The following is a 922,746-nucleotide window of genomic DNA, read 5'->3' as shown; positions in this document are numbered from 1 at the left end:
GAGAAGGGGACGCCCGGTGTTCACAAGCGTTTTGATGATCGAGAAGGCCCTGACGTCCGCCGACGTGGAGTTCGTCACCACTTTGCACGGCGACGAGGCGGTCGCGTTCCATGTGCTGCTCCAGCCGCGGGGGGACCAGGCCGACCGGCTGCTGCGGGCCATCGACGACGTGGCGCTGGGCGAGCTGGACGAGGCCGTACGGGAGCGGGAGACGCCCGAGGGCGAGGACGCGAAGGGGGTGGGGGAGCGGGCCCTGGAGGTCTCCCTCCAGGCGCTCAGGGCCTCCGGGAGCCAGGCGGAGGGGCGGCTCATCGAGGACCACCCCCTGGACGCGCTGAAGGCCCTGGTCGGCGAGATCGGCGCGGACGAGGTGATCGTGCTGACCGACCCCCACTACGTGGAGGAGTTCTTCCACCGCGACTGGGCGTCCCGGGCCCGTCACAAGGTGGGCGTACCGGTGCTGAAGCTGTTCTCGCACAGCAAGGCATAGGCTGAACCCCGCATCCGTACCGCACCACCTTGGGGAGACACACGCATGGCACCCGGCCTTCCTACCGCCATGGACCGACCGCACTTCATCGGGATCGGTGGGGCCGGGATGTCGGGGATCGCGAAGATCCTCGCGCAGCGCGGCGCGAAGGTGGCCGGCAGTGACGCCAAGGAGTCCGCGACCGCGGAGGCCCTTCGCGCGCTCGGCGCGACCGTGCACATCGGGCACGCGGCCGAACACCTGGCGGCCGACGCCACCTGTGTGGTCGTGTCGTCGGCGATCCGGGCCGACAACCCCGAGCTGGCCCGGGCGGCCGAGCTCGGCATCCCGGTCGTGCACCGCTCCGACGCCCTCGCCTCACTGATGGACGGCCTCAGGCCGATCGCGGTCGCGGGCACGCACGGCAAGACGACCACGACCTCGATGCTGGCGGTCTCCCTGTCCGAGCTGGGCCTGAAGCCGTCGTACGCCATCGGCGGCGACCTGGACGCCCCCGGCTCGAACGCGCTGCACGGCGAGGGCGAGATCTTCGTCGCCGAGGCGGACGAATCGGACCGCAGCTTCCACAAGTACGCCCCCGAGGTCGCCATCGTCCTCAACGTCGAGCTCGACCACCACGCCAACTACGCGTCGATGGACGAGATCTACGAGTCCTTCGAGACGTTCGTCGGCCGGACCGCCAAGGGCGGCACGCTGGTGATCAACGCCGACCACGAGGGCGCGCGGGAGCTGACCCGGCGCGTCACGGCGAGCGGGGTGCGCGTGGTGACGTACGGCGCCGCCGCGGACGCCGACGTGCGGGTGCTGTCCGTCGTGGCGCAGGGCCTCAAGAGCGAGGTCACCGTGCTCCTCGACGGCGCGGAGCTCACCTTCGCGGTCTCCGTCCCCGGCCGCCACTACGCGCACAACGCGGTGGCCGCGCTGGCCGCGGGCGTGGCCCTCGGGATCCCCGCCGCCGAGCTGGCACCGGCCCTGGCCGCGTACACCGGTGTCAAGCGGCGCCTCCAGCTCAAGGGCGAGGCGGCCGGCGTGCAGGTCATCGACTCCTACGCCCACCACCCCACCGAGATGACGGCGGACCTGGAGGCCATGCGGGCCGCCGCCGGTGACGCCCGCATCCTCGTGGTCTTCCAGCCCCATCTGTTCTCGCGGACGCAGGAGCTCGGCAAGGAGATGGGCGAGGCCCTCGCGCTCGCGGACGGCTCGCTGGTCCTGGACATCTACCCGGCCCGCGAGGACCCGGTCCCCGGGGTGACGAGCGAGCTGATCATCGACGCGGCGCGGGCCGCGGGCGCGGACGTGACGCCGGTCCACGACAAGGCCGACGTGCCGGAGGCGGTCGCGGGAATGGCGAAGGCCGGTGATCTCGTTCTCACCATGGGCGCGGGTGACGTGACGGACCTCGGCCCGCTGATCCTGGACCGTCTCGCACAGTAAGGGGCTGAGCTTCATGTCGTACGACGTCGATAAGCCGGACGAGCAGTGGCGTGCGGAGCTGACCCCGGCCGAGTACGCCGTGCTCCGCCAGGCCGGGACGGAACCCGCCTTCACCGGTGAGTACACCGACACCAAGGCCACCGGCGTGTACTCCTGTCGCGCCTGCGGTGCCGAACTCTTCACCTCCACCACGAAGTTCGAATCCCACTGCGGCTGGCCGTCCTTCTACGACCCGAAGGACACCGACGCGGTCGAACTGATCCAGGACCGCTCGCACGGGATGGTGCGCACGGAGGTGCGCTGCGCCCGCTGCGGCTCACACCTCGGGCATGTGTTCGAGGGTGAGGGGTATCCGACGCCCACCGATCAGCGGTACTGCATCAACAGCATCTCGCTGCGGTTGACGGCTGACGAGGGCTGACCCCGGGTCCCGTTCATCGAGTCAGCCGGCCGGTTCCGCCAACTCCGCCCGTCCTGCGTCCACTTGCGATGCGGTGGCGGGCGCCCGGGCGGGATACGGTGCGGACTCGGTGATCCAGAGGGAGGCCCGATGCGCGTCGGGGCAGAGTCCGCGGTCCGGCCCGTGGCGGAGTTGCTGGTCGAGAACGCCTCGCGGTACGGCGCGAAGCTCGCGTTCGCCGATGACCGGCGGGCGGTGAACTGGGCCGAACTGGAGCTTCGGACACGGCGGTTGGCGGGCGCGCTCGGGGTGACCCGCGGGGCCAGGGTGGCGTTCTGCCTCGACAACAGCGTCGAGCTGGTGGAGGGACTGCTCGCCACGGTGCGGGCCGCCGCCGTCGGGGTCCCGTTGAGCCCGCGCGGCACTCATGCCGAGCTCGCGGCGCTGCTCGCCGACTGTGATCCCGACGTCCTGGTCGTCGACCGGCGGCAGTTGGCGCGGATCGCCAGCGTGGTGGGGCAGCGGTCACCGCGACTGGTGGTGACCGGCGAGGGGCCGGTGCCCGAGGGGGTCGTGCACTTCGACGACCTCGTGGCGGACGGCCGTTCACCCGGGCCCCGCGACGACCTCGCCCTGGACGAGCCCGCCTGGCTGCTGTACACCTCCGGCACCTCGGGCACCCCCAGGGCCGCCGTCTCCAGTCAGCGGTCCGCGCTGTGGTCCCCGGTCGCCTGCTATGTGCCCCGGCTGGGGCTCTCGGCGGACGACCGGCTGCTGTGGCCGTTGCCGCTCGCGCACACCTACGCCCACTCGCTCTGCGTCCTCGGCACGACCGTGGCGGGCGGCAGCGCGCGGATCACCGCGATGCGGGAACCGGCCGCGCTGGTACGGCTGACCGAGGAGTTTGCGCCGACCGTACTGGGCGGAGTGCCGCTCACCTACCAGCAGTTGCTGGACGCCGGACTGGGTGAGGTGCCCTCGCTGCGGGTCTGCGTCACCGCCGGGGCACCGAGCGATCCGGAGTTGCGGGAGCGCGTCGAGGCGCGGCTCGGGGCGCCGCTGCTCGACGGGTACGGCTCCACCGAGACCTGCGGCAAGATCGCGATGGAGTCGCCTGCGGGGCCGCGGGTGCGGGGCAGCAGCGGGGCCGTGCTGCCCGGCATGGAAGTGCGGTTCGTCGAGCCCGGGACCGGTGCGGAGGTCGTGGGCGCCGAGGGGGAGATCTGGGTGCGCGGGCCCGGCGTCATGCTCGGCTACCGCGACGGGGCGGGGGTGGACGGCGACGGCTGGTACCGCACCGGTGACCTGGGGCGACTGGGTGAGCATGGACACCTGACCGTCACCGGGCGCGCGAACGACCGAATCGTCCGGGGCGGGGAGAACGTCGACCCCGTAGAGGTCGAGCAGGTGCTGCGCGGACTGCCCGGGGTGCTGGACGCGGCGGTGGTGGCGCGGCCGCATCCGCTGCTCGGCGAGGTCCCGGTCGCGTACGTCGTACCGGAGGAACGGGCCCTCGACACGGGCGCACTGCTGCGGGCCTGCGCCGAAGTGCTCTCCGCGCACAAGGTCCCCGAGGACGTCCTGTTCACCCCGGCCATCCCCCGCACCGCGGCCGGCAAGCCGCGCCGGGCCGTCCTCAGGGAGGGCCTCGCCGCCCGCCCGGCCGAGGAGGCCCTCGCGGGACTCGCCGACCGGACCCCGGCGGAGCGCCGGGTGGTGCTGACCGAGCTGGTGTGCGCGGAGACGGCCGCGATCGGCGGCGCGTCGGTGGTCAACGGGGGTGTGGGTGGCCGTGGAGGTGTGACGGTCGCGGAAGTGGCCGTGGGCGGAGGGCTCGCGGCTGCCGACAGGCCCGCGGCCATGCGTGAGCCGGCAAGGGGTGGTGAAGGGTCCGGCGGTCAGGATGCTGCGGTCCGCGGCGAGTTCGTGGGTGGTGAAGGGTCCGGCGGTCAGGATGCTGCGGTCCGCGGCGAGTTCGTGGGTGGTGAAGGGTCCGGCGGTCAGGATGCTGCGGTCCGCGCCGAGTTCGTGGGCCGTGAGCGGTCCGGCGGTCAGGACGCTGCCGTCCGCGCCGAGTACATGGGCCGTGAACGGTCCGTCGGTCACGAGGCTGCCGACCGTGACGAGGCACCCGTCACCGATGCCGCGGCGATCGACCCGCACACCGCCTTCGCCGACCTCGGTCTCACCTCCATGGGCGCGATGACCCTGTGGCACCGGCTCGGCCTCCGTACCGGACTGCGGCTGCCCGCCACCCTGGTCTGGGACCACCCGACACCCGCCGCGGTCGCCGCCCACCTGGACGAACGGCTGCACGGCGGTGGATCCGCGACCGGGGTTCCGCGCCGCGGCCCCGCCGCCGAGCCGATCGCGATCGTGGCCGCCGGCTGCCGTTACCCGGGCGGGGTGCGCTCGCCCGAGGACCTCTGGCGGCTGGTGTCCGACGGCGTGGACGCCACCGGGGAGTTCCCGGCCGACCGGGGCTGGGACGTCGACGCCCTGTACCACCCCGACCCCGACCGGCTCGGGACGACGTACACCCGACGCGGCGGCTTCCTCACCGACGCGGCCGACTTCGACCCGCTGTTCTTCGGCATCTCGCCACGCGAGGCCACCGCCACGGACCCGCAGCACCGGCTGCTGCTCGAAGTCGCCTGGGAGACGCTGGAGCGCGCCGGCATCCCCGCGCCCTCGCTGCGCGGCAGCGCCACCGGCGTCTATGTCGGCCTGATGCACGGCGGATACGGCGCCGGGGCGTCGGCACACGCGCTGGAGTCGCACATCGGCGTCGGGTCGGCGGGCAGCGTGGCCTCCGGGCGGATCTCCTATGTACTGGGCCTGCGCGGTCCCGCCCTGACCGTCGACACGGCCTGCTCGTCCTCGCTCGTCGCCATGGACCTGGCCGCCGCGGCGCTGCGCGCGGGCGAGTGCACCCTCGCGCTGGCTGGGGGCGTGACCGTACTGGCCAGTCCGAAGCCGTTCGTGGTGTTCAGCAGGCAGCGCGGGCTGTCGGCGGACGGCCGTTGCCGGTCCTTCGCGGACGGCGCCGACGGCACCGCGTGGGCCGAGGGTGTCGGCCTGGTGCTGCTGGAGAAGCTGTCGGACGCCCGGCGCAACGGCCATCCGGTCCTGGCCGTGCTGCGCGGCTCCGCCGTGAACCAGGACGGCGCGTCCAACGGTCTCACCGCCCCCAACGGGCAGGCCCAACGCGAGCTGATCCGGCTGGCGTTGGCCGACGCCGGGCTGAACACGGCCGATGTCGACGTCGTCGAGGGCCACGGCACCGGAACCGCGCTCGGCGACCCGGTCGAGGCGGGCGCCCTGCTGGCCACCTACGGCCGGGGCCGCGACGCCGACGACCCGGTGTGGCTCGGCTCGGTGAAGTCGAACGTCGGGCACACCCAGGCCGCGGCCGGGGTGGCCGGTGTCATCAAGGTGATCGAGGCGATGCGCCACGGCGAACTGCCCAGGTCGCTCTACGCGGAGCGGCCGTCGCCGCACGTCGACTGGTCCGACGGGGCGGTACGGCTGCTGGACCGGGCCCGGCCCTGGCCGGAGCGCGAGCGGCCGCGCCGGGCGGCGGTCTCGTCGTTCGGGATCGGCGGGACCAACGCGCACCTGATCATCGAGGAGCCGGGGGAAGCCGAGGGGGCGGCGCCGGAGCCGCAGCGCGTCCGCTCCGGCCCGGGCACCGTCACCTCCTGGCTCGTCGGCGGCAGCGACGAGGCCGGACTGCGCGCCCACGCCCGGGAGTTGGCGACCGCGCTGGCCGACGTCGACGGGGAGGCCGACGCCCTGGACATCGCCTACTCGCTCGCGACCACCCGCGCTCCCCTCCAGCGTCGTGCCGCCGTGCTGGCCACCGGGACCGAAGGACTCCTCGCCGGATTATGCGAGTTGGCCGACGGCGCCGACAGCCCCGCACTGCGCAAGGGCACCGCGCGCGGCACCGCCAAGGTGGCGCTGCTCTGCACGGGCCAGGGCGCCCAGCGGACCGGCATGGGCCGTGAACTCGCGGCCCGCTTCCCCGCGTTCGCCACCACCTTCGGCGAACTGTGCGACTCCTTCACCCCGTTGCTCGACCGGCCCCTGCGCGAGGTGATCGACGACCCCGACAGCGACCTCCTGCACCGCACCGACTACGCCCAACCCGCCCTGTTCGCCTACGAGGTCGCGCTGCACGCCCTCCTCGCCGACTGCGGTGTCCGCCCGGACTACCTGGTCGGCCACTCGATCGGCGAACTGACCGCCGCGCACATCGCGGGCGTGTTCTCGCGGGCCGACGCGGTACGGCTGGTGGCCGCGCGGGGCCGGCTGATGGCCGAACTGCCTTCGGGCGGAGCCATGTTCGCGGTACGGGCGCCCCTGGCGGAGGTGGTGAAACGGCTCGACGAGGAACCCGGCGCCCGGGTCGCCGTAGCGGCCGTCAACGGACCCGAGTCCGTGGCGCTGTCCGGCGACGAGGAGGCGGTGTCCGCGGTGGCCGCTCGACTCGGGCGCACGGCAACCCGGTTGAAGGTCAGCCACGCCTTCCACTCGCCGCTGCTCGACCCGATGCTGGACGCGTTCCGGGAGGTCGCGGAGTCGGTCACCTACCACCGGCCGTCCGTCCCGGTGGTGTCGACGCTGACCGGCCGCCCGGAGCCGGACGCGATCCGGACCGCCGCGTACTGGGTACGCCAGGCACGGGAGACCGTGCTGTTCGCCGACGCGGTGCACTGGCTGGCGCGGGCGGGGGTGACGGCGTACGTGGAGGCCGGGCCGTCGGCGGCCCTGATCACGGCGGCCGAGGAGTGCGTCGAGCCGGACTCCGGAGTTCTGTTCACGTCCGGTGCCGAGACGGCCGCGGCCCTGGCGGAGCTGCACGTGCACGGTGTGCCGGTCGACTGGCGGTCCGTGTACGCGGGGACCGGCGCCCGGCGGCGGGCGTTGCCGACGTACCCCTTCCAGCGGAAGCGCTACTGGCTCGACGTCCGTGACCAGGGCGGCGTTGCCGACGGGAAGCTGGTCGGCGAGGCGCAGCCGGACGCCGACGGGCCCGGGACCCGGTACAGCGGTGCGCTGTCCACCGTGCGGCAGCCCTGGCTCGCGGACCATGTGATCGGCGACCGGGTGCTGGTGCCCGCGACGGTCTTCGCCGAGCTGGCCTTACGGGCGGCGGGGGCGGACGCGGCAAAGGGCCCGCTGCGGCTGGCAGAGCTGGTCTTCCACGAGCCGCTGGTGCTGCCCGCCTCGGACCCGGTGCGGATCCAGGTGGTCGCGGACGCCCGGGATGAGGCGGGGAACCGTCCGGTCACCGTGTGGGCGCGGACGGGCACGACCTGGACGCGCCACGCCGAAGCGTCGGTCGCCCCGGTCGGCACGGCTCCCGCAGCCGCCCAGGACACCGCATGGCCACCCGCCGGCGCCGAGGAGGTCGCCGTCGACTACCAGCGGCTCGCCGCGTACGGGCACCATTACGGTCCGGCCTTCCGCGCGGTCACCGGACTCTGGCGGCGCGGTCCCGAGACCTTCGCCGAGGTGGCGCTGCGGTCTCAAGAGGCGGCGGAGGCCGGCTCGTACACCCTGCACCCCGCGCTGTTCGACGCCGCCCTGCACGCCGTACTGCTGGCCGAGGGGCCCGGCGAGGCGCGTGTCCCGCTCGCCTGCACCGGTGTGACCGTGCACGAGACCGGCGCCTTGGCCGCCCGGGTCCGTCTGGAGCGACTCGGGGCCGACGAGACACGGGTGACGCTGACCGGCGTGGACGGGCGGCCGCTGGCCACCGTCGAATCCCTCGTCACCCGGGTGACGAAGGTGCGGCCGACAGAGCTGTACCAGGTGGCCTGGCGGCCCGCCGCGGAAGCCGGGCACGCCGACACCGAGCACGAACTCCTCGACACGGCAGTCCTGTTGAACCAGCCCGGTGAAGACATGCCCGGCCGGACCCGGGACCTGGTCACCGCCGTCCTCGCCCGAGTACGCGACCGGGTCGCCGGCACCCGCCCGGGCCGTCTGCTGGTGCTCACTCACAAAGCCACCGGGGACGACCCGGACCCGGCGCAGGCCGCGGTGGCCGGGTTCGTGCGGAGCGCCCAGTCCGAGCACCCCGGCCGGATCGTGCAGGTCGACCTCCGCGGCGGCACCCTCACGCCCGCGGCACGGGAAGCCGCCCTGCGCACCGGCGAACCCCAACTCGCTCTGCACGACGGCACGGTCCTGGTGCCCAGGCTGGTCACCACGGGTCCCGCGAGCACCGCGCCGCCCGCCCTCGACCCCGACGGCACCGTGCTGATCACCGGCGGCACCGGGGCGCTCGGCGCGAGCCTCGCCCGGTACCTGGTGGCCGAACACGGAGTCCGGCACCTGCTGTTGGCGAGCCGCAGCGGCCGTACGCCCCACTGGGCGGCCGAACTGGACGCGGACGTACGGGTGGTGGCCTGTGACGTGAGCGACCGGTCCGCCGTGGACGCCCTGGTCGGGTCCTGCCGACCGCCCCTGACCGGCGTGTTCCATCTCGCCGGAGTGGTGGCCGACGGGGTGGTGGACGGCATGACGCCGGAGCGGGTGGCCGAAGTGCTGGCGCCCAAGGCGGACGCCGCCTGGCATCTGCACGAGGCGACCGCGGGCCTGGGCCTGGCCGCGTTCGTGCTCTACTCCTCGGCCGCCGGAGTGCTGGGCAGGCCGGGACAGTCCAACTACGCGGCCGCCAACGGCTTCCTCGACGCGCTCGCCGCGTACCGGACCGCCCGCGGCCTGCCCGCGCGGTCGCTCGCCTGGGGACCCTGGACCACCGCGCAGCACGACGGCATGGCGGGCCGGGTCGTGCCGAACCCGCCGGCCGAGGACGAGGTGCCCGCGATCACCGAGCGGGCGGGCGTCGAACTGCTGGACTCCGCGCTGCGCACGGCGGTACCGGTGCTGGTGCCCGTCCCGTTCGCCCGCGCCACGTGGGGCGGCTCGCCCCTGCCGTTGCTCGCGGACCTGCGGCCGGCGCGCCCGACCCCGGCCGCCGTGGCACCGGCGACCGACCATGCCCCCGGTGCCTGGCGCAAGAGGCTCGCCGCCGCTCCCGAGGCCGACCGCGCGGGTGTGCTGGCCGGTCTGCTCCGCGCCGAGCTCGCTGCCGTGCTCGGCTTCCCGGACGCGGACGCCTTCCCCGCCGACCGCGAGTTCGGACAGCTAGGCTTCGACTCGCTGACGGCCCTTCAGTTCCGCAACCGGCTCAGCGCGTTCACCCGGGTGCGGCTGGCGCCGACCGTCGTCCTCGAACACCCGACGCTGGAGGGGCTGTCGGCGCACCTCCTCGCCGCGCTGGGTGAGGCTGGTGCGTTGCCCGAGCCGGCGGACACCCCGGGGCCGGGGACGACGAACACCACGGCGCAGGGGACGGCGGAGACCCCGGCGACGGAGCCGATGGAGACCCCGGCGACGGAGCCGCCGACCCAAGTGCCGTCGGCCGCCTACCGGTTCACCACCCTCTACCACCGCGTCCTGCGCGAGCAGGGCCCGCTGGAGGCGATGACCCTGCGGTACGTCTCCTCGTACGCCCTGCCGTCCTTCACCGCGGCCGACCGGGCCCGGCACACCGTCCGACCCGTCCGGCTCGCCCGAAGGGCCACCGGCGGAAGGGCCGCGGCCCTCGCCTACCTCCCCGACTACCTGGCACCGTTCCGCCGTGTCCCCACCGGCCTGGCCGAACGGTTCGACGGGGAACGGGACGTGTACCTCCTGGAGCACCCCGGATTCGGTGCCCGCAGGGCGGTTCCGGACTCGATGGAGACCCTGGCGCGGGCGCACGCCGACACGGTCCGCGAACTCGCCCGGGGCGGGCCCGTCGTCCTGGTCGGCTACTGCGCGGGCGGTGTGATCGCCCACGAGGTGGCACGCCGTCTGGCGATCGCGGGAGAGCCGCCGGCCGGTGTCGTCCTGGTCGACTCCCACGCGGGCCTGCTCCGGCGCGGGGACGCACGCGCACTCGCCCTGATGGCCGCCGGTGCCGCCCTGCCGGAGGACGTGGTCGCGGAGTTCGACGACTCGTTGCTCATCGCGGGCGGTGGCTATGCGCGCGTTCTGGAGGGGTGGCAGCCCGAGCAGGACCCGGGGCTCCCGCCCGTGCCGACGCTGCTGCTGCGGGGCCGGCCGACCGCAGAGATGCGGCGCGGCGACCCCGAAGGGGACTGGCTGCCGCACTGGCCGCTGCCCCACGACACCGCGGACGTCCCCGGCGACCACTACTCCGTCGTGCACCAGGACGCCGACTCCACGGCCGCGGCGATCCGGGCCTGGCTGACCGAGTGACCCGATCGAGAACAGGAGCTTCGATGAACCCCGAGTACGACCTGATCGTCGTCGGCGGCGGTCCGGCCGGATCGACCGCGGCGGCCGCCGTCGCGCTGCGCGGACACCGGGTGCTGCTGCTGGAGCGGGAGACCTTCCCGAGGTACCAGATCGGCGAGTCGCTGCTGCCCGCGACGGTGCACGGCCTGTGCGGCCTCCTCGGTGTCGCCGACGAGGTCGCCGAGGCCGGGTTCACCCTCAAGCGGGGCGGCACCCTGCGCTGGGGCCGCGACCCGAAGCCGTGGCAGTTCTCCTTCGCCATGACGCCCCGGCTGCCCGAACCCACCGCGACGGCCTTCCAGGTGGAGCGCTCCCGGTTCGACGAGATCCTGCTGCGCAACGCGGCCCGGGTCGGCGCCGACGTCCGCGAGGGCAGCCCGGTGCGCCGGATCGTCGCCGACGACGAGCGGGTGCGCGGGGTCGAGTACACCGACAGGGACGGCAACTCCCGTACGGCATACGGCCGGCACGTGATCGACGCGTCCGGCAACACCAGCCGGGTCCACTCCGGGGTGGGCGGGACGCGTGTGTACTCCGACTTCTTCCGCAACCTCGCCGTGTTCGGGTACTTCGCGGGCGGACGCCGGCTCCCCGAACCGAACCGGGGCAACATCTTCTGCGCCGCCTTCGACGCCGGCTGGCTCTGGTACATCCCGCTGCGCGACGACCTGACCAGCGTCGGCGCCGTGATCTCGCCCGAGCACCACCCGGCCGTACAGCGGGACCCGCGTGCCGCCTGGCAGGACATGGTCCGGGCCTGCCCCGAGGTCGCCGAGCTGCTCGACGGAGTGCCGGCCGCGACCGAGCCGCCGTACGACCGGGTACGGGTGCGCAAGGACTGGTCGTACTGGAAGACGTCCTTCTGGACGCCCGGCATGGCGCTCGTCGGCGACGCCGCCTGCTTCGTGGACCCGGTGCTCTCCTCCGGGGTCCATCTGGCCACCTACGGCGCCCTGCTGGCGGCCCGCGCGGTCAACTCCGCGCTCGACGGCAGCGTGCCCGAGGAGCGCGGCTTCGCCGAGTTCGAGACCCGCTACCGGCGCGAGTACCGGGTGTTCTACGACTTCCTCATCGCCTTCTACGACATGGAGCGCAACGACCAGTCGTACTTCTGGTCCGCGAAGAAGGTCACGAAGGTCGACAGCACCGAGGTGGCGGCCTTCGCCGAGCTGGCGGGCGGACTGGTCTCGGGTGACACGGCGGTGCTGGGCCCGGAGCGGTTCGGGGACCGGTGGAGTGCCGCGGCGGCCGAACTGGACGGCGCGGTGGGCCGGTTGGCCATGTCGGACGACCGGACCAACCCGCTGCTGTCGACGCGGGTCGTGGGCGAGACCTTCCGGACCGGCAACGACCTCCAGGAGCAGGCGCTCTACGGCGGCCCGCTGGACGAGACCGCGCCCGCCGCGCCGGGCCACCTCGTCGCCTCCCCCGACGGGCTGGGCTGGGAGAGGCAGCGGTAGAGGCAGCAGGAGAGGCAGCGGGAGAGCCCGTGATGAATGGCAGAACCACTGGTATGTTGACTTTCGGCTGAGCGAGCCAGAGGATTCCAGGGGTGACCCACTCCGAGCGCCCGTCTGCCCGCACCGCCCTCCCCGTCGACCTCGACGAGGCCGCCCACCGCTGTCTCGTCGCCGGGTTCGAAGGCACCACGGCCGTCCCCGACACCCTGAAGCGGCTCATCGACCGCGGTCTCGGCGGGGTCATCCTGTTCACCCGCAACGTGCGCGACGCGGAACAGGTGCGCCGGCTCACCGACACCCTGCGGGCCCTGCGCCCCGATCTGCTGGTCGCCATCGACAACGAGGGCGGCGGCATCGGGCACATGGTCGCCGCCGGCGCCCCGGAGGTCCCCGGCTCCTACGCGCTCGGCGTCGTCGACGACCCGGACCTCACCGCCCGCTGCGCCGACGCCCTCGCCGGGCACCTGGCCACCCTCGGCATCACCGCCTCCTACGCCCCCGTCGCCGACGTCCAGCGCCAGGCCGGCAACCCGATCGTGCGCACCCGGGCCTTCGGCGAGGACACCGCGCTGGTGTCCCGGCACCTCCGTGCCTGGATCACGGCCACCGAGGCACGCGGCATCGCCTCCTGTGCCAAGCACTTCCCGGGGCACGGCGGCACGCTCACCGACAGCCACCACGAGCTCGCCCTCGACCCGCGGCCGTACGAGGAACTCGACCTCGCCCCCTTCCGGGCCGCGATCGCCGCGGGCGTGCCGATGCTGATGAGCGCGCACGTCGTGTTCCCGGCACTGGACGCCAACCGGCCGGCCACGCTCAGCCGGCGCATCCTCGGGGACCTGCTGCGGCACGAGCTCGAGTTCGACGGGGTGCTGGTCAGCGACGCGCTGGAGATGAAGGCGATCTCCGACCTGTACGGGGAGGCGGCCGGGGCGCGCATCGCGCTGGCCGCCGGGGCGGACCAGGTCATCGTCGCCGTGCCGGATCTGAGGGTCACGCTGGAGTGCCGGGACGCGGTGCTGGAGGCGTTGCGGGACGGGGTGCTGGCGCAGGAGCGGGTGGGGGAGGCCGCCCGGCGGGTTCAGCGGCTGGTCGAGCGGTATGCGACGCCGGTGGACGAGATCGCCGTATGGGACGCGGGGGCGGGGCTGGAGGCGGCCCGGCGTGCGGTGGGCTCGCAGCCCCTCCCGGTGCCCGTGCCCGGTGCGCATGTCGTGGACCTGTTCCCGGTGCCGCATCCCGCGCTGAACTGGGGTGGGGAGGATCTGCTGACCGAGGTGCTGGCCGTCGATCCGACGGCTACGGGAGCGGCGGTGGCCGGGGAGCCGGTCGATCCGTCCGCGCTCGTCGACGTGATCCTGGCCAAGGCCGGGAGCGGACCTCTCGTCGTGGCCACGTGTGACGCGGGCCTGCACCCGTGGCAGGCCCGCGTGCGGGACGAGCTGCTGGGCCGGCGGCCGGGGGCGGTGCGGGTCGCCACGGGGCTGCCGGAGGACGGTGCCCTGTGTTCCTACGGGCGCGGGAAGGTCAATCTGCGGGCGGTCGCCGAGGTGCTGAGCGCCGCGCGTTAGCTGCGGGCCGGTAGGGGGCCGGTCGCGTTCCCCGCGCCCGTGAGGACGCTCACCTGCGGGCTCAGCTGCTACGGAACTCGAACGAGCTCCTTGATTCCCCTGGCCGCCAAGTAGCTCTCGTCCTCCGCCCGCTCCGCCAGGACCACCGCCGGACGCACGCCCTGCTGACGCAAGCGCATCCACTCCTCGAAGTACGCCCCGCCCGGCCCCGACACCGAGCGCGTGGACGGTGTGCAGTCCAGGACCAGGGCCGTGTCGCGCGGCTCGACCGACGACGGTCCCGCCCGCAGTTCGGCGATCGTCGCCGCCACCGCCTCCGCGATCGGCTTGGGCCTGCCCGCCGCGTCGAACAACCCGAGCGTGTACTCCAGTTCCGGGAAGTCCGCCAGTGACCGGTCCACGTCGTGGGAGCACCACCACGTCACGCCCCACAGGTCCGCGCACCCGGAGGCGTTCAGGATCGTCTCGCGGGCGAAGTGCGGGGCGTCGGCGGCCGGGATGTGAGGTTCCGGGGCGCCCGTCTCCTGGATCCAGACCGGGCGGGACGGGTCCTCGGCGTAGGCCTTGGCGAGTTCCGTGCCGTACTCGGCGAGGTGCAGGACCTGGGGGGAGCGGGGGCCGTACCGGCTCGCGCAGCCGCCGGAGAAGACCCAGGGGTGGACCGTGGTGACATCGCCCTTGCGGGCCGAGGCCTCCGGGGTGAAGGGGTGGTCGTCGCCGTACCAGGCGGCGTCGTACGCGGAGTGCGTGACCAGGCCGCCGTCGGCGCCGAGGCCGTCCCGGGCGGCCGCCAGCAGCGTGTCCAGGTAGTGGTCGACCTCCGCCGCCGTCGCCGGGTTGTGCTCGATCAGGTTGTTGAGCTCGTTGCCCAGCTGGAGGCCGATGAGGTTCGGGCAGCCGGCGAGGGCGCGGCCGAGGGTGCGGAGCAGGTCCGCCTGGGCGTCGATGGCGTCCGGGTCGGTGAAGACGTTGCGGTGGTGCCAGCTGCGGGTCCACTCCGGGTAGAAGTCGAAGCTCGACAGATGGCCCTGCACGCCGTCCACCAGCACGTCCAGGCCCGCCTCGGCGGCCAGGTCCACCAGCTGCGCCAGCTGGTCCACGGCGGTGGAGCGGATGAGCGTGCGGTTGGGCTGGAGCAGCGGCCACAGGTGGAAGACCCGGACGTGGTCGAGCCCGAGCCCGGCTATCTGGGCCAGATCCTCGCGGGTGCGGGCCGGATCGAAGTCGTGCCAGGCGTGGAACCAGCCGTGGCGGGGCGTGTAGTTGACGCCGAAGCGGAGCGTGGGAATGGGATCCTCCTCGGGTTCGGCCAGGTCCGACCTCGGTCCGGCTCAGGTTCAGCTCTTGTCCTGCGCGAATGTATCAATCACCATAGTCATCGATGGGTAATTATTTGAACCACGACGTGCGCGACCCCGGCGCCCTGGTCATCGGACTCGACGCCGGCGGCACCCGCACCCGCGCGGTCCTCGCCGCCGCCGCCGACGGCCGTGTGCTGGGCGAGAGCACCGGCGGGCCGGGCAACGCCATGACCGTCCCCGTCCCCCAGCTCACCGACCACCTCACCGAGGCGCTCGCCCGGGTCGTGCCGGAGGCGGCGCGTGCCCGCGTCGTGGCCGTGACCGGCGGTTTCGCGGGCGCCACGGCGGCCTCCGAGGACGACCCCGGCACCGGCAGGGCCCGCACCGCCCTCACCGAGGCCCTGCGCCGTCTGGGCGTCCCGACCGGCCGGGTCGGCGTCTGCAGCGACATCGAGGCCGCCTTCGCGGCCGCCCCCGGCACCCCCTCCGAGGGCCTCGCCCTGGTCGCGGGCACCGGCGCGGTCGCCATGCGCATCACCGGCCGGCACGCCACGACCACCGTGGACGGCGACGGCTGGCTCCTCGGCGACGAGGGCAGCGGCTTCTGGATCGGCCGCAGCGCGGTCCGCGCCGCCCTGCGCATGGCCGACGGCCGCGGCCGTCCGACGGTCCTCGCCGGCTGGGTCGGCCGCACCCTCGGCCTGCCGGTGGACGTCCTCCCGAAGGGCGGAATCCCTTCCTACGACCGTGGCGGCGCCGTACCCTCGAGCGGTACCGCCCCCCACCCCACCGGAGTCCCCGGCTGGGAACGCGCCCGGCGTGAGGACTTCCGCCGCCATCTGCTGCCCGCCGTCATGGCCGATCCGCCGATCCGGCTGGCCCGCTTCGCCCCGCTGGTCGCCGAGGCGGCCGCCGAGAAGGACGCCGTGGCCGAGACCATCCTGAGCGCGGCGGCGGACCACCTGCTGGAGGCCGTACGAGCGCTGGAACCGCAGCCCGGGGAGCGGATCGTCGCCACGGGCGGGCTCCTGGGCCCCGAGGGCCCGCTCACCGACCCGCTGGCCGAACGGCTCCGCGCGCACGGCCTGAGCCTGGACTGGGTGGCCGACGGCTGCCCCGGCGCGGTCGCCCTCGCACGCCTGGCGCACCGGTCATGAGCGACGCCGTCTACCGCGACCCCACCGCCCCGGTCGACGCCCGCGTCCCCGACCTCCTCTCCCGGATGACCCTGCGCGAGAAGGTCGGCCAGCTCAACCAGCGGATGTACGGCTGGGACGCCTACCGCCGCACCCCCGACGGCGGCTTCGAGCTCACCGAGGCCCTGTACGCCGAGACCGACCGTTTCGAGGGCCTGGGCGCCCTGTACGGCCTCCAGCGTGCCGACGCCTGGTCCGGCGTGGATCACGGGAACGGGCCCGGCGCGGAGGACGGGGCCGCCCTCGCCGACCTGGTGCAGCGGCACGTCGTGGACCGGAGCCGGCTCGGCATCCCGGCGCTGTTCGTCGAGGAGGTCCCGCACGGCCTCATGGCCCTCGACGGCACGGTCCTCCCGGTCAACCTGGCGATCGGCGCCACCTGGGACCCCGAGCTGTACGAGCGCGCCGCCGCCCACGCCGCCGCCGAACTGCGCGCCCGCGGCGGCCACGTGGCCCTCGTCTCCGCCCTGGACATCGTCCGCGACCCGCGCTGGGGCCGTACCGAGGAGTGCTTCGGCGAGGACCCCCACCTCGCGGGCCGGCTGACGCAGGCGTTGGTCCGGGGAATGCAGGGTGCTTATCCGGACGGCCTCTTCGCCGCCGACAAGGCCCCCGTAGTCCTCAAGCACTTCGCCGGGCAGGGAGCCACCGTCGGCGGCCGCAACTCCGCGGAGTCCGAGCTGGGCTGGCGTGAGCTGCACGAGATCCACCTCCCCGCCGCCCGGGCCGGTGTCCGCGCGGGTGCCGCCGCCGTCATGGCCGCGTACAACGAGGTCGACGGCATGCCCTGCTCCGGCAACCGCGCCCTGCTCACCGGGCTGCTCCGCGAGGAGTGGGGCTTCGACGGGCTCGTCATGGCGGACGGCCTCGCCGTCGACCGGCTGGCCCGGATCACCGGCGACAAGCTCTCCGCGGGTGCGCTCGCGCTCAACTCCGGGGTGGATCTGAGCCTGTGGGACGAGGGCTTCACCCACCTGGAGGAGGCGGTCGAGCGAGGGCTCGTCAAGGAGACCGTCCTCGACGCCGCCGTCGCCCGGGTCCTGCGCCTCAAGTTCCGGCTGGGCCTGTTCGAGCGGCGGCACACGACGGCCTCCCGGCCGGCCGGCGGCGCGGAACTCAGCAAAGAGGTCGCACGGGCCGCCGTCACCCTGCTGCGCAACGACGGTGTGCTCCCCGTCGGCGCGAACGTCTCACGGATCGCGGTGCTCGGACCCCAGGCAGCCACCACCGCCCACCAGTCGGGCGACTACACGGCCCCGCAGCGCCCCGGCACCGGCAGCAGCGTCCTCGACGCCCTGCGCAGGCTCGCCCCGGCCGGCCTCGACATCCGCCACGCCCCGGGCTGTTCCCTCACCGGTGACGACCTCTCCGGCATCCCGGCGGCGATCGCCCAGGCCGCCGCGTCCGACCTCGCCGTGCTGGTGCTGGGCGGCAGCAGCGCCCGTACTGCCGACACCGAGTTCGACGCCAACGGGGCCGCGCTCAAGGCGGTCTCCGAGATGACCTGCGGCGAGGGCGTCGACCTCGCCGGGCTGCGGCTGGGCGGCGCCCAGTACGCGCTGCTGGACGCCGTGGTGGCCACGGGCACGCCGACCGCGGTCGTGCTGGTCCAGGGGCGCCCGCACCTCGTGCCGGACACCGCGCCCGCCCTGCTCTCCGCCTGGTATCCCGGCCCCTGGGGCGGCGAGGCGATCGCCGAGGTGCTGCTCGGGCTCACGGAACCGGTGGGCCGCCTGCCCGTCTCCGTGCCCCGCTCGGCGGCCCAACTCCCCGTCTACTACAACCACAAGGACACCGAGTACGGCGGCTACGTCGACGAGAGCGCCGAGCCGCGGTACTCCTTCGGGCACGGACTGTCGTACACGAGCTTCGCGTACGGCGAGCCACGACCGACGGGGCTCATGGTCGAGGTCGACGTCACCAACACCGGTCGCCGGTACGGGCGTTCGGTCGTCCAGGTGTATCTGCGCCGGCTGATCACGCGGACCTGGCCGCGCACCCTCGAACTGTGCGCGTTCGAGGGTGTCGGCCTGGCGCCGGGCGAGCGCCGTACGGTGACCCTGCCCCTGGACGGCGTCAGCGGCACCGTCGAGATCAGGGTCGCCGCGTCGGCCCGGGAGGCGCTCACCGCGAAGGGTCACAGCTTGACGGCCCCCGACGACACGCCCTTGTAGAACCACCGCTGGGTGATCACGAACAGCACCAGCACCGGGACCACCGAGATCACCGAACCGGCCATGACCATCCGCTGGTCGTAGCCGAACGACGAGCTCTGCAGGCGGGAGAGCCCCAGTGTCAGCGTCATGTGGCTCTCGGAGCGCAGCACGATCAGCGGCCACAGGAAGTCGTCCCAGGCGCTGATGAACGTGTTGATGACGACCACCATGATCGCGCCCCACGCGGACGGCAGATACAGGTACCGGAAGCGCTGCCACTCGTTCGCGCCGTCGAGCATGGCCGAGTCCTCGATCTCGCGCGGGACCGCGAGGAACGCGCCGCGCATGAGGAGGACGTTGATGGCGCCGACGAACCCGGGCAGCCACACTCCCGCCAGGCTGTCGACCAGGCCCAGGTCGCGGATGCTGATGAACAGCGAGACCATGATCGACTCGAAGGGGAACATCATCGAGGCGACCAGCACCACCCAGACCGCCTTGCGGCCCTTCCAGGCGGGCTTGGAGAGCATGTAGCCGGCTGTCGTGGAGAAGACCAGCTGGCTGGTGACCGACAGGGCGACCACGATCAGGCTGTTCCTGATGTACGACCACACCGGCACCTGGTCGAAGACCGTCCGGTAGGCGCGCAGTGTCGGGTGGTGCGGCAGCAGGGTGGCGCCCGCGCCGAAGACGTCCTCGCTCGTGCCCTTCAGGGAGGCCAGCAGCTGCCACAACAGCGGGCCCACGGTGAGACCGAGCACCAGGAGGAGGAGCAGATAGCGCACGACCAGCTCGCGCGGACGGCCGTAGTCCCGCCAACGCGGCATCGGGCGACGGCCCTTGGTCTCGACGACACTCGTCGTCATGACTCGTCCTCCTTGGTCAGACGCTGCGCCAGCAGGGTCAGCCCCAGCGTCAGCGCGAACAGGGCCACGCTGACGGCCGAGCCGTATCCCGCGTTGCCGGTGATCGGGTCCAGGCCGACGTCCCGGATGTAGAACGGCAGGGTGCGGTCGGCGCCGCCGGGACCGCCGGTGGAGCTGCCGAGCATGTAGATCTCGGTGAACACCCTGAGCGAGCCGATGCCGGTGAGGGTGCCGACGAGCATCATGGCCGTCCGTACGCCGGGGACCGTGATGTGCCAGAACCGGCGCACGGCACCGGCGCCGTCCATCTGCGCGGCCTCGTGCAGTTCCCTGGGCACGTTCCCGAGGGCGGCCAGGTAGAAGACCATGTACCAGCCGAGGCCCTTCCACAGGGTCAGGCCCATCGCGGAGAGCAGGATCAGCCACGAGTCCGACAGGAACGGGATCGCCGACCTGATCAGGTGGGCCTTCTGCAGCCAGGTGTTGACCAGTCCGTCGTCCGCGAGCAGCCACTGCCAGCTCAGACCCACGACCACACTGGAGGCGAGGACCGGTGTGTAGAAGGCGGAGCGGAAGAAGCCGATGCCGGGCAGGTTCCGCTCCACCAGGACGGCCAGCATCAGCGGCAGCAGCACCATCAGCGGCACGACGATCACCGCGTACAGGACGCTGTTGCGGGTGGCGAGCCAGAAGTCGTCGTCCTGGAGCATCCGCGTGTAGTTGTCGAGTCCGACGAAACCCGCGGTGCCGCCCAGCGGCTTGGCGTTGGTGAACGACAGCAGGAGCGTGTTGAGGAACGGGAACACCCCGAAGACCACCGCGCACCCGATCGCCGGGGCGGTCCACAGCCAGGGCAGCCACCAACGGCGGTACATGGCCGCTCCGTTGGCCCCGGGGGCGGGACCCGGCAGCACGGCCCTGGCGAAACGGCGGAGGCGGGACGGGGACGGGGCCGGGCCCGGCGCGGAGCTCGGGGACTCCGTGCCGGACACCGGCTGCGTGATCTGTGCCGTCACCGTCAGCTGCCCTGCTTCAGCAGCTCGTTCGCCTTCTCCTGGGCGTCCTTGACGGCGTCCGCCGCGCTCTTCTTGCCCTGCATGGCCAGCTGCACCTGGGACACGATGGCGTTCTGCACGGCCGGGGAGAGGTTGGTCTGGTTGGTGGAGGCCGTCTTGAGCTGGTCGGCGACGAGCTTGCGGGCCTGGGAGAACGGGTCGCTGCCGGTGACGTTCTGGAAGAACGGGTCGCTCAGCGACTCGGTGGTGGTCGGGAAGATCACCACGGCCGGGTCCTTGCACCAGGCCGTCTGGTTCTCGGCGTTGGTGAGGAACTCCGCGAACGACAGCGCCACCGGGGCGTGCTTGCTGGTCGCGGCGACCGAGATGTACTGCGGGGCGCCGGCGGAGGCGACGCCGAGGGCGTCGTAGGGCTGCTGGCCGACGGCCGTCTTGGCGTAGACCGACGGGCTGTTCTGCTTCACGAACCGCACGAAGCTCGGGTTGGTCGAGCCGTAGGCGACCTTGCCCTGGCTGTAGAGGGTGGAGGGGTCGTTGCTGGAGGACAGCGAGTCCTTCGGCATCGCGCCCTCCTTGTACAGCTTCGCCATCCACGCGACCCACTGGGTGGTGCGCGGGTCGTCGCCGAACACGGCGGACTTGCCGTCGGCGGACAGGACCTTGATGCCCATCTGGTCGAAGTCGGCGGGGATGCGCCAGATCGGGTTGGCCATCGTCGCGAAGTACTTGCCGTCGGCGGCCTTGGCGACCTTCTCGTAGTCGGCGAAGAGCCCGAAGATACTCGTCGGCGGCTTCGCCGGGTCGACACCGGCCTTCTCCAGCAGGTCCTTGTTGTACGTCAGCAGGACACCGCCGGTGTACCAGGGCAGCGTGGTGTGGATCGCCGTGCCCGAGGCGTTCGCGAAGGTGGCGGTCTTCCAGAACGACGGGACGAAGGGCCCCGCGGCGTCCGGGTCCTTGGTGCCGATGTCGAGCAGGTAGCCGGCCTTGGTGAGGGCGGTCGCCGTGGGCGCGTTGACGTTGATGACGTCGGCCATCGTGCAGGCCTGGGCGTCGGCGACGGTCCGGCTCGTGAAGGTGTTGTCGCCGGGGTCGTCGATCCACTTGACCTTGGTGCCGGGGTGGGCCTTCTGGAAGTCCGCGATCACTCCGTTGAAGAAGTCGCCGAAGTCCTTCTTCAGATTGGTGGTCTGGAAGGTGATCGTGCCCTTGACGTCCCCGGTCAGCTTCCCCGACCCGACGTTGCCCTTGTCGACCTTGCAGCCGCCGGCGGTGGCGTCACCGCTGTCGGAGCCGCCGCCGAGGCCGCAGCCGGTGGCCGCGAGCGACAGAACGGCGATACAGGTCAGGGTGCGGGTCAGTCTCTTTGCGTGCATGTGATGCCCTCCACGGCTGGTTCAATGAACCAACTCCGACTCCGATTGATGAAAAGGTGGACCAGAATTCATCGGAGGTCAATGGTTTCCCGTGTTGCGTTTAGGTTCCGTACGAGATCAGTGACGGTGTTCGTGGTCCGGGTGGGACGGGTCGCCGGGATGTTCGTGCCCGTGGGAGTAGGTCACGCCGCCGCGTGCCTGGTCCAGCCAACCGAAAAATGCCTGGCGGCCGGCCGCCCTGCGGAGCTCGCGTGCGATGTCCTCGCGAACGGCGTCGTACGGCAGGAGGTCTTCCGGTGCCGCCGTCTCTCCGAAGGGGTCCGCCCCACGCCTCAGGGCGTCCGCGGTGAGGAAGCGGTCCTGGTTGCGGTCGTAGTAGTCCCGTACGGCCGTCTCGGGGACCGTCTGTTCGGCTTCCAGGGCGGCGAGGAGGGTGCGGACGGCGGGGGAGTGGGCCAACGCCGCCGCGACGATGCTGCCCAGGTCTGCTACGTCGGATTCGGCCAGGGTGAGGACCTTGGCCGGGGAGACTTCGGGCGGGGGGTTCAGGCCCCGGTCGGCACAGGCTCGCCGGGCGAGTTCGTCGGTGACGATCACTTGCGTGGCCCAGCGGCGGCGTTGTCTCGCGACAGAGGGTGCTTCCTGGGGCCGTCTGGCGGGTGCGGGTTCGTCGTGGCTGGTCGCGCAGTTCCCCGCGCCCCCAGGGGGCGTTTCCAAGAAGGCGTTCACCCGATCTGTCGGCAGCGGTTCGCCGTTGATCAGTGCCGCGTGTTCCGTGGTCACGGAGTCACCTCCAGAGGAATCGCTCTCGTGTACGCCACCTGGCCGTTCCACGCCGCCTTCGCCAGCAGCCAGTACGTGCCCGGGGGGATCAGCGAGCCGTCCACCTCGATCACCGACTCACGCTGCTCCCCGCCGGGGACGGTGAAGCCCTGGAGGCCGGGCGCCACGCCCTGCCAGGTGCCCCAGGACGACACCGCCCACAGCTGACCGCCGACCGGGCCCCGGGTGGAGTTGCGCAGGCTCACCGGAACCTGAGCCCGCTCACCCCTGCGCACGGTGACCCGGTCGGCGGCCAGGTCGCACACCAGGCCCTGCCCCGGGGGCGGTCCGCCTGGTACGTCGAGGCCCACGACGTCCTCGTACGTCTGGCCGCCGTACGACAGCCTGGCCGTGAGCCAGTGCCGGCCGGGCTCGGCGCCCGGTGGCGGTGTCACCGTCACCTCGGCCAGCGAGAAGCCGCCGGGCCCGAGCGCGTACGGCAGTTCGGGGGGCTCGGCGGTCCAGCCGGGCGGCACGTCGAGGACCACCGTGCCGTTCGCCGACGTGTCCGTGAGCTCGGAGCCGATCCGCACGGTCGCGGTGACGGGGCCGGTCGCGGTGAGCGCGGTCGGGGAGAGGTAGACGGACACCGGCATGTTGCCGCGCGGGGCGGGCCCGGAGTTGTGCAGCCAGTAGCGGGTGTGGACGGGCTGGGCGGGCTCGTGGGCCGCGATCCCGGGGTCGGTCCCCGGTTCCGGCGCCTGCGGGGGCGTGGCCACGACGGTGGCCACCTCGAAACCGGTGAGCCGGGCCTCCAGCGCCCCCTCGCCGTCCGGGAGCAGGGACTCCCCGGGCCTTTCCAGTACGTCCGCCCGGGCGCCCTCGGTCCAGGCGACCGGCCCGCGCACCCGCGCCCGCACCGGCCGACCGTTGACCTCGTGCACGCGGACGACGACTCCGCGCCCCGGATCCACGGGTGCCGCGCTGCCCCTGGCCAGCGGGGAGCCCAGCGGCTTGAGGGCGTCGAGGAGCACCTCGCGGGCCGGTTCCACCTCCAGCAGGGAGGTGCTGCGGGGCAGGAGCGCGGACTTGCCCTCGCCGCGCACGCGGGCCGTGAGGGGATGGTTGAACTCGTGGCCCCGCGCGGGCAGTCGGAGGTCCCGCCAGTCGCCCTCGCCCGCGACGACCGCGTACTCGAAGGTGTGCGACCAGCGCTGGAGCTGGAAGCCCGAGCCGTCGGGGGTCGTACGGCGGGGCGGGTCGACCCAGATGCCGGACGGCCAGCCGGTGCAGGAACGCATCAGGGACATGTAGAGGTCGCCGGAGGTGGTGACCACACAGCCGGGCGTGCCCCGGTTCAGGACGGCGAAGCCGCGCCCGTCCCAGGCGTCACCGGGCGGGAGCGCCTCGCCACCGCCCGCAGCCGTGGCGGTGACGGTGAAGTCCTCCAGGTCCGCGATCAGCGCGTCGACGGCCTTGGCGTCCCCCGAGGGGTCGGCGCCGGCGATCACCAGCAACGGCAGCCGCTCCAGGTCGCGCAGGTCGGCGCCGGGCACCCACTCCTCGCGCAAGGAGGCGCGCGGAGCGACCCAGACGGCCGCCACGCCCTGGTGGGCGATCTGGCGGCGCAGTTCGCGGCCGGCGGCCGGGTCCATGGCGAGCGCCTCGGCGACCAGGGAGTTGTGCTTGGGGCCGCCGACGGCGATCCGGATGTCGGGAAGGTTGGAGTCGACTTCGAGGTCGCCGTAGCGGGGGCCGCCCGCGACGGTCGAGGTCGCGGTGACGCCCGCGCGGACCAGGGCGGCCGCGAGCGGGGCGCCCAGCTCACCCGCCTCGTCCCAGTCGGTGTACACCAACTCGGCCACGCCGAAGGCCCGTTGGCCCAGCAGCGCGCCGGAGTCGTCGCGCAGGGCCACCCGTGCCGTGGACCCCAGCCCGAACCAGGTGTTGGCCGGGTTGTCCAAAGTCCAGGGGAACTCCTCGCTGTTCACCTCCACGAACCCGAACCCCCGCCCGATCACCGCGTCGGCGACCTCGTGCACCGGCAGTCCGCCCCGCACGTCCGAGGGCCAGCGGACCCGGATCAGGCGGTCCTCGCCGTCGTAGCCGTCGATCGTCGTGGAGACGTCGAGCCGGTCGACGCCGCTCCAGAGGGTCAGCTTCTGTGTGTACGTGAAGAGTCCGAGGTCGGCGCGGACGGTGATGCGGGACCCGGCGGGGGAGTGCTCGACGTCGATGTCCGCGGTGACGTCCCGGCTTCGGGCGGCGGTCGTGCCGGTCGGGGTGAGGTGCCAGGGGCCCTCGCCGAAGCGCGGGTGCCGCGGGAACTCCTCCTGGACGACCAGCTCGTTGCCGATGTCACCGGCGGGCAGCAGCTCGCGGCCCTCCCCGGTGACGGACCGCAGGCTGCTCACGGCGCCGCCGCGCGCGGGATCGACCGTCACCTCGTAGAACTCGTTGCGGATGGTCGTGCCCTCGCCGGAGGTCCAGCCGGGGAGCGAACCGGCCGCCAGGGGCAGCGCCTTGAGGCCCATGCCGGGCACCTGCGGGACGACGACCCGGAGCGTGCCGTCCTGCTCGCGCACCGCGGGCAGCGGCTGGAAGTCGTCGCCGACCGGTACCAGACCCGGGTCGTCGAGGCTCAGCACGTCCTGTCGTTCCCAGGGTGACCGGGTTGAAGACCACCAGGTCCGGCCCACTGCCCGGCTCGACCCGGTCGGCCAGTGCCTTCGTCGCGTCGGCCTGCACGGTCTCGGCGAGGTCGGCCAACTCCCGCCAGCCGGTGAGGAGATCGATGTACACCTGGTCCGACTCGGAGCCGGTGATGGCGTCGTGGTGGGCGCCGTAGACGAGCTGCCGCCACGCCTTGTCGAGGGCCGCGTCCGGATAGGGGTGCCCGGTGACGAGGGAGGCGAGGGTCGCCCAGGCCTCCGCGTCGGCGAGCAGGGTCTCGCCGTACCGCTGGGCCTGCTTGGTGTCGATGTAGGAGACGTCCTTGCCGGTGTAGACCGGGTTCATGTCCCGCGTCTGCGGCGAGGCCCTGCGTCCCTCGGCGTCCAGCTCCGCGCGTACGGCGGCGAAGAAGTCCCGGGGGATGCCGGAGACGAAGCGTGGCCAGACGTACCGCTTGTTCCAGTCCCGGTGGATGTCCATCACCCAGCGGCACGGCGGCGCGTAGTCCCCGCCGACCGGGAGCAGCACGTTGCGGGTGAGCGCGACCTGCTTGAGACCCCGGAACAGCTTGAACGCCTCCGCCTCCGCCTCCGGCAGTGTGGGCGCGTTGTCGATCCGCCAGCCGGCGCCGTAGTGGTTGACCATGTACGCGGTGAGGATCCCGCGCCCCGAGGGGGCGATCCAGTCGAACTCGGCCGGGAACTGCATCCGCTGCGGGTCGCGCGGCTCCTCCCCGAAGACGGACAGGGTCGGCCCCCACTGGTGGAACGGCCCGCGCGCCCAGGAGCTCGACGTGACCCCCGCGTCCGCCATCAGCCCAGGGAACTGCGGGTCGTGCCCGAACGCGTCCAGCTGCCAGGCGGTCTCCGGGCAGGCCCCGAGGATCGCCCGCTGGTACCCGTCGCCGTACAGGGCGTTGCGTACGGTCGCCTCGGCGCCGGTGAGGTTGGTGTTCGGCTCGTTGTAGGTGCCGCCCATGATCTCGACGCGGCCGGTGCGGATCAGCTCGCGCAGGAAGCCGCGCTCCTCCGGGAAGGCGTTCCAGTACGGCTTGAGGTAGTCCACCTCCGCCAGCACGAAGGTGTACGCCGGGTCGCGCCGGGCCAGGTCGGAGTGGGCCCGGACCAGGCTCATCCCGGACTGGCCGCGCGAGTCGAAGGTACGGGCGGGCAGACCGGTGCGGGCCGGGTCGTCGGCGACGTCCCAGGTCTCGGTGTAGGCGCCCTGGGTGTTCCACCAGACGGGGTCGTAGTGGAAGTGGCTGACCATGAACATGGTCCAGCCGGGCTCGGCGACCGTGAACTCGCCGGTGGCGCTCGCGGTCTCGTCCCCGTCGGCCGCGGTGACCGTGATCGGTCCGCCGGCGCCGGTCACGGGTATCTCGGCGCGGACGGTGCCGTCCTCGCCGACGGTGACGACGGTCTCCCCGGTGCCGTGCCCCTCGACCCGCACGTGGACCGAGCGGCCCGGGAGGTGCTCGATCCCGGCCGACACCACCTGGAGCGGTTGCTCGGGTGTACCGACGAACAGCTCGGTCGACTCAACAGAGGTGACGCGCATGGGGCTCCTACGAGATGACTCGGGGGAGCCCCATCCTGGCACCGAGAGGATGATTCAAACAACCATCTTTGTGTTATCTCGGTGGTTCATCCATGCAAGATCGGACACGGTCAACGTGCCGCTGGACTAGGTCAACGCGTCCGGCGTGCCTTCACCGCGTGCTGCGGGGTGATGTGGTCGGTGAGGGCGAGGGAGGCGCTGGCCCGCTGGTAGGCGACCTGGCCGACCCGGACGTAGAGACAGTCGACGATCATCAGGACGGAGTGCCGGCCGCCGATGCTGCCGGTGCGGAAACTGGTCTCCGAGGTCGCGGAGATGAGCCGGATGTCGGCGGCCTTGGCCAGCGGGGAGCGCGGGTCGGTGGTGATGGCGATGGTGGTCGCGCCCCGCTCCTTGGCCATCTCGAAGGGTTCGAGGGTCTCGCGGGTGGCGCCCGAGTGGGAGATCCCTATGGCCACGTCGGCCGGGGTGAGCAGGGCCGCGGAGGTGGCCGCGCCGTGCACCTCGGTCCAGCCGCGGACCTGGCAGCCGATGCGGAACAGCCGGGTCTCGGTCTCCTGGGCGACCGCGCCGCTGCCCCCGACGCCGTACACGTCGATGCGGCGGGCCCTGGCCAGCGCCTGGGCCGCGCGCTCCAGGGCGTCGAGGTCGATGCGCTCGATCGTCTGCTGGATCGCCCGCAGGTCCGCGCTGCCGACCACCTGGACGACCCGCTCCAGGCTGTCGTCCGGGGAGATGTCCGGACCGATCTCGGCCGAGCCCCAGTCGGAGACCTCGCCGCGACCGCGCTCCTGGGCCAGCTCGATCAGCAGATGCTGGTAGGACTCCAGCCCGATGGCGCGGCAGAACCGGGTCACCGTGGCCTGCGAGGTTCCGGTGCGGCGGCCCAGTTCGGCGGCCGAGCAGTGGGTGACGGCGGCCGGATCCTCCAGGATCAGCTCGCCGACCTTCCGCAGTGAACCGGCCAGCCGGGGCAGTTCGGTGCGGATCAGGGTGGTGACGTCGGTCGGAGGCATGGCAAGAAGGTATCAGCCACCCTTAGGGCCACTGATTGAATACCAGGACCGCAGTATGGTTTATTGATTCATCGATGGCTGATTGTATGGTGGTTCAATCCATCAGTGGGGAGTGTCGCGTGTCTGTCGAGTCAGTCAGCGCCCAGGGCTTCGCCGAACAGAGCCTGGACGTCCTCCGTCACGTCGTCGAGTCCGCCCGCGAGGACGTGCGCGGCGCCGCCGAGCTGATCGCCGACTGCATCCGCGCCGACGGCGTGATCCAGGCCTTCGGAACCGGCCACTCCCAGGCGATGGTCCTGGAGGTCGCGGGCCGCGCCGGCGGGCTCGTGCCCACGAACCGGCTCCAGATCTCCGACCTCGTCCTCTACGGCGGTGACGACCCGAGCGTCCTCGACGACCCGCTGCTGGAGCGCGAGCCGGGGGTGGCCGTCCGCCTCTACGACCTGGCCGCGCCGCACGCCCGGGATCTGTTCGTCATCATCTCCAACTCCGGCGTCAACAACGTCATCGTGGAGATGGCGCTGCACGCCAAGCAGCAGGGGCACAAGATCCTCGCCATCACCTCCCGCACGCACACGGCGGCGGTTCCCGCGGGGCACGAGAGCGGCAAGAAGCTCGTGGACCTGGCGGACGTGGTGCTGGACAACGCGGCTCCGGTCGGGGACGCGTTGCTGTCGTTGCCGGGGGGTGGGGCGGTGGGGGCGCTGTCCACCCTGACCGGGGTGATGCTGGTGCAGATGGCTGTGGCGGAGGCGTCGGGTCTGCTGCTCGCGTCTGGGGAGAGGCCGCCGGTTTACGTGTCGGCCAATGTGCCTGGTGGGTTCGAAGGCAACCTGGAGTTGGAGAAGCGGTACGCGGGGCGGGTTCGGCGTACTGCTACGTAGGTTCTTGCGAGGGGTTGGCGTATCGCGGGGAACTGGCGGCCGGTGGGGGCTGGTCGCGCAGTTCCCCGCGCCCCTATGTGTGTCGACCTGCCGTCACTCCACCGGTACTGGAGTCAGGGCTACCGCCAGGGGGTAGGCGCCCGTCGTCAGTGGGGACTTGACGGTGTTCGTCGCCGTGTCCACCGGGACCAGGGTGTTGGCGTCCGCCGTGGTGGCGTAGGCCGTGCTGCCGTTCCAGTCCAGGGCCACGTCGAACGCCGACTTTCCGACGGTCACCCGCTTGCCCGGTGCGCCGGTCGCCGTGTCGACGGGGGTGACGCTGTCGCCGTTGCTCGGACTGACCCACAGGGTTCGGCCGTCCGGTGAGAGGGCGAGGCCGTACGCCTGGCCGGAGACCAGGAAGGTCGGTTCGGTCTCGTTCGTCGCCGTGTCGATCGGAGTCACCGTCGAGCCGCCGGAGTCGGAGACGTAGACCGTCTTCCCGTCCGGCGCCGCCACCACGTTGAAGGGACTGGGGCCGACCGGGATCGCCGTGCCCGCCTTGGCGGTGGTGAGGTCGACCGGGCTGACCGTGTTGTCGTGGATGTCGGCCACGTACAGGGTCCTGCCGTCGGGCGTGATCGCCATGTTCTCGGGACCGCCGCCCACCTGGATCGGTGTACCGGCCCGCAGAGTGGCCGTGTCGATCGACTGCACTGTGCCGTCCGTGTAGTTGGCGACCCAGAGGCTGTCGCCGTCCGGCGTGAGGGCCAGGCCCGCGGGGACCTTGCCCACCGCGACGGTGGCGGTGACCTTTCCGCTCGCCACATCGATCACGCTGACCGTGTTCGAGCCCTGGTTGGCCGCGTAAGCGGTACGGCCGTCCGCGCTCACCACCACCTCGCCGGGGTTGTCACCGACGGCGATGTCCCTCGTCGTGCCGGAGGCGAGGTCGATCGAACTCACCGACGCACCACTGAAGTTCGCCGTCAGGGCGCGGGGTGTGCCGGTGCCGTCGGTGACCTGGACCGGGAGTGCCCGTTCGAGGATTCCGGCGCCTTCGGCCACGACCGAGTGCACGCCCTCCGTCCTGCCCGTGAGTGTGACGGTGACGGACGCGGGGGTCGTCGCCGTGCCTTCCGAGGGGGTGGCGGTGACGCCCTCGGGCACGTCGAGTTTCCAACTGACCGTCTTTGCCTGAGCGTCGGACAGCTTCAGGGTGACCGTCGCGGACGCCCCTGGCTTCAACGAGATCGCGCCGGGGGAGAAGGAGGCGTCGACTCCGGGATCGGGCGCGTTCTCCAGCACTGTTGTGTAGAGGAACTGGTCCATCACGCCCGGCGAGACCTGCTGCGGGACGGCGTCCAACTCCTTCCGCTCCTGCTGGAGTCGCGTCCAGTACGTCGAGACCGCGTCCGTGTCACCGGCCTTGTGGGCCAGCAGCAGGTCCACGGCCGTCCCGCCCGCGCGGCCGTAGCTGCCGAGTTTGTCTAGCCAGGCGGAGGTCTCGTCGAGGAACCCGGGGTTGTCGAGCCGGGCCCGCAACTGGGCGGGGGTGGCGGCCATGTCGGCGAAGTAGGCCTTCAACGCGGCAGCCGCCCGGTCGAGTCCGCTGTTGTGCTCGTAGGCCTCGCGGAAGGCGGCGATCAGCCGGGTGAGGGTGGGGGACTCGGTCGCGTTCAGCTGGGAGGAGTAGTTGTTCTCGGCGAAGATCCGCAGCCACTTGGCGGCGCTGGGGCCCGCAAGATCCCGGACCGAGGCGAGGAACGCCCGGCGCGGGTCGTAGGCGTTCGGGTTCCACAGATAGGCGGCCGAGGTGAACAGGGCGATCCGGCTCGCCTCGCCCTGGACCATCGGGTTGGCGGTCACACCGGTGGCCGCACTCGCCACACCGGGTTCGCGGCCCGTGTAGGGGCCGAGGAGAAGGCGGCTGGTGACGTAGTCGTTGACCGGGTAGTTGTCCCAGACCAGGATCGGGTGGCCGTAGACCTCACGGGCCTGCTTCAGCTGGTCGGTGGTGAGGGTGGGCGCGATGACGCCGACACCGGTCCACTCCACGACCACGGACGGGTCGAGCCGCTCCCTGAGGGCCTTCTTGTACGGGGAGTCGGCGAGGTCGGAGTACTCGGTGGGGACCGTCTCCAGCGGCTGGAGCCCCGTGTGCGTGGCGGAGAAGTCCTTCCAGACGGTGTTCAGCAGTCGGGCCTGCGCGGTCCCGGCCGCACTGCCGCCGGTGCCGAACTCCCGCTCGTCCTCGGGGCAGTTCCACTTCGTGTAGCTGATGTCGTCCAGCGGGATCGCGAACGAACGGACACCGATGGCGTACAGCGAGTCGAACTTGGCGGTGAGCGCCTTGACGTCGGCGTGTGAGGAGTAGCAGACCGACAGGCCGGGGGAGAGGGCGTAGGTGAAGCGGACGTGGTCGGCGTCGGCCCGGTCGACCAGTTCCTTCAGCTGGGCCAGCGCCGCCGCCGGGTACTCGTCCCGCCAGCGGGCGCGCAGGTAGTCGTCGTCCTTGGGGGAGTAGACGTAGACGTTCTGCTTCGTGCGGCCGTAGAAGTCGAGCTGGGCGAGCCGCTCGGCGTGCGTCCAGGGGGTGCCGTAGAAGCCCTCGATGACTCCGCGGAGGGCCGCGGTGGGCCAGTCGCGGACCGTGATCACGGGCAAGGCGTGTTTCGTGTCGAGGAGTTGGCGCAGCGTCTGGGCGGCGTAGAAGGTGCCGGTGGCGTCGACGCCGGAGAGGGCCAGGAGGGCCTGGCCGTGGCTGCGGCCGGAGGCCAGGACATAGCCGCCCGAGGCGAGGCCGGACGGGGAGGCGGCGCCCAGGCGGGTGAGGGCCCGGGCGGTGGCGGTGTTCTCGCCGGGGCCGCCGAGGTAGACGGTCAGGCCGGACGGGGGCGGCCGGTCACCGGCGTCGACCCTCGTGATGCGCTCCGCCCCGGCCGCTTTCAGGGCTGCCTCGACGACTCTTCGGGCGGATGGATCGGTGCCGGGTCCGACCACCTCGACGACCCGGTCGGGGACGGGGAGCCGGCCGGGTCCGACGGTCATCTTCTGGGGCGTCGGCCATACCTCCGGCACGGGCTGCCGGGGCTCGGCCGAGGCGGGGGCGACGGGGGCCGAGAGGCCGAGCGCCAGCAGCAGGGCGGCGGCCATGCATCTGATATTGATGAATGAATCCACCTGATGATGCTAGGAGTGTTGAATGAATCATTCAATGGGGTGGCTGTCGCCAGGTGTTCACAGGACCTTCCGGTGGACGAGGGCCGACATGCAGAGCACCCCGGGCAACAGGGGCAGCCACACCGTCAGGACGCGGTAGCCGATCAGGGTCGCGGTGCCGACGCTCAAGGGGACGCCGTAGGCGGCGAGGGTGAAGACCATGGCCGCGTCCACCGGGCCGATGCCACCGGGCGCCGGCACGGAACCGACCGCGCTGCTCGCGGCGAGGTACGCGAACGCGACCTGCGCCCAGGACAGCGTCACCCCGAGCGAGGCGCCGACCGCGTGGATCACGCTCGCCTGGAGCAGTGGCGCGGCGGCCGCGCCGCCCCACAGGGCGAGGATCCGGCTGGGCATGGTGTGCAGACGGCGGGCGTCGGTCAGGGCGGTGCGCACGAACGTGACCGCCGGGCGGCGCAGCGGGCGGACCAGGGTCAACAGCAGGAGCGTGGCGCCGAGTCCGAGTCCCGCGGCCACCAGCGGCAGGAACAGCATGCGCCGGTCCGGGACGAGATCACCGAGCCGCAGCAGATCCGGCAGGGCGACCAGGAAGCCGATCAGGACGAGCGTCTTGGCGATCGGCCTGACCAGCGCGTACAGGGCGAGCGAGGCGGTGGCGCGGGCCAGCGGGATGCCCTGCCCCTGGAGGAAGCGCAGGGTGACGGCGTGGGCGCCGAGGCTCGCCGGCAGCACATGGTTGGCGGCGCCCGCGGCGAACTGCGAGGCCACCAGGAGCCCCGACGGCAGCCGTTCGGGCAGCGCGCCCTGGCGGACGACGGAGGCGGAGACCCAGCCCAGGCAGGTGTAGAAGAGCCCGACGAGCAGCCAGCCGGGGTCGGCCGAGGCCAGCCGCGCGGTGCCGTCGTACAGGGCACGCCAGTCCAGCGCCGCCCATATGCCGATGAGCAGCAGCGGGAGCACGGTGACCAGGCGGCGGGTGAGCCGGGTCAGGGGGCGGCGGGAACCGGCGGGAGCGGGGGCCGGGGTGCTGATCGGGAGCGGGACCGGGGCGGCGGCGGGGAGCGGACCCGGGGGACCTTCGAGCGGAAGCAGGGACACGGCGCACGTCGTCCTTTCGCGTCATGCCCCGTGCGGGACACGGGGCATGACGGAGGCAAGGCGATGCAGAGGGGACGAGGGAAACGTTCCCTCCCGGTGTGACGTTCAAATGTCCGGCAGTCGAAGGAGTGCGGGCGGGTGGGCGACACGAGGTGCGGCGACCGGTCTTCCGGCGCGAGAAGTATCGGAGAGCGCTCTGCGACAAATATCGGAGAGCGCTCATACGAACGCTCCCGACCAGCCGTCCCTCAGATGAGGGGCAGTTGTGGACACCGTCGAAATCCAGTCAACCGCCGTCCGGAGAGGGAGTCGGGAAAACAGCCCCTTCGTACCGGTGTCGGGCCCCGCTGCTGGGCCCGCGCACGGCGGCCGACTGGCCGGATCCGGCCAGGAAGGCGTGGCTCACGTCGTCCTCGGACACCGCCCGTCGATATCGTCGAACACGCATCTGTGGGGCGGGCGGTACGGCGATCGGGGAACGATGCTCCAGGTACGTCTTCTCGGTCCGGTGGAGGTGTGGGAAGGGAACCGACGGGCCCCGCTGGGCGGGGTCAGACCCCTGGCGGTCCTGTCCGCACTCGTCGTCCACCTCGGCGAGGTGCTCTCCACCGAACGGCTCATGGACTGTGTCTGGGACGAGCAGGCGCCCGCCACCGCCAGCGCCCTCGTCGCCACCCATGTCTCCGCGGTACGCCGCGCCCTGGCCCGCGTCGGCGAGGCGGAGGTGATCCGCACCCGGCCCCCGGGATACGTGGCCGATCTCGACGCCTCCCAGGTCGACGCCCGCCGCTTCGAGGAACTGCTCAGCTCCGGCCGGGCCCGGGCCACCGGGGGCCGCGCGGAGGAGGCCGCCGAGCTGCTGTCCGAGGCACTGGGGCTGTGGCGGGGGCAGGAGGCCCTCGAAGGGCTGAACCAGTCGTTCGCCCGGATCGAGGCGGCCCGGCTGGCCGAACTGCGGCTGGTCGCCCAGGAGGAGTCCTTCGGCCTCCAGTTGGAGCTCGGCCGCGCGGACGGCGCCATCGCGCCTCTGCTCGCGCACGTCGCCGCCCACCCCCTCCGGGAACGGCCGCGCGGCCAGCTGATGACCGCCCTGTTCCGCACCGGACGGGTCTCCGACGCCCTGCGCGCCTACCAGGAGGGCCGCGAGGTCCTGCGCGATGAGCTGGGCATCGACGCCGGGCCCGAACTGCGGGCGCTGCACAAGGCCGTCCTCACCAACGACCCCGCACTGCTCGGCCCCGGCTCCCGCCCGCACGATCCCTCGCCGTTCGGCCCGGGCGCACACTCCCACGGCCCGTCACTTCTCGGTTCCGGCGCACGCTCCCACGACCCCTCGCCGCCCGGCCCCGGCTCCGGCCCCCCGTCCCGGGAAACCGCCGCCGCCGCGAAGACCCGGCAGCGGACCACGGACCGCACGGCGGCGGTCGGCGGCGGACCGGGCACGCCGGTCCCGAGACCCGCCCCCTCCCATCTCCCCCCGGACATCGCCGACTTCGTCGGCCGGTCGGAGCAGATCGACTGGGCCGTCGCGCTGCTGGGCCGCGTCGACGAGCCCGGCCGCACCGCCCCGCCGATCGGGGTCGTCTCCGGGCGCTCCGGCACCGGCAAGACCGCGCTCGCCGTCCACGTCGGCCATCGCACCGCGGAACTCTTCCCGGACGGCCGCCTGTTCGTGGACCTGCGGGCCGCCGACACCGCCCCCCTGCAACCGGCCGACGCCCTCGCCCGGCTGCTGCGCGCCATGGGCGCCGAACCGGAGACCCTGCCGAGCTCCGTCGAGGAACTGACGGGGCTGTACCGCACCTGCACGGGGCACCGCCGCATCCTGCTGATCCTCGACAACGCCGCCGGTGAGGCGCACGTACGGCCGCTGCTGCCGCCCGGTCCCGGCTCCGCCGTGCTCGTCACGAGCCGGCGCCGGCTGGTGGCGCTGGAGGGCGCGGCGCACCTCGATCTGACCGTGCCGGACGAGGAGGAGGCCCTGGAACTCCTGCGCCGGGTCGCCGGAGCGGACCGGGTGCGCGCCGAGCCGGAACAGACCGCCGAGATCGTCTCCCTGTGCGGGCGGCTGCCGCTCGCCGTGCGCATCGCCGGGGCACGGCTCGCGGCCCGGCCGCACTGGGTGCCCGGCCGGCTCGCCGCCCGGCTGCGGGACGAGCGGCTCCGGCTCAACGAACTGCGCGCCGGGGACCTGGAGTTGCGCACCAGCCTCGAACTCGGCTACGCCGACCTCGACCCGCAGGAACAGCGCGCCCTGCGCCGGCTGGCCCTGCTCGACCTGCCCGACTTCGCGGCCTGGATCGCCGCACCCCTGCTGGACATCGGCACGGAGGAGGCCGAGGAGGCCGTCGAGCGGCTGGTGGACTGCCACTTCATCGATGTGATCGGCGTGGACGGCACCGGCCGCGGCCGCTATCGCATCCACGACCTGGCCCGGGAACACGCACGCGAGCGCTGTCTGTCGGAGGAGAGCGCCGAGGAGCGGGCGGCGGCGGTGCGGCGCCTCGTGGAGTGCTGGCTGGGGCTGGCCGAGAAGGCCGCCGCGCGCGGCCCCGGCGGCGCGGCACGGTACTTCCCCGAACCGGCCGCCGTACGGCCCCTCGACCCGGCCGATCCGCGGGCCGAGGAGGAGCTGCTCACGCGGCCCGCGGCCTGGTTCGCCGCCGAACAGGCCGGTCTGCTGGCGGCGGTGGAGTACTGCGCCGACCACGGCATGGACCGCGCCGCCCGGGACCTCGCCGGCGCGCTCATCGCGAGCTCGGTCGCGCTGTACAACCAGTTCGACGCATGGTCCCGCTCGCACACCGCGGCCATGGCGGCGGTGCGGCGCAGCGGGGACGGCGAGGGCGAGGCGTGGCTCCTCACCGGCCTCGGCCAACTGCGCTACGAGCAGGACGAGTTCGAGGAGTCGTACGCCTACTACCGGGACGCGCTGCGGCTGTTCGAGGCCCATGACGACGTCCAGGGCGCCGCCCAGGCGCTGCTCGGCATGGCCACCGCCCGGCGTGAACAGGCCAGCTACGGTGAGGCGTTGGAGCTGCTCAACCGGGCCCTTGAGGGGTACGGACGGCTCGACGACCGCGGTGCCCGGGCCCGGGTGCTGTACGGACTCGGCTACGTGTACCGGGAACAGGGCGACGACCCCGCCGCCCGCGAGGCCTTCGCGCAGGCCCTGGAGCTGTACCGGGCGGAGGACGACCGGCACGGCGAGGCGCTGGTCCTGCGCGCGGTGGCGCTGTGCCACCGGGCGGAAGGGGAGTACGCGCAGGCCGAGCGGCTGCTGCGGGACGTGCTGCGGATCTTCGCCGGCCTCCACGACACGTTCGGCGTGATGTACACGGAGCAGTCGCTGGCCAAGGTGGAGCTGCGTCTCGGCCTCCTGGACGCGTCGCGCGAACGCCTCGGGCGGTGCCTGGAGCTGGCTCGCGAGCGGCAGGACCGCTTCGGCGAGGCGCTGGTGCTGCGGACGCTGGGGGAGTGGCGGCTGGCCGCCGGCGACGCCGGGAGCGCCCGGGACCCGCTGGAGCGGGCCCTGTCCCTCTGGGAGGCGCTGCGGCTCCCGCTGTGGCGCGCGCGGACGCTGTGGAACCTGGCCGAGGTGTGGGAGGCCGCCGGCGAGACGGACACGGCCTCCGGCGCCCGCACCGAGGCGATGCGCTTCTTCCGGGAATCGGGGGCACGGGAGGCGCGGGAGCGGGGGTAGGTGGTGCGGGTGTGCCGCGGATCGGGGCGGGTGCGGGCGTAGGTGGTGCGGGGTGCCCTGGTTCGGCGCGGGTGCGGGCGTAGGTGGTGCGGGGTGTCGTGGTGTGGCGGGGGCGGCGGTTTGGGTGTGCCGCGATTCGGCGGGTGCGGGCGTCGGTGGTCCGGGGGTGCCGTGGTGTGGCGCGGGTGTGGGGGTCGGTGGTGCGGGGTGCCCTGGTTCGGTGCGGGAGCTGGCGTAGGCGGGACGGGGTGCGGTGGTGTGATGGGGGCGGCGGTTTGGGTGTGCCGCGATTCGGCGGGTGCGGGCGTAGGTGGTGCGGGGTGCCGTGGTGTGGCGCGGGTGTGGGGGTCGGTGGTGCGGGGTGCCCTGGTTCGGTGCGGGAGCTGGCGTAGGTGGTGCGGGGTGCGGTGGTGTGGCGGGGGCGGCGGTTTGGGTGTGCCGCGATTCGGCGGGTGCGGGCGTAGGTGGTCCGGGGGTGCCGTGGTGTGGCGCGTGAGTCGAGCGTCGGTGGTCCGGGTGTGCCGTGATTCGGCGCGGGAGTCGGCGTAGGCGGGACGGAGTGCCGTGATGTGGCGCGGGAGCCGGCCTCGGCGGTCCGGGGGTGGCGCCAGGGCGCTGCAGACCCCCGGTCCGGCGCTTGCAGGCGATCTGCAGAGCAATTGCAGAGGCCCCCGGGATGCTCTTCCCGTGACCGACATCATCACGCTCGCGGACCCGAGGGTTGCCGCGGTGACGCACGACGAGTGCGGGGAACCGCTCGTCGATCTGCGGGAGGAGGGGCAGCTGCTCCTCGATCCCCGGCAGGCCGACGACGACGGGAGCTACGCCCACCTGAGGGCCGGTGCGCTGCAGCGGCTCGTGCGGGCGCAGCGGATGCTGCCCGCGGGGATCCGGTTGCTGGTGGTGGAGGGGTACCGGCCGCCCGGCCTCCAGCGCCGGTACTTCGAGCAGTACGCGGCGACCATGCGACGGGCCCACCCGGACGCGGCTCCCGAGCGGATCCGTGAGCTGGCGAGCGCGTACATCTCGCCGCCGGAGGTCGCCCCGCACGTCAGCGGCGGCGCGGTCGACCTGACCCTGTGCGACCACGCGGGCCGGGAACTGCCGCTCGGCACGGAGGTCAACGCCACCCCGGAGGAGAGCGCGGGCGCCTGCCGCACCGACGCGCCCGGCATCGGCGCCGAGGCGCGCGAGTACCGGGCCCTGCTGGGCCGGGTGCTCACCGAGACCGGGTTCGTCAACTACCCGACGGAATGGTGGCACTGGTCGTACGGCGACCGGTACTGGGCCCTGCTGCGCCGCGTACCGGCCGCCCGCTACGGCCCCGCCGACCCGCCCCGTCCTCCGGCCTGACCACCGGAGCGGGGCGGCGCACGACGACCGCAGCGAGAGAACACCGCAGGGATCACCGCAAGGGATCACCGCAAGGGGGAAAGAAATGCACAGCCATGCCACCTGTCCGCCACCACCGCGCGAGGCCGACAACCGGATGAGCGCCGGGGACTTCGACGCGTCCTTCACGGCCGACATGCCACGCCTGCGAAGGCGGCTGCTGGCACTGACGGGCAATCCGCACGACGCCGACGACCTGCTCCAGGAGACCTATCTGCGGCTCTCCCGGCGCGCCCGCTCACAGAGCCTGACACGGCAGCAGCACCCGTACGCGTACACCTGCGCCGTCGCCCTCAACCTGCTGCGGGACTCCTGGCAGCACCCTTCCCGTCGCGAGCGCACCACGGACCAGCTGCCGGAAGCCGGCTGGGACGGCGGACTCGACTCCTACGAGGCCTCCGCCACGGCGCTCGCACTGCTGCGCATGCTCTCCGAGAAGGAGGCCGCCGCGGTGATCCTCGTGGACCTGGAGGGACTCACCCACGACACGGCCGGGGAGCGGCTCGGCGCCCATCGCGGCACGGTCCAGCGCAACCGTCTGCGCGGACTCGCCAAGATGCGTGCCGCCCTCCACCCGTAGCCCGGATGGCACACCTCCACGGGGGTGGGGTGTGCCATCCGCTTCTCGCACCGCGTCTCCCGCCGGCGTCGCCGTCATCCCGCCGACGCCACCTCGACGAAGGAAGAGTCCCTTGCAGACCATCAGCACGCGCCGCCGGACCAGCGGCGCGATCCTGGGCGCCTCGGCCCTGGCGCTCACCGCGTTCTTCTCCGCCCCGGCCCACGCCGCCCAGGACGCCGGCTGCGGTGTGCTCGCACCCGGCGCCTCGGCCACCGCGCAGGCCGCCGTCGACGCGGCCTGTTCGCAGATCGGTGTCTGGTACAGCTGGGGTGGCGGCCACGCGGCCACGCCCGGCGCCAGCTACGGCTACTACGACGGCTCCGACCCGGACAGCCTCCACGACGGCGAGCGCAAGGGCTTCGACTGCTCGGGCCTGATGCGGTACGCCTACTACCGGGCGACCGGCAGGGACCTGCTCAACGGCACGGCCGACGACCAGTTCCACACCTCGCAGGCCTCCGCCCGGTTCTCCGCCGGACAGGGCACCGCCCCGCTGCTGCCGGGCGACCTGATGTTCTGGGGCAGCGGCCACATCCACCACGTCGCCATGTACCTGGGCGGCGGCCAGATGGTCGAGGCGTACGAGTCGGGCACCCACATCAGGGTCACGTCCGTGCGCACCGGCGGCGACTACGCGGGCGCGGTCCGCATCAACGGCTCCGGCACCCCCGTCCCGCCGCCCGCGAACGGCGGCACGGTCTTCGAGACCTGGGGCACCGGCGTGCGCACCCACAGGTCGCCGAGCGTGGGCTCCGCCACCGTCGACACCTTCGCCGGACCGACCCAGGTGTCCGTCCAGTGCCAGGAGCACGCGGAGACGGTGACCGCCGAGGGCTACACCAACGACGCCTGGTCCAAGCTCGCCGACGGCTCGTGGGTGACCAACATCTACATCAAGGGCCCGGCCTGGCTGCCCGGCATCCCGGACTGCGGCGGCAGCAGCACCCCGCCGCCGGCCGGCGGCAGCAAGGCGTTCCAGACCTGGGGCACCGGCGTGCGCACCCACAGCGAGCCCAACGTCAACGCGGGCGTGGTCGACTACTTCGCGCAGCCGACCACGGTCAACGTGGTCTGCCAGGCCCACGCCCAGCAGGTCACGGCCGAGGGCTACACCAACGACGCCTGGGCGAAGCTGACCGACGGCTCGTGGATGACCGTCATCTACATCAAGGGCCCCGACTGGCTGCCGGGCGTGGCCACCTGCTGACCCGACCCCTCCCGACCGGACCGGCCGTGCACGGCCGGTCCGGTCCTCTCGGACATCCACGGCACTCGCGGCGCCTCACCACCCCGTCAGCAACAGGTGGTTGAGGAGCAGCGCCAGCACCGCCTGCCCGGCGAGCCATCCGCGCGCCCCGCTGAGAAAGGCGCACGCGGGAAGCAGCCACACCGCGAACGGCAACCAGATCCGCTCGGTCTCCGCCTTGCTCATCCCGGACAGATCCGCGAGAAGGAGCGCGAGAAGAGCACTGAGCATCAGCAGGCAGAGCCGAAGATCGCCGTGGTTCCCGTGCAGCCGTGACCGCAGCCGCGACCACATCCCCGACCGCAGTCCCGGCCGGACGACAGCCCGCCGCACCCCCGCCACGGTCGCCGGCCCCACGATCAGCACCGTGCACGCGAGGTTCGCCCACACCCAGTACCCGTACGGCCGGACCCCGCCCGCCCCCTGGTAGTACCGCGTCACCAGCACCCGGTACCCCTCCCACCACGCGAACCCGGACACGGTGAACAGCACCGGCACGACCACGAACCCGGCCAGCGCGAACAGCAGGGGCCGACGGGAGGAGCCCAGCAGCAGCACCGCCCCCGCGACGACGGCCATGAGAGTCAGGCCGTACGACAGATAGACGGTCAGCCCGAACAACAATCCCGAGCAGAAGCCGTACGGTCCCGGCCGGAACCCCCGCACCGCGAGGGCGAGCAGGGTCACCGCCCACGCGGCCACCGCCGCGAAGTACCCGTCGGCCGACGTGCCCACCCACACCGCGGCCGGGGCCAGGACCAGGAAGGGCGCGGCGCGGCGGGCGAGCGCCTCGTCGGCCAGGGTGCGTACGGCGATCAGGACCGCGACCGCCGCGGTCGTGCCGACCGTGATGCACCAGGTCCCCGCCCAGCCCCCGCCGCCGAGCCCGGCCCGGTCGAGCAGGACGAAGGTGAGGGTCGCGCCCGGGGGATGCCCGGCGACATGAGCGCCCCAGCTGTCCGGCGAGCCGATCAGGATGTGCCCGGTGAAGTCCCGCAGGGCCGCCGGGATGTCGTGGAAGCGATCGACGGCCCGCAGGTACTCGTTCCTGGTGGTGAGCTGCTCGGCGACGCCCCGGTGCCAGCCGTCCACGAGGGCCAGGGACCACGTCCAGGCCATGCCCGCGGCCCAGACGGCGAGCAGCAGCCAACGCCAGGGCAGCCGGACCGCGAGCGAGGGGCCGTAGACCACCACGACGGCGGCGACGAGCACCGCGGCCGGGGTGCCGGGGCCGACATGCGGGTCCCAACTCGCCAGCAGGGGCGGCCAGTCGACACGGAGCGAGCCGTCCCGGTGCTGGATCGCCCGGCCGACCAGCACGGCGGTCAGCACGAGGAGCGCGGCGCACACGGCCGCGTACAGGTCACGAAGGAGGTCCCGGTTCACCCGGACGACGCTAGGCGGCACGACCGCCTCCGTACGGCTGACATGCGACGACGTCAGAGTTTCGTCATGGTTCGCGGGCGGCTTGCGGGGTGGCGCGGGCCTACCGTCGGGACATGGCACGGTCTCCCTTCGCTCCCTCCTTCTGGCGCAGCCCGCTGCGCGGTCCCTGGCTCACCTCGGTCCTCGGGATCGTCCTCCTCGGCGGAATCACCCTGCTGTTCGTGACGGGCCTGCTGTCGTACGCCGCCTACAACCCGGACCTCGCGCCGGTGAACGACAAGACCCCGGACAAGGGGATCCTCGGCTTCTACCTCTTCTCGTGGCCGACCGACCCGCACTGGCTGTACCGGCTGGACCAGGGTGTCCACGTCACCCTGGGCATCACCCTGATCCCGGTCCTGCTGGCCAAGCTGTGGTCGGTGGCGCCGAAGCTGTTCACGCTGCCGCCCGCTCGCTCGCTCGCCCACGCCCTGGAGCGGATCTCGCTGCTGCTGCTGGTCGGCGGCGCCCTGTTCGAGTTCGTGACCGGCGTGCTCAACGTCCAGCTGGACTACCTCTTCCCGGGCTCCTTCTACCCGCTGCACTTCTACGGGGCGTGGGTGTTCTTCACCGCGTTCGTCGTCCATGCCGTGCTGAAGACGCCGCTCGCGCTGCGCAATCTCCGCCGGATTCGGGAACCCCGGGAGGAGCGGAGCGAGTTGGTGTCCCCGGACCCGGCCGAGCCGACCGTGTCGCGGCGCGGGGCGCTCTGGTTCGTCGGGGGCGGTTCGCTGCTGCTGTTCCTCACCACGGCCGGGCAGAACTTCGACGGCGTCCTGCGCCGGACCGCTCTCCTCGCCCCGCACGGCGGCGCCGAGCCGGGGTCCGGACCGGGCGGCTTCCAGATCAACAAGACCGCCGTGTACGCGGGGATCGACCCGGCCGAGACCGGTGAGGAGGCCTGGCGGCTGCTCCTCGCCGGGCGCGACGGCCGCACGGTCCGCCTTGGCCGTGCCGAACTCCTGCGACTGCCCCTGCACAGCTCGGCGTTGCCCATCGCCTGTGTGGAGGGCTGGTCGACCTCCGACCAGTGGTGGCGCGGAGTACGGCTGCGGGACCTCGCGGCGCTCGTCGGGTACGAGGACGATCCGCCGGACCTCTTCGTGGAGTCGCTGCAACGGCACGGTGCCTTCCGGCGGGCCGCCCTGCGCGCCAACCAGGTAGCAGATCCGCGGTCCCTGCTCGCCCTGTCCGTCAACGGCGAGGACCTGACCCCGGACCACGGCCACCCGGCCCGGATCATCGTGCCCGCGGCGCCCGGTGTGCTCAACACCAAGTGGGTGGCGCGGCTGACCTTCGGAGACCTGTGATGCGGATCCCTCTCGGCAGCCCTCTCCAACTCCTCCTGCTCGTCTGCTCGTTCGCCCTCGCGGGATATGCGGGGGTGCGACTGCTGGCAGGCGACTGGTTCGGGGTCGCGCTGTGGTTCGTGGGGGCGGCCCTGCTGCACGACCTGGTGCTGCTGCCGCTGTACGCGGCGGCGGACCGGGCTCTGGTGAGAACGGCGGGGCGGCACGTCCTGTACGTCCGGGTCCCCGCCGCCTTCTCCCTGCTGCTCCTGCTCGTGTGGTTCCCGCTGATCAGCGGGCAGGTCGCGGACCGTTACGCCCGGGTGACCGGCCTGTCCGCGGACGGGTTCCTGGCCCGCTGGCTGCTGGTGACGGCCGCGCTCTTCGGCGGTTCCGCGGTGGTCCTCGTCGTACGGCGGCGCAGGGCGACGAAGGAGCGGCCGCCCGCCGTCCACTGATCCACGGACGCCCAGCCGGAGCGGGCGGCGTGCCGCAGCAGGGCGGGGGTGCCGAGCCGGGCCCACGGGAACGGGCTGCCGACGGCACCCCGGGCGTCGGTGACATGCACCTGGACCCGCTCGTCGAGATCCGGGCCGGTGACCGTCTCGGCGATCAACAGGCCGCCCGTCCTCAGGAGTTGGGCCGTCCGGTCGAGCAGGGCCCGCGGGTCGCCGCCGATGCCGACGTTGCCGTCGATCAACAGCGCGGTGCCCCAACGGCCCTCGCCCGGCAGGGACTCGAAGACGGACCGGCACAGGGCCTGCCCGCCGAGCGCGACGGTCCGCGCGACCGCCGCCTCGCTCACGTCGATGCCGAGCACGCGCCGCCCCCGTGCCCCGAGCGCGGCGACCAGCCGTCCGGGACCGCAGCCGACGTCCAGCACCGCACCCTCGCAGCGCCGCAGCACCTCCAGGTCCGCGGCATCCGCGGCGGCGCACCAGCGCTCCAGTTCGAGCGGGAGCAGCCGGCCGTCGGAGCGGCGCAGGAAGAGGGGCCCGCGGCCGGTGCGCAGGGCCCGGGCGTAGGGGTCGGCGGACCAGGTGCCGTCTTCAGGGGTGCCGTCCGCATGCGACCCCGGGCCGCCGGTCCCCGGCCCACTCACCGGGACACCCGGCCGCCCGTCACGGGAGGGGATGTCGTACGGCCGGAGGCCGACGCCCGGATCTGCCGGCCTGGGGCCTGGGAATGTGCGGGCCGTCGCCGTCCCCGCCATGACCGGCTCCGGCTCCGGCTTCGAGTCCGCGTCCGGCGCGCCGGCCCCGGGCCGTGAGCCGACCCCCGTGGCCGGGCCCGGTGGCCGGGGTGCCCGGCCGGTCTCCCGCCCGCGTCCGACCCCGTCCGGCCGTGGGGGTGGAGTGTCCGCGCCGCGTGGGCGAGCGCCACGCCTCTCGGGCCCGGCTCCCGCCCCGCCGTCCGGCCGTACGGGTTCCGTGTCCGCGGCGGGCCGAGGGGCCGTGCCGACCTGCGCCCCCGTCACCGCGGCACCGCCGCGAGCCGTGCCAGCTCCGCCGCGAACCGTCCGTCCGGTGCCGCCCGCGCGACCAGTTCCGCGTCCTGCGCCGTGTCCACGTCCCGCAGCGCCGGCAGCTCCCGCACCCGCAGTCCGCTGAGCCGGGCGCGCTGGGCGGCGCCGGTGCGGGGCGTCGACATCGGGACCCCGCGCAGCAGGGCCGGGTCGGGTTCCGCCAGGCCCAGGGCCCAGAAGCCGCCGTCCTCGGCCGGCCCGAACCAGGCATCGCAGTCGGCGAAGTCCACCGTGAGCAGCTCGGGAGTCACCTGGGGCGTGTCCATGCCGATGAGCAGGGCCGGGCCTTCGCAGCCCGCGAAGGCGGCGGCCAGCCGTTCGTCAAGGCCGCCCGCGCACTGCTGGACGACCTCGAAACCCGGCGGCAGCCAGGGGCCCGGCGCCCCCTCCAGGACCAGCACCCGGCGCCGGGCCGGGGTACGGGCCACCACGTCGAGGGTGTCCGCGAGGGACGCCTCGGCCAGTGCGGCCGCCGCCTCGGGCGTGAACGGCGGGGTGAGCCGGGTCTTCACCCGCCCCGGCCTCGGCTCCTTGGCGATGACGAGCAGCGTGGTCACGCGCGCACCCCCGTCTCGTTGAGGACGTTGCTCATGTCCCGCACCGCCTGCCAGGTGCCCCGCCAGGTGCCCGTCACCTTCGAGGCCCCGGTGCGCGGGTGGTACGGCACGTCGTGCTCGGTGATCCGCCAGCCCGCGTCGGCCGCCCGCACCACCATCTGCAGGGGATAGCCGCTGCGCCGGTCCGTCAGGCCGAGGGCGAGCAGCGACTCGCGCCGGGCGGCCCGCAGCGGCCCCAGGTCCCGCAGGCGCAGACCGGTGCGGCGGCGCAGCAGCCGGGCGAGCGCCAGGTTGCCCGCGCGGGCGTGCGGCGGCCAGGCGCCACGGGCCTGCGGGCGGCGCCGGCCGAGCACGAGGTCCGCCTCGCCGGCCAGCACCTCGGCCACGAACGGCACCAGGTCGGAGGGGTCCAGCGAGGCGTCGCAGTCGCAGAAGCACACGATGTCGGCCGTGGCCGCGGTCAGCCCCGCGTGGCAGGCGGCGCCGAAACCGCGCCGCTGCTCACGGACGACGGTCGCGCCGAGGGCGTGGGCGATGCGGGCGGAACCGTCCGTGGAGCCGTTGTCGACGACCAGCGCGCGCCACCCGGGCGGAATGCGTTCCAGCACCCACGGCAGGGCCCCGGCCTCGTCCAGACAGGGCAGCACGACGTCCACGGACGCCGCCGGTTCGTTCAGTGAAGGTGTCGTCACGGCTTTCACCCTACGAACGCAAAGCACGCAAACCGGACTCCGGCTCCTTACGAAACAAGGACGTCGGCGGCAGGCTGCGGCACATTCGCGCGCGCGGTGCGAGGCTGGCGGCATGGAGCAGCAGCAGTACGCACAGACCCGGCCGCGGGTCCTCGTCGTCGACGACGACCCCACCGTCGCCGAGGTGGTCTCCGGCTACCTGGACCGGGCCGGATACCTCGTGGACCGGGCCGCCGACGGCCCCGAGGCACTCGCCCGCGCCGCCGAGCACCGCCCGGACCTCGTCGTCCTCGACCTGATGCTGCCCGGTATGGACGGCCTGGAGGTGTGCCGCCGGATGCGGGGACGCGGGCCCGTCCCGGTCATCATGCTCACCGCCCGCGGCGACGAGGACGACCGCATCCTGGGCCTCGAGGTCGGCGCCGACGACTACGTCACCAAGCCCTTCAGTCCCCGCGAACTGGTGCTGCGCGTCGAGTCGGTGCTGCGCCGCTCCCGGCCCGCCCAGCAGTCCGGAGCCCTCCGCGCGGCCGGGCTGAGCCTCGACCCGCAGGCCCGCCGAGCCGTCAAGAACGGCGCCGAACTCGCCCTCACCATCCGCGAGTTCGACCTCCTCGCGTTCTTCCTGCGGCACCCCGGCCGGGTCTTCGGCCGCGAGGACCTGATGCGTGAGGTGTGGGGCTGGGACTTCGGCGACCTGTCCACCGTCACCGTCCACGTCCGCAGGCTGCGCGGAAAGGTCGAGGACGACCCGGCGCGCCCGCGGCTCATCCAGACCGTGTGGGGCGTCGGATACCGCTTCGAAGGCGTCGCGGAACGCGGGGTCCGGCCATGAGCGACATGCTTCTCATCGCCCTCTACGCCTTCCTCGGCGCCGTCGTCGCCGGGCTCCTCGGCGCCTGGGTGCTGATGCTGATCCGCCGCCGCTCGCTCTCCCTGCACCTCACCGTGGTCGCCGCCGTCGGCGTCACCGCGATGCTGGCCGGGACCCTCGCGGTCGCCCAGGCCATGTTCCTGTCCGGGCACGACCTGAGGGTCGTCACGACCGTCGTGCTGATGGCCGCCGTGGTCTCGCTGGCCACCGCCCTGCTGCTCGGCCGCTGGGTCTCCGCCCGCAGCCGGGCCCTCACGCTCGCCGCCCGCTCCTTCGGCGACGGCGGCGACTTCACCTCGCCCGGCGGCCCCACGACCGCCGAACTCACCGACCTCAGCCGGGAGCTGGAGCTCACCAGCGCCAAACTCGCCGAGTCCCGGGAGCGGGAACGCGCCCTGGAGTCCTCCCGGCGCGAACTCGTCGCCTGGATCTCCCACGACCTGCGCACCCCGCTCGCCGGCCTGCGCGCGATGTCCGAGGCCCTGGAGGACGGCGTCGCCGCCGACCCAGCCCGCTATCTGAGGCAGATCCGCACCGAGGTCGAACGCCTCAACGCCATGGTCGGCGACCTCTTCGAGCTCTCCCGCATCCACGCCGGGGCGCTGGCGCTGAGCCCGAGCCGGATCTCCCTGTACGACCTCGTATCGGACGCCCTCGCGGGCGCCGACCCGCTGGCCCGCGAGCACGGCGTACGGCTGGTCGGCGACCGGGTGGCGGCCGTGCCGGTCGAGGTGGACGGCAAGGAGATGAGCCGCGTGCTCGGCAACCTCCTCGTCAACGCCATCCGCCGCACCCCCGCCGACGGCACGGTCGCGGTGGCCGCCGAGCACCGCGCCGAGGGGGTCGTCGTGTCCGTCACGGACGGCTGCGGCGGCATCCCCGAGGAGGACCTGCCCCGCGTCTTCGACACCGGCTGGCGCGGCACCCACGCCCGGACTCCGCCCGCCGGAGCGGGACTTGGCCTCGCGATCGTCCGGGGCATCGTGGAGGCCCACGCGGGCCGGGCCACCGTACGCAATGTGCCGGGCGGCTGCCGCTTCGAGGTGGTGCTGCCGACGGCGGCCTCCTGAAACGGCCGTCTCCCGACCGGCCGCCTCGTGAAAAAGCGGCCCCTTGGTAAAGGGGCCGCTGAAAAAATGGTGGTGCCGCCCGCGGCCGCTTTCTTTCGCGGGCGGCACCACCGGTCCGCCGCGGGCTACGCGTCCCGCATCCCCGCGCCCGCGAACTCCCGCATTCCCTCGCCGAATCCGACCTCCGCCTTCCACCCCAGCTCCGCCCGCAGCCGCGCCGAGTCCGCCGTGATGTGCCGTACGTCCCCGAGACGGTACTCCCCGGTGACCACGGGCTCGGGACCGCCGTACGCCTCGGCCAGCGCGCGGGCCATCTCGCCCACGGTGTGCGGCTCGCCGCTTCCGGTGTTGTACGACGTGAGCGCGCCGTCCCGTGAACTCGCCTCCAGCGCCGCCAGGTTGGCCGCCGCCACGTCCCGTACGTGCACGAAGTCCCGGCGCTGACCGCCGTCCTCGAAGACGCGCGGGGCCGCACCGCGGGCGAGCGCGGAGCGGAAGAAGGAGGCGACCCCGGCGTACGGGGTGTCGCGGGGCATGCCAGGGCCGTACACGTTGTGGTAGCGCAGGGCCACCGCGGAGCCGCCCGTGGCCCGCGCCCAGGACGCCGCCAGATGCTCCTGGGTGAGCTTGGTGGCCGCGTACACGTTGCGCGGGTCGACCGGGGCGTCCTCGTCGACCAGACCGGGGGACAGGGCCGCGCCGCACCGCGGGCACGGCGGCTCGAAGCGCCCCGCGTCCAGGTCGGCGACGGCCCGCGGACCCGGCCGTACGGTCCCGTGCACGGCACAGGCGTACCGGCCCTCGCCGTACACCACCATCGACCCGGCCAGCACCAGCCGCCGCACCCCCGCCTCGGCCATCGCGGCGAGCAGGACCGCCGTACCGAGGTCGTTGTGGGAGACGTACCCCGGGGCGTCGGCGAAGTCCGCACCGAGGCCGACCATGGCCGCCTGGTGGCACACCGCGTCCACTCCGCCTAGGGCGTGCCGGACGGCGTCGGGGTCCCGTACGTCGGACGCCGGGTCGGACCGGACGTCGTACAGGAGGGGCTCGTGGCCGTGTGCCGCGAGCGCCTCGACGATCTGGGACCCGATGAAACCGGCACCGCCGGTGACCAGTACGCGCATGCCCTCACGCTAGGGCCCTGACCGGGCCGGACGGCCGGGCCGCGCGGTCACGTCACGGCTTCGTAAGACTCACGGCCGGGTGAGGTTCAGCGGCAGCGACACGGTGAACACCGTCGAGCCGGGCGCGCTGCCCAGCTCGATCGTGCCGCCGTGCGCCCGCACCAGGGAGCTCGCCACCGCGAGGCCGAGGCCGCTGCCGCCCCGGTCCCGGCTGCGGGCCTTGTCGACACGGTAGAAGCGGTCGAAGACCCGCTCCTGGTCGGCGGCCGGGATGCCCGGCCCGGCGTCGGCGATCCGCACCTGGGCGTGCCCGTCCCGCACCCGCACGCCGACCGACACCGCCGTGCCCGCCGGGGTGTGCACGGCCGCGTTGGTGAGGAGGTTGTCGACGACCTGGCGCACCCGCTGCGGGTCGAGGCGCAGCTTCAGAGCCTGCGGGCCCTCCTCGAAGGACAGCGGATGGTCCGGGTGGCTCGCCCGGAACGCGTCGGCCGCGTGCTCCACCAGCTCCACCAGATCCACCTCGACGGGCCTGAGCGGAGTCTCCACCTCCGCCGCGTCCAGCCGGGCGAGCAGCAGCAGGTCGTCCAGCAGGAAACCCATGCGGGCGGCCTCGGCGCGCAGCCGGGCCAGGTGCTTGTCGCGCTCCTCGGGGGCGTTGGCGGCGGCGTACTGGAAGAGGTCCGCGTAGCCCCGTACCGACATCAAGGGCGTGCGCAGCTCGTGCGAGGCGTCCGCGACGAACCGGCGCAGCCGCTGCTCGGCCGCCGCGCGGACCGCGAGCGAGTCGTCGATGTGCTCCAGCATGGTGTTGAACGCCGTCCGCAGCTCCTCCACCTCCGGCCCGCCGCCCCGCTTGTCGGCACGCAGCGGCAGCCGGGACGCCGTCTCGGTGAGGTCGTGCGAGGCGATGCCGTGCGCGGTGTGGGCCATGTCGCTCAGCGGCTTCAGGCCCCGGCGCAGCATCCGCCGGCCCGCCAGCACCAGCGCCAGCAGGGCGAGCCCGAAGGCGACCACCTGGACCGTGATCAGCCGCCGTACCGTGTCGTCGATGTCGCCCATCGGAGCCCCGCTGACCAGGATCACGCCGGGTGTGACCTCGCAGCTGCGCAGCCGGTACTCGCCCTGGCCCGCGATGTCCTCGGTGCGCAGCACCTCGGTGTGCGCGGAGATCTGCGCCTCGGCCACGGCGGTGAGACCGGCGACGTCCTCGGGCAGGTCGCTCGGCTCCTCGGGCCTGCGGAGCACGGGGGAGCCGTGCGACACGTCGTACACCGCGTAGTACCAGCCCCAGTACTTCTTGCCCGCGAGTGTGCCGTTCTCCGCGATGCTCCTGGACTGGGCGGCCTGGGCCAGCCCCAGCTGGTCGTCGAGCTGGTTCGACAGGTAGTCCCGCATATAGGTCGTCAGGGCCGTGCCGACCACGGCGAACACCACCAGCGCCAGCGCCCCGAGCCCCAGCGCCAGCCGGGTACCGAGCCGCAGCCGCCGGTACGACCTGAGGAGCCGCCGGATCACTCGGCCGCCTGCCGGATGACGTACCCGAAGCCCCGCACGGTGTGGATCAGCGGCTCACCCGTGTCGTCCAGCTTGCGGCGCAGCCGGCTGACGACCAGCTCGACGACGTTGGAGCGGCCGCCGAAGCCGTACTCCCACACATGGTCGAGGATCTGCGCCTTGGTGAGCACGGTCGGCGACTTGCGCATCAGGTACCTGAGGACCTCGTACTCGGTCGGGGTGAGCGTGAGCAGCTTGTCGCCGCGCCGCACCTCGCGGGTGTCCTCGTCCATCGTGAGGTCCGCGACCCGGAGCACCGAGCGCTGGAAGCCGGGCCCGGCGCTGCGCCGCAGGACGGTCCGCAGCCGGGCCATCAGCTCCTCCACCGCGAACGGCTTGACCAGGTAGTCGTCCCCGCCCCGGGTCAGCCCCGCCACCCGGTCGGCGACCGCGTCCCGGGCCGTGAGGAACACCACGGGCACCATGGTGCCCGAGCGGCGCAGCCGGTCCAGGACCCCGAAGCCGTCGATGTCCGGCAGCATCAGATCGAGCACCACGATGTCGGGACGGAACTCGGCGGCGCGGCTGAGGGCCTCCTCGCCGGAGTTGGCGGTGACCGCCTCCCAGCCCTCGTAGCGGGCGACCGTCGCCACGAGATCGGCGATCGGCGGGTCGTCGTCCACGACGAGGAGTCGTACTTTTTCCACCCGCTCATAGTGCTTCACAGCGGCCGGAAAGCCAGAGCGGGGTGGGTCCCGTGCGCAGATCGATAAGCTCTTGAAAGTTGTACGACAGCTGATCGACAGCTCCCGCCGGAGAAGCTCGGTTGTCCACTCGGTTATCCAGAGGCCCCGACCAAGGAGCTACGACCCGTGACGACCGTCCAATCGCCCCCCACGCCCCCCACGGCGATCAAACGCCCCAGGGTGGTGGCCCGCACCGGGCTCTACGCCGTGCTGGCCGCCAACGCGGCCGTCGTCGCCTGGTTCTTCGCCCAGGCCGGCTTCGCCTCCAACGCGCTCATCGTGCTCGGCCGCCTCACCGGCCTGTACGCCGCGCTGATCATGGCCTTCCAACTGGTCCTGGTGGCCCGGCTGCCCTGGCTCGACCGCCGTATCGGCATGGACCGGCTGACCTCCTGGCACCGCTGGACCGGCTTCGGCATCCTGTGGACGCTCCTCGCGCACGTCGTCTTCATCAGCTTCGGCTACGCCGAGGGCACCGACGTGGGGCCGATAGGTGAGATCGTCGACCTCGCCGAGACCACCGAGGGCGTGCTCCGCGCGGTCGTCGCGTTCTTCCTGATCCTCGTGGTCGGCGCGGTCTCCGCCCGCTACGCCCGGCGCCGCCTCGCGTACGAGACCTGGCACTTCATCCACCTGTACACCTACGTCGCCGTGGTGCTCGCCTTCACCCACCAGGTCTCGGTCGGTACCACCTTCACGTCCTCGTCCGCCGCCACGGCCTACTGGTACGGCGTCTGGAGCGTGGCCCTCGGCTCGGTCGTCCTGGGCCGCATGGTGCTCCCGCTGTGGCGGAACTGGCGTCACCAGTTCCGGGTCACGGCCGTCGTCCCCGAGAGCGACCACGTCGTCTCGGTCTACATCAGCGGCAAGGACCTCGACCAACTCCCCGCCCGGGCGGGCCAGTTCTTCCTGTGGCGGTTCCTGACCGCCGACCGCTGGTGGCAGGCCAACCCCTTCTCCCTGTCCGCAGCCCCGGACGGCAGGACCCTGCGCCTGACCGCCAAGGCGGCCGGCGAGGGCAGCGCCGCCCTGAGGCACCTCAAGGTCGGCACCCGCGTCTTCGCCGAGGGCCCCTACGGCGCCTTCACCGCCCTGCACCGCACCCGGCCCGAGTCCGTGCTCATCGCCGGCGGCGTCGGCGTCACCCCCATCCGGGCCCTGCTGGAGGAGGTGCACGGCCACGCCGTCGTCATCTACCGCGTCGGCTCCGACCGGGACGCCGTCCTCTACGACGAGCTGCGCGACCTCGCGCTCGCCAAGGGCGCCGATCTCCACCTGGTCACCGGACCGCCGGTGCCCGACAAGCTGGCGGCCGGCGAGCTGGCGCGGCTCGTGCCCGACATCGCCGACCGGGACGTCTTCCTGTGCGGACCGCCCCCGATGATGAAGGCGGTCCTGGGCAGCCTGCGCGAGCTGGACGTGCCGGGGCCGCAGATCCACTTCGAACGCTTCAGCCTGGCGGGATGAGGAACAGACCGTGAAACGAGCCATACCTGTCGTCGTCCTGAGCATCGCGGGCCTGATCCCCGTGTGGCTGTACCAGCCCTCGGCCGGCTCCTCCACCGTCCAGGCCACCACGCCGGCGCCCTCGTCGACCTCCTCCTCGTCCTCGGGATCCTCCGGTTCGAACGTCGTCACGAGCTCGACGATCACCACCGAGAAGGGGCCCGTACAGCTCCAGGTCACCTTCGACGGTACGAAGATCACCGCCGTGAAGATGCTCCAGCAGCCGGACCACCCGCAGACCACGGCTGCCGTGCCGAAGCTGGTCGCGGAGACGCTTCAGGCGCAGAGCGCGGACATCGACACCGTGTCGGGCGCGACGATCACCAGTGAGGCCTACAAGAAGTCCCTCCAGGCCACGATCGACGACAACGCGAAGACGGCGGCGACGGCCTCGCCGTCCCCCTCCTCCTCGTCCTCCTCCTCGTCTTCGGAGCAGGCGTCCAAGACCGTCGACGGCACCGCGGTCGACACGGAGAAGGGCACCGTCCAGGTCCAGGTGACCTTCTCCGGTACGGAGATCACGGCGGTGAGGATGCTCCAGCAGCCGAACCACCCGCAGACCACGGCGGCCGTGCCGAAGCTGATCGCGGAGACGCTTCAGGCGCAGAGCGCCGACATCGACACCGTCTCCGGTGCGACCATCACCAGCGGGGGCTACAAGGAGTCCCTCCAGGCCGCCATCGACGCGAAGGGCTGAGGAACGGACATGCTGCACCGCGTCGAACACGTCATGGGCTTCCCCGTCTCGCTGCGGGTCGACGACGAGAGCGTCCCCGAGTCCGCGGCGGACACGGTCTTCGCCTGGCTGCGCGAGGTGGACGCCCGGTTCAGCCCGTTCAAGGAGGACAGCGAGGTCTCGCGGTACGACCGCGGCGAGCCGTCGGAGGTGAGCGCGGACCTCGCCGAGATCCTCGACCTGTGCGAGCACTACCGGAGGGCCACCGGCGGTGCCTTCGACGTACGGCTGCCCGGTCGCCGTCTCGACCCCTGCGCGGTGGTCAAGGGCTGGTCGGTGCAGCGGGCGGCCGAGCTGCTCGGGGCGGCCGGCGCGACGCGTTTCGTCCTGAACGCCGGTGGTGACGTGGTCGTCTCCGGCGGCCCCTGGCGGGTGGGCGTACGCCACCCCGAGCACGCCGACCAGCTGTGCACGGTGCTGTCGCTCACCGACGGGGCGGTGGCCACCTCCGCCCGCTACGAGCGCGGCGACCACATCCTCGACGGCCGCACCGGCCGCCCGGCGACGGGCCTGCTCAGCCTGACGGTCGTGGCGCCGACCCTGACGGAGGCCGACTCGGTCGCCACAGGGGCCTTCGCGATGGGTGCGGAGGGCGTCGACTGGGCGGCCTCGCTGGAGGGCTGCGAGGTGTTCGCGGTGGACGCGGAGCGACGGGTGCTGCGTACGCCTGGGTTCCCTGCCGTCAGGGAGGGTGTCACGGCGGCGTGACGCGACACGCACGAGGGCGGGCCGCCGGTGTGTTCACCGGCGGCCCGCCCTCTGCGAGTCCGCGTGTGTGTCAGCCGAGCCGGTACAGGCCGCTGTAGTCGGAGACCGCCGTGCCGTTCTTCTTGACCCAGGTGGAGATCGCGGAGTTCGTGCCCTGGCCGCCCTCGCTGCTGATGACGACGTAGTGCAAGCTGCCGGACTTCACGAGGCTCTTCAGCTTGGCCAGGGTCATCGCGTTGTCGGAGCCGGACCAGCCGCCCATGGAGATCACCGGCTCACCGGACTCCAGGATGATCGAGGAGGCGGCCTGGTCGGTGGCCACCGCGACCAGCCAGGTGGCGCCGTCCTGGTTCTTCTTCAGGTACGAGATCATCGCGGCGGAGACCTGGCTGTCGCCTCCCGTGCCTCCGGCCGCACGGCCGGACGGGGGCCCGCCGGTGCCCTCGGTGCCGCTGCCGCCGCTCGGGCGCTGACCGCCGCCCCCGCCCATGCCACCGGTGCTCGGACCGGCCGTCGGGTTGGTGCCGTTGGTGCCGGAGCCGGCCGCCGACGCCGAGTACGCGGCGGGACCGGCGAGGAGGGCGACGACCGCCGCGAGGGCCGCGATGCCCGTCAGCCGCTGCCGCTTGGTGAACCGGCCGAGCAGCAGCCCGATCACCGCGACCGCACCGGCGACCCCGGCCACGACCTCGGCCACCGTGTACAGCGTCCCGGAGCCGGAGACCCGCTGGAGCAGGACGACCGCCCACACCGTGCTGACCGCGACCGCCGCCGGCAGCACCCAGGCCCACTTCGCCGCCGAACCCTCACGGAAGGCTTTGTGGAGCATCACAGCGCCGATACCGGCCAGCGCCGCGACGCCGGGTGCCATGGCGGTGACGTAGTACGGGTGGAAGGTGCCCTCGGCGAGGGCGAAGGTCAGGTAGTGCAGGACGAACCAGCCGCCCCACAGCAGCAGCGCCGCCCGCTTCGCGTCCGTGCGGGGCGCCCGGCCGCGCAGCACCAGGCCGCCGATCAGCGCGACGAGGGCGAAGGGGATCAGCCAGGAGATCTGGCCGCCCATGATGCTGTTGAACAGCCGGTACAGACCCGCCTCACCCCCGAAACCGGCACCGTTGCCCTGCGAGCCGACCGAGGAACCGGCCCCGAAGATCCGGCCGAAGCCGTTGTACCCGACGACCAGGTCCCACACGGTGTTGTCCGTGGAGCCACCGATGTACGGCCGGGAGGAGGCGGGGACGAGATCGACGACCACCATCCACCAGGCGCTGGAGACGACCAGCGCGACCGTGCCGACGGCGAGGTTGCGGATCCGCCGGCCGAGGCCGGCCCGGGCGGCCCAGAGGTAGACGAGGAAGAAGGCCGGCAGCACGACGTACGCCTGCATCATCTTCGTGTTGAACGCGAAGCCGATGGCGACCGCGGACCACACCAGCGGCATGAGCCGTCCGGTGCGCACGGCCTTCATCAGCGCGGCCGCGCCGAGCAGCATCAGGAAGACCAGGACCGGGTCGGGGTTGGTGTCCCGGGTGAGGGCGACGGTGATGGGAGTGAGGGTGAGCGCGAGCCCCGCGATCGTGGCCGCGACGGCACCGAAGTCCCGCTTGACCATGCGGTACAGCAGGGCCACCGAGCCGGTGCCGACCGCGACCATCGGCAGCAGCAACTGCCAGGTGCCGTACCCGAAGACGCGGGCGGAGAGCCCCATCACCCACAGGGCGAACGGCGGCTTGTCGACCGTGATGAAGCTGCCGGAGTCCAGGGCGCCGAAGAAGAACGCCTTCCAGCTCCTGGTGCCGGACCAGACGGCCGCGTCGTAGAAGGTGTTGCCGGTGACGGACGACAGGTTCCAGGCGTACAGCGCCACGGCCAGCACCAGGATCGCCCAGAGCGCGGGGCGGGCCCACCGGGGGTCCTCAGGGGCACCGGTGAACAACCTGCGCAGCCGGCTGCTCGCGGCGGGCACCGCGGCCCGGTGCCTGCCCTCCGGAACGGACGGCGCGGGCGGTGGGGCAAGGGTCGTCATGGCACGTTCTCCAGGTCTCCGAGCGGTGGTGGTGACGACGCTCGGCCCCGGTCCTGGGCGAACCCTGTGGCTGCACTGAACGAAGGGTGAGAATCACGGGACTCACAGGCCACCCACAGCGGCGCCGGAACCAACCGCCGACGACGTAACGCAACCGGTCTAGACTCTGCCGGACGGCCTGCTGGACCGGCCGAATGCGGACGACCTCTGCCAGACCCGAAGGGTATTCGGCGCCTTGATACGGATAGATTCAGTCACCAAGCGGTACCCGGACGGCACGGTGGCGGTCGACCGGCTCTCCCTGGAGATTCCCGACCGCTCGATCACGGTCCTCGTCGGCCCCTCGGGCTGTGGCAAGACCACGACCCTGCGCATGATCAACCGGATGGTCGAACCCAGCGAGGGGACCATCCTGATCGACGGCAAGGACAGCCGGCAGCAGTCGGTCAACACGCTGCGCCGGTCCATGGGGTACGTCATCCAGAACGCCGGCCTCTTCCAGCACCGCACGATCGTCGACAACATCGCGACCGTCCCCCGGATGCTGGGCTGGGGCAAGGAGAAGGCGCGGGCCCGGGCCCGGGAGCTGATGGAGCGGGTCGGGCTCGACGGTTCGCTCGCCAAGCGGTACCCCTACCAACTGTCCGGCGGCCAGCAGCAGCGCGTCGGTGTGGCGCGGGCCCTCGCCGCCGATCCGCCGGTGCTGCTGATGGACGAGCCGTTCTCCGCCGTCGACCCCATCGTCCGCAAGGGGCTCCAGGACGAACTCCTGCGCATCCAGGACGAGTTGGGCAAGACCATCGTCTTCGTCACCCATGACATCGACGAGGCCGTCAAGATCGGCACGATGGTCGCCGTGATGCGCACCGGCGGCAAGCTCGCCCAGTACGCGCCGCCCGCCGAACTCCTGTCGAACCCGGCCGACGCGTTCGTCGAGGACTTCCTCGGCACCGACCGGGGCATCCGGCGGCTCTCCTTCTTCCCCTCCGCGGGACTGCGGCTGCTCACCGCACCGGTCGTCGCCGTCGACGCCACCGCCGGGCAGATCGCCGCCCGCGGCACGGCCGAGGCCCCCTACCTCCTCGTCACCGACGTGGACGGCAGGCCCCTCGGCTGGATCGAGCCGGCGGACCTGACCGCGGGCGGTGTCGACGCGACGCGACTGGTGTCGTACGGGCGGCCCTTCGTGGCCGGCACCGACTCGCTGCGGGCCGCGCTGGACTGTGCCGTGCTCTCGCCCACCGGGTGGGCCGTCGGTGTCGACGCCGAGGGGCGGGTGGCCGGGGTGGTCTCGCAGCAGGCCATCGGCGAGGCGATCCGCGGGGCCCACGCGGAGGGCCGTGCGGACGCCCAGGTCGCCCGATGAGCGGCTTCTTCGACATCCCGAGCGACCTCCAGCACAGCTGGCTCGGACTGATCGGGCTGCACCTCAGGGAAGCCCTGCTGCCGGTCCTCGCCGGGCTGCTGATCGCCCTGCCGCTGTCCCAGCTGTGCGTGCGTTTCCGGTGGTTGTACCCGCCCGTGCTGTGGGTGACGACCGTGCTGTACGCGATCCCGTCGCTGGCCTTCTTCGTGGTCCTCATCGACTACACCGGCCAGACCGAGCTCACGGTGATGATCCCGCTCACCGTCTACACGCTCGTCATCCTGGTCCCGGCGATCGTCGACGGTGTCCGCTCGGTGCCGCAGGAGACCCTCGCGGCCGCGACGGCGATGGGCTTCGGGCCCGTACGCCGCTACGTCCAGGTCCAGTTGCCGATCGCCGTGCCCGCCATCATCGCGGGGCTTCGGGTGGCGACCGTGTCGAGCATCTCGCTCGTCAGCGTCGGCGCGCTCATCGGCAACCAGGGCGCGCTCGGCAACCTCATCAACGACGCCAACATCTACAACCGGCCCGAACTCGCCGTGAACGCCGTGCTGACCATGGCGGTCCTCGCGATCCTCGCCGACGGGCTGCTGGTCGGTGTGCGACTGCTCATGACGCCGTGGATGCCGAGCGGCGCGCGTGCGCGGCGCGCGCAGCGGCCCGAACCGGAGGTCGCCGCCCGGTGAACATCCTCAACTTCATCAACGCCTTCTTCAGCGACAGCGCGCACTGGCAGGGCTACGACGGCATTCCCACGCGGCTGGGGGAGCACGTCCAGTACACCCTGGAGGCGCTCGCCATCGCCGCGGCGATCGGGCTGCCGGTGGGGCTCGTGACCGGGCACTACGGGCGGGGCGGCAACGCGCTGGCCTTCATCGCCGTCGCCGGGCGGGCCGTGCCCACCTTCGGTCTGCTGGTGCTGATGACCCTGTCGCTCGGGTTCGGGCTGATCAACGTGATGATCCCGCTGGTCGTGCTCGCCGTGCCGCCGATCCTGGTCACCAGCTACGAGGCGATGCGGTCGGTGGACCCCGCCCCGGTGGACGCGGCCCGCGGGATGGGCATGCACGAGGTGGAGGTGCTGTTCCGGGTCGAACTGCCGGTCGCCCTTCCGCTGATCCTCGGCGGGCTGCGCTCGGCGGCCATCCAGATCGTGTCCACGGCCACGATCGCCGCGTACGTCTCTCTGGGCGGGCTCGGCCGGTACATCGTGGACGGGCTGTACCAGCGCAACTACGAGAAGGTCGTGGGCGGGGCCGCGCTGGTCGCGCTGATGGCGCTGGCGACGCTGGCGGTGTTCTGGGGGATCACCCGGCTCACGGTCTCGCGCGGGGTACTCAGGAGCAACTAGAGCAACTAGAGCAACTAGAGCAACCAGAGCAACCAGGCAGAGGGCCGGGGGAGTCCGCCCCCGGCCCTCGTCACGCCTGCGTGCGGGCCAGCGCCTGTTCCAGGACGACCAGCAGCGCGTCCCGCACCGAACCCCGCTCCCTCGCGTCGAAGACGATCACCGGGACGCGGTCGTTGACGTCCAGGGCCCAGCGGACCTCGTCCAGGGTGTGCTCGACCCTGCCGTCGAAGGCGTTGACGGCGACGGCGAACGGGATCTGCTTGTGCTCGAAGTAGTCGACCGCGGCGTAGCAGTCGTCGAGGCGGCGGGTGTCGACGATGACCAGACCGCCGAGCGCGCCCTCGACGATGTCGTCCCACATGAAGCCGAAGCGCTCCTGCCCCGGCGTGCCGAACAGGTACAGCTTCAGGGTCGGGTCGACGGTGATGCAGCCGAAGTCCATCGCGACCGTCGTCGTGGTCTTGCGCGGGGTGTGGCTGAGGTCGTCCACACCCGCGGCGACCTCGGTGATGGCGGCCTCGGTGGTCAGCGGCTCGATCTCGGAGATCGAGCCGACCGCGGTGGTCTTGCCCACCCCGAAGCCGCCCGCGATCACCATTTTGACCGGCAGCGGCGGTCGTACGGCGGCGGAGGGCGCGGCCGAGGGCCGGGTGGCCGGTTCAGTCGGTGTCACGGAGTACCCCTCGGGAGTCGGGGATGGCACGCAGGCCGTCGATGAGCCTGCGCAGGACGGACGCGTCGTGGGTGACGTCGGTGTCGGGCACGTGCACCGTCAGCTGCCCCGCCGTGCGCAGGTCCTCGGCGAGGATCCGCACCACGTTCAGGTGCAGCCGCAGCCGCGCCGCGATCTCCGCGATGGACTGCGGGATGCGGCACGCGGCGACGATGTCGTGCTGTTCGAAGGCGAGCCGGTCGAGCACGGCGAGTCCCTCGGCGGTGGCCACCACCTGGGTCTCGACGGGCATCGTCCGGCCGGACGGATCGGGTGCCACCCGGCCGGCGGTGACGAGGAACGGCCGTACGGCGGGCACCGGACCGCCCGGCTCCGGGTTCGGAGGCGTGCTGCCGTCCGCCATGACTGCGCTTCCTCCTCGATCGGCTCGGTCAGCGCTTCGCCGCGGTGCCGACGCTGTTCTTCAGTTCGAGTACGAGCTGGGGGCTGAGCGCGCTGCCGGCACGGTTCGCGAACAGCGTCATCTCGTACGCGATGTTGCCGAGCTTGGCCTCCTTGTCGGTGACGACGCCGAGCACGGCGCCGCTGCCGATCGCGGAGACCAGGACATGGCCGCCCTCCAGGTCGATGATGACCTTGTTGAGGCTGCCGAGGCCGTAGTTGCCGGAGGCTCCGGCGGCCAGGCTGGTGATGCCGGAGACGATCGCGGCCAGGCGTTCGGAGTCCGCGTGCTCGCGCAGTTCCGACACGGCGATGAGCAGCCCGTCGGAGGACACGGCGATGGCGTCGACGACACCCGCGGTCTCCGTCGCGAAACGGTTCAGCAGCCAGGTGAAGTCGGCTGCGGCGGCCTGCAGGTCGGCGGGCGTGGTGCCTTCCGTAGGCGTGTCACCTGTGGACGTGCTCACTGCTCCGCTCCTTCCGGGGAGTGGTTCTGTTCGTGCGGGGGGTTGGATGCGGTCTGCTGGGTTTCCACGTCGGCCTTGTCGTCGACGGACGCCGGTCTGGTGTGGCTGCCGGTCTCGCTGTCCCGGTGGGCGCGCTCCACGGCCGCCTCGAACTCGTCGAGCGCGTCGCGTACGGCCTCCGCGTCGGCGGGCTTGGGCGGGGCCGTCTTCTGCACGGCGTCGGCGCCGACGGTGGTGCGCAGCGTGGCACCGCGGACCCGGCGACGCAGGGGCCGGGGGCCCTCGCCTCCGTCACCGTCCCCGGGTGCCTCGCCGGCGCGGGCCTTCGGGATGAACGGGGCTGCGGGGGAGGAGGGTTCGGGGTCCGGGTCGCGGTGCGGGACCCGGCGGGGGAGAGGGGCGTGATCGCCGTCGGCGGCGGCCCCCGTGACGCCGGGCTCCGAGGCGGTGGTACCCCGGGCCGTCGGGGCCCCGGTCGCCTCCTGGACGGACTCGGGCCGTGCGGCCGTAGGACCTGTTGCCGGGACCGGCTCCGGGGCCGGGGTCGTGTCCGCGCCGGAGTCCGAGGCCCAGGCCGGTGCCGGGCGCGGTCCCGGGGCGGTGGCCGCCGCCGAGACCGTACGGGAATCCTCCGCCGTGTTTGGCACCGCGCCGGAGTCCGCCGCGGTGGAGGCCACCGCCATCGGGCTCATCGTCAGCAGCAGGGACGAGGGGATCGTCACCTCGGCCGTCACGCCGCCGCCGGGGGTGCGGGAGAGGGCGACGCCCACCTCCCAGCGGCGGGCCAGGGTGCCGACCACGAACAGGCCGAGCACCTTCGTCGGGACGAGGTCGAGGCGTTCGCGGCGGATGAGGCGGGCGTTCTCCTCCTCCAGGCGCTCGGCGCTCATGCCCAGACCGTGGTCGGAGATCACGACCAGCGCGCCCTCGTGGCTGTCCTTGACGATCACCTCGACGGGACTGCCGGCGGGCGAGAACGACACGGCGTTCTCGACGAGTTCGGCCACCATCAGGGTGAGGTCGCCGATGATGTCCGGCTCGACCATGACCTCCGTGCCGGCCTGCAGCGAGACCCGCCGGAACCCCTCGATCTGGCCGAGCGCGGCGCGGACGACGTTGGTGAGCGCCAGGGGCCCGGAGTCGAGGACCGTCTCGCGGATGCCCGCCAGCAACATCAGGCTGTCGGCGTTGCGTCGCAGACGCACGGCGATGTGGTCGATGCTGTAGAGGCGTTCGAGGAGTGCGGGGTCGGTCTCGCCGCGTTCCACCGCGTCGATCAGGGCCAGCTGCCTGGTAGTGAGGTTGCTGACCCTGCGGCCCACGTTGCCGAACATCTCGGCGACGTTGCGGCGGCTGAGCACCTGGCGTTCCAGGAGCGCGACCGCGGTGGTCTGCACCCGGTTGAACACATCGGCGAGATCGCCGATCTCGTCCTTCGCGGTGACCGGCATCTCCTGGAGCAGCGGTGTCCCGGTGTCCTCGGTGTCGTCGTCGGCCACACGGGCCAGCTCACGGCCCGCCACCTCGGCGACCTGCTTGGCGGCACCGGTGAGCGCCTGCACCGGGCGCACCACCGAGCGCCGTACGGCGACCGAGAAGGCGAGCCAGAGCACGAAGCCGAGCAGGGCCGATCCGAGCAGCCAGGCCGCGTTCGTACGCGCGTCCCGGGAGGCGGCGTCGGCGCGGTCGGCGATCTGGTCGATGAGCGAGGTGGTGGTCTTCAGCCGGGTGCGGGCCTGGGCGCGGTAGTCCGGGTAGGAGTCGAGCGCCGTCTGGAAGGCCTGCTTGATCTCGCCCGGGCTCTGCGCCTGCAGCGAGCCGGGGTCGATCTGGAGCTCGGCGTACTGCCGGGCGATCGCCGCCTGGGCCGTGTTGTGCTCGATGTCGCCGAGTTGCTCGGCCTGCTCCGCCGTGGCGAACCGGCCGAAGCGCTCCACCTGGTGGATGTACTCGTCGTAGGAGCCGATCGCGCCGATCAGCTCGATGAGGGCGTTGGAGTCGCCGGTCGTCGCGGAGAAGACGCCGGTCTCGAAGGAACCGTGCGCGGCGTCGGCGCGCAGCAGCGAGTCGAGCAGGTTGCCGGTGAAGGTGGCGGCGAGGGCCGGGTCGCGGTCGAGCCCGAGGCCGTCGATCAGGCCCTTGGCGGCGTCGCTGTAGGCCGGGTCGATGTTGTCGGCGGGCAGGTAGGAGCGCTCGATGGTGCCCCGCAGGTCCGCCAGTCCGTCGACCTCGCGCAGCGCCTGGGCCTCCTCCTGCGGCAGCCGGCCGCCGAAGACCGCTCGGACCTTCTCGACCTGGTTGTCCACGCGGATCTGGGCCTCGCGGTAGGCGGTCCGCGAGGGGGTGGCGCCGTTCCAGCTGGACTGGTGGCGCACGGAGAGCAGGACGGCCTGCTGGTGCTCGGCCTCCAGCTGCCCGACGAGCTTGGCCACCTGGGCGCTGTCCCGCACCAGTTGGGCCGCGTCCGACGCGTCGCCGGACTGGCCGACCTGGTCGGCGAAGAGATAGGCCAGCAGTGCGGCGACCACCGCGAGCGGCACACCCACCAGAATGTTCAGCTTGCGCCGGAACGGCCAGCGCTCGGCGAAGTCCCGCAGGCCCCGGTTGCCGCGTGCACCGTTCCGGTCCGGCGACGGTGCCGACCGGGTGGACGCGTCCACCTCGTTCGTGGACACCAGCCCTCCTTCATGGGTGTCTCGGTCGGCGCGCGAGCGGACCTGACCGAATATGATCGCTACGGGACGGTGCGTAGGGACACCTGAGTGGCTCCTGCACGCCTGTGTGACCGGCGCCAACTGCGGCGAGACTACAGCCTCTTCGGACAGCGCTTGGTGTCGCCCTGAGTCAAGAATCCGTTACAACCCGAGTCGCACCCCGCGTGCCGGTTTCGCTTTTCCTTCACAACCGTCCACAAGGTGTCGCCAATTGTGACCAGGCCGGTCTTGACTGAGTGAGAACAGGCTGGATTGGATCAGTGCAAGGGCTTCCCTTCTCGAACGCCCCGGACCACCTTGCATCCCCTGACTTCCGGAACGGGAATCGTGACTTCTACCGCCGCACACCGCAGGTCCCTCAGGAACAACCCCGGCGTGGCCGCCGTCGCGCTCGCCGCCGCCACGGTCCTGCTGGCGGGATGCGGGTCCTCCGACAACAGCTCCGACCCGCTGAGCGAGGACACCGGAGGCGCCGCCGGTGGTGACACCGTCGTCGTCGGCTCCAACAACTTCGCCGAGAGCATCCTGCTCGCCGACATCTACGGCGAGGCGCTGAAGGCCAAGGGCGTCAAGGTCACCTACAAGCCCAACATCGGCAGCCGCGAGACCACCTACGGCCTGCTGAAGAACGGCTCCATCACCGTCCTGCCCGAGTACAACGGCTCCCTGCTGGCCTACCTCGACAAGGACGCGAAGCAGGAGTCCGCGGAGGGCGTGAACGCGGCAGTCAAGGCCAAGCTCGACTCCAAGCTGACGCTGCTGAACTCGGCGCCCGCCGAGGACAAGGACTCGGTCACCGTCAACGCGGCCACCGCGAAGAAGTACAACCTGACCACCGAGTCCACCCTCGCCGACCTCAAGTCCATCGCCCCGGACCTGGTCATCGGCGGTTCGCCGGAGTTCCAGACCCGGCAGCAGGGCCTGCTCGGCCTCGAGTCCCAGTACGGGCTGAAGTTCGACTCCTTCAAGGCCCTCGACGCGGGCGGCCCGCTGACCCAGGCGGCGCTCAAGAAGAACACCGTGCAGGCCGCGGACATCTTCACGACCGACCCGACCATCACCAAGGAGAAGTTCGTCGTCCTCCAGGACCCGAAGAACCTCTTCGGCTTCGCGAACGTGACCCCGCTGGTCTACAAGTCCGGTCTCACCCAGGAGGGCGTGGCCGCCCTGAACGCGGTCTCGGCCAAGCTGGACACGAAGGCCCTCCTCGCCATGGACTCCCAGGTCCAGCTGGAGAACGGGGACCCGCTGGACGTGGCGAAGGCCTGGCTGAAGTCGAACGGTCTCGGCTGACGCACCCGGTCGCAGGGCACGGGCCGGGCAGCTCACGTTCCCAGTTCCGCCCGTGCCCGGGCCGCCGCTCCCACCGCCACCGCGTCCTCGCCGAGTCGTGAGCGGAGCGCCCGTACCGGACGCCCGCCCGATCGAGGGTTCGAGGAGTGTCCAGGCGCGGCCGTCACCACCGCCGATCACCGCGGTGGTGACGGCCAGGAGTCCCGCCCTGGAGGCCGCGGACGGCGTGACGGACGCGGTGATCCGGATCGGCTACGCGCGGGCGGACGAGCCCCGCAACCGGGCCGCCGTCGTCGCGAGGCTTCAGCCAGCCGTCGGGGAAGGACCGTCACGACGTCGGCTTCGTCGCTTACCGGCACGACGCTCCCCTGTCCGGTCAGCTCCTCGAGGACTTCGCTCTGCCGGGGAAGGACGAAGGCGGCGAGAACTCCCGCGGCCGCGGCCGTCAGAGCCATGGACGTGGTCGGCCCGGCGTCGCCCAGGACGCCCATCGCGGCTCCGGTGGCGATGGCCGAGGACGGGGACCGCGATTCCGATGCCCGCGTAGACGCGGCAGAGGCGGTGCAGCAGCCGTACCGTGCCGACGCCCGCCTCGTGCCTGGACGCGGAGCCGGCCTCCGGGAGGCGCCCGTACTTCATCAGCGGCGCCGGTGACGTCACGTGGGGCTCCGACAGGTGCTGGCCCGGCCGGAGTTCGAGGACCCCAGCCGGTGACCGAGGCCGTGCTGCGAGGGGGAGCGTGTATGTGGTCCTGACCCGGCTGAGGAAGCCGTACCACCGCGAACACGACTTCACCGAGCTTGAGTTGGCGCCGCGCGAGGCGGACCTCGTCCTCGTCGGGACCGGGTGTCCGGAGCCCGAACTGCGGGCCCGGCTGATCCCTTCCTCGGACGAGGAGTTGACCGGTCCCGACGAGTGTCCTAGTCGACCGCGGCGGCGATCAGCAGGTCCAGGAGGGCGATCAGCACGTCCCGGGACGACTCGCGCCGCCGTGCGTCGCACAGCACCACCGGGACGTCCGCCGGGAGGGCCAGGGACTCCCTGATGTCGTCGGCCGGGTACGGGTGCCGGCCGTCGAAACCGTTCACGGCGACGACGAAGGGGATGCGCCGGCGCTCGAAGAAGTCCACGGCGGCGAAGCTCGACTCCGGGCGCCGTACGTCGATCAGGACGACCGCGCCGAGGGCCCCGACGGCGAGGTCGTTCCACATGAACCAGAACCGCTGCTGGCCCGGGGTGCCGAAGAGGTACAGCACGAGCTCGTCGCTGATGGTGATCCGGCCGAAGTCCATGGCCACGGTGGTGGCCCGCTTCTCCTCGATCCCGGCGAGGTCGTCGACACCCAGACCGGCGACGGTGAGGGGTTCCTCCGTGCGCAGCGGGGTGATCTCGCTGACCGACCCGACCATGGTGGTCTTGCCGACCCCGAAGCCCCCGGCGATGAGGATCTTGACGGTGTCGGGTGCGGCGGGAGCGGCTGTCCCGGTGGCGAGCGCGTCAGAGCCGGCCAAGGCCTTCCCTCACTTTCTGCAACAGGTCCAGGTCCGGGGTGCGGGGCGAGACGGGGCGCGGCGGGTGCGCGGTGATCAGGCCCGCCTCCAGGAGGTCGCACAGCATGATCACGACCACGCTGACCGGGAGGTCGAGCAGCGCGGCCAGCTCCGCCACGGCGACCGGGCGGGCGCACCGGCGCAGGATGCGGCTCTGCTCGGCCTGCGGCCGGGGGGACCCCTCCGGCGGCGGGTCCACCGCCGTCACCGTCGTGATGAGGGTGAAGTCGGCGCGGCTGGGCCGGGTCCGTCCGCCGGTCAGGGCGAACGGTCGCACCAGCCGGCCGGCCGCGTCACTGTCGGTCACCTCACCCGCCGGTGGGGCCGATGCCGGCCCGTGGTGCCGCGCTGAGGTGCTCGCCGATCTTCTTCACCAGCATGTTCATCTGGTACGCCACCACACCGACGTCGGCGTTCGGCCCGGTGAGGACGACGAGGTGGGCGCCGGGCCCCGCGGAGGTGAGGATCAGGAAACTGTTGGCCATCTCGATGAGCGCCTGGCGCACCGGGCCGCCCCGGAAGTCCATGCTGACGCCCTTGCTCAGGCTCATCAGACCGGACGCGGTCGCCGCCAGCCGCTCGGCGTCGTCGCGCAGGAACCCGGTGGACTTGCTGACGACCAGCCCGTCCTCCGAGAGCACGACGGCCTGCGTCACGTCGGCGACCCGCTCCACGAGTCCGGTGAGCAGCTGGTCCAGCTGGGTGTGCGTGGCGGGGGTGGGGCGTGTCATGGCGTGTCCTTCATGAGCGATCGGTGTCGGGAGTACGGGCGGCGACGGGCGGGGCCTCCGGAGCGCCGGGCCGGCCGTTCGTGTCGGCGGTGGTCACTTCCCCGGGCGCGAGCGCGTCCTCAGGGGTGTCGAGGAGGTCGTCCTCGTCCCGGGCGCGGAGGGTGCCGCGCTGGAACCCGGCGAGCGAGGAGGCCGCGTGGTCCGCGGTGAACTCGTCGGCGTCCTCCTCCTGGCAAGCGGCCGGGGCCTCCTCGCGCAGTTCGACGGCGAGACTGGTCTGCGGCACCCGCCGGGGGAGCGGGGTGAGCCCGTCGGGGCGGGGGGCGGCGGTGTCGCGCGCCGCCGGGAGCGGCCGGGAGCCCGCCCGACCGGACACCGCTCCGGCCGCCGGCTCCGCGCCCGGCGCACCCGCCGGCTCTGCCGGGTCCCCGGCCTGCGTGGCGCCTGCCGGGTCCTCCGGGCGCGGGGTGTCCGTCCCGGCTGCTGCCGGGCCCGCCCCGCGCTCGGCGCCCGTCGGTGCCGCGGCCGGTTCCGTCTCGTCGGTCGTCGCTCCTGCGGTCACCGTTGCCTTCGCCCCGCCCCGGCTCTCCGGCTCGTCCTCCTCCCGTACGACGATCTCGTGCGGGATCAGCACGATCGCCGTCGTTCCGCCGTACGGCGAGGAGCGCAGGGTCACCTGGATGCCGTGGCGGTTGGCGAGGCGGGCGACGACGAACATGCCGAGGCGGAGGTCGTCGGCGAGGGCGACCACGTCGAACTTGGGGGCCTGGGCCAAGTGGGCGTTGAAGGCGGCGTATTCCTCCTCCGCCATGCCGAGGCCCCGGTCCTCGACCTCGATGGCCAGCCCCTTGGCGACCAGCCCGGCCCGTACCCCGACCGGACTCGGCGCGGGCGAGTACAGCGTGGCGTTCTCGATCAGTTCGGCCAGCAGATGGATCACGTCCGCCACCGCGGGCGGGGCCACGCAGATCTCCTCCTCGGTGCGCACCTCCACCCGCTGGTACTCGGCGACCTCGCCCACCGCACTGCGCAGGATGTCGATCAGTGCGACCGGCTCGGTCCAGCTGCGCCGCGGCTGCCCGCCGCTGATGATGACCAGGTTCTCCTCGTACCGCCGCAACTGGCTGGCCGTGGAGTCGAGTTCGTACAGTCCCGACAGGACGTCCGGGTCCTGGTGCTCGCGTTCCAGGGTGTCCAGCCGGCTGAGCTGGAGGTTGACCAGGTTCTGGCTCTGCCGGGCGATCCCGAGGATCACCTTCTGGAACCCCCGCCGGGTGTCGGCGAGTTCGACGGCGGTCACCACGGCCGTCCGCTGGGCCGTGTTGAACGCCTTGGCCACTTGCCCCAGTTCGTCCGAGCCGTAGTCCAACTCCGGTGCGGCCCGGTCCACATCGACCTTCTCGCCCCGCTCCAGGCGCGCGACCACGTCCGGCAGCCGTTCCTGGGCGAGGCTCAGCGTGGCCTCCCGCAGGCCCCGCAGCCGCCGGGACAGCGAACGGGTGATCCGCCAGGACATGACGAGGCAGATCAGCAGCGCGATCAGTCCGCCCGCGCTCAGGGAGCCCGCCGTCAGCAACTGCTCGTGCGCCTTGTCCGCGCTCCGGGTCAGCAGCCCCGAGGTCTGCTGCCGGATGAGGTCGGTGTAGCGGACGGAGACCCTCGCCATCGCGGCCGACCACCGTTTGCCCGCGTTCGGCAGGGCCACCGGCCCGGTGCCGTCGGCCGGGCGCGCGGCGAGGACCTGGTCCTCGACCGCTGTCAGGGTCCGCCAGTCCGCGCTCGACAGGATCGCCTCGGTCTGCGTCTTCGCGTCGCCGCTCAGGGCGGGCACGATCTGGTCCTCTACCAGCCACCGGCGTGTGTTGACCAGCTGGACGAAGTGCTCCCAGGCCTTCTCGTCGAGATGCCCGGACGGCCAGGCCAGGGTGAGCGCCACATCCTCCTGCGAGGTCAGCTCCGCCGCGTGTTCGAGGGCGACGAGCGGCCCGGCCTGCGAGGTGAGGTCGCCGTCGTCGACCTGCGAGAGCTGCTGGTAGGCGTGGATCTGGTCGTCGATGATCGACGTGTACTGGTCGAGGGCCTGCTCGGCGGTGATGTCGGTGGGGTGGTCCACCTGGTCGCGGTAGTACTCCAGGCTGCCCACCGAGCCGAGAACGGAGTACAGCTGGTCGGCGATGCGCGCGGGCGCCCGCTGGATCTCCTCGGACCGCCGCACGAGCTGGGCGACCGCCGCGTCCGTGGCCGCCCGCTTCTCGTCCAGGGCGGTCCGGGATCCGGGGACCCTGGCCAGCCAGGCGGCGGACACCGCGCGTTCCCCCTGCAGCGCGAGCGTGGTCTCGGTGCCCATCGCGCCGGTCGACCTGCTCAGCTCGGTCTGGGAGCGCAGCCGCAGGCCTTCCGAGAACAACTGCGTGGTCGTCACACCCCACATCGCGGCGAGCGTCACGCTCGGCACCAGCGCCAGCATGATGAGGGAGAGACGTATGGAGCCGAGGCGGCGGCGGGCGCCTTTCCGGTCGGGCATGGTCGTCCTTGGGCGGTCAGGGAGAGCGGAGTGGGCCGGTCGGGGAGATGGTCGGGGCGGATGCGGTTGTCGGGAGGGAGGTCACCGCGTGCCCGCGGCGGCGAACTTCGCGACCGCGGCGACGTTCGTCCGGGTGACGAACGCGGGCCCGGTGAGCACGGGAGCCACACCGCCCCCGCTGATGTTGCCGTTGGTCCGGTACAGCCACAGCGAGTCCACGGCGAGGTAGCCCTGCAGATACGGCTGCTGGTCCACCGCGAACTGCACGTCCCCGGCGCGGACCGCTTTGACCAGGTCGTTGTTGAGGTCGAAGGTGGCGACGTGGGCCTTGCTGCCGGCGGCCTTCACCGAGTCCACGGCGTCCAGGGCGAACTGCGCGCCGAGGGTGACGACCTCGTCGATGCCGGGGTTCTGTCGCAGCCTGGCCGTGAGGACGGTGTCCACGGCCTCGGGGTCGGTGCCCTCCACGTACAGGTTCTCGGTCTCGCCGCCGAAGGTCTTCTTCACTCCGGCGCAGCGCGCCTCCAGGGCGACATTGCCCCGCTCGTGGATGACGCACAGCGCGTGCTTGACCTTCAGGGCGTTCAGCTTGTCGCCGACGGCGGCGCCGGCCACGATCTCGTCCTGGCCGAAGTACTCCAGCAGTCCCTGCGACTTCCAGGCGTCGATACCGGAGTTGAGGCCCACCACCGGAATGCCGGCCGCCCGTGCCGCGGCCACCGGGGCCTTCATCGCGGCCGGTTTGGCCAGGGTCACCGCGATGCCGTCGACCCGGTCGCCGATCGCGTCGCGCACCAGCTGGGCCTGCCCCGCCGGATCGGAGTCGTTGGCGTACGTCAGGTCGACACCGTCCTTCGCGGCTGCGGCCTCGGCCCCCTTCTGCACGCGTTCCCAGTAGGCGTCGCCCTCGCCGCCGTGGGTGATCAGGGCGATCTTCAGCCCTGAGCCGTCCGCGCTCTGCGCCGCGTCCGTGCCGAGGCGGGAGTCACCGCCGGCGCCGGAGCAGCCGGCGAGCAGCAGGAGGGTGACGGAGGTGACGGCGGCCACGCGCAGGGATCTGGAGGAAGTCCGAGGTGGGGGAGGAGTGTTCATGGCGTGCGGCACCTCGCTGTGCGGCCTGGCAGGCGGAACGCGAAAGTGCGGCCGGAACGCGGGTGCGTCGGCCGTGGAACTTTCACTGGCCAGGAGCCAACCGCGTGTGACCGCCGGTAGTCAAGTGATCAGCCCCTTGTAGTGACTTCTCGGTTCCGCATCGTAATGATCTTCACGTGCGTGTGCGGAGGAGACCGCCCGCCATGTCCGCGTTCCGGACCCCTCGGCCGGTGTGCGTTTTCCTCTTCCCGGCCCCCCTGGACGGAAGAAATCCTCGATACGGCGTCGGTGGCCGGCCGCCCGGCGGGACCCCTTCCCAGCCTGGTCCCATGACCACGACCACCCGTCACCTGAACCCCTCCCGATGGCTCGCGCTCGGCGCGCTGCTGCTCGGCGAGGCCATGAACCTGCTGGACGCGAACGTCGTCCAGGTCGCCGCGCCCGCCATCCACGCCGACCTGGGCGGGGCGGTGTCCGACGTGCAGTGGTTCGGCGCCGCCTGCACCCTGCCGTTCGCGGTGCTGCTCGTCACCGGCGGACGGCTCGGCGACATCCTCGGCCGCAGGCGGCTGTTCGTCGCGGGCGTCGCGGCCTTCACGCTCGCCTCCGTCGCCTGCGCCCTGGCCCCCGCCGTAGGGGCCCTGATCGCCTTCCGGGCGGTGCAGGGAGCCGCGGCGACGGTGATCGTCCCCCAGGCCATCGGCCTGATCAAGACGATGTTCGCGGGCCCCGAGATGTCCAGAGCCCTGGGCTGCATCGGCCCGGTGATGGGCCTCGCGGCCGTGTGCGGACCGGTACTCGGCGGGGTGCTGACCCGCGCCGACCTGTTCGGCTCGTCGTGGCGCGCGGTGTTCCTGGTCAACGTCCCGCTCGCACTGGTGGTCCTGCGCTTGGCCCGGGAGCTGCCGGAGGACCGGGCGCCGGTACGGCCCACCCTCGACGTCCCCGGCACGCTGCTGGCGATGACCGGCACGGCGCTCGTGGTCCTCCCCCTGATCGGCTCGGGCCTCTCCCCGCGCTCCTGGGCGACGATCGTGACGGGCGTCGCCGTGCTCATCGCCTTCGTCCTGCACCAACGACACGTCGCGGCCACGGGCCGCACCGCGCTGGTGGAGCCGGGGTTGTTCGCCCACCGGGCCTTCCCGGCCGCGCTGGTGGCCTCCACGGCCTTCTTCGCGGTGACGAACGGTCTTATGACCGTCGTGGTGCTTCAGCTCCAACTGGGCCTGGGCATCGGTGTGTTGCCGTCGGGCCTGACCCTCGCCCCGTGGTCGCTCGGGCTGGCGGCGGCCTCGTGGGCGGCGGGGGCGCACGGCGTACGACGGTGGGGGCGCCGCGTGATGTACGCGGGGCTCGGTGTCCTGCCGGCCGGCCTGTGTGGCGGGTGCACGGCCTCGACCGGATCATGCGCCGGGCCTGGGAGTCCGGCGTGGTGCTCAGTGGGGTCGGCGCGGGCTCCCTGTGCTGGTTCGAGGGCGGCACCACCGACTCGTCAGGCCCCGAACTCAGCCCGCTCACCGATGTGTTGGGCTTTCTGCCGGACGGCAACGGAGGGCACTGCGACAGCGACCCGGGCCGCCGCCCGCTGGTCTACCGCGCCACCGAACTCTTCGAGGCCGTGACCGAGGTGCCCGGCAAGGGCGCCTACCTCGTCACGCGCGACGGCGACAGGACGGGCGAGGAACGCGTCGAACCGCGCAGGCTGCCCGGCGTGTGACGGGCGTGCCTGCGCGGTCCGCGCCCCGGGAGGGGGAAGGCGGATGCGCGAGCCGGCTGCCGGAGCGGTCCGCTCGTCCGGGTTACTGGGCGGCCCTCGGTGTTCCGACGGCCGTCACGGTCTGGGCCGTGGGGGTGTCGGTGCCGTTGTGTCCTGTGTGGGTCGCAGGGCCGTCCTGGGTCGCCGGCCGAGCCGACCCGGGCCGCTCCCGCCGGCTCGCCCGCGGCTCCTGATCGGGCAGCCAGCCGAAGGTCATGACGCTTCCCAGGACCCCCAGCAGGAGGCCGACCATGAAGCCGCCCATGTTCGAGGTGACCCAGGTACCCAGGGAGATCAGGACGCCGGTGATCGAGTAGAACAGGCGCTGGTCGGGGCTGAAGAGGATGAGCAGCCCCAGCAGCACCATCAGGGTCGGCAGGAGGTAGCCCGCCACCCCCTGCATCCCGACGTGCAGGACGACCTTCACCGAGGCCTTCATGGTCAACAGGATCCACGCGCCGCCCAGGGTGAGCCACAGGCCGCCGAAGAAGGGGCGTCCGTACACCCAGCGGGTGAACGCGTCCTGCTGGGCCGCGGGCTGCTGTCCGCCCGACGGCCCGGGCCCGCTCACCGGCTCCTGACCCTCCATCAGCAGGCCTTGCTGCTGAAGGTGAGCTTGAGGCCGGGCAGCTTGAACACGCCTGCCGTGGTGGCGTAGTTGGTCTGGCGCAGGGCGTCGATGTGCACGATGTCGGCCTGCTGGCTGAAGACACCGATGGGGCCCTTCACCCCTGCCTTGGTGAGGGTGCTGGCGTCGTTGCCGATCTCGATGTTGCGGAAGGAGGCATTACCGAACATCTCGGTCGAGTCCGTGGTCAGATCGGTCGCCTGAACCTTGTCCTGCCCGGCGCCCGCCTCGATCTTCAGGTTCGTGCCGCCCAGGTCGACGCTCTGGCACAGCTTGGAGAGGGTCGCGCTCTTGATGGCGGAGGTCACGACCAGCACCTGCCCGCCGGAGTCACCGGCGTTCGGGCTGTTGTCAGCCATGTTGTCGAGGCCGCCGAACTGCTCGAACCCGGTGCCGTCGAGGCTGTCCGCGGTGACCGTGAAGGCCATGCCGGAGATGGCGAACTGGACACCCAGAGCACCCTCGGCGGTCAGGATCGCGAGACCCGCGGTGATCGCGACGGCCGGTACGGCCATGATCGCGGCCCGGCGGCCCCGGACCCGCCCGCGTCTCGCGGAACTGCCGGGGGCTTCGGGTGCGGAACCGCTTTCAGGGGTCTCGGGGGTGGTGCCGACGGACGAGGCCATGTGCTGCTCCCAGGGGCATAGTCAACGCAAGTGGGGCTCACGTGCGGATGTGCGGCTTCAGTGGCTTGTTGTCCTGGCGCGGACAGTGGCTGCGGTGCACGTGTCCTCCCAACCCCCGGCGGCTGCAAGGGCTTTCTCGTACTCCGCAGTAACGCCACGGAAGTTACCGGCGGTTACGCCCGTGGGTCAAGCAAGTTGTGAGTAAAGGGTGTCGATTATGTGGCCCCCGTGATCAACAACCCTTCCGGCGGCGACAAAAAGCGCTGTTTGAAGATCAACTCCCCTTCAACACCTTGACGTTGACGGATGATCAGGTCTACAACTCTCCCTGGCTCGCTCGGATCCGTGGCGCCGGATCCAAGCCGTCGGGCGGCACATGCCCGCGTTCCCGGACCAGCTGTCCCTCACGGGTTCTTCACCGCCCGAGTCCGCCCCTCCACGGCACCCGAACCGGCCGATCCCCCCGGGCCGCACCGGGCTCGCCCTCTCTCACCCGGCCCGGCCGGACCCTCCCCCATGGGGCAGCCGGCCGGTCACCGGTCTGATGCCGTTGCCGGTCCGTCACGTACGGAGAAGGCGTGACGGACCGGCAACGGCGGGACGCCGACGCGCGTCCGCGCCCCCCACCCCCACCCTCACCTCACGAAAGAGGCAACCCCGCATGCGTATGCGTTCTCTGCTCTCCCTCACCGCCGCTGCCGCCGCCTTCGCGCTCCCCGTCGCCGTGGCCGCGTCCGCCCCCGCCGCGGCGGCCGATGTCCCGGTCCTCACCACCGGCTCGGTCGGCGGCGCCCCCGTCGCCGAGGGCACCGCCATCAGCGCCTCCTTGGCCAGTGGTACCACCGCGACCCTCTACTCCAGCTCGACGGGCACCAGCGGGATCACCTGCACGGCCTCCACCTTCACGGCCACGGTCAGCGGCAACCCGACCGCGCCGGGCACCGCCACCGAGTCCCTGACCGGGCAGACCTTCAGTGGCTGCTCCTCGAACGTGGTCGGTGTCCTCGGCGTCACCAGCATCACGGTGAACAACCTGCCGTACACCACGGCCGTGTCCTCCGACGGCTCCGTGGCCGTGACCCCGGCGAGCGGTTCCGCCATCCAGACCACCGTCGTGCTGCGCACCCTGCTGGGCAGCGTCAGCTGTGTCTACCAGGCGGCGTCCGGCCTGGCCGGTACGGCCGACAACACCGACAACAGCATCAAGTTCGCCAACCAGCAGTTCAGCCGGACGTCCGGTTCCTCGCTGTGCCCCGCCAGCGGCTTCTGGACCGCGAAGTACAGCCCGGTGACCGCGGGCGGCGAGCCGGTCTACGTCAACTGAACTCCGTGACCGCGTAGTTCAGCGCCGGCGTAGACGAAGCGCCAGGGCGGCGCCCCCGGTGAGCACCAGCACCGCGGCGGCGCCGCCCGCCATCATGGGCGCGGACGGTCCGGAGGCGGGATCGGCGTCGGCCGCCACCGGAGTGGAGTCGGGCACGGCGGCACCCGCCGAACGTGCCACGGACGGTGTCGGCGACGGTGTAGCGGGGGGAGTGGCCGGCGTCGGGCTCTGCGCGGGTTTCTTCTCCGCCGCCTTCGAACGGGCCGACGACGCGGCGGCGCTCGCCTTGCCCCCGTCCTTGCCGGCCGCCGCCGGGAACACCACGTCCGAGCACGAGTAGTACGTGTCCGCCGTGCTGCTGTTCTGCCAGATCGTGTACAGCACCTGCCGACCCGTGCGGTCCTTCGGCAACGTCATCCGGATCCGGTACGCGCCACCTGTCAGCGCCGGGTCCTTCACCTGGGCGAACGGCTGCTCCGGCAGATCGGACCACTTCAGCGGCTTCGACGGGTCGTAGCCGGGCTCGGTGAGGTACATGCGGAACGTGCCGGTGTGCGGGATCGTCGAGACGTACTTCATGGTCAGGGTCGCGCCGGGGGACAGGCGGGTGGCCGGCCAGTCGGAGCGGGCCAGGTCGAGGCCCTGGTAGGCGGGCAGGCCGCCGCTGCACAGCTTTCCCTCGGGGATCGTCTGCCGGTCCCGGCCGTTCACGTTCGCGACCCGCAGGTTGTCCCAGGCCGTGAAGGGCGAGCCGTTCGCCGCCACGGCGGCCCGGCACGCGGGCGTGCCCGAGGAGTCGCCGTCGGGGGAGCAGGCGAAGACCCGGCTGACCGGATCGGTGGGAGCGCCGTGGGCCTGTGCGGGCGCCGCCGCGAACACGGTCAGCAGCAACGGGGTCAGGGCGGCGGCGGCCGTCGCACTGGTGCGACGGGCGGTGGTCCAGGGCATCCGGAACATCCGGAACGCCTCCTCGGGCGGCGCGGGAACGACGGGCTTCCGTGCAGTACGGGCCGCGGGCCCCGCGCGTTCACCGGCACACCGGCTCGGCCGCCGCGCGCAGACGCGGGCAAAGCGGCCACCCCTGCTCAACCGGCCACCGCAGAGGGGGTGTTTCCGGCCCGATCAAGGGTTTCCCCTGTATCCGCATGACCTGCTCTTTGCCTATCGTTCGACCACAGCTGACCCACAGGTAACCCCGAACGGGTCACGCCCCCACGTATGGCCGGCCGCCGCGCTCCTGGCTTCACCCCCCGCCCGCTTCATCGACGAAGCGATTCGACTGCTGCTCCGCACTGCCCGGAGCACGGCCACGAAAGGCAAGCCCTTGCGTACGTCCCCCTCCCTGCGGCGGAAGCTGATATCCGCCGCCGCCGTCTCCGCGGCCCTCCTCTCCGTCGGTACGGCCTCCGTCGCCGTCGCCCAGGACACCCCCGGCCGGCCGGCCGCCGTTCCGGCCGCGCTCACCGAGGCCGCCCCCGGCGTCCAGGCCGAGCGCCTCATCGTCGGCTACAAGTCCGGCGCCGCCGAGGCCACGTCGAACAAGGCCGCAGAGGCCGACGCCGCCGCCAAGGACGCCGACTTCCAGCGCAGACTCGGCACCGGGGCCGCCCTCGTCGACCTGGGCACCGACCCCAGCAAGACCGAAGTCGCCGACGCGGTCGCCGAGTTCAAGGCCGACCCGCAGGTCGCCTACGTCGTACCGGACCGCCTGAACAAGCCGCAGGCCGACCCGAACGACACCGAGTACGCCAAGCAGTGGGACCTGTTCGAGTCCACGGCCGGCATGAACGTGCCGAGCGCCTGGGCGACTTCGACCGGCAGCGGGGTCACCGTCGCCGTCATCGACACCGGATACGTCACCCACTCCGACCTCGCCGCGAACATCGTCGGCGGCTACGACTTCATCTCCGACACCGCGGTCTCCGTCGACGGCGACGGCCGCGACAGCAACCCGGCCGACCCGGGCGACTACTACGCGGCGGGCGCGTGCGGCGCGGGTATCCCGGCCTCCAGCTCCTCCTGGCACGGCACGCACGTCGCCGGCACCATCGCCGCGGTCACGAACAACGGCAAGGGCGTCGCGGGCATCGCGTACGGCGCGAAGATCTCCCCGGTGCGCGTCCTCGGCAAGTGCGGCGGCTACGACTCCGACATCATCGACGCCATCACCTGGGCGTCCGGCGGCACCGTCTCCGGCGTGCCCGCCAACACCAATGTCGCCAAGGTCATCAACATGAGCCTCGGTGGCGACGGCGCCTGCACCTCGGCGACCCAGACCGCCATCAACAACGCCGTCAGCCGCGGTACGACCGTTGTCGTGGCCGCCGGCAACGACAACGAGAACGTCTCAGGACACTCGCCGGGCAACTGCAACAACATCATCTCGGTCGCCGCGACCAACCGCTCCGGCGCCAAGGCCTCGTACTCCAACTACGGCTCCCTCGTGGACATCTCGGCACCCGGTGGCCAGACCAGCACCGGCACCGCCAACGGCATCCTGTCCACCCTCAACTCCGGTGCCTCGACGCCCTCTTCGGAGTCCTACGCCTACTACCAGGGCACCAGCATGGCCACTCCGCACATCGCGGGCCTGGTCGCGCTGGTGAAGTCGGCGAACCCCGCGCTGACGCCGGCGCAGATCGAGACCGCCATCAAGAACAACGCCCGTCCGCTGCCGGGCGCCTGCTCGGGCGGCTGCGGCGCGGGCCTCGCGGACGCGGCGAAGACCGTGGCGGCCGTGAGCGGCGGCGGTACGACGACGGGGACGACCTTCTCCAGCACCACCGCCGTCGCCATCCCGGACAACGGCTCGGCGATCGAGTCCTCCATCGCCGTCAGCGGCCGCAGCGGCAACGCCCCCTCGACCCTCCAGGTCGGCGTCGACATCACCCACACCTACCGCGGTGACCTGGTGATCGGCCTCGTCGCCCCGGACGGCACGGTGTACAGCCTGAAGGCGGCCAGTTCCTCGGACTCCGCGGACGACGTCAACACCACCTACACCGTGAACGCCTCCTCCGAGACGGCCAACGGCACCTGGAAGCTCCGCGTCCAGGACACGGCGTCGCAGGACACCGGCACGCTCAACGGCTGGAAGCTCACCCTCTGAGCGAACTCCCCTGAACGGATGGGCCGGCCGGTGCGGATGGGGCACCGGCCGGCCCGTCTGCGTGCCGCCCGTGACAGGGCCGTCCCCGATCAGGCCTCGGCGCCCACCAACTCGTCGCTTCCGAGGGATGCCAGCACCCGTGCCCCGCGGTCGGGCCGGCTGTCGAGGCCGACCAGCAGCCCCGGCACCACGATGCTGGGCAGCATATGAGCCCACATGACGGAGATCCGGTGCGCGAGATCCTCCCGCCCGTGCAGCGCCCGTGACATCAACTGCACTCCGGCGAACGCCCCGACCAGCAGATCCGCCGTGTCCCGCGGCTCGACCGTCGGCAGCAACTCCCCCTGGGCCCGCGCCTCTTGCAGCATCGCCACCAGATGCTCGCTCCACTGCCGGAACGGTCCCGTGTGATCGACGCCGGGCGGCGCGCACTGGTCCACCGTCAGCCGCACGCTCCCCTTCAGAAGGGAGTTGGTCCGCAGCCGCTGCCCGAAGGCGAACGTCATGTCGACGATCTCCTGCACCTTGCACGGGTGCGGCGGCACGGCCCCCAGCGACAACTGCTCGTCGAGCACCGCCTGGGCCAGGGACTCCTTGGAGGAGAAGTGGAAGTACAGGGCACCTTTGGTGACGGCGGCCCGTTCCAGCACCATCGCGATGGTGCTCGCGGCGTACCCGTGCTCGTCGAAGACGGCGCCCGCGGCCTCCACGATCGTCCTGCGTGTCCTGATGGCGCGCTCCTGTCTCGCCATAAGAACCCCTCCCATGCGCCGAGTTCGGATCTCGTCCGGTCTCGATCAGGTCACATTGAAAACAGACCGGAATCCCTCGTACTCTATCGCTCACCGGCACGGGCACCTCACCGTCCGTCATCGCTTCGGAGGAACGAGGGGAAACATGCCAGAGTTACGGCAGTTCGTGCAGGCCCGGCCCGGATCCGGGCCCCTGACGGCGACCGTACCCCGGGAGTTCGTCCACCGGGTGGCCGTCGCGGAGATCCTCCTCACCGGCTGGACCAGGACGGACACCGACCGGTTCACCATCACCGCGCAGTGGCCGCGCGCCCATCAGTTACACGTGTCCCCGGACCGCTCGGCCTACGAGCCGCTGTTGGTTGCAGAAACGGTCCGCCAGTGCGGGGCGCTGCTCGCCCACGCGGAGTACGAGGTCCCGCTCGGCCACCAGTTCGTCCTCCGGGAACTGCGGGTCGACACCCGCCCGGAACACCTGGCCGTCGGCACCGTCCCCGCCGAACCCGTCATCGACATCACCGTCGCGGAGGTCCGCCGCCGCGCCGGTCGCCCGGCCGCACTGCGCTACGAGGCCGCCGTACGTCTGGGCGGTGAGCGGGTCGCGACCGGCCGCATAGCCGTGACCTGGACGAACGAGTCCGTCTACCGCCGGCTGCGCGGCGGACGCACCGCCGACGTCGGTGCCCTGCGGCTGCCGCGGCCGCTGCCACCGTCGCTGCCCGCCGACACGGTCGGCCGGGCTCTCGCCGCCGACGTCCTCCTTGCGCCCGCCGCACGCCCCGGCCGCTGGCGGCTGCGCGTGGATACCGCTCATCCTGTTTTCTTCGACCATCCCCTGGACCACATCCCGGGCATGCTCCTGCTGGAGGCCGCCCGCCAGACCGTACGGGCGCACGGCGGGCGGGAGCGCCGGGTGCCGACGTCGTTCCACGCCACGTTTCACCAGTACGCGGAGCTCGACGAACCGGTCTGGACGGAAGTGAGCGAGGAGAACGGCACCCACGTACAAGTCATCGCGTTGCAAGGGGAGTCGGTGGTCTTCGAGTGCCTGGTGGGTGCCGTCGCAGGGTGAGATATCGTGTACAGGGAGTTAGAAACAAACGGCATGACCCGTTCTTTTCCGTACCAGGAGTGTGCAGTCGATGCCGAGGCAGTTACGCGCTGAACAGACCCGAGCGACGATCATCACCGCCGCCGCCGATCTGTTCGACCGCCGTGGCTATGAATCGACCAGTCTCAGCGACATCGTCGCGCACGCCCGAGTCACCAAAGGCGCGCTGTACTTCCACTTCGCGGCGAAGGACGACCTCGCGCACGCGATCATGGAGATCCAGTCGCGGGCGTCGCGGCAGCTGGCGGGGGACGTGGACGCCAGGGGGTACACCTCGCTGGAGGCGCTGGTCCGCGTCACTTTCGGGATAGCGCGCCTGTCGGTCGAGGGGCCCGTGCTCCGGGCCGGGCTTCGGCTCGCCACGGGGGGAGTCGAGGTGCGGCCGCCGCTGCGGCACCCGTTCACCGAGTGGCTGGACCTGGCCACCGGGAAGCTGCTGGGGGCGGTCAAGGAGGCCGACCTCCACCCGGACACCGATGTGGACGCGGTGGCGCACTCGCTGGTGTGCTTCTTCGTCGGGACACGGGTGGTGGGACCGCATCTGGAGCCGGTGGGACGGCAGCCGCGACGGCTCGCGGAGATGTGGCACGTGATGATCCGGGGGCTGGTGCCGGTACCTCGACGGGCCCGGTATCTGGCGCTGGTCAGCCAGTTGGAGCAGGAGTCCCGGACCAGCGGGTGAGCGGGTTCCTGGCTACAGTCGATGCATGTCTATCGGCGCCGCCGTCATCCTCGGCAACGAACCCGGTTCCTTCCCGTACAGCGTGCTCGCCGAGCGGCACCCCGCGATCATCGGGCAGGTGCGGGAGGCGTTCCCCTACGGCCCCGAGCAGCACCGCGCACTCGACGCGCTGCTCGACAGCTGCACGAAGGGCGTGATCGAGCCGCTTCCCGGCGGGGCCTGGGCCGAGTGGGGGATCGGCGGCTACATCGGGCAGTCCTGGTTCGACGTGCCGTGGCTCTGGTCCGAGAGCTACTTCTACCGGCGGCTCCTCGACGCCGTCGGCTGGTTCGGGGACGGCCCCTGGCGCGGCATCGACCCCTTCCGGCCCTCCAAGCTCGCCGAACTCGACTCCCCGGAGACGGACCAGGAGCTGGCGGCCCTGGACGAACTCGCCGCTCTGCCGGTCGAGGAGCAGGGTGCGGCCCTGCTGCACGGATCGTTGTGGGGGAACCGTGCCGACCTCGGCTTCCGGCTCTCCGACGGGGAGGCCGAGGGACGGGACGCGGTGCCGGACCTGGTCGCCGACGACAGCGACCGGCTCTGGGCGCTGCTCGACGGCGTCGGCACCCTGTGTCTGATCGCCGACAACGCCGGACGCGAGCTCATCCCCGATCTGCTGCTCCTTGCGCACCTCCTCGAACACGGCCGTGTCGAGCGGGCCGTGCTGCATGTGAAGCCGTACCCCTACTACGTCTCCGACGCGACCACCGCCGATGTGGTCGACGCGCTGCGCCGGCTCGTGCGGGCACCGGGCGAGGCCGCCGGGTACGGGCGCCGGCTGTGGGACGCCATGGCCGACGGGCGCCTCGGGGTGCGCGCGCACGCGTTCTCCTGCGCTCCGCTGCCGTACGCGGACATGCCGGACGGCCTTCGTGCGGAGCTCGGCGGCGCCGCGCTCACCGTCCTGAAGGGAGACCTCAACTACCGGCGTCTGGTGGGCGACCGGTGGTGGGCGCCGACCACGCCGTTCGCCGACGCGACCGCGTACTTCCCGGGACCGGTCGCCGCTCTGCGCACCCTGAAGTCCGATGTGGTCACCGGTCTCGACGGGCGTACGGTGGCCGCGCTGGACGAGGCGGAGGGGCGGCGCTGGCGGACGGGCGGGACCCACGCGCTCATCCAGGTCCGGCCCTGAGGAGCGTTATGCTGCCGACGTGCACCGGTGGGCTGCCCTGCGTCCCGCCGACGGGGAGCGAAAGAGGACGTCATTGACCCCGCGGTACCTGAGCAATCCTGGGGAGCCCGTCTACGACGTGGACGCACGGCGCTACGTCGACGTCACGGACGCCCGTGACGAGCCCGACCTGCACGACGTGTTCACGGACATCTACCGCACCAACCGCTGGGGCTCCGACGAGACCCGCTCCGGACCGGGCTCCGAGCTCCAGCGCATGAAGCGCGTCATCGGCCGACTCGGCGCGCTCATCAAGGACTTGGGCGTCCGCTCGGTGCTGGACGCGCCCTGCGGGGACCTGAACTGGATGCAGCACGTCGAACTGCACGGGGCCTCCTACCTCGGCGGGGACGTCGTCGCGGAGCTCGTCGCGGCCAACCGCGCCCACCACCCCGGCCCTGGGCGGGAGTTCCAGCTGCTCGACTTCACCGCCCAGCCCGTGCCGCGCGTCGATCTCATCGTGTGCCGGGACGCCCTGGTGCACTTCTCCTACCAGCATGTGGTGGAGGCGCTGACCCGCTTCCGGGAGAGCGGCTCGCGCTATCTGCTCACCACGACCTTCTCCCGGACGCCCGTCAACACCGACATCGTCACGGGCTGGTGGCGGCCGATCAACCTCCGGCTGGCCCCCTTCGGGCTGCCAGAACCGCTGCAGGTCATCGGCGACGACGAGTCCGACGACTTCTACGACGACAAGACGCTCTCCCTGTGGGACCTGGCACAGATCCCGGCGAGCTTCCCGGGCTACGAGCCGGTGGCCGCCGAGTCGGGATCCCTGGGCGCCTGATCCTCGGACCGAAGACGGGCGAGGGCCTCCCGGGCGGCCAGTGTCCGAGGATGCCGTGGCCCCAGCACCTCCTCGCAGGCCTCCCGCACCTCGGTGAACTCCGTCTCGGCTGCCGCGAGTTCACCCTTGAGGCAGAGCAGTCCGGCCAGGTTGTGCCGTACCGACAGGGTGCCCGGGTGCCTCGGCCCCAGCGTCTCCACGCAGTCCGCGAGCACCGTGCGGTACTCGGCCTCCGCCTGCTCGACGTGCCCGCGCAGATGCAGCACGTGCGCGGCGCCGTGCCGTACGGACAGGGTCAGCAGATGCTGCTCGCCCAGTACGGTCCGCCGGGCCTCGTAGATCTCCCTGAACTCCTGTTCCGCGGCGGCGAGTCGGCCCTGGTCCTTGAGCAGGTCGGCGAGATTGTGGCGGACCGCGAGCGTGCCCGGGTGGCGGGGGCCCAGGGTCTCCACACAGTCCGCGAGGACCGTGCGGTACTCGGTCTCGGCCCGGTCGGTACGGCCCCGCAGATGCAGGACGTGCGCGGCCCCGTGCCGTACCGAGAGGGTGAGCAGGTGCTGTTCGCCGAGCACCTCCCGGCGCGCCGCGTACACCTCCCTGAACTCCGTCTCTGCCGCCTCCAGTTGACCCCGCTCCATCAGCAGGTCGGCCAGGTTGTGCCGGACCACCAGGGTGTGCGGGTGCATGTCGCCGAGCAGCCTGCGCCGGACCTCGAAGACCTCCCGGAACTCGGTCTCCGCGTCACCGGGCCAGCCGCGGTCGCGCAGCACGGTGGCCAGGCCGTGCCGGGCGGCCACGGTCTCGGGATGGTCCTCGCCGTAGGCGTCGGCGCGCAGCCTGAGCACCGTGCGGAACTCGTGCTCGGCCTCCACGAGCAGGCCGCGGTCACGCAGGACGTCCGCGAGGTCGTGGCGGACGGCGAGCGTACCCGGGTGGCGTTCGCCCAGTACGTCCGCGCACACCTGGAGCGTCTCCCGCAGCTCCTGCTCGGCCTGGCGGAACATGCCGCGCTCGTGCAGCACCTGGGCGGTGTCGTGCCGGGCGGCCAGGGTGTCGGGGTGGCGGTCGCCGAGCGCGTCGCGGTAGGCGTCGAGCAGCAGGCGGTGCTCCTCCTCGGCCTCCGCGAGCAGTCCGCGCTGCTGTGACATGCGGGCCACGCCCTTGCGGGCGGCCAGGGTCTGCGGGTCACGGTCGCCGAGCAGGGTGCGACGCGTCGCGTACACGGAGCGGTACTCGACCTCGGCCTCCGCGGGCAGGCCCCGGTCGCAGAGCAGCTCCGCGAGGGCGTACCGGGCGTCGGCGGTCTCACCGGAACCGTCGCCGAACAGGGCCCGGGTGGTCCTCCAGTACGGAACGCACCAGCGTCTCGGCGGCGGCGAGCCGGCCCCGCAACTGGAGCAAGTGGGCGGCCGCGGACCGTACTTCGAGCGCGTCGGGGTCCCGTGGACCGCACGCGAGCACCACCGGCTCGCACGCGCCGAGGACCTCCTCGGCCCGGTCCAGCCAGCCCCGCCGGATCAGATGCCGGGCCCCGGCCGCCGCCGCCCGCAGCGCCTTGGAGACCAGGTCGTCCTCCGCCTCGTACGGGTCGCCGATCAGGGCCAGCGGGGCGTCGCAGTGCGGGAGCAGCAGTCGCCAGCGCGGCCAGTCGGACGGGTCGTCCTCGCTGAGTTCGGCGCTGGCGCAGACGACCAGGTCGGCGACGACGGCCGCGTACTCCCGCATGTGCTCGGCGAGGTCCCGCTGGAGCCGGCCGGCGTCCCGGACCAGGGGGTGCATCAGCAGGGTGCGCGTGTGGTCGTCGCCGCCGCGCGGGGTGTGCAGCTCGACCAGACCGAAGTCGGCGAGCGAGGTGAGCGCGGTGTACAGCTCCTGGGGCGTGACCCCGGGCAGCACCGACGACTCCGCCAGCCGGTCGGGGCGCAACAGGCCAAGGAGCGGTACCGGAGCCTCGCCCAGACAGCACAACAGCCGCATCAGCGGCCGGGCCTGGACGATGCCCCGCCGCTCCAGGAGGTCCAGCGACAGCTCCCAGGTACCGGTCACCGGGACGGAGTAGTTGCTGCCCTGCCGCCCGGGCGGACGCTCGTCGAGGAGTTCGGCGAAGCGCTCGTCGAGGGCCACGCGGTAGTCGGCGTACGTCCGCACCGTGGTCGTGCCCGGCCAGGCGGGGAACGCCGAGGCCGCCGCGAGATGCGAGCCCGCGATGCGCAGCGCCAGGGGCAGTCCGCCGAGCCGCCGGGTCAGCAGCCGCGCGTCCTCACGGGAACCGGCCCGCTCCCCGGCGAGGTCCCAGAGCACCTCGGTGGCGTCGTCCTCCTCCAGGGCGTCGACCGAGTGCAGCGTGGCCCACGGCCCCCAGGTCCTCGGGCTGCTGTCCCGGCTGGTGATCAGCACCAGGCCGGGCAGTTCCGCGGCGGGCCGGATCCAGCCCCTCCCCTCCGCCAACCGGCCATAAGGCGCCAGGTGTTCGGGCTCGTCGGCGTTGTCCACCACCAGCAGCCACGGGCTCCCGGTGTCGCACAGCCGCCGCCACAGCAGGTCGGTCGCGCTCGAACGCCCCGACCAGGCACGGTCGATGAGATCCGCGGGCGTGCCCAGAGCCGCCACCACCTCGCGCATCCCGGCGCTCAGCGTGGCGGGGTTCTTCGCCGTCACCCACCACACGTCGACGTTCAGCGCGGCGGCATAGGCGGCGATCTCCAGGGCGACCGTCGTCTTCCCGCTGCCGCCCATGCCGTGCAGCACCCGCACACCCGAAGTCGGCTTGCCCACCAGCTGTTTCAGCGTGTCCAGGAGTGGTTCACGGCCCCGCACCCGGCGGTCGAGCCGGCCCAGGGGAGGCGCGACGGTCAGCGCACCCGGGGCACGGACGGGCTCCAGCGGGGCCGGGGCCTGCTGGACCTGGATGAAGACCGGACGCGCGAGGCCGGAGAACTCCTGGACGAACTCGGCCAGCAGACCGGACAGATCGGGATTGCGGGCCAGCAGACCGCGCAGGGTGGTGTCCCACTCCTGCCGCTGCTCCCGCAGCATGATCTCCTGCCGGGCCGGCGGTGCCGCGTCGAGCTCCGCCCGTGCCCGGTCCAACCGCTCGACGTCCTCCCGCCGCAGGAACCGCGCCATCCGCTGCCGGGCCGCCTGCCAGGCATCCGTGGTCATCAGCCCGACCATCGTGCCCGCGGCGGCTGCGGCGGTCTGGGTGAACAACTCTGCCCCGAACATCGAGGACCCCCTGTCGGCACACACCTGTACGGCTACGTCCGAACCCCTCTCCCGTCCTCAGGTTCTCATGTCACGCGGACCCGAGGGGACTTGATCCCGTCGATCTCGACCATTCGTGGTCCGGCGGATCCGTGAAGAAGGAGGCACGGCAAGGGATGTGCGGCGGGCGTCGCCCCCGCATGCGTCTGGGAGTCGCACCGCACCGTCTGTGGCCCGCTCACGAGGACGAGCTCGACGGCGTCCTCGAAATCGCCTGAACCGCCGAGGAGTTGGGCTTCGACCATCTCATCGCGAGCAGCCATCTGCTGGCGGGGGCGGTGGGCGTGACCCCGGACCCGCTGGTCCTGCTGTCCGCCGTGGCCGGGGCGACGACTCGGATCGGGCTGGTGACCGGCGTCCTGATCCTGCCCCCGTACAACCCGGTCGTCGTCGCCCACCAGACCGCCACGCTCGACCGGCTCTCCGGCGGCCGGTTCACGCTCGGAGTCGGCACCGGCTGGGACACCGCGGAGTTCGAGGCCGCCGGGGTGCCGTTCGCAGGCCGCGGCCGCCGGGCGGGTCCTGGACCTTCCGGTCCGGCTCCCCGGGCGACGGGACCAGATCGCCACCCGGGGACTGCCGGAGTTCGTCGCGCTGCGGACGGAGGTGGGGCGGGCGGTCCGCAACCAGAGCGTCCAGGACAGCGGCGAGGGAGTTCAGGGCGCCTGAACTCCCGCCCCGTCACCCGGAGGCCACAGCTCCCCTCGCGAACTCCCGTGTTCAGTCCGGATTTCACGCGATGGTGTGATCATGTGTGCCGTGACGGATGCCTGCGCCGGGCCCTGGGTAGGGCCCGGCGCATGACGCAGCAGCCCTTCGAACTCCCGCACTTCTACATGCCGTATCCCGCGCGGCTCAACCCACACGTCGACGAGGCCCGCGCCCACTCGACCGGGTGGGCGCGCGAGATGGGCATGCTGGAGGGGTCCGGGATCTGGGAGCAGTCCGACCTCGACGCGCACGACTACGGCCTGCTCTGCGCCTACACGCACCCTGACTGCGACGGCCCCGCCCTCTCGCTCATCACCGACTGGTACGTGTGGGTGTTCTTCTTCGACGACCACTTCCTGGAGACCTTCAAGCGCACGCAGGACCGCGCCGGGGGCAAGGCCTATCTCGACCGGTTGCCCCTGTTCATGCCGATGGACCTGTCGACCCCGATGCCCGAGCCGGAGAACCCGGTCGAGGCGGGCCTCGCCGACCTGTGGACGCGGACCGTACCGTCGATGTCCGCCGACTGGCGCCGCCGCTTCGCCGTGGCCACCGAGCATCTGCTCAACGAGTCCCTGTGGGAGCTGTCGAACATCAACGAGGGGCGCATCGCCAACCCCGTCGAGTACATCGAGATGCGCCGCAAGGTCGGCGGTGCCCCCTGGTCGGCCGGTCTGGTGGAGTACGCGACGGCCGAAGTACCGGCGGCGGTCGCCGGATCACGACCCCTGCGCGTCCTGATGGAGACCTTCTCCGACGCCGTCCACCTGCGCAACGACCTCTTCTCCTACCAGCGCGAGGTCGAGGACGAGGGCGAACTCAGCAACGGCGTGCTCGTCCTGGAGACCTTCTTCGGCTGCACCACCCAGGAGGCCGCCGACACCGTCAACGACGTCCTCACCTCCCGTCTCCACCAGTTCGAGCACACGGCCCTCACCGAGGTCCCCGCGGTCGCCCTGGAGAACGGTCTCTCCCCGGCCGAGGTGACCGCCGTCGCCCGGTACACGCAGGGTCTCCAGGACTGGCAGTCCGGCGGCCACGAATGGCACATGCGCTCCAGCCGCTACATGAACGCCCGGGCCGACACCACTTCCCCCTGGCAGGCCCTGACCGGCCGCGGTGCCTCGGCCGCCGACGTCGGTGCCCTGCTCGCCGCGGCCGGCGCCGAGCGGCTGCGCGCGCACAGGCATGTGCCGTTCCAGAAGGTCGGCCCGTCCCTGCTGCCCGACTTCTACATGCCGTTCCAGGTCGAGCACAGCCCGCACCTGCCCGGCGCCCGCCCCCGCCTCGCCGAGTGGGCGCACCGCATGGGCATGCTCCAGGAGGGCGTCTGGGACGAGGACAGGCTCGCCGCGGCCGACCTCCCGCTGTGCTCCGCGGGCATCGACCCGGACGCGAGTCCCGAGGCCCTGGACCTGAGCTCGCACTGGCTGGCCTGGGGGACCTACGGCGACGACTACTACCCCCTCGTCTACGGCGGCCGCCGCGACCTCGCCGCCGCCCGGCTCACCACGCAGCGCCTTTCGGACTGCATGCCCCTGGACGGCGAGCAGACCCTCATTCCGGTCAACGCGATGGAACGCGGTCTGATCGACCTGTGGGCCCGCACCACGGCCGAGATGACCCCCGACCAGCGGCGCATTCTCAAGGACTCGGTGAACGTGATGACCGAGAGCTGGCTCTGGGAGCTCGCCAACCAGATCCAGCACCGCGTCCCCGACCCGGTCGACTACCTGGAGATGCGGCGCGCCACCTTCGGCTCCGACCTCACCATGAGCATGTGCCGGATGGGCCACGGTCCCGCCGTGCCGCCGGAGGTCTACCGCAGCGGACCCGTGCGCTCCCTGGAGAACGCCGCCGTCGACTACGCGTGCCTGCTCAACGACGTCTTCTCCTACCAGAAGGAGATCGAGTACGAGGGCGAGGTCCACAACTCGATCCTCGTCGTGCAGAACTTCTTCGGCATCGACTACCCGACCGCGCTGCGTGTCGTCCACGACCTGACGACCCAGCGCATGCAGCAGTTCGAGCATGTCGCGGCCCACGAACTGCCCGTTGTCTACGACGACTTCGGGCTCTCGGAAGAGGCGCGCGAGGTCATGCGGGGCTATGTGACCGACCTCCAGCACTGGATGGCGGGCATCCTGCACTGGCACCGCACGGTCGACCGCTACAAGGCCGAGCACCTGGCCCGCCGCACCCACGGCTTCCTCCCGGACCGCCCGCCCGCGCTCCCCATGGCGGGCTGACCCGCCGGCCGCGAAACCGCCGTCAGGCGAGCGGGTGCCCCTCGGCGCGGCCTCGCGGCGGTCCGTCGTCGGCGTCCGCCCGCGACGACGGCCGCCGTGGTCGGTCCGTTCGCGGGCTCGCGGCCACCCGTGCGGCGGTCACGGCGAGGACCACACCGGCTGCTGCTCTCCGCGCGCGGTGCGTCACACCGCCTGACGCGCCCCGCTCCCGGCGCGAGCCGTCCCCGGAGAGCGATCCGGACCTGGCCGTCCGCGTCCGCCACCGGAGTGTTGCCGGGGCATGGAGGCGCCGTACCGGTCTCCCACCCCTGCCCGCTCCTGACCCCCCGTCAGTCTCACTCGTTCGTGGCTCGTCGCGCGCCGCTGTGCCGGGTAGACACCAGCCGGTGGTGATTCAGCCGGAGGCGATCCATGGAACAGACTGCGTTGCGTCCCAAGCCGATGCCCGGTCAGGAGCCGGGCGGGGGCAGAAGGCCCGGACCCGCCCGGCGCCCGCACGCCGCGCGCCGGCGCGGACGCCGGCTCACGACCCTGCTGTTCGGCCTGTTCGGCGCGGCCGTCCTGGTGCTGTCGGGGGTGGGTCTCGGGGCGGTGGGCGCCACCGTGGTCGGCATGAGCAGACTGGCCGAACTGCGCCGGCAGGCACTGCCTCACCTGGGCGGCCCGTCCGCCTCGGCGCACCCGGGCACCGCCTCGTCGTCCGCGGCGCCGACGACCGCCCCCTCGCCCGCTCCTGCCGTCGCGACCCTCGGCCTGGAGGCCGTGGACGCCGAGAAGTCGGGCGCGCTGGTGGTCGGCGTCCACGTCCCCGGCCCGGGCTACACGGCGGGCCTGGTCCGCGGCGACGTACTCCTCGCCTTCGGCCGGACCCGCGTCGACACGGCCGGTGACCTCGCGCGCGCCGTCGCCAGGGCCCGGGCCGGCCGCGAGGTCGTGCTCACGGTCCGGCACCGCAGCGGCGGCTACCAGCAGCTGACGGCCGTACCGGGAGTCGTCACCTGAGCGGTGGGCCACGGGCCCGTGCCCACGTGACCACCCGTAAGTGCGTGGTGAGCCGCCGTCCCTCGTCGTCCAGCACAGCAGTGGAATTCAGGTCCGAGCAAGACGCTCTCGTCGGCCGGGGCGGAAAACCACTGGTCCGGGTCCGGCCGGCGGCACCACGATGAGCGCATGCCGACCACGCTCATCGCCTTCCTGGGGGCCTGCACCCTCATCGCCGCGTCCCCCGGGCCGAGCACCGTGCTGATCATCAAGCAGTCGCTGCACAGCAGACGCTCCGGCTTCCTGACCGTGCTCGGCAACGAGACCGGCGTGTTCGTCTGGGGCGTCGTCGCCGCACTCGGCCTGACCGCCCTGCTGACGGCCTCCGAGATCGCCTACGACGTGATGCGGATCGGCGGCGCGGTCGTGCTCGTCGCCTTCGGCGTCCAGGCGCTGCGACAGGCGCGCCGCGCCGAGGGGGCCGAGGACGACAGCGGCTGGGAGCGCACCGGCAGGACCGGCTGGGCCGCCTACCGCGCGGGACTGCTGCTCAACCTCGCCAACCCCAAGGCGGCCGTCTTCGCCCTGTCCTTCCTGCCGCAGTTCGTGCCCGAGGGCGCGCCGCACCTGCCCACCATGGTGGGGCTCGCCGCGCTCTGGGCGGTCTACGAGATCGGCTACTACGGCCTCTACGTGTGGTTCGTGGGCCGGTTGCGGGCCGTGCTGTCCCGCGCGGGCGTGCGCCGACGCCTGGAGCAGGTCTCTGGGGGCGTCCTGCTGCTCCTCGGCGTCCGCATGGCCCTGGAGAGCTGACGCACGTCCGGCGCCCCGTCCGGAAGACGTGTCGACCGGCTCGCGCGCCCCTCGCCGTCCGGGCAGGATGCTGCCCAAGACCATCACCGCCCAGGGAGGCCCGGATGACCGGCACCGCAGCGCCCTTCGCCGCCGACGACTACAGAGCCCGTATGGAGCGCGCGGCACGGTCGGCCGCAGAGGCCGGACTCGCCGGACTCCTCGTGGCGCCCGGCCCGGACCTGGTGTGGCTCACCGGCTACGCGCCCACCGCCGTCACCGAACGGCTCACCCTGCTGGTCCTCGCCCCCGGACAGGACCCCGTCCTCGTCGTGCCCACCCTGGAGGCCCCGGACGCCGCCAAGGCCGTCGGCGCGAGCGCCCTGACCCTGCGGGACTGGACCGACGGCAAGGATCCCTACGCAGCCACCGCCGCCCTGCTGGGCACCGACGGCCGGTTCGGCATCAGTGACAACGCCTGGGCCATGCACCTGCTGGGCCTCCAGAAGGCCCTGCCCGGCACCTCGTACGCCTCCCTCACCGAGGCCCTGCCGATGCTCCGCGCCGTCAAGGACACGGCGGAACTGGAGCTGCTGGCGGCCGCGGGAGCCGCCGCCGACGCGACGTTCGAGGAGATCCGGAAGGTTCCCTTCGGCGGCCGCAGGGAGTCGGAGGTGGCCGCCGACCTCGCCGGCCTGCTGCGTCGCTTCGGCCACTCCCAGGTCGACTTCACCATCGTCGCCTCGGGACCGAACGGCGCCAACCCGCACCACGAGGTGGGGGACCGGGTCATCGAGCGCGGCGACATGGTCGTCCTCGACTTCGGCGGCCTCAAGGACGGCTACGGCTCCGACACCTCCCGCACGGTCCACGTCGGCGAACCCACCGAGGAGGAACGCCGGGTGCACGACCTCGTGCGCGCGGCGCAGGAGGCGGGCTTCCGGGCGGTACGGCCCGGCGTGCCCTGCCAGGAGGTCGACCGGGCCGCCCGCGCGGTCATCGCCGACGCCGGGTACGGCGAGTACTTCATCCACCGCACCGGGCACGGCATCGGCGTCACCACGCACGAACCGCCGTACATGATCGAGGGCGAGGAGCAGCCCCTCGTGCCGGGCATGTGCTTCTCCGTGGAGCCCGGCGTCTATCTGCCGGGCCGTTTCGGGGTACGCATCGAGGACATCGTCACGGTCACCGAGGACGGCGGACGCAGGCTCAACGACACCACCCGCGAGATGGTCATAGTGGACTGACCGAGCCCCCAGGAGCCCTCCACCCCTCGAGCGACTACGGCGCGACATGACCCAGGCACCGACACCCACCGCGGACACGGTCCGCCTACTGGTCCGATCCCTGCTCAAGGCCGGCACGCCCGACGTCGGCGGGCCCGAGGTCCGGCCCGTCGCCGAGGGCGGGCACTTCACCTGGTGGATCGGCACCCGCCACGTCCTGCGCCTCGCCGGCGACCGGGAGGCCTCCCTCCGCGGACGCCGTGAACTGCGGCTGCGCGACCTGGTCCGCCCGCACGTGCCGGTCGCGGTGCCGACCAGCGTGGCACAGGGCGAGTGGGCGCCCGGGCTGGCCTACACGCTCGACACCAAGGTGCCCGGCGGCTCGGCCGAGGAGCACGACGTGTCCGCCGTCGGCGAGGCCGACCTGGCCGGCCTGCTCACCGGGCTGCGCGAGGTGCCGGTACGGCAGGCCGAGGCGCTCGGCGTCCCACGCGTCGCCCCGCGCTCCCTGGAGGCGCTGCGCCGGGAGGCCGCCCGGGCCGTCGAACTCCTCCACGCGGCCGACGAGTTCGACCCGGCCCGGCTCCACCAGCTCACCTCCGCGGCCGCGGTCCAGCTCGCCGCGCAGCCCGGCAGCGCGGTCCTGGTGCACCACGCCCTGACCGGCGACCATCTCGTGATCAGCGCCGACGGCCGGGTGCGCGGTGTCCTCGACTGGACCGGCACGGTCGTCGGTGACCCCGCCGAGGACATCGCGGGCCTCGCGCTGGCCGTCGGCTCGCCCGCCGCCGTCCGCGCCGCCACGCTCGCCGGGTACGGCGCCCGCCCCTGCCTGCGCGGACTGTGGCTGGCCCGCTGCGACACCGTGATCCGCCTCGCCGCGGGCCTCGACAGGCGGGCCGCCGAGCCCCTGCCCCTCCTGCGCACCCGGCTGCGGCGGGCCTGGGAGGCGATCCTGCTGGAACGCGTCACCGAGCTGCGGGACGAGGAGACGGACGACGCGGAGTTGTAGGCGGTTCCACCCGGTCTTTTCCACCGTGGTTCCACCCCGGGGTCGAGGCGCGCGACCGTGCCGGAGCCGGACAGTCGAAGCATGACGATCTCCGACCGGCTCATCGACCGGCGCTTGTCCTCATGGCCTTCGGCGAGGTCGTCGTCCGTCTCGCGCTGATCGTCGTGCGCGGCCGCGTCCTGCGGACCCGCGTCGGCAGGCAGCGGCGAAACGCCCTGCCGGCCAGCCCGTGAACCGGAGGAGTCCCGTGAGGTCACGCCTGGAGCAGCACCACGCAGGACTCCCCGGGCACCTGCAGCACCCCGTCCGCGCCCGGCGCCTCCACCGGCTCCCAGGCCGCCAGGACACGGGCCTCGCGGGGACCCAGGGGAATGGCCGCCGTCGACTTCGCCAGGTTCACCGCCACCCGGACGTCCCCGCGGCGGAAGGCGAGCCAGCGCTGGTCCGCGTCGTAGGCGACCTTGGTGTCGGCGAGGTCGGGGTCGGTGAGGTCCGGCTGCTCGTGCCGCAGCGCGAGGAGCCGGCGGTACCAGGCCAGCACCCGCGCGTGGGGCTCGCGTTCGAGCTCGGACCAGTCGAGGCAGGAGCGGTCGCGGGTCGCCGGGTCCTGCGGGTCGGGCACGTCCTCCTCGGCCCAGCCGTGCTCCGCGAACTCCCGCCGCCTGCCCCGGCGTACGGCCTCGGCGAGCTCGGGGGCGGTGTGGTCGGTGAAGAACTGCCAGGGCGTGCCCGCAGCCCACTCCTCACCCATGAACAGCATGGGGGTGAAGGGCGCGGTCAGCACGAGCGCCGCCGCACAGGCCACCAGGCCGGGGGAGAGGGAGGCCGCCAGCCGGTCGCCCTGGGCGCGGTTGCCGACCTGGTCGTGGGTCTGGGAGTAGCCGAGCAGCCGGTGCGCCGCCGCACGCGTGCGGTCCAGCGGACGCCCGTGGCTGCGGCCGCGGAAGCTGGACCAGGTGCCGTCGTGGAAGTAGCCGCCGGTGAGGGTCTTGGCGAGCGAGGCCAGGGGAGCGCGGGCGAAGTCGGCGTAGTAGCCCTGGGACTCGCCGGTCAGCGCGGTGTGCAGGGCGTGATGGAAGTCGTCGTTCCACTGCGCGTGCAGTCCGAGACCGCCCTGGGCGCGGGGCGTGATGAGCCGCGGGTCGTTGAGGTCGGACTCGGCGACGAGGAACAGCGGCCGGTCCACTTCGGTGGCGAGCGCGTCGACAGCCGTCGACAGCTCCTCCAGGAAGTGGCACGCGCGGGTGTCGGCGAGCGCGTGCACGGCGTCCAGGCGCAGCCCGTCGATCCGGTAGTCCCGCAGCCAGGACAGCGCGCTGCCCAGCAGATACGTGCGCACTTCGTCGGAGCCCGGGGCGTCCAGGTTGATCGCGGAACCCCAGGGCGTGTGGTGCGTGTCGGTGAAGTACGGTCCGAAGGCGGGCAGGTAGTTGCCCGAGGGGCCCAGGTGGTTGTGCACCACGTCCAGGACCACCCCGAGGCCCAGTTCGTGCGCCCGGTCGACGAAGCGCTTCAGGGCCTCGGGGCCGCCGTAGGGCTCGTGCACGGCCCACAGGGAGACGCCCTCGTAGCCCCAGCCGTGCCGCCCCGGGAACGGGCACAGCGGCATCAACTCGACGTGGGTGATGCCGAGTTCGACGAGGTGGTCGAGGCGGGCGGCGGCCGCGTCCAGGGTGCCCTCGGGAGTGTAGGTGCCCACGTGCAGCTCGTAGAGGACCGCGCCCGGCAGTGGGCGGCCCGCCCACTGCGTACGCCAGGTGTACCGCTCGTGCTCGACGACGGCGCTGAGTCCGTCCGGACCGTCCGGCTGACGGCGCGAGCGGGGGTCGGGCAGCACGGGGCCGTCGTCGAGCGCGAAGCCGTACCGGGTGCCGTCCCCGGCCTCCGCCTCACCCCACCACCATCCCGAGCGCTCCGGATCGCGCTCCAAAGCGCGTGTGGCGCCCTCGCAATGGAGCGTCACGCGGTCGGCCTGCGGTGCCCACACCTCGAACTGCACGGACGGTTCCCCTTCGTCTGCTCACCGTGATGTAGCCCGTCCATGGTGCTTCAAACGAGATCAATCCGCCTGGGAATCCCTCCCTTTGCGGCAGGTGTCGTCAGGTGGGCGCGGGGAGCGGCCGTTGTCTCGTTTTCTGGACACCCGGGGTTCACTGCCCGACAATCACCAACGTGACGTCGTCCTTCGAGTTCAACACGTACCCCGCGCGGCTGTCCGACGCGGAGCGCGACAAGGTGCTGAAGGTGCTCCGTGACGGCGTCGCCATGGGCCGCCTGTCGCACGACACGTTCGTGCGCCGCATGGAACTGGCCCTGATCGCGCGCCGGTCCGACGAACTCGCCGTGCTCACCGCGGACCTGCCCCAGGAGAGCCGCGTCTCCCGACTGGTGTTCGGTACCGTCGAGGCCGTCTCCGGCTTCACCGTGCGGCTGCGCAGGGCGTGGCAGGTCGAGCGCCTGCCCAAGCTGCTGCTGCCGCACCCGGGCAGCGGCCACGCGCTGCGCATCGGCCGCGACCCGGCGAACGGGCTGCGGCTGACCCACGAGACGGTCTCCCGCGTGCACGCCGAACTCAGCCGTCAGGGCGGTATGTGGGTCCTGCGCGATCTCGGCTCCACCAACGGCACCACGGTCAACGGCCGGCGGGTCATCGGTGCCGCCGTCGTCCGTGAGGGCGATCAGGTCGGGTTCGGCCGGATGGCCTTCCGGCTCGCGGTCAACTGAGCCCAACCTCACCTCTGGCCTGGGCTTTACGGGCGGTCGTGGCCCAATGCCCTTTCCTTCGCACGGTGTTGACGTTCTCCTCAAGTCGTGACTGACTGTGCGTACACCATGCACATCAGGTGAACCGACGGCACCACATTGTGGAGGTGTGCCCTGCCGCCCCTCCTCAGATACCCGACCGCCGACGAGCTCGGCGCACGGGCCGCCGCGCTCGTCGCCCGCCATCCCACGGACGCCCGGCTGCGCCGCGCCGGTACCTCCCGCGCGGGAAACCCCCTCTGGCTGCTCTCCGTCGGCCACGGCAGCCGTCAGGCCCTCGTCGTGGCCGGCCCGCACGCCAACGAGCCCGTGGGCGGGGGCACCGTCCTCAGACTGGCCGAGCGTGCCCTGGCCGACCCCGCGCTCACCGCCGGGGCCGACGCCACCTGGAACCTGCTGCTCTGCCTCGACCCCGACGGCCTGCGCCGCAACGAGGGCTGGCTGCGCGGCCCGTACTCCCTCGGTCGCTACTTCCGGAACTTCTTCCGGCCCGGCTTCGGCGAACAGCCGGAATGGCTCCCCGACGGCGCGGACGCGGCCGCCCTGCCGGAGACCCGCACCCTCCTCGCCCTCCAGGACGAACTGCGGCCCTTCCTCCAGTGCTCCCTGCACGGGGTCGACGTCGGCGGCGGCTTCGTCGAACTCACCCGCGACCTGCCCGGCCTCGCCCTGCGCGTCGCCCACACCGCGGCCCGGCTGCGCATCCCGCGCGAGCTCGGCCCCTACGACACCCTGTACTGGCCGTGTCTGGGCCCCGCCGTCTACCGGATCCCGCCGCCCCGCCGCGGCGACCTGGCCGCCGCCATCACCGAGGCCGCCGTCGAGTCGACCTGGTACCACCCGCACCGGCACGGCACCGTGACCGCGGTCGTCGAGTCGCCCATGTGGGGCGTGGCCGCCGTCGAGGACGGCAGCGCACCCGCCGACGCGGCCGCCGTGCTGCGTAACGTCAGCCACACGCTGCGCCGCGACGCGCGGCTCCTGGAGGGCGTCCTGGCGCGGATCCGCCCGCATGTCTCGGCCGCCCCGGACGCGGAGCGACTGCTCGCCCCGGTCGAGGACTATTTACTGGTCTGCCCCGGACTCGCCGACGCCTGGGACCCCGACGTCACCGACGGCGGCCGCCCGATGCCCGCGCTCAGCACCGGTCACCTGGCCGCGCTGCGCATCGCCGGGCGGCGCCTCGCCCTGCGCACGGCCGGACTCCTGCACCAGCTCGTGATCCGCTCGGGCGCCGACCCGGCCGGCGCGCTGCCGGAACTGGACCGGCTCATCGACCTCTGGTGCGCCGACTACCGCGACGGCTGCGGCGCCCGCTGGATCCCGGTGCCGCGCCAGATCGAGTACCAGTCCCGGGTCGTGCTCGCCGCCTTCGAACTCGCCGTCCGGAACGCGCCCGCGTGCTCCCGTTCGGGTGAGCCGGGCTGGGGATCCGAGCCCGCCGTGCCGATGCATCGGGAATGACGTCCACGAACACAGCGACAACGACAGCGGTACGGCGAGCGGCACACCTGGCCCTGACGGCGGCGACCGCCCTGCTTCTCGCCGCCGCGGCCCCCGCGACCGCCGGGTCCTCCGCCGGCGGCGACCAGCTCTACCTCATGGTGACCACGGGCGACGGCCGCTCCAGCGACACCCGCGGCACCCTCCTGCTGTGCGACCCGCCCCAGGGCCACAGCCGGGCCGCCGAGGCCTGCGCCCAACTGGACTCCGTCGGCGGTGACATCGCCGCCCTTCCGGCCGCGGACGTCTACTGCCCGATGCTCTACGCGCCGGTCACCGTCCAGGCCCGCGGACAGTGGAACGGACGACCGGTCGAGTACCGGCAGACCTTCTCGAACGACTGTGTGATGGGGGCGCGGACCGGGGCGGTCTTCGCACTGGACGGCTGACGCCCACGCGCGTGGGGTGAGGCCGGCTCAGTCCGCCCGCACACGCGCGTGCAGCGCCACCGCCACGATCGTGCGGGCCTGGTGCTCGATCTGGTGTTCCAACGGCACCCAGCGGGCCCCGAACCGCTCCGCGAAGGAATCGCTCCACGCCTCGACGAGCCGTTCGAGACGCGGTGCCGCGCGGTCGTCGGTCTCCCGCAGGACCCGCAGCAGCATGGCCGCGGCCCGCAGCGGCAGCCGGCGGGAGAACGCGTCCACACTGCCGATGTACGCCTTCGTGTCGTCGGCCGGCCGTGTGTGGATCCAGTCCGCGGCCAGCCCCGGCACCAGCCCCAGGCCCCAGGTGGCGGCCCGCAGCAGCGGGCCGCCGACGCCGTCGAGGCGCGGCAGCGCGTCCGCCCGTACCTGGTCCACCGCCCGCGACTGACGCAGCAGCCGGCCCGCCAGCCGCCGCATCGCCGCCGCCGGCGCCGGGTGCGGCGCCGGATCGTCCACCAGGTCGCTCGCCCACATCGGCACCTCGACCACCGCGGTCAGACCGCCGTAGCGGTGCGCGTGGTACCAGGTGCTGAGCCGCGCGTCGTCCGGCATGCTCGGGTACGCCGCCCCGGCGCCCGGCGCCGGCATCACATGCACCCCCGGTCCGGACGCCGGCCAGCCCGCCGCGTCCGAGGCACCGGTCTCCACCGGAATGTGCAGCTCCGCCGCGGACTTGGCGAACGGCTCGGCGATCCCCGGCACGTCCTTCGTCAACTGCACCCAGCTGCCGCCCAGATCGGTGCCGTGCAGGGTCACCTGGACGTAGGGCCGCAGGGTGTCGATCACCCCGGTCAGGGCACGGGTCTCGGGCGGCAGCCGGTCCGGCGGCAGCATCGCGGGCGCCCACTCCGGCTGCTCCGCCCCGGCCGGCCGGAAGAAGCCGAGGTGGTAGTCGAAGAGACTGCGCGGCGCCGGGGTCACATGCAGGCTCGCGCCGTCGGGATCCGCGCACAGCAGGAAGTGCCAGGACGTGTCCGCCCGCAACTCCGGCTCGGCCAGCACCCGCCGGGCCACCGCCAGAGCCGCGGGGCCGCCGGCCGGTTCGTTGGCGTGCGCGCCCGCGACCACCAGGACGGCTCGCCGGGCCCGGCCGACCGACAGCACATGGAGGGGTCTGCCCGCGCGCGAGGCACCCACCTGCCTCAGCCGGCAGTCGCCGGGCCGCTGTGCGGCCAACGCCCGTGCGGACCGGACCAGTTCGGTCACCGTGGGGTAGCGCAGCTCCGGCAGCAGACTCACCCCCGATATGTCCGACCGGCCTCGCAATCCGCAGTACCCCACGGTCTGGTTGAGCTGTCAAGCACGCCATGGGGGAGCCGCCAGGGGGCGCCCAGAAGCATTTACCGGCAGCCGGTAAAGCCGTAGGTGCCAGCGGGGTTGCCCGTGCCCCCGCGCCCGCGGTAGCGGCTCCGGCGTCACTGCTGGTGCAGGCCGCGCCCGGCCAGCGTCAGGAACGCCTCGCCTACCGCCTCGGACAGTGTCGGATGCGGGTGCACATGCCGGGCCACGTCGGCGGGTTCGGCGTCCCAGCCGACGATCAGCTGGCTCTCGGCGACCATCTCGGACACGTGCGGGCCCACCAGATGCACCCCGAGAACCCGGCCGCGCGGCCCCGTGCCCGCGCACCGGCCCGCCACCGTCGTGCCCGTCGGCGAGGAGGAGGTCGTCCTCGCCGTCCCCTTCGACGACCGCCTCGCGGGCCGCACCACGGTCACCCTGCCCGAACTCGCCGACCGCGCCTGGATCCGCTGCGCCATGGAGCCGGTCGTCCACGGCGAACGCTTTCTCGACTGGGCGTGCGGACAGGCCGGCTTCAAGCCCCGCACCGCCGTATGGACCGAACACACGTCGACGGCGGTGCGCATGGCGGCCGCCGGGGTCGGCGTGTGCGCGGCGCCCTCGCACATCGTCCGCTCGGCGGTCGGCGAGGACTGCGTGGTCCTCTCGCACGACCCGGTCTGGAAGCGCCCCATGACCGTCTTCGCGCGCGTGCCGCTCACCGGCGCGGCGGAGGCCTTCGTGGACCTGCTGCGGAAGACCTGGCCGCAGTCGGCCGCACCGGCCTCGCCCACGCGCGCCCAGTCAGGCCGCACCGGCCCCGCCCGCCCGCGCCCAGTCAGTCCGTGACGACCCGCTCCAGCAGCGCCACCGGCGACTCGCCCAGGAGCTCCTCCACACGCACGTGCCCGGAGAACTCCCGCTCCGGTACCAGCACATCGCGCCAGACGCCCGGCGGCAGCGGCAGCACCGTCTCCCCCCAGCCGCCCGCCTCCATCAGCCGCAGCGACAGCCGGGTCACCGCGGTGACCACCTCCCCGGAGCGCGCGAACGCCACGCAATGCGCCGCCGAGGGCCCCTCCGCGGCCAGCGGCGTGTACGTCGCCGCGTCACCGAAGACGTCCGGCCGGCGCCTGCGCAGCCGCAGTGCCGCGGCCGTGAGCGCGCCCTTGTCGCCGGAGTCCTCCGGCGGGAACCGCACGGGCCGCCGGTTGTCCGGGTCCACCAGCGCCAGGTACCTGCCCTCCGTGCCCTGGTACACATCGGGCACCCCGGGCATCGTCAGCTGCACCAGGGCCGCCCCCAGCTCGTTCGCCCGGATGTGCGGATCGAGCCGACCGCGCAAGGCGGCCACCTGCTCGCCCTGCGGCCCGCACGGCCCGGCCGTGACGAACCGCGCCACCGCCTCCTCGTACGCCGGTTCCTGCTCCGTCCAGCTCGTGTACAGCCCCGCCTCGCGCACATGCTTCAGCAGCGCCTCCCGCACCCGCTCCGGGGCGGCGGGACCGAGCCCGAACACCGACTGCCAGGCCGCCCAGGCCAGCTGCGCGTCCGGCACGCCGTCGCCGGTGCGGGTCACCTCGGCCAGCGTGTCCGCCCACCACTCGGGGCACTCGGTGAGCACGGCCAGGGCCGCCCGCACATCGGCACTGCGCTTGGTGTCGTGCGTCGACAGCACGGTTCCCGTCAGCGGCCAGTCGCGCTGCACGCGTGTGCAGTAGGCGTGGAACTCCTCGGGCGAGACGGCAGGGCTCCCGGGATTCCCGCCCACCTCCGTCGCCGACAGCAGCGGCACATAGCGGTAGAACGCCGTGTCCTCCACGGACTTGGCCCGCAGCGCCGATGCCGTCTGCGCGAACCGGGTCCGGAACTCCACGTGGTCCGGCCCGTCCCCGGCGCGCCCCAGCACCAGATCCCGTACGACGTCGACGGCGCCCGCCTCCTCGGGGACCACGAAGGCGAGCCGGGCCTCGGCCGCGGCCTCCTCGGTGACGACACGGGCGGCGTCCGAGGAGCCGTAGGGCCGGTAGACCTCCATCCGCACCAGCAGCTCCTGGAGCGCGGTGCGCAGCGCCCAGGGCGCCCGGTCGCGCAGCGCGGGCTCCGGGGACGTGGCACACACGCGTGCCGCCACCCGGGTCAGGCGGTCCGTCTCGGCGGCCAGCTCGTGCGTGATCACCTTGTACGCCGCCCGCCGTGCCGTCGCGGCCCAGTCACCCCCGCGGTCGGTCTGCGGGGCGGCGAACCGCCGGTACTGGCCGAGGAGTTCCCCGAACCCCGCCGGGTCCGTGAACAGCCCGTCGATCCGCCTCAGGGCGTCGTACCCGGTCGTCCCCGCCACGGGCCAGGCCGCCGGCAGCCGCTCCCCGTCCGCCAGGATCTTCTCCACGACCGTCCAGCGCCCGCCGGTCGCCTCGTGGAGTCGCTGGAGGTACGTGTCGGGGTCCGCGAGGCCGTCGGGGTGGTCGACCCGCAGCCCGTCGAGCACGCCCTCGTGCAGCAGCTGGAGGATCTTGGCGTGGGTGGCCTCGAACACCTCGGGGTCCTCGACCCGCACCCCGATCAGCTCCGAGATGCTGAAGAATCGCCGGTAGTTGAGCTCCGTCCGGGCCAGCCGCCACCACACCGGCCGGTACCACTGCGCGTCCAGGAGCTGCGGCAGAGGCAGTTCCCCGGTGCCCTCGCGGAGCGGGAACACGTGGTCGTAGTAGCGCAGTACCTCGCCGTCCACCGTGAGGTTGCCGAGCTCCTCGCCGACCGGATGCCCCAGTACCGGCAGCAGCACCTGGCCGCCCTGCGCCTCCCAGTCGATGTCGAACCAGCGCGCGTACGGCGACTTCGGGCCCTCCCGCAGCACCTCCCACAGGGCGTGGTTGTGGCGCGGGTCCATCGCCATGTGGTTCGGCACGATGTCCGCCACCAGACCGAGCCCGTGCTCCCGCGCGGTGCGCGACAGCGCCCGCAGCCCGTCCTCGCCACCCAGTTCCTCGCGCACGCGCGCGTGGTCCACGACGTCGTAGCCGTGCGTCGAACCGGGGACGGACTCCAGGACGGGGGACAGGTGCAGATGCGAGACGCCCAACGAGGCCAGGTACGGCACGGCCGCCGCCGCGGCCGCGAACGGGAACTCGGGCTGCAGCTGCAGCCGGTACGTGGCCGTCGGCGCCGACGGGTCGGGTCGCTCAGGTGTCATGCAGACCTACGTACCCGCCCTACGGCCTTTCGTGTCATCCCGTGCTCCATGTGCACGGGACGCGGACGTCGGGACGCTACCGTCCCGACGTCACCGCAAGCGACACGACGCTACCGTCCCGTTCCGACGTCGACGGCGCCATCGGCCCGTACCGCTAGACGGGCCGTCGCAGCACCGCCATGCTGCGGTCCACCAGCGTCAGCCGGTCGCCGGCCTGCACCTTCGCCCCCGTGCCCGGGGGCACCCCGTCCGGGCGGGCGGTGTCGACCACGACCTCCCACTGCCGGCCGTGGTTGACCGGCACCACGAAGTCCAGCGTCTTGGGCGAGGCGTTGAACATCAGCAGGAAGGAGTCGTCGCTGATCCGCTCCCCACGGGGGCCGGGCTCGGAGATCGCGTTGCCGTTGAGGAAGACCGTCAGCGCCGAGGCCTGCGCCCGGTCCCAGTCCCGCTGGGCCATCTCCTTGCCCTCGGGCGTGAACCAGGCGATGTCCGACAGCTCGTCGTGGGTCCCCTCCACGGGCCGCCCGTGGAAGAAGCGGCGGCGCCGGAAGACCGGATGGTCCTTGCGCAGCCACACCATCGCGCGCGTGAAGGCCAGCAACTCGGCGCCGAGCCCCGCCGCCCCGTCCCCGGTGTCCTCCGGCCACCGCACCCAGGCCAGCTCGCTGTCCTGGCAGTAGGCGTTGTTGTTGCCGCACTGGGTGCGCGCGACCTCGTCGCCGTGGCTGATCATCGGCACGCCCTGGGACAGCATCAGCGTGGCGATGAAGTTGCGCATCTGGCGGGCGCGCAGCTCCCGCACCGCGGGATCGTTGGTCTCGCCCTCCGTCCCGCAGTTCCAGGACCGGTTGTGGCTCTCGCCGTCGCGGTTGTCCTCGCCGTTGGCCTCGTTGTGCTTGTCGTTGTACGAGACGAGGTCGTGCAGGGTGAACCCGTCGTGGCAGGTGACGAAGTTGATGGAGGCCAGCGGACGCCGGCCGTCGTCCTGGTAGAGGTCGGAGGAACCGGTCAGCCGGGACGCGAACTCCGCCAGCGCGCGCGGCTCGCCCCGCCACAGGTCCCGCACGGTGTCGCGGTACTTGCCGTTCCACTCGGTCCACAGCGGCGGGAAGTTGCCCACCTGGTAGCCGCCCTCGCCGACGTCCCAGGGCTCGGCGATCAGCTTCACCTGGGAGACCACCGGGTCCTGCTGCACCAGGTCGAAGAACGACGACAGCCGGTCCACCTCGTGGAACTGCCGCGCCAGGGTGGCCGCGAGGTCGAAGCGGAAGCCGTCGACGTGCATCTCGGTCACCCAGTACCTGAGCGAGTCCATGATCAGCTGAAGGACGTGCGGGGACCGCATCAGCAGGGAGTTCCCGGTGCCCGTGGTGTCCATGTAGTACCGCTGGTCGTCGGTCAGGCGGTAGTACTGCGGGTTGTCCAGGCCCTTGAAGGACAGCGTCGGGCCCAGGTGGTTGCCCTCGGCGGTGTGGTTGTAGACGACGTCCAGGATGACCTCGATCCCGGCCTCGTGCAGCGCCCTGACCGCCGACTTGAACTCCAGGACCTGCTGGCCGCGGTCGCCCCAGGAGGCGTACGCGTTGTGCGGGGCGAAGAAACCGATCGTGTTGTAGCCCCAGTAGTTGTTCAGGCCCATGTCGACCAGGCGGTGATCGTTCACGAACTGGTGGACCGGCATCAGCTCCAGGGTGGTGACGCCGAGCTCCACGAGGTGCTCGATGATCGCGGGGTGCGCCAGCGCGGCGTAGGTGCCGCGCAGCTCCTCGGGCAGCCCCGGGTGCCGCATGGTGAGGCCCTTGACGTGCGCCTCGTAGATCACCGTCTCGTGGTATCCGATCCGCGGCCGCCGGTCGTCGCCCCAGTCGAAGTACGGGTTGACCACGACGGACGTCATGGTGTGCGGCGCCGAGTCGAGATCGTTGCGCTTGTCGGGCGAGTCGAAGTGGTAGCCGTACACCTCCTCGCCCCAGCGGATCGAACCGCTGATCGCGCGCGCGTACGGGTCGAGCAGCAGCTTCGAGGAGTTGCAGCGCAGGCCGCGCTCGGGAGCGTACGGGCCGTGCGCACGGAAGCCGTAGCGCTGTCCAGGCATCACGCCGGGCAGATACGCGTGCCGGACGAACGCATCGCTCTCGCGCAGTTCCACCGCCGTTTCCGAGCCGTCGTCGTGCAAAAGACACAGCTCTACTCGGTTCGCGGCTTCGGTGAAGACCGCGAAGTTGGTACCGGCGCCGTCGTACGTGGCACCGAGTGGATACGCCTCTCCAGGCCAGACCTGCATGCAACGACTCTTTCAGCTGTCCCGCGCCGCGTGGGGCCCCATGGCCCCGAGTGTCCCCGAAAGTGATGGAACCACCTATGACTTACGTCCCTCTTACCGACCGACCAGTGCATAGTGCGGTCATAGAACCGCTCTTTGCCGAAATATCGGGGCATACACATACTCCCGGACATCCCGGGGAGTAGGGGGAAGATGTGCGCAAGATAGTGCACCGCCACCTCGGGAAGGTGGTGGCAGGTGCGGCCATCGCGGTGGCCGGGACCGCCGTGATGGTCGGGATCACCCTGCCGGGCACCGCGGGGGCGGACGACACCGGAGGCGGCAAGACGGCCTCCGGACAGTCCGTGGCGCAGGCGGGACAGGGCGCGGACGGGGCCGTCGCGCCCGGAGTCGTCGAGAAGGCGTCGGCCGCCGAGGGTGAGAAGGGCAAGGGCCGCGACCCGCTCACCGACGACGAGATCAAGCGGGTCGAGCAGATCGCCGTGAACCCGCAGCTGCTCAACGCCAGTGAGGACGTCGAGGGCGACCGCGGACCCGAACGGCTCACCGTGGACCTCGCCGACCCCAAGGTCGGCGAACTGGACGACCCGAACGCGCCCCGTCGCGCGAACGTGACCTTCTACGACTACCGGGACGACACCCTCGTCACCAGGACCGTCGACCTCGACAGCGGCAAGATCGTCGCGACCGGCACCCAGCACGGCGTCCAGCCGCCGCTGAGCGGTGCCGAGTACGCGGAGGCCGCGAGCCTTCTGATCGCCGACCCGCTCGGCGCGGACCTGAAGGCCGACTACAAGGACGCCACCGACAAGGAACTCACCGACCCGAACCAGCTGCTGCTCACCGGCGCCGTGTACCGGGCCGTCCCGGGCGGTCAGCCGGCCGTGCTCGACAAGTGCGGCGAGCACCGCTGCGTGCGGCTGTTCCCGAAGGTGAAGAACGGCCCCTGGATCGACGCCAGGGCCTTCGTGATCGATCTGAGCGCCCGCAAGGTCGCCAAGCTCGAGAGCTGATCCGCCTCCCTCCGTCCACTTTTCCCACCTGCTCCTTCCGCAAGGGAGTCATCTCTTCATGCGTGTCAACAGAATCAGCCGCGCGCGCAGGCACGCGGCCCTCGGCGTGTCCGTGGCCGCGCTGGCCGCCGGTGTCACGACCGGTGCGGGACCGGCCGCCGCCCAGCCCGGGGCCGCCGCCGCGCCCGCGGCGGAGTGCAGCACCGCCTACAAGATCGAGCAGACGCTCTCCAGCGGCACGACCTGGCGGATGTGCTGGCGCTACGACAGCAAGGCCGGGCTCGTCCTGGAGGACATCTCCTACCAGCCCAAGGGCGAGACCGCGCCGATCAAGGTCCTCAACAGCGCCAGGCTCGGCCAGATCCACGTCCCCTACGACGACGGCAGCGTCGAGTACGACGACCTGACGGGCTTCGGCTTCGCCCAGGGCCTGATGAACCTGGACCCGGGCGAGTGCCCCGGCGGCACCATCAAGAGCGTCAAGGTCCCGGACTCCTGGGACCCGGACCACGCGAACGTCAACGGCCTGTGCACCACGACCCGTTCACGCGGACACGCCTACCGCATGCAGGGCGACAGCGCGAACAAGGTCTACCAGGCGCAGGGCAAGGACCTGCTCGTCTACTCGGTCAACCAGGTCGGCTGGTACGAGTACATGACCGAGTGGCGCTTCCAGGACGACGGCACCATCACCATGAACCTCGGCGCGACCGGCAGTCTCTCCTACGAGGACTACGACGCCGGCGACGGCCGCGGCTGGCCCATCGGCAAGGGCCCCCGCGCCCAGGCCACCAGCCACAGCCACAACGCCTTCTGGCGCCTGGACTTCGCCCTCGACAGTTCCTCGAAGAACCGGGTCGAGCAGTACGACTCCACGGTCACCGCGGCCGCCCAGGGCCAGCAGACCGCGACCGTCAAGACCACCCGCACCCCGGTCACCAAGGAACTCGCGGGCGACGCCAAGAGCTACCGCTGGTGGCGCATGGTCAGCGCGGTCGGCAAGAACAAGGACTGGCACCCGCGGTCGTACGAGATCGTCCCCGGTCCGAGCACCAAGTACCCGGGGCGCAGCTTCACCAAGCACGACGTGTACTTCACCGAGTACAACCCGTGCGAGCAGTTCGCCAGCAACAACACCGGCAACTGCGGTGCCGGGGCGGGCACGTCCGTCGACAAGTGGGTCAACGGCCAGACCCTCACCCACCCGGTGGTCTGGATGAACGTGGGCTTCCACCACATCGCCCGGGACGAGGACCAGCAGCCCATGCCGGTCCACTGGCAGGGATTCTCCATCGCCCCCAGGGACGTCACGGCTATGAATCCGCTCACTCCGGCCGAGCTCGCCGGGCAGAACGGCCACTGGGAGCCCGGTAGTTGAGATTGACCCTGTCCATCCGGCTGCACCGCCGACCGCTCCCGGAGTACCCTTCCTTGATCGTTGGGTGGGGCCATGCCCCCGGGAGTGCTCGGGGGAGCGGAAGGCGGTGCGCGGGTGGGCTCGGGAGGGCTGGAGTTGCCCCCTGGTGACGAGGGTCACGAGGGGAACTCCCAAGACGCCCCGCCCGGCACGGTGTCCCTGGCACGGCCGATGGACGCGGGAGCGACGATCGGGCCGGAGCTGGACTGGGACGCCGACGCCTGGCGCGAGGTACGGACGCGCGCACAGCGGGCGGGCCGTGCCTACATCTGGCTGAACCTCGTCGAACAGCGGCTGCGGGCTGTCGTGGCCGCTGTTCTGCGTCCCATCTACGAACCCGTCCACGGCCACGACGACTGGGTGGTCGCGGCCGCCGGACCCGCCGGACAGGAGTGGGTCCAGCGCGCGGTCGCGGTCCGCGAGGTCAGCCGCCGCAAGGGCTATCTGCTCGACCCCGCCGACGACAACGTCCTCAGTTTCCTCACCCTGCCCCAGCTGCGTGAGCTGATGGTGCAGCACTGGCCGTGCTTCGAGCCCTACTTCGACGACCGCCGGGACGTCGAACTGGCCCTGGACGAGCTGGAGGTGACGCGCAACGTCGTCTCCCGCAACCGGGCCCTGTCCGAGGCGGTCCTCGGACAGGCCGAGCGAGCGGCCGCCAAGCTGCTGGAGATACTCGGCGCCGGCGGCGACGTGCCGTCCGCCCGCCGGCTGCCCGTCGACGCGGTCGAGGACCTGGTGGGCGACCGGTACGCAGACGTGGTCGCCGTACATTCCGACCGGGTGCGGCTGCTGCGCCAGTTCCCCGCCGAGGACATCTTCGGCGGTGCCCGGCGCCTGGACGCCGTCGGCATCGGCCTCAACCTCCTCGTGCAGAACTTCTCCGGCCGCCGTCTGGTGCGCCTTGCCGAGGGCGGCTGCCGGGTGCGGCTGCTGTTCCTGAACCCGGCCTCCAGCGCGGTCAAGCGGCGCGAGCGGGAGCTGGGCCTGAAGCGTGGTGAGTTGAGCCGGGCCGTCGAGATGAACATCCTGCACATGCGCCGGGTGCGGTCCAGGCTGCGCGACCCGGGCGCCTTCGAGATCCAGGTCTACGACGACACCCCGCGCTTCACGGCCTACCTCGTGGACGGCGACGGCTCGGACGGCATCGCGGTCGTGCAGTCCTATCTGCGCCGCTCGCGGGGCATGGAGGCGCCGGTCCTCGTGCTGCGCAACGGAAACCGGGTCGTCAAGCCGGGCGACGTGGACGACAGCGGTCTCTTCCCCACCTACCGCGAGGAGTTCGAGACGAACTGGGCGGATTCGCGTCCGGTGTCCTGAAGTGTCCCCGCTTTCCGGTGTGTCGGCGATGCCAAGCGGAATGCGGTCCTCTGATTGTCAGTGGCTCATGGGAAGGTGGAGACCACTGGGGGAAAGCACCACCAAGAAGGGGGACCGCCCATGGGCTGGCACCGAGAGCTGCTGATCGGCTTCGACCTGGAGACCACCGGCACCGATCCGCGCGAGGCGCGCATCGTCACGGCTGCCGTGATCGAGCTCAGGGACGGGCAGCCCCTGGGGCGCCGGGAGTGGCTGGCGGACCCGGGCATGGAGATCCCGGCGGACGCCGTGGCGGTCCACGGGATCAGCAACGAGCGGGCGGCCGCCGAGGGCCGCCCCGCCGACCAGGTCGCCGACGCCATCGCGGACGTCCTCACGACCTACTGGAAGACGGGCGTCCCGGTCGTCGCCTACAACGCCGCCTTCGACCTGAGCCTGCTCTCCGCCGAACTGCGCCGGTACGGCCTGCCGTCCCTGCGTGAGCGCCTGGGCGGCCTCGACCCGGCACCGGTCATCGACCCGTACACCATCGACCGCTCGGTGGACCGCTACCGCCGCGGCAAGCGCAACCTCGAAGCGGTCTGCACGGAGTACGGCGTCGCGCTCGACACCGCCCACGACGCCTGCGCCGACGCGCTCGCCGCGGCCCGGCTGGCCTGCGCGATAGCCGTGCGCCACCCGAAGGTCGCGGCCCTCGGCCCGGCGGAGCTGCACCACCGCCAGATCGAGTGGTACGCGGAATGGGCGGCGGACTTCCAGAGCTTCCTGCGCCGCAAGGGCGATGCGACGGCCGTGGTCGACGGCGTCTGGCCGCTGCGCGAGCCGGCCGACGAGACGGTCTGAGAGGGCGTCACCCCGGCAGCGGATCCGAGAGCGGAGGACTCGCGACGGGCTCCACCCGCGGCTTCGCCAACCGCTCGTAGTCGGCCCCCGACACGCACAGCGACCGGTCCAGCCGGGCGGCGTTGAAGTACAGCCGGGGCTGCTTCACGACCTCCGGATCGGCGACGACCTCCAGCTCGGGATCGAAGCTGAACGGCAGGACCGTGCCGGGGATCGCGCGGGCCAGCCGCTCGGCGGTCTCCGCATCGCTGAACCCGACATAGCGCGCGGCGAACAGCGCCCGGACCGCGTCCAGGTCCACGCGCCGGTCCCCGGGGACGACCGCGAGGACATGCCGGGTGGTCCGGCGGTCCACCTTGACCCGCAGCACGATGCACTTCGCGGCCTCGGAGGCGGGGTGCCCGCGCAGCGCGCACACGGCGTCCGTGGTGCCCTCGGGGGCGTGGTCGATCAGCCGGTAGTCGACGGAGGAGGCGTCGAGCAGGGAGATCAGACGGTCGTAGGTGTCGCGGGCGTCGGTGTCGTGGGCGTCGGTGTCGTAGGCGTCGTCGCCGGGCATCGGGTGTCCCCTTCGGTGAGTAGAACTGCGGTGCGGGCCGGGGCGGTTGCGCGATGGGCCCGTTCCACGGACTGCCCCCAGTAGGTACCGGCGAGCATCATGACCGCTCCGAGCCCGGTCAGTGCGGTGAAGTGCTCGCCGCCCAGGGCGACTCCCGCCCCCGCGGCCCAGATCGGCTCGGTGCCCAGCAGCAGACTGGCCCGGCTGGCCGAGGTGCGCTGCACCGCCCAGGTCTGGGCGAGGAAGGCGAACACACTGCAGAACAGGGCGAGATAGAGCAGTTGTGTCCAGGAGGCCGGGTCCGCGTGGGCCAGGGCCGGAAGATCGTGCGCGGCCAGGGGGAGGAACAGGACGGTGCCGACGAGGGTCTGCACGGTCGTGAGATGCAGCGGCCGTATCGCCCGGCCCGCGGTGAGCCGGCCGACGAGGGCGACATGGCCGGCCCGTACGACCGCGGCGCCGAGCATCAGCAGGTCGCCGATGCGGGGCGCGTGGAAGCCGTTGCCCACCATGAGCAGCCCGACGGCCAGGACGCACACACCGGCGGCCGCGTAGAACACGGGCGGCAGACCGCCCCGCCGGCCGGTGCGGTCGAGGAGGGGCGTGAGGACGATGGTCAGGCTGATGATGAGGCCCGCGTTGGCGGCGCTGGTGTGGGCGACGCCGTAGGTCTCGACGGCCAGGACGGCGGCCTGGGTGAGGCCCAGGGACACCCCCGCCCGCAGCTCCTCGCGGGTCCACCGGCGCGGCCCGCGTCCGGGGACGGCGACGACTCCCAGGCAGGCGAGCGCGGACAGGGCGTAACGGACGAGGAGCACCAGCAGGACAGGGAGGGCGGACGTCGCCGTCTGGGCGGAGAGATAGCTCGAACCCCAGACGATCGCGACCAGCAGGAGTACCACGTCGGTACGGCGGGCATCGGACATGCGCCCACCCTGCCCCCATCCGTCTCTGAAGCCCAGAACCAACTTCTTCAACGATCTTTTAGTACTCCTACACTGTTGGGGTGGACGAACGACAGCTGCGGATCCTGCGGGAGCTCGGCGAACTGGGCAGTGTCACCGCGGTGGCCGAGGCGCTGCTGGTGACGCCGTCCGCGATCTCGCAGCAGCTCAGGCTGTTGCAGCGTTCGGTCAGGGTGCCGCTGACCGAACGCGACGGCAGACGGCTGGTGCTCACGGACGCCGGTCAGGCGCTGGCGGGCGCGGCCATCGACGTGGAGACGGCGCTGGCCCGCGCCCGGCACACGGTCGAGGAGTTCGTGGACCGGCCCAGTGGCGAGGTCTCGGTGGCGGCCTTCCACAGCGCGGGCGCGGCCTTCTTCCCCCTGCTGCTGCGCGCCCTCGCCGATCCCGGTGCCCCCGTGCCGAGGCTGGCCGACGAGGACGTGCCGCAGGAGGACTTCCCGCGCCTGACGCGCGCGTACGACATCGTCCTGGCCCACCGCCTCGACCACGCCCCCGCCTGGCCGCCCACGGTGACGGCCACCACGCTCCTGCGGGAACCCCTGGACGTGGCCATGCCCGCCGACCACCCGCTGGCGGCCAGGCGCCGGGTGACCCCGGCGGACGTGGCCGACGAGCCGTGGATCACCGTCCACGACGGCTTCCCGGTCATGGCCACCATCGAGGCCATCGGGGCGGCTGCGGGCCGCCGCCTCCACCTGGCCCACCGCATCAACGAGTTCGCGGTGGCGGCGGAGGCGGTGGCGGCGGGCGGCGGCCTGGCGTTGATGCCCCGCTGGACGACGCACCGGCATCCGGCGCTCGTGCTCAGACCCTTGAGGGGCGTACAGGCGAGGCGCCACATCGACGCCCTTTGCCGCCCCGAGAGGACGGCGAGAAGGGCGGTCCGCACGGTTCTGACGGAGCTGAGGTCGGCGGCCCTGCTGATTCGGGGCGAGTCGACTCCCTAGGGGCGCCACACCGGTCAGAACGAATGCCACCGCACCGTCTCATCGCCGTCCCGCAAGGACGCGACCCGCCTCTCGAACTCGGCGAGAGCCCTCGGATTCGACGGCGCGTGCTGGGCCACCCACGCACAACTGGCCGTCTCCCGGGCTCCCCGAAGCACCGCGCAGCCCTCCCACTCCCGCACGTCCCATCCGTAGGCGGCGGTGAAGGAGTCATAGGCCGCCGCAGGCACCCCGTACCGGTCCCGGGACAGCGCCATGACCACCAGGTCGTGCTCCCGCAGATCCGAGGAGAACGTCTCCAGATCGACGAGAACAGGCCCGTCCGGACCCACATGGACATTGCGGGGAAGCGCGTCCCCGTGGATCGGCCCCGGCTCCAGGTGGGGCGTCAACGCTGCCGCGGCCGCCGCGAAACCGTCCCGCCGCTCACGGAGGTACGCAGCGTCGGCGGGGTCGATCGCATCGCCCGCAAGCCGCAGCCACCGCTCGACACCGCCCAGCAGCTCACGGGGCGGCAGGGCGAAGGGCGGCGCGGGCAGCGCGTGCACCACTCGCAGGAGTTCGGCCAAATCCCGTGCCTCGGCGGGCCGTACGGCCTCGGGAAGCCGGTGCCACACGGTCACCGGGTGTCCCTCGACCGACCGCGCCTTCGGTTCGGCCGCCCGCACCGCGGGCACTCCCGCCTCCGCAAGCCACCCGGCGATGTCCAGTTCCCGGCGCGCCCGGTCGAGGAGCTCCGCGTCACGCCCCACCTTGACGACCAGGTCACCGACGGCGAACACGGCGTTCTCGCCCAGGGCGAGCAGCTGCGCCGTCCCCGCCGGCAGTCCCGCAGCGGCCAGTACGTCCCGCGCCCGTGCCTCGTCCATCGTCCGGCCTCCCGGTCCTGACCTGTCCCGCATGCCTGTGCAGTGCCACCGCGCACGGCGTCGAGTTCACGCCATCGCCCCGGCCAGTCTCGCATTCCCACAGGTGGGCCGGTGTGCGTGCTGCCTTGACGGCGCATATCCCCTTCACGACCATGACGGAGGCCCAGGCCGGGAGGGCCGGATCGTCACGAGCCGCGTGAAGGAGCCGATGACGTGACCTTGGTGACCGCGACGGAGCGGCCGGCACGGGGCGCACCGCGCGCCGAGGGGGACCGGCGCCCTTCCGGTCACGGAGCCTGGTTCCTGGTGCTGCCCGCGCTGATCCCGATCCTGGTCCTGAGCGTGGGGCCCCTGCTGTACGGGATCCTGCTGGCCTTCACCGACGCCCAGTCGGGCCGGACCCGGGCCACCCAGTGGATCGGAGGCCTCAACTTCCAGGACCTGCTGCACGACACCCTGTTCTGGGAGTCGTTCCGGATCGGCCTGGTCTGGGCGGTCGGCGTGACCGTGCCGCAGTTCCTGCTGGCGCTCGGCCTCGCCCTGCTGCTCGACCAGGACCTCAAACTGCGCTGGCTCGCCCGTGCCCTCGCGATCATCCCCTGGGCCATGCCCGAGGTCGTCGTCGGTGTCATGTGGCGGCTCGTCTACAACCCGGACGCCGGTGTCCTCAACGAGACCCTGCGCACCCTCGGTCTCGGCGACGGCCGTGACTGGCTCAGTGGCCTGTCCACCGCCCTGCCCGCCGTGATCGTCGTCGGCGTCTGGGCCGGGATGCCCCAGACGACGGTGACCCTGCTCGCCGGCCTCCAGAACACCCCGCGCGAACTCCACGAGGCGGCCGCGATGGACGGCGCGGGCGCATGGCGCAGATTCCGCACGGTCACCTGGCCCGCCCTCAGACCGGTCGCCCTCGCGATCACCGCGCTCAACTTCATCTGGAACTTCAACTCGTTCGCCCTGGTGTACGTGCTGACCAGCGGAGGGCCCGGCGGCCGCACCCGTCTCCCCATGCTCTTCGCCTACGAAGAGGCCTTCCGCTACGGCCAGTTCGGCTACGCGGCCGCGATGGGTCTGGTGATGGTCGCTGTGGTCTCCCTCCTCCTGGCCCTGTTCCTGGTGGGCCGGCTCAAGGACCGCACGGAAGGTGAGGCGGCATGAGGACCAGCACCTCCGGCCGTGTCGGCCAGTACGCCGCCCTTCTCGCCTATCTCGTCTTCCTCGCCTTCCCCTTCCTTTGGCTGGTCTCCACCGCCTTCAAGTCCCCCCGGGAACTGGGCAGTCTGCACCCCACCTGGATCCCCCGGGATCCCACGCTCGACAACTTCCGTCAGGCCTTCGACGAACAGCCCCTGCTGCGCGCCGCCGGGAACTCCCTGCTCGCCGCGCTCGCCGCCGCCGTGATCGCCGTACTGATCGCGACCCCGCTGGCCTATGTCATGGCCCGCCACCGCACCCGGCTCGCGAAGGCCGCGACGGGCTGGGTGGTGGTCAGCCAGGCGTTCCCGCTCGTGCTGGTGATCATCCCGCTGTTCCTGGTGCTGAAGAACCTGCGGCTGATCAACTCCCTGGTGGGTCTGGTCATGGTGTACGTCGTGTGGGCGCTGCCGTTCGCGTTGTGGATGCTCGTCGGATACGTCCGTGCCGTGCCGACCGAACTGGAGGAGGCGGCGGCCGTCGACGGGGCCGGGCGCCTGCGGACCCTGGTGTCGGTGACGGCGCCGCTCCTCGCGCCCGGCATCGTGGCGACGGCCCTGTTCGCGTTCATCACCGCGTGGAACGAGTTCTTCTTCGCACTGGTGCTGCTGAAGACCGCGGACAAACAGACCCTGCCCGTCGTCCTCACCCACTTCATCGGCGCGGAGGGGGTCGCCGACCTCGGCCCGCTCGCGGCGGCCGCCTTCCTCGCCACCCTGCCCTCGCTGGTCATCTTCGCGATCATCCAACGCCGTATCACGGGAGGCATGTTGACCGGGGCGGTGAAGAGCTGATGCGCGCACGATGGTTCGCCGGTGTCCTCCTCCTTCTCCTGGCCGGGTGCACCGCCACGAACACGTCAGGGGACGGCCGGATCACCCTCCGTTTCCAGTCGCTGGCCTGGCAGGAGGAGTCCGTGGCGGCCAACCAGGAGCTCGTGAAGGAGTGGAACGCGACCCACCCCGGCGTCAAGGTCGAGTACGTGCAGGGGAGTTGGGACAGCGTCCACGACCAGTTGCTCACCTCCTTCGAAGGCGGCGAGGCGCCCGACATCATCCACGACGCCTCCGACGACCTCGCGGACTTCGCCTACGGCGGCTATCTCGCGGATCTCGACAACCTGCTGCCCGAGCGGCTGAAGTCGGACATCCCGCGACGGAGTTGGCAGACCGCCACCTTCGGCGACGGTGTCTACGGCGTGCCCTTCCTCCAGGAGCCGCGGGTCCTCGTGGCCAACGCGAAGTGGCTGAAGGAGTCCGGCGTACGCGTCCCCACCCCCGAACACCCGTGGAGCTGGCCGGAGTTCCGGCGCATCACCCGGCAGCTCAGCGGTGACGGCAAGTACGGCGTGGCCTGGCCGCTCAAGGAACCCGTCTCCGCGACCCTCAACCTGTCGCTGTCGGCGGGCGGACAGCTCTTCCACCGGGGCGCCGACGGAAAGGTCACCATCCGCTTCGAGAAGGCCGACGAGACCGTGCCGCGCACCGTCCACGACCAGGCGAACACCGACCACAGCGCCTCGCCGACCACGCTCGGCAGCGGCGGCTCCGACACCCTGCCCGGCTTCTTCGGCGGCAAGTACGCGATGGTCCCGCTCGGGTTCTCCTACCGTCAGCAGATCGCCCAGCAGGCGCCGAAGGGCTTCGCGTGGCAGGTGCTGCCCGCCCCGGCCGGCGCCGACGGGCTCACCCAGGGCGTCAGCCCGCAGACCCTGTCCGTCGCCGAGGACTGCGCGCACAAGAAGGAGGCGGCCGCGTTCATCGACTTCCTGCTCCGGCCGAAGAACATGGTCCGGCTGGCGCTGGGGGACTGGATGCTGCCCACCGGGACCGAGGCGCTGAAGGACCCCGCCCTGCACACCGCGAAGGACGGCTGGGCCACCGGTACCGCGCTCGCCTCCCGGCTGAGCCCGGCGCCCGCGCAGTCCGTCCGGGGCTACCCGGAGTGGAAGGACAAGGTCGCCACCCCCGCCTTCCAGGAGTACTACAGCGGCGCCATCGGCCTCGGTGAGCTGCGCGAACGGCTGGAGCGGGACGGGAACCTCGTGCTGGCCCGCTACCAGCGGTGAAAAACCGGTTGTCGCCGCCGCCGGGGCCGCCCTAGCGTTCCGTCCGTGGCAGCGAACAACGCGATTCACTTCTCCGGTCTCGGCCGGGGCTTCACGCACTCCGTACGGATGCGTCGTGGCCCCGGAGCCCTGACCGGCCCGGGGAGCCACATCCGCCGCTGATCACCCGCGGCCAGGTTCGTCCCGTACGCACTTCTCCTGTCTTCCGGTCAGGGCCTTCGTCTGCCCTTTTCCCGCTCCCGGAAGACAAGGACCGCAGGCCATGGCCCGCCCCTCACGCATTTCCCGCGCGCTCTCGCAGAACTTCCTCACTGATCCCAAGGCAGCGGCTCGGCTCGCGAGGCTTGCCGTACCGCACCCGAAGGCGGACCTGGTCCTCGAAGTCGGCGCGGGCAAAGGCGCGTTGACCGAACCGCTCGTCCCGCGCTGCCGTCGGCTGCTCGCCTACGAGATCGACGAACGCCTCGTTCCGGCGCTCGACGCCCGCTTTCGTTCCGTACCCCAAGTCCAGGTCGTCGCAGGGGACTTCCTGGCCGCACGCCCACCCCGGACGCCGTTCTCGGTCGCCGGCAACGTGCCCTTCTCCCGTACGGCCGCGATCGTCGACTGGTGTCTGCGCGCCCCCGCCCTCACCGACGCGACGCTTCTCACGCAGCTGGAGTACGCCCGCAAGCGCACGGGGGACTACGGGAGCTGGACCCTGCTGACCGTCCTGAGCTGGCCCCGGTACGAGTGGCGTCTGGTGGGACGGGTCGGGCGGTACGGCTTCACGCCCGTGCCGCGTGTGGAGGCCGGGATCATCCGGATCGAGCGCCGTTGCGCACCGCTCCTCGCCGCCACCTCGGAGCAGGGCTGGAGGCGCCTGGTGGAGCTCGGGTTCTCCGGGGTCGGCGGGTCGTTGCACGCCTCCCTGTGCCGGGCCCGCCCTCGGCGGCGGGTGGACCTCGCGTTTCGCCGCGCGGGGCTCGACCGGGGAGTGCTGGTGGGGGAGGTCGCGCCGCAGTCGTGGCTGCGGCTGTGCGAGGTGCTGGTGCCGTGAATGAGGCGTCGTTCGTTGTCTGCCGCGCCGTCGTGGCGGGTCGCGCAGTTCCCCGCGCCCCTCTTCGCGCTTCGCGCGATCCAAAAGAAGTTGCACGAGACGTATCGTCTCGCCTAGGGTCGCCGACATGACCAGTCCCTCACACATCGCCATGTTCTCCATCGCCGCCCACGGCCACGTGAACCCCAGCCTCGAGGTGATCCGCGAGCTCGTGGCGCGCGGGCACCGGGTCACGTACGCCGTTCCGCCCCTGTTCGCCGAGAAGGTCGCCGAGACCGGGGCCGAGGTGAAGCCCTGGAACTCGACGCTGCCCGGTCCCGACGACGACCCGGCGGCCTGGGGCAGCGAACTGCTCGACCACGTGGAGCTCTTCCTCGCCGACGCGATGCAGGCGCTGCCGCAGCTGGCCGAGGCGTACGAAGGCGACACACCTGATCTCGTCCTGCACGACATCACCGCCTACCCGGCCCGCGTCCTCGCCCACCGCTGGGGTGTGCCCGCGATCTCGCTCTCGCCGAACCTCGTCGCCTGGCAGGGCTACGAGGAGGAGGTCGCCGAGCCGATGTGGGCCGAGCCGAGGAGCACCGAACGGGGACAGGCCTACTACGCCCGCTTCCAGGGCTGGCTGCGGGAGAACGGGATCGACCTGGACCCCGACTCCTTCGTCGGCCGCCCCGACCGCTCCCTGGTCCTGATCCCCAGGGCGCTCCAGCCGCACGCCGACCGGGTCGACGAGAACGTGTACACCTTCGTCGGCGCCTGCCAGGGGGACCGTGCCTCCCAGGGGGAGTGGCGGCGGCCGGCCGGGGCCGGGAAGGTGGCTCTCGTCTCCCTCGGCTCCTCCTTCACCAAGCGGCCCGACTTCTACCGGGAGTGCCTGAGGGCCTTCGGCGACCTCCCGGGCTGGCACCTCGTGCTCCAGATCGGCAGGCATGTGGACCCGGCCGAGCTGGGCGCGGTACCGGAGAACGTCGAAGTGCGCCCCTGGGTACCGCAGTTGGCGATCCTGAGGCAGGCCGACCTGTTCGTCACGCACGCCGGCGCGGGCGGCAGCCAGGAGGGACTGTCGACCGCCACACCGATGATCGCCGTACCGCAGGCCGTGGACCAGTTCGGCAACGCCGACCTGCTCCAGGGCCTCGGGGTCGCCCGCCGGATCGACACGGAGGAGGCCACCGCCGAGGCGCTGCGAGAGGCCGCCCTCGCGCTCGTCGACGACCCCGAGGTCGCGCGCAGGCTCAAGGAGGTCCAAGCGGAGATGGCTCGGGAGGGCGGCACGCGCAGGGCCGCCGACCTCGTCGAGGCGCAACTGCGCGCATGAGAGAGGGCCCGTTGGCACCCCGGTCGCCAACGGGCCCTCAGCACAAGGGGATTCAGCCGCGCCCCGGAGGGCTCAGACCCTCAGCGGCTCACCCTCGTCGTCCCGCGCCGCGGGCGCGGCCACCGCGTCCGCGGCCTCGTCGTGGGTGAGGTCCGGCAGCCGGTTCAGCCACTTCGGCAGGTACCAGTTGCGCTCGCCGAGCAGCGCCATGACCGCCGGGAGCAGCACGCCCCGGATGATCGTCGCGTCGATGAGCACCGCGGCCGCGAGGCCCACGCCCATCTGCTTCATGGACTGCATGGACAGCGTCCCGAAGATCGCGAACACCGCGACCATGATGACGGCGGCGCTGGTGACCACACCGGCCGTGGTGACCACGCCGTGCTGGATCGCGTCCTTGGTGCTGCGGCCCCGCAGATGTGCCTCGCGGATCCGCGAGACCACGAACACGTGGTAGTCCATCGACAGGCCGAACAGGATCACGAACAGGAACAGCGGCAGCCAGGTGATGATGGCGCCGACGCCCTCCGCGCCCACCAGCGACGCGCCCCAGCCGTGCTGGAAGACCGCGACGAGGATGCCGTAGGCGGCGCCCACCGACAGCAGGTTGAGCACGATCGAGGTGATCGCGACCGTCAGCGAGCGGAACGACAGCAGCATCAGCACGAAGGCGAAGACCACGACGAACGCGAACACCGGGACGACCGCTCCCGCCAACTGGTCGTTGAAGTCCTTGGAACCGGCCACCTCTCCGGTGATCGGCGCCTCGACGCCGTCGACCTTGCCGAGCGTGGCAGGCCGCACCTCGTCGCGCAGCTTGTCCAGGCTCGCGCCCGCCTTGTCGAGGTCGGAGCCGCCCACCAGCGGGACGTACACGAAGGCGAGGTTCTGCGCGTCGTGCAGCTTGATCTCGACCGGGCCGCGCGAGGCGCCCGAGGAGATCGCCTTCGCCTTGAAGTCGGCCAGCGCGGAGGTGACTTCGGGGGCGTTGATGTCGGCCGCCCTGACGACCACCTCGGCCGGCTCGGAGCCGCCGGGGAAGGCGTCGTTGACCCGGTTGTACGTCGCCACGATCGGCAGCGAGTCGCCGAACTGCTGGTCCAGGGTGAGGTTCTGGGTCTTCATGCCGAGCGCGGGCGCCGCGACGGCGAGCAGCGCGCCGGCCGCGACCACGACCGAGACGCCCGGCTTCGCGAGGACGCCCTTCAGCACGGCGGTCCAGAACCGGCTCTCCCGGTTGCCGCCCCGCTTGCGGCGCAGCCGGCTCTCCGGGTGCAGGAAGGGGATCTTGCCCTTCTCGACCCGCTCGCCCAGCAGCGAGAGCAGCGCGGGCAGCACGGTGATGGAACCGATCATCGCGACCGCCACGACCATCAGCGAGGCCAGACCCATCGCCTCGAACTCGGCGAGCCCGGTGAACAGCATGCCCGCCATCGCCACGCACACCGTGACACCCGAGACGATGATCGCGCGCCCACTGGTGGCGGCGGCGATCCGCAGGGCGGTCTGCGGGTCCCGCCCGGCCTGCCGTTCCTCGCGCTCACGGCGCAGATAGAACAGGCAGTAGTCGACGCCCACGGCCAGACCGACCAGCAGCATCACGGAGTTGGCGGTGTCGCTCATCGGCATCACATGGCTGACGATGCCCATCAGCCCCATGGTCGCCATGATGGCGCTCACGGCCAGCAGCACCGGCAGCAGGGCCGCGACCAGCGCGCCGAAGGCGATGAGCAGGATGCCGAGGGCCACCGGCACGGCGGAGAGCTCGGCCTTCTCGAAGTCGTCGCCGAACGCGTCGGAGAACGTCTTCGCCATGCTGGCGCCGCCGATCTCCTCGATCCGCAGCGACCCGTGCTCCTTCTGCACCCCCTCGACGGCCTTCAGCACCGGCTCGACCCGGTCGCCTGCGGTGTCCGCCTCGCCGCGCATGTCGAACTGCACGAGCGCGCTGCGCCCGTCCTTCGAGATCGTCCTCGTGTCGTACGGCGAGGTCACGTCGGTGGCCTTGCCGGTGCCCTCGACCGCCTTCACGACCGCGGAGACGGCCGCCCTGAAGTCGGCGTCGGTCGCCTTGCCGCCGGCGTCCCTGGCCTGGATCAGCACCGACTCACTGGCCGGCTCGTCGATCCCGGCGTCCTCGATGATCTTCGCGGCGGTGTGGGTCTCCCCCTTGAGCTGGTCGCTGTCCTTGACGTCGACCCGGCCCGCTGCCGAGCCGAGTCCCATCGCCAGGACGACGAACAGCACCCAGATACCGACGGCAGCCCATCGGTGCCGTGCGCTCCAGCCGCCGGCCCGGGCGGCCAGGCCACGCACCCTTGTGTCTCCGTTCCGCATGACGGGCTTGCCCCCTTGTGAGCGGTGGCAGCCCCCTGCCGCCACCTTTCACATTGAAGGTATGAGCTGGATAAACCCGTCTCGTCGTGCTGTCCGGTGAGGTGAGGGCGCCACCGGCTCCTCCCAGGGGACCGCGCCCCCTCCGCACTGGGGAGGATCGTGACCCTTACATCTAACGGCCCTTGTGCGGGGCGGTGATCGGGGTCCGCGCGAGCACCGTCCTAGGGTGTGCGCATGACCACGACATACGCGGCGCTGCTGCGCGGGATCAACGTCGGCGGCAGCAGGAAGGTCCCCATGGCCGACCTGCGCACGCTGATGGAAGGCCTCGGCCACGACGGCGTACGCAGCTATCTCCAGAGCGGCCAGGCCGTGTTCACCGCCGGCCACGGCGACGAGGAGTCCCTGGCCGCCGAGCTCACGGCCGCGATCGAGAAGCGGTTCGGCTTCCCGGTCGACGTGATCGTCCGCGACCACGCCTACCTGAAGGCGATCGTCGACGACTGCCCCTTCCCGGCCGCCGAACTGGAGGGCAAGCAGCTCCACGTCACCTACTTCTCCGCCCCCGTCGACGCGGACCGCTTCGCGGAGATCGACCGGACCGCCCACCTCCCCGAGGAGTTCCGCCTCGGCGACCGCGCCCTGTACCTGTACGCCCCGAACGGCCTCGGCCGCTCCAAGCTCGCCGAGTACCTGTCCAGGCCGAGGCTGAACAAGGGTGTGATCGCCACCAGCCGCAACTGGAACACCGTCGTCAAGCTGGTGGAGATGACCGGTGAGTGACCGCGACCCCGCCGTGGAGGCCGCCGTCCAGGGCGAGCTGCGGCTCCTCGACCCCGAGGTCCGGGCCTCGCCCGAGCTGGTGGGCGCGCTGCTGCACCCCGAGTTCCACGAGTTCGGCGCGTCCGGGCGGCAGTGGGACCGCGCGTCGATCGTCGCCGCCCTCGCCGGGGTCACGGACCAGGAGGCCGGGCCGGTCACGGCGTCCGGGATGAAGGGGGTCCGGCTCGCGCCGGACCTCGTTCACCTGACCTTCGACACGGAGCGCAACGGCAGCCGGGCGCACCGCAGTTCACTGTGGCGGCGCACGCCGAGCGGGTGGCTGCTGTACTTCCACCAGGCGACGCCGTTCGCCGGATGACGGTGTGCGAGGCTCCTCCCATGCGCTACGTCATCATCGGGGCAGGGGCGGTCGGCGGGGCCGTCGGCGGGCGGCTCGCGGGGGCCGGGCACGAGGTCGTCCTGGTCGCGCGGGGCGCGCACCACGCCGCGCTCAGGGACGGCGGACTGCGGCTGAGAGTGCCGGACGGCGAGTTCACGTACCGGCTCCCGGTGGTGGACGGGCCGGCCGGACTCGGCGCCCTGCGCGCCGACGACGTGCTCGTCCTCGCCGTGAAGACCCAGGACACGGAAGGCGCCCTGAGCGTCTGGGGCCCGGCCCCGGTCGAGGGTGGCGGCACGGCGGCCGAGCGGCTGCCCCTGCTGTGCGCGCAGAACGGCGTGGAGGGGCAGCGCGTGGCCCTGCGCCGCTTCCGGCACGTGTACGGCGTCTGCGTCTGGCTGCCGGCCACCTTCGTCGAACCCGGTACCGTCTCCGCCGCGGGCAGTCCGCTCACCGGCATCCTGCACCTGGGGGTGTATCCGCACGGCACGGACGAGACGGCCCGCCGGATCGCCGCCGACCTGGAGAAGGCGAGGTTCGAGGCACCGGTCGTGCCGGACCTCGCCCGCTGGCAGTACGCCAAACTGCTGTCCAACCTCGCCAACGCCGTCGAGGCGGTCTCCGGGTCCGTCGAGAGCGAGGAAGCCCTGGCGCTCGTCGACCGGGTGCGGGCCGAGGGCATGGCCGTCCTCGACGCCGCCGGGATCGCCTACGCGAGCGTCGGGGAACAGCGCGCGCTGCGCGGCGACAAGGTCACCCTGCTGCCCCTCGGGGACGCCCCGCGCGGTGGCTCCTCCTGGCAGTCCCTCACCCGCGGCACCGGCACCATCGAGGCCGACCACCTCAACGGCGAGATCGCCCTCCTCGGCCGTCTGCACGGCGTCCCGACCCCGCTGAACGAACTCCTCCAGCGGCTCGCCAACACCTTCGCGCGTGAGCGGCGGGAGGCCGGCTCGATGCCCCTGGCAGAGCTGCTGCGGCGGGCCGACGAGGCCGTGGCCGCCGCGGCCGCGTAGGGGCGCTTCAGGCGCTCACCGGCCTGCGGCTGGGCCGCGCAGGCGGGTGGGGGGCGCCTCAGGTACTCATCGGCTTGCGCCGGCCGCGAGGCCGTGACGCCGTGGCCGCACAGGGGTGCCTCAGGCGCTCACCGGCAGCAGCACCCGCGCCGACGAGGCCGCGTCGTACCGCCGCAGCAGCACCCGCGCCACCTCCGGCGCGGGGCCAAGGACGTCGGCGAGTACGTCCGCCTCCGCCGCACCGCGCGCGATGCGGTCGGGGAGGAACCCCGGGGCGAGGACGTACGGCGCCACGGCGACCCGGGCGCAGCCGAGCGCCCGGAGTTCGCGCACCGCGTCCTCGGTGCGGGGCAGGGCCGCGGAGGCGAACGCAGGCCGCACGGCGCACCAACCGGTGTGCCGCCACTCCCGCGCGATATCAGCGATCACTGCGATCGCCTCCGGGTCGGTGGACCCCGCCGAGGCCAGCACGACCCCGGTCGAGGACTTGTCGGCGGGAGTCAACCCCGCCTCGTGCAGCCGCCGTTCGAGCGCCGACACCAGCAGCGGGGACGGACCCAGCACCTCCGCCTGCCGGATGCGCAACTGCGGCGGCGCGTCCCGCAGCACCGCGGGGATGTCCGACTTCGCGTGGAACGCCCGCGTCAGCAACAGCGGCAGCGCTACGACGTCTCGGACGCCCTCCGCCGCCAGGGACTCCAACACTCCCTGAACGGAAGGGATGTTGAACTCCAGGAAGCCCGTCTCCACCCGTACGTCCGGGCGCAGCGAGCGCACCCGGCGGACGAGAGCGTGCACCGTCGCGGCGTGCCGCGGGTCGCGGCTGCCGTGGGCGATGACGAGGAGGACAGGCTTCATGGGACTCAGCCCTTCACCAGCAGACCGCGGCTGCGCAGCACCCACCGCTCCAGCGGGCTGAAGATCAGCAGGTCGATCGCGATGCCGACGAACAGGATGAGCAGGATCGCCTCGAACACCATGGCCATGTCGCTGTTGGTGCGGCCGTTCTCCAGCAACTGGCCGAGACCCACGCCCAGGTCGGGGAACTGGGCGATGATCTCCGCGGCCATCAGCGAGCGCCAGGAGAACGCCCAGCCCTGCTTGAGACCCGCGACATAGCCGGGCAGCGCGGCCGGCAGCGTGACGTGCCAGATCCCCTTGACGCCCGTCGCCCCCATCGTGCGGCCGGCCCGCAGGAACAGCGGCGGCACCTGGTCGACGCCGGACACCAGGCCGTTGGCGATGGAGGGGACCGCGCCGAGCAGGATCACCGCGTACATCATGGAGTTGTTCAGGCCCAGCCAGATCACGGCCGGCGGCACCCACGCCACCGACGGCAGCGACTGGAGGCCGGACAGGATCGGGCCGATGGCCGCGCGGATGAACTTCACCCGGGCCACGATCAGACCCAGCGGGGTGCCGATGAGCAGGGCGAAGAAGAAGCCCAGCAGACCGCGCGAGACGCTGGTCCAGATGTAGCCGAGCAGATCGCCCTGGAGCCAGGCCTCCTTGAACGTGGAGCCGACGGCCGCCGGCGACGGCAGCTTCGACGGGTCGTCGACGACCGGGTAGAGCGCAGCGCCCAGACCACCAGGACCACCGCGAGCGCGATGACCGGCGGCAGAATCTTGTTGACCAGGGTCTGCCGGAAGGTCGGGCGCCCGGTGGTCCGGGTCTCCAGCGCGTCGAGGCCCGCCTCTACGCTCCCGGCGTCCTGGCCCGGTGTCGTGTCAGTGCTGGCCATGACGGCGGATCTCCCCACGCAGTTCTTCGGTGATCTCACGGGCCAGTTCGGCCACGGGCGCGTCCTCGATGCGGCGCGGCTGCGGGATGTCGACCGTCCACTCGCGCGCGATCCGGCCGGGGCGGGAGGACAGCAGGATCACGCGCTGCGCGAGCCGTACCGCCTCACGCACGTTGTGCGTGACGAACAGGACGGACACGCCGGTCTCCGCCCAGATCCGGGTGATCTCGTCGTGCAGCACGTCCCGCGTGATGGCGTCGAGGGCCGCGAACGGCTCGTCCATCAGCAGCAGGTTGCTCTCCTGGGCGAGCGCGCGGGCCAGTGCCACCCGCTGGCGCATACCGCCCGACAGCTCGTGCACGCGCTTGCCGTACGCGCCCTTCAGCCGCACCAGTTCGAGCAGTTCCTCGGCCTTGGTGCGCCGGTCGGGCTTGGGAACTCGCCTGAGTTTCAGGGCGAGTTCGATGTTCTTGCCCGCGGTCAGCCACGGGAAGAGGGCGTGCTCCTGGAACATCAGGGCGGGGCGGCCGTCCGTGATGATGTCGCCCGTGCTGGGCCGGTCAAGACCCGCCACCAGGTTGAGCAGCGTGGACTTGCCGCAGCCCGAGGCCCCCAGGAGGGTGACGAACTCGCCCGGCGCGACATCGATGCTGATGTCGTCCAGGACGAGCTGCTGTCCGCCCGGTCCCGCGAACGACTTCGAGACGTGCTCAAGGCGTGCGGCGTACTCGACGGACTCGTCGGCCTGGGCGAGCGTCGTGGTCGTGGCCATGGTCGTCACCTCCTGGGAACTCTTCGGGGACCGGGGTCAGCTGGTGCCGAGACCGGCGGCGTCGACCGGGGACTCGCCGTCGGCCTTGAGGACCTTGTTGAGGATCGTGAGGTCGTAGATCCCGTTCAGGTCGGGCTTCTTCAGCAGACCGGCCTTGACCGCGTGTTCCGCCTCGGTGTTGAGGGTGGCGGACAGCGGGTCGTTGGTGAACTGGATCGACTTCCAGGCCGGGTCCAGGACCGCGGGCTTGAGTGCCTTGCCGGAGTCCGCCTCAAGCTGCTTGTTCGCCGCCGCCTTCGCCGCGTCCGGGTTGGCGTTGATCCACTTGTTGGCCTCCACCGACGCCTTCAGGACGGCCTCGACCGCCTTCGGGTGCTCCTTGAGGAAGTCCTGCCGCACGATGATGTTCGTGATCACGAACTTCTTGTCCGGCCACAGCGACGACTCGTCGAGCAGCACCTTGCCGCCCTCGGCGACCAGCTTGGACGCGGTCGGCTCCGGCACCCAGGCGCCGTCGATGGAACCCGACTTGTAGGCGTCCGGCGTGATCTTGTTGTCGGTGCGGACGACGGTGACGTCACCCTTGCCGCTCTGCGCGTCGACCTTCCAGCCCTGGTCGGCGATCCAGTTGAGGAACGCCACGTCCTGCGTGTTGCCGAGCTGCGGGGTGGCGATCTTCTTGCCCTTGACGTCCTTCAGGGACTTGATCTTGTCCGGGTTGACGACCAGCTTCACACCACCGGAGGCCGAACCACCGATGATCTTCAGGCTTTTGCCGCCCGACTTGACATAGCCGTTGATCGACGGGGAGGGGCCGATCCAGCCGATGTCGATCGACTTGGAGTTGAGCGCCTCGATCTCGGAAGGACCGGCGTTGAAGGTCGCGTACGAGGCCTTGGTGGCCCCGAGCTCCTTCTGGAAGAAGCCCTTGTTCACCCCGACGAGCGCGGTGCCGTGGGTCAGGTTGCCGAAGTAGCCGATCTTGACGGAGTCGAGCCCGTCGATCTTCTTCGCCCCGGCGGCGACCTTGGCGGTGCCGTCGTCCTTGGCCTGGGAGCCGTAGCCGCAGGCGGCGAGGGTGAGGAGCGGGAGCGCGGCGATGACCGCGAGGGTGCGGCGAAGAGCTGGTGTAGCAGGCACGGGAGGTGTTCCTCTCGGAGGCCCGGCGGTCACGGTCTCTCAGGTCGTGGCCGGGAGGTCGGCAGGTCTGCGTCTACGGCTGTGGGGGGACGGGGCGCGCAAGCGGTGCGCGTACGTCAGCGCACACATCGCGCCACCCCGCCCTGCCCGCTGCCGAGCGCGCCGCTGCCTACGCGGCCGCCCTCCTTCGCGAACGTGGACCAGTAGTCGGTGGAGTTCATGTCAGAAGTCCCACCCGTCGTCCTCGGACTCGTCCTTGACGGGCTCCGGGGACGCGAACGACTCGCCGACCATGCCCGCGGTGAGCGTGGTGCCGTCGTTCGGGTCGATGAGGATGAACGAACCGGTGCGCCGCGAGTCCGAGTAGGAGTCGACGGGCAGCGGCTCCGCGGTACGGATCTTCACGCGGCCGATGTCGTTGGCGACGAGCTGACCCGGGTGCGGGTGCAGGGACAGGTCGGCGAGCGTGAGCCGGGACGGGATGTCCTTGACGATCGCCTTGACCGTGCGGGTGCCGTGCTTGAGCAGCACCCGGTGGCCGACGGTCAGCGGGGCGTCGGCCACGTGGCAGACGGTCGCCTCGATGTCCTGAGTGGTCGGCGGGGCGTCCTTGCTGGGCACCAGCAGGTCGCCGCGCGAGATGTCGATGTCGTCCTCCAGGAGGATCGTCACCGACTGGGTCGTCCAGGCCACGTCGACCGGCTCACCGAGCAGGTCGATGCCGGCGATCTTCGTGGAACGGCCCGAGGGCAGCACGGTGATCTGCTCGCCGACGTGGAAGGAACCGGCGGCGATCTGACCGGCGTAGCCCCGGTAGTCCGGGTGCTCGGCGGTCTGCGGCCGGATCACGTACTGCACGGGAAGCCGGGCGTGGCAGTGGCTCAGGTCGTGGGTGACCGGGACCGTCTCCAGGTGCTCCAGGACGGTCGGGCCGCCGTACCAGTCCATGTTCGCGGACGGTTCCACCACGTTGTCGCCGGCGAGCGCGGAGATCGGGATCGCGGTGACCTCGGGGACGCCCAGCTCAAGGGCGTACGCCGTGAACTCCTCGGCGATCGCGGCGAAGACGGGCTCGGCGTAGTCGACGAGGTCCATCTTGTTGACGGCGAGCACCACGTGCGGGACACGGAGCAGGGCGGCGAGGGCCGCGTGCCGGCGGGTCTGCTCGACGACGCCGTTGCGGGCGTCGATGAGGATCACCGTGAGCTCGGCCGTGGAGGCACCCGTCACCATGTTGCGGGTGTACTGCACATGGCCGGGGGTGTCGGCGAGGATGAACCGGCGCCTGGGCGTGGCGAAGTAGCGGTAGGCCACGTCGATGGTGATGCCCTGCTCGCGCTCGGCGCGCAGACCGTCCGTCAGCAGCGCGAGGTCCGGGCCCTCGGCGCCCCGGCTCGCCGACGCGCGCTCCACGGCCTCCAGCTGATCCGTGAGGATCGACTTGGAGTCGTGCAGCAGCCGGCCGACGAGGGTCGACTTGCCGTCGTCGACCGAACCGGCGGTCGCGAACCGCAGCAGGGTCGTCTCGGTGAGTTCCGTGGTGGTGCTCATGCTTAGAAGTACCCCTCGCGCTTGCGGTCTTCCATCGCGGCCTCGGACATCTTGTCGTCGGCGCGGGTGGCGCCCCGCTCGGTGAGCCGGGAGGCGGCGATCTCGGTGATGACCTTCTCGATGCTGTCGGCGTCGGAGTCGACGGCACCCGTGCAGGACATGTCACCGACGGTCCGGTACCGGACCAGGCGCTTCTCGACGGTCTCGCCGTCCTTGGGGCCGCCCCACTCACCGGCGGTCAGCCACATACCGCTGCGCGAGAAGACCTCACGCTCGTGGGCGAAGTAGATCTCCGGCAGCTCGATCTTCTCGCGGGCGATGTACTGCCACACGTCCAGCTCGGTCCAGTTGGACAGCGGGAAGACACGGACGTGCTCACCGGGGGCGTGCCGGCCGTTGTACAGGTTCCACAGCTCGGGGCGCTGGCGGCGCGGGTCCCACTGGGAGAACTCGTCGCGCAGCGAGAACACCCGCTCCTTGGCGCGGGCCTTCTCCTCGTCCCGGCGGCCACCGCCGAAGACGGCGTCGAACTTCTCCGCCTGGATCTTCTCCGTCAGCGGCAGCGTCTGGAGCGGGTTACGAGTGCCGTCCGGACGCTCCTTGAGCACACCGCGGTCGATGTAGTCCTGGACGGAGGCCACATGGAGGCGCAGCCCATGGGCGGCGACCACACGGTCCCGGTACTCAAGGACCTCGGGGAAGTTGTGTCCGGTGTCCACGTGCAGCAGCGAGAAGGGGATCGCCGCGGGGGCGAAGGCCTTCAGCGCCAGGTGCAGCATGACGATGGAGTCCTTGCCGCCGGAGAAAAGGATCACCGGCCGCTCGAACTCACCCGCCACCTCACGGAAGATGTGCACGGCCTCGGACTCGAGGGCGTCCAGGTGGGACAGGGCGTACGGAGCGTCGGTGTCCCCGTCGCCCCCCGTCACCTTGGCAACGGTCGTCGTCATGCCAGTCCCCTCTCGGTGAGCAGCGCGTGGACCGCGGCCGCGGACTCCTGGACGGTCTGGTTCTGCGACTCGATCCGCAGATCGGGCGACTCGGGCTCCTCGTAGGGGTCGTCGACCCCGGTCAGCCCGGACAGCTCGCCCGCGGCCTGCTTGGCGTACAGGCCCTTCACATCGCGTACGGAGCACACGTCGACCGGAGTCGCCACATGGATCTCCAGGTAGGCGGCACCGCTCTCCTGGTGGCGCTTGCGCACCGCGTCACGGCTGTCGGCGTAGGGCGCGATGACCGGGACCAGCGTCTTGACGCCGTTGCGGGCGAGCAGTTCGGCGAGGAAGCCGATGCGCTGCACGTTGGTGTGCCGGTCCTCGCGGCTGAAGCCGAGACCCGCCGAGATGAACTCGCGGATCTCGTCGCCGTCGAGCACCTCGACGAGGTGGCCCTCCTCGCGCAGCCGGCCGGCCAGCTCGTACGCGATGGTGGTCTTGCCGGCACTCGGCAGACCCGTGAGCCAGACGGTGGCTCCGGTCGTCACGTGCAACTCCTTGGTAGATGTCGTCATCCGTGCAGCCCGCACTCGGTCTTGGAACGCCCGGTCCAGCGGCCGGCGCGCGCGTCCTCGCCCTCCAGGACACGGCGGGTGCAGGGGGCGCAGCCGACGGACGCGTAGCCGTCCATCAGCAGGGGGTTGGTGAGGACGCCGTGCTCCTGGACGTACGCGTCCACGTCGTCCTGGGTCCAGCGGGCGATGGGGGAGATCTTGACCTTCTGCCGCTTCTCGTCCCAGCCGACGACCGGGGTGTTCGCCCGGGTCGGGGACTCGTCGCGGCGCAGGCCGGTCGCCCAGGCGACGTAGCCCTTCAGGCCCCGTTCCAGCGGCTCGACCTTGCGCATCTTGCAGCAGAGATCGGGGTCGCGGTCGTGCAGCCTGGGGCCGAACTCGGCGTCCTGCTCGGCGACGGTCTGACGCGGGGTGAGCGTGATGACGTTGACGTCCATCACGGCCTCGACCGCGTCCCGGGTGCCGATGGTCTCCTCGAAGTGGTAGCCGGTGTCGAGGAAGACGACGTCAACGCCCTTCCTCGCGCGGGAGGCGAGGTGGGCGACCACGGCGTCCTCCATCGACGAGGTCACGCAGAAACGCCTGCCGAAGGTGTCGACCGCCCACTGGAGGATCTCCAGCGCGGAGGCGTCCTCCAGATCACGGCCCGCCTGTTCGGCGAGCGCCTTGAGATCGTCGGTGGTGCGTTCTTCCTGAATCGCGGTCATATCTGATCTCCCCCTGCGTCGGTGTGCCGAAGGCCCCGGGCGAGCAGCCCGAGGAACTTCAACTGGAATGCGCGGTTGCACGCCGCGCATTCCCAGGCGCCGTGGGCGCCTTCCAGGGCTTCGCTCGGACGCAGGTCCTCGTCGCCGCAGTAGGGGCAGTAGAAGGGGGCGGCCCGCTCGCTCACGACAGTGCCTCCTCGGAGGCGCGCGAGGCCCAGGCCGCGAAGCGCTCGCCGTCCTCGCGCTCGGCCTGGAACCGCTTCAGGACCCGCTCGACGTAGTCGGGCAGTTCCTCGGAGGTGACCTTCAGGCCGCGCACCTTGCGGCCGAACCCGGCCTCCAGACCGAGGGCGCCGCCCAGGTGCACCTGGTAACCCTCGACCTGCTCGCCCTTGTCGTTGAGGACCAGCTGGCCCTTGAGACCGATGTCCGCCACCTGGATACGGGCGCAGGCGTTCGGGCAGCCGTTGAGGTTGATGGTGAGCGGCTCGTCGAAGTCCGGGATGCGGCGCTCGAGTTCGTCGATCAGCTGGGAGCCGCGCGCCTTGGTCTCCACGATGGCGAGCTTGCAGTACTCGATGCCGGTGCAGGCCATGGTGCCGCGCCGGAAGGGCGAGGGCTTCGCCGTCAGGTCCAGCGCCTCCAGGGCCTCGACCAGCGGCTGGACCTGCGCCTCCTCGACATCGAGGATGATCATCTTCTGCTCTACGGTGGTCCGGACCCGGCCCGAGCCGTGGGCCTCCGCGACCTCGGCGATCTTCGTCAGCGTGGTGCCGTCGACACGGCCGACGCGCGGGGCGAACCCGACGTAGAACAGGCCGTCCTTCTGGCGGTGCACGCCGACGTGGTCGCGCCAGCGGCCCGAGGGCTCGGCGGGCGCGGGGCCGTCGACCAGCTTGCGCCCCAGGTAGTCGTCCTCCAGGACCTGGCGGAACTTCGCCGGGCCCCAGTCGGCGACGAGGAACTTCAGCCGGGCGCGCGTGCGCAGCCGCCGGTAGCCCCAGTCCCGGAAGATGCCGACCACGCCGGCCCACACCTCGGGCACCTCGTCCAGCGGCACCCAGGCGCCGAGCCGGACGCCGAGCTTGGGGTTGGTGGACAGACCGCCGCCGACCCACAGGTCGAAGCCGGGGCCGTGCTCGGGGTGCTCGACACCGACGAACGCGATGTCGTTGATCTCGTGGACCACGTCGAGGAGCGGGGAGCCGGAGATCGCCGTCTTGAACTTGCGGGGCAGGTTGGAGAACTCCTTGCTGCCGATGTACCGCTCGTGGATCTCCTCGATCGCCCAGGAGCCGTCGATGATCTCGTCCTCGGCGATGCCGGCGACCGGCGAGCCGATGATCACGCGCGGGGTGTCACCGCAGGCCTCGGTCGTGGACAGCCCGACCGCCTCCAGGCGGTTCCAGATCTCCGGGACGTCCTCGATGCGGATCCAGTGCAGCTGGATGTTCTGCCGGTCGGTGACGTCCGCGCTGCCGCGCGCGAACTCCTCGGAGATCTCGCCGATCACGCGCAGCTGCTGGGTGGTGAGGCGTCCGCCGTCGATCCGCACCCGCAGCATGAAGTACTTGTCGTCCAGCTCCTCCGGCTCCAGGATCGCGGTCTTGCCGCCGTCGATCCCGGGCTTGCGCTGGGTGTACAGGCCCCACCAGCGCATCCGGCCGCGCAGGTCGTTGGGGTCGATCGAGTCGAAGCCGCGCTTCGAGTAGATCGTCTCAATGCGTGTCCGCACATTGAGACCGTCGTCGTCCTTCTTGAACTGCTCGTTGCCGTTCAGCGGGGTGTGGTGCCCCGCGGCCCACTGACCCTCACCGCGGTGACGGCTCACCTTGCGGCGGGGCGCTGCGGCAGCAGGGTTCTGCGGGGTGGCGGCCATGGTTCTACGTCCTTCGGGACAGGCGGAAAGCGGCTCTTACCTGCGTGTACGGGCGCATGGGAGTGCATGCGCGGCTTTGCGCGGGGAGGAGAACGGGAGGATGTGTCGGGTGACGCTGCGGCTCGTCAGCGCACCGGACAGATGGCGCTGGACATGCGGCCGAGGTCGACGTGCCGCCGACTCACCAAGGCAATTCCAGTTCCAGACATGACGGAAGCGTGTCACGGCGATCTGGACACAGTCCAGCTTTATCCACCATGTGGACACCCTGGTCTCGACAGGCGAGACCAGGGTGTCGTTGGTCACAAAGATCGCGGGACCTCTTGTTCCCGCAGGTCAGGCCGGGTACGCCCCGGGCCAGGGGCCCGGTGCGGGCGCCTCCGCCTCCTCCTCGACCTTGGTGTCGAAGAGCTGGAAGCCACGGCGCTGGTAGTTGGCCATCGCGTGCTCGCCGTCCTTGGAGCAGGTGTGCAGCCAGACCCGCTTGGTGTCCGTCAGCCCCGGCCAGCGGTCCGCGAGGTCCCAGGCGCGGGCGGTGCCGTAGGAGAGCAGGTGACCGCCGATCCGCCTGCCGCGGAAGGCCGGGATCAGGCCGAAGTAGGCGATCTCCACCACACCGTCGTCCTGGGCCTCCAGCTCGACGTATCCGGCGGGCGTGCCGTGGTCGTAGGCCACCCACGTCTCCACGCCCGGCCGCTCCAGGTGCTCCCGCCACCGCGCGTACGTCCAGGAGAGCCGGTCGGTCCAGCGGATGTCGCCGCCCACGGAGGCGTACAGGAAACGGCTGAACTCGGGGGAGGGGACTTCCGCGCGATGGATGCGGACGTCGCTCTCCGGGGGTTCGGCCGGGAGGAGGTCGGTGGGGGCGGTCTGTTCCAGGGACCAGGTGGTCACGGGGATGTTCGGCATGCCGGTCAGGGAATCATCTATCCCAGAGATCTGTCGATCGAGGCCAGCGGCAGCGCGAACAGCATCCGTCCCGACTGGGACCACACGTCGCCCGTCTGTTCCCAGTACGACAGCGACTCCGACTCCCCGCTCCAGCAGCTGCGGGTCTCGTCCGCGCCGCAGCGGGTGGCCTTCGCGGGGTTCGCGGTGTTCTGGCGCCAGAGGGTACCGTGGCCGCCCTCCGTCGCGGCTGCCCGGCCCAGGTACCACTGGGAGTCGTGCGCCAGGACGGGGCCGGAGCCCGAGGCCTTCGTGGCGAAGGCCTCGGCCACGCGCGCGTAGCCGCCGGCGTCGGTGGCCAGGAGGCCGGAGCGGCCGGGGGCGCCGCTGAAGTCGTAGCGCCACAGCCGGGCGGCCGTGTCGCCGTCCCCGGAGAGCCACTCGCTCGCGACCAGGCTGTCCGGTGCGGTGCTGCGGTCCAGGGAGAGGTAGTCGGGGCGGGTGGCGCCCGCCGCGTCGGTCAGACGGTAGGAGCCGACGGCGGGCAGGACCCACTGGGCGCCGTGCGCCGACCAGCCGCCGCGGACCCTGCCGACCGCGCCGCTGTCGACGGTGGCCCGCTGGACGCGGTTCATGTCGTAGACGTACAGCGCGTCGCCGCCGTCTCCGCTCGCCGTGACCAGCAGCTTGTTCTGGTACCAGACCATCCCGGAGACCTCGGAGACGAGGCCGCGGAAGTCGCGTCCGCCGTCGACCGGGACGGCGAGGAGAACCCAGGAGTAGGTGGGATGGTCGAGGTCGTTGGCGTCGACGAAGGCGACCCGGGCCAGGCCCCCGCCCTCCGCCGCGGTGCCGGTGCGGCTCCACGCGGAGAGGATCACGCGGTTGGCGCCCCACAGGCCGTCGTCGTCGGCGTCCCCTGAGGTGGTGACCGCCCCGGCCCGCCAGGAGCGGGTGTCGGCGGCGTCCCAGCAGTAGGCGGCGGTGGCCGTCGGCTCCACGGGCAGCGCCGTGCGCTCACCGGCCGTGCAGTCGATCGCGTCGCGCAGGGGCCGGTCGGCGGAGTTCAGGACGGCGGACACACCGACCGGACGCCCCATCCCGGCGGTGAGCCGGTCGAGGGAACTCTTCGGGGTCCGGGATTCCTTGAGACGCAGCGGGGCGGTCTCGGCGGCCGAGGTGAGCGGCTTCAGCGTCCCCGGATTGGCGGCGACCGTGGCCTGCGAGGCGCTGATCATGGTGGCGGCGGCGGTCAGCGCGAGGGCTGTCCCGGCCAGGAAGGCGCGTAGCGCTTGGCCCCGCTTGCGCCTGCGGTGTCTGCCACGTTGCTTCATACGTCCTCCCGAGGCGGGCCAACTGCGCCTGATGATCCGTACGTTGATCGAGGAGCAGGTGGGGTGGCCCGCAGAGGATGCTACGGCAGTGCGGCACCGCTGGGGATGAAGATGCTGCAATTATGCGGAAGATGCACCATGAGCGAGGGTTTTCACCCGGTCTCGGCGCCGGCGCGGGCCCTGAGCACGGCCGGGGCCGTCGAGTGCGGCAGCAGGTCGCCCGGGCCGGCCGGCAGCAGCACCTCGACCTCGGCGTCATCGCAGAAACGATACGGCCGGTGTTCCAGGAACGCCCCGAGATAGCGCCGTACCCGGGACATCTCCGCGCGCACGGTCACCGTGCGGCCCGGATCGCCGAACATGTCCTGCGCCAGGCCCGCCGCGCTGCGGCCCGAGCGGTGCAGGGCCAGCAGGTAGAGCAATTCGGCGTGCCTGGGGCTGAGTTCGTGAGTCCAGGTGCCCGCGCCGCCCGACACCGTCACCGTCCAGCGGCGCGGATGCGCGAGGTCCAGCACGATCCGGGTGGTGCCCTGCGGCTCCGGTTCGTCGGTGGCGCGGACCAGCCAGCCGCCCGCGAGCGGTTCCAGGGTGCACAGACCGAGCGCGGGCAGCCATCGGCGGCCCGGCGAGGGCGACTTGGGCAGGGCGATCCGGTTCGGGTACGGCATTCCGGTCACCGCCGCCGTCCAGCCGTCCCGGTCCACCACCAGGGCCCGCCCGGTGAGCCGGGCGAGCACGGGCGCCGCCACGGCCCGCAGTTGCTCCAGCGAGGCCAGATGCAGCTCGCGCAGCCGGGACTCGGCGAGCTTGGCCACCGAGTCGACCCAGGCGAGGGTCGCCGGGTGCATCGTGTCCAGCGGCCCGCTCACGTCGACCACACCGATCAGCCGGCCGTCCCGCGGGTCCTTGACGGGGGCGCCGGTGCAGGTCCAGGAGGCCTGGGAGCGCACGAAGTGCTCGGAGGCGAAGACCTGGACGGGGCGGCGCACCACCGCCGGGGTGCCGACGCCGTTCGTGCCGACGACGTTCTCCCGCCAGTCGGCGCCGAGTTCGAAGCCGGTGCCGTCGGCCTTGCGCAGCACGCGGGCGCTGCCCTCCCGCCACAGCACCCGGCCGTCGTCGTCGGCGACCACCATGATGTGGTGGGCGACGTCCGCGACCGACAGCAGCCCCTCCCTGAGCACCGGCAGGACGTGCCTCAGCCGTGTGGTCTCCCGGCGCCGCTGCACCTCCTCGGGGGGCAGCAGACCTGACCGGAAGTCGTGGTCCGGATCGACGCCGCTGCGCAGCATCCGGCTCCAGGACTCCTCGATCACCGGGCGCGGGGCGAGGGGCGTGCGCCGGCCGGACAGGGTGGCGGAGCGGATGTCGTTCAGTACCCGGGCTGCGCCTGCCGTGTCCACGGTGGCTAGGTGGGTCACATGCGTCGGCGAGAGCGGCACTGGTCCTCCCGGTCCCGGATCCATTGACTGTCTGTCTCATAGTGCCGGTCGCGGCTCGGGAAGGGACACAGTCCGCCCACAGTCACCAGGAAGTTGCAACCCCCTGCAACCCTGGTGGTGGGCTCCGGACTGATTGAAACTTGGGCGAACGCCGTCTCGCAGCGGCGTGTTTCGGCCTCTGAGGGCCGTAACGGGGGTGGTGCCGTGTCGGCGCAGCACCACCCCCGTTCACTCCGGCCCGCTGTTGGGGCAGGTCACTCCACGGGCCGGGCCCGATCCACCACCGACGCCAGGTCGAGGGTCGTGGGCAGGGTGCCGAAGGCCGTGCCGCCGTCGCCGCCCAGACGGGACGCGCAGAAGGCGTCGGCGACCTCAGCTGGAGCGTGGCGGACGAGCAGGGAGCCCTGAAGGACGAGTGCGAGCCGTTCCGTCAGATGGCGGGCCCGCCCCTCGATGCCCTCCAGATCGGCCAGTTCGGTGAACAGGCTCTTCGTCGCCGCGTCCAGGCGGTGGTCGGCCCCTCGGGTCCGGCCGATCTCCAGGAGGTAGGCGTTCAGGGCTTGGGGCTCGCGCTGGAGGACCCGCAGGACGTCCAGGGCCTGGATGTTGCACCGCGCCCTCCCAGACGGAGTTCAGGGGTGACTCTCGGACCAGGCGGGGCAGGCCCGACTCCTCCACGTAGCCGTTGCCGCCCAGGCACTCGGCGGCCTCCACCGTCAGCGGGGTGCAGCGCTTGGTGATCCAGTACTTGGCCGTCGGCACCGCGATCCTGAGGAAGGCCCGTTCCTGCTCGTCGTCGTTGTCGTAGGCGGCCGCCAGGCGCAGGGCGAGGGTCGTCGCGGCCTCGGACTCCAGGGCGAGGTCGGCCAGGACGTTGCGCATCAGCGGTTTGTCGACGAGCTTGCCGCCGAAGGCCGCGCGATGGGTGCAGTGGTGGATCGCCTGGGCGACGGCTTGGCGCATCAGGCCGGCCGAGCCGAGGACGCAGTCCAGCCGGGTCGCCGCCACCATCTCGATGATGGTGCGGACCCCGCGCCCCTCGTCGCCGACGCGGCGGGCCCAGGTCAGGTCGAACTCGACCTCGGCGGAGGCGTTGGAGCGGTTGCCGAGCTTGTCCTTCAGACGTTGGAGGAGAAACGTGTTGCGGGTGCCGTCCTCCAGGACACGGGGGACCAGGAAGCAGGTGAGCCCGCCCGGGGCCTGGGCGAGGACCAGGAAGCCGTCCGACATGGGGGCCGAGCAGAACCACTTGTGGCCGGTGAGCTCGTAGGTCTCGCCGTCGGGCAGGGGCCGCGCGGACGTCGTGTTCGCCCGGACGTCGCTGCCGCCCTGCTTCTCCGTCATCCCCATCCCGAACAGCGCCCCGGCCTTGAGGTGGGCGGGCCGCAGCGCGCGGTCGTAGACCATGGACGTCAGACGCGGCTCCCACTCGGCGGCCAGGTCCGGGTCGGCGCGCAGGGCGGGGACCGCGGCGTGGGTCATCGACAGGGGGCAGCAGTTGCCGGCGTCGACCTGCGTCCACAGGACGAAGGCCGCCGCGCGCCGTACGTGTCCGCCGGGGCGGCCCCAGGCGGCGGTCAGGCCCGCCGAGACGCCCTTGCCGAGCACCCGGTGCCAGGCCGGATGGAACTCGACCTCGTCGACACGGTGGCCGTAGCGGTCGTGGGTGCGCAGCCGGGGCGGGTGCTCGTTGGCCTGGCGACCCCACTCCTGCACCTGCGCCGAGCCACAGGCCCGGCCGAGCGCGGCCAGCTCGCCGTGGACGTCGTCGAGCAGGGCCGGGTCGAGGTGCCGCTCGACGGCCTCCTTCAGGGCGCGGTCGGCGCCGTAGACGTCGTAGCCGGTCAGGGGCGGGGGCTGGTTGGTCACGGTGTGCGTGGTGCCTGCCATGCCAGCGAAAGTACCCCGGGGCGGGGGAGGGTCACCTCACGGACACGGGGTGCTGTGTGGCGGGGCCTGGTTGCCGTCGGCGTATGGGCCGGTGCCTCGTCGACGCGCGCCGGTGTCTCGTGGAGGCGATCTCCGCCCGCGCCTCGCCGGCACGGCACCCGCTGCCCGTGGACGGGCGGGGCGGGTGCCGCGGGCAGGGGGTCAGGCCAGGTGGGCCATCGCCTCCGTCGGGTGGTGCAGCGGGTCCGTGTCGTGGGTGCCGTGCGGCCAGCCCGCCCGGTACACGGTGTCGAGGTAGCGTTCGCCGAGGTCCGGGGCGATCGCCACCGCGGTGAGGCCGCGGCCGTGGGCGGACAGCCACTGGTGGGCGCCGCTGACGACCGTGCCGGTGGAGCCGCCGAACAGGAAGCCCCGAGCCGCCAGCCCGCGGCAGACCTGGAGGGTGTCCGGTTCCTCGACGAGGACCACGTCGTCGATGTACGACTTGTCGAGCAGCTGCGGCGGCACGCTCGTGCCGAGACCCGGGATCAGACGGACGCCCGGCGGCCCGCCGAAGGTGACCGAGCCGACGCTGTCGACGGCGACGATCCGCACCGGGCGCCGCCACTGCCAGAACCAGCGGGCGCAGCCCATCAGGGTCCCGGTGGTGCCGGCTCCGACGAACAGCACGTCCAGGTCCGGGAAGCGGCGCGCGATCTCCGGCGCCGTGGTGCGGTAGTGCGCCCGCCAGTTCCCCTGGTTGCTGTACTGGTTGAGCCACACGTACCGCTCGTCCGAGGCGCACAGCGCCCGCACGTACGCGAGCCGGGCGCCCAGGTAGCCATCGTGCAGGTCGGGTTCCCTGACCACGTGCACCCGGGTGCCGAGCGACTCCATCAGCCGGATCGTCACCAGGTTGCACCGGGTGTCGGTCACGCACAGGAACCGGTAGCCCCGGCTCGCCGCGATCATGCTCAGGGCCACCCCCAGGTTCCCCGACGACGACTCGACCAGGACCGACCCGGGCCGCAGGGTGCCGTCGCGCTCGGCGGCGTTCACCATCTCGCGGGCCGCCTTCAGCTTGATGGACCCGGCGAAGTTGAAGCCCTCGCACTTCAGGAACAGCGGAAGCTCCAGCGCGGCCCGCAGGTCGACGTAGAGGTCTGACTCGTTGAACTCCGAAGGATCGGATATGACGGGCATGACGCCCCCCTCCTCATGCGCACGGGTCGTTCAGCCGTACCGGCGCAGCTCGTTGAAGAACCCGTCGACGACGTGCAGTTCGCCGCGCCGGGCCAGTTCGTCGTGGACGTACCGGCCGACGGCGAGGTCGAGCACCCCGAGGCCGAAGGGGGAGAACACCACCGTCCGGTCCGTCGGGACGGTCACCCGTCCGGTCAGCACGTCGTCGAGCGTGCCGTCGATGAAGTCCCTGCTCCCCGTGAGCCGTTCGGCCAGATGCGGGGAGGTCTCGGCCTTGAGGCAGTGCTCGACGTCGTCGACGAAGTTGGCCGACGCGAGCAGGATCTGCGGGGCGAGGTCGCGCAGGGACACATGCAGGACCAGGGGGTGATGACCGAACCACGACGGATCGTGGACGTGCGGCCGGCCGGCGACGGTGGCGAAGACCACCAGGTCGCTGGAGCGGACGAGGGATTCGGCCGAGTCGTGCACGGCCACCTTCCCCGGCGCGCCGGACCGCTCCAGATAGCCGCGGAACCCGGCGGCGCTCTCGGCGGACAGGTCGTGCACGCCCGTCTCCTCGAAGTCCCAGCCGGTGGCGGTGAGATGGGTGTGGATGTAGCGGGCGATCAGCCCGGTGCCGATGAAGCCCACGCGGGTCGGGCGGGTCCGGCCCGCACTGAGCCTGTCCGCCGCCAGCACCGCCGACGACGCCGTGCGCGTGGCGCTGATGACCGAGCTCTCCAGGCAGGCGAACGGATAGCCGGTCTCCGGGTCGTTGAGGATCAGCACCGCGGAGGCCCGCGGCAGCCCGGAACGGATGTTCTCCGGGAAGCTGGAGACCCACTTCAGACCGTCGACCCTGAGCGGTCCGCCCAGCGAGGCGGGCAGCGCGATGATCCGGGACGACGGGCGGTCCGGGAACCTCAGGAAGTACGACGGCGGGTTCACCGAGTCGCCCGCGCCGTGCAGCCGGTACACGGCCTCGACGAGGTCCGCGATCTCCGGTTCCCGTCCGTGCAGGGCCTGTTGGACCTGGGCGCCGGTGACGAGCGCGAAGGACGGGGCGTCGAGGATGCTCATGCGCCGCTCACCTCGCCGTCGGCGCGCAGCACCGGGTCGCCGAGCGCGGCCAGCACCTCGCGCGGCCCCTCGAAGGGCTCACGGCTGTGCGCCGTACGGATGTTGTCGACGAGCAGGAGGTCGCCGTCCTGCCAGGGCTCGCGCACGGTGTGGGCGTCGTACACCTCGTTGATCGTCCGGACGACGTCCGCGTCGATCGGACTCCCGTCCCCGAAGCGGGTGTTGAAGGGCAGCCCGTCGGCGCCGTACAGGTCCACCAGGTATTCGTGCACTTCGGGCTCCATGGTCCACTCGTTGAGGAACGCGATCTGGTTGAACCAGCAGGGCAGTCCGGAGCGCGGGTGCCGCAGCACCGCGTCGCGCCGCTGCCGGGTGTGCAGGGAGCCGTCGCGCTGCCAGGCGAACTCGATGGCGTGCCGGCGGCAGTAGCGTTCGACGGCGTCGCGGTCGTCCGTGCCGAAGGCCTCCTCGACCGACGCGCCGATCTCCTCGTGGTAGGCCCGGGTCAGCAGCCAGCCCTCCCGTTCGAAGCGGGAGACCAGCTCGCGGGGCAGGGCCCGCAGCACCGCCGTAGCGTCGGCGAGCGCCGTCGCGCCCCCGGACCCGGGCGCCTCCAGACAGGCGAACAGCAACAGGCCGGGGAACTCCAGGCCGTAGCTGACCTCGTGGTGCATGCACATCTGCTGGTTCGGCGGCCACTTGGTGGACGAGTACACACCGTCCGCGTAGCGCCGGCGGGGTGCGAAGGGCTCACGGTCGGGCATCAGACCGTCGGTCAGCCGCCTGAAGACCGCCTCGCTCGTCACGGGGTCGGCGAGGCCCAGCCCCCGCACCAGGACACAGCCGTGGTCGCGGACGAGGTCACGCAGCGGGTCGCGGTGCGCGGCGGCCCAGCGCACCGCGTCGCCGTCGGACGTGGCGTGCAGGAGCGGCGGGCTGCCCGGGGCCAGGTCCGGATGGGGAAGGAGACTCGTGGAGGACATCTCGGTGTTCCTTTCAGCTGCGCCGGTCGAGCAGATCCGCCAGGTCCGCGAGGACCGGGTGACGGACGACGTCCTGGAGGGTGATCACCCGGTCCAGGGCGATCGCGAGACGCACGGCGGACAGCGAGCTGCCGCCGCGGTCGAAGAAGTGGTCGAGCCGGCCGATCCGGTCGGCGGAAACGCCGAGCACCTCGGCCCATGCCTCCGCCACCCGCCGCTCGCCGTCCGTCGAGGGCCCGCCCGCGGCACCGGTGTCGAGGTCCTCGGCGAGCGCGGTCAGCCTGCGTCGGTCGGTCTTGCCGTTGGCGGTCAGCGGCAGGTGCTCCCGCCAGTGCACGACGGCGGGGACCATGTACGACGGCAGTGACACGGCCAGCCGTTCCCGTACCGTGTCCGCGGCCACCGGCTCGGGCCCGGCGCAGAACGCGGCGAGCTGAGCGCCCCGCACGACCACGACGGCCCCGTCGCGCACGCCGTCCACCCGCAGCAGCGCGTTCTCGATCTCGCCGATCTCGACACGGAACCCGCGGATCTTGACCTGGGTGTCCCGGCGGCCGAGGAACTCCAGCTTGCCGTCGGCCCGCCAGCGCCCCACGTCACCGCTGCGGTACAGCCGCTCGCCGGGCCGGTACGGGTCCTGAGTGAAGGCGGCCGCGGTGCGCTCGGGGTCGTTGACGTAGCCGCGTCCCACGCACACCCCGGAGAAGACGATCTCGCCCGGCGCGCCCAACGGCACGGGGACCAGGTCCTCGTCGACGACGTACACCCGCACATTGCGCACCGGGCGCCCGAGCGGGACCCGGTCGCCGTCCGGCACCCGGTCCATCACCTCGTGATTGGTGTCGTCCGAGGTCTCGGTCAGGCCATAGGCGTTGGCCAGCCTGATGCCGGGCGCGGTGGCGAACCAGCGCTGCACCAGCTCCCGCTTCACCGCCTCGCCGGTCACCGACACGCAGCGCAGGTCGGCCAGTTCGCGCGGCCGCTGCCCCAACTCGGCGAGCACGGCCTCCAGATAGGACGGCACGATCTGGAGCACGTGGACCCGCGCCCGCACCACCGTGTCCACGAACCGCGGCACGTCCAGGATCGTGTCCTGCCCGACGATCAGCGTCCGCCCGCCGACGACCGGCCCGGCGAGCAGCTGCCACAGGGAGATGTCGAAGCACTGCGGCGCGGTCTGCGCGACGACGTCGTACTCGCCGATCCCCAGGTCCTCGACCTTGGCGAGCACGTGGTTGAGGAAACCGGCGTGCTCGCACATGGCGCCCTTGGGCTCACCGGTGGAGCCGGACGTGAAGTAGATGTAGGCGAGTTGGCCCGCTGAGACCGGGATGCCGAGATCGTCGCCCGCGTGGCCCTCGGCGTACGCGGCGTCCACGAACAGCGTCTCGGCGGACGCAACGGTCTCGGCGGCCGTACCCGTCCCGGCGGACGTACCGGAGAGCGATCCGGTGCTGCCCTCCTCGGTGACGACGAACGCGCAGCCCGCCCGGAACAGCGTCCTCGCGACCCGCTCGGCCGGGAAGTGCGGCTCGACCGGCAGATAGGCCCCGCCCGCCTTGAGCACGCCGAGCACGGCCGCCATCCAGTCCAGGTTCCGTTCCATGACGACGGCGACGACGTCCTCGGCCGCGAGGCCGCGGGCCAGCAGTGCCCGGCCGATCCGGTTGGCGCGGGAGTTGAGCTCGGCGTACGTCCATCGCCGGTCGTCCTGTACGGCGGCCACGGCGTCAGGGTGCTTCTCGACCCGCTCCTCGAACAGCTCGTGCACCCGCCGGTCCGGGAGTTCGCGGACCGGGCCCGCCAACTCCTCCAGCTGGAAGTGGAGTTCGTCCTCGGACAGCAGGCTCCGGCGGTCCGGGTGGGTGAGCGCGGTGAGGTGGTAGCCGGCGATGCGGGCGGCGGCTTCGGCGTCGAGGACACCGGCGCGGTAGCGCAGAAGCAGCGTGCCGTCGGTGACGGTGACGCGCAGGCCGGCGCCGGACGTGCCCTCCGTCCCGTCCGAGAGGGCGGCGAGGACCCTGGTGCGGGCCGCGAGCAGCGCGGCGGGATCGGTCGGTGTGCCCGCGGGCAGCGGGATCGCGTACTCCCCGATGTCCGGCAGTGGACCGGGCGTGCGGTGCGGAGCTGTTTCCATGACGTTCGTCCCCCTGGTTGTTCTTCGTTCAGGCAGTTCAGGCGGTTCGGGTCGGTTCGGGTCGGTTCGGGCGGCTCAGGGCGCTTCAGTCACGTGCCACCGCCGGATTCCCGCCCCAGTGCGCCCCCGACGGCATCTCCTCGCCCTTCATCAGGAAGGCGTCGGCACCGAGTACGGCGCCGTCGCCCATCGCGACGCCGTAGTGGACCAGCGCGCCCGTCCCGACGGTGCAGCCGTCGCCGATGACGATGTGGTCGGACTTGAAGGTGCCGTCCTCCTGGGAGTGGGCCTGCACCTTGGAGTGGTGGCCGAGCGTGCTGTCGCTGCCGATCGCGACCAGCGTCCGCTCGGTGAGGTAGCAGCCGTCGTCGAAGACCCGCCGGCCGATCCGCACTCCCAGCAGCCGCCAGACCAGGCTCTTGAACGGAGTGCCGTTGAACACCACGAGATGCTGGTCGGGCACCTTCCACAGCCGCTCGTGCCACCAGAAGTACGGGTCGTAGATCGAGCACAGCCGCGGCTTCAGCGGCCGGAAGCGGGTGATCAAGCGCTCCACCAGCGCCCAGTAGCCGACGGTCACCGCGAGGCCGGTCATCAGGTAGGCGCCGATCAGCAGTCCACCGAGGGCGCCCCGGCCGCCGTAGAGGTCGACTGCCGCGAAGCCGAGCAGCGTCAGCAGGAACCAGTGCAGCCAGCGCAGGAACAGGAACAGGGCCATCGTGCGGGCGTTGGAGCGGTTCTTGGCCGAGAGGCGGCGGCGCAGCTCGTCGCCCTCGCGGAAGTGGTCGAAGCGGGTGTCGCGCTCCACCGTGCGCGGGATCTCGAACGGCGGCGAGCCCAACAGGCCCACGCCCTCGCGGAGTTCGCCGTCGAGCGGCACCAGCACCTTGGTGGCGAGCAGGCAGTTGTCCCCGGTGCGGCCGCCGACCGGATAGGCGATGTGGTTGCCGAGGAAGTTCTGCCCGCCGATCGTGACCCGTGAGAGCCGGAACGAGGTGCTGGAGTACTCGGCGTTGAGGATCGACAGCCCGTCGGCGACCATCGTGCCGCTGCCGACGGTGGCCAGGTACGGCGTCTCGTGCGCGACCTCGGTTCCGAAGTTCGAGCCGGTCTGCTCGACGCGTGAGAGGTCGTAGCCGATGGACCGCAGGTAGGGGACGATGTACGAGCTGTCGCCGCACAGCCACTTGAAGAACTTGATGTTGGTCATGCGGGCGATCGCGCGCTGCACCGAGTAGTGGAAGCCGTACAGCGGATACACCCGGTCCGCCGTCAGGGTCAGGTTCAGCAGCCGCGGCAGCACCGTCACGATGACGAGACCGAGGATCACCGAACCGGCGAAGAGGACGACGGACAGGGTGAGCGCCTCGGCGTAGAAGGCCGCCGACGCCAGTTCCTTCGCGTTCGGTTCGAGCAGCGGGTCCAGCGCCGGCACGAGGTCCATGACGAGGAAGACACCGCCGATGCCGAGCGGGACGTACACCAGCAGCGTCTGCAGCAGCGCCACGAGGGCGTAACCGGCCCGGCGCGCGGAGGTGCAGCCGGTCGCCGGGACCCGGATGTGGTCGACGTCGGTGGGGCGGGCCGGCGAGCCGTGCCAGCGCTCGCCCGGGGGGATCGAGGCACCGTCGTACAGCGCCGAGGAGTGGCCCAGCTGGCCGCGGTCGCCGATGGACGTGCCGATGTCGAGCACGGTCTTCTCGCCGACGAAGACGTCCCGGCCGAGGGTGACCGGGCCGGTGCGGATCCGTCCCGCGTGCGCCCGGTAGCCGAGCAGCAGGGCGTCCTTGCGGATCACCGTGCCGGCGCCGACGGTCAGCAGGTCGGTGCAGACCGGCATCGAGTGCGACAGGACCGTGACGCCCGGGCCGATCCGGGCGCCGAGGGCCCGCAGGTAGAGGACGTACAGCGGGTTGCCCGTGAACAGGACCATCGGGCTGGCGTGCAGCAGCGCCTTGACCAGCCAGAAGCGGACGTAGGCGAGGCTCCAGACCGGGAACTCCGTCTCCTTCCACCGCCCGACCAGCACCCACTTCGCCACCACGGGCAGCGTGCACAGGGCGAGGAACAGGGCACCGCCGAGGACCAGCGACCGCAGATAGACCGAGACCGGGCCATCGGCGCCGGATATCCAGGAGTACCCCGCGGCGGTGGCGACACCGGCCCCGAAGCAGTACGCGGCGAAGACGAGGAACTGCAGCACCCCGCACAGCACATAGCGGGCGGTGCTGCCCGGCGGCGGGGGCGGCTCGGCCGGCCGGGCGGGGACCGGTCCGGTGGCCGGGACCTCGGCGAGAGCGGTCGCCAGGCCGCGGATCGTCGGGTGGCCGTAGACGTCCCGCATCGACACCTGCGGCAGATCCTCCCGCTTGCGCACCCGGGCGCAGAACTGCGCCATGACCAGGGAGTTGGCACCCAGGTCGTCGAAGAAGTGGCTGTCGAGGGGGACTTGATCCGTCTTCACGACCCCGGCCAGCACCTCGGCGAGGACCTGGGCGGTGCCGTCCACCGGGGCGACTGTCGTGATCTCGCCAGGATTTACCACCACTTGAGCTCCTAGATCATTACTTTTGGGCTTATGGACTATTCGGTGTGCTTGCTAAGTCGGACCGGGTCCGCCACCGGTTCCGGGGGCCGGGGTGGTGTTACGGCCTCGCGACACCGCCGGGCCGCGCCTGCGACGACCGTTTCCAGCGGGCCACGTCCGACGTGCCGCCACGAGAGGGCGAACAGGAGCGCTCCGGTGGTCATGACGGCGTAGAGGAGCTCGGGGGAGCCGGAGAGCGCGCCGGTGGCGAGCAGGAGCACATGGGCGGCGTACAGGGTCAGCGGCATGCTGCCCGCCGCCGCGAGCGGGGTGAGGGCCCGCGTGAGCAGGGCGTTCCTGGTCAGCAGCAGGGCGCCGCCGAGGATCGCCGCCGCCGAGCCCAGGGTGAGGAGCAGGTCGAAGGGCGTGGTCGCGTGCGGCGCGCGGGAGAGCAGCGCCCACCAGGTCACGCCGTCCGGGCTGTCCCACAGGGCCTCGGCGCGGGAGGCGCCGGGGAACTCCGCGCGCCACAGCATCCGCAGCCCGTCGAACCGGAACAGGACCAGGGACGACACCAGCCAGACTCCGGCCACGAGCGCGAGGCCGCCCCCGAGGAGCCGGGGCGCGAGCCTGCGTGAGGTCAGGTCCAGTCGGCCGAGGGCGAGTCCGGCGCACAGATAGGCGGTCCAGGCGAGCACCGGGTAGTCGCCGTGCACGAGCAGGTCCGACACCAGGCCGAGCGGATCGGTGACCACGTCCTGGAGGGTCGGGTCACCGTCGAACGCGGGCTGGGGCAGTGCGCCCCGCAGCGCGTGGACGGCGAACGGCGCCCCCACGGCCAGGGACAGGGAGAGCGCCGTCAAGGTCCCCGGACGGAGGCCCAGCAGCGGGATCGCGATCAGGAACAACAGGGCGTAGAACACCAGGATCACGTCCACGTCCAGGGCCGCCGCGCGCGAGGCGTAGCCGAGCAGCAGCCCGATCAGGGCGATGACACCGGCCCGCGCCGCCACCGCGGCGGTCGCGGGCCGCCCGGTCGCCGGCCGGCGACCGCCGGTCGTGAAGGCCAGACCGATCCCGGCCGTCACGGCGAAGGTCGCCGAGGAACGGCCGCCCGCGAACATCCAGGCGGGGGTGGGCGATCCCGCCTCGTCGAACGCGCCGAACACGTGAACGGAGAACATTCCCAGCAGGGCGAGCCCCCGTGCCACATCGACCCCCACGATGCGCGGCGCGGCTTGCTTCGGTGCGTACGGAGCAGGCATGCGAATTCTCCAGAATGGGATACGGCGGAATATCGCCCGCTGCTCACCGCGCAGCGGAAAATCATGAAGAGGGACCCCCGTGGTTCCGGTGTTCCGGAAGAAAAGGAAGTGCCGTGAGGCACGGAATGGAATATGAGAAGGAGCGGTTCGGTATGCGCCTGGAGTGACCACGCGAGGGGGACCGGGTGGCCTGGCTCGGGCCTTGGTCAGAGCCCTGAGAATGCAATCCGAATTGTTTCGAGGCGCTCATGAACGGGTCAAGCGCATTTCAGTCAATGGCGGTTTCTTGTCGGTCGGCAGTTCGCTGTCGGTATGACTCATTCTTGCCGTTCGGCGGCGCCACCGGGGAACTCACTTCATGGACGGTGCATATGTCGTCGGGCATTCCGGTTTCCGGGACACGAAAACCGGCCAGCGGGTTCATGACAGAAAAGGGGTTCGATTTCCTTCGCGATTTCCCCGGGGTTGCCCGGCGTTTTCCGCGGTATGACGGAACCGAACGCGAGCGGGCGTTCCCCGCACGGGCGTGCCCCGGACCGGGACGGGGGGATGAGTGCACGCTCGCGTGGCGGATACCTTTAGGACGTGCAGGCAGCAAGCGAATCCCCTCAGCCACCCTCCGGCCGACTCCACCGGGCCCGTGCCCTCTACCGGAACGTGTCGAAGCGCAGGACCGCCTGGCTGCTGCTCAAGGACACCGTCAACTCGTGCATCGAGTACCGCATCCTGGGGCTCGCCGCCGAGGCCGCGTTCTTCTCGCTGCTGTCCGTGCCGCCGCTGCTGCTCAGCCTGATCGGCCTGCTGGGCTACGTCGACGACTGGACCGGCACCGACAGCATCAGCAGCCTGGAGGCCAACCTCCTGGACGCCGCGCGCACGGTCCTGTCCGACAAGGGGGTACGGGAGATCGCGCAGCCGATCCTCGACGACGTGATGAAGGGCGGCCGTCCCGACGTCATCTCGGTCGGCTTCCTGTTCGCCCTGTGGTCCGGGTCGCGCGCGGTGAACGTCTTCATCGACACCATCACCGTCATGTACGGCCTCGACGGGGTCCGCGGCATCGTCAAGACCCGGCTCGTGGCGTTCGCGCTGTTCGTCGCGGCGCTGCTGATCGGCTCGGTGGCGCTGCCGCTGATGGTGGCGGGTCCGGACGCGGTGGTGCGGATCGTGCCGTGGTCGACGACGGTCGTCCAGGTCCTGTACTGGCCCGTGGTGATCATCCTGTCCATCGCCTTCCTGACGACCCTGTACCACGTGTCGGTACCGGTGCGCTCACCGTGGATCGAGGACGTCCCGGGCGCACTGGTGGCCCTGGCGATGTGGGTGCTGGGGAGCTTCCTGCTCCGGATCTACCTCCAGAGCACGATCGAGGGCGCGACGATCTACGGCTCGCTCGCCGCCGCGGTGGCGGTGCTGCTGTGGATCGGCGTCTCCGCCTTCGCGGTCCTGGTGGGCGCGGCGATGAACGCCGCTATCGACCGCGTGTGGCCCGCGGCGGCCACGGCGGCGGCGCGCGCGGCGCAGGAGCGGGTGCGGGAGGCGCAGGTCGCGGAGTACGTGGCCCGCGCGGCAGCGGCGGTCAGGGACGCGGGCCCCGACGATCCCGACGACCCCGACATGCCGTCGGAGTTCCCGGAGCGGTGGTCGCGCTTCCTGCCGCCGGAGGACGTGACGTCCCGTCTGAGGACGCATGCGAAGTCGACGCATCCCCCGCGGAAGCCGGAGGGGTCCTGAAGGGGGGGGGCGCTGTCGGGTGCGGGTGGGTGGGGGCTGGTCGCGCCCCGCGGCGGAGCCGCTGATCGACTCAGCCCCGCGCCCCTGAGGTCGGATCACCGACCGGAGTCAGACCTTCCACGTTCCTGCGGCTGCCGCCTCCCTCGCGAAGTCCGTGAAGTCCCGGGGCTCCCGGCCCAGGACCTTCCGGACGCCGTCCGAGAGATGGGCGTTACGGCCGTCCAGGAGTTGAGTGAACGCCTCCACCAGCGCGTCCACCTCCCGCGCCGGCACCCCGAACGCGAGCAGGCGCTCCCCGTACTGCTCCGGTGACACCGCCTGATACGTCAGCGCCCTCCCCGTCGCCTTCGCGATCTCCGCGACCGCCTCGCCGAAGGTGAGCAGCCGGGGCCCCGACACGGCGACCGTCTCGCCGACGTACCGGTCGCCCGCCACCAGCGCGGCCACCACCACGTCCCCGATGTCCCGCACGTCCACGAACGGCTCCCGCACCTCGCCCGCCGGGAACACCAGCTCCCCGCTCAGCCGCAGCTCCTCGACCAGCGGCCCCTCACTGAAGTTCTGCGCGAACCACGCGGCCCGTACGACCGTCCAGTCGGCCCCCGACGCCCGCAGCGCCTCCTCCGCGTCCCGCGCCCGGTCCTGCCCCCGCGACGACAGCAGCACCAGCCGTCGTACGCCGGCCCCCACCGCCTCCCGCGCGAGCGCCCCGACCGCCTCGGCGGCCCCCGGGGCGCCGATGTCCGAGGGGTACACCAGATACGCCGCGTCCGCGCCCCGCAGCACCCGCGCCCAGGTGGACCGGTCCTGCCAGTCGAACCCCTGGGCCCGCGAGGCGGCCCGCACCGTCAGCCCCGCGGCCCGAGCGGACCGCGCCACCCGGCTGCCCGTACGACCCGAGGCACCGGTCACCACCACCGTCGTGTTGCGTGTGTTCTGTGTCATGCCGTCGAGTCAACTCCCGTGCCCGGCAGGGGCCCATCGCTGAACGGCTCATTCCCATGCGTACGCGTCTACGCTGACCGCATGGACGCTCTGGCAGGCCTGCTGGAAGGACCGCGGGCGCGTGGCGCCTTCATGATCCGCGCGTGTTTCGACCCGCCGTGGGCGGTGCGGGTGGAGGACCGGGCACCGCTGACGGTCATGCTGATGGTCCGCGGGGAGGCCGTGGTCCTGCCCGACGCGGGCGAGCCGGTCCGGCTGGGCCCCGGCGACCTCGCCATCGCCCGCGGCCCCGACCCCTACACCTGCGCCGACGACCCCGGTACGGCCCCGCAGGCGCTGATCCTGCCCGGCGCGGAGTGCAGCTACCCCGACGGACGGTCCCTGAACGGCTCCATGGACCTCGGCGTGCGCACGTGGGGCGACCGGCTCGACGGCGGGACGGTGGTCCTCATCGGGACGTATCTGATGGAGGGCGAGATCAGCAACCGGCTCCTGGACGCGCTGCCGCCGCTGCTGTCGCTCACCACCGACGTGTGGGAGTGCCCGCTGACCCCCCTCCTCATGGAGGAGATCGTGCGTGACGAGCCGGGGCAGGAGGTCGTCCTGGACCGGATGCTGGACCTGCTGGTCATCGCGGCGCTCCGGGCCTGGTTCTCCCGGCCCGAGGCGAAGGCGCCCGCGTGGTACGCGGCGCTTGCGGACCCTGTGGTGGGGCGGGTGCTGCGGCTGATGCAGGACGATCCCGCGCATCCGTGGACGGTGGCCTCCCTCGCCGCCAAGGCGGGGGTGTCGCGTGCGGCGCTCGCCCGGCGGTTCAGTGAGCTGGTGGGGGAGCCGGTGATGACGTATCTGACCGGGTGGCGGCTGGCGTTGGCGGCGGACCGGCTGCGGGAGGGGGACGCGACGCTGGACGCGATCGCCCGGCAGGTGGGGTACGGCAGTGCGTTCGCGCTGTCCAGCGCGTTCAAGAGGGGCTACGGGGTCAGCCCGCAGGAGTTCCGGCTGCGGGCCGGCCGGCCGTAGCCTGGGGACGTGTACACGGAACGGCCGTCCCGGCTCGCCGGTGCCGTCGTCTGGGCCGGTGACGGGTCCGGACGCGTCCTGCCCGACGGGTGCATGGATCTGCTCTGGCACGAGGAGCGACTGCTCGTCGCCGGGCCCGACACCCGTGCGTACGTCACCGCGGGCGCCGCCGGCACCTGGACCGGCCTGCGCTTCGCTCCCGGTTCCGCGCCCGCCTTCCTCGGTGTGCCCGCCCATGAACTGCGGGACCGACGGGTGGAGTTGGCCGATCTCTGGCCCGCGTCCGAGGTACGGCGGCTGCGGAGCCGCATCGCCGAGGCCCGCGACCCCGCCACCGCGCTGGAGGACATCGCCCTGGAGCGCGCGGCCCCTCCCGACCCCGCCCTGCACGCCCTCGTCGCCGCTCTCGGCGCGGGCCGTCCCGTCGCCGCGACCGCCGACGAGATCGGCCTCGGGGCACGGCAGTTGCACCGGAAGTCGCTCGTGGCGTTCGGGTACGGGCCGAAGACCCTCGCCCGGATCCTGCGGCTGCGGCGGGCCCTCGCGCTGGCCGGGGCCGGAGTGCCGTTCGCGGAGACGGCGGTACGGTGCGGTTTCGCCGACCAGGCCCATCTCGCCCGGGACGTGAGGGAGTTGGCGGGCGTGCCGCTCGGGCGGCTACTCGCCGCCGGTTAGCGGGGCGTACAGGTCGACGCTGTTGCCGTCGGGGTCGTGCAGGGACGCGTACCGCTGGCCCCAGTCGGCGTTCCACGGCTTGAGCTCCCCGTGGAAACCCTCGCCCACCAGCTCCTCGTACACCGCGTCGACCTCGGCCGGACTGTCGCAGCGCAGCGCGAGCCCGGTGCGGCTGCCGCCGGCCGGCGCCCGCCAACCGGGGTGGAAGGAGCGGACCGTGTCCTCGGTGTCGAGCATCAGCCGCACACCGCCCGGCAGTTCGGCCTCCGCGTGCGGCTGCGTCTCCGCCCCTTCGGGGAACGGGAACCCGAGCCGACGGTAGAAGGCGACGGAGGCGGCGAGGTCGGAGGCCACCAGGCCGATGGCGTCGAATCGTGGAGTCATGACGCCACCGTAGGCAGGGCCGGGGCGCCCGGTCTTGAAGGAATCGGACACCTCAGCCGAAGGTCACCGGTCCCCGCGGGGTGTCCACGGTGAAGGAGAGGCCCACCGGTCCCTCGGCCAGGGGGAGTTCGGTGTCGAGGGCGGCGAGAAGGCGACGGATCCCGTTCGGTGCGGGGGCGGTCGCGGTCAGGGAGAGCAGGGGAGTGGTGGGCAGGCCGGAGGCCGTCGGGTGCGCGGTGGCGCCCCAGTCGATGAGGAAGGGGACCAGTCCGGAGGGGTGCTGGGTGTCGCCGTCCGTGAGGCGCCACTCCAGCAGGGTGCCGTCGGGCCGGCGGCGGCTCATCGGGCGGATCTCGCCGGGGTCGTAACCACGGGCCCGGGCCCTCGCCACCGCCGCGTCCAGGTCGGGCGGGCTGATCGCCCAGGTGACCGTGCGGGCGGCGGCGAGCGCGTCGACGTCGAAGGGACGCGGGCCCCTCGGCTCCGGCTGCTCCGGGTCCGGACCGATGATCTCCAGATAGGCGGTGCCGCCCAGCGACACGAGATGGTTGCGGGTGCCGAGACCGACGTGCACACCGCCGGGGGCGGGGGTCACGCCGGTGCGCCGGGTGAAGTCGCCGACCGTCGCCGCCAGGTCGGGGGTCGCCAGGACGAGATGGTCCAGCCGTGCGGGAATCGCGTTCACCGCGCCGAGGCTACGGCGCCCCGACCGCACGACGGAACACCTGTACGGCGACACACCTCCTAGGCTCGGGCCATGGCTCCCCGACTCCTCGTCCACACCCGCACCACCGCCTACCGCCACGACTCCATCCCCGCCGCCGTCGACGCCGTCCGCGCCCTCGGCGGCTTCGAGGTGGACGCGAGCGAGGACCCCGCGGCCCTGGAGCGGCCCCTCGACCGGTACGCCGCCGTCGTCTTCCTCTCCACCAGCGGTGAGATCCTCACCCCGGCGGGGCGCGAGCGGCTGGCCGCCCACGTGGAGTCGGGCGGCGGGTTCGTCGGGGTGCACGCGGCCGCCTGCACCGAGTACACCTGGCCCCACTACGGCGAACTGCTGGGCGCCCGGTTCGAATAGCACCTCGCGTACCAGCCCGGCAGGATCCACGTCGAGGACCGCGACCACCCGGCCACCCGACACCTGCCCGCCGTATGGGAGTTCACCGACGAGTGGTACGACTTCCGGACCAACCCGCGAGGGTCGGTGCGGGTGTTGGCGTGCGCCGACGAGTCGTCGTACGAGGGCGGTGGCATGGGCGCCGACCACCCGCTGGTGTGGTGCCGGGAGCAGGGTGCGGGCCGCGTCTTCTACACCGCGCTCGGGCACGCCGCCGAGGCCTGGGCGGACCCGGACTTCCGGGCCCATCTGCTCGGCGGGATCACCTGGGCGGCACGGCTGGAGCACCCCGGGTCCTGAGCCCGTCCCATCCCGTCCCAGCAGGTCCCCGTACGGCCCGCGCTCCCGGACCACACCGCCGTACGCGGCACGGACCGTCCCCCTCCGGCCCGGGGACGCCGGCAGGTCTCGCCGTGCGCACCTCAGTCCTGTGAGTCTGTGCCGTGCCAAGCGAAGCGAGCCGCCCCAGGGGGAACCACGGGGGGAACCACGGCGGTTCGGAAAGGGAGACTTCCATGAGCATGCGCAAGCGGGCCGTCGCGATGATGATGGCCGCGTTGCTGGGCGCCGGGACGCTCGGCCTCGCCGTGGCGCCGGCGGCGGACGCGGCCTCGTACCACGGCATCGACGGCAACGGCGTCGTCAGCGACGACTGGCAGGACGAGGAGAACCTGAGCGTCGACGACCACGCCACCAGCAACGCCACGGCCCTGTGGCAGTCCGTCCTGTACGCGGACGGCGCCAAGTGGCAGGACGAGGACGGGGACTGGCACAACTACGCCAAGAGCCAGATCGACGGCTCGTTCGGCCCCGAGACCGAGTCGGCCACCCAGTGGTGGCAGGAGCACTACGGACTCACCGACAACGACGGCGTGGTCACCGACCAGAGCTGGGAGTTCGCCCAGCAGTGGCTCCACGGCCCCGTCTCGGGCGGCGGGGTCCGCTACCAGGGCGACAAGCGGGACGTCGACTTCAAGCGGATCAGCGGCAAGTACCGGGTGAAGCTCAAGGGGACGGGATCCTGGCGGATCGCGTACTACGACCAGGTCGGCTGACCCCGGCCGGCGGGGGAGCGGGCGGCCCCGCGGTCACCCGCTCCCCGACGGCCACGCCCACAGCACCCCTGCCACCAGCAGCACGATGACGGCGAACGCGACCAGCGCCGCCGTACGCCACCGCCGGTACTCGAGACCGTCCGGAACCGGCACCGCCACCTCCTGCGCCACCACGCTCACCACGGTGCCGTACGGCCAGACGGGGGCGGCCAGGTCCCACAGCGCCAGTAGCCGCCCCTGGTCCGCGCCCGCCACCCGGCACAGCGCCTGAACCGCCCCCCGCGGTGGCTGCTTGGCCCCGCTGAGATACCGCTGCCAGGACGACTTGCTGTACGCGGTGCGCCGGGCCAGCTCGGCGAGGCTCAGATCCGTACGGTCCTTGAGGTGCCGCAGCTGTTCGACGAGATGCCGCGCCTCCCTCGGAAGCGAGTCCGGCAGCGGCCGCCAGCGCGTCATGGTCGTCCCCCAAGTGCTCGCCGCCGCCCTGGCAGGGGCAGCGGCCCCCCTCCCCACCGCAACGTTCGACGCCCGCCCGCCCCGGCCAGTTCCCCTCGCCCGCGGATGACCGCAGCTGAACGAATCCGGCGGTGGGTGGCCCCTGCAGCCGATCGACGGTCAGTCGCGCGGCGGGGCCGTGCTCGCCCGCTCCACCAGCCGCGTCGACAGCTCGGTCCGGGTGCTCTCCGGGCGGTCGCCCTCCATCATGCGGACCAGCAGCCGCAGGGCCGTCGCCGCCATCTCCGACAGGGGCTGACGGACCGTGGTGAGCGCCGGGGTGGTCCAGCGGGCCTCGGGGAGGTCGTCGAAACCCACGACGCTGATGTCGTCGGGGACGCGCAGACCCCGCTCGGCCAGCGCCTCGTACACACCGAGGGCCATGTGGTCGGAGCAGACGAAGACCGCGGTGGGCGGTTCGGGCAGATCCAGGAGCTCCAGCGTGCGGCGGAGGGCCGCGCTCTCGTCGAAACCGGCGTACTGGACGTACTCGGGACGCTGCCGTGTCCCCGCCGCCGCGAGCGCGGAACGGTAGCCCGCCACACGGGCGCTGCCGCACATCTTGCGCTGATGGCCGGCGACGACCGCGATGCGCTCGTGGCCCAGCGCCAGCAGGTGCTCGGTCGCCGTCACCCCGCCCTGCCAGTTCGCCGCGCCCACCGAGACCACGCCCGGCGGCGGCTCCAGGACCGGGTCGATCAGGACGTACGGGATGCGGTGCTGGTCCAGCCAGCCGTACTGCGACGACGTCAGCTCGGCCAGGTTGAACAGCACCCCGGAGGAGCCGCGCGCGGTGAGCTTGTCCATCCAGCCGCGGTCCGGGCGCCCCGCACGGTTGCGGGTCGGCCCGGCCGAGACCACCAGCTCCAGGCCCGCGTCGTGGGCGGCCGCCTCCACGCCGTGCAGCACCGCCCCCGACCAGGAGGTCTCCAGCGAGTGCACGACCAGGTCGACGAGGCCCGACGTCTTCGCCGCGTCGAACCTCGGTCTGCGGACGTAGCCGAGCCGGTCCAGCGCCTCGGTGACCCGGCGGCGGGTCTCGGGGGCCACGTCCTCCCGGCCGTTGACCACCTTGGAGGCGGTCGGCACCGACACGCCCGCCTCCCGGGCCACGACCGCCAGCGTGGGACCGGCCGCCACGCTCGCACTCCCCGTGCGGACCATCGGGAACCACCTCTCCGGCCCGCCCGAGGGCCATGAAAGTTTCGACCAGCGCGGAAACAGTAAGCGCTTCCTACCCTAGGTTCGCCCGGTGACGTCGGGAAGAGGTCGGGCTGGGCGGGTCTTCGGGGCCCCCTGACTTTCGAAACCTCGAACGCTGCCCGCAGCTCAGACGGAACCCGGTGAAGTCGGCCGTGAAGGCCCCGTCGACCAGGTCCACGGCATGGATTCCGGCCATCGCGCCCGTGAACCGGAGCCTGGACCCGTGATCGTCGGAGAGGCGGGTGAAGTCCAGTTCCGGACCGACGGACCGCCGCGCGCCGTCGCTGTCGAGGAACCAGAAACAGGCCACCCCGTCCGTCACGGTCACCCCCAGGGTGAAGGCGCTTTCCGTGCCGACGTCGATCACGGCCACCTGGCGGGTGCTTCCCTCGTCCCGCTCGACCAGGCGGAGCACGGTCCGCCCACCGCCCCGCCACTGCTGACCGCGCTGCACCTCGCCCTCGGGCTCCGCCCACGTCAGATCGAGGGCCAGATACGACTCGGTGCCGTACCAGAGCACCAGACCGGCGGCCTGGGTGAACGTGGTCGGCCGCGCCTCCACGGTGACCTCGGCCTCCGCCCGGTGCTCGGTGATCCGCCGGGCCAGCAGACTGTGCGCCCACCACGACTCCGGCCCGTGCCGCCCCCGCAGCCGAATCCAGCCGGGCCGGGCGGCGGTGTCCACCCAGGAGGGGTCGGGGGCGGCACGGAGGGTGCTCCAGGGCCAGCTCACGGGGGTGCCGGGAAGAGCGGGGTGCTCTGGTGACTGCGGGCGGTACGGCGCGAGGGGTTGGGCGGCCGGCGGTGAATGCGGTGGTGCGCTGTCGGCCTCGCCGCCTGACCGCGGGGGTGTGAGCGTGCCGGCCCCGGCGCCTGACCGCGGCGGTGCGCCGTCGGCCTCCGCGCCTGGCCGCGGTGGTGGGGGTGTGCCGGCCTCCGCGCCTGACCGCGGGGGTTTGAGCGTGCCGGCCTCGGCGCTTGACCGCGGTGGTGGGGGTGTGCCGGCCTCGGCGCTTGACCGCGGTGGTGGGGGTGTGCCGGTCCCGGCGCCTGGCCGCGGAGGCGTCGGTGTGCCGGGCTCCGCCCCTGGTTCCGGCTCCGCAGCCATCGGTGCGCCGGGCTCGGGCTCCGGGTGGGTGGGCGAAGGTGCGCCCGTCTCCGTCCCTGCTTCCCGAAGCGTCGGTACCTCGACCTCGACCGCCGGATGCGCACCCCCGTGCCGCAGCCTCGGCCAGCCCTCCGTGTCCCACGTCACCGCCTGGATCGCCGTCTCCCGGCCGAGGGGGCAGCGCGGTCCGGAAGGGGTGTTCAGGGGGCGGGCCGTCAGGTGGCTCAACACCCAGCTTCCGTCCGGAAGTTGGACCAGCTCGCCGTGCCCCGCCTTCTGCAGCGGCAGCGACGGGTCGTCCCGGGATGTCAGCAGCGGGCGGTCGTCCAGCTCGTACGGGCCGGTGATCTGCCGGCTCCGGGCGACCAGGACCCCGTGCTCGAAACCGGTGCCGCCCTCGGCGAGGACAAGGTGGTACCAGCCTTCCCGGCGGACCAACTTCGGTCCCTCGATGAGTCGTTCGTGCTGGAGCAGCAGATGCGTGTCACCTGCGGGTGTCAACGCCTTGCGGTCCAACTCGGTCAGCACGATCCCGGCGAAGCGCCGGCCTCCGGGGCGGTGGTCGTTCTGGAGGTTGAGCAGCCACAACCGGCCCTCGTCGTCGTGGAAGAGCGCGGGGTCGAAGCCATGGCTCGGGATCCGCCGCGGCGGCGACCACGGGCCCGCCGCCTCCGTAGCCGTGGAGACATAGGTGTCCGTGTCGAAGTACGGCGTCCCGACCGAGCGGACGATCGAGTAGACCACCCAGAAGCGCTCGCCGTCCCAGCTCAGGGAGGGCGCCCAGATGCCGCCCGAATCGGGCACGCCCGCCAGCGAGCCGCCCGGGACGGCGCCCTCGACATGGCCCGCGTACGACCAGTGCGCGAGGTCGCGGGAGCGGTGCAGCGGGATCGTCGGGAACCATTCGAAGGAACTGGTCGCCACATAGAACCAGTAGCCGACCCGGACCATCGACGGGTCGGGCGCGAAGCCGCGGATCACCGGGTTGCGCAGCAGGGTCACTTGAGCGCTCCGAGGGTGACTCCGGTACGCCAGTAGCGGCGCATCGCGACCATCATGATCGCCATCGGGACGATGGACAGCAGGGCGCCGGTCAGGACCAGGCTGGTGAGGTCGACGCCGGACTCCAGGCGCTTGCCGGACCAGTTGTAGAGACCGATGTTGAGCGTCCAGTTGTTCTCGCCGCGCAGCACGGTCAGCGGCAGGAAGAAGGCGTTCCAGGTGTTCACGAAGGCCAGCAGGAACACCGTCGCACCCCCGGTGGTCATCATCCGCAGCACGATGCTGAAGAAGATCCTGAGCTCTCCGGCCCCGTCGATACGGGCCCGCCTCCAGCAGCTCGAAGGGGATCGTGGCCTCGGTGTACACCTTGGCGAGGTACACGCTGAACGGGTTGATCAGACAGGGGATGAGCATCGCCCAGGGCGTGTCGACCAGGCCGATCTCCGAGAACAGCAGGTACAGCGGCAGCGTGAGCAGCGCGATCGGGATCAGGAAGGAGCCGACCACGCACGCGAAGACGAGGTTGCGGCCCGGGAAGTCGAAGCGGGCGAGGCCGTACCCGGTGGCGAGCGCCAGCAGCGTGCCTCCCAGCGAGCCGACACCCGCGTACAGGAACGAGTTGGCGGTCCAGCGCAGGAAGATGCCGTGCTCGTAGGTGAACAGCTGATGCAGGTTGTCCCACAGGTGCCAGCCGGAGAACCACAGCCCGTTGGACTGGTAGAGCCCGGTGCGGTCCTTGGTGGCGGCGACTATCAGCCACCACACCGGAAAGAGGCTGTAGACGCTCGCGAGGGACAGTCCGACGAGCAGAAACCGCTGGCCGCCGCGCGAACGGGCGGCTTGATCAGGGGCGTTGAGCCGTCGGACCGGTGAGGTCTTCGTGGGTTCCTCGATGAGGGTCATCAGTCGGTCTCCTTCGAGGTGAACCGGTAGAACAGGAAGGAGGCGACGCCGAGGATCAGGGCGAGCAGCACCGAAAGGGCCGCCGCGTAGTGGTAGTTGCCGGCGTTGAACGCCTGGTTGTAGATGATCATGATCGGGGTGAAGGAGTCGCTGACCGTCTGCGGGGTGACGTTCCGGAACAGCGCGGGCTCGTTGAAGATCTGGAGCATCTGGATGATGGAGAGCATCCCGGTCAGCACCAACGCCCCCCGCACGAACGGGATCTTGATGCTGCGCGCGATCCGCAGCTCGGAGGCCCCGTCGAGCCGCGCGGCCTCGAAGAGGTCGCGGGGCACGCCTTGGAGCGCCGAGTAGATGATGACCATGTTGTAGCCGATGCCGTGCCAGGTCAGCAGGTTGCCGATGGACGGCCACACCATCGAGGGCGCGAAGAAGTTCCAGGAGAACCCGAAAACCTCGCCGAGCGGGGTGAGCGGGCCGACGTCCGGGCTGTAGAGGTTCAGCCACACGATGGCCGCGACCACACCCGGGATCATGTACGGCACCAGCAGCAGGATCCGGAACCGCCCGGCCGTCCTCGACCGGAGGGCGTCCAGGAGCAGCGCCAGCACCAGGCTGACCAGCAGCATGACGGGGATCTGCACACAGGCGAACAGCACCACCCGCAGCACTGAGCCCATGAACGCCGAGTCGGTCAGGCCCTGTTGGTAGTTGTCGAGCCCGGAGAACTCGTCGGTGGTCCCACCCAGGCCCAACCCCGAGGACTGCGACCGGTACAGCGACTGGTAGACGGCGTACCCGATCGGCAGCAGGTACAGGAAGACGAAGCCGAGCTGGAAGGGCACCGTGAAGGCGGCACCCTTCCAGCGCAGTGAGCGAATCATCAGTGGTAGCCCTCAGCCTCTAGCCCTTGACGCTGATGCCGCGGGACTTCAGGTCCTTGACCGTCCACTCCTGCATATGGGCGAGGAGCTCGGTCACCGTCTGCTCCTTGCTGACCACCTTGGCCCAGCCGGCCTGCATCTCCGTGAACATCGCGGTCCAGTCGGGCCCGAAGGTCCAGTCGGTGGTGACTGTCTTCAGGCTGTCCTTCACGATCTGCTGCCCCGCCTGGTAGTTGGAGCCGAGCAGCTTCTCCGAGACCGCCTCGGGCACGTAGGAATCGCTGTCGGCCAGCGCCGGCATCACGCCGTTGCCGGTCTCCGGGCTGGCCATGGTCTTCACGGCGCCGGGGTTCGTGGAGATCCACAGCGCGGCCTCGGCGGCCTGCTCCTGGTGCTTGCACCCCTTGGTCACCAGGGTCACGCTGCCGGTCAGATTGGTGCCGGCCGGGGTCTTGGCGGCCTCACCGGTGAACGTCGGCCAGGGCGAAAGCCCCCAGTCGCCGAAGGACTTGGTGAAGTTCTGCACCATGCCGGCCATCTGCCAGGTGGAGATCTGCCGGGTCGCGGTGCCGCCGTTGTCGTAGTTGCGCTGCACGGCCGCGTAGTCGGCGAAGGACAACTTGCTGTTGAGGTCGTTGTCGATGATCTCCTGGATCACCTTGGCGGCCTTCAGCGTGCCGGCGTCCTGGAAGTCCACCTTCCAGGAGTTGCCGTCGATCGCGTACCAGTGCGCCCCGGCCTGCATGGCGAGAACCTCCAGCGTGCTGGGGTCCTCACCGGCGTAGTTGGTGATCTTGACGCCGTGCTTCTTCAGTACCTTGCCCGCGGCGATGAACTCGTCCCAGGTCGCCGGGGGCTCGATGCCGTACTTCTTGAAGAGGTCGGTGCGATAGATGGTGAAGTTCGGCGACGAACTGGTCGGCACGCCGTACGACTTCCCCTGCACCTGCGCACTCGCCCACGACCCGGTGTTGAACTTGTCCTTCCCGCCCCCGACGTACTTCGTGATGTCGGCGAGCGCGCCCTGCGCGACCCAACTCGTCACGTACTCGGCGGTGTTCTGCACGAGACAGGGCGCGTTGCCCGCCTTCACCGCATTGGTCAGCTGCTTCTGCATGGTCAGCTGGTCGGTGACCTTCGTGTACTTCAGCTGGATGTCCTTGTGCGAGGCGTTGAACGCCTTGACGACGGCGTCCTGGCCGTTCGCCCAGCCCCAGAAGGGGAGGGTGACCGGCCCCGACGACTGCGAGTCGCCGGAATCGTCCGACCCGCCGCACGCGGTGAGCAGACCTGACAGCGCGAGTCCCGCAACGGCGGCGCGGGCGAACCTTCTCCGGGGGCTGCTGAAGTTCATCTGACCGTGTTCCTTCGGAAAGTAGGGCGTCTCGGAGAGGAGAGAGGGGGATCGGCGGCTCGGTGCCGGCCGGAAACGGCGGCCGGAAGTTCATCGGCTCGCGGTTGCGGGGGGTCGGTCCAGCAGAAGCTGTAGTAACCGGTTGCTGGGACGGTAGGCCGACGCTTTGGTGGTTAGCAAGAGGGCGACGGCAATTTGTTACGCCGGTCCGTCCAGGGCGTGAGGTGGAGGCGCCCGCAACACCCCTGCAACACCTGGCGAACTGCCAGCTCACAGGCATGCCGACACGAAAGGCGCACGGCCGTGAGCCCAGGCGCACCATCATCGGACATTGGACAGAAACCGTTTACGAAACGATCTCTTCCTCTGTTGCTAGCGGGGACGCACGGGCGGCCGCACCGAGTTCCGTACGACGACATGGGTGCCCAGCACCAGATGGTCCCCGTCGGCCCCCCGGCGCCGTGCTCCACCGCCCTCACGCCGGTCCGCGACCGCACGCAGGGCCACCCGCCCCATCTCCTCGTACGGCACGTGGACGGTGGTGAGCTGCGGGGTGAGCTGGGAGGCGAGCGGGATGTCGTCGTACCCGACGATGGACACGTCCTCGGGCACCCGCAGCCCCGCCGCACGCAGGGCCTGCATGGCCCCGGCGGCGACGACATCGGTCCCGGCGAGGACGGCGGTGAACTCGAGCCCGTCCCGCAGACCGTGCTCGACGGCCTCGTACCCGTGCTCGTAGTCGTAGGCCCCGTGCCGCACCATGCCGGCCTCGAACGGCACGCCGTACGCCTCGAAGGCACGTCGGGCGCCTCTCAACCGTCCCTGGGCGGTGGTGAGTTCGGAGTGCCCCGGCAGCACGAGAACCCTCCGGTGCCCGGCCGAGAGCAGATGGCTGGCCATGGCGTAGGCGCCGCCCTCGTTGTCGTAGTCGACGGTCGTGGCCGGCACATCACCCTCCAGCGGCGGCCGCCCCACCAGCACCAGATGGGATCCGGCGGCGTCCAGGGACCGCGCGAAACGGGCCATGCGCAGCTGGTACTCGTCGTAGTCGTAGGCGCCGCCGAGCAGCACCACGGCCGCGACCCCCTGCTGGCGCATGAGGTTGACGAGGGCGAGCTCGCGCTCGGGGTCGTCCCCGGTCGTCCCGACCAGCGACAGCCATCCCCGCAGTGTGGCGGCCCCCTCCACCCCCTTGGCCACGTGGGCGAACGCGGCACCGGTGATGTTGTTGATGAGGATGGCGACGGTGGGCGTACCGCCCCCGGCGAGCGACCGGGCGTGCGCGTTGGTGACGTAGTCCAGATCGCGCACGACCTTCATCACCTTGCGGCGCAGGTCCTCGGAGACCGGATAGTTCCCGGACAGCACGCGCGAAACGCTGGCCACGGAGACCCCGGCCCGCTCGGCCACGTCCCGGATGGTGGCCCGTCCGACGTCCCCCGAGGCCTTGCGCTGACTCACCCTTGCGGCTCCTTAGCGATAGTGACCCGGCCCCAGGACCCAGGGTCCGGAAACCGTATCCCATTGTTGCTCCGGCTGGATTCCGACGGCGTGGGCACCAGCGGGCGGCAAGCGCCCCTCAGCCCCTCAAGCCACCCGCCCCATGTCCGCATACCGCACCTCATGCACCAACCCCAGCCCTGCCACCAGCCGTTCCAGCTCCTCCACCACGATCCGTCCCAGCCGCTCCAGCTCGTTCCCCAGCGACCCCGCGATGTGCGGGGTGAGGAACACGTTGGGCAGCCGGTACAGCGGCGACCCCGCAGGCAGCGGCTCGGGCTCCGTGACGTCGAGGACCGCCCGCAGCCGCCCGGAGACCAACTCGTCGGTCAGCGCGCCGGGATCGACCAGCGCCCCTCGGGAGGTGTTGATGAGCACGCCCCCGTCCCGGATCAGCCCCAGCCGCTCCCCGTCCAGCATCCGGTACGTCTCCGGGATGTCGGGCGCGTGCAGCGAGACGATGTCGCTGCGCCGCAGCAGGTCGTCCAGCGACACCAGTTCGGCGCCGAGTGCGCCGGCCTCCGAGGTGCTGACGTAGGGGTCGTGCAACAGCACCGTGAAGTCGAACGGCCGGAGCAGTTCCAGCAGTCGCCGCCCCACCCGGGACGCCCCGATGACTCCTACCCGCCGCCCCACGTTCCCGGTGGCCGCGGTCGCCGTGGGCGGCGGATAGGTGTGGGTGGCCCGGAACCGCTCCCGGTGTTCGAAGGTGTCCTTCCCGCACAGCAGGATCATCGCGAGGGTGTACTCCGCGACCGGCAGGGCGTTGCCGGTGACCGCGCTGGAGACGCAGATGCCGCGTTGCCACACGGCGTCGCCGACGAGGGAGCGGACCGAGCCCGCGGCGTGCAGGACGGTGCGCACCCGGGGTGCCGCGGTGAGGGCGTCGGTGTCGAGGCGGGGGCAGCCCCAGCCGGTGATCAGCACGTCGGCCCGGGTCAGCGCGTCCGCCGCGAGGGGGTCGGTGAAGTCCTGGACGACGAGCGCGGGGTCGAGATCGGCGGCCTCGCTCAACCGGGTCATCAGGGGTGGGGGGAAGAGCAGGGGGAGGTGCACGGGATCCATCGCGAAGACGGCCCTGGGTGGCTGAGGGCTGGGCATGTCACTCCTGACACACTGAGTAGAAACAGTTTCTGAAAACGCCTTCTACGCCAGATCTACCGTAGGTCTGGCGTAGAGGGGTGGTCAATCGCTGAAGAGGACCGGTTGACAACCGGATGACAACCGGTTTCCAGAGTCTGGTCCGTGTCGGCGAGGTTACACAGTCTTTTCGAAAGTTCGTCAAGCCTCTTGACGCCGTTTCCGGCCAGGGCTGAAGCTCTGCCCCATGCAGCAACCGGTTGTCTACCAGTCGCCGCGTTCCCATGAACGGACAGAGCAGGAGGTGGTGCGCCGTGCGCCCACATGCCGGTGCCGCGCTGAGCCGCCGCCGTTTTCTCTCCCTATCCGCAGGCGGTGCCGCGGCGGGGGCGGCCGCACTGAGCGGCTGTGCGATGCAGGTGTCGAGCGCGGTCGGTGGCTCGGGCGAGACCGTCACGGTGATGGCCAAGGCCGACGACCTCTCGCCGGAGCTGATCAGGCAGGCCCAGAAGGACATCGGCGTCAGGATCAACACGGTGCTGTACAGCACCAGCAAGCTGATCGCGATGATGACCAACGGCAACCCGCCGGATCTGGTGCGCGGGGTCGGTGCGGTGGACGCCCCGTACTACGCGGCCCGGGGCGTGATGGAGGACCTGGACCCGTACTTCGCGAGGAGCAGCGTCCTCAGGCCGGACGACCTGGACCCGGTCAACGACCTGTGGCGCTACGACGGCCGCACCCAGGGCAGGGGCCCGCGCTACGGCATGGCGAAGGACTTCTCCCAGGACTCGATGTTCTGGTACAACACCGAACTGTTCGACCGGGCGGGCGTCGACTACCCGCCCGAGCTGGACCCCGTCACCTACGAGGAGTGGCTGGACAAGGCCAAGCGGCTCACCCGCCGCAAGCACGGCCAGACGACCGTGTTCGGCGGCAGCTACAACGGCGTGCTCACCCCCAACCTGCTGGCGAGCCTCACCGTGGCCGCCGGCGGGAACCTCTTCACCGACGACTACTCCCGGGTCGACTTCACCACCCCCGAGGCCCGCAAGGCGCTCGGCTGGTACGTCGAGTACTGCCGGACCAAGGTCGGTCCCAGCATCGTCCAGCCCGACCCCAACACCTGGGACGGGCCCACCTTCCAGGCGAACCGGCTCGCCATGTCGAACTCCGGCTACTGGCTCGGCGGCCTGATCAACGCGGACAAGAAACTCGCGCCGCTGTCACGGCTCGCTCCCGCGCCGTACTTCGAGGGCGGCCGACGGATCAGTCCCTGCCAGGCCGGCACCGGCTTCTGGATCCCGAGCGCTTCGCACCACAAGGACGCCGCGTGGCGGGTCTTCGAGTGGTTCTTCGGCGAGGCACCGGCCAAGGCGCGCGCCTCCGGCGGCTGGGGCATCCCGACCCTGAAGTCGCTGCGGCCGCTGATGCCCGCTCAGGAGGATTACCAGAAGCGGGTGTTGACCGTGCAGCAGGCGGAGCTGAAGCACTACTCGGTGATCGCCTTCACGCCGTACGCCGGCGCGGACTCGCTCCTCGCCCTCTTCAACCAGATCGCCCCGGCCGCCATGACCGGCGGGATGTCCGTCGACACCCTCGCGGGGCGACTGAACTCCGCCATGAACGAGCAGCTCAAGCGCGGTAAGGAGCAGGTCGGATGACGGTCGGTCAGGTCACCTCGGTCGCCGAGCGGCACGGCCCCGCCCCGGCGGCGGGTCCGGCCCTCTCCCGGCCCCGCACCTCCATCGCCACCCGCCGGCACCGGGCGTTCTACCTGTTCGCCGCGCCCTGGATCATCGGGTTCGCGCTGCTGACCATCGCGCCGATGGCGTACGCGTTGTGGCTGAGTTTCACCACCTTCGACGGCATCTCGCCGAACTGGCGCTACGTCGGGTTCGGCAACTACCGCGAGCTGTTCTCCGACACGCAGACCTGGCAGTCGCTGGGCCGCACCGGCCTGTTCGCGATCACCTCGGTGCCGCTGTCGATCATCGCCGGGCTCGGGCTCGCCGTACTGGTGAACCGGCCGCTCAAGGCGCGCGGGCTGTTCCGTACCCTGCTCTATCTGCCGGCGGTGGTGCCGCCGGTGGGCGCGGGCGTCGCGTTCAAGCAGCTCTTCGACCAGAACTCCGGTGCCGCGAACGGGGTGTTGAACCTCTTCGGCATCGACGCCCTCGGCTGGCTCGCCGACCCCTACGCCCGCTACGTACTGATCATGACGGTGCTCTGGACGGCCGGAAACATCATGATCATCTCGCTGGCGGGGCTCCAGGACATCCCCCGTGAACTCCTCGAAGCGGCCCGGATCGACGGCGCGAGCGCCTGGCGGAGCTTCCGCAGCATCACGGTGCCGCTGCTGTCGCCGGTCCTGCTCTTCCAGACCGTGACCGGGGTCATCGCCTCGGTGCAGACCATCATGCCGCTGCTGCTGGCACCCGACCCCACCCCGGCCGGCATCACCGCGCTTCCGCAGTCCAACTACCTCTACATGATGCATGTGTTCGCGGAGTACTTCGCGTTCGGCCGCTACGGCTACGCCTCCGCGCTGCTGTGGGTGCTCTTCGTCCTGATCCTCGTCGCGACCGGAGTGATCTTCAAGGCCACCTCCGGCGTGGTGTTCTACAACGTCGACCCGGAGGCGAAGAAGTGACCGCCACCAGCCCGGCCCCTGTGGGCGCACCTCTCAAGCCCGGCCCCCGGCTACGCGTCAACCGCCTCGTCCCCTACACGGTTCTCGTCGCGATCACCGGCCTGTTCCTGGGCCCCTTCGGCTGGCTGGTCGTCTCCGGCCTCAAGACCCCGGCCGAGCTGGCGGCCTCGCCCGTGCACTGGCTGCCGGAACACGTCCAGTGGCACAACGTCGCCGACGCCTTCAACCTCATCGACTTCCTCGGCTACGCCCGCAACTCCCTGGTCATCGCGCTCATTTACGCCACCCTCGTGACCCTCAGCTCCGCCTGGGTCGGCTTCGGCTTCGCCCGCCTCGAAGCCCCCGGCAGGAAGACCCTGTTCGGCATCCTGCTCGGCTCGATGATGCTCCCGCAGATGATCACCCTGCTGCCGACCTACCTGATCTTCGCCAAACTCGGCATGGTCGACACGTACTGGCCGTGGGTGCTGTGGGGCCTGGCCTCCGCCCCCTATCTGGTGTTCCTCTTCCGCCAGTTCTTCGCGGGCCTGCCCCGCGAGCTGGAGGAGGCGGCGATCGTCGACGGCTGCGGCTACCCGGCCGTCTTCTGGCGGATCTTCCTCCCGCAGTCCTGGCCGGTCCTGTCCGCGAGCTTCGTGATCGCCTTCACCTGGACCTGGGGCGACTACATCGCCCCGCAGCTCCTGCTGTCCACGGACCGCACCACCCTCGCGGTCGCCGTCATGTCCACCTACGTCACCTCGGCCGGCACCCCGGTCACCAACCTCCAGGCCGCGGCCTCGGTGATGTACGTCGTGCCGATCCTGCTGATCTTCCTCGTCGCCCAGCGCGGCTTCGTCGCCGGCATGTCGACGACCGGCCTCAAGTAGCCGTCCTCGTACCCCTGTTCACAAGGAGTTCCGCATGAACACGCCGTTGTCCCGCCGTACGGCCCTCCAGGCGGCCGGTGCCACCGTGCTCGCCGCCGGTCTGACGAACCTCACCGCCACGGCGGCCCGGGCCGACGAGACCGCCGCCGGCACGCCGCGGCTGGTGACCTACCCCCGCCCGTCCGCGATGCCGACCAACACCACCTTCAAGGTGCGGGTCCGCACCGCCCCCGACGGCGACTGGCAGACCCTCGACATCTGGCGGCCCCAGCTGGGCGAGATCAACCCCGCCACCGGCTCCAGCAGGACCTACAACTCCTCGCTGGCGTACTTCGACTTCCAGGGCTCCGTCGAGGTCGAGGTCACCTACCTCAAGGGCGGCACCACCAAGGTCCGGGTGAGACCGGACTCCTACGGCATCAAGCCCGAGGTGCTCGGGGACACCCTGCGCTTCACGCTCGACCAGCCACGCAACCTCGTCGTCCAGATCAACGACGACATCTTCGACTGCCTGCACCTGTTCGCCCGCGCGGTGGAGAAGAAGAAACCCGCGCAGGACGACCCGGACGTCCTCTACTACGGCCCCGGCGTCCACACCACCGCCGACGGCACCCTGCTCGTCCCCTCCGGCAAGACCGTGTACCTCGACGGCGGCGCCGTCCTCAAGGCGACCGTGATCTTCCGCAACGTGGAGCACGCCGGGATCGCCGGCCGGGGCGTGCTCGCCGGGACCGCGGGCGGCGGCGCCCTGGTGGAGAGTTCGCGGAACATCTCCATCGGTGCCGTCACCGTGCTCAACCCCAACGGCTACGCCGTGCAGTTGGGCGAGGCCACCGGTGTCACCATCAAGGGCCTCGGCTCCTTCAGTTCCAAGGGCTGGGGCGACGGCATCGACGTCTTCTGCTCCAGCAACGTCGTCATCGACGGCGTCTTCATGCGCAACTCCGACGACTGCATCGCCATCTACACCCACCGCTGGGACTACTACGGCGACACCACCGACGTCACCGTCCGCAACTCCACCCTCTGGGCGGACGTCGCCCACCCGATCAACGTCGGCACGCACGGCAACACCGACAACCCCGAGGTCCTGAAGAACCTCCGCTTCAAGAACATCGACATCCTCGACCACCGCGAACCGCAGATGAACTACCAGGGCTGCATCGCGCTCAACCCCGGCGACTCCAACCTGATCAAGAACGTCCGCATCGAGGACATCCGGATCGAGGACTTCCGCTGGGGCCAGGTCATCTACATGAAGGTCATGTACAACACGAAGTACAACACCTCGGTCGGCCGCGGCATCGAGAACGTCTACGTCAAGAACCTCAGCTACACGGGCACGAACGCCAAGTCCTCGCTCCTCCTCGGCTATGACGCCAAGCACGCCATCAAGGACGTCACCTTCGAGAACCTGGTGATCAACGGGCTGGTCGTCGCCGACTCGATGAAGAAGCCGAGCTGGTACTACACCACGGACACGATCCAGTGGTTCTCCAACGAGCACGTCACGAACCTGAGGTTCCTCACCACCGCCGAGGCCGAGGCGGCCGCCGCGTCATGAGCACCGGCCTTCCCGGCACCGACCTCGCCCCGAGCCGCCGCGGCTTCCTCGGCGGCACGGCCGCCCTGCTGCTGGTGGCGGGTGCGAGCGGACTGCTCGCACCCGCCACCGCCCGAGCCGCCGACGCCGAGCACACCAGGGCCTTCACCCACCCCGGCCTCCTGCACACCGCCGACGACCTGGCCCGCATGAAGGCCGCGGTCGCAGCGAAGCAATCCCCGGTGTACGACGGCTACCTGGCCTTCGCCGCCCACGCGCGCTCCAGGTCGACGTACACCGTCCAGAACACCGGCCAGATCACCTCGTGGGGCCGTGGCCCCACCAACTTCCAGAACCAGGCGGTCGCCGACTCGGCCGCCGCCTACCAGAACGCCCTCATGTGGGCCGTCACGGGCGACCGCGCGAACGCCGACAAGGCCCGCGACCTCCTCAACGCCTGGTCCGGGTCCCTCACCATGATCACCGGCGCCGACGGCCCGCTGGGCGCCGGACTCCAGGCCTTCAAGTTCGTCAACGCGGCCGAACTGCTGCGCCACACCGGCTACGACGGCTGGGCGGACGCGGACATCGCCCGCTGCGAGCGGTCCTTCCTGGACGTCTGGTATCCGGCCGTCTCCGGCTACATGCTCTACGCCAACGGCAACTGGGACCTGACGGCCCTTCAGACCATCCTGGCCATCGGTGTGTTCTGCGAGGAGCCCGCCCTCTTCGAGGACGCGCTGCGCTTCGCCGCGGCCGGTGCGGGCAACGGCAGCATCGCCCACCGCGTCGTCACGGACGCCGGCCAGGGCCAGGAGGCCGGCCGCGACCAGGGCCACGAACAGCTGGCGGTCGGCCTGACCGGCGACATCGCCCAGGTCGCCTGGAACCAGGGCGTCGACCTGTGGGGCCACGACGACAACCGTATCCTCGCCAACTTCGAGTACGCGGCCCGCTACAACCTCGGCGGCGACGTCCCCTTCACCTCCGACCTCGACCGCACCGGCAAGTACCTCAAGACGACCGTCTCGGCGACCGGCCGCGGCACCCTGCCCCCGATCTACGAGATGGCCTACGCCCACTACGCCGGCGTCCGCGGCCTCGACACCCCGTACACCAGGGCCGCCGTCTTCCGGGGCAGCGGCGGCGCCCGGCTCGTCGAGGGCGGCAACGACGACCTGCCGAGCTGGGGGACCCTCGCCTACGCGGGAGCCACGGCACCCGCCCCCACCGCCCCGACCGCACCGGCGGGGGTCACGGCGGTGGGGGAGCGGGCCGGGATCACACTGAGCTGGCTGCCCTCGACCTGGGCCACGACCTACACCGTCCTGCGCGCCACGCGCCCCCAGGGGCCGTACGCGAAGATCGCCACCGGCGTCGGCAAGCCCACGTACACCGACGACCGGGTGCGCGCGGGGCGGACGTACCACTACACCGTCATCGCCACCAACTCGCTCGGCAACAGCGGAGATTCGGCCCCCGCCCCGGCCACCGCCGGTCTCCCGGAGCCCTGGTCGACGCAGGACATCGGGGACGTGCGGATCCCCGGTTCGGCCGTCTTCGACGGTGAGCGGTTCGTGCTGGAGGCGAGCGGCACCGCCGACACCCACCGGCTCGTCCAGTTGCCGCTGCGCGGCGACGGCACGGTCACCGCGCGGATCGTGTGGCCGCTGAGCTCGCAGTACTCCAAGATCGGCGTCGGCCTCCGGGACTCCCTCGACGCGGACGCGGCCCACGCCGCCATGGTCATCCAGGGGCTGCCGCTGCACACCTGGAGCGGGGTGTGGACCGTACGGCCGTCGAAGGGGGCCGCCGTCTCGGCGACCGGCAGCACACCGGTGCCGCCCTCGCAGCAGACGGCCATCACCACGAACGCGGCCTTCCCGCTCTCCGCCCTCGGCACCCTGCCCGAGTCGGCGACCCCGCTCGAAGCCCCCTATGTCGAGGGAGCCGGTGACGGCTACCGGCTGCGCATGCCCTACTGGGTGCGAGTGACCCGCACGGGCCGCCGCTGCACCGGCGCCCTCTCCCCTGACGGCGTCCGCTGGACCGAAGTCGGCTCCACCGAGGTCGCGCTGGGCCGCACCGCGTACGCGGGCCTGCTGCTCACCTCCTGTCTCGGCGTCGACGCGGACCACGCCGAGACCGGCACCGGCGCCTTCGACAACGTGACCGTGACCTCCGCCTCCACGGGCGAGATCTGGTCCGTGCCCCGGCCCGCCCGCACCGCGGGGGACCTGAGGGCGGCCCCGGGCTCCGACGCCGTCGAGCTGGCCTGGACCGACCCGGACCTCTCCGCCCGCTACAAGGTCCTGCGGGCGACGGACCCCGACGGCCCCTACCGCACCCTCGCCACCGGTGTCGGCCCGGTCGGGACCGGCACCCGTATCCGGTACGCGGACGCCACCGGCACCCCCGGGACGACGTACCACTACGCCGTCGCGAAGACCAACGCGGCCGGGCGCGGCCCCCTCTCGGAACCCGCCGCCGCGGCCATGCCGACCCCGGCCGTGCCCGAACTCACCTCCGCCGAGCAGGCGTTCGCGAACCAGGGGGTCGGCTTCCGGCACGTCCTGCGGGCCTCCCACGCGCCCGTACGGTTCACCGCCACCGGCCTGCCCGACGGACTCCGCGTCGACAGGCGCACCGGACTGATCCATGGAACGCCCCGCGAGACGGGCGAGTTCACCGTCACCACCACCGCAGGGAACGCGGCGGGCGACGGCACCGGGACCCTCGCCCTCACCGTCGGCACACCCCCGCCGGCCCCGTGGACGTACGGCGACCTCGGTGACGTGGTCCTCGACGACCGGGACTTCGGGACGCTCGGGGTGACCGCGATCCTCACCCCCGGCAGCACCGCCCACGAGGACGGGACCTTCGTGGTGCGTGGCGCGGGAGTGGACCTGACCGTCAACAACCAGGGAATGACAGGGCAGTTCGTACGGCGGCCCGCCACCGGAGACTGTCAGGTCACCGCCCGGCTGGTCTCCCGCACCGGGGCCGCCGCCGACCGGGTCGGACTGCTGATGGCCAAGTCGCTGTCGCCGTTCGACCAGGCCGCCGGGGTGATCGTCACCGGCGGCAGCACCGCGCAGCTCATGCTGCGCAGAACGGTCGCCGGGGCCTCCGTCCTGTCCGGCAGCGCCGCCGTCCAACTCCCCACGCTGCTGCGGCTGAAGCGCACCGGGACCGTCTTCACCGCGTCCGTCTCCGGCGACGACGGCGCCACCTGGACCGACCTCGCCTCCGGTGAGATCCCCGGCTTCGGTGACGCCCCCTTCCACGTCGGCCCGGTGGCCTGCTCCCGCAGCCCGCTGGCCCTCGTCACCTCCGAGTTCGACGAGGTGAGCATCACTCCCATCTGATTCCCCCCACGGAACGGAGATGCACCCCATGAGCCGCACGTCCCCCCACCAGCACATCCCGCAACCCGAGGTGAGCCGCCGCGGTCTTCTGAGGACCGCGGGCGGTCTCGGCGCCGCGCTCGCCCTGGGTGGCGGCGCCCTCGCCAGCGGCCTGGCCACCACGGCCGACGCGGCGCCCTCGACCTGGACCCATCCCGGCATGCTGCACAACGCCGGCGACATCAACCGGGCCAAGGTCAGGGTCGCCGCGGGCACCGACCCCTGGCTCTCCGGCTGGAACAAGCTGGTCGCCAACTCCCACTCCCAGTCCACCTGGACCAACCGGGCCACGGCCACGATCATCCGCGGCGGCACCGGGGAGAACTACTCCCTGCTCTTCAACGACATCGCCGCCGCCTACCAGAACGCCCTGCGCTGGCAGGTCGGCGGGACCGAGGCCAACGCCGCGTGCGCCGCGAGGATCCTCAACGCCTGGTCGACGACGCTGACCTCGGTCACCGGCAACGCCGACCGCTTCCTCGCCGCAGGCCTCTACGGCTGGCAGTTCGCCAACGCCTGCGAACTGATGCGCGGCTACAGCGGCTTCGACCTCGCGGCCGCCCAGGAGATGCTGGTCAAGGTCTTCTACCCGCTCAACAACAGCTTCCTGACGAACCACAACGACGCCTGCATCACCAACTACTGGGCCAACTGGGACCTGTGCAACATGGCCTCGATCCTGGCCATCGGCATCCTCGACGAGGACAGCGCCAAGTACGACCAGGCCGTCACCTACTTCAAGTCCGGCGCGGGCAACGGCTCCCTCTCCCACGCGGTGCCGTACCTGTACACCGACTCCGACGGGTATGCGCTGGGCCAGTGGCAGGAGTCCGGCCGCGACCAGGGGCACACCGTCATGGGCATGGGCCAGATGGGTGCCCTCTGCGAGATGGCCTGGAACCAGGGCGACGACCTCTACTCCTACGACAGCCGTCGCTTCATGAAGGCCGCCCAGTACGTGGCGAAGTACAACCTCGGCAGCGACGTCCCCTTCACCACCTACAACTGGGGTACCGGGCAGAACTGCGCCGCCTCGTCCCAGACCGTGATCTCCGCCGCCTCCCGCGGCCAGATCCGGCCCGTCTGGGCGATGCTCCACTTCCACTACAACCGGCGCCTGGGCCTCGACGACAAGTACATCTCGCAGATGTACTACGACCTCGTCGCCCCCGAGGGCGGAGGCGGCGACTACGGCACCACCAGCGGAGGCTTCGACCAGCTGGGCTTCGGCACCCTGATGTACGCCAAGTAGCGGCCGAACCGCGCTCTGCACCGGAATACCGAGCGGAAATGTGGTGCTCTGTTGTTACCGGTGCAGTAGTGCGGTGAGGAGGCTGGTGCATGACAGCAGTCCGGACGAACCCCGTGGTCAGCACGCCGTACGGGGCCGTACGCGGCCGGTACGAGAACGGCGTCGCGGTGTTTCGGGGCATCCCGTACGGGGCCCCGCCCTTCGGCCCCCGCCGCTTCCGCCCACCGGAGCCGCCCGAGCGCTGGGACGGCGTGCGCGACACGGTCGACTTCGGGCCGACGGCACCGAAACCGCCGTACTCCGAGGCCTTCGCGCAGTACCTCTCCGACCCGGTCGTGCCCGGCGACGACTGCCTCAACCTCAACGTGTGGACCCCCGAGCCCGGCCCCGGGGCCCGGCTCCCGGTCCTGGTCTGGCTGCACGGCGGCGCTCTGACCAGGGGATCCTCCGCGGTCCCGGTGTACGACGGGCATGCCTTCGCCCGGGACGGCGTCGTGTTCGTCTCCGTGAACTACCGGCTCGGCGTGGAGGGCTACGGCCTGTTCCCCGACGCCCCCGCCAACCCGGGCCTGCGCGACCAGTTCGCCGCCCTGCAGTGGGTCCACGAGGCGATCGGGGCCTTCGGCGGCGACCCGGGGCGGGTGACTCTGGCCGGACAGTCGGCCGGCGCGATCAGCACCGGCGCCCTGCTCGCCGCCCCGCAGGCCCAGGGGCTGTTCCACAGGGCGGTCCTGCAGAGCGGGCCGCCCGAGGCGAGTGACCGCGACAAGGTACGGCGGATGGTGCGCCGGATGGCCACCCGGCTGAAGGTGCCCGCCACCGCCGCGGCCTTCGCCGAGGTCGACCGTGACCTGCTGCTGCGCACCCAGGCCGAGGTGGGCCGGCTCAGCAGCCCGGTCCTCGGCGGACCCGCGTTCGGGATCGTGGTCGACGGCGACCTCGTGCCGCGCGACCCCCTGGAGGCCCTCACCGAGCCGGGTGCCGGCGTCGCGAAGGACGTCGACCTGATGCTCGGCTGGACCAGCGACGAGTACCGCCTCTGGCTCGTCCCCGGCGGCCTCGTGGAGCGCGTCGACCGGCTCGGCCCGGTCGCCCTCGCCGGAGCCATGGCCCGCTGCCACTGCGGCTCCGAGGTGGTGCGCGGCTACCGCGCCCTGCACCCCGACGCCGGCACCGCCGAGACCGTCGGCCAGATGGTCACCGACCATCTGCTCCGCATCCCCCTGCACCGACTGGCCGGGGCCCGTCCGGGCACGTCGTACGTCTACGAGTTCGCCTGGCCCTCCCACCTGCCGAAACTCGGCGCCTGCCACGCCCTGGAGCTGGGCTTCGTCTTCGACACCGGAAACACCCCCGAGTCGGCCAAGCTCGCGGGCGAGGGCGCCCCGACCGAGCTCGCCGACGCCATGCACGGCGCCTGGGTGCGGTTCGCCGTCGACGGCGACCCCGGCTGGCAGCCCTGGGACGCCACCCACCCGGTCCAGATCTTCGGCAAGGGCGACCCCTACCTCGCGTCCGGCCCTCGGGACCACGATTTCGCGGTGTGGACGGCGGACCCGACCATCGAGGAGACGGCGCCCGTGTCGGAACCGGCGGAGGGGTGGCCCGCACGGACCGCGGAACTGCGGTCGGTCGTACGACGGCTGCGGCGCTCGGGGCTCGCGCGCCGGCACTGAGGGCGGCCCCCGCCGCCCCCGCCGGTCTCAGGTGCCGGTCGCCGCGACCGAGTCCCTGACCACCACATGGGTGCCCAGCAGCAGGTGCTCGGCGGGGTCCTCCGAGGTACGGCCGAGCGCGGTGCGCACGGCGAGGCGGCCCAGTTCCTCGTAGGGGACGTGGACGGTGGTGAGTGCCGGGTGCAGGTCGCGGGCGAACGGGATGTCGTCGTAGCCGGCCAGGGAGACGTCCCCGGGGACGTCGAGTCCGGCCTCGTGGAGGGCGGTCAGGGCGCCGGCCGCGACCATGTCCGTGGCGGCGACCACGGCCGTGAAGTCCAGGCCCTCCTTCAGGACCCGGCGCATCAGGCGGTGACCGGAGTCGCGGGTGAAGTCGCCGTTCAGGGCCAGCGCCGGGTCGGGGTCCAGGCCGCGGGCGCGGTGCGCGGCGAGATATCCGCGCTCACGGCCCTGCGCGGTGGTGTGGTCGGCCTTGCCGCCGAGGAACAGGACCCGCCGGTGGCCCTGGGACAGGACGTGGGCGACCAGCGCGTAGGCGCCGCCCTCGTTGTCGTACTCGATGACTGTGACCGGCGCCCCAGGGCCCAGCGGCGGTCTCCCGCACAGCACCAGCCGCGATCCCGCCGAGGCCAGCGAGTCGGCCATCCGGCGGGTGCGCTCGCGGTACTCGACGGTGTCGGCGGCGCCGCCCACCAGGATCACGGGCGGCGGCGCGCTGGGCCCGCATCATCTCCACGAACTCCAGTTCGTGCTCGACATCGCCCTCCGTGCTGCACACCAGACACAGATGGCCCAGCCGGGTCGCCTCGCGCTCCACCCCGTGCGCCATCAGGGCGAACGAGGGGCCGGTGATGTCCTCCAGCACGAACGCCAACGTGGGGGTGCCGACCCCCGCGATCGCCTTCGCGCGCGCGTCGGCGACGTAGTCCATGTCGCGTACGGCCCGCATCACGCGCGTGCGGGTGGTCGCGCTCACCGGATACACCCCGCCGAGCACCCGCGACACGGTCGACGCGGACACCCCGGCCCGCGCCGCCACGTCCCGGATCGTGCTCCGGCTCGCGTCCTCGCTCTTCCTGGTCATCCCTGCCTCACCCCCTGGGGAACAGCGGCAACACCCATGGAAACCGGTTCCCGAGCGGAGGCTAGCAGGGGGAGAGGGGCGGGGCTAAGTGGCGGGAGCGGAAATTCGGGGGGCGCGAAGAGCACCCCCAGGGGCGCCGGGGAACTGCGCGAGCAACCCCGACGAAAGCCGCAGCCGCAGACCACCAGAACCGCTACGGCGAAGAGGGGCACGGCTCCCGCTAGCGCAGCGCCCCCGCGATGCCGGAGATCGCCCCCGGCCCCACCCGGCAGCACCCCCCGATCAACCGCGCCCCGGCCTCCTGCCAGCCACGCACCTCCTCCGGCGCGAAGGAGGAGTCGCCCTCCCACGCGCGCGTGCCCGCGTTCCAGGTCTCCCCACTGTTGGGATAGACGACCACCGGCTTGCCGGTGACCCGCGCGGCGGTCTCGACCGCGGTGTCCACGTCCTCGGGGACACAGCAGTTGACGCCCACCGCGATGACCTCGTCGACATCGGCGGCCAGGGCGAACGCCTCCTCCAGCGGCTGGCCGGCCCGGGTACGGCCACCCGCGACGGAGTAGGAGAGCCAGGCCGGCACACCGAGACCGCGGACCGCCCGCAGCAGCGCCTGCGCCTCGTCGCTGTCCGGGATCGTCTCCAGGGCCAGGACGTCGGGTCCGGCCGCCGCCAGCACCTCCAGCCGGGGCCGGTGGAACGCCTCCAGCTCGGCCACGCTCAGGCCGTACCGTCCGCGGTACTCCGAGCCGTCCGCGAGCATCGCGCCGTACGGCCCGACCGAAGCCGCCACGTACAGCGGCCGCAGTACGCCCTTCGCCCGCGCCTGCCGCCTCGCCTCCTGAGCCAGCCCGACGCTCAGGGCGAGCAGTTCGGCGGCCCGCTCGCGCGCGATGCCGCGCTTGGCGAAGCCCTCGAAGGTGGCCTGGTAGCTGGACGTGATCGCCACGTCCGCGCCCGCCTCGTAGTACGCGAGATGCGCCTCGGTGATCGCCTCGGGCCGCTCCGCGAGCAGCCGGGCCGACCACAGCTCGTCGCTCAGGTCGTGCCCGGCGGACTCCAGCTGGTTGGACATACCGCCGTCGAGCACGACCGGTCCGGCCGCGAGGGCCTCGGCGAAGGGGCGGGAGAGGGCGTCGGGGACTTCCGGGGTGTCGCTGGTCATGCCTCGACGCTAACCGAAGGACCGCCGGACGGCCGGGGCTGTCCGGTCCGCGAACACCGGGGCCGGCATGCGGACCGGACGGGGGGTGCCGCGGAATCCCGGGTCGTTCAGTGCGCCGCGTGGCGCCCGCCCCCGGCTCGCCTGCTCCGCCTGCTCACCGTGGGCGGGACCACCAGGCCGAGCAGCAGTCCCAGCGCCAGAATGTACGGCCACCAGCCCAGTCCCTCGGCCGCCTCACCCGTGGCGTGGGGTGCCGCGGCCGCTTCCTTCGGCGTCGAGGCGGAGCGGACCTGCGGGGACGCGCTCGCTGATACGGCGGTCAGGACGACGTCGTTGCCGTCGCCGCCGCGGTAGGTGATCCGGTAGGTCGTGTCGGCGAGCTTGAGCCGCGTGCCCTCCGTCAGGCCCTTGAAGGCGCCCACGGTCTTCGCACCGCCCTTGTTGTCCAGCACGGTGATCCTGCGTGCCGGGTCCGCGCCGGCCGCGGCGAGGTCGAGGTCACCGGACAGCCGTACCGGACCCGTCACTCTCAACGGGGTGCTTCCCAGGACCAGTTGGCCCTTGGCGCTCTGGGTGTATCCGCCGGAGACCGTAAGTCCGCCCGCGACCACGCCCTCGTTGGTCACCGCGCCCTTCACCGTGCCCTTGCCGGACAGCGCGGAGACCACCCGGAGGCCGGCTGTGCCGACGTCGAGCCGTGCGGCCGTCGAGGTGAGCCGGATTCCCCTGCTGCGGGCGAGCGTTGCTCCGCCCCGCAGGGCCAGCGTGCCTTTCTTGACCGTCGTCGTGCCGGTGTAGGTGATCGCGCCGCCGGTCAGTGTCGTCGTCGCCCTGCCCGTCTGGGTGAGGGAGCCGCTGCCGCTGATCCGGGGCAGGGTCAGGGACCTGGCCGTGTTGTCGAGCACGAGCGAGCCGTTGTTCACGACCTTGTAGAGGCCGCCCCCGGTGTAGAGCCCTCCGTCGCCCCCCGGCCTGCCGCTGCCCAGGCGCAGTACGGCGCCCTTCTCGACGGTGGTGGAACCGTCGTAGTACTGGACGGCCGCGAAGGTGACGTCGTTGCCCTTGGTCCCCTTGATGACGATGTCACCCGCGCCGGGCGCGGACAGGGTGTCGTGGAAGCGGCCGCCGCCGATCGGGGCGCCGAGGGTGACCGGCCCGTTGTAGTCGAAGGTCAGCAGTGAACGGGAGCGTGCCGCAAGGAGGTTGATGTACACCGTCTTCGCCGTGCCCGGCATGAAGATCCCGCTGGTCGTCCCGTCGCCCCACTGGACGTTCGCGCCCTTGATGTTGGTGCCGCGCTTGTTGACGTTCTTGGCGGCCGGAGTCCAGTTCAGGGCGGGGTCGCTGAGCGAGGGATCGGTGTCGCCGCCCTGGTTCGACCAGCTGTACTGGCCCGTCAGGATCACCTTGCTGCCCGGCCGGGACTGGACGTTGATGTCGCTGCCGTACTCGCGCTGGTAGAAGTCCATCCGCTCGGTGACGGTCTGCCCCAGCGGGGTGTCCACGGTCCAGGTGCCCTGGTTCAGCACCTTGCGCATGTTCGGCAGCGCGGTCGCGTACTCGGGCCGCCCCGCGTTGGTCTGTGTGCCGTTGTCGACGACCCCGGAGAACGGGCCGGACGTCAGGTCCCACGTGCCCCAGAGGAAGCGCGGCTGGGTGATCAGGCCGGAGCCGCTGACGGTGCCCAGGTTGCAGGCGCTCGTCAGGGACAGCCGCAGGGTGCCGTCGACCCGGATGTTGTCCTGGTTCAGCCGGAACGCCGGGGTGTTGTAGGGGAAGTGGCCGATCAGTCCTGTCGTCCCGCCGTCGCCGTACTGCAGGGTCGCCCCGCGCTCGACCGTGATCGCGGGCGGATCCGGGCGGGTCGTGGTGACGTACGGGTGGTTGCCGCCCTGAGTCCGCACGGACTGCCGCTGCCGGGACCTGGGCAACGTGAAGTCGCTGTCCTTGGTGAGGACCAGCGTCCCGGTGCCGCGCACGGTGAGCGTGCCCTCGCCGCGGAACACCCCGTCGTACGTCGTCGTCCCCGCGGGCACGCTGACGAACGTGTCGCCGGTCAGGGTGACGTCCCGGTCCGCGAGGACGTCGGCGGTGACGTCCCGGGGGCCGGCGGCCAGAGCCGGGGGAGCCCAGGCCAGGAGGGCGACGAGGGCGCCCACGACTGCTGCTGTCTTGCGGGTTTGGCTGCTCACATGATCGGAGACGCGCGAAGGCCGGACGGATAACAGAAATCCGGAACGCAGAAAGCGCCTTCTTCTGGTCGCGTCCGACCCGTTGACCTCCTGGTTCCCCAGCCGTACCTTTCGGCTGTTCGCAATCACAACAGATGTTCTCAATATCGAACATCTCTCTCAGGACACCCCCACCCGAGAGGCAGTCCGCATGAGCCGCGCTCCCGACGTCCCCCACCGACGACTGCTGCTGAAAGGCGCCCTGGCCGCGGGCGCCCTGGCCGCGACCCCCACCGTCGCCGAAGCCGCCCCGCGCCCGAGGAAGGCCGCGCCCTTCGTGAACCCGCTGGTCCGCCGGCGCGCCGACCCGTACATCCACCGGCACACCGACGGCTACTACTACTTCACCGCCACCGTCCCCGAGTACGACCGCATCGTCCTGCGCCGCTCCCGCACCCTGGCCGGGCTCGCGACCGCGGACGAGTCCGTCCTGTGGACCAAGCATCCGACCGGTGTCATGGGCGCCCACATCTGGGCGCCTGAGATCCACCGCGTGGGCGGCAAGTGGTACATCTACTTCGCCTCCGCGCCCGCCGAGAGCGTGTGGGACATCCGCATCTGGGTCCTGGAGAACGCCAACCCCAATCCCTTCAAGGGAACTTGGGTCGAGAAGGGCCAGATCAGGACCGCCTGGGAGACCTTCTCGCTGGACGCCACGACCTTCACCCACCGCGGCTCCCGCTACCTCGCCTGGGCGCAGCACGAGCCCGGCCTGGACAACAACACTGGCATCTTCCTGTCCAGGATGGCGAACCCATGGACCCTGACGGGACCTCAGATCCGGCTCTCCACCCCGGAGTACGACTGGGAGTGCGTCGGCTACAAGGTGAACGAGGGGCCGGCGGTCATCGCCCGCAACGGCCGCCTCTTCATGTCCTACTCGGCCAGCGCCACCGACTGGCACTACTGCATGGGCCTGCTCACGGCCGACGCGAACGCCGACCTCATGAACCCGGCGAGCTGGTCCAAGTCGCCGACCCCTGTCTTCACCAGCAACGAGACCACCAGGCAGTACGGCCCGGGCCACAACTGCTTCACGGTGGCCGAGGACGGCCGCAGTGACGTCCTCGTCTACCACGCCCGCCAGTACAAGGAGATCGCCGGCGACCCGCTGAACGACCCCAACCGGCACACCCGCGTCCAGAAGCTCGGCTGGCACGCGGACGGCACCCCGGACTTCGGCATACCGGTGGCGGACACCGCCACGGACACGGAGGTCGCGTCATGAGACGTGCTCACGCGGTACTGCTCGCCCTGTGCCTGGCCCTGGCCGGCGCCCTGGTGACCGCCGGACCGGCCCAGGCCGCCCCGCTGACGATCACCAACGGCGTCCAGTTCACGGACACTTCGGGAGCCGCCCTGCACGCCCACGGCGGCGGGGTCATCAAGGTCGGCTCCTACTACTACTGGTTCGGCGAGGACCGCAACGCCGACAACACCTTCCGGTACGTGGACGCCTACCGCTCCACCGACCTGAAGAACTGGGAGTTCAGGAACCACGTCCTGACCCAGTCGTCGGCCTCCGAGCTCGCCACCGCCTACATCGAGCGGCCCAAGGTCGTCTACAACGCGTCCACCGGCAAGTTCGTGATGTGGATGCACAAGGAGAACGGCACCGACTACAGCGAGGCCCGCGCCGCCGTCGCCGTGTCGTCCACGGTCGACGGGAGCTACACCTACCAGGGAAGTTTCCGCCCGCTGGGCGACAACATGTCCCGCGACATCACGACGTTCGTCGACACCGACGGCACCGGCTACATGGTCTCGGCGGCCAACGAGAACTACGACCTGCACATCTACAAGCTCACCGCGGACTACACGGGCATCGCCAGTCTGGTCGCCAACCCGTGGGTCGGCGGTCACCGTGAGGCCCCGGCCCTGTTCAAGCGGGGCGGCGTCTACTTCATGCTGACCTCGGGCGCGACCGGCTGGAACGCCAACCAGCAGCAGTACGCCACGGCCACCTCCCTCGCAGGACCGTGGACGTCGATGGCGAACGTCGGTGACTCCACGACCTACAACTCGCAGACGGCGTACGTCCTTCCGGTGCAGGGGACTTCGGGCACCTCGTACCTCTATATGGGCGACCGCTGGGGCAACTCCTTCGGCGGGACCGTCAACGACTCGCGGTACGTGTGGCTGCCGTTGACCTTTCCGACCTCGACCACGATGTCCATGTCCTGGTACCCGGAGGTCACGATCGACGTGGCGGCCGGGACGATCAGCGGCACCAGCGCCACGTACAACACGCTGGTCTCCCGCAACAGCGGCAAGTGCGCGGACGTGGCCAACCAGTCGCTGTGGCAGGGCGTTGCGATCAGCCAGTACACCTGCAACAGCGGCGCGAACCAGAAGTGGTGGTTCAAGAACCTCGGCACCGGCTACTACCAGCTGGTGGGCCGCGGCAGCTCGCTGTGCCTCCAGGAGAACGCCACGAACGTCACCCAGGAGAACTGCGGCAGCGCGACCAGCCAGCAGTGGTCGCTGGTCACCTCGGGCTCGTACGTGAACATCAAGGCCAGGGCCTCCGGGGAGTGCCTGGACGTGAACGGCGCGTCCACCGCCAACTCCGCCGCGATCATCACGTACATGTGCAACGGGGCGGCCAACCAGCAGTGGACACGCGGTACCTGACGTCAGGTCAGCAGGTCGATGGCGTCGATCGACGTGCCCGCGCTGAGGAACGACGTCGACCCCGAACCGCTCGCCACGTAGATCTTCAGCGTGTTGTAGGCGCTGGTGTCCGTCAGCCAGGCGGACGCCGGCACGCTGTAGGTGAATGTGTGGTTGTTGCCCCGGTACGAGCCCACGGTCAGCGACCGGGTGCTCGGCTGGGTGGGCGGGGAGGGGACGGCGGAGGTCCAGGTGTCGTTGACGACGACCTGCGGACGGCCGTTGGCGTAGGCCGTCGTCACCCCGATGCGCAGGGTGTGCGCGGCGGCGGCCTGGGCGGCCGTCAGCTTGAAGTAGACGGTGATGCCGCTGTTGACGTCCTTCCACAGATAGCAGGGGAAGGCCGAGGTCTCGGTGCCGCTGCCGATGACGACGTTGCCGGTCCAGGAGGAGGCGCGGACGTCGGACGGATGGGCGTACGTCATCAGGCCGGCGTTCTTGAAACCGCCGGGCGTGCCGTCCCAGTTGTTGATGCGCCAGATCGCGCTCGCGTTGCCCGGATCGTTCGAGGACGGGATCGCGATGGAGTTGAGGGTGGTCGTGCCGCCCGCGCCGACGCTCACCGAGCTTGTGTAGACGGCGAGTTCACCCTTGAAGACGGTCAGTGTGTACGTCCCCGGCAGCACACCCCCGATGGAGAAGTAGCCGTCCGAGGACCGCGCCGAACCCCAGTACTGGGCGGCGGAGTTGGCGAGCCCGACCGTGTAGGCGTACGACGTGTTGCGCCCGGTGATGCCGACGCCCGCGACCTTGCCCCGGCCGCTCGCGGGGACGTAGCCCGAGATGCCGAGCGAGTCCGCCCAAGAGGTGGTCAGGGTCCCGGGGTACAGCGCGGAGGAGGGGGCGGCGCCGTCGGTGAAGGCGATGACGTAGGGGCCCTGGAGGCCGAAGCGCTGGGCCTCCGTCTGGTTCTCGCCGTAGTACAGGATCTCGTACAGGCCGCCGCCGTCCGCGCTCTGGTGGCGCAGCAGAGAGCGGTAGAACGGGCCGCCGGAGGCCTTCTCGTGGTTGGAGCGCACGATGTACAGGCCGACGCTGCCGGTGGTCCAGCCGACGTAGTCGTAGTCGATGACCCGCGCCTTCGCGTAGTGCTTGGAGCGGGTCTGGCCGTCGGACTTCGCGAAGACGTCGGAGGCCTCGATGGTGGTGGGCGCGTAGGTGTACGAGTCGGGCTCGTCGTTGAGGAACTTGCCCGCGTTGACGCGCAGGATGTAGCGGGTCGCCGAGACCGAGTCATCGGCCTTGTTGGTCCACAGGTAGACGTTGTTCTCGCCGCTGCGGGCCGCGTAGTAGTGCTTCAGCGTGCCGTACGCGACCGAGATCAGGATCGTCGTACCGGACTGCTTGATGCTCACGGTGGACGTGCCGAGACCGGACTCGATGTGCGAGTTCTTGCCGCCGTAGCCCTGGTACTGCGTGCCCTTGTAGACCAGCGAGGTCAGGTCGCCGTTGGTCTTGCTGACCTTGAAGACGAGGTTGGCGCCGGTGTCGACGACGTAGTTCGAGCCGTCGTCGGACCAGCCGAAGCCCGCGGCGGACGCGCTGCCGGCGAGCGGCCCGGCCAGGGCGGCGGTGCCCGCGGCGGCCGCGGTGCCGAGGACGAAGGTGCGGCGTCCGACCGGTCTGTTCACGGTGGATTCGGACATGTGGGGGTGCCTCCTCCGGGAGGTGTGGGGGTGGTGCGGGTGCTTTGGAGAGTGACAGTTGAATCGATTTCGCGAAAGGGCTTTCGCTGCCCGGGAGTTGGCAATCTTGTGAAATTCGCCCAGGGGCTAGAAAGCGCTTGCCGATGAGGGTACGGTCCAGCCGCCAGGCCTTGTCGTCCGTCTGAGGAGCCTCGAATGAGACGTTTCAACCTCGCCGTGCTGGCGGCGGTCACGCTGAGCGCGGGCCTGACCGCCGTACCGGCACAGGCGCACTCCGGCCGCCCCCTCGGCATCGAGAACTGCACCACCGCCGGCTGCCACTTCGACGTCCCGCCGGGCACGTACGACGTGAAGGTCCTCCTCGGCGGCGACACCGCGTCGAGCACGGCGATCAGCGGCGAGACCCGGCGTTCGCTGCTGCCGGAGACGGTGGCCGAGGCCGGCCGGCGCGTCGCCCGCAGTTTCACCGTGAACGTCCGCACCCCGGAGGGCGAGCCGACCGGACCCGACGGCACGCCGGGCCTCGACCTGGTGCTGGGCGGCTCCGCCCCCGCGCTCGCCGACATCAAGGTCACCCGCGCCCGGCACGCCCGCCAGATCCTCCTCGTCGGCGACTCCACGGTGTGCGACCAGCCCGGCGACCCGTACTCCGGCTGGGGCCAGCAACTACCCCAGTACCTGCGCAAGGGCGTGTCCGTGGCCAACTACGCCGACTCCGGCGAGAGCACGGTGACCTATCTGTCCGAGCCGCGTCTGTGGGCCACGGTCCAGCCGCTGATCCGGCCCGGCGACCTCGTCCTCGTCCAGCTCGCCCACAACGACAAGACGACCGACGAGGCGACGTACCGGGCGAACCTGGAGACATTGGTGGCGGGTGTGAGGGAGAAAGGCGGGAACCCTGTCCTCGTGACGCCCATCGTGCGACGCTGGTTCAACTCGGACGGCACGCTGAACAACGGGACGGCCCTGCTGGTCAACAGCCTCGGGGTGGACCATCCCGCGGTGATCCGCTCGGTGGCCGCGGCCGAGGACGTCCCGCTGGTCGACCTGACGGCGAAGACGAAGTCGCTCGTGGAGTCCCTGGGAGTGGAGGGCTCCAAGGCGATCTACCTCTACAACGAGAAAAGGGACAACACCCACACCTCCGTACACGGCGCCACCGTGTACGCGGGCCTGGTCCGCGACGAACTCGTCGCCCAGGGACTGGTGCCCGAAGGGGCCGTGAGGGTGGGATAGACGCCTGGGGCGTCCCGACCGGAACCGGGGCGCCCCAGGTCTGTGTCGCGAGTCAACGCGCCAACGCGCCAACGGGCCAACGGGCCAACGGGCCAACGCGCCTGCGAGCCTGCGAGCCGAAGAAAGAGAACCGATGCTGCTGCCCCCCGAGGACCGCACCCTCAGTCCGTACACCGGCTACACGCGCGCCCACTGGGAGGCCGCGGCCGACGCCCTGCTCGCCGCGGTCGAGCCGTACGCCACCGAGGACCGCGCCCTCTACCACCTCCCCGGTGACCGGCAGAGCTGGTCCGGCCGCCTCTCCGACGGCCTTGAGGGCTACGCCCGTACGCTCCTGCTGGCGGCCTTCCGCCAGGACGCCACCGCGCTGGAGCGGTACGCCGACGGTCTCGCCGCCGGAGTCTCGGGAGGCTGGCCCCGCATCGGGGACCGCAGCCAGCCGTTGGTCGAGGCGGCGTCGATCGCGTTCGCGCTGCGCATCACGAAGCCGCTGCTCTGGGACCGCCTGGACGACGCCGTACGGCAGCGCGCCGCGGCCTGGCTCGCAGACGCGCTGACCGCCGAGGCCTGGCCCTGCAACTGGGAGCTCTTCCCGGTCACGGTCGCCGGCTTCCTGTCCTTGCTCGGGTACGAGCCGGACGCCTCCCGCAAGGCGATCGACCGCGGCCTGGAGCGCATCGAGCAGTGGTACGCCGGCGAGGGCTGGTACACGGACGGCGACGGCCGCAAGTTCGACTACTACAACGGCTGGGCCATGCACCTCTACCCGGTGCTGCACGCCTGGCTGGCCCAGGACGACCGGTTGCTCGACCTGTACGGCGGCCGCCTCTCCCGCCATCTCCAGGACTACGCCCGCCTGTTCGGCGCCGACGGTGCCCCGATGCACCAGGGCCGCTCACTGACGTACCGCTTCGCGACCACTGCCCCGCTGTGGCTGGGCGCGCTGACGGGCCACACCCCGCTGCCCCCGGGCGAGACCCGCCGGCTGGCCTCCGGAGCCCTCAAGTACTTCCTGGACCGGGGCGCGGTGGACTCCCGAGACCTGCTCACCCTCGGCTGGCACGGCCCCGACCCCGCCGTCCTGCAAGGCTATTCGGGCCCGGCCTCCCCGTACTGGGCGAGCAAGGGCTTCCTCGGCCTGCTCCTCCCGGCGGACCACGAGGTGTGGACGGCGGTGGAGGAACCGGGCCCCGCCGAACGCGCCGACGCGGTCACCTCGATCGCCGCCCCCAACTGGCTGCTTCAGTCCACCCGTTCCGACGGCCTCGTCCGCCTCCACAACCATGGCAGCGAGGATGTCCGCTACGACCCGTACTACACCCGCCTCGCCTACTCGACGGTGACCGAGCCCTCGGAGTCGTACGACAACAGCCTGATCGTGGACGGGGATCCGAGCCGTACGGAGATCGAGCCGTTGGGGGTGGGGGAGGGGTGGGCCGCCTCGCGGCACACGGCGGCCGGGGGTGCGCGGGTTTCCGGTGCCGTCCTCGCGCGGGGAGCCGTGGAGGTACGCGTCTTCCTCGTGTCCGGGGCCGCGCCCGGGACGCCGGTGAGGGTGACGGGGTGGGCCGCGCGGGACGGTGTCCGGGCCGAACTCCTGCCCGCCGTGGGTCTCGACGACGAGTTGAGCGGGGTCACGGGCGAGGGGGACACGCGGTTCGTCGCGCTGGCCCGGCTCACCGCTGACGCCGATGCCGTGCCGTTGGGGGAGACGGTGACCGTACGGTCGGCAGGGGAGCGGGAGCTGACCGTGGTCTGGAGCGGGGGCTCCGGGACGCGGGTCCGGCTGGACGGTTCCGGAGTGGAGATCACCTCCGGGGACTGAACCGTCTCGGGCAGTGGTCCGACTGCTGCGCCAGGGCGGCGGCTCCGCGGAGACCGCCGCCCGGAACCCGGCGCTGCCCGCCGAGGTCATGCGGCAGATGGTCGAGTTGCTCAGCCCCTCCGCCACCGCAGCCGACTGACCCCGACGAACGTCACCAGAGCCGCCGCGGTGCACAGGGCGTTCACGCAGAACTCGTCCCACAGCGACCCGGACCCGGGCACCGCGGCCTGCGCGAGACGGTTCACGCCCCGGCCGACCGCCAGCGCCGCCACGAAGGCGGGCCAACCGTGCCGTACGCCCAGGGTCGCTTCGTCGAAGATGGCCCACACCGTCCCGACGAGGAGCGTGAGCGACGCCGTCTCCCAGCCGAACGCGGCCGCACACGCCCCCACGGCCAGCAGGAACAACCACACCCGCAGGAGGGGCAGGAGCTCCGAGGGCTGGGGCGGCTCCGTCGGAGGCCGCCGAAAGAACCGTCGGGCACTTCGTACACCGTCGCCCATGCGCTCTCCCCCGTCCGTGTGCGTCGCACTGAGTGGGACACGCGGCCGGGGAAGACGGTTGCGCGGCTGTCCTCAGGGCTTGAGGCGGGCGATCCGCAGAGTCGTCGCGGTCGGGAGGGAACCGTTCCGTGGGGTGGCGTACGACGGTGTAACCGGGGCGTATGCCCCGGTCGGCGTCCCGTCCTTCTGGACGGCAGACCGTCAGGAACCGCCTTCACCTCGACCTCCAGCCGCAGGACCGCACCCGCCCAAAGGATCAGCCGGGAACGTCCGCCCCGAGCAGCGTCCGCGTGAGCTGTTCGGCGTAGGCCACCGGATGCTGGGCGGCGCCGAGATGACCGCCGGGGGTCTCGACGAAGTCGCCGTGCAGGTCCTTGGCGAGCAACTCGGCTGTGCGGTAAAGGAGTTGGTTGCGTGAGTCGGTGCCGGCGGTGAGGGTGAGCCGGGGCCCCGATGGAGCCGTCGTCGGGATGTACGCGGTGAAGGGCCGCAGGACGTGGGCCAGGGAGATCGCCATGGGACTGGCCAACTCCTCCTCCCTGGACAGGGGTTGGCCCTCCGGCAGCTGTCCGGCCGCCCGCTCCTCCAGCAGGGCGGTCATGCGGGCTCCCGCCGCGGCGAGACCCCGGTCGCGGTAGACGTCGCAGACCTCCACGAACCCGGCCCGCTGGCGTGCCCCGTCCGGCAGCACGCTCACACACGGCGGCTCGTGCGCGACCACGTGCAGCAGCCGCGCCGGGTGCCGGGCGAGCAGGTCGAGGGCGGCGACACCGCCCGCGCTGATGCCGTGCACGTACGCCGACTCGCCGTCCGGGAGCGTCGCGTCGAGCACACCCCGCGCCCCGTCGCTCCAGTCCTGGGGCCGCTGGTCCTCGACGGGTGCGCCCAGCCGTCCGTGGGCGAGGCCGAGTGGGTCGTAGGTGACGACGGTGAAGCGCCCGGCGAGTGCCTCCGTCATCGGGCCGAGGCCCATGGGGTGGCCGGCGCCGCCGGGGATCAGCAGCAGGACGGGGCCGATGCCGGTGACGTCGTAGTGAAGATGCGGGTCGGCCATGGTCTCTCCTCAGGGGTCGTGTTCGTCCTGGCAGGCATCGAAGCCGCTCGCCGCCCGCGGTGTGCTCCCGGCCCGGCGAGACGGTCGGCGGGCAGGCCTGTTCCAGGACTCACGGGAGGAGGCTACCCGGGGTGCCTCGGTCGTCGGCCAGCGATTTTCGGAGAGCGGGAACAGGCTCAAGTGCCCCGCGCGGACAGTAGATTCACGCCATGAGTGACGACGAGGAGTACCAGGACAAGAGCCCGGCCGCCGCACGGATGGGGAAGGCTGCCGAGTACCTGGTCGCGGCTTCCGCCATCCTCGCCACGGGCGGCGAGCTGAACGTCTCCACCTCGCTCGTGGACGACGAAGGCGTGGACCTCGTCTTCCACCGGCGCGGCAGCACCGCGACCCTGGCCGTGCAGGTGAAGGCCAGGATGTCCACCGGGGTCCTGGTCCGACGGGGCACGCTGATGGCCTTCGTCCGGTCGCAGACGTTCCAGCCCCGGTCCGACCTCGACATGCTCTTCGTCGCCGTGGACGTGGAGCAGGGGGCGATCATGACGGCATGGCTGGTACCGAGCCCCGCATTCGCCGAGATGGTGCCCGAGCCGAACAGCAGGGGACGCTTCCGGTTCTCCGCCTCCATGAAACCGACCTCCATGGACCGCTGGACCCCGTACCGGCTGGACGCGGCCGAACTGCCCCGGCGCATCCTCGCGCGACTCGCCGAACTGGAAGAGGCACCCGCCTCCCACCAGTAACGGCTGACGAGGTCAGCTCCGCGAGGCGAAGGCCACGAACTCCGACCAGGTGGCGGGGGAGAGGGCGAGTTGGGGACCTGTGGTGTCCTTGGAGTCGCGCACGTGGATGGTGGCGGGAGCGGCGGCGACCTCGACGCAGTCGCCGGAGCTGTCGCCGCTGTAGCTGCTCTTGAACCAGGCCAGTTCAGTCGTGCTCATCATGCTCCTCGCATCCGCTCCAACAGGCCCCGGGAGTCCTCAGGAGTCAGAGCCTGTGAGCGAAGTTTCGCATAGCGCATGTGCAGCATGCTGATCGTTTGCGGCTTGACGATGAACTGGCTGCCTCCTGGCCTTCGAGGTACGCGAACCACTCGTTCTCCGATGTCTCCAGGGGCGCGGGACACGGGCGCCGAAAGTCGTTTCCGTGCCGGTGGCGGCGGCCCTAAGGTTGCCCAGGTTGTCCGAGACCTGGGGAGGGGCATGGCGTGCAAGGCGAGGCGTGACGGAGAGTCCGACGGCCGCACGGCTTCCCCGAAGTCCGACGACGAGCCGCGCCCGCTGTGGCGGCAACGGGACTTCGCCGTCTTCTGGGCCGCCCAGACCCTCTCCGTCCTCGGTGACTCCTTCGCTCTGATCGCCCTGCCCCTGCTGGTGCTGGAGGCCACGGGCTCCCTCGCGCGGATGGGGCTGCTGACGGCGGTGGGCGGGGCGGCCGCGGTCGTGGCGGCGGTGTTCGCCGGGGTCGTGGTCGACCGGGTCGACCGGCGCCGGCTGCTGATCGGCTGTGACCTGGTGCGTCTGGTGCTGTACGGCGTGATCCCGGTGGTGTGGCTGTTCGGGCCGCAGGTCTGGCTGCTGTACGCGGTCCTGCCGCTGTGCGAGGCCGTCGGCACGCTGTTCGCCGTCGGCTACGTCACCGTCGTACGGAGTCTCGTCGGGACCGGGCAACTGACCGAGGCCAACGGTCGGTTGAATGCGACCGCGGCGGCGGCGGGCGTGCTGGGCCCGCTGTGCGCGGGCATGGTGGCCGCCTGGACCGGACCGGCCGCCGCCGTCGGGGTGAACGCCGCGAGCTTCGGGGTGTCGGCGCTGTGCACGGCCTTCGTACGGTTCCGGGCACGCGCCGTCGGAGCTGACGGCGAACGCACCGGTCTGTGGCGGGACTTGCGGACCGGAGTGACCTTCCTGCGCGGCCATCCCGTCCTGCGTACGCTCACCGCGCTGCTGTTCGTCTTCAGCTTCCTCACCTTCGGTCTGAACGACCTGATCATCTACCACCTCAAGCACGACCTGGGCCGCGGCGACGACACGGTCGGCACCGTCATGGCCGTCGGCGCGCTCGGAACGATCACCGGCGCCCTGTTGGTGGCCCGGGCCCGCCGCCGGCTCGGCTTCGGCGTGACCTGGACGGTCGCGGTCGCGGTGTGCGGGCTCGCCTTCGCCGGCATGGGCTGGACGGCGGACGTGCCCGTCGTCGCGGCCCTGAGCGCCGCCTTCCTGGCCTGCGTCGCCGTGGCGGGCACCTGCTCCATGTCCCTACGCCAGGAGGTCACCCCGGAACCCCTCCTGGGCCGGGTCACCGCCGCCTTCTGGACCCTGCACTACTCAGCGGCCCCGATCGGCGCGGCCGTCCTGACCTGGGCGGCGGAGCACCAGGGCACGGCCCCGGTCGGCGTCGCCGCCGGCGCGTGCTGCGTACTGATCGCGATCACGGCTCTGTTCACGCCCGTCCGGCGGGCCTGAGGCCGCGATGCAGCATGTGCCCCAAGTTGCCCTCACCGCGGGCTCCTTGGCAGACCTCACCCGTTCACCCCCGCATAATGCCGCAAACTCCACCGCCACAGCACCCGCGACCCCAGATACGCCACCACGCCCAGCAGCGGCGATATCGCCGCCAGCCAGTACGGGACACCCGTGTCGTGGCCGTGGCCCGTCAGGATCGCCGCCGGGAAGTAGGCGACGAAGGCGAGGGGGAGGCCGTAGGTGAGGAGGCCGCCCACCGCCTTCGGGAGGACGTTGAGGGGGTAGCTGCCGAAGGTGCCGAGGAGTTCCTCCAGCCAGCGGCTCCAGTAGTCCGCGGCCGGGAAGCGCAGGCCCGCGCAGGTGATCGCCGTGAAGAGGGCCGCCTCCAGGAACATGCCGCCGATGACGGCGGCGATCAGGTAGGAGATCCGGCCCGGCGTCCAGTCCAGCTGGCTGCGGCTGAGCGCGCCGACCATCAGGCCCACCGCGACCGTCAGGTCGCCGATCGCGTTGGTGGGGAAGAAGGCCAGCTGGAGCTGGCGGTACACCGGCATCGGGCGGGTCAGGTAGATGTCGATCCTGCCCTCCTGGATCTGGCGGCCCGCGCCGTGCACCCGGCCCAGCAACAGAACGAACAGTCCGTGTGCGAGCATCCGCGTCGCCGGGATCAGCAGGACCTCCGAGCTGTCCCAGCCGCCCATCCCGGTGAACCGGGTCAGCAGCACGGTGGCGAACACGATCACCGACACCTGCCAGATCGCACCGATCGCGATCATCAGCAGGAACTCGGTGCGGTACTCCAGCTGCGCACGGAAGTTGAGACGCGTGACGCGCCACGCGATCCGCATGCCGTTCACAGGCCTCAGCCTCCCTGGGAGATGACGCGACGGGCGGCCCGCCGCCACAGGAAACGGGTGAACAGGAACAGCGCCACGACCCAGAACGCCTGGATCGCCAGCTGCCCGAAGGCGTCGGACAGCGGGATGCGTCCGATGTAGAGGGACAGCGGCACGCTCAACGTGGCCTGGAACGGCAGGAATCCGCTCAGCGTGATGAACCAGTCCGGGAAGAACCACAGCGGCGCGTACACACCGGACAGCAGGTTCTGCGCGAAGATCAGAATCAGCATCGCCGCGTTGTTGCGGACCGTCCAGAAGCACAGCTGGTCCAGCGTGAGCATCACGAAGTACAGGACGCCCTGGCCAAGCAGCAGGCTCAGCGCGAACACCCCTGCCACGGCCGCCGACCTGGGCGGGTCCACCACCCCGGCCGCCAGACAGACCAGATAGCCGCCGAGCGCCCACGCGAAGCCGTACAGCTGCTCGCCCAGCGCCCGCAGGGCGTGGTAGCGCTGGGGCGGCAGCGGGCGCAGATACCAGTAGACGATCGTGCCGAAGTGCATGTGCTGCAGCACGGTGTCCCGGCCCGCGTACTGGTCCAGCTCCCTGAGCCGGGAGGCGAGTACGGCCAGCACGGCATAGGTGACCGCCTGGCCCTCGGCGAGGCCCGCGGTGGTGCCGGTGTGTGCGTACAGACCGTGCCACAGGGAGGCCACCAGGACTACCTGGACGACCAGTCGGACCAGGACGGCCGTCATCCGGGGCGGTGCGTGCAGCTCGCCGAGCGGGGTGACCCGGGCGGCGCGCCAGGCGTGCAGGACGGCCATGTCAGACCGCCTCGGTCGCGGGTTCCGCGTGGACGTAGGCCGCCCGCATCACGTCTTCGAGGTCGGCCTCGTCGATGGCGACGCCCGTCACCTCGTACCGCTCGATGACCGCCTTGAGCGCCTGGTGCACGGTGGGGGAGTCCGGCCCGTCGGGGCTCTCGGGGCCGAAGACGACCTGCGGGCCCTCCTTGCGCAGCACCGCGATCCCCGGCAGCGGCACGACGTCCGTGTGCGCGTCGGCCAGTGTCGCCCGGACCTGCCACGTCGAGCCGAACTTGCGGCGGATCTCGTCCAGGCTGCCGTCGAGGACGAGCCTGCCGTGGTTGATCAGGACGACCCGCTCGGCGAGCCGCTCGACCTCGGTCATGTCGTGGGTGGTCAGCAGGACCGTACGGCCGCGCTCCTCCACCTGGTGGCGCAGGAACTCCCGCACCTGCTCCTTGACCACCACGTCCATGCCGATGGTCGGCTCGTCGAGGAAGACGACCGGCGGGTCGTGCAGCAGCGCGGCCGCCAGGTCGCAGCGCACCCGCTGGCCGAGGGAGAGATGGCGGACCCGGGTGTCCCAGAACGTGGACAGCTCCAGGATGTTGTCGAACTCCGCGAGCCGCGTGGCGTGTTCGGCCTTCGGGACCTCGTAGATGTCCCGGAGGATCGAGAACGACTCGCGCACCGGCAGGTCCCACCACAGCTGGGTGCGCTGCCCGAACACCGCGCCGATGTTACGGGCGTTGCGTTCGCGATCCTCGTACGGCACCACGCCCGCCACCCTGGCTTCTCCGGCGGTGGGCGTGAGGATGCCGGTGAGCATCTTGATGGTGGTGGACTTGCCGGCGCCGTTCGGGCCGAGCAGGGCGAGGAGTTCGCCGGGCGCCACGTCGAAGGTGATGTCCGAGACGGCGTGCTTGGCGACCCGCTCCGGGTTGACCAGGGAGCGCAGGGTGCCCGCGAGGCCGGGGCGGCGGACGGTGGTGTGGAAGGTGCGGGACAGGCCGCGAACCTCGATGCTTCCGGGCACGCTGGGAACTCCCTTGTTGGGAACAAGAGTTGCGGCCGGTCGGCTTGGAAGGCCGACCGGCCGCGGGTACCCCATGACCGTCGCAGAATCCCGATCACACTGGCAATGGATTAATCCACCGGTGAATTGGACTAATGGCTCACCGAGAAGACGAACGAGAACTCCGCCGGCTCGGCCCGCAGGTGGTACTGCGGGAGGGGGCCGGGACCGCAGGACTGCGAGCCGACTCCGTGGTGGCCGTGGTCGAGGTTCACCCACACCGTGTCACCGGCCCGCAGATCCGTCAGATGCGCCGCCGCGTCCAGCTGCTCGGTCGTCCAGCGCCGGGCGGTGAAGGAGAACTCCGGGTCCCCCTCGATCCGCAGCCCGCCGAGCTCCACCCAGCGGACGTCGGCCCGGGCGCCGTTCTCCTGCGGGCGCAGATACGGCGTCTGGAGCTCGTCCACACTGGCCTGCCAGCGCCCGACCATGGACGCCTTCCTGGTGTCCGGGTAGGCCTCGCCGGGCCCGCCGCCGAACCACTTCACCTGGTCGGCCTCGGCCAGTCCGAGCCTGATGCCGAGCCGGGGCAGCGGCTGCGTCCACTCGCCCTCGGGGCCGACGGACACCGTCAGCCGCAGCTTCTCGCCGTCCGAGGTCCAGCGGTAGACGGTCGCGAGGCCCACCTCGCGGGCGGCGGGCGCCACCCGGGTCCGGACGGTCAGCGCGTCCTCGCCGAGCTCGACCGAGTCCAGCCGGTGCCGCATCCGGTGCAGGCCCAGCGTGCGCCACAGCGCGCTGTACTGGATACCGGAGCTCCACTCCGTGCCGTCGTCGTTGTCGGTCGTCGCCCGCCAGACGTCCAGCCGCGGGTTCTCGACGGCCACCCCGCCGATCGCCTTGAGGGCGCCGGTACGTCCGTCGAAGGACGCCGGGCCGAGGGTGATCAGCTTCTCGCCGCGCACCGGCCGGTCGGTGGCCGCGACGGAGGGTCGTACCGGCGAGGAGGCCGGCAGCTGGCCCCACGCGACGACATGGCCCTTCGCCGCCCAGGCCGTGTCGGACGCCAGCAGCGCCCGCACGGTCCACTGCGCCTCCGCATCCTCGTGCGCGGGCGGCTGCGGCAGCTTCAGGTCCGCCGACTCACCGGGCGCCAGCGCGGGCACCGACAGCGTGCCGGCCTCGACCGTCTCGCCGTCCACCTGGTACGACCACTCGAAGGCGAGCGCGGACAGGTCGGCGAAGTCGTACTTGTTGGTGACGCGTACGGTGCCCTCGGCGCCCTCGATGCGGACGGGCTCGATGACCTTCTTGTACTCGATCAGGCCGGGGGAGGGCGTGCGGTCCGGGAAGATCAGACCGTCGCAGACGAAGTTGCCGTCGTGCAGCTCCTCGCCGAAGTCGCCGCCGTAGGCGTAGCCGAGCTCGGCGTGCCGCACGCCGTGGTCGATCCACTCCCAGATGAAGCCGCCCTGGAGCCGGTCGTACTTCTCGAACAGCTCCTGGTAGTCGGCGAGACCGCCGGGGCCGTTGCCCATGGCGTGGGCGTACTCGCACTGGATGAACGGCAGCCCGCGGCGCCCCAGCGTGCCGCCGTCCAGCTCTTTGCCGATCTGCTCGACCTCGGCGTGGGTGGCGTACATGCGCGAGTAGACGTCGGTGTCCCGGCAGTTCCAGTCGCCCTCGTAGTGGACGAGCCGCTCGGGGTCCCGGCCGTGGATCCACTCGGCCATCGCGGTCAGACCACGGCCGGTGCCGGCCTCGTTGCCCAGCGACCAGAAGACGATCGAGGGGTGGTTCTTGTCCCGCTCGACCATGCGGGCCGCGCGGTCCAGGAGGGCCGGGGTCCAGCGGTCGTCGTCGACGGGGTTGTCCCGCCAGCCCTGCTCGGTGAAGCCGTGGGTCTCCAGGTCGCACTCGTCGATGACCCACAGACCGTACTCGTCGCACAGGTCCAGGAAGGCCGGGTGCGGCGGGTAGTGCGAGGTGCGCACGGCGTTGATGTTGTGCCGCTTCATCAGCAGCACGTCCTCGCGCATGGTCGCGAGGTCGAGGGTGCGGCCCTTCTCCGGGTGCCACTCGTGCCGGTTGACGCCCTTGAACAGGATCGCCTTGCCGTTGACCTTGATCAGCCCGTCCTCGAGCGCGACCGTACGGAAACCGATCCGCAGCGGGACCCGCTCGCCCTCGGTGACCAGTTCGCCGTCGTAGAGCCGGGGGCTCTCGGCGCTCCACGGGGCCACCAGGGCCGTCACGGACTCACCGGTGGCGACATCGATGTCGAGCGCGGGGACGAGCACCCGCCCGTCGACGTCGGAGTCGACGCGCAGGGTGCCCTCGCCGCTGAGGTGGTCGTAGGAGGCGTGCACGAAGAAGTCCAGGACGCTGCCCGCCGGGCGGTGCAGCAGAGTGACCTCACGGAAGATGCCCGGCAGCCACCACTGGTCCTGGTCCTCCAGGTAGGAGCCGGCCGACCACTGGTGCACACGGACCGCGAGGACGTTGCCCTTCGGCTTCAGCAGATGGCCGACCGCGAACTCGTGCGCGAGCCGGGAGCCCTTGAACTCACCGATGTCCGTGCCGTTGAGCCAGACCCGGGCGCAGGACTCGACACCGTCGAACCGGATGACGGCGCCTCCCTCGGAGAGAGCGGGCCAGTCCTCCGGCAGGTCGAAGACGCGCAGGTGGTCCCCGGTCGGGTTCTCGGTGGGGACGTGCGGCGGGTTCACCGGGAAGGGGTAGAGGTGGTTGGTGTAGGCGGGCAGCCCGAAGGCGCCGTCACCCTGGAGGACCCAGTGCCCGGGGACCGTGACCTCGGCCCAGCCGGCGGCGTCGTATCCCTCCTCGGCGAAGGAGTCGTCCTCGGCGTCGGCGGTCGCCGACAGCCGGAAGCGCCAGGCGCCGTCGAGGGGCAGGGCCTTCGCGTCGGAGGAGGCGTACCAGGCGCGGGGCGGGAGGGCCCCGCTGCCCGGGGACACGTCCTCGACGTAGTCGAAAGCGCTGCTGGTGGTGCGGAAGGACATCGGTCTCCAGGTCCTGAGAGAAGGTGTCAGCCCTTGATGCCGGTCTGCGCGATTCCCTGGACCAGCCAGCGCTGGAGGAAGAGGAACACGAACAGCAGGGGCAGGATGGAAATGGCGGTGGCCATGAAGATCAGGTGGAAGTTGACGGTCTGGTTGGTCATGAAGGAGGACAGTGCGACCTGGACGGTCCAGGAGCTCGGGTCCTGGCCGATGACCAACGGCCACAGGAAGGCGTTCCAGCCGCTGATGAACGTGATCGTGGCCATCGCCGCGAAGAAGTTCAGCGAGTTGGGTACGACAATGCGCCAGTATGCGCCCCAGTAGCCGAGCCCGTCCACGCGTGCCGCTTCCTCCAGTTCCTTGGGGAACCCGAGGAAGTACTGCCGGAACAGGAAGCAGGTGAAACCACTGAACAGGCCCGGGATGATCAGACCGCGGTAGGTGTCGATCCAGCCGAGCGACGAGACCAGCACGAAGCTCGGGACGAAGGTCACGGCCGTCGGGACCATCAGGGTCGCGAGGACGGCGTAGAAGACCTTGTTGGCGTGCTTGTAGGGGATGCGTGCGAGGCCGTAGCCGGCCAGGGAGCAGATCAGCAGGGTGCCGACGGTCATGGACACCGCGATCACCGTCGAGTTCCACATGGACCTGGCGAAGTCGACCGTCGGGTCGTCGAACAGCTCGCTGATGTTGCCCCACTGGAAGGAGGGGAGCAGCTTCCAGTTCTCGCCCGTGATCTCCGGGTCCGTGGAGAGGGAGTTGCGGAGGATCAGGTAGAAGGGGAGCAGGAAGAGCAGGGCGGCGACGCTGACGGCGATGTACAGGCCCGTGTTGCCGAGGACGGCGCCGCGCTTCTTGCGGCTCTCCTTGCCCACCTGAGGTGCGGTGGTGGTCACTTGGAGTCCTCCCCCCTTCCGAAGCCCATGAACTTGCCCTGGAGGAGCGTGACGGCGCAGATCAGCACCGTGAGGATGACGGCGCCCGCGCTGCCCGCGCCGTAGTCCTGGTTGTCGCCGAGGGCTGTCTTGTACAGGACCATGAGCGGGGTCTGACCCCAGGTCGCCTTGATCGAGATGATGTTGAAGAACTCGTCGAACGCCTGGTAGGCGGCGACGAGCAGGAGCAGGATCACCGCGGTGGAGGTGGCACGCAGCTGGGGCAGCGTGATGTACCGGAAGGTCTGCCAGCCGGGCTTGGCGCCGTCGATCGCGGCCGCCTCGTACAGCTCCGCCGGGATGTTCTGCAGCGCGGCCAGGAACAGGATCATGTAGAAACCGGCCTGCAGCCACAGCCGTACGGTGACGATGACCAGCCAGTACCAGGGCGGGTTCGGGTCGGACAGATAGGCGATGTTCTCGACGCCGAACCAGCCGAGCACCGTGTTCATCAGACCGAAGCGGACCCCGGTGAAGATGGACATCTTCCAGATCAGCGCGGCGGCGACGTAGCTGACCGCGGTCGGCAGGAAGAACACCGACCGGAAGAACGCCCGCATGAAGCGCAGCCGGTGCACCAGCAGGGCCAGGCCCAGGGACAGGGCCCAGGTGAGGGGCACGATGAGCGCGGCGAACACCGTGAACGTCACCAGGGAACCGGTGAAGTTGGAGTTCGTCAGCATGCTCTTGTAGTTGTCGAAGCCGATGAACTTGCTCGGCGTCACGGTGAAGCGTGCGTCGAAGAAGCTGAGCCAGATGCTCCAGACGATCGGCACGAAGACGAAGATCGCCAGGCCGACGAGGAACGGCCCGGTGAAGAGCCAGAAGTTGAAGGTCGGGTTGCCCCGTAGGGCCCGCCGCGGCCGGGCCGGTGAGGCCTGGGCCGGGGCGGGCTGGGCGACCCCGCGCGTGGTGGTGGTCGACATGTCGTGGTTTCTCCGTCGACCTATCCGAAGAGCTTCTTGAGCTCGGCGTTAACCTTCTTCTCCGCGGTGGCGAGCGTGGCGTTCGGGTCGCCGTTCTTGCGGACGCTGTTGGTGAACGCGTCGGTCAGGGCGGTGATCATGGACTGGGTCCAGCCGATGTTGTCGAAGTGCCCGAACTCGTTGAAGAGCTTGACACCCTCGGCCGGCAGGCCCGACTTGAGCTTGGTGGCGGACTGCGCGATGGAGGTGCGCGGCGGGATGTGGAAGCCGTACGAGGTGGCCCAGTCCTCCTGGTACTGCTTCTGGTCAATCCACAGCCACTTGACGTATTCCTTGGCCGCGTCGACGTTCTTGCCCTTGGCGTTGACGAACATCGACCAGCCGCCGTTGTAGACCGACTGCTTGCCGTTGTCCCCGACCTTGGGGAAGGGGAAGACGCCGAGGTCGTCGCCGAGGGCCTTCTGCATGGCGGGCATCGCCCACATGCCGCAGAACTGGATGGCGCACAGGCCCTGGTTGATCGCGGACGGGTCCCAGTAGTCGGCCGGGGCGTCAAGGAGCAGGTTGCCGCTGGTGAACAGCTGGCGCAGCTGCTTCATGCCGGCGACGACCGCGTCCGTGTGGAAGGCGGGCTTGTTGTCGGCCGTGAGGGTGTCGGCGCCTGCCGACCAGAGGAGCGGGTTGATGGCCGGGGTGAGGTCGTTGCCGAGGAAGACGCCCTTGACCTTGCTGGTGGTGAGCTTCTCCGCCGCCTCGAGCAACTCGTCGAGGGTGGTCGGCACGTCGACCTTGGCCTTCTCCAGCATCGACTTGCGGTAGAAGAAGAACTGCGGGTCGTCGATCATGCGGACGCCGTATATCTTGCCGTCCACCGTGTGCGACTTGATGTCGGCCGGGTTGAAGTCGTCCTTGACCGGGTCGATGATGTCGGTCAGGTCGGCGACCTGCCCGCTCTTGACCATCTGGATCTGCGGGTGGAACTCGAAGACGTCGGGCGCCTGCTTGGTGAGCAGCGACGAGAAGAGCTTGGCCTCGAAGGTGTTGCCGGTGATCCAGTTGGTGGTCACGTTGGCCTTCTTGTACGCCTTCGCGTACCGCTTGATCGCCTGCTCCGTGCCCGCTTCGCCGTAGGCGTGGAACATCTGGGTGAGCTGGGTTCCCGACCCTCCGCTCCCGCCTCGGCCGTTGTTGCTGCCGCACGCGGCCAGCCCGCCGGCGGCGGCCAGGCCCATCGCGGCTCGCAGAACGTTTCGACGGTCCCAGTTGCTGTTGCTCAATGCCGACATGCTGACGTCCTTGTCTCGAATACGGCTGCGGCTCTGTGCCAAGGCTCTGCGGCTCAGTGCCAGGTGGCTCAAATGGACCTGCGGTGCGGGACGTTAACCTTCGGCTAAGGCTTCGGCAAGGGGTTGGACGAAGTCTGCTCGAAGCGTTGTGCGGCGTTCGGGATACCGGACGTCTCGGGGTTGCGGGCCGCCGCACCGCGGCCCGCAACCCCCTGCAAGTACTGCCTGTTACTGCCTGGACCAGGCCTGGTTGGTCCCGCCGTTGCAGGACCACAAGCCGACCTTGCTGCCGTCGGCCGTCGCCTGTCCGCCGACGTCCAGGCAGGTGCCGGACGCCTCGCGGACGACTTGGCCGTTGGAGTTCAGCAACCATTGCTGGCTGCCGTCACGGGTCGCCACCGGGCTCGTCGTGAGTCCCGAACTCCCCGCTGTCAGATAGCCGTTCACGCCCTTCAGGCGGCCCTTCGCGTCGTACGACCACACCTGCTCGGACCCGCCCGTGCAGGTCGTGATCACGGCACCCGAGGCGTTCGCGGTCAGGCACTTGCCGGACTGCTCGCCCTTGAGCGCCCCCGTGACCGTCGAAAGCGCGGAGTGGCCCTTCTGGTCGAGGACGTACGTCGTGATGGACCGGGCCGGCAGGGTCGCCGAGGCTGTGCCGCCCTTGACCGACGGCTTCGCGACGTTCGCCCAGCTCTCGGTCGCCGAGGTCCGCACGGCCTTGCTCGCGCGCACCGGCGCCTTGCTGTTGAAGTGCAGCTTCACCGCGGTGTCGGTGGTGTTGTGGTTGTTGACCACCGCCACCCACTTGCCGTGGTCGTCGTACGTCGACACCTCGACGCCGTCCGGTACGCCGGTCACGTTGTGCGCGACCGAGCCCGGCCGGACGAACTTGCTGTACTGGCCGAGCGCGTAGTAGCGCTTGGTGAAGTACAGGGTCTGGTTGCCGTTGCCGGCGTAGTTCGGGTCGTAGTAGATCAGACCGTCGTTCCAGCCCTTGTCGTTCTTCGCGAGGGGGTCGGAGCCGATCTGCTCCGAGAGGGCGACCCACCACTGGAACGCCGAGTCGTGCGCGGTCGCGAAGTCCTTGTAGATGATCTGGGAGAGGTTCAGACCGCCGTCGATCGTGGGGTCGTACTCCTGCGCCCAGCCCGTGCCGCCCTTGCCGAAGCAGCAGATCTCCGTGGACCAGGACTGCTTGCCGACCGACCTGGACGTCTCGTAGATCTTCGCCCGCTGGTCGTCGCCCGGGTTGTTGTACGTGTGGTGGGCGAGCTTGTCGACGTACTGGGCGGTGTCCGGCTGCGAGATCCACTGCGGGACCTCGGTGTTGAAGCTCACCGTGCTGCTGGACTCGTCCGCGATGATGCCGGTCCGCTGCTGCCGGGCCCGCTGCTCGGCGCCCAACGCCCGTACGATGTCGTCGCGTTGGTCGACCGGGACCAGCATGCCTTCCTGGCCGCAGTCGTCGAAGCTGTTGGTCGGCTCGTTGAACGGGCTGATGTAGTCGAACCTCACGCCCTGCTGGGCGAAGTGGGCGGTGACGTCGGCGACGTACTTCGCGTAGTCCTGCGTGTTCTCCGCCTTCAGATAGCCGCCGCAGCTCTTGGCGTTGGTCTTCCACTGCGCCGGCGCGCTGTTGACGAAGGCGATCAGGTCCTTCACGCCGTACTTGGCGGCCGCGTACAGGAACGTGCGGCCCGCCCTGTCCTTGCTCCAGTCGTAGGACCCGTCGTCGTTCACGAAGGTCTCGGGGGCGCGCGGCGCGTAGGTCACGCCGGTGCCGCCCCCGCCGATGTTGTAGCGGTAACTGCTGAGCGCCAGGCCGTCCTTGGAGAACAGCAGCCTGGACACCCGGGCCTGGACCTTCGGGTCGAAGTTCTTCAGGTCGTTGACCCACCAGGCGCCCGAGGCACCGATGTTGTCGATGGTCTGGGCGGCGTGCGGGGAGACTTCGGCCACCGTGGGGGTGGCGGCCGACGCCGGCGGAGCGGATATCAGCGGTCCCGCGACAGCGAACGCGGCTGCGGCTGTCAGCAGGGCCGATCTCTTGCGGTGGGGGTCAGACACGTGCATCCCTTCCGTCGTCATGAAGGTGGTGCGGTACGGCTCCTAGCGGGGGTCGTGCGCCTTCGGGCGTGCGGGGGCGGTGCGTTTCGCGGACCTCTGCCCGACCGACTGGAGCGCCCCTTCGAGCGCGAACGTCGCCGCGCCCAGGCACGCCGGGTCCGTCGGGATCGGGGAGAGGACGATCTCGGTGGCGGCCATCGGCCGGGGCAGCGCGTGCCGGGCGACGGCCTTGCGCACCTCCGCGACCAGGGGCTCGCCGAGGGCGGCCGCGACCCAGCTGCTGAGCACGACCACCTCCGGGTTGAACAGGTTGACCAGGTGCGCGATGGAGGCGCCCAGATAACGGGCGGTGTGCCGGACGACCTCGACCGCCACCGGGTCCCCGGTGCGCATCCCCCGGGCCAGCGCGTCGACCGTCGCCGTCTGGTCGCCCGGGTGCAGCAGCTCGCTGTCGGGGCTCAGCTCCCGCAGGTTCAGCATGATCCCGGGCGCGCCCACATACGTCTCCACACAGCCGTGGTTGCCGCAGCGGCACAGGCGTCCGTCCAGGACGATCGTGTTGTGGCCCCACTCGCCGGCGCTGTTGGACACGCCCCGGTGCAGTGCGCCGCCCAGGACGAGCCCGGCGCCCACGCCGGTCCCGAGGGTGACCACCACGGCGTTCCCGCTCCCGCGCGCGGCCCCGAACCACAGCTCGGCCACGGCGACGGCACGCAGCGGGTTGTCCAGGTAGAGGGGGTAGGCGATGTACTCGGAGAGCAGGTCGACCAGCGGCACGTCGTGCCAGTCCCAGTTGGGCGCGTACTCCGAGATGCCGGTCGCGCGGTCCACCTGCCCCGGCACGCTCACGCCCACCCCGAGCACCCGGGCGCCCTCGATCCCGGCCTGCGTGACCACCGAGCCGACGGCGGCGGCGACATGGCCGACCACCTGCTCGGGGAGGCTCTCGCCGGGGTGGACGTCCTCCTCGGCGCGGGCCAGGACGTTCAGCGCGAGGTCGAACAGTTCGACGTGGACGTACGTCTCCGCGATGTCCACGCCGATCAACGCGCCCCCCGACGCGTTGACCGCCACGAGGCCCCTCGGACGCCCGCCGGCCGACTCCTCGAACCCGACCTCCGTGATCATCCGGAGGTCGAGCAGCTCGCCCACGAGCGTGGCGACCGTGGCCAGGCTCAGTCCGGTGGCAGCCGCCAGCTCCTGCCGGGAGGTGGGCGACTCGGCGATGATCTGGCGCAACACCTCGTAGCGGTTCGCGGTGCGGATGTCGCGTGATGTGCGCTTCACCGGGCCTGCCCCATCCCTTCGCTCATGCCGGGACGACAGTGGCACCGGCGCGGCGCAAGGCTATGGGCAGCGAGGGACTTTGTACAAGGGGTTAGGAAAGGGGCTTTATAAAGTCAGTCGGCGAGTACGGCCCGCACGAAGGCGTTGGCGAATTTTGCCTCGGGGTCCAGCTCACGCGCCAGCTTCCGGAAGTCGCCGAGGCGCGGGTAGCGCTCGCGCAGCACGTTCGTAGGCGTGGTGAAGACCTTCCCCCAGTGCGGCCGAGCGTCGAAGGGATCCAGTGCCTGCTCCAGTTGGCGCACCACCGGGAGGACGGCCGCGGTGTCCTCGATCCAGGTGAAGTGCAGGGCGACGGTGTCCCGGCCGCAGGAGGGGCTCAGCCACTGCTCGTCGGCGGCCACGGTCCGCACCTCGCAGATCTGGAGCACCCCGGCGACCGTCTCCCGGACGGCGTCCACCGCGTGCAGCGCCTCGACGGCGGACGCGCGCGGCAGCAGGTACTCCGACTGGAGTTCGGCCCCGCTGCTCGGCGTGAACTCGGCCCGGAAGTGCGGCAGTCGGTCGTGCCAGGGCCCCGGCACCCCGAACTGCTCGGTGCAGTTGACGGTGGGCATGCCCGGCACCGGATGCATCTTCTCGGTGGCGGGCGCGGCCCACGGGAAGTCGGCGAGGGGCTGGTCCGTCCGCCGCTTGACCCAGACCTGCCGGAAGCCCGGCGCGCCCCAGTCGGTGAACAGGCTGACGCTGTACGCCGTCGACATGACCGTCCCGAAGGCCGCCGAGTCCAGCCCGGCGAGGGGAAGTTCGGTGAAGACGTGCTGCTCCACGTCGAAGGACGGCACGAGGTCCAGGGTGAGCGCGGTGACGACACCGAGCGCCCCCAGGGAGGTGACCGCGCCGCCGAAACGCGGGTCGCCGCGGCCGATGGTCAGCAGGGAGCCGTCCGCGGTGACCAGCTCCACCTCACGCACGGCCGACGCGAGCGGACCGTTGCCGACGCCCGAGCCGTGGGTGCCGGTCGCCACCGAGCCGGCCACCGAGATGTGCGGCAGCGAGGCCATGTTGGGCAGCGCGAGGCCGCGGGCGTGGACCGTGCGGGCCAGTTCGGCGTACCGGACGCCGCCCGAGACCCGGACGGTACGGGCCTCGGTGTCCACGTCGATCACCGGCGGCAGGTCGGCGATCGACAGCAGGACGCCCTCCGGGCCCGGCTCGGCGATCTCGTTGAAGGAGTGCCCGCTGCCGAGCACCCGCACGCGCGCGCTGTCCGCGACCAGGGCGGCGAGCCCGTCGAGCGAGCGGGGCCGGTGCAGTTCCTTGGCGGAGTAGGTGATGTTCCCCGCCCAGTTGGTGATCGTCTCCGACATGTCCGTCGTTCCTCCCGGGAGTGTGTATGCGTTGACCCTCTCATTTGTCGGGGCCTACCGTAGAGAGCGTTTTCTACAACCTTTCCGCAGGTATGGAGGGCCATCACCTTGCCCGAGCGACCTAAGGCGCTGTTCGCCATGACCGCCGAGAACGTGCCGCTCGTCTTCCCGCCCGAGGTGCTGGCGCGACTGCGGGAGTGGGTGGACATCGACCCCGCTCTGGTGGCCGAGGATCTCACCGACCCGGCCTTCGCGGACGTCCTGGCCCGCACCGAGATCCTCGTGACCGGCTGGGGCTGCCCCCGTCTGGGCACGGCAGTCCTTGACGCGGCCCCGAAGCTCCGGGCCGTCCTGCACTCGGCCGGGTCGGTCAAGGGCTTCGCCACCCCCGAGATCTGGCGGCGCGGGATCGCCGTGTCCTCGGCGGCGGAGGCCAACGCGGTGCCCGTCGCCGAGTACACGCTCGCCATGATCCTGCTCGCCGGCAAGGACGTCCTCGTGCGCCGCGAGCGGCTGCGTGCCGAGCGGGCCGCTCCCGGCTGGGGGGTCGTGCCCGGCATCGGCAACCACGGGCGGCGGGTCGGGGTGATCGGGGCGTCCCGGATCGGGCGGAAGGTGATCGAGCTGCTGCGGCCGTTCGACCTTTCGGTGAGCCTGAGCGACCCGTACGTCGACGAGGCGGGGGCCGCGGAGCTGGGCGTCCCCTTGACGTTGCTGGACGACCTGCTGCGCACCTCGGAGATCGTGACCGTGCACGCCCCGGAGACCCCCGAGACCCGGCACCTGATCGGCCGTCGCGAACTGGCCCTGATGCCGGACGGAGGGGTCCTGATCAACACCGCGCGGGGGAGCCTGGTCGACACGGACGCCCTCGTGGACGAACTGCGCACCGGCCGCCTGTCCGCGGTCCTCGATGTCACCGACCCGGAGCCGCTGCCCGCCGACTCCCCCCTCCACGACCTTCCGGGCGCCTTCGTCACCCCGCACCTCGCGGGCTCACAGGGCAACGAGCTGGCGCGGCTGGGGCTGGCGGTCGCCGAAGAGGCGGAGCGGGTGGTGTCCGGGACGGGGCTCGCGTTTCCGGTGGACTACGCCGAGCTGGAGCGGACGGCCTGAGCTACGGATTTCGTTGTTCTTCGGCTAATTCACAGTCCAGACGGGCTGGATACTGGTATCGGAACCGCCGAATCAGTAGCGTCCTGGTTCATGGTTCACGAGCGGCTTCCCGAGACCGACCTCACCCGCCACCGGCGCTTGCGCGAGCAGGGCAGTCTGGACCGGGCCGACCTGGAGGCGATCCTCGACGCGGGGTTCGTCTGCCATCTCGGGGTCGTGGTCGAGGGGCGGCCGCTGGTCGTGCCCACGGTGTACGGGCGGGACGAGCGGCAGCTCTACGTGCACGGCTCGGTCGCCAGTCGCAGCCTCGCCGGCGGTGTGCCGGTCTGTGTCACCGTCACGCACGTCGACGGGCTGGTCCTGGCGCGGTCCGTCTTCGAGCACGGCGTCAACTACCGCAGCGCCGTGATCCACGGCGAGGCCCGCAAGGTGACCGACCCGCAGGAGAAGCTGGCGGGCCTGCGCCTGCTGACCGAACACGCGACGCCCGGACAGTGGTCGTACGCCCGGCAGCCCAGCCGGAAGGAGCTGGCGGCCAGCTCCCTGCTGGCCCTCCGCCTCGACGAGGCCTCCGTCAAGATCCGTACCGGCGCGCCCGACGACGGCGACGGACCCGACGCCGAGCTGGGGCTGTGGGCCGGTGTTCTTCCGCTCACCTCGGCGTGGGGCACGCCGGTTCCGGACCTGACACTGTCTCCGGAAACGCCCATACCGCCCCACATCGCACGCCGTGAGGGGACCCGGCACGGATGATGTCCGAGCGAGGGCATACCGTGAGGAGTCGTACGTCCGATCCGGGAGGAGACACGGGATGGGCAGCCGTACCGCGCTGGTCGAAGATCTGATGGAGCGGTTTCCGCAGGTTCCGCGGGAAGCCGTCTTCAAGGAGGACCTGCTGCGAGGTGGCGTGGCCTTCGACCCGTCAGCCCTCAGCGACAACGAGTCCGGTGAGGTGAAGCCGAAGTCGTACTTCATCTTCTCCTTCGACCACGGCACCCTGCCGGAGCTGGGCGAGGCCGCGCTGCGCCGCCCGCCGGAGGAGATCATCCTCACCGGCGGGCCGTACGACCTCAGGCGGACCGTGGTGTCGGTGCGGGTGAACCCCGCCTCGCCCTACCGCGTGGCAGCCGACGACTCCGGCATGCTCGGGCTCTACCTCGACGGCAAGCGGATCGCCGACGTGGGTGTGCCGCCGATGCCGGAGTACTACCGGCACAAGCTCTCCAGCGGGAAGTCCGTCATGGAGGTCGCCCCGACCATCCAGTGGGGCTACCTGATCTACCTGACCGTCTTCCGGGTCTGCCAGTACTTCGGCGCCAAGGAGGAGTGCCAGTACTGCGACATCAACCACAACTGGCGCCAGCACAAGGCGGCCGGGCGGCCGTACACCGGGGTGAAGGACGTCGACGAGGTCCTTGAAGCCCTGGAGATCATCGACCGCTACGACACGGCGAAGGCGTCGACCGCCTACACCCTGACCGGCGGTGCCATCACCTCCAAGCTCCAGGGCCGTGACGAGGCCGACTTCTACGGCATGTACGCCAAGGCCATCGAGGAGCACTTCCCGAACCGCTGGATCGGCAAGGTCGTCGCCCAGGCGCTGCCGAAGGACGACGTGCAGCGGTTCAAGGACTACGGCGTGCAGATCTACCACCCCAACTACGAGGTGTGGGACGAGTACCTCTTCAAGATGTACTGCCCGGGCAAGGAGCGCTATGTCGGCCGGGACGAGTGGCACAAGCGGATCCTGGACTCGGCGGACGTCTTCGGGCCGCGCAATGTGATCCCCAACTTCGTGGCGGGCGTGGAGATGGCCGAGCCCTTCGGCTTCACGACGGTCGACGAGGCCATCGCCTCCACCACCGAGGGCCTGCGGTTCTTCATGTCGCACGGCATCACCCCCCGCTTCACCACCTGGTGCCCCGAGCCGACGACTCCGCTCGGCAAGGCCAACCCGCAGGGCGCGCCGCTGGAGTACCACATCCGGCTGCTCCAGGCCTACCGCCAGACCATGGACGACTTCGGTCTCTCCTCGCCCCCCGGCTACGGCCCGCCCGGACCCGGCCGTGCCGTGTTCTCGGTGAGCTCCTTCATGGACAGCCTTCCGGCGGCCCCGGAACCGGCCGAGGCGGCCGAGGCGGCCGAGGTCTGACGGCTCCGGAAGCGGCCGAGGCCGAGGTGCGCCCCGCGTGCGAGGGCGGACCTCGGCCTCGACCGGTTCCTGCCGTGGACTGACCGGCGCCGAATCCCGTCGGGCTTCCAGTCGTCCTGATTCCGCGTTACGGCTGGTTCCTGTGTGGCGGGATTGATACGTTCCGGCTTCCGGTCCGTACACAAGGGCGTGACTCCGCGCGGCAATATGCCGTGGGGGAGTGGACCGAACCCTCGGTAACCGATTTCAATAGCCTGCTTGTCAGTTGTGTGGGAGACGTGAAAGGCTCCTGTCCTGCCGCGAGGTTCCCCCCAACTCCTTTGCCAGTATGGCGAGTTGACCTCGCTTTGGATGCAGGAGACCCATGCCCGACCTGCCGACCCCCCAGGACGCCGCCGAGGCCGCGCTGTTCTCCGAGTGCTGGGATGCCGTGCTGTCGTACGCCGATCTGTGCACGGCCGGCTCCACCGCCGCCGGCGAACTGGCCACGGAGGCGTTCGCCCTCGGCATGCGGGAGGCCCGGGAGGCGGAGGCCGCCGTCCGCGGTGCCGGCCGCCGTCCGGCCCGGCTGCCCCGGATACCTCTGCTGCTCACGGCCGTTCGCACCACCGCGGCCGACTGGGAGACGCAGGACCTCGGCCACCGACTCGACCCCGATCTGCGGCTGTGGCTCAACTCCGACAAGGCCGCCCGCTACACCGGCCCGCCGCTGCAGCGCCCCATCGCCCTGCGCGGACTGCGCGATCTGCAGGCGGCGGACGCCGAACTGCTGTGGCTGGCCGAGGTGGAGGCGCTGCCGCTGCCCGTGGTGGCCCGTCGGCTCGGCCTGGACCCCGCCACCGTGGGCGAAGAACTCGCCCAGGTGCGCGGCCTGTTCCGGGACCGCAGCCACCGCAACCACCTCGACATGCCGATGGACGCACAGTGCCGCAGTTACGCACGGCTGCTGGACGCCGTCACCCGCTCCACCTCCGGTGAGGCCCCGGCCGACCTCTCACGCCATCTCGCGCGGTGCCAGCAGTGCGCGGAGGCCGCCGCCTGTCTTCGACTGCACGGCGGCGGGCTGCCCGCGGCCCTCGCGGGCGGGGTGATCGGCTGGGGCGGGCTCGCCTATCTGGAGCGCCGCCGCCGGGCCGCCGAGGTGCGTCTTGGCGCCGGGGGCCCGCTCGCCCTGGAGAGCGGGCCCCCCAACCCCGGCGCCCACAAGGCGAAGGTGGCGCGCAACGGGCTGCTCGTCGCCGCCGTCCTCGTCTCCCTGCTCGCCCTCGCGGTCTCGATGATGCCGGGCGACGACATGAAGCACGGTGCCGCGGGGCCCGGCACCAGCGCCGAGGGCCAGCCGGTGGCCAACCCCACCTACTCCGCCCCCGCCGCCACCTCGCGCGCGCCCGGCTCGGCGCGGCCCTCCGGGACGCCCACGCCCACGGGGAACCCGTCGGAGTCCACGGGGGCGACGAACTCCGACCCGGAACCCCAGGGCACCTCCTCCGCGGGCGCCGAGGAGCCGGAGCCCGGCGAGAGCGCCGCACCGGCCTGCCGCTTCGAGTACTCCCTCGTCAACCAGTGGCCCGACGGCTTCCAGGCCGAGGTCACCCTCACCACCACCGAGGCGCTCGACGACTGGCGGGTCACCTGGTCCTTCAAGGACGGCCAGAAGGTGACGCAGATGTGGGACGCGAACTTCACCCAGAGCGGCTCGAAGGTCACCGCGACCGCCGCCTCCTACAACAAGTCGGTCGCCGCGGACGGTTCGCTCTCTTTCGGATTCCTTGCCTCCTGGCAGAGCAAGAACGCCCCGGCCTACGACTTCTCCCTCAACGGGCAGGAGTGTGCCAAGTCCTGACCGGAAATCAGTTCGTGCCTCCCTGGCCTACTTGGCGGCCCACAACCCCCGGACGTGCCCGATGTGCCGGGTCATGACCTCGTGCACCGCCCTCTCGTCGCGGGCGATCAGCGCGTCGAGGAGTTCGAGGTGCTCCTCGGCTGAGGCCAGCAGGCGGCCGGACTTCACCAGCGGGGTGAGGCCGTAGAGACGTGACCGCTTGCGGAGGTCGCCGACCACCTCGACCAGGTGGGTGTTGCCCGCGAGGGCGAGCAGGCCGAGGTGGAAGCGGGTGTCGGCCTCGACGTACGCGATCAGGTCGCCGGACACCGCCGCCTGGACGATCTCCCGGGCGGCCGGACGCAGCGCCTCCAGGGAGACCGGGTCGGCGGTCGAGGCCAGCTCCACCACGGTGGGGATCTCGATGAGTGAGCGGATGTGGGTGTACTCGTCGAGCTGCTTCTCGGAGACCGCGGTGACCCGGAACCCCTTGTTGGGGACGGTGTCGACCAGGCCCTCCTTGGCGAGGTCGAGCATGGCCTCGCGCACGGGCGTGGCCGACACACCGAAGCGGGCGGCGAGCGCGGGCGCCGAGTACACCTGACCCGGGAGGAGTTCGCCCGCGATCAGCGCGGCCCGCAGGGCATCGGCGACCCGCTCCCGGTAGCTGCTCTTCTTTCCGCCGAGCACGGGAAGAGCGGGGGTGCTGGATCGCTGGGCGGCCATGAGGGGCATCTCCTAGTGGTGCAATGTCACGCGGCACCCGGCATTATCCTCGACGCCCTCAGGGCTCACAGGACGAATCCCGCCGGGAACGGATCGGTCGGGTCGAGCAGGTACTGGGCCGTGCCGGTGATCCACGCGCGCCCGGTGAAGCTGGGCAGCACGGCGGGACGGCCCGCCACCTCGGTCGTGCCGAGGAGCCGGCCCGTGAACCGCGTCCCGATGAAGGACTCGTTCACGAACTCGGTGTGCAGCGGGAGTTCACCGCGCGCGTGCAACTGGGCCATGCGCGCACTGGTGCCGGTGCCGCAGGGGGACCGGTCGAACCAGCCGGGGTGGATGGCCATCGCGTGCCGTGAATGCCGGGCGGTGGCACCGGGCGCGATCAGATGGACGTGGTGACAGCCGCGGATGGACGGATCCTCCGGGTGGACGGGCTCCTCCTCGGCGTTGATCGCCGCCATGAGGGACAGCCCCGCCTTCAGGATGTCGTCCTTCCGGGCCCGGTCGAAGGGCAGCCCGAACTCCTCCAGCGGCAGGATGGCGTAGAAGTTGCCGCCGTACGCCAGGTCGTATGTCACCGTCCGCCCGTCGGCCAGTGCGATCTTGCGGTCCAGGGCGACGGAGAACGAGGGCACGTTCTGGAGCGTGACGTTCTTCGCCCGGCCGTCCTCCACCGCGACCTCGGCGATCACCAGGCCCGCCGGGGTGTCGAGCCGGATCGTGGTGACCGGCTCCACGACCTCGACCATCCCGGTCTCCACCAGCACGGTCGCCACGCCGATCGTGCCGTGCCCGCACATCGGCAGATAGCCCGAGACCTCGATGTAGACGACCCCCCAGTCGCAGTCCGGGCGGGTCGGCGGCTGGAGGATCGCGCCGCTCATCGCCGCGTGCCCGCGCGGTTCGTTCATCAGGAGCTGCTTGATGTCGTCGCGGTGCTCACGGAAGTACAGCCGCCGCTCGTTCATGGTCGCGCCGGGGATCGTGCCGATCCCGCCGGTGATCACGCGGGTGGGCATGCCCTCGGTGTGCGAGTCGACGGCGTGCAGGACGAGTTTGCTGCGCATGACGCTCCTGGTGGTCGGAGGGACGGTTCGAGGCTCACACGAGCCCGGCCGCGAGCGCCCTCTCGGTCGCGGCCCGCACGACGGCCTCCTGCTCGGGCAGCAGCGGGACCCGCGGCGGCCGGCACCTTCCGCCGTGGCGGCCCACGAGGTCCATGGACAATTTGATCGCCTGCACGAACTCGACCCTGGAGTCCCAGCGCAGCAGCGGGTGCAGCTGCTCGTACAGCTTCTTCGCGGTGGCGAGGTCGCCGCCGACGGCGGCCCGGTACAGCTCGACCGACGACCTGGGCAGCGCGTTCGGGTACCCGGCCACCCAGCCCTTCGCCCCGGCGAGCGCCAGCTCCAGCAGGACGTCGTCGGCGCCGATCAGCAGGTCGAGTTCGGGTGCGAGTTCGGCCAGCTGATAGGCGCGCCGGACGTCACCGGAGAACTCCTTGACCGCCCGGATCCACCCCTCGGCGTGCAGCTTGGCCAGCAGCTCGGGCACCAGGTCGACCTTGGTGTCGATGGGGTTGTTGTACGCCACGATCGGCAGGCCCGCCTTCGCGACCTCGGCGTAGTGCGCGAGCACCGACCGCTCGTCGGCGCGGTAGGCGTTGGGCGGCAGCAGCATCACGGACGCACAGCCCGCGTCGCGCGCCTGCTCGGCCCAGCGGCGCGACTCCGCCGAGCCGTACGCGGCGACACCCGGCATCACCCGCTGACCGCCGATCGCGGCCACGGCCGTCTCCACGACCTTGGCCCGCTCCTCGGGCGTGAGCACCTGGTACTCGCCGAGCGAGCCGTTCGGTACGACGCCGTCGCAGCCGTTCTCGACCAGCCAGGCGCAGTGCTCGGCGTACCGGTCGTAGTTCACGGTCAGGTCGTCGTTCAGCGGGAGGGCGGTGGCGACGAGGACACCGCGCCAGGGGCGGAGGTCGGTGGTGGTCATACGGATTCCCTCTCGGTGAAGTGTGACATTTCACTGTTTCCCGTCTCTTCGGCTCACGGTTCCTCGGACTCTCCGGACTCTCCGGACTGCCCGGTCTCTCCGGCGGACTCCCCGTCCTCTCCGGCGCGCGCCAGCACGCCCAGCGGCACCGGCCGCGCGAACGGCCTGCGCACCGCCGTCTGCGCGCACCCCGCGACTCCGGCCACTCCGGGCTCGCACACCCGGCCCTGGCACCAGCCCATCCCGGCCCGCGTGAGCAGCTTCACGGTCCGCAGATCACCGGCCCCCAGCTCCCGCACCGCCTCCCGCACGGCACCGGCCGACACCTCCTCGCAACGGCACACGACCGTCTCGTCGGTGACCTGCTCGGCCCAGTGCACGGGCGGCGCGTACACGGAGTCGACGGCGGCGAAGAAGGCCCGCAGCTTCTCCCGGGTGCGTGCGGTGGCCGCCCACTCACCCCGGTCCGGCACCCGCCCGGCCAGCCGTGCCGCGACCGACCGCCCGGCGATGTGCCCTTCGGCGAGGGACAGGGCGGAGCCGCCGATGCCGGTGGTCTCGCCCGCCGCCCACACACCCGGCACGTCGGTGCGCTGCTCGTCGTCGACGTAGACGTCCGTCCCGTCGACCCGGCAGCCCAGCGCGTCGGCGAGGTCGGTGTGCGGCAGCATGCCGTGGCCCACGGCGAGGGCGTCGCAGCCGAGGCGCCGCCGGGTTCCGGGGCGCACCCGTCCGTCCCGGTCGAGGGCGGCGATCGTGACCGCCTCCAGCCGCTCGGCGCCGTGCGCCTCCACGACGGTGTGGCGCAGGAGCGTACGCACCCGGTGCCGGAGCAACAGGCCCGCGTACCCGGCGCCTTCGGCCACCTTGTCCGGCCGGCCCGCCAGCGCCCGGGACCGCCGTAGGAATGATGTCGGGTCGGCCGAGTCCACCAGCGCGGCGACCTTCGCTCCCGCCGCCGCGAGCCCGGTGGCGACGGGCAGCAGCAGCGGGCCGGTCCCGGCGACGACAGCGGTACGGCCGGGCAGTACGAGCCCGCCCTTGAGCATGGCCTGCGCCCCGCCCGCGGTGACGACACCGGGCAGGGTCCAGCCGGGGAAGGGCAGCACCTTCTCGTAGCCGCCGGTGGCGAGGAGGACCGCGTCGGCGTGCACCTCGCCCGGCTCCTCCTGCTCCGCGCCGGTGAGGGCGTGCACGGTGAGCCCGGCGGCACCTCGGCGCTCGACGAACCAGACGTGATGGTCCGTCAAGTGTCGTACCCGGCCCGCCCGTACGTGTGCGCGCAGTCCGTCCCGCAGTCTCTCCCAGGTCCGCCACTGATGGTGCAGGGCCTGGGGGCGCCGGGCTCCGAGCCCAGGTGCGGGCTGCCGGTAGAACTGCCCGCCCGCCTCCGCAGCCGAATCGATCAGCGTGACGTGGACGCCGCGTGCGGCTGCCGCGAGGGTGGCCGCGAGGCCGGCCGGGCCCGCGCCGATCACCGCCAGTCCCGGTTCACCCATGGCGGCCCGTCCCCTCCTGCGTGCGGACCGTGTCGCCCGGTCGGAGGGGGACCAGGCAAGCCCGTTGGTTCGGGCGGTCGTTGACGGTCACCAGGCAGTCGAAGCAGACGCCGATGCCGCAGAAGATCCCGCGCGGGCGGCCCTCGCCCCGGGTGGTGCGCCAGGAGGTGACCCCCGCGGTCCACAGCGCGGCGGCGACGGTCTGGCCGGGCAGGGCCTCGATCTCCCGCCCGTCGAGGGTGACGGTGAAGGCGGGACCGGGTTCGGCGCGCGCCAGTTCCAGCGGATTCACGAGGCCTCCCCGGAGTCGGACGAGGAACCGGACGACGACTTGGACGAGGAGCTGGACGAGGAGGCGAGTGGGGAGACAGGGAAACGGTCGGGCCGGAACGGTGCCAGATCCAGCGCCGGCGCCTCCCCGGCCAGCACCTGCGCGATCAACTGCCCTGTCCCGGTGGACAGTCCGATGCCCGCGCCTTCGTGTCCGCACGCGTGGAACAGGCCGGGCACACGCGGGTCGGGGCCGATCGCGGGCAGGTGGTCGGGCAGGTACGGCCGGAAGCCGAGGTACGTCCGCATCGCGCGCACGTGCTCCAGGAACGGGAACAGCCGGGTCGCGCCCGCCGCCAGCCCTCGCAGTGCGGGCAGCGACAACGAGCGGTCGAAGCCCACCCGTTCACGGGTCGCGCCGATCAGGACGGGCCCTGCCGCCGTCCCCTCGACGACCGGCGAGGTCTGCAGGGCCGCCGAGTCGCTGGCCACGTCGGCCACGTAGTCGGCGGCGTACACCTTGTGGCGGACCAGGCGGGGGAGGGGCTCGGTGACGAGGACGAAACCGCGCCGGGGGAGCACGGGGAGGTGCACTCCCGCCAGCGCGGCCAGCTCACCGCCCCACGTCCCGGCGGCGTTGACGACATGCGGCGCGTGGATCTCGCCCCGGCCGGTCCGCACCCCGCGTACGGCACCGCCGGCACCGCGCAGCACCTCCGTCACCGCCGCCCCCGTGGCCAGGCGGGCACCCGAGGCGCGTACGAGACGGGCGGCGGCCAGCGTGGGCATGACCTGCGCGTCCTGGGGATACAGCACACCGCCGGCGAGCCCGGGCGCCACCTGGGGCTCCAGCTCCCGCAGCCGATCCGCGTCCACGGGTACCGCCTCGACGCCCGCGGCCCGCTGCCCGGTCGCGAACTTCTCCAGGGCTTCGAGGCCGTCGGGGGTGGCGGCGACGACCACGCCGCCCTTGAGCTCGTACTCGATCGCGTCGCCGACCTCCTCCGCCAGGTCGGCCCACAACCGGCTGGACAGCAGGGCGAGTCCGAGCTCGGGACCCGGCTCCTTGTCGGAGACCAGGAGATTGCCCTCACCGGCGCCGGTCGTGCCGCCGGCCATCGGGCCGCGGTCGACGACGATCACGTCGAGGCCCGCCCGGGCGGCGTACAGAGCGCAGGCCGCGCCCACCATCCCGGCTCCGACGACCACGACATCGCAGGTCAGTCGCTTGCTCACGCCAGTACTATGTCACATGGCTCTCCGGGTGGGAACACCCCGACAGCCGACCGGCGCGTGGTCGCGGCGGGGGCTGGGGACGGTGGCCGCGGGATGAACGGCGCTCACCGGGCCATCAGTCGATCTCGCTCGGGTCGCCGGACGGGGTCCGGCCCGCCTGTACGTCCTTCAGCCGTGCCGTGCCGAGCTTCGCCGCCTGCTCGGTGCTGTCGCCGTCGACTCCGTCGAGGCCGCCGTTGGTGAGGGTGATCGTGTCGGTGCCGACCCGCACCGCCGCGACGTCCAGGGTGAGGGTGGTGGGCGCGCCGCCCGAGGTGCCCTGGACCGTGACCCGCAGCCCCTGCCGGGCGTCGCCCCCCTTGGGCAGGGAGCGCTCGATCACCTGGACCGTGCGCGCAGCGCCGGAGGTGTCCTTCGCCGTGAACTGGTCGCACTTGACCGGCAGACTCTTCAGCCAGGCGAAGGACGTGTCGAGTCCCGCCCTGTCATAGGCGGCCACCTGGTACAGCAGCCGGGAGTCGCCCTGCTGGAAGCCCGTGAGCGCGGACGCGCCGGACGGCTTGCCCAGCAGATCGTCGCTGTAGAGCCGGTCGAGGAGCTTCTGGCAGTCGGCGGCGTCCGCCTTGCCGGTGATGAAGTCGGCGACGTCCACCTTGCCGACCAGCAGGCTGTCGCGCCATTTGGCCGCGTTCTTGACCTGGGTCCAGTCGTCCTCCAGGTCCGCCTCGGTCACCAGCGCGGCCCGCGCCCCGGCCGCGGTGAGCGGGGCCGGGGAGGCCTGCGCGAGAGGCGAGGAGGAGATCCGCGTGGTGTCCGCGCGGTCCGGCCCGCCGTCCTCACCGTCCGAGCACCCGGCGATCGTCATCAGGACTCCGGCGGCCAGTGCGGGGGCGAGGACACGGAGCGGGCGGGGTGGGCGGTGGGTCGTCACGGGGTCTCCTGGAGATGGGGGTCGGCTTCCATGCCACAACCGCTCCTCCCGGACGACCAGCGCACCGGGCTGTTCGAGTGAGGCGGGCGCTCGCGTCGGGGTCCGGAAAACCGGTGGCGCCCCGCACGCCGGCGCCCCTATGGTGAGATCACTTCGCACGGCGGCTCACGGCTGCCGTGCCCCACGAGCAGGAATCAGGGAGGTGTCGACCGATGGCTGTCTTTGCGACGAGCGCTGCCCGCATCCAGATCATCAAGTCCACCTCCGTGGCCGTCGGCTGACACCAACTCCTGGTGCCGGGGCCACCCTTGTGAAGGGTCTCCCTTGACTTCCAGCTCCACTTCTCAGGTTTTCTCCGCTCTCGCTCCCTACGGCTGGGACGAGGACTGGGCGGACGCGTTCGCCCCCTACGAGCCCGAGGGGCTCCTGCCCGGACGCGTGGTCCGGGTCGACCGCGGGCAGTGCGACATCGTCACCGCCGACGGGATGCTGCGGGCCGACACCGCCTTCGTCACCCCGAACGACCCGATGCGGGTGCTGTGCACCGGCGACTGGGCCGTCGTCGAACCCGCGGGCAACCCGCGGTACGTACGGACCTATCTGCCGCGCCGTACCGCCTTCGTGCGCTCCACCTCCTCCAAGCGGTCCGAGGGGCAGATCCTCGCGGCCAACGTCGACCATGCGATCGTCGCCGTGTCGCTGGCCGTCGAACTCGACCTCGGCCGCATCGAACGTTTCCTGGCCCTGGCCTGGGAGTCCGGCGCCCAGCCGGTGGTCGTGCTCACCAAGGCCGACCTCGTGCCGGACGCGGCGACCCTCGCGCATCTCGTGGAGGACGTGGAGACCACGGCGCCGGGGGTCCCGGTGCTGACCGTCAGCGCCCTGGACGGGGAAGGGCTCGACGTTCTCGTCGCGGTCGTCTCCGGCGGTACGTCCGTGCTGCTCGGGCAGTCCGGTGCCGGGAAGTCCACCCTGGCGAACGCGCTCATCGGCGAGGACATGATGACCGTGCAGGCCACGCGGGACGCCGACGGGAAAGGGCGCCACACGACCACGACCCGCAACCTGCTCGCCCTGCCCGGCGGGGGTGTGCTGATCGACACGCCCGGCCTCCGGGGGGTCGGCCTGTGGGACGCCGAGACCGGTGTCGCGCAGGTCTTCTCCGAGATCGAGGAACTGGGCCGGAAGTGCCGCTTCCACGACTGCGCGCACGAGAGCGAGCCGGGCTGCGCGGTGCTGGCCGCGATCGACTCCGGTGAGCTGCCCGAGCGGCGGCTGGAGAGCTACCGGAAGCTGATCCGGGAGAACCAGCGGATCGTGGCGAAGACGGACGCGAGGCTCCGTGCCGAGATCCGCAAGGACTGGAAGAAGCGGGGAGCCCAGGGGAAGGCGGCGATGGAGGCGAAGCGGGGGCGCTGGGCGTAGTCGTTCGGCAGCCGGTGGGTGGGGGCCGGACCCGCAGCCGCCCACCGGCAGACCCCACCCCCATGTCCGTTTTCCGCCAGCCCAACCCGTGCCGACCGGCGAGACTGGATGGCGTGATGGACGAAGACACCAGGTACGAAGCCGTCCGCAGCCGGGACGCCCGGTTCGACGGGGAGTTCTTCTTCGCCGTCGAGACGACCGGGATCTACTGCCGCCCCAGCTGTCCTGCGGTGACCCCGAAGCGTCACAACGTCCGCTTCTACGCGACGGCCGCCGCCGCGCAGGGCTCCGGGTTCCGGGCCTGCCGGCGGTGCCGTCCGGACGCGGTGCCCGGCTCCGCGGACTGGAACGCCCGGGCGGACGTGGTGGGCCGGGCGATGCGCCTGATCGGCGACGGTGTCGTCGACCGGGAGGGCGTCGCCGGGCTCGCCGACCGCCTCGGCTACAGCGCACGCCAGGTCCAGCGCCAGCTCACCGCCGAGCTCGGCGCGGGACCCGTCGCCCTGGCCCGGGCCCAGCGGGCCCACACCGCGCGCGTCCTGCTCCAGACCACCGGCCTGCCGGTCACGGAGATCGCGTTCGCGTCGGGCTTCGCCAGCGTGCGGCAGTTCAACGACACGGTCCGGGAGATCTACGCCGCCACGCCCAGCGCCCTGCGGGCCGCGGCCCGGACCACCCGCCGCGCGGCCACTCCCGCGGCGGGCATTCCGCTACGGCTCGCGCACCGCGGCCCCTACCGGTCCGGCGCCGTCTTCGACCTGCTGGAGAGCGAGGCCGTGCCCGGCGTCGAGGAGGTGAGCGGGGCACCCGGCCGGCGCACCTACCGCCGCACCCTCCGCCTCCCGCACGGCACGGGCATCGTCGCCGTCCAGGAACGCCCCGGCACGACCAGGACCACCTCCGGCGCGCACCCCGGCGGCTGGCTCGACGCCCAGCTGCACCTCACCGACCCTCGCGATCTGACCACCGCCGTCGGACGGCTGCGGCGGCTCCTCGACCTCGACGCCGACCCCTACGCCGTCGACGAGCGGCTCGGCGAGGACACCCGGCTCGCCCCCCTGGTCGCCGCCCGTCCCGGACTCCGGTCGCCCGGCGCCGCCGACCCCGAGGAGTGCGCCGTACGGGCCCTGGTCGGCCGTACGGAAGCCGAACGGCTCGTCCGGCGCCACGGCAAGACCCTGGACGCGCCCTGCGGCAGCCTCACCCACCTCTTCCCCGAGTCCGCGGCCCTGTCCGAGGCGGCCGGCTCTCTCGGCGCGCTCGCCACCGCCCTCGCCGACGGAACCGTACGACTCGATCCGGGCGCCGACCGCGACGAGGCGCAGCACGCGCTGCTCGCCCTGCCCGGTCTGGACGCCCGTACCGTCGCCGTCATCCGCAGCCGCGCCCTCGGCGATCCGGATGTCGCCCCGCCGGGCCTCGACACCCCCGACACCTGGCGCCCCTGGCGCTCCTACGCCTGGCAACACCTGCGCACAGCAGGAGAGTTGGAGTAATCATGGCCATCCGCTGGACCAGTATCGACAGCCCGGTCGGCACTCTGCTGCTCACCGCCGACGAGACCGGCGCACTGACCTCGCTGTCCGTCCCCGGCCAGAAGAACGGCCGTACCGTCCAGGAGGGCTGGGTCCACGACCTCGCCCCCTTCCGGGACGCCGAGGAGCAGCTGGCCGCCTACTTCGCCGGTGAACTCAAGGAGTTCCAGCTGAAGTTGCGCCCGAGCGGCACCGAGTTCCGGACCCGTGTCTGGGACGCCCTCGACGACGTGCCGTACGGCGCGACCACGACGTACGGCGAGATCGCCGCCCGCGTCGGTGCCTCCCACGTCGCCGTCCGGGCCGTGGGCGGCGCGATCGGCGCGAATCCCCTGCTGATCCTCCGCCCGTGCCACCGGGTGATCGGCGCGAACGGCCTGCTCACCGGGTACGCGGGCGGCCTGGAACGCAAGACGGCCCTGCTCACCCTCGAAGGCGCCCTGTGAGACTCAGGACTCCTCCAGCCCCCAGCTGTGGATCCGTCGCGGATGGATGCGGATCAGCTCCTCGCTGAAGTGCGGGCCCAACTCGTGCGGACCCGTGAGGAGTTCCGCCTCCCCGCGGATGTCGATGCCGCGCACGGTCCACGGGTTCAGGCTGACGATGTCGTCGACGACCAGGGCGACCTTCGGGTTCCTCTGGAGGTTGCGCCACTTCTTCGTACGGCCCATCGCGTGGCCGCCGACCAGGATGGTCCCGTCGTCCTGCGGGAAGAAGCCGACCGGGTTCGCCTGCGGCTGTCCCTGCGGGTCGACGGTGGCCAGCCGCCCCAGCCGCTGGGACCTCAGGTACGCGCGCTCGGCCTCGCTGAATTCGGTCATGGCAGCCACCCAAACACGCGCGGGTGGCGCGCACATCGGTATCCCGTACGTCATCCCCACAACATCGCCCCCAGCCACGCGCCCGTGATCAGCAGACAGGTGAAGAGTTCCGCCAGCACGCTGGAGCCGCCCGAGCGCATCGCCGTGCGCAGGGCGGCCTTCGCCTCCCTGTGGCGGCCGAGGCGGAGGCGCTCGCAGAGGTAGATGCCGCCCATGAACCCGGGGATCGCGCCGAGCACGGGGATCAGGAAGAAGCCGAGGAACGCGCCCACCCCGGCGTACACGGCCATGCGCGGGGTGGCCCCGCTCGTCCGCAGCCGGCGCGGCGGCAGCGCCCAGCGCACCACCTGGGAGAGGAACAGGGCGACCGTGGCCCCCACGAGCACGCCCCATGCGACCGGCTGCGGATCCTTCAGCGCCCACCACAGGACCGCGGACCACACGAGCCACGACCCCGGTACGCCGGGCACCAGAACCCCGACCAGGCCGAACAGCATGACCAGGCCGACCAGCAGGAGGTCCCACACTCCCATTCGTCCAGGGTGCAGGAGGACGGCGGGAAGCGCAGATAAGCGATGGTCGTGGAGCCGGCCCGGCCTCTTGGGCAACACGCGTTCGACAGCTCACTCGACACGTCGTTCGACGGGCGCGGCGGCACCTGATTTTCGCGATGCCCCGTTTTCATACGGCCCGCACCGTGGACAATCAGGGGCATGAGCCAGCAGGGGGGAAGGCCCACCGGTCAAGAGGACGACTGGTGGAGGCAGCTGTACGACTCCACCGACGACACGGGCCCCGCACCGGCCCCGGACACCCTCGACGACCGCTTCGCCTCGGCGGCGGGGACGGTACGGGACGGGTCCGGGAGCACGGTGAGTACGGCCGACGAGGCCGAAGGACCCCGGGACGGCGGCGATGGGGGAGGGGCAGGTTCCGGGGTGAGGGGTCCTCGGCCCGGTCCCGGGGTTCCCGCGCCGCGCACCGGCATCCCCGACGAGGCGGCCCCCGCACCCGGCCGGCACCGAGCGCCGTGGGAACCGGAACCGCCCTCTGACGCGCCCGCCTCCTTCCCGCCCGGCCCGAAGCCACCGGGCTTCGTCGAGCGCGCCCCCGAGGACCGGCCGCCCGCGCCACCGGGTGGTCGTGCGTCCACGGAGACCCCTCCGGCCACGTCGGTCCCGGCCTCGCGGATGCCGACCGAGCCCCCGAGGCCCCCGACGGCTCCACCCCCACCCCCCTCCGCCCCACCTCGCCCCGCGGCCCCACCCCCGCCCGGCACCGGTGACTCGGACCGGGGCGGTTTCGGCGGGCAGGTTTCGCGAGGGGAGCCCGCTGGGGGTCCGGCCCAGGACGTCGACGGTGCTGTCCCGTCCGAGCGCGGTGACTCGGGCGGGGGCGGTCTCGGTGGGCCCGTCCCACCCGACCGTGGCGACGCCCCTGGGCCCGGCTTCCGTGAGGGTGTCCCGGGCGGTGCCGGGTCGCATGAGGCTGACTCCGGGGAGGGCTCCGTCTCCGGTGGGGCCGCCCCTGCCGGCGGGGACGAGGACGCGCCGACCCCAGGCCGCCGTCCCGAGAGCCCTCCAGAGCCCTCGGATCGACGCGCGGCCGGCACACCCCGTGGCGAGGGCGACCGGTGGGCTGCTCCACCCGCCCCCGGCTTCGCCCCCGATGCCGACGCCGTCCAGGACGCCACCCCCGCGGTCGCGCCACCACCCCGCACCGGCCCCGGCTCCACCCAACCCAATCCCACGCCCGAGCGCCCCGGGCAGGACCCCGGCCACGGCCAGGTCAGCGCCCCCTACCAGGACGAACCCGCCCCGCAGGCACCCCGCACCGCCACCCGCGTGGACCTGCCCACCCTCCCGCCCGCACTCGTCGGCTTCGTCGGCTCCGGTCCGCCGACCTACGACGCCGAACCCACCGCCCTCCCACCCGCCGACCCCGACGAACTCGACGACCTGGTGGCGGACACCGTGCTGGACGGGGCCAGGTACGGGGCCTGCACGCTGCGGGCGGTGTCCGTGCGCGGGGACTCGGCCAGGTTCCGGGGCGAGCCCCGGCGGGACTCCCTGCTCACCGCCCGTTTCGGCACCGGCGAGCAGGCTCTGATCCTGGTGGCCATGGCCACCGGCGCCCGCGCCACCCCCGGCGCCCACCGCGCCGCAGCCGAGGCATGTCACTGGATCGGGCGCGCCGTGGGGCGCAGTCACGCCCGGCTCGCGCAGGACATCGGCGCCGCCCGCCGAGGTGACCTCAAGTCAGGGCTGCACCGGCTCACCGACCGCAGTCTCGGCAAGCTCCGCGCCAGCGCCGTCGAGCAGGGCATCGACCCGGAGGAGTACGCCGCCACCCTTCGCTGTCTGCTCCTGCCCGCCGACCCCGACTGCCGTGTCCGGGTCTTCTTCGGCGTCGGCGCGGGCGGACTCTTCCGCCTCCGCGACGGCGAGTGGCAGGACATCGAACCCCAGGTCACCGACCTCCCCGGCGAACCCGTCGTCGGCTTCGGCTCGCTGCCCCCCGAGACCCCCGACGGCGACCGGCTCACCATGGACCTGGGCATCCCCACACCCCCGAGCCCCTACGAGCCCGCACCCGAACCGCCCCGCGAGGCCTTCCGCTTCCGCGCCTCCGTCGCCCGCCCGGGTGATGCCCTCCTGATGTGCACCGGCGGCCTCGCCGACCCCCTGCGCGGCGAGCCCGAACTGCGCGAGTACCTCACGGGACGGTGGTCGGACCCCACCCCGCCCGGCCTCGCCGCGTTCCTCGCCGACTCCCAGGTCCGGGTCAAGGGATATGCCGACGACCGTACGGCCGCCGCTGTTTGGGAGGCGTGATCGCGGCCAGTGTGGATTGATGGACCCAAGGAGACCGAAGGGGTGCATGGATCCATGGCCAAACAGAACGTCGCCGAACAGTTCGTGGACATCCTCGTCAAGGCCGGGGTGAAACGCCTCTACGGCGTCGTCGGCGACAGCCTCAACCCGGTCGTGGACGCGGTCCGCCGCACCGCCGGCATCGACTGGGTGCACGTACGGCACGAGGAGACCGCCGCCTTCGCCGCGGGCGCCGAGGCCCAGATCACCGGGAAGCTGGCCGCCTGCGCCGGTTCCTGCGGGCCCGGCAACCTGCACCTCATCAACGGGCTCTTCGACGCCCACCGCTCCATGGCCCCGGTCCTCGCCCTCGCCTCGCACATCCCCTCCAGCGAGATCGGCCTCGGCTTCTTCCAGGAGACCCACCCCGACCAGCTGTTCCGCGAGTGCAGCCACTACAGCGAGCTGATCTCCAACCCGAAGCAGATGCCGAGGCTGCTGCAGACCGCCATCCAGAACGCCGTCGGCCGCTCCGGCGTCAGCGTCGTCTCCCTGCCCGGGGACATCGCCGACCAGCCCGCCCCCGAGAAGGCCGCCGAGACCGCCCTCGTCACCTCCCGGCCCAGCGTCCGCCCCGGCGACGCCGAGGTCGACAAGCTCGTCGAGATGATCGACAAGGCCGACAGGATCACCTTGTTCTGCGGCAGCGGCACCGCGGGCGCGCACGCCGAGGTCATGGAGTTCGCGGAGAAGGTCAAGTCCCCCGTGGGGCACGCCCTCAGGGGCAAGGAGTGGATCCAGTACGACAACCCCTTCGACGTCGGCATGAGCGGCCTGCTCGGCTACGGCGCCGCCTACGAGGCCACCCACGAGTGCGACCTGCTGATCCTGCTCGGCACCGACTTCCCGTACAACGCCTTCCTCCCCGACGACGTCAAGATCGTCCAAGTCGACGTGCGTCCCGAGCACTTGGGCCGCCGCTCCAAGCTCGACCTCGCCGTGTGGGGTGATGTGAAGGAGACTCTGCGCTGTCTGACGCCCCGGGTGAAGGAGAAGACGAACCGGCGCTTCCTGGACAAGATGCTCAAGAAGCACGCCGACGCGCTCGAAGGGGTCGTCAAGGCGTACACCCGCAAGGTCGACAAGCACGTCCCGATCCATCCCGAGTACGTGGCCTCCGTACTGGACGAACTCGCCGACGACGACGCGGTGTTCACCGTCGACACCGGCATGTGCAACGTATGGGCCGCCCGCTACATCTCGCCCAACGGCCGCCGCCGCGTGATCGGTTCGTTCTCGCACGGGTCCATGGCGAACGCGTTGCCCATGGCGATCGGGGCGCAGTTCACCGACCGGAGGCGACAGGTCGTGTCGATGTCCGGGGACGGCGGGTTCTCCATGCTGATGGGCGACTTCCTGACCCTCGTGCAGTACGACCTCCCCGTGAAGGTCGTCCTCTTCAACAATTCCTCGCTCGGCATGGTCGAGTTGGAGATGCTGGTCGCCGGCCTGCCCTCCTACGGCACCACCAACAAGAACCCCGACTTCGCGGCCGTGGCTCAGGCCTGTGGCGCCTACGGCGTGCGCGTCGAGAAGCCCAAGGACCTCGCCGGCGCCCTGAAGTCGGCGTTCAAGCACAAGGGGCCCGCCCTCGTCGACATCGTCACCGACCCCAACGCCCTGTCCATCCCGCCGAAGATCAGCGCTGAGATGGTCACCGGCTTCGCGCTGTCCGCCTCGAAGATCGTCCTGGACGGCGGAGTCGGCCGGATGCTCCAGATGGCCCGCTCCAACCTCCGCAACATGCCACGGCCCTGAGGAGCCAGTGGCTGCCAGACTGGCCGCATGCCGGAAATCGCCTTCACCGATGTCGCGCCCGTCATCCCGGTCCTCAACCTCGACGCGGCCCTTGAGCGGTACCGCCGGCTGGGCTTCACCGCGCGTGCCTACGACGGTCCGCAGCGGTACGGCTTCGTCGAGCGGGGGGCGGTGTCGATCCACCTCAGCGAGTGGTCCGAGCACGACCCGCTGCGCACCGGAGCCGTCGTCTACCTCTACGTGGGCGACGCCGACGCCGTCCATGCCGAGTGGGCGGCCTCCGGCGTCGAGGGCCGCTTCGGCGAGCCGGCCGACACGCCTTACGGGCTACGGGAGTTCACCTACGTGGACGCCGACGGCACGGCTCACCGAGTGGGGTCCGCGCCGGAAAGGCCCTAGGTGCCGGACGGTACCCACGCCCGCTCACCGGCGCTGTTCGTGCCGTACCAGAGACGCGTCAGGCCCTTGATGCTGCTCGTGCGGAACGGGCGGCCGTGGTCGTCGATGCGGACCGTGCCGGTGCGGCCCTGCGAGGACCAGTCGAGTTCGAGGTACCAGCTGCAGTCGTACGTCTGGGTCGTCGCGTTGACCAGCAGCACCTCCGGGTCCGAGGCGGAGACCCGGTAGGGGAACTGCACCGCGGGGACGGTCTGTCCGGTCTCGTTGCCGGCGACCGCGTGGGCGACGGGGCGGTCGATGTCCAGGTTCACGTCGAAGCCGCGCGGGGTGATCCCGCCGCCGCAGCCCTGGTCCATGGCGTAATCGGTACCGGGGGCCGGGGTGCCGCGGCCGGTGATCCGGACGCGGAGCGCCTCCAGGACGACGGCCGTGGACGACCGTCCCTGCACGGTGATCTGCACCTTCGTCTCCCGCCCGTGGATCGCGCCCTGCGTCGCCGCCCAGATGCCGGCGTCCTGCACGAGCGGGGGCGGGGGCACCTGGGAGGGCGGCTTGTCGATGACGTAGTCGTGACCGCAGCTTCCCTCCCAGATCTGGGAGTTCGCGCTCCAGGTCAGGGGAGTGCCGACGGAGGTCCCCCGCTGCCCGGGCCCCGCGCTCTCCTTCGAGGTGCCGCGGCCGTGGGACGCCGACGCGGAGGGCCGCGTTCCGGTGGTCTTGGTCGAGGGGGAGGCGGAGGCGGCGGAGGGACTCGGTGACGGCGATCCGGAACGGCCGGGCAGGCCCGACGCGGTCGTCCGGGACGACGGGTCAGGAGCCTGGGCCACCTTGTCCGAGGCGGGACGGCCGGACGGCAGCGCCGACAGACTGCCCACAGTGGCGAGAGCGGCCACGACGGCGGCCGCGGTGACGAGGAGACGCCGACGCCGGTACCAGGGGCGGGGCGGGGGAGCCGGCCCCGACACCCGCACGGTGTCCGGCTCACCCGCACTCTCGCTGTCGTCCGGTCCCTCTGCCTCGTACGCGCTCTCCGAGTCCGGCCCACCGGCTGTGTCCGCGTGAGGATCTTCCACTGCTCCCGCCGGCACGACGAAAGCCTCAGACGACCCAGACGACCCAGACGACTCCGTCGGCTCCGCAGTCCGAGGCCGCTGTCTCGCCGCCACCGCCGACAGCCACAGCCGGTGCAGGTCCATCCGCTCCTCGGCCGACGCCCCGCACAGGGCGGCGAACCGCTCCACCGGCGCGAAGTCGACCGGCACGGCGTCCCCCGCGCAGTACCGGTGCAGGGTCGAGGTGTTCATGCCCAGGCGCCGGGCCAGCGAGCCATAGCTGCGGTCCGTGCGCTCCTTCAGCCGCCGCAGCAGGGCCGCGAACTCGTGGACATCGTCCTGTGGTTCAGGTGCCGACAACGATTCCCCCTAGATCCCGCATCCCAGGCACTCCCTATACCTGCACGTCAGACGGCCTGGGATGGTTCCATGCCGACGGATCCCGTGTCCCTTGTTGCGTCCGCCCCGTGTGACCGCTGATGCTTCTGGTGTCACACCGACCGGGCCGGACCGACCATCCGGCGTCGTCGTGGCATCCCACATTCCTGTACGTATCTCACGGGGGACACCCATGCCCAAGCACAGTCGAGCAGGCGGGCTCACCGTACTCTCTCTCACCGGCCTCATGCTCGGCGTCACCCTCGCGGTGCAGGCCGGGGCCGCGCCGGCCGCGCCCAAGTTCCTCTCGGCCGCCGACCTCCCCCCGCACCCCTCGTCCACGTGGACGGCGGGCAAGGTCACCGACGGCGTACCGGACGAACTGCTGCTCTGCCTGAAGGACGCGCTGCCGGGCTACGACTCCCGGTACCGCGACTTCCGCACCGACCTGGACACCAGCGCCCGCCAGCTGACGATCGAGGTCGGCACAAAGACCAAGGCCGCGGCCCTCGCCACCCTCATGAACAAGGAGATCCGCACCTGCGCGGACCGCCTCGAACAGGGCGACCCGGAGCTCGACGCGACGTACAAGGACTACGGCAAGGTCGCGGTCGAGGAGGGTGCCCGGGTGCACGGACTGCACACGGAGTACTCGTACGGCGCCACCGACATCCGCCTGCTGTCCGTGGGCCGGGACGACCGGACCGTCACCGTCGTGGAGTGGTCCCAGATGGGCGACTTCGCCGACGCCCCGGTCAAGGCCTTCAAGAAGACGACCGCCACCGCGGTGAACAAGCTCCACTGAAGCCGGGGCCGCCCTCCCGCACGGGGGTCGGGCGGGCGGCCCCGCACGGACCACAGGTCCAGCGGCAGAAACGCATGACCAGCAGCAGGAACCGAAAAGAAAACGGGGAACAGAGATGAACACGACCAAGGCGACCCGCCGCACCACCCTGGCCCTCGGCCTCGCCCTGGCCCTCGGGCTCGGCGTCACGGCCCAGGCCTCCGCCGGAGCACCGCGCAGCGTCAGCGGGAAGCCCTCCGACAACATCACGCGCATCGCCGACTTCTACGGCGCCTACATCGACGCGGTGACCGACGAGGGCAGCGGCGACCTCCGGGACGCCCTCCGCTCCCACTACCTCACGCCCGCCTTCCAGAAGGAGCTGAACGCCTGGGAGGAGAAGGAGCACGCCGACGGCGTGCTGCGCGCCCAGAACGTGCCCCTGGCCTGGAAGGTCACCGACAACGGCTCCACCGCCGCCCGCACCGAGGCCGTCGTCACCCTCACCTGGAGCGCCGGCCAGACCAGCACCCTCGTGGTCGACATGACCCGCGACAGCCACCAGATCCTCCACATCGGCGCCAAGGGAGTCGGCAGCAAGTAGCGGCGGATTCCGGCCAGTTTCCCTGCTGCCCCACCTCTTCGCCGTATACGACGAGGTCGGCAGCGCGGAGTCGGCACATCGGCCCATGCCGGGCGATCCCGGTGTCCCGGAGCCAGGTGGGCCGGGAGCCCCACGGCACCGTGGGACCGGAGGCCGCCCGAGGGGAACTCGTGCACCGGCTCACCCCCCGCCGCCGGACCCCGATCCTCGGGTGCCGGCGGCGGGGGCGCACGTCGTTCAGGGGCGCGCGTGCCGTCGTACGGCAGGCTCCTCACCCGGCGGCCGGGCCGGGCACGGGTGCGTCCGGGGCCGGTCGCCGCCTGCCGGGCCTGGTCAGCCCACTCCTCCCGGGCCTCGGGACTCACCCCGCCGAACAGGTGCTTTCCCGGGGCCTTCCCGCTCGTGAAGGGCTCGCGCGCCACCCGTGGCGTCCGGCAGGCGGACAGCGGAGCGCGGGGCACATGCCATCCGGAGGGGACCAGCGGCACAGGCACCGCGTGGCAGACGCCCCGTACGGACCGCCGCGGGGGGTCCTCTCCTCGGCAACCGCGCCGTCGTACGCGGGGGTTCGCGGGGCGCCGCCGGGGATCCGTCCGCTCCGTCGGCACGGCCGTGGTCGCCCCCGCAAACGTGGCCGAACACCTGGTCGTTGACGATTCGACATGACTGGCGCATGAACTACGGGGCATGGATCCCCGTGAACGTGTTCGAGCAGGAGGGAAACCGACATCGGCACGCGGGCGGGGGTCATGAAGAGGCAGGCACGAGGAGGCGGTCCCACGGCAGTAGGGGCCTTCTCGGCACAGACCATGGAGGAGAACGCCGACAGCGCCCTGGAGCAGGCGCAGTCGCCTCAGCTCCGGCGCAGACTGGAGCGGGCGGACCTGGGGGCCGTACCCGAGACACGCAGGGCCTTGCGCGAGTTGTTACGGCACTGGGGGAGGCCCGGGCGATCCGAGATAGCCGAACTGCTCACCAGCGAGCTCGTCACCAACGCGCTCGTGCACACCGACCACGACGCGGTCGTCACGGCCACGGTCGGGCCGCGGGCCCTGCGGGTGGAGGTGCGGGACTTCGTCGCCCGCATACCCCGGGTGCGGATGGCGAACGCCGACGACCACACGCACGGCAGGGGCCTCGCCCTGGTGCAGTCCCTCGCGGACGCCTGGGGCGTAAGGGCACACGGCGTGGGCAAGTCCGTCTGGTTCGAACTCGACGCGGGAGCGGCGTGAACCACGGGAAGGGGGCGTGACCGCGTCGGTCACGCCCCCTTCCCGTGGTGCTCCGGCCTTTCGGCCGCGCCCTTCAGGCCTCGGCCTTCGCCTCAGCCGAACTGCTGCTCAAGATCCTTGAGTTTGCGCTCCAGCGAGTCGAGACGCGGCAGGGCCATTGTGTCGTCCTCCGCGGTGAGATCGACCGAGCTCGACTCGGAAGCCCCGCGGACGGGCTGGAGAGAAGGACGCTGGCGTACCGGCAGCGGCTCCGGGTTGGATATCGCAGGCTCCGCCGAGGCCCGCTCCAGGGCGGCCTGCGGCTGCTGCTCCAACTGGCGCCCGCCGCCCCGGCCGACGAAGCCGCGGTGGCCCCGGCTGATCGCCTTGAGCTGCGCCCGCTCCACCCGCTCCTTGTCGCGGCGCATGAGGCGGGCCGCCTCCTTCTGACGCTGGTCCTCGCGGACCTCGTCGACCGCCTCGTCGAGGCTGCGCACGTTCTCCAGCAGCATCAGCGACCAGGCCTTGTACGTCTCACGCGGCGCCCTCAGCCAGCGGACGATGCGGATCTGGGGCAGCGGACGCGGCACCAGACCCTGCTCGCGCAGCGCGGCCCGACGGGTCTGCTTCAGCGCGCGGTCGAACAGGACGGCCGCCGAGAGGGACATGCCGGAGAAGAACTGGGGCGCGCCGTCGTGACCGAAACCCCTGGGCGCGTGCACCCAGTTGAACCAGGCCGCGGCACCCGCGAACGTCCACACCAGTATCCGGGAGCCGAGCGCGGCGTCACCGTGGCTGGCCTCGCGCACAGCGAGGACGGAGCAGAACATGGCCGCGCCGTCCAGGCCGAACGGGACCAGGTACTCCCAGCCGTTGGAGAGGCCGAGGTTCTCCTGGCCGAAGCCCACCAGACCGTGGAAGGAGAGGGCGGCGGCAACCGCCGCACAGCAGAACAGGAGGACGTAGGAGGCGGTGCCGTATATGGCTTCCTTGCGCCTGCGGCGCTCCTCGCTGCGCTCCCACGAGTCGTCTTTCGCGTGCTCCCCGCCGGACCGCTTGCTCCGCGCGAGCACCGCCACCGCCGCCAGCATGCCCAGGAGCAGTACGGCGCCCGGAAGCAACCAGTTAAGCGATATGTCGGTCAGTCTCATCTGGGGTCCCTTGCATTGGGATAGGGCGTAACGCCCGCCATAGTGGCCCAATCCCAACGGCCCTCAGGCGTTTTCGGGGCAAGAGGCCGCCAAGGAAGTGCAAGGGGATGCCCAGGGCGGCGTTCTGCTCGAACTGCCGCTTGAGGGGCGGGAGTTGAGTTCGAATAAGACTACCCGTCCGGGGGGTTCCACGGAAAGTTCCTGCGACAAGTGAGGAAGTTGTGAATTGCCTGTAACCGAACGGGCGTCCCAGTCGGCGTTGATCTTACGGGACGCGGAAACGGAGTCCGCACCGGGGGTCCCCTGAGGGTCCCTCAACTCGCCGCGGCCGCAGTGAGCTTGGAGATCCGGTCCGTGTCGCAGGTGCGCGGGCAGGTCGCGCAGGTGTCGTCCGGATCCAGTGTGTAGTACATGCAGCAGCTCACCCGGTCCCGGGTGGGCAGGGACCCGCCGTCCGGACCGGCCAGCACGCGGAAGGCCGGCGAGCCGACGTACGGCTTCGTCGTCCCGGGCAGCAGCAGCTCCAGGGCATGCTCGGCCCGGCGCCTCTCGTGCTCGCCGAGGAGCCCGGCGACGTACCAGATCCCCTCGACGATCTCGTCGGTCACCATGCCCCACAGGGCCCGGCCCCGGCGGCGCATGCGCGGGCCGAAGGCGGCCAGCAGCGGCTCCATGTGCTCGGCGACCGCGTCCCGCAGCTCGGCGCGCAGGGACTCCTCGTCGGGGACCGTGTACGCGCCCGGCAGCGTTGCCGCCGGGTCGTCCGGGAGGCAGGCGAAGCGGCTCGGGTGGACCGCGAGGGCCATCGGGCCCCGGGTGCGGTCGTAGGAGACGTGCGTCACGGGGTAGCGGGGGACCCGGCGATGCAGGAACCACGGTGCCGTGAAGAGGAGACAGGCCGGCCAGGCGTAGCGGTGCAGACCGAAGCCGGCGATCACGTCCGGGCGGCCCTTCCTGGCGTTGTCCCTGAGGACCTGCTCGTCGTCCCAGGCGAGGAAGGCGTCCAGGGTGGTCGCGTTCTCCGCGAGGGCGGCGGCGGTGACCCAGCCGTCGCCGGCCGGGAGTGGGGTGTCCTCGGGCAGCTCCGTGACCGTCAGCACCGGGAGGGCCTCGGTCAGACGCGCGTAGGCGGCGGCGACGGCCGAACGAACGGCAGGGGTCGAACGGGGGGCGGGCAGCGGTGCGAGCATGCGGGTCCACCGATTCGCAGTCGACTGGAGGTAAGCCTAACCTTACCAAGTTGTCCAGGATTTGAACTGGAGCGTTCTGCGCCTAAGGTGCTTGACGGGTGAGTAACAACCTGCCGTTAATGACCCCAAGTACTGACACGTCCGGAGGAGGGCCCGTGAAGCAGGGTGCGCAGCGCTCCGCCGGGACGGGGGGTGCGGAGCGGGTCGTGGACCGGGACGCGGGGTCCGTCCGGGTGCCGCCGCAGCTGCGGGCCTCCGACGTGGCGCGGGCCCGGGCCGAGGAGGGTTCCGGGGTCCGGGGCGAACACACCCACAGTGAGGTGCCGATTCCCCGGCCGGTCGTGCAGCGGGCCTCGGTGCGGGGCCAGATCCTCGACGCCCTGCGAACCGCGCTGCTCGCGGGGGAGTTGCGGCCCGGAGAGGTGTACTCGGCGCCCGCGCTGGGAGAACAGTTCGGGGTGTCGGCGACACCCGTGCGGGAGGCCATGCAGCAACTCGCGCTGGAGGGCGCCGTCGAGGTCGTTCCCAACCGCGGGTTCCGGGTCCTCGAACGGGGGGCTCGCGAGCTGGCCGAACTGGCCGAGGTGCGGGCGCTGATCGAGGTGCCGGTGGTGCTGCGGCTGGCACGGAGTGTGCCGGTGGAGCGCTGGGCGGAGTTGCGGCCGATGGCGGAGGCGACCGTACGGGCCGCGTCCTCGGGGTGCCGGGCCACGTACGCGAAGGCCGACCGGGCCTTTCACCGCGCGGTGCTGCTGCTGTCGGGGAACGAGCAACTGGTGCAGATCTCGGAGGACTTGCACCGACGGTCGCAGTGGCCGCTGGTGGGCGGGTCCGCCGTACGGGGACGGGCGGACCTGATCGCGGACGCGGCGGAGCACGCAGCGCTGCTGGACGCGTTGATCGCGCGGGATCTGGATGTGGTGCGGGGACTGGTGGGCGGGCATTTCGCCGGCGGGTCCTGAGGGACGGACGCCTGCGGCGCACAATCCATCGTGGCGCAGGGTCACTGCGCCGCCCAGGGGCGCGGGGAACTGCGCGACCAGCCCCCGCTCACCCGCAGCCGCCGTACGACATCCCGTGGCAGCCCCTCAGGCACTCGACTCAGGCCGTGGCCGCCGGCGGTGTCAACTGCCGTGCCAGCCACGTGGGTACGCCCCCCAGCAGCTGGTACAGCCGCCGCGCCTCCTCGCGCAGCCGGGACGCCTCCGGCTCCGCCTCCGCGTCCGCCAGCGAGGCGAGCGCCGGTGCCGTGCCCACCAGATAGCCCAACTCCTCGCGGATCCGCAGCGATTCGGCGAAGCCGTGCCGCGCCTCGGCCAACTCGCCCTCCCGCAGGGCCAGTCCGGCGAGGTGGCGCCAGGTGAAGGACAGCAGCAGGGGGTCGGAGTGGGCCGTGGCGCCCGCGTGGGCGCGGCGGTAGGCCGCTCGGGCCGCCTGGGGGGCCTGGGCCAGGTTCTCCGCCAGCAGGCCCCGGCGGAAGTCCAGCAGAGCCCTTCCCCGCGCCCCCGGAGCGATCAGTGCCGCCGCCCGGCCCAGCGCGGCCCTCGCCTCGTCCGCGCGGTCACGGACCCCGTGGAGCGTCGAGGCGTACGCAAGTTGCCCTCGTTCACAAGCTGCCGCCCCCCGTTCGTCGTCGCTGTGGGCCAGCGCCTCGGCGGTGCGCAGCGCGTCCTCCGCCTCCGGCCAGCCCTGCTCCGTGTACAGGCAGCGTTCCACCAGCAGGGCCGCTCTCTGCAGGGCCGCCGGTGCGGTGACCGGTTGGAGCAGGGCGGCCGCGTCGGCCCAGCAGGCCCGGGAGCGCAGCCGCCATACCGCGGTCTGGAGTGGATCGTCACCGGCGGTCGTTCCGTTACCAGACATGGCGGTATGCGCCACGTTGCCCTCCCCGAGCGCGCCGTCGAGCTTTGAGTGGTGGCGGCATCTCAGCACGAAACGACGGGCCCGGCCAAGGGGGTGGGTGAAGGAATTCACAAAGTCGTGGGAGTCCGGGGCCCCGCAGGATTCAGCTCATCCGCAGTGCCAGGAAGAAATCCAGCTTGTCCTCGAGGCGTGACAGGTCGCGGCCCGTCAACTGCTCGATCCGCCCGACGCGGTAGCGCAGCGTGTTGACGTGCAGGTGGAGGCGGGTCGCGCAGCGGGTCCAGGAACCGTCGCAGTCCAGGAAGGCCTCCAGGGTGGGGATCAGCTCGGCCCGGTGGCGGCGGTCGTAGTCCCGGAGCGGGTCGAGCAGCCGGGCCGTGAAGGCGCGGCGTACGTCGTCCGGCACGAAGGGCAGCAGCAGGACGTGGGAGGCCAGCTCCTGGTGGCCTGCCGCGCAGACGCGGCCTGCGCGGGCCGCCGCCACTCTGCGGGCGTGGCGGGCCTCCTCCAGCGCGCCGCGCAGGCCCTCCGCCGAGTGCACCGACGCACTGACGCCCAGGGTGACCCTGCCGTCGTCGTCCAGGCCGGCCGACAGGGGGTCCCGGACCGACTCCAGCAGCGCTTCCGCCAGGATGCCCGGCTCCGAGCCGTCGTGCTCGGTCGAGACCGCGGGGAGGGGGACGAGCGCGATCGCCTCGTCGCCGGTGTGGGCCACCGCTATGCGGTCGGACGGTTCGGGGCCGGTCGCGAGAGGGTCCACCAGGATCTCCTCCAGGAGGGACTGCGCCGTCGGGCCGCCGTCCAGCTCGCCGTCCTGCCATTCGACCCTCGCCACCACGACCTGCCAGTGGGGGGCCGCGCCGAGGCCGGGGAGGAGGACCGGGGCGGCGACCCGCAGGCGGGCGGCGATCTCGGCGGGTGCCGCTCCCGTCTGGACCAGTTCCAGGACCTCCTGGGCCAGGCGGCGACGGACCGTGCGGGCCGCGTCCCTGCGGTCCCGCTCGACCGCGATCAGCTGGGTGACGCCCTGGAGCAGGTCCAGACGCTCCTCCGGCCAGTCGCCGGCGTCCGCCTCCACCGCGAGAAGCCAGTCGGACAGGACGGTCTCGCGCACGTCCCTGGAGGCCTGGGAGGAGCGGCCGCTGCTGCGGACCGGGAAGAGGGAGTACGCCGAGGAGCCGAGCGTGACTCTGTGGGGGCCGCGGCGGCCGGTGCGGGCCGCCGCCAGATGCTCCGCCGCCAGCTTCGCGCAGATGTCCGGGGGCAGGCCGGGGCCCGCCACCTTCGGGCCCGCGATCATGCGTCCGGTCGGGGAGAGCACCCAGGCGCGCAGGTCCAGGTCCGAGCCGAGAAGGTCGAGGACCACGTCCGGGCCGCCGCCCGCCGGGCCCGAGGTCATCATGCGGCGGTGACGGTCCACCACGGCCGCCAGGTCACCCGCGCGCTCGCCCGAGACCTGCCGTACGACATGCTCGGTGATCGTCGCGAAGGCCACCGACTCGTGCACCGCGAACAGGGGCAGGCGATGCCGGGCGCAGGCGACGACCAGGTCCTCCGGGACATCGCCCAGCTCCGCCTCGCCGGCCGCCAGCGCCGCTACTCCGGCCTGCACCAGGAGTCGTACGAAAGGCTCCGAGTCGGCGGCGTCCCGGCGCCAGGCGAGACCCGTCAGGACCAGTTCCCCGCCGGAGAGGTAGCGGCTGGGGTCGCGCAGGTCCGTGGTCATCACACCGCGCACGGTGCGGTCCAGTTCGTCCTCGCCGCCGAGCAGCCGCAGGCCCAGCGCGTCGGTGTCCAGCAGTGCGCGCAGCCGCATTCTCGTCGCCGCCGTTCTGTGTCTCGAAATCTACGATGGAGAAGGGGTCCGGTGGGGTGGGGAGCGGCCGCTGCCGCCTCCATGGCTGTGTCCCAGGTCACGTGGGCTGTATCGGATGTTTCCAAAGGAAAACACGGAGGTTGCTGAGCGCCGCCGTTCATACGAATCTACAAGATGACGGTCCCGACCAGCCAACTCCTTCATGGTTTCCGTGACTGACCCCGTCGGAGTACACCGCTGTGTACTGGCTCCACTCCACGTGAACACCCCATGAACGAGCCGGGCCCGCCGCACCCGATCTGGCTCGATCCGTACGACCCTCAAGACGAAGAAGAGAGCCGGTCATGGACTTCCTTCGCCCCGCCAGCTGGGAGGAGGCGCTCGCCGCCAAGGCCGAGCACCCCACCGCTGTGCCCATCGCGGGCGGCACCGACGTGATGGTCGAGATCAACTTCGACCATCGGCGGCCCGAGTACCTGCTCGACCTGAACCGCATCGACGACCTCACCGAGTGGGAGGTCGGCGAGGACACCGTGCGGCTCGGCGCCTCCGTGCCGTACACCCGGATCATGGAGAGCCTGCGCGGCGAGCTCCCGGGCCTGGCCCTCGCCTCGCACACCGTGGCCTCCCCGCAGATCCGCAACCGCGGCGGTGTCGGCGGCAACCTCGGCACCGCCTCCCCGGCCGGCGACGCCCACCCCGCCCTCCTCGCGGCCGGCGCCGAGGTCGAGGTCGAGTCGGTGCGCGGATCGCGGCTCATCCCGATCGACGCGTTCTACACCGGCGTGAAGCGCAACGCGCTGGCGGCCGACGAGCTGATCCGCGCCGTGCACATCAAGAAGGCCGACGGGCCCCAGCAGTACTCCAAGGTCGGCACGCGCAACGCCATGGTCATCGCCGTGTGCGCCTTCGGGCTCGCGCTGCACCCCGGGACGCGGACCGTGCGGACGGGAATCGGGTCCGCGGCTCCCACGCCCGTTCGGGCCAAGGCCGCCGAGGAATTTCTGAACGCGGCCCTGGAAGAGGGCGGCTTCTGGGACAACGGCAAGATCATCACCCCTTCGGTCGCCAAGCAGTTCGCGGACCTGTGCGCCGCCTCCTGCAACCCGATCGACGACGTCCGGGGCACGGCGAGCTACCGCCGCCACGCGGTCGGCATCATGGCCCGCCGCACGCTGACCTGGGCCTGGGAGTCGTACCGCGGCACCGCCGCCACCACGGAGGGAGCTGCGTAATGCGCGTCAACTTCACTGTCAACGGACGTCCGCAGGAAGCCGACGACGTGTGGGAGGGCGAGTCCCTGCTGTACGTGCTGCGCGAGCGGCTGGGGCTGCCCGGTTCGAAGAACGCCTGCGAGCAGGGTGAGTGCGGGTCCTGCACGGTCCGCCTCGACGGCGTCCCGGTGTGCTCGTGCCTGGTCGCCGCCGGGCAGGCCGAGGGCCGCGAAGTGGTGACCGTCGAGGGGCTCGCCGACTACGCGAAGCAGCGGTCCTGCGGTTCCTCGTGCGGGACCTCGCTCCAGGAGGCCCAGGACTGGGCCGCCAAGGGGCAGGACTCACAGACCGGTGAGGGCACCGAACTCGCGCCGATCCAGCAGGCGTTCATCGACGCCGGTGCCGTCCAGTGCGGCTTCTGCACGCCGGGGCTGCTGGTCGCCGCCGACGAGATGCTGGAGCGCAACCCCAACCCGAGCGACGCGGACATCCGCGAGGCGCTGTCGGGCAACCTGTGCCGCTGCACCGGCTACGAGAAGATCATGGACGCGGTCCGCCTCGCGGCCGCCCGGCAGGGAGAGGCGGTCTGACATGTCGACTCCCAACGGCACCCCCACCAAGATCACCCAGGGTTCGCAGACCAAGGGCGGCATCGGCGAGTCCACGCTCCGCCCGGACGGCACCCTCAAGGTCACCGGCGAGTTCGCGTACTCGTCCGACATGTGGCACGAGGACATGCTCTGGGGGCAGATCCTCCGCTCGACCGTCGCGCACGCCGAGATCGTGTCCATCGACACGAGCGAGGCCCTGGCCCTGCCGGGCGTGTACGCGGTCATGACGTACGACGACCTGCCGACCGAGGTGAAGAACTACGGTCTGGAGATCCAGGACACCCCCGTCCTCGCCCACGGCAAGGTACGTCACCACGGCGAGCCGGTCGCGATCGTCGCCGCCGACCACCCGGAGACAGCCCGCCGCGCCGCCGCCAAGATCAAGGTCGAGTACCGCGAGCTGCCCGTCATCACCGACGAGGCCTCCGCGACCGCCCCCGACGCGATCCTGGTCCACGAGAACCGCGACGACCACCACATCGGGCACGTCCCGCACCCCAACATCGTGCACCGCCAGCCGATCGTCCGCGGTGACGCGCAACAGGCCGCAGAGCGCGCCGACTTCGTCGTCAAGGGCGAGTACACCTTCGGCATGCAGGACCAGGCCTTCCTCGGCCCCGAGTCGGGACTCGCCGTGCCGGACGAGGACGGCGGCGTCCACCTCTACATCGCCACCCAGTGGCTGCACTCCGACCTGCGCCAGATCGCGCCCGTCCTCGGCCTGCCCGAGCGCAAGGTCCGCATGACGCTGTCCGGCGTCGGCGGGGCCTTCGGCGGCCGCGAGGACCTGTCGATGCAGATCCACGCCTGTCTGCTGGCGCTGCGCACCGGCAAGCCCGTCAAGATCGTCTACAACCGCTTCGAGTCCTTCTTCGGGCACGTCCACCGGCACCCCGCCAAGCTGCACTACGAGCACGGGGCCACGCGCGAGGGCAAGTTGACCCATGTGAAGTGCCGGATCGTCCTCGACGGCGGCGCGTACGCCTCCGCCTCACCGGCGGTCGTCGGCAACGCCTCCTCGCTGTCGATCGGTCCGTACGTCGTCGACGACGTGGACATCGAGGCCATCGCCCTCTACACCAACAACCCGCCCTGCGGCGCGATGCGCGGCTTCGGCGCGGTCCAGGCGTGCTTCGCCTACGAGGCGCAGATGGACAAACTGGCCGACGCGGTGGGCATGGACCGGGTGGAGTTCCGGCAGCTGAACGCCATGGAACAGGGCACGATCATGCCGACCGGTCAGCCCGTCGACTCCCCGGCCCCCGTCGCCGAACTCCTGCGCCGCGTCAAGGCGATGCCGCTCCCTCCGGAGCAGCAGTGGCTCGCGGCCGGCGAGCAGGCCGATGTACGGCAGCTGCCGGGCGGTCTGTCCAACACCACCCACGGCGAAGGCGTCGTCCGCGGTATCGGCTACGCGGTCGGCATCAAGAACGTCGGCTTCTCCGAGGGCTTCGACGACTACTCGACCGCGCGCGTGCGCATGGAGGTAGTCGGCGGTGAGCCCGTCGCCACCGTGCACACCGCCATGGCGGAGGTCGGCCAGGGCGGGGTCACCGTCCACGCGCAGATCGCCCGCACCGAGCTCGGTGTCACCCAGGTGACCATCCACCCCGCGGACACGCAGGTGGGCTCGGCGGGTTCGACCTCGGCCTCCCGCCAGACGTACGTCACCGGGGGCGCCGTGAGGAACTCCTGCGAGCTCGTCCGGGAGAAGGTCCTGGAGCTCGGGCGCCGCAAGTTCGGCTCCTACCACCCCGCCTGGGCCACCGCCGAACTGCTCCTGGAGGGCGGCAAGGTCGTCACCGACGGCGGTGAGGTCCTCGCGGACCTGGCCGACGTGCTGGAGGGCGAGTCCGTCGAGGTCGAGGCCGAGTGGCGGCACCGGCCGACCGAGGCCTTCGACCTGCGCACCGGGCAGGGCTTCGGACACGTCCAGTACTCCTTCGCCGCCCACCGCGCGGTCGTGGAGGTCGACACCGAGCTGGGCCTGGTAAAGGTCATCGAACTGGCCTGCGCGCAGGACGTCGGCAAGGCGCTCAACCCGCTCTCCGTCATCGGCCAGATCCAGGGCGGCACCGTCCAGGGCCTGGGGGTGGCGGTGATGGAGGAGATCATCGTCGACCCCGTGACGGCGAAGGTCAGGAACCCCTCCTTCACGGACTACCTGATCCCCACGATCCTCGACACGCCGACCATCCCCGTCGACGTGCTCGAACTCGCCGACGACCACGCGCCGTACGGGCTGCGCGGCATCGGCGAGGCACCCACCCTGTCCTCGACCCCGGCCGTGCTCGCGGCGATCCGCAACGCGACGGGGCTGGAGCTGAACCGCACACCGGTACGGCCGGAACACCTGACCGGCACCTGAACAACCGGTGAGTCACCCCGGGGGACCTCGTCCCCCGGCCCTCAACTGTCCGCCCTGGGCCGTCCCCCGGGTCGTGCACATCCCAAATCCCGTGACCGAACAAGGCGGTTGCACGGGTGTCCCTGTGAACCTTGGGAGACGGCACCATGACCCAGCAGTCCCTGGAACCCAGGACCACGGCCGACGACGCGGGAGAAGGCACCCGCGTCCCGGCAGGCAGGTCCCGGCTCGACCGGTACTTCCACATATCCAAGCGGGGATCCACGGTCGCGCGTGAACTGCGCGGCGGCGTCACCACCTTCATGGCGATGGCGTACATCCTCCTGCTCAACCCCCTGATCCTGTCCGGCAAGGACGCGGCGGGGGACACGCTCGGCCAGAAGGCGCTCATCACCGCGACCGCGTTCGCGGCGGCCCTCACCACGCTGCTGATGGGCTTCCTCGGCAAGGTGCCCCTCGCGCTCGCCGCCGGTCTCTCCGTCTCCGGCGTGCTGTCCTCGCAGGTCGTGCCCGTGATGACCTGGCCGCAGGCCATGGGCATGTGCGTGATGTACGGCGTGGTCATCATGCTGCTGGTCGTCACCGGCCTGCGCGAGATGATCATGAACGCGATCCCGCTGGCCCTCAAGCACGCGATCACCATGGGTATCGGCCTCTTTGTCGCCCTGATCGGCTTCTACAAGGCCGGCTTCGTCCACCAGGGCAAGGCCACCCCGGTGACCCTCGGCCCCACGGGTGAACTCGCGGGCTGGCCCGTCCTGTTGTTCGCCGTCACCCTCCTCGCCATCTTCATGCTCCAGGCGCGCGGCGTCCCCGGCGCGATCCTGATCGGCATCCTCGGCGGGACCGTACTGGCCGTCCTCCTCAACGCTGCCGGGGCCATCGCCCCGAAGCAGTGGGCGAGCGGCGCTCCCGAACTGCACGGCAGCGCGGTCTCCATGCCGGACTTCTCGATCTTCGGGAAGGTGGAGTTCGGCGGCTGGGGCGAGGTCGGCGCGATGACGGTCGGCATGATCGTGTTCACGCTGGTGCTCGCCGGGTTCTTCGACGCGATGGCCACCATCATCGGCGTCGGCACCGAGGCGAAGCTCGCCGACGCGCAGGGCCGGATGCCGGGCCTGTCCAAGGCCCTGTTCATCGACGGCGCGGGCGGCGCGATCGGCGGGGTGGCCGGCGCCTCCGGCCAGACCGTCTTCGTGGAGTCGGCGACGGGAGTGGGCGAGGGCGCCCGCACCGGGCTGTCCTCCGTGGTCACCGGCCTGTTCTTCGCGGCCTGTCTCTTCTTCACCCCGCTCACGGCGATCGTGCCGGGCGAGGTCGCGGCCGCCGCCCTCGTGGTGATCGGTGCCATGATGATGATGAACGCACGCCACGTCGACTGGGCCGACCGCGCCACCGCCATCCCGGTCTTCCTGACCGTCGTGATCATGCCGTTCACCTACTCGATCACCGCCGGCGTCGCGGCGGGCGTCATCTCGTACGTCGCCATCAAGGTCGCCCAGGGCAAGGCGCGGGAGATCGGCGCCTTCATGTGGGGACTGACGGTGATCTTCCTGGTGTACTACGCCCTCAACCCCATCGAGAGCTGGATGGGCGTGCACTAGCACGCTCGAACGCTCCGCCCCCTTGCGCAACCGCTGTACGCAACCGCTGTGAAGGAGACCGAGACATGCTGGACATCGCCGAAGAGCTGCACCGGTGGGTCGAGCAGGGACGTGACTTCGCCGTGGCCACCGTGGTGGCCGTCGGCGGCAGCGCGCCCCGCCGGCCGGGTGCCGCCCTCGCGGTGGACGCCGACGGCACGGCGATCGGCTCGGTCTCCGGCGGCTGCGTGGAGGGGGCGGTCTATGACATGTGCCAACAGGCGCTGGAAAACGGGGAGTCGGTCCTCGAACGCTTCGGCTACAGCGACGAGGACGCCTTCGCCGTCGGCCTGACCTGCGGCGGCGTCATCGACATCCTCGTCACCCCCGGTCCGGGCCGGCGACCCCGTCCGTACGGTGATCGCGGCCGCCGTGGAAGCCGCCGCGAAGGGACGGGCGGCGGCGCTGGCGCGGATCGTCTCCGGCCCGGGCGAGCTCGTCGGCCGCGCACTCGTCGTACGCCCTGAGGACCCCTCCGGTCATGGCGGCGGCTTCGGCGCCCATCCCGAGCTGGACCGCACGGTCGCCGCCGAGGCCGGCGCCTTCCTGGACGCGGGCCGCACCGGCACCCTGGAGATCGGTGAACAGGGCTCGCGCTGCGGCGCCCCGCTCACCGTGCTCGTCGAGTCCTCCGTGCCACCGCCCCGGATGATCGTCTTCGGCGCGATCGACTTCGCGTCGGCGCTGGTGCGGGTCGGCACGTTCCTCGGCTACCGGGTCACCGTGTGCGACGCGCGGCCCGTCTTCGCGACCGAGGCACGCTTCCCGGAGGCCGACGAGATAGTCGTCGAGTGGCCGCACACGTACCTGGAGCGCACCGAGGTCGACGCCCGGACAGTCCTGTGCGTCCTCACCCACGACGCCAAGTTCGACGTCCCCCTGCTGCGCCTGGCCCTCCGGCTCCCGGTCGCCTACGTGGGCGCCATGGGCTCCCGCCGCACCCACCTCGACCGCAACGAACGCCTCCGCGAAGTCGGTGTGACCGAAATGGAGTTGGCGCGGCTGCGGTCACCCATCGGCCTTGACCTCGGTGCCCGTACGCCCGAGGAGACGGCCCTGTCGATCGCCGCGGAGATCGTGGCGGCCCGGCGCGGCGGCAGCGGGGTCTCCCTCACCGGAGCTCACACACCGATCCATCACGACGGGACGTCGGCAGCGGCCCGGCGGATCGGGTCGGTGGCCTGAGCGGACACCTGGGCGTGGTCCGGCCCGGCGAACGCGTACCTCGCATCGCCGCCCCGGCTCAGCCGGACGAAGCACAGCAGTTCACGCACGATGCCCGCGTGCGTCGTCGCCGAAGTGCCGCCATGCCTCCAGGAGCGCGGAGACGATCCCGGCCGTGCCGCTGTGGCCACCAGCTACCGCGGGCCGTCCACCGCGAGCTCCTCGACCTAGTCCACCTGCACGGTCGTACCGTCAACTGCCGTCATGGCGCCCACTGTCGCGCGCCGGTCATGCTGCCCGCAGCAGCCGGTTCAGGGCTCGCCCGAACACCGACCGGGCGGCCACGCGCAGCACGCGTTCGGGGACGAGGGGGAATCGCAGGGTCTCCCGCCAGATCACGCGCGCCCGGCCACCCGGGCCCGGGTGCACCTCCAGTTCGGCCCACCCGCGCACCACCCGGCCGCGCTTCTCCAGACGGCACAGGCCGGAGACGCCCTCCGCCGGCGGGCGCCAGACCGTGACCTCCATGGGGTCGTCGAAGCCGAGCGGGCCGATCCCCGAACGGGCGACGACGAGCGTGCCCTCGGCCGTCGGCCCCGGCGGCACGACGGTGACGCGCGTCAGGGGGACGACCTCGCCGTGGCGGGGCCACGCCGTGAGGCGGCGCCAGGCCTCGTCCGGGGAGAGCGGGGCCGTACGTTCGAGGAGGAAGGTGACCACGAGCTGATCTTAGGGAATCAGTCCTGCTCAGAGTGGATCTCATGGGGCGCGCGACCGTACGGCGGCCGCCCGGACGGGCCCTGGGGGCAGCGAACCGCAGGACAGGCCGCCGCATGGTCCGGCTTCACACGGTTACTCGCCGAGGGGAAGAAGTGCCGTGAGAGCGGGAGGTGGCCGCATGACGCGCGTACGCACGGTGCTGTTCGACCGCGACAGCATCCTTGCCGGAGACTCGCCCGACCCCGACCGGGTGCGCCCCGCGCCGGGTGCCGGCGAGGCGCTCGGAATGCTGCGTCTGCACGGCGTCCGCACCGGGTTCGTGGCCCTGCAACCGGGCATCGGACACGGGCCGCTCAGCGAGGCCGACGTGCGGGCCGTCAACCACCGTGTCGACGAACTGCTCGGCCCCTTCGACATCTGGGGAGTGTGCCCGCACGGGCCCGACGACGGCTGCCACTGCCGTCCGCCCGAACCGGGCCTGATCCTGTGGGCGGCGGGCCGGGTGTGCACCGCGCCGGCCGACTGCGCGGTCGTCGGCACCGCCGCGGACGCCGAGGCCGCGGCCCGGGTGGGCGCCCACGGGATCCTCGTACCGGACAAGCGGACCCGGCCGGAGGAGACGGCACGGGCCGATCATGTGGCGCCGGACGTCCTGACCGCCGTACGCGCGCTGCTCGCCGGGCCGCCGCGGGGGCGGGTCCTGGTCGACGAGCGACCGATCGAGTCGGCCTTCGAGAACGGCGAGGCGTGAGGCTCAGGGACGGGTCCAGCGGCTCAGGAGTCGGAACACCGCGAACAGGGCCAGTGGCCATATGGCCGCGAAGGCCCAGATCACCGCGGGCCGCGAGGTGACGATGCCCGTCACCATGAGTCCGAGCGACATCGCGAGCAGCACGCTCACGGTCAGGACGTGTGGCCGGTAGTGGGTCACCCGGGTGAGGTCCGGCCGTCGGCGCGGCCGGCTTGAACGCATCCGGCGGGACAGACGGCGGTCGCGGCGCAGGGCGCGTTCCATCTCGTCCAGGATGCGCTGTTCGTGATCGGGGAGTCGCCCTGTCGCCACTGTCGCTCCTCGTGAATCCGCAGAGTCCTTTCTCCTAGTGCCCGGAGAAGGACCCGCGAACCGTCCGGTGACGGCCCCGGTGCCCGCGCCGGACGGCGGCGCGGGCACCGGGGCGGCACGCGGACGGGTCAGCTCTTGCCGAGGAGCTTCTTCATCTCGCTGATCTCGGCCTTCTGCGTGGTGACGATGTCGCCGGCCATGGTCGTGGCGGCCTGGTCCTCGCCCTTGGCCTTCTCGGTGCCGGCCATCTCGACGGCGCCCTCGTGGTGCTCGACCATCATGGTCAGGAACATGGAGTCGAAGTCCGTGCCGGACGCCTTCCCCAGCTTCTCCATGTCGGCGCTGCCCATCATCCCGGCCATGCCGGAGTGGTCCATGCCGGGCATCGCCTCGGGGACCTTCTTGCCCCAGGTCCTCAGCCAGCCGCTCATGGTCTCGATCTCCGGCCCCTGGGCCTTCTCGATCCGGGCGGCGAGGTCCTTGACCTCGGGCGAGGAGGCCCGGTCGGCGGCCAGGCCGGCCATCTCCACGGCCTGCTGGTGGTGCGGGATCATGCCCTGGGCGAAGGAGACGTCCTGGGCGTTGTGGGTGCCGGCCGAGGTCTCGGCGGCGGACACCGACGGCGACGAGGCGGCCGAGCCGCTGTCGTCGCTGTCGCCGCCGCAGGCGGTGAGGGTGAGGGCGGCGCTCACGGCGACCGCCGCGAGACAGGCACGGCGGATCACGGTACGGGTACTGCGCATGCTGGAACTCCGTTGCGGTGAAAGGGATCTGGACGTGGCGGAACACGCCGTGTCTAGATCCGCAGGAGCTGGAGTTCCGCGAGGGAGGGCGGGGCGCGGGCACCTTCCTGGGCCGCGGCCGTCTGGGCGCTCAGTTCGACCGTGCCCGGGGTGCTTCCCGACGGATCGGGAACGAGCGCGGGCAGGGCGGGCCCACCGCTCACGGCCCCCGACGTACAGGTCGCGTCGGCGTGGTGGAGATGGCCCGAGCCGCAGCCGTCGTGACAGACGGTGTCGACGGCGACGGCGGCGGCCGTCGCCATGTGCGCGGACCTGACCTCGTGCCCACCCATGCCGCCACCGGGCGCCAGGGCGTGCATGCCCAGCACCCCCACGAGCAGCCCCAGCAGGAGCAGCGCCCGCCACAGGGGCGGACGCGCGCTGGGCTGCTCGGAGCTGGTCATCGGGCTCATCCTAGAGGGGGGCTGTGCCACGGCCGTGCATCGACGCCGTCCATCCTGGGTACGGCCCGGAGCCGCCCTCTGTTCAGTGCAGGCGGGCGCGAGTGCCTCGGGCGTACGTTCTCCGGGAGTCCGTCGAGGGGCGACGGGCCGGGAAGGACCGTGTGGACACCGACAGCCGAGCCAAGGCACAGCGCTTCGTCGACCTGCACCGGGAGGGCTGCTTCCTGCTCCCCAACGCGTGGGACGTGGGCAGCGCCCGGATCCTGGAGGCGGCCGGGTTCCCGGCCGTGGCGACCACGAGCGCGGGCGTCGCGTTCTCGCTCGGACGGCCCGACCACGACTTCTTCGCCGAACAGCCGCCCGAGGACCGCGTCGACCGCGAGACCATGCTGGGCCGGGTCCGCGAGATCGCGGGCGGGCTCGCCGTGCCGCTGAGCGCGGACCTGGAGGACGGATACGGCGAGTCGCCCGAGACCGTCGCGGACACCGTCGCGAAAACCCTCGCCGCCGGAGCCGCGGGCGGCAACATCGAGGACTTCACCGGCGACCGCACCCGTCCGCTGTACGACCACGAGCTCTCCGTCGAGCGGGTCCGGGCCGCCGGCGAGACCCTGGCGGCCGACGGGGAGCCCTTCGTCCTGGTCGGCCGCACCGACGCGCTCCTGGTGGGCGGCACGCTCGACGAGGCGGTGCGGCGGGCCAACGCCTATCTGGAGGCCGGTGCCGACTGCGCGTTCGTGCCCGGTGCCGCCGACGCCGAGACCATCGGCAGGCTGGTCCGCGAGATCGACGGCCCGCTCAACGTGGTCATGGGCCTGACCGGCAACGCGCTCTCCCTCGACGACCTGCGCGCACTCGGCGTCCGCCGGGTCACGGTCGGCGGCAGCATCGCCCGTGCCATGTACCGCCGTCTGCTCGACGCGGCACGGGAGCTGGCCGACCTGGGGACCTTCTCGTACGCCGCCGACCAGCTCTCCCAGACCGAGCTCAACGACCTGTTCCGGCAGGGCTGGAGGCGGGGCTAGCGGCGGGGCTTGCGGCAGCGCCGGCGGACGCCGACGCACAGCTCGGCGCCTCCGGGGCGTCCTCGGCGTGCCGTGTCAGCGCGCAGACCGTACGCAGGGCGACCTTCCAACCGCCCTCCTGGAGTACGGCCGCCCCCGGGCCGCCGGTGTCCAGCCGGCGGCCCTCGCGCGTGAGGTCGTAGGCCACCTCGGCCCGCACGTCCGAGGTGTACGCCACGGAGGTCACCTCGGCGCGCAGCTTGCTGCCGCTCGGGTCGCGGAAGAGGTTGTCGATCATGAGGGCGTTCTCGTCGCCGTCCTCGACGACGTTACTGCGCTGGTCCACGGAGGACTTCGGGTCGAACAGGACCGTCCATGCCTCCCGGATGTCCTGCTCCGCCTGGTCCGGGTCCGAGGGCGCTGTCGCGGTCGGGGTCGGCGAGGCGGAGAGCGAGGGGGAGCCGTCGGCCGTGGTCGGGCCCGGGGAGCCGGTGACGGATGGCCGGCCCGTACGGGAGGCGCCCTCGTCACCGCCGTCGCCGTCGCCGTCGCCGCAGGCTCCGGTCAGGACGAGGGCGGCGACAGCCAGGGCCACCGCCCAGGTCCCGTGCCGTGCAGGGGAGTTCGCGCAGGTCATGGCACTCCATCTCCGGGTACGCCGTGGGGCTGGCCTACCCGGAGGCGCGGGATTCATCCAGGGCGCCGGGGAAAACCCCCCGACGGGGTGCGCCTACCCCTCGGCGCCGCCGCGTCGCCTTACCACGAAGACCACCGCTGCCACCGCCACGACGATCCCCGCGCCGATCCCGGTCCAGGCACCCGCGGACAGACCGCCCTCGTCGTCCTTCCCGGTGTCGGCGGCTTGCGGGGAGGCCGCGGGCGTGGTCTCCACGGCTGTCGGGGTCGGGCTCTCGGCGGTGCTCGGGGAAGGGCTGACCGGCTTCGCGTCCGGTGCCGCCGCCTTCAGCTTCAGGGCCGGCGCCGGGTTCTCCCCGTTCTCGTCCAGCTCGATCCAGCGGTCGACGTGCCCGTCGCCGTAGGTCTGGAGGGTCTTGAATGCCACCTCCTGCGCGTCGGGCAACTGCCGTACGACGACCGAGTACTCGGCGCTCTCGCCGGTCTTCAGTTCCGCACCCTTGACGGTGTAGCCGTCTTCGGTCGCGCTGAACTTCCAGCCCTCGGGGCCCTTGCCGTACCTCACGTCGGCCGGGGTGATGCCCTCGGGCAGGACCACCCGCACCTCCTTGATCCCGGAGGTGTCGGACTCGGCCTCGGCGTGGAAGGAGACGGTGACGTGCTCGGCGAGGGCCTGCGCCTTGTCGGCCTCGACCTCGGTGTGGGCGGCGGCCGGAACGGCCGTCAGGAGTACGGCGGTCGCCGCTGCGGCGGCCGCGACGGACAGACGGGACAGGGGGATTCGGGACATGGAGGTCTCCAGGCGAGCTGGTACGGCGGGGCGGCCGTGCGGCGCGGGCCGGGACGGCGTCCCCGTGGGGTCAGTGGGCGAGAACTGCGCTCGCCGCCGGAGGACCCCGCCGTATCACCGCGTGTGCCAGCAACGGCCGTGCATTGAGCGGCCGTTCGTCATGCGCCGGCACGACCGTCACCGCGGCCGTCCATGCGGGTGACGTGGGCCGGGTGAACAGCGGCCGGGCGGCGGCCAGTCGGTCCCGTACCGCGTCGAGAGCCGCCGTCACCCCGCGGGCCACCGTCCAGCAGGCCGCGTCCGCGCGGTGCAGCAGGACGGCGACGAGCGCGGCGACCAGCGAGTGGGCCGCCGTCATGGCCAGGGAGTCGTGGAGACGCTGGTGCCACGCCGAGCGGCCCTCGTGCATGTGTCCGCCGGAGTGGTGCGCGGCGGCGGTGAGCGTCAGCCACAGATGCAGCCCGGACTGTCCCGCGACACTGCACGCGACGACCGTCGCCAGGCTGCGGGGCCGCTGCACCCCGATGAGACCCACCGCGAAGAGCACGGCCGTCGCGGCGACCCCTCGCCCCCAGGGCACCGGTCCCTCGGCGAGCAGGTGATGGGCACTGACCCCGAGCACCGTGCCGACGACGGCGAACACCGCGGCCCGCAGTACGGGCAGCGGAGCGCGCGTGGTCGGGGCCGGCAGGTGCATGGCCCGCTCATCATGGATCATCGCGGGGCCGGACGGCAGGGAAAACCGTGGACCGCGCACGGACGCCGATGTCTCAGCGGGTGCCGGGCCCCTGCTCCGTGCCCCCGGTGCTTCCGGGCCGGAGGACCTCTCCCTGGACGACCTTGGGTTCCGGACGGCCCTCCCGCGCCGCGCGGGCCTCCGCCTTCAGGATGCGCGCCGACCTGCCCGCCGTGCGGGTCAGTTCCGGGCCCTTCCTGACGGCGAGGACCGCGATGACGACGACGAGGATGATCGCGAGCTCGCTCAGTCCGAACATGGGGTGGGCCTCCGTCAGGGTGACGCCGACGTCGGACGAGATGCCCGCCGGACCGGCAGCGTACCCCGCCCTCCCGGGAACAGGTAGCTTTGCCTGTCCTTTACTATTGGGTAGGACCTGTCCCCGACAAGAAGGAGCCACAGTTCCGCGATGGGTGAGCCTCCCAGTACCGGCCGCGCCGCGTCCCCCGCACACGGACGGGCGGGGGCGGCCCGGTGACCGAGATCCTGCTGCTTGTGTCGGCCCTGCTCCTCACCTTGGCCTGTGCCGTGTTCGTCGCGGCCGAGTTCTCCCTGACCACCGTCGAGCGCGGCGACCTGGAGCGAGCCGCGGAGGCGGGTGAGCGCGGCGCCGAGGGTGCGCTGAAGGCCGTACGCCGGCTCACCCTCGAGCTCTCCGGCGCCCAGCTCGGCATCACCGTCTCCTCGCTGGTGCTCGGCGCGGTCGCCGAACCGGCCATCGCGCACCTGCTGGAGCCCGGCTTCGAGGCGGCCCGCATCCCGGACGGCCTGGTGCACCCGATCGCGTTCGTGATCGCCCTGTCGCTGGCCACCTATCTGCACATGCTGATCGGCGAGATGGTGCCGAAGAACCTCGCCCTCGCGGCCCCCGTGCCGGCCGCGCTGCTGCTCGGCCCGCCGCTCGTGGCCCTCACGCGCGCGCTCAAGCCCTTCGTGTTCGGCATCAACGCCTTCGCGAACGCCCTGCTGAAGCTGCTGCGCGTCGAACCCAAGGACGAGGTCGAGTCGGCGTTCACCGACGACCAGCTCGCCCGCATGGTCGTCGACGCCAGTGAGGCGGGGCTGCTCTCGCCCGCCGACGGCGAGCGGCTGCGGGACGCGCTGGAGCTCGGCACCCGGCCGGTCGGCGAGATCCTGGTCCCGGTGCCGAAGATGCGGACCGTCGACACCTCGGTCACCCCGGCCCGGCTGGAGCGGGTCGCCGCCGACGCGGGCTACTCCCGCTTCCCGGTCACCGGCCCGGACGGCACCCTGCTGGGCTACCTGCACATCAAGGACACCCTGGGCGTCACCGAGCGCGACCGGCCCTTCCCGCGCGCCGCCCTGCACCCGGTCACCCGGGTCCGCATCGACACCCCGCTGGACGACACCCTCACCGCGCTGCGCGCCGACGGGAGCCATCTGGCGGCGGTGACGGGACAGACGGGGGCCGTCCTCGGATTCGTGACCATGGAGGACGTCCTCACCGAGCTGGTCGGGCCGACACCGGCCACCGTATGACCGCCGGGCGGCCCCACCACCCCACCGGTGCATCCGGGGAACGCCGCCCTCGCCCCGGCCGTTCACACAGCGCACATCACTACCGAAGGAGCAAGCCCGTGTCCGCCACACCGACGGACTCCCACCCCGCGCGATCGACCCGCCGTTGAGTACCACGAGTGCCGTCCTCGGCCTGCTGGCCGTGTTCCTGCTGACCGCCGGCACCGGCTATTTCGTCGCCCAGGAGTTCGCGTACGTCTCCGCGGACCGGCTCGCCCTCTCCCGTGCGGCGGAGGCCGGTGACAGGAAGGCTGCCCGCGCGCTGAGCGTGCTGGAGCGGCTGTCCTTCATGCTCTCCGGCGCCCAGCTGGGCATCACCGTCACCGGTCTCGTCGTCGGCTTCATCGCCGAACCGTCCGTCTCCGCCCTGCTCAAGCCCGCCCTCACCGGCCTCGGTGTCCCCGAGGGGGCCGTCGGCGGGATCTCCGTGGTGCTGGCCTTCGTCCTGGCCACCGTCGTCCAGATGGTCCTGGGCGAGCTGGCCCCGAAGAACCTCGCCATCGCCGTCCCGGAGCGGCTGGCGAAGGCCCTCGCGCCCTCCACGCTCGGCTACCTCAAGGTCGTCGGCCCGCTGGTGCACGTCTTCGACGGCGCGGCCAACCGCCTGCTCCGCAGGGTCGGCATCGAACCCGTCGAGGAACTGCACCACGGCGCCACCCTGGAGGAGCTGGGCCACCTCATCGGCGAGTCCCACGAACAGGGCCAACTGCCCCGGGACACCGCCGAACTACTCGACCACGCCCTGGAGTTCTCCGAGCGCACCCTCGACGAGGTGATGGTGCCCCGCGTCGACGCCGTCTTCGTCCGCAAGGACGCCACCGCCGCCGAGGCCGTCGACCTGATCGCCGAGCACGGCCACTCCACCTACCCCGTCCTCGGTGACCACCCCGACGACATCCCGGGCGTCCTGGGCGTACGGGAGTTGACGCGCCTGCAGGCCCATGAGCTGACCCGGGTCACCGCGGGCGCCCTCGCCCGCGCCCCGCTGCTGCTGCCCGACACCCTCCCGCTGCCGGAGGCGGTCGCGCAGATGCGGGAGCGGGACGAGGAGTTCGCGGTCGTCCTGGACGAGCACGGCGGCGTCGCCGGCATCGTCACCTACGAGGACATCGCCGAGGAACTGGTCGGCGACATCGCCGACGAGACCGACACCGTGACCGAACTCGCCGTGCCCGACGGGGACGGCTGGCTGGTCGACGCGGGCCGCCGCCTCGACGAGATCGCCGACGCCACCGGCGTCGAACTGCCCGAGGAGGAGGACTACGACACCGTCGCAGGACTGGTCGTGGACCGCCTCGGCCGCTTCCCGGCGATCGGGGACCGGGTCACCGTCGAGCTGCTCGGCGGCGGCCGTGCGGTGATCGACGTACGGACACTGGACCGGCACGTACCGGAACGCGTCCGCGTGGAGAGGGTGGAGTCGGCATGAGTTTCCCGATGGCGCTCTTCGTCACCGTCCTGCTGCTGATCGGCAGCGGCTTCTTCGTCGCCGCCGAGTTCGCGCTGGTCGCCGCCAAGCGGCACCGCATGGAGAAGGCCGCGGCCGAGGGACGGCGCGGGGCGAAGGCGGCCCTGGCCGGGATGCGCGAACTGTCGCTGATGCTGGCCGGCGCCCAGCTCGGCATCACCGTGTGCACCCTGGGCCTGGGCTCGGTCTCCAAGCCCGCGATCTCCCACGAACTCGACCCGCTGCTGCACCACTTGGGCCTGCCCAGCGCGCTCAGCTACGGCATCGCCTTCGTGGTCGCCATGGTCGTCGTGGTGTTCCTGCACATGGTGCTCGGCGAGATGGCCCCCAAGTCCTGGGCGATCGCCCACCCCGAGCGCTCCGCGATGCTGCTCTCGCCGCCCTTCCGAGGCGTGGTCAAGGCCGTGCGGCCGCTGCTCTCGGTCCTGAACAGGATGAGCAACGCGCTGGTACGGCTGTGCCGGGTCACCCCGCGCGACGAGCTGGCCGCCGTGCACAACCGTGAGCAACTCACCCACCTGGTCGAGGAGTCGGAGCGGCTGGGACTGATCAGCGAGGCCGACTCGGACCTGCTCACCCGCTCGCTCACCGAGCCCGACACCCCGGTCGCCGACCTCCGGATCCCGGCCGCGGAGATCACCTCGGTGGCCGGGGACGCCGACCTCGACACCATCCTGCGCACGGCAGCCGACCACGACCGCACCCGCATGCTGGTCCGCGAGGGCGACCTCGTGCTCGGTTCGCTCCACGCCCGTGACGCCCTGGTCGCCCTCGCCCGGGGCCGCACCGGCACCGCCCGCTCCCTGGCCCGCCCGGTCCCGGAGCTGACGGAGGACACCAAGGTCGCCGACGCGATCGACCTGCTCCGCCGCAACCGGGCGTCCCTGGCGGTCGTCCGGGACGGGACGGGCACGCTGACAGGGATGGTGACGCTGGACGACCTGCTGGCACGCTACCTCCAGCCGTCCTGAGGGCGGTCACCCGCGTCAGGACGCCCATGAGGAAATGCGGAAAGGCAAGGAGATCACCGCTCTCCTTGCCCTCTTCAACGTATAGCTCACGGGGGGCCTTGCGGCAAGATCCCCGGCGTGCCCCACAATCTCCGTCCGAGACACGGAGGGGGATCCGATGATCGACGTGATCGTCGTCGGCGGCGGACCGACCGGACTGATGCTGGCGGCCGAACTGCGGCTGCACGGTGTGCGGGTGGTCGTGCTGGAGAAGGCGGCGGAGCCGACCGAGATCGTCCGCTCGCTCGGTCTGCACGTGCGCAGCATCGAGGTGATGGACCAGCGCGGGCTGCTGGAGCGGTTCCTCGCGCACGGGAAGCAGTCCAAGGCCGGCGGCTTCTTCGCCGCCATCGACAAGCCCTGGCCGGACCGGCTGGACAGCGCGCACGCCTACGTCCTCGGCATTCCGCAGACGGTCACCGACCGACTGCTGGCCGAGCATGCCGTCGAGCTCGGCACCGAGATCCGGCGCGGCTGCGAGCTGGTCGGGCTGAGCCAGGACGACGAGGGGGTGAGCGTGGAACTCGCCGACGGCACGCGGCTGCGCTCGCGCCATCTCGTGGGCTGCGACGGCGGCCGCAGCACCGTGCGCAAGCTGCTCGGGGTCGGCTTCCCCGGCGCACCCGCCAGGGCCGAGACGCTGCTCGGCGCGATGGAGGTGGGTGTGGCGCCGGAGACGGTCACCGCCGTGGTGACCGACGTCCGGCGCACCCAGAAGCTGTTCGGTCTCGGACCCGTCGGGGACGGGCTGTACCGCGTCGTCGTGCCCGCCGAGGGGGTGAGCGGGGACCGTTCGGTCGCGCCGACCCTGGAGGAGTTCAAACGACGGCTCCGGGCGGTCGCCGGCACCGACTTCGGCGTGCACTCACCGCGCTGGCTCTCCCGTTTCGGCGACGCCACCCGGCAGGCCGACCGCTACCGGGTCGGCCGGGTGCTGCTGGCCGGCGACGCGGCCCACGTCCATCCCCCGGTGGGCGGGCAGGGGCTCAACCTCGGCATCCAGGACGCGTTCAACCTGGGCTGGAAACTGGCCGCCGAGGTGGCCGGCTGGGCGCCCGATGACCTGCTGGACAGCTACCACGCCGAACGGCACCCGGTGGCCGCCGAGGTACTGAACAACACCCGCGCGCAGATGGAGCTGCTGTCGACCGAGCCCGGGCCGCAGGCGGTACGTCGGCTGCTGTCCCGGCTGATGGACTTCGACGAGGTGAACCGGTACCTGATCGAGCAGATCACCGCGATCGGCGTCCGCTACGACTTCGGCGAGGGCCACGAGCTGCTCGGCCGCCGCCTGCGGGACCTCACGCTCGGGCGCGGCCGCCTGTACGAGCTGATGCGCGGCGGCCGCGGACTGCTGCTCGACGGCACCGGGCGCCTCTCGGTGGCGGGCTGGGCGGACCGGGTCGACCATGTCGTCGACACCGGCGAGGAACTGGACGCCCCCGCGGTACTGCTGCGCCCGGACGGCCATGTGGCCTGGGCCGGCGAGGACCAGGCCGACCTGCTGGCCCGACTGCCCAGGTGGTTCGGCGCGGCGGCTTGAGCGCGCGATGGATGGGAGCGGCGGCGCCGGCCTGACGGCGCCCGGCCGGCCTGGCGGTGGCGTCGGTCTGACCGTGCCCGGCGTCCTGGGGGTGGTGGATGGTGGGCGGGGATGCATGGGTAGGGACGTCGACTTCCGTGTCCCGGCCGGCCTGGAGGTGGCGTCGGTCTGATCGTGCCCGGTCTCCCGGAGGTGGCGGATGCCGGGGTGGGGCGGCGGCGGATGGTGGGCGGGGATGCGTGGGCGGGGACGTCGACGATTCTGTCTCGGTCCGTCACGCTGAAAGGGGTGGAACGGCCTCGCCTTTGGTGGAGTGGCGGTGGGTGAGCGGCCGTTGTGATCGCCGGAGTGCCGTCCCGCCGAGCCTGCCCAGGCCGACGAACCTGCCGGGGCGCGGGCCGTGACAGGTTCCGTTCGCTGCGGCGTCAGGCCGGGGTGTGCCGCCGGTTGTCGAGGAGCGGGCTGCGGTCCGCCTCGTCCTGGACGAGCAGGGAGAGCAGTGACGCCACCGTCAGGCCCGCCTCGGCGGGATGGCGCAGGACCTTGCCCGGGTCGATGCGGTAGGTGTTCGTGCGCCCCTCCCGCACATGCGAGAGGTACCCGTCCTGCTCCAGATCGGAAATGATCTTCTGAACGGCGCGTTCGGTGAGCCGGCAGTGGGCCGCGATGTCGCGGATCCGGGTGCTGGGGTTGTCGGCGATCGCGGCCAGCACCCTTGCGTGGTTGGTGACAAACGTCCAGCCGGTGTGAGACTCGGGCACTCCATCCATGGCAGCAGTGTAGCGACCGAGCATTCACGTATTCAAAAACCCGAACTTTATTTCGTGTATTGGTTGACGTATGTTGGCGGCCGAAGGGAATCTGAGGCACAGAGGCAGCCGAGCACATGAGGGAGAGGGCCATGCCGGAACCTGCGCACTCGGCGCAGCCCCTCGCCACGCTGGACGCGCGCCCGCCGTGTCTGGCCACGATCGAGGCCGTGCCGGCCGGGGAGCGAACGGTGATCATCTGTCGCGGTGAGTTCGACATCGGGGCCCAGGGACTCGAGCCCGAGCTCTACGCCGTCCTCGACCGCTCGGCCACCGGTGTGGACCTGGATCTCGACGGGGTCCGGTTCTGCGACTGCGGTGGCCTCAACGTCCTGCTGAGCCTGCGCCGGGAGGCCCTCGGCCAGGGCAAGACGGTCACCGTCCGGGCGTACAGCCCGACCGTCGGACGCCTGCTGGAGCTGACCCGGGCCCGAGAGCTGTTCGTGACCGAGCATTCCGCGCGCCCCGAAGGTTTGGGAGCCGTGGAGGAACAGCCGCAGCCCATGGACGTCGATCAGGAACTGCGCCTGGAGGTCGACCAGCTGCGCCGGGCCATGCGGACCAGGCCGGCCATCGACGTGGCCCGCGGGATCGTCATGGCCTCCTTCGGGCTGAGCGCCGAGGACGCCTGGACGGTGCTCGTCACCGCCTCCCAGAACACCAACACCAAACTGCACGAGCTCGCCCAGGAGCTGATGGGCGCCATCCATGGAGCCGCGGTGCCGGAGCAGGTGCAACAGCAGATGGCCGCGGCCGTCGCCAAGGTGCGGGAGCCAGGGCCGGATCAGCAGGGGCCGGATCAGCAGGCCCCGCCGCCACCGGCCGCGTGAGTTCCGGGGGCCCCGGCCCACCGGCTATGTGAACTCCAGCGGCCCCCGTCGGACCGCCTCGCCCGCGTCGCCGGGCCGTCTCCGTCGGACCGCGGGTTCGGCCTCCCGGCCGCTCAGGCTGGTCGCCCGCGCGTGCGGCGAGTTGCTGCCACGCGCGAACTGCACGTCCTGCGCGGCGAGTTTGGCCACCCGGTCCCAGCCGTACTTCCGGACGTACAGCGAGCACAGGTAGAGGACGGCGTCGTCGTCGTGCGGGTACGACGAGGCGATCGCCGAGACGGCGACCCAGGCGCCCTGCGGGTCCCGGAACGGCGTGTGCAGCTTCGAGAACCCTGCGGGCTTGTAGTGCGGAGCCGGCCCTGCCGGCTCCAGCGGACGAAGTCCTGGAGGGTCTGGAGCTGTACGACGTCGGGGACGAGGGTGTTCGTCGCGAACTGGTTGTCGACGCGGACGTCGTGGGTCGCGGTGGCACCGGTCGCTCCGAGACCGATGGCCGCACCTGCCCCGGCGGTGAGGACACGTCGTCTGCTGAGAAAGCTGGACATGCTGCGGAGACCTCTCTGAGGGGGTGACGTTCAGAGCCCGGCGCCATGGGCGAACGCCATTCTGGTGCGGGCTCGCGCGCCTCCGCGTCGTCCGTACGGATCGACGCCCCGGCCCACGGTGGAACCCCCGTTCAACCGAAAGGATGAACGGGCCGCTCGCTCAGGGCCGTCAGCCCCCCGTGCTGCCGCCGAACGCCTCAAGGATCCGCTCGGCGGCCAGTGTGGCCGTCAACCCGCCGTCGCGGACCCGCTGTTCGAGGTCCGGTGCGAGGGACCGGACGGCCGGGTCGGCGTGCAGACGGCCGAGGAGTTCGTCCCGGACCATCGCCCAGGTCCAACCGACCTGCTGGTCCCGGCGCTTGGCGGCGAGCCGCCCGGTGGAGTCGAGGAGTGTCCGGTGCTGTTCGAGGCGTTCCCACACCACGTCCAGGCCGGTCGCCTCGCGGGCGCTGCAACTGAGCACCGGGGGAGTCCAGAAGGCGTCCTTGCCGTGCATGAGCCGCAGGGCGCCCGCCAGTTCACGTGCGGCCGCGCGGGCGTCGCGCTCGTGCGGACCGTCCGCCTTGTTGACCGCGATCACGTCGGCCAGCTCCAGAACACCCTTCTTGATGCCCTGGAGCTGGTCGCCGGTGCGGGCGAGGCTCAGCAGCAGGAAGGAGTCGACCATGTCGGCCACCGCGGTCTCCGACTGCCCGACGCCGACGGTCTCGACCAGGATCACGTCGTAGCCGGCGGCCTCCATCACGACCATCGACTCCCGGGTCGCCTTGGCCACCCCGCCGAGCGTGCCCGCGCTGGGGGAGGGCCGTACGAAGGCGGCCGGGTCGACGGCCAGGCGCTCCATCCGGGTCTTGTCGCCCAGGATCGAGCCGCCCGTCCGGCTGGAGGACGGGTCCACGGCGAGCACGGCCACCCGGTGCCCCAGCGAGGTGAGCATGGTGCCGAACGCGTCGATGAACGTCGACTTGCCCACGCCCGGCACCCCGCTGATCCCGATCCGCCGGGCCCGGCCGCTGTGTGGAAGCAGCTCGGTGAGCAACTCCTGGGCCAGTGACCGGTGTCGGGGGTGAGTGGACTCGACGAGCGTGATGGCGCGGGCCACGATCGCCCGCTTCCCGTCGAGGACACCCTTCACATACGCGTCGAGCTCGATCACTGCCCGTGCCCGAGGTCGGCCGACAGACGCTCCACCAGGTCGTAGGCCGCGTCCGGGATCACCGTCCCCGGCGGGAAGACGGCCGCCGCGCCCATCTCCAGGAGGGTCGGCACGTCCTGCGGCGGGATGACCCCGCCCACCACGATCATGATGTCCTCCCGGCCCTCCTCGGCGAGCGCCTCACGCAGCGCCGGCACGAGGGTGAGGTGACCGGCCGCCAGCGACGAGACGCCGACGATGTGCACGTCCGCCTCGACGGCCTGGCGGGCCACCTCGCCCGGGGTCTGGAACAGCGGGCCGACGTCGACGTCGAAGCCGAGGTCGGCGAAGGCGGTGGCGATCACCTTCTGGCCGCGGTCGTGGCCGTCCTGGCCCATCTTGGCGACCAGGATGCGCGGCCGGCGGCCCTCGGCCTCCTCGAAGCCGTCCACCAGGGCACGGGTGCGGTCCACGTTCTCCGACTCCCCTGCTTCGTTGCGGTACACGCCGGAGATCGTACGGATCTGGCTCGCGTGGCGGCCGTAGACCTTCTCCAGGGCGTCGGAGATCTCGCCGACGGTGGCCTTGGCGCGGGCCGCGACCACGGCCAGCTCCAGCAGGTTGCCCTCGCCGTCGGCGGCCCGGGTCAGCGCGTCGAGCGCGTCCCGGCAGGCGGTCTCGTCCCGCTCCGCGCGCAGCCGCCGCAGCTTCTCGATCTGCTGGGTGCGCACGGAGGAGTTGTCGACCTTGAGGACCTCGATCGCCTCGTCGGTCTCGACGCGGTACTTGTTGACACCGATGACGGGCTGGCGGCCGGAGTCGATACGGGCCTGGGTACGGGCCGCGGCCTCCTCGATGCGCAGCTTGGGGATGCCGGCGTCGATCGCCTTGGCCATGCCGCCCGCCGCCTCCACCTCCTGGATGTGCTGCCAGGCGCGGCGGGCGAGGTCGTACGTCAGTCTCTCGACGTACGCGCTGCCGCCCCACGGGTCGATGACCCGGGTGGTGCCGGACTCCTGCTGGATCAGCAGCTGCGTGTTGCGGGCGATGCGCGCCGAGAAGTCGGTGGGCAACGCCAGTGCCTCGTCGAGGGCGTTGGTGTGCAGCGACTGCGTGTGGCCCTGGGTCGCCGCCATCGCCTCGACACAGGTGCGCGTGACGTTGTTGAACACGTCCTGCGCGGTCAGCGACCAGCCCGAGGTCTGCGAATGGGTACGCAGGGAAAGCGACTTGGGGTTCTGCGGGTCGAACTGCCTGACCAGCTTCGCCCACAGCAGCCGCGCCGCCCGCAACTTGGCGATCTCCATGAAGAAGTTCATGCCGATCGCCCAGAAGAAGGACAGCCGGGGCGCGAACGCGTCCACGTCCAGGCCGACTTCGCGTCCCGCGCGGATGTACTCGACACCGTCCGCGAGGGTGTACGCCAGCTCCAGGTCGGCCGTCGCGCCCGCCTCCTGGATGTGGTAGCCCGAGATGGAGATCGAGTTGTAGCGCGGCATCCGCTGCGAGGTGAACGCGAAGATGTCGGAGATGATCCGCATCGACGGTTTCGGCGGATAGATGTAGGTGTTGCGGACCATGAACTCCTTGAGGATGTCGTTCTGGATGGTCCCGGCCAGCTTCTCGGGCGGTACGCCCTGTTCCTCCGCGGCCACGATGTACAGCGCCAGCACCGGCAGCACGGCGCCGTTCATCGTCATCGACACGGACATCTTGTCCAGCGGGATCCCGTCGAACAGCTGCCGCATGTCGTAGATCGAGTCGATGGCCACGCCCGCCATGCCGACGTCACCGGTCACGCGCGGGTGGTCGCTGTCGTAGCCGCGGTGCGTGGGCAGGTCGAAGGCGACCGACAGGCCCTTCTGGCCGGCCGCGAGGTTGCGGCGGTAGAAGGCGTTGGACTCCTCGGCGGTGGAGAAGCCCGCGTACTGGCGGATCGTCCACGGCTGGTTGACGTACATCGTCGGGTACGGGCCGCGCAGATACGGGGCCACGCCCGGGTACGTCTCCAGGAAGTCCAGGCCCTCCAGGTCGGCGCCGGTGTACAGCGGCTTGACCTCGATGCCCTCCGGCGTCTCCCACACCGGTTCGGCGCCCTGGGTGGCCTGCTTCACGGCCGTACGCCACTCGTCGGCACCGCCGTCGGCGGCCGGGGTCCCCAGCTCGATTCCGGTGAAGTCGGGAACGGAAGGGCCGGCGGGGGCGGTCATCAGGACACTCCCATGCGGTCGAGGGTGGCGGTGAGCACGGCGACGGCGTCGCAGCCCGCGAAGACGTAGGAGTCCACGCCGGGGTACTGCCCGGGCCGCCCGGCGAGGAACACGTGCCGCGCCCCCGCCGACTTGAGGGTTCCCGCGACCTCGTCGGCCCGCTCCTCGTACAGGGCGTCGCTGGAGCACAGGCAGACCTCGGTGGCCCCGCTCTCCTCGAAGGTGCCCTCGGTGACGGGCTCGATGCCGCCGGCCTGGAAGAGGTTGGCGGCGAAGGTCAGGCGCGCGGTATGGGCGGCGGCGGGACCGAGCGCGGCCAGGAAGACCCGCGGCCGGGATCCGGTCGTCGCGAGGTGGGCGTCGGAGCGGGCGCGCAGTTCCTCGTACGCCTCGTCGCGCCGCACGCGGGGCAGGCCGCCGGTGCGGGGCTCGGGCGCCGGGGCGCGCTGTACGGGCTTCTCGCCGAGGTGCGGGAACTCGCTGACGCCGGTGACGGGTTCGCGCCGGGTGGCGAGCTTCTTGGAGCGCTGCGCCCACGTCGTGGCGAGGTCGGTACGCAGCCGGCCGGAGCGCAGGACGGCCGCCTGGCCGCCGTCGCGTTCGATCGTCCGGAAGAACCGCCACGCGGCCTCGGCGAGTTCGTCGGTCAACCGCTCCACGTACCAGGAGCCGCCCGCCGGGTCGATGACCCGGGACAGGTGCGACTCCTCGACCAGGATCGTCGAGGTGTTGCGGGCGATGCGGCGCGCGAACGCGTCCGGCAGGCCGAGCGCGTGGTCGAAGGGCAGCACAGTGACCGCTTCGGCGCCACCGACCCCGGCGGCCAGGGTGGCGATCGTCGCGCGCAGCATGTTCACCCACGGGTCACGGCGGGTCATCATCACGGGCGACACCACGGCGTGCTGTGCCTGCGCACCGGCGCCGGGCGCCCCGCACACCTCGGCGACTCGCGCCCACAGCCGGCGCGCGGCCCGCAGCTTGGCGATCGTCAGGAACTGGTCGGCCGTCGCCGCGTACCGGAACTCCAGCTGGGCGCAGGCCTGTTCGACACTCAGCCCGGCCTCGGTCAGCCCTCGCAGATAGGCGACACCGGTGGCGATCGAGGCGCCCAGCTCCTGCGCGGCCGAACCGCCGGCCTCGTGGTACGGCAGCGCGTCCACGGTGACCGCCCGCAGCCCCGGGTACTCCTCGGCACACCGCCGCGCGAGCGGGACGACGGGGGCGAAGTCCGACACCTCGCCGGTACGGGCCTCGTGGCCGAGCGGGTCGGCGCCGAGGCTGCCGCGCACGGCCTTGCCGTCGATGCCGCGCTCGCCGTAGATCCGCAGCAACTCCTGTGCGGCGGCCGGGAATTGGTCTCCGGCGTCCAGGACGACCGGTGCGAGGTCGAGGTAGACGCCGTCGAGGACCTGGCCCAGCGAGTCGACCGGGATGCCGCCGTCGCCCGCGACGAGCCACAGCGAGGTGACGCCGTTCTCCAGGTCCGTGAGCACCGCGGCGTTGTCGGCGACCGCGTGCCGCTGCCGTACGTCCCAGCCGCCGGTGGTGTTCCCCTCGGCGCGGGCGCCGCGCACGAACGGCGCGAAGCCGGGGAAGCCGGGATCGCGTGCGGCATCGTGCGCGGTGTACAGGGGACGGGTGCGCAACCCGTCCTCGAGCGCGGTGGACAGGGCGTCCTCCGCTGCCGCGCCGGAGACTTCCTTGCCCGACTTGCGCAGGACACCCGCCACCAGGCTGTGCCACTGATCAAGGTTCGCGTCAGGGAACTCGGCGGCCAGCGAGAGCCCGTCGTCAGGCAGGACCGTCATGCTCGGATGCTAGGCCAGATCGTCGAACGAGCAGCAGAGGGCACGGCTGTGACCTTGCCCGCAACGAGACTGTGACCCCGGTCTCCCACGGCCGGAAGCGGGCGTCCGTCACGGCGTGGAGAGCAGGCCGGGTCCCTGCGGCGAGGGGCCGTCCGCGCCTGCGCCGCTGGTGACCCGGAGGAACTCCAGCTTCTCCGCGTCGGCGGAACCCGCGGCCACCGTGTAGACGACGAGGCGGATGTCGCAGCCCGGGACGGTGAGGACGTCGCAGTCGCAGGTCACCTCGCCGACCTGGGGGTGCAGGACGGTCTTGCGGGCCGAGACGTGCGGACCGACCGCGCCCTCGTCCCACAGCCGGGCGAACTCCGCGCTGGTGGACCGCAGTTCCTCGACGAGGCCGATCAGGCCACGGTCACGTGGATAGGTGACGAGAGCCGTGCGCAGATCGGCGACGAGGGCGGTGGACAGGGCGTCGCCGTCCTGCAGCACGGGCCAGGCCGCGAGCCCCGAGGGTCCCGTGGCGAAGACCGCCCGCACCAGGTTGCGCTCGACGGGAGTCCGGGCGCCGGGGTCACCCAGGAGCGCCGCCCAGGAGGGGGTCCAGGACAGCAGGGTCCAGTCGGCGCTGAACACGCCCACGGGATACTCCCCGAGACGAGCCAGCATGCGCTGGACCCCCGCCGGGACATGCGTGGAGATCGTCCCTTCCTGGGGAGGGAGGAGGCCGGCCAGCCGATAGGCGTAGTCGCGCTCCACGGGCTGCAGTTGCAGTGCCCTGGCCAGGCTCGCGACGACCTGTGCCGAAGGACTCGTCGCGCGTCCCTGCTCCAGCCGCACCACGTAGTCGACCGACAGCCCCGCGAGGTCGGCGAGCTCCTCGCGACGCAACCCCGCCGCACGTCGTCCGGGCCGCGAGGGCCGTCCGACGTCGGTGGGAGAAAGCCGGTCGCGCCAGCGGCGCAGTGCCGTGCCAAGGGTCTCGTCCACGCGACCATTGTGGCCGTCGTACGCCCGTTGTGCCTGGTACCGGCAGTCCTACCGTCGCGGGGGGCACTGGCTGGCCCCTCGTCGCGGCCCGAGAGTGAACGCATGACCACAACCTTCATCACCGGAGCCAACAAGTCCCTCGGGTACGAGACCGCCCGCCGCCTGATCGAGGCCGGCCACACCGTCCTCGTCGGCGCCCGCGACGACGAGCGCGGCAAGGCCGCCGCCGACGCGCTCGGTGCCCGTTTCGTCCGGATCGACGTGACCGACGACGCGTCGGTCGCCGCGGCCGCCGCCGACGTCGCGGCTCGCGAGGGCGGCATCGACGTCCTGATCAACAACGCGGGTGTCCTCGGGCCGCACCTCCCCGCCGACCAGCTCACGGCCGCCGACGCGAGCGCGGTGTTCGACGTCAACGTCGTGGGGATCGTCCGGGTGACGCACGCGTTCCTGCCCCTGCTGCGCAAGTCCGCGCATCCGGTCATCGTGAACGTGTCCAGCGGCATGGGGTCGTTCGAGCTGACCCACGACGCCTCACGCGCCGAGGGCCGGGCCCTCGCACCGCTCTACACCGCGTCGAAGGCCGCCGTGACCATGCTGACCACGCAGTACGCGAGGTCCTGGCCGGAGGTGAAGGTGAACGCGGCCGACCCCGGCTACACCGCGACCGACTTCAACGGGCACAGCGGCCCGCAGACCGTGACGGAGGGGACCGACGCGATCGTCGCACTCGCCACCATCGGTCCCGACGGACCGACGGGAACCTTCCGCGACCGCCACGGCGACGTGGCCTGGTGAGACCTGGACTCGATGTACTGCTACGTCAATCCGGTGGGTTCGGGTGCGAGTGGTCCGTGAGGGCGCCGGGAGGGCTTGCGGGGGTCCAGGCCGTTGGGGCGTATCAGTCCAAGGGGTGCCAATGCGCCCGCGTGCCGTACAGGAGGTCGCCCTGGCAGCATCCCGGGCGTGTGCGCCGGCCCGCCGTCGCAGCGATACGGTATGCGGCAGTCGATCGCACGTTCTACGATCGCTGACCAACAAGGGGGTTCCATGAAACACCGCCGTCCGCGGCCCCGTCGTAGAGCCGTCGCCAGAGCGGTCGGTTCGGCGAGTGTGCTGGCCGTCGCGCTGGGTGTGGGGGTGACGCCGGCTATAGCCGCCGGGAAGACGTCAGCCACGCCTACGGCCACCGGGTTCTCGCCTGACGAGTCCGACCCGGACACCAACTGGGCGCCCGAGAACGACGAGGCGCCGCTGACCAAGAAGTCCGTACGCCCTGAGGCGCTCGCCTCCAGCCGCACGGCCGCGTCCCCGCTGCAGCTCAAGATGCCCGCCCCGACCGGGCCGAACAGCGTGGGCATGGTCGGCCTGCACCTCGTCGACTCGTCCCGTACGGATCCGTATGTGGGCGGCAAGCGCGAGGTGATGGTGTCGCTGTGGTATCCGGCCACCGCCACGTCCGGGCACTATCAGGCGCCGTGGATGCCGTCGATCTCCGGGGGCCACTACCTCTCCACGCACGGGATGTCGCCGCAGCAGGTGACCCTGCCGAAGACCGCGGGGCATGTCCTCGCGCCGGTGAAGACCTCGCTCGGCAAGCTGCCCGTCCTGCTGTACTCGACCGGGCTGCACTCGGACCGCGCACAGGGCACCGCGCTCGCCCAGGACCTCGCCAGCCGCGGCTACCTCGTCGTCACCGTCGACCACACCCACGACGCCAACGAGGTGCAGTTCCCCGGCAACCGGCTCGAGCTCAACAGGATGGCGCCGGGCACACACTCCTCGGACACGCTCAAGGTTCGCGCGGCCGACATCAAGTTCGTCATCAACCAGCTCGGCAAGATCAGCACTGGCGGCAACCCGGACGCGGGCCACGCGACGCTGCCCACCGGGCTGAAGCAGTCGGTCGACATGTCCCGTATCGGGATGTTCGGCTGGTCGCTGGGTGGTGGGGCGGTCCCCACCGCCATGCAGCTCGACAAGCGGATCGGCGCCGGTGCCAACCTGGACGGCCAGTTCTTCGGAACCGCGCCGAGCAAGGACCTGGACCGCCCCTTCATGCTCTTCAGCTCCGGCACCCACAACCGCAACAACGACTCGTCGTGGCGCACGATGTGGTCGCACCTGAAGGGGTACCGGGTCGACATCAAGCTCAAGGGTGCGGCGCACCTGTCGTTCTGCGACCAGGAGTGGATGGTGCCCCAGGAGGCGGGCCTGCTCGGGCTCTCCAAGTCTCAGATCGAGCAGCAGTACGGCACGATCGACCCGAGTCGGGCCGTCCAGGTCCAGCGCGTCTATCTCGCCGCCTTCTTCGACCAGACGCTGCGTCACAAGCACAGCACCCTGCTCGACGGGCCCTCCGACAAGTACCCGGAGATCTCTTTCGTCCGCTGACCGGAGAGCGGACCGGGCAGCTGAGCCTGCGCTTCGAAGGGCTGGGCCTGCTTGCAGGTCCGCCCTTCCGCGTGCCGGGGCGGTATGTATCGCCGCCGCCGGCTCGGTGTTCCCGTGAATTCGAATTAACACGTACGTCACATGGGGCGAAAGCGTGATGGTTCTGTGGCGGGCGGGGGCTAGGATGTTCGTTCTATCGAACACATGGGCGCTCGACGCCAGTTGAGGAAGGACCTCCCCTGCCCTCCGCACCACGGGCGCCGCGCCGACACCGCATTCGTCGCCGCGCCGATATGCCGATGCTGGGCGGGGTGCGCCCGCCGACAGCCTCGCTTGTTGTACTCCTGCTGGTGGTCGCCGCCCTGACCGTGATCGGCCTCGGCAGTCTCCACACGGCGGGTCTCCCGCAGGCCGTGCCGAACGAGGAGCAGCAGATCGCCGCGGACACCGCGCAGTCGCTGCGCACCGCGATCGACACCGAGGCGAGCACGGTACGCCGTACCGCGAGCGCGTACCCGGCGACGGGCGCATCGACCCCCGCCACCACGCTCAAGGCGCTGACCTCTGCGGGGAAGGCGGTCCTCGGCGGTGCGCTGCTCGACCGGCGCACCGGCAAACTGCTCGCGGCCGGCGGCGAGACGGTGCCACTGGCCGCGGTGGACGTCGTCAGGACGGTGTCCGGGGCCCGGGCGGTCCCGCCCCGGCTGGTGACGTCGGCCGGCACCCGGCGCCTGCTGTACTTCGCCAGGGTCACGCTGCCCGCGCAGCAGGAGGAACCCGACCAGGACCAGTACCAGGCACCGAACCGGCCCGAGCGGCAGTGGCTGCTGGTGGTCTCCGAGGCGCTCCCGTCCCTGGCCGCGTACGGCGACGGACGCACCGCCGCGGTGCTGGACGCGAGCGGCACCACACTCGCCACCGCGGCCCATGGCAAGGTGTCGCCGGCCGCCGCCGACAGCGGCCTGTCCGCGGCGGCGGCCCGCGCGGTGCAGGGATCCGAGGCCGGCACCGACGCCTCCGGAAGCCTGCTGGGTGCCACCACCGACAGCCGGCGCACCGTGGCCGGCTGGGCCCAGGTTGCCTCGGCGACCGGTCCGGGCGACACCGACGACCTCGGTCTGGTGGTGCTCACCTCCCGTGCGGTGCCCACCACGACCACCACCGCCGACTACTCGCGCTTCGCGCTCGGGGCCGCCGGGGCGCTGGCCGGAGTCGCGCTGCTGCTCGGGCTGGCGCTGTACTTCTCCGTGCAGCGGCCACTGCTGCGGCTGTATCTGTCCGCCGGCCGCCTGGCCCGGGGCGCGACCGGGGACGGGCCGACCGCGCGGGCGGAGCTGTCCCGGCCTGTTCCGGTGCATGGCTTCGGAGAACTGGCCCGGATCGGGCGGGCCCTGGACTCACTGCGCCGGCAACTGCTCGGCGAGAGCGGCCCGCAGGAGTTCCCGGCCCGGCGCGGACCGGGCTACCGGGCGCTGGCCGTGGTCTGCGTGGTCGTGGTGGGCTGCTGGGCGCTGCCGATGATCTTCCTGCTGAATCGGGCCGACGCCGCGACCGCGGTTCCGGCTCCGGTTCTCGCCGACCAGCAGGCGCGCACCGAGATCGTGGCGAACCGGATCCGGCAGTCCCTCGACCAGTCGTACACCGACCTGAGCGCCGCGGCCGCAAGCCTGCCGGGCCGGAGCCGGGCCGCCCAGACCGAGGCTCTGCGACACTCCCTCGACGACCACAGGCAGTACCGCTCGCTGTATCTCCTGGACCGCTCGGGGGGCATCACGCTGAGGGTGGGCGCCACGCCGCTGCGCACCCGGGTCCACGTGCCCGCCGGCGGCGGGATCACCACCGTCAACACCTCGGGCCGGATCCCGGCGATCGCCGCCTACGCCCAGGTCCGGGCCGTCAAGGGCAAGGCCAAGGCGGCCGGGGTGGTCCTGTTCGGCGAGATCGACGTGAAGGCGCTCAACTCCATCCTGCCCAGGCCGAAGCTGGGCAGCGTCTGGGTGACGGACGGCGAGGAGAAGGTGCTGGCGGCAAGCGTGGGCTACCGCGCCTTCCAGTCGCTGCCCGACTCCGGCCTGACCCGTCTCGCCCGCGCCACCCAGAGCGCCCCGGGGACCCCGGGCACCGCGACCTCGGCGGTGCACCTCACCTCCTCCGGCCCCTCGGTCGACGCCGCCGCGCCGCTGGCGCAGAGCGGCCCCACGGCCCGCCTCGGCTGGCACGTGGTGACCGCGGAGCCCGCGGCAGCGCTCCAGATCCCCGCCGTGCAGGCCGAGCAACGCACCATGCTCGCCGGCATCCTGGGGCTCGCCATGGGCGCGGCCTGTCTGGGCTGGCTTCATGTCGTGGTGATCCGGCCGCTGCGCGCGGTCGCCGTACTCGTCGAGCGGCTCGCCGGCGGAGACCGCCGTACCGTGCTGCATCCGGTCAACCACGACGAGATCGGCTCGGTCACCCGCAGCCTGGAGCTGATCCGCCAGGCGCTGGCGGAACGCGACCGGGCGGCCAGATCCCGCCCCGCCCCCGGGCCCTCCCGGCCCCTGCGCGAGAACACCCTCCAGCGGTAGAAGGACGGAATCGGCTTGCTCTTCCTCTATGTCATCGTCCTGCTGTGCTGCGCCGGGCTGTGGATCGCCGGAATCCTGGAGCAGCGGCGGCACTTCGCCTCGCTGGAACAGATACCGACGCGGGTGCTGGTCAACGGCATCCGCGGCAAGAGTTCGATCACCCGGCTGTGCGCGGGCGCGCTGCGTGGCGGCGGCCTGGTCACGGTGGCCAAGACAACCGGCACCGCGGCCCGGTTCATCCATCCGGATGCCACCGAGGAACCGGTGTACCGCAAGTTCGGCATCGCCAACGTCGTCGAGCAGATCGGCATCGTCCGGCGGGCGGCGACCTACCGGCCGGACGCCCTGGTGATCGAGTGCATGGCGGTGATGCCGGCACTGCAGGAGATCAATCAGGAGAAGCTGATCCGTTCCACGATCGGCGTGCTGTGCAATGTCCGCGAGGACCATCTGGAGGAGATGGGGCCCACGCTGGACGACGTCGCCCGCTCGCTCTCCCGCTCGATGCCGGTGGGCGGGGTGTGCGTGACGGCGGAGAAGGACCGGCTGCACATCCTCCAGGAGGAGGCCGACAAGCGGAACTGCCGTCTGATCGCGGTCGATCCGGAGTCGGTGACCGACGCCGAACTGCGCGGTTTCAGCTGGTTCACCTTCAAGGAGAACGTGGCGATCGCACTCGCCGTCGCCGAACTGCTCGGCGTGGAGCGGCAGACCGCGATGCAGGGCATGTGGGACGCGCCGCCCGACCCGGGCGTGCTGTCGGTGGAGCGCTACGTCACCCCCGAGGGCAAGAAGCTGCGGTTCGCCAACGTCTTCGCGGCCAACGACCCCGAGTCGACGCTGATGAACGTGAAGCAGCTGGAGGATCTGGGCGCGATCAGACGGCCGATCAACGCCGTCATCAACTGCCGCCCGGACCGGGTGGAGCGCAACGGCCAGATGGGCGCCATCGTCCCCGACCTCGGTGCCGAGACGGTGTTCCTGATCGGCCACCCGACCAAGAGCGCCCGCGACGCGATTCCGGACGGCTTCACCGGGCGAGTGGTGGATCTCGGCGGCGACCGCCGGGACCCCGAGGAGCTGACCGCGGCGGTGCTCGCGGAACTCGGCCCGGCCTCCTCGCTGGTGGCCATCGGCAACATCCACGGTCAGGGCGAGCGGTTCCTGGAATGCCTCGCCGAACTGCTGCTGGACGACTCCGAGGACCTGTTCGACGCCGTTCCCGACGGCGACGGCCTGGACCAGGAGACCATGCAGATCGCCCTGCCCCGGCCGCGGGTCTCGGTGGCCCGGCCGCCCGAGCCGGAGCCGTACAGCTGGGTGGCACCGCTGGAGACACCGACGTACGCCCTCCGCATCCCCGAACAACGTGACCTCGCCCGTCGGTTCGCCGCCCGCCACGGCCGGTCCGACGACCAGAGTGCCGCGGACGACCCGCACCACCCCCACGACCCGCGCCACCCCCACGACCCGCTCCACTCCTACGATTCGCCCCAGGCCACGAGGAACCCGTGATCCCCGCCCACCTCAATGCACAGACCGCCGCACTCGGGATCGCCCTCGGGCTGATCTTCTCGCTCATTTGCTATCTGACCACCAACCTCTCCCCCGGGGGAATGATCACCCCGGGCTGGATCGCCCTCACACTCGTCACCGAGGTGCGGATGGCCGGTCTGATGGTCGGTGTGGCGGTGGCCACGTATTTCATGACGAAGCTGCTGCAGCGCACCGTGATCCTCTACGGCAAGCGGCTGTTCGCCGCCGTGGTGCTGTGCGCGGTGGTGATCCAGACCACCGTGATGCTCGCCCTCAACCACGAGTTCCCGCTGCTGTACACGTCACAGACCCTTGGCTTCATCGTCCCCGGCCTGGTCTCCTACCAGATGGTCCGGCAGCCCATGGCGGCCACCGTCATCTCGACCACGGCGGTGACGCTGGCCACGTACGTGGTGCTGGTCTCCGGCCTCTTGATGGGCGCACTGCCCACCGGCTGACCTGCCCAACCCCCTCTCACCTCACACTTCCAGGAGGATCGGCCATGCACTCCAACCCCGTCGGCAGACGCAGCAGCCCGACTCGCCGCGCCGTGCTCGGGACCATCGCGGGCGTCGCGGCCGCCGGGGTGGTGGGCGGATACGCCTGGGACCACCTCGGACACGGCAGCGACGACAGCGCCAGTACGGCCGCCGACGGCGCGAGCACCCGGCCCACCGGGCCCCACACCTTCGAGCGCCTGTCCGACCCCGACCGCACCGTGGTCCGCGCCGCCGACGGCGGCACGCTCGCCACGTTCACCGACGGAGCCCGTACGGCCGTACTCACCGGACCCACCCGCACCTTCAGCGAGCCGCGGACCACCGAGGCCAAGGTGAGCACGGACGCCTGGGTGCGGCTGCTGCCGCACGAGTGGCAGCGGGGCATGGAGAAGTCCGCCTCGTTCAAGGCCTGGTTCCGCAAGGCGCTCGGCGACACCAGCCCGGACGTCTTCGCGGTGGCGTTCGAGTACAGCAGCGCCGGGGCGCCCGACAAGCACAACGCCGCAGGCGTGCGCGTCGCGGGCACCGCCCATTTCGGCCCGCGCAACGACGAGGTCAAGAACCCGCTGGACTTCGCCTACTACGACGAGAAGTCCGACTTCTACGACTATCTGGGCATCAAGTGGGACTTCCCGGACGGCACGCGCGTGCAGCCGGAGAACGACCGCTACGGCTGTGTGGACTGCTCCGGCTTCCAGCGTCTGGTGTGGGGCTACCGCATGGGCATGCCCCTGCACAACACCAACACCAAGGGCACTGGTCTGCCACGCCGCGCCTACGCCATCGCCGCCTACGGTCCCGGCCACGTGGTGATCCCGCACACCGGCACGCGGCAGGCCACCGACCTGGACGCCCTGCAACCCGGCGATCTGGTCTTCTTCGCCATCATCAAGGACCGGCCGGACTTCATCGACCACGTCGGCATGTACATGGGCCTCGACGAGCAGGGCCGGCACCGCTTCTACTCCAGCCGCTCCGCCGCCAACGGCCCGACCATGGGCGATCTGTCGGGCCACGCGCTGCTGGACGGCACCGACTTCTACGCCCGCGGCTTCCGGGCGGCCCGCCGCCTGTGATCCCGCCGCCCGCGCACCGCCGCCTCACCTGACCTGCTGATCCGAGGACCACCGCCATGACCGCCACCCCCACCGTCCGGCCCACCGGATCACACCGCGGCCGCCGACAGCCCGGCCCCCGCTCCGGCCTGCCGGAAGACGCCCCGCGCTGGGAGCGTCCGGCGCTCGCCGCGGTGCTGGTCCTCGCCACGGCGCTCTACTCCTGGGGTATCGGACACGCCGCGCTCCACCCCTTCTACGGTGCGGCGATACGGTCGATGGCCGACAGTTGGAGAGCCTTCTTCTTCGGCGGGCTCGACGCGAGCGGTTCGATCAGCATCGACAAGCTGCCCGGCGCCTTCTGGCCCGACGCCGTCTCCGTCTGGCTCTTCGGCCCGCACACCTGGGCAGCGGCGCTTCCACAGGTCGTCGAGGGCGTCCTCACCGTATGGCTGCTGCACCGGATCGTACGGGCCTGGGCCGGTCCGTTCGCCGCGCTGATCGCCGCGCTGACACTCACCCTCACCCCGGTCACCGTGGCGCTCAACCGTGCCACCATCCCGGACACCGCGCTCACCCTGCTCCTGGTGGCGGCCGCCGGAGCGCTGCAGAAGGCGGTGCGCACCGAGCGGCTGCTGCCACTGATCACCTGCGGGATCTGGGTCGGGCTCGCCTTCCAGACGAAGATGCTGCAGGCGTGGCTGGTGCTGCCGGTCTTCGCCGTGGTCTACCAACTCGCCGCGCCCGGAACCCGGCTGAACCGGGCCCTGCGCCTCCTGCTGGCCGGTGCGGTCGCCCTCGCGGTCTCCTGCTCCTGGATTCTGATCGCCTGGGCGACACCGGCCGCGAGCCGCCCGTACCTCGACGGAACGTCCGACAACAATCCGTTCGCTCTGGTCTTCGGCTACAACGGCCTGAGCCGTTTCAGCAGCGATTCCACCGCGTTCGGCGCCGTCGCGGGCACCGCCGCCAGCCGCACCACCGGCAACACCGGCTGGGACATGCTGATCAACCACACCGTCGGCCCGCAGGTCGCCTGGTTCCTGCCGCTCGCCGTGCTCGCCGCCGTCCTGGGCTTCGCCTGGCGCGCCGGGGCAACCGCGAACCGACCTGCCGCGCGCGGGTTTTGTGTTGTGGGGTGGCTGGCTGGCCGTGCACACCCTGGTGTTCAGCGCCTCCAACGGCAACCACGCCTACTACACGGCCGTCATCGCCCCGGCGCTCGCCGCGCTGGCCGGCGGCGGGCTCGCGCTCTTCCGATCGGAGTACGAGGCGAAGTACGAGCCGGAGTCGGGGCGCGAGGCGGGCGGCCGGCGGCACCTGGCGCTCCCGGCGGGGATCGTGCTGACGGCGGTGTGGGCGCTGGTGCTCGACTGGCCCACCCGATTCGTCTCCTGGCTGCTGCCGGTCGTCGTGATGCTCGCGCTGTGCGGCGTGGTGGGCCTGTGGAGCCGCGGGCCGCGCACCTCCCCGCGGATGATCCAGGCCGCCCTCGCCGCCGGAATCGCGGCCACTCTGGTCGTACCGGCCGGCTGGGCCGTCTCCGGCCTCGACCCGCTCTACGCGGGCGCCGCCACCTCGCCGATGGCCGGTCCGGTCGGCAAGTCGTACTACGAGCACCCCCGTCACGCTCCGCGCAGGAGAGGGCTCGGCCGGCCCAACGCACGCGACACCGCCCTGCTCGACTACCTCACCGCGCACCGTCATGGCGAGAAGTACCTGCTCGCCACCCAGGCCGCCTACACCGCCGAGCCCCTGCTGCGCGCGGAGTCCGAGCCCATTCTCGTCATGGGCGGCTTCACCGGCAGCACGCCCTTTCCCACCGCCCAGCAGCTCGGCAGCCTCGTCGCCACCCACCAGTTGCGCTATGCGCTACTCACCACCCAGCGCCCCACCACTCCCGCCACCACCTGGGTGAAGTCGCACTGCACCCACATCCGGCCCACCGCCTACGGCCGCCACACCGACGGCAGCTTCGCCCTCTACGACTGCGGCAATTCCCAGCGGTGAGGAAGACCAAAGGACGCCAGGCTCCTGCTCGACGGCCTTCCAACGGCCTGCTTGCTCAGAGCCAGTCTCTGCGCTTGAAGATGAGGTACAAGCCGGCACATACGATGGCCATCAAGATGATCGCAAAGGGGTACCCGAACCTCCACCCCAACTCCGGCATGTGCGCGAAGTTCATCCCGTAGATCGTCCCCACCAGCGTCGGAGCGAAGAGAATCGCCGCCCAGGCCGAGATCTTCTTGATCTCCTCGTTCTGCTCGAACCCCGACTCCGCCAACGCCCGCATCTCCGCGTTCTGTTGCTGGGTGACCAGGGTCGCGTTGACCGTGAGGATGTCGGTGAGGGCCTGGCGGAAGCCGTCGACTCGTTCGCTGGTGTGGGTGACGTGGTCGGCCACGTCCCGCAGATAGCGCTGCAGTTCCTCGTCCGTGCCGTACTTGGCGAAGCCGGCCATCAGGGCGTGCAGCATGCCGACCAGGGGCCGGGTCGCGCGCTGGAACTCGACCATCTCGCGGGAGAGTTCGTAGATCCGGCGGGAGACCTCCGGGTCGCCGCGGAAGACCTCCGTCTCGATCTCGTCGATGTCGTTCTGGACGCCCGCGACGACCGGCGCGTAGCCGTCGACCACCGCGTCCAGGATGGCGTAGAGGACGGCCTCGGGGCCCAGTCTCAGCAGCTCCGGTGTCTTCTCCATGCGGTGGCGCACCGCCGAGAGATCGGGGGCCGCCCCGTGCCGGACCGTGATCACGAAGTCCGGGCCCACGAACACGTGCAGCTCGCCGAAGTCGACCTCCTCGGGGGCGTCCAGATAACGGGCCGCCCGCAGGACCACGAAGAGCGTGTCGCCGTAGCGCTCCAGCTTCGGGCGCTGGTGAGCCTCCATCGCGTCCTCGACGGCCAGCGGGTGCAGGTCGAACTCCTCGGCCAGGGAGAGGAGTTCGCTCTCGGGAGGGCGGGCCAGGCCGATCCAGGCCATGCCGGACGGCTGTTCGCGCAGTTCACGGAAGGTGTCGGCGAGGGTCGCGGGGGAGGACACGCGTACGCCGTCCCGGTACAGGGCCGCCTGGACGATGCTCGGCGGCTCCGGGTCCGGTGCGGACGGCTCCGCGCGGGCCTCCGGGTGCCGATCGGGCGCCGGTGGCTGGTTCAGGGCACGGCGCCACACGGACTTCCTGGGGCTGTTCCCCGAGTTCTTCCCGGCACGTCGCTCGGACATCGTGGCTGCCTCTCGCTCCAGGATCGGCCGATGTCGGCGTGATCACGGAGCAGGGTATACGGGGCAAATGACATCGTGGGGATGACCCCACGAGGACGCGGTGAGAGTTGCGGACAGAACCTGTCCGCATGCGCGTCTAGCGTGTTCCTCATGACGAAGACGACCACGTCGGCCCCCGTGCTCGGCATCCGCGCCCTGAACCGCGCGACCCTCGGCCGGCAGCTGCTCCTGCGCCGGTCCGGTCTGTCCGCGAAGGCCGCCGTCGGGCATCTGCTCGGCCTTCAGGCCCAGAACGTCAAGCCGCCGTACTACGCGCTCGCCGCCCGCCTCGACGGGTTCACCCCCGAGGCGCTGTCGGAGCTGATGGCCGATCGCGAGGTCGTCCGGATCGTCACCATGCGCTCGACCATCCACACCCACACCGCCGAGGACTGCCTCACCCTGCGGCCTCTCGTGCAGCCCGCCCGCGACCGCGAACTCACCACCTTCCGCAAGGGACTTGAGGGCGTCGACCTCGACCGGCTCGCCGTCCTCGCGCGGGAACTCGTCGAGGCCGAGCCGCGCACCATGAAGCAGCTGCGCGAGGCCCTCCTCGCCGAGTGGCCGGACGCCGATCCGCAGGCCCTCGCCATCGCCGCCCGCTGCAGGCTCCCCCTCGTCCAGGTCACCCCCCGCGGTCTGTGGGGCAGGAGCGGCCAGGTCGCGCTGACCACGGCCGAGCACTGGCTGGGCCGCCCGGCCGAGTCCGGCCCCGCCCCCGACGCCACCGTCCTGCGCTACCTCGCCGCCTTCGGTCCCGCCTCCGTCAAGGACATGCAGGTCTGGGCAGGGCTCACCCGCCTCCGCGACGCCTTCGAGCGGCTCAGGCCCCAACTGCGGATCTTCCGCGACGAGAACGGCGTCGAGCTCTTCGACCTGCCCGACGCCCCCCGCCCCGCCGAGGACACCCCGGCCCCGCCGCGCTTCCTTCCGGAGTTCGACAACCTGCTGCTCTCCCACGCCGACCGCACCCGCGTGGTGCCGAAGGAGTACTGGGGCCGCAGCTGGCAGGGCAACCAGGCCTACTGCACGCTCCTCGTCGACGGCTTCCTCGCGGGCGTCTGGAGGCTCACCGCGGACGCCCTCGTCGTCGAGCCCTTCGACCGGCTCACCAAGGCGCAGCGGGAGGACGTCAGCGCCGAGGGGGAGCGGATGCTCGCCACGCTCCACCCGGGGACGCCGTACGACATCCGGTTCGGGACGGTCGTACCCCACTGACCGTCCCTGCTGACCGCCCCTGTGAGAACCCGCCTCGGTCCCGGCACACATGGATAGGGGGCGCTGCGGGCCGCTCGTGGTGGCCCGCAACGCCCCCGGTCTCTCACCTGAGCGATGCTCAGGAACCTCTGGGGACCTACGAGTTGACCTGCGCGGTCACGAGGCTGGAGAAGGTGGTCAGCCGGGTGTAGACACCCGGGTAACCGGCCTGCGCGCAGCCCTCTCCCCATGAAGTGATCCCTGCCAGGACGCCCCCGATGAGCAGGGGACCGCCGCTGTCGCCCTGGCAGGTGTCTGTGCCGCCGGAGGTGTATCCGGCGCAAACCATGTCGGTCTGGACGAAGTCCGAACCGTAGGAGCTCTTGCAGCTGGAGTCGGACACGATCGGGACGGTCGCGGTCCGCAGCTGGTTGGACGAGCTGCCGCTGGAAGAGGTGGTGCCCCAGCCGAGGATGCGGGCCGTGGTGCCGGCCGCGTACACGCTCGTCTGGGAGGAGGAGACGTACGACGCCGTCGTGTACGGCATCGAGGTCGACAGGGTCAGCACGGCCACGTCGTCGCCGTTGGTGGCGTCCGTGTAGCTCGGGTTGATCCAGATCTTGCTGACCCGGCTGACCGTGCCGTTGGTGCCGTTGAGGTAGGTGCGGCCGCCGACGACTCTCACGCCGCTGGTGGTCTCGCCGACCATGCAGTGGGCCGCGGTGACCACCTTGGTCGCGGAGACCAGGGTGCCGCCGCAGAACTGGTTCTGCGAGGCGTCCGTGATCTGCATCATGAACGGGTACGAGGTCGTGGTCGTCGTCGTACCGCCGACGATGGGCTGGGGGGCGGCGACGGCGGTGGGGGCGCCGAGCAACGCGGTGGCGGCGGCAGCGGCGGTCGCCAGGGCCACGGCGCCGGCCTTCTTCGCACGGGTGAGACCGAACATCGGTGAGTCTCCTCAGGGAGTGCCGGTGGGGGGTCGCGCGGGTGTGGGGGGTGGTACACGGGGGTCGCGGGACCGACCCCCGTATGCCCGGGCGAGCGGCATGTGCATAAGCTAGAACGCGGAAGTTCCCCCTCCCAATGAGGGAACCCCCTAAGGGAGTTGGGCAGGGAAAACCCTCGGTCGGCCGTCGACCGGCCCTGGGAGACGCTGTTCTGACGGATCCTCGGCTACGGTCGGCGGCCCGCCGCCAGCCGGACGATGTCCACCCGGGAGCGGATCCCGAGCTTGCGGTAGACCCGGGTGAGTGTCGCCTCGACCGTCTTCACGCTGATGAACAGCCGCGCGGCTATCTCCCGGTTGGTGGCGCCCTCCATGACGAGCGCGGCCACCTGGCGCTCCATCGAGGCGAGCCCTTCCAGGCTGTCCAGCCCGTCCGGTGCGACGGCGGGCGCGGGCTCCGGCACCACCGGCCGGGCCAGCGCGGCCGCCTCCACCTGACGCAGCCACGGCAGCGCCCGGCAGCGCCTGAAGAGCCGGGCCGCCTCGTCGTACGAGGTCGGACCGGGCCGTCGGGTGCGCAACCGGGCCAGGGCGAAGGCGGCGCGGGCCTCCTCCAGGCCGTGGCCCAGTTTGGCGAGCCGATCCTGCACCGACGTCAACTGGACCACTGCCGCGTCGTGTTCGCCCCGCGCCGCCCGCACCAGGGCCTCGGCCCGGTCCAGTACGGCGAGCACGCTCTCCCGGCCGAGCCGCAGCGCGTTCACCCGCGTGACGTCGATGACGTCCTGCGCCTCGCCGGTCTCCCCGATGCGTACGAGGGCCTCGGCGAGGTCGCCCTGCCAGCGGCCGCGGGCCGGGTCGGTGATGCCGAGGCCGTGCTCCAGCTCGCGCACCCGGCGCAGCGAACGCACCGCCCCCTGCGCGTCCCCGGCGACGAGCTGCGCGTACCCGAGGGCGGTCAGGCCCCGGGACTCGTACATCTGGTCGCCGTTCTCCTCGGCGTGGTCGACCGCCTCCCGGGCCAGTTCGAGCGCCCGCTCGACACTGCCGCCCGAGGCCTCGGCGAGGGAGGCGAGCACGGCCGAGGCCACCTCGCCGATCCCGGTGTCCCGGGCCATCATCAGGCTCTCCCGGGCCAGGTCGAGGGCCCGGCCGCAGTGCCCTGAGCGCAGCTCGGTCTCGGCCACGCCGCGCAGGAAGTGCACCTCGCTCTCGACCGATCCGCGCCGCCGCACCTCGCGCAGCAGCGCGGTGACCGTGGCCCGGGCCTCGGGCAGCTGGTCGCTCATGATCAGCCAGCGGAAGCGGGAGTAACCGGCGCCGTTGTGATGGCAGGCCACCCGCGGGTCCTGGGGCTCCTTCAGAGCCTGCTTGATGGTCGCGGGGGCGTCCGGATGGCCCATCAGGGTCTCCAGCTGGGCCTGGAAGGACAGCGCCATCAGTTCGTTGTAGCGGTCGCCGGCCCGCGCGGCCAGCGCCGCCGAGCGCGCGGCCTCCCCGCGTGCCTCGTCGAAGTCGCCCTCGACGAGCAGCGCCCGCCAGGCCAGCTGGTAGCGGATCAGGGCGAGCAGTTCGGGGTCGTCGCCCGCGTCGGCCAGCGCCTGCGGGAAGACCGCGTCGACCTCCGTCATGGCGTGGCCCGCGGTGTCGATCACGATGATCCAGGCCCGCACCCGGTCCGCGGGCACGGTGGCCCGGGAGAGCACGTCCCGGGCGATGTCCCGGGCGAGATCCAGTTCACCGGCGGTGATCGCGTCCTCGGCCGCCGCGAGCCGCCGTACGTCCGGTGCGGGCACGGTGTCGGCGGGGGTGTGCCGTGCGGAGAGCAGCCCGAGGGAGGCGGCCATGGAGGGCGCGCCCCGGTCCCGGGCCAGGGCCGCGGCCTCGGCGAGCCGGGCGGCCACCTCCGGGTCGGCGCCGGTGGTCGCGAGGGCCAGGTGGCGGGCCCGTTCGATCGGGTCGGAGGCGGCGGTGGACAGCGCCCGGTGCGCGTCCCGCCGTTCCTGCGCGGGCGCCTCCGCGTACAGCGCGGCCGAGATCAGCGGATGCGCGAAGCGTACGGCGGGGCCCTCGGCCTCCGTCGCGAGCAGGCCCAGCGCGGCCGCCTGGGCCATCTCGGCCTCGGCGTCCCCGCGGCCGGCCGCGTGCAGCAGGGCCGGGGTGGGACGGGCGCCCGCGCTCGCCACCAGGAGGGTGCGCCGAGCGTCCTCGGACAGCATCTCCAGACGGCTGAGCACCAGGGCCCGCAGCGAGGTGGGCACCGGCAGCGGCTCGCCGGGGCGGGGCGGGGTCGGGTTCTCGGTGAGAGCGCGGCCCAGTTCCAGGGCGTAGAAGGGGTTGCCGCCGCTGGTGCGGTGGATGTCCCGGACGGTGGAGCGCTGGAGGCCGGTGTAGCCGCGGTGGTCGAGCAGCGCGGCCGTCTGGGCGCGGGTGAGCGGATTGAAGCGGACGGCGAGGCTGTCCGGGGGCAACACGCGTAGATGGCGGTCGTACTCGGGGCCGTCGGTCCGGACCGCGCACAGCATCCGTACCGGGATGTCGCCGAGCCGGCGGGCGGCGAAGCCGAGCAGTTCCAGGCTGGCCGGATCAAGCCACTGCACGTCGTCGGCGACGACCAGCACCGGCCCCTCGGCGGCGAGGGCGCGCAGCGCCGACAGCACCGCCAGGCGCAGGGCGAGGCCGTCGCGCTGGAGGGTGGACTCGCCCCGGCCGGTCAGCGCCGATTCGAGGGCGGTGCGCTGGGCGGCGGGCAGCTTGTCGGAGATGTCGTCGAGGACCAGGCCGAAGAGGTCGGCCAGGGCCAGGAAGGGGAGGTGGGATTCGGACTCGGTGGCCGAGCAGCGCAACACGGTGTGGGCCGCTTCGCCGCATTCCGCGGCCAGGGCCCGCAGGACGGTCGACTTTCCTATTCCGGCGGGGCCGTGCAGGAGCACGCTGCCGCCGCGGGTGAGCTGTTCACGGGCCTGGCCGAACAGCTCGTCCCGGCCGATGACCAGGTCGGGGCGGCCTCTCGCAGGCTCCTGGAAGTCGCGTGGCACGGTCACCGCTCCCCTCCCTGTGTCGTGTCCTGGCCAATATTAGGCAAGGTGCTTTGAAATTCGGCTGGAAGATGTGGTGAGGGAAATAACAACCCGTACCGCATGGACAAATTCAAAGTACCTGCGAATGAATGATAGGCGTACAATTGTTACGGGAGCAGTCCCGCTCGGCGTGCGGCGACCACCGCCTCGCCCCGTGTCCCGGCCCCGAGCTTCCGCATGGCCGAGCGCAGGTACGCCTTGACCGTCTCGGCGCTCACGCCCAGCCGGTCCGCCGCCACGGCGTTCGTCGCACCGGCCGCCACACAGGCCAGGACGTCCAGCTCACGAGGGGCCAGAGCGACCTCCTTCGGGGGCTCGGCGTCCCCGGCCAGGAGCGCGCACGCGTCGAGCAGCTCGGCGCGCAGCGCGGGGTCGCCGATCCGCGGGGCCAGCGCCCTGAGCGCCGTGTGGGCCTCCCGGACCTGCTCCCACGCCGAGGCGTCGCCGTGACCGGGCTCGGCGCGCGCCGCCGCCAGAACCTCCCGTACCTCGTCGCCCACGACCAGCGCCTGCTCCACGTCCCGCGCCGCGTCCACCGCCGCCGACAGCGTGCGGTCGCCCAGCGGCCGGGCGTCGCGCAGGGCGCCGTACAGCACGCCCCGCACCCGGCGCCGTACGACCACGGGCACGGCCAGCACCGAGCGCAGCCCCTCCGCGGCGACGGCGGCGTCGTACTCGTGGCTGATCTGCCGCGACAGGGAGTAGTCCGCCACGGCGCACGGGCGGGCCAGCGCGACCGTCTTGCCGCCGAGGCCGTTGCCCGAGGTCACCGCGAGTGCGAGGAGCGAGGTGGTGGCCGTACCGCTCAGTTCGCTGATCCGAATCCGCGGGCGCCCGGCCTCGACCAGACCACCGAAGGCGACCGGGAGGCCGGTGGTGCGCCGCAGCCGCGCGAGCGCACGCCGGATCTCCACCGCGCCGGCCGCGTCCACTGTCACCTGTTCGTCCCCTCACCGCGGCACACACCCCCGTTCGGGGGTAGTGAGACCTGCATCACGGATTACACGATGGCAGAGAGCCGCCCGGCAATGGTCCGGTACGAGGAGGACGCAACATGACGGCCACGGAGGACTTCCGCGGGGCGCGGGACTTCCTGCTCCAGCACCGCGAGGACTACGCCACGGCGTACGAGGGCTTCGCCTGGCCCCGCCCGCGCCACTTCAACTGGGCGCTCGACTGGTTCGACGTCATCGCGCAGGGCAACGACCGCACCGCCCTGCACATCGTCGAGGAGGACGGCAGCGAGGTCCGGCTGTCGTTCGCCGAGATGGCCGAACGGTCGAACCGGGTCGCCAACCTGCTGCGCGAACGCGGGGTGGAGGCCGAGGACCGCATCCTCGTCATGCTGGGCAACCAGGCCGAGCTGTGGGAGACGGCCCTGGCCGCCATGAAACTGCGGGCCGTCGTCATCCCGGCGACCCCGCTGCTCGGCCCCGCCGACCTGCGCGACCGCGTCGAGCGCGGCCGGGTGCGGCACGTCCTGGTGCGGGCCGAGGACGCCGCCAAGTTCGACGAGGTGCCCGGCGACTACACGCGCATCGCGGTCGGCGGGGTACCGGAGGGCTGGCAGCCGTACGAGGACGCGTACACCTCCTCCGAGGAGTTCCTGTCCGACGGCCCGACCCTGGCCGACGACCCACTGATGCTGTACTTCACCTCCGGGACGACGGCCCGGCCCAAGCTCGTCGAGCACACGCACACCTCGTACCCGATCGGGCACCTGGCGACCATGTACTGGATCGGCCTCAAGCCCGGTGACGTGCACCTCAACATCTCCTCGCCCGGCTGGGCCAAGCACGCCTGGTCCAACCTGTTCGCGCCGTGGAACGCGGAGGCGACCGTCTTCATCCACAACTACACGCGCTTCGACGCGGGCCGGCTGCTGGCGGAGATGGACCGTGCGGGAGTGACGACCTTCTGCGCCCCGCCGACCGTGTGGCGCATGCTCATCCAGGCCGACCTGACCGGGCTGCGCCACAAGCCGCGCGAGGTGGTGGCGGCGGGCGAACCCCTGAACCCCGAGGTCATCGAGCAGGTCCGGCGGGCCTGGGGCATCACCATCCGGGACGGCTTCGGCCAGACCGAGACGGCCGTGCAGGTCTCCAACAGCCCCGGACAGGTGCTGAAGACCGGCTCCATGGGCCGCCCGAGCCCCGGCTACAAGGTGGAGCTCCTCGACCCGGTGTCCGGCGCGCCCGGCGCGGCCGAGGGCGAGATCGCGCTGGACCTGTCGGCCCGGCCCGTCGGCCTGATGACCGGCTACCACGGCGACCCGGACCGCACCGCGGAGGCGATGGCGGGCGGCTACTACCGGACCGGCGACGTGGCGTCCAGGGACGAGGCGGGCTATCTGACCTACATCGGGCGCAGCGACGACGTCTTCAAGGCCTCCGACTACAAGATCAGTCCCTTCGAGCTGGAGAGCGCGCTCCTCGAACACGAGGCGGTGGCCGAGGCGGCCGTCGTGCCCGCGCCGGACGAGCTGCGGCTCGCGGTCCCGAAGGCGTACGTCGTGCTGGCGGAGGGCTGGGAGCCCGGCCCGGACACGGCCAAGGTGCTGTTCGAGCACTCCCGGCAGGCGCTGGCACCGTACAAGCGGATCCGGCGGCTTGAGTTCGCGGAGCTGCCGAAGACGGTGTCGGGAAAGATCCGTCGGATCGAGTTGCGTGAGGCCACGGCGGCGGGGTCGGACGCGGAGTACCGCGAGGAGGACTTCCGGTGAACTCGTACACGCACGGGGTGAGCACGACCGAGCTGCTCGGCGACACCATCGGGGCCAACCTGGACCGGGCCGTGGCTACCTGGCCGGAGCGTGAGGCGCTCGTCGACGTGCCGTCGGGGAGGCGTTGGACCTACGCTCAATTCGGTGCCGACGTCGACGAGTTGGCGTCCGCGCTGCTCGCCTCCGGGATCGCCAAGGGTGACCGGGTGGGCATCTGGGCGGTCAACTGCCCCGAGTGGGTGCTCGTCCAGTACGCCACCGCCCGCATCGGCGCGATCATGGTGAACATCAACCCGGCGTACCGCACCCACGAGGTCGAGTACGTCCTCAACCAGGCCGGGATCTCCCTTCTCTTCGCCTCCCTCAGTCACAGGACCAGCGACTACCGGGCGATGGTCGACGAAGTGCGCGGCAGGTGCCGGGAGTTGCGGGAGGTCGTATACATCGGCGACCCGAGCTGGCAGGCGCTGCTCGGGCGGGCCGTGCCGGACACGGCGCACCCGGAGCTGTCCTGCGACGACCCGATCAACATCCAGTACACCTCGGGCACCACGGGCTTCCCCAAGGGGGCCACCCTCTCCCACCACAACATCCTCAACAACGGTTACTTCGTGGGGGAGTTGATCTCCTACAGCGAGCAGGACCGGATCTGCGTCCCCGTGCCCTTCTACCACTGCTTCGGCATGGTGATGGGCAATCTGGCGGCGACCTCGCACGGCGCCTGCGTGGTGATCCCGGCCCCCTCCTTCGACCCGGCGGCCACCCTGATCGCGGTCCAGCAGGAGCGCTGCACCTCGCTCTACGGCGTCCCGACCATGTTCATCGCGGAGCTGAACCTCCCCGACTTCGCCACGTACGACCTCTCCTCCCTGCGCACCGGCATCATGGCGGGCTCGCCCTGCCCGGTGGAGGTGATGAAGCGGGTGGTCGCGGAGATGCACATGGCGGAGGTGTCCATCTGCTACGGCATGACGGAGACGTCCCCGGTGTCCCTGCAGACCCGCAGGGACGACGACCTGGAGCACCGCACCGGCACGGTCGGCCGCGTCCTGCCGCACATCGAGGTCAAGGTCGTCGACCCGGCGACCGGGGTCACCCAACCCCGGGGCACAGCGGGGGAGTTGTGCACCCGCGGCTACAGCGTGATGCTCGGCTACTGGAACGAGCCCGAGAAGACCGCGGAGGCCGTCGACCCGGGGCGCTGGATGCACACCGGTGACCTGGCGACGATGCGCGAGGACGGGTACGTCGAGATCGTCGGCCGCATCAAGGACATGATCATCCGGGGCGGCGAGAACATCTACCCCCGCGAGATCGAGGAGTTCCTCTACGCCCACCCGAAGATCGCGGACGTCCAGGTGGTCGGCGTCCCCCACGAGCGCTACGGCGAGGAGGTGCTGGCCTGCGTCATCCCGCGGGACCCGGCGGACCCGCCGACCCTCGACGAACTGCGCGGCTTCTGCGAGGGACGGCTCGCGCACTACAAGGTCCCGAGCCGGCTGAAGATCCTCGACGCCTTCCCGATGACGGTCTCCGGGAAGGTGCGGAAGGTGGAGCTGCGGGAGGCCTACGCGGAGGGATAGAGGTGTCCGGCTGATCAGTCCGGTGGTCGAGGAGTCCCGCGCGTCGTCGCCCGCCGGCCTGCGGGCGGTGCCGGGGATCGGGCGACGTCCCGGTCTCCGTCGCTGTCCGGTCGGGGGTTGGGTGGGTGTTGGCTGTCGGGGTGCCCGCCGTCCGGGTGTTGGCGTCGGTGCCGAGTGTTCTTGGCGCGGTCGCTCGCCGGGCGGTGCCGCGGGCCGGGTGGAGTCGAGGCGGCCTCGCCGTGCGGTGACGCGGCTCGGCGTCCCCCGTCCGGCCGGTCACGCACCAGCCCCCGCTCCGGCCGCGTGCCGCTCAAGTCGGCCCGCCGCCGGAGGCCTACCCGCCCTCCAGTTCGTCCGCCAGGCTGTTCACCGGCTGCGGTGTGCCCGTGAGGTCCAGGACGAACAGGGGGACGCCGAGGGAGTCGGCCTGGGCGCGGGCCTCGGGGGTGTAGCCGGCCAGGGAGAAGTACACGCAGTGCGCGGACTCCGTCATCGCCGTCAGCCACAGGCACTCCACGTCCCGCGGTGAGGCCGGCCGCACGGTCGGGTCGACCTGGGCCAGCAGCCCGCGGGCCGCGAGACCGATGCCGGACGGCGGCCGCTGGTCCGCGCGCCGGATGTCCTCGTAGCCGAGCCAGCGCAGATACAGCGCGGCCACGGTGACCGCGTCACGCGCGGTGCGGATCGTGATCGGCTGGAAGGCGCGCCGCGGGGGAGTGGGAGTGTCCACCTCGGCGGACACCTCCGGCTCGGGCCACGAGCAGGTCTCCCCGGACACCGGAATCCGCAGCACCGTTCCGCAGCCACAGCCCAGCTCCGGCTGGGGCCACTCGGCCTTGCGGCCGCAGACCGCGCACTCCACGGAGACCCACGCCTCGTCCCAGACCTGGTGGGTGACGGCTGTGGGCGCGCCGTGCCGGTCCAGCGGCGGGCAGACCGGGGCGCCGCACTCGCACGGGTACGACGGCGCCGCATAGAGGTGCTCGCGCCGGCAGACCGGACAGCGCACCGAGACGCTCTCGGACATGGCCTCATCGTCCTCCAGGAGGCGGCCGTCTGTCCGTCTCTTGACCACCTTCGTCCCTTGACGGCCCCGGCCCCTCCACTTACATTGCTTCCAGATAGTAGAAAACATATTCCGCAATACGGAAGTGCTCGCCGCGGGGCGCGACGGGAGTACGCATCCGACAGCCGAAGCCGTAGAAGCAGTCGAAGCAGGAGTACTCGATGGCTCGAATGACCGCTGCCCGCGCGGCAGTTGAGATCCTCAAGCGCGAAGGTGTCACGGACGCGTTCGGTGTCCCCGGCGCGGCGATCAACCCCTTCTATGCCGCGCTCAAGGCCTCCGGGGGCATCCACCACACCCTCGCCCGCCATGTCGAGGGCGCATCCCACATGGCCGAGGGGTACACGAGGACCCACCCGGGCAACATCGGTGTCTGCATCGGCACCTCAGGACCCGCCGGCACCGACATGATCACCGGCCTGTACTCCGCGACCGGCGACTCGATCCCGATCCTGTGCATCACGGGCCAGGCCCCGACCGCCGTGATCCACAAGGAGGACTTCCAGGCCGTCGACATCGCCTCCATCGCGGGGCCGGTGACCAAGATGGCGGTCACCGTCCTGGAGGCGGCCCAGGTCCCCGGCGTCTTCCAGCAGGCCTTCCACCTCATGCGCTCCGGCCGCCCGGGGCCGGTCCTGATCGACCTGCCGATCGACGTGCAGCTCACCGAGATCGAGTTCGACCCGGACACGTACCAGCCGCTCCCGGTCTACAAGCCGGTCGCGAGCCGCGCGCAGATCGAGAAGGCGCTCGCTCTCCTCAGCGAGTCCGAGCGCCCCCTTATCGTCGCCGGCGGCGGTGTCATCAACGCCGACGCGGCCGAACTCCTCGTCGAGTTCGCCGAGTTGACCGGCATCCCGGTCGTCCCGACGCTCATGGGCTGGGGCGTTCTGCCGGACGACCACGAGCTGAACGCGGGCATGGTGGGCCTGCAGACCTCGCACCGCTACGGCAACGCCACCTTCCTGGAGTCCGACTTCGTCCTCGGCATCGGCAACCGCTGGGCCAACCGCCACACCGGCAAGCTGGACGTCTACACGGCAGGCCGGAAGTTCGTCCACGTCGACGTCGAGCCCACCCAGATCGGCAGGATCTTCGCGCCGGACTACGGCATCGCCTCCGACGCCAGGGCCGCCCTGGAACTCTTCGTCGAGGTGGCAAGGGAGTCGCAGGCGGCGGGCCGGCTCCCCGACCGCTCGGCGTGGGCGGCCTCCGCGCAGGAGAAGAAGGCGACCCTCCAGCGCCGTACGCACTTCGACGACATCCCCATCAAGCCCCAGCGTGTCTACGAGGAGATGAACAAGGCCTTCGGCCCCGAGACCCGCTATGTGTCGACGATCGGCCTGTCGCAGATCGCCGGCGCCCAGATGCTGCACGTCTTCAGGCCGCGCCACTGGATCAACTGCGGTCAGGCGGGCCCTCTCGGCTGGACGATCCCGGCCGCGCTGGGCGTCGCCAAGGCCGACCCCGAGGCGCAGGTCGTCGCGCTCTCCGGGGACTACGACTTCCAGTTCATGCTCGAGGAGCTGGCCGTCGGGGCCCAGCACCGGATCCCGTACATCCACGTCCTCGTGAACAACTCCTACCTGGGCCTGATCCGCCAGGCCCAGCGGGCCTTCGACATCGACTTCCAGGTCAACCTGGAGTTCGAGAACATCAACTCCCCGGAGCTGGGCGTCTACGGCGTCGACCACGTCAAGGTCGCCGAGGGCCTTGGCTGCAAGGCGATCCGGGTGACCGACCCGGCGGAGCTGGGCGCGGCCCTGGAGCAGGCGAAGAAGCTCGCCGCCGAGTTCCAGGTCCCGGTCGTCGTCGAGGCCATCCTGGAGCGGGTCACCAACATCTCGATGTCGACGACCAACGACATAGGCAACGTGGTCGAGTTCGAGGAGATCGCGACGGAGCCGGGCCATGCGCCGACGTCGGTCAGGCCGCTGAAGGTCTGACACCGCGCACAACTGAAGGTCTGACCCCGCGCACAACTGAAGGGCGGTCCCACCGTGAAGGTCGGACCGCCCTTTCCCGTGCCCGGCTCCCCCGAAGCCGTCCCCCGTCGCGATGCCCGCCGCCCCCGTGCCGGCGAACCTCGTGTGATGAGAATGCGCCCGGGAACGCGTCCGGCAGAAGCCCCTGCATCAGGTTCAGAGCTTGATTTGAGGATTCCGTAGCCGGCCTACGACCGCTGCCGTACGCCCGCTCACCGCTCCTCGTGCTCGGACAGTCCCGGCCAGTCGTCGGGACCGCCGCCCTGCCACTCCACGATGTCGTCGTCCTCGACCTCGATCCGGTCCAGGTCGGCGAGCCGGAGCAGTTCCACGACGTCGTCCAGGTGCGAGGCGACGCCGAGGTTCTTGTCGTCCACGGTGACGCGCCGGGACCCGTCCAGGGCCGGAGCGTGCACCACGACATGCGGATGCCGTGTCGGTTGTGCTGCCATGCCTTCAGCGTCCTGCCATCCGCTGCAATCCGCACCCCGACCGTAGCCGCCACATGGAAGAGCGCCGGATACGGGACCGTCCGTATCCGGCGCTCTGGGTTCCTGCCGGTCTTGCCGGGACCGCGGCGGCCGCGACGGAACCGGGAACGCGCTCCTTCCCTCAGGTCGAAGAAGGAGGGCCCGGGACCTTCACCACCGCACTGGCTCGCACGCCGCCGCGGTCCTCCCCCGACCGCACCCGGCACCGGGCGACCACCCCTCATCCGGGTCGCCCGGCGCGTCGGGTGCGGTCAGGGAGGGGTTCCGGTCCGCGGTGGCGCCTGGGCGCGACACGACAGATGTCAGCGCCGCCGCGGACCGGAAGTCGGTGTCAGACCTGGGCGCCCGACAGGCGCTCCACGGCCCGCAGCAGTGCCGAGTGGTCCAGGCCCCCGTCGCCCTGCGCCCGCAGGCTGGCGACCAGCTGGGCGACGACGGCGCCGACGGGCAGGGCCGCGCCGACGTTGCGCGCGGCGTCGGTGACGATGCCCATGTCCTTGTGGTGCAGGTCGATCCGGAAGCCCGGCGCGAAGTCGCGCTGAAGGAAGTTGTCCTTCTTGCGGGTCAGCACGGTCGAGCCGGCGAGGCCGCCGCCCAGCACGTCCAGCGCGGCCTTCAGGTCCACGCCCGACTTCTCCAGGAAGACCACGGCCTCGGCGCACGCCTGGATGTTCACGGCGACGATCAGCTGGTTCGCGGCCTTCACGGTCTGGCCCGAGCCGTGCGGACCGCACAGCACGATGGTCCTGCCGAGCGCCTCGAAGATGGGCTCGGCCTCGTCGAAGTCGGCCTGCTCGCCACCGACCATGATGGACAGCACGGCCTCGATCGCACCGGCCTCACCGCCGGACACGGGTGCGTCCAGCACACGGATGCCCTTGTCCTTCGCCGCCTTCGCCAGATCGACCGAGGTCTGCGGGGTGATCGAGGACATGTCGATCAGCAGCGCGCCGGAGCGGGCGTTCTCCAGGATGCCCTCGGGGCCGTACGCGATGGCCTCGACCTGCGGAGAGGCCGGCACCATCGTGATGATCACTTCGGCGTCGCGCACGGCCTCGGCGATCGAACCGGCGGCCGTGCCACCGGCGGCGGCCAGCCGGTCCAGCTTGTCCTGTTCCAGGGTGAAGCCGGTGACGTCGTAACCCGCCTTGACCAGGTTCTCGGACATGGGGGAGCCCATGATGCCGAGGCCTATCCAGGCAATCGCCGGGCGGGCTGGGTGGGAGGACTGCGCGAGGTTGCTCATGGTGGGGTGCCTCTCAGGAAAGGGGGGTCAGCGGGACAGCCAGTCGAAGGACTCGGCACTCGGGCGGTCGCCCGGCTTGTACTCGAGGCCCACCCAGCCGTCGTAGCCCGCCTTCCTCAGCTGGCCGAGGAGGTCGTCGAGGGGCAGCGAGCCCGTGCCCGGCGCCCCGCGGCCCGGGTTGTCGGCGATCTGCACGTGGCCGGTTTTCGAGGCGAACTCCTCGATCACCGCCGGCAGGTCCTCGCCGTTCATGGACAGGTGGTAGAGGTCCATCAGGAACTTCGCGTTGCCGAGGCCGGTCGCGTTGTTGACCTTGTCCACGATCCCCACCGCCGCGGGCGCGCTCACCAGCGGGTACAGCGGCGACTCGGGCTTGTTGAGGGCCTCGATCAGGAGGATCGCGCCGATCCGGTCGGCCGCGCGGGCCGCGAGGACCAGGTTCTCCAGCGCCAGCGCGTCCTGCTCGGCCGGGTCCACGCCGTCGACGCGGTTGCCGTACAGGGCGTTGAGCGCCGTCGCGCCGAGGGACCCGGCGAAGTCGGCGGCCACGTCGATGTTGGCGCGGAAGCGCTCCGACTCCTCGCCGGGGATCGACAGGGCGCCCCGGTCGGGGCCCGGCAGCCGGCCGGCGTAGAAGTTCAGGCCCGTCAGCTGGACGCCCGCGTCCTCGATCGCCCTCTTCAGGGCGTCGAGCTCGGACCGCTCGGGGGTCGGGGTGTCGATCCAGGGCCACCACAGCTCGACCGCGGTGAAGCCGGCCGCGGCGGCCGCCGCCGGGCGCTCCAGGAGCGGGAGTTCCGTGAAGAGGATCGACAGGTTGACGTTGAAGCGCTGGTCGGCGAATCCCATCGGTCGCGGCGCTCCCTTCCGTGTCGTAGTCCGTCATATTCCATAATGCGGAAGTTAGTTTCTGCCTATTGGAAGATTGCCGTCGGGTCGACGGCGTTGTCAAGAGGGCCCGACGGAAAACGGCACCTCGGGTTAGGTTGTGCGCGTGCGATTGAGAGTGGAGTTCACGACCGAGCCCTTCGACCTCGACGAGGCCCCGGCGCACGCGCTCGTGGCCCGTGAGGTCATCGAGGCGGCCGAGCTGGACGCGGTGGACGTCGGCCCGTTCGGCAACACGGCCGAAGGGGGCGCCGACGAGGTGCTCGGCGCCGTGGACGCCCTGCTGCGCAGGACCCTGGCCTCCGGTGCCACCCGGATCTCCCTTCAGGTCAATGTGCTGGGGGAGGGGGACGCGTGAGCGCCGACGAGCCGTTCATCTCGGCGGTCAAGCCGCTGGTCGACGCCATGGGCGGCGAGATGCTCCCGCCGGACGAGGCCGGTCCCGACGACGTCGTGCTCGCCTGGGAGGGTGCCGACGTGGTCGCCGTGCGCCTGCCGCAGCTCGCGGACTCCCTCGATCACATCCTGGCCGCCATGGAGCGCAAGCGGGGCAAGCCGCTCTCGGACCTGGACCGCAAGGCCAAGCAGGAGGTCGTACGGATATTGGAGGCGCGCGGCGCCTTCTCTGTACGGCACGGCGTGGAGACCGTGGCGAGCGCCCTCGGGGTGAGCCGCTTCACGGTCTACAACTACCTGAACCGGGACAAAACCTAGACGGCGGGGCCCGCCGGGGTTCGTAACCCCGAATTTTCAACAAAGTGTTGACGTGATGTCGCGTGGGGGCGTTAGCTGACTCCCGTGACTTCGACTTCCACGTCCCCCGGCCTGGCCCGGTTCAACGTCCTGGAGGAGCACGCGGCCCACGCGGTCCTCCTTGAGACGTGCGCCTCGACGGCGTGGGCTCGGCGTCTGCTCGCCGCCCGCCCCTATGCGACCGCGGAGGACCTCTACGCCACCAGCGACGCCGCCATGGCCGAGCTGACCCCCGACGACCTCGCCGAGGCCATGGCCGGCCACCCGCCGATCGGCCGTCCCAAGCCCGGCGACCCGGCCTCCTCCCGTGAACAGCGCGGCATGGACGGTGCCTCCGACGAGCTCAAGGCGCAGATGCTGGAACTGAACCTGGCGTACCAGGAGCGGTTCGGCCATGTCTTCCTGATCTGCGCGACCGGCCGCACCGGCGAGCAGATGCGCGACGCGGTCAAGGAGCGGATCGGCAACCCGCCGGAGCGGGAACGCGAGATCGTCCGCACCGAGCTGGGAAAGATCAACCGCATTCGGCTCGCCCGCATCGTCGAAGAGGTCTGAGCGACATGAGCACCACCGCATCCGTGTCCACGCACATCCTGGACACCAGCGTCGGCCGCCCCGCCGAGGGCGTCGCCGTCCAGCTCGCGGCCCGCAGCGGCCGGGAGGCCGAATGGCAGGCGCTCGGCGGCAGCGCGACCGACGCGGACGGGCGGTGCAAGGACCTGCCGGCGCTGCCGGAGGGGATCACCCACGTACGGCTCGACTTCGCCGTGGAGCCGTATTTCTTGAAGAAGCAAGCCGATGCGCAGCAGGACGCCCCCGCGAATCGGGACAGCGGTACCGGTGTGTTCTTCCCGGAGGTGGCGATCACCTTCGCCGTCGTGCCGGGCGAGCACTACCACGTACCGCTGCTGCTCAACCCGTTCGGCTACTCCGTTTACCGAGGGAGCTAGCTATGCCCATCCTGGGACAGAACCAGTACGGCAAGGCCGAGAACCGAGTCGTCAAGATCACGCGGGACGGCGCCACCCACCACATCAAGGACCTGAACGTCTCCGTGGCGCTCTCCGGCGACATGGAAGAGGTCCACTACTCCGGCTCCAACGCCAACGTCCTGCCGACCGACACCACCAAGAACACGGTGTACGCGTTCGCCAAGGAGCACGGCATCGAGTCCGCCGAGCAGTTCGGCATCCACCTCGCCCGGCACTTCGTGACCTCGCAGGAACCGATCAGGACCGCGCGCATCCGCGTCGAGGAGTACTCCTGGGAGCGGATCGGGACGCCGGGGGAGGACGCACACTCTTTCGTCCGCCAGGGCCAGGAGACCCGGCTGACACAGATCACCTACGACGGCTCGTCGTGGGAGGTCGTCTCCGGGCTCAAGGATCTGACCGTCATGAACTCGACCAACTCCGAGTTCTGGGGCTACGTCAAGGACAAGTACACGACCCTGCCCGAGGCGTACGACCGCATCCTGGCGACCGAGGTGTCCAGCCGCTGGCGCTTCAACTGGACCGACGACGCCCAGGAGGCACCGGACTGGGAGGAGTCGTACGCCCAGGTCAAGAAGCACATGCTGGGGGCGTTCGCGGACACGTACTCCCTCTCCCTCCAGCAGACCCTCTACGCCATGGGCTCCCGGATCATCGAGAACCGCGGCGAGATCGACGAGGTCCGCTTCTCGCTGCCCAACAAGCACCACTTCCTGGTCGACCTGGAGCCCTTCGGCCTCAAGAACGACAACGAGGTGTACTTCGCCGCCGACCGGCCCTACGGCCTGATCGAGGCGACCGTCCTGCGGGACGGCGTCGAACCGAGGATCCCGGTGGACCTCACGAACCTCTAGCAACCCCCTCGCGGCACCCGCGGCCGGGCAAGGGCCCGGAAGGGCCCTCCGGCCGCGGCACTCAAACTCCCGGGGTCCTGCCGTGCCCTCTCCACCTCAGCGCAAAGGACGAACCATGGCAGAAGACCGGCGCATCGTCATCGAGAACTGTTCGATCGCGACCGTGGACGCGCACGACACCGAGTACCCGAGCGGGTACGTCGTCCTCGCCGGCAACCGCATCGAGTCGCTCGGCGCGGGCAGGGCCCCCGAGGGCCTGGAGAACGTCGACCGCCGTATCGACGCCACCGGCCACCTGGTCACCCCCGGCCTGGTCAACACCCACCACCACTACTACCAGTGGATCACCCGCGGCCTCGCCACCGACCACAACCTCTTCAACTGGCTCGTCGCGCTCTACCCGACCTGGGCGCGCATCGACGAGCAGATGGTCTACGCGGCCGCCCAGGGCTCACTGGCGATGATGGCCCGCGGTGGCGTCACCACCGCCATGGACCACCACTACGTCTTCCCCGCCGGCTCCGGCGACCTGTCCGGCGCGATCATCCGCGCCGCCCGCGAGACGGGCGTCCGCTTCACCCTCGCCCGCGGCTCCATGGACCGCAGCGAGAAGGACGGCGGCCTGCCCCCGGACTTCGCCGTGGAGACCCTGGAGGGCGCCCTCGCCGCGACCGAGGCGACCGTCAAGGAGCACCACGACTCCTCCTTCGGCGCGATGACCCAGGTCGCCGTCGCGCCCTGCTCGCCCTTCTCCGTCTCCACCGAGCTCCTGCGCCAGGGCGCCGAGTTGGCCCGCCGCCTCGGCGTGCGACTGCACACCCACGGCTCGGAGACCGTCGAGGAGGAGCAGTTCTGCAAGGAACTGTTCGGCATGGGCCCCACCGACTACTTCGAGTCCACCGGCTGGCTCGGCGAGGACGTGTGGATGGCGCACTGCGTCCACATGAACGACTCCGACATCGCCGCCTTCGCCCGTACGAAGACGGGCGTGGCGCACTGTCCGTCCTCCAACGCCCGCCTGGCCGCGGGGATCGCGCGGGTCCCGGACATGCTCGCGGCCGGTGTCCCGGTCGGCCTCGGCGTAGACGGCACGGCCTCCAACGAGTCCGGCGAACTCCACACCGAGCTGCGCAACGCCCTGCTCATCAACCGCCTCGGCGCCCACCGCGAGGCCGCCCTGAACGCCCGCCAGGCCCTGCGCCTGGGCACCTACGGCGGCGCCCAGGTCCTCGGCCGCGCGGCCGAGACCGGCTCCCTGGAGGCGGGCAAGCTCGCCGACCTGGTGCTGTGGAAGCTCGACACCCTCGCCCACGCCTCGATCGCCGACCCGGTGACCGCGCTGGTCTTCGGTGCGGCGGCCCCGGTCACGGCCTCGTTCGTGAACGGCCGTCAGATCGTCGAGAACGGCCGCCTGTCGCACGTGGACGAGGACGCCATCGCGCGCTCCACGCGGGAACAGGCCCAGCGTCTCGCGCGCATCGCCGCGCAGGGCTGACCGCTTCACCCAAGAACTCCGGTCGGGAGGGACGGCTCCCGGCCGGCGGCCGTGGACCCCGGTTGCGGGCTCCATGGCGGCCGTGCCCGGGGCGCGTGTTGGACGCACGCGCCCCGGAACGGTCCCCGTCCAACGGTCCCTCCCCCACTCTCGGCTTCGCTCGAGCGGGAGGTGCCTCCATGCCCGCGCACCACCTCCATGAAACCCACGGCACCGCTTTCCGGCGGCCGTGCAACCGCCCGGAGGCGAGCCGCAGTGTCAGTCCACCCCGTCGACGAAAAGCTCCCCGCTCTCAAGATGGCGACCACCGGCCTCCAGCACGTGGCCGCCATGTACGCCGGAGTCGTCGCCCCGCCCCTGATCGTCGGCGCGGCCATCGGCCTCTCCGCCACCGACCTCACCTTCCTCACCGGCGCCTGCCTGTTCACCGCGGGCCTCGCCACCTTCCTGCAGACGCTCGGCATCTGGAAGATCGGCGCCCGGCTGCCCTTCGTCAACGGCGTCACCTTCGCCGGCGTCGCCCCCATGACCGCGGTCGTCGCCTCCACGGACGACAAGTCCGACGCCCTGCCGGTCATCTTCGGCGCGGTGATCGTCGCCGGACTCCTCGGCTTCCTCGCCGCCCCCTTCTTCAGCAAGGCGATCCGCTTCTTCCCGCCGGTCGTCACCGGGACCGTCATCACCCTGATAGGCGTCTCGCTCCTGCCGGTCGCCTTCGGCTGGGCACAAGGTCCCGATCCCGCGGCGCGGGACTACGGTTCGACGACCAACCTGGGCCTGGCGGCGGCGACCCTCGGGATCGTGCTCCTCCTACGACGGTTCACGCGAGGCTTCGTCAAGCAGGTCGCCGTGCTCATCGGCCTGGTGGCCGGCACGCTCCTCGCGATCCCCTTCGGCGCCACGGACTTCGGACCCGTCACCGACGCGGCCGTCGTCGGCTTCCCGACCCCCTTCCACTTCGGCGCCCCGCAGTTCCAGCTCGCCGCGATCCTCTCGCTGTGCGTGGTGATGGTGGTCTCGATGACCGAGTCGACCGCGGACATGCTGGCGTTGGGCGAGATCGTCGAGCGCCCGGCCGACGAGAGGACCATCGCCGCGGGTCTGCGCGCCGACACCCTCGGCTCGGCGATCAGCCCCCTCTTCAACGGCTTCATGTGCAGCGCCTTCGCCCAGAACATCGGCCTGGTTGCGATGACGAGGATCCGCAGCCGCTACGTCGTCGCCACCGGCGGCGCCTTCCTGGTGCTGATGGGCCTGTGCCCCATGGCCGCCTCGCTCATCGCCGTCGTCCCGCGTCCGGTGCTCGGCGGCGCCGGAGTCGTCCTGTTCGGCTCGGTGGCCGCCGGCGGCATCCAGACCCTCGTCAAGGCGGGCCTGGACAAGGACAACAATGTCCTGATCGTCGCCGTGTCCCTGGCCGTCGGCATCATCCCGATCACCGCGCCGGAGTTCTACCACGCCTTCCCCGAGACCGCGAGGATCGTCCTGGACTCGGGGATCTCCACGGGCTGTGTGGCGGCGGTGGCGCTGAACCTGGTCTTCAACCACCTCGGCCGGGGCGCGGACGCCCAGGACGTCACCCACCCCATGGAGGCCGTCTCCGCTCAGCCGATCTCGTAACTGTCCCCGTACACCTTCCACTTGAGCGGTGTGTCCAGGTCGAGATTGCCCTGCTGCAGAAAGACCCGCTGGGCGGTCTCGACCCGGCTCACGTCATGGTGGGCCGGCTCCTGGCGCATCGCCCACACCCGGGCGTCCAGGAAGGCGTGCAGATAGGCGGTCTGGTCACCGCCGTCCGCCGGGGTGTCCGCACCCTGCCGGGCCCGCCCGCGGATACCGCCGAAGCTCAGCGGGTCGGTGCCGGGGCCGTGCATGACCATCGCGTCGTAGTAGACGAACTGGCCGAGCGTGCCCAGACCGTCCCGCTTGGCGCGCGCGACCGCCGGGTCGAAGTAGCCGCGGTCCCGCTCGTCCCGCTGCGCCTGGCGGAACGCGGAGGTCTTCGCAGCGGTCCGCCAGGCCGCCGGGAAGCCCGGGTCCAGCCCTTCGTGCGAGTCGGTGCCGTCCACCGTGCGCAGGGCGGGCAGATACCGGGCCAGGGGATTGTCGGGGACCCGTGCCGTGCAGAGCTCGACCAGCGCCAGCATGTCGCTCGTACCGGAGCAGAAACCGATGATGCCGGCGGTGTAGCCGCGGCCGTCCCCGATGTCCTCGATGTACGCGTACTGCGCCTGCCAGTCCAGCGAGGAGTTCTCCGCGCTGGACACCAGCCGCATCGCCAGGTCCTTCTTGACCGGATCGTCGAGCCCGGTCCGGTCCGCGGCCTCGGCGGACAGCCACGTCGAGCTCAGCACTCCGGCTCCGAGGGCGGCGAGCAGGGTGCGGCGGGCGGCTGTTCCGGACAGGGGGTCACTGTGAAGTCGGGTCACCGGCTGTCGATCACCTGGCAGGCGCGGGGGGCGGGAAGCCGTCCGGTGAAGTAGGAGCGCGGTGGGACACCCATCAGGGTGCGGAAGTCGGATGTCATGTGGGACTGGTCGTAGTAGCCGGTGACGGCGGCCAGTTCGGCCGAGGCCAGCTCTCCGGCATGGGCGAGCACGGCGCGGACGCGGTCGATGCGGGTGTAGTGCTTGGGCGAGAGCCCGACCCCCTCACTGAACAGCTTGCGCAACTGGCGCTCGCTGACGGCGAGTTCGCGAGCCACCTCGCCGACATGACCGGGTGTGCGACCCGAGCGGACGGACAGCGCGGCGACCGCGGCGCGCAGCAGCTCGGCGCGTGCCCCGTCGGCCGCCGTGGGCAGCCGGTCCGGGAGGACGTCCGCGAGCCGGACGGCCACCTCCTCGGGCTCCAGCCGGGCGAGCTCGAACGCCAGTCGCCGCGCGGCCGGGCCGGGCAGCGCGCCCAGCGGCACGATCCGTCCGACGAGGGCGACCGCGGGGACGCCCAGCAGCGGGCGGGTGGTGCCGGGCGCGAGCCGTACCTCCACGCAGGACACGTCCGTCTTGCCCTCGTGGTACGTAGCTCGGACGCGGGGCCCCGAGACCAGCAGGGTGGGCCGGCCGCGCGCCTCGCTGCGGACGATCACCTTGGTCGTCGGGTCCGGCAGCTGGACGAACGGCTCCCGGGGATCCGCCGCCACGGCCAGGACCCCGGTCCCGGCGATCCACGGACCCGGCGCGTCGGGGGTGCGCGGCGCTCGCTCGGAAACGGAGTTGGTCACGCATCCACCGTAAGCGGGGGAGCGGGGGGTTCGGGCGCGCGAAACGTGCCGGAATTTCCTATCGGCCGGACCGCTGCGGCGCCCACCGTGGTGGTCATGATCCTGGTCACGGGTGCCACGGGCACCATCGGAAGTGATGTCGTACGACGGCTCGTGGCGCGCGGCGAGAAGGTGCGCGCGCTCACGCGGGAACCGGGCAGGACCCAACTGCCGCCGGGGGTCGAGGCGGCTCGGGGACACCATCGCGATCTCGACTCCGTGGCGTCGGCCATGGCGGGCGCCGACGCCGCCTTCCTGGTGGGCGTCTTCGGCCCGGAGGACGCCGGCAGCGACCGGGGGATGGTGGCGGCGGCCCGGGCGGCGGGGGTGCGGCGCGTGGTGAAGCTCTCCGCGATCAGCGCTGGGGACCCCAGGACGGGGCTGGGCGGCATCGCGCACGGACACGGTGAGGAGGCGGTCCGGGAGAGCGGCCTGGAGTGGGTGATCCTGCGACCCTCGGCCTTCGCGTCGAACACGCTGGGGTGGGCGGAGGCCGTTCGGGCGGGCACGCCCGTGCCGAACATGCTGGGGGAGGGGCGGCAAGGTGTGGTCGACCCGCGGGATGTCGCCGAGATCGCGGTCGCGGCGCTGGCCGGTCCGGGCCACCTGGGACGGACGTACACCTTGACGGGCCCGGAGACGCTCAGTCCCCAGGACCAGGCGGCGACTTTGGGCGAGGTGCTCGGCAGGGGTGTGGAGCTTCGTGGACTGACCCCACCGGAGACCCGCGAACTGCTGGTCGCCTCCGGGTGGAGCGAGGAATCGGCGCAGGGGATGCTGCGGAGCGTCCGCTTCGTGGCCGAGGGCGGCAACGCGGTGGTCACCGGGGACGTGGAGGAGGTGCTGGGTCGTCCGCCACGGACGTACCGGGAGTGGGCACGGGACCACAGCGAGGCGTTCGGCGGGGGCTGAGGCTGGGGCCCGACCGCGGGGCAGCCACGACGTGCCCGCGGCCGCCGGACGGCATGGCGTGGCACCTCTGAAGGCGGCTCACTCCCTCGCTCGCGGCCGCAGCACCACCGCGGCCAGCACCAGCGCCGCCACGGCGATCCCCGCCCCCACCCGGAACGCCAGCTGATACCCCTCCGCCGTGGCCGCGCCCAGGCCCGCCCCGCCTGCCAGCAACCCCTCCGTACGACTGGCCGCCAGCACCGACAGCACCGCCAGCCCCAGCGAACCCCCCACCACCTGCGTGGTGTTGAACAACCCGGACGCCAGTCCCGCGTCCTCCTCCCGGGCACCCGACATGGCGAGACCGGTCAACGCGGGCATGGCCGCGGCGAAGCCGACGGACAGCAACAGCAGCGGCGGAAGGACATCCGCGGCGTACGAGCCCTGGTCCGGCGCACGGCTCAACAGGGCCATTCCGGCGACGATGAGGCCAAGCCCGGCCAGCAGCACCCGGTACGGGCCGAACCGCCCGATGGTCCGTGCCGACAGTCCCAGCATCAGCACCCCGATCGCGATCGGCGCGGGCAGGAACGCCGTACCCGTGAGCAACTCGCCGAACCCGAGCACCCGTTGGACGTACAGAGCCCCGAGGAACTGGAAGCCGTACATCGTGGCGATCATCAGGATCTGCACGGCGTTCGCGCCGGAGAGCAGTCGGGAGCCGAACAACCGAAGCCGCAGCAGGGGGCGGGCCGCACGGGCCTGACGCAGGGTGAACGCCGTGAACAGGCCGACGGCGGCCAGGGCCAGGAGAAGCGTGGTGGTCGGCTCGCGGTCGCCGGAGCCGACGATCACGTACACCGTCAGCATCAGCGCACCGGTCACCAGCGCGGCCCCGGGATAGTCCGCGCCCCGGCCCAGACCTTCGCCGTCCTCCGCGTCGAGCACCCGGATCGCCGCCAGCAGGGCGACAATCCCGATCGGCAGGTTGATCAGGAAGATCCAGTGCCAGTTCAGTGCCTGCGTCAGCGCCCCGCCGAGGAACGTGCCCAGTGCCCCGCCCGCCGCACCCACCGCACTGAACACCGCGATCGCGCGGGCCTGTTCACGCGGCTCGGGGAACAGCGCGACCAGCATGCCGAGCACCACCGCCGCGGTCATCGCTCCGCCCACGCCCTGAAGCGCCCGCGCCGCGATCAGCGTGCCCTGGCTCGTGGCCACCCCGCACAGCACGGACGCCGCCGTGAACACGGCAAGCCCCGCCGCGAACATCCGCTTGCGGCCGACCAGGTCGCCGAGCCGGCCCACCAGCAACAGCAGCCCGCCGAACGGGATCAGATAGGCGTTGACCACCCACGCGAGGCCCGGCCCCGAGAAGCCGAGGTCGCTCTGGATGGCCGGCATGGCGACGGTGACGATGTTGCCGTCCAGGATCGTCATGAGCGTTCCCGCGCACAGGACGACCAGAGCCGTCCAGCGGGAGTACGTTCGTCGCAGCGCTCGCGTGGGGGTTTCGACGACGGCTGTCATGGCGGCGTGGCCTCCGCATTCTCCGTGGGTTCCGACAACGGGCCTTGGTGCACGACTTGTAACGGGGACCATCGTCAGTGACCATGAGGAGTGCCGTAAGGAGGCAGTTCGATGTCCCAGAGGAACACCGGTGTAACCGTCCAGGTCGTGAACGCGCACGCGTGCCCGGTGCGGGAAGTTCTTGACAGGGTCTCCGGCAAATGGAGCGTGCAGATTCTCGTCGCGGCCGCCCACGGACCCATCCGCTTCACCGAGTTGGAGCGCAGCATCGAGGGGATCAGCCGCCGCATGCTGACCCTGACCCTGCGCAACCTGGAGCGCGACGGCCTCGTCACCCGCACCGTCCATCCGACGGTGCCGCCCCGGGTGGAGTACGAACTCACCCCCGTCGCCCGTGAGTTGCACGAGACCCTGCAGCGCCTGACCGATTGGGCCGAGCGCAACAGGGTCTACATCGCCGAGGCCCGGGCGAACTACGACGCCGAGCGGGAACCGGAGCCGGCCTGAGCTACAGCAGACTCGGATCCGTGGCCAAGCCCTTGAGCACCTCGCCCGCGTTCGCGACCAGGCGCCGCGCCTTGAGGTCCATCAGACCGCCGACCGCGGTGATCTCGGCGGCGACTGTGCCGTCTTTCTTGCGGATCGTCTGCCGGATGCGGAACGTCTTGCCCTCGCCCCACTCGAATCCGCAGGTCACGTCCACCTCGTCACCCGCCAGCAGCTCCCGCAGATAGCGGATGGTGGTCTCCAGCGCCACCGGGCCCACCCCGCTGCCGATCAGCGCGGCCTGGGTGATCCCGGCGGCATCGAGCAGCGACCAGCGGGCGTGCTCCGCGTAGTTGAGGTACACGCTCTGGTTGAGGTGGCCCTGTACGTCCGTCTCGTACCCGCGGACGGTCACCGGCACGGAAAACGGCTCACTCACGTCAATCCCCTCTCACGCCACGGCAGTTACTGGGCCCGATCCTGGCATGTGCCCCCTACACGCGGCGCGGCGAGGCCAGCAGGTACCGGGCCCTGGTCCGCGGCTGTGTGTACTCGCCGACCTGCCAGCCGGCCTTCTCCAGGGTGATCGCGCAGGCCCGCAGCGTCTCGCCGTCCGGCGCGTGCACGGCCACGGCCTCGGGCTGCGGGGTCGCGCGCACCCGGTAGCCGGGCGAGCCCCCCGCTTCCGGCGCGTGCCCGGCCGCCTCCAGCGCCAGCGCGGCCGCCTGCACCAGATGAGCGCGCTCCCAGCCGCAGGGCCGCTCCGTGGCCCCGTCGGGGTTGGTCATCCGGCGCAGCTCCAGCAGCCCCTGCCAGGCGCTGTGCACCTCACGCGTCCGGGCCGGACCGGTGTCGGCTGCCTCCTGCGTGCCGCCGATGCGCGCGGCGAACACACCGCCGGTGGCCGGGGCGGCGGCCCGCTCGGGCTCCTCCTCGACCGTCTCCCGTAGCCGGTGCCCGGCCGGTGTCAGGAAGTGATCGTGCGGCGGCCTCGGATGCCGGAAGGCCAGCCCGCGCTTCACCAGCGCCTCCAGCTGGGCCTCGGTGCCCTTGATCCGCCCGGTGACGGGATCGGCGGCGTCGATGACACGCCGCTGCGCGGCGGTGGGCGGTCGCGTCACGGCGTGCTCCTTCCTCGGGAGGGGCCGTACGACGGGCCGAACGGATCACCGACCCCCTCCGCTTCGAAGGCTACGACGGGGCTCTGACATTCCACCCGGCGATCACCGGCCGTCCATGTTCCGTCCCCAGCCGACCCAGCGTCCCGGTCGCCAGCTGGAACAGCGCCCCGGCCGACGGCGGCAGCCCGAGCCGACGGGCGGTGAGCACGCGCAGAAAGTGACCGTGCGCCACCAGCACCACGCACCCCTCGGTGTTCGCGTGCGCCGCGTCCACCTTGGCCAGCACCCGGTCGGCCCGCTCGCCGACCTGCTCCGGGCTCTCCCCGGGGTGGTCGGGCGGGCCGGGTGCCACGCCGTCCGAGAACAGGAACCAGTCCGGACGCTCCCGCTGGATCTCCACGGTCGTGACGCCCTCGTAGCCGCCGTAATCCCACTCCCGCAGATCGACGTCGACCCGCGGCTCGTGCAGCCCGATGAGTTCCGCGGTCTCCCGGGCCCGCTGGAGGGGGCTGACGAAGGTGGCGCCGATGCGGTGGGAGCGGATCAGGGGCACGAGGCGGCGCGCCTCCTCCCTGCCGCGCTCGGTCAGCGGCACGTCGGTCCAGCCGGTGTGCCGCCCGGACCGCGACCACTCGGTCTCACCGTGCCGGACCAGAAAGAGATCACCCATGCCGCCGCCCACCCTTCCTGCTCGCCTCCCAGCACGGTGCCACACACCCCCCGACCGTGCAGGCCGGACTGGGCCGATCGACCATGGGTCCCCTTGCCGACCGGCACAGCCTCACTGGGCGCGAGCTCGGACGGGCTGGGGGCTTGGGCCGGCCGGCGTGGTGCGTCTTGGGTCGGCTCGCGCCGTGCGTCCGTGACCGACCAGGCTCAGCGTGTCCGGCTGGACCGGGTCCGGTCCGTCCCGATGGCCCGGCGCCCAGCGTGTTCGGCTCGACCGGGTCCAGTCCCCGACGGGCCTCGCACCCGTTGCGTCCGGCTCGACCGGGGCCCCGCCGGTCCCGATCGACCAGGTCCCGCCGCCCCCGCCCCTCAAACCCCCGGCAACCCCTGCACCGACTGCGCCAGTTGCCCCACCGCGACGACGAGCGGGGTCACCGGCTGTACGAAATCGTTGAGGCGGTCGAGGGCCCGTCGCAGGACTGTCCGCTGGGGTTCGGGTTCGTCGAGTTCCTCGCGGAGGCGGCGCAGCTCCCTGGTGGTGGCGTCGGGATCGGCGAGCGAAGCCCGGTGCTCCTCAAGCAACCGCTCGACGTACGCGAGGAGTTCGGCCGTACGCTCGGCGTCCTGCGGCTGGAAGGAGACCGAGCCGGAGTACGCCTGGGCGCCGTGCCCCACGGCCTGGTTGCCGACGTAGTGGGTGCCGCCGCTGATCATGACGCCGTTGTTGACCGGAGGGTCCTGCCGGCCGTCGTCGTTGCCCGTCATGGGGACCTCCTACTTGCCGGAACCGGAACCGGAACCGGAACCGGAACCGGAACCGGAACCGGAACCGGCGACGGGCGCCGCCGCGCCGGACTGCTGCGGGACCTGCTGGGTCGCGGTCGCGCCCGTGCCGATGGCCTGGTTGCCGATGATGCTCATGCCGCCCTGCTGGATGAGTCCCTGGTTGAGGATGGTCTGCTGCTGGGCGCGGAAGTCGGTGATGTCGTAGCCGTGCGTGTCGAGGAACACGCGGATCGCGGCGAGGGTGTGGCGCTCCACCAGGGACGTGATCCGTGCTGCGTCCACGACCTGGAAGTAGTTCTGGTAGTTGGGGCTCACCGCCAGCTCCCGGATGCTGAGCCGGGCGCCGAAGTCGTAGACCGGGTCCTGCTGCAGAGCCCTCAGCTCGTCCACCATGCGTCTGCTGTGCCGTTCCTCGAAGCGGGCCTGCCGCAGCGCCCGGAACGGGGCGGCGAAGAAGGCCCTGCCGGTGCCGGGGACGGCGTCCAGCAGCAGCCCCCGCCGCGCCTCGGGGGAGAGGGGGCCGCGCAGCCGGTCGACGACGTGGAAGTCGGCTCTCACCGGACCGAGCACATGGTTGCTGCAGTGCAGATGGAGTGTTCTGCCCTCGGTCGAGAAGTGCAGGAACACGGTCGGCACCACATCCCCGCCCCACAGCGGCAGATGAATCGCCAGACAGTGCCGCACCGCACCGGTCGGACGCTCCATGATCCGCTCGACCTGGTCGGCCGACAGCCGGGCGACCGGGGCGAGGCTCGTGGACCTGATGAACCGCTCGTCGTCGCCGACGGCCGTGCCGCTCGCGAAGATCCGGTCCGTCACGACGAGGGACCCGAGCGCCGCCTCGCCGTCCGTCGCCGCGTCGGCCACGCCGGCCACGGCCGTGGCCCGCAACCGCGCGCGTACGTGGTCGACGAGTTCGGTGACGGTGAACGGCTCCGGCCCGGCGGAACGCGAAACCCCACCCACGGGATCGTCGGCGGGCAGCAGCGGAACGGCGATCGACCACTGAGAGGCGGCCGCCGAATAACCGAGGAAGGGCGTGTAGCCGCTGTACACCGTGACGTTCCCCTCCTGCGCCTCCCGGATGGCCGTCAGCCGCGCGGCCATCCACTTGCGCGGCGGCACGGTCGGGCGCGGCTGCCGGGAGAACGCCTCGCGGGTCATGGTCGTGCGCAGCAGCAGGTCGACGGCGAGGTCATGGCGTACGACCGTGACGTACGCGAGCGCCATCGCCGTGACGGACACCAGCGCGGCCGGCACCCCGGCCAGGTAGGAGCCCAGCAGCCAGCTCACGAAGGCGGGGGTGGGCAGCGAGGAGAGGGCGATCCCGAAGGAGAACGCGAAGAGCACCGCGATGCCGGCCGCGACAGCCGTGCCCACCAGCACCCTGCCCGTGGGCTGGTGCCGGCCGCGGGTGGCCAGGCTGGGCCGACCGCCCGCCTGGCGGGTGATCGACAGGAACAGCGAGACGAACAGCAGCCACAGCGGTGCGAACACGGCCACGAGGGCGAACACGCCCGTCAGCCGCTGATCCCGGCGGTGCCGCATGTCCTGGGCCGTCAGACAGTGCCGTACGACTGTCACCAGGTCGACGTCGGGTGAGGACGCCACCGCGCCGGCCTCGTCGGCCAGGATGTCCTCCACGACGCGTTCGGCGAATCCCTCGTCCACGTAGGCCGCGGCGCACAGATACCGGGTGACGTCACCCGGTGCGCTCCCGACCGGCATGTGGACCGGCGCGGTCGTCATGCCGGGCCCTCCCTCTCTCCAGCGACGCAGCGGCGCCCTCACGGCGCCCTTGACGGGGCTCGGCACACCGGTGGCCAGGAGTGCGAGCAGGGTGCCGACCGCGAGGCCGAAGAGGAGGGCGCCGCGCAGCATTTCCTTCACCAGGATGTCGGCCGGTTCGAGCGGCACGTCGTCGACGAAGACCTCGTGCATGCCCCACCAGGCCAGGTTGGCCAGCGCCGAGGCCAGCACGCCCGCGACGAGGCAGCGGAACGGGCGCGACGCCCCGCCGGCCCACAGCCGCCGGGCGAAGAACGCGAGCGCGGTCAGCAGGACCAGGACGGCGAGATCGTTGACGACCAGCGAGGACGTGCCGCCGTACCGGTCGGCGGACACATCCCAGCGGGGCAGGAACGCGGCCTCCACGAGCCAGCGCAGGATCTTGTTGTCGGACAGCTCTATGTAGAACTTCCTGGTGTAGTAGTCCGAGAGCGGTCGCTGCACCCACGGGCTGCCCGCGAGGACCACGAGCAGCATCAGCAGCGTGAGACGGCCGCGTAAAGCCGAGGGCGTGCCGGACGCACGCCGATGTGACAAGAACATCTGGGGTTCCCCCATCCCCCGATCCCCCCGGCCCCCGGGATCAGTGGCCGCACTCTAGGGCATCCCCGCTCTGACCGACCGTGAATCCCATCCACACCACCAGCTACTGCCGGTACCCGCTCAGGAAACGCCCGATCCGCCCGATGGCCGCCTCCAGGTCCTGCGCGTGAGGCAGCGTCAGGATGCGGAAGTGGTCAGGGGAGGGCCAGTTGAAGCCGGTGCCCTGGACGACCTGGATCTTCTCCCGCAGCAGCAGGTCCAGGACGAACTTCTCGTCGTCGTGGATCTTGTGGACCTTGGGGTCGAGTCGCGGGAAGGCGTACAGCGAGCCCTTCGGCTTCACACACGACACGCCGGGGATCTCGTTGAGCTTCTCCCAGGCCACGGTGCGCTGTTCGTGGAGCCGGCCGCCGGGCGCGGTCAGCTCGTGGATGGACTGGCGGCCGCCGAGCGCGGCCTGGATGGCGTACTGCGCGGGCGCGTTGGCGCACAGCCGCATGGAGGCCAGCATGGTCAGGCCTTCCACGTAGTTGCGCGCGTGCTGCTTCGGGCCGGTGATCACCAGCCAGCCCGAGCGGAAGCCCGCCACCCGGTACGTCTTCGACAGGCCGCAGAAGGTCAGCACGACCAGGTCGGGGGCGAGGGCGGCGACGGAGTGGTGCACGGCGTCGTCGTACAGGATCTGGTCGTAGATCTCGTCGGCGAAGACCATCAGGCCGTGCCGGCGGGCGAGGTCGAGGATGCCCTCGATGATCTCCTTCGGGTAGACCGCGCCGGTGGGGTTGTTCGGGTTGATGATGACGACGGCCTTGGTGCGGTCGGTGATCTTCGAGGCCATGTCGTCCAGGTCCGGGTACCAGTCGGCCTGTTCGTCGCAGAGGTAGTGGACGGCCTTGCCGCCGGCGAGCGTGGTGACCGCCGTCCAGAGGGGGAAGTCGGGGGCCGGGATGAGGATTTCGTCGCCGTCCTCGACCAGCGCCTGTACGGCCATCGAGATCAGCTCGGAGATGCCGTTGCCGAGGAAGACGTCGTCCACGCCGACCTCCAGGCCCAGGGTCTGGTAGCGCCCCGCGACGGCCCGGCGGGCGGAGAGGATGCCGCGCGAGTCGGTGTAGCCGTGCGCCTGCGGGAGCATCCGGATCATGTCCTGGAGGATCTCCTCCGGCGCCTCGAAGCCGAACAGCGCGGGGTTGCCGGTGTTGAGGCGCAGCACGCTGTGGCCCGCCTCCTCCAGCGCGTCGGCGTGCTCGATCACCGGGCCCCGGATCTCGTAACAGACCTCGCTGAGCTTGCTCGACTGCCGGAACTCCATGCGCTGCCGCCTCTCCGGTTTCGGGTGATGCTTGGTTTTACCAAGTAGGAGCTTGGAAAGTCCAACAACTTGTCTAGACTGCGTCGCATGTCACCTCGCCGAAGCTACGACCAGTACTGTTCCGCGGCCCGCGCCCTCGATGTCGTGGGCGACCGCTGGACCCTGCTGATCGTCCGGGAACTGCTGTCGGGGCCGCGCCGCTACACGGACCTGCACGCCGACCTGCCCGGCGTGAGCACGGACGTACTCGCCTCCCGGCTGAAGGACATGGAGCGCGACGGCCTGGCCACCCGCCGCCGGCTGCCCCCGCCCGGCGCGGCCTACGTCTACGAACTCACCCCACGAGGACGCGAGTTGCTGCCCGTTCTCCAGGCCCTCGGCACCTGGGGCGGGCCCGAACTCACCGAACGGCGGCCCACCGACGCCGTCCGCGCGCACTGGTTCGCGCTGCCCCTGCTGCGCTCGCTGGAGGGCGAGGGGCTCGTCGAAGTGCGGCTGGAGGAGGGGGACTTCCATGTGTACGTCGGCGCGCAAGAGGGGCCGGCGTACGGCGACGGGCCGGCCCCCGGGGAGCCCGACGCCCGGCTCGTCCTGGACATCGAGACCTGCGGGGCTCTGAGCCGGGGGGAGTTGAGCCTGCGGGACGCGGTGCGGGACGGGCGGGTCGAGGTGACCGGGGACGGAGCGATCGCCAAGGTGCTGCGGGAGGCGTGAGAAAGGCCCGCCGTACCTGAGCACGGCGGGCCCTGGACGGAGCGTCAGGCGCTCGGCGGCACCCGGTGCGGGCGTCCCGACCCGCGCGTCAGCGCATACCCGCCGACCCCCGCCAGCGCGGCGAGCACACCGCCGATCGCGGTCCACACCCACCGGTCGGACCACCACCCGGAGGACCAGCCGTCCTCGGGTTCGATGGCGGACAGTACGGCCGAGTCCTTCGAACCGTCCTTGTCCGCCTCGGACTTCACCGCGATGCCCGGCACCAGCGGCTCGGCCAGCGAGCCGTCCACCGCGGCCGAACCGCCGATGTCCTTGGAGTCGACCCGGACCTCGGTGCCGACCGGGAGACCCAGGTCGGCCGTGGTGAGGCCGACGGCCGTCAGCCGGACGTAGTACGTGCCCGGCAGCGGGTCGTTGGCCCAGGTCTCCGACCAGGCGCGGACCGTGCGCAGGGTGCAGGCCAGCTCCACCGAGGAGGAGTCAGCGGCGGCGGTGCGGGTCTGGGCGCCGTACTGACAGGACTGGCGGCGGCGCAGTCCGTCGTACACGTCGACCTGCCAGGTCTGCGCGGCATGCGTCTCGGGCAGCTTCACCGTCGCCTTCACGGTGGGCCGCTGTCCGGCGTCCGCGGGGAACGACCAGTACAGGTAGTCGCCCGTGGAGCCGCTCGCCGTGGCGGTCTGGCCCTGTTCGACCTCGGTCGCCGTACGGAAGGAGGTGCCCGCCTGGGTGGGCGCGTCACCGTCCGCCGAGGCCGAATCCGTGGGCGTCGGCGAGGAGTCCGCCGCGGCCGGTGCGACGGCCAGCCCGAGCAGCAGCAGGGAAGCGCTCAACGCGCGTGTGATCCGCATCAGTTGGTCCTCCAGACCGCGACCCGCCAGCGTGACAGCCAGCCCCACAGCAGACCGGCGACGAAGCCGGCGAGGATCAGCACCCCGAGCGGCCACCAGCCACGCCCGAGGCCGAAGGAGGCCACGTCGCTCGCGTGGGACGGCGCGTCGACGACGTCGACGGTCAGCTCAAGAGGCAGTCCTGGGGTGGTCTTCACCCCGGCGGCGGCCGAGAAGGAGTTGGTGAGCTGGAGGCAGACGGTCTCGGCCGGGGCGTCCTCGTCGTCGCTGTCCGCCTTCGGGTACCTGAGCCCCGTGGAAATCACATCGGTACGGCCGTTGCCCGCACCCTCTCCGCGCACGATCTCCCGGCCGTGCACGGTCACCGCCCGCAGCAGCACCCCGTACGACGGGTTCACGGCCCGGTCGGCTCCCACGCTCACCGAGGCCCGCAGCTCCTGGCCCGGGTCGACGTCCACCCGGTACCAGCGCTGCTGGGTGAACTCCTCGCGGTCGGTGTACAGCCCGGACTTCAGAGTGGGCGCCGTGGCGCAGCTCCCGGCGCCCTCGGTGGCCACCGGCGTCACCACCGGGTCGGCCGCGCGGTCCACCAACTGGTTGACCTTGTCGGTGAGTTCGTCGGCGTGCTCGACGGAGGTGTAGGTACCGCCGGTCGCCTCCGCGATGCAGCTCAGCTGCTGACGCATCTTGGTGTTGGGGACCAGGCCGAGGGTGTCGATGGTCAGCCCGATGCCCTTGGCGGCGATCTCGCGGGCCACCTCGCACGGGTCGAGAGGGGCGCAGGTGTCCTCGCCGTCGCTGATCAGCACGATCCGCTTGGAGGAGGCGCTGTCGGTGAAGTCGCCGGCCGACTTCAGCAGTGCGGGGCCTATCGGTGTCCAGCCGGTGGGCGAGAGCGTCGCCACCTGCGTCTTGGCCTCGGTGCGGTCCAGGGTGCTGACCGGGTAGAGCTGCGCGGTGTCCTTGCAGCCCGTCTTCTGGTTGTCGCCCGGGTAGTTGGCGCCGAGGGTCCGGATGCCGAGCTGGACCTCCTCGGGCGTCGCGTCCAGCACCTCGTTGAAGGCCCGCTTCGCCGCCGCCATCCGGGAGCCGCCGTCGATGTCCGCCGTCCGCATCGAGCCGCTCACGTCGAGGACGAGGTCGACCTGGGGTGCGGTGCCGCCCGTGGGTTCACCGGCTGCCGCCGCGACCGGGAAGGCGATCCCGGCCGTCAGGGCGGCGAGCAGGGCGCACACTCCTGCCGCCAGCCGTTTTCTTGTGATCATCGCCGGATCCTATTGATCAGGTGCGCCGGGCTCCAAAACGGCCGCTCAGAGAAGGGGGTTGGGAAGCTCCGTCCACTGGTCGCCCGGTGCCCCGGGCGAGAGCCGCATCAGCGTCAACGCCTTCGTGGGCAGCGGCTGTTCGAGCAGCGCGGCCAGATCGGGGGTGCGCGGCAGCTCCCGTACGGCCGTCTCCAGCGCCCCTCGCAACGCCCCCGCCGAACCCGCCGTAGCCGCGAGGGCCCCGGCCACCAGGGAGCCGAACAGCTTGCGCCGCAGGGTCGTCACGTCGTCCGTGACGACCCGCCCGGACAGCGCCGGAACCGGGATGCCGTGCCGGGCCAGCCTGACAGGGCTGACCCGGATGTCGGCGAGGTCCCGGTAGACCAGCCGGAGCGGCGCGCCCGACTCGGAGAGGACCACGAGGAGGTTCTGGCCGTGGGCCTCCAGAGCGACGCCGAGCTCCAGGAGCCGCAGCCCGGCGGTGAGGGTCAGCCGGGCGAACTCGGCCAGCCATACCGGGGATTCGGGCAGCTCGGTGGTGGCGAGGGCCGCCACGGGCAGGACATGGTCGCCGTGCGCCTGAGGGGACTCGCGCAACACGGCCGCCAGATCGGGGGAGTTGGCGGTCACCGCCCCCAGCGTGCGGGTGAAGTGCAGGAGGCCGTCCATGCGTGCGGTCAGTGTCTCCGCGAACTCGGAGAGCGTCGCCGACATGCCGATCGAGTAGACGGAGATGTCCCGCACCGAGGACGTGAGCCGTGCGCTGAGCGCGGTCTTCACATGCGGTCCGCCGCCGGTCAGGGCGAGGGTCCGCAGGGACATCAGCGGGTGCGCCTCGACGCCCTCCGTGACGGGCCGCTTCAGCACATGGTCCGCCTGCCACGGATGCACGGGCAGCAGCAGCCGCTCCCCGTCCCGCAGCTCCGCCGGCCACGCCCCCGTCAGCAGGCACTCGCCGGCCGGCACGGGCACCAGTCCCAGTCGTACCAGTGGCCGGTGCTCGGGCCCGTAGGCCAGCTGCTCGGCCACCGAGAAGCCGGGCCGGGAACGGCAGTTGGGGTGGTACGGATGCCCGTCGACGATTCGCTGCTCCCACTCCCAGTCGTGCGAAGGCCACTCCTTCGAGCCCGGCGGCTGGCCCGCCCTCGACAACGCCATCGACGCGACGCTGTCGGCGAGTTCGGCCGCGAAGTCCGCTCCGTGCGGCACGCCGAGACCGGTCATCAGACGCACCGGATCGTCGTGGACGACCTCGTCCAGCCGTACGGCGGTGACGTGGGCGGCGGTGGCGAACGGGTCCGGGTGCGGGCCGTGCAGCCGGCGGCCGTCCGAGAGGCGCAGGGTGAGCCCCTCGCGGCCGGCCTCCCGCGCCGCGATCCAGGGCAGCGGCTCGTGCGCGAGCCCCCGCCACAGCCGGGACAGCACGGCCGCCCGGGCGCCGGGCAGCTCGGCCGCGTACCGCGCCACGAGGTCGGGGCGCAGGCCGGCCAGCTCTTCGGCGAACCGGGCCTCGGCGGCGGGGGGACGGTGCACGGGGACTCCTCGGATACTGGTGGCACAGCGGGGCCGTGACGGCAGACATACTGATCGTCATCGCCCCGGATGAACCGTAGAGAACGAGTGAACCGCGTGGACCTCCTGCCCCCGGCCGACACCGCCGTCGCACACCGCGCCGACGCGTTCGCGGCGGCGCCCCTGCTGAACTGCCTGCTGCGCGAGGTCGCCGTCCGGCTCCCGGACCCCGGCGAGCGCAGGGTGTACCGGCTGCCCAGCGGGCGGCTGCTCAGGGTGCGGGGCGACCGGCGGCCCGCCGAGCCCGAGGTGCGCACGGCGGCCGGCTGGCGGCGGGTCGGGCACACCGAACTCGTGAAGCTCGCCGCCGAGGAACTGACCCGGCACACCGGAGTGTCCAACCACGAGCTGCCCGCCGAGATCATCGACAGCCGGGACGCGGTGGCGGCCGTGCTCACGGCCAGGGACCGGGCGACGGCGCCCGACGACCCGTACCAGCGCTCCGAGCAGTGCCTCGTCACCGGCCATCCCTACCACCCCGCCCCCAAGGCCCGCGGCGGCGGCCCCGCCGCCGCCTGGCTGCCGTACGCTCCCGAGGCCCACGCCCGTTTCCCGCTGGTTCTGCTCGGCGTGCGCGAGGACGCCGTCGTGGAGGAGGGGGACACCGCGGCCCTCGACACGCTCGGCGAGGCCCCGCCCGGCTACCGGCTGCTGCCCGCCCACCCCTGGCAGCTCGACCTGGTGCACTGCGCGGAGGCCTTCGCGGACGGCCGCCTGGTGCGGCTCGGCACGACAGGCTTCGAGACCTGGCCGACGGCCGCGATCCGCACGGTGTACGCCCCCTCGCGGGACCTGTTCCTCAAGTTCAGCCTCGACGTCCGCATCACCAACGACATCCGGCGGCTCTGGCGCCACGACCTGCTCAAACTCCGCCGTACGGATGAAGCGGTCGTGAACGCCTTCGCCGCGAGCCGCGGTTCCGCCGCCTGGCTGAGCGACCGGGGCTACCGCACCGCCGACTTCGCCTTCGAGGAACTCGCCGTCCTGGTCCGCGACGGTCTGCGCGGCCATGTGCGGCCCGGGGCGACCCCGCTGCTCGCCGCGGCCCTGGTGGAGGGCTTCGAGGGCAACCCGCTCGACGGCACCGGGGACCCGGCGGCCTGGTGGGAGGCGTATCTGGGCGCGGTCGTCCCGCCCGCCCTCGCGGCCTTCGCCGACCACGGCGTCGTACTCGAGGCACACCTTCAGAACACCCTGGTCGCCGTGGACGCCGACGGCACGCCCGTGCAGGCGCTGTTCCGGGACGCCGAGGGCGTGAAGCTGCTGCCGGACGTCCCGCGCGCGGCCGGGTGGGAGCGGCTGGTGTACTGCCTGGTCGTGAACCACTTGTGCGAGGTCGCCGCGGCCCTCGCCGAACGCCGGCCCGGCTTCGACCCCTGGCCCGCCGTCCGCCGCGAACTGTCCCGCCACGACCTCCCCGAAGCCGCCGCCCTCCTCACCGCGCCGACCCTGCCCGGCAAGACCAACCTGCTGCTGAGGTGGACGGGGGCGGACGGGGCGGACGCCCGGTACCTGCCGCTGCCGAACCCGCTGGCCGGGACGTAGTTTCTGATCAGCCCCATGAGGCTGCTGTACCTGGCCGGTGCGTTTCGCGGATGCCGGCCCCTTCGGAACAGGCGTGGGCCAGGCGCTTCCGAGCCTGGCCCACGATCAGGAGAACACCGACGTCAGGCCGATGACCGACTCCCCCGTATCAGCGCGTCCAGCCGCCCATGGGTGTCCCGCAGCTCGGACGCGAGCGAGTCCAGGGGCAGGCCCGGCCTCGCGACGGCACGAGCAGCGGCGTCGCACACGGCCAGTGGCAGGCCACCGCACGCCGCGGCCAGTTCGTTGATCATCACAGGATCGGCCGTCGTCGAGCTGCCTCGTAAGTGCAGGGCCAGCAGTTTGCGCGATTCCGTCTCCGGCAGGACTCCCAACGTCATCAGATGGGCACCTTCCGCGGCCAGGCCGGTGAGCCAGCTCCTGCTGGTCACCAATGCCAGACAGGTCGGTGACCCCGGCAACAACGGACGGACCTGCTCCGCGTTGTGAGCGTCGTCCAGGACGATGAGCATGCGACAGTCCGCGAGCAGGCTGCGGTACAGGGCGGCCCGCCCGTCGATGTCCGGGGGGATCCGCGCAGGCGGCACGCCGAGTGAGATCAGGACGCCCCCCACCGCGTCAGTCGGCGGGACCGGCTTTCCTGGCCCGGAGCCGCGCAGGTTGACGAACAATTGCCCGTCAGGGAACCGAGCGGCCTTCTGATGCGCCCAGTGCACGGCCAGCGCGGTCTTGCCGATCCCGGCCATCCCCGTCAGCGTCGCGATGACCACGCCCTTCGCATGCGTCATGTCCTGTTCTGCCAGGGCGGAGAGCCAGGCGAGTTCGCTGGCGCGTCCGGTGAAGTGTCGCGGCGCGGCGGGCAGCTGCCTCGGCACCGGATGCCCGGAGGCGGCGAGTGCAGGCAGCCGGGCGTGCATCTGCTCCCGGTCCGGCGCGCGAAGGTCCTGCCGCAGCACTCGCATGTAGGCATCGGCCAACTCCTCGCCCGGATACAGTCCCAGCTCGCAGTCGAGGCGCGATCGCACGCCCTCGTAGACCCGGATGGCGTCCGCCTGCTGCCCGGAACCGGCCAGTGCGATCATGAGGTAGGCATGGACTCGTTCGTTGAGCGGCTCGGCGTCGGCCAACGCCTGCAGCCGCACCAGCACCCGATTGTGCTGGCCCAACTCACGGGTCACCTCCGCGTACTGCAGGAGCACTCCCACCAGCTCCTGCCGGAGCGCGGTGATGCCTGGGTGCCCCCGGAGTGCGGCAACGTCGGCGAATGGCTCACCGCGCCACAGGCTCACCGCCCGCTCGTAGTACTCGGCTGCGGTCGCGTCATGCCCGTCGCCCCGCGCCGCGGCGGCACGGGCGGCCAAATCCCTGAAGTGCAGCAGATCAACCTCCATGGCCGAAAGGCTCAGCCGGTAGGCGTCCCCGAACGAATCGATCACCTCGTCATCGTTGTCAAAGCGGCGTCCGCCCTTCAGGGCCCGGCGGATCCTGCTGACATGTGCTTGGACCAGGCTTACCGCAGTGCGAGGCGGCGAATCACCCCACAGCAGGTCGACGATCGCATCGCGGCGCACAGGGACTCCGGGGTCCAGGAGGAGCAGCCCGAGCACCGCGCGCCGCGCGGGCGAACCGAAGCGCAGCGGCTTCCCTTCCGCCCAGGCTTCGAGTGGGCCGAGGACAGACAGCCACAGTCCTTTGTCACGCCCGGACGAGTGCCCGCGCCGCGCGGAATCGGAATCGCCTTGTCGGCGATGCACCGATGACACCTCATCAGGGCGTGGCCGGGGTAGCGCGGCCGCCCTGGCCAGGCCGGCCGCCTGGTCCCTGTCAAGGTCCAGACCGTCGATCAGCGCGGCCAACGAATGTGCCCGCGGCCGCCTTCGGCGGGACTGTTCGAAGTCGCGCAACGCGGCGAGACTGAGCCCTGCCCTTGCTGCGAGTTCCCGTTGGGTCAGCCCCATCTCGCGACGGTACGCACGTACCAACGCCCCGAAATGAGGGTCCTTGTCACTCTCCCCGGTCATCATCTGCCCCCGTATGATCATGATGGAAACACAGGTGCCACAATTTCAATATTGTCGCGTCTACTGCACCTGGACCCACTATGGACGAAGGCAGTCGTGGCAGGCCCCTGTAGGCGGCCACTTACCCTTCAATTTGTGGCCAACGAACGGCGCCTCGTGTCATCGTGTACACGATCGCGTCAACGTAGGGCGCCTTCCGTGACCTCTTCGACAGCCTCCTCGTGAAATCCGAGGTATTGCAGCAGCGGTCCCGTCATGAACGTGGTGACCAGTGCCATGGTGACCATGGCACTGAAAAGACGGGTGTCCAGCATGCCGAGCCCGAGGCCCACGTTCAGGATGACCAGTTCCGTGAGCCCTCGGGCGTTGAGCAGGACGCCGAGTGTCATCGACTCGGCCCCCGAGGCGCCGGAAAGACGGGCGGAAGCGGCGGCCCCGACGAACTTCCCCACGCATGCCACCAGGACTACGGCGACGGTCATGATCACGCCGTGCCCACCGAGCTCGCCGAGGTTCACCGACAGCCCGGTCACGGTGAAGAAGACCGGCAGCAGAAAGAGACTGGTCTGCTCGATGCGTTCGACGACCTGAGGGGCCTGCGCCTCGATGGGGCCGCGGGGTATCGCGGCGCCGAAGGCGAAGGCACCGAAGACGGCGTGCAGACCGATCTCGTTGGTCGCCCAGGCGGACACCAGCAGTCCGGTGACGAGGATCGTGTGGATGAGGGAGCTGCCGACCGGCCGCCGCCGCTCCGGAGCCAGCAGCCAACGCAGCCCCGGGCGTACGGCGTACAGGAGGACGACCAGGAAAAGACCTGACTCAAGGACCATCCGTGCCAGTGGCCACAGACCACTCGCGGTGGCGATGACCACGATGCCGGCCAGCACACACCAGGCGAGGAAGTCCTGGGCAGCGGCACAGGCGAGCGCCAAGGCACCGATGCGGCTGCGCTGCATGCCGCCTTCCGCGATGATCCGGGCCAGAACCGGGAACGCGGTGATCGACATCGCGGCCCCGAGGAAGAGCGCCGGGACGAGTACACCGTCAGTACGGAGCTGCGACCTGTCGTACCAGGGGAACAGGAGGAGGGCGAGCCCGGCGCCCAGCGCGAACGGCAGCGTCATGGAACCGAGCGAGACCAAGGTGACCCTGCGGCCGGTCCCCCGGAGACGGGTGAAGTCCAGTTCGTAGCCGATGCCGAACATGAACAGGGCCAGTCCGAGCTGCGAGAGCGCCTGCAGAACCGGCCGTGCGTCCGCCGGGAACAACGCTTCGACGAGGTCTCCCGGTAAGAGGCCCAGCAGGCTCGGCCCCAGGGCGACACCGGCGATGATCTCCCCCATGACCATGGGTTGCCGCATGCGCCTGGCGAGCCGGGCGAAGACGAATGCCACGGCGAGGATCACCGCAACGCCCGCGAGCACGTCTCCGGTCATGACATCACCGGAGCGGGCGGCGATCAAGGAGTGCTCCAAGGCGATCAGTTCTCTCCCTTCAGGGGTGCCCGAGGGGCACGGACGGCAAGGTGCGAGAGCCGTCCTGGAGCCGCCGCCCTCACGTCCCGCTGCCAGGCCGGTCGAGCCGGAGTGTTCATCAGGCCCGGAGCATCCTCATCCTCCGTATCGGGACAGTTCGTGGAAGAAGTCGTCCACGGCCACGCCCGCCGTGGTCCTGTCGTAGACGTGCCGTGCGACGACGAGATCCAGCACTCCGAGCCCGAAGGGCGAGAACACCACCGTGCGGTCGCCGGGCGGCGTGAACGCCCCGGTCAGCACGTCGTACAGGGTGGCGCGCACATGGTCGCGGTTGTTCACGGCCTGCTCGGCGAGGTGAACCGAGGTCTCAGCCCTGAGGCAGTGCTCGATGTCGTCCACGACGTTGCAACTGTCCAGCACGACATCGGGCGAGAGGTCGCGCAGCGACACGTGCAGCACCAGCGGGTGGTGTGCAAACCAGTCGCGGTCCTCGACGTACGGGGTTCCCGCGGTCGTCGCGAAGAGCAGCAGGTCCGCCGAGCGCACGAGGCTCTCCAGGTCGTCGTGCGCGGTGACCCGGCGGGCGCCGGAGCGCTCCAGGTATCCGGCGAAGCCCCGGGCGTGCTCCGCGCTCTGGTCGAAGAGGCCGATCTCCTCGAACTCGAACCCGGCCGCGACCAGGTAGGTGTGTACGAACCGGGCTATCAGGCCGGCGCCGACAACGCCCAGCCGCGCCGGCTTCGGCCGTCCGGCGCTCAGCTCGACCGCGGCCACCGCGGCGGACGCCGCGGTCCGGACCGCGCTGATGACGGACCCTTCCAGGCACGCCAGCGGATAGCCGGTCTCCTGGTCGTTCAGCACGACGACGGCGGACGCCCTGGGGATGCCCAGGTCCACGTTGGCGGGGAAGCTGGAGATCCATTTGATGCCGCAGACGTCGACGTCACCCCCCACGGAGGCAGGGAGCGCGATGATCCGGTTGGCGGGTTGTGCGGGGAATCGCAGGAAGTACGACGGCGGGTTCACCGTCATGCCGTCGCCGTGCAGCCGATAGCCGTGCTCGACGAGTGCGAGCAGTTCCTTCTCGCGGCCGTGGACGGTGTCGTGCACCGCCTTGCCGGAGATCACCACGAAAGGCCGTGGTGCCGTGGTGTCAGCCATGCTCTGTCTCTCGATTCGTCCGGATGCGGGCTCGCAAGCGCCGAAGCGCTGGGCGACCCACGCGTCATCGGCGCAGTACCCGGCGGCGCTGATCACGCGGTCGTACAGGGGGACGGCGGTCCTTGATCACCTCGCGCGGGCCGATCGAGCAGGCAGGCCGTAGCGAGCCCGGCACACGAGCAGCTGGAGGAGTCGCCCAGTGCTCAGGCGGACCTGGTCGGCGTGCGGGTCGCGAAGGGGTCGACGATGTGCGCACGCCTGGCCAGTTCATGGGCGCAGTCCTGCCACATGCTCGCGTACTGCTGGGCGAGTTGGACGATGATGGCGACACAATGCGGCGGTACGGTATCGGCCGCGTCCGGTAGCTGTTTCGCACCGACCGCGTTCACGTGCAGGAGCCGGAGCATGCTCTTTCCCAGCTCGTTGTTCCGCAGGGACGGGTCGCGCATGAGCTTCTCCACCGCGGCCGCGGGATCCGGCCTCGACATCTCCCCAGTAACCGACCGCGGTTCGATGCGAAGGGGCGGCACTTGGGCAGCGGTGCCGTCGTTCCGGCCGGCACCGACGCCATGGAGGCTCAGCTCGCTGTCGGCGTTCGCGCCGTTGACGGCAGTACTCTCGCACCCCGTGCGCCCGGAAGCCCTGTCGGGAACAGGTGATTCGCCGCATTCAAGGCGTTTGCGTACGTCGAACGCTGTCGCCGGCGATATGCCCGCAGCGCGTGCCACGTCCCGTAAGGACGCGTTCGGCTGGTCGGCCAGCAGCGCCGCGGCTCGCCGTCGGCCCGCCCGGCCGTCCAGCGGGCGGACTCTGCCGTCCCTGCCGACCCGCACGGTCGGCTGCGGTGCGCTCTCACCGGAGAGCTTCCTGATGGCGGCGACGGTCTTCGCCGCCAGCCCGGCGGTCTGGCCGATGGCCCGGTCGGACAGGTGCGGGTGCGATGCGATGATCCGCTCCGCCGCGGCCCGGCGGTCGGCCCGGGACAGCGGCAGGCCGTGCGTGACATTCTCCTGGACCGCCCGCAGGAAGATGTCGGCCTCGTGGCCCTCGAAGAACATCACATCGATGGTCTCCTGGCCTCGCAGCGACGCGGCCATCAGGCGGTGCATCCCGTCGATCACCTGCATGGAGCGCCGGTCCACCAGGATGGGCGGAAGGGGAGTCTCGGCCTCGGCGAGGCGCATGATGTGGGCCTTGTCCTCGCCGTTCAGCCGTGGGGAGTCGGCCGGTCGGAGCGAGAGCAGCGGAACGGACACCACCACGGTGTTCTCACCGCCGGTGTGAGCGGCCAGGTCGTCGACGGATGGATCAGAGGGTGCTGCCTTGCTCACCGGCTGGGACACACGAGCACCTGGATGGACCACGGCTGCGCTCCTTCGCATGGTTCGGTTGAGCATTACTGGTGTGGCACGCTACGCGGCGAAGCTGGCGGCCGACTGGTGGCCGGCTGACACCGAATTGCCGTACCTGCTCTTTAAATCCCCCATACGTTCCCTCTTCAGCAGCGGGCCGCCGTGCGACACGGGCGGCCTGGTTGCCGTAGTACGCGAAAGGTCGCGGTGCGACGGAGGGGGGGAGCAACTCAAGGCGAGCGAAGAAGAGTTGGACGCTGATCGACCACCGGCCCGGCCGCGCCGAAGATCTGGCCCGGCCGGCAGCTGCCGTGGTGTACCGGGTTCAGCCCGCGTCCTCGGGGGTTCCTGGGGTCTGCTCATCGGTGAGGGCCGTGAGCAGTCCGTTGAGCTGCTGAACGAACGCGCTGGGGTCCTCGATCCGGGCGCTGAGGGTGAGCACCGCCTGGTTGAACAGGACCTGTGCCCACTCGCGGAGGTGCGCGCCGCCCTGCGTGCGGTTGAGCCGCTGGATGAGCGGGTGCCTCGGATTGAGTTCGAGTACCGCCTGGCTCGGCAGGCCGGTTCCGCGCAGCCGCCGCATGAGGTTGATATCGATCTCGGGTTCGTTGCTGACGATGCAGGCCGGCGAAGTGGTGAGGCGGGTGGACAAACGCACGTCCCAAGCCTGCCCGGCCAGATGGGCCTTGAGTTTGCCGAGCAGATCGGCGTACTCGGCGTCAGCCTGCTCCTTGGTCTGCCTTTCCTCCTCGTCCGCGAGGGCGCCCAGGTCCCCGGCGCCCTGAGCGACCGACTGCAGTTGCCTGCCGTCGTACTCGCGCAGGCTGGACACGACCCAGTTGTCGACGCCCTCACTGAGAAGGAGCACTTCCACGCCCTTGGTGCGGAACGTCTCCAGGTGCGGACTCGACTTCGCTGCGGCCGACGAGGGAGCCAGCAAGTAGTAGATGTGCTCCTGCCCCTCCTTCATCCGTGCCACATAGGTGTCCAGCGAGGTGTCCGGGACATCGGTGGCGGACTTCGTGGAGGTGAACCGCAGGAGCTTGGCGATCTCGTCCCGGTGGGAGTAGTCGTCGGCGATGCCCTCCTTCAGAGTGGTGCCGAACTCCTTCCAGAACACGGCGTACTTCTCCGGCTCCTTCTCGGCGAGCTCGGCGAGCCGTTTCAGCACCTTCTTCACCGCGCCGTTGCGGATGTTGCCCACCGCGCGGCTGCCCTGCAGGATTTCCCGGGAGACGTTGAGCGGAAGGTCGGCGGAATCGATCACGCCGCGTACGAACCGCAGGTAGTTCGGCAGGATCTGCCCGGTGTCCTCCAGGATGAAGACCCGCTGCACATGAAGCCGCACCCCGCGGCGCGCCTGGGGCACCCACAGGTCATGCGGCGCGCGGGACGGGACGAACAGCAGCAGCGTGTACTCGTAGGTGCCCTCGATCTTGGCGTGCACCCACGCCAGCGGGTCGGTGGGCTCGCCGGCGATGTGCCGGTAGAAGTCGTTGTACTCGGTGTCGGTGAGCTCGTTCTTCGGACGGGCCCACAGCGCCGACGCCCGGTTGACTGTGACGTCCGGTCCGGTCGTTCCCGGTGCTTCCTCCGCCTTGTCCTGGCGTTCGTCGGGCATCAGGATGGGCACGCGGATGTGATCGGAGTACTTCTCGATGATCGACCGCAGCCGCCACCCGTTCAACAGGTCGTCCTCACCGTCCCGAAGGTGCAGCACGATGGTGGTGCCCCGCTCGGGCCGTTCCATGGTTTCCAGCGTGTACTCGCCTTTTCCGTCCGAGGCCCAGCGCACCCCCTCGCTCGGCTCGAGGCCGGCGCGCCGAGTGGTCAGTACAACCCGCTCGGCGACGATGAAGGCGGAGTAGAAGCCCACCCCGAACTGGCCGATCATGGTGGCGTCCTTGCGCTGGTCACCGGTCAGCGAGCGCAGGAACTCCCTGGTCCCGGACTTGGCGATGGTGCCGAGGTTCTGTATGACATCCTCCCGGCTCATGCCGATACCGTTGTCCGCGATCGTGATGGTCCCGGCGTCCTTGTCGTATCCGATCCGGATGCGCAGCTGCCCCTCCGCCTCGGGAAGCTCCGAACGCGCCAGCAGTTCCAGACGCAATCGGTGAATCGCGTCCGAAGCATTCGAGATCAGCTCACGCAGGAAGATCTCCTTGTTGCTGTACAGGGAATGGACCATCAGATCCAGGATCTGTGCCGCCTCCGCCTGGAAGTCGAATACTTCCTGCTCTGCTCGCCCCGTTTGGACCGACATTCGGTGCCTCCATGATCCCCAATAAGTAGGCGCCGAGCGTAACTCGCGTCACGCTGGGCGGCAAGCGTGGTGATGTGCGGCCGGAGAGTATTGTGTCAGGCCGCAGAAATGTCAATTCGCTGATTTACGACGAAGGATGCCCAAGTGGTGTTCAACTGAGGATTTGCGGCAGTCGAACATTGCCGAGCCGGTCTTGACAGGCTTTTACTTGAAGGCGACGCTGATCCCAGTGTGACCGGCTGGATCGACCTGCGACCCACGGCCTGACCGAGGCCATGGAAGAAGGTGCGGCGGCGAGCGGCAGCAAATAGCTCACTTCAATTTGTCGAGGTGGTGGCGGTCCGATGTCGGCGCAGAACATCCCGCATGCCGAGCTGAATATCGGTGATCTGCACGGCAGTCTGTCCGATCCGTTGCTGGACACGATGAACTTTTTGAATGAGGTCACCTTTCGGTATCCGAAAGCGATCTCGTTCGCGCCTGGCAGGCCTTATGACGGATTCTTCGACGTCGATCAGGTCTTCGCCTATCTCCACGAGTACATCGATCATCTGGTGGCGGGCGGGCACGCCGCCGACCGGATCCGTGACGTGATCTTCCAGTACGGCCCGACAGCCGGCCGGATCCAGGAACTGATCGCTGACTCGCTGCGCGCGGACGAGGGCATCGACGTCGGGCCGGAGTCGATCGTGGTCACCGTGGGCTGCCAGGAGGCCATGTTCCTGGTGCTGCGGGCGCTCATCGCCGGTCCCGCGGACGTTCTCCTGGTGTCCAGCCCGTGCTACGTGGGGATGACGGGCGCCGCCCGGCTGCTCGACATCGAGCCGACGGCGGTGGAGGAGCGCGAGGACGGCCTGTGCTGCGCGGACCTGGAGGAGGCCATCCGAAAGGAGCGCGCGCGCGGCCGGCGTCCGCGCGCCTTCTACGTGGTGCCCGACCACTCGAACCCGGCGGGCACCACGATGCCGGTGCCCACACGCCACGAACTTCTCGACCTCGCCTGCCGCGAGGACATCCTGATCCTGGAGGACAGCCCCTACCGCCTGGTCAGCCCGGCGCCCCACCTGCCGACGCTGAAGTCACTGGACCGCGGCCGCAGGGTCGTCCATCTGGGGTCCTACTCCAAGACCGCTTTCCCCGGCGCCCGGGTGGGTTACGCCGTGGCCGACCAGCTGGTCGCCGACGGAGCGGGCGGCACCGGCCCGCTGGCGGCCGAACTCGCCAAGCTCAAGAGCATGGTGACGGTGAACACCTCACCGCTGAGCCAGGCCGTCGTGGCAGGGATGCTCCTCACCTGCCAGGGGCGCGTATCGGAACTCAACGCCGAGACCGCCGACTACTACGCCACCGCGATGCGCCGCACGTTGCGGCAGCTCGAGCGATGTTTTCCGGCGGACCGGCGAGCGGCCCTCGGGGTGCGGTGGAACACCCCCGCCGGGGGCTTCTTCCTGAGCATGCGCGTCCCGTTCCGGGCGGACAATGCGGCCTTGGCGCGTTCGGCCGAGGAATTCGGGGTCATCTGGACGCCGATGTCGTACTTCTACCCGGGTGGCGGAGGGGAACGCGGCATCAGGCTGTCGGTCAGCTACCTGTCCGAAGAGGAGATCACCGACGGAATCCACCGGCTCGCCCGCTTCATAGTGGCCGAGGCCGAAAAGTGACCAGCGACCATGTGCCGCCTACCGGAAAGGACAGGTCAATGATCAAGGCAGAGCCGCCTGTACGGAGTCAACGTCGCAGGTGGGGGTGGACATACCGATGACCATATGCGTGGACCTCGCGAGTTCCGGCGTCCGGAATCCAGGGACGACCGGTATCCCGGCGATCGCCGGTATCGGGACCGCCGTGGCCGGGGAGGCGTATTCCCAGGAAGAAGTGCTGGAGGTATTCGGCATCGACGACACCAAGGTCCGGTCCGTCTTCCTGAACAGCGCCATCAAGCGGCGTTACCTGACGCTGCCGGCACCCAGGGACGATCGTGCCCGTGTCCAGGAGAGCCAGGGAGAGCTGCTCGGCAAACACAAGGCACTGGCGGTCGACATGGGAGCGCGGGCCATAGACGCGTGCCTGAAGGACATGGGGGCCGCGCTGGCCGACGTCAGACACCTGTGCTGCGTCACCTCGACGGGATTCCTCACCCCTGGCCTGAGCGCACTGCTGATCCGTGAGTTGGGCATCGCGCCGTCGTGCAGCAGGGTCGACATCGTGGGCATGGGATGCAACGCCGGACTGAACGCGCTCGGCGTGATGGCCTCATGGTCCGCGGCCCACCCCGGCGAGCCGGCCGTCATGCTGTGTGCCGAGGCTTGCTCCGCGGCCTATGTCTTCGACTCGACGATGCGGACCGCGGTCGTGAACAGCCTGTTCGGGGACGGTGCGGCCGCCATCGCGATAGTCAGCGGCGACCAGGCCGACGGCCACGCCGACGACCCCTCGGGGCCCGCCGCCGGAAGGCCGCGGCTCGTTTCGTTCGCCAGCCATGTCATCACGGACGCGCTCGAGGCCATGCGCTACGACTGGGACGGTGCTCAGGGGAAGTTCAGCTTCTTCCTGGACCCTGGCATCCCCTATGTCGTGGGAGCCCACGCCGAGCTCGTCGTCGACCGGCTCCTGTCGGGGGCCGGGTTGCGCCGCAGCGACATCAGCCACTGGCTGGTCCATTCCGGCGGCAAGAAGGTCATCGACGCGGTTCGCGTCAACCTGGGCCTGACCCGCCATGAGGTACGGCACACCACCGGCGTGCTGCGGGACTACGGAAACGTGTCGAGCGCCTCCTTCCTCTTCTCCTACCAGCGGCTGGTCCGCGAGGACGTCACCAGGCCGGGTGATTACGGCGTGCTGATGACGATGGGGCCGGGGTCGACCATCGAGACGGCGCTGGTCCAATGGTGACGCGGGAGACGGACGACCTGGTCATCCGGGTCGACGGCAGGCGCCCCCTGTCGGCAGAGCTGGTGGCGGCCTTCGAGGACCTGTGCGACCGCGTGGAGGACCGCGCTGACCCCACTACGGTCATCATGCATGCGTCAGGCGCCCCCGAGGTGCCCCCGAACGAGGACATCACCATCGCTCTGGTGAGCAAGTGGGAACGCGCGCTGCGACGCTTCGAGCGCCTCCCGGCCGCCACGGTCGCGGTCGCCTCGGACGAGTGCGGCGGGGTCGCGCTGGAGGCGGTCCTGGCCACGGACTACCGCATCGGGACGGCCTCGCTGCGGCTGCTCATGGGCAGGGGGGAGTCGGCGACCTGGCCCGGTATGGCCTTGTACCGGATCGTGCGGCAGGCGGGCTCCGCGGCGGCCCGCCGGGCGGTGCTTCTCGGCATCCCCATCATGGCCGCCGACGCGCTGGCGATGCGCCTGATCGACGAGCTGACCGTGGACACGCAGACCGCGTTGACGGCCGCGACGGAGCTGGCCGGGGCCATTCCCGGGCCAGAGCTGGCCATCAGGCGGCAGCTGATGCATGACGCCACCGCGGTCAGCTTCGAGGAAGCGCTGGGTGCGCACCTGGCGGCGTGCGATCGCGCGCTGCGGCTCGCCTCTGCCGAGACCGGCCGATGACCGGGCCGGTGGCTGCGTCGGCAGTGCGCGAGGATCCAGCGGCCGTGGACGCGGAAGACCTCTCCTCCGCCCGGCGGGCGCTGGCCGCAGCGGCTCGCCGCAGTGGCGACGTACTCGGGGCCCTGCCCGCGCCCGGCGGGCGGTCGCCGGAGCAGCGGGCCACCGCGGCCGCCGCCAAGGACACCGCTCGTGCGCTGCGCTGCCGGTTCATGGACGTCCATGCCGAGGCGGTCTATGACGAGCTCACCGATGGCCGCACGCGTCACCTCCGCCTGGCGGAACTCGCGGAGGCCGCCGCAGGTGCCTTCCCCGGGCTGGTGCCCACCGCTGACCAGCTCGCCGCCGAGCGGCTCCGGCCGCAGGCCGGCAAGGAGGGGCACGAGATCGACCAGGGCATCTTCTTCAGCCGGGTGCTGCGCGCGCCGGTGGCAGGCCCTCACCTGCTCGCCTCCATGCTGCGTCCGACGCCTCGTGCCCTGCGGCTGCTTCCGGAGTTCCTGCGGACCGGCAGTGCCGATCTGGGATCGGTGCGGCTGCAGCGCACCGGAGGGGTGGCACGGCTGACGATGTGCCGGGACGACTGCCTGAATGCGGAAGACGACCGCCAGGTCGACGACATGGAGACGGCGGTGGATCTCGCGCTGCTCGACCCCGCCGTGCGCGTCGGTCTGCTGCGTGGTGGAGAGATGACCCATCCGCGGTATCGGGGCAGGCGGGTGTTCAGCGCGGGGATCAACCTCAAGGCGCTGCACGTCGGTGGCATCTCGCTGGTGGACTTCCTGCTTCGGCGGGAGCTCGGCTACATCCACAAGCTGCTCCGCGGAGTCCTGGCCGCCGATCACGCGTGCTGGCACTCGCCGGCGATCGAGAAGCCCTGGGTCGCCGTGGTGGACGGCTTCGCCATCGGCGGAGGCGCGCAGCTGCTGCTCGTCTTCGATCAGGTGCTCGCCGCCGCCGACGCCTACCTCAGCCTTCCCGCGGCCGACGAGGGCATCATCCCCGGTGCCGCCAACTTCCGGTTGACCCGGCGGGCCGGCCCGCGGCTGTCCCGGCAGGTCATCCTGACCGGCCGCAGGATCCAGGCGAGTGAGCCGGACGCCCGGCTGCTGGTCGACCAGATCGCGGAATCCGAAGAACTGGACGCGGTCACCGAAAGGTGCCTCGCCCGTTTGCAGAGCCCCGCAGTGGTGGCCAACCGGCGGATGCAGATCTTTGCCGAGGAAACCCCCGAGGAATTTCTCCGGTACATGGCGGAATTCTCGCTGCAGCAGGCGCTGCGGCTCTACAGCGATGACGTGGTGGCCAAAGCAGGTCGCTTTCACGCGAAAAAGCAAGCGGCTCGGAACCCTGACGGCGGCTGACCGGCGGGCACCGCATGGCCGGACTGCCTACGGGAGGAGGCGCGCCTCGTGAAGGGCGAGTCCGGGCCGTTCAACCGAACCAGTTCCGCAGTTGAACGGCACGGCATTGAATAAATACGCCATGAATTGCGATAGTGGAGAAGTCCTGACCCGGGAGCGGGAGGTTGCCATGCGAACCGTGAGTTTTGATTTTGATTCACCGGAAGCGCGATTCAAGGTACTCATCAACCACGAGGAGCAGTACTCACTGTGGCCGGCTGATCTCGAGGTGCCGGGAGGCTGGACGGAGACCGGGGTTTGCGCCTCGAAGGAAGAGTGCGACAAATACCTGGAATCGACGTGGACCGACATGCGACCCAAGAGCCTGCGCATCGCGCTCGACGGCGAGTAGTCCGCACTGTCATGCCGTATGTTTTCACCAACGGTATCCGAATTGCCTATGATCGGTTCGGCCGGGGCGAGCGCGTCCTGATGATCATGGGGTCCGCGGCGGCCGGCCGGGTCTGGACCATGCATCAGACGCCCGCTCTGGGCGAGGCCGGGTACCAGGCGATCACGTTCGACAACCGGGGCATACCGCCCTCGGACGTCCCAGCTGGAAAGTACTCACTGGCCGACATGGTCGCCGATACCAGGGGAGTGATCGAGGCGCTGGCCCTGGCGCCGTGCCGGATCGTCGGGGCCTCGCTGGGCGCGCTGATCGCTCAGGAACTGATGATCAGTTCCCCTCAACTGGTCCGGTGCGCTGTGCTCATCGCGACGAAGGCGCGCTCGGACGCGTTCCGGAACGCCCAGTCCAAGGCGGAGCAGGCCTTGGCGGAAAGCGGCATCACGCTTCCGTCCGACTACCATGCCGCGATGGCGGCCATGCAGGCGCTGTCGCCCGCGACGCTGAACGACGACGGGACCATCCCCCTGTGGCTCGACACGTTCCGGTTCTCGCCGAGCGGCGACGTGGGCGGCGGCCAGGTCTGGATCGACACCAACCAGGACCGCAGGAGCGCGCTCCGGGACGTGGCCGTACCCTGCCGGGTGATCGCCTTCGAGCATGACCTCATCACCCCGCCGCACCTGGCCGCGGAGGTTGCCGACGCCATACCGGACTGCGACTTCGTGGAGATCCCGGCGTGCGGTCACTTCGGGTATCTGGAACATCCGGACGAGGTCAATGCGGCGATCATCGAATTCCTGGACAAGAGCTGACGATGTCCAGCGCAGCCGGTGAACACTCCAGCCCGGCCATGGGGTCGTGGCCCGGGCACGCTGCCGACCGTCCCTTCCAACGGGGATACACCACACCGCCGCAGGAGCGCCGAGCCGTCGCCGACGCTCACTCGACCAAGCTGTGGCTGTCCACCCTGCTGGCGACGGTGGACCAGGCCGTCATCGTCATGATCGTCATAGGCTGTGCCTGGCCGGTCCTCTGGACCGGTTGGCACATCGTGGTCGGGCTGACCGTGGCCGGATTCGGCGTAGTACTGCTGGGGCGGCAGTTCCGGGCTCTGGAGTGCATGGCTCACGAGGCATCCCACTACAACTGGACCCGTGCCAACCGCCGCCTCAATGATCAGCTGGCCACCGTGCTCTCCTGTGTTCCGACCGGGTCGCGGCTTGACGTCTATCGCGCGTCGCACCTTCGGCACCACAGACGCTTCGGGACCCGGGACGACCCTGATCTGGCCAACTACCGGCAGTTCGGACTGGAGGAGCTGGACCGGTCGGGCATCCTGTCGTTCGCGCTGGACTCGCTCAGCCGGATGCCGGCCTACCGACGCCGGTGGAAGGAGACCTCAGGAGGGCTCGGCAGGCTTCCCGCCATGCCGTTCCTCTGGGCCGTCGTGCTGGCGATCGTCCCGGCGGGGATCGTCTGGGGGAGTTGGTCGGCCGCCTTCGCCGCGACGGGTGTCTGGCTCCTCGGTTACGGCGTCCTGCTGCCTGTCGTGCGTTTTCTCGGGGAGTGCAACGAGCACATCTACACCGGCTCGCAGACCGTGTTCGATTCGACGATCTCCAACCTGGGGCTGATGTCACGCCTCTTCATTCACCCGCACGGCGACGGGTACCACACGGTGCACCACCTGTGGCCGGGTGTTCCACACCATCGGATCCGGAACCTGCACCGGAGGCTGGTGGTGAATGATCCGGAGGGTTACACGGCGCGGTTGCGCCACCGGACGCGGTTCCTTTCCTCGCCTGTCCGGGGACTTCGGCCGGAGGGACGCGCGGGCCGCTAGAATCACCGGCTGCAGTCGTGCCCCATCTCGATCCCGGAGGACGGTACAGCAGTGGCGAAGGTGATCCTCGCGCCGGAAGTGTCCGAGGCGTTCCCCGAGACCGAGATCCGGCTCATCTCCGCAAGAGGGCTGGAAAACTCGTCCCCCTGGCCCGAGTCCGTGGACATTCGGACGGAAGCGGCGGAGGCGGTCGCGAATGGCCGTGCCGAAGCCTTCGACGAGGAAAGCGATCACATCGCGTCATGGCATGCGGCCTACCGCGCATTCGGAACGAACCCCCGCCGATTTCGGCCCAGCGTGGACGCCCTGCTGCGAAGGGCCCGCAAGTCAGGTGCCCTCCCCTCGATCAGCCCGGCTGTCGACGCCTACAACGCGGTGTCCGTGCTCTGGGGCCTGCCTGCCGGCGCTTTCGACCTCGATCGGGTCGCGGGCGACATTGTGATTCGCCATGCCCGCGACGCTGAGCTGTTCGAGCCGCTCGGTGCGCCGGGGGAGTGGGAGAACGTGCGCGCCGGTGAGGTGGTGTACGCGGATGAGGAAGCGGTTCTGACGCGGCACTGGAATCACCGTGACTGCCACAGGACGATGCTGCGGCCCGACAGCCGGAACGCGCTGTTCATGCTGGAGCGCGTCAGCGGCAAGGTGCCGCTGGACGAGCTCGACCAGGCGGCGGAACGCCTCGCCGGCCTCGTCGCCGCTCACGCGCAGCACGTCGGGACCCATCTGCTCAACCGGGGCTCCGCCGAGGTGGCGCTGCCCGTGGCATGACCGCGTGTTCCGGGCGTCCCGGAGCTGGACACCGGTCCGCCAAGGACTGCGGTCACATGCGTGGTTCCCGGGCCTGCGGGACGATCAGCCCCGTCTCGTAGGCGATGATGACGGCCTGCGTCCGGTCACGCAGCTGCAGTTTGGCCAGAATCCGGCTCACGTGTGTCTTCACGGTCTCCTCGGTGATGATGAGGCGACCGGCGATCTCCGCGTTGGACAAGCCCCGTGCCAGCAGCCGCAGGACCTCGGTCTCGCGCGCTGTGAGTGTGTCGAGCTCAGGAGCGGGCTTGTCCTGCGCCTGCGGGCGGAGCCGGGTGAATTCCGCGATGAGGCGGCGGGTCACGTTCGGCGCGAGGAGCGCGTCGCCACTCGCGACGACCCGCACGGCTTCGAAGAGGGTCTCGGCGGTGACGTCCTTGAGCAGGAAGCCGCCGGCGCCGGCGCAGAGCGCGTCGTAGACGTAGTGGTCCAAGTCGAACGTCGTCAGGATGAGGACGCGTGTGCCGCCCGGGTGGGCGCCGGTCAGCTGCCGAGTGGCGGTGATGCCGTCCATGCCGGGCATGCGCACGTCCATCAGCACGACGTCGGGGGACAGATCCGAGCACATCCCGAGCGCCTGCGACCCGTCGGACGCGGTACCGACCACCGTGAAGTCGGGCTGAGTGTCCAGCAGCGCGGCGAATCCGGTGCGGACTACGAGATGATCGTCGGCCACGACGATACGGATCTGTGGTGGCGAACCGCTCACCGGATGCTCCCTGTCTCGACGTTCACTGTGTCCACCGCCCTGAGCGGGGACTGTTCCACCGTGGCCGGCAGCGCAGCCTCGATCAGGAAACCGCCGCTCGGTGCGGGCCCGGAGCTCAACCGACCGCCGACCGCGGCGGCGCGCTCGCGCATCCCCAGCAGTCCGTGTCCCGCTCCGGAGGGCGCCGCGGGCGGCCCTGGTCCGTTGTCGCGAATCCGCAGGAGCAGCGCCTCCTGGGCATAGACCAGCTCGACATCGACCGCGGCACCGGGCGCATGCCGCCGCGCGTTGGTCAATGCTTCCTGGACGATGCGGTAGGCGGCCAGTTCGATGCCGGAGTCGAGCGTCACCGGCCGGCCCCGCATGATCAGCCGTGTCCCCGCGCTGTTGGTGTCGCGTACGCCGTCGAGCAGTTCGTTGAGCTGGCTCAGGCTGGGTTGCGGGCGGCGGTCCTCGGTGTCCTCTATCTCGGTGTCCTCGCGGAGCACACCGAGCAGCCGCCGCATCTCGGTCAGCGCGGCCCGCGCGGCATCGCCGATCTCGGACAGGCGCTGCGCCCCGGCGGCCGGCATGCCGGGTGTGGTCAGCCGGGCCGTCTCCGCCTGCACCGCGATCACGGAGACATGGTGCGCGACCACGTCGTGCAGCTCGCGCGCGATGCGTGCCCGCTCGCCGCGGGCCGTGTGCTCCATCAGACGGCCCATGATGGCCTGCCGCGCCGCCCCGTGCCGTTCGGCGTCGACCTGTGCGCGCTGGGTGGAACCTGCCCAGGCCGCGGCCGGCGCGAGCGAGGCCAGCACAACGGTGAGGATCCCGACCCCACGCTCCGGGCGGCTGAGCAGCGCCAAAGAGAGGAAAGAGGCGACCGCGACCGGCGTGAGCATCAGGGCACCACCGTGCCGTGGACCCGTCCGGCCGAGCCGGTGGAAGACGACGAGGGTGGCACAGAGAACCGCCACGGCCAGGTCACGGAAGCCCGCCAGCGACAGGACGGCGACAGCGGAGATGCTCGCCGCGGCCGCGGCTGGGGGCAGGAAGGCCAGTGGCAGTGTGCCGGCGAGCCCGAGGAGGCAGAACACCAGAGCGTTCGACAGGCTCCAGCCGGAGATCGCGGCTCGCCCGACGGACTCGGCGATCGCCGCCCCTCCCAGCAGCACGCCTGGCACGATCGGGGGCTGCGGACCCGCCCCGGTCTGCCGCTCCTTTCCCGCCGTGCCCCCACTCGTCAGGCCCATGCCGACATTGTGCCGGTTCCGGCAGCCGGGCGTGCCCTTTTGACCGAGAGCCGCCCGTCACCGGTCCGCGGCGGCTCCGGACCGGGCGACCGGGGAAGGCGGAGGGGATGGACCGAGTGACGAGGTAGCTCCCTAATCAGTCATGCCCTAGGTTTATTCGCAGGGTTAGAGCCGGTTATTGCGGGTGCTCGTCATTTTCGTCAGGAGGCTGGACCGTGGACCGGACTTCGACGCGTGCTGTCGCCTCCTTTCTCCGGAACAATCTCCGGCCTACACCCACGGTGACCGCAGTCTTTGAATACCGCGAGATGCGCTGCAGGTTTCTGCTCAAGCTCGAAGGTGAAAATATCACCGGCTCGATCAAGGATCGCACGGCAAGCGGCCTGATCCTCATGCTCGAGCGCGAAAGACCACTGACTCCGGGAAGTGTCGTCATCGAATCGACATCGGGCAACCTGGGCATAGCCATGGCGTCACTGCTGCGGCAGATCGACTGCCGGTGCATCGCGGTCATCGACCCGAGGACACCGGCTGCGACCCGCGTGCGGCTGAACCGGTGGGGAGCCGAGACCGTACTCATCGACGAGCCGGACCGGTACGGCGGGTACCTGGTCAGCCGCTTACGCGAGGTGGCCCGCCTGCTTGACCGCAATCCCGACTACCGGTGGCCCGACCAGTATCGGAATCATGCCAATCCCCGGATTCACGAGCTCACGACAGGCCGGGAAATCGCCGAGCAGGGCGGCCTCGCCTGTGACGGTGTCTACATCGCCGTCTCGACCGGAGGCACGCTCGCCGGTGTCTCGGCGTACCTGCGCCGCCATCGCCCCGACATGCACATCGTGGCGGTCGACGCGGTGGGGTCCCAGGCGATCAGCGACAGCGTGGGGCGGCGCCTCGTGCCAGGCATCGGGTCCAGTCTGCGTTCGAGCTTCCTCGACGAGACCTGCTACGACGATTTCGTGTCGACCGGCGCGGCGGAGTCCTTCGCCATGTGCAGGGTCCTGAGGGACGACCTGAAGATCACTGTGGGCGGTTCGAGCGGCAGCGTGATCTACGCGATGGTCACGGGGGCCGGCCGGCGGGAGACCTCGCTTCCGATGTGCCTGTGCCCCGACGACGGCACCAAGTATCTGGACACCTTCTACTCCGATAGCTGGCTGGCGGACATCGGGCTGCTCGACGAAACAACGGCGGTGATCGACCGGCTCCGCTCCGAGGGGCTGCGTTTCGGACTGGAAGGATCCTCGACCTGATTCGTCATCGGTGAGACACGCGTGCGAAGGAGACGACGGAAAACCATGGCCCCATCCTCGGTCGTAGTGCCGAATCTCGTGGACCCGAAGAGTTACCTCGATCATGACATGCCCGAGGTGTGGCGGGTTCTGCGTGCCCAGGACCCTGTTCACCGGCACCCGGAGACGTCCGAGGGACCCGGATTCTGGGTGGTCAGCAGATATGAGGACATCGCGCGCGTGCTTCGGGATGACGGAAATTTCACGTCCGAGAAGGGCAATGTCCTGGCGACCATGCTCAAGGGCGGGGACATGGGCGCCCGCAGCATGCTGGCGGTCAGTGACGGAAATTATCACACGAGCCTGCGTAAGCTCCTGCTCGAGGCGTTCTCCCCGCGCGCCGTCGCGGGGGTCGAACGTCATGTGCGCCGGATCGCGAGGCAACTGATGGTCGAAGCCATCGAGAAGGGGGAATGTGACTTCGCACGCGATATCGCGTCCGCCATACCCCTGGAGACGATATGCGGCCTCCTTGATATTCCCCGAGGAGACCGGCAGGAAGTTGCCAAACTAACCAAGTCCGCGCTGGCGTCGGATTATGAGAATCCCGAAGCCCATGCCGACGTGGCCGCTCGCAGCGCCCTCGTGGTGTATTTCCAGAATCTCGTGGCGGAACGCCGCAAAACCCCGGGAGCCGATCCCATCAGCCTGATGGCGACCGCGCAGGTGGACGGCAGGCGCCTCACAGACCTCGACATCGTCCTCAACTGCTACAGCCTGATCATGGGCGGGGACGAGACCAGCAGACTGGCCATGATCGGTGCCGTTCGGGCCTTCGTCCAGAACCCCGATCAGTGGAGGGCGTTCAAGGCCCGCGATGCGTCGGTCGAGGTGGCGGGAGAGGAGGTACTGCGCTGGACCACGCCGGCAATGCACTTCGGACGCACCGCCACCGCGGATGTGAGCCTGCGGGATCGCACGATCAGAGCGGGCGACCTCGTCACCTTGTGGCTGATCTCCGGCAACCGTGATGAGGCGGTGTTCCAGGATCCCGAACGATTCGACATCACCCGCTCGCCGAACAGGCACCTGGCGCTGGGCCACGGGCGGCACTTCTGCTTGGGCGCCTACCTGGGGAGGATCGAGATCCGCGCCATGCTGGACGGCCTGCGGGCCTTCGTCGGCGGGATCCGGCAGGCCGGGCCGGAACGCTGGATCTACTCGAACTTCCTCACCGGCATGAGCAGCCTCCCGGTGGTTCTGGAAAGGGATCCGGCACCCGCCGTGGGCTGGGAGGAGTAGTCGTGGAGAGCGGACCGTGCGGCGTCGGTGCGAGGGCTAGCCGCGGAACTTGGCCCTCAGGCGCAGGCTGACCACACCGGCTATCTCGTTGGAGGCGAGGTGGACGGGCTCGTCGGCGAGTTCGAAGGACTCGACGGCGGCGCACAGCTCCGCGAAGGAGCTTCGCAGCATCAGCCGGGCCAGATGGCGGCCCAGGCAGGTGTGCGGACCGGCCCCGAACACGATGTGCCGGTTCGGCGTGCGTGCGAAGTCAAGGCCGTACGGCCGCTCGAACGTGGTCTCGTCCCGGTTGGCGGATGCAATCCACGCGGTGACGGCCTCGCCGGCGGCGATCTTCTGGCCGACGATCATGGTGTCGTGGCGAGCGCGCCGCATGAAGTGGGTCACCGGAGAGGCCCAGCGCAACGCCTCCTCGACGGCCGGCTGCGTCGGCATGGCATCCGGCCAGAACCCTTCCCCGCCGTGCTTCTCCGTCAGCGCGATGATCGTCGCGTTGATGACATGGGAGGTGGTGACCACCGCACCCAGGAGCAGGCTGAGGCAGTTGTACAGCAGCTCCTCGTCGGTCAGACGCCGCCCGGCCACCTCGATCGACATCAGGTAGCTGGTGAGGTCATCGGTGGGATTCCTGCGCCGGTCCCCGATGCATCTCGCGAAGTAGCCCATGATCTCGTAGTGGGCCGAACCAGCGGTGGGCTTCGCGGCACCATGCGTGCTGTAGCGGGGATCATGCGGTGCGAGGGAGGCGTACGCCAGCCGGAGCAGCGGGTCGATGTCCTCTTCCGGCAAGCCCATCATCATGGCGCACAGGGCCATCGGCAGCCGGACGAACGACGACGCCACGTCCCACACCTCGCCGTCACGCGCCGGCTCCATGGACTCCTTGACGAACCTCTGCACGAATTCGGTGTACGCGGGCACGGCGCGTGCGGAAAACGGCTTGCCGACCTGCTCACGGTACTTCCGGTGCCGGGGCGGGTCGGTCGACTGCATCATGAGGCCGGCGGCGGGGTCCGGCGCGTCGAGCATTGCGATGGCGGTCCCGCCCTCGGAACTGAACGTCTCGTGATCACTGAGTACTCGGCGGACATCGGCCCGCCGGGTCACGGCCCAGAAACCGTGGCCGTCTCCCCGGTTCTGCCAGAACACCGGGCACTCGGCCCGGAGCGTCTGCCATACGAGGTGGGCGTCACCGTCGGTGTAGAGATCCGTGTCCGTCAGATCGATCTGCTCGAGCGGGACACGCGCATCTGCGGCTGGCCTGGTTATCCTCACGCGAATCCTTCCGGTACCGGTCGCCTCCGCGGGTCAGGCGGAAGGTGACCAGCTCAGGCCGTCGGGAGAGGCGATCAGGCCGCCCTCGAAGAGCGGGCTCTCGGGGCCGATGTCCGACCCGAGCTGCGCCCGGATCTGTTCGTTGGCTCCCTGCTGCATGGCGTCCCTGACCACCTGGGCCCGCATCAGCGGCAGGATGCTCGGTTCCTCGTTGCCGGCGAGCTCGTCCACCGCCGCCGCGAACTCGCTGGACTGGCTCTCGTAGCGCTGTGCCAGCGCCTGGTCCGTCGCCAGGGCGGCCTCGCCCGAGGACACCCCGCCTACCAGGGTGACGAACGATTCCAGCGCGGAACTGGTGCTGTCGGTGACCTTCTTGGCAGACCAGAAGTAGGACGCCTCGTCGACGTGCAGGTTGTAGAAGGACACGAGGAAGTCATGGAACGCGCTGTACTCGCGGCGGTACCGCCTCTCGAACTCACGGAAGGCGGTGTCCTCGTCGACCGTCTGGGCGAGCACGCTGTTGATGGAGCGTGCGGCGAGAAGCGCGCCGTAGGTGGCCAGGTGCACCCCGGACGAGAAGATGGGGTCGATGAAGCACGCCGCGTCGCCGACGAGTGCCATGCCGGGGCGCCAGAACTTCGTGTTCGCGTAGGAGTAGTCCTTGCGGACCCGCAGCTGCCCGTACTGGCCTTCGGTGACCCGCGTGGCGTTCTGGAGGTACTCGGCGATCAATGGGCATTCGGCGATGAGTGAGGTGAGCGCTGCTTCTGGATCGCCCTGGATCTTGTCGGCGAGTTCCCGCTGCACGACGGCGCCGACGCTGGTGAGAGTGGAGCTCAGCGGGATGTACCAGAACCATCCGCCGGTGAAGGCGGCGCAGAGGATGTTCCCCGAGTGGGGCTCGGGCAGGCGCTTGCCGCCTTCGAAGTAGCCGAAGAGCGCGAGGCTTCGGAAGAACTCCGAGTACTCCCGGGCCGCCCCGACCCGCTGATGGATGCGGCTCTTGTTGCCCGAGGCGTCCACCACGTACTTCGCGAGAATCGTTCGCTGGGCGCCTTCGGCGTCGGTGCAGGTCACCCCACCGACCCGGCCGTGGCGGTCGATGACGTCGACGACAGCGTGCTGCTCGCGCACGTCCACGCCCATGTGCCGTGCGTGGTCGAGCAGGATCTGGTCGAATCTGCTCCGCTCGACCTGGTAGGCATGGGAAGTCTCACTGGTTATTCTTGGCGACGCCGAGAAGGAGAAAGTCCACGGTTCGGGGTTCGCGCCCCAGCGCATTGTGCCGCCGTGTTTCTTGGTGAACCCGGCTTTGGCGAGTTCGTCGGTGACGCCGGTGAGGCGACAGATGCCGTGAACGGTGGACGGGAGCAGCGACTCGCCGATCTGCCACCGGGGGAACTTCTCTTTCTCGAGCAGGATGACTCGGTGCCCGCGCATCGCTATCAGCGTCGCCAGCGTGGATCCGCCTGGTCCGCCGCCGACGACCACGACGTGGGCTTCTTCGCTAAGGCCCTCGGTGCTGCTCATCGACTACATCTCGCTTCCGGCAAGAGCGGTCTGGGAGTGGGCCGTGAAACGATCGCAGGCCCTGCGGTATGAGATCACTGAACTATGGCATCCGAGAACATCACTGCCAAGACACGGTGACAGAGTGTTCAACCGGTGAATCGCGCCAGTTGAACAGGTGCGGTTCCGGGATTCACGACCGACACTCTCGATGGGGAAGCGCCGTTCGTCGTAAAGTCCATCTGGCGCCGAATGATCCCTGACGAAGGCAGGAACTTCTGGAGGGTTACTGGTGAAGAAGTACTGCAAAGCCTATTCACTGGGTGAGCTGCGCAAGTTCCCCGGCTGGGCCGCCGGCGCGGCGGCAGAGGAGCACGACATCGCGGACGACCAGCCGGTCTTTCTGTGCGACGAACTCACGGTACTGATCAGCCCGGTCGGCAAGGACAAGGACAAGCGGCTGTTCTCCGACGTCACTCCCGAATGGCGGGAGTTCTGCACGGAGGTCCTGAAGTTCGAGATTCCGGAAGATCTGGCGTTCGCGTACAACGAGTCGGAACAGAGCTGACCGGGCAGTCGGCGAGGAAATCGCCGTCGGAAGGGTAGACCCATGGATGAACTGACCCAGCGCCTGTCCACCGACCAGCCGGTGGTGGTGGGTGGACCGAACTCCTCGCTGGAGGAATTCAGGACCCGGCTGGACGAGATCGGGACGGTGTTCATCAAGTTCACGGAGACACGCGGTGGCACCGATCTCGGAATTCGATTGGACCGCTCGGCATCCGACACCAGTGCGGCCGATTTCGACCAGGGCCGTGGAAGCGTGCACGTCGAGGGAACGCTCATCCTCAACGACGACCCCGTGCGCTGTATCGCCGATATCGACCTCGCCACGCTCAAGGGGACCGGACGCCTGCAGGTCGTAGAAGAAGCCGAAGTACTCGTCGACTGACCAGCACCGGACAGCTGAGGGAGAACCGAAATGGACGAGCCGATATTTCTTCGCTCGAACGCGATCATAGAACCGCTCGTTGACCGGTTCTACGCCTGGATGCACAATGTGGCCCCGGTCCAGTCGGCGATGAACCTGGCCTTCCTTCAGGTGCCGCTGCTCGAGTCGTACCTGCAGTCTCCGCAGGTGCACATCAACGCGAGTGTCAACCCCGAACTGCGGGGCGGATTCTTCGTCAACCTCCCCGAGGAGCGCAGCGGCGAAGTGCGAGAGCTGCTGGCCTCGATCAAGCGCGACCGGGCCGAGCAGCTTCGTTTCGCCGAGGCGATCGCCGAGGCCGACGAACTCGTCGGGCGGGAGGCGACCGGGTTCGACCTGACGCCGCTCTACCCGAAGCTGCCATCCGAGCTGTCCGGGCTGGTGGAGCTCGCCTACGACGTCAGCAACCAGGCGTCGATCCGGTTCCACGAACCGCTGGTGTACGAGAGCAGCTTCTATTCCGAGGACCGGCAGTCGGTGCAGCTGTCGCTCGAGACGGGGATCGAGCGGCCCTTCATCCTCAGCACGCCGCGGCTGCCGTCCCCCGGCGTGCTCGACCTGCCGATACCGTTCCGGCATTCGGGCCTCGTCGACCTGTTCCGAGCCCGGATCGAGCCGACGACACGGGCGCGCCTGCGGGAGGCGCTGGAACTCGGTGACGCCGAAGCCGACCAGCTCAACGGTCTCCTCACGGATGCGCCCGACCTGGCGAGCGACCGGCACATCGAGGGCGGCGGCCGGATCCGCTACTTCGGACACGCCTGTCTGGTCATGCAGACACCGGAGGCCGCGATCATCACGGACCCCTGGGTCAACGCCGACAGCACGGCGTCCGGCCGGTACACCTACCGGGACCTCCCCGACTACATCGACCTGGTGCTGCTCACCCACGGTCACCAGGATCACATCGTGCTGGAGACTCTGCTGCAACTGCGCGGCCGGGTCGGCGGTGTCGTCGTGCCGCGGTCGTCGCGGGGCAACATCTGCGATCCGTCGCTGGCTCTCTACCTGCAGCGCGTCGGCCTGCCCGTGATCGAGGTGGACGACTTCTCCGAGGTGGAGTTCCCCGGCGGCAAGGTGACCGCGACACCGTTCCTGGGAGAGCACGCCGACCTCGACATCCGGGCCAAGTCGACCTACCACCTCGAACTCGGTGGGCGAAGGATCTTCATCGGGGCGGACTCCTCCGGCATCGACCCCGGGCTCTACCGACACATGCGCAACCATCTGGGCCCGGTCGACGTGGCGTTCCTGGGTATGGAGTGCGCCGGCGCTCCGCTCACCTGGCTGTACCAGGCACTGCTCGTCCGGCCGGTGAGCAAGAAGATGAGCGACTCGCGGACGCTCTCGGGCTCCAACGCGGTCCAGGCCAGCGCGATCGTGTCCGAGCTGGGCGCAGGCGAGGCCTACATCTACGCCATGGGCGAGGAGCAGTGGCTCGTCGGCCATGTCATGGCGACCTCGTACAACGAGGACTCCGTCCAGCTCAAGCAGGTCGAGGAGTTCATGACCTGGTGCGCCGCCCAGGGCGTCAAGGCCGACCACCTCTACGGCCAGCACGAATGGCGCTGGTGACTGTGGCCACCCGGACCGGCAGCTGCTTCCGGGGCAGTGCGGGCAGCACGGTCCCGGAGGCGCCGTCCAGGGTGAACAGGAAGCAGGCCGGCGGCATCGACCGCAGTTTCGCCGCCGCCCGCTCCACGGAGCCGCCCCCTCTGGATGGCCACATGTTGCCGCGGTGGCCGGACGGCCGTCGGGTCAGGATCTGCGCGTGGCGCGTCGACGCCCACCGGGTTCGCGAGCAGCGGAGTGCGCTCATGGCGTCGCTGCCCGCCCACCACGTGTTCCTCCGCCGGCTGCATCGTAAGAACTGATCACGGACCCGGCCGACGGCTTCGTCCGGGGGATGCGGCGGCTGGTGAGCGGTGTGTGCGTCGTGACCACCACCACCGCCGACGGCAAACGGTGGGGGCTGACGGCCACGGCGGTCTCGTCGCTGTCGTTGTGCCCGCCTTCCCTGGTCGTCGGCGTGAACCGGCGGAGCCGGCTGGGGGAGGTGATCAAGGACGTACCCGCCTTCGCGGTCAACATCCTCGGCACGCAGCACCGCGAGGTGGCCGAGGTGTTCGCAGGACACGTGGCCGGGGTCCGCGGGACCTCCCGGTTCGACCACGGCGACTGGCGTCCGAATGCGGAAGGCGTCCCGATCCTGGGTGGCGCCCCGGCGAGTTTCCTTTGCAAGGTCGACGACATCGTCGAACGAACCACCCACCTTCTGCTGATCGGCGCCGTGACCGGCGCTCACATATCAGAAGAAGAAAGCAATCTGCTGATTTATTTTTCCCAGAATTTCTCCGCCGTCAGCCCGCAGGGCTAGTGGAGGACGGGTAGGGGACGGAGTCGGTCGCATGGCAGGCAGGACTGTTCCAGCTCCTCCGGGACTGGACGGCGGGGAAGTCGAAGATCGGCCGGGGCCCCGCCAGCGGCTCAGGCCCGGGACGATCCCGCGGATCGTCCCGTACGTGCGCCCGTACCGCTGGCCGCTGCTGTTGCTGACGATCGTCACGTTGCTGGGCGCCGGCTTCGCGGCCGTCACCCCAGTGCTGTTCGGGAAGGTCATCGACGAGGGCGTCCTGCCGCGCCGGATGGGGGTCGTCGTCGGGTTCGCCGTGGCCCTCGCCGGGCTCGCCCTGCTGAAGGCCGGAGCCGACTACGTCCGGGCCCGGCTGTCCGCCGGGATCGGGCAGAGCCTCATCTTCGACCTTCGGGCGCAGGCCTACGCGCACGTGCAGGAGCAGTCACTGGCCTTCTTCACCCGCACCCAGACCGGCGCGCTGGTGAGCCGGCTGAACACCGACGTCATAGGGGCGCAGCAGGCGGTGACGATGCTGTTGTCGCAGACTGCGGAGACCCTGCTGACTCTGGTCCTGGTGCTGGCCGCCATGTTCTACCTGTCCTGGCAGCTGGCCATAGCCGCCCTGCTGACCATCCCGTTCTTCATCTTCCCCGCGAAGATCATCGGAGGCAGGCTGGAACGGCTCACCCGGGAGACCATGCAGCTCAACGCTGAGCTGGGCTCGCTCATGAACGAGCGGTTCAACGTGGCCGGGGCGATGCTGGTCAAGCTGTACGGGCGGCGCGACCAGGAGTCCACCCTGTTCACCCGGCGTGCGCGCCGGGTCCGCGACATCGGTGTGAAGACCGACGTGACCGGTGAAACGCTCGCCCTCGTCATCGGCCTGGCCAGCACGCTCGCCCTCGCGCTGATGCTCGGTGTCGGCGGCGCTCTCGTCGTCAACAACGAGTTCCAGGTCGGCACGCTGGTCGCCATGATCACTCTGCTGACCATGTTGTACGGCCCGGTCAACCAGCTGTCCAACCTGCCGGTCAGCGTCCTGGTCGCGCTGGTGAGCTTCGACCGGGTCTTCGAGGTACTGGACCTCGAGCCGCTGGTCGCGGAGCGGCCCGAAGCCAAGGCGCTGCCCGTCGGCGCCACCGCCGACGGCCGCCGCGCGGTACCTGAGATCGAGTTCCAGGATGTGTCGTTCCGCTACCCGGACGCAGCGCAGGTCTCGCTCGCGTCGCTGGAGTCGATCTCGCTTCCCGTACCCGAGCGGAGCGACAAGGCCATGATCCTCAACGAGGTGGGCTTCCTCGCTCCGGCCGGGCGGCTCACGGCGCTGGTCGGTCCGTCGGGCGCGGGGAAGACCACCATCACCCACCTGGTGCCCAGGTTCTACGACCCTGACTCGGGAACCGTGCGGATCGGCGGGCACGACATCCGCGACCTCACGCTGACGTCGCTGCGCGACTCGATAGGCGTGGTGACGCAGGACGCCCACCTGTTCCACGACACGATCCGGGCCAACCTGCTGTACGCGCGGCCGGACGCCTCCGAACCCGAGCTGGTCGAGGCCTGCGACGCGGCCCGGATCTGGGATCTCATCGCATCTCTGCCCGACGGCCTGGACACGATGGCAGGCGATCAGGGCTACCGGATGTCCGGTGGCGAGAAGCAGCGGATCGCCCTGGCAAGGCTGCTCCTGAAGGCCCCGCCGATCGTCGTCCTGGACGAGGCGACGGCTCACCTGGACTCGGCGTCCGAAGCGGCGATCCAGAGTGCGCTCAAGACCGCGCTGGCCGACCGTACCTCGTTGGTCATCGCGCACCGGCTGTCCACCATCCGCGACGCCGACCAGATCCTGGTCGTCGACCGGGGCCGGATCGTCGAGCGCGGCACCCACGAGGTGCTGCTCGAGGCGGGCGGCCTTTACGCGGATCTGTACGACAAGCAGTTCGTCCGGCAGGCCGGCACCGGTTCCGGTCCCACGATTTCCTGAACACCACGTTCAGGCGGAGGTGTTGGCAGTGCCTTCCGAGCACCCGTCCGACGGGGAAAAGACCGATTTCATCGCAGTGCACGAGCTCGTCGCCGCCCGGGCGGCGACCCACCCGGACGCGGTGGCGGTGGTGTGCGGGCAGCGGTCGCTCACCTACGCCGGGCTGGTGGGGCGGTCGGCCCGGCTGGCCCGGCATCTGCGCGCCCTGGGCGTCGGACCGGAATCCGCGGTGGCGTTGTACCTGCCGCGCTGCGTGGAGATGGTGGTAGCCGTACTGGCGGTGTGGCAGGCCGGGGGCGCGTACCTGCCCTTGGATCCGGACTACCCGGCCGAGCGGCTCGCGTTCATGCTCGCCGACGGCGGCGCCGCCGTCCTGGTCGGGGACCGGACCGCGGGGAGCGGCCCGGGCGGCGCCGTCGCGGAAGCGATGGACGACGGCACGGCGGTGTGGCTGGACGACCCGGCCCTGCGCGCCGATCTGGCCGCGCTGCCCACCGCGCCCCCTGAACCGGTGCCCGTGGACCCGGCCGGGCTGGCCTACACGATCTACACATCGGGGTCGACCGGGACACCGAAGGGCGTCCAGGTGCCCCACGCCGGACTCGCCAACCTGGTGGCCGGTCTGGCACCCGTGCTCGGGGTGGAGCCCGGTGTGCGCATGCTGCAGTTCGCCTCGTTCAGCTTCGACGCCGCGGTGCTCGACATCGCGGCCACGCTGGCGTACGGCGGGACACTGGTCGTGGCGACCGGGCCAGAGCGGGCCGAGCCGTCCCGGCTGTCGGCGCTGCTCCGAGCCGGTGCGGTGCAGGCCGCCAGCGTGGTGCCGTCACTGCTGAGTGTGCTGTCGCCAAAGGACCTCCCCGGCCTCGGCACCGTCCTGGTGGGCGCCGAGCGGCTCACCGAACAGGTGGCGCGGGCGTGGGCGCGGAACCGCCGGCTGGTCAACACCTATGGGCCGACCGAGGCATCGGTGATGGTCACCACCGGGCAGGTCGATCCCGAGATCCGGCAGGCGCCGCCGATCGGCTCCGCCGTGTCCCACATGTCCCTGCACGTCCTGGACGAGGAACTCAGGCCGGTGCCCGCCGAGGTCACCGGGGAGCTGTTCATCGGCGGACCGCAGGTGGCGCGCGGCTACGGCCACCGCCCGGCCCTCACCGCGGAGCGGTTCGTCGCCGACCCGTTCGCGGGGGACGGGACCCGGCTCTACCGGACGGGTGACCGGGTGCGGTGGACCACGGCCGGTGACCTGGAGTTCATCGGCCGGACCGACGACCAGGTCAAGGTGCGAGGATTCCGGGTCGAGCTGGGCGAGGTGGAGGCCGCGCTGGCCGCCCACGCCGGCGTCCGTTCCGCCGTCGTGGCCCTCGCCGGGGACGGTACGCGGTCCCGGTTGGCGGCCTACCTGGTCCCGGCCGCTTCCGGCGCCGGCATCCCGGGACCCGCCGACCTGCGGGAGTACCTGCGGGGCAGGCTGCCGGACTTCATGATTCCGGCCTCGTTCACCGAGTTGGCCGCACTGCCGCTCACTCCGGCCGGCAAGATCGACCGGGCCGCCCTCCCCGACCCCGGTTCGGACCGCCCCGACCTGGACGGCCCCTTCGTCGCCCCAGCGACGCCCACCGAGGATCTGCTGGCCGAGATCCTGGCCGAGGTCCTGGGCGTGCGACCGATCGGAGCACTCGACAACTTCTTCGAACTCGGCGGACACTCCCTGCTCGCCATGCAGGTGATCTCCAGGGTGCGCGAGGCGCTCGGGGTCGAGCTGCCGCTCGCCGTCCTGTTCGACCAGGCCACGGTACGAGGCCTTGCCGCGGCCGTCGAAGGGCCCTTTGTGCGGACCCCGGCGCCGCCGGTGACACCGGTACCGCGCGACCGGACGCTGCCGCTGTCCTTCGCCCAGCAGCGGCTGTGGTTCCTCGATCAGCTCGAACCCGGGACGGCCGAGTACAACGTGCCGATGCGCATGCCGCTGACGGCGGACACCGACGTACGCGCACTGGGCGCCGCGCTGGACGCCGTGGTAGCCCGGCACGAGGCGCTGCGGACCCGGCTGGTGGCCGGCCCCGACGGGACGCCCGGTCAGGTGATCGACCCACCCGGCCCGGTACCGCTGCCGATTGCCGATGTGTCCGCGGCGGCGGAGCCGATGCGGGCGGCCGACCGGCTGGTCGCCCTGGACGCGGTCTCACCGTTCGACCTGGCCACCGGTCCGCTGATCCGGGCCTGCCTGATCCGGCTCGGCCCGGCCGGACACGTGCTGTCGCTGACCATGCACCATGTCGCCTTCGACGAATGGTCGGGCCGGATCCTCCGGCGTGAACTCTCGCTCCTCGACACCGCCTTCCGTGCGGGGAAGCCGGATCCGCTGCCGGCCCTCCCCGTGCAGTACGCCGACTTCGCTCTCTGGCAGCGGGCCTGGCTGACCGGCGACGTGCTGGATCGGCAACTGGCCTACTGGCGGGACCGGCTGGACGGGCTTCCCGTGCTGGAACTGCCCACCGACCACCCGCGTCCGCCGGTCCGTTCGTCCTCGGGAAGGGTCACCCGGTTCGCCATCCCCCATGAGACGGCACAGGGGCTGCGGAGGATCGCCCGCGAGAGCGGCGCGTCAATGTTCATGGTGCTCTTCGCCGCGTACGCCGTGCTGCTGGGGCGGTACTGCGGAACCGACGACGTAGTGGCGGGAACCCCGGTGGCGAACCGGAACCGTGCCGAGACCGAGGATCTGATCGGGTTCTTCGTGAACACGCTGGTGTTGCGTACGGATCTGTCGGGGGATCCGTCGTTCGGTGAGCTGGTGGGGCGGGTGCGGGAGGCGGCGCTGGGTGCCTTCGCCCATCAGGACCTGCCGTTCGAGCAGTTGGTGGATGCCCTGGTCACCGAGCGGGACCGGGCGCGCACCCCGCTGTTCCAGGCGTTCTTCAACTACGACGTCGAGGACCCGGGCGACGTCGGAACGGACGTGGTCGCGAAGTTCGATCTGCGGCTGATCCTGGTGGACGACGGCGTGGACCTGGCCGGGGTGGTGGAGTACAGCACCGCGTTGTTCGACGCGGCGACGATCTCCCGGCTGACCGGTCACCTCGTCACGGTTCTGGGTGCGGTGGCTGTTGATCCTGACCGGCCGTTGTCTGCTGTGTCGATGGTGGGTGCTGTTGAGCGTGTGGAGTTGTTGGAGGGGTGGAGCGGGGCTGGGGTTGGGGCTTTGGGTGGGGGTGGGGTTGCGGAGGCGGTGCTGGCGTGTGGGGGGTCGGTTCCGGATGCGGTGGCGGTGGTGGGTCCTGAGGGTTGTGTGACGTATGGGGGGTTGGTGGGGCGGGCGTCGCGGTTGGCGGCGTATTTGCGTGGTGTGGGGGTGGGTGCGGAGACCGTTGTGGGGTTGTGTCTGCCGGCGGGTGTGGAGATGGTGACGGCGGTGTTGGGGGTGTGGCTGGCGGGGGGTGCGTATCTGCCGTTGGATCCGGCGTTCCCGGTGGGGCGGTTGGCGTTCATGCTGGCTGACAGCCGTGCCGCGGTGGTGGTGGGCACGCGGGAGACGGTGGGGGATCTGCCTGCGGGGCGGTTGCGGGTGGTGTCGTTGGACGATCCGGTGGTGCGTGCGGATCTGGCCGGGTTGTCTTCGGTGCGGGTGGGGTCGGTGGTGAGGCGTCCTGGTCAGTTGGCGTATGTGGTGTATACGTCGGGTTCGTCGGGGCGGCCGAAGGGTGTGCAGGTCACGTTCGGTGGTGTGGCGGGGTATGTGGCGGGGGTGGTGGGTCGTCTGGGTGTGGGCGGTGGTGGGCGGTTCGGTGTGGTGCAGCCGTTGGTGACGGATCTGGGCAACACGATGGTGTTCGCGTCGTTGGTGTGTGGCGGTGTGTTGCATGTGCTGGATGCGGCTGTGGTGGCTGATCCGGGTGCGGTGCGCGGTTTTGTGGTGCGGTGGGGGATCGATTTCTTGAAGGTGGTGCCTTCGCATCTGGCCGCGCTGGCCGGTGCCGGTGCCGGTGCCGGTGCCGGTGCCGGTGCGGGTGCGGGTGCGGGTGGGGTGGTGGGGCTGCTGCCGGGGCGGGTGCTGGTGTTGGGGGGTGAGGCGGTTTCGCCGGGTCTGGCTGCGCGGTTGGTGGAGGTGGCGGGGGATCGGGTGGTGGTTAATCACTATGGTCCGACGGAGACGACGGTGGGTGTGCTCACTGCGCGGGTGGGTGGGGTGGAGGCGGCGGCTGGGGTGGTGCCGGTGGGTTCGCCTTTGCCGGGGACGCGGGTGTATGTGCTGGATCGTCATCTGGGCCCGGTGCCGGTGGGTGTGGCGGGGGAGTTGTATGTGGGCGGGGTGCAGGTGGCGCGTGGTTATGGGGGGCGTCCCGCGCTGACCGCGGAGCGTTTCGTCCCGGACCCGTTCGCGGGGGATGGTGGGCGGTTGTATCGCACGGGGGACCGGGTGCGGTGGCTGGCGGGTGGCCGGGTGGAGTTTTTGGGCCGGGTGGATGGTCAGGTCAAGGTGCGGGGGTTCCGGGTCGAGCCGGGTGAGGTGGAGTCGGTGCTGGCCGCGCATCCGGGGGTCGCGGCGGCTGTGGTGGTGGCGCGGGGGCAGGGTGCGGAGCGCCGGCTGGTGGCTTATGTGGTGCCGGTCGGTGGTGGTGGGGTGCTGGGTGCGGGTGAGTTGCGGGTGTTCCTGGGCGGCCGGTTGCCGGAGTTCATGGTTCCGTCGGTGTTTGTGGGGTTGGGGGCTCTGCCGCTGACGTCCAACGGGAAGGTGGATCGGGCGGCGTTGCCTGATCCGGATGTTTCCCGTTCGGATGTGGGTGTGTTTGTGGCGCCGGTGGGGGCGTCGGAGGAGTTGCTGGCGGGGATCTGGGCGCAGGTGCTGGGGTGTGGTCCGGTGGGTGCGCTGGACAATTTCTTTGAGTTGGGCGGGCATTCGTTGCTGGCTACGCAGGTGGTGTCCCGGATTCGTGAGGTGTTCGGGAGTGAGGTTGCGCTGGCGGCGTTGTTTGATCATCCGACGGTGCGGGCTTTGGCGGGGGTGGTTGAGGGGGCGGTGCCGGGTGTGGTGGTGCCGCCGGTGACGGTGGTGGGCCGGGACGAGTTGTTGCCGTTGTCGTTCGGGCAGCAGCGGTTGTGGTTCCTTGACCGGTTGGAGCCGGGTTCGGTCGAGTACAACGTGCCCTCGCCGGTGTGGTTCGAGGGTGTGGTGGATGTGGCGGCGCTGGGTGGGGCGCTGGATGCGGTGGTGGCGCGGCATGAGGTGTTGCGGACGCGTTTGGTGGCGGGTGCGGACGGAGTGGCGTGTCAGGTGATCGATCCGCCGGGGCCGGTGCCGCTGCCGGTGGTGGATGTGTCGGGTGTCGCTGATCCGTTGGGTGTGGCCCGGGATCTGGTGGAGGGCGATGCGGCGGCGCCGTTCGACCTGGCGGCCGGACCGCTGCTGCGGACGTGTCTGATCCGGTTGGCCGACACCAGGCACCTGCTGGTGTTGTCGATGCACCATGCTGTCTCCGACGAGTGGTCGGGGCGCATCCTGTTCCGAGAGTTGTCGGCTCTTTACCGGGCGTTTGCGGCCGGGCAGCCGGATCCGCTGGCGCCCCTGGCGGTGCAGTACGCCGACTACGCGGTGTGGCAGCGGTCCTGGCTGACCGGCGAGGTCCTGGATGGTCAGCTGGCCTACTGGCGGGAGAAGTTGGCCGGGGCGCCTGTGCTGGAGCTGCCCGTCGACCGGCCCCGGCCGCCGGTGCGCTCCACCGCGGGCACCGCGGCACACTTCACCATCCCGGCCGAGACCGCCGACGCGCTGCGCGAGTTGGCCCGCGCGAACGGCGCGACGATGTTCATGGTGTTGCTGGCGGCGTTCGATGTGCTGTTGGGCCGGTACTGCGGCACCGACGACGTGGCGGTCGGTACGCCGGTGGCGAACCGGAACCGCGCCGAGACGGAGGACCTGATCGGGTTCTTCGTCAACACCCTGGTCCTGCGCACCGACCTGTCCGGCGACCCTACGTTCGCCGAACTCGTGGGCCGGGTGCGGGAAACGGCACTGGGCGCCTACGCCCACCAGGATCTGCCGTTCGAGCAGCTGGTGGACGCCCTGGTCACCGAACGCGACCGCTCCCGCACCCCCCTCTTCCAGGTCTTCTTCAGCTACGCCACCCCCGACCCGGACGAGGGGGCCATTCGGCCCGGCCGGGATGTCGCACCGCGTCCGGTGGACGTGAAGTTCGATCTGGCGCTGGCGCTGGCCGATGGCGGGACGGACGTGACCGGACAGATCGACTACAGCACGGAGCTGTTCGATCCGGACACGATCGACCGGCTGGCAGGGCACATCGTCACGGTGCTGCGGGGCGTGGCAGCCGATCCGGGCCGTCCTCTTTCGCGGATACCGGTGCTGACGGCCGCCGAGCGCCGGCAGGTGACCGGAGGCTGGCACGGCGAGTCCGTGGCGGCCCCGCCCGCGGCCGGGGTGGCCGAGCTGATCGTCGCACGTGCGGCGGCACACCCGGACGCGGTCGCGGTGGTGTGCGGACCGCGGCAGGTTTCCTACGGATGCCTGGTGGACCGGGCAAGGCGGCTGGCGCGCCTGCTGGGCGCGCGAGGAGTCGGGCCGGAGTCGGTGGTGGGCCTGTGCCTGCCGCGCGGGGCGGACATGGTGACCGCGGTACTGGGGGTGTGGCTGGCGGGCGGCTCGTACCTGTCGCTGGACCCGGAGTACCCGGCGGACCGGCTTGAGTTCATGCTGACCGACGCCGACGCGGTCCTGCTGGTCGGGGACCGTTCGGCGGCGGGCGGCCCGGCCGGGGACGGCGTGCCGGCGGTGTGGCTGGACGACTCAGCGGTACGGGCGGAGCTTGCGGCGCCGCCGGGCCGATTCCAGGACGTCCGGGTGGCGCCGGACACGCTGGCGTACGTGGTCTACACATCGGGGTCGACCGGCACCCCGAAGGGCACACGCCTCACCCACGGCGGTGTGGCGAACCTCGTCGTCGCCCTCGGGCCCGCGCTGTGCGTCGCTCCTGGGACCAGGGTGCTGCAGTTCGCCTCGTTCAGCTTCGATGCCGCCGTGCTGGACCTGGCGGCGACGCTGGGACGCGGCGGCACGCTCGTGGTGGCGGCCGGAGCCGAGCGAGCCGATCCGACCCGGCTCGCCGCGATGGTGACGGCGCTGGGAGTGGAGGCGGCCAGCGTGGTGCCGTCGCTGCTGGAGGTCCTGGACCCGGCGTGGGTACCGGGCCTGGGCACGGTGTTGTCCGGGGCCGAGCGGATGACCGCGGTGCTGGCGCGGGCCTGGGCGCGGGGCCGACGGCTCGTCAACACCTACGGGCCGACCGAGGCCACGGTGATGGTGACAGCCGGGCCGGTGAACCCCGAGGCACGGCGCGCGCCGGCGGTGGGCCGCGCGGCGCCGAACACACGGCTGTACGTCCTGGACACGTTTCTGAACCCGGTGCCGGTGGGGGTGCCGGGGGAGCTGTACATCGGCGGGCCGCAGCTGGCCCGCGGCTACGGCGGACGGCCGGCGCTCACGGCGGAGCGGTTCGTCGCCGACCCGTTCGCCGGGGACGGTTCGCGCCTGTACCGGACAGGTGACCGGGTGCGGTGGCTGACGGACGGGCAGGTGGAGTTCCTGGGCCGCGCCGACGACCAGGTGAAGGTGCGCGGGTTCCGGATCGAGCCGGCGGAGGTCGAAGCCGTCCTCGCCGCCCATCCCGCCGTACGGTCGGCGGTGGCCGCCGTGGAGGGGACCGGCGCGGACGCGCGGCTGGTGGCCTACCTGATCCCGGCCGATCACGCCGAGGGCATCCCCACACCCGACGAGCTGCGTGGGTTCGCGGCCCTGCGGCTACCGGAGTTCATGATCCCGGCAGCCTTCACCGAGCTGGCGGCGGTGCCGCTGACCCCGAGCGGCAAACTCGACCGCGCCGCGCTGCCCGCCGCCGACCTCAGTCCCGCGCTCAACGGCCACTACACGCCGCCGTCGACGCGGACCGAAGAGCTGCTGGCCGGAATCTGGGCCGGACTGCTGGGCCTGGACCGGGTCGGCGCCGACGACGACTTCTTCACGCTGGGCGGGCATTCGCTGCTGGCCACGCGGGTCGTGTCCCGGATCCGCGCGGAGTTCGAGGCCGAGGTGCCCGTCGCCGCGCTGTTCGGCCGTCCCACCGTGCGCGGCCTGGCCGCCGTCATCGACGGCACGTCGGCGGCACGAGCGGTGCCGCCGGTGACGGCGGTGCGCCGGGACCGGCCGCTGCCGCTGTCGTTCGGACAGCAGCGCCTGTGGTTCCTCGACCAGCTCGAACCGGGTTCGACCGAGTACAACGTGCCGACGCCGATGTGGCTGGACGGCGACCTGGACATCCGGAGTCTGGGGGCCGCACTCGACACGATCGCCGCACGGCACGAGGTGCTGCGCACCCGGCTGGTGACCGGCCCGGACGGCGTCGGCCGCCAGGTCGTCGACCCTCCCGGCCCGGTTCCCCTGCCGGTGGCGGACGTGTCGGGGCTGCCCGACGCGGTCGCGGGCGCCCGGCTGCTGATCATGGCGGACGCTCTGCTGCCCTTCGACATGGCGGCCGGGCCACTCATCCGCGCCGGCCTGATCCGGCTGGGCCCGGCCGGCCACATCCTCGCCATGTCGGTCCACCACATCGCCTTCGACGAATGGTCGGACGGGATCTTCCGGCGGGAACTGGCGGCGCTTTACGACGCGTTCCGGGCCGGAGAGCCCGATCCGCTGCCGCCTCTGCCGGTGCAGTACGCCGACTTCGCGGTGTGGCAGCGGTCCTGGCTGACCGGCGAGGTGCTGGACCGGCAACTGGCCTACTGGCGGGACCAGCTGGCCGGGGCCCCGGTGCTGGATCTGCCCACCGACAGGCCGCGCCCTCCGGTCCGGTCCAGCGCGGGCGCCGTGGTGCCGTTCGCCGTTCCGGCCGCGACCGCGGACGCGCTGCGGAGCATCGCCCGCGACAACGGCGTCACCCTGTTCATGACGCTGTTCACGGCGTTCGTGGTGCTACTCGGCCGCTACAGCCGCCAGGACGACATCGTGGTGGGCACACCGGTGGCCGGCCGGAACCGGGCCGAGACCGAGGACCTGATCGGATTCTTCGTCAACGATCTGGTGCTGCGCACCGACCTGTCCGGGGACCCGTCCTTCACCGAGCTGCTGGGCCGGGTCCGCGAAACGACGCTCGCCGCGCACGCCCACCAGGACCTGCCGTTCGAGCAGCTCGTCGATGCGCTGGTCAGCGACCGCGACCGGTCCCGCGCCCCGCTCTTCCAGGTGCTGTTCAACTACTTCGTCACCGAGGACGGGCCCACCCGGAACCTGGATCCCAGAATGCTGGAGGGCCTGTGGACGGGTGCCATCTCGCGGTTCGACATACGGATGATCTTCAGCGACGACGGTCGTGAGCTGTCCGGAGTGATCCAGTACCTGGTGGCGCTGTTCGACGCGGCCACCGTCGAGCGGATGGCGGGGCACCTCGGCACGATATTGGACGCGGTCGCCGCGGACCCGGGCCGTCCGGTGTCGGCGCTGCCGATGGTGACCGCCGCGGAGCGCTACCGGCTCACCGTCGAATGGAACGACACCGCGGAGCCCGGGCCGGCGGCCGGGGTACTCGAACTGATCACCGGGCAGGCTGCCGCCCGCCCGGACGCGGTCGCCGTGACATGCGGGAAACGGTCTGTGACATACGCGGATCTGATGTCACGAGTGGGCCGCCTGGCAGGACACCTGCGCGAGGTGGGGGTCGGACCGGAGACCACCGTGGGGCTGTGCCTGCCCAGAGGGGTCGATCTGACCGTCGCGGTGCTGGCGGTGTGGCAGGCCGGGGCGGCCTACCTGCCGCTGGACCCCGCGTACCCGCCCGAACGGCTGGCGTTCATGCTGGCCGACAGCCGTGCGGCGGTCCTGATCGGCACGTCCGCGACGGTGGACGACCTGCCGGTGCGGCGGCTGCGGGTCATCGCGCTGGACGACCCCGCGGTGCGGCACGCCGTGACGGCTGCGGAACCCGCCGCGTCCTTGCCGCCGCAGGCCGGGCAACTGGCGTACGTGATCTACACGTCCGGATCGACGGGGCAGCCGAAGGGCGTGATGGTCGGGCACGACGCGCTGGCCAACTACGTGGGCTGGTTCAACCGCCGGTTCGCTGTCACGGAGCACGACCGGGTGCTGGTGTCCTCGTCGCCGAGCTTCGACGCGTTCGGGATCGAGCTGTACCCGGGGCTGGCCGCGGGCGGCACGCTGGTCGTCATGCCGGTGACCGGACCGGTCGCGGACGTCGACGGGCTGATCGAGGTGACGACGGCTCAGCGGGTGAGCGTCCTGGCGACCGTCCCGGCCATGCTCACGCTCCTCACCGATCGCCCCGCTCTGGCGGGGTGCACGGCGGTGCGTCAGGTGGTGTGCGGCGGGGAACAGCTCACCGGGCTGACCGCGGCCGCGCTCGCCAGGGTCCTGCCGGTGCCGTTGCACAACGTGTACGGCCCGACCGAGGCCACCATCGACGTCACCTCCTACACCCACCCGCCCGAGGAAGACCCGGACGGTCGGTACGGAGTGGACGGAGCACTCCCGATCGGCGCCCCGCTGGCCAACACCCGCCTGTATGTGCTGGACCAGTCGATGGACCTGGTACCGATCGGGGTGCCCGGAGACCTCTTCATCGGCGGTGCGGGCCTGGCCCGAGGCTATCTCGGCGCGCCGGCGTTGACGGCGGAGCGGTTCGTGGCCGATCCGTTCGCCGGGGACGGTTCGCGGCTGTACCGGACAGGTGACCGGGCGCGGTGGCTGCCGGACGGGCAGGTGGAGTTCCTGGGCCGCTCCGACGACCAGGTCAAGGTGCGGGGATACCGGATCGAGCCGGGTGAGGTCGAAGCGGCGCTGGCCGCGCATCCGAAGGTACGGTCCGCGGTGGCCGCCGTGTTCGGGCAGGGGACCTCGGCCCGGTTGTCGGCCTACCTGGTCCCGGCCGATCCCGTCGGCGGCATACCCTCGGTGTCCGATCTGCGCGAGTTCCTGCGGCGGCGGTTGCCCGAGTTCATGATCCCGGCCTCCTTCACCGAGCTGGCCGCCTTGCCGTTGACGCCCAACGGCAAGGTCGACCGGAGTCTGCTGCCGGACCCGGACGTGGCGCGTCCGGACGTGACGGAGTTCGTTGCTCCGCGCACCGAGGTGGAGCGAGTTCTCGCGGAGGCGTTCGCCCGGGCGCTGGGTGTGGACCGGGTGGGCGTCGATGACAACTTCTTCGAGCTGGGCGGGGACTCGATCACCGGGATTCAGGTGGTGGCGCGGGCGCGGGCATCGGGTGTCGGGGTATCGGTGGCGCAGTTGTTCGACTTTCAGACGGCAGGGTCGCTGGCGGCTGTCGCCGAGGCCGGTGCGGCTGCGGTGGCCGATCAGGGGGCCGTGGCGGGCGACACGGCGTTGTCGCCGGTGCAGAAGTGGTTCTTCGGATTGGGTCTGCCGGCGCCTTGGCACTTCAACCAGTCGGTTCTGCTCGAAGCCGCGGGCCGGGTGGACCCGAGTGTGTTACGTGCGTCCGTGGCGGAGCTGTTGGCGCATCATGACGGGTTGCGGGCCCGGTTCGACCTGGTGGACGGGGAATGGCGTGGCCGTGTGGCGGGGGTCGAGGAGACCGGCGCAACGCACGCGGACGTGGTGTGGGAAGCAGGGCCGTGCCCGTCCGGAACCGGCGAGGAGGAATGGCTGACGAGCGTCGCTGACGCGGCGCAGGGCTCCCTGGACCTGTCGGCCGGACCGCTGATCCGGGTCGTGGTCTTCGACCGGGCCGAGCGGCCGCTCGTGTTGGTGGTGGTGCACCACCTGCTGGTGGACACGGTGTCGTGGCCGGTCCTGATCAGTGACTTGGGATCCGCGTACGGGCGGTTGTCGGCGGGAGAGCCCGTAGTGCTGCCGGCGAAGACGACGTCGTTCGCGGCATGGTCGTCACACCTTGCGGAACTGGCCGGCTCCGATGAGGTCACCACCGAGATCCCGTACTGGGAACAGGTGGCGGAACAGGCACGGCCGGTGCCGCGCGACCGGTGGGGGCGCAACGTGATGGCGGCGGGCCGGGAGGTGCGGGTGACTCTCGGCGAGGAGCCGACGTCGCGGTTGCTGCACCGGGTGCCGTCGGAGTCGCGGTTGCACGTGGACGAGGTACTGCTGGCCGGACTGGGTCTGGTGCTGGGCGGCTGGGCCGGCGGGGGACCGGTGGTGGTGGACGTGGAGAGTCACGGCCGCCACGAGGAGGCTCCCGGGATGGATCTGTCCCGGACCGTCGGCTGGTTCACCTGCCTGTATCCGGTCGCGCTGCACGGCGGCACGGAACCGGGCAGGGTGCTGGCGGACACCAAGGAGATGGTGCGGCAGGTGCCCCGCCACGGTCTGGGCTACGGCCTGCTGCGCCACCTGTCGGGCTGGCGGCCCCCCGCGACCGCCGAGATCAGCTTCAACTACCTCGGCCAGGCCCCTACCAGCCACCACGCCGACGAACGGTTCCGGCTCACCGAGGGGCCACGCGGCCGGGCACGGTCGTCCGAAGGCGACCGCCTGTATCTGATCGAGATCCTCGGCCGCGTCGCGGACGGCCGTCTGAGCCTTGTCTGGAGCTACAGCGACGACATCCATGACGAGGCGACGATCTCCGCACTGGCGCACCGCTACATCGAGGTCCTCGGCGAGCTGATCGACCACTGCTGCCGCTCAGGGCCGGAGGCCGACGACGGCTACACGCCGTCGGACTTCCCGCTGGCGGGCCTGGACCACACCGCACTGGACCTCATCGCCCAGCACTTCGGCCCGGTGTCCGGGCCGCGGGAGAGCACCGACTCCGGAGGCGGGTCATGACGGCGTTCGACATGACGGCGCGCCCGCGCGGCGGCGCCATCCAGGACATCTACCCGCTGACCGGGCTGCAGCAGGGCATGCTGTTGCACTCCCGGCTGGCTCCCGAGCAGGGGATGTACTGGATCCAGTACGGGCTGTTGCTGGACGGCCGGATCGACCTCGAGCTCCTGCGTCAGGCCTGGGAACTGGTCTTCGCCCGGCATGAGGCCCTGCGCACCGGGGTGTGGGATCAAGCCGAGGTGCCGGTGGCGGTGGTGTCCCGGTCGGTGCCGCTGCCCTGGCAGGTGATCGACCTGTCCGGACTGGACGAGGACACCCGACAGCGGGCCGTCGCGGACCACGAGGCGGCCGACGTCGCCCAGGGCGCAGATTTCACCGCGCCGTCGCTGGCGCGGGTCGCGGTGATGTGCCTGGGCGAGGACCGGTACCGGGTGTTGTGGAGTTACCACCACCTGCTGCTGGACGGATGGAGCGCCCCGGTGGTGGTCGGCGACGCCTTGCACGCCTACCGGGAACTGGTGGCCAGGCAGCGGCCGAGACTGCTGGACAGGCGGCCGTTCCGTGATTTCGTGGCCTGGTCGGCGAGCCAGGACCAGGAAGCGGCCCGGCGGTACTGGCGGCAGCGGCTCGCCGGCCTCACCGCGCCCACGCCGCTGGGCGTCGGGCACACGACCGGGAAGACCGGGCAGGGCACGGCCTGGGTCCGCCTGCCGACGGACACGTCCGTCAGGATGGCGGAGTTCGCGCGACGGCACCGGCTGACGGTCAACACGGTCGTCCAGGGCGCGTGGGCCATCCTCACCGCCCGCTACGCCGGCACCGACGACGTCGTGTTCGGCGTACTCTCCTCCGGGCGCAGCGGCCGGCTCGACGGCATCGAGTCCATGGTCGGCCTGCTGATCAACACCGTCCCGGCCCGCATCAAGGTCGAATCCGGTCAGACGGTCCCGCGGTGGCTGGCCGGAATACAGGCCGAGCAGGCACGCGGTCGCCGGTTCGAGCACACCCCGCTGACCGACATCCAGGCCTGCAGCGAGATCCCCGCCGGACAGTCCCTGTTCGAGACGCTGTTCGTGTTCGAGAACCACCCCACGCCGACGGCGCCGGACCAGGACCAGCCCACGGGGGGTGACATCCGCGTCCAGCGAATCCTGTTCGAGATGCAGGCGCACGAGCCGCTGGCCGTCATCGTCAACTGGGACGACGAGCTGGTTGTCCGGCTGGTGTACGACCGGGCCGGATTCGACGATGAAACCGTCGGGCGGATGGCGCGCTACCTGGCCGAGCTGCTGCAGGCCGTCGTCGCGGACGAGGGCGGCCTGGTCGCCGACCTGCCGGTGCTCACGCAGCGGGAACGGCGCTGCCTCCTCGACGAATGGAACGACACGGCGGTCCCGACACCCCCGGTCGACGGCGTACACGATCTGATCGCGCGAGCGGCGCCGGACACGATCGCGCTCGAAAGCGGTTCCCTGTCGCTGACGTACGCCGCCCTGCGGGAACGAGCGGCGCGGCTCGCCCACCGGCTGCGCGCGGCCGGTGTCACGTCCGAGACGGTGGTGGCCCTGCATCTGCCGCCGGGACCGGACGCCGTGATCGCCATTCTGGCGGTCTGGCTGGCCGGCGGGGCGTACCTGCCGCTGGACCCCGACCAGGGGGCGCAGCGGACGGCGTTCATGCTGGACGACAGCGGGGCGGCGATCGTCGTCGGTACCTGCCTGCCCACGACCCTGCCCACCGGTCTGCGGACCATCGTTCTGGACGACCCAGCGGTTCAGGCCGCGATCGCGGCGTCACCTCCCACACCGCCCGGCCCGGTAGCGGGAGGTCCGGAGCGGCTCGCCTACGTGATCTACACCTCGGGTTCCACCGGCACGCCCAAGGGCGTGCAGGTCGCTCACCGTGGCGCGATCAACCTGGCGACCGCGTTCCGTGCGGCCGTGGGAGCCGGACCGGGGACACGTGTGCTCCAGTTCGCGCCACTCAGTTTCGACGGCGCGGTCGGCGAGCTGGTGATGGCACTGGCGCTGGCCGGCACATCGGTCGTGGCCAGGCCGGAGCAGCGCGCCGAACCGGACCTGCTCGCCAGGCTGATCCGCGACCGGGCCGTGTGGGTGACGCTCCTGCCGCCGTCGCTGGTGAGGATGCTGGAGCCGGGTGACCTCGGCGGACTCGGCACCCTGATCACCGTGGGGGAGCGTCTGGACCCCGACCTCGCGGCCGCGTGGCAGAACCACCACCGCCTCCTCAACGGCTACGGCCCGACGGAGACCACGGTGGCGACCAGCATCGGCGCCGTCGGTCCGTCCTCCACGGGCGGCCCGGCGATCGGCACTCCGATCGCCAACACCCGGGTCTACGTCCTGGACGCCCGGCTGGACCCGGTACCGGTCGGGGTGGCCGGCGAACTGTTCGTCGGCGGCGCGCAGCTGGCCCGCGGATACGGCCGGCGCCCGGCGCTGACCGCCGAGCGGTTCGTCGCCGACCGGTTCTCCCGCGACGGGTCGCGGCTGTACCGGACGGGCGACCGGGTGCGCCGACGGGCCGACGGGCACTTGGAGTTCCTGGGCCGGATCGACGACCAGATCAAGATCCGGGGCTTCCGCGTCGAGCCGGGCGAGATCGAGGCCGCGCTGAACACCCATCCCGCGATCCGGTCGTCCGCGGTCCTCGCCTGGGGAGACGGTCCCGACCGGCGGTTGGCCGCCTATGTCGTCCCGGCGGACCACGCCGGTGGCATCCCCGCGGTGGACGTGCTGCGCGGCCACCTCCGCCCGAGCCTGCCCGAATTCATGATCCCGGCACTGTTCACCGAGCTGGCCGACCTGCCGCTGACCTCGTCCGGGAAGACCGACCGCAGGGCACTGCCGGCTCCCGACCCGCACCGCCCCGACCTGGACGGCCGGTACACCGCCCCGTCCAGCCCCAGCGAGGAACTGGTGGCCGGCATCTGGGCCCAGGTGCTGGGCGTGGACCGGGTCGGCGCGGGCGACGACTTCTTCCAGCTCGGCGGGCATTCGCTGCTGGCCACGCGGGTGATGTCCCGGGTCCGGTCGGTGTTCGGAGCCGAGGTGCCCCTGGCCGCGTTGTTCGATCATCCGACGGTCCGGGGCCTGGCCGAGGTGATCGAGGGCACCGCGCGCGGCGTGGTGGTGCCGCCGGTGACGCCCGTGCCCCGGGACCGGTCGCTGCCGCTGTCGTTCGCCCAGCAGCGGCTGTGGTTCCTCGACCGGCTCGAGCCGGAATCGGCCGAATACGTCGTGCGCATGCCCATACGATGGGACGGCCCCGTGGACGCGGCCGTCCTGGGTGAGGCCCTGGACGCGGTGGTGGCGCGGCACGAGGTGTTGCGGACCCGGCTGGTTGCGGGCCCGGACGGGGTGGCGTACCAGGTGATCGACCCGCCCGGGCCGGTTCCGCTGCCGGTGGCCGACATGTCGGGTGCGGTCGATCCGACGGCGGCGGCGCGGTTCCTCGTGGCGGTGGACGGGGCCACCCCGTTCGACCTGGCGGCCGAGAGGCTCGTCCGCGCCTGCCTGATCCGCCTGGGTGAGACCGGGCACCTGCTGATCCTGACGATGCACCACGTCGTCTTCGACGAGTGGTCCGAGCGCATTCTGCGGCGCGATCTGCTGGCTTCCTACGACGCGTTGCTGGCGGGGGAGCCGGATCCGCTGCCGCCGCTCGAGGTGCAGTACGCGGACTTCGCGGTGTGGCAGCGGTCCTGGTTGACCGGGGAGGTGCTGGATCGGCAGCTGGACTACTGGCGGGAGCGTCTGGCCGGTGCCCCGGTGCTGGAGCTGCCCACTGACCGGCCCCGGCCTCCGGTGCGGTCGACGGCGAGCGGGGCGGTTCCGTTCGTTGTCCCCGCCGATGTGGCGAACGGCCTGCGGGCGGTCGCCTGGCACGGCGGCGCGACGATGTTCATGGCACTGCTCGCGGGCTTCAGCGTGCTGCTGGGCCGCTACTGCGGTCAGGACGACATCGTGGTGGGCACCCCGGTGGCGGATCGGAGCCGGTCCGAGACCGAGCATCTGATCGGGTTCTTCCTCAACACCCTGGTGATGCGCACCGACTTGTCGGGGGATCCGACGTTCGCCGAGGTGCTGGCCCGGGTGCGGGAGACCGCGCTCGGGGGCTACGCCCACCAGGACCTGCCGTTCGAGCAGCTGGTGGACGCCCTGGTGACCGACCGGGACCGGTCCCGCACCCCGCTCTTCCGGGTCTTCTTCAGCTACGTCCAGGAAGACGGGGACGCCGACCGACAGGAGCCCGAGGTCCCGGACGAGCGCGACGCGGACCAGATGGTCGGCACGCTGACCCTCGCCGATCTCGATCTCACACTCCGCGACCTTGCCGGGGGCGGCCTGGCCGGGACCCTGCGGTACAGCACCGCCCTCTTCGACGAGGAGTCGGTGCGGCGGCTGGCCCGGCATCTGGTCACGGTGTTGCGGGCCTTCATGGATCCTGGTCGCGAGGTGGCCGGCCTGGAGCTGCTGTCCGGGTCCGAGCGTGGTGAGTTGCGGTCGTGGGGGACGGGTGCCGAGCCGGTGGTGAAGGGCTCGGTCCTGGAGTTGATCGGGGAGCAGGCGCGGCTGCGGGCGGATGCGGTCGCGGTGGTGGAGGGAGTGCGGCAGCTCACCTATGGGGAGTTGAACGCACGGTCGAACCGGTTGGCGCGGCATCTGCGGGCGCGGGGCGTCGGCCGTGAGGACGTGGTCGGGGTGTGCCTGCGGCGTGGCACCGGGCTGATGGTGGCCATCCTCGGCGTGCTGAAGGCCGGTGCCGCCTATCTCCCGATGGACGCCGACCACCCCGGTCAGCGCATGCAGTACATGCTCCAAGCCGCCGGGGCCGCGCTGGTGATCACCCAGAGCGAGGTGGCGGACCGGCTCGAATCGGCCACGGTGCCGCGGTTGCTGATCGAGGACGACCGGGCGGTGATCGATACTCGTCCGGCCACTGACCTGCCGCCGCAGGCGGGGCCGGCGAACCTGGCGTACGTCATCTTCACCTCCGGCTCGACCGGCAGGCCCAATGGCGTGTTCATCGAGCACTCCGCCATGAGCGTGCGCCTGGTGGAGCTGGGCCGCCGCTACGGGATCACCCCGGCGGACAGCAGCCTGCAGTTCGCCTCCATCACCTTCGACGCGACGGTGGATCAGCTGTTATCGGTCCTCATGTACGGCGGACGGCTGGTGCTGCGGGGTCCTGAGCTGTGGACTCCGGCGCGAGTGCTGCGAGAGATCCGGGCGCAGCGGGTCACCATGGTGGAGATGACGCCCGCGGTCTGGGAGATGGCCGTCTCCGACCCTTCGGTCTCCGACCGTTCAGGAGGCTACGGACTGGGCCCGGACTTCCGCCTGCTGAACCTCGGCGGCGAGGCCGTGCCGGCGGGAGTGCTGGCCGGCTGGTTCGAACGGACCTCGGTGCCCGTACTCAACACCTACGGGCCGACCGAGACGACGATCACGTCGATGGCGTGGCTGATGCGGGAGGCGGCTTCGCCGGTCCCGATCGGCCTGCCGATAGCCGGGACGACGGTGTACGTGCTGGACGGTCGGCTGCGCCCGGTCCCGGTCGGAGTGGCGGGTGAACTGTTCATCGGCGGCCCCGGGGTGGCTCGCGGGTACGGAGGCCGCCCGGCGTTGACCGCGCGGCGTTTCATCGGGGACCCGTTCGCCGCCGACGGCTCGCGCATGTACCGGACCGGCGACCGGGTGCGGTGGAACGTCTCGGGGCAGATGGAGTTCCTGGGCCGGGCCGATGACCAGGTCAAGGTCCGCGGAGTCCGGATCGAACCCGGGGAGATCGAAGCCGCGCTGGCCGCCCACCCCGGTGTCCAGGTGGCGGTGGTGACCCCGTTCGGCGAGTCGGCCCAGGCGCGCCTGGTGGCCTACGTCGTCCCCGCCGACCCCGCCGAAGGCATCCCTGACTCGGGCGATCTGCGCGGGCATCTGCGTCGGAGCCTTCCGGAGTCCATGATCCCGTCGGTCTTCATCGAGCTGGCCGCGCTGCCCCTGACCTCCAGCAGCAAGATCGACCGCGCCGCGCTGCCGGCGCCCGACATCGGCCGTACCGAGCAGGACGGCTCCTACGTTGCGCCCTCGACCCCCACCGAGGAACTGCTGGCGGGGATCTGGGCGGAGCTGCTCGGGGCGGACCGGGTCGGGGCCGAGGACAACTTCTTCGAACTAGGGGGCCATTCACTGCTGGCCACCCAGGTGATCTCCCGAATCCGCGACGTGTTCGGGACCGAGGTACCCCTGGCGGCCCTGTTCGACCGGCCCACGGTGCGTGAACTCGCCCAGGTGGTCGAAGAACGGATCTTGGACGAGATCGAGCGCATGTCAGATGACGAAGTGCTCCAGGCACTCAGTGGTGACGGACAGGACGCACGGCCCGGCGAGGATGGTATTTCCTGATGGCTGCTTCTCCCGCAGATCTTGTCGAAGACCTCGAAAAGCGGGGTGTGCGCTTCAGCCTCCACGAGGGACGGCTCCGCGTCTTCGCGCCGAAGGACGTGCTGACCGGCGACCTCCGGCAGCGGCTCCAGGACTGGCGCGAGGACATCGTGGAACTGCTGGGAACCCGGCAGGGCGCCCCCCGCGGCTCCGCTCCGTCGATCTCCCGCGCGGACCGGCGGGATCGGCTCCCGCTCTCGTTCGCGCAGCAGCGGCTGTGGTTCCTTGACCAGCTCGAACCGGGGACGGCCGAGTACAACGTGCCGATGCATCTGCGCCTGGGCCGCGACATCGATGTGGTGGCGCTCCACGCGGCGTTGACGGCCGTGGTCGCGCGGCATGAGGTGTTGCGGACCCGGCTGGTGGCGGACCCGGACGGGGTGGCGTACCAGGTGATCGATCCGCCTGGGCCGGTGCCGCTGCCTGTGGTGGATGTGTCGGGTGTCGCTGATCCGTTGGGTGTGGCCCGGGATCTGGTGGAGGGCGATGCGGTGGCGCCGTTCGACCTGGCCGCCGGGCCGGTACTGCGGGCCTGCCTGATCCGGCTGGGTGCGGCCGGGCATGTGTTGGCTGTGTCGGTGCATCACGTGGCCTCGGACGAGTGGTCGGGGCGGATCTTCCACCGCGAGCTGGAGCTCCTGTACAAGGCGTTCCGGGCCGGTGAGCCTGATCCGCTGGCGCCCCTGGCGGTGCAGTACGCCGACTACGCGGTGTGGCAGCGGTCCTGGCTGACCGGCGAGGTCCTGGACGGTCAGCTGGCCTACTGGCGGGAGAAGTTGGCCGGGGCGCCTGTGCTGGAGCTGCCCGTCGACCGGCCCCGCTCAAGGGTCTCGGACGGTCCGGCAGCCTCCGCCGGGTTCGTGATCCCCGCGCCGGTCGCGGACCGGCTGAAGGAGATCGCCCGCCGGAACGGCGCAACCATGTTCATGACGCTACTGGCGGCGTCCGCCGTGCTGCTGGGCCGGTACTGCGGCCAGGACGACGTCGTCGTCGGTGCGCCGGTGGCCAACCGCAGCCGGACCGAAACCGACGACGTCATCGGGTTCTTCGTCAACACCCTGGTCCTGCGCACCGACCTGTCCGGGGACCCGACCTTCGCCGAGCTGCTGGGCCGGGTACGGGACATGGCGCTGGGGGCCTACGAGCACCAGGACCTGCCGTTCGAGCAGTTGGTCGACGCGCTGGCCACCCAACGCGAACGGTCCCGGGCGCCGCTGTTCCAGGTCCTGTTCAACTACGACCCCGCGGCCCCGGCCGACGGCATGTCCGAATCCGCCGACGGCCTCCCCCTCGACACGTCGCCGCCGGCGCGGTTCGACCTCGTGCTGGGGCTGGGAGAGGTCCACGCCAGTGGCGAGCTGGTCGGCAGGATCGACTACCGGACGTCGCTGTTCGACGCCGCCACGGTGGAGCGGATGGCTGCCCACCTCGTCAACTTGCTGACGGTCGTCGCCGAGGACGCGGAGCAGCGGATCGGTGATCTGCCTCTGTTGTCCGTGGCGGAGCGGGCGCGGTTGTTGGTGGGTTGGAACGGGTCGGTGGTGGCTGTTGCGGGTGTGGGTGGGGTGCATGGGCTGGTTGGTGAGTGGGTGGAGCGGTGTCCGGATGCGGTTGCGGTGGTGTGTGGGTCGCGTCAGGTGACGTATGGGGGGTTGTGGGAGCGGGCGGGGCGGGTTGCGGGGTTGTTGCGTGCGGGGGGTGTGGGTGCGGAGTCGGTGGTGGGGCTGTGTCTGGAGCGTGGGCTGGACATGGTGGTCGCGGTGTTGGGTGTGTGGCGTGCGGGGGCGGCGTATGTGCCGTTGGATCCTGGTTATCCGGTGGAGCGGTTGGCGTTGATGCTGGCTGGTAGTGGGGCGCGGGTGCTGGTGGGGCATCGGGGGGTTGCCGGGGGGTTGGTGGATGGTTCCGGGGTGGAGTCGGTGGTGTGGCTGGATGAGGCGGTGTTGCCTTCGGCCTTGCCGGCTCTGGAGCCGGTGGTGGTGGACAGTGGTGGGCTGGCGTATGTGATGTTCACGTCGGGGTCGACGGGTGTTCCGAAGGGTGTGCAGGTCACTCATGGTGGTGCGGTGAACCTGGCGGTGGCGCAGCGGGGGTTGTTCGGGCTGGGTGAAGGTGACCGGGTTCTGGGGTTTGCGTCGTTCAGTTTCGATGCGTCGGTGTGGGAACTGCTGATGGCGTTGTCGGTGGGGGCGTCGTTGGTGGTGGCGTCGGCGCGGGAGCGGGTCGAGCCGGGGCGGGTGGCGGCTTTGGTGCGTTCGTGGGGTGTGGGGGTGGCGACGGTGCCGCCGTCCCTCCTGCAGGCGTTGGAGGGGGGTGACCCGGCCCAGCTCGCGGGCGTGAGGACGCTGGTGACGGCGGGTGAGCGGCTGGACGAGGAGCTGGCCGGGGTGTGGGCGGTGGGGCGGCGGTTGTTCAACGCCTATGGTCCGACGGAGACGACGGTGTGTGCGTCGGCGGGCTTGTATGCGGCGGGGGGTGGGGTGCCGTCGATCGGTGGCCCGGTCGCCAACACGCGGGTGTATGTGCTGGACCGCAGCCTGGGCCTCGTACCGACCGGCGTGGGCCGGGGAGTTGTATGTCGGCGGGACGCAGGTGGCACGCGGTTATGCGGGGCGTCCCGCGCTGACCGCGGAGCGTTTCGTCCCCGACCCGTTTACGGGGGATGGTGCGCGGGTGTATCGGACCGGGGACCGGGTGCGGTGGCTTTCGGATGGCCGGCTGGAGTTTTTGGGCCGGGTGGATGAGCAGGTCAAGGTGCGGGGGTTCCGGATCGAGCCGGGTGAGGTGGAGTCGGTGCTGGCCGCGCATCCGGGGGTGCGGTCTGCGGTGGTCACTGCCTGGGGTGAGGGGGCGGCCGCGCGGCTGGCCGCCTATCTGGTGCCCATCGACCCGGCCGAAGGGTTGCCGGTGGTGGAGGAATTGCGTGCCTTTGCTGCCCGGCGGTTGCCGGAGTACATGGTTCCGGCGGTGTTCACGGAGTTGGCTGCTCTTCCGTTGACGCCGGCGGGGAAGGTCGACCGGGCGGTGTTGCCGGTGCCGGATGTGGCTCGTGCGGGGGTGGGTGTGCCCTACCGGGCTGCTGTGACGGTCACTGAGGAGGTGTTGGCGGGGATCTGGGCTGGGCTGCTTGGGGTCGAGCGGGTTGGTGTGGATGACAACTTCTTTGTGCTGGGTGGTCATTCGTTGCTGGCGACGCGGGTGATGTCGCGGGTGCGGGAGGTGTTGGCGGCTGAGGTTGCGTTGGCGGCGTTGTTCGATCATCCGACGGTGCGGGGTCTGGCTGCTGTGATCGATGGGTCGCGGGCCGGTGTGGTGGCTCCGCCGGTGACGCCGGTGCCGCGGGAGGGGGTGCTGCCGTTGTCGTTCGCCCAGCAGCGGCTGTGGTTCCTCGACCAGCTCGAACCCCACTCCACCGAATACGTCCTGCCCACGGTGATGCACCTGGGGCGGAACCTGGACGTTCCGGCACTGGAAGCGGCACTCACCGCTGTCCTGGCCCGGCACGAGGTGCTGCGTACCCGGCTGGTCACCGGCCCGGACGGGATCGCCTGCCAGGTGATCGATCCGCCCCGCCCGTTCCCCCTGCCGGTGGCGGATGTGTCGTCGGCGCCGGATCCCGCCGCGTTGACCAGGGAACTGCTGGCGGCCGACGCCGCGACGCCGTTCGACCTGGCCGCCGGACCACTCGTCCGGGCCTGCCTGATCCGGCTCGGCGACCTGGGACACGTGCTGGCACTGTGCACGCACCATGTGGTCTTCGACGAGTGGTCGGACCAGGTCTTCCGCCGTGAGCTGCGGGCCTTGTACGAGGCGTTCCGCACAGGAGGACCGGACCCGCTGCCGCCGCTTGAGGTGCAGTACGCCGACTTCGCGGCCTGGCAGCGTTCGTGGTTGAGCGGTGAGGTCCTGGACGGGCAGCTCGCCTACTGGCGGGAGCGGCTCGCCGATGTGCCGGTGCTGGAACTGCCCACGGACCGTCCGCGGCCGCCTGTGCGATCGAACGCCGGTGCGGCGGTCGGGTTCACGATCCCGGAGCCGGTCGCGGACGGGCTGCGCGAGGTGGCGCGCGCGAACGGCGCCACGATGTTCATGACGCTGCTGGCCGGGTTCTCGGTGGTGCTGGGCCGTTGCGCGGACACCCACGACGTGATCGTGGGGACACCGGTCGCGAACCGCAACCATGCTCAGGTCGAGGATCTGATCGGGTTCTTCGTCAACACCCTCGTCCTGCGCACCGACTTGTCCGGTGAGCCGACGTTCGCCGAACTGACGGGCCGGGTACGGCGGACGGCGCTGGAGGCCTACGCCCACCAGGACTTGCCGTTCCAGCAGTTGGTCGACGCCCTCGTCACCGACCGTGACCGCTCCCGCACCCCGCTGTTCCAGGTGCTCTTCAGCTACGGCTTCCAGGAGTCCGACGCCGGTGACGCCGACCCCGCCGAGCCGGCTCCGATGACGGAGGCACTCAGCGGCGGCTTCCAGGTGAAGTACGACCTGGCGCTGACGTTGGGAGACGCGGGCGGGGCCATCGCCGGGCGGATCGACTACAGCACGGCCCTGTTCGACGTGGCCACCGTGAACCGCCTGGTGGGGCACGTTCTGACCGTCCTGGGAACGGCGGCGGCCGACCCGGAGCGGCCGCTGTCGCGGCTCGACGTGCTGACGGTGGCCGAGCGGGACCAGTTGGTGCGGGGCTGGAACGAGACAGCAGGGCCCGTGCCCGCGGCGGACAGCACGGCTGAGCTGGTGCTGGCGCGTGCCTCGGAACACCCGGACGCGGTGGCGGTCGTGTGCGGGCGGGAGTGGCTGACCTACGCCGGGCTGGTGGAGCGCGCGGGCCGGCTGGCCCGGCACCTGCGAGGGCTGGGCGTGGGTCCGGAGTCGGTGGTGGGGATCTGCCTGCCGCGGGATGCCGGCATGGTGCCGGCGGTGCTGGCGGTGTGGCTGGCCGGCGGCGCCTACCTGCCGCTGGACCCGGAGTATCCGGCGGACCGGTTGGAGTACATGCTGGCCGACTCCGGTGCGGCGGCGCTGCTCGCGGACCGGAGGGCCGCGGGAGACCTGATCACATCAGCCGGGAAGGGCCTTCCGGTGGTGTGGCTGGACGACCCGGCGGTGCGCACCCGGCTGGAAGCGTCGGCCCCGTTGCCGCCGGAGCCGACGGATCCGCGCCAACTGGCGTATGTGATCTACACGTCGGGTTCGACGGGCACCCCGAAGGGGGCGCAGGTGCCCCACGCCGGTGTGGTGAACCTGGTGGCGGGAATCGGTCCGGTCCTCGATGTCGCCCCTGGGACGAGGGTGCTGCAGTTCGCTTCGTTCAGCTTCGACGCGGCGGTTCTGGACGTGGCGGTGACGCTGGGCCGCGGCGGGACGCTGGTGGTGGCGGCCGGAGCTGAGCGCGCCGAACCCGCCCGCCTGGCGGGCATGGTGGTGGAGCTCGGGGTGGAGGCGGCCAGCGTGGTGCCGTCGCTGCTGGAAGTGCTGGACCCGCGACGGGTCCCGGGCCTGGGCACCGTGTTGTCGGGCGCGGAGCGGATGACCGGGGCGATGGCACAGGTCTGGGCCGACGGCCGGCGACTCGTGAACACCTATGGGCCGACCGAGGCCACGGTCATGGTGACCACCGGTGTGGTCGAACCCGCGGAGCAGACGGGGCCGCCGATAGGGGCGCCCGTGGTCAACATGCGGTTGTTCGTGCTGGACCGGTGGCTCAACCCGGTGCCGGTGGGTGTGGCCGGCGAACTGTACATCGGCGGGCCGCAGCTGGCCCGCGGCTACACGGGGCGTCCCGCGCTGACGGCGGAGAGGTTCATCGCCGACCCGTTCGCGGCGGACGGGGCACGGCTGTACCGGACCGGGGACCGGGTGCGGAGGCGCGCGGACGGACAGCTGGAGTTCGTGGGCCGGGCCGACGACCAGATCAAGGTGCGCGGGTTCCGGGTGGAACCGGGCGAGGTCGAGGCGGTGCTGACCGCCCATCAGGGGATTCGGGCCGCGGTTGTGACGGCGGACGGCCAAGGCGCGGCCGCGCGGCTGGTCGCCTACCTGGTGCCGACGGCCCCCGCGGTGGGGATCCCGCCGACAGCGACGCTGCGGGCGTTCGTGCGCGGGCACCTGCCGGAGTTCATGGTTCCGCAGGTGTTCACCGAACTGGCCGCCCTGCCGTTGACACCGTCGGGAAAGCTGGACCGGGCGGCTCTGCCGGCCCCCGGGCAGGTGCGTGCCGAGGCCGACGACTGGCTGGCTCCGGTCGGCCCGGTGCAGGAACTGCTGGCCGGGATCTGGGCGCGGGTGCTGGGGACCGACCGGGTCGGGGCGGCCGACGACTTCTTCGAGCTGGGCGGGCACTCGCTGCTCGCGACCCAGGTGATCTCGCGGGTCCGCGAGGCGTTCGGAACCGAGCTCCCGCTGGCCGAGCTGTTCGACCACCCCACGCTGGCGGGCCTGGCCATGGTGATCGAGAACACCGCCGGCGGTCCGGTTGCCCCGCCCGTCACCCCCGTCCCCAGGGACCGGACGCTTCCTCTGTCGTTCGCCCAGCAACGGCTGTGGTTCCTGCACCAGATGGATCCGGAAGAGGTGATGTACAACGTCCCGTCACCGATCTGGCTGGGCCCCGACGTCGACGTGTGGGCGGTCGGAGAGGCGCTGACCGCGGTCGTGGCGCGGCACGAGGTGTTGCGGACCCGGCTGGTGGCGGGCTCCGACGGGGTGCCCCATCAGGTCATCGACCCGCCGCAGCCGGTGCCGGTGATGACGGCTGACCTGTCCGCTCTGGCCGACCCGGTGGCCGCCCTGCACCAGCTGATCGTGCGGGACGCGCTCGCCCCCTTCGACCTGGCGGCCGGGCCCCTGCTCCGCGTGTGCCTGGCCCGGCTGGGTACTGCCGGACATGCGCTGGTGCTGTCGATGCACCACGTCGTCTCCGACGAGTGGTCGGGACGGATCTTCAGCCGTGAGATGGAACTCCTGTACGAGGCGTTCCGGGCCGGTGAGCCTGATCCGCTGCCGCCGCTCGCGGTGCAGTACGCCGACTACGCCGCCTGGCAGCGCTCCTGGCTGACCGGCGACGTCATCGACCGTCAGCTCGCCTACTGGAACCGGCAGCTGGCCGACGTGCCGGTAATGGACCTGCCCACCGACCGGCCGCGGCCGCCGGTCGCGTCCAGCGCGGGCGCCTCGACACTGGTGCACATCCCCGCCGCGGTGGCGGACGCGCTGCGGGAGTTGGCCCGCGCGAACGGCGCGACGATGTTCATGGTGTTGCTGGCGGCGTTCGATGTGGTTCTGGGCCGGTACTGCGGCACCGATGACGTGGCGGTGGGATCACCGGCGGCGGGCCGGACGCGCGCGGAGACCGAGGACCTGATCGGGTTCTTCGTCAACACCCTGGTCCTGCGCACCGACCTGTCCGGGGACCCGACCTTCGCCGAGTTGCTGGGCCGGGTGCGGGAGACCACCCTGGACGGTTACGCCCACCAGGACCTGCCGTTCGAGCAGTTGGTGGACGCCCTCGTCACCGAACGCGACCGCTCCCGCTCCCCCCTCTTCCAGATCTGGTTCTACTACGCCGCCGGAGAGACCGGCCGCCGGGCCGACTCGGACCACGAGCCGGAAGTGGGGCTGCTGGCCGGGGCGCCGCTGATGAAGTTCGACCTGGCGCTCCTGCTGGGCGGCGCCGACGGAGAGGTGACCGGCGAGATTCAGTACAGCACGGCGTTGTTCGATGCGGTGTCGATCGAGCGTATGGCCGGGCATCTGGGGGTTGTTCTGGAGGCGGTCGCGGCCGATGCGGGTCGGCGTGTGGCGGAGCTGCCGGTTCTGTCCGTGGCGGAGCGGGCGCGGTTGTTGGTGGGTTGGAACGGGTCGGTGGTGGCTGTTGCGGGTGTGGGTGGGGTGCATGGGCTGGTTGGTGAGTGGGTGGAGCGGTGTCCGGATGCGGTTGCGGTGGTGTGTGGGTCGCGTCAGGTGACGTATGGGGGGTTGTGGGAGCGGGCGGGGCGGGTTGCGGGGTTGTTGCGTGCGGGGGGTGTGGGTGCGGAGTCGGTGGTGGGGCTGTGTCTGGAGCGTGGGCTGGACATGGTGGTCGCGGTGTTGGGTGTGTGGCGTGCGGGGGCGGCGTATGTGCCGTTGGATCCTGGTTATCCGGTGGAGCGGTTGGCGTTGATGCTGGCTGGTAGTGGGGCGCGGGTGCTGGTGGGGCATCGGGGGGTTGCCGGGGGGTTGGTGGATGGTTCCGGGGTGGAGTCGGTGGTGTGGCTGGATGATCCTGCGCTAGGGGGGCAAGCGGCGACGCAGCCGCCTCGGATCGTGGTGGACGGTGGGCAGCTGGCGTATGTGATGTTCACGTCGGGGTCGACGGGTGTTCCGAAGGGTGTGCAGGTCACTCATGGTGGTGCGGTGAACCTGGCGGTGGCGCAGCGGGGGTTGTTCGGGCTGGGTGAAGGTGACCGGGTGCTGGGGTTTGCGTCGTTCAGTTTCGATGCGTCGGTGTGGGAACTGCTGATGGCGTTGTCGGTGGGGGCGTCGTTGGTGGTGGCGTCGGCGCGGGAGCGGGTCGAGCCGGGGCGGGTGGCGGCTTTGGTGCGTTCGTGGGGTGTGGGGGTGGCGACGGTGCCGCCGTCCCTCCTGCAGGCGTTGGAGGTGGGGGGTCTGGCAGAGGTCGGGACCTTGGTGACGGCGGGTGAGCGGCTGGACGAGGAGCTGGCCGGGGTGTGGGGGGTCGGGCGGCGGTTGTTCAACGCCTATGGTCCGACGGAGACGACGGTGTGTGCGTCGGCGGGCTTGTATGCGGCGGGGGGTGGGGTGCCGTCGATCGGTGGCCCGGTCGCCAACACGCGGGTGTATGTGCTGGATGGGTCGATGGGGCTGGTGCCCGTCGGTGTGGCGGGGGAGTTGTATGTCGGCGGGACGCAGGTGGCGCGCGGTTATGCGGGGCGTCCCGCGCTGACGGCGGAGCGTTTCGTCCCCGACCCGTTTACGGCGGACGGTGCGCGGATGTACCGGACCGGGGACCGGGTGCGGTGGCTTTCGGATGGCCGGCTGGAGTTTTTGGGCCGGGTGGATGAGCAGGTCAAGGTGCGGGGGTTCCGGATCGAGCCGGGTGAGGTGGAGTCGGTGCTGGCCGCGCATCCGGGGGTGCGGTCTGCGGTGGTCACTGCCTGGGGTGAGGGGGCGGCCGCGCGGCTGGCCGCCTATCTGGTGCCCACCGACCCCGCCGAAGGGTTGCCGGTGGTGGAGGAATTGCGTGCCTTTGCTGCCCGGCGGTTGCCGGAGTACATGGTTCCGGCGGTGTTCACGGAGTTGGCTGCTCTTCCGTTGACGCCGGCGGGGAAGGTCGACCGGGCGGTGTTGCCGGCACCGGAGCAGAACCGCGGGGAGCCGGAGCACGATGTCGCCGTTCCGTCCGGGGCGACGGAGGAACTGCTCGCGGGAATATGGGCCGAGCTGCTCCAGATGGACCGCGTCGGCGCCGAGGACAACTTCTTCGCGCTCGGAGGGCACTCCCTGCTGGCCACCCAGATGATGTCCAGGGTGCGGGAGGTGTTCGGCGCCGAGGTGCCCCTGGCCGCGCTGTTCGACCACTGGACGGTGCGGAGCCTCGCCGCAGTGATCGAGGAGACCGCGCGGGGGCTGGTGGCTCCGCCGGTGACGCCGGTGCCGCGGGACCGGCCGCTGCCGTTGTCGTTCGCCCAGCAGCGGCTGTGGTTCCTCGACCAGCTTCAGCCGGGTTCGGTGGAGTACGTCCTCACCTCGCCGGTGCTTCTCGGGCAGGACGTCGACGTGGCCGCGTTGACCGCCGCCCTCAGCGGCCTGCTGGCACGGCACGAGGTGCTCCGGACCCGGCTGGTGGCCGGGCCGGACGGCGTGGCCCACCAGGTGGTCGACCCGCCCGGTCCGCTCACTCTGCCGGTGACCGACCTGTCGGGTGCCGCCGAACCAAGCCGCCTCGCCGAACAATTGGTGATGGCGGACCTCGCCACCCCGTTCGACCTGGCGGCCGGGCCGCTGGTCCGTGCCTGCCTGATCCGCCTGGGCAGGGCCGGGCACGTCCTGGTGCTCACCATGCACCACGTGGTCTTCGACGAGTGGTCCGCCCGGGTGCTCCGCCGGGACCTGCTCGCGTTGTATGAGGCGTTTCGGGCCGGTGAGCGGGATCCGTTGCCGCCGCTGGTGGTGCAGTACGCGGATTTTGCGGCGTGGCAGCGGTCGTGGCTGGCGGGGGATGTGCTGGAGCGGCAGTTGGGTTATTGGCGGGAGCGGTTGGAGGGGTTGCCGGGGTTGGAGCTTCCGTTGGATCGGCCGCGGCCTGCGGTGCGGTCGAATGCGGGGGCGGTGGTGTCGTTCGCGGTGCCCGGGGGTGTTGCGGATGCGTTGCGGGTGGTGGCGCGGGAGAGCAGCGCGACGATGTTCATGGTGTTGCTGGCGGGGTTCTGTGTGGTGTTGGGCCGGTATGCGGGCACCGAGGATGTGGTGGTCGGGTCGCCGGTGGCGAACCGGAACCGTGCCGAGACGGAGGATCTGATCGGGTTCTTCGTGAACACGCTGGTGTTGCGTACGGATCTGTCGGGGGATCCGTCGTTCGGTGAGTTGGTGGGGCGGGTGCGGGAGGCGGCGCTGGGTGCGTACGCGCATCAGGATCTGCCGTTCGAGCAGTTGGTGGATGCGTTGGTGGCGGAGCGGGACCGGTCGCGTACTCCGTTGTTCCAGGTGTTGTTCGACTATTTCGGGCTGGAGGGTCCGGGTGATGGTGGCGCGCCGGGGGAGGCGGGTCTGGGTGGGGTGCTGGCGAAGTTCGATCTGCGGTTGGTGGTGGGGGATCGTGCCGGTGGTGCGTTGACGGGGATGGTCGAGTTCAGTACGGCGTTGTTCGACCGGGGCACGGTGCAGCGGATGGTGGGGCACCTCGTCACGGTTCTGGGTGCGGTGGCTGTTGATCCTGGTCGGCCGTTGTCCGCTGTGCCGATGCTCACCGCCGACGAAGGCGCCAGGTTGGTGGGCGCCGGGAACGGCCCCGCGGTGACCTGGCCCGCGGCGAACGGCCCTGATGAGCTGATCGTCGCACGGGCAGCCGCGTACCCGGACGCCGTGGCGGTGATGTGCGGTGAGCGGTCGTTGACCTATGCGGGTCTGGTGGAGCGGGCGGGCCGCTTGGCGCATCACCTGCGCGGAGTGGGCGTAGGCCCGGAGACCGTCGTCGGGTTGTGCCTGCCGCGCGGCGTGGAGATGGTGACGGCGGTGCTGGCGGTGTGGCTGGCCGGTGGCGCGTATCTTCCCCTGGACCCGGACTACCCGGCCGAACGGCTGGCGTTCATGCTGGCCGACAGCCGGGCCGCGATCCTGGTGGGGACCTCCGAGCTGACCGAGGACCTGCCATTACGGCGCGTGCAGGTGGTCGAGCTCGACGCCCCCGAGGTCGTCGCGGCCGTGGCGGCGTCCCCGGCGGCCCTGCCGGAACCGTCGGGGGCCGGTCCGGACGGGCTTGCGTATGTGATCTACACGTCGGGTTCGACGGGTCGGCCCAAGGGAGTGCAGGTCACCCGGGGCGGGCTCGTCAACTACGTGTCCTGGGCCGCCGAGGCCTACGGCATGTCCGTGGGCGGGGCGGGCGGCATGGGGGCTCCGCTGCACTCTTCGCTGTCCTTCGACCTGACGGTGACGAGCCTGGTGGTGCCGCTGGCGACGGGATCGGCGGTCGTGGTCAGCCCGGGCGGCGATCCCGAGGACCTGGCCGGGGTCGCGCGCACCGCGGGCGGGTTCGGGCTGCTGAAGGCGGTGCCCGGGCACCTGCCGTTGCTGCTGGAGCTGATGTCCACGCGCGATGCGGCCCGGACGGCCAGGCGCGTGGTGGTGGGCGGTGAGGCGCTGAGCGGGACCTATGCGCGGGACTGGCTGGCCGCCGCGCCGGGGTCGGTGCTGGTGAACGAGTACGGCCCGACCGAGACGGTGGTCGGCTGCTGCGTTCATGTGCTCGTCGCCGGCCAGGAGGTGCCGGAGCAGGTCCCGATCGGGCGGCCGATCGCCAACACCCGTCTGTACGTGCTGGACCGTGCGATGGGTCTGGTTCCGGAAGGGGTGGCCGGCGAGCTGTTCATCGGCGGAGCCCAGGTGGCCCGCGGTTATGGCGGCCGGCCGGCGCTCACGGCGGAGCGGTTCGTCGCGGACCCGTTCGCCGCCGACGGCTCGCGGATGTACCGCACAGGTGACCGGGCGCGGTGGGGCGCCGACGGTGTGCTGGACTTCCTGGGCCGGGCCGACGAGCAGGTCAAGGTGCGCGGCTACCGGATCGAGCCGGGCGAGATCGAAGCAACGCTGGCGGCACATCCGGACGTGCGGTCGGCAGTGGTGGCGGTGGCCGCTGGTACAGGCCGGCTGGCAGCCTATCTGGTGCCCGCCGATCACGACGGCGGTCTCCCCCCGACCGACGAACTGCGCGACTTCCTACGGAGCCGACTGCCGGAGTTCATGGTTCCGGTCTCCTTCACCGAACTGGCCGCTCTGCCGCTGACGCCCAACGGCAAGATCGATCGCGCCGCCTTGCCCGACCCGGATGTGGTGCGTACGACGGCGGGAGAATTCGTCGCTCCGCGCAACGATGTGGAACGGATTCTGGCGGAGGCGTTCGGCCAGGCGCTGGGCCTGGACCGGGTGGGGCTCGATGACAACTTCTTCGAGTCGGGCGGAGACTCCATCATCGGGATTCAGGTGGTGGCACGGGCGCGCTCCCTGGGCGTCGGAGTGTCGGTGGCGCAGCTGTTTGATTTCCAGACGGTGAGGTCGCTGGCCGAAGTCGCCGAGGCCGGTGCCGGTGCGCTCGTGGACCAGGGCGCCGTGTCGGGAGACCTTGTGCTGTCCCCGGTGCAACGGTGGTTCTTCGGGTTGGGCTCTCCTGCGCCCTGGCATTTCAACCAGTCGGTCCTGCTGGAAGCCGTCGGCCGGGTGGATGCCGTGGTCTTGAGGGACGCGGTGGCCGCGGTGCTGGCGCACCACGACGGACTACGGTCGCGGTTCGAACGCGTGGACGGAGAATGGCGCGGGCGCGTCGCCGACATCGCGCATGACGCGGCGGATGCAGTGTGGGAGGCGGGGTCGTGCCCGTCCGGAACGCATGAAGAGGAATGGCTGACCGAGACCGCGGACAGGGCGCAGGAATCGCTGGATCTGTCGGCGGGCCCGTTGGTTCGGGTGGTCCTCTTCGACCGGGGCGAGCGCTCGTTGATCCTGGTGGTCGTGCACCACCTGGTGGTGGACACCGTGTCCTGGCCGGTCCTGACGGCCGATCTGGGAACGGCGTACGGTCAACTGTCGGCAGGGGAGCCGGTGGTGCTGCCGGCGAAGACGACGTCGTTCGCCGCGTGGACGTCGTATCTGGCCGAACTGGCGGAGTCCGATGAGATCGCCGCCGAGACGCCGTACTGGGAACGGGTCACCGCCCGGATCCGGCCGGTGCCCCGCGACCGGTCGGGCGGCAACGCGGTGGTGGCCGGACGTGAGGTGCGGGCGGCCCTCGACAGCGAGTCGACGTCGCTGCTGCTGTCCCGGGTGCCGTCGGAGTCGCGCCTGCGCGTGGACGAGGTGCTGCTCGCCGGGCTGGGCATGGTGCTGAGCGGCTGGCTCGGTGACGGCGGGGCGGCGGTCGTCGACGTGGAGAGCCACGGTCGGCACGAGGAGGGCCCCGGGATCGACCTGTCCCGGACCGTGGGCTGGTTCACCTGCCTGCACCCCGTCGCACTGCCCGGCGGAACCGAGCCCGGCGCGGTGCTGGCCGACGCCAAGGAGGTGTTGCGGCAGGTGCCCCGCCACGGTCTGGGCTATGGGCTGTTGCGTCACCTGTCGGATTGGCGCCCGCCCGCGACCGCGGAGATCAGCTTCAACTACCTCGGCCAGGCCGCCCCCGGCAGGCCCACCGGCGACCGGAACGATCACGCCGGAGACGGCGAGGCACCACCACTGCGGCCGGTCGGACGGCTGGGCCGGGAGCAGTCTGCCCAAGGCGACGCGCCCTACCTGATCGGCATCAGCGGCCAGGTCGTCGACGGCCGCCTGATCCTCGGCTGGAACTACAGCGACGCGGTTCACGACGAGGCGACGATCTCGGCGCTGGCTCACCGCTACATCGAGGTCCTCGGCGAGCTGATCGACCACTGCTGCCGCCCGGAGGGCGGCGGCAGCACACCGTCGGACTTCCCCCTGGCCCGCCTCGACCAGTCCTCTCTCGACCACATCAAGCACCGGATCGGCCCGGCGATCGAGGACATCTACCCGCTGACCGGGTTGCAGCAGGGCATGCTGTTCCACTCCCGGCTGGCGCCCGAGATGGGCATGTACTGGGTGCGGATGAGCCTTCCGCTCCAGGGCGAACTGGACCTGGAGGCGCTGCGCGGGGCGTGGGAGTTGGTCTTCGCCCGGCACGAGGTGTTGCGTACCGGGGTGGTGTGGGAGCAGGTTCCGGTGCCGATGGCGGTGGTGTCGCGGTCGGTGCCGCTGCCCTGGCAGGTGGTCGACCTGTCCGGTCTGGACGGGGACGCCCAGCGGCGGGCGATCGAGGACTACGTGGCCGCCGACGAGACGGCGGGCGCCGACTTCGGGGCGCCGACGCTGGTGCGTGTCGCACTGGTGCGTCTGGGGGAGCGCCGCCATCAGCTGCTGTGGAGCTACCACCACCTGGCGCTGGACGGCTGGAGCGCCCCCGTCGTGCTCGGTGAGGTTCTCCAGGCATACGGGGAGTCGATCATGGGACGGCAGCCCGTGCTGCCCGGCCGGCGCCCGTTCCGCGACTTCGTGTCCTGGCTGGCCGAGCAGGGACACGACGAGGCCGAACGGTACTGGCGGGAGCAGCTCGCAGGGTTCACCGCACCCACCTCGCTGGGCCTCGAGCACACGACAGGCCGGACCGGCCGGGACCTGGCCTGGGCCCCGCTGCCTGCGGACACCTCCGCGCGGGTGGCGGAGTTCGCGCGACGGCACCGGCTGACGGTCAACACGGTCGTCCAGGGCGCGTGGGCGGTCCTCACCGCCCGCTACGCCGACACCGACGACGTCGTCTTCGGCGTGTCCTCCTCCGGGCGCAGCGGCCAGCTCGAGGGCATCGAGTCCATGGTCGGCCTGCTGATGAACACCACCCCGGCCCGTATCAGGATCGATCCCGGTGAGACCGTGCCGCGGTGGCTGGCCGGAATACAGGCCGAGCAGGCACGCGGTCGCCGGTTCGAGCACACCCCGCTGACCGACATCCAGGCCTGCAGCCAGGTCCCCGCCGGCCAGTCCCTGTTCGAGACGTTGTTCGTGTTCGAGAACTACCCCCTCCCCGGCGGCGGCGGAGGCGGCGGCCAGGGCGAACCGGAAGCCGACGACCTGCGTTTCGGCGAGATCTCCCACGGCCACCAGCGGCTGAACTACCCCTTGGTCGTCATCGCGGGCACGGCACCGCGCCTGCAGGTCGGCTTCAGCTACGACCTCTCCCGGTTCGACGCCGGCACGATCGATCGGCTGGCGGGCCATCTGGCCGCAGTGCTGGCGGACGTCGTCGCCGACGACGAGGCGACCGTCGGTGACCTGTCGGTGTTCTCGGCGGCGGAACGCGCCGAGCTGCTCGAGTGGGGATCAGGTGCCGCGGTACCGGCGGCGGCGTCCGGTCCGGGCGGAGTGCACGATCTGGTCGCCGAGCAGGTGAGGCGGTCACCGGACGCCGTGGCGGTGGTGTGCGGGTCGCGTCACATGACGTACCGGGAGCTGTGGGAGCAGGCCGGGCGGTTGGCCGGGGCGCTGCGGGCGGCGGGTGCGGGCCCGGAGTCGGTGGTGGGCCTGTGCCTGGAACGCGGAATCGACATGGTGACGGCGGTCCTGGCGACCTGGCGCGCCGGGGCGGCCTTCGTGCCGCTGGATCCGGAGTACCCGGCCGAGCGGTTGGCGTTCATGCTGGCCGATTCGGATGCGCGGGTGGTGGTGGGGCATCGGTCGGTGGCCGCGGGACTGGTGGATTCCGCGGTGGACTCGGTCCTTTGGCTGGACGATCCGACCGCACGGATCCGTCCCCACGCGTCGGGGGATCTGTTGGGGTTGGTGGTGGGTGGGTCTCAGTTGGCGTATGTGATTTATACGTCGGGGACGTCGGGGGTGCCGAAGGGTGTTGGGGTGGGGCATGGGGGGTTGGTGAGTCTGGCGGTGGGTTTGTGGCCGTTGCTGGGCAGGGGGCCGCGGGGGTTGTTGCTGGCGCCGTTCAGTTTTGATGCTGCGGTGTGGGAGTTGGTGATGGTGTTGTCGGGGGGCGGCACGTTGGTGGTGGCGTCGTCCGGGGAGCGGGCTGAGCCGGGTGGGTTGGTGCGGTCTGCGGGGGTGGAGTTGGCGTTTGTGGTGCCGTCGTTGTTGCGGGTGTTGGCGCCGGGTGATCTGGCGGGGTTGAGGACGCTGGTGACGGGTGCGGAGCGGGTGGATGCGGGTCTGGTGTCGGTGTGGGGGGCGGCTGGGTGTCGGTTGGTGAATGCGTATGGGCCGACGGAGGCCACGGTGGTGGCGAGTATTGGTGTGGTGGAGGGGGTGGGTGGGGGTGTTGTGCCGATCGGGGGGCCGGTGCCGGGGGCGCGGTTGTATGTGGTGGATGGGTCGTTGCGTCTGGTGCCGGTGGGTGTGGTGGGTGAGTTGTTGGTGGGTGGTGTGGGGGTGGCGCGTGGTTATGCCGGGCGTGCGGGGTTGACGGCGGAGCGTTTCGTCCCTGATCCGTTCGCGGGGGATGGTGCGCGGGTGTATCGGACCGGGGACCGGGTGCGGTGGCTGGCGGATGGCCGGCTGGAGTTCGTGGGCCGGGTGGATGAGCAGGTCAAGGTGCGGGGGTTCCGGATCGAGCCGGGTGAGGTGGAGGCCGTGCTGGCCGCGCATCCGCGGGTGCGGTCCGCGGTGGTCACTGCCTGGGGTGAGGGGGCGGCCGCGCGGCTGGCCGCCTATCTGGTGCCCACCGACCCGGCCGAAGGGCTGCCGGCGGTGGAGGAACTGCGTGCGTTCCTGCGGTCGCGGTTGCCGGCTTTCATGGTCCCGTCGTCGTTCACCGAGTTGTCCGCGCTGCCGTTGACCCCGGGCGGCAAGACCGACCGGGCCGCCCTGCCCGACCCCGAACCAGACCGCACCCAACCTGACGGATTCGTAGCGCCTTCGACCCCCGCGGAAGAGGTCCTGGCCGGAATCTGGGCGGCACTCCTCGGAGCGGACCGGATCGGCGCCTGCGACGACTTCTTCCAGCTCGGCGGACACTCCCTGCTGGCAACCCAGGTGATGTCCAGGGTACGGACGGTGTTCGGAGCGGAGGTGCCGCTGTCGGCCCTGTTCGAACAGCCGACGGTCAGGGGCCTCGCCGAGGTGATCGAGGGCACCGCGCGCGGCGTAGTGGTGCCGCCGGTGACGCCCGTACCCCGGGACCGGTCGCTGCCGCTGTCGTTCGCCCAGCAGCGGCTGTGGTTCCTCCACCAGCTGGAGCCGGATTCGACCGAATACAACCTGCTGCTGCCGGTGGAACTCGATCGCAACCTGGACGTGGCCGCGCTGGGCGCGGCGCTGGGTGCGCTGGTGGCGCGGCACGAGGTGTTGCGGACCCGGCTGGTGGCGGGCACCGACGGGGTGGCCCACCAGGTGATCGATCCGCCGCGGCCGGTGCCGCTGCCCGTGGTGGACGTGTCGGGCACGGCCGATGCGGAGACCGCCGTACGGGACCTGCTGGAGGCGGAGGCGTCCACCCCCTTCGACCTGGCGGCCGGACCACTGGTCCGCACCTGCCTGATCCGCCTGGGCACGGCTGGACAGGTGCTGGTGCTGTCGCTGCACCACGTGGTCTTCGACGAGTGGTCGGCGCGGGTGTTCCGGCGCGAGCTGTCCGCCCTCTGCACGGCGCTGCGGGCCGGGGACCCGGATCCGCTGGCACCCCTCACGGTGCAGTACGCCGACTTCGCGGCCTGGCAGCGGTCCTGGCTGACCGGCGAGGTCCTCGACCGGCAGCTCGCCTACTGGCGGGACGAACTGGCCGAGGTGCCGGCGCTGGAACTGCCCACTGACCGGCCACGCCCGCCGGTGCTGTCCACCGCAGGGGCGGCGGTGCAGTTCACCGTGGCCGCCGACACGGCCGACCGGCTGCGGGAAGTCGCCCGCGACAACGGCGCGACGATGTTCATGACGCTGCTGGCCGGGTTCAACCTGCTGCTCAGCCGGTACTGCGGCACCGACGACATCGCGGTGGGCACACCCGTCGCGGGCCGGAACCGAGCGGAGACCGAGGACCTGATCGGGTTCTTCGTCAACACCCTGGTCCTGCGTACCGACCTGTCCGCAGACCCCTCCTTCAACGACGTGGTCGGCCGGGTCCGGGAGACGGCGCTGGGCGCCTACGCCCACCAGGACCTGCCGTTCGAGCAGCTGGTGGACGCCCTGGTCACCGACCGGGACCGCTCCCGGACCCTCCTGTTCCAGGTCTTCTTCAACTACGTCGCAGCAGGCGGCGGCGCCCGGCCGGAACCCGGAGCCCCGGACGCACGCCCCGCGGACACCCTCGCCCGCCCCCTCACCCTCGCCGACCTGGACCTCACGCTCATCGACTCCGGCGAGGGCGGCCTGACCGGGATCATCCAGTACAGCACCGCCCTGTTCGACGCGACCACGATCGAGCGTCTGACCGGGCATCTGGGCACCCTGCTGTCCGCGGCCGCCGCCGACGCGGCCCGGCCGCTGTCTGCGCTGCCCGTCCTGACCGCCGACGAGCGTACGACGCTGGTGCACACCTGGAACGACACCGCCGTCACCTGGCCGACCTCGATCGAAGTACCCGAGCTGATCACTTCCCACGCGGTGGCCACCCCGGACGCGATCGCCGTGGTCTGCGGTCGTCGGTCCCTCTCCTACGGCGCGCTGCTGGCGCGTGCCACCCGGCTCGCCCACCATCTGCGCGCCCTCGGGGTCGGCCCGGAGTCCGTCGTCGGGCTGGGCCTGTCACGCGGGATCGACCTCACGATCTCGGTGCTCGCGATCTGGCAGGCGGGTGGCGCCTTCCTGCCGCTGGACCCCGGCTACCCGGCCGAGCGGCTCGCGTTCATGCTCGCCGACAGCGGGGCCACGGTCCTGGTCGGTGACCGGGAGATGACCGCCGCACTCCCGGACGGCGCCGCCGACGGGCGCACGGTGGTGCTGCTCGACGACCCGGACGTCCGGCGGCGGCCGGCCGAGATGCCGACGGAACGCCCCGTCCCCGCGGCGGCCGGCAGGCTGGCGTACGTCATCTACACATCCGGTTCCACGGGTACGCCGAAGGGCGTCATGATCGCGCACGACGCCCTGGCGAACTATGTGCGCGGCTTCAACGACCGGTATTCCCTCACCACCCACGACCGGGTCCTGATGTACTCCTCGCCGAGCACCGACGCCTTCGGGATCGAGCTGTACCCGGGCCTGGCCGCGGGCGGCACCCTGGTGATCGTCCCCGCGTCCGGCCCCGCCACCGACATCGCCGGGCTGGCCGAGACCATGGCCGACCGGCAGGTGACCCTGCTGGGTACCGTCCCGGCCGTGCTGCGCCTGCTCAGCGGGCTTCCCGCCCTCGCACGGTGCACGGCGCTGCGCCAGGTGGTCTGCGGGGGCGAGCAGCTCACCGGCGACATCGCCGCGGCTCTGCACGAGCGGTTGCGGGTGCCGCTGCACAACGTCTACGGGCCGACCGAGGCCACCATCGACGCGACCTCGGCCACCCACTACCCGGCCACCGGTCAGGCCGAAGGAGCTCTCCCCATCGGCGGCCCGATCGCCAACACCCGGGCACACGTGGTGGACCGCCACCTGAATCCGGTGCCGGTCGGAGTGGTCGGAGAGCTGTTCATCAGCGGGGTGCAGCTGGCCCGCGGCTACGGCGGCCGGCCGGCGCTCACGGCGGAGCGGTTCGTCGCCGACCCGTTCGCCGCCGACGGCTCGCGCATGTACCGGACCGGGGACCGGGTGCGGTGGCTGCCGGACGGTCTGCTGGAGTTCCTGAGCCGGACCGACGAACAGGTCAAGGTGCGCGGCTACCGGATCGAGCCGGGGGAGGTGGAGGCGGTCCTGGCTGCCCACCCGGGGATCCAGGCCGCGGCGGTCGTCGTGGCCGGGGACAGTCCGGCCGCCCGGCTGGCCGCGTTCCTGGTGCCCGCTGACGCCGCCGAAGGCATCCCCGCGCCCGGCGTCCTGCGCGGGTACGCCCAGGAGCGGTTGCCGGACTTCATGGTGCCGTCCGTGTTCAGCGAGCTGGCCGCGCTGCCGCTGACCCCGGCCGGAAAGGTCGATCGCGCCGCGCTGCAGGCGTCCGACACCGCACCCCCGGAGCTCGACGGCGTGTTCGTCGCCCCCGCCACCCCGGCCGAGGAGTTGCTGGCGGGCATCTGGGCCGAGCTCCTCGAAGTCGACCGGGTGGGTGCCGACGACGACTTCTTCGAGCTGGGCGGACACTCGTTGCTGGCGACGCAGGTCGTCTCGCGGGTGCGTGAGGTGTTCGGGGCCGAGGTGCCCCTGGCGGCGCTGTTCGACCATCCGACGGTGCGCGGCCTTGCCGAGGCCGTCGAGGGCACCGCGCGCGGGCTCGTGGCACCGCCGATGACACCGGTGCCGCGGGACCGGCCGCTGCCGCTGTCGTTCGCCCAGCAGCGGCTGTGGTTCCTGGACCAGCTCCGGCCCGGGTCGGTGGAGTACGTCGTCCCGTTCCTCGAACACCTGGGACGCGACGTGGACGTGACCGCGCTGACCGCCGCTCTGAGCGCGGTGGTGGCCCGGCACGAGGTGCTCCGGACCCGGCTGGTGGCCGACCCCGAGGGGACGGCCTGGCAGGTGATCGACTCGCCCTCCCCGTTCGATCTGCCGGTGGTCGACGTGTCGTCCCTGGCCGATCCGGTCCTGGCGATGCGGGCCCTGCTGGCGGCGGAGATGACGTCGCCGTTCGACCTGGCGGCCGGGCCGCTGGTCCGCGCCTGCCTGATCCGCCTGGGCACGGAAAGACACCTCCTGGCGCTCACCATGCACCACGTGGTCTCCGACGAGTGGTCGGATCGCGTACTGCGGCGGGATCTGCTGGCCCTGTACGAGGCGTTCCGGAGCGGTGAGCCGGATCCGTTGCCGCCGCTGGTGGTGCAGTACGCGGACTTCGCGGCTTGGCAGCGGTCCTGGCTGACCGGCGAGGCCCTCGACCGGCAGTTCGCCTACTGGCGGGAGACGCTCGCCGATGTGCCGGTACTGGAACTGCCGACCGACCGCCCGCGGCCGCCGGTGCGCTCCAACACCGGTGCGGCGGTCGGGTTCACGATCCCTGAGCCGGTCGCGGACAGGCTGAGGAGGATCGCCCGCCGGAACAACGCGACGATGTTCATGACCCTGCTGGCCGGGTTCTCGGTGATGCTGGGCCGGTACGCGGACACCGACGACATCGTCGTCGGATCGCCGGTCGCGGGCCGGAACCGCGCCGAGACCGAGGACCTGATCGGGTTCTTCGTGAACATGCTGGTGATGCGGACCGACCTGTCCGGCGGACCGTCGTTCACCGACGTGCTGAGCAGGGTGAGGCAAACCGCGCTGGGTGCGTACGCCCATCAGGACCTGCCGTTCGAGCAGTTGGTGGACGCCCTCGTCACCGAACGCGACCGCTCCCGCACCCCGCTCTTCCAGGTGTCGTTCGACTACTTCGGAGACGACGGCCCACAGGGCGACACTCCCGCCGAGAGCGGAGAGCAGGCCGAAGGACTCGCCAAGGTCGACCTCCGCCTGACGGTGGGCGGCACCGGCCCCGGCGGTGGGCTCACAGGCATGATCGCCTATGCGACGGCGTTGTTCGACCGGGGCACGGTGCAGCGGATGGTGGAGCACTTGTGCACGGTGCTGGGTGCGGTGGCTGTTGATCCTGACCGGCCGTTGTCCGCTGTGTCGATGGTGGGTGCTGTTGAGCGTGTGGAGTTGTTGGAGGGGTGGAGCGGGGCTGGGGTTGGGGCTTTGGGTGGGGGTGGGGTTGCGGAGGCGGTGCTGGCGTGTGGGGGGTCGGTTCCGGATGCGGTGGCGGTGGTGGGTCCTGAGGGTTGTGTGACGTATGGGGGGTTGGTGGGGCGGGCGTCGCGGTTGGCGGCGTATTTGCGTGGTGTGGGGGTGGGTGCGGAGACCGTTGTGGGGTTGTGTCTGCCGGCGGGTGTGGAGATGGTGACGGCGGTGTTGGGGGTGTGGCTGGCGGGGGGTGCGTATCTGCCGTTGGATCCGGCGTTCCCGGTGGGGCGGTTGGCGTTCATGCTGGCTGACAGCCGTGCCGCGGTGGTGGTGAGTCATCGGGCGATGGCCGCCGCGCTCGCGGACTCTGCGGTGGAGACGGTGGTGTCGTTGGACGATCCGGTGGTGCGTGCGGATCTGGCCGGGTTGTCTTCGGTGCGGGTGGGGTCGGTGGTGAGGCGTCGTGGTCAGTTGGCGTATGTGGTGTATACGTCGGGTTCGTCGGGGCGGCCGAAGGGTGTGCAGGTCACGTTCGGTGGTGTGGCGGGGTATGTGGCGGGGGTGGTGGGTCGTCTGGGTGTGGGTGGTGGTGGCCGGTTCGGTGTGGTGCAGCCGTTGGTGACGGATCTGGGCAACACGATGGTGTTCGCGTCGTTGGTGTGTGGTGGTGTGTTGCATGTGCTGGATGCGGCTGTGGTGGCTGATCCGGGTGCGGTGCGCGGTTTTGTGGCGCGGTGGGGGATCGATTTCTTGAAGGTGGTGCCTTCGCATCTGGCCGCGCTGGCCGGTGCCGGTGCGGGTGCGGGTGCGGGTGCGGGTGGGGTGGTGGGGCTGCTGCCGGGGCGGGTGCTGGTGTTGGGGGGTGAGGCGGTTTCGCCGGGTCTGGCTGCGCGGTTGGTGGAGGTGGCGGGGGATCGGGTGGTGGTTAATCACTATGGTCCGACGGAGACGACGGTGGGTGTGCTTACTGCGCGGGTGGGTGGGGTGGAGGCGGCGGCTGGGGTGGTGCCGGTGGGTTCGCCTTTGCCGGGGACGCGGGTGTATGTGCTGGATCGTCATCTGGGCCCGGTGCCGGTGGGGGTGGCGGGGGAGTTGTATGTGGGCGGGGTGCAGGTGGCGCGTGGTTATGGGGGGCGTCCCGCGCTGACGGCGGAGCGTTTTGTCCCGGACCCGTTTGCGGGGGATGGTGGGCGGTTGTATCGCACGGGGGACCGGGTGCGGTGGCTGGCGGGTGGCCGGGTGGAGTTTTTGGGCCGGGTGGATGGTCAGGTCAAGGTGCGGGGGTTCCGGGTCGAGCCGGGTGAGGTGGAGGCCGTGCTGGCCGCGCATCCGGGGGTCGCGGCGGCTGTGGTGGTGGCTTCGGGAAGGGAAGCGGCGGCACGGCTGATCGCGTATGCGGTGCCCGCCGGTGCCGACAGCACTCTTCCGCCGGCCGGAGAGCTGCGTGACCATCTGCGGCGCCGGTTGCCGGAGTTCATGGTTCCGTCGGTGTTTGTGGGGTTGGGGGCTGTGCCGCTGACGTCCAACGGGAAGGTGGATCGGGCGGCGTTGCCTGATCCGGATGTTTCCCGTTCGGATGTGGGTGTGTTTGTGGCGCCGGTGGGGGCGTCGGAGGAGTTGCTGGCGGGGATCTGGGCGCAGGTGCTGGGGTGTGGTCCGGTGGGTGCGCTGGACAATTTCTTTGAGTTGGGCGGGCATTCGTTGCTGGCTACGCAGGTGGTGTCCCGGATTCGTGAGGTGTTCGGGAGTGAGGTTGCGCTGGCGGCGTTGTTTGATCATCCGACGGTGCGGGCTTTGGCGGGGGTGGTTGAGGGGGCGGTGCCGGGTGTGGTGGTGCCGCCGGTGACGGTGGTGGGCCGGGACGAGTTGTTGCCGTTGTCGTTCGGGCAGCAGCGGTTGTGGTTCCTTGACCGGTTGGAGCCGGGTTCGGTCGAGTACAACGTGCCGATGCATCTGCGCCTGGGTCGCGACATCGATGTGGTGGCGCTCCACGCGGCGTTGACGGCCGTGGTCGCGCGGCATGAGGTGTTGCGGACCCGGCTGGTGGCGGACCCGGACGGGGTGGCGTACCAGGTGATCGATCCGCCTGGGCCGGTGCCGCTGCCTGTGGTGGATGTGTCGGGTGTCGCTGATCCGTTGGGTGTGGCCCGGGATCTGGTGGAGGGCGATGCGGTGGCGCCGTTCGACCTGGCCGCCGGGCCGGTACTGCGGGCCTGCCTGATCCGGCTGGGTGCGGCCGGGCATGTGTTGGCTGTGTCGGTGCATCACGTGGCCTCGGACGAGTGGTCGGGGCGGATCTTCCACCGCGAGCTGGAGCTCCTGTACGAGGCGTTCCGGGCCGGTGAGCCGGATCCTCTGCCGCCTCTGCCGGTGCAGTACGCCGACTACGCGGTGTGGCAGCGGTCCTGGCTGACCGGCGAGGTCCTGGATGGTCAGCTGGCCTACTGGCGGGAGAAGCTGGCCGGGGCGCCTGTGCTGGAGCTGCCCACCGACCGGCCCCGGCCGCCGGTGCGCTCCACCGCGGGCACCGCGGCACACTTCACCATCCCGGCCGAGACCGCCGACGCGCTGCGCGAGTTGGCCCGCGCGAACGGCGCGACCATGTACATGGTCCTGCTGGCGGCCTACCTGGTGCTGCTGGGCCGGTACTGCGGCACCGACGACGTGGCGGTCGGTACGCCGGCGGCCAACCGCAACCGCGCCGAGACGGAGGACCTGATCGGGTTCTTCGTCAACACCCTGGTCCTGCGCACCGACCTGTCCGGCGACCCCACGTTCGCCGAACTCGTCGGCCGGGTCCGGGAAACGGCACTGGGCGCCTACGCCCACCAGGACCTGCCCTTCGAACAGCTCGTGGACGCCCTCGTCACCGAACGCGACCGCTCCCGCACCCCCCTCTTCCAGGTCTTCTTCAACTATCTGCGGGACGAAGACGACGGTGCGGCGGCCGGAGACCACCACGACGGCGCACAGGCGTCGCCCCGGACCGTGAAGTTCGACCTGACGGTGAACCTGGTCGACGCCGGCACCGGGCTGGCCGGATCGATCGAGTACAGCACGGCGCTGTTCGACCGGGACACGGTTGAACGTATGGTCGGCCACCTGATCACGGCACTGGGCGCGGTGGCGGAGGACCCGGACCGGAGGCTGTCTCGGCTGCCCGTCCTGACCACCGCCGAGCAGAACCTGATGCTGGCGGCCTGGAACGACACCACGAGGTCCGCGCCCGCGGTGGGCGGAGTGCACGAGCTGGTGGCGGACCAGGCGGCCGTACGACCCGACGCGGTGGCGGTGGTGGCCGACGGGACCGTGCTGACCTACGCCGCGCTGGAGGAACGTGCCGCCCGGCTCGCCCACCGGCTTCGTACGCTGGGCGCGGGTGCCGAGTCTGTCGTAGGCCTGTGCCTCGAACGTGGCCTCGACCAGGTCGTCGCGATGCTCGCGGTCTGGAAGGCGGGCGCCGCCTACCTGCCGCTGGACCCCGACCACCCTGTGGAGCGGCTGGCGTTCGTCCTGGCCGACAGCGGAGTCCGTGTCCTGGTCGGCCACCGCGCCGTGGCCGGCGGCCTCTCCGCGGACATCAGGATCTGGCTGGATGCCCCGGCCGAAGCCGTCGGCCCGGCAGGGGCGCCGGAGCCGGAGCCGGCCGCGGACCGCCTCGCCTACGTGATCTACACCTCCGGGTCGACCGGGGCCCCGAAGGGAGTGCAGGTCACACAGCACAACCTGGTGAACTTTCTGGCTGCGATGGCGGAACGTCCCGGCCTCACCTCCGCCGACGTGCTGCTGGCCGTCACCACCCTGGGATTCGACATCGCCGGCCTGGAGCTGCTGCTTCCGCTGACCGTCGGCGCACAGGTCGTCGTGGCGGACCGGGACACGGTCCGCTCCCCCCGGCTGCTGGCGGACGAGATCGGCCGGAGCGGCGCCACCGTCATGCAGGCGACACCGTCGACCTGGCAGATGCTGGTCGTCGACGGCTGGAGGGGGACGGCACGCCTCCGCGCGCTGTGCGGCGGTGAGGCACTTCCCGACGAACTGGCCAGGGCGATCCAGGCACGCACCGCCGGCGTGTGGAACATGTACGGGCCCACGGAGACCACCATCTGGTCCACCTGCCGGCCCCTGACGGAAGACGGGCCGGTCACCCTCGGGGCGCCGGTGGCCAACACCCGCGTCCACGTGCTGGACCGCCAACTGAGGCCGGCGCCCGTCGGGGTGGCCGGTGAGCTGTTCATCGGCGGCGCCGGAGTGGCCCGTGGCTACGCCGGGCGCCCGGCGCTGACGGCGGAGCGGTTCGTGGCCGACCCGTTCGTGGCGGACGGGTCGCGGCTGTACCGGACCGGGGACGTCGTCCGCAGGCGGGCGGGCGGAGAGCTGGAGTTCCTCGGCCGGGCCGACGACCAGGTCAAGGTGCGCGGGTTCCGGGTCGAGCTGGGCGAGGTGACGGCGGCGCTGACGGCGCATTCCCGGATACGGTCGGCCACGGTCACCGCCTGGGGCGAGGCCGGCGACCGGCTGGCCGCCTACCTGGTCCCGGTGGACCAGGGCCGGGGCATCCCCGCGGCGGAGGACCTCCGCGCCTTCCTGCGGAGGAGCCTGCCGGAGTACATGGTCCCCTCGGTGTTCACCGAGCTGGCCGCCCTGCCGCTGACCCCCAACGGGAAGCTGGACCGGGCCGCGCTGCCCGCCCCCGACATCGCCCGCCCCGAGCTGGGCGCCTTCGTGGCGCCGACCGGGGCGACCGAGGAACTCCTGGCCGGGATCTGGGCACAGCTGCTCGGCGCCGACCAGATCGGCGCACTGGACGGCTTCTTCGAGTTGGGCGGGCACTCGCTGCTGGCCACACAAGTGATCTCCCGGATCAGAGAGGTGTTCGGAGCCGAGGTCGCGCTGGCCGCGCTGTTCGAACACCCCACCCTGCGGGCCCTGGCCGCCGTCGTCGACCGGACCATGCCGGGATCGGCCGCCCCGCCGATCACACGGGTGTCCAGGGACCGGGCACTGCCGTTGTCGTTCGCCCAGCAGCGCCTGTGGTTCCTGAACCAGCTCGAGCCCGGGTCGGCCGAGTACAACCTGCCGTCGCTGATCCCGATGGGCGGCCCGGTGGACGTGGCGGCGCTGGGCGCGGCGCTGCGTGCGCTGGTGGCGCGGCACGAGGTGTTGCGGACCCGGCTGGTGGCGGGCCCGGACGGGGTGGCGTACCAGGTGATCGACCCGCCGGGGCCGGTTCCGCTGCCGGTGGCGGACGTGTCAGGCGTCGCCGATCCCCTGGGTGCGGCCAGGCGTCTGGTGGCGGTCGACAGGGCGGAGCCGTTCGATCTGGCGTCCGGACCGCCTCTGAGGGCCGGCCTGATCCGGCTGGCCGGCGACAGGCAGGTGCTGGCGCTGACCCTCCACCATGTGGCGTTCGACGACTGGTCGGACCGGATCCTGCGCCGCGACCTTTCCTCGCTGTACGAGGAGTTCCGGACGGGCCGTCCGGCTCCGCTGCCGCCGCTCGCGGTGCAGTACGCCGACTTCGCGGTGTGGCAGCGGGCCTGGCTGGCCGATGACGTCCAGGACCGGCAACTGGCCTACTGGCGGGAGCGGCTGGCGGCCCTGCCGGTCCTGGAGCTTCCCCTGGACCGGCCGCGTCCGCCGCTGCGCTCGTCGGCGGGAGCGGCGATGCGGTTCAGCGTGCCCGGCGAGGTCGTGCGGGGCCTGCACGAAGCGACCCGCGAGAGCGGCGCGACGATGTACATGACCCTTCTGGCCGCGTTCAGCGTCCTGCTGGGTCGGTACAGCGGTCAGGACGACATCGTGGTGGGCACACCGGTGGCCGGCAGGAACCGGGCGGAGAGCGAGGATCTGATCGGGTTCTTCGTCAACACGCTGGTGATGCGCACCGATCTGTCGGGGGATCCGTCGTTCGCCGAGCTGATGGGCCGGGTGCGGGAGACCGCGCTGGGTGCTTACGCCCATCAGGACCTGCCGTTCGAGCAGTTGGTGGACGCCCTGGTCACCGAACGGGACAGGTCCCGGACCCCGCTGTTCCAGGTGCTGTTCGACTACTACCGGCAGGACACCGCAGAAGGAAGCGGCCCCGCGGAAGGCGTCCAGGCCGACGTGACCGCCAAGTTCGACCTGCGCCTGATCGTGGTCGAAGACGACGACGGCCTCACGGCCACCATCGAGTACGGCGTCGCGTTGTTCGACGCGGCGACGATCGACCGGTTGGCGAGGCATCTGCGGATGCTGCTGGCACGGGTCGCGGAGAACCCGCACCGGCCGATATCCGAGATTTCCCTGGTGCCGGCGGTCGACCACGCCGAGCTGCTGGCGCTGGGGTCGGGTGCCGCGCGCCCGGAGTCCGAGGCGGGCGGACTACCCGGGCTGTTGGTGAGCCATGCCGCAGACCGCCCCGACGCGGTGGCGGTCATGTGCGGGCAGCGGCAGGTGACCTACGGAGGCCTGGTGGAGCGGGCGTCGCGGCTGGCGCGGCACCTGCGCGGGCTGGGTGCGGGGCCGGAGTCCGTGGTGGGCATCTGCATGGACCGGGGCGTGGATCTGGCGGTCGCGGTGGTGGGTGTGTGGCTGGTGGGGGCGGCGTTCGTGCCGCTGGATCCGGAGTATCCGGCCGAGCGGTTGGCGTTCATGCTGGCTGATTCGGGTGCGCGGGTGGTGGTTGCTGACCGGGCCGGGGCGGTTGTGCTGGGTGGTGAGGTGCCGGTGGTGCGTCTGGATGACCCGGTGGTTCGGGCGGGGGTGGATGGGCTGTCGGGGGATCTGTCGGGGGATCTGTTGGGGTTGGTGGTGGGTGGGTCTCAGTTGGCGTATGTGATTTATACGTCGGGGACGTCGGGGGTGCCGAAGGGTGTGGGGGTGGGGCATGGGGGGTTGGTGAGTCTGGCGGTGGGTTTGTGGCCGTTGCTGGGCAGGGGGCCGCGGGGGTTGTTGCTGGCGCCGTTCAGTTTTGATGCTGCGGTGTGGGAGTTGGTGATGGTGTTGTCGGGGGGCGGCACGTTGGTGGTGGCGTCGTCCGGGGAGCGGGCTGAGCCGGGTGGGTTGGTGCGGTCTGCGGGGGTGGAGTTGGCGTTTGTGGTGCCGTCGTTGTTGCGGGTGTTGGCGCCGGGTGATCTGGCGGGGTTGAGGACGCTGGTGACGGGTGCGGAGCGGGTGGATGCGGGTCTGGTGTCGGTGTGGGGGGCGGCTGGGTGTCGGTTGGTGAATGCGTATGGGCCGACGGAGGCCACGGTGGTGGCGAGTATTGGTGTGGTGGAGGGGGTGGGTGGGGGTGTTGTGCCGATCGGGGGGCCGGTGCCGGGGGCGCGGTTGTATGTGGTGGATGGGTTGTTGCGTCTGGTGCCGGTGGGTGTGGTGGGTGAGTTGTTGGTGGGTGGTGTGGGGGTGGCGCGTGGTTATGCGGGGCGCCCCGGGTTGACGGCGGAGCGTTTCGTCCCTGATCCGTTTGCGGGGGATGGTGCGCGGGTGTATCGGACCGGGGACCGGGTGCGGTGGCTTTCGGATGGCCGGCTGGAGTTCGTGGGCCGGGTGGATGAGCAGGTCAAGGTGCGCGGGTTCCGGATCGAGCCGGGTGAGGTGGAGTCGGTGCTGGCCGCCTCGCATCCGGGGGTGCGGTCCGCGGTGGTCACTGCCTGGGGTGAGGGGGCGGTCGCGCGGCTGGCCGCCTATCTGGTGCCCACCGACCCGGCCGAAGGGCTGCCGGTGGTGGAGGAACTGCGTGCGTTCCTGCGGTCGCGGTTGCCCGCTTTCATGGTCCCGTCGTCGTTCACCGAGTTGTCCGCGCTGCCGTTGACCCCGGGCGGCAAGACCGACCGGGCCGCCCTGCCCGACCCCGAACCAGACCGCACCGATCTGACGGACCGGTACGTCGCCCCCCGAACGAGGATCGAGCGGGCGGTGGCCAGGGCATGGGCCGACGCGCTGGGCCTGGACCGGGTGGGCGCGGACGACAACTTCTTCGAACTCGGCGGGCACTCCCTGCTGGTGACGCAGATCGTGGCCCGGATCCGGGCCGCAGGCTACGACACCAGCGTCGGCGACCTGTTCGACCGGCCCACCGTGGCCGGCGTCGCCGCACGGATCGAGGCGCACAGGGCTGAGGCCAGACTCCGCTCGGCCGTCCGTATCAGGAGGGGCGACATCGTCCCCGCCGTGCACGCCGTGCACTCGATCACCGGCGAGGTCGCCGCCTACGCCGGACTTGCCGAGCATCTCGGCGAGGGTCAGCAGCTGATCGCGCTGCAGGAGCGGGGCCTGGTCGGCGACGACCGTCCACTGCGAACGGTCGGGACGATGGCGGCTGCCTACCTCAGGGAGGTGTTCCAACTCCAGCCGGAGGGACCGTACTTGTTCGCCGCACAGTCCGGAGGATGCTACATCGCCCTGGAGATGGCCCAGCGGGCCAGCGCCGCGGGTAAGGAGGTCGGCGGTGTGTTCCTGATGGGGCCGGCCTTCCTGGGCGCCCGCGATCCCGGCTACCGGGCCGCCGCCCAGGAGACCCGCCGGCTCCTGGCCCGTCTGGACGACACGATCCAGGCTCCGCCCGGGACCCGCCTTTCCCCGGCCGACGAGGACCGTCTGCTGCGATTCCGTGAACCCGACGACAAGATCGCCCTCGCCGTCAGGGCAGGTGACAAGCACGGGATGCGAATCATCCGTGCGGTGACCATCAACGGGCTGGCCTACACCGCATACGGGCGGAGTATGCACCGGAGGCCCTATGACGGCAGAGTGGTGCTGTTCATGCCGGGTGAGGACCCGGCCGAGATCCGGCAGCAGGCACTCGACCAGTGGCGGGCGGCGCTCGTCCGGGAGCCGGAGATCGTGGAGGTTCCCGCGGACCATTCGACCGTGCTGCGCGGAGACAGCGCGCGTGTCATCGGCGCATGGCTGAGGACGGAGATCACCCGCCGGCGGCGCTGAGCGGAAAACCAGGTGTTCAACTGATGCCATGCCCTGGTTGAACACCTGGTGCGCCCAGCCGCGTATGACGCACGGTTGAAATTCATGACCGGAAGGCAGAAGAATTGCGGTCATGCTCGATACGTCGCTCGATACGGCCAAAATTGCCGTGAGTCTGTTCTTTGAGATGAGCGAATCCAATGAACGGGTCACGGCTGCCCGCCTTTCTTCGGCGGGCTTCAGAGATATCGCCCTGAGTGACGTGCTCCTCTTGACGGCGCTGCAGATGAGAGGCCACTCCGCCACGGGGGCGAGCCAGAAGCCGAAAATCGGCGGTGGTGTATCACGGGAGATGACCGACAAGCTGTGCGCAGGCGGGTATCTGGAAGACCGAAGTCGGCCCGATGATCCCGACCGTACGGAAATCGTGCTCACCGGTCGGGGCCGCCTGGCCGTCGAAGTGGTCATGGACGGCGTTCTGGCTGATCGCTGGGTTTCCTTCCCGTTCCGTCCGGATGACATCGTCATCAGTGCGCCGGGTAAGTCTGGCACCACGTGGATGCAGATGATCTGCGCGCTCCTGGTCTTCCAGACGCCGGATCTTCCGGCTCCGCTCAATGAACTGTCGCCGTGGCTGGACGACCCGACCGGCATACGCCACGAGGTGCTGGAGCGGTACGCAGCTCAACGCAACCGACGGTTCATCAAGACGCACAGCTCCCTGGCGGACATTCCCGCCGTCCCCCAGGTCACCTACATCGTGGTCGGAAGAAACCCGCTGGATGCCGCCGTCTCGTCGTACCACCAGCGGAAGCGCATTGCCCGGGTATCCGGTGATCGGAGCCTCACGGACTCGGCACGGGAATGGCTGCTCGAATGGATCGCCGAAGAGCCGGCCTCCCCGGCACAGCTGAGCGACCTGGGCGGCATTCTCCGGCGTATCGCCGACGCGTGGGCACGACGCGACGAGCCGAACGTCGTCCTCACGCACTACGAGGACCTGTCCGCCGATCTCGAAGGACAGATGCGCCTCCTTGCGGAGCGGCTGGGGATCACGGTCGCCGAAGCGCTGTGGCCGGGCCTGGTGAAGGCCGCGACATTCGAACGGATGCGCGCCGCCGCGGACCGGATCGAGCCTTTCGGAGGCCTGCTCGAGGACAGCGCGTCCTTCTTCCGGAGGGGTGTGTCGGGAGCGGGGAGCCGAGCTGCTCACGACGGCCGAACTCGCCGACTACCACGCACGGGTGGCTCGGGTCCTCGAACCCGACGTGCTGGCCTGGTTGCACCGGTCGGCGTGAGGCTGGAGACGGGGTGACGCGATGAGTGCCGTTGAGAGACCACTTTTCACGCGGGAAGACCGCTACCGTTCGGTGCTGGCCAACCAGGGCCGCGGCTCCACACTCCAATCCATCTACCGGGACATCTACGGCGCCGACTATCCCGGCGAAGTGGAACCCTTCGGTTTCGTCACGCTGAGCGACCTGCGCCTGCTGACGCAGATCCTGGCGGAGTCGCACACGACACGGCTGCTCGACGTCGGTTGCGGCCGGGGCGGCCCCGGTCTCTGGATCGCGCGAGAGCTCGGTGTGCCCTTGATCGGCGTGGACATCATTGCCGAAGCGGTGGCCGCCGCTTCTGATCGGGCGGCGGGTTTCGGGATGGCGTCCTCGGCCCGTTTCTACGTGGCCAGCGCCACGGACACGGGATTGCCCGCCGGGGGTTTCGACGGAGCGGTCAGCATCGACGCGCTGTGGATGGTGCACGACAAGGCAGCCGCCTTCCGGGAGTTGGCACGGGTGCTTCGCCCCGCCGGCCGACTCGTGTTCACCAGTTGGGAACCGGCTCGCCTGCCCTACGACTCGTTCCTCGAAAGGGCCGGGTTCACCGATATCACCAAGCAGGAGATCGCCGGCTCCCGAGACCGGGAGATCGCCGTGCACAAGGCCATTCTGCGTCATGGGGAGGCGATCTGCCTGGAACTTGGAAAAGAGGCCGCCGAAGTGCTCATGGCGGAGGCGACGCACACCCCGGCCTTGCTGGACGGCACTCCGCGGGTAATCATTTCGGCCCTCCGTGGGCGATGACCGTGCTCAAGTGCCGCTCCGCCGTTGTTGAACACCTTTGAGGCGCAGCTGAGCGTGGATTCACCGCGTGCGATACAGCTGTACCGAATGCCATATTGGGGCGGGTGATCCGGATCCTGATGGCAGCGGATGAATCACGGGTTTTGTTCGGCATTCTCACGGTGGAGGACAAGTGACGCTTTCCCGGGCCAGGCAGGAATTGCTGACGCGACGCCTCAAGGGAGAGCGGTCGCCGCTTCAGGGATGGGGTCGACGCCCCGACGCCCCGATTCCGTTGTCATTCGCGCAGCAGCGGCTGTGGTTTCTCGACCAGCTCGAACCGGGCTCGATCGAATACACCATGCCGATGCGGGTGCCGCTGGGTCATGACCTTGACACCGGCGCGCTGAACAAGGCACTGGACGCGGTGGTGGCGCGGCACGAGGTGTTGCGGACCCGGCTGGTGGCGGGCCCGGACGGAGTTGCCCACCAGGTCATCGATCCGCCCGGTCCGGTCTGGTTGCCGGTCGCCGACGTGTCTGCCGAACCGGACCCGGGGCACGCCCTGGACCGGTTGGGAGCCCAGATGATCATGTCGCCGTTCGATCTGGCGACGGGGCCGCTGGTGCGCTTCTGCCTGGTCCGGCAGGGTGAGGCCGGACATGTGCTGATCCTGACGATGCACCACGTCGTCTTCGACGAGTGGTCCGAGCGTGTGCTGCGGCGGGAACTGCTCGCGTTGTATGCGGCGCTTCGGACGGGGGAGCCGGATCCGCTGCCGCCGCTCGAGGTGCAGTACGCGGACTTCGCGGTGTGGCAGCGGTCCTGGTTGACCGGGGAGGTGCTGGATCGGCAGCTGGACTACTGGCGGGAGCGTCTGGCCGGTGCCCCGGTGCTGGAGCTGCCCACTGACCGGCCCCGGCCTCCGGTGCGGTCGACGGCGAGCGGGGCGGTTCCGTTCGTTGTCCCCGCCGATGTGGCGAACGGCCTGCGGGAGATCACCCGTGAGAGCGGCGCGACGATGTTCATGGCACTGCTCGCGGGCTTCAGCGTGCTGCTGGGCCGCTACTGCGGTCAGGACGACATCGTGGTGGGCACCCCGGTGGCCGGCCGGAACCGGGCGGAGACCGAGGATCTGATCGGGTTCTTCGTCAACACCCTGGTGATGCGCACCGACTTGTCGGGGGATCCGACGTTCGCCGAGGTGCTGGCCCGGGTGCGGGAGACCGCGCTCGGGGGCTACGCCCACCAGGACCTGCCGTTCGAGCAGCTGGTGGACGCCCTGGTGACCGACCGGGACCGGTCCCGCACCCCGCTCTTCCAGGTCTTCCTCAACTACGGTCAGGAGGACACCCCCGGGCGGCCGGCCCGGGAACACCGGGAGGACCGCGACGGCGACGGCATCGCCCGGCAGCTCACAACAGCCGATCTGCAGGTGAACTTCGGCGACTCCGGCGACAGCGGCCTCTCCGGGGAGATCGAGTACAGCACCGCCCTCTTCGACGAGGAGTCGGTGCGGCGGCTGGCCCGGCATCTGGTCACGGTGTTGCGGGCCTTCATGGATCCTGGTCGCGAGGTGGCCGGCCTGGAGCTGCTGTCCGGGTCCGAGCGTGGTGAGTTGCGGTCGTGGGGGACGGGTGCCGAGCCGGTGGTGAAGGGCTCGGTCCTGGAGTTGATCGGGGAGCAGGCGCGGCTGCGGGCGGATGCGGTCGCGGTGGTGGAGGGAGTGCGGCAGCTCACCTATGGGGAGTTGAACGCACGGTCGAACCGGTTGGCGCGGCATCTGCGGGCGCGGGGCGTCGGCCGTGAGGACGTGGTCGGGGTGTGCCTGCGGCGTGGCACCGGGCTGATGGTGGCCATCCTCGGCGTGCTGAAGGCCGGTGCCGCCTATCTCCCGATGGACGCCGACCACCCGGACCAGCGCATGCAGTACATGCTCGAAGCCTCCGGCGCGCCCCTGGTGATCACCCAGACCGCGCTGGCCGACCGGCTGGGCGCCGGAGTGGACCGCCTGGTCGTCGACGCGGACGAGGCGGCCATCGCCACCCACAGCCCCGACGACCTGCCGCCGCAGGCGGGGCCGGGGGACCTGGCGTACGTCATCTTCACCTCCGGCTCGACCGGCAGGCCCAAGGGCGTGCTCATCGAACACCGCTCGATGAGCCTGCGGTTGACCGAGATGGGCCGCCGGTACGAGATCACCCCGGCCGACAGCACCCTGCAGTTCGCCTCCATCACCTTCGACGCGACGGTAGAGCAGCTCTTCCCGGTCCTCATGCGCGGCGGACGGCTGGTGCTGCGGGGCGCCGAACTCTGGACGCCGGCACAGGTGCTGCGGCATATCCGGGCACAACGGGCGACCATCGCGGAGATGACCCCCGCGGTCTGGGAGCTGGCCATCGCCGACCTCACGGCCGGAGACGGACTGGGTCCGGACTTCCGTCTGCTGATCCTGGCCGGGGAAGCGATACCGGCCGCGGTGCTGGTGCGCTGGTTCGAGCGGACCCAGGTCCCGATCTACAACACCTACGGGCCCACAGAGGCGACGATCACGGCAGTCGTCTCGGTGCTGCGCGAGCCGGTTTCACCGGTCCCGATCGGCCTGCCGATAGCCGCGACGACGGTGTACGTGCTGGACGGTCGGCTGCGCCCGGTCCCGGTCGGAGTGGCGGGCGAACTGTTCATCGGCGGCCCCGGGGTGGCTCGCGGGTACGGAGGCCGCCCGGCGCTGACGGCGGAGCGGTTCGTCGCGGACCCGTTCGCCGCCGACGGCTCGCGCATGTACCGGACCGGCGACCGGGTGCGGTGGAACGTCTCGGGGCAGATGGAGTTCCTGGGCCGGGCCGATGACCAGGTCAAGGTCCGCGGAGTCCGGATCGAACCCGGGGAGATCGAAGCCGCGCTGGCCGCCCACCCCGGTGTCCAGGTGGCGGTGGTGACCCCGTTCGGCGAGTCGGCCCAGGCGCGCCTGGTGGCCTACGTCGTCCCCGCCGACCCCGCCGAAGGCATCCCCACCTCCGGCGAACTGCGCGGCCACCTGCGCGAGAGCCTGCCGGAGTTCATGATCCCGTCGGTCTTCATCGAGCTGGCCGCGCTGCCCCTGACCTCCAGCAGCAAGCTCGACCGCGCTGCCTTGCCGGCGCCCGACGCCCACCGCCCCGACCTGGACGGCACGTACGTCGCCCCCGCCACCCCGGTCGAGGAGTCGCTGGCTGGGATCTGGGCGGAGCTGCTCGGGGCGGACCGGGTCGGGGCCGAGGACAACTTCTTCGAACTCGGCGGCCATTCACTGCTGGCCACCCAGGTGATCTCCCGAATCCGCGACGTGTTCGGGACCGAGGTACCCCTGGCGGCCCTGTTCGACCGGCCCACGGTCAGCGAACTGGCCCGGGTGGTCGAACGGTCCGCGCAGGGTGCGACGGTGGCACCGATCACGCCGGCCCCGCGCGACCAGGCGCTGCCGCTGTCGTTCGCGCAGCAGCGGCTGTGGTTCCTCGACCAGCTCGAGCCGGGATCGACCGAGTACAACGTGCCCCTCCGAACCCGGTGGCGCGAGCCGCTGGACATCGAAGCGTTGCGCGCCGCGCTGGGCGCGATCGTGACCCGGCATGAAGTGCTGCGGACCCGCTTGGTGGCCGGCTCCGACGGGACGGCCCGTCAGGTGATCGACCCGCCCAGCCCGTTCGTGCTGCCCGTGGCGGACGTGTCTGGCGCTCCCGATCCGGAGACGGCGGCCCGCGACCTTGCCGAGGCGATCACGGCCACACCGTTCGACCTGGCGGCCGGGCCGCTGGTCCGCGCCTGCCTGATCCGCCTGGGCGCCACCGATCACCTGCTCGTCCTGTCGCTGCACCACGTGGTGTTCGACGAGTGGTCCGGCGCGATCTTCTGGCGTGAGCTGACGGCGTTGTATGAGGCGTTTCGGGCCGGTGAGCGGGATCCGTTGCCGCCGCTGGTGGTGCAGTACGCGGATTTTGCGGCGTGGCAGCGGTCGTGGCTGGCGGGGGATGTGCTGGAGCGGCAGTTGGGTTATTGGCGGGAGCGGTTGGAGGGGTTGCCGGGGTTGGAGCTTCCGTTGGATCGGCCGCGGCCGGCGGTGCGGTCGAATGCGGGGGCGGTGGTGTCGTTCGCGGTGCCCGGGGGTGTTGCGGATGCGTTGCGGGTGGTGGCGCGGGAGAGCAGCGCGACGATGTTCATGGTGTTGCTGGCGGGGTTCTGTGTGGTGTTGGGCCGGTATGCGGGCACCGAGGATGTGGTGGTCGGGTCGCCGGTGGCGAACCGGAACCGTGCCGAGACCGAGGATCTGATCGGGTTCTTCGTGAACACGCTGGTGTTGCGTACGGATCTGTCGGGGGATCCGTCGTTCGGTGAGCTGGTGGGGCGGGTGCGGGGGGCGGCGCTGGGTGCGTACGCGCATCAGGATCTGCCGTTCGAGCAGTTGGTGGATGCGTTGGTGGCGGAGCGGGACCGGTCGCGTACTCCGTTGTTCCAGGTGTTGTTCGACTATTTCGGGCTGGAGGGTCCGGGTGATGGTGGCGCGCCGGGGGAGGCGGGTCTGGGTGGGGTGCTGGCGAAGTTCGATCTGCGGTTGGTGGTGGGGGATCGTGCCGGTGGTGCGTTGACGGGGATGGTCGAGTTCAGTACGGCGTTGTTCGACCGGGGCACGGTGCAGCGGATGGTGGAGCACTTGTGCACGGTTCTGGGTGCGGTGGCTGTTGATCCTGACCGGCCGTTGTCTGCTGTGTCGATGGTGGGTGCTGTTGAGCGTGTGGAGTTGTTGGAGGGGTGGAGCGGGGCTGGGGTTGGGGCTTTGGGTGGGGGTGGGGTTGCGGAGGCGGTGCTGGCGTGTGGGGGGTCGGTTCCGGATGCGGTGGCGGTGGTGGGTCCTGAGGGTTGTGTGACGTATGGGGGGTTGGTGGGGCGGGCGTCGCGGTTGGCGGCGTATTTGCGTGGTGTGGGGGTGGGTGCGGAGACCGTTGTGGGGTTGTGTCTGCCGGCGGGTGTGGAGATGGTGACGGCGGTGTTGGGGGTGTGGCTGGCGGGGGGTGCGTATCTGCCGTTGGATCCGGCGTTCCCGGTGGGGCGGTTGGCGTTCATGCTGGCTGACAGCCGTGCCGCGGTGGTGGTGGGCACGCGGGAGACGGTGGGGGATCTGCCTGCGGGGCGGTTGCGGGTGGTGTCGTTGGACGATCCGGTGGTGCGTGCGGATCTGGCCGGGTTGTCTTCGGTGCGGGTGGGGTCGGTGGTGAGGCGTCCTGGTCAGTTGGCGTATGTGGTGTATACGTCGGGTTCGTCGGGGCGGCCGAAGGGTGTGCAGGTCACGTTCGGTGGTGTGGCGGGGTATGTGGCGGGGGTGGTGGGTCGTCTGGGTGTGGGCGGTGGTGGGCGGTTCGGTGTGGTGCAGCCGTTGGTGACGGATCTGGGCAACACGATGGTGTTCGCGTCGTTGGTGTGTGGTGGTGTGTTGCATGTGCTGGATGCGGCTGTGGTGGCTGATCCGGGTGCGGTGCGCGGTTTTGTGGTGCGGTGGGGGATCGATTTTTTGAAGGTGGTGCCTTCGCATCTGGCCGCGCTGGCCGGTGCGGGTGGGATGTCGGGTGTGCTGCCGGGGCGGGTGCTGGTGTTGGGGGGTGAGGCGGTTTCGCCGGGTTTGGCTGCGCGGTTGGTGGAGGTGGCGGGGGATCGGGTGGTGGTTAATCACTATGGTCCGACGGAGACGACGGTGGGTGTGCTTACTGCGCGGGTGGGTGGGGTGGAGGCGGCGGCTGGGGTGGTGCCGGTGGGTTCGCCTTTGCCGGGGACGCGGGTGTATGTGCTGGATCGTCATCTGGGCCCGGTGCCGGTGGGTGTGGCGGGGGAGTTGTATGTGGCCGGGGTGCAGGTGGCGCGTGGTTATGGGGGGCGTCCCGCGCTGACGGCGGAGCGTTTTGTCCCGGACCCGTTTGCGGGGGATGGTGGGCGGTTGTATCGCACGGGGGACCGGGTGCGGTGGCTGGCGGGTGGCCGGGTGGAGTTTTTGGGCCGGGTGGATGGTCAGGTCAAGGTGCGGGGGTTCCGGGTCGAGCCGGGTGAGGTGGAGGCGGTGCTGGCCGCGCATCCGGGGGTCGCGGCGGCTGTGGTGGTGGCGCGGGGGCAGGGTGCGGAGCGCCGGCTGGTGGCTTATGTGGTGCCGGTCGGTGGTGGTGGGGTGCTGGGTGCGGGTGAGTTGCGGGTGTTCCTGGGCGGCCGGTTGCCGGAGTTCATGGTTCCGTCGGTGTTTGTGGGGTTGGGGGCTGTGCCGCTGACGTCCAACGGGAAGGTGGATCGGGCGGCGTTGCCTGATCCGGATGTTTCCCGTTCGGATGTGGGTGTGTTTGTGGCGCCGGTGGGGGCGTCGGAGGAGTTGCTGGCGGGGATCTGGGCGCAGGTGCTGGGGTGTGGTCCGGTGGGTGCGCTGGACAATTTCTTTGAGTTGGGCGGGCATTCGTTGCTGGCCACGCAGGTGGTGTCCCGGATTCGTGAGGTGTTCGGGAGTGAGGTTGCGCTGGCGGCGTTGTTTGATCATCCGACGGTGCGGGCTTTGGCGGGGGTGGTTGAGGGGGCGGTGCCGGGTGTGGTGGTGCCGCCGGTGACGGTGGTGGGCCGGGACGAGTTGTTGCCGTTGTCGTTCGGGCAGCAGCGGTTGTGGTTCCTTGACCGGTTGGAGCCGGGTTCGGTCGAGTACAACGTGCCTTCGCCGGTGTGGTTCGAGGGTGTGGTGGATGTGGCGGCGCTGGGTGGGGCGCTGGATGCGGTGGTGGCGCGGCATGAGGTGTTGCGGACGCGTTTGGTGGCGGGTGCGGACGGGGTGGCGTGTCAGGTGATCGATCCGCCGGGGCGGGTGCCGTTGCCGGTGGTGGATGTGTCGGGTGTCGCTGATCCGTTGGGTGTGGCCCGGGATCTGGTGGAGGGCGATGCGGTGGCGCCGTTCGATCTGGCGGCCGGACCGCTGCTGCGGACGTGTCTGATCTGGTTGGCCGACACCAGGCACCTGCTGGTGTTGTCGATGCACCATGCTGTCTCCGACGAGTGGTCGGGGCGGATCTTCCGTCGTGATCTGCAGGCCCTGTACAAGGCGTTCCGGGCCGGTGAGCCTGATCCGCTGGCGCCCCTGGCGGTGCAGTACGCCGACTTCGCGGTGTGGCAGCGGTCCTGGCTGACCGGCGAGGTCCTGGATGGTCAGCTGGCCTACTGGCGGGAGAAGTTGGCCGGGGCGCCTGTGCTGGAGCTGCCCACCGACCGGCCCCGGCCGCCGGTGCGCTCCACCGCGGGCACCGCGGCACACTTCACCATCCCGGCCGAGACCGCCGACGCGCTGCGCGAGTTGGCCCGCGCGAACGGCGCGACGATGTTCATGGTGTTGCTGGCGGCGTTCGATGTGCTGCTGGGCCGGTACTGCGGCACCGACGACGTGGCGGTCGGTACGCCGGTGGCGAACCGGAACCGCGCCGAGACGGAGGACCTGATCGGGTTCTTCGTCAACACCCTGGTCCTGCGCACCGACCTGTCCGGCGACCCCACGTTCGCCGAACTCGTCGGCCGGGTGCGGGAAACGGCACTGGGCGCCTACGCCCACCAGGACCTGCCCTTCGAGCAGTTGGTGGACGCCCTGGTCACCGAACGCGACCGCTCCCGCACCCCCCTCTTCCAGATCTGGTTCAGCTACGACCCTGCGGTCGCGGATGACGACGAGAACACCCATCTCGTCAGCAACCGAGCAGACTCCCACCCGGGCGCGGACACCGGGTCCGGACTCGATGCCGGACCGGGCCAGCTGCGAGTGAAGACCGATCTGGGAGTGACACTGATCGATTCCGGCCGCACCCTGACCGGCGAGATTCAGTACAGCACGGCGTTGTTCGATGCGGTGTCGATCGAGCGTATGGCCGGGCATCTGGGGGTTGTTCTGGAGGCGGTCGCGGCCGATGCGGGTCGGCGTGTGGCGGAGCTGCCGGTTCTGTCCGTGGCGGAGCGGGCGCGGTTGTTGGTGGGTTGGAACGGGTCGGTGGTGGCTGTTGCGGGTGTGGGTGGGGTGCATGGGCTGGTTGGTGAGTGGGTGGAGCGGTGTCCGGATGCGGTTGCGGTGGTGTGTGGGTCGCGTCAGGTGACGTATGGGGGGTTGTGGGAGCGGGCGGGGCGGGTTGCGGGGTTGTTGCGTGCGGGGGGTGTGGGTGCGGAGTCGGTGGTGGGGCTGTGTCTGGAGCGTGGGCTGGACATGGTGGTCGCGGTGTTGGGTGTGTGGCGTGCGGGGGCGGCGTATGTGCCGTTGGATCCTGGTTATCCGGTGGAGCGGTTGGCGTTGATGCTGGCTGGTAGTGGGGCGCGGGTGCTGGTGGGGCATCGGGGGGTTGCCGGGGGGTTGGTGGATGGTTCCGGGGTGGAGTCGGTGGTGTGGCTGGATGAGGCGGTGTTGCCTTCGGCCTTGCCGGCTCTGGAGCCGGTGGTGGTGGACAGTGGTGGGCTGGCGTATGTGATGTTCACGTCGGGGTCGACGGGTGTTCCGAAGGGTGTGCAGGTCACTCATGGTGGTGCGGTGAACCTGGCGGTGGCGCAGCGGGGGTTGTTCGGGCTGGGTGAAGGTGACCGGGTTCTGGGGTTTGCGTCGTTCAGTTTCGATGCGTCGGTGTGGGAACTGCTGATGGCGTTGTCGGTGGGGGCGTCGTTGGTGGTGGCGTCGGCGCGGGAGCGGGTCGAGCCGGGGCGGGTGGCGGCTTTGGTGCGTTCGTGGGGTGTGGGGGTGGCGACGGTGCCGCCGTCCCTCCTGCAGGCGTTGGAGGGGGGTGACCCGGCCCAGCTCGCGGGCGTGAGGACGCTGGTGACGGCGGGTGAGCGGCTGGACGAGGAGCTGGCCGGGGTGTGGGCGGTGGGGCGGCGGTTGTTCAACGCCTATGGTCCGACGGAGACGACGGTGTGTGCGTCGGCGGGCTTGTATGCGGCGGGGGGTGGGGTGCCGTCGATCGGTGGCCCGGTCGCCAACACGCGGGTGTATGTGCTGGACCGCAGCCTGGGCCTCGTACCGACCGGCGTGGCCGGGGAGTTGTATGTCGGCGGGACGCAGCTGGCACGCGGTTATGCGGGGCGCCCCGCGCTGACCGCGGAGCGTTTCGTCCCCGACCCGTTTACGGCGGACGGTGCGCGGATGTACCGGACCGGGGACCGGGTGCGGTGGCTTTCGGATGGCCGGCTGGAGTTTTTGGGCCGGGTGGATGAGCAGGTCAAGGTGCGGGGGTTCCGGATCGAGCCGGGTGAGGTGGAGTCGGTGCTGGCCGCGCATCCGGGGGTGCGGTCTGCGGTGGTCACTGCCTGGGGTGAGGGGGCGGCCGCGCGGCTGGCCGCCTATCTGGTGCCCATCGACCCGGCCGAAGGGTTGCCGGTGGTGGAGGAATTGCGTGCCTTTGCTGCCCGGCGGTTGCCGGAGTACATGGTTCCGGCGGTGTTCACGGAGTTGGCTGCTCTTCCGTTGACGCCGGCGGGGAAGGTCGACCGGGCGGTGTTGCCGGTGCCGGATGTGGCTCGTGCGGGGGTGGGTGTGCCCTACCGGGCTGCTGTGACGGTCACTGAGGAGGTGTTGGCGGGGATCTGGGCTGGGCTGCTTGGGGTCGAGCGGGTCGGTGTGGATGACAACTTCTTTGTGCTGGGTGGTCATTCGCTGTTGGCGACGCGGGTGATGTCGCGGGTGCGGGAGGTGTTGGCGGCTGAGGTTGCGTTGGCGGCGTTGTTCGATCATCCGACGGTGCGGGGTCTGGCTGCTGTGATCGATGGGTCGCGGGCCGGTGTGGTGGCTCCGCCGGTGACGCCGGTGCCGCGGGAGGGGGTGCTGCCGTTGTCGTTCGCCCAGCAGCGGCTGTGGTTCCTCGACCAGCTCGAACCCCACTCCACCGAATACAACTTGACGACACATGTGGGCTGGGACGAGACCCCGGACCCCCGAGCCCTGGGACTGGCCCTGACCGCTGTCGTCACCCGGCACGAGGTGCTGCGTACCCGGCTGGTCACCGGCCCGGACGGGATCGCCTGCCAGGTCGTCGATCCGCCGTCGCCGGTCCCGCTGCCGGTGGTCGACCTGTCGGACGACGACAATGCGCCGGACGTCGGACGACGGCTGATCGCCGGGATGGCGGCCCAGCCGTTCGACCTGGCCGCCGGACCACTCGTCCGGGCCTGCCTGATCCGGCTCGGCGACCTGGGACACGTGCTGGCACTGGCCGTCCATCACGTGGTCTTCGACAACTGGTCCGCCCGCATCTTCCGCAGTGAACTCCTGGCCCTGTACGAGGCGTTCCTGGTCGGCGAGCCGGATCCGCTGCCGCCGCTCGCGGTGCAGTACGCCGACTTCGCCGTCTGGCAACGGGCCTGGCTGACCGGCGAAGTCCTCGACCGGCAGCTGGCCTACTGGCGGGACCGGCTCGACGGGGCGCCGGTGCTGGAACTGCCCACCGACCGCCCGCGGCCTCCGACGCGCTCCAGCGCCGGGGCGGTCGCCGAGTTCCGAGTCCCGGCCCGAACCGCGGATGCCCTGCGCGTGACAGCCCAGGACCACGGCGCGACGGTCTTCATGACGCTGCTGGCCGCGCTCAGCGTGGTTCTCGGACGACATGCGGGACTCGACGATGTGGTCGTCGGGACCCCGGTGGCGAACCGGAACCGAGTCGAGACCGAGGATCTGATCGGGTTCTTCGTCAACACCCTCGTCCTGCGCACCGACCTGTCCGGCGACCCTACGTTCGCCGAACTCGTGGGTCGGGTCCGGCAGACGGCACTGGACGCCTACGCCCACCAGGATCTGCCGTTCGAGCAGCTGGTGGACGCCCTGGTCACCGACCGCGACCGCTCCCGGACCCCCCTGTTCCAGGTCTTCTTCACCTACGCCCCCCGCGACCCGCGCCAGGACTCCGCCCAAACCCGCGTCGACGCGGACGTGGCCATGGACGGCGACAGCCCCGGCGGGTCCCAGGTGAAGTTCGACCTGTCCGTGACGATGGGTGACGCCGACGACGGCGGACTGGTAGGCGGCATCGAGTACAGCACGGCGTTGTTCGACGCGGAGACGATCAGCCGGCTGGCGGGCCATCTGACCACTGTGCTCGAAGGGGTCGCGGCCGACGACGAAGCCACGATCGGCGGCCTGCCGATAATGCCGGCGGCGGAGCATGCCGAGTCGCTGAGGTACGGGTCGGGCGCCGCGGGACCGGTCTCCGACGCCGTCGGTGTGCACGAGCTGTTGGTGAGCCATGCCGCAGACCGCCCCGACGCGGTGGCGGTCATGTGCGGGCAGCGGCAGGTGACCTACGGGGGCCTGGTGGAGCGGGCGTCGCGGCTGGCGCGGCACCTGCGCGGGCTGGGTGCGGGGCCGGAGTCCGTGGTGGGCATCTGCATGGACCGGGGCGTGGATCTGGCGGTCGCGGTGGTGGGTGTGTGGCTGGTGGGGGCGGCGTTCGTGCCGCTGGATCCGGAGTATCCGGCCGAGCGGTTGGCGTTCATGCTGGCTGATTCGGGTGCGCGGGTGGTGGTTGCTGACCGGGCCGGGGCGGTTGTGCTGGGTGGTGAGGTGCCGGTGGTGCGTCTGGATGACCCGGTGGTTCGGGCGGGGGTGGATGGGCTGTCGGGGGATCTGTCGGGGGATCTGTTGGGGTTGGTGGTGGGTGGGTCTCAGTTGGCGTATGTGATTTATACGTCGGGGACGTCGGGGGTGCCGAAGGGTGTTGGGGTGGGGCATGGGGGGTTGGTGAGTCTGGCGGTGGGTTTGTGGCCGTTGCTGGGCAGGGGGCCGCGGGGGTTGTTGCTGGCGCCGTTCAGTTTTGATGCTGCGGTGTGGGAGTTGGTGATGGTGTTGTCGGGGGGCGGCACGTTGGTGGTGGCGTCGTCCGGGGAGCGGGCTGAGCCGGGTGGGTTGGTGCGGTCTGCGGGGGTGGAGTTGGCGTTTGTGGTGCCGTCGTTGTTGCGGGTGTTGGCGCCGGGTGATCTGGCGGGGTTGAGGACGCTGGTGACGGGTGCGGAGCGGGTGGATGCGGGTCTGGTGTCGGTGTGGGGGGCGGCTGGGTGTCGGTTGGTGAATGCGTATGGGCCGACGGAGGCCACGGTGGTGGCGAGTATTGGTGTGGTGGAGGGGGTGGGTGGGGGTGTTGTGCCGATCGGGGGGCCGGTGCCGGGGGCGCGGTTGTATGTGGTGGATGGGTCGTTGCGTCTGGTGCCGGTGGGTGTGGTGGGTGAGTTGTTGGTGGGTGGTGTGGGGGTGGCGCGTGGTTATGCCGGGCGTGCGGGGTTGACGGCGGAGCGTTTCGTCCCTGATCCGTTTGCGGGGGATGGTGCGCGGGTGTATCGGACCGGGGACCGGGTGCGGTGGCTTTCGGATGGCCGGCTGGAGTTCGTGGGCCGGGTGGATGAGCAGGTCAAGGTGCGGGGGTTCCGGATCGAGCCGGGTGAGATAGAAGCCGTGCTGGCCGGCCGTCCGGACATCGGTTCCGCGGTGGTCAAGGTCGTCCGGGACCGGGACGGGGATGGGGATGGGGTGCGGCTGGCGGCGTATGTGGTCCCCGCTGATCCGGCCGTAGGTGTTCCGGCTGTGAGTGAGTTGCGTACGTTCCTGCGGTCGCGGTTGCCGGCTTTCATGGTCCCGTCGTCGTTCACCGAGTTGTCCGCGCTGCCGTTGACCCCGGGCCGCAAGACCGACCGGGCCGCCCTGCCCGACCCCGAACCAGACCGCACCGATCTGACGGACCGGTACGTCGCCCCCCGAACCGAGACGGAACGGGTACTCGCCGACATCTGGGCCGAGGTACTGAGCGTGGACCGGGTGGGCGTCGAGGACAACTTCTTCGAGCTGGGCGGAGACTCGATCATCGGGATTCAGGTGGTGGCGCGGGCACGTTCCGCCGGCGTGGGCCTCTCGGTGGCGCAGTTGTTTGATTTCCAGACGGTGGAGTCGCTGGCCAGAGCGGCCGAGCTCGGGACGAGCGTGGTGGGGGACCAGGGCGCGGTCGTCGGCGAGGTGGCGATGTCGCCGACGCAGAAGTGGTTCTTCGGGTTGGGCCTGCCGGTGCCGTGGCATTTCAACCAGTCGGTGGTGCTGGAAGCCGCAGGCGCGGTCGAGGTGGAGGTCCTTCGGGATGCGGTGGCAGAAGTGCTGGCGCACCACGACGGTCTGCGATCCCGCTTCGAGTTGGTGGACGGGGAGTGGCGTGGCCGCGTCGCCGACATCGCGCAGGACGCGGCGGACGTGGTGTGGGAAGCGGGCACGTGCCCGATCGGGACGGATGAAGAGGAATGGCTGACCGCCGTCGCGGACAGGGCACAGCAGTCCTTGCGGCTGTCCGCGGGACCGCTGATGCGCGTGGTGGTCTTCGATCGGGGTGAGAACCCCGGACTGGTCCTGGTGGTGGTGCATCACCTGGTGGTGGACACCGTGTCGTGGCCGGTCCTGACAGCCGATCTGGGAACGGCGTACGGGCACCTGGCGGCAGGGGAGCCGGTGGTGCTGCCGGCGAAGACGACGTCGTTCGCCGCGTGGACGTCGTATCTGGCCGAACTGGCCGGTTCGGACGACGTCGCCGCCGAAACCACGTACTGGGAACAGGTCGCGAGCCAGGCACGGCCTGTGCCGCGGAACCGGGCGGACGGAGGCAATGCGGCGGTGGCGGCCCGGGAAGTGCGGGTGCGTCTGGGTGGTGAACTGACGTCGAGGCTGTTGCACCGGGTGCCCTCGGTGTCCCGACTGCGCGTGGACGAGGTACTGCTGGCCGGACTGGGGACGGTCCTCAGCGGCTGGCTCGGCGAGGGACCGGCGGTGGTGGACGTGGAGAGCCACGGCCGGCACGAGGAAGGCCCGGGAAGGGATCTGTCCCGGACCGTCGGCTGGTTCACGTGTCTGTACCCCGTGGCGCTGCCCGGCGGGACCGAGCCGGATGCGGTGCTGGCGGAGACCAACGAGGTGCTGCGGCGGGTGCCCCGTCATGGCCTGGGCTACGGCCTGTTGCGTCACCTGTCGGGCTGGCGGCCGCCCGCGACCGCGGAGATCAGCTTCAACTACCTCGGCCAGGCCGCCTCCGGCAGGCCGGCCGATGACAGGACCGGTGACGGCCACGCCTGCTTCCAGGTGGCCGAGAGACCACAGGGCCACGCACACTCCCGCGAAGGCGACCGGCCGTACCTGATCGAGATCAACGGCAAGGTGGTCGACGGCCGCCTGAACCTGGTCTGGAGCTACAGCGACGCCATCCATGACGAGGCGACGATCTCGGCGCTGGCTCACCGCTACATCGAGGTCCTCGGCGAGCTGATCGACCACTGCTGCCGTTCCGGGGCCGACGGTTACGCACCGTCGGATTTCCCCCTGGCCGCCCTCGACCAGTCCTCCCTCGACTTCATCACACAACGCTTCGGCTCGGTGTCCCGGCCGGGTGAGAGCACCGATTCCGGAGGTGGGTCATGACAGCGTTCGATCTGACAGCGCAGCCCGGCAGCGGAACCATCGAGGACATCTACCCGCTGACCGGGTTGCAGCAGGGCATGCTGTTCCACTCCCGGGTCGCCCCCGGGACAGGGGCGTACTGGATCTGGATGGGGCTGCCACTGGAGGGCGAACTGGATCTGGAGGCGCTGCGCGGGGCGTGGGAGTTGGTCTTCGCCCGGCACGAGGTGTTGCGTACCGGGGTGGTGTGGGAGCAGGTTCCGGTGCCGATGGCGGTGGTGTCGCGGTCGGTGCCGCTGCCCTGGCAGGTGGTCGACCTGTCCGGTCTGGACGGGGACGCCCAGCGGCGGGCGATCGAGGACTACGTGGCCGCCGACGAGACGGCGGGCGCCGACTTCGGGGCGCCCACGCTGGTGCGTGTCGCACTGGTGCGTCTGGGGGAGGACCGCCATCAGCTGCTGTGGAGCTACCACCACCTGGTGCTGGACGGCTGGAGCAGCCCTGCGATCATCGGAGAGGTTCTGCGGGTCTACCAGGAACTGGTCGCCGGGCGGCAGCCGGTATTGCCGGACCGGCGCCCGTTTCGCGACTTCGTGGCCTGGCTGCTCGGCCAGGACCAGGACGAGGCGAAGCGGTACTGGCGGGAACAGCTGGCAGGGTTCACCGTCCCCACCACCCTCGGTGTCGGGCACGAGACGGGGGAGACCGGGCGCGGCACCGCCTGGGCACGACTGGACGAGCACGCCTCCGCGCGGGTGGCGGAGTTCGCGCGACGGCACCGGCTGACGGTCAACACGGTCGTCCAGGGCGCGTGGGCCATCCTCACCGCCCGCTACGCCGGCACCGACGACGTCGTCTTCGGCATCACCTCCTCCGGGCGCAGCGGCCGACTCGACGGCATCGAGTCCATGGTCGGCCTGCTGATGAACACCACCCCGGCCCGTATCAGGATCGATCCCGGTGAGACCGTGCCGCGGTGGCTGGCCGGAATACAGGCCGAGCAGGCACGCGGTCGCCGGTTCGAGCACACCCCGCTGACCGACATCCAGGCCTGCAGCCAGGTCCCCGCCGGACAGTCCCTGTTCGAGACGTTGTTCGTGTTCGAGAACTACCCCGCCCCGGGCTGGAACGGTCGGCAGGACTCGTCGAGAGCGGACGGCCTACGAGTCGGCACGGTCTTCCACGGCCGCCCGCAGGGCAACTACCCGCTGACGGTCGCTGCGGGAATCGGACCGGGACCGGAGTTGTCCGTCCGCCTCGACTACGAGCGGAACCGGTTCGTTCCGGCTGACATGGAACGGATGGCAGAGCACCTGGCCACCGTGCTGGAGGCGATCGCGGCCGAGACGGATCAGAGGGTGGCGGAGCTGCCCCTCTTGACCGCCGCCGAACGGGTTCAGGTGGTCGAGGAGTGGAATGACACGGTGGCGTTACTGCCCGGCCCGGGCGGGGCGCACGATCTGGTCGCCAAGCACGTGCGGTGGTCCCCGGACGCGGTGGCGGTGGTGTGCGGCTCGCGGCAGGTGACGTACGAAGCGCTGTGGCAGCGGGCCGGGCGGTTCGCGGGCTTCCTGCGTGCGGCGGGCGCGGGTCCGGAGTCGGTGGTGGGCCTGTGCCTGCCACGTGGGATCGACATGCTGGCGGCCGTACTGGGCGCGTGGCGGGCCGGGGCGGCGTACCTGCCGCTCGACTCCGACTACCCGCCGGAGCGGCTGGCCTTCATGCTGGCCGACAGCCGGGCCCCGGTGCTGGTGACCACGACCGGCCTGGCCGACGAACTGCCGGTCGGCCGGATGCGGGTGCTGTGCCTCGACGACCCGGCCGACGCGGCACTGCTGGCGGCCTCGCCGGCCCCGGAGCCGGTGACGGTGGACAGCGGTGGGCTGGCCTACGTGATGTACACATCCGGGTCGACGGGAACGCCGAAGGGCGTGCAGGTCACTCATGGTGGTGCGGTGAACCTGGCGGTGGCCCAGCGGCGGCTGTTCGGGCTGGGTGAACGCGACCGCGTCCTGGGGTTCGCGTCGTTCAGTTTCGACGCGTCGGTGTGGGAACTGCTGATGGCGTTGTCGGTGGGGGCGTCGTTGGTGGTGGCGTCGGCGCGGGAGCGGGCCGAGCCGGGACGGGTGGCGGCTTTGGTGCGTTCGTGGGGTGTGGGGGTGGCGACGGTGCCGCCGTCCCTCCTGCAGGCGCTGGAGGGGGGTGACCCCGGCCCAGCTCGCGGGCGTGACGACGCTGGTGACCGCCGGTGAGCGGCTGGACGAGGAACTGGCCGGGGTGTGGGCGGTCGGGCGGCGGTTGTTCAACGCCTACGGTCCGACGGAGACGACGGTGTGCGCCTCGGCCGGCCTGTGCCGTCCGGGAGGCGGCGCGGCCATCGGCACCCCGATCGCCAACACGCGGGTGTATGTGCTGGACCGCAGCCTGGGCCTCGTACCGACCGGTGTGGCGGGGGAGTTGTATGTCGGCGGGGTGCAGGTGGCGCGCGGTTATGCGGGGCGTCCCGCGCTGACGGCGGAGCGTTTCGTCCCCGACCCGTTTACGGCGGACGGTGCGCGGATGTACCGGACCGGGGACCGGGTGCGGTGGCTTTCGGATGGCCGGCTGGAGTTTTTGGGCCGGGTGGATGAGCAGGTCAAGGTGCGGGGGTTCCGGATCGAGCCGGGTGAGGTGGAGTCGGTGCTGGCCGCGCATCCGCGGGTGCGGTCCGCGGTGGTCACCGCCTGGGGTGAGGGGGCGGCCGCGCGGCTGGCCGCCTACCTGGTCCCCACCGACCCCGCCGAGGGCATCCCGGCGGTGGAGGACCTGCGTGCCTTCGCAGCCCGGCGGCTCCCCGAGTACATGGTTCCCGCGGTCTTCACCGAGGTGGCGGCCCTCCCGCTCACCACCGCCGGCAAGGTCAACCGCGCGGCGCTCCCCGCCCCCGACGAGAATCGTCCGGACCTGGACCACTACGTACCCCCCGCCACGGCGGCCGAAGAGCTCCTGGCCGCCATCTGGGCCGAGGTCCTGCACGTCGAGCGGGTCGGCGCCGAGGACGACTTCTTCGAGCTCGGCGGCCACTCACTGCTGGCTGTTCAGGTCACCTTCCGGGTCCGCGACGTCTTCGGGATCGAGATCCCGTTCTCCGCGCCGTTCGACCACCCCACGCTGCGGGACCTGGCCGCGCTGCTCGAAGGCCCTCGGACGGAACCGGCCGTGCCTGCGGTCACCCCGGTCAGCCGGGACCAGCCCCTTCCGTTGTCCTTCGGTCAGCAGCGGCTCTGGTTCATCGACCAGCTCGAACCCGGTTCCGCCGAGTTCGTCATGCCCACCCGCGTACGCTTCGACTCGGACGTGGACACGGCCGCGCTCGGTGCGGCCCTGAACGCGATCACGGCACGTCACGAGGTCCTGCGGACACGGCTGGTGACCGGTAGCGACGGCGTTCCGCACCAGGTCATCGACCCGCCCGGAACCGTGTCGCTGCCGGTCGTCGACCTGTCCGCCAGGCCGGAACCGGCCCGTACGGTCCAGCAGTTGGTCGACCAGGACACCCGGATGCCGATCGACCTGGCCGCCGGGCCGATGCTCCGCGCCGTGCTGTACCGTCTCGCCCCAGCCGAGCACATGCTCGCCCTCACCATGCACCATGTGACGTTCGACGAGTGGTCCGACCGGGTCTTCCGCCGGGACCTGCTGGCCCTGTACGAGGCGTTCCGGGCGGGCGAGCCCGATCCGCTGCCGCCGTTGCCGGTGCAGTACGCCGACTTCGCGGTGTGGCAGCGGACCTGGCTGAGCGGTGACGCCCTCGACGAGCAGCTGGCGTACTGGCGTGAGCAGCTCGCCGGAGTGCCCGTCCTGGATCTGCCCACGGACCGGCCCCGCCCGCCGGTGCCGTCCCGGGCCGGCGCTGTCGTCGGCTTCCGGGTCCCCGCTTCGGTCACCGAGGGCCTGCGGAAGCTGGCCGGGGAGAACGACGCGTCGATGTTCATGACGCTGCTGGCCGCGTACACGCTCGTGCTGAGCCGCTACAGCGGCCAGGACGACATCGCGGTGGGCACCCCCGTGGCAGCCCGGAACCGGGCCGAGACCGAGGACCTGATCGGGTTCTTCGTCAACAGCCTGGTGCTGCGCACGGACCTGTCCGGTGACCCCACCTTCACCGAACTGCTGGCCCGGGTCCGCGCGCTGTCCCTCGCCGCATACGCCCACCAGGATCTGCCGTTCGAGCAGCTGGTCGACGCCCTGGTCACCGACCGGGAGGAGGCGCGCACCCCGCTGTTCCAGGCGATCTTCAACTACACCCCGGGCGAAGGGCGGCCCACCGCGCAAGCCGCCCCCGGCGGCGGGACCGAGATGGTGCCGGAAGAGCTCGACATCGAGGTCGACACGCGGTTCGACGTACGGCTGGCGATCTCCGACGATCCCGAGGGCGGCCTCTCGGGCGGGATCCACTACAGCGCCGAGCTGTTCGACCCGGCCACGGTGCGACGGATGGCCGGGCATCTGCTCACGGTGCTGGCCACCGTCGCGGCCGACGCGAGCCGTCCGCTGTCGCGCCTGCCGATGCTCACCGCGATCGAGCGGGCCCGCCTGGTGGACGACTGGAACGACACGGCGGTGAGCCGGCCGGACGCCGAAGGGGTGTACGAGCTGATCGCCGCGCGGGCGGCAGCGGCCCCGGACACGATCGCGGTGGTGTCGGGCGGGCGGTGCCTGTCCTACGCCGCGCTCATGGCGCGGGCCGGACGGCTGGCCGCCCACCTCCGTACGACGGGGGTGGGGCCGGACACGGTCGTCGGCCTGTGCCTGCCGCGCGGCGCCGACCTGATCACCGCGGTCCTCGCGGTCTGGCAGGCCGGCGGCGCGTACCTGCCGCTCGACCCGGCCTACCCGTCCGAGCGGCTGGCGTTCATGCTCGCCGACAGCCGTGCCGCGGTGCTGGTCGGCACGACGGACGTGGTCGAGGACCTGCCGTTGCGCCGGGTGCGGATGGTCGCCCTGGACGACCCGGCCGTTCAGCGGGACCTTGCTGCCGCCGCCGCGCCGGCGACGTCCGCCGCCGCACCGGCGGGCCGCCTGGCCTACGTGATCTACACCTCCGGCTCGACCGGAACCTCCAAGGGCGTCATGGTCAGCCACGGATCGCTCGTGAACTACGTGCGCTGGTTCGACGAGCGGTTCGAGATCACCGCGAGCGACCGCGTCCTCGTGTCGTCCTCGCCGTCCTTCGACGCCTTCGGGATCGAGCTGTATCCCGGGCTGGCCGCCGGCGGGGCCCTGGTCGTCGCCCCCGCGTCGGGGGTCGTCGCGGACCCCGACGGACTGATCGAGACGATGACCGCGCAGCGGGTCACCGTCCTTCCGACGGTGCCGGCCATGCTCAGCCTGCTCACCGGGCGTGCCGCGCTGGCCGGGTGCTCCGCGATCAGGCGGGTGGTCTGCGGCGGGGAGCAGCTCACCGGCCAGGCCGCCGCCGCGCTCACCCGGGTACTGCCGGTGCCGCTGCACAACGTGTACGGGCCGACCGAGACCACCATCGACGTCACCGGCCACACCTACGAGCCGGTCGGCGACCAGGTGGAAGGAGTGGTGCCGATCGGCGTCCCGGCCGCCAACACCCGCGTCTACGTGCTGGCCCGCGACCTGTCCTTGGCGCCCGCGGGCGTGCCGGGAGAACTGTTCGTCGGCGGGGCGAACCTGGCCCGCGGCTACACCCGTGCGCCCGCCCTCACCGCGGAACGGTTCGTCGCCGATCCGTTCGCCTCAGACGGCTCCCGCTTGTACCGGACCGGCGACCGGGTCAGATGGAACGAAGCCGGGCAACTGGAGTTCCTGGGTCGGCTCGACGACCAGATCAAGCTGCGCGGCTACCGTATCGAACCGGGCGAGGTCGAAACGGCGCTGACCGCCCACCCGGGCGTGGGATCGGCGGTCGTCACCGTCATCGGGGACGGGGTCATGGCACAGCTGGCCGCCCACCTGACCCCGGCCGCCGTCGGCGAGGCCATCCCGTCCGTGGCCGACCTGCGGGAACACCTCCGGCGCCGGCTCCCGGACTTCATGATCCCCGCGACCTTCACCGAACTGGCCCGACTGCCGCTGACCCCCACGGCCAAGGTCGACCGCACCGCCCTGCCCGGCCCCGACCAGGCCGGCCCCCAGCCCGGCCACCAGTACGTCGCGCCCGCCACCCGCACCGAGGAGCTCCTGGCCGGATTCTGGGCCGACGTCCTGGGCCGGACCCGTATCGGCACCCGCGACAACTTCTTCGAACTCGGCGGCCACTCCCTGCTCGCCACTCAGGTCGTGTCGAGGATCCGGGAGGTGTTCGGCGTGGAACTGCCCCTCACCGCCATGTTCCACGAGCCCACGATCGCCGAGACCGCCGAGACCATCGACAGGGCGACGCTCGCCGCCGTCGGCGGTACGGATGAGTACGAGGAGTTCGAGCTCTAGAAGGTTCCTGCCGCAGGGTGTCCGGATCGCTTGGCGCAGGCGATCTCGGACACCCTGTCCGCGTTCCGGCACCCACCGGCCATCCCCCGCAGGAGGGACATCGCCTGGCTCGTACGGGGAACGCCCGAGGGCAGGCGTCCCTCCTCCCAGGGGCGGCGAAGATGGCACTGCCACGTGATGTCCGCCGCGCCGGACGTCCATAGCCTTGCGGGCATGGAAGCAACCATCGAAGTCTCCGGTCTGCGCAAGCGGTTCGGGCACACTGTGGCCCTGGACGGAATGACGTTCAGTGTCCGGCCCGGTCTGGTCACCGGGTTCGTCGGCCCCAACGGGGCCGGGAAGTCCACGACGATGCGGGTGATCCTCGGACTGGACTCGGCCAACGAGGGCACGGCGTTGATCAGCGGGAAGCCGTACCGCAGTCTTCGGCATCCGCTGAGCCACGTGGGTTCACTCCTGGACGCGGCCGCCTTGCATCCCAGCCGGAGCGCTCGCGGCCATCTGCTCTGGCTGGCGCATTCGCAGGGTATGGCCGCGCGGCGCGTGGACGAGGTGCTCGATCTGGTCGGCCTGACGTCGGCGGCGCGGCGGAAGGCCGGCGGTTACTCGCTGGGCATGCGGCAGCGTCTCGGGATCGCCGCAGCGCTGCTGGGCGACCCGGCGACGGTGATGCTCGACGAGCCGTTCAACGGCATGGACCCGGAAGGCATCGTCTGGATCCGCGGCTTCCTGCGGTTGCTGGCCACTCAGGGCCGCGCCGTCCTGGTGTCCAGCCATCTGATGAGCGAGTTGCAGGACACGGCCGATCAGCTGATCGCGGTCGGGCGCGGCAAGGTCATCGCCGACACCAGCGTGGCCGACCTCATCGAGGCGGCGTCCGGGAGTCGGGTCGCCGTGCGCACCACCGAACCGCGGGACACGATGAGGGCGCTCGCCGGGGCCGGGGCCACCGTGGCGGCCATCGGGCGTGACACCGTCACCGTCTCCGGGCTCGCCTCGGATCGCGTCGTGGCGGTACTGAACGCGAGCGCGGTGCCGTTCTCCGAGGTGTCAGCGCACCGAGCGACTCTCGAAGAGGCCTACATGGAACTCACGCGCAACGCGGTCGAGTTCCGCGCCGCGACGCCCACGGAGGCAGCCCTGTGACCGCCACCCTGACTCCCCGTCCAGTCGGCCAACGGGCCGGACGGGACGGGTTCCCGCAGTTGTTGCACGCCGAGTGGACCAAGTTCCGCACGGTCCGCAGCTGGGTGACCGGCACGGCGGTGGCGGCACTGCTGGTGGTGCTGGTCGCGCTGCTCGCGGGGTTCAGCAGCAATCAGAAGGGCTCGCCGTCCGTTCCCGTCGGACCGGGCGGCGAACCGGTCACCGACAGTTACTACCTCGTGCACCAGCCGCTGGCCGGGAACGGCAGTGTCTCCGTTTCCGTCTCGGCGCTCCAGAGCCGTATCCCCAAGGGCCCCGGGGATCTTCGGCCCGGCACTGTGCCGTGGGCGAAGGCCGGACTCGTCATCAAGGAGAACACCCGCCAGGGATCGTCCTACGCGGCGATCATGGTCACCGGCAGCCATGGTGTGCGGATGCAGGACGACTACGTCAACGACACGGCCGGTCTGCCCGGTCCGGTCTCCGCCGAGTCCCCCCGCTGGCTGCGGCTGGACCGCTCTGGCGACACGATCACCGGCTACGCCTCCACCGACGGCACGAAGTGGACGAAGGCGGGCGCCGCGCGGGTGAGCGGGGTCGGATCGACCGTGCAGGTCGGGCTGGTTCGTCGCGTCGCCGCCTGCCGTGGAGGGCCGGGGTACGGTCGGCAGCGTGTCGACAGCCGCCTTCGGGGACCTTCGTTTCCAAGGGGGCTGGACCGGTGGTGAGTGGACCGGTGAGCAGCTGGGAGCCCACTCACCGACCTTCGCAGGCTACCCGGACGACCTGTCGGGTTCGTTCAGCCAGTCCGGCAGCCGGTTCACGGTGACCGGAGCGGGCGACATTGCGCCCGCCGTCCGCGAGGCCCTGCCGACCGGCGGCACCGTCCGGGACATCCTCACCGGCACGTTCGCCGCGCTGATCGCGGTGATCGTCGTGGGAGCGCTGTTCATCACCACGGAATACCGGCACAACATGATCCACCTCACCCTGGCCGCCAGCCCGAGGCGGAGCCGGGTACTGATGGCCAAGGCGATCGTCCTGGGAGCCGTCACCTTCGTCGCCGGGCTGGTCGGAACGGTCCTCGCGATTCCGCTCGGTGAGCGGCTCGCCAAGGCCAAGGGCGTCTACATCTTCCCGGTCTCGTCCTCGACCGAACTGCGAGTGGCGCTCGGGACCGCGGCGCTGCTCGCGACCGCATCGGTCCTCGCCCTGGCCGTCAGCACTGTCTTCCGGCACAGCTCCGGCGCGGTCACGACCGTCATCGTGGCCATCGTGCTGCCCTACATCTTGACCGCGATCCCGTTCATGCCCGAGAGCGCGGCGAACTGGCTGTCCAGAGTGACACCGGCGGCGGCCTTCGCCGTCCAGCAGACCCTTGTGCGGTACGACCAGGTTGCGAGTCATTACACCCCGTACAACGGCTATTACCCGCTGGCGCCATGGGCCGGCTTCGCCGTCCTGGCCGCCTACGCGGTGGCGAGCCTGGCCGTGGCTGCCGTCCTTCTCAACCGGAGGGACGCATGAGACTGGCCCTGCACGCGGAATGGACGAAGATGCGGACCATCGCCAGTCCGCTGTGGCTGCTGCTCGGCACCGTCGCGGCGACGGTGGTCCTGGGCGCCGGAGCGACGTCGGTGGCGAACTGCACGGCCGGCGACTGCGGTGGCGACATGACCAAGCTCAGCCTCATGGGGGTCTACCTGGGCCAGGCACTGGTCGCCATCCTGGCCGTGTTGATCATCAGCGGGGAGTACAGCTCGGGAATGATCCGCACCACCTTGGCGGCGGTGCCGCGTCGGGCGACACTCTTCACGGCCAAGGCCGTGACCCTCACCGGCCTCGTGGCCGTCGGCGGCACGACAGCCGTCCTCGGCTCGGTGCTCGCCGGGCGGCTCATCCTGCCCGACCTCGGCGACCGGGCCCTGTCCCTGTCCGACGGGCCGACGCTGCGCGCGGTTTTCGGGACGGTCCTCTACCTGATCCTGATCGGCCTTCTCAGCCTCGGTGTCGCGACCGCCGTCAGGGACGCCGCCACCAGCATCGGTGTCGTCCTCAGCGTGCTGTACATCATCCCGATCGTCTCCCAGACCATCAGCGATCCGGACTGGCAGCGCCGGCTCGAGAAGATCACGCCGATGAGCGCCGGGCTCGCCATCCAGGCCACCACCGATCTCGGCAGCCTGCCCATCAGCCCGTGGGCCGGTCTCGGCGTGACCGCCGGCTGGGCCGCAGCTGCGCTGCTGACCGGCGGTCTGCTGCTGCGGGGGCGCGATGCCTAGGGCGTCTCTTCCGGATCTTGTCGGCGTCGCCAAGAAGGCGCCGTCGCTCGGAGCCGACCTGATCCGAAAGAAGGGTCCTGCAGGCGACGACCGACCGTCAACGCGTCGCGACGGGACGAACGACGCCTGCCGCGGCACAAGCCGTGCGCGTGCCCACCCGGTGTCGCGCTCAGCTGCAGTAGTCCTCGAGGTCGCCGTCGCGGACGACGTCGAGCGTGACGCAGTGGAACCCGCCCCCGAGGACCCGCGAGTGCCGCAGTGTGTGGGGGAGCACCGTGATGCCCTTCTTCTCCATCGCGGAGATCAGCTCGGGCTGGTCCTTGTCCACGATCGCCACCTCCGGGCTCACCATCAGCAGGTTCATCCCCAGCCAGGGCGCGCTCAGGGGACGCTTCACGATCGTGGGGACGTCACGGATCGGGGGCGACCACAGGACGTCCCAGCCGCGGAAGCAGGCGGGGATCGTGTCCTCCGTCAGCCGCTCGGGGTTCAGCAGCACCAGTCCGGGCCGCAGCAGAGTGATGGTGGTGTCGATGTGTGTGTAGCCGTACACTCCGCGGACCGGGTGGACGCGGAAGTCGCCGAACAGCCGCAGCGTCGACTCCAGCCAGCGCAGGCCGAGTTCGTTGCCGCTGCGGGAGACCTGGTAGATCACGTCCCGGCCGATACGCAGAACGTTCGCTGCGTCGAAGACCGGTTCGCTCTCCCCCAGCAGCGGCAGGCCGTCCTCGTCGAGGGAGAACAGGTCGTCGGCCAGACGTGGTTTGGGCGCGGAGAGCCAGGTCGCGCCGCGCAGCATGTACTCCTGGAAGAGCTCCCGCATCCCGCCGAGCAGCTCGAAGTACCGGGCCCGCATGGGACTGGGTGTCTCGATGATCGCCGAACCGAGGACCATCGTGATGTCGCGGGGGCAGTAGGACAGGTACCCGTCACTCGTCCAGTCCGGCGAAGCGAACACCTTTGTGTGATCTGGCGCGGCGGGCTGGTGCACCGTGACGCCCAGGTTCCGCAGCGTGGAGATCAGTGTCGCCAGGTCCTCGGTGGTCTCCTCGACGACCTGCTTGGGAAATGCGCCCTCGGAGACCTCCCGCAATTCCTTTTCCGACAGCGTCGGGTAGCAGGCGAGCCATGCCGAGACATCATTCATCCGAGGTAGCCGGGCATTCGCCACGTCGCCGACGATCACTTCTCTGAGTCGCGTGAACTCGTCCCACGACTTCACCGGAGGTGGCGTGGCCTCGTCGGCAGGTGCTGGTTCTTGCAGCACGTTCGTCATCGTCTCTCCCATTTACTCATGGCCCGGATATGACAAAAGCAGAAAATGCTCCTGAGCTGGGCAGTAGTGGCGTCAAATTCTCTACTGTGTCCAGGTCCAGGAGCATTCGCAAAGTGCGCGCAGCAGAATGCGGAGATTTTGCAGGCAAGAACATGTGAGTGTTCGTGACGGGTGATCTCCGGGTGTGATGGTCCGTTCGCGGTGTCGCCGTTCATGCCTGGGCAGCAGCGGCTCGATCATCGCCCCTACCCGGTCTGGTCGGGAACGGGGCCCCGGGGGGCGCCCTCCGCCCGTGTGCCGGAGTGTGCAGTTCAACTGGTTAGCTTCCGCAGTCGAACGATACTCTCGGGGTGTCGCCGTCCGGCGGCAGCACCTGGTACAAAGGCGTCACGGCCGGGACAGTGTCGCCGGCCGTGACTGTTGCCTTTAAACGATGACCACCTGGGCTGTGTGTGAGGGCAGGCGGCCCAAGCTTTTTTTCGGACCCTTCTCGGTGTGACCGCCGAACGCGAGCGCCGCGGCGACAATGATCACGACCAGTATCAGAATCGCGATTAACCAGCGTTTAGTGCTGGGTGAAGTCTTGTCCATGCCCGGAAGTGTACCATTGAGAGGGCGAAAATAGAGGGCTTGCATGCCCTCGGAATTCCCGCGCCCGTGTCTGTTCTGCGCTTCTTGTATTGCAGAAATAATCACCCGTCCCGCCCCCGCGCCTCAGTCCCGGCGGTCGGCGATGAAAGCGGTGACGCATACGCTCGCCACCAGCAGGGACAGCGCGACGGCCGCGCACTCCGCCGTCCGGGGAAGCAGGCTCGGGGCTTCCGGCGTGTTGGCGAGGAGGCGGATCAGCCGGTTGATCGGAGGGAGGCCCTGAGAGAAGCTGAAGATCGAGATGAGCCCCAAGGCCGTGATCAGCGAGTGGCCGGTGCGGCGAATGACCAGGCGGGAGACGGGCATACCGATCGCGACGCCGGTGCTCGCGCACGTCAGCTGCGCCAAGACGCCGCCCAGGATGTCGTCAAGGGTGATCGAGTGGTCGCCCATCACCAGCGGCAGGAAGAGAATCAGGCCGGAGACGAGCATGCTTGTGGCCAGGGCCACCAGCATCGTCGCGACGAGCACAGAACGCGATCGACCGGCGTGGACCACGGCGATGACGCGCCGCACCGGGTCCTCGGCGTTGACCAAGGTGACGGTCAGCCATACCGAGGAGACGAAGAGCACCCCCGAGACGGGTCCGTAGATCGCTGCCACCGGTACCGATTCGGAACTTCCGGTGAAGACGACTGCCACGGCGGCGAAGAGCAGCAGCGGGGGAATGTAGCGCTGCGAATGCAGCATCACCGCCGCGGTGTAGCGGAACAGCGCGATCATGAGGCACCGCCGTGGACAGTGGCGTGTGGGGTGTTCACCTGAGCCTGGCCCGCTTCCACCATCGACCATCCATCGTGCAGCGCGGCCAGGATCAGTGCGTCGGCATGTGCGCTGGTGACATGGACCGTCGCGTACACGCCGTCGGTATGCGCGGTGACCACGCCGACGAAAGCGTGCCAGTCGGCGGTGCGGGGAATCCCGTACGCGTTGACCGGCGCCTTGAACACGAGCCGGGTCTCTGTCGGCCGCGCCGCGCGTGTGGAGCCCTCATCGAGCGTCACCTGTCCGCCGGCCACACGGTAGATCCGGGTCGCGTTCGCCTGGACCACCGACTCACGGTGGTCGGTGAACGCGACGGTGCCGCCCGCTCTGGTCGTCTCGCTCATGATCTCAGCCAGGACGCCGTGGGCCGAACTGTCCAACCCGGACCACGGCTCGTCCAGGACGAGCAGATCCGGCGGGATCATCAGCGCCTGTGCCAGGGCGACCTTCTGCGCGTTTCCCTTGGACAACGTGCGCAGAGCTGTGTCGACGCCGCCGACGAGGGCGAGCCGCTCCAGCAGCTCTTCGGCGCGTCGGCTCGCCGCCGCGTTCCGCAGGCCGTCGACACGTCCCATGTGCGTCAGATAGCCGTGCGCTGACATCCGCTCGTCGGGCGGGAACCGGTCGGGTACGTCGTTCACACCGCCGTGGAACAACGCCGGCACCTCGGCGACGAAGGCCTGGACTCTCCCGTCCAGGTGGTTCCCCGGGATGTCGAGCTGCCGTGGCAGGAACTCGACCTGTCGGGATACCCGGAGAACGACCGCCGGGACAGGCTGGCGGCGATCCTCGCGGACGACCGCGCTCGCCGGTTCCGTCCGTCGTGCCCGCCCTTGCTGCGCTTCACGTTGATCCGGTGGTCGCCGCGCTCGTTCCGACTGGTGTTCACCCACCACCACATCCTGCTGGACGGCTGGTCCGGCCCGTTGCTGATGCGTGAACTGTTCACGCTCCACCGGTCGGGCGGCGACCAAACGGCGTTGCCGTACGCACCTCCGTACCGGCAGTACCTGCAATGGTTGCGGGGGCAGGACCGGGAGGCGGCGCGCGCCGCGTGGCAGGACGCACTGGCCGGGCTCGCCCAACCGACCCGGCTGGCTCCTGAATCCCCGGCACGGGACGCCGTGGCGGAGTCGGCGTCGGCACGTGTCCGGCTCTCGCCGGAGCTGACCGGGACGCTGACCGTGCGGGCCCGAGCATGGGGCATCACCCTGAATACGCTGGTACAGGGTGCCTGGGCGTTGCTGCTGGGACGGGTCACCGGAAGCGGGGACGTGGTGTTCGGCACGACCGTGTCGGTCCGCCCGCCGGAGTTGCCGGGCAGCGCCCACATGATCGGATTGCTGATCAACACGGTCCCGGTGCGTGTCCGTCTGAATCCCGCGGAGTCGGTCGGCGACTTCATGACCCGGCTGCAGCGGGAGCAGGCGGCCCTGGTGCCGTATCAGCACCTGGACCTGACCGAGATTCAGACTCTGAGCGGGATGCCGGAGCTGTTCGACACACTGACCGTGTTCGAGAACTATCCGGTGGACGCCGAGGCCGGTGCTGCCGACGTGGACATCCGGGTGTCGAACGCCGGCGGCCCCGGCGGCGAGTCCCACTATCCGCTCACCCTCGTCACCGTGCCGGGTCAGCAACTCACCTTCAGGTTCGGCCACCGCCCCGATGTCCTCGGCATCGGCGACGTCACGGCGCTCACACGCCGGTTCACCCGCCTGCTGGAAACAGTGGCCGGGGAACCGGAGCGGCGGCTCGGCACGGTCGATCTGCTCAGCGACGACGAGCGACGTCAGCTGGTCGTCGATACCAATGACACAGCTCAGGCCATGCCGACGGCCCCGATCCCGGTGCTGTTCGAAGCGCAGGCCGCGCGGACACCTGGGGCGACCGCGGTCGTGTGCGACGGTGAGACGCTCACCTATGCCGGGCTGAATGCGCGAGCGAATCGGCTGGCGCGGCATCTGATCGCTCGGGGCGCGGGTCCCGAGGGGGTCGTGGCGCTGTTGCTGCCGCGTTCGGTGGAGCTGGTGGTGGCGCTGCTGGCAGTGCTGAAGTGCGGGGCGGCGTACCTGCCGATCGATCCCGGGTATCCGGCCGAGCACATCCGTTTCCTGCTCGCGGACGCGGCGCCAACGTGTCTGGTCACCGTGGATGCGGTTTCGCGGGACGTTTGTGACGTGGCGACGGTCCGCCTGGACGGTGGGGAGACGGTTTGTGCCCTGGATGCGCAGCCTGGGCACGATGTCTGCGATGCGGATCGTCTGGTGCCGCTGCGTGCGGCGAACCCGGCGTATGTCATCTACACCTCGGGGACGACGGGTGTTCCGAAGGGGGTGATGGTTGCGCATGTGGGGGTGGTCAACCGGCTGGTGTGGATGATCGAGCGGTACGGCTTGTGCGGTGGGGACCGTGTTCTGCAGAAGACGCCTTATGGATTCGATGTGTCGGTGTGGGAGTTCTTCGCCACGCTTCTGGCGGGTGCCGTCCTGGTTGTCGCGCCTGCTGGTGAGCACCGGGATGCGCGCCGTATGGCGGAGCTGATCCGGCGTGAGGGGGTCACCGTGACTCATTTCGTGCCGTCGATGTTGCGTTCGCTGCTGGGTGAGGCGGAGCCGGAGCGGTTGGCCGGGCTGCGGGAGGTGATCTGCAGCGGTGAGGCTCTGCCTGCGGAGACGGTGCGGGTGTTTGGCGGGCGGTGTGGTGCGGGGCTGCACAATCTGTACGGTCCGACTGAGGCGTCCATCGATGTGACGGCTTGGCAGTGCCCGCCGGGGTGGGTGGGTGGTGTGTCGGCGCCGCCGATCGGTGTGCCGATCGCGAACATCCGGGTCTATGTGCTTGATGGCCACCTGCGGCCGGTTCCGGTGGGTGTGACGGGTGAGTTGTATGTGGCGGGGGTTGGCCTGGGCAGGGGTTATCTGGGGCGGTTCGGGCTGACGGCCGGCCGGTTCGTGGCGTGTCCGTTCGGGGAGTCCGGTGGGCGCATGTATCGCACCGGGGATCTGGTGCGTCGGTGCGTGGACGGGAACCTGGAGTTCCTCGGGCGTTCCGACGACCAGGTGAAGATCCGCGGCTTCCGCGTCGAGCCGGGCATGGCCGCATCGGTGCTGGCCGGCCAGGAGGACGTGACCGAGGCAGTCGTGATCGCTCGACAGGACCATGCCGGCGAGCAGCAGCTGATCGCCTACGTCGTCCCCAGAGAGGAGGCGCGGCCCAGGGCCGGTGAACTGCCGGGCGTGCTCGTCAGGTTCCTGCGCGAGCGGCTGCCCGATCACCTGGTGCCGGCAGCGGTGGTCCTCCTCGACGCGATTCCCTTGACCCGGAACGGCAAGCTCGACCGGCGGGCCCTGCCCGCGCCCGACTTCGCGGGCGTGGCCGGGACCGGCACGCCGCTCAGCCCACGGGAGGAACTGCTGTGCGGCCTGTTCGCCGAGGTCCTGGGAGTTCCCGGGGTCGGGCTGGAGGAGGACTTCTTCAACCTCGGCGGCCATTCCCTGCTGGCGACACGGCTGGTGTCGCGCGTCCGCGAAACCCTGGGAGTGGACCTGTCGGTCCGGTCGGTGTTCGAGGCACCCACCGTCACCGAACTCGCCCGGCGAACCGGAAGCGAGCACCACGACGACGACTTCGACGTACTGCTCCCGCTTCGTGCCCGGGGCTCGCTGACGCCGTTGTTCTGTGTCCATCCCGTCGTGGGGCTGAGCTGGACCTACGCACGGTTGCTGGCGCACCTGGACCCGGATCGTCCTGTGTACGGACTGCAGGCCCGGGCCATCAGCGACGCCGCGAAGGCGCCGCGGAGCATCGACGAAATGGCCGACGATTACATCGGCAGCATGCGCCGTGTGCAGCCGACCGGACCGTACTCACTGCTCGGCTGGTCGTTCGGCGGAGTCGTCTGTCACGCCATCGCGGCGAAGCTGCAGGATTTGGGCGAACGGGTCGACCTGCTCGTGATGCTCGACTCCCGTGTTCCGGACGGCGACGAGCCTCAGGCGCCCGAGGACGAGGACGCCATGCTCGCCGAGAAGATGAAGCGGGCGGGTGTCGGCGAAAAGACGCTGGCGCAGTACCTGGCCCAGCTGGAACCGGCCATGCGGGAACGAGTCCTGCGGCGTGAACGGGGCATCGCCCGCGCGGCGGTCCACAACAACACGGTTCTGCGGACCTTTGTGCCCGGCCGGGTCGAAGGAGACGTGCTGTTCTTCACCGCCGGAGACGGTTACGCCGCCGCCGAGTCCTGGCAAAAACACGTGGCGGGAAGGGTGCTGAACCACAACATCCCTTGTGAGCACCGGGACATGCTCACCCCGGGACCGGTCGCGCGGCTCGCGGAGATCATCACCCGCCATATCGGAGGAAGCTGACCCCCTTTGGAGGGACGACAACCGATGACAACCATGCGATTCCGCCCCTGGCCGCTCGCCGGCGACCACGTGCCCGCCACATACGGCGATCTGATCAACACCTACTTCGAGGGTGCCTGCCGGCACCTCGGTCTCTCCACGGCGCATCTGCTACCGCAGGCGAAGGCCCTGACGTCGGTGATCGGCGACTGGGCGGCCGCGCCCATATCGGACTTGGAGAATTACTCCTCCTGGGTCGCGAACAACGGGGCACCGCTGGAGTTCTCCGTCGCCCACTCGGCATCCGGGGTGGTAGGCGTCCGTGTGCTGCTGGAGGCATTACGGGAACCGGTGACCCCTCTGTCATGCCAGCAGGAGGGGCACGCGTTCACGTTACGGCTCGCCGAGGAGTTCGGCGTCTATCTGGGCCGCTACCTGGACATCGCGGACCTCTTCCGGTGCGAGGAGCCCCGCGGTCCGTTCTCCCTGATGCACGCAGCAGCGCTGTCGCCCAACGGGGAACCGCCACTGTTCAAGATGTATCTCAACCCGGGTGCCACGGGGGCGTCGCCCGCGGCCGTGGCCGCCGAGGCACTGCGCCGCCTCGGCTTCGCCGAGCAGTGGGCGGCGGTCGTCGACCACTTCCGGGGCGGCGATCTCGACGCTCCCGAGCAGGAAGTCGCCCTGGTCGGGCTCGACCTGACCGAGTCCCAGGACGCGCGGGTGAAGGTCTACCTGCGACACACGGGCGTCGATGCCGAGGGGATCGACCGAGCGGCCGCCGTGGCAGCGGACCACCAGGAAGGCGTGTTCACGAAGGTCATCGCCGCGATCGGCGGTGATGTCCCGGTGACCAGCTGGGAAAAGGCGCCGATGACCTGCCTGGCCTTCCGCTCGCAGCACACGGTCCCGTCGTCGGCGACCCTGTACTGCCCGCTGGACCCGAACATCGTGAACGACGAGGTCTCCGCGGAGCGGGTCAGCCTCCTGATGGCCATGGCGGGCGCGGACCCCGCGCTGTACCGGGCCACCGTGGCCGCGATCTCCGGCTCGAATCCGCGTGGCCTGCGCAGGCTGAGCTGGGTCGCCTACAAGAACCCTGCGGCTCCCGTGTGCACGCTGTACGCCGGACTCAACAGCCCCGGTGGCGAGGCATGAGGGCGAGGAGGCCGGCCGCGGCCGGGTGCCAGGGGCACGGCTCGTCTGCCGCCCGGATGGTCCCCGCCGTCCGCGGCTACCCGTAGTGGCCCTGGCATCGGCGTCGGCTGAGGCTCCAGTGCGCTCGGCCTGTTGCCGGGCGACAGGATCTCGGGCTGCTCATGAACATCCGAGGACTGACCGGCCCCATCGTCCTCGACGCCGCCGCGAGCCCGGGCGTCCTGTCACCGCGGGGAAAGGCCGCCGCTGTCCCGCTGCTCCCGGTCGGCTGTCACGCTCGGTTACTCTGTTCACTTCATGCCAGAGGCCGGACGCGAGGGGCGCACCGCTCTGCTCGGAAGGGAGGAGATCGGCATGCCGACCACGACTCCCGAATTCTCCGGCGGGCTTTTCGAGGCAAAGGCGCCATGGAGCCTGTCGTCATGCTGAGGGAAGTCGCCGCAACCCACTACGTCGCACCTCTGCGCTCCGGCGGCTCCGTACCCGCAGTCGTCGAGGCCGACGACCTGGGGACGTACGTCGTGAAGTTCACCGGCTCCGCCCAGGGCCGCAAGGCGCTGGTCGCCGAGGTGATCGTCGGTGAGCTGGCGCGGGCGCTGGGGCTGCGCTTCCCCGAGCTGGTCCTCGTGCACTTCGACCCGGCGATCGCCGACAGCGAGCCGCACCAGGAGGTCCGGGACCTCCACGCGGCGAGCGCCGGGGTCAACCTCGGCATGGACCACCTGCCGGGTGCGCGCGACTTCACCCCGGAGATCGCCAAGGTCTTCCCCGTGGACCCGCTGGAGGCCGGCCGCATCGTCTGGCTCGACGCGCTCACCGTCAACGTCGACCGCACGGTCCACAGCTCGAACCTGATGGTCTGGCCGACCCTGGGCATCGCGCCCCCGCGGCTGTGGCTGATCGACCACGGCGCCGCCCTCGTCTTCCACCACCGCTGGGAGGGTACGGACCCCTCGAAGTCCTACGACTTCCGCCACCACGCCCTCGGCCACTACGGCCCGGACGTCCGCGCCGCCGACGCGGAACTGGCGCCCAGGGTCACCCTCGACCTCCTGCGCGAGGTCACCGCGGCCGTCCCCGACGCCTGGCTCACCGACTTCGCGACGCCGGCCGAGGCACGCGAGGCCTATGTGACGTACCTCCACGCGCGCGTGCGGGCCTCCGGGGCATGGCTGCCCACCGACTTCCCCTCCCGGGACGAACTCGCCGCCGAGGAGGCCCTGCGGGCGGCGAGAACACAGGAAGGCCGGCCCCAGTGGCTGAAGCGGGTCCCCGACCTGCACGGCAAACCGGCCGCGGAACAGGATTGGTCGGTGCACCTCGGATGACGGAGCCTCGGATGACGGAGCCTTCTTCGCACACCCGGCGGGTCGAGATCGAGTACTGCACCCAGTGCCGCTGGCTGCCGCGCGCGGCCTGGCTGGCGCAGGAGCTGCTCACGACCTTCGAGACCGAGCTCACGGAACTCGCCCTGAAGCCCGGCAAGGGCGGGATCTTCGTCGTGCGCGTCGACGACGAGGTCGTCTGGGACCGGCGGGAGCAGGGCTTTCCGGAGCCCACGGCCGTCAAGCAGGCCGTACGCGACCGAGTGGCCCCGGGGAAGTCCCTGGGCCACTCGGACAAGTGACGGTACGTCAGCCGCGCAGCTGCTCGTACGCCGGCAGCGTCAGGAAGTCCGCGTAGTCGTCGTCGAGGGAGACCTGGAGCAGCAGGTCGTGCGCCTGCTGCCAGTGTCCGGCCGCGAAGGCCTCCTCGCCGATCTCCTGGCGGATGTTCGCGAGCTCCTCGGCGGCGACCTCGCGGGCCAGCTCCGGCGTGGCCTTCACGGTGTTCCCCGCGTGCTCGAACTCGACGCCCGCGTTGATCCACTGCCAGATCTGCGAGCGCGAGATCTCGGCGGTGGCCGCGTCCTCCATCAGGTTGAAGATGGCCACCGCGCCCAGTCCGCGCAGCCAGGCCTCGATGTACCGGATGCCGACCTGGACCGCGTTGACCAGGCCGTTGTACGTCGGCCTGGCCTTCAGCGAGTCGATCGCGATCAGGTCGGCCGCCTCGACGTGGACGTCCTCGCGCAGGCGGTCCTTCTGGTTCGGCTTGTCGCCGAGGACCTTGTCGAAGGACTCCATGGCGATCGGGACCAGGTCCGGGTGGGCGACCCAGGAGCCGTCGAAGCCGTCGCCGGCCTCGCGGTCCTTGTCGGCGCGGACCTTCTCGAAGGCCACCTTGTTGACCTCGGCGTCCCGGCGCGAGGGGATGAAGGCCGCCATGCCGCCGATCGCGTGCGCGCCGCGCTTGTGGCAGGTGCGGACGAGGAGTTCGGTGTACGCGCGCATGAACGGGGCCGTCATGGTGACCGCGTTGCGGTCCGGCAGGACGAACTTGGCGCCGCCGTCACGGAAGTTCTTGACGATGGAGAACAGGTAGTCCCAGCGGCCCGCGTTCAACCCCGAGGCGTGGTCGCGGAGTTCGTAGAGGATCTCCTCCATCTCGTACGCCGCCGTGATCGTCTCGATCAGCACGGTCGCGCGGATGGTGCCCTGCGGGATGCCGGTGTACTCCTGCGCGAAGACGAACACGTCGTTCCACAGCCGCGCTTCGAGGTGCGACTCGGTCTTCGGGAGGTAGAAGTACGGGCCCTTGCCGAGGTCGAGCAGCCGCTGGGCGTTGTGGAAGAAGTACAGGCCGAAGTCGACGAGCGCGCCGGGGACCTGGGTGCCGTCCGCGTCGACCAGGTGCCGTTCGTTCAGGTGCCAGCCGCGCGGGCGCATGACGACGGTGGCGAGTTCCTCGTCGGCCTTGAGGGCGTAGGACTTGCCGGACCTCTCGTCCGTGAAGTCGATGTTCCGGGTGTACGCGTCGGCCAGGTTGACCTGCCCGAGCACGACGTTCTCCCAGGTCGGCGCCGACGCGTCCTCGAAATCCGCGAGCCACACCTTGGCGCCGGAGTTCAGGGCGTTGATGGTCATCTTGCGGTCGGTGGGGCCGGTGATCTCGACCCGGCGGTCGTCCAGGGCCGCGGGGGAGGGGGCCACCTTCCAGGAGTCGTCCGCGCGGATCGCGGCGGTCTCCGGGAGGAAGTCGAGCGTGGAGGTGCGGGCGATCTCGGCGCGGCGCTCGGCGCGGCGGGCGAGGAGCTCGTCACGCCGGGGCGTGAACCGGCGGTGCAGCTCGGCCACGAAGGCGAGGGCCGCCTCGGTGAGGACCTCCTCCTGCCGCGGCAGGGGCTCGGCGTCGACGATGGCCAGCGGGGACGGCGCTGGTGCGGACATGAGCGGTCACTTCCTTCAGCGGTGGCACCGGGTGCCAGTCGAACCGGGTACGCGAGCGGCGCCCTTCGCTGGGGTAGGGCGCTTCTGATTAGTGGATACTAGTTTCCTCATCGTGGAAGTTCAATGGTTTGTTGATGTCGAGATTCTCCGGGTCGAGCAAAGGTGGCTCTGCGTGCCACCGCGTTCACTCAAGGTGCGCCAGATCCTCGGGCGTGTCGATGTCGTACGGCTCGGCCACGTCCCCGCACTCGACGAGCCTGATCGCGCCGTGGTGCTCCTTCAGATAGGCGCGTGCCCCCCGGTCGCCGGTGGCAGTCGCCGCGATCCCGGCCCAGTGCGCGGCGCCGAGGAGGACGGGATGCCCGCGTACGCCGTCATAGGCGGCCGAGGCGAGCGAGTTCTCGTCCTCGTACGCGGCGAGCACCCGGCCCACGGCGGCCGCCCCGATGCCGGGCTGGTCGACGAGCGAGACCAGCGCGGCCCGCGCCCGCGTTCCGGCGAGCGAGTCGAGCCCGGCCCGTAGCGACGACCCCATGCCGTCGGCCCACTCCGGGTTCTCCACCAGCACGCAGTCACCGAGCTCGGCCCGCTCCCGTACGGCCGCCGCGGCCGCTCCCAGGACCACGTGCACGCGGGTGCAGCCGGCCGCGCGCAGGACGCCGACCGCGTGTTCGACCAGTGGGCGCCCCCGGTGTGCGAGCAGTGCCTTGGGCCGCCCGCCGAGCCGCCGTCCGCCGCCCGCGGCCAGAAGCAGTCCGGCGACCTGCCGTTCGTTCTCCGTCATGCGTCCTGCATACCCGACGCGCCGGAGTGCGCCGGGTTTCCACGGGCTGAATTTCGGTCCGCACGGTGGCGCGCGGCGCCCTGCGTGGCGTTTACTGACCCGCGTCCCTCGGGGCTGACCGACACCGAAGGGCCTTCACGACGCCGGGGCGCACGGGTGTGCGAGGGGGAGAGCTGTGTTGCGGAGCGTGGGGCAGAGGCCAGTGACCGGCAGCGACAACGATCCGAGAGTGGCGGAACTGCGGACCGCGGTGTCCCGGCTGCGCCGCGAACTCGCCGCGCACCCGGCCGAGTTCCCCGACCGGGGCATCGCCGAGGACGAACTCGCCGCGCTGGCCGCCATGACGATCGACGGCGCCCCCGAAGTCCCGCGCCTGCGGCGGTCGTTGCTGCTGATCGCCGGGGCGATCGGATCGGTGAGCGCGCTGTCGCGGGGGCTGACCGCGGTGCGTGACGCGGTGGAGCTGTTCGGGGAGCCGGGCCGCTAGGGCCTGTTGGAACCCGGCCGGTGCTGTGAGCCCGTCACGCCGGGTTCTGGCTGGCCAGCGCCTCCGACAGCTCCGATGCCACCTGCTGCAGCACCGGCACGATCTTCTCGGTGGCCGCCTCGGTGACCCGGCCGGCCGGGCCGGAGATCGAAATGGCGGCGGCGGTGGGGGAGTTGGGTACCGACACCGCGAGGCAGCGGACGCCGATCTCCTGTTCGTTGTCGTCGACCGCGTAGCCCTGGCCGCGCACGTCCTTCAGGGCCGCGAGGAAGCCGTCCGGCGTGGTGATCGTCTTCTCCGTCGCGGCCGGCATACCGGTCCGGGAGAGCAGGGCGCGCACCTCGTCCTCGGGGGTGTTGGCGAGCAGGGCCTTGCCGACGCCCGTGGAGTGCGGCAGGACCCGCCGGCCGACCTCGGTGAACATCCGCATCGAGTGCTTGGAGGGCACCTGGGCGACGTAGACGATCTCGTCCCCGTCGAGGAGGGCCATGTTGGCCGTCTCGCCGGTCTCCTCGACCAGACGGGCGAGGTAGGGGCGGGCCCAGGTGCCGAGCAGCCGGGCGGCCGACTCGCCGAGGCGGATCAGGCGCGGGCCGAGGGCGTAGCGCCGGTTGGGCTGCTGGCGGACGTATCCGCAGGACACGAGCGTCCGCATCAGGCGGTGGATGGTGGGCAGCGGCAGCCCGCTGCTCGCGGACAGCTCGCTCAGTCCGACCTCTCCGCCCGCGTCCGCCATCCGCTCCAGCAGATCGAAGGCGCGCTCGAGGGACTGGACCCCGCCACCGGCGGACTTGGCGGAGTCGGTGGTGCTGGCGCTGGACGTCGGCACGGCGCGTTCCTTTCGGGGCTGCCTTTCGGGTCTGGGCAGGAGGCAGAAGCCTACCCGGCAGTCGGTTGACTCCCCGCTGGCGCATAGCTACGTTCTGCTTGCTGGAATCTTAATTCCGCTTTGTGGAAACGTCCAGAGTGTCGACGCAAGGCGCACCCTGGGGAAGTGTGCCCTTGACGGCGCTCGACCGGGAGTGAAGACTCCTTCAACAGAAAGTTGAATTCCGTTACGCGGAAGTTAACGGCGGCAGAGAGGGGTCCGGGTGTCCGACACTGAACTGGTGCTGCGCACGACGCGCGTCATCACGCCCGAGGGGACGCGGCCCGCGTCGGTCGCGGTCGCCGACGGGAAGATCGCGGCCGTACTGCCGTACGACGCCGAAGTACCGTCGGGCGTCCGCCTGGAGGACCTCGGGGACGATGTCCTGCTGCCGGGTCTGGTCGACACCCATGTGCACGTCAACGACCCGGGCCGCACCGAGTGGGAGGGCTTCTGGACCGCCACGCGCGCGGCGGCGGCCGGCGGCATCACCACCCTCGTCGACATGCCGCTCAACTCCCTCCCGCCCACGACGACGGTCGACCACCTGCGCACGAAGCAGGGGGTCGCCGCCGACAAGGCCCACATCGACGTCGGCTTCTGGGGCGGCGCCCTGCCCGACAACGTCAAGGACCTGCGGCCGCTGCACGAGTCGGGTGTCTTCGGCTTCAAGGCGTTCCTGTCGCCGTCCGGGGTGGACGAGTTCCCGCATCTCGACCAGGACGGCCTCGCCCGGTCCCTGGCCGAGATCGCCTCCTTCGGCGGGCTGCTGATCGTGCACGCCGAGGACCCGCACCACCTGGAGGCCGCCCCGCAGCAGGCCGGTCCCAAATACGCCGACTTCCTGGCGTCCCGTCCGCGCGACGCCGAGGACACCGCGATCGCCCAACTCATCGCCCAGGCGAAGCGGTTGGACGCGCGCGTGCACGTGCTGCACCTGTCGTCGAGCGACGCGCTCCCGCTGATCGCCCGGGCCAAGGCGGAGGGGGTGCGCATCACCGTCGAGACCTGCCCGCACTACCTCACCCTCACCGCCGAGGAAGTCCCGGACGGCGCCAGCGAGTTCAAGTGCTGCCCGCCCATCCGGGAGTCCGCCAACCAGGACCTGCTGTGGCAGGCGCTGGCAGACGGCACCATCGACTGCGTGGTCACCGACCACTCCCCGTCCACGGCCGACCTCAAGACGGACGACTTCGCCACGGCGTGGGGCGGTATCTCGGGCCTCCAGCTGAGCCTGGCGGCGGTCTGGACTGAGGCGCGGAAGCGCGGTCACTCGCTGGAGGACGTGGTCCGCTGGATGTCCGCGCGGACAGCCGAACTGGTGGGCCTGGACGCGCGCAAGGGCGCCATCGAGGCCGGCCGTGACGCCGACTTCGCGGTCCTCGCACCCGACGAGACCTTCACCGTGGACCCTGCGGCCCTCCAGCACCGCAACCGCGTGACGGCCTACGCGGGCAAGACCCTGCACGGAGTCGTGAAGTCGACCTGGCTGCGCGGCGAACGCATCGTGGTGAACGGCGGGTTCACCGCTCCGAAGGGCCGACTGCTCACCCGTACGCCCTGATCACCCGCACCGGCAACTCCAGAAAGGCACATGTACGTGACGGCGATTCCCAGTTTCACCGGCGACGCGCACCCGTACGGCGGCGGTGACCCCTACGCGGACTACCGCACCGCCGACTTCCCCTTCACTCAGTACGCCAACCTCGCCGCACGCACGCTCGGTGCCGGAGTCATCGCCGCCAATGACGAGTTCTTCGCCCAGCGGGAGAACCTGCTGATGCCCGAGCGGGCCGAGTTCGACCCCGAGCACTTCGGGCACAAGGGCAAGATCATGGACGGCTGGGAGACGCGGCGACGCCGGGGCGCCTCGGCCGAACACCCCTGGCCGACGGCCGAGGACCACGACTGGGCGCTGGTGCGCCTGGGCGCGCCCGGGGTGATCCGGGGGGTCGTGGTCGACACCGCGCACTTCCGCGGGAACTACCCGCAGGCGGTGTCGGTCGAAGGCACGTCCGTGGCAGGCTCCCCGTCCCCGGAGGAACTGCTGGGCGACGACGTGAAGTGGACGACCCTGGTCCCGCGGACGCCGGTCGGCGGCCACGCGGCGAACGGCTTCTCCGTGTCCCTGGAGCAGCGCTTCACCCACCTGCGGGTCAACCAGCACCCCGACGGCGGCATCGCCCGCCTGCGCGTGTACGGCGAGGTCGTCCCGGACCCCGCATGGCTGGAGGTGCTCGGCACCTTCGACGTGGTCGCCATGGAGAACGGCGGCCGGGCGGAGGACGCGTCGAACCTCTTCTACTCGCCGGCGTCCAACACCATCCAGCCGGGCCGCTCCCGCAAGATGGACGACGGCTGGGAGACCCGCCGCCGCCGTGACCAGGGCAACGACTGGATCCGCTACCGCCTGGTGGCACAGTCCCGGATCCGGGCGATCGAGATCGACACGGCGTATCTGAAGGGGAACAGTGCCGGCTGGGCGTCGGTGTCGGTCCGCGACGGCGAGGACGGCGACTGGCGGGAGATCCTTCCGCGCACCCGTCTCCAGCCCGACACGAACCACCGCTTCGTCCTGCAGGCCCCGGCGGTGGGCACGCACGCGCGGGTGGACATCTTCCCGGACGGCGGGATCTCCCGACTGCGGCTGTTCGGTTCGCTGACGGAGGGCGGCGCGGCGGCACTGACGGTGAGGCACCAGGAACTGGGCGGCTGAAGCGGGGCTTTTCCTCGTACCCGCACGCCGGGGGCTGCCTCCAGCCCGCCCCCGGCGTGCGAGGAGCGGGAGCCGGGGCGCGGTCCTGACGGCAGCCCCGCAAAAAGCCGCTACCTCACGCCGCATGCCCCCCGTCGACCGAGAACTCCGCCCCGGTGACGTACTCCGCGTCCGCCAGATACGCCACCATCGACGCCACTTCCTCCGCCGTCCCGAACCGACCCGCCGCGGTCATCGCGGCCTGCCCCGCCGCGAACGGTCCGTCCCCCGGATTCATGTCCGTGTCGATGGGCCCGGGATGCACGATGTTCGCCGTGATCCCCCGCGCCCCCAGCTCACGCGCGAGGGCCTTCGTCAGCCCGATCAGCGCCGACTTGCTCGTCGCGTACAGGGTCCCGCCGGGGCCGGGCACCCGCTGGGTCATACAGCTGCCGACGGTGATGATCCGCCCTCCGTCCCGCATCCGGGCGGCCGCCGCCTGAGACGCCAGGAACACCCCGCGCACGTTGACGGCCAGCACCCGGTCGACCTGCGCGAGGGACAGCTCGCCCAACGGCCCGAGCACCCCCACGCCCGCGTTGTTCACGAGTACGTCCAGTCCACCGAGCGCCTCAGCCGTACGCAGCACCGCCCCCGCCGCCTCCTCCGGGTCCGCGGAGTCCGCCCGCAGGGCGACTGCCCGCCTCCCCAGCGCCTCGACCCGCAGTACGACGTCCGAGGCCGCCTCCTTGCCGTCCACGTACGTGACAGCCACATCCGCGCCCTCCCGCGCCAGCCGCACCGCCGTGGCCGCGCCGATCCCCCGGCTGCCCCCGGTGACGAGCGCGACCTTGCCGTTCGGAGTTCCGTGAGTCGTTGTCATGCCACCCATCCCACCGGCCCGGCCCCCGAACCGCTGGCGGTGAACGGACAGGGACGTCAGCCGCCCCAGCGGTTCTCGTGAAGACGCCGGGCGGCAGGTTAACTCCCTGAAAACACATCGGACTTGACGGGAAAATCCACGGAGTTGTCATTGACATGCCACGGTCTACGCGCGTCATCATGAAGGCATGAGATTCCCCCCACGGATCACTCGCATCGGCGCCGCTGCCGCCGTCCTGTCCGCCCTCCTCGTGGGCGGTACCGTCACCACCGCCACCCCGGCGGCCGCCGCCGTCGGCAGCATCTGTTACACCAAGCTGCCCTCCCAGGCGTACGACACCCTGGATCTGATCGAGCAGGGCGGCCCCTATCCCTACTCGCAGGACGGCGTCGTCTTCCAGAACCGCGAAGGCGTCCTGCCGAGCCAGTCGACCGGCTACTACCACGAGTACACGGTGATCACGCCGGGCTCCTCCACGCGCGGAGCACGCCGGATCGTCACCGGTGAGAAGACCCGGGAGGACTACTACACGGCGGACCACTACGCCACGTTCAACCTCGTCAACTACGGCTGCTGACAAGGTCGTAGCGGCCGGGAGAACGGCGCGACCAGCTGGAGGCCCACCCCGCGTTCAGCCTGACCTCCGGCTCTCCGCGGCGGCGAACAGTGCGAACGCCAGCACGATCAGGGCGACGCTCGCGTAGATCTCGTAGCCGTCGAGCAAACCGATCCGCTGGACGAGTCCGACGTGCCAGTCGGTGAACTCGTGCAGCAGACCCGCCCCGCCCTGCACCAGGGCGAGGAAACCGAGCAGTTCCAGCAGTTGCTTCATGGGAAGACCCTCGCCCCGCGGCACCCCCACGGACATCGGCCGCGGGGCGAACCCCGTCCCACCGAAGCATCGGCCCCGCGCGGCCTTCCGCGCCGAAAGTCTGCGGTGCCGCGACTTTGGTCGCCGATCCCGGTCACGGGGAGGTGTGCCCGGGCCTCACTGCGTAGATTTGTCGACCGTGAGCGCTGACGAGACGGTTCCCGAACCCCCGGCCTTCCCCGGCCGGCGCTGGCTGCTGCCGTCCGCCGTGATCCACGAGTTCGACCCCGCCGCCGCGCGGCCCGGACGGCGGCCCCGGCGCACCGCGCGCGACTGGCTCGTCGACTTCTCCTGCTTCCTCCTGGCGGTCTTCGTCGGCCTGATCGCGGCGGACGCGGTGGGTGACAACCCGCATGTGTCGCACACCGCGGCCGGTCTCGACCAACTCCTCGGCGCGCTGGCCTGCGCGGCCGTGTGGCTGCGCCGCCGCCGGCCCTTAGGCCTCGCCCTGGCCACGATCCCGCTCGGGGTGCTCTCCGACACCGCCGGCGGCGCCTGCCTGATCGCCGTCTTCACCCTCGCCGTACACCGCCCCTTCCGGTACGTCGCCTGGGTGGCCGGCCTCAACATCGCCGCGGTCCCCCTCACCTTCCGGCTGCGGCCCGACGCGGACCTGCCGTACCTCGTCTCGGTCGTCCTCACCGCGGTCCTGGTCGCCGCGGTCGTCGGCTGGGGTCTGCTCGTACGGGCCAAACGGCAGCTCATGTTCAGCCTGCGCGACCGCGCCCGCCGCGCCGAGACCGAGGCGCGGCTACGGGCCGAGCAGGCGCAGCGGCTCGCCCGCGAGGCCATCGCGCGCGAGATGCACGACGTCCTCGCGCACCGGCTGACCCTGCTCAGCGTCCACGCGGGCGCCCTGGAGTTCCGGCCGGACGCGCCCCAGGAGGAGGTCGCCCGGGCGGCCGGCGTCATCCGGGAGAGCGCGCACGAGGCGCTCCAGGACCTGCGGGAGATCATCGGCGTGCTGCGGGCCGCGGATCACGACGACACGGGCCGCCCCCAGCCGACCCTCGCCGCGCTCGACACCCTGGTCGCCGAGTCCCGTGAGGCCGACATGAAGGTCGTCCTCGACAGCCGGGTCGCCGACCCCGCCGCCGTGCCCGCCTCCGTGGGCCGCACCGCCTACCGCATCGCCCAGGAGAGCCTCACCAACGCCCGCAAGCACGCCCCCGGCACGGAGGTCACGGTCACCGTCACCGGCGGCCCGGGCGAGGGCCTGGCCGTGACCGTCCGGAACCTCCCGCCCGAGGGCGAGGTGCCGCACGTCCCCGGCTCGGGCCAGGGCCTGATCGGCCTCACCGAGCGCGCCACGCTCGCCGGGGGCCGGCTGGAGCACGGGGTGGAGAAGGACGGGGCGTTCGCGGTGCGGGCGTGGCTGCCGTGGGGATGACGGTCCGGGGCGTCGCCGGAGGCGCAACTCGCCCGCCCGCAAGGGTGATTGCGCCCCGCCTCCGCGTGGTTACGTAGGGCCCATGACTGTGATCAGATTGCTCCTCGTCGACGACGACCCCCTGGTGCGGGCCGGTCTGTCCCTGATGATGGGCGGAGCCGAGGACATCGAGATCGTCGGAGAGGCGGCGGACGGCACCGAGGTCGAGGCCGCCGTCGACCGGACCCGCCCGGACGTCGTCCTCATGGACATCAGGATGCCGGCGGTGGACGGCCTCACGGCCACCGAGCGGCTGCGCGGCCGTCCCGACGCCCCGCAGGTCGTCGTCCTGACCACCTTCCACGCCGACGAGCAGGTCCTGCGCGCCCTGCGCGCGGGTGCCGCCGGATTCGTCCTCAAGGACACCCCGCCCGCCGAGATCCTCGCCGCCGTCCGCCGGGTCGCGGCCGGCGATCCCGTCCTGTCGCCCACCGTCACCCGTCAGCTGATGGCCCACGCCGCCGGTACCGCCGCCGACACCCGACGGGCACGCGCGCGTGAGCGCATCGCCGCCCTCAACGACCGTGAACGCGAGGTCGCCGTCGCCGTCGGCCAGGGCCTGTCCAACGCCGAGATCGCCGCCGCCCTCTACATGAGCGTGGCCACCGTCAAGACGCACGTGTCCCGCGTCCTGGCCAAGCTCGACCTCAACAACCGGGTGCAGATCGCGTTGTTGGCCTACGACGCGGGACTGCTGGAGCCCGCCGAGGAACGCGAGTCGAACGGGCACTAGTCGCGGTCGCCGGGCGTTGACGGGGTGAAGGGGGAGTCCATGGCCGAAGCAGTGATCGACCTGGGGGAGTACGGCGACGCGTTCCGAGTCGATCCGCACCCGGTGTACGCCCGGTTGCGCGGTCTCGGCCCCGTGCACCGGGTGCGCCCGCCCGGCTCCGACGCCGACTACTCGACCTGGCTCGTCGTCGGGCACGAGGAGGCGCGCGCGGCCCTCGCCGATCCGAGACTGTCCAAGGACGGCCGCAGGATCGGCATGGTGTTCGACGGCGAGGGACTGATCGGCCGCCATCTGCTCGGCAGCGACCCACCCGAGCACACCCGGCTGCGCGGCCTGGTGTCACGCGCCTTCACCATGCGCCGGGTCGAGCAACTGCGGCCCAGGATCCAGCAGATCACCGACGACCTCCTCGACGCGATGCTGCCGCACGGCCGCGCCGACCTGGTGCAATACCTCGCCTACCCGCTGCCGATCACCGTGATCTGCGAACTCCTCGGCGTACCCGAGATGGACCGCACCGAGTTCCGGAAGCTGTCCACGGAGGTCGTGGCACCCACCAGCCCGGAGAGCTCGTACGACGCCGTCCGGCGGCTCGGCGCGTACCTGACGGAGCTCATCGAGGACAAGCGGTGCGCCGGACCGAGCGACGACCTGCTCGGCGACCTCATCCGCACCACCGCCGAGGACGGCGACCGGCTCTCCCCGTCGGAACTGCGCGGGATGGCCTTCCTGCTGCTGATCGCGGGCCACGAGACCACGGTCAACCTCATCACCAACGGCGTGCACGCCCTGCTCACCCACCCCGGCCAACTCGCCGCCCTGCGCGCCGACATGAGCCTCGTCGACGGCGCGGTCGAGGAGACGCTGCGCTATGAGGGCCCGGTGGAGAACGCGACCTTCCGGTACGCCGCCGAGCCCCTGGAGATAGCGGGGCGGACCATAGCCAAGGGCGACCCGGTGATGATCTGCCTGAGCGCGGCCGACCGCGACGACAACCGTTACCCGGCCCCGGACCGCTTCGACATCCGCCGCGACCCCCGCGGGCACCTCGCGTTCGGCCACGGCATCCACTACTGCCTGGGCGCCCCGCTGGCCCGCCTGGAGGCCCGCACGGCGATCCGGACCCTGCTGGAGCGCGCCCCCGCCCTCGCACTCGACGGGCCCACGGGGGAGTGGCTGCCGGGAATGCTGATCAGGGGAGTGCGGAGCCTGCCGGTCCGGTGGCAGGACTCGACGAGGTGAGGACGGTACGGCGGCACAGGGTGAGGTCAGCAGGGGCGTGCCGGGGCGCGGCCGGGCGGGCCGGGCTCAGAACACGGCTGCGCTCGTGCCGCCCGGGAGCTCCGCCAGCCGTACGGCCCTGCGCTCACGCCGGGACACCTCGCACGCCTCGGCGACCCTTAGCGCCTGCAACGCTTCGCGCCCGTCGCAGGGGTTCGCCCTCTCGCCCCGGACCACCTCGATGAACGCGGCCAGCTCGGCCTCGTACGCCGGCCCGAACCGCTCCAGGAACCCCGTCCACGGCTTGTCCGCCGCCGGCGGCCCCGTCGGCTCGGTGGACGCGATGGGCGTGCGGTCGTCCAGGCCCACCACCACCTGGTCCAGCTCCCCGGCGAGCTCCATGCGCACGTCGTACCCGGCCCCGTTGACCCGTGTCGCCGTGGCCGTCGCGAGGGTCCCGTCGTCGAGGGTGAGCACCGCCGCCGCGGTGTCGACGTCCCCCGCGGCCCGGAACATCGGCGGACCGGCGTCGGATCCGGCCGCGTACACGTCGACGACCTCGTGCCCGGTCACCCAGCGCAGCATGTCGAAGTCGTGGATCAGGGTGTCCCGGTACAGCCCCCCGGACAGCGGCAGCCACTCCGCCGGCGGCGGCGCCTGGTCGGAGGTGAGCGCCCGCACGGTGTGCAGCCGTCCGAGCCGCCCCGAGCGCACGGCCTCCCGCGCGCCGGTGTAGCCCGCGTCGAAGCGGCGCTGGAAACCCATCTGGAGAATCGTCCCGGCGGTCTCCACCTCTGCGATGGCCTGCAGCGTGCCGGGCAGGTCGAGTGCGATGGGCTTCTCGCAGAACACCGGCAGTCCCGAGCGCGCCGCCCGGCCGATCAGCTCGGCGTGGGCCGAGGTCGCGGTGGTGATCACCACGGCGTCCACGCCCCATTTGAAGATCTCGTCGACGCCGGGGGCAGCGGTCTCCCCCAGCCGGTGCGCGAGCTCCTGGGCCCGTGCGCCGTCCGCGTCCGTGAGAATCAGGGAACCGACCTCCCGGTGACGGCTGAGCGTGTTCGCATGAATGGTGCCGATGCGGCCCGTCCCTATGACCCCGATGCGCATGTGAACAAAGTGTGGTCGCGAACCCCGTGCTGTCAATGCGTATGTCCGGACAATCTGACTACACGACTTCCCGTCAACAGCGCGCGGAGCTACGCTCGGGCCCGTGCCGAAACCAGGAGTGGACCCGACCGTGACGCTCGAGCTCAGTGTGGACCGCAGCAGCCCGGTGCCGTTGTACTTCCAGCTGTCCCAGCAGCTGGAGGCCGCGATCGAACACGGCACGCTCACCCCCGGCAGCCTGCTGGGCAACGAGATCGAGCTCGCCGCCCGGCTCGGCCTGTCCCGGCCCACCGTCCGCCAGGCCATCCAGTCGCTCGTCGACAAGGGCCTGCTCGTGCGCCGCCGCGGAGTCGGCACCCAGGTCGTGCACAGCCAGGTCAAGCGCCCGCTGGAGCTGAGCAGCCTCTACGACGACCTGGAGGCGGCCGGCCAGCGCCCCGCGACGAGGGTCCTCGTCAACACGGTCGTCTCCGCCACCGCCGAGATCGCCGCCGCGCTCGGCGTCGCCGAGGGCAGCGACGTGCACCAGGTCGAACGCCTGCGCCTGGCCCACGGCGAGCCGATGGCGTACCTGTGCAACTACCTCCCGCCGGCCCTCCTCGACCTGGACACCGCCCAGCTGGAGGCCAGCGGCCTGTACCGCATGATGCGCGCGGCGGGCATCACCCTGCACAGCGCCCGCCAGTCCATCGGTGCGCGTGCGGCCACGGCGGAGGAGGCGGAACGCCTGGCCGAGCAGGCGGGGGCACCCCTCCTCACCATGCAGCGCGTCACCTTCGACGACACGGGCAGAGCGGTCGAGTACGGCACCCACACCTATCGCCCGACGCGCTACTCGTTCGAATTCCAGCTCCTGGTCCGGCCTTAGGGGCGTGGGGAACCGCGCGCTCAACCCCCACGCACTCGCACACGGCAACGAATCGCGCACTCCCCTTTGCTGCCCCGTGTTCGGCACCTCGTGGGCGCGTGCGGCAGAATCGGGCCTTGATGAGCACCTACGGCAACTTCAGCGCCCCCATAGGCTCCCGCCGCGCCCCCGCCCTGCGGACCGTCGGCACGCGGGAACGCCGCTCACACCTGACCGCACCCCGCGTGCCGACAGTGGGCATCGACATCGGCGGCACCAAGGTCATGGCGGGTGTCGTCGACGCCGACGGCAACATCCTGGAGAAGGTCCGCACGGAGACCCCGGACAAGTCCAAGAGCCCCAAGGTCGTCGAGGACACCATCGTCGAACTGGTCCTCGACCTGTCCGACCGCCACGACGTCCACGCGGTCGGCATCGGCGCGGCCGGCTGGGTCGACGCCGACCGCAACCGCGTGCTGTTCGCCCCCCACCTGTCCTGGCGCAACGAGCCGCTGCGCGACCGCATCGCCGGCCGCCTCGCGGTCCCCGTCCTGGTGGACAACGACGCCAACACCGCCGCCTGGGCCGAGTGGCGCTTCGGCGCGGGGCGTGGCGAGGACCACCTCGTCATGATCACGCTCGGCACCGGTATCGGCGGCGCGATCCTGGAGGACGGCCAGGTCAAGCGCGGCAAGTACGGTGTCGCCGGCGAGTTCGGCCACATGCAGGTCGTCCCCGGCGGCCACCGCTGCCCGTGCGGCAACCGCGGCTGCTGGGAGCAGTACAGCTCCGGCAACGCGCTGGTCAGGGAGGCCAGGGAGCTGGCCGCCGCCGACTCTCCGGTGGCGTACGGGATCATCGAGCACGTCAAGGGCAACATCGCCGACATCACCGGCCCGATGATCACCGAGCTGGCCCGCGAGGGCGACGCGATGTGCATCGAGCTGCTCCAGGACATCGGCCAGTGGCTCGGTGTCGGCATCGCGAACCTCGCGGCCGCCCTCGACCCCTCCTGCTTCGTCATCGGCGGAGGCGTCAGCGCGGCCGACGACCTGCTGATCGGCCCCGCGCGGGACGCGTTCAAGCGCCAGCTCACCGGCCGCGGCTACCGCCCCGAGGCCCGTATCGCCCGCGCCCAGCTCGGCCCCGAGGCCGGCATGGTCGGCGCCGCCGACCTCGCCCGCCTGGTCGCCCGCCGCTTCCGGCGCGCCAACCGGCGCAGGGTGGAGCGGCACGAGCGCTACGAACGGTACGTGGAGGCCCGTCGTACGTCCCGGGACACCGCATGACGGCCTCCCTGCCGCGCCAGGCCTCGGCGCCCCCCGACGAACCGGAGCGTCCCACCGAGGACCGCCGCCACAGGAACCGCCGCCGGGCGATCACGCTGCTCATCATCGGCCTGCTCATCGGCGTCCCGGCGGGCTATCTGGTGATCTCCGCCAACCAGAGCCGCGACAGCGGCAAGGACAAGGAGGCGAAGTACTCGGCGACGGGCCTCACGCCCGACTGGCCGTCCAAGGTCCAGCGCCGCCTCTACCAGGTGCCCGTGCCGCACCCCGCCGACCTGGTCGCCTCCTACGAGACCAACAACTGGAAGACCAGCCGCCTCTACGTCCAGTTCCGGACGACCGACGCGGGCCTCGCCGCCTTCCTCACCGGCATGGGCGTCAGCCGCGCCGACCTCAAGAAGAACGACATCACCATCAGCGAGCGCGACCAGAAGGTCAGCGGCTGGAAGTTCGACGGCCCCCGGTCCTGGTGGGGCCTGACCCACGTGCAGAAGGACCCGGCGCCCACCCAGGACGTCATGGTCAACCTGACCGTCCCGAACGCCCCGAAGGTGTACGTCGTCTCGCGCACGGTTCCCTGACCAGGTCGCTGGAGCCGATTGTCAGACCCCGCCCGTAGAGTCGAAGACGACTGATCCGACATGCGGGCGGGAGGTGACAGGACGTATGAGCGACAGGGTCATGGTGGCCGAGCGCGGGGCTGAGCCCAGGCGCGAGCAGCAGGGGGCGGCCGTCCCCGTCCGGCTCGCCGCCGTCTTCCTGCCCGCGCCTCTTCCTCGCGACGGCCGCATCGCGTTCTGGGACCCCGAGGGCGCCCCCCTCCCGGCCGAGAGCCCCGACGCCGACATCCCGTCCCGCGAGCGCACCGAACTCACCGTCGTACGACCGCACGGAGCCGGAATCCGGCGCCGGACCGTCCCCGCCCTCTCGCTCCCGGTCGACGAGGCGTTGCCGCTGCTCGTCCGGGCCCGGCGCGACCCCGCCGCCCATCCCGCCACCGCCTGCTGGGGCGCCGCCGCCCTGCACGCGCTGCGGCTCACCGCCCGCGGCCGCCTGCTGCCCGGACTCACCGCCACCGGCCACGACGCCTGGCGGGCCGGGCCCCTGGATCCCGACGACATCGCCCACCTGCGCGCGGTCGCCGCCGCTTTGCCCCACGAGGGCCACGCGGTCCCGCTGCCCGGCCCCGGCCCGCTCCGGCTGCCGGAACCGGAAGCACTGATGCGCTCCTTCCTGGACGCGGTCGCCGACACCCTGCCCCGCACCCCCGCGGCCCCCTACGCCTCCGGCAAGCCCTTCGCCGCCCGAGCGCCGCAGCGGCTGCCGCACGCGCAGGACTGGGCCGCCGAGGTCGCCGCCGGCATGGACGCGGGCGTGCGGATCTCACTCCGCCTGGACCTGTCGGCGTACAACCTGTTCAACGCCGACGCGGACGGCGTGCGCAGTGCCGGCGCCGCGATCGTCCAGGTGCACAGCCTCGCCGACCCGACCCTGGTGACCGACGCGGCGACCCTGTGGGCGGGGGACGCCGACGCCGTCTTCGGGCCACGCGCCCGCGTGGACGCGGCTCTCGCCGTGCGACGCGCGGCACGCGTCTGGCCGCCCCTGGACCGGCTCTCCGAGCAGGACGTGCCCGACGTACTGGCCCTGTCCGACGAGGAGTTGGGCGACCTGCTCGGCGTGGCCGCGACCCGGCTCGCGGCGGCCGGGGTGGCCGTGCACTGGCCGCGGGACCTGGCCCAGGACCTCACCGCGGCGGCGGTCGTACGCCCCGCGCCGGGCTCGGCGACCGACGGCACCGGATTCTTCGAGAGCGAGGAACTCCTGCAGTTCCGCTGGCAGTTGGCGATCGGCGGCGACCCGCTCAGCGAGGCCGAGATGGACGCGCTGGCCGAGGCCCACCGCCCCGTCGTCCGCCTCAGGGACCAGTGGGTGCTGGTCGACCCCGCCCTCGTCCGCAAGGCCCGCAAACGCGAACTGGGCCTGCTCGACCCGGTCGACGCGCTCTCCGTGGCGCTGAGCGGCAGTGCGGAGGTCGACGGCGAGACCGTGGAGGCGGTGCCGGTCGGCGCGCTCGCCGCCCTGCGCGACCGCCTGACCACCGGAGTACAGCCCGCCGAGCCACCCGCGGGTCTGCACGCCACCCTCCGCGACTACCAACTCCGGGGCCTGGCCTGGCTGGACCTCATGACTTCCCTCGGCCTCGGCGGCTGCCTCGCCGACGACATGGGCCTCGGCAAGACGATCACCGTCATCGCCCTGCACCTGCGGCGGGCACGCTCCGAACCGACCCTCGTCGTCTGCCCCGCCTCGCTCCTGGGCAACTGGCAGCGGGAGATCACCCGGTTCGCGCCGGGCGTCCCCGTCCGCCGCTTCCACGGCACCGAGCGCAGTCTGGACGACCTCGACGGCGGCTTCGTCCTCACCACGTACGGCACCATGCGGGCGGCGGCGGCAAGGCTGGCCGACCAGCGCTGGGGCATGGTCGTGGCGGACGAGGCGCAGCATGTGAAGAACCCGTACTCGGCGACCGCCAAGGCCCTGCGCACGATCCCGACGCCCGCGCGCGTGGCCCTGACCGGCACCCCGGTGGAGAACAACCTCTCGGAGCTCTGGGCCCTGCTCGACTGGACCACCCCCGGACTCCTCGGCCCGCTCAAGTCCTTCCGTGCCCGGCACGCGCGCGCGGTGGAGAACGGCGAGGACGAGGAGGCGGTGACCAGGCTGGCCCGCCTGGTCCGCCCGTTCCTGCTGCGCCGCAAGAAGTCCGACCCCGGGATCGTCCCCGAGCTGCCGCCCAAGACCGAGACCGACCACCCCGTCCCGCTCACCCGCGAGCAGGCCTCGCTGTACGAGGCGGTGGTGCGCGAGTCGCTGCTGGCAATCGAGACGGCGCAGGGCATCGCGCGCAGGGGCCTGGTGCTGAAGCTGCTGGGCGCGCTGAAGCAGATCTGCGACCATCCCGCGCTGTACCTGAAGGAGGAGGTCCCGCCGACGGCCGGTGAGCGCCTGGTCGCCCGCTCCGGCAAACTGGCCCTGCTGGACGAGCTGTTGGACACCCTGCTGGCGGAGGACGGGTCGGCCCTCGTCTTCACCCAGTACGTGGGGATGGCCCGCCTGATCACCGCCCACCTCGCCGCCCGCGCCGTCCCGGTGGACCTGTTGCACGGCGGGACGCCGGTGCCGGAGCGCGAGCGCATGGTGGACCGCTTCCAGAGCGGCGCGATCCCGGTGCTCGTCCTGTCGTTGAAGGCGGCGGGCACCGGCCTCAACCTCACCCGAGCCGGTCATGTCGTCCACTTCGACCGCTGGTGGAACCCGGCCGTCGAGGAACAGGCCACCGACCGCGCCTACCGCATCGGCCAGACCCAGCCCGTCCAGGTCCACCGGCTCATCACCGAGGGCACCGTGGAGGACCGCATCGCCGAGATGCTCGAATCCAAGCGCGCCCTCGCCGACGCGATCCTCGGCTCCGGCGAGTCCGCCCTCACGGAACTCACCGACCGCGAACTGACCGACCTGGTCTCCCTCCGGAGGCCGTCATGACCCCGGGCCCCGCCGACGAGGCCCGCCGGGCCCTGCGGGCGGCACGGGAGCGGGCGGCCGGGGAGACGAGGGGGGATGGGGGGCCCGTGGTGGGGGCGGCCGACGATTCCGCTGCGTCGGGTGCGGGGCACTTCGCGGCTGAGGAGGGCGGTGGCCCGGCTGTGCGGGAGGTCGGCAACCCCGCGGCGTCCGAAGCCGGGAGCTCGGCGGCTGGGGGGATCGGGGACCGTGCCGTGCAGAGTGCGGGTGGTGCTGTCGCCCAGGGGGCGGAGGGCCGCGAGGCTGAGGAGGTCGGCGACCCGGGCACGAGCGGTACGGGTCTCGATCGCGATCGCGCGCAGGGTTCGGAGAGCCACGTGACCAAGGGCCCCGGGAGCTCTGCGGCGGACCGGATGATGCGGGGTGCCGGGCGCCTTGCCGTCGAGAGGGGCGGCAGCCCCTCGGGGCAGGAAGAGAGCGGCCCTGCAGCGCAGGGTGCAGGGGGCGCGGCCACGGGTGCGGAACGTTCGGCGGCGGAGGGGGCAGTTCTCCGGGGGGACGCAGACGCCAATGGGTCGGGTACCGCCGACGGGCAGGACAGGGAGGGCGCGGTGCCCGAGAGCGCCGTGACCGACCCCGCCCCGGCCGAGCCCCGGCCAGGTGACGCGGTTCGCGCGGCTCTGCGGGAAGCTGCCGCGGCACGGCGTGATGCGCTCGCGGACGGTGCCACGGGCCGGTCCGAGACGGGCGCCGACGGTGATTCCTCCGAACCCGTCAACCCCGCGCAGTCCCACACACCCCGGCAAGAGGCTGTCGCGGCTCGGCACGACTCGAGCGGGGAGCCCGACATGGCCGCCGCCCCCACCGCCTCCGTCGAGTCCACGCCTGAGGAAACGGATCGCGTCGGCGAGGCAGCGTCTCCGGTCGCGGACGCCGGCGAGGACGCATCCGCGGGGCGTTCCGGGGCACGGCCCGCCGATGCGGCACGCGAAGCACTGCGCGCGGCACGCAAGCGGCGCGCGGACGCCGAGGCCGCAGAAGCGGAGGCCGCTCTCGCACGTCGGCCGCGCAGGACCACCCCGAGCGCGTCCCGGGACCGGAGCCGTACGCCGAGTACGGCCGCCGGCGTCCGGGCGCGTGATGTACGGGAGTTGCTGGCCGACGCGTTCCGCATGCCCGACGACATGCCCCAGCCGGGGGAGGGGCACGAGGACGAGGGCGGGGAGAGGGGCCAAGAGAAGGTCAGGGGCAACAGCCTTACACGGCAAGGCAGTTCCCCTCAGGACGTCCCCGGCCCGGCCTCCCCCCGACACCCCCACTCCATGGCCGCCCCCAACCGGGACAACGACCTGCGTCGCACCTTCCCCGCCTTCCCTCCCCACGCTTCCGAGGACGCCCGGTTCGCCGCCACCTGGTGGGGCAACGCCTGGGTCACCGCGCTGGAGGAGGGCGCGCTGGACGCCAAGCGGCTGGCGCGGGGCCGTGGTTATGCCGAGCAGGGAAACGTGGACGCGATCACCGTGACGCCCGGGCTCGTGCTCGCCTATGTGCAGGGCAGCCGCGCCCGGCCGTACCGCGTGCAGGTGCGGTTGCGGACGCTGGGGGACGCCGACTGGGACCGGTTCCTGGACCTCGCCGCCGACCGGACCGGGCACATCGCCGCCCTGCTCGACAGGGAGATGCCCGAGGCGTTGGCCGAGTGCGGAGTGCCGTTGCTTCCCGGCCCCGGCGATCTCGAACCGCAGTGCAGCTGCCCCGACCGCGGTCACCCCTGCAAACACGCCGCCGCCCTCTGCTACCAGACGGCACGTCTGCTCGACGCCGACCCCTTCGTCCTGCTCCTGCTGCGCGGCCGGGGCGAACGCGAGCTGCTCGACGCCCTGTCCCGCCTCAGCGCCGCCCGCGCGGCCCGTGCCGCCCAGGGACAGGAGCCGGCGCCGCTGCCCGGCGTGCGGGCCGGCGAAGCGCTCGCACCCCGCCGACTCCCGCCGCTTCCGGCTCCGTTGCCCGTCCCTCCGCACCCGGAGCAGCCCCCGGCCTATCCCGCGTCCCCCGGCGGCCCCGATCCCTTCGCCCTGGACCAGCTGGCCACCGACGCGGCCGTCCGCGCTCACGCCCTGCTCAGCACCGGCCGCGACCCGGTCGGCGAACTCACCCTGTGGCAGGACGCGGTCCGCCTCGCCGCCGCCCGCCCCGGCTCCGGCCTCACCGCCGGTACCCGATCCCTCTACGCCTCCCTCGCCGCAGCAACCGACCGCACCCCGGCCGACCTGGCCCGCGCGGTCGCCGCCTGGAGGCAGGGCGGGCTCGAAGGACTGGCCGTCCTCGAAGACCCCTGGGACCCGCCGGCCGGCCGCTTCGACCGCGCCCGTCCCCTCCTCCTCGCCGCGGACCTCCCCGTTTTCCGCCCCTGGCGAAACCATCTGACCCACCCCCGCGGCCACATCCAACTCCGCCTCGGCCGCGACGGCCTGTGGTATGCCTACGAGTCCGAACCGGGCCACGACGACTGGTGGCCCCGCGGCACCCCCGACCTGGACCCGGTCGGCGCCCTCACAGGTCTCGGCACCACAGCCGGCCTCTGAACCCCCAGCACCTTCCCCGTACCCGGTGAAGGCCGTGTGAGAGTTCGCCGGTGATGTTCGGGAGCCAGGTGTGAGGAGTGGGGGCTCCCGGTCCGGACCCGAGTAAAAGGCGGTTAGCGTGGGGGCCGTGAGTGAGACGAAGACCCCCGCCCTCCAGTACCGCTTCGACGGCCCGGAAGACGCCCCCGTTCTCATCCTGGGGCCGTCCCTCGGGACTACGTGGCACAGGTCGTAACTACCCTCCAGGGGCGTCCAACTGGTCCAAGTGAGGTGCGTTATGCCAGGTCAGGGCCTCATTTTCCGGGGGAGTCCGCACAGTTGGTGAGAGCTGCGTGAGAGCGCGTGAGACGACGAAGCCCCGCAGGTTTGCTCCTGCGGGGCTTCTGTGAGCAGCGGTCTACGATCGCGTGCAGGGGCCGGCGCGGGCTCCGTTGTACTCCGGCTCTCCGCTTTCAAGCACGCGGAGCAAGAATGCGGTGACGACACGAGTCGTACGGCCGACGCGTAGCACGCGGCACGGGAACTCTCCGCGGCGCACCAGGTCGTATCCCTTGGCTCGCGAGAAGCCCAACGCCCTGGAAGCGTCCGCCACGCTCCCCGTTCCGTCCCAGGTGGCGCGGATACGCGCAGGGCTGTACTTGGAGCCCTGCAGCTCGTTGCTCTGGCTGTGCATTGCGGATTCTTCAGCCCCTTTCAAGGTGGTTGCGCCCCATCGCGCGCCGAGGTCAATGCCGTTGTGCAGGCCGCCCAGGTCGGAATCGCTTCCGGCTTTACCCAGGACGTGACAAGGCTCGGTCACCACGGCATGAGCGAACCAACGGTCCAACTGCGCACGCCGAAAGATCCGCAGTGCGACCGGGGCCGTTCCTCATGAGCTGCGTGGCAGCGTTGCGCGCTGACGATGCGCGGTGAGTTGGATTCGTGATCGTCTTGGCGATGCCTTTCGACGTGCGGGCAAGTAGCGGCGGTGGACCATCAATGGTGCGCGGGATCGCCGGTTTGGCCAACCGGCGATCCCGCGCTATGTTGCTTCGCTTCGAAGCGGTCTCCGCTGTCTGATCGTGGGGCCACCGGCCGACGCTCCGGACCCTCCAGATCACTCGTCGTGGAACGGCGGGATCTGACGCATCGCTAGCACGGTCCCGTCGTGGCTGATCGAGACCACGCCGCCCCACTTGTGGTCCCAGAACGTCCCGTGACGCCCGGCCTTCCACTCATGTACCCGTTGTCGGTAGGCGGCGACATCGGCATGTCGCTCAGGCCGCCCGGGCTCTTTCCTGGTGACGAGGGCATTGAGTATGTCTTTCGCGACGCCGGAGAACGCTTGGACCCTTTCGCCGTTGAGTCGGAAAACATGGTCCGTGCCCTCGAATTCCTCGCCCAGCAGCGTGTAGCGCGCGTCTTGGACACTGCCGGCCGAGGCGTGGGCGAAGCCTTGGAAGAAATCCTTGCCCTGCCGTGTGTTGAGCAGTGCGGCGGTGGATTCGCCGTCGCCGGCGAAGGCTGTGAGTCCGGCGGCGCCGACCCGGGCCAGGGAACGCCCGCAGCGTCCGCAGACGATGAGCATCCTTCGTGGGCCCGCCGCGGGATCGACGCCCAGTCGACCGCCGGCGCGTTTCCCACCACCCCCGGCACCTGCAGGGGGTGAACAGGGTGAACACCCCACGCACGGAAGGGAATCAGGACAATGACTGATCGTCACGTGACTGTCGGAGTGGACGGTTCACTGGTCGCAGTACGGGCCTTGGACTGGGCCGCCGAGGAAGCGGTGCGCCGCGGCACCGCGTTGCGCATCGTCTATGCCGTGGCCGACCGCGACGAGGCGGGGCCCATTCTGGCGTCGGCCGCCGCGCGGGTCCACGAGCGCCACCCCGGGCTGCCGGTGGAGACCCGGGCCGCGGAGGGCGGCGCTGTGCGGGTGGGAGTGGAAGTCGGTGGTGCCGCCCAGCCGCCCAGCTGCTGCGTCGGCACCTGCCCGAACTGGCCGGGGCACCTCCGCCTGTCGGCGGAGGTGCCCCGGCCGCTTGTGCCGCCCCGGCCGGCGTGCGGGTCAGCCGGGGTGAGTCCTGGGAACGGCTGATCAGAAAACCGGGCTCGGCCGGACGAGGCCCAACGGCCCAGCACAGCAGGGACGGACGGCGGGCCCCTGTGCGCCGACAGGCCCTCTCCGCGGGCAGGGCGGGAGACGAGCATCAAAAGTGCAGACGTTCACATGCGGAGTGAGGGAGAGACCGGCGATGACGGTAACGGTGACAGCTGGACCCCGGGCGCGGACCGAGGCATGGCGGGGCTTCGCCGGCACACACTGGCGGAACCACGTCGACGTGCGCGACTTCATCCAGGCCAACTACACACCCTACGAAGGCGATTCCACGTTCCTGACCGGGCCGACCGAGCGCACCCTCGCCGTCTGGCGCAAGGTCGCCGCCCTGTTCCCCGAGGAGCGGCGCCGGGGCATCCTCGATGTCGACCCGGGCAACCCGTCCACCATCACCTCGCACCGGCCGGGCTTCATCGACCGCGACCGCGAACTGATCGTCGGTCTGCAGACCGACGCCCCGCTGCGGCGGGCCATCATGCCCAACGGCGGGTTGCGGATGGTGGAGAACGGGTTGAAGGCGTACGGCTACCAGGCCGACCCCTTCGTCACGCGGGTCTTCGGGACCTACCGCAAGACCCACAACGACGGCGTGTTCGACGCGTACACCCCTGAGATGCGGGCCGCCCGCAAGGCCGGGATCATCACCGGGCTGCCGGACGCCTACGGCCGCGGCCGGATCATCGGCGACTACCGGCGCGTCGCGCTGTACGGCACGACCCGGCTGGTCGAGGCCAAGCGGGCCGAGAAGGCCCTACTGGACGCACAGCCCTCCACCCCGGACGTCATCCGCGACCGTGAAGAACTCGCCGAGCAGATCCGCGCACTGGGGGAGCTGGCACAGATGGCAGCCTCCTACGGCTGCGACGTGACCCGCCCTGCCGCCACCGCGCATGAAGCGGTGCAGTGGCTCTACCTCGGCTTCCTGGCAGCGGTGAAGGAGCAGAACGGCGCCGCGATGTCGCTGGGCCGCACCTCCACCTTCCTGGACGTCTACCTCCAGCGGGACCTGGACGAGGGGATCCTCGACGAGACCCGCGCCCAGGAACTGATCGACGACTTCGTGATCAAGCTGCGGATCGTCCGCTTCCTTCGCACCCCCGAGTACGACGCCCTGTTCTCCGGCGACCCCACCTGGGTGACAGAGTCCATCGGCGGCATCGGCGCCGACGGCCGCACGCTGGTCACCCGCACCTCCTTCCGCTTTCTGCAGACCCTCTACAACCTCGGCCCGGCCCCAGAACCCAACCTGACCGTCCTGTGGTCGCCCCAACTGACGGAGGGCTTCAAGGAGTTCTGCGCGCAGGTGTCCATCGACACCAGTGCCATCCAGTACGAGTCCGACGACCTGATGCGCCCGCGCACCGGCGACGACACCGCGATCGCCTGCTGCGTCTCCGCGATGGCGGTGGGCCGGCAGATGCAGTTCTTCGGTGCCCGGGTCAACCTTGCCAAGGCGCTGCTGTACGCGATCAATGGCGGCCGGGACGAGATGACCGGCGAGCAGATCGCCCCCGAGGCTCCCGCGCTGACCCGCGAGTACCTGGACTACGAGCAGCTTCTCGCGGCCTACGACCACATGCTCGACTGGCTGGCGGCCACCTACGTCAACGCGCTCAACGTCATCCACTACATGCACGACAAGTACGCCTACGAACGCATCGAGATGGCCCTGCACGACCACCCCGTACACCGCTTCATGGCCTGCGGCATCGCGGGGCTGTCGGTCGCCGTCGACAGCCTGTCCGCGGTCAAGCACGCGCGCGTGAAGGTCATCCGGGACGCGAACGGGCTCGCCGTCGACTATGAGATCGAGGGAGAGTTCCCGGCGTACGGCAACAACGACGACCGCGCGGACACCCTCGCCGTCGAACTCGTCGAGTCCTTCATGGCCAAGGTGCGCCGGCACCCGACCTACCGGAACGCCGAGCACACGCAGTCGGTGCTGACCATCACCTCCAACGTGGTGTACGGCAAGCACACCGGCAACACGCCCGACGGCCGCCGTGCGGGGCAGCCCTTCGCCCCCGGCGCCAACCCGATGAACGGCCGAGACCGGCACGGCGTGGCCGCCTCCGCCCTCTCAGTGGCCAAGCTGCCGTACGAGCAGGCCCGGGACGGCATCTCGCTGACCACGACGATCACTCCGGAGGGACTGGGCCACGACCCGGCCGAGCGCGCCGCACACCTGGCCGGGATCCTCGACGCGTACACGGCCTCCGGCGGCTTCCACATGAACGTCAACGTCCTGGACCGGGCCACACTGGAAGACGCCATGGAACACCCCCAGAAGTACCCGGAGCTGACCATCCGGGTCTCCGGATACGCCGTCAACTTCGTCCGCCTGACCCGCGAGCAGCAACTCGACGTGATCAGCCGCACCTTCCACGGATCGCTGTGAGCACCACGGTCGAGCCGGTGACGGGCCGGATCCACTCCTGGGACCTGTCCACGGGAGTGGACGGTCCCGGGACCCGGTTCGTGCTGTTCCTCAGCGGCTGCCCGCTGCGCTGCCTGTACTGCGCCAACCCGGACACCTGGCACATGCGCGACGGGAAGCTCACCACCGTCGACGAGGTGATGGCCGAGATCGAGAAGTACCGGGCCTTCATCACCACCGCCGGCGGAGGAGTGACGCTCACCGGCGGCGAGGCGCTGCTCCAGCCCGCCTTCACAGCCGAGATCTTCCACCGCTGCAAGGAACTCGGCCTGCACACCGCCTTGGACACCTCCGGGTTCCTCGGTGCCCGCGCGAGCGACGAACTGCTCGCCGACACCGACCTGGTGCTGCTGGACATCAAGTCCTTCGACGTCCGCGCCTACCGGAGGCTGACCGGCGGCGACCTCGCCCCCACCCTCAACTTCGCCACCCGCCTGGACCGGCTCGCCGTCCCCGTGTGGATCCGCTACGTCCTGGTGCCCGGCTGGACCGACGACCCGGCGGCCGTCGACGGCCTCGGCGCGTTCCTGGCCGGACTCGGCAACATCGACCGGGTGGACGTCCTGCCCTTCCACAAGCTCGGCACCCACAAATACGACGCCCTGGGCATCCCCTTCCCACTGCGCGACACACCCGCGCCAGATCCGAACCTGACGGAGCGGGTGCGAGAACAGCTCAGGAAGCACGGCCTGCGGGCCCTGTGACCTGCACGCAGCCGCCGGCCGCCGGTAGCGGCACGCCGAGGACCTGCGCACACCAGGCACCGATCTCTCCGCATGGCCTCGGCATACCGCGCCGCCGCCATCGGCTGGTCGGCGAACGAGTCCGTGGCCCACGCTCCGCTCCTGGACTGCGCCCACACGCACGCACCGACCGGCCCGCTGCCGAAGACATGACGCCCGCCCGCGCCCCGAGAGTTGGATTCACGCGCCGTCCGCGGCATGGCCATTCCTCCAGCCTGGCTGACACCGCACCACGGGCTGCCGCCGCGTGGGCCGTTCGGCCCCCGGCAGGGACCTCAGGCCCCTGCCCTCCCACGATCTTGGCCTGGAGACTGACACGGCACCCCTGAAGGAGGTCCGCACATGTCCACCATCACCGTCGGTCTCGACGGCTCACCCGAGAGCCTCGCCGCGGCCGACTGGGCCGCCCGCGAAGCACAGGAACGCGAGGTGCCCCTGCGTCTCCTGCATGGCGGGGAGCAAATGCGCTACCTGTACGCGCCGCTCGCCGGCATCCCGGCGCCAGGCGCGCTCGATGCACAGCGCGAGTGGGCCGCCTACATGCTGCGCGAGACGGAATCCCGGCTCGCCCAGCGCCACCCGAGTCTGCGGATCACCACACAGCAGACCGAGGAGCAGGCCGTCCCCGCCCTGCTGGCCGCCGCCGAGAACACCGACCTGCTGGTCCTCGGCTCTCGGGGCCTCGGCCCACTCGCCGGGTTCCTGGTCGGCTCCGTCGCCCTCGCCGTCGTGGCACGATCCCCGCGGCCCGTCGTCCTCGTACGAGCCGACGAGAGCGCCGCGGACGACCATCGACCGCAGGCCACAGAGACCGCGTCCACCGCGACCCCGTACCGCGACGTGGTACTGGGGCTCGACCTGGAGAACCCGGAAGACGCCGTCATCGGGTTCGCGTTCGAGGCGGCCCAGCGTCGGGCGGCCGACCTGCGAGTGGTCCACGGCTGGTCGCTGCCGGCCGCCTACGGCTACGGCGCCGCCATGGACGCCGGGCTCAACGACGAGCTGGCCGAGCAGGTGCGGCACCGGCTCACTGATGTGCTGCGGCCGTGGAAGGACAAGTACCCGGGCGTCGAGCTGCGTGAGCAGGCCGTCGTCGGCGGCGCGGGCCGCCACCTCGTGCACGCCTCCCGGGACGCGGCCCTGGTCGTCGTCGGCCGCAAGAACCGCCGCTCGCCGGTCGGCGGCCATATCGGCCCGGTAACACACGCTGCGCTCCAGCACGCCTCCGCGCCGGTCGCGGTGGTCCCGCACGACTGAGCGCCCCGCAGGTGCGGACGGGCCCCGGGGAGACGATCCCGGGGCCCGTCCGCACCTGCGTGTCGCTCAGTACACGAAGTCGAACAGGACGCGCGGACAGCGCTCGGTGAACAGGATGGCGAAGAACGCGATCCCGCTCACCACGAGGTGAAGGCGATCCACAGGAAAAGCAGCATTACGTAGTGCGGGATGAGAAGGATCCACTGCACCAGCCGGCAGCGGCACGTCGGGCACCGTGGTCATCCGAACCAGACGATCCGGTGCTCCTGCCGGCCGGCGCGCCGGTTCACCGCCGCTTCGATGATGTCGAGGATCAGCCGGATCGCGTGCAGCGCCAGGTCGTCGGTGTGATCGTTGGCGCCGGCTGCTGTGACCAACGGCCCGCTTCGGCTGCCGGGGGTCAGTGCTCAAGCAGTCGAGGGTGGCTCGTCCTGCCCAAGGCGTGCTGCTCGGGCGGATGAGTGTCGTCGATACGGAACGTCAGACTGTTCACGACGCCGACCACTCCGTCCACTCGCCACGTCAGCTGGAGGGCGAGCGGGATATCGGCGCGGAGCTCAAGCTGCCCTTCCAGAGTGACCATGCCGTCGCGGACCATGACGCTCACGGCGTGGGGCGGTAGGCACATGGCACGAGTTACGACATCGTCGATTACGTTCCGGCGGATTTCCTCGTCCGTCCGCAGGAAGACCCGCAGTAGGTCTCGCCGGGTGGCGATGCCGATCAGCCGGTCTTCCTCGTCCACCACAGGAAGGCGGTCGACATGGTGGCGTTCCATCACGCGGGCGGCGTCCGAGACGCGCTGCTCGGGGTGCACCGTGATGGCGGGCGTCGACATCAGGTCGCCGGCGGTCGTGGCCTGGGCCGCGGTGGCCGAGTGACGGCTGGAGCGGCGCAGCACGGGCTTGCGGAACCATCGCCCGCGGTGGTGTGCGGACTGGGCTGCCTGGCGGCGTATCAGGTCAGTCTCGGAGATCACGCCCAGGACCTTGTCATCGTGGTCCACCACGGGCAGGCCGCTGATGCCGTGCCGGTCCAGTAGCCGTGCCACGTCCTTGAAGGACGTCTCCCGACGTGCTTCGACGACCTCGCTGCTCATCAGCTCACCGACAGTGCGGCTCATTTCCAACTCCCTTCCGCGTCCGCCGTCCGCGAGAGGAGGGCGAATGGATGCTGCTGTCCTGGGACGCCCGTCGGCGTGAGGCCTTGTGGGGCGCGGCGTCTGCGATGGCATCGGGGCCGGAGCGCACGGGCTCTGTCGGCCGAGCGGCCGTTGCTGCCCTTTCGGACCGTCCCGTTGAGCTGGCCCCTGATGCCTCTTCAGGGTCCCGCACGACAGCCCACCGGCGGAGGGCCGACCGTCCTGAGACCAGGGGGTCGAATGTCCTCGGTAGGGCCGCCGGACACGCCAGCCGGCACGGTCGGCAGGGCGCGCAGCGGGATCACGCCCCGGCTGCCGCACCGACCGAGGCCGATCAGCGTCGGCAGACCGGTCCCCGTGGCGATGGGTGCCTGGAACCGTCCGCGTGGGACGTCGGGACGACTGGGCTGTAGGCCCGACCGGCCCTGGCCCTTCGGCCCTGAATCACGCAAGATCTCGGGTAGGCAAGGAACGGTCGCGCCCGGTGGGCGAAGTCCGGGACAGGCACCAGACGGCGCAGGACGAGGAGCATCCGATGGCGGACAGCGAACGACCCGGACCCGACAACCCGATCCGGGTCTTCCTGCTGGACGACCATGAGGTGGTACGACGCGGGGTGCATGACCTGCTGAATGACGAGCCGGACATCACCGTGGTCGGGGAGGCCGGCACGGTCGAGCAGGCCCTCGTCCGGGTTCCGGCGCTGCGCCCGCAGGTGGCGGTGCTCGACGTCCGCCTGCCGGACGGCGACGGAGTGAGCGTGTGCCGCGAGCTCCGCTCGCGCATGCCGGAGCTGGCCTGCCTGATGCTGACCTCGTTCGACGACGAGGAGGCCCTGCTCGACTCGATCATGGCGGGCGCCTCCGGCTACGTGCTGAAGCAGATCAAGGGCTCCGACCTGGTCTCGGCCGTACGCACGGTGGCCGCGGGCCAGTCCTTGCTCGACCCGAGTGCTACCACCCGGCTGATGGCCCGGCTGCGCCAGGACCAGCAACCCGAGGAGAAGACGGACGCCCTCCCCGGGCTCACCGATCGGGAGCGGGAGATCCTGGCATTGATCGGCGAGGGCTTGACCAACCGCCAGATCGGCCAGCGGTTGTACCTGGCTGAGAAGACGGTCAAGAACCACATCTCCCGGCTGCTGGCCAAGCTCGGTGTGGAGCGGCGCATCCAGGCCGCCGTGATCGCCACCCAGGCCCAGGACCGCCTCAAGCAGGAAGGCCGTTAACAACTTGGCGCGCGATTGCCTGCGGCAACGCGTTCGGGCAAGCGGGACTATCGGACGCGCTGGGCAAGGCCGAACAGAGCACCGGTGGGATCGCGCATAACCACGTCTCCGTTGGAGTCCTCGCGAACTTCGGTCGCACCGAGCCGTCGGGCCCGCTGGGCGTCGGCGGCGGGTCTGTTGCTGGCGAAACTGACCAGCCAGAGTGATCGCTGCACCGTTGGTTTCCCTGGCGGCTTGCCGGTGGCGGCGATGGAGTTGTCCGGCAACCGGAACTCGGTGCGCTGGGGGTTGGAGTTCCAGTGCAGTGCTGGCCGGTAGAAGGCGGCGGCCTCCGTGGAGTGGTCAGTGAGAAGGCTGATGCGGGCGAAGGTCCCCGGTTCGTGGTTGAGCTGCATGCCGTCATGGGTTCCGGGCTGCCAGAGTGACAGTGGTGCGCCGACGGGGTCGATCGTGACGGCGGCGTGGCCGAGCGTCCCGACTTGGGTCGGTGCCACGATGATCCGGGCGCCCAGGTTCGAGAAGCGGGTGGCGGTGGCTTGGACGTCCGACACGGTGACGTTGGTCGTCCAGTAGGGTGCGCCTGCGTCCTCGGCCGGCCCCAGAGCGGCGACGAGATGTCCGCGCAGCGTACAGAGCCGGTAGCCGTTGGAGTCCGGTCGGGCGACGGTCCAGCCGAACAGCGCGGTGTAGAACGCCGTCGTCGTCCCCATGTCGGGGGTGCCGAGGTCGATCCAGCTCACGGTGTTCTCGGGGTGCCGCGTGATGTTCATCGAGATGACTTTCCGTTGAGGCCGCCTCGCCCCGGCGGTGGAGCGAGGCGGTGTTCAGAGCCGACTCGGCGGCCTGCGGTGTCAGGTGTAGTAGGGCGAGTTCAGGTCGGTACTGGCGTCCTTGACGATGTCGCCGTCGAACAGTCGGGTCGTTGCCGGGGCTCCGGCCCGGCGGGCTTCTTCGGCGAAGGGGCCCTGAGCGAAGGCCAGGGCGTTCTGGGCGCTGTCGAACTCGTAGAAGCCGCCGACGGTGTGCGTTCCGATGCCGGACAGCCACGTCTTGCGGATCAGGCCCGGTGCGGTCTTCAGCGCCGCATTGATCTCGTGCCAGTCGAACTGGTCGAACGGTACTGCTGCCTGGATCTCGGTGTAGAGAAACGTCTTGCCCATCACGAACCTCCGGTTTCTGGGGCTGTCCATGCTCACCCCACTAGTACGTGCGTCCTAGTGGGGTGAGCATGGACTAGGATGGCCGTACTAGTCAAGGAGGTCGCGATGGCCACGGACACGAAGTCCCGCATGATCAGCGCAGCAATCGGACTGCTGCAGCGCCACGGCCTGGCCGCGATGTCCTTCACCGACGTCCTGGCCGAGAGTGGTGCCGCGCGCGGAGCGATCTATCACCATTTCCCGGGCGGCAAACAGCAACTCGCACTCGAAGCCGCCCGCCGCAACGCAGAAGACGTCCGCAGCCACCTGCAGGAACTGCCGGCCCGCACGCCACGCGAAGTCGTGGAGGCGTTCCTTGGCAGCGTCCGTCCCGTGGTGCAGGCATCCGCAGGGGGCGGCGGCTGCGCAATCGCGGCGGTCACCGTCGACGGCGGTGCGGCCATTGCCGACCAGGGCAGCCTGCGCACTGTCGCGGCCGAAGCATTCACCGGATGGGGCTGCGAGCTCGCCGGAAAGCTCACCCACGCCGGAATGAGCGCGTCCCAGGCCGCTGATCTGGCCACCCTCATGATCGTCACACTCGAAGGCGCCCACATCCTGTGCCGCGCTGAGGGCAGCATCGCCCCCTTCGACAGAGCTGCCGCGGCCCTGCTCTCCGGGCTCCCGAGCTTGGGTTGAACCGGTGACCGCACGGCCTTGTCCCATCGTGTCTTCACGGGACTGAAGCGCCGTCGACTCGGCTCGCTGATCGCAGAGTTGGCCGAGGCATGGACGGCCGACGAGGAGGGCCGACTGCACGAACGCCGAGGCCGCAGCCGGTTGCGGGCGGCCGGCGCGGGACCGAATCACCAGCTGGTGTTCACCGACCGGGTCATCGCCACGCTGGTCGTCCCGCGGTTCCAGCTCCCGCACGCGGCTCTGGCCCTGCTCTACGGGGTGGACCGTTCCGACGATCACCCGGGCCGTCCACGAAGTCCGTCCCCTTCTGGCAGCTTGTGGCTTCGCCGTTCCCGGACATGGCGACCGACGGCTTCGCACTCTCGCGGACGTCTTCGCCTATGCGGCGGCTGAGGATGTCAAGCTGCGGCTGGACGGGGCGGAGGTCCGGGTTCGACGCCCCCGGGCGAACACGCCGGGCCGTCGCGCCTAACGTCTCGGGCAAGATGCGGCAGAACACCAAGAAGGCCACCGTCGTCACTGACGGGCAGGGCCGCACCCTGTGGGCCGGGGCCCGGCCGAATGCACGACCAGACAGCCGTGAAGACCGAGGGAATCTGCGAGCTGTTCGAGCAGTACCCACAGGTCAGGGCCAAGGCCGACGCGGGCTACCGGGGACTTGCCAAGCAGTTCCCCACCAGGTTCAAGCCCCGCCACTCAAACCGAAGAAGGGTGCCCCGCCCGAAGACACGGCCGCCTGGGACGCAGCCCGCCATCGGCAATCCTCGGAGCGCCTCTGCGTCGAGCACGCCAACGCTGAACACAAGCAGCGGCGAACCCTCCAGCGCTACCTCGGACGCGACGAGTACTGCGACGAGACCTACGCGGCAGTCGCCGCCCTGTCTCCAACCGCGCCGCCGAGAGGTGAGCACCCATCAGACAACCCGCCAGGCCAACACGCCCCCATCCTCATTCGTACACGAGGCCGTAAGGCTGGGTGGGGCCGAACGTCCCCCGGCTCACCCCCTTATGACCCAAGCCCGATCCCCTCCCGGGCGAGCAGGCTGGCAGCGCAGCCCGGAGACCACCGGGCGCCGACCGGGAGGACGACGGACATGAGCGTGCGCGTGGGCATCAACGGCTTCGGCCGTATCGGACGCAACTACCTGCGCTGCGTGCTGGAGCGCGCGGAGACCGCGGCCGTCGAGGTCGTCGCGATCAACGACATCACCTCACCTGCCGCGCTGGCCCATCTGCTGGCGTTCGACTCCACGTACGGTCGGCTGCACCGCACCGTCGAGCACGACGACACCTCGATCACCGTCGACGGACACCGCATCGCCGTGACCGCCCAGCGTGATCCGGCCGCCCTGGCCTGGAGCGACCTCGGCGTCGACGTGGTCATCGAGTCCACCGGCCGCTTCCGCACCCGCGAGGACGCCGGGCTGCACCTGAAGGGCGGCGCGCGCAAGGTGCTGCTGTCCGTGCCGGGCAAGGGCGTCGACGCCACCATCGTGATGGGCGTCAACGAAGGCACCTACGACCCGGAGCACGACCACGTCGTCTCCAACGCCTCCTGCACCACCAACTGCGTGGCGCCCCTGGTGAAGGTGCTGGACGAGCACTTCGGCCTGGTCAAGGGGCTGATGACCACCATCCACGGCTACACCAACGACCAGGTCGTCCTGGACGGCCCGCACAAGGACCTCCGGCGGGGCCGCAGCGCCGCCGTCAACATCATCCCCACCAGCACGGGCGCGGCCCGGGCCGTCGGGCTCGTTCTGCCGGAGCTCGCCGGAACCCTGGACGGCATCGCCGTCCGCGTGCCCGTCGAGGACGGTTCACTGACCGACCTGAGTGTCGTCCTGGAGCGTCCCGTGACCGCGGACGAGGTCAACGACGCCTTCCGGGAGGCCGCCGACGGGCCCCTCAAGGGCATCCTGCGGGTCTCCGACGCCCCGATCGTCTCCCGCGACGTCGTGGGCGATACCGCCTCCTGCGTCCTGGACGCCCCGCTGACCCAGGCGCACGGAGAGCTGGTCAAGATCTTCGGCTGGTACGACAACGAGTGGGGCTACACCAACCGGCTGCTCGACCTCACCGAATACGTCGACGCCAGGCTCCCGCAACGCTGACAGGCCAAGACCGACACGCGACGGAGGGTCCGCCAGGCCGGTTCGGATTCCGGTGGCCTTACCGCCGAGTCGTCACGCACGGACACCCGTACGACCTGTACGGGCTGCCGCAGATCGACAACAAGGACATCACCGGGATCCGCCCTGCGCTGCCCGGCCCGGGATCGCCTGTCCGCAGCCGGCGACAGGGTGACCGCGAGCGGCGGGTCCCGGCCGAGCAGGATGGACGGCATGAAGTCGGAGTTCGACGACCACCGCAGCCCTTCGCGTCCGGGACGGAGCGCCCCCCGGCAGCCCGTCGTCCGCCTTCCCCACGAGCGGATCCAGTTCGCCCGGATGCGTAGCTCGCAGGACCAGGTCGCCGACGCGATCACCTCGTTCGCGGGGACGATGCGTTTCGTCTACCTCCACGCCCTCTGGTTCACGATATGGATCGCGCTGAACGAGGGCTTCCTGGGGAAGACAGGGATTTTCGATCCGTATCCCTTCGGGCTGCTCACCATGATCGTCAGCCTGGAGGCGATCTTCCTGTCCACGTTCGTCATGGTCAGCCAGAACCGTCAGGCGGCGCGGGAGAACGTACGGGCCGATCTGGACTTCGAGACCAACCTGCGCTCCGAGGTGTGGTCGGTCCATATCGGCAAGGTGCTCGGCCTGGACCCGCAGGAAATCGAGGAACACGTCCAGGAGATCATCGCGCAGAGCAAAGCGGGCATCGACGGGACGCCGATCAACCCCAAAAACCTCTGAACCCCCGCACCGACGCGATGAGCGGCTTCCTCTCCGACGCACAGAATGGCGGTATGCCCCAGGCCAACGGCTGGTTCCGCATGCGTGTCCGGGGCGATCCCAGGGGGCGTCCGGCGGCCGCGTGGTCAGCCTCCTTCAGTTCCTCCCGAGTCTCGTGGTTGACGTGACCGGTGCGGTCCCCGGCTCAACGCCGCCGCGGAACCGGGACCCCGGCATATCCATACCTCGTGTCACCTCCCCACACGCACAATCGACGCTGGGCTGCCCCGGCTCTCCAGCAAGGCCCGGAGTCTTCCGTCCGCCAGGACTTGGAGTCGCCGGCGGTGGTTTGGCCGGGCGTGGGCCGGGCCACGGCTCGGCGCTGATCGGGACGACTGCGTCGTTGAATGCCAGCCGTTCGAAGACGCACCCGGCACTCCGGCCGGTGTCCGACGCCAGCGATCGCCTGCCGTCGTTGCCCCCCCATGATCATGGGCATCGCGCCTACCTCGGCTGAACCCCCTCTGGCGGGCGGCAGCGTCCGTAGGGCCACCGGAAGGCCCGTGCAGGACGCTCGATCTCGGCCAACGGGCGTCAGGAAGTCGGTGCGTCCTCAGCGTAGGTCAGCACCACGCACCCGCTGAACCCTCTTTCGCCCTTCTCGACAGGCTTCTGCTGGGGGGACAGTGAGCTGTCGATGCCCGCGCCGCTTCCCCCCGTACCGGGTGCCCGCCGTCCACCCGCCGGGCCGGCGGGCAGGATTGCTTGGTGACGCCCCCAGCGGCCGCAAACCCCGCCCGCAGGAGCGGCCCCGGTGTGTGGCGCAGTCCGCAATGCCGTCGACGCCCTTCGGACCCGCCCCACGACTCCGCCCCTACGGTGGAGAGGTGACCGCCCACGGGAGGAGAGCACATGGAGATCATCGCGTACGGCGTTCTCGCGGACGAGGAGCCCCTGCTGCACGACGCATTCGCCCGCGAGCTCGGCGAGAGCCATGAACTGCGCTGTCTGCGGCTGTTCCTCAACCGGGCCACCGCCCCGACCGCGGCCGTCACGAGGTGGTGCTCAGCAGTGTCAACGACACCCTGGACGGGGACGTGCTGCACGCACTGGCCAGGGGCGGCACGAGGATGATCGCCCAGCGGTCCACCGGCTACAACAACATCGACCTGACAGCGGCCGAGGCGCTGGGGCTGACCGTGGCGCGGGTGTCGTTCTACTCGCCGGACTCGGTCGCCGAGTTCGCCTGGGCGCTGGAGCTCGCCGTGGACCGCCGGATCGTGCGGGCCGCGCACCGGACCCTGGAGTTCGACTTCCGGCTCGACGGGCTGATGGGCCGGGACCTGCGGGGCCGGACCGCGGGGGTGGTGGGCACCGGGAAGATCGGGGCCGCGTTCGCGCGGATCGCCCACGGCTTCGGGATGCGGCTGCTGGGCTGGGACGTGGCCGAGAACCCCGACTGCCTGGCCCTGGGCATGAAGTACGTCGAACCCGAGCGGCTGTTCGCCGAGGTGGACCTGGTCAGCCTGCATGTGCCGCTGCTGGAAGACACCCACCACCTCGTGGACGCCCGCATGTTCGCGCTGATGAAGGACGACGCGATCCTGGTCAACTCCAGCCGCGGCGGCCTGGTGGACACCGACGCCCTGTTGGAAACCTTGCGCGCGGGGCGGCTGAGCGGCGTCGGCCTGGACGTGTACGAGGAGGAGGACGGTGTGTTCTTCCTTGACAAGTCGCTCGAGGTGATGACCGACGAACGCCTCGCGAGGCTGATGACCTTCAACAACGTCCTGGTCACTTCCCATCAGGCGTACTTCACCCGGGACGCCGTCGGGCAGATCGCCGAGACGACCGCGGCCAACGTCATGAACTACTTCGCCGGCCGCACCGGCGACGACACCCTCGTCCGGAGCCCGCCGCCTGAAATTCTGAGCACCTGAATGCGGACCCTGCGATTCGGGCCGTGGAGGTTTCGTGCCCGGTGCGCCGGTAACCCGCCCTGAGCTGCGCGCCGGCGCCCACCCCGGCCTCCGGGCGCCGGCGCGCTCATCTGCGCGGTGCGCAGGATCGTGGTGAAGGCGCTGATGTGCCATGCCCTTGGGAGACGGCAGCGCAATCTTGTCTTCCGGGCGGAGAAGGGGCGATCGGACCCGGCTTGGGGACGATGGGGGCCTTGCACGGCATGTTCTGCAGGGATGGGGTGGAACACGGCGCCGTGACAGGCCGCGCTCGGGACTTCGCAGGACCGCAGGCTCCCGTCGGGAGGACACTGGGATCAGCCTGCCCGGTGCAGACCTACCGCCCCTGTGGTGTGCGGCGTCAAGCAGTGCACCCCGCTACTCAGTGGGGTACCTGATGGTGGGAGGCCCGTCACGGCGCGAGCAGGCGAGGAGGCCGGCATGGGTGTGCGACAGCTCGACGAGAAGACGGTGGCCATGCTGGTGGCCGAGGCCACCGCTGCCCCGTCCATGCACAACGCGCAGCCGTGGCGTTTCCGCTTCGTGGCAGACGAGGGTCTCCTGCTGCTGCGCGCCGATCCCGAGCGGGCCATGCCCCGCTCCGATCCCGGCAACCGGGCGCTGCACATCGGCTGCGGGGCGGCGCTGTTCAACCTGCGCGTCGCCGCCGCGCACGCGGACCTCGCCTCGGAGGCAAGACTGCTTCCCGAGCCGCAGGACCCGCTGCTGCTCGCCGCCGTTCATCTCGCCGACCTAGCCGGCAGCTCGCGGGACGACGACCTGGCGCGGCTGTATCCCGCGATCCGGCAGCGGCACACCAGCCGCCACCCCTTCGCCGAGCAGGACATCCCCGAGGCCATGCGGGCCATCTTGCAGGACGCGGCGGCGCGGGAGGAAGCCGCGCTGCTCTTCCCCGGCCCCTGGCATGCCGAGACCCTGCTCGATCTCATCCGCGACGCCGAGAGCCGCGACGTCATGGACCCTGACACAAGCGAGGACCTGGTCCGCTGGACCCGGCTCGGTCCGGAGGCGGACACCGCCGTCGACGGCGTGCCTGAGTACGCGTTCGGACCGCGCAAACGGGACGGCAAAGCCCCCGTGCGGGACTTCGCCGGTCGCCGTGCCGTGGCCGACCGCGGGACCACCACCTTCGAGCACACCCCCCACCTGGCCCTCCTGAGCACCCTCGGCGACGGACCCGCCGACTGGCTGCGCGCCGGGCAGGCACTGGAACGCGTCCTGCTGGAGGCCACCCTGGCCGATCTGGCCACCTCCCTGACCTCCCACGCCCTGGAGAACCGCGAGCTGCGCCTGCTGGCCCGCGACCCGGGATCGGGCACGGGCCAGGTGCAGATGGTGCTGCGAATCGGCTACGGCCCAAGGGGCCCGGCCACACCCCGCCGCCCCGTCAGGGACGTCCTCGAGATCGTGTGAGCGACTGAAGAGCGGCCTGCCGGACGGGACACTCCTGGGCAGAAACGTTCAGTGGCGCATCCGGCCCCTCCGCCACTGGAGAATCGTACGAAACAAGACTGAGACTCTGATGAAGATGGGCCGGCAGAGCCCTTCCGGGTGGGCGCCAGCCGGTGACAAGGCCGACGGCTCCGACTTGCAGAGCGTCCGGCCGGACGTGAACCGAGGGCCGCGAAGCCCGATGGTCGATCCGTGCAACGGCCCGTGGGGGAGCGACGTGAGGAGCCCCCAGACGTGGGTTCCATCCCTGTTGCGCCCCGTCAATGAGGCAGCCGTGCCGCCCGCCCGCGCCAGCCAGTACGGCAGCGTCCGAGTGAAGATGCCCGACGGCATCCACCCGCTGAGCCAGTACAGCCCGTCCGACGCCCCCGCGACCGCTGCGTCGTCCTGCCGTCAAGTCCCCCTCGGGGGCACCCCCGTGACGCGCACATAGAACACGTCTGGATGCTTGCGGCAGTGCGGAGCCCCGACCTCGACGCTCCGCGAGAGCCATCCGCCCGGGCTCCAGCCAGGCACGCCAGGGAAAAGTTCTAGCCAGTGGGGACCTGCACAGATCGTGCCAGTCGGCGGTCTCTGAACCTGGTCCAAGGAACGGCGGCAACACCGTGCGGATCGTCGCTCGACCAGGGGCAGTTGGCTGAGTCATCCGAGGGGGTGAGCGAAGCTGCCTGCGTGTTAACGCATTTCCTGCTTATTTGTGTGACTGTGTCGCCCTCTCTGTCGAATGACGGGGCCGAGTAGTGCCTCGCGGGTCGGGATGAGCGCCCGCCCCTCCGCCGGCCACGTCCAGCCCAGCGGCGAATTCGGTCAGCCCGTATTGGAGTCGGAGCGAGGAATCACGTCTCCCGGGAACCATCCGGAGCCACGGTGAACGCACGCGGCACACGAAGGGCGAGTCGGCGTGTCTGGACGGGACGTCGGGGGAAGGAGTCAGGACTCGCTCGTCGTACCCCGACCATATTGGCCATGCGCCGTCTTGTGCGGCTGTGCGCCGACCGATGCGCAGGCACGGAAAGTTATGGTCACTAGCGCACCGTGGGTACAAACGGGCAAAGAAGAAGGCCCTCAGCGCGATCGGCTTCCCAACCAACAACGCGCTGAAGGCTCAACCCCAGGCAAACCTGGAAGGTGATACGGATGACCGTACAGTGTGGGCATGCCCCCGACGGGGGCTGGGCACACGGCGCGAGCGAGTGGCACAGGGTCGTCATCATCGTGATCATTACGGTGATTGTGACGGCGTGCGCCGGGCTGAGCCCTGAATGGATTACGGCTGCTGCAGCCCTGCTCGCCGTGTCGGCTGCGCCGATCCGACAGTAGGCACTGTGGAGTACCCCGCCCAACTGCGGGGTACTCCGCTGCCGGCCTCAACGGGCGATATGCGCGTGGTGGTTGATCACCTCGTGCCGGCGTCGGACTTATCCACGATCAGTCTGGCGGGCCGACGCGCTGAGCTAAGGCAACGGGGGCGATTCGGGGCGGCGGCCAGTCAAGGACTCGATGTACTGCCGCACCTGGTGAACGTCGATATCGGCGAGGAAGGCGGTCTCTGTGTGTCCGCCGTACTTCATTTGGTCGGTGGTCAGCGCTCGCGGAATTCCCTGGCCGCGCACCCAGGTCTTGATCTGGCGCTCGAGGGCCCACGCGTCGCCGGTCTGCTCGAAGTTCCAGCGCGCGACCAGCTGCCAGCCTTGGGACACGTGCTGGGTGATGCGTTGTTCGACGTTGGCGATGCCCCACTTCAGGGCACGGTGGACGACGAGGTAGAGGTAGCCCGGCCGGGCGGGGTTGATGCCGCGCGCGGCACAGGTCGGGCAACCCCCCTGGGTGCCTCGGATGTTGTGCAGCGTCGGTCCAGGAGTCAGGACCGTCTCGCATGTCAGGCAGCGCGCTTTCCAGGGCAGGTCCGTGCTGCCTGGGTAGGGGACGAGTGGTTCGAGTCCCTTTTCCAGCATGCTGGCGATGGCCACTGTGGCGTCGAGTCGCAGCGCGTCTGCGATCTTTTCCGAGCGGCAGGACCAGCATTGGTGACCGCGGGCGCGGACTTTCGCGTATGTGGGAGTTCCGATGTGACTGCAGCGCATACAGCGACACAACCAAGGTTGCAAGGACCCCGGATATCCGACGAGGGGCTCCAGATCAGCCTCCGCCATCAGCTTGCGTGCGGACTCATCCGTGACATCGCGCCCGGCGCAGCTGGTGCAGCCACCGCGCCCGTTCTGGACATGTGACAGCTTCTTCGGCTTGATAGCCCCGCAGTGGACGCATCGGGCAAGCCACGGCTTGCCCGCCCCGGGATAGCCCTCAAGCGGGTCCCAGCCCCACGTGAGCATCACGGCAGCAGCATGCGCCCCGTCGCGGGTGAGCTTGGCTGCGATCGTGCGGGACCGGCAGGTCTTGTTGCAGACCCCGGTTCCCTTGTTCACGACGTCGTTGTAACGTGGCGCGCTCACTTCATTGCATGTCAGGCAAAGGCATTTCCAGGGAATTTGTGTCCCCGGAAAAGGCTCGATCGGGCGCGCTCCGCGGCTTATCAGGGCCTCGATCGCTGCAGCCTCCGTTATCTTGCGTGGCACGTAGTCCCCCTCGGTGGCGCACAACTCAAATTGAGGGAGATCCTATTCCAATGGAGGTCGTAGAGCGGGAAAACGTTCAAGAATCAGGCGGACTGCTGTGTCTCGTCACCATCCCGCGGTGCCCCGAATCCTCTCCCGCTGATGGCTGGTTGGTATCGCGCTGGTGAAGGCGGGCAACGCTGCCTGGCCGGCGCGTTGGGCTTCGGCCCACCCGACACCGGATGGATACGTGTTCGGGCCCGTTTGCCGGAGGGGCCTTACGCGTGCCGGTGGCCCATGTTGGCGTTGAACTCGGCCCAGGCCCGCTCCCACTGTGTCCCGCGGCGCACATCCAGCCGTACCCGGGCGGCCCACCAGATGCCTACCACCAGCACGCACACGCCTGCCCCGGACGCCGCGCCGAGGGCAGCCCCCTGGGTGTCGGCCTGGCCCGGGGTGGGCGGGGCGGGCTGGAGGCGGCCCGCGTCGTCGAGCCACACCATGGTGGACGAGCCCGCCTTGCCGCCCGCTGCCACGTGGGCCTCACCCGTCCGGGAAGAGCCGTCGATCATCGTCCACCGCACCGTCGCCCGCACATGGTCGTCTGCCATCCCGGAGAACCGTGCCGGCGTCGCGGAGGCGTCCTCGACGAGGCGAGCGGAGCGGTGGTGCAGGCCCTGCGCCTGGCCGAGAGCGGATCGCTCGCCGACGCCGGCCATCACCACGCCCACCGCGGGTGCCATGAGCAGCAGCATCGCCGCCGCGACGGTGATCCAGGCTTCTGCGACGTCGGAGCGCCGCTTGAGCGGGTTGCGCCGCCAGCGCCAGAGCAACACCCTGCCAACCGTTTTCAGCATGCGTGCATCCCTCCGGGCACGACGTACCTGACCATCACACCTACGGTGACGGATCGGTGATTGATGGCGGCAGAGGCCAACGGGGTCGTCTTGGCAGGGCCGACCGGCCCTGTTGCGAAAGCCGGCTGGTCCCGGGCTGCGGAAGCGATCCCGGGCACAATGCCGTTCATGACTGACGCAACGGCTGATGGCGCAGCCGGTCCGCAACTGGGTGAAGCCGTTGTGCTGTTGGCGGACTTCCTGGGTGCCGAGCCGTTGACCGCGGCCATCGCCTCACTTGAGCGGGGCCTGGCAGGCAGGCCCGCGAGGGAGGTCGGCGACATGGCCGCAGAGCGGGGCATCAGTGCCGAACTGATGGTGGCCGCCCTGACCGTTCGGGAGAGCCTCGGCCGGCTGAACGACCTCATTCACGCAGCCGGGATCGTACTGGCGCTGCCGCACATCCTGGAGGACGGCGAGGAGATATCCGTGCGCCCTTCGCTGGCCGCCGGCAACGACCCGCTGCGGCCCTTCGACCTGGAGACGGACCGTCGCGTGGCGGAGTTCAAACTCGCGCGATGGCGCGGCGCGGACGCCACGCGCAAACGGCAGACGTTCAAGGACCTGGTCATGCTGGCCGCCGACCGTACGGGCCGCCGGGCCGAACTGTTCGTCGTCGGGCCCGAGCCCGGCCGTTTCCTGCGCACCTCCAGGGCGACGGCGGCCTGGGCACTGGACCGCACCCCGCACGCGCGCCGCGCGTTCGAGGAGTCCTTCGGCTCCCTGGACGTCTCCGTCGCGCAGTTCACGGCGCGCCACGCCGCCCATGTCCGGGTCACCGACCTGTGCGACGTGCTGCCGCCCGCGGTGGCAGCGGCGCTCGTGCGCTGATCCGGGCAGGGCACCCGGCCGGGTCGTCGGTCATGCCGTGGAAGGCACCCCGGATCCGGAGGGCTCCGGGGCGGGCAGCATGGTCAGCAGCATGACGCTGGGCTCGGCGGCGCGCACGGTGTGCGGCAGCCGTGCGGGCAGGTGGATCCAGCTCCCGGGTGTCGCCTCGGTCTTCTCGTCGCCCAGGACGAGGTCGAGGCGGCCGGAGACGACCTGGATGACCACGGGCAGGGCCGAGGTGTGCTCGGTCAGTTCCTGGCCGGCGGCGAAGGCGAAGCCGACCACGCGCAGGCGGTCGTCGCGGTACAGGACCCGGCTGAGGGTGCCGTCCTCGGGCACGGTCAGTTCGACGGCCAGGTCGGTGATCACGGTGGCGGGCATGGAGTGCCTCCTCAGGCGTGGGTCGGGGTGGGGACGGCGAGCAGGCTGATCGCGCCGAGGTGAGCACTGTGGCGTCGGAAGACGCGACGCAGGTGCAGCATGCGGCGCAGGGCTGCAGGGTTGCGCAGGGCCCGGGCGGCGATGCGCAGGGCGGGGATCAGTCCTTCGTCGGCGATCAGTTGGCGCGGCTCGAGCAGCGCCATCGGTGCGGTCTTCTGCGCGGTGACGGTGAAGCCTTCGAGGGCGAGGAGTTCGCTCCAGCCGCTGGGGGTCAGGGGGCGGGCGCCCACGTGGATGGCGTGCTGCAGGTCTGCGGTGATCCGGTCGGCGAGCGCGGGGTCGAGACAGTCGGGCAGCAGGCACAGTTCGTGGATGGCGTACCGGCCGGTGGAGGTCGCGAGCAGCCTGCGTGCTTCTCGCACGATGCGCCGTTTGGCGGGGTAGGGCTGCATGGTCAGCATCGCCTCCCCGTACACGACGGTGGCGTCGCCGTCCGGCAACCCGGTGTCCGCGGCATCCGATTGCACGGCACGTACCTCGGTCGGGCCGGGGCCGGCCAGGACGCTCAGGGCGGCCACGGCGGCGGCCTCGCGGTCGACGGCGGTGTAGGAGGCCGGGCGGCGGCTGAGGGTGAGCCGGGCGGTGGCTCCGAGCCCGGCGGCCAGCTCCACCACCCGGTCCTCAGGATCCACGCCCAGGGCGTCCAGCATCCACTCGGTCAGCTCCACGCCGCCGGGGCGCAGCACCCGCTTGCCCAGGCGGGCCAGCAGCCAGTGGCCAGGCATACGGGCGGCGTCCAGTCCGTCGCCGGGAAGCGGAGTGTGCTGCTGTGGGGCCTGTTGGTCGGTCGACGCCATGGTCGTGCCTCGCTTTCTCTGCCGCACGGGTACTACTTAGGCGAACCTAACTTGAGGTGGCACTGCTGTGCGGGGGCCGAACGTCCCGATGTGCGGGCCCAGTGGGCCAGGCGGCTTGCAGGCCCGCATTCGGAATGACCTGTTCCGCTGCGGCGACCTGGGTACTCCCGACTGTCTCATTTGGGGGACACCGCACTTCTGTCTCACGATCTTGTCCCTTGAGGTCTGCTCCCTCTGCGTACATCTGGTCCCTGGGCCGACGGGCCGCATCGCCATCAGCGAACCGCCCAGCGTGGTGAGCGCCGCCTGAATCGTTGGCTACGCGCCCGGGGCGACCAGCCGGTAGCCCACGCCGCGTACGGTCTCGATCGTGCTGGCATGCGCAGCTTGGCGCGCAGGGACGCGACGTGCACCTCCAGAGTGCGCCCGGTCCCCTCTCAACTGGTGCGCTACACCTCGCTGATGATCTGCTCTCGGCGGAAGACCACGCCGGGGCGATGGGCGAGCGGGGCGAGGAGGTCGAACTCCTTGCGGGGTCAGTGGGACGACCGCGCCGTCCACGCTGACCTGGCGGGTGGGCAGTTCGATGTGCACCGGGCCGAGGCGCAGCACGGTTTCGCCCGTCTCAGGGGGATGCGGGCGAGCAACTCTCCGGTGTCGTACGGCTTCACCACGTAGTCGTAGGCGCCGGAGTTGAGGCCGTGGATGCGGGAGCGGACGTCGGGGTGCGCGGTGACCATGATCATCTGGGTGCTGGTGCGCTTGCGGATCCTGCCGCAGACCTCGTAGCCGTCCTCGCCGGGCAGGCCCGGCCGGGTGCCCAGGTTGAGTAGGACGACGCCGCAGTCGGCGCCCTGCGGGACGAGCACTTGGAGGGCCTCCTCGCCGTTGCGCGCACGCGACACGTCGAAACCGTGCCGCGCGAGGACTGCGGACAGCGTGGCTGCCACCTGGTCGTCGTCGACGAGCAGCAACCTGGACCCGATCCTCCGATGAACCTTGGGTCGGCAGTTCTTCTCCCGCGAGTCGGGCCTGCAGGCGTGTCAGCCGGTACCGGGTGGCGTCGGATTCGGCCCACAGTCCGTTCACGGCGCGCGCTGCGTCGTGGTCCCTTCCATCTCCGGGAACGGAAGCTTCCCGACGGGCGTCGAGCACCATCCGCAGCGTGGCCCGACGCTCCCGCTCCATCCCTGCGGCCACCCTGCCCCGCGCCAGCTCGTGCAGCACGTCCCAGTGGTTCGAACTCCCGCTGCGGGAACGCAGGAACAGTTCTGCCAAGGTGATCGTCATCGGGACCAGAACGGTCAGCAGGTCACGTTCATCGGTGTACGACTCCGTCCGCTTCATACCGTGGCCCTGCGCCGCGGAACTGCCCACTACAGGGTTCGGGCGGCAAGAAGGTTGAACGGCCGAGGAGATTTGCTGTGGCCGGGCCCGGCAAGCGATCACTCACCCCGAAGGCGCGGGCGACGAATAGCGCAGGCCAGGAACCGGGAACACTGCCATGCCGACCGAGGCCGCCACGCGGTGCTCGGTGCGAAGGCGCGCCGGTGCCCGATCGCTGCTCCGGGGCGCTTTCGCGAGCACACTGGAGGCGGGGGTTCAACCAGCACGCATGGGGGTGTCGGCCGATGGGGAGAGCGCGGCGTATGCCCCCGGCGGTCTGGGGCTGGCGGCGCAGTCCGCTCCGGCGACGCGTGGACATCGTCGAAGCCTGGGTCGTGCTGACCGCCTGGCTCCTTGCGGTGGCGGGCGGCCTGCCCGCGGGACTGGGAGTGGTAGGCGCGGTGGAGCGCAGCCTGGACCTGCAGCGGGCGGAACGCCGTGCCGTCGCGGCCGTGCTCGCCCAGGACGCGGCGGACAGCAAGTCCCCGCAGGCGGTGGACAGCGAGCGGGTGTGGGTGACGGTGCGCTGGAACGCGCCGGACGGCACGGTGCGTACGGGCCAGACCAAGGTGCCGGCCCAGACTCCGGCAGGCACCTTGGTGACGGTGTGGACGGACCGGCGCGGCGGACTGACCTCCAAGCCCGTCACGCACCAGGAGGCACAGATACAGGCCGCCCTGGTGGGTGTGGTCGCCGCGATGGGCGCGGGCGGAACCGTGCTGTGCGGCACCTGGGCCGTACGCAGAGGGCTCGACCGGCGGCGTATGACGCCATGGGACGAGGAATGGGCCCGGATCGATACACGGTGGGGGCGGAAGACTGGCTGAGCCCAAGGGCGGGCATGGTCCGCCGCCATGGTTTCGTCCCAGCGGGGCTGTCCACGGCCGCCCTACCTAACCACCCGAAGCGCTGGGCGCTGTTCCCACTGCCCACCTGGTACGTGGGACACCTCAATGTCGATCCCCCCGGCACCGTGGACGGGCAGCAATCTGCGAGTAAGGGCGCCGGTTACCCTGTCGGCGTGATCGAGAATCCTCCTCCCTGTCCGAAGTGCTCGTGTGAGTACACCTACGAAATGAACGCCCTTCTCGTGTGCCCAGAGTGCGGCCACGAATGGGCACCCGCAGAGAGCGACACTGAGGGCGCGGAAGCTGCCGGGGAGCGCGTCGTCAAGGACTCCGTCGGCAACGTGCTGCGGGACGGCGACAGCGTGGTCGTGGTCAAGGCGCTCAAGGTCAAGGGCAGCCCTTCCGGCATCAAGGCCGGCACCAAGGTGCGCAGCATCCGGCTGGTCGACGGCGTCGACGGGCACGACATCGACTGCAAGGTCGATGGTTTCGGGGCGATGCAGTTGAAGTCCAGCGTGGTCAAGAAAGCCTGATCCCGACGGCCCCCTCCCTGGCGGGAACACCGGTGCAGCAGCCTGATGCTGAATTGCAAAATTTCGCAATTGGTTAGATGCTGTGTTGGCTGTGTCTGCAGGTAGCCGCGGGCACAGCCTTTCGTGTCCGCCCCCCGGGGGGCGTAGGGGAAGCCGAGGGGTCGTGTCCGTTCCGCTGTACCAGGCCAAGGCCGAGTTCTTCCGGATGCTGGGGCATCCAGTACGGATACGGGTGCTGGAGTTGCTCCAGGAAGGATCGATGCCGGTACGGGAGCTGCTCGCGGCCATCGAGGTGGAGCCCTCCAGCCTGTCCCAGCAGCTGGCGGTGCTGCGCCGCTCGGGGATCGTCACCGCGACCCGCGAGGGCTCGACCGTGGTCTATGAGCTGGCCGGCGGGGACGTGGCCGACCTGATGAAGGCCGCGCGGCGGATCTTGACCCAGATGCTGGCCGGGCAAAATGAGCTGCTGGCCGAGCTGCGGGAAGCCGAGGTCACCGCGCGATGACCTCGCAGATCAGCCGGGCCTGGGCCCGGATCACCTCGCTGCTGCCCGCCCGTACCGACCTGACGGAGATGCGCCGCGACCCGCGCCGGGATCTGCTGGCCGGGCTGACCGTGGCCATCGTGGCGCTGCCGCTCGCCCTCGGCTTCGGCGTCTCCTCCGGCCTGGGCGCGGAGGCGGGACTGGCGACCGCGGTCGTCGCCGGTGCGCTCGCCGCAGTGTTCGGCGGGTCGAATCTGCAGGTGTCGGGGCCGACCGGTGCCATGACCGTGGTCCTCGTGCCCATCGTGGGTGAGTACGGGCCGACGGGCGTCCTGACCGTCGGGTTGATGGCCGGCGTGATGCTGGTGGCGCTGGCGGCGCTCAAGGCCGGCCGCTACATGCAGTACATTCCCGCCCCCGTGGTCGAGGGCTTCACCCTCGGCATCGCCTGCGTGATCGGCCTCCAGCAGGTCCCGAACGCGCTCGGTGTGCCCAAGCCCGAGGGCGACCGGGTGCTGGTGGTGACCTGGCGGGCGATCGAGGAGTTCGCGAAGTCCCCGAACTGGACCGCTCTCGGCTTCGCCGTCGCCGTCGCGGCGGTCATGCTGGCCGGGGCGCGGTGGCGGCCGACCGTTCCGTTCTCGATCCTGGCCGTGATCGCCGCGACGGTCGTCGCGCAGGCCGCAGGGCTGGACGCGGCGACACCGATCGGCGACCTTCCGGCCGGGCTGCCCGCACCCTCGCTGTCCTTCCTGGAGGTCGGGTCTCTGGGGACGCTCATGGCTCCGGCCGTGGCGGTCGCGGCCCTGGCCGCCCTGGAGTCGCTGCTGTCCGCCTCGGTCGCCGACGGCATGACAGTCGGGCAGAAGCACGACCCCGACCGGGAACTGTTCGGCCAGGGCCTGGCGAACATCGCCGCCCCGCTGTTCGGCGGGGTACCGGCGACCGGGGCGATCGCGCGCACCGCGGTCAACGTCCGCACCGGCGCGAGTTCCCGGCTGGCCGCCCTCACCCACGCGGCGATCCTCGCCGTGATCGTCTTCGCGGCGGCACCCCTGGTCTCGAAGATCCCCCTCGCCGCACTGGCCGGCGTCCTGCTGGCCACCGCGATCCGGATGGTCGAGGTCGGCTCGCTGAAAGCCATGGCGAAAGCGACCCGCTCCGATGCGCTGATCCTCGTCCTGACCGCCGTCGCGACCCTGGCCCTGGACCTCGTGTACGCCGTCATCATCGGCCTGGCCGTCGCGAGTGCGCTCGCCCTGCGTGCCGTGGCCAAGCAGGCCCGCTTCGACCCGGTGCCGCTCGACCGGGGCGACCACAGTGCCGAGGAACACGCGCTGCTGGCCGAGCACATCGTCGCCTACCGCATCGACGGACCGCTGTTCTTCGCCGCCGCCCACCGCTTCCTGCTGGAGCTGACCGAGGTCGCCGACGTACGGGTCGTCATCCTGCGTATGTCCCGGGTGTCGACGATGGACGCCACCGGGGCCCTGGTCCTGAAGGACGCGGTGGAGAAGCTGCGGCGTCGTGGCATCGCGGTCCTGGCCTCCGGCATACGGTCCGGCCAGCGGCAGGTCCTGGACTCGGTCGGCGCGCTGGACCTGCTGCGCCACGAGGGCCTGGAGTACGCCACCACCCCCGAGGCGATCCGGGCCGCCCGCGGCCACCTGGAGGCGGCCGGAGTCCTGCCCGCCGTTCCCGCACAAACGCCCCGAACCGCCAGCGAGGAAGCCCTGCGATGAGCACTCTCCCCGTCCCCCTTCGTATGGTCGAGGTCTCCGGTGCGGAGGCCCTGTGGCTGGTCGAGGGCAGCAGCAGCGGCCGGCTGGTGTACGTGCAACGGGACCTGCCGACGGTGCGGCCCGCCCGTCATGTGTGGGAGTACGGCCGCTTGGTCGTGCGTACGCCGGCCCCGGCCGCTGCGGTGCCCGCGACGGCGGCGTACCACTTGGACGAGATCCGTGCCGTGCCCGCCACCGGCTGGACGGTCACCGTCTCGGGTCCCGCCGAGGTGATCACGGACCTCGACGAGGCCGCCCACTACCGGCGCACGCTGACCGGCTGGACCCACGGCCCGCACGACACCCTGCTGCGCCTGCACCCCAAGACCGTCACCGGGTTCCGCCTCGCCCGCGCGGAGGCGTGATGGCCACGCAGCTCGAAGCCCTGCCCCACCGGCACGTGCTCACGCTGCCCGCCGAACCGTCCGCCGTGCGGATGGCCCGCGAGACGGCCGAGCAGGCCATGGTCGAGTGGGGGATAGGGCTGCGTCACCCCACGGTGGACCCGGCGCTGCTGATCCTGAGTGAGCTGGTCGCCAACAGCGTCCGGCACGCCGCCGTGCTCTCCCCGCAGGTGACCGTGATCTACGCGTCGGGCCCGGGCTGTCTGGCCTTCGCCGTCCATGACCGCCACCCCTACCAGCCCGCGCTGTATGGGTCGCTCACCGATGCCGGCACCGGCGGTCTGGCCACCGTCATGGAACTCACCCTTGGCCTGGGCGGTACCGCGGTGGTCCGCGCGGATGCCGATGGCCGGGGCAAGAGCATCTGGATCACCCTGCCCCTCTGACCGATCGGCACGCCTCCGGCCGATCACCCGCACCAGGAAGCACACCCTCATGACTATCAACTGGCGCTACACCGTCGAGGAGAATCTCGGCATCCTCTCCGTCGCCGGATACCTCGGCCCGGACGCGGTCCACCGCTTCACCGGCGCGGTCGGCTGGGCCCTGGCCCGCGGCACCGGACCGGTGCTCGTCGACCTGACCGAGCTGCGCAGCTGGTCGGCCGAGGGACAAGTGGCGATCGCCGAAGCCGCGCGCCGTCTGACGGAGGCGGGCCGCAGCTTGGAACTGGCCGCCATCCCCGCCGACGGGTCCCTCGTCCCGACCGGAGACGGCCCGCCGATCCCGGTGCACCTGGACCTGGCCGCCGCGCTGGCCGCGCACGGCGTGGGAATCGGAGGGCGCGTCGAGGGCCGTCAGGAGTGGCGCACCACAGGGTGGTCGGACGAAGGCCCGGCGGACGAGTGATCCCGGCGGCTCACCCCAGGGCGAAGGCGCCGTCGCCATTGCGAACGGGCACGACCGTGCAGGTGTCCTCCGCGGTGGCGATCGCCATGTCCTCGACGAATCCCCTCGCGGCCAGTTGCCGGCCGGAGGCACCGGCGGCGACCGCGTGCGCAAGATCAGCGGTGCCTTCGTGGCTCGCCTTCGCGGCGGCGGCCTCCACCGAGAGCGGGCCCGCGCCCTGGGCGGACAGGTCGGAGACGAGGCTCCGGCGCCGAGCAGGTCCTCCAGGGCCGGGCGCAGGGTGCTGTCCGGCCAGTGCTCACCCGCGGCGACGACGGCGACGGGTTGGTCGGGAGTGCCGTAGCCGTGGGAGGTGAGCCAGGAGCCGACAGCAGTGATGTTGCGCAGGCAGGCGGCGACCAGCCGTACGCCGGGCGGGACCGCGGCTGCGATGGCGGCGCCGTTGGGGGAGGGCAGGACCAGGCGGGTGACGAAAGGTGCCGCTCGCAGATGGTGCGGGAACAGGGACCAGGGGCTGGAGGGCGTGACAGCGGCGCGGTGGACGGCCAGCCGTGCGCCCGACTGACGGGCATAGGCCGCGGCCGCCTTCTCGATGCCGGACTGCTCGGAACAGGAGACGAGTTGCTGGGGCACCAGAAGGGAAGGATCTGGGTGCCCTTCTCGACGGCCACGCTCACCGCCGTGGTGAAGGACAACACGTCGACGACGACCAGACAGGCCGCTGCCGTGACGAGACGGTCGGCTCCGGCGGGCCCCCACTCGAAGCGGACCCCGGCACCGGACTGGGCAGCCCAGTCACCCATCACCGAACCCCTCCCGCAGGCGAAGCGACGGTCAGCCGCGGCCCGCGCCCCCTGTCTTCTGTGCGGACCGGCCGCCGAAGGACAGCTTCAGCATGCGGTCATGGCCGCAGCGCGGGCATCCGCCGCTCGGTCCGAGGGCGGTGGGGCTGCACTTGACGCGGCAGACGGGGCACTTGAGCCAGATGACGCCGGTGCCGCGCAGCGGGGTGATCCTCACGCATTCCTCCTCACGCGACCTCATGAATTGCTAATGTTAGCAATTACTTGAGGTCGCCATTGCTGGATTCGGCGGTCCGGTTCCTCCATGTGGGTTCGGCGTGGCCGGTGCCGCAGGCGAGGATGGGCCGCATGTTGTCGACGAGTGGGTGGATGCGATGCGCCGAGGCCCGGCCGGAGGGGCCGTGCTGTTGGGTCGGGGAGGCGACGGCACGATGAGTACGCCGCTGTACCAACTGAAGGCCGAGTTCTTCAAGACGCTCGGCCACCCGGCCCGCATCCGCGTCCTGGAGCTGCTGAGCGAGCGCGAGCACGCGGTCGCCGAGATGCTGCCCGAGGTGGGCATCGAGCCCGCGCACCTGTCCCAGCAGCTCGCGGTGCTGCGACGCGCGAACCTGGTGGTGACCCGCAAGGAAGGCTCGACCGTCTACTACTCGCTCACCAGCCCGCACGTCGCCGAGCTCCTCCGAGTCGCCCGCACCATCCTGTCCGGCGTGCTGGCCGGCCAGGCCGAGCTGCTCGCCGACCTGCAGGCCGCGCAAGGGGAGGCGAAACCGCCGTCGTAGCGACGGCCCTCGATCGGCGGCCGTCTCCCGAGGAGTTGACACCGCTCTGTGGTGCCGGGGGACGGTCGCCTTCATCAAATTCGCCAAAAGGGCAAAGCATCGGGAAAGTGCCGTAACTCCACTCGCGGGATGGCCCGTTGGCCTCCTACGGACAGTCCTCACCGTTCCAGGGAGGGTTCATGGGCCTGTTGCGCAAGATCCGCGACACCGGGAGGGTGGCCGAGCCCGCGCCGCCGCGCCCCGAGGGCGATGTCCCGGAAAAGGCTCGGGAGCTGGGCGGGTCGGTGCAGGTGCGATGTGTGGACGCGGGGTCCTGCAACGGCTGTGAGATCGAGATCACCGCGGCCTTCAACCCGGTGTACGACGCCGAGCGGTACGGCGCCCGGCTGGTGGCCTCGCCGCGCCATGCGGACGTGGCGCTGGTGACCGGGCCGGTGACGCGGAACATGGCCGAGCCGCTGCGGCGCACGGTGGCCGCGATGGGCGAGCCGCGGCTGGTGGTGGCGGTCGGGGACTGCGCCATCAACTGCGGTGAGTTCGCGGGCGGCTATGGCGTGGAGGGCGCCGTCTCCGATGTCGTACCGGTGGATCTGGCGGTGCCAGGGTGCCCGCCGGAGCCGGAGGCGATCGTGGCGGCCCTGCGGAGGGTGACCGGACGGTGAGCGTGATCCCGGCCGCCCTCGCGACGGCCACCGGGCTGGGCGGCGCGGGTTCGCTGGCCGGTCTCGGACTGCCGTACCGCGTCCGCGTGCCGGTTGTCGGAGTTCTGACGGTGGGCGTGGGGGTGGCGGGTGGCACGGCGGGTGTGGCTGCACTGGGCGGCAGCCGCTGGGCCGCGGTCTTCCCCGGGCTGCTGCCGCTGGCCGGGGCGCATCTGGCGGTGGATGCGCTGGCGGGCCTGTTCACGGCCGTGGCGGGGGCGGTCGTAGTCGCCGTCGCCGTGTACGGCATCGGGTATGTGGCCGGACATGGTCCTCATGGGCTCGGCTCGCGTACGGCGCAGGCGGTGCTGCCGCTGTTCGCGCTCACCCTGGTGCTGGTGCCCGTGGCGGCGTCGGTGTCCACGTTCCTGGTGCTGTGGGAGCTGATGGCGCTCACCTCGCTGCTGCTGGTGCTCGCCGAGCACCGGGAGCGGGCTCCGGTGCGGCAGGCGGGCGTCTGGTACGCGGTGATGACGCATCTCGGCCTGGTCCTGCTGCTGGCCGGATTCGCCGTGTTCGCTGCGCAGGCCGGTGGGGAGACCTTCGCAGCGCTCCGGGCGGGCGCCGACTCCATGTCGCCGACGCTGCGGGGGCTGGTATTCGTGCTGGTCGCGGCGGCTTTCGCGTCGAAGGCGGGTGCGGTGCCGCTGCACGCCTGGCTGCCGCGCGCTCATCCCGAAGCGCCCAGTCCCGTCTCGGCGTTGATGAGCGCGGCCATGGTCAACCTAGGCATTTACGGCCTCGTGCGGACCGGTCTTGGCCTGCTGGGCGGTGGGCCGGCGTGGTGGTGGCTGGGTCTGATGGCGGTGGGCGGGGTCAGTGCGGTGTACGGGATCCTGCAGGCGGCGATGGCCTCCGACCTCAAGCGGCTGCTGGCGTACTCGACGAGCGAGAACATGGGCCTGGTCCTGATCGGGGTGGGGGCCTCTGGGCTGTTCGCCTCCTACGGCGACCGGCCGCTGGCCGCAATGGCGCTGGCGGCGGCCCTGCTGCACGTGGTCAACCACGCGGCGTTCAAGGCTCTGCTGTTCTGCGCGGCCGGCTCGGTGCTGCGGGCCACCGGCCTGCGTGACCTTGACCGGCTGGGCGGGCTGCGGGCGCGCATGCCGGCCACCGCCGGGCTGTTCGCGCTGGCCGGTCTCGGGGCCGTGGCGCTGCCGCCGGGCAACGGGTTCATCAGCGAGTGGCTGCTGCTGCAGTCCCTGATCCACGGACTTCAGGTACCCGGGGTGGCCGTCGCGGTCGTGCTGCCGCTGTCGGTGGCGCTGATCGCGCTGTCGGCGGGTATCGCCGCGGCGGCGTTCGTGAAGGCGCTCGGGGTGGGCTTCTTTGCCCGGCCCCGCAGTGAACCGGCCGCGGAGGCCAAGGAGTCACCGCCCCTGATGCTCGTCGGGATGGGCCTGCTCGCGGCACTGTGCGCGGCTCTGGCCCTGGTGCCCGGCCTGCTGGGCGACGGCCTGGACCGGGCCGTGACCGCGACCGGGATGGCGGGCAGTGGAGCGGTCTCGGGCGGCGGGCTGAAGGTGCGCCTTGCCGACATCTCCGCGTCCCTGTCGCCGCTGTGGATCACATCGGCCCTGACCGCCGCGCTGCTGCTGGCTGTCGGACTGCCGAGGTTGTACCAGCGCAGGAGGCGCCGTGCGAACGCACGCCTGTGGGACTGTGGCGGCGGGGCCCCCACCCCGCGCATGGCCTACACGGCCACCTCGTTCGCCGAACCGCTGCAACGGGTCTTCGACGACGTCCTCGCGCCCGTGCAGGATGTCAACGTCACCCCGGTGCGCGAGTCGTCGTACCTGGTGGAGCGGGTGCGCTTTGAGCGCCGGGTGCCTGACCGGATCGAGCACCGGCTGTACGAACCCGTGCTGCGGGCCCTGGCCGGTACCGGGCGGGCGGCCCGGCGGCTGGCGGGCGGCAGCGTTCACCTCTATCTCGGCTACGGCTTCGCCGGCCTGGTCGTGCTGCTGTTGATCCTGGCGGTGGGCTGGTGAGAGCGAACAGATGAGTGCTGTCGGATACGCGGCCGTGGCCGGGCAGGTAGTGGTCGTCGGCGCCGGGGCGCCGCTGCTGACCGGGTGGATGCGTCTGGTACGCGCCCGCCTGGAGGGCCGGGCCGGGGCAGGGGTGCTCCAGCCCTGGCGGGACGCCCGCAAACTGCTGCGCAAGGAACCCATCAGCCCGGTCGGCACCGGGCCCGCGTTCCGGACCGCCCCCGCACTGCTGGTCGCCACCACCGTGGTCGCGGCCGGGCTCGTCCCCTTGCTGTCGACGGACACACCGGTGAGCGGCCACGCCGACCTCATCGTGGTGGTGGGGCTGATCGCGCTGGGCACCCTGACGCTGGCCCTGGCCGGACTGGACACCGGCACCGCGTTCGGCGGGATGGGCGCCTCCCGCGAGATGACGGTCGCCGCACTGGTGGAACCGACCATCCTGCTGTCGGTGTTCGCCCTGTCGATACCGGCGGGCACGACCAACATCCCGGCCATCGTGAACGGTGCCGTCGATCAGCCGGCCCGTCTCACTTCCCCCGCCGGCCTGCTGGCCACGGCCGCACTCGCGGTGGCGGTGCTGGCGGAGACCGGACGGATCCCGGTGGACAATCCCTCCACCCACCTCGAACTGACCATGATTCACGAGGCGATGGTCCTGGAGTACGCCGGCCCCGACCTGGCGCTGGTCGAACTCGGCGCCCAGATGCGGCTCACCCTGCTGCTCGGGCTGCTGTCCTCGCTGTTCGTACCGTGGGGCATCGCCACCAACGCCTCATGGACCGCGCTCGTCGTGGCCCTCGTCCTGTTCGCGGCGAAGGTCTGCCTGCTGGGCGCCGTGCTGGCGGCGGCCGAGGTCTTCTGGGCCAAGGTCAGGTTGTTCCGGGTGCCCGAACTGCTCGCCGGGTCCTTCCTGCTGGCACTGCTCGCGGTGACCGCCTCCTACTTCCTGAGCGGAACGTCATGAGCGAGGACCTCTTCATCCAACTCCTCGACCTGGCCTGCGGAGCCTTCCTGCTGGCCGCGGTGATCGTGCTGTGGCGGCGCGAACTGGCCACGATCGTGCGGATCTTCGCCCTGCAGGGCGTGGCGCTCGCCGCGATCGCCGTCCTGCTCGGCGCACACGAGGAACGCTGGGACCTGATCGGCGTGGGCATCGGCATCGGGTTGCTCAGGGCAGGCGTCCTGCCGCATCTGATGCGCCGCGCCCTGGCCGCGCTCACCACCGGCCGGGCGCACAGCGACGAGGTACGGGAGACCCAGCCACTGGTCAACGTCGCCGCCTCGCTGCTGACCGCGTCCCTGTTGACGCTGCTGGCCTACGCGGTCGCCCGGCCGCTGACCGCCCTGAACCCCATTCCTGCCACCCGGGCGCTGCCCGTCGGCCTCGCGGTCGTCCTGATCGGCTTCTTCATCCTGGTCACCCGCAGACGGGCGCTCGCTCAAGTGGTCGGGTTCCTGCTGCTGGACAACGGCATCACCGCCACCGCCTTCCTTGCCACCTCCGGCGTGCCGCTGATCGTCGAACTCGGCGTCTCCTTCGACGTACTGCTCGCGGTGCTGGTGCTGCAGATCCTCACCACCCGGGTCCGGGAGGCGTTCGGCACCACCGACATCGACGACCTGCGGGAGCTGCACGACTGATGAACGTCACTGGTTCCGCTGCGCTTCTCACCGCACCTGCCGCCGTCCCGCTCGTGGTGGCCGGCGCGTACGCGCTGACCGGACTGCGTACCCGCTCGACCGCCGCGGCGGTCGCCGCAGAGCTCACCCAGGTCCGGCGTCGGGCATCTGCACAAGGGGACGTTCTGGTCGCCGAGGCGCCCGAGTCCGAGGAATCCCCGCAGCGGCATCCCGCGGACTGGGCCGCTCTCCTCTCGCCCGCCGTGATCCTTACGTGCGGGAGCCTGCTGGCCACAGACGTCGTCAGCCACGGCCCGACGGCGGCGTACTCGGGTCTGCTGCGCGCGGACGCGCTCACCGCCTGGATGCTCCTGGTCGTCGGCGCCGTCGCGCTTGTCGCCTGCGGCTCCGCCCCGGCCTACTTGGCCGGAGAGCGGGTAGCGGGGTGGGCTACCGCGCAGTCGGTGTGGCGCTACCACGTCCTCGTGCAGGCGTTCTTGGCCGCGATGTGCCTGGCCGTGGTGACCGCCAACCTCGGCGTGCTGTGGGTGGCGATCGAGGCCACCACCATCGTCACCGCGTTCCTGGTCGGTCACCGTCGCACCCGCATGTCGGTGGAGGCGGCATGGAAGTACGTCGTGATCTGCTCGGCCGGGATCGCGCTCGCCTTCCTCGGCACCGTCCTCATCTACTACGCGGCCCGGCAGGCCGGCATCGCCGAGGCGTGGGCACTGGACTGGCCCACCCTCGTCGCCCACGCCGACCAGCTCGACCCGGCGGTCACCCGGCTCGGCATCACACTCGTCGTCCTGGGCTTCGGCGCCAAGGCCGGTCTGATCCCGCTGCACGCCTGGCTGCCCGACGCGCACAGCCAGGCCCCCGCACCGGTCTCCGCGCTGATGTCCGGGGTGCTGCTGTCCGTCGCCTTCGCCGCCATCCTGCGCTACCGGGTCATCGCGAACGCCGCCCTCGGGACCGGCTTCACCCGCGTTCTGCTGACCGGTATTGCCCTGCTCACCCTCGCCTTGGCCGCCGGGCTGCTGCTGGCCCAGCGCGACTACAAGCGGATGCTGGCCTACTCATCCATGGAGCATATGAGCCTGATCGCGCTGGCCGCGGCGATCGGCAGCCCGCTCGCCCTCACCGCCGCCCTGCTGCACATCGCCGGACACGGGCTCGCCAAGTCCGTCGCCTTCTGCGCCTCCGGCCGCATCCTGCAGATCACCCGCACCACGCGGATCGGACGGGTCCGCGGACTGCTGGCCCGGGCGCCCGCGCCGGCCGGGGCGTTCGGGCTCGCGGTGGTGGCCCTGATGGCGTTCCCGCCCTTCAGCCTCTTCGCCTCCGAACTCGGCATCGCCCGCGCCGGTTTCGCAGCCGGCGCCGGCCTGGGCTGGGCCACGGCCGCCGCCCTGCTGCTCGTCCTGGTCGCCTTCGCCGCACTGGCCGCCCGCACGGCCCGGATGCTGCTGGGACCGGGAACACCGGCCGAGGACAGCCTGTCCGCCGTATGGCCGCTGCTGCTGGGCCTGGCCGCCTGCGCCGCCCTCGGCATCGCCACCGGCCCGCTCACCAACCTGCTGCACGTCGCCGCCCAGGCGATCGGAGGCCACTGAAACGATGCGCACGACGTACCAGGTCAGCCTCGCCGCACTGCCCCAGCACGCCGAGGAACTGCTCGCTGCGGGCCACCGACTCGCCCTGGTCGCCGCGCACATCGACGAGGCCGGTCCGCGTGTGGTGTACCTGTTCACCTCCGGCCCGCCCGACACCCGCACCGAACTCCACGTCCGCCTCCACCCCGACCACCCCGAGGTGCCCTCCCTCGCCCATCTCTCCTTCCCCGCGGGCCGGTTCGAACGCGAGATGCGCGACCTGTTCGGCATCATCCCCCAGGGCCACCCGCTCCCCCGCCGCCTCGTACGCCACTTCCACTGGCCGCGCGGCTGGTACCCGATGCGCCCCGACGCCGGCCCACCGCCCAACTTCGGCGAGCAGGAAGGCCCGTACCCCTTCCTGGAGGTGGAGGGCGACGGGGTCTATGAGATCCCCGTCGGCCCGGTGCACGCCGGCCTGATCGAGCCCGGCCACTTCCGCTTCTCCGTCGTCGGCGAGACCATCCTCAAGCTCAAGGCCCGCCTCTGGTTCGTCCACAAGGGTGTGGAGAAGCTCTTCCAGGGTCGTACGGTCGCCGCCGGACTTCCGCTCGCCGAGCGCATCAGCGGAGACACGGCGGTCGGCCACGCCCTCGCGTACTGCCTGGCCGTGGAGGAGGCCACTGGCACCGAGGTCCCGCCGGAGGCCCAGCGTGCCCGTGCCCTCCTCCTCGAACTCGAGCGTATCCACAACCACGTGGCCGACCTCGGCATGCTGTGCAACGACGTCGGCCACGGCATCCTCAACGCCCACGCCCAGCGCATCCGCGAACAACTCCTGCGCCTCAACAAGGAAGTCACCGGGCACCGGCTGCTGCGCGGCGGCATCGTCCCTGGCGGCGCAGCATTGCACGCCCTCCCCGACCCCGCTCATCTCAAGGCCATCGGCGAGGACATCCGCGAGATCGCCGACCTGGCCCTGGGCCACTCCACCGTCCACGACCGCTTCACCGGCACCGCCATCCTCCACACCGACGCCGCCCGCACCATCGGCTGCCTCGGCTACATCGCCCGCGCCAGCGGCCTCACCGGCACGGACGCCCGCATCGCGCATCCCTTCACGCCGTACGACGGCACAAGGCTCACCGTGCCCGTCCACGACAGCGGTGACGTGCTGGCCCGTTTCCTGGTCCGCGCCGAGGAGATCGACGCCTCCCTCGCCCTGATCGCGCACTTCACCGACGGTCTGTCGGCCCCCATGGTGTTGCTGACGCCTGCGCCGGCGTCCGGAGCGGGCCCCGGCACCGGGGTGGGTGTCGTGGAGGGCTGGCGCGGCACCATCGCCACCCGCGTCGAACTCGCCCCCGACGGCACCCTGACACGCGTCAAGCCCGTCGACCCGTCCTTCTTCAACTGGCCTGCCCTGCCCGTGGCGTTGACGGACACGATCGTCCCGGACTTCCCGCTGACCAACAAGAGCTTCAACCTGTCCTACGCGGGCAACGACCTGTGACGGCTCCCCGCTGTTGAGCGACGCTGCAGGTGTCCACGGAGGAGTCGACGAGCAGCACGAGGCTGCCGGAGTCTCAGCGCCGCGACATGTAGACGTCGAGGGCCTTGTGGAGGACCTTGTTGAGCGGGTGGTCCCACTCGCCGAGGTATTCGACCCGCCTCGCCGCCGGTGCCGGCCTTGAACTCAGCAGCCCCAGCAGGTGGTTGCTCTCCTCCAGGGTGTCGGTGATGCCGCGGAAGTCGTAGACGCCGGCGCCGAGTTCGTAGGCGTCAGACATCATCCGCCACTGGATGGCATTGTTCGGCTGGACCTCGCGCTTGCGGCTGGTGGAAGCGCCGTAGGAGTACCACACGTGCTCACCGACGGTCAGCATCGTGGCGGCGGCGAGCGTCTTGCCCTCGTGAAGAGCGAGACAGAGGCGCATACGGTGTCGTTCTCGGCCGTCAAAGCGGTCCACATCCGCTGGAAGTAGGGCAACGGGCTGGGGATGAACCGGTCCCGCTCGGCGGTCTCGACGTAGAGGTCGTAGAAGGCCGACAGGTCCTCGTAGCCACCCTGCACGACATTGACGCCAGCCGCTGACGATCTCGGGTCGGATGCGCACCACCTGCCCCATCTCCGCATCGATCCACGGCGGGAGCAGCCCCTGGTAGCGGGCCAGTTCGGCGGCCTCGGTCAAGCGAGTCGCCGTGCCCCTGACCACGACACTCCACCCGGTCCGCGTTACCGGGTCGATCTCGTCGGCCTCGTACGCCACCACCTCGGACCGCAGCGCACGCCCCAGCAGTGCGATCCGCCGTGGGTGCGGACGATGATGTCGCCCTCGGCCACGAGATGATTGACCGGCCTGATCGCGGGCAGCGCCTGATCGGTGAAGGCGACCCGCCCCAACTGCACAGTGCCCAGCAGTCCGAGGGCTTCCTCACGGATCAACGCGACCATGCGCGCAGAGGGGATCGGCTCGGAGAACACACGGGATTCACGACACCTCTTCCTCCATCACCATGCGTCTGGCGTCGGCGGGCCAGAGCACCTCGACGTCGATGCCGCATCCGCGGGCGTAGGCCACCAGGTGGGCCGTCGCGTCCCGACTGTCCGACGGCGAGCCGTCCCACACGGCCAGCAGGCGGCCGCAGGAACGCAGCAGGCTCTCGTCCGCGCCTATACGGGCGTCACGGTCGGCCGCGTCGTACTCCAGCAGCCGCACCTGCTCCGACAGCAACAGCAACTCCCCGGCCGCTCTACGGTCACACACGTCCAGCATCGCGGGCACGCCGTTCTTCGAGGGCAGGACGGTCACCAGCGCCAGCCCAGCAGATCGCGCCGCCCGTCCGAAGGCGACCGGCAACCCCTGACCTGCCCGCACCAGCCCGGCCTTGCCCGCCCGCGCGAAGTCGCCCAGACGCCGACGCAGCTCCTCCTCCAGCATGGCCAGCGTGGGCGCGGTGAGGTCGGGATGTCCCACAACAGCGATCACTTCCGGTGACCCTCTCTTCGTACGACTGCGCCGTGGACGGCCTTGTAAGGGCGAGCATCCTCCCGCCCACGTCACCCTCCGCATGATCTTCCGGGTCCCGCCAGGCTCCCATGGGCCGCACGGGCAGAAGCCAGAGCCGCTCGGCCCTTCCGGAAACGCCTCGCCTATTTGTTGGCGTGCCCGCCCAGATAGAACAGCAGCCACACGAACCCCGCGAACAGGTGGGTGCCGAAGATGTAGAAGAAGGCGCGCAGCGCAACGCCACGCTCCTTCTCGTCCTCCGCGTCCCGGGGCTTGCGCTTCTTGGCATCGCTCACCGCGTCATTTCCCTTCCTTCGCCCTGCCGCGTGTGCCTACAGGGGTATCTCGAACCGGACGAGAACGACCTTGCCGCCGTGCTCGACGGCCGACTCGGCGCTCAGCTCCCCGTCGTAGTCGGCGGCCAGTTCGGCCACCATCCGCAGGCCGGCGCCCATGCCCTCCAGCGTGAGATCCGGAAGACGGGGCTCGCAGTCCGCGACGCTGACGACCAGTTGATCGCCGGCGACCGCTATCCCCACGTCCGCCAACGGCGAGTGCGGGGCGTGCCGCAGCACGTTGGTGACGAGCTCGCTCACCACGAGCAGCACCGCATCCGCGAAGGCGGAGTGTGGGGCGATGCCCATCTCGGCGAAGTGTCCGGCCACCGCTTCCCGCGACTCCCGCACCGCATCGGGCCCCACCCGCACCGAGGCGACGTGCCGCCGCACCGGCGGCCGGACGTGCTCGATGGCCGCTGCGGGTCTGCCCCGGTGCCACGGCATCCGGAACCGGCGGGCACCGCCCGTCACAGGGCCGGCTCCGTGCCGCGCAACTCGGCGAGCAGGTCCTGGCGCCCGGCCAGCAGCACGGACAGGATCCGCCGGGCCGCGGCCAGCAGCTCCGCGACATCGCCGCCGGCCAGCTCATAGACCACCGTCGACCCGTTGCGGGTGGCGGTGACGATTCCGGAGCGGCGCAGCACGGCCAGCTGCTGCGACAGGTTCGACGGCTCGACCTCGATCGCCGCCAGCAGATCGCGTACCGGCTTCGGCCCGTCCTGCAGCAGCTCCAGCACCCGGATCCGTACCGGATGCCCAAGCATCCGGAAGAACTCCGCCTTCGCCTCGTACAGGGGAACAGCCATCCCGATCACTCCCCTTCGGCTTCCGCCTTGAGGGGGCCGACGTCGACCCCGTGCCGTCGCGCCACCCGCACCGCGTCGTCCAGCTCGTCCTGGGCCACAGCCACCGAATACGCGTCCTCGGCCTCCAGTGCCACCCCAAGAGCCGCCCGCGCCTGACGCACCCGCTCCAGCAGCGCCTCGGCGAACACGGACCCGCCCATCCGGGCCTCCTCCCCGACGGCCGCGCTCCACGGCAACTAGTGAATTGAAGAACTCTTCAAGAGTAGTGGACGACGTAGGCCCCAAAGTCCGCAGCCATTGTCCGCTGACATCGAACCCAGCCCGCGGGCGTCCTTGCCATCCCGTGGAAGTGGGCGACGACGAAGTAGCTGTCGGTGACGTGGAAGTCCATGGCCCGGCCCGAAGAGCCTGGCATCAGTGGGCCGAACGGTCCGGATCGCCGCTCGTGGTACGGGACCAACAACCCTGCAACGAAGGGACTGTTCGGCCCGTGTGCCCACAGTCGCGGTCAGCGACGCTTCTTCCCGGAACCGAACGGCAGGAAGCCACGCCACGCCGCTGACAGCTGCAGGCGACCCGTTCTCCATAACCAGAAGCCGCAGTGGGAAGCGGCGTCCTGCCGACTCGGTCGCTGTCCGGCCGCCTGCCACCGTCTCCAGGCGGCCGGACAGCGCTTTTGGCATGCCCGTCGATGCACGCCGGCGAAGACCTTCGCGTGCTGCCCTTCGTCCGACGAGCCTGTTGAGGGCCCTGTGGTCCTGGCCGATGGGGCCGAGGGGCCCTGCCATAGGGCTGCATGCCCGACCTCACCAGCACGGAGGCGAGGTTAGCGTCGCCTTACTCTTTCGTCTGCGTGACCAGCGAACAGGTGGTGCCAAGCGCGGTGGCCGGCTACAGCAGGCTGCTCCAGTACGGCCAGAAGCGGGTGAGGACGAGCAGTGCGATCACCCCGTACCAGGCGCCGAGCAGCATCCAGTGCGTGTCCCGGACGACCGCCAGCACACCCCGGGGCGCGGGGACGATTTCCTGCTCCAGGCAGTGCATGGTCAGGTACCAGAACAGCCCGATGGTGACGACCCAGACGACGGCGCAGTAGGGGCAGAGCTTGTTGAGCTCGTAGAGCGACTGACCGATCAGCCAGTGCACGAAAACGACGCCGCCCAGCGCCCCTGCGTCCAGCGCGAGCCACAGTCGAGGGTGCAGGCGCGCCCCAAAGAGCACGGCGGTGCCCAGGGCGGTCACGGCGGCGAAGGCACCGAGTCCGAGCAGCATGTTGGGGAAGCCGAACAGACTGCCCTGTGAGCTGGACATGACGCTGCCGCAACTCACGATCGGGCTGATGTTGCACGGCGGTTGGTAGGCCGGGTCCTTCAGGAGCCGCCAGTCGTCCACGGTGAGCTGGAAGGAGGCGAGCCATCCGACGATCCCGGTGACGAGCATGACCAGGCCCGTTCGGCGGCTCGCGCCCACGGCGTTCGTGCTCCGGGCGGTCGTGGCGTCCGGCGCGAGCGCGGGTGTGTGGCTCATACCGTTCGCTGGGAGCCGGAGGCCGACCGGGGCCGGCCCCCTGCCGACGGAGCCGATGCCGGCGTGGCCCGCCGCCGGTAGACCAGGTACGGCCGGGCGAGGTATCCGATGGGGGCGCTCCACACGTGGACGAGGCGGGTGAAGGGCCAGGCGGCGAAGAGCAGGCAGGCGGTCAGGGCGTGCAGCTGGAACAGCAGCGGGGCGCCGGCGATGGCTTCCGGTTGCGGCTGGAGGACGAACAGGCCGCGGAACCAGACGGAGACGGTGGAGCGGTAGTCGTAGCCGGGGCCGAAGACGTTGTGGGCGGCGGTGGCGGTGATACCGAGCAGCACGGTGGCGGACAGCAGCGGGAAGAGCAGTTTGTCGCTGCGGTCGGTGCCCAGCCGGATCGATCGGGTCAGCAGCCGGCGGGCACACAGCATGCCGAGTCCGGTGACCATGGCGACGCCCGCCACGGAACCCGCCCAGACGGCCGTGGTGTGGTAGGTGTGCTCGGTGATCCCCACGGCCTCGGTCCACGTGTCGGGGACGGCGAGCCCCACGACGTGCCCGGCGATCACCATGAAGGCGCCCAGGTGGAACAGGGGGCTGCCGAAGCGCAGCCACCGGTGTTCGAGAAGCTGGCTGGTGCGCGAAGTCCAGCCGAACTGGTCCTGCCGGTAGCGCCAGACGTGCCCGACGACGAACACCGCGAGACAGATATAGGGGACGGCAACCCACAGGAGGAGGTCTGCGCCGCTGGTGGACGCGGCGGCCAGGGGAGTGGGTACGGCGCTCATCGGGTGCCTTCCGTACGGCTGGTCGGAGCGGGTGGCACGCAGGTCGACGGGGCTGCGGCCGGCGGCACGAAGGTGCCCGGCGGGGCGAACTCGCCGTCTCCGTAGGTCCCGTAGGGGTCGAGGCCGACCTCCTCGCTCGGCGGGCCCTCGGCGACGAGCTGGGCCACCGCCGCACGGTCCGCGTCGGTGGGCGGCGGCAGCAGGGTGAGGAGCGCGGCCAGGACGTGCCGGTACGACGAGTCGGCGTCGGTCAGCGCCTGGTGGATCAGCTCCAGCCCGCGTCGGTGCTGGCGCAGCGGTGCCTCGCCACCACCCGGGCCCACGAGGGCGGCGAACTCCAGGACGACCGGGAGGTGGTCGGGCAGTTCTCCGCCCTCGGTGTTCCAGCCCGCGGCCTTGTACCGCTGGTTGAGGGTGAGCAAGGCCATGCCTCGGCGGCGGGTGTCGCCGTGCAGGTAGTAGGTGAGGTAGAGGCTGCTCTTGCGGCGCAGGTCGAACATCTCGACGTAGTGGCGCTCCAGCGCCTCGGGATCCTGGGCGGCGAACCAGTCGGTGAACCGGGCCAGGCGTTCCGCCGCGGGCGAGGCCGGAAGGGCTTCGACGACGGTCGTCAATTCCGTCCGGGCTGAGATCAGTTCGGAGTCGGGGTACTGCAGGAGCAGCGACACGAGCCGCAGTATCAGGGCTCGGCCAGCCGTCTCCTCGGGTGTGAGCCGGGACGGGCGGCGGACGGCTGCCCGGACGCGGGTGCGGACGAGGGCGGGAATCGATGGGGGTCCCCCCAGGCGTCCAGCACTGGGGGAGGGCAGCGGGCTCACGGACGGCCTCCGGCGGGAGCTTCGGGTGTACGGCGGCGCAGGGTGGGGATGCCGAGCATCACGCGGCGGCCGTCGGCGGGCTGTGGCTCTTCGGAGGACTCGACCGGGCAGCGGTTCTCCATCGCGCTCAGCGCGGCGGCGTCCTCCTTGTGGGCGGCGGGGACGACATACCGGTCGGCGTACTTGGCGACGGCGAGCAGCCGGTGCAGGTCCTCCGCCTCCCGGGCGGTCAGACCGACGGCCTTGAGCACGGCCTCGTCGCCCTCCTCGCCGAGGGTGCGCTCCCGCATGAAGGAGCGCAGCGCGGTGAGCTTCATCAGCACGCCGGCGACGACGTCGGTGTCACCGGCGGTGAACAGCTCCGCCAGGTACTCCAGCGGGATGCGCAGCCGGGTGACGGCGGCGAAGACGTGGTCGGGGTCGTCCTGGTTGCCACCCGCCGCGTCGACGGCGTCCAGCACCGGGGAGAGCGGTGGCACGTACCAGACCATCGGCATGGTCCGGTACTCCGGGTGCAGCGGCAGCGCCACCTTGTACCGCATGACCAGGTCGTACACCGGGGAGCGGCGGGCGGCCTCCAGCCAGTCCTCCGGGATGCCCGACTCGCGTGCTGCCGCACGCACTTCCGGGTCGTGCGGGTCGAGGAAGACCCCGCGCTGGGCGTCGAGGAGGTCCTTCTCGTCCGGGGTGGCCGCGGCCTCACCGACGCGGTCGGCGTCGTAGAGGAGCAGGCCGAGGTAGCGCAGCCGGCCGACGCAGGTCTCGGAGCAGACGGTGGGCTGGCCGGCCTCGATACGCGGGAAGCAGAAGGTGCACTTCTCGGCCTTGCCGGTGGCGTGGTTGACGTACACCTTCTTGTACGGGCACGCCGTGACGCACATCCGCCAGCCCCGGCAGCGGTCCTGGTCGACGAGAACGATGCCGTCCTCGACCCGCTTGTACATCGCACCCGACGGGCAGGCGGAGACGCAGGCCGGGTTGAGGCAGTGCTCGCACAGGCGGGGCAGGTGGAAGAGGAAGGTCTGCTCGAACTCGAACTTGACCTTCTGCGCCCATTCCCCGCTGAGGTTGGGGTCGCCGCCGGCGTTCTCGGGGGCGCCGCCGAGGCCGTCCTCCCAGTTGGCGCCCCAGGTGATGGCGGTGGGCCTGCCGGTGAGGACGGAGCGGGGGCGGGCGACGGGCATGTCCTTCTGCGCGGGGGCGTTGACGAGGTTGTCGTAGTCGTAGGTGACCGGCTCGTAGTAGTCCTCGATGCTCGGCAGGTCGGGGTTGGAGAAGATCGACAGCAGCCGCTTGATCCGGCCGCCGGAGCGCAGGACGAGGCGTCCGCGCTTGTCGAGCATCCAGCCGCCCTTCCAGTGCTCCTGGTCCTCGTAGCGGCGGGGGTAGCCGACGCCGGGTTTGGTTTCGACGTTGTTGAACCAGGCGTACTCGACTCCGGTGCGGTTGGTCCACGTCTGCTTGCAGGTGACCGAGCAGGTGTGGCAGCCGATGCACTTGTCGAGGTTCATCACCATCGCGATCTGGGCCATGACGCGCATGTCAGTACTCCACTTGCTGGCTGCGGCGGCGGATGACGGTGACTTCGTCGCGCTGGTTGCCGGTCGGGCCGTAGTAATTGAAGGCGTAGGTGAACTGGGCGTAGCCGCCCGCGAGATGGGTGGGCTTGAGCAGCAGCCGGGTCAGGGAGTTGTGGATGCCACCGCGCTTGCCGCTGACCTCGGTCTTGGGCACGTTCACGTTGCGGTCCTGGGCGTGGTACATGTACACGGTGCCCTCGGGCATGCGGTGGGTGACCACGGCACGGGCGGCGACGACACCGTTGCGGTTGTACGCCTCGATCCACTCGTTGTCCTTCACGCCGATCTTCTCGGCGTCGCCGGTGGACATCCAGATCGTGGGTCCGCCGCGGGACAGGTCGAGCATGTACTTGTTGTCCTGGTAGTTCGAGTGGATGGACCACTTCGAGTGCGGGGTCAGATAGCGCACCGTGACCTCCGCCCGGCCGTCCTCGTGCAGCTGCTCGTCGCCGTAGTGCCGGGGCGTGTTCAACGGGGGCCGGTAGACGGGGAGCTGCTCGCCGAGTTCGCTCATCCAGTCGTGCTGGACGAAGAAGTGCTGGCGGCCGGTGAGGGTGTGCCAGGGCTTCTTGTGCTCGGTGTTGATGACGAACGGGGAGTAGCGGCGCCCGCCGGTCTCCGAGCCCGACCACTCGTATGAGGTGATCACGGAGCGGGGCTGGGTGCGGGTGTCGGCGAAGGTGATCCGTTCCGCCTCGCGTTCGGAGGCGAGTTCCACCAGACCCTCACTGCCGGTCTGCCGCTCCAGCTCCTTGAAACCCTCAGTGGCCAGGCGGCCGTTGGTGGTGCCGGACAGGGCGAGGATCGCCTCGCACATGTGGGACGCGGTGGCCAGGGAAGGCCGTCCGGCGGCGACTCCGTCCCGGACGGTGCCGTTGCGGTGCCGAAGGTCTTCGATCTCCTGGTTCGGGTGGACGGTGACGCCCTTGGTGGTGGTGCCCAGGGTGTCCAGCAGCGGGCCCACAGCGCGCATCTTCTGCGCCACCGCCGCGTAATCCCGCTCGATGACCACCAGTTTCGGCATGGTCCGGCCGGGCACCGGCTCGCACTCGCCGGCCTTCCAGTCCCGTACCACCCCGCCAGGCTGGGCGAGTTCGTCGGGCGTGTCGTGCAGCAGCGGCACCGCGAGGACGTCGGTGCGGGTGCCGAGGTGTTCGGCGGCCAGTTCGCTGAACTTGTCGGCGATCGTGAGGAAGCTGTCGTAGTCGGTGCGGGCCTGCCAAGGCGGGGCGATGGCCGGGGTGAAGGCGTGCACGAAGGGGTGCATGTCCGTGCTGGACAGGTCGTCCTTCTCGTACCAGGTCGCGGCCGGCAGGACCACGTCGGAGAGCAGGCTGGTGGAGGTCATCCGGAAGTCCATGGTGACCAGCAGGTCGAGCTTGCCCTCGGGCGCCTCCTCCCGCCACACCACATCCTTCGGCCGGTGCTCGGGCGGGGTCTGTTCGGAGCGGACGGCCGCGTCCGTGCCCAGCAGGTGGCGCAGGAAGTACTCGCTGCCCTTGCCCGAGGAGCCGAGCAGGTTGGCCCGCCACACCGTCAGGACCCGCGGGAAGTTGGCGGGGTCGTCGGGGTCCTCGACCGCGAACCTCAGCCGCCCGGACTTCAGCTCGTCGACGATGTGCTCGGCGACCGGACGGCCCTGGGCGGCGGCCTCGTCCGTCAGGTCGAGCGGGTTGCGGTTGAAGCCTGGGTGACCGGGGGTCCAGCCCAGCCGCACGGCCTGCGCCAGACAGTCGGCGAACCCCTTGCCCTTGAAGCGGCCCTCACCGAGGGGGGAGGCCAGCTCGTCGGGACCGAACGCCTCGTAGCGCCACTGATCGGAGTTGAGGTACCAGTAGGAGGTGCCCGCCATGTGCCGGGTGGGCCGCTGCCAGTCGAAGGCGAACGACAAGTGCTGCTGCCCGGTGACCGGGCGGACCTTCTCCTGGCCGACGTAGTGCGCCCAGCCACCGCCGTTGACACCCTGGCAGCCGGTCATCGTCGTCAGCGCCAGAAATGCCCGGTAGATGGTGTCGGAGTGGAACCAGTGGTTGGTGCCCGCACCCATCGCGATCATCGAACGGCCGTTGGTGTGCTCGGCATTGCGGGCGAACTCCCGGGCGATCCGCGCCGCCTGTTCGGCCGGCACGGACGTGATGGTCTCCTGCCAGGCAGGGGTGTAGGGCTCCGACGCGTCCTCGTACGATGAGGGCCAGCTGCCCGGCAGGCCGGGACGCTGCACGCCGTACTGGGCGAGCATCAGGTCGAAGACGGTGGTGACGAGTCGGCCGCCGACCCGGCGGACCGGAACGCCGCGCAGCATCACCGATCCGCCCTCGGTGGCCCCCTCGTCGAATCGGGGCAGGGCGACCGTCGCGGTGTCCTCGGCCGACTCCAGCAGGCTCAACTCCGGCACGACATCGCCCAGATCGAGATTCCAGCGGCCCTGTTCCTTCTTCGCCCAGCGGAAGCCGAGCGAACCGTTCGGGACGACGGGCTCGCCGCTGACGCCGTCGAGGACGACCGTCCTGGACTCAGCGTGCTCCTCGTCGTGGCCCAGGTCAGCCGCGGTGAGAAACCCGTCCGGGACGAGACCGCGCTCGTGCTCGCGCAGGGTCACCAGGAACGGCGCGTCGGTGAACTTGCGCAGGTAGTCCTGGAAGTAGGGCACTTCGCGGTCGATCAGGAACTCACGCAGGATCACGTGGCCCATGGCCATCGCCAGCGCCCCGTCCGTACCGGGGTGCGGGGCCAGCCACTCGTCGGCGTGCTTGACGTTGTCGGCGTAGTCGGGGCTGACCGCGACGACCTTGGTGCCGTTGTAGCGGGTCTCGGTGAGGAAGTGCGCGTCCGGGGTGCGGGTGACGGGGATGTTGGAGCCCCACATGATCAGATAGCCGGCGTTCCACCAGTCCGCTGCCTCGGGCACGTCGGTCTGGTCGCCGAAGACCTGCGGGGAGGCGATCGGCAGGTCGGCGTACCAGTCGTAGAACGACAACAGGGTCCCGCCGATCAGCGACGTGTAGCGGGCGCCGGCAGCGAAGGACGCCATCGACATCGCCGGGATCGGGGAGAAGCCGGCGACCCGGTCGGGGCCGTACGTCTTGATGGTGTGGACCTGGGCGGCGGCGATCAGCTCGCTCACCTCGTCCCAGTCGGCGCGCACCAGGCCGCCCTTGCCGCGGGCCCGCTTGTACGCCCGCGCCTTCGCCGGGTCGGAGGTGATCTCGGCCCAGGCCGCCACCGGATCGCCGAGGCGGCTGCGGGCCTCGCGCCACAGCTTCAGCAACTCGCCCCGCACGTACGGGTAGCGGACCCGGCTCGGCGAGTAGGTGTACCAGGAGAACGACGCCCCACGGGGGCAGCCGCGCGGCTCGTACTCGGGGCAGTCGGCGCCGATCGAGGGGTAGTCGGTGGCCTGGTGCTCCCAGGTGATGATGCCGTCCTTGACGTACACCATCCACGAACAGGAACCGGTGCAGTTCACGCCGTGCGTGGACCGTACGACCTTGTCGTGCGCCCACCGGTCTCGGTAGAAGCCCTCCCACTTGCCGTCGTTCTCGCCGAACACGGCGCGCCCGTCGGCCGACACCTCGCTGCGCGTGAGCAGCCGACGGGCCGCCAGCGGCCAGCCTTCACCTGCGCTCGACGCCTGACGCCGTGCGTTCTGATCGTTCTCCATGGCCAGGAACGCTAAGCGGCGCGGACCCTGGTGCACCTGGGGCTGGCGGTCCCTGCCAGATGGCCTTCCGGCCCAGTCCGGGGCGTTCTCAATAGGGACCAATGGCCCCGGTGCCGGGTCCGGTCGGCTGGGGAGTCGGGCAGGCCCGTCATGCATGCTGGGCACTGATCGAACCGCAGATGCCCATCTGTCAGGTACGACCGCATCCCGCGCCTGTTCTGGTGGCCGATACCCCGTCCCCGGCTGCCGCTGGCGCAGCGGGTAAGGCGCCTGTCGCCCGGTTCGGTCGTGCGTCCGGCCGCCCGGTGCGGCCGGACGCGGCATCCGCCCCCGGCGCCGGCACTACCGGATGCCGTTCCCCGCCGCATGGGCCGGCTGAGCCGACCCGACCTGCTGGAGACACCGCGATGAGCGAGCTGACCCTTGCCTCGGACCCCGAGGACGCCACGGCCCTGCAATCAGCCGAGGCACACCACGCCCGACTGGCCGGCGAGCTGTCCGGACGGGTGAAAATGCTGCTCACCGCCGTGGACCGTGACCCGAGCGCCGCCAAGAAGATTCACGCCGGTCTCGTGGCCTTCTGCGACCGCTCGCTCCTGCCGCACGCCGCAGCCGAGGAAGCCGCGCTTTACCCCGCCGCCCACCGCATGCCCGAGGCCCGCCTGCTCGTCGAGAGCCTGATCGGTGAACACCGCTGCCTCACCACGCTCGTCGACGCCCTGCGTACCGGACCCGGCCCGGCGGATGCCGCAGCCGACGCCCGGGCCCTGCAGGTGCTCTTCGAGGAACACGTGGCCAAGGAGAACGGCCTCGTGCTGCCGCTGCTCGCCATGACACCCGACGTCCGTCTGGCGGAGCTTCTCGCGGACATGCACCAGCGGCTCGCGAACAATGCGTCCACCCAGGGCGAGGCCCAGGACCAGCACCACGAGGAAGGCCACGACATGGACGAACGGCAGAGCCAGGAGAGCGGCGGCTGCGGCGGAGTGTGCGGCTGCGGCGGCGGGGAGGAGGAGAACGAACCCCAACTGGACGTCCGGGATGTTCCGCACGCCCTACGTCACGCCACGGTCTTCGGCGCCCTCGACGCCGTCCCGGCGGGCACCGCGATGGTGCTGGTCGCCCATCACGACCCGCTGCCGCTGCTCGCGCAGATCGAGCAGCGCCGCCCGGGGGTGTTCTCGGTTCAGTACCTGGAACGCGGCCCCGAAGCCTGGCGGCTGCGGCTCAGCCACCGCTGACCCTGCGCCACTCACCCGGGCGGTGCGTGCATCTGGCTCCAGCCGACGCGCACGCGTCGCGTCACCTCGCATCGCAGCAAAGGAAAGAAGGAACACACGTCATGGACGGATCGCACCGCCGGGCCGGCGCCCTGCTCGGGACGGTCGGCGCAGCGCTCGTGGTCGCCGGACCGGTCATGCTGTGGCGTGGCCGCAGCGGCAGGAAGGAGATCCGCACCGAGCTGGCCGCCCAGAAGATCGCCTTCCCCGAACGCGGGCTGCCCGCCGACCTCGCCGCCTACGCCGGCCGCCGGGTGGAAACCGGCCCCGAGGCGCACGCCTACGCCGAGTTCATCAAGGGCAACCTCGCCAAGGCCACCGGCGGCCGCACCTACGCGGAGATCACGACTGAGTTGCACGCCGCCGGAGGCGACCACGAGAAGCTCTCCCAGCTGCGCCAGACCGCTTTCATGGGCCAGTCCCTGCGCGCCTCGCTGATGTCCGCCTACCAGGCATGGCACCTCACGACCCTGGTCACGGGCCTGGGCGCCGCGCTCACCGGCCTGGGCGCCGCGCTGGTGGCCACCGCGGACGCCTTGACATCCCGCTCCTCGAACCCCACCTGAACCTGCCGCAGCCCTACGGCCCGACCAGCCCTGCCGCACCTCGCGCGAACAGGGACTGTCGGCCCTGCCAGTGAAGACCATCGGCCGCCGCGCCGAGCACCGCCGCCGGTGGATGCTGACGGCGACCGATCCGGAGGTAATCCCCGTGCACGACCACATCGACCGCCCTCAAGGCCGATTCCACCGCTGTCGCTCGCGGTGGGTGCCGCGCACGGTCCGGCCCGGCCACCGTCCGGCCGCCCGCCTCGTCTGCCCTGACTCCAGGGCGGCCGGACACAGCGCGAGGGCGCTGGGAAGGGCCGTGCGATGAGCGCCTCCGCCCACACCATCCGCCGCCAGCGGCACGACGCGGCAGAGCGGCCGTTCATCGTCATCTGGGAGTCCACCCGGGCCTGTCCGCTGGCCTGCCTGCACTGCCGGGCCGAGGCCGTGCCCGACCGTGACCCGCGAGAGCTGGACACCGCCGCCGCCAAGGACCTGCTGCGCCAGGTGGCCGCCTTCGGGAAGCCCGCCCCGCTGTTCGTGATCACCGGCGGCGACCCGTTCCAGCGCCCCGACCTGTGCGAACTCATCGCGCACGGCAGGGAAGTGGGGGTCCGGGTCGCTGTCTCCCCCTCCGGCACGCCGACCCTCACCGAGGAACGGCTGCGGGAACTGCACGCGGCGGGCGCGTCGGGTCTCTCGCTCAGCCTGGACGGCTCCACCGCCGAGATCCACGACGCCTTCCGCGGGGTACCCGGGGTGTTCCGCTGGACCCTGGACGCTTGGGACGCCGCCCGCGCCCTCGGCATGAGAGTGCAGATCAACACCACGGTCGCCCGGCACAACCTGCACGATCTGCCTGACATCGTCCGCCTGGTCGCCGACCGCGGGGCGATGCTGTGGAGCGCCTTCTTCCTGGTACCCACCGGCCGCGGCCGCACCCTCGGAGCACTGACCGCGGCCGAGGTCGAGGACGTCCTCAACTTCGTCTACGACGTCGGCCTGACGGTGCCCGCCAAGACCACCGAAGCCCACCACTTCCGCCGCGTCGCCCTGCAGCGCCAGATCCTCGCGAACAGCGGCGACGACCATATGGCGGTGCTCGGACTCGGGCCGCTGTACCAGGAGTTGACCGACAGGGCCGCCGTCCTGGGCCTGGACGTCGGTACGCGCCGTGTCCGGCGTCCGCCGCTGGACGTCAACGCGGGCCGCGGCTTCGTCTTCGTCTCGCACACCGGCACCGTGCACCCCAGCGGCTTCCTGCCGCTGAGCGCGGGAAGCGTGCGCGAGAGCTCGCTCACGTCGATCTACCGCACCTCACCGCTGTTCACCGGCCTGCGAGCGGACGGCATGCTCGGCGGCCGGTGCGGGCAGTGCGAGTTCCGCCGCGTCTGCGGCGGCTCCCGCTCCCGCGCCTACGGCGTCACCGGCGACCCGTTCGCCGAGGAGCCGTGGTGCGGCTACGTCCCCGGTTCCTTCCCGCACCAGCGGGAACTGGCCGCGCTGCTGTCCGGCGACACGGGCAAGCCCTCGCCGGCCCGTCTCGGTCCGACCGCCGCAGAGGGCGGCAAGGAGCACCGTGTACAGCAAGAACGATGACCCGGCCGGGGGCGGTGGCCGCCCGCCCAGCAAATTCAAGGCGTCCGGCCTGCGCAGCCGCCACCTGGGCGCCCACGTCCTGGTCGCGGCCTGGGTGGTGCTCGCCCTCCTGGCGGCGAGCATCCAGCAGACGCTGCCGGTGGCCCGCTGGCTGGCCATCCACCTGTTCCTGCTCGGCGCCGCCACCACCGCCATCGTGGTGTGGAGCGAGCACTTCGCCGTCGCCATGCTCCACGCCCAACTACCGGACCGGCGGTGGAGCAACGCCCGGCTGGCCGGCGTCAACATCGGCACGCTGGGCGTCCTTACCGGCGTGTGGGCCGACCTGCCCGTCCTGACCGGCGTCGGCTGTGCGCTGCTGATCACCGCCATCGCCGCGCACCTGGTGGTGCTGGTCCGCATGGGCCGGGGCGTGCTGGGCGGACGGCTCGCCCCGATCGCCGACTACTACCGGGCCGCCGCGGTGGCACTGGTCATCGGCGCGGTGCTGGGCTGGCTGCTGGCCACCGGCAAGGCCGGGCCGGAGCACTACAGCGGCCTGAAGCTGGCTCACGTGCACGTCACGCTTCTCGGCTGGATCGGACTGCCCGTGCTGGGCACTCTGTTCATGCTGTGGCCCACCGTGCTGGGCGTGCGCATGGCCGAGCGCACCACCCGGTTGGCGCGCCGGGTGCTGGTGTTGACCGGGGGCGGCCTGCTGACCGCCGTCGCCGGGCTGTCGGCCGGCTGGCGCCCCGCCGCCGCATCCGGTGTCGCCTGCTACGCGGCCGGTGTCGCCGTCGCGGCGCAGCTGTTCGCCCGGACGGTGCGCCGGCGGCCCGCGATCTCCGCGGCTGCCGCATGGATGCTGGCCGCCGCCACGGGATGGCTGTGCGTCGGTGTGACGGCGGACCTGGTGCTCTTGGTCGCACGGCCGCTCGCCGAGGTCCGGGACGACTTCGGCTCTCTTCTTCCTGTGCTGCTCGTCGGCCTCGTCGCGCAGGTCCTCATCGGGGCCCTCACCTACTTGCTGCCCATCGTGCTGTCCAGTGGTCCCAAGGAGCGGGCTTCGCTGCGGGCGGTAGTCGAGTGGGGCTGGGTGGCGCGGCTGAGCGCGCTCAATCTCGGCGTGGCCTTGCTGGCGCTGCCGCTGCCCGGTCCTCTCCGTACGGCGGGCATGCTGCTGGCCGGCGGGGCCGGGGCCGCTTTCCTCGCCCTCGTCGTGCGCGTACTGGTCCGCAGCGGACGGGGTCTCCTCCGGGATGCGGAGCAGGGCGGGGCGTCACGGCGTCCGGTCCTTTTGGGCACTGCGGCGGGGATCGTCCTGATCGTGCTGGCCATCGTCGTGGCGAACAGCGGCGGGGACACCAGCAGTGAGGCGAGCGCCGCCGGGGCGGCGGGTGCGGGAGCCGGAACCACCCGCACCGTCGCCGTCACCCTCGCCGACATGCGCATCCGCCCGGCCCGGATCGAGGTCACCGCAGGCACCAGCTTGAAGCTGAAGGTCACCAACACCGACACCCAGCGCCACGACCTCAGGGTCGAGGACGGCCCCACCACGCCGATGCTCGCCCAGGGCCACACCCGCACACTCGACCTCGGACCGGTCACCAAGAGCCGCGAGGCATGGTGCACTCTGCCGGGCCACCGGGCGGCCGGGATGACGATGGACATCGTCGTCACCGGTGCCGCCGACGGTGCGAGCGCGCACGACGGCCACTCCATGACCGCCATCACCGGCGGCGCTCTCGACCTGTCTGCCGACTTCACCAAGGGTTGGAAGGAGCGCACCGCCGACCTGGCCCCTGCGCCCGGAGGCACGACCCACAAGGTCGAACTGCACGCCGCCCGTAGGACGGTCGAGGTCGCCCCGGGAGTGCAGCAGAAGATGTGGACCTTCGGCGGCACCGCACCGGGCCCCACCCTGCACGGCAAGGTCGGCGACGTCTTCGAGGTCACCCTCGTCAACGACGACCCCACCATGGGCCATGGCATCGACTTCCACGCCGGCTCCCTCGCCCCCGACAAACCCATGCGCACCATCCAGCCCGGCAAACGCCTCGTCTACCGCTTCCGCGCCGAGAGGGCCGGGGCATGGCTGTACCACTGCAGCACCGCACCCATGCTCCAGCACATGGGCAACGGCATGTACGGCGCCGTGATCATCGACCCGCCCGGCATGGCCAAGGTCGACCACGAGTACGTGCTGGTCTCCTCCGAGCTCTACCTCGGCACGCCGGGCAGCACCGCCCAGGTGAAGAAGATGCGCCAGAACGCCCCGGACGCCTGGGTGTTCAACGGCGTCGCCAACCAGTACACCGAGCGGCCCCTGCAGGTGAAGGCCGGGGAGCGGGCCCGCTTCTGGGTCATCGCCGCCGGTCCGTCCGACGGCATCGCCTTCCACATCGTCGGAACCGTCTTCGACACCGTGTACAAGGAGGGCGCCTTTCTGCTCAAGCCCAACCAGGCAGGAGGCTCGCAGGTGCTGGACCTGGCCACGGCGCAGGGCGGCTTCGTCGAGACGACGTTCCCCGAGGCCGGCCACTACGCGTTCGTCGACCACGACATGCGCCACGCCGAAGCCGGCGCGCACGGAATGGTGGAGGTGAGCGGCTGATGGACACCGTCGGCTGGTGGTCCCTGGTGCGGTTCGTGCACGTGGCCGGCGCCGCCCTGTGGGTCGGCGGCCAACTGGCCCTGACCCTGGTGGTCCTGCCGCTGGCCCGCCATCTGCTCGACCCGGAGGCCAAGGACCGCTTCACCGCGGCAGCCGGTCGCCGGTTCGGCATGCTGACGGGGGCGCTGTTCCTGCCGGCGCAGCTGGCCACCGGCTGGGCCATGGCGTGGCACAAGGGAGTCACCTGGGCCTCGCTCGCCGAACCCGGCTACGGCCGCACCCTCGCGGCCAAACTCGCCCTGTTCGTCGTGGTGATGGCCGCCGCGGGCGGGCACGGCATCGCCCACGCCAAGGGCCGCGCCGAACTCGCCCGGATCCTGGCGGTGGTCTCCCTCGTCGGCTCGCTCGGCGTCGTGCTGCTGGCCACAGCCCTGCCCGCCACCTGACCCGCGGCCGCGACGAAGAGAGAAGAGGAGGCATCATGCGTACCCAACCCCGGCTGGACGCCGCCACCGTGGAGTCGCTCCTGGCAGCGGCCGTGGCAGCGCCGTCGATCCACAACACCCAGCCCTGGCGCTTCCGCCTGGACCCCGACCAGCAGGTGCTGGAGGTGCATACGGCGCCGGAGCGCACCCTGGCGCTCACCGACCCGATGCACCGCGCCCAGTACATGTCCGTGGGCGCGGCGGTCTTCAACCTCCGGCTCGCCGCCGTCCACCAGGGCTGGCGGCCGGAGGTGAGACTGCTGCCGGACCCGCGCCGACCAGGGCTGCTGGCCACCGTACGACTGACTGAACCACTCGGCGCGGACGACCAGTTGGCGGACCCCGGTCTCTACGAGGCGATCGCACGGCGGCACACGAGCCGGATGCCGTTCACCGGCCGGCCGGTGCCCGAGCCGATCGTGGCGGAGATGGCGTCGGCCGCGCACGCGGCCGGCGCCCGCCTGCACGTGCCGGACATCGCCGTCACACGGAGGCTGCTGCGCCAGACCGCGGCGGCCGAGGCACGCAACCACACCCACCCGGACCGCACCGCTGAAACCCGCACCTGGCTCACCGCCCCCGGAGTGGACACCCCTTACGGCATACCTGTCACCGCCCTCGGCCCGCCCGACGCGGGCCGACGGATGCCGATGCGGGACTTCACCGCCGCGCTGCCCGCCCTGCGCCTGCCCGCCCTGTGGTTCGAACGCCACGTCCAGGTGGCCCTGCTGTGGACGTCCCACGACCGGCGGGAGGACTGGCTGCGAGCCGGCCAGGGCCTGCAGTACGTCCTGCTCACGGCGACCGCCCGGGGCCTGCGCACCTCACTCCTGCACCAGGCCATGGAATGGCCTGACCTACGGGCCGCGACGGCTCTGCCGGGACACAAGCGGTGCCATCCGCACATGCTGATCCGATTCGGCTACGGCCCGGACGGCGCCCGCACTCCGCGGGCACCTGGACGCTGCGGTGCCCGTCCCGCAGCACCACCCGCAACCGGTACCGAAACGAGCTGAGTCTTCGGCCTGGTGGCGCAGCAGGGCAGCCGCCGCCCGGCGCCTGCCCTGCCTCACGTGATGATGCGGATCCCGCCGCGCGGGCGGCCCAACATGGGGCAGGGGACGTGGAGTTGGGTCGTGTCGGACGGATTGCGGGAGATCGCGAAGCCGTTGATCCCACCGTCGAAGGTGCGGCCGCAGGGCGGCGGAACGCGGGACACACCCGATGAGACGCTGTTCGCAGCGATCATCTACGTGCTGGTCAGCGGCTGTGCCTGGCGGGCTCTGCCACCGAGTTTCGGGATATCGAAGTCGACGCCCCACCGGCGGTTCGTGATCTGGTCGCGGGCCGGGGTCTGGGGCCGACTCCACGAAGCGGTCCAGCACCGGCTCGATGACGCCGGCCTCATCGTCCGTGGCGTGTCGGGTCCTCTCTGCGTCGTCCGGCTCGTCAATCGAGGCCGCATGGCCCGCTGTGAGGGGCCGGTCAACCCTCCCGAGGAGCGGGATGACTGCGGAGGGTTGACGGATACGAGGGGGAGCATGGTGAAGGAGCCGAGATGCAGACCCGGGAAGTCGACGCCACAGCCGTTCAGGCCCTGCTGGCCGCGGCGGTGGCGGCACCGTCGATCCACAACACCCAGCCCTGGCGGTTCCGCCTGGATCCGGACAGCCGGTCGATCGAGGTCCGTGTCGACCAGGAACGAGCGTTGCCGAGGACCGACCCGGAACGGCGTGCCCAGTACCTGTCGGTGGGTGCGGCCGTCTTCAACCTGCGCTTGGCCGCGACGCATCTGGGCTGGAACCCCCTCGTGACGTTGCTCCCGGCCGCGGACGATCTTGACCTGCTGGCCACGGTGCAACTGACGGTCGGGGCCGTGGCCGACGGGCAGCCGGCTCTGGGCGGTCTGTATGAGGCCATCGAGCGGCGCCACACGAGCCGGATGCCCTTCACCGGCCGGCCGGTGCCGGAGCCGATCGTGACGGAGATGATCAGCTCGGCCCGTGCCGAGGGCGCGTACCTGGACGTCCCCGACATCATGGGGACCCGGCGCCTGTTGCGCCTGACCGAGGCGGCGGAGGCGCGCAACGCCGTCCACCCGGCCCGTGCGGCCGAGGCCCGTGCCTCGATCACAGCTCCGGGAACGGACACCTCCTACGGCATTCCCGTAACAGCCCTCGGCCCGCGGGATGCGTCCGGGCGAATGCCGGTACGGGACTTCACCGGAGCGCCGCCTGCCCCGTGGCTGCCCGCCCTGCGTTTCGAACGCCACGCCCAGGTGGCCCTGCTGTGGACCTCCCGCGACCGGCGGGAGGACTGGCTGCGGGCGGGCCAGGCCCTTCAGCGCGTGCTGCTCACGGCGACCGGGCGCGGAGTGCGCACCTCGATGCTGCACCAGGCGATGGAGTGGCCGGACCTGCGGGCGGCGATGGCCGGATCGAGGCAGGGGTGCCGCCCGCAGTTGCTGATCCGCTTCGGATACGGCCCGGACGGCGCCAGGACGCCCCGCGCGTCTGCATACCTTGCGTCTGGTTCCGTCACGGCGGCGGAGCCGGAGGTGCTCATGTGAGGAGCGATGCGAGGTCCGGGCCGACGGACTGCCTCCGCGCCCTCGGCTCGTGCCTTGTCCACGCGGCGGTCGTCACAACAGCGGTCGCTGCGGGGTGCGGCTCACTGCGTGGCAAGCGCGCCGTTGAGCTCGCGGCCGGTGACCATCTCGGACTCGATCCGCACGAACGCCGCGTCCCGCATGGGCATCCAGGAGCTGGGGCCGGCCTGCAACAGGCGTTCGTGCTCGGCGGGGTCGGTCACCACGGTGGCCCGGCCGGTGACGACCACGCTCCAGCCGGACCGGGCAGCCGCGTCGAACTCGTCCGCCTCGAAGGCGACCACAACGCCGTCGATGGCGCGTACGAGGTCGGAGTCCGGCGAGGTGCACAGCAGGACGGAGGCGTCCTCGTCCAGGGAGAAGTTGATGGGCAGGACCGCGGGCAGTGCCTGCCTGGTGTACACCACGCGGCCGACAGGCACCTTGCTCAGCAGGCGCAGGCACTCCTGCCGGTCGAGTGCGCGAAAGGCGTCGTTCTGGGACATCAGCCCAGCGTCCCCGCAGGCGCCGCGAGGGGGTAGGGCCGACCGGCCCTCCTTTTGGAAGATCCCGTTCGGGAGCGCCGGCCGAGGCCGCTGTTTCCCGTGCGCCGGGCTGGCAATCCGGTGCACGGAGCAGTGGGAGCGGGGAGGGACGGCCGGACCCGATCCCAGGGACTGTCTGTCCGCCGATAGGGACCCATGGCCCATGCCGTCGAAGAGTCCGGATGCGGACAGTGGTTACCGGACGCCGCCGGCAGGCAAGGGGCCTGCGGTGCGCGTGCGGACCCGGTGGCGCTGTACCACCAGGCAGAGGAAAGGGACGGACAACATGGTCCAGTCGTTGAAGTCGAAGAGCGGGAGCTCGCCGTCAGGTGCTCCGGTGTCCGGCCGGGCGTGGCTGATGCTGGCTCTGGCCACGGTCGGTTTCGCTGTGAACTTCTGGGCCTGGGCGCTGCTGAGCCCCTTGGGCCCGCGGTTCAAGGACGGCCTCGACCTGTCGTCGTTCCAGCAGTCGCTGCTGGTGGCGGTGCCGGTCGTGGTCGGTTCCCTGGGCCGGATTCCGGTCGGTGCGCTGACCGACCGGTTCGGCGGCCGGATCATGTTCCCGATCGTGTCGGCGGTCACCATCGTGCCGGTCCTCTACCTCGGCCTGGCCGGGCACTCCTCACTCGCCGCGCTGCTGGTCGGCGGGTTCTTCCTCGGCATCGGCGGCACTGCCTTCGCCGTCGGCGTGCCCTTCGTCAACGCCTGGTTCCCGCCCGAGCGGCGCGGCCTTGCCATCGGCGTCTTCGGCGCCGGCATGGGCGGCACCGCCATCAGCGCCCTGACCACCGTGAAGCTGGTCGACGCGAACAGCATGAAGACCCCGTTCCTGATCACCGCCGCGGTCCTGGCCGTGTACGCCGTGGCCGCCGCGCTGCTGCTGCGCGACGCCCCCGGCCGCACCGTGCCCACCGAGCCGCTGGCCCGCCGCCTGGCCGCCACCGCCCGTCTCGGCATCACCTGGCAGGCATCCGCCCTGTACGCCGTCGCGTTCGGCGGCTACGTGGCCTTCTCCGTCTACCTGCCCACCTACCTCAAGACCGGCTACGGCCTCACCCAGGCGGACGCCGCGAACCGCATGGCCGGCTTCGTGCTGCTGGCGGTCGCGATGCGCCCGGTCGGCGGCTGGCTGTCGGACCGCATCAGCCCGGTCCGGGTGCTGGCCGGCTCGCTGGCCGTGGTCGTGGCCGGAGCGGTCGTGCAGTCGTTCACCCCGGCTCTCGCCCCGGTGGGCACCATCGCCTTCCTGGCCATGGCCGGCGCGCTCGGCGCGGGCAGCGGCGCGACCTTCGCCCTGGTGGCCCTGCGGACCCCGGCGAACCAGGTCGGCTCCGTCACCGGCGTGGTCGGCGCCGCGGGCGGTCTGGGCGGCTTCCTGCCGCCGCTGGTGATGGGCTCGCTGTACGGCGAGTACGGCTCCTACGCGGCCGGTCTCGTCCTGCTCGCGATCGTGGCCGCCGCGGCGCTGGCCTTCACCCTCACCGGTGTCCGCGCCGCAACCGAAGGCGGCACGCGGAAGCCGCGCACCGGCGGTCGGCGCGAGCACCGCACCGCCGGCACCACCGCATAAGGGCGAGCAGCCGAGGCCAAGGGGAACGAAGGACAGGGAGAAGACCGGTGTGTGAGTACTGCGGATGCCAGTCTCTGGCGTCGATCGACGAGCTGACCCGTGAGCACGACGAGGTGGTCCGCCTGATCAGCCACCTGCGCCCGGCCCACCAGGAAGGTGGGGTGGCCCGGATGGCGGAGGTCGCCCGCCAGATCGTCGCCGTGCTCGGCCCGCACACCCAGGTGGAGGAGCACGGCCTGTTCCCCGCTCTGGCCGGGGACTTCCCCGACCAGATCGCCGCCCTGGAGGCCGAGCACCGCCGCATCGAGTCGGTGCTCGACCAGGCCGCCGACGGCGCGACACCCTCGGACCCGGCCTGGCCGGAGAGGCTGATGGAGGCGATGGCCCTGCTGCGGGACCACATTCTCAAGGAGCAGGACGGCGTCTTTCCTGCCGCACTGGCGAACCTGAGCACCGAGGAGTGGGAAGCGGTCGAAGCTGTGCGCACCGAGGCGGGCGGCGCCCTGTCCCGGCCGGCCGCCTGACCGGCCACGATCCCGCCCTCGGGAGCACACCCACCAGACCCCGCACCCCCCGCCTCATCCCGAGCCGGGGGGTGCGGGCGGTAGCCGTCGCCATGGCCTCGTGGAGCCCGGGTAACTGCCCCTGCACGCAGACGATCTTTATCAGGCCACAAGTTGTCCGTGGTGTGGCTGTTGACCTTCGGGCGGGCGCCGGTCGTAGAGTCGTGTGCGGCCGGAACCGATCACGATTTCGAACGGGCCCGCGGTGCCCGGGGCGGAGTGGCACGGTGAGCGCGGAGATCAGCCCGGGACGGGCAGGCATGGACAGTGATCTGGCGGAGGCCCTGGTGCGCTCCCGCCGGTTCTTCACCCGGGCGGAGGTCTCCGACGACCTGCGCACGCTGCACCGCAAGGGCGGCCGGCAGGCGGACGAGTTCTATCGGGACCGCTGGTCGCACGACAAGGTGGTGCGCTCCACCCACGGCGTGAACTGCACCGGCTCCTGCTCGTGGAAGGTGTACGTCAAGGACGGCATCATCACCTGGGAGGCCCAGCAAAGTGACTACCCGTCCGTCGGCCCCGACCGCCCCGAGTACGAGCCGCGCGGCTGCCCGCGCGGCGCGGCCTTCTCCTGGTACACCTACTCGCCCACCCGGGTGCGCTACCCGTACGTCCGGGGCGTCCTGCTGCAGATGTACCGCGAGGCCAAGCAACGGCTGGGCGATCCGGTGGCGGCCTGGGCGGACATCGTCTCCGACCCGGAGCGCTCCCGCCGCTACAAGCGGGCGCGCGGCAAGGGTGGCCTGGTGCGGGCGAGCTGGGACGAGGCGACCGAGATGGTTGCCGCCGCGCATGTGCACACCATCAAGGAGTACGGGCCGGACCGGCTGGCCGGCTTCTCGCCGATTCCGGCGATGTCGATGGTCTCCCACGCGACCGGTGCACGGTTCTATTCGCTGCTCGGCGGCGTGATGCTGTCGTTCTACGACTGGTACGCGGACCTGCCGGTGGCCTCGCCGCAGGTGTTCGGCGACCAGACCGATGTACCGGAGTCGGGGGACTGGTGGGACGCCGGTTACCTGATCATGTGGGGTTCGAACCTGCCGGTGACCCGCACGCCGGACGCGCACTGGATGGCGGAAGCCCGCTACCGGGGCCAGAAGGTCGTCGCGGTGGCGCCGGACTACGCGGACAACGTGAAGTTCGCCGACGAGTGGCTGCCCGCCCAGCCGGGCACCGACGGCGCGCTGGCGATGGCCATGGGGCATGTGATCCTCAAGGAGTTCTTCGTCGACCGGACCACCCCGTACTTCACCGGCTACGTCAAGCAGTACACGGATCTGCCGTTCCTGGTCACTCTCGACGAGGCCGAGCACGAGCCGGGCACCTACGTGCCGGGCAAGTTCCTGACCGCCGCCGACCTCGGGGGCGAGGCTGCTGGAGCCGAGCACGCGGAGTTCCGGACCGTGCTGCTGGATGCGGCCACCGGAGAACCGGTGGTGCCGAACGGCACGCTGGGAGACCGCTACGGCGAAGCCGGGGCCGGAAAGTGGAACCTCGACCTCGGCGACACCGACCCGCTGCTGTCCGCCGAGGGCGGCGGCGAGGCACCGGTCGCGGTCGACCTGCCCCGCTTCGACGCCCCCGACGGGGGGTCGGGACGGCTGCGGCGGGGGGTGCCGGTGCGCAGGGTGGCCGGGCGCCTGGTGACCACCGTCTTCGACCTGCTGCTGGCCCAGTACGGGGTGGCCCGCGAAGGTCTGCCCGGCCGGTGGCCGTCTTCGTACGAGGAGGCGGAGGAGCCGTACACCCCGGCCTGGCAGGCCGCCATCACGGGCGTGGACGCGGACCGGGCGGCCCGTATTGCCCGGGAGTTCGCGGCCAACGCGGAGGAGTCAGGCGGCCGCTCCATGATCATCATGGGGGCGGGCACCAACCACTGGTTCCACTCCGACACCATCTACCGGGCCTTCCTCACGCTGACCACGCTCACGGGATGTCAGGGCGTCAACGGGGGCGGCTGGGCGCACTACGTCGGCCAGGAGAAGGTCCGGCCGATCACCGGCTACTCGGCGATCGCGACGGCCGCCGACTGGAACCGGCCGGCCCGCCAGATGATCCAGACGGCGTACTGGTACCTGCATGGGGACCAGTTCCGCTACGACCCGTTCTCCGCCGATACCCTCACGGCGGCCGGTCCGGGCACGGGCGGTCCGTTCGCTGGCAAGAGCACGGCGGACGTCATCGCGCAGTCGGCGCGGATGGGCTGGATGCCGTCGTACCCGACCTTCGACCGCAACCCCCTCGACCTGGCCGACGAAGCCGACACCGCGGGCCGCCCGGTCGCCGAGCACATCGTGGACGAACTGAAGGCCGGGCGGCTGCGGTTCGCCGGCGAGGATCCGGACGCACCCGAGAACTTCCCGCGGGTGCTGACCATCTGGCGGGCCAATCTGCTGGGCTCCTCGGCCAAGGGCAACGAGTACTTCCTCAAGCACCTGCTGGGCACCGACGCCTCGGTGCGCGCCACCGAGGCGCCGCCCGAGGCGCGGCCGAAGGACGTGGTGTGGCGCGAGGAGGCCCCTGAGGGCAAGCTCGACCTGCTGCTCACCCTCGACTTCCGGATGACCAGCACCACGGTCTTCTCCGATGTCGTCCTGCCGGCCGCGACCTGGTACGAGAAGCACGACCTGTCCAGCACGGACATGCACCCCTTCGTGCACGCCTTCAACCCGGCGATCGCCCCACCCTGGCAGACCCGCACCGACTGGGACGCCTTCCACACGATCGCGAAGGAGTTCAGCCGCCAGGCCGCCGGGCATCTCGGCGTGCGCAAGGATGTGGTGGCCGCGCCGCTGCTGCACGACACCCCGGACGAACTGGCCACCCCGCACGGTCGGGTGCGGGACTGGAAGGCGGGCGAGTGCGAGCCGGTTCCCGGCCGCACGATGCCCAAGCTGATCACGGTGGAACGCGACTACGAGGCCGTCGCCGACAAGATGGGCGCCCTCGGCCCCCTGCTGGACACTCTGGGCGCCACCACCAAGGGCGTCACCTTCAAGCTGGAGCGGGAGCTGGAGTACCTGCGGCACAAGAACGGCACCGTGCGCGGCGGGGCGGCCGACGGACGGCCGTCGATCGCCCGCGACGTTCACGCCTGTGAGGCGATCCTGGCGATGTCCGGCACCACCAACGGCCATCTGGCCACCCAGGGCTTCCACACCCTGGAGGCCCGCACCGGAACGCAGTTGGCGGACCTGGCCGCCGAGCACGAGGGCAAGCAGATCACCTTCGCCGACACCCAGGCCGCCCCGGTGCCGGTCATCACCTCACCGGAGTGGTCCGGATCGGAGACCGGAGGGCGCCGCTACTCCCCGTTCACCGTCAACGTCGAGCGTCTCAAGCCCTGGCACACCCTCACCGGCCGCCAGCACTTCTACCTCGACCACGACTGGATGACCGCGCTGGGCGAGCAACTGCCCGTCTACCGGCCACCCTTGAACATGCAGGCACTCTTCGACGAACCCCGAGTGGGGGAGGTCGGCGAACTCGGCGTGACCGTGCGCTATCTGACCCCGCACAACAAGTGGTCCATCCACTCCGAGTACCAGGACAACCTGTTCATGCTCTCCCTGTCCCGGGGCGGGCCGACGATCTGGATGAGCACCCAGGATGCGGCCAAGGTCGGGGTCAAGGACAACGACTGGATCGAGGCGGTCAACCGCAACGGCGTGGTGGCCGCCCGTGCGATCGTCTCGCACCGCATGCCGGAAGGCACCGTCTACATGCACCACGCCCAGGACCGCCTGATCGACGTGCCCCGCACCGAGACGACCGGCCGGCGCGGCGGCATCCACAACTCCCTGACCCGCCTGCTGATCAAACCGTCCCATCTGATCGGCGGCTACGCGCAGCTGTCCTACGCCTTCAACTACCTCGGCCCGACCGGCAACCAGCGCGACGAGGTCACTGTCATCCGCCGCCGCAGCAATCAAGAGGTGACGTACTGATGCGCGTCATGGCCCAGATGGCGATGGTGATGAACCTCGACAAGTGCATCGGCTGCCACACCTGCTCGGTCACCTGCAAACAGGCGTGGACGAATCGCACCGGGGTCGAGTACGTGTGGTTCAACAACGTCGAGACCCGGCCCGGCCAGGGCTACCCGCGCCGCTACGAGGATCAGGAGAAATGGCGCGGCGGCTGGGAGCTGAACAAGAAGGGCCGTCTCGCGCTGAAGGCGGGCGGGCGGTTCAAGAAGCTCATCACGATCTTCTCCAACCCGGTGCTGCCCACGCTCGACGACTACTACCAGCCCTGGACCTACGACTACGAGACCCTGACCAACGCCCCGCTGCAGGAGCACACTCCCGTCGCCCGCCCCAAGTCTCTGATCACCGGCAAGGACATGAAGATCTCCTGGTCGGCGAACTGGGACGACGATCTCGGCGGCTCGGCCGAGCACGGCGAGAAGGACGTGCTGCTGAACCAGGTCTCGGAGAAGATCAAGCTCGAATTCGAGCAGACCTTCATGTTCTACCTGCCGCGCATCTGCGAGCACTGCCTCAACCCGTCCTGCGCGGCCTCCTGCCCCTCCGGCGCCATCTACAAGCGGGAAGAGGACGGCATCGTCCTGGTCGACCAGGACCGATGCCGCGGCTGGCGGATGTGCGTGACCGGCTGCCCCTACAAGAAGGTCTACTTCAACCACCGCACCGGCAAGGCCGAGAAGTGCACCTTCTGCTTCCCCCGTGTCGAGGTCGGCCTGCCCACCGTCTGCTCCGAGACCTGCGTCGGCCGGCTGCGCTACATCGGCCTGGTCCTCTACGACGCCGACAAGGTGCTGGAGGCCGCCTCCACCCCCGACGACACCGACCTGTACGAGGCACAGCGGAAGGTCTTCCTCGACCCGAACGACCCAGACGTCATGCGTGAGGCAGAGAAGGCAGGCATCCCCCGGGACTGGGTCGAGGCCGCCCAGCGCTCCCCGATCCACGCCCTGATCAACTCCTACAAGGTGGCGCTGCCGCTGCACCCGGAGTACCGCACCCTGCCCATGGTCTGGTACATCCCGCCGCTGTCCCCGGTCGTCGACGCCGTCCGCGACATCGGCCGGGACGCCGAGGACCACCGCACCCTGTTCGCCGCCGTCGACGCCCTGCGCATCCCCGTCGACTACCTCGCCCAGCTGTTCACCGCAGGGGATCCGGCCCCGGTGGACGCGGTGCTGCGCCGCCTGGCGGCCATGCGCTCCTACATGCGCGACATCAACCTCGGCCGTGAGCCGGATGCGTCCATCCCGGAGGCGGTCGGGATGGGCGAGGAGCAGATGTACGACATGTACCGGCTGCTGGCGCTCGCCAAGTACGACGAGCGGTACGTCATCCCGCCTGCGCACGCCGAACAGGCCCACAAACTCGAGGAACTGGCCACCGAGTGCAGCCTGGACTACGAGGGCGGCCCCGGCATGGGCGGCTCCGGCCCCTTCGGCGAGACCTCCGGCGGCGCCGCCCCGATCGCGGTGGAGAACTTCCACGCCCTGCGTGACCGGCAGACCTCCGACACTGCGGCCACCCCTACCGACAAGGCCACCCGCGTCAACCTCCTCAACTGGGACGGCAAGGGCTCCCCGCCCGGCCTCTTCCCCGACCAACCACCCGGCGGCAGCGATGCCGGCGCGGACAACGGCGGGGAGGCCGAGCCGAAGCCATGAAAAAGAAGACCACGCGCGCAACCCGCCCCCACTCCTGGCACCCGCTCGCCTGGCAGGCCCAGTCCCTGCTGCTCGCCTACCCCGACGAGCAGTTCGAGCAGCGCCTCGCCCTGGCCCGTCGCGTCGCCGCCACCCTGCCGGACCCGGTCGCCCGCCCACTGCTCCGCTTCACCACACACGCCGAGCAGACCGCCCCCGCCGACCTGGCCACCACCTACGTCGCCACCTTCGACCACCGCAAACGCTGCTGCCTGTACCTGACGTACTACGCGCACGGCGACACCAGGAAGCGCGGCCTCGCCCTCCTGCGGCTGAAACAGACCTACGCCGCAGCCGGATGGCAACTGGGCGACGACGAACTGCCCGACCACCTCGCCGTCGTCCTCGAATTCGCCGCCACCGACCCGGAAACCGGACACGGTCTCCTCACCGGACACCGCGCCGGCCTGGAGCTGCTGCGCCTGGCCCTGAACGACGACGGCTCGCCCTGGGCACCCGTGCTGGATTCCGTCACGGCCACCCTGCCCGCCCTCGCCGGCGACGACCGCGAAGCCGTCCTGCGTCTCGCCGCCCAGGGCCCGCCCGAGGAACAGGTCGGCCTCGACCCGTACGCCTCCCCGGTGTTCCTGCCCGACCCCGTCGTAGGAGGTCCCCGATGACCGCGCCCGCGCAGCCCCTCACCCTGGCGGCCGAGGTCGGCACCGGCGGCATCCTGCTGTGGGTCGCCCTCCCGTACGTCGCCTTGGCCGTCTTCGTCCTCGGCCACGTCTGGCGCTACCGCTACGACAAGTTCGGCTGGACCACCCGCTCCTCCCAGCTCTACGAGAACCGCCTGCTGCGCATCGGCAGCCCGCTCTTCCACTTCGGCATCCTCGTCGTGCTCCTGGGCCACATCGGCGGCCTGGTCATCCCCAAGAGCTGGACCGAGGCGGCCGGCGTCAGCGAACACACGTACCACATCGGCGCGGTCGTCCTCGGCACGATCGCGGGCGTCGCCACCCTCGGCGGACTGGCCATCCTGATCTACCGCCGCCGCACCGTCGGCCCGGTCTTCTCCGCCACCACCCGCAACGACAAGGCCATGTACGTCTCCCTGGCCTTGACCATCGTGCTCGGCCTGTCCGCCACCGTGGCCGCGAACATCGTCGGCGGCGGCTACGACTACCGCGAGACCATCTCCCCGTGGTTCCGCAGCATCTTCTACTTCCAGCCCGACCCGGACCTGATGACCGGCACGCCGATCCTCTTCCAGCTCCACGCCATCAGCGCCCTGCTGCTCTTCGCGGCCTGGCCCTTCACCCGGCTCGTCCACATGCTCACCGCGCCCGTGGGCTACCTGACCCGCCCCTACATCGTCTACCGCAGCCGCGACGTCCAGCTCGGAGCCCGCGCGCCCCGCCGCGGATGGGAGCGCACCCGATGACCTCGACCCCGAACGACTCCGGAGCGGTCGTAGCCTTGCGCAGCCTGGGCCAGGACCTGCTGGCCGAGGCCCGCACCGTCAGCTCCGGGCGGGCCGCACGCACCGTCGTAGCCGCGCCCGGACTGCGAACCACGCTGCTGGCCCTGACGGCAGGACGTGAACTCGCCGAGCACCAGGCCCCCGGTGCCGCAACCCTGATCTGCCTGGCCGGCCGGGCCCGACTGGCCACCGCCGAGCGAGAATGGGATCTGCAGGAGGACGTCCTCGTGGCCATCCCCGATCAACGTCACCGGCTTATCGCCGACAGCGACACGCTCGTCCTCCTCACCGTCCGGCTGGACTGACAAGGCGACCGCGCCGAGCGGCAAAAGCTGCAGGATCAGGTCCAGCACGGCGCCGGTGACGACGGCCAGGACCGCCCGTCCGCCGGACTTGATCCCGTCCGGCTGCGGCAGGACGTACACGATCGGGCCCACCGCGATCGGAATGATCGCGCTCTACGGGGCTCAGGCCACGGAGAGGGGCACTGTCCATTCCACGATGGTGCCGGTGGGATCGTTCGGCTTGAGAATGAAGCTGCCCCCGAGGTCGGCGGCGCGCTGGCGGAGATTGTCGAGGCCACTGCGGCGGTTGACGGCCGGGTCGATGCCGGTTCCGTTGTCGGCGACGCGCAGGCGGACCCGGGTGCCGTCAGTCTCGGCGGTGATCTCGACGGCGGTGGCGTGTGCGTGCCGGGCGGCGTTCGACAGCGTCTCGCGCAACACCGCCAGCAGGTGCTCGGCATGGTCGGCGGGCACGTCGGTGTCCAGCAGGCCGGTCATGCGCAGGGCGGGAGCGAATCCGAGTACGGCGGCGGCCCGGTCGGTCTCGGCCAGCAGCTTCGAGCGCAGCCCGCCGCGCCCGTCGGAGCGGTCGCGCTCACGCAGGGCGTAGATCGTGCCGCGCACGGTCTTGATGGTGTCGTCGAGGTCGTCGACGACCCTCTGGACCCGCTCGGCCACCTCGGGCCGGTCGGACACCCGGCCGAGCACCGAGTTCAGGGTCAGCCCCGAGGCGAACAGCCGCTGGATCGCCAGGTCGTGCAGGTCGCGGGCAATGCGGTCGCGGTCGGTCAGAACCAGCAGGTGGTCGGCCTCGCGCCGGTGCTCGGCGATCTCCAGAGCCAGCGCGGCCTGGTCGGCGAAACTGCTGATCATGGCCATGGTGGTGTCCGAGAACTCCGCGCCGCCGGGCAGGTTGGCGACCTGCAGGACCCCGCGCACGTGCTCGCCACCGCCCAGAGGGAGCAGGAACCCGGGCCCCAGGCCGATCTGCGCCGCGGAGCCGCCCCCGGACTGAGGTTCGTCGGACAGCGCACCGCTGGTGATCCGCTCGTTGGAGAGGTGGACCTTCGCGGCCAGCGTGGTAACCGGCAGTACCAGCCCACGGACCTGCTCGGCACCTTCACCGTCTGCGGCCTCGATCACCAGCTCTTCGCCGCCGTCGAACGGCACCGCCAGCGTCACCAGATCCGCTCCGGACAGAGCCCTGACGGTCGAGGCAACCTTGTACAGCACCTCGTCCGGGTCGGTGCCCGACAGCAGGCTGCGGGTCAGGTCACTGCTCGCCGCCAGCCACTGCTCCCGGCGGCGGGAGTCCTCGTACAGGCGGGCGTTGTCGATCGCCACGCCGGCCGCGGCCGCGAGCGTGCGCAGCACCGCCTCGTCGTCCTCGTCGAACTCGGCCCCGCCGCGCTTGTCGGTCAGGTACAGGTTGCCGAAGACCTGGTCACGCACGCGCACCGGAGCTCCGAGGAACGTCGTCATCGGCGGATGCCCGGCGGGGAAGCCCACCGAGTCGGGGTGGCCGCCCAGATCGGTCAGGCGCAGCGGCTCCGGTTCGCGGATCAGAAGCCCAAGGATGCCCTGGCCCTCGGGATAGTGGCCGATCGTGCGGATGGTGTCCTCGTCCATGCCGACCGTGATGAACTGCCGGATCTTCCCTTCCTCCCCGAGCACGCCCAAGGCCCCGTACTGGGCGTCCACAAGAGTGACCGCGGACTCGGTGATCCGCCGCAGCACCACGTCGAGATCCAGATCGGAGCCAATGGCGAGGACCGCGTCCAGCAGCGTGTGCACCCGGTCTCGCGTCGCGCGAACCTGTGCGACTTGGGCTTGCAAGCCCTCCAGCAGCTCATCCAGCCGCAACTGGGGCCCCGCGGGGCCGCCCTTCCGCCTCTGCGCCGGACTCTCCGCCACTCCCGCTCCTCCCAGAAAAGGTGCCGCTGGCACCCTCCCATCATGCCTGAACGGCCCTGTCGGCACTCGAACGCATGTGTTAAATGCGGTGGTCCCGGCTACGGAGATCCTACGGCCCTGCGCCGTGCGTGACCCAGGCGCTACGTATGGCCAAAACCTGCCCGCCTCAGAACCCGGCCGCCGTCCGCTCGGATACCGGCCTCCCACCAGATCATCAGGGCAAGTGCCCTCGCGCCGGGCGGGGTCCTGGGGTTGTCATGGCAGATAGTCCTTGGGCCCCGCTGACGGCCAGATCCTCGGCCTCGGCCCGTGCGCGCCCTTCATGCTGCACGGCGTGCCGAGCCAGGAGCGGGCCCGCGAGCTCGCCGCTGCCTTTCACGCGGCCCTCTATGTGACCTGGAGCCGCTGATGCGCGCCGTGCCCGATACAGACCGGGATGCGTAGCCGCGCAGAGGGAAGCAGGGGAGTCGACCTGACTGCTGGTGACCCGTGTCTGGCCTTGTATTGCCTGCGCTGCCTGCCGGTCTGGAGACCGTCGGAGCGTCATCCGATGCGGTGTACCGGCCAACTGCGGGGCCAGCCGCCGGTCGCGGCGATAGGCTCAACACTGAACTATGGCGAGACCTAGACGGTGAGGGAAGCTGTGGAGGACACGTCCTCAGTCGTGACGACCCGCTTGGGCCATGGCCCGGGTCGGCGGGGCAACGGGTCACCCCTCCCAGCCCTGGTTCCGTGAGCGGTTCACCCACCCGGTCACCGACGTTGACGGGTTTCTCATCCTGGATCTGTCGGGGGCGTCGTTCTGTGACTCGGTTGGGCTCAGCGTGCCGCAGGCGGCCCATCGTCAGGCCGACGCCGCCGGAGTGGTGCCGGCCTGTGCGCTGCCGCCGCTGCGAGCCCTGCTGGCCATGACCGAAGCGGATCAGATGCTGCGGATCTTTGACACCGTCACCGATGCGGAAAGCGGTGGTCAGCGGCTGAACTGCCTTCCCGTCCTCGTGATCGGCAGGCAGGCCGACGAGGGTGCGGAGCGTGAGGTAGGCGTCCGCCGGATGCCGCAGCGGCGTGTTGTTTCGCGAGTATCCGAGGGGTCTTGAGGGTTGGGCCGTGATCAGAGTCCGCTTCTGAACCCAGAATGCGCAGCACCTCCCCAGTGAAGGCCAGGGAGGCGCGTCGGCGGGGCGTTCGCGGAACGGTCACTGTGACCGCCCCGCGAACACCTCCAACGAGCCGCTACTCCCCGCCGCTTCTCCGCTACCCTCTCGACGGCGTTCTCGCCGACGGCGGTCGCCCCTGCCTTGTCGCTGATCTCGGGGTAGTCCCGGGCCAGCGTCTGCAGGACTCGCGAGTACCACGACGGGTCAGCCGCCGTGTCCATGAACTTGGCAGCGGGATCGCTGCCTGCCGGGCCGCGGGCAGGTTCAGTTCGGGTCTGTGCTGAGGTCAAGTGCCGGGGCGATCATCGCGAAAGCCTCGCAGGCCGCATTGTCGGCGCTGGTGCCGACCGCGCCCATCGACCAGGTACATTCGGCACGCTCAAGGAGGCGAAGGCCGAATATGCGCGCATCACTAACCGCCGCCAGGAAGGGACGCTCGTACCGCCGAATAAGGTCACCGAGAATGAGCTTGATCGGTGGCTGGCTATGAAGGCCCAGGATCTGGAAGAAACCACCATCTACAACTACCAGATCACCCTGGACCGGGTGCGCGGGATGTTGGGTAATATCCGTCTTCAGTAACTCACTGAAGAAGACGTAGAGGAGTGGATGCACTGGTCTCTGAAGCACGGGCGTGTACGCGGCGGTAAGGCCGGCACTCCGCTGGGAGTGACCAGCGTGGACATGAGTCCTGCTCGCCTGAAGGACGCTCTGAACCGAGCGGTGACACGTCGGTTGGTGCCTATGAACGTGGCCCAGCATGTGGCGATTCCGCGTAGGGCACGCAAGGAAGAGCGGAAGAACAAGCAGGAGGTGAAGCCCTGGAATGTCCAGGAGGTTCAGGCATTCGTTCTTGGCATCAGGGGAGGACGGCTCTACGCTCCACTTCTGCTATCTCTCATGGGTCTGCGTCCGGCTGAAGTCTGCGGACTCCGGTGGGAAGACGTCGAACTGGACAACGCCACGATCACCATTGCCAACACGCGCACGATGATGGGCAACCGGTACGTGGTGGAGAAGGACACCAAGTCTTTGGCAGGTGAACGAGAGCTCCCGTTGCCGGCTCCGGTGCTGGCCGCTCTCAAGTCGCTCAAGGCCCTCCAGTCCAAGGAGAAGCTGGCTCTGGGTGAGGCATACGTAGAGTGCCTCACGTACCTGGCCAACAACGGCGTGCCAGATCACATCCTTGCGCGGTGGGCCGGACACACGAATGCGAAGACCACCGAGAAGTGGTACGTGAAGCCGGACGTCGAGGATCTTCGCGGGGCCGCCACAATGTGGGACGGCTTGCACGGGGATGCGATAGAGGGGCAAGCGTGAGCCAGTCGGTCTACCAGCCGAGCGACTTGCCAAGCCGTATGGCCGGCGAGATCGAGGCGGACCCGGAGTCCGGCTGCTGGTTGTGGACCGGTAGCTGTAACCGGGATGGCCCGTCACGCTACGGCACCGTTTCCTACCAGAGGAAGACGCAACTCGTTCACCGCGTGGTGTTCAAGCTGCTGGTTGGGGAGATCCCGAAAGGCTTTCAGGTGAGTCACGCCGAGCCACGGGGGTCCCACCACACTCGATGCTGCAACCCGCATCACCTGGAAGCCGTGACGAGGGAGGAAGCTCTTCGACGCCGAAAGGGCATGCGCCCGCAGAACCCAGTGTCGACACGGTTACGAGTACCCGCCGGAGAACACGTACCTGGACCTCCGAGGGGTTCCGGCAGTGCCAAACCTGCCGTAGCGAGAAGAACATGAGCCGTTAGGTTGGGACCGGCCATGTGAGATCTCGTGAGAGATGAGAGGGTCTGACGGGTGAGCGAGACACCACCGAACACCCTCCAATACCGCTTTGACGGGCCAGAACACGCCCCGGTCCTGATCTTGGCGCCTTCACTGGGTACCACATGGCACATGTGGGACCGCCAGGTCCCCGAACTGGTCAAGCAGTGGCGCGTCTTCCGGTTCGACCTGCCGGGGCACGGCGGCGCGGCCGCCTACCCGGCGGGTTCGGTCGGCGACCTCACCGACCGGCTGCTCGCCACGCTCGACCGGTTCGGGGTGCAGCGCTTCGGCTACGCGGGCTGTGCGCTCGGCGGTGCGGTCGGCATGGAGCTGGCGCTGCGCCACCCGGAGCGGCTCGCCTCGCTCGCGCTGATCGCCGCCTCGCCCCGCTTCGGCACGGCCGACGAGTTCCGCCAGCGCGGGGTGATCGTACGGACGAACGGGCTCGATCCCATCGCCCGTACCTCGCCCGACCGCTGGTTCACCTCGGGGTTCGCCGCCGCCCAGCCCGCGATCACCGAGTGGGCCGTGCAGATGGTGCGCACCACCGACCCCGGCTGCTACATCGCGGCCTGCGAGGCGCTGGCCGCCTTCGACGTACGGGCCGACCTCGCGAGCGTCGGCGTGCCGACCCTGGTCCTCGTCGGCTCCGACGACCAGGTCACCGGTCCCGCAGAGGCCCGCACTCTGGTCGCGGGCATCCCGGACGCCCGCCTCGCCGTGGTGCCCGGTGCCTCCCACCTGGTGCCGGTCGAGCAACCCGCCGCCGTCACCGACCTGCTCGTCAGACACTTCTCCACCGCCTGGCAGCCCGCCTTCGACTCCAGCACCGGCCAGACCGCGATCCCCGGCGCCCCGATCAACCCCGTCAACCCGGCCCTCATGGCCGCGCCCCCGCACGCCGCGCCACCGCACCCGGTGCCCATCGCCGAGATCGCCCCGGCCGCCCCGGCCCCTCAGTCGGCCGGCCGCGCCGATCCGTACGACACCGGCATCAAGGTGCGCCGCGAGGTGCTCGGCGACGCGCACGTCGACCGGGTACTGGCGCAGGCCGACGACTTCTCGGCCGACTTCCAGGAGCTCCTCACCCGCTACGCCTGGGGTGAGATCTGGGACCGGCCTGGGCTCGACCGCCGTTCCCGCAGTGTCGCCACCCTGACCGCGCTGGTCGCGGGCGGACACCTGGACGAGCTCGCCTCGCACACCCGGGCCGCCCTGCGCAACGGCCTCACCCCCTCCGAGATCAAGGAAGTGCTGCTCCAGGCGGCCGTGTACTGCGGAGTCCCGGCGGCCAACAGCGCTTTCAAGGTGGCCCAGCAGGTCATCCGCGAGGAGACCACCCCCACCGAGTGATCGTCTGAGGCGGGTGGCCAGAGCACCTGGCTGTGCTGCCCGTTCGCGCGGGACGGGAGGCAGGATGGACCCATGAAGCTCACCAAGATGTCGCATGCCTGTGTCCGTCTGGAGAAGGACGGACAGACGCTCGTCCTCGACCCCGGGACCTTCAGCGAGGAGGACGCAGCCCTCGGGGCGGACGCGATCCTCGTCACACACGAGCACCTGGACCACTTCAACGAGGAACGGCTGCGGAAGGCCCTGGACGCCAACCCGGCCGCCGAGATCTGGACCCTGAGGTCGGTCGCCGAGAAGATCACGGCCGCCTTCCCGGGGCGTGTGCACACCGTCGGCCACGGCGACACGTTCACGGCCGCCGGGTTCGACGTGCAGGTCCACGGCGAACTGCACGCGGTGATCCACCCGGACATCCCACGCATCACCAACGTCGGCTACCTCGTCGACGGCGGCAAGGTCTTCCACCCCGGCGACGCCCTCACCGTCCCCGACCACGCCGTGGAGACGCTGATGCTCCCGGTCATGGCCCCCTGGAGCAAGATCTCCGAGGTCATCGACTACGTCCGTGAGGTCAAGCCCCAGCGCGCCTACGACATCCACGACGCCCTCCTCACCGACCTCGCCCGCCCGATCTACGACAACCAGATCGGCGCCCTCGGCGGCGCGGAGCACCTGCGGCTGAAGCCGGGGGAGAGCACGGCTCTGTGAGTGTCAGTGCCGCCCGGTAGGTTGTGAGGCATGCGCATCGCGACCTGGAACGTCAACTCGATCACCGCTCGTCTCCCGAGGCTGCTGGCCTGGCTGGAGAGCACCGGCACCGATGTGCTGTGCCTCCAGGAGGCCAAGGTCGCCGAGGAGCAGTTCCCGTTCGACCAGCTGCGCGAGGCGGGCTACGAGGCGGCGGTCCACGCGACAGGGCGGTGGAACGGCGTGGCGGTGATCTCCCGGGTGGGCCTGGAGGACGTGGTCAAGGGCCTGCCCGGCGATCCCGGCTACGACGGCGCCCCGGAGCCCCGTGCCATCTCCGCGACCTGCGGCCCGGTCCGCGTCTGGTCGGTCTATGTGCCGAACGGCCGCGAGGTCGACCACCCGCACTACGCCTACAAGCTCCAGTGGTTCGAGGCCCTCAAGGCCGCCGTCGCCGGTGACGCGGCGGGCAGCCGGCCCTTCGCGGTCCTGGGCGACTACAACGTGGCGCCGACGGACGACGACGTCCACGACGTGGCCGCCTTCGAGGGTCTCACCCACGTCACCCCGGCCGAGCGCGCCGCCCTCGCCTCCCTGCGCGAGGCGGGCCTGTCGGACGTGGTCCCGCGGCCCCTCAAGTACGACCACCCGTTCACGTACTGGGACTACCGCCAGCTGTGCTTCCCCAAGAACCGCGGCATGCGCATCGACCTGGTGTACGGCAACGAGTCCTTCGCGAAGGCCGTCACCGACGCCTACGTCGACCGTGAGGAGCGCAAGGGCAAGGGCGCGTCCGATCACGCGCCGGTGGTCGTGGATCTGGACGTCTAGGTCTCAGGGCACCCTGTGCGAGGCCTTCGGGAAACCACGGCCGCGCGCCTGTGGTGCATGCGGCCGGGTGAGTGACACGCTGGGTGTATGAAGATCCCTTTTCTGGGCGGCTGGAGTGAGAAACCGGGGACCCGCGACCCCGAGGGCATCGCCGAACTCCTCTCCGAGTGCGAGCTCCTGCGCTCCCACGCCTCCCGTTCGGGTGTCCAACTGGACGACACGGCGGCCTCGTTGGAGGCGCTCGACCAGCTGGTGCCGGGCTGGCGGGACGACGAGGAGATCCTGCTCTGGCTCGGTAACGACGCCGGGCTCTATCTGGGCACGGTCATCGTACGGACCGTCCCCGGGGCGGCGTGGGATCTGCGCTCGGACGGCCAGCCCGTGATCCGGCTGCAGTCGGGGCGTGAGTTCGACGTCGTGGCCTCCGGTCACGAGTGGGCCGCGAGCGGGGTGCCCGAGTTGTCCCAGCTCTACGCGGAGGTCGCCGAGGAGTGAACCCATGGCCGTAAGCGCGGCGTAAATACGGCTAATGATCGAAAAGTGCGTGTCGTTCCTCAAGTGCGATCTTGCCTCGATAAGTTGCGGCAACCACGACACAGCTGAGAGTGAGTAGGGCTGGGCATGGCCGTCGTCGATCCGTTGATCGAACTGCGTGACGTCAACAAGTACTACGGGGAGCTGCATGTCCTGCAGGACATCAACCTCACCGTCGGCAAGGGGGAGGTGGTCGTGGTCATCGGCCCTTCGGGGTCGGGCAAGTCCACGCTCTGCAGGACGATCAACCGCCTGGAGACCATCAAGTCCGGTTCCATCACGCTCGACGGGCAGCCGCTGCCCGAGGAGGGCAAGGCCCTCGCGAAGCTCCGTGCCGAGGTCGGCATGGTCTTCCAGTCCTTCAACCTGTTCGCCCACAAGACGGTCCTGCAGAACGTCTCGCTGGCCCAGGTCAAGGTCCGCGGACGCAAGAAGGACCAGGCCGACCAGCGCTCTCGTCAACTCCTCGACCGGGTGGGCCTCGCCGACCAGGCCGACAAGTACCCGGCCCAGCTCTCCGGCGGTCAGCAGCAGCGCGTGGCCATCGCCCGCGCCCTCGCCATGGAGCCCAAGGCCCTGCTGTTCGACGAGCCCACCTCGGCCCTCGACCCGGAGATGATCAACGAGGTCCTGGAGGTCATGCAGCAACTGGCCCGGGAGGGCATGACCATGGTCGTCGTCACCCACGAGATGGGCTTCGCCCGCTCGGCCGCCAACCGCGTGGTGTTCATGGCCGACGGCCGCATCGTCGAGGACCGCGCCCCCGACGACTTCTTCACCCACCCGGACAGCGAGCGCGCCAGGGACTTCCTCTCCAAGATCCTCAAGCACTGAGGGAGGCGACGGCCATGTCTTCGAGCCTCGACTACGATGGTCCGCTCACCCCCATGGTGACGGCGACCGTGCCTCCAGGGACGCTGCTGCCTGGTGGGGGTCCCCCCACGGCCTCTCAGCCGTAGGGGGCAGCAGTCACAGAGCCCTACCCGCCCGGCGCCGGCCGGAGATCACTGCTCGCGCAGCGGAATCGACACGTACGACGGGTCGTTCGCCGGCGAGGAGAAGGTCAGCTGAGCGCCGGACGGGTTGTGCTCGATGTAGAGCGGGTCGACCGTGTCGACCACCAGCGCCAGACGGTGCCCCGCCGGGACGTCGTAGGCCGTGGAGAACAGCTGCAGGTCGACGCCGAACGGCTTCCCGGGCGTCTGCCCGTGGAAGGTGAAGGGCGCGTTGGAGACCAGCTTGCCGAGGCCGAGCGGCCCCACGTCGTACAGGTAGGCGACGAGGGTGCCGCTCTCCTTGGTGGGGGTGACCGTGGTGTGCAACTTCGCGGTGCCGCGCACCTGTTGGGCGGTCCGGTACTTCTCCGACTGCCATACGGCGGCCCAGCGGCGGGGGAGCAGGGGGATCGAGGCGACCGGGGGAGCCTGGGCGATCTGGTCGAGGATGCTGGACAGGAAGACGATCCCGCCGTCCGCGCCCGAGTCCACGTTGGTGTGGATCGTGGTGGTGCCCGAGAGAGCGATCTTCTTGCGGGTCGCGGCGATCGACTTCCAGTCCGGGTACCCCTCGTAGCCGCCCCCGGACCGGGACTTGAGCTGGACCGGCTGCTCACGGTCGATGCCGTTGTCCGCGCCCTTGAGGTAGTGGTCGAACCAGCGCCCGGTGTCCGTCCACACGTCGTTGGGAAGGCCGAACAGTCCGGTCAGCTCGGCCGTGGCGTGGTCGCCGGGGCGCAGCTCCAGTCTCTTCGGGCCGGACAGCTTCTCGTAGAAGTCCGCGTACTGGTTGGGGGAGAAGACCGTGTCGCCCCACGCGTTGGCCATCATGACCGCCGCGCCGTTCTGGTTCAGTTGGTCCACGTATGTGGCGGCCGAACGTTTCTTCCCCCAGTCGATCATCTCCTGTTCCTTCGACAGGTTCGACGCGTAGAAGTTGTCGAAGATCTGCCGGACTTCGGCGCTCTGGCGGCCGGTGACCAGGCTCGCGCCGTCCAGCACGGCGGCGGCCTGGACGTGCTGGGTGCGGCCGGAGTAGATCGAGTCGATCAGGTCGGCCCAGCCGCTGAGGGCGGCCACGGCCTTGACGCGCTTGTCGTGCGCGGCGGCGAGCAGGCTGATGCCGGCGCCGTAGGAGACGCCCGCCAGGCCGATGTGCTGGGCGTCCGCTGGGGTGTTGGCGAGCGCCCAGTCGATGACCTTGGACGCGTCGGCGGTGTCGGGCGGGCCCGCGACTTCTATCTCCCCGCCCGACTGCCAGAAGCCCCGGACGTTGTAACTGACCACGATGTATCCGGAGTTGGCGAGCTTCTGGGCCTGGGCGAGGTACTCGACCTGGGGCAGCCCCCAGCTCGTGGGCAGGACGAGCAGCGGGTAGCGCCGAGAACCGTCGGAGCCGGCGGGTGTGATGACGTTCGCCTTGAGTACGGTGCCACCGTCACCGGTGATGTCCACGAAGCGGACGGCGTCCGCCGCCTGGGCGGTGGGGGCGAGTCCGAGGGCGCTACCGGCGATCAGAGTCGCGGAGACGGCGCCCACGGTGGTCGTACGCAGGGCCTTGCGAGGGTGTCCCACGGGTCACTCCCTACTCGTGTCAATGCAAAGTGACCAGACGGTAACCTCGACGCTTTACCGGAGGTAACCCGTCGGTAAGTTACGTGGGAGTAACGATTGTTGTGGTGTGAATCAATTCAGGAGGCGCGGTGGGAGTTGCGTGGAGCCGCAGGCGTCGGCAGTGGCGTCTGGGCCGCGCGCGTCACGTCCGCGACCAGTTCGGCGACATCGGGGCCGTACGCCTGTGAGTTGACCACCTTCAGCAGGAGGACGAAGGAGTTGTCGCCGTACTTGCGGAACAGCCGCTCGTGGTTGCGGGCCAGGTAGCGGGTCGCGGCCTGGTTGGTGATCGCGGTCTGACCGCAGAACAGGAAGACGGGCCTGGTCAGTCCGGGCTGTCCGGCGGTGAGACGGGCGAGCAGCGTGTACTCGGACACCCCCTTCTCCAGGAGGTAGCGCTCGCTGCCGATCTGGTACGTCATGCGGATCGGGCCGGGTTCCGACGGATCGACTTTCACCAGCACCCCGGGCAGCATGGCGGCAATGTGCGCCATCATGCGCCGGTTCGACGTGGGGCCGCCGACACAGAACTCCGTGCGCTCCCCGAAGCCCTGCCGGGCCGCGTCCTGGGTGATCACCTCAGCGTGTGCGCCGCAGTCCTTGATGAGGGCGGAGAGTTCGAGCAGCGCGAACACGTCGTAGCGGTGCACCGCGAGTTCGGTGCTGCCCGCGTCCCGGTTCACGACCAGCAGTGACTCGGAGTTGTCCGGCAGCCCGAAGAACGCCTGCTTGCGGCGGAGTTTCCGCTTCCACAGGTACGTCCGGGCGAGCCAGCCGAGCGCGGCGCTGATGCCCGCCGCCACCACACCCAGGACGATGTTGCGCACGTCGTCATTCATGTGCGCGCATGCTAGCGGGCCGACACCGCTGGTACGTACCGGTGTTCGAAGTGTGGCATTCGCATGACACCTGACCCGAAGAGGGGTGTCGGGGCCACGGCGATGTGGTTACGCTGCGCGGACGGTCCTGGACTGGAGGTACGGATGCGTCGCCCTGTCGCACGGAAACTGTCGGTGCTGGCGGTCTCGGCCGCCGTGGTGTCGGTGGGGGCGGCAGCACCGCCGCAGGCCACCTCGACACCCGGGAAAGTACCCGTCGCCGTCGGCTACGGCGGCGCCGTCTCCAGCGTCGACGCGGACGCCTCCGCCGCCGGCATCGAGGTGCTGAGGAAAGGCGGCAACGCGGTGGACGCGGCCGTCGCCACCGCCGCCGCGCTGGGCGTCACCGAGCCGTACTCCTCCGGCATCGGCGGGGGCGGCTACTTCGTCTACTACGACGCCAAGTCCCGTACGGTCCACACGATCGACGGCCGGGAGACGGCACCGCTGACCGCCGGCTCCGACCTGTTCCTCGAGAACGGCAAGCCGCTCGCCTTCGCCGACGCCGTCAGCAGCGGGCTGAGCGTCGGCACCCCGGGCACGCCCGCCACCTGGGCCACGGCGCTGGGCCGGTGGGGCAGCAGACCGCTCGGCAGCGTCCTGAAGCCGGCCGAGCGGATCGCCCGGGACGGGTTCACGGTCGACGACACGTTCCGCTCGCAGACCGCGTCCAACGAGACGCGGTTCCGGTACTTCCCGGACACCGCGAAGCTGTTTCTGCCCGGCGGGCAGCTGCCGGTCGTCGGCTCCACCTTCAAGAACCCCGATCTCGCCCGCACCTACCAGGAGTTGGGCCGCAAGGGCGTCGGCACGATCTACCACGGCGACCTCGGCGACGACATCGTCGACACCGTGAACCATCCGCCGGTGAACCCGAGTTCGGGGTGGAACGCCCGTCCCGGGGACCTCTCCGAGAAGGACCTCGCCGCCTACCGGGCCAAGCTCCAGAAGCCCACCAAGACCTCCTACCGCGGGCTCGGCGTCTACTCCATCGCGCCCTCCTCCTCCGGCGGCACGACGGTCGGCGAGGCCCTCAACATCCTTGAGCACACCGACCTTTCGAAGGCCAGTGAGGTCCAGTACCTGCACCACTACATCGAGGCCAGCCGGATCGCGTTCGCGGACCGGGGGCGCTGGGTCGGCGACCCCGCCTTCGAGGACGTACCGACGAAGGGGCTGCTGTCGCAGAAGTTCGCCGACTCGCGGGCCTGCCTGATCAAGGACGACGCGGTGCTCACGAGTCCGGTGGCGCCGGGAGACCCGCGGCACCCCGGGGCCTGCACGGCCCGGGGCACCGCGGCTCCGACGACGTACGAGGGTGAGAACACCACGCATCTGACGGTGGCCGACAAGTGGGGGAACGTCGTCTCGTACACCCTGACCATCGAGCAGACCGGTGGCAGTGCGATCACCGTTCCCGGGCGTGGGTTCATTCTCAACAACGAGCTGACGGACTTCTCCTTCGCTCCCGCCAACCCGGCCGTCCACGACCCGAACCTGCCCGGGCCCGGCAAGCGGCCGCGGTCCTCGATCTCGCCGACGATCGTGCTCGACCGGCACAACCAGCCTGTGGTCGCGCTGGGTTCGCCCGGTGGGGCGACCATCATCACCACCGTGCTCCAGGTGCTGACCGAGTTCGTCGACCGCGGACTGCCGCTCGTGGACGCGATCGCGGCGCCTCGGGCGAGTCAGCGGAATGCTGCGCAGACCGAGCTGGAGCCGGCGTTGTACAGCAGTGGGGAACGGTCCCAGCTGGAGGCCATCGGGCACTCGTTCAAGCTGAATCCGGAGATCGGGGCGGCGACGGGTGTGCAGCGGTTGCCGGGTGGGAAGTGGCTCGCGGCTGCTGAGACCGTTCGGCGGGGTGGGGGATCTGCGCAAGTGGTGTACCCCGCGCCGTAGTCGTCCTCAGGCGCGTGGGGGCTCGTCGCGCCCCGCGGCGGAGCCGCAAATCTATACAGCCCCGCGCCCCTGAGGAGTCCGCGTGAACGTCAGACTGCCTGCCTCCGTGTCCACCGTCACCGTGTCGCCCTCGGCGATCGTGCCGTCCAGCAGGAGGCGGGACAGCTGGTTGTCCACCTCCCGCTGGATGGTGCGGCGCAATGGACGGGCGCCGTACTCCGGCTGGTAGCCGCGTTCGGCCAGCCAGTCTATGGCCGCGTCGGTGAAGTCGACCGTGACGCCCTGGGCGTGGAGCAGGCGGCGGGTGCGTTCCAGCAACAGCTTCGTGATCTCGCGCAGTTGCTCTCCCGTCAGCTGGCGGAAGACCACGATCTCGTCGATGCGGTTCAGGAACTCCGGGCGGAAGTGCTCGCGCAGGGGGCGCAGGATCCGTTCCCGTCGGGCCTCCTCGTCCGCGTCGGTGCCGCCGGGCCCGAAACCGATGCCCGCGCCCCGCCGGGTGATCGCCTCCGAGCCCAGGTTGCTCGTCATCACGATCACCGTGTTGGTGAAGTCGACCGTGCGGCCCTGGGAGTCGGTGAGCCGTCCGTCGTCGAGGACCTGGAGGAGGATGTTGAAGACGTCCGGGTGAGCCTTCTCCACCTCGTCCAGGAGGAGCAGCGAGTACGGGTGCCTGCGGACCACCTCGGTCAGCTGGCCCGCCTCCTCGTGGCCGACGTATCCGGGCGGGGCGCCGACCAGGCGGCTGACGGTGTGCCGCTCCTGGTACTCGCTCATGTCCAGACGGACCATGCGCTCCTCGCTGCCGAACAGGGACTCGGCGAGGGCGCGGGCCAGTTCGGTCTTGCCGACGCCGGTCGGGCCGAGGAAGAGGAAGCTGCCGATCGGCCGGTCAGGGCTCGCGAGGCCGGCCCGGGAGCGCAGGACGGCGTCCGAGACGACCCGTACGGCCTCGTCCTGGCCGACCACCCGCTCGTGCAGGTGCCGCTCCAGGCCGAGCAGCCGGTCCTTCTCCTCCTCGGTGAGACTGCTGACCGGGATGCCCGTCAGCCGGGACACCACCTCGGCGATGGCCTCCACGGTGACCTCCAGGTGCTGGCCCTCGTCGGCCTCGTCGCCCCCGGCGGCCTCGCCGATCCGCTGCTTCAACTCGGCGATGCGGTCACGCAGTTGGGTTGCCTGCTCGTACTGCTCGGCGGTGACCGCCTGATCCTTGTCCAGGGTCAGTTGCTCGACCTCGCGCTCCAGGGCCCGTACGTCCGTGCCCTTGGTCCGCGCGCGAAGGCGTACCCGTGCCCCCGCCTGGTCGATGAGGTCGATCGCCTTGTCCGGCAGACGGCGGTCGGGGAGATAGCGGTCGGACAGCTCCACGGCGGCCACCAGCGCCTCGTCGGTGTAACGGACCTGGTGGTGGGCCTCGTAGCGGTCGCGCAGCCCGCGCAGGATCTCGATCGCGTCCGCCGGGGTGGGCTCCGGGACCAGGATCGGCTGGAAGCGGCGGGCCAGGGCCGCGTCCTTCTCGATCCTGCGGAACTCCTCCAGGGTGGTCGCGCCCACGATGTGCAGCTCGCCGCGGGCCAGGGCGGGCTTGAGGATGTTGCCGGCGTCCAGGGAGCCGCCCTCCCCGCCCCCGCCCGCGCCGACGACCGTGTGCAGTTCGTCGATGAAGACGATCAGCCGGTCGGAGTTGTCGCGGATCTCGCCCACGATGTTCGTCAGGCGCTCCTCGAAGTCGCCCCGGTAGCGGGTGCCCGCGACCACCCCGGTCAGGTCGAGGGCGAAGACCCGACGGCCGATGAGCACGTCGGGCACGTCCCCGTCGACGATCCGCTGGGCCAGTCCCTCCACGATGGCGGTCTTGCCGACGCCCGCGTCTCCGATGAGCACCGGGTTGTTCTTGCCACGCCGGGACAGCACCTCGATGGTCTGCTCGATCTCCTCGTCCCGGCCGATCACCGGGTCGATACGGCCCTGACGGGCCAGGTCGGTGAGATCGCGGCCGTACTTGTCGAGAGTGGGCGTACTTGTGCCGCGCGGTGCCTCACCGCTGTGCTGCCCGCCGTCCGGGGCCGTCTCGGGAGGCAGACCGGTGGGGGCGAACCGGGCCGAGTTGAGGATGTGCCCGGCGGCCGAGTCGGGGTTCGCGGCCAGGGCGCTGAGCACGTGCTCCGGGCCGATGTAGCCGGCGCCCCGGGCCCGGGCCAGCTCGTGCGCGTCGAGCAGGGCGCGCTTGGCGGCCGGGGTGAGGGACAGCGACGTGGGGGGAGGGGCCTCCTCCGGCTGGTGCTGGACCGGGCCGGAGCGTTCGTCGATCTCCGAGGCGAGCGAGTCGGGATCGGCCCCGGCCCGGCTCAGCAGCGTCCGGGTCGGCTCGGCCGCGAGCGCGGCCCGCAGCAGGTGCTGGGTGTCCAGATCCCGGCTGCCGTGTTCGGCCGCGTACTGCGCGGCGCCCCGCACCAGCTCTCTGGCCGGCTGGCTCAGCAGCTGGCCGATGTTGATCTGGCGGGGGCCTGGACGCGGCCCGCCGAAGAAACGGGCGAGGAACTCTCCGAAGGCGTCGTAGCCTTCCGATCCGCTGAATCCGCTGGTCATGGGCGTTCCCATCCGGCATCCCCACGCGGGCCGGGGACAACCTCGCTGATCGACGTGCCGGGGCCGGGTAACCCGGGTGTCAGCCGGTTACACCTTCGCACGGATGGGGGAATGGGGCACATTCGACGGTCGGCCGGGAACGCCGGTTCGCCAGCCCCCGTCGAGGGGGCCGCTCAGCGTGCCGTCAGGACGCGTGGTCCCGCGTCGGTGACGGCCACGGTGTGCTCGGTGTGTGCCGCCCGCGAGCCGTCGTTCGTCTTCAGCGTCCAGCCGTCCGGCGCCGTGTGGTACTCGTCCGAGCCGCCCGCGATGAGCATCGGCTCGATCGCGAGCACCATGCCGTGCCGCAGCGCGAGCCCCCGCCCCGGGCGCCCCTCGTTCGGCACCGGCGGGTCCTCGTGCATACGGCGGCCGATGCCGTGGCCGCCGAAGTCGTCCATGATGCCGTACCCGGCGTCCCGGCACACCGTGCCGATCGCGTGCGCGATGTCGCCGATGCGGTTGCCCACGACCGCGGCCGTGATCCCGGCCGTAAGCGCCCGCTCCGCGGTCTCGATCAGCCGTACGTCGGCGGCGCGCGGCCTGCCCACCGTGAAACTGATCGCCGAGTCACCGGCCCAGCCGCCGAGTTGGGCACCGCAGTCGATCGAGACGAGGTCGCCGTCGCGCAGCCGGTAGCCGTCCGGGATGCCGTGCACGATCGCGTCGTTCACGGACGCGCAGATGACGGCGGGGAAAGGTGTGGAGGCGAACGAGGGGCGATAGCCGAGGAAGGGCGAGGACGCCCCGGCCTCCCGCAGCACCCCACGCGCCACCTCGTCCAGCTCCAGCAGGGAAACACCCACGTCAGCGGCCTCTCGTACGGCGGTCAGGGCGCGCCCGACCACCTGTCCCGCCTCGTACATGGCATCCATCGATGTGTCCGTCTTCAGCTCCACCATGCCAATTACTATACCGGTATTAGAATGGGGGCATGGTGCGCACCCCTCTCACTCCCGAAGAACACGAACGCGGCGAGCGGCTCGGCCGGCTGCTGCGCGAGGCCCGCGGTGGCCGCAGCATGGCGGAGGTCGCGGCGAGTGCCGGGATCTCCCCGGAGACCCTCCGGAAGATCGAGACCGGACGGGCTCCGACCCCGGCGTTCTTCACGGTGGCCGCGCTCGCCCGGGCGCTCGGGCTGTCCATGGACGAGCTGGCCGGGCTGTGCGAGTTGGCGGGCGTGTGACGCGAGTTCGCTCAGCGGCGGTGTGCGCGCCATGAGGCTCCTGCTGCGCCTTTGAAAACTGTCCGTAGCCCGTTCGTAACACTGCTGGTGTTGCCTTACGGACCGGAGTGCTCCGGTCTAACGGGAGTTGAGCGATGGCAGTGGATCAACTCCCGGGTCGGATGCGGGAGTTCGTGGCCTACCTGGACGGTGTGCTCGCGCGCCTGGATCAGGGCGCCGGTTGGTGCGCGGTGTTCTGGCAGCGCGACCCGGACGGTATGCAGGCCTGCCTCGACGGCCGCGAAGTGCCGCCGTGGGACGTGGTCGAGTCGCTTCTGCAGGACCTCGCGGTGGCGTACGGCCCGGAGGCGGCCCACGCCGAGGCGGACCGGGCCCGCCCCCTGCACGCCGCCGCCCAGGCCGCCCACGACGCCCGCCCCGGCGGCCGGGACGCCCTCGGTGACCGCTTCGACGTGATGCTCCGCGAACAGCGCTACGCCGCGGAGCGCCAGGCCGAACTGGGCCGCCGCCTCGCCGGCGCCACCACCCAGGAGGAGGCCGACGCCATCCGCCTGGACCTCGCCTGGGCCCGCGACGACCATGAACGCGCGGTACGCCGTTGCGCCGAACTCCAGTCCCGGATGGCCGAGTTGGACCACCGCACCTTGGACAACCAGGCCCGGGCGATCAGGCGGGGGCAGGTCGCGGACGGCGGGGTGTTCCGGGAAGGGCACGGGGACGGGGCCCGGGGCGACCGCGGTTGGGGGGATGCCGGGGGCGGCGGACACGCAAGAAGGGACGTCGGTCGCGAGGCCGGCCCCGGAAGCACTGAGTTCCCGAACATCCCGCAGCAGCGCGATGCCGCGCCGGCGACTGACGCCGAGGCGCCCCACACCGGACACGCCCCGCAGTGGGCCGGCCCCACCGAGGCCGCCCGCTCGGGACACGCATCCGGACACGCCTGGGCGGACTCCTCCGGAGCTGCGCCACATCGCGCCGATACCGCGGAAGCCGCTCGCTCGGCCCCCGCCCCGCAGCCTTCCGCCTGGGTGGACGCTTCGGGAGACGTGTCTCGGCGAGTTGGTGCCGCGGAAGCCGCTCGCTCGGCGCCCGCTCCTCAGTCTTCCGTCTGGCCGGATTTTTCCGGAGACGTGGCAGGGCGCTCCGGTGCCACGGAAGCCACCCGCTCGGCCCCCGCCCCGCAGCCTTCCGCCTGGGTGGACGCTTCGGGAGACGTGTCTCGGCGACCCGGTGTCGCTGGAACGGCCCGTCCGGGTTACCGCCCGCACCCGATGGCCCCGGTCGATGCGGACACCCCCGACCACGCACCCCAGCGTCCTGGCCCCGCGGAAGCCGCCCACTCCGGACACGCCCCTCACCAGTACCGCCAAGCCGACGGCCCCCACACGGCCCACGGCCCCCACCAGCACCGCCAGGCAGACGCCTCCCCCACGGCCCACGCCCCGTATCAGCAGGCCCCCGACCGCACACCCCCATCCGACATCGACCCCCCGCAACAACCCACCCCCACCGCCCCACCGCCGGAGGCAAAGCGCAAGCGCCGCCGCGGCGGTGCCCGGTTCGCCGGTGCGGTCGAGGAGGACGGCGCCCCCGTCGTCGTACCCCCGGCGGCCGTGCCCGAGCTGCCCACCGCGCCCGTGGCGAAGGGGCGGACCCCGCGCGGGGCCCGTTTCGCCGGGGCCGCGGAGGTGCCGGCGGCGGGTCCGGGGCAGGGGGCCGAGGCGTTGGACGCGGTGGCGCGGCGGGAGACCGCCGATACGGTCGCGACGCTGGTGCGGCTGCGCTCGGAGGGGCGTACCGGCGAGGCGCACGGCGTGCTCGTCGAGCTCGCCCACTGGCCCGCCGACCGTTTCCCGCTGCTCGCCGCGGAGCTTCAGCACGCCGGGCTCGGCGCCGACTGGGCCTCCCTGCTGTGGGAGGCCGCGTCGCTGCCCGCCGACCGGCTGGTGGCCGCCGCCGACGCGCTGGTCGCGGCAGGGCGCGGCGCGGACGGGGAGCAGATCCTCAGGCAGGGCGTCGCCCGGCCCGCCGGCGAGATCGGCACGGCCGTGCTCGGGCTGGTCGCCGAGGGCCGCCGCCGCGAGGTCACCGCGCTCCTCGACGCCTACGTCCGCGTCCGCGCCCCCGAGGAGGCCGCCCGCAGCGCCGAACCCGGCCCGGGGACCCTCGTACCGCTTCTCCTGGCGGCCGCGCGAGGCGTCTCGGACGAACGGCACTGGGATCTGGTGCACGCCCTGCGGGTCGCCGGATTCTCTGCCTGACAGGTCCCCCACAACCGCCCTGACCGGGCACATCACTCCTCCACTGGAGTGTGAAACGTGATCGACTTCGCGGGTTAACGACGATGGTCTTGGCAAGCCTGTCCAGGAGGCTTACGTTCGTCCCTCTACGGCCCCTTCTACGGGCGTAGAGGCTCTGACGTCCCGCCGAAGGAGCAGCTCATGGCCAACGTCGTACGCGCCGCTCTGGTCCAGGCCACCTGGACCGGCGACACCGAGTCCATGGTGGCGAAACACGAGGAGCACGCCCGCGAGGCGGCCCGACAGGGCGCGAAGATCATCGGGTTCCAGGAAGTGTTCAACGCCCCCTACTTCTGCCAGGTCCAGGAACCCGAGCACTACCGCTGGGCCGAGCCGGTGCCGGACGGCCCCACCACGAGTCGTATGCGGGACCTCGCCCGCGAGACCGGCATGGTGATCGTCGTGCCGGTGTTCGAGGTCGAGCAGTCCGGCTTCTACTACAACACCGCGGTCGTGATCGACGCCGACGGCAGCGTCCTCGGCAAGTACCGCAAGCACCACATCCCGCAGGTCAAGGGCTTCTGGGAGAAGTACTACTTCAAGCCCGGCAACCTCGGCTGGCCGGTCTTCGACACGGCCGTCGGCAAGGTCGGCGTCTACATCTGCTACGACCGGCACTTCCCGGAGGGCTGGCGGCAACTGGGCCTGAACGGCGCCCAGATCGTCTACAACCCGTCCGCCACGCACCGGGGGCTCTCCTCCCACCTGTGGCGCCTGGAGCAGCCCGCGGCCGCCGTCGCCAACGAGTACTTCGTCGCCGCCATCAACCGGGTCGGCGTCGAGGAGTACGGCGACAACGACTTCTACGGGACGTCGTACTTCGTCGACCCGCGCGGCCAGTTCGTGGGGGAGACGGCGAGCGACAAGGAGGAGGAACTGGTCGTCCGCGACCTGGACTTCGACCTCATCGAGGAAGTGCGGCAGCAGTGGGCCTTCTACCGCGACCGCCGCCCCGACGCCTACGAAGGGCTGGTGCAGCCGTGACCAAGGACCTGCTGGGACGCCACCGGGCCGTCCTGCCCGACTGGCTCGCCCTGTACTACGAGGAGCCGCTGGAGATCACGCACGGCGAGGGCCGGTACGTGTGGGACGCCGAGGGCAACAGGTACCTCGACTTCTTCGGCGGCATCCTCACGACGATGACCGCGCACGCCCTGCCCGAGATCACCAAGGCGGTGAGCGAACAGGCCGGGCGGATCATCCACTCGTCGACCCTGTACCTGAACCGGCCGATGGTCGAACTCGCCGAGCGTGTCGCCCAGTTGTCCGGCATCCCGGACGCCCGGGTCTTCTTCACCACCTCCGGCACCGAGGCCAACGACACCGCCCTGCTGCTCGCCACCACCTACCGGCGCAGCAACACGATCCTGGCGATGCGCAACAGCTACCACGGCCGCTCCTTCAGCGCGGTCGGCATCACCGGCAACCGCGGCTGGTCGCCCACCTCGCTGTCCCCGCTCCAGACGCTGTACGTCCACGGAGGCGTGCGGACCCGCGGCCCCTACGCCTCCCTCGGCGACGACGACTTCATCGCGGCCTGCGTCGACGACCTCCGGGACCTCCTCGGCCACACCCGGCCGCCCGCCGCCCTGATCGCCGAGCCGATCCAGGGCGTCGGCGGTTTCACCTCCCCGCCCGACGGCCTCTACGCCGCCTTCCGCGAAGTGCTCGACGAGCACGGCATCCTCTGGATCGCCGACGAGGTGCAGACCGGCTGGGGCCGTACCGGCGACCACTTCTGGGGCTGGCAGGCCCATGACCGCAACGGCCCACCGGACATCCTCACCTTCGCCAAGGGCATCGGCAACGGCATGTCCATCGGCGGGGTCGTCGCCCGCGCCGAGATCATGAACTGCCTCGACTCCAACAGCATCTCGACCTTCGGCGGCACCCAGATCACCATGGCGGCCGGCCTCGCGAACCTGACGTACCTCCTGGAACACGACCTCCAGGGCAACGCCCGGCGCGTCGGCGGACTACTGATCGAGCGGCTGCGGACGGTCGCCGCGCAGATTCCCGGCGTACGGGAGGTGCGCGGGCGTGGGCTCATGCTCGGCGTCGAGCTGGTGAAACCCGGCACCGACGAGGCCGACCCGCAGGCCGCGTCGGCCGTCCTGGAGGCGGCCCGCGCCGAGGGACTGCTCCTCGGCAAGGGCGGTGGGCACAACACCAGCGCCCTCAGGATCGCCCCGCCGCTGTCCCTGACCGTCGCGGAGGCCGAAGAGGGCGCCACGATCCTCGAACACGCTCTGAGGAGCACCATCCAGTAGGTCCACAGCAAGGGAACACCGTCATGAGCACCACCTCGGAGCCTCTGGAGTCCTTGGCGCCGACCCTCTCGGTCCGTCAGGTCCTCATGCTGGAACGGGTCCTGGCCGGGGAGCCCGAGGTGGTGGCCGGTGCCGCTCAGCTCGACCGGGCCGTGCGCTGGGTGCACGTGGCGGAGGCGGCCGACGTCGGTGTGATGCTCAGCGGCGGCGAGATGGTCCTCACCACCGGTGTGCTGCTCGCCGGGGACGACGGCAAACAGGCCGAGTACATCCAGTCCCTGCACCGCGCGGAGGCCGCGGCCGTGGTCCTCGGACTCGGCCGCGCCTTCCCGGCCCCGCCGGACGTGATGCGCCGGGCCGCCGAGCGGTGCGGGCTGCCCATGGTCGTCCTGCACCGGCCCTTCCCCTTCGCGGAGTTGACGGAGGAGGTCCAGGCCCGGCTGGTGCGGCGGAAGTTCGCCGCCGTCAGCATGTCCGAGGCGGTCCGTACCGCCCTCACCGGACTCATCACCGCCGGCGCCCCGCTCCAGCACCTGCTGGACGAGATCGCCCACCACAGCGGCTGCCCCGTCGTCGTCACCAACCTCGCCCACCGCGTCCTCGCCACGGCGGGGGAGCGGTCCGCTGTGGACGACGTGCTGCGCGACTGGGAGCGCATCGCCCGTCAGGCATGGGGGCACCTCCCAGGCCGTTCAGGCACTGGGGGAGGCAGCGAGGGCGACGGCTGGATCCGCGCCGAACTGAGCGGGCGCGGGGAGCGCTGGGGCCAGATCATGCTGTGCGGCTACCGCGGCGACACCGCCACCGGACGCCTCCTCGCCGACCGCGCCGCCGAATCCCTTGTCCTGCACCGCATGCTCGGCGGCACCTCCGCCCACACCTGGGAGGAGCAGTCCGCGCAGAGCCTGCTCACCGACCTGGTCAGCGGGGTCGTACCGGCGCGGCAGCTGCTGCCCCGCGCCCGGGCGGCCGGGCTGCCCGTCAACCGGCGCACCTTCGTCCCGCTCGTCGTGCGGGACGGCGATCCGGCCGAACTCGACCGGGTGCTACGGCTGTTGGGGCTGCCCGGAATCGTCGCCGAACTCGCCGACGGGGCCACCGCCGTGCTGCTGAGCCTGGCCCGGGACCAGGACGCCGCCGTGCTCACCGCCAACTTCGCGGCGCGGCTGACCCAGACGGTCGTGGCCGCCGCGGATCCGCGCACCGCCTGGGACGACGTCCCCGCCGGCATGCGTGAGGCCCGGCACGTCGCGGACGCGGTCGCCTCGGGGGCACTCGACCTTCCCGCCGTCGTCCGCCTCAAGGACGTCCATCTGCGCGGACTGATAAGGCTGTTGCGCGACGACCCGCATGTGCAGTCCTTCGCCGAGCGCGAGTTGGACGGGCTGCTGTGCGCGGCGGGAGACGATCTGCTGGCGGTGCTGCGCACCTACCTCGCCACCGGCCGCAACAAGTCCCGCACCGCCCAGCTGCACCACGTCTCCCGGCCCGCGCTCTACCGCCGGCTGGAGGCGATACAGGGCCGGCTGGGCGTCGACCTGGACGATTTCGAGCAGGCCGCCTCGGTGCACATCGCACTCCTCGCACACGACGCGCAACAGGCCTGAAACAAGCCACGACCTGGGAAAACGGCGGTGAAACATGGGCTCACGAGAGAGTGACACCGTGGCACGCCGCACGCCCGCAGACGTGACACCGTGCAACTCAAAGCAGCTTTTCGGACTTCCTAGTCTTCTCGCACACCGAGCGACCGGAGGTCCCGATGAGCAGAGTGATTCGTGCCGCCCTCTTCCAGACCGCGTGGACGGGCGACAAGGAGTCGATGATCCAGGTACACGAGCAGGCGGCCCGGGACGCGGCCGCGCAGGGTGCTCAGGTCCTGTGCTTCCAGGAGCTGTTCTACGGGCCGTACTTCTGCCAGGTCCAGGACAAGGCGTTCTACGAGTACGCCGAGCAGATCCCGGACGGCCCGATCGTCAAGCGGTTCCAGGCGCTGGCCAAGGAGCTGGGGATCGTCCTCGTCCTGCCGATGTACGAGGAGGAGCAGCCCGGCGTCCTCTACAACACCGCCGCGGTGATCGACGCGGACGGCTCGTACCTCGGCAAGTACCGCAAGCACCACATCCCCCAAGTTCCGGGATTCTGGGAGAAGTTCTACTTCCGACCCGGCAACCTCGGCTGGCCGGTCTTCGACACCAAGGTCGGGAGGATCGGCGTGTACATCTGCTACGACCGCCACTTCCCGGAAGGCTGGCGGGCGTTGGGCCTGGCCGGTGCCGAGATCGTCTTCAACCCGTCGGCCACCTCGCGCGGCCTGTCCGCGTACCTGTGGCAGCTGGAGCAGCCCGCGGCGGCCGTCGCCAACGAGTACTTCGTCGGCGCGATCAACCGGGTGGGTGTGGAGGAGCTGGGCGACAACGACTTCTACGGGACGACGTACTTCGTCGACCCGGAGGCCCAGTTCGTCGGCGAGGTCGCCTCGGACAAGGAGACCGAACTCGTCGTCCGCGACCTGGACATGGCCAAGCTGAGGGAGGTCCGCGACCGCTGGCAGTTCTACCGGGACCGCCGTCCGGACGCGTACCCCCCGCTGACCGCACCCTGACCGAACCGTCCACCCTGGCAGGAGAGGGAACATGAGCAGCCGTACCGTCATCAGCGGTGGCCTCGTCATCACCGCGTCCGACGAGATCCACGCCGACGTGCTGATCGAGGACGGCCGCGTCGCCGCCCTCGCCGTGCCCGGTACCCAGAGCTGGACCGCGGACCGCACGATCGACGCCACCGGAAAGTACGTGATCCCCGGTGGCGTCGACGTCCACACCCACATGGAGCTGCCCTTCGGCGGCACCTTCGCCTCCGACACCTTCGAGACCGGCACCCGGGCCGCCGCCTGGGGCGGTACGACGACCATCGTCGACTTCGCGGTGCAGAGCGTCGGCCACTCCCTGCGCGAGGGCCTGGACGCCTGGCACGCCAAGGCCGAGGGCAACTGCGCCATCGACTACGGCTTCCACATGATCGTCTCCGATGTGAACCAGGAGACGCTCAAGGAGATGGACCTGCTGGTGGAGGAGGGGGTCACCTCCTTCAAGCAGTTCATGGCCTACCCCGGCGTCTTCTACTCCGACGACGGCCAGATCCTGCGCGCCATGCAGCGCTCCGCCGACAACGGCGGCCTGATCATGATGCACGCCGAGAACGGCATCGCGATCGACGTCCTGGTCGAGCAGGCGCTGGCCCGCGGCGAGACCGACCCCCGCTATCACGGCGAGGTCCGCAAGGCGCTTCTGGAGGCCGAGGCCACCCACCGCGCCATCAAGCTCGCGCAGGTCGCCGGCGCGCCCCTCTACGTCGTGCACGTCTCCGCCATGGAGGCGGTGGCCGAGCTGGCGCGGGCGCGCGACGAGGGCCTCAACGTCTTCGGCGAGACCTGCCCGCAGTACCTGTTCCTGTCCACGGACAACCTCGCGGAACCGGACTTCGAGGGCTCGAAGTACGTGTGCAGCACGCCGCTTCGTCCCAAGGAGCACCAGGCCAAGCTGTGGCAGGGGCTCAGGACCAACGACCTCCAGGTCGTCTCCACCGACCACTGCCCCTTCTGCTTCGTGGGCCAGAAGGAGCTCGGCCGCGGCGACTTCTCCAAGATCCCCAACGGCCTCCCGGGCGTCGAGAACCGTATGGACCTGCTCCACCAGGCCGTCGTCGACGGGCACATCTCGCGCCGCCGCTGGATCGAGATCGCCTGTGCCACCCCGGCCCGGATGTTCGGCATGTACCCGAAGAAGGGCACCATCGCCCCGGGCGCCGACGCTGACGTCGTCATCTACGACCCGCACGCCGAGCAGATCGTCTCCGCCGAGACCCACCACATGAACGTCGACTACTCGGCCTACGAGGGCAAGCGCCTCACGGGCCGGGTCGAGACGGTCCTCTCGCGGGGCGAACTCGTCATCACCGAGCGGGAGTACACCGGACGCGCCGGACACGGCACGTACACCCCGCGCTCCACCTGTCAGTACCTCAACTAGGAGTGGCGCCCATGGACTTCGGACTCGTCCTGCAGACGGATCCGCCCGCCTCGAAGGTCATCAGCCTGATGAAGCGGGCCGAACGCAACGGCTTCACCTACGGGTGGACCTTCGACTCCGCCGTGCTCTGGCAGGAGCCGTTCGTGATCTACAGTCAGATCCTCGCGAACACCTCGAAGTTGAAGGTCGGCCCGATGGTCACCAACCCGGGCACCCGCACCTGGGAGGTCACCGCCTCCACCTTCGCCACCCTCAACGACATGTTCGGCAACCGCACGGTGTGCGGCATCGGCCGCGGTGACTCCGCGATGCGCGTCGCGGGCCGTACGCCCAACACCCTGGCGCGGATCAGCGAGGCCATGAAGGTCATCCGGGCGCTCGGTTCGGGCCAGGAGGCCGACCTCGGCGGCACGGTGATCAGGTTCCCGTGGATCAAGGAGGACGCCGAACTCCCCGTATGGATGGCGGCGTACGGCCCGAAGGCCCTGAAGATGACCGGTGAGGAGGCCGACGGGTTCATCCTCCAGCTGTCCGACCTGTATCTCACCGAGTACATGGTGAAGGCGGTCAAGGACGCGGCGGTCGCCGCGGGGCGAGACCCGTCCGAGGTGAAGATCTGCGTGGCCGCCCCCGCCTACGTCACCGCGGACGACTCGCCGGAGGCGCTCGCCCACGCGCGTGAGCAGTGCCGCTGGTTCGGCGGGATGGTCGGCAACCATGTCGCCGACCTGGTCTCCAAGTACGGCGAGCACTCGGCCGCCGTCCCCGACGAGCTGACGGACTACATCAAGGCGCGTGAGGGGTACGACTACTCGCACCACGGGCGCGCCGACAACCCGGACACCGCGTTCGTGCCCGACGAGATCGTCGACCGGTTCTGCGTCATCGGACCGGTCGAGAAGCACATCGAGAAGCTGAACGCGCTGCGCGAGCTGGGCGTCGACCAGTTCGCCGTCTACGACATGCACGACGCCCAGGAAGCGACCATCGACGCCTACGGCTCCACGGTCATCCCCGCTCTCAACTCCTGACCCGGACCGCACAGCCGCTCGACCGACCCCCCACTCCTTGTCCCCCCTCCCCGCCGTCCCGGGGAGGGGTGGCGGGGCCGGGAAAGGCCTCCCCGCCCGTCCCGGCCCCGCCCAAGGCCCCCGCACGGCCTATCCCGTCCCGTTCTGATCGATTGGCCTGCCCATGACCGAAACAGTCCCCACGGGGTCGCCGATACCGCAGTCCGCCGGCGGCCGCGTCGAGCTCGCCCCCGAGGCATTCCCCGCCGACAGCCCCTTCGCCAACGAGGACCTGCGTCCCGTACCGGTATCCGAGCGCAAGTGGACGACGTACAACTTCGCGGCCCTGTGGATCTCCATGGCCCACTGCATCCCCAGCTGGACCCTGGCCTCCGGCCTGGTCGCGCTCGGCATGGACTGGAAGCAGGCCGTGTTCACCATCGCGCTGGCCAACATCATCGTGCTCTTCCCGATGCTGGCCACCGGGCACGCGGGGCCCAAGTACGGCATCCCCTTCCCGGTGCTCGCCCGCGCCTCCTTCGGGCTGCGCGGCGCCAACATCCCGGCGCTGATCCGGGCCGCCGTGGCGTGCGGCTGGTTCGGCATCCAGACCTGGATCGGCGGCAGCGGCATCTTCGCCCTGGGCTCCAAGCTCACCGGCGGCCACTGGGAGGACGCGGGCAAGATCGCGGGCAACCCCTGGCCCCTGTGGCTCTGCTTCCTGCTGTTCTGGGCGCTCCAGATCGCGATCATCTACCGCGGCATGGACTTCCTGCGGCACTTCGAGAACTGGGCCGCGCCCTTCGTGATCGCCGGCGCGCTCGTGCTGCTGATCTGGATCGCGGTCAAGGCCGACGGTTTCGGCGCGCTGCTCGACCAGCCCTCGAAGCTGGGCTGGGGCGCCGACTTCTGGCCGGTCTTCTTCCCGTCCCTGATGGGAATGATCGGCTTCTGGGCCACTCTGTCCCTGAACATCCCGGACTTCACCCGCTTCGGCGCCAGCCAGAAGGCGCAGACCTGGGGGCAGGCCCTCGGTCTTCCCACGACGATGACCCTCTTCGCGGTCCTCGCGGTGCTGGTCACCTCGGGGTCCGAGGCCATCTACGGCGAGGCCATCTGGGACCCGGTCGCGCTGGCCGCCAAGACGGACAACGCCTTCGGGCTGCTCTTCGCGCTGGTCATCGTGCTGGTCGCCACCATCTCCGTGAACATCGCGGCCAACGTGGTCTCACCGGCGTACGACCTGTCCAACCTGGCCCCGAAGTTCATCAACTTCCGTACGGGCGCGCTGATCACCGGTGTCGTCGGCATCCTGATCTTCCCGTGGAAGCTGATCTCCACGCCGGAGTTCTACATCTTCACCTGGCTCGGAGTCGTGGGCGGCCTGCTCGGCACGGTCGCGGGCATCCTCATCGCCGACTACTGGATCGTCCGGCGCACGGTCCTGCACCTCGCGGACCTCTACACGCCCGGTGGCCGCTACTGGTACGCCAACGGCTGGAACTGGCGCGCCATCGTCGCCTTCGTGGTGGGCGGTCTGCTCGCGGTCGGCGGCTCGTACTCGGGGGTGGGTGCGGACGGCAAGAAGGCCGGGCCGTTCCCGGCCGACGGTCTGATCCCGTTCCTCAAGCCGCTGGCCGACTACGGCTGGGCGGTGGGCCTGGCCACGTCACTGGTGCTGTATGTCGCGCTGATGCTGCCGAAGGGCAAGGAGCAGGAGGGCATCGCGGCCTGAGGGGCCGCCTCGCGTGTGTGGAGGGCGGCCGGGCCCGGCCCGGATCTGCCGGCTCAGGCCTTCTGGCCGCTCTCCAGCGCCGCCACCGCCTCCTTGGCGGCCTTGATGGCGCCCTTGTTGATCTCGTCCGTGCTGGGCGCCTTCTTCGACTCGAAGTCGCTGCCGTTGTACGTCACGGTCACCAGCGCGTTGGACGCCTGGATCATGACCACGCCCTCACGGGTCTGCTGCTTGTTCTCGGTGGTGAGGTTCACCACCGAGTACCCGGCGTCCCCGACGCCGGGCACGTTTCCGCCGCCGCTCTTCTCGGCGACGTTGTCCTTGTACGACTTGGCGGCCGCCTGGTCGGACTCCGTGATCTCGAAGGACACGTCCAGCCAGCGGTAGTCGTACCCCTTGAGCGCGTTCCAGGAGCAGGTGCGGCGCAGTGCCGTGTCCGTCGAGGGAATCTCCTTGCCGGCCGTCTTGGCGCCCGGCACCAGCGACTTGATCGTCGCCGCGCCGATGCTGCCGCACGGCGCGGGCGCGGCGGCGTACTGCTTCGTGGCGGCCGCCGTGGACGCGCCCGAAGGGGACTCGCCGGCGGACTGCGGAGCCGATGAGGACTCCTTCTGGGTGGCCGGCGTCGTGGCCGGGCCCGACGTCAGCACCCAGCCCGCCGCGGCGAGTACGACGACGGGCGAGATGCGCGCGGTGAGCGCGAGCGGGAGGGAAAGATTTCGCACGGCGCACTTTTCGTGGGGGACGGACGGTGCGGAGGGGTCCGCACTGCGGACGGACGCCAGTTTCACATGTCTCCCTGTGGGGCGGAAGTGTGAACTCGCTCCGTACCTGTGCCGTCACTGTGCCCTGCCGTCGTTGCGTCATGTGTCCGCTTATGTCCGGGCGATGGGCCGGTGGAGGGCCGATTCGATGCGGTCCACGGCCAGGAACGCCCCGTAGGCCACGAGGTGCACCAGACCGTGGTCGGTGTGCTCCGGCCGCCGCCAGGCCGCCACGTCCTCGTCGGTGATCCGGTACGGCGCGAGCGCGGCCAGCAGCACCAGACGCGCACCGGGACGCTCCCGCCGATCCGGAAATCCGCTCAGGTCGAGCGGCGGGTGCGAGCCGTCCCAGTCCAGCAGTACCTCCTCCACGAGATCCTGGTCGTCGGTGCCGAGGAGTCCGGCGCCCGCCATGGCCGCCCGGAGCAGCGCCGCGTACGCGAGTCCGACGGGCGTACCGTCCGCCCACGCGGGGGCCTCGCCGGGGTCGGGCAGGTCGAGCAGCGCGAGGGACGCGCCGGGCCGGGCGGGCCGGCGTACGGTCCGGGCGAGGGTGCGGCCCGCGAGACTGCGCACGGCCCGGAAGCGCTGGGCGTTGCCCGGCAGCAGGTTCTCGGTGAGCAGGGCGGACACGATCCGGTTGATGAAGTGGAAGGCGAGCACGGTGCCGAGATAGCCCGGAGCGTGCTCGCGCGGGAACGGGTAAGGCGCCGCGCCGAGGCCGCCCGGCACGCGCGTGTGCCTGCCCCACTCCAGTACGCGCGCGTGCTCCTCGTTCGCCGGCCGCTCCCCTCGGGCGACGCGTTCGGCGAGCGCGTGGTCGCCGGTGGCGTGCAGCAGCATGGTGTGCGCGTCCACGCAGAACGGGCACCGGTTGGCCAGCGAGACCCCGAGCGCCGCCAGCTCCTTGCCGGTGCGGCTGCCGGGGCCGGCGATCAGCGACTCGCGCATCAGGGCCCACGCGGGGGCGAGGAGCTCCGGCGCGGAGGACAGGACCACGAAGGTGACGGGTTCGTCGATGCCGAAGTCGCGGGACATCTGCCCGTAGACCTCGGCGACCGGGCCGGTGGCGGACTTGGGCGGCAGGGGCCGGGTGTAGCGGAAGGGTGTGGACATGCACAGCAGCCTGCTCCCGCCCTCGGGCGCGGTCGTCGTACGGCCGAAGGGAGTTGGCGCTGCGTCCGCAGGCGCGGGCCGGGCCGGGGACTACTACGGGGGGAGTAGCGGGGGAGTTGTCCACAGGGCTGACGCCGGTGTCGGTGTGCCGGTCTAGCGTGTGGGCATGAGCGGGCACCCGGTCGATTCGGCCATCTCCCAGCGGCTCGCCGACCTGGCCCTCGTGGTCGTGGTCGGCGCCCTCGTCGTGGCCGCGGCGACTCTCGACGCGGACACGACCGCCCTCGACCTCGGGTTCCTCGTGGTGAGCGCGGCCGCGCTCGCGTTCCACCGCACGGCCCCGCTGGTGGCGCTGGCCGTGGCCACGGTGAGCGGGGCGGCCTACGTCCTGCACGCCCACCCGGGCCCCCTCGGCGCGCTGTCCGTCTTCGCCGCAGTGCACCTGGCCTCCCAGGGAGGACACCGGGGCTGGGCCGCGGGGGCGAGCGGAGTCTTCCTCGGGGCGTACGCGGCGACGGGCCCCACGGCCCAGGAGGCGGTCGAGAAGACCGCGCTGCTCGCGGGCTGGTTCGTGTGCGCGGTGGTGACGGGCCTCGCCGGCCGCAACTGGCAGGCCTATCTGCGCCAGACCGAACAGCGTGCCCTGGAGGCCGAGCGGACCCGGGAGGAGGCCGCCCTGCGCCGGGCCGGCGAGGAACGCCTGCGGATAGCCCGGGAGTTGCACGACTCCCTCACCCACAGCATCTCCATCGTCAAGCTTCAGGCGGGCGTGGCCGTACATCTGGCGCGCAAGCGGGGCGAGGAGGTGCCGCCCGCCCTGCTCGCCATCCAGGAGGCGGGAGGCGAGGCCATGCGCGAGCTGCGCGCCACGCTGGAGGTCCTGCGCACCGACGAGCCGACCGGCACCCCGGCGCTGCTCGTGGAGCGGGCGCGGGCCGCGGGTCTCGCCGTCGAACTGTGCGTGACGGGTGAGGAGTGCGCCCTGCCCGCCCCGCTCGACCGGGCCGTGTACCGGATCGTCCAGGAGTCCCTGACCAACGCGGCCCGGCACGCTGGAACGGCGAAGGTACGGGTCGAACTGGCCTACGGCAAGGACGCCTTGGCCGTACGCGTCGAAGACGACGGGGCCGCACATCCGGACTGCCCGCCCCGGCCCGGCCACGGCCTCACCGGCATGTGCGAACGCGTCACGGCACTCGGCGGGACGCTGCACACCGGACCGCGCGAGGAAGGCGGATTCTCGGTGCGAGCAGAACTGCCTCTGGGAGCGGGGGAGTTGGCGTGACAAGGCTGACGGGCGGCTACGTCGCGGGCGTGGAGGCGGTGGCGTGATCAGGGTGGCGCTCGTCGACGACCAGGCGCTGATGCGGGCCGGGTTCCGGGCCCTGCTCGACGCCGAGGACGGCATCGAGGTGGTCGGGGAGGCGGCGGACGGGGAGCGGGGCGTGGAGCTGGTGCGGGCGCAGGTGCCCGACATCGCGCTGATCGACGTACAGATGCCGGTGATGACCGGCATCGAGGCGACCCGGCGGATCGCCGCGGATCCGGAGCTGGCCGGGGTCCGCGTGGTGATCCTCACCAACTACGGCGTCGACGAGTACGTCTTCGAGGCGCTGCGGGCGGGCGCGAGCGGATTCCTGCTGAAGGACACCGAGCCGGCCGACCTCCTCCAGGCCATCGAAGTGGTGGCCCGGGGCGAGGCGCTGCTGTCCCCCGCGGTCACCCGCACCCTGATAGGCGAGTTCGTCTCCCGTCCCCCGGACCGGTCCACCGCCCCCGGTCTGGAGTGCCTCACCCGCCGCGAACGCGAGGTCACGGCCCTGGCCGCCCGCGGCCTGACCAACGAGGAGATCGCCGAGCACATGGTGATCAGCCCCCTCACGGCCAAGACCCACATCAGCCGCGCGATGACCAAGCTGGGCGCCCGGGACCGGGCCCAACTGGTCGTGTTCGCCTACGAGTCGGGGCTGGTGACGGCACGCGGCTCCTGAGGTCCGAGCGCCCGGGAATGAAAGGATCCGTGACCGTGACCGCTTCGGACCGGCCGAGGCGCGCCCCAGCAGTGAGGTGAGAGATGTCGTTCACCACCCGGCCGACCCTCCAGGGAACCTTCGGCATGGTGTCCTCCACCCACTGGCTGGCCTCGCAGTCGGCGATGGCGGTGCTGGAGGACGGCGGCAACGCGTACGACGCGGCGGTGGCCGGTGCCTTTGTGCTGCACGTCGTCGAGCCGCACCTCAACGGACCCGCCGGCGAGGTGCCGATCCTGCTCGCGCCCGCCGGAGGACAGGTGCGGGTGCTGTGCGGGCAGGGCGTCGCGCCGGCCGGGGCGAGCGTCGCCCACTACAAGGGACTGGGCCTGGATCTCGTCCCCGGCACCGGCCCCCTCGCCGCCGCGGTCCCCGGCGCCTTCGACGCCTGGATGCTGCTGCTCCGTGACCACGGCACCAAGTCCCTCGCCGACGTCCTCAGGTACGCCATCGGGTACGCCGAGGACGGGCACGCGCCCGTGGAGAACGTCGGCGCGACCGTCGAGAGCGTACGGGAGCTGTTCGAGACGGAGTGGACCTCGTCGGCGGAGGTGTACCTGCCGGGCGGGAAGGCCCCGCGGCCGGGGGAGCTGTTCCGCAACCCGGCCCTCGCCGCCACCTGGAAGCGGCTGATCGACGAGGCGGCGGGGGCGGGCGACCGGGTCGCGCAGATCGAGGCGGCGCGCGAGGTGTGGCGTACCGGGTTCATCGCCGAGGCGCTCGTACGGCAGGCGCGCCGGCCCACCCTGGACACCAGCGGCGCGCGGCACACCGGCACGCTCACGGCCGCCGATCTCGCCGGGTGGTCCGCGACCTACGAGGCTCCGGCGACGTACGACTGGAACGGCTGGACCCTGTGCAAGGCCGGTCCCTGGAGCCAGGGCCCGGTCCTCCTCCAGCAGCTCGCGCTGCTGCCGCCCGAGCTGCCGCGGTACGGGTCCGCCGAGTACGTCCATCTGCTGGTCGAGGGCTGCAAGCTGGCCATGGCCGACCGGGAGGCCTGGTACGGGGACGCCGCCGAGGTACCGCTCGGTGAGCTGCTGTCGGCCGAGTACAACGCGGGGCGGCGTGAACTCGTCGGCGGCAAGGCCTCGTACGAGCTGCGGCCGGGCAGCCCCGGCGGGCGCGCCCCGCGACTCAGCGCCCACGCGTACGCGGTCGTCACCGAGGAGCCCGGGTTCAGCCCGATGGGGGTGGGGGAGCCCACGGTCGCGAAGAACCCCACGTCCCCCGTACCCGGCGAGCCCGAGACCGGTTCCGACGGCACCACCCGGGGCGACACCTGCCACCTCGACGTCGTCGACCGCTGGGGCAACATGGTCGCCGCCACGCCCAGCGGCGGGTGGCTCCAGTCCAACCCGGTCGTGCCCGAACTGGGCTTCCCGCTCGGCACCCGGCTGCAGATGACCTGGCTGGAGGAGGGCCTGCCGAACTCCCTCACGCCCGGCCGCCGCCCCCGCACCACCCTCACGCCCTCGATCGCCCTGCGCGCCGGCGTGCCCGTTCTGGCCTTCGGCACCCCGGGCGGGGACCAGCAGGACCAGTGGCAGCTGCACTTCTTCCTGGCCGTCGCCCTGCGCTCCCCGGTCCGCGGCGGTCTCGACCTCCAGGGCGCGATCGACGCCCCGAACTGGCACAACGACAGCTTCCCCGGGTCCTTCTATCCGCGGGGGATGCGGCCGGGGAGCCTCACCGTGGAGGCGCGGACGGATCCCCGGGTGGTCGAGGAGCTGCGGCGGCGGGGGCACGACGTCACGGTGGGGGAGCCCTGGTCGGAGGGACGGTTGTGCGCGGTGGCACGGGATCCGGAGACGGGGGTGCTGTCGGCGGCGGCCAATCCGCGGGGGATGCAGGGGTATGCGGTGGGACGGTGACAGATATGCATCATTTGTACTGATTTTAGTGCCCGTTGTCTCCGCATTACCGGTGTTCACGGTGATTGCACCCGCCCTTCACCGGGCGGGTGGGGATTGTCAGACCCTCGTGCTCTCATGGAGTCATGATCGAAGACACGGAAACCATCGACGAGTTTCTCGACCGGCACGCGGGCGACGTGGAAGAGGCGGTGCGCAAGGCCGCCGCGGCCCAGGTCATGCCGCGCTTCCGGCGGCTCGCCGCGCACGAGGTCGACCAGAAGGCGGGCCAGCACGACCTGGTCACGGACGCCGACCGACTGGCCGAGCAGTACCTCACCGAGGTGCTCGGCGGCCTCCTGCCCGGCTCCCTCGTGGTCGGCGAGGAGGCGGTCCACGCCAACCCGGCGTCGTACGAGGCGCTGCAGGGCGACACCCCCGTATGGATAGTCGACCCCGTCGACGGCACCCGGCAGTTCGTGCACGGCGACCCCGGCTTCTGCATGCTGGTCGCGCTCGCGAGGAGCGGCGTCGTGCTCGCCTCCTGGACCTACGCACCGGCCCGGGACCAACTGGCCACGGCGATACGCGGCCGGGGCGCGTTCCTCGACGGCGAGCGGTTGCGCGCGGGCGTCCCCGACCAGGGCCGCGACCTCCAAGTGGCCACCTCCCACCCGGACTACACGACGGACGAGCAGAAGCGCGGCCTGCTGGGGCTGTGGACGGACGGCGTGGCACCGAGCCCGTGCGGCTCGGCCGGTCTGGAGTATCTCGCCGTCGCCCGGGGCGAGTCGGACGCCGTGGCGTTCTCCTGGGAGGCGGCCTGGGACCATGCGGCGGGCCTGCTGCTGGTCGAGGAGGCGGGCGGCGCCCATCTGACCCTCACCGGCGAACCGTTCAGCATCAAGGGCGGCAACACGCTCCCCTTCACCGCGGCCCGCGACGCGGCGACGGCCCGGAGGGTGAGGGGGCTGCTGGCGGGCGAGGCCTGACGCGACGGCTGAGCCGCAGGCCGCAGTCATGGCCGGGGCGGGCGGAACCGGGGCCGGGGCCGGAGCCGGGGGACGGTCGAGGTCGAGGTCGAGGTCGCGGGCATGGTCAGGTCGGGTCAGGTCAGGAGGGACTGGAGCCTGCGCCCCCCCGCAGAGTCCGCAACCGGCGTCGTCGCCGGCCGGGAGCCAGGATCGTGACCTGAGGGTGCGGGCCGTTCCTCGCCTTCCCACGCGCCGGCCCCGGTCTCCCGCCACGCCTCCCGGAGCGCGCCGCTTCTTCCGGAGCCCGGCCCAGGAGTCCGCCACTCCTTCCCAAGCCCGCCTCCGAAGCCCGCCACTCCTTCCCAAGCCCGCCTCCGAAGCCCGCCACTCCTTCCCAAGCCCGCCCCCGGAGCCCGACCTCCTCCCCAGCCCGGCCCACTGGAGCCCGGTCTCCCCCCGAACCCGGCCGTCTCCCCGGCTCCGGAGCCCCCGCGAGCCCGGCCGCCCGAACCCGACTTCCCCCGAACCCGACCTCCCCCGAACCCGACCTCCCCCGAACCCGACCTCCCCCCCCCAGAGCCGAACCCGCCCCCGCCCCGCCCCCCCATCCCCGCCCCCCGCTACCCCCGACTTACCCCCACGCCCCGAGACTGTCGGTGCCCCGGCATATCCTGATCCTCTGGCCATCGGCTGACGAAGGGGTCCGAAGGTGCCGTCGATGCTCGATGCGGTCGTGGTGGGTGCGGGGCCGAACGGACTGACGGCTGCTGTGGAGCTGGCCCGCCGCGGCTTCTCCGTGGCCGTCTTCGAGGCGCGCGACACCGTGGGCGGGGGAGCCCGCACCGAGGAGCTGACCCTCCCCGGCTTCCGGCACGACCCGTGCTCCGCGGCCCACCCCCTCGGTATCAACTCCCCGGCGTTCCGTGCCCTGCCCCTGGAGCGCTACGGCCTGGAGTGGCTGCACGCCGAGCTGCCCATGGCGCATCCCTTCACCGACGGCACCGCCGCCGTGCTGTCGAGGTCGGTCGCCGAGACGGCCGCCTCGTTCGGGCCGCGTGACGCGGGGACGTACCGAAGGCTCGTCGAGCCGTTCCTGCCCAAGTGGGACACCCTGGCCCGCGACTTCATGTCCCTGCCCGCGACCGCGCTGCCCCGCGACCCGGTCACCCTGGCCCGCTTCGGTCTGGTCGGGCTGCCCCCGTCGACCTGGCTGATGCGCCGCTTCCGCGACGAGCGCGCGAAGACGCTGTTCGCCGGACTCGTCGCGCATGTCATGGCCCCGCTCAGCGGCTTCGCCACCGGCGCCATAGGTCTGGTCTTCGCCCTCGCGGCCCACGCGCGCGGCTGGCCCGTGGCGCGCGGTGGCTCCCAGTCGATCTCCGACGCCCTCGCCGCGTACCTCGACGACCTCGGCGGCAGCGTCCACACCGACTACGAGGTCAAGCGGCTCGACGACCTGCCGCCGGCCCGCGCCTACGTCTTCGACACCTCGCCGACCGCCCTGGCCCGCATCGCCGGCTTCGGCACCTACTACGAGGGCTACCGCTACGGCCCGGGCGTCTTCAAGGTCGACTACGCCCTCGACGGCCCGGTGCCGTGGACCGCGAAGGAGGCGCGCGGCGCGGGCACCGTGCAGATCGGCGCCGACAGCGCGGAGATCGGTACCGCGCTGCGAGCCGCGTCCCGGGAGGGCCGTGCGCCCGACAGGCCGTTCATGATCACTGTGCAGCCCAGTGTCGTCGACCCGAGTCGGGCCCCCGCCGGGAAGCACGTGTTCTGGGTCTACGGTCATGTGCCCAGCGGCTGGACCGGCGACCTCACCGACGCCATGGAGCGCCAACTGGAGCGCTTCGCCCCGGGGTTCCGTGACCGTGTCCTCGCCCGTGCCACCGCGGGCCCGCCCGAACTCGCCGCGCGCAACGCCAACTACGTCGGCGGCGACATCGGCTCCGGCGCGGTCAGCGGACTCCAGACCATGCTGCGTCCCAAGCTCTCCCTGTCCCCGTACGGCACCCCGCACCCGGCCGTCTTCATCTGCTCGTCGGCGACCCCACCGGGACCGGGCGTGCACGGCATGTCGGGACACAACGCCGCGAAGGCCGTATGGCGCAGGCTGCGACAGCAGACCTGAGAGAGATCGAAACCGCGCTGCCCCCGGCGGAGCGGGCTGGAAGAGTGGCGGTCATGACCACCATCAGGCTCGTCCAGGGCGACATCACCCGCGAGAGCGCCGACGCGATCGTCAACGCCGCCAACTCCTCCCTGCTCGGCGGAGGAGGAGTCGACGGGGCCATCCACCGCCGCGGTGGCCCCGCGATCCTCGCCGACTGCCGAAAGCTGCGTGCCTCGCACTACGGCAAGGGTCTGCCGACCGGAAAGGCGGTGGCCACCACCGCGGGCGACCTGGACGCGCGCTGGGTGATCCATACCGTCGGCCCCCGCTACAGCCACGAGGAGGACCGGTCGGAGTTGCTGGCCTCCTGCTACCGCGAGTCCCTGCGCGTGGCTGACGAACTGGGTGCCCGGACCATCGCTTTCCCGGCCGTGTCCGCGGGCATCTACGGCTGGCCGATGGACGACGCCGCCCGGATCGCGGTGGAGACCGTACGGGAGACGCAGACCGCGGTCGAGGAGGTCCGGTTCGTGCTGTTCGACGAGAAGGCGTACCGGGCGTTCGCGGGCCAGGTCGCCTGACGCCGGAGAGCTAGAGCGGCACGGACCGGGCCGCGGCGGCGGCCGACCCGGTCTCCGACCTCCTGGACTCGCTCCAGTCCACGATCGACGACCTGCTCAAGTCGCTGACCTCGCTGGACCTGAACGGTGTGCTGGGCCCGGTCACCGGCCTCCTGGGCACCGTGGTCGGGACCGTCACCGGACTCCTCGGCGGCGGACTGCCCTCGTTGCCGGCCGCCGGCTGACCCGACGACAGCACCACCACACCGACGGCAGCACCGCACCGCACCCCACGGCACCCCCGCGTGAACGCACGCGGGGGTGCCGCATGTCGTCATGTCCCCAGGACCACACAAAGTCCGACAGGGTCATTGCCTCGGCAGTCTTCGGGATCTAGGTTGAGTCGCATCCTGTGCCTCAAAGTCACCAATTGTGCACAGGAGTTGACGCTCCCTCAGTACGTACACCGCACTGTCGTCCCGAGGAAGGTTCCACCGATGCCCCACCCGTATCTGCCTGCCCCCCTCAGCCGCAGGCGTCTGCTGGAGTCGGGGGCCGCCGTCCTCGGCGCCCTCGCGCTCTCCTCCGGACCCCTGGCCGGTCGCGGCCACGCGGCGGAGGGGACCCCGGAGTGGAACGGCGCCATCGACCTCTTCCGGGTGGGCACCCAGCCCCCGCACACCACCCTCATGCCGTACGCCGACGTCGGCCAGGCGCTCGCCGCCGACCGCACCCGCTCGCCGTACCGCGTGAGCCTCGACGGCAAGTGGAAGTTCGCCTACGCCGACCGCCCCGCCGACCGCGACAACGACTTCTACCGCACGGACGTGGACGACACGGACTGGGACGCCATTCCTGTCCCCTCGGTGTGGCAGGTGCATGGCTATGACTTCCCGATCTACGTCAACATCACCTACCCCTGGTGGGGCCCCAACGGTCTCGGCGAGGAGGCCCAGCCGCCCGCCGCCCCGACCCGCTACAACCCGGTCGGTCAGTACCGGCGCTCCTTCACCGTGCCGAAGGACTGGTCCGGGCGGCGAACCTTCCTGCACTTCGAGGGCGTCAAGTCGGCCCACTACGTGTGGATCAACGGTGAACTCGTCGGCTACCACGAGGACTCCTACACGCCCGCCGAGTACGACATCACCCCGCACCTCAGGCCGGGCACCAACCAGATCGCCGTCGAGGTCTACCGCTTCTCCGACGGGGACTGGCTGGAGGACCAGGACATGATCCGGCTGAGCGGCATCTTCCGCTCGGTCTACCTCTACTCCACCCCGGCTGTCCACCTGCGTGACTTCAAGCTGGAGACCCCGCTCGGCGACGACTACACGTCCGCCCAGCTCTCGGTCACCGCCAGCGTGCGCGACTACGGAGGCGGCAACGCGGGCCGCTACACGGTCGAGACCCAGCTCTACGACTCGGGCGGCCACGCCGTCTGGTCGCGCCCGCTCCAGCAGGCTGTCGCGCTCGATGCGGGGGACGAGACGACCGTACAGGCGGCGAAGGCCGTGCCAGCGCCCAAGCTGTGGTCGGCCGAGCACCCGAACCTGTACACCGCCGTTCTGCGGCTGCGCGACCCCGCGGGCAAGGTGATCGAGACGCTGTCGCACCGCGTCGGCCTGCGGGAGTTCGCCCTGAAGGACGGGCTGATGCGCATCAACGGCCGGCCCATCTCCTTCCGCGGCACCAACCGCCACGAGATGCACCCCGACCGCGGCACCGCGCTCACCCGCGCGGACCTCGTGAAGGACATCACGATCATCAAGCGCATGAACATCAACTCCGTCCGCACCTCCCACTACCCCAACAACCCGCTCTGGCTCGAACTCGCGGACGAGTACGGCCTGTACCTCGTCGACGAGACCAACCTGGAGACCCACGGCATCCGCGACGAGTACCCCGGCAACCACCCCGACTGGAGCGCGGCCTGTGTGGCGCGCGCCCAGAACATGGTCCACCGCGACAAGAACCACGCCTCCGTGGTGATCTGGTCCCTCGGCAACGAGGCGGGCGGCGGCAGCACCTTCGTGAACATGCGCGACTGGATCAAGTCGTACGACACCACCCGCGTCGTCCAGTACGAGGGCGACGACCGGCCCACCATCAGCGACATCCGCTCGGAGATGTACGAAAGCCCCGCACGTGTGGAGCAGCGTGCCAAGGACACCTCCGACCCCCGGCCGTACGTGATGATCGAGTACTGCCACGCGATGGGGAACTCCAACGGCAACTTCAAGAAGTACTGGGACATCGTCCGCCGCTACCCGGTCCTCCAGGGCGGCTGGATCTGGGACTTCGTCGACCAGTCCCTCAGCGAGCCCGTCCCCGTACGCCAGTTGCTGACCGAGAGCGGGCCCGGCGCGCTGAAGGGCGAAGTGCTGCCCGCGCGCGCCAGGTTCGACCGCGACAAGGGGGTCTCCGGTGGCACGGTCTTCGCCCGCGACGCCCGCCTCGACCTCACCGGCTCGCTGACCCTGGAGGCCTGGTTCACCCCGAAGGTGACGGGCAGTCACCAGCCGGTCATCGCCAAGGGTGACACCCACTACGCGCTCAAGCAGTCCGGGAAGACACTGGAGTTCTTCATCCACGGCGGGGGCCAGTGGATCACCACCACCTGGGCGCTCCCGGACGACTGGACGGGCCGGGAACACCATGTCGCCGGTGTTTTCGACGCGGCCGCGGGCACGCTGACCCTCCATGTGGACGGCCAGGTCAGGGCCACCCGGACCACCACCCAGAAGCCGAGCAGCAACACGGCGCCCCTCGCGCTGGCCGTCGATGTCGACAACCCCACAAGGGAGTTCAGCGGCACGATCAGGAAGGCGCGCGTGTACGCCCGTGCCCTGACCGCCGCCGAACTGGCCTCGGACGGCCGGGGCCCCGGCGACGAGGGCGTGCGGTTCTGGTTCGACGCGGCGACCGCGGGGCTCACCGAGAAGCGGCCCGCCCAGAAGACCTTCTTCGCCTTCGGCGGCGACTGGGGCGACAACCCCAACGACGGTGCCTTCGTCGCGGACGGCATCGTCACCGCCGACCGCGGCCACACCGGCAAGGCCGCCGAGGTCAAGCAGATCTACCAGGCGGTCAACGCGTCCTGGGCCGCGGACGGGTCGGTGACCCTGACCAATGAACACCTCTTCACCAACCTCCGTGAATTCAACGGCAGTTGGACCCTGTCCGCTGACGGCAAGGTGGTGCAGCGAGGGAGGCTGACGCGGGACCAGCTGAACCTGGCACCGCTGTCGAGCAAGACCGTCACCGTCCCGTACAGGCTCCCGAGCGCCCCCGCGCCCGGCACCGAGTACTTCCTCCAACTCTCTTTCACCACCAGGGAGTCCACGCCCTGGGCGCGGCCCGGCTTCGAGGTGGCCAAGCAGCAGCTGGCCGTCGACGCGAACAACCCATCGGTGACACCGGTGCCGCTCGCCAAGGTCCCGGCGCTGACCTACCGGGACGCCTCCGCCCAGGTCACCGTCACCGGCAAGGACTTCTCCGTCACCGTCGACAAGGACAGCGGGACCATCACGTCGTACGAGGCGCACGGCATCCGTCTGATCACCTCCGGTCCCGTCCCGAACTTCTGGCGGGCGCCCACCGACAACGACCACGGCAACGGGCAGCACACCCGCAACCAGACCTGGCGCGACGCCGGTGCGCACCGCAAGGTGACCGACGTGCGCGTGCGCGCCCTGCGGGACCGGGCCGTCGAGATCAAGGTGAGCGGCACCCTGCCGACGGCGACCGAGTCGGCGTACGGCACGACCTACACCGTCTTCGGCAACGGTGAGATCAGGGTCGACAACACCCTGCACCCGGGTGCGAGTTCGCTGCCGTACATCCCGGAGGTCGGCACGCTCCTGTTCCTGCCGCGCCGCCTGGACCGGCTGCACTACTACGGCCGCGGACCCGAGGAGAACCACTGGGACCGCAACGACGGGACGGACGTGGGCCTCTGGTCCGGGACCGTCGCCGAGCAGTGGACCTCCTACATCCGCCCGCAGGAGAACGGCAACAAGACCGACGTCCGCTGGGCCGCCCTGACCGGCCGGGACGGCGTGGGCCTGCTGGTCTCCGGTGAACCCCTGCTGGAGGTCAATGCCTCGCACTTCACCCCGGAGGACCTGTCCAACGGGGTGCGCCACGACTACCAGCTCACCCCACGTGACGCGGTCGTCCTGCGGGTCAACCACCGGCAGATGGGCGTCGGCGGCGACAACAGCTGGGGTGCGCACACCCACGACGAGTACAAGCTGTTCGCCGACCGGGACTACGCGTACACCTACCGGCTGCGGCCCCTGACGGACGTGGCCCGGGCGACGGCGGTTTCACGGCGGCCGACGGCCTCCGCCTAGTTCACCGCGTGGGTGGGGCGGCTCCGGACTCGCGGTGACGCCTCACCCACGTCGGCGAAGCAGCCCCACCACCACCGGCCCGCACGCGAGAAGGACCGCCAGCGCCCCGTACCCGTACGTCAGACTCGCCGCCGTGGCCACCCCGGCGACCAGCAACGGTCCGCCGGCGTCTCCCAGCTCGCGTCCCAGCTCGGCAGCCCCCATCGTCTGCCCCAACCGTTCCCGCGGAGTCGTCGAGGCGAGCGCCGCGAACCCCAGGGGAGTGATCAGCCCCGTCCCGACGCCGATCAGCGCGGCTCCCAGCAGGATGCCCGCGAGCCCCGGCAGCATCGCGCAGCCCAGACCGGCCGCCGCCAGCAGCAACCCGGCGGTCAATCCACCCCGTACCGTCAGCCGGCCCGCGTCCAACGCCCGCCCGGCGCGCGGCTGTACCATCGCCGCGCAGGCCGCGAGCACCGACACCGCGGCCCCCGTCGCCACCGTGCCCAGTCCCGCCACCGCGCCCGACACGGGCAGGAAGCCCACGCCCACCGACAGCGCGGCGGTCGCCCCGGCGAGCGCGGCCGTCGGGACCAGGAACACCGGGTCGGCCAGCCGTCGCGCCAGGTCGAGGACGGTCTGCCGGGCTCGGGGCAGGGGCGGCACGACGGGTACGGCGATCAACGCCCACCCCGCCACGGCCGCGCCCAGCACCGCCAGCACGGTGAACAGCAGCCGCAGCCCTCCCGCCCACACCAGCACCCCGCCGAGCAGCGGGCCCAGGGTGTAACCGACGGACTTGTAGAAGCCGTAACTCCCGAAGGCCCGCCCCTGCTTGGCGGCCGGGTTCAGCCGGGACACCAGCGCGGACGCGGCGGGCGAGAAGGCGGAGGCCGCCGCCCCCTGCCCGAGCCGCGCGGCCCACAGCCAGCCGGGGCTGTCGGCGAGGGCGTAGAGGGCGGACGCGACGGCGAAGGCCACCAGTCCGCCGAGCAGCACGGGACGCGCCCCGATCCGGTCGGCGAGCGTGCCGAACACCGGCTTGAGCACGACCTCGGCACCGTCGTACAGGGCGAGCAGGCCGCCCAGCACGAGCAGCGAGGTGACCGCGTCCGCGGAGTCCGCGCCGAGGTTCGCGGCGATGCCGTGCGCGCCGAAAGCGGTGGTGAACCCGGCCGCGTACAGCGGCCACATCACCTGCCGGGGCGGCTCACTCGGTGGCGTCACTGAGTCCCAGCCGCAGATGTTCCACGTGGTAGACGGCCTGGTCGAGCAGCTCGGCGACATGGTGGTCGTGCAGCGCGTACACCACCGACCGGCCCCGGCGCTCGCCCACGACCAGGCCCAGGTTGCGCAGCAACCGCAGCTGGTGCGAGCACGCCGACTGCTCCATCCCCACCTCGGCGGCCAACTCCGTGGCCGGCAGCGGTCCTTCGCGCAACCGCGCGAGGATCAGCAGGCGGGAGGGGGTGGACAGGGCCTGGAGGGTGGTGGCCACCTTGGCCACGTTCGCCGCGTCCAGACGTACGCGCTCGGCGGTTTCCTGCGCGGTGGTGACGGCTCCATGACCCATGGGCGGTATCTTACCCATCGCACATGAACAAATGAATGAGTCTTCATGTGTTCCTGTATGGTGCTCGGGTGTCCACGACTCTCACCCCCGTTCGTGTCCCCCGACCCGCGCACCCGGCACCGAGCCGCCGCACCCGGGTGCTCGCGCTCCCCGAGGTGCGCTGGGCGCTGGCGGCGACCGGCGCGTTCCTGCTCGCTCTCGCCCTGGACCTCGGCGGCCTGCCGTGGTGGGCGTGCGGCCCGCTGTACGCGTTCGCCTATGCCGCCGGCGGCTGGGAACCGGCCCTCGAAGGGCTGCGCGCACTGCGCGAGCGAACCCTGGACGTCGATCTGCTGATGATCGTCGCGGCGCTCGGCGCGGCAGCGATCGGGCAGGTCCTGGACGGCGCCCTGCTGATCGTCATCTTCGCCACCTCCGGCGCCCTGGAGGCGCTGGCCACCGCCCGCACCGCCGACTCCGTCCGCGGCCTGCTCGACCTCGCGCCGACGACGGCCACCCGGGTGACGGAGAACGCCGAGGAGACTGTCCCGACGAGTGAACTCGCCGTCGGAGACGTCCTGTTGATCCGGCCCGGCGAGCGCATCGGCGCCGACGGCCGGGTCCTGGACGGCGCGAGCGAGGCCGACCAGGCCACCATCACCGGCGAACCCCTCCCGGTCGCCAAGGGCCCCGGTGACGAGGTCTTCGCCGGCACCCTCAACGGCACCGGCGCACTGCGCGTCCGCGTCGAGCGCGACCCCGCCGACTCCGTGATCGCGCGCATCGTGACCCTGGTCGAGGACGCCTCGCGCACCAAGGCGCCGACACAGCTGTTCATCGAGAAGATCGAGCAGCGGTACGCGGTGGGGATCGTGGCGGCCACCCTCGCCGTCTTCGGCGTGCCGCTGCTGTTCGGCGCCGACCTCACCGACGCGCTGCTGCGCGCCATGACCTTCATGATCGTCGCCTCGCCGTGCGCGGTCGTCCTCGCGACCATGCCGCCCCTGCTCTCGGCCATCGCGAACGCCGGGCGGCACGGCGTCCTGGTGAAGTCTGCGGTCGCGATGGAGCGCCTGGGCGAGGTGGACGCCGTGGCCCTCGACAAGACGGGCACGCTGACGGAGGGCGCCCCGGAGATCTCGGCCGTACGGCCGCTGCCGGGCTCCGGGCTGACTCCGGACGCCCTTCTCGCGCTGGCCGCCGCGGCCGAGCTCCCCAGCGAGCATCCGCTGGGGCGGGCCGTGGTGAGGGCGGCGCAGGAGCGGGGGCTGCGGATCGCGGACGCTCGGGACTTCGTCGCCGTGCCCGGGCGCGGGGTGACGGCGCTGGTCGAGGGGCGGGTGATCGAGGTCGGGCGGCCCGGTGCCCCGTCGGACCTCGGCCTTCCGAATGCCGGACCGGGCCGCTCCGGGACCGCCGCCACCGTCGTCCTCGTGACCGGCGACGGCGTCCCCCTCGGGACCCTCGCACTCACCGACCGCCTCCGCCCGCACGCCCCCGCCGCCACCGCCGCGCTCACCGCCCTGACCGGCACCGCCCCCGTCCTGCTCACCGGCGACAACGCGCGGGCCGCCGCCCGGGTCGCCGAGGCCACCGGCCTGGTGGACATCCGCGCCGACCTGCTGCCCGAGGACAAGGTGGACGCCGTACGGGAGCTCCAGGACGCCGGGTGCAAGGTGCTGTTCGTCGGGGACGGCGTCAACGACGCACCCGCGCTCGCCGCCGCCCACTCCGGCATCGCGATGGGCCGGGCGGGCGCCGACCTCGCGCTGGAGACCGCGGACGCGGTCGTCGTACGGGACGAGCTCGCGACCGTTCCGGCGGTCGTACGGCTGTCCCGGGCCGCCCGCCGGCTGGTCCTCCAGAACCTGGTGATCGCGGGTGCCTTCATCACCGGGCTCGTCCTGTGGGACCTCCTCGGCCACCTCCCGCTGCCGCTCGGGGTCGCCGGGCACGAGGGCTCGACGGTCCTCGTCGGTCTCAACGGACTGCGGCTGCTGCGCGAGTCCGCGTGGCGACCCGGGCAGGTCCCGTCCCAGGGCACGCGAGGTTGATGTCGGATTCTCGCCAGCCCGGCTCTGCCGGGTGGTCGATGCTGGACGCATGCAGACGGGGATGTACACCGAGACCGAGCGCTGCGTGCGCGCCGTGCAGTCCAAGGACGCGCGGTTCGACGGCTGGTTCTTCACCGCCGTCCTGACGACCCGCATCTACTGCCGGCCGAGCTGCCCGGTCGTCCCGCCCAAGCCCGAGAACATGACCTTCTATCCGAGCGCGGCGGCCTGCCAGCAGGCGGGATTCCGGGCCTGCAAGCGCTGCCGCCCCGACACCAGCCCAGGCTCCCCGGAGTGGAACCAGCGTGCCGACCTCGTGGCCCGCGCGATGCGGCTGATCGCCGACGGCGTGGTCGACCGCGAGGGCGTGCCCGGCCTCGCCGCCCGCCTCGGCTACAGCACCCGGCAGGTCGAACGCCAGCTCCTCGCCGAACTCGGCGCCGGCCCGCTCGCCCTCGCCCGCGCCCAGCGCGCCCAGACGGCGAGGATCCTCATCGAGACCACCGCGCTCCCGATGGCGGACATCGCCTTCGCGGCCGGCTTCTCCGCGATCCGCACCTTCAACGACACCGTGCGCGAGGTCTTCGCGCTCGCGCCGGGCGAGCTGCGCACACGCGCCGCGAAGAGGACCGCGCCGGACACGCCGGACCCCCCCGGCTTCCTGTCCCTGCGCCTGCCGTTCCGTGCCCCCCTCAACCCCGACAACCTCTTCGGCCACCTCGCGGCCACCGCGGTCCCGGGCGTGGAGGAGTGGCGGGACGGCGCGTACCGGCGCACGCTGCGACTGCCGTACGGACACGGCGTCGTGGCCCTCACGCCCCGCCCCGACCACATCGCCTGCCGCTTGACGCTGAGCGACCTGCGCGACCTGACCGTCGCCATCAGCCGCTGCCGACGGCTGCTCGACCTGGACGCCGACCCGGTCGCCATCGACGACCAGCTGCGCACGGACCCGCTGCTGGCCCCCCTGGTGGACAAGGCGCCCGGCCGACGCGTCCCGCGCACGGTCGACGAGGCGGAGTTCGCCGTACGGGCCGTGCTGGGCCAGCAGGTCTCCACGGCGGCGGCCCGCACCCACGCGGGCCGGTTGGTCACGGCGCACGGCGAGCCGGTGGACGACCGGGAGGGCGGCCTCACGCACCTGTTTCCGTCCCCCGAGGCGCTGGCCGCGCTCGACCCCGCCACACTCGCCATGCCCCGCACCCGGCGCGCGACCTTCACCACCCTGGTGAACCAACTGGCCGACGGCAGCCTGCAATTGGGCGTCGAGCAGGACTGGTCCGAGACCCGCTCCCGCCTCCTCGCCCTCCCCGGCTTCGGCCCCTGGACGGTCGACGTCATCGCCATGCGCGGCCTCGGCGACCCGGACGCCTTCCTCCCGACCGACCTCGGCATCCGCCGCGCCGCCCAGGAGTTGGGCCTGCCCTCCACCCCGGCCGCGCTCACGGCCCGCGCGGCGGCCTGGCAGCCCTGGCGGGCCTACGCCGTCCAGTACCTCTGGGCCACCGACAGTCACCCGATCAACTTCCTTCCCGTATAAGGACGTTCGATGAAGCAGCACACCGTGATCGACAGCCCCTACGGCCCGCTGACCCTCGTCGCCGACGACGGCGTCCTGTGCGGCCTCTACATGACCGACCAGCGCCACCGCCCGCCCGAGGAGACCTTCGGAACGCCGGACGACGGATGGTCCAAGGAGGCCGAGGGCCAGCTGACGGCGTACTTCAAGGGCGAGTTGAAGGAGTTCACCCTGGAACTGCGCCTGCACGGAACACCGTTCCAGCGCACGGTCTGGGAACAGCTGCGCCGGATCCCGCACGGCGAGACCCGCACCTACGGCGAACTCGCCGACGCCCTCGGCAACCCCAGGGCCTCCCGCGCGGTCGGTCTCGCCAACGGCAGGAACCCGATCGGCATCGTCGTCCCCTGCCACCGCGTGGTCGGAGCGGACGGCAGCCTCACGGGCTACGGCGGTGGACTGGAACGCAAGCAGCGGCTGCTGGACTTCGAGCGGGGGGCGGCGTTGTTCTGAACGCCGCCGAATGGGAGCCACAGGCCGTTCGGGACGGACAGATACAGACGGCTCGGCGTCAGCGGCGGCCCGAATCGGACCAGTGGCCATGACCTGTGTGGCGTACCGCCGTCTTCCTCCCGAGTGACCCCGGTGGCGCGAGCCATTGAATCGCTGGTGTCTGTACGAAGGGGGACCGGGCAGAAAGCAGGAGACCATGCAGAGAAAGCACGAGCCCCTCGCGACCCGATGGGCCGCCGGGGTGGCCGGGGTGGTGTTCGCCGTCCTGACGGCCGTGGCGATTGTCATGGTGCGCATCGCTCTGCCCGGCGGAATCGGCGGGAGCGACGTGAGCGCCGATGCCGGACAGCGCAGCGCCGTACGGACCGCGCTTGAGCTGCTCCCGTTCGCCGGGATCGCCTTCCTGTGGTTCATGGGCGCCCTCCGCGAGCAGGCCGGCGAGGACGAGGACCGGTTCTTCTCCACCGTGTTCCTGGGCAGCGGCCTGATCTTCGTCGCCACCCTGTTCGGCGCTGCCGCGGCGGCCGGAACCGTGCTCGCCGAAAGTCAGCAGCACCCTCCTTTCGGTCGGCACCTCGCCTACGCCCTGCTGACCACGTACGCCATGCGGATGGCGGCGGTGTTCATCATCACCACCTCGACCATCGGCCGCCGCCGCGGCGCCCTCCCGCGCCCGCTCGTCGCCCTCGGCTACCTGGCGGGCCTCACGCTGCTGGTGGTGGGGTCCAGCGTGCCCTGGTCCGAACTGGTCTTCCCGGCCTGGGCGTTGCTCGTCAGCCTGAACATCCTGTGGGGACGACGTCCCGCCCCGCCACAGCCGGCCACATCGACCTGAGCCGGCCGAACCGCTCACTCGAACGGTCTGCTTCTCGTCGCCGCATCCCGCCCGGCCGACGAGGGTGGTCGCAGGGGGCCGACCAGGCCGTAGGAGAGGACCGATCCCGTGGTGAGGATTGCCGTCGACCTGAACCGCTGTGAGGGGTACGCGCAGTGCGCGTTCCTCGCCCCCGAGATCTTCGCCATGCACGGCGAGGAGGCTCTGCTGTACGCCCCGGAGGCCGACGAGGCGCAGCGCGCCAAGCTGGTCCGGGCCGCCGCGGCCTGCCCGGTCCAGGCCATCCTCGTCGACGCGGTGGACCTGTCGGCCGAGGCGGTGTCCAGTGCTCGGTGACGGAAATCTGGAACGCCTGAAACACGAGGGCCGCATCGTCGTCGTAGGCGCCTCGCTGGCCGGCCTGCGCGCTGCCGAAACCCTGCGGGCCGAGGGCTTCACGGGCTCCCTCACCATGATCGGCGACGAGCCCCACGAGCCGTACGACCGCCCGCCGCTCTCCAAGCAGGTGCTGCTCGGCAGGGCCGCCGCCGACCACACCGCACTGCCCAGGCTCCGATCCGTCGAGGCGACCTGGCGGCTCGGCGTCCCGGCCACCGGCCTGGACATGGCCGCGCGGCGGGTGCGGCTGGCCGACGGTGACGAGGTGCCGTACGACCGGCTGCTGATCGCGACCGGGGTCCGGGCACGACCGTGGCCGCACGAGGCCGAGGCGGAACTCGACGGCGTCTTCGTGCTGCGGACGGCCGACGACAGCGCCGCGCTCGCCCGGCGGCTGGACGCGGGACCCAAGCGGGTCCTGGTCATCGGGGCCGGGTTCACCGGCTCGGAGATCGCCTCCGCCTGTCGCGAGCGCGGCCTCCCGGTCACCGTCGCCGAGCGCGGCTCGGCACCCCTGGTCGGCGCGCTCGGCGGAGTGGTCGGCGCGGTCGCCGCCGAGATGCATCGCGAGAACGGTGTGGACCTGCGGTGCGGGGTCATGGTGACCGCGCTGGAGGGGGACGCCTCGGGACGGGTGCGCGCCGCGCATCTGTCCGACGGCTCCACCGTGGAGACCGACGTGGTGATCGTCTCGCTCGGCGCCACCCGCAACACCGAATGGCTCGCCGGATCCGGGCTCGGAGCGGGCCCCCGAGGCATCGCCTGCGACGCCGGCTGCCGCGCCTTCGACATCCGCGGAATCGTCACCGACGACATCTACGCGGCGGGTGACGTCGCACGCTGCCCACACCCCCTGTTCGGCTACCAGTTCCTGTCCCTGGAGCACTGGGGCAACGCCGTCACCCAGGCCCGGATCGCGGCGCACAACATGATCAGCGAGAGCTCCGACCGCATCCCCCACATGGAGGTGCCGGCCTTCTGGTCCTCGCAGTTCGGAGTGAACATCAAGTCGGTCGGGGTGCCGTCGCTGGGGACGGAGATCCTCATCTCGCAGGGCTCGCTCAAGGATCACCGGTTCGTCGGCGTCTACGGGTACCAGGGCCGCGTCATCGGCGCGGTCACCTTCGACCAGGGCCGATGGCTGCCGTTCTACCAGGAGCTGATCGAGACCACCGCGCCGTTCCCGCTGCCGTTCCCCACGGTCGACCGGCGCCCGGACGGACAGCGGCCGCTCGCCGCCGACTTCCCCGACCCTTCGGTGCCCACCCACGGCCCCACCGTGACCCTCGGCGGATACTCGCCGGCCGACCGCCGGATGACGTTCACCCCCGCGCACTGACCCGTACGGCCACGAGGACCCGCCATGACGCAATCCCTGCTGCACCAGATCCTGGACTACGCCAACCGCGCCAACCCGTACCCGATCTACGAAGAGCTGCGCAAGACGCCGGTGCACCACGAAGCCGGCGGGCCGTACGTCATCAGCACCTACCACGAGATCCGCAGCCTCCTGCACGATCCTCGGATCAGCTCCGACGCCCGCAATCTGTCCTCGGCCACCCGCGACCCGCTGGCCGAGCCGGCCCAGGAGGAAAGCGCCCTGCCCCCCGGGTTCCTGCGGCTCGACCCACCGGAACACGACCGGATGCGCCGCATGACGAACCGGCCCTTCGGGCCACCGCACTCCCCGCACCGCGTCGACGGGATGCGCCCGGAGCTCCACGACATCGTCTCCGGCCTCATCGACGGCATCACCGACCCGAGCCGGATCGACCTGGTGGAGCAGTTCTCGTACCCCTTCCCGGTGACCGTGATCTGCCGGCTGCTCGGGGTGCCGCGCGAGGACGAGGCCCGCTTCCACACCTGGGCGGACACACTCGCGGCGAGCCTGGACCCCGACCCGGACGCGGACTCCACCGAGCGGGGCAAGGGCGCGCACGAAGCCCGTATGCAGCTGGGCATGTACGTGGCCGGCCTGATCGAGGAACGCCGCAAGAATCCCGGCGACGACATGCTCTCCCAGCTGGCGACGGCCCAGGGCGGGGACGGTCCGATGACGACCATGGAACTGCTCAGCACCGCGGCGCTGCTCCTGATCGCGGGGCACGAGACCACCGTCAACCTCATCACCAACGGAATGCTGACTCTGCTACGCCATCCCGATGTCCTGGAGCGACTTCGCACGGATCCGCAGCTGGCCGTGCCCATCGTCGAGGAGCTGCTGCGCTTCGAGCCACCGGTGCAACTGGTGCCCCAGCGCACCACCCTCGCCGACATCGAGGTCCGCGGCGTCACCATCCCCAAGGGCGCCTCCCTCTGGCTGGTCCTGGCATCGGGCAATCGCGACCCCCAGCGCTTCGAGGACCCGGACCGCTTCGACCCGGACCGCGGGGACATTCAGCACCTCGGCCTGGGCAGCGGCATCCACAGCTGCTTCGGCGCCCCCCTCGCCCGACTGGAGACCCAGCTCGCCCTGTCGGAACTGGCCCGGAGACTGGAAAACCCACGCCTGCTGGAAGACCCGCCCCCGTACCGCCAGAACGCCGTCCTGCGCGGGCCGCGGCATCTGCACATCTCTTGCGACGGGATTCGCCCTTAGGGGTGCTCCACGCAGAGTTGGCGCAGCAGTTCGGGCAGTGCCGTGCCGATCGGCTCCCGGATCACCTCGTCGGCGCGGTCGTCGTACGGTGTCGGCTCGGCGTTGACGATGACGAGCCGGGCGCCGTGGCCGGCGGCGACGCCCGCGAGGTCCGCCGCCGGCTGGACCTGGAGGGTCGTGCCGACGGCGATGAAGATCTGGCACGCCTTCGTGACGGCGACGGCCTCGCCGAGGACCACGGGGTCGAGACGCTCGCCGAACATCACGGTCGCCGACTTGAGGATGCCCCCGCAGATCAGGCACGGCGGGTCCGCCTCGCCGGCCTCGACCCGGGCGAGCGCGTCCTCCATCGGGCCGCGGGCGTGGCACTTCGTGCACACCACCTGCCGTGCGGTGCCGTGCAGTTCGAGGACCTTGCGGGCGGGCAGCCCGGCGAGCTGGTGCAGCCCGTCCACGTTCTGCGTGATCACCCGCACCGGCACCCCGGACTTCTCCAGCTCGGCCACCGCCACGTGCGCCGCGTTGGGCTCGGCCCTCAGCGCGCCGTTCGCCCGCCGCATCTGCCACGAGCGGCGGCGGATCTCCGGATCGCTCATGTAGTAGTCGTACGTCACGAGCTTCTCGGCCTCGGGGTCCTTGCGCCACAGGCCGTTGGGGCCGCGGTAGTCGGGGATCCCGGAGTCGGTGGAGATTCCGGCGCCGCTGAGGAGGGCGACGAGGGGCGTGGTCATGGTGCCGAGGGTAGGACGGGTGATCCGGGTGCGGCGAGTGGATATCCCACCGCCAGGACGCGAGCAATCATGAGGGCCGACAGCGTGCCGGATCAGCCCACCCGGCGCCCGTTCTCCAGCTCCGCCGTCCCCGGCCCCTCCGCCAGCACGTCCAGCGCGACCAGGACCCGGCGGCCGAGCCCGTCCGGCAGATACTCGGTCAGCTCCTCCTGCGGCACGAGCCGCCACGACAGCAGCTCCTCCTCCTGGAGCCGGATCGCCTTCAGGTCCTCCTCGCCGAGGACACCGCCGTCGTAGAGGTACGCCACCAGCGGGGGCCAGGGCGGCCGGTACACCCAGTCCACCGCGAGCAGCCGGCCGAGGTCGCGGTCGAGCCCGATCTCCTCAAGTGTCTCGCGACGCGCGCCCTGGCGCGGGGTCTCGCCCTCGTCGGACTCGATCGTGCCGCCCGGAAGCGCCCAGCCCTCACGGTAGTTGGGCTCGACGAGCAGGACCCGGCCCGAGGCGTCACGGAAGAGAGCGGCGGCACCGGCGAGGATCCGGGGAAGACCGGCGATGTACGTGGCGAGGTCAGGGGTGGTGGTCATCCTCGAAGGGTAACCAGCATCCGCGGCCGCCCTGGCCAGGCTCAGCAGGAGGCCGCCGCCCCCGCCAACCGCACCGTCCGCTCGGCCAGTTCGCTGATGTGCACCCCGTCGAACCCGAACACCGCGCTGCGCACCCGGTCCTCCAGCGGGTCCTTCCACTGGTCCGGGATCGCCTCCGCTCCGGTGAGCACCCCGGCCACCGAGCCCGCGGTCGCGCCGTTGGAGTCGGTGTCCAGGCCGCCCCGGACGGTGAGCGTGATGGTGCGGGTGAAGTCGCCGTCGCCGTACAGCAGCCCCGCGGTCAGGACGGCCGCGTTGGGGATCGTGTGGATCCAGCCGAGCCCCGCGGTCTCCTCCGCGACGGTGGTCAGCGTGTCCTCCCAGGTCATCCGGGTGTCGTGCAGGGACGCCACCCGGCGTACCGTGCGGGCGAGGCGACTGCTCGCCGGGATCACCGCGAGCGCCTCGTCCACCGCGTGGCGCACGGTGTCGGCGGTGAACGCCGCCGAGATCAGCGCCGCCGCCCACATCGCCCCGTACACGCCGTTCCCGGTGTGCGAGAGCACCGCGTCCCGGCGGGCCAGCGAGGCGGCGCGGCGCGGGGCACCGGGGCAGGTCCAGCCGTAGATGTCGGCCCGGATCAGCGCCCCGATCCACTCCTGGCACGGGTTGTCGTACGTCGCCGTCAGCGGCGGTTTCAGCCCGTTGGCCAGGTTGCGATAGGCGGCCCGCTCGGCGGTGAAGGTCTGGAGATACGGCAGCCTCAGCAGCCACAGGTCACCCACCTGCTCGGTGCTGAAGCCGAAGCCGTGGGTCTCCAGGAGGTCGAGGCCGAGGATGGCGTAGTCGACGTCGTCGTCGCGGCAGCTGCCGTGGATGCGGCCGCGCACGCACTCGCGCCACTCGGGGCGCAGCTCGAAGCCGTCACTCTCGCCGGCGGGCTCGGGGAGGTAGTCGGTCAGGGGCAGCGCGGCGGCCTGCCGCAGATAGCGGTCGATCCGGTCCCGCGTCCACAGGTCGCCCTGCTCGACCGGCTTGCCGAGCATGTTGCCCGCGATCCGGCCGAGCCAGCCCCCGTGGATGCGGTCGGCGAGCTCTGGCTCAGTGCCCACAAGGGTCATAGCTCCGGTTTACCCCATTCCGGAGCACCGCACAGAGGGTTCGCGGGGCCTTCTCAGGGGCTGGTCGGTGCATGACTCCGGGGGGCCTCTGCGGTTAAGGTCGCAGCGGCGCGACTGGCCTTGACGTGCGAGAGGCCCGGAGAGCAAGGGGAAATCGTGACACAGCGCGTGCTCATCGCCGCGGACAAGTTCAAGGGCTCGCTCACGGCCGTGCAGGTCGCCGAGCGGGTGACGGCCGGGCTGCGCCGGGTCGTGCCGGACCTGGAGGTCGAGTCGCTGCCCGTCGCCGACGGCGGTGACGGCACCGTCGCCGCGGCGGTCGCGGCCGGTTTCGAGCGCCGGGAGGTGGCGGTCGCCGGGCCCCTCGGGCAGGAGATCACCGCCGCCTTCGCGGTCCGCGGGGAGACCGCGGTCGTCGAGATGGCCGAGGCCAGTGGCCTCCAGCGGCTGCCCGCGGGCGTCTTCGCCCCGCTCACGGCGTCGACGTACGGCTCCGGGGAGCTCCTGCGCGCCGCGCTGGACGCCGGCGCCCGCACGATCGTGTTCGGGGTCGGGGGGAGCGCCACCACCGACGGCGGTGCCGGAATGCTCTCCGCGCTCGGCGCCCGCTTCCTGGACGCCGACGGCGAGCCCGTGGCGCCCGGCGGCGCCGGCCTCCCCGACCTGGCCTCGGCCGACCTGTCGGGACTGGACCCGCGGTTCGCGTCCGTCGAGTTCATCCTGGCCAGCGACGTCGACAACCCGCTGACCGGCCCCAAGGGCGCCCCCGCGGTCTACGGCCCGCAGAAGGGCGCCTCGCCGGACGACGTGGAGGCCCTGGACACCGCCCTCGCCCACTACGCGAAGGTGCTGGAGGAGGCCGTCGGCGCGAAGGCCGCCGAGTACGCCGCCTCGCCGGGTGCGGGCGCGGCCGGCGGCATCGGTTACGGCGCCCTCCTGCTCGGCGCCCGGTTCCGCCCCGGCATCGACGTCATGCTCGACGTCCTCGGCTTCGCGCCCGCCCTGGAATGGGCGGACCTGGTGATCACCGGCGAGGGCTCCCTCGACGAGCAGACCCTGCACGGCAAGGCCCCGGCGGGCGTCGCCGCGGCCGCCCGCGCGAAGGACAAGGAGGTCGTCGCCGTGTGCGGCCGCCTCGCCCTCCCTCCGGAGGCCCTCGGCCGGGCGGGCATCCGCCGCGTCTACCCCCTCACCGACGCCGAGCCCGACATCCAGCGCTGCATCGCCGAGGCGGGCCCGATCCTGGAGGACGTGGCGGAGCGGATCGGCCGGGACTTCCTGGTCTGAGGCCGGTCTCCAGGAGCACGGCTTGATCGGCGGGTTCATCGAGGCGTACGACCGCGCCGGCGTCCGGCGCACACGTGCGCAGCGCCGGCTCGCCGGGCCCCGGCACGACGGGGCTGATCCCGCCGGGCGGCATGAGAAGCCCGGCGGGCAGACGGCCGAGGGGCCCGAACCGTCATCGGTTCGGGCCCCTCGGGAGTACGACGGCCAAGCGCTACGGCAGCTGCGCCGCCCGCGCCTCGCGCCTGTTGCCGCGGAAGTTGTTCACCCGGCGGGCCGTGGCGAACAGCGGGATCACCGCCCCCGTGACGAGCTGCAGGGCGCAGCCGGTCTGGAGGAGGAGCTGACCGCTGGGAGCGCCGAAGGCCCAGGCCGCCAGCAGCCCCATCGCCAGCACGATCCAGGAGAGCATCGCCACCGCGAGCCGCCCCCGCGGCTTCGGGTACTCCACCCGGCTCACCATCAGCCACGCGGTGCCCAGGATCGCCAGGAGCGTCGCCACGAACGGCAGCTCCAGCAGCACGATCGCGACCACCGTGAGTGCGCCGAACGGGGACGGCATGCCCTGGAACATGCCGTTCGCCACGGTCACACAGGAGAATCTGGCAAGCCTGAGGACCACCGCGAGCAGCACCACCACGGCCCCCACCGCCGCCACCCGCTGCGACGCGTCGTCGGCGACCATGCCGTAGACGAGCACGAAGTACGCCGGCGCGAGGCCGAAGCTGATCAGGTCGGAGAGGTTGTCCAGCTCGGCGCCCATCGGCGAGGAGCGCAGCTTGCGCGCCACCAGGCCGTCGAAGAGGTCGAAGACCGCCGCGCAGAGCATCAGGATGACCGCCGTGGCCGCGCTGTTGCGCGCCATGCCGGACTCCTGGCTGTCGGTCAGGTGCGGGATCAGGATGCCGGTGGTGGTGAAGTACACCGCCATGAAGCCGCACGTGGCGTTGCCGAGGGTGAGGGTGTCCGCTATCGAGAGGCGGAGAGAAAGAGGCATCTCCTCCTCGTCGTCGACCTCGTCGGCCCCGGGCACCCAGCCCGCCTGTGTCTCGGGATCAATCACGGTCAATGCGAGTCACCCCAGCCACCGTCTTCTCGCCGACCTCGACCGCGACCTCCACGCCCTCGGGCAGGTAGATGTCGACGCGCGAGCCGAAGCGGATCAGACCGATTCGCTCACCCTGCTCGACCTTCGTGCCCTGCGGGACGTAGGGCACGATGCGACGGGCCACCGCGCCCGCGATCTGGATCATCTCGATGTCACCGAGCTCGGTGTCGAAGTGCCAGACGACGCGCTCGTTGTTCTCGCTCTCCTTGTTGAACGCCGGAACGAAGCCGCCGGGGATGTGCTCGACCGAGGTCACCGTGCCGGAGAGCGGCGCGCGGTTGACGTGGACGTTGAGCGGGCTCATGAAGATCGCGACGCGGGTGCGCCCGTCCTTCCACGGCATGATGCTCTGCACCACACCGTCGGCGGGCGAGATGACCCGGCCCGGGGCGATCTCGCGCTCGGGGTCGCGGAAGAACCACAGCATGCCCGCCGCCAGCGCGGTGGCGGGCACGGCGACGGCCTTGGCGGCGCCGGACTTGCGCGCGCGTACCAGGCTCAGTGCTGCGGTGGCGACGGTCGGGAGGAGCCACGGCGATGCTCCGCGCGCGAGGCGTACGCCTGCCAGGCTGTCGCGAGGTGCAGAGGTTTGGCTGTGGGGCATGGATGACCTTCGTAGCGGATGATGCCGCGCACTAGACGGGGGACGGCGGCTTTCCGGGATCGTACCGGTCGCGGGCCACAACTGGGCAAGCCAGGAAGCCGAGTCGGCGGCTGAACCATGCTGACGGGGTGTGATCTTCTTCTCCAAGAAAACACCCCGTATCCGGACATCTAGCCCTGGAACCGATACTCTTCGAGCAGCCTGCGACCGATGATCATTTTTTGGATCTCGGCGGTACCTTCACCGATCAGCAGCATCGGAGCCTCACGGTAGAGGCGCTCGATCTCGTACTCCTTGGAGAAGCCGTAGCCGCCGTGGATCCGGAAGGCGTCTTCCACGACCTCCTTGCAGTACTCGGAGGCGAGGTACTTCGCCATCCCTGCCTCAAGGTCGTTTCGCTCACCGGAATCCTTTTTGCGAGCCGCGTTGACCATCATCGCATGCGCGGCCTCGACCTTGGTAGCCATCTCGGCCAGCTTGAACTGAATCGCCTGGTGCTGGGCGATCGCCTTGCCGAAAGTGTGACGCTGCTGGGCGTACCGGACGCCCAGTTCGAAGGCGCGCTGGGCGACGCCGCAGCCACGCGCCGCCACGTTGACGCGGCCCACTTCCACCCCGTCCATCATTTGGTAAAAACCTCGGCCGGTGGTGCCGCCGAGCACGCGATCGGCCGGAAGTCGCAGGCCATCCATGATCAGCTCGGTGGTGTCGACGCCCTTGTAGCCCATCTTGTCGATCTTCCCGGGGATGGTGAGACCGGGACGGACCTCTCCGAAACCGGGTTCCTTCTCGATCAGGAAGGTCGTCATCGACTTGTGGGGCGCGGTGCCCTCAGGGTGTCCTTCGTCACTTCGGACGAGAACGGCGACCAGAGTTGACGTTCCGCCGTTCGTCAGCCACATCTTCTGACCGTTCAGGACGTACTCGTCGCCGTCCTTGACCGCCTTCGATGTGATGGCCGACACGTCGGAACCCAGACCCGGTTCCGACATCGAGAAGGCGCCCCGCACGTCGCCGGCCGCCATGCGCGGCAGGAAGTGGTCCTTCTGCTCCTGTGTGCCGTGCTGCTTGAGCATGTACGCCACGATGAAGTGGGTGTTGATGATGCCGGACACCGACATCCAGCCGCGGGCGATCTCCTCCACGCACAGCGCGTACGTCAGGAGGGACTCGCCCAGACCGCCGTACTCCTCGGGGATCATCAGCCCGAACAGGCCCAACTCCTTGAGCCCGTCGACGATCTGCTGCGGGTACTCGTCGCGGTGCTCCAGCTCGGTCGCGACCGGGATGATCTCCTTGTCCACGAAGTCCCGGACGGTGGACAGGATCTCCCGCTGGATGTCCGTGAGGCCGTGGGTCTGGGCGAGGCGTGCCATGGGGGTCAGCCCTCCTGAAGTTCCGGGCGGCCGGGCTGCTCGCCGCCGCGCTCCTTGATGTAGGTCTCGGTGGGCACCATGACCTTGCGACGGAACACGCAGACCAGCGTGCCGTCCTGCTTGTAGCCCTTGGTCTCGACGTACACGATCCCGCGGTCGTTCTTCGACTTGGAGGGCCATTTGTCGAGCACGGTCGTCTGGCCGTAGACCGTGTCGCCGTGGAAGGTCGGCGCCACGTGCTTGAGCGACTCGATCTCCAGGTTGGCGATCGCCTTGCCGGAGACGTCCGGCACGGACATGCCGAGCAGCAGGGAGTAGATGTAGTTCCCGACCACGACGTTCTTGCCGAAGTCCGTCGTCTTCTCGGCGTAGTTGACGTCCATGTGGAGCGGGTGGTGGTTCATGGTGAGGAGGCAGAAGAGGTGGTCGTCGTACTCCGTGACCGTCTTCCCGGGCCAGTGCTTGTAGACCGCGCCGACCTCGAACTCCTCGTAGGTGCGTCCGAACTGCATCGCGCTCAGCCCTCCGGGATCTCGAACTTGGACGTGCGCTGCATACCGGCCGCACGGCCCTTGCCGGAGATGACCAGCGCCATCTTGCGGCTGGCCTCGTCGATCATCTCGTCGCCGATCATCGCCGAGCCCTTCTTGCCGCCCGCCTCGGACGTGAAGTACTCGTACGCGTCGAGGATCAGTTCGGCGTGGTCGTAGTCCTCCTGGGAGGGCGAGAAGATCTCGTTGGACGCCTCGACCTGGCCCGGGTGCAGCACCCACTTGCCGTCGAAACCGAGCGCCGCGGCGCGCTGGGCGACCTCGCGGTAGCCGTCGACGTTGCGGATCTGGAGGTAGGGGCCGTCGATCGCCTGGAGGTTGTTGGCGCGGGCGGCCATCAGGATCTTCATCAGGATGTAGTGGTAGGCGTCCGCCGGGTAGCCGGGCGGCTGCTCGCCCACGACCAGGGACTTCATGTTGATCGACGCCATGAAGTCGGCCGGGCCGAAGATGATCGTCTCGACGCGCTGGGAGGCCGTCGCGATCTCGTTGACGTTGTTGAGGCCCTGCGCGTTCTCGATCTGCGCCTCGATGCCGATCTTGCCGACCTCGAAGCCCATGGTCTTCTCGATCTGGGTCAGCAGCAGGTCGAGCGCGACGATCTGCTCGGCCGTCTGCACCTTCGGCAGCATGATGCAGTCGAGGTTCTGGCCGGCCCCCTCGACGACCGTGACGACATCGCGGTACGTCCACTCGGTCGTCCAGTCGTTGACGCGCACGACCCTCGTCTTGCCGGTCCAGTCACCCTCGTTGAGGAACTTGACGATGGTGTGCCGCGCCTCGGGCTTGGCGAGCGGGGCGCACGCGTCCTCCAGGTCGAGGAAGACCTGGTCCGCCGGGAGGCCCTGCGCCTTCTCCAGGAAGCGGGGGTTGCTTCCCGGTACCGCGAGACAGGAGCGGCGGGGACGCAGACGGTTGACGGTCATGCGGGGACCTCCAGGGGGTCGAGCTTGTTCGCTTTCCGGATCTCGTCGACGATGCGGCCGATGATGCCGGTGATGTCGAAGTCCTTCGGGGTGAAGACGGCGGCCACGCCCGCAGCCCTCAGCTGTTCGGCGTCTCCATTGGGGATGATCCCACCGGCGATGACAGGTACATCTGTGGCACCGGCCACACTGAGCCGTTCCAGCACGTCCGGAACGAGCTGGGCGTGCGAGCCGGACAGGATCGACAGCCCGACCGCGTGCACGTCCTCGGCGAGGGCCGCGTCCACGATCTGCTCCGGGGTCAGCCGGATGCCCTGGTAGACCACCTCGAAGCCCGCGTCACGCGCGCGTACGGCGATCTGCTCGGCCCCGTTGGAATGCCCGTCCAGGCCCGGCTTGCCGACCAGGAAGCGCAGCTTGCCGACGCCGAGGTCCTTGGCGGTCACCTCGACCCGGCGGCGCACGTCGGCCATGGCCGAGCCCGCCTCCGCCGGGACCGCGACCGGTGCCGAGGAGACGCCCGTGGGCGCCCGGAACTCGCCGAACACCTCCCGCAGGGCCCCGGACCACTCGCCGGTCGTGACACCCGCGCGGGCGCACTCCAGAGTGGCCTCCATGAGGTTGGCCGTGCCCTTGGCGGCCTCCTTCAGCTTCTCCAGCGCCTTGCAGGGGCGCGGGTGGTTGAAGGGCGGCTGGTAGCGGGTGTCGCGCCAGTGCTGGAGCCCGGCGATCACGCGGGCCTCGACGGCCGGGTCCACCGTCTGGATCGCGGTGTCCAGGTCGGCCGTCAGCGGGTTCGGCTCGGTCGTCTCGAAGATGTTGACACCGATGATCTTCTCCTGCCCGGACTCGATCCGGGCGCGGCGCTCGGCGTGCGAGGAGACGAGCTGCGACTTGAGGTAGCCCGACTCGACGGCGGCCATCGCGCCGCCCATCTCCTGGATCCGCTCGATCTCCGCGAGCGACTCCTCGACGAGCGTGTTCACCTTCGCCTCGACGACGTGCGAGCCCTCGAAGATGTCCGCGTACTCCAGCAGGTCGCTCTCGTAGGCCAGCACCTGCTGCATCCGCAGCGACCACTGCTGGTCCCAGGGCCGGGGGAGACCCAGGGCCTCGTTCCAGGCCGGCAGCTGGACGGCACGCGCGCGTGCGTCCTTCGAGAGGGTCACGGCCAGCATCTCGAGGACGATCCGCTGGACGTTGTTCTCCGGCTGCGCCTCGGTCAGCCCGAGGGAGTTGACCTGGACGCCGTACCGGAAGCGGCGGTGCTTGGGGTTCTCGATGCCGTAGCGCTCACGTGTGACCTGGTCCCAGATGCGGCCGAAGGCGCGCATCTTGCACATCTCCTCGATGAACCGGACGCCCGCGTTCACGAAGAAGGAGATACGGCCGACGACGTCGCCCATGCGCTCCTGCGGCACCTGCCCCGAGTCCCGGACGGCGTCCAGGACCGCGATCGCCGTCGACATCGCGTACGCGATCTCCTGGACCGGCGTGGCGCCCGCCTCCTGCAGGTGGTAGCTGCAGATGTTGATCGGGTTCCACTTGGGGATGTGGGAGACCGTGTACGCGATCATGTCGGTCGTCAGACGCAGGCTCGGTCCCGGCGGGAAGACGTGCGTGCCCCGGGACAGGTACTCCTTGACGATGTCGTTCTGGGTCGTGCCCTGGAGCTGGGTGATGTCCGCGCCCTGCTCCTCGGCGACGACCTGGTAGAGCGCCAGCAGCCACATGGCGGTGGCGTTGATCGTCATCGAGGTGTTCATCTGCTCCAGGGGGATGTCCTGGAACAGCCGGCGCATGTCACCGAGGTGCGCGATCGGCACGCCGACCCGGCCCACCTCGCCGCGGGCGAGGATGTGGTCGGAGTCGTAACCGGTCTGCGTGGGCAGGTCGAAGGCCACGGAGAGCCCTGTCTGCCCCTTGGCGAGGTTGCGCCGGTACAGCTCGTTGGACGCCTCGGCCGTGGAGTGACCGGCGTACGTGCGCATGAGCCACGGCCGGTCCTTCTCCCGCTTGCCTGCGGCATTCTGACGCTCAGTCATCTATGACCCCGGGTGTCTCAGATGTTGCGGAAGCGGTTGATGGCGTCGATGTGCTGGGCGCGCATCTCCTCGTCGCGCACACCGAGACCTTCCTCGGGGGACAGGCACAGCACGCCGACCTTGCCCTGGTGGAGGTTGCGGTGCACGTCGTAGGCCGCCTGCCCGGTCTCCTCCAGGGAGTACACCTTGGAGAGGGTCGGGTGGATCTTGCCCTTCGCGATCAGCCGGTTGGCCTCCCAGGCCTCGCGGTAGTTGGCGAAGTGCGAGCCGATGATCCGCTTCAGGGACATCCACAGGTAGCGGTTGTCGTACTCGTGCATGTAGCCCGAGGTCGAGGCGCAGGTGGTGATCGTGCCGCCCTTGCGGGTGACGAAGACGCTCGCGCCGAAGGTCTCGCGGCCGGGGTGCTCGAAGACGATGTCGATGTCCTCGCCGCCGGTGAGTTCGCGGATGCGCTTGCCGAAGCGCTTCCACTCCTTGGGGTCCTGGGTCTGCTCGTCCTTCCAGAACTTGTAGCCCTCGGCGTTGCGGTCGATGATCGCCTCGGCGCCCATGGAACGGCAGATGTCCGCCTTCTGGTCGCTGGAGACGACACAGATCGGGTTGGCGCCGCCGGCCAGCGCGAACTGCGTGGCGTACGAGCCGAGTCCGCCGCTCGCGCCCCAGATCAGGACGTTGTCGCCCTGCTTCATGCCGGCGCCGTTGCGGGAGACCAGCTGCCGGTAGGCGGTGGAGTTGACCAGCCCCGGGGCGGCGGCCTCCTCCCAGCTCAGGTGGCCGGGCTTCGGCATCAGCTGGTTGGACTTGACGAGCGCGATCTCGGCGAGGCCGCCGAAGTTGGTCTCGAAGCCCCAGATCCGCTGCTCGGGGTCGAGCATGGTGTCGTTGTGGCCGTCCGAGGACTCCATCTCGACGGACAGACAGTGCGCGACGACCTCGTCACCGGGCTTCCAGGCGTTGACGCCGGGGCCGGTGCGCAGGACCACGCCCGCGAGGTCGGAGCCGATGATGTGGTACGGCAGGTCGTGCCGCTTGGCCAGGTCGTTGGTACGGCCGTAGCGCTCCAGGAACCCGAAGGTCGACAGCGGCTCGAAGATCGAGGTCCACACCGAGTTGTAGTTGACACTCGATGCCATGACGGCGACCAGGGCCTCGCCCGGGCCGAGCTCGGGCAGCGGCACGTCGTCGAGGTGGATCGACTTGCGCGGGTCCTTGTCGCGGGTCTCCAGGCCCGCGAACATCTCCGTCTCGTCCTTGTGCACGGTGATCGCGCGGTACGACTCGGGGAGCGGCATGGCGGCGAAGTCGGCCGGCGTCGAGTCCGGCGACTGGATCGCGTCCAGGATGTCCTTCACGGTCACGGTGTTGCCTCCGGCGAATGGCGTCTTGAGGGGAGACGCTGAGGGTTACGTCGGTGCCGTCGGTTCGGCGGTCATGCTGTTCGGCAGCGCTTTGTGGCGCGGGAGGTTGCCTGTGACGCAGGCGTCCGGGCGGGCAGGTCGATGACTTGCTGGGACAGCCGGCGTACGAAAGGTCTCTGCACGCCGGCCGCCCGGACTCCCCTCAACGTAAGACACCGCGTGCCACCGTGCAAGGCACTGAGTGCCAGATCTTGCCCTCAGATGAAATCTTTACGTAACAAATGAGCGATGATCGATCGAACGGGCGCTGAAAGGTGCCTGAAAAGGGTCTCTGACATGGCAAAACGGCCACCCCGAAGGGTGGCCGTCGTCACAGCGTCGAAGAGCCGTTCAGCGCTCCTTGAGCGCCTGCTCGATGGTGCGCATGACCTCGTCCAGCGGGGCGTCGGTGCGGGCGAGGGCGACGAGGACCTCGCCCTGGGTGGAGACCGTAGCGGCGGTCGGCGGCTGGGCGGTGGTGGTGCGGCCCGCCCCGATGCCGGTCCCGAAGGTCTTGCGCACGATCGCGAAGGCGTGGTCCAGCTGCGCCTCGACGTCCCCCTGGCCCCCGGCCCGGAGCCACCGCCGCAGCACATGGTTGTGCGCGGTGACCACGGCCGACGCGGCGACCTCCGCCAGCAGCGGGTCGTCGTTCGCGTCGTCGTCGTGCGCGTGCTCGTCGAAGTGCCCGAGCAGATACCGCGTGAACAGCCGCTCGTAGCGGGCCACCGAGGCGATCTCCGCCTCCCGCAGGGTCGGCACCTCGCGCGTCAGCTTGTAGCGGGCGACCGAGATCTCCGGCCGGGCCGCGTACATCTTCATGACTTCCTTGATGCCGCGGCACACCGTGTCGAGCGGGTGCTCGTGCGCGGGCGCCGCGTTCAGCACGGCCTCCGCCCGGATCAGGGTGTCGTCGTGGTCGGGGAAGATCGCCTCTTCCTTGGAGCGGAAGTGGCGGAAGAAGGTGCGGCGGGCGACACCGGCCGCGGCCGCGATCTCGTCGACGGTCGTCGCCTCGTACCCCTTGGTGGAGAACAGCTCCATCGCGGCGGCGGCCAGCTCTCGGCGCATCTTGAGCCGTTGGGCGGCCGCACGATTGCCTGCGGCACTCTCCGGCGCGTCGGGCGTGGCTGGTGTACGGGACGACTTGGCGGGCTGGGGCATGACCCGAACGTACTGCATGTGCGCAGGCTGGTGCGCGTGTCCAGGGTTTGTCCCGCCCCGGGCCGGCGGGGAGCCGCCGGGTCCCGCGGGCGGGGGAGGACTGCCCGGATCGAGCAGTCCGCCCCAGTCCTCGCCGTCGGTGAACCAGTCGCCGACGTGCTCAGCGGCGGGCATATTCGCGGAAGCCACGACCGGTCTTGCGGCCGAGGCAGCCCGCGGCCACCAGGTGCTCCAGGAGCGGGGCCGGAGCCAGACCCGGGTCGCGGAACTCGCGGTGCAGGACCTTCTCGATCGCGAGCGAGACGTCCAGGCCGACGACGTCCAGCAGCTCGAAGGGGCCCATCGGATAGCCGCCGCCCAGCTTCATGGCCGCGTCGATGTCGTCGAGGGACGCGTAGTGCTCCTGCACCATCTTGATCGCGTTGTTGAGGTACGGGAACAGCAGCGCGTTCACGATGAAGCCCGCACGGTCTCCGCAGTCGACGGCGTGCTTCTTGATCCTGCCGCACACCTCGCGGACCGTGGCGTGGACGTCCTCGGCGGTGAGGACCGTGCGGACGACCTCGACCAGCTTCATCGCGGGTGCCGGGTTGAAGAAGTGCATGCCGATCACGTCCTGCGGGCGCGAGGTGGCGCGTGCGCAGGCGACGACGGGCAGCGAGGAGGTGGTGGTGGCCAGGACCGCGCCGGGCTTGCAGACCTTGTCCAGCGCCTGGAACAGCTGCTGCTTGATCTCCAGGTCCTCGGCGACGGCCTCGACGGCCAGGTCGACGTCCGCGAACGCCTCGTACGAGCCCGCCGCGGTGATCCGGTCCAGGGTCTGCGCGGCCGCCTCGGCGGTCATGCGGCCCTTGTCGACAGAGCGCGAAAGAGACTTGCCGATACGGGCCTTGGCCGTCTGCGCCTTCTCCTCGCTGCGGGCGGCGAGCACGACCTCGTACCCGGCCTTGGCGAAGACCTCCGCGATACCGGACGCCATGGTCCCGGAGCCCGCGACCCCGACGGAACGGACCTCGCGGCCCTGGACCTGCGCGGCGCTCTCCGAGGGCGTCAGCGCGTCCCGCACGACCGTCACGCTGCCCGGAGCGTCGTACGTGTAGAAGCCGCGTCCCGACTTACGGCCGGTCAGGCCCGCCTCGCTGAGCTGCTTGAGGATCGGGGCGGGGGCGTGCAGCCGGTCGTGGGACTCGGCGTACATGGCCTCCAGGACGGTGCGCGCGGTGTCGACGCCGATCAGGTCGAGCAGGGCGAGCGGCCCCATGGGCAGACCGCAGCCGAGCCGCATCGCCGCGTCGATGTCCTCGCGGGAGGCGTACTTCGCCTCGTACATCGCGGCCGCCTGGTTGAGGTAGCCGAACAGCAGCCCGTCGGCGACGAAACCGGGCCGGTCGCCGACCGCGACGGGCTCCTTGCCGAGGTCGAGGGCGAGGTTGGTGACCGCGGTGACGGCCGCCGGGGCGGTGAGCACCGAGGAGACGACCTCGACCAGCTTCATCGCGGGCGCCGGGTTGAAGAAGTGCAGCCCCAGCACCCGCTCCGGGCGGGCCGAGTCGGCGGCCAGGCGGGTCACCGACAGGGCGTTGGTGCCGGTCGCGAGGATCGTCTCGGGGCGCACGATTTGGTCGAGTTCGCGGAAGATCTGGTGCTTGATCTCGTACGACTCCGGAGCCACCTCGATGACGAGGCCGGCGTCGGCCGCCGCCCGCAGGTCGGTGGAGACGTGGACGCGGGCGAGGACGTCCGCGCGCTCCTGCTCGGTGAGCCGGCCGCGCTCCACGGCACGGGCCGTCGCGGTCTCCAGCGTGGCGACGGCCCTGGCGGCCTGCGCCTCGCTGATGTCGATGCCGACGACCTCGCGGCCGGCCCTGGCAAGGACCTCGGCGATACCGGTGCCCATGGTGCCGAGGCCCACGACGGCGATCGTCTGGAGAGGGGACAGAGAGGGGTCGGACAGGGGAGTGGCCATCGCGGAACTCCAGAAATGAGGGTGACGACTGGGAACGCGACCCGGTACGCCGAGGGGCGCACCGGGTGCGTGAGGAACTGCTGCGTTGCGGGTGTTGCCGGGCTGCGAGCGCACACGCCCGGGCCGTCGTCACGGGCCTTGCACAGGCCCGGAGAACGGTGGAATCCGACCGGCCCTGTCCCAGGCCGGGTCGTACTGGTGGTACCTGAAGGTACCGAACCGACTGCTCTCGCGGCGGCTGCGTCACCAGGCCACCGCAAGGGGTTCCGCGAGTGGGTAACTCGCTCGTCTGAGCTTAACCGGTGGGTAACGAGCGCGCCAGCCCCCGGATTTGTGATGTACGTCCCGCGCCCCGGGCGGGCCGCCTAACCTCGGGTTCATGGACGAAGAGTTGCGATCGCTCACGGAGCGCTTACGGCAGGAGTCGGGTGCGTCGGCCGCCTTCGACCGTCTGGTGGCGACCGAGGATCCGGACGAGCTGGCCGGAGTGCTCACCGAACCCGGACAGCCGTTGTGGGCCCGGGAGCTGGCCGCGTTCCGGCTCGGCCTCGCCGGGGACCGCCGGGCCTTCGAGTCGCTCGTCCTGCTGCTCAACCACCGCGATCCGCCGCGCTGCGCCGCCGCCGCGTACGCCCTCGCCCGGCTCGACGACCCGCGCACGGCCCGCGCGGCCGCCGCCCTCGCCACCAACGAACTGAGGGTCGCCTACGCCCTGCACCCGGTCCGGCTGCTGGCCGAACTGGGCGCCCCCGAGTCCGTACCCGCCCTCATCGCCACACTGGAGCGCCGGCTGCGCCCGCACGACCCCTACCGCCGCGTGGCGCTCGCCTGCGTGGAGGGCCTCGGCGCGCTGGCCGACGACCGCGCCAGACCCGTGCTCAACGAGGCCCTCGCACATCCGGCGCTCGCGGAGGCGGCGGTGCGGGCGCTGGCGCGGATCCCCAGGCAGCGGGGAGGCGTCAAAGGGACAGGTCCTTGACGTACCGCACCTCGGGCACCGCGACCCCGTCCACCTCGTAGGGCTCCTCGGCGCCGTCGGTCCGAAAGCCCTGGCCTTCGTAGAAGCGCCGGGCGCGGGTGTTGCCCGTGACGACCCAGAGAAGCATGCGGGGGTGGCCGGCGGACGTGCAGCGGCGTACGGACTCCTGGAGCAGGGCGTGTCCGAGACCCCTGCCGTACCGTCGCGCGTCCACGTAGATCGCGTACAACTCGGCGTCCTCGGTGCGCCGTTCGCCGTCGCGGTACGGGCCGTGGCAGGCCCAGCCGAGGATCTCGCCGTCCCGCTCGACGACCAGGTCCACCACGCTGCCGTCGCCCCGTCCGAACCGGGCGCGGCGGCGCTCGGCGTCCTCCTGCACGCTGAGCGCGTCGAGGAACGGCTGGGGCATGAGGCCCCGGTACGCGCTCTGCCAGCCCCGGATCCGGATCTCGGAGACGCGGTCGCAGTCGGCGAGAGTCATCTCGCGGATGAGGAAAGGGTCGTCCATGACGGCACCCTAGGCACCACCCGCCCGCCCGGGCCTCCCCTTTCCCGTCCACCACGGCGAACGCCTCGACCTCCAGCAGGAACTCAGCCCGCACCAGTGCCGCCACCTGGACGGCCGAGGCCGTCGGCAGGTGCGCCATGTGCGTGACGAAGTAAGTGAGTTGGACGACCTCGTCGAAGGTCGCTCCGGCGGCGGCCAGGCAGCGCCGGAGGTTCTCGCAGACCTGGCGGGCCTGGGCGCCGGCGTCGCCCTCTCCGACGACCTTGCCGTCCTCGTCGACGGCCACCTGGCCCGAGACCGCCACGAAACGGCCGCGGCCCGGCACCACGTGGGAGTACTGGGCCGCGGGGGCGAGGAAGGAGCCCCGGACGCTCAGCCGCGGGAGCCGAGCAGCCTGTGCAGTGCCGCCCCGCGCGCGGACGTCGACGCCGCCTTGGAGGTCAGCGGCTTCGGATCGGGCAGCGCCTTGCACACCGCGTCCACCTCGCCGCCGCCCCGCGGCACCTTTCCGTCGGTCAGGTACGCGGCCAGGTGTTTGTCCAGGCACGTGTTCCCGCTGAGCGTGATGCCGTGGTTCCCGCCGCCCTCCTCGACGACGAGACTGGAGCCCGCCAGCAGCCGGTGGACCGTGGCACCGCCCTCGTACGGCGTGGCCGCGTCGTTCGTCGCCTGGAAGAGCAGCACCGGCGGCAGCTTGCCGTTGGCGACGTTCACCGGGCTCAGCGACTCCGTGGGCCAGAACGCGCACGGCGCGTTGTACCAGGCGTTGTTCCAGGCCATGAAGGGCGCCTTCTCGTACACGTCCCAGTTGTCCTTCCGCCACTGGCGCCAGTCGCGCGGCCAGGAGGCGTCACGGCACTGCACCGAGGTGTAGACGCTGTAGCCGTTGTCCCCGGAGGCGTCGACGGCGGCGAAGTTCTCGTACGCCTCGACCAGCGGGTCGGCGTCCTTGTGGTTCACGTACGCCGCGAACGCCTCGGCCAGGTAGGGCCAGTAGCCGTTGTAGTAGCCGCCCGGGATGAAGGTGTCCTCCAGTTCGGAGGCGCCGACCTTGCCGCCCGCGGGCTTCTTGGCGAGGGCCGCCCGCATCGCGTACCACTTGGCCTCGATCCGCTCCGGGTCGGTGCCGAGCTTGTACGTGGTGTCGTACTTGGCGACCCAGGCCATCAGCGCGCGGTGCCGGTCGTTGAAGGCGTAGTCCTGGGCGAGGTTGTCGTCGTACCAGACGCCGGTCGGGTCGACGATCGAGTCCAGGACCAGGCGGCGCACCTGGTGCGGGAAGAGCTTCGCGTAGACCGCGCCCAGGTAGGTGCCGTACGAGTAACCGAAGTAGTTGATCCTCCTGGCGCCGAGGGCCTGGCGGATCGAGTCCATGTCCCGCACGGCACTGATGGTGTCGATGTACGGCAGCACGCTCGCGTACTTCCGGCCGCAGGCGGCGGCGAAGGACCGGGCGCGCTTGAGGTTGGCCCTCTCGATCGCGGGTGTGCTCGGCACGGAGTCCGGTCGCACCGGCTTGAAGTGGCCCGGCCTGCAGTCGAGGGCGGGTTTGCTCGCGCCCACCCCGCGCGGGTCGAAGCCGATGACGTCGTACTGGGCCGCGACCGCCTTGGGCAGGCCCGAGGCGATGAACCCGGCGAACGTCAGACCGCTGCCGCCGGGACCGCCGGGGTTGACCAGCAGCGGTCCCTGGTACTTCTTCGCGGTGTGCGGGACCCGGGACAGCGCGAGGGTGATCTGCTGCCCGCGCGGGTTCGCGTGATCGAGCGGTACCTTGAGGGACGCGCACTGCAGCGTCGGGTAGTGGGCGGTGCCGCATTTCTTCCAGGTGAGCTTCGCGGTGTGAGCGGCACCAGCGGTCGAAGTGGTCTGCGTGTGCTGCGGGGTGCCGGCCTCGGCGGGGACCGTGGTGAAGGTCCCGGCCACGACGACCGCGGCGCCGCACAGCACGGCTGCGCGTTTTCTCATGGGGTCCTCCCAGGACGGAGGGTTCCGGACCGCGAGGGTCACGGTCCCTGCCGGATCGTCCCGGAAAGTGCGCCCGGAAGAACGTGTTATGACGATAGTTGACCCGATTGGGCAATCCGATGCGCTCGAACGCTCTCAGATCAATGTGAGTTGAATCGGTTCGGACACCGGCTCGACCTCGGGCTCCGGCTCCCGGATCCGGCGGGGCATCCCCGCGCCCGCGGGACCGATGCCGTACTCCTGGGCCAGCTCATGGACCTGACGGGTGATCCGGCGCTGATACCACTTCGGAGCGTAGGCGCCGTCCGCGTAGAGCCGCTCGTAACGGCGTACCAGATACGGGTGCTCCCGGTTCAGCCAGGCCATGAACCATTCCCGGGCGCCGGGCCGCAGATGCAGCACCAGCGGGGTGACCGAGGTGGCCCCCGCGGCGGCGATCGCGCGCACGGTCGCCCGCAGCTGCGCCGGAGTGTCGCTCAGGAACGGGATCACCGGCGCCATCAGCACCCCGCACCCGATGCCGTGCTCGCCCAGCGTCCGTACGACGTCCAGGCGCCGCTCCGGAGCGGGCGTCCCCGGCTCCACGGTGCGCCACAGTTCCGGGTCGGTGAAGCCGACCGAGACCGAGACGCCGATGTCCGTCACCGCGGCGGCCTGCCGGAGCAGGTCGAGGTCGCGCAGGATCAGCGTGCCCTTGGTCAGGATCGAGAAGGGGTTCGCGTGGTCGCGCAGGGCGGCGAGGATGCCCGGCATCAGCCGGTAACGGCCCTCGGCGCGCTGGTAGCAGTCGACGTTGGTGCCCATCGCTATGTGGTCGCCGGTCCAGCGGCGCGAGCCCAGCTGGCGGCGCAGCAGCTCGGGGGCGTTCACCTTGACCACGATCTGCGAGTCGAAGCCGAGACCGGTGTCCAGGTCGAGATAGCTGTGGGTCTTGCGGGCGAAGCAGTACACACACGCGTGGGAGCAGCCCCGGTAGGGGTTGACGGTCCACTCGAAGGGCATGCGGGAGGCGCCCGGCACCCGGTTGATGATCGAGCGGGCCCGGATCTCGTGGAACGTGATCCCGGCGAACTCGGGTGTGTCGAAGGTACGGCTGACCACCGCGTCGGCGCCGAAGAGGGCGGCGTCGGCCCGCCCGTGTTCCGCGGACTCGGTGAGATTCTCCCAGCGCATGAGGCCTCCTCGGTAGCACTGCCCCTTGAGTGAAACACTTGTTCGAATTCCTGTGCAACCCCGATTTGGGGGCCCGCGGGCGGGGGTGGTTGGCTTGCCCCCAGCCCGAGAACCCGAGAACCCGAAGTCCTGGAGGAAGTCGATGGCGCAGGTCGAGGCCACTACGGAGCGGATCGTCGCGGCGGACGCGGAGAAGGTGTTCGACGCCGTCGCCGACTACACCGGCACGCGGTCGAAGGTGCTGCCCGAGCAGTTCAGCGAGTACGAGGTGCGCGAGGGCGGCGACGGCGAGGGCACCCTCGTCCACTGGAAGCTCCAGGCCACCAGCAAGCGCGTGCGCGACTGCCTCCTGGAGGTCACCGAGCCTACCGACGGCGAGCTCGTCGAGAAGGACCGCAACTCCTCCATGGTCACCACCTGGCGGGTCACCCCGGCCGGCGAGGGCAAGTCCCGCGTCGTCGTGACCACCACCTGGCAGGGCGCCGGAGGTATCGGCGGCTTCTTCGAGAAGACCTTCGCCCCCAAGGGCCTCGGCCGGATCTACGACTCCCTCCTCGACCGGCTCGCCGCCGAGGTCGAGAAGTAAGTCCCCGGCGCCGGGCGGACGTTGCTCCCGGTCACCGGATCGAGTGGATCTCCGTACGGCCCACCGGCGTGCCGTAACTCGTCGCGCTTGCTCGTAGTTGTCGCCTTATGCGGGAAATGCGGGGCAGGCGCGACGAGGGGAGCGGGACGTGGGCGTGACGACTGCGACGCACGAGGAACGGGTCGAAGCGCCACCGCAAGCCCCCGCCCCGACCGTCGAACTCGGCCCGCGCCGGGTCCGGCTGATCTTCTTCGGATTGATGCTCGCGCTGCTGCTCGCCGCGCTGGAGCAGATGATCGTCGCCACCGCCCTGCCCAGGATCGTCGGGGAACTGCACGGTCTGGACCGGATGTCCTGGGCGATCACCGCCTACCTGCTCACCGCCACGATCGGACTCCCGGTCTACGGCAAGCTCGGCGACCTCCTCGGCCGCAAGGGCGTCTTCCAGTTCGCGATCGTCGTCTTCGTCGCCGGCTCCGCGCTGGCCGGACGGTCCGCGACCATGGACCAGTTGATCGCCTTCCGCGCGGTGCAGGGCGTCGGCGCGGGCGGCCTCATGATCGGTGTGCAGGCGATCATCGCCGACATCGTGCCGCCCCGGCAGCGCGGCCGCTTCATGGGCCTGATCGGCGCCGCCTTCGGACTCGCCTCCGTCGCGGGCCCGCTGCTCGGCGGCTACTTCACCGACCACCTGTCCTGGCGGTGGTGCTTCTACGTCAACGTGCCCTTCGGGCTGCTGACCCTGGCCGTCGTCACCGCCGTGCTGAAGCTTCCCAAGCCGCGGGTGCGGCCCCGGCTCGACCTGCCCGGCGCTCTGCTGCTCGCCGCGGCCTCCACCTGCCTGGTGCTGCTGACCAGTTGGGGCGGCACCGAGTACGCCTGGGACTCCCGGGTGATCCTCGGTCTCGGGGCCGGAGCGGTGGCCTCCGCCGTCCTCTTCCTGGTCGCCGAGCACTTCGCGGCCGAACCCCTCATCCCGCTCCGGCTGTTCAGGGACTCCGTCTTCAACGTCACGGGCCTGGTGGGCCTGGTGATCGGGGTCGCGCTCTTCGGGGCCGCCGGTTATCTGCCGACCTTCCTGCAGATGGTCGACGGCGCGAGCGCCACCGAGTCCGGTCTGCTGATGCTGCCCATGATGGCCGGCATCGTCGGCGCCTCCGTCGTCGCCGGACAGCTCATCAGCCACACCGGCCGCTACCGGATCTGGCCGATCCTCGGCAGCGCCCTGTCCGCCGTCGGCATGTGGCTGCTGTCCCGCCTGGAGGTGGACACGCCCCGGCTGCACTACAGCATCTGGATGGCGGTCCTCGGCACCGGGATCGGCATGGTGATGCCGGTGCTGGTGCTCGCCGTGCAGAACTCGGTCCGCCCGGCCGACCTCGGCACCGCCACCAGCGCGAACACCTACTTCCGGCAGATCGGCGGCAGCGTCGGAGCGGCGGTTTTCGGCACCCTCTTCGCCCACCGGCTCGCGGACTCCCTGCAGCAGCGACTCCCCACCGCGGAAGGGCTGCCCGACCCCGAGTCCCTCACCCCGCAGCTCGTCCACGGTCTGCCCCCGGCGCTGCGCGACGGCTACATCCGGGCCTACGCCGACGCCATGCCGAGGATCTTCCTCTACCTGGTGCCGGTGCTCGTCCTCGGTCTGCTCATCGCCTTCTTCCTCAAGGAGAAACCGCTGGTGTCCCACTCCGCCGACACGGAGACCGCCCCGATCCCGCAGTGCCGTTCGCCGCACGCCGGCGCGCTCCCCGTGTGCGGCGCGGTGCGGCACACCGACGGGACCGTCGTCCCCCGGGCCGCCCTCACCCTCATCGACGTCGCCGGAGCGCAGACCGGGCGCGGGGCCAGCGGCGAGGACGGACGGTTCGCGCTGTCGACGCCCGGGCCGGGGGCGTACGTCCTCATCGCCGCCGCGAGCGGCCACCAGCCGCAGGCCGTCTCCGTGACGATCGGCGACCGCCCCGTCGAGCTGGACATCGTCCTCGGCGGCGCCGGACGGCTCGCCGGCCGGGTGCTCACCGGCGGCTCACCCGTACCGGACGCCACCGTCACCCTCACCGACGCGCGCGGCGAGGTCGTCGCCACCACCCGCAGTGGACCGGAGGGCGCCTACGTCGTCACCGAACTGGTCGCGGGGGAGTACACCCTCGCCGTCGGCGCGCCCGCGTTCCGCCCCGCGGCGCTCCCCGTCACCGTCCGGGCCTCCCGGGAGACCCGCCAGGACGTCGAACTCGCGGGCGGCGCGGTGCTGCGCGGCACCGTGCGGGCCGGTGGCGGACGATCCGTCGAGGACGCGCGCGTGACGCTCCTGGACGTCGCCGGCAACGTGGTGGACACCCTCACGACCGGCCCCGACGGCACCTTCCGCTTCGTCGACCTGACCGGCGGCGAGTACACGGTCATCGCCGCCGGTTACCCGCCGGTCGCCACCGTCCTCCAGGTGGCCGGAGGCGGCCGTACGGAGCGGGATCTCCAGCTGGGACACGAGGACTGACGGTGCGTCAGCGCGGGCGCACGCCGGGGTGATCCGGTCCGGGCCAATTCCCGCGTTGCCGCACACCGTGACCGCCCGGCGCCGTACGGTGGAGCAGGCGGCACAGATCTTGCGGAGAGAGGGCCTGGGCCATGGACCGTGGCACCGAGAGGGGCGCACCTCCCAGCCGCGGAGCTGGGCACGGCGCGGCGGACGGACACGCCGCTGCCGGCCGGGTCCCGCTGGCCGTGGTCGTCGTGGACCGCGACGGCCTCGTCTCCCACTGGAGCCGGGGCGCGAGCCGGCTGTTCGGCGCCGGCAAGGACGAAGCCATCGGACGCTCCGCGGCCGACCTGCTGCCCGTCTCCGGAGCACTCCCCGACGCGGAGGACACCCCGCCCTACGGCGGGTACGCGGCCTATGACGGACTCGGACCCGATCTCGAGTCCTCCCTCGACGGCGGCCTGTCCTACCCGGCCGCCGGCCGCGCCCGTCTCACCGTGTCCGGCGCGGACCGTGCCGACGTCCTGTGGTGGGCCTACCCGCTGGTGGGCCCGGGCCGGGAGCGGCTGCTGGTGCTGGCCGCCGACGCCGGTGGGCTGCGCCGGGATCTCGACCTGGACGAGGCGGGTGCGGCCGTGGAGCGGATCGCGCCCGCCTTCGCCCTGCACACCGACTTCCCGGGCGCCGACGAACTCGCCCGCAGGCTCCCCGAGATCCTGCCCAGCATGAGCGTCGGCGAGAGCGCCCGCATCGTCGCACAGGTCCTCGAACTGGGCTATCCGGTACTGGAGTTCAGCCAGAACGACAGGGTGCCCGTCACCCCCGACTGGGGTGTGCCCCGGCGCGCAGAGCGCAAGGCCCGCCGCGAGCGGGCGGCCCGGGCGGCCGCCGAGGGCCTGCCGCTGCCGTTGGACGAACCGGACGAGGGCGAGGATCTCGAGTACGTCGCCGTGCGCGAGCGCCTGGAGTTCCTCAACGAGGTCAGCGGGAAGATCGGCACCTCGCTCGACCTGTCGCGGACCATCGTCGAGGTCAGCAGGGCCGTCGTGCCCCGCTTCACCGATGTCGCCGGCACCTATCTGCGCGAACAGGTCGTCGCCGGCGAGGGATTCCCCGACGGCGTGCCGGACACCACCACCATGTGGCACCGGGTGGCCCTGGAGCACACCGACGAACCCGGCCGCTGGGACGACGTGGTGCCGGTCGGCGAGGCCATGCCGTTCCCCGCGCACACCCCGTTCTTCCAGTGCATGACCACCGGTGAGCCCGTCCTCGTGCCGCGCATCAGCGAACAGATGGGGCATGCGATCGCCTCACAGTTCGAGAAGCGGGACATCAGGCCGCTGATCACCGGCCGCTCCATGCTGGTCGTCCCCCTGAAGGCCCGCAACGTCGTCCTCGGGTTCATGATCCTGCTGCGGCACCCCGAGCGCGACGAGTTCAACGACATGGACCGGGTCACCGGCGCCGAACTCGCCGCCCGCGCCGGCCTCGTGCTCGACAACGCCCGCATGTACACCTTCCAGGAGTCCGTCGCCGAGACCCTCCAGGACAGCATGCTGCCGCACATCCCGTCGCGCATGGCGGGCTGCGACATCGCCACCCGCTATCTGCCGGGCACGCTCCTCGGGCGGGTCGGCGGCGACTGGTTCGACTCCGTGAAGCTGCCCGGCGCGCGGACCGCGCTGGTCGTCGGGGACGTCATGGGGCACGGGCTCAACTCGGCCGCGATGATGGGCCAGCTGCGTACGGCCGTGCAGACCATGGCCGCCCTCGACCTGCCGCCGGCCCAGCTGCTGCGCAACCTCGACGACCTCGCCCAGCGGCTCGGCGACACCTACCTCGCGACCTGTCTCTACGCCGTCTACGACCCGATCGCGAGCGAACTCCACCTCGCCAACGCGGGGCACATCCCCCCGGTGATCGTGCGGGCCGCGGACGGGCGCAGCGAACTGCTCGACCTGCCCACCGGCGCGCCCATCGGTGTCGGCGGGGTGCCCTTCGAGGCCGTGCGCGTGCGCGTGGAGCCCGGTGACCGGCTGCTGATGTGCACCGATGGACTGGTGGAGGTGCGGGGCGAGGACATCGGGGTGGGTCTGGCGACCCTCACCGAGTCCGCCGCGCATCCGGCCGCCTCCATGGACGACGCCTGCGACGCGATCATCCGGGCCCTCAACCCGCGGGGCGGACGCAAGGACGACGTGGCGCTGCTCATGGTCCGGCTGGGCGGCATCGAGCCGGACGACGTGGCCGAGTGGCGGATCCCTCTCGACCCGGCCGAGGTGGGGCGGGCCCGGGCGGTGGTGCGCGAGCAGCTTCACGACTGGGGCCTGGCGAAGCTCGCCGACGGCGCGGAGCTCATGGTGAGCGAGCTGGTCACCAACGCCGTACGGCAGTCGCACGGCCGGCCCGTCGAGCTGCGGCTCGTGCGGGAGGACACCCTGCTGTGCGAGGTGGACGACGACGACCACGAGCTGCCGAACCTGCTGAGCGCCGGACCCACCGACGAGCAGGGACGAGGACTCAGAGTGGTCAGCACGCTCGCCCGGGAGTGGGGTGCCAGTCGTACGAAGGCCGGGAAGACCGTCTGGTTCGAACTGACCCTGCCGCGTCGCTGAGCGCCGGGTCCGTCGCCGGGGGCGTGTGTTTCTCGAACTGGCAGTGAAGGAACCCGCCATGCGCTTGTCCGCACGACCCCGGCGCGATACACCGTACTGGCCCGCCAAGTGTGGCGGGTTTGCGTCATATCCTGGGGAGTTGGGCATGAGCGTGACTGGTCGGTACCGGGAGTCCTGGGAGGGCTTCTGGCGGGAGGCCCCGGGGCGCCAAGGGGCCGTTTTCTGGGACGCGGAGCCGGTGTTGACCGCAGGCGTCCACCTCGCCCACTTCGAGCCGCTGCTGGCCGATCCCGGGCTGCCTCTCGTGGACCTGGGCTGCGGGAACGGCACCCAGAGCCGTTTCCTCGCCGCACACTTCACCCAGGTCGTCGGCGTCGACCTGTCCGCGGCCGCCCTCGACCGTGCGCGCGACGCCGACCCCGACGGGCAGGTGACGTACCGGCTCCTCGACGCCTGCGACAAGAGCGAGCCGGAGAACCTGCACGAAGAGCTCGGGGACGCCAACGTCTACATGCGGGGCGTGCTGCACCAGGCCGGGCCCGAGGACCGGCAGCAACTGGTCGACGGGATCGCCACGCTCGTCGGGGAGCGCGGCCGGGCCTTCCTCGTCGAGCTCTCCGAGGCCGCCAAGGCCGTCCTGATGGGCCTGGCGCAGGGCCCCGACGGACCGCCCGCCAAGCTGGCACCCATCTTCCGGCACGGCATCGCCCCCGGCGAGGTCGCCGACGAGGCGGTGCCCGTGTACCTCGGGGCGGCCGGGCTGACGATCGTGGCGAGCGGGGAACTGCCGCTCATCACCACCGAGTACCGGGCCGACGGCACCCGGATCGAACTGCCGTCGAAGTGGTGGGTGGTGGGCCGCACCGCCTGACGGCCCGGCGGTGCACGCGCCCTATCGGCGTACCTGAACGGGCACCCCGCCCGCGCCGGGCGGGGTCTTCCGGAACGCCCACTCCATCCGGGGCTCCATCACGCACCGGAAGACCCGCCGCACGGGAGCGGTGCACAGGGTGGTGACCACCGCACCGGCGACGAGCGTGACGACGATCTCGCCGAGCGGGGTGTGCGGCCAGCGGTGGCCGGCCCAGTCGACGTGGTTGCCGGCCTGGACGACGAAACCGTGCAGCAGATAGCCGTAGAGCGTGCCCGCGCCCAGGCTCGTGAACCACATCCGGCGCCCCGGCACCCAGGACAGGAAGCAGGCGACCAGGACCAGGGAGCAGCCGAACAGGGCCAAGGTCATCAGCGGGCCGCACCAGGCGGGCACGCCGAAGTGCTCGGCGGCGTCACGGTGGAAGAACCACGCGTAGTCCATGCGCGGCACCGCCCAGTACGAGAACACCACCGCCGCCGCGAACACCGGGACCGCGAGCAGCCGCACCCGCCACTGGCGCACCAGCGAGAAGTGCGCCGGGCGCAGACACAGGCCGAGCACGAAGTACGGCAGGAACTGCAGGGTGCGCTGGAGGTCGAGATCGTCGCCGATGGACGGGCTGAGCGTGGCGAGCGCGGCGACCGTCAGGGCGATCGGCAGCGGCCACCGCACGGCGCGCCAGATCGGCGTGGTCAGCCGCCAGATGAACAGGGCGGCCAGGAACCACGTCAGATACAGCGGGTCCAGCAGGCTGATGTCGCGGTCCGGGACGCCGTCGGACCACCGGGTGAAATAGGTGTACGCCGTCTCGAACACGACATAGGGGACCACGACCCCGGTGACCAGTCGCTTGATCTTCGCCGGGCTGGCGTCGAAGGAGCGGGAGAAGTAGCCCGAGATGATGATGAACGCCGGCATGTGGAAGGCGTAGACGATCGTGTACAGCGCCGTGACGGCACGGCTGTCGGAGCGCAGCGGCTCCCAGGCGTGGCCCATGGCCACCAGCACGATCGCCAGGTACTTGGCGTTGTCGAAGAACGCGTCGCGCTGCCTGGGGCGGCCGGGCGGGTTCCCCGGCGCGGCGGTCGCCGTCGTCCGTCGTGCCGGCTGTACGGGCTGTGCGGTGTCGCTCACGCTTCTCCCTGTCCGTCTCCTGTGGAACCCGCGAGGGAGAATACGCGTCTTCCAGGAATCGCCTGTGCGGCGGGGGGGGGGGGGGGCCGCATCCGACTCGCCTCACCCCACGCGGGCGACGTAAACCTCCGCGCCGCGTAACGTGGCGGAGCATGAAGATCCTGATCAGCGCCGACATGGAGGGCGCCACGGGTGTCACGTGGCCGGACGACGTGATGCCCGGGGCGTCGCAGTGGGAGCGGTGCCGCTCCCTGTTCACCTCGGACGTGAATGCCGCCGTGCTCGGCTTCTTCGACGGCGGCGCCGACGAGGTGCTCATCAACGAGGCGCACTCGACCATGCGCAACCTGCTGCTCGAACAGCTCGACCAGCGGGCGCAGATGCTCACCGGCCGGCACAAGGACCTCTCCATGATCGAGGGAGTCCAGCACGGCGACGTCGACGGCATCGCCTTCCTCGGCTACCACGCGGGCGCGGGCCAGGAGGGCGTCCTCGCCCACACCTACCTCGCCAACTCCATCACCGGGGTGTGGCTGAACGACGTGCCCGCGAGCGAGGGGTACCTCAACGCGCACGTGGTCGCCGAGTACGGCGTCCCCGTCGTCCTCGTCACCGGGGACGACGTGGCCTGCGAGGACGCCCTCGGCTACGCCCCCGAGGCGCTGAAGGTCGCCGTCAAGGACCATGTCTCGCGGTACGCGGCCGTCTGCCGCACGCCGGCCCGTACGGCCGCCGACATCCGGGCCGCCGCGAAGGAGGCCGCCCGGCTGGCGGTCCGTCAGGAACCCGTACAGGCGGGGCCGTTCACGATCGCGGTCGAGTTCGACGCCGAGCACCTCGCCATGGCCGCCACCGTGGTGCCGGGTGTGGAGCGGATCGGGGCGCGGAAGGTGGCGTACACGAGCGAGACCATGTACGCGGGAATCCGTACCTTCAAGGCGGTCACCACCATCGTCTCGGCCGCCGTGGAGGAGCAGTATGGCTGACCAGCAGGCACTGGACGAGGTCGTCCGGTTCACCTCCGACCTCGTCCGCATCGACACCACCAACCGGGGCGGCGGCGACTGCCAGGAGCGGCCCGCCGCCGAGTACGCGGCCGAGCAGCTGGCCGGGGCGGGCCTTGAGCCCCTGATGCTGGAGCGCACCGAGGGCCGGACGAACGTCGTCGCCCGCATCGAGGGCGCCGACCCGTCGGCGGACGCGATGCTCGTCCACGGTCATCTGGACGTGGTGCCCGCCGAGGCCGCCGACTGGAGCGTGCACCCCTTCTCCGGGGAGGTCCGCGACGGGGTCGTCTGGGGCCGCGGGGCGGTCGACATGAAGAACATGGACGCGATGATCCTGGCCGTGGTGCGGTCCTGGGCCCGGCAGGGCGTACGACCCCGGCGGGACCTCGTGATCGCGTTCACCGCCGACGAGGAGGCCAGCGCCGAGGACGGCTCCGGATTCCTCGCCGATGAGCACCCGGAGCTCTTCGAGGGCTGCACGGAGGGGATCAGCGAGTCGGGGGCGTTCACCTTCCACGACGGCGCCGGCCGGCAGATCTACCCGATCGCGGCGGGGGAGCGCGGCACCGGCTGGCTCAAGCTCACCGCGAACGGCCGCGCCGGACACGGCTCCAAGGTCAACAAGGAGAACGCGGTCACCCGGCTCGCCGCCGCCGTGACCCGCATCGGCGAGCACGAGTGGCCGCTGCGGCTCACCCCGACCGTCCGCGCGGCCCTCGCCGAACTCGCCGTGCTCTACGGCATCGAGACCGACCTGAGCGACGTGGACGGACTGCTGGAGAAGCTGGGCCCGGCGGCCAAGCTGGTCGAGGCGACCGTCCGCAACAGCGCCAACCCGACGATGCTGCAGGCCGGTTACAAGCTCAACGTCATCCCGGGGGAGGCCGTGGCCTACGTCGACGGCCGCTACCTGCCCGGCGGGGAGGACGAGTTCCGCGCGACCCTGGACCTGCTCACGGGGCCCGGCGTGGACTGGGAGTTCAGTCATCGCGAGGTCGCCCTCCAGGCACCGGTCGACTCGCCGACGTACGCCGGCATGCGTGCGGCGGTGGAGGAGTTCGCGCCCGAGGGGCACGTGGTGCCGTACTGCATGTCCGGCGGCACGGACGCCAAGCAGTTCTCCCGCCTGGGCATCACCGGGTACGGGTTCGCGCCCCTGAAGCTCCCGGAGGGCTTCGACTACCAGGCCCTCTTCCACGGGGTCGACGAACGCGTCCCCGTCGAGGCACTGCACTTCGGCGTGCGGGTACTCGACCGCTTCCTGCGAACGGCCTGAGCAAGTGGGGGAGAACGTGCGGACGTCGGCATACGGTTCCTGGCCCTCGCCCATCGACGCGGCGCTCGCGGCCGCGCACGACGGGCACCCCGAATGGCTGGGCTTCGTCGGGGACGAGGTGTGGTGGACCGAGCCCCGGCCCACCGAGGGCGGCCGTCGCACCCTGGTGCGCAGGCGCCCCGACGGCCGGGAGGAGTCGGTGCTGCCGGCGCCGTGGAACGTGCGCAGCCGGGTCATCGAGTACGGCGGTCACCCCTGGGCCGGCGAGGTGGTGGCCGGCGAACCGCTCGTCGTGTTCGTGCACTTCGCCGACCAGCGGCTGTACCGGTACGAGCCCGGCGGTGAGCCGCGTCCCCTCACGCCTGTCTCCCCGGTCGGCGGCGGACTGCGCTGGGCGGAGCCGCAGTTGAGACCTGAGCTGGGTGAAGTGTGGTGCGTCCTGGAGGAGTTCACCGGAGACGGGCCCACCGACGTCCGCCGGGTCCTGGCCGCCGTGCCGCTGGACGGCTCGGCCGTGCAGGATCGGGACGCGGTGCGCGAACTCACCGACGACCGCCACCGGTTCGTCACCGGCCCCCGCATCTCGCCCGACGGCTCGCGCGCGGCCTGGCTCGCCTGGGACCATCCGCGGATGCCCTGGGACGGCACGGAGCTGATCGTCGCCGAGGTCCTGGACGGCACGCTCCGGGAGCCCCGTACGGTGGCCGGCGGCCCGGAGGAGTCCATCGCCCAGGCCGACTGGTCGCCCGACGGCCGCCTCCTGTACGCGAGCGACCGCACCGGCTGGTGGAACCTCTACCGCGACGGCGAGCAACTCTGCCCGCGCGAGGAGGAGTTCGGCGGCGCCCTGTGGAAGCTCGGGCACCGCTGGTTCGCCCCGCTGGACAGCGGCCTGATCGCCGTCGTGCACGGCACCGGATCGACCGCGCTCGGCATCCTGGACCCGGAGACCGGTGAACTCGTCGACGCGGCCGGTCCCTGGACCGAGTTCGCGCCCACCCTCGCGGTGCACGGCGAGCGTGTCGTCGCCGTGGGCGCCAGCCCGCGCACTGCCTACGAGGTGGTGGAGCTGGACACCCGCACCGGCCGCGCCAGGGTGATCGGAGCCGAGCACGACGACCCGGTCGACCCCGTGCACTACCCCGAGCCCCTGATCCGCGTCTTCACCGGGCCGGACGGCCGGGACATCCACGCCCACGTCTATCCGCCGCACCACCCCGGGTACCGGGCGCCCGGCGACGAGCTGCCGCCGTACGTCGTCTGGGCGCACGGCGGACCGACCGGTCACGCACCCCTCGTGCTCGACCTCTCGATCGCCTACTTCACCTCCCGCGGCATCGGCGTCGCCGAGGTCAACTACGGCGGGTCGACCGGATACGGGCGGGAGTACCGCAACCGGCTGCGCGAGCAGTGGGGCGTGGTCGACGTCGAGGACTGCGCCGCCGTCGCGCTCGCCCTCACCGACGAGGGCACCGCCGACCGCGACCGGCTCGCCGTCCGCGGCGGGAGCGCGGGCGGCTGGACCGCCGCCGCCTCGCTCACCATGACCGACGTCTACGCCTGCGGCACGATCGTCTACCCCATTCTCGACCTGGCCGGTTGGGGCACCGGGGAGACCCACGACTTCGAGTCCCAGTACCTGGAGAGCCTGGTCGGACCGCTCGCCGAGGTCCCAGGACGGTACGCGGAACGCTCGCCCGTCGAGCACGCCGACCGGGTCACCGCGCCCTTCCTGCTGCTCCAGGGCCTGGACGACGTGATCTGCCCGCCCGCGCAGTGCGAGCGGTTCCTCGACCGGATCGCGGGACGGCAGGTGCCGCACGCCTACCTCGCCTTCGAGGGGGAGGGGCACGGGTTCCGCCGGGCGGACACGATGATCCGCGCGTTGGAGGCCGAACTCTCCCTGTACGCCCAGGTGTTCGGTCTCAACCCGCCCGGCGTCCCGACATTGGAGCTCACCAGGTGACAGAACTCGTACGACCGCCCAGACTCGCGCCCGGAGCCCGCGTGGCCGTGGTCGCGCCCAGCGGGCCGGTGCCGGAGGAGCGCCTCCAGGCGGGCCTGGACATCCTGCGCGGCTGGGATCTCGATCCGGTCGTGGCACCCCATGTCCTGGACCGGCACGGCGAGTTCACCTACCTGGCGGGTACGGACGCCGATCGGGCGGCCGATCTCCAGAACGCCTGGTGCGACCCGTCGGTGGACGCCGTGCTGTGCGCCCGGGGCGGATACGGCGTGATGCGCATGGTCGACCTGCTCGACTGGGAGGCCCTGCGAGCGGCCGGGCCGAAGGTGCTGGTCGGGTTCAGCGATGTCACCGCGCTGCATGAGGCCTTCGCCGCCCGGCTCGGCCTGGTCACGCTGTACGGCCCGATGGCGGCCGGCATCGACTTCATCAAGAACGTGCGGGCCCAGGACCATCTGAAGGCCACGCTGTTCGCGCCGGAGACGGTCCGCACGATCGCCTCCGGCGGCACGGCCCTCGTCCCCGGCCGGGCCCGCGGTGTCACCCTGGGCGGCTGTCTGTGCCTGCTCGCCTCCGAACTGGGCTCCGCGCACGCCAGGCCCGGAGCGCGCGGCGGGCTGCTCTGCCTGGAGGACGTCGGCGAGGAGACGTACCGCCTCGACCGCTATCTGACCCAACTCCTGCGCGCGGGCTGGCTCGACGGGGTGCGCGGGGTGCTTCTCGGGTCGTGGGAGAAGTGCGAACCGTACGAGAGGGTGCGCGCGCTGCTTCTCGACCGGCTCGGCGGCCTCGGCGTCCCGATCGCCGAGGAGTTCGGCTTCGGGCACGGCGAGGGGGCGCTGACGATCCCGTTCGGGGTGGCGGCCGAACTCGACGCGGACACCGGCACGTTGACGCTCGACGAACCCGTCCTGCGCTGAGCCTGCCACGGGTGGGCGCAGCGGCACTGACGGCGGCCCAAGGCCCTGCTCGCCACCGGCCTGATCGGCGCGCTGTGCGGGACGTACGTCATGAAGAGCGCGCGGTCAGGTCGTCGTAGTCTGGCGGGATGCCGCACACCACGTCCCGTTATCTGGCCGAGGGCCCCCGCGTGGGCATTCGTCACTTCACCTACGAGGACGGTGCCGAGTTCACCGCGCGGGCCCGGGAGAGCAAGGAACTGCATCAGCCCTGGCTGTTCCCGCCGGACAGCGAGAGCGCGTATCTCGCCTATGCCGGCCGGCTGATCGAGGACCGGACCAAGGCGGGGTTCCTGGTCTGCGAGAAGGACGGCGAGCGGGGCGAGGGGGCCATCGCCGGGTTCATCAACATCAACAACATCGTCCAGGGCGGTTTCCAGTGCGGGGCCCTCGGCTACGGCGTCTTCGCGCACGCCGCCGGGCGCGGGCTGATGCGCGAGGGGCTGAACCTCGTGGTCGACCACGCCTTCGGCCCGATGCGGCTGCACCGGCTCGAGATCAACGCCCAGCCCGGCAACACCGCCTCCCTCGCCCTCGCCCGCAGCTGCGGCTTCCGGCTCGAAGGGTTCTCCCCGAAGATGCTCCACATCGACGGGGAGTGGCGGGACCACGAGCGCTGGGCGATCACCGCCGAGATGCGGGCTTCCGGTTGATCTTCATGGTGTCGAGGTCCGTGACCGTCGACTTCAGGTCGCCGAAGCCGTAGCCGAGCTCACGGAGTGCCGTCTGCGCGCGGTCCTCGGCGATCGCGGCCGCCATCTCCTCGCCGTCCGCCGCGTCCGACACCACCACGTACCGCATGGAGAAGTGCTTCAGCGGCGCCGGCTCGTACGACAGCGAACCCTCCTCGGTGAACCGCATGCTCGCCATGCCGTGGTCCGCCGCCTCGGCGAGCAGCCGGGCGCGGGCCTCGTCGGTGAGCCCCTCCCACGTGCCGCGGACGATCACCCGGTAGGTGTGCTGCTCACTCACTGTCGCTCCCTCGCGTATCTCCGTGGACGGTCGACTGTACGTCGGCGAGGATGCTCCGCATGCGGAATATCGTCGTGCTGGACGCCCCCTCCAACCTCGGCCTGCGCCCGCCCGCCCCCGGTGCCGTGCCCGGCTGCCACAAGCCCGCCGGCGCCCTCCGTGAGCAGCGGATCGTCCAGCGGCTGCACGCCCTGGAGGGCGGAGTGGTCGTACCGCCCGACCGCGTCGAGCGCCATGTGCGCGCCGGGGACTTCCCCGTCGTCCTCGGTGGCGACTGCTCCGTCCAGCTCGGCGCCTCGCTCGCCCTGCGCCGGGTCGGACGCTACGGACTGGCCGCCATTGGGGGTACCTCCCACGCCCTTCAGGCAGTGGGGGAGCCGCGCCGGACTTCCGGCACCCCGGCAACTCCGACCGGATCGGCGCGGCGGGCGGTGAGGAGGTCGCGCTGGGCACCGGGCGCGGACAGGAGGACCTGACGGATCCGGAGGGGCTGAAGCCCTGTCTGCGGGACGAGGACGTGCGGTTCTTCGGGATCCGCGACGCCTTCGAGGAGGACCGGGCCGAACTCGCCGGCCTCAAGATCCCGGTGGTGACCGTCGGTGACGTCCGGGAGTGGGGCGCGGACGCCCTCGCCAGGGCCACCGCCCAGGCCTTCGAGATCCCGGAGATCGACGGTTTCTGGGTGCATCTGGACGCCGACTGCCTCGACCCGTCCGTGATGCCCGCCGTCGACAGCCCCGACCCGGACGGGCTCCGACCCGCCGAACTCCTCGCGCTGCTACGGCCGTTGCTCGCCTCCCCTTCCTGCGCAGGCCTCAACGTCACCATCTACGACTCCGATCTGGACCCCGAGGGCACCGCGGGCGCGCTGCTCACCGACATCGTCGTGGACGCCTTTGCGCAATCCTGACCGGCAGCTCCCCTGGCCGACTCGGTGCCGAGCGGTTTCCATGGTGATCGTGACGACGATCCGGCGAGACGTACTCACCCTGCCCGCCGCACCGCTGGGCCCCGACAACCCCCTGCCCCCGCTGCGGCTCCCGCAGGAGGTCCACCGCATCGACGTGCGGGAGCGGGACGACCTGCCCCGGGACATGGCCCGGCAGGCCGGTTACGGACCGCTGGGGAGCCTGCTGCCGGTCCGCGTCCGGGACGGCTACGGCAGAGAGCGCGCACCCCGCGCCTTCGAGACGATCGTGATCGAGAACGACCGGCTCAGGGCCACGGTCCTCCCCGGTCTCGGCGGCCGGGTCGCCTCCCTCCTCCACAAGGCCACCGGGCGTGAACTCCTGTACCGCAACCCGGTGTTCCAGCCCGCGAACTTCGCCCTGAACGGCGCCTGGTTCTCCGGCGGCATCGAGTGGAACATCGGCGCCACCGGCCACACCACCCTGTCCTGCGCACCCCTGCACGCCGCCCGCGTGCCCGCCCCCGACGGCGGAGAGATGCTGCGCCTGTGGGAGTGGGAGCGGCTGCGCGACCTGCCCTTCCAGGTGGACCTGTGGCTCCCGGAGGGGTCGGACTTCCTGTACGCCGGATTGCGGATCCGCAATCCGCACGAGCGGCCGGTGCCGGCCTACTGGTGGTCGAACATCGCCGTCCCCGAGGGGCGCAGGGTGCTCGCCCCGGCCGAGGACGCCTGGCAGTTCGGCTACGAGCGCCACCTGCGCCGGGTGCCCGTCCCGCCGGACCCCCTGGACAGCCTGTACGCCGCCGACTACTTCTACGACCTGCCCGACGCCCAACGTCGCTGGATTGCCGCCCTCGACGGCGACGGCCACGGCCTGGTGCAGACGTCCACCGACCTCCTGCGCGGCCGCAAGCTGTTCGTGTGGGGGACCGGCAGCGGCGGCCGGCGCTGGCAGGAGTGGCTCACCGAACCCGGCACCGGCGGCTACTGCGAGATCCAGGCCGGACTCGCCCGCACCCAGCTGGAGCACGTACGCCTGGACGCCGGGAGCGAGGTGGCATGGCTGGAGGCATATGGGCCGCTCAGCGCGCCACCGGTGCCGGCCGAGGCAGAGGCCCGCCTGGAAGCCGTACTGCCGCGTGCCGCCGTCGACGCGGCCTGTGCCGCCTGGAAGCCGTACGCCGACACCGAACCCGGCGAGACCCTGGCCGTCGGCTCGGGCTGGGGCGCCCTCGAAGTGCTGCGCGCCGACTGGAAGCTGCCCGGCACCCCCTTCGAGGAGAGCACCCTCGGTCCGGCGCAGGAGCCCTGGCTGGAGCTGCTGCGGACCGGGTCCTTCCCCGAGCCGCGCAGGGTACGGCCGCCCGGGGACACCCTGGTCGCCCCGCACTGGCGGGACATGCTGGAGACCGCGCCCGCCACCCCGCTCACCGAGTACCACCTGGGAGTCGCCCAGTGGCACGCGGGGGACCGGGCGCAGGCCGTGCGCAGCTGGGAGCGGGGACTCGAACTGGCGCCGTCCCGCTGGCCGTTGCTGCGCTGTCTCGCCGTGGCCGACCAGGAGAGCGGCAACCGGGAGCGGGCCGCCGACCGGTACGCCGACGCCTTCGACGACCTGTGCCACGAGCGGCGCGACGACGGCGAGGCGTGGACGGCGGCCACCGCAGCGCTCGGCCGCGAGACGCTGGAGGCGCTTCTCGCGGCCCGGCGAACTTCCGCGGCGCGTTCCGTGCGGGAGCGGCTGTACCCGGCGATCCGGGCACGAGGCGGGTTCCGGCTGATCGAGGCCGGACTGCTGCTCGCCGAGGGACGGCCCGAGGCGGCCCGGGCCGTCTTCGAGGACGGCTTCGAGGTCGCCGACCTGCGGGAGGGCGCCGAGGCGATCGGCGAACTGTGGAGCCGCATCAGCTCCCCCGACGAGCCGCTTCCGGCGCACTACGACTTCCGTATGCGGCCGCCGGCGTAGGGGAGCCGGTCCCTTCAGGTGACGTTGCGGTCCACGTACTCGTACACCACGCCGTCCGGATGCATCGCGATCAGATTGCGGCCCACCGGCGTGGGCACCGGGCCCGCGATGACCCGGGCGCCCAGCTCGCTGAGCAGCTGGTGGGCCTCGTCGACGTCCTTCACCGCGATGGTCGCCGCGACCTTGCGCAGCACCTCCAGCTCGGCCTCGGGGCCGCTCATCAGCAGGAAGCAGCCCACCGCGGCGACCTGGACGCCGCCGCGCTCGAAACGGAGGGCCGTGGCGCCCGCGAGCCGTTCGTAGAAGACGACCGCGGCCTCCAGGTCGTCGACACAGACACGCAGCGTGGTTCCCAGAATGTCCATGCGGACGAGCCTAATTGCGGTCGCAGGGCCGCGGAGATCGTTTCACCGATCCTCCCGACCCGGCCGCCCGTACCGCACACGCGGCCCCGGCGTTATGCGCACGCCTGTACGGGTACCCGGCGGCCATGGAGCGCTTGGATCACCTGGAGCATCTGGACAGGCATCTGGTCGACGAGCTGGCGCAGGTGGCGCGCGAGACCGTACGGGACGAGCTGCGCGAGCAGACGCGCAAGCAGCGCCGTACGGCCATGCTGTACGCCGCGTCCGGCGCCGTCGCGCTGTACGCGGGAGCAGCCCTGGCACTCGCCGTGGGCCTCGCCCTCGCCCTCGGGCTGCCCGACTGGGCGGCCGCACTGATCACCGCCGCGATCCTGGGGGCCGTGGCCTACGCACTGCGCGGTGCGGCCAGGCCGTCTGCCGCCCGGCCGACGGCCGGGCGGGAGGAGGAGGCCGCGGCCGTGCCGGACCGGACCGCCGAGGCAGCCGCACCGGTGGCCGCCCCGCCGAGCGGGCTCGGGACGCCGTATCCGCCCATGCCGCCCGTCGCCCCCGAGACCCCGGGCACACCGGAGGCGGGCGCCGCGCCCCGGCAGGACGGCATCGACCCCGAGCAGCCGCACCACCGGGCCTGACGCGTGGTGGTGCGCGACGCATGGAAGGAAGCGCACGTGAAGCAGGGCAAGGTCGTCGTGGTGACCGGGGCCAGCGGCGGCGTGGGACGGGCCACGGCCCGGGCCTTCGCCGAACGCGGAGCCCGGGTCGCCCTGCTGGCCCGGGGCCGCGAGGGCCTCGCGGCCGCCGCCGACGAGGTGCAGCGGGCAGGCGGTGAGGCGCTCGTCGTGAGCGTCGACATGGCCGACCCCAAGGCGGTCGACGACGCCGCCCAGCAGGTCGTCGACGCCTACGGGCACATCGACGTCTGGGTCAACAACGCCTTCACCGGCGTCTTCGCGCCCTTCACGGAGATCACCCCGGACGAGTTCCGGCGGGTCACCGAAGTGACGTACCTGGGCTATGTGTTCGGCACCCGGGCCGCCCTCCACCACATGCTGCCGCGGGACCGCGGCACGATCGTGCAGGTGGGGTCCGCGCTGGCCTACCGGGGCATTCCCCTGCAGTCCGCGTACTGCGGGGCCAAGCACGCCATCCAGGGCTTCAACGAGTCACTGCGGTGCGAGCTGCTCCACTCGGGCACCGGTGTCCGTACGACCATGGTGCAGCTGCCGGGCCTCAACACGCCCCAGTTCGACTGGGTGTTGAACCGGATGCCCGGCAAGGCCCGTCCCGTGGCGCCGGTCTACCAGCCCGAGGTCGCCGCGCGCGCGGTCGTCCACGCGGCCTCCCACGCGCGCCGGCGGGAGTACTGGGTCGGCGGGTCCACGGTGGCCACGCTCGTCGCCAACGCCGTCGCGCCCGGGGTCCTGGACCGCTATCTCGCCCGCACCAACTTCGAGGCACAGCAGGAGGAGGGCGAGCACGGCGGTCCCGGGAACCTGTGGGCGCCCGCGGACGGGCCGCACGGGCGGGACTTCGGGGCGCACGGGCGGTTCGACGAGGAGGCCGTGTCCAAGAGCCCGCAGGACTGGTTCTCCCGCAACCGCGCCCGGATGGGCGTGGGGCTCGTGGCGGCCGCGGCCGGCGCGCTGGGCGTCACGGTGACCTCCGGGCTGCGCCGCCGGGGCTGAGCGGGGGCGGGCCGGGGGAGCACCGGGGCAACGGATTCAGGCCACCCGGTACTCCTCCACCTCCTCCGTCCGCAGCGTCAGACCGTGGCCCACCCCCGCCACCGGGCGGACCGTGCCTCCCGTCGGATCCAGTGCCCCGTCGAAGAACATGTCCTCGATGCGCACGTGGTCGTGGAACCACTCCATGTGCCGGATGTTGGGGATCGCGGCGGCCGCCGCCGCGTGCGCGTGCGGAGCGCAGTGGGTGGAGATCTCCAGACCGTGGGCCTGGGCCAGCGCCGCCGCGCGCAGGAACTCCGTGACACCGCCGCAGCGGGTCGCGTCCACCTGGAGACAGTCCACGGCGCCGGCCGCGATCATGCGCGCGAAGTACGGCAGGTCGTAGCCGTACTCCCCGGCCGTGACATCGCAGACGAGGGCGTCTCGGACCAGCCGCAGGCCCGTCAGGTCGTCCGATGACACCGGTTCCTCGAACCAGCCGACGCCGTGCTCCACCAGGGCGTTGCCCACCCGGACCGCCTGCTTGCGGGTGTACGCGCCGTTCGCGTCGACGTACAACTCCGCGTCGGGGCCGATGACTTCACGGGCCGTACGGACCCGGGACAGGTCGCGGGGGACCGCCCGGCCCCAGCTCTCGCCGATCTTCAGCTTGACGCGGGGGATGCCCTGACCGTGCACCCAGCCGTTGAGCTGCGCGGCCAGATGCGTGTCGTGGTACGTCGTGAAGCCACCGCTGCCGTAGACGGGAACGCGTTCGCGGGCGACGCCGAGCAGGCGCGCCAGCGGGAGTTCCAGGATGCGGGCCTTCAGGTCCCACAGGGCGATGTCGAGGGCCGAGATCGCGCCCGCCGCGATGCCCGGACGGCCCGCGTTGCGGACCGAACGGCACATCGCGTCGTGCAGCGCCGGGATGTCCATCGGGCTGCGGCCCTCGACCAGCGGTCCGAGCTGCTCGGTGAGGAAGTCACCGACCGCGGCCGGTCCGTAGGTCCAGCCCGTGCCGGTCTCCTGCCCGGTCGTCACCTCGGCGATCACCATCGTCGTGGTGTCCCAGGCGAGCGTGCCGTCGGCCTCGGGGGCGTCGGTCGGCACCGTGTACACCGAGACGACCGGGCGGTGGAGTCTCATCGTTCACCCCTGCTGGAGCTGGGGCAGCACCTTCGTACGGTAGAAGTCGAAGAAGCCGCGCTGGTCGGGGCCGATCTGGTTGACGTAGACCCGGTCGAAGCCGGCCTCGGTGAACGCGCTCAGCGTGGAGACGTGCTCGTCGACGTCGTCCCCGCACACCGCCTTCTCGCGCACCATGTCCTCGGTGACCAGCGGCTCCAGCTGTTCGAAGTGGCGCGGCGAGGGCAGGATCTGGGCCATCTCGCCGGGCAGGAACTGGTTGAACCACAGCTTGCGGACCGTGGCGACGCACTCGTCGCGGTCGTTGCCGTAGCAGACCTTGGTACCGCCGATGACCGGCTTGCCGGCCCCGCCGCCCTTGCGGAACTGCTCCACCATCGACTCGTCGGGCGTCATCGTGATGAAGCCGTCGCCGACCCGGGACGCGAGCGCCGTGGCCGCCGGACCGAAGCCGGAGATGTCGATGGGGACGGGTTCGTCGGGGATGGTGTACAGGCGGGCGTTCTCCACGGTGTAGTGCGTGCCGTGGTGGTTGACCTCCTCGCCCGTGAAGAGGCGGCGCATCACCTGGATCGACTCCTCCAGCATTTCCAGGCGGATGTGCGCGGGCGGCCAGACATGGCCGAGCACGTGCTCGTTGAGGGCCTCGCCGGAGCCGACGCCCAGCCGGAACCGGCCGCCCGTCATCACGGCCGAGGTCGCCGCGGCCTGCGCCACCACCGCCGGGTGGATCCGCACGGTCGGGCAGGTCACGGCCGTCTCGATGGGAAGGGACACGGCTTCCGAGAGTGCGCCGATCACCGACCACACGAAGGGGCTCTGGCCCTGCGCGTCGTTCCACGGGTGGTAGTGGTCGGAGATCCACAGCGAGCTGAAGCCCGCCTGCTCGGCCATCCGCGCCTGTTCGACCAGGTCCGCGGGACCGAACTCCTCGCACGACAGGAAATAGCCGTATTCGGGCATGGGGGGTACCTCCGGCGGTTCCGTGATGAGCGGGGCCTTGGCCGAGTACCCGGCGGTCCGTGCGGAAACCGGCGTTTGGGCGCCCTGGCCAGGGGGACGCGGAAGGCTCCCGAGGTACGCGACAGCCCCGGAGGCGAACCATGAGTCGACCCCGCATCGTGATCGTCGGTGCCGGCTTCGCCGGGTACCGGACGGCCAAGGAGCTGTCCCGAAAAGCCCGCGGCAAGGCCGACATCACCCTGCTGAACCCGACCGACTACTTCCTGTACCTGCCCCTGCTGCCCCAGGTCGCCGCCGGCATCCTGGAACCCCGACGGGTGACCGTCTCCCTCTCCGACACCCTGCCGTGGGTGCGGCTGGTGCTCGGCGAGGCCGACGGCATCGACCTGGACGGCCGCACCGTCCGCTACACCGACCCCGAGGGCGCCCGCGGCACCCTCGCCTACGACCGGCTGGTGCTGGCCGCCGGGAGCGTCAACAAACTGCTGCCCATACCCGGGGTCGCCGAGCACGCGCACGGCTTCCGGGGCCTGCCCGAGGCGCTGTACCTGCGCGACCACGTCACCCGGCAGGTGGAGCTCGCCGCGGCCGCCGACGATCCCGCGACCTGCGCCGCCCGGTGCACCTTCGTCGTGGTCGGCGCGGGCTACACGGGCACCGAGGTCGCCGCGCAAGGGCAGCTGTTCACCGACGCGCAGGTGCGCAGGCATCCGCTGCGGGAGGGCATGCGGCCGCGCTGGATCCTCCTCGACGTGGCGGAGCGGGTGCTGCCCGAGCTCGACGCGCATCTGTCCCGCACCGCGGACCGCACGCTCAGGCAGCGGGGCGTGGAGGTACGGATGGGCACCTCCGTGAAGGAGGCCACGTCGGAGGGAGTGCTGCTGACCGACGGCGAGTTCGTCGCGACCCGGTCGCTGGTGTGGTGCGTGGGGGTACGGCCCGATCCGCTCGCCGAGTCGCTCGGACTGCCCATGGAGCGCGGCCGGCTGCTCGTCGACCCGAACCTCCAGGTCCCGGGACGGCCCGAGCTGTTCGCGTGCGGCGACGCGGCCGCGGTGCCCGATCTGGACAACCCGGGCCAGTACACGCCGATGACGGCGCAGCACGCCTGGCGGCAGGGCCGTACGGCGGCCCTCAATGTCGCCGCCTCCCTGGGAGCCGGTGTGCGCCGCCCCTACGAACACCGGGACCTCGGCTTCGTCGTGGACCTCGGCGGGGTGAAGGCCGCGGCCAACCCGCTGGGCGTCCCGCTGTCGGGTCTCGCGGCCGGTGCCGTCACCCGCGGCTACCACCTCGCCGCGATGCCGGGCAACCGGGTCCGGGTCGCCGCCGACTGGCTCCTGGACGCCGTACTCCCGCGCCAGGCCGTCCAGTTGGGACTCGTACGGTCCTGGGCGGTACCGCTGGACACCGCCTCGCCGGAGCTGACACGGGCCCCGGGGCGAGCGCAGGCACGCCAGGAGGCCGACGCACGCTCCGGTCCCGGCGCCGCGACCGAGCGGGAGACGAGGCCGGGAGAGCCCGCGTCCGTACAGGCCGACGGACAGGAGCCGGAGGTTGCGGCAAGCGCGGGCGAAGCGGTGATCGCGGAGGCGAAGGCACGCGAGACGGCCGAACGGAAGTCGCCCGAGCGGCAGCCGGTGGAGTGGGAGTCACCTGAGTGGGAGTCGCCGGAGCAATCGCCCGAGCCCGCCAGGAACCACCCGGGCTCCGAGCCCGCCACATATCAGCCGGGCCAAGGCCCCGGCCCCACCAAACGAACTGACGCGGACCCCGCGGAAGGAGACTCATGAACACCGGTGAACTCGTCGAACTCGCCCAGCAGTTGCGCGTGGACAGTGTGCGCGCCTCGGCCGCCGCGGGCTCCGGGCACCCGACGTCCTCGATGTCCGCCGCGGACCTGATGGCCGTACTCCTCGCCAACCACTTCCGCTACGACTTCGACCGCCCCGCACACCCCGGAAACGACCGCTTCGTGCTGTCCAAGGGGCATGCCTCACCGTTGATGTACGCCGCGTTCAAGGCGGCCGGTGCCATCGACGACGAGGAACTGCTGACCTTCCGGGGGCTCGACAGCCGTCTCGAAGGACACCCGACCCCGCGCAAGCTGCCCTGGGTGGAGACGGCGACCGGATCGCTCGGCCAGGGACTGCCGGTGGGCGTCGGCATCGCGCTGTCCGGGAAGCGGCTGGACCGCAGCGACTACCGGGTGTGGGTGCTGTGCGGCGACAGCGAACTCGCCGAGGGCTCGATCTGGGAGGCCGCCGAGCACGCGGGCCACGAGCACCTCGACAACCTCACCGCGATCGTGGACGTCAACCGGCTCGGCCAGCGCGGCCCCACCCGGCACGGCCACGACCTCGACGCCTACGCCCGCCGCTTCCAGGCCTTCGGCTGGCACACCGTCGAGGTCGACGGGCACGACGTGGACGCCATCGACCGCGCGTACGGCGAGGCCGCGTCCACCAAGGGCCAGCCCACCGCGATCCTCGCCCGCACCCTCAAGGGCAAGGGCGTCGCCGACGTCGAGGACCGCGAAGGACTGCACGGCAAGCCCCTCAAGAACGCCGACGACGCCATCGAGGAGCTCGGTGGCGTACGCGACCTGCGCGTCCAGGTGCAGGAGCCGCCGGCCGCCCGCATCCTGCACGCCGTCCGCTCCGGGCACGTCGACCTGCCCCGCTGGGAGACCGGCGAGGAAGTGGCCACCCGCGACGCCTACGGACAGGCCCTCGCCGCCCTCGGCACCGGCCGCGGTGACGTCGTCGCTCTGGACGGCGAGGTCGGCGACTCGACCCGTACCGAGTACTTCGCCAAGGAACACGCCGACCGCTACTTCGAGTGCTACATCGCCGAGCAGCAGATGGTCGCGGCCGCCGTGGGACTGGCCGCGCGCGGCTGGGTGCCCTACGCCGGCACCTTCGCGGCCTTCCTGACCCGTGCCTACGATTTCGTACGCATGGCCTCCATCAGCGGGGCCGGCGTCAACCTCGTCGGCTCGCACGCGGGCGTCGCCATCGGACAGGACGGGCCCAGCCAGATGGGCCTGGAGGACCTCGCGATGATGCGGGCGATCCACGGCTCGACCGTGCTGTACCCGTGCGACGCCAACCAGACCGCCCGCCTGATCGCCCAGATGGCGGACCTGGACGGCATCCGCTATCTGCGCACGGGCCGCGGCGAGAGCCCGGTGATCTACGGCGCCGACGAGGAGTTCCCGATCGGTGGCAGCAAGGTGCTGCGCTTCTCCCAGAGCGACCGGCTGACGCTCGTCGCCGCGGGCGTCACCGTGCCCGAGGCACTCAAGGCCGCCGAGGCACTGGAGCAGGAGGGCATCCGGGTCCGGGTCGTCGACCTGTACTCGGTCAAGCCGGTCGACCGGGCCACCCTGCGCCAGGCGGCCGAGGACACCGGCTGCCTGCTGACCGTGGAGGACCACCGCGAGGAGGGCGGCCTCGGCGACGCCGTCCTCGACGCCTTCGCCGACGGCCGCCCCGTACCGCGCCTGGTGCGCCTCGCCGTCCGTACGATGCCCGGCTCGGCCTCGCCCGAGGAGCAGCTGCACGCCGCGGGCATCGACGCCGAGTCGATCGCGGCCGCGGGCCGGCTGCTGGTGGAGCAGGCGATCGTGCCGTGACCGGGGACGACGTACGGACCGTACGCGCGGGCAGGCGCACCGTCGAGGTGCACCGCCCGGACAAGGTGCTCTTCCCCGGCGGCGACGGTGCCAAGGAGTACACCAAGGCGGACCTCGTCGACTACTACCGGTCCGTCGCGCCCTTCATGCTGCCGCACCTGCGCGGTCGTCCGCTGATGCTGGAACGCCACCCGGACGGCCTCGACGGCCCCGTGTTCATGCAGAAGAACACCCCGGACTCCTACCCGGAGTGGATCGGCCGCGTCGAGGTGGCGAAGGAGGGCGGCACCGTCTGCCACACCGTCTGTGACGACACCGCCACCCTCCTGTACCTCGCCGACCAGGCCGCCCTCACCCTGCACCGCTGGCTGTCCCGGACCGGGAGCGTGGAGCGGCCCGACCGGATGGTCTTCGACCTCGACCCGGCCGGGGAGGACGACTTCGCCCTGGTGCGCGAGGCGGCCTGGCTGCTCGGGGAACTCCTCGACGAGCTGAGTCTGCCCTCGGCGCTGATGACCACCGGCTCGCGCGGGCTGCACGTCGTCGTGCCGCTCAACGGCCGGCACGAGTTCGACGAGGTCCGCCGGTTCGCCAAGGACGTCGCCGACACCCTGGTCGCCGGCCACCCCGACCGCCTCACCACCGCCGCCCGCAAGAAGGACCGCGGCGACCGCCTCTACCTCGACATTCAGCGCAACGCCTACGCGCAGACCGCCGTCGCCCCGTTCACCGTCCGTGCGAAACCCGGGGCTCCCGTGGCCACCCCGATGGCCTGGACCCAGCTGGACGATCCGGGGCTGGACGCCCGCCGCTGGACCATCGCCGACGCGGTCGAACAGGCCCGCACCAACCCGTGGGCCGGGGTCATGGCCAAAGGGCGCGCCCTCGGGCCCGCCCGGCGCAGGTTGAACGCCTTGATGCCCACTTGAAGGTTTGGCGAAGGAACGAGCGGCCACCCGAGGTGAGAGGTGCCATGTCGAACACAAAAAACTCATCCGGAACACAGGATTCACGAAACTCCCGCAAAGGGACAGAAGAGGACACGGACGAGAAAGTGGCGGAGAACAGACGGCCCAAGCCCATGGAGGTGCTGCGCGAGGCGCGCGCCCAGCTGGCCGAGCTGACCGGCATGACCGCCGAGAACGTGTCGTCCTTCGAACAGACGGAGGACGGCTGGGAGCTCGAGATCGAGGTCCTCGAGCTGACCCGCGTGCCCGACACGATGAGCCTCATGGCGACCTACCAGGTCGAACTCGACCCGGAGGGCCAGCTCACCGGTTATCGGCGCGTTCGCCGTTACGAACGAGGGCGCGCGGACGCACAAAGGCGGGGCGGTCACTAGACCGCTCCGCCGTACAGACATCCGTTCAGCAGCACACAGAAAAGGAGGCGCGGTCGACATGACCGTTGTCCCGGCACAACAGGGCGGTGGCGGAGGCGGCTCCAGCGGCCTCTACGACGTTCTGGAACTGGTCCTCGACAGGGGTCTCGTCATCGACGCGTTCGTACGGGTCTCCCTGGTCGGCATCGAAATCCTGAAGATCGACGTACGGGTCGTGGTGGCCAGCGTCGACACGTATCTGCGCTTCGCCGAAGCGTGCAACCGGCTCGACCTGGAGGCCGGGCCGCGCAAGGACCCCGGTCTGCCCGACCTGGTCGGCGAGATGACCGAGTCCGGCGCCCGCGGCAAGTCCAAGGGAGCGCTCTCCGGCGCCGCCGAGACCATCTCCGACGCCTTCAAGCAGGCGCGTGAGGGAGACGGTCAGAGCGAGTCCAGGCCGCGTGCCCGCAAGTCGACCGCCTCGCGCCGGAAGGAGGAGCAGGAGTGAGCACGTACGTGTACGGCATCACCGCCGCCTCCCACCCCACGGTGCCGGAGGAACTGAGGGGGGTGGGCGACCCCGCCCTTCCGGTGCGGGTGCTGACGGTGGGCGAGCTGGCAGCGATTGTCAGTGACGCCCCCGAAGGGCTGCGGCCCAAGCGCCGCGACCTCCTCGCCCACCAGAACGTGCTGAGCGAGGCGGGCGCGGACGGCTGCATCCTGCCCATGCGGTTCGGCAGCGTCGCCCCCGACGACGACACCGTCACCGGGGTGCTCGCGGAACGCTCCGAGCACTACCAGGAGCGCCTGCGGACCCTCGACGGCAAGGTCGAGTACAACGTCAAGGCCACGCACGACGAAGAGGCCGTACTGCACCGCGTGATGTCCGACAACCCGGACGTCCGCGCGATGACCGAGGCCAACCGTAAGGCGGGCGGCGGCAGTTACGAGGACCGCCTCAGGCTCGGCGAGATGGTCGTGGCCGCGGTCAAGGCCCGCGAGGCCGAGGACGCCGGCCTGGTGCAGAGCGCCCTGGAGCCCTTGGCCGACGCGATCAGCGTGGGCCCCGAGTCCTCGGGCTGGCTGGCCAACGTGTCCTTCCTCGTGGAGCGCGACTCGGCCGCGTCCTTCCTGGAGGCGGTGGACGAGCTGCGCAAGGCCCATCCGCACCTCGACCTGCGGGTCAACGGCCCGCTGCCGCCGTACAGCTTCGTCGACCCGGGCCCGGCCGAACCCGCGGGCACCACGGTCGGCATCGATCACGCGGAGGAGTGAGTCAGCCGTGGGTCTCATCGGAGAGGTGCTGCTGCTGCCGTTCGCCCCGGTACGCGGCAGCGGCTGGGTGATCAAGCAGGTGCTGAACGAAGCGGAGCGCCTCTACTACGACCCGGCGACGGTACGGGCGGAGCTCGCCCGGCTCGAGGAGCGACTCGAGGCGGGCGAGATCGGCGAGGAGGAATTCGACCGACAGGAGGACGAACTCCTCGAACGACTGGAGATCGGCCTGCGCGGTGGCGCGGGGACTGGCGACGGGACGACACGATGAACCGAACAGGACTGGGCCTCGCGGTAGGGGCCGGATATCTCCTCGGACGTACGAAGAAACTGAAACTGGCGTTCGCCGTCGGCACGCTCGTGGCCGGCAAGCGGATGCATCTGAGCCCGAAGGCCGTTGCCGATCTGGTCTCCCAGCAACTGTTGAAGAACCCGCAGTTCAAGGAGATAGGGGACACGCTCCGCGAGGACCTGCGAGGCGTCGGCAAGGCGGCCTCCGGGGCGATGGTGGAGCGGCAGATGGTCGCGATCGCCGACCGGCTGCACGGCCGTACCGCCCAGGTCCGCGACGAGCTCGCCGGCGTGGCGCCGGACCTGCCGGGCCTCTCCGACGACGAGGACGAGCAGTCCGAAGGGGACGAGGAGCCCGAGGAGGAGGAGACTGGGACCGCGGAGGCCGAGGACGACGAGGAGCCCTCGGACGAGGACGAGGACGAACCCTCGGCCGAGGACGACGAGGCCGAGGACGACGAGGCCGAGGACGACGAGGACGAGCAGGAAGAGGCTCCGGCCGCGGCCAAGAGGACCGCCAAGAAGGCCCCGGCGAAGAAGGCTCCGGCCAGGAAGACGGCCGCGAAGAAGGAGCCGAGCCGCAAGCCGCCCGCGAAGAAGGCCGCGCAGAGCCAGGGCCGCACGCCCGGCAAGACCGCGGCCAAGAAGACCACGGCGAAGAAGACGGCCGCCAAGAAGGCGACCGCGGCCAGGGGGGCCGGCCGGAGCACCCGGGCCCGACTGCCGAAGGGAGGCGGTGAGTGATGACCGAGACACTTGGATCCGCCCGCGACACCGCCGACAAGGCGAAGAACAACCCGCTCACCGAGGTGGCCCACAGCGAGGCCGCCGACCGGCTCAAGGCCGAGGTGCAGGAGTACCTCTCCGCACAGGTCCAGCGGATGCTGGTCGGTGTAGGCCACAAGCTGGGCGAGACCACCGGCAAGCTGAACGACATCGCCGAGGGCAACAGCCCCGGGTTCGCCAAGCTCGCCCTCGACGGCGGCAAGAAGCTCGCCGAGGGCAAGGGGCCGCTGCGCAGCGCCCTGGAGCTCGGAGCGGGCAAGGCCAAGGACAGCGTGGTCGGCGCCTTCAAGAACCTCGGCGGCGGCAAGGGCAAGAAGAAGCGCGGCGCGGGCCAGAAGCCCACGGTGATCATCGAGTTCATCGACGTCGGCGTCGATCTGCGCACGGCCTACGACCAGTGGACGCAGTACCAGGACTTCTCCACCTTCGCGAAGGGCGTCAAGAGCGCGAACCGCGCCGACGACACCCACAGCGACTGGCAGGCGAAGATCTTCTGGTCCAACCGCAGCTGGAAGGCGACCACCACCGAACAGGTCCCGGACGAACGGATCCAGTGGACGTCGGAGGGCGCCAAGGGCACGACCAAGGGCGTCGTCACCTTCCACAAGCTCGCCGACAACCTCACCCGCGTCTTGCTGGTGATCGAGTACTACCCCTCGGGCCTGTTCGAGAAGACCGGCAACATCTGGCGCGCCCAGGGCCGCCGGGCCCGGCTGGACCTCAAGCACTTCGCCCGCTTCATCACCCTCAAGGGGGAGGCGGAGGACGGTTGGCGCGGCGAGATCCAGGACGGCGAGGTCGTCAAGAGCCACGAGGACGCGGTGGCGGAGGAGGAAGAGGCCGAGGGCACCGAGGAAGAAGGCGAGGAAGAGGAAGAGCAGGAGGGCCCCGACGCCGAGTACGAGAACGAGGACGAGCCCGAGGAGGAGGGCGAGCCCGAGGACGAGTACGAGGAGTACGACGAGGAGGAGCCCGAGGAGGAGGCCCAGGACGAGGCTCCCGAGGACGAGGAAGAGGTGCCCGAGGAAGAAGAGGAAGAGGAGTACGCCGAGGGCGGGAGCCGACGATGAGCATGCCCAGCCGGCTCCCGGATCCCTACGGTCAGGGGAGCGGAGCCAACCTGGCCGACATCCTGGAGCGTGTGCTGGACAAAGGCATCGTCATCGCGGGAGACATCCGCATCAACCTGCTCGACATCGAGCTGCTCACCATCAAACTGCGGCTCATCGTCGCCTCGGTCGACAAGGCCAAGGAGATGGGGATCGACTGGTGGGAGGACGACCCGGCGTTGTCCTCCCGCGCCCGCCGTGACGAACTCGCCCGGGAGAACAGCGAGTTGCGCGAACGGCTCGCGCGTCTGGAGGAGCTGGAGCCCAGCCGCCGTGCCGAGGAGGAGAGTTCATGACCGGACTGCGGTACGTGTACGCCGTCTGCCGCCCCTTCGGCACCCCACTGCAGGCCCAGCTGGCCGGGGTGGCCGGAGACCCGCCCAGGCTGCTGCACCACCACGGTCTGGTGGCCGTCGTCAGCCATGTTCCGGAGCGGGACTTCGCCGAAGAGCCGCTCCGCAGGCATCTGGAGGACCTGGACTGGCTGACCGGGACCGTGCGCGCCCACCAGAGCGTGATCGACGCGCTCACCGTCGTCACCACCCCGCTGCCGCTCCGGCTCGGCACCGTGTTCCGTGACGACAGCGGCGTCCGCGTGATGATCGAGGAACGCGAAAAAAGCTTCCGGCGCACCCTCGACCGGCTGCAGGGCCGGGTGGAGTGGGGCGTCAAGGTGTACGCCGAGACGCCGGCCCCGGACCGCGCGGAGCCCGCCGAGACGCCGGCCAAGCCGGTCTCGGGCCGGGGACTATCTGCGGCAGCGGCGGCAAAGCGTGCGGTCGCACGAGGAGATGTGGCAGCAGGCGGAGGCCTTCGCGACCCGGCTGCACGAAACGCTTTCCGGATACGCCGAGGACGCGCGGCTGCACGCCCCGCAGAATCCCACGCTTTCCGGCGCCTCCGGACAGAACATTCTGAATGCCGCCTATCTCGTGCCGCGCGGCGAGTCCGAGGAATTCGTGGAAATGGTGGACCGGACCAAGGGCGAACTCCCGGGAATGCGGGTGGAACTCACAGGACCCTGGGCGGCCTATTCCTTCGCGGGGGAGGAACAGCAGCCGTGACCGTCATCGAGCGCCGCGAGGTGGCCCTTGTCGACCTGCTCGACCGGCTGCTGGCCGGCGGGGTCGTCATCACCGGGGACATCACCCTGCGGATCGCGGACGTCGACCTCGTGCGCATCGACCTGAACGCGCTGATCAGCTCGGTCAACGCGCAAGTTCCCTCACCGTGGGAGGAGTTGCTGTGACAGCCCGACGCAAGCGGATGGACCTGGAGCCCGACACGGTCGAGCGTGACCTTGTCAAGCTCGTCCTGACCGTCGTGGAGCTGCTGCGGCAGCTCATGGAGCGCCAGGCGCTGCGCCGGTTCGACGAGGGCGACCTGAGCGAGGAGCAGGAGGAGCGGATCGGTCTCACCCTCATGCTCCTCGACGAGCGCATGACCGAACTGCGCGAGCGGTACGGACTGCGGCCCGAGGACCTGAACCTGGACCTCGGGCCGCTGGGACCGCTGCTTCCCCGGGAGTGATGGCCGGGGAACGTCACCACCTGTACCAACGACCCCTGCTTCCGCCCGATGTCGTCCCACGCATCAGGAACCCCAGCAACCACAGCACGAGCACGGCCAGTGCGATCCACCAGAGAATCTTCACTGCGAAACCGGCGCCGAAAAGAATCAGCACCAGGAGCAGCACAAGCAGGATGGCAATCATAGTGAACCTCCTGCATTCCGAGTTTCCCGGAATCCGCTTTTCAGGCTTCCTTTCGGCACAGAATCTCTCCGTGCAGTACACAGAACCAGCCGTCTTCCTGCCGGCCCCACTCCCGCCAGGCGTCCGAGACGGCCCGCAGCCGGTCCACGGTGGCGTGGCCGCTCTCGGTGGCCCGTTCCGCGTACGCCGAGGCCACCGTGCGGTCCGCCCACAGCCCGCTCCACCACTCCCGCTCCTCGGCGGTGGAGTAGGTCCAGGTGCCGGAGCTCGCGGTGATGTCCGTCAGGCCCGCCCGCAGCGCCCAGGACTTCAGCCGCCGGCCGGCGTCCGGCTCGCCGCCGTTGGCCCGGGCGACCCGGCGGTACAGGTCCAGCCAGTCGTCCAGCCCCGCTGACGCCGGGTACCAGGTCATGGCCGCGTAGTCCGAGTCGCGGACCGCGATGAATCCACCCGGCCTGGTGACCCGGCTCATCTCGCGCAGCGCCTGCACCGGGTCTCCCACGTGCTGGAGCACCTGGTGGGCGTGGACCACGCAGAAGGTGTCGTCCGGGAAGTCCAGCGCGTGCACGTCGGCGACCGCGAAGTCGACGTTCGTCAGACCTCGTGCGGCGGCCGTGGCGCGGGCCTGGTCCAGGATGCCCGGCGCCCGGTCGACGCCGGTCACCTCGCCGTCCGGGACCAGTGCCGCGAGGTCGGCGGTGATCGTGCCCGGACCGCAGCCGATGTCCAGGATCCTCATGTGGGGCTTCAGTGAACCGAGCAGGTAGGCCGCCGAGTTGGCTGCGGTGCGCCAGGTGTGCGAGCGGAGCACGGACTCGTGGTGACCGTGTGTGTAGACGGCGGTCTCCTGCGGCTTCCCCTGTGGTCCAGGCATGGCTGAGCTCCCCTTTTCGACAAGTCCGTCGGTACCGGGAACCGTACGCCCGCATGTCGCATGGTGAGACCCCCGTATCGCCATGCGGACTGACGGGAGATCAGCTCCCCGGCGGCGGCCGGTACACCGTGAGCGCCTCGGGCAGCTTCTCCAGCATCACCTCGCCCTGTACGTCGGTCACCTCGCCGTCGTAGGCGAGCAGCGTGCCCGGCGCCACACCCGACAGACGCAGCCGCCCCACCGGACGCGGGTTCGTCGCGTCCTGTCGCGCGGTTCCCCGCGCCCCGCGGGGCGTGATAAGCGTTTGCCCAGGTACCGCCGTCGCACCGACAATGCGCTCCATGGGACATCTGGAAGCCGGGCATCTCGAGTACTACCTCCCCGACGGGAGGGCGCTGCTCGGCGATGTGTCGTTCCGGGTGGGCGAAGGGGCCGTGGTGGCCCTCGTCGGGCCCAACGGCGCCGGCAAGACGACCCTGCTGCGGCTGATCTCCGGCGAGCTGAAGCCGCACGGCGGGACGGTCACCGTGAGCGGCGGCCTGGGCGTGATGCGCCAGTTCGTGGGGTCCGTACGGGACGAGACGACCGTACGGGACCTGCTCGTGTCGGTCGCGCCGCCGCGGATCCAGGAGGCCGCGCAGGCCGTCGACCGGGCCGAGCACCTGATCATGACCGTGGACGACGAGGCCGCCCAGCTGACGTACGCGCAGGCCCTGTCCGACTGGGCCGAGGTGCGCGGGTACGAGTCCGAGACGCTGTGGGACATGTGCACCATGGCCGCGCTCGGGGTCCCCTACGACAAGGCGCAGTTCCGGCAGGTGCGGACGCTGTCCGGCGGGGAGCAGAAGCGGCTCGTGCTGGAGGCGCTGCTGCGCGGCACGGACCAGGTGCTGCTGCTCGACGAGCCGGACAACTACCTCGACGTGCCCGGCAAGCGCTGGCTGGAGGAGCGGCTCAAGGAGACCCGCAAGACCGTCCTGTTCGTCTCCCACGACCGGGAACTGCTCTCGCGGGCCGCCGAGAAGATCGTCTCGGTGGAACCCTCGCCCGCCGGCGCGGACGCCTGGGTGCACGGCGGCGGATTCGCCACCTATCACGAGGCGCGCCGCGAACGCTTCGCCCGTTTCGAGGAGTTGCGCCGGCGCTGGGACGAGAAGCACGCGCAGCTCAAGAAGCTGGTGCTGAACCTCCGGCAGGCGGCCAGCATCAGCCATGAGCTGGCCTCCCGCTACCAGGCGGCCCAGACCCGCCTGCGCAAGTTCGAGGAGGCCGGACCGCCGCCCGAGCCGCCGCGAGAGCAGGACATCACCATGCGCCTCAAGGGCGGCCGCACCGGCGTAAGGGCCGTCACCTGCGCGGGACTTGAACTGACCGGCCTGATGACCCCCTTCGACCTGGAGGTCTTCTACGGCGAGCGCGTCGCCGTCCTCGGCTCCAACGGCTCCGGCAAGTCCCACTTCCTGCGGTTGCTGGCGGGGGACACCACGGTGGCGCACACGGGGCAGTGGAAGCTGGGCGCGCGGGTCGTGCCCGGCCACTTCGCGCAGACGCACGCCCACCCCGAGCTCTTCGGCCGCACCCTTCTCGACATCCTCTGGAAGGAGCACGCCCAGGACCGGGGTGCCGCGATGTCCCGGCTGCGCCGCTACGAACTGACCGGCCAGGCCGAGCAGAACTTCGACCGGCTATCCGGCGGCCAGCAGGCCCGCTTCCAGATCCTCCTGCTGGAGCTCCAGGGCGTCACCGCGCTGCTCCTGGACGAGCCCACGGACAACCTGGACCTGGAGTCCGCCGAGGCCCTCCAGGAGGGCCTGGAGGCCTTCGACGGCACGGTCCTCGCGGTCACCCACGACCGCTGGTTCGCGCGGTCCTTCGACCGGTTCCTGGTCTTCGGCTCGGACGGGCGGGTGCGTGAGACGCCGGAGCCGGTGTGGGACGAACGACGCGTGGAACGGGCCCGGTGACCGAGGGTCACCGGGCCCGTTCGAAGCGTCTCAGGCCCAGCGCAGCAGGGCGCCCAGGCCGCCCACCGGGACCTCCTCGGCCACCGGGGTCACCGGGGTCACCGAGAGCGCCGGAGCGTCCGTCGCGACCGCCGACCTGATCAGCGCGTCGTCCGCCCGGGCCGACCAGGAGTTCTGTTCACCGAGGATCTTCAGATCCGTACGGCGGACCGCCAGCTGGTCCGGGTCCTCGCCGATCCACACCTCGCGGTGCGCGTCGGGCCCGTCCGGGCGGATCAGCAGCTCGTCGATACGGTGCTCACGCGCGGCCTCGACCAGCGCGGGAACGCCTTCCACGGCTCCGGGACGGCCGTCGTCGCCCGGTGCGCGGGCCGCGAGGAACCGTTCCAGCTCCCGCTCCGCGCGCTGCCGTACGTGCTCGGCACGGGCCCGCTCCACGTCCTCGTCGAGCAGCCGGCTCCCGGCACCGTGCTCGGCCTCCACGACCCGGCCCTGCAGCGCCTTGGGCAGCCGTTCGTGCACCGATCGCTTCTCCCGCTCGTCACCGACCAGGATCAGCAGGTCGGCCCCGGTCTCCTCCTGGCAGACGGTGAGCGCGTCCGCGATCTCGGCCGCGTTGTGCTCCCAGGTGTTCTCCAGCCGCAGCTGGAAGTGCCGCTCCGACCAGTCGGAGCTGCTCGTCCGGTGGACGGGCCACTGCCTGCCGGTGACCGTGCCGGCACCCTGCCGGCCGAGCGCCCCGCGCAGCTCGAAGTCGGCGCCCTTGCGGTCGACGTACGCCACCACGCACAGCGGGTCCTCGCCGGCCAGCTCCAGCAGGGGCGTGGTGTGCGGCAGCGGGGCCCAGTGGACCAGGCTGCCCGCGGGGGACCTGGTCAGGGGCGGGTCCAGGACGACCTCTCCGGCCCGGGCGAAGACGGCCCGGCCGTGCGGTTCGGACGAGTGCCGCAGCTCCTCCAGCGCCTCTCGTACGGCCACGCAGGTCTTCTCGTCGGCCCCCTGCACGGACAGCTCGCGGGAGGCCGCCAGCGCCGCGAGCTGCCGTTCGTGGGGGGTGCCCTCCGTATGTCGGGACGTGTCGACGTACACCGAGGCCCAGGGGCCCGGATTTTCGTAGAGTGGATGCAGGAAAGCGAGATCCATGGTTCCCTCCCGGATGCCGCTCGGGGGCAGTGCGGTAATGCGTGCGGGGCGGGTACCCGAAGCACATGAACGAACACGACGAGCGGGACACCACGATGACCGGAGTCGACCCCAGCCGGTTGGACGACCACCAGCTCATGAAAGAGCTGGAGACGATCCATCGCACCCGGCACGAAACGCTGCTTTACGGCTCGAACGACGCGCTCAGTGCCCACAACCAGCGCATGGCCCGGCTCGAAGGCGAGTACCTGCGCCGCAACCCGCGCCGGACGGTGGCCGCGGGCCGGACCCGTGAGGGCGCGCGGGAGCGCAAGGCGGGAGAGTCGGCGACCCCGGCGCTGGACTGACCGGGCCCGCCGACTACCGACGCCGACAGCCGACGCCGACAGCCAACGGTGACCTGCCGATCACATGATCAGCAGGCCACCGGTGAGATGCCCGGAGGGCTCAGTGGCGCGTCGGCGGCCGGTCCCAGTGCCGGTGCGCGGCGATCGCGGCCACGAACGCGTCCAGGAACTCCTCGCCCGCCGGGCCCGGAGAGGTCTCCGTCACCACGCCGTGGTCGGCCTCCACGCGGTGGAACTCCGTGGACACCCGCAGCCCCTCCGGCTCCAGCGACGACAGGATCCCGACGCCCGAGCCGAGCGCGCCGATCGGCTTGCCGTGCCGGTAGGCGTCCCGCACGAACCGCATCGCGTCCTGGTCGGCGGCCGCGGGCGGTGTGCCCACCGGACCGCCGGGCAGCAGGACGGCGTCGTACAGCACGGAGGCGACCGTCGGCAGCGCGCGGTCGACGGTGTACAGCTCGCCGTCGGCACCGCGCACCTCTCCGTCCGCCGGGGCCAGCGCCTCCACGATCGCGCCCTCGGCGGCCAGCCGCTCCCGCACCGAGGTCACCTGCTCGGCGTCGATCCCGTCGGTGACGAGGACCGCGATCTTCCGGGTACGGAGGGAGCCGTCGCCGCGCTGCGACTCCAGGCTGAGCGCGGGGGAGGAGAGCTTGGACGCCGTCTCGCCCCCGGAGGGTTCCGGGACCCCGACACCGCGGGCCACCTGGGCCGCCAACGCGCCGTCCACCTTCGCGAGCTGCTCGACCGTGCGGGCCCGCACGGCCCGGGCGTCCACCTTGCCCAGCTCGAAGCGGAACGCCTCGACGATGTGCTGCTTCTCCCAGTCGGCCATGCTGTTCCAGAACAGCGCGGGCTGGCTGTAGTGGTCCTGGAAACTGGGGCTGCGCCGCCGGATCTTGTGTCCGTCCACGCGTTCCGTGTAGTGAGTGAACGCGTTCCCGTCGACCCCGGCGTGGGCCGGGCAGCCACCGCCGAGCGAGTTCGGGGAGTAGTTCGTGCCCCGGTGGACGGCGCTCTGGTGGTAGCCGTCGCGCTGGTTGTTGCGCACCGGCGCCACCGGCCGGTTCACCGGCAGCTGCGAGAAGTTCGGCCCGCCCAGCCGGATCAACTGGGTGTCCAGGTAGGAGAAGTTGCGGGCCTGGAGCAGCGGGTCGTTGGTGAAGTCGATCCCGGGCACGACGTTGGCCGTGTGGAAGGCGACCTGCTCGGTCTCGGCGAAGAAGTTCTCCGGGTTGCGGTCCAGCACCATCCGGCCGATCGGCCGCACCGGCACCTGCTCCTCGGGGATCAGCTTCGTGGCGTCGAGCAGATCGAAGTCGAACGCGAACTCGTCCTCCTCCGGCACCAGTTGCACACCGAGCTCCCACTCCGGGTACTCGCCGGCCTCGATGGCGTCCCACAGGTCGCCCCGGTTGAAGTCCGGGTTGCGGCCCTGGCACTCCTGCGCCTCGTCCCACACCAGCGAGTGGGAGCCCGGCTTCGGCGTCCAGTGGAACTTCACGAAGGTGCCCTTGCCGTCCGCGTTCACGAACCGGAAGGTGTGCACGCCGAAGCCCTGCATCATGCGGTAACTGCGCGGGATGGCCCGGTCCGACATCAGCCACATGATCGCGTGCAGGGTCTCCGGCTGGAGCGACACGAAGTCCCACAGAGTGTCGTGCGCGGAGGCGCCGGTGGGCATGTCGTTGTGCGGCTCCGGCTTCACCGCGTGCACGAAGTCGGGGAACTTGATGCCGTCCTGGATGAAGAAGACCGGGAAGTTGTTCCCGACCAGGTCGTAGTTCCCCTCGGACGTGTAGAACTTGGTGGCGAAGCCGCGCACGTCCCGCACGGTGTCCGCGGAACCCTTGGGGCCCTGCACCGTCGAGAACCGCACGAAGACGGGGGTGCGCACCGCCGGGTCCTGGAGGAACGCGGCACGGGTGAACTCGGCGCAGGACTCGTACGGTTCGAAGTACCCGTAGGCTCCCGCGCCCCGCGCGTGCACCACCCGCTCCGGGATCCGCTCGTGGTCGAAGCGGGTGAGCTTCTCCCGGAAGTGGAAGTCCTCCATCAGCGTCGGACCGCGTTCACCGGCGGCGAGCGAGTCGTCGGTGTGGTCCACCGCGACGCCCTGGTCGGTGGTGAGCGGTCCGGCGCCCGGGTCGTCGGCGTGGAAGCTCTCGCGCCGGCGCTGCTTGCGCTCCGCGGAATCCACAGGGGTACGGTCGGCGGAGTCCATCAGACGGCCTCCTGGGAGAACACGTCGAGGAACGTCTCGCAGAACGCCTTGAGGTCGTCCGGCTTACGGCTGGTGACCAGCTTGTTGTTCCCGTGGTCGCAGACCTTCACCTGTTCGTCCACCCAGGTGCCGCCCGCGTTGCGGATGTCCGTCCGAAGACTCGGCCAGGAGGTGAGCACCCGGCCCCGTACGACGTCCGCCTCCACGAGGGTCCACGGCGCGTGGCAGATCGCGGCCACCGGGCGTCCCTGGGTGAAGAAGTCCCGCACGAACGCCACGGCCTTCTCGTCCGTCCGCAGGAAGTCCGGGTTGGCCACCCCACCGGGCAGCACCAGCCCGCCGAAGGAGTCCGCGGACGTCTCGCCCACGACCTCCTGCACGGGGAAGGTGTCTCCCTTGTCGAGATGGTTGAACGCCTGGATCTCGCCTGACTCCGTCGAGACGAGCACGGGTTCGTGCCCCGCGTTCTCCGCGGCCTGCCACGGTTCGGTGAGCTCGATCTGCTCGACGCCCTCGGGTGCGGTCAGAAACGCGATACGCATGACGACTCAACGTCCTTTCTTGGAAAGCTTTTTCCTCGCACGGGAGGCGCGTACGCAGCGCAGCAGTTCCTCGCCGTACGGCAGCAGCACACAGGCGCCGATCGCGGCGCCGATGCCGGCCAGATAGCCCGGCGACGGCGGCCGCCTGCGCGGTACCAGCCGCCACGCGTCCGGATCACCGGGCCCGCCGCGCAGCAGCGACCTCACCTGGTCGGCGTGCAGGCACATCAGCGACGCGAGCGCGGCGAACGGCAGCGACTCCAGGAAGCTGTGGATGTGCTGCTCGACGGGCTTGACCTCGCGGTCGCTGTCGACGGCCGTCTTCACGTCCCACAGGGCGGTCGCCTCGTGCACGGCCGCCCCGCCCAGCTGCACGCTCAGCAGCAGCGGATTGACCTCGTAGCGCAGGGTGAGCGCGATGGGCAGGCCCACCTCGGCCATCATCAGGGAGTGGAGCAAGGACTCCTTGGTCCCGGCCGTCTCCTCGATCCTCGTGCGCCGGTGCATCACCCAGTCGGCGAGACCGGGCACGAACCAGCCGGGCAGCAGCCCGTACAGGAGATACCGGGTGGTCACGTCCCCGACGTCGACCGTGGTGCCGGTGGCGCTGAGCTGCGCGGCCCGGCCCCCGCTCATAAGGCCGCCCCGTCGTCCGGATCCGCGCCGACGATGTCGGCCAGCGCCGAACCGGGGTCCCGGGCCTCGGCGATGTCCCCGAGGCTCACCATCCCGACGGGCAGACCGTCCTCGACGACCGGCAGCCGCCGTACGGCATGGGCCCGCATCAGCGCGACCGCCTGGGTCACCGGGTCGCCGGGGGCGACCGTCAGCGGATCCGGCGTGCACACCGCCCGGGCGCTCACCGTCTGCGGGTCGACGCCGTCGGCGACGGCCCGGACCGTGATGTCCCGGTCGGTGAGCAGCCCCACCACGAGCTGCCCGTCGGCCACGACGACATCGCCGATGTCCTGCGCGCGCATCAGCCGTGCCGCCTCGACCAGCGAGGCGTCCGGGCGGACGGCCACCACACCGGGTGTCATCACGTCCCTGACGAGCTCCGCCGTCACGGGGTGCCCTCCGCCCGGGTCAGCGCCCGCGCGAGTTCCTGGACATTGGAGTAGCTCTCCTTGCGTGGCAGTGCCTCCACCGCCTCGGTGAGCGGGTCGGGGGCGTTCTTGCGGCGCAGCACCCGCACCAGCTCCACGGGAGTGGCGGGGAACGAGCTGCGGCCCAGGAGCCGGGCCAGCTCCAGTCGGACGGTCTCCAGCGACGCCCCGTCGCTGCCCGGCGCCACCGGGCCGCCCCAGACCTGCGGATCGTCGTCGGCGGTCGGCTCCGGGTCGTTCCACTCCTCGGTCCGGGTGGGATGCCCGGAACGGAGCAGACCCTGGAGTTCGTGCTTCATCTCGTCGTCGCGGTGGCGACTCAGCCGGTCGCTGCCTCGCTGCATGTCTCCCCTCCAGATCTTCGGGTCCGCACCGCGTACCCGTGCACCGGAGGCCGACACGGGGTTTGCCGGACCGAACCCGGGAGACCCGATTCCGACCCCCCGCGCACCTCCCCTGGGAAGGACATGGCGATGGTGCTCCTCGCCGCGCTCGTACCGATCCTCATGCTCGCCGCGGTGCTCGCGCTCGGCCGGTACGAGGAACTGATGCTCCCGGAGCCGAAGGGCGACCGGCTCGAACCGGTCACCCTCCCGACGGCTACTTCTTCTCCCGCCCCGGCAGGAACTCCTGCACCTTCGCCTTGAAGCCCTGCTTCACCATGGACGCCCGGTCGGCGTCGCCCTTGAGGACGGACGCGGCCGTGGCCTCCATCTGATCCCAGTCGGCGTGCGGGGGGATCGGCGGTACGGCCGGATCGGTGAGGAACTCCAGCACGGCGGGCCCGTCCGCCCGCAGACCCGCCCGCCAGGCCGCCTCGACGTCCTCCGGCTTCTCCACCCGGATCCCGGTCAGACCGAGGGAGCGGGCGAACGCGGCGTACCGCACGTCCGGGAGCGCCTGCGAGGGCGGGAACGACGGGGCGCCCTCCATGGCCCGCATCTCCCAGGTGACCTGGTTGAGGTCGTGGTTGTTCCAGATGGCGACGATCAGCCGCGGATCTTCCCACAGCTCGCGGTACTTGGCCGCGGTGATCAGCTCCGCCATGCCGTTCATCTGCATCGCCCCGTCCCCGACCAGCGCGATCGCCGGCCGGTCCGGGTGCGCGAACTTCGCACCGATGGCGTACGGCACTCCGGGGCCCATCGTCGCCAGCGTTCCGGACAGCGACGAGCGCATGCCGGGACGCATGGTCAGGTGCCGGGCGTACCAGGTGGCGGTGGACCCGGCGTCCGAGGTGACGATCACGTTGTCGGGCAGCAACGGGTCGAGGACGTGGGCCACGTACTCCGGGTTGATCGGGTCGGCGGACTGCTGCGCCCGCCGCTCCATCACCTTGCGCCAGCTCGTGACGTTGTCGCACACCGTGTCGTACCACTCGCGCCCGTCGCGCTCCACGTCCAGCATCGGGATCAGCCGCCGGAGCGTCGCCTTCGCGTCGCCGACGAGGTTCACCCCGTACGGGTAGCGCATCCCGACCATGTGCGGGTCGATGTCGATCTGCACGCCCCGCGCCTTGCCGAACTCGGGCAGGAACTGCGTGTACGGGAACGACGAGCCGATGGTGAGCAGGGTGTCGCAGTCCCGCATGAGCTCGTACGACGGCCGTGTGCCCAGCAGGCCGATCGAGCCGGTGACGTAGGGGAGTTCGTCGCTCAGCGCGTCCTTGCCGAGCAGTGCCTTGGCGACGCCCGTGCCGAGCAGTTCGGCGACCCGCTCCACCTCGGCCCGCGCTCCGGCCGCTCCCTGGCCGATCAAAATCGCGGGCCTGACAGCGGAGTTGAGGATCTCCGCGGCCCGCTCCAGCGACTCCGAGGAGGGCACCGCAGTCCAGGCGCTGTGGTCCAGGCTGGAGGGCACCATCTTGAACTCGTGCGTGGGCGGTGAGTAGTCGAGCTCCTGGACGTCGCCCGGGAGGATGATCGCCGTGGGGCAGCGGCGCCCGTACGCGGTGCGGATCGCCCGGTCCAGGACATTCGGCAGCTGCTCGGGGACGGTCACCGTCTCCACGAACTCCGAGGCGACGTCCTTGAACAGGGTGTGCAGGTCCACCTCCTGCTGGTACGACCCGCCCATCGCGGTGCGGTGCGTCTGGCCGACGATCGCCAGCACCGGCACATGGTCCAGCTTGGCGTCGTACAAGCCGTTGAGCAGGTGGATCGCCCCGGGCCCCGAGGTCGCCGCGCACACTCCGAGGCGGCCGCTGAACTTGGCGTAGCCGACCGCCTCGAACGCGGACATCTCCTCGTGCCGGGACTGCACGAACCGCGGCTGGTTGCCGGCCCGCCCCCAGGCCGCCAGCAGGCCGTTGATGCCGTCGCCCGGATAGCCGAAGACATGGTCCACTCCCCACTCGTGCAGCCGCTCGACGACGTGGTCGGACACCTTGGTGCTCATGGGCTGACCTCCCGGACATGGACGGCACAGGCAGCAGCCCTACGAGTCACCCTGCGGGCCGTCGGAAAACCTGGCCCGGGGTTTGGCCCGCGGGGCCGGGGGCAGGCGCACTCACAGTGCTTCGGACCGGAGGCACGTCCGTGGGAGCGGCGACCGGCCGCCGCGGCCGCATCCGTCCGCACGCGGGCCTCACGCCGATCGTCCACCCCAGAGCACCCTCTAGGGAGTTGCGACGCACATGCCCACTCCAGTGAGCGCGAAGCACCACCCGCACGACGACGCCCCCGACACGGCCGAAGCCTTCCGCAGGCTCACCGCACTGCCCCCGGGGCCTGAGCGTGACACCCTGCGCGGACAGGTCGTCGAGGCCTGGCTGCCCATGGCCGACCGGCTCGCCGGACGCTTCCGCAACCGTGGCGAGAACCTCGACGACCTGCGCCAGGTCGCCGCCCTCGGCCTGGTCAAGGCCGTCGACCGCTACGACCCCGCCCTCGGCAACGCCTTCGAGAGCTACGCCGTCCCCACCATCACCGGCGAGATCAAGCGCCACTTCCGCGACCACATGTGGACCCTGCACGTGCCGCGCCGGGTCCAGGACCTGCGCAACCGCGTCCGCTTCGCCTCCCAGGACCTCGTCCAGACCATCCAGGGACGCAGGCCCACCATCGCCGAGATCGCCGAGCACGCGAGCATGAGCGAGGAGGACGTCCTGGTGGGCCTTGAGGCCCTGGAGAGCTTCAGCGCCCTCTCCCTCGACGCCGAACTGCCCGGCAGCGAGGACGGCTACTCGCTCGCCGACGCCCTCGGCTCCGCCGATCCCGCCCTGGCCACGGTCGTCGACCGCGAGTCCGTCAAGCCCCGGCTGGCCGCCCTTCCCGAGCGGGAGCGCGCCATCCTCTACATGCGTTTCTTCGGCGACATGACCCAGAGCCGGATCGCCGAGCAGCTGGGCATCTCCCAGATGCACGTGTCCCGGCTGATCAGCCGCTGCTGCGGACGGATGCGCGAGCAGATCATGCGCGACGCGGCCGGCTGACGGCAGCGCGCCCCACCTCCGCGGCGCCCGGCGTCACCCACTCGGCCCTCCCCGTCCCGCCAATGGCCTCCGGCCGCGCGCGGGACGGGGAGGGCCGGGCTGTGATGGCTGTGGGTGCGACCGTCGTGCCCTCGGTCCAGTCGTCGACACCCCCGCCGCCCGACGACGGGCCCCGCAGCCGTCGGCCGAAGGAGTCCACCCCATGCGCCGCACCGCCCGTCTCCGGGCCCTGTCCCTCGTCCTCCCCGCGCTCGGGATCACCCTGGGCGCCGCCGCGCCGAGCGCCTCCGCGGACCCGGCGGCGGAGGTCAGCCCGAGCAGTGTCCAGCCGGGCGGCACCGTCACCGTGTCCGTCTCCTGCGATCCCGGCGCCGGGACACCGCCCGCCACCGTCGACGCCACCTCGGAGGCCTTCGAGTCGCAGACCGTACGGCTGCAACTGGTGCCCGGCAACGACGACCAGGTCTCCGGCCCCGCCTACAGCGGCACGGCGCGCGTCTCCGCCGACCAGGAACTCCAGGACGGCGCCGGCGGGGTCGGCCCCGACTCGGCGTGGACCGTCGACGGCACCTGCCCGACCGCGGACCGCGCAGCGGGCAAGGCATGGAGCGCCACCTTCACCGTCACCCGCGGCACCGCCGCCGCCGAAGGCAGCCACCGTCCGTGTCCCGAGCCGCGCACCGAGCCGGGCACCGAGCCGGGCACCGAGCCGCGCACCGAGAGCTGCGAGCCCGCCGCCGTCCAGAGACCCGTCCGCGCCGGTCAGGGCGGCTCCTTCAGCGACTCGGTGCCCGCCCTGGTCACCGGCGGACTGCTGATCGCGGCCGCCGCCGGGGGCGCCGTGTACCGGCTGCGCCGCAAGGCTCCCGCGACGGACGCCTGAGATCGAAACCTCGGGTCCGTGTGACAGGCGCAACCCGCACCCGCGCCCATGGGACGGCGGCGCCGTGGGTACTCGGAGCGCGAGGAGCGCGTCAGGCGGGCCAGGCGCGAGGCAACGAGACGGCGGACCGGACGAGTCACCGGACAGCGCCCTACGGAGGTGACCATGCGGACCGACCCGGAGGGCCACGGCCCCGTCCGCTACGGCCCTCCGCTGCCCGACGACGGGCTGCCCGTCCTGCCCGAACTCACCGCCGTCCTCGCCGCCGCGGCCGCCCGCCCCCGCGCCGAACCGGTCGGCGGCGGCACCCCGCTCCTGGAGGCCGCCTGCGCCTACGCGGCCCGGCGCGGCCTGCCCGCCGAAACCGACCACGTGGTCGCCGCCCCCGGCGCCCCCTCCCTGCTGCTCGCCCTGACCGCCGCGCTCGGCGGCGACGTCCTGGTGCCCCGCCCCTGTGCCGCCTGGTGGGCGCCGTACGCACGCCTGCTGGGCAGACCCGTGTTCCATGTGGCGACACCGGCCGAGTGCGGGGGTGTCCCGGATCCGTACGCCCTCCTGGAGACCGTGCGCCGGGTGCGCGACGAGGGCGGTGACCCGCGGCTGCTGGTGCTGTCCGTCGCCGACGACCCCACCGCCACCGTCGCCCCGCCCGAGGTGCTGCACGCGACCGTCGAGGCCGCCGCGGGGGAGGGCCTGCACCTGGTCAGCGACGAGACCTGGCGCGACACCGTGCACGCCCCGCACGAGACGGTCCTGCTCAGCCCCGCCGAGATGCTGCCCGCCCGGGTCACCGTCGTCACCGACCTGGCCGGCAGCCTGCTCCCGACCGGCTGGCCGGCCGCCTTCGCCCGCTTCCCGGCCAACGGCGACGGCGACGGCCTTCGCGCGCGTGTGCTGGACATCCTGACCGCCCTCGGCGCTCGCGTCGCCGCCCCCGTCGCCGAGGCCGCCGCCCACGCCCTGACCGAGCCCGAACCGGTCACCGCCCACCGCACCGCCGTAGGACACCTTCACGCGCGCGTGGCCGCGGCCGCGCACTCCGTGGTCGTCGGGGCGGGCGCGCTCTGCCGGCCCCCGCGGGCCGGCCGTCACCTCTACGTCGACCTCGGCCCGCTGCGGCCCGCGCTCATCGCGCGGGGCGTCGGCGACGCCCAGGACCTGGAGGACTTCCTCACCGCCCGGCTCGGCATGCCGGCGCCCGGCGGTCACCGCTTCGGCGACGACCTCGGCGCGCTGCGCGTACGGCTGTCGACCGGCCCCCTGCTCGGCGGATCCGACGAGGAACGCGCGGAATGCCTCACGTCACCCGCGCCGTTGGAACTGCCACATGTGCAACGCGCGTTGACCACCCTGGAGTCGGTCTTCGACGACCTCCGCGACGACGCTCGGCGATGGGAGCCTCCTCGATGACGCAGCAGTCCGAGTCGACCACCGGCATGCGAGTGGCCGACGAACCCTCGGCCCCCTCCACCCCCTCGTCCTTCGCGCCCGCGTCCCCACCGCTCGCCGCCCCCCGCCCGCCGGGCGAGCGCAGAGTGTGGCCGAGGTCCTTCCACGATCGTCTGACCGCGCCGCTGCCCGGCCTGAAGGCCATGGCCCGCTTCGCCCGCGAGGGCGCCGTACGCCCCGGGCCCGAGGGCCTCGCCGACATCCCGAAGCTGCCCTACGCGCCCGGCCCGCTGCCCGCCGTCGACGCCGACACGGTCGCCGTCTCCTGGGCGGGACACGCGAGTTGGGTGGTGCGGATCGGCGGCCTGACCGTCCTCACCGACCCGGTCTGGTCCCGCCGCATCCTCGGCACCCCGGCCCGCATCACCCCGGTCGGTATCGACTGGGACGCCCTGCCGCGCGTCGACGCGGTCGTCATCAGCCACAACCACTACGACCACCTGGACGCCCCGACCCTGCGCCGCCTGCCGCGCGACACCCCGGTCTTCGTCCCGGCCGGCCTGGCCCGCTGGTTCCACCGCCGCCGCTTCACCGCGGTGACCGAACTCGACTGGTGGGAGGCGGCCGAACTGGACGGTGTCCGCTTCGACTTCGTCCCCGCCCACCACTGGTCCAAGCGCTCCCTCACCGACACCTGCCGCACCCTGTGGGGCGGCTGGGTCCTCACCGCCCAGGACGGACAGCGGGTCTACTTCGCCGGCGACACGGGCTACGGCCACTGGTTCTCCCGCATCGGCCGGCACTACCCCGGTATCGACCTCGCCCTCCTGCCCATCGGCGCCTACGACCCCCGCTGGTGGCTCAGCGACGTCCACTGCGACCCGGAGGAGGCGGTGCGAGCGGCCCAGGACCTGGGCGCGAGGAGGATGGCCCCGATGCACTGGGCGACGTTCGTCCTGTCGGCGGAGCCGGTGCTGGAGCCGCTGACCAGGGTCAGGCAGGCGTGGGAGAAGGCGGGCCTGGCACGTGAGGACCTGTGGGACCTGCCGATCGGGGGCTCACGCGTGCTGGAGGGCTCCTAGGAGCGCTCTCAGGAGCGGACCCGCTTCCACACCGTCGGCGCCGCGCTGATCGCCACGGTCAGCGCGATCGCCGCGACCACCCCCTGCCAGGGCTCCTTGAACAGCGACCCGCCCAGAATCCCGATCAGCTGGTACGTCACGGCCCAGGCCAGACAGGCCGGCAGATTCCCCCGGATGAACCGCCGCAAGGGCCATTCGGCCATCAGACAGGCCAGCATCACCGGGATCCGCCCCGCCGGCACCAGCCGGGACAGCACGAGGACGGCCACCCCGTGGTCGGCCAGCTTCTCCTGCGCCTGCGAGAGCCGCTCCTCCGGTGCCCGGGACCGAAGTGCCTCCAGCCACCGCGAGCCGTTCTTCGACTTCATCCCGCGCCGCCCCAGCCAGTACAGGGCGATGTCCCCGAGGAACGCGGCGGCGGAGGCCGTGACGAACACGAACAGCAGGGACAGGGGCGCCGTCTGATGGAACGCCACGACGGCCGCCGAACTCACCAGCGCCCCTGTGGGCACCACCGGTACCAGCGCCCCCAGAAACACCAGCAGGAACAACGTCGGATACCCGATCGCCTGTCCGGCGGCCCCGGGTGTCGCCCCCGTGGTGGCGGCTGCGAGCCACGTCACCGTGCGACCTCCAGCCGCACGCTCTCCCCGTGCTCCAGCCGGTGCACGTCCACGTCCGGCGCGCACCGGGCCGCCAGCCGCACGAACTCCGTACCCGGCGCGTGGAACTCGTGCGGCCGTACCGCGTCCATCCCGATCGGCCAGTACGTCCCGTAGTGCATCGGCACCGCACTGCGCGGCCCCAGCCGGGCCAACGCCTGGGCCGCCCGCCCCGCGTCGAGGTGCCCCTCCCCGAGATACGGGCCCCACCCGCCGACCGGCAGCAGCGCCACGTCGACCGGCCCGACCTCCTTGGCCATGTCGTCGAACAGTCCGGTGTCCCCGGCGAAGTACGTCCGCGCCGAGCCCTCGACGACGTAACCGAGCGCGGGGGAGCGGTGCGGGCCGACCGGCAGGCGCCGCCCGTCGTGCCAGGCGGGCACCGCGCGTATCAGGAGGTTGCCGACGCGCCGCTCGTCACCGGGCGCCACCTCGTGCACCCGCAGGTGGGTGAGCCGGCGCAGCCCCGGCACCTGGCGTGGTGCGCCCCGGGGCACGAGCAGGCGCGTGCCCGGCTCCAGCCGCGCCAGAGAGGGAACGTGCAGATGGTCGGCGTGCAGGTGGGAGACGAGAACCACGTCCGCACGACGGGCCTCGGACGGGGGCACCGCGCCGCGGCGCCGGCGCAGATGCGCGAGCCGGCGGGCGAACAGAGGGTCGGTGAGCACACGTACGTCCGAATCCGTGACCGTGCAGGTGGCGTGGCCCCACCAGGTGATCTCCACCGGCACCTCTTTGCCTCCTTCGCGCGACTCCCCGAAGCCTACGGGCTGGAGTATGGTCGGCGGCGAAACCCGGAGGTGAGGGGGACACCATGGGAGCGGTCCGTGTCACGGCGATCGCGAGTCTGACGCCGCTTGAGGAACTCGACGCTGATCCCTTCCTGGTGGACTCCCGCAGCCAGCACGCGATGTGCGCGCGCTGGGCCGCGGAGCGGGGCTACACCGTGCGACGGGAACTGCTGGTGCGGGGTCTGCGCGCCGACCACTGCGTGCTGTGGGACGGGGTGCGGGCAGGCCGGGACCTCTTCGTGGCCCCCAGCCGCCGGGTACTGGAGAGCGCCCTGTCCTCCGTGGAGGAGTTCACCGCCGAGTGCGCCCGCCGCGGGGTACGGGTCGAGACGGTGGGCTTCGCGGAGCCTCTCTACGACGCCCAGATGAAGGCCAGGGTGCACCGCAGGCTGTCGATGCCGACGGCGGGCTACGACGGACGCTGACCGTCCGACCCGTATGACACGCTGGTCCCAGCGCCCGCACCGATGACGGGCCAGGACGTGAGGTGTGCGGGGCGTGGGTGCGGGGCGTTGGCGACGGGTGGCCAGTCAGGTCGGGCGGAGCGTCACGGTATGGGTCGTCTCCACCCTGACGATGCTCGTCCTCGCGGGCATCCTGCCGGACTTCAGGCTGCAGTCCCCGACCGGTGACAGCGCGACCCGGATCGCCGTCACGGCGGCGTTCGGCGCCGGCGCCTTCGGTGTGCTGTCGGCCGTCGTGTGGCCGCTGCTCGTCCGGCTGTTCCTGCTCGTCCCGACCCTCGTGCTCGGGCTGCTCGTCTTCTTCCTCAACGGAGCGCTGCTGCTGCTCGCCCTGCGCCTGAACCCCGCCGAGCGCGGCGACGCCGCCCCGGAGACCGCGGTCGTGGTCGCCGCCGTGATGTCTGCGGTCGCCTCCGCCACCGGCGGTGCCCTCGCGGTGCGCGACGACGACGCCTACCGGCGCCGCCTCTACCGTCTCGCCGACCGCCGCCGCAGACGCGGCCCCGTAGGACCGGCCACCCCCGGCACGGTCTTCCTCCAGCTCGACGGCGTCGGCCACGACGTCCTGCTGGCCGCCGTCGGCAAGGGCCTGATGCCCACGATCGCCCGCTGGATCGGCCACGGCGACACCCCCGGCCGCGCCGTGCGCCCCACCCACCGGCTCACCTCCTGGCGCACCGACTGGTCCAGCCAGACCGGCGCCAGCCAGCTCGGCATCCTGCACGGCAGCAACCACGACGTCCCCGCCTTCCGCTGGTACGAGAAGGACCGCGGCGAGGTGATGGTCTGCAACCGCCCGACCAGCGCCGTCGAACTCCAGCGCCGGGCCGTGGAGCAGGCCGGACACGGCGGACTGCTCACCGTCGACGGCGCCAGCCGCGGCAATCTCTTCTCCGGCGGTGCCGAGGAACAGGCCCTCGTCCTGTCCATCGCCACCCGCCGCCGCAGCCGCGAGACCCGCTCCCGGGCCGGCTACTTCGCCTACTTCTCCGACCCCGCCAACGCCGTGCGCACCGCCCTGTCCTTCTTCGCCGAGGTCGGCCGGGAGATCGGCCAGTCGACCCGCTCCCGGGTCCGCAAGGAGCGCCCCCGGGTGGGCCGCGGGGGCCTGTACCCCCTGGTCCGGGCCTTCGCGACCGTCGTGGAACGCGACGTCGTGGTCGCCGCCGTCATGGGCGACATGCTCGCGGGCCGTACGGCCGTCTACGCCGACCTCGTCGCCTACGACGAGGTCGCCCACCACTCCGGGCCCACCAGCCGCGACGCCGCGAAGGTCCTTCAGCGCCTGGACCGCTCGCTCGCGCTGATCGGGAACGTCGCCGAGCACGCCCCGCGCCCGTACCGGATCGTCGTCCTCTCCGACCACGGCCAGAGCCCGGGCGAGACCTTCCGCACCCGTTACGGGCTCACCCTGGGCGACCTGGTCCGGGCGGGCTGCGGGCTGCCCGTGCCGCGCAAGGCCGAGCGCACCCACAGCGGGGCCGAGGCCCGCGCCGCCGTCCGTGCCGCGCTGCGCCGGCCGGGCAAGGAGGGGCGCGAGGAGTACCGGCCCGCCCGCGGCTCCGAGCCGATCGTGCTGGCCTCCGGCAATCTCGGACTGGTCTCCTTCCCCGACGTGCACCACCGGATGACCAAGGAGGAGCTGGACGCGCGGCACCCGGCCCTGCTGACCACCCTCGCCAACCATCCGGGTGTCGGGTTCCTCCTGGTGCGCAGCGAGGAGCACGGCGGGGTGGTCCTCGGACCCTTCGGCACGGAGATCCCGCTGGATCAACTGGACGAGAATCCGGGACCGTTGGCCGACTTCGGGCCCGGCGCGGCGGATGTCGTACGGCGTACGCACTCCTTTCCGCACACCGCGGACATCATGGTCAACTCCTGGTACGACCCCGCGGTGGGGGAGGTGCTGGCCTTCGAGGAGCAGATCGGGTCGCACGGCGGGCTGGGGGGCGCGCAGGCCAAGCCCTTCCTGCTGTCGCCGCTCGCCCTGACCGCGCCCCCTGAGGGCATCGCCGGGGCCGAGCAGGTGCATCGGGTGCTGCGGGGGTGGCTCGACGAAGCAGGGGGTCCTCAAGTGCCGTTGGACAAGGCCGAGGAGAAGGCCGCGTAGTTGTTCGGCTGCGGCCTCGGAAAATCAGGTGCACCTGTGTGGGGCCCCGCCCACACTGTTCGAGTCGCCCTCTCTCGAACACTCCCTGGAGCCACCGCTTTGCAGGCTGCCGTCACCGTGTCGCCCTCCAAGATCCCCGACCTCCTCCTCGGCCTCGCCACCGTGCGGCCCGTCTTCGTCTGGGGTGCCCCCGGCATCGGCAAGTCCTCCCTCGTCAGGGCGTTCGCCACGTCGCTGGGCCTTGAGTGCGTGAGCCTGATCGGTACGCAGCTCGCTCCCGAGGACCTGATCGGGGTGCCGCAGATCCGGGACGGGCGGTCGGTGTTCTGCCCGCCGCGGTCCATCGCCCGTGACGAGCCGTACTGTCTGTTCCTGGACGAGCTGAACGCGGCCACGCCGGATGTGCAGAAGGCGTTCTACTCGCTGATCCTGGACCGCCGTATCGGAGACTACGAACTCCCCAAGGGTTCCATCGTCATCGGTGCCGGGAACCGGGCCACCGACAACGCCCTGGCCCGGCCCATCGCCTCCGCCCTCGTCAACCGCCTCACCCACGTCCATCTGGAGGCGTCCGCGCAGGACTGGCTGGTGTGGGCCGCGGAGAACGGCATCCACCCCTGGATCCTCGACCACCTCACCGACCGGCCCGATCACCTGTGGTCCAAGCCGCCGAAGACCGAGGAGCCCTTCTCCACGCCCCGCTCCTGGCACATGCTCTCCGACGCGCTGCACTCCTTCGGCCCGGACCTCGACGAGGAGACCCTGAAGGTGCTCGCGCACGGCACGCTGACGCCCCGGCACGCGACCGCGTTCTGCGGCTACGTCAAGATCGTGCGCAGCCGGTTCGGCATCGAGGCGATCATCAAGGGCGACGCCCGCTGGCCCAACCGGCTGGAGGACCGCGACCTGCTCTACTACCTCGCCGAGTCCTTCCGCGGTCGCCTGGTCAAGGAACTCCCGGTGAGCAAGGAGCACATGTCGGCGAACGGCCGGCAGACCGCGTACCGCGCCAAGTCGCTGCTGGTCCAACTCGCCGAGATCTCCGTCGAGGTGGCCCAGACCGTCATCGCCGCAGGCGACGACGGCAACCCGGTCCTGCCGTCCTGGTTCCTCGTCGAGGCCGCCCGGGACATGCCCCGGCTGGTGGAGGCGCGGCGGTGAGCCGCAGCCCCGAAAAGAAGAAGAAGCGGGACCTCGCGGGCGAGGCGTTCGCCGAGGGGATGCGGCTGATGCGCGCCAACCCGGCCCTCGCGGCCGTCGAGTTCGACGTCTGCCGCCGGGAGGAGTGCCGGTTCGCACCCCGGGACGGTCTCGTCGTCGTCGATTCCGACGGCGATCTCCACGCCCACCCCGACCTCCCCCGCGCTCGAACAGACTCGCGCGGGGGGACCCCCACCGCCGAGCCCGCCGCCTGGGCGTGGGCCCTCGCCCACGCCGTCCTGCACCTCGGCTTCGGACACGTCCCCGCGGTGAAGGGCGACCGCACCCAGCCCGACCGCTTCGACCTCGCCGCCCGCTGTGTCGTCGTCAACCGCTTCCTGCTCGGCTTCCGCGTCGGTCAGACACCCGAGCACCTGCCCGCCGCCTACCCCGACGGCGACGAGGAGAAGCTCGCCGCCCGCTGGCGGCGCGACGGCATCCCCGCCGTCTACGAACACTGCGGCACCGCGGGCCCCGAGCCCGACCAGCTGCTGCTCAGGTGGGCGGGCTGGTCCCAGCCGCCCGACTGGCAGCTGGCGTTCGCCACCGCACTGACCCGCACCGTGTCCGCGGCGATGGACATGGCGGGCGGCCGCCGCGACTCCCTCGACGGCGAGGCCCCCACGCTGCGCCCCTGGCAGAAGGCCCTGAGCTGGTTCGTCTCCTCCTACCCGCTGCTCGGCGGCATCGCGGCCGGCATCAAGCTGGTCGCCGACGCCGAACTCGCCCGCGCCCACGGCATCGCGATCGCCGCCGTCAACGCCGAGGCCGCCGAGATCTACATCAACCCGCTGCGCCGCTTCGACGACGAGGAATGGCGGTTCGTCCTCGCCCACGAGATGCTGCACGCCGCCCTGCGCCACGGCGACCGCTGCGGCACCCGCGACCCCTACCTCTTCAACATCGCCTGCGACTACGTCATCAACGGCTGGCTGAACGAGATGCGGATCGGCACCATGCCCGAGGGCCTGCTGCACGACCCCGAGCTCACCGGCCTGTCCTCCGAGGAGGTCTACGACCGCATCGCCGGCGACCTGCGCCGCATGCGACGCCTCGCGACCCTCCGCGGCAAGGGCGTCGGCGACATCCTAGGCGGTCCGCTCGGCTCGCCCCGCGACTACGTCGACCTCGACGAGTTCTACCGCCGGGGCCTCGCTCAGGGCCTCGACCTGCACCAGCGGCAGGAGCGCGGTTTCCTGCCCGGCGGCCTGGTCGAGGAGATCCGCGCGCTCAGCCATCCGCCGCTGCCCTGGGACGCGCAACTCGCCCGCTGGTTCGACGAGTTCGTACCCAGCCCGCAACCCGTGCGGTCCTACGCCCGTCCCTCGCGCCGTCAGTCCTCCACCCCCGACATCCCGCGCGCCGGCCGGTACTTCCCGCCCGAGGAGATCGCCCGCTGCACCTTCGGCGTGGTCCTGGACACCTCCGGCTCGATGAGCCGCACCCTGCTCGGCAAGGCACTCGGCGCCATCGCCTCGTACGCCGGGGCCCGGGACGTCCCCGCCGCCCGGGTCGTGTTCTGCGACGCGGCCCCGCACGACGCCGGCTACCTGCCCGTGACCGAGATCGCCGAGCGGGTCCGGGTCCACGGCCGCGGCGGCACCGTCCTGCAGCCCGGCATCGACCTCCTGCACCGCGCCGACGACTTCCCCGTGAGCGCACCCGTGCTGGTGATCACCGACGGCTGGTGCGACGTGCTGCGGGTGCGCCGGGAGCACGCCTATCTGATCCCGCAGGGGGCCAGGCTGCCGTTCACCGCACGTGGGCCGGTCTTCCGCGTGAGCTGAGCCGTAGTGTGATCGGATGGTTCCCGTACCCCCGTCAGCGGGACCACACGAAAGGACTGACCGTGGCTACCACGCGCTCCGCACACACCGTCTGGGAAGGCAACCTCCTCGAGGGGAGCGGTGTCGTCAACTTCGACTCCTCCGGTGCCATCGAGGCACAGCCGGTCACGTGGGCCTCGCGCTCCCAGGACGCCAACGGCAAGACCAGCCCCGAGGAGCTGATCGCCGCCGCGCACTCCAGCTGCTTCTCGATGGCGCTGTCGCACGCCCTGAACGGCGCGGGCACCCCGCCCACCAAGCTCGTCACCTCGGCCGACGTCTCCTTCCAGCCGGGTGAGGGCATCACCGGCATCCACCTCACCGTCGAGGGCACCGTGCCGGGCCTCGACGAGGACGGCTTCCTTGCCGCCGCCACCGACGCCAAGGCCAACTGCCCCGTCAGCCAGGCCCTGAAGTCGGTACCGATCACACTGGACGCGAAGCTCGCCTGAACCCGAGGCGCCGGTTCGCGCAGGCCGCTCGTCCGGGGCGGTCTGCGCGCTGCCGGACCGGGGGAGGAAATCAAGGGCGTGGGAAGGACGCGATGATTTCGGGGACAACGGCCGGCGGCACGGTGGAACTCGACTCCGGGACCCGTCGATCCACCCGTGTCCTGGTGCTGTTCAGCCTCAGCGGCGAACTCGACCCGCAAGGGCCCTCGCTCGGCAGCCTCGTCGACCGGTTCGACTTCGGCCGCTTCGCCCTGCACCTGAAGTCCAGCGAGGCGGTGCTCCCCGTGCCGGTGCTCGTGGCGGACGTGGCGCCCGGGGAGCTGCGGCTGCCCCACGGCCACCACGGACTCGCCCTGGCGTCGGCCGAGTTCGCCGTTCTCGCCACCCCGCGCGGTGACATCACCCTGATCCTGGACTGCGAGTTCGACGGCCAAACAGCCCCGGACGCCCTCTCCGCGTGGCTCGCCGACACCTGCTTCGACCGGGACCTGATCATGCTCGGCGACCGGCCGCTGCTCGACGTCCTGGGACAGCGGCTCGCACTCCGGGAGCCTCTCGCCTTCGGCCAGAACGTCCACCAACTCGTGTTCCCCGGCGGAGAGCTGCGCGAGGAACTGCTCGGCGTCGACGCGGCCCGGCAGTCGCTCGTGCTGAACGAGATCGTGTACCGCGGCCGGATGGCCACCTCGGAACCGCCCAACCTCAGGAACCACGGCACCACGCTCTCCGCGCACGGCCGCGGTGTCTCCGTCCACGCCGGCTGGGCCGAGCACGTGGAGAACGGTCTGACCCTGGTCGCCATCGGCATGGTCTCGGCGCTCGCCGTCCTCCAGCGCACGCGGCTGGCCGCCTTCGAGACGATGCGGGCGAACGAACAGGCCTCGGCGAGCTCCCCGTACGAGATCCGCTCGCTGATCTCGCGGCTGTCCGCGGGCGTCAACGAGCTCCAGCTCGACCTGGCCTTCGGGGTGGAGGCGTACGTCGACAGCCTGCTGATCCCGGAGATGGTCATGGAGGCCTTCCAGTCCTCGCTGCGGGACGCGCTCGGCATCCGCGACAGCCTGGACAACTCGGCTCGCATGGTGGAGCGGCTGACCTCGGTGATCAGTGCCCGCTCGGCGGCCCTGGACGCGGAGCTCTCGGAGCGCGACGACCGCCGGGACCGTACGGTGTCCGTGCTGGTCGCGATCGCCACCCTGATCGCCCTGCCGCCGACGTTGCTGCTCGCGTTCTTCGGTGCCAACGCCACGACCGTGAACTCCCACCGCTCCATCTTCGACGCGCAGTACCTCCCGGCGTACCTCCTGGCCTGGGTCCCCTTTCTGGTGCTCGCCGGGATCGGATACGTCCGGATCATCCGCAGCGACAGACGCTCCGGCTCCCTGCTCGCCCAGGCCGCCCCGGTCCCCGCCCAGCGCACACCGTCCGGAAGCTGACCGCCGTATGTCCCGACGACCCGCCGTCTCCGCCCACCGGGGCGGATCCGAGCGCGCCGCCGCCGCGACCTGGGAGGCCTACGAGGACGCGCTCCGGTCCGGGGCGGAGTACGTCGAGTTCGACATCCGGCGTACGGCCGACGGGGTCCTCGTCGTCCACCACGACGCCCGGGTGGGGCCGGGCGGGCCGCCGCTGGCCGGGATCCCGTATGCCGAGCTCAGCGAGCGCGCCGGATATCCCGTGCCGGTCGTCGACGACGTCATGTCGCTGATCGCGGGGCGGATGGTGGGCCACCTGGACCTCAAGGAGGCCGGCTACGAGCGTGAGCTGATCGACCGGGCGGTGGCCCTGCTCGGTGCGGACGGCTTCGTCGCCACCACCCTGGAGGACCGTTCCGTCGCGGCCGTCGCGCGGGCTTTCCCGAGGGTGCGCACCGCGCTGTCGCTGGGGCGGGACGGCAAGGAGATCGCCCGCTCCCGGCTGGCCGGGGTGCGGCTGAGCGAGCTCCTGCCGATGCGCCGGGTGCGCGCCTGCGGCGCGAGCGGGGTGGCCGTGCACCAGCGGCTGGCCCGCGCCAACGTGCTGCGCGAGGCGTCCCGCCACGATCTGTTCACCATGGTCTGGACGGTCAACGACGACACCCTGATGCGGGCCTTCCTCGACCACCCCCGGGTGGACGTCCTGATCACCGACCGGCCCCGGCGTGCCGTCGCGCTGCGCGGGGAACCGCACGAGGTGCCTTCGCCGGGGTACTCGTCCCACTGAGCAGGGCCACCCGCACCATTGACAAGAGCGCACTCAAGTTTTGTGCTGGAGTGGGGGAAGGCTCTCCGGTGGACATCCCTGGCGGAAGGGGACGGCGATGGGACGTGCGGTCGGGATCGATCTCGGTACCACGAACTCGGTGGTGGCCGTACTGGAGGGCGGTGAACCCACGGTTGTCGCCAACGCGGAGGGGGCCAGGACAACACCGTCGGTCGTGGCCTTCGCCAAGAACGGCGAGGTGCTGGTGGGCGAGGTCGCCAAAAGGCAGGCCGTGACCAACGTCGAGCGCACCGCGCGCTCCGTGAAACGGCACATGGGCGACGGGAGCTGGCGCTTCCCCGACGAGGGCGCCATCGACGGCACCCGGTACCGGGCACAGGAACTGTCGGCCCGGGTCCTTCAGAAGCTGAAGCGGGACGCCGAGTCCTATCTCGGCGAGGACGTCACCGACGCCGTGATCACGGTGCCCGCCTACTTCGACGACACCCAGCGCCAGGCCACCAAGGAGGCCGGGGAGATCGCCGGCCTCAACGTGCTGAGGATCATCAACGAGCCCACGGCGGCGGCGCTGGCGTACGGTCTCGACCGGGGTGAGGAGCAGACGGTCCTGGTCTTCGACCTGGGCGGCGGCACCTTCGACGTGTCCCTGTTGGAGATCGGCGACGGGGTCATCGAGGTCAAGGCGACCAACGGCGACACGCGTCTGGGCGGCGACGACTGGGACCACCGGATCGTGGAGCACCTGGTCAAACGCTTCAAGGGGCAGTACGGCATCGACCTCGGCAACGACAAGATGGCGCTGCAGCGGCTGCGCGAGGGGGCCGAGAAGGCGAAGATCGAGCTGTCGTCGTCCTCCGAGACCACGATCAACCTGCCCTACATCACCGCCTCCGCCGAGGGACCCCTGCACCTCGACGAGAAGCTGACCCGCGCGCAGTTCCAGGAGCTCACCGCGGATCTGCTCGACCGCTGCAAGACGCCCTTCCACCAGGCGGTCAAGGACGCGGGCATCAAGCTCTCCGCGGTCGACCACGTGATCCTCGTCGGCGGTTCGACACGGATGCCCGCGGTGACCGACCTGGTCAAGGAGCTCACGGGCAAGGACCCGCACAAGGGGGTCAACCCCGACGAGGTCGTGGCGGTCGGGGCGGCGCTCCAGGCGGGTGTCATCCGCGGCGACGTGAAGGACGTGCTGCTGCTCGACGTGACGCCGCTGTCGCTGGGGATCGAGACCAAGGGCGGCATCATGACGAAGCTCATCGAACGCAACACCACGATCCCCACCCGCCGTTCGGAGATCTTCACGACGGCCACCGACAACCAGCCCTCGGTGGGCATCCAGGTCTACCAGGGCGAACGCGAGATCGCCGCGTACAACAAGAAGCTCGGCGTCTTCGACCTCACGGGCCTGCCGCCCGCTCCGCGCGGTGTTCCCCAGATCGAGGTGGCGTTCGACATCGACGCGAACGGCATCATGCACGTCTCGGCGAAGGACCTCGCGACCGGGCGCGAGCAGAAGATGACGGTGACGGGCGGCTCGGCGCTCCCCAAGGACGACATCGACCGCATGATGCGGGAGGCCGAGCAGTACGCCGAGGAGGACCGGGGTCGCCGCGAGGCCGCCGAGACCCGCAACCAGGCCGAGCAACTCGTCTACCAGACCGAGAAGTTCGTCCGCGAGAACGGCGACAAGGTGGCCGAGGACACGAAGACGGAGGTCGAGTCGGCGGTCTCCGAACTGAAGCGGCTCCTGGAGGAGGACGCCGACACCAACACCCTCAGGAGCGGAGTCGAGAAGCTGGCCTCCGTCAGCCAGAAGATGGGCCAGGCCATGTACGCCCAGGCCCAGCAGCAGCACCCGCAGAACGAACCGGGCTCCCCGCCGCAGGAGGAGGGAGTGGTCGACGCGGAGATCGTGGACGACGACAAGGACCAGAAGGGCGGGGCTGCTTGATTACCCGTCAGGTTCTCCTCCCTCTCACAGCGTGGCGCACACGGCGTCCAGGACCGTCGCGTACGGCGTGCCGAAGTCGGTGAGCCGGGAGCGCAGGTGCTCCAGACCGTCGCGGTGCTCGGCGAGCAGGCCGAGGTCCCCGGTGCGGGCCGCGAGCTCCAGCACGGCGGGGAGGAAGTCGGGCAGCTCCTCGCCGGTGAACTCCAGGCCGGCGGCCCGGTAGACCTCCTGGAAGCGGACCAGGGACATCCCGCGCCGGGTGTCCCCGTCCTGCCACCGGCTCAGATGCAGACCGCGCTGATTCCCGACGTCGAAGACCCGCACATAGTGCTCCGCCAGCTCCCGCGCGGGCGTCACCGCCGCGTGGTCGACGAAGTCCCGCAGCTGAGGGGCAGCTTCGCGCAGCAGCGGCAGCCGCGCGCGGAAGTCGTCGTCGGGATACGTCAGGCAGAGCGCCGCCGCCTGGTACAGCACTGCGTCCGAGGGCATCCGGCCTCCTCCGCGTCGTCGTGTCGGTCCCGTGCGCTCCCTCCGCCGGCCCGCGGCTCGCTTCGAACCTAGGGCGGCGCGCGGGAGCGCACCCGTTCACGGCACCCGTACGGGTCAGACCTTGCGGGCGACCCCCGAGTACACCGGCACGATGCCCTCCGCCTGGGCCGCCACGTCCTCCGGGCCCGGACGCCAGCCCGACACCGGGATCACCCCGGGGCCGAGCAGCTCCAGGCCGTCGAAAAAGCGGGAGAACTCGGCGAGCGAACGGGGGAAGAAGGGGGTGCCGCTGCGGCGGAACTGCTCGGCGGCCTTCTCGACGGCCTCGGGGCTCAGATCGGGCGTGACCTGCGAGAGGATCACGAAGCTGCCCGGGGCGAGCTCGGCGACGTACCGCTGGAGCAGCCCGTACGCCTCGTCGCCCAGGTAGTGGGTCAGGGCCACCAGGGACAGCGCGACCGGCTGCGAGAAGTCCAGGGTCTCGGCGGCCGGCCGCAGGACGGTGTCCGGGTCGCGGACGTCCGCGTGGACGTAGTGGGTGGCGCCCTCGGGGGTGCTGTGCAGGAGGGCCTGCGCGTGCCTGAGGACGATCGGGTCGTTGTCCGCGTACACGACCTTCGACTCCGGGGCGACCTCCTGCGCCACCTGGTGCAGGTTGGGCTCGGTGGGGATGCCGGTGCCGATGTCCAGGAACTGGCGGATCCCGGCCTCCGCGGCCGTCCGCACCGCCCGGTGCATGAAACGGCGGTTGGCGCGTGCCCCGCGCACCACCGTGCCGTCCACGGCGAGGATCCGGCGGGCCAGTTCCTCGTCCACCGGGTAGTTGTCCTTGCCGCCCAGCCACCAGTCGTAGACCCGGGCCGGGTGCGGCCTGCTGGTGTCGATGGCGGGGGCGGCGGCGTCGGATCCGGTCATGCGGTGTCTTCTCCCCTGTGGTGGGACCCTGTGGTGTGTCGTGGGACCCGTGGTGTGTCGTGCTGCCCGCTCAGAAGTCCTCGCGGCGCTCCCGCAGCAGCTTCTTCGTGCGCTCGGCCGACGCGGCCCGCGCCGACATGTGGTCCAGGACCTCCAGGTGCGTGGCGACCTCCTGGCGGGAGTCCAGATACAGCGCACCGGTCAGGTACTCGGTGAAGACCAGGTCGGGCAGCTCCGGCTCGGAGAAGCGGAACAGCGAGAAGGGCGCGTACGTCCCCGGGTGCGGGCCCTCCTCGAACTCGCACACCTGGAGCGTGACCCGGTCCCGCTCGGCGAACTCCAGGAGTTTGTCCAGCTGTTCGCGCATCACCTCGGAGCGGATGCTGACCGGGCGGCGCAGTACCGTCTCATCCATGATCGCCCACAGATGGGGTGCGTTCGGGCGCTCCAGCAGTCGCTGCCGGGCCATGCGCAGTGACACGTGCCGCTCCACCGCCTCAGAACCCGTCTGCCCGATCGTCCCGGCCTCCATGACGGCACGCGCGTAGGCCTCGGTCTGGAGCAGTCCGGGCACGAAATGCGGCTCGTAGGAGCGGATGATCCCGGCCGCGCCCTCCAGGCTCACGTACAGGCTGAACCACTCGGGCAGCACATCGTGGAACCGCTGCCACCAGCCCGGTCTGTTGGCCTCCTCGGCCAGCCGGACGAAGGTCTCGACCTGCTCCTCGGGCACCCCGTACGTCTCCAGAAGCACCTGGACATACGGGATCTTCAGGGCGACCTCGGCCATTTCCATCCGCCGTACGGTCGCGGGGGCCACCCGCAGTACCTGTGCGGCCTCCTCACGCTTGAGGCCGGCCGCCTCCCGCAGTTCCTGAAGCCGTCTGCCGAGCACCACCTGGCCCACGGTCGGCGCAGGTCGCCGCTCACTCACGCCACGCCTCCCCTACGCGTCGAAGCTTGCGTGCAGTGTGCCATGTTCCCGTGCCGGTCTCACCGGTCACGACCTCTTCCTTCTTGCCTCCCGCGCGATTACCTCCCGCGTAATCGACCGGGGGCCGGGCGGCCGGGATCGTGGTGGGCACGGGTTCCGGGCCGGCGCACTCCGGTCCGGGGCCCGCCGTCCGCTTCCCCGTTCCGACCTCGACGTTCCGACCTCGACGGAGGGTGAATCATCATGTCCGCGACCCAGCTCGCCGTGCTCGCCCGCACCTCGGACCCGCACACCATGCTGCGCCGCTTCCTCGCCCTGGACGCGGCGGTGACCGGTGCGAACGGTCTCGTCTACCTCCTCGCATCCGGACCGGTCGGCCGGTTCCTGGACGTCGACTCCGGGCTGCTGCTCGGACTGGGGGCCTTCCTCGTGGCGTACGGCGCCGTCGTGGGCGTCCTCGCCTCGCGCGGCCGTCCGCGGGCGCTCGCCGTGCGCGCCGCGATCGAGGCCAACCTCCTGTGGGCCGCCATGAGTTGTGCCGCCCTCGGACTGTGGCTGTCGCCGAGCACGGCCGGTGCGGTGTGGACCGTGCTGCAGGCGATCACCGTCGCCGGGTTCGCACTGCTCCAGTACGGCGCGCTGAAAGCCCGTCAGGGCAGCAGTGTGTGAAGGTACTTGGCCGTCGCCGGGTCGGCCGGGAGGAACGTCTCGATGGCCAGCTCGGAGACGGTCACGTCCATGGGGGTGTTGAAGGTGGACGTGGACGAGATGAACGACAGGGTCCGCCCCTCGTGCTCGATCCGCATCGGCAGCGCGAAGTACGGGATGGACTCCGCCTCTTCGAGGCCGCCCTCGGCCTCGGCGACCGGCACGGGATACGCCGCCACCTCCGCGTACAGCGCCCGCAGCGACTCCGAGCGGCGCAGGGCGATCTGCCGCCGCATCTGCTCCAGCAGATGGCCGCGCCACTCCCGCAGATTGCGGATGCGCGGGGCGAGACCCTCCGGGTGCAGGGTGAGCCGCATGGTGTTCAGCGGAGGCCGGAGCAGGGACTGCGGGATGCCGTCGAGCAGCATCATGATGCCCCGGTTCGCGGCCGCGACGTGGTACGCGGCGTCGAACACCAGGGCCGGGTAGGGCTCGTAGCCCTGGATGAGCCGCTCGATCCCCTCGCGCACGGCGTCCAGGGCCGGATCGTCCAGCGGGGTCTCCGGGAAGCGCGGGGCGTAACCGGCCGCCAGCAGCAGCGCGTTGCGCTCCCGCACCGGAACGTCCAGATGCTCGGCGAGCCGGAGCACCATCTCCTCGCTCGGCCGGGAGCGCCCCGTCTCGACGAAGCTGATGTGCCGGGCACTGGAGTCCGCCCGCAGGGCCAACTCCAGCTGACTGACCCGCCGTTGCTCCCGCCAGGCGCGCAGGAGCGGACCGACGCCCTGGTCGGCGGGGATGGCTGTGGCGGAGGGGGCAATCGTCATACGTACGACCGTAGTCGAGGAGCGGGAGGACGGGCGGGCCGTGGAAGGGCGGCGAAGGCGCCCGGCAGGCCGCCGCCGGGGAGCCCGGATCGTCGCCCTCGCCGATGACCTTGCGGGCGCAGGTGTCCCCGGATGACCACCGGGAACGCTCCTGACCAGGGCCGCAGCGGCTCAGCTGTGGGACGCTGAAGACATTCCGCCCCCTAGGAAGGAGCCAGGCCATGCCCGTCGCACCCCTGTCGCAGAAGGAGATCGAGGACCGGCTCGCGGAGCTGCCGGGCTGGTCCGTCGACGACGGCCGGCTCACCCGCTCGTACCGCCTCGGCACCCACTTCGCCGCCACGGCGATGGTCGTCCACGTCGCCCAGGTCCAGGAGGAGCTCGACCACCACTCCGACCTCACCCTCGGTTACAACACGGTGGCGCTGTCCGTGCACACGCACAGCGCGGGCGGCGCCCTCACGGAGAAGGACTTCCAGCTCGCGCAGCGGGTGGAGGCACTCGCCGCCGGTCACGGAGCCCAGTGAGCCCGTGCTCGACTACGACAAGGAGGCCGACGCCTACGACGCCACCCGCGGCGGTGAGCCCAGGGCCGCCGCGGCCGCCGACGCCGTGCTCGGCCTGATCCCGGCGCAGACCCGGCGCCTCCTCGACGTGGGCTGCGGCACCGGGATCGTCACCCGCAGGCTCGCCGCCGCCCGGCCCGCGGCCCGGGTCACGGGCGCCGACCTGACGTACGGCATGGCCCGCACGGCCGCCGTACGGCTGCCCGGCGCGATCGTGCTCGCCGACAGCCGGGCGCTGCCGTTCCCCGACGCGGTGTTCGACGCAGTCACCAGCGTGTGGCTGCTGCACCTCCTGGACCGGCCCGAGGACGTGCGGGCCGTGGTCGCCGAGTGCGCCCGGGTCCTGAGGCCGGGCGGGGTGTACGTCACCACCGTCGACAAGGCCGCCGCCCACGACGTGGGCAGCGACATCGACGCCGTCCTCGCCCCGCGCCCGCGCCGCCCGGCCCCGGACGCGGCACCGCTCGTCGAGTCGTACGCCGCCGCCCACCGCCTGCGTCCGGCAGGCCGGGCCCGCTTCCCGGGCCGCGGTCAGGGCCGCAGCCCCCGGCGCACCGCAGCCGACCTGCGGCGCGGCTGGTTCACCCGGCTGCCGCCCGGCGACCCGCTCACCGAACGGTTCGCCGAGCGCTTGGAGACGCTGCCCGACCAGGAACTCCCGCGCGCCGACCCGGTGTTCAGCGTCCGGGCGTTCCGGAAGGCCGGCTGAAGTCCATGGTCCAGTTGGTCACCCAGGTCCCCCCGCCGTCGACGGAGAACGCCTGCTCCCAATGAGCCGCGTCCGCCGACATGCCGGCCCACAGGAACCGCACCCGCACGTCCTTCCCGTCGTGCGTGTCGTCGCCGTGGAACTCGCCGCGACCATTCCCGAACTCTCCGACGACCGGCGGGAACAGCTTCCCGCTGCGGCTCGCGGCCCAGTTCAGCGACCACTGTCCGGTGTCCGGGTCGAAGAGCCGCAGGGTCGCGCCCTTCGCCTTCAGATGCGGCATGTCGATCTCGTCGACGTTCGCCGCCCCGTCGAACAGCGGCCAGCAGCGGCTGGTGGCGGGGAACTCCTCCCACGGGCTGTCCGGATCGAGGAAGTCGGCGCGGCGGCGGTTGAGGACCGCCCACTCGCCATGGAAGAAGTCGAAGTCGTGCGGACTGCTCATGAGCGGTCTCCCGTGGTTCCTTCGGGTAGTGAATCGGCCAAGTAGGCCTTGAGGTCCGGGACTTCGGGCGCGAGCAGATGCCGTACCCAGGCGTCCCGTTCGTGCAGGATCGGCGGCAGCTCCCAGACGCAGCCGATCCAGGGCAGGTCCGTCCGGACGAAGTGCGTGGGATCGACGTCCGGACAGCGGAGCGCCGGCTGCCCGGCGGCGGCACCCCGGAAGTGGAGCACGTTGTCCCACACCCAGCTGTAGGCGTTGAGGTAGGCGCCGGTGTCCGCGCCCCGGTGCAGCACGACGAAGGTCGCGGGCGGGGTGCCGTCCGGCTCCGGCAGCAGCTCCGGGAGGATCTCGTACGCCGCCTTCTCGACCTCGGGCGCGATGCCGGCCGGATCGGCGGTGACGTGGTAGCGCTTGACGTGCCGTCCTGCGACCTCGATCGGCGGTGGCACGGTCAGCAGCTTCTCGGTGAAAGCCATGCCCAGGACGCTAGGCCCGGTTCACTGACATCCTGTGTCAGTGAAGGCCGGCCGACTCGTCTCGATCCTCCTCCTGCTCCAGACCCGGGGCCGGATGACCGCCGCCCAGCTCGCCGAGGAGCTGGAGGTGTCCGTCCGCACGGTCTACCGGGACGTCGAGGCGCTGGGCGCGGCCGGCGTCCCGCTGTACGGCGACGCGGGCCACGCCGGCGGCTACCGCCTGCTCGACGGCTACCGCACCCGCCTGACCGGCCTCACCCCCAACGAGGCCGAGGCCCTCTTCCTGGCCGGAGCCCCCGGACCGGCCGCCGAGCTGGGCCTGGGCCCGGTCCTCGCCGCGGCCCAGCTGAAGGTGCGGGCCGCGCTGCCGGCGGAGCTGTGGGCCCACGCGGACCGGATCAGCGGACGCTTCCACCTCGACACGCCCGGCTGGTACGCGCAGGCCGAGCAGGCGCCCCATCTGCCGCAGGTGGCGGAGGCCGTGTGGAACAGCAGGGTGCTGCGCGTGGTGTACCGCCGCTGGGCCGAACCGACCGACGTGGAGCGGCGGTTGCAGCCGTACGGCCTGGTGCTGAAGGCGGGGCGCTGGTACGTGGTCGCGGGTCCGGGACCACGCACCTTCCGCGTGGACCAGATCCTCGAACTCACGCTCACGGACGAGGAGTTCACCCGGCCCGGAGACTTCGACCTGGCCGCGTACTGGACGGCCTACCAGCGGGACTTCCACGACCGGCTGTACCGGGGCGAGGCGGTCGTGCGGGTGGCACCGGGCGTACGGCTGCCGAGGGCGGTCCACGACCGCGTCGACTCCGACGGCTGGACCCTCGCCCGGGTCCCCGTCGAGTCCCTCGGACACGCGCAGGGCGAATTCCTGCGCCTGGGCGCCGACATCGAGGTGCTGGAACCCCCCGAGCTGCGCGAACGGATGGCGCGAACGATCTCCGAACTGGCCGAAAGATACGGCAACTCGGCTTCCCCGTGCGGCGACTGAGGTGGTGGAACCCGTCCGCCCCCTCAGCTACGGAGGTTCACCCGTGCAGCACCCGCACCCCCACCCGCACCGCGGACGCCGAGTCCTCCTCTCGGCGGTGACCGGCGCCGCGGCCCTCGTGGCCGCCGGACTCACCGTCCTGAGCCCCGGGTCCGCCGAGGCCGCCACCGCCCGCCAGGTCGAGAAGCTCGACCGGGGCGTCGTCAGCGTGCACACCGGCAGCGGCAACCTGGTCAGCTGGCGCTGGCTCGGCACCGACCCCGACGACGTGTCCTTCAACGTCTACCGCGCCGGCACCAAGGTCAACTCGGCCCCGGTCACCGGCTCCACGAACTACTTCCACTCCGGCGCGCCCGCCGAGGCCGACTACACGGTCCGCGCAATCGTCGGCGGTGTCGAGCAGGCCGACTCGGTCCACGCGGTCCAACTCCGCACCGGCTACAAAGACGTACCCATCAGCCCACCTGCCGGCGGCACGACTCCGGACGGCGTCGCCTACACCTACGAGGCCAACGACGCGTCCGTGGCCGACCTCGACGGCGACGGCGCGCTGGACTTCGTCCTCAAGTGGCAGCCGACCAACGCCAAGGACAACTCCCAGTCCGGCTACACCGGCAACACGATCCTGGACGGCGTCAAGCTCGACGGCACCCGGCTGTGGCGGATCGACCTGGGCCGCAACATCCGTTCCGGCGCGCACTACACCCAGTTCCAGGCGTACGACTACGACGGCGACGGCAAGGCCGAGATCGCCATGAGGACTGCGGACGGCACGGTCGACGGCACGGGCGCGGTGATCGGCAGCCCGTCGGCCGACCACCGCAACTCCAGCGGCTATGTCCTGTCCGGCCCCGAGTACCTGACGATGTTCAACGGCCTGACCGGCAAAGCGATGCAGAGCGTCGACTACGTCCCGGCGCGCGGCACGGTGTCGTCGTGGGGCGACTCGTACGGCAACCGCGTCGACCGCTTCCTCGCGGGTACGGCGTACCTGGACGGGGCGCGCCCCTCCCTCGTCATGGCCCGCGGCTACTACACCCGTACGGTGATCGCGGCCTGGGACTGGCGAGGCGGCACCTTCACCCGCCGCTGGACCTTCGACACCAACTCCTCGACGAACTCCGGCAAGGGCTACGACGGTCAGGGCAACCACCAATTGTCGGTCGCGGACGTCGACGGCGACGGCAGGGACGAGATCGTGTACGGCTCGATGGCCGTGGACGACAACGGCTCCGGGCTGTGGACCACCAAGAACGGCCACGGCGACGCGATGCATGTCGGCGACCTCGACCCGTCGCGGCCGGGCCTGGAGGAGTTCAAGGTCGACGAGGACGGGTCGAAGCCGTCGTCCTGGATGGCGGACGCGAGGACCGGCCAGATCATCTGGACCACTCCCGCCAACGGCGACAACGGCCGGGGTGTCTCCGGAGACATCTGGTCGGGCAGCGCGGGCGCCGAGTCCTGGTCCTCTTCGGAGAGTGGCGTCCGCAGCCCCAAGGGCACGGTGGTCGCGACCCGCAAGCCCGGTTCGACCAACTTCCTGTCGTGGTGGGACGGCGACACCGTCCGCGAACTCCTCGACGGCACCCACATCGACAAGTACGGCACCGCGTCCGACACCCGCCTCCTGACCGGAGCGTCGGTCCACTCCAACAACGGCACCAAGGCGACCCCGTCGCTGTCCGGCGACATCCTCGGCGACTGGCGCGAGGAGGTCGTCTGGCCGACGTCGGACAACAAGGCGCTGCGGATCTACTCGACCCCGATCGAGACGTCGACGAAGATCACGACCCTGCTCCACGACACGATGTACCGCACGGGTCTGGCCTGGCAGAACACCGCCTACAACCAGCCCCCGCACCCGGGCTTCTTCATCGGCAACGGGATGGCGACGGCGCCTCGGCCGACGGTGTACACGCCGTGAGCGAGGGTGGGTGCGTGCGCCTCGGGGGAGCACGCACCCACCTGGGCGGTCAGCTGAAGCCGCCGCTGAAATCGCTGTTGAGCTGCGCGGAACAGATGTTGTAGCCGCCCTTGGCCCGGCCCTTCTTCGTCTTCCCGTCGATGGTGACCGAGCACTGGACGTCCCCGCCGCCCATGAGCTGGGCGGTCACCTGGTAGTAGAAGGCGCCTTCGTCGACGCTCAGCGTCTTCTCCATCGGCAGCCCCTTGCCCTGGAGGTTGGTGCCGTCGCTGCCGTAGGTGATGTCGACCCCCGCGGGCGCGGAGCCCCACACCTTGAACACCGCCTTGCCGCTGGGGGCCGCGTCGGCGCTGTCGGCCGTGTCCGCCTCGGCCTTCGCCTTCGCCGTGGCCGTCCTGGTGACGGTCACCGTTGGCGCGGGCTCCGCCTCGGCGTCGACCTGCGCCGGCGCGGTGACCGTGACGGTCGGGGCGGGCTCGGCGGCGGCCTTCTTGCCGTCGTCGCCGCTGCCGGCGGCCCCGATGCCCACGCCGAGGAGCAGGATGCCCACGGCGACGGGGATGAGCACCCGCTTGCGGGCCCAGCGGGGCCGGGGCGCGGGAGGAACGGGCGGCGGCCCGAAACCGGGCGGCGGAGGAAGAGCAGGCGGAGGCGGCTGGGTGTACGACATGGTCCCCCCTGAGGTCTTTCGTGGGGGATGAGCGTAACGGGAGGTGTGAAGAGAAAGTGAGAGTTGTGCGGGCGGGGTGATTCAGTTGTGACCTGGACTATCGATCCGCAGAGGAAAGGGCGCGTACCCGGTGCGGTACGCGCCCTCGACGCTCCGGTCAGGCGATCGCGCAGTTCTGGTCGCCCAGTTTGAACGCGGTCGGTTTCCCGTTCGTCCCCGACCAGTTGCCCGTGAAGCCGAAGCTCACCGACGAGCCCGCCGCCACGTTGGCGTTCCAGCCGACGTTCTTCGCTGTCGCCGTCGAGCCCGACTGGGTGGACTCGGCGTTCCAGGTCTGGGAGATCGTCTGGCCGTCGGGGAAGGTCCAGCCGAGTGCCCAGCCGGTCCAGGCACTTGAGCCCGTGTTGCTGAGCCGGACGTCCGCCTGGAAGCCGCCCGACCACTGGTTGGTGATCTTGTACGTCACCGCGCAGGCACCCGTGGGTGTGGGATCGGGCGGGTCCGTCGGATCGGTGCCGCCTCCGCCGCTCGTGTCGGAGGTGTCGCCGTAGATCACGCCCCTGCCGTTGGTCGCGACGTACACCCGCCCGTACACCCGCGGATCACCGGTGATCGCCGCACCGGTATAACCCCACTGGTGGGCATCGTCGTTGATGCGGGTCCAGCTCGCGCCCTTGTCCGTGGAGCGGAAGATGCCACGGACGCCACCGATCTTCGCGCTGGTGTAGAGCGTCTGGTACGAGGCCCCCGTCGCCGCCTTCCCGAAGCCGATCGCGTCGGCCTGGTCGACGTTCGAGAGCTTCGTCCAGCTCGTGCCGCCATCCGTGGAGTGCCACAGGCCGTACGCGCCGTCGACCGCCCCGCCCGCCAGCCACACGTCACCCTTCACGCCCGGCAGCGCCTTGAAGCGCACGCTGTCACCGGTCGGCAGTCCGCTCGCCGCGGACGCCGTGAACGTCGCCCCGCCGTCCTTGCTCACGTAGAACTTCCCGGACTTGAAGCCGTAGAAGGTCTTCGGGTCCACTCGGTCCGACTCCACGATCGCCCCGGCCGGGATGCCGCTCGACGCGGACCAGGACGAGCCGAAACCCGTCGTGTACTGCACGCCTGTGCCGTCCGGGCTCCACACGAACCGGCTGCCGTCCGAGGCGGCGGCCACCGTCCCGCCGGCGCTGACGCCCGAAGGGTCGGTCCCCGCGAACCAGTTGGCTCCGTTGTCCGTCGAGAACGCGATGTGCGGCCCCGAGTCCAGATTGCCCGTCCGCACCACCGTGTTCGGGTTCGTCTCGGCGAAGTCCAGGCTGGTGGTCGTGGTGAAGTTCGGGGACGTGAACATCATCGACGGGACCTTGGTGAGATCCGTGTGCCGGAAGCCGCCGATGTCACCGAGCGCGCTCAGCAGCGGGGCGCCCGAGGGCGGCGACGCCAGGTCGAGGACCGCCGTCTCCTCCAGGCCCCGCACCATCGGCTTGATGGTGAACTGGCCGCCGGAGTCCCAGTTCGTGAGGTTCTCCGTGCCGTAGACGGTGGCCCCCGTCCCGTACATCATGCGGTTCGAGTCGAACGGGTCGATCTCCAGCGACTCGGTCATCCACCCGAGTTTCGGCGCCTGTTCGGGCGGCGACGGATTCGCGCCCCAGGTGAGCCACGGGGAGGAGGAGACGTCCATGGTGAAGCGGTTTGCGCGGTTGGGGTACGACGTGTAGTCCCACGCCCTCGTCCAGGTCGCCCCGCTGTCCGTCGAGCGGAAGATCTGGGTGTCCGGCCACCAGGAGCTGTAGGCGGTGGCCATGACCGTGCCGGGCTTCTGCCGGTCCACCGTCAGTCCGCTGAAGCCGTAGTAGGTGTCGGCCTCCGCGACCGGGCTGATGTTCGTCCAGGTGCCGGTCGCCGTCGCGTACCGCCACACCTGGCCCTTGCCGCCGTCGTACGGCCCGCCCTTGTCGCTGTAGGAGAGATACAGGTAGCCGCCCGCCGCGTCCAGGACACCCTTGTGGGCCAGGTAACCCGTCGGCTGGCCGGCGAGCCGCGTCCAGGTCGCGCCCGCGTCCGTCGAGCGGTACACCGAGTTCTGCAGGTCGGCGACCCCGACGTAGACCGTCTTCGTGGCGTTCCCGGACGTCCCCGTCGACTCGTCGAAGGTCACCCAGACGACGCCCTGGTTGTCACTGGAGTAACCGCTGGTGTCGCTCGGATCCTGCTGGTAGTTGCCGACGTTGGGGAAGTTCGCCACCTGCGACCAGCTCACCCCGGAGTCCGTGGACCGCCACAGCCCCTTGCCGCTCGGCGCCCCGAGGTACAGCACACTGTTCTTGTTCGGGTCGATGGCCAGCCGCTCGCCCATGCCCCGCCCCGGCATGTTGCCGCCGAGCTTGAACGGCAGGTCGGTCTTCTGCCAGCTCGCGCCCCGGTTCGAGGACCGCATGACCGCGCCGTTCTTCGGGTCCCAGCTGTTGGTGTACGTCCCCACGGCCGCGTACACCTTGTTCGGGTCCACCGAGTCGGAGGCCAGACTGACCACACCCGTGTGCCCCCAGTCGTCCCAGCCGACCGAGTCCAGCAGCGGCGTCCACGTCTTCGTCGGCTCCTGCCAGCGATAGGCCCCGCCGATGTCCGTGCGGGCGTACGCCAGGTTCTTCTCCTTGCGGTTGAAGACGATGCCCGGCACGAAACCGCCGCCGTCGATCCGGGCGTTCTTCCAGGTGTACGTGTCGGCGGCGAGCGAGACCTTCGCGGTGCCGTCGGCCGCCAGTGCGGGCGGGGTGCCGGCGAGCAGCCCGGCCGCGAGCGCGAGCACGGCCGTGAGGATGCGGGTTCTTCGCACGGGAGGGTCCTTTCCCGAGAGGTGGGGGCAAGCGCTTTCTGTATGAGGCGAGAGTTGCCGGGCGACCCCCAGTGCGGGAGGGGGGCCGCCCGGCCGGTTGGCCCCGTCGTCAGGTGACGGGGCCTATACGCGGAGCCTTCGAGCGGCTCCGAGGGAGGAACGGTGCCTGTAGCGCTTTTAGGGGCGCGGGGAACTGCGCGACCAGCCACAACGGATCCGCAGTCGACAACGGTCCTCCCCACGGAGTGCTCGGCGGGGGCTATTCGAGTAGCTCCGCGTACGAACCCATGGCCAGGGCGATGTCCGCCTGGGCCCAGAACCGGTGGTACGTGAACGACGGCACCGCGCCGCCCGCGAGATACGCCTGGATCTTCGACCAGGCCGGGTCGTTCTTGTAGAAGGACCGGATGGACTCGAAGGTCGACGAGGAGTTGATCGCGTCACCGTTCGGCATGGTCCCGGTCCAGCCGCTCGGGACGTACACCGAGTCGTCGAACCGGTTGTAGTCCGCCCGGTTCTCCGGCACCGCGATGCCCAGGCTGTCCTGGTAGTTGTTCCACATGCCGTCCAGCAGGGCCTTGGCCGTCGTCTTCGCCGCCGTGTCACCGGACTTGGCGGCGTAGTAGCTCAGGGTCTTGGCGTACGCCGCGGCCACGCCGACGTCGTTGGTGTAGTCGGCGACGGTGACGTGAAGTCCGCTGTTGGCGCCGGGACTTGACGCGTTCCAGGTGTCGGGCTGGCCCGACCACTGCAGCGTGGAGGGGATCTGGTAGGTGCCGTCCGGGTTGATCGTGGTCTTGGACAGCGCCCACTTCACCCACTTGTCGAGGACCGCCTTGGCCTGCGCGTTCCCCGTCTGCTGGTAGTACTCGGCCACCCGCTCCATCGACCACGCCTGGAAGCCGAACCACTGGTTGGACGGCGGGTCGTGGTAGACGGGCTGCTGGTCGTAGTACATGCCGTAGAAGGTCGACTTGCCGGCCGGAGGAGTCGCGTAGCGGCCCGCCCAGCTGTTCGTCGCGCCGCCCGCGATGGCACCCTCGTCGGACTGCAGCCAGCGGTAGAACTCCAGCTGCCGGGAGAGCGAGGTGTTCCAGTCCGTGGCGCCCGTGGCCGACTTGGGCTTGAGGTCGGCGTAGGAGCTCAGCGCGTACGCGGCCATGGGGTTCTGGTAGCCGCCGTGGGCGTGACTGGATCCGATGCGCCAGGCCCAGCCCGCCGAGGTGTCGGTGGCGCCGCCCCAGGCGTAGTACCAGGAGAGCAGGTACATCGAGGCGTCCTTGCCGGTGCCGGCCGGGCAGGTCGACGGCCCGACGCAGTTGCCGATCTTCTTGAAGTACTTGTCGTACATGGCGTAGCGCAGGTAGTCGCCCATCTTCGCGGCCTTGCCCACGGTCGCGGAGACGTCGGAGCCCTTGCCCTGCTGCTTGGCCCACACATCGGCCCAGTACGCGGCCTGCACGGCCCGCGCGTCGGCGTCGGGTGCATCGGTGAACTTCCACTGCTTGGCGTAGGAGGAGTCACCGGTGAACAGGTCCAGGTAGCCGTTCTTGCCGCCGTACTTGAAGGCGTCGCACGTCGGCTGCGGCACCGTCTCCCACACCGACTCCTGAGCGCCGCGCTGGAAGGTGTTGATGTACGACGGTCCGGTGTCCGTCGGTCCGGCCTCGCACTTGCCGGGCGAGTTGCCGTAGCCGTAGGTGTTGTCGACGTCCTGGAGCCAGTGCATGCCGTAGATGTCGTCCGTGCCGTACGCCGACTTCAGCTCACCGGCGAGCGGGTCGGAGCCCACCGAGACCGAGGAGTCCAGCTTCGCCGGGTACTCGTTCGGGGTGTCGAGCTCGGGCGCGTAGGTGGCCGGCTTGGAAGCGTTGTAGAACGAGTTGGTCGGCTGGTCGGCGTGCGTGGGGATCATGTACTTCTCCATGATGTCCCAGGCACCGTTGAACTTGGACCAGTCGCCCGTCACCTTGCCGTACATCGCCTGCAGCCACAGGAGGTAGCTGTACGCCTCGGACGTGGTCTCGTGGCCGTAGTCCGGCGCCTCGACGATCAGCGTCTCGACCGAGTGGTAGGGGATGCCCTCGGGGGAGAAGTAGCCGTTCGCCGGGTTGGTGATCTTGCCGTACAGATCCAGGAAGCGGGCGTTGTACGTGCCCGTCGCCGCGATCTCGGTGACCGTCACCGAGGCCTTGGCGTGGCCGGTCGCCGTCGACTCGAAGGTCGCCGCACCGGTGCCGGAGGCGTTGCCGGTGATCGTCACCGTCTGCGCGGTGTTCCAGTTCGACGGCGTGAAGGTGAGCGAGGCGCCGCCGGTCACCGACAGGCCCGTGTTGCCGCTCGTGCGGGCGGTCGTGACGGTCACGTTGGCCGAGGGCTGCGTCGACAGCTTCACGGTGTACGTGCCCGTCTTGCCCTGCTGGACGGCCAGTTGGGTGGCGGAGGCGACGACCGCGGGACCCGAGGTGACCGTGATGCCGACCGGGGTCGACTCACCGGACGCGCCCAGGCTGTCGTACGCCTTCGCGAGCAGCGAATGACTGCCCACGGTCAAGCTTGAGACCGAGAGCGAGTACGGCGAGGTCGTGTCGGTGCCGAGCAGTGTGGTGTTGTCGTAGAACTCCACCTTGCTGATGGTCGCGTTGTCCGCGGCCGCGGCTGTCGCCGCGAGGGGCACCGCGCTGCCCTGGGTGTAGACCGCGCCCGCGGCGGGGCTGGTCAGCACGGTGATCGGAGGCTGGTGGGCTCCGGTGCACGAGGTGCCGTTGACGGCGAAGGTGGTCGGGGCCGCGTTCGTGCCGCTGTAGGTGAACTGCGCGCCCGTGGAAACTGCGGCGCCCGCGGCGATGTTCGCGTTGTAGCCGGCGTCCTTGACGCTGATGCTCTGACCGGACTGGGACCAGTTGCCGTTCCAGCCGTTGCTCAGCTTCTGGTTGCCTGTGTAGCTGTAGGTCAGGGTCCAGCCGTTGATGGCGTCCGTGCCGCGGTTGGTGATCGTCAGATCCGCGGTGAAGCCGGAACCCCAGTCGTTGGTCTTGTAGTCGACGCTGCACTGAACTGCTGCTGCTTGTGCGGGAGTTGAAGCCGCACTCAGCATTGCGAACGGCAGTGCCATGGCCGCCACGACAGCGGTCCACAATCGCCGGACGGTCCGGCGTCTCCTGGTGGGGGGCATTGCTGGTTCCTCCTTGTGCGGCTCGGAGAAGTCAAGGCTTGAACCAGTGGGAGCGCTCCCATAGTGGGGACGTGCGTTCAAGGGGTCAAGGTGCTTGAAGAGTCGAAAAGATTCGACGAACGGGGCTCGGGAAAAGTCAAGTGACCCCTCTGTTCTTTGCCGTCACTTGGCGCTACCTTCCTTGGCACCAGTGGGAGCGATTCCATCAGTCGACGCGTCCGTAACGGCGCGCTGATCTGCAAGGAGTCGCTCATGCGACACCCCCCGCGTCCAGTTCTCCTAGCCGTTGCCGGCGCGGTCGCCCTCATCGGGTCCGTGACGGTGCCGGTGGTCACGGCGTCCGGTGCCGCCCCTGCCTGCTCGGTGGAGTACTCCGTCACCGGCGAGTGGGACAGCGGCTTCCAGGGCGCCGTCAGGATCACCAACAACACTGCCGCCGTGCGCAGTTGGAACCTCACGTTCGACTTCGCCAGCGGTCAGAAGCTCACCCAGGGCTGGAACGCGCAATGGTCCCAGTCCGGTACGACGGTCACCGCTGCCAACGAGAGCTACAACGGTTCGCTGGCCACCGGAGCGAGCGTCAGCGCCGGATTCATCGCGTCCTGGTCCGGGAGCAACGCCGTACCGACCTCGTTCAAGCTCAACGGCACCAGCTGCAACACGGCCGCCGACCCCTCACCCACGCCGGAGCCGACGGACCCGGCCCAGGGGACACCCCCTGTTCTCCGTGCCTCGGGCAACAAGCTCGTGGACGCCGGCGGCGCCACCCGTCGGCTGCTCGGGGTGAACCGGTCCGGTGGCGAGTTCATGTGCGTCCAGGGCCGCGGCATCTTCGACGGCCCGGTCGACGACGCCTCCGTCAAGGCGATCGCCGACTGGAAGGCCAACGCGGTCCGTATTCCGCTCAACGAGGAGTGCTGGCTGGGCCTGGCCGACATCGACCCGGCCTACGCCGGGACGAACTACATCAACGCCGTCAAGGACCTGGTCGCCAAGGTCAAGGCCCACGGCATGACACCCGTGGTCGAACTGCACTGGACCCACGGGCAGTACACCGGCAACTCCGCCGGCTGCTCCGACGTGCACGCCAGTTGCCAGAAGCCGATGCCCGACATGCAGTACACGCCCGCGTTCTGGGCCTCGGTGGCGAACACCTTCAAGAACGACCGCACTGTCGTCTTCGACCTGTTCAACGAGCCCTACCCGGACCGCGCCACCTCCACGACCACCCAGGCGTGGCAGTGCTGGCGGGACGGCGGCAGCTGCCCGGGCATCGGGTACGAGGTCGCCGGTATGCAGGATCTCGTCGACAGCGTCCGGGGCACCGGCGCGACGAACCTGATCCTGGCCGGCGGGATCGCCTACTCGAACGATCTCAGCCAGTGGCTGACGTACAAGCCGGCCGACCCGGCGGGCAATCTCGCCGCCGCCTGGCACGTGTACAACTTCAACACCTGCTCCAACGCGAGCTGCTGGAACTCCACGCTCGCCCCGGTGGCCGCCCAGGTCCCCCTCGTGGCGGGGGAGATCGGCGAGAACACCTGCGCGCACGGGTTCGTCGACCAGGTCATGAAGTGGTTCGACGACCGTGGTCTGTCGTATCTCGGCTGGACCTGGAACACCTGGGACTGCTCCTTGGGACCGTCCCTGATCAGCAGCTACGACGGCACACCCACAGCGTTCGGCACCGGGCTGCGTGACCATCTGCGCGCCCTGAACGGATAGCACCCGCCGAGCGGACAACGTCCGCGAACGAGAAGGAAACCCGCACTCATGAGTCGTACGAGAACAGCGCTCCTCGCTGCCCTGGCGCTCGTCGCCGGGGCCTCCGGGACCGCGCTCGCCGTGACCCCCGGGGGCGCAGGCATTGCCGCCGTCCCCTGCACCGTGGACTACAAGGTGCAGAACCAGTGGGACACCGGCTTCACGGCCGCCGTCACCATCACCAACAACAGCGCCGCCAAGACGAGTTGGGCGCTGAAGTGGTCGTACGCCGGAAACCAGAAGGTCACCAGCGGCTGGAACGCCAAGATCAGCCAGAGCGGGACGGCCGTCACCGCGGCGAACGAGTCCTACAACGGCACGCTCGCCACCGGCGGTTCGGCCAGCTTCGGCTTCCAGGGCAGCTACAGCGGCACCAACGCCGTCCCGGCCACCTTCACCCTCGATGGGGTGACCTGCAACGTCGACGGCGGCGGCCCCACCGACCCGGGCCCGACCGACCCCGGTACCCCCGGCACCCGGGTCGACAACCCGTACGCGGGCGCCAAGGTGTACGTGAACCCCGAGTGGTCCGCCAACGCCGCCGCGGAGCCGGGCGGCAGCCGCATCTCCAACCAGCCCACCGGCGTGTGGCTGGACCGGATCGCCGCGATCAACGGCACCGGCGGCAAGATGGGCCTGCGCGCCCACCTCGACGAGGCGCTGAAGCAGAAGGGCTCGGGAGAGCTCGTCGTCCAGCTGGTCATCTACGACCTCCCCGGACGCGACTGCTCGGCCCTCGCCTCCAACGGCGAACTGGGCCCGACGGAGATCGACAAGTACAAGACGCAGTACATCGACCCGATCGCCGCGATCCTCGCCGACCCCAAGTACGCCTCGCTGCGGATCGTCAACACGGTCGAGCTCGACTCGCTGCCGAACCTCGTCACCAACGTCACGCCGCGGGCCACCGCCACCGCGAACTGCGACACGATGAAGGCCAACGGCAACTACACCAAGGGCGTCGGCTACGCGCTCAACAAGCTCGGTGACGCCCCCAACGTCTACAACTACGTGGACGCCGGGCACCACGGCTGGCTCGGCTGGGACGACAACTTCTCCGCGACCGTCCAGACGATCAAGCAGGCGGCCACCGCCGAGGGCGCCACTCTCAACGACGTGCAGGGCTTCATCACCAACACCGCCAACTACAGCGCGCTGAAGGAGCCGAACTTCACCATCAACGACTCCGTGAACGGCAAGTCCGTGCGCGAGTCCAAGTGGGTCGACTGGAACCGGTACGTCGACGAGCTCTCCTACGCCCAGGCCTTCCGGCAGGAGGCCGTGAACCAGGGCTTCCCCTCGGGCGTCGGCATGCTGATCGACACCTCCCGCAACGGCTGGGGCGGCTCCGCCCGGCCCACCGGCCCCGGTGCCATGACGGACGTGGACACCTACGTCAACGGCGGCAAGCTCGACCGGCGTATCCATGTCGGCAACTGGTGCAACCAGTCGGGTGCCGGTCTCGGTGAGCGTCCGAAGGCCAGCCCGGCCGCCGGGATCGACGCCTACGTGTGGATCAAGCCTCCGGGCGAGTCCGACGGGGCAAGCTCCGCCGTCCCGAACGACGAGGGCAAGGGCTTCGACCGGATGTGCGACCCGACGTACACCGGCAACCCGCGGAACAACAACAACATGTCCGGTGCGCTGCCGAACGCCCCGCTGTCGGGGCACTGGTTCTCGGCGCAGTTCCAGGAGCTCATGAAGAACGCGTACCCGGCGCTCTAGGTCTGCCGGCTGCGCGGTGCGACACCCCCGCCGGGGTCCGGTCAGCTCTCCTTGGCCAGACCCCGGCGGATCGCGAACTCCACCGCCGAGTAGTCGCCGTCCGGTCGGTCCAACTCGTACGGCTCGGCCGGGAGCAGAGGCGGCTGCGCCATGAAGCGGGGCGTCCCGCCGTGATGGGGCTGGGCCGCGTGGACCAGGAACGGGTGGCAGAGGTAGACGTCACCGGGGCTGCCGGTGGCGTGGGCGAGCGGACGGTGTGCCGAGGCCCTGTCCACCTTCGGGCCCAACTCCAGGAAGGACGCGCCCGGTTCGCCGTACGGCTCCAGGACCGGGGGCACGTCGAGATGGGAACCCACTCTGATGCGGGTCGGGGCGTCGGTCTCGGTGACCTCGCTGAACAGGAAGAGCATCAGCAGGGCACGGTCCCTGGAGGGCAGGTTGGTGTGGTACATGCCGGCGGGTGCGCCCTCGGGGAGATAACTTCCCTCGATGTGCCAGCCCGCGTCGGCGGGTTCCTCCGCGTGCGGAAACCGCAACGGGAAACTGCCCAGTGAGTAGCGGGGCTGCCAGCGGTTCTCGCCCACCAGCAGATCGAACGCCTCGTGCAGGACCGGAGAGTTGGCGGCCGCCGCGAACGGACCCTGTGCCATCCCGGCCACCCACACCACCGGGTCCTTCCAGGAGGCCGGGTCCTCAGGGTCGTAGCCCGTCTCCCGCCACAGCAGCGACGCGCAGTGCTGGGCGACGCGGGGCGGGAAGGCGCCCTCGATCCTCACGAATCCGTCTTCGAGGAAGCGCTCCACCAATTCGTCGTCCATGGGGTCATCGTGGGGGACCGGCCGGGACGGACGCATCCCCTTTTCTTTACGTCCGCTTTGCCGTGCTTGTTGCCGTCGTGGCAACACCACTGGCCTCTTCGCGGTGCGTCGGAGCACGCTGGCCGCACCGCGAGGAGAGGCTGGCACCATGGCGCACGATCACGAGACCCACGGTCACCACCACCATGACCACACCGACATCGACTGGTCCAGGATGGCCGAGCATCTGGAGACCCAGGCGGAACTGTTCACGCCCCTGTACGAGCGGGCCCTGGCCTGGCTCGGGCACAAGCAGACCGAGCCGGGGCTGATCGTCGACGCGGGCAGTGGGCCCGGAGTGCTGTCCTGTCTGCTGGCCGACGCGTTCCCGGGGGCCCGAGTGGTGGCCGTCGACGGAGCCGCGCCGCTGCTGGAGCGGGCGCAGGCCCGGGCCGAACGACTCGGCGTCGCCGATCGCTTCGGCACCCTCGCCGGTGAACTACCAGGAATTCTCGATGACTTGGACTACCCCGTCGACCTGCTCTGGGCCAGCCGGAGCCTGCACCACCTGGGGGACCAGCGGGCCGGAATCGCCGCGTTCGCCGCACGGCTGGCGCGCGGCGGCACGTTGGCGCTGATGGAGGGCGGGCTGCCGGCGCGTTTTCTGCCCCGGGACATCGGGATCGGGCGACCCGGGCTCCAGGCGCGGCTCGACGCGCTGGAGGAGCAGTGGTTCGCGGCGATGCGCGCGGACCTGCCCGACTCCGTCGCGGAGGTCGAGGACTGGCCCGCGCTGATGGCCTCGGCCGGACTGCGGCACACCGGTACCCGCAGCTTCATGCTGGATCTTCCGGCGCCGACGACCGATCGGGCCCGTGACTACATCGCCGCGTCGCTCGGGCGGCTGCGGGATGTGTTCGGGGAGCAGCTGGATGCGGACGACCGGGAGACCCTTGACCGGCTGCTCGATCCTGAAGACGCGGCGAGTGTGCATCGGCGGGCGGATGTGTTCCTGTTGGCGGTGCACACGGTGCACACGGCTGTGCGGACCGGTTGAGGGCCCGCCGCTGGACACCGCCGCACCTGCGGCTCTTGACTTCGAGAATGCTCCAACTGATGTACTCCCTGCCGTCCACAAGATGACAGAAGCACACAGGGGGAAGCCATGTCCGACTCACCGGTCGCGCTCATCACCGGCGGCGGCAGCGGTATCGGCGCCGCGGTCGCGAGACAACTGCTCGACGCGGGGCACCGGGTGGCCGTCACCGGCCGTGGTGCGCCGCGGCTGAGCGCCTTCGCGGAGGAACTGGGCAACCCGGAGGGGCTGTTGACGTTCGTCGGCAACGCAGCCGAGTACGGCGACATCAAGGCCGCCGTGGACGGCACGCTCAAGGAGTTCGGCCGGCTGGACACGGTCGTCGCCAACGCGGGCTTCGCCACCCATGACACCGTGGCCGCGGGAGACCCCGCCGGCTGGACCGAGATGGTGCTGACCAACGTGCTCGGCCCCGCCCTCCTCATCCGCGCCTCCATCGACGCGCTCAAGGAGACCCGCGGGCGGATCGTGCTGGTCGGCAGCGTCGCCGGGTTCGTCCACGGGCCCGGCAACATCTACGGGGCGACGAAATGGGCGGTGACCGGGCTCGCGGAGAACGCCCGCCGCGAGGTCACCGAGTTCGGCGTCGGTGTCACGCTGATCGCCCCCGGCCGGGTGGAGACGCCGTTCTGGGACAGCTACGGGAGCCTGCCGCCCGGCCACCTCCTCACCGCGGAGCAGATCGCCGCGTCGGTCGTGTGGGCCGTACGGCAGCCGGAGGGCGTCGACATCAACACCGTCGTCGTACGGCCGATCGGGCAGCCCGTCTGACGGCGTGCGCCGGACACACGACGGCCGGCGGTGGGCCCCCTGCGTGACAGGGGGCCCACCGCCGGCCGAACTGCTGGTGCGTCAGGCGGCGTTGAACGTCGATGGGTCCGGGCCGAGGCGCCGGTCCTCGTTGAGCGCGCTGATCGCCGCCAGGTCCTCGGTGTCGAGGCTGAAGTCGAAGACCTCGATGTTCTCCTTGATCCGGGACGGGGTCACGGACTTGGGGATCACGACATTGCCGAGCTGGAGGTGCCAGCGCAGCACGACCTGGGCCGGGGTGCGGCCGTGCTTCTGGGCGATGGCCACCACGGCCGGGACCTCCAGGAGGCCCTTGCCGGAGCCGAGCGGCGACCAGGCCTCGGTGGCGATGCCCTGCTCCGCGTGGTACTCGCGGGCCGCGCGCTGCTGGAGGTGCGGGTGCAGCTCGATCTGGTCGACGGCCGGGACGACGGACGTCTCGGCGATCAGCCGCTCCAGGTGGTCGGGTTCGAAGTTGGAGACGCCGATGGCCCGGATCCGGCCGTCCGCGTACAGCTTCTCGAACGCCCTGTAGGTGTCGACGTACAGGTCGCGGGCGGGCGCGGGCCAGTGGATCAGGTACAGGTCCACGTAGTCCAGGCCGAGCTTGTCCAGCGAGGTGTCGAAGGCGCGCAGGGTCGAGTCGTAGCCCTGGTCGCTGTTCCAGAGCTTGGTGGTGACGAAGATGTCCTCGCGGGCCAGTCCGGAGGCGGCGACGGCCTTTCCGGTGCCCTTCTCGTTGCCGTAGATCGCCGCTGTGTCGATGCTGCGGTACCCGGCCTCCAGCGCCGTGGCGACCGCGCGCTCAGCCTCGGCGTCCGGCACCTGCCAGACGCCGAAACCCAGCTGGGGCATCTCGACGCCGTTGTTGAGGATGATCGGGGGGACCTTGCTGCTCACGAGCTCTTGATCCTTACGGTTGTCGTCAGGTGGTACTCCCATCGTCAACGATCACGAGCCGTGATGCATTCCTGACCGGGGAATCCGTCCGAACTGACCCGCGAGTCAGTGGGCGATGGCTGAAATTGGCCGGAAATGCATCCGACCTCTTCGGTACAGACCATTGACCGCCGACGGTCCTGCCGCGACTCTGGATCGCGCCAACGGGCGGAATCCTGAACTCAGTTCACGGATATGAATCTGCCTCGACTTTCATCCGATGTTTCCCGTGTCTCCTGGCTCACGGAGAGGGAGGAACATGAGACGCCGTCGTCTCCGCACGGCTCTGACGACCCTTGCACTCGCCGCCGCGACCCTGGTCACCGTGCCGGCCGCCGCACCCCCGCCCGCCGGCTCCCCGACCGGGCCGTCCCCGGACCGGGACTGGTCCGTGGCGATGGTCGAGTCGACCATGGCCCGCTACACACCGAGCAGCATCGGTGGCTGGTCCTACCCGGTCGGCCTGTACCTCTACGGCCAGTACCTCGCGTACGAGCGCACCCATGACACCCGCTACCTGACCTACATCAAGGACTACGTCGACCGCTTCGTGAAGAGCGACGGCTCGATCGGCCAGTCCTTCAACAGCCTGGACAGCATGCAGGCCGGCCGGCTCCTGGTGATCCTGCACCACGAGACCGGCCAGGACCGCTACCGCAAGGCGGCGAAGAAGATCGTCGACCGCCTGGCCGGCTACCCCCGCACGAGCGACGGCGGGTTCTGGCACGCCGACACCGCGAGCCGTGCCCATCAGCTCTGGGCGGACGGCGTCTACATGGTGAACCCGTTCCTCGTCGAGTACGGAGAGGAGTTCGGCGACAGCTCGTACACCGATGACGAGGCCGCGAAACAGCTCGCCGTCTACGGAAGCCACCTCCAGGTCGCGAACGGACTGCTCAAGCACGCCTACGACGAGTCGAAGAGCGCCGGCTGGGCCGACCCGCAGACCGGGCTCGCCCCCGAGCACTGGTGCCGTGCGGTCGGCTGGTACTCCATGGCGATCGTCGGCGTGCTGGACGGCATTCCGCGGCACCACCCGCGCCGGGCCCAGCTGCTCTCTGTCTTCCGCAAGCTGGCGGCCGGCCTGGAGAAGTACCAGGACCCGGCGACCGGCCGCTGGTTCCAGGTGATCGACAAGGGTGCCCGCGGCGACAACTGGACCGAGACGTCCTGCTCCAGCATGTTCACCTACGCCCTCTCGCGCGGCGCCCAGCAGGGATACCTGGACCGGCATTTCAAGGCCGTCGCACACCGCGGCTACCAGGGCGTGCTCGCCAAGCTCTCGGTCGGCTCCGACGGGCGCACGAACCTCGCCGACATCTCCATCGGCACCAACGTCGGTGACTACGCGTACTACATCGCTCGCGACCGGGCCACCAACGACTTCCACGGCCTGGGCGCCTTCCTGATCATGAACGAACAACTGCGAGGTGATTAGTGTCATGAGCACATCCAGAAGGGCGGTGCTGGGCGCCGCGCTCGGCGGTGCCACGGCGGCCGCGGTCGGTCTGCCGACGGCGACCACCGCCCACGCCGCCTCCTGGCAGCAGAAGTGGGCCCCCTCCGCGAGCGCCGACGGCCTCGGCGCCTTCGAGACGATCGAGGACGACCGCGCCGACTCGCACCCCGCCGGACAGCCGCACATCTACGCCACCGGCAACAACTGGCGGTTCGACATGCACACCGTCGACCGGGACACCTCGACCGACCGCCAGCGCCAGGAGGTCACCGGGCTGCGCAACGGCAGCGGCGCCAACTACCTGAAGTGGACGAAGGGCCAGACCTGGCGGGTCACCTACTCGATGTACATCCCGAGCTCCCTGAAGGCGACCACCACCTTCACCCACATCATGCAGATGAAGCAGCCCGGCAGCGGCACCTCGCCGATCGTCGTGCAGTCCCTGCGCCGGGTGAACGGCAGGCAGACCATCGAGCTGAAGCTCGCCATCGACGACATCCTCGTCGGCCGCACCGACCTGGACCCGCTGCACGACAAGTGGACCGACGTCGACTTCCAGATCAAGGTCGGCGACGGCTCGGCGGGTTCGGTCCGCTGGATCCTCAAGTCCGCCGGCTCGACCGTCGTCGACGCGTCGAAGACCGGCGTCGACACCTTCCTGGCCGACCGGGTCCGCCCGAAGTGGGGCATCTACCGCTCCCTCGGCGACACCTCCGGCTCCCTGCAGAACACCTACCTGCTGCTCAGCAACCTCCGCGGCTACCAACTGGTCTGAGGAGCCGTCACCTTGAAACCCCCCACTGCCTCCCGCTCCCGCTCCCGCTCCCGAGCGGCCGCGATCGTCCTCTTCGTCGTCGCCGTCGTCCTCGGACTCAGCCACCCGGCGGCCCCGGCGGCCCCGGCCGCCCCGCAGGACCCGCCCCGAGCCGCCGCCGTCTTCGACGTACGCGACTACGGCGCCAAAGGCGACGGCTCCGCCAACGACACCCCCGCCGTCAACAAGGCGATCAGCGCGGCGAGTTCGGCGTCGGGCGGCGGAGTGGTCCGCTTCCCGCCCGGTGACTACAAGTCGAAGAACACCATCCACATGAAGAGCCATGTGACGCTCCGGCTCGACAAGGGCGCCGCCCTCCAGGGCTCCAGTGCCGACACCTACGACAAGGCCGAGTCCAATCCGTACGACGACTACCAGGACTACGGGCACAGCCACTTCCGCGACGCGATGATCTACGGCGACAAGCTGACCGGCATCGGCTTCGTCGGCCAGGGCGTCATCGACGGCATGGGCAACCTGATCACCGGCAACCCGAAGTCCGGCGAGGCCGACAAGATCATCTCCCTGACCCGGTGCGACGGACTCACGATCGGTGACGGCCTCACCCTCCGCCGCGGCGGCCACTTCGCTGCGCTCGTCAACGGCTGCAGGAACGTGACGTCGGACCACCTGACCATCGACACCGCGAGCGACCGCGACGGCTGGAACATCATCTCCACGACGAACGTCACGGTGACGAACGCCAACATCAGGGCCAACGACGACGCCCTGGTCTTCAAGAGCGACTACGCCCTCGGCGCCAAGCTTCCCAACGGCCACGTCCGCGTCAACGACAGCTTCCTGTCCGCCCGTTGCTGCAACGCCCTCATGTTCGGCTCGGAGACCTGCGGCGACTTCTCGGACTACCGGTTCGAGAACATCCGTATCGACGGAGCCGACAAGTCCGGCCTCGGCATGGTGTCGATGGACGGCGCGAAGATCTCCGACGTCCACTACCGCGACATCACGATGACGAACGTCCACTCGCCGATCATGCAGAAGATCGGCACCCGAAAGCGCTGCGGCAACAGCCCCGGTGTCGGATCGATCAGCGACATCACGTACGACGACATCACGGCCACCGGCAGCAGTCCGTCCTTCAGCCCGACCCTGTGGGGCGAGACCGGCCACCGCATCAAGGGCGTGACCTTCAACAACGTCGACATCACGGTTCCGGGCGGCAACGGCACCATGTCCACTGCGGTGCCGAGCAACGACCCGAACGACTACAACCCCAAGGCCATCGGAACCCGGCCGGCCTACGGCTGGTACCTCCACAACGCCGACGACATCCGCTTCACCGACAGTTCGGTGAAGTTCGCCGCGGACGACGGCCGCCCGGCGTTCCTCGCCAACGCGGCGGACGGCATCCGGCTCACCCGGTTCACCGCACAGAAGGGCGGCGGCTCCCCGTTCGACGTGGGCTTCCAGGGCGCGACGGGCAGCTGCCTGACGGACAGCCACAACACGTCCGGCGGCGCCCTGCGGGTCTCCGGAGACCAGGACTGCGGCACGGCGGCCGAGCCGCTGGATCTGGAGAACCCCCGCCAGGACTTCCTCCGCGCCTCGGTGGGCGGACTGTTCCTGCACTGGGGCCTGCGCACCACGCCCGCCCACACCAGCTGCACCGCCTGGGAGGACGACGTCACCAACGGAGGCTGGAACGCCGACTACTGGGTGAAGGAGGCCCAGAAGCTGCACACGCAGTACCTCGTCCTCGCCTCCTTCCACAGCCGCCTCGGCTACGCCCGCGCCTGGCCGTCGAAGATCCCCGGCTCCTGCTCCACCAAGCGGGACTTCCTGGGTGAGCTGGTCGCCGCCGCGAAGGCCAAGGGGCTGAAGGTCATCCTCTACATGACCAACGACCCCCAGTGGCACGACGAGGGCGGCCACGAGTGGCTCGACTCGGCCGCCTACTCCGCCTACAAGGGCAAGAACGTCGACCTCACCACCAACGACGGCTTCGGGCAGTTCAGTTACGACAACTTCTTCGAGGTCATGGACCGCTACCCCGACCTCGGCGGTTTCTGGATCGACAACGACAACGCCTACTGGGAGAGCCACGACCTCTACCGGCAGATCTACGAGAAGCGTCCGAACTACACGCTCAGCAACAACAACGAAGACACGCCGATCATGGACATGATCAGCAATGAGCAGAAGACGGGCATGACCCCGGCCTACGACTACCCTCAGGCCGTCTACACCTCCCAACCCCGCCTCACCGAGGCCGACTTCAAGCTGCCCTCCACCGGCGCCTGGTGGTACGGAGGCACCGACCCGTCGGTCGACAAGATGCTCACCCTCGGCCGCCTCGTCACCAACACCGGCTCGTCCGTGAAGGCGCTGATGGCCGAGACCGCTCAGGTCAACGGCAAGTTCCCGGCCAACCAGGCCGACTTCAACAACTTCGCCAACTCTTACCTGGACCCCATCTGGGAGTCCCTGCACGGCACGGAGGGCGGCGGCTACCTGTACGGCGGGCTCAAGCCGGGATTCTGGAACGACGGCGCCCACGGCGTGACCACGATCAGCAAGATCGACCCCGACCGCCAGTACATCCACGTCCTGACCCCGCCCAGCACCAGCACCCTGCGTATCCGCGACAACGGCTACCGCGTCGCGGCGGTCACCAACCTCCGTACGGGCGCGGCGGTTTCGTGGTCGCAGTCGGGCGGCGTGCTCACCCTCACCGGCCTCGGTGCCTGGGACCCGTACGACACGGTGTTCAAGGTCACCACGGCCGGCCGCCAGGGCATCCTCACCGGTGTCAAGGTGAGCGCGAGCGCCTCGGCGAGCGGTCACGCGGGCTCGGCCGCCGGTGACGGTGATTACGGCACCTTCTGGGACAACAACAAGACCCTCCCGGTGAACCTCACCTTCGACCTCGGCAGCTCGAAGAAGGTCCAGTACCTCGGGCTCAACCAGCGCGAGGACTCCGTCGCCTACGCCCGCTCGGACACCGAGCAGTCGGCGCGGATCAAGGACTACAAGGTGTATCTGAGCGCCGACGGCTCCACCTGGGGCAACCCGGTGAAGACCGGCCAACTGCCGAGCCGCCGCGGCGTCCAGGGCATCGACCTGACCGCGGCCAACGCCCGCTACGTCCGCCTCGAAGTGGGCTCCACCTGGGCCGCCTCCACCGACACGACCCGCTACCAGCGGCTGCGGATCGACGAGGCGTGGATCGGCAGCTCGTACGCGACTCCCGCGAAGAGGGGACAGTTATGACAGGCATCACCCGTGTCACTCGTGTCAGATCACTGATCGTGGCCCTGGTCGGGCTGCTGATGGCCTCGGCCGTCCCGCTGCTGGCCGCCGCCCGCCCGGCGGCCGCCTCCGACAACGGCCAGTCGGTCCGGCCCGCCATGGGCTGGAGCAGCTGGAGCTTCGTCCGCCGCTCGCCGACCGAGGCGAAGCTCAAGGCCCAGGCCGACGCGCTCGTGTCGACCGGTCTCAAGAACCACGGCTTCGTCTACGTCAACCTGGACGACTTCTGGCAGAAGTGCGACTCCAACGGCTTCGTCGTCGACTCCTACGGCCGTTGGACCGTCGACTCCGCCAAGTTCCCGTCCGGCATCAAGACGCTGGCCGACTACGTCCACTCCAGGGGCCTGAAGTTCGGCTTCTACGTGACCCCGGGCATCGCCAAGAACGCTGTCTCCAAGAACACCCCGATCGAGGGGACCTCGTACCACGCGAAGGACATCGCGGACACCTCGAAGACGGAGAAGAACTACAACTGCAAGAACATGTACTACATCGACTACGGGAAGCCGGGCGCGCAGGAGTTCGTGAACTCCTGGGCCAAGCAGTTCGCCTCCTGGGGAGTCGACTACCTCAAGATCGACGGAGTGGGCAGCCAGGACGTCCCCGACGTCCGGGCCTGGGACAAGGCGCTGCGCGCCACCGGACGGCCCATCAACTTCGCGCTGTCCAACAACCTTCCGATCGCGGACGCCTCCACCTGGAAGAAGCTGGCGAACAGCTGGCGCACCCAGGGCGACGTGGAGTGCTACTGCGGTCCCGGTGACAACGGCAGCGGCTATCCGCTCACCGACTGGTCGCACGTCTCCTCCCGCTTCAACACCGCGGCCTCCTGGCAGCCGCACGCCGGCCCGGGCGGCTGGAACGACCTCGACTCCCTGGAGATCGGCAACGGCGACCGGGCGGGCCTCACCGCCGACCAGCGCCGGTCCCACTTCACCCTGTGGGCGATGGCCGCCTCGCCGCTGCTGCTCGGCACCGACCTGACCGATCTCGACCCGGTCGACAAGGCGATGCTGACCAACGACCGCCTCATCGGGGTCGACCAGGACGGCGTCGCCGCCAAGCGGATCGTGAACAGCGGGGTCAAGCAGGTCTGGAGCAAGAAGGAGAGCGACGGCCAGTACGTGGTGGCCCTGTTCAACACCGGTACCTCCGGCAACGCGACGGTCACCGTGGACTGGTCCCAGGTCGGCTTCACCGGCTCCGGAGACGTCACCGACCTGTGGTCCGGCTCCCACAAGGGTGCGATCGCCGACTCCTACAGCGCGACCCTGCGGCCCGGCGAGACCCGGCTGATCCGCGTGCAGCCCGCCAACTCCCTGAAGAGCGCGGCCGCTTCACCGGGTATGGCCGTCGCCCCCTACGAGTACCTCGGCTGGGGCAACCCGCAGAACCCCACCTCGGTGATGTCGGCGACCGGCGTCAAGTGGTTCACCCTGGCGTTCATCCTCTCCGACGGCGGCTGCAACCCGAAGTGGGACGGCTCGCGCGCGCTGACCGGCGGCACCGACCAGTCGAGGATCGACGCGATCAGATCCGCCGGCGGTGACGTCATGGTCTCCGTCGGCGGCTGGAGCGGGAACAAGCTGGGCGAGAAGTGCTCCAGCGCCTCGGCGCTCGCCGGCGCCTACCAGAAGGTGATCAACGCCTACAAGCTGAAGGCCCTCGACATCGACATCGAGAACACCGAGTGGTCCAACGCGACCGTACGGCAGCGGGTCGTCGACGCGCTGAAGACGGTCAAGGCGAACAACCCCGGCCTGAAGACCGTCATCACCTTCGGCACCACCACCAGCGGTCCCGACTCCACCGGGGTCGACATGATCAAGCGGGCCGCGAACTCCGGCCTGGCCAACGACGTCTGGTGCATCATGCCGTTCGACTTCGGCGGCGGCACCACGAACATGGGCACCCTGACCACGCAGGCCATGGAGGGCCTGAAGGCACGGGTCAAGTCGGCGTACGGATACAGCGACGCCACCGCCTACGCCCACATCGGGCTGTCCTCGATGAACGGCAAGACCGACGACTCCGGTGAGCGCGTCCGCGTCGCCGACTTCAGGACCATGCTCGCCTACGCCCAGCAGCACCACATCGGGCGCCTCACCTACTGGTCCGTCAACCGCGACCGCCCCTGCGGCTCGGGCACCGACGGCGACTCCTGCAGCGGTGTGACGCAGCAGCCGTACGACTACCTCAAGGTCTTCACCCAGTACACGGGCTGAAGGGAACATCCGTGAAAAACAAGAGAGTTCTGCCCTACGGCCTCGCCGCGGCCCTCGCGCTGCCCCTCGCCGGCCTGAGCCAGGCCACCGCGCTCGCGGCCACCGACTACCAGGCGGAGGACGCGACCGTCGTGCAGGGCACGGTGGCCACCAACCACACCGGTTACACGGGCACCGGCTTCGTCGACTACACCAACGTCAAGGGCTCCTATGTGGAGTTCACCGTCAGCGCCGCCTCCGCGGGCACCACGGCCGTCACCTTCCGCTACGCCAACGGGACCGCGACCGACCGGCCCATGGACATCTCCGTGAACGGCACGGTCGTGTCCTCGGCCGTCTCCTTCCCGGCCACCGCCGACTGGAACACCTGGGCCACCAAGACCGTTGCCGTCCCGCTCACCGCGGGCTCCGCCAAGGTCCGCGCGACCGCCACCACCGCGGGCGGCGGTCCCAACCTCGACCGCATCGGCGTCGACGCGGCCACCGACTCCCAGGCCCCGAGCCGCCCCGGGCAGCCCAGTTGCTCCGACATCGGTGAGGACGGGCTCACGCTGGCCTGGGGCGCCTCCACCGACAACGTGGCCGTGACGGCGTACGACCTCTACGAGCACGGCAACAAGATCGGTGAGGCGCCGGGCGGTTCGACCAGCAAGGCGCTCACCGGCCTGACCCCCGGCACCACCTACAACCTCACGGTCATCGCCCGTGACGCGGCCGGCAACACGTCCCCGGCGAGCCCTGTCGTCGACTGCACCACCCAGCCCAGCTCCGACACCACCCCGCCGACCAAGCCCGGCACCCTGTCCGCGGCGGACGTCACGGCGAACAGCGCCGCACTGAGCTGGGGCGCCTCCACCGACGACCGGGCGGTCACCGGCTACGACGTGCGCAGTGACACCACCGTCTACACGTCCGTCAGCACCGGCACCTCGACCACGCTGACCGGGCTCGCCTGCAACAGCCCGTACAGCCTGAACGTCGTCGCCCGCGACGCGGCCGGCAACGTCTCCCAGCCGAGCAACACGGTCACCTTCACGACCAAGGCCTGCGCCACCGACGGTGGCGTCCCGTCCTCCGTCGCCACGCTCTCCTCCGGCTGGACCATCCCCTGGGGCGTCTTCTGGCTGCCGGACGGCAAGAGCGCGCTGGTCACCGAGCGGGACGACTTCCGGGTCTGGAAGGTCACCAAGGACGGTACGAAGACGCAGGTCGGTACCGTCCCGAACGCCGTCACCACGAACGGCGAGGGCGGACTGCTCGGCGTCGCCGTCGACCCGAAGTGGGAGACGAACCACCGCGTCTACTTCATGCACACCGCGTCCGAGGGCAACCGCGTGGTCCGCATGACGTACGACGGGACCACCCTGAGCGACTACACAGTGCTCCTGCAGGGCATCAAGAAGAACCGCTACCACAACGGCGGACGCCTCGCCTTCGGCCCCGACGGCTACCTCTACGTCTCCACCGGCGAGGCCCAGACACCGGACCTGGCGCAGGACAAGAGCTCCCTCAACGGCAAGATCCTGCGCATGACGACGGACGGGAAACCTGCCCCCGGCAATCCGTTCGGCACCTACGTCTACAGCCTCGGCCACCGCAACCCCCAGGGCCTCGCCTTCGACCGCAACGGCCGCCTGTGGGAAGCGGAGTTCGGCAACAGCTCCAAGGACGAACTGAACCTGGTCAAGCCCGGCGCCAACTACGGCTGGCCGGTCTGCGAGGGCACCTGCTCCACCGCGGGGATGACCAACCCGAAGGCCACCTGGAACGTCTCGGAGGCCTCGCCCAGCGGCATCGCGATCGTGCGCAACGTCGTCTACATGGCCTCCCTGCGCGGTGAGCGGCTGTGGCGGATCCCGATCAACGGCGACAACGACAGCGTCGGCACGCCGACCGCGTACTACGTGGGCACCTACGGTCGGCTGCGCACGGTCGTCAAGGTGCCGGGCGCCGACCAGCTGTGGCTGTCGACCACCAACTGCGACAACAACGGAGGAGCGGCGGACGGTTCGGACAAGATCTTCCGCGTGACGATCAGCTGACAGGCCAGCAGGCCGTGACACGGGCCGTCAGGCCCGGTACAGCGCCTCGACCTCGCCCGCGTACGCCGTCTCGATCGCCTTGCGCTTGAGCTTCAGCGAGGGGGTCAGCAGCCCGTGCTCCTCGGTGAAGGGCTGCGCCAGGATGCGGAACGTGCGGATCGACTCGGCCTGCGAGACCAGGGTGTTGGCGGCCACCACGGCGCGCCGCACCTCGGTCTCCAGGTCGGCGTCGCGCACCAGCTGGGCCGGGGACATCCGGGGCTTGTCGTGCATCCCCAGCCAGTGCTCGACGGCCTCCTGGTCGAGGGTGACCAGGGCGGCGATGTAGGGCCGGTCGTTGCCCACGACGATGCACTGCGAGACCAGCGGATGGTCGCGCACCCGCTCCTCCAGCACACCGGGGGAGACGCTCTTGCCGCCGGAGGTGACGAGGATCTCCTTCTTGCGGCCGGTGATGGTGAGGTAGCCGTCCTCGTCGAGGGAGCCGAGGTCACCGGTGGCGAGCCAGCCGTCGTGCAGGGTCTCGTCGGTGGCCTTGTCGTTGTTGAGATAGCCCTGGAAGACGGTGGGGCCGTACAGCCAGATCTCGCCGTCGTCCGCGATGTGCACGGTCATGCCCGGGATGGGCTGGCCGACCGTGCCGTAGCGGGTGCGCTCGGGCGGGTTGGCGGTGGCGGCCGCCGTGGACTCGGTGAGGCCGTACCCCTCGTAGATGTGCACGCCCGCGCCGGCGAAGAACAGCCCGAGCTTGCGGTCCATGGCCGAACCGCCGGTCATGGCCTGTTTGATACGGCCGCCCATCGCCGCCCGCATCTTCGAGTACACGAGCTTGTCGAAGAGCTGGTGCTGCATCCGCAGCCCCGCCGAGGGACCGGGACCGATGCCCCAGGCCTTGGCCTCCAGGGCCTCGGCGTACTTCACGGCCACGTCGACGGCCTTCTCGAACGGCCCGGCCTTGCCCTCCTTCTCGGCCTTGCGGCGGGAGGCGTTGAAGACCTTCTCGAAGATGTACGGCACGCCGAGGAAGAAGGTCGGCTTGAACGCGGCGAGGTCCGGCAGCAGGGCGGCCGCGTTCATCTGCGGCTGGTGGCCGAAGCGGACCCCGCCGCGGATCGCCGCGACCTGCACCATCCGCCCGAAGACGTGCGCGAGCGGCAGGAACAGCAGGGTCGCCGCCTCGTCGCCCTTCTTGGAGTGGAACACCGGCTCCCACCGCTCGATGACGGTGTCCGCCTCGTTCATGAAGTTGCCGTGGGTGATCACACAGCCCTTGGGGCGGCCGGTGGTGCCCGAGGTGTAGATGATCGTCGCGACCGAGTCCGGGGTGACGGCCTGCCGGTGCCGGTGCACCACCTCGTCCTCGATGGCGGCGCCGGCGTCGTACAGCTCCTGCACCGCGCCGGAGTCCAGCTGCCACAGCCGGTGCAGCTGGGGCAGCCGGTCGATGACGGTGGCGATCGTCATCGCGTGGTCCTCGTGCTCCACGATCGCGGCCGTGCACTCGGCGTCGTACAGGGCCCAGAAGCACTGCTCGGCGGAGGAGGTCGGGTAGACCGGCACCACCTGTGCGCCGATCGTCCACAGGGCGAAGTCGAACAGGGTCCACTCGTAGCGGGTGCGGGACATGATCGCGACCCGGTCGCCGAAGCGGATGCCCTGGGCAAGCAGTCCCTTGGCGAGCGCCATGACCTCGTCCCGGAACTCCGCGGACGTGACGTCCCGCCACCGTCCGTTCTCGTCCTTGCGGCCGAGGGCGATGTGCACGGGGTCGTTCTGGGCATGCTCGAAGACGACGTCGGCCAGTCCGCCCACCGGGGGTGCCAACGCCAACGGAGGGTTGGTGAACTCGCGCAAACCCCGCTCCCCGCTCTCCCTGGCGCTCAGTGAAGCTCCGCACAGCGCCGTGAAAGCTACCCCACCCCGCCCCCCCGGTGGGAGGGGGGCCGAAGCCGAGGGGTGCTCACGTATGGCCTGGTCAGTACCGGAAAATACCCTCACATGGGGAAGGGTCGGACAGAAAACCGACGGTTGCGTAAGTTTCAGAGCCGCAATCTCCACGGAATCTGTACGTCCTCGTCGCGGCTCGCCACCCTGGTGAAACGGTTGTCCACCGGGGTGCCGTCCTTCTCCTCATTCAGCGTCGGCGGCCCGGAATCTGTCACTCCGGCCGGTGGGCTCACCGTCGGTGCAGCCGGTCCCCGCCCGCCAGGATCGCGGAGGCCAGGGCGTCCGCGGCCTCCTGAGCGGCCGTCCGCCGACGGCCGTGGACCAGGACGAAGTCCACCCGCCCGAGCTCCGGCAGCCCGGACCGGTCGGGCACCCGCACCAGCCCCGGCGGCACCAGCCCCCGGGAGTGGGCCATCACCCCCAGGCCGGCCCGCGCGGCCGCGATCAGTCCGTTCAGGCTGCCGCTGGTGCACACGATCCGCCACTCGCGCCCCTGCCGCTCCAGCGCCTCCAGAGCCAGCGTCCGGGTGATCCCCGGCGGCGGGTAGACGATCAGCGGCACCGGACGGTCCGCGTCCAGGCGGAGCCGCTCCGCGCCGATCCACACCAGCCGGTCGTGCCACACCAGCTCGCCCCGGGGGTCCTCGGGGCGCCGCTTGGCGAGCACGAGGTCCAGCTTCCCGGCGGCCAGCTGCTCGTGCAGGGTGCCCGACAGCTCGACCGTCAGCTCCAGGTCCACCTCGGGATGGTCGTACCGGAAGGTCTCGAGGATCTCCGGCAGCCGGGTGAGCACGAAGTCCTCCGAGGCCCCGAACCGCAGCCGCCCCCGCAGGCGCGTGCCGGTGAAGAACGCGGTCGCCTGGTCGTGCACCTCCAAAATCCGCCGCGCGAACCCCAGCATCGCCTCGCCGTCCTCCGTCAGCTCCACGGAGTGGGTGTCCCGGGTGAACAGCTGCCGCCCGGCGGCGTCCTCCAGACGCCGTACGTGCTGGCTCACGGTCGACTGGCGAACCCCCAGCCTTCGGGCGGCCTGCGTGAAGCTCAGGGTCTGCGTCACCGCCAGGAACGTGCGCAACTGCGACGGGTCGTACATGGCGCGAGCCTATCGCGGAACGTGATGACAGTGAGAGTGGTATGCGGGATTCCCGATCAAGGGGTGAGGGAGGACGATGGAGGGGGACCTTCCGTCCTGAGGGAGGTACCCGTCATGCCCCCGTACCGTCGTCGAACACGAGCAAGTGGAGAACCGTGAAGCGCCTGAAGTGGCCGGCCTGGATGCCGGTCGACCCGTACATCCTGCTGCTGCTCGGCACGGTGGGCCTCGCGGCCCTCGTACCGGCACGCGGGACGGCCGCGGACGTGGCCTCCGGAGCCTCCACGGCGGCGATCGCCTTCCTCTTCTTCCTGTACGGCGCCCGCCTGTCCACCCGTGAGGCCCTGGACGGCCTCAAGCACTGGCGCCTCCACGTCACTGTCCTCGCCTGTACGTTCGTGATCTTCCCGTTGCTGGGTCTCGCCGCCCGCGGACTCGTCCCGGTCTTCCTGACGAACCCCCTCTACCAGGGCCTGCTCTTCCTCACCCTGGTCCCCTCCACCATCCAGTCCTCGATCGCCTTCACCTCGATGGCCCGCGGCAACGTGCCGGCCGCGATCTGCGCCGGCTCCTTCTCCTCCCTGGTCGGCATCGTCATCACCCCGCTCCTGGCGGCCGCCCTGCTCGGCAGCAGCGGCGGGGGGTTCTCCGCGGACTCGCTCCTGGAGATCGTGCTCCAGCTGCTCGTGCCGTTCCTCACGGGCCAGTTGACGCGCCGCTGGATCGGCGGCTTCATCACCCGCCACAAGAAGGTCCTCGGCCTCGTCGACCGCGGGTCGATCCTGCTGGTCGTCTACACCGCGTTCAGCGAGGGCATGGTCCAGGGCATCTGGCACAAGGTGAGCCCGCTCAGGCTCGGCGGGCTCATGATCGTCGAGGCCGTCCTGCTCGCCCTGATGCTCGCCCTGACCTGGTACGGCGCCAAGGCGCTGCGCTTCGGCCGCGAGGACCGGATCGCCATCCAGTTCGCGGGCTCGAAGAAGTCCCTCGCCTCCGGACTCCCCATGGCCAGCGTCCTGTTCGGCGCGCACGCCTCGCTCGCCGTGCTGCCGCTGATGCTGTTCCACCAGATGCAGCTGATGGTCTGCGCCGTCATCGCCAAGCGCCGCTCGCACGACCCCGTCCCGGCGGAGACCGGAGAGAGCGCGGAGGTCAGCGGGCCGGGGTCAGGCGCAGCGTCACGAACCGCGGTCGGTACAGCGACACGTTCCGGCTGAGCTGGGCCGAAGCGAGAGCCGTCTCCAGCCAGTTGACGTCGTAGCTGAGCACCAGCCGTCCCCCGCCGCTGAGTTCGAGGTGCGCCTGCGGGTTGTAGGCGGCGACCTGCCCGGCGGGCAGGGACGGGGTGAAGTCCTTCTCCGGGCCGTGCCACGGTCCGGTGGGGGAGCAGGCCCAGTACGAGGTCACGGCCGCGAGCCCCTTCGTGCCCGCGGCCATGGTGAACAGCACGTACGTCCCGTTCTGTTGGACGACGGAGAAGGCGCTGCCCACCCCGGTGCGCCGCCCGTCCCCGAGCACCGGGCGCGGGCGGGCGCCGGTCGTCCACTGCGAGCCGTCCCAGTACTCCCAGGCGCCCGGCTCGGCGAGCCCGCCCTTCGGCACCCGGGCCACGTAGGCCGAGGAGGCGGAACGGGACGCGGCCCGGCCGTCGTCGCCCCCGAAGACGTACGTCCACTCGCCGTCCTCGACGAGCGTGGTCCCGAACAGCACCCGCCGGGAGGGGTCCTTGACCCGCTGCTCGTCGAGGACCTTCGTGATCGACTCGACGCGCAGGGCGGGCAGCGAGAGCGTGGCCACCTCGGTGGCGGTCGGGACGCCGTAGATCCAGGGGGACGGGCCGGCCGTCCGCACCCACAGCAGCACCCGCACGACCTGTTCGTGCGAGCCGGGGGAGCGGGGTTCGACGCGGGCCGCGACCGGCCAGCGCCACTGGTTCGGGCCGGGGTCCGGGAACAGGGGCGTCGGGAGGGTGGTCTCCAGGCGGCCGTCACGCATGAGCACCGCCGAGTTGCGCACCAGGGGAGCGGTGGGGTCGCGCCAGGCGTACGACTCGCCGAGCGGGTTGGGCGGGCCGTACACCTGGCCGAGGTAGGTGTCGGAGAACAGCCACAGCAGCCGCCCGTCGGGCAGCCGCACCGAGTGGGTGCCGTCACCGCCGGTCCAGTCGTCGGCGCGGGCGCCGTCGTCGCCGTAGCGCGCGAACTCGCCGGTGAGGCGGTCGTCCGCGGACCAGGAGCCGACGGTGAGCGGGGTGCAGTCGCCCGCGTCCCGGCCGCCGCCGTTCGGCAGGGCGGTGAGCAGCACGGCTCCGAGCACCAGCGCCAGCAGCAGACCGACGCCGGTGCCGGTTCGCTGTCGTGCTCGTGCGTCCTCGGGCACGGTCCGCGACGTTAGCGGCTCTCGCTCACCCGGTCCATGGGCAGCCACAGGACGGTGCCCTCCGACGCCGGGTCCGCGCCGGTGATCTCGGCGTCGGTCAGGGCCCGGTCCCACACCCGGACCTCGTCGATCGCGCCGGTGAAGAAGGCCCGGCCGTCCATGCGCTGGCCGATGTGCACACCGAACGGGGAGTTGCGGCTGACCGAGCCCGGCACGTCCGGTGCGCCGGTCGCCGTACCGTCGACGAAGAGCGTCAGCCGGCCGCCGCCCCGGCGCAGGCTCACGTGGTGCCACCGTCCGTCGTTGTACGCGCCACTCGTGCTCACCGACGCCGTCCGCAGGGTCGTCGCGCCCTCCCGCACGGTGATCAGCCCGTGCACCCGCCCGTTCGCGGGCTCCCCGCGCAGCCAGACCTGCGGCTGATCCGTACCGACCCCGCCCATCCACAGCAGCGGCTGCTCCCCGGCCGTGGCCGTGTACCTGAACCACAGGGACGCGGTGAAGTCCTGCGTGCCGAGCGGAAGTTGCGCACGATACGGCAGTCGTACGGCGTCGTCGGCGCCGTCGAGGTCCAGGGCGCCGCCGATGACGCCGGTCGTCTCGCGGGCGCCGCCGAGCACGGCCGCCGGCGGCGCGAGGTGAGCACGGTCGGGGGTGGTCGGGTCGGGGCCGCGGCGCGGTGTCAGCCAGTCCTCGGTGAAGCGGGCGAAGCGGATCTCGTCGCGCGCGTCGGCGGTCCCGCCCTCGTACAGCAGGCCCACCGTGGCCTCGTCGACCGGGGCCATGTCCGAGTAGCCGGACCAGTCGGTGGTGACGACCGTGGCGCGGTCGGGGGTGTCCCAGGTGGCGCCGCCGTCGTAGGAGGAGCGGATCGTCATCGTGCGGCGGCGGTCCGGGTCGGCCGGGCAGGACAGCAGCAGGCGCGCGCCGAGGCCGAGGGTGGCGCACTGGACCTGCGGTGCGTACAGGTCCGGCAGGGCCCGGAACGGCGCGTCGAAGCTGTCGCCGCCGTCGACACCGACGGCCTGGGTGCGGTGGCCGAGGTCGGTGCCGTCCTGCTCGCGCCCGCTGACGAGCACGGAACCGTCGGCGCGCTCGGTGAGCGTGACCTCGGAGGGCTTCTGCCGGAAGGTGCCGTCGGCGGCGACCGGCCAGGAGTCGGTGGCGCCGACCCGCCAGTGCTCGCCGCCGTCGTCGCTCACGACGAGTGCGGCGTGGTTCGCGGTCACCCGACTGCCGTCCCACGTCTCGGCGTTGACACCGAACACCAGCCGCCCGGCGTGCGGTCCGTGGCCGAGCTGGATGCCGTGCACGGGGCCGGTGGCGTACCAGGAGCCGCGCTGCGCGGCCAGGAGCTCGTCGCTCAGGTCGCGGGGCGCGGACCAGGTGCGGCCGTCGTCGTCGCTGTACTGGAGGTGCGGGGTGCGCACGCAGGGCGCCCGGCAGTTCCCGCCGTTCGTACGGCCCGGGTTGTACGTCTCGGCCAGCAGGACGCGGCCCGTCCCGCGGTCCACGAGCGGCGCCGGGTTGCCGTGGGTGTCGCCCGCGCCCTCGCTGACCACCTGGAGGGGGCCCCAGGTGCGGCCGCCGTCGGTGGACCGCTTGAGGACGATGTCGATGTCGGAGGCGTCCCCGCAGTTGAGGACGCGTCCCTCGGCGAACGCGAGCAGGGTGCCGGCGGCGGTACGGACGATCGCCGGGATACGGAAGCAGGCGTAACCGGGGTCCCGGTCCGCCTTGAAAAGGATCTGCTGTTCCAACCTCGTTGCGGACGGCAGGGGTTGGGCGAGAGCGGCGCTCGGCGGGGCGAGCAGGGCGGCGGTGGCGGAAACGGCGGACAGGTGGGATCTCAGACGTGCGCGACTCGACGGCACGGGCGCCCTTTCAGTTGTCCGTACATCCGGAAATGTGACCTTCCGGTGACGGACGGTAGTTCCGCCCCTCGCGCCTCACAAGAACCCCGCGCGTGTCCCGTCACGGATGGAGTACGACCTTTCCGAGGTTGCGCCGCGACTCGATCACCTCGTGCGCCTTCGCCGCGTCCTCCAGGGCGAACTCCCCGTGCACGACGGGCCGAAGCGTGCCGTCCAGGAACCTCCGCCACAGCTCCCGCCGCCACCGCTCGTACAACTCGGGCCGCTCGCGGGCGATCCGCGCCATCTGGAAACCCGTCACGGACTTGGCGCCGACGAGGAGGTCGTACGCCCGGATGGTCCCGCCGCCCGAGCTGTACGCCACCAGCCGCCCGCCCGGGGTCAGGGCGGCGAGCGCCGGGGTGAGCAGCTCGCCGCCGACCGCGTCGAGGACGTAGTCGACGGGATCTCCCCAACTGCCGTCGCCGTAAAGGGCGGTGGTGTCGGCGCCGAGGGAGCGCACGAAGTCCGCCTTGGCCGGGTCGGAGACCGCGCCCACCACCCGGGAGGCGCCCCGGGTCCGCGCGAGCTGCACCGCGAGGTGGCCGACCCCGCTCGCCGCCGCGGTGATCAGTGCCGTCTCTCCCGGCTCGGGTCGCGCCGCCTCCAGTGCGCCGAGCGCGACCAGACCGCTGCGGACCAGGGCGACCGCGTCGGCCGCCGAGGCGTCGTCGGGGACCGGGGAGGCCATGGGCTCGCCCAGCAGCGCGAAGTCCGCGTAACCGTGGCCGAAGCACAGGCCCGTGACACGTTCGCCGGGCCGGAAGCGGGTGACCCCGGCGCCGACGGCCACCACCTCACCGGCGAGCTCACCGCCGAGCGGCACCGGCTCCGCGGCCTCGGTCACCTTGCGGACGACGGGCAGCGTGACGCCGATCGCCTCGCAGCGCACGAGGAGCTCGCCCGGGCCCGGCGCGGGGACCGGCACCTCCTCCAGGAACAGCGGGCCACCCGTGGACTCGTAACGAACGCGACGCATCGATCCGACCTCCCCTGCTTCATCGGACTGCCCAACCGATTCATTGGACTTCCCAACGATAAGAGGTAGGTCATTGGGGAGTCCAATGAATAGTGGCTAGGCTGGCCCCATGGCCGAAGCTCCCCTCCCCGCGATCCGCTCCCTCCCCAGCTGGCTCCTCGGGCGCGCCGCCGCCCGCGGACGGACCCTGGTGGCCGAGGCGCTGGCCGCCGAGGGCATGAAGATGTGGCACCACGTGGTGCTCTCCGCCGTCCGCGACCTCGCCCCCGTCGCCCAGGCCGACCTCGGCCGCGCGGTGCGGCTCGACCCCAAGGACCTGGTCGGTGTCCTCAACGACCTCCAGTCCGCCGGACTCGTCCTGCGCGAACCCGACCCCGGCGACCGCCGCAAGAACGCGGTGTCCCTCACGGACGAGGGAACACGGCTGCTGACCCGCTGCGAGAAGGCGGCCCGCCACGCCAACGACGAGCTGCTGGCCCCCCTCTCCCCGGACGAACGCGCCATGTTCATGGACCTGTTGATCCGGATCTCCGGCACGGAGGGCTGATGGCGGATAACGTTCCGTCATGACCGGACCCCTCGCCCTCGATCCCGCGCGCAGCGCCCTCGTACTCGTCGATCTGATGGACCGGATCGTCGCGCTGCCCCTGGAACCCCGCAAAGGCACCGAAGTCCTCACCGCGGCTGAGGAGTTGGCGGCCGCTTTCCGCGCGGTCGGCGCACCCGTCGTGCTCGTGCGCGTCGAACGGCCCGGTGTCGCCGACCAGCCACCCGGCAGCGGGCTGGTCCCCGGTCTCGTCCATCCCGGCGACGTAGAGATCGTGAAGCGGACGATCGGCGCCTTCCAGGGCACCGACCTGGACGCACGCCTCCGCGCACTCGGCGTCACCACCCTGGTGTTCGGCGGAATCGCCACCAACCTCGGCGTCGAGTCCACCGCCCGCGCCGCCCTCGACCTCGGCTACGACCTCGTCCTCGTCGAGAACGCGATGGCCGCCTTCACCACCGCCGAGCACGAGTCCTCGACCCGCCTCGACTTCCCGCGCCTGGGCACGGTGGTGACGGCGGATCAGGTGCGCTTCGTGGCGGGCTGACCGCTCAGACCAGAACCGTTCCGCCGTCCACGACCACCACCGAGCCGGTGCTGAAACCGCCGCGCATCAGATAGAGACACGCCTCGGCGACCTCCTCCGGCTCGCCGACCCGCCCCACGGGGAGCGACTCGGCGGCGGCCCCGAACAGGCCGTCGCGCTCCTCCTCCGCAAGCTCCCGCCACAGCTCGGTGCGCACCACCCCCGGCTCGACCACGTTGACCCGGACCGGAGCCAGCTCCAGGGCCAGCGCCCGGGTCAGCGACTCCATCGCCCCGGCCAGGCCCGCCACCACACTCGTCCCCGGCATCGGCCGGCGCGCGACGGTCCCCGTGGTGAGCACGACCGACCCGCCCTCCCGGATGAGCGGCGCCCCGTACTTGACCACCGTGACCGCGCCCCACAGCCGCGTCTCCAGGAAGCTCCGTGCCCGGGCGAGGTCGTCCTGGGCGGCGAGCCGGAGATCACCGCTGGTCGCAGCGTTCGTTGAGGTCCTTGCCGGGGAGCCGCAGGGCTGAGACGGGAAGCCGCTCAGCCCGGGGCTGCCGTGGCCTCCAGAGCCAGCCTGTGTTCTCCCGCGTACACGTTCATGGAGGGGCCGCGCAGGAAGCCGATCAGGGTGAGGCCGGTCTCGGTGGCGAGGTCGACGGCGAGGGAGGAGGGTGCGGAGACGGCGGCGAGGAGGGGGATGCCGGCCATGACGGCCTTCTGTGCCAGTTCGAAGGAGGCGCGGCCCGACACCAGGAGGATGGTGCGGGACAGGGGGAGGTGGCCGTGTTGGAGGGCGCGGCCGATGAGTTTGTCGACGGCGTTGTGGCGGCCGACGTCTTCGCGTATGTCGAGGAGTTCGCCGTGTTCGGTGAACAGGGCGGCGGCGTGCAGGCCCCCGGTGCGGTCGAAGACGCGTTGGGCTGCGCGGAGCCGGTCGGGGAGGCTCGCGAGGAGGTCGGGACTGACACGGACCGGGGGTGTGTCGTGGATGGGCCAGTGGGTGGTGGTGCGGACGGCGTCGAGGCTGGCTTTGCCGCACAGGCCGCAGGAGGAGGTGGTGTAGACGTTGCGTTGGAGGGTGATGTCGGGGATGGGGACGTGGGGGGTGGTGGTGACGTCGACGACGTTGTAGGTGTTGGAGCCGTCGGTGGTGGCGCCGGCGCAGTAGACGATGTTCTGCAGGTCGTTCTGCTGGGCGAGGACGCCTTCGCTGACGAGGAAGCCGGTGGCGAGGGCGAAGTCGTCGCCGGGGGTGCGCATGGTGATGGCGAGGGGTTTGCCGTTGAGGCGGATTTCGAGGGGTTCCTCGGCGACCAGGGTGTCCGGGCGGGACGAGAGGGCCCCGTCGCGGATGCGGATCACCTTGCGTCGTTCCGTGACTCGTCCCATATGTGTCTCAGTCCCGGTTCTGTCTGTACGTGCTGGTAGCCGAAACGGCCCTTGCTGCAGAGGCTGCCCTTGGTCACCGGTCCGTCCAGCGGGGCGGTGACCTTCACGATCTCATTGTCCTGCACATGGAGCGTGAGGCCACAGCCCACTCCGTGGTGCGCACACAGGTACCCGCCGTCCGCCTGTCGAAATCCGTCCCGGAAACCGGCCGGTCCGACCGTTCGTCGCGTCCGGGATACCGCTCATCGCATACGGTCGACGTGCCGCCTTTTCAACCAACCTGATTGTTCCTACCGTTCGGGATCATGAGTCCCCCTGTCGCGCCCCCGGGCTGGAGCCGCTGGCTCGTCCCCCCGGCCGCTCTCTCGGTCCATCTCTCCATCGGACAGGCGTACGCCTGGTCGGTGTTCAAGCCGCCGCTCGAGTCCGCGCTCGGTCTCAGCGGCACGCAGAGCGCACTGCCCTTCCAGCTCGGCATCGTGATGCTCGGCCTGTCCGCCGCGTTCGGCGGCACGCTGGTGGAGCGCAACGGGCCGCGCTGGGCGATGACGGTGGCGCTGATCTGCTTCTCGTCCGGCTTCCTGCTGTCCGCGCTGGGGGCGGCCACCGAGCAGTACTGGCTGATCGTCCTCGGCTACGGCTTCGTCGGCGGCATCGGCCTCGGCATCGGCTACATCTCACCGGTCTCCACCCTGATCAAGTGGTTCCCGGACCGGCCCGGCATGGCCACCGGCATCGCCATCATGGGCTTCGGCGGCGGCGCGCTCATCGCCTCGCCCTGGTCGGCGCAGATGCTGGAGTCCTTCGGCTCCGACAGCTCCGGGATCGCGCTCGCGTTCCTCGTGCACGGGCTGTCGTACGCCGTATTCATGCTCCTCGGAGTCCTGCTGGTGCGCGTGCCGCGCAGCGAGAAGCCGGTCGAGAGCGCGCCCAGCGCCTTCGACGGCCCTCAGGTCTCGGCGCGCAACGCCGTGCGCACGCCCCAGTTCTGGTGTCTGTGGATCGTGCTCTGCATGAACGTCACCGCGGGCATCGGCATCCTGGAGAAGGCCGCCCCGATGATCACCGACTTCTTCAAGGAGACCTCGACCCCGGTCTCGGTGTCGGCCGCGGCCGGCTTCGTCGCGCTGCTGTCGGCCGCCAACATGGCGGGCCGCATCGGCTGGTCGTCGACGTCCGACCTGATCGGACGGAAGAACATCTACCGCGTCTACCTGGGCGTGGGTGCGGTGATGTACGGGCTCATCGCCCTGTTCGGCGACTCCTCGAAGCCACTGTTCATCCTGTGCGCGCTGGTGATCCTGTCCTTCTACGGCGGCGGTTTCGCGACGATCCCCGCCTATCTGAAGGATCTCTTCGGCGCCTACCAGGTCGGCGCCATCCACGGCCGGCTGCTGACCGCCTGGTCCACTGCCGGGGTCCTCGGACCGCTGATCGTGAACTGGATAGCCGACCGGCAGGAGGAAGCGGGCAAGAGCGGGTCCGACCTCTACAGCCTCTCGTTCATGATCATGATCGGGCTGCTCGCCGTCGGCTTCGTCGCCAATGAGCTGGTCCGCCCCGTCAGTGCCCGTCACCACATCCCCGCACCGAGGGAGGCCGCCGATGTCACAGCCCGACAGCAGTCAGAGTCCGCCTGACCGGCGCCCTCTCATCGCCCTGGCCTGGGTGTGGGTGGGCACACCGCTCGTCTACGGGCTATACGAGCTCGTGCAGAAGGCCACGCAGCTGTTCACCAAGTAACTGTTCGACAGGTGTTCGGACGTCCGAGGGGTGAGGGAAGCCGACAACTCGGGCGCCCGTTTCCTGTGGCCTTACGTGCCCGCGTACCCGTGAGTCACTGATCAGACTGGTGGATCCCGCTACCCAAGGCAACGAGGGGGACCCTCCATGAACGGCTCGCGGATCGCCGCAGTCGGCCACTACCAGCCCGCCAAGGTGCTCACCAACGAGGATCTGGCGGGCCTGGTCGACACCAGCGACGAGTGGATCAGGTCCCGGGTGGGCATCCGGACCCGTCACATCGCCGGACCGGACGAGCCGGTCGACGAGCTCGCCGCGCACGCCGCCGCCAAGGCGCTGGCCGCGGCCGGGCTCACGCCCGCCGACATCGACCTGGTCCTGGTGGCCACCTCGACCGCAGTCGACCGGTCCCCGAACATGGCCGCCCGGGTCGCGGCCCGGCTCGGCATCCCCTCGCCCGCCGCGATGGACGTCAACGTGGTGTGCGCCGGTTTCACCCACGCCCTGGCCACCGCCGACCACACCGTCCGGGCCGGTGCGGCGACCCGTGCGCTGGTGATCGGCGCCGACAAGATGTCCGCGGTGACCGACTGGAGCGACCGCACCACCTGTGTCCTCGTGGGGGACGGGGCGGGTGCGGCGGTCGTCGAGGGGGCCGACGTGCCCGGAATCTCGCCCGTGCTGTGGGGGTCGGTGCCCGAGATGGGGCACGCCGTGCGGATCGAGGGCGAGCCGGCCCGGTTCGCGCAGGAGGGGCAGAGCGTCTACCGGTGGGCGACCACGAAGCTGCCGGCGCTGGCCCGGCAGGCCTGCGAACGCGCCGGGCTCACCCCCGAGGACCTCGCTGCGGTCGTGCTGCACCAGGCGAACCTGCGGATCATCGAGCCCCTCGCGGAGAAGATCGGCGCGGTCAACGCCGTGGTGGCCCGCGACGTCACCGAGTCCGGGAACACGTCCGCGGCCAGCATTCCCCTCGCGTTCTCCAAACTGGTCGAGCAGGGCGAGATCTCGACCGGGGACCCGGTGCTTCTGTTCGGCTTCGGTGGGAACCTGTCCTACGCCGGGCAGGTCGTCCGCTGCCCGTGACCTACGGGATGTGACGAGGTCGACGCCTGGTTTCCTGGACCCTGTGCGTCGTAGACTGTAGACAAAAGGCAACGAGTCAGGGGTGTCCGGCGGTGTCCGCGGGTGACCGCCGCCGAGGAGGGGGACCGCGATGTTGTCGACAGGTCTGCCGCAGGGAGCCGTGCCGAAGCTGGAACGTCCCGGCCCACTGCGTGATCGCGTGTACGAGGCGCTGCTGGAACTCATCACGACCCGTGCTCTCCAGCCGGGTCAGCATCTGGTGGAGAGTGAGCTGGCGGGTCATCTGGGGGTGTCCCGGCAGCCGGTGCGGGAGGCTCTTCAGCGGTTGAACACCGAGGGGTGGGTGGATCTGCGGCCCGCCCAGGGCGCGTTCGTGCACGAGCCGACCGACGAGGAGGCCGACCAACTCCTCACCGTGCGCACGCTGTTGGAGGCCGAGGCGGCCCGGCTCGCCGCCGCCAACGCGGGCAGCGCCGGAATCGCCGCCCTGGAAACGCTGTGCGCGGAGGGCGACAAGGCCGTCGACGCGGACGACGTGGACGGCGCGGTCGCCCTGAACGCCCGCTTCCACGCGAAGATCATGGAGTTGGCAGGAAACGCGGTCCTCGCCGAGCTGGCGGGGCAGGTGGACCGCCGGGTGCGCTGGTACTACACGCCGGTCGCCCGGCAGCGCGGCCGCCAGTCCTGGATCGAACACCGGGCCCTGATCGCCGCGATCGCCGACCGTGACCAGCCACGCGCGACGGAGCTCATGCGGGAGCACACCGAGCACACGCGGACGTCGTATCACGCGCGTCAGCGGTCGTAGTCGCCGTCGTTCGGGAGGGCGGTCGTGGGTCCTGTGTCGGGTGCGGGGTCTTGGTCGTGGTGACCGTGGGCCGGGCGTGGCGGCGGGTGACGGGGCGGATGCCGGGAGCACGCCGCGTGCACGCGGACGTCGTATCACGCGCGTCAGCGGTCGTAGTCGCCGTCGTTCGGGAGGGCGGTCGTGGGTCCTGTGTCGGGTGCCGGGCCTTGGTCGTGGTGGTCGTGGGCCCGGGTCGGCGGCGGGTGGCGGGGCTGATGGGGGGCAGCGAGAACACGCGGACGGCGTGTCGCGCGCGTCAGCGGTCGTCATCGCTTCTGCTTGCCCACCTGCCTTGCCCCACTCGCCGCGGACGGCGTGGCACGCGCGAGCGGTCGTAGTCGCCTCACCTCGTCCCGCTCACGTCACCGGAAGGCCTCCGCGTGGTCCCGTGCCCACTGGGCGAAGGTGCGCGGTGGGCGTCCCGTGACCTGTTCCACCGTGGGCAGTACCACCGACTCGTCCAGGGTGCCGTCCACGAAGAAGGCGAAGAAGGCGTCGACGTACGGCTTCGGCATGCCCGTCGCCTCCATCTCGGCGCGTGTCTCCTCGTGGCCCAGTCCCACGGCGCGCAGGTCCCGGCCCAGCGCCTCGCCGAGGATCCGGACCCGGTCGGCCGGCAACAGCGTCTCGGGGCCCGTGACCTGGAGCACCCGGCCCGCGAACTCGTCGGACAGCAGGGCGCGTTGGGCGACCTGCGCGATGTCGTAGGGGTCGATGTCGGTGGTCCGCGCGTCGGGGAACGGCACCCGGACCGTGTCACCCTCGCGGATCTGGTCCGCGAGCCGCAGCGCGTTGGTCATGAAACTCGTCGGACGGACGAACGTCCAGTCGAGACCCGAGTCGCGCACCGCGTCCTCCGCGGCCAGCAGATAGCCGGCCACCGCGTTGTCCCGGTCGCCCGTGCCCGCCGACAGCCCGGAGAGCAGCACCACGCGGCGCACACCGGCGGCCCGCGCGTCCGCCAGGATCTGCCGCTGCCCTTCGTAGCCGGGCATCAGGAACACTCCCCGTACGCCGTCCAGCGCGTCCCGCACGCTCTCGGGCCGGTTCAGATCTCCCGCCACGGCCTCCATGCCCGCCGGTAACCCCTCGCTCCGCCCGGAACGGCTGACCGCCCGCACCCGCTCGCCGGACTCCGCCAGCGCCCGCACGAGTTCGGCCCCCACGTTCCCTGTCGCACCCGTCACCAGAAACATGCGCTTCCCTCCCTCGCTCAACATCCTGCGGGTGAGGGCGCCGGGACACCAGAGTGCGACACGTCTTTGTCCTGCGAGTGGAGAAAGTGAGCATCAATCTGCGCCCAGCTTCTTCCCAGGTTCGGCAGCCGCTGCTACGTTCCCCTCGAAAGCAAACCGGCTGGTGGCCGAATGAGGCGGGGAGGGGCTCGTGAGACGCATGACGGCACGACCCGCGAACGCGCACCAGGCCCGGCTGCTCAAGCTGTTGCGTGACGGAGGCCCCAACTCCCGTGCGCAACTGGGCGATCAGGTCGACCTGTCACGGTCCAAGCTGGCCGTGGAGGTGGACCGGCTGCTGGAGACGGGCCTGATCGTGGCCGACGGACTCGCCGCCTCCCGCGGCGGGCGTCGCTCCCACAACATCCGGCTCGCCCCCAATCTGCGTTTCCTCGGCGTGGACATCGGCGCTACCTCGGTCGACGTCGCCGTCACCAACGCCGAACTGGAGATCCTGGGACATCTCAACCAGCCCATGGACGTCCGCGAGGGCCCGGTCGCGGTCTTCGAGCAAGTCCTGTCCATGGCAGCGAAGTTGAGGGCCTCCGGGCTCGCGGAGGGGTTCGACGGCGCCGGCATCGGCGTCCCCGGGCCGGTCCGCTTCCCCGAGGGCGTACCGGTGGCTCCGCCGATCATGCCGGGCTGGGACGGCTTCCCCGTACGGGAGGCGCTGAGCCAGGAACTCGGCTGCCCGGTCATGGTCGACAACGACGTGAACCTGATGGCGATGGGCGAGATGCACGCGGGCGTCGCACGCTCCGTGGGCGACTTCCTCTGCGTCAAGATCGGCACCGGCATCGGCTGCGGCATCGTCGCCGGCGGTGAGGTCCACCGCGGGGTGACGGGCAGCGCGGGCGACATCGGGCACATCCAGGCCGTGCCCGACGGCCGCCCGTGCGCCTGCGGCAACCGGGGCTGCCTGGAAGCCCACTTCAGCGGGGCGGCCCTCGCCCGGGACGCCGTGGAGGCGGTCGAGCAGGGGCGCTCCGAGGCACTCGCCGCACGGCACACGGCGAACGGCGGCCTGACCGCGGTCGACGTCGCCGCCGCCGCTGCCGCCGGCGACCCCACCGCCCTCGACCTGATCCGCGAGGGCGGCAACCGGACCGGCCAGGTCATCGCCGGTCTGGTCTCCTTCTTCAACCCCGGCCTGGTGGTGATCGGCGGCGGGGTGACCGGCCTCGGCCACACCCTGCTCGCCGCGATCCGCACCCAGGTCTACCGCCAGTCCCTTCCGCTGGCGACCGGCAACCTGCCCATCGTTCTGGGGGAGTTGGGCCCCACCGCCGGAGTCATCGGCGCGGCCCGGCTCATCAGCGACCACCTGTTCTCACCCGCCTGAGCACTCGAATCCGTCAGGCGTCCCAGTACGGCGCCCTGCTTCGCCCTGCCCTGAATCCGGCCCGCACGCCCGCCAAGGGGACCTCATGGCACCAGAACCACCGCTGCTCAGCATGTCCGGCATCACCAAGTCGTTCCCCGGAGTCCGGGCCCTCGACGGCGTCGACCTCGACGTCCAGGCCGGTGAAGTGCACTGTCTGCTCGGCCAGAACGGGGCCGGGAAGTCCACCCTCATCAAGGTGCTGGCCGGCGCCCACCAGCCCGACACCGGCCGCCTGCGCTGGCGCGGCGAGGAGGTCGCCCTGCGCTCGCCGATCGCCGCCATGCGCCTCGGCATCGCCACCATCTACCAGGAACTCGACCTGGTGGAACACCTGTCCGTCGCCGAGAACGTCCACCTCGGCCATGAACCCACCACGGCCGGGTTCGTCGTACGCGGCAAGGCGGCCCGTCAGTCCACCGCCGCGCTGCTACGACGACTCGGGCACCCGGAGATCGATCCGGCGCGCCTGGTCGGGGAGTTGCCCGCGGCGCAGCAGCAGATCGTCTCCATGGCGCGGGCCCTCTCCCACGACGGACGGCTCATCGTGATGGACGAGCCGTCCGCCGCCCTCGACCCGGACGAGGTCGACAACCTTTTCCGCATCGTCGGCGACCTCACCGCCGAGGGAGTCGCCGTCGTCTACATCTCCCACCGCCTGGAGGAGATCCGGCGGATCGGCGACCGAGTGACGGTCCTCAAGGACGGCCGGGCCGTCGCGGTCGGACTGCCCGCCAAGTCGACGCCGACGCGAGAGGTCGTGGCGCTGATGACGGGCCGGAACGTCGAGTACGTCTTTCCGGAGCGGTCGACGGCTCCCGCACAGGGGGAGAAGCCGCTGCTGGAAGTCCAAGGGCTCACCCGGCAGGGCGAGTTCGAGCCCCTCGACCTCGTGATCCACCCCGGGGAGATCGTCGGCCTCGCCGGACTCGTCGGTTCGGGACGCTCCGAGATCCTGGAGACGGTCTACGGCGCCCGCAAGCCCACCGCCGGTCAAGTCTCCGTGAACGGACGTCCCTTGAAGCCCGGCAGCGTCCGCGCCGCCGTCCGCGCCGGGATCGGGCTCGCCCCCGAGGAGCGCAAGGCACAGGCCCTGCTGATGCTGGAGTCGGTCACCCGCAACGTGTCCGTCTCCTCCATGTCCCGCTTCTCCAGAGCCGGTTGGATCGACCGGCGCGCCGAACTCGGCGCGGCCCGGGCGGCCACCCGCGAACTCTCCCTGCGGCCCGACAACCCCTCCGTGCCGATCCGCACCCTGTCCGGCGGCAACCAGCAAAAGGCCGTCCTCGCCCGCTGGCTGCTGCGCGGCTGCCGGGTCCTGCTGCTCGACGAACCCACCCGGGGCGTCGACGTAGGAGCCCGCGCCGAGCTGTACGCAGTCGTCCGCCGCCTCGCCGACGAAGGGCTGGCCGTCCTGCTGGTCTCCAGCGAGGTCCCCGAGGTGCTCGGCCTCGCCGACCGTGTCCTGGTGCTCCGCGAGGGCCGTGTCGTCCACCGGGCGCCCGCCCGTGAGCTCGACGAACACCGTGTACTCGACCTCGTCATGGAAGGAAGCCCGGCGACATGACGCAGCATGTGTCCCCGCCCAGGGGAAGCGCCGACAAAGTGCCTTCGGTGAGCGAATCGTCCGCCTGGCGAGGGATGTTCGCCCGCGCCGACGTCCGCACCCTCTCCCTCCTCGGCGTGCTCGCCGTACTGGTCCTCATCGGCGGGATCACCAAGCCCGACGAGTTCCTCGACACCCGCAACCTCCAACTCGTCCTCACCCAGGCCTCGGTGATCGGTGTCGTCACCGTCGGCATGACCTTCGTCATCACCTCCGGCGGCATCGACCTCTCGGTCGGCGCGATCGTCGCCCTCGCCTCGGTGTGGGCCACCACCGTCGCCACCCAGGAGTACGGCTTCGCGGGCATCCTCTTCACCGCGGTCATCGTCGGCGTCGGCTGCGGCCTGGTCAACGGGCTGCTCATCGCGTACGGCGCCATGGTCCCCTTCATCGCCACCCTCGCCATGCTCGCCTCGGCCCGCGGACTCGCTCTGCAGATCACCGACGGCAGCACGCAGGTCGTCACCGTCAACAGCGTGCTGGACCTCGGGGAGCGCGACGCGTATGTGCTCGGCATCCCTCCGCTGGTCCTCGTCTTCGCGGTCGTGACGATCATCGGCTGGCTGGTGCTGAACCGCACCACCTTCGGCCGGCGCACCGTCGCCGTCGGCGGCAATGCCGAGGCCGCCCGGCTCGCCGGCATCGACGTCCGCCGTCAGCGCCTCTACCTCTACCTGCTGTCCGGACTGTGCTGCGGCATCGCCGCCTTCCTGCTGATCATCCTGTCCGGCTCCGGCCAGAACACCAACGGCAACCTCTACGAGCTCGACGCCATCGCCGCCGCGATCATCGGCGGAACCCTGCTCAGCGGGGGCCGCGGCACCATCACCGGCTCCGTGCTCGGCGTCCTGATCTTCACCACGATCACCAACATCTTCGCCCTGAACAACCTGCAGAGCGACGTCCAGCAGATCGCCAAGGGCGCGATCATCGTCGCCGCCGTGCTGGTCCAGCGCCGTACCGCAAGCACGACCTGAGGAAAGGGTTCACCGCCATGCCACAGCACACGAACCGCTTCACCAGTCGCAGAGGTCTGCTCTTCGGGACCGCCGCCGTCGGGGCCGGTGCCCTCCTCGCAGGTTGCACCAGCAACGACTCCGGCGACGACGAGCCGGCCGCGAACGACCAGCCCGCCGCCTCCGACTCGCCCGGCAAGCCCGTCACCATCGGCTTCGCCGGACCGCAGGCCGACCACGGCTGGCTCAACGCCATCAACGACAACGCCAAGAACCGGGCCAAGAAGTACTCGGACGTCACCCTGGAGATCACCGAGGGCTCCAACGACACCGCCCAGCAGATCGGCCAGATCGAGACCCTGATCAACAAGAAGGTCGACGTGCTGGTCGTCCTGCCCGCGGACGGCAAGGCCCTCACCCAGGTCGGCCTCAAGGCGATGCGCGCCGGGATCCCGGTCGTCAACCTGGACCGCATCTTCAACACCCCGCAGGCATACCGCTGCTGGATAGGCGGCGACAACTACGGCATGGGCCTCAACGCAGGCCACTACATCGGCCAGAAGCTCAAGGGGAAGTCGAACGCCAAGGTCATCGAACTGGCCGGACTCGACAACCTCGAACTCACCAAACAGCGCACCAAGGGCTTCGACGACGCCCTGAAGAACTACCCCAACGTGCGGAAGGTGGCCCGCCAGGCCGCCGAGTTCACCGTGGAGTCCGGACAGGCCAAGATGGCCCAGCTCCTGCAGGCCCAGTCGAGCTTCGACGCGCTGTGGAACCACGACGACGACCAGGGCGTGGGCGCGCTGCGCGCCATCGACCAGGCCGGCCGCGAGGACTTCCTGATGGTCGGCGGCGCGGGCGCCCTGTCCGCCTTCCAGGCCATCAAGCAGGACAACGGTGTCCTCAAGGCGACCGTCCTCTACCCGCCGACCATGGCCGCCTCCGCGATCGACCTCGCCCGCGCCCTCGGCCAGTCCAAGGGCATAGGAGGCCTCGCCGAGTTCGAGATCCCGGCCTCGCTCACCCTCTACTCGGCCGTCGTCGACAAGACCAACGTCGACCAGTACATGTCCACCGGCTTCAAGTGAGGCGTCCCGACGCGGGGCCCGCCTTACCGGCCGGGCCGGACGCGAGCGGCAGCGCGCCCCGGCCGGCCCGATCCGAGGGGCGGGCCCCAGGAGCCCGGTTCGTCGACGGACCGGGCTGCACCCCCCACCGCGCCACGACGACGAGGAGGACATCGCGCATGGCACAGCCGCAGCAGTCAGAGGAGGCCGAGGTGCCGCCGCTCCGGATCGGCATGGTCGGCTACGCCTTCATGGGCGCCGCCCACTCCCAGGGCTGGCGGACCGTCGGACGCGTCTTCGACCTGCCCCGCCGCCCGGTGCTGGCCGCGATCTGCGGACGGGACGCGGACGCCGTGCGCCGGGCCGCCGACCGGCACGGTTGGGCGGCCGCCGAGACCGACTGGCGGGTGCTGATCGAGCGGGACGACGTCGACCTCGTCGACATCTGCACCCCCGGCGACAGCCACGCCGAGATCGCCGTCGCCGCGCTCGCCGCGGGCAAGCACGTGCTGTGCGAGAAGCCCCTCGCGAACACCGTGGAGGAAGCCCAGGCGATGGCCCTGGCCGCCGAAGAGTCCTTCGAGCGAGGCCAGTTGGCGATGGTCGGCTTCAACTACCGCAGGGTGCCGGCCACCGCGCTGGCCCGCCGGATGGTGGCCGAGGGGCGGCTCGGCAGGCTGCGGCACGTACGAGTGACCTACCTCCAGGACTGGCTCGTGGACCCGCAGTTCCCCATGACCTGGCGACTGCGCAGGGAACAGGCGGGCTCGGGCTCGCTCGGCGACCTCGGCGCCCACATCATCGACCTCGCGCAGTACCTGGCGGGAGAGCAACTGTCCGGCGTCTCCGCCCTGACCGAGACCTTCGTACGGGAACGGCCGCTGGCCGAGGGTGCCGTCAAAGGCCTGTCCGCCGTCTCCGGGGCCGGCAGCGGCCAGGTCACCGTCGACGACGCGGCCCTGTTCACCGGCCGTTTCACCTCCGGCGCCCTCGCCTCCTTCGAGGCCACCCGCTACGCCACCGGCCGCAAGAACGCACTGCGCATCGAACTCAACGGCGAGCAGGGCTCATTGGCCTTCGACCTGGAACGCCTCAACGAACTCTCCTACCACGACGCCACCGAGCCCGCCACGCACGCCGGCTTCCGCCGCATCCTCGTCACCGAGCCCGACCACCCCTACCTGGACGCCTGGTGGCCGCCGGGGCACGGCCTCGGCTACGAGCACACCTTCGTCCACCAGGCCCGCGACCTCGTCCACGCGATCGCCGAGGGCCGCCGCCCCGCCCCCTCCTTCGCCGACGGCCTCCAGGTCCAGCGGGTGCTCGCCGCCGTGGAGGAGAGCGCCGAGAAGAACTCCGTCTACACCCCGATAGCCGTCTGAGGAGGCTCCCAGAGATGCCGCGCACGTTCACGCTCTTCACCGGCCAGTGGGCCGACCTCCCCCTCGAAGAGGTCTGCCGCCTCGCCCGCGACTTCGGTTACGACGGCCTCGAACTCGCCTGCTGGGGCGACCACTTCGAGGTCGACAAGGCGCTCGCCGACCCCTCCTACCTGGACTCCCGGCACGCGCTGCTCGACAAGTACGGCCTCAAGTGCTGGGCGATCTCCAACCACCTGGTGGGCCAGGCCGTCTGCGACGCCATCATCGACGAACGCCACCGGGCCATCCTGCCCGGCGAGGTGTGGGGCGACGGCGACCCGGAAGGCGTCCGCCGGCGGGCCGCGAACCGGATGAAGGACACCGCGCGGGCCGCCCGTGCCTTCGGCGTCGACACCGTCATCGGCTTCACCGGCTCCGCGATCTGGCACCTGGTCGCCATGTTCCCGCCCGCCCCCGAGTCGATGATCGAGCGCGGCTACCAGGACTTCGCCGAACGCTGGAACCCGGTCCTGGACGTCTTCGACACCGAGGGCGTGCGGTTCGCGCACGAGGTCCACCCCAGCGAGATCGCCTACGACTACTGGACAACCCAGCGCGCCCTGGAGGCGGTTGGCCATCGGCCGGCGTTCGGGCTCAACTTCGACCCCTCCCACTTCGTGTGGCAGGACCTCGACCCGGTCGGCTTCCTGTACGACTTCCGCGAGCGGATCTACCACGTCGACTGCAAGGAAGCGCGCACACGCCTCGACGGCCGCAACGGCCGCCTCGGCTCCCACCTGCCCTGGGGCGACCCCCGCCGCGGCTGGGACTTCGTCTCCGCCGGCCACGGAGACGTCCCCTGGGAGGACGTCTTCCGCATGCTGCGCTCCATCGACTACCAGGGCCCGATCTCGGTCGAGTGGGAGGACGCCGGCATGGACCGGCTCCAGGGCGCACCCGAGGCACTGAACCGACTCAAGGCATACGACTTCGAGCCCCCGTCGGCATCCTTCGACGCGGCCTTCGGAGGCGGCGAGTAAGCCGCACCGCTCCGGCAACGAGCAAGCCGCACCGGTCAGTTCCGGGATGACGGCGCATCCCGGCGCACCCGCACCCACCCGTACAACCGGCCCCTTCCTGGAGGCATCCGTGCACGGGAAAGACCGCACCACCCCGACCGACAGAATCGAGACCCACAGACGACGCGCCCCCTGGCGCAGAGCGGCGGCCCTGCTCACCGGCTTCCTGCTGGCCGGCGCCTCCCTCACCCTCGCCGCTCCCCAGGCCGGCGCAGCCGTCGCCGGCGAGGGAGCCGCAACCAAGGCCGCCGCCGAGGACTTCCAGCAGGTCACCCTCGCCAAGGGCGAACCCGAGGTCGGCGAGCCCATGTCGCTCGCCGTCCTCCCGGACCGCTCGGTCCTGCACACCTCCCGCGACGGCGAACTGCGCATCACCGACGCGGCCGGCACCACCCGTCTCGCCGGCAAGCTCGACGTCTACTCCCACGACGAGGAGGGCCTCCAAGGCGTCGGCGTCGACCCGCAGTTCACCACCAACCGCTTCATCTACCTGTACTACGCGCCCCCGTTGAACACCCCGTCGGGCGACGCCCCCGAAACCGGCACCGCGGCCGACTTCGCCCCCTTCGACGGAGTCAACCGGCTCTCCCGGTTCGTCCTGAACACCGACGGCACCCTCGACACCGCCAGCGAGACGAAGATCATCGACATCCCCGCCACCCGCGGCATCTGCTGCCACGTCGGCGGCGACATCGACTTCGACGCGGCCGGCAACCTCTACCTGTCGACCGGCGACGACTCCAACCCCTTCCAGTCCGACGGGTTCACCCCCATCGACGAGCGCGCCAACCGCAACCCGGCCTTCGACGCCCAGCGCAGCGCAGGCAACACCAACGACCTGCGCGGCAAGATCCTGCGCATCAAGGTCAACGCCGACGGCTCCTACGCCATCCCCGACGGCAACCTCTTCGCGCCCGGCACGGACAAGACGCGACCCGAGATCTACGCCATGGGCTTCCGCAACCCGTTCCGCTTCAGCGTCGACAAGCAGACCGGGATCGTCTACGTCGGCGACTACGGCCCCGACGCGGGCGCCGCGGACCCGGCCCGAGGCCCCGGGGGCCAGGTCGAGTTCGCCCGGGTGACCGGCCCCGGCAACTTCGGATGGCCGTACTGCACAGGCGACAACGATGCCTACGTCGACTACGACTTCGCCACCGGCACCTCCGGCACCTCCTTCGACTGCGCCGCGCCGAAGAACAACTCCCCGCACAACACCGGCCTCACCGACCTTCCCCCGGCGCAGGCCGCCTGGATTCCCTACGACGGCGGATCGGTACCCGAGTTCGGCACCGGCTCCGAGTCCCCGATGGGCGGCCCGGTCTACCACTACGACGCCGCGCTCGACTCACCGGTGAAGTTCCCCCAGGCCTACGACGGCGACTTCTTCGCCGGGGAGTTCGGCCGTCGCTGGATCAAGCGCATCACCAGCGACGACAACGGGACCGTCCAGTCGATCAACGACATCCCCTGGACCGGCACCCAGGTGATGGACATGGCCTTCGGCCCCGACGGCGCGCTGTACGTCCTCGACTACGGCCTCTCCTGGTTCGGCGGCGACGAGAACTCCGCCCTGTACCGCATCGAGAACGTCACCGGCCGCCACTCCCCGGTCGCCCAGGCGGCGGCCGACCGTACCTCGGGACAGGCACCGCTGCGGGTGCGGTTCTCCTCCGCGGGCACCAGCGACAAGGACGGCGACGCCCTCACCTACAGCTGGGACTTCGGCGACGGCTCCACGTCCACCGCGGCGAACCCGACGCACAGGTACCGGAAGAACGGCACCTACACCGCGACCCTGACCGCCAAGGACCCCTCGGGCCAAACCGGCAGCGCGAGCGTGCAGATCGTCGTCGGCAACACCGCGCCCAAGGTGACCCTCGAACTCCCGCAGGACGGCCAGCTGTTCAGCTTCGGGGACGCGATTCCCTTCAAGGTGCGGGTGAGCGACCCCGAGGACGGCCGGCCCATCGACTGCGCCAAGGTCAAGGTCACCTTCGTCCTCGGCCACGACAGCCACGGCCACCCCGTCACCTCCGTCAACGGCTGCACCGGCACCCTCCAGACCAGCGCCGACGGCGGCCACGACGAGGACGCCAACATCTTCGGCGTGCTGGACGCCGAGTACACCGACGACGGTGGCGGCGGCCAGGCCCCGCTGACCACCCACGACCGGAGCGTCCTGCAGCCCAGGCACCGCCAGGCCGAGCACTTCGGCACCGGCTCGGGCGTCTCCGTCATCGCCAAGGACACGGCACACGGCGGCAACACGGTCGGCGACATCAACAACGGCGACTGGATCTCCTTCACGCCGTACGTCCTCGGCAACGCCAAGTCCGTCACCGCACGCATCTCCTCGGGCGGTGCCGGCGGCACGCTGGAGTTCCGTGCGGGATCCGCCACCGGCACCCTGCTCGGCACGGCGACCGTACCGGTGACCGGCGGCTGGGAGACCTTCCAGGACGTCACCGCCGACCTGTCCGGCGCCCCCAGAGGCACCACCACGCTCTACCTGGTCTTCAAGGGGACCGGCACCGGAGCCCTGTTCGACGTGGACGACTTCACCTTCACGACCGCCTGAGAGGAGCGACTCGCATGAACACAACCGGACGATGGACAACGGCAGTTGTGGGCGCCGCACTACTCCTCGGCTGCGTGTCCCAACCCGCCGTGTCGCATTCCACCGACACCGAACGGGTGCTGGTCTTCTCCAAGACGGCCGGCTTCCGGCACGACTCGATCCCCGAAGGCATCGCGGCGGTGAAGCAGCTCGGCGAGAGCGGCGGCTTCACGGTCGACGCCACCGAGGACGCGAGCGCGTTCACCCCGCGGAACCTGCGCCGGTACGACGCGGTCGTGTTCCTCTCCACCACCGGCGACATACTCGACCCCGACCAACAGCGGGCGTTCGAGGGCTACATCCGGCACGGCGGCGGATACGTCGGCATCCACGCGGCCGCCGACACCGAGTACGACTGGGCGTTCTACGGCGGCCTCGCCGGCGCCTATTTCCAGTCGCACCCGGCGATCCAGCCCGCCACCGTGGTGGTCGAGGACCGCGCCCACCCCTCCACCTCAGAGCTGTCCCCGAAGTGGAACCGCACCGACGAGTGGTACAACTACCGCTCCAACCCCCGCGAACGGGTCCACGTCCTGGCCGCCCTCGACGAGTCGTCCTACACCGGCGGCACGATGAACGGCGACCACCCGATCGCCTGGTGCCAGGACTACCAGGGCGGCCGAGCCTTCTACACCGGCCTCGGCCACACCAAGGAGTCGTACGCCGATCCCGCCTTCCGCGGCCACCTGCTGGGCGGAATCCGGTACGCGACCGGCCGCACACAGGCCGACTGCCGGCCGGAGAACGGCTACCGCCCGCTCTTCGACGGCACCGCCGAGTCGCTGGCCGCATGGAAACAGGCGGGCCCGGGCTCCTTCACCCGCTCCGACGACGGCACGCTCACCTCGTCCGGCGGCATGGGGATGCTCTGGTACCCCGGCCAGGACCTCGGGTCGTACTCCCTGAAGCTCGACTGGAAGATGGCGAGCGCCTCCGGGGACGACAACTCCGGTGTGTTCGTGGGCTTCCCGCCCTCGGACGACCCCTGGTCCGCCGTGGACAACGGCTACGAGATCCAGATCGACGCCACCGACGTACCCGAGAAGACGACAGGGTCCGTCTACGGCTTCCGCTCCGCCGACCTGAAGAAGCGCGACCGTGCGCTGAACCCGCCGGGGGAGTGGAACACATACGAGATCCGCGTGCAGGGCGAACGCCTCCGCGTATGGCTCAACGGCGTGAAGATCAACGATTTCACCAACACCGATCCGGCCCGGAGCCTGCGTGACGGGCACGTCGGCATCCAGAACCACGGAGCCGACGACCAGGTGTCGTTCCGCGACATCCGGATCAAGGAACTGCCCGTCAAGGGCGACTGAGCGGCGGCGGGCGGGGGACGCCGGACTCCCGCCCGCCGTCCTTTCCCCTCACGTCCGGGGTTCGCACACGACGCGTTCGACAAGGAGGCTGCCCATGTCCGCGTCCGATTCCGTACCGCGTGTCGGCGTCTGGCTGACCGACACCCTCGCCACCACCCCCGAGGGAGAGGTCCACATCGACGACGTCCCCGCCCCCGGCGACTGGAAGACCGCCTGGGACCACATCGCCTTCGACGGCTTCCCCGGCACCCGCATGATCCTCCAGACCACCTGGCAGGGCTGCGACTCCGCCCTGGCCGCCCCCTTCGTCCTCGACCCGGCCCGCCTGACCGCTCGCGCACACGAGAGGGGACTGTCCGGCCCGCTGAGCGAACCGGGCCTCCACTTCAAGGACCCGGTGGGGCAGGGACCTTCGGGGCTGGGGGAGCAGTACGCGGCACTGGTGCGGTTCGCGGAACGCCTCCGGACAAGGCCCGCCGGCGGCGGCACGCGGAGCCACACCCGGGGTCGTTCGGGAGAGGAGCAGCGGTGAGGGCGAGCAGGGCAGCGGTGGACGGCCTTTCCGAGGAGGCGGGTGAGCCGACGGCACCCACCACGGCCTCCCTCCAGGGCGCCTCCCAGCACACCGCACCACCGACCCCTGTACACACCGACCGCCCGCGCGCCCGCGCCTGGGCTGAACTCCTGCGCCTCCCTGCCCTGTTCACCGTCCCCGGCGACGCCCTCGCCGGAGCGGCGGCAGCCTCCGCACGACCCACCTCCCGCACCCTCCTCGCCATCGCGTCCTCCCTCTGCCTCTACGAGGCCGGCATGGCCCTCAACGACTGGGCCGACCGGGACGTGGACGCCGTGGAACGCCCCCACCGCCCCCTCCCCTCCGGCCGTGTCCACCCCACGGCCGCTCTCGGTGCGGCCTGCGCCCTCACCGGCGCGGGCCTCACCCTGGCGGCCTGCGCGGGCCGCCCCGCCCTCACCGTCGCGGTGCCGCTCGCGGCCACGGTCTGGGCGTACGACCTGGCCCTGAAGAACACCCCGGCGGGACCGTTCGCCATGGCGACGGCACGAGGACTGGACCTGCTGCTCGGCGCGGCGGCGACAGCTGGGGGCGGGAGTGGGGTCAGGGGCGGGGACGGATATGGGGGCGTCGGGCGGAGGAGTGCCCTGCGGGGCGGGACCCGGGCGCGGGGCATCCTGCCGCCGGACGCCCTGCTCGGCGATCTCAAGACCATCCCCGCAGCCGCCCTGCCCGGCATCCGGCAGGCCCTGCCCTCCGCCGCGCTGCTCGGCGCCCACACCCTCGCCGTCACCACCGTGTCCCGCCGCGAAGCCCAGGGCGGTTCAGCCCTGGCTCCCCTCGCAGCGCTCGCCGTGACGGCCGCGCTGACACGGGCCGTGGCCCGGCGGCGTTCGCTCCCCTCGGACCGGACCGACGCAAGCCGAAGCGGTCCCGGACCGCGCGATCCGGCGGGCCCGCCCCACCGTGCGGACCTGGCTGTCGCAGCGGTGTCCCGCCTGCCACGCCGTCCGCGGCAGCCCGGCCCCGACTCCGAACCCCTCGACCCGCACGCAGCCCTGCGCATCGCCCTCGGCGCCGCCTACGCGACCACCACAGCCCGCTCGTACCTGCACGCCACCCTCAACCCCTCACCCCCGCTCACCCAACGAGCCGTCACCGCCGGCATCCGAGCCACGATCCCCCTCCAGGCCGCCCTCGCCGCCCGCTCGCGCACGAAGAGCGCGACCGTCACGGCACTGCTCACCACCGCCCTCGCCCCCCTGGCCGCACGCCTCGCGAGAAAGGTGAGCGTCACATGACCGACCCCCACTCTCCCCGCCGACCCATCCCGGGCCCACGCCGGCCCCTTCCCAGCCCCGGCGGGCCCAGGACCGGCCGGGCTGCCGCACAACGGCCCCCTCGAAGTCCCGACGCAACCGACGCACCCGATGCAGACGTGACCGACCCCGCTGTCCGCCACCGGCCCACTCCGGGCCCCGGCGACAGGACGGCCTCCCTCGCCCGGCCCAGGACCGCTCCGCAGCCCGGCGCCACCCCACTCCGCTTCGGCTACGGCACCAACGGCCTCGCGGACCTCCGCCTGGACGACGCCCTGGCCCTGCTCGCCGACCTCGGATACGACGGTGTCGGTCTGACCCTCGACCACATGCACCTGGACCCCCTCGCCCCCGACCTGGCCGCCCGCACCCGCCGCCTCGGCCGCCGGCTGGACGCGCTCGGACTGACGGTCACTGTCGAGACGGGCGCCCGCTATGTGCTCGACCCGCGCCGCAAACACGGCCCCTCACTGCTCGACCCCGACCCGGACGACCGCGCCCGCCGTGCCGACCTGCTGCTCCGGGCCGTCCAGGTCGCCGCCGACCTCGGCGCACACGCCGTGCACTGCTTCAGCGGTATCACCCCGACGGGCACGGACCCGGACACGGTGTGGAAACGCCTGGCCGAGACCCTCACCCCCGTCCTGGACACCGCCACCATCGCCGGCGTCCCCCTCGCCGTCGAGCCCGAACCGGGCCACCTCCTCGCCACCCTCGCCGACTTCCACCACCTCCGCACCACCCTCGGCGACCCGGCGGCCCTCGGCCTGACCCTCGACATCGGCCACTGCCAGTGCCTCGAACCCCTCCCACCCGCCGACTGCGTACGCGCCGCCGGCCCCTGGCTGCGGCACGTCCAGATCGAGGACATGCGCCGAGGCGTCCACGAACACCTTCCCTTCGGCGACGGCGACATCGACTTCCCGCCGGTCCTCGCCGCCCTGGCCGACACCGGCTACCAGGGCCTGACCGTCGTCGAACTGCCCCGCCACTCCCACGCGGGCCCGCACTTCGCCGAACGCTCCCTCCCGTTCCTCCGTCAGGCAGTGGCGCTCTCACAAGGAAGCACTCCATGACCCACCCCTCTGCCCACCAGGCAACCCCCGCGGCGGACACCCAGGGCACCACCCTCGCCCGAACCCCGCCGCATGACCTGCACAGCCACCTCTCCGACCGCCTCGGCGAAGCCGCCCGCGCCTGGCTCGACCAGGCCCTCGACGAGGCCGCCGCCCACCCCGGCGCCCACGGACCCATCTCCGTGTGGGAGCTGCGCCTCGCCGAGGCCGGACGCCGCTGCGGCCCCGAACACGCCGACGCCGCCCGCATCCTGATCCTGCACGCCGCCCGCGCCGACACCGACGCCCTGACCCGCGTCTACGCCCAGGGCACCGCCGCCGAACGCCGGGCCGTCCTGCACGCCCTGCCCCACCTCGTGCCCGGCCCGCAGGCCCTCCCGCTCGTCGAGGACGCCCTGCGCACCAACGACACCCGCCTCCTGGCCGCAGCCGTCGGCCCCTACGCCGCCCGCCACCTCGACGCCCACCACTGGCGCCACGCCGTCCTGAAGTGCCTGTTCACCGGCGTGCCCGTGACCGAGGTGGCCGACCTGGAGCGGAGGGCCCACGCCGACATCGAACTCGCCCGCATGCTCGGCGACTACGCCGCGGAACGCACCGCCGCGGGCCGTCCCGTGCCCGAGGACCTGCACCGCGTCCTGACCCTGACCGACCCCACCGCCACCCCACCCGCGCCGGCCGCCGACCACGGCCCGAACGGCGCGGACGGCCCCCACGGCAAGGAGTCCTGATGCGCATCTTCGACCCCCACATCCACATGACGTCACGGACCACCGACGACTACCAGGCCATGCACGACGCCGGCGTGCGCGCCGTGGTCGAACCCTCCTTCTGGCTGGGCCAGCCCCGGACCTCCCCCGCCTCCTTCCTCGACTACTTCGACTCCCTGCTGGGCTGGGAGCCCTTCCGCGCCGCCCAGTACGGCATCGCCCACCACTGCACCCTCGCGCTGAACCCCAAGGAGGCCAACGACCCACGCTGCGTCCCCGTCCTCGACGAGCTGCCCCGGTATCTCGTCAAGGACCAGGTCGTCGCCGTCGGCGAGATCGGCTACGACTCCATGACCCCCGCCGAGGACACCGCTCTCGCCGCCCAGCTCCAGCTCGCCGCCGACCACCAGCTGCCCGCGCTCGTCCACACCCCGCACCGCGACAAGCTCACAGGCCTGCGCCGCACCCTCGACGTCGTCCGCGAATCCGACCTCCCCATGGACCGCGTCCTGGTCGACCATCTCAACGAGACCACCGTCAAGGAGGCCAAGGACAGCGGCTGCTGGCTCGGCTTCTCCGTCTATCCCGACACCAAGATGGACGAGGAACGCATGGTGGCGATCCTGCGCGCGTACGGCCCCGAACAGGTCCTGGTGAACTCCGCCGCCGACTGGGGCCGCAGCGATCCCCTCAAGACCCGCAAGGTCGGCGACCTGATGCTCGCCGAGGGCTTCACCGAGGACGACGTCGACCGCGTGCTCTGGCGCAACCCCGTCGCCTTCTACGGACTCAGCGGCCGCCTCGACCTCACCATCGCCGCCACCGACGCCACTCACGAGGGCAACTCCATCCTCCGCGGCGGGGCGTGAGCCATGCGCTTCCGCCACCCCGACGGCACCACCGTCCACCTCGCCTACTGCACCAACGTCCACCCCGCCGAAACCCTCGACGGCGTCGTCGCACAGCTCCGCGACCACTGCGAGCCCGTCCGCCGCCGCCTCGGCCGCGACCGCCTCGGCATCGGCCTGTGGCTCGCTCGCGACGCCGCCCACGCCCTGGTCAGCGACCCCTCCGCACTGCGCGACCTGCGCTGCGAACTCGACCGCCGCGGCCTCGAAGTCGTCACCCTCAACGGCTTCCCCTACGAGGGCTTCGGCGCCGAAGAGGTCAAGTACCGCGTCTACAAGCCGGACTGGACCGACCCCGAACGCCTCGACCACACCACCGCCCTGGCCCGCGTCCTGACCGGACTCCTGCCCGACGACGTCACCGAGGGCAGCATCTCCACCCTGCCGCTCGCCTGGCGCACCGCCTACGACGACGCAAGCGCCGACAAGGCCCGCACCGCCCTGCGCACCCTCGCCGAACGCCTCGACGCCCTCCAGGAGCTGACCGGCCGCTCCATCCGCGTCGGCCTCGAACCCGAACCCGGCTGCGTCGTCGAGACCACCGCCGACGCCGTCGCCCCGCTGACCGCGATCGCCCACGACCGCATCGGCATCTGCGTCGACACCTGCCACCTCGCCACCTCCTTCGAAGACCCGCACACCGCCCTGGACGCGCTCACCGCCGCCCGCGTCCCCGTCGTCAAGTCCCAGCTCTCAGCCGCCCTGCACGCCGAACACCCCCACCTGCCCGAGGTCCGCGAGGCACTCGCCGCCTTCGACGAACCCCGCTTCCTGCACCAGACCCGCACCTCCACCGCCGCAGGCCTGCGCGGCACCGACGACCTCGGCGAAGCCCTCGCCGGCGGCGCCCTGCCCGACGGGGCACCCTGGCGCGCCCACTTCCACGTCCCCCTGCACGCGGCCCCCGCCGCACCCCTCACCTCCACGCTCCCCGTACTCAAGGCCGCCCTCTCCCGGCTCGTCGGCGGCCCGCACCCGCTCACCCGCCACCTGGAGGTCGAGACCTACACCTGGCAGGCCCTCCCACCCGAACTGCGCCCCCGCGGCCGCACCCAGCTCGCCGACGGCATCGCCGCCGAACTCACCCTCGCCCGCGACCTGCTGACGGACCTCGGCCTGAAGGAGCTGCCATGAGCCACCAGCCCCCGGAGGCGGCACCGAACCCTCTCCTCGTCCTCGACGTCGTCGGCCTCACCCCCCGTCTCCTCCACCACATGCCCCACCTCAAGTCCCTCGCCGGGGCCGGCTCCCACGCCCCGCTCGGCACCGTCCTGCCCGCCGTCACCTGCGCCGCCCAGTCCACCTTCCTCACCGGCACCCACCCCAGCGAGCACGGCATCGTCGGCAACGGCTGGTACTTCCGCGAGCTCGGCGACGTACTCCTGTGGCGCCAGCACAACGGACTGGTCGCCGGCGACAAGCTCTGGGACGCCGCCCGCCGCGCCCACCCCGGCTACACGGTCGCCAACATCTGCTGGTGGTACGCCATGGGCGCCGACACCGACTTCACCGTCACCCCCCGTCCGGTCTACTACGCCGACGGCCGCAAGGAACCCGACTGCTACACCCGCCCCCCGGCCCTGCACGACGAACTCACCGAGAAACTCGGCACCTTCCCCCTCTTCCACTTCTGGGGCCCCGGCGCGGACCTGGTCTCCAGCCAGTGGATCATCGACGCCACCCGCCACATCATGGGCACCCGCCACCCCGACCTGACCCTCTGCTACCTCCCTCACCTCGACTACGACCTGCAACGCTTCGGACCCGACGACCCACGCTCCCTCAAGGCCGCCGCCGACCTGGACAGGGCGCTGGCCCCGCTCCTGGACGACGCCCGCGCGCAAGGCCGTACCGTCGTCGCGCTGTCCGAGTACGGCATCACCCGCGCGGACCGACCCGTCGACATCAACCGCGCCCTGCGCCGCGCCGGACTCCTGGAGGTGCACACCCAGGACGGCATGGAGTACCTCGACCCGATGGCGTCCCGTGCCTTCGCGGTCGCCGACCACCAGATCGCCCACGTCTACGTGCGCCGCCCCGAGGACCTGGAGGCCACCCGGGCCGCCCTCGACGGCCTGCCCGGCATCGAGCAACTCCTCGACGACGAGGGCAAGAAGGCCCACCACCTCGACCATCCGCGCTCCGGCGAACTCGTCGCCGTGGCGGAGCCGGACGCCTGGTTCACGTACTACTACTGGCTCGACGACGACCGCGCGCCCGACTTCGCGCAGCTGGTCGAGATCCACCGCAAACCCGGCTACGACCCGGTCGAACTCTTCATGGACCCGCTCGACCCCTACGTCAAGGTCAAGGCGGCCACCGCACTGGCCCGCAAGAAACTCGGCCTGCGCTACCGCATGGCGGTAGTGCCCCTCGACCCGTCACCTATTCGCGGCAGCCACGGCCGCCTCCCCGAGAGCGACGACGACGGTCCGCTCCTCATCTGCTCCACCCCCCACGCGGTCGGCGACCGCATCGCGGCCACCGACGTGAAGTCACTCCTGCTCCGACTGGCCGGTCTTTCCTGACTGGTCACCAGTGAAGCACCCACCACTGACAACGCCCCCAGACCCCGAGGAGTCCCGGACATGAGCCGCATGTTCCAGCCCGACCCCGAACTCACCCACCGCCTCACCAGACGAGGCATGCTCGGCGTGGCCGCCGGCGCCACCGCGGCCGCGCTGCTGGGTTCCGCCGCGGTCCCGGCCGCCGCCGCCACCCAAGCCGCCGACAAGACGTCCGGCCGCGGCCGCCCCGTCCTGCCCCCTGGCCGCCTCGGCATCCAGCTCTACAGCCTCCGCGACAAGGTCTCCACGCTCGGCTTCGCCCCCGTCTTCGCCGAACTCGAGAAATACGGCTACGACGAGGTCGAGTTCGCCGGCTACACCCAGGGCTCGGCCGGACCGATCACCCTGGCCCAGCTCAAGCGCCTGGCCCGCGACCACGGCCTGAACCCGATCGGCAGCCACGTCGGCTACTACGCGGACGACCCGAACGCCTACACCTTCGCCCAGAACCTCACCAAGGTCCTCGACGACGCCCAGGCCCTCGGCCTCAAGCACATCGGCACCGCCTCGGGACCGTTCCGCTACGGCTCGACCGTCGACGCGTGGAAGCGCGCCGCCGAGGAGTTCAACACCTACGGAGCCGCGGCCAAGGCACGCGGCATGAAGTTCTACCAGCACAACCACTCCGAGGAGTTCTCCTTCGCCACCGACAACCCCAAGGTCCGCCTCTACGACGTGCTGCTCAGGGAGACCGACCCCGACCTGGTGTTCCTGGAGATGGACATCTTCTGGGCGTACTCCGGCCAGTTCCGCTTCTCCCAGCGGCCCGACGGCACCCCCGCCCCCTTCGAACCCCTCGACTACGTCCTCAGGCAGCCCCACCGCTACTCGCTCTTCCACGTCAAGGACGGCGTGAGCGACCCCGCCGACACCTACGGCTACCGCATGACCGACGTCGGTGACGGCGACATCGACTACCAGAAGTTCATCTCCGCCGTGACCCGGCTGCGGGGCGAGCGCCTGGCCCACCACTGGCAGGCCGAGCACGACCAGCCCGCCGAGTCCTTCACGTTCGCCCGCCGCTCCAGCGCCTACCTGCACTCGCTGCGGGAGAAGTGCTGAGCGCACACGACAGAAGCGGGACCCCGAGGGCGCAGGGGGCGCTCCCCGCCCTTCGGGGTCCCGCCGTCGTGCAGCGGAAAGGACCGTCAGCCCGGGGCGGCCGCGACGGCCGTCAGGGTGATGCGGTTCTCTCCCGCGTACACGTTCATGGAGGGGCCGCGCAGGAAGCCGATCAGGGTGAGGCCGGTCTCGGTGGCGAGGTCGACGGCGAGGGAGGAGGGTGCGGAGACGGCGGCGAGGAGGGGGATGCCGGCCATGACGGCTTTTTGTGCCAGTTCGAAGGAGGCGCGGCCCGACACCAGGAGGATGGTGCGGGACAGGGGGAGGTGGCCGTGTTGGAGGGCGCGGCCTATGAGTTTGTCGACGGCGTTGTGGCGGCCGACGTCTTCGCGTATGTCGAGGAGTTCGCCGTGTTCGGTGAACAGGGCGGCGGCGTGCAGGCCCCCGGTGCGGTCGAAGACGCGTTGGGCTGCGCGGAGCCGGTCGGGGAGGCTCGCGAGGAGGTCGGGACTGACACGGACCGGGGGTGTGTCGTGGATGGGCCAGTGGGTGGTGGTGCGGACGGCGTCGAGGCTGGCTTTGCCGCACAGGCCGCAGGAGGAGGTGGTGTAGACGTTGCGTTGGAGGGTGATGTCGGGGATGGGGACGTGGGGGGTGGTGGTGACGTCGACGACGTTGTAGGTGTTGGAGCCGTCGGTGGTGGCGCCGGCGCAGTAGACGATGTTCTGCAGGTCGTTCTGCTGGGCGAGGACGCCTTCGCTGACGAGGAAGCCGGTGGCGAGGGCGAAGTCGTCGCCGGGGGTGCGCATGGTGATGGCGAGGGGTTTGCCGTTGAGGCGGATTTCGAGGGGTTCCTCGGCGACCAGGGTGTCCGGGCGGGACGAGAGGGCCCCGTCGCGGATGCGGATCACCTTGCGTCGTTCCGTGACTCGTCCCATGTCCGGTCTCACCTCCGTATCGCCACGACGGGCATCTTCTCGACAGGCAACTTCTCGATCCGGATCGCGGCGGCCTGGAACTCCACGGTCCCCGCGATGGGACAACCAGCCCTGTACGCACCCCGGTTGGCGTCCGTCCCGTCCGGCGGACGGCCGCTCATGAACGCCAGACCGGGCCGCAGCGCCGGATCCACCCACACCGGCGCAGTCGTCGAGCCCCGCCGGGTGATGACCCGCACCTCTTCGCCGACCACCACGCCATAGCGCTCGGCGTCCTCCGGACTCAGCTCGACACACTCGGTCCGCCGCAACGGCGACGCCGAACCGCCCCTCTGGACGAGGGTGTTGTACGAGTCCGTACGGCGCCCCTTGGTGAGCCGGACCGGATACTCCTCGTCCGTCAGGTCGACGGGAGAGGAGTGCTGGACCAGGTGGAAAGGTGTCCGCCCCGCTCGACCGTCGTGACCGCGGCCGGTGAGCAGCGCAAGGTCGGTCAGCGCGCGGACCTCCTCGTGCCCGGTGCCGACGAACGCCCGTAACGGCTCGCCGCGCGCATAGGTGTGCGCCAACTCCCGCACGACAGCGGCCGGTACGCCCGTCACCTTCACCGCGAGCGACACCGTCCACGGCTCGACGAGCCGCCGGTACTCCTCGAACCCGGAGGTCGAGCACTCGATGAACGCCCGGTCGGCCAGCCCCGCCCGGATGATCTCCCGGCCGATCGCATGGGCCAACGCGACCCCGGCGCCGGCCTTCGGCCGGATCCGGGGTGACGGCCCGACGGCGTGGGTGCCCCGTTCCGTCATGCGACGGCCCGGAGCGCGAGGAGGTCGGAGAGTGCGTGGACGGTGCGGAGCGTGGGCACGTCCACACCGGTGATCTCCGCCAGCTCGATGACCGCGGTGAGCAGGACGTCGAGTTCCAGCGGTTTGCCGCGCTCCAGGTCCTGGAGCGTGGAGGTGCGGTGGTCACCTACGCGCTCGGCGCCGGCGAGACGGCGTTCGATGGAGACACCGACGGTGCAGCCGAGCGCCTCGGCGACCGCGAGGGTCTCGGCCATCATCGTCTCGATGACCTTGCGGGTGCCGCCGTGCAGGCACATCTGGCGCATGGTGGCACGGGCCAGCGCGCTGATGGGGTTGAAGGAGATGTTGCCCAGCAGCTTGAGCCAGATGTCGTCCCGCAGGTTCGGCTCGACCGGGCACTTGAGCCCGCCGGCCTGCATGGCCTCGCTGAAGGCCTGACACCGGGGCGAGAGGCTGCGATCCGGCTCGCCGATCGAGAACCGGGTGCCTTCCAGGTGCCGTACGACCCCCGGCCCTTCCAGCTCGGTCGCCGCGTAGACGACACACCCGATGGCCCGGGAGGGAGCGAGCACCGCACTGACCGCGCCACCCGGGTCCACGCTTTCGATGCGGTGCCCGTCGTGCGGGCCGCCGTGCCCGTGGAAGTACCACCAGGGGATGCCGTTCTGGGCCGCGATGACCGCGGTGGTGTCGGTGAGCAGGGGCTCGATGAGCGGCCCGCACGCCGCGTACGAGTTGGCCTTCAGGCCGAGGAAGACGTAGTCGACCGGGCCGATCTCGGCCGGGTCGTCGGTGGCGTGGGCGCGGGCGGTGAAGTCGCCGCGCGGGCTGAGGACTTGGACACCGTGCTCCCGCATGGCCGCTAGATGCGGACCGCGGGCGATGAGATGGACGTCGGCGCCGGCGCGGTGGAGTGCCGCGCCGACGTAGGCACCGATGGCTCCGGCGCCGAGGACTGCGACTTTCATGGGTGGAAGCTCCGTTCGGTGAGGGTGACCGAGGAACTGCCGACTTTGTCGACTGGATATTGTCTACAGGATGGAGAGAGTGCTCAGCAAGGGTTCTGACGTCACCAAGGCCCATGAGCTGCTGCTACGCCCCCGTAAGTGCCGGGCCGACGGGGGTTGTGCGCCGTAGACTGTAGGCGAAAACCAATTCATAATTGGCTCTCAGCTGCAGCGACGAGCGCTGTACAGGAGGGACCGTGATGTTGCCGACGACAGGACTGCCGTACGGGACGGTGCCCAGGCTCGAGCGCCCCGGTCCACTGCGCGACCGTGTCTACGGCGCGCTGCTGGAACTCATCACCACCCGTGCTCTCCAGCCGGGTCAGCATCTGGTGGAGAGTGAGCTGGCGGGTCATCTGGGGGTGTCCCGGCAGCCGGTGCGGGAGGCTCTTCAGCGGTTGAACACCGAGGGGTGGGTGGATCTGCGGCCCGCCCAGGGCGCGTTCGTGCACGAGCCGACCGACGAGGAGGCCGACCAACTCCTCACCGTGCGCACGCTGTTGGAGGCCGAGGCGGCCCGGCTCGCCGCCGCGAACGCGGGCAGCGCCGGGATCGCCGTACTGGAGGACCTGTGCGCACAGGGAGAGAGCGCGGTCGCCGCCGACGACGTGGACGCCGCGGTCGCCCTGAACGCCCGACTCCACGCCAAGGTCATGGAGTTGGCGGGCAACGCGGTCCTCGCCGAGCTGGCGGGGCAGGTCGACCGCCGGGTGCGCTGGTACTACACGCCGGTCGCCCGGCAGCGCGGCCGCCAGTCCTGGATCGAGCACCGTGAGCTCATCGCGGCGATCGCCGACCGGGACGAGCAGCGCGCCACCGCGATCATGCGGCAACACACGGAACACACGCGGAAGATGTACCACGACCGCGAGAAGTGACGTACGACGCCGTCAAGTAGTTCAGGGCCCGTGGCCGCCGAACGGCGCCGGGCCGTCGGATCAGGCGGCCGACGGATAGCGCCCGGCGACGGATGGGGCGGTGGTTGATTAGCACCTGGCAATTGGTCGGCAGCGTGCTGTCGGGTCAGGCGGCTGTCGATCAGCGCCCGGCCGGCCGTCAGTCAGCGTTGGGCCATCGGTCGACACCCCGGCTCTCGGGTGAGGCGGCCGTGGGTCAGTGCCCGGCCATGGGTCGGCAGTCGGCAATCGGTCGGCACCCCCCATTGGGGCAGTGCGGCGTCGGCCAGTACCCGGCCCTCGGGTCAGGCGGCCATCGGTCAGCACCCGGCCATCGATCCGCACCCGGCAACCGGACAACGCCCAGCCATCGGATCAGGCGGCGGCCCCTTCCCGACGCCGTGGGGAAGGGGCCGCCCGCTGTCCGAACCGCCTTGCTCAGGCCGCGGCTTGTGGCTGTGGTGCCGGGGCTCCGCTCCGGGGCCGTCCCGGCTGCCGCAGCAGCAGGGCGATCGCCGCCGCGAGCATCGACGTGGCGCCGGCCAGGGCGTACGCCCCGTCGTAGCCCCAGGCCGCGACGACCATGGAGCCCAGGCCGCCGCCGAACAGGCCGGAGATCAGCTTGCCGCTGTACACCAGCCCGTAGTTGGAGGCGTTGTAGTTCTCCCCGAAGTAGTCCGGGGTGAGCGCCGCGAACAACGGGTAGAACGCACCGCCCCCGAACCCGGACAGGAACGCGAACACCAGGAACAACGACTCGCTCTTGATGTCGCCCGCCCAGATCACGCCGAACTGCGCGAGACCCAGGACGACGATCACGAACACCAGCGTGGACTTGCGGCCCCACTTGTCGGACAGCCAGCCCACCACCCCGCGCCCGACGCCGTTGATGACGGCCATGACGCCCATCGAGGAGGCCGCCACCAGCGGCCCGAAACCGACCTCCTTGGCGTAGTCGACCTGGAAGGAGATCCCGAAGATCGACACTCCCGCGGTCATGACGAGGGCGATCCACATGAGGGGAAGCATGCCGGTCCTGACGGCCTCCTTCGGCGTGAACTGCCGTACGGCCGGAGGGTTCTTGGCCAGAGCGCCGGTCCCCTTCCCACCGCCGCCGTGGGTGAGCGGATCGATGTCCGCGGGCCACCAGTTCTTCGGCGGGTCCTTGAAGAAGAACGCGCACCCGACGACCACGATCAGGATGTAGCAGCCGATGAGGTCCAGGACGCGGTGGTAATTGGCCGTGTCGAAGCCGTAGTTGAAGATGAAGATGAAGGGCAGTGATCCGTACGCGAAGCCGCCGTTGACGAACCCGGTCCTGGCGCCCCGGCGTTCGGGGAACCACTTGCCGACCATGTTGATGCAGGTCGCGTAGACCAGTCCGGCGCCGATTCCCCCTATGACGCCGAATCCGAGGATCGCCAGCCAGACGTTGCCCAGGTGCGACAGGGCGAGGAATCCGACCAGACACATGCCCGAGCCGATGTACATGGCCTTGCGGGCGGTCAGGACGCCCTTCTCCCGCAGCCAGCCCGCCGGGAAGGCGATGCCGGCCTGGAAGAAGACCCAGACACTGAGGATCCAGAAGGTGTTGCTCTGCGTCCAGCCGTGGGCGTGGGACAAAGTGTCCTCGGCCGAGCCGTACGCGTACTCGAAGACGCTGATGGCCATCATGGTCATCCAGGGCAGATACACCATGATTTTGCGCGAGTGACCGAGGATGTCCCGGTCGGTCTCGCCGATGCGGTAGACGCGGCCATTGGCGTCGGTCACTTCTCGGTAGGGACGTGATGCGGCGGTGGAGTGTGGGGTCTTGTCGGTCTCGCTGCGTGCTGCGTACGGATCTGCCGTCATGTCAGGCCATTTCCTCGCCGAGCGGTTGCGGGTTGGGTACGGTCCGACGGCTGGTCTGAGGCCTGCCGGGCGCCTTCAGGAACAGCGCGAGAACCGCGGACGCCAGGCCGATGGAGCCGGCCAGCACGAACGCGCCCTGGTAGTCCCAGGCGCCGACCACGATCGAGCCGACACCGGAGCCGACGAGCCCCGAGATGAGCTTCGAGCTGTAGACCATGCCGTAGTTGGAGGCGTTGTTGTTCTCACCGAAGTAGTCGGCCGTCATCGCGGCGAACAGCGGGAAGATCGCGCCGCCGCCGAAGCCGGAGACCATGGAGCAGAAGAGGAAGAACGGCATGCTGCCCATCTGGCCGGAGACCAGCACCCCGAACTGGGCGGTGCCCAGCACCAGACAGACGATGATCAGGGTGTGGCGACGGCCGAACTTGTCGGAGATCCAGCCGATCACCCCGCGCCCGGTGCCGTTGACGATCGCCTTCAGGGACATCGCCGTGGCCACGATCCCGCCCGCGAAGCCCATGTCCTTGCCGAACGGCACCTGGAAGGCGATGCCGAAGATGTTGATCCCGGCCGTGCACAGCAGGCAGAACCACATCATCCACAGGACGGGCGTGCGCGCGGCCTCCCTCGGGGTGTACTGCTTGACGGCCGGCGGGTTCTTCTCCAGCGCCCGCCGGATCTTCGGGTCGTCGGTCTGCTTGAGCGGGTCGACGTGCGGCGGCCACCAGTTCTTCGGCGGGTCCTTGAAGAACCACCCGGCGAACGCCACGATCGCGCAGCAGACGAGGCCCACCGTCACCAGGACGCCCCGGTAGTTGCTGAGGTCCATGTACGAGGTGAACAGGAAGACGAAGGGCACCGAGCCGTAGGCGAAACCGCCGTTGACCATGCCGGTCTTGCCGCCCTTGCGCTCCGGGAACCACTTGCCGACCATGTTCACGCAGGTCGCGTAGACAAGACCGGCACCGATACCGCTGCACACGCCGAAGCCCAGATAGGCGAAGATCACGTTCGGCGCGAACGCCAGCGAGATGTAGCCGAAGATCGTGCCCACCGCGCCGAGCATCATCGCGTACCGGGCCGGAAGCTTTCCGCTCTCCCTGAGCTGCCCGGCCGGGAAGGCCACGGCCGCCTGGAAGAACACCCAGACGCCCATCAGCCAGAAGATGTGCCCACTGCTCCACAGATGCGCCTCGTGCAGTGTGTCCTCGGCCGACGTGAACGCGTACTCCGAGGAACTGATGCCCAGCATGCCCATCCACGGGAAGAGCACCATGGTCCATCGTGGTCGCCCCATGATGTGCCGGTCGGTCTCGCCGACCCGGTACACGCGGCCGTTGCGGTCCGTCACCTCCCTGAAGGCGGCGGACGACGAGTAGTCGATGGCTGTCATAGTCTTCAAGCACTCCTTGCGTCGAAAGATCTGGCCAGCGCCCCCTGTCCAAATTCCTTTCGTGCGCGCACGGATCCCGGGGTCCGCCGACGCGCACCGCCGCCGGACCCCGCGCTCGTTCACGTCATGGACCACCGCCCAGGGGCCCGGGAACGTGGCTCCGGTTCACCACGTCAGATCACCCCGCCCGACCTGAGAAGCCGCAACTCCTCGTCACCGAGCCCGAGTTCGCCGATGTAGATGTCCTCGTTGTGCTGGCCGAGGAGGGGTGGGGTGGTGATGGTGGTGGGGGAGTCGGAGAGTTTGAGGGGGTTGCCGACCGTGGTGAACGTGCCACGGTCGGGATGGGCGACCTCGACGATCATGTCGTTGTCGGCCAGGGAGGCGTCCTCGATGATCTCTTTCGGGGACAGGATCGGCCCGCACGGGATGTTGTGTGCGTTGAGTTGTTCCAGGACCTGCCATTTGGGCAGGGTCGCGGTCCATTCCTCGATCAGCTGGAACATCTTCGCCAGCTTCGGCAGCCGGGCCTCGGGGGTGGCCCACTCGGGATCGGCGGCGAGTTCGGGACGGCCGATCAACTCGCTGAGCGGCTGCCAGCCGACGGGCTGGACGATGACGTACACGTAGTCGTTGGGCCCGCCGGGCGCGCACCGGACGGCCCAGCCGGGCTGCCCGCCCCCCGAGGCGTTCCCGGAACGCGGGACCTCATCTCCGAAGTCGTCGTTGGGGTATTCGGCCAAGGGTCCGTGCGTGAGGCGTTGCTGGTCGCGGAGTTTGACCCGGCACAGGTTCAGCACCGCGTGCTGCATCGCCACGTTCACCCGCTGCCCCCGCCCGGTCCTCTCGCGCTGGAAGAGCGCGGCCAGGATGGCGGCGACGGCGTGGATGCCGGTGCCCGAGTCGCCGATCTGCGCGCCGGTGGCCAGCGGCGGCCCGTCCTGGAACCCGGTCGTGGCCATCGACCCGCCCATCGCCTGCGCGACCACCTCATACGCCTTGAAGTTCGTGTACGGGCCCTGGCCGAAGCCCTTGATCGAGGCGTACACGATCCTCGGGTTGATCTCACGGATCCGGTCCCACGTGAACCCCATCCGGTCCACCGCGCCCGGCGCGAAGTTCTCCACCAGCACATCCGCACCCCGCACCAGCGCCGTCAGGATCTCCCTGCCCCGCTCCGTCTTGAGGTTCAGCGTGATGCTGCGCTTGTTGCAGTTGAGCATCGTGAAATACAGCGAGTCCACGTCCGGGACATCCCGCAACTGCCCGCGCGTGACGTCCCCGCCCGGCGCCTCCACCTTCACCACATCCGCCCCCAGCCACGCCAGCAACTGCGTCGCCGACGGACCCGACTGCACATGCGTCATGTCCAGCACCCGCACACCATCAAGCGCCAACGTCGTCACGGATCACCTCACGGCCATGTTTGGCACATTGCATACAGTCGACGAATACTGTATGAAGATTGTTATCCCGCATCCGATGGGTGATGTCCAGGGGGCGTGCAGCACTTTTGAGTCGTGCACTTTGAGACGGGAGCCCAAGCATGGACCTGTACGAGCACGAAGCCCGGGGGCTTTTCGAAGAACGCGGGATCCCGGTGCCCAGGGCGGAGGTCACCGACTCGCCCCGGGAAGCACGGGTGATGGCCCGCAGGCTCGGCGGCAGCGTCGTCGTCAAGGCGCAGGTCAAGACCGGTGGACGAGGCAAGGCGGGCGGAGTGAGGCTCGCCGCCGACCCGGCCGAGGCCGAGAGGACGGCACGCCGGATCCTCGGCATGGACATCAAGGGACACACGGTCGGCAAGGTCATGCTGGCCCAACCCGTGGACATCGAGGGCGAGTTCTACGTCGCCTACGTCCTCGACCGGGCCGCGGGACGCTTCCTCGCGATCGCCTCGGCGGCGGGCGGCATGGACATAGAGGAGGTCGCCGCGGTCCGCCCGGAGGCCGTCGCCCGGATACCGATCGACCCCGCAGAGGGCGTCACCTCGGCGAAGGCGGGCGAGATCGCCGAGGCGGCCGGACTGCCGCCACAGACCGTCGACGTTCTCGTACGACTCTGGGAGGTGCTGGTCGGCCAGGACGCCGTCCTCGTCGAGGTGAACCCGCTCGTCCGGACCCGGCAGGGGCACATCCTCGCCCTCGACGGCAAGGTCACCCTCGACGGCAACGCCCGCTTCCGGCAGCCCCGTCGGGGCATCGGGAGCATGGCGTACGACGATCCGCTGGAGGCCGCGGCCGCCGCGAAGGGCCTCAACTACGTGAAGCTCGACGGCTCGGTCGGCATCATCGGCAACGGCGCCGGCCTGGTCATGTCGACGCTCGACGTGGTCGCCGGCTGCGGAGCCCGTCCCGCCAACTTCCTCGACATCGGCGGCGGCGCCTCGGCCCGGGTCATGGCCGACGGACTGGCGGTCATCCTGTCGGACCCGGCCGTGAAGTCCGTGTTCGTCAACGTCTTCGGCGGGATCACCGCCTGCGACGCGGTCGCCGACGGCATCGTCCGGGCCCTGGACGAGGTCGAGTTGACCAAACCCCTCGTCGTGCGACTCGACGGCAACAACGCCGCCCGCGGCCGGGCCGTCCTCGACGAACGGGCCCACCCCCTGGTCCAGCAGGCCACCACCATGGACGGCGCAGCCCGCCGCGCCGCCGAACTCGCCAACGCCGGCTGAAGGAGAGGGACATGGCCATCTTCCTGACCAAGGAGTCCAGGGTCCTCGTCCAGGGCATGACCGGCGGCGAGGGCATGAAACACACCCGGCGCATGCTCGTGGCCGGCACCAACGTGGTCGGCGGCGTCAACCCGCGCAAGGCCGGACAGCGAGTCGACTTCGACGACCGGGCCGTACCCGTCTTCGGCTCGGTCACCGACGGCATACAGGCGACCGGAGCGGACGTCACCGTCGTCTTCGTGCCACCCCCCTTCGCCGCAGCGGCAGTCGTCGAGGCCGTGGACGCGGGAATCGCCCTGGCCGTCGTCATCACCGAAGGCATCCCCGTCCACGACTCCGTCGCCTTCACCTCGTACGCGAGGAAGAAGGGGACCCGGATCGTCGGCCCCAACTGCCCCGGCCTGATCACCCCCGGCCAGTCCAACGCCGGCATCATCCCGGCGGACATCACCAGGTCCGGCCGCGTCGGCCTGGTGTCCAAGTCGGGCACGCTCACCTACCAACTCATGTACGAGCTGCGCGACATCGGCTTCTCCACCTGTGTCGGCATCGGCGGAGACCCCGTCGTCGGCACCACCCACATCGACTGCCTGGCCGCCTTCCAGGACGACCCCGACACCGAACTGATCGTCCTCATCGGGGAGATCGGCGGGGACGCCGAGGAACGGGCGGCCGCGTACATCCGTGAGCACGTCACCAAGCCCGTCGTCGGCTACATCGCCGGATTCACCGCGCCCGAGGGACGGACCATGGGCCACGCCGGCGCCATCGTGTCCGGTTCGGCGGGCACGGCGCAGGCGAAGAAGGCGGCGCTGGAGGCGGTCGGCGTCAAGGTCGGGAACACCCCCACCGAGACGGCCCGCCTCGTGCTCGCCCTGCTGGACACGGTCCGCGAGGCCCCTCACGCCTGACCCGGACCCCCACACGGCGGCGGACGGAGACTCGCCCGGCCCCGCCGCGCCCTCAGACACCCCGCCCCCGACTGTGCACCGAGAGCGGAGACATCGCATGACCACCACCCTCAACTCCACCCACCTCGTGGTGAAGTCCGGCACCTCCTGGAACGACGCCTGGCAACGCTGCCTCGCCGTCGCCCCCGAGGCCTTCCGGGACGACCGCGTCCTCAACCTCTGGGCCTCCGCCTGGCGGGCCGACGGCCGGGCACTGCCCGCCACCAGCCCCGTCGACGGCAGCCCGATCGCCGGCCCGCCGCGTCTGGACCGGGAAGCCGCCCACCACGCCGTCCGCGCCTCCCTCGACCAGCACCGCGCCTGGCGGCACATACGGCTCGAAGAGCGCCGGGCCCGCGTCGCGGCCACCCTCGACGCCCTCACCCAGCACCGCGAACTCCTCGCCCTGTTGCTGGTATGGGAGATCGGCAAGCCCTGGCGGCTCGCGCAGGCGGACGTCGACCGGGCCATCGACGGCGTGCGCTGGTACGTCGACGGCATCGAACCCATGGTCGAGGGCCGCGCCCCGCTGGACGGCCCGGTGTCCAACATCGCCAGCTGGAACTACCCGATGAGCGTGCTCGTGCACGCCATGCTGGTACAGGCCCTGGCGGGCAACGCGGTCATCGCCAAGACCCCGACCGACGGTGGCGTCGCCTGTCTGACCCTGGCCTGCGCGCTCGCCGCCCGCGAGGGGATTCCCGTCACCCTCGTCAGCGGCAGCGGGCGAGAGCTGTCCGAGGCGCTGGTGCGGGCGCCCGAGATCGGCTGCGTCTCCTTCGTCGGAGGCCGCGACACCGGCGCCGCCGTCGCCACGGCCGTAGCCGACCTCGGCAAGCGCCACGTCCTCGAACAGGAGGGACTCAACACCTGGGGCATCTGGAACCACACCGACTGGGACGCGCTGACCGCCGTCATCCCCAAGCTCTTCGACTACGGCAAGCAACGCTGCACCGCCTACCCGCGGTTCGTCGTCCAGCGCGAGCTGTTCGACGAGTTCCTGACGGCCTACCTCCCCGCCGTGCGCACCCTGCGCCTCGGCCACCCCCTCGCCGTCGAACACCCCGACGACCCCTACCCGGCACTGGACTTCGGGCCGGTGATCAACGCGGCCAAGGCGAAGGAACTCCGCGACCAGGTCGCCGAGGCCATCAACCGCGGAGCCGTCCCCGTGCACCGCGGCAGCGAGGCCGACGCCCGCTTCCTGCCCGGCCAGGACACCTCGGCATACGTCCAGCCGGTCACCCTCCTCAACCCGCCCCCCTCCTCACCCCTGCATCACGCGGAACCCTTCGGCCCGGTCGACACCATCGTCCTGGTCGACACCGAGGCGGAACTGCTGGCCGCGATGAACGCCTCCAACGGCGCCCTGGTGGCCACCCTGTCCACCGACGACCGGGCCACCTTCGACCGGCTCGCCCCGCAGATCCGCGCGTTCAAGATCGGCCACGGCAAGCCACGTTCCCGCGGCGACCGCGACGAGCTGTTCGGCGGGTTCGGCGCCTCCTGGAGCGGCGCCTTCGTCGGCGGCGAACTGCTGATCCGCGCCGTGACCCAGGGTCCGGCCGGCGAACGGCTGCCCGGGAACTTCCCCGAGTACCAGCTGATGCCGTGAGAAAGGCCGGGGCGGCGCACCGGGAAGGGGCGCCGCCCGGCCACCGGCGAACACACGACGACGCAGAGATGGGGTGGCGAGCATGACGTTGGCGCTTGATGGTGTGCGGGTGCTGGACATGACGCATGTGCAGTCGGGTCCGTCGGCGACGCAGTTGCTGGCGTGGCTGGGGGCGGATGTGGTGAAGGTGGAGGCGCCGGGCGGGGACGTCACGCGCGGGCAGTTGCGGGATGTCCCGGACGTGGACTCGCTGTATTTCACGATGCTCAACTGCAACAAGCGCAGCATCACGCTGAACCTCAAGACGGAGCGGGGCAGGGAGATCCTGACGGCGCTGGTGCGGGGTGCGGATGTGCTGGTGGAGAACTTCGCGCCGGGCGCGGTGGACCGGATGGGGTTCACATGGGACCGGATCCGTGAGATCAACCCGAGGATCGTGTACGCCTCGATCAAGGGCTTCGGCCAGGGCCCGTACACGAACTTCAAGGCGTATGAGGTGGTCGCGCAGGCGATGGGCGGGTCGATGGCCACGACCGGGTTCCAGGACGGGCCGCCGCTGGCCACCGGCGCGCAGATCGGCGACTCGGGCACCGGCATCCACGCCGTCGCCGCCATCCTGGCCGCGCTCTTCCAGCGCGAGAGGACCGGGCGGGGGCAGCGGGTGAACGTGGCGATGCAGCACGCGGTGCTGAACCTGTGCCGGGTCAAACTCCGCGACCAGCAACGCCTCACGCACGGACCCTTGGCCGAATACCCCAACGACGACTTCGGAGATGAGGTCCCGCGTTCCGGGAACGCCTCGGGGGGCGGGCAGCCCGGCTGGGCCGTCCGGTGCGCGCCCGGCGGGCCCAACGACTACGTGTACGTCATCGTCCAGCCCGTCGGCTGGCAGCCGCTCAGCGAGTTGATCGGCCGTCCCGAACTCGCCGCCGATCCCGAGTGGGATACCCCCGAGGCCCGGCTGCCGAAGCTGGCGAAGATGTTCCAGCTGATCGAGGAATGGACCGCGACCCTGCCCAAATGGCAGGTCCTGGAACAACTCAACGCACACAACATCCCGTGCGGGCCGATCCTGTCCCCGAAGGAGATCATCGAGGACGCCTCCCTGGCCGACAACGACATGATCGTCGAGGTCGCCCATCCCGACCGTGGCACGTTCACCACGGTCGGCAACCCCCTCAAACTCTCCGACTCCCCCACCACCATCACCACCCCACCCCTCCTCGGCCAGCACAACGAGGACATCTACATCGGCGAACTCGGGCTTACCCGGGACGAGTTGCCCCAGCTCAAGGAGCAAGGCGTCATCTGATCGACCAGACCCGACCCGACCGGAGTGAGGTAGCCCCACATGACGACTTCCGTACCCCGAACCGCGACGGTCACCGACCGGCTCGTGGAAGCCAACCGCGCCTACGCCGCCCGGTTCACCGACCCCGGCATGGGTGCCCGCCCCGTCCTGCACGTGGCCGTCGTGGCGTGCATGGACGCCCGCCTCGACCTGCACGCCGCGCTCGGCCTGGAGCTCGGCGACTGCCACACCATCCGCAACGCGGGCGGTGTGGTCACCGACGACACCATCCGCTCCCTGACGATCAGTCAGCGCGCCCTCGGCACTCGCAGTGTGGCGCTCATCCACCACACCGGCTGCGGTCTGCAGACCCTGACCGAGGACTTCCGGCACGAACTGGAGCTGGAGGTCGGTCAGCGCCCCGCCTGGGCGGTGGAGGCGTTCCGGGACGTCGACCAGGACGTACGGCAGTCCATGCAGCGCGTGCGCACCTCGCCGTTCCTGCCGCACACCGACGACGTGCGCGGCTTCGTCTTCGACGTCACGACAGGGCTGTTGCGGGAGACAGCTCCGAACTCCTGAGCCACCCCGGCCTGTTGTGGGCGTCAAAACGGGCGGTGATGGGCGGGGTCAGTCACCCCGGCCCACCACCGCGGCGATCTGCCGGCAGTAGAACTCGGTGGTGTTGCGGGTGTGCCGGCGCATCAGCTCCTCCGCGCGGTCGGGGGAGCCCTCGCCGATGGCCTCGATGATCCTCGCGTGCTCGTTCCAGGCGTCCTTGCCGCGGGGCCGGGCGATGGGCATGTAGTACCAGCGCACCCGCCGGTCGACCTGAGGGATGAGTTCGGCGAGGACCGCGTTGCGGGACAGCAGGGTGATGTGACCGTGGAGGGCGGCGTTCGCCTCCACGATGGCCCGGGCGTCCGCGGCCGCGAGGGCGGTCAGACCGGCCTGCTGGAGCTCCCACAGGCGAGCGATGTCCCGGTAAGTGGAGTGCTGGGCGGCGCCGCGCGCGGAATGGGCCTCCAGGAGGCCCCGGACACTGAGGAGTTGGGCGCACTCCTCGGTGGTGGGGGAGTGGACGAACGCCCCCTGGGAAGGGCGCAGGTCGACCCACTCGGCGGTCTGGAGCCGCTGCAGCGCCTCACGGATCGGCTGCCGGCTGACCCCGAGACTCTCGGCGAGTTCCGCCTCGACAAGGTGCTGACCGGGTTTGAGCGAGCCGTTGATGATCAGTTCGGTCAGGGTCTCGTAGACCGCCTGGCGCAGTGGGGTGGGCCTGCTGATCGGGCCACGGGCTGTCACGGTGGGTGTGTCGGGCATCGGCCCTGTCTCCCTCGTTCGGCTGGTGGGTCGAGCCGTCCGTCAGATTGCCGTGGCTCGCACAGTGCCGAGTCCATTGCCGTGTCTCGCACAGTGCCGAGTCCCGGAAATTGCCCGGCTTGACCCCTGGCGCGGGCACCTTCCCATGCAGAATACTGTATGCAATCATCGTTCGACAGTGGACCAGCAGCCACGCCCGAGGGGGATGCCCCGTGTCGTACCGCACCGCTCTCTCCGAAGTCCTGACCTGCCTAGCAGGACCCGTCGCCGAAGCGGCGGCCGTCCGGGGCCGGTTCCCTCGCGGCGCCGTGACGTCCCTCGGTCACGCGGGGATCCTGGGACTCACCGTCTCCACCCAATTCGGCGGCGGTGGACGGGGATTGCCCGAAGCCGTCGACGTGGTCGCGCGGACGGCGCGCGTCTGCCCGGCGACTGCGGCCGTGCTCCAGTCGCACTACACGGCCGTCGCCGTCATCGAGGCCCACGGCGGTCCCTGGCTGCGCGCCGAGATCGCCGCCGGACGCCATCTCGCCAGTCTCGCCCTCGCGGAGTCGGAGGAAGAGGGGACGGGGGAGAGGGAGGGGGACGGGCCGGCGGCGGATTCCCAGCTCCTCGTGCCGCGTTCCGTGGCCACCCGCTCCGGTGCGGTGGTGGCCCTGCGGGCCCGCAAGCAGCGGGTGGTCGCGGCGGGGGAGGCCGATCTCTATGTCTGGTCCTCCCGGCCCCTCGCCGCGCCCGACGGGCTGACGCTCTGGGCGGTCCCGGCGCACGCCCCGGACCTGTTCGTCCCCGCGCGGCCCGGCGCCGCCGGACCCCGCGGCAGCGCGACGTCCACGGTGTTCGCCGACCCGGTGCTGGTGCCCGCCGAGGCGATGCTCGGCGCGGACGGCGCCGGACTCGACGTCGTGCTGCGCACGGTCCTGCCGTGGCTGCTCGAACTGCGGGCCGCCGCGGAAACCCGCCGCCCACCCGTCCTCGACCCGGCCTTGGAACCGGCCCTGGACCCAGTCCTCGACCCGGCCCTGAACGCGGCCAGTGATCCTGGGAGCGCACGCCGTCCCCCCGGCTCCCTCGCCGCGTCCTGAACCATGCCCGGCCAGACGTCAGTCCTGGTTCGCCCTGGCCGCGATCTGCTTGCGGTAGAACTCGGTCGTGCGCTCGGTGTGCTTGCGCATGACCTCGCCCGCCTGGTGCGCGTCACCCTTGGCGATGGCCCTGATGAGCGGGGTGTGCTCGTTCCAGGCCTCCTTGCCGCGGGGCTTGGCGATGGGCGTGTAGTACCAGCGGACCTTCTGGCCCACCTGGGCGATCAGTTCGGCCAGCACGGCGTTGTCGGCGACGGCGGTGATGAAGTCGTGCAGCGCGGTGTTGGCGGAGACCAGCCGCTCGACGTCGCCGTCGGCGAGAGCGGCGATGCCTTCCAGCTGGAGCTCGTCGAGACGCGCGATGTCCTCGGGCTTCGCGTTCTTGGCGGCGAGCTGGGCCGAGTAGGTCTCGAGGACCGCCCGGACGCCGAGGAGTTGGGCGGCCTCCTCCTCGGTGGGGGAGTGGACGAAGGCCCCCTGGGCGGGCCGCAGATCCACCCAGCCGGCGGTCTGGAGCCGCTGGAGGGCCTCGCGCACCGGCTGGCGGCTGACGCCGAGGTGTTCGGCGAGCTCGGCCTCGACCAGATGCTGGCCGGGCTTGAGGGAGCCGTTGATGATCAGCTCGGCCAGGGCGTCGTACACGGCCTGACGCAGCGGTGCCGGGCGGGTGACGCGCCGGGACGCTGCGGCCGTGAGTGCCTCGCGCATGGTGGTCCCGTTCTGCCGCCGGTGTCGCAGGGCGGCGGCTGTGCCAAGTGGGGGCCGCCCGGAGGTTGCCGACGGCCGCGTCAGCATACAGGTTTTGGTATGCAACATGGTGGGGGTCGGCGGCGGGTCAGCCCTGGTCGGCGCACGCGGTACCTAGGTCCCCTGACTGAGTCCTTCCGTACGGCAGGACAGTCCTTCCCCTGCGGCAGGGTTGTGTATACAGAAGTCTGTATGGAGTATGGTTCCGAGTCTCCTGCGCCCCTCGTCGGGGACCCGCGTGACGGAAGGCGAAGCGATCATGACGACCAGCGGGAGTGACGTGACGGTCGAGAGCGTGGTCCGGAGGGCGGTGGCCCGGCACCGGGGCGAGCGCGGTGCGCTGCTGCCCGTACTGCACGCCGTCCAGGCTGAGTTGGGCCATGTGCCGCAGGAGGCCGTGCCGGTGCTCGCCGAGGAGCTCAACCTCTCCCGGGCCGACGTCCACGGAGTCGTGACCTTCTACCACGACTTCCGCCGCGAGCCCGCGGGCCGCACCACCGTGCGCATCTGCCGCGCCGAGGCCTGCCAGGCACTGGGTGCCGACCAACTGGTCGCCTACGCCCGCGAGTCCGGCCTGGCCCTGGGGGAGACGACGGCGGACGGCTCGGTCACCGTCGAGCAGGTCTTCTGCCTCGGCAACTGCGCGCTCGGACCCTCCGTGGAGGCGAACGGGCGGCTGTACGGACGCGTCGGCCCGGCCCGGCTGGGCTCGATCCTCAACGGGACGGTCTCCTCATGAACGACCCCATGAACAACGCCATGAACAACCCCATGAGCAACGCCGCGCACTCCACGGCCACCGTCTACGTCCCCCGCGACTCCGCGGCCAGGTCCGTCGGCGCGGACGAGGTCGCACAGGCCCTCCAACACGCCTCCGACCGTGGCGACTTCGCCCTGGACGTCGTACGCAACGGATCGCGCGGCATGCTGTGGCTGGAGCCCCTGGTCGAGGTGGTGACCCCCCAAGGACGCGTCGGCTACGGCCCGGTGGCCCCCGAGGACGTCGACGGACTCCTCTCCGCCGGGATGCTCGACGGCGCGGACCACCCCCTGCGGCTCGGCATCGTCGACGAACTGCCCTGGCTGGCACGCCAGAACCGCGTCACCTTCGCCCGGGTCGGCGTGACCGACCCCCTGTCCGCCGAGGACTACGAGGCGCACGGCGGCCTCACCGGACTGCGCACCGCACTGGAACTGGCCCCCGCGGACGTGGTCGCCGAGGTCACCGCGTCCGGACTGCGCGGCCGCGGTGGAGCCGGATTCCCGGCCGGCATCAAGTGGAAGACCGTGCTCGACTGCGCCGACGAGCTGAAGTTCGTCTGCTGCAACGCCGACGAGGGCGACAGCGGGACCTTCGCCGACCGCATGGTCATGGAGGGCGACCCGTTCATGCTCATCGAGGGCATGACGATCGCCGCACACGCGGTCGGCGCGAGCGAGGGCTACCTGTACATCCGCTCCGAATACCCCGACGCCATCGCCACGATGCGCCGGGCGATCGGCGTCGCGCGCGAGCACGGCTGGCTCGGCAAGGGCATCCTCGGCTCCGCACTCGACTTCGACCTGCACGTCCGCGTCGGCGCCGGCGCGTACATCTGCGGCGAGGAGACCTCCATGCTGGAGAGCCTGGAGGGCAAGCGCGGCATGGTCCGCGCGAAACCGCCCATCCCGGCGATCGAGGGCCTGTTCGGCAGACCGACCGTGGTGAACAACGTCCTCACCCTCGCCACCGTGCCCGTCGTCCTGGCCGAGGGCGCGCAGGCGTACGAGCGCCTCGGCGTCGAACGCTCCCGCGGCACCCAGGTGTTCCAGCTCGGCGGCAACATCGCCCAGGGCGGCATCGTCGAGACCGCCTTCGGCATCACCCTGCGCGAACTCATCGAGGAGTACGGCGGCGGAACCCACTCCGGACGCCCGGTGCGCACCGCGCAGGTCGGCGGCCCGCTCGGGGCCTACCTGCCGGAGTCGATGTTCGACCTGCCCATGGACTACGAGGCGTTCGCGGCCGCCGGGGCGATGGTCGGCCACGGTGGCGTGGTCGTGTTCGACGACAGCGTCGACATGGCCGCACAGGCCCGTTTCGCGATGGAGTTCTGCGCCGAGGAGTCCTGCGGCAAGTGCACACCGTGCCGGGTCGGCGCGGTGCGCGGCGTCGAGGTGATCGACAAGATCGTCGCCGGCACCCACCGGGACGAGAACCTCGCCCTGCTCGAAGACCTCTGCGACCTGATGACCGAGGGTTCGCTGTGCGCGATGGGCGGGCTGACCCCGCTGCCCGTGCGCAGCGCCCTGACCCACTTCCCCGACGACTTCCTCGGCGGCCGTCGGCTGCTGGAGATCCACCCCGTACAAGCGACGGAGGGCACGGCATGAGCCTGCTCAAGGAACCCGACTTCGGAACCCCTGAACGGCCAGGCCCGGCCACGGTGTGCGTGGAGGTGGACGGTCTGCCGGTGACCGTCCCCGAGGGCACCTCGGTGATGCGCGCGGCCGCGCAGGCAGGCGTCGACATACCCAAACTCTGCGCCACCGACAGCCTGGAGGCGTTCGGATCCTGCCGGTTGTGCGTGGTCGAGATCGACGGCCGGCGCGGCACCCCGGCCTCCTGCACCACCCCCTGTGCCGACGGCATGAAGGTCAGCACCCAGACCCCGAAGGTGGAGAAGCTCCGCCAGGGCGTCATGGAGCTCTACATCTCCGACCACCCCCTGGACTGCCTCACCTGCCCCGCCAACGGCGACTGCGAACTCCAGGACATGGCAGGGGTGGTGGGTCTCAGACAGGTCCGCTACGGCTACGAGGGAGAGAACCACCTCGATGCCGAGAAGGACACCTCGAACCCCTACTTCGACTTCGACCCGTCCAAGTGCATCGCCTGCTCCCGCTGCGTGCGCGCCTGCGGCGAGGTCCAGGGGACCTTCGCCCTCACCATCGAGGGGCGCGGCTTCGACTCCAAGGTCTCGGCGGGGGCGGGGGAGTCCTTCATGGACTCCGAGTGCGTCTCCTGCGGAGCCTGCGTCCAGGCCTGCCCGACGTCCACGCTCCAGGAGCGCTCGGTCGTCGAACTCGGCATGCCCACCAGGTCGGTGGTGACCACCTGCGCGTACTGCGGGGTCGGCTGCTCCTTCAAGGCCGAACTGCGCGGCGACGAACTCGTGCGCATGGTCCCGCACAAGGACGGCGGCGCCAACGAGGGCCACTCCTGCGTCAAGGGCCGCTTCGCCTTCGGCTACGCCACCCACCCCGACCGCCGGCTCAAGCCCATGGTCCGCGACCGGATCACCGACCCCTGGCGCGAGGTCGACTGGGACGAGGCCATCGGCACCGTCGCCCGGCGGATGCGCGAGATCCAGGACCGGCACGGCTCCGGCGCGATCGGCGCCATCACCTCCTCACGGTGCACCAACGAAGAGGTCTACGTCGTACAGAAGATGGTCCGCGCGGCCTTCGGCAACAACAACGTCGACACCTGCGCCCGCGTCTGCCACTCCCCGACGGGATACGGCCTCAAGCAGACCTTCGGGGAGTCCGCAGGCACCCAGGACTTCCGCTCGGTCGCCGAGGCCGACGTCATCGTGGTGATCGGCGCCAACCCCACCGACGGGCACCCGGTGTTCGCCTCCCGGATGAAGCGCCGGCTGCGCGAGGGCGCGAAGCTGATCGTCGTGGACCCGCGCCGCATCGACCTCGTGCGCTCCCCGCACATCGAGGCCCGGCACCACCTCCAGCTGAGGCCCAGCACCAACGTGGCCGTGGTCAACGCGATGGCCCACGTGGTCGTCACCGAGGGCCTGGTGGACCGGTCCTTCGTGGACGCACGGTGCGAAGGCTTCGACGAGTGGGCCGAGTTCATCGCCCGCCCGGAGAACAGCCCGGAGGCCGTCGAGGAGATCACCGGCGTACCGGCCGCCGAACTCCGGGCCGCCGCACGGCTGTACGCCGAGGCCCCCAACGGAGCCATCTACTACGGTCTCGGCGTCACCGAGCACAGCCAGGGCTCGACCATGGTCATGGGAATGGCCAACCTCGCGATGGCGTGCGGGAACATCGGCCGCGACGGCGTCGGTGTGAACCCGCTGCGCGGCCAGAACAACGTGCAGGGCTCCTGCGACATGGGCTCCTTCCCGCACGAACTCCCCGGCTACCGGCACGTCTCCGACGACGCGGTCCGTACCGTCTTCGAGAACCTGTGGGGCGGAACCCTCCTCGCCGAGCCGGGACTTCGCATCCCCAACATGTTCGACGCGGCCATCGACGGCACCTTCCGCGGCCTGTTCGTGCATGGCGAGGACATCGCCCAGTCCGACCCCAACCTGGGGCACGTCACCGCCGCCCTCGAAGCCATGGAACTGGTCGTCGTCCAGGACCTGTTCCTCAACGAGACCGCGAAGTTCGCCCACGTCTTCCTGCCCGGCGCGTCCTTCCTCGAGAAGGACGGCACCTTCACCAACGCCGAACGTCGCATCAACCGGGTGCGCTCGGTGATGAAACCGAAGACCGGCAAGCACGAGTGGCAGATCGTCAGCGAGATCGCCACCGCCATGGGCTATGCGATGTCCTACGGCCATCCCGGCCAGATCATGGACGAGATCGCCTCGGTCACGCCGACGTTCACCGGAGTGTCCTTCGGCCTCCTCGACAAGCTCGGCAGCGTCCAGTGGCCGTGCAACGAGGAGGCGCCCGAGGGCACGCCCATCATGCACGTCGACGAATTCGTGCGCGGCAAGGGCAAGTTCGTCGTCACCTCCTACGTACCGACCAACGAACGCAGCACCCGGCGCTTCCCGCTGGTCCTCACCACGGGGCGCATCCTCAGCCAGTACAACGTCGGCGCCCAGACCCGCCGTACCGGCAACGTCGCCTGGCACCCCGAGGACGTACTGGAGCTGCACCCGCACGACGCCGAGGTCCGCGGCATCAACCACGGCGACATGGTCACCCTGGCCAGCCGTGTCGGGCAGACCACCCTGCGCGCGGAGATCTCCGACCGCATGCCGACCGGGGTCGTGTACACCACGTTCCACCACCCCGTCACCGGCGCCAATGTGGTGACCACCGAGAACTCCGACTGGGCGACCAACTGCCCCGAGTACAAGGTGACCGCCGTACAGGTGGCGCTCGCCCGCCCGGACCGGTCGCGCGAGGCCGAGGCCACCGGGAACGACCTCATGACGGTGGTGGACTGAGATGGGTGGACTGAGATGACAGCGACCGTGCCGGCGGAGTGCAGGATGGCCAACGACATCGCCAGGAACCTCGGACACCTGCCGGGGGAGGAGGCCGCGGAGGCGATCGCGGGGCACATCGGCAGGTTCTGGGACCCGCGTATGCGCACCCGGCTCCACGGGTTCGTCGATGCCGGGGTGGACGGTCTAGACCCCCTGGTGGTGGCCGCGGTGAGGCATCTGCACTGACCCGTGCGGTCTCCTCCCTGTACATCGCTCCACGCTGCATACAGTATGGAGCCAGTGATCCCATGGGCAGGGAGGAGCCGCTCATGCTGTTCCGGCAGCTCGAGTACTTCGTGGCGGTGGCGAGGGAACGGCACTTCGCCCGGGCGGCGGAATCCTGCTACGTCTCCCAGCCCGCGCTCTCGGCGGCGATCGCCAAACTGGAGCGCGAGCTCAACGTCACGCTGATCAACCGCGGCCACAACTACCAGGGCCTCACCCCCGAGGGGGAGCGGCTCGTCGTATGGGCCAAGCGGATCCTCGCCGAACAGGACGCCTTCAAGGCCGAGGTGGCCGCCGTGCAGTCCGGCATCACCGGCACCCTCCGCCTGGGCACGGACCCCACCGCGTCCACGACCCTCGCCCTCCCCGTGGCCGCCTTCTGCGCGGCGCACCCGTTGGCCAAGGTCCAGGTCCGCTCCCGTCTGTCGACGAAGGAACTCCACCGCCAGCTGCGCGACTACGAACTCGACGTGGCCATCGCCCACTTCGACCCCGACGACCAGGAGGGCCTCCAGGTCGTCCCCCTCTACCAGGAGAGATACATGCTCCTGGTCTCCGACGACCAGCTGGTGGCCCAGTCCGCCACCGTGTCCTGGGCGGACGCGGCCCAGTTGCCCCTCGCACTGCTCACGCCGGACATGCGGATCCGCCAGATCGTCGACACCGTGTTCGCGGAGAAGGGGTACGTGGTGACTCCGCAGGTCGAGACGGACTCCATCGCCTCCCTCTACGCACATGTGGGCGGCGGCGGCTGGGCGAGCATCGTGCCGCACACCTGGCTGCGCGCGATGCCGGTGGTCGGCCGGACCAGAGCGCTGCCGCTGGTCGACCCCGAGGCCGGCGCCCAGGTCTCGGTGGCGATCCACGCGGCTACCCCCGGCTCTGTCGCCGCCCGCGCCTTCGTCAACGCGGCGACGAGCCTGTCCCTGGACGACTTCTTCGCCCGCCCCCTGCCGACCGACCACCGAGTGCGCTGACCCTGTTCCGGCCGCGCCTCGCCCGCCCGCACACGAGCACCGAGCACGCTGACCCTGCGGCCAGGTCTCGTCGGGGTGCGTGCCGCTGCCGTACCCCTTCTTGGTCTCGCTGCTCCTGGTGGTCCACCCCAAGGCGGTGTCCGGCCTGTCGGTGGACTCGGCGGGTCCAGTAATCCCACGGCCGCCCTGCGCGCAGCACGCCTGGAAGCCCCGTACCGTCTCCCGGCTCCCGCGGGGCGAGCCCCGGCCGAGCTCCACTCGCCCGAGCACCGAGCGCGCTGAACCGGGCACGGGCCTGGTCGCGGCGAGTGCCGAACCCGTACCCCTTCTGATCCGGCCGTTCTCGGTGGTCCACCGTGGCGCGACGGCCTGGCTGTCGTCGGACTCCCTCCGCGCCCCGCCACCCCGCCCCGCCCCGGCACCGCGTCTCCCGCCCCTCCCGTCAGGGTGCGTGCCGTGCTGGGGACGCCTTTCGGTCCGGCCGTTCCTGGTGGTCCACCGTGGCGCGACGGCCGATCTGTCGTGGGACTATCTCCGCGTCCCGCTACCCGGCGCCGTCCCAAGCACCGCGCCCCCGGTCAGGGTGCGTGCCGTGCTGGGGACGCCTTTCGGTCCGGCCGTTCCTGGTGGTCCACCGTGGCGCGACGGCCGATCTGTCGTGGGACTATCTCCGCGTCCGCCATCCGGCGCCGTCCCAAGCACCGCGCCGCCCGTCAGGATGCGTACCGCGCCTGTACCGCCTTCCGGTCCAGTCCCCCCTTCGCGGTGTACGGCAGCGCAGCGACCAGGTCGAGTCGGTCCGGTACCTCGAACGCGGCCAAGTGGTCGCGGCAGTACCGCAGGATCTCCTCGCGCCCGGCGCCGTCAGGCTCGCGTACCACCACGGCGGCGCCGACCCGCTGCCCGTACACCGCGTCGGGCACCGCGAACACGGCCGCCTCCGCGACCCCCGGGCACCCGGCGAGGATGTCCTCCACATGCTCGGGTGAGATCTTCTCCCCGCCCCGGTTGATGAGGTTCTTGATCCGGCCGGTCAGCGACAGGTACCCGTCCTCGTCCAGTGCGCCCAGATCACCGGTGCGCAGCCACCCGTCGACGAAGGTCCGCGCCGACTCGTCCCCGTCGGCGAGATAGCCCCGGGCGACCGTGGGCCCCTGCACCCACACCTCGCCCTCGACCCCCGCCGGGCAGGACCGTCCGCCGCGGTCCACGACCCGCACCGCGACCCCGGTCGGCCGGCCCACCGACCCCTGCCGGAGTGCTCCCCGCTGCGGCAGGGGTTCGCTGGTGGCCTGGTGGGAGGACTCGGTCATCCCGTACGCGGACAGCAGCGGCGCGCCGAACGTCCGCTCCAGCGCCCGCTGGGTCGCCGTGTTGAGGGGCGCGCTGCAACTGCGGACGAACTTCAACGGCGGTGCCTGCGGGCCCGGGTACTCCCGCTCCGACCGCTCCAGAAGGATCTCGTGGATGGCCGGCACCGCCGTGAACCAGGTGGCGTCCACGGCCCGCATGTCGTCCCAGAACGTGCCCGCCGAGAACCGCCCCCGCTCGGGCAGCAGCACACACCCCCCGCTCGCCAGAGAAGACAACAGCGCCGCGAACAGCCCGTGGCCGTGGAAGAACGGCATCACGGCGACCGTCGCGTCCTCGGGGCCCAACTCGTAGGTGGCGCAGATGGTGCGAAGGGAGGCGGCCACATTGGCGTGGGTCAGCGGGACCATCTTCGCCCGGTCGGTGGTGCCGGCGGTGAACAGCACAAGAGCGTCCCGTTCCGACAACTCAAGCGCAGCACCTTGGACTTGGGCCGAATCGCAGACGCCGGGTTCGAGTTCCAACACAGCCGCCCCCGCCCCCGCCCCCGCCCCCGCCCCCGAGACGTCCACGCGCAGCGACCACGCGGGCACCGGAAGCATGACGTCACGACCGGACGCCGACGCGTCGAGAAGGACCGCCCGGGCCCCCAACGCCGTGAGCCGCGAGGAGAGTTGTGACGCCGGGAGCGCGGGATCCAGCGGAGCCGAGACCAGTCCGGCCCGGGCCGCGCCGAGCAACGCGACGACGAACTCCGCCGTGTTGGCGCAGATCAGCCCGACCGCGTCACCACGGCCCAGCCCCGCCCCACCGAGCCGGGCCGCCACCTCGTCGGCAAGGGACGCCAGCGCCCGGTACGACAGCTGCACCCGCTCGCCGGTCACCACCAGGGCCCGGGCGTACGGGCGGTCACGTACCTGCCGGTCGAGGAGGTCGACGAGGCCCGTGACCCGCGGAGGCCGGTACCGGTCCGCGTCACGCACGGATGCCGCGGCCGGAACGGCCATGACCCCACCCCCTCGCACAGGTCCGATGAAACGTCCTCTGCGAGCGTGCGGTGGCACCCCGTTGACGTCCAATACCCGCTGGCGAACGGCCGATAGCGGCTGTCTATCAAGACAGTTGCCAGGCCTCTGACCAGCCCTCGATAGACACCGTTTATCGGCTGGTCGCCGATGGGTCTTGGACGCGGACGAGCGCGCTGCGGATGGTGAGAGAAGTAGCCGCTCCGGCAGGACCTGCCCAAGGAGGACCTCGGACCATGACCGCTCCCTCGACCCTGGAGACCGCGGCAGCAGCCGACGTTCCGACCGAGCTCACCGACGGGTACCACCTGGTCGTCGACGCGCTCAGGATGAACGAAGTCGACACCATCTACGGCGTGGTCGGCATCCCGATCACCGACCTGGCCCGGCTCGCCCAGGCGCAGGGCATCCGCTACATCGGTTTCCGCCACGAGAGCAACGCCGGGCACGCGGCCGCCATCGCCGGCTACCTCAACAAGAAGCCCGGCGTGGCCCTCACGGTCTCGGCCCCCGGCTTCCTCAACGGCCTGGTCGCGCTGGCGAACGCGACCACCAACTGCTTCCCCATGGTCCAGATCTCCGGCTCCAGCGAGCGCCACCTCGTCGACCTCAAGCAGGGCGACTACGAGGAGATGGACCAACTCGCCGCCGCGCAGCCCTTCGTGAAGGCCGCCTACCGGGTCAGCCGCGTGGAGGACATCGGCCGGGGCATCGCCCGCGCCCTGCGCACCGCGGTCTCCGGGCGCCCCGGCGGTGTCTACCTCGACATCCCCGCCGCGGTGCTCGGCGCCATCATGCCCAAGGCGGAGGGCGACCGGACGCTGAGCCGCCTCGTCGACCCCGCCCCGCGCCAGCTCCCGGCACCGGAGGCGGTGGACCGGGCGATCGAGCTCCTCGCGTCCGCCGAACGCCCGCTGGTGGTGCTGGGCAAGGGCGCCGCGTACGCCCAAGCGGATGCGAAAGTACGGCAGTTCATCGAGTCCACCGGCATTCCCTACGTACCGATGTCGATGGCGAAGGGCCTGCTGCCGGACGACCATCCGCAGTCGGCCGCGACCGCCCGTTCGCTCGCGCTGAAGAAGGCCGACGTCGTGATGCTGATCGGCGCGCGCCTCAACTGGCTTCTGGGCCACGGCCAAACGGGGTGGAACCCCGACGCCAAGTTCGTCCAGATCGACATCGACCCCAAGGAGATGGACAGCAACCAGCCCATCTCCGCACCTCTCGTCGGTGACATCGAGTCGGTGCTCGACGCGCTCGCCGAACGCACCAAGCCCGGCCAGATCACGGCCCCTTCGGCCTGGCGCGAGGAACTCGGGGCGCGCTCGGCGCAGAACGTCGCCAAGATGGCCAAGCGCCTGGAGGCCGACCCGCACCCCATGCAGTTCATGGGCGCCCTGAAGGCCGTACGCGACGTCGTGCGCGCGCACCCGGAGACGTACATCGTCAACGAGGGCGCCAACGCCCTGGACATCGCGCGCAACGTCATCGACATGCATGTGCCGCGGCACCGCCTCGACAGCGGCACCTGGGGCGTCATGGGCATCGGCATGGGCTACGCGATCGCCGCCGCCGTCGAGAGCGGCGCCCCGGTCGTGGCGATCGAGGGCGACAGCGCCTTCGGGTTCAGCGGCATCGAGATCGAGACGATCTGCCGCTACAAGCTGCCCGTCGTCACCGTGATCATGAACAACGGCGGGGTCTACCGCGGCGACGACGCCAACCCGTACGACGACGCGCCCTCGCCCACGACCCTCATGTCGGCGGCCCGCCACGACCTGCTGATCGAGGCGTTCGGCGGCAAGGGCTACCGGGCCACCACGCCCGCCGAGGTCACCGCGGCGCTCACCGAGGCCCTCGCCTCCGGCGGCCCGGCGCTCATCGACTGCGTGATCGACCCCTCGGCCGGCACCGAGAGCGGCCACATCTCGCACCTCAACCCCAAGGGCATCACCGTCGGCAACATCACGCCGGCCACCAAGTGACCGCGCAACTTCACGAAAAGGAAGCACACATGAGTGAAAAGCCGCTCGCCGGAATCAAGGTGATCGACTTCACCGGGGTCCAGGCCGGTCCCGCCTGCACGCAGATGCTCGCCTGGTTCGGCGCCGACGTCCTGAAGGTGGAGCGCCCCAACGGCGGCGACGTCACGCGCCGTCAGCTCCGGGACATCGAGGAGCTGGACGCGCTCTACTTCACGATGCTCAACAGCAACAAGCGCTCCCTCGCCATCAACACCAAGACCGCCGAGGGCAAGGAGGTCCTGGAGAAGCTCATCAAGGACGCCGACGTCCTGGTGGAGAACTTCGCCCCGGGCGCCCTGGACCGCATGGGCTTCACCTGGGAACGCATCCAGGAACTCAACCCGCGCCTCATCTTCGGCTCGGTGAAGGGCTTCAACGACCAGTCGTCCTGGAACGACCTCAAGGTCTACGAGAACGTCGCCCAGTGCGCGGGCGGCGCCGCCTCCACCACCGGCTTCTGGGACGGCCCGCCCACCATCTCCGGGGCCGCCATCGGCGACACCAACACCGGGATGCACCTGGCGATCGGCATCCTCACCGCGATCATCGACCGCGGGAAGACCGGCCGGGGCCAGAAGGTGTCCGTCTCGATGCAGGACGCCGTGCTCAACCTGTGCCGCGTCAAGCTGCGCGACCAGCAGCGTCTGGAGCGGGTCGGCTATCTGGAGGAGTACCCGCAGTACCCCAACGGCGAGTTCACCGACGTCGTGCCGCGCGGCGGCAACGCGGGCGGCGGCGGCCAGCCCGGCTGGGTCCTCAAGTGCAAGGGCTGGGAGGACGATCCGAACGCGTACATCTACTTCACCGTCCAGGAGCAGAACTGGAAGCGCACCGCCGAGGTCATCGGCCGCCCCGAGTGGGCCGAGGACCCGGAGTACGCCACCGCGCGCGCCCGCCAGTCGCACATCTTCGAGATCTTCGAGGAGATCGAGAAGTGGCTCGCGGACAAGACGAAGTACGAGGCGGTGAACATCCTGCGGGAGTGGGAGGTGCCCTGCGCCCCGGTGATGAGCATGAAGGAGATCGCCTACGACGAGGACCTGCGCAGGAGCGGCACGGTCGTCGAGGTCGAGCAGAAGGGCCGCGGCACCTACCTGACGGTCGGCAGCCCGGTGAAGTTCTCCACCTTCAAGCCGGAGGTCGTCGGCGCCCCGCTGCTGGGCGAGCACAGCTCCGAGGTCCTGGTGGAGCTGGGCTACGACGAGGAGACCATCGGCCGGCTGAAGGAAAGCGGAGTCATCGTCTGAGCGCTGCGCCGAAGGGGCCGTGACCTCTCGGGTCACGGCCCCTTCGGCGTGGCCCTGGGTTCAGACCGAAGCCTCGGCCCGGCGCCGCATCAGCTCCCGCTCCCGCTCGCGCCGCGCGGTGACGTCCCGGACGACCGCGCCGCAGTAGGGGCTGCCGTCGGGGCCCGAGAGCAGCACCACGCTGAACTCGATGGACAGCTTGCGGCCGTCCGCCGCCAGCGCCGGCACGTTCAGCAGATCCGCGTCGCCGTACTTGCTGGACCCCCGCTCCATGGCCGCGTCGAAGCCCTCCTGATGCCGCTTGCGGTGCCGCTCGGGAATGATGACGTCCAGGCTCTGCCCCGTCACGTCGGCCGCCGCGAACCCGAAGATGCGCTCCGCACCCCGGTTCCAGTAGCGGATCAGCCCTTCCCTGTCGGTGATCACTATGCCGTCGGGTGCCTGGTCTGCCATGCCCAGCACCACCGCGGAATCCAGATCGTCCATGTCGCCTCCGAGCCGGGGCCATTGGGGTGACGACAGTATACAGAATACTGTCGTCATGGTCTCTCTCCGGACGGATATGCAGGTGAAGGGCACTCCGAAAGCTTGGTATTGTTGTGCGTGTCGCCCCGGGGAACACCCCCGTCAAGGCGGCAGACACCTCGTCCGGGTGGCGGAATGGCAGACGCGCTAGCTTGAGGTGCTAGTGCCCTTTATCGGGCGTGGGGGTTCAAGTCCCCCCTCGGACACCAGTGAGACCCCACTTCATGTGGGGTCTTTCGCGTTACGGCCCACCGGGCGCCCCTAATTCGGTTGACGAGGACCGCCCGGCAGGGGCTGAATACCCGGCATGGCCGACATCCAGGGCACGTACGACGACCTGTTCTCCGCCGTCCCCACCAAGCTGGCGGCGCTGCTGGACGAGGGGGATGTCGGCGGCTCCGTGGCCGTATTCGTGGACGGTGAACCGGTGGTGGACGTCTGGGGCGGCTTCGCCGACGCCGGCCGGACGGCCCCGTGGGAGCGGGACACGATCACCAACGTGTTCTCCACGACCAAGACGATGACGGCGCTGTGCGCACTGATCCTCGCCGACCGCGGCGATCTCGACCTGGACGCCCCGGTCGCCCGGTACTGGCCGGAGTTCGCCGCCGCGGGCAAGGACAAGGTGCTGGTACGGCACCTGCTGTCGCACACCGCAGGCCTGCCGCACTGGGAGGGCCCGGTCGAGGAGCTCTACGACTGGTCGGCCGCCACCGCCCGCCTCGCCGCCCAGCCACTCCTCTGGGAGCCCGGCACCGCGGCCGGCTACCACTCGCTCACCCAGGGCTTCCTGGTCGGCGAGGTCGTGCGCCAGATCACCGGCCGCACGATCGGCGCGTTCCTCGCCGACGACGTCACCGGCCCCCTCGGCGCCGACTTCCACATCGGACTCGCCGCCGAACACGACCACCGGGTCGCCCGTACCCTCCCGCCGCCCGGCCGGGACGAGGACTACACCGCGGGCGCCCCCGGGCCCGACGCGACACCCGCCGCGGGCACTGCGATGCGCGTCAGGGACGCCAACAGCGTCGCGTGGCGGCGCTCCCAGATCCCCGCCGCGAGCGGGTTCGGCAACGCCCGCTCGGTCGCACTCGTGCAGTCCGCGCTCGCCTGCGCAGGGACGGTCGGGGGTGTCCGGCTGCTGTCGGCGGCGGGAGCCGAACGCGCCCGCGAGGAGCAGTTCAGCGGCGAGGACCGCGTGATCGGCATGACACAGCGGTACGGCCTCGGCTTCGGCCTCTTCGGGACCTCCTTCGGCTGGGGCGGCTGGGGCGGCTCCCTGGTCGTGATCGACCCCGAGGCCCGCATGGTGGTCGCCTACGCCACCGACCAGATGCGTGAACCCGCCGAGGACACCCGTGGCATGGACCTCGTCATGTCCGCCTACGACGGCATCCAGGGCCTGCGCCGCTGACTGCGGAAAACCCCGTGCGCCGGCCCCGGCCGGTTCCCTACACTCGCCATGACCAGGGACGACGAGTGAGGGGAGTACGGCCATGTGCGTGCGCGCAGCTGTCGCCGTTCCCCGGACGTCGTACGACGTGATCCTCGTGTCCTGGACTCTCCGGTGCCCGCTGCGCGGCCGGCACCGGATGCCCGCGACGACTGTCTGAACGGTCGAGTACCGCCGCGGCACGCGTATGTGACGTGCCGTCATGTCGTCGTACGGGCCATCGCGCAGCCCTGTCATCACCGCACCTGAAAGGCCATGGGCCGTGCGCACCCACACATCCGACCCGCTCGCCGTCGTCCGCAATCTCGGCATCCTCGCCCACGTCGACGCCGGCAAGACCACCGTCACCGAGCGGATCCTGTTCGCCACCGGAACCACGCACAAGCGCGGCGAGGTCCACGACGGCACGACCGTCACCGACTTCGACCCGCAGGAGCGGGACCGCGGGATCACCATCTTCGCGGCGGCCGTGAGCTGCGCGTGGGACGGGCATCGCCTCAACCTGATCGACACCCCGGGGCACGTCGACTTCGCCGACGAGGTGGAGCGTTCCCTTCGGGTGCTCGACGGGGCGGTCGCGGTGTTCGACGCGGTCGCGGGCGTGGAGCCGCAGAGCGAGTCGGTGTGGCGGCAGGCGGACCGGCACGGTGTCCCGAGGATCGCCTTCGTCAACAAGCTGGACCGCGCCGGCGCCGACCTGGACGCGGCCGTCGAGTCGATCCGGCGGCGGCTGCATCCGGCCCCGCTGGTCGTGCAGTTGCCCATCGGCAGCGAGGACGGCTTCACCGGCGTCGTCGACCTGGTGCGGATGCGGGCGCTGACCTGGTCCGACTCCGGTGAGGCGGCGCAGGACGGACCGGTGCCCGCCGCTCTGCGCGAGGAGGCGCTCAAGCGACGCCGGCTCCTTGAGGAGGCCGTCGCCGAACGCCACCCCGCCGCCCTGGAGGAGTTCTGCGACCGGGAGACCCTCTCCGAAGGCACCCTCACCGCCGCCCTGCGGGACCTCACCCACAGCGGCGACGGCGTGGTCGTCCTGTGCGGCTCGGCCTACCGCAACCGCGGCATCGAGCCGCTGCTGGACGCGGTCGTGGCGTATCTGCCGTCGCCGCTCGACGTGCCCGCCGTACGCGGTGCGAACGGCGAGGAGCGGCCCAGCGATCCGGCGGCGCCCCTCGCGGCACTGGCGTTCAAGGTGAACGCCACGGCCACGGGACGCCTGACGTACGTACGCGTGTACTCGGGAACGATCGAGAAGGGAGCCACCGTGTGGGACGCGGGCGCACGCCGTACCGAGCGCGTCGGACGGATCCTGCGGGTGCAGGCCGACCGGCACGCGCCGTTGGAACGGGCGGTCGCCGGTGACATCGTCGCCGTCGTCGGTCTGAAGTCGGCCCGCGCCGGCTCGACCTTGTGCGCGCCGGACGCCCCGCTCGTGCTCGAACCGCCCAGCGCGGCCGAGCCGGTCGTGTCCGTGGCCGTCGAGGCGGGGCGGTCCGTGGACACCGGCCGGTTGGCCTCGGCGCTCGCCCGACTGGCCGAGGAGGACCCCTCGCTGGTCGTCCGCACGGACGCCGAGACCGGCCAGACCCTGCTGTCCGGCATGGGTGAACTGCATTTGGAGGTCGCGGTGGAGAAGGTGCGGCGCGAGCATGACCTGACGCTCAACGTCGGCCGTCCGAGGGTGAGTTACCGCGAGACGGTCGGACGCGGGGTGTCCGGGCTGGTCTTCCGGCACGTCAAACAGGACGGCGGAGCAGGTCAGTTCGCGCATGTCGTGCTCGATGTCGAACCGGCCGAGGAGGGCTTCGAGTTCCGTTCGGCGGTGATCGGCGGGCGCGTTCCGCAGGAGTACGTGCGGGCGGTCGAGGCAGGCTGCCGGGACGCCCTGGCCGAAGGGCCGCTCGCCGGGCACCCGGTGACGGGGCTGCGCGTCACCCTCACCGACGGCTCGACCCATGTGAAGGACTCCTCGGACACGGCCTTCCGTACCGCGGGCCGGTTCGGCCTGCGGGAGGCCCTGCGCGCCTGCGCGATGGTCCTCCTGGAACCGGTCGTCGAGGTCACGGTCACCGTGCCCGAGGACGCCGTCGGCGCGGTGCTCGGCGACCTCGCCGCCCGCCGCGGCCGGGTCTCCGGCTCGGTCACGCGCGGCGGTTCGGCGACGGTCACGGCGACCGTGCCGCTGGCCGAACTCTTCGGCTACGCGACGAGGTTGCGCAGCCGGACGCAGGGCCGCGGCACCTTCACGGCCCGTCCGACGGGGTATGCGCCGGCACCGGCGGTGACCTCGGCACGGTGACGGCCGGGACGGAAGTCCCGGGTACGAGAACGAGGGGCCGGGCGGTCGCACCGTCCGGCCCCTCGTCACGCGCACGAGAATGCGCTCAGCAGTCCCTGAACTCCGGCGACTGGTTCAGCACCTGCGCGCGCACCGAGGTGAAGCGGGCGTACGTGTCGCCGTCCACCGACTCCGGGCGGAACGCCGCCACCCGGTGGCAGTTCTGGAAGGCCAGGGCCACGCCGAAGTGGCGTTCCAGGCTGCCGCGGATGGCGTCGCTGGCGAGGGCGCGCAGGAGCTGGCCGCGTTCCTTCTCCGACGGGGGAGGGGTCTGGTTGTCGGTGAACTCGGCCGTGCCGCCCTTGAGTTCACCGGCCAGCGAGGCGACCAGGTCGTAGGCGTAGGGGAGGGACGTGCGGACCGTGTCCACGAAGTCCTCCTGGCGGATGGTGCCCTGCTCGGCTTCGGCGAGGAGCTTCGGGGAGACGTCGAGAGACATGTGCGGTGGTTCCTGTCTGTCAGTTGGGGTGGGAGTGGGGGTCAGACGAGGGAGGCGGGGCCCGGTACGAAGTCCGGGTCCACCTGGGCGGTCAGATCGAGGCCGGTCGCCTCGTTCGCCCAGGAGCGGGCGTTGCGGAGGTGGAACTCGACCGCGTGGCGGTGGAGGGCGTGCCAGTCGCGGGGGTGGGCGTCGACCGTCTCGCGCAGGATGGACAGGGCGTGCCGGTTGTGGGGCTCCAGCGACTCCAAGTCGCCCTCGGAGCGCCCCTGTTCGGCCGCGCGTACCCAGGGTGACTGGACCAGGTGGGTCAACAGGTCGTCGCCCACGTGCTCCTTGAGGAAGAGCAGGTCGTCCTCGCCGGTCACCTTGTTTCCGATCACGGCGATCCGGATGCCGAACTCCCGTGCGTGGTCCCGGTACTGGCGGTAGACCGAGACGCCCTTGCGGGTGGGTTCGGCCACCAGGAAGGTCAGGTCGAAGCGGGTGAACAGGCCCGAGGCGAACGCGTCCGCGCCGGCCGTCATGTCGACGACGACGTACTCGCCGGGGCCGTCGACCAGGTGGTTGAGGTACAGCTCCACCCCGCCGAGCTTGGAGTGGTAGCAGGCCACGCCGAGGTCGCTCTCGTCGAACTCGCCCGTCACCATCAGCGGGACGTCACCCACCCGCCGGACGTGTCTGGCGTGCAGTTCGTCCTCGCCCAGCAGGCGCAGCAGACGTGAACCCCGGCCTGGCGGCGTGGTCTTGATCATCGCCTCGCGGGAGGCGATGAGCGGGTTGGTGCCGCGCAGGTAGTCCTTGATGTCGGCCGTGTGTGCGCCCAGCGGAGGGGCACCCAGGTCCCCGCCGTCATGGCCCAACGCCTCGGCCAGGTGCTGGTTGATGTCACCGTCCACGGCCAGCACCGATGCGCCGGAACGGGCCAGATGGCGGGAGAAGAGCGCCGACAGGGTGGTCTTGCCGCTGCCGCCCTTGCCGACGAACGCGATGCGCACTACCGCTCCGTCTTTTTGAAAATGGATGTCATGTCGGTAGGTTCTATGGCGTTCATTCGATCACTGTCAAATCGCCCCGCGATCAAGCCGGAAGGCTTAATGCATATGATGTGCAAGTGCATGACTATGGCATCAGGACTGCGAGCCCGGACGACCTCGAAGGTGCGCGAGCCGTGATGCTCGACACCGTCTACCAAGACTTCAGAACCGGGTACGTGCCCCGCTGGCACGGCGACATCATCGACCCGGCCGCCGCCTATCTCGTCCCGGCCCGCCACACCCTCCTCGTCGCCCTCGACCCGGAGGACGGGACCGTCGTGGCCACCGGCGCCCTCGACTCGCGCGGCCCCGCCCACCCGCCGAACCCGCGCGAGCTGGCCGAGCGCTACCCCTGCGGCGAGACCGCCCAGTTGCGCCGCGTCTACGTCCGCCCCGAGCACCGCAGGCGCGGCCTGGCCCGCCGCCTGGTCGACGACCTGCTCGCTTTCGCGGCCGCAGACGGCGGCTACCGCTCCGTGTATCTGCACACCGACCCGGCGGTCCCGGGCGCCGAACCCTTCTGGCGCTCGCTCGGCAAGGTCGTGCACGACGAACGCGAGACCACGGGCGGCGCGAGCAGCGTCGTCCACTTCGAGATACCGATGGGACGGTGACCGCGATGCGCCGCCGTCACACACTCGGCTCACTCCTGCTCGCCCCGCTGCTCACCGCTTGCTTCGCCGCCCAGGGCGGCGGCTCCACGGGTGACGCGAGCGACGGCTCCCGCCTCCGCGTCGCCCTCGCCTTCCCGCCCGCCGAGAACCTCTCTCCGTACGGCGGCGACGCCACCCTCCTCAGCCGCCTCGGCGTCACCGAGGGCCTGACCACCCTCGACGCCAACGGCGCCGCGGCTCCCGCGCTCGCCGAGTCCTGGAGCCGCGAGAACGACCGCACCTGGCTGTTCACCCTGCGCGAGGCCACCTTCCAGGACGGTTCAGAGGTCACCCCGGCCGCGGTCGCCGCCGCCCTCACCCATGCCGCCGAGGCCAAGCCCGCCCCGGCCGCCCTCTCCGGCGTCACGCTCACGGTCAAGGCACAGAGCACCGCCGTACGGATCACCACCACGAACCCCGACCCCGTACTGCCCCTGCGCCTGTCCAGTCCGAGCCTCGCCGTGCTCTCCCCGAAGGCCTACGAGGACGGCGCCGACCCGGTCGGCACCGCGACCGGCCCCTTCGAGCTCACCAAGGTCAACGGCTCCACGTCCGCCGCTCTCGACCGCTTCGACGACTACTGGGGCGGCCGCGCCCAGGCCTCCGGCGTCGACGCCCGCTTCATCGCGGACGGCACCGCCCGCGCCAACGCCGTGCGCAGCGGCCAGGTCGACATCGCCGAGGCGATTCCCGTCGCCCAGGCCGTGAGCCTCGACACGGCCACCCTCAAGGAGACCGCCACCACCCGCACCACGAGCCTGCACCTCAACACCGGGTCCGGTCCCTTCCGGGACCCGAAACTGCGCGCCGCCGCCCGCGAGGCCGTCGACAACTCGGCCGTGGTCAAAGGGGTCTTCGAGGGGTACGCCGATCCCGGCACCGGGATCTACGGGCCGGCCGTGACCTGGGCCGAGGGCAAGCGCGTGCGGCCCGCCGGACGCGCGAGCGCGGCCGAGCCGCACGGCACCTCCGTCACCCTCGCCACGTACGACAACCGGCCCGAACTCCCCGAAGCCGCCCAGGTCCTCCAACAGCAGCTCCAGAGGGCCGGGTTCAGGGTCACCCTGGTGGTACGTGAGTACTCGCGGCTCGAAACCGACGTGCTCGCAGGGAAGTTCGACGCGTTCATCGGCGCCCGCAACAGCCTCGTCGACACCGGCGACCCCGTCGCCGTCCTCGCGAGCGACTACACCTGCGACGGCGGCTACAACCTCTCCCGGTTGTGCGACAGCAAGGTCGACCGGACGGTGGCCGAGGCCGACGCGGTGGCCGACACCGGCGAACGGCAGGACGCGGCCCTGCGCGCCGAAGCCGCGGTCCTCGGCACCGACGCCGTCATCCCGCTGGCCCACCAGGAGATCATCACCGGCGTCGCCACCGACGTCCGGGGCGTGCTGCTCGACCCGTACGAGCGGACCCTGGTCGGCCCCGGAACGCGACGCTGATCCATGCGGCACCGAGTGGCCACCCTGGTGTGGCGTGTCCTGCTCGCGGCGGCCCTGGTGTGCGGGATCGGCCTGCTGCCGTGGCTGTCCCGCACCGACCCCGCGCGCACCGTGCTCAAGGCGCGTTCCGCGGACCGCGAGCCCACACCGCGGGTACTGGCCGACATCCGGGCCCAACTCGACCTGGACAAGGGCCCCTTGCACCTGCTCGGCCAGTGGCTCGGCGGGCTGCCCCGGGGCGACGCCGGCCGGTCGTGGCTGAACGGCACGCAGGTCACCCCCACCGTCGTCCAGGAACTCGGGGTGTCCTTGCTGCTCGTGACGGTGGCCCTCGTGGTCGCCGCCGCCACCGCCGCCCTGGTGTGCGCCCGCACGCTGTGGCTCGGCGCGCACCGACGCCTTGACGGACGCCGGGCCGGGGGCGGTGCCTCGGCGATGCTCGCCGCGCTGCCCGAGTTCCTCACCGCCTCCGTGCTCGCCACCGTGGTCGGCGTACAACTCGGCTGGCTGCCCGCCCTCGGCTGGTACGGACCCCGCTGGACGGTCCTGCCCGCCCTCGCCCTCGGCCTGCCCACCGGGGCCGTGCTCGGGCGCCTCCTCGCCGACCTGCTGCCCGGCGCCTTCGCCGAACCCTGGGCGCGGGCGGCGGAGGCCCGCGGCCTGCCCGGCCGTACCGTCGCCGCCAAGGCGGTCCGCCGCTGCGTCCCCGCGCTGCTGCCCAACCTGGGCCTGTTCGTCGTGGGCCTCACCGGCGGTTCCGTCGCCGTGGAGCAGATATACGACATCCCGGGCCTCGGCCGCACCACCCTCCAGGCCGCCCTCGCGCAGGACCTGCCCGTGCTCCAGGCGGGCACTCTCGCCCTCCTGCTCCTCGCCGCCACCGTCACCGGCCTCGCGGCATTCGCCGTCCGCCTTCTGACCGGCCCGGCCCTGCGCGACGGCGCCCTGGACTCCCTGCACCGGCCGCGACGCCCCACCCGCAGCACCCTGCCTCTCGTCCTGGGCGGCCTCCTGACCGCCGTCGTCGCGCTCGGCCTGCTCCGCGACCCACTCGCCCTGGACACCGGGTCCCGGCTCCAACCCCCCTCCCGGTCCCACCCGTTCGGCACCGACGCACTCGGCCGGGACCTGTTCGCCCGGGTCGGACAGGGGGCCTTGGACACCCTGCTGACCGCCCTCGCCATCAGCGTCACGGCCCTGGTGGTCGGCGTCCTGCTCGGGCTGCTGCCCCGGCTGTCCGGGCCGCTCGTCGACACCGTCAACGCCGTACCGCCGGTGCTCGCCGCGCTGCTCGTGACCGCCGTCGCCGGGAGCGGCGCCGCCACGCCCGCGATCGCCGTGGCCACCGTCTCCTGGGCGGCGCTCGCCGCGCACACCTCCTCACTCCTCCGGCAGGAACGCGCGACCCCGCATCTGGCGGCCACCCGGGCCCTGGGCGCGAACCGCTGGTACCTCCTCCGGCACGAACTGCTGCCCGCGATCCTGCCGTCCGTCACCCGGCACGCCCTGCTGCGCCTGCCCGGCGTCGCGCTGGCCCTCGCCTCACTCGGATTCCTCGGCCTCGGCGCCCAGCCGCCCGCCCCGGAGTGGGGCCTGCTCCTGGCCGAGAACCAGCCCTACGCCGAACGCGCCCCCTGGGCCGTCCTCGCCCCCGCCGCCGCACTCGCCCTGCTGGGCGCGCTGGCGGTGAGCGCGGCGGGCGGGGTGCGGTGGCCGCGACGGTCCGCGCGTCCCCGTACGCGGGAGTCGGTGGAGACCGGATGACGCCAAGTGGCCACGGAGGGGTGGCGTCGGCGAGTTCCGTGCCCCGGTCAGGGTCGCGGTGGGAGGCTCGACGCCGGCCGCGCACTCGCCGGGCGGTTCATATGTTCGGGTCAGGTCTCGCGGGGGAGGCTCAGACGCAGGCCGCGCCCCCGCCGGACCGTTCACGGGGCCGAGTCAGTGGCACCCGCCAGACAGCCAAGCGGCCGGGACAGGAACCCGTCAGAAGCCCCCAGCCCCCGCGCCGCGCACTCGCCGGACGGCGCCCGTGCCCCGGCGCATCGGATCTGCCGTAGGGCCCGTGGTCGCGGCGATAGGGTCCACCCCATGGAGACTCAGGACACCCGGGTGGAGATCGTCCGGGAGGCCAACCAGGAGCTCGTCGGCGCGTTCGCGCGGATGCTGCCGCAGTTGTCCTCGGCGGCCGAGGCCCTCGACCTCGCCGCGCTCGACCGCATCCTGGCCTGTGACGCCAACACCATGCTGATCGCCAGGTCGGCGGCCGGGTCGGTCGTGGGCACCCTCACCCTCGTCATGTTCCCGGCGCCCGCGGGGCTCCGGGCCCGTCTCGAGGACGTGATCGTCGATCACGCGGCTCGCGGCCAGGGCATCGCGGGACTGCTGATCAGGGAAGCCATCCGGCTCGCCCGGGAGGCCGGGGCCCGTACCGTCGACCTGACCTCCCGCCCGGACCGGGCGGCGGCCAACCGGCTGTACGAGCGGCAGGGTTTCCGGCAGCGGGAGTCGACCGTGTACCGGGTGCCGCTCAAAGGCTGACCTGCGGGCCGGCCGGGCTTCAGGAGGCCACCGCCTCCGGCTCCCGCTCCACCGCCGCGAACTCCAGCTCCAGCAGCTCGCCCACCGCCGCCTGGTCCGACCGGTGCGTGCGCCACAGCCACAGGACGTCCCGGCCGAACGACCAGACCAGGGTGGACAGGGCGAGCGCCACGACCCCGAAGGTCGCCGTGTGCGGCAGGTACCCGGACGCGGCCACCAGCAGCAGGATCCCCTGGAGCGCGGCCACCGTCTTGCGGGCCATGCTCGGCGGCAGCGGGGCGTTGAGCCAGTTCCAGACGCGGGCCGCGGCGACGAAGCCGTACCGCATGGCACCGATGAGCAGCACCCACGGGCCCTGGGACATCGACACGTACACGCTGAGCACCAGGATCAGGAACGCGTCGACCTCCATGTCGAACCGCGCGCCCAGCGGAGTCGAGGTGCCCGTCGCGCGGGCCACCTTGCCGTCGACGCCGTCGAGGATCAGGGCCACCGCCGTCAGGCCGACGAAGAGGGTGACCGGCGGGGAGTCCTGGTAGGAGTCCGCGACCAAGGCGGTCACTCCGCCGACCAGCGTGGCCCGGCCGAGGGTCACCCGGTTGGCCGGTCCGAAGGACCGCGGCCGGGTGCGGTGCAGCGCCCTGGAGAGCACGGCCCAGGTGGCGACGGCGAAGGCGAGGCCGGTCAGCCAGCCCGCCGGCCCCATGCCTATCGCCGTGCCGAGCAGAGCCAGCAACAGGATCTGAACGCCCGCTCCCACAGCGGTCTCCTGCTGGACCAGCCTTGCTTCGTAAGTGTTGTTCAGGGCCACCGCACATTCCTCCGGCCAGATGACAGAGTCGATCAAGGCCGCGTACTGTGCGCGGCCTGTGCACACCTCGGGTTACGTGACGAGGTACGTGCACGGGTTGCCGATCGTTCAGGAGGTTCTCGATGAAGGCCGCGGCACACGCGTTCTGGCTCCGTTCTCCGGGAGAGGGCGAGGTACGGGAGGTCACCCTTCCGTCCCCCCGCGAGGACGAAGTGCTGGTCCGCTCGCTGTACTCGGGAGTCAGCAGGGGCACGGAGACACTCGTGTTCCGCGGCCAGGTGCCCGAGAGCCAGCACGCGGCCATGCGGGCCCCGTTCCAGGAGGGCGACTTCCCTGGACCCGTGAAGTACGGCTACCTCAGCGTGGGGCTGGTGGAGGAGGGGCCCGCCGCGCTGAAGGGCAGGACCGTCTTCTGTCTGTACCCGCATCAGACGCGGTACGTGGTGCCCGTGAGCGCCGTGACGGTCGTACCGGACGACGTGCCCGCCCGCCGGGCCGTCCTCGCCGGCACGGTCGAGACCGCCGTGAACGCCCTATGGGACGCGGCGCCCCTGGTGGGCGACCGGATCGCGGTGGTCGGCGGTGGCATGGTCGGCAGCTCGGTGGCGGCACTCCTCGCCCGCTTTCCGGGCGTGCGGGTCCAGTTGGTGGACGCCGACCCCGCCCGCGCCGCGACCGCCGAGGCCCTCGGCGTCGGCTTCGCGTCCCCCGCGGACGCCCTCGGCGACTGCGACCTCGTCGTCCACGCCAGCGCCACCGAACAGGGCCTCGCCCGCTCGCTGGAACTCCTCGGCGCCGAGGGCACGGTCCTCGAACTGAGCTGGTACGGCGACCGGAAGGTCAGCCTGCCGCTCGGCGAGGCCTTCCACTCGCGGCGGCTCGTCATCCGCAGCAGCCAGGTCGGCACGGTCTCCCCGGCCCGCGGCAACCGCAGCTACGGCGACCGGCTCGCCCTCGCGCTGAAGCTGCTCGCCGATCCGAGGCTTGACACCCTCATCACGGGGGAAAGCGCGTTCGAAGAACTGCCGGAGGTGATGCCCCTGCTGGCCAGTGGGGAGATTGCGGCCCTCTGTCACCTCGTGAGGTACGGCAAGAGCGCCTGACCTGAGAAAAGAGTGAGATCCGGCTGAACACGGGGAAGCGGAGAGCCGTACTACACGGCATCCCCCGGCAGGGATCAGCCGGAGGACCAGACGCGCCGCACCTGGAGGGTCGTCCGTTGTTCAGCATCACCGTCCGCGATCACATCATGATCGCCCACAGCTTCCGCGGCGAGGTCTTCGGCCCCGCGCAGCGTCTGCACGGCGCGACGTTCCTGGTGGACGCCACGTTCCGGCGCGAACAGCTGGACGACGACAACATCGTCGTCGACATCGGACTCGCCACACAGGAACTGGGTGCCGTAGTCAGCGAGCTGAACTACAGAAACCTCGACAACGAACCCGACTTCGCCGGAGTCAACACCTCCACGGAGTTCCTGGCGAAGGTCATCGCGGACCGGCTCGCCGAGCGCATCGAGAAGGGCGCTCTCGGTGAGGGCGCCAAGGGTCTCGCGGGGCTGACCGTCACCCTGCACGAGTCGCATGTCGCGTGGGCGAGTTACGAGCGTGCGCTGTGACCGACATGACGACCGGGCGGGCGGCCACGCTCGACTACGTGCCCGTACAGCACACGGCTCTCAAGAAGGCCGAGATCATCCCGATGTCCCTGCGGACCGTGCACTTCGTGATGCCGGGCGGCGTGGACGACCCGACCGCGCCGAGCGGCGGCAACGCCTACGACCGGCGGGTCTGCCTGGACCTGCCCGGCTTCGGCTGGCAGGTCGAGCGGCACGCGGTGGCCGGCAGCTGGCCCCGGCCGGGAGCGCCGGCCCGTACCGAGCTCGCCCGCACCCTGCGGGACCTGCCCGACGGCACCGTCGTCCTCATCGACGGCCTGGTCGCCTGCGGCGTACCGGAGATCGTCGTCCCGGAGGCGGAACGGCTGAGCATCGCCGTCCTCGTCCACCTGCCGCTCGGCGACGAGACCGGCCTCGAACCAGGGCTCGCCCTCGCACTGGACGCCAAGGAGCGCGAGGTGCTGCGGGCCGTGCCCGCCGTCATCGCCACGAGCGACTGGGCCGTACGCCGGCTCGTCTCGCACCACGGCCTCGCCCCCGAGCGGGTCCATGTCGCCACCCCGGGGGCCGACATCGCCCCCCTCGCCTCCGGCACCGACGGTCTCTCCCGGCTGCTGTGCGTGGCCGCGGTGACGCCCCGCAAGGGACAGCACCGGCTGATCGAGGCCCTGGCCGGCGCCCAGGACCTGCCGTGGAGCTGCGTGTGCGTCGGCGGGATCACCCAGGATCCCGAGTACGTCGCGCATCTGCGGATGCTCATCAAGCGGTACGGCCTCCAGGACCGCCTGCACCTCGCGGGACCGAAGGCCGGGGCCGAGCTCGACGCCAGTTACGCCGCCGCCGACCTGATGGTCCTCACCTCCTACGCCGAGACCTACGGCATGGCGGTCACCGAGGCCCTCGCGCGCGGCATCCCGGTGCTGGCCACCGACGTCGGCGGAGTCGCCGAGGCGGTCGGCCGCGCCCCCGACGGCGGGGTGCCCGGCATCCTCGTCCCGCCGGAGGACCCCGCCGCCCTCGCCGCCGAACTGCGCGGCTGGTTCGGCGAGGCGGACGTACGACGCAGGCTCAAGGCGGCTGCCCGGGGCCGGCGGGCCGCCCTGGACGGCTGGGCGACCACGGCCCGCAGCCTGGCCGGAGTACTCGGCCGACTCCCGAGCGAGCCCAGGAGGGCGGCATGAGGAAGACGGCGACCAAGCAGAGCGGCAAGATCCCGGCGCAGCCGGGGCCTCGAGAGGTGGCGTCGGTGCAGCCTGGTGTCCCTTCCGCAGCAGAATCGGTCATCCCCGGCGCCGGTCCGAGCACCCGCCCCGGCGAGCGTCCGACCGTACGCCTCAGGGACGCCGGACCCGACGACGCTCCCCGTTACGCCCCCGAGTGGCTGGAACTGCGGGAGGGACCCGACGCGGCCGCGCGGGCGGCCGATCTGCTCGACCCGCTGCGGATCCGGCTGGCCAACCTGCCGGGCAAGGCCGGGCTGGTCATCCACGACCTGGGCTGCGGCACTGGCTCGATGGGACGCTGGCTGGCGCCCCGCCTGGACGGCCCCCAGCACTGGATCCTGCACGACCGGGACCCCTACCTGCTGCACTTCGCGGCCGTCGCCTCCCCGCGCTCCGCGGCCGACGGCAGCCGGGTCACCGTCGAGACGCGCCGCGGCGACGTCGGCCTGCTCACCCCGGACGCCCTCGCCGGCGCCTCCCTGGTGACGGCCTCCGCGCTCCTGGACGTCCTCACCCGCGAGGAGATCGACACCCTCGCCGCGGCCTGCACGGGCGCGGGCTGCCCGGCCCTGCTCACCCTGTCCGTGGCGGGCCGTGTCGAACTCACCCCGTCCGACCCGCTGGACGAGGAGATCGCCCACGCGTTCAACGCCCACCAGCGGCGCGGCGGACTGCTCGGCCCGGACGCCGTCACCGTCGCCTGCGAGGCGTTCTCCGAACGGGGCGCGACGGTCCGGCTGCACCCGAGCGCCTGGCGCCTGGGCCCCGCCGACTCCGCGCTCACCGCGCAGTGGCTGCGCGGCTGGGTCGGCGCGGCCGTCGAGGAGCGCCCCGAGCTGAAGGAGCGTGCCGAGCGCTACCTCCAGGACCGTCTGGAGGCCTGCCGCGCGGGCGAGTTGAAGGTCGTCGTCCACCACAGCGACCTGCTGGCGCTGTCCCGCCCGACGGGCGGAGCGTCATGAGCGTGGAGACGGTGCGGCCGGGCACGGACCTCCCGGCGGCCCGCGGCACCGGTCGCACCAAGGCGCCGCTGCCCGTGCGGCGACCCGCGGACCCGGCCGGACCGGGCACGCTCTCCCACCGGGCCCGCACCCTGCGGGCCGAGGTCGTCCAGACCCGGGACGAGGTGCTCACGGCACGGACCGACGCTCTCGTGGCCCGGGCCGAGATCCTCGAAGCCGCCGGCGTGCCCGCCGGGGACCTGACCGATGCCGCCGTCTCCCACGACCGGATCGGCGTGATCGTGACCGAGGCCCGGCCCGAGCCGGCTCACCCGGCAACCCCCCGGTGGCGCACCGCCCTGCGCTCGGTCCTCAACTCCCGCGCCCTGCGCACCCACTTCGGCACCGTCGCCGGGGTCACCATCCTCGCTCTGCTGCTGTGGCGCCTCGGCACCGGCGTCTTCCTGGACGGGCTGCGCCGGATCGACGGACCCGCCCTGCTGGCGGCGCTCGCGATCGGCGTACTGACCACCGTGTTCAGCGCCTGGCGCTGGCAGTTGGTGGCCCGCGGGCTGCGCATCCGGCTGCCCCTCGGCGAGGCCGTGGCCGACTACTACCGTGCCCTGTTCCTGAACGCGGCCCTGCCCGGCGGTGTCCTCGGTGACGTGCACCGCGCGGTCCGGCACGGGCAGAGTGCCGGCGACATGGGCCGCGGAGTGCGGGCGGTCGTCCTCGAACGGGTCGCCGGTCAGATCGCGTTGGCGGTCGTCGGCGGTGCCGTGCTGCTCACCATGGACTCCCCGGTGCTGGCCGAGGCCCGCCACCTCGCCCCCGTCGCCGGCCTGGCCGGCCTCGGCGCGCTCGCCGTGGTCGTGGCCCTGCGGATGAACCGGGCCCCCTCCACCCGCCGCGGCCGGATGCTGCGGGCGACCCTCGGCGAGGCGCGCGAGGCCCTGCTGTCCCGCCGCAACTGGCCCGGCGTCACGCTGTCCTCGGCCGTCGTCCTCGCCGGCCACCTCGGGATGTTCGTGCTCGCCGCACGTATCGCGGGCTCCGACGCCTCCGTCGCCGCCCTGCTGCCGCTGGCCGTGCTCGCCCTGCTCGCCATGGGACTGCCCCTGAACGTCGGTGGGTTCGGCCCCCGGGAGGGCGTCACCGCCTGGGCGTTCGCCGCCATGGGCCTCGGCGCCGGCGCCGGCCTCGCGACCGCCATCGTGTACGGCGTCCTCAGCTTCGTGGCGAGCCTGCCGGGCGCGGTGGTCCTGGTCGCCCGCTGGTACCAGGGTCTGCGGCGCCCGGCGAAGCCCTACTCGGCGCCGTCGCCGGATGCGGTCAGCATCGAGAAATACGTTCCGAAGGATGCCGCGAGGCTCTCCAGCAAGGCTTTCCCCTTTTCCGCCGAGCCCAGCGAAGGGCGCCCGATGACACCGGAATCGGTGTAACCGGACATACCGAGGGTGAGGAGATGACGACGGTCGTCCGCGACGAAATCGGAGGTCTCGTAACCGGGGCGGAGACTTTCCGGGTGCGTGTGCAGAAGAATGGAGGTCTCGATTTCTCCCGCGTGCATGTCGGTGAGCAGCGAGGTGACCACTCCAGCCTCCGTGCGGGCGGCCTCCCAGTCCTCCGCGGCCGGGAACAGCGCCATCCGCTCCCCGCGGGCGGAGGCCTCCTGGACGACGTTGCCCAGCACGTAGTTCCCCCCGTGGCCGTTGACCACGACCAGGGCCTCGACGCCCGAGCGGCGCAGCGAGGCGGCGATGTCCTGTACCACCGAGTGGAGGGTGACGGCGGAGATGCTGACGGTCCCCGGCCAGGCCGCGTGCTCGTGCGAGCAGGAGATCGTCACCGGGGGGAGGAGGTGCACCGGGTACGCCGCGGCGATCTCCCGCGCGACGGCACACGCGACGAGGGTGTCGGTCGCCAGGGGAAGGTACGCGCCGTGTTGTTCGAAACTCCCGACCGGAAGGACGGCGACCTGAGTTGAGACGCCCGCGCCCCGCGTCCGTACGTCTTCCGTAGTGTCCGTCGGCATCAGACCGTACGCCGCCGACCGTATTCCCGAACCGCTCATCTTTTCACGGCCTTTCGTCTCTGCTTAGGAAACAGATCATGACAGATTACGTTGGCGTACTCGGCAAGAAGGCACCGCAGCGCACCGGGGTGGAACGCGTGGTGAATGCCCCGCTGCCCACCGTGTACGGGAAATTCCAGGCGGTCGGCTACCTCGATCACGACCGCGGTGACGAACAGGTCGCCCTGGTCTACGGAGACATCGGCACGGAGAACGTCCTCGTGCGGCTGCATTCCGAGTGCCTGACCGGTGACGCTTTCGGCTCCCAGCACTGCGAGTGCGGTGACCAGCTGGACGCCGCGCTGCGGGCCGTGGTCAAGGAGGGCAGCGGCATCGTCGTCTATCTGCGGGGCCACGAGGGCCGGGGGATAGGCCTGCTCGCCAAGCTGCGTGCGATGGCGCTCCAGGCGGAGGGCCTGGACACCGTGGAGGCGAACCTCGCGCTCGGGCTGCCGGTGGACTCCCGCGACTACGGCGTCGCCGCCGGCATCTTCCACGACCTGGGCGTGAACTCGGTCCGCCTGATGTCCAACAACCCGCGCAAGCGCGAGGCGCTGGTGCGGCACGGAATCAAGGTCTCCGAGACGGTGCCGCTGCTGATCACGCCGTGCGAGAGCAACATCACCTATCTGCGCACCAAGCGGGAGCGACTGGACCACGTCCTGCCCCATCTGGACGCGGTGGCCCACCTGTCCTGACCGTCGGGCGGATTCCGCGAGGCCGGATCCGGACAGGAAGAGGGAATGACCGACGACGTCCTCCTCCTCCCCGGACAGCGCGCCACGCGCCTGCGCGACGCGGACCCGGCCGTCACCGCGCAGTCGCCCGGCCCCGGAGCCGTCCCGAAGTCCGGCAGCGCCCGCCCCGGCGACGCGGCGGCCAGGCTGCCCATGGGCCAGGCCATGGTGCCGGTGCTTGCCCCGACGACCGGCCGCCGTGCCGCCGTGCCCGACAGCGCCGGCCTCGCCGTCCTGGGCACGGGCACCCAGGCCCTGACCCGTGGGCGAGAGGTGCCCGCAGGCACCGAAGAGGCGGTGGCGGGCGCCTGCCCGGTCGCGGTCCGCACGCCGGGCGCGAAACCGGTGGTGTGCGGGCGGCCCGCGCCCGGCTGCACGGTGGTCGGTGGGCGCGCCTTCGAGGTCACCCGCCGGGAGGCCGCGGTGGCGGGCGCCTGCCTGGTCGCGGTCCGCACGCCGGGCGCGAAACCGGTGGTGTGCGGGCGGCCCGCGCCCGGCTGCACGGTGGTCGGTGGGCGCGCCTTCGAGGTCACCCGCCGGGAGGCCGCGGTGGCGGGCGCCTGCCTGGTCGCGGTCCGCACGCCGGGCGCGAAACCGGTGGTGTGCGGGCGGCCCGCGCCCGGGTGCGCGGTGGTCGGTGGGGGCGCCTTCGAGGTCACCCGCCGGGAGGCGGAGACCGGAGTCCTGCGGCGGTCGGCGACCGTCGTCGTGGGCGATCCGGCGACCGCGGCGGAGGACGCCGGGCCGGTCGGGGGCGCGCTCCGGACGGGGCTGCCGACCGGTCTCGTCCGCCCGGGTGACGTACCGACCGGACGAGCCGTGGCCCGGGGCGCCCCCGGTGACACCGTCCACCAGGACGCGGCCGAGGGGGAGCGCCGGTGAGTACACGTGCGGCCGAGGTCGTCGTCATCGGCGGTGGTGTCATGGGGACGAGCATCGCCCGCCACCTGGTGCGCGCGGGCGTACGGGACGTGGTGCTCGTCGAGCGGGACGAGCTCGCCTCCGGCTCCACCTCGAAGGCGGCGGGCGGGATGCGGGCGCAGTTCTCCGACGAGCTCAACATCCGGCTCGGGGCGCGCAGCCTGGAGGCGTTCGGCCGGTTCGAGGAGGAGACCGGGCAGGACATCGGCCTGCACCGGGTCGGATACCTGTTCCTGCTGTCGACGCCCGAGGAGCTCGCCTCCTTCGAGGAGAGCGTGCGGCTCCAGAACGGCCTCGGCGTCCCGAGCCGCATGATCGACCCGGCCGAGGCACGCCGGCTGTCCCCGCTCATCACCACCGACGGACTGCTCGCCGCCGCCTTCTCACCCGAGGACGGCCACTGCACCCCCGAGTCCGTCGTCCAGGGCTACGCGGCCGACGCCCGCCGCCACGGCGCGACCGTCCTGCGGCACACCGAGGTCACCGGCATCGAACGGCGCGGCGACGACATCACCGCCGTCACGACCACCAGGGGCCGTATCGCCACCGGCACGGTCGTCTGCGCGGCCGGCGCCTGGTCGCGGGCCGTGGGCGCGATGGCCGGGGTGGACCTGCCGGTCGAGCCGCTGCGCCGCCAGATCGCCGTCACCGAACCGGTCCACGCACTGCCTCCCGACCTCCCCATGACCATCGACTTCACCAGCAGCCTCTACTTCCACCGCGAGGGCCCCGGCCTCCTCCTCGGCATGTCCGACCCCGACGAGACACCCGGCTTCGACACCGCCACCCACGACCGCTGGATCCCCCGCCTGGCTGAGGCCATGCAGCACCGCGCCCCCGCCCTCCTCGACCTGCGCCGCACCGGTGGCTGGGCCGGCCTGTACGAGATCACCCCGGACCACAACGCCCTGATCGGCGAGGCGACTTCGGTCTCCCGCTTCCTGTACGCGACCGGCTTCTCCGGCCACGGTTTCCTCCAGGGACCGGCCGTCGGCGAGGTCGTCCGCGACCTGTACCTCGGCCGCGTACCCTTCGTGGACATCAGCCCGCTCAGCGCCGGCCGGTTCGCGGCCGACGCCCCGCGCCCGGAGGCCAACCGCGTATGACCGAGCTCCATCTGTGGCTGCGCCACGAGGTCCGTTCCACCGAGCGGCGCACGCCCCTCGTGCCGTCCGACGCCCGGCGGCTCGTCGACAGCGGCGTGACGCTGACCGTCGAGGAGTCCCCGCAGCGGATCTTCCCGATCGAGCAGTACGCGGCGGTCGGCTGCGGTGTCGCCCCCGCGGGTTCCTGGGCCTCCCGGGCGCCCGGGGACGCCGTCGTCGTCGGTCTCAAGGAACTCCCCGACGAGCCCGGCGCCCTGACGCACCGGCACGTCTTCTTCGGGCACGCCTACAAGGAGCAGCCGGGCGCCCTGGAACTGCTGCGCCGGTTCGCCGCCGGGGGAGGAGCCCTCCTCGACCTGGAGTACCTGGTCGACGACCACGGCCGCAGGCTCGCCGCCTTCGGCTACTGGGCCGGTTACCTCGGCGCGGCCCTGGCCGTCCTCCAGCACCGCGGGAGGCTCTCCGCGCCCCTCACACCCACCTCGCAGGAGGAACTGGAGGAGGCGCTGCGGCCCGTCGCCGGGGACGAGGAGTTCACGGCCCTGGTGATCGGGGCCCTGGGCCGCAGCGGCCGGGGCGCCCGCGTCGCGCTCCGGGCCGCCGGAATCGAGCCGACCTGCTGGGACCTCGACGAGACCCGCGACCTGGACCGCCCTGCCCTGCTCGCCCACGACGTGCTGGTGAACTGCGTCCTCGCCACCAGCCCGATCCCGCCCTTCGTCCGGGAGGCGGACCTGGACGACCCGGCCCGCCGGCTGCGCACCCTCTCCGACGTCACCTGCGACGTCGGCTCGCCCCTGAACGTCCTGCCGGTCTACGACCGCACCACCGAGTGGGCCGAGCCCGTCCGCCGGCTGCACAAGGAACCCCCGCTCGACCTGATCGCCATCGACAACCTGCCGTCGCTGCTCCCCGAGGAGTCCAGCGTCGGGTTCTCGGGGTCGCTGCTGCCCTTGCTGCTGGATTTCGGGGTCGGCGGACCCTGGGGGCGCTGCCTGGACCGGTACCACCGGGCGTGCCGTGAACTCGGCATCGACGAGGGGGAGGCCCGCCGTGACTGACCTGGTTCCCGCGAGCGGCACCGTCCACTGGATCGGCGCCGGACTCTCCACCGGCAGCGGTCTGGCCGCACTGTGCGACACGGCCGACCGCGTGCTGCTGTGGCACCGCACCGAGGAGCGGGCGGAAGAGGCCCTCGAAGGGCTTCGCATCAACGGACGCGCCGCGCCCCGCGCGTACACGCTCGCCGCGCTCGCGGCCGAACTGGCCCCCGGGGACGTCGTCGTGTCGATGCTGCCCGCCCCCGAGCACGCCGGGATCCTCGCCGCCTGTGTGCGCGAGAACGCCCACTTCGCGTGCTCCAGCTATGTGTCCGACGCCGTCCTCGAAGAGGTGCCCAAGGCGTACGAGGCCGGTCTCGTCGTCCTCACCGAGGCCGGCCTCGACCCGGGCATCGACCACCTCTTCGCCCACAGCCTCGTCGCCCGGGCCCGCGAGGCGATCGGCGACGTGACCCCGGCGTCGTACGGCCTCACCTCCTACTGCGGCGGCGTGCCCGCCGTCCCGAACGACTTCAGGTACCGCTTCAGCTGGGCCCCCGCCGGAGTCCTGAACGCCCTCCGCTCGCCCGCCCGTTACATCGACCACGGCGTCCCGACCACCGCAGAGCGCCCCTGGGAGGCGACCCGGCGCCATGTCGTGGACGGCGAGACCTTCGAGGTCTACCCCAACCGTGACAGCGTCCCCTTCGTCGAGCAGTACGGACTGCCGGCCGCCTGGACCCCGCGGACCTTCGTGCGCGGGACCCTGCGACTGGACGGCTGGCTGCGCGCCTGGGAGCCGGTCTTCGAGGAGCTGAGGACCGGCGACGACACCCGGATCGCCGCCCTGGCCCGGGAGCTGGCGGCCAGGTATCCCACGACGGACGCCGACCGCGACCGGGTCGTCCTCGCCGTCTCCCTCGACGTGCGCGCGGAGGACGGCCGCACCTGGTCCGGCGGCTATCTGCTCGACCTGGTGGGGGACGAGGAGGACAGCGCCATGGCCCGCTGTGTCTCCCGGACCCTCGCCCTGGGCATCGGCCACATCCTGGACGATTCCCTCCCGGCAGGCCTGAACCGCGCGGCGGAGACCGCCGACCGCTCGGAACAGTGGCTGGGCGAACTCGCCGGCAGCGGTGTGCACTTCACCCTGCGGGTCGATCAGTAGGCGCCTACGCCATGACCGCCTCGTGGACCAGGCGCTTGAGGTCGGGGAAGAGCTTCAGCGACTTCGGGCGCACCTGGGTGAAGAACTGCACGGTCAGATCGCGCCCCGGGTCGACCCAGAAGGTCGTGGACGCGGCCCCGCTCCAGCCGTAGGAACCGAGCGTCGACGGGGCCAGGGTGCGGTCGGGGTCGATCACCACCGAGACGCCGAGGCCGAAGCCGACGCCGTCGTTGCCGGGCTCGTCGTGGGCCGGTTTGGTGCCGAAGGCGCGCAGGTCGGCGCCGCCGGGCAGGTGGTTGGAGGTCATCAGGTCCACCGTCTCGGGGGACAGCAGGCGGGTGCCGTCCAGTTCGCCGCGGCGGCGCAGCATTTCCGCGAAGCGGTGGACGTCGTACGCCGACGCCGCCAGGCCGCCGCTGCCGGACAGCAGACGGGGGCGGCCCCGCAGCGGCAGTCCGGGGACCGGCTCGATGGTGCCGTCGTCCTTCTCGCCGTACAACTCCGCGAGCCTGTCCGCCTGTTCGTCCGTCACCCAGAACCCCGCGTCGGTCATCCCGAGCGGGCCGAGGACGCGCTCGGCGAAGAACGTGTCGAGGGTCTGGCCGGACGCGATCTCGATGACCCGGCCGAGGACGTTGGAGGCGACCGAGTAGTTCCACTGCGTGCCCGGCTCGAACTGGAGCGGCAGGCTCGCGTACACGTCGACGGTCTTGGCGAGGTCGGAGCCCGGCAGCACGGACGACTCCAGTCCGGCCTCGCGGTAGAGGGCGTCGACCGGGTGGGAGTGGTAGAAGGCGAAGGTCAGGCCCGCGGTGTGGGTCATCAGATGCCGGACCAGGATCGGACCGTCCGCCGGGCGGGTCGTGAGGCTGTCGCCGGAACCGTCCACATGGACCCGGGGCTCCGCGAACGCCGGCAGATACTCGGCGACCGGGTCGTCCAGCGACAGCCGGCCCTCCTCCACGAGGATCAGGGCGGCCACGGCGGTGACCGGCTTGGTCATCGAGTAGATCCGCCACAGAGTGTCGGCCTCGACCGGAAGCCGGGCCGCGAGGTCACGGTGGCCGTGCGCGGTGAGGTGGGCGACGCGGCCGCCGCGGGCGACGGACACCAGGAAGCCGGGCAGCCGGCCCTCGTCGACGTAGTGGGCGAAGTGCTGGTCGAGGCGGTCGAGCGCCTTCGCGTCCAGCCCCACCTCACCGGGATCGACCTCTTGCCGAAGCTGTGCCATTGCTTTCCTCCGTCGCGCATCCGTCGAGGTGGGGACCGACATACCCGGTCCCGACCACCTCAGACATCATCGTCGCTCAGAAAACCACGACGAGCCGCGGGTCGGCCGGGATTCGGCAGTGGGGGAATGCGGGGTGCGGCCGGGCCGGTTGATCGTGTCATGACCGATGACGCGACGCAGGACGCACTGTTCCGGCTGCTCTCCGAGAGCCACGGCGGGGTGCTGGTCACCCTCAAGCGCGACGGCCGCCCCCAGCTGTCGAACGTCAGCCACGCCTACTACCCCGACGAGCGGATCATCCGGGTCTCCCTCACCGACGACCGCGCCAAGACCCGCAATCTGCGCCGGGACCCCCGTGCCTCGTACCACGTGACGACGCCGGACCGGTGGGCCTACACGGTCGCCGAGGGCACGGCCGATCTCACCCCCGTGGCACAGGACCCCCACGACGACACGGTCGAGGAACTCGTCCGCCTGTACCGGGACGTCCAGGGCGAACATCCCGACTGGGACGACTACCGGGCGGCGATGGTCCGGGACCGGCGGCTGGTGCTGCGGCTGCGGGTGGAGCGGGCGTACGGGATTCCCGCCGGGGCGATCGGCGGCTGACCGGCTTGGGCGGCGCGCCCAGGGGGGTGCCGGGTTTGGTCGTCGGGCGGGTGCGGGTGCGATGCGGCTGGTCGCGCAGTTCCCCGCGCCCCCCAGGGGGTTGCAGTCGCCTGTGCTGCCAAGGGCCCCCTTTACCACCTCCGGCCCGCGGTCCTACGACCAGCGGCGCAGGGCCGACGGCCGATGTGGCGGGGAGCGGCGGCTGCCTACGCTGACCGGCACACCGAGGGAAGAGGTCAGCATGCCCGTCAACGGCCGCAGCCACGTTCGTGTCGCCCGTCCTTCCCGGGACCTGGCCGCCGCCGAACGGTTCTGGGTCGAGGGGCTCGGGCTGGGTGTCGTATGGCGGGCCGAGGGCGGCCCCGAGCCCGGTGAGCACGACCTTCTGATGCTGGGGTGGCCGGACGCCGGCTGGCACCTGGAGCTGGTCCACGAGCAGGGCCGTCCCGTCGAGCCCCGTCCCACCGAGGAGGACCTGTTGGTGATCTACGTCGACGGGCCGGTGCCGGAGGACCTGGTCGCCCGCCTGGAGGCCCACGGCGGCAGACAGGTGCGGTCGCCGAACCCCTACTGGAACGAGTGGGGCGTCACGGTGGAGGATCCGGACGGGTACCGGCTGGTGCTGTGCACGCGGGGCTGGTCGAACGGCTGACCGCAGCGGGCGGGCAGGCCCGAGCCCCCGGTGCCTGCGGGCGTCCGGGGGCTCGACGTGGGGGGAGCGGAAGGGGGCTGGGTCAGGCCGTCACCTTTTCCGGGCGGGACGCCTGTCGGTGTGCACGTGAGCCGAGGTCCTCCGTGGGGACCTTGTGAGTCTCGCGGGCCGTCAGGGCGGCGATCACCGGGGGGACGCACAGGGCCGCGGTGAACAGGGCCACCGAGGACCAGTCGGTGCCGTCGGGGCCCGCGATCTGGGCGGCGAAGGTGACCGCGAAACCCGCCACGGCGAAGCCGATCTGGGTGCCGATCGCCATGCCGGACAGCCGGACCCGGGTGGAGAACATCTCGCCGTAGAAGGACGGCCAGACGCCGTTCGCGGCGCTGTAGACGACACCGAAGGTGACGATGCCGAACAGCAGCGTCAGCGGGTAGTTGCCCGTGGAGATGGCCCAGAGGTAGAGGAACATCATCACCGCGCTGCCCGCCGCGCCGATCAGGAAGACCGGGCGCCGGCCGACGCGGTCCGACAGCGTGGCCCACGCCGGGATCGCGGCGAGCGCGACGAGGTTGGCCAGGGCGCCCACCCACAGCATCGAGGAACGGCTCATCCCGACCGCGTCGCTCGTCGCGTACGCCAGCGCCCACACCGTGAAGATCGTGGAGACCGAGGCGATCAGCGCGCCCCCGATCACCCGCAGCACGTCCGCCCAGTGCTCCCGCAGCAGCACCACCAGCGGCAGCTTCGGGACGCCCTCGGAGGCGGCCTGCTGCGCGAACGCCGGTGTCTCGTCCAGCTTGCGGCGGATCACGATGCCGACCACGGCGACCACCACGCTCAGCCAGAACGGCACGCGCCAGCCCCAGGACAGCAGCTGGTCCTCGGGCAGCGCGGCGACCGGCAGGAAGACCAGGGTGGCGAGCAGCTGCCCGCCCTGGGTGCCGCTTAGGGTGAAGCTCGTGAAGAAGCCCCGGCGGTGCGCCGGCGCGTGTTCCAGGCTCATGGAGTTGGCGCTGGCCTGCTCGCCGGCCGCCGAGATGCCCTGCAGGACCCGGCACAGCACCAGCAGGACCGGAGCGAGGGTGCCGACCTGGTGGCGGGTGGGCAGACAGCCGATGAGGAACGTCGACAGGCCCATCAGGATCAGCGTGAAGACCATGATCTTCTTACGCCCTGCCCGGTCGCCGAAATGCCCCAGGAAGAGCGCGCCGACCGGCCGGGCCGCGTAGGCGACACCGAACGTGGCCAGCGACAGCAGGGTCGCGGTGGCCGGGTCGGACTCGTCGAAGAACACCTTCGGGAAGATCAGGGCTGCGGCGCTGCCGTAGATGAAGAAGTCGTAGTACTCCAGGGCGCTGCCGATCCAGGCGGCGGTGGCCGCCTTCTTCGGTTGCCCGACGGCTTCGGCGGGGACGGACACGGCGGTGCTCCATTCGGGGGGACTCCGGGGAGCTACCCAGTTAATTAACCCACTGGGTAGTTAGTAGCGGTTGCCGAGGATGGTGCGCCCACGCCTCCCGGGTGTCAAGGGGTCCGGACGGGCCGGGTCAGTCCGCCGCGCGGTCCGCCGTCAGGTAGGCGATCACCATGTCCCCCAACATGGTCCGGTAGTGCTCCCGTTGCTCGGCGGCCACCAGATCACGCCCGAACAGCGCGCCGAAGGTGTGCCGGTTGGCGACCCGGAAGAAGCAGAACGAGCTGATCATGGCGTGCAGGTCCACCGCGTCCACGTCGGCCGTGAACAGGCCGGACTCCTGCCCCGAGGCCAGGATGCGGCCGATCACGTCGAGCGCGGGGGAGCCGATCCTGCCGAGCTTCTCGGAGGCGGCGATGTGCTCGGCCCCGTGGATGTTCTCGATGCTGACCAGGCGGATGAAGTCCGGGTGCTGCTCGTGGTGGTCGAAGGTCAGCTCGGCCAGGCGCCGGATCGCCGCGACCGGGTCCAGGTGCTCGACGTCCAGCTCCTGCTCGGCCTCGCGGATCACGGTGTACGCCCGCTCCAGGACGGCCGTGAACAGCTGTTCCTTGCCGCCGAAGTAGTAGTAGATCATCCGCTTGGTGGTGCGGGTGCGGGCGGCGATCTCGTCGACGCGGGCCCCGTCGTAGCCGGCCCGCGCGAACTCCTGGGTCGCCACGTCGAGGATCTCGGCCTGGGTGCGGGCGGCGTCGCGGATCCGCCCGCCTGGTCGTGCCGGTTCGTCGACGCTGGTCATCGGGTTCCTTCGGGTGGGCGGCCGGTGCCGCAGATTCTAGAAGGCACCGCCCGGCTCTTCCCCGGCGGCTGCCCGGCTGATATAGCTAACGTACTGGTTCGTACATTAACTTCGGCTGGGAGGTCCGCGTGGCCAAGGACTCGTTTCTCGTCGGACTGATCGGCGCCGGCATCGGCCCCTCGCTGAGCCCGGCGCTGCACGAGCGGGAGGCGGACCGGCAGGGCCTGCGCTGTCTGTACCGGCTCATCGACATCGACGTGCTCGGCGTACGCCCCGAGGCGGTCGGCGAGCTGCTGCGGGCCGCCCGGGACCTGGGCTTCGACGGGCTGAACATCACCCACCCGTGCAAGCAGCTGGTCATCGGGCACCTGGACGCGCTCGCCCCGCAGGCGGAGGCGCTCGGCGCGGTCAACACCGTCGTCTTCGAGGGCGGCCGCGCGACCGGCCACAACACCGACGTGACCGGCTTCGCCGCGTCCTTCGCGCGCGGGCTGCCCGACGTGCCCCTGGAGCGGGTCGTGCAGCTGGGTGCGGGCGGCGCGGGGGCCGCCGTCGCGCACGCCATGCTCACCCTGGGCGCCGGACGGGTCACCGTCGTCGACGCGCTCGCCGACCGGGCCGCCGACCTCGCCGCCGCCCTGAACCGGCACTTCGGCGAGGGACGCGCGGCCGCGGCCGCCCCGGACCGGCTGGCCCCGCTGCTGGCCGACGCCGACGGCCTGGTGCACGCCACTCCCACCGGCATGGCCGCCCACCCCGGCCTGCCCCTCCCGGCCGGCCTGCTCCGCCCCGAGCTGTGGGTCGCCGAGGTCGTCTACCGCCCGCTGGAGACGGAACTGCTGCGCACCGCCCGCGCGTTGGGCTGCGCCACCTTGGACGGGGGAGGGATGGCCGTCTTCCAGGCCGCGGACGCGTTCCGGCTGTTCACGGGGCGGGAACCGGACGCGGCCCGGATGCTCGCGGACATCGGGGAACTGGCGGGCGCGGTCGGCACCCCCAAGTAACCGCCGATCACTGACGGCTGACGGTCCGGGTCACACCGGCGAAGACCGTCGTCGCCAGGATCCAGCCCGCGATGACCAGGGCGTACGACAGCGACTGGTACCAGCCCCGCGGGGCGAAGGCGCCCTCCTGGCCGAAGGAGATCACCGGCAGCAGCAGGTCGAGGGTGTAGAAGAGCGCGTTGAAGTGCGGGGCCTCGTCCGCCTTGAGTGGCGGCGGGTGGTGCAGGCCGTAGGCGAGCGTGCCGACGGCGAGCAGGGAGAGCAGCCAGACGCAGGCCCGCAGCGGGTGGAAGCCGTAGCCGACGGTGGCGTCCTGGACATGGCCCCACAGGCGTCCGTACCAGGCGAGCGTGGCGCGGTGGCGGCGCTGCTTGGCGAGCTGGACCAGTCGCGCGGCGCGGTCGTCGCCGATGCGGCGGTAGGCGGCGGTCAACTGCTCGTAGGCGTGCGGGACGTAGCCCTCGCGGTCGCGCTCCAGCATGGGCAGGCGGCGCTCGGCGGGCTCCTGCGGGGTGAGCGAGGTGTAGACGAGCTTGTTGAACTGGACTTCCTCCGGCACCACTTCGGGTTCCAGGAACAGGTCGTCGATCTGGGCGCGGCGAAGGCTGAGGGTGCCCTGAATGGGCGGCCCCTTGCGCAGCCACAGCTCCCCGATGGTGCAACTGTTCGCCCTGAGCGCCGCGTCGCCCGGGTTCGACAGATGCGCGTACGAGAAGTCGAGCCGGCCCGCGATCCGGGCGCCCCGCAGGCCGACCCAGCCGAAGGTGTGCGCCCGGCGCAGATGGACGTCGCCCTCCACGACGAGGGTCTGCGCGTCGAGGACGATGTCGCCGGGGCGGCTGAGCCGGGCGTCGTTGAGGTTGACGGAACCGGCGACGGTGGCGCCGTTGAGACGGATCTCGCCGTGGACGCGGAGCCCCGGAGCCCACAGATCGTCGCCGAAGCTCATGTGGTTGAGCTGGAGCGCGGGTTCCCCGGCCTCGTCCGCGACGATCTCGGCCCGGTCCATGAACAGCGCCCCGGCGATCCGCGCCCCGCCGAGCCGCACGGGGCCGTTCACCAGGCAGTCCGTCAGCCGCAGCACGGCCTCCACACGCAGCGTGGCGGCGGTCAGTCCGGGCAGCACGGAGTTGCTGAGGTTCAACTGACGCATCCGGCAGCCGTACAGCACCGGTACGTCGTCGAAGTGGCAGTGGCTGAGCCGTACGGCGTGGTCGACCGTCCCGTACTGGAGCGCGAGCACACCGGTGATCCGGGCGCCGGCCAGCTTGAGGGCGGGTATCTCCCCGTCCTCCTGCGGCCCGTTGAGCATCAGCGCCCGCAACACGGAGGCACGCACGGTCCGTTCGGCACCCCACTCGGCGCCGCCCGCCACGTCCTCGTCCTGCGCCGCCCGGAAGTCCACGGCCTCCCCCCGGGGGAAGGCACGCCACACCCGCAGTTCGGCCGGGGTCAGGTTGTCGATCTCCATCAGCCGTGACTCTCCAACGCTCACGTCACGCTGTCAACCGGCCCCCGGACGACGACGGCCCGGGAGCATGAGCTCCCGGGCCGTCCACAACTGCCGTGCTAGGCCCTGGTGTTCCACTCCGCGATCACCGGGCGGTCGTGTTCCGTCGAAAGGCGGCTCACCGTCCCGGTCGCCAGCTGGAACAGCCGGCCGTCCGCCGGGGCGAGCCCCAGCCGGCGGGCCGTCAGGACCCGCAGGAAGTGGGCGTGGGCCACGAGGACCACGTCACCGTCGGGGAGGGCGGCGTCGACACGGGCGAGGACCCGGTCGGCGCGGCGGCCGACCTCCTCGGGGGATTCGCCGGGGTGTCCGCCGGGGCCGGGCGGGACACCGTCGGTCCACAGGTTCCAGTCGGGCCGGGTGCGGTGGATGTCGACGGTGGTGACGCCCTCATAGGCGCCGTAGTCCCACTCGTGGAGGTCGGGGTCGGTCAGGGCCCCGGTGATGCCCGCCAGTTCGGCGGTGCGTATCGCGCGGTCCAGCGTGCTGGTCAGCGCGAGCGAGAAGGTCCGGTCCGAGAGGAGCGAAGCGAGTGACTTGGCCTGTTCCTCGCCGTGCTGGGTGAGGGGCAGGTCGGTCCAGCTGGTGTGCTGTCCCGACACGCTCCACTCCGTCTCACCGTGGCGGACCAGAAGGAGATCCCCCACGGCGTGCCTACTTCTTCGCTTCGACGGCGTGCCCGCCGAACTGGTTGCGCAGCGCCGCGATCATCTTCATCTGCGGGGAGTCGTCCTGGCGGGACGCGAACCGGGCGAACAGCGACGCCGTGATCGTGGGCAGCGGCACCGCGTTGTCGATCGCCGCCTCCACGGTCCAGCGACCCTCGCCGGAGTCCTCCGCGTAGCCCTTGAGCCTGTCCAGGTGCTCGTCCTCGTCGAGGGCGTTGACCGCGAGGTCAAGGAGCCAGGAGCGGATGACGGTCCCCTCCTGCCAGGAGCGGAACACCTCCCGCACGCTGTCCACCGACTCGACCTTCTCCAGCAGCTCCCAGCCCTCGGCGTACGCCTGCATCATGGCGTACTCGATGCCGTTGTGGACCATCTTGGAGAAGTGCCCGGCGCCGACCTTGCCCGCGTGGACATAGCCGTACGGCCCCTCGGGCTTGAGTGCCTCGAAGATCGGCTGGAGCCGGTCCACGTGCTCCTTGTCGCCGCCGACCATCAGGGCATAGCCGTTCTGGAGGCCCCACACGCCGCCGGAGACACCGGCGTCGACGAAGCCGATGCCCTTGGCGCCCAGCTCCTCGGCGTGCTTCTCGTCGTCCGTGTAGCGGGAGTTGCCCCCGTCGACCACGGTGTCACCGGGCGACAGGAGACCACCGAGCTCGTCCACGACGGACTGGGTGGCGGCGCCGGCGGGGACCATCACCCACACCGTGCGCGGCGCCTCCAGCTTGTCGACCAGCTCGGACAGGCTCGCCACGTCGGAGACTTCGGGGTTGCGGTCGTAGCCGACGACGGTGTGGCCGGCGCGGCGGATGCGCTCGCGCATGTTGCCGCCCATCTTGCCCAGGCCGATGAGTCCCAACTGCATATCAGTGCACTTCCTTCAGTTCACGGTAGGCGGCCACGAGGGCGGTGGTGGAGGGGTCGAGGCCGGGGACGTCGGCGCCCTCGGTCAGGGCGGGCTCGACGCGCTTGGCGAGGACCTTGCCCAGCTCGACGCCCCACTGGTCGAAGGAGTCGATGTTCCAGATCGCGCCCTGGACGAAGACCTTGTGCTCGTAGAGGGCGATGAGCTGACCGAGAACCGAGGGGGTCAGCGCGCGCGCCAGGATGGTCGTGGTCGGGTGGTTGCCCTGGAAGGTGCGGTGGGCCACCTGCTCCTCGGCCACGCCCTCCGCGCGCACCTCCTCGGCGGTCTTGCCGAAGGCGAGCGCCTGCCCCTGAGCGAACATGTTGGCCATCAACAGGTCGTGCTGCGCCTTGAGTTCGTCGCTCAGCTCGTCGATCGGGCGGGCGAAGCCGATGAGGTCGGCCGGGATGAGCTTGGTGCCCTGGTGGATCAACTGGTAGTAGGCGTGCTGCCCGTTGGTGCCGGGCGTGCCCCACACCACCGGGCCGGTCTGCCACTCCACCGGCCGGCCGTCTCGCTGCACCGACTTGCCGTTGGACTCCATGTCCAGCTGCTGAAGGTAGGCGGTGAACTTCGACAGGTAGTGGGAGTACGGCAGCACCGCGTGCGACTGGGCGTCGTGGAAGTTGATGTACCAGATGCCCAACAGGCCCAGCAGCAGTGGGGCGTTGGCCTCGGCCGGCGCGTTCTGGAAGTGCTCGTCGACGATACGGAAGCCGTCGAGCATCTCCCGGAACCGGTCCGGGCCGATGGCGATCATCAGGGAGAGGCCGATCGCCGAGTCGAAGGAGTAGCGGCCGCCGACCCAGTCCCAGAACTCGAACATGTTGTCCGGGTCGATACCGAAGTCCGTGACCTTCTCGGCGTTCGTCGACAGGGCGACGAAGTGCTTGGCGACGGCCTTGTCGTCGTGGAGTCCGGCGGGTCCGTCGAGCAGCCAGGTGCGGGCCGACGTGGCGTTCGTGATCGTCTCGATCGTGGTGAACGTCTTGGACGCGACGATGAACAGGGTCTCCGCCGGGTCCAGGTCCCGTACCGCCTCGTGCAGGTCGGCGCCGTCCACGTTGGACACGAAGCGGAAGGTCAACTCCCGTGCCGTGTAGGCCCGCAGGGCCTCGTACGCCATCGCGGGGCCGAGGTCGGAGCCGCCGATGCCGATGTTGACGACGTTCTTGATCCGCTTGCCGGTGTGGCCGGTCCACTCGCCGGAGCGCACCCGGTTCGCGAAGTCGCTCATCTTGTCGAGGACGGCGTGCACGCGGGGCACGACGTTCTCGCCGTCGACCTCGACCACCGAGCCCGCGGGGGCCCGCAGCGCGGTGTGCAGCACCGCCCGGTCCTCGGTGAGGTTGATCCGCTCGCCGCGGAACATGGCGTCGCGGAGCCCGAACACGTCGGTGGCAGTGGCCAGTTCCTGGAGCAGGGCCAGGGTCTCGTCGGTGATCAGGTGCTTGGAGTAGTCGATGCGCAGATCGCCGACGCGCACCACGTATCGCTCCGCGCGCCCCGGGTCCTGGTCGAACAGCTCACGCAGATGCGCGTGCTGCTCGGCTCGGTGGTCCTCCAGGGCCGTCCACTCGGGGCGACGCGTCAGAAGAGGGGAGTCAGACATGAGCAGGGGTCTCCTTGCCGGCCTCGCCCCGCAGGGCGACGGCGTACATCTCGTCGGCGTCGAGGCGGCGGAGCTCCTCGGCGATGAGTTCGGAGGTGGTGCGGACCTTCAGCGCGAGGGTGCGGGACGGCTGGCCCGGCAGGGACAGCGTGGCCAGCGGGCCCTCGGGACGGTCGATGACGACCTCGCCGTTCGCGGTGCCCAGGCGGACGGCCGTGACGACCGGACCGGCAGTGACCACGCGGTCGATCTTCACCTTCAGCCGCGCCTCCAGCCAGCGCGCGAGCAGCTCGGCGGCCGGGTTGTCGGCCTCGGCCTCCACGGCCCCGGAGATGATCTGCGCGCGGGCCTGGTCCAGCGCCGCCGCCAGCATCGAGCGCCACGGTGTCAGCCGGGTCCAGGCGAGGTCGGTGTCGCCGGGCGCGTAGGAGCGGACCCGGGTCGCCAGGACGTCGAGGGGGCTCTCGACGGCGTACAGGTCGGTGATCCGGCGCTGGGCCAGCGCGCCCAGCGGGTCCTTCGCGGGGTTCTCCGGCGCGTCCACCGGCCACCACACGACCACCGGGGCGTCGGGCAGCAGCAGCGGCAGCACGACGGAGTCGGCGTGGTCGGAGACCTCGCCGTAGGTCCGCAGGATGACCGTCTCGCCGGTGCCGGCGTCGGCGCCCACCCGGACCTCGGCGTCCAGCTTGGACGCCATCCGGTCGCGGGCGGTGCGGGCGTGCCGCTTGATGACGACCAGGGTGCGCGAGGGGTGCTCGTGCGAGGCCTCCTCGGCCGCCTTGATCGCGTCGTAGGCGTTCTCCTCGTCCGTGACGATCACCATCGTCAGGACCATGCCCACGGCCGGTGTGCCGATGGCGCGGCGACCCTGCACCAGCGCCTTGTTGATCTTGCTTGCCGTGGTGTCGGTCAGGTCGATCTTCATGGCCTGCGCCAGCTCCGTCCGTCTCGTGCGAGCATCTCGTCGGCTTCCTCGGGTCCCCAGGTACCCGACGCGTACTGCGCCGGACGGCCGTGGTTCGCCCAGTGCTCCTCGATCGGGTCGAGGATCTTCCAGGACTCTTCCACTTCCTGGTGGCGCGGGAACAGGTTGGCGTCCCCGAGGAGGACATCCAGGATGAGCCGCTCGTACGCCTCCGGGCTGGACTCGGTGAACGACTCGCCGTAGGCGAAGTCCATCGTCACGTCCCGGATCTCCATCGAGGTGCCCGGCACCTTCGACCCGAAGCGGACCGTCATGCCCTCGTCCGGCTGCACCCGGATGACGATGGCGTTGGAGCCGAGCTCCTCGGTGGCCGTGGAGTCGAAGGGCGAGTGCGGGGCCGTCTGGAAGACGACCGCGATCTCGGTGACCCGGCGGCCCAAGCGCTTGCCGGTGCGCAGGTAGAAGGGCACACCCGCCCAGCGGCGGTTGTCCACGTTCAGCCTGACGGCCGCGTAGGTGTCGGTGGTGGAGGACGAGTCGATGCCGTCCTCCTCCAGATAGCCGCGCACCTTCTCGCCGCCCTGCCAGCCTGCCGCGTACTGCCCGCGCACGGCGTGCTCGCCGATGTCCTCCGGCAGCTTCACGGCCCTGAGGACCTTCAGCTTCTCGGTGAGCAGCGACTCGGCGTCGAAGGCGGCCGGCTCCTCCATGGCGGTGAGCGCCATCAGCTGGAGCAGGTGGTTCTGGATGACGTCTCGGGCGGCGCCGATGCCGTCGTAGTACCCGGCCCGGCCGCCGATGCCGATGTCCTCGGCCATCGTGATCTGCACGTGGTCGACGTACGACCGGTTCCAGATCGGCTCGTACATCTGGTTGGCGAAGCGCAGCGCCAGGATGTTCTGGACGGTCTCCTTGCCCAGGTAGTGGTCGATGCGGAAGACCTGGTCCGGCTCGAACACGTCGTGCACCAGCGCGTTGAGCTCGCGGGCGCTCTTCAGGTCGCGGCCGAACGGCTTCTCGATGACCGCCCGCCGCCAGGACCCCTCGGGCGCGTTCGCCAGCCCGTGCTTCTTGAGCTGCTGGACGACCTTCGGGAAGAACTTCGGCGGTACGGAGAGGTAGAAGGCGTAGTTGCCACCGGTGCCGCGGACCTTGTCCAGCTCGTCGACGGTCTGGCGCAGCTGCTCGAACGCCGTGTCGTCGTCGAAGTCACCCGGGATGAACCGCATCCCCTCGGCGAGCTGCTGCCAGACCTCCTCACGGAACTCGGTCCGCGCGTGCTCGCGCACGGAGTCGTGCACGATCTGCGCGAAGTCCTCGTCCTCCCAGTCCCGGCGGGCGAACCCGACGAGCGAGAAGCCCGGCGGGAGCATGCCGCGGTTGGCGAGGTCGTAGACGGCCGGCATCAGCTTCTTGCGGGACAGGTCGCCGGTGACACCGAAGATGACGAGCCCGGAGGGCCCGGCGATCCGGGGCAGACGCCGGTCGCGCTCGTCGCGCAGGGGGTTCTCCCAGTCGGCGGTGATGGTCATTCCGCGTCCACTCCCTTGCTGTTCAGCGACTTGGTGACGGCGTCAAGCAGGTCCTGCCAGGCCGCCTCGAACTTGGCGACGCCCTCGTCCTCCAGCTGCTGGACGACCTCGTCGTAGGAGATCCCGAGCGCCTCCACAGCGGCCAGGTCGGCGCGGGCCTGCGCGTAGCCGCCGGTCACCGTGTCGCCGGTGATCCGGCCGTGGTCGGCGGTGGCGTTCAGCGTGGCCTCCGGCATGGTGTTGACCGTGCCGGGCGCGACCAGGTCGTCGACGTAGAGCGTGTCCTTGTAGGACGGGTCCTTCACGCCCGTCGAGGCCCACAGCGGGCGCTGCTTGTTGGCGCGGGCGCCGCCGAGGGAGGTCCAGCGCTCGCCGCCGAAGACCTCCTCGTACGCCTGGTAGGCGAGCCGCGCGTTGGCGAGCGCCGCCCGGCCCTTGAGCGCGAGGGCCTGCTCCGTGCCGAGGACGGTGAGCCGCTTGTCGATCTCGGAGTCGACCCGGGAGACGAAGAAGGAGGCGACGGAGTGGATCGTGGAGAGGTCGAGGCCGTTCTTGGCGGCCTTCTCCAGACCGGCGAGGTAGGCGTCCATGACCTCGCGGTAGCGCTCCAGCGAGAAGATCAGCGTGACGTTGACGCTGATCCCGAGGCCGATGACCTCGGTGATCGCCGGGAGGCCCGCCTTGGTCGCCGGGATCTTGATCATGACGTTCGGGCGGTCCACCAGCCAGGCCAGCTGCTTGGCCTCGGCGATCGTCGCCGCCGTGTGGTGGGCGAGACGCGGGTCGACCTCGATGGAGACCCTGCCGTCCCGGCCGCCGGTGGCGTCAAACACCGGGCGCAGCACGTCGGCGGCGGCGCGGACGTCGGCCGTGGTCATCATCCGTACGGCCTCGTCGACCGTGACGCCCCGGGTGGCGAGGTCGGTCAGCTGCTCCTCGTAGCCCGCCCCGGAGCCGATGGCGGCCTGGAAGATGGACGGGTTGGTGGTGACGCCGACGACGTGCCGGGTGGCGACGAGCTCGGCCAGGTTCCCCGACTCGATCCGCTTGCGTGACAGGTCGTCCAGCCAGATGGAGACGCCCTCGTCGGACAGGCGCTTGAGTGCTCCCGCGGTCGCGGTCGCTTCGGTCACAGTGATCATCTTCTTTCTGGCGGTCGGATCAACCACGCGCGGCGGCGAGGGATTCCCTGGCTGCCGCGACGACGTTCTCGGGGGTGAAGCCGTACTCGGCGAACAGGGTCTTGGCGTCGGCGGAGGCGCCGAAGTGTTCGAGGGAGACGATGCGTCCTGCGTCACCTGTGAAGCGGTACCACGTGAGACCGATGCCGGCCTCGATGGCGACGCGGGCTCGCACGGACGGCGGAAGGACGCGCTCCCGGTACTCCCGCGGCTGCTCCTCGAACCACTCCACGGACGGCATCGACACCACCCGGGTGCCCACCCCCTCCGCTTCCAGCTGCTCCCGCGCGGCGACGGCGAGCTGGACCTCGGAGCCGGTGGCGATGAGCACCACGTCGGGAATCTCCGTGGAGGAGTCCCTGAGCACGTACCCGCCCTTGGCCGCGTCAGGGTTCGGGGCGTACGTCGGGACACCCTGGCGGGTGAGTGCGAGGCCGTGCGGGGCCGGGTCGGTGGCGTGCCGCTTCAGGATCTCGGCCCAGGCGATCGCGGTCTCGTTGGCATCGGCCGGACGGACGACGTTCAGGCCCGGGATGGCGCGCAGCGAGGCCAGGTGCTCGACCGGCTGGTGGGTCGGGCCGTCCTCGCCGAGGCCGATGGAGTCGTGCGTCCAGACGTAGGTGACGGGCAGCTGCATCAGCGCGGACAGGCGGACCGCGTTGCGCATGTAGTCGGAGAAGACCAGGAAGGTGCCGCCGTAGATCCGTGTGTTGCCGTGCAGCGCGATGCCGTTCATCGCGGCGGCCATCGAGTGCTCGCGGATTCCGAAGTGGACGGTACGGCCGTACGGGTCGGCCTCCGGCAGCGCGTTGCCCTTCGGCAGGAAGGAGCTCGTCTTGTCGATGGTGGTGTTGTTCGACCCGGCGAGGTCGGCGGAACCGCCCCACAGCTCGGGCAGCACCGGGCCCAGCGCCTGGAGGACCTTGCCGGAGGCGGCACGGGTGGCGACGGAGCCGCCCTCCTCGAAGACCGGGATCGCGGACTCCCAGCCCTCGGGGAGCTGGCCGGAGACGATCCGGTCGAAGAGCTCGGCCCGCTCGGGCTGCTCACCGCGCCACCCGGAGATCTGCTTGTCCCAGGCCGCGTGCGCCTCGGCGCCCCGGTCCAGGGCCAGCCGGGTGTGGCGGATGACCTCGTCCGTGACCTCGAAGCTCTTGTCCGGGTCGAAGCCGAGGACGCGCTTGGTGGCGGCGACCTCGTCGGCGCCGAGCGCGGAGCCGTGGGCGGCCTCGGTGTTCCGCGCGTTCGGGGCGGGCCAGGCGATGATCGTGCGCATCGCGATGATCGAGGGCCGCCCGGTCTCGGCCTGGGCCGCCTTCAGGGCCGCGTACAGGGCGTGTACGTCGATGTCGCCGTCGGCGCCGGGCTCGATGCGCTGGGTGTGCCAGCCGTAGGCCTCGTACCGCTTCAGCACGTCCTCGGAGAACGCGGTGGCGGTGTCGCCCTCGATGGAGATGTGGTTGTCGTCGTAGACGAAGACCAGGTTGCCGAGCTTCTGGTGGCCGGCGAGGGAGGAGGCCTCGGCGGAGATGCCCTCCTCCAGGTCGCCGTCCGAGACGATCGCCCAGACGGTGTGGTCGAAGGGGGACTCGCCCTCGGGGGCCTCGGGGTCGAACAGGCCGCGCTCGTAGCGGGCGGCCATCGCCATGCCGACCGCGTTGGCGACACCCTGGCCGAGCGGCCCGGTGGTGGTCTCGACGCCGGCGGTGTGCCCGTACTCGGGGTGACCGGGCGTCTTGGAGCCGTGGGTCCGGAAGGCCTTGAGGTCGTCGAGCTCCAGCTCGTACCCGGAGAGGTAGAGCTGGGTGTAGAGCGTCAGCGAGGTGTGCCCGGGGGAGAGGACGAAACGGTCACGACCCGTCCACTCGGGATCGGCGGGGTCGTGACGCATCACCTTCTGAAAGATCGTGTACGCCGCCGGCGCCAGGGCCATCGCGGTGCCCGGGTGCCCGTTTCCGGCCTGCTGCACGGCATCGGCCGCCAGAAGGCGGGCGGTGTCGACGGCACGCCGGTCGACTTCGGTCCATTCGAAGGTGTCCGGTGTCTGCGTGCTCATCTTCAAGAAATCCTCGATTGGAGCGGGAAAGCTGGCCTGATGTGTTCAAACTTAAAAGTATGACTTTTACGGGGGAAGGTCGCCGTGTGTCAGCCTGTGGTGAAAGTGGGACACGGAACGCTCCAGGCAGGCGGCACGAGCAGGACATGGCGGACAGAACACCCCAAGCCTCCATCCAAGGTGGAGACGGTGACGGCCAAGTGGACGGGATCAGAACGTTCCCCTTCCCCAGCGAGCTGAGTGTGTGCGGAGTCGGCATGCAGGTCGGCCCGATGGGAGCCGGACGCACCTGGCACGCGGATGCCCCGTTGGAGCGCGTGCACCGCATCGACTTCCATGTCGTGATGCTCTTCGACGGCGGGCCCGTCCGCCACATGATCGATTTCGCCGAGTACGCGGCGACGGCGGGCGACGTGGTGTGGATCCGCCCGGGCCAGGTCCACCGCTTCTCACCGACGAGCGAGTACCGCGGAACCGTGCTGACCATGCAGCCGGGCTTCCTGCCGCGGGCGACGGTGGAGGCGACGGGGCTCTACCGCTACGACCTCCCGCCACTGCTGCGGCCCTCCGATGCCCAGTTGGCGGGCCTGAAGGCCTCCGTGACCCAGCTTCAGCGGGAGTACGAAGACTCCTCGACGCTCCCGCTGAGCCTGCACACCTCGGTCCTGCGGCACTCGCTGACGGCGTTCCTGCTGCGCCTGGCCCACCTCGCGGCGAGTTCGGCGGAGGCCGGGCGGCGGGCCGAGTCGACGTTCACCCTGTTCCGGGACGCGGTGGAGAAGGGCTTCGCCACGAACCACAGTGTCAGTGCGTACGCCGACGCGCTGGGCTACTCCCGCCGGACCCTGGTGCGTGCGGTGCGCGCCGCGACGGGGGAGACCCCCAAGGGGTTCATCGACAAGCGGGTCGTACTGGAGGCGAAGCGGCTGCTGGCCCACACCGACATGCCGATCGGGCGGGTGGGGGCGGCGGTGGGGTTTCCCGACGCCGCGAACTTCTCCAAGTTCTTCCACCAGCACACCGACATGACACCGGCGGCGTTCCGGACGGAACTTCGGTAGGAGCGGATCGAGTTGGCCGGACTGCGTGACATCGTCTTCGACCGCGCCCGCCCCGCCGCCACGGCCCGGTTCTGGGCGGCCGCGCTGGACGGATCCGCCGTCGCCGGGCAAGAGCTGCAAGAACCGGGCACACCTGGACCTGTCCGCCCCTGACATGTGGGCGGAGGCCGAGCGGTTCGTCGGGCTCGGTGCGAGGGTGTGGGACCGATTTGCGGACCATCCGGTACTGGCCGATCCTGAGGGAAACGAGTTCTGCGTCGTCGGCCAGGACGGTTGGCATCCCGCCAAACCGTCCGGCGCGATGCTCACTTGACCAACCCTTTGCCGTGCATGACCTGTGCGTGGGGTGATCTTTGCCTGGCGGAGCCCGGGGTTCGCCCGGCCTTCACGTGGACCCGGCCGAGGGCTCCTAGGGTTGCGGCGCCGCTCCCCCCGAACGTCCGTCACCTCTGTCCGGAGGACAGTCATGGCCGCCGTCAAGGCACCGCAGCGCAACCGACGTTCCCTCTCCGCTCTCGCCGGAGCCCTCGCTCTCACCGCCACCTCGATCGGCGTGTGGGCCGCGACGGCCTCCACCGCCGAGGCAGCCGCTCTGCCCACCCCCGACCACGTCGTGGTCGTGGTGATGGAGAACCACGCCTACTCGCAGGTCATCGGAAGCTCCAGCGCGCCGTACCTCAACAACACCCTCAAGGCGGGTGGCGCCGAGCTCACCCAGTCCTACGGCCTCACCCACCCCAGTGAGCCGAACTACTACATGCTCTTCTCCGGCTCCAACCAGGGCCGCACCGACGACAGTTGCGTCGGCGTCGGTTCCATCAACAAGCCCAACCTCGCCTCCGAGCTGATCGCCGCGGGCCAGACCTGGGCGAGCTACAACGAATCGCTGCCCAGCCAGGGTTCGACGACCTGCAGCAGCGGGAACTACGCGCAGAAGCACAACCCGTGGTTCGGCTTCTCCAACGTGCCGACCAGCACCGCGAAGACCTTCGCGCAGTTCCCGACCGACTACACGACCCTGCCCAAGGTGTCCTTCGTCGTCCCGAACCTGTGCAGCGACATGCACGACTGCTCGGTGTCCACGGGCGACACCTGGATCAAGAACAACCTGGGCGCCTACGCCACCTGGGCCAAGACCCACAACAGCATCCTCGCCGTCACCTTCGACGAGGACAACAAGCTCTCCGGCAACCGCATCCCCACCCTGTTCTACGGGCAGCACGTCGCCCCCGGCAGCTCCAGCTCCACGACCTACAACCACTACAACGTGCTGCGCACGGTGGAGGACCTGGCCGGTCTGAGCGCCCACGCGGGCAACGCCGCCTCGGCCTCCGACATCACCGGCATCTGGAACTGACGCCCGTGTACCTCGCGGACTCCCGGAGCACGGGTTCCCGCGGCACCGAGGCCGCCGCCGTCCCGGACACCCGTCCGGGACGGCGGCCGGCCGCCGTGCCCTCCACCGTGCTGGCGCTGGGCGCGGTCAGCCTGATCACGGACGTCTCCTCGGAGATGGTGACGGCCGTCCTGCCGCTGTACGTGGTCGCGGGCCTTGGCCTCTCGCCCCTCGGCTTCGGTCTCCTCGACGGCATCAACAACGGCGTCGGCGCCCTCGTCCGGCTGGCCGGCGGCCATCTCGCCGACCGGGGAGGCCGGGGCCACAAGGTCGTGGCGGGCCTCGGCTACGGTCTGTCGGCGCTGTGCAAACCGCTGTTGCTCCTCGCCCACACCCTCCCCGTGCTCGGCGCCGTGCTCGCCGTCGACCGGACCGGCAAGGGGCTGCGCACCGCCCCGCGGGACGCGATGATCTCGCTGGCGACCGAACCCGCCCGCAGGGGGCGGGCGTTCGGCGTCCATCGCGCCATGGACACCACCGGCGCGCTCCTCGGCCCGCTCGTCGCCTTCGCCGTCCTGCGGGCCACCGTCGACGGCTACGACGCGGTCTTCGCGGTCAGCGGCTGCGTCGCCGCACTCGGCGTCCTGGTCCTGGTGCTCTTCGTGCCCCGCAGGATCGACGCGCCCGCCGCCGCCGTACGACGGCCCCCGCCGCCCGAGCCGGTCCACCCGCCACAGCTGCGGGAGGCGATCGGGCTGCTGCGGCGGCCGGAACTGCGTCGGCTCACGGTGTGTGCGGCCCTGCTCGGCCTGACCACCGTCAGCGACTCCTTCCTGTATCTGCTGCTCCAGCGCGCGGGGAACCTGCCCGCCCACCTGTTCCCGCTGCTGCCGCTGGGCACCGCCGCCTGCTTCCTGCTGCTCGCCGTGCCCCTCGGCGCACTGGCGGACCGCGTCGGCCGCCGCCGGCTCTTCCTGGCCGGCCACGGTGTCCTGCTGCTCGGGTACGGCCTGGTGCTCTCCCCGTGGCACGGCGTCCCGGCCGTGATCGCCGTCCTCGTGCTGCACGGCACCTTCTACGCGGCCACCGACGGAGTGCTCGCGGCCGCCACCGCCGCCGTCGTCCCGGCCCGGCAACAGGGCGCGGGGCAGGCGCTGGTGGGCACCGGGCAGGCGCTGGCCCGGTTCGCCTGTTCCCTCGCCTTCGGCGCGGCCTGGAGCCTGTGGGGCGGGCGGACTGCGCTCGCCGTCACCGCGGCCGCGCTGGCCGTCAGCGCCCTCGTGGCCGTGTTCGTCCTGCGCGGCACGGACGAGACCCCCACCACCGACGAGGTGCCCGCATGACCCGAACGACCCGTCTGGTGACCCTGCTGATCGCCGTCGTGCTGCTCGGCGCGGTCGGCGCCGGGTCGGTGCTGTACGCCGCCCACCGCTCGGGCCGGAGAGACCAGCAGCAGGCGGACGGACCGACCGTACGGGCCGGCACCGTCTCGCTCCGCCCGACGGCCGAGCGCCGCCTGCTGGTCCGCAACCTCGCCTGGGGCCCGCACCGCGACGAGATCGCCACCGTCCCCGCCGACGATCCGCAGGGCCCGCGCACGGCTTCGGGTGTGAAGTGCCTGCGCTTCCACGCTGCGGCCGGCACCGGCATCTGTCTCCAGGCCGTGCACGGGGCCCTGGAGGACACCTACCGCGCGGTGGTGCTCGACGCGCACCTGCGCGAACGCCACCGCTTCCCGGCGGCCGGCATCCCCACCCGGGCCCGGGTCTCGCCCTCGGGACACCTGGTCGCCTGGACGGTGTTCGTCAGCGGGGACTCGTACGCCGGAACGAACTTCTCCACGCGTACGGCCGTCGTGGACACCCGTACCTGGGCGATCGACGACAACCTGGAGACGTTCCGCATCGTCAAGGACGGGCGTGCGTACCACGCCGCAGACACCAACGTCTGGGGCGTCACCTTCGCCGACGACAACCGCTTCTACGCCACGCTGGCGACCGGCGGCCGGACGTATCTCGTGCGGGGCGACGTCACCGCGCGCATCCTCACCACCCTGCACCGCGACGTCGAATGCCCCTCCCTCTCGCCCGACGGCACCCGCATCGCCTACAAGAAGCGCGTCAAGGGGGCCTCCGCCGACGCCCCTTGGCGGCTGTACGTCCTGAACCTGCGCACCATGAAAGAAACCGCGACCGCCGAGTCGCGCAACATCGACGACCAGGCCCTGTGGGCCGACGACGGCTCCCTCGTCTACGCCCTCCCCGGCGACTACGGCTCCGACCTGTGGACCGTGCCCGCCGACGGCGGCGGCGCGGCACGCCGCCTGATGACCTCCGCGGTCGCCCCCGCCTATCTGGGATGACACGGCGCAGCGCCACCCCGCGAGCCCGCACAAGCGACCTCGCGGGGTCTCGACGAGCCTTTCAGTGACCGAAGTTGAACCAGTTCACGTTCACGAAGTCGGCCGGCTGGCCGCTGGTGAAGGTCAGGTAGACGTTGTGGGTGCCGGTGACGGCGCCGATGTTCGCCGGGACCGTTCTCCAGGACTGCCAGCCACCGGTGTTGGCGAGGGCGAAGCTGCCGATCGGAGTTGCGGTACGACTGTCCAGGCGCACCTCGACCAGACCGCTGACCCCGCCCGCCGCGCCGCTCGCCACCCGCGCCACGAACTGGGTCGCCGCCGTGGAGCCGAAGTTGACGTTCTGGTAGAGCGCCCAGTCGCCGTTGGCGAGGGAGGCGATGTTCTGGCCGCCGCCGGTGTCGGTCGTGGTCTCGGTGCCGACACCGCTCTGGCTGTTGAAGGACTCCGCCTGGATGGTGCCGTACGCGTCGACGCCTCCCGTGGGTGGCGGTGTGGTACCGCTCCCACTCGCCGACAGCACCTGGACGTAGTCCACGACCATGGGCACGCCGGACTGGGTGCCGGAGTCGAGGCCGCCGCCGAACGCGTCCGGGAAGGCGCCGCCCATCGCCACGTTGAGGATGACGAAGAAGCCGTGCTGGGTGGCGTTGGCCCAGGTCGTGGCGCCGACCTGGCTCGCGTTGACCGAGTGGAACTGGGTGCCGTCCACCAGGAAGCGGATCGTCTCGGGGCTCACCGAGCGGTCCCACTCCATCGTGTAGGTGTGGAACGCCGACTGGCAGGTCGAGCCCGGGCAGGCGACGTTGTTGCCGATGCCCGTCGTCTCGTTGCACGGGCCGCCCGGGTTGGTGCCGCAGTGCATCGTGGCCCACACCCGGTTCATGCCCTGGACGTTCTCCATGATGTCCAGCTCGCCGACGCTCGGCCAGTTCTGGTAGTTGCCGCGGTAGGGCGCGCCCAGCATCCAGAAGGCGGGCCAGTAGCCCTCGGCCGCGGTGCCGGTGACGTTGGGCATCTGGATCCGTGCCTCGACGCGCAGCTTGCCGCCGGACGGGGGCTGGAAGTCGGTGCGGTTGGTCTCGATACGGCCCGAGGTCCAGTTGCCGGCCGAGTCGCGGAGGGGGGTGATGCGGAGGTTGCCGTTGCCGTCGAGGGCGACGTTGCTCGTGCTGTTGGTCATCCTCTCGACCTCGCCGGTGCCCCAGTTGGCAGGGCCGCCGGGGTAGGAAGTCCCGGTCGCGTACTGCCAGTTGGAGGTACTGACGCCGGTTCCCGCCGAGCCGTTGAAGTCGTCGAGGAAGACCTGCGACCAGCCCGTGGGAGGCGTGGGGGCGGAGGCGTCGGCGGGAAGGGTGGCGGCCGTCGCGAGGGCGGCGGCCAGTCCGAGGGTGCTCAGCACGGCGACGAGGGCCCGTCGCCGTCTGGGTATGCCGGAGGTTTCGCTCATGGGGGTGCCTCTCGGGTACGGGATGGGGGTGCGGATGCCCTTCGAGCACGCTCTGAGAGCGCTCTCAGAGTGCGCCCAATGTGCTCTCGGCCACTCCGGTCGTCAAGAGGTGAAACAGTGAAAGTCACTGCGGTGCAGGTGAGTTCAGCCCGTGAATCCGGGTCCGGCCGGGTGGCTGGCGTGTCCGGACCCGCGGGGTCGTCGGGGACCTCGCCCTGCGGCGGCAGGCGCTCACCGTCGGGGGCGCCGAGCAGCAGGTGATCATCGTCTACCAGGCGGTGCCGGGCAGCCCCTCCGAGGCCGCCCTCGCCCGGCTACTGTGACGTCCGGACCGCGCTGCCGGCCTTCCAGTCCGCCCATGACAGGTTCCAGCCGTTGAGGCCGTTCGACGGCTCCACGGTCTTCTCGCCGGAGTTCTTCACGATGACTACGTCGCCGAGCATCGAGCCGGCGTAGAACTTGTGACCGGCCACGGAGCTGTCGTTCGCGCCCTTCGCGTCGTGCAGGCCGACGCAGCCGTGGCTGGTGTTCTCGTGGCCGAACACCGACGTGGACGCCCAGTAGTTGCCGTGCACGAAGGTCCCGGAGGTGGTCAGGCGCTGGGCGTGCGGGACGTCGGAGATGTCGTACTCGTCGCCGAGCCCGACCGTCGAGGACTCCATGCGGGTCTGCTTGAACCGCTCGCTGATCACCATGATCCCGGACCAGGTGGTGTGATCGGAGTCGCCGCCACTGACCGGGTAGGTGGCGATCGTCTCGCCGCCCCGCTTGACCACCATCTCCTTGGCGGCCAGGTCGACCGTGCTGATCTGCTCGCGGCCGATGTGGAAGGTGACGTCCTTCGACTGGACACCGTAGACGCCGTCCGTGCCCTGGACGTCCTTGAGCCGCAGACCGAGCGTGATCTTCGTGCCGGCCGCCCAGTAGGTCTCGGGCCGGAAGTCGAGCCGGGTGTCGCTGAACCAGTGGCCCACGATCTCCACCGCGGGCTCCGCGGTCACGGTGACCGCCTTCTGCACGGCGGCCCTGTCGGACACGGCGTGCGAGAAGTTGATCGACACGGGCATGCCGACGCCGGAGGTGGAGCCCGCCTCGGGGGTGAAGTAGCCGACGAACGTCTCGCCGGGGGACTTGGTGGTGAAGGTCGCAGTCTCCTCGGTGCCGCCCTGTGCCGTGACCGCGACCGTGTACCTGGTGCCCGAGTACGGGTTCTTCGACGAGGTCCATTTCGTCCGGGCGTCGTCGAAGGAGCCGTCGAGTGCGGAGCCGTCGTTGCCCGTGACCTTCACCGAGGCGAGGGTGCCGGCGGTGACCGTGACCTCGACGGGGGCCGTGAAGTCGGCCTTCGTGGTGCCGTCCGCCGGGGCCACCGAGACGACCGCCTTCCTGGTCGCCGCCCGCACGGACGCGGTCGCCCCGGACCCCTGCGAGGCGTCCGCCGAACCTCCGCCGCACCCCGTCAGCAGGGTCGCGGCCGGTACGGCGCCGAGCGCGGCGAGGATCCCGCGGCGGGACCACTTCTCCGACTGCTCGGACCGGTTCGATATGTGCGAGTCACCCACTGCAGGCCTTCCTGAGATATCCGCCTTCGGGGGTGCATCGTGCGCCTCGGACCTTGGGTGATCCTTTGAATCGTCGGGCCACCGGCTGAGATTCCGATGAGGAGACTCTGAGGAGGGGCCTCCACCGGTGCGGGACACCCGCGGAGGCACGCGACCGGCCGCGGGGCCCGCGAGGGGCGATGCGCCGGGCGGCCCGGCGACGCGGGACCGCCGGCCCGGGGCGTCTCGACGTCCTCGACGTCCTCGGCCTGCCCGGCCCTCGCCTGGTCCCTCGCCGGGGTCCGGTGGCGCGGGCCTCCGGGGCCCAGCCTGCTCCGGCGCTCGACGTGAGCGCCGGAGCACCGCCATCCGTCGCCGTCAGGCGCTCGTCGACACGATCCGCTCGGACGTGGCCGCCTCCCGCAGCCCGAACCGGTCGTGCACCCTGCGCAGCGGCTTCGGCGCCCACCATGCACGTCGGCCGAGCAGCGCCATGGTCGCCGGGACCAGCAGCATCCGTACGACCGTCGCGTCGATCAGCACCGCCAGGGTCAGACCGAGGCCGATCTGGAGGATGGGGGAGAAACCGCCGGTCATGAAGGCTCCGAACACGATCGCGAGGAGCAGCGCGGCACAGGTGACGACCCGCCCCGACCGCCGCAGCCCCGTCACGACGGCCGCGTGGTCGTCGCCGTCGCGCTGCCGGGCCTCCCGCATCCGGGCCAGGATGAACAGCTCGTAGTCCATGGCGAGCCCGAAGGCGATCGACACGATCAGCGGCGGGGCGGTCAGGCTCAGCGCGCCCAGGCTCTCGCCGCCGAGCAGTCCGGCCCCGTGGCCGTCCTGGAAGACCCACACCACCACGCCGAGCGCCGCGCCCAGGCTGAGCAGGGTGGTCGCGATCGTGCGCAGCGGGAGCAGCACCGAGCCGGTGAAGGCGAACAGCAGGACGAAGACGGCGGCCAGGACGGTCAGCGCCGCCCAGGGCGCCCGGTCGGCGAGCATCGCGCGGAAGTCGACCAGCCGGGCCGCGACGCCGGTCACCTCGACGGGCCGGTCGCCGCGCAGCTCCCGTACCCGCTCGACCAGGTCGGTGGCCGCCGTGCCGTCCACCGTGCCGGGCGGCCGCAGTTCCACGACCGTGTTGCCGCCCGGCAGGTCACGGGACTCGGCGTTCGGAACCAGGGCGCGGACGCGGTCGGCGGTCGCGGGGTCGGTGCCGGGCTTGAGGACGACGACCACGGGGGAGACCCCGGTGCCCTTCGGGAAGTGCGCGCCGACGGTGTCGTACAGCTGCCGTGCCTCGGTGCCGGAGGGCAGTTGCCGGGCATCCCCGATGGCGATCCGCATGCCGGTCACCGGCAGGGCCAGGAGCAGCAGGACCGGGACGACGGTGACCAGGACAGCGACCCGGCGGCGCTGTGCGAAGCGGGCGAGGCGGGCGAATACGCGGCCCTCCTCGTCCTCGGAACGCGCCTTCGAGGGCCGGATCCGCCCGCCGAACTTCGTGAGCAGCGCGGGCAGCAGCGTCACCGCGGCCAGCATGTCGACCACCACGACGGCCGCGACGGCCAGGCCCATGCTGCGCAGGAACACGCTCGGGAAGACCAGCAGGCCGGTCAGGCTGACGGCCACGGTGAGGCCGGAGAACAGGACGGTCCGGCCGGCCGCGTCGACCGTGCGGTGCACGGCCTCGACCACGTCGTCGGTGTGCCGTCGTTCCTCGCGGAAGCGGACCAGTGTCAACAGGGCGTAGTCGACGGCGAGTCCGAGGCCGAGCATGGTGGTGACCTGGATCGCGTACACCGAGATGTCGGTGACCTGGCTGAAGGCGAACAGCCCGAGGAAGGCGCCCGCGATCCCGCTCACCGCGACCACCAGCGGCAGTGCGGCGGCGCGCAGTCCGCCGAACACGACGAGCAGCAGGGCGAGTACGACCGGCAGGGAGATCAACTCGGCGTTCTTCACGTCCTCCTGGGCGCGTTCCCCGAGCTGGCGGCCCAGCAGTTCGCCGCCGCTGACGTGGACGTCGGGCGCGTCGATCCGCTTGATCGTGTCGACGGCCGCGTCGGTCGCCTTCTCCTCGTCCTCGTCGCTGAGGCCGCCCTCGAAGGTGACGGGGATGATCAGGGCCCGGCCGTCGCGGGCGGTGAGACCGGGGGTGGTGTACGGGTCCGGCACGCCGGCCACCCCGGCGATCTCGCGGACCCGGGCGACGGTCCGCTCCACCTGGGCGCGCAGGGCCGCGTCGGAGACGGCCTCGCCCGCGACGACCGCGGTGACGGACTCGCCGGTCGGGTCCACGCCGGAGAGATAGTCGTCGGCCGTGTCGGACTCGGTGCCCGGCACGTCGGGCACATCGTCGGAGAGGTCGGCGAAGACGCCCGTCCCGAGGCCGAAGCCCAGCAGCAGGAAGGCGGCCCAGAGGCCGATGACGGTCAGCGGGCGGCGGGTCGCTGCCCGGGCGAGGGTGGAGAGCACGGGGGCCTCCCGGCGGGTTGGCGGTGGTCGATGGCACCCTCAGACTGGTGCGGCGGGCGTGATCACCGGATCGCCGTCGCGGGTGGTTTCCGGAGCTCCGCCGTACGGGTGAGGGCGGGGCCCGGCTCACTCCCGCGGGGGAGGAATTTTCGGTACCGGTCAGGGAGTTGACCTTGGAGACACCAGGAGGCCCGCATGTCCGAGGTACCCCCCGCCGTCCGTGAACTCCGTCTCGTCGTCACGGCGGAGGACTACGACGAGGCGCTGCGCTTCTACCGGGACGTCCTCGGGCTGCCCGAGCGGGCCGCGTTCTCGTCGCCGGACGGGCGGGTGACCATTCTGGAGGCGGGGCGGGCGACGCTGGAGCTGACCGATCCCAGCCATGCCGCGTTCATCGACGAGGTCGAGGTCGGCAAGCGGGTCGCGGGGCACATCAGGGTCGCCTTCGAGGTCGACGACTCGACCGCCACGACGGCGAGGCTGGCTCAGGCAGGGGCGGAAGTCGTCGCCGAGCCGACCCGTACTCCGTGGAACTCGTTGAACTCCAGGCTGGAGGCGCCCGGTTCGCTTCAGCTGACGTTGTTCACCGAGCTCGGGGACTAGGGGGCGCCCGGCGCCACCAGGCCCGTCTCGTACGCGCAGATCACCGCCTGGACCCGGTCTCGCAGCCCCAACTTGCTCAGGACGTTGCTCACATGGGTCTTCACCGTGTGCTCGCTCACGAACAGGGTCGTGGCGATCTCCGCGTTGGACAGACCCCGGGCCAGCATCCGCAGGATCTCCACCTCGCGGGCCGTCAGGGCGTCCAGGCGGCCGGGGGCGGTCGCGGTGGCGGCCTCCTCCCGGCGGCGGCGCACGATGTCCGCGACCAGGCGGCGGGTGATCGTCGGCGCGAGCAGCGAGTCGCCGCCCGCCACCACGCGGACCGCGTGCACGAGGTCGTCCCGGCGGACGTCCTTGAGGAGGAAGCCGCTGGCTCCGGCGTACAGCGCGTCGTACACGTACTCGTCGAGGTCGAACGTGGTCAGCATGACCACCTTGCAGCTCGACTGCGCGCACACCCGCCGGGCCGCCTCCAGACCGTCCATGACGGGCATCCGGATGTCGAGGAGGAGGACGTCGGGCGTGTGCCTGCGCACCGCGGCCACCGCCTCGGCGCCGTCCCCGGCCTCGGCGACCACCTCGATGTCCTGCTGCGCCTCCAGGATCATGGAAAAGCCGCTGCGGACCAGTTCCTGGTCGTCGGCGACGACCACCCGGATGCTCACCCGAGAGCCGCTTCCCGGTCCGCGCCGGCGGGCAGCCGTACGACGACCCGGAAGCCCCCCTGCGGACCCGGCCCGGCCTCCGCGCTGCCCCCGCAGGCGGCCGCCCGCTCCCTGAGGCCGATCAGTCCGTGGCCGCCGTTCGTGCGCGCGGGGCCTCTGCCGTCGTCGGTGACCGTGAGGGTCAACTCGTCCTCCGCCCAGTCGAGTTCCACCTGTGCGCAGGAAGCGTACGCGTGCTTCACCGTGTTGGTGAGGGCCTCCTGCACCGCGCGATAGGCGGCCACCTCGGTGTCCGGGGGGAGCGAACGGGACCGGCCGCGTACGCTCAACTCGACCCGCAGGGAAGTCGATGCGGCGACCTGCCGGACCAGATCGGGCAGTCCGGCGAGATCCGGCTGCGGCAGCCGGGCGGCGCCGCCCCGGCGTTCCTCCTCCTTCAACACCCCGAGGATGCGCCGCAGTTGGGCCATGGCGTCCCGCCCGCTGGCCGCGATCGCGTCGAACGCCGCCTCGGCGCGGTCCGGGTCGCTGCGCACCACGACCGGTCCGGCCTCCGCCTGGACGACCATCAGGCTGACCGCGTGCGCGAGGATGTCGTGCATGTCCCGGGCGATGCGGGAGCGTTCCTGGGCGATGGCCCGCGCGGTCTCCGCGGCCCGCTCCCGTTCGAGGCGGCGCGCCCGGTCCTCGACGGCGGCGGTGTACGCGCGCTGGACGCGGGCCAGTACGCCGAGGCCGTAGGCGCAGATCATGCCGGTGAGGTGGAAGGCGTACTCGAAGGGCTCGGAGTGCTCCTTGTGCCGCATGGTCAGCACGGCCCCGAGCAGCCAGCTCGCCAGCATCGTGCGGCGCTGCCAGGGCAGGCCCCGGGCGGCCATGGTGTAGAGGACGACGAGCCCGCCGTAGAGCACGTCCGGCGGTGGCGCGTGGTAGTAGGCCATCGCCGTGGTAGCCGCCGAGACGGCCAGGGCGCAGGCGTAGGGGAAGCGGCGGCGCCAGACCAGGGGGACGGCGGTGGCGGCCCCCAGCAGCCAGCCCACCAGGCTCAGCGGGTCGTCGCCCTCGTCCGGGAACATCCACTGCAGGGACGCGGCGAACAGCACCAGCGCGGCGAGTGCGCTGTCGACGACGTACGGGTTCGTCGTCCTCAGACGGGTCACGACGGGGGCGTACCAGGACCGGACGGCGGACATGAGCGGCTCCTCGGGGCCGGGGCCGCTCCAGTATCACGAGGCCGGTCGGCCGGGACCTCACCGATGAGAGGGATATCCGGCGCCCGAACGGGGTGCGACCGTCGGCTGCCAGCCCAGCGCCCGCGAGATCCCCAGCGCCGCGAGCCGGACCGCCGGGATCAACGCCGGCACCTGGGCGTCGGCCTGGGGTACCACGACCGACACGGCCGCGGCCACCGTCCCATCGGGCCCGCACACGGGGGCGGCCACCGAGATGGCGTCGTCGGTGACCTGACGGCTGCTCACCGCCACGCCCGTGCGCCGGACCTCGGCCAGGACGCGGCGCAGCACCGAGGGCTCGGCGATCGTGTACGGCGTGAAGACGGCGAGCGGGGTCGCGCAGTACTCCTCCTGCTCCCGCGGCTCGCAGTGCGCCAGCAGCACCAGGCCGACCCCGGTGGCGTGCAGTGGCCAGCGCGCCCCCACCCGGATGTGCACGCCCACCGACGAACGCCCCGCGATCCACTCGATGTAGACGACGTCCGCGCCGTCCCGCACCGCCAACTGCACGTTCTCGTGGGTGGCTTCGTACAGGTCCTCCAGATACGGCAGTGCCAGCTGCCTGAGCGCGACCCCGCGCGGCGCGAGCGCGGCGACCTCCCAGAGGCGGAGTCCGACGTGGTAGACCCCGTCGTCGTCCCGCTCCAGCGCGCCCCAGTCGGTCAGCGCGCCCACCAGCCGGTGCGTGGTCGTCAGCGTCAGCCCGGCCCGGCGGCTGATTTCGGTCAGCGACAGCGCCGGATGGTCGTGGTCGAACGCGGCGAGCACGGACAGCAGCCGGTCCGGTGCGGTGGGGGCGCCCCCGCGCGAGCGAAGTCGAGAGTGGGGGAGGGCGGTCATGGCTGGTCGACGACTCTCAGCAGCAGGGCCTGGAGGGTGTCCCGCTCGGCGGGGTCCAGCGGTGCGAGCAGGTCGTTGGTCACCCGGCGGCCGGCCTCGTCGGTGCCGCGCAGGAAGGCGCGGCCCTGGTCGGTGAGGGCGACGATCTTGCTGCGGCGGTCGTCGGGGGAGGGGCGGCGCTCGGTCATCCCCAGCTTCTCCAGGTCGTCGACCAGGCCGACGATCGCGCTGGGGTCGTAACCGAGCTGCGAGCTCAGCTCCCGCTGGAGGGCGCCCTCGGAGCCGGCGAGATAGCGCAGCACCGCGTAGTGCCGCAGCCGCAGTCCCGACTCCTGGAGGAACGTGTTGAACAGCTGACCCGAGCGCAGACCCAGGCGGTACAGCAGATAACCGGTGTCCGCGTGCAGCCCGCGCATCCACGGCTCCTCCGAGTCGATGGGCTTCGCGGTGACGTGCTGGCGTGTGATGGCGGGCTCCTCGTGCTCGGTGTGTCAGGGAGATTCCAGCATGACGCACCCGAAGGTCGCCAACAACTATTGACGTCACCAATTATTGCTCTTAGCTTCGATCTCGTAGCCGCACCCCTCAGCAAGTCGCACCCCCGAGCATCCGTTCAAGCATCCGTTCGTGAAGGGACCCCCTCGTGCCCAGCATCGATCTCACCGGCAAGGTCGCCGTCGTCACCGGCAGCGGCCGGGGCCTCGGCCTCGCCTACGCGCACGCCCTCGCCGCCCACGGCGCCCGCGTGGTCGTCAACGACGTCGACGAGGCGGTCGCCGACCAGGCGGTGAAGTCCATCACCGAGGCGGGCGGCACCGCCGTCGCCGAGGTCGTCCCGGTCGGCACCACCGAGGCCGCCGAGCGGCTGGTCAACCGGGCGGTGGAGGAGTTCGGACGGCTCGACGTCCTGGTCACCAACGCCGGCATCCTGCGCGACAAGGTGCTGTGGAAGATGACCGACGACGACTTCGACGCGGTGATCACCACCCACCTCAAGGGCACCTTCACCTGCGCCCGCGCCGCCGCGGTCCGGATGCGCGAGCAGGGCGAGGGCGGCACCCTGATCCTGGTCGGCTCCCCGGCCGGGCAGCGCGGCAACTTCGGGCAGACGAACTACGCCGCCGCCAAGGCCGGCATCGCCGCCTTCGCCCGCACCTGGTCGATGGAGCTGGGCCGCGCGAACATCACGGTCAACGCGATCGTGCCGGTCGCCGCCACCGCGATGACTGAGACCATCCCCGCCTTCGCCCCGTACATCGAGGCCATGAGGAACGGCGAGGCGCTCCCGGACTTCCTCCGCAAGGGCGAGGGTTTCGGCACCCCCGAGGACTGCGCGGCCCTCGTCCCCTTCCTCGCCTCCGAGGCCGCCCGGTCCATCACCGGCCAGGCCATCGGCATCGGCGGCGACAAGGTGGCACTCTGGTCGCATCCGCAGGAGATCAAGACGGCGTACGCCGACGGCGGCTGGACCCCCGACACCCTGGCCGACGCCTTCCCGACCTCGGTCGGCGCCGAGCTCCAGACGGTCGGCATCCCGGCACCGAAGCTTCCGGAGGCCTGATGGACATCGACGAGCTGGTCGCCATCGACGTACACACCCATGCGGAGGTCTCCTCCAAGGGCCACTCCTCGCTGGACGACGACCTGCACGACGCCTCCTCCGCCTACTTCAAGGTCGAGGGCAAGCGGAAGCCGACGCTTGAGGAGACGGCCGCCTACTACCGCGAGCGGAAGATGGCCGCCGTGATCTTCACGGTGGACGCCGAGTCCGCGACCGGCACCGCGCCCGTCCCGAACGAGGAGGTCGCCGAGGCGGCCGCCGCCAACTCGGACGTGCTGATCCCCTTCGCCTCCATCGACCCCTTCCGCGGGAAGGCGGGCGTCAAGCAGGCCCGCCGACTGGTCGAGGAGTACGGGGTGAAGGGCTTCAAGTTCCACCCCAGCATCCAGGGCTTCTTCCCCAACGACCGCTCGGTCGCGTACGACCTCTACGAGGTCATCGAGGAGACCGGCACGATCGCCCTCTTCCACACGGGGCAGACCGGTATCGGCGCCGGAGTCCCGGGGGGCGGCGGCATCCGCCTGAAGTACTCGAACCCCCTGCACGTCGACGACGTGGCGGCCGACTTCCCGCACCTGAAGATCATCCTGGCGCACCCGTCGTTCCCCTGGCAGGACGAGGCCCTCGCGGTCGCCACCCACAAGCCGGGCGTGCACATCGACCTGTCCGGCTGGTCGCCGAAGTACTTCCCGCCGCAGCTCGTGCAGTACGCGAACACGCTGCTCAAGGACAAGGTCCTCTTCGGCTCCGACTTCCCCGTCCTCACCCCCGACCGCTGGCTCGCCGACTTCGCGAAGCTGTCGATCAAGGACGAGGTGAAGCCGAGGATCCTCAAGGAGAACGCCGCCCGGCTGCTCGGGCTGACCAAGCCGTAAGGGGCCCCAGATGCGCAACGAGGGACTGGGTTCATGGCCCGCACGCCGGGCCCGCAAGACCCCGCACCGCACCGCCCTGATCCACGGCGACACCACGCTCACGTACGCCGCCCTGCACACCCGCGTCACCCGCCTCGCGCGCGCCCTGCGCGCCCGGGGCATCCGGCGCGGCGACCGGATCGCCTATCTCGGCCCCAACCACCCCTCCTACCTGGAGACGCTGTTCGCGGCCGGCACCCTCGGCGCGGTCTTCGTCCCCCTCAACACCCGCCTCGCCGGACCGGAGATCGCCTACCAGCTCTCCGACTCCGGGGCCAGGGCGCTCGTCTACGGCCCCCCGCACGCGGGGCTCGTCGCCGGACTGCCGGGCAGTACCGACGTCCGTACGTACGTCGAGGTGGGCGCCGAGTACGAGGAGTTGCTCGCCGAGTCCCCGGCCGAGCCGATCGACGAGCCGGTCGCGCCCGACGACACCTGCATCATCATGTACACCTCGGGCACGACCGGACGCCCCAAGGGCGCCATGCTCACCCACGGCAACCTGACGTGGAACGCGATCAACGTCCTCGTCGACACCGACCTGATCGCCGACGAACGCGCCCTGGTGTCCGCCCCGTTGTTCCACACGGCGGGCCTGAACATGCTGACGCTCCCGGTGCTGCTCAAGGGCGGCACCTGCGTCCTCGTCGAGGCCTTCGACCCCGACGCCACCTTCGACCTGATCGAACAGCACCGGATCACCTTCATGTTCGGAGTGCCGACGATGTTCGAGCAGGTGGCGCGGCACCCGCGCTGGGCGGGCGCGGACCTGTCCTCGCTGCGCATCCTGACCTGCGGCGGCTCCCCGGTGTCGACCCCTCTCATCGCCGCCTACCAGGAGCGCGGGCTCACCTTTCTCCAGGGGTACGGCATGACGGAGGCCTCGCCCGGAACCCTGTTCCTGGACGCCGAGCACGCCCTCGGCAAGGCGGGTTCGGCGGGTGTGCCGCACTTCTTCACCGATGTCCGGGTGGTACGGCCGGACCTGGCGCCCGTCGGCATCGACGAGGCCGGCGAGGTCGTGCTCCGGGGCCCGAACGTCATGCCCGGCTACTGGGGGCTGCCCGAGGAGACCGCCGCCTCCTTCGCGGACGGCTGGTTCCGCAGCGGGGACGCGGCCCGGGTCGACGAGGACGGATACGTCTTCATCGTCGATCGCATCAAGGACATGATCATCTCCGGCGGCGAGAACATCTACCCCGCCGAGATCGAGGACCTGCTCCTCGGCCACCCGGACATCGCCGAGTGCGCGGTCATCGGCGTCCCGGACGACAAGTGGGGCGAGGTGCCGCGGGCGGTCGTCGTCCCCCGCGAGGGCGCCGTGCCCGACCCCGACGAGGTCCTGGCCTCCCTGGCCGGCCGACTCGCCAAGTACAAGATCCCCAAGTCGGTGGTGGTCGCGGACGAACTCCCGCGCACCGCCTCCGGAAAGCTCCTCAAGTCCCGGGTGCGCAAGCGCTACGGCTCCGACTCCTGAGTAAGGACAGCTACATGAGCGTCACCGTGAACGGCATCGACGAACTGAAGAAGCTCGCCGGCAGCGACCTCGGCACCAGCGAGTGGATCGAGGTCACCCAGGAGCGCATCGACACCTTCGCCGACGCCACCGGCGACCACCAGTGGATCCACGTGGACCCCGAGAAGGCGGCGGCGGGCCCCTTCGGCGCCCCCATCGCGCACGGCTACCTCACCCTGTCCCTCTTCATCCCGCTCTTCACCGAGCTGCTGGACGTCCAGGGCGTCACCACGAAGGTCAACTACGGCCTGAACAAGGTCCGTTTCCCCTCCCCGGTGAAGGTGGGCTCCCGCATCCGCCTCGTCGCCAAGCTGACGGACGTCGAGGAGGTGCCGGGCGGTGTGCAGATCACCGTCGACGGGGCGATCGAGATCGAGGGCGGCGCCAAGCCGGCCGCGGTGCTGCAGAGCCTTTCCCGGTTCTACGCCTAGAAAGTCCCGTGCGGTGGCAGTGGGGAACTGCGGGATCGTTGTGGCTGATCGCGCAGTTCCCCGCGCCCCTTCAGGGCGCCTGCCTCAGCCGGTGACGTCGACGAAGACCGGGTTGGAGTAGAACCACGTGTCCGCCCACGGGTCGCCGTTGCCGGGCTCGTGCGGAATCGGGCCGTGCGGGTCGACCGAGGCACCGAGGTAGCCCGTGCCGTTCCGCTTGCCGTCGCTGCCGCGCAGCCGGACGTAGAAGGACTCGTCGCCGGCGGTCAGCGGGATGCGCAGGGTGTACGTCCCCTTCCGGCCGGAGACGTCCTTGGTCTGGACGACCTTGGTGTCAGGCGCCCTCCAGCTGTCCCGGTCGGCCACCGGACCGCGCACCGAGCCCCGGATCACGTCGACGTGCGCCAACTCGGGCAGGATTCCCTGCGGGTTGGGCCGGGAGGCGCTGGTGACCGTCACGTACAGCGTGATCCGCTCACCCTTGCGGACCCGCAGCCGCCCGCCCAGCGTGACACCGCGCCCCGAGTCGCAGTCCCGCTTCACGCGCACGTCGAGCCCGTCGAGCAGATGACCGTGGTCCACCCAGACCCGGCCCGCGCGCATCCCCGCCATCACCGCGCGGTAGCCGTAGCGGGTCACGCCGACGTGGGTGCGGCTGAACTGGCCCGGCCAGAAGTCGCTGCCGGGCTGCGCGGTGTCGGTGTTCACCGGGTCGGGCAGCTTGCCGGTGTTGTCGAAGTTCTGCCCCGCCGGCCAGTCGCCGTTCTTCCAGGTGTCGAAGACGGTGCGGTGGTTGTCGGAGTTCGTGGTGATCGAGAACAGGCTGCCTTCGGCCAGCATCGAGTCCCACAGCCCGCCGACGGTCGCCGTCGCCCAGTCGAAGCCGCCGTACGTCAGATACGCGTCCGCCGGATAGCCCGCCCAGGACTGCGCCGACGGCTTGTTCTCGTACTCGCCGCGGATCGAGGTCGTGCTGCGCCAGCCGGGGAGTGCCGCGCCCTGGGCGCCCGGTGCGCCCTCCATGCCGATCATGATCTCGGGGGCCGCGTCCCGCCAGCCCCGCATCTCGTGCGGGGAGTCGATGCCGAGCCGCAGCGGGTGGTTGGCGAGGACGAGGACGTCGTCCACGTAGCCCGAACGGCGTTGCTCCGCCAGCCACTTGATCGCCTTGACGGCGTGGGCCTCGTTGCGGGCCGTGTCCGTCGCCCCGGCCGATCCCTCGGTGTAACCGAGCAGCTTGCCGTCGTAGGCGAGCTCGAACTGGGTGAGCAGGTCGGTCTCGTGGGGGCCGGGAGCCGCGAACACCGTGCAGTGCTCGGCGGCCGGGATGTACCACTCCAGGCCCTGGAAGATCAGCTGGCGCGGGTTCTCCGAGCGGGCCTTCACGATCTCCGCGTGCTCCAGCTTGGCGCCGTAGTCGGCGTGTCCGAAGTTGGAGTGCTCGTTGAACACCATCCAGTCGAGGCCGTACTTCGCGGCGGCCTTCGCCTGCTGGGAGAAGGTGTACTTGGCGTCGTGGCTGTAGACGGAGTGGACGTGGTGGTCGCCGACGAGGTAGGCGAGCCGGGGGTCGTCGCCGCCGAAGCCGGGGCGGCTCGGAGCGGCCAGTGCCGGAGTGGCCGACCCCAGCGCGAACGCGGCGCCGAACAGGCCCGCACGGCGCAGGAGTCCACGTCTCGACACGCCCTGGGCGTCGAGATCGGTGGGGGAGACGGACGGATCCGCCCAGGAGGGGAGCTGCTGCTCGTTCACGGTGATCCTCGGATTCAGTGGGTCATGAAGGACGAGACGGGCAGCGCCCGCGACACGATCCGGACGTCGCCGAGCCGTCCGTGGAAGATCTGGTCGATCTTGTCGGCGTAGGTGTAGCCGCCCACCAGCCACGGCAGCCCGACCGAGGTGATCCCGACGGCGGACGCCTTCGGATTGCGGACCACCGGGCAGCCCTGGACGTACAGCGTGGTGTGCCGGCCGTCGTTGACGACGGCGAGGTGCCACCAGGTCTCCAGCGGTGTCTCCTGGCCCCAGTTGGTGGCGATGCCCTCCTGGTCGAGCGGCCGCATGGCCCACTGCGGCTCCCGGTCGTTGGAGAGCGACAGCGTGGCGAGCGGCTCGTCGGGGTCGTCGCCGGTCTTGCCGGCGGCGCCGCCGGTTCCCCGCCGACTGACCAGTCCCGCCCAGGCGTTGTGGTCCGGGTCCCAGTCGGCGGGCATGCGGTAGAACACCTCGATGGTGTAACCGTCCTTGAACACCGCCGAGTTGAGCGGCGCCTTGTCGACCGTCTGCAGATAGGCGCCCTTCAGGGGCGACTTGTAGCCCTGGAACTCCAGGCTGCCGTGGCCGGGCTGGTCGGGGTGGTGGTCCGCGGACCAGCCGAGCGAGCCGCCGCCCACGGAGACCACGGTGAGGTCGTTGCCGCGACCGGAGAGGTCACGGACGGTCCCCGACACCGCCGACTCGAAGCGCCAGTACGCGGCCGTGCCCGGGATCAGCATCTTTGACGCGGGACGGGCCGCGCGCGCGGGCACCGGGTCGAAGCCGGCGAAGCGCGACGCGAAGTCGATGTCGACGGAGAACCGGTCGGCGTCGCCGCTGAGTTCGATCTCCTGCCGCTCCAGCTCGTTGAGGCCCTTCCCGGCCCGGCCGAGGATCCACGGGGAGACCGTCTCCACGTCGATCACGCCACGGTCGAGGTCGAAGCGGTACAGGCGGATCATGGCCGCCCCGCCGAAGTACCGGTTCTGGTAGTTCGTCAGGTGCAGGTGGACGTCGTTGCCCGCCGTGTTCGTGCGGGTCGCCCGGCCGGCGGGCCAGTAGTGGCCGTTGAGGGTGAGGAAGATCTGGTCGTGGTCCTTGACGAGCTGGTCCCACAGCTGTTGGCCGTAGTCCGAGAGGCTGTCGTCCTCGACGACCAGCTCGTGCGTGGTCAGGATCACCGGCGTCCTCGGGTGGGCGGCCAGGACGCTCTTCGCCCAGGCGTACCCCTTGTCCGACAGCCGCCAGTCCAGGGCGAGCACCATCCACTCGCGGCCCGCGGCCTTGAACAGGTGGTACGTGTTGTAGCCGTCCGCGGAGGCACCCCCGAACGTCCTGTGGCCCTTGAAGCGGTCGGGACCGAACACGTCCAGGTACGGTGTCGCACCGCGCTGGTCGGTGGTGGACGACTTCACGTCGTGGTTGCCCGCGAGGACGCTGTAGCCGACCCCGCGCCGGTCCAGCAGCCTGAACGCGTCGCCGATCGCGGCGAACTCGGGCGCCGCGCCGTTCTGGGTGAGGTCGCCGAGGTGCGACAGGAAGACGATGTTCTCGTCCTTGCCGTGCTCCAGCAGGTAGCGCAGCGAGGCCTCGACGGGGGCCTTGTCGATGCTCGGCCCGTCGAAGAGGTACTGGGTGTCGGGCATGACGGCGAGCGTGAACCGCCGGCTCTCCGTGTCGGGACGCCAGGACGCACCCGGGGCGGCCTCGGCCACCGTGGGCAGCGCGACCCCGGCCGTGGCGGCCGCGCCCAGCAGCGCCGTCGCCCGCAGGAAACCGCGTCTTCCGGCACCGGCCTGCGCGGCCTCGGCCTGATTCTGGTCATGCGAAGTGCACACGTGTGCTCCGTAGCGAAAGTCGAGGAGGTTCGGAGATCGAGGGGGATCAGAGCGCGCGCAGGGTCCAGCTCCAGCGATGGACGCCCGGCGCGACGCGATAGGAGGCGAAGGTGTCGGGGCCGCACGAGGCGGTGCCGAGGCCGCGGTGGGCCGCGTCGATGTGCACGACACAGCCCGCACCGGGGACGAGCTCGTCGTGGTGCGCCACAGCGGTGAGGTCCGCCGCGCGGTACCGGGTCACGCCGACCTGGCGCGGTTCGTCCAGGGCGACCGCGAGGCCGGTGGCGTCCGGCGCGGACAGCGTGAAGTGCCGGACCCCGTGCCGGCCGCCGCTCTCCTGCGGGCGCAGATAGGGGGTGAACAACTCGTCCACCGGTACCGCGTGGTGACCGACCGGCGCCCCGAAGCCGCGGTCCGGATACGACTCCCAGGGGCCCTGTCCGTACCACTCCATCAGGTCGAGCCCGGCGACCGTCTCGAACACGCAGCCGACCCGTGCCACGTCGTCCAGCCGCTCCGGCAGCTCCGCGGACTCCTCGACGTGGACTCCGCCCTCGACGGCCGTGAAGACCTGCGCATGGCGCACGACTCCGGCCTCGCAGGCGTATTCGGCATGGACGGTGACCCGTCCGGGAGTCCGCCGTACGTCGGTGACCTTGCGCACCAGTGCGTCGAGTCCCCAGTCACGCCAGCGCGGAGCCATCCCGCCGAGCTCGTCGTTGTCGGTGGGCGCCCGCCACAGGGAGAGCGTGGGGGCGCAGGTGAGCAGGGGGTGGACCAGGAGACCGTCGTCGTCGACCTCGACGAAACGGTTCTGCACGGCCATCGGCGCTTGCGGCACCGCCTCCCGCAGCCGCACCTGCGGCACGCACAGCACCGTCCCGCGCGGGGCCCAGGGCTCGTCCGCGGCCGTGGTCACCCGCAGCGTCAGCCACGCCTCGCCGCCGTCCTCGGGCAGTTCGAACGGCAGCGGCACGGCCGCCGTCTCCCCGGGCCGCAGATCGGGCAGTTCGGCGGGCGCGGTGAGGGTGCGGCCGTCGGCCAGGGACAGCTCCCATTCGCCGGCCAGCCAGGCCAGACCCCGGAAGTGCTGGTGGTTGCCGAGCACGATGCCCTCGTGCCGGAAGCACTCGATGCGCACCGGTGCCGCGATCTCCCGGTGCTCGTACATCACCGGCTTGGGCGTGCGGTCGGGGAACACCACGCCGTCCGCGATGAAGGCGCCGTCGTGCAGGGCCTCGCCGAAGTCGCCGCCGTACGCCCAGCGGTGTCCGGGCGCGGCGACACCGTTGTCATAGAGCCCGACGCCCCCACGTCCGACCGGTCTGCCGTCGTTCACACGCTGCAGAATGCCGTGGTCCCAGAACTCCCAGATGAACCCGCCCTGAAGACCCGGCGTTGACTCGATGGCCGCCCAATGGTCCGCGAGCGTGCCGTTGCTGTTGCCCATGGCGTGCGAGTACTCGCACCAGATGAGCGGCTTGGTCTGCCGCCCGGACAGGGCGTGGTCCACGCACTCCTCCAGCGAGGCGTACATGGGGCAGGCGATGTCGGTGGCGTCACCGGCCGCCGCCCAGTCGAGCTTCGCGGCTCCCTCGTACTGGACCGGCCGCGTCGGATCGTGCCGCCGCACCCAGCCCGCGGCCGCGTCATGGTTCGCTCCGTAGTCGGACTCGTTGCCCAGCGACCAGACGATGACCGACGGGTGGTTCTTGTCCCGCAGCACCATCCGCGAGACCCGGTCCACGAAGGCGTTCAGGTAGCGCGGGTCGTCGGCGATCTCGTGGGCGTGGTCGTGCGACTCGATGTCCGCCTCGTCGACGACGTAGAGCCCCAGCTCGTCGGCCAGGTCGTAGAGGGCGGGATCGCCGGGGTAGTGGGAGGTGCGGATCGCGTTGAACCCGAACCGCTTCAGCGTGACCAGATCCGCGCGCAGGTCGTCGTACGACACGGTCCGCCCGGTCAGCGGGTGGAAGTCGTGCCGGTTGACGCCCCGGATGAAGACCCGCTCGCCGTTGACCAGCAGATCCCGGCCGGTGATCTCGACGTCGCGGAAGCCGATCCGGTGCCGTGAGGTGTCGGCGACCGTGCCGTCGGCACGGTGCAGCCGGACGGTCAGCGTGTACAGCTCGGGCGTCTCGGCGTTCCAGGTGCGCACGTCCGGGACCGTCGCGGTCAGACGTGCCTCGCCGAGGAAGTCCGAGACCCGCTCGTCCTCCCGGTTGAACCGGTCGAACTCCGCGTCCTGCGCGAGCAGTCGGCCGTCCAGCTCCCCGCTGACGTACCACCCCCCGGGCAGCGCCCCGCCCGCGTCCCGCACCCGGCAGTCGACCCGCAGCGAGCCGTCGAAGGACGCCCGCACGGTCACATCCGACAGATGCAGCGGATCCGTCGCGTACAGCAGCACCGAGCGGGTGATCCCGCCGTGCCACCACTGGTCCTGGTCCTCGATGTGCGAGGCGTCCGACCACTTGACCACGGTCAGCCGTACGACGCTCCGCGCGCCGGCGCGCACCAGCCCCGTCAGGTCGAACTCGGCCGCCAGGTGGGAGTCCTTGGAGATCCCGACGGGCCGCCCGTCCACGTGCACGAGGAGCACGCTCTCGGCGGCCCCGACCTGGAGCACGATCCGGCGTCCGGCCCACTCGGCGGGGACGTCCACCGCATGTTCGTAGACGCCTGTCGGGTTGGCGGCGGGGGAGTGCGGCGGGAAGTCCGGGAACGGCATGCGGACGTTGAGGTACTGCGGCAGGTCGTCGGTGCCCTGCATCGTCCAGACGCCGGGCACGTACGCCGAGGACCAGGCACCGCCGACCGGCGCGTCCGGAGTGGGCAGCAACTGGAAACGCCAGTCGCCGTCCAGGGGGAGTGTTCCGGAGCGCCGGTCGACGGCGTTCATGGGCAGCCGCCCCCAGGAGGTCACCTCGGGTGCCTCCCAGGGGCGCAGGGCGACGAGGGGGTCGGTGGGGTGGGATCCGCGGGGTGCGTCGGTCATGACCGTTCCGAAGTCGGTGGCGGGGTGGGTGGTGCCGGGATGTGGCAGGACCGTCCGTGGCCGTGCAGGACCCGGCCCTGCAGGCCCCAGGCCGGGTCGACGGGGACGCCGAGACGGTCCAGGACGGTGGGGGCGATGTCGATGAGACGCGGGGTGTCGAGCCGGGTGCCGCCGGGCATGCCGGGCTCGGCCAGGACGACGAACACCTCGCGCTCGGCGCGGGTGTCACCGCCGTGGCCGCCGGTGTCGAGGTGCCCGTGGTCCGTGGTGACCAGCACGGTCCAGCGCTCCCGCGCGCGGGCGGGGTCCGAGCGCCGGGAGTCGATGGCGGCAAGGAGCCAGCCGAGGTGGGTGTCCTGGGTGAGCAGGGCCCGGTCGTAGGCGAGGCTGTGCGGGCCCATGGCGTGGGCGGCCTCGTCGGTGGCGCCGAAGTACACGAACACGGCGTCGGGATCGTCCTGGCCGATCCAGCGCTCGGCGGTGCGGGCGACGAGGCGGTCCGCGGTGCCGTAGCCGTCCGTCTCGCCGTCGTAGCGCACCCGGCGGCCGATGGCGGGGCCGAGGGTGCCGCGTCGGATCAGCTCCGGCCAGGACACCACGGCCGCGGTGCGCAGCCGGCGCCGGGCGGTGACGGCCCGGCTCAGGAAGTCGGGGTAGCGGCCGTAGTCGGCACCGGCGAAGTCGTTGCCGCGCACTCCGTGCCGGTCGGGCCACACGCCGGTCAGCACGCTCGACCAGCCGGGCCCGGAGTCCGTGTAGGCCATGCCGGCGGACGGCCCGTCCGGGGCCTGGCCGTCCACCTCGCCGTAGGGCAGCAGGCTGGTGCCGTGGGCGCCCGCCGCCATCAGCGCGTGCAGCACCGGTGCCGTGGCCGGCGAGCGGGTCAGCAGGTCGTAGCGCAGCCCGTCCATGCCCACGACGAGCACCTTGCCGGGCCCGCCGATGTCGTACGTCACCGCCCACCCCCTTTCTCACGGCACCGGGTCAGGAGCCCTGTACCGCTCCCTCGGTGGCGCCCGCGATGAACCCGCGGGCGAAGATGCTGAAGACGATGACCAGCGGGAGCGCCGCCATCAGGACACCGGCCATGACCATGCTGTAGTCGGTGGTGTGGCCGACGTTGAGCTGGGCGAGCTCCACCTGGAGGGTCACGTGGCCCGGGTCGGTGAGCACGACGAGCGGCCAGATGTAGTCGTTCCAGCAGTTGACGAAGGCGAAGATGGCGAGGAACGACAGCGCGGGCCTGATCATCGGCAGCGCGATGTTCCAGTACTGACGGAAGAACCCGGCGCCGTCGATGCGGGCGGCGTCCAGGAGTTCGTCGGGCACGCCGTTCTGGATGTACTGGTGCAGCCAGAAGATGCCGAAGGCGTTGGCGAGGGAGGGCAGGGCCAGTGCCTTGAGCATCCCGACCCAGCCGATCTTCGACATGAGGATGAACTGCGGCAGGATCGCCAGCTGCAGCGGCAGCATCATGAACAGCAGCAGCGTGCCGAAGAGCAGCTTGCGCCCGGGGAAGTCGAACTTGGCGAAGGTGAAGGCCGCCAGGGAGTCGATGAACAGCACCAGGACGGTGGTGACGGTCGCGACCATCACCGTGTTGAGCATCGACCCGAAGAAGTCGATGGTGTTCAGCACGTGCCGGATGTTCTCCAGCAGATGGGAGCCGAAGGTGAACTTCGGCGGGCTCTTGTAGATGTCCTGGGTGGTGTTGGTCGCCATGACGATCGTCCACGCGAAGGGGAAGACCGAGAACAGGACGGCCACGACGAGGATGATGTGCGCCGTCAGGCCTCTGGGGCGGCGCGGCCGCCTGCCGCCCGCGGCGCGCGGGGTGGTGTCCACTGCCGTCATGCCTTCCTCCCTCGTGTGGTGATGCGCCAGTTGACGGCGACGAGGACGATGATCAGTACGAAGAAGGCCCACACGATGGCCGCGCCGTAGCCGTAGTCGTTGTTGAGGAAGGCCGACTGGTAGAAGTACAACAAGGTCGTCAGACCCGCCTGGCCCGGGCCGCCGAGGTTGGCGTTGGCGGCGTTGCTCGCGAACAGGACCTGCGGTTCGCTGAAGCTCTGCAGGCCGTTGATCGTCGAGATGATCACCGTGAACAGGATGATCGGCCGCATGATCGGGATGGTGATCTGGAAGAACGTGCGGACGGGCCCCGCACCGTCCATCTTCGCCGCCTCGTAGATCGAGGTCGGGATCGCCTGCAGGCCGGCCAGATAGATGATCATGTTGTAGCCGGTCCACTGCCAGGTCATCAGCAGCGAGATGACCACCTTGATCAGCCACGGGTTGCTCAGCCACGGAACGGGCGAGATGCCGACCGTGCCCAGGATCGCGTTGACCAGACCGAAGTTGTTGCTGAACACCGCGCCGAAGAAGATCGCCACGGCGACGATCGAGGTCACGTTCGGCACGTACAGCGCGATGCGGTAGAAGCCCTTGAAGCGGCGCACCGAGTGCAGCAGCGTCGCCAGGACCAGGGCACCGAACAGCGTCGGCACGGTGGACAGCACCCAGATCACCAGGGTGTTGCGGATCGACAGCCAGAAGACCGGGTCGTCCCACAGGAACCGGAACTGCTGCAGGCCCACGAACTGCATGGTGCCCATGCCGTCCCAGCGCTGGAAGGCCAGGTACAGCGAGTAGAAGACGGGGAAGAAGGAGAACGCGGCGAAGATCAGGTAGAACGGCGAGATCGCCAGGTACTGCCGCCAGTACGACAGCGGTCCGCGTCGCTTGGGCCGAACGGTACCCGCGGGCGCGGCGCGCCGCGGGCGGAACCGGGCCGGGCCCGGCCCGCCTCGGTGCGCGGGCACCGCGGCGGGACCGGTGACCGGAGGTGACGTCACCTCAGTTCACCCCCTGCCGCCGGGCGATCTGCTTGGCCTGGCTGACCGCGTCCTTCCAGGCGTCGTCGGGCTTCTTGCCCTTGGCCTCGATGTTGGTCAGTTCCGTCTTGTAGGGGGCCATGACAGCGGCGTCGGCCGGGGCCTCGTAGGCGAGCGGGACGGCCTTGGCGGCAGGACCGAAAACCTCGATGATCTTCTGTCCGCCGAAGAAGGCGTCGGGGCCCGTCATGGCCGGCATGGTGTAGGCGGCCGGGGCGGCGGGGAAGATGGCGGCGTCGGTGAAGCCGCGGGCGTCGTTGGCGGGGCTGAGGATCCAGCTGATGATCTTGAATGCCTCTTCGGGGTTGCGGCACTGCTTGGGCAGGGCCAGGTAGGAACCGCCCTGGTTGGCCGGTCCGACGGGCATCGGGCACACCCGCCATTCGCCCTTGGTCTGCGGGGCGGCCTGCTCGATGTCCAGCGCGTGCCAGGCCGCGCCGAGTTCGGTGAGGAGGTTCTTGCCGACGGCGGCGTTCCAGGTGTTGTCGTTGATCTTGGCGTCGAGACCGAGGGTGTAGGGGCGCACCGACGTGGTCCACGCGGCGCGGATGTGGTCCTGGTCGCCTATGAAGTGGTTGTCCTTGTCGATGAACCGCTGGGTGCCCTGGCCGATGGTCATGTCGAACATGGAGCCGAGGTTGTTGACCAGGTAGGTGCCGGGGTTCTTCCGCTGCAGCTCGGTGCCGAGCTGGAAGTAGTCCTCCCAGGTCTTGACCAGGGCGGCGACCTTGGCGGGGTCGGTGTCCACCCCGGCCTTGGCGAACAGGTCCGCGCGGTAGAAGAGCGCGGTGGGGCCGATGTCGATCGGGAAGCCGATCTGCTTGCCGTCCTCGGTCTGGGCGAGCTTGGTCTTCCAGTCCAGGTACTGCGAGGAGACCTTCTTGAAGCCGAGGTCGTTCAGGTCGAGGAAGCGGTTGGCGTTGGGCAGGAAGGACGCGATGTCCTCGCCCTTGATACCGGTGATGTCGGGCACCGAGGTGCCCGCCGCGAGGGTGGTGGTGAGCTTCTGCTTGAAGTCACCGCCGATGGAGGCCGAGGTCAGCTTGATCTGGCTGCTGAAGTGGGTCTTCGCCTCCGCGACCACCTTGTCGCTGAGCGCGCCGCCCCAGTACCACAGGGTGAGGTTCTTGCCGTTCTTGGTGCCGCCCGAGCCCGAGCCGCCGCCGCAGGCGACGGTCAGTCCGGAGGCGGCCGCGGTGAGCGCGGCGGCCTGGAGGAAGCCTCTACGTGAAAGGTCCACGGGTCACTCCTGTTGTTCCTGTTCGTGGTGGAGAGGGGTGTCGGACTGTGGGGGCGATGTGAGGGTCAGTGCGGCCGGGGCGGGGTGACCGGGGCGTGGCGCACCGGTGGCCCGACGTCGGCCGGCAGGCGGTCGGCCAGGAAGCCGTACGCCTTGCGCAGGCCGGGGTCGGTCAGGGAGCGCCACCAGCGGTCGACGCCGTACCAGCCGGGGGCGGCGAGGGCGCCGCCGTGGTGCAGGACGGACAGTCCGGCCGCGAGGACGGCGAACCGCAGCCGTTCCTCCAGCGGCCAGCCGCCCAGCGAGGCGGCGACGAACGAAGCGCCGAAGACGTCACCGGCGCCCGTGGCGTCGAGCACGTCGACGGGCAGGGCCGGAACGTCCGCGTACTCTCCGGTGACCTGGTCCACGGCGATCGCGCCGTCCCCGCCCCGGGTGACGACGGCGACCGGGACCAGTTCGGAGAGCGTGCCGAGGGCCGCGACCGCGCTGTCGGTGCGGGTGTAGGCCATCGCCTCGCCCTCGTTGGGCAGGAAGGCGTGGCACAGGGCCAGCTGGTCGAGGAGGTCCTTCGACCATTCCTGGGTGGGGTCCCAGCCGACGTCGGCGTAGATGTGCGTGCCGTTCGCGGCGGCCTTGGAGAGCCAGGCGCGCGGCTCGGCCTCCAGGTGGACGAGGGCCGTGCGCGCCTCGGGCGGGTCGCCCATCAGCGTGTCCTGGGAGTACGGCGGTTCCTGGCCGTGGGTGACCAGGGCCCGGTCGTGACCGTGAGCGAGCGCGACGGTGACGGGGGTGTGCCAGCCGTTCGCGATCCGGGAGAGCGAGAGGTCGACGCCTTCCTGACCTGCGAGGATCTCCTGGCAGTAGGCGCCGTAGAAGTCGTCGCCGAAGACCGTGGCCAGGGAGGTCCGAAGGCCGAGGCGGGACGCGGCGACCGCCAGGTTGGCGATGCCGCCGGGGCCGCAGCCCATGCCGGCCGTCCAGATCTCCTCGCCGGGCGTCGGCGGCTTCCCGAGCCCGGTGAGGACGAGGTCGTAGAAGAGCAGCCCGGTCAGGAGCACGTCGGGCCTGTCGTCGTCCACGCGATGAGCCTCTCGTCAAAACTCGTCAATTTCGATGACGGGAATCGTGCGCTGCTCCGGGAGATTGGTCAATACCCGAGCAGAACTGAGCATGGATTTGATTGAAGATGACGAGTAGTGTTCACGCCGTGCTGGCAGAACGACGACACCAACTCATCCTGCGGGCCCTGCGCTCCGGTGGCCCCGCGTCCGTGACCGATCTCTCCGAGCAGCTGGGTGTGAGCCCTGCCACGATCAGGCGCGACCTGGTCAGACTGGAGGAGGACGGGCTGCTCACGCGTGTCCATGGCGGCGCCGTCGTGGAGGAGGGCGACCAGCCCTTCGCCGAGGTCGCCGAGGTGCGCGTGTCCGAGAAGGACGCCATAGCCGAGCGCGCCGCCGCCATGGTCGCCGACGGCCAGACGGTGCTGCTGGACATCGGTACCACCGCCTTCCGGCTGGCCCGGCAGCTGCACGGCCGCCGCCTCACCGTGATCACCAGCAACCTGGTGGTCTACGAGGAGCTCGCCGACGACGAGGGCATCGAACTGGTGCTGCTCGGCGGCATGCTCCGCCGGGAGTACCGCAGCCTGGTCGGCTTCCTCACCGAGGACAATCTGCGCCAGCTGCACGCCGACTGGCTCTTCCTCGGCACCAGTGGAGTGCGCCCGGGTGGGCAGGTGATGGACACGACGGTCGTCGAGGTGCCGGTGAAGCGAGCCATGATCAAGGCCGGCGACAAGGTCGTCCTGCTCGCCGACGCCGCCAAGTTCCCGGGGACGGGCATGGCGAAGGTCTGCGGTCCCGAGGAGCTGGACGTGGTGGTCACGAACGCCCCGGTGGACACGGCGACCCGGGCCTCTCTTGAGGAGGCCCGGGTCGAGGTCGTCGTGGCAGGAAAGGTGCAAGATTGAATCCTCTCCCTCTGATTCGAAGGAGATTCCTGGCTCACACTGCTCAATCGCTCAGCAAGCGATCGAGTCTGACGCGATCATCACCAGCCGGGTTGAAACCAGCCCGGGTTCTTGGAGCAAATGCAAGGGGACAGCGCGTGCTTGGTTCTCGCGACGCACTTCACGGAGCTTATCCGGTCATGCGAGTAGAGGTCTTCCGAACAGCCGGACTGCACTCCTGCGAGGGAGGTAGGCGGTGAAGCTGACGATTCTGGGCGGCGGCGGGTTCCGCGTGCCGCTCGTGTACGGCGCCCTCCTGGGCGACCGCGCCGAGGGCCGGGTCACCGAGGTCGTCCTGCACGACCTGGACGCCGTCAGGCTCTCTGCCGTGACCCGGGTGCTCGCCGAGCAGGCGGCGCAGGTCACCGACGCCCCTTCGGTGACCGCCACCACCGACCTCGACGAGGCCCTGCGCGGCGCCGACTTCGTCTTCTCGGCGATCCGCGTCGGCGGTCTGGAGGGCCGTGCCGAGGACGAGCGGGTGGCCCTCGCGGAGGGCGTCCTCGGCCAGGAGACGGTCGGCGCGGGCGGCATCGCCTACGGCCTGCGCACGGTCCCGGTGGCCGTGGACATCGCCCGGCGGGTGGCCCGGCTCGCCCCCGACGCCTGGGTCATCAACTTCACCAACCCGGCGGGCCTGGTCACCGAGGCCATGTCCCGCCACCTCGGCGACCGGGTCATCGGCATCTGCGACTCCCCGGTCGGCCTCGGGCGCCGTATCGCGCGCGTGCTCGGCGCCAACCCGAACGAGGCCTGGATCGACTACGTCGGCCTCAACCACCTCGGCTGGGTCCGCGGCCTGAAGATCGCCGGCCGGGACGAGCTCCCGCGGCTGCTCGCCGACCCCGACCTGCTCGGCTCCTTCGAGGAGGGCAAGCTCTTCGGCGTCGACTGGTTGCAGTCGCTGGGCGCGATCCCCAACGAGTACCTGCACTACTACTACTTCAACCGCGAGGCCGTCCGCGCCTACCAGCAGGCCGAGAAGACCCGCGGCGCCTTCCTCGCCGACCAGCAGGGACGGTTCTACGACGAGGTCGGCGCCCCCGGTGTGAAGGCGCTGGACGTCTGGGACCGCACGCGGGCCGAGCGCGAGGCCACCTACATGTCCGAGAACCGGGAGACGGCCGGCGCCGGGGAACGCGACGCCGACGACCTCTCCGGCGGCTACGAGAAGGTCGCCCTCGCCCTGATGCGGGCCATCGCGCGCGACGAGCGCACCACCCTGATCCTCAACGTCCGCAACCAGGGCACGCTCTCGGTGCTGGACAGCGACGCCGTCATCGAGGTGCCCTGCCTGGTCGACGCCAACGGCGCCCACCCCGTCTCGGTCGCCCCGCTGCCCGACCACGCCACCGGCCTGGTCTGCTCGGTCAAGGCGGTCGAGCGGGAGGTGCTGGCCGCCGCCGAGTCGGCCTCGCGCACGACCGCGGTCAAGGCCTTCGCGCTGCACCCGCTGGTCGACTCCGTCAATGTCGCCCGCAAGCTGGTCGAGGGCTACACCTCGGTCCATCCGGGGCTCGCGTACCTTAAGTAGCATCGTTTTTGGAAAGCGCTTTCCCCTGGCTTCCCGGCCTCACCAGCTCGCTCTCTCCCTCCCTGGAGACCCTTCATGCACGACGAACGCCGCCGCATCGAGGAGCGCGTCCAGCGCGCCCACGACCAGCGCATCAAGCCCGCGATCTACGCGGCCACCGTCCCCTTCGAGGTCGAGGCCTGGCAGGCGCCGGGTGAGCCGGTCTCCTTCGAGGAGGCCGCGGCCGCCCGCTACACGCCCTTCGCGATGGACACCCCGTGGGGCCCGCCCTGGGGGACCACCTGGTTCCGGATGCGCGGTCAGGTGCCCGCCGAGTGGGCCGGACGGCGCGTCGAGGCCGTCATCGACCTCGGCTTCGTCGGCGACTGGCCCGGCAACCAGGCCGAGGCCCTGGTCCACCTGGCCGACGGCCGCCCCCTGAAGGCCGTCAACCCGCTCAACCAGTACGTCCCCATCGCCAATCCGGCGAACGGCGGCGAGCAGATCGACTACCTGGTCGAGGCCGCCTCCAACCCGGACATCCTCAAGGACAACTTCTCCAGGATCACGCCGATGGGCGACAAGCTCACGGCCGGCTCCGCGCCCCTCTACACCTTCCAGCGCGCCGACCTCGCCGTCCTCGACGAGGAGGTCTTCCACCTCGACCTGGACCTCCAGGTGCTGCGCGAGCTCATGGTCCACCTCGCCGAGCACGAGCCCCGCCGCCACGAGATCCTGCACGCCCTGGACCGGGCCATGGACGCCCTCGACCTGGACGACGTCGCCGGCAGCGCGGCCGCCGTCCGCGAGGTCCTCGCGCCGGTGCTGGCCAGGCCCGCCCACGCGAGCGCCCACACGATCTCCGGCGTCGGGCACGCGCACATCGACTCCGCGTGGCTGTGGCCCATCCGCGAGACCAAGCGCAAGACGTCCCGCACCTTCTCCAATGTGACCGCGCTCGCCGACGAGTACGACGACTTCATCTTCGCCTGCTCCCAGGCACAGCAGTACGAGTGGGTGCGCGACAACTACCCGCACGTGTGGGCCCGCATCCAGGACTCCGTGAAGAAGGGCCAGTGGGCTCCGGTCGGCGGCATGTGGGTCGAGGCCGACGGCAACCTGCCCGGCGGCGAGGCCATCGCCCGCCAGCTCATCCACGGCAAGCGCTTCTTCATCGAGCACTTCGGCGTCGAGACCAAGGGCGTCTGGCTGCCCGACTCCTTCGGCTACACCGCCGCCTACCCGCAGCTCGCCAAGCTGGCGGGCAACGACTGGTTCCTCACCCAGAAGATCTCCTGGAACCAGACCAACAAGTTCCCCCACCACACCTTCTGGTGGGAGGGCATCGACGGCACCCGCATCTTCACGCACTTCCCGCCCGTCGACACCTACAACGCCCGCTTCAGCGGCGAGGAGATGGACCGCGCGGTCCGCAACTACAACGAGAAGGGCGGCGGCACCCGCTCGCTGGCCCCCTTCGGCTGGGGCGACGGCGGTGGCGGCCCCACCCGCGAGATCATGGAGCGCGCCCGGCGCCTCGCCGACCTGGAGGGCTCGCCCAAGGTCGTCGTGGAGCACCCCGACGAGTTCTTCGCCAAGGCCCGCGAGGAGTACCCGGACGCCCCCGTCTGGGTCGGCGAGCTCTACCTGGAGCTGCACCGCGCCACCTACACCTCCCAGGCCCGCACCAAGCAGGGCAACCGCCGCTCCGAGCACAAGCTGCGCGAGGCCGAGCTGTGGGCGACCACGGCCGCGCTGCACGCGCCGGGCTACTCCTACCCGTACGAGAGGCTCGACCGGCTGTGGAAGACGGTCCTGCTCCACCAGTTCCACGACATCCTGCCCGGCTCCTCGATCGCCTGGGTGCACCGCGAGGCCGAGGCCGAATACGCCCGCGTGGCCGAGGAGTTGGAGGCGCTGACCGCCGAGGCCGTGGCCGCGCTCGGGGCCGGCGGCACGCGGGTCTTCAACACCAGCCCGTTCGACCGGGCCGAGGTGGTCCGCACGTCCGAGGGCGCTCCGGCGTACGTCGAGGTGCCCGCGAACGGCAGCGCGCCGCTGGCGGACGCGGAGCCCGCACGGCCCGTGAAGGCCGAGGGCAGGGTCCTCGACAACGGCCTGGTGCGCGTGGAGGTGGCGGAGGACGGCACCCTGTCGTCCGTCTACGACCTGCGTGCTCGGCGCGAAGTCCTGGGCGACAAGGGCAACCTGCTCCGCCTGCACACCGACCTCCCGAACTACTGGGACGCCTGGGACATCGACAAGCACTACAACAACCGCTACACGGACCTTCTCGAGCCCACCTCGGTCGAGCTCGTCTCCGAGGACCCGCTGCTCGGCGCGATCCGTGTGACCCGGTCCTTCGGCAAGGGCTCGACGATCACCCAGACCATCACCCTGCGCGCCGACAGCCCCCGGATCGACTTCGAGACCGACATCGACTGGCACGAGGCCGAGAAGATCCTCAAGGCCGCCTTCCCGGTGGACGTGCGCGCCGCGCACTCCTCCGCGGAGATCCAGTTCGGCCACATCCAGCGGCCCACGCATACCAACACCAGCTGGGAGGCGGCCCGTTTCGAGGTCTCGGGCCACCGCTGGGTGCACGTCGGGGAGCCCGGCTACGGCGTCGCCGTGCTGAACGACTCCACCTACGGCCACGACGTCTCCCGCACGGTCCGCGAGGACGGCGGTACGACGACCACGGTCCGGCTCAGCCTGGTCCGCGCCCCGCGCATCCCGGACCCGGAGGCCGACCAGGGCAGGCACCGCTTCACGTACTCGCTGCTGCCCGGCGCGAGCATCCAGGACACCGTCGCCGAGGGCTACTCCCTCAACCTCCCGCTCCGGGTGGCGGACGCGGCAGGTGCCCCCGAGCCGGTCGTCTCGGTCGACGGCGAGGGTGTGACAGTCGAGGCGGTCAAGCTCGCCGACGACGGCTCCGGTGACGTGGTGGTCCGTCTCTACGAGTCGGGCGGCGGCCGCGCCCAGGGCGTCCTGCGCACCGGCTTCCCGCTGGCCGGCGCCCAGGTCACCGACCTGCTGGAGCGCCCCCTCGAGGACGAGAGGGCCGAGCTCGCCGACGGCGGGGTCGCGGTCTCGCTGCGCCCCTTCCAGGTGCTGACCCTCCGGCTGCGGAGGGGCTGACCCGTGCCGATGCAACCCTGGTTCACCGACGCCAAGTTGGGGATCTTCGTCCACTGGGGCATCTACGCGGTGGACGGCGTCCAGGAGTCCTGGTCGTTCTACGACGACATCGTCCCGCACGACCGCTACATGTCCCAGCTGGAGCGCTTCACCGGCGCCCGGTACGACCCGCGGGCCTGGGCGGATCTGTTCGCCCGGGCCGGCGCGAAGTACGCCGTCCTGACGAGCCGTCACCACGACGGTGTGGCCCTGTGGGACACGGAGTTCGGCGACCTCAACCTCGGCACGGACTACCTCGGCCCCTACGCCGAGGCCCTGCGGGAGAAGGACCTGAAGGTCGGCCTCTACTACTCGCACTCCGACTGGAACCACCCCGACTACGCCTCCACGCGCAAGCCGGGCCGCCCGCCGGAGCAGGAGGACAACCGCTACTCCGAGGTCGCCGCCGAGGACGAGGACCTGGAGGCCTGGGAGCGCTTCATCGCCTACCGGGACGGCCAGATCCGCGAACTCGCCTCCCGCTACCGGCCCGACCTGCTGTGGTTCGACGGCGAGTGGGAGCGCAGCGAGGAGCAGTGGCGCATCCCCGAACTGGCCGCGCTCGTACGGTCGTACGTGCCGGACGTCGTCTTCAACGCGCGCATGCTCGGTGAGGGCGACTACGCCACCCCCGAACAGGGTGCTCCCATCGAACCGCCTGACGGTCCCTGGGAGTTGTGCCTGACGATCAACGACTCGTGGGGGTACCAGCACCACGACCACAACCACAAGTCGCTCGCCCAGCTGATCCGCTACTTCACCGAGACCATCGGCGGGGGCGGAAATCTGCTGCTGGACGTCGGCCCGAGGGAGGACGGCACCATCCCCGAGCCTCAGGTCGAGCGCCTGGAGGGGCTGGGGGAGTGGATCCGCAAGCACTCCGAGGCCGTGTACGGGACCGTGCGCGGGCTGCCCGCCGGGCACCACTACGGCCCCAGCACCCTGTCGGCGGACGGCCGGACGCTCTACCTGGTGCTCTTCGACGCGCCGCGCGCCGAAGTGGGCCTGCGCGGCCTGGTGACCCCGGTTCGCAAGGTCACCGTCCTCGGTACCGGCACGGAACTCGGGCACCGGATGGTGGGCGGACTCCACGACGCCGTGGGCATCGTGTGGATCGCCCCGCCCGCCGCGGCGGACCTCGACCCGTACGCCACGGTCCTCAAGGTCGAACTGGACGGGGAGCTGGAGCTGTACCGGGGTTCGGGCCGGTCCTGACGGCGTGGCGGTGCCTGCCGGTTGAGGGACCGGCAGGCACCGCCACGCTCAGCCGGTGAAGCCGGCCGTGATCGAGGTGAACTGCCAGTTGCTCTGGCTGATGCCGGAGCAGTTGCTGACGACTCCGCCGCCCGGGCACGGCCGGTCGCGGTTGACCGACCAGAAGGCGAGCCTGGCGAGGTGGCGCGAGTTCGCGTAGTCGCGGATCTGGGTCCAGATCGCCGGGGTCGTGTTCTCCTGCTGGTCGGAGAGCCCGTTCATGCCGGAGATGCCGATGTGGGAGTAGGCAGTGGCGTCGTCCCAGCCGAACGTCGACTTCAGCTTGGCCTTCAGGCCCTCCGTGGCGTTCACGGTGCTGCCGTACATGTCGGAGCCGCCGCCGAAGTCGAACGGCATGATGGTGAAGACGTCGATGTTCGCGCCCAGCGACTGGGCCTGCTCGATGAGCCGGTTGCCGTAGTAGGTCGGGCCGGTGGTCGAGGTGCCGAAGGTGACGATGGTCCTCAGGCCGGGGTTGTTGGCCTTGACCGTCTTCAGCGCGGTCAGGATCCTCGCCTGCACGGCCTCGTTCTCGAACTCGTCGGTGTTCTCGATGTCCATGTCGATCGCCTTGAGCGAGTAGGCGTCGATCACCTTCTGGAGGGCGGCCGCGAGCGCGCTCGCCGAGGAGCAGTTGGCGCCGAGCTTGCTGCCCTGCCAGCCGCCGAACGACGGCACGACGTCACCGCCGGCGGCCCGGATCTGGTTGATGGCGGTCTGGTCGACACCGCCGGTCAGCGGCCGGCTGCCGTCCCAGGAGGGATTGCAGCCGCCGGAGTCCAGCACGAACGCCATCGTGAACCATTTGACGCCGGTCGCGCTCATCACCGTGCTCGGGCTCGGCGGATCACCCCAGCCTTCGTACAGATACGGCGCGGCCTGCTTGAAGCCGGTGGGGTTCCCGCTGCCCGCGTCGGTCGTCACGCTCACGGAGTTGGAGGCCCCGGAGGTGTTCCCGGCCGCGTCGCGTGCCCTGACGGTGAAGGTGTACGCCGTGCCGGCCGAGAGCCCGCTGACGGTGGCGGACGTACCGGAGGCGGTGAGGACCTTGTTGGAGCCGCTGTAGACGTCGTACCCCGTGACACCCGTGTTGTCCGTCGAGGCGTTCCACTTCAGCGACACGCTCGACGACGTCTTGCCCGTGGAGGCCAGCCCGGTCGGCGCGCTCGGCGCCTGGGTGTCCGAGCCCCCGCCTCCGGGCCCGTCGAGGCTGATGTCGTCGGCGTAGTAGGTGCCTTGGGCGTACCAGCCGTGGACATAGATCGTGGCGCTGGTCTGCGAGGCGCCGGTGGTGAAGGAGACGGACAGCTGGCTGTACGCCGACGGCGAGGTCGTCCAGGTGGAGGCCCCGCCGTTCACGCCGAGGTAGACGTAGGAGCCGCGCACCCAGCCGCTGAGGCTGTAGGTGGTGTTCGGCTGCACGGAGACGGTCTGGCTGCACTGCGCGTTGTCGCTCGAACTCACCGCCCCGGCAAGGGCTTTGGAGCCGCCGTGGACGGGCGAGGAGACGACCGAACCGAGGTTGCCGGTGCAGGTCCAGGGGGAGAGGCTTCCGGATTCGAAGCCGGGGTTGGTGAGGACGTTGGCCGCCTGAGCCGTGCCGGGGAGGGCGACGGCTCCGGCCAGCGCGAGAACGGCGGAGCCGAGGAGAGCGACAAGTCTGGGACGTCTGAGTGGGTTGCGCACGCGATCTCCCTGAAGAAATGGGGGTGTTCGGGAGTGCAGAGAGGTAGTGCAGGGGGTGCGCAACCAAGTTGGTATGGACCAATCGGCCTGTCAAGACGAGCGGCAGAATTGGTCCATACCGGTGGGGGGTGAGGTGAGGCAACCTAAAGCGGCAGTACCTGACCGGCTGCCTGGACGACAACCGCCTCGGCGGCCGCGGGCGACGGCACGGCGGGCAACGGTTCCGGCACCTCGGCCCGCTGAGCCGGAATCGACACCGGCCGCAACTGCCTCGGTCCCGACACCACCGTGTAGTCCTGTCCCAGGAACGGCGGCTCGATCACCCCGGTGTCCTCACCCAGCGCCAACTGCACGGCGGCCCACGGCACGTTGACCCCGCACAGCGACACCTGGTGCAGGCCGCCCGCCGGACGCGTGTTCACGTCCATCAGCACAGGACGGTCGCCCAGCATCCGGAACTGGATGTTGGACAGGTAGTGCAGCCCGAACCCCTCCGCGATCAGCCGCGCCGGCTCCAGCCACTGCTCGTGCTGCGTGAACCCGCGACGCCGACCGTTCTTGGTGCGGCCGATCGCGAGCCGCACCCGGTTGTCGGGTCCGGTGAGCGTGTCCACCGAGACCTCCGGCTGCTCCAGGCGCGGCATGACCAGCCAGTCCACCTGCTCGTCGGCCTGGGCGAGGGCCTCGACGACCGTGTCGAGCGAGACGTAGGGGCTGGGGAACCCATTGAGCTGCGCGAGGGAGAAGGGGGCGCGGGTGATGATCCGGAAGCCCACCCCGCCCGCGCCGGACGCGGGCTTGAAGCAGGCCTTGTGTCCGTCGGCCTCCAGCTCCTCGACGGCCGCGACCAGCTCGTCCGCGGTCCGCACCCGCCACCACGGCGGCACCGGGACACCGACCGCCTGGACCGCCTCGTAGGCGATCACCTTGTCGTGGAAGACGGCGACGGCCTCCGGCGGCGGCGCGAGCAGCGCCGTGCCGAGCGCGGCGAAGTCGGCGCGGTGGGCGACGATCGCCGCCTGGTGCAGCCGGGGCACGAACACGTCGATGCCGCGCTTCTGGCACTGGTCGAGGGCGAACTCGACGTAGGCGGCCGGGGACAGCCCCTCCGGCTCCAGCTCGGCGGTGTCGGCGGCGGCCAGCACGGGCGAGTCGGCGTCGCCGTGCGTCGCATGGATCTCGACGGCTCTGTCGCTGGGATTTCGCCGCAGCTGATCCATGAAGAACACGTTCTCCGCGTACGTGCGGTTGAGCCAGACGCGTACGCGAGAATGCATTCAGGCCGCCTTTCGGGTTTTCGGGCAGGGCGAAGCGGGCCCGTGCCCGGGCAGGGTGATTGGAGGGACACCAAACCGCCCCTTGGAAGGGAAGTTCACTGCGGTGGTGTTGGGGCGATCATACGGCTTTCAATGGGCCACGCGTGCAACGCCCGTGTTACGGAATTCCCGATCATGGAACTCCGTCGCCCCGGTCCACTCTTGTACCGGGCAATTTAATGTGATCTCGTGGTCCCACTGGGCTGCTCGGAGGGGGCGAGAGGTGACGTCTACGGCCGGTGGCACGGCACAGCTTCTGGCCGTCAGCGACCTGCACATCGGATATCCCGAGAACCGCTCCCTCGTCGAGCGGATGCGCCCGGGCACCGACGAGGACTGGCTCCTGGTGGCCGGTGACGTCGCCGAGACCGTCGCCGACGTCCGCTGGGCCCTGGAGACCCTCGCCGGCCGCTTCCGCAAGGTCGTCTGGGCCCCCGGCAACCACGAACTGTGGACCCACCCGAAGGACACCGTCAGCCTGCGCGGGGTCGCCCGCTACGAGCACCTCGTCGAGATGTGCCGGCAGCTCGGCGTCCTCACCCCCGAGGACCCCTACCCGGTCTGGGACGGCCCCGGCGGGCCCGTCGCCGTCGCCCCGCTGTTCCTGCTGTACGACTACTCCTTCCTGCCCGCCGGCTGCACCACCAAGGAGCAGGGCCTGGAGTACGCGCACGGCACCGGCATCGTCTGCAACGACGAGTTCCTGTTGCACCCCGACCCCTACCCGTCCCGCGAGGCCTGGTGCCGGGCCCGGGTCGCCGAGACCGAGCGCAGACTCGCCGCCCTCCCCGACGACCTGCCCACCGTCCTGGTCAACCACTACCCGCTGGACCGGCACCCCACGGACGTCCTGTGGTACCCCGAGTTCGCCATGTGGTGCGGCACCGCGCTGACCGCCGACTGGCACCGCAGGTTCCGCGTCGAGACCATGGTCTACGGCCATCTGCACATCCCGCGGACCACCTTTCACGAGGGCGTCCGCTTCGAGGAGGTGTCGGTGGGCTATCCGCGGGAGTGGCGCAAGCGGACGGAGCCGCCCGGCCGGCTGCGCCGGATCGTGCCCAGGGAGGTCGGCGCGCTGTGATCGAGGAACTCCTGCCGGACTCGGTGGTGGCCGTCGAGGTCCACGGCCACGGCGAGCCGGGGAACACCGCGCTGTACCCCGAGGAGGCCGCGCTCGTCGCGCACGCCGTCCCCAAACGCCGCCGTGAGTTCGCCGTCGTGCGGACCTGCGCCCGCCGGGCCATGGAGAAGCTCGGTGTGCCGCCGCAGCCGGTCCTCCCAGGGGAACGCGGCGCCCCGCAGTGGCCCGCCGGGCTCACGGGCAGCATGACCCACTGCGACGGCTACTGCGCCGCCGCCCTGGTCCGCTCCGCCGACCTGGCCTCCCTCGGGATCGACGCCGAACCTCACGGGCCGCTCCCGGAGGGCGTGCTGGGGAGCGTCTCGCTGCCGGGGGAGCGGGTCAGGCTGCGGGAACTCGCCGGGGCGTACCCCGCCGTCCACTGGGACCGGCTGCTGTTCAGCGCCAAGGAGTCCGTCTACAAGGCGTGGTTCCCGCTCACCCGGACGTGGCTGGACTTCACCGAGGCCGACATCGACATCCTCGTCGCCCCCGGACCGCCCGTCAGCGGCACGCTGCGCGCCGAACTCCTCGTCCCCGGCCCGCTGGTGGGCGGCGAGCGGCGCGGCGTCCTCCAGGGCCGCTGGACGGTCCGGGACGGCCTGGTGGTGACCTCGGTGACCGTGCCGCACGCCTGAGCGCACGGCACGCCCCTTCGTCCCCGCTAGAACTCCGGCGGGCACCAGTTCTTCAGCAGCCTGAAGAACGCCTCCTCGTTGCCCGCGAGGCCCGCGTCCGCCAGGGCCTGTTCGGCCTCGGCGAGGACCGCCGGCGGGACGACCGGTGGCCGGGCGGTGTCGGGCGGGCCGGACGCGGTGTCGAAGGCGGCTCGGACCGTGTGCAGCAGCCGAAGATACGCCTGGACGGCGGTGCGCTCACGGTCGGTCAGTACGGCGGTGGGCATCGGCGGCTCTCCCCAAGTCGTTGTCGGTCATACGGGCGTGCGTCTCCAGCTTGCCGCCCACCACTGACAATCCAGCTTCCGCGCCGGTTCGTTCGCCCGCTTAGCGGAGGCGAAACCTCACCGAAATCACCGTGCGGAAAGCAGCCCTACGCTGGGAGGAAGGGCTTGCTGCCGCCGTGCGGCGGCCAGGAGAAGGGGAGGGTGAGCACGTGGTCGACGACCCGCTCCGGCGCCCGGTGCGCGCGGTCCGGCTGCGCTCGGTGGGCGACGCGGAACTCGCGTTGCAGTACCGCGTGGTGCACGGTTACCGCCGGGCCTTCCGCAGGGCTGGCGAGGGGCCGCCGCTCGTCCTCATCCACGGCATCGGCGACTCCTCGGCGACCTGGGCCGAACTGATCCCCGACCTCGCCCGCACCCACACCGTGATCGCCCCCGACCTGCTCGGCCACGGCGACTCCGACAAGCCGCGCGCCGACTACTCGGTGGCCGCGTACGCCAACGGCGTCCGTGATCTGCTCACCACCCTCGGCATCGAGTCGGCCACTCTGGTCGGGCACTCGCTGGGCGGGGGAGTGGCCATGCAGTTCGCCTACCAGTTCCCGGAGCGCACCGAGCGGCTCATCCTGGTCAGCGCGGGCGGGGTGGGCCGTGAGGTCAACCCGGTGCTGCGGCTGGTGTCCCTGCCCGGCGCCCACCTGATGCTGTCCTCGCTGCGGCTGCCCGGCATGCGGCTCCAGGTCGGCCTCGCCGTGCGCCTGATGAAGCTCATGGACACCGATCTCGGCCAGGACGCCCCGGACCTGCTGAACCTCGTCGACGCCCTGCCCGACGAGACCGCCCGCAACGCCTTCATCCGCACCCTGCGCGCGGTCGTCGACTGGCGCGGCCAGGTCGTCACCATGCTCGACCGTTGCTATCTCACCGAGGGCATGCCGACCATGCTGCTGTGGGGCGACCGGGACAGCGTGGTGCCCGTACAGCACGCCTTCGGGGCGCACGAGGCGATGCCCGGCAGCCGTCTGGAGATCTTCGAGGGCGCGGGCCACTTCCCCTTCCACACCGACCCGGCCCGGTTCGTCTCCCTGGTCGAGGAGTTCACGGCCACCACGGCCCCGGCGGACTGGAGCCGGGAGCACTGGCGGGAGCTGTTGCGGGAGGGCAACCCCGGGAGCGCGTGGGCACCCGGTGGGGAGCGGGAGCTGAGAGAGGCCAGCGAACGCAGTGCGACCTGACGCCCGGTGAACCCTCAGCCCCTGAACCCTCAGCCCTGCGGCCCCAGATACCCGAGGGAGGCCTCGATCCGCCCCGCCAGCCGGTCCCGCTGCACAGGCCCGCGCAACGGTGAACCCGCGAGCCAGGTACGGCACTTGCTGGCCAGCAGCAGGCCGAAGCTCTCCGCCTCCCGCTCGTCGTCGAGCTCGAAGCGGCTGCGGGCGGCGACCTTGCGGACGGTGGCCTGGAGATCGGCGTCGTCGTGGAGGAGGCGGGCGGCGACCGCGGCGCCCTCGACGTGGTGGGAGCAGTGGCCGGCGTTCATGTGCCACAGCTCGTGGCCGAGGATGACCAACTGGTGGTCGGGGGCGGTGCGTTCCTCGATCACGACGAGGTCCTGGTCGGCCATGTCGAGCCACAGCCCGCTGGCCGTGCCGGGTGGGAAGGGCGCCGTACGGAAGTGGACCGGGCGGCCCCGGCGTCTGCTCATCGCGTCGCACAGGGCGCCGTAGAGGTCCTCGGGCCGTGCCGGGGTGTCGAGTTCCAGCTCCGCCACCAACTCGCCGCTCAGGCGGCGCATGTGCTTACCGATGCCCACAGTTGTCTCCCGGATCAGGACTCGGGCCGCTTGACGCTCTCCAGGAGCATGTCCAGCCACTCGGCGACCTTGTCACGGTGCTGGTCGGTCGGCAGCTGCGCGGCCCGCCAGGCGATCCCGCGCACACCGTGGTCCTGCAGCAGCCGCTCCAGCGGGTCGCGGGCGGCCGCCGCGGCCTCCCGTTCCCGGTCGGCGAGCTTGTGCAGGAGCTCCTGCTCGGTGTGCTGCAGCGCACCCGCGAGCGCCTCGGGGTCCTCGGCCGTGAGGAAGCCGGCGTGCACGCGGAAGAACCGCTGGATGGCGTCGCAGTGCTCCATGGTGGGGCGCCGGTCGCCGTTGATCAGGGCGCCCGCCTGCTGCCGGGACATGCCCGCTCCGTCGGCGATCTCCTGCTGGGTGTACTTGCGCCCGTTCGGCTTGAGCCGGGTGCGGCGCAGCAGGTCGAGCCGCTGCAGGAACCGCGCCTGGACGTCCGGTTCACCCGCCGGGCGACCGCTCAGCAGGGCCTTGACCACGGGTTCGGGGACGCCGGAGGCGACGGACAGCCGACCGGTGTCGAAGACCTGCGCGTGCGGCACGCCGAGCCGGTCGGCGAGTGCGGTGACGCGGGCGACGACGGCCGTCAGCACGACCGTTGCCGCGTCGTCCGGGCTCTCGAAGCCATCCGACACCGACAGATCTCCTACGTCTCTCACCCGACTTCTCACAGGCGGTCGCCGTGAACTTCCCGGAGAGTAGCCCGTTGTTCGAACTCACATCCAGGTCTCGCCACAACTGTGGCCAATTTCAGCCGTCAACCGCCGCGGAATGCCACGATAGTTGACACGACTCGCTCCGGGACAGCAGGATCAAGGAGCCGCGTGAAGGCCGCATAGGCAAGAGGGGTGACCTCCCGATGGCATATCAGGCAGGTGGGCAGCGGTCGGAACTGCGGCCCGTCCCCGAGGGGCTCGAAGCCCGGGCGTATCTTCAGGACTACGCCACGCTCCTGGAAGCCGTCCCCTTCCCGTCCGTCGTCCTCGACCACCGCTGGGACGTCGTTCTCGCCAACACCGCTTTCGCGTCACTTTTCCGTGCCGTGGGTCCGCATCCGACGGCCATGCCCGGTGACAACTTCCTGCGCTTCGTCCTCTTCCACCCCGACGCGAGCAGCGTCCTCGGCGAGCACGAGTCGCGCTGGTGTCTGCCCATGCTCGCGCACTTCGCGGCCGCGGTGGAGCGGCACGGCCACGACCACGGCCTCCAGGCGATCCGCCGGGACATTGCCCAGGACCCGATCATGGACGCCGCCTACCGGCACGGCCTGCCGCACTGGATCCGCGCGGTCGGCGAAGAAGCCGTGGAGCACGACGGCTCCGTACGCCCGCTCGTCCACCCGGACCCGCGCTGGGGCGCCACCGACTGCCGGATCGTCGACGAGACCCCGCGCACCCTGCGCGACCTGGGCTACACCCGCCTGACGCTGGTGCTCCGCCCGGCTCCCACCAGGCGCCGTCCGCGGCGCGCGGCGGCCCACCTCACGGTGGTACCCACCCCCAAGGCCTGACGGGCACCGTCGGCGTTCAGGTCGTCGACGGCGCCTCGTCAGTAGTCGTCGGTCCCCGTGGAGCAGGGGCGTTCCACGGGGCCGCCCGTCCCGGCTCACTCCGTCACCACCAGCACCAGCGGCACCCCCGCGCAGGGGACCAGCCGCACCCCGCCGGCCCGCGCGGTCCGGCCCGTCGCCAACGCCCCGGCGAAGTCCGGACCCTTGTCGAGGGAACCGACCAGATGCCGCGGATCACTGGACGCGGCGACCCGGCCGCGGGCGTTCACCAGGCGAGCGGGGCCCGGCAGTTGGTGCAGCATCGGCATGACGGCCGCCTCGAAGTGCCGTAGGTACACATCCGCCGCGGCCACTCCGGCGAACCGGCCCCCCATCTCGACCGGCGCCGACAGCGTCAGGCTGTACTCGTCGGAGCAGAGGTAGTCGACGTACGGCCCGGCCACCGCCCGCTCGCCCGTGTCACGGGGGAGTGCGAACCAGTCCCAGTGCGTGTAGTCGGCGTACGCCGAGTGCGCGGGATCCAGGTCGAGCAGCAGGGGCCGTACGTCCCCCTCCGCGCCGGTCTGCCACCACTCCAGCCACGCGGGTACGTCCGTCAGCAGTCCCGGCGCGGCGACGAAGCCGGCACCGGACACCAACGCGTGCCGGGCGAGCCGCAGATGAAGACCCGGGCGCAGGGCGGCCAGGTCGACGGTGGCCGGGCGGCGGCCCTCGGCGGCCACGCGTGCCAGCAGGGCCGTGGTGTCCGCGCGGGTCGCGGCCACGGCGTCGAAGACCGTCTCGACGGCCGAGCGGACCCGCGCCGCGACCGACTCCTCGGGTGCCTTGTCGAGCATTGCCGTCACGAGGCCCATGGCTGCCCTCCAGAGGACGGGGCCGTCGAGCGACGCGGCTACAGCGTCAGACGCAGGGCGATCAGCCGTGCCGTCGACTCCCGGACGCAACGCTCGGCCGGCTCCCTGGCCGATTCGTGGGCCCCATCCTGCACGGCCGAGATGACGAATCGGAGTCGCTCGGACACCTCTTCACGATATTCGCCGTCCCCGAGCACAAGACACAGCAGCGCCCCGACCTCCGTCTGGAGCGCCACCTGCTCCCGCGTCAGGCGCGCCGACTGCGCGGCCGCCGCCAGCTCCACGTGGAAGCGGCCGTAGAGGCGACTGCATGCCGCCGCCTCGTCGGCCTGTTCCAACTCCGCTGCGGTGCGCCGGAGTTGTACGAGGTCCCCGGGTTCCGTGCGCTCGGCCGCGAGCCGCGCCGCGGCACCGGAGAGGGCGGCCCAGTGGTCGCCCAGGTCGCGCAGTTCCTCGGTGCTCCAGCCGCGCAGACGGGCCTTGAGCCGTTCCTCGCCCGGGACTTCGGGCAGCGAGACGAAGGAGCCGCCGCCGCGGCCCCGGCGAGTGGTGACGAGCCCCTGCTGGCGCAGTGCCATCAGGGCCTCCCGCAGGGTTACCGTGGACACCCCGAGCTGACCGGCCAGTTCGCTCTCGCCCGGCAGCTGCTCCCCGTCGCCGAGCAGCCCGAGCTCGATGGCGTCGCCGATCCGCCGCACGACCGCGTCCACCCGTGCCCGGTTGTCGACCGGGGCGAAGACGGCTCTGCGGGCGCCGCCGTCGATGCGCTGCTGATTCACGGCCACCACCTTGCACGTTGACTCAAGCTTTACCCCAAGGGGGCCTTGAGCTTTGAACTATGACTTCATATGTTTTTGTTCAATCGGTCAACGCCCGAGCGAGCCAGAAAGGTTCCCGCCGATGGAGGGAAGCGCGATCCGGCTGTCGGGGCTGCGGAAGTCGTTCGGGGAGACGACCGCCGTCGCCGGGATCGACCTGGAGGTCCGGGACGGGGAGTTCTTCTCGATGCTCGGTCCCTCCGGCTCCGGCAAGACGACGGTCCTGCGCCTGATCGCCGGCTTCGAGACCCCCACCGAGGGCCGCGTCGAGCTCGCCGGGCAGGAGGTCACCGGCCTCGCGCCCTTCGAGCGGGACGTCCACACCGTCTTCCAGGACTACGCCCTCTTCCCGCACATGAGCGTCGAGCAGAACGTCGCCTACGCCCTCAGGGTCCGCGGGGTGCCCAAGGCGGAGCGGCTGGTGCGGGCCCGCAAGGCGCTCGGCGAGGTACGCCTGGAGGGCTTCGGCAGACGCCGGCCGGCCCAGCTCTCGGGCGGGCAGCGCCAGCGTGTCGCCCTCGCCCGGGCGCTGGTCGGCCGTCCCCGGGTGCTGCTGCTGGACGAACCGCTGGGCGCGCTGGACCTGAAGCTGCGGGAGCAGATGCAGGTCGAACTCAAGGCGCTCCAGCGGGACGTCGGGATCACCTTCGTCCTCGTCACCCACGACCAGCAGGAGGCCCTGACGATGAGCGACCGCATCGCCGTCCTCCACCGGGGCCGCGTCGAACAGGTCGGCACCCCGGCCGAGATCTACGAACGGCCCGCGACGCCCTTCGTGGCGTCCTTCGTCGGCACGTCCAACCTCCTCGATGGGGACACCGCCCGGCGGATCGTCGGCGCGCCGGGCACCTTCAGCGTGCGGCCCGAGAAGATCCGGGTGCTGAAGGAGTCCGCGGACTCCGGGGAGCCGGAGCACGCCGGCGTCACCGGGACCGTCGCCGAGGTGGTCTACCTGGGGGACGTCACCCGCTTCCTGGTCGACCTCGACGGTGGCGGCCGCCTCACGGCGCTCCAGCAGAACCTGGAGACGTCGTCCGAGGACGTGGCCGCGTACCGGGGCGCCCGGGTGCGACTGCAATGGCACCGGCGGCACGCTGTCGCGGTGCCCACCACCGGCTGACCCCTTCTCGCGGATGGAGTACGTCGTGCGCCTCACCCTCAAAGCGGCTGCGGCCGTCACCCTCCTGCTCGCCGCCACCGCCTGCGGCTCCTCCGACTCCGGCTCCGGTGCCTCCTCCTCCTCCGGACTCAACCCACCCGACCTCAAGGCGCCCACCGCACTGGGCGCCACCGAGGGGCAGGTCGACCTGATCGCCTGGGCCGGCTATGTCGAGGACGGCTCGAACGACCCCAAGGCCGACTGGGTCAGCGACTTCGAGAAGCAGACCGGCTGCCAGGTCCACTCCAAGACCGCCGCCAGCTCCGACGAGATGGTCAAGCTGATGAAGACGGGCCAGTACGACGCCGTCTCCGCCTCCGGCGACGCCTCCCTGCGCCTCATCGCCTCCGGGGACGCGGCCCCCGTCAACACCGACCTCGTACCCAACTACCGGGACGTCTTCAGCGGGTTGAAGGACGGCGCCTGGAACTCCGTCGACGGGCGGATGTACGGCATCCCGCACGGCCGGGGCGCCAACCTGCTGATGTACAACACCGCGAAGGTCAGCCCGGCCCCGACCTCCTGGTCCGCGGTGTTCGACGACGCGTCCAGGTACAAGGGCCACGTGACGGCGTACGACTCACCGATCTACATCGCCGACGCGGCCCTGTACCTGAAGGCCACCGAGCCCGACCTCGGAATCAAGGACCCCTACGCGCTGGACCAGAAGCAGTTCGACGCCGCCGTGTCGCTGCTCAGGAAGCAGAACGCGAACATCGGGGAGTACTGGAGCGACTACCTCAAGGAGATCTCCGCGTTCAAGAGCGGCGACTCCGTGGTCGGCACCACCTGGCAGGTGATCGCCAACCTCACCGCCGACGAGGGTGCCAAGGTCAAGGCCTTCGTCCCCAAGGAGGGTTCGACCGGCTGGTCCGACACCTGGTTGGTCTCCGCCAAGGCCAAGCACCCCAACTGCGCCTACAAATGGCTCGACTGGATCGTCTCGCCGAAGGTGAACGCCCAGGTCGCCGAGTACTTCGGGGAGGCGCCCGCCAACTCCAAGGCCTGCGAGCTCACCGCTGACAAGAACTTCTGCACGACCTATCACGCCTCCGACGAGAGCTACTGGAAGAACATCGCCTTCTGGAACACGCCCATCGAGCAGTGCCTGGACGGCCGCACGGACGTCAAGTGCGTGCCGTACGCCAAGTGGGTCCAGGCCTGGACCGAGATCAAAGGCTGAGGCGTGGCCCTGCAGACACGAAGCGCGTCGACGCGGACCGCGGGGGCGCTGCACCGCCGCCCCCGCCTGCGGCTCTCCCTGCTCCTCGCGGCCCCGCTGCTGTGGCTGGCGGTGCTCTATCTCGGCTCGCTGACCGTGCTGTTCGTCTCCGCGTTCTGGACGACGAACTCCTTCACCTCCGAGGTGGTGAAGGTCTGGTCGACCGACAACTTCCGCGAGCTGTTCACCACGCCGGTCTACCGGCAGGTGATCCTGCGCAGTGTGGGCGTGGCGCTGGCGGTCACCGTCCTGTGCGCGGTGATCGCCTTCCCGGTCGCCTTCTGCACCGCACGGGTCGCACGGGCCCGGTGGCGGCCGCTGCTGGTCGTCGCAATCCTCACCCCGCTGTGGGCGAGTTACCTGGTCAAGGTGTACGCCTGGCGGCTGATCCTCTCCGAGGGCGGGCTCGCCGACTGGATGCTGAGGCCGTTCGGGCTGAGCGGTCCCGGGTACGGACTGACGGCGGCCGTGCTGACACTGACGTACCTCTGGCTGCCGTACATGATCCTGCCGGTCCACACGGCGCTGGAGCAGCTGCCCGCCAACCTGCTCGACGCTTCGGCGGACCTGGGGGCACGGGCGGGCCGGACCTTCCGCTCGGTGGTCCTCCCGATGGTGCTGCCGTCGGTGGCGGCCGGGTCGGTGTTCACCTTCTCGCTGAGCCTCGGCGACTACATCACCGTGCAGATCGTCGGCGGCAGGAGCCAGCTGATCGGCAACCTCGTCTACTCCAACATCGAACTCAACCTGCCGATGGCGGCCGCGCTCGCCACGGTCCCGGTGGTCGTCATCGTGCTGTACCTGCTGGCCGTGCGCCGCACGGGTGCGCTCAGCAGTCTGTAGAGGAGCCCCTCGTGCAACTCTCCCGTTCGGCGCGGATCGCCCTGCGCGTCGCCGCCGGCCTCGGCTTCGCGGTGATCTACGTCCCGCTCGTGCTCGTCCTCGTCAACTCCCTGAACCCCGACCGGAGCGCGAGCTGGCCGCCGCCGGGCCTGACCCTGCACTGGTGGTCAGTGGCCTGGGAGAACTCCGGCGCGCGAGCCGCCCTGTGGACCTCAGTCAAGGCGGGACTCGGTGCCACGGCGACCGCACTGGTCCTGGGCACGCTCATCGCCTTCGCCGTGGCCCGGCACCGCTTCTTCGGCCGGGACGCCCTGTCCTTCGTGGTCGTCCTGCCGATCGCGCTGCCGGGGATCGTCACGGGCATCGCCCTCAACTCGGCGTTCAGTACGGTCCTCGAGCCGCTGGGCGTCGGCCTCGGCCTGTTCACCGTGGTGGTCGGCCATGCCACCTTCTGCATCGTCATCGTCTTCAACAACGTCGTGGCCCGTCTCCGCCGCACCTCCGGCTCCTACGAGGAGGCCGCCATGGACCTGGGCGCGAACACCTTCCGCGCCTTCGCCGACATCACCTTCCCCCTGGTCCGCTCGGCCCTGCTGGCCGGCGCCCTGCTGGCCTTCGCCCTCTCCTTCGACGAGATCGTGGTGACCACCTTCACCGCGGGCCCGGGCGTCCAGACCCTCCCCCTCTGGATCTTCGACAACATGACCCGCCCGCAACAGGCACCGGTGGTGAACGTGGTGGCGGCCGTGCTCGTGCTGCTGTCCGTGATCCCGATCTACGTCGCCCAACGGCTGTCGGCGGACACGGCGACGGGGGGCCGGGTGTGACCGCAACCTTTCCGTAGCGTCTGACGCGATTACGCAAGTGGCTTGCGTAGCTTGCGCTATTCTTGCGTTCATGACGCGACGACTTGCCGAAGTTGCCAAGAAGGTCGGGGTCAGTGAGGCCACGGTCAGCCGGGTGCTCAACGGCAAGCCGGGGGTCTCCGAGGGCACCCGGCAGGCGGTGCTGTCCGCGCTGGACGTGCTCGGGTACGAGCGGCCCACACAGTTGCGCGGGGAGCGGGCGCGGCTGGTGGGGCTGGTGCTGCCGGAGCTGCAGAACCCGATCTTCCCGGCCTTCGCCGAGGTGATCGGCGGGGCGCTGGCCCAGCTGGGGCTCACGCCGGTGCTGTGCACGCAGACCAAGGGCGGGGTGTCCGAGGCCGACTACGTGGATCTTCTGCTCCAGCAGCAGGTCTCCGGTGTGGTGTTCGCCGGCGGCCTCTACGCCCAGGCGGACGCGCCGCACGACCACTACCGGCGACTCGCCGACCGCAACATCCCGGTGGTGCTGGTCAACGCGTCCATCGACGACCTCGGCTTCCCACGCGTGTCCTGCGACGACGCGGTGGCCGTCGAGCAGGCCTGGCGACACCTCGCTTCCCTCGGGCACGAGCGGATCGGGCTCGTGCTGGGGCCCGCGGACCACGTGCCCTCGGCGCGCAAGCTGGCCGCCGCCCAAGGGCTCGGCGAGCTGCCCGACGAGCACGTCGCGCGGGCCATGTTCTCCATCGAGGGCGGGCACGCGGCGGCCGCCCGGCTCATCGACCGCGGGGTCACCGGCTTCATCTGCGCCAGCGACCCCCTCGCGCTCGGCACCATCCGGGCCGCCCGCCGCAAGGGACTCGACGTGCCGGGCCAGGTGTCGGTCGTCGGCTACGACGACTCCGCCCTGATGAACTGCGTCGAACCCCCGCTGACCACCGTCCGCCAGCCCATCGAGGCCATGGGCCGAGCCGCCGTGGAACTGCTGAACGCGCAGGTCGGCGGCAGTGCCGTACCACCCGAGGAACTGCTCTTCGAGCCCGAACTGGTGGTCCGGGGGTCCACCGCGCAAGCCCCGCGCGGCTGAGATCCACTCCTCTGCCATCGCCTCTGCCATCGCTCTGTCGAATAATTACAGATTCTGCGCGACATCTTGCGGGCCGATGTCGGCGGTGCTTGAGTGTGCGGCGCCCACCGCTCCTGCCACGAGGGGTCCACCGATGAGAAGCACCGGGTACCGCCGTACCTTCGCCGCGCTCAGTCTCTGTTCCCTTGCCCTCGCCGTCTCCGCCTGCGGATCGGGCGACGACACGGCGAGCGGCAAGACCCGCATCACCGTCAACTGCATGCCGCCCAAGAGCGCCAAGGTCGACCGGCAGTTCTTCGAGCAGGACATCGCGTCCTTCGAGAAGCAGCACCCGGACATCGACGTCGTCGCGCACGACGCCTTCCCCTGCCAGGACCCCAAGACCTTCGACGCCAAGCTCGCCGGCGGGCAGATGGAGGACGTCTTCTACACGTACTTCACCGACGCCCGGCACGTCGTCGACATCCACCAGGCCGCCGATCTCACCCCGTACGTCAAGGAGTTGAAGAGCTACGGCACCCTCCAGCAGCAACTCCGCGACATCTACACGGTCGACGGGAAGATCTACGGCATCCCGCGCACCGGCTACTCGATGGGCCTGATCTACAACAAGAAGCTCTTCGAGAAGGCCGGCCTCGACCCCGAGCAACCCCCTGCCACCTGGGAGGAGTTGCGCGCCGACGCCAAGAAGATCGCCGCGCTCGGCGACGGCACCGTCGGGTACGCCGACTACAGCGCCCAGAACCAGGGCGGCTGGCACTTCACGGCCGAGCTGTACTCGCAGGGCGGCGACGTCGTGAGCGCCGACGGCAAGAAGGCCACCATCGACACCCCCGAGGGCCACGCCGTCCTGCAGAACCTCCACGACATGCGCTGGACCGACGACTCCATGGGCAGCAAGCAGCTCCTCGTCATCAACGACGTCCAGCAGATGATGGGTTCGGGCAAGCTCGGCATGTACCTCTCCGCCCCGGACAACATCCCGATCCTGGTCAAGGAGAAGGGCGGCAACTACAAGGACCTCGCCCTCGCCCCCATGCCCGGCGGCAAGGGCACGCTCATCGGCGGCGACGGCTACATGGTCAACAAGAAGGCCAGCCCCGACCAGATCAGGGCCGCCCTGCAATGGCTCGACCACATGTTCCTCACCCCCGGCGCCGGCTTCCTCGGCGACTACGCCCGCGCCAAGAAGGCCGACGCCCCGGTCGGACTGCCCGAACCGCGCCTGTTCTCCGGCGCCGCCGACGCCAAGGACCAGCAGGTCAAGAAGGCCAACGCCAATGTGCCGGTGGAGAACTACCAGGCCTTCCTCGACGGCAACCAGAGCCTGAGGATGAAGATCGAGCCGCCGGACGCCCAGCAGATCTACTCCGTCCTCGACGGTGCCGTCTCCGCCGTCCTCACCAAGAAGGACGCCGACATCGACCAGCTCCTGAAGGACGCCTCCGGCAAGATCGACGGCATCCTGGCCCGGGGCTGACCCGTGAAGACGCTGGAAAGCCCGCCCCGCGAGGCCGTCGGCACAACCCCCGTGCAGGCGCCGTCCCCGGCAGGGGACCGGAGGCGGCGCCGCCTCGCCGACCAGGCCCGCGCCTACGGCTTCCTGCTCGGCGGGCTCGTCTGTTTCGCGCTCTTCTCCTGGTACCCGGCGATCCGCGCCGTCGTGATCGCCTTCCAGAAGTACACGCCGGGCTCCGAGCCCGAGTGGGTCGGCACCGCCAACTTCACCCGTGTCTTGCACGACCCGGAGTTCACCGCCGCCTGGCGCAACACCCTCACCTTCACCCTGCTGGCCCTGCTCATCGGCTTCGCGGTGCCCTTCGTGATGGCGCTGGTGCTCAACGAGCTGAGGCACGCGAGGGCGTTCTTCCGGGTGGTGGTCTACCTGCCCGTCATGATCCCGCCGGTGGTCAGCGCCCTGCTCTGGAAGTGGTTCTACGACCCGGGTGCCGGCCTCGCCAACGAGGTGCTGCGCTTTGTGCACCTGCCCACCTCGAACTGGTCCAACGGCGCCGACACCGCCCTCGTCTCCCTGGTGATCGTGGCGACCTGGGCCAACATGGGCGGCACGGTCCTGATCTACCTGGCCGCCCTGCAGTCCATCCCCGGCGAGCTGTACGAGGCCGCGGAACTGGACGGCGCGAACCTCCTCCAGCGCGTCCGCCATGTGACGGTCCCGCAGACCAGGTTCGTGATCCTGATGCTGATGCTCCTTCAGATCATCGCGACCATGCAGGTGTTCACCGAGCCGTTCGTGATCACCGGCGGCGGCCCGGAGAACGCCACGGTCACCGTCCTCTACCTGATCTACAAGTACGCCTTCCTCTACAACGACTTCGGCGGCGCGTGCGCGCTGAGCGTCATGCTCCTGGTGCTGCTGGGCACCTTCTCCGCCGTGTACCTGCGGCTGACCCGGTCCGCGGAGGGTGATCCCGCATGAGCACCCGCACCCTGATCTCACCGGCGACGCTCGCCCGCCCGCGCGGCAGGGCCGCCTACTGGACCGTTTTCACCGCGGTCGTCGCTCTCTTCGCGCTCGCGTTCCTCTTCCCGGTCTACTGGATGGTCACCGGAGCGGCGAAGTCGCCGGACGAGGTCACGCGGACCCCGCCCACCCTCGTGCCCGAGCACTGGCGCCTCGACGGCTACACCGACGCCTGGGACCTCATGCAGCTCCCGGAGCACCTGTGGAACACGGTGGTCCAGGCCGCCGGCGCCTGGGCGTTCCAGCTGGTCCTGTGCACGGCCGCCGCCTACGCCCTGTCCCGGCTGAAGCCCGTCTTCGGCAAGGTGGTCCTCGGCGGCATCCTCGCCACGCTGATGGTGCCGGCCCAGGCCCTGGTCGTGCCCAAGTACCTGACCGTGGCGGACCTGGGACTGCTGAACGACCCCCTGGCCATCTGGCTGCCGGCCGTCGCCAACGCCTTCAACCTGTACCTGCTCAAGCGGTTCTTCGACCAGATCCCGCGCGATGTGCTGGAGGCCGCCGAGATCGACGGGGCCGGAAAGCTGCGCACCCTGTGGTCGATCGTGCTGCCCATGTCGCGGCCGGTCCTCGGGGTGGTGTCGATCTTCGCCCTGGTCGCCGTCTGGCAGGACTTCCTCTGGCCGCTGATGGTCTTCTCCGACACCGACAAGCAGCCCATCAGCGTGGCACTCGTCCAGCTGTCGCAGAACATCCAACTGACCGTGCTCATCGCCGCGATGGTGATCGCCAGCATCCCGATGGTCGCCCTGTTCCTCGTCTTCCAGCGGCACATCGTCGCCGGGATCAGCGCGGGCAGCACGAAGGGCTGACACCGTCCGTCCGACTGCAGAAGGGAACCCCCCGTGGGACAGCCCGCCGAGTGGTGGCGCTCCGCCGTCATCTACCAGGTCTACGTCCGCAGCTTCGCCGACGGCGACGGGGACGGCACCGGCGACCTCGCAGGAGTGCGTGCCAGGCTGCCGTATCTCGCCGAACTCGGCGTGGACGCGCTGTGGTTCAACCCCTGGTACCTCTCCCCGATGAAGGACGGCGGCTACGACGTCGCCGACTACCGCACCGTCGACCCCGCCTTCGGCACCCTCGCCGAGGCGGAGAAACTCATCGCGGAGGCACGGGAGCTGGGCATCCGCACGATCGTCGACATCGTGCCCAACCACGTCTCCGACCAGCACCCCTGGTTCCGGGCCGCACTCGACGCGGGTCCCGGCAGCCCCGAACGCGAGCTCTTCCACTTCCGGCGCGGCCGCGGGAAGCACGGTGAACTCCCGCCCAACGACTGGCCGTCGCAGTTCGTCGGCTCCGCCGAGCCCGTGTGGACGCGGCTGCCCGACGGCGACTGGTACCTGCATCTGTTCACCCCGCAGCAGCCCGACCTCAACTGGGCCCACCCGGCCGTCCGCCAGGAGCACGAGGACATCCTGCGCTTCTGGTTCGAACGGGGAGTGGCGGGCGTCCGCATCGACTCGGCCGCCCTGCTCGCCAAGGACCCCGAGCTGCCCGACCTCGCCGACGGACCCGGCCCGCACCCCTTCGTCGACCGCGACGAACTCCACGACGTCTACCGCTCCTGGCGGGCCGTGGCCGACGAGTACGACGCGGTCTTCGTCGGCGAGGTCTGGCTCCCGGACACCGAACGCTTCGCCCGCTACCTGCGCCCCGACGAGCTGCACACCGCCTTCAACTTCTCCTTCCTGTCATGTCCGTGGGACGCGGAGCGCCTGCGCACCTCGATCGACACGACCCTCGCCGAACACGCCCCGGTCGGCGCCCCCGCCACCTGGGTGCTGTGCAACCACGACGTCACCCGAACGGTCACCCGCTACGGCCGTGCGGACACGGGATTCGACTTCGCGGCCAAGGCCTTCGGCACCCCGACCGACCTGGCCCTCGGTACCCGGCGCGCCCGCGCGGCGGCCCTGCTCACCCTCGCCCTGCCCGGAGCCGTCTACGTCTACCAGGGCGAGGAGCTCGGCCTGCCCGAGGCGGACATCCCCCGTGACCGCATCGAGGACCCGATGCACTTCCGCTCCGGAGGCACGGACCCGGGGCGGGACGGCTGCCGGGTGCCGCTGCCCTGGGCGGCGAAGGCGCCCTGTGCGGGCTTCGGCTCCCACCAGGAGCCCTGGCTGCCGCAGCCCGCCGACTGGCCGTCGTACGCGGTCGACCGGCAGGCCGTGGATCCCGGATCGATGCTCAGCCTGTACCGCGAGGCCATCCGGATCCGGCCGGTCTTCGGCGAGGGCCCGCTGAGCTGGCTGCCCGCACCCGAGGGCGTCCTCGCCTTCACCCGCGCCGGCGGGGCCCGGTGCGTGGTGAACCTCGCCGACACCCCGGCCGACCTCCCCGCACACGCCGAACTACTTCTCACCAGTGGGCCCTTGGACGCGCAGGGCCGACTGGCGAAGGACACCGCGGTCTGGCTGCGGGGTTGAGACCGCAGCACCCCCACCCGAAGGGATCAGTACATGCGCAGATCTGTCAGGGGCATGTCAGTAACTGTCACCGTGGCTCTCACCACCGGCCTCCTCACGGCCATCGCGCCCACCGCCCACGCGGCCGCGGGCGCCACCCTCCCCTTCACCTCGGTCGAGGCCGAGTCCGCCACCACGACCGGCACGAGGATCGGCCCCGACTACACCCAGGGCACGCTCGCCTCGGAGGCGTCCGGGCGGCAGGCGGTGCGGCTCGGCTCGGGCCAGCGCGTGGAGTTCACCGTGCCGCGCGCCGCCAACGCCGTGAACCTGGCCTACAGCGTCCCGGACGGCCAGTCGGGCACGCTGAACCTCTACGTCAACGGCACCAGGCTCGCGAGGACGCTCCCGGTGACCTCCAAGTACTCCTACGTCGACACCGGCTGGATCCCCGGCGCCAGGACCCACCACTTCTTCGACAACGCCCGCCTCCCGCTGGGCCAGAACGTCCAGGCGGGCGACAAGGTCGCCTTCGAGTCGACCGGCACCCAGGTCACCGTCGACGTGGCCGACTTCGAGCAGGTCGCGGCGGCCGGCGGTCAGCCCGCCGGGTCCGTGTCCGTGACCTCCAAGGGCGCCGACCCCACCGGGAACGGCGACTCCACCCAGGCCTTCCGCGACGCGATCTCCGCAGCGCAAGGGGGAGTGGTCTGGATCCCGCCGGGCGACTACCGGCTGACGTCCTCGCTCGGCGGCGTCCAGAACGTCACCCTCCAGGGCGCCGGCAGCTGGCACTCGATCGTGCACACCTCCCGATTCATCGACCAGTCCAGCTCCCCGGGAGGCGTCCACATCAAGGACTTCGCGGTCGTCGGCGAGGTCACCGAACGCGTCGACTCCAACCCGGACAACTTCGTCAACGGCTCCCTGGGACCTGGGAGTTCGGTGTCCGGGATGTGGCTCCAGCACCTCAAGGTCGGCCTCTGGCTGACGGGCAACAACGACAACCTCGTCGTGGAGAACAACCGCTTCCTCGACACCACCGCCGACGGCCTCAACCTCAACGGGAACGCCCGCGGAGTGCGCGTGCGGAACAACTTCCTGCGCAACCAGGGCGACGACGCGCTCGCCATGTGGTCGCTCTACGCCCCCGACACGAACAGCAGCTTCGAGAACAACACCATCACCCAGCCGAACCTCGCCAACGGCATCGCGATCTACGGCGGCACCGACATCGCGGTGCGCAACAACCTGGTCCTGGACACCAACGCCCTCGGCAGCGGCATCGCGATCTCCAACCAAAAGTTCCTCGACCCGTTCTCCCCGCTGGCCGGCACCATCACGGTCGACGGCAACACCCTGGTCCGCACCGGCGCGATGAACCCCAACTGGAACCATCCGATGGGGGCGTTGCGGGTCGACTCGTACGACAGCGCCGTCAACGCCACGGTGAACATCACCGACACGACCGTCACCGACAGCCCGTACAGCGCCTTCGAGTTCGTGTCCGGAGGGGGACAGGGCTACCCGGTCCGGAACGTGACCGTGGACGGCGCGACCGTCCGCAACACCGGCACGGTCGTCGTGCAGGCGGAGGCCCAGGGCGCGGCCACCTTCCGCAATGTCACGGCCGGCTCGGTGGGTGCGGCGGGCGTCTACAACTGCCCCTACCCGGCGAGCTCCGGCTCCTTCACCCTCACCGACGGCGGCGGCAACTCCGGCTGGAGCAGCACCTGGTCGGACTGCTCGACCTGGCCGCAGCCGGGGCAGGGCAACCCCGACCCGGATCCGAACCGCAACCTCGCCAAGGGCCGCCCGGCCACCGCGACCGGCTCGCAGGACGTCTACACGCCCGGCAAGGCGGTCGACGGAGACGCGAACAGCTATTGGGAGTCCGCCAACAACGCGTTCCCGCAGTCCTGGACGGTGGACCTGGGCGCGGCCGAGCCGGTGCGCAGGCTGGTGCTGAAGCTGCCGCCGCAGAGCGCCTGGCAGGCCCGCACCCAGACCGTCACCGTGCTCGGCAGCACCGACGGCAGCACCTACACCACCGTCGTCGGCGCCCAGGGCTACCGCTTCGACCCGGCGACCGGCAACACGGCCACCGTCGGCCTGCCCGGCACCAGCCTGCGGTACCTGCGGCTGTCGGTGAGCGCCAACACCGGCTGGCCCGCAGGGCAGTTCAGTGAAGTGGAGGCGTATCGGACTTCGTGACCGGAGCGTCCCGCACGACCCCGCGCTTGGCCGCCTGGATCTGCTCGTACACATGGGTGCGCAGTTCGGCGAAGCGCGGGGCCACCCGGGTGTGCACCTGGTCCCGCTCGGCCGGCAGATCGACCTTCAGCTGCTCCTGCACGACCGTCGGGGACGCGGACAGCACGATCACACGTTCGCCCAGGTACACGGCCTCGTCGATGTCGTGGGTGACGAACAGGATCGTGATGCCGCGTTCGCGCCACAGCCGTCGTACGAGATCCTCCAGGTCGGCGCGGGTCTGGGCGTCCACGGCTGCGAACGGCTCGTCCATCAGCAGGACCTCGGGCTCGTACGCGAGCGCCCGGGCGATCGCGACGCGCTGCTGCATACCGCCGGAGAGCTGCCAGGGATACGCCCCGGCCGCCTCCGCGAGGTCCACCGAGTCCAACGCGTCGGCGACCAGCTCACGGCGTCGCGCCTTCGTCAGGCTCTTCTGTTTCAGGGGGAGTTCGACGTTGTCGGCGACCCGCATCCAGGGAAAGAGGCTACGGCCGTACTCCTGGAAGACGAAGGCCATCCCGGGCGGGGGACCGCTCACCTTCCGGCCCGCCAGGTGGACTTCGCCGGCCGACGGGGTGAGCAGACCGCCCATGCATTTCAGCAGGGTCGTCTTGCCGCAGCCGGACGGGCCGACCAGACACACGAGTTCGCCCGCCTCGACGGTGAAGGTGAGATCGCGGACCGCCTCCACCCGGCGTCCCGACCCCTCGTAGACCTTCTTCAGGCCGGATACGCCAAGAAGCGCGTGCATGGACCGCCCTTTCGCGTTCGGGTGATTCACGGGGACCGCCGGGCCGAGGCGCGCAGGCCGTGGTACCAGGCGAGGACCCGCCGCTCGACCAGTTGGAAGAGGACGGAGAGCAGGAAGCCGAGCAGACCGAGGACGAGGATCCCGGTCCACATGTCGGGGACCGCGAAACTGCGCTGGAACTGGACGATGGTGAAGCCGATGCCGTTGCTGGCCGCGAACATCTCGCTGATGACCATCAGGATGATGCCGATGGACAGCGCCTGGCGCAGGCCCGCGAAGATCTGCGGACTCGCCGAGCGCAGCACCAGGTTGCGCAGCCGCGACTGCCCCGTGATGCCGTAGGAGCGGGCCGTCTCCAGCATCACCGGGTCGACCGCGCGTACCCCTTCGACGGTGTTGAGCAGGATCGGCCAGACGCAGCCGCTCGCGATCACGGTGACCTTCATGGTGTCGCCGATGCCCGCGAACAGCATGATGACCGGGATCAGGACCGGTGGGGGGACCGCCCGCAGGAACTCCAGGACCGGTTCGCACACCGCACGCACCCGCCGGTAGGAGCCGATGACGGTGCCGACGGCGACCCCGGCGACGGCCGCGAGCGCGTAACCGGCCGTGAGCCGCCAGATGCTGGGCAGTACGTCGTCGCGCAGGCGATCGGCGGTCCACACGTCCGGGAAGGTCCGCAGGATGGTGCGCAGCGGCGGCCAGAAGACGTTGGTGCTGCCGTCCGAGGCCAGCCACCAGACCACGACCAGCAGCGCGGGCAGCGCAAGCACGAACACCAGCCGCAGCAGGAGCCGCTTCACACCGCCACCTCCCCGCGCACCGACTGGTGCCAGGCCAGCGCCCGTCGCTCCACGGTACGCGCGCCGACGTTGACGAGCAGCCCCAGAATGCCGGTCACCACGATCAGCGCGTACATCTCCGGCACCGCCTGCGAGTTCTGCGCCACCGCGATCCGGGCGCCCAACCCCGGGGCCCCGATGACGAGTTCACCGGTGATGGCGAGGATCAGCGCGACGGCCGCGGCCAGGCGCACGCCGGTCATCACGTACGGCAGCGCGGTCGGCCACAGCACGTGCCGGATCCGCGCCCAGGTGCCCAGACCGTACGACCGTGCCGTCTCGTCGGCGACCGGGTCGACGTCCTGGACGCCGTAGAGCGTCTGGATGAGGACCTGCCAGAAACTGGCGTACACGACGAGCAGCAGCACCGAGCGCAGCTCGCTGCCGTACAACAGCACCGCCAGCGGGATCAGGGCGACCGAGGGGATCGGGCGCAGGAACTCGATCGTCGAGGCCGTCGCCTCGCGCAGATACGGCACGACCGAGACGATCACGCCGATGACGATCCCCGCCGAGGCGGCGATGGCCAGGCCCAGGGCCCAGCCGGTCAGGGTGTCGCCGAGCGCCGTCCAGAAGGTGCCGTCGGAGAGTTCGCCGGCGAAGGCACGCGCGATCCGGCTGGTCGGCGGGAAGTACTCCTCCTTGACCAGACCGAGCCGCGGCACCGCCTCGCCCAGGGCGAGGAAGGCCGCGAGGCCGGCGGCGCCCAGCGCCGCGTTCTGGAGTCTCACGGAAGCAGCGCGTCCACGTCGGGGGTCTTCTTGAAGAACCCGTCCTCCTCGCCCAGCTTCGCGAGTGCCTCGACGGACTCCTTGTTGGGCTCGGCCGGCCACTTCGGGAGAGTCACCTGCGCCAGCACCGAGGCCGGGATCTTGGTGTACGTCGTGATGATCTGCCGTGCCTCGTCCGGGTGGGCGTCCGCGTAGGCGAGGGACTCGGCGGTGGCCTCCTGGAACTTCTTCACCACGTCGGCGTTCTGCTGCCGGTACCGCGTCGAGGTGAAGTACAGGGCCACCGTGGTGTCCTTGGCCACGTCCACCAGCGGAGAGGCGATCACCTGGCCGCCCTGGCTCTTGATCGTGGCGAGCGCGGGCTCGACCGCGCAGGCCGCGTCGACCTGTCCGCCGTCGAGAGCGGCCGGCATCTGGTCGAAGGCCAGTTCAACGAACTTCACCTTGTCCGGGTTGCCGCCGGCCTTGCGGACCGACTCGCGCACCGCGGACTCGTTGATGTTCTTCAGGGTGTTGATGGCGACCTTCTTGCCCTCCAGGTCCTTCGCGGACATGACCGGGCTGCCCTTCTTCACCGCGATGCCCGCGAAGTCCTTGCCCGCCACGCCTGTTGAGGCGATGCCGTTGGAGACCGCCTGGACCGGTACGCCGGAGGACTGGGCGATCAGGAGGGAGGTGACGTTGGAGAAACCGAACTGGAACTGCCCACTGGCGACCCCGGGCACGATCGCCGCACCACCGGAGGCGGTCGATATCTCGAGCTTCAGCCCGCGCTTGCCGTAGAAGCCCTTCTTCTGGCCCAGATAGATCGGCGCGACATCGACGATCGGAATGAGGCCGAGCTTGACGGTGGCGGTGCCGCCGGACGACGATCCCGAGTCCGGGGCCCCCGAGTCGCCGGACGAACCACAGGCCGACGCGGTGACCAGTAACGCTCCGGCCGCGAGGGCGACGAGCAGACGACGCATGGCTCCTCCTGTGCAGACTTCGTTGTTCCGACAGGCTGTGCGCAGACCGCACGGTACAACGTCAGCGTCACGCCGGCCCAGATCGCCGACCCGCATCCGGAGCAACTGGTCGAGAACACAAGGGAGCTACAGGTCCAGCACCAGCCTCTTCCCCCGGCACCGGGACACGCAGATCATCATCGTCTCCCCGGCCTCCCGCTCCTCGTCCGTGAGCACCGAGTCCCGGTGGTCCGGGGTGCCGTCGAGGACGTCGGTCTCACAGGTGCCGCAGGTGCCCTCGGTGCAGGAGAACAGCACCTCGACCCCCGAGGCGCGTACGGCGTCGAGCACGGAGACGTCCGGAGCCACGGTGACCGTGGTGCCGGTCTGCGCCAGCTCGACCTCGAACTCCGTGTTCTCGCCCTCCGGTTGCTCCTTGGGCGCGAACCGTTCCACGTGCAGCAGCCCGGCCGGGCAGCGCTTCTCCACCGCGTCGAGCAGCGGGCCGGGCCCGCAGCAGTAGACGAGGGTGCCCTCGGGGACGCCGTCCAGCACCGAGGCGAGGTCCAGGAGACCGGTCTCGTCCTGGGGAGCGACGGTGACACGGTCGCCGTAGCGGCTCAACTCCTCGGTGAACGCCATGGATTCACGGGTCCGCCCGCCGTACAGCAGGGTCCACTCCGCGCCCTCGGCCTCCGCCGCCGCGAGCATCGGGAGGATCGGGGTGATGCCGATGCCGCCCGCGATGAAGCGGTAGCGGGACGCGGGCCGCAGCGCGAAGTGGTTGCGCGGTCCGCGCACCCGGACCTTGCCGCCCTGCCTCAACTGCTCGTGCACATGGGCGGATCCGCCGCGCCCCGCGGGCTCGCGCAGCACGGCGATCCGCCAGGCGGTGCGGTCGGACGGGTCGCCGCACAGGGAGTACTGCCGCTCCAGGCCGGGGCCGAGCACCACGTCGATGTGGGCGCCGGGCTCCCACTCCGGGAGCTGTTCGCCCAGCGGGTGGCGCAGGGTGAGGGCGAGCACGCCGTCGGCCGCCGGGTCCCTGCGGTCGACGACGAGTTCGGCTTCGTACGCGTCACTCATGAACGGTTCCCTCGCGGCTCGTTCCCTCGCGGCTCGTTTCCTTGCGGGGCGTTTCCTTGCGGGGTGTGCCCGTTCGGGTGGGCGAGCATCCACTCCCACATCTCGATCGGGTCCTGCGAGGTGTGCTCGCGGCCGCAGTGACAGGTGCCGTGCAGGGTGTCCGTGCCCGGCAGCCAGTCGATGCGGTAGATCTCCCCGGTGGGTGCGGCACTCACAGGACCTTCTCCACGGGCTTGTCGCCCTCCTCGACCAAGCGGGCGAGGATACGGCGGGCGGCGAGACCGCCGGTGTCGATGTTGATGCTGAGCTCCTGGTATCCGGAGCGCTCGGTGCCGAGCGTCCGCTGGAGCAGGTTGAGCGCGTCGACGTCCTGCATGACGACGGTGTGGTTGTTGCCCCGCAGGAACTCGGTGACCTCGGCGTCCTCGGTCGCCCAGTCCCGCGAGACCATCCAGAAGTCGTACACGTGACCGTCGCTCGACGGCGTGATGGCGTACGTGATCTCGGTGTGGAAGCCGTTCGGGTCGCTGCCGTCGGCCTCGGGGAGCACGCCCACCGGGGCGATGCGGCTGTGCAGCAGATACAGACAGGGGGCGTGGTACTCGATGTCCTGCCAGCGGGTGATCCGGCCCTCGATGCCGGTGGACTTCGCGTAGAACGGCGGGCACGCGGCGTCGTCCATGTGCCGGCTCACCCGTACGATGCCCGCGCCCTCGTCGACCTCCGTGGTGATCGGCGTCTCGGCGACCTCGGGGGTGCCGATGTAGCCGCCGTGCAGATAGGTCTCGTGGGAGAGGTCGAGGAGGTTGTCGACCAGCAGGCCGTAGTCGGCGTCGATCGGTTCCATGCCGCGGACGGTGACCCAGCCGGGGGAGTCGAGGTGCCTGGCCCGCGGGATGGTGTCGGCGTCGGCGAGCGCCGGGTCGCCGATCCACACCCAGACCAGGGAGTCCAGTTCGACGACGGGGTAGGAGGCGACGCGCGCGGTACGCGGTACGCGCTTCTGACCGGGCACGTACACACAGGTGCCCGTCGTGTCGTACGTGAACCCGTGGTACCCGCACACGAGCCGGTCGCCGTCGAGCCGGCTCGGCTTCTCGTGCAGCGGGAACCGGCGGTGCACACACCGGTCGGCGAGCGCGACGGGCGTGCCGTCCTCCTCCGTCCGGTAGAAGACGAGCGGCTCACCGAGGATCGTCCGGCCGAGCAGCTCCTCACGCCCCACCTCATGGCTGTAGGCGGCGACGTACCACTGGTTCCTGGCGAATGTCGTCATGTGCGGCATGGCTGCGGCTCCCGTCGTTGGGTGGTGGCGACATCGTCCGAAAGGGCGTCATGGGGGCGCAATACGGCTTCCGTCTCGCGGAAGAGGATCGATAAAATCCCTGTTCAGGGCATGTGGTCCCTCGTGAGGTTGAGTCGGGATGGGCTCGGGCCATCACGTGGGACCGTGTCTGAATCGATGGGCTGGGTGTCCGCTTCAGAGCTGTCGACTTACGAAGCTGATCCCTATTAGGACTCTTGTGGTGATTCAGTTTCCGTAATTCGTTGGTACAGCGGCAGAAGTTGCATCATCGCTGATCAGGCGTGGGCGTAGCCGTGAGATGGGGGCGTGGGGGCGAATCCGGGTCGAACGCGCCGTTCTTTTGCCTCTGCAGCGCATAAGTGCAGGTCGGGTGAATGGTGGACCTAAACAGTGCGACTGTTTTGAACTCGCTGGGCTAGGAGTAGTCCCGCTCACGCTCGGGCCGTGACCCTTTGTGATGGAGTGTCAGGTGGGTTGTGGCGCAGGCGAGAAGTCCATTCAGTGCCGAATTGGATGCCGTTTCAAAAGCGAGGATGGGTCAAACTGCCGTTGTCGGCGCGGGTCCGGTCGAACGGGGCGCGGGTGACGCGGCGGCCAACCTCGTGGCGCCGATGTCGACGGAGACAACCGGTCGCTGTGAAGGCGAGGAGGGCTCCCCGGGCGAACACATCGCCCGGGGAGCCGATGGTGCCGGTGCGGTAGTGCTCGGGACTTATCCAGGCGGGCGTGCCGGTCATCACCCCGGTACGGGTGACCGGAGTGCCGTCTAGGTGTATTGATCACGAGCGTTGTTAACGCGGGCCGGTCTTGATCGTGGCGAAGGCCCCCGTGCGCGGTGGAGGTGTCGAATCTTCACCGCACACGGGGGCCTTCGTGTCCCACCGTAATGCCCGCCTGACCGTTCACGTCAGACGGATGCTTGTCGAGCGTGTCCGCTCCGGCCGTCCCGTCGCGCATGTCGCAGCCGAGATGGGTATCTCCCGTCCCACAACCCATAAGTGGGTCTTGCTCGTCGGACGCAGCAGGCGCATGTCTCCTGCCCCGGGGCTCTCTCTGTAGTCAGCAGCCCTCGCCCACGAATCGACGAGTCGACTGATCGCTTCGGCGCACCGTGCCGTCCGTCAGGCGACGTCGGCCGAGGAGGTCCGTGCTGCGGCCGTCGAAGTGGCGCACGCAGTGCATGACAGTCGCGTCAGCGGTGTGCTGCAGGTTGAGCTGAGGGCCCTCATCGCCGGCCACCGGTCGCCGGAGAGCAAGGCGACCGCGAAGCTCCAGTCGCTTTCCCGTGAGAGCAAGGAAGTACGGCCGATCCGCGGAACCGTCTTCGAAAGCCGCGTTCGGAGTGACGGTAAGACCGAGCACTTGCCAATGATTCCGGATCCATGCGCGAACAGCACGTCCACGTCGTTGAGGGACGCGATTCGTCGGACGGACATACGACCTACGGCTATGTCCGCGATGGGGACGGGAACATCTACGTCGACCGGCGACGGTAGTCAGGAGAGATACGGTGCCATGGCCGCGGCGGTCAGTCCGTTCGCGAGGTAACCCTTCAAGCTGTGAAAACCCAGGATCCCAGTGTCGGTGACCGCGTGTGTATCGACTGGGAACATCCCGCCCAACTCGGGCGGCAGCGCGACCAGGTCGCCCGCATCGGCGATGTTCACCCACTGTCTGACGCCCGCAGGCCGCCTTCCGTGTCCGTCTATCGGCTCCGGCTCGAGCTTCCGCGCGAGTCCGGGCAACCCCAGCGGCGAGCCGACCGTCACTAGCAGCTCCACTTCAAGCTCCGGGTAAGCGTGCAAAGCCTCCCATGCGACGACCGAACCGAGTGAGTGCGCTACGACCACTTGCGGCTGGATCTCCCTGATCGTCTCCGCGACAATTGCCCGCGCCGCGCGCCGGCGTTCCGGGCGGGAGACGTAGGAGTCGGTGTCGCGGATCATGGCGACGACCATCCGTTCGACGACGTCCATCAGACTACGACGGGCGCGCGCCGTCAGCCCGTTCGTGCCCGGGTGCTCGTGCGCCAGCCATCCCACGGCTAGCCGCACCGGCGCGAGCCACCCGGCCTGCGCCTCCGTCGGCTCTGGAACCCCCGCCAGGAGCAGCCATTCCCAGGCCTCGAGCAGCTGCTCGTACGAGAGGTCCTCCAGGCGGTCCGCATGTCCGCCGGCCTGCTCCTCGAGTGGGGCGTTCGTCAGCACGTGTGCGTAGTACGCCATGGCAATGTCCGGCACGGGCACATGAGGCAGCTGTGCTGCCATCAGGCCCTGCCTCAAGGTCTCCCGGTACTCCGAGCTCTTCACCGCAGCGGCCTCTTGCGGAGCCAGGCCGGAAATGAGATTCCAGATACCGTGCACCAGTACCACCGCGGCCATAGGACACCCCCGCTACGCTTGGCCGACATCCGACTCGGCTCCTTGCCGTCGGCAGCACCACATAGCCCTTTCGCGCCTGCCGAGTAGCGCTTCTCGGGCATGTTTGCACATCGGCGACCAACACGCCGCGCCATGACTGATCTCGAGCCGGAAATAGCGCCGAATCGCTCCCGGCGCGCTGCTCAGCTGCCAGGATGTGCACTTGGCCCGTGAGGCCGACTGCGACGGGGTGGTGGCAACAAGGATGGTCCGTACGTGGGTGCTTGGCGCCGGCGACTTTCCGACGGTGACGGCCACCGAGGAAGAACGGGCGGCCGGGCAAGTGGAGTTCGGCCCGCTCCTGAGTGTGAGACCCGCGCTGACGAAGTTGGCCCGAACGCTGCTGCGCATACCCGGCCTTGAAGTCGGTCCCGCTCTGATCGATCCAGAAAAGGAGGCGGTACAGCCTCTGTGGACGGCTCTCTTGGAGAGTGCGCCGGGCGAACCCCTGCTAGTGCATTTCACCGGCCACGGCGAGAAGTACAAGGGTGACCTGTACCTGGCTGTCAAAGGCAGCCAACGGAACAAATCCACGCTGCGTAAAACGTCGCTCAGCATGACACAGCTCTTGGGCGACGTTGAGGGATCGGAGTCGGTAGGGGAAGTTCTGTTCCTGCTGGACGTATGCGGCGCAGGTCAGGCGGTGGCGGCCCAGATGGCGCAGGACATCGCCGAACAGGACCGCAAAGCCTGGGTAATCGCTGCCTGTGCAGCCGACCAGAGCGCGTTCCGGTCTCGCTTCACGCTTGCGGCTGCCACGGTCTTCGAGCGCCTGGCGAAGGGCTGGCTGGACGTCTCTCCGGCTCTCACGCACGTGCCGCTGGAAACCCTCGCCGCCGAGATCGACCTGGAACTGATCCGTACGTGCGCAGCCGAGGAGTCCGCGTACGCGCAGACGGTGATCCGGACTCCCCACTTGGCGGCTTCCGCGCCACCTCCTCCGTTCTTCCGTAACCGTGCCTACTCCGACCACCCATCGGGTCGCTACCGGTCACGGGTGGAATCTGCGCTCTGGCAGTTCGCCGCAGAAGCCTCGCTGGGCTTGGACCCGGTTCACTTCGTCACTCGCGCCTCCGGCAGCTCCCCCGGCTGGGCGAACTCGGGGCAGTGTCTCTTCTACGGCCGTAAAGGAGAGCGAGAGACCATCAACCGGTGGCTGGAGAACAACGACGGTGACGAGCCCCCACTGCTGGTGGTCACCGGTATCGCGGGATCAGGGAAGTCCGCGCTCCTTGGCATTACCGCATGCCTTACACACCGGCAACTGGCTCCGGTGGCGGATGCCGTCCATAGTCGTATCGATGTCGGAGAGAGGCCTCGTCCGAACGCCCGTGTGCTGGCCGTCCATGCCCGGCAACTCTCGACCTTCGAAGTCATCAGGTCTCTTCTGAGTCAACTCAGGAACCTGGACACGGACCTTGACTCGCGTCGGTTCTCGGGCGTGGCGAAAGGCCCCTCACTCCGTCCTGAAGAACGGCTTGGCGACGCTCGGTCGCATGACGAGGCCTGGCGCGAACTCGCCGAACAACTGCGGCTGGCGGGGCCGACCGTTGTGATCGTCGACGCGCTCGACGAAGCCAACGATCCATTGGCCCTACTGCGTAACGTGCTGTTGCCACTGGCCGAGAAAGAGAGCGGTCCTGCCCCACCCGAGTGCCGTGTGGTGATCGGCACGCGTCGTGGCGTCGAGAGTATGGATGCCCTCGATACTGCTGTCGCACGGAGAGGACGGCACCTGGACCTCGACAAGGTCCCGGCGGAGCGGCTCACGGATGACCTGAAAGGCTATTTGCGAGCGCTACTTTGGACGGACGGCCGGTATTCCGAGTCTGCTGCGGGCGCCATCGCCGCAAACCTCTCCCGGTCCACCGAACACGGCGGATTCCTTCTCGCCGCCCTGTATGCCGACCATCTGCGGAATCTCGCCACCACGCTGACAGACAGTGAGGCCGCCGGACGAGTACCCTGCACTCTCAGTGGGATGTTCGACCTTCACCTCACCACACTGGCCGACGAGATGCCGTGGGTCAGGCCGGTCCTGGCGGCGCTCGGCCACGCACGAGGCCAGGGGATGCCGGCCAGTCTGCTTCACACCCTCGCCCTCGCCCTCGACCGCGGCGGATGCGCGAACCCGCAGGGGTCGGAGCCCGATGTGCAAGCCACTTTGGATGCCCTGGCCACCGCGGGCTTCTATCTGCGTGCCGCAACTGACACGGACGGTCGCCGTCTGTACCGGTACTTTCACGAAAGCCTCGCCGAACACACGGCTCGACTGGCAAAACCTGGGGAGGTCTTCGACGCCTTGCTCAGCACTGTCACACCCGGCCCGGCGGACGCTGGACCTGTCTGGCACCTGGCACCCCCCTACCTGCTCCGGCACTTGGCCGAACACGCGGTGGCGGCCAATGCCCTCGATGAGCTCCTCACGGATCCGGGATTCCTCGTCCTTGCTGATCCCGAGCACCTTGCCCCATTGCTCGATCGAGCCCGTTCCCTGCAAGCAGTCCAGTGTGCGGAAATCTATCGGCCCACCGCTCACCACCCCATGCGGCACATCCTGGAGGCGCGCCGCAGTCTGCTCGCGTTGCAGGCCACGGCTTGGCGCAACCGCAGCCTTGCGCAGGCCTGGGCCTCGCTCCGGATCGATCACCGGCGCCTTCCCGCGCTACCGATCTGGACCACCCACCAGCGCTCGGAGACGCTGCGCCGACACCACACGATGACCGACCAGGGCCCCTGGGTAATCTCCGTTTCTACAGTCACCCTGGAAGGCCGGCCCACAGTGGTTGTCGCCGCCGACGACGGATCCATCACTGTGTGGTCCCTCGACAGCGGGCGCCGGATCCACCATCTCGTCGACCCAGGCTCCTGGGCGCTCGGCGTGGCGACGATCGACGGGGCAGGCCGGTCCCTGGCACTGAGCGGCGGAAAAGGCGGCACGGCCACGGTCTGGGACCTGGCGACCGGCCAGCTCGTCGGAACACCTACGAGCCACTCCCCGGACGTCAAGGCCGTGGCAGCCCTCGCGCTGGACGGCCGGCTCCTCGGAGTGACAGCCGGCCGTGGTGGCACAGCGGTCGTGTGGGACCTGAGGACGTGCACCCGTCTGCACGTCCTCGCCGGCCACGGCTCTGCGGTGGTGGAGATCGCTGCTTTCGCCGTGGAAGATCAGGCGTTGGGTGTCACCACCTCCGCCGATGGCACCGTGGCCGTCTGGGAGCTATGTACCGGACACCTGATTCGCGCCTTCAGGGACAACGGTGCCGCAGCGATCGCCGCGTCCATCACCAGCGTGGAAGGACGCGTCTGCGTGGTGGCGGGCGGCCGAGAGTGCTCAGCTGTGGTGTGGGACCTTGCTTCAGGGCGGCGTGTGCATACCTTGGTCGGCCATGGCGGCTCGGTGAACGCGGTGGTCACCACCACATTGGACGGCCGCCCCAGCGCTGTCACCGTCGGCGCGGACGGCACCGCCATCGTCTGGGACCTCAGCAGCGGGCAATCCGTTCATACGCTCGTCGGCCATGGCGGCTCGGTGAACGCGGTGGTCACCACGACACTGAACGGCCGCCCCAGCGCTGTCACCGCCGGCGCGGACGGCACCGCGATCGTCTGGGACGTCACCACCTATGAACGTGTCCACACGCTGGTGGGCCACGGGGGAACGGTGAGCGCGCTCGACACGGGAGTCGTCGACGGCGCCCCCTACGCCGTCACCGGTGGTCGCGGCGGCACCGCCTTCGCTTGGAATCTGGTCACTGGGCAGAAGACACACACATTCTCCGGTCAAGCGGGGTCAAGAAGCGCTGCGGTGATTTCGGACGACGAGCGGCTGATCTTCACATGCGGCCGTGGAGGTGCGCCGACGGCCCGCGAGCTGGACACCGGCCGACACGTTCGTACCTTCGTCGAACGAAGTACATCCATCAACGCATTAGCGAGCGTCTCGGTGGACGGCGAGCACTGGTTGGTTGCGACGAGCAATGACGGCACGGTGACGGCTTGGGATCCGAATTCTGGCTTTGATCCCGTCGACTACACATCTTCCGCGTCGCAACACGACCCCGACAGAGACAGCCGCATCCTGATCAGACACACCGACGCTGTGACCGGACTGGCAGCGGCCTTGCTGCACAACCAACCCATAGCCGTGACCGGTGCACGCGACGGAGCGGTTGCCCTGTGGAGTCTCTCCAACGGCGAACGGCTGGCTACCTTTCCCGGGCACAAGGACGCCGTGCATTCAGTAGTCATCGCTGTGGTCGGCAGTAGGTCGCTGGCAGTGACCGCCGGCCGCGATGCTCGCGTGCTCGTGTGGGACCTGGCCCGGGGACGGCAGGTGGCTGAGTTCGTCGGACACCGCGATGCGGTTAACGTCATGGAGCATTTCACACTGGGTGACCGGTCACTGATTATCACGGGAGGAGTCGACGGCACCACCTTTGTGTGGAACCCGGCCACCGGACAGCGTGTGGCGGCGTTGGAGGGGCACACCGGCTCCGTGAACGCGGTGGCGACGCTAGTCAACGAGAATCAAGCGCTGATCGTTACTGCTGGAGACGACGGAACGGCTCGAGTGTGGGATCTCGCCTCAGGAGTATGTGTGCATCGCCTCGGGCACGAGGGAAGAGCGGTGAACGCGGTCGCGGCAGCGGTGGTGGACGGACGCACACTCATCGCCACCGGCGTAGGCGAATCGGCGATGATCTGGGACCTCAGCGGCGAGTCCGCACAGTCGCACACGCTGGCCTTCCCGAGCACCTGCACCCGGCTGGCGGCAACCCGCCGGTATCTGGTGGTCAGTCATGGCTTCGACGTCACACGTCTGTCCTGGCAGGCCGCACCACGCCAGGCGTGAGCGGTCGCGGCCGCTGAGCCTGCGGGGGGCCTCGAAGTAGCCGCGGGCGGGCAAGGTAGTCGCGCTCACGCAGCCTCTCGACTGCACGACGCATCTCGTAGTGCCTCTCGCACCACGCGTACGCAGTGCTCAGATGCACCGTCTGGAACACTGGCCGGTCCGGGTGGACGAGCCCGTCCGCCGCCGCGCTCCTTGCGGCCCGGCCGGTGGGAATCGGACGGCTGGCGCACGCCCCGGAGATCTTCGAGGCCCTGCTGGACGCGGGCCCGCTGACCTTCCGGCAGGCCGTCCAGCTGTACAATCTCACCTTCCAGCACCCGGGTCGGACGCAGGCCGGGTGCTGCGTGGCGTGGTGGCGTGAACGGCTTACATGCCCTGTCATCGCGCGTCCTGGCCCTCGTGAGATCCCGGAATAGCAGAGGTGGGGCTCCTGCCGCTGATTTTGATCTTGCACAACTGCGTCGAACGCACCCCAGCCGCCCGACGGAAGAGCGATCGGACGTTGGTCAGGGCCGCTCTTCCGCGGGATCTTTGCTCGGCTGGTCGTCGGAACGGTGCCCGTGCATGCGGTAGCCCATCTCGTCGGGGTGGCGTGTGACGCGGGCCAGACGCCAGGCCGCGTCGTAGGACATGGGCCCGCGTTCTCGTGCGCGAAGACGAAGGGCCAGGAGGCTGGTGGCGGGGTCGAGCAGCCAGCGCCATGCGGCGGTTTTCACTGAGCCTCGCCGACGAGGGACGCGAGACGCTTTGCCGTCTCGTCGGCGCCGAACGCCTGAACCGCGTCGATCAGGAGGGTGAGTAGTTCTCTGCGGCCTTCCGCGGAGAGGTTCGCGAGGAACTCGTGGAGCAGTTGGGCGACCGTCACCCATTGTCGTCCGGGCTGCCACTGCTGGGTCTCTCGCACCAAGTCCCTGAGGTCAGTGCTGGGTTGGATTCCCGCGAGGCGGGGCCAGTGGTCGGCGGAGCTTTCCAGGAGTGTGTAAAGGCGTGCGGAAGCGGGGTTGGCCAGGATCTCGTGACGAAGGAAGGCCTCGCGGGCCTGGACCTGGCGCCGCGCCAGTTCGTCCAGTTCGTATTCGTGTTGCAGCTGGATGGCGCGGCGTTGGAAGTCTTGCCGCAGCTGCTCGGCGGTGAGTGCGGCGTTGCGGGTCGCGTCGTCCACACTGATCCGGATCCGGGCGTCCGTCACCACCACGCCTTCTCCCATGAGGGGGAGGCAGGCATGGACGGCGGCGGCGATGTCCTGTTCTGCGGCGTCGGGCCGCAGCACGTCGCATTCGGCAGCGGTCTCGTCGACCACTTCCCGGATCAGACGTGCGGCCGCATGCCTGCTCACCGGTGAGCCAGGGCTGTCGTCCCGGTGCCAGGTCACCTGGATCTGGGCGGTGAAACACAAGGTCGGGTCGGCGCTCTTCGGGCGGTCCGGGAAGGTGGAGGTCCACGTGGCGGAGCCGTCGGCGCGCCCTGGCCGCGGGACGGTGTGTTTGCGCCTCATGCGGCATCAGCTTCCGCTGCTGCCTCGGCTTCAGCCGGAAGTGGCGGCTGTTGTGTCCCGGACTGGCCTCGCCGTGCGGCGACGAGGTCGTTGTCGAGTAGCGCCGACAGGTCGCGTTTGAGGTCTTCCTTCTCCTCGGAGTAGGGACGGTCCGCTCCTTGGACCCACATCTCGGCGCAGGTGCGCAGGGTTTCACGCAGGTTCGGGCCCTGCGCGCCGCGGACGTTGACGGCCTCCCGCAGGGTTTCGAAGATGATCGCTCGAAGGGGCGGATGCGCCAGGGCGGCGTCGAGCCAAAGACGGATGGCCGTGTCCAGTTCCCGTGATCCGGCCGCTCCTGTCGCCTGCCGCAGTAGGGTGCGCCAGCCTGTTACCAGGCCGGGCACGGGTGGCCGGAAGCTCTCTTCGTCAGCGACTTCTTCGGCGCCGTGTGTCTGTAGGAGCAGGGGCAGGTCATGGGTTCCTGGCGGTGTGGAGGTTGCCAGGGCGGCGAAGGTGCGGTGGCCGACAGTATCGCGGGTCTTTTCCGACTGACACCATGCCACGACGTAGCTGAAGAGGGTGCTGCGTATTGTGGCGTCGCCCCATAAGACGCATACCGCGTCCCGTAGTTGGTCGATGACGTCGGGAAGCCCCATCTCAGCCACGTGCCGGAGGCGGCGCAGGGCTTTGCCGGTGTGCCGGCGGCCGAACTCCAGGGTGCAGACTTCTACGACGGCCCGTTGCAGGGAAGGTTCCTTGCGGCTGGCCCAGCTCAGGAGCATGGAATGTATGTAGGGGGCTGTCACGGCGTGGATCGCTGCGCGGTCCAGCAGTTCCACGGCCAGGGGCCACAGTTCCTTCTCCGGTCCGTGCAGGTACCAGGCTTTGACAATCTCTTCCAGGGGTTCCTGGCGGCGGTGCCGTACTGCCCACTGCAGGGCGAACTGCCCGATGCGTCCGGCCAGGACGCGGCGGTCGTCTTTGCTGATGGTCTCCAGCGCTTCCTTGCTCGTGCTGGTGTCGACCGGCGCTTGCGCGAGCCAGCCAAGGAAAGACGTGCGGGCCAGGGGGCGATCGTTCCAGAAGTACTCGACGGCGGCGTCGTCCCAGTGAGGACGCTCGAAGTCGAGTGAACCGTCCGTCTCTCTGCGGGCTCCGACGGCACGTGTCATGGCGATCACGCCCGGCGCCTGCTGGCCATCGACGTTGAACTCGGTCTTGTCTAGCACAGCTGTGAGTTCTGCTGCTTTCGCATAGACATGCCCGACCGGGTCCCCTCGCAGCACGGCGGCGGCCAGGAGGAAGTTCCGCTCAAAGCTAGTTCGAGACCGGCCTTCAGGCTCGTGCCACTCGTAGAGCGCGTCTTCCCAGTTACTGTGCGCCGCCACGACGTCGGCGACCTGTTCCTCGAACGTTTGGGCAGACAGAGCCCCACGTTCCTGACGGAGCGGATCGCTCGACGCAAGAGTGGCCTGCTCAGCTGTGCGGTGCTGGTCCAGCATCAGGTAGACCAGGCTGAGCACGTCTGTCGGGCTCTGGCCGACGAGGAGGCGGCGGATGCCGGGATGCTCCAGCCACGTATCCACCGGGAAGCCGGGTTCCTGGGCGAGCAGCCACCGCTCGGCGATGTCACGGGGCCTGGCGGTCCCGAGCTCCGGAGCGACGTCGTCGGGCGCACCTTGGCAGATGCGCCGCCACTGCTCAGGTCTGGTGAGGACGATGAGACGGCTGCCGCGCCGCTCAAGGCGCTCCCTGATTTTTCTGACGCTTGCTCCGAAGGCATCGTCTACGGCGAAGTCGTCTTCGTCGGGTGGGAGTTCCAGCAGGTAGCCGCAGCGCGCGTCATGCGGCAGGCGTCTGGTCGGGAAGTGCTGCGAGTTCCCGAAGGAAATGGGGCGGACCTCCTCGATCACGCCCTCTTCCAGAAGTTTGCCGAGCAACACATACGCGGTAATGGTGCGGCCGCTGTCCGGTGGACGGCTCAGAACGAGGACCGAACCCGCGGGGCGCAAAGAGGCAAGGGCACGGCTGAAAGGGCTCTGCAGCGATGCGTCTTCGCCGCCGTACGGTTCGGCGTAGACCTGCCGCATGACGGCCAGGTACTCCGAGGCAATAGGCGCATGCGAGTCCAAGGTCTGCTCGAACACATACTTCGTTGCGATCATTTCACCCTGGTTGACCAGGGCGCGCTGGAGCACGGCGGCCTGTCCGACAGCCTCGACCGCGGCGGGCGAGGGAGACACAGGCATCGCCGAGGATCCTCCTGCTGCGGAGGCGTCTGCCCGCACGAGGGCCGAGGACTGCGCAGCCGCGTCCCCAAGCACCTCGGGACGCGCCTCCGGGCCCTCAGTACCTTCCCCTACGGCACCGGCTGGCGGGAGGGAAGCCGACTCCTGCCAGGCCGTCTCAACCCCCTCACTGTCAGGTTGGCTGTCGGCCGTCGTCTCGTCCGCCGGCCTGCGATCCCCATCCTGGGGTTCCGGCCTGCCGATGAGACGCCCGAGCAAGGGGTGTTTGTCACGGGGCGTGTCACCGCCTGGCTGACGTGTGAGCTGCTGGTCTGCGCCGTCGCGGCGATCGTCGAGGCTCATCAGTTAAGTCGCCCGCCTCAGCCGATCGTGCCTTCGACCTCGACTCCGACCTGTTCGCCCGACTCGCCGATGATCCCGGCGTCCTGCACCACCTGGACACCGGCGTTGGGCGCGATGCCCCGAGAACGCACGCCAACCTGCCTGTTGGCGACGAAAGCCGCACGCTGCGACACACTCACTCCCGGATTGGGCCGCTGTTCCTCCTCCCCGAAGGGAAGCCCGCGTCCGTAGATCTCCTCCAGGTCACGACGGAGCGTGCCGAGCAACTCCCGCAGATCAGCGTCATCGCCCTGAAGGAAGTCGGGGCGGGACAGGTAGACCCGAAGAGCCCCCTGGGCCTGTGAGAGACGATCGATCCGGATGTCCGTGAGTTCCTGGGGCCTGACGCGCAGCGGCTCCGCATGACCCGGAATCTCCTCCGGTTCCTCCAAGGGAACCCGTCCCGCGCGCCGGTCCAGCACGGCACCCGCCCGATCGAACAGGAACTTGACCGTCTCAACCAACACTGGCCCAGCCAGTGCCGGAAACGCCAGCAGATCCATCTATCCGCCCCTCCCCGTTCCCCGTGCCTCCTCGGCCTCCGCACTTCCCGATGTGAAGTGCGGTTGGCATGCCGGAGGAAAACGCCACCCAAAGTACGTGCGCGATCACACAGCGAGAAGGCGTGAATCGGTCATGTAGTGAAGAGTCCAAATTCATCCGCACTGGCGATCGATTGCGAGGTTGATGGCACAGCGCCCCGTGTGCCCCAGTGCCTGGCGTGCAGGGGGTGCCTTCCTGTGTGCCAGTCGCCCTCCGATGCCGAGGACAGCCGGGTGCTGCCTGCGGGCAGCCCGGCGGAGCGCGTAGCGGCCGCCCTGCTCCCTTCCCGGTCGTGGCTCCAGTGGGTCTCGACCCAGGACCTGTTGACGGGCTGCTACGCCGAGCAGGCCCTGCCGTGGGAGAAGTGGGGGCCGGGGGCCTACGAGCTAGACGTGCGGGACGGACGAGACGGCCGGGCATCGGAGGGGGAGGTGGCGGGTGGCCCTGCGCCGGAAGGTCCGGAGTCCGAGGCAGACCCGTACCGTGCGGCCAGCCCCGAGGCGGTGCAGGCCCCGGGGTCGGCAGTGGACCAGGTGGCCAGGGGCGTGAACGATATCGCCGCCCTGCGGGAGATGGGGGACCAGCAGGTCGTGGAACGGCTCGGCAGCCGGAAGCTGGCCCGGCGCTTTGAGCTTCCGGAACTCTCGTGGTCGCCGCCCTCCACGACCTCGGCCTCGACGACCGGACGGCGGGGACCAGGCAGGAGGGATGACTCGAGGCCCCGGCCGGGGCCTCATGGGGCGCTTAGCCGCGGAGGGCGCAGGCCGAGGACGAGTGGGCGGCGACTTGCGGCACTGCTACTTCGCTCTACCGGCGCCAACAACCGGCGGCCGATTGCGCCTTCGGCTGGTCAGACCCACCTTCCGGCACCACGGATCGGCCACGTCGAAGTCCTTGGCCCCCCGTTGAGCGCCCTGTCTGCCGTGTAATTCACGGGTGGATGGTGCCCGACGCGAACCAGGTGTGGAGTGCGTGCTCTGCTCCGTCAGGGAGATCGTCGATGAACACCACGGCCAGGCCGCGCTGGGCTCGGGAGCAGCAGACGTAGAACAGGTTGCGTGACCGTTCGGTGCGGTCGGGTTTGTCGGTGCCGGCGAGCATCTTGCCGATGCTGTATCGATTCCAGGCGCGGTCGTCGACCACGACTACAACGTTCTCGAATTCGTCACCCTTGACACCGTGTTGGGTCGAGAACGGCGTGAGTTCGTCGATGAAGTGCGTGATGCTGGTGACTTCACGGTAGGACACGGTGCGGAGGTTGTTGGAGAAGTCCGCTCGTCGCTGGTCGCGCTCGTCGAGGTCCGTTGCGGATCTTCGGCGTTCCAGGTCTTTGAGTTTTCCCGGCAGGGCTAGGAGATGGCCGTCGGCCATCAGATCGAGCACGTCGCCGATGGTGCCGGTGCTGCGTACGGCGTCGAGTGCTCGGATGGCGTCAGTGATGGCGCGTTTGTGTGCGTGACGGGTGATCCGTGTCCGTCCCTCGTCCAGCAGGTCGGTCAGCTCGGCGAAGTCGTTGTTGCGGAAAGCGGTGCTGACGGCTTCGACGCGGGTGAGGTACTGGATGTATGGCTCGTCGCGGGCCATGAGGTCGTCGGGACCGTAGCGGCCTAGCTTTCGGTACTGCTCCAGGAGGTTGGCGTACTCCAGGGTGCCGGCTATCCCTCGGTGGGTGAGCAGCAGGTACTTGCAGTTCGCCCGTGTCCAGCCACTCCGGGCGAGAATTGCTTCGGCGGCGGTGAGCCGCTCAGGGCCAGCCGGGATGCTGCTGTTGAGGAACAGGTGGACCTCGCCGGTCTGCTGCTGGCCGACGGCGTCCTGGGTGAGCTCGGGACGCATCCGGTTGAGCACCTCGACAACGGGAGGCGAGCACCGGTAGTTCTCGTGCTTGGTGATCTCGGTGAGAAGACCAGGCCGTTTGACCGCTCCGACTCCGGACTCGTAGATCTTCTGCATGGAGTCGCCGAAGAGACCGACCACGCATTTCTCGCGGCCTGCGCCCGCCAGGTGGTCCAGCAGCAGCTGGATTGTCTTGGGCGAGGTGTCCTGGTACTCGTCGACAAAGATGACCGGGTACTTGCTGGTGATGATGCGTATGAGCTTCGGGTGAGCGGTGACCAGGCGGAGCGACAGCGCGATGACGTCGTCGTGGGAGATGCGCCCCTCGTGCAGCCTGCGCCCGCGGTCGGAATAGTCGATGGCGGGAGGATCGGTGACATCATCAAGGTCTTCTGGTTTGGACAGCTCCTTGTTGTAGTCGAGGATCTGCTGCCAGAGCTCATGCTGGTACTGCTTGATGACGCTCCACAGGAATTCGTGGATGGTGTCGACATCGACGAGCGGATCTGCGGCGATGCGTTCGACGATCTTTTTCTTGGCGACGTTGGTGTAGGTGATGCAGGCGATCCGTCGGCCGTGTGCCTCCAGGTCTGCGCGGTGGTGGGTCAGGAGGTGCTGCAGGGCGCGTACCAGGGTGGTCGTCTTGCCGGCGCCGGCCCCTGCTTCGACGAGGAAGCTGTGCCGGGCCTCCAGTTCGGTGGCGACGGCTTCGAGGGTGTCTAGGCGAGCCACTGCAGTCCTTCGGAGATGTAGCGGGGCACGGCCCAGTCCTCCAAGAGCATGACGTCGAAGGCGAAGTCCGTTTTATGGTCGCTGAGTTGCTGTGCGATGTCGTAGGCCTTGGCTGCGATGTCGTCGGCAGTGGGGTCAGCCCCGACCTCCTTGACGAAGGCCGCCTTCAGAGCGAGCTGGCGGAAGCCACGTACGAGGGGCTCCGCGTTGGCGATGATGAAGGCGTCCTCGAAGCTCCGCGCGCAGGCTCCCGAATCTGTCTCCGGGATCTGGTAGGCGACACAGACATGACCCTGTTCCTTGTCGGCCGGGTCGGTGGCGAGCAGCTCGGCGATGCTGGACTTTGCGGGCAGCCAGTTCTTGAGCGTCGTATTCGAGGTGACCGTCTGCCCCTGGCCGGGTGGGCAGGCCTTGCGGTGCTTGGGGCACACGGAGTCGATGTCGGTGATGACGAGGGTCTTGACGTTCAGGAAGGCGAGAAGTTCCCGGAAGCGGACGGCGTAGGCGTCGCCGACCTCGATGACCGATACGTACTGGTGCAGAAGATCCTTGGCGCACCTCCGGACCATTTCCGGCAGGATCAGCCGTTCCGCGGTGCCCTCGATCAGGATCACCTTGTCGGCGAAGAACATGTCACACCGGTGCAAGACCATGTACTGGCGCAGGAAGCGCAGGGTCTCGTCACCCTGCGGTGTGGCCTTCACGTTGGCCTCGAAGGTCGAGAGGTCCTTGACCGTGAGCTGCGGCTCGGAACGGTCGAAGTAGCGCACCGTGTGGAAGCCGCTGCTGGCGACGATGTGGGAGGAGTGCGTGGTGATGACCACCTGCACCTTCCAGCCCGACTTGCGGTCGATGAAGTCCTGGATGTTCTTGATGAACGTCTCCTGCATCTGGGGATGCAGATGGGCTTCGGGCTCCTCGATGAACAGCACCTGCAGCGCCGGCTTGGGTGTGGTGCGCTCGTAGGTCTGGTGAAAGCTGATGACCTGCAAGATCGTAAAGATCAGCTTGCTGTAGCCCAGCCCGTTGTGGCCTTCGGGAAGATGGAAGTCGTCGTCCCCGGATGGGTACTGGATGCGGGTACTGCCGCGGAGGATCCCTGAGGCCTCGATGAGAGAGACGATGCGGGGCTTCTGGACCGGGGTGATCGTGCCCACCCCGAAGGTGCGCAGGTCCTCGAAGATCGGGTCGAACAGCGTGGCGTAGTTGTCGTCGAGCTGCTGTGAGGCGGACGCCAGAGCGGTCTCGATCTGCTCGATGCTCTGGTGACGGTCCTCCTGCCCACTGTTGACCTTGTAGTAGGCCTCGAACGTCTTCGACAACGTGCGGGCCTTGTCGCTCGGTGTGTCATCCATCTTGGTCTGCGCGTAGACGAACTTGACCGACAGGATGGATTCGGCGGCGCCGCGCTTGATCTCCTTGCGGACGTTCTCGTCCAGCGGGCTGAGCGCGCGATAGGCCGGGGCGAAGTAGTCAGAGAAGTTCTTGCGCAGCCACTTGATGCGGTCAAACTGCTCGCGTTGGCTGGCCGCCCAGAAGTCCTTGAGGAAGTCGTGCGGGCGGGCCACCTCCAGCGCCGCTTCGATCTTGACCTCGAAGCAGGTGTCGTCCAGGTCGAGGATCACACCCGTGAGCGGCGCGAGGTCGTCGTCCTCCGTGTACTGGATGGTGAGGACCAGTCGGATAGTGGGGACGAGGTCGTAGGCCTTGGCCAGCAGGTCCTCGCTCGTCTTGGTGTCGCCCCGGGTAGCGTGCGTCTGTGCCTCGCCGAAAATCTGCCGCGCCTGCTCGATGTCGGCGATACGGCAGGTGGAGAAGTCCTCCAGGACGAACCTCGTGTCTTCCTCACCGAAGAACTTCTCGAAGAGGTTGACGAAAGACGTCTTGCCGCTGTTGTTGCGCCCGACGATGAGGGTGGCCTTGGGATCAACCCGGACGTCCACCCTTTCAAGGGCGCGAAAGTTGATTACTTCGGCGTGGGTCAGCTGCATCGCACTCCCGACATCGTTCCCAACCCCAGCTCCCGGGCCGACATACGCGTGCGATTACCGAGAGTCAAAGCAGTATCTGATACGGAGGGGACGGAGGTGCCCACTTGGCTCGAAGTGGTCAGTGATACGGCAGATTGCACCAACTTCGGTCTTTGCTGATCGATTTCGATCGTTGGCGGCGTGCCGTGCCTTCACGCGTCGGTGAAGGCGAGTGGGCTCATCCAGCGCGGACCCCGCTCTGTGGAGGAGGACGAGGCGGACGGTGATGGCGTCGGCGGAGTTGCATCCGAAAGGAGTGTCAGTGGGCGGCAGTACCGTCGGGGCATGACTGCATGGCCGCCAATTGATCGTGATGATCTTCGCAAGGCGCGTGGTGACGCGGGCTTCGATACCGTCCTCCCGCTGCTGATCAGGCGCTTGATAGCCGAGACCGCAAGTGGGTTGGGTTCCTTGGACATGCCGGGAGGCTCCGGCACCGCGGTCGGAGGTTTCGACGGCATCGTCACAGCGTCGGGACCGTCGGCGTTCGTGCCTGAGGGAACCTCGGTGTGGGAGTTGTCTGTTGGCGGCGGCAACAGCAAGGCCGAGGATGACTACGAGAAGAGGACCAAAGGCCCGAAGGAGCTCGCGACCCAAGACGTCACCTACGTGGAAGTCGTCCTCGACACGTGGAGAGATGCTCGAACCTGGGCCGCGCGCCACACCGAGGACGGTCGGTGGCGGGAGGTACGCGGGTACAACCTCGACGGGATCGACCTCTGGCTGGAACAAGCGCCAGCCACCACGGCATGGCTTGCTGCCCGACTGGGAAAGGCGCAACCAGGCGTGCGGTCGCTGGACTCGTGGTGGACTGACATGTGGCTCCGATCGACGCGCATCCCATTGGACCGGGCGGTGGTGCTGGCAGGAAGAGAGAAGGAAGCCGCCGACTTCAGTGCCCTACTTGCCACCGGGCGGTCGGTGATCAAGCTAGGCGGAGATCTGCGCCCCGACGAAGTCTGCGCCTTTGTTGCTGCTGCCCTAGAACAGGAAGGCGTCCTGGGGGCTACTCAGGTGGGGGCGCGAGTCCTGTTCGTTTCCGACAAGCACGGTATCGAGCAACTGGTCACGCAGCTCCAGCCCTTGATCTTGGTCCTCGCGGACCTGGCGCTCGCGCGGGACATTCCACAGCAGCATCCTCACCAGCTCGTGTGGGCGGCGATGCCCGGCGGTCCGTGCGACGTGAACGTGCCCAGGCTCCACAGTCAGGTCCTCGAGTCCCTGCTGCTCTCCGACGGCATGCCGAGCGAGCGTGCGGCCCGACTTGGCGCGCTCGGTCGCCGCAGCCTGCTCGCGCTTCGGCGAGCCCTGGCTCACCACCCGGAGCCACTCACACCGGAACGGGCGTCGACGCTCGATGTGGTCCGCCGGCGGCTGCTTTTGCTGAATTCCTGGAATGGGGACAATCGGGAAGACCGCCGTGTGGTTGGACAGTGCTCGGGACTTGAATACGAAGCGTTGCAGGAGCGGGCCCGGGAGCTCGCCGCTGGGTCCGACATTCCTTTCCTCGGCCATCAGGAAGGGATCTGGCACGTGCTCGCTGCCGAAGACGCCTGGGCCTTGCTCGGTACATCCCTCACCAGCGACGATCTCCAATTCTTCCGAACGGCAGTCTTGGAGGTACTGACTGAAACGGACCCGACCCTCGACCTAGACCCTGGCGAGCGGTGGAGGGCCGGGGTGATGGGTGTGAGACGGTGCTTCTCACACACCCTTCGCGCAGGGCTCGCACAGTCGCTCGCCCTCCTGGGCGCCCTGGGCGCGGATGTACGGGGCCCCGGAGGTGTCACGGGGGATCGATGGGCACGGCTGCTGGTTCGTGATCTGCTGAAGCAGGCGAACGCTGATGACGCGTATAGCCTGTGGCGTTCCCTGGGCGATGTGCTCACCTTGTTGGCTGAGGCCGCTCCGGAGGAGTTCATAGAGGCGATGTATGAGGGCCTCAGTGGCACCAGGCCTCTTCACGTTGCCATGTTCACCGACAACCAGCCTGACAACATGGGGCTTGGATCCAGCTCTCCTCATACAAGGTTTATGTGGTCCTTGGAGATCCTGGCATGGTCTCCGGAGCACCTCGATGACGCGGTCGACGTACTTACCGCGCTGGCTGTCGTGGACCCGGGCGGCCGGCTCTCGAATCGTCCCCTCGCGAGTCTGGTGGGGATTCTCAGCGTGTGGGCTCCCAACACGACGGTCCACGCCGAGGAACGGATCAGAGTGATCCGACGCCTGGTGCGGAGGCAGCCGGCACTTGGCCGCAAGTTGCTACTCCAGCTCATTCCTGACAGCCACGCGACGCAGATGACCCATCCGGGTCCGCGTTTCCGCGACTGGAAAAGGGACACCGTCGTCACCCCGCATGATCGATGGACTGTTACCACCGCCGTAGTCGACCTGCTCCTTGACGAACTCAATGCCGCCCCCGAGCTGTATGGTGACCTGATCGGCAAAATCGATGTTCTCCCTCCCCAACACCGCGCTGAGGTCGCGCGACGGCTGACCAAGCTGGCCGGCGACCTGGAAGATGACGATCAGCGTGCGGTTCTCCACCGCGCACTGCGCGATCAGGTCGCCCGGCACCAGGAGTACGCGGACACCGCGTGGGCCCTTCCCGCTGACGAGCTTCGCCCCCTCCAAGAGGTGTGCGCAGCGCTGGAGCCTCGGAATACGGTGCAGCGGTACGCATGGTTGTTGCAGTCCGGCTGGATCACGCTTGGCGACATCAGGCGCCGTGACAACTTCGCTGCCTACGACGCGGAACTCCTCGCCCGGCGGGCCGCCGCGGTCGGGGAGACAGTCGCGAACGGAGGGCTGGAGGCTCTCGTCGAGCTGGCTTCCGCAAGCGAGTTTGCCGACCTGGTGGGCATTGCTCTCGCAGAACACTCCGCGGACCATGACCAAGAGCTGCTGTCCTGGCTTGAGGAGGACGCCTCACCAGCCAAGGAGGTCGCAGCTGCGTACCTGCGGCGGCGCATGTGGGCACAGGGGGACGATCTCCGCGACAGGCTTCTTTCCCTCACAGAGGTTCCGCAGACTCAGGCAACCGTCCTGCGGCTCGCCCCGGATCCAGTCACCGCGTGGTCGAAGCTCGCTGAACTCGGTCCGGAGGTAGCAGGACACTACTGGCGTGAATTCTCCTACTTCGGGCTCGGCTCCGACTTCCCGCGAGCGTTGGATGCGGCCCGCTCGCTGTTGGGTGCCGGCCGTCCTGCAGCGGCGCTGGACCTGATCCTCCTGTACGACAGGAAAGGGAACAGTGCAGAGGCCGCCGAGGTCGTCGTCACCGGGCTTGAAGCCCTCATCGCAGGTAGGTTGAGCGATCCTGAGCTCGGGCGACTCAGTACACGTTTCCAGGATCTATTTGCGCTACTGGCCCGGCACCATGAGCAGGTCGGGCGTCAACGCATTCTCAGTCTGGAGTGGCAACTTTTGCCCGCGCTCGGGTTCGACGCTGAGGCTCCAATTCTCCACAAGACGTTGGTTGAGGACCCTGAGGCGTTCGTGGATTTGGTGACCTGGTCCTTCCGTCCCAGCACCCCTTCCGAGGAAGATACGGCCGATGCCGTTGAGCAGGAGAACAGACGCAATATCGCGAACCATGCTTACAGAGCCCTTCACACTTTGCGTACATGTCCAGGACTTACGGCCGACGGGGCCCTCGAGCCGGTTGCATTGCGCAGGTGGGTCACGGCGGCCCGGGCAGAACTGGCTGCCAGGGATCGTGCCAGGGTGGGTGACGTGCAGATCGGCCAGGTACTTGCTTTCGCCCCGCGAGGCCAGGATGGCTTGCCGATTCCGGAAGCCGTCCGAGACCTACTTGAAGAAATCAATAGCAGCGATCTCGAACGAGGTCTCAGTATTGGAATCTACAACAAACGAGGTGTGACCACTCGGGGACTCCTGGATGGCGGAGTTCAAGAGTCGGGGCTGGCCCGGTCCTTCCGGGAGCAGGCCGAGCGCGCACGCGCGTGGCCGCGAACCAGGAAGTTGCTCAAGGGGCTTGCGGAGTCGTACGAAGCTGACGCCCGACGGGAGGACCAAGAGGCAGAGCGACGGCATCAAGGCCTGGAGTAGGCGCCCGCTAGGGCCCATTGTGAAAGCGCAGACCGCATTAGGAATCACTGTGTGATTGTGGCGACCCTATGCTGATCCGCTGCTACGGGTAAGGGCGTTGGCGCCACTGGAACTTCTTCGCATGCACGTGCCTGCATTGGCTGCAGAGACCCTGGAGCGCTGCACGCCAGCGGAGAGGGCGTTCAGATAGTGCGGCAGCCCGCTCTCCCCAATCTACGTTGCCAGCCCACCCGCCTGGCGCTCGCCATAGAACCGGGCGTGAACTCTTTCCTAGCGGTAGCGGGAAGTGATCCCGAACAGCGGGTCTGATGCAGGTTTGGGTGACAGGTTTGTCACCCGATCGTGCAGCAGACCCAACTCTCCAGGTGGTCGCAAGGCAGGTGCATGCTCGGGCACGCACGTTTTGCGAGCGCTTAGGAGCGGGTGAGGCGACGGGTCAGGCTGGTGATCACGGTGGTGCCGAGTAGCCAGCCTGAGAGGGAGCTGATCCAGGCGATCCAGGCAGTGCTGTCGACAGGGGTGAACGCCTTTTCCTGACCCAGGTCGAGAACGGGCAGGATCAGGTCGAGGGAGAAGGGGCCTTGACCCTTGATCCTGGACACACGAGACACTGGATCCTGAGGATCTGCGAACGGACATCTCGTGGTCATGAAGAACTATCCGCCGCAGTTCAAGGCGGACGCGGTCGCGCTGTACCAGTCGCGGCCCGAGGCGACGATCAGGCAGGTCGCCGCCGACCTGGGGATCAACCCCGAGACCCTTCGGAACTGGGTGCGGGCAGCCGGCGCGAGCCGGCCGCGTGGACGCCGGGCGGAGGTGCCGACCGAGCCGCCGGCGCCGTTGGAGGCGGAGAACGCCGCTCTGCGGAAGAAGGTCCGTGAGCTGGAGGAAGAGCGCGAGATCCTGCGGAAGGCAGCAAAGTATTTCGCCGGGGAGACGCGCTGGTGAACCGCTTCCAGTTCGTCGCCGACCATCAGCGCCGTTACGGCGTGAAGCGGCTGTGCGCCATCCTGGGCATCGCCCGCTCCAGCTTCTACTACTGGCGTCGGACGGCCGCGGACCGGGCCGCCCGGCAGGCGGCCGACGCCCGCCTCGCCTCCCGGATACGGGCCGTGCACCGCGAGTCGGACGGCACCTACGGCGTCCCCAGGATCACCGCCGAGCTCCGCGAGGCGGGCGAGCGCGTCAACCACAAGCGGATCGCGCGGGTGATGCGGGGCGCCGGGCTGGCGGGCGTGCGCTTGCGCCGCAGACACCGCACCACGGTGGCGGACCCGGCCGCGGCGAAGGCCCCGGACCTCATCGGCCGCGACTTCACCGCCACCGAGCCGAACACGAAGTACGTCGGCGACATCACTTATCTCCCGCTGGACGGCGGGAAGTTCCTGTATTTGGCCACCGTCATCGACCTCGCCTCACGCCGCCTGGCCGGCTGGGCGATCGCGGACCACATGCGCACCGACCTCGTCACCGACGCCCTGTCCGCCGCCGAACGGACCCGCGGCAGCCTCGCCGGGACGGTCATGCATACCGACCACGGGGCCCAGTACACCAGCCGGGCCTTCGCCGACGCCTGCCGCCAGGCCGGCGTCCGCCAGTCCATGAGCGCGATCGGCAGTTCGGCGGACAACGCGCTCGCCGAGTCCTTCAACGCGACGTTCAAACGCGAGACGCTTCAGGGCCGGAAGCGCTGGTCCAGCGAACACGAGGCCCGTCTCGACGCGTTCCGCTGGCTCAACCGCTACAACACCCGACGCCGACACTCCCGCCTCGGACAACGCAGTCCCATCGCCTACGAGACAGCACTCGACACAACATCAACTACCCTGGCCCAAGCCGCATAGCCCGTGTCCAAGATTCCGGGTGAAGGCCCAAGACGATCGGTTGGAAGGACGGTCCGTGGGATTGGGCGGGCCGTGGTGGTGCTGCCGAGAAGGCGATGGCAGCAGTAGCGACAAGTGCCAGCAGCCATATGAACGCGCGCCCCGGTCTGTAGCCGTATCCGACGGTGGCGTCTTCGATGTAGCCCCAGAGTCGGGCAGGCCTTGGCAGGCTGCGCCGCCGTTGTCGATGCCGGGCCAAGAGTACTGTCCGCGCGTCGTCGTCATGGCCGAGTCGACGGTAGTAGGCGGCCAACTGTTCGTAGGGCTGTGGTTGGTAGTCAGTGTCGCGCTGCAGCCAGGGCAGACGGTGAGCGGCCGGCATCACCGGGAGGAGGGTTTGATAAGTGAGTGCGGTGAGCGCGATCTGTGCGGGCCAGGAGTCGGCGGCATCGGTGATGGAAACGATGGTGGCAGCGCTCAGGTCGATGGTGGCGGGTGGCGCAGTGAGGGACTCCAGATGGAGCGCTCCGAGGGCGGCGTGGTGCAGGGCGACGGTTGCTTCCTCCGCGAACGTTGTCCCGATGAGTGAAAAGGTGCCCTTGACCTCAGCGCGGGTCAGGTCGATGGTTCCTGCGACGCGTGTCGCATTGTCCAGCTTGATGTTTGCTTCCACTCGGGCTCCAGGAGCTCGAAGCGCGTACTGGTGGTAGGGGAGGAGCGTGCTGGCGGTGAGTTCTATCGATTCGCCGACGACGGCAGCGAACAGATTGACACCCCCCTCGACCTTCAGGCCGTCAGCGTAGATACCACCACCGACGGTGAGCGTAGGTGCGCTGACGGCCCACCCAGTGGTACTGCGTATGTCGGCACGGGCAAGCCAGCATTGGCCGCCAATCGTTGCGCCGAACAGGCGGATGCCGCCGCCGTCCACCAACAGGTCGGTACAGCGGAGGTCTTGAACGAGGTGCAGGCCGTCGCCACGGAACGCCGGACGTTCTTCCTCCCCGGACAGGCGGGCCTGGGTGAGTTCAATGGTGAAGGCCTGGGCGCCCCACAGGTTCAGTCCGCCCTTCACGTGAGTGGAGTGCGCGTACAAGCCACCTTCGACGCGGAGCTGAGGCCCGTTCACGGCAAAGCCGGATCCGTTGCCTGTGATGCGGGCGGAAGTGAGCCACAGATCGCCCCTGATCTGTGCGCCGAACAGGTCCACCTCGCCACTGACCAGCTGGTCGAGCGTCAGATCGCCGTCCACGCGCAGTCGGTCGGCGCTCAGCCGAGGTATGCGGCAGCCGGTGAAGTCCGCCGCACGCAGGGAGGCGTCGGCGAGTTCCACCGGCTCGTCGAAACGACAATCGAGCAGGGAGAAGGGGATCTCGACCGCGGCGTAGTGCAGCTGAAGGCGTCCGGTGATGTGCGCACCTATCAGCTGCAGCCGCGGCACCGCTCCAGGCTCCGGCGCAGGGGGCTGCAGTAGGAGAGCGGCAATGACCTCGGCAGGGACTTCCTGGCTCATGGAACTCGGGTCTTGCGTTGTGCCGTCGGGTGAAGCAGCAGTGAGATCGAGGGGACCGCCGTTGCGTACTGCTTGCCACAGGCGTTGTGAGATCGGATCCCAGTGGGCGGGTGGTGTGGTCACCTTGACGATGGTGCCCGCCCTCGGCTGCCAAGTGTGAACTGATGGACGCATCTTGGACGCCGCCGAGCCGTCAGCGCGCGTGCCGCCTTCGGTGTGTGTATCACCGTAAAGCCCAAGCCCGGGAAGTTAGGGTCTGGTGCCGTTCGTCAAGCTGGTCCTTGGCGTGATGGTGAAGCTGGTGGTGATGCGGAGCTTTGCCCAACTGGCTCCGCCCTTGGGCTTGTTGTAGGCGTAGGGCGACAGAGTGCGTTTGACGGTCCGGGGGCTGGTCCTGTTGCGCCGCCGTGCGGGGTGGAGGTGGCGGGGGTCGAGCAGGGCTGCGGTGATGCTGTCTGTGTGGCTGACCGCGCTGATCACGCTGTGGCGGAGGGTGCGCAGGGCGACGGTGAAGGACAGCCGGTCGGGATCGAGGCCGGCGGTGTCGGCAGCCCGGCTCGCGGTGATCCGTAGGGCCTGGTAGGTAATCAGGTAGGCGTAGATCTCCTGGTTGACCCCAGTGGGATGGTGGGAGCGCAGGACCTGGCTGGGTCCGCGGAGCGTGGCCTTGAGCGCGAAGAATGCCGTCTCGGCCTCCCAGCGCTGGTGATAGAGCCGGGCGAGGTCGGCGGCCGGGTAGCGGTGGGCGTCGAGCAGGGTGGTCAGCAACCGCATCGTGGAGGCGCGGGTGTCTCCGTCGCCGGTGGTGACGGTGATGGTCACCTCGATGACCCGGGCGAGCAGGCCGTGGACCTGCGGTGGGGTGCCGCCGCTGCGGACCCAGTGGTGGTAACGGACGGAGTGGGCGGGCAGCGGCAGGAAACAGATGCCCGAGCCGTCCGGCAAGACCTGCAAGACGGGCACCGGGTGCCGTGTCTTGGAGCGGAACAGCAGGTGAGCGCCGGTGTCGGCGACCTCCCTCATCAATGCGTAACTGTCATACCCGCGGTCGGCCAGCAGCAGCATCCCCGACCTGAGGCTGGGCAGCAGACGGCGTGCCTGCCCGGCCTCGCCACCCGTGCGGGGGCCGAAGACCGCGTCGATCAGGGCGCGGGTACCGCATTCCACCAGCGCCGACAGGTGCACCTGCGGATAGCCGGCCGGGCCGTGGCCGGAGCGGTGCCGTTTGAAAACGGCCACGTTGGCGGCGGTGTCTGCGGTCTCCATGGTGGTGGCGTCCCAGGCCACCAGCCGCAGCCCCTGCCAGAACGCGCCAGCTGTCGCCGTGGTGGCCACTGAGCCTCGCAGCCGGGCGAACAGCGCGGCCAACGGCTCCACTCCCACCCGGCGGCGGGCCGCTCGTAGCGCAGCGGCCGACGGCCGGACGGCCCGTAACCGCAGCCCTGCGGTCATCGACGCCCATACCCCTGCATAGCCGCAGCTGGGGAAGAGGGTCATGGCCAGTACGAAGTACACCACCACCCGCGAAGGCAGCTTGCGCACCCGCTTTTGAACCCGTCGGGTCGTGGCGAGTACCTCGTCCACCAACTGCGGCGTGATGACCTGTGTGAGCTCTCCAAGATGCCCGGCAGCAACGGCACTTCGGCCGACGGCGGGCATGCCAGACTGAACATGCAACGGGGCTCCTGCAGAACGGTGTCTTGGTCGACTTCCGTCCTACGCGGAGCCCCGTTCGCCTACCCGGACTTCACCGAACCTCTTGACACCAGACCCGGCGGCCTAACTTCCCGGGCTTGCCGTAAAGCCCGGTACCCCAGCGTCTTCCGTTGTGAGACGTCTGGTTAAGAGACTTCTGTGCCCAGTGGCTTCAGGTCTGGCGGGTAGCCCTTCGCACGAAGCCAGGCGTCAAGGGCGAGAGCGACGATGTCACCGTGAGGGATATCGGTGTCGGCGTTGCAGCGGCGGATCCGGCGCTGGAGCTGAAGAACTTCGGGGACGGCATGGTTCAGCTGCCCTCGTTTGGTGTGCCGGTCCTTGATGACGTTGAGGGTGTCGGGGTGCGGCCTCAGAGCGTCGTCGGCTTGCTGGAACTCGGCGTCGAGCGCGTCGGCAATTTCACGCAGTCGGCGAGCGTAGGGGGAGTGATCGGGCACGAGAGCTCCTCCGGTCGGTCCGGCTAGGCGGATAGCTATCCGCCTACTGGGCTATTGGAATAGTCGGTACGTGGGGCGGCCGCACCCTGGTGTTGGGGCGGCCGCCTCTCGCGCACTGCAATCGGGCTCAGAACCCGCGGGCAGTGAGCCACTCGTCCAGCGCGACCGAGACGATGTCGCCGATGGGCAGGTGGTCGAGTTCGTTGTCCAGCGCGAAGCGCTTGATCCGCTTCTTCAGCTTCAGGGCAGCGGGGATCGATGAGTCGAGACTCTCGCGCGTGATGATGCGCTGGTTGAGAACGACGGCGGTTTCGGGAATTCCCTTAGGACGGCCGGGACCCTGAGCCCACGGAGTTCCTTCGCTGGGCGCTGCCTGGGTTTGCACGTTCTGTTCCTGGTGAGCCTGTGGAACATCGGTCCTCACTGGGAACCCGTTGCCGCCAGGCGTCGTATGAGCTGCAAGGCGAAGCGCCACTTCGGCGCCCGCGGCTGCGCCAGGAGCCGCGGACGGGCTGTGCTGGGCAACAGGCTCGGCCGGCTGCGTGGCCTGGACCGCCGGTGTTACAAGCTCGGGAGCTGGGGTCACAGGCGTCACCTGCCGTTCCACCGGCGTCCCAGCGGACGGCGTCCCCGCCTTGGGAGCGACGACGGCTGGGCGCACCGGCTGACTGGTGGCTGGCTTCGGCCCAGGGCCGCTCGGTGTGACTTCAATGGTCGGCTGGGCGGAGGTCTGTGCCACTTCGGGCGCCGCCTCAGCCTGGCCCCGCGCCGATACCTCGGAGGGAACGGGAGAAGGAGATGGAGCGGGCTGTGCCTGCGGCTCGCGGGCATGGAGGCCCTCTTCGCCGTCGGTGGCGGCCTGTTCGGCTGCGTACTGCTCGGGTGTGAGTTCGGCGGCCGGGGGAGGGGGCGGCGGGGTCGTCTTCTTGGCCGCGCCCAGGGCACGCCCGCCGGTGCGGCGGGTGGGAGGCTTCGGCCTTTCGTTCTTCTCGCTCATGCCTGGGTCAGCTCCTTCATCAGGTTGGCGTACTCGCTCAGTTCGGTGGGGATCTCGCCGAAGGCCTCCATGTAGTGGACCCAGGAGTGGATGGTGGTCTCGGCGAGCGGGAAGGGTTCGTCGCGGTCCGGGCCGATGCCCTCGCCCTCGGCGGGCTCCAGGAGCTGGTCCTTGGCCCGGTTGGGCAGGCTGGTGCGGTCGTCGGCCTTGACCATGACCACGTGGGCGGTGACGCCCTGCTCGTTGCGGGCGGCGGCGCGTTCGGCCTCGTCGAAGGTGGCGACGAGCTTGCGTCGTTCGATCTTGGTGGGGGCGACCGGTACGAGCAGCAGGTTCGCCTCGGTGACGGCCTCGTGGAAGATGCGGGCGCTGCCGCCGCCGGCGTCGACCACGATCGCGCCGAACTCGGCACCCTTGGCGCGGATGTACTCGGCGATGTCGTCGAACGGGTACCGCTCGACGACCAGGTTGGCCGGGATTTCGAAGCCGGCGGCCTGGGCGACCTTGAACCAGTCGTAAGCGGACTGACTGGTCGCGTCCGCGTCCAGCAGCAGCGTCGGCAGGTCGAGGACGACGGCGTAGTAGAGGGCGATGAACCAGGCGGAGGTGGTCTTGCCGGTGCCGCCCTTGAGCATGCCGACCACGATGACGAAGGCGTCCCAGGCGCTGGCCGTGGCTGCGGCCAGGGTCTTGGTACGGGTGTTCTCACTCACGTGTGCTTGATCTCCTGAATCTGGGAAGGTGCGTTGACGTGCGCGTGTCGGCGAGTGGGCCGATGTCGGAGGCGGCTGAGTGCGGACGAGGAGGGCCCCGTGCTTCAGCACTAGGCACTGGCCGGTGCGCCATCGATCCCTTGATCTGCCGAGCCCGACCAGGTACACGTGCAGGCGCGCTCATGGCCTCTTCCTTGGGGTGCGGGCCGGGCCGTGGTGGTGCTTGGGCCGCATGCGGGTGCCCGCCTGGTGCAGGAGCCGGTAGACGGTGCCGACGGAGTAGCTGCACTCCGCGGCGAGGTCCGGCACCGTGGCGCCGGCCTCGTACCGCGCCCGCAGTGACTCCGCGAGCTTCATACGCCGTGCGGTAGTGGCTGCGGAGCGGATGCGAAGTGTCTGCTGGGTGGTCCGGGGCGTGCCCCCGGCCTCGATCAGCAGCCGCCGTGCGGCACGCCGGGTCACGGACCCCGCGGCGGCCAGCTCCGTGAGTGTCGCGCCTTCGTGCTCGTACAGGCGGCGCAGATGGGCAGCCAGACTGCGGCGGGCTGACCCGTCGCGCATCCTGCGGGTCTGCCATGAGGTGCGCATCACGGTCCCCGCTGCGTGCAGTCGGTTGATCACCGTGCCGTAGGACAGGCCACTGGTGGCGACGAGTTCGGCGACCGTGGTCCCGGACTCGTACTGCTCGCGCAGAGCCTGAGCGGTGGCCTCTTGGCTCTCGGCACCTGCAGGTGGTTGTTGATTCATGCGGCGGAGTTCCATTCGCTGAGGGCTTCGGCATGGGCGGCGGTCAGCTCGTCGTAGGTGCGCTGGTCGGAGTGGGTGATGAGGATCAGTCGGCCGTCGGTGGCGATGCGCCAGTCGGGATCGGCGCGACCGGTGGCCGGGTCGCGCAGGCATCCGCCGGGGGCGTGCCAGGCGGAGGAGATCTCGTCCGGGCGTGGCGTCGGGACCAGGACCTGGCGGCCGTCGCGGATGATCACCAAGGCCTTGCTTCGGTGCTCCGCAAGCCGGTCCAAGGTCTCCCGATATGCCGCGCGCTCGGCCGCGTGCCGGGCCTTACGCCGGGCCGCAACGCCCGTCGCGCCGTGGTGCTCGGCGACTTCGTCCCAGCCCTGTGCCGGTGCTGTGGCCGAGCCGGTATCGGCCTCGGGATAGCTGTTGCCGGTGCCCTCCAGGGCCCGGGGTGCGAGGCCCCAGGTCTCCCCGGTGTGGTGCACGAGGCCGTGGGCGGTGAGGCGTTGCAGGGTCCGGTAGGTGGTGGCGCGGGAGACCGAGGAGGTGCCGATGAGCTCGCTGACCGTCTGGTTGGGGCGTTGGTGGAGAGCGCTGATGAGCATGAGTGCGGCGCTGCCGAGTCCGTGGTGGGTGAAGGCGTCGTGGCCCATCAGCTGGCCGAGGATGGTGGAGTCGATGTCGGCCGTCGTGGCCGTCTCAGGGGTGGTCCACTCCTCAAGTGCCGGGTCGGGGGGGTACTGAGTGGTGCGGAAACGAGAAAACTGAGCAGAGCCGCTGCCGTCACCCAGGTACCAGGTCGAGCCCTCCCGGCCATGGCCCACCCGCAGTCGGCGCAGCCAGCCGTGCGGTTTGAGGACGGTGTCGTAGACGGCCCGCAGTGTCGTGCGGGAGATCCCGGCTTCCTCCGCGGTCTGCCGCTCGCTGGCGTGATGCAGGGGACCGCCCGCGGCCTCGGCGAAGTTCAGGTGCGCTCGCAGCACCCGTAGCGCGGTCCGTGCCCGCTCCCCGCGCCAGGGCGTGGTCTCGATGCGGTCTCGCAGCGTGGCGAGAGCCTCGTACGCGTGGTGCCGGGAGTCCAGCACCATGGTGGTGCTGACCGCTTCTGTGGCGCTGGCCCATACCCGGCGGATGTAGTCCAGAGCGCGGGACTGCCCGGAACGCAGCGCGATGTGCTGGGCGTGCCGCCCGCCCTCGTGCTCGGGGTACAGCAGCAGGCGGGTCAGCTGCTCCATGGTGCCCCCGGCGCGGGCCACGTGGCAGGCGATGGCCGCGGTGATCCGGTGCCCGTGCTCGGCCGCGCCCTGGCGCTCGGCGCGCAGGGCCACAGACCGGCCGTCGGAGGCGAGCCTGCTGTAACTGCCGCTCGCGTAGCGGCCGGTGAGGTCGCCGAGGAGGATCAGATCGGCGGCAGCCGACGGCAAGTGGGAACGGCCCAGGGGGCCGCGAGGCTGGGTGAGGTGTTGTTGGGGGAGTGTTTGGTGGGTGCTGTTGGGCACGGTGGGGTCGTCTCGCAAAGACGTGGACGCCACCCAGGCCCGCTAAAACCACGGGTGGTGTCCGGGTCCGACCTCCATCGGTGCCGGCAAGGTCCCCAGGACGGCCATCCTGGAGGCCTTCTCATGCCCGGCCCCGAGCGGAGGCAGGCGTCCCCATCGCAGCTCGACCGAGGTCGACACAGAGCACCGTCGGAGTCGCCCACCGTGATCCGCACCGGTCAACTCGGGTCCCTCAGAGGCCAGTTTCAGAGGTCGTTGCCTCTGACTGCCTCTGAGCGGTCCAGGTCGAACCGGGGTCGAATCAGAGTGTTTTCCTCTGACTGCCTCCGATCGCCTCTGCAACCCGTCCTAGCAGGTCACAGCCTCATCGCCCCCACACAAGCGCAGGTCAGAAAGGTGCGCTAGCTGTACCACTGGTTCCTGGCGAAGGCGGTCGTGTGAGGCATGGGGTTCCCGTCCCTGTCGGCGGGGCTTCGTCGCCCCGCGTGCCGTGGTTGGAATCAGGGTCGTGAGACTTGTGTCGGCTCGGCAAGACGGCTTCTGCCTGGCGGAAGGACTTCTGTGAAGAGGCTGATCAGAGCCCTGTTCCAACAGCTCCTAGTCGCCAGAGTGGTGCTCTGCTGTTCGGTTCGCGCTCGGGGGAGCCGGAGGCGGCGCCGGTGGGTGCGACTACTCACAGCGTGGGCGTTAATCGCCCGAAAATATCCACTTGGTTTCCATTGTGAGACTGCCCTGCCCTGCTCAGGCGGCCCCGGCGAAACGGTCGAGCAGGGCGTCCAGCCCCGCCGCCAGCCCCTCCGCTCCACCCGGCTCGATGAGGGTGGGCGCGGCATCCCGCAGGCCGGGGAGTTCTTGGGGCGACATGCGATGCAGCCCCAGACGGAAGGCGGGATCGGGTTCGTCCGGGTTGTCGATCACCGGCCGCAGCTCCACGGAGACGTAGCCGAGCAGCCAGGCGGTGAAGGCGCGGAAGGCGTTGGCCGTACGGGCCTCGTCCAGCCCGGCCTCCTTGAGCAGCCTGAGCACCCGCTCGTGGTCCTTCAGCACGGCCAGCGGCCGCCGGGCGAGCGGGACGGCCAGCATGCGCGTGGTCAGCAGGGGGACCACCTGGGGATGGGCGAGGCAGACGTCGTACGTCGCCCGGGCGACGCGATGGAGGCCGGCCCGCCAGTCGACCGCCTCGGTCCCGGCGGCCAGCCGCTCCTGCAGCTCCAGGTAGAGGGCCTCCACCAGACCGTCCAGCAGACCGTCCTTGCCATCCGCGTACCGGTAGAGGGCCATCGCCTCCACGCCGAGTTCGGCGCCCAGCCGTCGCATGCTCAGCGCCGACAGGCCCTCACGGTCCACCAGCGCCAGCGCGCTGGCCAGCACGCGCTCCCGGCTCAGCCGGCCGTAGCGACCGCGGTCGCTCGCGCGGCGTGCCTGCCCTGTTTCAGAGTCGCGTGCCATGTGTGTCTCCTCGCCCGTGACCAGGAGGCCACGCGTCCGTATACAGCGTAAATGCGCCCGCCCCGGGCGCGCGCAACCGCGGGGCGACCGCGCGTGTCGTGGGGTGGTGGGCGGCGGCCGGCAGGACGACTGGCTCGGCGTCGCGAATGCGATGACAATGGACATACACGATGTTCACGGACTGTCTGGCTGAGAGGAGAGCCGGATGGGTCTTGCAGCGGAGCTGCGCGGGTTTCTGCCGATCCAGTCCGCCGGTCTGCTGACCCGTCCCGTAGACCTCATCATTGCCCGTCGGCTGGCGGAGTCCCTCCGTGCGGACGGCGCGGCCTACGGACATCCGCGCGGGCCGCGAAGGACGCTCTCCGATCTCCTGGTGTTCCGTCTCGACGGCGCGGCGCAGGCGCCCGTCCTGGTCAAGCACCCCCGCAGCTCACGAGCGGCCGTGTCGCTGGCCGGCGAATGCGAGGCCGTACGGCGACTGGCCCACGAGGAAAGCCTCGGAACATGGCGGCGACTGCTGCCCGTGGTGGAGGAGTGCCGGCTGGAGGGACCCCTGCCGCTGGTGGTGGAGAGCTGGCTGCCCGGCGTCGAGGGCGACACGCTGCTGCAGCGCTCACCCCGGCTGGCCCGGTCGGTCACCCTGTCCGGGCTCGACGCGATCCGCGAACTGCACCGGGCCACCGGACGGAGGGAGGAGGTCACCTCCCGGGTGGGGGACTGGGTCGAGCCACGACTGACCGTCCTCGCCGAAGAGGTCCGTTGGTGCCGCCGAGGCCAGGGTGCGGAAGCCATGACGGTGCTGCGCGACCGTCTGGTGCGTGGGTTGGCCGGGCGCAAGTTGCTGGTGGCGTGGACACACGGCGACTTCCACCCCGGAAACGTGCTGGTGACCCGGCGGAGCGGGGAGCTGTGCGGGGTGATCGACTGGGCCGGGGCCCTCCCGGACGGTCCGGCGGTCCTCGACCAGTACACCTTCGTGCTGACCATGCGGCATCAGCTCGAAGGACGTCAGTTCGGGCAGGTCGTCGCCGATGTGGTGCGCCGCGCTTCCCTCCTGCCGGAGGACCGGCGCGTACTGGCCGAGGCGGGAGCTACGGCCTCCGACCCCGAGGGGGAGACCACGTTCACGTTGCTGACCTGGCTGTGGCACGTCGCCGGGAACGTGGCGAAATCGGCCCGCTACGGGCGCAGCCAGCGTTGGGTCGCCGACAACATCGTGCCGGTGCTCAGCGAGGTGGGGTCGGGCGGGATGCCCTGAAGTGCCCGAGATGCCCGGTCTTTTCGGCGCAACTAAAATCAATGGGTGGACAGGCGCGGGTCTTCGCCCGCAAGGCGTGCTTGCGGTACCCGCGCCCCTGCAGGAGAAGCCTGTGAACGCACCCGCTGAACTCCTCATCGACAGCGCCGCGGGTCCCGCGCGCGTCACCACTCCCGCACCGCGCGAGGTCTGGTGGGAACTCGCGGCGCGGGACGTGGACACGCACGTCACCCAGACCCCGACCTGGCTGGACTGCCTGTGTGCCACGGGGCCGTACCAGGAGGCCAGTCGGCTGTACGAGTTCGAGGACGGCAGCCGGATCGTGCTCCCGCTGGTCAGAAGGCGACGGTGCCCGCAGTGGCTGGGCGCGGAGGAGTCCTGGCCGGCCGAGTGGGGCATCGGAGGGCCGTTGGCCCCCGGGGGCGTCGGCCTGGCGAAGGCGCGGGTGCTCTTCGACGACCTGGCCGGGCGCCACGCGCTCCGGGTCGGCGTGCGGTTTCGGCCGGGGGACACGGAGGTGTGGGAGAAGGCCGCCCCGGCTGACTTCCGGCCGGAGCCCCACATGACGCAGGTGGTGCGTCTCGACGGCGGTTTCGGCACCGTGTGGGAGTCGCGGTTCCACACGCGAGTCAGGCGCGACGTCCGCCGGGCCGAGAAGTCGGATGTCGAGGTCGAGGTCGACCGTGCAGGCCGGCTGGTTCCGGTCTTCCACGAGCTGTACGAGAAGTCGATCGAGCGCTGGGCCGCGCAGCAGCACGAGCCGCTCACGCTGGCCCGATGGCGCAGGAGGAGAGCCTTCCCCGGCCGGCGGCTCGCAGCCGCGGCCGCCGGGTTCGGCGAAGCGTGTTCGATCTGGGTCGCCTGGTACGCCGGCCGGCCCGCCGCGGCGATTGTCGTGCTGCGCTACGGCCGTCACGCCAAGTTCTGGCGCGCGGCCATGGACCGTGAGCTGGCCCATCCTGTCCGGGCCACGTCCCTGCTCAACCGGCTGGCGATCGAGGAAGCGTGTCTGGCCGGCTGCGGCAGCTACGACATGGGCGAGTCCTCCCCGGGCTCCTCGCTGGCCCATTTCAAGGAGGGGTTCGGGGCGGACACCTGTGCTTCCCCTCGCTATGTCCTTGAGCGGCTGCCCGTCTCCGCGGCCGAGCGCGGGCTGCGGACGGTCGTCAAACATGCCATCCGGTTCAAGGACGCCTGACATGTCCCGCCCCCCACTGGACACGGGAGGTGCAACCCCTCCCGGGCAGGCCGTTGCCGACCTCTACGCCGATGCGACCGAACTCCATCGCGGACTCCTGGGGGCCGCACGCCGCAGCGATCCGCTGGACGCCTTCCTCTTCGCCGCCGGCCTCACCCAGGTCTGTGAGGATCATCTGGCCGGTACCCCCTGGCTGCTCAGCCGAGCCGCGTCGGAACTCGACGGCACGGCCGCCGGAAAGGTGCTGCGGCTCGCACTGAACGGCGTGGTGACCGCAGCCGACCAGTCGCCCACCACAGGCCGGCTGCGGGAGTGGCTGTCGGCCACGCGTCGGCTGACGGACGCTCTGGCCGATGCCGTCACCGGCCGGCCCGACGCCACGACCGAGGGCGACCCGCAGGCGTTCTCCGGGCGGGTCGGCGCGCTGCTGGAGCGTCTGGGCACCGAGGTTCCGCCGTCCGGTGCCGCAATGCTCGAGGGCAGCCTCCTGCGTCCCCCCTCCTGCTTTCGCAGTTTCGACCAGCATCCCCGTGACGTCGTCGAACTCGTCACCCGCTTCACGGACCGGTACCCGGACCGCGGCACGCGGATCCTGGTGATCGGCCTGCGTACGTCAGGCAGCTATCTGGCGCCGCTCGCCGGGGCCGCCCTGCGCGCCGACGGGTACGCACACGTCACGGTCCGCACCACACGACCCGGCGGAGCGTCGTCGCGCGCAGACATCGCGGCCCTGCGCTCCGCGGTGCGTGACGGCGCGCTGGCCGTGCTGATCGACGATCCGCCATCCACCGGCGGCAGCCTGGTGGCCGTGGCACGCGGGCTGTCGCGGGCGGGCCTGCCCGCGGAGCGCGTGGTGATGCTCTACGCCGCCTTCGCCGACCGGCCGGCACCTGCGCTCCTGGCCCGGTTTCCCAGTGTCGTGCTGCCGCCGGACGACTGGCACATCCGCGACCGTCTGCGGGAGCCGGGCCTGCGCCGCAGTCTGGCGGAAGTGCTGCCGGACCATGACGTGCTCAGCCTGTCGGCCGACGAGCCGGGACTGCCGTCCCGCTGGTCCCACGTCGAGCTGCCGTTCACCGTCCGGACACACTCCGCGACCGGGGACGCAGAGCTGCGCCTGGTCGCACAGGGAGCAGGAACCGGCTACCTCGGACGCCACGCGCTGTCGGTCGCCGAAGCCCTCGACGGACTGGTGCCCCGGGTCCACGGATTCCACGACGGAGTGCTCCTGAGGGACCGGCCGGCCGAAGAACCGGGCCCGCGTCCGGACCTCGCCCGCACACAGCAGGCTCCGGCCGCTGACGTCGTCCGCTACGTCGTCCAGCGCCGGGCCCGTGTGCCGCTCGCGGCCGACCGCAGCGTGATGCTGACGGGGTGTCAGCCGGTCTGGGAGGCCGGCGCCCGGCTGTTCGCCGACCGCTGCGGCCGGCTGGCGGCACCGCTGCGGCCGCTGCTGATCGACCCGCTGCTGCGCGACCTGCTGCGCACGTCGTCCGCCTCGCTGGTGGACGGGCACATGGCTTTCGGACGGTGGTGCCCCGACTCCGGCGGATGGACCAAGGCCGACTTCGACGACGGCTGCTTCAGCCATCTGGACCTCGCCGCCTACGACGCGGCCTACGACCTGGCGGGCGCGGCGCAGGCCCTGCTCCCGGACGCCGACCAGATGCAGTCCGCCTACGAACGCATGACCGGCAGCCGGATTCCGGCCGCCCGGTGGTGTGTGTACCAGGCCGTCCACGGCTGGAACGCCGAGCGACTCGGCCGCTCCGGCGCCCGCACCGGCGTGGACGAGGCCACCGCCCGGCGGGCACGGTCGCGCGCGGTCCAGGAGTATCTGGCCGCTCTCTATCTGCGGGACCTCGAACTCCCCGGCGCCGGTCTCGAACCGCCGTCGGCGCACGGGGCGTGGTGCGCGCTGGACGTGGACGGTGTTCTGGAGACGGACCTGTGCGGTGCTCCCGCACCCGCACCCGCCGGGATGCTCGCGCTGCGGGCGTTGCGCGCCCACGGGTACCGGGTGCTGCTCGCCACAGGACGACCGGTACCGGAGGTGCGCGACCGCTGCCGTACGTACGGACTGCCCGGCGGCGTCGCGGAGTACGGCGCCGTCGTCTACGACACCGAACGCGACAGTGTGACCCCGGTCGTAACCGGCCCCGACCCCTCCGCGCTGGCCAGTCTGCTGTCGGGACTGCCGTCCGTGACGCTGGACCCGCAGTACGCGCGGTGCGTGCGGGCCTGCCGAGGCACCGGGGCGGACCGCGCGGCGCTCGACGACGCGACCGTGCGCGAGGTGACCGGCCGTCCGGAAGCCGCCGGCTTCACGGTGGTGCAAGGTGAGATGCAGACCGACTTCGTTCCCGCGGGCGTCGACAAGGCCACGGGCGTCGCGACGCTTCTGCAGACACTGGGCGCGCCCGCCGGGACGCGACCCGTGCTGGCCGTGGGTGACAGTGCCACCGACATTCCGCTGCTGCGGTGGGCGCGCAACGGTCTTGCCCCGGGCAACGCCGCCCCGGCGGTGCGTGCGGCCGGGCTCACCGTGCTGCGCCGGCCCTGCCAGGCGGGGCTGGCCGACGCGGTGGGGCGACTGCTGGGACACCGCCCCGGCGGCTGCCCCCGTTGCCGCCCTCCCTCGCTGTCCCCCGGTGACACGGCCCTGACGGCGCTGTTGGCGGTGCCCGAGGCAGGCCGGGCCGGCATGCCCGTCCGGCTGGCCCGCCTCGCACACGCACGGGCGGCCGTGGCCCGGCACTCCTGCGCGGGCACGGCCGGCGCACCCCTTACAGCGGGCGGGGACACGACTCGCCACTCCACCCCCTGAGGAGGCCGAGGTGACGACAGGACAGAGCGGATCCCGGGTGTGGGACGTCCCTACCGGCGGCGGCCGGATACGGGCCATCAGCCCGATCCCGCGTGAAGCCTGGTCACGGGTGCTCGCGGCCGATCCCGGGGCCATGGCCTTCCATCTGCCCGAATGGGTGGACTGCGTCTGCGCCGTCAGCGGCTGGCACGACACTGGTCGGCTCTACCGGACCGATGAGGGACGAGAGCTCGTCCTGCCGATGGTCTGCCGCCCGGCCCGGCCGCACCCGCTCACCGTGCGGGCGTCGCTGCCCCCGGGCTGGGGCACCGGCGGCATCCTGGCACCCGGAGGGGTACGCCCCGACGAGGTCGACATGGTCCTTGAGGACCTCGTCGCCGACCGTGCCCTGCGCACCAGCCTCCGTCCCTCGTTCCGCGCGGCACACAACTGGCCCGCATCACCACCCGGAGTCGTACCCGTCCCCCGGACCGTGCATGTCCTCGACCTCGACGGCGGCATGGACGCCATCTGGTCCCAGCGGTGGTCCAAGAACACCCGGGGGAACATGCGCAATGCGGAGCGCAGGGCGGAGCGGGCGGGGATGACGGTGGAGAGCGGGAGTTCGCCGGAGCTGGTCGAGCGCTTCTACGACCTCTATCTCCGGTGGCTCGACCGGCGGGCCCGTGAGCGGAACCTTCCCCCGGCCCTGGTGCGCGGCCGTGGGAAGCGAGCCGAGCCGCTCGCCAAGTTCCACGCGGTCGCCGCCGCTCTGCCGGACGCCTGCCGGATCTTCGTCGCCGGCGTGCGCGGGCGGACCCTCGCCACGGTGATCGTGCTCCTGCATCGTGAGGTCTGCGTCTACTGGCGGGGATTCAGCGACGTGGAGGTCGCCGGCCCGCTGCGGGCGAACCAGATACTTCTGCTGCGCTCCATCGAGCAGGCCTGCGAGGCGGGTTGTCGCTACTACGAGATGGGCGAGTCCGGAGGAGTGGCCTCGCTGGAGCAGTTCAAGACCCGTGTCGGAGCCGAGCCGCACCCCCTCACCGAGTACCGGCTGGAGCGGACGCTGCTGACCCGGTTGCGGGGCCGGATGGACGACCTTCGGGCAGCGGTCGACCATCGCCCGGAGACGGCCGGCGGCCGGTAGGCCCGCCCGGGCGCGATGCCGGTCAGCCGGCGTCGCGGTTCTGAGCGGTCCGTGGCGCGGACCGGCCCACAGGTAGCCACAGCGGCTTCTGCCACCACAGCAACAGGGCCACGAAGGTCTGCGCGATGAGCCATCCCGCCCCGACTCCCGCGATCCCCATCACCGGCAGCAGCACCAGGGACAGACCTGTGGACAGCGAGCAGACCACGGCGAGAATGCCGATCAGCATGTGCAGCCGACGCTGGGCCCGGGAGGCGCTGACGGCGACGATCACGACCAGATTCGGGATGGCCGAGAGAGCCACCAGGCGGAGCAGGCCCGAGCCGTTGCGCGCGTAGTCCGGGCCGAACACCCGCAGCAGGAGCGGCGCCGCCAGACAGAGCACCGCGGTGCCCGCCACCAGGAGCATCCCGGTGTGCCGCAGTACCTTGTGGCACTGCTTGAGCAGCTGAGCCGGGTCGTTCGCCGCCTCCACGATGAGCGACTCGCCCATGCTGGCGTTCAACTGGTAGAGCGAGAATCCCGCGAGCCAGGCCAGTGAGAAGTACGCCGCCTGGTCCGGGCCGAGCTGGTTGAGGACGAGGACCGGGAGCAGGGCGGTCGCGCCGAGCCAGAACAGCGCGGCGACGTAGTCCGCCATGATGTAGCCGCCCGTGGGCCTGCTGACGTCGGCCCGCTCGTCCAGCGCGGTCATGGCGTGCCGGGGGAAGGCCCGCGCGTACAGGAACCCGTTGGTGAGGGTGACGGCGACGGCGACGGCGAGCGTCCAGGACAGAATGATCCCGCTCGACGGCAGGACGACGGCCAGCACACCCACGAGCACGATCTTCACCACGGAGAACACGGCGTTCTCCAGCACCACCCAGTCCGTGCGCCGAAGTCCGGTCAGCACTCCGTCCTGGATGACGAAGACCGCGTATGCCGCGCTCGCCAGCACGAAGCACGGTCCCAGCAACGGGTCGCGGAGGAAGTGCAGCCCTGGTGAGAGCACCGGCTGCAACAGCAGGAATGCCCCCGCGAGCAGCACGGTCGTGGCGCAGGCCGCCAGGTAGGCCCTGGTGACCAGCCGCCGGGTGCGGCCCCCCGCCGTGGGGACGAACCGGAGCAGTACGTTGGTCAGGTTGAGCTGGCCCACTCCGGCGAGCAGCATCATCGCCGACACCGCCGAGTAGTTGCGGCCCACCGTGTCGGCGTCGTAGTTCCGGGCGGCGAACGCCCAGTAGCCCGCTCCCAGGGCGGCGGTCAGTACCGAGTTGAAGGTCAGCACATGGCCGTTGCGCAGCAACTGGTCCTTGGACCTTGGCCCCGCCGCCCCGTCGGTACCCCGCAGGCGTCTGCCCAGGCCCGAACTCATCGTGCGCGCCCGTCGGTGGCTGCTGTCCGCGTCTGCCGTGACTCCATGCGGCGCCTACGAATCGTCGTACTTCCGGGCCTCGTTCTGCTCAGCCTAAGTCGGAAGCGACCCGGCTGCGACCGGAGCGGCGCCGGCGCGAACCGCCACGAACTGCCGGTTGCGGCGAATGAAAGTAACGTGATGTGCAGCTGTTTTTCGGCATAAATGATCCAGCCGCTCTGCGGGAGGCATCCGCGTGGGCAGGTACCCGACGCAGACGAGCGGCCATCGAACGGGGCCGCGTACCGAGGCCGACGCCCGACGGTCCGGTCCGACCGGTCCGCCCACGGCGCGGGGGCGGGGGAGGCCGTACACCGTGCGCCAGGTGTGGGTGCGCGTTGCCCTGCCCGTCTCGCTCGGCCTGTGGCTCGCCTCCCTGCGCGGTGTGGACCTCGGCCGCATGAAGGACCTGGGCCTGCTGCAAGTGCTGCCCGTGGTGTTCTGGGTCGCTCTCGGTCTGCTCGCCCTCGGCTTCTGCACGGCGCTCTGCGACCGGCGGACGCCCAACGGCTGGTTCGCGGGCTATGTCCTGGGGCTGATCGCGGTCATCCACGCCACCCCCTCGCTGCTCTATCCGACCCTGCGCTACGGCTGGGCCTGGAAGCATGTCGCGATCGTCGACGCGGTGATCAGGAACGGCGGAACGGTCCCCAACGCGGGCAAGCTCGAGCTCTACAACCAGTGGCCCGGCTTCTTCCAGCTCAACGCGTTCTTCCTGCAGGCGACGGGCCTGGACTCGGTGCTCGGTTACGCGGCCTGGACCCCTCCGGTCTTCAACGCGCTGCTGCTCGCCCCCCTGCTACTGATCTACCGGGCGGTGACGCGGGACAGACGGCTGATCTGGGGAGCCGCGTGGATCTACTACTCGTGCTCCTGGGTGGGACAGGACTACTTCGCTCCCCAGGCGTTCGCGTTCCTGCTCTTCGTGACGCTGATCGCCCTGGTCATGGCACAGCTGCCCACCTCGGCGCGCCCACTCCCCGCCGCCACGCCCATCGGCTGGACCGTCGGCAGGTTCGCCGTCGTGCTGCTGCTCGAGGGCGTGATCATCTGCTCGCACCCCCTCACACCCCTGATGATGATCAGCGCACTGGTCGCGCTGTCCCTTCCACGCCGCAACCGGCGTGTGGTGCTGCCGGTCGCGGCCGGCGCGGTGCTGTTGACGGCGGTGTGGGACACCACGGTCGCCAGACCCTATGTCTCCTCCAATCTGCATCAGTTCCTCGGCGCGCTGGTGCAACCCGACTCCAACGTGGTCTCCGGACTGGCCCAGTTGGGTACCGCGGCGCCTGGGCAGGTGGAGGTGTCCTGGGTCGACCGGGGGCTGTCCGCGGCGGTCTTCCTACTGGCGGCCGTCGCCTTCCTGACGCGCCGGTGGACCCGTCGTACCGGTCTGCCGCTTCTCGTCCTGGCCCCACTGCCGCTCCTGGTCGCCAACGCCTACGGCGGCGAGATGATCTTCCGCGCCTATCTGTTCGCGCTGCCCGCTGCCGCCCTCCTCGTCGCCGCGCTGTTCTTCCCGTGGGACCGTAGACCGCTGCTGCGCGTTCTCGCCGTCACGCCGGTGCTGCTGGCCCTGCTCGGCGGTCTGCTCTTCGGCTACTACGGCAAGGAGGCGGCTAACTACTTCACCAAGGACGAGGTCGCGGCCGGCCGGTTCGCCACGTCCACGCGTCCCGGCTCCCTGATCGTCTCCGTGACGTCTGCCGTTCCGGGTCTGGTCGCCCACTACGACAAGCACCCCCATGTTCAGCTCGACGAGCAGGAACTCAGTGACCGGCAGCGGCTGGCCCGGAATCCGCTGGCCGGCCTGGAGCCGTTCCTTGCGCACACCACCGCCGCGAAGCCGGCCTACATCGTGCTGAGCAGGGCGCAGGCTGCCGAGTGCTATCTCAACGGCACCCTGCCCGCGGACACCGTGCAACGCCTCGAGTCCCAGATCGAGAAGGCGCACGGCTTCACGACCGTGTTCCGCAACAAGGACGCCGTGGTCTACCGCTACGAGAACCCGGCCAAGGGAGGGGGACGATGACTCTGCTCCGCACGGCCCCCTCATCTCGCTGGGCACTTCCGCTCCGGTGCGCTCTCGCGCTGTCCGGATGGCTGGCCGTGGCCGCGAGCGGACTTCCGGCCGGAAGCGTCCTGCGCGTCCTGGTGTCGACGCCGTTTCTGCTGGTCTGCCCCGGGCTGGCGGCCAGTCGGTGGGCGCGGCCGCGGGTGGGGCGCGAGACCGGTCGGGCGCCCATGCTGGAGATGGCGGTCCTGGCCGTGGTGGTCAGCCTGGCGCTGACGGTCCTGGTCGTCGTGCCCTTCTATCTGAACGGTGTCTTCACGACCCTCCGGGCCCTGGCGACGCTGGCTTTCGTCACCTCGGCGCTGGCCCTGCTGCCCGTACCGCGCGGCCGCGGGCGGCCCAGGGACTCGCGGCGGGATCCGGCTCCCGATCCCATGGCGCCACCGGCCGCCCCGCCCCGGCAGCCTCCACCCGGAGCACCCCCGGACTCCGCCCCGTCCGGCGACAGCCGGGCCGCGGGCCGCCCGTCGCGGCCCGGCGGCCGGCGATAGTCATGCGGGTCGGCCGGGCCCTGCGGGCGCTCGTCGTGGCCGCACTGCTGGCGGCGACGGCCTGCGCCAACGGTGGTACGAGCAGACGGCCGCCCGCGCCGGGCCACTGGAGGCTCGTCTTCCACGACGAGTTCGACGGTTCGTCCCTCGACACCCGCCGCTGGGCCACTTGCTACGACTGGAACCGCAACGGCTGCACCAACAGCAGCAACCACGAGGAGCAGTGGTACCTCCCCGGCCAGGTCACCGTGGGGAACGGCGCTCTCTCCCTGACCGCCGTCCGTCGCGCCACCCGGGGCAGCGACGGCAAGACCTATCCGTGGACCTCCGGCATGGTCTCGACCGGCCGTGACCACTGGGACGGCCGCCCCCGCAGGACCTTCACCTACGGATACTTCGAGTCGGCCGTCAGGATTCCCTCCCAGGGGGGCATGTTCCCGGCCTTCTGGATGATGCCCGCTTCCCGGCACACGCCACCCGAGCTGGATGTCATGGAGTTCCTGGGAAGCACCCAAGAGGTCCTGATGTCCACGCACTGGCGGGGCGGGGAGGGCGCCCGCCGCACGGAACGGGGGACCTACGGTCCGCAGGACTTCCCCGCCGGGTACCACGTGTTCGCGCTGCTGTGGACCAGACATGAGCTGACCTGGTTCGTGGACGGCCTCGCACGGTTCCGGGTGACCGACCCCGCGGGGGTCCCGCACGTCCCTATGGAGGTCCTGCTCGATCTGGCGGTCGGGCTTCCGCACTCTCCTCCGCCCTCTGTGCGGGAGGCCCGGATGAAGGTCGACTGGGTGCGGGTCTGGCAACAGTGACCGGCCGCCGTGCGGCCCAGGGGGGCGGCAGCAATCGGAGAAGTACCGCCGGACGCACTTGACGCACGCCCAAACCAGGACGAAGGTAGAAATATACGACGTAAGCATATGGCGTAGTTCCGGAGGTGCGAGATCGTGTACAGCGACTGGATCACCAGCAGTGGGGGCAGACAGGGGGCCACGGTGAGCCTGGTCGTTCCGGCGCTGAACGAGGCCCGGAACATCCCCTGGGTCTTCGAACAGATTCCGGCGTGCGTGGACGAGGTGATCCTTGTCGACGGGGACTCCAGCGACGCGACGGTCCCCATGGCCCGGCACTGCCTGCCAGCCGTGCGCTTCGTCCGGCAGAACGGCCCGGGCAAGGGCAACGCCCTGCGTGCGGGCTTTCTCGCGGCGACCGGCGACAACGTGGTGATGATGGACGCCGACGGCAGCATGTCGCCGACCGAGATCCCCCACTACCTGCACTTCCTCCAGAACGGCTACGACTTCGTCAAGGGCTCCAGGTTCGTCGAGGGCGGCGGCTCCCTGGACATCACCACCATCAGGCGGCTGGGCAACCAGATGCTGCTGGCCGCAGTCAACCGGCTCTACCACGCGTCCCTCACCGACCTGTGCTACGGCTTCTGCGCCTTCCGCAGAAGCTTCCTCGACCAGTTGGACCTGCACGCCACGGGATTCGAGATCGAGACCGAGATGATCGTCCACGCCCTGCGTTCCGGACTGCGCATCGCCGAGGTTCCCAGCCTCGAACTGCCCCGGCGCAACGGTCGTTCCAACCTGCACGCCATCACTGACGGCCGCCGGGTGCTGCGAACCCTGATCTCGGAGCGGCCTGGTGCGCACTCCTCAGCCGCGAGCGTGGGCACCGTGTCATGACCTCCGTCGCGGTGCGCACCGGTGTCCGGCACGGAATCCGTGTCCTCGACGTCGACCTGGGGCGCCCGGGCGAACTCCGTTCCCCCGCCGGTCCGTTGCCGGCGGAGCCGCAGGGGCCGGTGCGCGCCCTCGTACGCCTCCACGGCCATCCACTGGGCATGGTCGACGCGGTGAACGCCTCCGGCCCCGGCGGCCTGTGGCGAGCGGTCAGCCGGGCGGCGCACGGGGAGCTGGCGGAACAGCTCGCCCGGCATCAGGAGGCGGACCGAGCGCAGGCCTCCGACGCCCGCACCGCCGCGTGGCCCCCGTGCCAGGCCGCGAGGCGCCGCGTGCTGGGGCAGGCGCCCTTCATCAGCGTGGTCGTGGCCACCCACGACCGCCCGGAGCAACTGCGCCACTGCCTCCGTTCGCTGCTGCGGCAGGACTACCCCGGGTTCGAGATCGTCGTCGTCGACAACGACCCGGCCGACGACGCGGCCGAAGCCCTGGTCCGCCGGCAGTTCCGTGGGCAGGTCCGCTACGTCCGTGAACCTGTCGCCGGACTGGCCCGGGCCCACAACCGGGGACTCGCCCACACCGAGGGATCCGTCGTCGCCTTCACGGACGACGACACACTCGTCGACTCCGGATGGCTCGCCGCCCTGGCCGAGACGTTCGTTCGGGAACCGCGAGCCGGCTGTGTCACCGGACTGATCGTCCCCGCAGAACTGGAGACGCCGGCACAGGCCGCGCTCGAACGGCAGGGAGGCTTCGCCAAGGGCTGCACGCCGTGCGCATGGTCGCTGTCCGAGCCCTCGGCCGACCCTCTCTTCCCCTTCACCGCCGGGCGTTTCGGTTCCGGCGCCAACATGGCCTTCCGGGTCGGCGTACTGCGCTCCCTGGGCGGTTTCGACACCGCCACCGGCGCCGGAACCCCTGCGCGCGGCGGTGACGATCTGCTCGCCTTCTTCGAGGTCCTGAGCGCCGGTCACGCACTGGCCTACCAGCCGGATGCCATCGTCTGGCACCGGCACCGCCGGACACCGGACGCCGTGACCGCACAGGCCTTCGGATACGGGGCAGGACTCACCGCCTACCTCACGGCGGCGATGGCGGGCGATCCGCGCAGGCTGCCGACTCTGCTGCGCAGGCTCCCGGGTGGCATCCGCCACGCCATGGCCCGATCGCGTGCGCGCGGCGCCGATCCCGAGGCCGGCTGGTCACGACGCCTCGCATTCCTGGAACTGCGCGGAATGGCGTACGGACCCTTCGGCTATGTGCGCGGACGTCTCACCGGCGACCGCTCCTGACTCCGCACTCCGACGGACCGGACCGGAGGTCCTCATGAACGACGCGATGCCCTCCTCCCGACCCTCCGTAACCCTCACGGTGGTCGTCTGCGCCTACACCCTCGAGAGGTGGGACGACCTGCGGGCCGCCGTCACGTCGGTGCGGACCCAGCGCAACCCCCCGGACGAGATCGTGCTGGTCGTCGACCACTGCCGGCCGCTGTATGAGCGGGCGGCGAGGGAGCTGCCGGGTGTTCGGGTGGTGCCCAGCAGCGGCCCCCGCGGCCTGTCCGGGGCACGCAACACGGGCGTCGCGGTCTCGCACGGCGACGTGGTCGCCTTCCTCGACGACGACGCGGCGGCGGAACCGCAATGGACCGACCGTCTGCTGGCACCGTACGAAGACCCGAGGGTGGTGGGAGTGGGCGGACTGGTCAGGCCGCGCTGGTCCACCCGGCGCCCGGTGTGGTTCCCGCCGGAGTTCGACTGGGTGGTGGGCTGCTCGTACCGGGGACTGCCCGAACGGACCGCTCCCGTGCGCAACTTCATCGGGGCCAACATGTCCTTCCGCAGAACGGAGCTGCTCGCGGTCGGCGGATTCCTCGACACCCTCGGCAGGGTGAGCGACCGGCCGACCGCGGGCTGCGAGGAGACGGATCTGTGTCTGCGCATCACGGCCCGCCGACCTGACGCCGTCCTGCTGTACGAGCCGGCGGCGGCGGTGCGGCACCGGGTTCCCGAGGCCCGCACCCGGTGGTCGTACTTCCGGTCCCGCTGCTACGGCGAGGGACGGTCCAAGGCGCTGGTCGCGCGGTACGACGGCAGCGGGCCGGCCCTGACCAGCGAGCGCGCCTACCTGCGCTCCACCATTCCGCGGGCCCTGGTCAGAAACCTGCGCCGGACGGGGCGTCCCGGTGCCGTGCGCACTCTGGGGGCGCTCTCCGCGGGGGTCTGCGCGACCGGCACCGGCTACCTCGTCGGACGGCTCCGCTCGTCGGGGACACGGGATGGGGACAGGTCATGAACGCCATACCCGTCTTCCTCTACCACGCCGTGTCCGACGACCCCCCGTCATGGCTCGCGCCGTTCACGGTGACTCCTCGCACGTTCGTGGAACAGCTGGACATGATCGCCGACAGCGGTCTGCGCCCGGTCCCGCTGGGGCAGTTGGTGGCGGCGCTGCTCGGAGGACCCCAGCCACCGCCCCGGTCGGCCGTGCTGACCTTCGACGACGGATACGCGGATTTCGCCTCCACGGTGGCTCCGCTGCTCCACGCCCGGGGACTCCCGGCCACGCTGTATGTCACCACCGGCGCCCTGAGGATGCCCGGGCAGAGGTCGCGCCACGGGCCCTTTCCGTCGGTCGAGATGCTGAGTTGGACCCAGGTCCGGGAACTGGACACGGCCGGATTCGAGATCGGCGGTCACAGCAGGACCCATCCGCAACTCGACACCCTGCCGCGGAAGGCCGTGCGGGAGGAAGTCGGCGGATGCAAGCGGGAGCTCGAGGACACTCTCGGTCACGCCCTCGACGCGTTCGCCTACCCGCACGGCTACTCGAGCAGCCGCGTCCGCGCGCTGGTGGGGGAGTCGGGATGGACCTCCGCCGCCGCCATCCGAGCCGCTTCGGCCCACAGCTCGCTCCGGGACGACCCACTGTGGTTCGCCCGGCTCATGGTGCGGGCCGACACGAGCCGGGAGCGCTTCGGACAGTGGACCCGTGGCGAGGGCGCCCCCGTCGCGCCGTTCGACGAGGGCATGCGCACCCGGGGATGGCGGGCCTACCGTAGGCTGAGGGCTTCCGTGGGGCGACCGTACCGGGCTCTTCCTGCCTGACTGGTGACGGCACCGACAGGGGCCCGGTCAGCGGTCCGCGCCCGCGACGACGCCATGGGCGACCCTGCGCGCGGCGAGTCCCGTGCCTGCGACGAACCGCAGAACCGGCCCGAAGGTCGGGGCGGCGGCCAGTCCGGTGAAGAACAGGCCGGGCACGGAGGACTCCATCCCCGACGAGAGGCGTGGGGCGCCGTGGGAGGTCGCCAACTCTCGGCGGAGTTCTGACGTCAACAGGCCCAGCCGGTCGACGTCCACGCGATAGCCCGTGGCGAGCAGCAGATGGTTGGCCCGCAGCGTCTCCCCGCCTCCGGCGGCGTCCACCACCTCGAGGCGCACTGTCCCGTCCTCGGCTCGCGCCGAGTACACCGTACGGCCGCACAGCACCGGGATGCGTCCCTCCACCCGCTGTCGCAGCCACCAGGCACCGGACGGTCCGAGCACGTGGTGGAGCAGCCGGATCCGTACCCGCTCCGGCAGATGCCGGTAGGCGGCTCCGCCGTAACTGCAGGCCACCAGCGACCATCCGGGACCCAGCGGTGAGCCTGGTTTCGCCAGCCGTACGGGCCGGGGCCGGTCGGCCGGCCGGTCGGTGGCCGGGGGAGATCCGAACGCCAGGGAACCGGCGCGGGCGACCACGGTGGGGAAGGCGCCCGCCTCGTGCAGCAGGGCGGCGCTCTCCAGGGCGGACTGCCCGGCACCGAGGACGGCGACCCGCTGTCCCTCGAAGCGCTTCAGATCACGGTGCCCACTGGCGTGGGAGACCAGGTCGTCGGGGAGGGCCCCGCGCAGTTCCGGCGGCTCGTGAGCGAAGGCGACCTGTCCGGTGGCCATCACCACCTGCTGGGCGAGGAACTGCTCGCCGGAGTCGAGGGTGACACCGAAGAGTCCGTCAACGGCCTGCACGGTGCGTACCTTGCGCCGTTCCACCTCGGGCACCCGGCGCTCCTGGAACCACCGTCCGTAGGCGATGAACTCCTCGACGGGGATGGGGTACCGGTCTCCCACGGGTGCGAACCCCCGCGAGACGCGGAAGTCCTCGAAGCGGTATCCGGACTCCGGCGCGGAGATGGACGAGGCCGTGGGTACCGACTTGAGGTACATGCCCTGCGGCATGTGCGTGCACCAGCTCTCCATCGGGTCACCGAAGACGCGTCGTCGCACCCCGGTCACGCTCAGCCAGGCGGCCGTCGCCAGCCCGTAGGGGCCGGCACCGATCACGACGACGGGTTTCTCGGGCATGCGCACTGCCTCCTCGGGGCTCGCACGGGCCGCGGTGCGCCCGTTGACGGGATCAGCGGTGAAGGTGTGTGTCAGCGGCGCGGGCCCATCGGCAGCTCTCCCTCAGGACGGGGGCGACGGTCGCGGTGAGCCACCAGTGACTGCGGCCGAACCTCGGCGACTTGCGGAGGTTGCCTGCGACATGCCACAGCCAGGTCAGCAGGGCGAGAGCCGACGGGTCGCCGATGTCCCGGTCGGGATCCACTCCGGCCAGTGCGAGAAGGGCGGCGTCGCCGTCGGGCAGTCGGCCGGTGCGCAGCGTGTCGGCGACGATGACACCGTGCGGGCGCCCCGTGAGCATGCTGCGCAGGGCCAGGACGAAGGTGTAGGCGTCGATCTCACAGGGACCGTCCGCCTGGGCGTTGCCCCAGTCGAAGACTCCGCTGACCCGGAGCGGGTCGCCTTCGAGCAGCACGTTGCCCGCGTGGTAGTCGCCGTGGGTCCACCCCTCGGTGAGCACGGCGCCGGCCAGTGCCGCGTCCAGTCGACGGCGCAGCGCCTGGAGTGCCGCCGCTCCGCGGCCCGCGCCGTAGGAGGGGATCTCCGCGCGGAGGACCGCCAGTTGTGGCACGTACCAGCAGGCGGTCCGTTCGGCTGCCGGGCGGCGACGGCCCGTCGCGCACCTCAGGTCCGCCAGCAGGCGCAGGGCGGGCGCGGCGGCGCGGCCAGGGTCCTGCGGGCCCTCCCGGATCAGCCGCTCCGCCAGGGCACCCGGCAGCCTGCTCTGCACGAGCGTTCCGGACAGCCGCGGTCCGGAGTCGACCGCCCGGGGCAGCAGAGGGCGCCAGGGGCCCAGTCGCTCGTCGGCGCGGAGCTGTTGCAGAGCCCTCCGCTCGCGGGCGACGGTGGCGGCCCCCCGTCCGTCTCGCGGATGTTTGACGACGAGGTCCAGTGAGCCCTGACGCAGCCCGAACACCAGAAGATTCCCTTGGATGCGGGACGGGCGCCGGATCACGGTGATGTCGCACCTGCCCATACCCCGCACCAACTGCCGGGCCCTGAGGCGGTCGTCCACGCCCCCCAACAGCCGGGGGAAGTAGAGAGGCAGCAGACCGCTCAGCCGGGGCATGCCGGGGGTGGGCCTCATGTCGCGCCTCTTCCGCGCAGCGGTGTCCGCGATTTCCGGGATAATGAAAGAAATGCGACATATCACCTCATCATGATAGATCCCCTCCCGCGCCGGTTCCTTTCGAAAGGACGAGGGGTGGTCCTTTTGCTCGACGACGAGGTGCCCGTGCTCCTGGCCAAAGTCGGCCGCTATCCGCAGCATCACGGCAGCCTGGGCGTCGTCCGCACGGTCGGGCGGCTCAAGGTGCCGGTGTATGCGATCGTCGAGGACCGCTTCACCCCGGTCGCGCTCTCGCGTCATGTGACCCGCGGGTTCGTCCGTCCGACGACGGGGGCGGAGGAGCCGGATCGGCTCAGGGACGCGCTGCTTGCGATCGGACGAACGATCGGCAGGCGGTGTGTACCGGTGCCGACCGACGACGAGGCGGCGGTCGTGCTGGCCGAGCACGCCGACCGGCTGGCGGAGTGGTTCCTGCTTCCCCCCGTGCCGGCCGGCCTGCCGCGCCTTCTGGCGGGCAAGGCGACCATGCACAGGACCTGTACTGAGAGCGGAGTGCCGACGCCTCGGTCACTGGCCCCGGCGGACCGTGCCGAGATGGTCGACGCGGGGCGAGAACTCGGCTACCCGTTGGTGCTCAAGAACCTGGGCCCGTTCAGCCGTCTGCGCACGCCCGCCGTCTGCGGCACCACGGTGGTGCGCGACGAGCGGGAACTGCTCGCCCGCTTCAGGACGGCGCTGCCGCCCGTCCTGATGCAGGAGTACATCCCCAGGCGGCAGGCGGAGGACTGGATCACCCATCTCTACTGTGGTCCGGGCGGTGTGCCGCGGGTCCTGTTCACCGGCCTGAAGATACGGTCCTGGCCCCCGTACGCCGGAGTGACCACCCGAGCCGTGGCGCTGCGCAACCCGGAGCTGGCCGAACTGGCGGACCGTCTGTGCCGAAGCATCGGCTACAGCGGGGTGGCGGACCTCGACTGGCGCTACGACCGCAGGGACGCAAAGTACAAACTGGTGGACTTCAACCCCCGTACCGGCGCCCAGTTCCGTCTCTTCGAGAACGTCCAGGGAGTCGATGTCGTCCGCGCGATGCATCTCGATCTGACCGGCCGGGACATACCCGAGGGTCCTCAGGCCGAAGGGCGGATCTTCGTGGCGGGGCAACTGGATCTGCCGTCGGTGGCGGCATGGCTGCGCACGGAACGCCGACTGCCCCCCGACCTCCTGCACGTCAGGCCCACGGAGCGGGCCTGGCTCAGCCTGGACGACCCCCTGCCGGCGGTGAGTGAGGCGATCCGCTTCACGGGGGCGGTGGCGCGCCGGCTTGCGCGTTCGAAACACGACCGGACGGTTCCCTGAGCGCCGGGCACCGAGCGGCGCCGGCCCGCGGGAGGCGGGCCGGCGCCTGCGGGAGTGCCGGGTCGGTCAGTGCTGCCAGACCTTCACGTAGTCGACCATCATGTCGGCCGGGACCTGGGTGGGTCCGCCGTGCGTGGAGCTGACGGCGTTGTTGAGGATCAGGTACATCGGAGCGGATGTGATCCCGGTCGTGATGCGTCCGACCTGCTTGCCGTCGTAGTAGTACGTGACCGAGCCCGGCGCCCATTCGGCGCCGAAGGTGTGCCATCCCGTGTACGAGCCGGAGGCGCAGCCGCCCGGACCGCCGGCCGGGGAATGGAAGTGGTAGCAGGCCGAGCCGCCCAGCCCCTCCATGACGTCCATCTCCCCGTCGGTGGGCCAGTTCTGCCCGTCGGTCCAGAAAGCGGGCCAGTTCGCGATCTGTGTACCGGACGCGGGGGTGTAGATACGGGCTTCGAAAGCACCGTAGGTGAACTGGGCCTTTCCGTTGCTCTCGACCAGGCCGGAGACGTACGGATAGGTCGTGCCGTTGACGGTCGCCGACTGCTGGACGGCCTTCAGATGGAGATTTCCGCCGCTGACGCTCACTTGTGAGGGCGAATAGGCGGAGAGTTCACCGGAGTTGACGGGCTTGGTGGTGCAACCGGAACAACCGAGCCAGTTCGGGTTCCACTTCGAGCCGTCGAGACTCGTTCCGTTGAATTCGTCGTCGAATACGTTGCGCCACGTCCCTGGAACGCCGAGCGGTGCGTCGGAGGCCGAGGAAGACGCAGTGGCCGTGGGTGTGGAGGTCGGCGTCGGCGTGGGGGTCGGCGTCGAGACGGTGGGGGAGGGGGAGGCCGTCGCCGTCGGTGTTCCTGACGGAGTGGAGGCCGAACCGCCTCCGGTGGTGAAGGAATTCACCGGGGAAAGGCGGTACCAGCTGCCGTGCACCTTGTAGGAGACGAAATACGTGTAGGTGCCGGCGGGGAACACGCGACTGCCTGAGGTGTAGGTGGTGGGCGACGCGCTGAGGGTGGCCGGGGCGGCGCCGGGGAAGTCGAAGGCTCCACCGCCGGCGGAACGCGCGGCTACGGCAAGGGCCTGAACCTTGATCGTTCTTGTGGCGTGCACCCTGGTGGTGGCCTTGAGTTGGCCGTCCGGCGTCGCGGAGACGGACAGGGAGTCGACGACGATCGGCGCCGTGGACGCCTTGGCCTGTGCGGCTTGGACGAGTGCGCCGCCGGCGAGGACGGCGGTGGCGAGCAGAAGACCGCCCGCCTTTGTCCGCGCGGCAAACGGGCGGCGGTGTCGAGCAATGACAGCTGTGTGTTTTGTCGGCATATACGGTGTGACCCTTTCGCCCCCCAGGCTTCGGCAGTTGAGCCTGCTCATGCGCGAAGCGATGGCGGGCTGAACGGTCATGGACTCTGCGCGAGGCGGATTTCATGCGCAAGGGCCGTTCCGCGTCGAAGCATGCCGACATTTCACGGAAATGCTTGTGGTTTCCCCGAGTTGCCGATGCCGGGCCGGTTCCAGTGACGTCTGACACACCGGAGGATAATTCGGTCAAAGGTGTCGAATCGCCCCGCACGGCGTGCAGTTGGAAGGCGGCGGTAATGGTCCGCCGGGCGGGGTTGACTCGACGGGACTCCGGGCGGATGATTTACGTATACGGTGTAAACATACGTATTAAAGATCAATCCGGGCGGTGATCATGACGCGGAACAGGACCACCCTTCCAACCCGCATCCTCGTCACCGGCGGAGCCGGTTTCATCGGCTCGCACTACGTGCGCACGATGCTGGGTACCGGCGGCCCCCCGGACGTCGCGGTGACCGTCCTCGACAAGCTCACCGGGGCCGGCAACCCCGCCAACCTGGACGACGTCCGTCACACGCGGGGCTTCTCCTTCGTCCGCGGCGACATCTGCGACCGGGACCTCGTCGATGCGCTGGCCGCGGCACACGACCAGGTGGTGCACTTCGCGGCCGGCGCTCCCGCCGTCCGCACGAACGGCCTGGGGACGCAGACCCTGCTGGAGGCGGCGCTGCGGCACGGGCTGCGCAGGTTCGTCCACGTCTCCTGCGCCGAGGTCTACGGCTCCGTGCGCGCCGGCTCCTGGCCCGAGACCGCCCCCCTGCGGCCCAACTCGCCCTACGCCGCATCCAAGGCGGCGTCCGACCTGCTGGCGCTTGCGTACCACCGCACCCACGGCATCGACGTGCGCGTGGTCCGGTGCTCGACCACCTACGGGCACCATCAGTTCCCCGAGCGGGTCGTCCCGCTGATCATTACCCACGTCCTTCAGGACAGCCCCGTGACGCTGTACGGCGACGGGCTCACCGTCCGCGACTGGATCCACGTCGACGACCAGGTGCGCGGCATCGAACTGGTCCGCGGGGGCGGACGCCCGGGCGAGGTCTACAACATCGGCGCCGGCGACGAACTCTCCCACCAGGAGCTCGCCGGGCTGGTGCTGGGCACCTGCGGGGCCGACCGGGGGACGGTCCGGTTCGTCGATGACGGCCGGGGCGGCGGCGACCACCGCCGCTCGGTCGACTGCACGAAGATCCGCACGGAGCTCGCGTTCGCGCCCCGCAAGGACCTGGTCACGGGCCTTGAGGAGACGGTCGACTGGTACCGGACGCACCGCTCCTGGTGGGAGCCGCTGCTGCGGCGCGACCCGGCACGCCGGTGCGACCACGGGCGCAGCGACTCCGAGGGGTGCGACTACGAGCGGCTCCCGTCATGAACGCGCCCATCGAGGACTACGCCCTCATCAGCGACCTGGAAACCGCCGCCATGGTCGGCCGGGACGGATCGGTCGACTGGCTGTGCCTGCCCCGGTTCGACTCGCCGGCCTGTCTCGCCGCGCTCGTGGGCACCCGGGACAACGGTTTCTGGCGGGTGGCACCCGTCGCCGGCGGCCGGTGCACCCGCCGGACCTACCGCGGGGACACCCTGATCCTGGAAACGGAGTGGCACAGCGCGGCCGGCGCCGTGCGGGTCGTCGACTTCATGCCCCCGCGCACGCAGTCGCCGTGCCTGGTCCGCATGGTGGAGGGGCTGTGGGGCCGGGTGACCGTGCGCAGCGACCTCCGGCTGCGCTTCCACCAGGGCCGTGTGCTGCCGTGGGTCCGGGTCGGCGAGTCCGGCACGGTCGCGGTCGCCGGTCCGGACGCCGTCTGGCTGCACGCCGACGGGCCGGTGCACGGGCCCGACCGGGCGGACCGCACGGTGCACGACTTCGTGGCCACGGCCGGCCGCAGGCTCGCCCTGACGCTCGTCTGGTCCCCGTCGCACCTGACCGAGCCGCCCCCACCGCTGTACGTTCCGGCGGAGACGGCGCTGAAGGAGACCAGCCAGTTCTGGCGACGCTGGAGCGCCCAGTGCCGTTACGCCGGACCGTGGCGCGAGGCGGTGATGCGCTCCCTGATCACCCTCAAGGCGCTCACGTACGCCCCCACGGGCGGTGTCGTCGCGGCACCGACCACGTCGCTTCCCGGCTGCGTGGGGGGAGAGCGCAACTGGGACTACCGGTACTGCTGGCTGCGCGACTCCACCGTCACCCTGTCGTGTCTGCTGCGCAGCGGCTACCGGGAGGAGGCCACGGCCTGGCTGGACTGGCTCGTACGGGCCGTCGCGGGTGACCCGGATCATCTGCAGACCGTCTACGGGGTCGAGGGCCAACGGCTCCTGACGGAGACCGAGGCGCCGTGGCTGACGGGTTACGAGGGTTCGCAGCCGGTCCGGTTCGGGACCGCGATGCCTCAGTTCCAGCTGGACGTGTACGGCGAGGTCATGGACACGCTCTGGCTGTCGCTGCGCGCCGGGATCCCCATGCCGGCTCATGTGTGGGACCTGGTGGAGGTGCTCATGGGCCACCTCGAGCGGCACTGGCGCCGGCCGGACCAGGGGATGTGGCAGGTGCGGGGAGCGCGCAGACAGTTCGTCCACTCCAAGGTCATGGCGTGGGTGGCCGCCGACCGTGCCGTGCGCATGGGGGTGCTGCTCGGCAGGAACGGCTCCTCCGGTGTGTGGCGGGCCATGCGCGACGAGGTCCACCGTGACGTCTGCCGCAAGGGGTGGGACAGCGGGCAGAGGTCCTTCGTGCAGTACTACGGCTCCTCGGCCCTCGACGCCTCGGCGCTGCTGATCCCCCGCCTCGGCTTCCTGCCCGCCGGTGACGAGCGGGTGCGCGCCACCGTGCGCGCCATGCGGCGGCTGGACCACGGGGGGTTCGTGCGACGGTACGCCGCCGAGCACACCCTGGACGGCATCCGCGACCCCGAGGGCACGTTCGTCTCGTGCTCCCTGTGGTACGCCCAGAGCCTTGCCGCGACCGGACATCCGCGGCAGGCCCGGGAGGTCTTCGAACGGGTCCTCGCCATCCGCAACGACGTCGGTCTGCTCGCCGAGCAGTGGGACCCGGACGGGGGCCGCCAGCTGGGCAACGCGCCGAAGGCGTTCAGCCACGTCGCGCTGGTGGAGACGGCGTTCGCCCTGTCGTCCCTCGCCCCGAACCGTCGCTGAGGGCGCGTCCGTCACGCACCGCCGCTGCCCCCTCCTGCACCGTCATCGGCCGCGCGAACAGGAAACCCTGTCCGTACCGGCAGCCCATGGCGGTCAGCAGGTCGCGCTGCGGCGACGCCTCGACGCCCTCCGCGATCACCTGCACCTCGAGCGTGCTCGCGAGGCGGACGATCCCCTCGACGAGTTTGACCTGCCGGGTGTCCTCGGGGATGTCGTCGATGAACGACTTGTCGATCTTGAGGACGTCCACGGGGAAGTCGTGCAGATAGCGCAGAGAGGAGAACCCGGTGCCGAAGTCGTCCACGGCGATGCGCACACCGAGGTCCCTGAGCTCCCGGACGAGTTCGTCGATCCGCTCGTCCCGTCGCATCAGCACCGACTCCGTGAGCTCCAGCTGCAGTGAGCCCGGGGCCAGGCCCGGGGTGTCCAGGGCGCGGGACACCTCGTCCACGAAGCCCTGCTCCTGCCACTGACGACCGGAGACGTTCACGCTGACGTACGGCGGCGCCGGCCGCCCGACCTGGTGCTGCAGCCGGGCCATGTCGGCGGCGGCGCTGTGCAGCACCCAGGCGCCCAGCGGCGTGATGTGCCCGGTCTCCTCGGCGAGCGGGATGAACTGGTCGGGGGGTACGGGCCCGTGCCGATGGTGCGGCCAGCGGGCCAGCGCCTCGAAGCCGACCACCTCGTCCGTGACGAGGTCCACCACGGGCTGGTACAGCAGCGCGAACTCGTCCCGGGCGATCGCGTCGTCCAGCCGCACCCGCAGATCCTGGCGCTGCGTCATGCGGGTTCGCAGCTGGGGCCGGAAGCGGCGCCACTGGCGCTTGCCCGCCGCCTTCGCCGCGTACAGGGCCACGTCGGCGAGGGCCAGCAACTCCTGGGCGTCCGTGGTGTCGAGAGCGGTGGCCACGCCCACGCTGGCGGAGACGTTCACGGTGTCGCCGGACAGCCGGAAGGGTCTGCTCAGGGTCTGAATGACCTGCGCCGCCAGCAGTTCGGCGTCCAGCGGCAGCTTGGCGTCCTCCATCAGCACCGCGAACTCGTCGCCGCCGAGCCGTGCCGCCGTGTCGGTACGGCGCAGCGTTCCCTCCAGCCGCTCGCCGACCGCCTTCAGGAGCTGGTCGCCGCAGGAGTGGCCCAGCGTGTCGTTGACGTTCTTGAAGTCGTCCAGGTCGATGAAGAGCAGACAGGTCAGCGCGGGTTCGCGTCGTCCGCGCAGCAGCGCACGGTGGGTCCGCTCCAGCAGCAGGGTGCGGTTGGGCAGACCGGTGATCGGGTCGTGGAAGGCCCGCTGGGTCAGTTCCTGCTGCAGCCGGCGCTGTTCGGTCACGTCCCGCAGGGTGACGACCAGTCCGCCCACGGTCTCGTCCCGCCGCAGGTCGCGGCAGCGCACCTCCACCTCGATGTGGCCGCCTCCGCGCAGCACCCGCCAGTGGTCGTGGCTCTCCTGGCGCGCGTCGCCGTCCGGCGCCATGAGGGTGCTCTCCACCCGGTCGCGGTCCCTGGGGTCCACCAGTTCCCGCAGCGCCGTGCCGGTCAGGGCGGCGCTGCCCAGGACGGCCTCGGCGGAGGGGCTGGCGTACCGCACGGTCGTGTCGTCGTTGACGATCAGGATGACGTCCGAGGCGCTGCGGACCAGCGTGCGGAAGTACGCCTCGCTCTCCTGGTGCACGATCTCCCGGCGCAGGGCGATACGGTCCGCGGCCAGTCCCGCGTGCGAGGCGAGGATCTCCACGGTCCCGCGCACGTCGGCGAGCCGGCGCTCCGGTCCCGCGGCCACCAGCATGCTCGGGAGGTCGTCGCCGGCCCTGCGGTCGGGCTGGCCGACGGCGCACACCAGGGCGTACGGCAGCGCGCCGAGGGCGGGGGCGAGGTCCGGACCGAGCCGGTCGGCGGGGATCAGGCGGCAGCCGTGGCGAGGACCGCCCCGCGGGTCCCAGGGAGCGTCGGCGCCCGCGAGGAGCCTGTGGAGGTACCGGGACCGTCCGGACGGCACGAGCAGGGTCAGATGGGGCACGTCTGGTCCCACCAGGGCCGTGACCGCCGTGTCGCAGGCCCGCGCGATCTCGTGCGGAGCCATGGCCGCCACGAGGGAGGCGGTCGCCGCGCGCAGCACGTGTTCGCGTGACACCGCCCTGCGGTGGGCGACGACCATGCCCGCGAGCCGCAGGATGACCAGCAGGAACAGCATGGCCGAGAACGTGGCGAGTACGGTCGCGTGGCGCACGGTGCCCGTCCGCTCCTCGATGACCAGGATGCCGGGTGCGATCAGCGTGGCGACGGTCAGTACGACGAGCCTGCGCCACTGCGGCCGCAGGGACTCCGCCCGGGGCTCCGGATCGGTCAGCCGGGCCATCGACGGGTGCAGGCCGGCCAGCCCCCACGTCAGGTAGAAGACGATCCAGCCGACGTCCAGCAGGGTGTCGGGCGGCTGGCTCTGGTCGAGCCGCAGGATCCCGTAGGTGATGTCGAAGGCGAGCAGCGTCAGCATGCCCAGACCGAGCAGTTGCACGGCACGGTTGTGGAGGGGGCCGGGGCCGGCCGCGAGCAGCCGGACCAGCAGGGCCAGCAGCAGGAGGTCGCCCAGCGGGTAGGCGAGGCTGATCGCGCGCTGCTGCCAGGTGAGCCCGTCCAGCGCGGCGAGCGGCTGCACCAGGTAGATCCACACCGGCAGGCCCAGGCCGGCGGTGACGATCAGGGCGTCCAGCAGACCGGGCAGGTCCCGGCGGCCACAGCTGTACCGGACGAGGCCGGACAGTCCCGCGGCGAAGAGGGGGTACACCGCGAGAAAGCAGGCGTCCGCGGGGGAGGGGGCCAGCGCCCGGAAGTACTGGTCCTGCACGTCGTAGTACGTGTCACCCGCGGTGAACACCAGCAGGCCGGCGGCGAGGGCCAGCCATGGCCAGCAGCGCGCGGGACGGTGCAGGCGCACGCCGGTCAGGACGGCCGCGGCGCTGCCCAGGCCGATGAGAGCCTCGACCAGGACGTGCGCGTCGGCAAGGGTCATGGAGACACAGGCCAGACCCGCCACGACGACGGTGTAGACGGTCATCGACCGGTGGGTCATCGGCACACGCCTCCGGGCGGGCACCGTCCCCGGATCACCGGGAACAGTCCGCGTAGCCATGGGGATTGAGCTGCTGGAACCGCCAGACGTCCCGGCACATGTCGGTCAGGTCACGGGTGGGCCGCCAGCCCCAGGCCCGGGTGACGGCGCTCGCGTCGGTGACCAGTCCGGCGACGTCGCCGGGACGGCGCGGACCGATCCGGTACGGCACCTCCTCACCGCACACCTCGGAGAAGACGGCGACCACGTCCAGGACCGAACTGCCCTGCCCCAGGCCGACGTTGTACACCCGCATGCCGGGGTCGCCGACGAGGTGGTCGAGCGCCAAGCGGTGCGCCTCGACGGTGTCCATGACGTGGATGTAGTCGCGGATCGCGGTGCCGTCGGGGGTGGGGTAGTCCCCGCCGTGGATGTGCACCACGCTCCGGTGGCCGGCAGCGGTCAGGGCCACGGAGGGCATCAGGGTCTCGGGTCCGCCCGGCGGATCCTCGCCGAGCAGCCCGCTGGGGTGCGCGCCGGCCGGATTGGCGTACCGCAGGCACAGCACCGTGTACTCGGGGCAGCGGCGGCAGACGTCCGCCAGGATCTGCTCGCACAGCCACTTCGAGGCCGCGTCCGGCGTCACCGGCCGGGCGGGGGTGGCCTCGTCGAGCGGACCGGGGCCGGCGTCGCCGTAGACCATGCAGGAGGAGGCGAAGACCAGGCGGTGCACACCGTGCTCGTGCATGGTCGACAGCAGGGCGGTGGTGCCGCCGACGTTGGTGTCGTAGCACTCGACGGGCCGCGTCAGGGACCCGCTCGGGGACTTCACGGCGGCCAGGTGCACCACGGCGTCCACGGAGTGGCGGGTGAAGACCGCCGACAGGGCGTGCCGGTCCCGGATGTCCAGTTCGTAGACGGTGCCGACGAAACGGCCGGCGATCCGCTCGACCCGGGAGAAGACCTGCGGCGTGCTGTTGGAGTAGTCGTCGACGACGATCAGCTCGTAGCCGTGGTCCAGCAGGTCGACGCACGTGTGACTGCCGATGAAGCCCGCCCCACCGGTGACCAGGACTGTTGACGGTGCGCTCATGGGCGCTCGGCCCTTCGTAGGCATCGTACATTTACGATGTAACCATACGATTGTTCCGGCCCGCCCCCGGTGCGTCAAGGGCGGACGGGCCTCGGACGGGCCCGCCCTCGTCCCCGCTACGCCCGCACCAGCAGCTGGGAGTCGAACGCGTACCGAGACGCCCGGTAGATGTGTGTGCCGTACTCGACCGGGTGGCCCGTGTCGTCGTACGCCGTGCGCTGCATGGTCGGCAGGGCGGCGCCCTCCTTCTCGTCGAGGCGGCCGGCCTCCTCGGGGGTGGCGGAGCGGGCGCCGATGGTCTGGCGGGCGCTGTGCAGGGTGATGCCGGCGGTGCGCATCATCCGGTACAGGCCGGTCGACTCCAGCCGCTCGGTGTCGAGTGCGAGGAGGGTGGCCGGGAGGTAGTTGGACAGCAACGCGACCGGCTGGCGCTCCGTCGCCCCGCGTGCCGTGGTTGGGAACAGGTTCCTGACGCCGGTGGTGGCTCCGCAAGGCGGCTTCTGCCAGACGGAAGAGCGTCTGGGGAAGGGCTGGTCAGGCCCCTGTGGTCACGCCCCACGGGAGTGCTTCTCCCGAACGCAGGTGGTCCTTGAGCCACAGCTCGGTGTTGCTGACGTGCAGCAGTGCGGCGGCCTGGCTGAGGGAGGCGTCGCGGACGGACAATGCCCAGAAGATCGCCTCGTGTTCGGCGAGGGTCCGGCCGGAGGCCTGGGTGTCGACCAGGCCGCGCCAGATGCGGGCGCGCAGGGTGCGCCCGGAGATGCTCTCCAGGAGCGTCAGGAGCGTTTCGTTGCCGGTGGCCGAGATGACGGCGCGGTGGAACGCGGCGTCGTGAGCGTTGAGCCGCTCCACGTCGTCCTGGGCCTCGCGCATGGCGTTCAGATGCCGCTCGACCTCGGCCAGCTGCTCGTCGGAGATCCGGGTGGCGGCCAGCGCGGTGGCGACCGGTTCCAGGAGCCGCCGTACCTCCATGAGGTCCTGCAGCGCGGCGGAGTCGCCCTGCAGCAGCTCCACCGCACCGCCGAGCCCCTCCAGCAGCAGGCTCGGCTGAAGGCTGGTCACATAGGTGCCGTCGCCCCGCCGGACCTCCAGGACCCGGGCGACGGCCAACGCCTTCACGGCCTCCCGGGCGAGGTTGCGGGACAGGCCCAGCTGGGCGGCCAGCTCCGGTTCCGGCGGGAGCTTCGAGCCCGGCGGCAGCGCTCCGCTGCGGATCAGCTCCCGGATCTGCACGATGGCCTTGTCGGTCAGAGACACCGCGTGCTCCTTCCGGGCCCGTCAGCCGCGGGCACGTCCGACCTGATGAGTCCCCGGGCGCGGAGATCGTCCCAGAGACCGTCGGGGACGTACCGGCGGTGGAGTTCTGCGTTCCGCACGACCTGCTGCGGATTTCGCATGCCGAGGGTGACGTTGACGACGCTGGGATGCGTGTAGGGGAAGGCGATCGCGGCGGCCGGCAGGGTGGTGCCGTGGGCCGCGCAGACGTCGGCGATCGCCCGGGCGCGGTCGAGCAGCTCCGGCGGGGCCTCCTGGTAGTCGTACTTCATGCCCTCGGTGGGGTGGTCGCGGGAGAGCAGTCCGGAGTTGAAGACCCCCACCGCCACCACGCTCTTGCCGAGTTCCTCGGCGGCGGGCAGGACGTCGTCCAGGGCCGACTGGTCGAGGAGGGTGTACCGGCCGGCCAGCATCACCACGTCGGCCGCGGTCTCGCGCAGGAAGCGGGCGAGCATGGCCGACTGGTTCATTCCGGCGCCGATCGCGCCGATCACTCCCTGATCCCGGAGCTCCGCCAGGGCGGGCATGGCCTCCTCGGCCGCCTGCCTCCAGTGGTCGTCGGGATCGTGCAGGTAGACGACGTCCAGGCGGTCCAGGCCGGTGCGTTCCAAGGTGTCCTCGATGGAGCGGAGCACCCCGTCCCGGCTGAAGTCCCACTGGCGGCGCAGGTCGTCGCGGACCACGAAGCCCTCGGTGTCGGTGCCGCGCGGGTGCTCGTTGGGCACGAGCAGGCGGCCGACCTTGGAGGAGACGACGTACGCGTCACGTGGCCGGCCTTTGAGTGCGGCGCCCAGGCGGCGTTCGGAGAGACCGAGCCCGTAGTGGGGTGCGGTGTCGAAGTACCGGATGCCCGCTTCCCAGGCCGCCTCGAGTGCGGCCTGCGCGTCCTGGGCCGGGGTGACTCGGTAGAGGTTGCCGATGACGGAGGCCCCGAAGCCGAGCCCGGTGAGCTCGACCGGGGTGCTCGCGACCTTTCGGCGCCCGATGCTGTGCGGTGTCAACTGTGCTCCTTCAAAAGCGGCGACGGCGTGAGCGCTCATGGGCCGTCACCTTCGGACGGCGGCCGAGCCGCCTGCCATGAGTGCCTCGACCTCGGCGAGCGAGGCCATGGACACGTCGCCGGGGGTGGTCATGGTGAGGGCGCCGTGCGCGGTGCCGTAGGCCAGGGCGCGGCTCAGTCCGGCGGTGTCGAGGTCCGCGACGCGCGCCGCAGGGACAGCCGGTCCGGCCTCGCCACCGCCGAGGGTCAGCAGTGCGTAGATCAGACCGGCCGCGAAGCCGTCGCCCGAGCCGATGCGGTCCAGGACGTGCAGGCCGGGCAGTTCAGGGCCGCGGACGAAGCCGGTACGGGGCGACCAGGCGGCCGAGGACCAGTCGTTGACGCCGGCCGAGGGCACGGCCCGCAGGGTCGTCGCGAGGACCTCGGCCCGGGGCAGGAGCGCGGCCACCTCGGCGAGGGCGTCCCGCACCTCGTCCGCCGCGACGCGAACCGCCCCCGGGTACGGCCCTGCCAGACCCAGGGCACCCACCACGACGTCGGCGTGGCGGGCGAGCCGCAGGTCGACCTCGCGGGCGGCGTCGGCGCCGCCCCTGCCGGCCCAGAGACTGGGGCGGTGGTTGGGGTCGTAGGAGACCGTCATGCCGTGCCGTCGCGCGGCCGCCATGGCCTCGTCCGCGACGTCCGCGGTGGTGTCCGACAGACCGGCGAAGACGCCGCCGGTGTGGAACCAGCGCGGCCCCGTCGAGCCTGGGGCGAAGACCGCGTCCCAGTCGACGTCCCCCTTGCGCAGCTGCGAGACGGCGGTGTTCGCGCGGTCGCTGACGCCCACCGCGCCCCGGATGCCGTAGCCGCGCTCGACGAAGTTGAGGCCGTTGCGTGCGGTGCGGCCGATGCCGTCGTCGGGCACCCAGCGGATCAGGGAGGTGTCGACGCCGCCCTGGAGGATCAGGTCCTCGACCAGCCGCCCCACCTGGTTGTCGGCGAGGGCGGTCACGACGGCCGTACGCAGGCCGAAGCAGCGCCGCAGTCCGCGGACGACGTTGTACTCGCCGCCGCCCTCCCAGACCTGGAAGGTTCGGGCGGTGCGGATCCTGCCCTCGCCCGGGTCGAAGCGGAGCATCACCTCGCCGAGGGCCACCACGTCGCTCACGTCGCGCTCCCGTGCACGGCCTCGGCGGTCAGCCGGCGGATCTCGCCGTACTCGCCGCGCTCCAGATGGCCGGGGGTGGCCATCCAGCTGCCGCCTACGGCGAGGACCGCCGGGACGGCGAGGTAGGCGGGCAGGCGCGGAGCGTCGATGCCGCCCGTCGGCACGAACCGTGCCTGAGGGAAGGGAGCCGCGAGGGCGCGCAGCATCGGGACGCCGCCGAGCGGTTCGGCGGGGAAGAGCTTGACGGTGTCGAGGCCGGCCCGCAGGGCACGCATCAGCTCGGTCGCGGAGGCGATGCCGGGCACCACGGGCACCCCCAGCTCACGGCACCTGACGACGACGTCCTCGTCGAAGCCGGGGGAGACGACGAAACGCGCCCCGGCCGCCACGGCACGGTCCGCCTGCTCGCACGTGAGGACCGTACCGGCGCCGACGGTCAGCCCTCCGTGGGCGGCCATCGTCTTGAGCACCTGCTCGGCGTCGGGGGTGCGGAAGGTGACCTCGGCGCACCGGGCGCCGCCCGCCACGAGCGCGTCGGCCAGTGGGCCGGCGGTCGCGGCGGAGGGCACGGTCAGCACCGGCAGCACGCGGGCCCCGTCCAGCACGGCGGCCAGGCCGGCGGCTTCGGTGGCACTCATCGGCCGAGCCATCCGCCGTCGACGGGCAGGACGACGCCGTGGACGTAGGCGGCGGCGTCCGAGGCGAGGAACACGGTGGCGCCCGCGAGATCGTCGGCGCTGCCCCAGCGGGCGGCCGGGATGCGGTCCAGGATGGCCTTGCTGCGGACGGGGTCGTCCTGGAGGGCCTGGGTGTTGTCGGTGGCGATGTAGCCGGGGGCGATGGCGTTGACGTTGACGCCGTGCGGCGCCCACTCGTTGGCCAGGGCCTTGGTCAGTCCGGCGATGCCGTGCTTGGCGGCGGTGTAGCCGGGGACGGTGATGCCGCCCTGGAAGCTGAGCAGCGACGCAGTGAAGACGATCTTTCCGCGGCCGCGGGCCACCATCGACGCGCCCACCGCGCGGGACAGGGCGAACTGGGCGTTGAGGTTGACCTGGAGCACCAACTCCCAGTCCTCGTCGGTGTGTTCGGCGGCCGGGGCGCGGCGGATGGTGCCCGCGTTGTTGACCAGGATGTCCACCGGGCGCTCCCGTCCGGCCAGGTCGGCGCCCAGGGCGCGGACGGCTTCGGGGTCGGCGAAGTCGGTGCGGATCGCCTCGAAGGTGCGGCCCGCGGCCAGGACGTCCTTCTCCACGTCGCTGCCGGTCTCCTCCAGTTGGGCGCTGACGCCGACGACGTCGGCGCCGGCCTCGGCGAGGGCGCGGGCCATGGCACGGCCGATGCCGCGCCGGGCCCCGGTGACGACGGCGAGCCTGCCGGTCAGGTCGAAGGCGTTCACTGGGCGGCTCCCTGGGAGTCGTCGGTGCAGTCCACGAGGATCTTCATCACGTCGCCGCCGCCCTCCAGGGCCTCGAAGGCGTCGGGCGCCTGTGCCATGGGGACGACCTTGCTGATCAGCTGCTGGGCCGGAACGGTGCCGTCGGCCACCAGGGTCACCGCCCGCTCGAAGTCGGTGCGGTCGTACAACCGGGCGCCGACGAGGGTGAGTTCGCGCCAGAAGAAGCGGTGCAGGTTCACCTCGCGGGGCCGGGGGTGGATGGCCACGAGGCACAGCCGGCCGCGCACCCCCAGCACGTCGACCGCCGTGTCCACCCCGCCTTGCGCGCCGGAGACCTCGAAGGCCACCTCCGCACCGGCGTCGCCGGTCCACTCACGGACCAGCTCGGGCAGGTCGTCGGCGGCCGGGTCCCAGGTCGTCAGCCCCAACTTCTCGGCGAGCCGCCGCCGGTGAGAGCTCAGCTCCACGACCCGGACCTCGGCTCCGGCGGCGCGGGCGACCAGGGCGATGAGGATGCCGACGGGACCGCCGCCGACCACGACGGCCTTCTCGCCCGCGCGGACCTGGGCCCGGCCCACGTCGTGCACCGCGACCGCGGTGGGCTCCACGAGGGCCGCGTGGTCGAGCGGGAGGGAGCCGGGCAGCCGTACGAGGGTGGTGGCGGGCACGGTCCAGCGCTGCTGCATCGCGCCCGGGGAGTCGATGCCGATGAAGTCGAGGTGCTGGCAGATGTGCTGGTGGCCGGCACGGCAGGCCGGGCAGGTGTCGTCCCAGCGCAGCGGCATCACGGTGACCGCGGCACCGGGCGACCAGTCCTCCACACCAGCGCCCACCCGCACGATCCGGCCGGACATCTCGTGGCCGAGGACGGCGGGCGCGGCGACCCGGGCGTCCATGTCGCCGTGGAAGATGTGCAGATCGGTGCCGCAGATACCGACGTAGGCGGGGGCGATCTCCACCTGGCCGGGGCCGGGGGGCGGGTTCTCGGCGGGCGCGGTGTCCAGGGTGCGGGCGGCGAGGTAGCGGACGGCGAGTGTCATCTCAGGGTCCCTTCGGCGCGGACGCCGATCGTGAGCAGCAGGTTGGCGTAGGTGCGGATGTCGGCGGTGACGACGACGAGGGCCAGGTCGGGCGAGCGGGCGGCGTCGTAGAACGCGAAGCGGTCGAGCGTCTCGACGGGGACGGGCGCCAGCATCGAGCGGTACTCGGCGATGGCCGGGGGCTCGGGCGCGCCCTCGGGCGGCACCATCACGTGCGCCGACTCGACGGGCAGAGCCCGCAGCAGGACGTCGAGCACGGTGGTGACGTCCAGCAGCCCCGGCGCCAGGTTGAGGTGGACGGTCCTGGCGCGCGGGCCGGTGGCGGTGCTCGCCGGATAGTGGCCGTCGGCGAGCAGCACCCGGGCGCCGTGCCCGGCGCCCGCCAGGGCTTCGAGGATCCCCGGGTGCAGGAGTTCGGTCATCAGCATGCGGTGCGCTCCTTCCTTCGAGCGGGGTCGAGGCCGTAGAACGTGGTGGCGGTTCCGGCGAGGACCGCCTCGGTCTCGGCGGCGGAGCAGCCGGCCAGGAGTTCCTCGACGGTGGCGGCCCAGCGGTTCCAGCCGCCGGCGAGGACGCAGACCGGCCAGTCCGAGCCGAACATCAGCCGGTCGGGGCCGAAGGCCGCCAGCAGGACCTCCCACACCGGCCGGATGTCGTCGACGGTCCACTTCTCGTGGTCGGCCTCGGTGACCAGGCCCGACACCTTGCACCGCACCTGGGGATGCGCGGCCAGCCGTCGCACGCCCCGCTCCCAGTCGCCCAGGTCGCCCTGGGCGACGGGGGGTTTGCCGGCGTGGTCGAGGACCAGGGGAAGGCCGGGGAGGCGTTCGGCCACGCGGATCGCCTCGGGGAACTGGTGGTCGCGGATCAGCAGGTCGTACCCGAGGCCCCGTTCGGCCACCGCCCGCAGTCCCCGCTCCACCGAAGGCCGTTGCAGCCAGTTGGCGTCGGACTCGCCCTGGACGAGGTGACGCACCGCCCGCAGATATGTACCGCCGGGCCCGGCGCGCAGTGCGTCGAGTACGTCGCCGATCGCCGGGGACGTGAGCTCGGCCCAGCCGACGACCGCGCCGACGAGCGGGTCGGCGTCGGCGAGGGCGAGGAACTCGCGGGTCTCGTCGACCGAGGCCACGCACTGGACGAGCACCGTGCGCTCCAGCCGCCGGCCCGCGATCGGCCTGGTTGCGGCCGTGCGCAGGTCGTCGGTGCCGAAGCTGCGGCGGATGGGCTCGTGTCCGGGCTCGTCGAGCCAGGACTGCGGCCGGATGTCCAGGTCCCACACGTGGTGGTGGGCGTCGACGAGGGTGTGGGCGTCAGACACGGGCCGTCCACACGGGGCCGTCGGGGTAGGTGTACTCCTTGAGGGACGCGGGGTGCATCTGCGCGCTCAGCCCGGGCAGGGCGGGCGCGAGGTAGTGGCCGTCGCTGATGCGGACCGGGTCGACGAAGTGCTCGTGCAGGTGGTCGACGTACTCGATGACGCGGTCCTCGGTGGTGCCCGAGACGGCGACGTAGTCGAACATCGACAGGTGCTGGACCATCTCGCACAGGCCCACCCCTCCGGCGTGCGGACAGACCGGCACGCCGAACTTCGCGGCCAGCAGCAGGATCGCGAGGTTCTCGTTGACACCGCCGACCCGGGCGGAGTCGATCTGCACGATGTCCACCGCGCCGGCCTGCAGGAGCTGCTTGAAGACGACCCGGTTGGCGATGTGCTCGCCGGTGGCGACCTTGATCGGGCTGACGGCCTTGCGGACGGCGGCGTGGCCGAGGATGTCGTCGGGGGAGGTGGGCTCCTCGATCCAGTACGGGTCATAGGGAGCGAGGGCGCGCATCCAGTCGATGGCGGGCTGGACGTCCCATCTCTGGTTGGCGTCGACGGCGATGCGGATGTCCGGGCCGACCGTCTCGCGGGCGGTGCGCATGCGCCGTACGTCGTCCTCCAGGTCCGCGCCGACCTTCAGCTTGATCTGGGTGAAGCCGTCGGCGACGGCCTCGCGGGCGAGGCGGGCCAGCTTCTCGTCGGAGTAGCCGAGCCAGCCGGGGGTGGTGGTGTAGGCGGGGTAGCCGCGCTCCAGCAGACGGGCGACGCGCTCCTGGCGGCCGGGCTCGGCACGGCGCAGGATCTCCAGCGCCTCCTCGGGGGTGAGGGCGTCGCTCAGCCAGCGGAAGTCGACCTGTGCGACCAGGTCCTCGGGCGACATCTCGCCGAGGAACCGCCACACGGGCAGGCCCGCGCGCTTGGCGGCCAGGTCCCAGGCGGCGTTGACGACCGCGCCGGTGGCCATGTGGATGGCGCCCTTCTCCGGGCCCAGCCAGCGCAGTTGGGGATCGTGCACGAGGGAGCGGGAGAAGGCCCCGAGGTCGGCGCAGACCTCCTCGACGGACAGGCCCACCACGTGCGGGGCGAGGGCCGCGATGGCGGCGGCCTGGACATCGTTGCCGCGGCCGGTGGTGAAGGCGAGGGCGTGGCCCTCCAGCCCGTCGCCGGCGTCGGTGCGCAGCACGACGTAGGCGGCGGAGTAGTCGGGCTCGGGGTTCATGGCGTCCGAGCCGTCGAGGTGTTCGGAGGTGGGGAACCGCACGTCCAGGACGTCCAGGGCGGTGATGCGGGCGGATGCGGGCAGGGTGGAGGACATGGCGGCAACTCCTGTGACGGCAAGGGGGAATCGGGCCCCTTGCGACGAGCGGTGAACACGGCGCGGGACGGACGGCCGGCGACGGCCGCCCGGGTCAGTCCTGGACCTTGCCGCCGGTGATCCGGGAGATGGCGAGGGCGACCAGGATGATCAGGCCGTTGAGGGCGCCGATCCACTGGGCGGGGACGCCGCCCAGGGTGAGCACGTTCTGGATCATGAAGAGCAGCAGGATGCCGCAGAACGCGCCGAACATGGTGCCCTTGCCGCCGTTGAGGCTGATCCCGCCGATGACGGCGGCGGCGAAGACGGTGAAGATGTAGCCGTTGCCCTGTGCGGAGGCCACGGAGGCGAGCCGTCCGGAGAGCAGCAGTCCGGCGACGGCGGCGAGCACGCTGCCGGTGACGATGACGATCCACAGCACCCGGTCGGTGCGGATGCCGGCGGCCTTGGCCGCGTCGACGTTGCCGCCGATGGCGTACAGCGACCGGCCGAAGCTGGTCCAGCCGAGCACCACGATCGCGACGGCGAACAGGGCCAGGCAGATCCAGATGGAGGCGGGCATCCCGAACCACTGCGCGGTGCCGGGGTACAGCATCGACTGCGGCAGCTGGAAGAACGTCTGGCCGCCGGAGATGCCGGTGAGGATGCCGCGCAGCACGATCAGCATGCCGAGGGTGACGATGAAGCCGTTGAGGCCGAAGCGGATGATCAGCAGCGAGTTGATCACGCCGACCAGCGCGCCCACGGCCAGGGTGACGGGGATCGCCCAGCCACCGGAGAGCAGGCCGAGTCCGTGTCCGGCGCCGGCCGGGACGACCAGCCAGGCCGCGACACCGGGCGCGAGGCCCATGGTGGACTCCAGCGACAGGTCCATCTTCTTGACGATCAGGATCATCGTCTGGGCGAGGACCAGCAGGGCCATCTCGGACATGGTCTGCAGGACGTTGATGAGGTTGTCCGTCTGCAGGAAGACCGGGTTGACGATCTGGCCGACGATCGCGATGACGACGATCGCGGGGACGAGGGCGAGGTCGCGCAGCCGGGCCAGGGGGATCCGGCCGCCGAGCAGCGCGGTGCGCCGCTGCTTCGGTTCCGCGGCCTTGGCGGCTGTGTCCGCGAGGACGGTTTCAGGCATTGAGGTCCACTCCTTCCATCGCGGCCACGAGGTCGTGGTCGTGCCAGCCGCGGGCTATCTCGGTCGTGACCCGGCCCTGGAACATCACCAGGATCCGGTCGCACATCCGCAGGTCGTCGAGTTCGTCGGAGGCGATGAGCACTCCGGTGCCGGTCCGGGCGGTCTCCTCGACCTTGCCGAGGAGGAACTCCTTGGAGCGCACGTCCACGCCCGCGGTCGGGTTGATCAGGACCAGCAGCCGCGGGTCGTCGGCCAGGGCGCGGGCCATGACGACCTTCTGCTGGTTGCCTCCGGACAGGGAGGAGACGGGCAGCTCGGGGCCCGGCGTCTTGATCGCCAGCTTCTCGATCATGTTGTCGGCGAGCCGGTCGCGTCGGTCACGGCTGAGGAGGCCGTTCCTGCCGAGCCGGTGGGGCACGGACAGGGTGGCGTTGTCGGCGATCGACATGTCGGGCACGAAGCCCTGGTGGTGCCGGTCCTGGGGGACGAACCCGGCGCCGGCGGCGAGCGCGGCGGGCACGCTGCCCGGCCGGGGCCGTCGCCCGGCGATCTCCACCTCGCCGCCGGCGGCCGCCCACAGTCCTACGACGGTCTCGGCGACCTCGGTGCGTCCGCTGGCGGCGGCACCGGCCAGGCCGACGATCTCGCCGGCGCCCACCTGGAAGGTGACGTCTTCGTATGTGCCGTCACGGCCCAGATCCCGCACGGACAGCGCGGGGGCGGCGGCGGGGTCGAGGGTGCTCGACCGCGCCTGCTGCCGGTCGGCGGCCGCCTCGCCGGTCATGGCGGCGACCAGCTCGGTGCGGGGGAGGTCCGCGACGGGGGCGGTGACGATGTGCCGGGCGTCGCGGAACACCGTCACCATGTCGCAGATCTCGTAGACCTCCTGCAGGTGATGACTGATGAACAGGAAGGTCACGCCCTGGCGTTGCAGTTCGCGGATGCGGTCGAAGAGCCGGTTGATGGCCGCCGCGTCGAGCTGTGCGGTGGGCTCGTCGAGGATGATGAACCGGGCCCCGAAGGACAGCGCCCGGGCGATCTCGACGAACTGCCGCTGCTCGACGCTGAGTTCGCCGGCCGGGGACTGCGGGTCGACGTCCACCGACCAGGTCGAAAGGAGCTCCTGCGCCCGGCGGCGCACGCCGGTCCAGCTGATCAGCCGGTTCGGGCCGTGGTGGTGCCGGTTCAGGAAGAGGTTCTCGGCGACGGTCAGCGTGGGGATGATCGTCGACTTCTGGTAGACGCAGGCCACGCGCCGGCGCCAGGCGTCGCGGTCGCTGAGCCGGGGGGCGGGGTCCCCGCCGAAGGTGACCGTGCCCTCGTCGGGGGCGTGCAGGCCGGTCAGGACGGAGACCAGGGTCGACTTGCCGGCTCCGTTGCGGCCGACGAGCGCGTGCGTCTCGCCCGGCCTGATGGTGATCCGGGCGCCGTTCAGGGCCACGGTCGGACCGAATCGTTTGACTATGCCCGTCGCCTCGACGACGGGCGGGGTCGCGGGGGCCCGTCCGTCGTCCGCCGGGGCGGGCGCGGGGGTGACTGCTCGCTCCCCGTCGCTCATTTCAACCGCCTTGTAGTGGTGAGCCGTTGGATGCCCGAGAGGGCAGGTCAGCCGAGGTTGTTGCCCCACAGGGAGGTGTCGTCGCTCTTGACGCTGGGCACGCCGCCGTAGGTGCCGCCGTCGACGGTGACCAGGGGAGCGGAGAGCTGGTCCTCCAGCAGTCCGTCGCGGACCTGGATGATGGTGCTGTCGTGGTCGGTCTTGCCGGGCTTGAAGGTCTTTCCGTCGATCGCGGCCTTGAGGTAGTACAGGGCGTACTTGGCGTACAGGTCCGCGGGCTGGGAGACGGTGGCGTCGATGTGGCCGGCGGCGATGTCCTTGAGCTCCTCGGGGATGCCGTCGTTGGACACGACGAAGACGTGCTTCTTGTCCTTCGGGTCGACCAACAGGCCCTTCTGCTTGAGGACTTGGAGCGTGCCGGCCAGGGCGAAGCTGGACTGCATGTAGACGCCCTTGATGTCCGGGTTGGCGGTCAGGTCCGTCTGGAGCTTCTGTGCGGCGACCGCGCCGTCCCAGTTGGTGGCCTCGCCGAACACCTTGATGCCGGGGTAGTTCTTCTTCATGCAGTCGTTGAACGCCTCGGTGCGGTCACGGCCGTTGATGGAGTCGAGGCCGCCCTCCAGCATCACGACCTTGCCCTTGCCGCCGAGCTTGGTGCCGAGGTACTGGCAGGCCTTCTCGCCGTAGGCGCGGTTGTCGGCCCGCACCACCATGAACACCTTGCCGCTGTCGGGCCGGGTGTCGACGGTGACGACCGGGATCTTCTTCGCCTCCAGCTGCGCCAGCGTCGGCGCGATGGCGGCGGTGTCCTGCGGGGCCATCGCGATGCCCTTGACGCCCTGGCTGATGAACGTCTGCGCGTTGGCGGTGAGCTTGGCGACGTCGTTCTGGGAGTTCGTGGTCTTCAGGTCCAGCCCCAGCTCCTTGGCCGACTGGGGCGTGTACTTGATGTACGAGTTCCAGAAGTCGGTGTCGGACCGCGGGTAGTCGACGCCCACGAGGGGCTTGCCGCTCGACGAGGCGGTGGTGCCGGAGCCGCTGCTGCAGGCGCTGAGCAGCGTCAGTGCGCAGACGACGGAGGCGGTGGAGCCGAGTGCGGTTCTGAGTCTCATGGGTACTTCCTCGCGCTGGTCCCGGAGCGGGGTTGTTACGCCGATGCGACGGCTGTGTGTCGTCGGCGGAGAGATGGGATGTTTATAGAGCGGGAGGAATGAGGTTGTCTAGTGGGTGCGGCAAAAGTGCTGGAGACAGCCTCCCTGGTTAGTAGATCCATCCCATCAATGATGCGCACTCGTGATGGACCGACGGCTTGCCTGTGGACTGCCCGTGTGGTGGTGCACCCTTCGCCGAGCCTCTAGACATTCCATGTTTGCCACTGCAGCTATACGCCAATAGCCCTCATGTAGGGACAAAAGCTTCTGCTGATACGGGTTTTCATCCCTGCACGCCCGTTGACATCAGTGCGTCACATGGTCGAACTTCATGCGTAACCTCCGACGCTCCAGAACCGTCGGCGTCCCGCGTCTCCCCCCGTCCCCCTTGCCCCTACCCCAGGGATGTCCTCATGTCGCGTTCGCTCAACAGACGCCAGTTCCTGTCCGCCGCCACCTGTGTGGCGGCGGCAGCCATGGCCGGCGGTGGTCTCGGCGCCGGCGTCGCCCAGGCGGCACCGAGCACGTACACGCCCGACTGGAACTCGGTCGACCAGCACCCGCCGGCTCCGGAGTGGTTCCAGGACGCGAAGTTCGGGATCTACTTCCACTGGGGCGTCTTCAGCGTTCCCGCCTTCGGCAACGAGTGGTATCCGCGGTCCATGTATCAGGCCGGCGACAGCGTGAACCAGCACCACATCGCGACCTACGGCCAGCCCTCGGCATGGCCGTACCACAACTTCATCAACGGGGCGAACGACCTGGCGGGCAACTTCGTGCAGTTCGCGCCGAAGCTGAAGTCGGCCGGCGGGAACTTCGACCCCAACGAGTGGGCGCAGCTGTTCGTCGACGCGGGCGCGAAGTTCGCCGGCCCGGTCGCCGAGCACCACGACGGCTTCTCCATGTGGAACAGCCAGGTCAACGAGTGGAACTCGGTCACCAAGGGCCCGAAGCTCAACCTGCTGCAGCTGTTCACCACGGCGATCCGGGCCAAAGGCCTCAAGCTGCTGGTCGCCATGCACCACGCGTACCACTACAACGGCTTCTACGAGTTCGCCCCCGCCCAGACCGACCCCAGCCTCAAGAAGCTCTACGGCCAGCTCGGTGCGGCCGCGGAGAACCAGCTCTGGTACGACAAGCTCAAGGAAGTCGTCGACCTCGCGCAACCGGACATCCTGTGGCAGGACTTCAAGCTGGACGCGGTCGACGAGACGCAGCGCCTGAACTTCCTGTCCTACTACTACAACCAGGCCAACGCCTGGGGCCGTGAGGTCGTCGCCACCTACAAGGACGGGTTCAACGGCAAGGGCGAGGTCTTCGACTACGAGCGCGGCGGCCCCGGCGACCTCACCAGCCCCTACTGGCTGACCGACGACAGCATCTCCAGCTCCAGCTGGTGCTACACGCAGGGCATCGGCTACTACAGCAGCCAGCAGATGCTGCACTCGTTCCTCGACCGGGTCAGCAAGAACGGCAACGTGCTGCTGAACATCGCGCCGATGGCCGACGGCACCATCCCCCAGGCGCAGAAGGACATCCTTCTCGGCATGGGCGACTACCTGAAGCGCTTCGGCGAGTCGGTGTACTCGACCCGCGCCTGGACCGTGTACGGCGAAGGCCCGACGAAGATGGGTGGCGGCGCCTTCACCACTCCGACGGCCGGCACCGCGCAGGACATCCGCTTCACCCGCAACAAGGCCGGCAACGTCCTGTACGCCACCGTCCTGGGCTGGCCCGGCAGCTCAGTGACGATCAAGACGCTCAGCTCGGACCGCATCAACCTCTCCTCGCTGACCTCGGTGAAGCTGCTCGGCTCCACCGCCGGCACCTACATCGACCTGCCCGCACCCACGCAGACCTCCTCCGGCCTCACCGTCACCCTGCCGTCCTCGGCGCCCTACAGCGCGGGCGCCTACGTCCTGAAGCTGGCCTTCTCCGGCACCGTCCCGACCCTGCTGCCGCTCGCCGGCGCCGCCGCCTTCACGGACGTCAACTACACCGGCGGCTCGGCCCCGTTGCCCGTCGGCGACCACACCGCGGCCGACCTGAGCGCGGCCGGACTGGGCACCCGCACCATCTCCAGCCTGCGTCCCGCCCCCGGCTACCAGGTGATCGGCTACTCCGGCGACAACTTCACCGGCACCGCCTGGACCTTCACCGCCGACAACCCCGACCTCAGGGTCACCGGCAACAACGACCAGATCACCTCGCTCAGGGTCCAGTTCAACCCGTCGAAGTACTTCCGGATCACCAACGTCACCGACGGCCTCGCCCTGGACAGCGGCGGCAACGTCGCCTCCGGATCCAACCTCAAGCAGTGGAGCTGGGACTCCAGCAACAACCTCCAGTGGCAGGCGGTCGACGTGGGCGGCGGCTACTACAAGCTGGTCAACCGCACCAACGGCATGGTCGCCGACGGCTGGGGCAGCACCGCCGACGGCTCCCCGGCCCAGCAGGCGCCGTGGAACGGCGGCCCCAACCAGCAGTGGAAGATCACCCCCCGGGGCGGCAACAGCTACACGATCGCCAACCGCACCACCGGCCTGGCCCTCGACGGCGGCGGCAACGTCACCTCGGGCTCCGTCACCAAGCAGTGGACCAACGGCAGCAGCACCAACCTGCAGTGGACCTTCACGGCGCTCTGATTCCCGCTCCGCCCTGACCAACGGCCGCGGCGAGCGCGCTCTCGGGCCTGCCCGCCGCCTTCACTGGTCGCCCCCAGATGTCAGAACCACCCGACCGGGAGTACACCCATGCCCTCAGAGACAAGACTGTCCCGTCGTACCCTGCTGGGCGCCGCGGGTGCCGCTGTGGCCGCGACAGCGCTGCCCGTGGTCCCCGCTTTGTCGCCCCTGCTGGCGGAGGCGGCCGCCGCGGATCCCCAGACCAATCTGGAGAAGCTGGTGAACATGCGGTTCGGCATGTTCAACCACTTCAACCTGGGCACGTTCACCAACCAGGAGTGGGCCGCCCCGAACCAGAGCCCCACCCTGTTCGCCCCCACGGCCGTGGACTGCGCCCAGTGGGCCGATGCCGCCGCGGCGGCGAAGATGAGCTACGGCATCCTGACGACCAAGCACCACGACGGCTTCGCCCTGTGGCCGAGCGCCTACGGCACCCAGAACGTCGCGAACAGCTCCTACAAGCACGACGTGGTGAAGGCGTACTGCGACGCCTTCCGCGCGAAGGGGCTGAAGGTCGGGCTCTACTACTCGATATGGGACCGCACCTTCGGCGTCCAGGCGTGGGAGAGCCGGCACACCGGGGTCGGCCTCCAGACCACCGACGCCATCCAACCCAGCGACATGACCTTCATCCTCGGTCAGATCACCGAGCTGCTCACCAACTACGGCACCGTCGACCTCTTCGTCACCGACGGCTACGGGTGGCAGATGGGACAGCAGGCCGTCTCCTACCAGCGCATCCGCGAGCACGTGAAGTCGCTCCAGCCGGACATCGTCATGATCGACCACGGTGCGCTGTCGGTGCCGTTCCTCGGCGACGCGATCTACTTCGAGGAGCCGCTGGGTGTCTCGTCGCCGGCCGGGAACACCTACGCCTCCACGCAGGGGCAGACGATCAGCAACGGCTGGTTCTGGCACCCGGCCACGCCGACCACCGACCCCATGAGCAAGGCATCGATCCTGTCGCATCTGGCCGACCTGGAGCCGAAGTACACCTCGTTCATCCTCAACTGCCCGCCCAACCGTGACGGCAGGCTGGACACCAACATAGTCAACCGGCTCGCCGAAGTCGGGGCGGCCTGGAGCCCGAACACCTCCCGCCCGCCACTGCCGACGCAGATGCTGCGCGCCGAGCACCCCGTCACACCGGTCAGCGCCTACGCGACCGCATACCGCACCGGCGAGGGACCGCTCAACGCCATCGACGGACTGAGCGACAAGGGTTACGAGACCTGCTGGTCGACCTGGGGCCTGTCCCCGGCCCTGCCCCACTCGATCACGATCGACCTGGGCGGGGTGTGGAGCAACGTCTCCACCCTGGAGTACCTGCCCAAGCAGTGGAACCGCAGCGACACCACCGACGGCGACATCACCTCTTACGCCATCTCCACCAGCACCGACGGCACGAACTTCACCCAGGTCGCCACCGGCACCTGGGCCGGCGACCGCGCCACCAAGGTGGCCGAATGGCCCGCCAGGAACGTGGGCTTCGTACGGCTCCAGGCCAACGCGGCCACCGGCGGCTACGCCAACATCGGCGGCCTCCACATCGGTGGCCGGACCGCCAAGCCGGCCCTGGTGTCGAAGGTTCTGCCGGGTGACGGCACGGTCTACCGCATCGTCAACCGCAAGAGCGGCAAGGTCGTCGACGTGTTCAACTTCGGCACCGCCAACGGCACCAACATCCAGCAGTGGCCGTGGCTGAACAACACCGCCCAGAAGTGGACCTTCGCCTCCACGGGCGACGGCTACTACGAGATCAAGAACGTGAACAGCGGCAAGCTGATGGAGGTGGCCGGACTCTCGAGGGTGGACGGCGGAAACGTCTCCATCTACTCCGACAGCAACGTTCCCCAGCAGCACTGGGCGGTCACGCCCACCGGTGACGGCTACTACTACCTCACCAACCGGTTCAGCGGACTGTCCCTCAACGTCGACGGGGGCTCGACCGCCGACGGCGCCAACATCGACCAGTTCACCTACAGCCGCGCGCCCGAGGAGCAGTGGCAGATCATCGCCTTGTGACGATCCCGACGACGGGCGGCGATTTCCCCGCCGCCCGTCGTCTTTTCATGGGACCGCCCAGCGGTCCACACCCCGAGCCGATTTCGCTACAAGTTCCGAAATTATTCAGCGCGAGGACCGCCACGTGGCCGAAACACGCGGTTCATAGCGTCTGGGCACATCACGTCACTGACCTCCGCCCCCGTGAGGCACCTCGTGTGACAGGAGTCCTCCGTGCCCAACATCTCCCGCCGCGCCGCCCTGCGGCTGACCGCCGGCCTGGCCGTCGGCAGCGCGCTTCCCCTGACCGGCTGCGGGCGCCACGACGCCGCGGCCGCCGCCGGCACCGCCAAGAAGGTCGACGCGTCCCCGGCCACCGGCACCCTGAACGTCTGGGCCGCCCAAGGCGACGCCGACGTGCTCGGCACGGTCGTCAAGCCGTTCAGGTCCGCCAACCCCGGCCTGGTCGTGAAGACCACGCTGATCCCGAACGCGGAGTACTACACCAAGCTCCAGGCGGCGATCGCGGCGGGCAAGGGACCGGACGTCGCCCAGTTCTTCCCCGAGTCGCAGGCGCAGTTCCTCGACTCGTCGACCCTGCGGCCCGTGCCGGACGGCCTGGTGGATCCGAACAGCTTCTTCAAGAGCCTGTGGGACGCCGGAGTCGTGGACGACGTGGCCTACACGGTGCCCTGGTACGCGTACACGTACGCGCTCGTCTACCGATCGGATCTGGCCAAGAAGGCGGGCGTCGGGGCGCCGACCACCTGGGCCGCCATGGAGCCCTTCCTCAAGGCCCTCCAGGGCGCCGGCGCGGGCCACGCGCTCGGGGCCGACATCGGGTGGGACATCTTCAACGGCCAGGACGTCGCCATGTACGGCTGGCAGGCCGGAGGCTCACTCGTCACCTCCGGCGGCAAGTGGAACCTGAACACGCCCCAGATGGTCGACGCGCTGAAGTACAACGCGTCCTTCTTCACCTCCGGGACCGCCGACACCAGCGGGCCGACCTTCCTCGACGCACAGCCGTACTTCGTCTCCGGCAGGACGGCGAGCATGATCACCGGGCCGTGGGTCATCGGCCAGCTCGACACCGCCGCCAAGAAGAGCGGCTGGACGGCCTCCCATGTCGCCACCGCCCCGCTGCCCGCCGGAGCATCGGGCAGCGTGTCCTTCTCCGCGGGCGGCACCTGGGGCGTCCTCGCCGACAGCGCCAACGCGGACGCCGCCTGGAAGCTCGTCCGGTACCTGGCCGAGCCCACCACCCAGGTCGCGCAGTACAAGGCGTACAGCTCGCTGCCGGCCGTCATCTCCGCCTGGGACGACCCGGCCATCAAGGGGCAGCCGCTCATGGCCGCCTTTCTCACCCAGCTCAAGAACACCCGGGCGTTCCCCCAGGTCAGCACCTGGCAGCAGGTCGCGACCCGGCTGGGCAAGGAGATGGAGGCCGTCGCCAAGGGCAAGGAGACCGCTGCGAAGGCCGCCGCCAACATCCAGGCGTACGCCGAGAGCGTCGGCACGGGCACGAAGCGATGACCGCGAGCGCCGTATCGGCCGCGGGGAAGGCCACGGCCGTACCGAAGACGGCCGCACGCAGGGCGCCCCGTGCCCGCCGCACCGCTGTGGCCTGGCTGTTCCTCGCCCCGTTCGCCCTCGTCTTCCTGGTCTACACGGCGATCCCCACCGTCGCCGCCCTCGCCCTGAGCCTCACCGACATCCGCGGCGCCGACCTGCGCACCCCGTTCGCCGTCGACTTCACCGGCGCCGAGAACTACCTCCGGCTGTTCCAGGACGAGACCTTCGTACGGGACATCCTCAACACCGCCCTCTTCGTGGCCGTGGGCGTACCGCTGACGATGGGCATCGGCTTGACGCTGGCCCTCGCGCTGAACTCCGGCATCAGCCGGCTGCGCGGTGTCCTGCGCACCGTCTTCTTCGCGCCCGTCGTCACGAACGTCGTCGCCGTCGCGCTGATCTGGCAGTACGCCTTCCACGTCGACGGCACCGTCAACAAGCTGCTCGGCGCGGTCGGATTCGCCGGACCCAACTGGCTGGACGACCCGAACCTGGCCATGCCGGTGGTCATCCTGCTCGGCGTCTGGCGCAACTTCGGCATCGCGATGGTGCTGTTCCTCGCCGGTCTCCAGGCCGTCCCGCGGGACGTGTACGAGGCCGCCGCCCTGGACGGGGCCGGCCGGTGGCGCGGGCTCCGGCACATCACCCTGCCGTTGCTGCTGCCCACCACCCTCATGGTCTCCGTCCTGCTGACCGTCTTCTACCTCCAGGTCTTCGACGAGCCCTACCTCCTCACCGGCGGCGGCCCGCTCGGCTCCACCGAGTCGGTCGCGCTGTACACCTACCGGCAGTTCGGCGCGGGCGAGTTCGGGATGTCCTCGGCGGCGTCCTTCGTGACGCTCGCGCTGGTGACGGTGGTCAGCGTCGTCCAGTTCCGGCTGCTGAGGTCCCGTACATGAACCGTGCCGCCCGTCCCCTGATGTACGCCGCCCTGGTGCTGTGCGCCCTGCTGACCCTGCTGCCCTTCGCGTGGGGGGTGAGCGGCTCGCTGCGCAGCCTGGACGAGATCCGCTCCGACCCGGGGGCGCTGTTCCCGCACCATCTCACCTTCGGCAACTTCACGCGGCTGTTCGAGACCCAGGGCTTCGGCCGGTTCCTGGTCAACAGCGTCGTCGTCGCGCTGATCGTGGTGGCCGGGAACATCCTGGCCGCGTCGGCCGCCGGGTACGCCCTCGCCAAGCTCGACTTCGCGGGCCGGCGGCTCGCGTTCGGCGCGGTCATGGCGGCGATGATGGTGCCGTTCACCGCGGTGTTCGTCACCCAGTTCGTGATCACGGTCGACCTGGGGCTCGCGGACACCCTCGCCGGAATCGCCCTGCCCGGCGCGGCCCTTCCGCTGTCGGTCTTCATCATGCGCCAGTACGCCCTGTCGGTCCCCGACGAACTCCTCGAAGCGGCCCGCATCGACGGCGCGGGCGAGTTCCGGATCTTCTTCGGGATCTTCCTGCCGCTGGCCGGTCCCGCCGTCGCCACGATCACGATCATGTCGTTCCTCAACTCCTGGAACAACTTCATCTGGCCGCTGGTCGTCGCCCAGAGCATGTCCACCTACACCCTCCCGGTCGGCCTCGCCGCCACCAGTCAGGCCGCGGCCCACGTCACCGACTACGGACTGCTGCTCGCCGGAGCGATCGTCGTGATGCTGCCGGTGCTCGTGCTCTTCCTCTTCCTGCAGCGGTACTTCGTGCAGGGCGTCGCGGGAACGGGGCTGCGATGACCGTGACGGAATCCGTCCTGGACACCCCGGCCGGCACGGTTGTCGGCCGCCAAGCCGACGGCGTACGGCGCTACTTGGGCATCCCGTACGCCGAAGCGCCCACCGGTGCGCGGCGGTTCGCCGCGCCGGTGCCACGGGCCCGGTTCCCGCGGCCGTACGACGCCTCCCGGCACGGCGCCACCTCGCAGCGTGTGCCGCTGTTCGCCACGACCACGATCCCCGAGCCCTCGGTGCCGGGCGACGACGTGCTGAACCTCTCCGTCACGGCTCCCGCCGCTCAGGGCCGCCCGGTGCTGGTGTGGATCCACGGCGGCGGCTTCCTGGCGGGCAGCCAGGCCAGTCCGTGGTACGACGGGCGGGCCTTCGCCCGGGACGGCGTGGTCGTCGTCACGGTCGGGTACCGGCTGGGTGTCGACGGCTTCGCCCCGCTCGACGGCGTACCCGCCAACCTAGGACTGCGCGACCTGCTGTGCGCTCTCGACTGGGTCCAGGAGAACATCGCCGCGTTCGGCGGCGACCCGGACCGGGTCACGGTCGCCGGACAGTCGGCCGGGGGAGCGGCGGTGCTCGCGCTGCTCTCCTCGCCGCCCGCCCAGGGCCGCTTCCGGCGCGCGGTGAGCCTGTCGGGCGGGCTGTTCGACCTCGACCCGCCGCACGACTTCCTCGCCGGACTCGGGCACAGCCTCGGTGTGCCACCCACGCGCGCCGGATTCGGCCGCCGTACGCCGGAACAGCTCCAGCGGGCGGTCCTCGACCTGCGCGGTGACGACGCGCTCGTGCTCGGCCCGGTCGCAGGGGACGACATCCTGCCGGTATCGCTCGCCGAAGGACTCACCGTCCACGGCCAGGACGTGCCCCTGCTGCTCGGCGCCACGGGCGACGAGTTCGACGGCGACGGCGACGGCGACAGCGGGCGCGGGTCGCGCGCGGCCGGCACCCGTATCACGGACACCCTGTTCCGTTCCGCCTGCCCCCGCACCGCTGCCGCTCGTCGCGAGGCCCCCGCCGGCACCTGGCTGTACTCCTTCGAATGGCACTCCCCGACCCTCGGCGGCGCCGTCCACTGTGTGGACCTCCCCTTCTTCTTCGACGTACTCGACGCGCCCGGCGTCCCCGAGGCGCTCGGCCCGAACCCGCCCGCGGAGCTGGCCACCCGGATGCACGCCGACCTCGTCGCCTTCGTCCGCGGCGAGACCCCGGCCTGGGGGAGGGCGACCGGCACGCTCGGCGACCCGGCCCGCGAGTACGGCCGACCGCTCGTGGCCGACACCCGGGGCGCGTACGACCCGGTGACGGGAGGCGAGCCGTGCTGACGGCCGGCATGAACCAGAGCGCCGTACGACGGGTCAACACCTCCGTGATCCTGCGGGCGCTGGCGGTGTCGTCGGGGCCGAGGAAACTCACCGAACTCGCCGGGCAGACCGGTCTGTCCCGGCGCACGGTCGAGCTGATCCTGGACTCACTCGTCGACGCGGGATGGGTCGCCGAACTCGACCGGGTGCCCAACAGCGGCTGCGCCGGACGTCCGGCCCGCCGCTACGAACTGCGGGCA

The 922,746-nt window shown here is 70.9% G+C and carries 711 protein-coding genes, 1 tRNA gene and 38 pseudogenes (1 of these 750 only partly in view); 410 read left to right on the top strand and 340 right to left on the bottom strand.

The window, feature by feature from the left end:
* The first annotated feature begins 16 nt into the window (after positions 1 to 16).
* The 6 genes from RKD20_RS10635 to RKD20_RS10610 all read left to right on the top strand — a co-directional run bounded on the left by RKD20_RS10635 (position 17) and on the right by RKD20_RS10610 (position 13,677).
* Positions 17 to 490: an indole-3-glycerol phosphate synthase gene (locus RKD20_RS10635; protein ID WP_424877515.1), complete on the top strand. Its 474-nt coding sequence runs from the start codon at positions 17 to 19 to the stop codon at positions 488 to 490.
* Between the two features lie 45 nt (positions 491 to 535).
* The gene (gene murC, locus RKD20_RS10630) at positions 536 to 1,927 is read left to right on the top strand and encodes a UDP-N-acetylmuramate--L-alanine ligase (protein ID WP_424877514.1); all 1,392 of its coding nucleotides are present in this window, start codon (positions 536 to 538) and stop codon (positions 1,925 to 1,927) included.
* A 13-nt stretch (positions 1,928 to 1,940) separates the two neighbouring features.
* Complete coding sequence (msrB, locus tag RKD20_RS10625; RefSeq protein WP_424877513.1) at positions 1,941 to 2,348, top strand: peptide-methionine (R)-S-oxide reductase MsrB; 408 nt, start codon at positions 1,941 to 1,943, stop codon at positions 2,346 to 2,348.
* 129 nt (positions 2,349 to 2,477) lie between these two features.
* Positions 2,478 to 10,607: an SDR family NAD(P)-dependent oxidoreductase gene (locus tag RKD20_RS10620; protein ID WP_424877512.1), complete on the top strand. Its 8,130-nt coding sequence runs from the start codon at positions 2,478 to 2,480 to the stop codon at positions 10,605 to 10,607.
* A gap of 23 nt (positions 10,608 to 10,630) precedes the next feature.
* Positions 10,631 to 12,106, top strand: a complete 1,476-nt coding sequence (locus RKD20_RS10615; RefSeq protein ID WP_424877511.1) for a tryptophan 7-halogenase — start codon at positions 10,631 to 10,633, stop codon at positions 12,104 to 12,106.
* Between the two features lie 92 nt (positions 12,107 to 12,198).
* The gene (locus tag RKD20_RS10610) at positions 12,199 to 13,677 is read left to right on the top strand and encodes a glycoside hydrolase family 3 N-terminal domain-containing protein (RefSeq protein ID WP_424877510.1); all 1,479 of its coding nucleotides are present in this window, start codon (positions 12,199 to 12,201) and stop codon (positions 13,675 to 13,677) included.
* A gap of 68 nt (positions 13,678 to 13,745) precedes the next feature.
* Here RKD20_RS10610 and RKD20_RS10605 read toward each other — a convergent pair whose 3' ends face one another.
* Positions 13,746 to 14,990, bottom strand: a complete 1,245-nt coding sequence (locus RKD20_RS10605) for a glycoside hydrolase 5 family protein (protein ID WP_424883193.1) — start codon at positions 14,988 to 14,990, stop codon at positions 13,746 to 13,748.
* A 68-nt stretch (positions 14,991 to 15,058) separates the two neighbouring features.
* On the opposite strand from RKD20_RS10605, the gene RKD20_RS10600 reads away from it, so the two are divergent.
* Together RKD20_RS10600 and RKD20_RS10595 are read left to right on the top strand one after the other, a co-directional pair.
* Positions 15,059 to 16,135: an N-acetylglucosamine kinase gene (locus RKD20_RS10600; RefSeq protein ID WP_424877509.1), complete on the top strand. Its 1,077-nt coding sequence runs from the start codon at positions 15,059 to 15,061 to the stop codon at positions 16,133 to 16,135.
* Positions 16,132 to 18,348, top strand: coding sequence for a glycoside hydrolase family 3 N-terminal domain-containing protein (locus RKD20_RS10595; RefSeq protein WP_424877508.1), 2,217 nt, complete (start codon positions 16,132 to 16,134; stop codon positions 18,346 to 18,348). Before RKD20_RS10600 ends, RKD20_RS10595 begins: the two co-directional genes overlap by 4 nt.
* Here RKD20_RS10595 and RKD20_RS10590 read toward each other — a convergent pair.
* The 6 genes and pseudogenes from RKD20_RS10590 to RKD20_RS10565 form a co-directional block, all read right to left on the bottom strand.
* On the bottom strand, positions 18,312 to 19,196 hold the full coding sequence (locus RKD20_RS10590; protein ID WP_424877507.1) for a carbohydrate ABC transporter permease: 885 nt from the start codon (positions 19,194 to 19,196) through the stop codon (positions 18,312 to 18,314). The genes RKD20_RS10595 and RKD20_RS10590 overlap by 37 nt on opposite strands.
* Entirely contained in the window at positions 19,193 to 20,212 is a 1,020-nt protein-coding gene (locus RKD20_RS10585) for a carbohydrate ABC transporter permease (protein WP_424877506.1), read from the bottom strand. Before RKD20_RS10585 ends, RKD20_RS10590 begins: the two co-directional genes overlap by 4 nt.
* A 2-nt stretch (positions 20,213 to 20,214) precedes the next feature.
* Positions 20,215 to 21,588 (bottom strand): extracellular solute-binding protein, encoded by a 1,374-nt coding sequence (locus RKD20_RS10580; RefSeq protein WP_424877505.1) that lies wholly within the window; start codon positions 21,586 to 21,588, stop codon positions 20,215 to 20,217.
* A gap of 117 nt (positions 21,589 to 21,705) precedes the next feature.
* Positions 21,706 to 22,371, bottom strand: coding sequence for a peptidyl-prolyl cis-trans isomerase (locus RKD20_RS10575; RefSeq protein WP_424877504.1), 666 nt, complete (start codon positions 22,369 to 22,371; stop codon positions 21,706 to 21,708).
* A pseudogene (locus tag RKD20_RS10570) lies at positions 22,368 to 26,583 on the bottom strand (NEW3 domain-containing protein). Before RKD20_RS10570 ends, RKD20_RS10575 begins: the two are co-directional and overlap by 4 nt.
* 131 nt (positions 26,584 to 26,714) lie before the next feature.
* Positions 26,715 to 27,599 carry a MurR/RpiR family transcriptional regulator gene (locus RKD20_RS10565; RefSeq protein ID WP_424877503.1) on the bottom strand — a complete coding sequence of 295 codons (885 nt, stop codon included), beginning with the start codon at positions 27,597 to 27,599 and terminating at the stop codon, positions 26,715 to 26,717.
* Positions 27,600 to 27,718: 119 nt separating this feature from the next.
* On the opposite strand from RKD20_RS10565, the gene RKD20_RS10560 reads away from it, so the two are divergent.
* Positions 27,719 to 28,483, top strand: a complete 765-nt coding sequence (locus RKD20_RS10560) for a sugar isomerase domain-containing protein (protein WP_424877502.1) — start codon at positions 27,719 to 27,721, stop codon at positions 28,481 to 28,483.
* Positions 28,484 to 28,576: 93 nt separating this feature from the next.
* Here RKD20_RS10560 and RKD20_RS10555 read toward each other — a convergent pair whose 3' ends face one another.
* A complete protein-coding gene (locus RKD20_RS10555) occupies positions 28,577 to 31,618 on the bottom strand; it encodes a beta-N-acetylglucosaminidase domain-containing protein (RefSeq protein WP_424877501.1) in 3,042 nt (1,013 codons plus the stop codon).
* A gap of 84 nt (positions 31,619 to 31,702) precedes the next feature.
* Positions 31,703 to 32,743 (bottom strand): lysylphosphatidylglycerol synthase transmembrane domain-containing protein, encoded by a 1,041-nt coding sequence (locus RKD20_RS10550; protein ID WP_424877500.1) that lies wholly within the window; start codon positions 32,741 to 32,743, stop codon positions 31,703 to 31,705.
* Positions 32,744 to 33,224: 481 nt separating this feature from the next.
* Here RKD20_RS10550 and RKD20_RS10545 point away from each other — a divergent pair, with 481 nt between their 5' ends.
* The 4 genes from RKD20_RS10545 to RKD20_RS10530 all read left to right on the top strand — a co-directional run bounded on the left by RKD20_RS10545 (position 33,225) and on the right by RKD20_RS10530 (position 39,667).
* Positions 33,225 to 36,446: an AfsR/SARP family transcriptional regulator gene (locus RKD20_RS10545; protein ID WP_424877499.1), complete on the top strand. Its 3,222-nt coding sequence runs from the start codon at positions 33,225 to 33,227 to the stop codon at positions 36,444 to 36,446.
* A gap of 687 nt (positions 36,447 to 37,133) precedes the next feature.
* Positions 37,134 to 37,799, top strand: a complete 666-nt coding sequence (locus RKD20_RS10540) for a M15 family metallopeptidase (RefSeq protein ID WP_020122108.1) — start codon at positions 37,134 to 37,136, stop codon at positions 37,797 to 37,799.
* Positions 37,800 to 37,884: 85 nt separating this feature from the next.
* The gene (locus RKD20_RS10535) at positions 37,885 to 38,418 is read left to right on the top strand and encodes an RNA polymerase sigma factor (RefSeq protein ID WP_424877498.1); all 534 of its coding nucleotides are present in this window, start codon (positions 37,885 to 37,887) and stop codon (positions 38,416 to 38,418) included.
* A gap of 112 nt (positions 38,419 to 38,530) precedes the next feature.
* Entirely contained in the window at positions 38,531 to 39,667 is a 1,137-nt protein-coding gene (locus RKD20_RS10530; protein WP_424877497.1) for a C40 family peptidase, read from the top strand.
* A 75-nt stretch (positions 39,668 to 39,742) separates the two neighbouring features.
* Here the strand turns inward: RKD20_RS10530 and RKD20_RS10525 are convergent, their stop codons facing one another.
* Positions 39,743 to 41,092: a hypothetical protein gene (locus RKD20_RS10525; RefSeq protein ID WP_424877496.1), complete on the bottom strand. Its 1,350-nt coding sequence runs from the start codon at positions 41,090 to 41,092 to the stop codon at positions 39,743 to 39,745.
* 113 nt (positions 41,093 to 41,205) lie between these two features.
* Between RKD20_RS10525 and RKD20_RS10520 the strand changes: the two genes are divergently transcribed.
* The gene (locus RKD20_RS10520) at positions 41,206 to 42,441 is read left to right on the top strand and encodes a molybdopterin-dependent oxidoreductase (protein WP_424877495.1); all 1,236 of its coding nucleotides are present in this window, start codon (positions 41,206 to 41,208) and stop codon (positions 42,439 to 42,441) included.
* 292 nt (positions 42,442 to 42,733) lie between these two features.
* Here RKD20_RS10520 and RKD20_RS10515 read toward each other — a convergent pair whose 3' ends face one another.
* The 3 genes from RKD20_RS10515 to RKD20_RS10505 all read right to left on the bottom strand — a co-directional run bounded on the left by RKD20_RS10515 (position 42,734) and on the right by RKD20_RS10505 (position 45,203).
* Entirely contained in the window at positions 42,734 to 43,633 is a 900-nt protein-coding gene (locus RKD20_RS10515; RefSeq protein WP_424877494.1) for a class I SAM-dependent methyltransferase, read from the bottom strand.
* Positions 43,634 to 43,893: 260 nt separating this feature from the next.
* Complete coding sequence (locus tag RKD20_RS10510; protein WP_424877493.1) at positions 43,894 to 44,502, bottom strand: TIGR04282 family arsenosugar biosynthesis glycosyltransferase; 609 nt, start codon at positions 44,500 to 44,502, stop codon at positions 43,894 to 43,896.
* Positions 44,499 to 45,203: a glycosyltransferase family 2 protein gene (locus RKD20_RS10505; RefSeq protein WP_424877492.1), complete on the bottom strand. Its 705-nt coding sequence runs from the start codon at positions 45,201 to 45,203 to the stop codon at positions 44,499 to 44,501. Before RKD20_RS10505 ends, RKD20_RS10510 begins: the two co-directional genes overlap by 4 nt.
* A gap of 103 nt (positions 45,204 to 45,306) precedes the next feature.
* On the opposite strand from RKD20_RS10505, the gene RKD20_RS10500 reads away from it, so the two are divergent.
* Both RKD20_RS10500 and RKD20_RS10495 read left to right on the top strand, forming a co-directional pair.
* Positions 45,307 to 46,029, top strand: a complete 723-nt coding sequence (locus RKD20_RS10500) for a response regulator transcription factor (protein WP_424877491.1) — start codon at positions 45,307 to 45,309, stop codon at positions 46,027 to 46,029.
* The gene (locus RKD20_RS10495) at positions 46,026 to 47,138 is read left to right on the top strand and encodes a sensor histidine kinase (protein ID WP_424877490.1); all 1,113 of its coding nucleotides are present in this window, start codon (positions 46,026 to 46,028) and stop codon (positions 47,136 to 47,138) included. The genes RKD20_RS10500 and RKD20_RS10495 overlap by 4 nt, the downstream gene beginning before the upstream one ends.
* Positions 47,139 to 47,263: 125 nt before the next feature.
* On the opposite strand, the gene RKD20_RS10490 is transcribed toward RKD20_RS10495, so the two are convergent.
* From RKD20_RS10490 to RKD20_RS10480, 3 genes are all read right to left on the bottom strand, one after another.
* The gene (locus RKD20_RS10490; RefSeq protein ID WP_424877489.1) at positions 47,264 to 48,265 is read right to left on the bottom strand and encodes an NAD-dependent epimerase/dehydratase family protein; all 1,002 of its coding nucleotides are present in this window, start codon (positions 48,263 to 48,265) and stop codon (positions 47,264 to 47,266) included.
* Positions 48,266 to 48,334: 69 nt separating this feature from the next.
* On the bottom strand, positions 48,335 to 49,783 hold the full coding sequence (locus tag RKD20_RS10485) for a sensor histidine kinase (RefSeq protein ID WP_424877488.1): 1,449 nt from the start codon (positions 49,781 to 49,783) through the stop codon (positions 48,335 to 48,337).
* A complete protein-coding gene (locus RKD20_RS10480) occupies positions 49,780 to 50,469 on the bottom strand; it encodes a response regulator transcription factor (protein ID WP_179200196.1) in 690 nt (229 codons plus the stop codon). The genes RKD20_RS10485 and RKD20_RS10480 overlap by 4 nt, the downstream gene beginning before the upstream one ends.
* Before the next feature lie 165 nt (positions 50,470 to 50,634).
* Here RKD20_RS10480 and RKD20_RS10475 point away from each other — a divergent pair, with 165 nt between their 5' ends.
* The 3 genes from RKD20_RS10475 to RKD20_RS10465 are packed head-to-tail and all read left to right on the top strand — an operon-like array spanning position 50,635 to position 53,458.
* Positions 50,635 to 51,975: a ferredoxin reductase family protein gene (locus RKD20_RS10475; protein ID WP_424877487.1), complete on the top strand. Its 1,341-nt coding sequence runs from the start codon at positions 50,635 to 50,637 to the stop codon at positions 51,973 to 51,975.
* Positions 51,976 to 51,985: 10 nt separating this feature from the next.
* The gene (locus tag RKD20_RS10470; protein ID WP_424877486.1) at positions 51,986 to 52,711 is read left to right on the top strand and encodes an FMN-binding protein; all 726 of its coding nucleotides are present in this window, start codon (positions 51,986 to 51,988) and stop codon (positions 52,709 to 52,711) included.
* A gap of 9 nt (positions 52,712 to 52,720) precedes the next feature.
* Positions 52,721 to 53,458, top strand: coding sequence for an FAD:protein FMN transferase (locus RKD20_RS10465; RefSeq protein WP_424877485.1), 738 nt, complete (start codon positions 52,721 to 52,723; stop codon positions 53,456 to 53,458).
* A 70-nt stretch (positions 53,459 to 53,528) separates the two neighbouring features.
* Here the strand turns inward: RKD20_RS10465 and RKD20_RS10460 are convergent, their stop codons facing one another.
* Complete coding sequence (locus RKD20_RS10460) at positions 53,529 to 55,484, bottom strand: ArnT family glycosyltransferase (protein WP_424877484.1); 1,956 nt, start codon at positions 55,482 to 55,484, stop codon at positions 53,529 to 53,531.
* A gap of 235 nt (positions 55,485 to 55,719) precedes the next feature.
* Here RKD20_RS10460 and RKD20_RS10455 point away from each other — a divergent pair, with 235 nt between their 5' ends.
* Genes RKD20_RS10455 through RKD20_RS10445 form a run of 3 tightly spaced genes read left to right on the top strand, consistent with a single transcriptional unit; the run spans position 55,720 to position 58,201 of the window.
* Positions 55,720 to 56,850, top strand: coding sequence for an ABC transporter ATP-binding protein (locus RKD20_RS10455; protein WP_424877483.1), 1,131 nt, complete (start codon positions 55,720 to 55,722; stop codon positions 56,848 to 56,850).
* Entirely contained in the window at positions 56,847 to 57,536 is a 690-nt protein-coding gene (locus tag RKD20_RS10450) for an ABC transporter permease (RefSeq protein ID WP_020122091.1), read from the top strand. The genes RKD20_RS10455 and RKD20_RS10450 overlap by 4 nt, the downstream gene beginning before the upstream one ends.
* Entirely contained in the window at positions 57,533 to 58,201 is a 669-nt protein-coding gene (locus RKD20_RS10445) for an ABC transporter permease (RefSeq protein WP_020122090.1), read from the top strand. Before RKD20_RS10450 ends, RKD20_RS10445 begins: the two co-directional genes overlap by 4 nt.
* A gap of 70 nt (positions 58,202 to 58,271) precedes the next feature.
* On the opposite strand, the gene RKD20_RS10440 is transcribed toward RKD20_RS10445, so the two are convergent.
* The 4 genes from RKD20_RS10440 to RKD20_RS10425 are packed head-to-tail and all read right to left on the bottom strand — an operon-like array spanning position 58,272 to position 62,457.
* Positions 58,272 to 58,874, bottom strand: coding sequence for a GTP-binding protein (locus RKD20_RS10440; protein WP_356014051.1), 603 nt, complete (start codon positions 58,872 to 58,874; stop codon positions 58,272 to 58,274).
* Positions 58,861 to 59,277, bottom strand: coding sequence for a DUF742 domain-containing protein (locus tag RKD20_RS10435; RefSeq protein ID WP_020122088.1), 417 nt, complete (start codon positions 59,275 to 59,277; stop codon positions 58,861 to 58,863). The genes RKD20_RS10440 and RKD20_RS10435 overlap by 14 nt, the downstream gene beginning before the upstream one ends.
* 28 nt (positions 59,278 to 59,305) lie before the next feature.
* Complete coding sequence (locus RKD20_RS10430) at positions 59,306 to 59,782, bottom strand: roadblock/LC7 domain-containing protein (protein ID WP_007385464.1); 477 nt, start codon at positions 59,780 to 59,782, stop codon at positions 59,306 to 59,308.
* A complete protein-coding gene (locus tag RKD20_RS10425) occupies positions 59,779 to 62,457 on the bottom strand; it encodes an ATP-binding protein (protein WP_424877482.1) in 2,679 nt (892 codons plus the stop codon). The genes RKD20_RS10430 and RKD20_RS10425 overlap by 4 nt, the downstream gene beginning before the upstream one ends.
* Positions 62,458 to 62,823: 366 nt before the next feature.
* Between RKD20_RS10425 and RKD20_RS10420 the strand changes: the two genes are divergently transcribed.
* A complete protein-coding gene (locus tag RKD20_RS10420) occupies positions 62,824 to 63,789 on the top strand; it encodes an ABC transporter substrate-binding protein (protein ID WP_424877481.1) in 966 nt (321 codons plus the stop codon).
* Positions 63,790 to 64,148: 359 nt separating this feature from the next.
* On the opposite strand, the pseudogene RKD20_RS10415 reads toward RKD20_RS10420, so the two are convergent.
* From RKD20_RS10415 to RKD20_RS10390, 6 genes and pseudogenes are all read right to left on the bottom strand, one after another.
* A pseudogene (locus tag RKD20_RS10415) lies at positions 64,149 to 64,380 on the bottom strand (hypothetical protein); the annotation flags it as partial.
* Between the two features lie 329 nt (positions 64,381 to 64,709).
* Complete coding sequence (locus RKD20_RS10410) at positions 64,710 to 65,300, bottom strand: GTP-binding protein (RefSeq protein ID WP_020122084.1); 591 nt, start codon at positions 65,298 to 65,300, stop codon at positions 64,710 to 64,712.
* The gene (locus tag RKD20_RS10405; RefSeq protein WP_020122083.1) at positions 65,287 to 65,646 is read right to left on the bottom strand and encodes a DUF742 domain-containing protein; all 360 of its coding nucleotides are present in this window, start codon (positions 65,644 to 65,646) and stop codon (positions 65,287 to 65,289) included. The genes RKD20_RS10410 and RKD20_RS10405 overlap by 14 nt, the downstream gene beginning before the upstream one ends.
* Position 65,647: 1 nt before the next feature.
* Positions 65,648 to 66,070 carry a roadblock/LC7 domain-containing protein gene (locus tag RKD20_RS10400; protein WP_030313681.1) on the bottom strand — a complete coding sequence of 141 codons (423 nt, stop codon included), beginning with the start codon at positions 66,068 to 66,070 and terminating at the stop codon, positions 65,648 to 65,650.
* Positions 66,071 to 66,080: 10 nt separating this feature from the next.
* Positions 66,081 to 68,594, bottom strand: a complete 2,514-nt coding sequence (locus RKD20_RS10395; protein WP_424877480.1) for a nitrate- and nitrite sensing domain-containing protein — start codon at positions 68,592 to 68,594, stop codon at positions 66,081 to 66,083.
* A gap of 81 nt (positions 68,595 to 68,675) precedes the next feature.
* A complete protein-coding gene (locus RKD20_RS10390) occupies positions 68,676 to 69,686 on the bottom strand; it encodes a substrate-binding domain-containing protein (RefSeq protein WP_424877479.1) in 1,011 nt (336 codons plus the stop codon).
* A 203-nt stretch (positions 69,687 to 69,889) separates the two neighbouring features.
* Between RKD20_RS10390 and RKD20_RS10385 the strand changes: the two are divergent.
* Positions 69,890 to 71,026 (top strand): annotated as a pseudogene (locus RKD20_RS10385) (MFS transporter); the annotation flags it as partial.
* Between the two features lie 35 nt (positions 71,027 to 71,061).
* Positions 71,062 to 71,403 (top strand): annotated as a pseudogene (locus RKD20_RS10380) (Type 1 glutamine amidotransferase-like domain-containing protein); the annotation flags it as partial.
* Positions 71,404 to 71,485: 82 nt separating this feature from the next.
* Here the strand turns inward: RKD20_RS10380 and RKD20_RS10375 are convergent.
* Positions 71,486 to 72,031 (bottom strand): DUF6114 domain-containing protein, encoded by a 546-nt coding sequence (locus RKD20_RS10375; RefSeq protein WP_424877478.1) that lies wholly within the window; start codon positions 72,029 to 72,031, stop codon positions 71,486 to 71,488.
* Positions 72,031 to 72,696 carry a DUF6230 family protein gene (locus RKD20_RS10370; RefSeq protein ID WP_424877477.1) on the bottom strand — a complete coding sequence of 222 codons (666 nt, stop codon included), beginning with the start codon at positions 72,694 to 72,696 and terminating at the stop codon, positions 72,031 to 72,033. Before RKD20_RS10370 ends, RKD20_RS10375 begins: the two co-directional genes overlap by 1 nt.
* Before the next feature lie 661 nt (positions 72,697 to 73,357).
* Here RKD20_RS10370 and RKD20_RS10365 point away from each other — a divergent pair.
* On the top strand, positions 73,358 to 74,020 hold the full coding sequence (locus tag RKD20_RS10365; RefSeq protein WP_424877476.1) for a Tat pathway signal sequence domain protein: 663 nt from the start codon (positions 73,358 to 73,360) through the stop codon (positions 74,018 to 74,020).
* Positions 74,021 to 74,038: 18 nt separating this feature from the next.
* Here the strand turns inward: RKD20_RS10365 and RKD20_RS10360 are convergent, their stop codons facing one another.
* Positions 74,039 to 74,977, bottom strand: coding sequence for a lytic polysaccharide monooxygenase (locus RKD20_RS10360; RefSeq protein WP_424877475.1), 939 nt, complete (start codon positions 74,975 to 74,977; stop codon positions 74,039 to 74,041).
* Positions 74,978 to 75,344: 367 nt separating this feature from the next.
* Between RKD20_RS10360 and RKD20_RS10355 the strand changes: the two genes are divergently transcribed.
* A complete protein-coding gene (locus RKD20_RS10355) occupies positions 75,345 to 77,129 on the top strand; it encodes a S8 family peptidase (RefSeq protein WP_424877474.1) in 1,785 nt (594 codons plus the stop codon).
* An 89-nt stretch (positions 77,130 to 77,218) separates the two neighbouring features.
* Here RKD20_RS10355 and RKD20_RS10350 read toward each other — a convergent pair whose 3' ends face one another.
* Entirely contained in the window at positions 77,219 to 77,881 is a 663-nt protein-coding gene (locus RKD20_RS10350) for a ScbR family autoregulator-binding transcription factor (RefSeq protein ID WP_424877473.1), read from the bottom strand.
* 145 nt (positions 77,882 to 78,026) lie between these two features.
* Here RKD20_RS10350 and RKD20_RS10345 point away from each other — a divergent pair, with 145 nt between their 5' ends.
* From RKD20_RS10345 to RKD20_RS10330, 4 genes are all read left to right on the top strand, one after another.
* Entirely contained in the window at positions 78,027 to 78,953 is a 927-nt protein-coding gene (locus RKD20_RS10345) for a ScbA/BarX family gamma-butyrolactone biosynthesis protein (protein ID WP_424877472.1), read from the top strand.
* Positions 78,954 to 79,023: 70 nt separating this feature from the next.
* Positions 79,024 to 79,674 (top strand): ScbR family autoregulator-binding transcription factor, encoded by a 651-nt coding sequence (locus tag RKD20_RS10340; protein WP_424877471.1) that lies wholly within the window; start codon positions 79,024 to 79,026, stop codon positions 79,672 to 79,674.
* 25 nt (positions 79,675 to 79,699) lie between these two features.
* Complete coding sequence (locus RKD20_RS10335) at positions 79,700 to 80,851, top strand: damage-control phosphatase ARMT1 family protein (RefSeq protein ID WP_424877470.1); 1,152 nt, start codon at positions 79,700 to 79,702, stop codon at positions 80,849 to 80,851.
* 73 nt (positions 80,852 to 80,924) lie between these two features.
* Positions 80,925 to 81,677, top strand: coding sequence for a class I SAM-dependent methyltransferase (locus tag RKD20_RS10330; RefSeq protein ID WP_424877469.1), 753 nt, complete (start codon positions 80,925 to 80,927; stop codon positions 81,675 to 81,677).
* Here the strand turns inward: RKD20_RS10330 and RKD20_RS10325 are convergent.
* Positions 81,635 to 83,005 carry a tetratricopeptide repeat protein gene (locus RKD20_RS10325; protein WP_424883192.1) on the bottom strand — a complete coding sequence of 457 codons (1,371 nt, stop codon included), beginning with the start codon at positions 83,003 to 83,005 and terminating at the stop codon, positions 81,635 to 81,637. The genes RKD20_RS10330 and RKD20_RS10325 overlap by 43 nt on opposite strands.
* The gene (locus RKD20_RS10320; protein WP_424877468.1) at positions 82,983 to 84,902 is read right to left on the bottom strand and encodes an NB-ARC domain-containing protein; all 1,920 of its coding nucleotides are present in this window, start codon (positions 84,900 to 84,902) and stop codon (positions 82,983 to 82,985) included. Before RKD20_RS10320 ends, RKD20_RS10325 begins: the two co-directional genes overlap by 23 nt.
* A gap of 317 nt (positions 84,903 to 85,219) precedes the next feature.
* Between RKD20_RS10320 and RKD20_RS10315 the strand changes: the two are divergent.
* From RKD20_RS10315 to RKD20_RS10285, 7 genes and pseudogenes are all read left to right on the top strand, one after another.
* A pseudogene (locus RKD20_RS10315) lies at positions 85,220 to 85,396 on the top strand (LLM class flavin-dependent oxidoreductase); the annotation flags it as partial.
* Between the two features lie 61 nt (positions 85,397 to 85,457).
* Positions 85,458 to 85,610, top strand: a pseudogene (locus tag RKD20_RS10310) (ABC transporter ATP-binding protein); the annotation flags it as partial.
* 131 nt (positions 85,611 to 85,741) lie between these two features.
* Entirely contained in the window at positions 85,742 to 87,901 is a 2,160-nt protein-coding gene (cyc2, locus tag RKD20_RS10305; protein ID WP_424883191.1) for a germacradienol/geosmin synthase Cyc2, read from the top strand.
* A gap of 411 nt (positions 87,902 to 88,312) precedes the next feature.
* Positions 88,313 to 88,903, top strand: coding sequence for a PDZ domain-containing protein (locus RKD20_RS10300; protein WP_424877467.1), 591 nt, complete (start codon positions 88,313 to 88,315; stop codon positions 88,901 to 88,903).
* A gap of 168 nt (positions 88,904 to 89,071) precedes the next feature.
* Positions 89,072 to 89,695 carry a LysE family translocator gene (locus tag RKD20_RS10295; protein WP_424877466.1) on the top strand — a complete coding sequence of 208 codons (624 nt, stop codon included), beginning with the start codon at positions 89,072 to 89,074 and terminating at the stop codon, positions 89,693 to 89,695.
* A 104-nt stretch (positions 89,696 to 89,799) separates the two neighbouring features.
* The gene (locus RKD20_RS10290; protein ID WP_424877465.1) at positions 89,800 to 90,924 is read left to right on the top strand and encodes an aminopeptidase P family protein; all 1,125 of its coding nucleotides are present in this window, start codon (positions 89,800 to 89,802) and stop codon (positions 90,922 to 90,924) included.
* A 46-nt stretch (positions 90,925 to 90,970) separates the two neighbouring features.
* Positions 90,971 to 91,915, top strand: a complete 945-nt coding sequence (locus tag RKD20_RS10285) for an aminoglycoside phosphotransferase family protein (RefSeq protein WP_424877464.1) — start codon at positions 90,971 to 90,973, stop codon at positions 91,913 to 91,915.
* A gap of 253 nt (positions 91,916 to 92,168) precedes the next feature.
* Here the strand turns inward: RKD20_RS10285 and treZ are convergent, their stop codons facing one another.
* Positions 92,169 to 93,914, bottom strand: coding sequence for a malto-oligosyltrehalose trehalohydrolase (gene treZ / locus RKD20_RS10280; protein WP_424877463.1), 1,746 nt, complete (start codon positions 93,912 to 93,914; stop codon positions 92,169 to 92,171).
* Between the two features lie 173 nt (positions 93,915 to 94,087).
* On the opposite strand from treZ, the gene RKD20_RS10275 reads away from it, so the two are divergent.
* From RKD20_RS10275 to RKD20_RS10265, 3 genes are all read left to right on the top strand, one after another.
* A complete protein-coding gene (locus RKD20_RS10275; protein WP_424877462.1) occupies positions 94,088 to 94,639 on the top strand; it encodes an FHA domain-containing protein in 552 nt (183 codons plus the stop codon).
* A 138-nt stretch (positions 94,640 to 94,777) separates the two neighbouring features.
* Positions 94,778 to 96,142, top strand: a complete 1,365-nt coding sequence (locus tag RKD20_RS10270) for a M14 family zinc carboxypeptidase (RefSeq protein ID WP_424877461.1) — start codon at positions 94,778 to 94,780, stop codon at positions 96,140 to 96,142.
* Positions 96,139 to 96,570, top strand: coding sequence for an SSI family serine proteinase inhibitor (locus RKD20_RS10265; RefSeq protein ID WP_424877460.1), 432 nt, complete (start codon positions 96,139 to 96,141; stop codon positions 96,568 to 96,570). The genes RKD20_RS10270 and RKD20_RS10265 overlap by 4 nt, the downstream gene beginning before the upstream one ends.
* 27 nt (positions 96,571 to 96,597) lie before the next feature.
* On the opposite strand, the gene RKD20_RS10260 is transcribed toward RKD20_RS10265, so the two are convergent.
* Positions 96,598 to 97,848 (bottom strand): M14 family zinc carboxypeptidase, encoded by a 1,251-nt coding sequence (locus tag RKD20_RS10260; protein ID WP_424877459.1) that lies wholly within the window; start codon positions 97,846 to 97,848, stop codon positions 96,598 to 96,600.
* Between the two features lie 176 nt (positions 97,849 to 98,024).
* Positions 98,025 to 98,213, bottom strand: a pseudogene (locus RKD20_RS10255) (dihydrolipoyl dehydrogenase); the annotation flags it as partial.
* Between the two features lie 4 nt (positions 98,214 to 98,217).
* On the opposite strand from RKD20_RS10255, the pseudogene RKD20_RS10250 reads away from it, so the two are divergent.
* Positions 98,218 to 98,736 (top strand): annotated as a pseudogene (locus RKD20_RS10250) (LysR family transcriptional regulator substrate-binding protein); the annotation flags it as partial.
* Here RKD20_RS10250 and treY read toward each other — a convergent pair.
* Positions 98,726 to 101,080, bottom strand: coding sequence for a malto-oligosyltrehalose synthase (treY, locus tag RKD20_RS10245; RefSeq protein ID WP_424877458.1), 2,355 nt, complete (start codon positions 101,078 to 101,080; stop codon positions 98,726 to 98,728). The pseudogene RKD20_RS10250 and the gene treY overlap by 11 nt on opposite strands.
* 154 nt (positions 101,081 to 101,234) lie before the next feature.
* On the bottom strand, positions 101,235 to 103,367 hold the full coding sequence (glgX, locus tag RKD20_RS10240) for a glycogen debranching protein GlgX (protein WP_424877457.1): 2,133 nt from the start codon (positions 103,365 to 103,367) through the stop codon (positions 101,235 to 101,237).
* Positions 103,368 to 103,561: 194 nt separating this feature from the next.
* Between glgX and RKD20_RS10235 the strand changes: the two genes are divergently transcribed.
* The 4 genes from RKD20_RS10235 (at position 103,562) to RKD20_RS10220 (ending at position 107,960) form a co-directional block, all read left to right on the top strand.
* Positions 103,562 to 104,380: a Tat pathway signal sequence domain protein gene (locus RKD20_RS10235; protein ID WP_424877456.1), complete on the top strand. Its 819-nt coding sequence runs from the start codon at positions 103,562 to 103,564 to the stop codon at positions 104,378 to 104,380.
* Positions 104,381 to 104,438: 58 nt separating this feature from the next.
* The gene (locus tag RKD20_RS10230) at positions 104,439 to 105,758 is read left to right on the top strand and encodes a copper amine oxidase (RefSeq protein WP_424877455.1); all 1,320 of its coding nucleotides are present in this window, start codon (positions 104,439 to 104,441) and stop codon (positions 105,756 to 105,758) included.
* A 72-nt stretch (positions 105,759 to 105,830) separates the two neighbouring features.
* Entirely contained in the window at positions 105,831 to 107,117 is a 1,287-nt protein-coding gene (locus RKD20_RS10225) for an SAV2148 family HEPN domain-containing protein (protein WP_199790168.1), read from the top strand.
* Positions 107,118 to 107,237: 120 nt separating this feature from the next.
* Complete coding sequence (locus RKD20_RS10220; RefSeq protein ID WP_389810060.1) at positions 107,238 to 107,960, top strand: 3'-5' exonuclease; 723 nt, start codon at positions 107,238 to 107,240, stop codon at positions 107,958 to 107,960.
* 7 nt (positions 107,961 to 107,967) lie between these two features.
* Here RKD20_RS10220 and RKD20_RS10215 read toward each other — a convergent pair whose 3' ends face one another.
* Both RKD20_RS10215 and RKD20_RS10210 read right to left on the bottom strand, forming a co-directional pair.
* Positions 107,968 to 108,519, bottom strand: coding sequence for a YbaK/EbsC family protein (locus RKD20_RS10215; RefSeq protein WP_424877454.1), 552 nt, complete (start codon positions 108,517 to 108,519; stop codon positions 107,968 to 107,970).
* Positions 108,450 to 109,445 carry a DMT family transporter gene (locus tag RKD20_RS10210; protein ID WP_424877453.1) on the bottom strand — a complete coding sequence of 332 codons (996 nt, stop codon included), beginning with the start codon at positions 109,443 to 109,445 and terminating at the stop codon, positions 108,450 to 108,452. The genes RKD20_RS10215 and RKD20_RS10210 overlap by 70 nt, the downstream gene beginning before the upstream one ends.
* A gap of 80 nt (positions 109,446 to 109,525) precedes the next feature.
* Here RKD20_RS10210 and RKD20_RS10205 point away from each other — a divergent pair, with 80 nt between their 5' ends.
* The gene (locus RKD20_RS10205; protein ID WP_424877452.1) at positions 109,526 to 110,434 is read left to right on the top strand and encodes a LysR family transcriptional regulator; all 909 of its coding nucleotides are present in this window, start codon (positions 109,526 to 109,528) and stop codon (positions 110,432 to 110,434) included.
* Between the two features lie 14 nt (positions 110,435 to 110,448).
* Here RKD20_RS10205 and RKD20_RS10200 read toward each other — a convergent pair whose 3' ends face one another.
* Entirely contained in the window at positions 110,449 to 111,303 is an 855-nt protein-coding gene (locus RKD20_RS10200) for a phosphotransferase enzyme family protein (RefSeq protein WP_424877451.1), read from the bottom strand.
* A 213-nt stretch (positions 111,304 to 111,516) separates the two neighbouring features.
* Here RKD20_RS10200 and RKD20_RS10195 point away from each other — a divergent pair, with 213 nt between their 5' ends.
* From RKD20_RS10195 to mgt, 5 genes and pseudogenes are all read left to right on the top strand, one after another.
* Complete coding sequence (locus tag RKD20_RS10195) at positions 111,517 to 112,461, top strand: carbohydrate ABC transporter permease (protein ID WP_424877450.1); 945 nt, start codon at positions 111,517 to 111,519, stop codon at positions 112,459 to 112,461.
* A complete protein-coding gene (locus RKD20_RS10190; RefSeq protein WP_031046414.1) occupies positions 112,458 to 113,291 on the top strand; it encodes a carbohydrate ABC transporter permease in 834 nt (277 codons plus the stop codon). The genes RKD20_RS10195 and RKD20_RS10190 overlap by 4 nt, the downstream gene beginning before the upstream one ends.
* Complete coding sequence (locus RKD20_RS10185) at positions 113,291 to 114,565, top strand: ABC transporter substrate-binding protein (RefSeq protein WP_424877449.1); 1,275 nt, start codon at positions 113,291 to 113,293, stop codon at positions 114,563 to 114,565. The genes RKD20_RS10190 and RKD20_RS10185 overlap by 1 nt, the downstream gene beginning before the upstream one ends.
* A 262-nt stretch (positions 114,566 to 114,827) precedes the next feature.
* On the top strand, positions 114,828 to 115,604 hold the full coding sequence (gene erm / locus RKD20_RS10180) for an ErmE/ErmH/ErmO/ErmR family 23S rRNA (adenine(2058)-N(6))-methyltransferase (protein ID WP_424877448.1): 777 nt from the start codon (positions 114,828 to 114,830) through the stop codon (positions 115,602 to 115,604).
* Positions 115,605 to 115,682: 78 nt separating this feature from the next.
* Positions 115,683 to 116,925 (top strand): annotated as a pseudogene (gene mgt / locus RKD20_RS10175) (macrolide-inactivating glycosyltransferase).
* A 72-nt stretch (positions 116,926 to 116,997) separates the two neighbouring features.
* Here the strand turns inward: mgt and RKD20_RS10170 are convergent.
* Positions 116,998 to 119,262 carry an MMPL family transporter gene (locus RKD20_RS10170; RefSeq protein WP_424877447.1) on the bottom strand — a complete coding sequence of 755 codons (2,265 nt, stop codon included), beginning with the start codon at positions 119,260 to 119,262 and terminating at the stop codon, positions 116,998 to 117,000.
* Between the two features lie 234 nt (positions 119,263 to 119,496).
* On the opposite strand from RKD20_RS10170, the gene RKD20_RS10165 reads away from it, so the two are divergent.
* From RKD20_RS10165 to RKD20_RS10155, 3 genes are read left to right on the top strand one after another with little or no spacing between them, the layout of a single operon-like run.
* Positions 119,497 to 120,045 carry a DUF1697 domain-containing protein gene (locus RKD20_RS10165; protein WP_424877446.1) on the top strand — a complete coding sequence of 183 codons (549 nt, stop codon included), beginning with the start codon at positions 119,497 to 119,499 and terminating at the stop codon, positions 120,043 to 120,045.
* Positions 120,038 to 120,403 carry a DUF4440 domain-containing protein gene (locus RKD20_RS10160; protein ID WP_424877445.1) on the top strand — a complete coding sequence of 122 codons (366 nt, stop codon included), beginning with the start codon at positions 120,038 to 120,040 and terminating at the stop codon, positions 120,401 to 120,403. The genes RKD20_RS10165 and RKD20_RS10160 overlap by 8 nt, the downstream gene beginning before the upstream one ends.
* 20 nt (positions 120,404 to 120,423) lie before the next feature.
* A complete protein-coding gene (locus tag RKD20_RS10155; RefSeq protein WP_424877444.1) occupies positions 120,424 to 121,440 on the top strand; it encodes a ketopantoate reductase family protein in 1,017 nt (338 codons plus the stop codon).
* A 120-nt stretch (positions 121,441 to 121,560) separates the two neighbouring features.
* On the opposite strand, the gene RKD20_RS10150 is transcribed toward RKD20_RS10155, so the two are convergent.
* The 21 genes and pseudogenes from RKD20_RS10150 to RKD20_RS10050 form a co-directional block, all read right to left on the bottom strand.
* A complete protein-coding gene (locus RKD20_RS10150; protein ID WP_424877443.1) occupies positions 121,561 to 122,298 on the bottom strand; it encodes a sirohydrochlorin chelatase in 738 nt (245 codons plus the stop codon).
* Between the two features lie 5 nt (positions 122,299 to 122,303).
* Positions 122,304 to 123,184, bottom strand: a pseudogene (locus tag RKD20_RS10145) (ABC transporter permease).
* Complete coding sequence (locus RKD20_RS10140) at positions 123,171 to 123,956, bottom strand: ABC transporter ATP-binding protein (RefSeq protein ID WP_424877442.1); 786 nt, start codon at positions 123,954 to 123,956, stop codon at positions 123,171 to 123,173. Before RKD20_RS10140 ends, RKD20_RS10145 begins: the two are co-directional and overlap by 14 nt.
* Positions 123,957 to 123,992: 36 nt before the next feature.
* Positions 123,993 to 125,096, bottom strand: a complete 1,104-nt coding sequence (locus RKD20_RS10135) for an ABC transporter substrate-binding protein (RefSeq protein ID WP_424877441.1) — start codon at positions 125,094 to 125,096, stop codon at positions 123,993 to 123,995.
* A 222-nt stretch (positions 125,097 to 125,318) separates the two neighbouring features.
* Positions 125,319 to 126,647: a sulfate adenylyltransferase subunit 1 gene (locus RKD20_RS10130; protein ID WP_402273196.1), complete on the bottom strand. Its 1,329-nt coding sequence runs from the start codon at positions 126,645 to 126,647 to the stop codon at positions 125,319 to 125,321.
* A gap of 2 nt (positions 126,648 to 126,649) precedes the next feature.
* Positions 126,650 to 127,597 carry a sulfate adenylyltransferase subunit CysD gene (gene cysD, locus RKD20_RS10125; RefSeq protein WP_391178700.1) on the bottom strand — a complete coding sequence of 316 codons (948 nt, stop codon included), beginning with the start codon at positions 127,595 to 127,597 and terminating at the stop codon, positions 126,650 to 126,652.
* A complete protein-coding gene (gene cysC, locus RKD20_RS10120) occupies positions 127,594 to 128,157 on the bottom strand; it encodes an adenylyl-sulfate kinase (RefSeq protein ID WP_424877440.1) in 564 nt (187 codons plus the stop codon). Before cysC ends, cysD begins: the two co-directional genes overlap by 4 nt.
* On the bottom strand, positions 128,154 to 128,864 hold the full coding sequence (locus RKD20_RS10115) for a phosphoadenylyl-sulfate reductase (RefSeq protein WP_424877439.1): 711 nt from the start codon (positions 128,862 to 128,864) through the stop codon (positions 128,154 to 128,156). Before RKD20_RS10115 ends, cysC begins: the two co-directional genes overlap by 4 nt.
* Complete coding sequence (locus RKD20_RS10110; RefSeq protein WP_020118899.1) at positions 128,861 to 129,049, bottom strand: hypothetical protein; 189 nt, start codon at positions 129,047 to 129,049, stop codon at positions 128,861 to 128,863. The genes RKD20_RS10115 and RKD20_RS10110 overlap by 4 nt, the downstream gene beginning before the upstream one ends.
* Complete coding sequence (locus RKD20_RS10105; protein ID WP_424877438.1) at positions 129,046 to 130,743, bottom strand: nitrite/sulfite reductase; 1,698 nt, start codon at positions 130,741 to 130,743, stop codon at positions 129,046 to 129,048. Before RKD20_RS10105 ends, RKD20_RS10110 begins: the two co-directional genes overlap by 4 nt.
* A gap of 125 nt (positions 130,744 to 130,868) precedes the next feature.
* Positions 130,869 to 130,952, bottom strand: a complete 84-nt coding sequence (locus RKD20_RS10100) for a putative leader peptide (RefSeq protein ID WP_349817346.1) — start codon at positions 130,950 to 130,952, stop codon at positions 130,869 to 130,871.
* Positions 130,953 to 131,079: 127 nt separating this feature from the next.
* A complete protein-coding gene (locus RKD20_RS10095) occupies positions 131,080 to 131,652 on the bottom strand; it encodes a GNAT family N-acetyltransferase (protein WP_424877437.1) in 573 nt (190 codons plus the stop codon).
* 17 nt (positions 131,653 to 131,669) lie between these two features.
* Entirely contained in the window at positions 131,670 to 132,965 is a 1,296-nt protein-coding gene (locus tag RKD20_RS10090; RefSeq protein WP_424877436.1) for a hypothetical protein, read from the bottom strand.
* Positions 132,966 to 133,117: 152 nt separating this feature from the next.
* Positions 133,118 to 134,407, bottom strand: coding sequence for a GAF domain-containing protein (locus RKD20_RS10085; protein ID WP_424877435.1), 1,290 nt, complete (start codon positions 134,405 to 134,407; stop codon positions 133,118 to 133,120).
* Between the two features lie 254 nt (positions 134,408 to 134,661).
* Positions 134,662 to 136,297, bottom strand: a pseudogene (locus tag RKD20_RS10080) (acyl-CoA dehydrogenase family protein).
* 201 nt (positions 136,298 to 136,498) lie between these two features.
* A complete protein-coding gene (gene sbnA / locus RKD20_RS10075) occupies positions 136,499 to 137,479 on the bottom strand; it encodes a 2,3-diaminopropionate biosynthesis protein SbnA (protein WP_424877434.1) in 981 nt (326 codons plus the stop codon).
* Positions 137,480 to 137,509: 30 nt separating this feature from the next.
* Entirely contained in the window at positions 137,510 to 138,541 is a 1,032-nt protein-coding gene (sbnB, locus tag RKD20_RS10070) for a 2,3-diaminopropionate biosynthesis protein SbnB (RefSeq protein ID WP_424877433.1), read from the bottom strand.
* Positions 138,538 to 139,524: a TauD/TfdA family dioxygenase gene (locus RKD20_RS10065; protein WP_424877432.1), complete on the bottom strand. Its 987-nt coding sequence runs from the start codon at positions 139,522 to 139,524 to the stop codon at positions 138,538 to 138,540. Before RKD20_RS10065 ends, sbnB (RKD20_RS10070) begins: the two co-directional genes overlap by 4 nt.
* A 13-nt stretch (positions 139,525 to 139,537) precedes the next feature.
* The gene (locus RKD20_RS10060) at positions 139,538 to 141,661 is read right to left on the bottom strand and encodes a non-ribosomal peptide synthetase (RefSeq protein ID WP_424877431.1); all 2,124 of its coding nucleotides are present in this window, start codon (positions 141,659 to 141,661) and stop codon (positions 139,538 to 139,540) included.
* 85 nt (positions 141,662 to 141,746) lie between these two features.
* The gene (locus RKD20_RS10055) at positions 141,747 to 144,209 is read right to left on the bottom strand and encodes a Pls/PosA family non-ribosomal peptide synthetase (RefSeq protein ID WP_424877430.1); all 2,463 of its coding nucleotides are present in this window, start codon (positions 144,207 to 144,209) and stop codon (positions 141,747 to 141,749) included.
* Positions 144,210 to 144,244: 35 nt separating this feature from the next.
* A complete protein-coding gene (locus RKD20_RS10050; RefSeq protein ID WP_424877429.1) occupies positions 144,245 to 145,453 on the bottom strand; it encodes a heparan-alpha-glucosaminide N-acetyltransferase domain-containing protein in 1,209 nt (402 codons plus the stop codon).
* 585 nt (positions 145,454 to 146,038) lie between these two features.
* On the opposite strand from RKD20_RS10050, the gene RKD20_RS10045 reads away from it, so the two are divergent.
* A complete protein-coding gene (locus RKD20_RS10045; RefSeq protein WP_028807892.1) occupies positions 146,039 to 147,187 on the top strand; it encodes a YihY/virulence factor BrkB family protein in 1,149 nt (382 codons plus the stop codon).
* A gap of 108 nt (positions 147,188 to 147,295) precedes the next feature.
* Here RKD20_RS10045 and RKD20_RS10040 read toward each other — a convergent pair whose 3' ends face one another.
* Positions 147,296 to 148,132, bottom strand: coding sequence for an NmrA family NAD(P)-binding protein (locus RKD20_RS10040; RefSeq protein ID WP_424877428.1), 837 nt, complete (start codon positions 148,130 to 148,132; stop codon positions 147,296 to 147,298).
* 81 nt (positions 148,133 to 148,213) lie between these two features.
* Between RKD20_RS10040 and RKD20_RS10035 the strand changes: the two genes are divergently transcribed.
* The gene (locus RKD20_RS10035; protein ID WP_424877427.1) at positions 148,214 to 149,155 is read left to right on the top strand and encodes an AraC family transcriptional regulator; all 942 of its coding nucleotides are present in this window, start codon (positions 148,214 to 148,216) and stop codon (positions 149,153 to 149,155) included.
* A gap of 9 nt (positions 149,156 to 149,164) precedes the next feature.
* Positions 149,165 to 149,830: a DUF6597 domain-containing transcriptional factor gene (locus tag RKD20_RS10030; RefSeq protein WP_424877426.1), complete on the top strand. Its 666-nt coding sequence runs from the start codon at positions 149,165 to 149,167 to the stop codon at positions 149,828 to 149,830.
* Here the strand turns inward: RKD20_RS10030 and RKD20_RS10025 are convergent.
* Both RKD20_RS10025 and RKD20_RS10020 read right to left on the bottom strand, forming a co-directional pair.
* Positions 149,813 to 150,214 (bottom strand): VOC family protein, encoded by a 402-nt coding sequence (locus tag RKD20_RS10025; RefSeq protein WP_424877425.1) that lies wholly within the window; start codon positions 150,212 to 150,214, stop codon positions 149,813 to 149,815. The two genes, RKD20_RS10030 and RKD20_RS10025, sit on opposite strands and share 18 nt — an antisense overlap.
* 52 nt (positions 150,215 to 150,266) lie before the next feature.
* On the bottom strand, positions 150,267 to 150,899 hold the full coding sequence (locus RKD20_RS10020) for a VOC family protein (RefSeq protein ID WP_424877424.1): 633 nt from the start codon (positions 150,897 to 150,899) through the stop codon (positions 150,267 to 150,269).
* A gap of 72 nt (positions 150,900 to 150,971) precedes the next feature.
* Between RKD20_RS10020 and RKD20_RS10015 the strand changes: the two are divergent.
* Positions 150,972 to 151,631: pseudogene (locus RKD20_RS10015) on the top strand (ThuA domain-containing protein).
* A 215-nt stretch (positions 151,632 to 151,846) separates the two neighbouring features.
* Complete coding sequence (locus tag RKD20_RS10010) at positions 151,847 to 152,386, top strand: peptidoglycan-binding domain-containing protein (protein ID WP_424877423.1); 540 nt, start codon at positions 151,847 to 151,849, stop codon at positions 152,384 to 152,386.
* Positions 152,387 to 152,419: 33 nt separating this feature from the next.
* Here the strand turns inward: RKD20_RS10010 and RKD20_RS10005 are convergent, their stop codons facing one another.
* The 8 genes and pseudogenes from RKD20_RS10005 to RKD20_RS09970 form a co-directional block, all read right to left on the bottom strand.
* Positions 152,420 to 152,842, bottom strand: a complete 423-nt coding sequence (locus tag RKD20_RS10005; RefSeq protein WP_424877422.1) for a helix-turn-helix domain-containing protein — start codon at positions 152,840 to 152,842, stop codon at positions 152,420 to 152,422.
* Positions 152,843 to 153,001: 159 nt separating this feature from the next.
* Positions 153,002 to 154,045, bottom strand: a complete 1,044-nt coding sequence (locus tag RKD20_RS10000; protein ID WP_424877421.1) for a LacI family DNA-binding transcriptional regulator — start codon at positions 154,043 to 154,045, stop codon at positions 153,002 to 153,004.
* 70 nt (positions 154,046 to 154,115) lie between these two features.
* Positions 154,116 to 156,194 (bottom strand): family 43 glycosylhydrolase, encoded by a 2,079-nt coding sequence (locus RKD20_RS09995; protein ID WP_424877420.1) that lies wholly within the window; start codon positions 156,192 to 156,194, stop codon positions 154,116 to 154,118.
* Positions 156,191 to 157,097 (bottom strand): annotated as a pseudogene (locus RKD20_RS09990) (carbohydrate ABC transporter permease). Before RKD20_RS09990 ends, RKD20_RS09995 begins: the two are co-directional and overlap by 4 nt.
* Positions 157,097 to 157,981 carry a carbohydrate ABC transporter permease gene (locus RKD20_RS09985; protein WP_391178743.1) on the bottom strand — a complete coding sequence of 295 codons (885 nt, stop codon included), beginning with the start codon at positions 157,979 to 157,981 and terminating at the stop codon, positions 157,097 to 157,099. The pseudogene RKD20_RS09990 and the gene RKD20_RS09985 overlap by 1 nt, the downstream one beginning before the upstream one ends.
* Before the next feature lie 19 nt (positions 157,982 to 158,000).
* On the bottom strand, positions 158,001 to 159,335 hold the full coding sequence (locus RKD20_RS09980) for an ABC transporter substrate-binding protein (RefSeq protein WP_424877419.1): 1,335 nt from the start codon (positions 159,333 to 159,335) through the stop codon (positions 158,001 to 158,003).
* Positions 159,336 to 159,707: 372 nt separating this feature from the next.
* Positions 159,708 to 160,796 (bottom strand): LacI family DNA-binding transcriptional regulator, encoded by a 1,089-nt coding sequence (locus RKD20_RS09975; RefSeq protein WP_424877418.1) that lies wholly within the window; start codon positions 160,794 to 160,796, stop codon positions 159,708 to 159,710.
* A gap of 126 nt (positions 160,797 to 160,922) precedes the next feature.
* A complete protein-coding gene (locus RKD20_RS09970) occupies positions 160,923 to 161,936 on the bottom strand; it encodes a hydroxyacid dehydrogenase (protein WP_424877417.1) in 1,014 nt (337 codons plus the stop codon).
* 293 nt (positions 161,937 to 162,229) lie between these two features.
* Here RKD20_RS09970 and RKD20_RS09965 point away from each other — a divergent pair, with 293 nt between their 5' ends.
* The 7 genes from RKD20_RS09965 to RKD20_RS09935 all read left to right on the top strand — a co-directional run bounded on the left by RKD20_RS09965 (position 162,230) and on the right by RKD20_RS09935 (position 173,315).
* Entirely contained in the window at positions 162,230 to 163,579 is a 1,350-nt protein-coding gene (locus RKD20_RS09965) for an extracellular solute-binding protein (protein WP_424877416.1), read from the top strand.
* On the top strand, positions 163,576 to 164,568 hold the full coding sequence (locus tag RKD20_RS09960) for a carbohydrate ABC transporter permease (RefSeq protein ID WP_424877415.1): 993 nt from the start codon (positions 163,576 to 163,578) through the stop codon (positions 164,566 to 164,568). Before RKD20_RS09965 ends, RKD20_RS09960 begins: the two co-directional genes overlap by 4 nt.
* Positions 164,565 to 165,437 (top strand): carbohydrate ABC transporter permease, encoded by an 873-nt coding sequence (locus tag RKD20_RS09955; RefSeq protein WP_424877414.1) that lies wholly within the window; start codon positions 164,565 to 164,567, stop codon positions 165,435 to 165,437. The genes RKD20_RS09960 and RKD20_RS09955 overlap by 4 nt, the downstream gene beginning before the upstream one ends.
* 34 nt (positions 165,438 to 165,471) lie before the next feature.
* Entirely contained in the window at positions 165,472 to 167,001 is a 1,530-nt protein-coding gene (locus RKD20_RS09950) for a glycosyl hydrolase family 28 protein (RefSeq protein WP_424877413.1), read from the top strand.
* Positions 166,998 to 170,348, top strand: a complete 3,351-nt coding sequence (locus tag RKD20_RS09945; protein ID WP_424877412.1) for an alginate lyase family protein — start codon at positions 166,998 to 167,000, stop codon at positions 170,346 to 170,348. The genes RKD20_RS09950 and RKD20_RS09945 overlap by 4 nt, the downstream gene beginning before the upstream one ends.
* 28 nt (positions 170,349 to 170,376) lie before the next feature.
* Entirely contained in the window at positions 170,377 to 171,639 is a 1,263-nt protein-coding gene (locus RKD20_RS09940; protein WP_424877411.1) for an alginate lyase family protein, read from the top strand.
* An 89-nt stretch (positions 171,640 to 171,728) separates the two neighbouring features.
* Positions 171,729 to 173,315 carry a carboxylesterase/lipase family protein gene (locus RKD20_RS09935; RefSeq protein WP_424877410.1) on the top strand — a complete coding sequence of 529 codons (1,587 nt, stop codon included), beginning with the start codon at positions 171,729 to 171,731 and terminating at the stop codon, positions 173,313 to 173,315.
* A 27-nt stretch (positions 173,316 to 173,342) separates the two neighbouring features.
* Here the strand turns inward: RKD20_RS09935 and RKD20_RS09930 are convergent.
* The 3 genes and pseudogenes from RKD20_RS09930 to RKD20_RS09920 form a co-directional block, all read right to left on the bottom strand.
* A pseudogene (locus RKD20_RS09930) lies at positions 173,343 to 174,399 on the bottom strand (LacI family DNA-binding transcriptional regulator).
* 220 nt (positions 174,400 to 174,619) lie between these two features.
* On the bottom strand, positions 174,620 to 175,561 hold the full coding sequence (gene mmuM, locus RKD20_RS09925) for a homocysteine S-methyltransferase (RefSeq protein WP_424877409.1): 942 nt from the start codon (positions 175,559 to 175,561) through the stop codon (positions 174,620 to 174,622).
* A 107-nt stretch (positions 175,562 to 175,668) separates the two neighbouring features.
* Positions 175,669 to 177,753 carry an autotransporter gene (locus RKD20_RS09920; protein ID WP_424877408.1) on the bottom strand — a complete coding sequence of 695 codons (2,085 nt, stop codon included), beginning with the start codon at positions 177,751 to 177,753 and terminating at the stop codon, positions 175,669 to 175,671.
* 190 nt (positions 177,754 to 177,943) lie between these two features.
* Between RKD20_RS09920 and RKD20_RS09915 the strand changes: the two genes are divergently transcribed.
* The gene (locus tag RKD20_RS09915; protein ID WP_424877407.1) at positions 177,944 to 179,020 is read left to right on the top strand and encodes a family 43 glycosylhydrolase; all 1,077 of its coding nucleotides are present in this window, start codon (positions 177,944 to 177,946) and stop codon (positions 179,018 to 179,020) included.
* Entirely contained in the window at positions 179,017 to 180,426 is a 1,410-nt protein-coding gene (locus RKD20_RS09910) for an RICIN domain-containing protein (protein ID WP_424877406.1), read from the top strand. The genes RKD20_RS09915 and RKD20_RS09910 overlap by 4 nt, the downstream gene beginning before the upstream one ends.
* 2 nt (positions 180,427 to 180,428) lie before the next feature.
* Here RKD20_RS09910 and RKD20_RS09905 read toward each other — a convergent pair whose 3' ends face one another.
* Positions 180,429 to 182,111, bottom strand: coding sequence for a rhamnogalacturonan lyase B N-terminal domain-containing protein (locus RKD20_RS09905; RefSeq protein WP_424877405.1), 1,683 nt, complete (start codon positions 182,109 to 182,111; stop codon positions 180,429 to 180,431).
* Positions 182,112 to 182,306: 195 nt separating this feature from the next.
* On the opposite strand from RKD20_RS09905, the gene RKD20_RS09900 reads away from it, so the two are divergent.
* The 3 genes from RKD20_RS09900 (at position 182,307) to RKD20_RS09890 (ending at position 185,311) form a co-directional block, all read left to right on the top strand.
* A complete protein-coding gene (locus tag RKD20_RS09900; protein ID WP_424877404.1) occupies positions 182,307 to 183,347 on the top strand; it encodes a rhamnogalacturonan acetylesterase in 1,041 nt (346 codons plus the stop codon).
* A 133-nt stretch (positions 183,348 to 183,480) separates the two neighbouring features.
* Complete coding sequence (locus tag RKD20_RS09895) at positions 183,481 to 185,172, top strand: DUF2264 domain-containing protein (RefSeq protein ID WP_424877403.1); 1,692 nt, start codon at positions 183,481 to 183,483, stop codon at positions 185,170 to 185,172.
* 13 nt (positions 185,173 to 185,185) lie between these two features.
* On the top strand, positions 185,186 to 185,311 hold the full coding sequence (locus RKD20_RS09890) for a hypothetical protein (protein WP_424877402.1): 126 nt from the start codon (positions 185,186 to 185,188) through the stop codon (positions 185,309 to 185,311).
* On the opposite strand, the gene RKD20_RS09885 is transcribed toward RKD20_RS09890, so the two are convergent.
* Both RKD20_RS09885 and RKD20_RS09880 read right to left on the bottom strand, forming a co-directional pair.
* Positions 185,283 to 185,675 carry a hypothetical protein gene (locus RKD20_RS09885; RefSeq protein ID WP_424877401.1) on the bottom strand — a complete coding sequence of 131 codons (393 nt, stop codon included), beginning with the start codon at positions 185,673 to 185,675 and terminating at the stop codon, positions 185,283 to 185,285. The two genes, RKD20_RS09890 and RKD20_RS09885, sit on opposite strands and share 29 nt — an antisense overlap.
* A 256-nt stretch (positions 185,676 to 185,931) precedes the next feature.
* Positions 185,932 to 186,729: an alpha/beta hydrolase gene (locus tag RKD20_RS09880; RefSeq protein WP_424877400.1), complete on the bottom strand. Its 798-nt coding sequence runs from the start codon at positions 186,727 to 186,729 to the stop codon at positions 185,932 to 185,934.
* 209 nt (positions 186,730 to 186,938) lie between these two features.
* Between RKD20_RS09880 and RKD20_RS09875 the strand changes: the two genes are divergently transcribed.
* Positions 186,939 to 187,472, top strand: coding sequence for a hypothetical protein (locus RKD20_RS09875; RefSeq protein ID WP_424877399.1), 534 nt, complete (start codon positions 186,939 to 186,941; stop codon positions 187,470 to 187,472).
* Positions 187,473 to 187,484: 12 nt separating this feature from the next.
* Here the strand turns inward: RKD20_RS09875 and RKD20_RS09870 are convergent, their stop codons facing one another.
* Together RKD20_RS09870 and RKD20_RS09865 are read right to left on the bottom strand one after the other, a co-directional pair.
* Positions 187,485 to 187,670 carry a DUF397 domain-containing protein gene (locus RKD20_RS09870; RefSeq protein ID WP_424877398.1) on the bottom strand — a complete coding sequence of 62 codons (186 nt, stop codon included), beginning with the start codon at positions 187,668 to 187,670 and terminating at the stop codon, positions 187,485 to 187,487.
* A pseudogene (locus RKD20_RS09865) lies at positions 187,670 to 187,842 on the bottom strand (Scr1 family TA system antitoxin-like transcriptional regulator); the annotation flags it as partial. The pseudogene RKD20_RS09865 and the gene RKD20_RS09870, both read right to left, overlap by 1 nt.
* A gap of 89 nt (positions 187,843 to 187,931) precedes the next feature.
* On the opposite strand from RKD20_RS09865, the gene RKD20_RS09860 reads away from it, so the two are divergent.
* Positions 187,932 to 189,194, top strand: a complete 1,263-nt coding sequence (locus RKD20_RS09860) for an MFS transporter (RefSeq protein WP_424877397.1) — start codon at positions 187,932 to 187,934, stop codon at positions 189,192 to 189,194.
* A 56-nt stretch (positions 189,195 to 189,250) separates the two neighbouring features.
* Here RKD20_RS09860 and RKD20_RS09855 read toward each other — a convergent pair whose 3' ends face one another.
* The 10 genes from RKD20_RS09855 to RKD20_RS09810 all read right to left on the bottom strand — a co-directional run bounded on the left by RKD20_RS09855 (position 189,251) and on the right by RKD20_RS09810 (position 202,751).
* Positions 189,251 to 190,051 carry an ABC transporter permease gene (locus RKD20_RS09855; protein ID WP_359422968.1) on the bottom strand — a complete coding sequence of 267 codons (801 nt, stop codon included), beginning with the start codon at positions 190,049 to 190,051 and terminating at the stop codon, positions 189,251 to 189,253.
* A 5-nt stretch (positions 190,052 to 190,056) separates the two neighbouring features.
* Entirely contained in the window at positions 190,057 to 190,860 is an 804-nt protein-coding gene (locus RKD20_RS09850; RefSeq protein ID WP_381336470.1) for an ABC transporter permease, read from the bottom strand.
* 1 nt (position 190,861) lies between these two features.
* Positions 190,862 to 191,878, bottom strand: a complete 1,017-nt coding sequence (locus RKD20_RS09845) for an ABC transporter ATP-binding protein (RefSeq protein WP_424877396.1) — start codon at positions 191,876 to 191,878, stop codon at positions 190,862 to 190,864.
* Positions 191,879 to 192,009: 131 nt separating this feature from the next.
* The gene (locus RKD20_RS09840) at positions 192,010 to 194,880 is read right to left on the bottom strand and encodes a glycoside hydrolase family 2 TIM barrel-domain containing protein (protein WP_424877395.1); all 2,871 of its coding nucleotides are present in this window, start codon (positions 194,878 to 194,880) and stop codon (positions 192,010 to 192,012) included.
* Between the two features lie 26 nt (positions 194,881 to 194,906).
* Complete coding sequence (locus RKD20_RS09835; protein WP_037721972.1) at positions 194,907 to 195,776, bottom strand: carbohydrate ABC transporter permease; 870 nt, start codon at positions 195,774 to 195,776, stop codon at positions 194,907 to 194,909.
* A complete protein-coding gene (locus tag RKD20_RS09830; RefSeq protein ID WP_424877394.1) occupies positions 195,773 to 196,741 on the bottom strand; it encodes a carbohydrate ABC transporter permease in 969 nt (322 codons plus the stop codon). Before RKD20_RS09830 ends, RKD20_RS09835 begins: the two co-directional genes overlap by 4 nt.
* Before the next feature lie 20 nt (positions 196,742 to 196,761).
* Entirely contained in the window at positions 196,762 to 198,027 is a 1,266-nt protein-coding gene (locus tag RKD20_RS09825) for an ABC transporter substrate-binding protein (RefSeq protein ID WP_424877393.1), read from the bottom strand.
* 228 nt (positions 198,028 to 198,255) lie between these two features.
* Positions 198,256 to 200,103 (bottom strand): glycoside hydrolase, encoded by a 1,848-nt coding sequence (locus tag RKD20_RS09820; RefSeq protein WP_424877392.1) that lies wholly within the window; start codon positions 200,101 to 200,103, stop codon positions 198,256 to 198,258.
* 36 nt (positions 200,104 to 200,139) lie between these two features.
* Positions 200,140 to 201,384, bottom strand: coding sequence for an ROK family transcriptional regulator (locus RKD20_RS09815; RefSeq protein WP_424877391.1), 1,245 nt, complete (start codon positions 201,382 to 201,384; stop codon positions 200,140 to 200,142).
* A 113-nt stretch (positions 201,385 to 201,497) separates the two neighbouring features.
* On the bottom strand, positions 201,498 to 202,751 hold the full coding sequence (locus RKD20_RS09810; RefSeq protein WP_424877390.1) for an FAD-binding protein: 1,254 nt from the start codon (positions 202,749 to 202,751) through the stop codon (positions 201,498 to 201,500).
* Between the two features lie 108 nt (positions 202,752 to 202,859).
* Between RKD20_RS09810 and RKD20_RS09805 the strand changes: the two genes are divergently transcribed.
* The 4 genes from RKD20_RS09805 (at position 202,860) to RKD20_RS09790 (ending at position 207,862) form a co-directional block, all read left to right on the top strand.
* Entirely contained in the window at positions 202,860 to 203,867 is a 1,008-nt protein-coding gene (locus RKD20_RS09805) for a hydroxyacid dehydrogenase (RefSeq protein WP_424877389.1), read from the top strand.
* A gap of 90 nt (positions 203,868 to 203,957) precedes the next feature.
* The gene (locus RKD20_RS09800; protein ID WP_424877388.1) at positions 203,958 to 204,620 is read left to right on the top strand and encodes a pyridoxamine 5'-phosphate oxidase family protein; all 663 of its coding nucleotides are present in this window, start codon (positions 203,958 to 203,960) and stop codon (positions 204,618 to 204,620) included.
* 58 nt (positions 204,621 to 204,678) lie between these two features.
* A complete protein-coding gene (locus RKD20_RS09795) occupies positions 204,679 to 206,019 on the top strand; it encodes a radical SAM protein (protein ID WP_424877387.1) in 1,341 nt (446 codons plus the stop codon).
* 364 nt (positions 206,020 to 206,383) lie between these two features.
* Positions 206,384 to 207,862 (top strand): cellulose binding domain-containing protein, encoded by a 1,479-nt coding sequence (locus RKD20_RS09790; RefSeq protein ID WP_424877386.1) that lies wholly within the window; start codon positions 206,384 to 206,386, stop codon positions 207,860 to 207,862.
* Between the two features lie 27 nt (positions 207,863 to 207,889).
* On the opposite strand, the gene RKD20_RS09785 is transcribed toward RKD20_RS09790, so the two are convergent.
* The 7 genes from RKD20_RS09785 to RKD20_RS09755 form a co-directional block, all read right to left on the bottom strand.
* The gene (locus RKD20_RS09785; RefSeq protein WP_020118951.1) at positions 207,890 to 208,567 is read right to left on the bottom strand and encodes a GntR family transcriptional regulator; all 678 of its coding nucleotides are present in this window, start codon (positions 208,565 to 208,567) and stop codon (positions 207,890 to 207,892) included.
* A 65-nt stretch (positions 208,568 to 208,632) separates the two neighbouring features.
* Positions 208,633 to 209,634, bottom strand: a complete 1,002-nt coding sequence (locus RKD20_RS09780; RefSeq protein WP_424877385.1) for a proline racemase family protein — start codon at positions 209,632 to 209,634, stop codon at positions 208,633 to 208,635.
* Positions 209,635 to 209,668: 34 nt separating this feature from the next.
* Positions 209,669 to 210,565, bottom strand: a complete 897-nt coding sequence (locus RKD20_RS09775) for a dihydrodipicolinate synthase family protein (RefSeq protein ID WP_424877384.1) — start codon at positions 210,563 to 210,565, stop codon at positions 209,669 to 209,671.
* A 53-nt stretch (positions 210,566 to 210,618) separates the two neighbouring features.
* Positions 210,619 to 212,064, bottom strand: a complete 1,446-nt coding sequence (locus RKD20_RS09770; protein ID WP_424877383.1) for an NAD(P)/FAD-dependent oxidoreductase — start codon at positions 212,062 to 212,064, stop codon at positions 210,619 to 210,621.
* Positions 212,057 to 212,356, bottom strand: coding sequence for a (2Fe-2S)-binding protein (locus RKD20_RS09765; protein WP_424877382.1), 300 nt, complete (start codon positions 212,354 to 212,356; stop codon positions 212,057 to 212,059). The genes RKD20_RS09770 and RKD20_RS09765 overlap by 8 nt, the downstream gene beginning before the upstream one ends.
* Complete coding sequence (locus RKD20_RS09760; protein ID WP_424877381.1) at positions 212,353 to 213,570, bottom strand: NAD(P)/FAD-dependent oxidoreductase; 1,218 nt, start codon at positions 213,568 to 213,570, stop codon at positions 212,353 to 212,355. Before RKD20_RS09760 ends, RKD20_RS09765 begins: the two co-directional genes overlap by 4 nt.
* Positions 213,571 to 213,685: 115 nt before the next feature.
* Positions 213,686 to 214,435: a hypothetical protein gene (locus tag RKD20_RS09755; RefSeq protein WP_424883190.1), complete on the bottom strand. Its 750-nt coding sequence runs from the start codon at positions 214,433 to 214,435 to the stop codon at positions 213,686 to 213,688.
* A 390-nt stretch (positions 214,436 to 214,825) separates the two neighbouring features.
* Here RKD20_RS09755 and rsgA point away from each other — a divergent pair, with 390 nt between their 5' ends.
* From rsgA to RKD20_RS09740, 3 genes are all read left to right on the top strand, one after another.
* Positions 214,826 to 215,926: a ribosome small subunit-dependent GTPase A gene (gene rsgA, locus RKD20_RS09750; RefSeq protein WP_424877380.1), complete on the top strand. Its 1,101-nt coding sequence runs from the start codon at positions 214,826 to 214,828 to the stop codon at positions 215,924 to 215,926.
* 116 nt (positions 215,927 to 216,042) lie between these two features.
* Positions 216,043 to 217,422: an AlkA N-terminal domain-containing protein gene (locus tag RKD20_RS09745; protein WP_424883189.1), complete on the top strand. Its 1,380-nt coding sequence runs from the start codon at positions 216,043 to 216,045 to the stop codon at positions 217,420 to 217,422.
* A 2-nt stretch (positions 217,423 to 217,424) separates the two neighbouring features.
* Positions 217,425 to 217,907, top strand: coding sequence for a methylated-DNA--[protein]-cysteine S-methyltransferase (locus RKD20_RS09740; protein WP_424877379.1), 483 nt, complete (start codon positions 217,425 to 217,427; stop codon positions 217,905 to 217,907).
* Between the two features lie 3 nt (positions 217,908 to 217,910).
* Here the strand turns inward: RKD20_RS09740 and RKD20_RS09735 are convergent, their stop codons facing one another.
* Both RKD20_RS09735 and RKD20_RS09730 read right to left on the bottom strand, forming a co-directional pair.
* A complete protein-coding gene (locus tag RKD20_RS09735; RefSeq protein ID WP_424877378.1) occupies positions 217,911 to 218,282 on the bottom strand; it encodes a PPOX class F420-dependent oxidoreductase in 372 nt (123 codons plus the stop codon).
* Between the two features lie 50 nt (positions 218,283 to 218,332).
* Positions 218,333 to 218,815 (bottom strand): DUF456 domain-containing protein, encoded by a 483-nt coding sequence (locus RKD20_RS09730; RefSeq protein ID WP_424877377.1) that lies wholly within the window; start codon positions 218,813 to 218,815, stop codon positions 218,333 to 218,335.
* Between the two features lie 1,311 nt (positions 218,816 to 220,126).
* Here RKD20_RS09730 and RKD20_RS09725 point away from each other — a divergent pair.
* From RKD20_RS09725 to RKD20_RS09715, 3 genes are read left to right on the top strand one after another with little or no spacing between them, the layout of a single operon-like run.
* Positions 220,127 to 221,116 carry a protein phosphatase 2C domain-containing protein gene (locus tag RKD20_RS09725; protein WP_424877376.1) on the top strand — a complete coding sequence of 330 codons (990 nt, stop codon included), beginning with the start codon at positions 220,127 to 220,129 and terminating at the stop codon, positions 221,114 to 221,116.
* Between the two features lie 54 nt (positions 221,117 to 221,170).
* Complete coding sequence (locus RKD20_RS09720) at positions 221,171 to 222,913, top strand: pyruvate dehydrogenase (RefSeq protein WP_424877375.1); 1,743 nt, start codon at positions 221,171 to 221,173, stop codon at positions 222,911 to 222,913.
* A 27-nt stretch (positions 222,914 to 222,940) separates the two neighbouring features.
* Positions 222,941 to 223,312, top strand: a complete 372-nt coding sequence (locus tag RKD20_RS09715; protein WP_424877374.1) for a bleomycin resistance protein — start codon at positions 222,941 to 222,943, stop codon at positions 223,310 to 223,312.
* Here RKD20_RS09715 and RKD20_RS09710 read toward each other — a convergent pair.
* A complete protein-coding gene (locus tag RKD20_RS09710; protein WP_424877373.1) occupies positions 223,309 to 224,724 on the bottom strand; it encodes a helix-turn-helix domain-containing protein in 1,416 nt (471 codons plus the stop codon). The two genes, RKD20_RS09715 and RKD20_RS09710, sit on opposite strands and share 4 nt — an antisense overlap.
* 211 nt (positions 224,725 to 224,935) lie before the next feature.
* Here RKD20_RS09710 and RKD20_RS09705 point away from each other — a divergent pair, with 211 nt between their 5' ends.
* The 3 genes from RKD20_RS09705 (at position 224,936) to RKD20_RS09695 (ending at position 227,362) form a co-directional block, all read left to right on the top strand.
* Positions 224,936 to 225,547 (top strand): hypothetical protein, encoded by a 612-nt coding sequence (locus RKD20_RS09705; RefSeq protein ID WP_424877372.1) that lies wholly within the window; start codon positions 224,936 to 224,938, stop codon positions 225,545 to 225,547.
* A gap of 115 nt (positions 225,548 to 225,662) precedes the next feature.
* Complete coding sequence (locus tag RKD20_RS09700) at positions 225,663 to 226,130, top strand: hypothetical protein (protein WP_424877371.1); 468 nt, start codon at positions 225,663 to 225,665, stop codon at positions 226,128 to 226,130.
* A gap of 809 nt (positions 226,131 to 226,939) precedes the next feature.
* Positions 226,940 to 227,362 carry an ATP-binding protein gene (locus tag RKD20_RS09695; RefSeq protein ID WP_424877370.1) on the top strand — a complete coding sequence of 141 codons (423 nt, stop codon included), beginning with the start codon at positions 226,940 to 226,942 and terminating at the stop codon, positions 227,360 to 227,362.
* Between the two features lie 92 nt (positions 227,363 to 227,454).
* Here the strand turns inward: RKD20_RS09695 and RKD20_RS09690 are convergent, their stop codons facing one another.
* Together RKD20_RS09690 and RKD20_RS09685 are read right to left on the bottom strand one after the other, a co-directional pair.
* A complete protein-coding gene (locus RKD20_RS09690; RefSeq protein ID WP_424877369.1) occupies positions 227,455 to 228,492 on the bottom strand; it encodes a DUF2637 domain-containing protein in 1,038 nt (345 codons plus the stop codon).
* 314 nt (positions 228,493 to 228,806) lie between these two features.
* Positions 228,807 to 229,682: a (2Fe-2S)-binding protein gene (locus RKD20_RS09685; RefSeq protein WP_424877368.1), complete on the bottom strand. Its 876-nt coding sequence runs from the start codon at positions 229,680 to 229,682 to the stop codon at positions 228,807 to 228,809.
* Between the two features lie 155 nt (positions 229,683 to 229,837).
* Between RKD20_RS09685 and RKD20_RS09680 the strand changes: the two genes are divergently transcribed.
* Positions 229,838 to 230,644, top strand: coding sequence for a GntR family transcriptional regulator (locus RKD20_RS09680; protein ID WP_424877367.1), 807 nt, complete (start codon positions 229,838 to 229,840; stop codon positions 230,642 to 230,644).
* A gap of 139 nt (positions 230,645 to 230,783) precedes the next feature.
* On the opposite strand, the gene RKD20_RS09675 is transcribed toward RKD20_RS09680, so the two are convergent.
* Together RKD20_RS09675 and RKD20_RS09670 are read right to left on the bottom strand one after the other, a co-directional pair.
* Positions 230,784 to 231,557, bottom strand: coding sequence for a hypothetical protein (locus tag RKD20_RS09675; protein WP_424877366.1), 774 nt, complete (start codon positions 231,555 to 231,557; stop codon positions 230,784 to 230,786).
* Between the two features lie 127 nt (positions 231,558 to 231,684).
* Positions 231,685 to 233,358: a PucR family transcriptional regulator gene (locus RKD20_RS09670; RefSeq protein WP_424877365.1), complete on the bottom strand. Its 1,674-nt coding sequence runs from the start codon at positions 233,356 to 233,358 to the stop codon at positions 231,685 to 231,687.
* 344 nt (positions 233,359 to 233,702) lie between these two features.
* On the opposite strand from RKD20_RS09670, the gene RKD20_RS09665 reads away from it, so the two are divergent.
* From RKD20_RS09665 to RKD20_RS09645, 5 genes and pseudogenes are all read left to right on the top strand, one after another.
* Positions 233,703 to 234,593, top strand: a complete 891-nt coding sequence (locus RKD20_RS09665) for an FAD binding domain-containing protein (protein WP_392763180.1) — start codon at positions 233,703 to 233,705, stop codon at positions 234,591 to 234,593.
* A complete protein-coding gene (locus RKD20_RS09660; RefSeq protein ID WP_424877364.1) occupies positions 234,593 to 235,162 on the top strand; it encodes a (2Fe-2S)-binding protein in 570 nt (189 codons plus the stop codon). The genes RKD20_RS09665 and RKD20_RS09660 overlap by 1 nt, the downstream gene beginning before the upstream one ends.
* Before the next feature lies 1 nt (position 235,163).
* Entirely contained in the window at positions 235,164 to 237,551 is a 2,388-nt protein-coding gene (locus RKD20_RS09655) for a xanthine dehydrogenase family protein molybdopterin-binding subunit (protein ID WP_424877363.1), read from the top strand.
* Positions 237,552 to 237,697: 146 nt separating this feature from the next.
* Positions 237,698 to 239,155: an NCS2 family permease gene (locus tag RKD20_RS09650; protein ID WP_424877362.1), complete on the top strand. Its 1,458-nt coding sequence runs from the start codon at positions 237,698 to 237,700 to the stop codon at positions 239,153 to 239,155.
* A gap of 65 nt (positions 239,156 to 239,220) precedes the next feature.
* Positions 239,221 to 240,379, top strand: a pseudogene (locus tag RKD20_RS09645) (XdhC family protein).
* Positions 240,380 to 240,646: 267 nt separating this feature from the next.
* Here RKD20_RS09645 and RKD20_RS09640 read toward each other — a convergent pair.
* On the bottom strand, positions 240,647 to 241,078 hold the full coding sequence (locus RKD20_RS09640) for an SRPBCC family protein (protein WP_424877361.1): 432 nt from the start codon (positions 241,076 to 241,078) through the stop codon (positions 240,647 to 240,649).
* A 178-nt stretch (positions 241,079 to 241,256) separates the two neighbouring features.
* On the opposite strand from RKD20_RS09640, the gene RKD20_RS09635 reads away from it, so the two are divergent.
* Complete coding sequence (locus tag RKD20_RS09635; protein ID WP_424877360.1) at positions 241,257 to 241,829, top strand: HAD-IIIA family hydrolase; 573 nt, start codon at positions 241,257 to 241,259, stop codon at positions 241,827 to 241,829.
* Between the two features lie 3 nt (positions 241,830 to 241,832).
* Here RKD20_RS09635 and RKD20_RS09630 read toward each other — a convergent pair whose 3' ends face one another.
* The 3 genes from RKD20_RS09630 to RKD20_RS09620 all read right to left on the bottom strand — a co-directional run bounded on the left by RKD20_RS09630 (position 241,833) and on the right by RKD20_RS09620 (position 243,327).
* Positions 241,833 to 242,141 (bottom strand): DUF3040 domain-containing protein, encoded by a 309-nt coding sequence (locus RKD20_RS09630; RefSeq protein WP_424877359.1) that lies wholly within the window; start codon positions 242,139 to 242,141, stop codon positions 241,833 to 241,835.
* A gap of 128 nt (positions 242,142 to 242,269) precedes the next feature.
* The gene (locus RKD20_RS09625; protein ID WP_424877358.1) at positions 242,270 to 242,884 is read right to left on the bottom strand and encodes a DUF305 domain-containing protein; all 615 of its coding nucleotides are present in this window, start codon (positions 242,882 to 242,884) and stop codon (positions 242,270 to 242,272) included.
* A 53-nt stretch (positions 242,885 to 242,937) separates the two neighbouring features.
* Entirely contained in the window at positions 242,938 to 243,327 is a 390-nt protein-coding gene (locus RKD20_RS09620) for a DUF6153 family protein (protein ID WP_424877357.1), read from the bottom strand.
* A 161-nt stretch (positions 243,328 to 243,488) separates the two neighbouring features.
* Between RKD20_RS09620 and RKD20_RS09615 the strand changes: the two genes are divergently transcribed.
* The gene (locus tag RKD20_RS09615) at positions 243,489 to 244,352 is read left to right on the top strand and encodes an isocitrate lyase/PEP mutase family protein (protein WP_424877356.1); all 864 of its coding nucleotides are present in this window, start codon (positions 243,489 to 243,491) and stop codon (positions 244,350 to 244,352) included.
* Here the strand turns inward: RKD20_RS09615 and RKD20_RS09610 are convergent.
* The 4 genes from RKD20_RS09610 to RKD20_RS09595 all read right to left on the bottom strand — a co-directional run bounded on the left by RKD20_RS09610 (position 244,315) and on the right by RKD20_RS09595 (position 246,752).
* Positions 244,315 to 244,968 (bottom strand): hypothetical protein, encoded by a 654-nt coding sequence (locus tag RKD20_RS09610; RefSeq protein ID WP_424877355.1) that lies wholly within the window; start codon positions 244,966 to 244,968, stop codon positions 244,315 to 244,317. The two genes, RKD20_RS09615 and RKD20_RS09610, sit on opposite strands and share 38 nt — an antisense overlap.
* Positions 244,969 to 245,061: 93 nt before the next feature.
* The gene (locus RKD20_RS09605; protein ID WP_424877354.1) at positions 245,062 to 245,757 is read right to left on the bottom strand and encodes a DUF1775 domain-containing protein; all 696 of its coding nucleotides are present in this window, start codon (positions 245,755 to 245,757) and stop codon (positions 245,062 to 245,064) included.
* A gap of 70 nt (positions 245,758 to 245,827) precedes the next feature.
* Complete coding sequence (locus RKD20_RS09600) at positions 245,828 to 246,454, bottom strand: hypothetical protein (RefSeq protein WP_424877353.1); 627 nt, start codon at positions 246,452 to 246,454, stop codon at positions 245,828 to 245,830.
* A 73-nt stretch (positions 246,455 to 246,527) separates the two neighbouring features.
* Positions 246,528 to 246,752, bottom strand: a complete 225-nt coding sequence (locus tag RKD20_RS09595) for a twin-arginine translocase TatA/TatE family subunit (protein ID WP_424877352.1) — start codon at positions 246,750 to 246,752, stop codon at positions 246,528 to 246,530.
* Positions 246,753 to 246,967: 215 nt separating this feature from the next.
* Between RKD20_RS09595 and RKD20_RS09590 the strand changes: the two genes are divergently transcribed.
* From RKD20_RS09590 to rox, 4 genes are all read left to right on the top strand, one after another.
* The gene (locus tag RKD20_RS09590; protein WP_424877351.1) at positions 246,968 to 247,993 is read left to right on the top strand and encodes a hemolysin family protein; all 1,026 of its coding nucleotides are present in this window, start codon (positions 246,968 to 246,970) and stop codon (positions 247,991 to 247,993) included.
* A gap of 145 nt (positions 247,994 to 248,138) precedes the next feature.
* Entirely contained in the window at positions 248,139 to 249,461 is a 1,323-nt protein-coding gene (locus tag RKD20_RS09585; RefSeq protein ID WP_424877350.1) for a hemolysin family protein, read from the top strand.
* On the top strand, positions 249,458 to 250,471 hold the full coding sequence (locus RKD20_RS09580; protein WP_424877349.1) for a hemolysin family protein: 1,014 nt from the start codon (positions 249,458 to 249,460) through the stop codon (positions 250,469 to 250,471). Before RKD20_RS09585 ends, RKD20_RS09580 begins: the two co-directional genes overlap by 4 nt.
* A gap of 157 nt (positions 250,472 to 250,628) precedes the next feature.
* Positions 250,629 to 252,053: a rifampin monooxygenase gene (gene rox / locus RKD20_RS09575; protein WP_424877348.1), complete on the top strand. Its 1,425-nt coding sequence runs from the start codon at positions 250,629 to 250,631 to the stop codon at positions 252,051 to 252,053.
* 425 nt (positions 252,054 to 252,478) lie between these two features.
* Here the strand turns inward: rox and RKD20_RS09570 are convergent, their stop codons facing one another.
* Positions 252,479 to 252,823 carry a helix-turn-helix transcriptional regulator gene (locus RKD20_RS09570; protein ID WP_028807903.1) on the bottom strand — a complete coding sequence of 115 codons (345 nt, stop codon included), beginning with the start codon at positions 252,821 to 252,823 and terminating at the stop codon, positions 252,479 to 252,481.
* Between the two features lie 131 nt (positions 252,824 to 252,954).
* Between RKD20_RS09570 and RKD20_RS09565 the strand changes: the two genes are divergently transcribed.
* On the top strand, positions 252,955 to 253,692 hold the full coding sequence (locus tag RKD20_RS09565; RefSeq protein WP_424877347.1) for an ANTAR domain-containing protein: 738 nt from the start codon (positions 252,955 to 252,957) through the stop codon (positions 253,690 to 253,692).
* Between the two features lie 120 nt (positions 253,693 to 253,812).
* Here the strand turns inward: RKD20_RS09565 and RKD20_RS09560 are convergent.
* The 5 genes and pseudogenes from RKD20_RS09560 to RKD20_RS09540 form a co-directional block, all read right to left on the bottom strand.
* Positions 253,813 to 254,237: pseudogene (locus tag RKD20_RS09560) on the bottom strand (hypothetical protein); the annotation flags it as partial.
* A 169-nt stretch (positions 254,238 to 254,406) separates the two neighbouring features.
* A complete protein-coding gene (meaB, locus tag RKD20_RS09555) occupies positions 254,407 to 255,393 on the bottom strand; it encodes a methylmalonyl Co-A mutase-associated GTPase MeaB (RefSeq protein WP_424877346.1) in 987 nt (328 codons plus the stop codon).
* A complete protein-coding gene (gene scpA / locus RKD20_RS09550) occupies positions 255,390 to 257,582 on the bottom strand; it encodes a methylmalonyl-CoA mutase (protein WP_424877345.1) in 2,193 nt (730 codons plus the stop codon). The genes meaB and scpA overlap by 4 nt, the downstream gene beginning before the upstream one ends.
* Positions 257,582 to 259,390, bottom strand: a complete 1,809-nt coding sequence (locus tag RKD20_RS09545; RefSeq protein ID WP_424877344.1) for a methylmalonyl-CoA mutase family protein — start codon at positions 259,388 to 259,390, stop codon at positions 257,582 to 257,584. Before RKD20_RS09545 ends, scpA begins: the two co-directional genes overlap by 1 nt.
* 108 nt (positions 259,391 to 259,498) lie before the next feature.
* Positions 259,499 to 260,377, bottom strand: coding sequence for a helix-turn-helix transcriptional regulator (locus RKD20_RS09540; protein WP_028807905.1), 879 nt, complete (start codon positions 260,375 to 260,377; stop codon positions 259,499 to 259,501).
* 102 nt (positions 260,378 to 260,479) lie between these two features.
* On the opposite strand from RKD20_RS09540, the gene RKD20_RS09535 reads away from it, so the two are divergent.
* From RKD20_RS09535 to RKD20_RS09510, 6 genes are all read left to right on the top strand, one after another.
* Complete coding sequence (locus RKD20_RS09535; protein ID WP_424877343.1) at positions 260,480 to 261,175, top strand: SDR family NAD(P)-dependent oxidoreductase; 696 nt, start codon at positions 260,480 to 260,482, stop codon at positions 261,173 to 261,175.
* 252 nt (positions 261,176 to 261,427) lie between these two features.
* Positions 261,428 to 262,771 carry an alpha/beta hydrolase family protein gene (locus RKD20_RS09530; protein WP_424877342.1) on the top strand — a complete coding sequence of 448 codons (1,344 nt, stop codon included), beginning with the start codon at positions 261,428 to 261,430 and terminating at the stop codon, positions 262,769 to 262,771.
* 311 nt (positions 262,772 to 263,082) lie between these two features.
* On the top strand, positions 263,083 to 265,335 hold the full coding sequence (locus RKD20_RS09525; protein ID WP_424877341.1) for a HAMP domain-containing protein: 2,253 nt from the start codon (positions 263,083 to 263,085) through the stop codon (positions 265,333 to 265,335).
* Between the two features lie 15 nt (positions 265,336 to 265,350).
* Positions 265,351 to 266,850: a poly-gamma-glutamate synthase PgsB gene (gene pgsB, locus RKD20_RS09520; RefSeq protein WP_424877340.1), complete on the top strand. Its 1,500-nt coding sequence runs from the start codon at positions 265,351 to 265,353 to the stop codon at positions 266,848 to 266,850.
* Positions 266,847 to 267,329 (top strand): poly-gamma-glutamate biosynthesis protein PgsC/CapC, encoded by a 483-nt coding sequence (locus tag RKD20_RS09515; protein ID WP_424877339.1) that lies wholly within the window; start codon positions 266,847 to 266,849, stop codon positions 267,327 to 267,329. The genes pgsB and RKD20_RS09515 overlap by 4 nt, the downstream gene beginning before the upstream one ends.
* Positions 267,330 to 267,373: 44 nt before the next feature.
* On the top strand, positions 267,374 to 268,447 hold the full coding sequence (locus RKD20_RS09510) for an NlpC/P60 family protein (RefSeq protein ID WP_424877338.1): 1,074 nt from the start codon (positions 267,374 to 267,376) through the stop codon (positions 268,445 to 268,447).
* An 89-nt stretch (positions 268,448 to 268,536) separates the two neighbouring features.
* Here RKD20_RS09510 and RKD20_RS09505 read toward each other — a convergent pair whose 3' ends face one another.
* Positions 268,537 to 268,665: a hypothetical protein gene (locus RKD20_RS09505; RefSeq protein ID WP_424877337.1), complete on the bottom strand. Its 129-nt coding sequence runs from the start codon at positions 268,663 to 268,665 to the stop codon at positions 268,537 to 268,539.
* 39 nt (positions 268,666 to 268,704) lie between these two features.
* Between RKD20_RS09505 and RKD20_RS09500 the strand changes: the two are divergent.
* Positions 268,705 to 269,181, top strand: a pseudogene (locus tag RKD20_RS09500) (ArnT family glycosyltransferase); the annotation flags it as partial.
* A gap of 397 nt (positions 269,182 to 269,578) precedes the next feature.
* Complete coding sequence (locus RKD20_RS09495) at positions 269,579 to 270,436, top strand: hypothetical protein (protein WP_424877336.1); 858 nt, start codon at positions 269,579 to 269,581, stop codon at positions 270,434 to 270,436.
* Positions 270,437 to 270,491: 55 nt separating this feature from the next.
* Here RKD20_RS09495 and RKD20_RS09490 read toward each other — a convergent pair whose 3' ends face one another.
* A complete protein-coding gene (locus tag RKD20_RS09490) occupies positions 270,492 to 271,649 on the bottom strand; it encodes a magnesium and cobalt transport protein CorA (RefSeq protein ID WP_424877335.1) in 1,158 nt (385 codons plus the stop codon).
* Positions 271,650 to 271,799: 150 nt separating this feature from the next.
* Between RKD20_RS09490 and RKD20_RS09485 the strand changes: the two genes are divergently transcribed.
* Positions 271,800 to 272,906 carry a winged helix DNA-binding domain-containing protein gene (locus RKD20_RS09485; protein ID WP_424877334.1) on the top strand — a complete coding sequence of 369 codons (1,107 nt, stop codon included), beginning with the start codon at positions 271,800 to 271,802 and terminating at the stop codon, positions 272,904 to 272,906.
* A 136-nt stretch (positions 272,907 to 273,042) separates the two neighbouring features.
* On the opposite strand, the gene RKD20_RS09480 is transcribed toward RKD20_RS09485, so the two are convergent.
* The 3 genes from RKD20_RS09480 to RKD20_RS09470 form a co-directional block, all read right to left on the bottom strand.
* The gene (locus tag RKD20_RS09480; RefSeq protein WP_424877333.1) at positions 273,043 to 273,834 is read right to left on the bottom strand and encodes a S1 family peptidase; all 792 of its coding nucleotides are present in this window, start codon (positions 273,832 to 273,834) and stop codon (positions 273,043 to 273,045) included.
* 227 nt (positions 273,835 to 274,061) lie between these two features.
* Positions 274,062 to 276,878 (bottom strand): helix-turn-helix transcriptional regulator, encoded by a 2,817-nt coding sequence (locus RKD20_RS09475; RefSeq protein ID WP_424877332.1) that lies wholly within the window; start codon positions 276,876 to 276,878, stop codon positions 274,062 to 274,064.
* 143 nt (positions 276,879 to 277,021) lie between these two features.
* The gene (locus RKD20_RS09470) at positions 277,022 to 277,852 is read right to left on the bottom strand and encodes a response regulator transcription factor (RefSeq protein ID WP_424877331.1); all 831 of its coding nucleotides are present in this window, start codon (positions 277,850 to 277,852) and stop codon (positions 277,022 to 277,024) included.
* A gap of 116 nt (positions 277,853 to 277,968) precedes the next feature.
* Between RKD20_RS09470 and RKD20_RS09465 the strand changes: the two genes are divergently transcribed.
* The gene (locus tag RKD20_RS09465; protein ID WP_424877330.1) at positions 277,969 to 279,636 is read left to right on the top strand and encodes an AMP-binding protein; all 1,668 of its coding nucleotides are present in this window, start codon (positions 277,969 to 277,971) and stop codon (positions 279,634 to 279,636) included.
* Positions 279,633 to 281,219, top strand: a complete 1,587-nt coding sequence (locus tag RKD20_RS09460) for an AMP-binding protein (RefSeq protein WP_424877329.1) — start codon at positions 279,633 to 279,635, stop codon at positions 281,217 to 281,219. Before RKD20_RS09465 ends, RKD20_RS09460 begins: the two co-directional genes overlap by 4 nt.
* A gap of 334 nt (positions 281,220 to 281,553) precedes the next feature.
* Here RKD20_RS09460 and RKD20_RS09455 read toward each other — a convergent pair whose 3' ends face one another.
* Complete coding sequence (locus tag RKD20_RS09455; RefSeq protein WP_424877328.1) at positions 281,554 to 282,246, bottom strand: hypothetical protein; 693 nt, start codon at positions 282,244 to 282,246, stop codon at positions 281,554 to 281,556.
* Between the two features lie 200 nt (positions 282,247 to 282,446).
* Between RKD20_RS09455 and gcl the strand changes: the two genes are divergently transcribed.
* Positions 282,447 to 284,231, top strand: a complete 1,785-nt coding sequence (gene gcl / locus RKD20_RS09450) for a glyoxylate carboligase (protein WP_424877327.1) — start codon at positions 282,447 to 282,449, stop codon at positions 284,229 to 284,231.
* 251 nt (positions 284,232 to 284,482) lie between these two features.
* Here gcl and RKD20_RS09445 read toward each other — a convergent pair whose 3' ends face one another.
* The 3 genes from RKD20_RS09445 to RKD20_RS09435 all read right to left on the bottom strand — a co-directional run bounded on the left by RKD20_RS09445 (position 284,483) and on the right by RKD20_RS09435 (position 286,856).
* The gene (locus RKD20_RS09445; protein ID WP_424877326.1) at positions 284,483 to 284,722 is read right to left on the bottom strand and encodes a hypothetical protein; all 240 of its coding nucleotides are present in this window, start codon (positions 284,720 to 284,722) and stop codon (positions 284,483 to 284,485) included.
* Between the two features lie 370 nt (positions 284,723 to 285,092).
* Positions 285,093 to 286,007 (bottom strand): 2-hydroxy-3-oxopropionate reductase, encoded by a 915-nt coding sequence (locus tag RKD20_RS09440; protein ID WP_424877325.1) that lies wholly within the window; start codon positions 286,005 to 286,007, stop codon positions 285,093 to 285,095.
* 27 nt (positions 286,008 to 286,034) lie between these two features.
* Positions 286,035 to 286,856, bottom strand: coding sequence for a TIM barrel protein (locus tag RKD20_RS09435; RefSeq protein ID WP_424877324.1), 822 nt, complete (start codon positions 286,854 to 286,856; stop codon positions 286,035 to 286,037).
* 145 nt (positions 286,857 to 287,001) lie between these two features.
* Between RKD20_RS09435 and RKD20_RS09430 the strand changes: the two genes are divergently transcribed.
* The 7 genes from RKD20_RS09430 to RKD20_RS09400 all read left to right on the top strand — a co-directional run bounded on the left by RKD20_RS09430 (position 287,002) and on the right by RKD20_RS09400 (position 292,609).
* Positions 287,002 to 287,253 (top strand): hypothetical protein, encoded by a 252-nt coding sequence (locus RKD20_RS09430; RefSeq protein WP_381336609.1) that lies wholly within the window; start codon positions 287,002 to 287,004, stop codon positions 287,251 to 287,253.
* Positions 287,254 to 287,300: 47 nt separating this feature from the next.
* Positions 287,301 to 287,609: a helix-turn-helix domain-containing protein gene (locus RKD20_RS09425; RefSeq protein ID WP_424883188.1), complete on the top strand. Its 309-nt coding sequence runs from the start codon at positions 287,301 to 287,303 to the stop codon at positions 287,607 to 287,609.
* Between the two features lie 84 nt (positions 287,610 to 287,693).
* Positions 287,694 to 288,203, top strand: coding sequence for a 2-oxo-4-hydroxy-4-carboxy-5-ureidoimidazoline decarboxylase (gene uraD / locus RKD20_RS09420; protein ID WP_424877323.1), 510 nt, complete (start codon positions 287,694 to 287,696; stop codon positions 288,201 to 288,203).
* 5 nt (positions 288,204 to 288,208) lie between these two features.
* Positions 288,209 to 288,598, top strand: a complete 390-nt coding sequence (gene uraH / locus RKD20_RS09415; RefSeq protein ID WP_424877322.1) for a hydroxyisourate hydrolase — start codon at positions 288,209 to 288,211, stop codon at positions 288,596 to 288,598.
* Between the two features lie 2 nt (positions 288,599 to 288,600).
* Positions 288,601 to 289,494 (top strand): factor-independent urate hydroxylase, encoded by an 894-nt coding sequence (gene pucL, locus RKD20_RS09410; protein WP_424877321.1) that lies wholly within the window; start codon positions 288,601 to 288,603, stop codon positions 289,492 to 289,494.
* A 115-nt stretch (positions 289,495 to 289,609) separates the two neighbouring features.
* Positions 289,610 to 290,989: an 8-oxoguanine deaminase gene (locus RKD20_RS09405; RefSeq protein ID WP_424877320.1), complete on the top strand. Its 1,380-nt coding sequence runs from the start codon at positions 289,610 to 289,612 to the stop codon at positions 290,987 to 290,989.
* A 255-nt stretch (positions 290,990 to 291,244) separates the two neighbouring features.
* A complete protein-coding gene (locus RKD20_RS09400) occupies positions 291,245 to 292,609 on the top strand; it encodes a nucleobase:cation symporter-2 family protein (protein ID WP_424877319.1) in 1,365 nt (454 codons plus the stop codon).
* On the opposite strand, the gene RKD20_RS09395 is transcribed toward RKD20_RS09400, so the two are convergent.
* Both RKD20_RS09395 and RKD20_RS09390 read right to left on the bottom strand, forming a co-directional pair.
* Positions 292,594 to 293,418: a chitosanase gene (locus RKD20_RS09395; RefSeq protein WP_424877318.1), complete on the bottom strand. Its 825-nt coding sequence runs from the start codon at positions 293,416 to 293,418 to the stop codon at positions 292,594 to 292,596. The two genes, RKD20_RS09400 and RKD20_RS09395, sit on opposite strands and share 16 nt — an antisense overlap.
* Entirely contained in the window at positions 293,415 to 294,212 is a 798-nt protein-coding gene (locus RKD20_RS09390; RefSeq protein WP_424877317.1) for a helix-turn-helix domain-containing protein, read from the bottom strand. The genes RKD20_RS09395 and RKD20_RS09390 overlap by 4 nt, the downstream gene beginning before the upstream one ends.
* An 87-nt stretch (positions 294,213 to 294,299) precedes the next feature.
* On the opposite strand from RKD20_RS09390, the gene RKD20_RS09385 reads away from it, so the two are divergent.
* On the top strand, positions 294,300 to 295,163 hold the full coding sequence (locus tag RKD20_RS09385; RefSeq protein ID WP_424883187.1) for an NAD(P)H-binding protein: 864 nt from the start codon (positions 294,300 to 294,302) through the stop codon (positions 295,161 to 295,163).
* A 78-nt stretch (positions 295,164 to 295,241) separates the two neighbouring features.
* Here the strand turns inward: RKD20_RS09385 and RKD20_RS09380 are convergent, their stop codons facing one another.
* Positions 295,242 to 296,672: an MFS transporter gene (locus RKD20_RS09380; protein ID WP_424877316.1), complete on the bottom strand. Its 1,431-nt coding sequence runs from the start codon at positions 296,670 to 296,672 to the stop codon at positions 295,242 to 295,244.
* A 111-nt stretch (positions 296,673 to 296,783) separates the two neighbouring features.
* Here RKD20_RS09380 and RKD20_RS09375 point away from each other — a divergent pair, with 111 nt between their 5' ends.
* Positions 296,784 to 297,179 (top strand): winged helix-turn-helix transcriptional regulator, encoded by a 396-nt coding sequence (locus tag RKD20_RS09375; RefSeq protein ID WP_020119031.1) that lies wholly within the window; start codon positions 296,784 to 296,786, stop codon positions 297,177 to 297,179.
* Between the two features lies 1 nt (position 297,180).
* On the opposite strand, the gene RKD20_RS09370 is transcribed toward RKD20_RS09375, so the two are convergent.
* The 6 genes from RKD20_RS09370 to RKD20_RS09345 all read right to left on the bottom strand — a co-directional run bounded on the left by RKD20_RS09370 (position 297,181) and on the right by RKD20_RS09345 (position 303,377).
* Positions 297,181 to 297,597: an acyl-CoA thioesterase gene (locus RKD20_RS09370; RefSeq protein WP_028807911.1), complete on the bottom strand. Its 417-nt coding sequence runs from the start codon at positions 297,595 to 297,597 to the stop codon at positions 297,181 to 297,183.
* A gap of 55 nt (positions 297,598 to 297,652) precedes the next feature.
* On the bottom strand, positions 297,653 to 298,279 hold the full coding sequence (locus RKD20_RS09365; RefSeq protein WP_424877315.1) for a hypothetical protein: 627 nt from the start codon (positions 298,277 to 298,279) through the stop codon (positions 297,653 to 297,655).
* A 70-nt stretch (positions 298,280 to 298,349) separates the two neighbouring features.
* A complete protein-coding gene (locus RKD20_RS09360; protein WP_424877314.1) occupies positions 298,350 to 298,949 on the bottom strand; it encodes a histidine phosphatase family protein in 600 nt (199 codons plus the stop codon).
* Between the two features lie 368 nt (positions 298,950 to 299,317).
* Positions 299,318 to 299,713, bottom strand: coding sequence for a hypothetical protein (locus RKD20_RS09355; protein WP_020119035.1), 396 nt, complete (start codon positions 299,711 to 299,713; stop codon positions 299,318 to 299,320).
* A gap of 9 nt (positions 299,714 to 299,722) precedes the next feature.
* Positions 299,723 to 302,065, bottom strand: coding sequence for a hypothetical protein (locus tag RKD20_RS09350; protein WP_424877313.1), 2,343 nt, complete (start codon positions 302,063 to 302,065; stop codon positions 299,723 to 299,725).
* 103 nt (positions 302,066 to 302,168) lie between these two features.
* Positions 302,169 to 303,377, bottom strand: coding sequence for a pyridoxal phosphate-dependent aminotransferase (locus tag RKD20_RS09345; protein ID WP_381336632.1), 1,209 nt, complete (start codon positions 303,375 to 303,377; stop codon positions 302,169 to 302,171).
* An 87-nt stretch (positions 303,378 to 303,464) separates the two neighbouring features.
* Here RKD20_RS09345 and RKD20_RS09340 point away from each other — a divergent pair, with 87 nt between their 5' ends.
* Positions 303,465 to 304,091, top strand: coding sequence for a winged helix-turn-helix transcriptional regulator (locus RKD20_RS09340; protein ID WP_424877312.1), 627 nt, complete (start codon positions 303,465 to 303,467; stop codon positions 304,089 to 304,091).
* A 44-nt stretch (positions 304,092 to 304,135) separates the two neighbouring features.
* On the opposite strand, the gene RKD20_RS09335 is transcribed toward RKD20_RS09340, so the two are convergent.
* The 3 genes from RKD20_RS09335 to RKD20_RS09325 are packed head-to-tail and all read right to left on the bottom strand — an operon-like array spanning position 304,136 to position 307,743.
* On the bottom strand, positions 304,136 to 304,945 hold the full coding sequence (locus RKD20_RS09335; RefSeq protein WP_424877311.1) for a hypothetical protein: 810 nt from the start codon (positions 304,943 to 304,945) through the stop codon (positions 304,136 to 304,138).
* Positions 304,945 to 306,210, bottom strand: coding sequence for a VWA domain-containing protein (locus RKD20_RS09330; RefSeq protein WP_424877310.1), 1,266 nt, complete (start codon positions 306,208 to 306,210; stop codon positions 304,945 to 304,947). Before RKD20_RS09330 ends, RKD20_RS09335 begins: the two co-directional genes overlap by 1 nt.
* Positions 306,211 to 306,255: 45 nt before the next feature.
* The gene (locus RKD20_RS09325; protein WP_424877309.1) at positions 306,256 to 307,743 is read right to left on the bottom strand and encodes an IucA/IucC family protein; all 1,488 of its coding nucleotides are present in this window, start codon (positions 307,741 to 307,743) and stop codon (positions 306,256 to 306,258) included.
* 87 nt (positions 307,744 to 307,830) lie between these two features.
* Between RKD20_RS09325 and RKD20_RS09320 the strand changes: the two genes are divergently transcribed.
* Positions 307,831 to 309,327, top strand: a complete 1,497-nt coding sequence (locus RKD20_RS09320; RefSeq protein ID WP_424877308.1) for an IucA/IucC family protein — start codon at positions 307,831 to 307,833, stop codon at positions 309,325 to 309,327.
* Between the two features lie 122 nt (positions 309,328 to 309,449).
* Here the strand turns inward: RKD20_RS09320 and RKD20_RS09315 are convergent, their stop codons facing one another.
* The 5 genes from RKD20_RS09315 to htpG form a co-directional block, all read right to left on the bottom strand.
* Positions 309,450 to 311,348, bottom strand: coding sequence for a BTAD domain-containing putative transcriptional regulator (locus tag RKD20_RS09315; protein WP_424883186.1), 1,899 nt, complete (start codon positions 311,346 to 311,348; stop codon positions 309,450 to 309,452).
* 179 nt (positions 311,349 to 311,527) lie between these two features.
* Positions 311,528 to 312,784: a cation:proton antiporter gene (locus RKD20_RS09310; protein WP_424877307.1), complete on the bottom strand. Its 1,257-nt coding sequence runs from the start codon at positions 312,782 to 312,784 to the stop codon at positions 311,528 to 311,530.
* A 174-nt stretch (positions 312,785 to 312,958) separates the two neighbouring features.
* Positions 312,959 to 313,984 (bottom strand): 2,3-diaminopropionate biosynthesis protein SbnB, encoded by a 1,026-nt coding sequence (gene sbnB / locus RKD20_RS09305; RefSeq protein ID WP_424877306.1) that lies wholly within the window; start codon positions 313,982 to 313,984, stop codon positions 312,959 to 312,961.
* Between the two features lie 203 nt (positions 313,985 to 314,187).
* Positions 314,188 to 315,327, bottom strand: coding sequence for a ParB/RepB/Spo0J family partition protein (locus tag RKD20_RS09300; protein ID WP_424877305.1), 1,140 nt, complete (start codon positions 315,325 to 315,327; stop codon positions 314,188 to 314,190).
* A 334-nt stretch (positions 315,328 to 315,661) separates the two neighbouring features.
* The gene (gene htpG / locus RKD20_RS09295) at positions 315,662 to 317,602 is read right to left on the bottom strand and encodes a molecular chaperone HtpG (protein ID WP_424877304.1); all 1,941 of its coding nucleotides are present in this window, start codon (positions 317,600 to 317,602) and stop codon (positions 315,662 to 315,664) included.
* Between the two features lie 344 nt (positions 317,603 to 317,946).
* Here htpG and RKD20_RS09290 point away from each other — a divergent pair, with 344 nt between their 5' ends.
* The 8 genes from RKD20_RS09290 to RKD20_RS09255 all read left to right on the top strand — a co-directional run bounded on the left by RKD20_RS09290 (position 317,947) and on the right by RKD20_RS09255 (position 325,525).
* Positions 317,947 to 319,263, top strand: a complete 1,317-nt coding sequence (locus RKD20_RS09290; RefSeq protein WP_424877303.1) for a PLP-dependent aminotransferase family protein — start codon at positions 317,947 to 317,949, stop codon at positions 319,261 to 319,263.
* Positions 319,264 to 319,360: 97 nt separating this feature from the next.
* Entirely contained in the window at positions 319,361 to 320,494 is a 1,134-nt protein-coding gene (dpgA, locus tag RKD20_RS09285; protein ID WP_424877302.1) for a 3,5-dihydroxyphenylacetyl-CoA synthase DpgA, read from the top strand.
* On the top strand, positions 320,488 to 321,162 hold the full coding sequence (gene dpgB, locus RKD20_RS09280) for an enoyl-CoA-hydratase DpgB (protein WP_424877301.1): 675 nt from the start codon (positions 320,488 to 320,490) through the stop codon (positions 321,160 to 321,162). The genes dpgA and dpgB overlap by 7 nt, the downstream gene beginning before the upstream one ends.
* A gap of 44 nt (positions 321,163 to 321,206) precedes the next feature.
* Complete coding sequence (dpgC, locus tag RKD20_RS09275; protein ID WP_424877300.1) at positions 321,207 to 322,523, top strand: (3,5-dihydroxyphenyl)acetyl-CoA 1,2-dioxygenase DpgC; 1,317 nt, start codon at positions 321,207 to 321,209, stop codon at positions 322,521 to 322,523.
* Between the two features lie 91 nt (positions 322,524 to 322,614).
* Positions 322,615 to 322,914, top strand: coding sequence for an MbtH family protein (locus tag RKD20_RS09270; protein ID WP_424877299.1), 300 nt, complete (start codon positions 322,615 to 322,617; stop codon positions 322,912 to 322,914).
* Positions 322,915 to 322,925: 11 nt separating this feature from the next.
* A complete protein-coding gene (locus tag RKD20_RS09265) occupies positions 322,926 to 323,726 on the top strand; it encodes an alpha/beta fold hydrolase (RefSeq protein WP_424877298.1) in 801 nt (266 codons plus the stop codon).
* 2 nt (positions 323,727 to 323,728) lie between these two features.
* The gene (locus RKD20_RS09260) at positions 323,729 to 324,757 is read left to right on the top strand and encodes a fatty acid desaturase family protein (RefSeq protein WP_424877297.1); all 1,029 of its coding nucleotides are present in this window, start codon (positions 323,729 to 323,731) and stop codon (positions 324,755 to 324,757) included.
* Positions 324,758 to 324,808: 51 nt separating this feature from the next.
* Entirely contained in the window at positions 324,809 to 325,525 is a 717-nt protein-coding gene (locus RKD20_RS09255; RefSeq protein ID WP_424877296.1) for a B3/B4 domain-containing protein, read from the top strand.
* A gap of 52 nt (positions 325,526 to 325,577) precedes the next feature.
* Here the strand turns inward: RKD20_RS09255 and RKD20_RS09250 are convergent, their stop codons facing one another.
* A complete protein-coding gene (locus tag RKD20_RS09250; protein ID WP_424877295.1) occupies positions 325,578 to 326,273 on the bottom strand; it encodes a response regulator in 696 nt (231 codons plus the stop codon).
* Positions 326,270 to 327,508, bottom strand: coding sequence for a sensor histidine kinase (locus tag RKD20_RS09245; RefSeq protein ID WP_424877294.1), 1,239 nt, complete (start codon positions 327,506 to 327,508; stop codon positions 326,270 to 326,272). Before RKD20_RS09245 ends, RKD20_RS09250 begins: the two co-directional genes overlap by 4 nt.
* 215 nt (positions 327,509 to 327,723) lie before the next feature.
* Between RKD20_RS09245 and RKD20_RS09240 the strand changes: the two genes are divergently transcribed.
* Entirely contained in the window at positions 327,724 to 328,764 is a 1,041-nt protein-coding gene (locus tag RKD20_RS09240) for a pyridoxal-phosphate dependent enzyme (protein WP_424877293.1), read from the top strand.
* A 45-nt stretch (positions 328,765 to 328,809) separates the two neighbouring features.
* Complete coding sequence (locus tag RKD20_RS09235) at positions 328,810 to 330,045, top strand: cytochrome P450 (protein WP_424877292.1); 1,236 nt, start codon at positions 328,810 to 328,812, stop codon at positions 330,043 to 330,045.
* Positions 330,046 to 330,081: 36 nt separating this feature from the next.
* On the opposite strand, the gene RKD20_RS09230 is transcribed toward RKD20_RS09235, so the two are convergent.
* Positions 330,082 to 331,320, bottom strand: a complete 1,239-nt coding sequence (locus tag RKD20_RS09230) for a cytochrome P450 (RefSeq protein ID WP_424877291.1) — start codon at positions 331,318 to 331,320, stop codon at positions 330,082 to 330,084.
* Between the two features lie 33 nt (positions 331,321 to 331,353).
* Positions 331,354 to 332,850, bottom strand: coding sequence for a tryptophan 7-halogenase (locus tag RKD20_RS09225; RefSeq protein ID WP_424877290.1), 1,497 nt, complete (start codon positions 332,848 to 332,850; stop codon positions 331,354 to 331,356).
* A gap of 271 nt (positions 332,851 to 333,121) precedes the next feature.
* On the opposite strand from RKD20_RS09225, the gene RKD20_RS09220 reads away from it, so the two are divergent.
* The 19 genes and pseudogenes from RKD20_RS09220 (at position 333,122) to RKD20_RS09130 (ending at position 414,686) form a co-directional block, all read left to right on the top strand.
* Positions 333,122 to 333,397: a hypothetical protein gene (locus tag RKD20_RS09220; protein ID WP_424877289.1), complete on the top strand. Its 276-nt coding sequence runs from the start codon at positions 333,122 to 333,124 to the stop codon at positions 333,395 to 333,397.
* Positions 333,398 to 333,439: 42 nt separating this feature from the next.
* Positions 333,440 to 333,781, top strand: a complete 342-nt coding sequence (locus RKD20_RS09215) for a hypothetical protein (RefSeq protein WP_424877288.1) — start codon at positions 333,440 to 333,442, stop codon at positions 333,779 to 333,781.
* 30 nt (positions 333,782 to 333,811) lie between these two features.
* On the top strand, positions 333,812 to 335,395 hold the full coding sequence (locus tag RKD20_RS09210) for an MBL fold metallo-hydrolase (RefSeq protein WP_424877287.1): 1,584 nt from the start codon (positions 333,812 to 333,814) through the stop codon (positions 335,393 to 335,395).
* Complete coding sequence (locus tag RKD20_RS09205) at positions 335,383 to 335,694, top strand: hypothetical protein (protein ID WP_424877286.1); 312 nt, start codon at positions 335,383 to 335,385, stop codon at positions 335,692 to 335,694. The genes RKD20_RS09210 and RKD20_RS09205 overlap by 13 nt, the downstream gene beginning before the upstream one ends.
* Before the next feature lie 62 nt (positions 335,695 to 335,756).
* Positions 335,757 to 336,197 carry a flavin reductase family protein gene (locus RKD20_RS09200; protein ID WP_424877285.1) on the top strand — a complete coding sequence of 147 codons (441 nt, stop codon included), beginning with the start codon at positions 335,757 to 335,759 and terminating at the stop codon, positions 336,195 to 336,197.
* 31 nt (positions 336,198 to 336,228) lie between these two features.
* Positions 336,229 to 338,160 carry an ABC transporter ATP-binding protein gene (locus RKD20_RS09195; RefSeq protein ID WP_424877284.1) on the top strand — a complete coding sequence of 644 codons (1,932 nt, stop codon included), beginning with the start codon at positions 336,229 to 336,231 and terminating at the stop codon, positions 338,158 to 338,160.
* Between the two features lie 28 nt (positions 338,161 to 338,188).
* Positions 338,189 to 350,995 (top strand): amino acid adenylation domain-containing protein, encoded by a 12,807-nt coding sequence (locus tag RKD20_RS09190; RefSeq protein ID WP_424877283.1) that lies wholly within the window; start codon positions 338,189 to 338,191, stop codon positions 350,993 to 350,995.
* Positions 350,992 to 357,420 carry an amino acid adenylation domain-containing protein gene (locus RKD20_RS09185; RefSeq protein WP_424877282.1) on the top strand — a complete coding sequence of 2,143 codons (6,429 nt, stop codon included), beginning with the start codon at positions 350,992 to 350,994 and terminating at the stop codon, positions 357,418 to 357,420. The genes RKD20_RS09190 and RKD20_RS09185 overlap by 4 nt, the downstream gene beginning before the upstream one ends.
* Positions 357,420 to 359,990 (top strand): annotated as a pseudogene (locus RKD20_RS09180) (condensation domain-containing protein); the annotation flags it as partial. The gene RKD20_RS09185 and the pseudogene RKD20_RS09180, both read left to right, overlap by 1 nt.
* Complete coding sequence (locus tag RKD20_RS09175; protein ID WP_424877281.1) at positions 359,881 to 388,350, top strand: non-ribosomal peptide synthase/polyketide synthase; 28,470 nt, start codon at positions 359,881 to 359,883, stop codon at positions 388,348 to 388,350. The pseudogene RKD20_RS09180 and the gene RKD20_RS09175, both read left to right, overlap by 110 nt.
* 112 nt (positions 388,351 to 388,462) lie before the next feature.
* A complete protein-coding gene (locus RKD20_RS09170) occupies positions 388,463 to 389,644 on the top strand; it encodes a sulfotransferase domain-containing protein (protein ID WP_424877280.1) in 1,182 nt (393 codons plus the stop codon).
* Positions 389,645 to 389,648: 4 nt separating this feature from the next.
* Positions 389,649 to 390,413 (top strand): class I SAM-dependent methyltransferase, encoded by a 765-nt coding sequence (locus RKD20_RS09165; RefSeq protein ID WP_424877279.1) that lies wholly within the window; start codon positions 389,649 to 389,651, stop codon positions 390,411 to 390,413.
* A gap of 172 nt (positions 390,414 to 390,585) precedes the next feature.
* Positions 390,586 to 404,838 carry an amino acid adenylation domain-containing protein gene (locus RKD20_RS09160; protein WP_424877278.1) on the top strand — a complete coding sequence of 4,751 codons (14,253 nt, stop codon included), beginning with the start codon at positions 390,586 to 390,588 and terminating at the stop codon, positions 404,836 to 404,838.
* A complete protein-coding gene (locus tag RKD20_RS09155; protein ID WP_424877277.1) occupies positions 404,835 to 407,069 on the top strand; it encodes a condensation domain-containing protein in 2,235 nt (744 codons plus the stop codon). Before RKD20_RS09160 ends, RKD20_RS09155 begins: the two co-directional genes overlap by 4 nt.
* Positions 407,020 to 411,258 carry an amino acid adenylation domain-containing protein gene (locus RKD20_RS09150; protein WP_424877276.1) on the top strand — a complete coding sequence of 1,413 codons (4,239 nt, stop codon included), beginning with the start codon at positions 407,020 to 407,022 and terminating at the stop codon, positions 411,256 to 411,258. The genes RKD20_RS09155 and RKD20_RS09150 overlap by 50 nt, the downstream gene beginning before the upstream one ends.
* Before the next feature lie 213 nt (positions 411,259 to 411,471).
* Positions 411,472 to 412,404 carry an ABC transporter ATP-binding protein gene (locus RKD20_RS09145; protein ID WP_424877275.1) on the top strand — a complete coding sequence of 311 codons (933 nt, stop codon included), beginning with the start codon at positions 411,472 to 411,474 and terminating at the stop codon, positions 412,402 to 412,404.
* Positions 412,401 to 413,132, top strand: a complete 732-nt coding sequence (locus tag RKD20_RS09140; protein ID WP_424877274.1) for a hypothetical protein — start codon at positions 412,401 to 412,403, stop codon at positions 413,130 to 413,132. Before RKD20_RS09145 ends, RKD20_RS09140 begins: the two co-directional genes overlap by 4 nt.
* A complete protein-coding gene (locus tag RKD20_RS09135; protein ID WP_424877273.1) occupies positions 413,077 to 413,931 on the top strand; it encodes an ABC transporter permease subunit in 855 nt (284 codons plus the stop codon). Before RKD20_RS09140 ends, RKD20_RS09135 begins: the two co-directional genes overlap by 56 nt.
* Positions 413,928 to 414,686, top strand: a complete 759-nt coding sequence (locus RKD20_RS09130) for an ABC transporter permease (protein WP_424877272.1) — start codon at positions 413,928 to 413,930, stop codon at positions 414,684 to 414,686. Before RKD20_RS09135 ends, RKD20_RS09130 begins: the two co-directional genes overlap by 4 nt.
* 169 nt (positions 414,687 to 414,855) lie before the next feature.
* Here RKD20_RS09130 and RKD20_RS09125 read toward each other — a convergent pair whose 3' ends face one another.
* From RKD20_RS09125 to RKD20_RS09110, 4 genes are all read right to left on the bottom strand, one after another.
* Positions 414,856 to 415,833: an inosamine-phosphate amidinotransferase 1 gene (locus tag RKD20_RS09125; protein ID WP_424877271.1), complete on the bottom strand. Its 978-nt coding sequence runs from the start codon at positions 415,831 to 415,833 to the stop codon at positions 414,856 to 414,858.
* Positions 415,834 to 416,388: 555 nt separating this feature from the next.
* On the bottom strand, positions 416,389 to 416,553 hold the full coding sequence (locus RKD20_RS09120) for a hypothetical protein (protein WP_424877270.1): 165 nt from the start codon (positions 416,551 to 416,553) through the stop codon (positions 416,389 to 416,391).
* A gap of 123 nt (positions 416,554 to 416,676) precedes the next feature.
* Complete coding sequence (locus RKD20_RS09115) at positions 416,677 to 417,336, bottom strand: hypothetical protein (protein WP_424877269.1); 660 nt, start codon at positions 417,334 to 417,336, stop codon at positions 416,677 to 416,679.
* On the bottom strand, positions 417,333 to 418,019 hold the full coding sequence (locus RKD20_RS09110) for an ATP-binding cassette domain-containing protein (protein WP_424877268.1): 687 nt from the start codon (positions 418,017 to 418,019) through the stop codon (positions 417,333 to 417,335). Before RKD20_RS09110 ends, RKD20_RS09115 begins: the two co-directional genes overlap by 4 nt.
* A gap of 6 nt (positions 418,020 to 418,025) precedes the next feature.
* Here RKD20_RS09110 and RKD20_RS09105 point away from each other — a divergent pair, with 6 nt between their 5' ends.
* The 4 genes from RKD20_RS09105 to RKD20_RS09090 all read left to right on the top strand — a co-directional run bounded on the left by RKD20_RS09105 (position 418,026) and on the right by RKD20_RS09090 (position 424,512).
* Positions 418,026 to 421,748: an amino acid adenylation domain-containing protein gene (locus tag RKD20_RS09105; protein ID WP_424877267.1), complete on the top strand. Its 3,723-nt coding sequence runs from the start codon at positions 418,026 to 418,028 to the stop codon at positions 421,746 to 421,748.
* Between the two features lie 24 nt (positions 421,749 to 421,772).
* Positions 421,773 to 422,885, top strand: coding sequence for a tryptophan dimethylallyltransferase family protein (locus RKD20_RS09100; protein WP_424877266.1), 1,113 nt, complete (start codon positions 421,773 to 421,775; stop codon positions 422,883 to 422,885).
* Between the two features lie 422 nt (positions 422,886 to 423,307).
* Entirely contained in the window at positions 423,308 to 424,213 is a 906-nt protein-coding gene (locus tag RKD20_RS09095) for a HipA family kinase (protein WP_424877265.1), read from the top strand.
* A gap of 11 nt (positions 424,214 to 424,224) precedes the next feature.
* Entirely contained in the window at positions 424,225 to 424,512 is a 288-nt protein-coding gene (locus RKD20_RS09090; protein WP_424877264.1) for a SelT/SelW/SelH family protein, read from the top strand.
* Positions 424,513 to 424,519: 7 nt separating this feature from the next.
* On the opposite strand, the gene aceB is transcribed toward RKD20_RS09090, so the two are convergent.
* Together aceB and RKD20_RS09080 are read right to left on the bottom strand one after the other, a co-directional pair.
* Positions 424,520 to 426,154, bottom strand: a complete 1,635-nt coding sequence (aceB, locus tag RKD20_RS09085; RefSeq protein ID WP_424877263.1) for a malate synthase A — start codon at positions 426,152 to 426,154, stop codon at positions 424,520 to 424,522.
* 184 nt (positions 426,155 to 426,338) lie between these two features.
* Entirely contained in the window at positions 426,339 to 426,938 is a 600-nt protein-coding gene (locus tag RKD20_RS09080; protein WP_424877262.1) for a nucleotidyltransferase family protein, read from the bottom strand.
* A gap of 202 nt (positions 426,939 to 427,140) precedes the next feature.
* On the opposite strand from RKD20_RS09080, the gene RKD20_RS09075 reads away from it, so the two are divergent.
* Complete coding sequence (locus RKD20_RS09075) at positions 427,141 to 427,425, top strand: DUF5955 family protein (RefSeq protein ID WP_424883185.1); 285 nt, start codon at positions 427,141 to 427,143, stop codon at positions 427,423 to 427,425.
* A 34-nt stretch (positions 427,426 to 427,459) separates the two neighbouring features.
* On the opposite strand, the gene RKD20_RS09070 is transcribed toward RKD20_RS09075, so the two are convergent.
* On the bottom strand, positions 427,460 to 428,254 hold the full coding sequence (locus tag RKD20_RS09070) for an IclR family transcriptional regulator (protein WP_424877261.1): 795 nt from the start codon (positions 428,252 to 428,254) through the stop codon (positions 427,460 to 427,462).
* A 262-nt stretch (positions 428,255 to 428,516) separates the two neighbouring features.
* Here RKD20_RS09070 and allB point away from each other — a divergent pair, with 262 nt between their 5' ends.
* Together allB and alc are read left to right on the top strand one after the other, a co-directional pair.
* The gene (gene allB, locus RKD20_RS09065) at positions 428,517 to 429,857 is read left to right on the top strand and encodes an allantoinase AllB (RefSeq protein WP_424877260.1); all 1,341 of its coding nucleotides are present in this window, start codon (positions 428,517 to 428,519) and stop codon (positions 429,855 to 429,857) included.
* Between the two features lie 36 nt (positions 429,858 to 429,893).
* Positions 429,894 to 431,009: an allantoicase gene (gene alc, locus RKD20_RS09060; protein WP_424877259.1), complete on the top strand. Its 1,116-nt coding sequence runs from the start codon at positions 429,894 to 429,896 to the stop codon at positions 431,007 to 431,009.
* Between the two features lie 115 nt (positions 431,010 to 431,124).
* Here alc and RKD20_RS09055 read toward each other — a convergent pair whose 3' ends face one another.
* On the bottom strand, positions 431,125 to 431,880 hold the full coding sequence (locus tag RKD20_RS09055) for an SDR family NAD(P)-dependent oxidoreductase (RefSeq protein WP_424877258.1): 756 nt from the start codon (positions 431,878 to 431,880) through the stop codon (positions 431,125 to 431,127).
* 178 nt (positions 431,881 to 432,058) lie between these two features.
* Between RKD20_RS09055 and RKD20_RS09050 the strand changes: the two genes are divergently transcribed.
* Positions 432,059 to 432,448, top strand: a complete 390-nt coding sequence (locus RKD20_RS09050; protein WP_020119054.1) for a ribonuclease domain-containing protein — start codon at positions 432,059 to 432,061, stop codon at positions 432,446 to 432,448.
* A 54-nt stretch (positions 432,449 to 432,502) separates the two neighbouring features.
* Here the strand turns inward: RKD20_RS09050 and RKD20_RS09045 are convergent, their stop codons facing one another.
* A complete protein-coding gene (locus RKD20_RS09045; protein ID WP_424877257.1) occupies positions 432,503 to 432,703 on the bottom strand; it encodes a hypothetical protein in 201 nt (66 codons plus the stop codon).
* A gap of 169 nt (positions 432,704 to 432,872) precedes the next feature.
* On the opposite strand from RKD20_RS09045, the gene RKD20_RS09040 reads away from it, so the two are divergent.
* From RKD20_RS09040 to RKD20_RS09030, 3 genes are all read left to right on the top strand, one after another.
* Entirely contained in the window at positions 432,873 to 434,132 is a 1,260-nt protein-coding gene (locus RKD20_RS09040) for a sensor histidine kinase (RefSeq protein WP_424877256.1), read from the top strand.
* An 82-nt stretch (positions 434,133 to 434,214) separates the two neighbouring features.
* Positions 434,215 to 434,904, top strand: a complete 690-nt coding sequence (locus RKD20_RS09035; RefSeq protein WP_424877255.1) for a response regulator transcription factor — start codon at positions 434,215 to 434,217, stop codon at positions 434,902 to 434,904.
* A 39-nt stretch (positions 434,905 to 434,943) separates the two neighbouring features.
* Positions 434,944 to 436,146 carry a cytochrome P450 family protein gene (locus RKD20_RS09030; RefSeq protein ID WP_424877254.1) on the top strand — a complete coding sequence of 401 codons (1,203 nt, stop codon included), beginning with the start codon at positions 434,944 to 434,946 and terminating at the stop codon, positions 436,144 to 436,146.
* Positions 436,147 to 436,212: 66 nt separating this feature from the next.
* Here the strand turns inward: RKD20_RS09030 and RKD20_RS09025 are convergent, their stop codons facing one another.
* Positions 436,213 to 437,235: a Gfo/Idh/MocA family protein gene (locus tag RKD20_RS09025; RefSeq protein ID WP_424877253.1), complete on the bottom strand. Its 1,023-nt coding sequence runs from the start codon at positions 437,233 to 437,235 to the stop codon at positions 436,213 to 436,215.
* 130 nt (positions 437,236 to 437,365) lie between these two features.
* Between RKD20_RS09025 and RKD20_RS09020 the strand changes: the two genes are divergently transcribed.
* The 5 genes from RKD20_RS09020 to RKD20_RS09000 all read left to right on the top strand — a co-directional run bounded on the left by RKD20_RS09020 (position 437,366) and on the right by RKD20_RS09000 (position 445,481).
* Positions 437,366 to 438,103, top strand: coding sequence for a GntR family transcriptional regulator (locus tag RKD20_RS09020; RefSeq protein WP_424877252.1), 738 nt, complete (start codon positions 437,366 to 437,368; stop codon positions 438,101 to 438,103).
* 119 nt (positions 438,104 to 438,222) lie between these two features.
* The gene (locus RKD20_RS09015) at positions 438,223 to 439,371 is read left to right on the top strand and encodes an ROK family glucokinase (RefSeq protein ID WP_020119061.1); all 1,149 of its coding nucleotides are present in this window, start codon (positions 438,223 to 438,225) and stop codon (positions 439,369 to 439,371) included.
* Positions 439,368 to 439,952: a sugar kinase gene (locus RKD20_RS09010; protein ID WP_424877251.1), complete on the top strand. Its 585-nt coding sequence runs from the start codon at positions 439,368 to 439,370 to the stop codon at positions 439,950 to 439,952. The genes RKD20_RS09015 and RKD20_RS09010 overlap by 4 nt, the downstream gene beginning before the upstream one ends.
* 85 nt (positions 439,953 to 440,037) lie before the next feature.
* The gene (locus RKD20_RS09005; protein ID WP_424877250.1) at positions 440,038 to 442,917 is read left to right on the top strand and encodes an SNF2-related protein; all 2,880 of its coding nucleotides are present in this window, start codon (positions 440,038 to 440,040) and stop codon (positions 442,915 to 442,917) included.
* Between the two features lie 827 nt (positions 442,918 to 443,744).
* Complete coding sequence (locus tag RKD20_RS09000; RefSeq protein ID WP_424877249.1) at positions 443,745 to 445,481, top strand: SWIM zinc finger family protein; 1,737 nt, start codon at positions 443,745 to 443,747, stop codon at positions 445,479 to 445,481.
* 397 nt (positions 445,482 to 445,878) lie between these two features.
* On the opposite strand, the gene RKD20_RS08995 is transcribed toward RKD20_RS09000, so the two are convergent.
* Positions 445,879 to 446,283, bottom strand: a complete 405-nt coding sequence (locus tag RKD20_RS08995; protein WP_424877248.1) for a hypothetical protein — start codon at positions 446,281 to 446,283, stop codon at positions 445,879 to 445,881.
* Between the two features lie 294 nt (positions 446,284 to 446,577).
* Positions 446,578 to 447,048 (bottom strand): hypothetical protein, encoded by a 471-nt coding sequence (locus RKD20_RS08990; protein WP_424877247.1) that lies wholly within the window; start codon positions 447,046 to 447,048, stop codon positions 446,578 to 446,580.
* Positions 447,049 to 447,168: 120 nt separating this feature from the next.
* On the opposite strand from RKD20_RS08990, the pseudogene RKD20_RS08985 reads away from it, so the two are divergent.
* From RKD20_RS08985 to RKD20_RS08970, 4 genes and pseudogenes are all read left to right on the top strand, one after another.
* A pseudogene (locus RKD20_RS08985) lies at positions 447,169 to 447,399 on the top strand (universal stress protein); the annotation flags it as partial.
* Between the two features lie 319 nt (positions 447,400 to 447,718).
* Entirely contained in the window at positions 447,719 to 449,980 is a 2,262-nt protein-coding gene (gene pflB, locus RKD20_RS08980) for a formate C-acetyltransferase (protein WP_424877246.1), read from the top strand.
* Positions 449,977 to 450,723, top strand: a complete 747-nt coding sequence (pflA, locus tag RKD20_RS08975; RefSeq protein ID WP_424877245.1) for a pyruvate formate-lyase-activating protein — start codon at positions 449,977 to 449,979, stop codon at positions 450,721 to 450,723. The genes pflB and pflA overlap by 4 nt, the downstream gene beginning before the upstream one ends.
* Before the next feature lie 381 nt (positions 450,724 to 451,104).
* Positions 451,105 to 452,019 (top strand): universal stress protein, encoded by a 915-nt coding sequence (locus RKD20_RS08970; protein ID WP_424877244.1) that lies wholly within the window; start codon positions 451,105 to 451,107, stop codon positions 452,017 to 452,019.
* A 75-nt stretch (positions 452,020 to 452,094) separates the two neighbouring features.
* On the opposite strand, the pseudogene RKD20_RS08965 reads toward RKD20_RS08970, so the two are convergent.
* The 3 genes and pseudogenes from RKD20_RS08965 to RKD20_RS08955 form a co-directional block, all read right to left on the bottom strand.
* A pseudogene (locus tag RKD20_RS08965) lies at positions 452,095 to 452,231 on the bottom strand (DUF4389 domain-containing protein); the annotation flags it as partial.
* Between the two features lie 27 nt (positions 452,232 to 452,258).
* Positions 452,259 to 452,396: a hypothetical protein gene (locus RKD20_RS08960; RefSeq protein ID WP_424877243.1), complete on the bottom strand. Its 138-nt coding sequence runs from the start codon at positions 452,394 to 452,396 to the stop codon at positions 452,259 to 452,261.
* Between the two features lie 23 nt (positions 452,397 to 452,419).
* Positions 452,420 to 453,142 carry a CBS domain-containing protein gene (locus RKD20_RS08955; RefSeq protein ID WP_424877242.1) on the bottom strand — a complete coding sequence of 241 codons (723 nt, stop codon included), beginning with the start codon at positions 453,140 to 453,142 and terminating at the stop codon, positions 452,420 to 452,422.
* A gap of 553 nt (positions 453,143 to 453,695) precedes the next feature.
* Between RKD20_RS08955 and RKD20_RS08950 the strand changes: the two genes are divergently transcribed.
* Positions 453,696 to 454,388: a response regulator gene (locus tag RKD20_RS08950; protein ID WP_424877241.1), complete on the top strand. Its 693-nt coding sequence runs from the start codon at positions 453,696 to 453,698 to the stop codon at positions 454,386 to 454,388.
* Positions 454,389 to 454,435: 47 nt separating this feature from the next.
* Here the strand turns inward: RKD20_RS08950 and RKD20_RS08945 are convergent, their stop codons facing one another.
* Complete coding sequence (locus RKD20_RS08945) at positions 454,436 to 455,158, bottom strand: VOC family protein (RefSeq protein WP_424877240.1); 723 nt, start codon at positions 455,156 to 455,158, stop codon at positions 454,436 to 454,438.
* Between the two features lie 81 nt (positions 455,159 to 455,239).
* Positions 455,240 to 455,578, bottom strand: a complete 339-nt coding sequence (locus tag RKD20_RS08940) for a hypothetical protein (protein ID WP_424877239.1) — start codon at positions 455,576 to 455,578, stop codon at positions 455,240 to 455,242.
* Positions 455,579 to 455,653: 75 nt separating this feature from the next.
* On the opposite strand from RKD20_RS08940, the gene RKD20_RS08935 reads away from it, so the two are divergent.
* The 6 genes and pseudogenes from RKD20_RS08935 to RKD20_RS08910 all read left to right on the top strand — a co-directional run bounded on the left by RKD20_RS08935 (position 455,654) and on the right by RKD20_RS08910 (position 462,461).
* Positions 455,654 to 456,226: a TetR/AcrR family transcriptional regulator gene (locus tag RKD20_RS08935; RefSeq protein ID WP_424877238.1), complete on the top strand. Its 573-nt coding sequence runs from the start codon at positions 455,654 to 455,656 to the stop codon at positions 456,224 to 456,226.
* An 18-nt stretch (positions 456,227 to 456,244) separates the two neighbouring features.
* Positions 456,245 to 457,107: pseudogene (locus RKD20_RS08930) on the top strand (transposase family protein); the annotation flags it as partial.
* A 213-nt stretch (positions 457,108 to 457,320) separates the two neighbouring features.
* A complete protein-coding gene (gene gap, locus RKD20_RS08925) occupies positions 457,321 to 458,340 on the top strand; it encodes a type I glyceraldehyde-3-phosphate dehydrogenase (RefSeq protein ID WP_424883184.1) in 1,020 nt (339 codons plus the stop codon).
* Positions 458,341 to 458,571: 231 nt separating this feature from the next.
* Complete coding sequence (locus RKD20_RS08920) at positions 458,572 to 459,090, top strand: DUF1003 domain-containing protein (protein ID WP_424877237.1); 519 nt, start codon at positions 458,572 to 458,574, stop codon at positions 459,088 to 459,090.
* A gap of 891 nt (positions 459,091 to 459,981) precedes the next feature.
* Positions 459,982 to 461,009 (top strand): annotated as a pseudogene (locus RKD20_RS08915) (2-hydroxyacid dehydrogenase).
* Between the two features lie 459 nt (positions 461,010 to 461,468).
* Positions 461,469 to 462,461 (top strand): Acg family FMN-binding oxidoreductase, encoded by a 993-nt coding sequence (locus tag RKD20_RS08910; protein ID WP_424877236.1) that lies wholly within the window; start codon positions 461,469 to 461,471, stop codon positions 462,459 to 462,461.
* A 1,493-nt stretch (positions 462,462 to 463,954) separates the two neighbouring features.
* Here the strand turns inward: RKD20_RS08910 and RKD20_RS08905 are convergent.
* Positions 463,955 to 464,926 carry a hypothetical protein gene (locus tag RKD20_RS08905; RefSeq protein WP_424877235.1) on the bottom strand — a complete coding sequence of 324 codons (972 nt, stop codon included), beginning with the start codon at positions 464,924 to 464,926 and terminating at the stop codon, positions 463,955 to 463,957.
* A gap of 407 nt (positions 464,927 to 465,333) precedes the next feature.
* Positions 465,334 to 465,912 carry an Rv1733c family protein gene (locus RKD20_RS08900; RefSeq protein ID WP_424877234.1) on the bottom strand — a complete coding sequence of 193 codons (579 nt, stop codon included), beginning with the start codon at positions 465,910 to 465,912 and terminating at the stop codon, positions 465,334 to 465,336.
* Positions 465,913 to 466,080: 168 nt separating this feature from the next.
* On the opposite strand from RKD20_RS08900, the gene RKD20_RS08895 reads away from it, so the two are divergent.
* Positions 466,081 to 466,782 (top strand): PE-PGRS family protein, encoded by a 702-nt coding sequence (locus tag RKD20_RS08895; protein WP_424877233.1) that lies wholly within the window; start codon positions 466,081 to 466,083, stop codon positions 466,780 to 466,782.
* Positions 466,783 to 466,812: 30 nt separating this feature from the next.
* Here RKD20_RS08895 and RKD20_RS08890 read toward each other — a convergent pair whose 3' ends face one another.
* The 3 genes and pseudogenes from RKD20_RS08890 to RKD20_RS08880 all read right to left on the bottom strand — a co-directional run bounded on the left by RKD20_RS08890 (position 466,813) and on the right by RKD20_RS08880 (position 469,006).
* Positions 466,813 to 467,163 (bottom strand): cupin domain-containing protein, encoded by a 351-nt coding sequence (locus tag RKD20_RS08890; protein ID WP_424877232.1) that lies wholly within the window; start codon positions 467,161 to 467,163, stop codon positions 466,813 to 466,815.
* Between the two features lie 11 nt (positions 467,164 to 467,174).
* Positions 467,175 to 468,020, bottom strand: coding sequence for a class I SAM-dependent methyltransferase (locus tag RKD20_RS08885; protein ID WP_424877231.1), 846 nt, complete (start codon positions 468,018 to 468,020; stop codon positions 467,175 to 467,177).
* 318 nt (positions 468,021 to 468,338) lie between these two features.
* Positions 468,339 to 469,006, bottom strand: a pseudogene (locus tag RKD20_RS08880) (response regulator transcription factor).
* A 645-nt stretch (positions 469,007 to 469,651) separates the two neighbouring features.
* On the opposite strand from RKD20_RS08880, the gene RKD20_RS08875 reads away from it, so the two are divergent.
* From RKD20_RS08875 to RKD20_RS08845, 7 genes are all read left to right on the top strand, one after another.
* Positions 469,652 to 470,233 (top strand): Rv1733c family protein, encoded by a 582-nt coding sequence (locus tag RKD20_RS08875; RefSeq protein ID WP_424877230.1) that lies wholly within the window; start codon positions 469,652 to 469,654, stop codon positions 470,231 to 470,233.
* 194 nt (positions 470,234 to 470,427) lie between these two features.
* A complete protein-coding gene (locus RKD20_RS08870) occupies positions 470,428 to 470,787 on the top strand; it encodes a zinc ribbon domain-containing protein YjdM (protein WP_424883183.1) in 360 nt (119 codons plus the stop codon).
* A 163-nt stretch (positions 470,788 to 470,950) separates the two neighbouring features.
* Positions 470,951 to 471,292 (top strand): ArsR/SmtB family transcription factor, encoded by a 342-nt coding sequence (locus RKD20_RS08865; protein WP_424877229.1) that lies wholly within the window; start codon positions 470,951 to 470,953, stop codon positions 471,290 to 471,292.
* Positions 471,289 to 473,013 carry a SulP family inorganic anion transporter gene (locus RKD20_RS08860; protein ID WP_424877228.1) on the top strand — a complete coding sequence of 575 codons (1,725 nt, stop codon included), beginning with the start codon at positions 471,289 to 471,291 and terminating at the stop codon, positions 473,011 to 473,013. Before RKD20_RS08865 ends, RKD20_RS08860 begins: the two co-directional genes overlap by 4 nt.
* Entirely contained in the window at positions 473,010 to 473,417 is a 408-nt protein-coding gene (locus RKD20_RS08855) for a pyridoxamine 5'-phosphate oxidase family protein (protein WP_424877227.1), read from the top strand. The genes RKD20_RS08860 and RKD20_RS08855 overlap by 4 nt, the downstream gene beginning before the upstream one ends.
* Positions 473,417 to 473,842, top strand: coding sequence for an ATP-binding protein (locus tag RKD20_RS08850; RefSeq protein ID WP_424877226.1), 426 nt, complete (start codon positions 473,417 to 473,419; stop codon positions 473,840 to 473,842). The genes RKD20_RS08855 and RKD20_RS08850 overlap by 1 nt, the downstream gene beginning before the upstream one ends.
* A gap of 49 nt (positions 473,843 to 473,891) precedes the next feature.
* On the top strand, positions 473,892 to 474,305 hold the full coding sequence (locus tag RKD20_RS08845; RefSeq protein WP_424877225.1) for an anti-sigma factor antagonist: 414 nt from the start codon (positions 473,892 to 473,894) through the stop codon (positions 474,303 to 474,305).
* A gap of 10 nt (positions 474,306 to 474,315) precedes the next feature.
* On the opposite strand, the gene RKD20_RS08840 is transcribed toward RKD20_RS08845, so the two are convergent.
* Together RKD20_RS08840 and RKD20_RS08835 are read right to left on the bottom strand one after the other, a co-directional pair.
* On the bottom strand, positions 474,316 to 474,504 hold the full coding sequence (locus RKD20_RS08840) for a hypothetical protein (protein ID WP_424877224.1): 189 nt from the start codon (positions 474,502 to 474,504) through the stop codon (positions 474,316 to 474,318).
* Positions 474,505 to 475,139: 635 nt separating this feature from the next.
* Entirely contained in the window at positions 475,140 to 475,325 is a 186-nt protein-coding gene (locus tag RKD20_RS08835; protein WP_424877223.1) for a hypothetical protein, read from the bottom strand.
* A 214-nt stretch (positions 475,326 to 475,539) separates the two neighbouring features.
* Here RKD20_RS08835 and RKD20_RS08830 point away from each other — a divergent pair, with 214 nt between their 5' ends.
* The 7 genes from RKD20_RS08830 (at position 475,540) to RKD20_RS08800 (ending at position 483,313) form a co-directional block, all read left to right on the top strand.
* Positions 475,540 to 475,890: an ArsR/SmtB family transcription factor gene (locus tag RKD20_RS08830; RefSeq protein ID WP_048820334.1), complete on the top strand. Its 351-nt coding sequence runs from the start codon at positions 475,540 to 475,542 to the stop codon at positions 475,888 to 475,890.
* 179 nt (positions 475,891 to 476,069) lie between these two features.
* A complete protein-coding gene (locus tag RKD20_RS08825; RefSeq protein ID WP_424877222.1) occupies positions 476,070 to 476,552 on the top strand; it encodes an NADH-quinone oxidoreductase subunit B family protein in 483 nt (160 codons plus the stop codon).
* Positions 476,549 to 478,582, top strand: coding sequence for a proton-conducting transporter membrane subunit (locus tag RKD20_RS08820; RefSeq protein ID WP_424877221.1), 2,034 nt, complete (start codon positions 476,549 to 476,551; stop codon positions 478,580 to 478,582). The genes RKD20_RS08825 and RKD20_RS08820 overlap by 4 nt, the downstream gene beginning before the upstream one ends.
* A gap of 10 nt (positions 478,583 to 478,592) precedes the next feature.
* The gene (locus tag RKD20_RS08815) at positions 478,593 to 479,549 is read left to right on the top strand and encodes a respiratory chain complex I subunit 1 family protein (protein ID WP_424877220.1); all 957 of its coding nucleotides are present in this window, start codon (positions 478,593 to 478,595) and stop codon (positions 479,547 to 479,549) included.
* Positions 479,546 to 480,226 carry a hypothetical protein gene (locus RKD20_RS08810; protein ID WP_424877219.1) on the top strand — a complete coding sequence of 227 codons (681 nt, stop codon included), beginning with the start codon at positions 479,546 to 479,548 and terminating at the stop codon, positions 480,224 to 480,226. The genes RKD20_RS08815 and RKD20_RS08810 overlap by 4 nt, the downstream gene beginning before the upstream one ends.
* Positions 480,226 to 481,821 carry a proton-conducting transporter membrane subunit gene (locus RKD20_RS08805; RefSeq protein WP_424877218.1) on the top strand — a complete coding sequence of 532 codons (1,596 nt, stop codon included), beginning with the start codon at positions 480,226 to 480,228 and terminating at the stop codon, positions 481,819 to 481,821. The genes RKD20_RS08810 and RKD20_RS08805 overlap by 1 nt, the downstream gene beginning before the upstream one ends.
* A gap of 4 nt (positions 481,822 to 481,825) precedes the next feature.
* Positions 481,826 to 483,313, top strand: a complete 1,488-nt coding sequence (locus RKD20_RS08800; RefSeq protein WP_424877217.1) for an NADH-quinone oxidoreductase subunit C — start codon at positions 481,826 to 481,828, stop codon at positions 483,311 to 483,313.
* Positions 483,314 to 483,386: 73 nt separating this feature from the next.
* Here RKD20_RS08800 and RKD20_RS08795 read toward each other — a convergent pair.
* The 13 genes and pseudogenes from RKD20_RS08795 to RKD20_RS08735 form a co-directional block, all read right to left on the bottom strand.
* Positions 483,387 to 483,892, bottom strand: a pseudogene (locus RKD20_RS08795) (lipid II:glycine glycyltransferase FemX); the annotation flags it as partial.
* A 55-nt stretch (positions 483,893 to 483,947) separates the two neighbouring features.
* A pseudogene (locus RKD20_RS08790) lies at positions 483,948 to 484,070 on the bottom strand (pyridoxamine 5'-phosphate oxidase family protein); the annotation flags it as partial.
* On the bottom strand, positions 484,037 to 484,255 hold the full coding sequence (locus RKD20_RS08785) for a pyridoxamine 5'-phosphate oxidase family protein (RefSeq protein WP_424877216.1): 219 nt from the start codon (positions 484,253 to 484,255) through the stop codon (positions 484,037 to 484,039). The gene RKD20_RS08785 and the pseudogene RKD20_RS08790, both read right to left, overlap by 34 nt.
* 37 nt (positions 484,256 to 484,292) lie before the next feature.
* Positions 484,293 to 484,790, bottom strand: a complete 498-nt coding sequence (locus tag RKD20_RS08780; RefSeq protein WP_424877215.1) for a hypothetical protein — start codon at positions 484,788 to 484,790, stop codon at positions 484,293 to 484,295.
* 164 nt (positions 484,791 to 484,954) lie between these two features.
* The gene (locus RKD20_RS08775; protein WP_424877214.1) at positions 484,955 to 485,107 is read right to left on the bottom strand and encodes a DUF6126 family protein; all 153 of its coding nucleotides are present in this window, start codon (positions 485,105 to 485,107) and stop codon (positions 484,955 to 484,957) included.
* Between the two features lie 36 nt (positions 485,108 to 485,143).
* Positions 485,144 to 485,620 carry an ATP-binding protein gene (locus RKD20_RS08770; protein ID WP_424877213.1) on the bottom strand — a complete coding sequence of 159 codons (477 nt, stop codon included), beginning with the start codon at positions 485,618 to 485,620 and terminating at the stop codon, positions 485,144 to 485,146.
* Positions 485,617 to 485,955, bottom strand: coding sequence for an ArsR/SmtB family transcription factor (locus tag RKD20_RS08765; protein WP_424877212.1), 339 nt, complete (start codon positions 485,953 to 485,955; stop codon positions 485,617 to 485,619). Before RKD20_RS08765 ends, RKD20_RS08770 begins: the two co-directional genes overlap by 4 nt.
* Before the next feature lie 5 nt (positions 485,956 to 485,960).
* The gene (locus tag RKD20_RS08760) at positions 485,961 to 486,155 is read right to left on the bottom strand and encodes a hypothetical protein (protein ID WP_424877211.1); all 195 of its coding nucleotides are present in this window, start codon (positions 486,153 to 486,155) and stop codon (positions 485,961 to 485,963) included.
* Positions 486,156 to 486,846: 691 nt separating this feature from the next.
* A complete protein-coding gene (locus tag RKD20_RS08755; protein WP_424877210.1) occupies positions 486,847 to 487,482 on the bottom strand; it encodes a vitamin K epoxide reductase family protein in 636 nt (211 codons plus the stop codon).
* The gene (narI, locus tag RKD20_RS08750; protein WP_424877209.1) at positions 487,479 to 488,261 is read right to left on the bottom strand and encodes a respiratory nitrate reductase subunit gamma; all 783 of its coding nucleotides are present in this window, start codon (positions 488,259 to 488,261) and stop codon (positions 487,479 to 487,481) included. Before narI (RKD20_RS08750) ends, RKD20_RS08755 begins: the two co-directional genes overlap by 4 nt.
* Positions 488,258 to 489,079 carry a nitrate reductase molybdenum cofactor assembly chaperone gene (gene narJ, locus RKD20_RS08745; RefSeq protein WP_424877208.1) on the bottom strand — a complete coding sequence of 274 codons (822 nt, stop codon included), beginning with the start codon at positions 489,077 to 489,079 and terminating at the stop codon, positions 488,258 to 488,260. The genes narI (RKD20_RS08750) and narJ (RKD20_RS08745) overlap by 4 nt, the downstream gene beginning before the upstream one ends.
* A complete protein-coding gene (narH, locus tag RKD20_RS08740) occupies positions 489,076 to 490,620 on the bottom strand; it encodes a nitrate reductase subunit beta (RefSeq protein ID WP_424877207.1) in 1,545 nt (514 codons plus the stop codon). The genes narJ (RKD20_RS08745) and narH (RKD20_RS08740) overlap by 4 nt, the downstream gene beginning before the upstream one ends.
* A 1-nt stretch (position 490,621) precedes the next feature.
* Positions 490,622 to 494,320, bottom strand: a complete 3,699-nt coding sequence (locus tag RKD20_RS08735) for a nitrate reductase subunit alpha (protein WP_424877206.1) — start codon at positions 494,318 to 494,320, stop codon at positions 490,622 to 490,624.
* 407 nt (positions 494,321 to 494,727) lie between these two features.
* On the opposite strand from RKD20_RS08735, the gene RKD20_RS08730 reads away from it, so the two are divergent.
* From RKD20_RS08730 to RKD20_RS08695, 8 genes and pseudogenes are all read left to right on the top strand, one after another.
* Positions 494,728 to 495,561, top strand: a complete 834-nt coding sequence (locus RKD20_RS08730) for a DUF2249 domain-containing protein (RefSeq protein ID WP_424877205.1) — start codon at positions 494,728 to 494,730, stop codon at positions 495,559 to 495,561.
* Between the two features lie 101 nt (positions 495,562 to 495,662).
* Complete coding sequence (locus tag RKD20_RS08725) at positions 495,663 to 496,166, top strand: hypothetical protein (RefSeq protein WP_424877204.1); 504 nt, start codon at positions 495,663 to 495,665, stop codon at positions 496,164 to 496,166.
* Positions 496,167 to 496,472: 306 nt separating this feature from the next.
* The gene (locus RKD20_RS08720; RefSeq protein WP_424877203.1) at positions 496,473 to 497,747 is read left to right on the top strand and encodes a TIGR04053 family radical SAM/SPASM domain-containing protein; all 1,275 of its coding nucleotides are present in this window, start codon (positions 496,473 to 496,475) and stop codon (positions 497,745 to 497,747) included.
* Positions 497,728 to 500,343, top strand: a complete 2,616-nt coding sequence (locus RKD20_RS08715; protein ID WP_424877202.1) for a multicopper oxidase domain-containing protein — start codon at positions 497,728 to 497,730, stop codon at positions 500,341 to 500,343. The genes RKD20_RS08720 and RKD20_RS08715 overlap by 20 nt, the downstream gene beginning before the upstream one ends.
* Positions 500,343 to 500,789, top strand: a complete 447-nt coding sequence (locus tag RKD20_RS08710) for a hypothetical protein (protein ID WP_424877201.1) — start codon at positions 500,343 to 500,345, stop codon at positions 500,787 to 500,789. Before RKD20_RS08715 ends, RKD20_RS08710 begins: the two co-directional genes overlap by 1 nt.
* 35 nt (positions 500,790 to 500,824) lie before the next feature.
* A complete protein-coding gene (locus RKD20_RS08705; protein WP_424877200.1) occupies positions 500,825 to 501,844 on the top strand; it encodes an Acg family FMN-binding oxidoreductase in 1,020 nt (339 codons plus the stop codon).
* Between the two features lie 93 nt (positions 501,845 to 501,937).
* Positions 501,938 to 502,237, top strand: a pseudogene (locus RKD20_RS08700) (transposase); the annotation flags it as partial.
* 149 nt (positions 502,238 to 502,386) lie between these two features.
* Positions 502,387 to 503,397 (top strand): Acg family FMN-binding oxidoreductase, encoded by a 1,011-nt coding sequence (locus RKD20_RS08695; RefSeq protein ID WP_424877199.1) that lies wholly within the window; start codon positions 502,387 to 502,389, stop codon positions 503,395 to 503,397.
* A 101-nt stretch (positions 503,398 to 503,498) separates the two neighbouring features.
* On the opposite strand, the gene RKD20_RS08690 is transcribed toward RKD20_RS08695, so the two are convergent.
* A complete protein-coding gene (locus RKD20_RS08690) occupies positions 503,499 to 503,921 on the bottom strand; it encodes a pyridoxamine 5'-phosphate oxidase family protein (protein WP_424877198.1) in 423 nt (140 codons plus the stop codon).
* A gap of 397 nt (positions 503,922 to 504,318) precedes the next feature.
* Here RKD20_RS08690 and RKD20_RS08685 point away from each other — a divergent pair, with 397 nt between their 5' ends.
* The 7 genes from RKD20_RS08685 to RKD20_RS08655 all read left to right on the top strand — a co-directional run bounded on the left by RKD20_RS08685 (position 504,319) and on the right by RKD20_RS08655 (position 513,513).
* Positions 504,319 to 505,530: an MFS transporter gene (locus RKD20_RS08685; RefSeq protein WP_424883182.1), complete on the top strand. Its 1,212-nt coding sequence runs from the start codon at positions 504,319 to 504,321 to the stop codon at positions 505,528 to 505,530.
* A 47-nt stretch (positions 505,531 to 505,577) separates the two neighbouring features.
* Positions 505,578 to 506,054, top strand: a complete 477-nt coding sequence (locus RKD20_RS08680; RefSeq protein ID WP_424877197.1) for a hemerythrin domain-containing protein — start codon at positions 505,578 to 505,580, stop codon at positions 506,052 to 506,054.
* Between the two features lie 299 nt (positions 506,055 to 506,353).
* The gene (locus RKD20_RS08675; RefSeq protein ID WP_424877196.1) at positions 506,354 to 510,043 is read left to right on the top strand and encodes a nitrate reductase subunit alpha; all 3,690 of its coding nucleotides are present in this window, start codon (positions 506,354 to 506,356) and stop codon (positions 510,041 to 510,043) included.
* A complete protein-coding gene (narH, locus tag RKD20_RS08670; protein ID WP_424877195.1) occupies positions 510,043 to 511,746 on the top strand; it encodes a nitrate reductase subunit beta in 1,704 nt (567 codons plus the stop codon). Before RKD20_RS08675 ends, narH (RKD20_RS08670) begins: the two co-directional genes overlap by 1 nt.
* Positions 511,743 to 512,405, top strand: a complete 663-nt coding sequence (gene narJ, locus RKD20_RS08665) for a nitrate reductase molybdenum cofactor assembly chaperone (protein ID WP_424877194.1) — start codon at positions 511,743 to 511,745, stop codon at positions 512,403 to 512,405. The genes narH (RKD20_RS08670) and narJ (RKD20_RS08665) overlap by 4 nt, the downstream gene beginning before the upstream one ends.
* On the top strand, positions 512,402 to 513,169 hold the full coding sequence (narI, locus tag RKD20_RS08660; protein WP_424877193.1) for a respiratory nitrate reductase subunit gamma: 768 nt from the start codon (positions 512,402 to 512,404) through the stop codon (positions 513,167 to 513,169). Before narJ (RKD20_RS08665) ends, narI (RKD20_RS08660) begins: the two co-directional genes overlap by 4 nt.
* Entirely contained in the window at positions 513,166 to 513,513 is a 348-nt protein-coding gene (locus RKD20_RS08655; RefSeq protein ID WP_424877192.1) for a cupin domain-containing protein, read from the top strand. The genes narI (RKD20_RS08660) and RKD20_RS08655 overlap by 4 nt, the downstream gene beginning before the upstream one ends.
* Before the next feature lie 162 nt (positions 513,514 to 513,675).
* On the opposite strand, the gene RKD20_RS08650 is transcribed toward RKD20_RS08655, so the two are convergent.
* Complete coding sequence (locus RKD20_RS08650; protein WP_424883181.1) at positions 513,676 to 515,355, bottom strand: GAF domain-containing protein; 1,680 nt, start codon at positions 515,353 to 515,355, stop codon at positions 513,676 to 513,678.
* A 322-nt stretch (positions 515,356 to 515,677) separates the two neighbouring features.
* Between RKD20_RS08650 and RKD20_RS08645 the strand changes: the two genes are divergently transcribed.
* From RKD20_RS08645 to RKD20_RS08600, 10 genes are all read left to right on the top strand, one after another.
* Complete coding sequence (locus tag RKD20_RS08645) at positions 515,678 to 515,815, top strand: hypothetical protein (protein WP_424877191.1); 138 nt, start codon at positions 515,678 to 515,680, stop codon at positions 515,813 to 515,815.
* Positions 515,816 to 516,089: 274 nt separating this feature from the next.
* A complete protein-coding gene (locus RKD20_RS08640; RefSeq protein WP_424877190.1) occupies positions 516,090 to 516,503 on the top strand; it encodes an STAS domain-containing protein in 414 nt (137 codons plus the stop codon).
* A gap of 273 nt (positions 516,504 to 516,776) precedes the next feature.
* Positions 516,777 to 517,145: a hypothetical protein gene (locus RKD20_RS08635; protein ID WP_424877189.1), complete on the top strand. Its 369-nt coding sequence runs from the start codon at positions 516,777 to 516,779 to the stop codon at positions 517,143 to 517,145.
* 162 nt (positions 517,146 to 517,307) lie between these two features.
* The gene (locus RKD20_RS08630; RefSeq protein ID WP_424877188.1) at positions 517,308 to 517,883 is read left to right on the top strand and encodes a site-specific integrase; all 576 of its coding nucleotides are present in this window, start codon (positions 517,308 to 517,310) and stop codon (positions 517,881 to 517,883) included.
* A gap of 38 nt (positions 517,884 to 517,921) precedes the next feature.
* Positions 517,922 to 518,308: an HNH endonuclease signature motif containing protein gene (locus RKD20_RS08625; protein ID WP_424883180.1), complete on the top strand. Its 387-nt coding sequence runs from the start codon at positions 517,922 to 517,924 to the stop codon at positions 518,306 to 518,308.
* Positions 518,309 to 518,365: 57 nt separating this feature from the next.
* Entirely contained in the window at positions 518,366 to 519,688 is a 1,323-nt protein-coding gene (pcaC, locus tag RKD20_RS08620) for a 4-carboxymuconolactone decarboxylase (RefSeq protein WP_424877187.1), read from the top strand.
* Positions 519,689 to 519,760: 72 nt separating this feature from the next.
* Positions 519,761 to 520,396 (top strand): MBL fold metallo-hydrolase, encoded by a 636-nt coding sequence (locus tag RKD20_RS08615; protein WP_424877186.1) that lies wholly within the window; start codon positions 519,761 to 519,763, stop codon positions 520,394 to 520,396.
* A 30-nt stretch (positions 520,397 to 520,426) separates the two neighbouring features.
* The gene (locus tag RKD20_RS08610) at positions 520,427 to 521,206 is read left to right on the top strand and encodes an exodeoxyribonuclease III (protein ID WP_424877185.1); all 780 of its coding nucleotides are present in this window, start codon (positions 520,427 to 520,429) and stop codon (positions 521,204 to 521,206) included.
* Positions 521,207 to 521,293: 87 nt separating this feature from the next.
* A complete protein-coding gene (locus tag RKD20_RS08605) occupies positions 521,294 to 521,701 on the top strand; it encodes a DUF6278 family protein (RefSeq protein ID WP_007385774.1) in 408 nt (135 codons plus the stop codon).
* 126 nt (positions 521,702 to 521,827) lie between these two features.
* Positions 521,828 to 522,574, top strand: coding sequence for an amino acid ABC transporter ATP-binding protein (locus RKD20_RS08600; RefSeq protein WP_424877184.1), 747 nt, complete (start codon positions 521,828 to 521,830; stop codon positions 522,572 to 522,574).
* Between the two features lie 170 nt (positions 522,575 to 522,744).
* Here RKD20_RS08600 and RKD20_RS08595 read toward each other — a convergent pair whose 3' ends face one another.
* Both RKD20_RS08595 and RKD20_RS08590 read right to left on the bottom strand, forming a co-directional pair.
* Positions 522,745 to 524,310 (bottom strand): CocE/NonD family hydrolase, encoded by a 1,566-nt coding sequence (locus RKD20_RS08595; RefSeq protein ID WP_424877183.1) that lies wholly within the window; start codon positions 524,308 to 524,310, stop codon positions 522,745 to 522,747.
* A 116-nt stretch (positions 524,311 to 524,426) separates the two neighbouring features.
* A complete protein-coding gene (locus RKD20_RS08590) occupies positions 524,427 to 525,188 on the bottom strand; it encodes a hypothetical protein (protein WP_424877182.1) in 762 nt (253 codons plus the stop codon).
* A gap of 144 nt (positions 525,189 to 525,332) precedes the next feature.
* Between RKD20_RS08590 and ggt the strand changes: the two genes are divergently transcribed.
* On the top strand, positions 525,333 to 527,129 hold the full coding sequence (ggt, locus tag RKD20_RS08585; protein ID WP_424877181.1) for a gamma-glutamyltransferase: 1,797 nt from the start codon (positions 525,333 to 525,335) through the stop codon (positions 527,127 to 527,129).
* A 51-nt stretch (positions 527,130 to 527,180) separates the two neighbouring features.
* Here the strand turns inward: ggt and RKD20_RS08580 are convergent, their stop codons facing one another.
* Together RKD20_RS08580 and map are read right to left on the bottom strand one after the other, a co-directional pair.
* Positions 527,181 to 529,721 carry an ATP-dependent Clp protease ATP-binding subunit gene (locus tag RKD20_RS08580; RefSeq protein WP_424877180.1) on the bottom strand — a complete coding sequence of 847 codons (2,541 nt, stop codon included), beginning with the start codon at positions 529,719 to 529,721 and terminating at the stop codon, positions 527,181 to 527,183.
* 173 nt (positions 529,722 to 529,894) lie between these two features.
* The gene (gene map / locus RKD20_RS08575; RefSeq protein ID WP_424877179.1) at positions 529,895 to 530,662 is read right to left on the bottom strand and encodes a type I methionyl aminopeptidase; all 768 of its coding nucleotides are present in this window, start codon (positions 530,660 to 530,662) and stop codon (positions 529,895 to 529,897) included.
* Positions 530,663 to 530,694: 32 nt separating this feature from the next.
* Between map and RKD20_RS08570 the strand changes: the two genes are divergently transcribed.
* From RKD20_RS08570 to RKD20_RS08530, 9 genes are all read left to right on the top strand, one after another.
* Positions 530,695 to 530,946, top strand: coding sequence for a helix-turn-helix domain-containing protein (locus RKD20_RS08570; RefSeq protein WP_020119078.1), 252 nt, complete (start codon positions 530,695 to 530,697; stop codon positions 530,944 to 530,946).
* A gap of 134 nt (positions 530,947 to 531,080) precedes the next feature.
* Positions 531,081 to 533,207, top strand: a complete 2,127-nt coding sequence (locus RKD20_RS08565) for a hypothetical protein (protein WP_424877178.1) — start codon at positions 531,081 to 531,083, stop codon at positions 533,205 to 533,207.
* A 180-nt stretch (positions 533,208 to 533,387) separates the two neighbouring features.
* Entirely contained in the window at positions 533,388 to 534,230 is an 843-nt protein-coding gene (locus RKD20_RS08560; protein WP_020119080.1) for a nitrilase-related carbon-nitrogen hydrolase, read from the top strand.
* Positions 534,227 to 535,516 (top strand): aspartate aminotransferase family protein, encoded by a 1,290-nt coding sequence (locus RKD20_RS08555; protein ID WP_424877177.1) that lies wholly within the window; start codon positions 534,227 to 534,229, stop codon positions 535,514 to 535,516. The genes RKD20_RS08560 and RKD20_RS08555 overlap by 4 nt, the downstream gene beginning before the upstream one ends.
* Positions 535,517 to 535,539: 23 nt before the next feature.
* A complete protein-coding gene (locus RKD20_RS08550; RefSeq protein ID WP_424877176.1) occupies positions 535,540 to 537,123 on the top strand; it encodes a PucR family transcriptional regulator in 1,584 nt (527 codons plus the stop codon).
* Positions 537,124 to 537,278: 155 nt separating this feature from the next.
* On the top strand, positions 537,279 to 538,121 hold the full coding sequence (locus tag RKD20_RS08545; RefSeq protein WP_351991510.1) for a nitrilase-related carbon-nitrogen hydrolase: 843 nt from the start codon (positions 537,279 to 537,281) through the stop codon (positions 538,119 to 538,121).
* 31 nt (positions 538,122 to 538,152) lie between these two features.
* The gene (hydA, locus tag RKD20_RS08540) at positions 538,153 to 539,547 is read left to right on the top strand and encodes a dihydropyrimidinase (protein WP_424877175.1); all 1,395 of its coding nucleotides are present in this window, start codon (positions 538,153 to 538,155) and stop codon (positions 539,545 to 539,547) included.
* Between the two features lie 11 nt (positions 539,548 to 539,558).
* Complete coding sequence (locus tag RKD20_RS08535; RefSeq protein WP_424877174.1) at positions 539,559 to 540,578, top strand: TIGR03842 family LLM class F420-dependent oxidoreductase; 1,020 nt, start codon at positions 539,559 to 539,561, stop codon at positions 540,576 to 540,578.
* Between the two features lie 163 nt (positions 540,579 to 540,741).
* Positions 540,742 to 542,292, top strand: a complete 1,551-nt coding sequence (locus tag RKD20_RS08530; protein WP_424877173.1) for an NCS1 family nucleobase:cation symporter-1 — start codon at positions 540,742 to 540,744, stop codon at positions 542,290 to 542,292.
* 53 nt (positions 542,293 to 542,345) lie between these two features.
* Here RKD20_RS08530 and RKD20_RS08525 read toward each other — a convergent pair whose 3' ends face one another.
* Both RKD20_RS08525 and RKD20_RS08520 read right to left on the bottom strand, forming a co-directional pair.
* Positions 542,346 to 543,017: a hypothetical protein gene (locus RKD20_RS08525; RefSeq protein ID WP_424877172.1), complete on the bottom strand. Its 672-nt coding sequence runs from the start codon at positions 543,015 to 543,017 to the stop codon at positions 542,346 to 542,348.
* Between the two features lie 150 nt (positions 543,018 to 543,167).
* Positions 543,168 to 544,172, bottom strand: a complete 1,005-nt coding sequence (locus RKD20_RS08520) for a carboxymuconolactone decarboxylase family protein (RefSeq protein ID WP_424877171.1) — start codon at positions 544,170 to 544,172, stop codon at positions 543,168 to 543,170.
* A 166-nt stretch (positions 544,173 to 544,338) separates the two neighbouring features.
* Here RKD20_RS08520 and RKD20_RS08515 point away from each other — a divergent pair, with 166 nt between their 5' ends.
* The 7 genes from RKD20_RS08515 (at position 544,339) to RKD20_RS08485 (ending at position 556,057) form a co-directional block, all read left to right on the top strand.
* On the top strand, positions 544,339 to 545,457 hold the full coding sequence (locus RKD20_RS08515; RefSeq protein ID WP_424877170.1) for a sensor histidine kinase: 1,119 nt from the start codon (positions 544,339 to 544,341) through the stop codon (positions 545,455 to 545,457).
* A 43-nt stretch (positions 545,458 to 545,500) separates the two neighbouring features.
* The gene (locus tag RKD20_RS08510; protein ID WP_352381447.1) at positions 545,501 to 546,163 is read left to right on the top strand and encodes a response regulator transcription factor; all 663 of its coding nucleotides are present in this window, start codon (positions 545,501 to 545,503) and stop codon (positions 546,161 to 546,163) included.
* 83 nt (positions 546,164 to 546,246) lie between these two features.
* Positions 546,247 to 548,076 carry a gamma-glutamyltransferase family protein gene (locus tag RKD20_RS08505; protein ID WP_424877169.1) on the top strand — a complete coding sequence of 610 codons (1,830 nt, stop codon included), beginning with the start codon at positions 546,247 to 546,249 and terminating at the stop codon, positions 548,074 to 548,076.
* 125 nt (positions 548,077 to 548,201) lie between these two features.
* A complete protein-coding gene (locus RKD20_RS08500; protein WP_424877168.1) occupies positions 548,202 to 549,047 on the top strand; it encodes an inositol monophosphatase family protein in 846 nt (281 codons plus the stop codon).
* Between the two features lie 700 nt (positions 549,048 to 549,747).
* Entirely contained in the window at positions 549,748 to 551,160 is a 1,413-nt protein-coding gene (locus RKD20_RS08495; RefSeq protein WP_424877167.1) for a phytoene desaturase family protein, read from the top strand.
* Positions 551,161 to 551,213: 53 nt separating this feature from the next.
* On the top strand, positions 551,214 to 551,723 hold the full coding sequence (locus RKD20_RS08490) for an O-acetyl-ADP-ribose deacetylase (protein ID WP_424877166.1): 510 nt from the start codon (positions 551,214 to 551,216) through the stop codon (positions 551,721 to 551,723).
* 476 nt (positions 551,724 to 552,199) lie between these two features.
* Positions 552,200 to 556,057 (top strand): glycoside hydrolase family 2 TIM barrel-domain containing protein, encoded by a 3,858-nt coding sequence (locus tag RKD20_RS08485; protein WP_424877165.1) that lies wholly within the window; start codon positions 552,200 to 552,202, stop codon positions 556,055 to 556,057.
* 42 nt (positions 556,058 to 556,099) lie between these two features.
* On the opposite strand, the gene RKD20_RS08480 is transcribed toward RKD20_RS08485, so the two are convergent.
* Together RKD20_RS08480 and RKD20_RS08475 are read right to left on the bottom strand one after the other, a co-directional pair.
* Complete coding sequence (locus RKD20_RS08480) at positions 556,100 to 557,230, bottom strand: MFS transporter (protein ID WP_424883179.1); 1,131 nt, start codon at positions 557,228 to 557,230, stop codon at positions 556,100 to 556,102.
* 16 nt (positions 557,231 to 557,246) lie between these two features.
* Entirely contained in the window at positions 557,247 to 557,609 is a 363-nt protein-coding gene (locus RKD20_RS08475; RefSeq protein WP_057608409.1) for an ArsR/SmtB family transcription factor, read from the bottom strand.
* Between the two features lie 35 nt (positions 557,610 to 557,644).
* Between RKD20_RS08475 and RKD20_RS08470 the strand changes: the two genes are divergently transcribed.
* The 7 genes from RKD20_RS08470 to RKD20_RS08440 all read left to right on the top strand — a co-directional run bounded on the left by RKD20_RS08470 (position 557,645) and on the right by RKD20_RS08440 (position 565,486).
* Positions 557,645 to 559,642, top strand: a complete 1,998-nt coding sequence (locus RKD20_RS08470) for a heavy metal translocating P-type ATPase (RefSeq protein WP_424877164.1) — start codon at positions 557,645 to 557,647, stop codon at positions 559,640 to 559,642.
* 49 nt (positions 559,643 to 559,691) lie between these two features.
* Positions 559,692 to 561,182 carry an AlkA N-terminal domain-containing protein gene (locus tag RKD20_RS08465; protein WP_424877163.1) on the top strand — a complete coding sequence of 497 codons (1,491 nt, stop codon included), beginning with the start codon at positions 559,692 to 559,694 and terminating at the stop codon, positions 561,180 to 561,182.
* Between the two features lie 9 nt (positions 561,183 to 561,191).
* Positions 561,192 to 561,674 carry a methylated-DNA--[protein]-cysteine S-methyltransferase gene (locus tag RKD20_RS08460; protein ID WP_424877162.1) on the top strand — a complete coding sequence of 161 codons (483 nt, stop codon included), beginning with the start codon at positions 561,192 to 561,194 and terminating at the stop codon, positions 561,672 to 561,674.
* A 196-nt stretch (positions 561,675 to 561,870) separates the two neighbouring features.
* Positions 561,871 to 562,509: a hypothetical protein gene (locus RKD20_RS08455; RefSeq protein ID WP_424877161.1), complete on the top strand. Its 639-nt coding sequence runs from the start codon at positions 561,871 to 561,873 to the stop codon at positions 562,507 to 562,509.
* 111 nt (positions 562,510 to 562,620) lie between these two features.
* The gene (locus RKD20_RS08450) at positions 562,621 to 562,845 is read left to right on the top strand and encodes a ferredoxin (RefSeq protein WP_424883178.1); all 225 of its coding nucleotides are present in this window, start codon (positions 562,621 to 562,623) and stop codon (positions 562,843 to 562,845) included.
* Complete coding sequence (locus RKD20_RS08445; RefSeq protein WP_424877160.1) at positions 562,835 to 564,226, top strand: NAD(P)/FAD-dependent oxidoreductase; 1,392 nt, start codon at positions 562,835 to 562,837, stop codon at positions 564,224 to 564,226. The genes RKD20_RS08450 and RKD20_RS08445 overlap by 11 nt, the downstream gene beginning before the upstream one ends.
* Before the next feature lie 24 nt (positions 564,227 to 564,250).
* Complete coding sequence (locus RKD20_RS08440; RefSeq protein ID WP_424877159.1) at positions 564,251 to 565,486, top strand: cytochrome P450; 1,236 nt, start codon at positions 564,251 to 564,253, stop codon at positions 565,484 to 565,486.
* Here the strand turns inward: RKD20_RS08440 and RKD20_RS08435 are convergent.
* The 3 genes from RKD20_RS08435 to RKD20_RS08425 form a co-directional block, all read right to left on the bottom strand.
* Entirely contained in the window at positions 565,483 to 566,217 is a 735-nt protein-coding gene (locus RKD20_RS08435; protein WP_424877158.1) for an SIR2 family NAD-dependent protein deacylase, read from the bottom strand. The genes RKD20_RS08440 and RKD20_RS08435 overlap by 4 nt on opposite strands.
* A 92-nt stretch (positions 566,218 to 566,309) precedes the next feature.
* A complete protein-coding gene (locus RKD20_RS08430; protein WP_424877157.1) occupies positions 566,310 to 566,804 on the bottom strand; it encodes an NUDIX domain-containing protein in 495 nt (164 codons plus the stop codon).
* A 41-nt stretch (positions 566,805 to 566,845) separates the two neighbouring features.
* The gene (locus RKD20_RS08425; RefSeq protein ID WP_424877156.1) at positions 566,846 to 567,925 is read right to left on the bottom strand and encodes an ADP-ribosylglycohydrolase family protein; all 1,080 of its coding nucleotides are present in this window, start codon (positions 567,923 to 567,925) and stop codon (positions 566,846 to 566,848) included.
* 168 nt (positions 567,926 to 568,093) lie between these two features.
* Between RKD20_RS08425 and RKD20_RS08420 the strand changes: the two genes are divergently transcribed.
* The gene (locus RKD20_RS08420; RefSeq protein ID WP_424883177.1) at positions 568,094 to 569,212 is read left to right on the top strand and encodes a glycerate kinase; all 1,119 of its coding nucleotides are present in this window, start codon (positions 568,094 to 568,096) and stop codon (positions 569,210 to 569,212) included.
* Between the two features lie 211 nt (positions 569,213 to 569,423).
* Here the strand turns inward: RKD20_RS08420 and pssA are convergent, their stop codons facing one another.
* The 9 genes from pssA to RKD20_RS08375 all read right to left on the bottom strand — a co-directional run bounded on the left by pssA (position 569,424) and on the right by RKD20_RS08375 (position 580,349).
* The gene (pssA, locus tag RKD20_RS08415; RefSeq protein WP_020119111.1) at positions 569,424 to 570,242 is read right to left on the bottom strand and encodes a CDP-diacylglycerol--serine O-phosphatidyltransferase; all 819 of its coding nucleotides are present in this window, start codon (positions 570,240 to 570,242) and stop codon (positions 569,424 to 569,426) included.
* 22 nt (positions 570,243 to 570,264) lie between these two features.
* Complete coding sequence (locus RKD20_RS08410; RefSeq protein ID WP_424883176.1) at positions 570,265 to 570,921, bottom strand: phosphatidylserine decarboxylase; 657 nt, start codon at positions 570,919 to 570,921, stop codon at positions 570,265 to 570,267.
* 170 nt (positions 570,922 to 571,091) lie between these two features.
* Positions 571,092 to 572,297, bottom strand: coding sequence for an acyl-CoA dehydrogenase family protein (locus RKD20_RS08405; protein WP_020119113.1), 1,206 nt, complete (start codon positions 572,295 to 572,297; stop codon positions 571,092 to 571,094).
* Between the two features lie 5 nt (positions 572,298 to 572,302).
* Positions 572,303 to 572,809 (bottom strand): MaoC family dehydratase, encoded by a 507-nt coding sequence (locus RKD20_RS08400; protein ID WP_358950256.1) that lies wholly within the window; start codon positions 572,807 to 572,809, stop codon positions 572,303 to 572,305.
* A 5-nt stretch (positions 572,810 to 572,814) separates the two neighbouring features.
* Positions 572,815 to 573,774 carry an HpcH/HpaI aldolase/citrate lyase family protein gene (locus RKD20_RS08395; protein ID WP_280861592.1) on the bottom strand — a complete coding sequence of 320 codons (960 nt, stop codon included), beginning with the start codon at positions 573,772 to 573,774 and terminating at the stop codon, positions 572,815 to 572,817.
* Positions 573,771 to 575,819 carry a protein meaA gene (locus RKD20_RS08390; protein WP_424877155.1) on the bottom strand — a complete coding sequence of 683 codons (2,049 nt, stop codon included), beginning with the start codon at positions 575,817 to 575,819 and terminating at the stop codon, positions 573,771 to 573,773. The genes RKD20_RS08395 and RKD20_RS08390 overlap by 4 nt, the downstream gene beginning before the upstream one ends.
* Positions 575,820 to 575,836: 17 nt before the next feature.
* Positions 575,837 to 577,174: a crotonyl-CoA carboxylase/reductase gene (gene ccrA / locus RKD20_RS08385; protein ID WP_007385827.1), complete on the bottom strand. Its 1,338-nt coding sequence runs from the start codon at positions 577,172 to 577,174 to the stop codon at positions 575,837 to 575,839.
* Between the two features lie 396 nt (positions 577,175 to 577,570).
* On the bottom strand, positions 577,571 to 578,383 hold the full coding sequence (locus tag RKD20_RS08380; RefSeq protein WP_424877154.1) for a TetR family transcriptional regulator: 813 nt from the start codon (positions 578,381 to 578,383) through the stop codon (positions 577,571 to 577,573).
* A gap of 160 nt (positions 578,384 to 578,543) precedes the next feature.
* Positions 578,544 to 580,349, bottom strand: coding sequence for a 3-hydroxyacyl-CoA dehydrogenase family protein (locus RKD20_RS08375; protein WP_424877153.1), 1,806 nt, complete (start codon positions 580,347 to 580,349; stop codon positions 578,544 to 578,546).
* 379 nt (positions 580,350 to 580,728) lie between these two features.
* Between RKD20_RS08375 and RKD20_RS08370 the strand changes: the two genes are divergently transcribed.
* Positions 580,729 to 581,328, top strand: a complete 600-nt coding sequence (locus tag RKD20_RS08370) for an adenylosuccinate lyase (RefSeq protein ID WP_424877152.1) — start codon at positions 580,729 to 580,731, stop codon at positions 581,326 to 581,328.
* On the opposite strand, the gene RKD20_RS08365 is transcribed toward RKD20_RS08370, so the two are convergent.
* The 4 genes and pseudogenes from RKD20_RS08365 to RKD20_RS08350 all read right to left on the bottom strand — a co-directional run bounded on the left by RKD20_RS08365 (position 581,309) and on the right by RKD20_RS08350 (position 584,977).
* Positions 581,309 to 581,836: an N-acetyltransferase family protein gene (locus tag RKD20_RS08365; protein WP_424877151.1), complete on the bottom strand. Its 528-nt coding sequence runs from the start codon at positions 581,834 to 581,836 to the stop codon at positions 581,309 to 581,311. The genes RKD20_RS08370 and RKD20_RS08365 overlap by 20 nt on opposite strands.
* A 43-nt stretch (positions 581,837 to 581,879) precedes the next feature.
* A pseudogene (locus tag RKD20_RS08360) lies at positions 581,880 to 582,212 on the bottom strand (RidA family protein); the annotation flags it as partial.
* Positions 582,209 to 583,804: an alpha/beta hydrolase gene (locus RKD20_RS08355; RefSeq protein ID WP_424877150.1), complete on the bottom strand. Its 1,596-nt coding sequence runs from the start codon at positions 583,802 to 583,804 to the stop codon at positions 582,209 to 582,211. The gene RKD20_RS08355 and the pseudogene RKD20_RS08360, both read right to left, overlap by 4 nt.
* Positions 583,805 to 583,939: 135 nt before the next feature.
* Positions 583,940 to 584,977: an Rv2578c family radical SAM protein gene (locus RKD20_RS08350; RefSeq protein ID WP_424877149.1), complete on the bottom strand. Its 1,038-nt coding sequence runs from the start codon at positions 584,975 to 584,977 to the stop codon at positions 583,940 to 583,942.
* A gap of 142 nt (positions 584,978 to 585,119) precedes the next feature.
* On the opposite strand from RKD20_RS08350, the gene RKD20_RS08345 reads away from it, so the two are divergent.
* From RKD20_RS08345 to RKD20_RS08330, 4 genes are all read left to right on the top strand, one after another.
* A complete protein-coding gene (locus RKD20_RS08345; protein WP_356022298.1) occupies positions 585,120 to 585,563 on the top strand; it encodes an SRPBCC family protein in 444 nt (147 codons plus the stop codon).
* Positions 585,564 to 585,711: 148 nt separating this feature from the next.
* The gene (locus RKD20_RS08340; protein WP_424877148.1) at positions 585,712 to 588,060 is read left to right on the top strand and encodes an MFS transporter; all 2,349 of its coding nucleotides are present in this window, start codon (positions 585,712 to 585,714) and stop codon (positions 588,058 to 588,060) included.
* Positions 588,061 to 588,191: 131 nt separating this feature from the next.
* On the top strand, positions 588,192 to 590,660 hold the full coding sequence (locus RKD20_RS08335; protein WP_424877147.1) for a SpoIIE family protein phosphatase: 2,469 nt from the start codon (positions 588,192 to 588,194) through the stop codon (positions 590,658 to 590,660).
* A gap of 145 nt (positions 590,661 to 590,805) precedes the next feature.
* Positions 590,806 to 591,531 carry a class I SAM-dependent methyltransferase gene (locus RKD20_RS08330; protein WP_424877146.1) on the top strand — a complete coding sequence of 242 codons (726 nt, stop codon included), beginning with the start codon at positions 590,806 to 590,808 and terminating at the stop codon, positions 591,529 to 591,531.
* 21 nt (positions 591,532 to 591,552) lie between these two features.
* Here the strand turns inward: RKD20_RS08330 and RKD20_RS08325 are convergent, their stop codons facing one another.
* Positions 591,553 to 592,668 carry an acyltransferase family protein gene (locus RKD20_RS08325; RefSeq protein WP_424877145.1) on the bottom strand — a complete coding sequence of 372 codons (1,116 nt, stop codon included), beginning with the start codon at positions 592,666 to 592,668 and terminating at the stop codon, positions 591,553 to 591,555.
* Between the two features lie 152 nt (positions 592,669 to 592,820).
* Between RKD20_RS08325 and RKD20_RS08320 the strand changes: the two genes are divergently transcribed.
* From RKD20_RS08320 to RKD20_RS08300, 5 genes are all read left to right on the top strand, one after another.
* Positions 592,821 to 593,654 carry a M55 family metallopeptidase gene (locus tag RKD20_RS08320; RefSeq protein WP_424877144.1) on the top strand — a complete coding sequence of 278 codons (834 nt, stop codon included), beginning with the start codon at positions 592,821 to 592,823 and terminating at the stop codon, positions 593,652 to 593,654.
* Positions 593,647 to 594,951, top strand: coding sequence for a M20/M25/M40 family metallo-hydrolase (locus tag RKD20_RS08315; RefSeq protein WP_424877143.1), 1,305 nt, complete (start codon positions 593,647 to 593,649; stop codon positions 594,949 to 594,951). Before RKD20_RS08320 ends, RKD20_RS08315 begins: the two co-directional genes overlap by 8 nt.
* A gap of 16 nt (positions 594,952 to 594,967) precedes the next feature.
* Positions 594,968 to 596,917 carry an LpqB family beta-propeller domain-containing protein gene (locus tag RKD20_RS08310; RefSeq protein WP_424877142.1) on the top strand — a complete coding sequence of 650 codons (1,950 nt, stop codon included), beginning with the start codon at positions 594,968 to 594,970 and terminating at the stop codon, positions 596,915 to 596,917.
* The gene (locus tag RKD20_RS08305) at positions 596,914 to 597,837 is read left to right on the top strand and encodes a S66 peptidase family protein (RefSeq protein ID WP_424877141.1); all 924 of its coding nucleotides are present in this window, start codon (positions 596,914 to 596,916) and stop codon (positions 597,835 to 597,837) included. The genes RKD20_RS08310 and RKD20_RS08305 overlap by 4 nt, the downstream gene beginning before the upstream one ends.
* Positions 597,838 to 597,965: 128 nt before the next feature.
* Positions 597,966 to 598,529 carry a GNAT family N-acetyltransferase gene (locus RKD20_RS08300; RefSeq protein WP_424877140.1) on the top strand — a complete coding sequence of 188 codons (564 nt, stop codon included), beginning with the start codon at positions 597,966 to 597,968 and terminating at the stop codon, positions 598,527 to 598,529.
* Here RKD20_RS08300 and RKD20_RS08295 read toward each other — a convergent pair.
* Positions 598,501 to 598,848, bottom strand: a complete 348-nt coding sequence (locus RKD20_RS08295) for a DUF6204 family protein (RefSeq protein ID WP_424877139.1) — start codon at positions 598,846 to 598,848, stop codon at positions 598,501 to 598,503. The genes RKD20_RS08300 and RKD20_RS08295 overlap by 29 nt on opposite strands.
* Positions 598,849 to 598,907: 59 nt before the next feature.
* On the opposite strand from RKD20_RS08295, the pseudogene RKD20_RS08290 reads away from it, so the two are divergent.
* Both RKD20_RS08290 and RKD20_RS08285 read left to right on the top strand, forming a co-directional pair.
* Positions 598,908 to 599,758 (top strand): annotated as a pseudogene (locus RKD20_RS08290) (arginase family protein).
* Between the two features lie 40 nt (positions 599,759 to 599,798).
* On the top strand, positions 599,799 to 601,724 hold the full coding sequence (locus tag RKD20_RS08285) for a DUF5107 domain-containing protein (protein WP_424877138.1): 1,926 nt from the start codon (positions 599,799 to 599,801) through the stop codon (positions 601,722 to 601,724).
* A gap of 14 nt (positions 601,725 to 601,738) precedes the next feature.
* Here the strand turns inward: RKD20_RS08285 and RKD20_RS08280 are convergent, their stop codons facing one another.
* Entirely contained in the window at positions 601,739 to 602,089 is a 351-nt protein-coding gene (locus tag RKD20_RS08280) for a VOC family protein (RefSeq protein ID WP_020119141.1), read from the bottom strand.
* 125 nt (positions 602,090 to 602,214) lie between these two features.
* Here RKD20_RS08280 and RKD20_RS08275 point away from each other — a divergent pair, with 125 nt between their 5' ends.
* Both RKD20_RS08275 and RKD20_RS08270 read left to right on the top strand, forming a co-directional pair.
* Positions 602,215 to 602,721, top strand: a complete 507-nt coding sequence (locus tag RKD20_RS08275) for a phage holin family protein (RefSeq protein ID WP_424877137.1) — start codon at positions 602,215 to 602,217, stop codon at positions 602,719 to 602,721.
* Positions 602,722 to 602,757: 36 nt separating this feature from the next.
* Positions 602,758 to 603,774: an SDR family oxidoreductase gene (locus RKD20_RS08270; protein WP_424877136.1), complete on the top strand. Its 1,017-nt coding sequence runs from the start codon at positions 602,758 to 602,760 to the stop codon at positions 603,772 to 603,774.
* Positions 603,775 to 603,810: 36 nt separating this feature from the next.
* Here the strand turns inward: RKD20_RS08270 and RKD20_RS08265 are convergent, their stop codons facing one another.
* The gene (locus tag RKD20_RS08265) at positions 603,811 to 604,902 is read right to left on the bottom strand and encodes an enolase C-terminal domain-like protein (RefSeq protein WP_424877135.1); all 1,092 of its coding nucleotides are present in this window, start codon (positions 604,900 to 604,902) and stop codon (positions 603,811 to 603,813) included.
* Between the two features lie 3 nt (positions 604,903 to 604,905).
* Positions 604,906 to 605,865, bottom strand: a complete 960-nt coding sequence (locus RKD20_RS08260) for an LLM class F420-dependent oxidoreductase (RefSeq protein ID WP_424877134.1) — start codon at positions 605,863 to 605,865, stop codon at positions 604,906 to 604,908.
* A gap of 140 nt (positions 605,866 to 606,005) precedes the next feature.
* Between RKD20_RS08260 and RKD20_RS08255 the strand changes: the two genes are divergently transcribed.
* The 13 genes and pseudogenes from RKD20_RS08255 to RKD20_RS08195 all read left to right on the top strand — a co-directional run bounded on the left by RKD20_RS08255 (position 606,006) and on the right by RKD20_RS08195 (position 615,814).
* A complete protein-coding gene (locus RKD20_RS08255; protein ID WP_424877133.1) occupies positions 606,006 to 607,658 on the top strand; it encodes an FAD-dependent oxidoreductase in 1,653 nt (550 codons plus the stop codon).
* Positions 607,655 to 609,502: a transketolase gene (locus RKD20_RS08250; protein WP_424877132.1), complete on the top strand. Its 1,848-nt coding sequence runs from the start codon at positions 607,655 to 607,657 to the stop codon at positions 609,500 to 609,502. The genes RKD20_RS08255 and RKD20_RS08250 overlap by 4 nt, the downstream gene beginning before the upstream one ends.
* Positions 609,499 to 610,431, top strand: a complete 933-nt coding sequence (gene ligD / locus RKD20_RS08245) for a non-homologous end-joining DNA ligase (protein WP_424877131.1) — start codon at positions 609,499 to 609,501, stop codon at positions 610,429 to 610,431. Before RKD20_RS08250 ends, ligD begins: the two co-directional genes overlap by 4 nt.
* Before the next feature lie 44 nt (positions 610,432 to 610,475).
* Positions 610,476 to 610,844, top strand: coding sequence for a gas vesicle protein (locus RKD20_RS08240; protein WP_424877130.1), 369 nt, complete (start codon positions 610,476 to 610,478; stop codon positions 610,842 to 610,844).
* Between the two features lie 58 nt (positions 610,845 to 610,902).
* Positions 610,903 to 611,331: a gas vesicle structural protein GvpA gene (locus tag RKD20_RS08235; protein WP_280848420.1), complete on the top strand. Its 429-nt coding sequence runs from the start codon at positions 610,903 to 610,905 to the stop codon at positions 611,329 to 611,331.
* Positions 611,328 to 612,098 carry a GvpL/GvpF family gas vesicle protein gene (locus RKD20_RS08230; RefSeq protein ID WP_424877129.1) on the top strand — a complete coding sequence of 257 codons (771 nt, stop codon included), beginning with the start codon at positions 611,328 to 611,330 and terminating at the stop codon, positions 612,096 to 612,098. The genes RKD20_RS08235 and RKD20_RS08230 overlap by 4 nt, the downstream gene beginning before the upstream one ends.
* 7 nt (positions 612,099 to 612,105) lie before the next feature.
* Positions 612,106 to 612,369, top strand: coding sequence for a gas vesicle protein GvpG (locus tag RKD20_RS08225; RefSeq protein ID WP_424877128.1), 264 nt, complete (start codon positions 612,106 to 612,108; stop codon positions 612,367 to 612,369).
* The gene (locus tag RKD20_RS08220) at positions 612,366 to 613,133 is read left to right on the top strand and encodes a DNA primase (protein WP_424877127.1); all 768 of its coding nucleotides are present in this window, start codon (positions 612,366 to 612,368) and stop codon (positions 613,131 to 613,133) included. The genes RKD20_RS08225 and RKD20_RS08220 overlap by 4 nt, the downstream gene beginning before the upstream one ends.
* A complete protein-coding gene (locus RKD20_RS08215; RefSeq protein WP_424877126.1) occupies positions 613,133 to 614,245 on the top strand; it encodes an SRPBCC family protein in 1,113 nt (370 codons plus the stop codon). Before RKD20_RS08220 ends, RKD20_RS08215 begins: the two co-directional genes overlap by 1 nt.
* Positions 614,242 to 614,580, top strand: a complete 339-nt coding sequence (locus RKD20_RS08210) for a gas vesicle protein (RefSeq protein WP_007385866.1) — start codon at positions 614,242 to 614,244, stop codon at positions 614,578 to 614,580. Before RKD20_RS08215 ends, RKD20_RS08210 begins: the two co-directional genes overlap by 4 nt.
* Positions 614,577 to 615,348 (top strand): annotated as a pseudogene (locus tag RKD20_RS08205) (GvpL/GvpF family gas vesicle protein). Before RKD20_RS08210 ends, RKD20_RS08205 begins: the two are co-directional and overlap by 4 nt.
* On the top strand, positions 615,345 to 615,533 hold the full coding sequence (locus RKD20_RS08200; protein ID WP_007385868.1) for a gas vesicle protein: 189 nt from the start codon (positions 615,345 to 615,347) through the stop codon (positions 615,531 to 615,533). Before RKD20_RS08205 ends, RKD20_RS08200 begins: the two are co-directional and overlap by 4 nt.
* Positions 615,530 to 615,814, top strand: a complete 285-nt coding sequence (locus RKD20_RS08195; RefSeq protein ID WP_020119156.1) for a gas vesicle protein K — start codon at positions 615,530 to 615,532, stop codon at positions 615,812 to 615,814. Before RKD20_RS08200 ends, RKD20_RS08195 begins: the two co-directional genes overlap by 4 nt.
* Positions 615,815 to 615,827: 13 nt before the next feature.
* On the opposite strand, the gene RKD20_RS08190 is transcribed toward RKD20_RS08195, so the two are convergent.
* The 3 genes and pseudogenes from RKD20_RS08190 to RKD20_RS08180 all read right to left on the bottom strand — a co-directional run.
* Entirely contained in the window at positions 615,828 to 615,998 is a 171-nt protein-coding gene (locus tag RKD20_RS08190) for a hydrophobic protein (RefSeq protein WP_069760366.1), read from the bottom strand.
* A gap of 40 nt (positions 615,999 to 616,038) precedes the next feature.
* A complete protein-coding gene (locus RKD20_RS08185) occupies positions 616,039 to 616,872 on the bottom strand; it encodes a class I SAM-dependent methyltransferase (protein ID WP_424877125.1) in 834 nt (277 codons plus the stop codon).
* A gap of 100 nt (positions 616,873 to 616,972) precedes the next feature.
* A pseudogene (locus RKD20_RS08180) lies at positions 616,973 to 617,113 on the bottom strand (hypothetical protein); the annotation flags it as partial.
* Positions 617,114 to 617,213: 100 nt separating this feature from the next.
* On the opposite strand from RKD20_RS08180, the gene RKD20_RS08175 reads away from it, so the two are divergent.
* On the top strand, positions 617,214 to 618,836 hold the full coding sequence (locus RKD20_RS08175) for an ABC-F family ATP-binding cassette domain-containing protein (RefSeq protein WP_424877124.1): 1,623 nt from the start codon (positions 617,214 to 617,216) through the stop codon (positions 618,834 to 618,836).
* A gap of 30 nt (positions 618,837 to 618,866) precedes the next feature.
* On the opposite strand, the gene RKD20_RS08170 is transcribed toward RKD20_RS08175, so the two are convergent.
* Positions 618,867 to 619,979 carry a Vms1/Ankzf1 family peptidyl-tRNA hydrolase gene (locus tag RKD20_RS08170; RefSeq protein ID WP_424877123.1) on the bottom strand — a complete coding sequence of 371 codons (1,113 nt, stop codon included), beginning with the start codon at positions 619,977 to 619,979 and terminating at the stop codon, positions 618,867 to 618,869.
* A gap of 65 nt (positions 619,980 to 620,044) precedes the next feature.
* Here RKD20_RS08170 and RKD20_RS08165 point away from each other — a divergent pair, with 65 nt between their 5' ends.
* Positions 620,045 to 620,326 carry a DUF6158 family protein gene (locus RKD20_RS08165; protein ID WP_424877122.1) on the top strand — a complete coding sequence of 94 codons (282 nt, stop codon included), beginning with the start codon at positions 620,045 to 620,047 and terminating at the stop codon, positions 620,324 to 620,326.
* Between the two features lie 100 nt (positions 620,327 to 620,426).
* Here RKD20_RS08165 and RKD20_RS08160 read toward each other — a convergent pair whose 3' ends face one another.
* The 6 genes from RKD20_RS08160 to RKD20_RS08135 form a co-directional block, all read right to left on the bottom strand.
* Entirely contained in the window at positions 620,427 to 622,550 is a 2,124-nt protein-coding gene (locus RKD20_RS08160; protein ID WP_424877121.1) for a catalase, read from the bottom strand.
* Positions 622,550 to 623,092 (bottom strand): type 1 glutamine amidotransferase domain-containing protein, encoded by a 543-nt coding sequence (locus RKD20_RS08155; RefSeq protein WP_424877120.1) that lies wholly within the window; start codon positions 623,090 to 623,092, stop codon positions 622,550 to 622,552. The genes RKD20_RS08160 and RKD20_RS08155 overlap by 1 nt, the downstream gene beginning before the upstream one ends.
* A gap of 6 nt (positions 623,093 to 623,098) precedes the next feature.
* Positions 623,099 to 623,728 carry a diguanylate cyclase gene (locus tag RKD20_RS08150; protein WP_424877119.1) on the bottom strand — a complete coding sequence of 210 codons (630 nt, stop codon included), beginning with the start codon at positions 623,726 to 623,728 and terminating at the stop codon, positions 623,099 to 623,101.
* Positions 623,725 to 624,159, bottom strand: coding sequence for a CBS domain-containing protein (locus tag RKD20_RS08145; RefSeq protein ID WP_424877118.1), 435 nt, complete (start codon positions 624,157 to 624,159; stop codon positions 623,725 to 623,727). Before RKD20_RS08145 ends, RKD20_RS08150 begins: the two co-directional genes overlap by 4 nt.
* On the bottom strand, positions 624,156 to 624,542 hold the full coding sequence (locus RKD20_RS08140; protein WP_424877117.1) for a DUF2795 domain-containing protein: 387 nt from the start codon (positions 624,540 to 624,542) through the stop codon (positions 624,156 to 624,158). Before RKD20_RS08140 ends, RKD20_RS08145 begins: the two co-directional genes overlap by 4 nt.
* Positions 624,543 to 624,798: 256 nt before the next feature.
* Positions 624,799 to 626,595 carry a thiamine pyrophosphate-requiring protein gene (locus RKD20_RS08135; RefSeq protein ID WP_424877116.1) on the bottom strand — a complete coding sequence of 599 codons (1,797 nt, stop codon included), beginning with the start codon at positions 626,593 to 626,595 and terminating at the stop codon, positions 624,799 to 624,801.
* A gap of 238 nt (positions 626,596 to 626,833) precedes the next feature.
* Here RKD20_RS08135 and RKD20_RS08130 point away from each other — a divergent pair, with 238 nt between their 5' ends.
* The 4 genes from RKD20_RS08130 (at position 626,834) to RKD20_RS08115 (ending at position 630,985) form a co-directional block, all read left to right on the top strand.
* Positions 626,834 to 627,631 (top strand): RNA polymerase sigma factor SigF, encoded by a 798-nt coding sequence (locus RKD20_RS08130; protein WP_424877115.1) that lies wholly within the window; start codon positions 626,834 to 626,836, stop codon positions 627,629 to 627,631.
* Positions 627,632 to 627,833: 202 nt separating this feature from the next.
* The gene (locus RKD20_RS08125; RefSeq protein ID WP_424877114.1) at positions 627,834 to 628,514 is read left to right on the top strand and encodes a hypothetical protein; all 681 of its coding nucleotides are present in this window, start codon (positions 627,834 to 627,836) and stop codon (positions 628,512 to 628,514) included.
* A gap of 165 nt (positions 628,515 to 628,679) precedes the next feature.
* Positions 628,680 to 629,924 (top strand): aminotransferase class I/II-fold pyridoxal phosphate-dependent enzyme, encoded by a 1,245-nt coding sequence (locus RKD20_RS08120; RefSeq protein ID WP_424877113.1) that lies wholly within the window; start codon positions 628,680 to 628,682, stop codon positions 629,922 to 629,924.
* Positions 629,921 to 630,985 carry an MBL fold metallo-hydrolase gene (locus RKD20_RS08115; protein ID WP_424877112.1) on the top strand — a complete coding sequence of 355 codons (1,065 nt, stop codon included), beginning with the start codon at positions 629,921 to 629,923 and terminating at the stop codon, positions 630,983 to 630,985. The genes RKD20_RS08120 and RKD20_RS08115 overlap by 4 nt, the downstream gene beginning before the upstream one ends.
* Positions 630,986 to 630,993: 8 nt before the next feature.
* Here RKD20_RS08115 and RKD20_RS08110 read toward each other — a convergent pair whose 3' ends face one another.
* Complete coding sequence (locus tag RKD20_RS08110; protein WP_424877111.1) at positions 630,994 to 631,608, bottom strand: DedA family protein; 615 nt, start codon at positions 631,606 to 631,608, stop codon at positions 630,994 to 630,996.
* Positions 631,605 to 632,378 carry an MBL fold metallo-hydrolase gene (locus tag RKD20_RS08105; RefSeq protein ID WP_424877110.1) on the bottom strand — a complete coding sequence of 258 codons (774 nt, stop codon included), beginning with the start codon at positions 632,376 to 632,378 and terminating at the stop codon, positions 631,605 to 631,607. Before RKD20_RS08105 ends, RKD20_RS08110 begins: the two co-directional genes overlap by 4 nt.
* Positions 632,379 to 632,461: 83 nt before the next feature.
* On the opposite strand from RKD20_RS08105, the gene RKD20_RS08100 reads away from it, so the two are divergent.
* The 8 genes from RKD20_RS08100 to dnaK all read left to right on the top strand — a co-directional run bounded on the left by RKD20_RS08100 (position 632,462) and on the right by dnaK (position 642,646).
* Positions 632,462 to 632,863 carry a hypothetical protein gene (locus tag RKD20_RS08100; RefSeq protein ID WP_007385884.1) on the top strand — a complete coding sequence of 134 codons (402 nt, stop codon included), beginning with the start codon at positions 632,462 to 632,464 and terminating at the stop codon, positions 632,861 to 632,863.
* Positions 632,864 to 632,927: 64 nt separating this feature from the next.
* Positions 632,928 to 635,012 carry a phage holin family protein gene (locus RKD20_RS08095; protein WP_424877109.1) on the top strand — a complete coding sequence of 695 codons (2,085 nt, stop codon included), beginning with the start codon at positions 632,928 to 632,930 and terminating at the stop codon, positions 635,010 to 635,012.
* A gap of 99 nt (positions 635,013 to 635,111) precedes the next feature.
* Positions 635,112 to 636,173 carry an ATP-binding protein gene (locus tag RKD20_RS08090; protein ID WP_424877108.1) on the top strand — a complete coding sequence of 354 codons (1,062 nt, stop codon included), beginning with the start codon at positions 635,112 to 635,114 and terminating at the stop codon, positions 636,171 to 636,173.
* A gap of 59 nt (positions 636,174 to 636,232) precedes the next feature.
* Positions 636,233 to 637,999, top strand: a complete 1,767-nt coding sequence (locus RKD20_RS08085) for a DUF2201 family putative metallopeptidase (protein WP_424883175.1) — start codon at positions 636,233 to 636,235, stop codon at positions 637,997 to 637,999.
* Positions 638,000 to 638,061: 62 nt separating this feature from the next.
* The gene (locus RKD20_RS08080) at positions 638,062 to 638,490 is read left to right on the top strand and encodes an OsmC family protein (RefSeq protein WP_028807937.1); all 429 of its coding nucleotides are present in this window, start codon (positions 638,062 to 638,064) and stop codon (positions 638,488 to 638,490) included.
* 92 nt (positions 638,491 to 638,582) lie between these two features.
* On the top strand, positions 638,583 to 639,926 hold the full coding sequence (locus RKD20_RS08075) for a hypothetical protein (RefSeq protein ID WP_424877107.1): 1,344 nt from the start codon (positions 638,583 to 638,585) through the stop codon (positions 639,924 to 639,926).
* 7 nt (positions 639,927 to 639,933) lie between these two features.
* The gene (locus RKD20_RS08070; RefSeq protein WP_424877106.1) at positions 639,934 to 640,692 is read left to right on the top strand and encodes a glycerophosphodiester phosphodiesterase family protein; all 759 of its coding nucleotides are present in this window, start codon (positions 639,934 to 639,936) and stop codon (positions 640,690 to 640,692) included.
* Positions 640,693 to 640,789: 97 nt separating this feature from the next.
* On the top strand, positions 640,790 to 642,646 hold the full coding sequence (dnaK, locus tag RKD20_RS08065; protein ID WP_424877105.1) for a molecular chaperone DnaK: 1,857 nt from the start codon (positions 640,790 to 640,792) through the stop codon (positions 642,644 to 642,646).
* Positions 642,647 to 642,670: 24 nt separating this feature from the next.
* Here dnaK and narJ (RKD20_RS08060) read toward each other — a convergent pair whose 3' ends face one another.
* The 3 genes from narJ (RKD20_RS08060) to RKD20_RS08050 form a co-directional block, all read right to left on the bottom strand.
* Complete coding sequence (gene narJ, locus RKD20_RS08060; RefSeq protein ID WP_424877104.1) at positions 642,671 to 643,135, bottom strand: nitrate reductase molybdenum cofactor assembly chaperone; 465 nt, start codon at positions 643,133 to 643,135, stop codon at positions 642,671 to 642,673.
* A gap of 114 nt (positions 643,136 to 643,249) precedes the next feature.
* Positions 643,250 to 644,050 carry an SAM-dependent methyltransferase gene (locus tag RKD20_RS08055; RefSeq protein WP_424877103.1) on the bottom strand — a complete coding sequence of 267 codons (801 nt, stop codon included), beginning with the start codon at positions 644,048 to 644,050 and terminating at the stop codon, positions 643,250 to 643,252.
* A gap of 70 nt (positions 644,051 to 644,120) precedes the next feature.
* Positions 644,121 to 644,984 carry a helix-turn-helix domain-containing protein gene (locus RKD20_RS08050; protein ID WP_424877102.1) on the bottom strand — a complete coding sequence of 288 codons (864 nt, stop codon included), beginning with the start codon at positions 644,982 to 644,984 and terminating at the stop codon, positions 644,121 to 644,123.
* 243 nt (positions 644,985 to 645,227) lie between these two features.
* Between RKD20_RS08050 and RKD20_RS08045 the strand changes: the two genes are divergently transcribed.
* A complete protein-coding gene (locus tag RKD20_RS08045; protein ID WP_424877101.1) occupies positions 645,228 to 645,653 on the top strand; it encodes a hypothetical protein in 426 nt (141 codons plus the stop codon).
* On the opposite strand, the gene RKD20_RS08040 is transcribed toward RKD20_RS08045, so the two are convergent.
* Complete coding sequence (locus RKD20_RS08040) at positions 645,635 to 646,459, bottom strand: helix-turn-helix domain-containing protein (protein WP_424877100.1); 825 nt, start codon at positions 646,457 to 646,459, stop codon at positions 645,635 to 645,637. The two genes, RKD20_RS08045 and RKD20_RS08040, sit on opposite strands and share 19 nt — an antisense overlap.
* Before the next feature lie 221 nt (positions 646,460 to 646,680).
* On the opposite strand from RKD20_RS08040, the gene RKD20_RS08035 reads away from it, so the two are divergent.
* Positions 646,681 to 646,986, top strand: coding sequence for a 4a-hydroxytetrahydrobiopterin dehydratase (locus RKD20_RS08035; RefSeq protein ID WP_020119186.1), 306 nt, complete (start codon positions 646,681 to 646,683; stop codon positions 646,984 to 646,986).
* 4 nt (positions 646,987 to 646,990) lie between these two features.
* Positions 646,991 to 647,734 (top strand): methyltransferase domain-containing protein, encoded by a 744-nt coding sequence (locus tag RKD20_RS08030; RefSeq protein ID WP_424877099.1) that lies wholly within the window; start codon positions 646,991 to 646,993, stop codon positions 647,732 to 647,734.
* On the opposite strand, the gene RKD20_RS08025 is transcribed toward RKD20_RS08030, so the two are convergent.
* Positions 647,703 to 648,179: a hypothetical protein gene (locus tag RKD20_RS08025; RefSeq protein ID WP_424877098.1), complete on the bottom strand. Its 477-nt coding sequence runs from the start codon at positions 648,177 to 648,179 to the stop codon at positions 647,703 to 647,705. The two genes, RKD20_RS08030 and RKD20_RS08025, sit on opposite strands and share 32 nt — an antisense overlap.
* On the bottom strand, positions 648,176 to 648,655 hold the full coding sequence (locus RKD20_RS08020; RefSeq protein WP_424877097.1) for a hypothetical protein: 480 nt from the start codon (positions 648,653 to 648,655) through the stop codon (positions 648,176 to 648,178). The genes RKD20_RS08025 and RKD20_RS08020 overlap by 4 nt, the downstream gene beginning before the upstream one ends.
* Positions 648,656 to 648,695: 40 nt before the next feature.
* Here RKD20_RS08020 and RKD20_RS08015 point away from each other — a divergent pair, with 40 nt between their 5' ends.
* Together RKD20_RS08015 and RKD20_RS08010 are read left to right on the top strand one after the other, a co-directional pair.
* Positions 648,696 to 649,646, top strand: a complete 951-nt coding sequence (locus RKD20_RS08015) for a helix-turn-helix transcriptional regulator (RefSeq protein WP_424877096.1) — start codon at positions 648,696 to 648,698, stop codon at positions 649,644 to 649,646.
* 43 nt (positions 649,647 to 649,689) lie between these two features.
* Positions 649,690 to 651,570, top strand: coding sequence for a rhamnogalacturonan lyase (locus RKD20_RS08010; RefSeq protein ID WP_424877095.1), 1,881 nt, complete (start codon positions 649,690 to 649,692; stop codon positions 651,568 to 651,570).
* 49 nt (positions 651,571 to 651,619) lie between these two features.
* Here RKD20_RS08010 and RKD20_RS08005 read toward each other — a convergent pair whose 3' ends face one another.
* From RKD20_RS08005 to RKD20_RS07995, 3 genes are all read right to left on the bottom strand, one after another.
* Positions 651,620 to 652,240, bottom strand: a complete 621-nt coding sequence (locus RKD20_RS08005) for a hypothetical protein (protein WP_424877094.1) — start codon at positions 652,238 to 652,240, stop codon at positions 651,620 to 651,622.
* A gap of 157 nt (positions 652,241 to 652,397) precedes the next feature.
* Positions 652,398 to 655,064, bottom strand: a complete 2,667-nt coding sequence (locus RKD20_RS08000; protein WP_424877093.1) for a cellulose binding domain-containing protein — start codon at positions 655,062 to 655,064, stop codon at positions 652,398 to 652,400.
* 259 nt (positions 655,065 to 655,323) lie between these two features.
* On the bottom strand, positions 655,324 to 658,239 hold the full coding sequence (locus RKD20_RS07995) for a glycoside hydrolase family 48 protein (RefSeq protein ID WP_424877092.1): 2,916 nt from the start codon (positions 658,237 to 658,239) through the stop codon (positions 655,324 to 655,326).
* A 252-nt stretch (positions 658,240 to 658,491) separates the two neighbouring features.
* Between RKD20_RS07995 and RKD20_RS07990 the strand changes: the two genes are divergently transcribed.
* Together RKD20_RS07990 and RKD20_RS07985 are read left to right on the top strand one after the other, a co-directional pair.
* Positions 658,492 to 659,964 carry a cellulose binding domain-containing protein gene (locus tag RKD20_RS07990; protein ID WP_424877091.1) on the top strand — a complete coding sequence of 491 codons (1,473 nt, stop codon included), beginning with the start codon at positions 658,492 to 658,494 and terminating at the stop codon, positions 659,962 to 659,964.
* Between the two features lie 48 nt (positions 659,965 to 660,012).
* A complete protein-coding gene (locus RKD20_RS07985; RefSeq protein ID WP_424877090.1) occupies positions 660,013 to 661,728 on the top strand; it encodes a glycoside hydrolase family 6 protein in 1,716 nt (571 codons plus the stop codon).
* A 41-nt stretch (positions 661,729 to 661,769) separates the two neighbouring features.
* Here RKD20_RS07985 and RKD20_RS07980 read toward each other — a convergent pair whose 3' ends face one another.
* Entirely contained in the window at positions 661,770 to 662,582 is an 813-nt protein-coding gene (locus RKD20_RS07980; protein ID WP_424877089.1) for a phytanoyl-CoA dioxygenase family protein, read from the bottom strand.
* 112 nt (positions 662,583 to 662,694) lie between these two features.
* On the opposite strand from RKD20_RS07980, the gene RKD20_RS07975 reads away from it, so the two are divergent.
* Both RKD20_RS07975 and RKD20_RS07970 read left to right on the top strand, forming a co-directional pair.
* Positions 662,695 to 663,582, top strand: coding sequence for a class I SAM-dependent methyltransferase (locus RKD20_RS07975; RefSeq protein ID WP_424877088.1), 888 nt, complete (start codon positions 662,695 to 662,697; stop codon positions 663,580 to 663,582).
* Positions 663,583 to 663,690: 108 nt separating this feature from the next.
* A complete protein-coding gene (locus RKD20_RS07970; protein WP_424877087.1) occupies positions 663,691 to 664,392 on the top strand; it encodes an SDR family oxidoreductase in 702 nt (233 codons plus the stop codon).
* A gap of 81 nt (positions 664,393 to 664,473) precedes the next feature.
* Here RKD20_RS07970 and RKD20_RS07965 read toward each other — a convergent pair whose 3' ends face one another.
* Entirely contained in the window at positions 664,474 to 665,310 is an 837-nt protein-coding gene (locus tag RKD20_RS07965; RefSeq protein ID WP_424877086.1) for an aldo/keto reductase, read from the bottom strand.
* 298 nt (positions 665,311 to 665,608) lie between these two features.
* On the opposite strand from RKD20_RS07965, the gene RKD20_RS07960 reads away from it, so the two are divergent.
* From RKD20_RS07960 to RKD20_RS07940, 5 genes are read left to right on the top strand one after another with little or no spacing between them, the layout of a single operon-like run.
* Positions 665,609 to 666,787 carry a glycoside hydrolase family 88/105 protein gene (locus RKD20_RS07960; RefSeq protein WP_424877085.1) on the top strand — a complete coding sequence of 393 codons (1,179 nt, stop codon included), beginning with the start codon at positions 665,609 to 665,611 and terminating at the stop codon, positions 666,785 to 666,787.
* 4 nt (positions 666,788 to 666,791) lie between these two features.
* The gene (locus RKD20_RS07955; protein WP_424877084.1) at positions 666,792 to 667,583 is read left to right on the top strand and encodes a Tat pathway signal sequence domain protein; all 792 of its coding nucleotides are present in this window, start codon (positions 666,792 to 666,794) and stop codon (positions 667,581 to 667,583) included.
* Positions 667,584 to 667,595: 12 nt separating this feature from the next.
* A complete protein-coding gene (locus RKD20_RS07950; RefSeq protein WP_424877083.1) occupies positions 667,596 to 670,853 on the top strand; it encodes a glycosyl hydrolase family 28 protein in 3,258 nt (1,085 codons plus the stop codon).
* Positions 670,850 to 673,117 (top strand): alpha-galactosidase, encoded by a 2,268-nt coding sequence (locus RKD20_RS07945; protein ID WP_424877082.1) that lies wholly within the window; start codon positions 670,850 to 670,852, stop codon positions 673,115 to 673,117. The genes RKD20_RS07950 and RKD20_RS07945 overlap by 4 nt, the downstream gene beginning before the upstream one ends.
* Positions 673,118 to 673,128: 11 nt before the next feature.
* Positions 673,129 to 675,159 (top strand): PQQ-dependent sugar dehydrogenase, encoded by a 2,031-nt coding sequence (locus RKD20_RS07940; RefSeq protein ID WP_424877081.1) that lies wholly within the window; start codon positions 673,129 to 673,131, stop codon positions 675,157 to 675,159.
* A gap of 27 nt (positions 675,160 to 675,186) precedes the next feature.
* On the opposite strand, the gene RKD20_RS07935 is transcribed toward RKD20_RS07940, so the two are convergent.
* Both RKD20_RS07935 and RKD20_RS07930 read right to left on the bottom strand, forming a co-directional pair.
* A complete protein-coding gene (locus tag RKD20_RS07935; protein WP_424877080.1) occupies positions 675,187 to 677,013 on the bottom strand; it encodes an AMP-dependent synthetase/ligase in 1,827 nt (608 codons plus the stop codon).
* A 322-nt stretch (positions 677,014 to 677,335) separates the two neighbouring features.
* On the bottom strand, positions 677,336 to 678,199 hold the full coding sequence (locus RKD20_RS07930) for a LysR substrate-binding domain-containing protein (protein WP_424877079.1): 864 nt from the start codon (positions 678,197 to 678,199) through the stop codon (positions 677,336 to 677,338).
* Between the two features lie 182 nt (positions 678,200 to 678,381).
* Here RKD20_RS07930 and RKD20_RS07925 point away from each other — a divergent pair, with 182 nt between their 5' ends.
* Positions 678,382 to 679,416 carry a bile acid:sodium symporter family protein gene (locus RKD20_RS07925; RefSeq protein WP_424883174.1) on the top strand — a complete coding sequence of 345 codons (1,035 nt, stop codon included), beginning with the start codon at positions 678,382 to 678,384 and terminating at the stop codon, positions 679,414 to 679,416.
* On the opposite strand, the gene RKD20_RS07920 is transcribed toward RKD20_RS07925, so the two are convergent.
* The 3 genes from RKD20_RS07920 to RKD20_RS07910 form a co-directional block, all read right to left on the bottom strand.
* Positions 679,352 to 680,578 carry a DUF4185 domain-containing protein gene (locus RKD20_RS07920; protein ID WP_424877078.1) on the bottom strand — a complete coding sequence of 409 codons (1,227 nt, stop codon included), beginning with the start codon at positions 680,576 to 680,578 and terminating at the stop codon, positions 679,352 to 679,354. The two genes, RKD20_RS07925 and RKD20_RS07920, sit on opposite strands and share 65 nt — an antisense overlap.
* 11 nt (positions 680,579 to 680,589) lie before the next feature.
* Positions 680,590 to 682,452: an exo-alpha-sialidase gene (locus RKD20_RS07915; RefSeq protein ID WP_424877077.1), complete on the bottom strand. Its 1,863-nt coding sequence runs from the start codon at positions 682,450 to 682,452 to the stop codon at positions 680,590 to 680,592.
* Positions 682,453 to 682,552: 100 nt separating this feature from the next.
* Entirely contained in the window at positions 682,553 to 683,470 is a 918-nt protein-coding gene (locus RKD20_RS07910) for a quinone oxidoreductase family protein (protein WP_424877076.1), read from the bottom strand.
* Positions 683,471 to 683,579: 109 nt separating this feature from the next.
* Between RKD20_RS07910 and RKD20_RS07905 the strand changes: the two genes are divergently transcribed.
* Together RKD20_RS07905 and RKD20_RS07900 are read left to right on the top strand one after the other, a co-directional pair.
* Entirely contained in the window at positions 683,580 to 684,017 is a 438-nt protein-coding gene (locus RKD20_RS07905; protein WP_424877075.1) for a MarR family winged helix-turn-helix transcriptional regulator, read from the top strand.
* A gap of 19 nt (positions 684,018 to 684,036) precedes the next feature.
* Positions 684,037 to 684,564, top strand: a complete 528-nt coding sequence (locus RKD20_RS07900; protein WP_424877074.1) for an isochorismatase family protein — start codon at positions 684,037 to 684,039, stop codon at positions 684,562 to 684,564.
* Positions 684,565 to 684,568: 4 nt separating this feature from the next.
* On the opposite strand, the gene RKD20_RS07895 is transcribed toward RKD20_RS07900, so the two are convergent.
* From RKD20_RS07895 to RKD20_RS07885, 3 genes and pseudogenes are all read right to left on the bottom strand, one after another.
* On the bottom strand, positions 684,569 to 685,096 hold the full coding sequence (locus tag RKD20_RS07895; protein WP_424883173.1) for an SDR family oxidoreductase: 528 nt from the start codon (positions 685,094 to 685,096) through the stop codon (positions 684,569 to 684,571).
* Positions 685,093 to 685,941 (bottom strand): formate dehydrogenase accessory sulfurtransferase FdhD, encoded by an 849-nt coding sequence (fdhD, locus tag RKD20_RS07890; RefSeq protein ID WP_424877073.1) that lies wholly within the window; start codon positions 685,939 to 685,941, stop codon positions 685,093 to 685,095. The genes RKD20_RS07895 and fdhD (RKD20_RS07890) overlap by 4 nt, the downstream gene beginning before the upstream one ends.
* A pseudogene (locus RKD20_RS07885) lies at positions 685,911 to 686,105 on the bottom strand (hypothetical protein); the annotation flags it as partial. The pseudogene RKD20_RS07885 and the gene fdhD (RKD20_RS07890), both read right to left, overlap by 31 nt.
* A 141-nt stretch (positions 686,106 to 686,246) precedes the next feature.
* Here RKD20_RS07885 and RKD20_RS07880 point away from each other — a divergent pair.
* From RKD20_RS07880 to RKD20_RS07865, 4 genes are all read left to right on the top strand, one after another.
* A complete protein-coding gene (locus RKD20_RS07880; protein ID WP_424877072.1) occupies positions 686,247 to 687,581 on the top strand; it encodes an OFA family MFS transporter in 1,335 nt (444 codons plus the stop codon).
* Positions 687,547 to 687,684: an MFS transporter small subunit gene (locus RKD20_RS07875; protein ID WP_020124584.1), complete on the top strand. Its 138-nt coding sequence runs from the start codon at positions 687,547 to 687,549 to the stop codon at positions 687,682 to 687,684. The genes RKD20_RS07880 and RKD20_RS07875 overlap by 35 nt, the downstream gene beginning before the upstream one ends.
* Before the next feature lie 147 nt (positions 687,685 to 687,831).
* On the top strand, positions 687,832 to 688,770 hold the full coding sequence (locus RKD20_RS07870) for a beta-ketoacyl-ACP synthase III (protein ID WP_424877071.1): 939 nt from the start codon (positions 687,832 to 687,834) through the stop codon (positions 688,768 to 688,770).
* Positions 688,771 to 688,900: 130 nt separating this feature from the next.
* On the top strand, positions 688,901 to 689,578 hold the full coding sequence (locus RKD20_RS07865; protein WP_424877070.1) for a GntR family transcriptional regulator: 678 nt from the start codon (positions 688,901 to 688,903) through the stop codon (positions 689,576 to 689,578).
* A gap of 401 nt (positions 689,579 to 689,979) precedes the next feature.
* Here RKD20_RS07865 and RKD20_RS07860 read toward each other — a convergent pair whose 3' ends face one another.
* The gene (locus tag RKD20_RS07860) at positions 689,980 to 690,813 is read right to left on the bottom strand and encodes an NAD(P)H-binding protein (protein ID WP_424877069.1); all 834 of its coding nucleotides are present in this window, start codon (positions 690,811 to 690,813) and stop codon (positions 689,980 to 689,982) included.
* Between the two features lie 199 nt (positions 690,814 to 691,012).
* On the opposite strand from RKD20_RS07860, the gene RKD20_RS07855 reads away from it, so the two are divergent.
* From RKD20_RS07855 to RKD20_RS07780, 16 genes and pseudogenes are all read left to right on the top strand, one after another.
* Complete coding sequence (locus RKD20_RS07855) at positions 691,013 to 692,194, top strand: ROK family transcriptional regulator (RefSeq protein WP_020124587.1); 1,182 nt, start codon at positions 691,013 to 691,015, stop codon at positions 692,192 to 692,194.
* 85 nt (positions 692,195 to 692,279) lie between these two features.
* The gene (locus tag RKD20_RS07850; RefSeq protein ID WP_424877068.1) at positions 692,280 to 693,800 is read left to right on the top strand and encodes a sugar ABC transporter ATP-binding protein; all 1,521 of its coding nucleotides are present in this window, start codon (positions 692,280 to 692,282) and stop codon (positions 693,798 to 693,800) included.
* Positions 693,797 to 694,816 (top strand): ABC transporter permease, encoded by a 1,020-nt coding sequence (locus tag RKD20_RS07845; RefSeq protein WP_028808813.1) that lies wholly within the window; start codon positions 693,797 to 693,799, stop codon positions 694,814 to 694,816. The genes RKD20_RS07850 and RKD20_RS07845 overlap by 4 nt, the downstream gene beginning before the upstream one ends.
* Positions 694,817 to 694,833: 17 nt before the next feature.
* Positions 694,834 to 695,886, top strand: a complete 1,053-nt coding sequence (locus tag RKD20_RS07840) for a substrate-binding domain-containing protein (RefSeq protein ID WP_424877067.1) — start codon at positions 694,834 to 694,836, stop codon at positions 695,884 to 695,886.
* Positions 695,887 to 696,044: 158 nt separating this feature from the next.
* Entirely contained in the window at positions 696,045 to 697,247 is a 1,203-nt protein-coding gene (locus tag RKD20_RS07835; protein WP_424877066.1) for a Gfo/Idh/MocA family protein, read from the top strand.
* Positions 697,248 to 697,261: 14 nt separating this feature from the next.
* Positions 697,262 to 698,266 (top strand): sugar phosphate isomerase/epimerase family protein, encoded by a 1,005-nt coding sequence (locus tag RKD20_RS07830; RefSeq protein ID WP_424877065.1) that lies wholly within the window; start codon positions 697,262 to 697,264, stop codon positions 698,264 to 698,266.
* Between the two features lie 109 nt (positions 698,267 to 698,375).
* Positions 698,376 to 700,886, top strand: coding sequence for a PQQ-dependent sugar dehydrogenase (locus RKD20_RS07825; RefSeq protein ID WP_424883172.1), 2,511 nt, complete (start codon positions 698,376 to 698,378; stop codon positions 700,884 to 700,886).
* A gap of 14 nt (positions 700,887 to 700,900) precedes the next feature.
* Positions 700,901 to 702,244, top strand: a complete 1,344-nt coding sequence (locus RKD20_RS07820; RefSeq protein ID WP_424877064.1) for a ThuA domain-containing protein — start codon at positions 700,901 to 700,903, stop codon at positions 702,242 to 702,244.
* A gap of 133 nt (positions 702,245 to 702,377) precedes the next feature.
* Positions 702,378 to 702,776, top strand: a pseudogene (locus RKD20_RS07815) (inositol-3-phosphate synthase); the annotation flags it as partial.
* A 152-nt stretch (positions 702,777 to 702,928) separates the two neighbouring features.
* Positions 702,929 to 704,059 (top strand): SCO3242 family prenyltransferase, encoded by a 1,131-nt coding sequence (locus tag RKD20_RS07810; RefSeq protein ID WP_424883171.1) that lies wholly within the window; start codon positions 702,929 to 702,931, stop codon positions 704,057 to 704,059.
* A 137-nt stretch (positions 704,060 to 704,196) separates the two neighbouring features.
* Positions 704,197 to 705,153: a sugar phosphate isomerase/epimerase family protein gene (locus tag RKD20_RS07805; protein ID WP_424877063.1), complete on the top strand. Its 957-nt coding sequence runs from the start codon at positions 704,197 to 704,199 to the stop codon at positions 705,151 to 705,153.
* Positions 705,150 to 705,884 (top strand): EboA domain-containing protein, encoded by a 735-nt coding sequence (locus RKD20_RS07800; protein WP_424877062.1) that lies wholly within the window; start codon positions 705,150 to 705,152, stop codon positions 705,882 to 705,884. The genes RKD20_RS07805 and RKD20_RS07800 overlap by 4 nt, the downstream gene beginning before the upstream one ends.
* Positions 705,884 to 706,732: a TatD family hydrolase gene (locus RKD20_RS07795; protein ID WP_424877061.1), complete on the top strand. Its 849-nt coding sequence runs from the start codon at positions 705,884 to 705,886 to the stop codon at positions 706,730 to 706,732. The genes RKD20_RS07800 and RKD20_RS07795 overlap by 1 nt, the downstream gene beginning before the upstream one ends.
* Positions 706,733 to 706,735: 3 nt before the next feature.
* Complete coding sequence (eboE, locus tag RKD20_RS07790) at positions 706,736 to 707,905, top strand: metabolite traffic protein EboE (RefSeq protein ID WP_424877060.1); 1,170 nt, start codon at positions 706,736 to 706,738, stop codon at positions 707,903 to 707,905.
* Positions 707,902 to 709,299, top strand: a complete 1,398-nt coding sequence (locus RKD20_RS07785; RefSeq protein WP_424877059.1) for a nucleotide pyrophosphatase/phosphodiesterase family protein — start codon at positions 707,902 to 707,904, stop codon at positions 709,297 to 709,299. Before eboE ends, RKD20_RS07785 begins: the two co-directional genes overlap by 4 nt.
* Positions 709,300 to 709,359: 60 nt before the next feature.
* Entirely contained in the window at positions 709,360 to 710,400 is a 1,041-nt protein-coding gene (locus RKD20_RS07780; RefSeq protein WP_424877058.1) for a sugar phosphate isomerase/epimerase family protein, read from the top strand.
* Positions 710,401 to 710,486: 86 nt separating this feature from the next.
* Here RKD20_RS07780 and fdhD (RKD20_RS07775) read toward each other — a convergent pair whose 3' ends face one another.
* The 3 genes and pseudogenes from fdhD (RKD20_RS07775) to RKD20_RS07765 all read right to left on the bottom strand — a co-directional run bounded on the left by fdhD (RKD20_RS07775) (position 710,487) and on the right by RKD20_RS07765 (position 713,112).
* Positions 710,487 to 711,338 carry a formate dehydrogenase accessory sulfurtransferase FdhD gene (fdhD, locus tag RKD20_RS07775; RefSeq protein ID WP_424877057.1) on the bottom strand — a complete coding sequence of 284 codons (852 nt, stop codon included), beginning with the start codon at positions 711,336 to 711,338 and terminating at the stop codon, positions 710,487 to 710,489.
* 8 nt (positions 711,339 to 711,346) lie between these two features.
* Positions 711,347 to 711,793: pseudogene (locus RKD20_RS07770) on the bottom strand (molybdopterin dinucleotide binding domain-containing protein); the annotation flags it as partial.
* Positions 711,794 to 712,140: 347 nt separating this feature from the next.
* Positions 712,141 to 713,112: a 2-dehydropantoate 2-reductase gene (locus tag RKD20_RS07765; RefSeq protein WP_424877056.1), complete on the bottom strand. Its 972-nt coding sequence runs from the start codon at positions 713,110 to 713,112 to the stop codon at positions 712,141 to 712,143.
* Positions 713,113 to 713,354: 242 nt separating this feature from the next.
* Here RKD20_RS07765 and RKD20_RS07760 point away from each other — a divergent pair, with 242 nt between their 5' ends.
* Positions 713,355 to 714,029 (top strand): GntR family transcriptional regulator, encoded by a 675-nt coding sequence (locus tag RKD20_RS07760; RefSeq protein WP_424883170.1) that lies wholly within the window; start codon positions 713,355 to 713,357, stop codon positions 714,027 to 714,029.
* A gap of 456 nt (positions 714,030 to 714,485) precedes the next feature.
* Here the strand turns inward: RKD20_RS07760 and RKD20_RS07755 are convergent, their stop codons facing one another.
* The 3 genes from RKD20_RS07755 to frc (RKD20_RS07745) all read right to left on the bottom strand — a co-directional run bounded on the left by RKD20_RS07755 (position 714,486) and on the right by frc (RKD20_RS07745) (position 718,700).
* Positions 714,486 to 715,901, bottom strand: a complete 1,416-nt coding sequence (locus RKD20_RS07755; protein ID WP_424877055.1) for an OFA family MFS transporter — start codon at positions 715,899 to 715,901, stop codon at positions 714,486 to 714,488.
* A 1-nt stretch (position 715,902) separates the two neighbouring features.
* Entirely contained in the window at positions 715,903 to 717,294 is a 1,392-nt protein-coding gene (locus RKD20_RS07750) for an OFA family MFS transporter (protein WP_424877054.1), read from the bottom strand.
* Positions 717,295 to 717,467: 173 nt separating this feature from the next.
* Positions 717,468 to 718,700 (bottom strand): formyl-CoA transferase, encoded by a 1,233-nt coding sequence (gene frc, locus RKD20_RS07745; protein ID WP_424877053.1) that lies wholly within the window; start codon positions 718,698 to 718,700, stop codon positions 717,468 to 717,470.
* A 140-nt stretch (positions 718,701 to 718,840) separates the two neighbouring features.
* Between frc (RKD20_RS07745) and sucC the strand changes: the two genes are divergently transcribed.
* The 5 genes from sucC (at position 718,841) to RKD20_RS07720 (ending at position 724,409) form a co-directional block, all read left to right on the top strand.
* Positions 718,841 to 719,971 (top strand): ADP-forming succinate--CoA ligase subunit beta, encoded by a 1,131-nt coding sequence (gene sucC, locus RKD20_RS07740; protein ID WP_424877052.1) that lies wholly within the window; start codon positions 718,841 to 718,843, stop codon positions 719,969 to 719,971.
* Positions 719,972 to 719,982: 11 nt separating this feature from the next.
* On the top strand, positions 719,983 to 720,882 hold the full coding sequence (gene sucD / locus RKD20_RS07735) for a succinate--CoA ligase subunit alpha (protein WP_424877051.1): 900 nt from the start codon (positions 719,983 to 719,985) through the stop codon (positions 720,880 to 720,882).
* Positions 720,883 to 720,979: 97 nt separating this feature from the next.
* Positions 720,980 to 722,536, top strand: a complete 1,557-nt coding sequence (locus tag RKD20_RS07730; RefSeq protein ID WP_020124993.1) for an aldehyde dehydrogenase family protein — start codon at positions 720,980 to 720,982, stop codon at positions 722,534 to 722,536.
* A gap of 82 nt (positions 722,537 to 722,618) precedes the next feature.
* Positions 722,619 to 723,848: a formyl-CoA transferase gene (gene frc, locus RKD20_RS07725; protein WP_424877050.1), complete on the top strand. Its 1,230-nt coding sequence runs from the start codon at positions 722,619 to 722,621 to the stop codon at positions 723,846 to 723,848.
* 39 nt (positions 723,849 to 723,887) lie between these two features.
* Positions 723,888 to 724,409: a beta-class carbonic anhydrase gene (locus RKD20_RS07720; protein ID WP_424877049.1), complete on the top strand. Its 522-nt coding sequence runs from the start codon at positions 723,888 to 723,890 to the stop codon at positions 724,407 to 724,409.
* A gap of 48 nt (positions 724,410 to 724,457) precedes the next feature.
* Here RKD20_RS07720 and RKD20_RS07715 read toward each other — a convergent pair whose 3' ends face one another.
* Positions 724,458 to 725,150, bottom strand: a complete 693-nt coding sequence (locus RKD20_RS07715; RefSeq protein WP_424877048.1) for a GntR family transcriptional regulator — start codon at positions 725,148 to 725,150, stop codon at positions 724,458 to 724,460.
* Between the two features lie 212 nt (positions 725,151 to 725,362).
* Here RKD20_RS07715 and RKD20_RS07710 point away from each other — a divergent pair, with 212 nt between their 5' ends.
* Positions 725,363 to 726,235, top strand: coding sequence for an acyl-CoA dehydrogenase family protein (locus RKD20_RS07710; protein ID WP_424877047.1), 873 nt, complete (start codon positions 725,363 to 725,365; stop codon positions 726,233 to 726,235).
* Between the two features lie 18 nt (positions 726,236 to 726,253).
* Here the strand turns inward: RKD20_RS07710 and RKD20_RS07705 are convergent, their stop codons facing one another.
* Positions 726,254 to 726,943 (bottom strand): GntR family transcriptional regulator, encoded by a 690-nt coding sequence (locus RKD20_RS07705; protein WP_424877046.1) that lies wholly within the window; start codon positions 726,941 to 726,943, stop codon positions 726,254 to 726,256.
* 298 nt (positions 726,944 to 727,241) lie between these two features.
* On the opposite strand from RKD20_RS07705, the gene RKD20_RS07700 reads away from it, so the two are divergent.
* The 5 genes from RKD20_RS07700 (at position 727,242) to RKD20_RS07680 (ending at position 733,412) form a co-directional block, all read left to right on the top strand.
* Positions 727,242 to 727,721, top strand: coding sequence for a formate dehydrogenase subunit gamma (locus tag RKD20_RS07700; RefSeq protein WP_424877045.1), 480 nt, complete (start codon positions 727,242 to 727,244; stop codon positions 727,719 to 727,721).
* Between the two features lie 32 nt (positions 727,722 to 727,753).
* Positions 727,754 to 729,355 carry a formate dehydrogenase beta subunit gene (locus tag RKD20_RS07695; RefSeq protein WP_424883169.1) on the top strand — a complete coding sequence of 534 codons (1,602 nt, stop codon included), beginning with the start codon at positions 727,754 to 727,756 and terminating at the stop codon, positions 729,353 to 729,355.
* A complete protein-coding gene (gene fdhF / locus RKD20_RS07690) occupies positions 729,352 to 732,168 on the top strand; it encodes a formate dehydrogenase subunit alpha (protein WP_424877044.1) in 2,817 nt (938 codons plus the stop codon). The genes RKD20_RS07695 and fdhF overlap by 4 nt, the downstream gene beginning before the upstream one ends.
* 45 nt (positions 732,169 to 732,213) lie before the next feature.
* Positions 732,214 to 732,396: a formate dehydrogenase subunit delta gene (locus RKD20_RS07685; protein ID WP_424877043.1), complete on the top strand. Its 183-nt coding sequence runs from the start codon at positions 732,214 to 732,216 to the stop codon at positions 732,394 to 732,396.
* An 83-nt stretch (positions 732,397 to 732,479) separates the two neighbouring features.
* Positions 732,480 to 733,412, top strand: coding sequence for a LysR family transcriptional regulator (locus RKD20_RS07680; protein ID WP_424883168.1), 933 nt, complete (start codon positions 732,480 to 732,482; stop codon positions 733,410 to 733,412).
* A 713-nt stretch (positions 733,413 to 734,125) separates the two neighbouring features.
* On the opposite strand, the gene RKD20_RS07675 is transcribed toward RKD20_RS07680, so the two are convergent.
* Positions 734,126 to 735,730 (bottom strand): FadD7 family fatty acid--CoA ligase, encoded by a 1,605-nt coding sequence (locus RKD20_RS07675; RefSeq protein WP_424877042.1) that lies wholly within the window; start codon positions 735,728 to 735,730, stop codon positions 734,126 to 734,128.
* Between the two features lie 254 nt (positions 735,731 to 735,984).
* On the opposite strand from RKD20_RS07675, the gene oxc reads away from it, so the two are divergent.
* Both oxc and frc (RKD20_RS07665) read left to right on the top strand, forming a co-directional pair.
* Positions 735,985 to 737,733, top strand: coding sequence for an oxalyl-CoA decarboxylase (gene oxc, locus RKD20_RS07670; protein ID WP_424877041.1), 1,749 nt, complete (start codon positions 735,985 to 735,987; stop codon positions 737,731 to 737,733).
* A gap of 29 nt (positions 737,734 to 737,762) precedes the next feature.
* Complete coding sequence (gene frc, locus RKD20_RS07665; protein WP_424877040.1) at positions 737,763 to 739,019, top strand: formyl-CoA transferase; 1,257 nt, start codon at positions 737,763 to 737,765, stop codon at positions 739,017 to 739,019.
* 60 nt (positions 739,020 to 739,079) lie between these two features.
* Here the strand turns inward: frc (RKD20_RS07665) and RKD20_RS07660 are convergent, their stop codons facing one another.
* Positions 739,080 to 739,505 (bottom strand): PAS domain S-box protein, encoded by a 426-nt coding sequence (locus RKD20_RS07660; protein ID WP_359426937.1) that lies wholly within the window; start codon positions 739,503 to 739,505, stop codon positions 739,080 to 739,082.
* 160 nt (positions 739,506 to 739,665) lie between these two features.
* On the opposite strand from RKD20_RS07660, the gene RKD20_RS07655 reads away from it, so the two are divergent.
* From RKD20_RS07655 to fusA, 3 genes are all read left to right on the top strand, one after another.
* Positions 739,666 to 739,753: transfer RNA gene (locus RKD20_RS07655), tRNA-Leu, on the top strand.
* Positions 739,754 to 739,851: 98 nt separating this feature from the next.
* The gene (locus tag RKD20_RS07650; RefSeq protein WP_424877039.1) at positions 739,852 to 740,958 is read left to right on the top strand and encodes a serine hydrolase domain-containing protein; all 1,107 of its coding nucleotides are present in this window, start codon (positions 739,852 to 739,854) and stop codon (positions 740,956 to 740,958) included.
* A gap of 301 nt (positions 740,959 to 741,259) precedes the next feature.
* A complete protein-coding gene (fusA, locus tag RKD20_RS07645) occupies positions 741,260 to 743,296 on the top strand; it encodes an elongation factor G (RefSeq protein ID WP_424877038.1) in 2,037 nt (678 codons plus the stop codon).
* 85 nt (positions 743,297 to 743,381) lie between these two features.
* Here the strand turns inward: fusA and RKD20_RS07640 are convergent, their stop codons facing one another.
* On the bottom strand, positions 743,382 to 743,774 hold the full coding sequence (locus RKD20_RS07640) for an SCO5389 family protein (RefSeq protein WP_424877037.1): 393 nt from the start codon (positions 743,772 to 743,774) through the stop codon (positions 743,382 to 743,384).
* Positions 743,775 to 743,815: 41 nt separating this feature from the next.
* Positions 743,816 to 744,772, bottom strand: a complete 957-nt coding sequence (locus RKD20_RS07635) for an ATP-binding protein (protein WP_424877036.1) — start codon at positions 744,770 to 744,772, stop codon at positions 743,816 to 743,818.
* A gap of 116 nt (positions 744,773 to 744,888) precedes the next feature.
* Between RKD20_RS07635 and RKD20_RS07630 the strand changes: the two genes are divergently transcribed.
* The 4 genes from RKD20_RS07630 to RKD20_RS07615 all read left to right on the top strand — a co-directional run bounded on the left by RKD20_RS07630 (position 744,889) and on the right by RKD20_RS07615 (position 749,447).
* Positions 744,889 to 745,425 carry a GNAT family N-acetyltransferase gene (locus RKD20_RS07630; RefSeq protein WP_424877035.1) on the top strand — a complete coding sequence of 179 codons (537 nt, stop codon included), beginning with the start codon at positions 744,889 to 744,891 and terminating at the stop codon, positions 745,423 to 745,425.
* Positions 745,426 to 745,430: 5 nt separating this feature from the next.
* Complete coding sequence (locus tag RKD20_RS07625; protein ID WP_424877034.1) at positions 745,431 to 746,909, top strand: ABC transporter substrate-binding protein; 1,479 nt, start codon at positions 745,431 to 745,433, stop codon at positions 746,907 to 746,909.
* 3 nt (positions 746,910 to 746,912) lie between these two features.
* The gene (locus RKD20_RS07620) at positions 746,913 to 748,673 is read left to right on the top strand and encodes an ABC transporter permease subunit (protein ID WP_424877033.1); all 1,761 of its coding nucleotides are present in this window, start codon (positions 746,913 to 746,915) and stop codon (positions 748,671 to 748,673) included.
* Between the two features lie 324 nt (positions 748,674 to 748,997).
* Entirely contained in the window at positions 748,998 to 749,447 is a 450-nt protein-coding gene (locus RKD20_RS07615) for a GNAT family N-acetyltransferase (protein ID WP_424877032.1), read from the top strand.
* Between the two features lie 19 nt (positions 749,448 to 749,466).
* On the opposite strand, the gene RKD20_RS07610 is transcribed toward RKD20_RS07615, so the two are convergent.
* Positions 749,467 to 750,258 carry a CDP-alcohol phosphatidyltransferase family protein gene (locus tag RKD20_RS07610; protein ID WP_424877031.1) on the bottom strand — a complete coding sequence of 264 codons (792 nt, stop codon included), beginning with the start codon at positions 750,256 to 750,258 and terminating at the stop codon, positions 749,467 to 749,469.
* A 122-nt stretch (positions 750,259 to 750,380) separates the two neighbouring features.
* Here RKD20_RS07610 and RKD20_RS07605 point away from each other — a divergent pair, with 122 nt between their 5' ends.
* The 5 genes and pseudogenes from RKD20_RS07605 to RKD20_RS07585 form a co-directional block, all read left to right on the top strand.
* Positions 750,381 to 751,361, top strand: coding sequence for a zinc-dependent alcohol dehydrogenase (locus RKD20_RS07605; protein WP_424877030.1), 981 nt, complete (start codon positions 750,381 to 750,383; stop codon positions 751,359 to 751,361).
* A 116-nt stretch (positions 751,362 to 751,477) separates the two neighbouring features.
* Entirely contained in the window at positions 751,478 to 751,876 is a 399-nt protein-coding gene (locus tag RKD20_RS07600; protein ID WP_020123858.1) for a 6-pyruvoyl trahydropterin synthase family protein, read from the top strand.
* Between the two features lie 5 nt (positions 751,877 to 751,881).
* Positions 751,882 to 753,057, top strand: a complete 1,176-nt coding sequence (locus RKD20_RS07595) for a glycosyltransferase family 4 protein (protein ID WP_424883167.1) — start codon at positions 751,882 to 751,884, stop codon at positions 753,055 to 753,057.
* Positions 753,054 to 754,061 carry a class I SAM-dependent methyltransferase gene (locus tag RKD20_RS07590; protein WP_424877029.1) on the top strand — a complete coding sequence of 336 codons (1,008 nt, stop codon included), beginning with the start codon at positions 753,054 to 753,056 and terminating at the stop codon, positions 754,059 to 754,061. Before RKD20_RS07595 ends, RKD20_RS07590 begins: the two co-directional genes overlap by 4 nt.
* Positions 754,058 to 755,233: pseudogene (locus RKD20_RS07585) on the top strand (lysylphosphatidylglycerol synthase transmembrane domain-containing protein); the annotation flags it as partial. The gene RKD20_RS07590 and the pseudogene RKD20_RS07585, both read left to right, overlap by 4 nt.
* A gap of 113 nt (positions 755,234 to 755,346) precedes the next feature.
* On the opposite strand, the gene RKD20_RS07580 reads toward RKD20_RS07585, so the two are convergent.
* Positions 755,347 to 756,114, bottom strand: a complete 768-nt coding sequence (locus RKD20_RS07580; protein WP_424877028.1) for a creatininase family protein — start codon at positions 756,112 to 756,114, stop codon at positions 755,347 to 755,349.
* Positions 756,115 to 756,152: 38 nt separating this feature from the next.
* Here RKD20_RS07580 and ribA point away from each other — a divergent pair, with 38 nt between their 5' ends.
* The 5 genes from ribA to RKD20_RS07555 are packed head-to-tail and all read left to right on the top strand — an operon-like array spanning position 756,153 to position 761,086.
* Positions 756,153 to 756,812, top strand: coding sequence for a GTP cyclohydrolase II (ribA, locus tag RKD20_RS07575; protein WP_424877027.1), 660 nt, complete (start codon positions 756,153 to 756,155; stop codon positions 756,810 to 756,812).
* 45 nt (positions 756,813 to 756,857) lie between these two features.
* Entirely contained in the window at positions 756,858 to 757,733 is an 876-nt protein-coding gene (locus tag RKD20_RS07570; protein ID WP_424877026.1) for a hypothetical protein, read from the top strand.
* Positions 757,730 to 758,878, top strand: a complete 1,149-nt coding sequence (locus RKD20_RS07565; RefSeq protein ID WP_424877025.1) for an NAD(P)/FAD-dependent oxidoreductase — start codon at positions 757,730 to 757,732, stop codon at positions 758,876 to 758,878. Before RKD20_RS07570 ends, RKD20_RS07565 begins: the two co-directional genes overlap by 4 nt.
* On the top strand, positions 758,875 to 759,939 hold the full coding sequence (locus RKD20_RS07560) for a saccharopine dehydrogenase (protein ID WP_424877024.1): 1,065 nt from the start codon (positions 758,875 to 758,877) through the stop codon (positions 759,937 to 759,939). Before RKD20_RS07565 ends, RKD20_RS07560 begins: the two co-directional genes overlap by 4 nt.
* The gene (locus tag RKD20_RS07555; protein WP_424877023.1) at positions 759,932 to 761,086 is read left to right on the top strand and encodes a saccharopine dehydrogenase family protein; all 1,155 of its coding nucleotides are present in this window, start codon (positions 759,932 to 759,934) and stop codon (positions 761,084 to 761,086) included. The genes RKD20_RS07560 and RKD20_RS07555 overlap by 8 nt, the downstream gene beginning before the upstream one ends.
* A gap of 4 nt (positions 761,087 to 761,090) precedes the next feature.
* Here RKD20_RS07555 and RKD20_RS07550 read toward each other — a convergent pair whose 3' ends face one another.
* Positions 761,091 to 762,317: a serine hydrolase domain-containing protein gene (locus RKD20_RS07550; RefSeq protein WP_424877022.1), complete on the bottom strand. Its 1,227-nt coding sequence runs from the start codon at positions 762,315 to 762,317 to the stop codon at positions 761,091 to 761,093.
* Positions 762,318 to 762,476: 159 nt separating this feature from the next.
* Between RKD20_RS07550 and RKD20_RS07545 the strand changes: the two genes are divergently transcribed.
* On the top strand, positions 762,477 to 762,926 hold the full coding sequence (locus RKD20_RS07545; protein ID WP_424877021.1) for a PPOX class F420-dependent oxidoreductase: 450 nt from the start codon (positions 762,477 to 762,479) through the stop codon (positions 762,924 to 762,926).
* Between the two features lie 241 nt (positions 762,927 to 763,167).
* Positions 763,168 to 763,578, top strand: coding sequence for a VOC family protein (locus RKD20_RS07540; RefSeq protein ID WP_424877020.1), 411 nt, complete (start codon positions 763,168 to 763,170; stop codon positions 763,576 to 763,578).
* An 82-nt stretch (positions 763,579 to 763,660) separates the two neighbouring features.
* Here RKD20_RS07540 and RKD20_RS07535 read toward each other — a convergent pair whose 3' ends face one another.
* Complete coding sequence (locus RKD20_RS07535; protein WP_424877019.1) at positions 763,661 to 765,001, bottom strand: MFS transporter; 1,341 nt, start codon at positions 764,999 to 765,001, stop codon at positions 763,661 to 763,663.
* A 127-nt stretch (positions 765,002 to 765,128) separates the two neighbouring features.
* On the bottom strand, positions 765,129 to 765,794 hold the full coding sequence (locus tag RKD20_RS07530; RefSeq protein WP_020123873.1) for a TetR/AcrR family transcriptional regulator: 666 nt from the start codon (positions 765,792 to 765,794) through the stop codon (positions 765,129 to 765,131).
* A 128-nt stretch (positions 765,795 to 765,922) separates the two neighbouring features.
* Here RKD20_RS07530 and RKD20_RS07525 point away from each other — a divergent pair, with 128 nt between their 5' ends.
* Positions 765,923 to 766,798, top strand: coding sequence for a shikimate dehydrogenase (locus RKD20_RS07525; RefSeq protein ID WP_424877018.1), 876 nt, complete (start codon positions 765,923 to 765,925; stop codon positions 766,796 to 766,798).
* A gap of 7 nt (positions 766,799 to 766,805) precedes the next feature.
* Here the strand turns inward: RKD20_RS07525 and RKD20_RS07520 are convergent, their stop codons facing one another.
* The 8 genes from RKD20_RS07520 to tkt all read right to left on the bottom strand — a co-directional run bounded on the left by RKD20_RS07520 (position 766,806) and on the right by tkt (position 777,192).
* Positions 766,806 to 768,269 (bottom strand): membrane-associated oxidoreductase, encoded by a 1,464-nt coding sequence (locus RKD20_RS07520; protein WP_424877017.1) that lies wholly within the window; start codon positions 768,267 to 768,269, stop codon positions 766,806 to 766,808.
* A gap of 98 nt (positions 768,270 to 768,367) precedes the next feature.
* Positions 768,368 to 768,955 (bottom strand): histidine phosphatase family protein, encoded by a 588-nt coding sequence (locus tag RKD20_RS07515; RefSeq protein WP_424877016.1) that lies wholly within the window; start codon positions 768,953 to 768,955, stop codon positions 768,368 to 768,370.
* Between the two features lie 7 nt (positions 768,956 to 768,962).
* Positions 768,963 to 769,841, bottom strand: a complete 879-nt coding sequence (gene gnd, locus RKD20_RS07510; RefSeq protein ID WP_424877015.1) for a phosphogluconate dehydrogenase (NAD(+)-dependent, decarboxylating) — start codon at positions 769,839 to 769,841, stop codon at positions 768,963 to 768,965.
* 1 nt (position 769,842) lies between these two features.
* A complete protein-coding gene (pgi, locus tag RKD20_RS07505; protein WP_424877014.1) occupies positions 769,843 to 771,495 on the bottom strand; it encodes a glucose-6-phosphate isomerase in 1,653 nt (550 codons plus the stop codon).
* A complete protein-coding gene (gene opcA / locus RKD20_RS07500) occupies positions 771,488 to 772,423 on the bottom strand; it encodes a glucose-6-phosphate dehydrogenase assembly protein OpcA (RefSeq protein ID WP_424877013.1) in 936 nt (311 codons plus the stop codon). The genes pgi and opcA overlap by 8 nt, the downstream gene beginning before the upstream one ends.
* Positions 772,420 to 773,955 carry a glucose-6-phosphate dehydrogenase gene (zwf, locus tag RKD20_RS07495; RefSeq protein ID WP_424877012.1) on the bottom strand — a complete coding sequence of 512 codons (1,536 nt, stop codon included), beginning with the start codon at positions 773,953 to 773,955 and terminating at the stop codon, positions 772,420 to 772,422. The genes opcA and zwf overlap by 4 nt, the downstream gene beginning before the upstream one ends.
* The gene (tal, locus tag RKD20_RS07490) at positions 773,952 to 775,097 is read right to left on the bottom strand and encodes a transaldolase (RefSeq protein ID WP_424877011.1); all 1,146 of its coding nucleotides are present in this window, start codon (positions 775,095 to 775,097) and stop codon (positions 773,952 to 773,954) included. The genes zwf and tal overlap by 4 nt, the downstream gene beginning before the upstream one ends.
* 19 nt (positions 775,098 to 775,116) lie before the next feature.
* Entirely contained in the window at positions 775,117 to 777,192 is a 2,076-nt protein-coding gene (tkt, locus tag RKD20_RS07485; RefSeq protein WP_424877010.1) for a transketolase, read from the bottom strand.
* 146 nt (positions 777,193 to 777,338) lie between these two features.
* On the opposite strand from tkt, the gene RKD20_RS07480 reads away from it, so the two are divergent.
* From RKD20_RS07480 to RKD20_RS07460, 5 genes are all read left to right on the top strand, one after another.
* A complete protein-coding gene (locus RKD20_RS07480; protein ID WP_424877009.1) occupies positions 777,339 to 778,253 on the top strand; it encodes a helix-turn-helix domain-containing protein in 915 nt (304 codons plus the stop codon).
* Between the two features lie 25 nt (positions 778,254 to 778,278).
* Positions 778,279 to 778,566 carry a VOC family protein gene (locus tag RKD20_RS07475; RefSeq protein ID WP_424877008.1) on the top strand — a complete coding sequence of 96 codons (288 nt, stop codon included), beginning with the start codon at positions 778,279 to 778,281 and terminating at the stop codon, positions 778,564 to 778,566.
* Positions 778,567 to 778,719: 153 nt separating this feature from the next.
* Positions 778,720 to 779,610, top strand: coding sequence for an alkaline phosphatase family protein (locus RKD20_RS07470; RefSeq protein ID WP_424877007.1), 891 nt, complete (start codon positions 778,720 to 778,722; stop codon positions 779,608 to 779,610).
* A gap of 5 nt (positions 779,611 to 779,615) precedes the next feature.
* Positions 779,616 to 780,932 (top strand): MFS transporter, encoded by a 1,317-nt coding sequence (locus RKD20_RS07465; RefSeq protein WP_424877006.1) that lies wholly within the window; start codon positions 779,616 to 779,618, stop codon positions 780,930 to 780,932.
* A complete protein-coding gene (locus RKD20_RS07460) occupies positions 780,929 to 781,951 on the top strand; it encodes a TolB family protein (RefSeq protein ID WP_424877005.1) in 1,023 nt (340 codons plus the stop codon). Before RKD20_RS07465 ends, RKD20_RS07460 begins: the two co-directional genes overlap by 4 nt.
* A gap of 61 nt (positions 781,952 to 782,012) precedes the next feature.
* Here the strand turns inward: RKD20_RS07460 and RKD20_RS07455 are convergent, their stop codons facing one another.
* The gene (locus tag RKD20_RS07455; RefSeq protein ID WP_424877004.1) at positions 782,013 to 783,398 is read right to left on the bottom strand and encodes a glycoside hydrolase family 16 protein; all 1,386 of its coding nucleotides are present in this window, start codon (positions 783,396 to 783,398) and stop codon (positions 782,013 to 782,015) included.
* 155 nt (positions 783,399 to 783,553) lie between these two features.
* Here RKD20_RS07455 and RKD20_RS07450 point away from each other — a divergent pair, with 155 nt between their 5' ends.
* Complete coding sequence (locus tag RKD20_RS07450) at positions 783,554 to 783,721, top strand: hypothetical protein (RefSeq protein WP_424883166.1); 168 nt, start codon at positions 783,554 to 783,556, stop codon at positions 783,719 to 783,721.
* Here RKD20_RS07450 and RKD20_RS07445 read toward each other — a convergent pair.
* Both RKD20_RS07445 and RKD20_RS07440 read right to left on the bottom strand, forming a co-directional pair.
* Positions 783,713 to 784,960 carry a L,D-transpeptidase gene (locus RKD20_RS07445; RefSeq protein ID WP_424877003.1) on the bottom strand — a complete coding sequence of 416 codons (1,248 nt, stop codon included), beginning with the start codon at positions 784,958 to 784,960 and terminating at the stop codon, positions 783,713 to 783,715. The two genes, RKD20_RS07450 and RKD20_RS07445, sit on opposite strands and share 9 nt — an antisense overlap.
* 357 nt (positions 784,961 to 785,317) lie before the next feature.
* Positions 785,318 to 787,420 carry an MMPL family transporter gene (locus tag RKD20_RS07440; RefSeq protein WP_424877002.1) on the bottom strand — a complete coding sequence of 701 codons (2,103 nt, stop codon included), beginning with the start codon at positions 787,418 to 787,420 and terminating at the stop codon, positions 785,318 to 785,320.
* A 195-nt stretch (positions 787,421 to 787,615) separates the two neighbouring features.
* On the opposite strand from RKD20_RS07440, the gene RKD20_RS07435 reads away from it, so the two are divergent.
* On the top strand, positions 787,616 to 788,023 hold the full coding sequence (locus RKD20_RS07435; protein ID WP_424877001.1) for a VOC family protein: 408 nt from the start codon (positions 787,616 to 787,618) through the stop codon (positions 788,021 to 788,023).
* On the opposite strand, the gene RKD20_RS07430 is transcribed toward RKD20_RS07435, so the two are convergent.
* Genes RKD20_RS07430 through RKD20_RS07415 form a run of 4 tightly spaced genes read right to left on the bottom strand, consistent with a single transcriptional unit; the run spans position 788,020 to position 791,176 of the window.
* Positions 788,020 to 788,688: a response regulator gene (locus RKD20_RS07430; RefSeq protein ID WP_424877000.1), complete on the bottom strand. Its 669-nt coding sequence runs from the start codon at positions 788,686 to 788,688 to the stop codon at positions 788,020 to 788,022. The two genes, RKD20_RS07435 and RKD20_RS07430, sit on opposite strands and share 4 nt — an antisense overlap.
* The gene (locus RKD20_RS07425) at positions 788,685 to 789,881 is read right to left on the bottom strand and encodes a sensor histidine kinase (protein WP_424876999.1); all 1,197 of its coding nucleotides are present in this window, start codon (positions 789,879 to 789,881) and stop codon (positions 788,685 to 788,687) included. Before RKD20_RS07425 ends, RKD20_RS07430 begins: the two co-directional genes overlap by 4 nt.
* Positions 789,882 to 789,938: 57 nt before the next feature.
* Positions 789,939 to 790,760, bottom strand: coding sequence for an IclR family transcriptional regulator (locus tag RKD20_RS07420; protein WP_424876998.1), 822 nt, complete (start codon positions 790,758 to 790,760; stop codon positions 789,939 to 789,941).
* Complete coding sequence (locus RKD20_RS07415; protein WP_424876997.1) at positions 790,757 to 791,176, bottom strand: MarR family winged helix-turn-helix transcriptional regulator; 420 nt, start codon at positions 791,174 to 791,176, stop codon at positions 790,757 to 790,759. Before RKD20_RS07415 ends, RKD20_RS07420 begins: the two co-directional genes overlap by 4 nt.
* A 227-nt stretch (positions 791,177 to 791,403) precedes the next feature.
* On the opposite strand from RKD20_RS07415, the gene RKD20_RS07410 reads away from it, so the two are divergent.
* The 4 genes from RKD20_RS07410 to RKD20_RS07395 are packed head-to-tail and all read left to right on the top strand — an operon-like array spanning position 791,404 to position 795,182.
* Positions 791,404 to 792,321 carry an SDR family NAD(P)-dependent oxidoreductase gene (locus RKD20_RS07410; protein WP_424876996.1) on the top strand — a complete coding sequence of 306 codons (918 nt, stop codon included), beginning with the start codon at positions 791,404 to 791,406 and terminating at the stop codon, positions 792,319 to 792,321.
* Positions 792,321 to 793,196, top strand: coding sequence for an amidohydrolase family protein (locus RKD20_RS07405; RefSeq protein WP_424876995.1), 876 nt, complete (start codon positions 792,321 to 792,323; stop codon positions 793,194 to 793,196). The genes RKD20_RS07410 and RKD20_RS07405 overlap by 1 nt, the downstream gene beginning before the upstream one ends.
* Before the next feature lie 10 nt (positions 793,197 to 793,206).
* Positions 793,207 to 794,712, top strand: coding sequence for an acyl-CoA synthetase (locus RKD20_RS07400; protein WP_424876994.1), 1,506 nt, complete (start codon positions 793,207 to 793,209; stop codon positions 794,710 to 794,712).
* A gap of 14 nt (positions 794,713 to 794,726) precedes the next feature.
* Positions 794,727 to 795,182, top strand: coding sequence for a MaoC family dehydratase (locus RKD20_RS07395; RefSeq protein ID WP_351989982.1), 456 nt, complete (start codon positions 794,727 to 794,729; stop codon positions 795,180 to 795,182).
* Between the two features lie 84 nt (positions 795,183 to 795,266).
* On the opposite strand, the gene RKD20_RS07390 is transcribed toward RKD20_RS07395, so the two are convergent.
* The 8 genes from RKD20_RS07390 to RKD20_RS07355 all read right to left on the bottom strand — a co-directional run bounded on the left by RKD20_RS07390 (position 795,267) and on the right by RKD20_RS07355 (position 806,989).
* A complete protein-coding gene (locus RKD20_RS07390) occupies positions 795,267 to 796,934 on the bottom strand; it encodes a PHP domain-containing protein (RefSeq protein WP_424876993.1) in 1,668 nt (555 codons plus the stop codon).
* Positions 796,935 to 796,948: 14 nt separating this feature from the next.
* Positions 796,949 to 798,775 (bottom strand): LamG-like jellyroll fold domain-containing protein, encoded by a 1,827-nt coding sequence (locus tag RKD20_RS07385; RefSeq protein WP_424876992.1) that lies wholly within the window; start codon positions 798,773 to 798,775, stop codon positions 796,949 to 796,951.
* Positions 798,776 to 798,821: 46 nt separating this feature from the next.
* Entirely contained in the window at positions 798,822 to 801,770 is a 2,949-nt protein-coding gene (locus RKD20_RS07380; RefSeq protein WP_424876991.1) for a glycoside hydrolase family 2 TIM barrel-domain containing protein, read from the bottom strand.
* The gene (locus tag RKD20_RS07375) at positions 801,767 to 802,681 is read right to left on the bottom strand and encodes an alkaline phosphatase family protein (RefSeq protein ID WP_424883165.1); all 915 of its coding nucleotides are present in this window, start codon (positions 802,679 to 802,681) and stop codon (positions 801,767 to 801,769) included. The genes RKD20_RS07380 and RKD20_RS07375 overlap by 4 nt, the downstream gene beginning before the upstream one ends.
* 73 nt (positions 802,682 to 802,754) lie before the next feature.
* Positions 802,755 to 803,624 (bottom strand): carbohydrate ABC transporter permease, encoded by an 870-nt coding sequence (locus tag RKD20_RS07370; protein ID WP_424876990.1) that lies wholly within the window; start codon positions 803,622 to 803,624, stop codon positions 802,755 to 802,757.
* Complete coding sequence (locus RKD20_RS07365) at positions 803,621 to 804,595, bottom strand: carbohydrate ABC transporter permease (RefSeq protein ID WP_424883164.1); 975 nt, start codon at positions 804,593 to 804,595, stop codon at positions 803,621 to 803,623. The genes RKD20_RS07370 and RKD20_RS07365 overlap by 4 nt, the downstream gene beginning before the upstream one ends.
* A 34-nt stretch (positions 804,596 to 804,629) precedes the next feature.
* Complete coding sequence (locus tag RKD20_RS07360) at positions 804,630 to 805,907, bottom strand: ABC transporter substrate-binding protein (protein ID WP_424876989.1); 1,278 nt, start codon at positions 805,905 to 805,907, stop codon at positions 804,630 to 804,632.
* 65 nt (positions 805,908 to 805,972) lie between these two features.
* Positions 805,973 to 806,989: a carbohydrate kinase family protein gene (locus RKD20_RS07355; RefSeq protein ID WP_424876988.1), complete on the bottom strand. Its 1,017-nt coding sequence runs from the start codon at positions 806,987 to 806,989 to the stop codon at positions 805,973 to 805,975.
* Positions 806,990 to 807,117: 128 nt separating this feature from the next.
* Between RKD20_RS07355 and RKD20_RS07350 the strand changes: the two genes are divergently transcribed.
* From RKD20_RS07350 to RKD20_RS07335, 4 genes are all read left to right on the top strand, one after another.
* Complete coding sequence (locus RKD20_RS07350) at positions 807,118 to 807,882, top strand: DeoR/GlpR family DNA-binding transcription regulator (RefSeq protein ID WP_424883163.1); 765 nt, start codon at positions 807,118 to 807,120, stop codon at positions 807,880 to 807,882.
* A gap of 235 nt (positions 807,883 to 808,117) precedes the next feature.
* Positions 808,118 to 809,455 (top strand): 6-phospho-beta-glucosidase, encoded by a 1,338-nt coding sequence (locus tag RKD20_RS07345; protein ID WP_424876987.1) that lies wholly within the window; start codon positions 808,118 to 808,120, stop codon positions 809,453 to 809,455.
* A 75-nt stretch (positions 809,456 to 809,530) separates the two neighbouring features.
* Positions 809,531 to 812,578: an alpha-mannosidase gene (locus RKD20_RS07340; RefSeq protein WP_424876986.1), complete on the top strand. Its 3,048-nt coding sequence runs from the start codon at positions 809,531 to 809,533 to the stop codon at positions 812,576 to 812,578.
* Positions 812,579 to 812,581: 3 nt separating this feature from the next.
* A complete protein-coding gene (locus RKD20_RS07335; protein WP_424876985.1) occupies positions 812,582 to 813,832 on the top strand; it encodes an alpha-L-fucosidase in 1,251 nt (416 codons plus the stop codon).
* Between the two features lie 48 nt (positions 813,833 to 813,880).
* On the opposite strand, the gene RKD20_RS07330 is transcribed toward RKD20_RS07335, so the two are convergent.
* Together RKD20_RS07330 and RKD20_RS07325 are read right to left on the bottom strand one after the other, a co-directional pair.
* A complete protein-coding gene (locus RKD20_RS07330; RefSeq protein ID WP_424876984.1) occupies positions 813,881 to 815,557 on the bottom strand; it encodes a carbohydrate binding domain-containing protein in 1,677 nt (558 codons plus the stop codon).
* A gap of 143 nt (positions 815,558 to 815,700) precedes the next feature.
* Positions 815,701 to 816,834, bottom strand: a complete 1,134-nt coding sequence (locus tag RKD20_RS07325; protein WP_424876983.1) for an ATP-grasp domain-containing protein — start codon at positions 816,832 to 816,834, stop codon at positions 815,701 to 815,703.
* 262 nt (positions 816,835 to 817,096) lie between these two features.
* Between RKD20_RS07325 and RKD20_RS07320 the strand changes: the two genes are divergently transcribed.
* Positions 817,097 to 817,957, top strand: a complete 861-nt coding sequence (locus RKD20_RS07320; protein WP_424876982.1) for a metallophosphoesterase family protein — start codon at positions 817,097 to 817,099, stop codon at positions 817,955 to 817,957.
* Positions 817,954 to 818,634 carry a 4'-phosphopantetheinyl transferase family protein gene (locus RKD20_RS07315; RefSeq protein ID WP_424876981.1) on the top strand — a complete coding sequence of 227 codons (681 nt, stop codon included), beginning with the start codon at positions 817,954 to 817,956 and terminating at the stop codon, positions 818,632 to 818,634. Before RKD20_RS07320 ends, RKD20_RS07315 begins: the two co-directional genes overlap by 4 nt.
* A 26-nt stretch (positions 818,635 to 818,660) precedes the next feature.
* Here the strand turns inward: RKD20_RS07315 and RKD20_RS07310 are convergent, their stop codons facing one another.
* Complete coding sequence (locus tag RKD20_RS07310) at positions 818,661 to 818,900, bottom strand: hypothetical protein (protein ID WP_424876980.1); 240 nt, start codon at positions 818,898 to 818,900, stop codon at positions 818,661 to 818,663.
* Between the two features lie 209 nt (positions 818,901 to 819,109).
* Between RKD20_RS07310 and RKD20_RS07305 the strand changes: the two genes are divergently transcribed.
* Entirely contained in the window at positions 819,110 to 820,132 is a 1,023-nt protein-coding gene (locus RKD20_RS07305; protein WP_424876979.1) for an alpha/beta fold hydrolase, read from the top strand.
* Positions 820,133 to 820,161: 29 nt separating this feature from the next.
* On the opposite strand, the gene RKD20_RS07300 is transcribed toward RKD20_RS07305, so the two are convergent.
* Together RKD20_RS07300 and RKD20_RS07295 are read right to left on the bottom strand one after the other, a co-directional pair.
* The gene (locus RKD20_RS07300) at positions 820,162 to 820,692 is read right to left on the bottom strand and encodes a hypothetical protein (protein ID WP_028808437.1); all 531 of its coding nucleotides are present in this window, start codon (positions 820,690 to 820,692) and stop codon (positions 820,162 to 820,164) included.
* Positions 820,693 to 820,724: 32 nt separating this feature from the next.
* Positions 820,725 to 821,381: a helix-turn-helix domain-containing protein gene (locus RKD20_RS07295; RefSeq protein ID WP_007386039.1), complete on the bottom strand. Its 657-nt coding sequence runs from the start codon at positions 821,379 to 821,381 to the stop codon at positions 820,725 to 820,727.
* Between the two features lie 224 nt (positions 821,382 to 821,605).
* Between RKD20_RS07295 and RKD20_RS07290 the strand changes: the two genes are divergently transcribed.
* Entirely contained in the window at positions 821,606 to 822,256 is a 651-nt protein-coding gene (locus RKD20_RS07290) for a hypothetical protein (protein WP_424876978.1), read from the top strand.
* A 95-nt stretch (positions 822,257 to 822,351) separates the two neighbouring features.
* On the opposite strand, the gene RKD20_RS07285 is transcribed toward RKD20_RS07290, so the two are convergent.
* Both RKD20_RS07285 and RKD20_RS07280 read right to left on the bottom strand, forming a co-directional pair.
* Positions 822,352 to 823,110, bottom strand: coding sequence for a PDC sensor domain-containing protein (locus RKD20_RS07285; RefSeq protein ID WP_424876977.1), 759 nt, complete (start codon positions 823,108 to 823,110; stop codon positions 822,352 to 822,354).
* A 38-nt stretch (positions 823,111 to 823,148) separates the two neighbouring features.
* Positions 823,149 to 823,889 (bottom strand): FadR/GntR family transcriptional regulator, encoded by a 741-nt coding sequence (locus RKD20_RS07280; RefSeq protein WP_424876976.1) that lies wholly within the window; start codon positions 823,887 to 823,889, stop codon positions 823,149 to 823,151.
* 121 nt (positions 823,890 to 824,010) lie between these two features.
* Between RKD20_RS07280 and RKD20_RS07275 the strand changes: the two genes are divergently transcribed.
* The 10 genes from RKD20_RS07275 to RKD20_RS07230 all read left to right on the top strand — a co-directional run bounded on the left by RKD20_RS07275 (position 824,011) and on the right by RKD20_RS07230 (position 836,158).
* Positions 824,011 to 825,048, top strand: coding sequence for an ABC transporter ATP-binding protein (locus RKD20_RS07275; RefSeq protein WP_424876975.1), 1,038 nt, complete (start codon positions 824,011 to 824,013; stop codon positions 825,046 to 825,048).
* Between the two features lie 13 nt (positions 825,049 to 825,061).
* On the top strand, positions 825,062 to 826,270 hold the full coding sequence (locus tag RKD20_RS07270; RefSeq protein WP_424876974.1) for an ABC transporter substrate-binding protein: 1,209 nt from the start codon (positions 825,062 to 825,064) through the stop codon (positions 826,268 to 826,270).
* Between the two features lie 3 nt (positions 826,271 to 826,273).
* Positions 826,274 to 827,152: an ABC transporter permease gene (locus RKD20_RS07265; RefSeq protein WP_424876973.1), complete on the top strand. Its 879-nt coding sequence runs from the start codon at positions 826,274 to 826,276 to the stop codon at positions 827,150 to 827,152.
* Between the two features lie 11 nt (positions 827,153 to 827,163).
* Positions 827,164 to 827,979, top strand: coding sequence for an ABC transporter permease (locus tag RKD20_RS07260; protein WP_424876972.1), 816 nt, complete (start codon positions 827,164 to 827,166; stop codon positions 827,977 to 827,979).
* A 70-nt stretch (positions 827,980 to 828,049) separates the two neighbouring features.
* The gene (locus tag RKD20_RS07255) at positions 828,050 to 829,045 is read left to right on the top strand and encodes a LacI family DNA-binding transcriptional regulator (RefSeq protein WP_424876971.1); all 996 of its coding nucleotides are present in this window, start codon (positions 828,050 to 828,052) and stop codon (positions 829,043 to 829,045) included.
* Between the two features lie 133 nt (positions 829,046 to 829,178).
* Positions 829,179 to 830,525, top strand: a complete 1,347-nt coding sequence (locus tag RKD20_RS07250) for an ABC transporter substrate-binding protein (protein ID WP_424876970.1) — start codon at positions 829,179 to 829,181, stop codon at positions 830,523 to 830,525.
* Between the two features lie 3 nt (positions 830,526 to 830,528).
* Positions 830,529 to 831,485: a carbohydrate ABC transporter permease gene (locus RKD20_RS07245; RefSeq protein WP_424876969.1), complete on the top strand. Its 957-nt coding sequence runs from the start codon at positions 830,529 to 830,531 to the stop codon at positions 831,483 to 831,485.
* Positions 831,482 to 832,342 carry a carbohydrate ABC transporter permease gene (locus RKD20_RS07240; protein WP_424876968.1) on the top strand — a complete coding sequence of 287 codons (861 nt, stop codon included), beginning with the start codon at positions 831,482 to 831,484 and terminating at the stop codon, positions 832,340 to 832,342. The genes RKD20_RS07245 and RKD20_RS07240 overlap by 4 nt, the downstream gene beginning before the upstream one ends.
* 33 nt (positions 832,343 to 832,375) lie before the next feature.
* Complete coding sequence (locus tag RKD20_RS07235; protein WP_424876967.1) at positions 832,376 to 833,965, top strand: glycoside hydrolase family 13 protein; 1,590 nt, start codon at positions 832,376 to 832,378, stop codon at positions 833,963 to 833,965.
* A gap of 54 nt (positions 833,966 to 834,019) precedes the next feature.
* On the top strand, positions 834,020 to 836,158 hold the full coding sequence (locus RKD20_RS07230; protein ID WP_424876966.1) for a discoidin domain-containing protein: 2,139 nt from the start codon (positions 834,020 to 834,022) through the stop codon (positions 836,156 to 836,158).
* On the opposite strand, the gene RKD20_RS07225 is transcribed toward RKD20_RS07230, so the two are convergent.
* From RKD20_RS07225 to RKD20_RS07190, 8 genes and pseudogenes are all read right to left on the bottom strand, one after another.
* Positions 836,127 to 836,951, bottom strand: a complete 825-nt coding sequence (locus tag RKD20_RS07225) for an ABC transporter ATP-binding protein (RefSeq protein ID WP_424876965.1) — start codon at positions 836,949 to 836,951, stop codon at positions 836,127 to 836,129. The genes RKD20_RS07230 and RKD20_RS07225 overlap by 32 nt on opposite strands.
* Positions 836,952 to 836,977: 26 nt before the next feature.
* Complete coding sequence (locus RKD20_RS07220; RefSeq protein ID WP_424876964.1) at positions 836,978 to 837,757, bottom strand: ABC transporter permease; 780 nt, start codon at positions 837,755 to 837,757, stop codon at positions 836,978 to 836,980.
* A complete protein-coding gene (locus RKD20_RS07215) occupies positions 837,754 to 838,527 on the bottom strand; it encodes an ABC transporter permease (RefSeq protein WP_424876963.1) in 774 nt (257 codons plus the stop codon). The genes RKD20_RS07220 and RKD20_RS07215 overlap by 4 nt, the downstream gene beginning before the upstream one ends.
* Positions 838,524 to 839,495: an ABC transporter substrate-binding protein gene (locus tag RKD20_RS07210; protein WP_424876962.1), complete on the bottom strand. Its 972-nt coding sequence runs from the start codon at positions 839,493 to 839,495 to the stop codon at positions 838,524 to 838,526. The genes RKD20_RS07215 and RKD20_RS07210 overlap by 4 nt, the downstream gene beginning before the upstream one ends.
* Positions 839,496 to 839,621: 126 nt before the next feature.
* Positions 839,622 to 840,560 (bottom strand): PDR/VanB family oxidoreductase, encoded by a 939-nt coding sequence (locus RKD20_RS07205; RefSeq protein WP_424876961.1) that lies wholly within the window; start codon positions 840,558 to 840,560, stop codon positions 839,622 to 839,624.
* Positions 840,557 to 840,775 (bottom strand): hypothetical protein, encoded by a 219-nt coding sequence (locus RKD20_RS07200; RefSeq protein ID WP_424876960.1) that lies wholly within the window; start codon positions 840,773 to 840,775, stop codon positions 840,557 to 840,559. Before RKD20_RS07200 ends, RKD20_RS07205 begins: the two co-directional genes overlap by 4 nt.
* A complete protein-coding gene (locus tag RKD20_RS07195) occupies positions 840,772 to 841,845 on the bottom strand; it encodes a Rieske 2Fe-2S domain-containing protein (RefSeq protein WP_424876959.1) in 1,074 nt (357 codons plus the stop codon). The genes RKD20_RS07200 and RKD20_RS07195 overlap by 4 nt, the downstream gene beginning before the upstream one ends.
* Positions 841,846 to 842,486: 641 nt before the next feature.
* Positions 842,487 to 842,633: pseudogene (locus tag RKD20_RS07190) on the bottom strand (serine/threonine protein kinase); the annotation flags it as partial.
* Positions 842,634 to 842,739: 106 nt separating this feature from the next.
* On the opposite strand from RKD20_RS07190, the pseudogene RKD20_RS07185 reads away from it, so the two are divergent.
* Positions 842,740 to 842,916, top strand: a pseudogene (locus tag RKD20_RS07185) (IS481 family transposase); the annotation flags it as partial.
* Positions 842,917 to 843,362: 446 nt separating this feature from the next.
* Here RKD20_RS07185 and RKD20_RS07180 read toward each other — a convergent pair.
* Positions 843,363 to 844,247, bottom strand: a complete 885-nt coding sequence (locus RKD20_RS07180) for a hypothetical protein (protein ID WP_424876958.1) — start codon at positions 844,245 to 844,247, stop codon at positions 843,363 to 843,365.
* Positions 844,248 to 844,449: 202 nt separating this feature from the next.
* On the opposite strand from RKD20_RS07180, the gene RKD20_RS07175 reads away from it, so the two are divergent.
* A complete protein-coding gene (locus tag RKD20_RS07175; protein ID WP_424876957.1) occupies positions 844,450 to 849,141 on the top strand; it encodes an AAA family ATPase in 4,692 nt (1,563 codons plus the stop codon).
* 506 nt (positions 849,142 to 849,647) lie between these two features.
* Here RKD20_RS07175 and RKD20_RS07170 read toward each other — a convergent pair.
* The 6 genes from RKD20_RS07170 to RKD20_RS07145 form a co-directional block, all read right to left on the bottom strand.
* The gene (locus RKD20_RS07170) at positions 849,648 to 849,857 is read right to left on the bottom strand and encodes a hypothetical protein (protein ID WP_424876956.1); all 210 of its coding nucleotides are present in this window, start codon (positions 849,855 to 849,857) and stop codon (positions 849,648 to 849,650) included.
* On the bottom strand, positions 849,854 to 850,441 hold the full coding sequence (locus tag RKD20_RS07165; RefSeq protein ID WP_424876955.1) for a hypothetical protein: 588 nt from the start codon (positions 850,439 to 850,441) through the stop codon (positions 849,854 to 849,856). Before RKD20_RS07165 ends, RKD20_RS07170 begins: the two co-directional genes overlap by 4 nt.
* A gap of 191 nt (positions 850,442 to 850,632) precedes the next feature.
* Positions 850,633 to 852,867: a hypothetical protein gene (locus RKD20_RS07160; RefSeq protein ID WP_424876954.1), complete on the bottom strand. Its 2,235-nt coding sequence runs from the start codon at positions 852,865 to 852,867 to the stop codon at positions 850,633 to 850,635.
* Between the two features lie 359 nt (positions 852,868 to 853,226).
* The gene (locus RKD20_RS07155) at positions 853,227 to 853,751 is read right to left on the bottom strand and encodes a hypothetical protein (RefSeq protein ID WP_424876953.1); all 525 of its coding nucleotides are present in this window, start codon (positions 853,749 to 853,751) and stop codon (positions 853,227 to 853,229) included.
* Between the two features lie 970 nt (positions 853,752 to 854,721).
* A complete protein-coding gene (locus RKD20_RS07150; RefSeq protein WP_424876952.1) occupies positions 854,722 to 856,359 on the bottom strand; it encodes a UvrD-helicase domain-containing protein in 1,638 nt (545 codons plus the stop codon).
* Positions 856,347 to 858,350 (bottom strand): ATP-dependent nuclease, encoded by a 2,004-nt coding sequence (locus RKD20_RS07145; protein WP_424876951.1) that lies wholly within the window; start codon positions 858,348 to 858,350, stop codon positions 856,347 to 856,349. Before RKD20_RS07145 ends, RKD20_RS07150 begins: the two co-directional genes overlap by 13 nt.
* Positions 858,351 to 858,674: 324 nt before the next feature.
* On the opposite strand from RKD20_RS07145, the gene RKD20_RS07140 reads away from it, so the two are divergent.
* The gene (locus tag RKD20_RS07140) at positions 858,675 to 862,463 is read left to right on the top strand and encodes a hypothetical protein (protein WP_424876950.1); all 3,789 of its coding nucleotides are present in this window, start codon (positions 858,675 to 858,677) and stop codon (positions 862,461 to 862,463) included.
* A gap of 413 nt (positions 862,464 to 862,876) precedes the next feature.
* Here RKD20_RS07140 and RKD20_RS07135 read toward each other — a convergent pair whose 3' ends face one another.
* A complete protein-coding gene (locus tag RKD20_RS07135; protein ID WP_424876949.1) occupies positions 862,877 to 863,065 on the bottom strand; it encodes a hypothetical protein in 189 nt (62 codons plus the stop codon).
* 40 nt (positions 863,066 to 863,105) lie between these two features.
* On the opposite strand from RKD20_RS07135, the gene RKD20_RS07130 reads away from it, so the two are divergent.
* Positions 863,106 to 864,307 (top strand): IS3 family transposase gene (locus RKD20_RS07130; RefSeq protein ID WP_424876948.1). Its coding sequence is split into 2 segments (ribosomal slippage): positions 863,106 to 863,397 and positions 863,397 to 864,307, totalling 1,203 coding nucleotides; the frame shifts between segments, so codons are not numbered across the junction.
* Here the strand turns inward: RKD20_RS07130 and RKD20_RS07125 are convergent.
* From RKD20_RS07125 to RKD20_RS07090, 8 genes are all read right to left on the bottom strand, one after another.
* Positions 864,285 to 865,922, bottom strand: coding sequence for a hypothetical protein (locus RKD20_RS07125; protein WP_424876947.1), 1,638 nt, complete (start codon positions 865,920 to 865,922; stop codon positions 864,285 to 864,287). The two genes, RKD20_RS07130 and RKD20_RS07125, sit on opposite strands and share 23 nt — an antisense overlap.
* A 126-nt stretch (positions 865,923 to 866,048) precedes the next feature.
* Positions 866,049 to 867,476 carry an IS4 family transposase gene (locus RKD20_RS07120; protein WP_424876946.1) on the bottom strand — a complete coding sequence of 476 codons (1,428 nt, stop codon included), beginning with the start codon at positions 867,474 to 867,476 and terminating at the stop codon, positions 866,049 to 866,051.
* 164 nt (positions 867,477 to 867,640) lie between these two features.
* Positions 867,641 to 867,952 (bottom strand): hypothetical protein, encoded by a 312-nt coding sequence (locus RKD20_RS07115; protein ID WP_424876945.1) that lies wholly within the window; start codon positions 867,950 to 867,952, stop codon positions 867,641 to 867,643.
* 127 nt (positions 867,953 to 868,079) lie between these two features.
* Positions 868,080 to 868,949, bottom strand: a complete 870-nt coding sequence (locus tag RKD20_RS07110) for a hypothetical protein (RefSeq protein ID WP_424876944.1) — start codon at positions 868,947 to 868,949, stop codon at positions 868,080 to 868,082.
* The gene (locus RKD20_RS07105) at positions 868,946 to 869,662 is read right to left on the bottom strand and encodes a ParA family protein (protein ID WP_424876943.1); all 717 of its coding nucleotides are present in this window, start codon (positions 869,660 to 869,662) and stop codon (positions 868,946 to 868,948) included. The genes RKD20_RS07110 and RKD20_RS07105 overlap by 4 nt, the downstream gene beginning before the upstream one ends.
* 180 nt (positions 869,663 to 869,842) lie before the next feature.
* Positions 869,843 to 870,409 (bottom strand): helix-turn-helix domain-containing protein, encoded by a 567-nt coding sequence (locus RKD20_RS07100; RefSeq protein ID WP_424876942.1) that lies wholly within the window; start codon positions 870,407 to 870,409, stop codon positions 869,843 to 869,845.
* Positions 870,406 to 871,821 (bottom strand): helix-turn-helix domain-containing protein, encoded by a 1,416-nt coding sequence (locus tag RKD20_RS07095; protein ID WP_424876941.1) that lies wholly within the window; start codon positions 871,819 to 871,821, stop codon positions 870,406 to 870,408. The genes RKD20_RS07100 and RKD20_RS07095 overlap by 4 nt, the downstream gene beginning before the upstream one ends.
* Before the next feature lie 816 nt (positions 871,822 to 872,637).
* A complete protein-coding gene (locus RKD20_RS07090; protein ID WP_424876940.1) occupies positions 872,638 to 873,345 on the bottom strand; it encodes a TetR/AcrR family transcriptional regulator in 708 nt (235 codons plus the stop codon).
* Between the two features lie 205 nt (positions 873,346 to 873,550).
* Between RKD20_RS07090 and RKD20_RS07085 the strand changes: the two genes are divergently transcribed.
* The 4 genes from RKD20_RS07085 (at position 873,551) to RKD20_RS07070 (ending at position 879,757) form a co-directional block, all read left to right on the top strand.
* Positions 873,551 to 874,603 carry a phosphotransferase family protein gene (locus tag RKD20_RS07085; protein WP_424876939.1) on the top strand — a complete coding sequence of 351 codons (1,053 nt, stop codon included), beginning with the start codon at positions 873,551 to 873,553 and terminating at the stop codon, positions 874,601 to 874,603.
* A 112-nt stretch (positions 874,604 to 874,715) separates the two neighbouring features.
* Positions 874,716 to 875,801 (top strand): GNAT family N-acetyltransferase, encoded by a 1,086-nt coding sequence (locus tag RKD20_RS07080; protein WP_424876938.1) that lies wholly within the window; start codon positions 874,716 to 874,718, stop codon positions 875,799 to 875,801.
* 1 nt (position 875,802) lies between these two features.
* Positions 875,803 to 878,628: an HAD hydrolase family protein gene (locus RKD20_RS07075; protein WP_424876937.1), complete on the top strand. Its 2,826-nt coding sequence runs from the start codon at positions 875,803 to 875,805 to the stop codon at positions 878,626 to 878,628.
* Between the two features lie 10 nt (positions 878,629 to 878,638).
* Positions 878,639 to 879,757, top strand: a complete 1,119-nt coding sequence (locus tag RKD20_RS07070; protein ID WP_424876936.1) for a GNAT family N-acetyltransferase — start codon at positions 878,639 to 878,641, stop codon at positions 879,755 to 879,757.
* Positions 879,758 to 879,779: 22 nt separating this feature from the next.
* On the opposite strand, the gene RKD20_RS07065 is transcribed toward RKD20_RS07070, so the two are convergent.
* A complete protein-coding gene (locus RKD20_RS07065; protein WP_424876935.1) occupies positions 879,780 to 881,111 on the bottom strand; it encodes a lipopolysaccharide biosynthesis protein in 1,332 nt (443 codons plus the stop codon).
* A gap of 364 nt (positions 881,112 to 881,475) precedes the next feature.
* On the opposite strand from RKD20_RS07065, the gene RKD20_RS07060 reads away from it, so the two are divergent.
* The 7 genes from RKD20_RS07060 to RKD20_RS07030 all read left to right on the top strand — a co-directional run bounded on the left by RKD20_RS07060 (position 881,476) and on the right by RKD20_RS07030 (position 888,513).
* Positions 881,476 to 883,182, top strand: a complete 1,707-nt coding sequence (locus RKD20_RS07060; RefSeq protein WP_424876934.1) for a glycosyltransferase — start codon at positions 881,476 to 881,478, stop codon at positions 883,180 to 883,182.
* Entirely contained in the window at positions 883,179 to 883,715 is a 537-nt protein-coding gene (locus RKD20_RS07055) for a hypothetical protein (RefSeq protein WP_424876933.1), read from the top strand. The genes RKD20_RS07060 and RKD20_RS07055 overlap by 4 nt, the downstream gene beginning before the upstream one ends.
* A 2-nt stretch (positions 883,716 to 883,717) precedes the next feature.
* Positions 883,718 to 884,530, top strand: a complete 813-nt coding sequence (locus RKD20_RS07050; protein WP_424876932.1) for a glycoside hydrolase family 16 protein — start codon at positions 883,718 to 883,720, stop codon at positions 884,528 to 884,530.
* Between the two features lie 135 nt (positions 884,531 to 884,665).
* The gene (locus RKD20_RS07045) at positions 884,666 to 885,409 is read left to right on the top strand and encodes a glycosyltransferase family 2 protein (protein WP_424876931.1); all 744 of its coding nucleotides are present in this window, start codon (positions 884,666 to 884,668) and stop codon (positions 885,407 to 885,409) included.
* Positions 885,406 to 886,698 (top strand): glycosyltransferase, encoded by a 1,293-nt coding sequence (locus tag RKD20_RS07040; protein ID WP_424876930.1) that lies wholly within the window; start codon positions 885,406 to 885,408, stop codon positions 886,696 to 886,698. The genes RKD20_RS07045 and RKD20_RS07040 overlap by 4 nt, the downstream gene beginning before the upstream one ends.
* A 34-nt stretch (positions 886,699 to 886,732) precedes the next feature.
* Positions 886,733 to 887,701, top strand: coding sequence for a glycosyltransferase family 2 protein (locus RKD20_RS07035; protein WP_424876929.1), 969 nt, complete (start codon positions 886,733 to 886,735; stop codon positions 887,699 to 887,701).
* Positions 887,698 to 888,513: a polysaccharide deacetylase family protein gene (locus RKD20_RS07030; RefSeq protein WP_424876928.1), complete on the top strand. Its 816-nt coding sequence runs from the start codon at positions 887,698 to 887,700 to the stop codon at positions 888,511 to 888,513. Before RKD20_RS07035 ends, RKD20_RS07030 begins: the two co-directional genes overlap by 4 nt.
* 27 nt (positions 888,514 to 888,540) lie before the next feature.
* On the opposite strand, the gene RKD20_RS07025 is transcribed toward RKD20_RS07030, so the two are convergent.
* Positions 888,541 to 889,752, bottom strand: coding sequence for an NAD(P)-binding domain-containing protein (locus RKD20_RS07025; protein WP_424876927.1), 1,212 nt, complete (start codon positions 889,750 to 889,752; stop codon positions 888,541 to 888,543).
* A gap of 52 nt (positions 889,753 to 889,804) precedes the next feature.
* Positions 889,805 to 890,878, bottom strand: coding sequence for a phosphotransferase (locus RKD20_RS07020; protein WP_424876926.1), 1,074 nt, complete (start codon positions 890,876 to 890,878; stop codon positions 889,805 to 889,807).
* Positions 890,879 to 890,995: 117 nt separating this feature from the next.
* On the opposite strand from RKD20_RS07020, the gene RKD20_RS07015 reads away from it, so the two are divergent.
* Positions 890,996 to 892,216 carry an ATP-grasp domain-containing protein gene (locus RKD20_RS07015; RefSeq protein WP_424876925.1) on the top strand — a complete coding sequence of 407 codons (1,221 nt, stop codon included), beginning with the start codon at positions 890,996 to 890,998 and terminating at the stop codon, positions 892,214 to 892,216.
* A 66-nt stretch (positions 892,217 to 892,282) separates the two neighbouring features.
* On the opposite strand, the gene RKD20_RS07010 is transcribed toward RKD20_RS07015, so the two are convergent.
* Positions 892,283 to 893,539, bottom strand: coding sequence for a glycoside hydrolase family 16 protein (locus RKD20_RS07010; protein ID WP_424876924.1), 1,257 nt, complete (start codon positions 893,537 to 893,539; stop codon positions 892,283 to 892,285).
* Between the two features lie 373 nt (positions 893,540 to 893,912).
* Here RKD20_RS07010 and RKD20_RS07005 point away from each other — a divergent pair, with 373 nt between their 5' ends.
* Together RKD20_RS07005 and RKD20_RS07000 are read left to right on the top strand one after the other, a co-directional pair.
* Positions 893,913 to 894,950, top strand: coding sequence for a dTDP-glucose 4,6-dehydratase (locus tag RKD20_RS07005; protein WP_424876923.1), 1,038 nt, complete (start codon positions 893,913 to 893,915; stop codon positions 894,948 to 894,950).
* Positions 894,947 to 896,731 (top strand): glycoside hydrolase family 15 protein, encoded by a 1,785-nt coding sequence (locus RKD20_RS07000; protein WP_424876922.1) that lies wholly within the window; start codon positions 894,947 to 894,949, stop codon positions 896,729 to 896,731. Before RKD20_RS07005 ends, RKD20_RS07000 begins: the two co-directional genes overlap by 4 nt.
* Here RKD20_RS07000 and RKD20_RS06995 read toward each other — a convergent pair.
* The 15 genes and pseudogenes from RKD20_RS06995 to RKD20_RS06925 form a co-directional block, all read right to left on the bottom strand.
* Positions 896,667 to 899,798, bottom strand: a complete 3,132-nt coding sequence (locus RKD20_RS06995) for an EAL domain-containing protein (RefSeq protein ID WP_424876921.1) — start codon at positions 899,796 to 899,798, stop codon at positions 896,667 to 896,669. The genes RKD20_RS07000 and RKD20_RS06995 overlap by 65 nt on opposite strands.
* A 34-nt stretch (positions 899,799 to 899,832) precedes the next feature.
* Positions 899,833 to 900,870 (bottom strand): UDP-glucose 4-epimerase GalE, encoded by a 1,038-nt coding sequence (gene galE, locus RKD20_RS06990; protein WP_424876920.1) that lies wholly within the window; start codon positions 900,868 to 900,870, stop codon positions 899,833 to 899,835.
* A 116-nt stretch (positions 900,871 to 900,986) separates the two neighbouring features.
* Positions 900,987 to 901,310, bottom strand: a pseudogene (locus RKD20_RS06985) (UTRA domain-containing protein); the annotation flags it as partial.
* 94 nt (positions 901,311 to 901,404) lie between these two features.
* On the bottom strand, positions 901,405 to 902,127 hold the full coding sequence (locus RKD20_RS06980; protein ID WP_424876919.1) for a FadR/GntR family transcriptional regulator: 723 nt from the start codon (positions 902,125 to 902,127) through the stop codon (positions 901,405 to 901,407).
* Complete coding sequence (locus RKD20_RS06975) at positions 902,118 to 903,185, bottom strand: aldo/keto reductase (RefSeq protein ID WP_424876918.1); 1,068 nt, start codon at positions 903,183 to 903,185, stop codon at positions 902,118 to 902,120. The genes RKD20_RS06980 and RKD20_RS06975 overlap by 10 nt, the downstream gene beginning before the upstream one ends.
* A gap of 6 nt (positions 903,186 to 903,191) precedes the next feature.
* A complete protein-coding gene (locus RKD20_RS06970; protein ID WP_424876917.1) occupies positions 903,192 to 904,295 on the bottom strand; it encodes a sugar kinase in 1,104 nt (367 codons plus the stop codon).
* Positions 904,292 to 904,933 (bottom strand): bifunctional 4-hydroxy-2-oxoglutarate aldolase/2-dehydro-3-deoxy-phosphogluconate aldolase, encoded by a 642-nt coding sequence (locus tag RKD20_RS06965; RefSeq protein WP_424876916.1) that lies wholly within the window; start codon positions 904,931 to 904,933, stop codon positions 904,292 to 904,294. The genes RKD20_RS06970 and RKD20_RS06965 overlap by 4 nt, the downstream gene beginning before the upstream one ends.
* The gene (locus RKD20_RS06960; RefSeq protein WP_424876915.1) at positions 904,930 to 905,691 is read right to left on the bottom strand and encodes an SDR family oxidoreductase; all 762 of its coding nucleotides are present in this window, start codon (positions 905,689 to 905,691) and stop codon (positions 904,930 to 904,932) included. The genes RKD20_RS06965 and RKD20_RS06960 overlap by 4 nt, the downstream gene beginning before the upstream one ends.
* Positions 905,688 to 906,731 carry a zinc-dependent alcohol dehydrogenase gene (locus RKD20_RS06955; RefSeq protein ID WP_424876914.1) on the bottom strand — a complete coding sequence of 348 codons (1,044 nt, stop codon included), beginning with the start codon at positions 906,729 to 906,731 and terminating at the stop codon, positions 905,688 to 905,690. The genes RKD20_RS06960 and RKD20_RS06955 overlap by 4 nt, the downstream gene beginning before the upstream one ends.
* A complete protein-coding gene (locus tag RKD20_RS06950; protein ID WP_424876913.1) occupies positions 906,728 to 907,159 on the bottom strand; it encodes an RbsD/FucU domain-containing protein in 432 nt (143 codons plus the stop codon). The genes RKD20_RS06955 and RKD20_RS06950 overlap by 4 nt, the downstream gene beginning before the upstream one ends.
* On the bottom strand, positions 907,153 to 908,052 hold the full coding sequence (locus RKD20_RS06945; protein WP_424876912.1) for an amidohydrolase family protein: 900 nt from the start codon (positions 908,050 to 908,052) through the stop codon (positions 907,153 to 907,155). Before RKD20_RS06945 ends, RKD20_RS06950 begins: the two co-directional genes overlap by 7 nt.
* Positions 908,045 to 909,370 carry an L-fuconate dehydratase gene (locus RKD20_RS06940; RefSeq protein ID WP_424876911.1) on the bottom strand — a complete coding sequence of 442 codons (1,326 nt, stop codon included), beginning with the start codon at positions 909,368 to 909,370 and terminating at the stop codon, positions 908,045 to 908,047. Before RKD20_RS06940 ends, RKD20_RS06945 begins: the two co-directional genes overlap by 8 nt.
* 94 nt (positions 909,371 to 909,464) lie before the next feature.
* Complete coding sequence (locus RKD20_RS06935; protein ID WP_020122228.1) at positions 909,465 to 910,505, bottom strand: ABC transporter permease; 1,041 nt, start codon at positions 910,503 to 910,505, stop codon at positions 909,465 to 909,467.
* Positions 910,498 to 912,063, bottom strand: coding sequence for a sugar ABC transporter ATP-binding protein (locus RKD20_RS06930; RefSeq protein WP_424876910.1), 1,566 nt, complete (start codon positions 912,061 to 912,063; stop codon positions 910,498 to 910,500). The genes RKD20_RS06935 and RKD20_RS06930 overlap by 8 nt, the downstream gene beginning before the upstream one ends.
* Positions 912,064 to 912,110: 47 nt before the next feature.
* Complete coding sequence (locus RKD20_RS06925; protein WP_020122226.1) at positions 912,111 to 913,175, bottom strand: sugar ABC transporter substrate-binding protein; 1,065 nt, start codon at positions 913,173 to 913,175, stop codon at positions 912,111 to 912,113.
* A gap of 452 nt (positions 913,176 to 913,627) precedes the next feature.
* Here RKD20_RS06925 and RKD20_RS06920 point away from each other — a divergent pair, with 452 nt between their 5' ends.
* From RKD20_RS06920 to RKD20_RS06890, 7 genes are all read left to right on the top strand, one after another.
* A complete protein-coding gene (locus RKD20_RS06920) occupies positions 913,628 to 915,859 on the top strand; it encodes an alpha-L-fucosidase (RefSeq protein WP_424876909.1) in 2,232 nt (743 codons plus the stop codon).
* Positions 915,860 to 915,967: 108 nt separating this feature from the next.
* Positions 915,968 to 917,923: an RICIN domain-containing protein gene (locus RKD20_RS06915; RefSeq protein ID WP_424876908.1), complete on the top strand. Its 1,956-nt coding sequence runs from the start codon at positions 915,968 to 915,970 to the stop codon at positions 917,921 to 917,923.
* 213 nt (positions 917,924 to 918,136) lie between these two features.
* On the top strand, positions 918,137 to 919,438 hold the full coding sequence (locus RKD20_RS06910; protein ID WP_424876907.1) for an extracellular solute-binding protein: 1,302 nt from the start codon (positions 918,137 to 918,139) through the stop codon (positions 919,436 to 919,438).
* Positions 919,435 to 920,376 carry a carbohydrate ABC transporter permease gene (locus RKD20_RS06905; protein WP_424876906.1) on the top strand — a complete coding sequence of 314 codons (942 nt, stop codon included), beginning with the start codon at positions 919,435 to 919,437 and terminating at the stop codon, positions 920,374 to 920,376. The genes RKD20_RS06910 and RKD20_RS06905 overlap by 4 nt, the downstream gene beginning before the upstream one ends.
* The gene (locus tag RKD20_RS06900) at positions 920,373 to 921,194 is read left to right on the top strand and encodes a carbohydrate ABC transporter permease (protein ID WP_424876905.1); all 822 of its coding nucleotides are present in this window, start codon (positions 920,373 to 920,375) and stop codon (positions 921,192 to 921,194) included. Before RKD20_RS06905 ends, RKD20_RS06900 begins: the two co-directional genes overlap by 4 nt.
* Positions 921,191 to 922,507 (top strand): carboxylesterase family protein, encoded by a 1,317-nt coding sequence (locus RKD20_RS06895; protein ID WP_424876904.1) that lies wholly within the window; start codon positions 921,191 to 921,193, stop codon positions 922,505 to 922,507. The genes RKD20_RS06900 and RKD20_RS06895 overlap by 4 nt, the downstream gene beginning before the upstream one ends.
* Positions 922,501 to 922,746, top strand: partial view of an ROK family protein gene (locus RKD20_RS06890; RefSeq protein ID WP_424876903.1) — the 5' portion only. The gene runs 900 nt beyond the window's last position; the window shows 246 of its 1,146 coding nt (coding positions 1-246); its start codon is at positions 922,501 to 922,503; its stop codon lies off the right edge, out of view. The genes RKD20_RS06895 and RKD20_RS06890 overlap by 7 nt, the downstream gene beginning before the upstream one ends.

This window comes from Streptomyces sp. SLBN-8D4, assembly GCF_049739545.1.
GTDB lineage: Bacteria > Actinomycetota > Actinomycetes > Streptomycetales > Streptomycetaceae > Streptomyces > Streptomyces canus_C.
The sequence above is the reverse complement of the archived record's forward strand: the minus strand, read 5'-3'. Positions and strand labels throughout refer to the sequence as shown.

What these genes read in the sequence shown, in the direction of transcription:
- RKD20_RS07840 (WP_424877067.1), top strand. Translation starts at nt 694,834, where the DNA reads ATGCCACAGCACACGAACCGCTTCACCAGTCGCAGAGGTCTGCTCTTC.
- RKD20_RS07830 (WP_424877065.1), top strand. Translation starts at nt 697,262, where the DNA reads ATGCCGCGCACGTTCACGCTCTTCACCGGCCAGTGGGCCGACCTCCCC.
- RKD20_RS09830 (WP_424877394.1), bottom strand. Translation starts at nt 196,741, where the DNA reads ATGTCGACCACCACCACGCGCGGGGTCGCCCAGCCCGCCCCGGCCCAG.
- RKD20_RS07835 (WP_424877066.1), top strand. Translation starts at nt 696,045, where the DNA reads ATGGCACAGCCGCAGCAGTCAGAGGAGGCCGAGGTGCCGCCGCTCCGG.
- fdhD (WP_424877057.1), bottom strand. Translation starts at nt 711,338, where the DNA reads ATGGGACGAGTCACGGAACGACGCAAGGTGATCCGCATCCGCGACGGG.
- RKD20_RS07800 (WP_424877062.1), top strand. Translation starts at nt 705,150, where the DNA reads ATGACCCACCCCTCTGCCCACCAGGCAACCCCCGCGGCGGACACCCAG.
- RKD20_RS06995 (WP_424876921.1), bottom strand. Translation starts at nt 899,798, where the DNA reads ATGACCCACCGGTCGATGACCGTCTACACCGTCGTCGTGGCGGGTCTG.
- RKD20_RS09050 (WP_020119054.1), top strand. Translation starts at nt 432,059, where the DNA reads ATGAGATTCCCCCCACGGATCACTCGCATCGGCGCCGCTGCCGCCGTC.
- RKD20_RS07230 (WP_424876966.1), top strand. Translation starts at nt 834,020, where the DNA reads ATGTCAGTAACTGTCACCGTGGCTCTCACCACCGGCCTCCTCACGGCC.
- RKD20_RS09145 (WP_424877275.1), top strand. Translation starts at nt 411,472, where the DNA reads ATGGAAGCAACCATCGAAGTCTCCGGTCTGCGCAAGCGGTTCGGGCAC.
- RKD20_RS07030 (WP_424876928.1), top strand. Translation starts at nt 887,698, where the DNA reads ATGAACGCCATACCCGTCTTCCTCTACCACGCCGTGTCCGACGACCCC.
- RKD20_RS09000 (WP_424877249.1), top strand. Translation starts at nt 443,745, where the DNA reads ATGGCCGCCGCCCCCACCGCCTCCGTCGAGTCCACGCCTGAGGAAACG.
- RKD20_RS09670 (WP_424877365.1), bottom strand. Translation starts at nt 233,358, where the DNA reads ATGCGGCTGCGCGCACTGCTGGACACCGACGCGCTGGGCCTGCGGCTG.
- RKD20_RS06915 (WP_424876908.1), top strand. Translation starts at nt 915,968, where the DNA reads ATGCCCTCAGAGACAAGACTGTCCCGTCGTACCCTGCTGGGCGCCGCG.
- RKD20_RS07270 (WP_424876974.1), top strand. Translation starts at nt 825,062, where the DNA reads ATGGAGTACGTCGTGCGCCTCACCCTCAAAGCGGCTGCGGCCGTCACC.
- RKD20_RS07140 (WP_424876950.1), top strand. Translation starts at nt 858,675, where the DNA reads ATGACTGCATGGCCGCCAATTGATCGTGATGATCTTCGCAAGGCGCGT.
- RKD20_RS10350 (WP_424877473.1), bottom strand. Translation starts at nt 77,881, where the DNA reads ATGGCGAGACAGGAGCGCGCCATCAGGACACGCAGGACGATCGTGGAG.
- RKD20_RS07880 (WP_424877072.1), top strand. Translation starts at nt 686,247, where the DNA reads ATGAGTCCCCCTGTCGCGCCCCCGGGCTGGAGCCGCTGGCTCGTCCCC.
- RKD20_RS07970 (WP_424877087.1), top strand. Translation starts at nt 663,691, where the DNA reads ATGTCCGACTCACCGGTCGCGCTCATCACCGGCGGCGGCAGCGGTATC.
- RKD20_RS09775 (WP_424877384.1), bottom strand. Translation starts at nt 210,565, where the DNA reads ATGACCACCACCGACCTCCGCCCCTGGCGCGGTGTCCTCGTCGCCACC.
- RKD20_RS09195 (WP_424877284.1), top strand. Translation starts at nt 336,229, where the DNA reads ATGGCAGGCAGGACTGTTCCAGCTCCTCCGGGACTGGACGGCGGGGAA.
- RKD20_RS09610 (WP_424877355.1), bottom strand. Translation starts at nt 244,968, where the DNA reads ATGACCTGCGCGAACTCCCCTGCACGGCACGGGACCTGGGCGGTGGCC.
- RKD20_RS10395 (WP_424877480.1), bottom strand. Translation starts at nt 68,594, where the DNA reads ATGCCCGACCGGAAAGGCGCCCGCCGCCGCCTCGGCTCCATACGTCTC.
- RKD20_RS10105 (WP_424877438.1), bottom strand. Translation starts at nt 130,743, where the DNA reads ATGGCCGCCACCCCGCAGAACCCTGCTGCCGCAGCGCCCCGCCGCAAG.
- RKD20_RS08045 (WP_424877101.1), top strand. Translation starts at nt 645,228, where the DNA reads ATGTCCGCGACCCAGCTCGCCGTGCTCGCCCGCACCTCGGACCCGCAC.
- RKD20_RS10150 (WP_424877443.1), bottom strand. Translation starts at nt 122,298, where the DNA reads ATGAAGCCTGTCCTCCTCGTCATCGCCCACGGCAGCCGCGACCCGCGG.
- RKD20_RS09045 (WP_424877257.1), bottom strand. Translation starts at nt 432,703, where the DNA reads ATGAAGCAACTGCTGGAACTGCTCGGTTTCCTCGCCCTGGTGCAGGGC.
- RKD20_RS08875 (WP_424877230.1), top strand. Translation starts at nt 469,652, where the DNA reads ATGGGGAGAGCGCGGCGTATGCCCCCGGCGGTCTGGGGCTGGCGGCGC.
- RKD20_RS09915 (WP_424877407.1), top strand. Translation starts at nt 177,944, where the DNA reads ATGAGCCGCGCTCCCGACGTCCCCCACCGACGACTGCTGCTGAAAGGC.
- RKD20_RS09565 (WP_424877347.1), top strand. Translation starts at nt 252,955, where the DNA reads ATGCCGGAACCTGCGCACTCGGCGCAGCCCCTCGCCACGCTGGACGCG.
- RKD20_RS09225 (WP_424877290.1), bottom strand. Translation starts at nt 332,850, where the DNA reads ATGAGCAGCACCGAGGGCCTTAGCGAAGAAGCCCACGTCGTGGTCGTC.
- RKD20_RS09595 (WP_424877352.1), bottom strand. Translation starts at nt 246,752, where the DNA reads ATGTTCGGACTGAGCGAGCTCGCGATCATCCTCGTCGTCGTCATCGCG.
- RKD20_RS10265 (WP_424877460.1), top strand. Translation starts at nt 96,139, where the DNA reads ATGACGTCCACGAACACAGCGACAACGACAGCGGTACGGCGAGCGGCA.
- RKD20_RS07855 (WP_020124587.1), top strand. Translation starts at nt 691,013, where the DNA reads ATGACGGCACGACCCGCGAACGCGCACCAGGCCCGGCTGCTCAAGCTG.
- RKD20_RS10320 (WP_424877468.1), bottom strand. Translation starts at nt 84,902, where the DNA reads ATGTTCGGGGCAGAGTTGTTCACCCAGACCGCCGCAGCCGCCGCGGGC.
- RKD20_RS08625 (WP_424883180.1), top strand. Translation starts at nt 517,922, where the DNA reads ATGGCCGGCGAGATCGAGGCGGACCCGGAGTCCGGCTGCTGGTTGTGG.
- RKD20_RS07050 (WP_424876932.1), top strand. Translation starts at nt 883,718, where the DNA reads ATGCGGGTCGGCCGGGCCCTGCGGGCGCTCGTCGTGGCCGCACTGCTG.
- RKD20_RS09685 (WP_424877368.1), bottom strand. Translation starts at nt 229,682, where the DNA reads ATGCTCGCACCGCTGCCCGCCCCCCGTTCGACCCCTGCCGTTCGTTCG.
- RKD20_RS09095 (WP_424877265.1), top strand. Translation starts at nt 423,308, where the DNA reads ATGCTGAGGGAAGTCGCCGCAACCCACTACGTCGCACCTCTGCGCTCC.
- RKD20_RS08285 (WP_424877138.1), top strand. Translation starts at nt 599,799, where the DNA reads ATGGTGATCGTGACGACGATCCGGCGAGACGTACTCACCCTGCCCGCC.
- RKD20_RS07290 (WP_424876978.1), top strand. Translation starts at nt 821,606, where the DNA reads ATGGCATATCAGGCAGGTGGGCAGCGGTCGGAACTGCGGCCCGTCCCC.
- RKD20_RS08240 (WP_424877130.1), top strand. Translation starts at nt 610,476, where the DNA reads ATGTCGAACACAAAAAACTCATCCGGAACACAGGATTCACGAAACTCC.
- RKD20_RS08455 (WP_424877161.1), top strand. Translation starts at nt 561,871, where the DNA reads ATGCAGAGAAAGCACGAGCCCCTCGCGACCCGATGGGCCGCCGGGGTG.
- RKD20_RS10340 (WP_424877471.1), top strand. Translation starts at nt 79,024, where the DNA reads ATGCCGAGGCAGTTACGCGCTGAACAGACCCGAGCGACGATCATCACC.
- RKD20_RS08825 (WP_424877222.1), top strand. Translation starts at nt 476,070, where the DNA reads ATGGGCCTGTTGCGCAAGATCCGCGACACCGGGAGGGTGGCCGAGCCC.
- RKD20_RS08185 (WP_424877125.1), bottom strand. Translation starts at nt 616,872, where the DNA reads ATGCCTGGACCACAGGGGAAGCCGCAGGAGACCGCCGTCTACACACAC.
- RKD20_RS06965 (WP_424876916.1), bottom strand. Translation starts at nt 904,933, where the DNA reads ATGAGTGCCACCGAAGCCGCCGGCCTGGCCGCCGTGCTGGACGGGGCC.
- cysC (WP_424877440.1), bottom strand. Translation starts at nt 128,157, where the DNA reads ATGACGACATCTACCAAGGAGTTGCACGTGACGACCGGAGCCACCGTC.
- RKD20_RS06955 (WP_424876914.1), bottom strand. Translation starts at nt 906,731, where the DNA reads ATGACACTCGCCGTCCGCTACCTCGCCGCCCGCACCCTGGACACCGCG.
- RKD20_RS09480 (WP_424877333.1), bottom strand. Translation starts at nt 273,834, where the DNA reads ATGTTCGGTCTCACCCGTGCGAAGAAGGCCGGCGCCGTGGCCCTGGCG.
- RKD20_RS08615 (WP_424877186.1), top strand. Translation starts at nt 519,761, where the DNA reads ATGAAGCTCACCAAGATGTCGCATGCCTGTGTCCGTCTGGAGAAGGAC.
- RKD20_RS08970 (WP_424877244.1), top strand. Translation starts at nt 451,105, where the DNA reads ATGTCCACCATCACCGTCGGTCTCGACGGCTCACCCGAGAGCCTCGCC.
- RKD20_RS07455 (WP_424877004.1), bottom strand. Translation starts at nt 783,398, where the DNA reads ATGAGCGAAACCTCCGGCATACCCAGACGGCGACGGGCCCTCGTCGCC.
- RKD20_RS10495 (WP_424877490.1), top strand. Translation starts at nt 46,026, where the DNA reads ATGAGCGACATGCTTCTCATCGCCCTCTACGCCTTCCTCGGCGCCGTC.
- RKD20_RS10435 (WP_020122088.1), bottom strand. Translation starts at nt 59,277, where the DNA reads ATGGCGGACGGCAGCACGCCTCCGAACCCGGAGCCGGGCGGTCCGGTG.
- RKD20_RS07065 (WP_424876935.1), bottom strand. Translation starts at nt 881,111, where the DNA reads ATGAGTTCGGGCCTGGGCAGACGCCTGCGGGGTACCGACGGGGCGGCG.
- RKD20_RS07085 (WP_424876939.1), top strand. Translation starts at nt 873,551, where the DNA reads ATGGGTCTTGCAGCGGAGCTGCGCGGGTTTCTGCCGATCCAGTCCGCC.
- RKD20_RS08535 (WP_424877174.1), top strand. Translation starts at nt 539,559, where the DNA reads ATGGACTTCGGACTCGTCCTGCAGACGGATCCGCCCGCCTCGAAGGTC.
- RKD20_RS08570 (WP_020119078.1), top strand. Translation starts at nt 530,695, where the DNA reads ATGGTGCGCACCCCTCTCACTCCCGAAGAACACGAACGCGGCGAGCGG.
- RKD20_RS08135 (WP_424877116.1), bottom strand. Translation starts at nt 626,595, where the DNA reads ATGAGCACCAAGGTGTCCGACCACGTCGTCGAGCGGCTGCACGAGTGG.
- RKD20_RS08320 (WP_424877144.1), top strand. Translation starts at nt 592,821, where the DNA reads ATGAAGATCCTGATCAGCGCCGACATGGAGGGCGCCACGGGTGTCACG.
- RKD20_RS09130 (WP_424877272.1), top strand. Translation starts at nt 413,928, where the DNA reads ATGAGACTGGCCCTGCACGCGGAATGGACGAAGATGCGGACCATCGCC.
- RKD20_RS06895 (WP_424876904.1), top strand. Translation starts at nt 921,191, where the DNA reads ATGACCGTGACGGAATCCGTCCTGGACACCCCGGCCGGCACGGTTGTC.
- RKD20_RS10025 (WP_424877425.1), bottom strand. Translation starts at nt 150,214, where the DNA reads ATGACTCCACGATTCGACGCCATCGGCCTGGTGGCCTCCGACCTCGCC.
- RKD20_RS08890 (WP_424877232.1), bottom strand. Translation starts at nt 467,163, where the DNA reads ATGCCCGCCACCGTGATCACCGACCTGGCCGTCGAACTGACCGTGCCC.
- RKD20_RS10390 (WP_424877479.1), bottom strand. Translation starts at nt 69,686, where the DNA reads ATGAACACTCCTCCCCCACCTCGGACTTCCTCCAGATCCCTGCGCGTG.
- narI (WP_424877209.1), bottom strand. Translation starts at nt 488,261, where the DNA reads ATGAGCGCCGTACCCACTCCCCTGGCCGCCGCGTCCACCAGCGGCGCA.
- RKD20_RS08160 (WP_424877121.1), bottom strand. Translation starts at nt 622,550, where the DNA reads ATGGACTCCGCCGACCGTACCCCTGTGGATTCCGCGGAGCGCAAGCAG.
- RKD20_RS09600 (WP_424877353.1), bottom strand. Translation starts at nt 246,454, where the DNA reads ATGCACCTGCCGGCCCCGACCACGCGCGCTCCGCTGCCCGTACTGCGG.
- RKD20_RS07900 (WP_424877074.1), top strand. Translation starts at nt 684,037, where the DNA reads ATGACCGGACCCCTCGCCCTCGATCCCGCGCGCAGCGCCCTCGTACTC.
- gap (WP_424883184.1), top strand. Translation starts at nt 457,321, where the DNA reads ATGAGCGTGCGCGTGGGCATCAACGGCTTCGGCCGTATCGGACGCAAC.
- RKD20_RS07035 (WP_424876929.1), top strand. Translation starts at nt 886,733, where the DNA reads ATGAACGACGCGATGCCCTCCTCCCGACCCTCCGTAACCCTCACGGTG.
- RKD20_RS08955 (WP_424877242.1), bottom strand. Translation starts at nt 453,142, where the DNA reads ATGAGCCGCACTGTCGGTGAGCTGATGAGCAGCGAGGTCGTCGAAGCA.
- RKD20_RS06940 (WP_424876911.1), bottom strand. Translation starts at nt 909,370, where the DNA reads ATGTCCTCCACCCTGCCCGCATCCGCCCGCATCACCGCCCTGGACGTC.
- opcA (WP_424877013.1), bottom strand. Translation starts at nt 772,423, where the DNA reads ATGAAGATCGACCTGACCGACACCACGGCAAGCAAGATCAACAAGGCG.
- RKD20_RS10115 (WP_424877439.1), bottom strand. Translation starts at nt 128,864, where the DNA reads ATGACCGCGATTCAGGAAGAACGCACCACCGACGATCTCAAGGCGCTC.
- RKD20_RS10300 (WP_424877467.1), top strand. Translation starts at nt 88,313, where the DNA reads ATGGAACAGACTGCGTTGCGTCCCAAGCCGATGCCCGGTCAGGAGCCG.
- RKD20_RS07480 (WP_424877009.1), top strand. Translation starts at nt 777,339, where the DNA reads ATGGCGGACAGAACACCCCAAGCCTCCATCCAAGGTGGAGACGGTGAC.
- RKD20_RS09350 (WP_424877313.1), bottom strand. Translation starts at nt 302,065, where the DNA reads ATGTTCTTGTCACATCGGCGTGCGTCCGGCACGCCCTCGGCTTTACGC.
- RKD20_RS08655 (WP_424877192.1), top strand. Translation starts at nt 513,166, where the DNA reads ATGACCTCGACCCCGAACGACTCCGGAGCGGTCGTAGCCTTGCGCAGC.
- RKD20_RS08170 (WP_424877123.1), bottom strand. Translation starts at nt 619,979, where the DNA reads ATGGATCTCGCTTTCCTGCATCCACTCTACGAAAATCCGGGCCCCTGG.
- RKD20_RS08630 (WP_424877188.1), top strand. Translation starts at nt 517,308, where the DNA reads ATGAACGTGGCCCAGCATGTGGCGATTCCGCGTAGGGCACGCAAGGAA.
- RKD20_RS08265 (WP_424877135.1), bottom strand. Translation starts at nt 604,902, where the DNA reads ATGAGACTCCACCGCCCGGTCGTCTCGGTGTACACGGTGCCGACCGAC.
- gnd (WP_424877015.1), bottom strand. Translation starts at nt 769,841, where the DNA reads ATGCAGTTGGGACTCATCGGCCTGGGCAAGATGGGCGGCAACATGCGC.
- RKD20_RS09330 (WP_424877310.1), bottom strand. Translation starts at nt 306,210, where the DNA reads ATGATCACAAGAAAACGGCTGGCGGCAGGAGTGTGCGCCCTGCTCGCC.
- RKD20_RS09170 (WP_424877280.1), top strand. Translation starts at nt 388,463, where the DNA reads ATGCTCGATACGTCGCTCGATACGGCCAAAATTGCCGTGAGTCTGTTC.
- RKD20_RS07415 (WP_424876997.1), bottom strand. Translation starts at nt 791,176, where the DNA reads ATGCGCGGGCTGCACGCGGACACCGGTTATCTGCTGTACCGCCTGGGT.
- RKD20_RS08900 (WP_424877234.1), bottom strand. Translation starts at nt 465,912, where the DNA reads ATGCTGAAAACGGTTGGCAGGGTGTTGCTCTGGCGCTGGCGGCGCAAC.
- tkt (WP_424877010.1), bottom strand. Translation starts at nt 777,192, where the DNA reads ATGAGCACGCAGACACCGGACACCTTCGAATGGACCGAAGTCGACCGG.
- RKD20_RS10225 (WP_199790168.1), top strand. Translation starts at nt 105,831, where the DNA reads ATGCCCCCGGGAGTGCTCGGGGGAGCGGAAGGCGGTGCGCGGGTGGGC.
- RKD20_RS09010 (WP_424877251.1), top strand. Translation starts at nt 439,368, where the DNA reads ATGACGGCCTCCCTGCCGCGCCAGGCCTCGGCGCCCCCCGACGAACCG.
- RKD20_RS08850 (WP_424877226.1), top strand. Translation starts at nt 473,417, where the DNA reads ATGGCCACGCAGCTCGAAGCCCTGCCCCACCGGCACGTGCTCACGCTG.
- RKD20_RS07055 (WP_424876933.1), top strand. Translation starts at nt 883,179, where the DNA reads ATGACTCTGCTCCGCACGGCCCCCTCATCTCGCTGGGCACTTCCGCTC.
- RKD20_RS09810 (WP_424877390.1), bottom strand. Translation starts at nt 202,751, where the DNA reads ATGTCGGAGACGATCACCAACTGGGCGGGGAACATCACCTACTCCGCC.
- RKD20_RS09770 (WP_424877383.1), bottom strand. Translation starts at nt 212,064, where the DNA reads ATGGGTGAACCGGGACTGGCGGTGATCGGCGCGGGCCCGGCCGGCCTC.
- RKD20_RS09155 (WP_424877277.1), top strand. Translation starts at nt 404,835, where the DNA reads ATGACAGCGTTCGATCTGACAGCGCAGCCCGGCAGCGGAACCATCGAG.
- RKD20_RS07650 (WP_424877039.1), top strand. Translation starts at nt 739,852, where the DNA reads ATGGCCGACATCCAGGGCACGTACGACGACCTGTTCTCCGCCGTCCCC.
- sucD (WP_424877051.1), top strand. Translation starts at nt 719,983, where the DNA reads ATGGCCATCTTCCTGACCAAGGAGTCCAGGGTCCTCGTCCAGGGCATG.
- RKD20_RS09985 (WP_391178743.1), bottom strand. Translation starts at nt 157,981, where the DNA reads ATGATTCGCTCACTGCGCTGGAAGGGTGCCGCCTTCACGGTGCCCTTC.
- RKD20_RS09850 (WP_381336470.1), bottom strand. Translation starts at nt 190,860, where the DNA reads ATGGCCGTCCTGCACGCCTGGCGCGCCGCCCGGGTCACCCCGCTCGGC.
- RKD20_RS07380 (WP_424876991.1), bottom strand. Translation starts at nt 801,770, where the DNA reads ATGACCGACGCACCCCGCGGATCCCACCCCACCGACCCCCTCGTCGCC.
- RKD20_RS10040 (WP_424877428.1), bottom strand. Translation starts at nt 148,132, where the DNA reads ATGACACAGAACACACGCAACACGACGGTGGTGGTGACCGGTGCCTCG.
- RKD20_RS08505 (WP_424877169.1), top strand. Translation starts at nt 546,247, where the DNA reads ATGTCGTTCACCACCCGGCCGACCCTCCAGGGAACCTTCGGCATGGTG.
- RKD20_RS08935 (WP_424877238.1), top strand. Translation starts at nt 455,654, where the DNA reads ATGGCCACGGACACGAAGTCCCGCATGATCAGCGCAGCAATCGGACTG.
- RKD20_RS08075 (WP_424877107.1), top strand. Translation starts at nt 638,583, where the DNA reads ATGATTTCGGGGACAACGGCCGGCGGCACGGTGGAACTCGACTCCGGG.
- map (WP_424877179.1), bottom strand. Translation starts at nt 530,662, where the DNA reads ATGGTGGAGCTGAAGACGGACACATCGATGGATGCCATGTACGAGGCG.
- RKD20_RS09580 (WP_424877349.1), top strand. Translation starts at nt 249,458, where the DNA reads ATGAGTTTCCCGATGGCGCTCTTCGTCACCGTCCTGCTGCTGATCGGC.
- RKD20_RS08365 (WP_424877151.1), bottom strand. Translation starts at nt 581,836, where the DNA reads ATGGACGACCCTTTCCTCATCCGCGAGATGACTCTCGCCGACTGCGAC.
- RKD20_RS10615 (WP_424877511.1), top strand. Translation starts at nt 10,631, where the DNA reads ATGAACCCCGAGTACGACCTGATCGTCGTCGGCGGCGGTCCGGCCGGA.
- RKD20_RS09360 (WP_424877314.1), bottom strand. Translation starts at nt 298,949, where the DNA reads ATGGGTGATCTCTTTCTGGTCCGGCACGGTGAGACCGAGTGGTCGCGG.
- RKD20_RS08005 (WP_424877094.1), bottom strand. Translation starts at nt 652,240, where the DNA reads ATGTCGTACACCCAGCCGCCTCCGCCTGCTCTTCCTCCGCCGCCCGGT.
- sbnA (WP_424877434.1), bottom strand. Translation starts at nt 137,479, where the DNA reads ATGCCCGTCATATCCGATCCTTCGGAGTTCAACGAGTCAGACCTCTAC.
- RKD20_RS08115 (WP_424877112.1), top strand. Translation starts at nt 629,921, where the DNA reads ATGACGCAGCAGTCCGAGTCGACCACCGGCATGCGAGTGGCCGACGAA.
- RKD20_RS08560 (WP_020119080.1), top strand. Translation starts at nt 533,388, where the DNA reads ATGGCCAACGTCGTACGCGCCGCTCTGGTCCAGGCCACCTGGACCGGC.
- RKD20_RS09210 (WP_424877287.1), top strand. Translation starts at nt 333,812, where the DNA reads ATGGACGAGCCGATATTTCTTCGCTCGAACGCGATCATAGAACCGCTC.
- RKD20_RS08605 (WP_007385774.1), top strand. Translation starts at nt 521,294, where the DNA reads ATGAAGATCCCTTTTCTGGGCGGCTGGAGTGAGAAACCGGGGACCCGC.
- RKD20_RS07960 (WP_424877085.1), top strand. Translation starts at nt 665,609, where the DNA reads ATGAGACGCCGTCGTCTCCGCACGGCTCTGACGACCCTTGCACTCGCC.
- RKD20_RS07945 (WP_424877082.1), top strand. Translation starts at nt 670,850, where the DNA reads ATGACAGGCATCACCCGTGTCACTCGTGTCAGATCACTGATCGTGGCC.
- RKD20_RS09530 (WP_424877342.1), top strand. Translation starts at nt 261,428, where the DNA reads ATGAAACACCGCCGTCCGCGGCCCCGTCGTAGAGCCGTCGCCAGAGCG.
- RKD20_RS08215 (WP_424877126.1), top strand. Translation starts at nt 613,133, where the DNA reads ATGACCGAGACACTTGGATCCGCCCGCGACACCGCCGACAAGGCGAAG.
- RKD20_RS07605 (WP_424877030.1), top strand. Translation starts at nt 750,381, where the DNA reads ATGAAGGCCGCGGCACACGCGTTCTGGCTCCGTTCTCCGGGAGAGGGC.
- RKD20_RS08640 (WP_424877190.1), top strand. Translation starts at nt 516,090, where the DNA reads ATGGCCCGGGTCGGCGGGGCAACGGGTCACCCCTCCCAGCCCTGGTTC.
- RKD20_RS08395 (WP_280861592.1), bottom strand. Translation starts at nt 573,774, where the DNA reads ATGACCGTCAACCGTCTGCGTCCCCGCCGCTCCTGTCTCGCGGTACCG.
- RKD20_RS08735 (WP_424877206.1), bottom strand. Translation starts at nt 494,320, where the DNA reads ATGGAGAACGATCAGAACGCACGGCGTCAGGCGTCGAGCGCAGGTGAA.
- RKD20_RS08430 (WP_424877157.1), bottom strand. Translation starts at nt 566,804, where the DNA reads ATGACCACCACCCCTGACCTCGCCACGTACATCGCCGGTCTTCCCCGG.
- RKD20_RS09165 (WP_424877279.1), top strand. Translation starts at nt 389,649, where the DNA reads ATGAGTGCCGTTGAGAGACCACTTTTCACGCGGGAAGACCGCTACCGT.
- RKD20_RS08150 (WP_424877119.1), bottom strand. Translation starts at nt 623,728, where the DNA reads ATGAGCGGGGGCCGGGCCGCGCAGCTCAGCGCCACCGGCACCACGGTC.
- RKD20_RS08845 (WP_424877225.1), top strand. Translation starts at nt 473,892, where the DNA reads ATGACTATCAACTGGCGCTACACCGTCGAGGAGAATCTCGGCATCCTC.
- RKD20_RS09425 (WP_424883188.1), top strand. Translation starts at nt 287,301, where the DNA reads ATGGGCGGCGAGATGCTCCCGCCGGACGAGGCCGGTCCCGACGACGTC.
- RKD20_RS08375 (WP_424877153.1), bottom strand. Translation starts at nt 580,349, where the DNA reads ATGGCCACTCCCCTGTCCGACCCCTCTCTGTCCCCTCTCCAGACGATC.
- RKD20_RS08175 (WP_424877124.1), top strand. Translation starts at nt 617,214, where the DNA reads ATGGGACATCTGGAAGCCGGGCATCTCGAGTACTACCTCCCCGACGGG.
- RKD20_RS08950 (WP_424877241.1), top strand. Translation starts at nt 453,696, where the DNA reads ATGGCGGACAGCGAACGACCCGGACCCGACAACCCGATCCGGGTCTTC.
- RKD20_RS08350 (WP_424877149.1), bottom strand. Translation starts at nt 584,977, where the DNA reads ATGCGCTGGGAGAATCTCACCGAGTCCGCGGAACACGGGCGGGCCGAC.
- RKD20_RS08460 (WP_424877162.1), top strand. Translation starts at nt 561,192, where the DNA reads ATGAAGCAGCACACCGTGATCGACAGCCCCTACGGCCCGCTGACCCTC.
- RKD20_RS09265 (WP_424877298.1), top strand. Translation starts at nt 322,926, where the DNA reads ATGCCGTATGTTTTCACCAACGGTATCCGAATTGCCTATGATCGGTTC.
- RKD20_RS08315 (WP_424877143.1), top strand. Translation starts at nt 593,647, where the DNA reads ATGGCTGACCAGCAGGCACTGGACGAGGTCGTCCGGTTCACCTCCGAC.
- RKD20_RS10190 (WP_031046414.1), top strand. Translation starts at nt 112,458, where the DNA reads ATGAGGACCAGCACCTCCGGCCGTGTCGGCCAGTACGCCGCCCTTCTC.
- RKD20_RS07435 (WP_424877001.1), top strand. Translation starts at nt 787,616, where the DNA reads ATGTCCGAGGTACCCCCCGCCGTCCGTGAACTCCGTCTCGTCGTCACG.
- RKD20_RS08190 (WP_069760366.1), bottom strand. Translation starts at nt 615,998, where the DNA reads ATGATTGCCATCCTGCTTGTGCTGCTCCTGGTGCTGATTCTTTTCGGC.
- RKD20_RS08280 (WP_020119141.1), bottom strand. Translation starts at nt 602,089, where the DNA reads ATGGACATTCTGGGAACCACGCTGCGTGTCTGTGTCGACGACCTGGAG.
- dpgA (WP_424877302.1), top strand. Translation starts at nt 319,361, where the DNA reads ATGACCATATGCGTGGACCTCGCGAGTTCCGGCGTCCGGAATCCAGGG.
- RKD20_RS08690 (WP_424877198.1), bottom strand. Translation starts at nt 503,921, where the DNA reads ATGTCCCAGAACGACGCCTTTCGCGCACTCGACCGGCAGGAGTGCCTG.
- RKD20_RS09940 (WP_424877411.1), top strand. Translation starts at nt 170,377, where the DNA reads ATGAGCCGCACGTCCCCCCACCAGCACATCCCGCAACCCGAGGTGAGC.
- RKD20_RS10010 (WP_424877423.1), top strand. Translation starts at nt 151,847, where the DNA reads ATGAGCATGCGCAAGCGGGCCGTCGCGATGATGATGGCCGCGTTGCTG.
- mmuM (WP_424877409.1), bottom strand. Translation starts at nt 175,561, where the DNA reads ATGACCAGCGACACCCCGGAAGTCCCCGACGCCCTCTCCCGCCCCTTC.
- RKD20_RS07925 (WP_424883174.1), top strand. Translation starts at nt 678,382, where the DNA reads ATGCCGGTCGACCCGTACATCCTGCTGCTGCTCGGCACGGTGGGCCTC.
- RKD20_RS07845 (WP_028808813.1), top strand. Translation starts at nt 693,797, where the DNA reads ATGACGCAGCATGTGTCCCCGCCCAGGGGAAGCGCCGACAAAGTGCCT.
- RKD20_RS08990 (WP_424877247.1), bottom strand. Translation starts at nt 447,048, where the DNA reads ATGCTCATCGTCTGCGGACGCTGCGGGCGTTCCCTGGCCCGGGTCGGC.
- RKD20_RS06905 (WP_424876906.1), top strand. Translation starts at nt 919,435, where the DNA reads ATGACCGCGAGCGCCGTATCGGCCGCGGGGAAGGCCACGGCCGTACCG.
- RKD20_RS07000 (WP_424876922.1), top strand. Translation starts at nt 894,947, where the DNA reads ATGAACGCGCCCATCGAGGACTACGCCCTCATCAGCGACCTGGAAACC.
- RKD20_RS08410 (WP_424883176.1), bottom strand. Translation starts at nt 570,921, where the DNA reads ATGCCCCACAGCCAAACCTCTGCACCTCGCGACAGCCTGGCAGGCGTA.
- narH (WP_424877195.1), top strand. Translation starts at nt 510,043, where the DNA reads ATGCGCGTCATGGCCCAGATGGCGATGGTGATGAACCTCGACAAGTGC.
- RKD20_RS09740 (WP_424877379.1), top strand. Translation starts at nt 217,425, where the DNA reads ATGGCCATCCGCTGGACCAGTATCGACAGCCCGGTCGGCACTCTGCTG.
- RKD20_RS08020 (WP_424877097.1), bottom strand. Translation starts at nt 648,655, where the DNA reads ATGGCTTTCACCGAGAAGCTGCTGACCGTGCCACCGCCGATCGAGGTC.
- RKD20_RS08165 (WP_424877122.1), top strand. Translation starts at nt 620,045, where the DNA reads ATGAACGAACACGACGAGCGGGACACCACGATGACCGGAGTCGACCCC.
- RKD20_RS07100 (WP_424876942.1), bottom strand. Translation starts at nt 870,409, where the DNA reads ATGAATCAACAACCACCTGCAGGTGCCGAGAGCCAAGAGGCCACCGCT.
- RKD20_RS08335 (WP_424877147.1), top strand. Translation starts at nt 588,192, where the DNA reads ATGGACCGTGGCACCGAGAGGGGCGCACCTCCCAGCCGCGGAGCTGGG.
- RKD20_RS09660 (WP_424877364.1), top strand. Translation starts at nt 234,593, where the DNA reads ATGCGCGTCAACTTCACTGTCAACGGACGTCCGCAGGAAGCCGACGAC.
- RKD20_RS08815 (WP_424877220.1), top strand. Translation starts at nt 478,593, where the DNA reads ATGAGTGCTGTCGGATACGCGGCCGTGGCCGGGCAGGTAGTGGTCGTC.
- RKD20_RS07460 (WP_424877005.1), top strand. Translation starts at nt 780,929, where the DNA reads ATGACCCGAACGACCCGTCTGGTGACCCTGCTGATCGCCGTCGTGCTG.
- RKD20_RS08405 (WP_020119113.1), bottom strand. Translation starts at nt 572,297, where the DNA reads ATGGCACGCCTCGCCCAGACCCACGGCCTCACGGACATCCAGCGGGAG.
- RKD20_RS09650 (WP_424877362.1), top strand. Translation starts at nt 237,698, where the DNA reads ATGACCCAGCAGTCCCTGGAACCCAGGACCACGGCCGACGACGCGGGA.
- cysD (WP_391178700.1), bottom strand. Translation starts at nt 127,597, where the DNA reads ATGACGACGACCGTTGCCAAGGTGACGGGGGGCGACGGGGACACCGAC.
- RKD20_RS09035 (WP_424877255.1), top strand. Translation starts at nt 434,215, where the DNA reads ATGACTGTGATCAGATTGCTCCTCGTCGACGACGACCCCCTGGTGCGG.
- RKD20_RS09175 (WP_424877281.1), top strand. Translation starts at nt 359,881, where the DNA reads ATGGTCCGACGGAGACGACGGTGTGTGCGTCGGCGGGCTTGTATGCGG.
- dnaK (WP_424877105.1), top strand. Translation starts at nt 640,790, where the DNA reads ATGGGACGTGCGGTCGGGATCGATCTCGGTACCACGAACTCGGTGGTG.
- RKD20_RS07400 (WP_424876994.1), top strand. Translation starts at nt 793,207, where the DNA reads ATGCGCAACGAGGGACTGGGTTCATGGCCCGCACGCCGGGCCCGCAAG.
- RKD20_RS09090 (WP_424877264.1), top strand. Translation starts at nt 424,225, where the DNA reads ATGACGGAGCCTTCTTCGCACACCCGGCGGGTCGAGATCGAGTACTGC.
- sucC (WP_424877052.1), top strand. Translation starts at nt 718,841, where the DNA reads ATGGACCTGTACGAGCACGAAGCCCGGGGGCTTTTCGAAGAACGCGGG.
- RKD20_RS07990 (WP_424877091.1), top strand. Translation starts at nt 658,492, where the DNA reads ATGCGACACCCCCCGCGTCCAGTTCTCCTAGCCGTTGCCGGCGCGGTC.
- narH (WP_424877207.1), bottom strand. Translation starts at nt 490,620, where the DNA reads ATGCGCGTCATGGCCCAGATCGCGATGGTGATGAACCTCGACAAGTGC.
- RKD20_RS08760 (WP_424877211.1), bottom strand. Translation starts at nt 486,155, where the DNA reads ATGGGCGGGTCCGTGTTCGCCGAGGCGCTGCTGGAGCGGGTGCGTCAG.
- RKD20_RS08600 (WP_424877184.1), top strand. Translation starts at nt 521,828, where the DNA reads ATGGCCGTCGTCGATCCGTTGATCGAACTGCGTGACGTCAACAAGTAC.
- RKD20_RS08675 (WP_424877196.1), top strand. Translation starts at nt 506,354, where the DNA reads ATGGACAGTGATCTGGCGGAGGCCCTGGTGCGCTCCCGCCGGTTCTTC.
- RKD20_RS07685 (WP_424877043.1), top strand. Translation starts at nt 732,214, where the DNA reads ATGGCCAACGACATCGCCAGGAACCTCGGACACCTGCCGGGGGAGGAG.
- RKD20_RS09545 (WP_424877344.1), bottom strand. Translation starts at nt 259,390, where the DNA reads ATGACGGTCCTGCCTGACGACGGGCTCTCGCTGGCCGCCGAGTTCCCT.
- RKD20_RS08125 (WP_424877114.1), top strand. Translation starts at nt 627,834, where the DNA reads ATGCGCCGCACCGCCCGTCTCCGGGCCCTGTCCCTCGTCCTCCCCGCG.
- RKD20_RS08590 (WP_424877182.1), bottom strand. Translation starts at nt 525,188, where the DNA reads ATGAATGACGACGTGCGCAACATCGTCCTGGGTGTGGTGGCGGCGGGC.
- RKD20_RS08705 (WP_424877200.1), top strand. Translation starts at nt 500,825, where the DNA reads ATGCGTACCCAACCCCGGCTGGACGCCGCCACCGTGGAGTCGCTCCTG.
- RKD20_RS09880 (WP_424877400.1), bottom strand. Translation starts at nt 186,729, where the DNA reads ATGGCCGACCCGCATCTTCACTACGACGTCACCGGCATCGGCCCCGTC.
- RKD20_RS09245 (WP_424877294.1), bottom strand. Translation starts at nt 327,508, where the DNA reads ATGGGCCTGACGAGTGGGGGCACGGCGGGAAAGGAGCGGCAGACCGGG.
- RKD20_RS07155 (WP_424876953.1), bottom strand. Translation starts at nt 853,751, where the DNA reads ATGGATCTGCTGGCGTTTCCGGCACTGGCTGGGCCAGTGTTGGTTGAG.
- RKD20_RS09895 (WP_424877403.1), top strand. Translation starts at nt 183,481, where the DNA reads ATGCTGCTGCCCCCCGAGGACCGCACCCTCAGTCCGTACACCGGCTAC.
- RKD20_RS08330 (WP_424877146.1), top strand. Translation starts at nt 590,806, where the DNA reads ATGAGCGTGACTGGTCGGTACCGGGAGTCCTGGGAGGGCTTCTGGCGG.
- RKD20_RS10580 (WP_424877505.1), bottom strand. Translation starts at nt 21,588, where the DNA reads ATGCACGCAAAGAGACTGACCCGCACCCTGACCTGTATCGCCGTTCTG.
- RKD20_RS06925 (WP_020122226.1), bottom strand. Translation starts at nt 913,175, where the DNA reads ATGAGACTCAGAACCGCACTCGGCTCCACCGCCTCCGTCGTCTGCGCA.
- RKD20_RS08470 (WP_424877164.1), top strand. Translation starts at nt 557,645, where the DNA reads ATGAGTCTTCATGTGTTCCTGTATGGTGCTCGGGTGTCCACGACTCTC.
- RKD20_RS09025 (WP_424877253.1), bottom strand. Translation starts at nt 437,235, where the DNA reads ATGCGCATCGGGGTCATAGGGACGGGCCGCATCGGCACCATTCATGCG.
- RKD20_RS07005 (WP_424876923.1), top strand. Translation starts at nt 893,913, where the DNA reads ATGACGCGGAACAGGACCACCCTTCCAACCCGCATCCTCGTCACCGGC.
- RKD20_RS09825 (WP_424877393.1), bottom strand. Translation starts at nt 198,027, where the DNA reads ATGTCGGCATTGAGCAACAGCAACTGGGACCGTCGAAACGTTCTGCGA.
- uraH (WP_424877322.1), top strand. Translation starts at nt 288,209, where the DNA reads ATGAGCACCACCGCATCCGTGTCCACGCACATCCTGGACACCAGCGTC.
- RKD20_RS07545 (WP_424877021.1), top strand. Translation starts at nt 762,477, where the DNA reads ATGACCGATGACGCGACGCAGGACGCACTGTTCCGGCTGCTCTCCGAG.
- RKD20_RS10535 (WP_424877498.1), top strand. Translation starts at nt 37,885, where the DNA reads ATGCACAGCCATGCCACCTGTCCGCCACCACCGCGCGAGGCCGACAAC.
- RKD20_RS09490 (WP_424877335.1), bottom strand. Translation starts at nt 271,649, where the DNA reads ATGTCCGAGCGACGTGCCGGGAAGAACTCGGGGAACAGCCCCAGGAAG.
- RKD20_RS10095 (WP_424877437.1), bottom strand. Translation starts at nt 131,652, where the DNA reads ATGCCGAACATCCCCGTGACCACCTGGTCCCTGGAACAGACCGCCCCC.
- aceB (WP_424877263.1), bottom strand. Translation starts at nt 426,154, where the DNA reads ATGTCCGCACCAGCGCCGTCCCCGCTGGCCATCGTCGACGCCGAGCCC.
- RKD20_RS08945 (WP_424877240.1), bottom strand. Translation starts at nt 455,158, where the DNA reads ATGAACATCACGCGGCACCCCGAGAACACCGTGAGCTGGATCGACCTC.
- RKD20_RS09790 (WP_424877386.1), top strand. Translation starts at nt 206,384, where the DNA reads ATGCCCGACCTGCCGACCCCCCAGGACGCCGCCGAGGCCGCGCTGTTC.
- RKD20_RS10035 (WP_424877427.1), top strand. Translation starts at nt 148,214, where the DNA reads ATGGACGCTCTGGCAGGCCTGCTGGAAGGACCGCGGGCGCGTGGCGCC.
- RKD20_RS09695 (WP_424877370.1), top strand. Translation starts at nt 226,940, where the DNA reads ATGGAGGAGAACGCCGACAGCGCCCTGGAGCAGGCGCAGTCGCCTCAG.
- RKD20_RS09340 (WP_424877312.1), top strand. Translation starts at nt 303,465, where the DNA reads ATGTCACCTCGCCGAAGCTACGACCAGTACTGTTCCGCGGCCCGCGCC.
- RKD20_RS07730 (WP_020124993.1), top strand. Translation starts at nt 720,980, where the DNA reads ATGACCACCACCCTCAACTCCACCCACCTCGTGGTGAAGTCCGGCACC.
- zwf (WP_424877012.1), bottom strand. Translation starts at nt 773,955, where the DNA reads ATGACCATCACCGCCGACTGGGAGAACCCCCTGCGCGACGAGCGCGAC.
- msrB (WP_424877513.1), top strand. Translation starts at nt 1,941, where the DNA reads ATGTCGTACGACGTCGATAAGCCGGACGAGCAGTGGCGTGCGGAGCTG.
- RKD20_RS09705 (WP_424877372.1), top strand. Translation starts at nt 224,936, where the DNA reads ATGCCCAAGCACAGTCGAGCAGGCGGGCTCACCGTACTCTCTCTCACC.
- RKD20_RS09125 (WP_424877271.1), bottom strand. Translation starts at nt 415,833, where the DNA reads ATGAATGATGTCTCGGCATGGCTCGCCTGCTACCCGACGCTGTCGGAA.
- RKD20_RS10375 (WP_424877478.1), bottom strand. Translation starts at nt 72,031, where the DNA reads ATGGAGGGTCAGGAGCCGGTGAGCGGGCCCGGGCCGTCGGGCGGACAG.
- eboE (WP_424877060.1), top strand. Translation starts at nt 706,736, where the DNA reads ATGCGCTTCCGCCACCCCGACGGCACCACCGTCCACCTCGCCTACTGC.
- erm (WP_424877448.1), top strand. Translation starts at nt 114,828, where the DNA reads ATGGCCCGCCCCTCACGCATTTCCCGCGCGCTCTCGCAGAACTTCCTC.
- RKD20_RS09800 (WP_424877388.1), top strand. Translation starts at nt 203,958, where the DNA reads ATGGTTCACGAGCGGCTTCCCGAGACCGACCTCACCCGCCACCGGCGC.
- RKD20_RS07620 (WP_424877033.1), top strand. Translation starts at nt 746,913, where the DNA reads ATGCGGCACCGAGTGGCCACCCTGGTGTGGCGTGTCCTGCTCGCGGCG.
- RKD20_RS09215 (WP_424877288.1), top strand. Translation starts at nt 333,440, where the DNA reads ATGGATGAACTGACCCAGCGCCTGTCCACCGACCAGCCGGTGGTGGTG.
- RKD20_RS07425 (WP_424876999.1), bottom strand. Translation starts at nt 789,881, where the DNA reads ATGTCCGCCGTCCGGTCCTGGTACGCCCCCGTCGTGACCCGTCTGAGG.
- RKD20_RS07010 (WP_424876924.1), bottom strand. Translation starts at nt 893,539, where the DNA reads ATGCCGACAAAACACACAGCTGTCATTGCTCGACACCGCCGCCCGTTT.
- RKD20_RS06920 (WP_424876909.1), top strand. Translation starts at nt 913,628, where the DNA reads ATGTCGCGTTCGCTCAACAGACGCCAGTTCCTGTCCGCCGCCACCTGT.
- RKD20_RS08545 (WP_351991510.1), top strand. Translation starts at nt 537,279, where the DNA reads ATGAGCAGAGTGATTCGTGCCGCCCTCTTCCAGACCGCGTGGACGGGC.
- RKD20_RS10285 (WP_424877464.1), top strand. Translation starts at nt 90,971, where the DNA reads ATGACCCAGGCACCGACACCCACCGCGGACACGGTCCGCCTACTGGTC.
- RKD20_RS07145 (WP_424876951.1), bottom strand. Translation starts at nt 858,350, where the DNA reads ATGCAGCTGACCCACGCCGAAGTAATCAACTTTCGCGCCCTTGAAAGG.
- RKD20_RS08370 (WP_424877152.1), top strand. Translation starts at nt 580,729, where the DNA reads ATGGACGAAGAGTTGCGATCGCTCACGGAGCGCTTACGGCAGGAGTCG.
- RKD20_RS08435 (WP_424877158.1), bottom strand. Translation starts at nt 566,217, where the DNA reads ATGACCACGCCCCTCGTCGCCCTCCTCAGCGGCGCCGGAATCTCCACC.
- RKD20_RS07020 (WP_424876926.1), bottom strand. Translation starts at nt 890,878, where the DNA reads ATGAGGCCCACCCCCGGCATGCCCCGGCTGAGCGGTCTGCTGCCTCTC.
- RKD20_RS08500 (WP_424877168.1), top strand. Translation starts at nt 548,202, where the DNA reads ATGATCGAAGACACGGAAACCATCGACGAGTTTCTCGACCGGCACGCG.
- RKD20_RS08155 (WP_424877120.1), bottom strand. Translation starts at nt 623,092, where the DNA reads ATGCGTATCGCGTTTCTGACCGCACCCGAGGGCGTCGAGCAGATCGAG.
- RKD20_RS07225 (WP_424876965.1), bottom strand. Translation starts at nt 836,951, where the DNA reads ATGCACGCGCTTCTTGGCGTATCCGGCCTGAAGAAGGTCTACGAGGGG.
- RKD20_RS07040 (WP_424876930.1), top strand. Translation starts at nt 885,406, where the DNA reads ATGACCTCCGTCGCGGTGCGCACCGGTGTCCGGCACGGAATCCGTGTC.
- RKD20_RS08550 (WP_424877176.1), top strand. Translation starts at nt 535,540, where the DNA reads ATGAGCACCACCTCGGAGCCTCTGGAGTCCTTGGCGCCGACCCTCTCG.
- RKD20_RS08220 (WP_424877127.1), top strand. Translation starts at nt 612,366, where the DNA reads ATGAACCGAACAGGACTGGGCCTCGCGGTAGGGGCCGGATATCTCCTC.
- RKD20_RS08610 (WP_424877185.1), top strand. Translation starts at nt 520,427, where the DNA reads ATGCGCATCGCGACCTGGAACGTCAACTCGATCACCGCTCGTCTCCCG.
- RKD20_RS10130 (WP_402273196.1), bottom strand. Translation starts at nt 126,647, where the DNA reads ATGAGCACCACCACGGAACTCACCGAGACGACCCTGCTGCGGTTCGCG.
- RKD20_RS07520 (WP_424877017.1), bottom strand. Translation starts at nt 768,269, where the DNA reads ATGGAGATCGACAACCTGACCCCGGCCGAACTGCGGGTGTGGCGTGCC.
- RKD20_RS07780 (WP_424877058.1), top strand. Translation starts at nt 709,360, where the DNA reads ATGAGCCGCATGTTCCAGCCCGACCCCGAACTCACCCACCGCCTCACC.
- RKD20_RS09755 (WP_424883190.1), bottom strand. Translation starts at nt 214,435, where the DNA reads ATGACGATCGCCGGGTGCTCGGACGGTGAGGACGGCGGGCCGGACCGC.
- RKD20_RS08070 (WP_424877106.1), top strand. Translation starts at nt 639,934, where the DNA reads ATGTCCCGACGACCCGCCGTCTCCGCCCACCGGGGCGGATCCGAGCGC.
- RKD20_RS07765 (WP_424877056.1), bottom strand. Translation starts at nt 713,112, where the DNA reads ATGAAAGTCGCAGTCCTCGGCGCCGGAGCCATCGGTGCCTACGTCGGC.
- RKD20_RS09355 (WP_020119035.1), bottom strand. Translation starts at nt 299,713, where the DNA reads ATGACGGGCAACGACGACGGCCGGCAGGACCCTCCGGTCAACAACGGC.
- RKD20_RS07980 (WP_424877089.1), bottom strand. Translation starts at nt 662,582, where the DNA reads ATGCGTCCGTCCCGGCCGGTCCCCCACGATGACCCCATGGACGACGAA.
- RKD20_RS08140 (WP_424877117.1), bottom strand. Translation starts at nt 624,542, where the DNA reads ATGCAGCGAGGCAGCGACCGGCTGAGTCGCCACCGCGACGACGAGATG.
- RKD20_RS09745 (WP_424883189.1), top strand. Translation starts at nt 216,043, where the DNA reads ATGGACGAAGACACCAGGTACGAAGCCGTCCGCAGCCGGGACGCCCGG.
- fdhF (WP_424877044.1), top strand. Translation starts at nt 729,352, where the DNA reads ATGAGCCTGCTCAAGGAACCCGACTTCGGAACCCCTGAACGGCCAGGC.
- RKD20_RS07625 (WP_424877034.1), top strand. Translation starts at nt 745,431, where the DNA reads ATGCGCCGCCGTCACACACTCGGCTCACTCCTGCTCGCCCCGCTGCTC.
- RKD20_RS07860 (WP_424877069.1), bottom strand. Translation starts at nt 690,813, where the DNA reads ATGTTTCTGGTGACGGGTGCGACAGGGAACGTGGGGGCCGAACTCGTG.
- RKD20_RS07285 (WP_424876977.1), bottom strand. Translation starts at nt 823,110, where the DNA reads ATGGGCCTCGTGACGGCAATGCTCGACAAGGCACCCGAGGAGTCGGTC.
- RKD20_RS07025 (WP_424876927.1), bottom strand. Translation starts at nt 889,752, where the DNA reads ATGCCCGAGAAACCCGTCGTCGTGATCGGTGCCGGCCCCTACGGGCTG.
- RKD20_RS09485 (WP_424877334.1), top strand. Translation starts at nt 271,800, where the DNA reads ATGACGAAGACGACCACGTCGGCCCCCGTGCTCGGCATCCGCGCCCTG.
- RKD20_RS08830 (WP_048820334.1), top strand. Translation starts at nt 475,540, where the DNA reads ATGAGTACGCCGCTGTACCAACTGAAGGCCGAGTTCTTCAAGACGCTC.
- RKD20_RS07090 (WP_424876940.1), bottom strand. Translation starts at nt 873,345, where the DNA reads ATGGCACGCGACTCTGAAACAGGGCAGGCACGCCGCGCGAGCGACCGC.
- RKD20_RS09445 (WP_424877326.1), bottom strand. Translation starts at nt 284,722, where the DNA reads ATGGCAGCACAACCGACACGGCATCCGCATGTCGTGGTGCACGCTCCG.
- RKD20_RS07370 (WP_424876990.1), bottom strand. Translation starts at nt 803,624, where the DNA reads ATGACGGCAGTGGACACCACCCCGCGCGCCGCGGGCGGCAGGCGGCCG.
- RKD20_RS09005 (WP_424877250.1), top strand. Translation starts at nt 440,038, where the DNA reads ATGAGCGACAGGGTCATGGTGGCCGAGCGCGGGGCTGAGCCCAGGCGC.
- RKD20_RS08730 (WP_424877205.1), top strand. Translation starts at nt 494,728, where the DNA reads ATGAGCGAGCTGACCCTTGCCTCGGACCCCGAGGACGCCACGGCCCTG.
- RKD20_RS10170 (WP_424877447.1), bottom strand. Translation starts at nt 119,262, where the DNA reads ATGCGGAACGGAGACACAAGGGTGCGTGGCCTGGCCGCCCGGGCCGGC.
- RKD20_RS10365 (WP_424877476.1), top strand. Translation starts at nt 73,358, where the DNA reads ATGCGTATGCGTTCTCTGCTCTCCCTCACCGCCGCTGCCGCCGCCTTC.
- gcl (WP_424877327.1), top strand. Translation starts at nt 282,447, where the DNA reads ATGGCTCGAATGACCGCTGCCCGCGCGGCAGTTGAGATCCTCAAGCGC.
- RKD20_RS08785 (WP_424877216.1), bottom strand. Translation starts at nt 484,255, where the DNA reads ATGGTCGCGTTGATCCGTGAGGAAGCCCTCGGACTGCTGGGCACTGTG.
- RKD20_RS10500 (WP_424877491.1), top strand. Translation starts at nt 45,307, where the DNA reads ATGGAGCAGCAGCAGTACGCACAGACCCGGCCGCGGGTCCTCGTCGTC.
- RKD20_RS07375 (WP_424883165.1), bottom strand. Translation starts at nt 802,681, where the DNA reads ATGGACGGGCTGCGCTACGACCTGCTGACCCGCTCGCCGGCCACGGCA.
- RKD20_RS09655 (WP_424877363.1), top strand. Translation starts at nt 235,164, where the DNA reads ATGTCGACTCCCAACGGCACCCCCACCAAGATCACCCAGGGTTCGCAG.
- frc (WP_424877050.1), top strand. Translation starts at nt 722,619, where the DNA reads ATGACGTTGGCGCTTGATGGTGTGCGGGTGCTGGACATGACGCATGTG.
- RKD20_RS08055 (WP_424877103.1), bottom strand. Translation starts at nt 644,050, where the DNA reads ATGACCGGATCCGACGCCGCCGCCCCCGCCATCGACACCAGCAGGCCG.
- RKD20_RS07995 (WP_424877092.1), bottom strand. Translation starts at nt 658,239, where the DNA reads ATGCCCCCCACCAGGAGACGCCGGACCGTCCGGCGATTGTGGACCGCT.
- RKD20_RS06950 (WP_424876913.1), bottom strand. Translation starts at nt 907,159, where the DNA reads ATGCTGATGACCGAACTCCTGCACCCGGGGATCCTCGAAGCCCTGGCG.
- RKD20_RS08085 (WP_424883175.1), top strand. Translation starts at nt 636,233, where the DNA reads ATGCGGCTGATGCGCGCCAACCCGGCCCTCGCGGCCGTCGAGTTCGAC.
- RKD20_RS08275 (WP_424877137.1), top strand. Translation starts at nt 602,215, where the DNA reads ATGGAGCGCTTGGATCACCTGGAGCATCTGGACAGGCATCTGGTCGAC.
- hydA (WP_424877175.1), top strand. Translation starts at nt 538,153, where the DNA reads ATGAGCAGCCGTACCGTCATCAGCGGTGGCCTCGTCATCACCGCGTCC.
- cyc2 (WP_424883191.1), top strand. Translation starts at nt 85,742, where the DNA reads ATGACGCAGCAGCCCTTCGAACTCCCGCACTTCTACATGCCGTATCCC.
- RKD20_RS09945 (WP_424877412.1), top strand. Translation starts at nt 166,998, where the DNA reads ATGAGCACCGGCCTTCCCGGCACCGACCTCGCCCCGAGCCGCCGCGGC.
- RKD20_RS09510 (WP_424877338.1), top strand. Translation starts at nt 267,374, where the DNA reads ATGCACTCCAACCCCGTCGGCAGACGCAGCAGCCCGACTCGCCGCGCC.
- RKD20_RS10290 (WP_424877465.1), top strand. Translation starts at nt 89,800, where the DNA reads ATGACCGGCACCGCAGCGCCCTTCGCCGCCGACGACTACAGAGCCCGT.
- RKD20_RS07865 (WP_424877070.1), top strand. Translation starts at nt 688,901, where the DNA reads ATGTTGTCGACAGGTCTGCCGCAGGGAGCCGTGCCGAAGCTGGAACGT.
- RKD20_RS07570 (WP_424877026.1), top strand. Translation starts at nt 756,858, where the DNA reads ATGACCGACGACGTCCTCCTCCTCCCCGGACAGCGCGCCACGCGCCTG.
- RKD20_RS08530 (WP_424877173.1), top strand. Translation starts at nt 540,742, where the DNA reads ATGACCGAAACAGTCCCCACGGGGTCGCCGATACCGCAGTCCGCCGGC.
- RKD20_RS09840 (WP_424877395.1), bottom strand. Translation starts at nt 194,880, where the DNA reads ATGTCCTTCCGCACCACCAGCAGCGCTTTCGACTACGTCGAGGACGTG.
- RKD20_RS07700 (WP_424877045.1), top strand. Translation starts at nt 727,242, where the DNA reads ATGACGACCAGCGGGAGTGACGTGACGGTCGAGAGCGTGGTCCGGAGG.
- RKD20_RS07955 (WP_424877084.1), top strand. Translation starts at nt 666,792, where the DNA reads ATGAGCACATCCAGAAGGGCGGTGCTGGGCGCCGCGCTCGGCGGTGCC.
- RKD20_RS08390 (WP_424877155.1), bottom strand. Translation starts at nt 575,819, where the DNA reads ATGACTGAGCGTCAGAATGCCGCAGGCAAGCGGGAGAAGGACCGGCCG.
- RKD20_RS07420 (WP_424876998.1), bottom strand. Translation starts at nt 790,760, where the DNA reads ATGACCGCCCTCCCCCACTCTCGACTTCGCTCGCGCGGGGGCGCCCCC.
- RKD20_RS09455 (WP_424877328.1), bottom strand. Translation starts at nt 282,246, where the DNA reads ATGTCCGAGAGCGTCTCGGTGCGCTGTCCGGTCTGCCGGCGCGAGCAC.
- RKD20_RS07615 (WP_424877032.1), top strand. Translation starts at nt 748,998, where the DNA reads ATGGAGACTCAGGACACCCGGGTGGAGATCGTCCGGGAGGCCAACCAG.
- RKD20_RS08710 (WP_424877201.1), top strand. Translation starts at nt 500,343, where the DNA reads ATGGACACCGTCGGCTGGTGGTCCCTGGTGCGGTTCGTGCACGTGGCC.
- RKD20_RS10215 (WP_424877454.1), bottom strand. Translation starts at nt 108,519, where the DNA reads ATGCCCGGCGACGACGCCTACGACACCGACGCCCACGACACCGACGCC.
- RKD20_RS07275 (WP_424876975.1), top strand. Translation starts at nt 824,011, where the DNA reads ATGGAGGGAAGCGCGATCCGGCTGTCGGGGCTGCGGAAGTCGTTCGGG.
- RKD20_RS10490 (WP_424877489.1), bottom strand. Translation starts at nt 48,265, where the DNA reads ATGCGCGTACTGGTCACCGGCGGTGCCGGTTTCATCGGGTCCCAGATC.
- RKD20_RS07205 (WP_424876961.1), bottom strand. Translation starts at nt 840,560, where the DNA reads ATGAGTGACGCGTACGAAGCCGAACTCGTCGTCGACCGCAGGGACCCG.
- RKD20_RS06975 (WP_424876918.1), bottom strand. Translation starts at nt 903,185, where the DNA reads ATGAGCGCTCACGCCGTCGCCGCTTTTGAAGGAGCACAGTTGACACCG.
- RKD20_RS07680 (WP_424883168.1), top strand. Translation starts at nt 732,480, where the DNA reads ATGCTGTTCCGGCAGCTCGAGTACTTCGTGGCGGTGGCGAGGGAACGG.
- RKD20_RS07695 (WP_424883169.1), top strand. Translation starts at nt 727,754, where the DNA reads ATGAGCAACGCCGCGCACTCCACGGCCACCGTCTACGTCCCCCGCGAC.
- narJ (WP_424877194.1), top strand. Translation starts at nt 511,743, where the DNA reads ATGAAAAAGAAGACCACGCGCGCAACCCGCCCCCACTCCTGGCACCCG.
- RKD20_RS08425 (WP_424877156.1), bottom strand. Translation starts at nt 567,925, where the DNA reads ATGACCCTTGTGGGCACTGAGCCAGAGCTCGCCGACCGCATCCACGGG.
- RKD20_RS09870 (WP_424877398.1), bottom strand. Translation starts at nt 187,670, where the DNA reads ATGAGCACGACTGAACTGGCCTGGTTCAAGAGCAGCTACAGCGGCGAC.
- RKD20_RS09620 (WP_424877357.1), bottom strand. Translation starts at nt 243,327, where the DNA reads ATGACCAGCTCCGAGCAGCCCAGCGCGCGTCCGCCCCTGTGGCGGGCG.
- RKD20_RS07540 (WP_424877020.1), top strand. Translation starts at nt 763,168, where the DNA reads ATGCCCGTCAACGGCCGCAGCCACGTTCGTGTCGCCCGTCCTTCCCGG.
- RKD20_RS09290 (WP_424877303.1), top strand. Translation starts at nt 317,947, where the DNA reads ATGTCGGCGCAGAACATCCCGCATGCCGAGCTGAATATCGGTGATCTG.
- RKD20_RS08565 (WP_424877178.1), top strand. Translation starts at nt 531,081, where the DNA reads ATGGCAGTGGATCAACTCCCGGGTCGGATGCGGGAGTTCGTGGCCTAC.
- RKD20_RS07195 (WP_424876959.1), bottom strand. Translation starts at nt 841,845, where the DNA reads ATGCCGCACATGACGACATTCGCCAGGAACCAGTGGTACGTCGCCGCC.
- RKD20_RS09375 (WP_020119031.1), top strand. Translation starts at nt 296,784, where the DNA reads ATGTCCCAGAGGAACACCGGTGTAACCGTCCAGGTCGTGAACGCGCAC.
- RKD20_RS07750 (WP_424877054.1), bottom strand. Translation starts at nt 717,294, where the DNA reads ATGACAGCCATCGACTACTCGTCGTCCGCCGCCTTCAGGGAGGTGACG.
- RKD20_RS07905 (WP_424877075.1), top strand. Translation starts at nt 683,580, where the DNA reads ATGGCCGAAGCTCCCCTCCCCGCGATCCGCTCCCTCCCCAGCTGGCTC.
- RKD20_RS09860 (WP_424877397.1), top strand. Translation starts at nt 187,932, where the DNA reads ATGGCGTGCAAGGCGAGGCGTGACGGAGAGTCCGACGGCCGCACGGCT.
- tal (WP_424877011.1), bottom strand. Translation starts at nt 775,097, where the DNA reads ATGATCACTGTGACCGAAGCGACCGCGACCGCGGGAGCACTCAAGCGC.
- RKD20_RS07705 (WP_424877046.1), bottom strand. Translation starts at nt 726,943, where the DNA reads ATGCGCGAGGCACTCACGGCCGCAGCGTCCCGGCGCGTCACCCGCCCG.
- RKD20_RS09055 (WP_424877258.1), bottom strand. Translation starts at nt 431,880, where the DNA reads ATGGGTGGCATGACAACGACTCACGGAACTCCGAACGGCAAGGTCGCG.
- RKD20_RS10400 (WP_030313681.1), bottom strand. Translation starts at nt 66,070, where the DNA reads ATGACACGCCCCACCCCCGCCACGCACACCCAGCTGGACCAGCTGCTC.
- RKD20_RS07795 (WP_424877061.1), top strand. Translation starts at nt 705,884, where the DNA reads ATGCGCATCTTCGACCCCCACATCCACATGACGTCACGGACCACCGAC.
- RKD20_RS09715 (WP_424877374.1), top strand. Translation starts at nt 222,941, where the DNA reads ATGCCGGAAATCGCCTTCACCGATGTCGCGCCCGTCATCCCGGTCCTC.
- RKD20_RS10595 (WP_424877508.1), top strand. Translation starts at nt 16,132, where the DNA reads ATGAGCGACGCCGTCTACCGCGACCCCACCGCCCCGGTCGACGCCCGC.
- RKD20_RS07870 (WP_424877071.1), top strand. Translation starts at nt 687,832, where the DNA reads ATGAACGGCTCGCGGATCGCCGCAGTCGGCCACTACCAGCCCGCCAAG.
- RKD20_RS08520 (WP_424877171.1), bottom strand. Translation starts at nt 544,172, where the DNA reads ATGTCCACACCCTTCCGCTACACCCGGCCCCTGCCGCCCAAGTCCGCC.
- RKD20_RS09310 (WP_424877307.1), bottom strand. Translation starts at nt 312,784, where the DNA reads ATGACCGGAGACGTGCTCGCGGGCGTTGCGGTGATCCTCGCCGTGGCA.
- RKD20_RS10450 (WP_020122091.1), top strand. Translation starts at nt 56,847, where the DNA reads ATGAGCGGCTTCTTCGACATCCCGAGCGACCTCCAGCACAGCTGGCTC.
- RKD20_RS09080 (WP_424877262.1), bottom strand. Translation starts at nt 426,938, where the DNA reads ATGACGGAGAACGAACGGCAGGTCGCCGGACTGCTTCTGGCCGCGGGC.
- RKD20_RS10545 (WP_424877499.1), top strand. Translation starts at nt 33,225, where the DNA reads ATGCTCCAGGTACGTCTTCTCGGTCCGGTGGAGGTGTGGGAAGGGAAC.
- RKD20_RS07640 (WP_424877037.1), bottom strand. Translation starts at nt 743,774, where the DNA reads ATGTCTCTCGACGTCTCCCCGAAGCTCCTCGCCGAAGCCGAGCAGGGC.
- RKD20_RS07660 (WP_359426937.1), bottom strand. Translation starts at nt 739,505, where the DNA reads ATGGACGATCTGGATTCCGCGGTGGTGCTGGGCATGGCAGACCAGGCA.
- RKD20_RS08805 (WP_424877218.1), top strand. Translation starts at nt 480,226, where the DNA reads ATGAACGTCACTGGTTCCGCTGCGCTTCTCACCGCACCTGCCGCCGTC.
- RKD20_RS09690 (WP_424877369.1), bottom strand. Translation starts at nt 228,492, where the DNA reads ATGAGACTGACCGACATATCGCTTAACTGGTTGCTTCCGGGCGCCGTA.
- RKD20_RS07240 (WP_424876968.1), top strand. Translation starts at nt 831,482, where the DNA reads ATGAGCACCCGCACCCTGATCTCACCGGCGACGCTCGCCCGCCCGCGC.
- RKD20_RS10370 (WP_424877477.1), bottom strand. Translation starts at nt 72,696, where the DNA reads ATGGCCTCGTCCGTCGGCACCACCCCCGAGACCCCTGAAAGCGGTTCC.
- RKD20_RS08695 (WP_424877199.1), top strand. Translation starts at nt 502,387, where the DNA reads ATGCAGACCCGGGAAGTCGACGCCACAGCCGTTCAGGCCCTGCTGGCC.
- RKD20_RS09625 (WP_424877358.1), bottom strand. Translation starts at nt 242,884, where the DNA reads ATGCGCAGTACCCGTACCGTGATCCGCCGTGCCTGTCTCGCGGCGGTC.
- RKD20_RS07075 (WP_424876937.1), top strand. Translation starts at nt 875,803, where the DNA reads ATGTCCCGCCCCCCACTGGACACGGGAGGTGCAACCCCTCCCGGGCAG.
- sbnB (WP_424877306.1), bottom strand. Translation starts at nt 313,984, where the DNA reads ATGGCTGACACCACGGCACCACGGCCTTTCGTGGTGATCTCCGGCAAG.
- RKD20_RS09970 (WP_424877417.1), bottom strand. Translation starts at nt 161,936, where the DNA reads ATGCCCAGCCCTCAGCCACCCAGGGCCGTCTTCGCGATGGATCCCGTG.
- RKD20_RS09820 (WP_424877392.1), bottom strand. Translation starts at nt 200,103, where the DNA reads ATGCACGTGTCTGACCCCCACCGCAAGAGATCGGCCCTGCTGACAGCC.
- RKD20_RS07395 (WP_351989982.1), top strand. Translation starts at nt 794,727, where the DNA reads ATGAGCGTCACCGTGAACGGCATCGACGAACTGAAGAAGCTCGCCGGC.
- RKD20_RS08250 (WP_424877132.1), top strand. Translation starts at nt 607,655, where the DNA reads ATGAACACCGGTGAACTCGTCGAACTCGCCCAGCAGTTGCGCGTGGAC.
- RKD20_RS08920 (WP_424877237.1), top strand. Translation starts at nt 458,572, where the DNA reads ATGAAGTCGGAGTTCGACGACCACCGCAGCCCTTCGCGTCCGGGACGG.
- RKD20_RS07595 (WP_424883167.1), top strand. Translation starts at nt 751,882, where the DNA reads ATGACGACCGGGCGGGCGGCCACGCTCGACTACGTGCCCGTACAGCAC.
- RKD20_RS08465 (WP_424877163.1), top strand. Translation starts at nt 559,692, where the DNA reads ATGCAGACGGGGATGTACACCGAGACCGAGCGCTGCGTGCGCGCCGTG.
- RKD20_RS09700 (WP_424877371.1), top strand. Translation starts at nt 225,663, where the DNA reads ATGAACACGACCAAGGCGACCCGCCGCACCACCCTGGCCCTCGGCCTC.
- RKD20_RS08260 (WP_424877134.1), bottom strand. Translation starts at nt 605,865, where the DNA reads ATGCCCGAATACGGCTATTTCCTGTCGTGCGAGGAGTTCGGTCCCGCG.
- RKD20_RS10220 (WP_389810060.1), top strand. Translation starts at nt 107,238, where the DNA reads ATGGGCTGGCACCGAGAGCTGCTGATCGGCTTCGACCTGGAGACCACC.
- RKD20_RS08120 (WP_424877113.1), top strand. Translation starts at nt 628,680, where the DNA reads ATGCGGACCGACCCGGAGGGCCACGGCCCCGTCCGCTACGGCCCTCCG.
- RKD20_RS09910 (WP_424877406.1), top strand. Translation starts at nt 179,017, where the DNA reads ATGAGACGTGCTCACGCGGTACTGCTCGCCCTGTGCCTGGCCCTGGCC.
- RKD20_RS08515 (WP_424877170.1), top strand. Translation starts at nt 544,339, where the DNA reads ATGAGCGGGCACCCGGTCGATTCGGCCATCTCCCAGCGGCTCGCCGAC.
- RKD20_RS09785 (WP_020118951.1), bottom strand. Translation starts at nt 208,567, where the DNA reads ATGGCCGCCCAGCGATCCAGCACCCCCGCTCTTCCCGTGCTCGGCGGA.
- RKD20_RS09780 (WP_424877385.1), bottom strand. Translation starts at nt 209,634, where the DNA reads ATGCGCAGCAAACTCGTCCTGCACGCCGTCGACTCGCACACCGAGGGC.
- RKD20_RS09115 (WP_424877269.1), bottom strand. Translation starts at nt 417,336, where the DNA reads ATGATCGCGCTGTTCCGCTACACCGCGGCGGTGATGCTGCATTCGCAG.
- RKD20_RS09015 (WP_020119061.1), top strand. Translation starts at nt 438,223, where the DNA reads ATGAGCACCTACGGCAACTTCAGCGCCCCCATAGGCTCCCGCCGCGCC.
- RKD20_RS09120 (WP_424877270.1), bottom strand. Translation starts at nt 416,553, where the DNA reads ATGGACAAGACTTCACCCAGCACTAAACGCTGGTTAATCGCGATTCTG.
- RKD20_RS08480 (WP_424883179.1), bottom strand. Translation starts at nt 557,230, where the DNA reads ATGTGGCCGCTGTACGCGGCCGGGTTCACCACCGCTTTCGGCGCGCAC.
- RKD20_RS07675 (WP_424877042.1), bottom strand. Translation starts at nt 735,730, where the DNA reads ATGGCCGTTCCGGCCGCGGCATCCGTGCGTGACGCGGACCGGTACCGG.
- RKD20_RS10295 (WP_424877466.1), top strand. Translation starts at nt 89,072, where the DNA reads ATGCCGACCACGCTCATCGCCTTCCTGGGGGCCTGCACCCTCATCGCC.
- RKD20_RS08400 (WP_358950256.1), bottom strand. Translation starts at nt 572,809, where the DNA reads ATGCAGTTCGGACGCACCTACGAGGAGTTCGAGGTCGGCGCGGTCTAC.
- RKD20_RS09535 (WP_424877343.1), top strand. Translation starts at nt 260,480, where the DNA reads ATGACCACAACCTTCATCACCGGAGCCAACAAGTCCCTCGGGTACGAG.
- pgi (WP_424877014.1), bottom strand. Translation starts at nt 771,495, where the DNA reads ATGTCTGACTCCCCTCTTCTGACGCGTCGCCCCGAGTGGACGGCCCTG.
- RKD20_RS07975 (WP_424877088.1), top strand. Translation starts at nt 662,695, where the DNA reads ATGGCGCACGATCACGAGACCCACGGTCACCACCACCATGACCACACC.
- RKD20_RS08885 (WP_424877231.1), bottom strand. Translation starts at nt 468,020, where the DNA reads ATGGCGTCGACCGACCAACAGGCCCCACAGCAGCACACTCCGCTTCCC.
- RKD20_RS10005 (WP_424877422.1), bottom strand. Translation starts at nt 152,842, where the DNA reads ATGACGCGCTGGCGGCCGCTGCCGGACTCGCTTCCGAGGGAGGCGCGG.
- htpG (WP_424877304.1), bottom strand. Translation starts at nt 317,602, where the DNA reads ATGTCGGTCCAAACGGGGCGAGCAGAGCAGGAAGTATTCGACTTCCAG.
- RKD20_RS09380 (WP_424877316.1), bottom strand. Translation starts at nt 296,672, where the DNA reads ATGACAGCCGTCGTCGAAACCCCCACGCGAGCGCTGCGACGAACGTAC.
- scpA (WP_424877345.1), bottom strand. Translation starts at nt 257,582, where the DNA reads ATGACCGCCCCCGCCGGCCCTTCCGTTCCCGACTTCACCGGAATCGAG.
- glgX (WP_424877457.1), bottom strand. Translation starts at nt 103,367, where the DNA reads ATGCAGGTCTGGCCTGGAGAGGCGTATCCACTCGGTGCCACGTACGAC.
- RKD20_RS08485 (WP_424877165.1), top strand. Translation starts at nt 552,200, where the DNA reads ATGCCCCACCCGTATCTGCCTGCCCCCCTCAGCCGCAGGCGTCTGCTG.
- RKD20_RS10210 (WP_424877453.1), bottom strand. Translation starts at nt 109,445, where the DNA reads ATGTCCGATGCCCGCCGTACCGACGTGGTACTCCTGCTGGTCGCGATC.
- RKD20_RS07820 (WP_424877064.1), top strand. Translation starts at nt 700,901, where the DNA reads ATGAACACAACCGGACGATGGACAACGGCAGTTGTGGGCGCCGCACTA.
- RKD20_RS07255 (WP_424876971.1), top strand. Translation starts at nt 828,050, where the DNA reads ATGACGCGACGACTTGCCGAAGTTGCCAAGAAGGTCGGGGTCAGTGAG.
- RKD20_RS07755 (WP_424877055.1), bottom strand. Translation starts at nt 715,901, where the DNA reads ATGACGGCAGATCCGTACGCAGCACGCAGCGAGACCGACAAGACCCCA.
- RKD20_RS07785 (WP_424877059.1), top strand. Translation starts at nt 707,902, where the DNA reads ATGAGCCACCAGCCCCCGGAGGCGGCACCGAACCCTCTCCTCGTCCTC.
- RKD20_RS09720 (WP_424877375.1), top strand. Translation starts at nt 221,171, where the DNA reads ATGGCCAAACAGAACGTCGCCGAACAGTTCGTGGACATCCTCGTCAAG.
- RKD20_RS10090 (WP_424877436.1), bottom strand. Translation starts at nt 132,965, where the DNA reads ATGAAGCAACGTGGCAGACACCGCAGGCGCAAGCGGGGCCAAGCGCTA.
- RKD20_RS10100 (WP_349817346.1), bottom strand. Translation starts at nt 130,952, where the DNA reads ATGTCTGGAACTGGAATTGCCTTGGTGAGTCGGCGGCACGTCGACCTC.
- RKD20_RS10460 (WP_424877484.1), bottom strand. Translation starts at nt 55,484, where the DNA reads ATGACGACCCTTGCCCCACCGCCCGCGCCGTCCGTTCCGGAGGGCAGG.
- RKD20_RS07470 (WP_424877007.1), top strand. Translation starts at nt 778,720, where the DNA reads ATGGCCGCCGTCAAGGCACCGCAGCGCAACCGACGTTCCCTCTCCGCT.
- frc (WP_424877040.1), top strand. Translation starts at nt 737,763, where the DNA reads ATGAGTGAAAAGCCGCTCGCCGGAATCAAGGTGATCGACTTCACCGGG.
- RKD20_RS10335 (WP_424877470.1), top strand. Translation starts at nt 79,700, where the DNA reads ATGTCTATCGGCGCCGCCGTCATCCTCGGCAACGAACCCGGTTCCTTC.
- RKD20_RS09665 (WP_392763180.1), top strand. Translation starts at nt 233,703, where the DNA reads ATGGACTTCCTTCGCCCCGCCAGCTGGGAGGAGGCGCTCGCCGCCAAG.
- RKD20_RS08300 (WP_424877140.1), top strand. Translation starts at nt 597,966, where the DNA reads ATGCCGCACACCACGTCCCGTTATCTGGCCGAGGGCCCCCGCGTGGGC.
- RKD20_RS08910 (WP_424877236.1), top strand. Translation starts at nt 461,469, where the DNA reads ATGGGTGTGCGACAGCTCGACGAGAAGACGGTGGCCATGCTGGTGGCC.
- treY (WP_424877458.1), bottom strand. Translation starts at nt 101,080, where the DNA reads ATGACACCTGAGCGACCCGACCCGTCGGCGCCGACGGCCACGTACCGG.
- RKD20_RS10000 (WP_424877421.1), bottom strand. Translation starts at nt 154,045, where the DNA reads ATGGTCCGCACGGGGAGTGCGAGCGTGGCGGCCGGTCCCACGCTGGCG.
- RKD20_RS08025 (WP_424877098.1), bottom strand. Translation starts at nt 648,179, where the DNA reads ATGAGCAGTCCGCACGACTTCGACTTCTTCCATGGCGAGTGGGCGGTC.
- RKD20_RS10230 (WP_424877455.1), top strand. Translation starts at nt 104,439, where the DNA reads ATGCGTGTCAACAGAATCAGCCGCGCGCGCAGGCACGCGGCCCTCGGC.
- RKD20_RS07325 (WP_424876983.1), bottom strand. Translation starts at nt 816,834, where the DNA reads ATGCATTCTCGCGTACGCGTCTGGCTCAACCGCACGTACGCGGAGAAC.
- RKD20_RS10185 (WP_424877449.1), top strand. Translation starts at nt 113,291, where the DNA reads ATGCGCGCACGATGGTTCGCCGGTGTCCTCCTCCTTCTCCTGGCCGGG.
- pucL (WP_424877321.1), top strand. Translation starts at nt 288,601, where the DNA reads ATGCCCATCCTGGGACAGAACCAGTACGGCAAGGCCGAGAACCGAGTC.
- RKD20_RS10515 (WP_424877494.1), bottom strand. Translation starts at nt 43,633, where the DNA reads ATGGCGGGGACGGCGACGGCCCGCACATTCCCAGGCCCCAGGCCGGCA.
- RKD20_RS09570 (WP_028807903.1), bottom strand. Translation starts at nt 252,823, where the DNA reads ATGGATGGAGTGCCCGAGTCTCACACCGGCTGGACGTTTGTCACCAAC.
- RKD20_RS10555 (WP_424877501.1), bottom strand. Translation starts at nt 31,618, where the DNA reads ATGGCCGCCGCCCTGCTGCTGGCGCTCGGCCTCTCGGCCCCCGTCGCC.
- RKD20_RS09885 (WP_424877401.1), bottom strand. Translation starts at nt 185,675, where the DNA reads ATGGGCGACGGTGTACGAAGTGCCCGACGGTTCTTTCGGCGGCCTCCG.
- RKD20_RS09440 (WP_424877325.1), bottom strand. Translation starts at nt 286,007, where the DNA reads ATGAGCAACCTCGCGCAGTCCTCCCACCCAGCCCGCCCGGCGATTGCC.
- RKD20_RS08490 (WP_424877166.1), top strand. Translation starts at nt 551,214, where the DNA reads ATGACCACCATCAGGCTCGTCCAGGGCGACATCACCCGCGAGAGCGCC.
- RKD20_RS08685 (WP_424883182.1), top strand. Translation starts at nt 504,319, where the DNA reads ATGCTGGCTCTGGCCACGGTCGGTTTCGCTGTGAACTTCTGGGCCTGG.
- murC (WP_424877514.1), top strand. Translation starts at nt 536, where the DNA reads ATGGCACCCGGCCTTCCTACCGCCATGGACCGACCGCACTTCATCGGG.
- ribA (WP_424877027.1), top strand. Translation starts at nt 756,153, where the DNA reads ATGACAGATTACGTTGGCGTACTCGGCAAGAAGGCACCGCAGCGCACC.
- RKD20_RS07580 (WP_424877028.1), bottom strand. Translation starts at nt 756,114, where the DNA reads ATGAGCGGTTCGGGAATACGGTCGGCGGCGTACGGTCTGATGCCGACG.
- RKD20_RS08130 (WP_424877115.1), top strand. Translation starts at nt 626,834, where the DNA reads ATGCCCACTCCAGTGAGCGCGAAGCACCACCCGCACGACGACGCCCCC.
- RKD20_RS10620 (WP_424877512.1), top strand. Translation starts at nt 2,478, where the DNA reads ATGCGCGTCGGGGCAGAGTCCGCGGTCCGGCCCGTGGCGGAGTTGCTG.
- RKD20_RS09795 (WP_424877387.1), top strand. Translation starts at nt 204,679, where the DNA reads ATGGGCAGCCGTACCGCGCTGGTCGAAGATCTGATGGAGCGGTTTCCG.
- RKD20_RS09335 (WP_424877311.1), bottom strand. Translation starts at nt 304,945, where the DNA reads ATGCGGATCACACGCGCGTTGAGCGCTTCCCTGCTGCTGCTCGGGCTG.
- RKD20_RS07180 (WP_424876958.1), bottom strand. Translation starts at nt 844,247, where the DNA reads ATGGCCGCGGTGGTACTGGTGCACGGTATCTGGAATCTCATTTCCGGC.
- pflB (WP_424877246.1), top strand. Translation starts at nt 447,719, where the DNA reads ATGACGGTAACGGTGACAGCTGGACCCCGGGCGCGGACCGAGGCATGG.
- RKD20_RS08810 (WP_424877219.1), top strand. Translation starts at nt 479,546, where the DNA reads ATGAGCGAGGACCTCTTCATCCAACTCCTCGACCTGGCCTGCGGAGCC.
- RKD20_RS09960 (WP_424877415.1), top strand. Translation starts at nt 163,576, where the DNA reads ATGACGGTCGGTCAGGTCACCTCGGTCGCCGAGCGGCACGGCCCCGCC.
- RKD20_RS10165 (WP_424877446.1), top strand. Translation starts at nt 119,497, where the DNA reads ATGACCACGACATACGCGGCGCTGCTGCGCGGGATCAACGTCGGCGGC.
- RKD20_RS09980 (WP_424877419.1), bottom strand. Translation starts at nt 159,335, where the DNA reads ATGAACTTCAGCAGCCCCCGGAGAAGGTTCGCCCGCGCCGCCGTTGCG.
- RKD20_RS09635 (WP_424877360.1), top strand. Translation starts at nt 241,257, where the DNA reads ATGACGCGCGTACGCACGGTGCTGTTCGACCGCGACAGCATCCTTGCC.
- RKD20_RS09875 (WP_424877399.1), top strand. Translation starts at nt 186,939, where the DNA reads ATGAGTGACGACGAGGAGTACCAGGACAAGAGCCCGGCCGCCGCACGG.
- RKD20_RS06935 (WP_020122228.1), bottom strand. Translation starts at nt 910,505, where the DNA reads ATGCCTGAAACCGTCCTCGCGGACACAGCCGCCAAGGCCGCGGAACCG.
- RKD20_RS08800 (WP_424877217.1), top strand. Translation starts at nt 481,826, where the DNA reads ATGCGCACGACGTACCAGGTCAGCCTCGCCGCACTGCCCCAGCACGCC.
- RKD20_RS09315 (WP_424883186.1), bottom strand. Translation starts at nt 311,348, where the DNA reads ATGACCGGGGAGAGTGACAAGGACCCTCATTTCGGGGCGTTGGTACGT.
- RKD20_RS07405 (WP_424876995.1), top strand. Translation starts at nt 792,321, where the DNA reads ATGGACATCGACGAGCTGGTCGCCATCGACGTACACACCCATGCGGAG.
- RKD20_RS10360 (WP_424877475.1), bottom strand. Translation starts at nt 74,977, where the DNA reads ATGTTCCGGATGCCCTGGACCACCGCCCGTCGCACCAGTGCGACGGCC.
- RKD20_RS10590 (WP_424877507.1), bottom strand. Translation starts at nt 19,196, where the DNA reads ATGACGACGAGTGTCGTCGAGACCAAGGGCCGTCGCCCGATGCCGCGT.
- RKD20_RS09185 (WP_424877282.1), top strand. Translation starts at nt 350,992, where the DNA reads ATGACGGCGTTCGACATGACGGCGCGCCCGCGCGGCGGCGCCATCCAG.
- rox (WP_424877348.1), top strand. Translation starts at nt 250,629, where the DNA reads ATGATCGACGTGATCGTCGTCGGCGGCGGACCGACCGGACTGATGCTG.
- RKD20_RS07560 (WP_424877024.1), top strand. Translation starts at nt 758,875, where the DNA reads ATGACCGAGCTCCATCTGTGGCTGCGCCACGAGGTCCGTTCCACCGAG.
- RKD20_RS07530 (WP_020123873.1), bottom strand. Translation starts at nt 765,794, where the DNA reads ATGACCAGCGTCGACGAACCGGCACGACCAGGCGGGCGGATCCGCGAC.
- RKD20_RS10065 (WP_424877432.1), bottom strand. Translation starts at nt 139,524, where the DNA reads ATGTCCTCCACGAGTCTCCTTCCCCATCCGGACCTGGCCCCGGGCAGC.
- RKD20_RS08720 (WP_424877203.1), top strand. Translation starts at nt 496,473, where the DNA reads ATGAGCGCCTCCGCCCACACCATCCGCCGCCAGCGGCACGACGCGGCA.
- RKD20_RS07550 (WP_424877022.1), bottom strand. Translation starts at nt 762,317, where the DNA reads ATGGCACAGCTTCGGCAAGAGGTCGATCCCGGTGAGGTGGGGCTGGAC.
- RKD20_RS09345 (WP_381336632.1), bottom strand. Translation starts at nt 303,377, where the DNA reads ATGGAGTTCCGGCAGTCGAGCAAGCTCAGCGAGGTCTGTTACGAGATC.
- RKD20_RS07310 (WP_424876980.1), bottom strand. Translation starts at nt 818,900, where the DNA reads ATGCCCACCGCCGTACTGACCGACCGTGAGCGCACCGCCGTCCAGGCG.
- RKD20_RS09905 (WP_424877405.1), bottom strand. Translation starts at nt 182,111, where the DNA reads ATGTCCGAATCCACCGTGAACAGACCGGTCGGACGCCGCACCTTCGTC.
- RKD20_RS08475 (WP_057608409.1), bottom strand. Translation starts at nt 557,609, where the DNA reads ATGGGTCATGGAGCCGTCACCACCGCGCAGGAAACCGCCGAGCGCGTA.
- RKD20_RS10050 (WP_424877429.1), bottom strand. Translation starts at nt 145,453, where the DNA reads ATGCCTGCTCCGTACGCACCGAAGCAAGCCGCGCCGCGCATCGTGGGG.
- RKD20_RS07250 (WP_424876970.1), top strand. Translation starts at nt 829,179, where the DNA reads ATGAGAAGCACCGGGTACCGCCGTACCTTCGCCGCGCTCAGTCTCTGT.
- RKD20_RS09935 (WP_424877410.1), top strand. Translation starts at nt 171,729, where the DNA reads ATGACAGCAGTCCGGACGAACCCCGTGGTCAGCACGCCGTACGGGGCC.
- RKD20_RS08235 (WP_280848420.1), top strand. Translation starts at nt 610,903, where the DNA reads ATGACCGTTGTCCCGGCACAACAGGGCGGTGGCGGAGGCGGCTCCAGC.
- RKD20_RS08380 (WP_424877154.1), bottom strand. Translation starts at nt 578,383, where the DNA reads ATGCCCCAGCCCGCCAAGTCGTCCCGTACACCAGCCACGCCCGACGCG.
- RKD20_RS10520 (WP_424877495.1), top strand. Translation starts at nt 41,206, where the DNA reads ATGGCACGGTCTCCCTTCGCTCCCTCCTTCTGGCGCAGCCCGCTGCGC.
- RKD20_RS08495 (WP_424877167.1), top strand. Translation starts at nt 549,748, where the DNA reads ATGCTCGATGCGGTCGTGGTGGGTGCGGGGCCGAACGGACTGACGGCT.
- RKD20_RS07160 (WP_424876954.1), bottom strand. Translation starts at nt 852,867, where the DNA reads ATGCCTGTGTCTCCCTCGCCCGCCGCGGTCGAGGCTGTCGGACAGGCC.
- RKD20_RS08440 (WP_424877159.1), top strand. Translation starts at nt 564,251, where the DNA reads ATGACGCAATCCCTGCTGCACCAGATCCTGGACTACGCCAACCGCGCC.
- RKD20_RS08895 (WP_424877233.1), top strand. Translation starts at nt 466,081, where the DNA reads ATGACTGACGCAACGGCTGATGGCGCAGCCGGTCCGCAACTGGGTGAA.
- ggt (WP_424877181.1), top strand. Translation starts at nt 525,333, where the DNA reads ATGCGTCGCCCTGTCGCACGGAAACTGTCGGTGCTGGCGGTCTCGGCC.
- RKD20_RS09950 (WP_424877413.1), top strand. Translation starts at nt 165,472, where the DNA reads ATGAACACGCCGTTGTCCCGCCGTACGGCCCTCCAGGCGGCCGGTGCC.
- RKD20_RS09605 (WP_424877354.1), bottom strand. Translation starts at nt 245,757, where the DNA reads ATGTCCCGAATCCCCCTGTCCCGTCTGTCCGTCGCGGCCGCCGCAGCG.
- RKD20_RS08255 (WP_424877133.1), top strand. Translation starts at nt 606,006, where the DNA reads ATGAGTCGACCCCGCATCGTGATCGTCGGTGCCGGCTTCGCCGGGTAC.
- fdhD (WP_424877073.1), bottom strand. Translation starts at nt 685,941, where the DNA reads ATGGGACGAGTCACGGAACGACGCAAGGTGATCCGCATCCGCGACGGG.
- RKD20_RS10060 (WP_424877431.1), bottom strand. Translation starts at nt 141,661, where the DNA reads ATGGAAACAGCTCCGCACCGCACGCCCGGTCCACTGCCGGACATCGGG.
- RKD20_RS09030 (WP_424877254.1), top strand. Translation starts at nt 434,944, where the DNA reads ATGGCCGAAGCAGTGATCGACCTGGGGGAGTACGGCGACGCGTTCCGA.
- RKD20_RS09735 (WP_424877378.1), bottom strand. Translation starts at nt 218,282, where the DNA reads ATGACCGAATTCAGCGAGGCCGAGCGCGCGTACCTGAGGTCCCAGCGG.
- RKD20_RS08765 (WP_424877212.1), bottom strand. Translation starts at nt 485,955, where the DNA reads ATGGCTGTTCCCCTGTACGAGGCGAAGGCGGAGTTCTTCCGGATGCTT.
- RKD20_RS07875 (WP_020124584.1), top strand. Translation starts at nt 687,547, where the DNA reads ATGTCACAGCCCGACAGCAGTCAGAGTCCGCCTGACCGGCGCCCTCTC.
- RKD20_RS09730 (WP_424877377.1), bottom strand. Translation starts at nt 218,815, where the DNA reads ATGGGAGTGTGGGACCTCCTGCTGGTCGGCCTGGTCATGCTGTTCGGC.
- RKD20_RS10140 (WP_424877442.1), bottom strand. Translation starts at nt 123,956, where the DNA reads ATGGCCACGACCACGACGCTCGCCCAGGCCGACGAGTCCGTCGAGTAC.
- sbnB (WP_424877433.1), bottom strand. Translation starts at nt 138,541, where the DNA reads ATGAGCATCCTCGACGCCCCGTCCTTCGCGCTCGTCACCGGCGCCCAG.
- RKD20_RS07910 (WP_424877076.1), bottom strand. Translation starts at nt 683,470, where the DNA reads ATGCGTCGCGTTCGTTACGAGTCCACGGGTGGCCCGCTGTTCCTGGAG.
- RKD20_RS08860 (WP_424877228.1), top strand. Translation starts at nt 471,289, where the DNA reads ATGACCTCGCAGATCAGCCGGGCCTGGGCCCGGATCACCTCGCTGCTG.
- RKD20_RS07340 (WP_424876986.1), top strand. Translation starts at nt 809,531, where the DNA reads ATGCACGACGAACGCCGCCGCATCGAGGAGCGCGTCCAGCGCGCCCAC.
- narI (WP_424877193.1), top strand. Translation starts at nt 512,402, where the DNA reads ATGACCGCGCCCGCGCAGCCCCTCACCCTGGCGGCCGAGGTCGGCACC.
- RKD20_RS08035 (WP_020119186.1), top strand. Translation starts at nt 646,681, where the DNA reads ATGCCCGTCGCACCCCTGTCGCAGAAGGAGATCGAGGACCGGCTCGCG.
- RKD20_RS08855 (WP_424877227.1), top strand. Translation starts at nt 473,010, where the DNA reads ATGAGCACTCTCCCCGTCCCCCTTCGTATGGTCGAGGTCTCCGGTGCG.
- RKD20_RS09235 (WP_424877292.1), top strand. Translation starts at nt 328,810, where the DNA reads ATGGCCCCATCCTCGGTCGTAGTGCCGAATCTCGTGGACCCGAAGAGT.
- RKD20_RS08355 (WP_424877150.1), bottom strand. Translation starts at nt 583,804, where the DNA reads ATGAGAAAACGCGCAGCCGTGCTGTGCGGCGCCGCGGTCGTCGTGGCC.
- RKD20_RS07715 (WP_424877048.1), bottom strand. Translation starts at nt 725,150, where the DNA reads ATGCCCGACACACCCACCGTGACAGCCCGTGGCCCGATCAGCAGGCCC.
- RKD20_RS09900 (WP_424877404.1), top strand. Translation starts at nt 182,307, where the DNA reads ATGAGACGTTTCAACCTCGCCGTGCTGGCGGCGGTCACGCTGAGCGCG.
- RKD20_RS07590 (WP_424877029.1), top strand. Translation starts at nt 753,054, where the DNA reads ATGAGGAAGACGGCGACCAAGCAGAGCGGCAAGATCCCGGCGCAGCCG.
- narJ (WP_424877104.1), bottom strand. Translation starts at nt 643,135, where the DNA reads ATGCCCTCGGACGCAGTGCTGTACCAGGCGGCGGCGCTCTGCCTGACG.
- RKD20_RS08345 (WP_356022298.1), top strand. Translation starts at nt 585,120, where the DNA reads ATGGCGCAGGTCGAGGCCACTACGGAGCGGATCGTCGCGGCGGACGCG.
- RKD20_RS08040 (WP_424877100.1), bottom strand. Translation starts at nt 646,459, where the DNA reads ATGACGATTGCCCCCTCCGCCACAGCCATCCCCGCCGACCAGGGCGTC.
- RKD20_RS07930 (WP_424877079.1), bottom strand. Translation starts at nt 678,199, where the DNA reads ATGTACGACCCGTCGCAGTTGCGCACGTTCCTGGCGGTGACGCAGACC.
- RKD20_RS07110 (WP_424876944.1), bottom strand. Translation starts at nt 868,949, where the DNA reads ATGAGCGAGAAGAACGAAAGGCCGAAGCCTCCCACCCGCCGCACCGGC.
- RKD20_RS10200 (WP_424877451.1), bottom strand. Translation starts at nt 111,303, where the DNA reads ATGGACGAGGCACGGGCGCGGGACGTACTGGCCGCTGCGGGACTGCCG.
- RKD20_RS09465 (WP_424877330.1), top strand. Translation starts at nt 277,969, where the DNA reads ATGACGGCCACGGAGGACTTCCGCGGGGCGCGGGACTTCCTGCTCCAG.
- RKD20_RS08100 (WP_007385884.1), top strand. Translation starts at nt 632,462, where the DNA reads ATGGGAGCGGTCCGTGTCACGGCGATCGCGAGTCTGACGCCGCTTGAG.
- oxc (WP_424877041.1), top strand. Translation starts at nt 735,985, where the DNA reads ATGACCGCTCCCTCGACCCTGGAGACCGCGGCAGCAGCCGACGTTCCG.
- RKD20_RS07210 (WP_424876962.1), bottom strand. Translation starts at nt 839,495, where the DNA reads ATGCGTCGTCTGCTCGTCGCCCTCGCGGCCGGAGCGTTACTGGTCACC.
- RKD20_RS08580 (WP_424877180.1), bottom strand. Translation starts at nt 529,721, where the DNA reads ATGACCAGCGGATTCAGCGGATCGGAAGGCTACGACGCCTTCGGAGAG.
- RKD20_RS09435 (WP_424877324.1), bottom strand. Translation starts at nt 286,856, where the DNA reads ATGGGATTCGCCGACCAGCGCTTCAACGTCAACCTGTCGATCCTCTTC.
- RKD20_RS09100 (WP_424877266.1), top strand. Translation starts at nt 421,773, where the DNA reads ATGACAACCATGCGATTCCGCCCCTGGCCGCTCGCCGGCGACCACGTG.
- RKD20_RS08940 (WP_424877239.1), bottom strand. Translation starts at nt 455,578, where the DNA reads ATGGACAGCCCCAGAAACCGGAGGTTCGTGATGGGCAAGACGTTTCTC.
- RKD20_RS10155 (WP_424877444.1), top strand. Translation starts at nt 120,424, where the DNA reads ATGCGCTACGTCATCATCGGGGCAGGGGCGGTCGGCGGGGCCGTCGGC.
- RKD20_RS09205 (WP_424877286.1), top strand. Translation starts at nt 335,383, where the DNA reads ATGGCGCTGGTGACTGTGGCCACCCGGACCGGCAGCTGCTTCCGGGGC.
- RKD20_RS10600 (WP_424877509.1), top strand. Translation starts at nt 15,059, where the DNA reads ATGGGTAATTATTTGAACCACGACGTGCGCGACCCCGGCGCCCTGGTC.
- RKD20_RS10565 (WP_424877503.1), bottom strand. Translation starts at nt 27,599, where the DNA reads ATGCCTCCGACCGACGTCACCACCCTGATCCGCACCGAACTGCCCCGG.
- RKD20_RS10465 (WP_424877485.1), top strand. Translation starts at nt 52,721, where the DNA reads ATGCTGCACCGCGTCGAACACGTCATGGGCTTCCCCGTCTCGCTGCGG.
- RKD20_RS09260 (WP_424877297.1), top strand. Translation starts at nt 323,729, where the DNA reads ATGTCCAGCGCAGCCGGTGAACACTCCAGCCCGGCCATGGGGTCGTGG.
- RKD20_RS07720 (WP_424877049.1), top strand. Translation starts at nt 723,888, where the DNA reads ATGACGACTTCCGTACCCCGAACCGCGACGGTCACCGACCGGCTCGTG.
- RKD20_RS06930 (WP_424876910.1), bottom strand. Translation starts at nt 912,063, where the DNA reads ATGAGCGACGGGGAGCGAGCAGTCACCCCCGCGCCCGCCCCGGCGGAC.
- RKD20_RS07985 (WP_424877090.1), top strand. Translation starts at nt 660,013, where the DNA reads ATGAGTCGTACGAGAACAGCGCTCCTCGCTGCCCTGGCGCTCGTCGCC.
- dpgB (WP_424877301.1), top strand. Translation starts at nt 320,488, where the DNA reads ATGGTGACGCGGGAGACGGACGACCTGGTCATCCGGGTCGACGGCAGG.
- RKD20_RS10345 (WP_424877472.1), top strand. Translation starts at nt 78,027, where the DNA reads ATGCCAGAGTTACGGCAGTTCGTGCAGGCCCGGCCCGGATCCGGGCCC.
- RKD20_RS08725 (WP_424877204.1), top strand. Translation starts at nt 495,663, where the DNA reads ATGGACGGATCGCACCGCCGGGCCGGCGCCCTGCTCGGGACGGTCGGC.
- RKD20_RS07300 (WP_028808437.1), bottom strand. Translation starts at nt 820,692, where the DNA reads ATGCGCCGCCTGAGCGGCGAGTTGGTGGCGGAGCTGGAACTCGACACC.
- RKD20_RS07850 (WP_424877068.1), top strand. Translation starts at nt 692,280, where the DNA reads ATGGCACCAGAACCACCGCTGCTCAGCATGTCCGGCATCACCAAGTCG.
- RKD20_RS09405 (WP_424877320.1), top strand. Translation starts at nt 289,610, where the DNA reads ATGGCAGAAGACCGGCGCATCGTCATCGAGAACTGTTCGATCGCGACC.
- galE (WP_424876920.1), bottom strand. Translation starts at nt 900,870, where the DNA reads ATGAGCGCACCGTCAACAGTCCTGGTCACCGGTGGGGCGGGCTTCATC.
- RKD20_RS06900 (WP_424876905.1), top strand. Translation starts at nt 920,373, where the DNA reads ATGAACCGTGCCGCCCGTCCCCTGATGTACGCCGCCCTGGTGCTGTGC.
- RKD20_RS08755 (WP_424877210.1), bottom strand. Translation starts at nt 487,482, where the DNA reads ATGAGCCACACACCCGCGCTCGCGCCGGACGCCACGACCGCCCGGAGC.
- RKD20_RS08210 (WP_007385866.1), top strand. Translation starts at nt 614,242, where the DNA reads ATGAGCATGCCCAGCCGGCTCCCGGATCCCTACGGTCAGGGGAGCGGA.